This is a genomic window from Salegentibacter sp. T436 (genome assembly GCF_001932675.1).
GTDB classification, from domain to species: Bacteria; Bacteroidota; Bacteroidia; order Flavobacteriales; family Flavobacteriaceae; genus Salegentibacter; species Salegentibacter agarivorans.
The window spans coordinates 1,438,973-2,361,718 of the sequence record NZ_CP012872.1 but is presented as its reverse complement, the minus strand read 5'-3'; the positions used below and the strand labels follow the sequence as shown (position 1 = coordinate 2,361,718).

The 922,746-nt window shown below is 37.1% G+C and carries 768 protein-coding genes, 14 tRNA genes, 3 rRNA genes, 9 pseudogenes and 1 riboswitch (2 of these 795 only partly in view); of the genes and pseudogenes, 317 read left to right on the top strand and 477 right to left on the bottom strand.

From position 1 onward, the window contains the following. Nucleotides 1-371, top strand: the 3' portion of a protein-coding gene (gene leuD / locus AO058_RS10380; RefSeq protein WP_075326433.1) for a 3-isopropylmalate dehydratase small subunit. The gene continues 244 nt to the left of window position 1, outside the view; only the last 371 of its 615 coding nucleotides appear in the window; its start codon lies beyond the left edge, outside the window; the stop codon is at nt 369-371. A gap of 160 nt (nt 372-531) precedes the next feature. Next, the gene (gene leuB / locus AO058_RS10375) at nt 532-1,647 is read left to right on the top strand and encodes a 3-isopropylmalate dehydrogenase (RefSeq protein WP_075326432.1); all 1,116 of its coding nucleotides are present in this window, start codon (nt 532-534) and stop codon (nt 1,645-1,647) included. A 178-nt stretch (nt 1,648-1,825) separates the two neighbouring features. Here leuB and argH read toward each other — a convergent pair whose 3' ends face one another. The 34 genes and pseudogenes from argH to AO058_RS10205 all read right to left on the bottom strand — a co-directional run bounded on the left by argH (nt 1,826) and on the right by AO058_RS10205 (nt 42,747). Then, nucleotides 1,826-3,103: an argininosuccinate lyase gene (argH, locus tag AO058_RS10370; RefSeq protein ID WP_075326431.1), complete on the bottom strand. Its 1,278-nt coding sequence runs from the start codon at nt 3,101-3,103 to the stop codon at nt 1,826-1,828. A 158-nt stretch (nt 3,104-3,261) separates the two neighbouring features. Further along, complete coding sequence (locus tag AO058_RS10365) at nt 3,262-4,329, bottom strand: M20 family metallo-hydrolase (protein WP_075326430.1); 1,068 nt, start codon at nt 4,327-4,329, stop codon at nt 3,262-3,264. Beyond that, the gene (argB, locus tag AO058_RS10360) at nt 4,326-5,108 is read right to left on the bottom strand and encodes an acetylglutamate kinase (RefSeq protein ID WP_075326429.1); all 783 of its coding nucleotides are present in this window, start codon (nt 5,106-5,108) and stop codon (nt 4,326-4,328) included. The genes AO058_RS10365 and argB overlap by 4 nt, the downstream gene beginning before the upstream one ends. 46 nt (nt 5,109-5,154) lie before the next feature. Next, a complete protein-coding gene (locus AO058_RS10355; RefSeq protein ID WP_075326427.1) occupies nt 5,155-6,129 on the bottom strand; it encodes an N-acetylornithine carbamoyltransferase in 975 nt (324 codons plus the stop codon). A gap of 98 nt (nt 6,130-6,227) precedes the next feature. Next, entirely contained in the window at nt 6,228-7,355 is a 1,128-nt protein-coding gene (locus AO058_RS10350) for an aspartate aminotransferase family protein (RefSeq protein WP_075326425.1), read from the bottom strand. Between the two features lie 2 nt (nt 7,356-7,357). After that, entirely contained in the window at nt 7,358-8,152 is a 795-nt protein-coding gene (gene proC / locus AO058_RS10345) for a pyrroline-5-carboxylate reductase (RefSeq protein ID WP_075326423.1), read from the bottom strand. A gap of 130 nt (nt 8,153-8,282) precedes the next feature. After that, nucleotides 8,283-9,245, bottom strand: coding sequence for an N-acetyl-gamma-glutamyl-phosphate reductase (gene argC / locus AO058_RS10340; RefSeq protein WP_075326421.1), 963 nt, complete (start codon nt 9,243-9,245; stop codon nt 8,283-8,285). After that, nucleotides 9,242-10,429, bottom strand: coding sequence for an argininosuccinate synthase (locus tag AO058_RS10335; RefSeq protein ID WP_075326419.1), 1,188 nt, complete (start codon nt 10,427-10,429; stop codon nt 9,242-9,244). Before AO058_RS10335 ends, argC begins: the two co-directional genes overlap by 4 nt. Nucleotides 10,430-10,536: 107 nt before the next feature. Next, the gene (locus AO058_RS10330) at nt 10,537-11,172 is read right to left on the bottom strand and encodes a GNAT family N-acetyltransferase (RefSeq protein WP_075326417.1); all 636 of its coding nucleotides are present in this window, start codon (nt 11,170-11,172) and stop codon (nt 10,537-10,539) included. A 336-nt stretch (nt 11,173-11,508) separates the two neighbouring features. Further along, nucleotides 11,509-12,783: a threonine ammonia-lyase IlvA gene (gene ilvA / locus AO058_RS10325; RefSeq protein WP_075326415.1), complete on the bottom strand. Its 1,275-nt coding sequence runs from the start codon at nt 12,781-12,783 to the stop codon at nt 11,509-11,511. A gap of 1 nt (nt 12,784) precedes the next feature. Continuing rightward, nucleotides 12,785-14,260, bottom strand: a complete 1,476-nt coding sequence (gene ilvC / locus AO058_RS10320) for a ketol-acid reductoisomerase (RefSeq protein WP_075326413.1) — start codon at nt 14,258-14,260, stop codon at nt 12,785-12,787. A gap of 9 nt (nt 14,261-14,269) precedes the next feature. Then, the gene (gene ilvN / locus AO058_RS10315; RefSeq protein ID WP_075326411.1) at nt 14,270-14,800 is read right to left on the bottom strand and encodes an acetolactate synthase small subunit; all 531 of its coding nucleotides are present in this window, start codon (nt 14,798-14,800) and stop codon (nt 14,270-14,272) included. Then, a complete protein-coding gene (gene ilvB / locus AO058_RS10310) occupies nt 14,800-16,533 on the bottom strand; it encodes a biosynthetic-type acetolactate synthase large subunit (protein ID WP_075326409.1) in 1,734 nt (577 codons plus the stop codon). Before ilvB ends, ilvN begins: the two co-directional genes overlap by 1 nt. Before the next feature lie 11 nt (nt 16,534-16,544). Then, on the bottom strand, nt 16,545-18,218 hold the full coding sequence (gene ilvD / locus AO058_RS10305) for a dihydroxy-acid dehydratase (RefSeq protein WP_075326407.1): 1,674 nt from the start codon (nt 18,216-18,218) through the stop codon (nt 16,545-16,547). 443 nt (nt 18,219-18,661) lie between these two features. After that, the gene (locus AO058_RS10300; RefSeq protein WP_075326405.1) at nt 18,662-20,185 is read right to left on the bottom strand and encodes a bifunctional GNAT family N-acetyltransferase/carbon-nitrogen hydrolase family protein; all 1,524 of its coding nucleotides are present in this window, start codon (nt 20,183-20,185) and stop codon (nt 18,662-18,664) included. Nucleotides 20,186-20,409: 224 nt separating this feature from the next. Next, complete coding sequence (locus AO058_RS10295) at nt 20,410-21,042, bottom strand: response regulator transcription factor (RefSeq protein ID WP_075326403.1); 633 nt, start codon at nt 21,040-21,042, stop codon at nt 20,410-20,412. Continuing rightward, on the bottom strand, nt 21,035-21,823 hold the full coding sequence (locus AO058_RS10290; RefSeq protein ID WP_075326401.1) for a sensor histidine kinase: 789 nt from the start codon (nt 21,821-21,823) through the stop codon (nt 21,035-21,037). The genes AO058_RS10295 and AO058_RS10290 overlap by 8 nt, the downstream gene beginning before the upstream one ends. Before the next feature lie 705 nt (nt 21,824-22,528). After that, entirely contained in the window at nt 22,529-22,915 is a 387-nt protein-coding gene (locus AO058_RS10280) for a hypothetical protein (RefSeq protein ID WP_075326397.1), read from the bottom strand. 959 nt (nt 22,916-23,874) lie between these two features. Continuing rightward, nucleotides 23,875-24,732 carry a biotin-dependent carboxyltransferase family protein gene (locus AO058_RS10275; protein ID WP_075326395.1) on the bottom strand — a complete coding sequence of 286 codons (858 nt, stop codon included), beginning with the start codon at nt 24,730-24,732 and terminating at the stop codon, nt 23,875-23,877. After that, nucleotides 24,722-25,453, bottom strand: a complete 732-nt coding sequence (pxpB, locus tag AO058_RS10270; RefSeq protein WP_075326393.1) for a 5-oxoprolinase subunit PxpB — start codon at nt 25,451-25,453, stop codon at nt 24,722-24,724. The genes AO058_RS10275 and pxpB overlap by 11 nt, the downstream gene beginning before the upstream one ends. Continuing rightward, nucleotides 25,450-26,190 carry a 5-oxoprolinase subunit PxpA gene (pxpA, locus tag AO058_RS10265; protein WP_075326391.1) on the bottom strand — a complete coding sequence of 247 codons (741 nt, stop codon included), beginning with the start codon at nt 26,188-26,190 and terminating at the stop codon, nt 25,450-25,452. Before pxpA ends, pxpB begins: the two co-directional genes overlap by 4 nt. Nucleotides 26,191-26,299: 109 nt before the next feature. Beyond that, nucleotides 26,300-27,372: pseudogene (locus tag AO058_RS10260) on the bottom strand (Nramp family divalent metal transporter). After that, on the bottom strand, nt 27,372-28,523 hold the full coding sequence (locus AO058_RS10255; RefSeq protein WP_075326389.1) for a DUF2891 domain-containing protein: 1,152 nt from the start codon (nt 28,521-28,523) through the stop codon (nt 27,372-27,374). Before AO058_RS10255 ends, AO058_RS10260 begins: the two are co-directional and overlap by 1 nt. A 148-nt stretch (nt 28,524-28,671) precedes the next feature. Next, a pseudogene (locus tag AO058_RS18935) lies at nt 28,672-29,594 on the bottom strand (YifB family Mg chelatase-like AAA ATPase). After that, on the bottom strand, nt 29,486-30,208 hold the full coding sequence (locus tag AO058_RS18690) for a magnesium chelatase domain-containing protein (protein WP_232228826.1): 723 nt from the start codon (nt 30,206-30,208) through the stop codon (nt 29,486-29,488). Before AO058_RS18690 ends, AO058_RS18935 begins: the two are co-directional and overlap by 109 nt. Nucleotides 30,209-30,255: 47 nt before the next feature. After that, the gene (locus tag AO058_RS10245) at nt 30,256-31,116 is read right to left on the bottom strand and encodes an N-acetylglucosamine kinase (protein WP_075326388.1); all 861 of its coding nucleotides are present in this window, start codon (nt 31,114-31,116) and stop codon (nt 30,256-30,258) included. Between the two features lie 94 nt (nt 31,117-31,210). Beyond that, on the bottom strand, nt 31,211-32,209 hold the full coding sequence (gene gap, locus AO058_RS10240) for a type I glyceraldehyde-3-phosphate dehydrogenase (RefSeq protein WP_075326386.1): 999 nt from the start codon (nt 32,207-32,209) through the stop codon (nt 31,211-31,213). Between the two features lie 18 nt (nt 32,210-32,227). After that, the gene (gene pfkA / locus AO058_RS10235) at nt 32,228-33,214 is read right to left on the bottom strand and encodes a 6-phosphofructokinase (protein WP_075326385.1); all 987 of its coding nucleotides are present in this window, start codon (nt 33,212-33,214) and stop codon (nt 32,228-32,230) included. Nucleotides 33,215-33,338: 124 nt separating this feature from the next. Next, entirely contained in the window at nt 33,339-34,778 is a 1,440-nt protein-coding gene (locus tag AO058_RS10230; RefSeq protein WP_075326383.1) for an alpha-amylase family glycosyl hydrolase, read from the bottom strand. A 234-nt stretch (nt 34,779-35,012) separates the two neighbouring features. Next, complete coding sequence (locus tag AO058_RS10225) at nt 35,013-36,869, bottom strand: glycoside hydrolase family 13 protein (protein WP_075326382.1); 1,857 nt, start codon at nt 36,867-36,869, stop codon at nt 35,013-35,015. Nucleotides 36,870-37,004: 135 nt separating this feature from the next. Continuing rightward, nucleotides 37,005-39,311, bottom strand: a complete 2,307-nt coding sequence (locus AO058_RS10220; RefSeq protein WP_075326381.1) for a glycoside hydrolase family 65 protein — start codon at nt 39,309-39,311, stop codon at nt 37,005-37,007. Nucleotides 39,312-39,392: 81 nt separating this feature from the next. Next, entirely contained in the window at nt 39,393-40,052 is a 660-nt protein-coding gene (pgmB, locus tag AO058_RS10215) for a beta-phosphoglucomutase (RefSeq protein WP_075326379.1), read from the bottom strand. Nucleotides 40,053-40,161: 109 nt separating this feature from the next. After that, nucleotides 40,162-41,508 (bottom strand): MFS transporter, encoded by a 1,347-nt coding sequence (locus AO058_RS10210; RefSeq protein ID WP_075327946.1) that lies wholly within the window; start codon nt 41,506-41,508, stop codon nt 40,162-40,164. 216 nt (nt 41,509-41,724) lie between these two features. Further along, a complete protein-coding gene (locus AO058_RS10205) occupies nt 41,725-42,747 on the bottom strand; it encodes a LacI family DNA-binding transcriptional regulator (RefSeq protein WP_075326377.1) in 1,023 nt (340 codons plus the stop codon). 225 nt (nt 42,748-42,972) lie between these two features. Between AO058_RS10205 and AO058_RS10200 the strand changes: the two genes are divergently transcribed. The 7 genes from AO058_RS10200 (at nt 42,973) to tnpC (AO058_RS10170) (ending at nt 52,869) form a co-directional block, all read left to right on the top strand. Continuing rightward, nucleotides 42,973-45,891, top strand: a complete 2,919-nt coding sequence (locus AO058_RS10200; protein WP_075326376.1) for a SusC/RagA family TonB-linked outer membrane protein — start codon at nt 42,973-42,975, stop codon at nt 45,889-45,891. Between the two features lie 24 nt (nt 45,892-45,915). Continuing rightward, entirely contained in the window at nt 45,916-47,502 is a 1,587-nt protein-coding gene (locus tag AO058_RS10195; protein WP_075326374.1) for a RagB/SusD family nutrient uptake outer membrane protein, read from the top strand. Nucleotides 47,503-47,520: 18 nt separating this feature from the next. Next, nucleotides 47,521-48,660: a SusF/SusE family outer membrane protein gene (locus AO058_RS10190; protein WP_075326373.1), complete on the top strand. Its 1,140-nt coding sequence runs from the start codon at nt 47,521-47,523 to the stop codon at nt 48,658-48,660. 57 nt (nt 48,661-48,717) lie between these two features. After that, complete coding sequence (locus AO058_RS10185; protein WP_075326371.1) at nt 48,718-50,172, top strand: alpha-amylase; 1,455 nt, start codon at nt 48,718-48,720, stop codon at nt 50,170-50,172. 345 nt (nt 50,173-50,517) lie between these two features. After that, nucleotides 50,518-50,802, top strand: coding sequence for an IS66 family insertion sequence element accessory protein TnpA (tnpA, locus tag AO058_RS10180; protein WP_075326369.1), 285 nt, complete (start codon nt 50,518-50,520; stop codon nt 50,800-50,802). Nucleotides 50,803-50,860: 58 nt separating this feature from the next. Beyond that, entirely contained in the window at nt 50,861-51,181 is a 321-nt protein-coding gene (gene tnpB / locus AO058_RS10175) for an IS66 family insertion sequence element accessory protein TnpB (protein ID WP_232228825.1), read from the top strand. A 38-nt stretch (nt 51,182-51,219) separates the two neighbouring features. Continuing rightward, on the top strand, nt 51,220-52,869 hold the full coding sequence (gene tnpC / locus AO058_RS10170; RefSeq protein WP_075326366.1) for an IS66 family transposase: 1,650 nt from the start codon (nt 51,220-51,222) through the stop codon (nt 52,867-52,869). 120 nt (nt 52,870-52,989) lie between these two features. Here tnpC (AO058_RS10170) and AO058_RS10165 read toward each other — a convergent pair whose 3' ends face one another. The 19 genes from AO058_RS10165 to AO058_RS10080 form a co-directional block, all read right to left on the bottom strand. Further along, entirely contained in the window at nt 52,990-53,583 is a 594-nt protein-coding gene (locus AO058_RS10165) for a 3-keto-disaccharide hydrolase (RefSeq protein ID WP_075326364.1), read from the bottom strand. A gap of 53 nt (nt 53,584-53,636) precedes the next feature. Then, nucleotides 53,637-54,452, bottom strand: a complete 816-nt coding sequence (locus tag AO058_RS10160) for a 3-keto-disaccharide hydrolase (RefSeq protein WP_075326362.1) — start codon at nt 54,450-54,452, stop codon at nt 53,637-53,639. Between the two features lie 42 nt (nt 54,453-54,494). Further along, a complete protein-coding gene (locus AO058_RS10155; RefSeq protein ID WP_075326361.1) occupies nt 54,495-55,838 on the bottom strand; it encodes a Gfo/Idh/MocA family protein in 1,344 nt (447 codons plus the stop codon). 100 nt (nt 55,839-55,938) lie between these two features. Continuing rightward, nucleotides 55,939-58,182, bottom strand: a complete 2,244-nt coding sequence (locus AO058_RS10150) for a LamG domain-containing protein (RefSeq protein ID WP_083634165.1) — start codon at nt 58,180-58,182, stop codon at nt 55,939-55,941. Between the two features lie 451 nt (nt 58,183-58,633). Next, nucleotides 58,634-59,008 (bottom strand): discoidin domain-containing protein, encoded by a 375-nt coding sequence (locus AO058_RS10145; protein WP_075326358.1) that lies wholly within the window; start codon nt 59,006-59,008, stop codon nt 58,634-58,636. A 321-nt stretch (nt 59,009-59,329) separates the two neighbouring features. Continuing rightward, entirely contained in the window at nt 59,330-60,451 is a 1,122-nt protein-coding gene (locus tag AO058_RS10140; RefSeq protein WP_075326356.1) for an ROK family protein, read from the bottom strand. A 191-nt stretch (nt 60,452-60,642) separates the two neighbouring features. After that, the gene (locus AO058_RS10135) at nt 60,643-61,617 is read right to left on the bottom strand and encodes a N(4)-(beta-N-acetylglucosaminyl)-L-asparaginase (RefSeq protein WP_075326354.1); all 975 of its coding nucleotides are present in this window, start codon (nt 61,615-61,617) and stop codon (nt 60,643-60,645) included. A gap of 145 nt (nt 61,618-61,762) precedes the next feature. Further along, nucleotides 61,763-63,028, bottom strand: a complete 1,266-nt coding sequence (locus AO058_RS18685; protein WP_250637705.1) for a SusD/RagB family nutrient-binding outer membrane lipoprotein — start codon at nt 63,026-63,028, stop codon at nt 61,763-61,765. 28 nt (nt 63,029-63,056) lie between these two features. After that, complete coding sequence (locus AO058_RS18680; protein ID WP_250637710.1) at nt 63,057-63,659, bottom strand: SusD/RagB family nutrient-binding outer membrane lipoprotein; 603 nt, start codon at nt 63,657-63,659, stop codon at nt 63,057-63,059. Next, nucleotides 63,544-66,804, bottom strand: coding sequence for a SusC/RagA family TonB-linked outer membrane protein (locus AO058_RS10125; RefSeq protein WP_232228824.1), 3,261 nt, complete (start codon nt 66,802-66,804; stop codon nt 63,544-63,546). Before AO058_RS10125 ends, AO058_RS18680 begins: the two co-directional genes overlap by 116 nt. Nucleotides 66,805-67,009: 205 nt before the next feature. Then, nucleotides 67,010-69,250 carry a GH92 family glycosyl hydrolase gene (locus tag AO058_RS10120; protein WP_075326352.1) on the bottom strand — a complete coding sequence of 747 codons (2,241 nt, stop codon included), beginning with the start codon at nt 69,248-69,250 and terminating at the stop codon, nt 67,010-67,012. Nucleotides 69,251-69,252: 2 nt separating this feature from the next. Further along, entirely contained in the window at nt 69,253-70,440 is a 1,188-nt protein-coding gene (locus AO058_RS10115; protein WP_075326350.1) for a peptide-N-glycosidase F-related protein, read from the bottom strand. Between the two features lie 15 nt (nt 70,441-70,455). Next, nucleotides 70,456-72,774, bottom strand: a complete 2,319-nt coding sequence (locus AO058_RS10110) for a glycoside hydrolase family 20 protein (RefSeq protein WP_075326348.1) — start codon at nt 72,772-72,774, stop codon at nt 70,456-70,458. Between the two features lie 3 nt (nt 72,775-72,777). After that, nucleotides 72,778-75,939, bottom strand: a complete 3,162-nt coding sequence (locus tag AO058_RS10105; RefSeq protein WP_075326346.1) for a glycoside hydrolase family 2 TIM barrel-domain containing protein — start codon at nt 75,937-75,939, stop codon at nt 72,778-72,780. Then, nucleotides 75,939-77,066, bottom strand: a complete 1,128-nt coding sequence (locus tag AO058_RS10100) for a family 10 glycosylhydrolase (RefSeq protein ID WP_075326344.1) — start codon at nt 77,064-77,066, stop codon at nt 75,939-75,941. Before AO058_RS10100 ends, AO058_RS10105 begins: the two co-directional genes overlap by 1 nt. A 19-nt stretch (nt 77,067-77,085) precedes the next feature. Beyond that, a complete protein-coding gene (locus AO058_RS10095) occupies nt 77,086-78,159 on the bottom strand; it encodes a carbohydrate-binding family 9-like protein (protein ID WP_075326343.1) in 1,074 nt (357 codons plus the stop codon). Then, nucleotides 78,156-79,130: a glycoside hydrolase family 130 protein gene (locus AO058_RS10090; protein WP_075326341.1), complete on the bottom strand. Its 975-nt coding sequence runs from the start codon at nt 79,128-79,130 to the stop codon at nt 78,156-78,158. Before AO058_RS10090 ends, AO058_RS10095 begins: the two co-directional genes overlap by 4 nt. 1 nt (nt 79,131) lies before the next feature. Then, nucleotides 79,132-81,009: a sodium:solute symporter family protein gene (locus AO058_RS10085; protein WP_075326339.1), complete on the bottom strand. Its 1,878-nt coding sequence runs from the start codon at nt 81,007-81,009 to the stop codon at nt 79,132-79,134. After that, nucleotides 81,009-83,240 (bottom strand): GH92 family glycosyl hydrolase, encoded by a 2,232-nt coding sequence (locus AO058_RS10080; RefSeq protein ID WP_093302454.1) that lies wholly within the window; start codon nt 83,238-83,240, stop codon nt 81,009-81,011. The genes AO058_RS10085 and AO058_RS10080 overlap by 1 nt, the downstream gene beginning before the upstream one ends. 159 nt (nt 83,241-83,399) lie before the next feature. Between AO058_RS10080 and AO058_RS10075 the strand changes: the two genes are divergently transcribed. Together AO058_RS10075 and AO058_RS10070 are read left to right on the top strand one after the other, a co-directional pair. Next, nucleotides 83,400-84,488 carry a sensor histidine kinase gene (locus tag AO058_RS10075; RefSeq protein WP_075326335.1) on the top strand — a complete coding sequence of 363 codons (1,089 nt, stop codon included), beginning with the start codon at nt 83,400-83,402 and terminating at the stop codon, nt 84,486-84,488. Further along, nucleotides 84,485-85,174: a LytR/AlgR family response regulator transcription factor gene (locus AO058_RS10070; RefSeq protein ID WP_075326334.1), complete on the top strand. Its 690-nt coding sequence runs from the start codon at nt 84,485-84,487 to the stop codon at nt 85,172-85,174. The genes AO058_RS10075 and AO058_RS10070 overlap by 4 nt, the downstream gene beginning before the upstream one ends. A 42-nt stretch (nt 85,175-85,216) precedes the next feature. On the opposite strand, the gene AO058_RS10065 is transcribed toward AO058_RS10070, so the two are convergent. The 10 genes from AO058_RS10065 to AO058_RS10015 all read right to left on the bottom strand — a co-directional run bounded on the left by AO058_RS10065 (nt 85,217) and on the right by AO058_RS10015 (nt 99,685). Then, entirely contained in the window at nt 85,217-86,305 is a 1,089-nt protein-coding gene (locus AO058_RS10065) for an SGNH/GDSL hydrolase family protein (protein ID WP_075326333.1), read from the bottom strand. After that, entirely contained in the window at nt 86,302-88,989 is a 2,688-nt protein-coding gene (locus AO058_RS10060) for a sodium:solute symporter family transporter (RefSeq protein WP_075326331.1), read from the bottom strand. The genes AO058_RS10065 and AO058_RS10060 overlap by 4 nt, the downstream gene beginning before the upstream one ends. An 81-nt stretch (nt 88,990-89,070) precedes the next feature. Continuing rightward, nucleotides 89,071-89,379, bottom strand: a complete 309-nt coding sequence (locus AO058_RS10055) for a hypothetical protein (protein ID WP_075326330.1) — start codon at nt 89,377-89,379, stop codon at nt 89,071-89,073. Between the two features lie 355 nt (nt 89,380-89,734). Further along, nucleotides 89,735-91,240 carry a sialate O-acetylesterase gene (locus AO058_RS10045; protein WP_075326327.1) on the bottom strand — a complete coding sequence of 502 codons (1,506 nt, stop codon included), beginning with the start codon at nt 91,238-91,240 and terminating at the stop codon, nt 89,735-89,737. A 3-nt stretch (nt 91,241-91,243) separates the two neighbouring features. Further along, on the bottom strand, nt 91,244-93,274 hold the full coding sequence (locus AO058_RS10040) for a family 20 glycosylhydrolase (RefSeq protein ID WP_075326326.1): 2,031 nt from the start codon (nt 93,272-93,274) through the stop codon (nt 91,244-91,246). Between the two features lie 194 nt (nt 93,275-93,468). After that, nucleotides 93,469-94,812 (bottom strand): Gfo/Idh/MocA family protein, encoded by a 1,344-nt coding sequence (locus AO058_RS10035; protein ID WP_075327945.1) that lies wholly within the window; start codon nt 94,810-94,812, stop codon nt 93,469-93,471. A gap of 16 nt (nt 94,813-94,828) precedes the next feature. Beyond that, nucleotides 94,829-95,806 carry a formylglycine-generating enzyme family protein gene (locus AO058_RS10030; protein ID WP_075326324.1) on the bottom strand — a complete coding sequence of 326 codons (978 nt, stop codon included), beginning with the start codon at nt 95,804-95,806 and terminating at the stop codon, nt 94,829-94,831. 3 nt (nt 95,807-95,809) lie between these two features. Further along, nucleotides 95,810-96,736 carry a hydroxypyruvate isomerase family protein gene (locus AO058_RS10025; RefSeq protein ID WP_075326322.1) on the bottom strand — a complete coding sequence of 309 codons (927 nt, stop codon included), beginning with the start codon at nt 96,734-96,736 and terminating at the stop codon, nt 95,810-95,812. A 2-nt stretch (nt 96,737-96,738) separates the two neighbouring features. Then, nucleotides 96,739-98,415: a beta-N-acetylhexosaminidase gene (locus AO058_RS10020; RefSeq protein ID WP_075326321.1), complete on the bottom strand. Its 1,677-nt coding sequence runs from the start codon at nt 98,413-98,415 to the stop codon at nt 96,739-96,741. 115 nt (nt 98,416-98,530) lie between these two features. Further along, nucleotides 98,531-99,685 carry an AGE family epimerase/isomerase gene (locus tag AO058_RS10015; RefSeq protein WP_075326320.1) on the bottom strand — a complete coding sequence of 385 codons (1,155 nt, stop codon included), beginning with the start codon at nt 99,683-99,685 and terminating at the stop codon, nt 98,531-98,533. A gap of 114 nt (nt 99,686-99,799) precedes the next feature. Between AO058_RS10015 and AO058_RS10010 the strand changes: the two genes are divergently transcribed. Beyond that, nucleotides 99,800-100,507, top strand: coding sequence for a FadR/GntR family transcriptional regulator (locus AO058_RS10010; RefSeq protein ID WP_075326319.1), 708 nt, complete (start codon nt 99,800-99,802; stop codon nt 100,505-100,507). Between the two features lie 4 nt (nt 100,508-100,511). Here AO058_RS10010 and AO058_RS10005 read toward each other — a convergent pair whose 3' ends face one another. The 14 genes from AO058_RS10005 to AO058_RS09940 form a co-directional block, all read right to left on the bottom strand. Continuing rightward, the gene (locus tag AO058_RS10005) at nt 100,512-101,234 is read right to left on the bottom strand and encodes a 3-keto-disaccharide hydrolase (RefSeq protein WP_232228823.1); all 723 of its coding nucleotides are present in this window, start codon (nt 101,232-101,234) and stop codon (nt 100,512-100,514) included. A gap of 287 nt (nt 101,235-101,521) precedes the next feature. Beyond that, nucleotides 101,522-102,646, bottom strand: coding sequence for a sialidase family protein (locus tag AO058_RS10000; RefSeq protein WP_232228822.1), 1,125 nt, complete (start codon nt 102,644-102,646; stop codon nt 101,522-101,524). A 93-nt stretch (nt 102,647-102,739) separates the two neighbouring features. After that, complete coding sequence (locus tag AO058_RS09995; RefSeq protein WP_075326317.1) at nt 102,740-104,245, bottom strand: RagB/SusD family nutrient uptake outer membrane protein; 1,506 nt, start codon at nt 104,243-104,245, stop codon at nt 102,740-102,742. Nucleotides 104,246-104,260: 15 nt separating this feature from the next. Next, the gene (locus AO058_RS09990; protein ID WP_232228821.1) at nt 104,261-107,548 is read right to left on the bottom strand and encodes a SusC/RagA family TonB-linked outer membrane protein; all 3,288 of its coding nucleotides are present in this window, start codon (nt 107,546-107,548) and stop codon (nt 104,261-104,263) included. A gap of 90 nt (nt 107,549-107,638) precedes the next feature. Beyond that, nucleotides 107,639-108,535: a dihydrodipicolinate synthase family protein gene (locus AO058_RS09985; protein ID WP_075326316.1), complete on the bottom strand. Its 897-nt coding sequence runs from the start codon at nt 108,533-108,535 to the stop codon at nt 107,639-107,641. A gap of 47 nt (nt 108,536-108,582) precedes the next feature. Then, nucleotides 108,583-109,353 (bottom strand): transcriptional repressor AgaR, encoded by a 771-nt coding sequence (gene agaR, locus AO058_RS09980; RefSeq protein WP_075326315.1) that lies wholly within the window; start codon nt 109,351-109,353, stop codon nt 108,583-108,585. 204 nt (nt 109,354-109,557) lie between these two features. Next, nucleotides 109,558-110,967 carry a Gfo/Idh/MocA family protein gene (locus tag AO058_RS09975; RefSeq protein WP_075326314.1) on the bottom strand — a complete coding sequence of 470 codons (1,410 nt, stop codon included), beginning with the start codon at nt 110,965-110,967 and terminating at the stop codon, nt 109,558-109,560. Between the two features lie 119 nt (nt 110,968-111,086). Beyond that, a complete protein-coding gene (locus tag AO058_RS09970; protein WP_075327942.1) occupies nt 111,087-112,076 on the bottom strand; it encodes an amidohydrolase family protein in 990 nt (329 codons plus the stop codon). An 88-nt stretch (nt 112,077-112,164) separates the two neighbouring features. Next, entirely contained in the window at nt 112,165-112,989 is an 825-nt protein-coding gene (locus AO058_RS09965; RefSeq protein ID WP_075326313.1) for a class II fructose-bisphosphate aldolase, read from the bottom strand. Further along, nucleotides 112,989-113,933: a carbohydrate kinase family protein gene (locus tag AO058_RS09960; RefSeq protein ID WP_075326312.1), complete on the bottom strand. Its 945-nt coding sequence runs from the start codon at nt 113,931-113,933 to the stop codon at nt 112,989-112,991. The genes AO058_RS09965 and AO058_RS09960 overlap by 1 nt, the downstream gene beginning before the upstream one ends. Further along, nucleotides 113,926-114,849: a 1-phosphofructokinase family hexose kinase gene (locus AO058_RS09955; RefSeq protein ID WP_075326311.1), complete on the bottom strand. Its 924-nt coding sequence runs from the start codon at nt 114,847-114,849 to the stop codon at nt 113,926-113,928. Before AO058_RS09955 ends, AO058_RS09960 begins: the two co-directional genes overlap by 8 nt. Beyond that, nucleotides 114,839-116,002, bottom strand: coding sequence for an SIS domain-containing protein (locus AO058_RS09950; RefSeq protein WP_075326310.1), 1,164 nt, complete (start codon nt 116,000-116,002; stop codon nt 114,839-114,841). The genes AO058_RS09955 and AO058_RS09950 overlap by 11 nt, the downstream gene beginning before the upstream one ends. Before the next feature lie 145 nt (nt 116,003-116,147). Further along, nucleotides 116,148-117,560 (bottom strand): arylsulfatase, encoded by a 1,413-nt coding sequence (locus tag AO058_RS09945; RefSeq protein WP_075326309.1) that lies wholly within the window; start codon nt 117,558-117,560, stop codon nt 116,148-116,150. 31 nt (nt 117,561-117,591) lie between these two features. Next, nucleotides 117,592-120,711: a glycoside hydrolase family 2 TIM barrel-domain containing protein gene (locus AO058_RS09940; protein ID WP_075326308.1), complete on the bottom strand. Its 3,120-nt coding sequence runs from the start codon at nt 120,709-120,711 to the stop codon at nt 117,592-117,594. Nucleotides 120,712-120,979: 268 nt separating this feature from the next. Here AO058_RS09940 and AO058_RS09930 point away from each other — a divergent pair, with 268 nt between their 5' ends. The 9 genes from AO058_RS09930 to AO058_RS09890 all read left to right on the top strand — a co-directional run bounded on the left by AO058_RS09930 (nt 120,980) and on the right by AO058_RS09890 (nt 139,658). Beyond that, on the top strand, nt 120,980-123,988 hold the full coding sequence (locus AO058_RS09930; protein ID WP_083634163.1) for a SusC/RagA family TonB-linked outer membrane protein: 3,009 nt from the start codon (nt 120,980-120,982) through the stop codon (nt 123,986-123,988). Nucleotides 123,989-123,999: 11 nt separating this feature from the next. After that, nucleotides 124,000-125,694 (top strand): RagB/SusD family nutrient uptake outer membrane protein, encoded by a 1,695-nt coding sequence (locus tag AO058_RS09925; RefSeq protein ID WP_075326305.1) that lies wholly within the window; start codon nt 124,000-124,002, stop codon nt 125,692-125,694. A gap of 563 nt (nt 125,695-126,257) precedes the next feature. Continuing rightward, nucleotides 126,258-129,263 (top strand): SusC/RagA family TonB-linked outer membrane protein, encoded by a 3,006-nt coding sequence (locus AO058_RS09920; protein WP_083634162.1) that lies wholly within the window; start codon nt 126,258-126,260, stop codon nt 129,261-129,263. Between the two features lie 10 nt (nt 129,264-129,273). Beyond that, nucleotides 129,274-130,869: a RagB/SusD family nutrient uptake outer membrane protein gene (locus AO058_RS09915; protein ID WP_075326303.1), complete on the top strand. Its 1,596-nt coding sequence runs from the start codon at nt 129,274-129,276 to the stop codon at nt 130,867-130,869. A 115-nt stretch (nt 130,870-130,984) separates the two neighbouring features. Further along, nucleotides 130,985-132,283: a DUF3472 domain-containing protein gene (locus tag AO058_RS09910; protein ID WP_232228820.1), complete on the top strand. Its 1,299-nt coding sequence runs from the start codon at nt 130,985-130,987 to the stop codon at nt 132,281-132,283. Nucleotides 132,284-132,325: 42 nt separating this feature from the next. After that, complete coding sequence (locus tag AO058_RS09905) at nt 132,326-133,270, top strand: NAD-dependent epimerase/dehydratase family protein (protein WP_075326301.1); 945 nt, start codon at nt 132,326-132,328, stop codon at nt 133,268-133,270. A gap of 124 nt (nt 133,271-133,394) precedes the next feature. Next, on the top strand, nt 133,395-135,221 hold the full coding sequence (locus tag AO058_RS09900) for a DUF4091 domain-containing protein (protein WP_075326300.1): 1,827 nt from the start codon (nt 133,395-133,397) through the stop codon (nt 135,219-135,221). Between the two features lie 186 nt (nt 135,222-135,407). Beyond that, nucleotides 135,408-136,652, top strand: a complete 1,245-nt coding sequence (locus AO058_RS09895; protein ID WP_075326299.1) for a sugar MFS transporter — start codon at nt 135,408-135,410, stop codon at nt 136,650-136,652. Nucleotides 136,653-137,102: 450 nt separating this feature from the next. After that, nucleotides 137,103-139,658 (top strand): adenosylcobalamin-dependent ribonucleoside-diphosphate reductase, encoded by a 2,556-nt coding sequence (locus tag AO058_RS09890; protein WP_075327941.1) that lies wholly within the window; start codon nt 137,103-137,105, stop codon nt 139,656-139,658. Nucleotides 139,659-139,851: 193 nt separating this feature from the next. On the opposite strand, the gene AO058_RS09885 is transcribed toward AO058_RS09890, so the two are convergent. From AO058_RS09885 to pabB, 10 genes are all read right to left on the bottom strand, one after another. Further along, complete coding sequence (locus tag AO058_RS09885; RefSeq protein WP_075326298.1) at nt 139,852-142,422, bottom strand: hypothetical protein; 2,571 nt, start codon at nt 142,420-142,422, stop codon at nt 139,852-139,854. A gap of 9 nt (nt 142,423-142,431) precedes the next feature. Next, the gene (locus AO058_RS09880; RefSeq protein ID WP_075326297.1) at nt 142,432-143,328 is read right to left on the bottom strand and encodes a hydroxypyruvate isomerase family protein; all 897 of its coding nucleotides are present in this window, start codon (nt 143,326-143,328) and stop codon (nt 142,432-142,434) included. A gap of 250 nt (nt 143,329-143,578) precedes the next feature. Beyond that, complete coding sequence (locus tag AO058_RS09875) at nt 143,579-144,283, bottom strand: NUDIX hydrolase (RefSeq protein ID WP_075326296.1); 705 nt, start codon at nt 144,281-144,283, stop codon at nt 143,579-143,581. Nucleotides 144,284-144,342: 59 nt separating this feature from the next. Then, nucleotides 144,343-145,932 carry a solute:sodium symporter family transporter gene (locus tag AO058_RS09870; RefSeq protein ID WP_075326295.1) on the bottom strand — a complete coding sequence of 530 codons (1,590 nt, stop codon included), beginning with the start codon at nt 145,930-145,932 and terminating at the stop codon, nt 144,343-144,345. 70 nt (nt 145,933-146,002) lie between these two features. Next, the gene (locus AO058_RS09865) at nt 146,003-146,998 is read right to left on the bottom strand and encodes an aldose epimerase family protein (RefSeq protein ID WP_083634161.1); all 996 of its coding nucleotides are present in this window, start codon (nt 146,996-146,998) and stop codon (nt 146,003-146,005) included. A 10-nt stretch (nt 146,999-147,008) separates the two neighbouring features. After that, nucleotides 147,009-148,832, bottom strand: coding sequence for a DUF885 domain-containing protein (locus AO058_RS09860; protein ID WP_075326293.1), 1,824 nt, complete (start codon nt 148,830-148,832; stop codon nt 147,009-147,011). A gap of 3 nt (nt 148,833-148,835) precedes the next feature. Beyond that, nucleotides 148,836-150,683, bottom strand: coding sequence for a CocE/NonD family hydrolase (locus AO058_RS09855; protein WP_075326292.1), 1,848 nt, complete (start codon nt 150,681-150,683; stop codon nt 148,836-148,838). 152 nt (nt 150,684-150,835) lie between these two features. Continuing rightward, the gene (locus AO058_RS09850) at nt 150,836-152,854 is read right to left on the bottom strand and encodes a protein-disulfide reductase DsbD family protein (protein WP_075326291.1); all 2,019 of its coding nucleotides are present in this window, start codon (nt 152,852-152,854) and stop codon (nt 150,836-150,838) included. Next, nucleotides 152,851-154,161, bottom strand: a complete 1,311-nt coding sequence (tilS, locus tag AO058_RS09845; protein ID WP_075326290.1) for a tRNA lysidine(34) synthetase TilS — start codon at nt 154,159-154,161, stop codon at nt 152,851-152,853. The genes AO058_RS09850 and tilS overlap by 4 nt, the downstream gene beginning before the upstream one ends. A gap of 99 nt (nt 154,162-154,260) precedes the next feature. After that, entirely contained in the window at nt 154,261-155,565 is a 1,305-nt protein-coding gene (gene pabB, locus AO058_RS09840) for an aminodeoxychorismate synthase component I (RefSeq protein ID WP_075326289.1), read from the bottom strand. A gap of 213 nt (nt 155,566-155,778) precedes the next feature. On the opposite strand from pabB, the gene AO058_RS09835 reads away from it, so the two are divergent. Further along, on the top strand, nt 155,779-156,729 hold the full coding sequence (locus AO058_RS09835) for a sterol desaturase family protein (protein ID WP_075326288.1): 951 nt from the start codon (nt 155,779-155,781) through the stop codon (nt 156,727-156,729). 2 nt (nt 156,730-156,731) lie between these two features. Here the strand turns inward: AO058_RS09835 and AO058_RS09830 are convergent, their stop codons facing one another. Next, nucleotides 156,732-157,268 carry an NADPH-dependent FMN reductase gene (locus tag AO058_RS09830; RefSeq protein ID WP_075326287.1) on the bottom strand — a complete coding sequence of 179 codons (537 nt, stop codon included), beginning with the start codon at nt 157,266-157,268 and terminating at the stop codon, nt 156,732-156,734. 353 nt (nt 157,269-157,621) lie between these two features. On the opposite strand from AO058_RS09830, the gene AO058_RS09825 reads away from it, so the two are divergent. From AO058_RS09825 to AO058_RS09815, 4 genes are all read left to right on the top strand, one after another. Continuing rightward, entirely contained in the window at nt 157,622-158,971 is a 1,350-nt protein-coding gene (locus AO058_RS09825) for a DEAD/DEAH box helicase (RefSeq protein WP_075326286.1), read from the top strand. Nucleotides 158,972-158,979: 8 nt separating this feature from the next. After that, nucleotides 158,980-159,852 carry an aldose 1-epimerase family protein gene (locus AO058_RS09820; protein ID WP_075326285.1) on the top strand — a complete coding sequence of 291 codons (873 nt, stop codon included), beginning with the start codon at nt 158,980-158,982 and terminating at the stop codon, nt 159,850-159,852. Between the two features lie 82 nt (nt 159,853-159,934). Then, the gene (locus AO058_RS18675; protein WP_232228819.1) at nt 159,935-160,147 is read left to right on the top strand and encodes a hypothetical protein; all 213 of its coding nucleotides are present in this window, start codon (nt 159,935-159,937) and stop codon (nt 160,145-160,147) included. A gap of 5 nt (nt 160,148-160,152) precedes the next feature. Then, nucleotides 160,153-161,028 carry a DUF748 domain-containing protein gene (locus AO058_RS09815; protein ID WP_232228818.1) on the top strand — a complete coding sequence of 292 codons (876 nt, stop codon included), beginning with the start codon at nt 160,153-160,155 and terminating at the stop codon, nt 161,026-161,028. A 105-nt stretch (nt 161,029-161,133) separates the two neighbouring features. Here the strand turns inward: AO058_RS09815 and AO058_RS09810 are convergent, their stop codons facing one another. Together AO058_RS09810 and ytxJ are read right to left on the bottom strand one after the other, a co-directional pair. Further along, nucleotides 161,134-161,382, bottom strand: a complete 249-nt coding sequence (locus AO058_RS09810; protein ID WP_075326284.1) for a hypothetical protein — start codon at nt 161,380-161,382, stop codon at nt 161,134-161,136. Nucleotides 161,383-161,474: 92 nt separating this feature from the next. After that, on the bottom strand, nt 161,475-161,864 hold the full coding sequence (ytxJ, locus tag AO058_RS09805) for a bacillithiol system redox-active protein YtxJ (protein WP_075326283.1): 390 nt from the start codon (nt 161,862-161,864) through the stop codon (nt 161,475-161,477). Between the two features lie 181 nt (nt 161,865-162,045). Here ytxJ and clpB point away from each other — a divergent pair, with 181 nt between their 5' ends. Beyond that, complete coding sequence (clpB, locus tag AO058_RS09800) at nt 162,046-164,652, top strand: ATP-dependent chaperone ClpB (RefSeq protein ID WP_075326282.1); 2,607 nt, start codon at nt 162,046-162,048, stop codon at nt 164,650-164,652. Nucleotides 164,653-164,724: 72 nt separating this feature from the next. On the opposite strand, the gene AO058_RS09795 is transcribed toward clpB, so the two are convergent. After that, complete coding sequence (locus AO058_RS09795) at nt 164,725-164,910, bottom strand: CsbD family protein (protein ID WP_075326281.1); 186 nt, start codon at nt 164,908-164,910, stop codon at nt 164,725-164,727. 119 nt (nt 164,911-165,029) lie between these two features. Here AO058_RS09795 and AO058_RS09790 point away from each other — a divergent pair, with 119 nt between their 5' ends. Together AO058_RS09790 and AO058_RS09785 are read left to right on the top strand one after the other, a co-directional pair. Beyond that, nucleotides 165,030-166,124 carry an esterase-like activity of phytase family protein gene (locus tag AO058_RS09790; RefSeq protein ID WP_075326280.1) on the top strand — a complete coding sequence of 365 codons (1,095 nt, stop codon included), beginning with the start codon at nt 165,030-165,032 and terminating at the stop codon, nt 166,122-166,124. Nucleotides 166,125-166,126: 2 nt separating this feature from the next. Further along, nucleotides 166,127-166,669 carry a SixA phosphatase family protein gene (locus AO058_RS09785; protein WP_075326279.1) on the top strand — a complete coding sequence of 181 codons (543 nt, stop codon included), beginning with the start codon at nt 166,127-166,129 and terminating at the stop codon, nt 166,667-166,669. Nucleotides 166,670-166,730: 61 nt separating this feature from the next. On the opposite strand, the gene AO058_RS09780 is transcribed toward AO058_RS09785, so the two are convergent. Continuing rightward, nucleotides 166,731-168,116: an NAD-dependent succinate-semialdehyde dehydrogenase gene (locus AO058_RS09780; protein ID WP_075326278.1), complete on the bottom strand. Its 1,386-nt coding sequence runs from the start codon at nt 168,114-168,116 to the stop codon at nt 166,731-166,733. A 130-nt stretch (nt 168,117-168,246) separates the two neighbouring features. Next, nucleotides 168,247-168,990 (bottom strand): DUF6503 family protein, encoded by a 744-nt coding sequence (locus AO058_RS09775; protein WP_075326277.1) that lies wholly within the window; start codon nt 168,988-168,990, stop codon nt 168,247-168,249. 161 nt (nt 168,991-169,151) lie between these two features. On the opposite strand from AO058_RS09775, the gene AO058_RS09770 reads away from it, so the two are divergent. The 5 genes from AO058_RS09770 to AO058_RS09750 all read left to right on the top strand — a co-directional run bounded on the left by AO058_RS09770 (nt 169,152) and on the right by AO058_RS09750 (nt 175,217). Next, entirely contained in the window at nt 169,152-169,586 is a 435-nt protein-coding gene (locus tag AO058_RS09770) for a lipocalin family protein (RefSeq protein WP_075326276.1), read from the top strand. An 89-nt stretch (nt 169,587-169,675) separates the two neighbouring features. After that, on the top strand, nt 169,676-170,140 hold the full coding sequence (smpB, locus tag AO058_RS09765) for an SsrA-binding protein SmpB (protein WP_075326275.1): 465 nt from the start codon (nt 169,676-169,678) through the stop codon (nt 170,138-170,140). 7 nt (nt 170,141-170,147) lie between these two features. Next, on the top strand, nt 170,148-171,326 hold the full coding sequence (locus tag AO058_RS09760; protein ID WP_075326274.1) for an MFS transporter: 1,179 nt from the start codon (nt 170,148-170,150) through the stop codon (nt 171,324-171,326). Between the two features lie 65 nt (nt 171,327-171,391). Beyond that, entirely contained in the window at nt 171,392-173,881 is a 2,490-nt protein-coding gene (locus AO058_RS09755; protein ID WP_075326273.1) for a DUF5686 and carboxypeptidase regulatory-like domain-containing protein, read from the top strand. A gap of 82 nt (nt 173,882-173,963) precedes the next feature. Further along, on the top strand, nt 173,964-175,217 hold the full coding sequence (locus tag AO058_RS09750) for a hypothetical protein (RefSeq protein ID WP_075326272.1): 1,254 nt from the start codon (nt 173,964-173,966) through the stop codon (nt 175,215-175,217). 113 nt (nt 175,218-175,330) lie between these two features. Here AO058_RS09750 and AO058_RS09745 read toward each other — a convergent pair whose 3' ends face one another. From AO058_RS09745 to ruvX, 3 genes are all read right to left on the bottom strand, one after another. Beyond that, nucleotides 175,331-175,768, bottom strand: a complete 438-nt coding sequence (locus AO058_RS09745; protein ID WP_075326271.1) for a DUF5606 family protein — start codon at nt 175,766-175,768, stop codon at nt 175,331-175,333. 60 nt (nt 175,769-175,828) lie between these two features. Beyond that, nucleotides 175,829-176,419 (bottom strand): peptide deformylase, encoded by a 591-nt coding sequence (gene def / locus AO058_RS09740; RefSeq protein ID WP_075326270.1) that lies wholly within the window; start codon nt 176,417-176,419, stop codon nt 175,829-175,831. A gap of 113 nt (nt 176,420-176,532) precedes the next feature. Further along, nucleotides 176,533-176,940 (bottom strand): Holliday junction resolvase RuvX, encoded by a 408-nt coding sequence (gene ruvX, locus AO058_RS09735; protein ID WP_075326269.1) that lies wholly within the window; start codon nt 176,938-176,940, stop codon nt 176,533-176,535. Nucleotides 176,941-177,028: 88 nt separating this feature from the next. On the opposite strand from ruvX, the gene AO058_RS09730 reads away from it, so the two are divergent. From AO058_RS09730 to AO058_RS09720, 3 genes are read left to right on the top strand one after another with little or no spacing between them, the layout of a single operon-like run. Continuing rightward, nucleotides 177,029-177,844 (top strand): 2,3,4,5-tetrahydropyridine-2,6-dicarboxylate N-succinyltransferase, encoded by an 816-nt coding sequence (locus tag AO058_RS09730; RefSeq protein WP_075326268.1) that lies wholly within the window; start codon nt 177,029-177,031, stop codon nt 177,842-177,844. 35 nt (nt 177,845-177,879) lie between these two features. Continuing rightward, nucleotides 177,880-178,941 carry a glycosyltransferase family 9 protein gene (locus tag AO058_RS09725; RefSeq protein WP_075326267.1) on the top strand — a complete coding sequence of 354 codons (1,062 nt, stop codon included), beginning with the start codon at nt 177,880-177,882 and terminating at the stop codon, nt 178,939-178,941. After that, nucleotides 178,941-180,002: a CDP-glycerol glycerophosphotransferase family protein gene (locus AO058_RS09720; RefSeq protein WP_075326266.1), complete on the top strand. Its 1,062-nt coding sequence runs from the start codon at nt 178,941-178,943 to the stop codon at nt 180,000-180,002. Before AO058_RS09725 ends, AO058_RS09720 begins: the two co-directional genes overlap by 1 nt. A gap of 98 nt (nt 180,003-180,100) precedes the next feature. On the opposite strand, the gene AO058_RS09715 is transcribed toward AO058_RS09720, so the two are convergent. Together AO058_RS09715 and AO058_RS09710 are read right to left on the bottom strand one after the other, a co-directional pair. After that, on the bottom strand, nt 180,101-180,949 hold the full coding sequence (locus tag AO058_RS09715) for a glycosyltransferase (RefSeq protein ID WP_075326265.1): 849 nt from the start codon (nt 180,947-180,949) through the stop codon (nt 180,101-180,103). Between the two features lie 23 nt (nt 180,950-180,972). Beyond that, complete coding sequence (locus tag AO058_RS09710) at nt 180,973-181,716, bottom strand: lipopolysaccharide kinase InaA family protein (protein ID WP_075326264.1); 744 nt, start codon at nt 181,714-181,716, stop codon at nt 180,973-180,975. Nucleotides 181,717-181,922: 206 nt separating this feature from the next. Here AO058_RS09710 and AO058_RS09705 point away from each other — a divergent pair, with 206 nt between their 5' ends. The 7 genes from AO058_RS09705 to AO058_RS09675 all read left to right on the top strand — a co-directional run bounded on the left by AO058_RS09705 (nt 181,923) and on the right by AO058_RS09675 (nt 189,001). Beyond that, nucleotides 181,923-182,684 carry a DUF5672 family protein gene (locus tag AO058_RS09705; protein ID WP_075326263.1) on the top strand — a complete coding sequence of 254 codons (762 nt, stop codon included), beginning with the start codon at nt 181,923-181,925 and terminating at the stop codon, nt 182,682-182,684. Nucleotides 182,685-182,783: 99 nt separating this feature from the next. Then, on the top strand, nt 182,784-183,899 hold the full coding sequence (locus AO058_RS09700; protein WP_075326262.1) for a glycosyltransferase family 4 protein: 1,116 nt from the start codon (nt 182,784-182,786) through the stop codon (nt 183,897-183,899). Further along, nucleotides 183,886-184,455: an L-threonylcarbamoyladenylate synthase gene (locus AO058_RS09695; protein WP_075326261.1), complete on the top strand. Its 570-nt coding sequence runs from the start codon at nt 183,886-183,888 to the stop codon at nt 184,453-184,455. The genes AO058_RS09700 and AO058_RS09695 overlap by 14 nt, the downstream gene beginning before the upstream one ends. Before the next feature lie 178 nt (nt 184,456-184,633). Continuing rightward, nucleotides 184,634-186,067: a CCA tRNA nucleotidyltransferase gene (locus AO058_RS09690; protein WP_075326260.1), complete on the top strand. Its 1,434-nt coding sequence runs from the start codon at nt 184,634-184,636 to the stop codon at nt 186,065-186,067. Nucleotides 186,068-186,099: 32 nt separating this feature from the next. Continuing rightward, nucleotides 186,100-187,125 (top strand): COX15/CtaA family protein, encoded by a 1,026-nt coding sequence (locus AO058_RS09685; protein WP_075326259.1) that lies wholly within the window; start codon nt 186,100-186,102, stop codon nt 187,123-187,125. A gap of 24 nt (nt 187,126-187,149) precedes the next feature. Further along, nucleotides 187,150-187,659: an IS1096 element passenger TnpR family protein gene (locus AO058_RS09680; protein WP_075326258.1), complete on the top strand. Its 510-nt coding sequence runs from the start codon at nt 187,150-187,152 to the stop codon at nt 187,657-187,659. 283 nt (nt 187,660-187,942) lie between these two features. Continuing rightward, entirely contained in the window at nt 187,943-189,001 is a 1,059-nt protein-coding gene (locus tag AO058_RS09675) for a nucleoid-associated protein (RefSeq protein WP_075326257.1), read from the top strand. A gap of 106 nt (nt 189,002-189,107) precedes the next feature. Here AO058_RS09675 and AO058_RS09670 read toward each other — a convergent pair whose 3' ends face one another. After that, nucleotides 189,108-190,178 carry a hypothetical protein gene (locus AO058_RS09670; RefSeq protein ID WP_075326256.1) on the bottom strand — a complete coding sequence of 357 codons (1,071 nt, stop codon included), beginning with the start codon at nt 190,176-190,178 and terminating at the stop codon, nt 189,108-189,110. Between the two features lie 94 nt (nt 190,179-190,272). Between AO058_RS09670 and AO058_RS09665 the strand changes: the two genes are divergently transcribed. The 4 genes from AO058_RS09665 (at nt 190,273) to AO058_RS09650 (ending at nt 195,488) form a co-directional block, all read left to right on the top strand. Then, the gene (locus tag AO058_RS09665; protein ID WP_075326255.1) at nt 190,273-191,178 is read left to right on the top strand and encodes an ABC transporter ATP-binding protein; all 906 of its coding nucleotides are present in this window, start codon (nt 190,273-190,275) and stop codon (nt 191,176-191,178) included. Then, entirely contained in the window at nt 191,178-192,014 is an 837-nt protein-coding gene (locus tag AO058_RS09660) for an ABC transporter permease (RefSeq protein WP_075326254.1), read from the top strand. The genes AO058_RS09665 and AO058_RS09660 overlap by 1 nt, the downstream gene beginning before the upstream one ends. 135 nt (nt 192,015-192,149) lie before the next feature. Further along, a complete protein-coding gene (gene uvrB / locus AO058_RS09655; RefSeq protein ID WP_075326253.1) occupies nt 192,150-194,159 on the top strand; it encodes an excinuclease ABC subunit UvrB in 2,010 nt (669 codons plus the stop codon). A gap of 312 nt (nt 194,160-194,471) precedes the next feature. Beyond that, nucleotides 194,472-195,488, top strand: a complete 1,017-nt coding sequence (locus AO058_RS09650) for a hypothetical protein (protein WP_232228817.1) — start codon at nt 194,472-194,474, stop codon at nt 195,486-195,488. A 137-nt stretch (nt 195,489-195,625) separates the two neighbouring features. Here AO058_RS09650 and AO058_RS09645 read toward each other — a convergent pair whose 3' ends face one another. Continuing rightward, entirely contained in the window at nt 195,626-195,940 is a 315-nt protein-coding gene (locus AO058_RS09645; protein WP_075326251.1) for a rhodanese-like domain-containing protein, read from the bottom strand. A 197-nt stretch (nt 195,941-196,137) separates the two neighbouring features. Between AO058_RS09645 and AO058_RS09640 the strand changes: the two genes are divergently transcribed. The 13 genes from AO058_RS09640 to AO058_RS09585 all read left to right on the top strand — a co-directional run bounded on the left by AO058_RS09640 (nt 196,138) and on the right by AO058_RS09585 (nt 206,401). Beyond that, nucleotides 196,138-196,587 (top strand): MarR family winged helix-turn-helix transcriptional regulator, encoded by a 450-nt coding sequence (locus AO058_RS09640; protein ID WP_075326250.1) that lies wholly within the window; start codon nt 196,138-196,140, stop codon nt 196,585-196,587. Between the two features lie 2 nt (nt 196,588-196,589). Further along, nucleotides 196,590-197,222 carry an NAD(P)H-dependent oxidoreductase gene (locus AO058_RS09635; protein WP_075326249.1) on the top strand — a complete coding sequence of 211 codons (633 nt, stop codon included), beginning with the start codon at nt 196,590-196,592 and terminating at the stop codon, nt 197,220-197,222. Between the two features lie 34 nt (nt 197,223-197,256). Beyond that, nucleotides 197,257-197,835: a YceI family protein gene (locus AO058_RS09630; RefSeq protein WP_075326248.1), complete on the top strand. Its 579-nt coding sequence runs from the start codon at nt 197,257-197,259 to the stop codon at nt 197,833-197,835. Between the two features lie 64 nt (nt 197,836-197,899). Further along, entirely contained in the window at nt 197,900-198,400 is a 501-nt protein-coding gene (locus AO058_RS09625) for a YceI family protein (protein WP_075326247.1), read from the top strand. A gap of 315 nt (nt 198,401-198,715) precedes the next feature. Continuing rightward, a complete protein-coding gene (locus tag AO058_RS09620) occupies nt 198,716-200,110 on the top strand; it encodes an anthranilate synthase component I family protein (RefSeq protein WP_075326246.1) in 1,395 nt (464 codons plus the stop codon). Nucleotides 200,111-200,143: 33 nt separating this feature from the next. Continuing rightward, nucleotides 200,144-200,710 carry an anthranilate synthase component II gene (locus AO058_RS09615; RefSeq protein ID WP_075326245.1) on the top strand — a complete coding sequence of 189 codons (567 nt, stop codon included), beginning with the start codon at nt 200,144-200,146 and terminating at the stop codon, nt 200,708-200,710. A 125-nt stretch (nt 200,711-200,835) separates the two neighbouring features. Continuing rightward, nucleotides 200,836-201,828 carry an anthranilate phosphoribosyltransferase gene (gene trpD / locus AO058_RS09610; protein ID WP_075327940.1) on the top strand — a complete coding sequence of 331 codons (993 nt, stop codon included), beginning with the start codon at nt 200,836-200,838 and terminating at the stop codon, nt 201,826-201,828. Between the two features lie 247 nt (nt 201,829-202,075). Beyond that, nucleotides 202,076-202,861 carry an indole-3-glycerol phosphate synthase TrpC gene (gene trpC, locus AO058_RS09605; protein WP_075326244.1) on the top strand — a complete coding sequence of 262 codons (786 nt, stop codon included), beginning with the start codon at nt 202,076-202,078 and terminating at the stop codon, nt 202,859-202,861. A gap of 192 nt (nt 202,862-203,053) precedes the next feature. Further along, entirely contained in the window at nt 203,054-203,701 is a 648-nt protein-coding gene (locus tag AO058_RS09600) for a phosphoribosylanthranilate isomerase (protein WP_075327939.1), read from the top strand. A gap of 137 nt (nt 203,702-203,838) precedes the next feature. Next, a complete protein-coding gene (gene trpB, locus AO058_RS09595; protein ID WP_075326243.1) occupies nt 203,839-205,020 on the top strand; it encodes a tryptophan synthase subunit beta in 1,182 nt (393 codons plus the stop codon). A 253-nt stretch (nt 205,021-205,273) separates the two neighbouring features. Continuing rightward, nucleotides 205,274-206,041, top strand: a complete 768-nt coding sequence (trpA, locus tag AO058_RS09590; RefSeq protein ID WP_075326242.1) for a tryptophan synthase subunit alpha — start codon at nt 205,274-205,276, stop codon at nt 206,039-206,041. A gap of 78 nt (nt 206,042-206,119) precedes the next feature. After that, nucleotides 206,120-206,263 (top strand): hypothetical protein, encoded by a 144-nt coding sequence (locus tag AO058_RS18535; protein WP_177195633.1) that lies wholly within the window; start codon nt 206,120-206,122, stop codon nt 206,261-206,263. Between the two features lie 3 nt (nt 206,264-206,266). Beyond that, nucleotides 206,267-206,401 (top strand): 30S ribosomal protein THX, encoded by a 135-nt coding sequence (locus tag AO058_RS09585; RefSeq protein ID WP_070054019.1) that lies wholly within the window; start codon nt 206,267-206,269, stop codon nt 206,399-206,401. A 429-nt stretch (nt 206,402-206,830) separates the two neighbouring features. On the opposite strand, the gene AO058_RS09580 is transcribed toward AO058_RS09585, so the two are convergent. The 4 genes from AO058_RS09580 to AO058_RS09560 form a co-directional block, all read right to left on the bottom strand. After that, complete coding sequence (locus tag AO058_RS09580; RefSeq protein ID WP_075326241.1) at nt 206,831-207,490, bottom strand: uracil-DNA glycosylase family protein; 660 nt, start codon at nt 207,488-207,490, stop codon at nt 206,831-206,833. A gap of 270 nt (nt 207,491-207,760) precedes the next feature. Continuing rightward, nucleotides 207,761-211,213: a pyruvate carboxylase gene (locus tag AO058_RS09570; RefSeq protein ID WP_075326239.1), complete on the bottom strand. Its 3,453-nt coding sequence runs from the start codon at nt 211,211-211,213 to the stop codon at nt 207,761-207,763. Between the two features lie 520 nt (nt 211,214-211,733). Beyond that, nucleotides 211,734-214,019 carry a TonB-dependent receptor gene (locus AO058_RS09565; RefSeq protein WP_075326238.1) on the bottom strand — a complete coding sequence of 762 codons (2,286 nt, stop codon included), beginning with the start codon at nt 214,017-214,019 and terminating at the stop codon, nt 211,734-211,736. A gap of 11 nt (nt 214,020-214,030) precedes the next feature. After that, a complete protein-coding gene (locus tag AO058_RS09560) occupies nt 214,031-215,317 on the bottom strand; it encodes a PQQ-dependent sugar dehydrogenase (protein WP_075326237.1) in 1,287 nt (428 codons plus the stop codon). A 156-nt stretch (nt 215,318-215,473) separates the two neighbouring features. Here AO058_RS09560 and AO058_RS09555 point away from each other — a divergent pair, with 156 nt between their 5' ends. Then, nucleotides 215,474-217,225 carry a M14 family metallopeptidase gene (locus tag AO058_RS09555; protein ID WP_075326236.1) on the top strand — a complete coding sequence of 584 codons (1,752 nt, stop codon included), beginning with the start codon at nt 215,474-215,476 and terminating at the stop codon, nt 217,223-217,225. Here AO058_RS09555 and AO058_RS09550 read toward each other — a convergent pair. Continuing rightward, nucleotides 217,193-217,816: an NUDIX hydrolase gene (locus AO058_RS09550; protein WP_075326235.1), complete on the bottom strand. Its 624-nt coding sequence runs from the start codon at nt 217,814-217,816 to the stop codon at nt 217,193-217,195. The genes AO058_RS09555 and AO058_RS09550 overlap by 33 nt on opposite strands. A 7-nt stretch (nt 217,817-217,823) precedes the next feature. Between AO058_RS09550 and pyrE the strand changes: the two genes are divergently transcribed. Both pyrE and AO058_RS09540 read left to right on the top strand, forming a co-directional pair. Continuing rightward, the gene (gene pyrE, locus AO058_RS09545; protein WP_075326234.1) at nt 217,824-218,468 is read left to right on the top strand and encodes an orotate phosphoribosyltransferase; all 645 of its coding nucleotides are present in this window, start codon (nt 217,824-217,826) and stop codon (nt 218,466-218,468) included. After that, a complete protein-coding gene (locus AO058_RS09540) occupies nt 218,468-218,860 on the top strand; it encodes an SRPBCC family protein (protein WP_075326233.1) in 393 nt (130 codons plus the stop codon). Before pyrE ends, AO058_RS09540 begins: the two co-directional genes overlap by 1 nt. 90 nt (nt 218,861-218,950) lie before the next feature. Here AO058_RS09540 and AO058_RS09535 read toward each other — a convergent pair whose 3' ends face one another. Then, nucleotides 218,951-219,682, bottom strand: coding sequence for a biotin--[acetyl-CoA-carboxylase] ligase (locus AO058_RS09535; RefSeq protein ID WP_075326232.1), 732 nt, complete (start codon nt 219,680-219,682; stop codon nt 218,951-218,953). Nucleotides 219,683-219,777: 95 nt separating this feature from the next. Between AO058_RS09535 and rsfS the strand changes: the two genes are divergently transcribed. From rsfS to AO058_RS09505, 6 genes are all read left to right on the top strand, one after another. Further along, nucleotides 219,778-220,149 (top strand): ribosome silencing factor, encoded by a 372-nt coding sequence (gene rsfS, locus AO058_RS09530; RefSeq protein ID WP_075326231.1) that lies wholly within the window; start codon nt 219,778-219,780, stop codon nt 220,147-220,149. A gap of 24 nt (nt 220,150-220,173) precedes the next feature. Beyond that, nucleotides 220,174-222,243, top strand: coding sequence for an ATP-dependent zinc metalloprotease FtsH (gene ftsH / locus AO058_RS09525; protein ID WP_075326230.1), 2,070 nt, complete (start codon nt 220,174-220,176; stop codon nt 222,241-222,243). 99 nt (nt 222,244-222,342) lie between these two features. After that, nucleotides 222,343-222,954 carry an LUD domain-containing protein gene (locus AO058_RS09520; RefSeq protein ID WP_075326229.1) on the top strand — a complete coding sequence of 204 codons (612 nt, stop codon included), beginning with the start codon at nt 222,343-222,345 and terminating at the stop codon, nt 222,952-222,954. Nucleotides 222,955-222,957: 3 nt separating this feature from the next. Continuing rightward, entirely contained in the window at nt 222,958-223,761 is an 804-nt protein-coding gene (locus AO058_RS09515; RefSeq protein ID WP_075326228.1) for a phosphatidate cytidylyltransferase, read from the top strand. Next, a complete protein-coding gene (locus AO058_RS09510) occupies nt 223,751-224,407 on the top strand; it encodes a phosphatidylserine decarboxylase family protein (RefSeq protein ID WP_075326227.1) in 657 nt (218 codons plus the stop codon). The genes AO058_RS09515 and AO058_RS09510 overlap by 11 nt, the downstream gene beginning before the upstream one ends. After that, complete coding sequence (locus AO058_RS09505; protein WP_232228816.1) at nt 224,400-224,693, top strand: acyl-CoA-binding protein; 294 nt, start codon at nt 224,400-224,402, stop codon at nt 224,691-224,693. Before AO058_RS09510 ends, AO058_RS09505 begins: the two co-directional genes overlap by 8 nt. A gap of 26 nt (nt 224,694-224,719) precedes the next feature. Here the strand turns inward: AO058_RS09505 and AO058_RS09500 are convergent, their stop codons facing one another. After that, entirely contained in the window at nt 224,720-227,350 is a 2,631-nt protein-coding gene (locus tag AO058_RS09500; protein WP_075326225.1) for a valine--tRNA ligase, read from the bottom strand. 137 nt (nt 227,351-227,487) lie between these two features. On the opposite strand from AO058_RS09500, the gene AO058_RS09495 reads away from it, so the two are divergent. From AO058_RS09495 to murB, 3 genes are all read left to right on the top strand, one after another. Continuing rightward, a complete protein-coding gene (locus AO058_RS09495) occupies nt 227,488-227,877 on the top strand; it encodes a DUF1573 domain-containing protein (RefSeq protein ID WP_075326224.1) in 390 nt (129 codons plus the stop codon). 270 nt (nt 227,878-228,147) lie between these two features. Beyond that, on the top strand, nt 228,148-229,338 hold the full coding sequence (locus AO058_RS09490) for a pyridoxal phosphate-dependent aminotransferase (RefSeq protein ID WP_075326223.1): 1,191 nt from the start codon (nt 228,148-228,150) through the stop codon (nt 229,336-229,338). 3 nt (nt 229,339-229,341) lie between these two features. Beyond that, nucleotides 229,342-230,355 carry a UDP-N-acetylmuramate dehydrogenase gene (gene murB, locus AO058_RS09485; RefSeq protein ID WP_075326222.1) on the top strand — a complete coding sequence of 338 codons (1,014 nt, stop codon included), beginning with the start codon at nt 229,342-229,344 and terminating at the stop codon, nt 230,353-230,355. Nucleotides 230,356-230,453: 98 nt separating this feature from the next. Beyond that, nucleotides 230,454-230,540: riboswitch (TPP riboswitch) on the top strand. Between the two features lie 136 nt (nt 230,541-230,676). On the opposite strand, the gene AO058_RS09480 is transcribed toward murB, so the two are convergent. Next, nucleotides 230,677-231,297: a fasciclin domain-containing protein gene (locus AO058_RS09480; protein ID WP_075326221.1), complete on the bottom strand. Its 621-nt coding sequence runs from the start codon at nt 231,295-231,297 to the stop codon at nt 230,677-230,679. A 231-nt stretch (nt 231,298-231,528) separates the two neighbouring features. Here AO058_RS09480 and AO058_RS09475 point away from each other — a divergent pair, with 231 nt between their 5' ends. From AO058_RS09475 to AO058_RS09450, 6 genes are all read left to right on the top strand, one after another. Continuing rightward, entirely contained in the window at nt 231,529-231,738 is a 210-nt protein-coding gene (locus AO058_RS09475; protein ID WP_075326220.1) for a membrane or secreted protein, read from the top strand. Nucleotides 231,739-231,743: 5 nt separating this feature from the next. Beyond that, nucleotides 231,744-232,847, top strand: coding sequence for a glycosyltransferase (locus AO058_RS09470; protein ID WP_075326219.1), 1,104 nt, complete (start codon nt 231,744-231,746; stop codon nt 232,845-232,847). Beyond that, nucleotides 232,838-233,410, top strand: a complete 573-nt coding sequence (locus tag AO058_RS09465) for an RNA polymerase sigma factor (RefSeq protein ID WP_083634160.1) — start codon at nt 232,838-232,840, stop codon at nt 233,408-233,410. Before AO058_RS09470 ends, AO058_RS09465 begins: the two co-directional genes overlap by 10 nt. Nucleotides 233,411-233,483: 73 nt before the next feature. Next, entirely contained in the window at nt 233,484-234,362 is an 879-nt protein-coding gene (gene lipA, locus AO058_RS09460) for a lipoyl synthase (protein WP_075326218.1), read from the top strand. Between the two features lie 16 nt (nt 234,363-234,378). After that, entirely contained in the window at nt 234,379-235,386 is a 1,008-nt protein-coding gene (gene gap, locus AO058_RS09455) for a type I glyceraldehyde-3-phosphate dehydrogenase (protein WP_075326217.1), read from the top strand. Between the two features lie 40 nt (nt 235,387-235,426). Further along, nucleotides 235,427-237,652 (top strand): tetratricopeptide repeat-containing hybrid sensor histidine kinase/response regulator, encoded by a 2,226-nt coding sequence (locus AO058_RS09450; protein ID WP_075326216.1) that lies wholly within the window; start codon nt 235,427-235,429, stop codon nt 237,650-237,652. Nucleotides 237,653-237,758: 106 nt separating this feature from the next. Here the strand turns inward: AO058_RS09450 and lpxK are convergent, their stop codons facing one another. Continuing rightward, nucleotides 237,759-238,763: a tetraacyldisaccharide 4'-kinase gene (gene lpxK / locus AO058_RS09445; RefSeq protein ID WP_075326215.1), complete on the bottom strand. Its 1,005-nt coding sequence runs from the start codon at nt 238,761-238,763 to the stop codon at nt 237,759-237,761. Between the two features lie 103 nt (nt 238,764-238,866). Between lpxK and AO058_RS09440 the strand changes: the two genes are divergently transcribed. Together AO058_RS09440 and AO058_RS09435 are read left to right on the top strand one after the other, a co-directional pair. Continuing rightward, on the top strand, nt 238,867-239,961 hold the full coding sequence (locus AO058_RS09440) for a Nif3-like dinuclear metal center hexameric protein (protein WP_075326214.1): 1,095 nt from the start codon (nt 238,867-238,869) through the stop codon (nt 239,959-239,961). A 2-nt stretch (nt 239,962-239,963) separates the two neighbouring features. Then, nucleotides 239,964-240,743: a zinc ribbon domain-containing protein gene (locus AO058_RS09435; RefSeq protein WP_075326213.1), complete on the top strand. Its 780-nt coding sequence runs from the start codon at nt 239,964-239,966 to the stop codon at nt 240,741-240,743. Between the two features lie 82 nt (nt 240,744-240,825). Here AO058_RS09435 and AO058_RS09430 read toward each other — a convergent pair whose 3' ends face one another. Further along, nucleotides 240,826-241,464, bottom strand: a complete 639-nt coding sequence (locus tag AO058_RS09430; RefSeq protein ID WP_075326212.1) for a hypothetical protein — start codon at nt 241,462-241,464, stop codon at nt 240,826-240,828. A 359-nt stretch (nt 241,465-241,823) separates the two neighbouring features. Between AO058_RS09430 and AO058_RS09425 the strand changes: the two genes are divergently transcribed. The 3 genes from AO058_RS09425 (at nt 241,824) to AO058_RS09415 (ending at nt 244,770) form a co-directional block, all read left to right on the top strand. After that, a complete protein-coding gene (locus tag AO058_RS09425) occupies nt 241,824-242,432 on the top strand; it encodes a hypothetical protein (RefSeq protein WP_075326211.1) in 609 nt (202 codons plus the stop codon). Between the two features lie 3 nt (nt 242,433-242,435). Further along, complete coding sequence (gene msrA / locus AO058_RS09420) at nt 242,436-243,098, top strand: peptide-methionine (S)-S-oxide reductase MsrA (protein WP_075326210.1); 663 nt, start codon at nt 242,436-242,438, stop codon at nt 243,096-243,098. Nucleotides 243,099-243,282: 184 nt separating this feature from the next. After that, the gene (locus AO058_RS09415) at nt 243,283-244,770 is read left to right on the top strand and encodes a potassium/proton antiporter (protein WP_075326209.1); all 1,488 of its coding nucleotides are present in this window, start codon (nt 243,283-243,285) and stop codon (nt 244,768-244,770) included. On the opposite strand, the gene AO058_RS09410 is transcribed toward AO058_RS09415, so the two are convergent. After that, a complete protein-coding gene (locus AO058_RS09410) occupies nt 244,762-246,123 on the bottom strand; it encodes an FAD-dependent oxidoreductase (protein ID WP_075326208.1) in 1,362 nt (453 codons plus the stop codon). The two genes, AO058_RS09415 and AO058_RS09410, sit on opposite strands and share 9 nt — an antisense overlap. A gap of 180 nt (nt 246,124-246,303) precedes the next feature. Between AO058_RS09410 and AO058_RS09405 the strand changes: the two genes are divergently transcribed. From AO058_RS09405 to AO058_RS09385, 7 genes are all read left to right on the top strand, one after another. Continuing rightward, nucleotides 246,304-247,413, top strand: a complete 1,110-nt coding sequence (locus tag AO058_RS09405) for an alkene reductase (RefSeq protein ID WP_075326207.1) — start codon at nt 246,304-246,306, stop codon at nt 247,411-247,413. Nucleotides 247,414-247,518: 105 nt separating this feature from the next. Next, nucleotides 247,519-247,764 (top strand): hypothetical protein, encoded by a 246-nt coding sequence (locus tag AO058_RS09400; protein WP_075326206.1) that lies wholly within the window; start codon nt 247,519-247,521, stop codon nt 247,762-247,764. 110 nt (nt 247,765-247,874) lie between these two features. Then, nucleotides 247,875-248,525, top strand: a complete 651-nt coding sequence (locus AO058_RS09395) for a flavin reductase family protein (RefSeq protein ID WP_075326205.1) — start codon at nt 247,875-247,877, stop codon at nt 248,523-248,525. Nucleotides 248,526-248,673: 148 nt separating this feature from the next. Further along, on the top strand, nt 248,674-248,832 hold the full coding sequence (locus AO058_RS18370; protein WP_143083605.1) for a lmo0937 family membrane protein: 159 nt from the start codon (nt 248,674-248,676) through the stop codon (nt 248,830-248,832). Between the two features lie 101 nt (nt 248,833-248,933). Next, nucleotides 248,934-249,089, top strand: coding sequence for a lmo0937 family membrane protein (locus tag AO058_RS18365; RefSeq protein WP_106197114.1), 156 nt, complete (start codon nt 248,934-248,936; stop codon nt 249,087-249,089). A 132-nt stretch (nt 249,090-249,221) separates the two neighbouring features. Then, nucleotides 249,222-249,980 (top strand): SDR family oxidoreductase, encoded by a 759-nt coding sequence (locus AO058_RS09390; RefSeq protein ID WP_075326204.1) that lies wholly within the window; start codon nt 249,222-249,224, stop codon nt 249,978-249,980. Nucleotides 249,981-250,017: 37 nt separating this feature from the next. Further along, nucleotides 250,018-250,692: a hypothetical protein gene (locus AO058_RS09385; protein WP_075326203.1), complete on the top strand. Its 675-nt coding sequence runs from the start codon at nt 250,018-250,020 to the stop codon at nt 250,690-250,692. Between the two features lie 73 nt (nt 250,693-250,765). Here the strand turns inward: AO058_RS09385 and AO058_RS09380 are convergent, their stop codons facing one another. After that, on the bottom strand, nt 250,766-251,698 hold the full coding sequence (locus AO058_RS09380; RefSeq protein ID WP_075326202.1) for a serine hydrolase: 933 nt from the start codon (nt 251,696-251,698) through the stop codon (nt 250,766-250,768). Between the two features lie 53 nt (nt 251,699-251,751). Continuing rightward, nucleotides 251,752-253,059 carry a kynureninase gene (gene kynU, locus AO058_RS09375; RefSeq protein ID WP_075326201.1) on the bottom strand — a complete coding sequence of 436 codons (1,308 nt, stop codon included), beginning with the start codon at nt 253,057-253,059 and terminating at the stop codon, nt 251,752-251,754. Between the two features lie 134 nt (nt 253,060-253,193). Here kynU and AO058_RS09370 point away from each other — a divergent pair, with 134 nt between their 5' ends. Continuing rightward, nucleotides 253,194-253,835, top strand: coding sequence for an O-methyltransferase (locus AO058_RS09370; protein ID WP_075326200.1), 642 nt, complete (start codon nt 253,194-253,196; stop codon nt 253,833-253,835). Here AO058_RS09370 and AO058_RS09365 read toward each other — a convergent pair. The 8 genes from AO058_RS09365 to AO058_RS09330 form a co-directional block, all read right to left on the bottom strand. Next, the gene (locus AO058_RS09365) at nt 253,828-254,385 is read right to left on the bottom strand and encodes a phosphatase PAP2 family protein (RefSeq protein ID WP_075326199.1); all 558 of its coding nucleotides are present in this window, start codon (nt 254,383-254,385) and stop codon (nt 253,828-253,830) included. The two genes, AO058_RS09370 and AO058_RS09365, sit on opposite strands and share 8 nt — an antisense overlap. A 9-nt stretch (nt 254,386-254,394) precedes the next feature. Beyond that, a complete protein-coding gene (locus AO058_RS09360; RefSeq protein ID WP_075326198.1) occupies nt 254,395-254,676 on the bottom strand; it encodes a Sec-independent protein translocase subunit TatA/TatB in 282 nt (93 codons plus the stop codon). 76 nt (nt 254,677-254,752) lie between these two features. Then, the gene (locus tag AO058_RS09355; RefSeq protein ID WP_075326197.1) at nt 254,753-257,062 is read right to left on the bottom strand and encodes a M1 family metallopeptidase; all 2,310 of its coding nucleotides are present in this window, start codon (nt 257,060-257,062) and stop codon (nt 254,753-254,755) included. A 55-nt stretch (nt 257,063-257,117) separates the two neighbouring features. Further along, nucleotides 257,118-257,621 carry a DUF6702 family protein gene (locus AO058_RS09350; protein WP_075326196.1) on the bottom strand — a complete coding sequence of 168 codons (504 nt, stop codon included), beginning with the start codon at nt 257,619-257,621 and terminating at the stop codon, nt 257,118-257,120. Nucleotides 257,622-257,648: 27 nt separating this feature from the next. Further along, complete coding sequence (locus AO058_RS09345) at nt 257,649-258,449, bottom strand: carboxypeptidase-like regulatory domain-containing protein (protein WP_075326195.1); 801 nt, start codon at nt 258,447-258,449, stop codon at nt 257,649-257,651. Next, entirely contained in the window at nt 258,430-259,176 is a 747-nt protein-coding gene (locus AO058_RS09340) for a carboxypeptidase-like regulatory domain-containing protein (RefSeq protein WP_075326194.1), read from the bottom strand. The genes AO058_RS09345 and AO058_RS09340 overlap by 20 nt, the downstream gene beginning before the upstream one ends. After that, nucleotides 259,177-259,947: a carboxypeptidase-like regulatory domain-containing protein gene (locus AO058_RS09335; RefSeq protein ID WP_075326193.1), complete on the bottom strand. Its 771-nt coding sequence runs from the start codon at nt 259,945-259,947 to the stop codon at nt 259,177-259,179. Nucleotides 259,948-259,996: 49 nt separating this feature from the next. Further along, entirely contained in the window at nt 259,997-260,794 is a 798-nt protein-coding gene (locus AO058_RS09330) for a hypothetical protein (protein WP_075326192.1), read from the bottom strand. Between the two features lie 143 nt (nt 260,795-260,937). On the opposite strand from AO058_RS09330, the gene pepE reads away from it, so the two are divergent. Together pepE and AO058_RS09320 are read left to right on the top strand one after the other, a co-directional pair. Next, a complete protein-coding gene (pepE, locus tag AO058_RS09325; RefSeq protein WP_075326191.1) occupies nt 260,938-261,645 on the top strand; it encodes a dipeptidase PepE in 708 nt (235 codons plus the stop codon). A gap of 1 nt (nt 261,646) precedes the next feature. Beyond that, nucleotides 261,647-262,561: a glutaminase gene (locus AO058_RS09320; protein WP_075326190.1), complete on the top strand. Its 915-nt coding sequence runs from the start codon at nt 261,647-261,649 to the stop codon at nt 262,559-262,561. 80 nt (nt 262,562-262,641) lie between these two features. On the opposite strand, the gene rpsT is transcribed toward AO058_RS09320, so the two are convergent. The 4 genes from rpsT to proS all read right to left on the bottom strand — a co-directional run bounded on the left by rpsT (nt 262,642) and on the right by proS (nt 264,686). Then, nucleotides 262,642-262,890: a 30S ribosomal protein S20 gene (gene rpsT / locus AO058_RS09315; protein ID WP_075326189.1), complete on the bottom strand. Its 249-nt coding sequence runs from the start codon at nt 262,888-262,890 to the stop codon at nt 262,642-262,644. A 29-nt stretch (nt 262,891-262,919) separates the two neighbouring features. Further along, nucleotides 262,920-262,991: transfer RNA gene (locus AO058_RS09310), tRNA-Glu, on the bottom strand. 66 nt (nt 262,992-263,057) lie between these two features. Further along, nucleotides 263,058-263,129 (bottom strand) — tRNA-Glu (locus AO058_RS09305). A gap of 78 nt (nt 263,130-263,207) precedes the next feature. Beyond that, the gene (gene proS, locus AO058_RS09300) at nt 263,208-264,686 is read right to left on the bottom strand and encodes a proline--tRNA ligase (protein WP_075326188.1); all 1,479 of its coding nucleotides are present in this window, start codon (nt 264,684-264,686) and stop codon (nt 263,208-263,210) included. A 110-nt stretch (nt 264,687-264,796) separates the two neighbouring features. Between proS and AO058_RS09295 the strand changes: the two genes are divergently transcribed. Both AO058_RS09295 and AO058_RS09290 read left to right on the top strand, forming a co-directional pair. After that, on the top strand, nt 264,797-265,942 hold the full coding sequence (locus tag AO058_RS09295) for a hypothetical protein (RefSeq protein WP_232228815.1): 1,146 nt from the start codon (nt 264,797-264,799) through the stop codon (nt 265,940-265,942). 136 nt (nt 265,943-266,078) lie between these two features. Continuing rightward, nucleotides 266,079-267,581 (top strand): OmpP1/FadL family transporter, encoded by a 1,503-nt coding sequence (locus AO058_RS09290; protein WP_075326187.1) that lies wholly within the window; start codon nt 266,079-266,081, stop codon nt 267,579-267,581. Here AO058_RS09290 and AO058_RS18930 read toward each other — a convergent pair. Then, the gene (locus AO058_RS18930) at nt 267,565-267,714 is read right to left on the bottom strand and encodes an HK97 family phage prohead protease (protein WP_143083604.1); all 150 of its coding nucleotides are present in this window, start codon (nt 267,712-267,714) and stop codon (nt 267,565-267,567) included. The genes AO058_RS09290 and AO058_RS18930 overlap by 17 nt on opposite strands. Nucleotides 267,715-267,745: 31 nt before the next feature. Between AO058_RS18930 and AO058_RS09285 the strand changes: the two genes are divergently transcribed. The 6 genes from AO058_RS09285 (at nt 267,746) to AO058_RS09265 (ending at nt 274,044) form a co-directional block, all read left to right on the top strand. Beyond that, the gene (locus AO058_RS09285; protein ID WP_143083603.1) at nt 267,746-268,525 is read left to right on the top strand and encodes a hypothetical protein; all 780 of its coding nucleotides are present in this window, start codon (nt 267,746-267,748) and stop codon (nt 268,523-268,525) included. 161 nt (nt 268,526-268,686) lie between these two features. Continuing rightward, entirely contained in the window at nt 268,687-268,863 is a 177-nt protein-coding gene (locus AO058_RS18530) for a hypothetical protein (protein WP_177195632.1), read from the top strand. Nucleotides 268,864-269,061: 198 nt separating this feature from the next. Continuing rightward, nucleotides 269,062-269,634 carry a cob(I)yrinic acid a,c-diamide adenosyltransferase gene (locus AO058_RS09280; RefSeq protein WP_075326185.1) on the top strand — a complete coding sequence of 191 codons (573 nt, stop codon included), beginning with the start codon at nt 269,062-269,064 and terminating at the stop codon, nt 269,632-269,634. A gap of 149 nt (nt 269,635-269,783) precedes the next feature. Next, nucleotides 269,784-270,005 (top strand): DUF2795 domain-containing protein, encoded by a 222-nt coding sequence (locus tag AO058_RS09275; RefSeq protein WP_008272287.1) that lies wholly within the window; start codon nt 269,784-269,786, stop codon nt 270,003-270,005. Between the two features lie 88 nt (nt 270,006-270,093). Next, nucleotides 270,094-273,453: a preprotein translocase subunit SecA gene (gene secA / locus AO058_RS09270; protein ID WP_075326184.1), complete on the top strand. Its 3,360-nt coding sequence runs from the start codon at nt 270,094-270,096 to the stop codon at nt 273,451-273,453. A 114-nt stretch (nt 273,454-273,567) separates the two neighbouring features. Beyond that, nucleotides 273,568-274,044 carry a DUF4199 domain-containing protein gene (locus AO058_RS09265; protein ID WP_075326183.1) on the top strand — a complete coding sequence of 159 codons (477 nt, stop codon included), beginning with the start codon at nt 273,568-273,570 and terminating at the stop codon, nt 274,042-274,044. Here the strand turns inward: AO058_RS09265 and AO058_RS09260 are convergent, their stop codons facing one another. Genes AO058_RS09260 through AO058_RS09245 form a run of 4 tightly spaced genes read right to left on the bottom strand, consistent with a single transcriptional unit; the run spans nt 274,045 to nt 277,330 of the window. Continuing rightward, nucleotides 274,045-274,746: a peptidoglycan DD-metalloendopeptidase family protein gene (locus tag AO058_RS09260; protein WP_075326182.1), complete on the bottom strand. Its 702-nt coding sequence runs from the start codon at nt 274,744-274,746 to the stop codon at nt 274,045-274,047. 56 nt (nt 274,747-274,802) lie between these two features. Next, nucleotides 274,803-276,200: a hypothetical protein gene (locus tag AO058_RS09255; RefSeq protein ID WP_075326181.1), complete on the bottom strand. Its 1,398-nt coding sequence runs from the start codon at nt 276,198-276,200 to the stop codon at nt 274,803-274,805. Further along, a complete protein-coding gene (locus AO058_RS09250) occupies nt 276,181-276,801 on the bottom strand; it encodes a hypothetical protein (protein WP_075326180.1) in 621 nt (206 codons plus the stop codon). Before AO058_RS09250 ends, AO058_RS09255 begins: the two co-directional genes overlap by 20 nt. Beyond that, on the bottom strand, nt 276,785-277,330 hold the full coding sequence (locus AO058_RS09245) for an RNA polymerase sigma factor (RefSeq protein WP_075326179.1): 546 nt from the start codon (nt 277,328-277,330) through the stop codon (nt 276,785-276,787). Before AO058_RS09245 ends, AO058_RS09250 begins: the two co-directional genes overlap by 17 nt. 154 nt (nt 277,331-277,484) lie before the next feature. On the opposite strand from AO058_RS09245, the gene AO058_RS09240 reads away from it, so the two are divergent. Next, nucleotides 277,485-278,048: a DUF2911 domain-containing protein gene (locus tag AO058_RS09240; protein WP_075326178.1), complete on the top strand. Its 564-nt coding sequence runs from the start codon at nt 277,485-277,487 to the stop codon at nt 278,046-278,048. A 142-nt stretch (nt 278,049-278,190) separates the two neighbouring features. On the opposite strand, the gene AO058_RS09235 is transcribed toward AO058_RS09240, so the two are convergent. Beyond that, entirely contained in the window at nt 278,191-278,625 is a 435-nt protein-coding gene (locus AO058_RS09235; RefSeq protein WP_075326177.1) for an organic hydroperoxide resistance protein, read from the bottom strand. Between the two features lie 95 nt (nt 278,626-278,720). Between AO058_RS09235 and meaB the strand changes: the two genes are divergently transcribed. Then, complete coding sequence (meaB, locus tag AO058_RS09230; RefSeq protein ID WP_075326176.1) at nt 278,721-279,809, top strand: methylmalonyl Co-A mutase-associated GTPase MeaB; 1,089 nt, start codon at nt 278,721-278,723, stop codon at nt 279,807-279,809. On the opposite strand, the gene AO058_RS09225 is transcribed toward meaB, so the two are convergent. The 4 genes from AO058_RS09225 to AO058_RS09210 form a co-directional block, all read right to left on the bottom strand. Further along, complete coding sequence (locus AO058_RS09225; RefSeq protein ID WP_075326175.1) at nt 279,806-280,375, bottom strand: phosphatase PAP2 family protein; 570 nt, start codon at nt 280,373-280,375, stop codon at nt 279,806-279,808. The two genes, meaB and AO058_RS09225, sit on opposite strands and share 4 nt — an antisense overlap. Continuing rightward, nucleotides 280,375-280,605, bottom strand: a complete 231-nt coding sequence (locus tag AO058_RS09220) for a hypothetical protein (RefSeq protein ID WP_075326174.1) — start codon at nt 280,603-280,605, stop codon at nt 280,375-280,377. The genes AO058_RS09225 and AO058_RS09220 overlap by 1 nt, the downstream gene beginning before the upstream one ends. Nucleotides 280,606-280,607: 2 nt before the next feature. After that, nucleotides 280,608-281,978 (bottom strand): MATE family efflux transporter, encoded by a 1,371-nt coding sequence (locus AO058_RS09215; RefSeq protein ID WP_075326173.1) that lies wholly within the window; start codon nt 281,976-281,978, stop codon nt 280,608-280,610. A gap of 82 nt (nt 281,979-282,060) precedes the next feature. Further along, nucleotides 282,061-283,479 (bottom strand): M28 family peptidase, encoded by a 1,419-nt coding sequence (locus AO058_RS09210; protein ID WP_075326172.1) that lies wholly within the window; start codon nt 283,477-283,479, stop codon nt 282,061-282,063. A gap of 301 nt (nt 283,480-283,780) precedes the next feature. Here AO058_RS09210 and AO058_RS09205 point away from each other — a divergent pair, with 301 nt between their 5' ends. Beyond that, a complete protein-coding gene (locus tag AO058_RS09205) occupies nt 283,781-284,311 on the top strand; it encodes a hypothetical protein (RefSeq protein WP_394333630.1) in 531 nt (176 codons plus the stop codon). Between the two features lie 5 nt (nt 284,312-284,316). Here the strand turns inward: AO058_RS09205 and AO058_RS09200 are convergent, their stop codons facing one another. The 7 genes from AO058_RS09200 to AO058_RS09170 all read right to left on the bottom strand — a co-directional run bounded on the left by AO058_RS09200 (nt 284,317) and on the right by AO058_RS09170 (nt 291,595). Further along, the gene (locus AO058_RS09200) at nt 284,317-285,483 is read right to left on the bottom strand and encodes a sigma-54-dependent transcriptional regulator (protein WP_075326170.1); all 1,167 of its coding nucleotides are present in this window, start codon (nt 285,481-285,483) and stop codon (nt 284,317-284,319) included. 1 nt (nt 285,484) lies between these two features. After that, complete coding sequence (locus tag AO058_RS09195; RefSeq protein WP_075326169.1) at nt 285,485-286,393, bottom strand: DUF6268 family outer membrane beta-barrel protein; 909 nt, start codon at nt 286,391-286,393, stop codon at nt 285,485-285,487. Further along, entirely contained in the window at nt 286,377-287,318 is a 942-nt protein-coding gene (locus AO058_RS09190) for a mechanosensitive ion channel family protein (RefSeq protein ID WP_075326168.1), read from the bottom strand. The genes AO058_RS09195 and AO058_RS09190 overlap by 17 nt, the downstream gene beginning before the upstream one ends. 3 nt (nt 287,319-287,321) lie before the next feature. Then, a complete protein-coding gene (locus tag AO058_RS09185) occupies nt 287,322-288,614 on the bottom strand; it encodes an ABC transporter permease (protein ID WP_075326167.1) in 1,293 nt (430 codons plus the stop codon). After that, nucleotides 288,607-289,536 carry an ABC transporter ATP-binding protein gene (locus AO058_RS09180; protein ID WP_075327936.1) on the bottom strand — a complete coding sequence of 310 codons (930 nt, stop codon included), beginning with the start codon at nt 289,534-289,536 and terminating at the stop codon, nt 288,607-288,609. Before AO058_RS09180 ends, AO058_RS09185 begins: the two co-directional genes overlap by 8 nt. A gap of 307 nt (nt 289,537-289,843) precedes the next feature. Continuing rightward, nucleotides 289,844-290,971 carry a molecular chaperone DnaJ gene (gene dnaJ / locus AO058_RS09175; RefSeq protein WP_075326166.1) on the bottom strand — a complete coding sequence of 376 codons (1,128 nt, stop codon included), beginning with the start codon at nt 290,969-290,971 and terminating at the stop codon, nt 289,844-289,846. Nucleotides 290,972-291,001: 30 nt separating this feature from the next. Then, a complete protein-coding gene (locus AO058_RS09170; RefSeq protein ID WP_075326165.1) occupies nt 291,002-291,595 on the bottom strand; it encodes a nucleotide exchange factor GrpE in 594 nt (197 codons plus the stop codon). Between the two features lie 171 nt (nt 291,596-291,766). Here AO058_RS09170 and AO058_RS09165 point away from each other — a divergent pair, with 171 nt between their 5' ends. Beyond that, on the top strand, nt 291,767-292,435 hold the full coding sequence (locus AO058_RS09165) for a YceI family protein (RefSeq protein WP_075326164.1): 669 nt from the start codon (nt 291,767-291,769) through the stop codon (nt 292,433-292,435). A gap of 78 nt (nt 292,436-292,513) precedes the next feature. Here the strand turns inward: AO058_RS09165 and AO058_RS09160 are convergent, their stop codons facing one another. From AO058_RS09160 to AO058_RS09150, 3 genes are all read right to left on the bottom strand, one after another. Continuing rightward, nucleotides 292,514-293,416, bottom strand: a complete 903-nt coding sequence (locus AO058_RS09160) for a TIGR01777 family oxidoreductase (RefSeq protein WP_075326163.1) — start codon at nt 293,414-293,416, stop codon at nt 292,514-292,516. A 70-nt stretch (nt 293,417-293,486) separates the two neighbouring features. Then, nucleotides 293,487-294,161 (bottom strand): tRNA (5-methylaminomethyl-2-thiouridine)(34)-methyltransferase MnmD, encoded by a 675-nt coding sequence (gene mnmD / locus AO058_RS09155; RefSeq protein ID WP_075326162.1) that lies wholly within the window; start codon nt 294,159-294,161, stop codon nt 293,487-293,489. A 1-nt stretch (nt 294,162) separates the two neighbouring features. Continuing rightward, complete coding sequence (locus tag AO058_RS09150) at nt 294,163-294,669, bottom strand: DUF4920 domain-containing protein (RefSeq protein WP_075326161.1); 507 nt, start codon at nt 294,667-294,669, stop codon at nt 294,163-294,165. Nucleotides 294,670-294,772: 103 nt separating this feature from the next. Between AO058_RS09150 and AO058_RS09145 the strand changes: the two genes are divergently transcribed. Beyond that, the gene (locus tag AO058_RS09145) at nt 294,773-295,840 is read left to right on the top strand and encodes a branched-chain amino acid aminotransferase (RefSeq protein ID WP_075326160.1); all 1,068 of its coding nucleotides are present in this window, start codon (nt 294,773-294,775) and stop codon (nt 295,838-295,840) included. 110 nt (nt 295,841-295,950) lie between these two features. On the opposite strand, the gene AO058_RS09140 is transcribed toward AO058_RS09145, so the two are convergent. Together AO058_RS09140 and AO058_RS09135 are read right to left on the bottom strand one after the other, a co-directional pair. Continuing rightward, nucleotides 295,951-296,979 carry a Gmad2 immunoglobulin-like domain-containing protein gene (locus AO058_RS09140; RefSeq protein WP_083634159.1) on the bottom strand — a complete coding sequence of 343 codons (1,029 nt, stop codon included), beginning with the start codon at nt 296,977-296,979 and terminating at the stop codon, nt 295,951-295,953. A 43-nt stretch (nt 296,980-297,022) separates the two neighbouring features. Next, nucleotides 297,023-297,409: pseudogene (locus tag AO058_RS09135) on the bottom strand (hypothetical protein). A gap of 323 nt (nt 297,410-297,732) precedes the next feature. Between AO058_RS09135 and AO058_RS09125 the strand changes: the two are divergent. The 5 genes from AO058_RS09125 (at nt 297,733) to AO058_RS09105 (ending at nt 302,143) form a co-directional block, all read left to right on the top strand. Further along, entirely contained in the window at nt 297,733-298,764 is a 1,032-nt protein-coding gene (locus AO058_RS09125) for an SRPBCC family protein (RefSeq protein WP_075326157.1), read from the top strand. Between the two features lie 6 nt (nt 298,765-298,770). After that, the gene (crcB, locus tag AO058_RS09120) at nt 298,771-299,145 is read left to right on the top strand and encodes a fluoride efflux transporter CrcB (RefSeq protein ID WP_075326156.1); all 375 of its coding nucleotides are present in this window, start codon (nt 298,771-298,773) and stop codon (nt 299,143-299,145) included. 169 nt (nt 299,146-299,314) lie between these two features. Continuing rightward, nucleotides 299,315-299,653 (top strand): P-II family nitrogen regulator, encoded by a 339-nt coding sequence (locus tag AO058_RS09115; protein ID WP_075326155.1) that lies wholly within the window; start codon nt 299,315-299,317, stop codon nt 299,651-299,653. A 30-nt stretch (nt 299,654-299,683) separates the two neighbouring features. After that, nucleotides 299,684-300,925: an ammonium transporter gene (locus AO058_RS09110; RefSeq protein WP_075326154.1), complete on the top strand. Its 1,242-nt coding sequence runs from the start codon at nt 299,684-299,686 to the stop codon at nt 300,923-300,925. Between the two features lie 102 nt (nt 300,926-301,027). Then, nucleotides 301,028-302,143 (top strand): porin, encoded by a 1,116-nt coding sequence (locus tag AO058_RS09105; protein ID WP_075326153.1) that lies wholly within the window; start codon nt 301,028-301,030, stop codon nt 302,141-302,143. Between the two features lie 242 nt (nt 302,144-302,385). On the opposite strand, the gene AO058_RS09100 is transcribed toward AO058_RS09105, so the two are convergent. The 3 genes from AO058_RS09100 to AO058_RS09090 form a co-directional block, all read right to left on the bottom strand. Next, nucleotides 302,386-303,810, bottom strand: a complete 1,425-nt coding sequence (locus AO058_RS09100) for a hypothetical protein (protein ID WP_075326152.1) — start codon at nt 303,808-303,810, stop codon at nt 302,386-302,388. Nucleotides 303,811-303,915: 105 nt separating this feature from the next. Further along, nucleotides 303,916-304,110, bottom strand: a complete 195-nt coding sequence (locus AO058_RS09095; protein WP_075326151.1) for a DUF1328 domain-containing protein — start codon at nt 304,108-304,110, stop codon at nt 303,916-303,918. A 217-nt stretch (nt 304,111-304,327) separates the two neighbouring features. Continuing rightward, nucleotides 304,328-304,777: an Lrp/AsnC family transcriptional regulator gene (locus tag AO058_RS09090; protein WP_075327935.1), complete on the bottom strand. Its 450-nt coding sequence runs from the start codon at nt 304,775-304,777 to the stop codon at nt 304,328-304,330. A 116-nt stretch (nt 304,778-304,893) separates the two neighbouring features. Between AO058_RS09090 and AO058_RS09085 the strand changes: the two genes are divergently transcribed. Further along, complete coding sequence (locus tag AO058_RS09085; RefSeq protein ID WP_075326150.1) at nt 304,894-305,298, top strand: hypothetical protein; 405 nt, start codon at nt 304,894-304,896, stop codon at nt 305,296-305,298. A gap of 9 nt (nt 305,299-305,307) precedes the next feature. On the opposite strand, the gene AO058_RS09080 is transcribed toward AO058_RS09085, so the two are convergent. Then, entirely contained in the window at nt 305,308-305,919 is a 612-nt protein-coding gene (locus AO058_RS09080) for a MarC family protein (protein ID WP_075326149.1), read from the bottom strand. Between the two features lie 431 nt (nt 305,920-306,350). After that, nucleotides 306,351-309,806, bottom strand: coding sequence for a methylmalonyl-CoA mutase family protein (locus AO058_RS09075; protein ID WP_075326148.1), 3,456 nt, complete (start codon nt 309,804-309,806; stop codon nt 306,351-306,353). A gap of 140 nt (nt 309,807-309,946) precedes the next feature. Between AO058_RS09075 and purU the strand changes: the two genes are divergently transcribed. The 3 genes from purU to AO058_RS09060 all read left to right on the top strand — a co-directional run bounded on the left by purU (nt 309,947) and on the right by AO058_RS09060 (nt 311,877). Continuing rightward, nucleotides 309,947-310,798, top strand: coding sequence for a formyltetrahydrofolate deformylase (gene purU, locus AO058_RS09070; protein WP_075326147.1), 852 nt, complete (start codon nt 309,947-309,949; stop codon nt 310,796-310,798). Nucleotides 310,799-310,860: 62 nt separating this feature from the next. After that, nucleotides 310,861-311,568 carry a DUF4197 domain-containing protein gene (locus AO058_RS09065; protein ID WP_075326146.1) on the top strand — a complete coding sequence of 236 codons (708 nt, stop codon included), beginning with the start codon at nt 310,861-310,863 and terminating at the stop codon, nt 311,566-311,568. A gap of 126 nt (nt 311,569-311,694) precedes the next feature. Then, complete coding sequence (locus tag AO058_RS09060) at nt 311,695-311,877, top strand: Lacal_2735 family protein (RefSeq protein WP_075326145.1); 183 nt, start codon at nt 311,695-311,697, stop codon at nt 311,875-311,877. Here the strand turns inward: AO058_RS09060 and AO058_RS09055 are convergent. The 3 genes from AO058_RS09055 to prfA form a co-directional block, all read right to left on the bottom strand. Then, a complete protein-coding gene (locus AO058_RS09055) occupies nt 311,874-312,647 on the bottom strand; it encodes an ABC transporter substrate-binding protein (RefSeq protein ID WP_075326144.1) in 774 nt (257 codons plus the stop codon). The two genes, AO058_RS09060 and AO058_RS09055, sit on opposite strands and share 4 nt — an antisense overlap. Before the next feature lie 9 nt (nt 312,648-312,656). Then, the gene (gene pyrF, locus AO058_RS09050) at nt 312,657-313,475 is read right to left on the bottom strand and encodes an orotidine-5'-phosphate decarboxylase (protein WP_075326143.1); all 819 of its coding nucleotides are present in this window, start codon (nt 313,473-313,475) and stop codon (nt 312,657-312,659) included. 129 nt (nt 313,476-313,604) lie between these two features. After that, on the bottom strand, nt 313,605-314,681 hold the full coding sequence (gene prfA, locus AO058_RS09045) for a peptide chain release factor 1 (protein WP_075326142.1): 1,077 nt from the start codon (nt 314,679-314,681) through the stop codon (nt 313,605-313,607). Between the two features lie 381 nt (nt 314,682-315,062). Here prfA and AO058_RS09040 point away from each other — a divergent pair, with 381 nt between their 5' ends. Further along, nucleotides 315,063-315,722 (top strand): ATP-binding cassette domain-containing protein, encoded by a 660-nt coding sequence (locus AO058_RS09040; protein WP_075326141.1) that lies wholly within the window; start codon nt 315,063-315,065, stop codon nt 315,720-315,722. Between the two features lie 53 nt (nt 315,723-315,775). On the opposite strand, the gene AO058_RS18355 is transcribed toward AO058_RS09040, so the two are convergent. The 11 genes from AO058_RS18355 to AO058_RS08980 form a co-directional block, all read right to left on the bottom strand. Continuing rightward, nucleotides 315,776-316,108, bottom strand: coding sequence for a hypothetical protein (locus tag AO058_RS18355; protein ID WP_143083684.1), 333 nt, complete (start codon nt 316,106-316,108; stop codon nt 315,776-315,778). A 496-nt stretch (nt 316,109-316,604) separates the two neighbouring features. After that, the gene (locus tag AO058_RS09030) at nt 316,605-317,783 is read right to left on the bottom strand and encodes an AIR synthase related protein (RefSeq protein ID WP_075326139.1); all 1,179 of its coding nucleotides are present in this window, start codon (nt 317,781-317,783) and stop codon (nt 316,605-316,607) included. 116 nt (nt 317,784-317,899) lie between these two features. Beyond that, a complete protein-coding gene (locus AO058_RS09025; protein ID WP_075326138.1) occupies nt 317,900-319,390 on the bottom strand; it encodes a carboxypeptidase regulatory-like domain-containing protein in 1,491 nt (496 codons plus the stop codon). Continuing rightward, nucleotides 319,390-320,802: a CsgG/HfaB family protein gene (locus tag AO058_RS09020; protein ID WP_075326137.1), complete on the bottom strand. Its 1,413-nt coding sequence runs from the start codon at nt 320,800-320,802 to the stop codon at nt 319,390-319,392. The genes AO058_RS09025 and AO058_RS09020 overlap by 1 nt, the downstream gene beginning before the upstream one ends. 11 nt (nt 320,803-320,813) lie before the next feature. Beyond that, nucleotides 320,814-321,212: a curli production assembly/transport component CsgF gene (locus AO058_RS09015; RefSeq protein WP_075326136.1), complete on the bottom strand. Its 399-nt coding sequence runs from the start codon at nt 321,210-321,212 to the stop codon at nt 320,814-320,816. Nucleotides 321,213-321,231: 19 nt separating this feature from the next. Next, on the bottom strand, nt 321,232-321,984 hold the full coding sequence (gene csgH / locus AO058_RS09010; protein WP_177195729.1) for a curli-like amyloid fiber formation chaperone CsgH: 753 nt from the start codon (nt 321,982-321,984) through the stop codon (nt 321,232-321,234). Between the two features lie 5 nt (nt 321,985-321,989). Then, entirely contained in the window at nt 321,990-322,475 is a 486-nt protein-coding gene (locus AO058_RS09005) for a hypothetical protein (RefSeq protein WP_075326134.1), read from the bottom strand. A 68-nt stretch (nt 322,476-322,543) separates the two neighbouring features. Then, complete coding sequence (locus AO058_RS09000) at nt 322,544-323,296, bottom strand: hypothetical protein (RefSeq protein WP_177195730.1); 753 nt, start codon at nt 323,294-323,296, stop codon at nt 322,544-322,546. A 969-nt stretch (nt 323,297-324,265) separates the two neighbouring features. Continuing rightward, nucleotides 324,266-325,558 (bottom strand): group II intron reverse transcriptase/maturase, encoded by a 1,293-nt coding sequence (gene ltrA, locus AO058_RS08995; protein ID WP_075325137.1) that lies wholly within the window; start codon nt 325,556-325,558, stop codon nt 324,266-324,268. Nucleotides 325,559-326,359: 801 nt separating this feature from the next. Next, nucleotides 326,360-328,546, bottom strand: a complete 2,187-nt coding sequence (locus AO058_RS08985) for a glutamine synthetase III family protein (RefSeq protein ID WP_075326132.1) — start codon at nt 328,544-328,546, stop codon at nt 326,360-326,362. Nucleotides 328,547-328,668: 122 nt separating this feature from the next. Further along, a complete protein-coding gene (locus AO058_RS08980; protein WP_075326131.1) occupies nt 328,669-329,616 on the bottom strand; it encodes a calcium/sodium antiporter in 948 nt (315 codons plus the stop codon). Nucleotides 329,617-329,747: 131 nt separating this feature from the next. Between AO058_RS08980 and AO058_RS08975 the strand changes: the two genes are divergently transcribed. The 3 genes from AO058_RS08975 (at nt 329,748) to AO058_RS08965 (ending at nt 332,608) form a co-directional block, all read left to right on the top strand. Continuing rightward, nucleotides 329,748-330,113, top strand: a complete 366-nt coding sequence (locus AO058_RS08975; protein ID WP_075326130.1) for a BlaI/MecI/CopY family transcriptional regulator — start codon at nt 329,748-329,750, stop codon at nt 330,111-330,113. 3 nt (nt 330,114-330,116) lie between these two features. Then, nucleotides 330,117-332,270 (top strand): M56 family metallopeptidase, encoded by a 2,154-nt coding sequence (locus AO058_RS08970; protein WP_075326129.1) that lies wholly within the window; start codon nt 330,117-330,119, stop codon nt 332,268-332,270. Nucleotides 332,271-332,455: 185 nt separating this feature from the next. Further along, nucleotides 332,456-332,608 carry an SsrA-binding protein gene (locus AO058_RS08965; RefSeq protein WP_075326128.1) on the top strand — a complete coding sequence of 51 codons (153 nt, stop codon included), beginning with the start codon at nt 332,456-332,458 and terminating at the stop codon, nt 332,606-332,608. Between the two features lie 53 nt (nt 332,609-332,661). Here AO058_RS08965 and AO058_RS08960 read toward each other — a convergent pair whose 3' ends face one another. Continuing rightward, nucleotides 332,662-333,312: a flavodoxin family protein gene (locus AO058_RS08960; RefSeq protein ID WP_075326127.1), complete on the bottom strand. Its 651-nt coding sequence runs from the start codon at nt 333,310-333,312 to the stop codon at nt 332,662-332,664. A gap of 122 nt (nt 333,313-333,434) precedes the next feature. Here AO058_RS08960 and AO058_RS08955 point away from each other — a divergent pair, with 122 nt between their 5' ends. The 6 genes from AO058_RS08955 to AO058_RS08930 all read left to right on the top strand — a co-directional run bounded on the left by AO058_RS08955 (nt 333,435) and on the right by AO058_RS08930 (nt 340,233). Next, nucleotides 333,435-334,718 carry a Kelch repeat-containing protein gene (locus AO058_RS08955; RefSeq protein ID WP_075326126.1) on the top strand — a complete coding sequence of 428 codons (1,284 nt, stop codon included), beginning with the start codon at nt 333,435-333,437 and terminating at the stop codon, nt 334,716-334,718. Between the two features lie 183 nt (nt 334,719-334,901). Continuing rightward, the gene (locus AO058_RS08950) at nt 334,902-336,566 is read left to right on the top strand and encodes a peptidase domain-containing ABC transporter (protein WP_075326125.1); all 1,665 of its coding nucleotides are present in this window, start codon (nt 334,902-334,904) and stop codon (nt 336,564-336,566) included. 2 nt (nt 336,567-336,568) lie between these two features. Then, nucleotides 336,569-337,942, top strand: a complete 1,374-nt coding sequence (locus AO058_RS08945) for an HlyD family secretion protein (RefSeq protein WP_075326124.1) — start codon at nt 336,569-336,571, stop codon at nt 337,940-337,942. An 8-nt stretch (nt 337,943-337,950) separates the two neighbouring features. Then, nucleotides 337,951-339,327, top strand: a complete 1,377-nt coding sequence (locus AO058_RS08940; RefSeq protein ID WP_075326123.1) for a TolC family protein — start codon at nt 337,951-337,953, stop codon at nt 339,325-339,327. 92 nt (nt 339,328-339,419) lie between these two features. Further along, nucleotides 339,420-339,737, top strand: coding sequence for a hypothetical protein (locus AO058_RS08935; protein WP_075326122.1), 318 nt, complete (start codon nt 339,420-339,422; stop codon nt 339,735-339,737). A 1-nt stretch (nt 339,738) separates the two neighbouring features. Next, nucleotides 339,739-340,233 (top strand): DUF2231 domain-containing protein, encoded by a 495-nt coding sequence (locus AO058_RS08930; protein WP_075326121.1) that lies wholly within the window; start codon nt 339,739-339,741, stop codon nt 340,231-340,233. A gap of 223 nt (nt 340,234-340,456) precedes the next feature. Here the strand turns inward: AO058_RS08930 and AO058_RS08925 are convergent, their stop codons facing one another. Continuing rightward, the gene (locus AO058_RS08925; protein ID WP_075326120.1) at nt 340,457-341,707 is read right to left on the bottom strand and encodes a S8 family peptidase; all 1,251 of its coding nucleotides are present in this window, start codon (nt 341,705-341,707) and stop codon (nt 340,457-340,459) included. Between the two features lie 393 nt (nt 341,708-342,100). Between AO058_RS08925 and AO058_RS18350 the strand changes: the two genes are divergently transcribed. The 12 genes and pseudogenes from AO058_RS18350 to AO058_RS08870 all read left to right on the top strand — a co-directional run bounded on the left by AO058_RS18350 (nt 342,101) and on the right by AO058_RS08870 (nt 352,978). Next, nucleotides 342,101-342,241, top strand: coding sequence for a hypothetical protein (locus AO058_RS18350; RefSeq protein ID WP_156858136.1), 141 nt, complete (start codon nt 342,101-342,103; stop codon nt 342,239-342,241). Beyond that, the gene (locus tag AO058_RS08920) at nt 342,238-343,389 is read left to right on the top strand and encodes an NAD(P)/FAD-dependent oxidoreductase (RefSeq protein ID WP_075326119.1); all 1,152 of its coding nucleotides are present in this window, start codon (nt 342,238-342,240) and stop codon (nt 343,387-343,389) included. Before AO058_RS18350 ends, AO058_RS08920 begins: the two co-directional genes overlap by 4 nt. Nucleotides 343,390-343,409: 20 nt before the next feature. Next, a complete protein-coding gene (locus AO058_RS08915; protein ID WP_075326118.1) occupies nt 343,410-344,717 on the top strand; it encodes a TolC family protein in 1,308 nt (435 codons plus the stop codon). A gap of 10 nt (nt 344,718-344,727) precedes the next feature. Next, nucleotides 344,728-345,804, top strand: coding sequence for an efflux RND transporter periplasmic adaptor subunit (locus tag AO058_RS08910; protein WP_075326117.1), 1,077 nt, complete (start codon nt 344,728-344,730; stop codon nt 345,802-345,804). A gap of 26 nt (nt 345,805-345,830) precedes the next feature. Then, nucleotides 345,831-349,070, top strand: a complete 3,240-nt coding sequence (locus AO058_RS08905; RefSeq protein WP_075326116.1) for an efflux RND transporter permease subunit — start codon at nt 345,831-345,833, stop codon at nt 349,068-349,070. A gap of 131 nt (nt 349,071-349,201) precedes the next feature. Next, the gene (locus AO058_RS08900; RefSeq protein ID WP_075326115.1) at nt 349,202-349,507 is read left to right on the top strand and encodes a hypothetical protein; all 306 of its coding nucleotides are present in this window, start codon (nt 349,202-349,204) and stop codon (nt 349,505-349,507) included. Between the two features lie 17 nt (nt 349,508-349,524). Beyond that, nucleotides 349,525-349,734 carry a YgaP family membrane protein gene (locus AO058_RS08895; protein WP_075326114.1) on the top strand — a complete coding sequence of 70 codons (210 nt, stop codon included), beginning with the start codon at nt 349,525-349,527 and terminating at the stop codon, nt 349,732-349,734. A gap of 179 nt (nt 349,735-349,913) precedes the next feature. After that, complete coding sequence (locus AO058_RS08890; protein ID WP_075326113.1) at nt 349,914-350,303, top strand: DUF302 domain-containing protein; 390 nt, start codon at nt 349,914-349,916, stop codon at nt 350,301-350,303. A gap of 197 nt (nt 350,304-350,500) precedes the next feature. Beyond that, a complete protein-coding gene (locus tag AO058_RS08885; RefSeq protein ID WP_075326112.1) occupies nt 350,501-350,785 on the top strand; it encodes a rhodanese-like domain-containing protein in 285 nt (94 codons plus the stop codon). A 2-nt stretch (nt 350,786-350,787) separates the two neighbouring features. Then, nucleotides 350,788-351,108 carry a rhodanese-like domain-containing protein gene (locus AO058_RS08880; RefSeq protein WP_075326111.1) on the top strand — a complete coding sequence of 107 codons (321 nt, stop codon included), beginning with the start codon at nt 350,788-350,790 and terminating at the stop codon, nt 351,106-351,108. A gap of 1 nt (nt 351,109) precedes the next feature. Beyond that, a complete protein-coding gene (locus AO058_RS08875) occupies nt 351,110-351,325 on the top strand; it encodes a hypothetical protein (RefSeq protein WP_075326110.1) in 216 nt (71 codons plus the stop codon). 139 nt (nt 351,326-351,464) lie between these two features. Beyond that, a pseudogene (locus AO058_RS08870) lies at nt 351,465-352,978 on the top strand (IS1182 family transposase). Between the two features lie 209 nt (nt 352,979-353,187). Here AO058_RS08870 and AO058_RS08865 read toward each other — a convergent pair. Beyond that, complete coding sequence (locus AO058_RS08865) at nt 353,188-356,136, bottom strand: ligand-binding sensor domain-containing protein (protein WP_075326109.1); 2,949 nt, start codon at nt 356,134-356,136, stop codon at nt 353,188-353,190. Nucleotides 356,137-356,557: 421 nt separating this feature from the next. Here AO058_RS08865 and AO058_RS08860 point away from each other — a divergent pair, with 421 nt between their 5' ends. The 6 genes from AO058_RS08860 (at nt 356,558) to AO058_RS08835 (ending at nt 367,168) form a co-directional block, all read left to right on the top strand. Beyond that, a complete protein-coding gene (locus AO058_RS08860; protein ID WP_075326108.1) occupies nt 356,558-359,572 on the top strand; it encodes a SusC/RagA family TonB-linked outer membrane protein in 3,015 nt (1,004 codons plus the stop codon). A 17-nt stretch (nt 359,573-359,589) separates the two neighbouring features. Further along, nucleotides 359,590-361,047 carry a RagB/SusD family nutrient uptake outer membrane protein gene (locus tag AO058_RS08855; protein ID WP_075326107.1) on the top strand — a complete coding sequence of 486 codons (1,458 nt, stop codon included), beginning with the start codon at nt 359,590-359,592 and terminating at the stop codon, nt 361,045-361,047. A gap of 201 nt (nt 361,048-361,248) precedes the next feature. Next, nucleotides 361,249-362,805 (top strand): sulfatase family protein, encoded by a 1,557-nt coding sequence (locus tag AO058_RS08850; RefSeq protein WP_075326106.1) that lies wholly within the window; start codon nt 361,249-361,251, stop codon nt 362,803-362,805. A gap of 94 nt (nt 362,806-362,899) precedes the next feature. Further along, nucleotides 362,900-364,576: a sulfatase family protein gene (locus AO058_RS08845; RefSeq protein ID WP_075326105.1), complete on the top strand. Its 1,677-nt coding sequence runs from the start codon at nt 362,900-362,902 to the stop codon at nt 364,574-364,576. Between the two features lie 9 nt (nt 364,577-364,585). Next, nucleotides 364,586-366,346 carry a beta-N-acetylhexosaminidase gene (locus tag AO058_RS08840; RefSeq protein ID WP_198036143.1) on the top strand — a complete coding sequence of 587 codons (1,761 nt, stop codon included), beginning with the start codon at nt 364,586-364,588 and terminating at the stop codon, nt 366,344-366,346. 27 nt (nt 366,347-366,373) lie between these two features. Further along, nucleotides 366,374-367,168 (top strand): glycoside hydrolase family 16 protein, encoded by a 795-nt coding sequence (locus AO058_RS08835; RefSeq protein ID WP_075326104.1) that lies wholly within the window; start codon nt 366,374-366,376, stop codon nt 367,166-367,168. Nucleotides 367,169-367,620: 452 nt separating this feature from the next. Here the strand turns inward: AO058_RS08835 and AO058_RS08830 are convergent, their stop codons facing one another. The 14 genes from AO058_RS08830 to AO058_RS08765 are packed head-to-tail and all read right to left on the bottom strand — an operon-like array spanning nt 367,621 to nt 387,031. Continuing rightward, nucleotides 367,621-368,772, bottom strand: coding sequence for an alpha-hydroxy acid oxidase (locus tag AO058_RS08830; RefSeq protein WP_075326103.1), 1,152 nt, complete (start codon nt 368,770-368,772; stop codon nt 367,621-367,623). 5 nt (nt 368,773-368,777) lie between these two features. Beyond that, nucleotides 368,778-369,122, bottom strand: coding sequence for an L-rhamnose mutarotase (locus AO058_RS08825; protein WP_075327933.1), 345 nt, complete (start codon nt 369,120-369,122; stop codon nt 368,778-368,780). Continuing rightward, nucleotides 369,112-370,428, bottom strand: coding sequence for an L-fucose:H+ symporter permease (fucP, locus tag AO058_RS08820; RefSeq protein WP_075326102.1), 1,317 nt, complete (start codon nt 370,426-370,428; stop codon nt 369,112-369,114). Before fucP ends, AO058_RS08825 begins: the two co-directional genes overlap by 11 nt. Before the next feature lie 5 nt (nt 370,429-370,433). Further along, nucleotides 370,434-371,216, bottom strand: coding sequence for an SDR family oxidoreductase (locus AO058_RS08815; RefSeq protein ID WP_075326101.1), 783 nt, complete (start codon nt 371,214-371,216; stop codon nt 370,434-370,436). Between the two features lie 42 nt (nt 371,217-371,258). Further along, a complete protein-coding gene (locus AO058_RS08810; RefSeq protein ID WP_075326100.1) occupies nt 371,259-373,307 on the bottom strand; it encodes an alpha-L-fucosidase in 2,049 nt (682 codons plus the stop codon). Beyond that, nucleotides 373,307-374,827 (bottom strand): sulfatase, encoded by a 1,521-nt coding sequence (locus tag AO058_RS08805; RefSeq protein WP_075326099.1) that lies wholly within the window; start codon nt 374,825-374,827, stop codon nt 373,307-373,309. The genes AO058_RS08810 and AO058_RS08805 overlap by 1 nt, the downstream gene beginning before the upstream one ends. After that, the gene (locus AO058_RS08800) at nt 374,824-377,205 is read right to left on the bottom strand and encodes a glycosyl hydrolase family 95 catalytic domain-containing protein (RefSeq protein ID WP_075326098.1); all 2,382 of its coding nucleotides are present in this window, start codon (nt 377,203-377,205) and stop codon (nt 374,824-374,826) included. Before AO058_RS08800 ends, AO058_RS08805 begins: the two co-directional genes overlap by 4 nt. After that, nucleotides 377,202-378,026 carry an amidohydrolase family protein gene (locus AO058_RS08795; RefSeq protein ID WP_075326097.1) on the bottom strand — a complete coding sequence of 275 codons (825 nt, stop codon included), beginning with the start codon at nt 378,024-378,026 and terminating at the stop codon, nt 377,202-377,204. The genes AO058_RS08800 and AO058_RS08795 overlap by 4 nt, the downstream gene beginning before the upstream one ends. A gap of 3 nt (nt 378,027-378,029) precedes the next feature. Then, entirely contained in the window at nt 378,030-378,887 is an 858-nt protein-coding gene (locus AO058_RS08790; protein ID WP_075326096.1) for a fumarylacetoacetate hydrolase family protein, read from the bottom strand. A 10-nt stretch (nt 378,888-378,897) separates the two neighbouring features. Then, nucleotides 378,898-380,673 carry an alpha-L-fucosidase gene (locus AO058_RS08785; protein ID WP_075326095.1) on the bottom strand — a complete coding sequence of 592 codons (1,776 nt, stop codon included), beginning with the start codon at nt 380,671-380,673 and terminating at the stop codon, nt 378,898-378,900. Nucleotides 380,674-380,685: 12 nt separating this feature from the next. Further along, a complete protein-coding gene (locus tag AO058_RS08780; protein ID WP_075326094.1) occupies nt 380,686-381,462 on the bottom strand; it encodes an SDR family NAD(P)-dependent oxidoreductase in 777 nt (258 codons plus the stop codon). Between the two features lie 10 nt (nt 381,463-381,472). Beyond that, the gene (locus AO058_RS08775) at nt 381,473-382,783 is read right to left on the bottom strand and encodes an alpha-L-fucosidase (RefSeq protein WP_075327932.1); all 1,311 of its coding nucleotides are present in this window, start codon (nt 382,781-382,783) and stop codon (nt 381,473-381,475) included. 14 nt (nt 382,784-382,797) lie between these two features. After that, nucleotides 382,798-384,405 carry a UxaA family hydrolase gene (locus AO058_RS08770; RefSeq protein ID WP_335740078.1) on the bottom strand — a complete coding sequence of 536 codons (1,608 nt, stop codon included), beginning with the start codon at nt 384,403-384,405 and terminating at the stop codon, nt 382,798-382,800. A gap of 40 nt (nt 384,406-384,445) precedes the next feature. Continuing rightward, complete coding sequence (locus AO058_RS08765) at nt 384,446-387,031, bottom strand: alpha/beta hydrolase-fold protein (RefSeq protein ID WP_075326092.1); 2,586 nt, start codon at nt 387,029-387,031, stop codon at nt 384,446-384,448. A 340-nt stretch (nt 387,032-387,371) separates the two neighbouring features. Here AO058_RS08765 and AO058_RS08760 point away from each other — a divergent pair, with 340 nt between their 5' ends. The 3 genes and pseudogenes from AO058_RS08760 to AO058_RS08750 all read left to right on the top strand — a co-directional run bounded on the left by AO058_RS08760 (nt 387,372) and on the right by AO058_RS08750 (nt 389,741). Next, on the top strand, nt 387,372-388,211 hold the full coding sequence (locus tag AO058_RS08760; RefSeq protein ID WP_075326091.1) for an AraC family transcriptional regulator: 840 nt from the start codon (nt 387,372-387,374) through the stop codon (nt 388,209-388,211). Nucleotides 388,212-388,415: 204 nt separating this feature from the next. After that, on the top strand, nt 388,416-388,769 hold the full coding sequence (locus AO058_RS08755; RefSeq protein ID WP_075327931.1) for an ISAon1 family transposase N-terminal region protein: 354 nt from the start codon (nt 388,416-388,418) through the stop codon (nt 388,767-388,769). A gap of 340 nt (nt 388,770-389,109) precedes the next feature. Then, nucleotides 389,110-389,741: pseudogene (locus AO058_RS08750) on the top strand (ISAon1 family transposase). A 175-nt stretch (nt 389,742-389,916) separates the two neighbouring features. Here the strand turns inward: AO058_RS08750 and ltrA (AO058_RS08745) are convergent. Together ltrA (AO058_RS08745) and AO058_RS08735 are read right to left on the bottom strand one after the other, a co-directional pair. Beyond that, the gene (ltrA, locus tag AO058_RS08745) at nt 389,917-391,209 is read right to left on the bottom strand and encodes a group II intron reverse transcriptase/maturase (RefSeq protein ID WP_075325137.1); all 1,293 of its coding nucleotides are present in this window, start codon (nt 391,207-391,209) and stop codon (nt 389,917-389,919) included. Nucleotides 391,210-391,997: 788 nt separating this feature from the next. After that, nucleotides 391,998-392,079, bottom strand: a tRNA-Leu gene (locus tag AO058_RS08735). Between the two features lie 111 nt (nt 392,080-392,190). Here AO058_RS08735 and AO058_RS08730 point away from each other — a divergent pair. The 3 genes from AO058_RS08730 to AO058_RS08720 all read left to right on the top strand — a co-directional run bounded on the left by AO058_RS08730 (nt 392,191) and on the right by AO058_RS08720 (nt 395,800). After that, on the top strand, nt 392,191-393,582 hold the full coding sequence (locus AO058_RS08730) for a dipeptidase (RefSeq protein ID WP_075327930.1): 1,392 nt from the start codon (nt 392,191-392,193) through the stop codon (nt 393,580-393,582). Between the two features lie 252 nt (nt 393,583-393,834). Beyond that, nucleotides 393,835-394,680, top strand: coding sequence for a universal stress protein (locus AO058_RS08725; protein ID WP_075326090.1), 846 nt, complete (start codon nt 393,835-393,837; stop codon nt 394,678-394,680). A gap of 115 nt (nt 394,681-394,795) precedes the next feature. Beyond that, nucleotides 394,796-395,800, top strand: a complete 1,005-nt coding sequence (locus AO058_RS08720) for an ion channel (protein ID WP_075326089.1) — start codon at nt 394,796-394,798, stop codon at nt 395,798-395,800. A 149-nt stretch (nt 395,801-395,949) separates the two neighbouring features. Here the strand turns inward: AO058_RS08720 and AO058_RS08715 are convergent, their stop codons facing one another. The 5 genes from AO058_RS08715 to AO058_RS08695 form a co-directional block, all read right to left on the bottom strand. After that, on the bottom strand, nt 395,950-396,465 hold the full coding sequence (locus AO058_RS08715) for a hypothetical protein (RefSeq protein WP_075326088.1): 516 nt from the start codon (nt 396,463-396,465) through the stop codon (nt 395,950-395,952). 144 nt (nt 396,466-396,609) lie between these two features. Next, nucleotides 396,610-396,801 carry a hypothetical protein gene (locus AO058_RS08710; protein ID WP_075326087.1) on the bottom strand — a complete coding sequence of 64 codons (192 nt, stop codon included), beginning with the start codon at nt 396,799-396,801 and terminating at the stop codon, nt 396,610-396,612. Nucleotides 396,802-396,919: 118 nt separating this feature from the next. Beyond that, nucleotides 396,920-397,411 (bottom strand): DUF4468 domain-containing protein, encoded by a 492-nt coding sequence (locus AO058_RS08705; protein ID WP_075326086.1) that lies wholly within the window; start codon nt 397,409-397,411, stop codon nt 396,920-396,922. A 173-nt stretch (nt 397,412-397,584) separates the two neighbouring features. Then, nucleotides 397,585-398,715, bottom strand: coding sequence for a UvrD-helicase domain-containing protein (locus AO058_RS08700; protein ID WP_075326085.1), 1,131 nt, complete (start codon nt 398,713-398,715; stop codon nt 397,585-397,587). A gap of 2 nt (nt 398,716-398,717) precedes the next feature. Further along, the gene (locus AO058_RS08695; protein WP_075326084.1) at nt 398,718-400,352 is read right to left on the bottom strand and encodes an ATP-dependent nuclease; all 1,635 of its coding nucleotides are present in this window, start codon (nt 400,350-400,352) and stop codon (nt 398,718-398,720) included. A 360-nt stretch (nt 400,353-400,712) separates the two neighbouring features. Between AO058_RS08695 and AO058_RS08690 the strand changes: the two genes are divergently transcribed. The 7 genes from AO058_RS08690 (at nt 400,713) to AO058_RS08660 (ending at nt 406,812) form a co-directional block, all read left to right on the top strand. After that, a complete protein-coding gene (locus AO058_RS08690; protein ID WP_075326083.1) occupies nt 400,713-401,276 on the top strand; it encodes a DUF4256 domain-containing protein in 564 nt (187 codons plus the stop codon). Between the two features lie 185 nt (nt 401,277-401,461). Next, nucleotides 401,462-402,889 carry an exonuclease domain-containing protein gene (locus AO058_RS08685; RefSeq protein ID WP_075326082.1) on the top strand — a complete coding sequence of 476 codons (1,428 nt, stop codon included), beginning with the start codon at nt 401,462-401,464 and terminating at the stop codon, nt 402,887-402,889. 245 nt (nt 402,890-403,134) lie between these two features. Continuing rightward, entirely contained in the window at nt 403,135-403,857 is a 723-nt protein-coding gene (gene ric, locus AO058_RS08680; protein WP_075326081.1) for an iron-sulfur cluster repair di-iron protein, read from the top strand. Between the two features lie 284 nt (nt 403,858-404,141). Continuing rightward, complete coding sequence (locus AO058_RS08675; RefSeq protein ID WP_075326080.1) at nt 404,142-405,362, top strand: hypothetical protein; 1,221 nt, start codon at nt 404,142-404,144, stop codon at nt 405,360-405,362. A 93-nt stretch (nt 405,363-405,455) separates the two neighbouring features. Beyond that, on the top strand, nt 405,456-405,812 hold the full coding sequence (locus AO058_RS08670) for a type II toxin-antitoxin system RelE/ParE family toxin (protein WP_335740080.1): 357 nt from the start codon (nt 405,456-405,458) through the stop codon (nt 405,810-405,812). Then, nucleotides 405,812-406,102, top strand: coding sequence for a helix-turn-helix domain-containing protein (locus tag AO058_RS08665; protein ID WP_075326078.1), 291 nt, complete (start codon nt 405,812-405,814; stop codon nt 406,100-406,102). The genes AO058_RS08670 and AO058_RS08665 overlap by 1 nt, the downstream gene beginning before the upstream one ends. A gap of 113 nt (nt 406,103-406,215) precedes the next feature. Then, a complete protein-coding gene (locus AO058_RS08660; protein ID WP_075326077.1) occupies nt 406,216-406,812 on the top strand; it encodes a Crp/Fnr family transcriptional regulator in 597 nt (198 codons plus the stop codon). Between the two features lie 5 nt (nt 406,813-406,817). Here the strand turns inward: AO058_RS08660 and AO058_RS08655 are convergent, their stop codons facing one another. The 14 genes from AO058_RS08655 to AO058_RS08595 all read right to left on the bottom strand — a co-directional run bounded on the left by AO058_RS08655 (nt 406,818) and on the right by AO058_RS08595 (nt 419,136). Continuing rightward, the gene (locus AO058_RS08655; RefSeq protein WP_075326076.1) at nt 406,818-407,600 is read right to left on the bottom strand and encodes an ABC transporter permease; all 783 of its coding nucleotides are present in this window, start codon (nt 407,598-407,600) and stop codon (nt 406,818-406,820) included. Between the two features lie 5 nt (nt 407,601-407,605). Next, nucleotides 407,606-408,301 (bottom strand): ABC transporter ATP-binding protein, encoded by a 696-nt coding sequence (locus AO058_RS08650; protein ID WP_075326075.1) that lies wholly within the window; start codon nt 408,299-408,301, stop codon nt 407,606-407,608. Then, nucleotides 408,295-409,530 (bottom strand): nitrous oxide reductase family maturation protein NosD, encoded by a 1,236-nt coding sequence (locus AO058_RS08645; RefSeq protein WP_075326074.1) that lies wholly within the window; start codon nt 409,528-409,530, stop codon nt 408,295-408,297. Before AO058_RS08645 ends, AO058_RS08650 begins: the two co-directional genes overlap by 7 nt. A 6-nt stretch (nt 409,531-409,536) precedes the next feature. Further along, a complete protein-coding gene (locus tag AO058_RS08640) occupies nt 409,537-409,941 on the bottom strand; it encodes a nitrous oxide reductase accessory protein NosL (protein WP_075326073.1) in 405 nt (134 codons plus the stop codon). Then, nucleotides 409,941-410,555: a hypothetical protein gene (locus AO058_RS08635; protein WP_075326072.1), complete on the bottom strand. Its 615-nt coding sequence runs from the start codon at nt 410,553-410,555 to the stop codon at nt 409,941-409,943. Before AO058_RS08635 ends, AO058_RS08640 begins: the two co-directional genes overlap by 1 nt. 130 nt (nt 410,556-410,685) lie before the next feature. Then, nucleotides 410,686-412,653, bottom strand: a complete 1,968-nt coding sequence (nosZ, locus tag AO058_RS08630; protein WP_083634156.1) for a Sec-dependent nitrous-oxide reductase — start codon at nt 412,651-412,653, stop codon at nt 410,686-410,688. 68 nt (nt 412,654-412,721) lie between these two features. Further along, complete coding sequence (locus tag AO058_RS08625) at nt 412,722-413,237, bottom strand: c-type cytochrome (protein ID WP_075326071.1); 516 nt, start codon at nt 413,235-413,237, stop codon at nt 412,722-412,724. A 293-nt stretch (nt 413,238-413,530) separates the two neighbouring features. Beyond that, nucleotides 413,531-413,947, bottom strand: a complete 417-nt coding sequence (locus AO058_RS08620) for a hypothetical protein (protein ID WP_075326070.1) — start codon at nt 413,945-413,947, stop codon at nt 413,531-413,533. A 6-nt stretch (nt 413,948-413,953) separates the two neighbouring features. Beyond that, nucleotides 413,954-414,367: a GreA/GreB family elongation factor gene (locus tag AO058_RS08615; RefSeq protein ID WP_075326069.1), complete on the bottom strand. Its 414-nt coding sequence runs from the start codon at nt 414,365-414,367 to the stop codon at nt 413,954-413,956. Nucleotides 414,368-414,384: 17 nt separating this feature from the next. Next, nucleotides 414,385-415,665 (bottom strand): Glu/Leu/Phe/Val family dehydrogenase, encoded by a 1,281-nt coding sequence (locus AO058_RS08610; protein WP_075326068.1) that lies wholly within the window; start codon nt 415,663-415,665, stop codon nt 414,385-414,387. Nucleotides 415,666-415,677: 12 nt separating this feature from the next. Then, nucleotides 415,678-415,842: a hypothetical protein gene (locus AO058_RS18345; RefSeq protein ID WP_156858135.1), complete on the bottom strand. Its 165-nt coding sequence runs from the start codon at nt 415,840-415,842 to the stop codon at nt 415,678-415,680. A 170-nt stretch (nt 415,843-416,012) separates the two neighbouring features. Then, a complete protein-coding gene (locus AO058_RS08605) occupies nt 416,013-417,332 on the bottom strand; it encodes a sigma-54-dependent transcriptional regulator (protein WP_075326067.1) in 1,320 nt (439 codons plus the stop codon). A gap of 1 nt (nt 417,333) precedes the next feature. Then, a complete protein-coding gene (locus AO058_RS08600) occupies nt 417,334-418,434 on the bottom strand; it encodes a sensor histidine kinase (protein ID WP_075326066.1) in 1,101 nt (366 codons plus the stop codon). Between the two features lie 159 nt (nt 418,435-418,593). Continuing rightward, nucleotides 418,594-419,136 carry a lipid-binding SYLF domain-containing protein gene (locus AO058_RS08595; RefSeq protein WP_075327928.1) on the bottom strand — a complete coding sequence of 181 codons (543 nt, stop codon included), beginning with the start codon at nt 419,134-419,136 and terminating at the stop codon, nt 418,594-418,596. A gap of 318 nt (nt 419,137-419,454) precedes the next feature. Here AO058_RS08595 and katG point away from each other — a divergent pair, with 318 nt between their 5' ends. After that, a complete protein-coding gene (katG, locus tag AO058_RS08590) occupies nt 419,455-421,710 on the top strand; it encodes a catalase/peroxidase HPI (RefSeq protein WP_075326065.1) in 2,256 nt (751 codons plus the stop codon). Nucleotides 421,711-421,787: 77 nt separating this feature from the next. On the opposite strand, the gene AO058_RS08585 is transcribed toward katG, so the two are convergent. The 3 genes from AO058_RS08585 to AO058_RS08575 all read right to left on the bottom strand — a co-directional run bounded on the left by AO058_RS08585 (nt 421,788) and on the right by AO058_RS08575 (nt 423,966). Then, nucleotides 421,788-422,474, bottom strand: a complete 687-nt coding sequence (locus AO058_RS08585) for an MCP four helix bundle domain-containing protein (protein WP_075326064.1) — start codon at nt 422,472-422,474, stop codon at nt 421,788-421,790. A 136-nt stretch (nt 422,475-422,610) separates the two neighbouring features. Continuing rightward, nucleotides 422,611-423,297, bottom strand: a complete 687-nt coding sequence (locus AO058_RS08580; RefSeq protein WP_075326063.1) for an outer membrane beta-barrel protein — start codon at nt 423,295-423,297, stop codon at nt 422,611-422,613. 225 nt (nt 423,298-423,522) lie between these two features. Next, the gene (locus AO058_RS08575) at nt 423,523-423,966 is read right to left on the bottom strand and encodes an Hsp20/alpha crystallin family protein (RefSeq protein WP_075326062.1); all 444 of its coding nucleotides are present in this window, start codon (nt 423,964-423,966) and stop codon (nt 423,523-423,525) included. Nucleotides 423,967-424,148: 182 nt separating this feature from the next. On the opposite strand from AO058_RS08575, the gene AO058_RS08570 reads away from it, so the two are divergent. Together AO058_RS08570 and AO058_RS08565 are read left to right on the top strand one after the other, a co-directional pair. Continuing rightward, on the top strand, nt 424,149-425,438 hold the full coding sequence (locus AO058_RS08570; RefSeq protein WP_075326061.1) for a DUF2254 domain-containing protein: 1,290 nt from the start codon (nt 424,149-424,151) through the stop codon (nt 425,436-425,438). Nucleotides 425,439-425,471: 33 nt separating this feature from the next. Continuing rightward, nucleotides 425,472-425,729, top strand: a complete 258-nt coding sequence (locus tag AO058_RS08565; RefSeq protein ID WP_037319632.1) for a DUF1456 family protein — start codon at nt 425,472-425,474, stop codon at nt 425,727-425,729. 107 nt (nt 425,730-425,836) lie between these two features. Here AO058_RS08565 and ettA read toward each other — a convergent pair whose 3' ends face one another. The 3 genes from ettA to AO058_RS08550 all read right to left on the bottom strand — a co-directional run bounded on the left by ettA (nt 425,837) and on the right by AO058_RS08550 (nt 428,256). Further along, on the bottom strand, nt 425,837-427,528 hold the full coding sequence (ettA, locus tag AO058_RS08560) for an energy-dependent translational throttle protein EttA (RefSeq protein ID WP_075326060.1): 1,692 nt from the start codon (nt 427,526-427,528) through the stop codon (nt 425,837-425,839). A 65-nt stretch (nt 427,529-427,593) separates the two neighbouring features. Beyond that, nucleotides 427,594-428,067, bottom strand: coding sequence for a DinB family protein (locus AO058_RS08555; RefSeq protein ID WP_075326059.1), 474 nt, complete (start codon nt 428,065-428,067; stop codon nt 427,594-427,596). Nucleotides 428,068-428,076: 9 nt separating this feature from the next. Beyond that, a complete protein-coding gene (locus AO058_RS08550; RefSeq protein WP_075326058.1) occupies nt 428,077-428,256 on the bottom strand; it encodes a CAL67264 family membrane protein in 180 nt (59 codons plus the stop codon). 176 nt (nt 428,257-428,432) lie between these two features. On the opposite strand from AO058_RS08550, the gene AO058_RS08545 reads away from it, so the two are divergent. Both AO058_RS08545 and AO058_RS08540 read left to right on the top strand, forming a co-directional pair. Then, a complete protein-coding gene (locus AO058_RS08545) occupies nt 428,433-430,076 on the top strand; it encodes an acyl-CoA carboxylase subunit beta (RefSeq protein WP_075326057.1) in 1,644 nt (547 codons plus the stop codon). Between the two features lie 14 nt (nt 430,077-430,090). Beyond that, nucleotides 430,091-431,728: a M1 family metallopeptidase gene (locus AO058_RS08540; RefSeq protein WP_075326056.1), complete on the top strand. Its 1,638-nt coding sequence runs from the start codon at nt 430,091-430,093 to the stop codon at nt 431,726-431,728. A gap of 71 nt (nt 431,729-431,799) precedes the next feature. On the opposite strand, the gene AO058_RS08535 is transcribed toward AO058_RS08540, so the two are convergent. From AO058_RS08535 to holA, 6 genes are all read right to left on the bottom strand, one after another. Beyond that, on the bottom strand, nt 431,800-432,897 hold the full coding sequence (locus AO058_RS08535) for an AMP-binding protein (RefSeq protein ID WP_075326055.1): 1,098 nt from the start codon (nt 432,895-432,897) through the stop codon (nt 431,800-431,802). Nucleotides 432,898-432,958: 61 nt separating this feature from the next. Then, nucleotides 432,959-433,900, bottom strand: a complete 942-nt coding sequence (locus AO058_RS08530; protein ID WP_075326054.1) for a CPBP family intramembrane glutamic endopeptidase — start codon at nt 433,898-433,900, stop codon at nt 432,959-432,961. A 3-nt stretch (nt 433,901-433,903) separates the two neighbouring features. Next, nucleotides 433,904-434,938: an o-succinylbenzoate synthase gene (locus tag AO058_RS08525; protein ID WP_075326053.1), complete on the bottom strand. Its 1,035-nt coding sequence runs from the start codon at nt 434,936-434,938 to the stop codon at nt 433,904-433,906. A 27-nt stretch (nt 434,939-434,965) separates the two neighbouring features. Beyond that, entirely contained in the window at nt 434,966-435,646 is a 681-nt protein-coding gene (locus tag AO058_RS08520) for a metal-dependent hydrolase (RefSeq protein WP_075326052.1), read from the bottom strand. Nucleotides 435,647-435,729: 83 nt separating this feature from the next. Then, nucleotides 435,730-436,632 carry a 1,4-dihydroxy-2-naphthoate octaprenyltransferase gene (gene menA / locus AO058_RS08515; RefSeq protein WP_075326051.1) on the bottom strand — a complete coding sequence of 301 codons (903 nt, stop codon included), beginning with the start codon at nt 436,630-436,632 and terminating at the stop codon, nt 435,730-435,732. 1 nt (nt 436,633) lies between these two features. Next, nucleotides 436,634-437,638: a DNA polymerase III subunit delta gene (gene holA, locus AO058_RS08510; RefSeq protein WP_075326050.1), complete on the bottom strand. Its 1,005-nt coding sequence runs from the start codon at nt 437,636-437,638 to the stop codon at nt 436,634-436,636. 75 nt (nt 437,639-437,713) lie between these two features. Between holA and AO058_RS08505 the strand changes: the two genes are divergently transcribed. From AO058_RS08505 to AO058_RS08495, 3 genes are all read left to right on the top strand, one after another. Continuing rightward, nucleotides 437,714-438,181, top strand: a complete 468-nt coding sequence (locus AO058_RS08505) for a type I restriction enzyme HsdR N-terminal domain-containing protein (protein ID WP_075326049.1) — start codon at nt 437,714-437,716, stop codon at nt 438,179-438,181. Further along, nucleotides 438,178-439,173 carry a glycosyltransferase family 2 protein gene (locus AO058_RS08500; protein WP_075326048.1) on the top strand — a complete coding sequence of 332 codons (996 nt, stop codon included), beginning with the start codon at nt 438,178-438,180 and terminating at the stop codon, nt 439,171-439,173. Before AO058_RS08505 ends, AO058_RS08500 begins: the two co-directional genes overlap by 4 nt. Nucleotides 439,174-439,264: 91 nt before the next feature. Further along, complete coding sequence (locus AO058_RS08495; RefSeq protein WP_075326047.1) at nt 439,265-440,098, top strand: OmpA/MotB family protein; 834 nt, start codon at nt 439,265-439,267, stop codon at nt 440,096-440,098. Nucleotides 440,099-440,169: 71 nt separating this feature from the next. On the opposite strand, the gene AO058_RS08490 is transcribed toward AO058_RS08495, so the two are convergent. From AO058_RS08490 to AO058_RS08475, 4 genes are all read right to left on the bottom strand, one after another. After that, complete coding sequence (locus tag AO058_RS08490; RefSeq protein WP_075326046.1) at nt 440,170-441,006, bottom strand: alpha/beta fold hydrolase; 837 nt, start codon at nt 441,004-441,006, stop codon at nt 440,170-440,172. 193 nt (nt 441,007-441,199) lie between these two features. Further along, nucleotides 441,200-441,820 (bottom strand): L-threonylcarbamoyladenylate synthase, encoded by a 621-nt coding sequence (locus AO058_RS08485; protein ID WP_075326045.1) that lies wholly within the window; start codon nt 441,818-441,820, stop codon nt 441,200-441,202. 65 nt (nt 441,821-441,885) lie between these two features. Then, complete coding sequence (locus AO058_RS08480) at nt 441,886-442,098, bottom strand: DUF2945 domain-containing protein (RefSeq protein WP_075326044.1); 213 nt, start codon at nt 442,096-442,098, stop codon at nt 441,886-441,888. Nucleotides 442,099-442,164: 66 nt separating this feature from the next. After that, nucleotides 442,165-444,486: an ATP-dependent helicase gene (locus AO058_RS08475; RefSeq protein ID WP_075326043.1), complete on the bottom strand. Its 2,322-nt coding sequence runs from the start codon at nt 444,484-444,486 to the stop codon at nt 442,165-442,167. Nucleotides 444,487-444,650: 164 nt separating this feature from the next. On the opposite strand from AO058_RS08475, the gene AO058_RS08470 reads away from it, so the two are divergent. Genes AO058_RS08470 through AO058_RS08460 form a run of 3 tightly spaced genes read left to right on the top strand, consistent with a single transcriptional unit; the run spans nt 444,651 to nt 448,075 of the window. Continuing rightward, nucleotides 444,651-445,931 carry an amidohydrolase gene (locus AO058_RS08470; protein ID WP_075326042.1) on the top strand — a complete coding sequence of 427 codons (1,281 nt, stop codon included), beginning with the start codon at nt 444,651-444,653 and terminating at the stop codon, nt 445,929-445,931. Between the two features lie 3 nt (nt 445,932-445,934). Further along, complete coding sequence (locus tag AO058_RS08465) at nt 445,935-447,557, top strand: FMN-binding glutamate synthase family protein (protein WP_075326041.1); 1,623 nt, start codon at nt 445,935-445,937, stop codon at nt 447,555-447,557. Beyond that, nucleotides 447,554-448,075, top strand: coding sequence for a DUF7935 family protein (locus AO058_RS08460; protein ID WP_075326040.1), 522 nt, complete (start codon nt 447,554-447,556; stop codon nt 448,073-448,075). Before AO058_RS08465 ends, AO058_RS08460 begins: the two co-directional genes overlap by 4 nt. Here AO058_RS08460 and AO058_RS08455 read toward each other — a convergent pair. The 3 genes from AO058_RS08455 to AO058_RS08445 are packed head-to-tail and all read right to left on the bottom strand — an operon-like array spanning nt 448,072 to nt 452,014. Next, nucleotides 448,072-448,995, bottom strand: a complete 924-nt coding sequence (locus AO058_RS08455; protein WP_075326039.1) for a patatin-like phospholipase family protein — start codon at nt 448,993-448,995, stop codon at nt 448,072-448,074. The two genes, AO058_RS08460 and AO058_RS08455, sit on opposite strands and share 4 nt — an antisense overlap. Then, nucleotides 448,995-449,897 carry a patatin-like phospholipase family protein gene (locus AO058_RS08450; RefSeq protein WP_075326038.1) on the bottom strand — a complete coding sequence of 301 codons (903 nt, stop codon included), beginning with the start codon at nt 449,895-449,897 and terminating at the stop codon, nt 448,995-448,997. The genes AO058_RS08455 and AO058_RS08450 overlap by 1 nt, the downstream gene beginning before the upstream one ends. Beyond that, nucleotides 449,897-452,014 (bottom strand): M1 family metallopeptidase, encoded by a 2,118-nt coding sequence (locus AO058_RS08445; RefSeq protein ID WP_075326037.1) that lies wholly within the window; start codon nt 452,012-452,014, stop codon nt 449,897-449,899. Before AO058_RS08445 ends, AO058_RS08450 begins: the two co-directional genes overlap by 1 nt. 119 nt (nt 452,015-452,133) lie before the next feature. On the opposite strand from AO058_RS08445, the gene recG reads away from it, so the two are divergent. After that, complete coding sequence (gene recG, locus AO058_RS08440; protein ID WP_075326036.1) at nt 452,134-454,233, top strand: ATP-dependent DNA helicase RecG; 2,100 nt, start codon at nt 452,134-452,136, stop codon at nt 454,231-454,233. Between the two features lie 139 nt (nt 454,234-454,372). Then, a complete protein-coding gene (gene pheT, locus AO058_RS08435) occupies nt 454,373-456,799 on the top strand; it encodes a phenylalanine--tRNA ligase subunit beta (RefSeq protein WP_075326035.1) in 2,427 nt (808 codons plus the stop codon). Nucleotides 456,800-456,959: 160 nt separating this feature from the next. On the opposite strand, the gene AO058_RS08430 is transcribed toward pheT, so the two are convergent. Together AO058_RS08430 and AO058_RS08425 are read right to left on the bottom strand one after the other, a co-directional pair. After that, nucleotides 456,960-457,544 carry a DUF4136 domain-containing protein gene (locus AO058_RS08430; protein ID WP_075326034.1) on the bottom strand — a complete coding sequence of 195 codons (585 nt, stop codon included), beginning with the start codon at nt 457,542-457,544 and terminating at the stop codon, nt 456,960-456,962. 127 nt (nt 457,545-457,671) lie between these two features. Next, entirely contained in the window at nt 457,672-458,226 is a 555-nt protein-coding gene (locus AO058_RS08425; RefSeq protein WP_075326033.1) for a fasciclin domain-containing protein, read from the bottom strand. A 220-nt stretch (nt 458,227-458,446) separates the two neighbouring features. Here AO058_RS08425 and AO058_RS08420 point away from each other — a divergent pair, with 220 nt between their 5' ends. From AO058_RS08420 to AO058_RS08410, 3 genes are all read left to right on the top strand, one after another. Next, the gene (locus tag AO058_RS08420; protein WP_075326032.1) at nt 458,447-459,175 is read left to right on the top strand and encodes a hypothetical protein; all 729 of its coding nucleotides are present in this window, start codon (nt 458,447-458,449) and stop codon (nt 459,173-459,175) included. A 77-nt stretch (nt 459,176-459,252) separates the two neighbouring features. Next, nucleotides 459,253-459,498: a putative signal transducing protein gene (locus tag AO058_RS08415; RefSeq protein ID WP_075326031.1), complete on the top strand. Its 246-nt coding sequence runs from the start codon at nt 459,253-459,255 to the stop codon at nt 459,496-459,498. Then, on the top strand, nt 459,491-459,685 hold the full coding sequence (locus AO058_RS08410; protein ID WP_075326030.1) for a hypothetical protein: 195 nt from the start codon (nt 459,491-459,493) through the stop codon (nt 459,683-459,685). Before AO058_RS08415 ends, AO058_RS08410 begins: the two co-directional genes overlap by 8 nt. Before the next feature lie 98 nt (nt 459,686-459,783). Here the strand turns inward: AO058_RS08410 and AO058_RS08405 are convergent, their stop codons facing one another. Next, nucleotides 459,784-460,794, bottom strand: coding sequence for a 3-oxoacyl-ACP synthase III family protein (locus AO058_RS08405; RefSeq protein WP_075326029.1), 1,011 nt, complete (start codon nt 460,792-460,794; stop codon nt 459,784-459,786). 139 nt (nt 460,795-460,933) lie between these two features. On the opposite strand from AO058_RS08405, the gene AO058_RS08400 reads away from it, so the two are divergent. Beyond that, complete coding sequence (locus AO058_RS08400) at nt 460,934-463,393, top strand: S9 family peptidase (RefSeq protein WP_075326028.1); 2,460 nt, start codon at nt 460,934-460,936, stop codon at nt 463,391-463,393. Nucleotides 463,394-463,650: 257 nt separating this feature from the next. Here AO058_RS08400 and AO058_RS08395 read toward each other — a convergent pair whose 3' ends face one another. After that, the gene (locus AO058_RS08395) at nt 463,651-464,961 is read right to left on the bottom strand and encodes an ABC1 kinase family protein (protein ID WP_075326027.1); all 1,311 of its coding nucleotides are present in this window, start codon (nt 464,959-464,961) and stop codon (nt 463,651-463,653) included. Between the two features lie 22 nt (nt 464,962-464,983). Then, nucleotides 464,984-465,652: a TetR family transcriptional regulator C-terminal domain-containing protein gene (locus AO058_RS08390; RefSeq protein WP_075326026.1), complete on the bottom strand. Its 669-nt coding sequence runs from the start codon at nt 465,650-465,652 to the stop codon at nt 464,984-464,986. A gap of 226 nt (nt 465,653-465,878) precedes the next feature. On the opposite strand from AO058_RS08390, the gene htpG reads away from it, so the two are divergent. Next, the gene (gene htpG, locus AO058_RS08385; protein ID WP_075326025.1) at nt 465,879-467,765 is read left to right on the top strand and encodes a molecular chaperone HtpG; all 1,887 of its coding nucleotides are present in this window, start codon (nt 465,879-465,881) and stop codon (nt 467,763-467,765) included. Between the two features lie 183 nt (nt 467,766-467,948). Here the strand turns inward: htpG and AO058_RS08380 are convergent, their stop codons facing one another. Beyond that, the gene (locus AO058_RS08380; protein WP_075326024.1) at nt 467,949-470,162 is read right to left on the bottom strand and encodes a tetratricopeptide repeat-containing hybrid sensor histidine kinase/response regulator; all 2,214 of its coding nucleotides are present in this window, start codon (nt 470,160-470,162) and stop codon (nt 467,949-467,951) included. Nucleotides 470,163-470,740: 578 nt separating this feature from the next. Here AO058_RS08380 and AO058_RS08370 point away from each other — a divergent pair. Continuing rightward, the gene (locus AO058_RS08370; protein ID WP_075326022.1) at nt 470,741-471,100 is read left to right on the top strand and encodes a DoxX family protein; all 360 of its coding nucleotides are present in this window, start codon (nt 470,741-470,743) and stop codon (nt 471,098-471,100) included. A 2-nt stretch (nt 471,101-471,102) separates the two neighbouring features. Then, on the top strand, nt 471,103-471,687 hold the full coding sequence (locus AO058_RS08365) for an alpha-ketoglutarate-dependent dioxygenase AlkB family protein (RefSeq protein ID WP_083634154.1): 585 nt from the start codon (nt 471,103-471,105) through the stop codon (nt 471,685-471,687). A gap of 55 nt (nt 471,688-471,742) precedes the next feature. On the opposite strand, the gene AO058_RS08360 is transcribed toward AO058_RS08365, so the two are convergent. After that, entirely contained in the window at nt 471,743-472,525 is a 783-nt protein-coding gene (locus AO058_RS08360) for a S1/P1 nuclease (protein WP_075326020.1), read from the bottom strand. A 160-nt stretch (nt 472,526-472,685) separates the two neighbouring features. Here AO058_RS08360 and AO058_RS08355 point away from each other — a divergent pair, with 160 nt between their 5' ends. From AO058_RS08355 to mqo, 8 genes are all read left to right on the top strand, one after another. Then, nucleotides 472,686-473,546: an SPFH domain-containing protein gene (locus AO058_RS08355; RefSeq protein WP_075326019.1), complete on the top strand. Its 861-nt coding sequence runs from the start codon at nt 472,686-472,688 to the stop codon at nt 473,544-473,546. A 7-nt stretch (nt 473,547-473,553) separates the two neighbouring features. Next, nucleotides 473,554-474,504, top strand: coding sequence for an alpha/beta hydrolase family protein (locus tag AO058_RS08350; protein ID WP_075326018.1), 951 nt, complete (start codon nt 473,554-473,556; stop codon nt 474,502-474,504). Nucleotide 474,505: 1 nt separating this feature from the next. Beyond that, the gene (locus tag AO058_RS08345) at nt 474,506-474,676 is read left to right on the top strand and encodes an Arc family DNA binding domain-containing protein (protein ID WP_075326017.1); all 171 of its coding nucleotides are present in this window, start codon (nt 474,506-474,508) and stop codon (nt 474,674-474,676) included. Next, nucleotides 474,676-475,485 carry a Cof-type HAD-IIB family hydrolase gene (locus AO058_RS08340; protein WP_075326016.1) on the top strand — a complete coding sequence of 270 codons (810 nt, stop codon included), beginning with the start codon at nt 474,676-474,678 and terminating at the stop codon, nt 475,483-475,485. The genes AO058_RS08345 and AO058_RS08340 overlap by 1 nt, the downstream gene beginning before the upstream one ends. Nucleotides 475,486-475,559: 74 nt before the next feature. Next, nucleotides 475,560-476,825, top strand: coding sequence for a DUF819 family protein (locus AO058_RS08335; protein ID WP_075326015.1), 1,266 nt, complete (start codon nt 475,560-475,562; stop codon nt 476,823-476,825). A gap of 143 nt (nt 476,826-476,968) precedes the next feature. After that, the gene (locus AO058_RS08330) at nt 476,969-477,724 is read left to right on the top strand and encodes a DUF4369 domain-containing protein (protein ID WP_075327927.1); all 756 of its coding nucleotides are present in this window, start codon (nt 476,969-476,971) and stop codon (nt 477,722-477,724) included. 167 nt (nt 477,725-477,891) lie between these two features. Beyond that, nucleotides 477,892-479,166: an L-lactate MFS transporter gene (locus AO058_RS08325; RefSeq protein WP_075326014.1), complete on the top strand. Its 1,275-nt coding sequence runs from the start codon at nt 477,892-477,894 to the stop codon at nt 479,164-479,166. A gap of 94 nt (nt 479,167-479,260) precedes the next feature. After that, entirely contained in the window at nt 479,261-480,763 is a 1,503-nt protein-coding gene (gene mqo, locus AO058_RS08320) for a malate dehydrogenase (quinone) (protein WP_075326013.1), read from the top strand. A 293-nt stretch (nt 480,764-481,056) separates the two neighbouring features. Here mqo and AO058_RS08315 read toward each other — a convergent pair whose 3' ends face one another. From AO058_RS08315 to AO058_RS08285, 7 genes are all read right to left on the bottom strand, one after another. Beyond that, nucleotides 481,057-482,589, bottom strand: a complete 1,533-nt coding sequence (locus AO058_RS08315; protein ID WP_075324881.1) for an IS1182 family transposase — start codon at nt 482,587-482,589, stop codon at nt 481,057-481,059. Nucleotides 482,590-482,659: 70 nt separating this feature from the next. Next, nucleotides 482,660-482,733: transfer RNA gene (locus AO058_RS08310), tRNA-Thr, on the bottom strand. Nucleotides 482,734-482,744: 11 nt separating this feature from the next. Further along, entirely contained in the window at nt 482,745-483,008 is a 264-nt protein-coding gene (locus tag AO058_RS08305) for a hypothetical protein (protein WP_075326012.1), read from the bottom strand. A 63-nt stretch (nt 483,009-483,071) separates the two neighbouring features. After that, nucleotides 483,072-483,530, bottom strand: coding sequence for a peroxiredoxin (locus AO058_RS08300; protein WP_075326011.1), 459 nt, complete (start codon nt 483,528-483,530; stop codon nt 483,072-483,074). Further along, nucleotides 483,531-483,941 carry a 6-pyruvoyl trahydropterin synthase family protein gene (locus AO058_RS08295; protein WP_075326010.1) on the bottom strand — a complete coding sequence of 137 codons (411 nt, stop codon included), beginning with the start codon at nt 483,939-483,941 and terminating at the stop codon, nt 483,531-483,533. After that, the gene (idi, locus tag AO058_RS08290; protein ID WP_075326009.1) at nt 483,938-484,456 is read right to left on the bottom strand and encodes an isopentenyl-diphosphate Delta-isomerase; all 519 of its coding nucleotides are present in this window, start codon (nt 484,454-484,456) and stop codon (nt 483,938-483,940) included. Before idi ends, AO058_RS08295 begins: the two co-directional genes overlap by 4 nt. A 95-nt stretch (nt 484,457-484,551) precedes the next feature. Continuing rightward, a complete protein-coding gene (locus AO058_RS08285; protein WP_075326008.1) occupies nt 484,552-486,150 on the bottom strand; it encodes an OmpA family protein in 1,599 nt (532 codons plus the stop codon). A 147-nt stretch (nt 486,151-486,297) separates the two neighbouring features. On the opposite strand from AO058_RS08285, the gene AO058_RS08280 reads away from it, so the two are divergent. Both AO058_RS08280 and AO058_RS08275 read left to right on the top strand, forming a co-directional pair. Beyond that, nucleotides 486,298-487,887: a peptide chain release factor 3 gene (locus tag AO058_RS08280; protein ID WP_075326007.1), complete on the top strand. Its 1,590-nt coding sequence runs from the start codon at nt 486,298-486,300 to the stop codon at nt 487,885-487,887. A 103-nt stretch (nt 487,888-487,990) separates the two neighbouring features. Continuing rightward, nucleotides 487,991-489,361 (top strand): alanine/glycine:cation symporter family protein, encoded by a 1,371-nt coding sequence (locus AO058_RS08275; RefSeq protein WP_075326006.1) that lies wholly within the window; start codon nt 487,991-487,993, stop codon nt 489,359-489,361. Nucleotides 489,362-489,377: 16 nt separating this feature from the next. On the opposite strand, the gene AO058_RS08270 is transcribed toward AO058_RS08275, so the two are convergent. From AO058_RS08270 to AO058_RS08145, 26 genes are all read right to left on the bottom strand, one after another. Next, entirely contained in the window at nt 489,378-490,964 is a 1,587-nt protein-coding gene (locus tag AO058_RS08270) for a Ppx/GppA phosphatase family protein (protein ID WP_075326005.1), read from the bottom strand. Between the two features lie 151 nt (nt 490,965-491,115). Beyond that, complete coding sequence (locus AO058_RS08265) at nt 491,116-491,433, bottom strand: DUF3467 domain-containing protein (protein ID WP_075326004.1); 318 nt, start codon at nt 491,431-491,433, stop codon at nt 491,116-491,118. Between the two features lie 154 nt (nt 491,434-491,587). Continuing rightward, nucleotides 491,588-495,889, bottom strand: coding sequence for a DNA-directed RNA polymerase subunit beta' (rpoC, locus tag AO058_RS08260; RefSeq protein ID WP_075326003.1), 4,302 nt, complete (start codon nt 495,887-495,889; stop codon nt 491,588-491,590). A gap of 73 nt (nt 495,890-495,962) precedes the next feature. Continuing rightward, entirely contained in the window at nt 495,963-499,775 is a 3,813-nt protein-coding gene (gene rpoB, locus AO058_RS08255) for a DNA-directed RNA polymerase subunit beta (protein ID WP_075326002.1), read from the bottom strand. Between the two features lie 130 nt (nt 499,776-499,905). Further along, nucleotides 499,906-500,283, bottom strand: coding sequence for a 50S ribosomal protein L7/L12 (rplL, locus tag AO058_RS08250; RefSeq protein ID WP_075326001.1), 378 nt, complete (start codon nt 500,281-500,283; stop codon nt 499,906-499,908). Nucleotides 500,284-500,340: 57 nt separating this feature from the next. Beyond that, nucleotides 500,341-500,862, bottom strand: coding sequence for a 50S ribosomal protein L10 (rplJ, locus tag AO058_RS08245; RefSeq protein WP_075326000.1), 522 nt, complete (start codon nt 500,860-500,862; stop codon nt 500,341-500,343). A gap of 11 nt (nt 500,863-500,873) precedes the next feature. After that, complete coding sequence (gene rplA / locus AO058_RS08240; protein WP_075325999.1) at nt 500,874-501,572, bottom strand: 50S ribosomal protein L1; 699 nt, start codon at nt 501,570-501,572, stop codon at nt 500,874-500,876. An 18-nt stretch (nt 501,573-501,590) separates the two neighbouring features. Then, nucleotides 501,591-502,028, bottom strand: coding sequence for a 50S ribosomal protein L11 (gene rplK, locus AO058_RS08235; RefSeq protein WP_057482053.1), 438 nt, complete (start codon nt 502,026-502,028; stop codon nt 501,591-501,593). 76 nt (nt 502,029-502,104) lie between these two features. Beyond that, nucleotides 502,105-502,656 (bottom strand): transcription termination/antitermination protein NusG, encoded by a 552-nt coding sequence (gene nusG / locus AO058_RS08230; RefSeq protein ID WP_075325998.1) that lies wholly within the window; start codon nt 502,654-502,656, stop codon nt 502,105-502,107. A gap of 10 nt (nt 502,657-502,666) precedes the next feature. Continuing rightward, nucleotides 502,667-502,864 (bottom strand): preprotein translocase subunit SecE, encoded by a 198-nt coding sequence (gene secE / locus AO058_RS08225; RefSeq protein WP_075325997.1) that lies wholly within the window; start codon nt 502,862-502,864, stop codon nt 502,667-502,669. 19 nt (nt 502,865-502,883) lie between these two features. Further along, nucleotides 502,884-502,956 (bottom strand) — tRNA-Trp (locus AO058_RS08220). 62 nt (nt 502,957-503,018) lie between these two features. Next, nucleotides 503,019-504,206, bottom strand: a complete 1,188-nt coding sequence (gene tuf, locus AO058_RS08215) for an elongation factor Tu (protein ID WP_075325996.1) — start codon at nt 504,204-504,206, stop codon at nt 503,019-503,021. A gap of 56 nt (nt 504,207-504,262) precedes the next feature. Further along, a tRNA-Thr gene (locus AO058_RS08210) sits at nt 504,263-504,334 on the bottom strand. 144 nt (nt 504,335-504,478) lie between these two features. Beyond that, nucleotides 504,479-504,551: transfer RNA gene (locus AO058_RS08205), tRNA-Gly, on the bottom strand. Nucleotides 504,552-504,628: 77 nt separating this feature from the next. Next, a tRNA-Tyr gene (locus AO058_RS08200) sits at nt 504,629-504,711 on the bottom strand. Nucleotides 504,712-504,909: 198 nt separating this feature from the next. Next, a tRNA-Thr gene (locus tag AO058_RS08195) sits at nt 504,910-504,983 on the bottom strand. 101 nt (nt 504,984-505,084) lie between these two features. Continuing rightward, on the bottom strand, nt 505,085-505,387 hold the full coding sequence (gene hpf / locus AO058_RS08190) for a ribosome hibernation-promoting factor, HPF/YfiA family (protein WP_075325995.1): 303 nt from the start codon (nt 505,385-505,387) through the stop codon (nt 505,085-505,087). 28 nt (nt 505,388-505,415) lie between these two features. Further along, nucleotides 505,416-506,309: a tyrosine-type recombinase/integrase gene (locus AO058_RS08185; RefSeq protein ID WP_075325994.1), complete on the bottom strand. Its 894-nt coding sequence runs from the start codon at nt 506,307-506,309 to the stop codon at nt 505,416-505,418. Nucleotides 506,310-506,408: 99 nt separating this feature from the next. After that, complete coding sequence (gene rpsU, locus AO058_RS08180) at nt 506,409-506,603, bottom strand: 30S ribosomal protein S21 (protein ID WP_037316435.1); 195 nt, start codon at nt 506,601-506,603, stop codon at nt 506,409-506,411. A 176-nt stretch (nt 506,604-506,779) separates the two neighbouring features. Then, complete coding sequence (locus AO058_RS08175; protein WP_075325993.1) at nt 506,780-507,949, bottom strand: acyl-CoA dehydrogenase family protein; 1,170 nt, start codon at nt 507,947-507,949, stop codon at nt 506,780-506,782. A 60-nt stretch (nt 507,950-508,009) separates the two neighbouring features. Then, nucleotides 508,010-508,411, bottom strand: coding sequence for a helix-hairpin-helix domain-containing protein (locus AO058_RS18665; protein ID WP_075325992.1), 402 nt, complete (start codon nt 508,409-508,411; stop codon nt 508,010-508,012). Between the two features lie 33 nt (nt 508,412-508,444). Next, entirely contained in the window at nt 508,445-508,939 is a 495-nt protein-coding gene (locus tag AO058_RS18660) for a hypothetical protein (protein ID WP_075325991.1), read from the bottom strand. A 12-nt stretch (nt 508,940-508,951) separates the two neighbouring features. Beyond that, nucleotides 508,952-511,030: an amino acid carrier protein gene (locus AO058_RS08160; RefSeq protein ID WP_075325990.1), complete on the bottom strand. Its 2,079-nt coding sequence runs from the start codon at nt 511,028-511,030 to the stop codon at nt 508,952-508,954. Between the two features lie 170 nt (nt 511,031-511,200). After that, the gene (locus AO058_RS08155; protein WP_075325989.1) at nt 511,201-511,431 is read right to left on the bottom strand and encodes a PspC family transcriptional regulator; all 231 of its coding nucleotides are present in this window, start codon (nt 511,429-511,431) and stop codon (nt 511,201-511,203) included. Between the two features lie 18 nt (nt 511,432-511,449). Further along, nucleotides 511,450-512,730 (bottom strand): DUF2851 family protein, encoded by a 1,281-nt coding sequence (locus AO058_RS08150; RefSeq protein ID WP_075325988.1) that lies wholly within the window; start codon nt 512,728-512,730, stop codon nt 511,450-511,452. A 43-nt stretch (nt 512,731-512,773) separates the two neighbouring features. Further along, nucleotides 512,774-513,478: an SGNH/GDSL hydrolase family protein gene (locus tag AO058_RS08145; protein ID WP_075325987.1), complete on the bottom strand. Its 705-nt coding sequence runs from the start codon at nt 513,476-513,478 to the stop codon at nt 512,774-512,776. Nucleotides 513,479-513,546: 68 nt separating this feature from the next. Here AO058_RS08145 and AO058_RS08140 point away from each other — a divergent pair, with 68 nt between their 5' ends. From AO058_RS08140 to AO058_RS18340, 3 genes are all read left to right on the top strand, one after another. Further along, nucleotides 513,547-514,101, top strand: a complete 555-nt coding sequence (locus AO058_RS08140) for a hypothetical protein (protein ID WP_075325986.1) — start codon at nt 513,547-513,549, stop codon at nt 514,099-514,101. Between the two features lie 114 nt (nt 514,102-514,215). Next, nucleotides 514,216-514,398: a hypothetical protein gene (locus tag AO058_RS08135; RefSeq protein ID WP_075325985.1), complete on the top strand. Its 183-nt coding sequence runs from the start codon at nt 514,216-514,218 to the stop codon at nt 514,396-514,398. A 119-nt stretch (nt 514,399-514,517) separates the two neighbouring features. Beyond that, nucleotides 514,518-514,742, top strand: coding sequence for a hypothetical protein (locus tag AO058_RS18340; protein ID WP_143083627.1), 225 nt, complete (start codon nt 514,518-514,520; stop codon nt 514,740-514,742). A gap of 107 nt (nt 514,743-514,849) precedes the next feature. Here the strand turns inward: AO058_RS18340 and AO058_RS08125 are convergent, their stop codons facing one another. The 3 genes from AO058_RS08125 to AO058_RS08115 form a co-directional block, all read right to left on the bottom strand. Next, nucleotides 514,850-516,952 carry an alanine/glycine:cation symporter family protein gene (locus AO058_RS08125; protein ID WP_075325983.1) on the bottom strand — a complete coding sequence of 701 codons (2,103 nt, stop codon included), beginning with the start codon at nt 516,950-516,952 and terminating at the stop codon, nt 514,850-514,852. A gap of 143 nt (nt 516,953-517,095) precedes the next feature. Continuing rightward, nucleotides 517,096-518,076 (bottom strand): PLP-dependent cysteine synthase family protein, encoded by a 981-nt coding sequence (locus AO058_RS08120; protein ID WP_075325982.1) that lies wholly within the window; start codon nt 518,074-518,076, stop codon nt 517,096-517,098. Nucleotides 518,077-518,156: 80 nt separating this feature from the next. Beyond that, nucleotides 518,157-519,389, bottom strand: a complete 1,233-nt coding sequence (locus AO058_RS08115; RefSeq protein WP_075325981.1) for an ABC transporter permease — start codon at nt 519,387-519,389, stop codon at nt 518,157-518,159. 9 nt (nt 519,390-519,398) lie between these two features. Here AO058_RS08115 and AO058_RS08110 point away from each other — a divergent pair, with 9 nt between their 5' ends. After that, nucleotides 519,399-520,631 carry an exo-beta-N-acetylmuramidase NamZ family protein gene (locus tag AO058_RS08110; protein WP_075327926.1) on the top strand — a complete coding sequence of 411 codons (1,233 nt, stop codon included), beginning with the start codon at nt 519,399-519,401 and terminating at the stop codon, nt 520,629-520,631. 28 nt (nt 520,632-520,659) lie between these two features. Here the strand turns inward: AO058_RS08110 and AO058_RS08105 are convergent. Together AO058_RS08105 and AO058_RS08100 are read right to left on the bottom strand one after the other, a co-directional pair. Then, nucleotides 520,660-521,030: pseudogene (locus AO058_RS08105) on the bottom strand (four helix bundle protein). Between the two features lie 152 nt (nt 521,031-521,182). Then, the gene (locus AO058_RS08100) at nt 521,183-521,677 is read right to left on the bottom strand and encodes a YkgJ family cysteine cluster protein (protein ID WP_075325980.1); all 495 of its coding nucleotides are present in this window, start codon (nt 521,675-521,677) and stop codon (nt 521,183-521,185) included. Nucleotides 521,678-521,712: 35 nt separating this feature from the next. Here AO058_RS08100 and AO058_RS08095 point away from each other — a divergent pair, with 35 nt between their 5' ends. Together AO058_RS08095 and AO058_RS08090 are read left to right on the top strand one after the other, a co-directional pair. After that, nucleotides 521,713-522,447, top strand: a complete 735-nt coding sequence (locus tag AO058_RS08095) for a class I SAM-dependent methyltransferase (RefSeq protein ID WP_075325979.1) — start codon at nt 521,713-521,715, stop codon at nt 522,445-522,447. A 30-nt stretch (nt 522,448-522,477) separates the two neighbouring features. Next, nucleotides 522,478-523,260 carry a hypothetical protein gene (locus AO058_RS08090; protein WP_075325978.1) on the top strand — a complete coding sequence of 261 codons (783 nt, stop codon included), beginning with the start codon at nt 522,478-522,480 and terminating at the stop codon, nt 523,258-523,260. Nucleotides 523,261-523,401: 141 nt separating this feature from the next. Here AO058_RS08090 and recQ read toward each other — a convergent pair whose 3' ends face one another. Further along, nucleotides 523,402-525,600: a DNA helicase RecQ gene (recQ, locus tag AO058_RS08085; RefSeq protein ID WP_075325977.1), complete on the bottom strand. Its 2,199-nt coding sequence runs from the start codon at nt 525,598-525,600 to the stop codon at nt 523,402-523,404. A gap of 84 nt (nt 525,601-525,684) precedes the next feature. On the opposite strand from recQ, the gene AO058_RS08080 reads away from it, so the two are divergent. From AO058_RS08080 to lptB, 4 genes are read left to right on the top strand one after another with little or no spacing between them, the layout of a single operon-like run. Then, nucleotides 525,685-526,650: a KpsF/GutQ family sugar-phosphate isomerase gene (locus tag AO058_RS08080; protein WP_075325976.1), complete on the top strand. Its 966-nt coding sequence runs from the start codon at nt 525,685-525,687 to the stop codon at nt 526,648-526,650. After that, complete coding sequence (gene tatC / locus AO058_RS08075; RefSeq protein WP_075325975.1) at nt 526,650-527,477, top strand: twin-arginine translocase subunit TatC; 828 nt, start codon at nt 526,650-526,652, stop codon at nt 527,475-527,477. Before AO058_RS08080 ends, tatC begins: the two co-directional genes overlap by 1 nt. A gap of 2 nt (nt 527,478-527,479) precedes the next feature. After that, nucleotides 527,480-527,830 carry a carboxymuconolactone decarboxylase family protein gene (locus AO058_RS08070; RefSeq protein ID WP_075325974.1) on the top strand — a complete coding sequence of 117 codons (351 nt, stop codon included), beginning with the start codon at nt 527,480-527,482 and terminating at the stop codon, nt 527,828-527,830. Nucleotides 527,831-527,875: 45 nt separating this feature from the next. After that, nucleotides 527,876-528,616, top strand: coding sequence for an LPS export ABC transporter ATP-binding protein (gene lptB, locus AO058_RS08065; protein WP_075325973.1), 741 nt, complete (start codon nt 527,876-527,878; stop codon nt 528,614-528,616). A 139-nt stretch (nt 528,617-528,755) separates the two neighbouring features. On the opposite strand, the gene AO058_RS08060 is transcribed toward lptB, so the two are convergent. After that, nucleotides 528,756-529,514, bottom strand: a complete 759-nt coding sequence (locus AO058_RS08060) for a CDP-alcohol phosphatidyltransferase family protein (RefSeq protein ID WP_075327925.1) — start codon at nt 529,512-529,514, stop codon at nt 528,756-528,758. A gap of 382 nt (nt 529,515-529,896) precedes the next feature. Between AO058_RS08060 and lnt the strand changes: the two genes are divergently transcribed. Beyond that, nucleotides 529,897-531,489, top strand: coding sequence for an apolipoprotein N-acyltransferase (lnt, locus tag AO058_RS08055; protein ID WP_075325972.1), 1,593 nt, complete (start codon nt 529,897-529,899; stop codon nt 531,487-531,489). Nucleotides 531,490-531,536: 47 nt separating this feature from the next. On the opposite strand, the gene AO058_RS08050 is transcribed toward lnt, so the two are convergent. The 31 genes from AO058_RS08050 to AO058_RS07900 all read right to left on the bottom strand — a co-directional run bounded on the left by AO058_RS08050 (nt 531,537) and on the right by AO058_RS07900 (nt 566,532). Then, nucleotides 531,537-532,931: an exopolysaccharide biosynthesis polyprenyl glycosylphosphotransferase gene (locus AO058_RS08050; RefSeq protein WP_075325971.1), complete on the bottom strand. Its 1,395-nt coding sequence runs from the start codon at nt 532,929-532,931 to the stop codon at nt 531,537-531,539. Between the two features lie 342 nt (nt 532,932-533,273). Continuing rightward, on the bottom strand, nt 533,274-534,284 hold the full coding sequence (locus AO058_RS08045) for a glycosyltransferase family 4 protein (protein WP_075325970.1): 1,011 nt from the start codon (nt 534,282-534,284) through the stop codon (nt 533,274-533,276). 95 nt (nt 534,285-534,379) lie between these two features. Continuing rightward, a complete protein-coding gene (locus AO058_RS08040; protein WP_075325969.1) occupies nt 534,380-535,396 on the bottom strand; it encodes a glycosyltransferase family 4 protein in 1,017 nt (338 codons plus the stop codon). Next, nucleotides 535,353-536,672: an O-antigen ligase family protein gene (locus AO058_RS08035; RefSeq protein WP_232228909.1), complete on the bottom strand. Its 1,320-nt coding sequence runs from the start codon at nt 536,670-536,672 to the stop codon at nt 535,353-535,355. Before AO058_RS08035 ends, AO058_RS08040 begins: the two co-directional genes overlap by 44 nt. Before the next feature lie 148 nt (nt 536,673-536,820). Next, on the bottom strand, nt 536,821-539,187 hold the full coding sequence (locus tag AO058_RS08030) for a glycosyltransferase (RefSeq protein ID WP_232228908.1): 2,367 nt from the start codon (nt 539,185-539,187) through the stop codon (nt 536,821-536,823). 81 nt (nt 539,188-539,268) lie between these two features. Beyond that, nucleotides 539,269-540,141 (bottom strand): glucosamine inositolphosphorylceramide transferase family protein, encoded by an 873-nt coding sequence (locus AO058_RS08025; protein ID WP_156858134.1) that lies wholly within the window; start codon nt 540,139-540,141, stop codon nt 539,269-539,271. A 122-nt stretch (nt 540,142-540,263) separates the two neighbouring features. Next, nucleotides 540,264-541,031 carry an FkbM family methyltransferase gene (locus AO058_RS08020; protein ID WP_083634153.1) on the bottom strand — a complete coding sequence of 256 codons (768 nt, stop codon included), beginning with the start codon at nt 541,029-541,031 and terminating at the stop codon, nt 540,264-540,266. Beyond that, nucleotides 541,031-542,017 carry a glycosyltransferase family 2 protein gene (locus AO058_RS08015; RefSeq protein WP_075325965.1) on the bottom strand — a complete coding sequence of 329 codons (987 nt, stop codon included), beginning with the start codon at nt 542,015-542,017 and terminating at the stop codon, nt 541,031-541,033. Before AO058_RS08015 ends, AO058_RS08020 begins: the two co-directional genes overlap by 1 nt. Before the next feature lie 9 nt (nt 542,018-542,026). Further along, on the bottom strand, nt 542,027-543,571 hold the full coding sequence (locus AO058_RS08010; RefSeq protein ID WP_232228907.1) for a glycosyltransferase family 2 protein: 1,545 nt from the start codon (nt 543,569-543,571) through the stop codon (nt 542,027-542,029). Beyond that, on the bottom strand, nt 543,572-544,720 hold the full coding sequence (locus AO058_RS08005; protein WP_075325964.1) for a glycosyltransferase family 4 protein: 1,149 nt from the start codon (nt 544,718-544,720) through the stop codon (nt 543,572-543,574). After that, entirely contained in the window at nt 544,711-545,787 is a 1,077-nt protein-coding gene (locus AO058_RS08000; protein ID WP_232228906.1) for a glycosyltransferase family 4 protein, read from the bottom strand. The genes AO058_RS08005 and AO058_RS08000 overlap by 10 nt, the downstream gene beginning before the upstream one ends. Beyond that, nucleotides 545,784-547,196 (bottom strand): hypothetical protein, encoded by a 1,413-nt coding sequence (locus AO058_RS07995; protein WP_075327922.1) that lies wholly within the window; start codon nt 547,194-547,196, stop codon nt 545,784-545,786. The genes AO058_RS08000 and AO058_RS07995 overlap by 4 nt, the downstream gene beginning before the upstream one ends. Before the next feature lie 98 nt (nt 547,197-547,294). After that, complete coding sequence (asnB, locus tag AO058_RS07990; RefSeq protein ID WP_075325962.1) at nt 547,295-549,010, bottom strand: asparagine synthase (glutamine-hydrolyzing); 1,716 nt, start codon at nt 549,008-549,010, stop codon at nt 547,295-547,297. Beyond that, complete coding sequence (locus AO058_RS07985) at nt 549,010-549,702, bottom strand: acylneuraminate cytidylyltransferase family protein (RefSeq protein ID WP_075325961.1); 693 nt, start codon at nt 549,700-549,702, stop codon at nt 549,010-549,012. The genes asnB and AO058_RS07985 overlap by 1 nt, the downstream gene beginning before the upstream one ends. After that, nucleotides 549,702-550,859 (bottom strand): UDP-N-acetylglucosamine 2-epimerase, encoded by a 1,158-nt coding sequence (neuC, locus tag AO058_RS07980; RefSeq protein ID WP_075325960.1) that lies wholly within the window; start codon nt 550,857-550,859, stop codon nt 549,702-549,704. The genes AO058_RS07985 and neuC overlap by 1 nt, the downstream gene beginning before the upstream one ends. 216 nt (nt 550,860-551,075) lie before the next feature. Next, nucleotides 551,076-552,071, bottom strand: a complete 996-nt coding sequence (locus AO058_RS07975) for an N-acetylneuraminate synthase family protein (protein WP_075325959.1) — start codon at nt 552,069-552,071, stop codon at nt 551,076-551,078. A 9-nt stretch (nt 552,072-552,080) separates the two neighbouring features. After that, nucleotides 552,081-553,004, bottom strand: coding sequence for a glycosyltransferase family 2 protein (locus AO058_RS07970; RefSeq protein WP_075325958.1), 924 nt, complete (start codon nt 553,002-553,004; stop codon nt 552,081-552,083). Further along, on the bottom strand, nt 553,004-554,257 hold the full coding sequence (locus tag AO058_RS07965; protein ID WP_232228905.1) for a UDP-glycosyltransferase: 1,254 nt from the start codon (nt 554,255-554,257) through the stop codon (nt 553,004-553,006). Before AO058_RS07965 ends, AO058_RS07970 begins: the two co-directional genes overlap by 1 nt. Before the next feature lie 121 nt (nt 554,258-554,378). Then, a complete protein-coding gene (gene wecB / locus AO058_RS07960) occupies nt 554,379-555,482 on the bottom strand; it encodes a non-hydrolyzing UDP-N-acetylglucosamine 2-epimerase (protein WP_317040651.1) in 1,104 nt (367 codons plus the stop codon). Then, nucleotides 555,479-556,411 carry a glycosyltransferase family 2 protein gene (locus tag AO058_RS07955; protein ID WP_232228904.1) on the bottom strand — a complete coding sequence of 311 codons (933 nt, stop codon included), beginning with the start codon at nt 556,409-556,411 and terminating at the stop codon, nt 555,479-555,481. The genes wecB and AO058_RS07955 overlap by 4 nt, the downstream gene beginning before the upstream one ends. After that, the gene (locus AO058_RS07950) at nt 556,408-557,241 is read right to left on the bottom strand and encodes a glycosyltransferase (RefSeq protein WP_075325956.1); all 834 of its coding nucleotides are present in this window, start codon (nt 557,239-557,241) and stop codon (nt 556,408-556,410) included. The genes AO058_RS07955 and AO058_RS07950 overlap by 4 nt, the downstream gene beginning before the upstream one ends. Then, entirely contained in the window at nt 557,238-558,149 is a 912-nt protein-coding gene (locus AO058_RS07945) for a glycosyltransferase family 2 protein (protein WP_075325955.1), read from the bottom strand. Before AO058_RS07945 ends, AO058_RS07950 begins: the two co-directional genes overlap by 4 nt. Next, nucleotides 558,149-559,093 (bottom strand): glycosyltransferase family 2 protein, encoded by a 945-nt coding sequence (locus tag AO058_RS07940; protein WP_075325954.1) that lies wholly within the window; start codon nt 559,091-559,093, stop codon nt 558,149-558,151. Before AO058_RS07940 ends, AO058_RS07945 begins: the two co-directional genes overlap by 1 nt. Then, nucleotides 559,090-560,010, bottom strand: coding sequence for a glycosyltransferase family 2 protein (locus AO058_RS07935; protein ID WP_075327919.1), 921 nt, complete (start codon nt 560,008-560,010; stop codon nt 559,090-559,092). Before AO058_RS07935 ends, AO058_RS07940 begins: the two co-directional genes overlap by 4 nt. After that, nucleotides 560,003-560,839: a glycosyltransferase family 2 protein gene (locus AO058_RS07930; protein ID WP_083634151.1), complete on the bottom strand. Its 837-nt coding sequence runs from the start codon at nt 560,837-560,839 to the stop codon at nt 560,003-560,005. The genes AO058_RS07935 and AO058_RS07930 overlap by 8 nt, the downstream gene beginning before the upstream one ends. Before the next feature lie 10 nt (nt 560,840-560,849). Beyond that, a complete protein-coding gene (locus AO058_RS07925; RefSeq protein ID WP_075325953.1) occupies nt 560,850-561,818 on the bottom strand; it encodes a glycosyltransferase family 2 protein in 969 nt (322 codons plus the stop codon). 14 nt (nt 561,819-561,832) lie between these two features. After that, nucleotides 561,833-562,804 (bottom strand): glycosyltransferase family 2 protein, encoded by a 972-nt coding sequence (locus AO058_RS07920; protein ID WP_075325952.1) that lies wholly within the window; start codon nt 562,802-562,804, stop codon nt 561,833-561,835. A gap of 16 nt (nt 562,805-562,820) precedes the next feature. Then, nucleotides 562,821-563,570 (bottom strand): class I SAM-dependent methyltransferase, encoded by a 750-nt coding sequence (locus AO058_RS07915; RefSeq protein WP_075325951.1) that lies wholly within the window; start codon nt 563,568-563,570, stop codon nt 562,821-562,823. Then, nucleotides 563,570-564,397 (bottom strand): sulfotransferase, encoded by an 828-nt coding sequence (locus AO058_RS07910; protein WP_075325950.1) that lies wholly within the window; start codon nt 564,395-564,397, stop codon nt 563,570-563,572. Before AO058_RS07910 ends, AO058_RS07915 begins: the two co-directional genes overlap by 1 nt. Continuing rightward, entirely contained in the window at nt 564,388-565,632 is a 1,245-nt protein-coding gene (locus AO058_RS07905; RefSeq protein ID WP_075325949.1) for an ABC transporter ATP-binding protein, read from the bottom strand. Before AO058_RS07905 ends, AO058_RS07910 begins: the two co-directional genes overlap by 10 nt. Before the next feature lie 18 nt (nt 565,633-565,650). Beyond that, nucleotides 565,651-566,532, bottom strand: a complete 882-nt coding sequence (locus AO058_RS07900; RefSeq protein WP_075325948.1) for an FkbM family methyltransferase — start codon at nt 566,530-566,532, stop codon at nt 565,651-565,653. A 218-nt stretch (nt 566,533-566,750) separates the two neighbouring features. On the opposite strand from AO058_RS07900, the gene AO058_RS07895 reads away from it, so the two are divergent. Next, nucleotides 566,751-568,169, top strand: a complete 1,419-nt coding sequence (locus AO058_RS07895) for an MBOAT family O-acyltransferase (protein WP_075325947.1) — start codon at nt 566,751-566,753, stop codon at nt 568,167-568,169. A gap of 126 nt (nt 568,170-568,295) precedes the next feature. Further along, the gene (locus tag AO058_RS07890; RefSeq protein ID WP_143083628.1) at nt 568,296-569,069 is read left to right on the top strand and encodes a hypothetical protein; all 774 of its coding nucleotides are present in this window, start codon (nt 568,296-568,298) and stop codon (nt 569,067-569,069) included. Between the two features lie 67 nt (nt 569,070-569,136). Here AO058_RS07890 and AO058_RS07885 read toward each other — a convergent pair whose 3' ends face one another. From AO058_RS07885 to AO058_RS07870, 4 genes are all read right to left on the bottom strand, one after another. Further along, nucleotides 569,137-569,994 carry an ABC transporter permease gene (locus tag AO058_RS07885; RefSeq protein WP_075325945.1) on the bottom strand — a complete coding sequence of 286 codons (858 nt, stop codon included), beginning with the start codon at nt 569,992-569,994 and terminating at the stop codon, nt 569,137-569,139. Between the two features lie 727 nt (nt 569,995-570,721). Beyond that, nucleotides 570,722-571,069 carry a four helix bundle protein gene (locus AO058_RS07880; RefSeq protein WP_075325944.1) on the bottom strand — a complete coding sequence of 116 codons (348 nt, stop codon included), beginning with the start codon at nt 571,067-571,069 and terminating at the stop codon, nt 570,722-570,724. 46 nt (nt 571,070-571,115) lie between these two features. Next, nucleotides 571,116-573,587, bottom strand: coding sequence for a polysaccharide biosynthesis tyrosine autokinase (locus tag AO058_RS07875; RefSeq protein WP_075325943.1), 2,472 nt, complete (start codon nt 573,585-573,587; stop codon nt 571,116-571,118). Further along, complete coding sequence (locus AO058_RS07870) at nt 573,588-574,385, bottom strand: polysaccharide biosynthesis/export family protein (protein WP_232228903.1); 798 nt, start codon at nt 574,383-574,385, stop codon at nt 573,588-573,590. Between the two features lie 166 nt (nt 574,386-574,551). Between AO058_RS07870 and AO058_RS07865 the strand changes: the two genes are divergently transcribed. From AO058_RS07865 to AO058_RS07850, 4 genes are all read left to right on the top strand, one after another. Then, on the top strand, nt 574,552-576,417 hold the full coding sequence (locus AO058_RS07865) for an ABC-F family ATP-binding cassette domain-containing protein (RefSeq protein ID WP_075325941.1): 1,866 nt from the start codon (nt 574,552-574,554) through the stop codon (nt 576,415-576,417). A 395-nt stretch (nt 576,418-576,812) separates the two neighbouring features. Next, entirely contained in the window at nt 576,813-577,598 is a 786-nt protein-coding gene (locus AO058_RS07860) for an O-methyltransferase (protein ID WP_232228902.1), read from the top strand. Nucleotides 577,599-577,643: 45 nt separating this feature from the next. After that, complete coding sequence (locus AO058_RS07855; protein WP_075325939.1) at nt 577,644-578,342, top strand: ABC transporter ATP-binding protein; 699 nt, start codon at nt 577,644-577,646, stop codon at nt 578,340-578,342. Between the two features lie 206 nt (nt 578,343-578,548). Continuing rightward, nucleotides 578,549-580,597: a dipeptidyl-peptidase 3 family protein gene (locus tag AO058_RS07850; RefSeq protein WP_075325938.1), complete on the top strand. Its 2,049-nt coding sequence runs from the start codon at nt 578,549-578,551 to the stop codon at nt 580,595-580,597. A gap of 142 nt (nt 580,598-580,739) precedes the next feature. On the opposite strand, the gene AO058_RS07845 is transcribed toward AO058_RS07850, so the two are convergent. After that, nucleotides 580,740-581,321 (bottom strand): PhnA domain-containing protein, encoded by a 582-nt coding sequence (locus AO058_RS07845; protein ID WP_075325937.1) that lies wholly within the window; start codon nt 581,319-581,321, stop codon nt 580,740-580,742. A gap of 247 nt (nt 581,322-581,568) precedes the next feature. Here AO058_RS07845 and AO058_RS07840 point away from each other — a divergent pair, with 247 nt between their 5' ends. Both AO058_RS07840 and AO058_RS07835 read left to right on the top strand, forming a co-directional pair. Then, complete coding sequence (locus AO058_RS07840; RefSeq protein WP_075325936.1) at nt 581,569-581,934, top strand: BlaI/MecI/CopY family transcriptional regulator; 366 nt, start codon at nt 581,569-581,571, stop codon at nt 581,932-581,934. Between the two features lie 2 nt (nt 581,935-581,936). Continuing rightward, nucleotides 581,937-582,935 (top strand): M56 family metallopeptidase, encoded by a 999-nt coding sequence (locus AO058_RS07835; protein ID WP_075325935.1) that lies wholly within the window; start codon nt 581,937-581,939, stop codon nt 582,933-582,935. 207 nt (nt 582,936-583,142) lie between these two features. On the opposite strand, the gene AO058_RS07830 is transcribed toward AO058_RS07835, so the two are convergent. Further along, nucleotides 583,143-584,459, bottom strand: a complete 1,317-nt coding sequence (locus AO058_RS07830; RefSeq protein ID WP_075325430.1) for an IS1380 family transposase — start codon at nt 584,457-584,459, stop codon at nt 583,143-583,145. Between the two features lie 108 nt (nt 584,460-584,567). Between AO058_RS07830 and AO058_RS07825 the strand changes: the two genes are divergently transcribed. Both AO058_RS07825 and AO058_RS07820 read left to right on the top strand, forming a co-directional pair. Next, complete coding sequence (locus AO058_RS07825; RefSeq protein WP_075325934.1) at nt 584,568-584,747, top strand: hypothetical protein; 180 nt, start codon at nt 584,568-584,570, stop codon at nt 584,745-584,747. A gap of 25 nt (nt 584,748-584,772) precedes the next feature. Then, complete coding sequence (locus AO058_RS07820; RefSeq protein WP_075325933.1) at nt 584,773-585,015, top strand: hypothetical protein; 243 nt, start codon at nt 584,773-584,775, stop codon at nt 585,013-585,015. Nucleotides 585,016-585,089: 74 nt separating this feature from the next. Here the strand turns inward: AO058_RS07820 and AO058_RS07815 are convergent, their stop codons facing one another. From AO058_RS07815 to ruvC, 9 genes are all read right to left on the bottom strand, one after another. Further along, nucleotides 585,090-586,799, bottom strand: coding sequence for a DUF885 domain-containing protein (locus AO058_RS07815; RefSeq protein WP_075325932.1), 1,710 nt, complete (start codon nt 586,797-586,799; stop codon nt 585,090-585,092). Nucleotides 586,800-587,252: 453 nt separating this feature from the next. Then, nucleotides 587,253-588,260, bottom strand: a complete 1,008-nt coding sequence (locus tag AO058_RS07810; RefSeq protein ID WP_075325931.1) for a metal-dependent hydrolase — start codon at nt 588,258-588,260, stop codon at nt 587,253-587,255. Between the two features lie 220 nt (nt 588,261-588,480). Next, nucleotides 588,481-590,259 carry a MutS-related protein gene (locus tag AO058_RS07805; protein ID WP_075325930.1) on the bottom strand — a complete coding sequence of 593 codons (1,779 nt, stop codon included), beginning with the start codon at nt 590,257-590,259 and terminating at the stop codon, nt 588,481-588,483. Then, nucleotides 590,252-590,617 (bottom strand): MmcQ/YjbR family DNA-binding protein, encoded by a 366-nt coding sequence (locus AO058_RS07800; protein ID WP_075325929.1) that lies wholly within the window; start codon nt 590,615-590,617, stop codon nt 590,252-590,254. Before AO058_RS07800 ends, AO058_RS07805 begins: the two co-directional genes overlap by 8 nt. A gap of 112 nt (nt 590,618-590,729) precedes the next feature. Further along, entirely contained in the window at nt 590,730-591,344 is a 615-nt protein-coding gene (locus tag AO058_RS07795) for a DUF4230 domain-containing protein (RefSeq protein ID WP_075325928.1), read from the bottom strand. Between the two features lies 1 nt (nt 591,345). Further along, a complete protein-coding gene (locus tag AO058_RS07790; RefSeq protein WP_075325927.1) occupies nt 591,346-591,696 on the bottom strand; it encodes a DUF4260 domain-containing protein in 351 nt (116 codons plus the stop codon). Beyond that, nucleotides 591,693-592,439 (bottom strand): cyclase family protein, encoded by a 747-nt coding sequence (locus AO058_RS07785; RefSeq protein ID WP_075325926.1) that lies wholly within the window; start codon nt 592,437-592,439, stop codon nt 591,693-591,695. Before AO058_RS07785 ends, AO058_RS07790 begins: the two co-directional genes overlap by 4 nt. A gap of 233 nt (nt 592,440-592,672) precedes the next feature. After that, nucleotides 592,673-593,839, bottom strand: coding sequence for a radical SAM family heme chaperone HemW (hemW, locus tag AO058_RS07780; RefSeq protein WP_075327917.1), 1,167 nt, complete (start codon nt 593,837-593,839; stop codon nt 592,673-592,675). A gap of 77 nt (nt 593,840-593,916) precedes the next feature. Beyond that, entirely contained in the window at nt 593,917-594,516 is a 600-nt protein-coding gene (gene ruvC / locus AO058_RS07775) for a crossover junction endodeoxyribonuclease RuvC (RefSeq protein ID WP_075325925.1), read from the bottom strand. A 187-nt stretch (nt 594,517-594,703) separates the two neighbouring features. Between ruvC and AO058_RS07770 the strand changes: the two genes are divergently transcribed. Further along, nucleotides 594,704-595,852 (top strand): glycosyltransferase family 2 protein, encoded by a 1,149-nt coding sequence (locus tag AO058_RS07770; RefSeq protein ID WP_075325924.1) that lies wholly within the window; start codon nt 594,704-594,706, stop codon nt 595,850-595,852. 2 nt (nt 595,853-595,854) lie between these two features. Continuing rightward, nucleotides 595,855-596,130 carry a YciI-like protein gene (locus AO058_RS07765; protein WP_075325923.1) on the top strand — a complete coding sequence of 92 codons (276 nt, stop codon included), beginning with the start codon at nt 595,855-595,857 and terminating at the stop codon, nt 596,128-596,130. 1 nt (nt 596,131) lies between these two features. Here AO058_RS07765 and AO058_RS07760 read toward each other — a convergent pair whose 3' ends face one another. The 5 genes from AO058_RS07760 to AO058_RS07740 all read right to left on the bottom strand — a co-directional run bounded on the left by AO058_RS07760 (nt 596,132) and on the right by AO058_RS07740 (nt 600,168). Then, nucleotides 596,132-596,701 carry a hypothetical protein gene (locus AO058_RS07760; protein ID WP_232228901.1) on the bottom strand — a complete coding sequence of 190 codons (570 nt, stop codon included), beginning with the start codon at nt 596,699-596,701 and terminating at the stop codon, nt 596,132-596,134. 68 nt (nt 596,702-596,769) lie between these two features. Next, the gene (locus AO058_RS07755; protein ID WP_075325922.1) at nt 596,770-597,168 is read right to left on the bottom strand and encodes an ExbD/TolR family protein; all 399 of its coding nucleotides are present in this window, start codon (nt 597,166-597,168) and stop codon (nt 596,770-596,772) included. A 48-nt stretch (nt 597,169-597,216) separates the two neighbouring features. After that, nucleotides 597,217-598,335 (bottom strand): tetratricopeptide repeat protein, encoded by a 1,119-nt coding sequence (locus AO058_RS07750; RefSeq protein ID WP_075325921.1) that lies wholly within the window; start codon nt 598,333-598,335, stop codon nt 597,217-597,219. Nucleotides 598,336-598,357: 22 nt separating this feature from the next. After that, nucleotides 598,358-599,806, bottom strand: a complete 1,449-nt coding sequence (locus AO058_RS07745; protein WP_075325920.1) for a M56 family metallopeptidase — start codon at nt 599,804-599,806, stop codon at nt 598,358-598,360. Continuing rightward, nucleotides 599,806-600,168 (bottom strand): BlaI/MecI/CopY family transcriptional regulator, encoded by a 363-nt coding sequence (locus AO058_RS07740; RefSeq protein ID WP_057482135.1) that lies wholly within the window; start codon nt 600,166-600,168, stop codon nt 599,806-599,808. Before AO058_RS07740 ends, AO058_RS07745 begins: the two co-directional genes overlap by 1 nt. A gap of 335 nt (nt 600,169-600,503) precedes the next feature. On the opposite strand from AO058_RS07740, the gene AO058_RS07735 reads away from it, so the two are divergent. Beyond that, nucleotides 600,504-601,001, top strand: a complete 498-nt coding sequence (locus AO058_RS07735; RefSeq protein WP_075325919.1) for a DUF456 domain-containing protein — start codon at nt 600,504-600,506, stop codon at nt 600,999-601,001. A gap of 102 nt (nt 601,002-601,103) precedes the next feature. On the opposite strand, the gene AO058_RS07730 is transcribed toward AO058_RS07735, so the two are convergent. The 5 genes from AO058_RS07730 to AO058_RS07710 all read right to left on the bottom strand — a co-directional run bounded on the left by AO058_RS07730 (nt 601,104) and on the right by AO058_RS07710 (nt 607,524). Then, a complete protein-coding gene (locus AO058_RS07730; protein WP_075325918.1) occupies nt 601,104-601,403 on the bottom strand; it encodes an HPF/RaiA family ribosome-associated protein in 300 nt (99 codons plus the stop codon). Between the two features lie 103 nt (nt 601,404-601,506). Next, a complete protein-coding gene (locus tag AO058_RS07725; protein WP_075325917.1) occupies nt 601,507-601,947 on the bottom strand; it encodes a hypothetical protein in 441 nt (146 codons plus the stop codon). A 78-nt stretch (nt 601,948-602,025) separates the two neighbouring features. After that, on the bottom strand, nt 602,026-604,653 hold the full coding sequence (locus AO058_RS07720) for a cation-translocating P-type ATPase (RefSeq protein ID WP_075325916.1): 2,628 nt from the start codon (nt 604,651-604,653) through the stop codon (nt 602,026-602,028). Between the two features lie 106 nt (nt 604,654-604,759). Next, on the bottom strand, nt 604,760-607,126 hold the full coding sequence (ppsA, locus tag AO058_RS07715; RefSeq protein ID WP_075325915.1) for a phosphoenolpyruvate synthase: 2,367 nt from the start codon (nt 607,124-607,126) through the stop codon (nt 604,760-604,762). 11 nt (nt 607,127-607,137) lie between these two features. After that, nucleotides 607,138-607,524 carry a hypothetical protein gene (locus AO058_RS07710; protein WP_075325914.1) on the bottom strand — a complete coding sequence of 129 codons (387 nt, stop codon included), beginning with the start codon at nt 607,522-607,524 and terminating at the stop codon, nt 607,138-607,140. A 170-nt stretch (nt 607,525-607,694) separates the two neighbouring features. Between AO058_RS07710 and AO058_RS07705 the strand changes: the two genes are divergently transcribed. Beyond that, complete coding sequence (locus tag AO058_RS07705) at nt 607,695-608,966, top strand: cation:proton antiporter (protein ID WP_075325913.1); 1,272 nt, start codon at nt 607,695-607,697, stop codon at nt 608,964-608,966. Here the strand turns inward: AO058_RS07705 and AO058_RS07700 are convergent. Genes AO058_RS07700 through AO058_RS07690 form a run of 3 tightly spaced genes read right to left on the bottom strand, consistent with a single transcriptional unit; the run spans nt 608,943 to nt 610,760 of the window. Further along, complete coding sequence (locus AO058_RS07700) at nt 608,943-609,647, bottom strand: LrgB family protein (protein WP_075325912.1); 705 nt, start codon at nt 609,645-609,647, stop codon at nt 608,943-608,945. The two genes, AO058_RS07705 and AO058_RS07700, sit on opposite strands and share 24 nt — an antisense overlap. Continuing rightward, nucleotides 609,647-609,979 carry a CidA/LrgA family protein gene (locus AO058_RS07695; RefSeq protein ID WP_075325911.1) on the bottom strand — a complete coding sequence of 111 codons (333 nt, stop codon included), beginning with the start codon at nt 609,977-609,979 and terminating at the stop codon, nt 609,647-609,649. The genes AO058_RS07700 and AO058_RS07695 overlap by 1 nt, the downstream gene beginning before the upstream one ends. A gap of 7 nt (nt 609,980-609,986) precedes the next feature. Continuing rightward, nucleotides 609,987-610,760: a creatininase family protein gene (locus AO058_RS07690; RefSeq protein ID WP_075325910.1), complete on the bottom strand. Its 774-nt coding sequence runs from the start codon at nt 610,758-610,760 to the stop codon at nt 609,987-609,989. A 94-nt stretch (nt 610,761-610,854) separates the two neighbouring features. On the opposite strand from AO058_RS07690, the gene AO058_RS07685 reads away from it, so the two are divergent. Beyond that, nucleotides 610,855-611,907, top strand: coding sequence for a flavin-containing monooxygenase (locus AO058_RS07685; protein WP_075325909.1), 1,053 nt, complete (start codon nt 610,855-610,857; stop codon nt 611,905-611,907). A gap of 259 nt (nt 611,908-612,166) precedes the next feature. Here AO058_RS07685 and AO058_RS07680 read toward each other — a convergent pair. From AO058_RS07680 to AO058_RS07645, 8 genes are all read right to left on the bottom strand, one after another. Next, nucleotides 612,167-612,241 (bottom strand) — tRNA-Val (locus AO058_RS07680). Nucleotides 612,242-612,314: 73 nt separating this feature from the next. Then, nucleotides 612,315-612,389: transfer RNA gene (locus AO058_RS07675), tRNA-Val, on the bottom strand. A 66-nt stretch (nt 612,390-612,455) separates the two neighbouring features. Continuing rightward, entirely contained in the window at nt 612,456-613,676 is a 1,221-nt protein-coding gene (locus AO058_RS07670; protein WP_232228900.1) for a bifunctional folylpolyglutamate synthase/dihydrofolate synthase, read from the bottom strand. Beyond that, the gene (locus tag AO058_RS07665) at nt 613,677-614,495 is read right to left on the bottom strand and encodes an energy transducer TonB (protein WP_075325908.1); all 819 of its coding nucleotides are present in this window, start codon (nt 614,493-614,495) and stop codon (nt 613,677-613,679) included. It lies immediately after the preceding gene. A gap of 8 nt (nt 614,496-614,503) precedes the next feature. Further along, a complete protein-coding gene (locus tag AO058_RS07660) occupies nt 614,504-614,896 on the bottom strand; it encodes an ExbD/TolR family protein (RefSeq protein WP_075325907.1) in 393 nt (130 codons plus the stop codon). Nucleotide 614,897: 1 nt separating this feature from the next. Continuing rightward, on the bottom strand, nt 614,898-615,599 hold the full coding sequence (locus AO058_RS07655) for a MotA/TolQ/ExbB proton channel family protein (RefSeq protein ID WP_075325906.1): 702 nt from the start codon (nt 615,597-615,599) through the stop codon (nt 614,898-614,900). 220 nt (nt 615,600-615,819) lie between these two features. Next, nucleotides 615,820-617,046, bottom strand: coding sequence for a Glu/Leu/Phe/Val dehydrogenase dimerization domain-containing protein (locus AO058_RS07650; protein ID WP_075325905.1), 1,227 nt, complete (start codon nt 617,044-617,046; stop codon nt 615,820-615,822). A 65-nt stretch (nt 617,047-617,111) separates the two neighbouring features. After that, nucleotides 617,112-618,176 (bottom strand): anhydro-N-acetylmuramic acid kinase, encoded by a 1,065-nt coding sequence (locus tag AO058_RS07645; RefSeq protein ID WP_075327914.1) that lies wholly within the window; start codon nt 618,174-618,176, stop codon nt 617,112-617,114. A 93-nt stretch (nt 618,177-618,269) separates the two neighbouring features. Between AO058_RS07645 and AO058_RS07640 the strand changes: the two genes are divergently transcribed. From AO058_RS07640 to AO058_RS07630, 3 genes are all read left to right on the top strand, one after another. Then, the gene (locus AO058_RS07640) at nt 618,270-619,412 is read left to right on the top strand and encodes an acyl-CoA dehydrogenase (protein WP_075325904.1); all 1,143 of its coding nucleotides are present in this window, start codon (nt 618,270-618,272) and stop codon (nt 619,410-619,412) included. A 239-nt stretch (nt 619,413-619,651) separates the two neighbouring features. Further along, a complete protein-coding gene (gltB, locus tag AO058_RS07635) occupies nt 619,652-624,175 on the top strand; it encodes a glutamate synthase large subunit (protein WP_075325903.1) in 4,524 nt (1,507 codons plus the stop codon). Between the two features lie 2 nt (nt 624,176-624,177). Beyond that, on the top strand, nt 624,178-625,638 hold the full coding sequence (locus AO058_RS07630; protein WP_075325902.1) for a glutamate synthase subunit beta: 1,461 nt from the start codon (nt 624,178-624,180) through the stop codon (nt 625,636-625,638). A gap of 164 nt (nt 625,639-625,802) precedes the next feature. Here the strand turns inward: AO058_RS07630 and hemL are convergent, their stop codons facing one another. From hemL to AO058_RS07610, 4 genes are read right to left on the bottom strand one after another with little or no spacing between them, the layout of a single operon-like run. Continuing rightward, on the bottom strand, nt 625,803-627,092 hold the full coding sequence (gene hemL, locus AO058_RS07625) for a glutamate-1-semialdehyde 2,1-aminomutase (RefSeq protein ID WP_075325901.1): 1,290 nt from the start codon (nt 627,090-627,092) through the stop codon (nt 625,803-625,805). A 6-nt stretch (nt 627,093-627,098) separates the two neighbouring features. After that, nucleotides 627,099-627,929 carry a glucosaminidase domain-containing protein gene (locus tag AO058_RS07620; RefSeq protein WP_075325900.1) on the bottom strand — a complete coding sequence of 277 codons (831 nt, stop codon included), beginning with the start codon at nt 627,927-627,929 and terminating at the stop codon, nt 627,099-627,101. A 1-nt stretch (nt 627,930) separates the two neighbouring features. Then, nucleotides 627,931-628,869 carry a 1-aminocyclopropane-1-carboxylate deaminase/D-cysteine desulfhydrase gene (locus AO058_RS07615; RefSeq protein ID WP_075325899.1) on the bottom strand — a complete coding sequence of 313 codons (939 nt, stop codon included), beginning with the start codon at nt 628,867-628,869 and terminating at the stop codon, nt 627,931-627,933. Nucleotides 628,870-628,900: 31 nt separating this feature from the next. Continuing rightward, nucleotides 628,901-629,227 (bottom strand): hypothetical protein, encoded by a 327-nt coding sequence (locus tag AO058_RS07610; RefSeq protein WP_075325898.1) that lies wholly within the window; start codon nt 629,225-629,227, stop codon nt 628,901-628,903. Between the two features lie 32 nt (nt 629,228-629,259). Between AO058_RS07610 and AO058_RS18525 the strand changes: the two genes are divergently transcribed. Then, the gene (locus AO058_RS18525; RefSeq protein ID WP_177195671.1) at nt 629,260-629,430 is read left to right on the top strand and encodes a DUF5522 domain-containing protein; all 171 of its coding nucleotides are present in this window, start codon (nt 629,260-629,262) and stop codon (nt 629,428-629,430) included. On the opposite strand, the gene AO058_RS07605 is transcribed toward AO058_RS18525, so the two are convergent. Then, nucleotides 629,425-629,883 (bottom strand): copper resistance protein NlpE, encoded by a 459-nt coding sequence (locus AO058_RS07605; RefSeq protein ID WP_075325897.1) that lies wholly within the window; start codon nt 629,881-629,883, stop codon nt 629,425-629,427. The two genes, AO058_RS18525 and AO058_RS07605, sit on opposite strands and share 6 nt — an antisense overlap. A gap of 105 nt (nt 629,884-629,988) precedes the next feature. Here AO058_RS07605 and AO058_RS07600 point away from each other — a divergent pair, with 105 nt between their 5' ends. The 3 genes from AO058_RS07600 (at nt 629,989) to AO058_RS07590 (ending at nt 634,424) form a co-directional block, all read left to right on the top strand. Then, entirely contained in the window at nt 629,989-631,986 is a 1,998-nt protein-coding gene (locus tag AO058_RS07600; protein WP_075327913.1) for a urocanate hydratase, read from the top strand. An 11-nt stretch (nt 631,987-631,997) separates the two neighbouring features. After that, nucleotides 631,998-632,540: a DUF4136 domain-containing protein gene (locus tag AO058_RS07595; RefSeq protein ID WP_075325896.1), complete on the top strand. Its 543-nt coding sequence runs from the start codon at nt 631,998-632,000 to the stop codon at nt 632,538-632,540. 129 nt (nt 632,541-632,669) lie between these two features. After that, entirely contained in the window at nt 632,670-634,424 is a 1,755-nt protein-coding gene (locus AO058_RS07590; protein WP_075325895.1) for an aromatic amino acid hydroxylase, read from the top strand. 35 nt (nt 634,425-634,459) lie between these two features. Here the strand turns inward: AO058_RS07590 and AO058_RS07585 are convergent, their stop codons facing one another. The 3 genes from AO058_RS07585 to alaS form a co-directional block, all read right to left on the bottom strand. Continuing rightward, on the bottom strand, nt 634,460-635,074 hold the full coding sequence (locus AO058_RS07585; RefSeq protein WP_075325894.1) for a DUF4230 domain-containing protein: 615 nt from the start codon (nt 635,072-635,074) through the stop codon (nt 634,460-634,462). Between the two features lie 289 nt (nt 635,075-635,363). Beyond that, the gene (locus AO058_RS07580) at nt 635,364-636,311 is read right to left on the bottom strand and encodes a GSCFA domain-containing protein (RefSeq protein WP_075325893.1); all 948 of its coding nucleotides are present in this window, start codon (nt 636,309-636,311) and stop codon (nt 635,364-635,366) included. Between the two features lie 48 nt (nt 636,312-636,359). Next, the gene (alaS, locus tag AO058_RS07575; RefSeq protein ID WP_075325892.1) at nt 636,360-638,969 is read right to left on the bottom strand and encodes an alanine--tRNA ligase; all 2,610 of its coding nucleotides are present in this window, start codon (nt 638,967-638,969) and stop codon (nt 636,360-636,362) included. A gap of 132 nt (nt 638,970-639,101) precedes the next feature. On the opposite strand from alaS, the gene AO058_RS07570 reads away from it, so the two are divergent. From AO058_RS07570 to AO058_RS07550, 5 genes are read left to right on the top strand one after another with little or no spacing between them, the layout of a single operon-like run. After that, nucleotides 639,102-640,079 (top strand): M23 family metallopeptidase, encoded by a 978-nt coding sequence (locus AO058_RS07570; protein ID WP_075325891.1) that lies wholly within the window; start codon nt 639,102-639,104, stop codon nt 640,077-640,079. Continuing rightward, nucleotides 640,079-640,408, top strand: a complete 330-nt coding sequence (locus AO058_RS07565; RefSeq protein WP_057480627.1) for a MerR family transcriptional regulator — start codon at nt 640,079-640,081, stop codon at nt 640,406-640,408. Before AO058_RS07570 ends, AO058_RS07565 begins: the two co-directional genes overlap by 1 nt. A gap of 1 nt (nt 640,409) precedes the next feature. Further along, a complete protein-coding gene (locus tag AO058_RS07560) occupies nt 640,410-641,006 on the top strand; it encodes a LemA family protein (protein ID WP_075325890.1) in 597 nt (198 codons plus the stop codon). Between the two features lie 5 nt (nt 641,007-641,011). Then, nucleotides 641,012-641,452, top strand: a complete 441-nt coding sequence (locus AO058_RS07555; protein ID WP_075325889.1) for a TPM domain-containing protein — start codon at nt 641,012-641,014, stop codon at nt 641,450-641,452. Further along, complete coding sequence (locus tag AO058_RS07550; RefSeq protein WP_075325888.1) at nt 641,453-642,247, top strand: TPM domain-containing protein; 795 nt, start codon at nt 641,453-641,455, stop codon at nt 642,245-642,247. 217 nt (nt 642,248-642,464) lie between these two features. Here the strand turns inward: AO058_RS07550 and AO058_RS07545 are convergent, their stop codons facing one another. The 3 genes from AO058_RS07545 to era form a co-directional block, all read right to left on the bottom strand. Further along, nucleotides 642,465-645,227 (bottom strand): TonB-dependent receptor, encoded by a 2,763-nt coding sequence (locus tag AO058_RS07545; RefSeq protein WP_075325887.1) that lies wholly within the window; start codon nt 645,225-645,227, stop codon nt 642,465-642,467. A 106-nt stretch (nt 645,228-645,333) separates the two neighbouring features. Next, nucleotides 645,334-646,641 carry a ribosome biogenesis GTPase Der gene (der, locus tag AO058_RS07540; RefSeq protein ID WP_075325886.1) on the bottom strand — a complete coding sequence of 436 codons (1,308 nt, stop codon included), beginning with the start codon at nt 646,639-646,641 and terminating at the stop codon, nt 645,334-645,336. Nucleotides 646,642-646,830: 189 nt separating this feature from the next. Continuing rightward, entirely contained in the window at nt 646,831-647,712 is an 882-nt protein-coding gene (gene era, locus AO058_RS07535) for a GTPase Era (RefSeq protein ID WP_075325885.1), read from the bottom strand. Nucleotides 647,713-648,069: 357 nt separating this feature from the next. On the opposite strand from era, the gene AO058_RS07530 reads away from it, so the two are divergent. Further along, the gene (locus AO058_RS07530; RefSeq protein ID WP_075325884.1) at nt 648,070-649,614 is read left to right on the top strand and encodes a SulP family inorganic anion transporter; all 1,545 of its coding nucleotides are present in this window, start codon (nt 648,070-648,072) and stop codon (nt 649,612-649,614) included. A 36-nt stretch (nt 649,615-649,650) separates the two neighbouring features. After that, nucleotides 649,651-651,075 (top strand): nicotinate-nucleotide adenylyltransferase, encoded by a 1,425-nt coding sequence (locus AO058_RS07525; protein WP_075325883.1) that lies wholly within the window; start codon nt 649,651-649,653, stop codon nt 651,073-651,075. Nucleotides 651,076-651,180: 105 nt separating this feature from the next. Here AO058_RS07525 and AO058_RS07520 read toward each other — a convergent pair whose 3' ends face one another. Then, nucleotides 651,181-653,127 (bottom strand): M1 family metallopeptidase, encoded by a 1,947-nt coding sequence (locus AO058_RS07520; protein ID WP_075327912.1) that lies wholly within the window; start codon nt 653,125-653,127, stop codon nt 651,181-651,183. 179 nt (nt 653,128-653,306) lie between these two features. After that, nucleotides 653,307-653,762: an RNA methyltransferase gene (locus AO058_RS07515; protein WP_075325882.1), complete on the bottom strand. Its 456-nt coding sequence runs from the start codon at nt 653,760-653,762 to the stop codon at nt 653,307-653,309. A 118-nt stretch (nt 653,763-653,880) separates the two neighbouring features. On the opposite strand from AO058_RS07515, the gene AO058_RS07510 reads away from it, so the two are divergent. Further along, complete coding sequence (locus AO058_RS07510) at nt 653,881-654,711, top strand: universal stress protein (protein ID WP_075325881.1); 831 nt, start codon at nt 653,881-653,883, stop codon at nt 654,709-654,711. Between the two features lie 115 nt (nt 654,712-654,826). On the opposite strand, the gene rrf is transcribed toward AO058_RS07510, so the two are convergent. The 9 genes from rrf to AO058_RS07460 form a co-directional block, all read right to left on the bottom strand. After that, nucleotides 654,827-654,935: ribosomal RNA gene (rrf, locus tag AO058_RS07505) — 5S ribosomal RNA — on the bottom strand. 162 nt (nt 654,936-655,097) lie between these two features. Beyond that, a 23S ribosomal RNA gene (locus AO058_RS07500) occupies nt 655,098-657,929 on the bottom strand. A gap of 243 nt (nt 657,930-658,172) precedes the next feature. Continuing rightward, nucleotides 658,173-658,246, bottom strand: a tRNA-Ala gene (locus tag AO058_RS07495). 187 nt (nt 658,247-658,433) lie between these two features. Further along, a tRNA-Ile gene (locus AO058_RS07490) sits at nt 658,434-658,507 on the bottom strand. A gap of 111 nt (nt 658,508-658,618) precedes the next feature. Next, nucleotides 658,619-660,148: ribosomal RNA gene (locus AO058_RS07485) — 16S ribosomal RNA — on the bottom strand. Together the 16S, 23S and 5S rRNA genes with 2 tRNA genes alongside form the textbook arrangement of a ribosomal RNA operon. A gap of 729 nt (nt 660,149-660,877) precedes the next feature. Next, complete coding sequence (locus AO058_RS07475) at nt 660,878-662,779, bottom strand: putative porin (RefSeq protein WP_075327911.1); 1,902 nt, start codon at nt 662,777-662,779, stop codon at nt 660,878-660,880. Nucleotides 662,780-662,965: 186 nt separating this feature from the next. Further along, a complete protein-coding gene (locus tag AO058_RS07470; RefSeq protein ID WP_075325879.1) occupies nt 662,966-664,498 on the bottom strand; it encodes an IS1182 family transposase in 1,533 nt (510 codons plus the stop codon). Between the two features lie 87 nt (nt 664,499-664,585). Further along, on the bottom strand, nt 664,586-666,085 hold the full coding sequence (locus AO058_RS07465) for a RagB/SusD family nutrient uptake outer membrane protein (RefSeq protein WP_232228899.1): 1,500 nt from the start codon (nt 666,083-666,085) through the stop codon (nt 664,586-664,588). Nucleotides 666,086-666,099: 14 nt separating this feature from the next. Continuing rightward, entirely contained in the window at nt 666,100-669,312 is a 3,213-nt protein-coding gene (locus AO058_RS07460) for a SusC/RagA family TonB-linked outer membrane protein (RefSeq protein WP_156858133.1), read from the bottom strand. 343 nt (nt 669,313-669,655) lie between these two features. Between AO058_RS07460 and AO058_RS07455 the strand changes: the two genes are divergently transcribed. Both AO058_RS07455 and AO058_RS07450 read left to right on the top strand, forming a co-directional pair. Then, nucleotides 669,656-670,252, top strand: a complete 597-nt coding sequence (locus AO058_RS07455; protein ID WP_075325876.1) for a ribonuclease HII — start codon at nt 669,656-669,658, stop codon at nt 670,250-670,252. A 30-nt stretch (nt 670,253-670,282) separates the two neighbouring features. After that, nucleotides 670,283-672,736, top strand: coding sequence for a hypothetical protein (locus tag AO058_RS07450; RefSeq protein WP_075325875.1), 2,454 nt, complete (start codon nt 670,283-670,285; stop codon nt 672,734-672,736). On the opposite strand, the gene lipB is transcribed toward AO058_RS07450, so the two are convergent. Together lipB and AO058_RS07440 are read right to left on the bottom strand one after the other, a co-directional pair. Next, nucleotides 672,733-673,431, bottom strand: a complete 699-nt coding sequence (gene lipB / locus AO058_RS07445; protein WP_075325874.1) for a lipoyl(octanoyl) transferase LipB — start codon at nt 673,429-673,431, stop codon at nt 672,733-672,735. The genes AO058_RS07450 and lipB overlap by 4 nt on opposite strands. Continuing rightward, nucleotides 673,428-673,592: a YqaE/Pmp3 family membrane protein gene (locus AO058_RS07440; RefSeq protein WP_075327910.1), complete on the bottom strand. Its 165-nt coding sequence runs from the start codon at nt 673,590-673,592 to the stop codon at nt 673,428-673,430. The genes lipB and AO058_RS07440 overlap by 4 nt, the downstream gene beginning before the upstream one ends. 192 nt (nt 673,593-673,784) lie before the next feature. Here AO058_RS07440 and lysS point away from each other — a divergent pair, with 192 nt between their 5' ends. Together lysS and AO058_RS07430 are read left to right on the top strand one after the other, a co-directional pair. Continuing rightward, the gene (gene lysS / locus AO058_RS07435) at nt 673,785-675,476 is read left to right on the top strand and encodes a lysine--tRNA ligase (RefSeq protein ID WP_075325873.1); all 1,692 of its coding nucleotides are present in this window, start codon (nt 673,785-673,787) and stop codon (nt 675,474-675,476) included. Nucleotides 675,477-675,662: 186 nt separating this feature from the next. Further along, nucleotides 675,663-678,152 (top strand): zinc-dependent metalloprotease, encoded by a 2,490-nt coding sequence (locus AO058_RS07430; protein WP_075325872.1) that lies wholly within the window; start codon nt 675,663-675,665, stop codon nt 678,150-678,152. 284 nt (nt 678,153-678,436) lie between these two features. Here the strand turns inward: AO058_RS07430 and AO058_RS07425 are convergent, their stop codons facing one another. The 4 genes from AO058_RS07425 to AO058_RS07410 all read right to left on the bottom strand — a co-directional run bounded on the left by AO058_RS07425 (nt 678,437) and on the right by AO058_RS07410 (nt 683,598). After that, complete coding sequence (locus tag AO058_RS07425; protein ID WP_075325871.1) at nt 678,437-679,657, bottom strand: permease; 1,221 nt, start codon at nt 679,655-679,657, stop codon at nt 678,437-678,439. 26 nt (nt 679,658-679,683) lie between these two features. Beyond that, complete coding sequence (locus AO058_RS07420; RefSeq protein ID WP_075325870.1) at nt 679,684-682,386, bottom strand: heavy metal translocating P-type ATPase; 2,703 nt, start codon at nt 682,384-682,386, stop codon at nt 679,684-679,686. Between the two features lie 169 nt (nt 682,387-682,555). Beyond that, nucleotides 682,556-682,876: a four-helix bundle copper-binding protein gene (locus AO058_RS07415; RefSeq protein ID WP_075325869.1), complete on the bottom strand. Its 321-nt coding sequence runs from the start codon at nt 682,874-682,876 to the stop codon at nt 682,556-682,558. 158 nt (nt 682,877-683,034) lie between these two features. Next, the gene (locus AO058_RS07410; RefSeq protein ID WP_075325868.1) at nt 683,035-683,598 is read right to left on the bottom strand and encodes a helix-turn-helix transcriptional regulator; all 564 of its coding nucleotides are present in this window, start codon (nt 683,596-683,598) and stop codon (nt 683,035-683,037) included. 419 nt (nt 683,599-684,017) lie between these two features. Between AO058_RS07410 and AO058_RS07405 the strand changes: the two genes are divergently transcribed. From AO058_RS07405 to AO058_RS07390, 4 genes are all read left to right on the top strand, one after another. Beyond that, a complete protein-coding gene (locus AO058_RS07405) occupies nt 684,018-685,487 on the top strand; it encodes a vanadium-dependent haloperoxidase (RefSeq protein WP_075327909.1) in 1,470 nt (489 codons plus the stop codon). 71 nt (nt 685,488-685,558) lie between these two features. Continuing rightward, nucleotides 685,559-688,894, top strand: a complete 3,336-nt coding sequence (locus tag AO058_RS07400; RefSeq protein ID WP_083634147.1) for an FG-GAP-like repeat-containing protein — start codon at nt 685,559-685,561, stop codon at nt 688,892-688,894. A gap of 157 nt (nt 688,895-689,051) precedes the next feature. Further along, the gene (locus AO058_RS07395; protein WP_075325867.1) at nt 689,052-692,072 is read left to right on the top strand and encodes a SusC/RagA family TonB-linked outer membrane protein; all 3,021 of its coding nucleotides are present in this window, start codon (nt 689,052-689,054) and stop codon (nt 692,070-692,072) included. A gap of 12 nt (nt 692,073-692,084) precedes the next feature. Continuing rightward, the gene (locus AO058_RS07390; protein WP_075325866.1) at nt 692,085-693,551 is read left to right on the top strand and encodes a RagB/SusD family nutrient uptake outer membrane protein; all 1,467 of its coding nucleotides are present in this window, start codon (nt 692,085-692,087) and stop codon (nt 693,549-693,551) included. Nucleotides 693,552-694,114: 563 nt separating this feature from the next. On the opposite strand, the gene AO058_RS07385 is transcribed toward AO058_RS07390, so the two are convergent. The 9 genes from AO058_RS07385 to xrtF all read right to left on the bottom strand — a co-directional run bounded on the left by AO058_RS07385 (nt 694,115) and on the right by xrtF (nt 708,466). Beyond that, nucleotides 694,115-696,640 (bottom strand): glycoside hydrolase family 9 protein, encoded by a 2,526-nt coding sequence (locus tag AO058_RS07385; protein ID WP_083634146.1) that lies wholly within the window; start codon nt 696,638-696,640, stop codon nt 694,115-694,117. 357 nt (nt 696,641-696,997) lie between these two features. Beyond that, on the bottom strand, nt 696,998-699,145 hold the full coding sequence (locus AO058_RS07380) for a thioredoxin domain-containing protein (RefSeq protein WP_083634145.1): 2,148 nt from the start codon (nt 699,143-699,145) through the stop codon (nt 696,998-697,000). Nucleotides 699,146-699,281: 136 nt separating this feature from the next. Next, on the bottom strand, nt 699,282-699,851 hold the full coding sequence (locus AO058_RS07375) for a DUF3347 domain-containing protein (RefSeq protein ID WP_075325865.1): 570 nt from the start codon (nt 699,849-699,851) through the stop codon (nt 699,282-699,284). A 122-nt stretch (nt 699,852-699,973) separates the two neighbouring features. Further along, on the bottom strand, nt 699,974-701,695 hold the full coding sequence (locus AO058_RS07370) for an efflux RND transporter periplasmic adaptor subunit (RefSeq protein WP_075325864.1): 1,722 nt from the start codon (nt 701,693-701,695) through the stop codon (nt 699,974-699,976). Further along, a complete protein-coding gene (locus tag AO058_RS07365) occupies nt 701,682-702,944 on the bottom strand; it encodes a TolC family protein (RefSeq protein ID WP_075327905.1) in 1,263 nt (420 codons plus the stop codon). Before AO058_RS07365 ends, AO058_RS07370 begins: the two co-directional genes overlap by 14 nt. 34 nt (nt 702,945-702,978) lie before the next feature. After that, nucleotides 702,979-706,827, bottom strand: a complete 3,849-nt coding sequence (locus AO058_RS07360) for an efflux RND transporter permease subunit (protein ID WP_075325863.1) — start codon at nt 706,825-706,827, stop codon at nt 702,979-702,981. Between the two features lie 194 nt (nt 706,828-707,021). After that, nucleotides 707,022-707,414, bottom strand: coding sequence for an HYC_CC_PP family protein (locus AO058_RS07355; protein ID WP_075325862.1), 393 nt, complete (start codon nt 707,412-707,414; stop codon nt 707,022-707,024). Between the two features lie 66 nt (nt 707,415-707,480). After that, entirely contained in the window at nt 707,481-707,924 is a 444-nt protein-coding gene (locus AO058_RS07350) for an exosortase F system-associated membrane protein (protein ID WP_075325861.1), read from the bottom strand. After that, nucleotides 707,921-708,466: an exosortase family protein XrtF gene (gene xrtF / locus AO058_RS07345; protein ID WP_075325860.1), complete on the bottom strand. Its 546-nt coding sequence runs from the start codon at nt 708,464-708,466 to the stop codon at nt 707,921-707,923. Before xrtF ends, AO058_RS07350 begins: the two co-directional genes overlap by 4 nt. A gap of 87 nt (nt 708,467-708,553) precedes the next feature. Here xrtF and AO058_RS07340 point away from each other — a divergent pair, with 87 nt between their 5' ends. Then, entirely contained in the window at nt 708,554-709,012 is a 459-nt protein-coding gene (locus tag AO058_RS07340) for a GAF domain-containing protein (protein WP_075325859.1), read from the top strand. A 24-nt stretch (nt 709,013-709,036) separates the two neighbouring features. Here AO058_RS07340 and AO058_RS07335 read toward each other — a convergent pair whose 3' ends face one another. Next, nucleotides 709,037-709,549 carry a hypothetical protein gene (locus tag AO058_RS07335; protein ID WP_075325858.1) on the bottom strand — a complete coding sequence of 171 codons (513 nt, stop codon included), beginning with the start codon at nt 709,547-709,549 and terminating at the stop codon, nt 709,037-709,039. Nucleotides 709,550-709,559: 10 nt separating this feature from the next. Further along, entirely contained in the window at nt 709,560-710,813 is a 1,254-nt protein-coding gene (locus AO058_RS07330; RefSeq protein WP_075325857.1) for an ABC transporter permease, read from the bottom strand. A gap of 237 nt (nt 710,814-711,050) precedes the next feature. On the opposite strand from AO058_RS07330, the gene purH reads away from it, so the two are divergent. The 5 genes from purH (at nt 711,051) to rodA (ending at nt 718,100) form a co-directional block, all read left to right on the top strand. After that, the gene (gene purH / locus AO058_RS07325) at nt 711,051-712,583 is read left to right on the top strand and encodes a bifunctional phosphoribosylaminoimidazolecarboxamide formyltransferase/IMP cyclohydrolase (RefSeq protein WP_075325856.1); all 1,533 of its coding nucleotides are present in this window, start codon (nt 711,051-711,053) and stop codon (nt 712,581-712,583) included. 38 nt (nt 712,584-712,621) lie between these two features. Continuing rightward, a complete protein-coding gene (locus tag AO058_RS07320; RefSeq protein WP_057482684.1) occupies nt 712,622-713,650 on the top strand; it encodes a rod shape-determining protein in 1,029 nt (342 codons plus the stop codon). 13 nt (nt 713,651-713,663) lie between these two features. Beyond that, nucleotides 713,664-714,488, top strand: coding sequence for a rod shape-determining protein MreC (mreC, locus tag AO058_RS07315; RefSeq protein WP_075325855.1), 825 nt, complete (start codon nt 713,664-713,666; stop codon nt 714,486-714,488). Between the two features lie 492 nt (nt 714,489-714,980). Next, nucleotides 714,981-716,849: a penicillin-binding protein 2 gene (gene mrdA / locus AO058_RS07305; RefSeq protein ID WP_075325853.1), complete on the top strand. Its 1,869-nt coding sequence runs from the start codon at nt 714,981-714,983 to the stop codon at nt 716,847-716,849. After that, nucleotides 716,850-718,100, top strand: coding sequence for a rod shape-determining protein RodA (gene rodA, locus AO058_RS07300; protein WP_075325852.1), 1,251 nt, complete (start codon nt 716,850-716,852; stop codon nt 718,098-718,100). A gap of 191 nt (nt 718,101-718,291) precedes the next feature. Here the strand turns inward: rodA and AO058_RS07295 are convergent, their stop codons facing one another. Then, complete coding sequence (locus AO058_RS07295) at nt 718,292-720,427, bottom strand: carboxy terminal-processing peptidase (RefSeq protein WP_075327904.1); 2,136 nt, start codon at nt 720,425-720,427, stop codon at nt 718,292-718,294. Nucleotides 720,428-720,573: 146 nt separating this feature from the next. On the opposite strand from AO058_RS07295, the gene surE reads away from it, so the two are divergent. The 6 genes from surE (at nt 720,574) to AO058_RS18220 (ending at nt 725,469) form a co-directional block, all read left to right on the top strand. After that, nucleotides 720,574-721,356: a 5'/3'-nucleotidase SurE gene (gene surE, locus AO058_RS07290; protein ID WP_075325851.1), complete on the top strand. Its 783-nt coding sequence runs from the start codon at nt 720,574-720,576 to the stop codon at nt 721,354-721,356. Then, nucleotides 721,349-721,630, top strand: coding sequence for a hypothetical protein (locus AO058_RS07285; RefSeq protein WP_075325850.1), 282 nt, complete (start codon nt 721,349-721,351; stop codon nt 721,628-721,630). The genes surE and AO058_RS07285 overlap by 8 nt, the downstream gene beginning before the upstream one ends. An 85-nt stretch (nt 721,631-721,715) precedes the next feature. Next, complete coding sequence (gene lpxB / locus AO058_RS07280; protein WP_075325849.1) at nt 721,716-722,831, top strand: lipid-A-disaccharide synthase; 1,116 nt, start codon at nt 721,716-721,718, stop codon at nt 722,829-722,831. Nucleotides 722,832-722,834: 3 nt separating this feature from the next. Next, the gene (locus tag AO058_RS07275; protein WP_075325848.1) at nt 722,835-723,374 is read left to right on the top strand and encodes a C40 family peptidase; all 540 of its coding nucleotides are present in this window, start codon (nt 722,835-722,837) and stop codon (nt 723,372-723,374) included. 48 nt (nt 723,375-723,422) lie between these two features. Beyond that, nucleotides 723,423-725,150 (top strand): ComEC/Rec2 family competence protein, encoded by a 1,728-nt coding sequence (locus AO058_RS07270; RefSeq protein WP_083634143.1) that lies wholly within the window; start codon nt 723,423-723,425, stop codon nt 725,148-725,150. Further along, on the top strand, nt 725,113-725,469 hold the full coding sequence (locus AO058_RS18220) for a hypothetical protein (RefSeq protein WP_083634142.1): 357 nt from the start codon (nt 725,113-725,115) through the stop codon (nt 725,467-725,469). Before AO058_RS07270 ends, AO058_RS18220 begins: the two co-directional genes overlap by 38 nt. Nucleotides 725,470-725,549: 80 nt before the next feature. On the opposite strand, the gene AO058_RS07265 is transcribed toward AO058_RS18220, so the two are convergent. From AO058_RS07265 to AO058_RS07255, 3 genes are all read right to left on the bottom strand, one after another. Next, entirely contained in the window at nt 725,550-726,089 is a 540-nt protein-coding gene (locus AO058_RS07265; protein WP_075325847.1) for a thioredoxin family protein, read from the bottom strand. Nucleotides 726,090-726,164: 75 nt separating this feature from the next. Beyond that, a complete protein-coding gene (locus tag AO058_RS07260; protein WP_075325846.1) occupies nt 726,165-728,081 on the bottom strand; it encodes a peptide MFS transporter in 1,917 nt (638 codons plus the stop codon). A 5-nt stretch (nt 728,082-728,086) separates the two neighbouring features. After that, complete coding sequence (locus AO058_RS07255; RefSeq protein ID WP_075325845.1) at nt 728,087-730,258, bottom strand: S9 family peptidase; 2,172 nt, start codon at nt 730,256-730,258, stop codon at nt 728,087-728,089. Between the two features lie 180 nt (nt 730,259-730,438). On the opposite strand from AO058_RS07255, the gene AO058_RS07250 reads away from it, so the two are divergent. Both AO058_RS07250 and AO058_RS07245 read left to right on the top strand, forming a co-directional pair. Continuing rightward, nucleotides 730,439-731,758: a hydroxymethylglutaryl-CoA reductase, degradative gene (locus tag AO058_RS07250; RefSeq protein WP_075325844.1), complete on the top strand. Its 1,320-nt coding sequence runs from the start codon at nt 730,439-730,441 to the stop codon at nt 731,756-731,758. Beyond that, nucleotides 731,755-732,672 (top strand): GYDIA family GHMP kinase, encoded by a 918-nt coding sequence (locus AO058_RS07245; RefSeq protein WP_075325843.1) that lies wholly within the window; start codon nt 731,755-731,757, stop codon nt 732,670-732,672. Before AO058_RS07250 ends, AO058_RS07245 begins: the two co-directional genes overlap by 4 nt. A gap of 121 nt (nt 732,673-732,793) precedes the next feature. Here AO058_RS07245 and AO058_RS07240 read toward each other — a convergent pair whose 3' ends face one another. The 7 genes from AO058_RS07240 to AO058_RS07210 all read right to left on the bottom strand — a co-directional run bounded on the left by AO058_RS07240 (nt 732,794) and on the right by AO058_RS07210 (nt 740,440). Beyond that, the gene (locus AO058_RS07240) at nt 732,794-734,914 is read right to left on the bottom strand and encodes a peptidylprolyl isomerase (RefSeq protein ID WP_075325842.1); all 2,121 of its coding nucleotides are present in this window, start codon (nt 734,912-734,914) and stop codon (nt 732,794-732,796) included. 96 nt (nt 734,915-735,010) lie between these two features. Further along, nucleotides 735,011-736,300 (bottom strand): hemolysin family protein, encoded by a 1,290-nt coding sequence (locus tag AO058_RS07235; protein WP_075325841.1) that lies wholly within the window; start codon nt 736,298-736,300, stop codon nt 735,011-735,013. Continuing rightward, nucleotides 736,300-736,497, bottom strand: a complete 198-nt coding sequence (locus AO058_RS07230; RefSeq protein ID WP_075325840.1) for a hypothetical protein — start codon at nt 736,495-736,497, stop codon at nt 736,300-736,302. Before AO058_RS07230 ends, AO058_RS07235 begins: the two co-directional genes overlap by 1 nt. Continuing rightward, complete coding sequence (gene lptC, locus AO058_RS07225) at nt 736,490-737,062, bottom strand: LPS export ABC transporter periplasmic protein LptC (protein WP_075325839.1); 573 nt, start codon at nt 737,060-737,062, stop codon at nt 736,490-736,492. The genes AO058_RS07230 and lptC overlap by 8 nt, the downstream gene beginning before the upstream one ends. A 1-nt stretch (nt 737,063) precedes the next feature. Beyond that, entirely contained in the window at nt 737,064-738,437 is a 1,374-nt protein-coding gene (locus AO058_RS07220) for a tetratricopeptide repeat protein (protein WP_075325838.1), read from the bottom strand. A 21-nt stretch (nt 738,438-738,458) separates the two neighbouring features. Continuing rightward, entirely contained in the window at nt 738,459-739,712 is a 1,254-nt protein-coding gene (locus AO058_RS07215) for a hypothetical protein (RefSeq protein ID WP_075325837.1), read from the bottom strand. Then, nucleotides 739,709-740,440 carry a type III pantothenate kinase gene (locus AO058_RS07210; RefSeq protein ID WP_075325836.1) on the bottom strand — a complete coding sequence of 244 codons (732 nt, stop codon included), beginning with the start codon at nt 740,438-740,440 and terminating at the stop codon, nt 739,709-739,711. The genes AO058_RS07215 and AO058_RS07210 overlap by 4 nt, the downstream gene beginning before the upstream one ends. Nucleotides 740,441-740,547: 107 nt before the next feature. Here AO058_RS07210 and AO058_RS07205 point away from each other — a divergent pair. The 4 genes from AO058_RS07205 (at nt 740,548) to AO058_RS07190 (ending at nt 745,272) form a co-directional block, all read left to right on the top strand. After that, nucleotides 740,548-740,620: transfer RNA gene (locus tag AO058_RS07205), tRNA-Phe, on the top strand. Nucleotides 740,621-741,144: 524 nt separating this feature from the next. Next, nucleotides 741,145-743,067 carry a tetratricopeptide repeat-containing sensor histidine kinase gene (locus AO058_RS07200; RefSeq protein WP_075325835.1) on the top strand — a complete coding sequence of 641 codons (1,923 nt, stop codon included), beginning with the start codon at nt 741,145-741,147 and terminating at the stop codon, nt 743,065-743,067. Nucleotides 743,068-743,075: 8 nt separating this feature from the next. Beyond that, complete coding sequence (locus tag AO058_RS07195; RefSeq protein WP_075325834.1) at nt 743,076-743,741, top strand: response regulator; 666 nt, start codon at nt 743,076-743,078, stop codon at nt 743,739-743,741. Nucleotides 743,742-744,168: 427 nt separating this feature from the next. Continuing rightward, nucleotides 744,169-745,272, top strand: coding sequence for a glycoside hydrolase family 43 protein (locus AO058_RS07190; RefSeq protein WP_075325833.1), 1,104 nt, complete (start codon nt 744,169-744,171; stop codon nt 745,270-745,272). 157 nt (nt 745,273-745,429) lie between these two features. On the opposite strand, the gene AO058_RS07185 is transcribed toward AO058_RS07190, so the two are convergent. Then, nucleotides 745,430-747,088, bottom strand: a complete 1,659-nt coding sequence (locus AO058_RS07185; protein WP_075325832.1) for a glycoside hydrolase family 43 protein — start codon at nt 747,086-747,088, stop codon at nt 745,430-745,432. Between the two features lie 119 nt (nt 747,089-747,207). On the opposite strand from AO058_RS07185, the gene AO058_RS07180 reads away from it, so the two are divergent. After that, nucleotides 747,208-748,278, top strand: a complete 1,071-nt coding sequence (locus AO058_RS07180; RefSeq protein ID WP_093303386.1) for a LacI family DNA-binding transcriptional regulator — start codon at nt 747,208-747,210, stop codon at nt 748,276-748,278. 11 nt (nt 748,279-748,289) lie between these two features. On the opposite strand, the gene AO058_RS07175 is transcribed toward AO058_RS07180, so the two are convergent. The 7 genes from AO058_RS07175 to AO058_RS07145 all read right to left on the bottom strand — a co-directional run bounded on the left by AO058_RS07175 (nt 748,290) and on the right by AO058_RS07145 (nt 756,435). Further along, nucleotides 748,290-749,576 (bottom strand): TRAP transporter large permease, encoded by a 1,287-nt coding sequence (locus tag AO058_RS07175; RefSeq protein ID WP_075325830.1) that lies wholly within the window; start codon nt 749,574-749,576, stop codon nt 748,290-748,292. Then, nucleotides 749,577-750,053 (bottom strand): TRAP transporter small permease, encoded by a 477-nt coding sequence (locus AO058_RS07170; RefSeq protein WP_075325829.1) that lies wholly within the window; start codon nt 750,051-750,053, stop codon nt 749,577-749,579. Continuing rightward, a complete protein-coding gene (locus AO058_RS07165; protein ID WP_075325828.1) occupies nt 750,046-751,026 on the bottom strand; it encodes a TRAP transporter substrate-binding protein in 981 nt (326 codons plus the stop codon). The genes AO058_RS07170 and AO058_RS07165 overlap by 8 nt, the downstream gene beginning before the upstream one ends. Continuing rightward, the gene (locus tag AO058_RS07160; protein WP_075325827.1) at nt 751,023-751,694 is read right to left on the bottom strand and encodes a bifunctional 4-hydroxy-2-oxoglutarate aldolase/2-dehydro-3-deoxy-phosphogluconate aldolase; all 672 of its coding nucleotides are present in this window, start codon (nt 751,692-751,694) and stop codon (nt 751,023-751,025) included. The genes AO058_RS07165 and AO058_RS07160 overlap by 4 nt, the downstream gene beginning before the upstream one ends. Nucleotides 751,695-751,794: 100 nt before the next feature. Continuing rightward, nucleotides 751,795-752,793, bottom strand: coding sequence for a sugar kinase (locus AO058_RS07155; RefSeq protein ID WP_075325826.1), 999 nt, complete (start codon nt 752,791-752,793; stop codon nt 751,795-751,797). Between the two features lie 3 nt (nt 752,794-752,796). Further along, nucleotides 752,797-754,212: a glucuronate isomerase gene (gene uxaC, locus AO058_RS07150; RefSeq protein WP_075325825.1), complete on the bottom strand. Its 1,416-nt coding sequence runs from the start codon at nt 754,210-754,212 to the stop codon at nt 752,797-752,799. Nucleotides 754,213-754,233: 21 nt separating this feature from the next. Next, entirely contained in the window at nt 754,234-756,435 is a 2,202-nt protein-coding gene (locus AO058_RS07145) for a glycoside hydrolase family 3 C-terminal domain-containing protein (RefSeq protein ID WP_075325824.1), read from the bottom strand. Between the two features lie 169 nt (nt 756,436-756,604). Between AO058_RS07145 and AO058_RS07140 the strand changes: the two genes are divergently transcribed. The 6 genes from AO058_RS07140 (at nt 756,605) to AO058_RS07115 (ending at nt 766,127) form a co-directional block, all read left to right on the top strand. Further along, nucleotides 756,605-758,749, top strand: a complete 2,145-nt coding sequence (locus tag AO058_RS07140; protein WP_075325823.1) for an alpha-glucuronidase family glycosyl hydrolase — start codon at nt 756,605-756,607, stop codon at nt 758,747-758,749. A 17-nt stretch (nt 758,750-758,766) separates the two neighbouring features. Then, nucleotides 758,767-759,510, top strand: a complete 744-nt coding sequence (locus AO058_RS07135; protein ID WP_075325822.1) for an SDR family NAD(P)-dependent oxidoreductase — start codon at nt 758,767-758,769, stop codon at nt 759,508-759,510. 1 nt (nt 759,511) lies between these two features. Beyond that, nucleotides 759,512-760,681: a mannonate dehydratase gene (gene uxuA / locus AO058_RS07130; protein WP_075325821.1), complete on the top strand. Its 1,170-nt coding sequence runs from the start codon at nt 759,512-759,514 to the stop codon at nt 760,679-760,681. A 5-nt stretch (nt 760,682-760,686) separates the two neighbouring features. Continuing rightward, nucleotides 760,687-761,841 (top strand): endo-1,4-beta-xylanase, encoded by a 1,155-nt coding sequence (locus tag AO058_RS07125; RefSeq protein WP_083634141.1) that lies wholly within the window; start codon nt 760,687-760,689, stop codon nt 761,839-761,841. 2 nt (nt 761,842-761,843) lie between these two features. Further along, nucleotides 761,844-764,696 carry a glycosyl hydrolase 115 family protein gene (locus AO058_RS07120; protein ID WP_083634140.1) on the top strand — a complete coding sequence of 951 codons (2,853 nt, stop codon included), beginning with the start codon at nt 761,844-761,846 and terminating at the stop codon, nt 764,694-764,696. Nucleotides 764,697-764,792: 96 nt separating this feature from the next. Beyond that, entirely contained in the window at nt 764,793-766,127 is a 1,335-nt protein-coding gene (locus AO058_RS07115) for a Gfo/Idh/MocA family protein (protein ID WP_075325820.1), read from the top strand. 17 nt (nt 766,128-766,144) lie between these two features. On the opposite strand, the gene AO058_RS07110 is transcribed toward AO058_RS07115, so the two are convergent. From AO058_RS07110 to AO058_RS07060, 11 genes are all read right to left on the bottom strand, one after another. Then, on the bottom strand, nt 766,145-767,035 hold the full coding sequence (locus AO058_RS07110; RefSeq protein ID WP_232228898.1) for an SMP-30/gluconolactonase/LRE family protein: 891 nt from the start codon (nt 767,033-767,035) through the stop codon (nt 766,145-766,147). 262 nt (nt 767,036-767,297) lie between these two features. Beyond that, nucleotides 767,298-768,284 carry an aldo/keto reductase gene (locus tag AO058_RS07105; RefSeq protein ID WP_075327901.1) on the bottom strand — a complete coding sequence of 329 codons (987 nt, stop codon included), beginning with the start codon at nt 768,282-768,284 and terminating at the stop codon, nt 767,298-767,300. Nucleotides 768,285-768,320: 36 nt separating this feature from the next. Beyond that, nucleotides 768,321-769,898, bottom strand: coding sequence for an NADP-dependent glyceraldehyde-3-phosphate dehydrogenase (locus tag AO058_RS07100; RefSeq protein WP_075325818.1), 1,578 nt, complete (start codon nt 769,896-769,898; stop codon nt 768,321-768,323). 190 nt (nt 769,899-770,088) lie between these two features. Further along, complete coding sequence (locus tag AO058_RS07095) at nt 770,089-771,036, bottom strand: alpha/beta hydrolase (protein ID WP_075325817.1); 948 nt, start codon at nt 771,034-771,036, stop codon at nt 770,089-770,091. A 155-nt stretch (nt 771,037-771,191) separates the two neighbouring features. Further along, the gene (locus AO058_RS07090; RefSeq protein WP_075325816.1) at nt 771,192-772,811 is read right to left on the bottom strand and encodes a sodium:solute symporter; all 1,620 of its coding nucleotides are present in this window, start codon (nt 772,809-772,811) and stop codon (nt 771,192-771,194) included. Between the two features lie 3 nt (nt 772,812-772,814). Further along, on the bottom strand, nt 772,815-773,999 hold the full coding sequence (locus AO058_RS07085; protein ID WP_075325815.1) for an aldose epimerase family protein: 1,185 nt from the start codon (nt 773,997-773,999) through the stop codon (nt 772,815-772,817). A 23-nt stretch (nt 774,000-774,022) separates the two neighbouring features. Further along, nucleotides 774,023-775,531, bottom strand: a complete 1,509-nt coding sequence (araA, locus tag AO058_RS07080) for an L-arabinose isomerase (protein WP_075325814.1) — start codon at nt 775,529-775,531, stop codon at nt 774,023-774,025. Nucleotides 775,532-775,608: 77 nt separating this feature from the next. Beyond that, nucleotides 775,609-776,313, bottom strand: coding sequence for an L-ribulose-5-phosphate 4-epimerase (locus AO058_RS07075; RefSeq protein ID WP_075325813.1), 705 nt, complete (start codon nt 776,311-776,313; stop codon nt 775,609-775,611). Beyond that, nucleotides 776,303-777,994: a ribulokinase gene (locus AO058_RS07070; protein WP_075325812.1), complete on the bottom strand. Its 1,692-nt coding sequence runs from the start codon at nt 777,992-777,994 to the stop codon at nt 776,303-776,305. The genes AO058_RS07075 and AO058_RS07070 overlap by 11 nt, the downstream gene beginning before the upstream one ends. A gap of 31 nt (nt 777,995-778,025) precedes the next feature. Further along, nucleotides 778,026-780,413 (bottom strand): glycoside hydrolase family 127 protein, encoded by a 2,388-nt coding sequence (locus tag AO058_RS07065; RefSeq protein WP_075325811.1) that lies wholly within the window; start codon nt 780,411-780,413, stop codon nt 778,026-778,028. A gap of 6 nt (nt 780,414-780,419) precedes the next feature. Further along, the gene (locus AO058_RS07060) at nt 780,420-781,958 is read right to left on the bottom strand and encodes an alpha-N-arabinofuranosidase (RefSeq protein WP_075325810.1); all 1,539 of its coding nucleotides are present in this window, start codon (nt 781,956-781,958) and stop codon (nt 780,420-780,422) included. Nucleotides 781,959-782,144: 186 nt separating this feature from the next. Between AO058_RS07060 and AO058_RS07055 the strand changes: the two genes are divergently transcribed. Further along, entirely contained in the window at nt 782,145-782,834 is a 690-nt protein-coding gene (locus tag AO058_RS07055) for an NUDIX hydrolase (RefSeq protein ID WP_075325809.1), read from the top strand. A 314-nt stretch (nt 782,835-783,148) separates the two neighbouring features. Continuing rightward, a complete protein-coding gene (locus tag AO058_RS07050) occupies nt 783,149-787,210 on the top strand; it encodes a hybrid sensor histidine kinase/response regulator transcription factor (protein WP_075325808.1) in 4,062 nt (1,353 codons plus the stop codon). A 25-nt stretch (nt 787,211-787,235) separates the two neighbouring features. Here the strand turns inward: AO058_RS07050 and AO058_RS07045 are convergent, their stop codons facing one another. The 26 genes from AO058_RS07045 to AO058_RS06920 all read right to left on the bottom strand — a co-directional run bounded on the left by AO058_RS07045 (nt 787,236) and on the right by AO058_RS06920 (nt 829,919). Continuing rightward, nucleotides 787,236-788,351 carry an alpha/beta hydrolase-fold protein gene (locus AO058_RS07045; RefSeq protein WP_075325807.1) on the bottom strand — a complete coding sequence of 372 codons (1,116 nt, stop codon included), beginning with the start codon at nt 788,349-788,351 and terminating at the stop codon, nt 787,236-787,238. Between the two features lie 52 nt (nt 788,352-788,403). Further along, complete coding sequence (locus tag AO058_RS07040; protein WP_075325806.1) at nt 788,404-790,317, bottom strand: alpha/beta hydrolase-fold protein; 1,914 nt, start codon at nt 790,315-790,317, stop codon at nt 788,404-788,406. Between the two features lie 26 nt (nt 790,318-790,343). Next, nucleotides 790,344-791,165: a sialate O-acetylesterase gene (locus tag AO058_RS07035; RefSeq protein WP_075325805.1), complete on the bottom strand. Its 822-nt coding sequence runs from the start codon at nt 791,163-791,165 to the stop codon at nt 790,344-790,346. A 20-nt stretch (nt 791,166-791,185) separates the two neighbouring features. Continuing rightward, nucleotides 791,186-792,493 carry a glycosyl hydrolase family 8 gene (locus AO058_RS07030; RefSeq protein WP_083634139.1) on the bottom strand — a complete coding sequence of 436 codons (1,308 nt, stop codon included), beginning with the start codon at nt 792,491-792,493 and terminating at the stop codon, nt 791,186-791,188. 43 nt (nt 792,494-792,536) lie between these two features. Beyond that, the gene (locus tag AO058_RS07025; protein WP_075325804.1) at nt 792,537-794,243 is read right to left on the bottom strand and encodes a glycoside hydrolase family 43 protein; all 1,707 of its coding nucleotides are present in this window, start codon (nt 794,241-794,243) and stop codon (nt 792,537-792,539) included. 43 nt (nt 794,244-794,286) lie between these two features. Continuing rightward, nucleotides 794,287-795,390, bottom strand: a complete 1,104-nt coding sequence (locus AO058_RS07020; protein ID WP_075325803.1) for a glycoside hydrolase family 43 protein — start codon at nt 795,388-795,390, stop codon at nt 794,287-794,289. 26 nt (nt 795,391-795,416) lie between these two features. Further along, complete coding sequence (locus AO058_RS07015) at nt 795,417-797,975, bottom strand: glycosyl hydrolase 115 family protein (protein WP_075325802.1); 2,559 nt, start codon at nt 797,973-797,975, stop codon at nt 795,417-795,419. 50 nt (nt 797,976-798,025) lie between these two features. Further along, nucleotides 798,026-799,384: a glycoside hydrolase family 43 protein gene (locus AO058_RS07010; protein ID WP_075325801.1), complete on the bottom strand. Its 1,359-nt coding sequence runs from the start codon at nt 799,382-799,384 to the stop codon at nt 798,026-798,028. Nucleotides 799,385-799,419: 35 nt separating this feature from the next. Next, nucleotides 799,420-800,388, bottom strand: coding sequence for a glycoside hydrolase family 43 protein (locus AO058_RS07005; RefSeq protein ID WP_075325800.1), 969 nt, complete (start codon nt 800,386-800,388; stop codon nt 799,420-799,422). A gap of 24 nt (nt 800,389-800,412) precedes the next feature. Further along, entirely contained in the window at nt 800,413-802,911 is a 2,499-nt protein-coding gene (locus AO058_RS07000; protein WP_075325799.1) for a glycosyl hydrolase family 95 catalytic domain-containing protein, read from the bottom strand. A 5-nt stretch (nt 802,912-802,916) separates the two neighbouring features. Beyond that, complete coding sequence (locus AO058_RS06995) at nt 802,917-804,185, bottom strand: family 43 glycosylhydrolase (protein ID WP_232228897.1); 1,269 nt, start codon at nt 804,183-804,185, stop codon at nt 802,917-802,919. A 91-nt stretch (nt 804,186-804,276) separates the two neighbouring features. Further along, entirely contained in the window at nt 804,277-805,839 is a 1,563-nt protein-coding gene (locus AO058_RS06990; protein WP_075325798.1) for a glycoside hydrolase family 43 protein, read from the bottom strand. Nucleotides 805,840-805,844: 5 nt separating this feature from the next. Then, nucleotides 805,845-807,170, bottom strand: coding sequence for a glucuronyl esterase domain-containing protein (locus AO058_RS06985; protein WP_075325797.1), 1,326 nt, complete (start codon nt 807,168-807,170; stop codon nt 805,845-805,847). Between the two features lie 31 nt (nt 807,171-807,201). Beyond that, nucleotides 807,202-809,136: a glycoside hydrolase family 97 protein gene (locus AO058_RS06980; RefSeq protein ID WP_075325796.1), complete on the bottom strand. Its 1,935-nt coding sequence runs from the start codon at nt 809,134-809,136 to the stop codon at nt 807,202-807,204. A 23-nt stretch (nt 809,137-809,159) separates the two neighbouring features. Then, nucleotides 809,160-810,314, bottom strand: coding sequence for an endo-1,4-beta-xylanase (locus tag AO058_RS06975; RefSeq protein ID WP_075325795.1), 1,155 nt, complete (start codon nt 810,312-810,314; stop codon nt 809,160-809,162). Between the two features lie 235 nt (nt 810,315-810,549). Continuing rightward, nucleotides 810,550-812,682, bottom strand: coding sequence for an endo-1,4-beta-xylanase (locus AO058_RS06970; RefSeq protein WP_075325794.1), 2,133 nt, complete (start codon nt 812,680-812,682; stop codon nt 810,550-810,552). Between the two features lie 20 nt (nt 812,683-812,702). After that, nucleotides 812,703-813,734, bottom strand: a complete 1,032-nt coding sequence (locus AO058_RS06965; RefSeq protein WP_075325793.1) for a DUF5627 domain-containing protein — start codon at nt 813,732-813,734, stop codon at nt 812,703-812,705. A gap of 25 nt (nt 813,735-813,759) precedes the next feature. Then, nucleotides 813,760-815,493, bottom strand: a complete 1,734-nt coding sequence (locus tag AO058_RS06960) for a RagB/SusD family nutrient uptake outer membrane protein (protein WP_075325792.1) — start codon at nt 815,491-815,493, stop codon at nt 813,760-813,762. A 20-nt stretch (nt 815,494-815,513) separates the two neighbouring features. Next, nucleotides 815,514-818,531, bottom strand: coding sequence for a SusC/RagA family TonB-linked outer membrane protein (locus tag AO058_RS06955; RefSeq protein WP_075325791.1), 3,018 nt, complete (start codon nt 818,529-818,531; stop codon nt 815,514-815,516). A gap of 31 nt (nt 818,532-818,562) precedes the next feature. Next, nucleotides 818,563-820,452 carry a RagB/SusD family nutrient uptake outer membrane protein gene (locus AO058_RS06950; RefSeq protein WP_075325790.1) on the bottom strand — a complete coding sequence of 630 codons (1,890 nt, stop codon included), beginning with the start codon at nt 820,450-820,452 and terminating at the stop codon, nt 818,563-818,565. An 11-nt stretch (nt 820,453-820,463) separates the two neighbouring features. Continuing rightward, nucleotides 820,464-823,640 carry a SusC/RagA family TonB-linked outer membrane protein gene (locus AO058_RS06945; protein ID WP_075325789.1) on the bottom strand — a complete coding sequence of 1,059 codons (3,177 nt, stop codon included), beginning with the start codon at nt 823,638-823,640 and terminating at the stop codon, nt 820,464-820,466. 1,059 nt (nt 823,641-824,699) lie between these two features. Continuing rightward, nucleotides 824,700-825,653 (bottom strand): transketolase family protein, encoded by a 954-nt coding sequence (locus AO058_RS06940; protein ID WP_075325788.1) that lies wholly within the window; start codon nt 825,651-825,653, stop codon nt 824,700-824,702. Nucleotides 825,654-825,696: 43 nt separating this feature from the next. After that, on the bottom strand, nt 825,697-826,542 hold the full coding sequence (locus AO058_RS06935; RefSeq protein WP_075325787.1) for a transketolase: 846 nt from the start codon (nt 826,540-826,542) through the stop codon (nt 825,697-825,699). Between the two features lie 3 nt (nt 826,543-826,545). Continuing rightward, the gene (gene fsa / locus AO058_RS06930; protein ID WP_075325786.1) at nt 826,546-827,202 is read right to left on the bottom strand and encodes a fructose-6-phosphate aldolase; all 657 of its coding nucleotides are present in this window, start codon (nt 827,200-827,202) and stop codon (nt 826,546-826,548) included. 17 nt (nt 827,203-827,219) lie between these two features. Continuing rightward, on the bottom strand, nt 827,220-829,166 hold the full coding sequence (locus tag AO058_RS06925; RefSeq protein ID WP_083634138.1) for a sialate O-acetylesterase: 1,947 nt from the start codon (nt 829,164-829,166) through the stop codon (nt 827,220-827,222). A 33-nt stretch (nt 829,167-829,199) separates the two neighbouring features. After that, nucleotides 829,200-829,919, bottom strand: coding sequence for an NUDIX hydrolase (locus AO058_RS06920; RefSeq protein ID WP_075325785.1), 720 nt, complete (start codon nt 829,917-829,919; stop codon nt 829,200-829,202). Between the two features lie 146 nt (nt 829,920-830,065). On the opposite strand from AO058_RS06920, the gene AO058_RS06915 reads away from it, so the two are divergent. From AO058_RS06915 to xylA, 3 genes are read left to right on the top strand one after another with little or no spacing between them, the layout of a single operon-like run. Next, on the top strand, nt 830,066-831,664 hold the full coding sequence (locus AO058_RS06915; RefSeq protein ID WP_075325784.1) for a sugar porter family MFS transporter: 1,599 nt from the start codon (nt 830,066-830,068) through the stop codon (nt 831,662-831,664). A 20-nt stretch (nt 831,665-831,684) separates the two neighbouring features. Further along, the gene (locus AO058_RS06910) at nt 831,685-833,178 is read left to right on the top strand and encodes a xylulokinase (protein ID WP_075325783.1); all 1,494 of its coding nucleotides are present in this window, start codon (nt 831,685-831,687) and stop codon (nt 833,176-833,178) included. Between the two features lie 5 nt (nt 833,179-833,183). Next, nucleotides 833,184-834,500 carry a xylose isomerase gene (gene xylA / locus AO058_RS06905; protein ID WP_075325782.1) on the top strand — a complete coding sequence of 439 codons (1,317 nt, stop codon included), beginning with the start codon at nt 833,184-833,186 and terminating at the stop codon, nt 834,498-834,500. 141 nt (nt 834,501-834,641) lie between these two features. Here the strand turns inward: xylA and AO058_RS06900 are convergent, their stop codons facing one another. The 6 genes from AO058_RS06900 to AO058_RS06875 all read right to left on the bottom strand — a co-directional run bounded on the left by AO058_RS06900 (nt 834,642) and on the right by AO058_RS06875 (nt 838,512). Then, entirely contained in the window at nt 834,642-834,818 is a 177-nt protein-coding gene (locus tag AO058_RS06900; RefSeq protein ID WP_075325781.1) for a histone H1, read from the bottom strand. Between the two features lie 287 nt (nt 834,819-835,105). Beyond that, on the bottom strand, nt 835,106-835,783 hold the full coding sequence (locus tag AO058_RS06895) for a type 1 glutamine amidotransferase domain-containing protein (protein ID WP_075327897.1): 678 nt from the start codon (nt 835,781-835,783) through the stop codon (nt 835,106-835,108). Nucleotides 835,784-835,825: 42 nt separating this feature from the next. Further along, the gene (locus tag AO058_RS06890; protein ID WP_075325780.1) at nt 835,826-836,458 is read right to left on the bottom strand and encodes an SDR family oxidoreductase; all 633 of its coding nucleotides are present in this window, start codon (nt 836,456-836,458) and stop codon (nt 835,826-835,828) included. A gap of 45 nt (nt 836,459-836,503) precedes the next feature. After that, nucleotides 836,504-837,487 carry an NADP-dependent oxidoreductase gene (locus AO058_RS06885; protein ID WP_075325779.1) on the bottom strand — a complete coding sequence of 328 codons (984 nt, stop codon included), beginning with the start codon at nt 837,485-837,487 and terminating at the stop codon, nt 836,504-836,506. 139 nt (nt 837,488-837,626) lie between these two features. Next, nucleotides 837,627-838,082 carry a MarR family winged helix-turn-helix transcriptional regulator gene (locus tag AO058_RS06880; RefSeq protein ID WP_075325778.1) on the bottom strand — a complete coding sequence of 152 codons (456 nt, stop codon included), beginning with the start codon at nt 838,080-838,082 and terminating at the stop codon, nt 837,627-837,629. Nucleotide 838,083: 1 nt separating this feature from the next. After that, entirely contained in the window at nt 838,084-838,512 is a 429-nt protein-coding gene (locus AO058_RS06875; RefSeq protein WP_075325777.1) for a DoxX family protein, read from the bottom strand. Nucleotides 838,513-839,100: 588 nt separating this feature from the next. Here AO058_RS06875 and AO058_RS06870 point away from each other — a divergent pair. Next, the gene (locus tag AO058_RS06870; RefSeq protein WP_075327896.1) at nt 839,101-840,432 is read left to right on the top strand and encodes a tyrosine-type recombinase/integrase; all 1,332 of its coding nucleotides are present in this window, start codon (nt 839,101-839,103) and stop codon (nt 840,430-840,432) included. A gap of 125 nt (nt 840,433-840,557) precedes the next feature. Here AO058_RS06870 and AO058_RS06865 read toward each other — a convergent pair whose 3' ends face one another. The 4 genes from AO058_RS06865 to AO058_RS06850 all read right to left on the bottom strand — a co-directional run bounded on the left by AO058_RS06865 (nt 840,558) and on the right by AO058_RS06850 (nt 847,103). Further along, nucleotides 840,558-841,607, bottom strand: coding sequence for a ferredoxin--NADP reductase (locus tag AO058_RS06865; RefSeq protein WP_075325776.1), 1,050 nt, complete (start codon nt 841,605-841,607; stop codon nt 840,558-840,560). Nucleotides 841,608-841,756: 149 nt separating this feature from the next. Next, nucleotides 841,757-842,491 (bottom strand): PepSY domain-containing protein, encoded by a 735-nt coding sequence (locus AO058_RS06860; protein WP_075325775.1) that lies wholly within the window; start codon nt 842,489-842,491, stop codon nt 841,757-841,759. A gap of 63 nt (nt 842,492-842,554) precedes the next feature. Then, nucleotides 842,555-844,003: a RagB/SusD family nutrient uptake outer membrane protein gene (locus AO058_RS06855; RefSeq protein ID WP_075325774.1), complete on the bottom strand. Its 1,449-nt coding sequence runs from the start codon at nt 844,001-844,003 to the stop codon at nt 842,555-842,557. 19 nt (nt 844,004-844,022) lie between these two features. Next, nucleotides 844,023-847,103, bottom strand: coding sequence for a SusC/RagA family TonB-linked outer membrane protein (locus tag AO058_RS06850; protein WP_083634137.1), 3,081 nt, complete (start codon nt 847,101-847,103; stop codon nt 844,023-844,025). A 148-nt stretch (nt 847,104-847,251) separates the two neighbouring features. Between AO058_RS06850 and AO058_RS06845 the strand changes: the two genes are divergently transcribed. After that, nucleotides 847,252-848,415, top strand: a complete 1,164-nt coding sequence (locus tag AO058_RS06845; RefSeq protein WP_075325772.1) for an IS4 family transposase — start codon at nt 847,252-847,254, stop codon at nt 848,413-848,415. Nucleotides 848,416-848,573: 158 nt separating this feature from the next. After that, nucleotides 848,574-849,452, top strand: coding sequence for a LysR family transcriptional regulator (locus tag AO058_RS06840; RefSeq protein ID WP_075325771.1), 879 nt, complete (start codon nt 848,574-848,576; stop codon nt 849,450-849,452). Nucleotides 849,453-849,739: 287 nt separating this feature from the next. Here AO058_RS06840 and AO058_RS06835 read toward each other — a convergent pair whose 3' ends face one another. Together AO058_RS06835 and hutH are read right to left on the bottom strand one after the other, a co-directional pair. Beyond that, nucleotides 849,740-851,770 (bottom strand): urocanate hydratase, encoded by a 2,031-nt coding sequence (locus tag AO058_RS06835; protein WP_075325770.1) that lies wholly within the window; start codon nt 851,768-851,770, stop codon nt 849,740-849,742. A 12-nt stretch (nt 851,771-851,782) separates the two neighbouring features. Then, nucleotides 851,783-853,273 (bottom strand): histidine ammonia-lyase, encoded by a 1,491-nt coding sequence (gene hutH, locus AO058_RS06830; protein WP_075325769.1) that lies wholly within the window; start codon nt 853,271-853,273, stop codon nt 851,783-851,785. A gap of 629 nt (nt 853,274-853,902) precedes the next feature. Here hutH and AO058_RS06825 point away from each other — a divergent pair. The 11 genes and pseudogenes from AO058_RS06825 (at nt 853,903) to AO058_RS06770 (ending at nt 865,187) form a co-directional block, all read left to right on the top strand. Then, a complete protein-coding gene (locus AO058_RS06825) occupies nt 853,903-855,756 on the top strand; it encodes a KAP family P-loop NTPase fold protein (protein WP_075325768.1) in 1,854 nt (617 codons plus the stop codon). Continuing rightward, nucleotides 855,743-856,576 carry a Qat anti-phage system associated protein QatB gene (gene qatB, locus AO058_RS06820; RefSeq protein ID WP_075325767.1) on the top strand — a complete coding sequence of 278 codons (834 nt, stop codon included), beginning with the start codon at nt 855,743-855,745 and terminating at the stop codon, nt 856,574-856,576. Before AO058_RS06825 ends, qatB begins: the two co-directional genes overlap by 14 nt. After that, nucleotides 856,573-857,904, top strand: a complete 1,332-nt coding sequence (gene qatC, locus AO058_RS06815; RefSeq protein WP_075325766.1) for a Qat anti-phage system QueC-like protein QatC — start codon at nt 856,573-856,575, stop codon at nt 857,902-857,904. Before qatB ends, qatC begins: the two co-directional genes overlap by 4 nt. Nucleotides 857,905-857,942: 38 nt before the next feature. Further along, nucleotides 857,943-858,644 (top strand): Qat anti-phage system TatD family nuclease QatD, encoded by a 702-nt coding sequence (gene qatD / locus AO058_RS06810; protein ID WP_198036142.1) that lies wholly within the window; start codon nt 857,943-857,945, stop codon nt 858,642-858,644. A gap of 664 nt (nt 858,645-859,308) precedes the next feature. Further along, entirely contained in the window at nt 859,309-859,656 is a 348-nt protein-coding gene (locus AO058_RS06805) for a single-stranded DNA-binding protein (RefSeq protein ID WP_075325764.1), read from the top strand. A gap of 73 nt (nt 859,657-859,729) precedes the next feature. Continuing rightward, complete coding sequence (locus AO058_RS06800) at nt 859,730-860,179, top strand: JAB domain-containing protein (protein ID WP_075325763.1); 450 nt, start codon at nt 859,730-859,732, stop codon at nt 860,177-860,179. 415 nt (nt 860,180-860,594) lie between these two features. Continuing rightward, nucleotides 860,595-861,112, top strand: a pseudogene (locus AO058_RS18865) (BfmA/BtgA family mobilization protein). Nucleotides 861,113-861,214: 102 nt separating this feature from the next. Then, nucleotides 861,215-861,889 (top strand): hypothetical protein, encoded by a 675-nt coding sequence (locus AO058_RS06785; protein ID WP_075325760.1) that lies wholly within the window; start codon nt 861,215-861,217, stop codon nt 861,887-861,889. A 14-nt stretch (nt 861,890-861,903) separates the two neighbouring features. Beyond that, a complete protein-coding gene (locus AO058_RS06780; RefSeq protein WP_075325759.1) occupies nt 861,904-862,197 on the top strand; it encodes a hypothetical protein in 294 nt (97 codons plus the stop codon). Between the two features lie 330 nt (nt 862,198-862,527). Beyond that, a complete protein-coding gene (locus AO058_RS06775) occupies nt 862,528-863,574 on the top strand; it encodes a helix-turn-helix domain-containing protein (protein ID WP_075325758.1) in 1,047 nt (348 codons plus the stop codon). A 407-nt stretch (nt 863,575-863,981) separates the two neighbouring features. After that, nucleotides 863,982-865,187 (top strand): site-specific integrase, encoded by a 1,206-nt coding sequence (locus AO058_RS06770; protein ID WP_013073363.1) that lies wholly within the window; start codon nt 863,982-863,984, stop codon nt 865,185-865,187. A 158-nt stretch (nt 865,188-865,345) separates the two neighbouring features. On the opposite strand, the gene AO058_RS06765 is transcribed toward AO058_RS06770, so the two are convergent. From AO058_RS06765 to AO058_RS06680, 18 genes are all read right to left on the bottom strand, one after another. Further along, the gene (locus tag AO058_RS06765) at nt 865,346-865,780 is read right to left on the bottom strand and encodes a putative quinol monooxygenase (RefSeq protein ID WP_041580114.1); all 435 of its coding nucleotides are present in this window, start codon (nt 865,778-865,780) and stop codon (nt 865,346-865,348) included. A 543-nt stretch (nt 865,781-866,323) separates the two neighbouring features. Next, nucleotides 866,324-867,019 (bottom strand): hypothetical protein, encoded by a 696-nt coding sequence (locus AO058_RS06760; protein ID WP_013073366.1) that lies wholly within the window; start codon nt 867,017-867,019, stop codon nt 866,324-866,326. Between the two features lie 131 nt (nt 867,020-867,150). Continuing rightward, entirely contained in the window at nt 867,151-867,492 is a 342-nt protein-coding gene (locus tag AO058_RS06755) for a hypothetical protein (protein WP_103294480.1), read from the bottom strand. A 304-nt stretch (nt 867,493-867,796) separates the two neighbouring features. After that, the gene (locus tag AO058_RS06750; RefSeq protein WP_013073368.1) at nt 867,797-868,306 is read right to left on the bottom strand and encodes a hypothetical protein; all 510 of its coding nucleotides are present in this window, start codon (nt 868,304-868,306) and stop codon (nt 867,797-867,799) included. A 49-nt stretch (nt 868,307-868,355) separates the two neighbouring features. After that, nucleotides 868,356-869,117 carry an IS66 family transposase gene (gene tnpC, locus AO058_RS06745; RefSeq protein ID WP_013073369.1) on the bottom strand — a complete coding sequence of 254 codons (762 nt, stop codon included), beginning with the start codon at nt 869,115-869,117 and terminating at the stop codon, nt 868,356-868,358. A gap of 102 nt (nt 869,118-869,219) precedes the next feature. After that, nucleotides 869,220-870,458, bottom strand: a complete 1,239-nt coding sequence (gene ltrA, locus AO058_RS06740; RefSeq protein ID WP_013073370.1) for a group II intron reverse transcriptase/maturase — start codon at nt 870,456-870,458, stop codon at nt 869,220-869,222. Between the two features lie 511 nt (nt 870,459-870,969). Then, the gene (locus tag AO058_RS06735; RefSeq protein ID WP_232228896.1) at nt 870,970-871,689 is read right to left on the bottom strand and encodes an IS66 family transposase; all 720 of its coding nucleotides are present in this window, start codon (nt 871,687-871,689) and stop codon (nt 870,970-870,972) included. A gap of 42 nt (nt 871,690-871,731) precedes the next feature. After that, entirely contained in the window at nt 871,732-872,085 is a 354-nt protein-coding gene (gene tnpB / locus AO058_RS06730) for an IS66 family insertion sequence element accessory protein TnpB (RefSeq protein ID WP_013073372.1), read from the bottom strand. After that, the gene (tnpA, locus tag AO058_RS18925; RefSeq protein WP_442974487.1) at nt 872,085-872,327 is read right to left on the bottom strand and encodes an IS66 family insertion sequence element accessory protein TnpA; all 243 of its coding nucleotides are present in this window, start codon (nt 872,325-872,327) and stop codon (nt 872,085-872,087) included. Before tnpA (AO058_RS18925) ends, tnpB (AO058_RS06730) begins: the two co-directional genes overlap by 1 nt. 36 nt (nt 872,328-872,363) lie before the next feature. Beyond that, complete coding sequence (locus AO058_RS06720; protein ID WP_041579123.1) at nt 872,364-872,810, bottom strand: competence protein CoiA family protein; 447 nt, start codon at nt 872,808-872,810, stop codon at nt 872,364-872,366. Between the two features lie 22 nt (nt 872,811-872,832). After that, the gene (locus tag AO058_RS06715) at nt 872,833-873,165 is read right to left on the bottom strand and encodes a hypothetical protein (RefSeq protein WP_103294481.1); all 333 of its coding nucleotides are present in this window, start codon (nt 873,163-873,165) and stop codon (nt 872,833-872,835) included. A 67-nt stretch (nt 873,166-873,232) separates the two neighbouring features. Further along, nucleotides 873,233-873,961, bottom strand: coding sequence for a zeta toxin family protein (locus AO058_RS06710; protein WP_013073376.1), 729 nt, complete (start codon nt 873,959-873,961; stop codon nt 873,233-873,235). 6 nt (nt 873,962-873,967) lie between these two features. Continuing rightward, nucleotides 873,968-874,255 carry a hypothetical protein gene (locus AO058_RS06705; RefSeq protein ID WP_013073377.1) on the bottom strand — a complete coding sequence of 96 codons (288 nt, stop codon included), beginning with the start codon at nt 874,253-874,255 and terminating at the stop codon, nt 873,968-873,970. Between the two features lie 201 nt (nt 874,256-874,456). Then, the gene (locus AO058_RS06700; protein WP_013073378.1) at nt 874,457-874,675 is read right to left on the bottom strand and encodes a hypothetical protein; all 219 of its coding nucleotides are present in this window, start codon (nt 874,673-874,675) and stop codon (nt 874,457-874,459) included. Between the two features lie 92 nt (nt 874,676-874,767). Further along, nucleotides 874,768-874,998, bottom strand: a complete 231-nt coding sequence (locus tag AO058_RS06695) for a hypothetical protein (protein WP_057482307.1) — start codon at nt 874,996-874,998, stop codon at nt 874,768-874,770. A 10-nt stretch (nt 874,999-875,008) separates the two neighbouring features. After that, entirely contained in the window at nt 875,009-875,368 is a 360-nt protein-coding gene (locus tag AO058_RS06690) for a hypothetical protein (RefSeq protein WP_057482308.1), read from the bottom strand. Between the two features lie 188 nt (nt 875,369-875,556). Then, nucleotides 875,557-876,465 carry a leucine-rich repeat domain-containing protein gene (locus AO058_RS06685; protein WP_057482309.1) on the bottom strand — a complete coding sequence of 303 codons (909 nt, stop codon included), beginning with the start codon at nt 876,463-876,465 and terminating at the stop codon, nt 875,557-875,559. Nucleotides 876,466-876,585: 120 nt separating this feature from the next. Next, nucleotides 876,586-876,960, bottom strand: a complete 375-nt coding sequence (locus AO058_RS06680; protein ID WP_057482310.1) for a helix-turn-helix domain-containing protein — start codon at nt 876,958-876,960, stop codon at nt 876,586-876,588. A 1,095-nt stretch (nt 876,961-878,055) separates the two neighbouring features. Between AO058_RS06680 and AO058_RS06675 the strand changes: the two genes are divergently transcribed. Genes AO058_RS06675 through AO058_RS06665 form a run of 3 tightly spaced genes read left to right on the top strand, consistent with a single transcriptional unit; the run spans nt 878,056 to nt 885,328 of the window. Further along, nucleotides 878,056-881,040, top strand: a complete 2,985-nt coding sequence (locus AO058_RS06675) for a SusC/RagA family TonB-linked outer membrane protein (RefSeq protein WP_075325757.1) — start codon at nt 878,056-878,058, stop codon at nt 881,038-881,040. Nucleotides 881,041-881,052: 12 nt separating this feature from the next. After that, a complete protein-coding gene (locus tag AO058_RS06670) occupies nt 881,053-882,459 on the top strand; it encodes a RagB/SusD family nutrient uptake outer membrane protein (RefSeq protein ID WP_057482312.1) in 1,407 nt (468 codons plus the stop codon). After that, on the top strand, nt 882,446-885,328 hold the full coding sequence (locus AO058_RS06665) for a M16 family metallopeptidase (RefSeq protein ID WP_057482313.1): 2,883 nt from the start codon (nt 882,446-882,448) through the stop codon (nt 885,326-885,328). Before AO058_RS06670 ends, AO058_RS06665 begins: the two co-directional genes overlap by 14 nt. A gap of 50 nt (nt 885,329-885,378) precedes the next feature. Here AO058_RS06665 and AO058_RS06660 read toward each other — a convergent pair whose 3' ends face one another. The 3 genes from AO058_RS06660 to AO058_RS06650 all read right to left on the bottom strand — a co-directional run bounded on the left by AO058_RS06660 (nt 885,379) and on the right by AO058_RS06650 (nt 887,235). Further along, nucleotides 885,379-885,672 carry a DUF6520 family protein gene (locus AO058_RS06660; protein WP_057482314.1) on the bottom strand — a complete coding sequence of 98 codons (294 nt, stop codon included), beginning with the start codon at nt 885,670-885,672 and terminating at the stop codon, nt 885,379-885,381. Nucleotides 885,673-885,931: 259 nt separating this feature from the next. Further along, nucleotides 885,932-886,843 carry a helix-turn-helix domain-containing protein gene (locus AO058_RS06655; protein WP_075325756.1) on the bottom strand — a complete coding sequence of 304 codons (912 nt, stop codon included), beginning with the start codon at nt 886,841-886,843 and terminating at the stop codon, nt 885,932-885,934. Nucleotides 886,844-886,866: 23 nt separating this feature from the next. Next, nucleotides 886,867-887,235, bottom strand: coding sequence for a DUF7793 family protein (locus tag AO058_RS06650; RefSeq protein ID WP_057482316.1), 369 nt, complete (start codon nt 887,233-887,235; stop codon nt 886,867-886,869). Nucleotides 887,236-887,724: 489 nt separating this feature from the next. Between AO058_RS06650 and AO058_RS06645 the strand changes: the two genes are divergently transcribed. From AO058_RS06645 to AO058_RS06630, 4 genes are all read left to right on the top strand, one after another. Beyond that, nucleotides 887,725-888,354 carry an RteC domain-containing protein gene (locus AO058_RS06645; protein ID WP_232228895.1) on the top strand — a complete coding sequence of 210 codons (630 nt, stop codon included), beginning with the start codon at nt 887,725-887,727 and terminating at the stop codon, nt 888,352-888,354. Between the two features lie 396 nt (nt 888,355-888,750). After that, nucleotides 888,751-889,032, top strand: a complete 282-nt coding sequence (locus AO058_RS06640) for a helix-turn-helix domain-containing protein (RefSeq protein WP_037317115.1) — start codon at nt 888,751-888,753, stop codon at nt 889,030-889,032. A 3-nt stretch (nt 889,033-889,035) separates the two neighbouring features. Continuing rightward, the gene (locus AO058_RS06635) at nt 889,036-889,755 is read left to right on the top strand and encodes a hypothetical protein (protein ID WP_057482318.1); all 720 of its coding nucleotides are present in this window, start codon (nt 889,036-889,038) and stop codon (nt 889,753-889,755) included. Continuing rightward, nucleotides 889,739-890,401 carry a hypothetical protein gene (locus AO058_RS06630; RefSeq protein ID WP_057482319.1) on the top strand — a complete coding sequence of 221 codons (663 nt, stop codon included), beginning with the start codon at nt 889,739-889,741 and terminating at the stop codon, nt 890,399-890,401. Before AO058_RS06635 ends, AO058_RS06630 begins: the two co-directional genes overlap by 17 nt. Nucleotides 890,402-890,410: 9 nt before the next feature. Here the strand turns inward: AO058_RS06630 and AO058_RS06625 are convergent, their stop codons facing one another. The 3 genes from AO058_RS06625 to AO058_RS06615 are packed head-to-tail and all read right to left on the bottom strand — an operon-like array spanning nt 890,411 to nt 892,159. Continuing rightward, nucleotides 890,411-891,223 (bottom strand): ImmA/IrrE family metallo-endopeptidase, encoded by an 813-nt coding sequence (locus AO058_RS06625; protein WP_057482320.1) that lies wholly within the window; start codon nt 891,221-891,223, stop codon nt 890,411-890,413. Next, on the bottom strand, nt 891,207-891,512 hold the full coding sequence (locus AO058_RS06620; protein WP_013073379.1) for a hypothetical protein: 306 nt from the start codon (nt 891,510-891,512) through the stop codon (nt 891,207-891,209). The genes AO058_RS06625 and AO058_RS06620 overlap by 17 nt, the downstream gene beginning before the upstream one ends. An 11-nt stretch (nt 891,513-891,523) precedes the next feature. Further along, entirely contained in the window at nt 891,524-892,159 is a 636-nt protein-coding gene (locus AO058_RS06615; protein WP_013073380.1) for a sigma-70 family RNA polymerase sigma factor, read from the bottom strand. A 144-nt stretch (nt 892,160-892,303) separates the two neighbouring features. On the opposite strand from AO058_RS06615, the gene AO058_RS18510 reads away from it, so the two are divergent. From AO058_RS18510 to AO058_RS06600, 4 genes are all read left to right on the top strand, one after another. Continuing rightward, nucleotides 892,304-892,477 (top strand): hypothetical protein, encoded by a 174-nt coding sequence (locus AO058_RS18510; protein ID WP_013073381.1) that lies wholly within the window; start codon nt 892,304-892,306, stop codon nt 892,475-892,477. A gap of 323 nt (nt 892,478-892,800) precedes the next feature. Continuing rightward, nucleotides 892,801-894,039: a nucleotidyltransferase domain-containing protein gene (locus AO058_RS06610; RefSeq protein ID WP_013073382.1), complete on the top strand. Its 1,239-nt coding sequence runs from the start codon at nt 892,801-892,803 to the stop codon at nt 894,037-894,039. A 2-nt stretch (nt 894,040-894,041) separates the two neighbouring features. Then, entirely contained in the window at nt 894,042-894,524 is a 483-nt protein-coding gene (locus AO058_RS06605) for a hypothetical protein (protein ID WP_013073383.1), read from the top strand. Further along, a complete protein-coding gene (locus AO058_RS06600; protein WP_013073384.1) occupies nt 894,514-895,539 on the top strand; it encodes a CBASS cGAMP-activated phospholipase in 1,026 nt (341 codons plus the stop codon). The genes AO058_RS06605 and AO058_RS06600 overlap by 11 nt, the downstream gene beginning before the upstream one ends. Nucleotides 895,540-895,901: 362 nt before the next feature. On the opposite strand, the gene AO058_RS18645 is transcribed toward AO058_RS06600, so the two are convergent. Further along, nucleotides 895,902-896,042 (bottom strand): N-acetylmuramoyl-L-alanine amidase family protein, encoded by a 141-nt coding sequence (locus tag AO058_RS18645; protein ID WP_229792169.1) that lies wholly within the window; start codon nt 896,040-896,042, stop codon nt 895,902-895,904. Between the two features lie 406 nt (nt 896,043-896,448). Here AO058_RS18645 and AO058_RS06590 point away from each other — a divergent pair, with 406 nt between their 5' ends. Genes AO058_RS06590 through AO058_RS06555 form a run of 8 tightly spaced genes read left to right on the top strand, consistent with a single transcriptional unit; the run spans nt 896,449 to nt 903,393 of the window. After that, nucleotides 896,449-896,736: a hypothetical protein gene (locus AO058_RS06590; RefSeq protein ID WP_013073387.1), complete on the top strand. Its 288-nt coding sequence runs from the start codon at nt 896,449-896,451 to the stop codon at nt 896,734-896,736. An 18-nt stretch (nt 896,737-896,754) separates the two neighbouring features. Then, nucleotides 896,755-897,039: a hypothetical protein gene (locus AO058_RS06585; RefSeq protein WP_041579128.1), complete on the top strand. Its 285-nt coding sequence runs from the start codon at nt 896,755-896,757 to the stop codon at nt 897,037-897,039. Beyond that, entirely contained in the window at nt 897,026-899,428 is a 2,403-nt protein-coding gene (locus AO058_RS06580; protein WP_013073388.1) for a TraG family conjugative transposon ATPase, read from the top strand. Before AO058_RS06585 ends, AO058_RS06580 begins: the two co-directional genes overlap by 14 nt. Nucleotides 899,429-899,457: 29 nt before the next feature. Continuing rightward, nucleotides 899,458-900,039 carry a conjugal transfer protein gene (locus AO058_RS06575; RefSeq protein WP_041579130.1) on the top strand — a complete coding sequence of 194 codons (582 nt, stop codon included), beginning with the start codon at nt 899,458-899,460 and terminating at the stop codon, nt 900,037-900,039. 2 nt (nt 900,040-900,041) lie between these two features. Next, entirely contained in the window at nt 900,042-900,884 is an 843-nt protein-coding gene (locus tag AO058_RS06570; RefSeq protein ID WP_041579132.1) for a hypothetical protein, read from the top strand. Nucleotides 900,885-900,936: 52 nt separating this feature from the next. Beyond that, nucleotides 900,937-901,551, top strand: coding sequence for a conjugal transfer protein TraK (locus AO058_RS06565; protein ID WP_013073391.1), 615 nt, complete (start codon nt 900,937-900,939; stop codon nt 901,549-901,551). 11 nt (nt 901,552-901,562) lie between these two features. Beyond that, nucleotides 901,563-902,549, top strand: coding sequence for a conjugative transposon protein TraM (gene traM, locus AO058_RS06560; protein ID WP_013073392.1), 987 nt, complete (start codon nt 901,563-901,565; stop codon nt 902,547-902,549). 10 nt (nt 902,550-902,559) lie between these two features. After that, nucleotides 902,560-903,393, top strand: coding sequence for a DUF4138 domain-containing protein (locus AO058_RS06555; protein WP_013073393.1), 834 nt, complete (start codon nt 902,560-902,562; stop codon nt 903,391-903,393). Nucleotides 903,394-903,422: 29 nt separating this feature from the next. Here the strand turns inward: AO058_RS06555 and AO058_RS06550 are convergent, their stop codons facing one another. From AO058_RS06550 to AO058_RS18335, 7 genes and pseudogenes are all read right to left on the bottom strand, one after another. Next, complete coding sequence (locus AO058_RS06550; protein WP_013073394.1) at nt 903,423-904,778, bottom strand: Fic family protein; 1,356 nt, start codon at nt 904,776-904,778, stop codon at nt 903,423-903,425. Nucleotides 904,779-904,812: 34 nt separating this feature from the next. Continuing rightward, a pseudogene (locus tag AO058_RS06545) lies at nt 904,813-906,403 on the bottom strand (type IV secretory system conjugative DNA transfer family protein). An 11-nt stretch (nt 906,404-906,414) separates the two neighbouring features. Further along, on the bottom strand, nt 906,415-907,446 hold the full coding sequence (mobB, locus tag AO058_RS06540; protein ID WP_013073396.1) for a MobB family relaxase: 1,032 nt from the start codon (nt 907,444-907,446) through the stop codon (nt 906,415-906,417). Nucleotides 907,447-907,457: 11 nt separating this feature from the next. Beyond that, nucleotides 907,458-907,859, bottom strand: coding sequence for a BfmA/BtgA family mobilization protein (locus AO058_RS06535; protein WP_013073397.1), 402 nt, complete (start codon nt 907,857-907,859; stop codon nt 907,458-907,460). A gap of 812 nt (nt 907,860-908,671) precedes the next feature. Then, nucleotides 908,672-909,121, bottom strand: a complete 450-nt coding sequence (locus AO058_RS06525) for a JAB domain-containing protein (RefSeq protein ID WP_013073400.1) — start codon at nt 909,119-909,121, stop codon at nt 908,672-908,674. 75 nt (nt 909,122-909,196) lie between these two features. Continuing rightward, on the bottom strand, nt 909,197-909,547 hold the full coding sequence (locus tag AO058_RS06520) for a single-stranded DNA-binding protein (protein ID WP_013073401.1): 351 nt from the start codon (nt 909,545-909,547) through the stop codon (nt 909,197-909,199). A 37-nt stretch (nt 909,548-909,584) separates the two neighbouring features. Continuing rightward, the gene (locus tag AO058_RS18335) at nt 909,585-909,851 is read right to left on the bottom strand and encodes a hypothetical protein (protein ID WP_013073402.1); all 267 of its coding nucleotides are present in this window, start codon (nt 909,849-909,851) and stop codon (nt 909,585-909,587) included. A gap of 53 nt (nt 909,852-909,904) precedes the next feature. Here AO058_RS18335 and AO058_RS06515 point away from each other — a divergent pair, with 53 nt between their 5' ends. Beyond that, nucleotides 909,905-910,135, top strand: coding sequence for a hypothetical protein (locus AO058_RS06515; RefSeq protein ID WP_013073403.1), 231 nt, complete (start codon nt 909,905-909,907; stop codon nt 910,133-910,135). Nucleotides 910,136-910,202: 67 nt separating this feature from the next. Here AO058_RS06515 and AO058_RS18920 read toward each other — a convergent pair. After that, a pseudogene (locus AO058_RS18920) lies at nt 910,203-910,340 on the bottom strand (IS110 family transposase); the annotation flags it as partial. A 194-nt stretch (nt 910,341-910,534) separates the two neighbouring features. Between AO058_RS18920 and AO058_RS06505 the strand changes: the two are divergent. From AO058_RS06505 to AO058_RS06415, 17 genes are all read left to right on the top strand, one after another. Further along, nucleotides 910,535-911,050: a DUF1440 domain-containing protein gene (locus tag AO058_RS06505; protein ID WP_013073404.1), complete on the top strand. Its 516-nt coding sequence runs from the start codon at nt 910,535-910,537 to the stop codon at nt 911,048-911,050. A gap of 162 nt (nt 911,051-911,212) precedes the next feature. Further along, nucleotides 911,213-911,584, top strand: a complete 372-nt coding sequence (locus AO058_RS06500) for an ArsR/SmtB family transcription factor (RefSeq protein ID WP_037314308.1) — start codon at nt 911,213-911,215, stop codon at nt 911,582-911,584. A gap of 42 nt (nt 911,585-911,626) precedes the next feature. After that, complete coding sequence (gene merTP / locus AO058_RS06495; RefSeq protein WP_037314311.1) at nt 911,627-912,250, top strand: mercuric transport protein MerTP; 624 nt, start codon at nt 911,627-911,629, stop codon at nt 912,248-912,250. Between the two features lie 16 nt (nt 912,251-912,266). Continuing rightward, on the top strand, nt 912,267-912,629 hold the full coding sequence (locus AO058_RS06490) for a heavy-metal-associated domain-containing protein (protein WP_229792233.1): 363 nt from the start codon (nt 912,267-912,269) through the stop codon (nt 912,627-912,629). Nucleotides 912,630-912,850: 221 nt separating this feature from the next. Next, nucleotides 912,851-913,573, top strand: coding sequence for a hypothetical protein (locus AO058_RS06485; RefSeq protein ID WP_013073410.1), 723 nt, complete (start codon nt 912,851-912,853; stop codon nt 913,571-913,573). A 50-nt stretch (nt 913,574-913,623) separates the two neighbouring features. Further along, nucleotides 913,624-915,267, top strand: coding sequence for a mercury(II) reductase (gene merA / locus AO058_RS06480; RefSeq protein WP_013073411.1), 1,644 nt, complete (start codon nt 913,624-913,626; stop codon nt 915,265-915,267). Beyond that, nucleotides 915,257-915,874, top strand: coding sequence for a DUF2652 domain-containing protein (locus AO058_RS06475; protein WP_075325754.1), 618 nt, complete (start codon nt 915,257-915,259; stop codon nt 915,872-915,874). The genes merA and AO058_RS06475 overlap by 11 nt, the downstream gene beginning before the upstream one ends. A gap of 19 nt (nt 915,875-915,893) precedes the next feature. Next, nucleotides 915,894-916,505 (top strand): organomercurial lyase, encoded by a 612-nt coding sequence (merB, locus tag AO058_RS06470; RefSeq protein WP_013073413.1) that lies wholly within the window; start codon nt 915,894-915,896, stop codon nt 916,503-916,505. 106 nt (nt 916,506-916,611) lie between these two features. Further along, entirely contained in the window at nt 916,612-917,958 is a 1,347-nt protein-coding gene (locus AO058_RS06465) for a dihydrolipoyl dehydrogenase family protein (RefSeq protein WP_013073414.1), read from the top strand. 13 nt (nt 917,959-917,971) lie between these two features. Next, entirely contained in the window at nt 917,972-918,178 is a 207-nt protein-coding gene (locus AO058_RS18640; RefSeq protein ID WP_075325753.1) for a GDCCVxC domain-containing (seleno)protein, read from the top strand. Between the two features lie 62 nt (nt 918,179-918,240). Further along, nucleotides 918,241-918,615: a metal-sensitive transcriptional regulator gene (locus AO058_RS06455; protein ID WP_011709211.1), complete on the top strand. Its 375-nt coding sequence runs from the start codon at nt 918,241-918,243 to the stop codon at nt 918,613-918,615. A 158-nt stretch (nt 918,616-918,773) separates the two neighbouring features. Next, nucleotides 918,774-919,046 carry a thioredoxin family protein gene (locus AO058_RS06450; RefSeq protein ID WP_013073416.1) on the top strand — a complete coding sequence of 91 codons (273 nt, stop codon included), beginning with the start codon at nt 918,774-918,776 and terminating at the stop codon, nt 919,044-919,046. Nucleotides 919,047-919,393: 347 nt separating this feature from the next. Beyond that, nucleotides 919,394-919,606 carry a hypothetical protein gene (locus AO058_RS18330; RefSeq protein ID WP_156858131.1) on the top strand — a complete coding sequence of 71 codons (213 nt, stop codon included), beginning with the start codon at nt 919,394-919,396 and terminating at the stop codon, nt 919,604-919,606. Nucleotides 919,607-919,778: 172 nt separating this feature from the next. Next, the gene (locus tag AO058_RS06440; RefSeq protein ID WP_013073418.1) at nt 919,779-920,978 is read left to right on the top strand and encodes an MFS transporter; all 1,200 of its coding nucleotides are present in this window, start codon (nt 919,779-919,781) and stop codon (nt 920,976-920,978) included. Nucleotides 920,979-921,484: 506 nt separating this feature from the next. Then, a complete protein-coding gene (locus tag AO058_RS06425) occupies nt 921,485-921,832 on the top strand; it encodes a hypothetical protein (protein ID WP_013073421.1) in 348 nt (115 codons plus the stop codon). A 134-nt stretch (nt 921,833-921,966) separates the two neighbouring features. Then, a complete protein-coding gene (locus tag AO058_RS06420; protein ID WP_013073422.1) occupies nt 921,967-922,344 on the top strand; it encodes a heavy-metal-associated domain-containing protein in 378 nt (125 codons plus the stop codon). A gap of 25 nt (nt 922,345-922,369) precedes the next feature. Continuing rightward, a protein-coding gene (locus tag AO058_RS06415) for a hypothetical protein (protein WP_013073423.1) crosses the window boundary here: on the top strand, nt 922,370-922,746 show its 5' portion. It continues 22 nt past the right edge of the window; only the first 377 of its 399 coding nucleotides appear in the window; the start codon lies at nt 922,370-922,372; the stop codon falls past the right edge of the window.

Genomic DNA, 922,746 nt, shown 5'->3' with positions numbered 1-922,746 from the left:
GGGAACACGCCGCCTGGGCTCTTAAAGCTTACGGCTTCACCGTAGTAGTATCCAGCTATTTTGCCGATATTTTCAAAGGAAATGCACTCAATAACGGATTGCTTCCGGTTCAGGTAAGTCCGGTATTTTTGGACCAGCTTTTTGCTGAAATCACCAAAGATCCTTCCGTAGAAATTATGGTTGACCTGGAAGCCCAAAGGATTAGAATTCCGAAGAAAGATATTTCAGAAAATTTTGAAATAGATCCTTATAAAAAAACCTGTATGATCAATGGGTTTGACGATATAGATTTTCTGGTAAGTAAACTGGATGCAATAAAAGAATATGAACAAAAAAGAACACAAAAATTACAAGGGACCACAGCCTTGTAGATTTGAATATGAGTAGATATCTGGAATTAAGGTCATCCTGAACTTGTTTCAGGATCTAAATTGATTAAACATATTAGAAGCTGAAACAAGTTCAGCTTGACAAGAGTTATAATTCTTAGACGGTTTAGGATTAAAAATTAACCACACATAAAGAAGAAAAATGAAATTAAAAATAGCAGTCTTGCCCGGAGACGGGATAGGCCCCGAAATTACACAGCAATCAGTTAAAGTTTTAAAAGCTGTAGCAGATCGATTCGATCACCACTTTCAATTTGAAGACGCCTTGGTAGGTGCGGCAGCAATAGATTTGCTGGACAATCCGTTACCTGAAGCTACGCTGGAATTGTGCAAGAAATCTGATGCTGTGTTATTTGGGGCAATAGGACATCCAAAATACGACAATAATCCAGATGCAAAAGTTAGACCTGAGCAAGGACTCTTGCAACTAAGAAAAGGCCTGGGACTTTTTGCCAATATTAGACCGGTAAAAGCTTACGATAAACTTATAGAACAATCACCCTTAAAAGCTGACCGCATTGCAGGCGCCGATATGGTAATTTACCGAGAACTTACCGGCGGAATTTATTTTGGTGATAAATTTACAACAGAAGATGGCCAAAGCGCTACCGATGTTTGTACCTATTCGGTAGAAGAAATTTCCAGGATGGCTCACCTGGCTTTTAAAGCGGCTGAGAAACGTTCCAAAAAATTAACTCTGGTAGACAAAGCCAATGTATTGGAAACTTCAAGATTATGGCGAAAAACTGTAACTGCAATTGGTAAAGAATATCCTGAAGTAGAACTGGATTTTCTATTTGTAGACAATGCCGCAATGCAAATGATCCTGAACCCAACCCAGTTTGATGTTATCCTTACGGAAAATATGTTTGGTGATATCCTTTCAGATGAGGCCAGCGTAATTGGTGGTAGTATTGGGTTATTAGCATCAGCATCTGTAGGAAAAGAAAATGCGATGTTTGAACCTATTCATGGTTCCTATCCGCAGGCAACTGGAAAAGGTATTGCCAACCCGGTGGCTTCCATTTTATCGGCGGCGATGCTTTTAGAGCATTTCGGTTTGGTAGAAGAAGCTGAAGCAGTAAAAAAGGCTGTAGAACTTAGTATTAAACTAAATGTTTGCACCATAGACATTAACAAAGACAACCATTATACCACAGAAAAAGTGGGTGATTTCCTTGAGGGGCTTATTAGTGAAGTTGATAATATTAGTATCAACAACGAAAACCTGAACCTTGGGCAAATGACTATTATTTAAGATTATTTTTTCTTCATTTATGTTTTGAACCCTTCGCATTTCGTGTGGTTTTGCGGGGGGTTTTTTAGTGATACCCACTTTGCAGGAGTTTAATTAAGCTTCTGAAAAGTGCTGGTAGAACTATCCCGACTTCAGTCGGGATCTTATTAATCTATAATCACATAAAAATTCAAAACTCCTAAACCTCATCCTTTTTTCTCCTAATTTCGGCTAAAGCAAGATTATCCTTACTTCCTAAATGCGAATGCCTTTTACCTTCAGCAGCTTCATAAGTTCCTTCCTGAACCTGATCCCCAATTATTTGATAAGCCTCTCTAAATGATTTCCCCTGCATCACCAAATCGTTAATGCTATCTACTGTAAAGAGGTATTTATATTTTTCATCCTTAAAATTGATATCTTTCACCTTAATTAAAGCGATAGAGTGAATAAAAATATCAAGGATCTCTTTAATATTTTCAACTGCATAAATACTGTTTTCTTTAATTAATTGATAATCCCTGTGATAACCGCTCGGTAAATTATTGGTAATTAAAATCATCTCGTTGGCTATGCTCTGTAGTTTATTGCATTTACCCCTAATCAACTCGAAAACATCGGGATTCTTTTTATGAGGCATAATGCTGGAACCGGTGGTGAGTTCATCGGGGAAAGTGATAAAATCAAAATTCTGACTCATATACAAACAAATATCCATAGAAAAACGAGCCAACGTATTTGCTACAGACGAAATATTAGAAGTCACTGTTCGTTCGCATTTTCCTCGTCCCAATTGCGCTGCCACCACATTATATTTCAAGGTTGAAAAACCTAATTCTTTAGTGGTAAATTCACGGTCTATAGGAAAAGAAGATCCATAACCTGCAGCAGAACCTAACGGATTTTGATCTACAACTTTCAACCCAGCTTCCAGCAAATAAAGATCGTCGATAAGCAATTCGGCATAAGCCGAAAACCATAAACCAAAGCTTGATGGCATTGCTACCTGTAGATGAGTATATCCAGGGAGTAGTTTTTCCTGATGTTTCTCTGCAAGACCCAAAAGAACATCTATTAGTTGTTTGGTTTTACCTGAAATTTCCTTCAAATTTTCTTTAAAATACAATTGCATCGCCACCAAAATCTGGTCGTTTCTGGAGCGAGCGGTATGTATTTTTTTTCCGGTATCGCCTAAAGTTTGAGTAAGTTCAAATTCAATTTTAGAATGTACATCTTCAAAATCTTCTTCAATCTGAAAAGTTCCATTTTCAAGCTGCTGGTGAAGTTTTGCCAGTTCATCTTCAATATTTTTCACTTCTTCAGAAGTCAAAATATCCACTTTCCCAAGCATTCTAGCATGTGCTTTTGAAGCTTTTAAATCGTATTCAGCGATATGCATATCTAACTCCCGGTCGTTTCCAACCGTAAAGTTTTCAATCTTTTTATCTATAGCTAATCCTTTATCCCAGAGTTTCATAGTGTTTATTTTAAGCTGAAAATTAATTATAAACGTCATTCTGAATTTATTTCAGAATCTAAGTTGTTCTATACCCGCAACACATTAGAAGCTGAAACAATCCCGAAGCTTCGGGACAGCCTGACGCAAATATTTTCTATCAGTCTACTTATAGTTTTTTATATTTTTAAAGCTTTAGCAAGCAATTTTATATACTTTTCAATCCCTTCTTCAATTTCCTTTACATAAATAAATTCATCTGCCGAATGCGACCTGGTGGAATCTCCCGGACCTAATTTTAGGGAAGGACAATTTAGCATTGCCTGGTCGGAAAGTGTAGGTGAACCATAGGTTTCCATTCCCAAGGAAATTCCGGCTTTTATCAACTCGTGATCTGAAGGGATAGAAGAAGAATTCAATCGAAGCGAACGGGCTTTGATCTCATCTACCGGCGCATTTTCCTGCAAAATTTGCTCAATTTCAGTATTAGAATACGCATCATTCACCCGAACATCAATTACCATATCTACATGTCCTGGCACTACGTTATGCTGACTGCCGGCATTGATTTGTGTTACAGTAAGTTTTACTTTTCCCAATGCGTCCGAGTCCTTCGGAAAATCAAATTTCTCAAACCATTTTAAAACTTCTGCGGTTTTGTAGATCGCATTATTATCATTGGGATGTGCCGCGTGAGAAGGTGTTCCTTTTACCTTCGCATCAAAAACCACGAGGCCTTTTTCAGCAATTGCTAATTGCATTAAAGTAGGTTCTCCAACAATTGCCACATCAATTTTCGGCATTTTTGGTAGCATACAGGCAATCCCATTTTTCCCGTTTATTTCTTCTTCGGCAGTTCCCGCAAAAATCAGGTTATATTCCAGGTCTTTGAATTCATAAAACCAGGTAAAAGTTGCGAGTAAGGAAACCAGGCAACCTCCGGCATCATTACTACCCAATCCATATAATTTCCCGTCTTCAATTTCGGCTTTAAAAGGGTCCCGGGTATAAGCTGAATTTGGCTTTACGGTATCATGATGTGAATTTAGGAGCAAGCTAGGCTTGTCTGGATCAAAATATTTGTTGGTGGCCCAAACATTATTTAAATGCCGATAAAAGGTCATTTCTTTAGTTCGAAACCAGTCTTCCAACAAGTCGGCTGTTTTATTCTCTTCCTTTGAAAATGATTGTGTTTTAATAAGATTTTTTAGTAATTCTAAAGCATCCTTTTGTAATTCGAGCTTCATTGGTTACTGATTTTAGTATAAACAGATTCATTTTTTAATAGCCTGAAATCTCCCAGAAATATATTTTCTACACCACTTTCCAACGCCTGAAAACAATTATGTAGTTTTGGCAACATCCCGTCACTAATTACTTTTTCTTCCAGTAATTCCTGATATTTTTCCCTGTCGATTTTTTTAATTACCGAGTCATCATTTTCCGCATCGGCCAGGACGCCTTTCTTCTCAAAACAGAAATAAAGTTCTGTTATATAAATTGAACTCATCGCTTTGGCAATTTCTGCAGCAACAGAATCGCCATTAGTATTTAAAAGTAATCCTTCTGTGGTACAGGAAATTGCCGAAAAAACGGGGGTGATATTTTGTTCTAAAAGTGAAGTTATAAATTCTGAATTAACCTTCTCCACATCTCCTACAAAACCAAAATCGACTTCCTTCACCGGGCGTTTCTTGGAAACGATACTCATACCGTCTGCACCACTTAAACCTATGGCGTTGTTTTGAAGTGCCTGAAGTTTGGCCACAATATTTTTATTTATGAAACCTCCATAAACCATAGTGATCACCTTAATTGAATCGGCATCGGTGATTCTTCGTCCTTCGAACATTTGGGTTTTATAACCGAGCTTTCCTGCAATTTCGGTAGCGAGGTTTCCTCCACCGTGAACCAGGATTTTGGGATCATCTAAAGCAACAAAATCGTCCAAGAATGCTGAAAACTTAGTTTCATTTTCAATAAGCTTCCCTCCTATTTTTATAACTTTTAAAACTTCGTTTTTCATAATTCCTTAATTCCGTCAATTCAAGTTAGATCAAACTACGCAATGGTTAAGCATTTTTACCTAATTCGGTTTGCTTTACCTTCTCTTCTAAAATCCTTTTTAAAACAGCTTGTGCGGCAAAAGTTCTATTTCCCGCCTGTTGAATCACTACCGAGTTTTCTGAATCAAGAACCTCATCAGCAATCACCATATTTCTTCTTACCGGCAAACAATGCATCACTTTTGCATTATTGGTTTGCATTAATCTTTCCGCGGAAAAAGTCCAGGTTTTATCCTCGGTTAATTTTCTCCCATATGTTTCATAACTGCTCCAATTTTTCACATACACAAAATCGGCATCTTTTAAAGCTTCATCCTGGTTGTGAATTACAGGAGTATTTTTAGTAATTTCAGGATTCAAATCATAGCCTTCAGGATTCGTTATCACAAAATCAACATCCATTTTTTGCATAATTTCAGCAAAAGAATTGGGTACGCTTTGCGGTAAAGTTTTCGGATGCGGAGCCCAGCTAAGCACAACTTTAGGCCGATCTTTTTTATTTAATTCATATATGGTAATCGCATCTGTAAGTGCCTGTAATGGATGGCCCGTAGCACTTTCAAGATTCACCACGGGTACAGAAGCGTATTTTTTAAAACTATTTAAAACTGTTTCAGCTTCATCTTTTTCTTTGTTCTGTAAATCTGGAAACGCCCGTACCGCGATGATATCACAATACTGTGATAAAACCGCAGCCGCTTCTTTGATATGTTCAGCTTTATCTGAGTTCATAACCGCACCGTCTTCAAATTCCAGTTTCCAACTATCACTACCGGCATTCATTACCATCACTTCCATTCCCAATAATTTTGCCGCTTTTTCAGTACTTAAACGCGTACGTAAACTGGGATTAAAAAATAGCATTCCAAGGGTTTTTCCTTTCCCGATTTCCAAAGTAGGAGTGCCTCTCTTTAGTTCCAGCGCTTCAGTAATTAATTGCTGTAAATCTTCTATATCTGATAATTCTGTGTAATTCTTCATTTTATTTTCTTCTTTTAAAGCGATCTAAAAGTTTTCAATCTCGTCAAGCTGTCCCGGGCAGCTTGACGATTTTTTTAGAAAGCGCTTCTTGTGCTTTTTCAGTCTAAAACAATCTTCAAAGCTTTAAATAACTCATCAAAATGTTCTTTTTTAATATTTAAGGGTGGTAAGATCCGTAGTAGTTTTTTATTTGCAGAAGCACCGGTGAAAATTTGATGTTTAAACAAAAGCTCTTTTCTAATTTGTGCGATCTCAAAATCGAATTCCAGGCCAATCATTAACCCCCGGCCTTTGATTTTTTTAATCTGGGGAATTTCAGCCGCTTTTTCTTTTACATATTCAAATAATTCAGCCGCATTCTTCAATAAATTTTCTTTCTCAATAACTTCCAAAACCGATATTCCTGCGGCACAGGCTAGATGGTTTCCACCAAAAGTGGTTCCCAACATTCCCGATTTTGCTTCAATAGTATTATCTATCAAAACACCACCAATTGGGAAACCGTTCCCCATCCCTTTGGCAATAGAAATAATATCAGGACGAATATTATGTTTTTGAAAGGCGAAAAAATCCCCTGTTCTGCCGTAACCTGATTGTACCTCGTCTGCAATCAAAACTGAATTATATTCTTTACATAATTCAGCTGTTTTTTGATAAAATTCTGAAGAAGCCTCGTCCAGACCACCAACACCCTGGATCACTTCAAAAATAACCGCGGCAACATCGCCTTTTTTTAATTCAGCTTCTACAGCTTCAGAATCTTCAAAAGCTATTTTCGTAGCCTTATGATTTTGATTAAACGGAGCTTTAATATTTTCATTATCAGTAACTGCCACTACTCCGGAAGTTCTACCGTGAAAAGCATTTTCGAAATATATAATTCTGTCTTTTCCGGTGTGAAAAGAAGCAACTTTTAAAGCATTTTCATTTGCCTCAGCTCCCGAATTACACAAAAACAGGTTATAATCTTTTACGCCAGAAATTTTTTCCAGATTATCTGCAAGTTGCTCTTGTAATGGATTTTTAACCGAATTGGAATAAAAACCCAGTTTGCTTACTTGTTTGGAAATTGCATTTACATAAGCGGGGTGAGAATGGCCAATAGAAATTACTGCGTGACCACCATAAAGATCTAAATATTTATTTCCGTCTTTATCTAAAACATAGGTGCCCTCGCCTTTCACCGGCGTGATATCGTAAAGTGGATACACATCAAATAAGTCCATAGTTATTCGGTTGTAATTGTGTTTATTTTTTTAAATGAAGACTGGATTCCTTTTATTAAAGAAGAACTAAGGCCGTTATGCTCCATTTCGTTTAGTCCTTCAATGGTACAACCACGGGGTGTGGTCACCTTATCAATTTCTTCTTCGGGGTGTTTACCAGACTCTATAAGCAAGCTGGAAGCTCCCAAACAGGTTTGCATAGCCAGTTGCTGTGCATCCTTAGCATCAAAACCAAGTTGTACCGCTCCCTGGGTGGTAGCGCGTATAAGCCGCATCCAGAAAGCGATCCCGCTGGCACAAATTACCGTAGCGGCCTGCATTTTATTTTCGGCAATAATAATACTTGTTCCCAAACGATTAAAAATAGCCTCGGCAATAGCGATGCGTTTCTTCCCTTTTTCGTTACTGCAAAGACAGGTCATAGATTTCCCCACAGCAATAGCCGTGTTGGGCATTGAACGTACAACAAACTGTTCTTCCCCAACTATAGCTTCAATAGCCGCAATTTTAAATCCGGTAATCGTAGATATTAAGACGTGATTTTCATGCAGATCATCTTTAATTTCTTCCAGAATTCGCTGCATTTGCGTGGGTTGTACTGCAAAAATTAGGATATCGGAATTTTTAACTGCCTCACGATTATCACTGGTGACCTTAACTTTGGCATATTCCTCGTATTCCTGAATTTCTTCAGTTTTTCTTTTGGTAAGGTACAAGGTGGTAAACGCATTGTTTACAATAAGACCTTTCGCAATGGAAAGTCCCAGGTTTCCGGCTCCTATAATAGCTATTTTCATTTTTTTTGTTTTAGTAGGTTAGGCTTACCACGAATTCACTAAATATTTTTGTCAAACCTCACAGGTTTTAATTCCCGGTCCTAAGTGAATTAGATCCTGAAACAAGTTCAGGATGACGGCAATTTTATAATTAAAAATAACTCGCTTTTAATTTTAATCCTGAAGTCTCTTCAAAACCAAACATTAAGTTCATATTTTGAACTGCCTGCCCAGAAGCGCCTTTCAGTAAATTATCAATAATACTGGTAATCAAAATTTTATCGCCAAATTTCTGTATTTTCAGCAGACATTTATTAGTGTTTACCACTTGTTTTAAATGCAAATCTTCTTCAATAACAAACGTAAAAGCGGAATTCTTATAAGCTTCAGTATAGATTGCTTTCGCTTCCTCCAAACTGCCTTCAAATTTCGTGTAAGCCGTGGCGTGAATTCCTCTTGAAAAATTACCTCTATTCGGAATAAAATTAATTTCTGGGAGCTTATTATTCTGAAGTAGTTTTAGGCTCTGCCCTATTTCATTTAAATGCTGATGTTCAAAAGCTTTGTAACTGGAAAAATTATTGTCCCTCCAGGTAAAATGGGTAGTTGCAGAAAGTGAAGTTCCCGCTCCGGTTGCGCCGGTTACTGCATTTACATGCACTTCATCCTGCAACAATCCGGCTTTTGCAAGTGGCAAAATTGCTAAACTTATGGCCGTGGCAAAACAACCGGGATTAGCGATAAAACTTGCTTTTTTAATTTTTTCTTTATTGAATTCCGGCAGGCCGTAAATAAAAGAGTGTTCACCACTCATTCTATAATCGGTGCTTAAATCAACAATTCTAGTGTTTTCAGAAAACTGGTTTTCCGAAAGGAATTTCACCGAATTTCCGTGTCCAAGACATAGAAATACCACATCTACTTTTTTATTGATTTCTCCGCTGAACTGGAGATCGATTTCTCCCAGTAAATCCTGGTGTATTCCTGCTACAGGTTTCCCCGGTTGCGAGGTACTGTACACAAAATCCAGTTCAACTTCCGGGTGATTTATTAGTATTCTAATAAGTTCACCGGCCGTATACCCGGCACCACCAATTATTCCTGCTGTTATCATTTCTCTTCTTTTACGTGTTGGTATATCTTCCCAGCGTTTGATAGGATTTTTATAAATCCTTTGGCATCATTTGCTGTCCAGGCTTTATTTTCTTCACCATAATTTCCAAAACTGGAATTCATTAAATCGTTGTCAGATTTAATTCCGTCCAGTGTAAATCGGTATGGATGCAAGGTGACGAAAACTTCTCCGCTTACCTGCTGTTGTGAACTTTCTAAAAAAGCTTCCAAATCCCTCATTACGGGCTCCAAATACTGACCTTCGTGTAAATGTGTCCCGTACCAATTGGCCAAATAATCTTTATGCTGTAATTGCCATTTACTTAGCGTATGCTTTTCCAGTAAATGGTGAGCTTTAATAGTGATTAAGGCTGCGGAAGCTTCAAAACCAACCCTGCCTTTTATTCCTATAATCGTATCTCCAACATGAATATCTCTTCCAATCGCATATTTTGAGGCGATATCTTCCAGAATTTCGATATTCTTCTCAGGGGAATTTTCTTTTCCATTAACCGCGGAAAGTTCTCCTTTTTTAAAAGTTAAACTGATTTGTTTCGCTTCTTTTTCCTGAAGTTGGGAAGGATAAGCACTTTCAGGTAAAGGTTTTTCTGAAGTAAGCGTTTCTGCTCCACCAACACTCGTGCCCCAAAGACCTTTATTCACCGAATATTTTGACTTTTCCCAATTCATTTCCACGCCATTCTGTTTCAGGTATTCAATCTCTTCATGCCGGCTGAGTTGCTTATCTCTAATTGGGGTGATAATTTCAATTTCGGGAGCCATAATTTGAAAGATCATATCAAATCTTACCTGGTCGTTTCCTGCGCCCGTACTACCGTGCGCAATATATTTAGCATCAATACTTTTTGCGTAATTCACAATCTCTATGGCCTGTACAATTCGTTCTGCACTTACCGAAAGGGGATAGGTATTGTTCTTTAGCACATTTCCGAAAATTAAATATTTTACCACTTTTTGGTAAAATGAAGAAACTGCATCAATGTTTTTGTAGGTCTTAGCCCCAATTTTTTGTGCATTTTCTCCAATTTTCTTTACCTCTTCTTCTGAAAATCCGCCGGTATTTACACTCACGGCATGGACTTCAAAATTTTCTTCTTTAGATAAATATTTTGCGCAGTAAGAAGTGTCTAAACCTCCACTGTATGCTATTACTACTTTTTTCATTTGACTTATTTATTGTTACGTCATCCTGAACTTGTTTCAGGATCTAAGTAGTTTAGAAGCTGAAACAATCCCGAAGCTTCGGGACAGCTTGACGATAATTTTAATTTCTAATTTCCGTTTTTCTCTTTTTTATAAAACAAGGTCTGTTTTATATTTTTCAACCTTTTAAAAGCTTTATCATTCAAGCTTTCCTTTTTATCTCCTTTTTTTGCATCCTTCTTTCTTTCAGGATCATACATCATTCCTGTGCAAAGGCACATATTACGCTCGGTCCTGGTTAAGATATCGTAATTCTTACAGGTTTGACAGCCTTTCCAAAAGGCATCATCATCGGTAAGTTCAGAAAAGGTTACGGGTTGATATCCAAGCTCGTAATTTATTTTCATCACGGCCAAACCGGTAGTGATCCCGAAGATTTTAGCATTGGGATACATTTTCCTGGAATGGTTAAAAACCACTTCTTTAATATCTTTGGCCAATCCCTGGTTTCTGAAATCTGGGTGTACAATTAAGCCTGAGTTTGCCACATATCTTTCGTGGCTCCAGGTTTCGATATAGCAGAAACCGGCAAATTTTTCGCCGTCTAAGGCAATGACAGCATTACCCTTTTCCATTTTACCAATGATATATTCAGGGGTTCTGCGGGCAATACCCGTGCCTCTAACCTTCGCAGATTCTTCTATAGTTGTACAAATAATCTCAGCATATTGAGCGTGAGATTTATTAGCAATGACAATCTTCATTTGCTAAGAAATTAGTGAGAAAATAAATTTGATTTGTTCTTTTTGAAAGGGGAACCGGACTCACCTAAGTTCCATTAAATTATACACGCACCAAGGTGCGACGCGGGAAGCGGCGGCGTATAGGTGTAATCTCAGAAGTGATTCTGAAATTTAAATTGGACGGTATATTTTGTGGATCTTTCAAGTTATAATTAAAATCAAATAATATTAAAAAAAGAATAATGCGATTTACTTCTTACCTGCGGCGGCGCGGGAAGAAGCGAAAAACGGGAAATATTATTTGTCTCATTGAAAGCATAGTGTAAAAGTACATAATTATTTTAACCAACAAAATATTTATACCAAATATTGAAACAAATTAGGCTTATCGTTAAGATATTCCCCGTAAAAATTCTTCGCTTTCATCCTGGCTACCAGTGGCTCAAAATCGGCAGGATCGTTTAATTCTATCCCAACTACCGCCGGGGCATTTTCACGATGATGCTTTTTTGAATATTCAAAATGGGTGATATCGTCTTTAGGTCCTAAAACTTTTTCCAGAAAATCTTTTAAAGCTCCGGCTCGCTGCGGAAAACTAATCACAAAATAATGTTTAAGTCCCGCGTACAACAAAGCTCTTTCTTTGATCTCGGCAGTTCGGGTGATATCGTTATTGCTTCCGCTTACAATACACACCACGTTTTTTCCCTTTATTTCTTCAGCAAAAAAATCAAGGGCACTTATGGCCATCGCCCCGGCAGGTTCCACAACAATAGCATCCTGATTATAAAGATCCAGGATACTTTGGCAAATTTTCCCTTCAGGAACCGTGATCATTTTATCAAGATTTTGCTTACAAATTTCAAAATTTCGGCTCCCGACTTTCTGCACCGCGGCACCATCTACAAAACGCTCAATGGATTTTAATTCTACCAGTTTTCCTTCTTTTAAAGAGGAAGTCATAGAAGGTGCACCTTCCGGCTCTACCCCAATAATCTTAGTATTTGGCGAAAGTTCTTTGAACATTGATGACAATCCTGCTAAGAGTCCACCACCACCAAGGGGTGCAAAAACATAATCTATAGGTTCCTTAGCTTGCTCCAGGATTTCCAAACCAATAGTGGCCTGGCCTTCAATCACCTTTTCATCATCGAAAGGGTGAATAAAAACCAAACCAAATTTATCGGCATGTTTCATAGAACTTTTAAACGAATCGTCAAAAGTATCACCTTTTAAAACTACCTCAACCCACTCGCCACCAAACATTTTTGTCTGCTCTACTTTTTGTCTTGGGGTAGTAATTGGCATATAGATCACACCCTTAACCTGCAGTTTATTACAGGCAAAAGCTACACCCTGGGCGTGATTCCCTGCGCTGGCACAAATAACCCCTTTATCCAGTTGTTCTTGCGGCAGGCTCGAAATCTTATTATAAGCTCCCCGAATTTTATACGAACGTACCTGTTGCAAGTCTTCCCTTTTCAACATAACATTTGCTGAAAATTTCTTGCTATAGGTAAAAGATTGCATCAAAGGGGTTTTTACCACCACTTTAGAGATGCGCTCCGCCGCTTCTTTTACAGCTTCTAACTGAGGTTTATATATTTTTTTATCTGCCAGCAAAGTATCCATTTTATTCTTGTATTTTTTTCATTGCAGTCATCGCTTTTCTAAGCCTTCCACCTACTTTTTCAACCGGGTGTTGCCTAATTTCATCATTCACGGCTATTAACTGCTGATTATCTACTCCGGTATACTCAGTTCCAAAGGAATGACCAATAACCTCTTTTGGTAAGCCATTTACATAATCCTTAATAAGCGGTTTTGCTGAATGATCAAATAAATAACAACCGTATTCTGCCGTATCAGAAATAATCCTGTTCATCTCAAACAATTTCTTCCTGGCAATGGTATTCGCGATTAGCGGAGTTTCGTGTAAAGATTCATAATAAGCCGAATCTGCAACAATCCCGGCTTCTACCATAGTTTCAAAAGCCAGCTCTACACCAGATTTTACAAAGGCTACCAATAAAACACCTTTATCAAAATATTCCTGTTCTTTTATTTCTTCAGAAGTTGCTTCAGATTTTTCAAAAGCGGTTTCCCCGGTTGCTGCACGCCATTCTAATAATTCCTTATCATTATTTTCCCAGTCGAGCATCATTCGGCTACTAAATTCACCTGAAATAATATCGTCCATATGCTTTTGAAAAAGCGGACGCATTATTTGTTTTAATTCTTCGGAAATCTCATCGGCTTTGATCTTGGCAGGATTTGAAAGCCTGTCCATCATATTGGTAAGTCCACCATGCTTTAAAGCTTCAGTAATAGTTTCCCAACCATATTGAATTAGCTTTGAGGCGTAAGAAGGTTCTACGCCTTCAGCAACCATCTTATCAAAACTCAAAATAGAACCCGTTTGTAGCAATCCGCATAAAATGGTTTGTTCTCCCATTAAATCAGATTTTACTTCAGCCACAAAAGAAGACTCTAAAACCCCGGCTTTATCTCCACCGGTAGCAACGGCATAAGCTTTGGCGCATTCAAAACCAATTCCCTGAGGATCGTTCTCCGGATGTACCGCAATAAGTGTAGGCACTCCAAATCCTCTTTTGTATTCTTCTCTAACTTCACTTCCGGGGCATTTTGGCGCCACCATAATCACAGTAATATCTTCCCGAATCTTCATTCCTTCTTCTACGATATTAAAGCCGTGGGAATAAGAAAGCACCGCGTCTTTTTTAATATGCGGCTGAATGGCTTTTATAACCGAAGTATGTTGCTTATCTGGCGTTAGGTTAATTACCAGGTCGGCGGTAGGAATCAATTCTTCATAGGTTCCCACCTTAAAATTATTTTCTGAAGCATTTTTAAATGACTGTCGTTTTTCTTTAATAGCACCTTCACGAAGCGCATAAGAAATATCCAGGCCGCTGTCTCGCATATTCAAACCCTGGTTAAGGCCTTGAGCGCCGCAGCCCACAATCACTATCTTTTTTCCTTTTAAAGCAGCCACTCCGTCGCTGAATTCATCACTACCCATAAACCTACAGGTTCCTAATTGGGCTAATTGTTCACGTAAAGAAAGACTGTTAAAATAATTCGTCATCACTTTTATTTAATTGGTTGTATCAAATTGTTCTAAAATGTTCGAGATTGGCATTTCGTTCTTAGTTACGGCAATAGTGCCTGAACGTACAAACTGCATCAATCCATAAGGTTTTAATTTTTCGTAAAGGCTATCGGTTTCGTGGCGTTTTCCGGTTTTTTCAATTACAAAAAACTTTGGCGTAACCGTCACGATACGTGCATTAGATTCTTTTATAAAATCCTGGATATTAAGATCATCAACAAACTCGGCTGAATTTATTTTGTAAAGTGCAGTTTCCTGGTAGATCATTTCCTCATCGGTATGATAAAAAGCTTTAATTACTTCAATTTGCTTTTCTATTTGACCAACTATTTTCTTAACCTGATCTTCGGTAACCTGCACCACGATTATAAAGCGCATCACTCCGTTCACCTCACTTCTGGAGGCTGTAATACTCTCTATATTAATATGCCTTTTTTGAAAAATAGCAGCAATTCGGCTCAACAAACCTATGTTGTTTTCGGTATAAACCGAAACCGTAAAATTTTTCTTTTCCATTACTCTAATCTTATATCAGAAACTGAAGCCCCGGTAGGAACCATAGGGAAAACATTTTCTTCCTGTTCAACTTTTACCTCTAGGAAATAAGCCTCTTTAGATTGCATCATCTCCGTAACCGCTTCTTTTAAATTTTCTCTTTTACTAACCTGTTTGGCCTTAATATGATAACCTTTGGCAATTGTTATAAAATCGGGATTAATCATTTCGGTAGAAGCATATCGTTTCTCAAAAAACAATTGCTGCCACTGCCGCACCATTCCAAGAAAATCATTATTTAAAACCACAATTTTTACGGGAACTTTTGTCTGAAAAATAGTGCCTAATTCTTGGATAGTCATTTGATAACCACCATCTCCAATTACTGCAACCACATCGCGCTCTGGTGCGCCCATTTTTGCGCCAATTGCAGCCGGAAGCGCAAACCCCATTGTTCCAAGTCCACCGGAAGTTACATTGCTTCTGGTTTGGTTGAATTTTGAATAGCGACAGGCCACCATTTGATGCTGGCCAACATCTGAAACAATTACCGCGTTTCCTTGAGAGCATTTATTAATCTCATCAATAACCTCGGCCATTCCAATTTTTCCGCGTTCGGCATTTAGATCATTTTTAATAATTTTATCAAATTCAATTTTATAATGCTCCTTGAACTTTTGATGCCAGGCTTCGTGCTTATTTGGTTTTAAAAGTTCTAATAAAACTTTAAGCGTTTCGTTTACATTCCCTAAAACCGGAATATCAGCGTGTACGTTTTTGTTAATTTCAGCCGGATCTATTTCAAAATGGATCACTTTAGCTTGTTTGGCATATTTCTCCAAATTTCCGGTTACCCTGTCGTCAAAACGCATTCCTATAGCGATAAGCACATCACATTCATTTGTTAAAACATTAGGGCCGTAATTGCCATGCATTCCTACCATTCCCACATTAAGCGGATGATCGGTTGGCATAGCCGAAAGACCTAAAATAGTCCACGCCGCCGGAATACCCGACTTCTCTACTACTTTTTCGAATATTTCTTCAGCACCACCTAAGATCACACCCTGGCCAAAAACAATCATTGGTTTTTTAGCATTATTCATTGCTTCCGCGGCTCTTTCTACTTCCTTTAAATTAACTTCAGGCTTAGGTTTATAACTTCTAATGCCGGAACATTTTTTATACGAAAAATCAAGGGTAGCAAACTGCGCATCTTTGGTAATATCAATCAATACAGGCCCCGGTCTTCCAGAGCGGGCGATAAAAAATGCTTTTGCCAGAATTTCCGGAATTTCTTCTGCTTTTGTAATTTGATAATTCCACTTGGTAATAGGCGTAGAAATTCCAATAATATCGGTTTCCTGAAAAGCATCACTTCCCAGTAAATGCGAACCTACCTGCCCGGTGATACACACCATTGGCGTAGAATCTATTTGTGCATCGGCAATTCCTGTGACCAAATTCGTGGCTCCAGGACCAGACGTAGCCATCGCTACTCCTACTTTTCCACTTACTCTTGCATAACCCTGTGCCGCGTGTGTTGCGCCTTGTTCGTGGCGCGTGAGGACGTGGTGAATTTGGGTTTGGTATTTATACAATTCATCATAAACGGGCATAATTGCTCCGCCGGGATAGCCGTAAAGCGTATCCACCCCTTCCTCTAGCAAACATTTTATCACCGCCTCAGCTCCTGAAACCGTGGTTGCTTTTGGGGAAGCCGTTTTTTCGAAACTAGCTGTTTTAACTTCCATAATTCACCTTATTAAAATTCGTCGGTAACACAACCTTGTGAGGCCGAAGAAACCGTTCTTGCATATTTGTAAAGCACACCCTTATTAAATTTTAAAGCGGGTGCTTTCCAGTTTTCTTTTCTTTTCTCTATTTCTTCTGCTGAAAGCGCAACTTCAATTTTATTGGTTTCAGCGTTTATGGTAATTTGGTCTCCATCTTTCAAGAATGCCAGCAAACCACCTTCCTGGGCTTCCGGGGTAATGTGCCCGACGACAAAACCGTGGGTTCCCCCAGAAAATCTTCCGTCAGTAATTAAAGCCACATCTTTACCGAGTTTTGCACCCATTATTGCTGAAGTAGGTTTCAACATTTCCGGCATTCCAGGACCGCCTTTTGGCCCTTCATACCGAATGACGACGACATCCCCCTTTTTTACTTTTCCTTCTGAAATTCCATCGTTAGCATCATATTCACTATTAAAAACTTTAGCCGTTCCGGTAAATTGCAAACCTTCTTTTCCGGTAATTTTCGCTACCGATCCGCCTTCAGCTAGATTTCCGTAAAGAATTCTAATATGACCTGTTTTCTTGATCGGGTTATCTAAAGGTCTAAATACATCCTGACCTTCTTCCATATCTGGAACATCGGCAAGGTTTTCGGCAAGAGTTTTTCCAGTTACCGTCAAACAATCGCCGTGAAGCATATCGTTCTTCAACATATATTTTAGAACCGCTGGAATTCCGCCAATTCTATGCACATCTTCCATCGCATACTTTCCGCTTGGCTTTAGATCGGCTAAAAACGGAGTGCTATCACATATTTTTTCAAAATCTGTTAAACTAAAATCAACTTCGGCCGATTTCGCAATAGCCAAAAAGTGTAATACCGCATTGGTAGATCCACCTAGAACCGTAAGTAAACGAATCGCGTTTTCCAACGATTTACGATTCACAATATCACGAGGCTTAATATCTTTTTCAATTAGCAGGCGCACCGCTTTCCCGGCTTCCTCACTTTCAGTTTTCTTTTCTTCTCCTACCGCAGGGTTTGAGGAATTATAAGGCAGGGCCATTCCCAAAGCTTCAATTGCAGAAGCCATAGTGTTCGCGGTGTACATTCCGCCGCAGGCACCTGCACCAGGGCAGGCTTTCTCAATTATACTATCGTATTCCTCTTTGTCTATATCCCCGGCAGTTTTTGCTCCCCAGGCTTCAAAAGCAGAAACCACATCCAGTTTTTTACCATTATGACATCCTGAAGCAATTGTACCACCATACACTAAAATAGCAGGACGGTTAATTCGCAGCATTGCCATAAGCGCACCGGGCATATTTTTATCGCATCCTACCACGGTGATTAACGCATCATAAGACATCGCGTGGATTACCGTTTCCATAGAATCGGCAATAATATCACGGGATGGCAGCGAATAACGCATTCCCGGGGTTCCCATAGAAATCCCGTCGCTTACGCCAATAGTATTAAAAATTAAACCAACAAGTTCGTTTTCATTTGCACCTTTCTTAACCAATTTTGCCAAATCGTTAAGATGCATATTACACGGATTACCCTCGTAACCGGTACTGGCAATACCCACAAATGGTTTTTTAAAATCTTCTTTGGTTAGACCTATAGCGTGCAACATTGCCTGTGATGCCGGTTGCGAATCGCTTTGTGTTAAAACTTTACTGAATTTATTGTGCATTACTTATTCTTCTTCGTGTGATTTAAAGATTAAAAGTAAGCCGATAAGAATTCAACAGGTAATTTGCAGTATAGAAAGCACTACTTTCGGAATAAAAACAATTAACTTAAATAACTGTTTTACAGGGTTTTAATCGTGTTTTAATTACGATAGCTGAAAAGGTATTTTCAAGAAGAAAAATTACAGTAAGAAAAAGCCCGAAATTCGTTGGATTTCGGGCTTTTGAAAAATTCTTAATTTATTGAATTATTTTTTGTGTTTTAAATGTTTTAAGCTGAATTTCTAATAATTTGATAATTATACCAGATTCTGAAAATAATTTACATTTTTAGAAAAGATTGTCACGGCCGCTGGCCTCGCAATGACGGTTAATAAGTTAATTTAAATATCTAATACTTCCTACTGAAAACTGATAAGTCAGAACTGAGACTGCTTACTGAGAACTACTTTTTCTTCTTCAAAGAATATAAATCCTTCCTGCGGTCTTTCATATTTCTTACACTACCAAAGGCGTGAAGTTCTTTTAAGAGGTCTAAATCAACATCTACCAATAAGGTACTCTCGGTATTAGGAGTAGCTTCGGCTTTTATTCCGTTTACGGGAAATGCGAAATCTGATGGCGTTAATACCGCGCTTTGAGCATATTGAATATCCATATTATTTACTTTAGGTAAATTTCCTACAGATCCTGCAATAGCAACATAACATTCATTTTCTACCGCCCGGGCCTGTGCGCATATTTTTACACGAGAATATCCATTTTGGGTATCAGTCATAAACGGAACAAAAAGAATATTCATTCCTTCTTCGGCTAAAATTCGCCCGACTTCAGGGAACTCAATATCATAACAAATTAATACCCCAATTTTTCCACAGTCGGTATCAAAGGTTTGGAGTTTGCTACCGCCCTTCATTCCCCAGGCCGATTCTTCAGCCGGAGTGATATGTAATTTTTCATAACGCTCATAACTTCCGTCACGGCGGCATAAGAAACCAACATTATACATGTGTTCACCAATTACCATTGGCATACTTCCGGTAATGATATTTATATTGTAATTCACCGCAAATTCCTGGAAAGTTTCCAGCAAACGTTCGGTATAGGTAGAAAGTCCGCGGATGGCTTCAGGTTCCGTAAGCTCATTGAATTCGGCCATAAGTGGCGCATTGAACAATTCAGGAAAAAGGATAAAATCACTCTGGTAATCACTTACCGCATCCACAAAGAATTCAATTTGTGAAACCAGCGCATCATAATCCTTAAAAAGTCGCATTTGCCATTGTACCAAACCAAGACGAACCACGGTTTTAGGCGTATCTATCAATTTGGTGGTTTTGGTGTAGTAAATATTATTCCACTCCATCAAAACCGCGTATTCTTTACTTTCGGCGTCGCCCGGCAAATAACCTTTAATCACTTTCTTTACGTGAAAATCGTTGGAAAGCTGAAAAGATAAAACAGGATCATGAATTTCCTGCAGTTTTACTTTTTCAATATATTTTTTTGGGGTTAGTTCTTTAGAGTATGTCGCGTAATTAGGAATACGACCACCAAACACAATAGATTTGAGATTAAGCTGCTCGCAAACCTCTTTTCGGGCTTCGTATAAACGTCTTCCCAGGCGCATTCCGCGGTAATCTGGATGAATAAAAACATCTATTCCGTATAAAATATCACCGTTTTTAGTATGTGTAGAAAAATTTTCACCACCAATTATTTCATCGTAAGTATGATCTTCATCAAACTTTTTAGAATCTATAATGATAGAAAGTGCGCAACCAGCAATTTTATTTTCTATAATAATGCAAAACTGTCCTTCGGGAAACTTATTGACCAGATTCCTAATTTCATCTTTACTCCAGTATTCCTCTGGCATTTTCTGGTAGCTCTTTATCATAGAAACCTTGAGTTCCTGATAATCTTTAAGCTTTAAATTTCGAAGTTCAATTTTGGGAGTTTCGTTCACGACATTATTTTTTTGAGATTGCGAAGATACAGCAGAAAGTTATCTATTAAAAATGGGAAAGGGATTTGACTTGAATTCGCGAATAGTTATTTTGACCTATGACCTTTTAAAATCAGTTTGACGTCACCCTGAACTCGTTTCAGGGTCTAAGTAGAGCTTAACTACTTTTCAACCTAGATGCTGAAACAAGTTCAGCATGACGTTAAAATGGAGATAAAAAAAGCTTACAACAGCAAAATTCTATGCTTAATAGCATAAAGCACCAAACCGGTACGGCTTCTTACGTTTAGTTTCTGAAACAAACTTTCGCGATATCCGTCTATAGTCTTCGGACTAAGATTCATTTCGTTTGCCACTTCTTTATAGGTCATTTCAGAACAGGCCAGGCTAAGAAATTCCAGTTCGCGTTTGGTAAGGTTAACGAGTTTATTTTCTTTATCCTTATTTTTAATGGCTTCAGAAACCGCATCGCTATAGAAAAAGCCTTCTTTTATCACTTCATCCAGCGCAAATTTAAACTCATCTGGATCTATATCTTTTAGTAGATAACCGCGACAACCCAATTTCACCATAAAAGTTACGGTTTCCTCATCGTCTTCCATAGTAAGCGCCAAAACTTTTTGGTCGGGATAATTCTCTTTGAGCCAGGCCATCGTTTCAGGACCATCCATTATAGGCATTCTAATATCCAGCAATACCAAATCGGGTTTAGGCTGGTTGGCTTTAAATTGAGTCACCAGTTCCTGCCCGTTTTTATGCACGCCATTAACCTCGTAATTTTCAAAAGAATTCACCAGGTTTTTTAAAGATTGTGAAAATAAAGTGTGATCGTCTACAATTGCTACTGTATTATTCATCTTGTTGCCCCATTAAAGAATAACGTAAAGATAAGGAAGTTCCCGCGCCTATAGAAGTTTCCATCTCAAACTTTGCCTGTATCAGCGCTGCCCTGCTTTCCATGTTGAATAACCCTGAATTCTTCTTTACCCCTTCCATATCAAATCCCATCCCGTTATCTTTTGCAGTAATGATGATTTCTTCGGAAGTAAAATCAATATGAACATCTAATGCTGAAGCCTTTGCGTGTTTGATCACGTTAGAAAAGAATTCCTGAAGTATTCTGAATAAAATAATGCTGTGTTGCTGCGGAATTTCCTGTTTTTCTCCGGTTACTTTCAATTCCGTTTCAATAACGCCCATACGCTGAAACCTTTCCAGTTCATTTTCTACAGAAACCACCAAACCGGCATAACCAATCACCTGGTTGTTTAAGGATTTTGAGAGCGAACGCACTTCCTGAAGTGAATTCGCCACGGTTTCTTTAATTTCTAAAGCTGAGTTTTTTTCGGCTTCAGGTAGGCTTCTTGAAAAAATATTCAACTGCATATTAGCAACAGAAAGTAACTGACCAATATTATCGTGCAATTCCCAACCCACATTTTTTAAGGTTTGTTCCTGCATTTCCAAACGCGATTGGGAAATTTCCCGCTCAAAACGCTGTTTAGCCTCAAATTGCTCTAGCAGCATTTTATTTTTACGCCTTTGGTACACCACAAAAAAAACGATTACAAAAGCCGTTAACAGTAGGATAACTACCACAAAATAGATGATAAGTAAAATTTCTTCTTTAGAAAGCATTTGTTATATTCTTAGAAGTTGGTTTTCTCTTGTTGGCCAGAGATAAAAAGGCAATGCTATAGGAACTATACATGAAAATACTCAAACCAATTAAAACAGATCTACTTAGCTTAATAAATTCCGGACTCTGAGTAGTATAATATTTATAATAAATCAAAATAGGTGTAGTAGTTAAAAAAAACAGAAGTGCAGGAATGGAAATATAGAAACTGATCTCTCTTTTGATGTTTAGAATTTTAGAACTCAGTAAAATTTCAAAATAATAATAGAAAATCACTCCTAACAGCAAAAAATTTCCTAAAATGTAGGTCACTACAGAATGACTTTTAAAAAATACATCTGAAAAAATCAGATTGATAACACAGATAATAGTGTAGAAGATCAAGCTCGTATTAACAACATGTCTTATTTTTCTATTTGATATATTCCAGGTGAAATATAGAATATAAACTACGAAACTAATAATAAGGTAAGGATTATAAAGCCAGAAATTGCTATACAAAAAAGTATTTTTCAGAAAATGTAAAGATTCATTCCAATAAATTATTGCAGGTATTGTAGCTAGTACTTCTATAAAAAAAGTAAGCAATAAAAAATAAGAAAAAAAACCGACCGCTTTATCAGTCGGTTTTTTTTGATAGTAATATAATCCGGAAATAGCAGCAAAACCTTCAAGTAGAATTACTAGAAAACCAAGTTCTTCCATTAATAATTACGAGGCGGATGACCGCCTTGGATTATATTCATTGGCTCAATTTCATAATTATTAGGGTCAGAATCTTCCCCGGCAGTTGCTGCATCTCCCACAGCTTCTTTGGTAGGGGACAGGAACATGGTGGTATAGCTTTTTTTCTCCTTAGTTTTAGGATAAGCGCCTAAATAAAACCGAATCCCCGGTTTTTCTACACCCTGTTCTTTAGATTTCTCCTTTACGTAATCCAGGTATTCCTGTAGTTCGTCCACACTATACCAGAATTCGCGGGTATCTTCATAACCCTCGGCTTCCCTAATATCTTTCCCACGAGTCTTCACCCATTCGTCCTGTTCCCTGCGCGCTTCGTCAACGCTAATGCATTTTTTCGGTTTTTTCATTTTAAGTTGGTTGGTTAAAAACTTAATTTTTTGTTAAGGTAAATTTAGGAGAATTTTTCATTTTGGCAAATCTTTGATTTTCAATTATTGGTTGTTGGTTGTGGGTTGTGAGTTTTCGATTCTCGGTTCTCAGTTATGGGTTCTCAGTTTTTGGTCGAACTAGATTACAAGTTGCCACGAATACACGAATGTTTTTTTAAATCACTGTGCGTAGGAGCTCCATAGTCCATAGAGGGAGTTTTTATTTATCCCATTATCTTCTTCTTGAAAACAGTTCGTCACCCTGAACTTGTTTCAGAGCCTGCTTCGAATTTCATTCGGAGGTCTAATATGTTAGATGCTGAAATAAATTCAGCATAACGTTTAGAAGAAAGGGGATTTTTCCCCTTGTGACGAGCGTACTTATCTTCTACTTTTGACATAGTCATTTTAGTTAGCTAAAGTGTTTTGGGGCAAAAAAGTGTCGTCAACGGTGAGGAGTTTGATTGGTAGGGTAATCAAGCTTCTCGTAACCAGGGCGGCACTTTTTTATTTTAGTGAGCCTATGTTTTAAAAAGGCCTCTGGCCGCATTTAAAATATTAGAGCGAACTAATCCCGATTTCACATCGGGATCTTCTCAAACTTAATGTTGTTCCAACCGATACACTGAATTTATTTCAAGGTCTTGTTCTCAGGGAATTCAAAACCACTTAAAACCCAAAAGATAGTTCAGCTTGCCACGAATACACTAATATTTGTTATCAAATTCATTATCAGGACTGCGACAGCGGGATGTGGCAATCTCTTGTTGATTAGTTTTCGGTTTCAAACCAACTTAGATGCTGAAATAAATTCAGCATGATGTAAGTATAAAGAAAAATATAACCCTACTTTTTCAGGATAATGCTTCTCCCCCCTTTTGGGGTTGGGGCGTTTAACATATTAGATTCTGAAACAAGTTCAGAATGACGTAAAAAAATTAAGATTTAAACAAAAACCTAACCTTATCCCCTGCCTTTTTCTGCGCCATCATATTAATTCCTTTTTCACTTAGTTGCAAAACCCTAGGATAGCCACCCGTGGTTTGACAATCGCGCATAAGAACGATTAATTTTCCGCCGGGAGTGAGTTGAACGGTTCCGGGAAGTACGGGGCCGGTAATAATAGGCTGCAGTTCGTTCTCTAAGAGCTCACTTAGCTGAATAGCCATTCTATTATTATTTTTATCAATACTAAACTTACTCTGTCTTAAATGACTTTTTAAAGTTTCTGGCAGTTTTTCAAATTCAGGGCCGGGAAAAACTTCTATTACTTCAGAATTAAGATATTCATTATCAAACTTTATGGCAGCGTGAGTCTCATATTTTTCCTCCTCAGAAGCTTCGTATTGAAGCTTCATTCCTTTTTCGAACTTTTCGTGGCTGGTAATATCTTCGTACCAACTACGGCTTCCCAGGACTTTTTCGGTTTTAAATCCGTCAAGGATTGCTAAATAGGAACGCATTCCGTATTCCGGCCTTCCAAAAGATAAAATATCACCTTCGTGAATTTTCACCACTTCATTATTGTCAATTTCAGTATCATTTAGTTTTGGAGAAAGATGTGCTCCGCTAATGGCGATTTTTGTAGCTGCTGAAAATTTAAGTTTGGGACCCATTTGGGTAATTTCCATCACTGCTGCATCGGCCTGATTTTGCAAAATAAGGTTGACGGTTTTTAAAGCGATCCTATCCATCACTCCACTTAAAGGAACTCCATATTTTTGAAATCCGCGACGACCAAAATCCTGAATTGTTGAAAATAATCCCGGATGTAAAATTTCAACTTCAGCCTTCATAATTTTCTTTTTTTAGTTGAAAAGTTCCTTCGGAAATTTGCTCTGAAATTTCTTCAAATTCTTCTTTGGAAACCGAATAAAATTTCACTTTATCGCCAGCCAAAATTTCACAAGGCGGATCGTTATTTTTATCAAAAAATTGAACTGGACAATTGCCCAAAATTTGCCATCCGCCGGGACTGGATTTCGGGTAAATCCCGGTCTGGTTTTCTCCTATTCCAACAGCCCCTTTTTCGATCTTCATTCGGGGTTCATTTCTACGCGAAATTTGAAGCTTTTTATCAAGGCCTCCCAGATATAAAAATCCGGGTAAAAATCCTGTGAAAAACACCGTATAAAATGGTTTGGTATGCAGCTGGATAATTACTTCTTTTGAGAGTTTTTTTTCTTTGGAAATGTATTCCAGGTCCCAACCGAATTCCTCCTCATAGCAAACCGGTAAGTGGAAAATTTGCTGGTTATTTATTTTTCCTATCTTAGCCTCTCCAAACAGCTCTTTAATCGCTGAAACCTCATTATAGACGTTTTCTATACTGAACATATAACTAATTAACAACGAGTTATATGTATTGATTACCTCAACATTTACTTCATCATAAAACTCTTCCAGTTTATTTTTGTAAAAAAGAAGCTTTCTGAGAAGTCTTTCACTGATTTCAGGCTCAAATTCTATCAGAATTCCCCGCTCCCCCATCGGTGTTATTTTAGGAAAATCATTCATTTTGCATTCTTAATTTTAATATTGTGTTCAGCAAATTTCTGCTGTAAAAAGTTTATAATTTCAACTGAATTTGGCGTGTCACTATGCAGGCAAAAAGTAGTGGCGACGCAACTTATTTTAGCACCATTTTCACAGGTAATTTTTCCTTCAGAAAACATAGAAAAAAGATGTTCAAAAACGGCTTCTTTTTCGCTTATTAAAGCATTGGATTTTGAACGCGAAACCAAGCTGTAATCTGGGTTATAATTTCGGTCGGCAAAAGCTTCAAAAACGATTGGAATTTTCCCTTTCGCAAGTTTAGAAATCACAGAATTTACTGGACAAAAAAGCGCTAAATTTTGATCGAATTCCAGTAAAGAATCTATGATAATTTGAGCTGTTTTTTCGTCTTTTGCAGCTTCATTATAAAGTGCTCCATGAGGTTTTACATAGGTAAGTTTTACCCCTTCTGCTTCGGCCAATTGTTTTAAACTTAAAATTTGCGCAACAATAGAACGCTGCAATTCTTCCGCAGAAATCTTCATAGTTTTTCTTCCAAAATTCTCCTTGTCGGGATAAGAAGGGTGCGCCCCTATTTCTACTCCATGCTTCACGGCAAGTTTAATAGTTTGCTGCAAGGTTTCAAGAGTTCCTGCGTGACCACCGCAAGCAATATTGCAGGCAGAAATATGCGGCATTAGATCTGCATCAAAGTCGCCGCCTTCACCTAAATCGCAGTTTATATGGATTTTTTTCATCTTTTTATATTAAGTTATGCAACTTTCTACTAATTAAATTTCTATACAATATCAGGAACTTTATACCTACAAGGTTTTAGAAACCTTGCAGGAAAATAAAATAGATATATTAAAAACCTTGTAAAACGCTTAGAATCGCTTTAATTCCTAAAAATACAGAAAGCGCAATAACAAGTATTCCTAATACATTTTGAAGCTTAGAATTGCGGTGTTTACCCAAAACCGAGGCTTTATTGACTACCCAAAATAAGAAAATAGCAATTACCGGCAAGAGGATTCCGTTAGCGATTTGGGCGAAGCGTATAATCTCAATAGGATTAATTTGCAGGGAAGAGAAGAACACACCCAAAATAAGAACCAAGGCCCAGACTGATTTAAATTTCGCTGACTTCATCCCGCCTTTCCAACCAAAGCAGCCTTTTACTACATAAGCGGCGCTAATTAGAATTGCCATAGAAACCGTACCGCCAAGGATTATAGAAACTATGAGTTCTTTCCTTGCAGTTGGCAAATAAGAAGCTTCTTTCCACTTTTCACTAACGAGAGAAGCGTGTAGAAATAAGTTGTAAGGAACCACGGTAGTACCTAAATAGCCATCACCGTAAGCAATCCGGCAGCATTACTTGTAGGCATAAGTCCGCTTAAAATTTCTAAAATATCAGGTTTGGTAAGAATAGCAGTAAGCACAAAACTTATACTCATTAGTAAAACCAGGCCAATAAAGATCTTTTCGAGGGTTTTATAACTTCCGGTGAATAAAAGTATAAACGCGACTGCGCCAATAAAAATACTCCATAAGTTGAGCTTAAAATCGCCAATTTGCAGATTCTGAATTCCGAAGATAGCTTCAGCTCCAAGAACAGCGCCGGTAATATTACCTGCTTGGTAAGCAGCATTCCCGATAACTATGGCTGAAAAAATAAGGATAATTGCTAAAACTCTGAAGATCGGTTTTTTTATCTCCTCCCGAATAACATCACTTAAACCCTTTTGAGAAACCACGCCAAGCCTGGCTGCCATTTCCTGTAAAATTATACAGGAAAATATAGAAAGCACTAAAGCCCAAAGCAGGCTATAACCAAATTCAACCCCGGCGAGCGTACAAACTGTAACCGTTCCCGGCCCAATAAACGCAGCCGAAACAAGGATTCCCGGACCAAGGTTTTTCAAAAAATTTCGCACTACATACCTTTAGATTCCTGAAGGGCGTAAATAGCGAAAGATCCTAACCAATGACCGCCTTCATAAGAATCTCCTACCAGGTTAGGAAAAGAATAAGCCACGTGCCTATCAGCGATTTCCTGTAAATGCGAGAATTTATCGGGATATTGATTTATAAGTCCGTAGAAAACCCAGGCACGGCTAAAGTTCAGTCCGTCAAGATGCACCAGTTTTCCATCGGTTCTATCAGAAACTTCTCCAACTTCCATTTCAAAATCTTCAGATTTTAACTGCGGAAGAAAATCTTCCAACCACATTTCAAAGGCATTTTTTGGTAAAACACGGCGCATTATATTAACTTCTTCCAAACAAGGTGAAAGAAAGTCAAATCCGCCCGGTTCCCAGGTAATTGGGCAATTATCGTCCTTCAAATAAAAATCCCTGGCCCTATTTGAGATCAATTGCTTAAATTCGGTATTTTCGGTAGCTACGGCATAATCGTAAGCAAAACTAAGTCCGAAAGCTGTATTAGCGTGTTCCCCTACTCTAATTGGGTAATTTAATTTCGGAAGAAACTCTAAGTATTTATTCACAATAAGATTGGTAAGCGGATCTAAATTCTCTTTTAATTCTTTGGCCAGGGGATCGTTCCAGGTTTCAATTTCTTCGGCGAGCTTCAGTAGCCAGGCCCATCCATAGGTACGCTCAAAAGAATCGCTTTGTTCTCTGTTAAAATAAGCCACCTCGCCCTGAATATTTTCTTCAGAAAGAGATTCCTTTAATTTCTCTCTAATGGTTTCAGCTTTCTCCAAATCTGGAAATTGCTTAAGTAAACTAACCATAGACCAATGCGCATGCACCGATGAATGCCAATCAAAACAACCGTAAAATGCAGGGTGTAATTCAGAAGGTTCCCCTATAGCCTCTTTATTTTCCAGGGTTTGATTAAGTTTATTAGGATATTCGGTATTAATACAATTTAGCGGAAGTTCGGCTAATCTATTGGCTTCCTCCCTGGTAAATTCTACACGATTTTCACCTAATAGGTCGCTGGTTAAAGAATTTTCTTCTTTAATAGTATCTCGCTCCATTTCTGAAACTTCTTTAACTTCGGGTTCCCCTTTACACGCGAATATTAAAATGGCAATAAGCAACAATAAACTTTTTTTCATAGTATCGTGGTCTTAGCTAATAAATTACCCCTAAACCAATTTGTGGGACTTTAATCAATTTTTATAGCAAGTAAATATAAATTTAAAAGTTGACATATTTCATGGCTTCTTTTTTTCAAAAAAATCAAAATTAACTTAAAAGAAGATTTTAGCCAAGCCAGCCATCTCGATCCAGACTTCTATACTGAATAGCTTCGCTAATATGGTTCCCTTTAATATTTTCTGAATTTTCTAAATCAGCGATAGTTCTTGAAACTTTAAGAATACGATCGTAGGCGCGAGCAGAAAGATTTAAACGCTCCATTGCGGTTTTAAGCAAAGCTTTTGAAGCATCATCTAGAGCACAAAACTTTCGAATTTGGCGTACACTCATTTGCGCATTGTAATGCACTGAATCAGATTCTCTAAAACGTTCGGTTTGAAATTGGCGAGCCTGAGTTACTCTTTTCCTAATTTCAAAGCTGCTTTCCCCATGGCGTTCTTCACTTAATTTTTCAAATGGAACGGGAGTCACTTCAATATGAATATCTATTCTGTCTAATAAAGGGCCGCTAATCTTACTTAAATAGCGTTGCATTTCTGCCGGGGAAGAAGTTGCAGGCGCATCGGAATCGTTAAAATATCCGCTTGGACTGGGATTCATACTCGCCACCAGTATAAAGCTAGAAGGATAAGTTACCGTAAATTTAGCTCTGGAAATCGTTACTTTGCGATCTTCCAACGGTTGACGCATTACTTCTAAAACGCCGCGTTTAAATTCTGGTAATTCATCTAAAAATAAGACGCCATTATGTGATAAAGAAATTTCTCCTGGTTGCGGATACGCCCGACGCCGACTAAAGCGACGTCTGAAATTGTATGGTGTGGACTTCTAAATGGCCTTTGAGACATTAAACCCACGTGTTCTTTAACACGACCAACCACACTATGAATTTTAGTAGTTTCCAGGGCTTCGTGTAAAGTCATTGGTGGTAAAATACTGGGCAGGCGTTTTGCCAGCATCGTTTTCCGGATCCCGGCGGACCAATTAAAATAATATTGTGACCTCCCGCTGCGGCAATTTCCATACAACGTTTTATAGATTCCTGGCCTTTAACATCGGCAAAATCGTGTTCGGGATGATCCAGGTTTTTGTAGAATTCTTCGCGGGTATTAATTATGGTTCGCTCTAAAGCTTCATCTTTATCAAAAAAGTTAATTACTTCTGTGATATTTTCCACGCCATAAACTTCAAGCCCGCTAACAATGGCGGCTTCTTTGGCATTTTGATTCGGAAGGATAAATCCTTTAAAACCTTCTTCTTTGGTTTTAATAGCAATGGGCAAGGCGCCCTTTATGGGTTGCAAGCTTCCGTCTAGCGAAAGCTCACCCATAATTATATATTCTGAAATATTTTCTGCTTTAATTTGGCCCGAAGCGGCCAGAATTCCAAGGTTTAAACTAAGATCGTAAGCCGAACCTTCTTTTCTAAAGTCGGCTGGCGCCATATTGACGATGATCTTTTTACCCGGAAACTTATAGCCGTTATTTTGTAGCGCGGCTGCAATTCTAAAACTGCTTTCCCTAACGGCATTATCTGGAAGACCAACTAAATGATATCCAATACCGGTTGCTACGTTTACCTCTATAGTAATTGTAGTTGCCTCTACCCCAAAGACGGCACTTCCATAAACTTTTATAAGCATTTAAGTGTAAATTTCTTAAATGTAATAAAATTTATGAAAAACTGTAATTAATTAGGAGCAAGCACTTCTTTTCTATAGTATTCTATTAATGCATCAATAGGTCTACGTACAATATTCCCAATTTCTATTCCATAAGGTTGCGCTACTGCACGAATAATATCTTCACTAAAGTAAGCGATGGTACCAATAAAATGCACAGGCGTATTTTGGGCTTGTTTGTAGCACATTACACGGGAATGCATAAAATCTGTAATTCCTTCGTGTACTAATTTGTAGAAATAACCATTACGTTCGTTAGAAAAAATAAATTCAGCAAAAGAAGCGAGGTAAGTATTTGGATTCTCTCTGCGATAGAGGTTTTTCTTAATCTCATCTGACTCCATATTGTATAACTTACCAAATTCTTCAGCAAGTTCTGGAGGCATTCTTTTATAATAATAATCTCTAATTAGTCTTTTTCCGAAGTAATTTCCACTGGCTTCATCCATAAGAATATAACCAAGAGAGTGCACGGCCTGGTGAATATCCTTGCCGTCAAAGTAACAACTATTAGAACCTGTACCAAGTATACATACAATTCCTGGCTCTGTAGTGGCAGCGTAAACCGCAGCTACCATATCTTCCAGGATTATAACTTCTTCTACATTGGTAAAGAAATTGGTAAAAATTCCTTCCAATAATTTTTTAGGCGTTTCGGTACCACAACCGGCGCCATAAAAATGCACGCGTTCTACTTTATCTTTTACTTCTTTTAATTCGGCATTTTCTTCAATACGTTGTTCCAGTACTCCCTCGGGAAATACTGCCGGATTTAATCCTTTGGTGCGGGTTCTAAGTAATTCTTCTCCCGTTGCACTAAGTAAAATCCAATCACATTTTGTAGAGCCACCGTCCGCTATTAATATCATGTGTGTGAATATGGTTTAATTAAAAAGCCTGAGGAAAGGGCTAAAGATTAAAAATAACCTAAGCGTAGCTTTCTTCAGGCTCTAAAATAAAATATTAAATTGAATTAACGTGTGCCGCTAAATCCAAAAGTTTGGCAGAATAACCATATTCGTTATCATACCATGCGATTAATTTGAAAAAATTATCGTTAAGTGCGATTCCTGCATCGGCATCAAAGTTACAAGTATGTGCGTCTGATACGTAATCCTGAGAAACCACAGCATCGTCAGTATAAGAAATCACTCCTTTGTAAGCTCCTTCAGAAGCTTTTTTGAATGCAGCTTTTACATCTTCGTAGCTCACAGACTTGTCTGTCTTAACCGTAAGGTCTACTACAGAAACATCTGCGGTTGGTACTCTAAAAGCCATCCCTGTAAGTTTCCCATCTAGTTTAGGAATTACTTTCCCTACAGCAACTGCTGCACCTGTTGAAGATGGAATAATATTCATAAGAGCACTTCTACCACCTCTAAAATCTTTTGCTGATGGTCCATCTACAGTTAACTGTGTAGCTGTAGTTGCGTGAACTGTTGTCATTAAACCTTCTACAAGACCAAACTCATCGTCTATTACTTTTGCAAGTGGAGCAAGACAGTTTGTAGTACAGGAAGCGTTAGAAACAATTGTATCTTCTGGTTTAACATCTTTATGGTTAACACCCATTACAAACATAGGTGCGGTTTTAGATGGTGCAGAAATAACTACTTTCTTAGCACCGGCATCAATATGCGCCTGCGCAGAGTCTTTTTCTTTAAAGATACCTGTACAGTCAATCACAACATCTACCCCTACATCGTTCCATTTAAGGTCTGCCGGATTTTTTTCTGCTGTAATACGAATGGTATTTCCATTAACAACCAGATTTCCGTCTTTAACAGAAACATCTCCTTTAAATCTACCGTGAACAGAATCATATTTTAGCAAGTAAGCTAAATGATCTACATCAAGTAAATCGTTGATTGCAACAACTTCTACATTATCTTTTTCAGCCGCAATTCTAAACGCGATACGTCCTATTCGGCCAAAACCATTAATTCCAATTTTTGTACTCATAATTTAAATTTTAAAAATTTACACTGAAGTGATGTTTGCCACCCTTCTTAATTCCTGATCAAATTCCCTGTCTTCTTTTAAAGCAGTTTCCAAAGGCACGTGAACCACTTTTTGGTGATGCACGCCTAACATGATATTGGTTTTACCATCGGTTAATGCTTCAACCGCACCAACACCAAGCTTACTGGCCAGAACACGATCAAAACAACTTGGAGAACCTCCTCTTTGAATATGACCCAATACAGAGACTTTAATGTCATATTCTTCGTGGCTTTGCGAAATAAATTCAGCTAACTGAAAAATATTCTTTCCGCTCTTTTCACCTTCAGCCACCACGATAATGCTGGAAGTTTTTCCGGATTTTTTACTTTTTTCCAAAGAATCCATCATTCGTTGAATTCCCTGGTCTTCTTCCGGCAATAATATTTCTTCGGCTCCTGCACCAATACCACTATTTAAAGCAATATCACCTGCATCCCGACCCATAACTTCAATTAAGAATAATCGGTTATGAGAACTCGCGGTATCCCGAATTTTATCTATGGCTTCCACTACCGTATTTAAAGCGGTGTCGTAACCAAGTGTATAATCGGTACCGTTAATATCGTTATCTATAGTTGCGGGAATTCCCACAATTGGAAAATTAAACTCGTTGCTAAAATAAAGGCCTCCGGTAAAAGTTCCATCTCCACCAATCGCAACCAAAGCATCTATACCGGCATCGGTAAGATTTTTATGAGCTTTTGCCCTTCCTTCTTTAGTTTTAAATTCTTCAGATCGGGAAGATTTTAAAAATGTACCTCCTTTATTAATGATGTTTCTAACAGATCTTGCGTTAAGTGGTTCAAAATCTGCTTCTATAAGTCCCTGAAACCCGCGGTAAACACCCACACATTCCAGGTTATAGTATGAACAGGATCTAACAACCGCCCTTATAGCGGCGTTCATTCCGGGTGCATCACCCCCAGAAGTTAAGACTGCAATTTTATTAATTTTTTTCGCCATTAGGCCAAATCTATTTTAATTCTACAATATAACCTAATTTCCTAAAAAACTAAAACGTTTTCGGTTAATAACTAACAAAAACAGCCCTTTCGAGAGGGCTGTTTTTAGTTTTTTAGTAAATTTATTACTTATTTATTAAGATAAAGTACTGCCAGGGTTCCAAATCTATATTTTTATCTTCTGAAATCTCTAAGCTTTCTCCAGATAAATAATCTTCAAAACTTCCGTTTAACTGAATGCTGAAGCTAGTATTTTTATCGCTCATATTGGCAATATAAAATAACTTAGCTCCATCTTTTTCCCTTTTAAAAGCTAAAACTTTTTCTTCTTCTGAAGTTTCTATATTTTCATAAGAAGCAGCTTCCTTTGCACCGTGCAGGGCTTTGTTTTCGTTTTTCAATTTTCCAAGTTTTTCCAGTAAAGGCCAAACTTTTCCTTTTTCCTTCGAAATAGTATCTTTTTCAAAAAATAAAAGTCTTTTATCCATATCATATTCCTGCCCACTGTATATTAATGGCATTCCAGGTAAAGTATAAGTAAGTGCCATCATAGCTTCTGAAGCATCTCCCATTCTCTCTTTCACGGTTCCGTTCCAGGAATTCTCATCGTGGTTGGTAACAAAATTCATCAAATAATCATCTTCCTGGTAAGTGGAATCTATTTTCTGCATATAAGCATCCCAGTCTTTGGCAGTTTTCTTACCCTGTGCCATTTCATTCATAATATGGTGACCTTCCCAGTTGTAACCCATATCAAAAGCATTTTCAAAAAGATCCTTGTCCTCTGACTCTGCTAGCATGAAAATCGGCTTAATTTCCTCTAATTGCGGAACAATGCTTTCCCAGAATTCAGTTGGTACTTCCCCGGCTACATCGGCTCTAAAACCATCAATATTATATTCTTCTACCCAAAACCTCATTTCTTCCCCCATAGCTTTATGAAGCTCTTTGTTCTCAAAATTTAAATGAGCAACATCTGTCCAGCCCCAGGATTCCCCTGTTGCAGGATTTATAGGATCGGTAACTTCACCTTTATCATTTTTATGATAAAATTCAGGTTTTTCCTCTATCCATTTATGATCCCAACCGGTGTGGTTAGCCACCCAATCCAGAATTACATACATATCGTTTTCGTGAGCGGTTTCTACCAGTTTTTCAAAATCTTCAAAGCTCCCGAATTCAGGGTTTACATCGGTATAATCTGAAATCGCATAATAGCTTCCAAGATACTTCTCTCTTTCTTCCGGATCCTCAATATCTTCTACTGAAAGATCTCCGGTTGCCTTTCTATTTTTCATAGAAATAGGATAAACAGGCATTAACCAAATCACTTTCACACCCAGTTCCTTTAGCTGCGGAATATCTTCAGTAAAGGCATTAAAGGTTCCTTCCGGTGAATACTGGCGAATATTTGCCTCATAAATCACCGCAGATTCCATCGCCTCATTAGAAATGGGAGCTATCGCTTTTTGTTCTTCTTTTTGCTCTGGCTGCTCTTGTTTTTCATTTTCCTTACAGGAAAATAAGGCCGTAAAAGCCAGCAGCATTATTAATGTTTTTTTCATTATTCTTTATTTAGTTGATATTATATTTTTACTCTATTTTATTATTGACGTCATGCTGTCCCGAAACTTCGGGATGTTTCAACTTCTAATGTGATATTAAATTCAAACATGTTAGATCCTGAAACAAGTTCAGGAGGACGTGCCCTATACTTTTTCTCCTGCAAGGTTTCTAAAACCTTGTAGGTTTTCCTTTTTGTATACCTACGAGGTTTTAAAAACCTCGTAGGAAATTCACTACTCCATTTTCGTAGTAAAGAAATAAACTCCTTCTTCCGATAATTCCAATGAGTCTTCCCACTGAAATATTTCTTCGGAAATAATATTTTTAAAAGTTTTTCCTTCTAAATTTAATTCACTGAAACGTTCCAAGTCTAAAGTAATTGCTTCTTCATTTTTATTCAAAATTAGCACTAGAACCTCATCGCCCGCCTTTCTTGTAATTAGGTAAGTACCTTCTTCCGGAGCAAAATGTTTGGTTACTCCTGAATGAATTGCCTCGCTGTTTTTGCGGTAATTCATCACTTTTCTAACGAATTCCTGCATATCAGCCTTTTCTTCCGACAGTCCTTCACCAGTAAAAGCATTCACTTCGCTATCATCCCAACCACCGGGAAATTCGGTTCTAATTAAACCGTGATCGCCTGGATTTTCGGTATCATCCATTAGAATTTCGGTACCGTAGTACATTTGGAAAATTCTCGGCAAAACAGCCATATAAGCTACGGTCATTTTGGTTTTGGCTACATCTTCTCCAAGTTGGGTATAGATTCGACTTTTATCGTGATTATCGGGGAAAATCATAATATTTTCAGGATGGGCATACGCGAAATCGTTGGCTAAGCCCTCGTAAATTTCCACCAGGCCGGTGCCCCAGGTTTCTTCAGCTTTTAAGCCGGTTACAATTCTTTCTTGCATTGCGAAATCCATCGTAGATTTTAGGTTAGAATCATAACCATTATCCACACCATCCTGCCAGTAACGAATAAGCAACGGATTCAAGCTCCACTCTTCGCCTACAATATTAAAGTTTGGATATTCGGTCATAATTGCGCCAGCCCAATCACTCATAAATGCTTTATCGGGATAAGGATAAGTATCCTGGCGAATCCCACCTAAACCAAGAGTTTCAATCCACCAAATACTATTCTGAATAAGGTATTTGGCCATAAACGGATTTTCCTGATTTAGATCGGGCATGGTTTCTACAAACCAACCTTCAGTCATTCCTTTTTTATCGGTTTCTGAAGCATATAGATCCTGGTTGGTCGTTCTACGGTGATTGGAATAAACCAAATCTTCGCCATTTTCAAATTTCTCCTGGAAGTTGATCCAATTGTCAAATGGCAGATCATCCATCCACCAATGCTCAACGCCGGCGTGATTAGCTACCTGGTCCATAACCAGTTTTATTCCACGAACGGTAGCTTTATCTGCTAATTCTCTGTATTCTTCTAAAGTTCCAAACCGCGGATCTACCTTATAAAAATCAGTCATCGCATAACCGTGATAAGAACCCGATTTCATATCGTTAATCACCAAAGGCGAAGGCCAAATAGCGGTAAAACCCATTTCATCTATATAATCTAAATGATTGATGATTCCGCGGATATCTCCCCCGTGGCGACCATAATCATCTTCGCGGTTTTTCGTTTTTTCGTTTAGAAAATTAAAACTATCATTAGATGTATCTCCATTCGCAAATCGGTCTGGTGTGATTAGATAAATCGCATCGGTATTATCAAAACCTACATATTCTGATGCAGCTTTTTCCCGACTTTTCAATTCATATTCATATACTTTTTCTGAGCCGTCCTCAAGCTCAAAAGTGAGCTCAAAAGTTCCCGGTTTTGCTTCCCCGATTTCCAAATCGATAAACAGGTAATTAGGGCTATCGGCTTTTTCAACATTTTCAATGCTTACTCCGGGATAATCGATGTTGGGAGTGGCATTTCCAATATTTTCGCCGTAAACCATTAACTGGAGTTCGGTTTCTTCAAAACCCGTCCACCAGTTTGGCGGCTCTACACGCTCTATTTGCGCAAACCCGGTTAAACCGGTGAGGAGCATTAAAGTGATTAGTATTTTTTTCATGATTTTTTGTTTTAAGTAATTGTTCTGCTAATTATCGTCAACCTGAACTTATTTCAGTCTTTATCCCGAATTTGCATCGGGATTCTAACATCTTAGATCCTGAAATATCCCGAAGCTTCGGGACAGGATGACGTATTAAACCTCTAATTCCTGATTTGGCTGCAATTCAACAGCTTTTCCGTTTACATTAATTTCAATCGCGTTATCTCCTTCCAGGTAGAAAACCGTTTTATCTGCAGAGACTTTCACTTTTAATATTTGGTCTCTAAAATTCACTTTAAAAGAATAGGTTTTCCAGTCTTCAGGAATTGTGGGATTAAAAGAAAGTTGATCATCTTTAACCCGCATTCCGCCGAAACCTTCTACAATACTCATCCAGGTTCCGGCCATACTTGTAATATGACACCCCTGCTCTACTTCTTTATTATAATCATCTAAATCCAGCCTTGAAGTTCTTAAATAGAACTCGTAAGCCTGCTTTGTTCTTCCCAGAAGTGCAGCCTGAATGCTATGCACGCAAGGAGAAAGCGAGGATTCGTGAACGGTGATAGGTTCGTAATAGTCAAAATGTTTTTCAAGTTCTTTTTTGCTAAAATGATCTTCAAAAAAGTAGAAGCCTTGCAAAACATCAGCTTGTTTAATATAGCAGGAACGTAAAATCCTGTCCCAACTCCATTTTTGGTTAATAGGACGTTGAGATTTGTCCAAATCGGCTATTAGAACGATCTCTTTATCTAAAAATCCGTCCTGCTGAAGGAAAACCTCGTGCTTTTCAGAATATGGGAAATACATATTTTCAGCAACTTCTCTCCATTTCGCCATTTCGGCTTCATTGAGCCTGGTTTTACCCATTACACGCTTATAATCTTCGGCATAAGCCTCCTTCACCTTTTCAATGGTTTCCAGGCAATATTCAATACACCATTTCGCAAGATAATTGGTGTACCAGTTATTGTGAACATTATTTTCATATTCGTTTGGCCCGGTTACACCCAGCATTACATATTTATTTCTGTGTTCGCTGAAATTGACTCTTTGCTGCCAGAATCTTGCAATTGCGATCATTACTTCCAGGCCTTTTTCCGGAATATAATCGAAATCGCCCGTGTAGCGTACATAATTATAAATGGCATAAACCATTGCGCCATTTCTATGAATTTCCTCGAAAGTAATTTCCCATTCATTATGGCTTTCTTCGCCATTCATCGTAACCATTGGATAAAGCGCCGCGCCATTGGTAAAACCAAGTTTTTCGGCATTCTCTATGGCTTTGTCTAAATGATTATAACGATAGGTCAATAAATTCCTGGCTACCTGCTGATCTTTGGTTGCCATATAAAAAGGAATACAATAGGCTTCGGTATCCCAATAAGTACTTCCGCCGTATTTCTCGCCGGTAAAGCCTTTTGGACCAATATTTAGACGCTCGTCTTTTCCTAAATAAGTTTGATTGAGCTGAAAAATATTAAAGCGAATTCCCTGTTGGGCTTTTACATCACCTTCAATAGTGATATCTGCCATTTCCCAAATTTTCTCCCAGGCTTCTTTTTGATCCTGAAGCAATTTGGAAAATCCGGCTTTAGTGGCATAATCTAATACTTTACTAGCCGCTTCCACGAGATCTGAACGCTTATGGTTCATATCGGTTACGTAGCCGGCATATTTTCTAAGACTTACTTTTTGTCCTTTTTCAGCTTTAACTGAATAGGAAAAAGTGAGTGAATCTGCAGTTTTGGTTTCAGTAAAATCGACATCTTGTTTTTCAGCATTCAGCAAAACTTCAGATTGCATATAGGTGTTTACGTGGAACTCAGTTTTTAAAGTTTTAGAAAGCACAAAACCTTTGTTGCCTTCAGATTTCACTTCTAAAGTCTTCCAAAAACGTTCTTCCCAGTTGGCATCGGTATTCGTGATTCCGCCATCTAGATACGGCTCAAAACGAACCTCAGCATCGCTGTTCAAAACTTCAATTTCAAAATCTATCGCGCCAAGTTCATCTTCAACAATAGAAAGAAAACGGGTGGCTTTTACCGAAATTTCGATTTCGTTTGGAAGCGTAGCTATAAAACTGCGGCGGTGAAAACCTTCTTTCATATTAAGTTCACGCTTAAAATCTTCAACTTTTTTACAGGTAAAAAGGTCTAAGGCCTCATCGTTTATAAACACGTTTACCCCAATCCAGTTGGGTGCGTTAAGTACTTTTGCAAAATATTCTGGATAGCCGTTTTTCCACCAGCCAACTTTGGTTTTATCAGGATAGTAAACCCCACCAATGTAGCTTCCCTGGAAACTGGGCCCTGAATAGTTTTCTTCAAAATTGGCTCGCTGCCCCATAACGCCGTTACCTATACTAAAAAGGCTTTCAGACGATTTTACGCGTTCTACATCAAATCCTTCTTCCAGAATGGACCACTCGTTAGGTTGTATATAATCTTGGTTCATTGCTTTATTTCTGTCTAATTTCTAATTGATAAACCCGGGACAAACCCATAGGTTTAAGTTGTATTATTGAAAGAAATTATCTCAATTACTGAGTAATTTCTTTATAAAATCTATATCTATTTCGGTGAAATCGTTGAATACATAATCGGCTTCAACCAATATTTCTTTTTCGCCAATTCCAATGCTCATCATATTTGCATTATTTGCAGCCTGCACTCCGGCTACAGAATCTTCAAAAACGATACTGTTTTCTGGATTAATATTTATCTTTTCTGCAGCGATAAGAAATACCTCAGGATCGGGCTTTGCTTTGCTAACATCATTGCCATCAACAATGGCGTCAAATTTTTCCAGCAAATTGATCTTTTTTAAGATATTACGTGCGTTTTTACTTGCGGAACCCAAAGCGAAAGGAATATTATTTTCAATTAAATAATCTATCACCTTTTGAACTCCCGGAAGAATTTCGTCATCGTCCATTTTAGCAACATAAGAGAGATAATTTTCGTTTTTAAGCGCCATTTGGCGTTTAAATTCTGTTTTAGAAAGTTCCAATTCTCCCCATTCCAGTATTTTTTTAAGAGATTCTACCCTGCTAACACCTTTAAGTTGTTCGTTTTGGGCTTTGGTAAAATCGAAACCCAAATCGTTAGCCAGTTTTCTCCAGGCCAAAAAATGAAATTTTGCGGTATCTACAATTACGCCGTCTAAATCGAATATTACTCCTTTTGTTGTCTTCATTATCTTAAATTATCTCTTTTAATTATCATTTCAGCATTTCTTTATCGATGCAGTTCTCGAGACGTTTTGAGCCCACTAAGTTTCATCAAATCTACTCGAACTGATATTGTTATGCTTTAACGGGTTCGTCCACATCGTCTATTCTAAAAGTAAGTATAGCGGCGATTAGAAAAGCAATTCCGCTGGTAACTAAGGCGTAGATTGGGTTTCCGTCGTAAAGATATTTTACCATTAATCCTCCAATAAGTGCATTTACAATTTGTGGGATCACAATAAAAAAGTTGAAGATCCCCATATACACCCCCATTTTTTTCGGTGGAATTGATCCGGCAAGAATTGCATAAGGCATTGCCAAAATACTGGCCCAACCAATACCAATAGCGAACATAGAAAGCAATAGCCAATATTCATTCGGCATTATATAAATGGACAGCATTCCCAGGGCGCCAATAAATAGCGACATAATATGCGTGCTTTTTCTTCCAATTTTTAAGGCAATAGCCGGAAGAAAAAATGCAAAAACCGCTGAAACAGCATTGTAAACCCCGAAAAGCACACCAACCCAGTCGCCGGCATCCTGATAGGTTTCACTGCTACTGTCTGAAAGTGGTAAGCCATAAATATGATGGGCAATTGCGGGAGTTGAGAAAACCCACATTCCAAAAAGCCCAAACCATGAAAAGAACTGAACCCAGCTAAGCTGCCGCATAGTATGAGGCATTTTAGCAAAATCTGAAAAGATATCCAGCAAACTGGATTTTTCATTTTCATCGACCGGTTCTTCAACGTGGTCATCCATTTTTTCCAGTTCCTCGGGAGAATATTCTTTGGTAGTAATTACCGTTACCAGAATACTCCCGACTAAAATAGCCGCTCCAATTACAAATGAAAGCAGCAGGTTTAGCGGAACTTCTCCCACCACCGCTCTATTGCTAATATCAAACCAGTTGGTCAAAACATAAGGCAACCAGGAACCAATTACGGCCCCAATTCCTATTAAAACGGTTTGCACACTAAAGCCAAGGGTTCTTTGATCTGAAGGTAACTTATCGGCCACCAGGGCGCGAAAAGGTTCCATCGCTACATTAAAGGAAGCATCCATAATAAAGAGCATCCCGGCACCTACCCAAAGGGAAGGCAAAATAGCGATAAACCAATCGGCGTTAGGCATTAAAATAAGGCCTATTGCCGCTAAAATTGCTCCAGTTAGAAAGAATGGTCGCCTGCGACCAAGGCTGGTCCAGGTTCTATCGCTATAGTAGCCTATAATAGGCTGAACGATTAAACCGGTAACCGGCGCCACTAACCAAAACCACGAAAGCTCGTGAATATCGGCTCCAAAGATTTGTAAAATTCTACTTGCGTTGGCATTTTGGAGTGCAAACCCCATCTGGATTCCAAGAAAACCAAAACTCATGTTCCAGATCTCCCAGAAACTTAATCTACGTTTTTGCATATCGTACAATTAACGTTTACGATAAGCATAAGGCTTATCAAAACTTATTTTAGGTAGGAAGTAAAAATATAAGTTCTGATAAATTAACTAAGCTGGGGTAAATATATATAAAATTTTAAAGATGGTAATCGAAAATTACTCGAGAATCGAGAATTAAATACTCCAGACAGTATTTAAAATTCAAAAATAGCTCTCCACGGCTGGATTAAAAGTAGTTTACAATTTGGTAGAATTTCTTTCTATCAAATTAGTTTCTACAATTACTGTTCTATAAGATTCTTCTTCCTCTGGTTTTCTTTCCAGTTTATCTATTAAAAGCCTGGCAGCTTCAGCTCCCATACGTTCGCCGTGTTGACTTACAGTGGTAAGGCTGGGAATAAATCTTTTTGAAAGCTCCCCATCTGTAAAACCAATTACAGAGACATCTTCTGGAACTTTTAAACCTTTTTCCTGAATGGCTTTTATCGCGTAAATGGCAAAATGCTCGTTCACTGCGAAAACTGCATCGACTTCATTTTTATCAATAAAGTCTTTAATTTCAGTTTCACTATTATCCATATCCTCTATTTTAAGGATAAGCTTATCATCAATTTCTACATTATTTTCTCTTAAAACTTCAAGATAACCACGGGTTCTTAATTTCCCTACGCTCACATAATCTACCGTAGAAACCAGTCCGATTTTTTTCGATCCTTTATCAAGCAAATATTGAACAGCTTTTTTGGCACCAATAACATCATCAATAATCACTTTATCGCAATGTATTTCATCTACTACCCTATCAAATAAAACCACGGGCATTCCTTGGTTGGTAACTTCAGTAAGGTGATGGTAATCTTCCTTTTGCATGGTTTCTTTTGCCAAAGAAAGGATAAAACCATCGGTACTGCCATTTGCCAGCATTTCAAGGTTTAGTACTTCTTTATCAAAAGAATTGTTGGAAAGACATACAATTACGTTATACCCCATTTCGTTGGCAACCTGCTCTACCCCACTAATTACTGTAGTAAAGAAATAATGAACAATTTCAGGAATAATAATTCCTATAGTTTTTGTTTTTCGGTTTTTAAGACTGAGTGCGATATTATTAGGCCGGTAGTTATATAATTTTGCAAAAGCCTTGATTTTTTTACGGGTTTCTTCCCCAATTTCTGAACTGTCTCTTAGGGCTTTTGAAACAGTAGAAATTGACACGTCTAATTCTCTTGCAATTTGTTTTAGGGTCAATTTTGGCTTCATAAAAATCTATTATTTAAAAATAACTCAGGGATAATTTTTAAGATGTCGTAAAAATACCATAAAAATTACGCTATACCCGCAAAAATCAAAAGTTTTCAACACTCAAACGTTTGCGCAAAATACTGGTAAGGGAATGCCTATTTCTTTACATTCTGTTTACATACTTTTAACCTCAGGAAGTAAAAATATAAGCATAATTTTTAGTAAAAATCAATAAAATAATTTATGAAAACACTATTTAAAAGCACGTTGATGTTGCTCTTAATGCTACCAATGAGCTTTTTTGCGCAGGAGACTGTGAGTGGCGTTGTTAGCGAAAGCGCAACCGGCCTTCCAATTCCCGGCGCAAACGTTATTGTAAAAGGAACAACTAATGGTGCAGTCACAGATTTTGATGGTAATTATACCATTCAAAACGTAAGTGAAGACGATATTCTTGTCTTTTCTTTTCTTGGTTTTGCCAGTCAGGAAATTCCTTATGAAGGACAGGCAACTTTAGATGTTCAGTTAGACGAAGATCAGGCTACTTTAGAAGAGGTAGTTCTTATTGGATACGGTAGCACATCTGAACAGGATGCAACAGGATCTGTAGAAAAGATTTCTGCTGAAAGCTTTAACCAGGGAGCAGTAGTTTCACCAGAACAATTAATATCAGGTAAATCGGCCGGGGTTAGAATTACTCCCGGAAGCGGTGAACCAGGTGGTGGTTCTGAAATTAGAATTCGTGGTGGTTCTTCCTTATCGGGTAACAACTCCCCACTTATTGTAGTAGATGGTGTGCCATTAGACCAAAGAGGAGTTCAGGGTGTTAGAAACCAGTTAAACTCCATTAACCCAAATGAAATTGAAGATTTTGTAATTTTAAAAGATGCTGCTGCAACTTCTATTTATGGTTCCAGGGCTTCTAACGGGGTAATCTTAATCACCACCAAAACTGGTAAAAAAGAATCTCCGTTGGCTTTATCTTACGATCTTAAAGTATCTGCCGGAAGGATTATAGATAAGGTAGATGTATTGAATGCCGATCAATTTCGTACTTTAATAAACGAAACCCCGGGAACAGACCCTTCTTTATTGGGAGATGCTAATACCGATTGGCAGGATCAAATTTACCAAACCGCTGTAGGAGCTATTCACAACTTTACGGCAACACAGGGATTTGAAAATTTCACTTACCGTATAAATTACAACCACACTTCACAAACAGGAGTTTTAAAAACCGATGTTTATGAAAGAAACGCTCTTAATATTGCGCTTAACCAGGATTTATTTGATAATCACCTAAAATTATCCTTAACTTCTAAAGGAATTGTAGATGAAAACCGTTTTGCAGATCAGGGTGCTATTGGCTCAGCCGTAGGCTTTGACCCTACCCAACCGGTTTATAATGAGGGAAGTTACTTTGATGGATATTATGAGCACACACTTTCACCTCAACAACAACAAATCCAGGCTACACGTAACCCATTAGCACTTTTAGAGCAATTAGATGGCCGTGGAGTTACTAAAAGAAATATCACCAACCTGAATGCAGAATATAAATTCCATTTCCTTCCGGAATTGAAATTTAATGTAAATGCAGGTTTTGATTATTCAGAGAATGATGGTTATAATAGAAGACCATTAACTTCTGCTGCAAACAACCAGGATATTCCTTATTTTGAAGATTATGGTGGTTTCAACAGAAATACACTTCTGGATTTCTATTTCAATTATAAATATGATATAGATTTTCTGGATACTGAAATTGATTTAACTGCAGGACATTCTTACCAGGAATTCTTTATTACCAGCCAAACAACTGAAACAGTTTCTAACGATATTCAGGATTTCCCAAGAGATATAAATCGAAATGCATTGGAATCTTACTTTGGTCGTGCCAGTTTTGATATTGCCAATAAATATTTGGTTTCTGGTAGCGTGCGTAGAGATGGTTCTTCAAGATTTGGAGGAGACAATAAATGGAGTATTTTCCCTGCATTATCTGTAGGTTGGAAATTACATAACGAAAACTTCCTTGCAGATTCTAATGTATTGAACCAATTAAAACTTCGTGCAGGATACGGGGTAACCGGTAACCAGGAAATTGGACCTAATTATGGTTACTTCGGAACTTATAACCCAAGTGTAGGTGGAGCGCGATACCAGTTTGGCAATCAATTCTATAACACTTTACGTCCTGAAGCTTACGATTCTAACCTGAAATGGGAAGAATTACAAACCTATAATGTTGGTATAGATTACGGGTTCTTTAATAACAGGATCTCTGGTACCATAGAAGCTTATTACCGTGAAACTGAAGATCTTTTAGCCACAGTACCGGTACCGGCAGGTGCTAACCTTACCGACCTTTTAGTTACCAACGTAGGTAGCACGGTAAGTAAAGGACTTGAATTTGGAATTAATGGTGCAATTATTCAGCAAGAAGATTTCAACTGGGATTTAAATTACAATTTAACTTTCCAGGATTTAGAAATCACCAATTTAACCCTGGGTGACAACCCGAATTTCCAAATTCCACAAGGAGAAATTAGCGGTGGTGTTGGTAACAACATCCAGCTATGGAAAGAAGGCTTTGACCCTACTACCTTTAATGTTTTCCGCCAGGTTTATAATGAAAATGGGCAACCAATAGAAGGTGCTTATGTAGATGTGAACGGGGATAACGAAATTACAGAAGAAGACAGGGTTGCTTATAAAAAAGCCACACCAGATTACTTTATGGGATTAACAAATACTATGAGGTATAAAAACCTTGATTTCAGCTTTACCTTTAGAGGTAACTTCGGAAATTACATGTACAACAACACCCAGTCAAGTAACGGATTTGTAGGCGCAGGTACAGTTACCCCGCAGCCTTACTATTCAAACTTTAATAGCAATGTTTTAGAAAGCGACTTTAACAATAACCAGTTCTTTTCAGACTATTATATTCAAAAGGCTGATTTTGTGAAGCTAGACAACATTTCTGTAGGATATTTATTCCCGGGAGAAGACCTTGATATTAGAACTTCACTAACCGCAACCAATGTATGGACTATAACCGATTATGAAGGTTTAGATCCAGAAATTGCTAACGGTATAGACAACAATTTTTATCCAAGATCTACCACCATTGTACTTGGTTTAAATCTTTCATTTTAAGAAAAAATATATAATAAATTAGTTATGTTAAAAACACTAAAACCATTCTTAATCTTATTTATAAGTGCCGGTTTCCTCTGGTCTTGTGAAGACGATTTAGATTTGCAGCCTGAAGATAACAGGCTCACGGCCGAAACTACATTTGAAGATCCAGCATCTTACAAACAGTTTTTGGCTAAACTTTATGCCGGTCTTGCGGTTAGTGGCCAGGAAGGTCCAGCCGGAGATCCAGACCTTATTGGTCTTGACGAAGGTTTCTCTCAGTATCTTAGATTATACTGGTCTATGCAGGAACTTACTACAGATGAAGCTGTAATTGGCTGGAACGATGGTACAATCCAGGACTTGCACGCCCAAAACTGGACTGCAGGAAACGAGTTTATTAGAACTATGTACTCAAGGATTTTGTACCAGGTTTCTCTTACTAATGAATTTTTAAGACAAAGCACTCCAGAACTTTTAGAGTCTAGAGGCATTGCAGCTGAAGAAAGAGAAAATATAGCCATTTACCGTGCTGAAGCAAGGTTCCTAAGAGCACTTCATTATTATCACGCTTTAGATTTATTTGGTAATGTTCCTTTTGTGACCGAAGAAGACCCTGTAGGAGCTTTTCTTCCGCAGCAAATTCAAAGACCAGAATTATACGATTTTGTAGAAAGTGAACTTTTAGCCATAGAAAGCGAAATTGTAAGCGCTAATTCTAATGAATACGGGCGTGCCGATCAGGCTGCAGTTTGGATGCTGCTTTCTAAACTTTATCTAAATGCTGAAATTTATACCGGTGAGGCTCATTATACTGAAGCTTTAGATTATTCGGAAAGAGTAATTAACGCAAACTATAGTTTAGCAGATGATTACCAAAAATTATTCCTGGCAGATAATGATTCCAATGGAGCACAATCTGAAGTGATCTTCCCTATTACTTTTGATGGGCAGCAAACCAGGTCTTATGGCGGTATGGCATTTATTATTCACGCTGCTGTAGGTGGCGATATGGATCCTGCAGACTTTGGAGTAAGTAGTGGTTGGGCCGGTTTAAGAACCACCGCTGCCCTGGTAGATAAATTTCCAAATGGAGCAGATTCTGAAGATGAAAGAGCACTTTTCTTTACAGAAGGACAAACTAAAGAGATAGATGAAATTTCCAGCTTTAATGATGGCTTTGCCATTACCAAGTTCAAAAATGTTACCGTAGATGGCGAATGGGGATCTGATGATACCGGGGAATTCCCTGATACAGATTTCCCAATGTTTAGACTTGCAGATGCATATTTAATGTATGCTGAAGCCCACCTTAGAGGCGGTGGTGGTAGCCAGGCGGCTGCTTTAGATTATGTAAACGAATTGAGGGAACGAGTTGATGCAGACCAGGTTGGCGCATCAGATCTAAGCTTAAATTTTATATTAGATGAGCGCGCCCGTGAATTATACTGGGAAGCACACAGAAGAACAGATCTTATAAGGTTTAACCAATTTACTGAAAATGGAATTTGGCCATGGAAAGGAGATGTTCCACAGGGAGCAACTACACAAGGTTACAGAAACCTAATGCCTATACCAGCTTCAGACTTAGGAGTTAACACCAATTTAGAACAGAATCCAGGATATTAATTTTATAAAAGAATTAAAATGAAGAAATTTTCAATTTTATTTTTAGCATTTATCGCGCTACTAAGCTTTAGCGCGTGTACACAAGACGATGATATTGTATTCGTTGCGCAACCAGACCCGGAAGGAATTCAGTTTAGCAATTCATTTCAAAACACCTATGTGTTACCATCGGGAAATCCAGACAATCTTGCCGAAAGATTTGTTTGGAACGAAGTAGATTTTAATGCACCTACTACTATTACCTATGAGCTTCAGGGCTCTGCAGATGAAGCTTTTGGAGACTTTATGGTAATAGGAAGTACAGATAATAATAATCTTGGTGTAAGCATTGGCCAAATGAGAGATCTTGCTGAAGATGCAGGTCTTGATAACGATCCTGAAACCGAAGCGCCAAATACTGGCAGCGTTTACTTTAAAGTACGTGCATTTGCCGGTGACGGTGAAGGAAATGCTTTAGAAGAATTTTCTGAAACTATTGGCCTTAATGTAGAGCTACCAGAAGCCGAAGAAGAAGGTGAAGCACCTAAAATGGAACTTTATCTTGTAGGAGATGCCACCGCAGCCGGTTGGGATCCTGCAAACAACAACACTCCTTTGTTTAGAGATGGTGAAAATGAAAATATCTATTACTTTGAAGGAAGATTTGCCGGAGGAGGAGATATAGAAGGTTTCAAATTTTTACAAACTACAGCGTGGCAACCACAATGGGGACTTTCTAATGGTGAACTTACTAACAGTGATATCTTAGGTAATGATCCTAATGCATTCCCGGTAGAAGATGATGCCTATTATTCTCTAATGGTGAATGTTGATGAAATGACTTACACCTGGGAAGAAATAGATGAAAGTGCAGCCGAAGTTCAAACAAACATCGGGATAATTGGCGATGCCACTCCTGGTGCGTGGGATGATGATACTGATATGACTCAGTCTGAATTCAACCCTCATATCTGGTATATCGAAGGAATTGAATTAACTGATGGTGAAGCGAAGTTTAGAGCAGATGACGCATGGGATCTAGATTGGGGTGGAGCAACTCCAGTTAGCGGGGAAACTACAGTAGCTGGACCAAATATTCCAGTGATCGCAGGAACTTACGATGTGTGGTTTAACACACTGAATGGTCGATATATCTTTATCCCACAAGGGGAAGAGTAAAAGACTTAATTAACTAAAAGGGCTGCCGCGTGCAGCCCTTTTTAATTCTTATTAATTATGAAAAAAACTAAATTTTTATTCCCTTTTCTTTTCAGCTTGCTTTTAGTGGTATCTGGCTGTTCTAAAGATGACGATGAAGTTGTTGATGAAACAGATGATATTACCGGTGGCAAAGAACCGGAAGAAACCCCTAATGATCCTGAAGCCTTAGACCTTTCCCAATATTCCAGCGGGCAAAAAGTAATGATGCAAACTTTTTACTGGGATGTAGAACCACGCTTTGAATGGTGGAATAACCTTTCAGATAAAGTTGAAGGCTGGGCAGATACCGGGATAGATAGAATATGGCTTCCCGTAGCTACCAAAGGTCAGTCTGGCGGTTACTCTATGGGCTATGACCCTTCAGATTATTTCGATTTTGGAGAATACGATCAACACGGGACTGTTCCTACACGTTTTGGGACTCGCGAAGAGCTGGAAAATCTTATCTCTAAATCTCATGAGCTGGGCTTAGAGGTGATTGCAGATATCGTTTTAAACCATAATTCGGGCGGCGGCCTGGAATACAATCCATATCGCGAAAAGGATACCTATACCCTATTCAACGAAGAAAATGGAAACGCTTCAGGGATGTTCAATAGAAACTACGAACATTTTCATCCAAACGATGTAAGCCAAAGTGATGAGGGAGATCTTTTCTTTTCTGAACAGGATGTAGATCACGATGTTCCTTATGTACAGGACTGGTTTTGGAAGAATGAAAATTCTGTCGCAAAATATTACAAAAATGAAATGGGTTTTGACGGCTGGCGATTTGATTACGTAAAAGGTTTTGGAACCTGGGTGATTGAAGATTGGATGAACGAAGTTGGCGGATTTGCTGTTGGAGAGAATTTTGACGGAAATGCAGATGTTCTGGTAGACTGGGTTGACGCCACTGGAGTTTCAGCTTTCGATTTTGCTGCCTTCTATAAAATGGAAGAAGCTTTTGATCGTTTTGACGACCTAAATTATTTAGACGGAAATACACTTCGTAAGGTTAATCCTGACAAAGCTGTGACTTTTGTAGCGAATCATGACACCGAAAAAGACGAAAATGAAGACAATCGCATCGCTACAGAGAATAAAATGAAAGCTTATGCCTATATTTTAACACACGACGGATATCCTACAATTTTCTACTCAGATTACGAAAATGAAGCTTTCAACGAAGAAATTAAGCAGTTAATCGAGATTCATAATAGTCTGGCACTTGGTGATGTAGAAGTACTTCATGTAGATAATAACGAATATGTAATGAAAAGGGAAGGGAATGCTGAAAACCCCGGATTAATTCTATATATTAGCACCGGAAATTCTACAAAACGTAGAAACGTTCAAACTAATTGGAATAACGTTACCTTAATTGATTATAGTGGTAACACAACATACACCCCTACCTCCGATGAAAACGGAATGGCAATAATTGAAGCTCCGGCGAATGGATATTCAATATACTCCATCACGAAATAGGTTTTATTTTGAATTTTCATAGGTGTTAATTCAAAGACTGGCTGGTTGTTAATTCAACCAGCCTCTTTTTTTTTGGAGACATTCGGCTTTTATTTTCTTTTCACTATTCATTTAATCAATTTTTTCTTCCCGGTTTTCTCCTAAATTTATCTATTAACCAAATCAATTACCCTGTCCCAAAAATCAGTCTATTTATTAATTAAGATTATCGCATATTTAAAAAAAGCCGTCTTTCAAAAATTGAAGACGGCTTTCAAACTAAAACACATTATTGAAAAGTATCCAGTTGGCTAAGTACATCTTTTGTAAACTTAAGATAAATTCTAGCTTGCCCACAAAAAAGAAATGGATAAGCAAGCCTATATGTATGAGTTAATCGAGAAATGGGAAGTTAGCGGTCTAAGTAAAAAAGATTTTTGTCACCATCATGGGATAACTCGTAGTAATTTTTACTACTGGATTAAAAAATGGAAGAACAGGAAATCGGAAGCTCCAGATGGATTTGTGGATATCACTCCTGATAAAGCAGCTATTTTTCATTCGCAGTATCGCCTGCGATATCCCAATGGAGTACAGCTAGAAGTCAGTGGTATTGGTTTGAATCAACTAGCAGCCCTGGTAAACTTGTAGTCCCATGTTCAGTTTAAGTTCCTCCAACCGATATTACCTTTATAACCAGGCCTGCGATATGAGAAAGGGTTTCCATGGCCTATCGGGATTGGTTACCGCTCAGATGGGAAAGGATCCCATCAGTGGCGATGTTTTTATATTCATCAACCGCCGGGCTACTCATATCAAACTTCTGCACTGGGAGTCCGGGGGTTTTGTAATTTATTATAAACGTCTTGAGAAAGGAACATTCTCGCTTCCTAAAATGCTTAAGTCAGGTAGTGTTAGTTGGAGTCAGCTGGTGCTGATGATCGAGGGAATCAAGGCAGAAAAGCTGCGTCACCTTAGTCGGTATAATCCTCCCGAATCCCTTGATTTTACTGATAAAAACACAAAATAATTATTGTAAAAAAGCAGGGAAATCCGTACTTTTATACTATGGAAAAATCCCTGAAAACCCTTTCAAAACAACAGCTGTTGGCGCTTTTAGAAGAGCAATCAGCGCAGGCGACATTCCATAAAAAAGAGCTTCAAAAATCTCAGCAGGAATTAGAGCTTCAAAAAGAGAATTTAAAACAAAAAGATAAAGAATTAAAGCAAAAAGATAAGGAACTTGCCCGGGCTGATGAGCATCTTCGCAGCTATTTGAGTAAGTCCGGAGTTCTAGAGGAAAAAGTGGCCTACCTGGAGAGCCAGCTGGAGATGTTCCGAAGGATGCAGTTCGGTCAGAAACGCGAGCGTTTTGAAGATAAGGATCAGCTAGCTTTGCCTTTTGAGGTTACTGCCCAGGATCTTGAAAAACGAGAAGAAGCCTTTACAGAAAAGATTACCTACCAGCGTAAGAAAAAAAATGCCAATCATAAAGGGCGTCAGCCGCTTCCAGATCATCTTCCGGTAGAGGAAGTGAAGATCTATCCCGAGGGAGATATCTCCCAGATGAAATGTATCGGCCAGGAAGAGACCGATGAATTGGAATATGAGCCTGCACGTTTTTTTATTCGCAGATATATCCGGTATAAATACGCTCACAAATCCGGAGAAGGTGTGATCATAGGAGAACTTCCCGAGCGGGTGATCGATAAAGGTATTCCAGGGTCAGGACTGATAACTTCCATCATCGTTGATAAATTCTTCGATTATTTACCGCTTTACCGGCAGCTTGAACGCTTTAAAAGAGAAAAAGTCCCCATTGCTGCTTCTACTATGAATGGCTGGTGTGCCAGGGGGCTCGATCGCATTGTTCCGCTTTTTGAAGAACTCATAGCCGATGTAAAATCTCAAGGATACTTGCAGGTAGATGAAACAACAATAAAAGTGCTGGATGAGACAAAAAAAGGAAAAACTCATCTGGGATATTATTGGGTATATCACAGTCCCATCGATGGTAATGTAGTCTTTGACTATCAGCCTGGCCGTGGGCAAGAGGCACCTGAAGCTATGCTCGATAATTTTAAAGGCTATCTTCAGACAGATGGGTATGTGGTCTATGATCATTATGCCAAAAAAGAAGGGGTAACCCATTTGGGGTGCTGGGCACACGCCCGCCGTTATTATGAAAAATCGCTGGACAATGATCCCAAAAGGGCAACACACGCCTTAAAGGAGATCCAGAAATTATATGCTATTGAAAGAAAAATCAAAGAGGCAAATCTTAGTCCGGATCAAATTAAAGAGGTAAGGCTTAAGGAAGCGTTACCGGTAATTAATGAGTTTGGGAAATGGATGACCAAGCAGCTTGCTCGCACGCTGCCTAAAAGCCTGATAGGAAAAGCTCTTGCCTATAGCGTCTTCAGGTGGGATGCACTATGTGCTTATCTCTATGACGGGAATTTACTTATTGATAATAATCTCATAGAAAATAAAATTCGTCCAGTTGCCCTGGGAAGGAAAAATTACTTATTTGCCGGATCTCATAAGGCTGCTCAGAGAGCTGCAGCAATTTATTCCTTCTTTGCTATTTGTAAAAAACACGAGGTGAATCCCTATGAGTGGTTAAAATATACCTTAGAGAATATCATGACCATAAAGTACAAGGATATTAAGAACCTCTATCCACAAAATTATAAAAAATTACAGCTGAGTAAATAAACAAATACAGCTTAAAAGATTATTATAGAATTACAAGGGGCACTTAGCCGACTGGATACATTGAAAAAACTACTTAACTTTATATATTACTGTAATTGAAATCTTTAAATTACTTCTGAATTAAATTTGTTTAAGTTTAATATTTCTCCAGTACACTTTAATCCCTCCCCCATCGTGAATTTGCAAAGCGATTTTACCGGTAGCAGCTCCTATTTTTTCATCAGAAAAATCAACCATTTCCACGCCGTTTAACCAACTGGTTACCTGGTTGCCTTTTACTCTTATCTTTAATTTATTCCATTCTCCATACTTAAGTGCATCTTCTTTTTCTGGGGCTGGTTTAATCAACCAACCACGTCCATAAGATTCATAGATCCCACCTGTATGAAGATTTGGTGGTGCCACTTCTACCTGCCAACCAGCTATCTTGGTGCCTTCAATTTCAGACCTTATAAATACTCCACTATTCCCGTCCGCTTCTTGTTTAAATTCTAAATTCAATTCAAAATCTTTGTAATTTTCTTTAGAGGCAAGATATCCATATGCTTTATCGGGACCGCTTTCTGAGATCAACAATCCATCTTCTACATACCATTTCTCAGTACCATGTATTTTCCATCCTTCCAGATCTTTTCCGTTAAAAAGATCTTTTCCAGATTGACAACCCATAAATGCAATACTCAATAAGATCGCAACTAAACTATTTTTTTTCATTTTATATTTTTTAATATAATTATCCGTTTATCTAATTTTTAGGATAATTGAATTTATAATCTTTTAATTTTAATATTTCTAAACCAGATGGGGCTGGCGTGGTCCTGCAAACCGATATAACCAGACTTAAACTTTGCATAATCGGGACTGCCTTTCCATTTACCTGAATCTCTTTTCTCTTGCCAGTCTTCAGATTTAGGATTGAATGACACTACCATTTCCCCATTAAGCCAATGTTCAACCCTCTCTGGGGTATATACAATCTTACTGGTATTCCACTCTCCAACCGGATTCAATTTTTTCTTCTCAGAATAGGGTGCGTACATCGCATAATCGGCAGCTGTTTTGTTTAATGGCTTTAATTCTGAAAGGTTTTCAGTATGACCAAGACTCTTATTGTAACTAACAAGGTCATGAATATTCTCATAATTTTCATCATCTATAAGCTGATATTCAGGAGCTACTTTTGATGGGTTTTCATAGCCCTCTTTTACATGGTAGAAAATCCCGCTATTTCCCCCTTCCGGAAGTTTCCACTCCAGGGAAAGTTCAAAATTATCAAACTCTTCAGCACCATAGATAATGTCCCGGCCTCCGGTATAATCTTCTTCTTTCCCAAGATCGGTTTTATAGGTTAATATACTATCTTCTATGACCCAACCCGGTGGCATCTCTTCTTCGCCATACCCTCGCCAGCCCTCAAGGCTACTACCGTTAAATAAATATTGCCAGTCTCCCTCTTTTTGTTGAGTCTGGGCAGTATTTTCCTGATTTTGGTTATTGGTTTCAATTTCTTCCTGTTTTTTATCTGAATTTTTACACGCTATGGTCGAAGCTGCCAAAAGCACGTATACCATTATTTTTTTCATCTGAATTATTTTAGGTTGAAGTATTATTATGAACTTTTAGGATTAACCTAATTTCATTTTTTCAGGATCCCAATTTATAAATCCGTTCTTTTTATAACTTTCATTACAAAGTAAAGCCGGGGCAGCAGCGCGAAATCCGAAAACAGGGTCTTCAGCTACGGAACCATTCTCTCGAATTGCGGTAAAGAAATTAGCAAAATGGTCGTAATGCGCTCCTTTATAACCGTTTTGCGCTTTATAAATAGTTTCCAGTGGTGGAACCAATTTTTTGCGGTCTGGTCGTCCAGACTCTTCTTTTGCTTTTTCTGCCAAAAATGGATCATCACTTTCACCACCAGCATTGCGTTTTAAGGTTAGACTATCCCAGGCTATATCCATAGATCCTTTACTTCCTACCAGTTTTAAGAACGTACTACCACTGGTGCCGTCTACGAAATTACAACGCAGGGAAAGGTTAAAAGCCGGATGTTGTTTAGTATCGGGATAATCAAACATTCCTAAAAGTACATCCGGAACTTCCCGTCCATCATCCCAATGACGTAAACCTCCGGTGGCTGCAATTTTGTTAGGTCCATAAGAGTTCGTGATAAAATGCAGGCTGGAAAATAAATGCACAAACAAATCACCCGCCATTCCTGTTCCATAGTCTAAATAGTTACGCCATCTAAAAAAGCGTAAAGGGTCGAAAGGCCGATCTTCACTGATGGAGATATATTTCTCCCAATCTACGGTTTGAGTAGAAGCATCATCTGGAATAGGATATTGCCAGGCCCCAAATGCGGAATTACGAGCCCAGAAACCTTCGGCATAATTTAAAGTTCCTATTGCGCCTGCCGCCAATAATTCTTTAGCCTTTTCATTGCCTAGAGAAGACATCCCTTGGCTACCTACCATATAAATTTTACCGGATTTCTTCCAGGCTTTTATTATTTCGTTACCTTCCTCTACGCTGTGTACCATCGGTTTCTCACAATACACATGTTTACCTGCATTTAAGGCGTCAACACTCATTTTTTTATGCCAGAAATCTGGAGTTCCTATAATAACTGCGTCAATATCACTGCGTTTTAAAATTTCCTTATAATCTTTGGTAACAAACAAGCTGTTTCCCCAACGCTGTTTTGATTCTTCCAACCTGGCATCGTATAAATCACAAACGGCAAGTAAATTAATATTGTCATGGCTTAAAGCAGTAGTAGTATCTGCCACTCCCATTCCCCCGGCACCTATTAAGGCGATATTTAAGGTTTTGTTACCAGTAAATTTAGTTTGCCGGTTAAGTAAATTTACCGGTTTCGTTTCGGAAGCAAAGCTTGAAGGGATAATGGCAGCAGTGGCTCCTGCTACTCCCAATTTTTTAATAAAAGAACGTCTATTATTCTCCATAGTTATTAGATAGATTTATTTTTTTAACTGCGTAAATCTAACCGGGGAAGACGTAATATTAAGGGTAATAAAAGGGGTAATAAGCCCGAAAATTTCTGATTTATTTAACTAATTTCATAAATTCCGGGTCAATAGTCTCATTATAATAACTTTCGTAAAGTTTTTTATAGTTTTCAACGGTCTTCTTTGCGGAACCGTATTTTTCCTGTTGTAATAAACAGGAAACTTTTTTCCTAACTGCAGGTTCAAATAAAGGATCTACCACCAGAATAGCTTCAATAACTTCAATCTTTCTCGAATTATCTAAAACTTCGTTTTCCAGGAACGGAGTTAACAGGTCTAATACCCTGGAATTATATTCTGCTTTAATAGCATCCAGCCATTCTACCTCTACCTGGGGAAGTAAAGGTCCTTTAGAAACAATTCTGGCAAATTCAATAGCATGAATCTCAGAATGAATTTCCTTTTCTGATGACCAAAAATCAGGTAGTACATTATTTAAGATAAAAACGTCTACTTTACCTGTTTCTGAAAATTGAAATTTCCATTTTTTATCTTCAAATAAAATTTCAGCATCAAGCTGCTTTTCCAGGGTTTTTCTCAATTCTTTTATTTGAGTACTTCTATTATTTTTTTTGTTTTCAGATGGAAAACCCGGCCACAGGATATCGCTTAGCTTTTTTGAAGTGATCCCACCATCGCGTAGCGTAAATAGTAAAATCAAGATTAATAATTCTCTCCGTTTTGGAGGTAATTTTGATGTAATATCTTCTCCCTTTTTATTCCACACCTTAAACCCATTTAATAAGTTAATGCTGTTTAGTTTGATATTTTGCTGAACTGGAGCCAGGGGTTTTTCCTCCGGGATCTGGGTTTCTGGTTTTACTGTTGGCTTTCTTCGGAAAATAAAGAATGCGGGGATGATTAAAATCAAAAAAAGACCCGTTAAATACAACCAATTATTGGTAAAAAAAGAATGCTGATCGCTACCCGTTTTTTTCAAATAAACACTTTTGATTTCATCATCACTTAATGCTCTATCCCATATTTTTAAATCACTCATTAGCCCGGAATAGTATTGACCCCAGAGATTTGTTCCTATAAGTAAGGCATGATCGGTCTGCCGAATATCCGAGGCAGCAATTTCCTCTACCAAGCTCCCATTTACATATACATGGAGTTTTTGTGTGGGCACATATACGAAGGCCACATGGCTCCACTCTCCTTTTTTGATTACAGCTTTTGAGGTAGTATGATCTTTAATTCCAGTAGTAGTAAATTGTAACCTACCATCATAAATTTTTGCTGAGAAAGCTTCCCCCTTTCCAATTAAACTAAAACTTCCATCTACCTCATCTGGTTTTATCCAGGCGCTAATACTTATTTCTTCCAGCCTATCCTCCGGTCTACTCCTAATGTCTATATAACTCGAGGAACCGTTAAAAATACTGACGCGTTTATCTCTAAATGTATCTTTTTCAAACTCAACATCAGTAGCGGTGCTTTTATCATCCTTATTGGCTAAATTAGCCACTTGTCCATCCAGGGGCAGGGAATACCTTAACTTTTCCTCTATCTCATATTTTATGGCCCGAAATGTTTTTGGTCCTGAAATTCTTCTGTTTTCATCGGTAAAATTATAGATATCAGGAGAGAACATAAATCCCCTTTTTTGGGGTGATAAGGTAGAAGCACTGGTCCTAAAAACACCACAAGTTTCCAGATGGGGGAATTCTTTCCAACCAACTTTGTTTAATTCTTCATTATTATAAGTAATCCTAGCTTTATATATTGGCTTCTTATAAAATTCTTTTTTTAAATACTCAATATCTTTGATAAAAGGTGAAGAAATAATATCGGGAACCACTCCTTTGCTGAAAAGTAGTTCTTCAAGAAAAAAATCAATTTCTTTTTTACTTTTTAAACTATCAACGGAAATTAGATTAAATTCTTTGCAAACCTCAATCTCGGATAATGAATCGCTTACAAAAGGAATATAATTTAGTTGATTTGTTTCAATTCCAATAATTTCATTTTCTTTAGAAGAACCTGGCGGTTTTGTAAAAATTTTGAGAGAATCGTCTAAAAAATCCTGTAGTTTTTCTCTGTGGCGATTATACAGTAAAAGAACCTGGCGCTGTGTACTCAAAAGTTGATTAAAACCGTCTTCATTATTTTTTAATTCCGAGACAGCATCAAAGTAAAATGTATTATATCCTTTTTGTAAATCAGATAAAGGATTAGAACTACCAGTTTTTAAAAGCCACAAAGAATCAGGGTGTTTCTCCTGTCCAAAAGTGCAAACACTCCACACAATGAATACAAAAATGAAGAATCTCTTCATAATTTACTAATAGAAGGTTTTTCTGAGGGAGAAAGTTAGTGAAAAAAGCCAGAGTTTTAGAGTCTTTTCGCTGATCTATCTCTCAATTTCTTCCAATTATTTGGTACTTAAAAGTTAAGAGAAATGTAATCTTATAAATAACTGTTTAATACATAATCTATTGAAATATGAAATTTTCAACTCCAGATTTGGGTACCTTACGGAGAAGATATTCTCCAATTTTTTAGCTAAATTAAAGGATTTGAAGATTCTTCTAACACAGCTTATGCATTATTGAAATTGCATTGTACCCAATAGTTATAATTAACTTTGGAATCGCCTACTTCAGAAACATCAAGTGTAGATTATAGACCAGTATATCAATTAAAGAATAAAATAATTGAGCAGCCTCAGGTTGTAAACCTGCTAATTCCCATTTTTATTGTCCTAATACTTCTGCTTGACAATCTTATCATTCTGTAATTACTCCTATTTCAGCAATTCCAAAAACTTCCGTATCATCAGCACTTCGTTTCCCTACGAATTTAAAATATCGTGCCTTTGTCGTTTTAAATTCAATAAGCTGTTCTATAGGGTTATTTTTAATATTTGAAAATTCACCCTCACTAACCTTCTGCCATTGTTTTCCGTTTTCGCTAAGCATAAATTCATAATCTGCAATTACACCTTGTAGCCATCTACTTTGTTGGGGTAAATAAGTAAATCCTTTTAAATTATAGGTTTTACCGAGGTCTACTATTACCTCCTGCGGAAGTTTCCCTTGTTTTGTCCATACTGAATTTTCATCGGCATCAATAATTTTTTCTGCATCATCATTTTTATTCAATACTTTCCAATCCTTCTTGGGTATATCCAGACTAATGTTGGAAACTTCACTATATGAATTAGTTCCGGGGTTATATGCTACCGCTATTACACGGGTAGGATCCCGCAGTAAAAATTCTTCAGAATAAGGTATCCTTTATGGCTTTTTCTTCCGGAGATTGTGCAAATCCCTGAAAACCAATTAAAATACCGAGAAATATTATCGTTTTTTTCAATTTCATTATCCGTCTAAGTTTATAAATGCTTCCCCGTTAAAGATATTCAGGTAAAATCAAAGTTTAATTGATTGTTAATTACTATTTTTATTATATAATTTATCCCTCTACTTCTTTGTAGTTAGGGTAAAATTTTCAACTTGATTTAAAGCTATGGCGTAGGCGCCAAGCATAATTGCTTTACTTGTTCCCAAGCGGGAAATCCCTATTGGAATTCCTTTGTTCGCCATAAATTCTACTTCACGGGAAGAAAATGGAATCTTTACTTTTTTTGTTGCTCTGCGATAAAATTCGTTTTTGCTTTCCTTCTCTTCAAAAGAAAAAGCCCGGGATACTATTCGATTCAACTTTTCTCCTTTACGAGTTTTAATTTCGCCATTTAAATGTTTTAAGATTTGAGGAAGTAATAATTCAGAAGAACCAGACATCCCTCCGCCAATCACCACTGCACCGTCTATTAAGGTTATTATATTTGCTAATGCTTCAGCCGCCACCTGGGCCATATTATCATAAGCCGTTATTGCAGCTTTTTTATTTCCATTTTCATTTCCAATTGCTATTTCAAAGATCTCCTTCGGACTGCGTTCCTCGCTTTTGCCCGAGAGATTTTTATAATAAAGTTGAATTCCTCGTACACTAACACTTTCTTCTGCTATGATTTCGGGCTCTAATAAATTGCGCATTAACCAGACCTCCCCTCCAGCCGAGTTATCGCCTTCGCAAATTTGATTATTAATTACAATACCACCTCCAAAACCAGTGCCCAGGGTAATACCAATAAGGTTTTTAAACTTTTTATTGATTTCAAAATCTCTAAAACCCTTATTAACCTCTGTTAGAAAACCACCAATACTTTCTCCATAGGTAAATAAGTCTCCATCGTTATTAATAAAAGTAGGTAGATTAAAATAATCTTCTAAGAAAGGCCCTAACGCAACACTATTCTTAAAGCCTGGAAAATTTGGCGGATTTATAACAACTCCTTTTTTATAAGCAGCAGGACCGGGAAAAGCAAAACTTATGGCTACCGCTTTTTCAGGATATATGGCTCCATTAATTTTTTCGAATCCGGTGATGATTGTATTAAGACATCTTTTTAAATCGTTAGAATAAGAAGGTAAGGTTAATAAATCAGTTATAGGCTTACCACCTTGTAGGGCAGAGAAAACAAAATTTGTACCTCCAGCATCTAAGGTTAATACTATTCGCTGGTCATTGAATATTTTCATTTTACACGAGAAAATTTTTTAATTATTAAATATTGTATTTCCTAAAATACTGTTTGGCATTAATTCCATATAAAATGGATACCCATCATTGAAGGAAATGGCTAATGGTATTTCTTTTTCTTTTCTAACTCAGAAATAATCCTTAATATTTACTATAAACCAAGCACGTTTAAGGCTTAAGGATCGGCTTTTTATAGGTAAGATTCACTCTTAATATTTCTGTTTTCTCCAGCTCTATTTACTACATAAGTAAACCCTGGATGAATACAATAGGAACCTACTTCTCCCTTTTTATTTACAGCCAGCAGAGCCACCTGAAAATCTTTATATTTCGAATTATTTTTAATTATTCTTTTTATAGCAAGCTCACACGATTCCTGTGGTGATTTTCCCTGGCGCATTAATTCTACCACTAAAAAGCTGCTTACATTTTTTAAGATTTCTTCTCCCATACCAGTAGCTACCGCTCCCCCTACTTCATTATCTAAAAATAAGCCCGAGCCTATAATTGGAGAATCACCTACTCTTCCCTGCATTTTATACGCTAAGCCTGAAGTTGTACAGGCTCCAGCTATATCCCCGGTTTGATCTATTGCTAACATTCCAATAGTATCGTGATTTTCAATATTGATAATAGGTTTATAATCCTTCTCTTTCAACCATTTTCTCCATTCCTTTTCTGATTTTTCAGTCAGAAGATTTTTTGGTTTAAAGCCATTTTGAATAGCAAAGTTATAAGCACCTTCTCCAACCAGCATCACATGAGGAGTTTCTTCCATCACTTTTCTAGCAACAAGTACCGGATGCTCTATATTTTTAAGATAAGCAACACTGCCGCAATTACCATTGGGAGCCATAATGCAGGCGTCTAAGGTAACTTCGCCCTCCCTATCGGGGGCGCCGCCATTACCCACCGTAGTATTATCTAAGTTGGCTTCTTCTACCATTACTCCTCGTTGAACAGCGTCTAATGCCGTGCCCCCCTGGATCAATGTGGCCCCTGCTGTCTTTCCAGCTTCCTGAAAATTCCAGGTATTAATACTAACGGGACCAGTTTTAATAGAGAAATCTTCCTGTTGAAAAGCAGGTAAACTGGAACAGGAATTTAAAAAGGGGATACCCAGGCTTATAGTACCGGCAGACTTAATAAAACTACGCCTTTTCATATAATAATAGTTTAAGATTAAAAAATTCAAGGGCCATCGGAATTAATCGATGACCCTTATGAATGATATAGAAACAATTACTTCGTGTAATAATTTTTAGAATTCAGAATTTTAAAAAATACAACAATTCCTTAAAATTATCTATTTATTCAGGTTTTGCCCACCATAAAGGGGTGAGTACACTATCGTCTCCTCCTAAATGATTAATAGCCTGTTGATAACCTTCTGGAACATTATTTTGTAAGTTACCGGGATATCTTAAACGCTGTGGAAAAAACTCCTGTCTACTTTCATTATAATTATTTTGTCCCAGTGCAGGTAAATTTGGTAAGGAATTTTCTACTGCCGGATTTTCGAAAAATGGTAAACCTAAACGTCGATGGTCGTTCCATGTCTCAAGAGGTAGCCAGGGAACCTGAGCTATAAATTTTTGTGTTATAATTTTAGTTAAATGATCATTCTTCACATTTCCATTTTGATAAAGGTGGTTGTTTGGATAAGAGAATGTTGTTGTTTCTTCACTCCCGGTATACCCGTTAATATAAGTTACAGTTCTACTCATAGGTTCAGCCGTATGGCTCCAACTAACCGAAGTACCTGCGCGGTTATAATCTTCTGAAGCTACATATTCTTCAGTATAAGAGGAGATATTCCAATAATCAAAACTTTGCTTAATACCTTCTTCATATGCAATTTGGCCATCGTGTGGCACATTCCATCCTCTAACTGCCGCTTCGGCAATTAAGAAATAGCTTTCCCAGGATCCAAAGAATACTCGTTCAGAAGTACTATTTCTAAATTTATTGGCTAAACGAGGCAAAGTTCCTGGCCAGCTATAAACCTGGTTTCTAGAACCTTTTTCACCCCAATCTCCTATAGAAGGTGCATTCCAGGTAAAGGCTGCATCTATTTCTTCTACAACATTATCACCATCCAATAAATTTCTGGTCGTGGTTCCGGTTGCAGAAAGATCCCAGGATGGGTATCGGTTCATTTCAGGATTGTCAAACCAACCCGGAATTATATAAGCTTTATAAGCCCTGGGATCTATTTCGGGATGTAAACCATCAAACCAATATCCTGCAGAAGGATTATTAGTTAAAGTAGTAAAATGATTTTCATATTTGCGACCAAAATAACCTTCAGGTTTAATATATTGATGTAAATCTGAGGGTAATAATTCTTCAGAAGAAATTCCACCTAAACCAATCATTAAGTTGTTAAGTGTAGGAGAAAGGTACTGATGGTTCCATTCTCTTGTCATAACTCCTGTTAATGCATCCCAACCAGGTCTTTCAGCAACTTTAAAACTTTCATCCCAATTGGTTATAAACTCATCACTAGCCGCAAGTTCAAATTCAGCCTGGGCTTTAGCTTCATCTACCTGAGAAAGTCTCATTGCTAATCTCATTCTCATGGAATTGGCATATTTTTTCCAGTTATTGAAAATTATATCCATACGCGGGATCAAGATCCTGAACATTTGATGGAACAGTTACCTCTTCATCCATATCAGCAACGGCCTCTTTTAATTCAGTTAACATAAAATCGTAAACTTCCTCTACACTGTTAAAATCAGGATTTTCTCCCTGGAAACCGTTAATAGCAATAGGCCCAAAATTATCAGTCATTTCACTTAATAAGTAAACTCTCCAAATCCTGGCTACCTGTTTTAGGTTATTGGTATACTCATTTATATTTCCATTCTCAATTTTTTCATCAGCAATTTGAATTGCTGTATAAGCGTGATTTAACCACCCTGAAATAGAATTAAAATAATCATTACTCCAGCCATCATTATATGATCCTATAGGCAATGTATTAGTTCTATCTTGTCTTCCAGCGGCTTTCCAGTAAAGTACAAATGCTCTTTCTGACACGTGAGGATCCTGTTGAGCAGATACAATTGAATTATTTATAAAGTATTCAACCTGTACCTGATCTGCATTTGCGGCTACGGGATTTACATTGATTTCTTCGAAGTCTGAACAAGAACTTATCCCAACAAGTACTGTTGCTGCAACAGTCCATCTTTTTATTATATTCTTCATAATATTTCTCTTTAAAAATTAAAATTTTACCCCCAATATTTAAAAATACGGTTCGGATAGTTGGGGAAGCCAGGTTTTCAAATCCAACGGCATTGGTGGCAGTAGCAAAAACCGACTCTGGGTCTACCCCATTTAAGTTACTGTCTATCATCCAAACATTATTTGCAGAAATACCGGCATAAGCCTGGTTAAAGAAGGTATTCTCAATCCATCGGTTAGGCAAATCATATCTAAGGTTTACAGATCGCAACCTAACATTTGTAGCATCGTAAATGTTAGCTTCATTAATACCAAGGTTTCCTGATCTTTCGGTAAGGTTCATCCAGTAAAGTTGAGGAGATACACCTGTAGTATTTGGACTAAAGTTACCTGCACCATCAACTACTACACCATCAATAACCAAATCTTCACGATTTCCATTCACAACAGTTTGAGCTCCTGTTCCTGCATTTTGGATTGCTCGATTAGTTCCTGAAAAAATCTCTCCTCCAATTCGTGCATCTACCAGAAAACTTAAACTTAAATTTTTATATCTAAAAGAGTTTGAGAAACCTAAAAGAAAATCGGGTTGCTGATTCCCCAGACGCTCCCTATCGCTACTAGCAAGAGGTATACCTTCCTCATCTACTATAATTTGTCCAAAATACGGGCTAGATTCATCTTCAACACGCTGGTATTTTGTACCATAAATCTCTCCATAAGGCTCACCTTCCACGGCAAGAATGCTCACATTATCAAACCCTCCAAGAGTATATTGACTAACTCCATCTGCAAGTCTATTCACCGTATTCACATTTCTTGAAAAGTTTAGGTTCATGTCCCAATTAAAACCATTCGGGTTGTCTAAAATTCGTCCATTTAACATAAGCTCGAAACCTCTATTTTCGATATCTCCGGCATTAACTTTAACGCTGCCATAACCACTTAAAGGATTTAAAGGTAAATTGATTAACTGCCTTGTTGCATTAGTTTTATACCAGGAGAAATCAATACCGAATCGGTTATTAAAAAACCTAGCGTCAAATCCTATTTCGTTAGATCTAATTAATTCACTTTTTACATCTGGATTATAAAGCGTTCCATTTCTACCTGCCGTAGTATTTCCATTTGGATCTTTTCCTATATTATAAAAATTAAATAACTGATAGGCTGGCAAATCGTTACCCACTTCAGCATAAGATGCTCTTATTTTAGCAAAAGTTATCCAGTCTGGTAAAGTACCACCGGTATTTTTTATCATATCACTAATTACTAATGAAGTACTTACCGAAGGATAAAAGAATGAACGATTAGCCTTGCTTAAAGTAGAAGACCAGTCATTACGCCCGGTAACGTCCACAAAAAGAAAACCATCGTAATTAACCTGAAAAGTTCCGAATAGCGAATTAATTTTTTTGTTAGAATAGCCCTGAGAAACACCAGGATTTGCAATCCCATTGTTTAATGAAAATAAATTAGGCACTTCCAACTCTCCAGCATTGCTACTTATTAAACTGGATTCTTGCTCCATAAGGTTTCCTCCCAATGTTACTGCTGCACCCCATTTTCCTATAATATCATCTTTCGAACCACTTATCAATGCATTATAGTTGGTTTCTCTAAAGGTATTCTTACCTAAACTGTAACGACCAGTTGGTGATAAAGGACTACCGCTGTATAACTTAGATTCTGTATTAGTGGTATAAAGATCAGCACCAGCTTTTATTTCAGCATATAACCAATCATTAAAATCATGGCGAATAGAACCGTTTAGCATAAACCGGTCTCTAGTGTCCATGTTTAAATTGTTTCTATAAGCCCAATAAGGATTCATAGAGTTAGAAGGAACATACCATCTCATATTTCCAAATTCATCAGTATCACGCTCGTATTTCGTAACATCTAAAGACCGTGGTAATAAATACATTGTAGAAAATGCATTAGATACATTTACCCCATTTAACGGACGATTTTCAGCAGTAGATCTAATATACTGTACTTTTACATCACTCTTCCAATTATCCTTATCTCCAAAAACAGACACTCCACGTGTCATAAGATTTAAACGTTTTAATGTTGCTCCGGGTATAAGACTTTGATCGTCTAAATGGTTAACTGAAGAAAATAAAGAAGTCCCATCACTAACCTGTTGCTGAAAAGATAAACTATGGTTAACATTTAAGCCATTATCAAAATAATTGTCCAAATTATCATAAGCCTGAAGTTGTTCTTGCTCTCCTTCCGCATTTTCAACAGTTTGGCCCTCAATTTTTGGCCCCCAACTTAAACCAGACTGATTATCATATTGACCATTGGCACCCTGGCCAAATGAACTTTGTAAATCTGGTGAACTGAAAATTGATTGAAAACCTATATTGGTTGAATAACTTATTCCTAAACCTTCCTGAGTTTTTCCAGTTTTAGTAGTAATTAAAATAACTCCATTTCCTGCACGAGAGCCATACAGAGCTGCTGCTGAAGCTCCTTTTAAAACCGTCATACTTTCAATGTTTTCAGGATTTAAATCTCCTAGCCCATTCCCCATATCTGGTGAAGGGTTCCAGAAATCATTGTTAGCTGCACCGGTGAAATTATCCATTGGTACTCCATCAACCACAATTAAAGGCTGATTATCTCCTGTAAGGGAGTTATTACCTCTTAATACAATTTTAGAAGAACTGGCTGGCCCATTACTCCCTCGCACTACCTGCAAGCCGGCAACCTTACCAGTCATTGCGTTGGCAAGGTTATTTTCCCGGGCTTCTGTTAGGGATTCCCCTCCAATTTCCTGAAGCGCATAACCCAGAGATTTTTTTTCTCTTTTAATTCCAAGGGCGGTTACCACCACTTCATCGAGCGCTTCAGTATCGGGGGCTAATTCAATTTGAATTTCCGATCCTTCAGGCTCAATTTCCTGGGTTATATATCCTAACATAGAAAATTGGAGAATACTCCCTTCATCTATTTCAATTGTAAAATTTCCATCGAAATCAGAAGAGACCCCGTTACTGGTTCCTTTTTCCACGACATTTACTCCCGGAAGCGGCATGCCATTTTCGGCATCAACAATATTACCGCTCACGGATTGTGATTGTGCCAGCAAGACTTGAATGCTACACAATAATAAAGATGCAAACAAGAATAATTTTTTGTTCATTATTATTAGTTTTTGGTTAATTTCTCGAAACAGAAAAGTGCCTGTTTTCTTAAATTTTACCCAAATTTGTCATAATCTTTAAGATGAAAAATTAATTTCGACTAATAACATAGCTCAATAGCTAAATAACCTTAAACGAAAACGTTATCGATAAACTAAATGAATAGCGTTTAACATAAGGAGTTCGTAAAAACTTAAATTATTCTTATTCTGGTGTAAAAAATATTAACTCTTTAGAGTTCACTAAATCTTCGTGGCTAATGAAAAAATTAGGGAATACTTGATTATTTCGCATCAACGTGTAAACCTTCTTTTTCTGGTTTTTAATTTCCTTTTTGCGAATAATTAAACTGTCTTTTCCATAAAAATCAGGATTTAACTTGATTTTAATTTGTTCAAAAACAGGAGTTGTTATGGTGTAAACGGACTTAGCTGGTATAATTGGATAGAATCCCATCATGCTATAAACTGCCCAGGCACTCATTGTACCTGTATCATCATTACCAGGTAACCCATCAGGAGAGTTTTTATAATACTTGTTTAATAATTTATTTACTTGTTTTGAAGCTTTGTTTTCACTGCCTGGAATAAAATTATAAAGATAAGGATAAGCGAAATCTGGTTCATTGGCCATATCAAAGTGGCCTTTTTCAAAAACCGCATCCAGCTTTTCTTCATAGGCCTTCTCTCCACCCATTAATTTTATTAATCCTTCAGCATCATGAGAAAGCATAAAAAGGTATTGCCAGGCATTTCCCTCAATAAACCCTGGATTTTTGCTGAAATTAGCTCCGGCTAAAGGATCAAAACCTTCCATCCATCTACCATTTTCATGTTTAGGTTGAAGGAATTGAGACTCTGGGTTATATAATTCTCTATAACTAACCGAACGCTTTAAAAATTTTTGATAACCTTCTTCCTTACCTAATTCCTTTGCCAGTTGAGCAATTGCAAAATCTGCTATATTATATTCCTGAGTTACCGAAACCGGACCCGCCACACCAGAATCTACACTTACAAAGCCATTTTTAATATATTCATCAAGCCCCGGTCGTAATGGATTGTTTTCAGTTTTTGTAGCACTTTTAAGCATAGCTTCGTAAGCTTTTTCTACATTAAAATCTGTAAGTCCGCGTAAATAAGTGTCAGACAAAATAACTGCAGCAGGATCTCCCACCATTGTAAAAGTTTCTGTAGAATTTAATTCCCATTTAGGTAACCAACCATTTTCATCATAGATCTCTAACATAGAGTTTACCATCTCTAATTGTTCTTCAGGATAAAGAAGGCTGAGTAATTGATGATAATTCCTATAAGTATCCCATAAGGAAAAAGTAGTGTAGCGTGTTCCTTCTGTTTTACCAATTTTACCTGTTGAAATTTCTGGATATTCTCCATTTACATCATTAAAAATATTTGGATGAATTTGCATATGGTATAAAGAAGTGTAAAAAACATGCTTATCTTCTTCATTATTTCCTTTAACCTCAACAACCGAGAGCTTATCCTGCCAGGATTTTCTAGTTTCCGCATATACCGCATCAAAATCTTTTCCACCGGTTTCCTTTTTAAGATTTTCCCGGGCATTTTCTATACTAACATAGGAAACCCCAATTTTTAATTCAACCGAGGTAGGTTCTTTAAAATCATAAGTAAAATAGGCACCAATACTATCTCCTATTACTTCCCGGGTAAAACCTTTTTTAATGCGAGTTTCCCCGTTGTAAGTCATCCATTGGACCTCTTCACCTTCATATTTAGAAGGTGTTTTCCAGGCCCCAAATTCATTGGCAGGTACTGAAAATTCAGCAGCGAAATATACAGGATATGCAGCTTCGGGGCTATTATAACAAAACGAACCTACCGTACGTATTCCTTCAATCTCAGTAGGAGATACAATTTTAACCATAGCTCCCTGCTCGTTAGTAAGACCTAAACCTAAATTCAATAAAATGTTTGATTTCCCCTTCGGAAAAGAATAGCGACTTACCCCCGTTCTAGTTGAAGCCGTCATTTCAGCCTTAATATTATATTCATCTAATTCCGCCGAATAATAGCCTGCTTTAGCCTCCTCGTTTGAATAAGTTGTTCCATAATTGAGATGGTTAATTTTTAAACCTCCAGTAGTAGGCATACTAATAATAACCCCAAGTTCAGGGCATCCAACGCCACTCATATTAACATGACTAAACCCTGTTAAAAATTTATTTTCATAAACATACGGGTTAGACAACCACCTACTATCTTTTTCTAAAGAATTTAAATCTGTACGTCCTGCTACATTAAAAGGAGAAACACTTGCCATCCCTCTCGGGGCTATTGCCCCGGGATGTGTAGCTCCGAAATTAGAGGTACCTATAAATGGATTTACATAATCTACCGGTTCATTTTGAGCGGTTACCCATTGGAATAATAGTAAACCGTATACAACTAAAAACTTTTTCATGTTTATTCTTCATAAGTTAAATAAGCCGAAACCAGCCAGTGATTGAGTTTTTCGCCTTCTATAGGCGTCCCATCAATAGAAATCTTTAATGTATGGTTGCCTTTTTTCATATTACCCAAATTCACAACTTCAGGACTAACTTTTGAGCCGGGGCACCAATTAGAACGAGAAAGGTCTGAAGAAGCCAGGCGTTCTTCAATCTCTTTGTATTCTTTTTTACCCTTTTTGTTATAAGCATAGGCAGTATCCTGACGCGTCCACACTCCAGAAGATGGATTAAACCTTCTAAACGAAGCACAATCGTCACGCCATGGAATAAAATCAATCAATTTACGGCCATCAACGCTCACTTTATTGTTAATTTTTATAAACTCATCTCCACCACTATGCCCCCCGTGACCGGTAGTGATATAATGAAGTTTTACATTGGTTGCATCTTCGGGTAATTCAAATTTAGTTTCCAGGTCCTGATAAGCAAAAAGGTCTGGGTGCTTTTGCCCTGCATAATAAATGGTGTTTACTAAAGGAATCACTTTATTCGTGAGTAATGGTCTTCCAGAGTATTCAAAAGAAACATCTATGGTATAGCCTTCGGCCGTCCAGGTATCAATCCAAACACCTATTATAAACTCCCCGGTAAGTTCTGAAGCCAAATGACTTATATTTTCTTCCCAAATTACGTCTTGAGCCCAATTTGGAATCGAAACAGGGCGGTTATAGCGTATTCTTGGATGCGCTTCTTCATCACTGTAATAACCAACCCCAAAAGGAGTCATAAATCGTAAAATTTCAAGAGCAGGAATATAATCTTTAGTCATTTTTATTCCTGGATAATCTTTAACGCCTGCAGCTGCTGGAAAAGTTTTGGTCCCATTAGCAATATCTTCTATATCAATTTTATCAGGCTCAGTTACTACAAATAATGATCCCGATTTATCCCAGGCATCACCTGCTGATTTCAGGGTCATTTTCAGTTTTACATCTGTACCTTCAGGAAAAACGGGAGCTTTAACCTTTTTAAATAAAAGCCGTCCATCTTGTACCCTTTTAATACTCAAAGTATCACCTTTCTCTCCGTGAAAATTTACCGGTTGGTTTTTAAATACTTCTACAATTTCTGATTCTTGCGCTTTAAGGGCATTACTTAAAAAAGTCAAAACAGAAATTAATACTAATACATATTTATTCATTAAAACTCTTTTTAATTATTCAACAACTATTTCATCTAAAAACAGCCAGGAATCTCCTCCTCCTGGTGAATGACCCAGGTTATCTACTTCTACTTTAATAAACCTTCCTTCTACAGATTCCTCCAATTCTATACTGAAATCTTTTAATTCCGGATTTCCGTTTTCTTTAAATTCGCGCGAAATGCTACCTATAGAACGGTAGTTATTTCCATTCTCTGAGATGGATACAGAAACTTTCAATGGATAATAAATACCAGATCCCTGATTTTCCATCGCTCCCACACTTACTTTATTAATCTCTGTTAACTCATCCAGGTCTATATCAATTCTCACATCGTCTACTAACCATCCCTGCCACTGGCCATCATGGAAGTTTAAGCTTCCACGAAGTACATTTACCAAGCCCACATCTTCCGGTCCCTTGTAACTATCGTGATAGATGGGCTCATACCTTACTTTTTTTCCCACAGCTTTATGAAAACTAAAAGTTTTTTCCAAAACTGCACTGGGTTGTCTTCCATTTTCAAAAACAGCTGCTTTAAGTTTAGTGGTTTCAGAAATCTCCAGGGGCTGAGTATATTTTTTGGAAGATTCATTTAAGGTATTATCATTTAAAGTATATCTAATTTCGGTATTGGGAAATTCATTTTCCAGGCTTATTTTTAAACTTTCAGAATCTAAATCTACTTCGGTTTCTGCGGTAACGGCAAATGCACTTTTGGCGTAGTTAATATTCATTGCCTCTAAACGTGGGAGGATATTTTGTTTTAATTTTTCTGAAAATATCTTCCAATCTTTTTTTTCTTTTGGACTCCATACTACTTCAGAAAGCGCTACCAGTCGGGGAAATAACATATATTCAGAATGACCGGGGCTATCTATAAATTCACTCCATAAATTCGCCTGACCTCCAAGCACATGCTTCTTTTGCTCTATGGACATAGAATCTACTATGGGGTCAAATTCATAAACTTTGCTAAGCGTGGTATAACCTCCAAAGGCCATAGGCTCTGTATCGGGATCTCCCTGATAGTGGTCAAAATACATATGAGACCCAGGTGTCATTACAACATCATGCCCTTGTTTTGAAGCTTCCCATCCTCCCTGTACTCCTCGCCAGCTCATAACGGTTGCTCCTGGGGCCAATCCACCTTCTAAAATTTCATCCCAACCAATTAAAACTCGATCGTGAGAACTAATAAACTGTTCCATTCGTTGTATAAAGTAACTTTGAAGCTCTTCAACATTCGCCAGATCTTCTTCCTGCATTCTGCCCTGGCAATCGGGACATTTTTCCCAATTGGTTTTAGTTGCTTCGTCACCACCTACGTGAATATATTTAGAGGGAAATAATTCCATTACTTCCAGTAAAACGTCTTCTAAAAACTCAAAGGTATTTTCTTTTCCGGGGCAATATATGTCAGTAATTGGCCACACCCCTCCAGAGGGTACCATAATTTCATTTTCAAAACAGGATAGTTCGGGATAAGCTGCAATGGCACTCATCACATGGGCCGGCATTTCAATTTCTGGCACTACAGTAATACCAAGTTCTTCGGCATAGGCCACAATTTCTTTAATATCTGCCTGTGAATAAAACCCGCCTAATGTCGCTTTTTCTCCCGGTTGTGGTGTAGGCCTGGCATTCCAATGCTTATCTTCATGATCTACTCTAAATGCACCTACTTCGGTAAGTTTTGGATATTTCTTAATTTCAATTCGCCATCCCTGATCATCTACTAAGTGAAAGTGGAAAGTGTTTAACTTTAAAAAAGCCATTCGGTCTAAATGCTTTTTTATATATTCTTTTTCAAAAAAATGACGTGCCACATCTAAATGACTGCCCCGCCATTTATACCTTGGACCGTCCTTTATACTTACGAGCGGTATACTCCATTCGATTTCCCGCACAGAATTTTCTTCAATTTCGATAGGCAATAATTGTCTTAAACTTTGAATTCCATATACAAAGCCGGGTAAACCTGAAGCGGTAATTTCTACCTTTTCTTCATTACTTTCTAAAAGGTATGTTTCCTCTTCTAATTTATCATCAAGCTTAAAAATTAGATAATTTTTTTCAGGTTTATCATTAGTAATACCAAGTTTCCAACCGGCGGCACTACTAAATTTTTCGGTTAAAATTTCAGCAACAGGTTTTAGAGAATCGGGGGCTATAATTTTGGTGTTTTCGTTAAACGTAAATTCACCATCCCTTAGACTCATTTGTTCTGGTTCAGGAATTATTTGAATATTAATAGAACCAACTATATTCTCGCTACTTTCACACGAAATAATTAACAAGCAAAGTGCAATTAGTGTAACCTTTTTTATCATAGCTTACTTAGTTTCAGGAGTTATTTTAAAACGGTAGTGATATTTTTCATCTAAAAGCCTGTATTTTTCCAAAGGCAAATGTCCCCAGCTGGTAATGCTTCCCAGCCCCATCTGTGCCGTATCAATAAACAGACTGGTAAGTTCACGCGGTTCTACCTCGGCTGCGTGGCGCTGGTCTCTTTTTTCCCCATCATCCAAATCTTCTATTAAATAGTGTAGCGCAGTAATATTAAACGGTTGCTCACCCTCAACTTTTAAGTTGATGTTATTGCCCTCTAACATTAACCAACGGACGTCTGATTTATTTCCAGTTTCCTGTGGACGGATGTAAGGATAGTATTGCTCTGCGACGGTTTGATTGTACTTTTTTATTAACGCTGAATTTTTTCTATCCTTATAATTTTCGTGAGGTCCTCTACCATAATATTCCAAACGGTTGAATTGTGATGGTAGCTGCATTTCCATTCCAACTCTTAGTGGCATTTTTCTCTTCTCGCTTTGAGGGTCGGTATTTAATTGATAGTTAACTATTATCTCTCCCGATCCGCTTATGCTATATTCTATATACAGGCTGGAAGCGACCTCATCCAGGTCATATTTTGTTGAAATGATATAACTTCCATCTTTTTCTTTATAATTAAATGATTCTAATGGTGGTTGCTCGCTCATCTTTTTCCAGACTTCCAGCCTGGTAGTCAGTTGGGCCCCATAATCATTATCGGTAGGTGCACGCCAGAAATTAGGTTTAAAATCAAAACCTGTTTTCAGTACTTTATTCCCTTTAAAAATATAATCTGTTAGAAAGCCGGTTTCTTTGTTAAAACTAAAAGTAACCCGTTCACCTTTGAACATTACTCTCTTTTCTGAATCCTCAACCTTTATTGCTATTTTTTCTGAAAATTCAAGTGTTTGCTGCTCTCGCACTCTAATAGCTAACTGTTCACTAGAAAGAACATGATTTTCTTTTAAGAGTCCGTCCTCTGCTTTAAGAGTATATTCTAAATTGAGAAATATCTCATTATAATTTTCATTGGGAAGTGGGAAGCCCAAATCGATTTCTTTTAGTTCCCTGGGTGCAATTTCTAAAGATTTTAATTCGCCATTGTCTATAATTTCTCCATCAGCTTGCAAATACCAGTTTAATTTTACACCCGATAAGTCCTTAAAGAATTGTTCATTAAAAACTTTAATCTTAGTAGATTGTGCATCCACCAAACTTGTTCGCACCGGTTGGTAAATTTTCTTAACCTCAAAAGCATGTGGATTTGGATTTCTTTCAGGTGAAAACACGCCATTATTGAGAAAATTATTAGCACTGGGAACATCCTCTGGACCAAAATCTCCCCCATAGGCAAAAATTTTAGTACCATCTTCCAATATTTTATAAATGGACTGGTCTACCATATCCCAAATAAATCCGCCTTGAAAAGTATCGTAGTTCCGAATTATCTTCCAATAATCTTCAAAATTCCCAAGGCTGTTTCCCATAGCGTGAGCATATTCACAAAGAATATAAGGTCTATCGGGATCAGGATTTTTTTGTACATAAGCCAACATCTCCTCGGGAGAGGCATACATTGGTGCAATTATATCAGTATTCCATTCAACCTGCATATCTGCCTTACTTCGATAAGGTAAAATTGCACGTTCATGCATTATAGGCCGTGAAGGATCACGTTCTTTTATCCAGGTATAGCCCTCATACAAGTTATATCCATTCCCCGCTTCATTACCCATACTCCAAATCACAATTGAAGGGTGGTTTTTATCCCTTTCAACCATTCTTTCAAGACGTTCCAGGTGTGCCTTTTTCCAATTAGGATTATTAGCAAGTGTTCTGGTTAAATCATAACCCATCCCATGAGATTCAATATTAGCTTCATCAACCACATAGAGGCCGTACTTATCACAAAGTTCATAGAAATATGGATCATTGGGATAATGTGAAGTTCTAACCGCGTTAAAGTTGAATTCTTTAAGCCTCTTTACATCTTGCAACATTCTTTCGCGAGAAACAACCTGTCCAGTGGTAGGATCTGTATCGTGCCGGTTTACGCCTTTAAAAAGTACTGGCTTACCATTTACCAATAATTGACCATCTTTAATCTGAATTTCCCTGAAGCCTACATTTTGATGAATAATCTCCTGTACTTTTCCTTTTTTATCTTTTAGCGTAAATTTTAGTGTATATAGATTTGGTGTCTCGGCCGTCCATTTATCGGGATTTTCAACATCTATTTTAATTTCTGAAGATTCCTGCCATACGCTTACTCTCTTTTCAGCCCGGTATAACTTATCATCTTCCCTTTCAAGTATAATTTCCAGCCTATGTTTGTCACGTTTGGGGAGATCTGTAAACCCCGGTACGATAGTTAGAATGGCATCCTGGTAATGCTCATCCAATTCGGTTTTTACCTCAAAGTCCTGCAATCTCACTTTTTTTCTTGCAAAAAGATAAGTGTCACGCGTAATACCGCTCATTCGCCAATAATCCTGCCCTTCTAAATATGAGCCGTCACTCCAGCGCATAACTTTCATTGCAATTAAGTTCTTACCGGTTTTAATAAATGGCGTAATATTGAATTCCTGCGGTAATTTGGCATCTTCCCCATAACCAACATATTTTCTATTTACCCAAACTTTAAGGTTTGATTTTGCCGCTCCCACGTGTAAAAACACATCTTTCTGATCCCAATTTTCGTCTATTTCAATGGTACGGCGATACACCCCTGTTGGATTATAATCCACCGGTACTTTTGGAGGATTAATATCTATTAGATTTTCAAATTCATAGGTAGCATTTACATAAATAGGAATACCATAACCATTAACCTCCCAGTTTGACGGGATCTGAAAAGTATTCCAGGAAGAGTCATCAAAGTTGAGGGTATGGAAATTTTTTGGTAATTTACCCGGACTTTCATACCATTTAAAATCCCATTCTCCATTAAGATTTAAATAGTTTTTAGAATCTTTCCAGTTATTTGTTTCTGCCAATGATTTGTTCTCAAAAACAAAATAGGAAGCCCGCATAGGCTCCCTATTTTCTTGATTTATTTCAGGATCGAGATAATATTTGTTTTGAGAAAAAAGGTCCTGCCCTGTGAGTACTAGAGCTAAAAATCCGACCACGAATGAAATATAGTATTCTTTAAATTTATACATTATTCTTCTTTTAGAAGTTCTCTTGCTTTTTTAAGTGCTTCAAAATGTTCATCAGTAAAGGCTCCTCCATCAAAGAATGCTGCTCCTTTTGCTCCATTTTCATAAGCAAACTTTATAGCATTTACCAGTTCTTCCCCATTTAATTCTGGAAGGTAAATCCCGGTGTGCAATTCAGTATTAGTACCCTTTAAATCTTTAACACCCTGCCCTGTAGCAAAACCAATCCAGTCTATTTCTTCATTATAAAAATTTTGATAAATCATAGGTAAAACCATATCAACATTCCATTTATCCCAACGTTGACGTACCATATGATCTGCCATTTCAGGATAAGGAAATACAGCTGCTGTTAAATATTTATCGTTCTTGTGGGCTATTTTATAAGCTTCATCTACAATCGCTTTTACTTTATTCAAACGGAATTGCTTCCATTCCATATCAATAGCCGGATTATCAAAATCTTTCGGATTTTTATGATGCTCTTTTTCAAATTCAGCTACACAAACCTCACAATAGCAGAAATCAAATTCAGCAAGTTCTTCATTTTGCTCTAAATCATATTTTGGCAGCAACCCGATAGGAAGAAAGATATCAGAATACCTAATATAATCCAGGTGTACACTTTCAACACCTTCTACTTTGGCCAAACCTTCTACCAAACTTAAAATATGATTTTTAGATTCTTCCCGGGTTGGGCAAAGCCATTTATAGTAACCAACATAAGGTGGTTGGTCAAAAGTGGATTTACCATCCCTGCTCACTGCGTACCAATCAGGGTGTTTTTGAGCTTCTTCATCTCCCGGGCGGTTCACGGTAAACATCCAGGCATGAACTTCCAAACCTTGTTCTGTAGCCAGTGGAGCTAATTCTGAAAGCAATTGGGCATCAGCTTCTGTATTAATTAATACTGCATCTATTCCATTTTCTTTATATTTTCTGAATTCTTCTGAATACTCCTTATCTGATTTTTCGGGACTGGCTGTTATCCAGGTCCAATACTTAAAATCATTGTTTGAAGAATTGGTTTTTTCTTCAGATTTCTTTGTTGCAGCTGAATCATTTTTAGCAGAAGAATTTCCACAAGCTGTAACTGTAAAAGCCAATAATAAATAATAGATATATTTCATTTTTTAAATTTTATACCGGTTAGTTTTTTTGTTTTATAAAATCTCCATCTTCTTTAATAAGAAGTTTATCGCCTGTAAAGGGGCTTTCTACCCAAATATTCCAGCCTGTTTTGTGGACTTCTAATTTAGGCTGCAATTTTTCACCTTCAACCTGTACAAAATCCCCATTGATTTTTGAAAGAGTTCCTGCCCACTTTCCATTTTTATCTTTATAGGTTTTTTGAGCACGGTACATTCTATATAACTCCCATTTTATTTTCTCATCATTTGGAATACTGAATTCCTCTTTTTCGCCAGGAGCTTTGTTTGAAAAATAAACATATCCCCAATGTTCCGGTTCGTGCATATTAATAACTCCTTGCGGTGACCACACCCAATTATATTCGTGTTTAAAACCACCTTTCCCATCTTTGGCCCGGGAATAAGTACCATTTTCCAGATCAAATTCCCAGTTTACCCGAGAAAAATTAATACGCCAAAATTCATTCTCTGGGATTTCATTGTGGCTATTAGCTTCCTTTAGAACTTCCCATGGCATAGCAACTTCAACACTCCAAAATTCATCTTCATCAGAAGCATCATTTAAGGTTCCCTGTATATATACCTGAGATTTGAGGCCTTGAATATCCCAGCTGTCCACAATTGGCGCTGGTTCACGGTAAGGTTTTACAATAAATAAATCCCAAATGGTATTTAGAGCATTCATTTCAAACTCGTAATAATTATGGGTATCACCATCTGGGTCTATGAAGATTTCAAAATCATTATTATAGAATATAACCGTATCACGTTGTTTTAAAGTAGCCCAAATATGCGGCTCTTCCATTTTCGCATAAAAATACAGGTAATCTTCATCCCAAAGCATTTTCATATTGGTTTGATAGGTAGGGATTTTTTCACCTTCAATATCTATGAAATCCTGACTTTTAGGTGTAGTCTTCCAGGCGGTTTCTTCTGCCTTGCCATCAATAATTATCTTCTCTGAAGTTTTATGGGCAACGTAGGTACGAGGAACCTGTTTACTTTGAGCAAAATTTTGCTGTTGAAAAAGGAAACCAATTACCATTAAAACAAAAATATATTGTTTTATCATAAACTGTTATTTTTTACAAAATTTACAATCTCACGAAGCTTTCCAAAAGCTATTGCAGTTACCGTATCGGCCGCGCCGTAGTAAAGAGCTAATTTATCCTCTTTTTCCGAATGTATAGCGGCACAGGGGAAAATTACATTTGGTACATCTCCAGTAAGTTCATATAACTCAGCTGGAGCCATTAAATAAGGTTGAGAACGGTATTTAACTCTATCAGGTTCATTTTCATCTAAGAGTGCTGCCCCAATAGAATACCTAAAACCGTTACAGGTAGCAATTACTCCATGATAAAATACAAGCCAGCCATCATCTGTTAAAATTGGAATTGGGCCGGCGCCAATTTTGGTACATTGCCAGGCACTTTGCTCAAATGGAGCAACTTTCATCACACAGCGATGCTCACCCCAGTATTTCATATCAGGGCTGTAACTAATATAAATATCGCCAAACGGGGTGTGTCCATTATCACTAGGTCTACTTAGCATAGCATATTTACCGTTAATTTTCTTCGGAAATAACACCCCATTCCGATTAAAAGGTAAAAACGCATTTTCACACTGAAAGAATTCTTTAAAATCAAAAGTATATCCTATACCTATTGTTGGGCCGTGATAACCATTACACCAGGTAATCCAGTAGCGGTCTTCTATAAAAACCACCCGCGGATCGTACTTATAATCAGAGTCTATCATTTGCGTATTGCCCGCTTTAAAATCTATAGGCTCGTGATTTATTTCCCAATCAATCCCGTTTTTACTAAAACCGGCAAAAATATTCATTTGCACCGCTTTATTATCGCACCTAAATACTCCGGCATAACCATCTTTATAAGGCACCACTGCACTGTTAAAAATACTGTTGGAGGAAGGAATTGCATAACGGTCTATAATGGGGTTTTCTGAATAACGCCACATTACCGTATTACAATTTTCAGGTTTCTCCTGCCAGGGAATATTTTTTAATTTTTCCATATTATTCTTTATAATTTTTTACTTTATCCAACCATGTAAATTTTAAAATTACCGTAGTTATAATAAATACAGTTAACCAAACTAACACCTGATAAAAGTCGCGCACCACAAGGTAAATTGGCATCAATATCATACTGGATTGCCAAAGTATTCCTATCGCACAATTAAACATATCTATCCCGAAATCCTTATTCTTCTCTACCGGATGCCCATCCTGCTCCATCATTTTGCGTACCGGTTTCCATAATCCCCAGGGGCGTACATTTTCATAAAATGATTTTAAGGTTTGGTAATTAGTAGCTGGAGTTAGCCAGGTTCCCAAAATACAGCCTAATAAGGAAAACCCAAAAATGATAGGAAAGAGATAAATGGCCGGTGTACCCGCAATTTCAAACAACCAGCTACCTTCCATATAATGTTCCTTATTCTTATCTACAAAAAATTGTAGGGTAGCGATTATTAAGCCGGAGAGCATGCCCCAAAAATAACCCCAACCGTTAAAACGCCACCACACCCATTTTAAAAAATTTGCAGCAATATATCCGCCGTACAGCGCACTGGTTATCCATAATGTGATTGAATTTATTGAATCGGCAAAAAAGCCCATAATTACCCCAAGTGCTACCACCAAAAATGAAGAAATATGGCTCGCCCTTATATAATGTTTATCGGTAGCTTCAGGTTTAAAATATTTTTTGTAAATATCGTTTACTATATATGCAGGCCCGGAATTTACAAAAGCTGAAAAGGTTGACATAAAAGCAGCTAAAAGCCCAGCCAGCAACAAACCCTTAATTCCAACGGGCACTTCATAATTAATAACCTGAGGTAATACTAATTCCATATCACCTCCATTTAAATTTTCCAGCGCAGCAATTTCTGGTGCGAGAAATACAAGCCCCAAAACCACGATTCCACCAACCAGTAAATAACGCGGAATAAAAAGTACCAAATTTGTGAATCCGCTCATATAAGCAGCATCTCTCACAGTTCGGGTAGAGAGTATACGTTGCATATCATAACTGGGCGTTGGACCAGCGACACTTGCGAAAAAACCCTTAAACAGGGTCATCCCGATAAAAGCTCCAAACATTTTATATCCTTCGGTATCAATAAGTTCATTAAAAACATCCTTTTTACCGCTCCAAAAACCTTCCAGTTCATTTCCAAAGGCAACATTTTTCCATTCTTCGGGAATCGCTGCACTAATTTCCACATCGGTTATTACAAAAAAAGTATAGCCGGCAATCAGGATTCCTGCTAATACCATAATTAAATATTGTAAAACTTCTGTCGCTACTACCGAAAACATCCCCCCTTTAATGGTATAAATAGTAGTAAGAAAAATTATAATTAGTGCGTAAGCTTGTTCAGATGTTAGCAATAAAAAATCGCCAATAAATAAATCCAGACTCCAGGGTAATATTACAGTCATAAATTTACCTACACCTTCAAAAAAATAAGCTATAAAACCTATGGCCGCTACTACAGCAAAAATTGCCACAATTAGGTGAGAAGCCCTTCCTGCCCTGTCGTCACCAAAGCGGGTTAAGATCCATTCAGAACCTGTCATCACACCCGAACGACGAATCCAGACCGCCAGGAACATCATGACAAAAATCTGGTTCCAGATTGGCCACATCCACATAAACATAAAGCTTTTTACCCCGTATAGAAATAAAATTCCCACCATCCAGGCCGTTCCGGAAACATCAAACATTCCTGATCCATTACTTAGCCCTAAATAGTACCATTTTATGCTTTTTCCACCTAAGAAATAGGAGTCAAGACCTTTAGAAGCCTTACGGGAAACATAAATCCCCAGGCCAAGAGTAACGGCCACGTATACAATAATTATAAATACATCCCAAAATGCCATTAGTTCGAGCTGCTTTTCTTAGTACCCCATTCTTTATTAGGCTCAGCCCCCATTTTAAAAACGAGGTCTCCTCCTTCTAAAATCTTTTCATGGGAAATATTGGTTTGATTGAACTCTTCTCCATTTAGACTGGCCGATTGTATATAGATATTTCCATCGGAAACATTTTCAGCCTTTATGCGAAAAGTTTTTCCGCCTTTTAAACGGATTTCTGATTCTTCAAAGATTGGACTGCAAATTTCATAAGTTGCTGAAGCAGGATTAAAAGGATATAAGCCCATACTACTAAAAACATACCATGCCGACATTTGTCCTGCGTCTTCATTTCCACTTAGTCCATCTGGCCTGGTGCTATATTGGGTTTTTAAAATTTCTCGCACCCAATATTGTGTTCTCCAGGGTTGCCCTGCTTTATTAAACAAATAAGCAATATGATGGCTCGGTTCATTTCCGTGAGCATACTGGCCGATTAAACCGGTTATATCTGCCGAAATATGATCTCCGGTAATCTCAGAACTTTCTGTAAAAAGCTGTTCCAGTTTTTCGTTGAATGCAGTTTCCCCACCGTGTAATTCTATAAGATTTTCCGGCTCGTGAAGCACAAACCAGCTATGTTGCCAGGCATTACCTTCGGTATAGTCTGTATTTACACGGTGGTTAGAATGTTTTGGATCAAAAGGCTCATTCCACGAATTTTCTGCGCTTTTTCTTCCGCGCATAAAACCGGTTTCCTTATCAAAAACCTTTTCATAAGCTTTGGCCCGATTGGAGAAATATTCATAATCTTCTTCTTTCCCTAATGCTTTCGCCATTTGCGCTACGCACCAATCGTTATAGGCGTATTCTAAAGTCATAGTAACAGATTCATCACTCGCATCATATGGGATAAACCCATGCTCTTTATAAGCTTTTAGTCCTCGAGCATCTTGCATCATCGTAGTTTTCATAGCTTTAAAGGCTTTTTCAGGATCAAACCCCTCAATTCCTTTAAAGTAAGCCTCTGCAATTACCGGGATTGAATGATAGCCGGTCATGGTATTGGTTTCATTTCCATAAAGCGTCCATACCGGGAGCGATTTTTCAACCTTATAATATTCCAACATAGAATTAATAATATCGGTAACTTTATCTGGGTTGGTTATGGTAAGTAGGGGTTGCTGCGCCCTAAAAGTGTCCCAAAGAGAAAGCGTAGAGTATGCTGTGTAATTGGTCTTTACAATACTGTCATTTTCTTTTCTAAATTCTCCATTGCTATCGCTAAATACCACCGGGGAAAGCTTGGTGTGATAAAGTGCTGTATAAAAAATTGTTTTTAAGGAGTCCTGCGGAGTTTTTACTTTTATTCCAGAAAGTTCCTTTTCCCAATTTTGAATGGCTTCTTCTTTGATATTTTCAAAATCGAAATCTCCTTGGGCTAAATTTTGTTTGGCATTTTCAACACTTACCGAAGAAACAGCGATCTTCATTTCAATTTCCCGACCGGAATCTTTATCGAAATAGAATTGCACTGAAGTCTTCTCTCCCGAAACTTTATCTCCTTCCACTACTTGATAATCCTGAAAAAATCGGTGATCGGTTATTGGTTTTGAAAATTCTGCTACAAAAAATACTTTCTGGTTATTTGCCCAACCGGTACTGTGCCTATAACCGCTAATTGTGGTTTTATTTTCAATATTTATAGCGGTTTCTGTAGGTTTATCCCAGTTAATGGCAAAACCCAAATCCAGAATAAGGCTTTGTTCGCCGTTTTCCTCAAATTCATACTTATGATATGCAGTCCTGTCTAAAGTTGTGAGCTCAACTTTCACTTGAGGTTTATCGAGAAAAACACTATAGAAACCGGGAATGGCAATTTCAGAATCGTGTTGAAATTCTGAAGCATAAGGAATATCTTTCTGTGAAGTTACTTTCTGGCCAAGATCAATCTCCTGGGTAACCGGCATAAAAAGTAAATCGGCTAAATCACCAATTCCGGTACCGCTTAGGTGCAATTGACTAAACCCAGCAATGGTATCGCTTGATATATGATAACCGGAACACCAGTCCCAACCACTTCTTCCATTATCTGGGCTAGGTTGCAACATCCCAAAAGGTTGAGCCACTCCTGGAAAGGTATGTCCATGTCCTCCAGTTCCTATAAAAGGATCCACATGTGCGGTTAATTTTTCAGTTTTATCAGAGTTATTTTTTTCTTTTTCCCGTTGCTCACAGGAAGCAAAAATTAAAACCAAAAAACATACTAATAAATTTCCTGGGGCTTGAAATCGATTATTTAAGATCACGTAAACATTATTTTAACTTATATGCTAAATATTCATATATTCAGCGTCACAAAAAAGAAATTTAGACCAACAACCATTTACAAAAGCTGAATAGCGAAAAAAATCAAAATGCTTACCAGAAAACAATTCTTAAACGGTTTCTCCATTCAAAACCAGGGTGACTATAAAATTACTGCCTGGCATCATTTGGTTTTTTGGTTAATATATTTTCTTTTTAATACGCTGCGATGGGGTAGTTATTACGATGATTTTGCTTTATCACTTAAAGGTAATTTGATTGGCTTTCCTATTCATATGTTTTTATGCTATTTCACCATTTATTTTTTAATTCCAAGATTTATCTTTAAACGGCGATTTATAAGCTTTTCCACTATTTTATTAGCATCAATTTTTATTATGGTAGTGGCTAAGTTCTATCTTACGCTATTTCTTGTAAGTAATAATGTATGGCCTGAAGGTCCCGAAGCTACTTCTGAATTCACATTTAATTACGCCCTTACTATGATGCTGGGAGAGTTCTATGTGATTTCTTTTGTAACCGCAATAAAAATAACTTTAGATTGGCTTAGTGCAAGCAAACGGGCCGCAAGATTAGAAAAAGAGCAACTTCAAACCGAATTGCGTTTTTTACGGTCGCAAATTTCACCTCATTTTTTCTTCAATACCCTAAATAATATATACTCTCTAAGCCTTGAACAATCTAAAAAAGCTTCGGAAACTGTTTTAAAACTTTCTGAACTTATGCGCTATCTACTTTATGAAACTAAAGATAACAAACAACCACTTGATAAAGAAATACTTTGTATTCAGAATTACCTGGATTTGGAACGAATTAGATATGGGGAACAGGTAAAAATAAATATGGAAGTTACCGGGGATATTGAGGGTAAAAAAATTCCGCCTATGCTATTTATTCCATTTATTGAAAACGCTTTTAAGCATGGGGCCAGTAAGAACATTGGAGATGTATGTATTTCTATAAAATTACAGGTGAAACAGGAAGATATTTACTTTAAAGTAAGCAACACCTTACCAGACAAAAGAATAAATAATAAGCTGGAAAAGGAAAGCGGAGGCATAGGGATAAAAAATGTAAAAAAACGCTTGGCTTTAGGCTATGCCGAAAAAGATTATAATCTGGAAATATACTCCAAAGACGAGAACTTTATTGTCGCATTAAAATTAAAATCTAAATGAGTTTACGCTGTGTTATTATTGATGATGAGCCTCTGGCGGTAAGCGTTATAAAGAATCATCTTTCACAAGTTAAAGATATTAAGGTTGAAGCTAGTTTTAATAATGCTGTAGAAGCACTTGAATTTCTGAGAAAAAATCCTTCAGATGTTCTTTTCCTTGATATTAATATGCCGGTTTTAGATGGGTTTAGTTTTCTTAATACCCTGGAGAAAAAACCCATGGTTATAATAACTACTGCTCATCAGGAATATGCAGTAAAAAGTTTTGAACTTGATGTACTCGATTACCTGGTGAAGCCAATATCTTTTCCACGTTTTCTAAAGGCGATAGATAAAGTAAAACGCCAATCGCTTAATCAGCCTACCGAAACAGAACATCTTTTTGTAAAAGTAGACAAAAAGAAAATGAAGAAAATTTACCTTAATGATATTCTGGTAGTGGAAAGCTTAAAAGATTATATCAAAATTATAACACGTTCTGGTAAATATATAGTACACCAAACTTTAAGTAGTTTTACCGAAAGTTTACCTGAAAAAAAATTCTTAAGAATTCATAGGTCATATACCATATCAGTAGATAAAGTTGATGCTGTGGAAGGCAATAGTGTGGAAATAAATGGATCTCTATATGTTATTGGGCGTAGCTATCTCAATGAGGTAAAAGCTAAAATCCTTGATCTAGAATAACATTTTAAACCTTCAAAAATTTTATCTAAATCTTAGCGATTTTTAATTTATTACTTTACGTAATAAGTGAAGGTAAGCATTGGCATATTTTATCATTCCAGCATCATTTGGGTGCACCCCATCAATAAAATCTTCCTGGTCTAACCCCAACTCTTTAAATCCTAAAAGGTAAATATTATCAAATCCCTCTCTTTTTAATTTCTCAAAAGCTTCCCGATTAGATCGATTTAATTCGAGGTACTTTTCTTTTTCAGGATAATGGACTGCTCCATGTGGATATCCCGCATGATCAGTTAAAATTATTGGTGTTTCAGGATGTGATTTTCGAATGGTTTTAACCCCTTCTATCAAACGAATTTTAGCTTGTTGTGCGTTCAAACCCTGACCAGATGTGAAATTTGCAAGACAATCTAATATAAAAACTTCTGCATCTAATTGGGCTAAAAAATTAAGAACCTCTTCTTCTAAACGCCCATTTCCAGAAAAACCGTAATTAAATAAAGGAATTCCAATTTCCCTTGATAAAATTGAAGTCCAGGCTGTACCCGGTCTCCCTGCACAAGCACCCTGAGTTATGGAAGTACCATAAACTACAATTGGTTTTGTAAGGTCCCGTGGAGATTCTTTGTAATTAGAATTAGTTTTAATACCAATTTCCATATGAGATACGGTATTGTACAATGGGAGATATAATCTTAACTTATTTTGAGTCGAATCTATAGTATCTTTTAGCCGAAATTTATAGGAAATAGTATCTGCAAAATTATAATTGGCCTTTACCCAATCCCAATTCCCTTCATCACGTTTATAAAGATCTATTCCACTTACCCCCGTTGCAGGCATATGCGGAAATTCTACCGGTCCTTTTACCTCGTATTTCACAATAATCTCATCAGTATTAGTTTCAAAATTCATATAGACACCTGCAGGATTTTCAGATAGATCCCATACGCGTTTTCTCACAATGTTTTTCATAGAGTCGGGAAAACGTTGAAATGGATTTGAAGTCTCGGTATCAATTCTTCCCCCATGCTTCATTTTGTCCACTTTATACCAGGTAAATTCTGTAGCATTCTGTGCGGTTAGAACTCCAAAAATCAGCATTAAAAATAAGCTTAGAAATCCTTTCATTGTTCAAATTTATGATCTTTCAAACCTTTATGATAAACCAGGTTTTTAGAGTTATCATTTCTTTTAACCTTTATCATCAAACTTGCCAGATAACCTCCAATCACACAAACCGGAATTGCGATTAGGGGATAGATATAGAAATTTATAGGAGTTTGATATTTTAGAAAAACAACCACAATTACACTAAGTAAAGCCCCGATTAATGTACCAGCCCAATTAGCTCTTTTTAAGAAAATCCCGAGAATAAAAATACCTGTAAGGGCACTTCCAAATAAACCAACAACTTCCTGGAAGAAGAAAAAGAGGGAAGCAATGGGAAAAGCTGCCATTAAACAAGCAACTGCTGTACCAATTACCCCAACCGTTATTGTTACCCATTTTGCAACTTTCATAGCAGTAAGTTCGGAGTAATTTTTACTAAAGCGTTTATAGTAATCAACCGTAACCACCGTTGATACACTATGCATACTGCTATCTAAACTAGACATTGAAGCAGAGTAAATCCCCGCTATTACAAGACCGGCCACACCGGGAGGAAGGTGATTTGCAATAAACAATGGGAAAATACCATCATTTTGCATTCCCACAACTATAAAATCAGGATTGTCTTTAAAAAAGACATATAAAAAAGTCCCCATTAAAAAGATAAGCAATCCAGCAGGAATGGAAATTATTCCGTTAAGCCAGATACTTTTACGTGATTCCTTTTCATTGGCTGTGGTTAAATAACGTTGTACTACTGCCTGGTCTGTAGTGTACGGCGCAAAATTTAATGCAAAAGAACCTAAAAATAATGACCAGGTTACGACCTCAGTCCAGCTAAATCGGAAATCGAATAACTTCATTTTATTATCCGCATAAGCAGTTTCAAAAATATAACCTACATCCCCAATATCTATGGCTATATAGATAAGTCCAAGGATAAGACCCCCAATAAGTACAATTACCTGAATAACATCTGTCCAAATTACAGCTTCAATACCTCCCAATACCGTGTAAAGTATTGCAAGAACACCCATGATAATTATTGCCGTATAGATGTCCAAACCTACTACTGTAGACAGTGCAAGGGCTGGCAGATAAACAACAATCCCCATTCTCGCCACCTGAAACAATACGAAAGAAGCACTACCAAATATTCTCACCGCAATATTAAATCGCTTTTCAAGATATTCGTAAGCAGTAGTAATATTTAAATTTCTAAAGAATGGAAGATAAAAGGTAATGACGATAGGCACCGTAAGCAAAATAGTAAAGTAACCTAAATAGGCCTGCCAGTCATAAGAATAGGCCAAAGCCGGTTGTGAAAGATAGGTTATTGCACTAAGCATCGTTGCATAAATACTCAACCCAGCAGCCCACCAGGGTATACGCCCCCCAGCCAGAAAATAATCATCTGTACTATTGTTTCGTCTGGAAAAATACCAACCAAGCCCAACAATTAATGCTAAGTAAACAAATAAAGTAATGTAATTAATCAAGCCAAAATCTGCCCGGTGGGGCTCCACACTAATTTTGTGAACGGCCGGGGTACGTACACCAGGACTTATCTCTCCTCCAGCAATAAAAATCTCATCATTCCAAAATTCGGCATCGGTTACTACAGGAGATTTTCCGGGAATCTCCCCTCTTTGACTCCAGGTATCTGTAATGGCATGATATGCCCAAATGGTGGAAGAGAAAGATGTATTCTGAAAATTATTAGCTATTAATTTTTTAAGCGAATCAGATTTGTGACGAGCTTCTGCTTCCGAATAATTAGATTCACTTACAGATACCAACTCATTCTGAAGTTCTAAACGCTGATTCCAAAGTTGATTTTCTCCACCAGCTCCCCCAAAAATAATAATATGAGCATCCCCAAGTTTCACCGCAGGCGCAGCTCCAATATATCCTCCCGAAAGCCCGGGGGTAGTATTGGTAGGAATATCTGCTTTTTGTCTCCATTTCTTTTGAAGCGGATTATATTCATACACATCAGTCAAAAATTGATTCGGATCATTTGCATCGGGATTGAAATGAGTTCCACTAAAAACATAAACACAATTCGCCTTTCCGTTATTCTGGCTAACCACTACGGGTTGAATTCTACCTGGGCCTGGTAAATCTTCTAAACGTTGCCATTCATTATTTTTAAAAGAGAAAAAATTATTACTTGCTTTACTCCCATTTTCTTCCTGTCCTCCAACAACAAAAACCTCATCACCTATATTTGTAGCCTGCATATTAGCCAGAGGTACAGGTAGATCAGGCTGCTTTTCAATTTCGATTTTCTTCTCTCTCGGGTTCCATTTTAGCAGAAAAACTTCAGAAAATGTACCATCTGAATTATTTCCTCCAATGCATAACAAGCCATCGGGAGTAGAGACTGAAGCTCCATAAGCCAGTTTTCGGGGTAATTTTGCATCTACTGAAATCCAGTTATAGCTATCATTCGATTTTTGTAAAACTTCAATAGTATTATACCAAACTTTTTCTCCTCCTTCCCAAACTGGATCATTTGGAAAATTTGCTCCTCCAGCCACTATAAATGCATCATTATGAATACCAGAAAAGGCTCCATTTACGCCTAAATCATCATTAAGCGTGGCAATAGTATCCCATTTAAAGTCAAGTTTTTTCTCAGTTTGCGCAGTTAGTTGCCCACACAGGAAGAACAAAAGTAAAATCAACCGAATATTCATATGCTAAATTTTGGCTTAAAGATAACAATTTTGTATTATGTATAACATATATAAATATTATTTTATAACATACTTGTGAAATTATTGTTTTTCTAATGAAGTTATAGTTATTATTGGTGCAGTTATACATTCGTTAGTTAGAATGTCTGATTTGCTATGTTTTCTAAAAGCAACCTTGATTTCTACACCCATTGCGCGAAATTCTTCTTCTATTTCATGTTGAAAAACATATTTTTCATCAGAAAGTTTTAGATTAATATAGCCATTGATAGTTGCACAGTCTGGCTGGTAATATAAAATAGCCGCTGCATGTTCTAATTCATTATCATTTTGATCATCAACAGTACAACCCAGTAGTAATATTAAAAAGAAGAGGGATAAAAATTTCATACTATTAGTTAATTTTAGAAAGAGAATATTAAGTCCTTGATATCAAGAATGATCCAATTGTCCAAAAACTATTAAGAAATAAGATTAAAAAGGCCCAAAAGGAATATCTTTTTATTGAAAATTTCTCCCTTCTCCAATATTGAAAAGCAATAACAAGCAAAACCACCTGAGCAAGCCCTAATGGAATAGTTATCATTTCCATTATAAAACCAATTATTATATAATGAAGCTTAAATATGTGATAATTAAGATATAAAAAACCAAAATATCCAGCAATAAATATACTGAGATAAAATAAGCGTTTTGTAGATAAATTCTTCAACCCAGATTATTTGTTTGATTTGGATTAATCACTTTACATAACTTCCATCTTAAATGTCGAAGCCGGCAAATCTTCTGAATTAATCAAATTCCCGATCGCCCAGGGCTGCCAGTTGTAGTAGATAAATTTAGGTTTTTCTGAAGTTTTAATAAATACTTTATCTCCTTTTATTTTTGCCGGTGCTTGCGATTTTCCATCAATTGAAAATCCCCTCAAAGATTTGCCATTGGAAACGCTTAAGCCATTCCCAATGTATTTAAAATCCACAACTACACTACCATTTTTATAAATAGCATTTTTAGGCAAGGGACCAGAGACCAGAACATCTTGTCCATATTCTTTGTTTAAAGCCCATCGCGCAAGCCTATTGCCCACAGCTTTTTTATTTCGTGGATGCACATCGTGACGGGCACCAATATCACTACTCACGGCCATTCCCACATTCTTCATTTCCTCCAGTAATCTACGCTGCCCGTCCCTAAATTCAGGCCAAAAGTGAGAGTCATAATTTATGGTATCAATTGAAGACAACTGAACCCAGTAAAAAGGTAAATCAGGATTTCTCCATTTTTTGCGATAATCCTTTATCATTAGTTTTTGTAGTTCTGGGTATTCTTCCACCCGTGCCCGTTCCTGGGCGTTACTTTCGCCTTGATACCATAAAATTCCTTTAATTGGCATTTCTAAAATAGGCGCAATACCTGTGCTAAATGCGAATCCAGGTTTATAAGCATGATTTGGTCCATTGGAGTTATTTTCTACCTGATTTCCGTTGATATTCTCCCGACCTCTTTCCCTTATCCAATCAGGTAGATGTTCATTATAAAGCCAGTTTGATCCCGTTTTCTTAGAAAATTTTTTATTCTCTTTTAAAGTTTCTAATGCAATGAATGTTTCAAGGGGTGCACCGCCAATAGATAAATTGATAAGGCCTACCGGAATCCCTTTTTTATTTATAATTTGTTTCCCAAAATAGTATCCTATAGCACTCATCGTTTTAAAAGAAGAAGTATCGCTTTCCTCCCATTTTTTAACATAGAATAATTCTCCCCCAGCCAATTTTTTTCTTTGATCCTGATTATAGTCCTGTCCATAAATGTTCTTTCCTATATACTTAGGATTATAATACCTGAGTTGTTTGTTATCGGCATCTTTTAATTCCTCTTCAAAATGTATCTCCCCACTCATTGGCCATTCCATATTAGATTGACCGAGTAATAGCCAAACATCACCTATAAGTATATTTTTTAAGGCAACTGTTTGTTCGGGAGATTTCAAAATCAGTTTCTGAGGATTAGAGTTCGCAGGCTCCTCATCAAACACTACTTCCCATTTACCATTAACATCTGCGACCACAGATTGATCTTTATTCTGAAAATAAACTGAAATTTTAGATTGTGGAGGAGCAATTCCCCAAATTCTAATAGTTTGGTCCCGCTGGAGAACCATATTATCAGTAAATATATCAGCAAAATTTATTTGCGAATGCATAGGTCTAAGAGCAAGTAATAAAACAAAAGTTAATAATACGCATCTCATAATTTAATTTTTTGAAGTTGAAAACCTAATTCCTTCCTGCTCCAATGGTGCGAAAGTAAACATCCAGTTTTGATAATCGCTACTTCCTGGAACACGAATTAACACTTCATTCCAACCCTCTTTTAACGAAATTCTTGCTGGTTCACGTGTCCAATATAATTCTTCGTCTTTCCAGGCCACTTCCTGGTCACCTTTACTCCCCCAACCACTGGTTCTCTCAGGTTTCCATCCGGGATTCTCCCATTTGGGGGCAGGAATTTCACGGCCATTTACCCAAATTGTTCCTCCGCTTACATCCCATTCCCCTACTTCAGGAATTCCAGTATAAGCCCGATTACTACGAAAAGGGGTTTCAAAACCAATCCATACTGGTAAATTCTTAGCTTCGTCGGCATAAATATAGGTATGAGCGAAATAAGTTTCTCCTGGCTTCGCTTTGGGATAAAATCCACCCTGTTTAAACCGGTCACGGATATAAACTGTATTTCCTGTAGCATTTTTCCATTGAAGAATGCTATCATTAATCGCATATGAATCGTGTATTTCCTCCAGGGTTTCCTTGTTTTTAAAAGGACCTATAAGTTTCCATTCGGTATCGGCCTGCTTTACATATTGGAAAGGTTGACCTTTAAAATAGGTGTTTTTATGATACATTAGGAAATCTTCAAAAGCAGAAAAATAATCATGAGCTTTACTATTCTTTGGTGGTACTCTGGTTATAAATTTTGAGGAAGTTTCTGTAATATCGGCTGTCCAGGTTGTCCAGGCATAGGTTAATAGTGAAGGGTATAATGGATTATGTCTCACCGCATCAAAAGGTTCATCAAGGTTTACATCAGGCCAAAGCGCGATGATTCCACCTATTATCTTGTGATTGCTATCCTGTCCAATAGGTTTAAACAATAGTCTCGGAATTTGTAGCATTGGTTCGCTGTTATTGATATAGGAATTTTGAGAATCAATACCCCTTAAACCAGATTGGTCCATTTTTTCGATCTCATGTTCTGGTAGCCAGGTTTGGCGAATTACTCTATCGTTTGCCGGTAAACCTGGATCCCAAATTACGGCCGATCTATTATTTGATTCAATTATATGGAGCATTCGATTCATAAAACCTTCAGGATCGGGAACATCAACTTCATCAGAGCCCAGGTGTATTATAGGTGCCATTTCTTTCGGAATTTCCTCAAAAAACTCATATAAAACGTCTTCTAAAATCTTCATTCCTTCTTCCGATTCCATTCTATGGCCGGTAGCCGTTGTAAACGAATCGCTATGGCCAGGCATGTCTATTTCTGGAATAACCTGAATTTGCAATTCATTAGCATAGTTAATTACTTCACGAATTTCATTATAAGTATAGAATAGTCCAGGATCCCGTGTAGGCCTATGATTTTCAGCTGCATTAAGTTCTGGATATTTTTTACTTTCTATACGCCAGGCAGGATAATCTGTTAAATGCCAGTGGAAAGTATTCAATTTATAATTTGCCAGTATATCCAAATGATTCTTTAGAGTTTCAATAGGTTGAAAATTCCGGCCCGTATCAATCATATAACCCCGCAACTCAAACGCGGGTTCATCCCAGATTTTTACAGCATAAAAACCTTTCTTCCCATCAACAATCTGTTCTAATGTTTTTAACGCGTAAAAAAAACCAGCATCAGAGGAAGCTCCAATTTTAATTTCATCGGAAGTGATTTCAAGGGTATAGGCCTCCCGGGTTAAACTGTCAATTTTCTTAAATTTAATCTTATTCTTATTGTTCTTACTAGTTTTAACGCCGGCTTTAAACAGCAATTGTTCCAATTCACTTTTTACCGATGGATGTAAAAAGTTAAAGTTATTAATCTCAACTTGCTTAAAGTCTATTGGTTTCTCCCCCCATGAAACTTCCTTTGGGTAGGGCATTAGTTTTACGGGTGCTTCCTTAAGTTCTTCCACACTTAAATTACTTTTGAATTCTTCCTGAGCAGTTGTTGTAAAGCTTATAATATACAAAAGAAGGACTGCGAATATCTCTATTTTTCTCATTGCTATAGTAAATTGTATTATGTATGATATATAAAAATATAATAAGGGCTTTCAATTGAAGGAAAAAATTTTCAATCTTAGAAAGATCCAGTTTTAAAACTCATTTGAATTCTATAACTGGATTAATATATAATGATAGATTTTAAAGTTAATAGGAAAAAAATTGTAATCAACTTAAAGTGTGACCACAAAAATTACATAACTTTTGTTTTTCCTGGGGTAGGTATTGGGTAATGCCCATCAGAATTTGGCATTACAGGTGGTGTGGAATCCCAGCTTAGATTTTCAGGAACCAATTCCAGGTTAGATTGAAGTGCTTCATCCCAACTGATTACCTGCCCTGAATATGTAGCCATTCGGCCCATGATCGCAGTCATTGTACTTTTAGCTCCATTCTCAGCATCGCTTATAACCTCGCCGTTTCGAATGGATTTAAACAATTGGTTATGTTCTTCCTGATAAGGGTTGGGATCATTCCGACCTCGATATTTAAAAATATCGTGGCCTTCTAAATCTACTAATTTTGCAACACCTGCATCATTGGTTTCAACTATACCTTTGGTGGCCTGAAACCCCTCTCCTACTTTAGACATTGTACCGGGTTGGTGCCTGCACTGGCTAGAGATTACGGCCCCACCAGGATATTTAAATTCAACAAAATGATGATCGAAGATCTCTCCGTGCTCGGGTCCTGTACGCACTTGTCGACCGCCCATTCCCTGGGCCGAAACAGGATACTCACCTATAAACCAATTCGCAACATCAATATTATGAATGTGTTGTTCTAAAATATGATCACCACAAAGCCAATTAAAGTAATACCAGTTACGCATTTGGTATTCCATTTCGGTTTGGTTTGGCTGTCTGTGGTTTACCCACACCCCACTACTATTCCAATACACCTGCCCTGAAAGAATTTTTCCAACTTCTCCCTTTTGAATTTTTTCAGCAATATTTATATAATTATTCTGGTATCTTCTTTGTAAACCAACAACAACGTTCAACTTCTTTTCTTTAGCAATTTTTGCTGAATCCAAAACTTTTCTAATTCCTGGTACATCTGTAGCCACAGGTTTTTCCATAAATACATGTTTCCCCGCATTAATGGCATATTCAAAATGGTGGGGTCTAAAACCCGGTGGTGTCGTAAGTATTACTACATCTGCCAGATCAATAGCTTTTTTATAAGCATCAAAACCGGTGAACCGATTTTTTTCTTTAACCCTTACTTTATTAGACCCAGCAAACTCATTTTCCAACTGGTCCAAGCTACTAAGTAGTCTGTCTTCAAAAGCATCTGCCATAGCAACCAACTGTACATTTTCGTCGGCTTTTAGAGCTTGATTTACAGCACCTGTGCCGCGACCTCCGCATCCTACCACAGCCAGTTTCAGCTTTTTGTCGTTAAAAACATTGTACATAGCATTCATTTCCATAGCAGGTATCATCATTCCGGCGGTAAAAAGCGCTGTAGTTTTACAAAACGTTCTCCGTGAATTTTTTATAATTTCTGGCTTAATTGGTTCTGTTTTTTTCATTTTTAAAAGTTTTAAATCAAGGAGTAATTGGCCCCCAATATTTTTCATAATCTGATGCTGCTGGCGGATTGGGGTCTCTTACAATCCTAAATCCTACAAATTGAGCATCGGTATTCCACCATTTACTTTTCGGGAATTGAGGGTCGCGCATTTTCCAGTTCTCACTGGATCCGAAACGAGCAGCACTTCTTAAGTATTCAGCATCATCATAGTAAGAGCCTCCCCTCACACTATGAGGATATTCATTTTCTGGTACTGCAAAAGGATTAGGGGTCAGATCCTCCCTGTTCTTATAAGTATCAGCGCTATAAGCATCTAAAGTCCACTCCGCAACATTTCCGTGCATATCATAAAGTCCCCATTGGTTTGGTTTCTTTGAACCCACGGCATGATAATGACCGTCACTATTTTCATAAAACCAGGCATATTCATCTAAATCGTCAGGATTGTCGCCAAAATGGTAAGCAGATTGATTCCCAGCCCTGGCAGCATATTCCCATTCTGCCTCAGTGGGTAAGCGATAAAAATATCCTGTTTTTGCTGAAAGCCATTTACAGAATTTTTGCGCGGCCAGATATGTTATATTCACTACCGGCATACCATCGCCTGTTCCCATTCCCAAACTCATATCTACATAAGGCACAGTAGCACCTGAAATAGCATCAACTTTAATAGTTACATCCTTAGCCTTATTCTCTAATGGCAAATCATTTAACGGACGCTCCAGGTAGAGCTTAAAAAGCTTCCATGTAATTTCGTGAGATGCCATCCAAAAAGGATCAATCTGTACCTTATGTAACGGTGCTTCATCTTCATAATGACCAAATTCTTCTGGCGAACTACCCATTTGAAATTCCCCGCCAGGAATAGCAATCATTTTAATCTCTAGATCTGTACCTGAAAGTTCCTGAACATAATTTTCTAACTTGTCCTGGCCGTAAAATTCAACAGAAGCCAAAGTTAGACAGGTAACAAAAAATTTTATATATCTCATTTTTTAAAAATCGTCACTTTGTTTATATGCTTCTATTACGGCGATTTCGCCCTTTTTTCCCTGCAGGGAGTTCCCATGTTCCATACCTACTATCCCGTCGAAACCTTTTGAATGGATATATTTAAATACATTTTTATAATTGATCTCACCGGTAGTGGGTTCATTTCTTCCCGGGTTATCGCCTACCTGAAAGTATGTTATCTCATCCCAACTGGCCTCAATATTAGGAATTAGGTTCCCTTCTTGTATTTGCTGATGATAAATATCAAAAAGTATTTTGCAGGACGGACTATCTACCGCTTTACAAATTTGATAGGCCTGGGGGGATTCGCTCAAAAATAAACCAGGATGATCTCTAAAATTAAGAGGCTCCAAAACCATTGTAAGTCCGTGGGGTTCTAAAATATCGGCAGCGCGCCTTAGAGATTCAATTACATTTGCAGTTTGATATTGCATATTTAGACGTTGATCCACATAACCGGGCACCACTGTCATCCATTTAGCATTAACGCGTTTTGCAACCTCTACCGATTCCCTTATCTCTTTTAGAAATTCATTTTGCAAGTCTTTATTTCCACTAGCTAAGTTAGGCTCAGTCCAGTAAATAGTATGGGCTACAAAAACACCCATGCGTATATTTCTTTTGGTCATTGTCGCAGCCATTTCTTCCTGTAACGCTACGGCCCTACCTTTCATTCCATTATCCTCAAAAGCCTTAAAACCCTGATCAGCCATAAAATTAAGCTGATCTATGGGATCTTCTCCTGCGTGGCTACGAAACATTCCCAGGTGAGGGGCATAATCAAGATTAAAATTATCCTCATTTAAAAAAGTATTTTCATTGAAATTAGCGGCAAAAGCTCCTACCGGCGCCAAACCTGCCAAAGCAGATGCTGCTATATTTTGCTTAACAAAGGTTCTTCTATTCATTATTATTTAGCTGCTGTAGGTTCATTTTTAATTGATTGAGAATCTTCAAAAACATGTGTGGCATAATTTAAATCCATTTCGTCGTAGTGTTTTTTAAATTCGGTTAGCCTGCTTTTAAATTCTTCCCAATTACGTTCTTCAGGATAGGTCCAAACTACCTCAGATAAAGCAGTCATTCTCGGTAAAATCATATACTCTACGTAATCTGAATCTTTCATATATTCAGTCCAAACATTGGCTTGCGCTCCCATAATATACTTTGCTTCCTCAGTTGATAATTCTTCAGGAACGGGATCAAAAGAATATACATGTTCAACAGTAGAATTGCCGCCAATTGCCAGAGGTTCATTTTCAGGATTGGCTTGATAATGGTCAAAATACAAATGAGTATTTGGAGTCATCACTACATTATGCTTTTGTTTAGCAGCTTCAATCCCACCCTGGTTACCTCTCCAGGACATTACCGTGGCATTAGGAGCAAGGCCTCCCTCAAGAATCTCGTCCCAACCAATTATTTGACGGCCATTTCTATTTAGAAATTTCTCAATTCGCCTAATAAAATAGCTTTGCAATTCGTGTTCATCTTTTAGCCCCTCTCGTTTTATAACTTCCTGTGCCTGGGTACTTTTTTCCCATTCTGTTTTTGGTGCTTCATCTCCACCAATATGAATATATTCACTTGGGAATAATTCCATAACCTCGGTTAAAACATTTTCCAGGAATTCAAAAGTTTCTTCTTTTGGTGCCAATATTTCGTCAAACACCCCCCATTTTGTAGCCACTTCATAGGGGCCTGTATTATTACCTAATTCTGGATAGGCAGCTAAAACTGCGCGAGAGTGGCCCGGCAATTCTATTTCAGGTATAACAGTTACATGTCTTTTGGCAGCATACTCCACGATATCTTTTACTTCTTCTTGCGTGTAATATCCCCCATATTCTTTGCCATCACCTTTATATGGATCAAAATTCTTTTCTATCATCGTTTCTTTCCTAATAGAGCCAATCTCGGTAAGTTTAGGATATTGTTTAATTTCGATTCTCCACCCCTGATCTTCGGTTAAATGCCAGTGGAAAGTGTTCATTTTATGGATTGCTATTAGATCTATATATTTTTTAATGAACGCTACCGGAAATATATGTCGGGCCACATCTAAATGCATGCCACGATAATTAAATGCTGGTGCATCTGAAATAGCTACGGCAGGAATACTGATTGTTGCAGATTCATTTTGAAATTTAGATTTTAAAGGAAGAAGTTGTTTTAGCGTTTGGATCCCATAAAAAACACCTTTAGCTGAAGCTCCTTCAACTACAACCTTTTCGTGTGTGATCTTTAAATTATAGGCTTCATCCTGATCAAAATCAGTTGAAATTTTAAGACTAATGCTTCTTTCCACTTCATCTCTATCAGATTTAATTGCTGGGGTAAAACCGGCAATTTCCCCAATATAATCCGCAAGAAATTCAGCTTCCTGACTTAATTCTTCACTTGCCTGTATTTGAGTATTCTCGTCTATAACAAAAATCCCATTTGAAGTTTCCATTTTTTGTGGAAGCGGAATTATAGCATAATCTTGCTTTTTATTTTCAACTTGTGCAAATTCATCGTAAGATTTGGATTGATCACAGGAGATAAGAGTGGCAGCTAAAATTAAGAAGGCAGTAAATTTTTTCATAATTAACTTTCTATATATAAATTTTGCATAAATATAATTATCATATCGAAAATTAAAAATTTATACTTCATAATTTTTAACTTTCGATATCTTTAAAAATAAAAATCACCTTTAATTAATGAGAATTTTCAATATTTTCGAAAGCCTGCCAGCATTGATACATAGCACGAGGCACATGAAAACAACCTTTCCATTTCCCTCCTTTTAAACTAAGGTGTGGTTCACCCTGCCTATTTAAATAGCCAAACCACTCGCCATTCTTTTCGTCGGAAAATTTACTCCACGCATATTCATGGACTTTTTTATACCACTCCCATACTTCCTGGTTCTTGGTTAAACTATAGGCTTTTGAGAGCGCCACAAGGGCTTCCAGGTGTACCCACCAAAGTTTTTGATCCCATTCTAACTGCTGGGGTGGATAACCTTTAATATCAAGAAAGTAAAAAATTCCGCCGTATTGCTTATCCCAGCCAAATTCTAAGGTATTTAAAACAACCTGGACCGCTTCATCCAACAATTTTTTATCATTCTTTCTTTCTGCAATATCCATCATGAACCACATTGCTTCAATACCGTGGCCTGGGTTAATAAGACGACCTTCAAAACTATCTGAAAATGAACCGTCCGGATTTAAGTTTTCATAAATTAGTCCATCGTCCTGAAGAAACACCTCCATCACTTCCGTTATGCTGTGTTCCAGCCGCAGATCAACCTCTTCTTTTGGTAAGACCGATTCCAGTTCCAAAACAAGATTGGATAAAATCATTGGAAGGGAAAAATTTCTAAGGGGCCGGTTACCCGTAGTTTTATCGTATTTACCTTTTGGATTTTCCTTTCTATCTAGAATATTATAGTAGGTTTTACGAGCCAGTGCTTCAATCTCTTTATCTCCACTGGCTTTTGCATATTGCCCGAAAGCCATCGTTGCAAAACAATCGGAAAAAATATTATAGGGAGCAATAAGAGGTTTCCCTTCACGGGAAAGGGAAAAATAAAAGTTACCATTTTTATCCATGCCATGAATGCGCAAAAAGTCAATCCCGTTTTTAGCAATGTCAAGCCATTCCTTTTTTTGATCTACATTATTGAAAAGAAACGAATACATCCAGGCCTGCCTTCCCTGCAACCAGACAAATTTATCAGTATCATACACCTGGCCTTCCTGGGTTAAGCACGAAAAATAACCTCCATGTGTCTTATCGATTGAAAAGTTGCTCCAAAAAGGAATAACATCTTCTAAAAGTGCTTTTTTATATATAGTTGAATTCATATTATATGTATAACATAATACGAATATAAAAATTAGTTATATCTTTATCCTCTATTATCTGATATTTTATAAATTATTTTTATTTCTTAGCTTTTTTGGAATATTTGCATGACTATGAAGAACATAAAACCTATTGATACACTTTCTCTGGTTGATAAAGTTGAAATTCGACTCTTAGAATTTTTTAAAAATAACAATTTAAAACCCGGAGATCCAATTCCCAAAGAACTTGAGTTTTCTGAATCACTGGGAGTTAGTCGTACGGTTATAAGGGAGGCATTACTAAGGCTAAGAACCCTTGGATTGGTGGAGTCAAAAAAACATAGAGGCATGGTTCTTACTGAACCAGATATTATAAATAATTTTGCTCGTATTTTAGATCCCACGCTTTTGGGCACCGGTATATTAAAGAATCTTTTTGAACTGCGTTTAATCTTAGAAATGGGAATGGCAGATTTTCTTTTTGAAAGAAAAACCCAAAAAGATTTAGATGATCTGGAAGAGATTGTTGTAAAGGAAGAGGAACAGGAGTCAGATCAAAGCCATTTTAGCCTTGATAAAGAAATAGCTTTTCACGGGAAACTTTACCAAATTTCAAATAATAAAACCCTCCAAGGCTTTCAGCAATTGTTATTACCCGTTTTTGAATATGTTCATTTAAAAAATACTCCGCAAGATTTTAAACATCGATATTCTTCAGGACATTTTGTTACTCACCGAATGTTAATGGATAATATAAAAATTGGAACACCAGAAACATTTAGAAATGCAATGCGTCATCATTTAGAACCTCATTTTGATTCCATTTTTAAAGAAAAATAAACTTTTATTCCAGTTGCTTAATTTTAATATCCCGAAATTCAACTCCTTGCCCTTCGGCCTGGAGACCAATGTATCCCTGGGTTAAAAGTTTTCCATCTTGTTTTATTTCCGGATCATAACCTTCAGTGGTACCACCACCAATTTGAGGTTTTGTATATTTCAATACCGTTTTACCATTCACTTTGTGGATAACAAGACTATCCTGAACTATCAATTCAGCTTGCACCCATTCATTCCATAAATAAGTATCTGAAGAGGAACTAATACAATGCCGTGGATCCATTTCTCCCTCAAAAAAAACTTCAGTGCCCGGGGAACACATATTTCCCGTTGGGCGTGGATTGCCGTCACCGGCATCTGCCAGCATTTGATATTCAACTGAAATTGGCCAATCCTGATTTTTTAAAATTGTTTTAGGATCCTGAGAATGAAACATCACTCCGCTGTTTCGGTAAGTGTAGCCTGGCGCATCTTCCATCCATTCTTCAGTAAAACGATATTCAAATTTTAAGTGGTAATTTGAAAATGGTTTCTTATAAAAAAGATGACCGTATCTTTCGTTAAAACGTTCATATCCCTTATAATTTACCTGAATAACCCCATCTCTAACCTGAAAAGTGTTTTGATAATTATCACCCAATTCATGTTTGTGAATTTTTACTATCCAGTTATCCAGATTTTTTCCATTGAATAAATATTCCCAACCATCATCTTTTTCACTTTTCAAAGTATTTACTTTACAAGAAACCAAAATTAAAATGCTAGCGGAATAACAAAAGAATTTAATAATATTATATTTCATCTGAATATTAAAAAGGAAAATTAGGTGTTAAAATAGTTTAAAAACACCAAAATCAAAATTCCCGGGCGGAATTTTGATTTAGTATTGTAAAAAATCCAGATCTCGGTATTCACAACTGGCTAAATTAAATCAACTGTAATTAATCAAGGAAACCTGTGAAATTATTAAAGAATACCAAGTCTGGATAATTGAAAGTATTTTGGTTATTGTTTTTATTTATCAGTCAACCATTCTAAAGAAAAGCTTGTAAAAAGATTCCTGGAATAGCCATCGGCTTCAAAAAACACACCTATATCACCATTCTCTAAAACCGTAAGATCAGAATAGGCTGCAGATCCAGGATATATAGTTTTTCCTTCACTCCAGGTTTCTCCTTCGTCATAACTTATACGAACGCTTAGGTTTTTTCTTTTCTCGGCATCATTGGAATTTGAAAAAAGCAGTATATCTTTTTCGTTCTTATCTTCACGAGTATACCGAATAATACTTGCATTATTTCCTGGGTCGGTTAATTTAGTTTCGGGACGGGTTTCCCAACTTTCTCCCTTATCATCAGAAATATGTACATATCGATGTCCTTCACCTGTATTCACTCGAGCATTAATCATATATCTTCCATCGGCAAGCTCAATAACCTTAGATTCATCAGCAGGCTGAATTGGGGTGTCGATTAAAAACCAGCTTTCTCCGTGGTCATCACTACCAAATAAGTGTAGACCATTATCCAGGTTTACAAGGGTATGCAGTAACCTCCCGGAGCTTGTTTGTGTTCCACGTCCAGAAGTAATGAATTTAAAATCTTTATGCCATTCATCCTTAGCAATTTCTGCAGTAATATCGCGGGGTTCTGTCCAGGTTTTGCCGTTGTCTTTACTCGAAACTACATGTAGATAATAGATATTCGCTTCATTGTCAAGATCCATAAAGTTATAGAACATAAAAATTTCATCTGTCTCTTCATCAACAATCATAGAAGGGTCTGATGCAGATTCTCCCTCGGGAAAATCAACTACCGTTTCAATTTCGCTCCAGGTTTTACCATTATCGGTACTTCTACGCTGTACAATATTTATATCTTTGCTCCCTCTTAAATCAGCACAAGAAGGTACTCTCTCATCTATTGCAGCTATAAGATCTCCATTAGGAGCAGTTATCAAAGAAGGGATTCGATAACAGGCAATATTCTCTTTAGCTTCTGCACTAAAAAGATCTTCAAACACTAACTCCTGTGTTTTAGGCTCATTAATTTCTTCTATTTTGGCTTCTCTTTCTTTAGCGTTATCATTGCAACCTTGCAAAAAAGCACCGAGCATTATTAGTAATACAATTTTTTTCATAATTTTTAATTTAATTAAATTTTAAAAAAGGCCGCAAGTGCGGCCTTTTCAGCTAACTAACTAACTAATAAATAATAACCATGGGTATAATTATTATTCATAACCTTCTGTTTGTTCCAATAGCGGATTATTGGCTATCATTCCTGGAGAAATTGGTAGTTCCAATTTATAAGCTTCAGCTGCATCCAAACTTTCTATTTCATCAAATATAAATGTGCCTCCTGCACGTCTTAAATCCCACCAACGTTTTCCTTCCCCGATAAATTCTTTTAACCTTTCATCAAGAATTGCACGAGTATTCTCTACCTGAGAGCCACCTGTATAAGCATCTTCGGCTTCTGTATAATCCTCTCCATAAGCTCTCATTCGAATTTGATTGATTTCTTCTGACGGATCTTCCCCTAAATTATTTTTGACCTCAGCCAAAAGCAATATAACATCGGCATACCTAAACAATGGTACATCATTATTACTTAAACGGCTACCTGCTTCAACTACACCCAAAAACTTTTTCAGAATAGAGGCCTGATACCCTTCAGTATCAAATGGAATATGACCTTCATCATTACCATAAAGCCTAATAAAAGTCTCATCCCTACGAGCATCTTCAGTATTATCAATCATTTCCAGTATTTTAATACTTGGACCATAACGGTTACCTCCATTAGAAATAAAATCGGCCATAGAGTTACCATAGGAATCCCAGGTAGCATTTATCTCTGTAGACCGACCAGTAAATAATCCGCTATAAAAATTTCCAGCTTCATCTTGTGTATAATCAAATTTAAAAATGAACTCATTATTATTTTCATTTTCTTCACCCCACAGATCATTGTAATTTTCTACCAGGCTAAAGCCCATTCCTTGTACTTCTTCTAGAGCTAATTTTGCTTCATTATAATCTGTATCTCCCCCGCCAAGGAGTTTACCAGACCATAAATAAACTTTTCCTTTCAAGACCAAACTTGCAGCTTTAGACCAATAGGTTCGCTGCCCATTCCAAAAAGATTCATCATCTCCAAAAGCCTCTAAAGATCTGGCAATATCGCTTTTTACTAATGCCATTACCTCTTCTTTAGAAGAACGAGCTTTAGCTAATTCGCTCGGATTAACGTCTAACAAAGGTTCAGTTGAAATTGGTACTCCACCCCAGGTTTTTAACATTGTAAAATACATAAATGCCCTAATTCCATACACCTGTCCAATAAGGTGAGCTTTATCGGCTTCATTGTCAAATTCGATATTTTCAATATTTAAAAGAAAATCATTAATATGATGCATATAACCGTAAAAACCAGCCCAATTTCCAAATGGCACCTGAGTAGCACTAATATTTTGATTAATTAAATCAAGGTTAGCTGGAGATTCAAAGGTAGGGCCACCCCAAATATCTGACCGAACTTCACCCATAACCCAGAAAGTACTATTATAATTTCTAAAATTAGCATATAAACCAACCTGTGCGGCCCTTGCAGCCTCTTCACTCTCCCAAAACCCATTATAGGTTAGGGTGCTTTCTGGCTGTAGATCTAACTCGCTTTCGCAAGCTCCTAGTGCAAAAACTAAGAAAAGTGCACTAACTATTTTATAAATCCTCATAATAATTATTTTTTATTAAAAACTTAAATTAACCCCCAGAGTATAACTTACCGGTAAGGGGAAGCGACCGCTATCTATACCTCCATTTTCTGGAGAGTAACCGGTATAATCATTAAAGTATGCTAAATTACTTCCCGTTCCATATATTCTAAGGTTTTGGAATACATTACCTATAAGTTCTCCTGGAACATTGTAACTTAAGGTCACCTCCCTAAGAGCTAGGTAGTCCCCTTTTTCCCAATAACGAGAACTACTATTGTACTGTCCTCCATACGGAAAGGACAAGTGGTTACGTTGTGGATCAGTGAAATCGTATCTGGGAACGTTTGTATTTGGATTTTCTTCCGTCCAGGTATCTAACAATTCGTTAGTCCAGTTCATATTTCCTTGAACTTGCGCCATTCCCCGGGATCTTGCATTGTTTTGTATTAGATGGCCTAAAGCAAAGTCAGTCTTTATAAACAAGTTAAAGTTTTTATAGGTAAGATCTGAGGTGAATCCTCCAAAGAAATCTGGTGTAATTCTACCAATTTTCACCCTGTCGCGAAAATCTATAATATTATCACCATTCACATCCCTCCAACGAGAATCCCCTAACTGCTGAAATTCTGGGTTGGTTGCCATTTCTACTCTACGACCTTCGTGCTCTGCCAGATCTGCTTCAGTTTGATAAACTCCTTCTTGAATATAAGCCGTAACAATATCAGTTCCCACTCGTTGTCCTTCCTGTAAACCACCTATATATCGGGTACCATCGGTTTCAGGGTCATAAACCTCAATCCCTCCTTGACGGTTGTTTTCTACCCCGTTATCAGGTAAAGATTCCACATATCTTTTTTGTGTAAAATAAGTACCACCAATATTCCAGTTCCAATTGTCGTTATTGACAATTGTTGCATCCAATTCTAATTCAAAACCTTTATTTCTTAAGGTCCCGTTATTCACAAGGATAGAACTAAATCCAGTCCATTGAGGTAAAGTTAAACCTGCAAGTTTATCATCCACATCTCGAATAAAATAATCTACTAAAAGATTCACACGATTTTTAAACAGGCCTAAATCCAATCCAAAATTGAGTGTAGTGGCACGTTCCCATTTTAGACCAAGTGTTGGTAAATTGGTATTAGCGTAACCGGTTTGACCACCATACACAGCGGTTTCCGCATATAAACCATAAACACCATAATTACTCAATACATCTATATTCCCATTCACCCCATAACTTACACGTGGCTTAATACGCGATACTAAGCTTTCAACATTTGAACTTTCATAAAAGTTTTCATTATGAAGATTCCAACCAAATGATACCCCTGGGAAGAAATCATATTTTTCAGTCCCTAATCTCGAAGTTCCGTCTTGTCTAAAAGTAAGACCTAGTAAATATCTATTATCATAATCATAATTTACCTGCCCAAAAACTGAAGCAATAGCATAATTAGTTTTTGAGGAAGAAGGCACTCCATTAGCTTCTGCTCCCGCATTCAGAGTAGTAATTAAATCGGTAGGAGATAACCTTGTTGCTCCACTCAATACAAAATAGTCTTCTCGAAAAAATTCTCCACCCAACATTGCATTCACATTGTGTTTTTCATTAAAAACATTATCATAAGTAACCGTGGCCGTGGCCTGATTCCTCAATGTTTTTTGATGGCTGGCAGAAGCATTTCTAGTGGTTACTAATGATCCCGCATTTAAGTACGCTTTATTAAAACTCTCATTAGTGTTATTAATAGTAAAATGGGAACCCCTAAGCATTAAGTTGAAATTTTCTATAAACTGCCAGTCCAATTGTACTGATGCAGTAAGACGCTGCTCCAAATTCTCACTTAAAAATTTATCCTTATAGTATAATGGATTACCAAAACTAGTATTTGTACCAGGGTTTGGATCATCACTTAAACTCCCATCGGGATTATTATTATAAATCCTGGACGTAGGTGGTTGCCCCGCCGCACGTTCGAATATTTGATTATCATTACCCAAATAAGTACCATTAACTTCGGAATGCGCATAAAGTAAATTTGAAGAAACTTTAAAATTATCTTTTACGTTATAGGATCCGTTAAACGTTCCTGAAAACCGTTCAAAACCAGAACCAATAACAATACCTTGATCATCAAGATATCCCAAACCGGCATAATAAGTACCTTTCTCATTACCGCCATCAAAAGAAAGAGAATGATCTTTTGAATGACTATTTTGAAAAAACAACTCACTCATATCATTTTCTTGAAAAATTAACTGCTGCGACGGATTTATAGGATCTTGAATGGAACTCCAACCTGGCTGATCTAGCAAATATCTATTATCCTCTCCTAAAATCATTGTAGTAAAAGGAGAGGTTGTAGTGTTATTGCCAGTTCCCATCCCCTGGGGTCCTACTAGAAAATTATTAAATGCGCCTTCACCAAGTACTCTTTGTGTATTTCTAATGGCCCTACGATTATAAATAATAAAATCTTCGGCCCCAAGATATTCTGGGGTGTCCCGTCTTTCATTGATAGTATACCTATGCCTATAGGTAATGTTAGAACGTCCAGCTTTTCCTTTTTTGGTAGTTACCAGAATAACTCCGTTTGCAGCTCGCGCACCATATACGGCAGTAGAAGCAGCATCCTTTAAGACTTCCATAGATTCAATATCGTCGGAATTTAAAGCATAAAAGGATCCAGGAACTCCGTCAATTAAAATTAATGGACTACCGCCACCACCAAAATCACTCCCCCCACGTAGGGAGATACTTGGTGTAGCTCCGGGTTGTCCAGTGTTTTGAGTTACACGTAAACCTGCAATAGTACCCTGAAGCGCTGTAGCCGCATTAGATCTAGGCGCGCTTTCCAGTACCTTAGTATCTAATTTGGAAACTGCTGTAGCCATATTACTCCTCAACTGGGTGGAATACCCGGTAACAACCACTTCATCCAGGCTGGATAGATCTTCTTCAAGAATAACATTAATTTCAGAATCCCCGTCTTCTACAACGATTTCGGTAGTCTTGAAACCTATATAACTAAAGGATAAAGTTTCTCCCTGGGATACTTCTATATTATATGCTCCATCAAAATCGGTTTGAACACCACGATTAGTATTTTTCACTAATACATTAACTCCAGGTATAGGGATTCCTGCTTCATCTGAAACAACTCCTGAAACTTCGAAATCCTGAGATTGCATCGTAAAGCCAAAACACAAAAATACAAGCCCACCCAATAGTACTTTATTAGTGAAATCTGGTCGAGATAATTGTAATACCTTATTCAAAAGGTATCTCCAATCATCCATAATTAATCTTTTTTTCATAAAATTAGGATTTAATTTGTTTGTTTTTAACACTGCTAATATAAATAAAAGCATTATGTTATACATAATAATTTAATAAAAAAATTTTCGTTATGATGAAAAATATTCGGATAAGCCAATGTTTTCAAAAGTTTCGAAAGCATTTTTTATTTCAGAATCTTTTAAAGTAGGGTGCGGATAACGAGAGGGGCCACAATCTACGCCAAGCTTCTTCATAAAACTTTTCCCAGATCCATTAAAGCTTCCATAGCTACTTAATGTTTCTACAAATTTGACTACAAAACTCTGTAATTGTGCAGCTTTCTGAAGATTACCTTTATCAAATTCTTCCTTTATTTTATAAAAAAGTGGTGATAAATGATTGTAAGTACTTCCAACCCAACCACCAGCCAGTAAGCCTAGTGAAGAATAAAAAGCTTCATCTACTCCAAAGAAAATATCCAAATCAGGATGACCCAGACTCATTTTTTGAAATTCTACGAGATTATTCTCAGTAAATTTAATACCAGCAAAATTGGGAATTTGTTCCTTAGCTTTTTCAGCAAAAGTCAGCATTGGAAAATTTACACCGGTTAAAACAGGTAAGTGATAGTAGTAGAAAGGAAGGTCTTTTGCCTTTAATGCAATTGACTTACAATAGTCAATTAATTGCTGGATATTTGAAGGTTTAAAATAAAAAGGAGCTATTGCTGCCACTGCATCTGCCCTTCCCACTGAAGAAGCTGCAAGAATTTCTGCCTCTTTCAGGCTATTGCTTCCTACGTGATTTATTAAGTATAAGCCATTTGATTTATGATCTGCCCAGGCTTCCAGGAGCTCTGTACGCTCATTAGTGGTTAAGGAAACAAAATCACCAGTTGAACCATTAATAAAAACTCCAGATAGTTTATTCCTTTTTAGAAAATCGGCATACGGACCAACCATCCCAGGATTAATGCTCCAATCATCTTTCATAGGCGCATAAGTCGCCGCAAACAAGTTTTTCATTTGATATGTATTATGTATTACATATCAAATATATAAAATATTATCTTTTATTCACCTTTTCCTGCAATTAAAACTTCCACGTTATTCTTTTGTAACATCTTAAGGTCGTTCTCATCAATTCCATCGTCGGTAATAACCTTATCTATATGTTCAAAATTCTGAATAAAAGCCAGGCCGGTTTTTTTGAACTTAGTAGAATCTGCCACCACAATTACTTCTTCAGCAATCTCAATCATTATTTGATTTAGATATGCCTCTTCCATATGGTGGGTGAAAAAACCGACATTACTTCTAATACTATCTACTCCAAGAAACAATTTATTACAAAAAAGCTGTTTTAAATTGCGCTCCGCCATTGGCCCCACTAAGGACATGGAAAATTCCTTTAAATATCCGCCAGGCATATAAACTTTTAAATTATCAAACTGAGCTAGATTGTTAACAATGTCCAGTGCATTAGAAATAACCGTAATTTCCTTAAACTTCCCCAGATTACTCGCAATTTCAAAAGTAGTTGTTCCTGAGTCCAGAATAATAGAATCATTTTCCTGGATAAGACCAACAGCGGTCTTCCCAATTAGCCGTTTAAGATCGCGATTAATACTTTTCTTTTCTGATACCGCTAAGGCCAGGTTATTTGTCTTAAAAGCACCTCCATGAGCCCTAACAAGGAGTTTATTTTTTTCTAATTTATCTAAATCGTTACGAATAGTAACTTCACTCACACTAAAGTGCTCACTTAATTCGGTTACATTCACTTTATTTGTTTCATCTAAAATTTCCAAAATTTTAGATCGGCGTGCTGCGGCTTTTCTCATAGATTAGCTTTGATTTATTTAGTTAACTATTTTCCCTATTAGAGGTATAGTTACTTTTTTATTATTTATTCCAAAATTAGACAAAAAATAAAAAATTCCTGTTAGTTATAGACAACAAAACAGGAATTTAAAAAATATTATATTTCGTTTGAAAGTTTTATTCCAAAATATACAAGTTTTTTCGTAATAATGAATAAATAATTTCTAAGCTTTTAATATTACATTGGTTGTTCCACCTCCTTTTAAAGTTACATCTACAGGCTTATTATTCTTCCATGCTCCTCTTGTAAAATCAGGCACGTCCATAGACTGAGCTCTATTGGTAACAGAATCTACTGAAAGAGGGGTGATTGCGCTCCATAAAGCTGCATCGTATACATCCTGGTCTAAAGGAAGGCCATTTCTAAGACAATCAATCAATCTCCAGTCCATGATAAAATCCATTCCTCCATGGCCACCGACTTTCTTCGCCATATCACCTACTTTTTTCACTATTTCAGGAGTATATTTACTTTCAAGTTCAGACATTTCGTTCTCATTTAACCAACTATGTCCCTTAGCTACTCTCTCAGGGCTTGGCCATTTTCTCGCAAAAGCTTTAGTCCCGCTTACTAAGTGTATTCTAGAATAAGGGCGTGGAGAAGTAACATCATGCTGCACCATTATACTTTTTCCATTTTTGGTCTTAATCATGGTGGTATTCATATTTCCAGCATAATCTTTACCAACAAATTGGTCATAAAAAGAATCATCTTTAGCTAATTCTTTAGCTTTCCCAGCCATATGAAAATCATTACTGGATAGGGACGTTAAATAATCCATTTGGTCACCCCTGTTTACATTCATTATCTGGCAAATTGGGCCTAAACCATGAGTTGGATAAAGGTTTCCATCTCTTTCATAGTTCTCTCTTAGACGCCACATATCTTCATAAGCATTTTTCTGAAAATTTAGATCTAATAGATCATGGATATACGCTCCTTCTCCGTGAATAATTTCTCCAAAATAACCTTGGCGTGCCATATTCAAAGTTAAAAGTTCAAAGAAATCATAACAGCAATTTTCAAGCATCATACAATGCTTCTTAGTTCTTTCAGATGTTTCCACAAGCTCCCAACATTCATCTATAGTCTTTGCCGCTGGAACTTCTACTGCAGCATGTTTTCCGGCTTCCATAGCGTATACTGCCATTGGCGTATGCCAGTCCCACGGGGTTGCAATGTAAATTAAATCCAGGTCTTCCCTGTCTACCATTTCTTTCCAGGCATCATCACTCCCCGAATATAAATCGGGATTATGGGAAGTTCCCTTTAAAAGTTCTTTTGCTTTTTCAGCCTGTTTAGGTCTTAAATCACACAGTGCTTTAATCTCCACTCCTTCAATCTGACTCATACGGTTTACCGCACCCGGACCTCTCATTCCCAGACCAATAAAACCAATACGAACGGTATCTAATTTGGGAGCGGCATAACCGCTCATATTAAACTGTTGGGGACCGGTAGGAGCATTTGCTAAAAATGCTTCAGGCCCTTTGCAGTTTAAAAAGCTACTGCTTACCAGTCCAAGCCCGCCAAGACCGGTTATTCTTAAAAAATCTCTTCGGTTATTTTTCATAATAAAAGTTTTAATTCTAGAAAATCTGTATAGTTATTAAGTACTTAAGAAGTAGCAGATCATAAAAGATATGTTTTCATACTATTTAAAGCGAACCCGGAAAAACAAACATTAGCAATTTAAAAATCGGAAAAACCATAAGTTTCTTTCGCATTAGTATAGAATATCTTTTCCACAACATCGTTGGGGAGATCGAGACCTTTGAAATCTCCTTGAAATTCCGGAGCGCTCAATGTTTTTGCTGTGGCGAAAAAATCGTAATGAAATTGCCACAAATTTTCAAACCTTCCGGCGATTTCGTCTGCTGGCGTATTACCGTCGTCAATCACATCGGTGCCGTATATAATTCTATCCTGATATTTTATGCAGAAGTTGCGTACAGCTTCCCAATTATCTTTAGCCTGCAATTGTAAATGGCAAACACGCTCAGCTACATCGGTTAAAGTATTTGGATATGCCTCCAAACGAGCAGCAACTTCTTTGATGCTCCACTCCATGCTAAACAAATGAAGCCCCACATAGGTTATTTCGGGGAATTTTTCTAGCATATTATCCCTGGCCTGCATTTGATCTTCATAAGAGGGATATTGCATTTGAAGAAACATATGATATTCGGGATGGTCTTTAAAATAGTTTCTATCTGAATCTACGGTCATTTCATCCAGAGGTAACCAACAATTTCGAGGCTCTCCCTGATGACCTATAAGCATAATTTTATTCTTTTGAATAAAATCAAAAATTGGATCAAAGACAGGATCATCTATCATTACAAAACTGCCGTCTTCGTGATGATAATCAAAACCTACATCCTTCCATATCTTCACCCCTACTGCCCCATTATCTATCCCTCGCTTTATCTGATTGATAGCATCATCTACAAACTCTGAAGTTCCCCATTTTTTAAAATTGAACGTGGTAAAATATTTTATTCTTCCCGGATATTTTTTCTGAAGCTTAAGAATGATCTTTTCCTGTTCTTCAATTTCATCAAAAAATGGGATATTGGTGTTTATAGAAAGAAAACCCGAATTATATTCCATCATTTTCTCCATTTTTTCTGCAGAAAGCGTGTTTAAATGCACGTGCGCATCTATAAATTTTGATATCATATTGTTTTCTTTTTTTAATTCTATTTGCACTTAATTTTTTTCCTCTTCATAGGAAATAGATTTTGGCTGCACTTTATTCTAACAGCTTTTACCTATTATTCTTTACAATTTCTAATTTACCTTTAACCAGTTTTGTAATTTCTTCAGTTGCTACGGGAAATACCTTTCTTAAGTCTATCTCTTCATTATTACGCAATTCACTTTGCAAGGTTTTCATAAAGATATTCTTGATTTCTGTAGCAAGGTTTACTTTACAAATCCCTCTGGAAATGGCTGCCTGCATCTGGGAACCTGGCACTCCAGAACCACCGTGCAATACCAATCCTACAGGAGTAGCTTTTGCAATTTTCTCCAGTAAATCTAATTGTAGCTCAGGTTCTTTTTGGTAAAATCCATGTGCAGTACCAATAGCAACTGCCAGGGCATCAATTCCCGTTTCTTCTACAAATTGTTTGGCTTCTTCGGGTTGAGTAAAAACTTCTTCATCGTGAGATTGTCCTAACTTAGCAACGTACCCCAATTCAGCTTCTACATGTGCTCCATATTTTTTAGCCCGTTCTACAACTTCCCGGGTAATTTGAATATTCTCTTCAAAAGCTAATTCACTACCATCTATCATTACTGAATCAAAACCTGCATCCAGGCAACGCTGCGCTAAATCTACCGAACCACCGTGATCTAAATGAATCCAACCTTCTACTCCAAACTGTTTTAATCCAGTTCTTCCTAAATTTACCGCTGTTTCCAATCCCATATAATCTATAGAGCTCTGGGTAAGTTGTAAAATTAAAGGTTCATTCATTTCTGAAGCGGCACCTAATACCCCATGCAAGGTTTCTAGGTTATAAAAATTAGTAGCCAGAATTCCACGGCCTTCACTTCTCAACTGTTGTAATTTTTCTTTTAATTTCATTATAATTTCTTATTCACGATTTGTTGAATTTTGCTTTTAATTTCTTTCTCATTACTAAAAGCACCAGTACCTCCGGCCGCCGTTGTACTTACTGAGCCTGTGAGATTAGCATAATCAAGGCACTCCCGTAAAGATGCTCCGCTTAGGAATTTCTTTAAGAAACCTGCATTAAAGGAATCACCTGCACCAATGGCATCTTTATATGTGTTGTTTAAATAAGGTTTTATTGTAATATCTTCAGATCCGGATACCACCCTACCACCTTTATCTCCTAATTTTAAAGCCAGAATATTAGTATGGTTTTTTATCGCTTCAATAGCACCTTTTAGATTTTTCTTTCCCGTAAGTTTCAAAAGCTCATTCTCGTTAGGAAGAAAAACATCTACAAATGGTAAACAATTTTTATAATCAAAATCCCATTTATCCTGTGGGTCTACCTGTAAATCTAGAGAAGTACTAAGTCCAGCTTCCTTTGCTTTCTTAAATAGTTCAGTAATATAAGGCTGCATACCAGGCTGCAGAAAATAATTTGAAAAATGAAGATGTGAAAATGTTGAAATATTTTCCCAGGGTATATGTTCTATACTTAGCACACTCATTGCTCCGCAATAAGTTACATTGGCCCTATCCTGATCATAATTCATCACTACGGTAATACCGGTTTTGTGGTGTTCAGAACGACTAATAAACCGAGTATCCACATTTTTTCCTCGTAATTCTTTCAAAATAAAATCACCAAAATTATCCTCTCCAAGCAATCCACAAAAGGAAGTAGGAACACCCAGAGCAGCAATATTCGAAGCTAAAATTGCTGAAGAACTACCCAGGGTAAAATCCATGTTTTCAGCAATTTTTTCAGCACCTATTTCCGGAAAACCCTGAATTTGATTCAAAATAAGATCAATATTCAACTCTCCAACTACCAATAGTTTTTTATTACTCATATACTATCTCTTTTACTTCTACCTGAGGTAATAACCGGTTTACATCTTCTATATGTAACATTCCCAAATCTTCGTTTAAACAGTTTGCTGCCCCACAAGCCACTCCGTAGGCGGCAATTTTAGATGGTGAGAAGTTATTTGCCACCCCATAGGCAATACCTGCAGTAAGACAGTCACCACTCCCTACAGGGCTTATTACCTCATCTATTTTTACATTTGCCTTGATAAGTTTTCCCTTATAAAAAAGTTCCAATCCTTTACTACCACGGGTTAAAGCCACTAGCTCTACCCTGCCGTTCAATGTCTTCAGCAAATCCTCCATATTAGCACTACCACAAAGACTCCCGGCTTCGTGCTCATTAAGGTGCAAACCAAAAAAACCTAATTGAAGTGCATTGTGCAGCTGTTTACCGGTACAATCAAGTATGCTTCGTTTGCCAAAATTCTTTCCTATCTGGATTAATTCGGCATAAGTATCTGCAGAAATTCCCCTGGGCCAGGAACCAGCCATACAAATAATGCTGGTATGTTCAATTAAACGTACATATCCCTGTTTAAAATCTTCCCAGTTCATTTTAGTAAGGCTGGGTCCCGGTTCTAAAATCTCGGTATTATTAAATGCTTTATTTTCCGATAAAAATGTATAACACTTCCTATTATTGTCTTTTAAACTAACTCCATTTATATAAACACCCCTCTTTAAGCATTGCTTTTTTATCCATTCTCCAGAGGATCCACCCCAAAAGGCGTATAACATAGATTCTGTTCCTAGTTCTGCAAGGGCAAGGGCTATATGGGTGGCTTTACCACCTGGATATTCTTTTATATTTGATATTCTATTTGATTGGCCGGCAACAAGATTATTCATCCAGGCGTAACTATCTATAGAAGGATTAGGACAAAGATTAAGAATCATGCTCTATTTTTTCAGGATATTCATAAATTTTCACGCCTTGCACTACCCGGCTTATTGCTCCAGAAATCGAGGGGTTATCTGGATTTAGACCTAACTGTAAAGATTTATAATAACCCATAATCTGGCCCACCAGAGTCGCAGGTACAATATTTAACTGCTGATTTGAATTTAAATTTAAATCTATATTTAGACAGGAATGGAGGACTTTATCTTCTGAACGGCCAATACTTACACATTCTATCGTTCTGGGATCTTTTGCAATAGATTTTGCAAGATCTAATTCATATTTATAAACATGGTCACTAGGCGAGAAAAGATAAACCAATAAGGTTTGTTCATTAGTCACTGCACGCGGACCGTGTCTAAAACCTAAAAAGGAATCATGTTTACAAATAATCTGACCATCTGTTAATTCCTGAAGTTTTAAATGACATTCCCGGGCAATTGCTAGCATAGGTCCAGAACCCAAAAATACCACGCGTTCAAAATATTTCGCCGAAATTTCTTTAAAAGCCTTTGCACTATCCAGAAGAAGATTCCCCTGGTTCATTATTCGTTTCAATTCCAGTTTATGACTTTCCAAATTCTTTAGATCACTAACCAATAATATACTTAGTAACATTGAAGTAAAACTCCCAGTCATTGCAAGGCTTTTGTCATTCGCTTTTTCCGGGAGTAAAATGGCTAAAGCGGTTTTTGTATTAGCTCTGGTATATTTAAATAACTCCCCTTCTTTATTGCAGGTAATCACTAAATGAAAAATTTCAGAGCAAAAACTGTCGGCTAAATTTACAGTTTCAACACTTTCCGGACTGTTACCGGAACGAGCAAAAGATACTAAAAGCACTGGATGATCTTTAGGAAAAAAAAGCTCAGGATGGGTGACTAAATCGGTTGTAGCAATGGCACGTGTAGTACGTTTGCTGTTTTTTTGAACCAGCCCTTGAGCTGCTTCTCCTACGAAAGCTGAAGACCCAGCCCCGGTTAAAATTATTTCTAAACCATTCTTATTCAAGATTGGGTCTAAAAAAGCTTTGATTTCTTTTTGTTGTGCTTGAATTAGATCAAAAACCGATTGCCATAATTCTGGTTGACCTTCTATTTCTTGTTTGGTATGTGAGACACTTTGTTCTCCTGATTTATTCTCCTTCATATATATTATAAGTTACCTCCAACTTTCTTTTTTCAAATAAAACAAAAAAAATTGAAAACGAAAAATTTTTTTTCGTTTTACAGATTTTTTTAAACTTTTAATTAACGAAACGAAAGTTTTGATTTAGATATTAATGGTATTTTTTCTAAAAATTAAAGTTCTTGTTCGGTGTTCTTACAGAATTCATTAATTGCGATAGTTCAAGAGTTTTTTGAGGATATTCTTCTGCGAGATTCGTTTGTTCCCCTGGATCTGATTCAATATTAAATAGCGCTACCGGAGCATTTAGATTTTCATTTACATTAAGACGAATAACTTTCCATTCTTCTTGTAATAAAGCTTGTTTCCCACCAAACTCGTGAAACTCCCAGTATAAATATTCGTGTTGTTCTTGATTTCCTTTTCCCGTAAGTGTCGGTAAAAAAGAAAGGCCGTCAATTGAATTTCCTTTAATTTTGGCCTCAGTAATTTCTGCAAGAGTAGGATAAACATCCCAAAATGCTCCTTTAAAATCGCTGGTACTACCGGCTTCTACTACTCCCGGCCACTGAACAATAAATGGCTCCTTAATTCCTCCTTCATATAAATCTCTTTTCACTCCACGATAATCACCGCTACTTCTAAAAAAGTCAACATCTGCCTGGCGTCGTCCGCCTTCCAGGTGGGTACCGTTATCACTAGTGAAAATGACTATAGTGTTCTCTTCAAGCCCCTGTTTTTTTAGTTGGGTTATCACCTTCCCTACGTAAGCATCTATACTTTCCACCAACGCCGCATAGGCCGCTTTAGGATATTCTTGTGAACCGTAATGTCGTCCTTCAGGCCAGGCTTTCTCCGGCTCATATTTGCTTGAGCCATCTTTGTTTAAATGCGGCTCTATATATGTGTTAGGGACAACAAGTTCTGCGTGAGGAATGGTAAACGATAAATACAGAAAAAATGGAACATTTTTTTTCCGTTCTTCAATAAAGTTAACTGCAGCATCGGTAAACAGTTCATTGGCGTAACTATTAGGAAGGGTTTTCTCTTTAGTTAATAGTCCGTTTTCTATCACATCCAGGGAATCGGGTTGTTGATAATGGGCGTCTACGTGGTGCAAATGGCCAAGAAATTCATCCCAGTCCCTTTTTTCGGGTGAACCAGTGCTACCGGCAAGCCCTAGCCCCCACTTCCCATACATTGCAGTGGTATATCCCTGCTCCTTTAAAATTTCGGGGATAATTTTCTTGTCGGGATTTAGCGGAAATTCCCCATTCCCTCTTACTTCAGTATTTCCAGTATGTTGCCCTGTTAACAATGCCGCTCTAGACGGCGCACAAACGGTACTACCTGCGTAAAAGTTTTCAAATTTCATCCCATTTGTCGCCAGTTGGTCAATATTGGGAGTCTTAATAATATTCTGACCATAGACCCCGATATCTCCAATACCTAAATCATCAGCCATAATAAAAACTATATTTGGCATTGATTTTTGTGATTTCTCCTCTTGCTGTTTAGCGTTATCTCCACAAGCCAGAATAAGAAAACTTAACCCAAGTAGATGAATTATTTTTTTCATTTTAAATTTTTAAGCCTGTTAATAATCCTTGTTATTCCAGGGGAGAAATTATATAGCTATACTCATAATCCTGAAAAGGTATGCGGTACTTTTCTAAAGCAAGGCTACCCCAGCTATTAATGCCGGCCACACCCATTTGTTTGAGTTCTACATCGAGATGAATTACATCATCTTCTTCCAATAGTCGCGAATGCTCCTGGCTCTTTTTTGCCGATGGATAAAGTTGTTCTAATGAATAAGGCAATGCGGAAACATTTAATAGCTTATCAATATAATCTATTTTTATTCCTTTTTTCTTTCCTTGAGAAACTGTTGCCCAACGTACATCTGTTTTATTCCCCGATTCCTGCGGACGGATATATGGATGATATTGATCTTTTACCAGGCCTTTATAAATTCCTACCATAGCGCTAAACTTTCTATCGGCATAGCTTTCCCAGGGGCCACGTCCATACCAGCTGAAGTCTTCCAGGTCCTTAGGTAATTGCATAGAATTTCCTACCTTCAACAATAATTTATGGTCTCCCCCAAGGGCTTTAAAACTATTCGTTACTTTTATTTTTGCGTTATCATATAACTCGAAAGTTTGAATAAATTCAGCATCATCATTGAGTAAAGAATAGTGTACTTCTACTAGATACCCTCCACTTTTAAGGTTTTCATGTCTAAAATTCTTAATCTTTAAACCTGGGTTTTTTAGATAATCCAAACTTTTATTTAAGCCCGCACCAAAATCATTATCGACTAAGGGTCGAAAAAGAGAAAGTTTAGGTCCTTTTTCAATTAGGATATCTCTCTTATATTCATAATCAAAAAACCGACCTGTTTTTTTATCAAATTTCACAGAAAACCTTCTTTTTGAGATTTTCAAAATTTCTTCAGTTTCTTCTACATTAAAGGTCGTCGGGTTTAATTTAGGCGCGGTAGATACCGGTTTAGTAATAGCAAATTCATCTTCTGCTAAAAGCGTACCCGCCTCCATTAAATTTTCATCACTGGCAAGTTTAGCTTTAATATGTACTCTGAATTCGGCAGTAGTATCCGTTGGAATTTCAAAATCTAATGGAATTTCAGTTATATTTTGCGGAACAAGAGATATGGGCGCAACATTAGTTGAGTTTACTATTTCTCCATTTTTAAGCAAATCTATTTCATATTTAAAATTAGCTAGATCACGAAAAAAATACTTATTAGTAATTTCTATCCTTCGATTTGCATTATTAAATTCGAAGCCAATTTCCTGATGTACTTTTCTAACCTCATACGCATGAGGATTCCAGGTACGATCTGGCATAATCACTCCATTAACCAAAAAGTTATTATCGCTGGGGGTTTCTTCTGGACCCCAATCCCCGCCATAACTAAAAATTTTCTTTCCATCTACTTCCTTGTAAATCCCCTGGTCTACCCAATCCCAGATATAACCGCCCTGTAAGCCATCATATTCTTCGATAACCTCCCAGTATTCTTTAAAGTTACCCATACTATTGCCCATGGCATGTGCATACTCACTCATAATATACGGACGTTCCAAACCATTTTCAGCATAATATTTCATGGTATTGGGGTGAGGATATTGGGGTACAATTATATCTGTATTCCATTCGGTAGTGGAACGTTCGTATTGAACCGGCCGTGTAGGATCAAAAGCTTTAATCCAATTGTAAGCTTTATAAAAATTATAACCATTCCCGGCTTCGTTCCCCATACTCCAGGCCACAATAGAAGGAAAGTTTTTATCCCTCTCTACCATCCGTTTAATTCTAAGCATATGCGCGTGCTCCCATTCAGGATCATTTCCAAGGGTACGTTCAGGGTCATAATACATCCCGTGAGATTCTATATTTGCTTCATCAATGACGTAAAAACCGTATTGATCACATAACTCGTACCACCGAGGGTCATTGGGATAATGAGAAAGTCTAACCGCGTTCATATTAAGCTCTTTCATTATTCTTATATCTGTAAGCATTTGTTCCTCGGTAACCACATGGTGAGTTTCAGGATGAGATTCATGTCTATTTACTCCTTTAAACAAAACGGGTTTACCATTCACCAAAAATTGGTTGCCTTTCACTTCATAAGTTTTAAAACCGACTTTTTGTTTAATACTTTCTATAGTCTTTCCTTTTGGTGATTTTAAATTAATAATGAGATCGTATAAATAAGGCGTTTCAGCAGACCAGGCATTCACATTCTTTATTTTCTCTTCAAAACGCAGCAAGGTTTTTCCATTTTTACGCTTTAAGCCAATAGTGGGTTTTTCTTCTTTATAGAGAAGAACACCATTCTTATCCTTTAAAAGAACCTCAACAATATTCTCACCCTGATCGGTATTAGTTCGATTCCAGAGTTCAATATCAAAGCTTAATTCTCCATCTCGATAATTATTAATTAACCCACTTTTTACAAAAAGATCGTAAAAATGTACCTGGGGACGCGAATACAAATAAACATTCCTCTGAATTCCACTAATTCGCCAAAAATCCTGCGCTTCCAGATAACTACCATCACTCCAACGTCTTACTTCCAGCGTAATTAAATTTTCACCTGATTGAAGATAATTTGTCAATTCAAACTCTGACTCCAGCTTACTATCTTCCCCCATACCAACATACTCACCATTCACATACAGCTTAAACGCAGATTTTACTGCTCCTAGATGGAGAAAAACTTGTTGATCTTTCCAGGCTTCCGGCAGTGTAAAATTACGGCGGTAAATACCTGTTGGTTGTTTTTTGTTTTCTATAAATGGAGGATTTGGATTATCTACCGCAAACTCAAAAGGATGGTTCACATATATGGGAGTGCCATACCCATTAAACTCCCAATTAGCTGGAACTTTAAAATCATCCCAGTCTGAATCATCGAAACTTTCCCTTTGAAAGTTTTCAGGAAGATATTTATAATGTTCTTTCCAAAGAAACTTCCAGGTGCCGTTAAGATCTAGAAATCTATTTGATTTTGATTTATCTCTGAGATGGGCAAGTTCTTCATTTTCAAAAGGAAAATAGGAAGCCCGCATAGGTAAGCGGTTCTCTTCCTGATAATTTGGATTTTGGAAGACATCTACATCGTTTTGGTGTTGGGCAAATATCGAGGTGAAACAAAACAGGAAGAAAAAAGAAACAGAAAAAATTATCTTTATCATTACAAAATATTTTAAAAAACAATGTTACGAAATTTTTTATTTTTCATTATATCAATTTTTTAAATTTTATAAATACTTTTCTTATACATACTATTATTATTCTTCCGAAACTATGACTAACAGACCCCAACCATCTTTATTTTCTATTTTTTTTGTTAATTTTTTTGTTAATAAATTATTATCAATATATTAGCGAAAGTTTTCGAAGGTTTTTATTTGCTTTTATAGATAATTACCGCTAATTTACTAACAAAAACAAAATTATATCATGAAAAACTGCTATTCATTAATACTTTTTTTCTGCATAATGTTTTCTTCTTCGGCTTACAGTCAGGAGAAAATAGAGGTAGAAGGAACAGTTCTGGATGCTGAAACGGGTATTCCCGTACCTAGTGCCAATGTTATTGAAAAAGGTACAACAAACGGGGTTTTAACAGATTTTGACGGTAACTTTAAAATTGACCTTCCCAGAGATGCAACGCTGGAAATTTCTTTTTTAGGTTATGCTACGCAAGAGGTAAAAGTGAATAGCCAAACCGAAATCCAGGTTTCGTTAGAACAGGACGCCGCGGCACTGGATGAAGTTGTTGTAGTTGGATATGGCTCACAGAAAAGAGAAAGTTTAACAGGATCCCTACAAACCGTGGAAGGAGATGAACTTAGAGATATCACAACACCTTCGGTTGAAAATATGCTAAACGGAAAAGCGGCAGGAGTATACGTAGCGCCAGGATCTGGCCAACCTGGGTCCAGAGGAAGTGTGGTAATTCGGGGACAGGCAACCTTAAGCGGAACTACCAGCCCACTATGGGTTATTGATGGGGTTATAGTTGGATCTGGGCCTGGAGAATTAAATCCGGATGATATTGAAACTATGACCGTACTAAAAGATGCAGCCTCAACTGCTATTTACGGTTCTCAAGGTGCTAACGGAGTTGTTGTGGTAACCACGAAGAGGGCGAAACTAGGAAAAACAACAATAAGCGCCTCTTCTAATATAGGTTTTAATGAATTGAATAACGGGAATTTGGAAATGATGAATGGAGCGGAGTTATATGATTATTACGCTTCATTTGAAAACGCTGATCAGATTTCATTTCCCCGCTGGAACGAAGAATTACGCAACAGTAATTTCGATTGGTGGGATCTAGCCACTACTACCGGGTTTACACAAAATTACAATGTTTCTGTTCAGGGTGGTTCTGAAACACTTAGGTCTTATATGTCTGTAGGTTTGTATGATGAGCAGGGCGCTGTTAAGGGCTATGATTATACCCGCTACAATTTCAGATTCAGAACTGAATATAAACCTACTGATTGGTTGACTATAAAACCATCAATAAATGGTTCACTTCGAGATGTGGAAGATCGGCAGTATTCTACAACGGCTATGTATTCCAACTTTCCGTGGGACAGTCCTTATGATGAAGACGGGAATTTAGAACCTCATCGTTCTAGCAACTGGGTAAATAGTGCCAGCACGAATTACCTGTATGATCTTCAATGGAATCATTCCTCAAACAAAAACTATGAGTTTATGGGGAATATGGATTTTGATATTGAACTGACCGATTGGTTAACGTTTTCTTCTGTTAACAACTATCGCTACAACAGCTATAAATCTAAAGGCTATACCGACCCGCGTTCTAATGGAGGCCAGAGTGTTAATGGACGAATAACCGATTATCGATCGGAATCCACACGCAGATACACCAACCAAATTTTACGATTTGACCAAAGTTGGGGCAAGCATGAACTTAACGGAATTCTTGCTTATGAATTCAATGACTACCGCGGTGAAACCCTTGATGCTTATGGAACCGGATTTATACCTGGTTTTGAGGTATTAGATGTTGTATCTGTACCGGAACGAACCAGAGGAGGTATTAGTGAATGGGCTGTACAGTCTGGTCTTTTTAACGCAAATTATTCCTATGACACCAAATACCTTGCTCAGGTTTCTTTTCGTAGGGATGGTGCATCCAATTTTGGAGATAATGCTAAATATGGAAATTTCTACTCGATTAGTGGAGGATGGAATATTCACAAAGAAAATTGGTTTAATGCAGATTGGGTAGACGCACTAAAACTACGTCTTGCCTATGGTTCTGTAGGAAACCGTCCAGGTTCCCTTTACCCGCAATACGATCTATATTCAATCTCGACTAATGCAAGTTACAATGAAAACCCAGGAGCATTAATTAGTCAGATAGGAAACGATGACCTAACCTGGGAAAAAACGTTTACGAGCGGCGTAGGATTTGATGCAAGATTTCTTAATGACCGAGCAAGACTAACCTTTGATTATTATGAAAAGAATACTGAAAATATCCTGTATCGGGTTCCTATTACGGGATTAACAGGTGTGACCAGTATTTGGCAGAACATTGGGGAAATGGAAAATAAAGGAATTGAAATTGCCATTGGCGGTGATATAATCCGAAACGAAGATCTAACCTGGAGTGTAGACTTAAATTTAGGGCATAATGTAAATAAACTCACAAAACTCTACGAAACAAAAAATGCCAGCGGAAATTATACTGTAAGACCAATTATTATAAGTGATGGGTTGGGAATTGCCGGTTCTGCACAACGCATGTTAGAACCTGGAAGGCCTATAGACACCTATTACTTAAAAGAGTGGGCCGGGGTGGATCCTGAGAATGGAGCTCCACTGTGGTACAATGTGGAAAGGGATGATCAGGGAAATGAAATTTCAAGAACTACCACTTCCAACTACTCAGAAGCAACATTTGAAAAAACTGGAAGAGTATCTCCTGATGTTTTTGGTGGATTTTCTACTGGACTATCATACAAACAATTCGACCTTGATGCTATGTTCGGTTATGCTTTAGGTGGTAAAATATATAACTATTCTCGTCAGGAATATGATTCAGACGGAACATATACAGATCGTAACCAAATGAAACTTAGACCTGGATGGAGCCGATGGCAACAACCGGGGGATATAGCCACCCATCCAATCGCTAAGTATAATAATCCTGATCAAGGTAATGCTACTTCTACTCGCTATCTGGAAAACGGTGATTTCTTAAAACTACGCTCACTAAGCCTGGGTTATAATATTGACCTTAGCCAGTTTGCTATAAGTAATGCACGTATTTCCTTAACTGGTGAAAACCTGTTCGTTATAACAGATTATTCAGGAGTAGATCCTGAAATTCCCGCGAGTAATGGAGCAGTGATGGGCTCTACCGGACCTGGAGTTTACCCATCCACACGTAAATTTATGCTGGGACTTAACTTAACATTTTAATAAAAAATATCATGAAAAAAATACTTATAGCCTTTTTGGCCACGACAGTACTTTTAGCCTGCGATATTGACCGTCTACCTCAAGGAAGCCTGGATTCCGAGACCATAGTCAATGATCCCGATGCTTCTCTTGAATCCCTGCTGAATGGGATGTATGCCCAGTTAAAAAGCTGGTCAGATCCTATGCACCGTATGGGTGAATATGCAGGCGACAATATGATGATTCGCGGCTCATCTACTGATGCGTTTTATGAATTTATATCATATTCTCGCACGCCAAACAATTATCGCCTGACACAATTTTGGGACTCAGGCTATAAAGCCATCGCACAAGCTTCAAATATTATTGATATGATTGAAGAGGGACAAAGTGAAGAGATAGATAACAACCTTGGCGAAGCTTACTACGTTCGGGGAATGATGTACTTTTACTTAACCCGTGCTTTTGGCCGTCCTTACTATCAAAATCCTCAAACAAACCTTGGGGTTCCTATAGTTAATGGTACACCTGATGATGTAATAAATTTAGAGCTTGAAGATCGTGCTACAGTAGAGGAAAGTTACCAACAAGCTATTACTGATCTAAAAAGGGCTGAAGAATTACTTACAATAGAAAAAGAATCAATTTATGCCACAAAAGAAGCAGCACAAGCTATGTTATCCCGTGTTTATCTTTTTATGAGTGGCACTTATGAATCTCCTAATACTGAATATACTCAACTGGCTGTAGATTATGCAACCGAAGTGATCGGTTCCGGCAAGTATTCGTTATTGCCAAGAGAGGAATTTATGGAGTATAACACCTTTATTCCCGAAAATAATGCAGAAACCATATTCGCAATAAAAAGAGTTGCATCAGAATTTTCAGGTTACGATCACTATTATGGTGTTGGAGGCATGTACGCCAATATAGGCGGTATGGGCTGGGGAGAAATGTATGCCAGTGCAAAATATATTGATTTGTTAGACGAAACAGGTCGTAATGACTGGCGCCCGGAAAGCTACAGTTTAGTAGATGCTCGTGCAGCCTTTATCCAGCCAACCTATGATAATAGTGCTCCTGAAGTTTTCCGCTTTATCAAGGAAGATGGTGACGATTTAAATTATGTACAGGCAGAGATTACTCGTAGTGGGAACACGATAATTGCGGAGGACGACACAGATTCTTATACACTCACTCCTGTTGACGCTAATCAGGAGATTTATTCTATTCAATATAGAGATGGAAAGACTTATACAGGTGTGATAGACAACTATATTTCATTAAACCGGGTTTACCCACAATTTTACATTACTAAAGCTTCTCTAGAAGGAGAAGAATCTCACTTACACTCTCCAGTCATTAGTCGTTTAGGTGAAATTTACCTGAACCGTGCTGAGGCTTATGCAAAACTTGGTAATTACAGCGCAGCACTGGAAGATCTTAACACGATCAGGGAGCGTTCTATTGTAGACGGAGGTTACAGCTCGCTAGATGCTTCAAATGCCAGTGAAAGAATTGATAAAGAACGTCAGCTTGAATTAGCTTACCAGGCTGAACGAAGCTATGATGTTTTCCGAAATGGAAAGGCACTAACACGGGAATATCCAGGACCACACAACCAAAATGAGGTGATTCCCGCTACCGATTTCCGTGTGCTGTTTTATATTCCGCAGGATGCCATCAATTCATACCCGGGTACCCTTACGCAAAATCCAACCCAATAGTAAGCGTAAATATTTAATTGCAACCTGTTAAGACTTGTTGCTCTAAAAGAAGGTAACGTTTTACTTTCAAATATAGAATTAGCCAAATTCTATTCTTTTTAAAAAGCGTCTCGTTTAAAATTTTAACGAGACGCTTTTATTTAATACATATTTTATAATTATTCATATAAAACAATCAAAACCTTGTTTAGAGTTTCATTTAATTCTTCTCGCCAAAAGAATACTTCTGTCAACTTAAAATTGAACTTATAAAATTTAAACTTTCTCTTATCCAAATTTCCCCTTCTTCTCTTAACGAATATAATTTTAAAAACCTTTAATATATACACCTACTCTTAAGATAATTCCAACACCTTGTTTTTAAATAGTTTAAAAATTAATTAAACAAAAATCTTACATAAAATATTTCAATAAAAAAGAATTAAAAAAAATTAAACTTACAAAAAACAATTTTTTAATAATTTATTTTGGATAAGTAAAGAAAACGTTTGAAATTGCAAACTATACGAAAGTTAAAACTTTCATTTTATTAATTTACCTTTAAATAATAACTAATAAATTTTATGAAAAAATTACTACTAACCTTCATTGTCGTGTTTTTGCCTTACATAATGTTAGGGCAGGAAACCATTGAAATTACAGGGACTGTTACAGACAACAGTATGAGCCTTCCTGGTGTTAACATCGTAGAAAAAGGTACCAACAACGGCACAATGACAGATTTTGATGGAAACTACACTATTCAAACGCCCAGTAATGCAGTTTTAGTTATCAGCTATATGGGCTATGCTACAAAAGAAATAGAGGTTAATGGCAAAACTAATATCGACATTGTTCTGGAGCAAGATGCTGCAGCTTTAGACGAAGTGGTTGTGGTAGGATTTGGCACCCAAAAGAAAGTAAACTTAACAGGTTCCGTAGCATCTGTAGATGGGGATATGCTTGAGGATAGACCTATGACCAGTGTATCTGCCGGACTTTCTGGATTGTTGCCGGGTGTTTCGGTAAACCAATCATCAGGTATGCCGGGTAACGATGGTGGTACTATAAGAATTCGTGGTACTGGTACTTTAAACCAGGCGTCTCCTATGGTAGTAATAGATGGAGTTGAAGGTTCCTTGAATGATGTTCAGCCAAACGATATTGCAAATATTTCAGTACTAAAAGATGCTGCTTCAGCTGCTATTTATGGTTCAAAAGCTGCTAACGGTGTCATTTTAATTACAACTAAAACCGGAAAAACAGGAGAACCTTCAGTACGACTAACAAGTAATTTTGGATGGCAATCTGCTACTAGATTACCAGATTATCTGGGATCGTACGACTATGCTGTGCTTTATAATGAAGCCTTAACAAATAGTGGTAAAGCCCCAAAATTTGATGAAAATGACCTTGAACTTTTTCAAAATGGAAGTGCCCCTTACAGCCATCCAAATACAGATTGGCAGGATTTACTGTACCAGGGATCGGGATTTGTAACCACAAATAATTTAGGCATATCAGGTGGTACAGAATACACTAAATATCGAGCATCCCTAAATTATCAAAAACAGGATGGGATAATAAAGCACACAGGGAAAGATGAGTATAATGCTCGAGTAAATCTTACAATCACCCCTAAAAAATGGTTAACCACCAATTTAAACCTGTCCTACACACAAATGGATCGTGAACAGCCTAACAATACATATGTTGGCGGCGGTTTAGATCAAATTATTAGGCAAACAAACAGAATTGCACCCTGGATTCCTTATAAAAATGAAGATGGCAGTTATGGGACCATTTCAGACGGCAACCCTATTTCCTGGATAGATATGGGGCCTCAAATTAATTATAACCGGAAAACCTTTGTGGGAATTGGTTCTATACAAGCCGACCTTTTCGAAGGATTTAATGTTAAAGCCCTTATGTCCCATAGAAATGTAGAAGAGGATAATTCAGAAATGAATAAAGAAATCCAATATAACGAGAACAAATACCACGGTCCAACAAAACTCACCGAAGACCTTAGAACAACTACTCGAAATACGCTTGATTTAACGGCTAATTACAATAAAACTTTTGAAAATGTACATAATGTAGGTGCTTTGGTTGGATACCATGCTGAATCTTATAATTTTAAAAGAACAACAGCTTACCGTGAAAACTTTCCAAGTAATGAACTTCCTAATTTAGATGCCGGCTCCACAAACGGCATGAAAAATACAGGCTATACAAGAGAACTAAATATGACCTCCTGGTTTGGTAGATTAAATTACGATTACCAAGGCCGCTATTTATTTGAAGCAAACTTAAGAGCAGATGCATCATCTCGTTTTGCAGAAGATAATAGAGTTGGAGTCTTTCCTTCTTTCTCTGCAGGTTGGAGAATATCTGATGAAAATTTCTTTGAAGGAATAAAAAGTACTGTGAACAATTTAAAACTTAGAGGTTCCTGGGGTCAACTTGGTAACCAGGATGCCCTAAATGACTATTATCCTACTGTACCAACTTTAGGTCTTGGAATAGACTATCCGTTTAATAGTGAAATTAATTCTGGAGCAGCCATTGCGAATGCGAAAAATGCAGCATTAATTTGGGAAAAAACTACAAGCTATGGATTAGGTATAGATGCCAGGTTACTTTATAAATTAAATGTCACCATAGATATATATAAAAAACTTACCGAAGGTATTATTATGCAAGTGCCCGCTCCCAACGAATTTGCATTAAATAACTTTTATGATAACGTAGGTAAGTTAGATAATAGAGGAATTGAAGTTAGTCTTGACTATACAGAGACCTTTGGCGAAATAGATTTTGGTTTTGGCGGTAATGTAGCCTACAATAAAAATGAATTAGTAGAACTTGCAGGTACAAATGAAGTTATTAGTGGACGTCAAATCCGGAAGTTAGGTGAATCACTTGATTCCTGGTATGGCTATAAAACCGATGGTTTACATCAAAACCAGGAAGATATTGATGCATATCCTACCAATACCTTGTATCCAGGACAGATTCAACCAGGAGACTTACGTTATGTTGATATCACAAACGATGGCAAGGTAGATGCCAACGATCGTGTGTTACTAGGCAACTCTACTCCTACTCTAAATTTTGGAGCTAATTTAAGTTTAGCTTACAAAAATTTTGATTTACTGGCAATCTTTCAGGGAGCCACAGGTGGCTATGGCTATATGGATTTTGATGCTATTGGCGCCGTTAATGGAGACGGACAAAAACCATCTGCAATGTGGTTAAACCGATGGACTCCAGAAAACACAAACACTAACGTGCCAAGACTCATTGATGCAATTAATGGACCAAGCATGCCTCAAAATTCTACCACAAGCTATTGGTTAAGAAGTACAGATTATTTAAGAATGAAAAATCTTCAACTTGGATATAACATTCCAACCAACGTTTTAGACGGCTGGAATATTTCAAAACTAAGAGTTTATTATACTGCTCAGAATTTATTTACTATTACGAATTATCTCAAAGGATGGGACCCTGAAGCGCCTTCCGGGCGTGGTAGTGGATACCCGGTTGTAATGACCAATTCTATCGGTTTTAATCTAACTTTTTAATTATTACAAGATGAAAAAATTAATTTACTTTATAGGAATCGTTTTTATATTCACCTCTTGCGAAGATTCTTTTTTAGACACAGCACCTAATGATGCACTTTCCCCTTCCACTTTTTGGAAAAGCAAAAAAGATTTAGATCTGGCGCTAACAGGCTGTTATAACGGCTTTGAAAGTGGTAACTCAATATTATATCGCGATGCTGGTTCTGATAATGCTTTCAATAATTTCCCCTGGGAAGGATGGACGAATATTGGGAATGGAAAATTATCACCAGCAGATCCCGGAGCATCGTATTACAACTTTGCCACAATAAACCGATGTAATGAATTTCTGGAAAATGCAGATAATGCAGTTGAAGTTCCGGAAGAAGATAGAATAATTTATAAGGCTCAAGCCCGCTTTATTCGCGCATATGAATATTATGTGCTTACCACAAATTATGGTGATGTCCCTTTAATTACTGAAAATTTTGCTACACCCGAAGAAGCTAAAGTGCCACGAAATCCACAAGCAGAAATTCGCACATTTATTGAAAATGAATTAGCTGCAGTAATCGATATTCTACCCGAATCATATTCAGGTTCAGAATTTGGAAAAGCTACAAAAGGGGCCGCTCAAGCTCTCCTTATGCGCTACTATCTATATTTTAAAGATTATGAACAAGCCTTAACAACAGCAAAAAGCATCACTGGCTATTCATTACACCCAAGTTTTAAAGGCCTTTTTGATCCAGCTAATGAACAGAATAACGAAATCATTCTATCTGTACAGCATACGCCTGATATTTATGCAATGAGTTTTACTCCATTCTTACCCAATAGTATTGGTGGCTGGTCATCTGTAGTTCCTACTCAGTCTTTGGTTGATGCGTTTGAGATGGCAGACGGAAGAACTATTCAGGAAGCTCAAAGCCAGGGAGACTATGATCCTGAAAATCCATTTATAAATCGTGATCCCAGGTTAAGAGCCACAGTCGTTTATCCCGGGCAGGTATTTGCCGGCAGGGTTTACCGCTCAATTGAAGAAGATGACCCAGATTACTATAATACAGCTGATAACGCTTCAAAAACGGGATATAATTTTAAAAAATATACCACTTTTATAGATATAGATCCCAGTGCTCCTTTCTGGAATATGGGAAATGATATCTTTCTTTTTCGATATGCAGAAGTTCTCCTGACTATTGCAGAGGCAAAAGTAGAATTAGGGCAAATAGACAGTGAACTTTATGAAGCAATAGATGCGGTGAGATTAAGAGCAGGGATGCCTGCAGTGGATAAGCAAAAATATGCTGATCAGGAAAGCGTGAGAAAACTTATTAGAAATGAACGAAGAGTTGAGTTTGCAATGGAAGGACTTCGTAGAGATGATATTATACGCTGGGATATAGCGTCTATAGTTATGAATGGTGAATTATTGGGCGCAAAAAGAGGAAGGGTTCTTGAGACTACTCAACCAAATGGAGATCATCATGTTTCGATGACGTTACCACGAAATTTAATCGAGACCAGGGAATTTCAAGCTCCTAAAAATAATCTTTTGCCTATTCCACAAAGTGCGATCGATAAGAATCCCAAACTGACACCTAATAATACAGGATATTAATTTATTTGAGTATGAGAAAGGATAATTAGAATTAATCTCTAAACAAGCTGCTTTCCCCCCAAACTAATATGAAACCCCAATAATATTAATTGGGGTTTCCTTAAAATAAAAATTGATGAAATTTAACATATACAAAGTTGCTATATTAATAACCTATCTGGGTATATTTTTAACTTCTTGTACACAGGATAAAGAGGAACCAGAATATACCTATCAAATTCCTTTAGGTGAAAATTCGTGGATTTCCAACAATCAGGAAGAAGATAGAAAAATTATTAAAAAAGAAGGTGTACATAATTGGGATGGCAAAAAACCTATTCAAAGTTATTTTAGAACCAACAAATCAGGATTGGTAAAACTTGGACTTAACCTGAAATCAACTTCAGGAAATACCAAACTAAAAGTATCACTGGCTGGAGAAAGCCACGAAATTCAGGTTAAAAACAAAGACTTCCAGAAGGTTTATTTAGGTGAATTTGAACTTGAAGATTCAGGTTACCAGCAAGTATCTATTAAAGTTATAGAACCGGAATCAAATGAAAAAATAACAATCAAAGAACTCCTTTTGGCTGGATCGGTTACCGAGGGGGAAGTGAATTTCGTAGAAGACAATTTCCATTTTGGTCGTCGTGGCCCTTCAGTTCATTTGCGTTACCCCATCCCGGAAGAAAGTAAAAAACCCACTTATTTTTACAATGAAATAGTGGTACCACAGGGAGAAGATGTGATAGGTTCTTACTATATGGCAAATGGATTTTCTCACGGTTATTTTGGCATGCAGGTAAATTCAGAAAATGAACGTCGAATCCTATTTTCGGTTTGGAGTCCTTACGAGACGCAAAACCCTGATGAAATTCCGGAAGATCAAAAAATTATTATGCTTAAAAAAGGAGATGATGTCTATACCGGCGAGTTTGGCAATGAAGGCTCTGGAGGACAGAGTTTTAAAAAATTTATGTGGAAAACCAATACCACTTACAAATTCCTACTGAAAGGTGAGCCTGCAGGTCCAAATCATACAGATTATTCCGCATATTTCTATACGCCAGAAAATAACGAATGGGAACTTATTGCAAGCTTTAGAAGGCCAAAATCCAGTAATTATTTAGGCCGTTTATATTCTTTCCTGGAAAATTTTGTCCCTGCTACCGGAGATATTTCCCGTAAGGCTCACTATAAAAACCAATGGCTTTATGATGAGGAACAGGGCTGGATAGAATTCACTGAGACCATTTTCACAGCTGATGCCACCGCCAATCAAAAACATAGGCTTGATTATGCCGGAGGAGAGACCACAGGAGGATATTATTTGAAAAATTGTGGCTTTTTTAATGAAACAACCGAAGTCAATACTAATTTTGAAAGGGAAGCAACCGGGAATGCACCACAAATAAATTTTGAAAATTTACCTTAACAACTCTAAATCAATCTTAAAAATACTTTCACTACTTTTTTAATGGAAAAAATATTAATTACGGGCGCAGCGGGACAATTAGGAGTTGAACTCACCACTGCTTTAGCTTCAAAATATGGAGCCAGTAATATTCTGGCCAGTGATATTAACTCAGAATCAGCTAAAAAATTTAATTCAGTAAAATTTCTAACCTTAGATGCTACCGATTCTAAGCACATTGAAAATATTATTGTAACTGAAAATATTACCCAGATATATCATTTAGCTGCTATCCTTTCAGCCAAAGGGGAAGATAATCCTCTTTTTACCTGGGATTTAAATATGCGGAGTCTCTTAGGAATTTTAGAGGCTGCCAGAAAATACCAGCTTAAAATATTCTGGCCGTCATCTATTGCTGTTTTTGGAAATGACACTCCGCGTAAAAATACCCCCCAAAACCCTAGAATGATTCCAGGTACAGTATATGGAATCTCTAAGCAGGCCGGCGAGCAGTGGTGTAATTACTATGCTAAAAAATTTAAAGTTGATGTGAGAAGCCTGCGTTACCCTGGCTTAATATCTTATTCAGCCCAACCTGGTGGTGGTACTACCGATTATGCTGTAGATATATTTTATAAATCTAAAGAAGATAAAAAATACACCTGTTTTCTTAGTAAAGATACCCGTCTACCCATGATGTATATGCCCGATGCCATAAGAGCCACATTGGAATTGATGGAAGCACCTGCTTCAGAAATTAAAACACGTACATCCTATAACGTTTCCGGAGTAAGTTTTACACCGGCTGAACTTGCTGAAGAAATCAATAAACATATCGCAGATTTCAAAATTTTATATGAACCTGATTTTCGACAACATATTGCAGACAGCTGGCCACAGAGCATTAATGATGAGGTGGCCGAACAGGAATGGGGTTGGAAACCTAAATACGATCTTAAGAAAATAACTATAGATATGCTTAAAAATATAAAATGTGAAGCCTATTAACCTGGTGAATGGTGGTTCAATCAATACCAAATCGAGCGTCTAAATCAATATTGATTTTAATCCACTAAAAGCAGTATTTAGCGCTACAAGAAGCTAAATTGATTATAATATTCAATTTCATCATATGACTTTCAAAAAATTCAGAATAATAAAAACCTGGAGCGCTATTATTCTCCTGGGTTGGTTCAATTTTTCTCAGGCACAAAGTCCGGAAGGAGTCACTCACTCCGGGCAACACACAAACCAGATGCCTTTTCCAGTTGATTCGTATCACGAATTAGCAAACCCAACTCCCACTCCTGTTAAACTTTGGAATGATTCTCAAAGAACTATAGTGGGATGGGGTAAAACCAGTAAGAGGTACGAGAAAGAAAAACCGGTATCGAAAGATTCACTTTCAACTAATTTAAACCTGCAAGGCTGGAGGGGAGAAAAACTTTCTGCCCAATGGGTAGTTTCAGCAGGAAAAAAAGATTTAAGCCTAAGTGTAGAAATATCAGATTTAAAAAACAGAAATAATAACCAGGTTATTTCAAAGGAGCAAATAGAAAGTGCATTTGTTCGCTATGTATTAACCGATGAACTTAATAAAGATCAAAAAGGAGCCTGTGGCCATCGCGTCCCGGCAAACTTTGATTCAACTTTAGTGGCCGATGTTATAGATCATAAAATAAAAGATTTCAAGGTATTAAAACAAACTACAAGACCCGGCTGGTTATCCATTCAGGTTCCCCGGAATACCAAACCAGGGCTTTATTCGGGAACTTTAAAAATAAAGGATGGTAGTAAAATTTTAAAAAAGTTATTTATAACTATTACGGTAGAAGAACGCCGTTTGTCAGCTCCAAAAGAATGGAACTTCCATCTGGATCTATGGCAAAATCCATATGCTGCAGCCCGATATTTTAAAACCGATTTATGGAGTGATGAACACTTTAAAGCTATGGAAGAGGATATTCATCATTATGTAAATGCTGGAGGAAAATCTATTACAGCAAGTATTATTGACCGTCCCTGGGATGGCCAAACACAGGATGCTTTTCATTCTATGGTTCGGTGGACTAAGAAGCTTGATGGCAAATGGGATTTTAGTTTTGATGTTTTTGATAAGTGGGTAGAATTTATGATGGATTCAGGCGTGACCAAACAAATTAATGCCTACAGTATGATTCCCTGGAAACTAAGCTTTGCTTATTTTGATGAAGCTGCCAATACTACAAAACACCTTAAAACCAAACCCGGCGAGGAAGAATACAAAAATTCCTGGACAGCTATGCTTAAAGCCTTCGCTGCCCATTTAAAAGAAAAAGGATGGTTTGATAAAACTTATATCGCTATGGATGAACGCCCTATGGAATCTATGGAAGCGGCTATGAAAGTTATAAAAAATGCTGATAAGAATTTTAAAATATCTTTTGCAGGTAATAGTCATCCTGAATTGTTTGATGCTATAGATGATTATTCAATTACATTAAGTGAAAATTATCCCGATAAAATTATTGAATCCCGTAAAAAACAGGGGAAAACAAGTACTTTCTATACCAGTTGCTCCCATCCCTATCCCAATAGCTTCACTTTTAGTGAGCCTTCAGAAACCGAATGGTATGGCTGGTATGCCGCCAATAAAAAGTTAGATGGTTTTTTACGTTGGGCTTACAACAGTTGGGTTCTGGAGCCACTTTTAGACAGCAGGTTTACCACCTGGGCAGCTGGAGACACCTATTTTATTTATCCGGGCGGAAGAACATCTATACGCTTTGAAAAGCTATTAGCTGGAATACAAGCCTATGAAAAAATTCAAATCTTAAAGTCTGAATTTAAAAGGAATAATAATACTGAAGCGCTTTTACAAATTGATAAAATACTGTCCTCTTTCACAATAGATGAGCTTAACAATAAATCAGCTTCTGTAATGATAGATAAAGCTCAAAAGGCTTTACAGAACTTATAAAAATATTGCTAGGAAAATTTTAAGTGTATTCTTTATAAATCCAGTAACCGGGGTTACTGGTAAATTTTTCGCTTAAAATTCTAATATGTACCGATTATCATAAAATAACCCAAAGGCAAATTGAGCAATGAGCTAAGCCTTTATCACAATACTGTTTTAAGTAAATAGAATATTAAAAATAAATCCATGACTAAAGAAACAAACAAATCCATCATCATAATTGGAATATTATTTTTCATTTTCGGCTTCGTTACCTGGTTGAACTCTGTCTTAATTCCATATCTCAAAACAGCGAGTCAGCTCAATAATTTTGAATCCTACCTTGTAGCTTTCGCCTCATACATCTCCTATCTGGTTATGGCAATACCTTCGGCATGGGTTCTAAAAAAAATAGGATTTAAAAAGGGTATGTCTACGGGATTAGTTGTTATGGCTGTTGGTGCCCTAATTTTTATTCCAGCGGCTATATCAAGAACTTACGTTTTATTCTTATTCGGATTATTTGTTCAAGGCACTGGTTTAGCCCTGCTGCAATCTGCTGCTAACCCTTATATTACCATTTTAGGTCCTATTGAAAGTGCGGCAAAACGGATGAGTATAATGGGAATCTGTAACAAACTTGCAGGAGCACTGGCCCCAATCATCTTTGGTGCTATTTTGCTTAAAAATATGGACAAAGTGGAAGCGAGCCTTACTGGGATGAATGCGGTAGAAAAAGCCGCTGAACTGGATGCGCTTTCAGCACGGGTAATAACACCATATATTGTAATGGCAATAATCCTTATAGGCCTTTCTGTTTTAATTTACTATTCATCATTACCTGAAATTAAAACTGATGAAGAAGATGAAACTCTCGCAGCCGCCAATAAAAATAAAACCAATGTTTTACAATTCCCTAATTTATTATTGGGTACCCTTGCAATGTTTCTTTACGTTGGTGTGGAAGTAATTGCCGGGGATACAGTGATTAGCTATGCCCGAGATGCCCACGATATCCCTACCAATGTAGCTAAATTTTTCACCACTTATACATTAATTGCAATGATCGTTGGTTATCTAATTGGTACCGTAACGATTCCAAAATATATTAGTCAGCAGAATGCCTTACAGCTCTCTGGAATATTAGGAATAATATTGGGCCTGGTCGCCATTTTTACAAATGGATACATATCGGTCTTAAGTATTTCTTTGTTAGGTCTTGCTAATGCCCTGGTATTCCCGGCCATATGGCCACTTGCACTACACGGATTGGGTAGGTTTACTAAAATTGGATCTTCATTTTTAATTATGGCCCTGGCGGGAGGTGCAATCTTACCACTTATTTATGGCTATCTTGCTGATACCTTTGATCCGCAATCAGCTTACTGGATTGTTATCCCAAGTTATTTATATATATGGTTTTTTGCAGTTAAAGGACATAAAATTAAATAATAGCTTTCTATAAATCTTTGTGGTTATGTAATAGCATCTTTCTTTAAAGATGTTATTACATAGGTGACCGTTTTTGTTTAAATTCAACTAAAATATTCGTAGATTTTAAGCTATAATTCAGTAAAGAATTTTGGAGCAAATTCACGCATTATTATTGAAAAATTTAATTTGATTTCGAGGCAGTCCTCGGAGCATTTAGTACCGATTATCCAGTAAAAAATCACTTTCTCTACTTCAGCTTCAGCAATTTACTCCCGCACAAACTTTAATTCTATTTTTTTACAAATTTGTCAACTTTCAAATGTTGATAAATTCATATTTAACTGATAACAAGCTTATTAACAATTTTTGTTTGATAACTTTTTTAAACAAGATTTTATATTCTTGTACTTCTTTGTCTATATTTACATTCCGCTTGAAACTATTACTAATCCAAAATCTAAAATTAATATGGGTGTGAACACTACTACCGCCGCTCCTAAGACTTATAGCCAGGATGAGGCTTTTAAAGCTTCGTTAGACTATTTTAAAGGAGATGATTTAGCCGCACGGGTGTGGGTAAATAAGTATGCGCTTAAAGATTCCCAGGGGAATATTTATGAGCTTACGCCAAACGATATGCATCGTAGAATTGCAAAAGAAATTTCCCGTGTAGAGCAACGCTACCCAAACCCAATGAGTGAAGATGAGGTTTTTGACCTTATTAAAGACTTTAAATATATTGTCCCTCAAGGTAGCCCAATGGCCGGTATAGGTAACCCTTACCAAATTGCTTCCCTTTCTAACTGTTTCGTAATTGGTAACGATGGCGATTCAGATTCTTATGGAGGGATTATGAAAATAGACCAGGAACAGGTTCAGCTTATGAAACGCCGTGGTGGTGTTGGTCATGACCTTTCCCACATTCGCCCCAAAGGCTCGGCGGTAAAAAACTCTGCCCTTACTTCTACCGGTATCGTTCCTTTTATGGAACGATATTCTAACTCCACTCGTGAAGTTGCGCAGGATGGGCGTCGTGGAGCGCTTATGCTTTCTGTTTCTATTAATCACCCAGATTCTGAAGACTTTATAGATGCAAAAATGGAGCAGGGAAAAGTAACCGGCGCCAATGTATCGGTAAGAATTGATGACGAATTTATGCGCTCGGTTAAAGAAGATCGCAATTATGTTCAGAAATATCCAATTTTTAGCGAAAATCCGAAGAAATCTAAAGAGATCGAAGCTAATAAGCTTTGGAAAAAAATAGTACATAACGCCTGGAAATCGGCTGAGCCTGGAATTCTTTTCTGGGATACCGTAATTAACGAATCGGTCCCAGATTGTTATGCCGATCTTGGTTACAAAACGGTTTCTACCAACCCATGTGGGGAGATTCCGCTTTGTCCTTATGATTCATGTAGGCTGTTAGCTATAAACTTATTTTCTTATGTAGAAAATCCGTTTACTAAAGAGGCTTCTTTCAATTTTGAACTTTTCAAAAAACATATTGCCGCTGCACAGCGCATTATGGACGATATCATTGATCTTGAATTAGAAAAAATTGATGCAATTCTTGCTAAAATTGAAGCAGATCCTGAAGGTTCAGAAATTAAAGGTGTAGAATATAATCTTTGGAAAAACATTCAAACCAAAGCTAAAGAAGGTAGAAGAACCGGAATTGGCATCACTGCTGAAGGTGATATGCTTGCCGCTTTAGGTATTAAATACGGAAGTGATGAAGGTGTAGATTTTTCAGTAAAAATCCATAAGCACATCGCTATTGAAGCTTACAGAGCTTCAGTTTATGCAGCAAAAGAAAGAGGTGCTTTCGGAATTTTTGATTCAGAAAGAGAAAAAGAAAATCCTTTTATTCTTCGACTTAAAGAGGCAGATGAGAAATTGTATTATGATATGCTGGAATACGGCCGCCGTAATATTGCTTTACTTACTATTGCTCCTACAGGTACTACGAGTTTAATGACGCAAACCAGTTCTGGAATTGAGCCGGTATTTATGCCTGTTTACAAACGAAGAAGAAAAGTAAATCCTAACGATAAAGATTCCCGTGTAGATTTTGTAGATGAAGTTGGCGATTCCTGGGAAGAATACGTGGTTTTCCACCATCGATTTAAAGAATGGATGAAGGTTAATGGCCACGAAATAACCGATGATTATACACAAGCCGAGCTGGACAAACTTGTAAAAGCTTCTCCTTACTACAAAGCCACTTCTAACGATGTTGATTGGCTGAGTAAAGTAAGAATGCAGGGAGCTGTACAAAAATGGGTAGATCACTCTATTAGTGTGACCATTAATTTACCAAGCGATGCTACCGAAGAATTGGTGGGTCAACTATATTTAGAAGCCTGGCAAGCCGGTTGTAAAGGAGTTACCGTATATCGTGATGGTTCTCGCTCTGGAGTTCTTATTTCTAACGAGGAGAAAAAAGAGGAAGCTGAAGAAGAAAACAATACACCATTCCCAACTACTCGTCCGCAAAGCTTAACCGCAGATGTGGTTCGTTTCCAGAATAATAAGGACAAATGGATTGCATTTATTGGCCTAATAGACGATAGACCATACGAGATCTTTACCGGTTTTGCCGATGATGAAGAAGGAATTCTACTTCCGCGCTGGGTGACTGAAGGGACTATTATAAAAGCCAGAAATGAAGATGGAACTTCTCGTTACGATTTCCAATATGAAAACAAACGAGGTTACAAGACAACTATAGAAGGCTTATCGCATAAATTCAACCCGGAATACTGGAATTATGCTAAATTGATCTCTACCACGCTTAGACACGGGATGCCAATTGAAAAGGTTGTAGATTTAATAAGCAGCCTGCAGCTAGACAGTGAATCTATAAACACCTGGAAAAACGGAGTTGCCAGGGCGCTAAAACGCTTTATCGCCGATGGTACCGTTGCCAAGAAACAAAAATGTACCAATTGTAATTCATCTAATCTTATCTATCAGGAAGGCTGCCTTACCTGTCAGGATTGCGGCTCTTCCAAATGCGGATAGTCTCTTGTTTAGATTAGATAAAAAATGCCTTTTGAAAATTTTCAAAAGGCATTTTTGTTTGTAGGAAGGAAAATATTTTTAACTCGTCATTCTGAATTCATTTCAGAATCTAAGATGCTAGCAATTAGAACAAGAAGCTGAAACAAGTTCAGCTTGACGAATGAAGTTTATTCAAACCGCCTTTTTCATTTTATTATTCCAAACTCACCGAAATAATCCCAACTCCCTGCGGCTTTTCCAGCTTAATATCTTCAATTCCCGGGCCGATTGAAAATTGCAGCGCTTCTGTATTTTCTAATTCAAAATCGCCTTCATAAGAATGTTCGAAATAATACGGTAAAAATGAAGGATAAGGTCTTGGCAGACTCACTGTTTTAACCGGTTTTAAAGCGGAAAGATCAATTTTATAAGTTTTGGTCTCCTGGTCAAGATCTAATGTAGTTCCAAAAGCCGCTCCGTTTTTCATTACCAAGGCAATTTGAAGTTTATCTGTTCTTTCGGTTAATGCTCTGGCTTTGATCACAAGGCTATTTTTGGAATTTAACTCGCTTTTACGACCGGTAATTTTTCTATTGAAATTATATCGAAAAGAGTAATCGTAAACCGGTTCTGCCTCAGGGTTTTCAACATCTTTTTCAAAAAGTTTCTCCACTTTTACCTGATATTCTGCTTCGCCCGGAATATCAGTTGGCACGAGCTTATTTTCAGGGCTCCACTCGCCTACTACATAATCTTCGTCTTCTGAAGCATTAAAAATATAAAGCGGTTTAGTCTCTTTTACAATTTGTGTGGTATATACCTCTTCAAAATAAAAATCCCAATCTTCAGGACTTCCAGAAACTTCACCGGGGAAAGTTTCTTTTCCTTTATTAGTAGTAACGATAATTCGATACTCCAAAAAGCCATTTTTCAACACATTTTCCGGAATTTCCGCCGAATAATTATAAGCGTTATTATTTTTAAGCTCAATAGCTTCATAAGTATTCCCGTTTTGCAACCAGGCTTCTACTTTTTCTATTTCTTTGTCTGAAACGATCTCTGCAGTAATTTCAGATGAAGAATTTTCCCTAAGTTCTTTTATCGGCTCGTGCATAACATAAGTTTGCGCTACGGTACTTTCCGGAGCGGTAAACTCTTCCAGCTCGAACCTTAAATTTATATCTGAATTTTCATCAATTTCGGCTCCTTTATTTTTCAAAAGATAAGTTCCGGGACGAATTTTAAAAGTTTTCCCGTTAACTTCAGGTGTAAACTCATTGTCTTTGTTTAAAACTTTCAGGCTAAAGTCTTCATTTAAACCGGCAAGATCTAAAGTCATTTCCCATTTATTCCATTTGATCACCGCAACGGTTTTTTCAAGGCTGTTGCTTCCAAAAGGATTATCGACCAAAATAGCATCAGGCATTACTTCCAATCTCCAAACACCGTCGTCTAATTTATCGAGAAAATAGGCGCCTTTACCTTCATATTTAACCACTTCAGAATTACCAAAACCGGCAACTTGCTTGAGGTTTTTTAAGGATTTTGGCTGATTATCATTCGTATTGGTATAAATAAATTTTTCTTCAGAATTTAATACCGCGAGATCTTTTTCATAATCAATCGTAAAATCCTGAAATTCCAGGTTTTCTGGATAAATACCTAAATCACTATTTACAGGAACCTGATGAAAAATCTCTCCCACAATCATTAAGGAGAGGGCTTTTTGTGGCGTGTAGGCCAGGTTCATATAGTGCGTATTGTATTCGGTATTTCCAAACGCCAAATAAGTAGGATCGTAAGCGAAGTGAGTTCCTATCTGGATTCCGGCTTCCCGGAAACTCCTTGCCATTGCAGGATAGATATAAGATTTCATCACATCGGCGGCATCAAATTCGTACACGAGTTTCGCCGCGTTATTTTCTTCAATTACATCATTAAACGGAATATGATAATCGTTTACATTTGGTAACAAATTCCCTTCCAATTCCTTCTGAAACCCCAATCCTGTTGGGTACCATTGAAAAGTTCCGCCATTTATTCCAGCATCAAAATAAGATTCGGCGAGATGAATACTATGACTTACATTATAGAAAATTGGTTTCTTAGAGCCGGTGCTTTTCATTGATTTCACCATTTTCTCAATGAATTCCTGCACTTCTTCAGGCTCTCCTTTATGGTGCGGTTCGTTGCTAATTTCAAAAGCAATAAGGTTTGGCTCATTTTTATAAGCTACGCCCGTATGCGGATTCACGTGATTCAGGAATTGCTTCAAATAATTTTCCTGAGCTTTAATAGCACCGGGCTCAGTTAAGCTTCCGGCTTTTTCGTATTTGTTAGAAAATCCGGGAGTATCTTCATCGGGTTCCGGCCAGCCATTTCCCCAATAAGCAATGGGTGTAACCACGAAATTTATATCACGTTCCTTGAGCTTTTTCAATAAATAATCAAATAACTCGAGATGTTCGTTTAATATTAAATTGCCTTCTTCATCACTAATTTCAGTATCCCAAACGTGAATTCTATAAAGATCAAAACCGAGTCGGGAAAAATGATAAACATCCTTATCTATCGCTTTTTTTAGATCTACACCTAATTTCTCACCACTTCGATAGCCGTGCGCAAAAGGTACCGAATAATTGACTCCAAAACCTTTGACTTCTGCATCGTTATGCCCCCAACGCATCAGGCCTTCATTATCTACGTAAACATCTTCTTTTTCCTGGGCAAAACTTATAAAACTGATTACAAAAAATATAAAACTCAGCAAAAATCTCTTCTTCATATATAAATTTTAAACATCACAAATTTCAATAGCTTTCTTTAATGAAGAAATTTCATCGGAATTGGTAGGAATAAATTCCTGGGCAACAAAACCTTCAAAACCGGTTTCTACAATGGCTTTCATAATTGCAGGATAAAAAAGTTCCTGGGTATCACCAATTTCGTTACGACCGGGAACTCCGGCAGTGTGATAATGATTTATGTGTTTATGGTGCTTTTTAATTGTAGCAATAATATCTCCTTCCATTACCTGCATATGGTAAATGTCGTAGAGCAATTTAAAGTTATCTGCTCCCATTTCTTCAGCCAGGGCAACACCCCATTCGGTATGATCTGCCATATAATCTGGATGATTAACCTTACTGTTAAGCAACTCCATTACCAGGTTTACATTTTTCTTTTTAGCGTATTTAAGCAGCGGCTTTAAACCTTTTGAGCAATTTTTAATTCCGGTTTTCTCATCCATTCCGCGTCTATTTCCCGAGAAAACAATTACGTTTTTAATGTTATGTTTTGAAGCTTTATCAATTAAACCCTTATATTTTTCCTGAAGATCTTTATGGTTTTTTGGCTCATTAAATCCATTTTCAATACTGGCAAAATCGTCTGTTGCCATAGAACAAACCAGGCCATATTTTTCCACTGTATCCCATTCTGAAGGTTTTAAAAGATCTATTGCCTGAATTCCCATACTCGCACAGGTTTTTGCAAATTCATCTAAAGGAATATTCTGAAAACACCATCGGCAAACCGAATGCTTAACATTGTTCTTTTTTCTATTAGGTAAGCTGTTGTTATCTATATATTTCATAGCAGCAAAAGAAGATGCTACTCCACCCAGGCTCAAAATCCCTGAACCAATGGCTATACTTTTTAACGCATTACGTCTTGTGAATTTCTTGTCCATTATTTATATATTAAGTTGGTATAATAAAATAGAAAAGTCAAAATTCAGGTGAAACTCACCGGGAATAAGACTTTAATTATAAAAACAAGGCTGAAGGAAAAACGATTGACTCAAATATGTATTCCACAACTATCTTTTCTTAGCAAATTATTATAAACGTAAAAATTACAATTAATTTTCAGAAAACAAATTTTTCGGAAAAGATTTTTTTAAAATTTTCTTAACACATTTTTAGAAGAAAAAACTTCACTTACGCGATTTCAAAATTGAAGCCGGACTCTTGAAGTTTCAGGTATTTTTTGCGGTCAAATTTGTATAAAAATGCACCTCGCCGCGAAGTAGACATATCTTTTTCGTCTAATTTAACCAACACATTTAAGGAAAGTACTTTTTTTCTAAAGTTTCGGGAATCGATTTCTTTATGATAAACGGCCTCATAAAGCTTTTGTAATTGCGGAATGGTAAATTTCTCTGGAAGTAATTCGAATCCTATGGGTTTATACCTGGCTTTTCTGCGTATTCTAACCAGGGCATCTTTCACCATCTGGTTATGTTCCAGCACCAAATCTGGCACATCTTCTATATCATACCAATGCGCTCCATGTCTTTCTACCAATTCCTTATCATACTCGCCAATTCTTATTAAAGCATACTGGGCAATAGAAATAGTTCTATATCCAGGATCACGAAACGTGGTGCCATAGGTTTTTAGTTCTTCCATAAACACGTTTTCCAGGCCGGTTATTTCCTTTAAAACACGTTTTGCGGCTTCTTTCACATCTTCATCCAATTTCACAAAACTTCCTATAAGAGACCAGGTTCCCATAAGTGGTTTAACCCTTCTTTTAAAAATGAGAAGCTTCAGGTTTCCTTCATCAAATCCAAAAATTACGCAGTCTGTAGCTACGTACATTTTATCTTCCTGAATGTAGAAATCCTTTTGAAACGGTTTCATTAAAAATTGATGTTTAGACTAAGATATGAAAATTCCTAAAGCTCATATTTTCAGCATGGTTATTGGGCAAAATAAGCATAAATAAATACTACAAGAACCACAATTCCCAGCCCAACTGGTTTTACCAGTTTCCATGGCTGGATATCTACCTGCTTTGTATAATCTAAGATAAAAGGTTCAATTCTTGGTTTCCATTTCCCTATTATAAACATAATGAGCACGTTTAGAACAAATAATATCGCCATTACGTGAAGGTAATGCGGTAATGCATCTTCCCCAACAACAAAATATTTTAGTCCCAAATAGATTAAATAGAACCCAACCCCACTAAAAATAGCCACTTTAGCCGCAATCGCTGGAATTCGTTTAGTAAGATAACCTACAATAACAATAGTTAAAATTGGAATACTGTAACTTCCGTTTACTTCCTGCAAATACCCAAAAAGCCCCTGGGGCGCATTGGCTATAAAAGGCGCAATAAGCATAGCTCCAATGGCCAGGAATATTCCAAAGCGTTTTCCTTGTTTTACTACTTTGGCTTCACTGGCTTCCTGGTTAAAATATTGTTTGTAAATATCTATTCCAAAGAGGGTAACCGAACTGTTTAATGCTGAATTGAAAGAACTCAAAATTGCACCGAAAAGCACAGCCGCAAAAAATCCTGTAAGTACCGGTGGAAGTACCGCATTTACCAAAGCAGGATATGCCTGGTCGGCATTATCTAAATCGCCCTGAAACATATGCCAGGCAATAATACCCGGAAGAACTACGATAATTGGCCCGAGAATCTTTATAAAAGCAGCTAGCATTAGACCTTTTTGGCCTTCCCTAAGGTTTTTAGCCGCCAGAGCTCGCTGAATAATTGCCTGGTTGGTTCCCCAGTAAAATAATTGCACAAGCATCATTCCGGTAAATATTGTTGAAAAAGGAACCGAAGCTTCAGGCCCTCCAATAGAATTAAACTTCTCGGGATTAGAATCTACTAAAACTTCCAGCCCATTAATAATTCCGCCGTCTCCAATAGCCATAAGTCCAAAAATGGGAATTAACAAACCTCCTACGAGTAAACCTACAGCATTAATAGTATCTGAAACTGCTACAGCTTTTAACCCTCCAAAAATTGCGTAAATAGATCCTACGATCCCTATCCCCCATACCGTAAGCCATAAGGCGGTATTTGCACTAACTCCCAACATTTCAGGAATTCCGAACATCGTACTAATTGCTAATGCACCGGAATACAAAACAATAGGTAAGAAAATAATCATATACCCCGATAGGAATAGCGCCGAAACCAGGGTTTTGGTTCCTCTATCAAAACGTTTTTCTAAAAATTGTGGTACTGTGGTTAGCCCTCCTTTTAAATAACGTGGTAGTAAGAATAATGCGGTTATTACTATGGCTATGGCTGCAAGGGTTTCCCAGGCCATTACTAAAATTCCTTCACTAAAAGCCTGGCCATTTAAACCTACAATTTGTTCTGTAGATAAATTTGTGAGTAAAACCGAACCTGCAATAACTCCTGCAGTAAGGCTCCTTCCACCAAGAAAATATCCATCACTTGTACTTTCATCGGTTTTTCTGGTGGCTAAATAGGCAATTACAGCCACTAATAGGGTAAAACCAATGAATGATAAAATTCCAACCATAGCTTATTTAAAAATTTTGTTAAATATAAAATTATATATGAGTTTTGATCCTACTTAAGGCATAAACTTATTATTGACCGCTAACCGAGAAGTTATATGAGATCCAATTGTAGTACTGATCTCCCGGTTTTAAAACCGCTTCAGGAAAGTTTCTAAAATTAGGAGCATCAGGGAAATTTTGTGCCTCTAAACATAACGAAGGATATTCTTCAGCGATTTCGGTATGGTAATTCAAATCTTCCGGAAGGTTTTCTGGAGCATAAGCCACCAGTGCTTTTTGATTGGTTTTTACTTCCATCTTTATTCCGGTTAAAGGAGCAAAAAGCCTTGCCGCAACTTCATCTTTATCAGATTTTAAAACATAGGTATCATCCAGGCTCCTGTTTCCAATTAATTTACCTTCAATAAAGTTTTTAGGATGCTTTTTAAGTTTGGTTAAATTACCGGTAGGCAATAAGTTTTTATCTACTTCAAGGATTTTTTCAGCTTCAATCTTTAAAAAATGATCGCTTATACTGCCACCTCCATTAAGGTTAAAATAAGTATGATTGGTAAGATTAATCACAGTTTTTTTATCGGTTTTAGCCGAATATTCTATAAGCAATTCATCATTTTCAGTAAGCGTATATTTAACCTCAACCTGTAAATTCCCAGGATAATATTCTTCCCCGTCCTTGCTGAAATAAGTTAGTTTTACTGAAGGATTGGGCGCCACTTCCTCTTCTTCAATTTTCCATATTTTATACTGAAATCCATTCTCGCCGCCATGAAGATGAACATTATTGGTTTCATTTAATTTATAGGTAGTATTATCCAACTGAAACTCCCCATTGGAAATTCTACCGGCATAACGCCCCACCGAAGCACCAAAACATTTATTATGCTCTTTATAGGCCGAAGTTATAAATTCTTCTGCCCGCGGGCTAACCACCACATTCACTTTATTCCCGGCCTTATCTTTTATTTTAAGGCTTATAACAGCAGCACCATAGTTAAGAACCTGGAGTTCACTCCCGTTATTATTAACAATAGCTACCGTTTTTAAATCTTCTTTTTGAGTTTTCAAATTATTTTTTTTAGTTGGTTTTACCGGAAATCCAGTTATCTACTTTTTCTTCCAGAATATTCAAAGGTAAAGCTCCATCTAATAGAATTACATCATGGAATTCCCTAATATCAAAATCATCACCTAGTTTTTGTTCTGCTTCTTCCCTTAACTCCAGTATTTTATTCATTCCTATTTTATAGGCTGTAGCCTGCCCCGGCATAACAATGTGTCGTTCTACCATTTTCACGCAGTCACTTTCTGCATTGGGCGTATTCGCTTTATAATATTCTATTCCTTCCTGCCTGGTCCATTTTTTAGCGTGAATTCCCGTATCTACCACTAGCCTGCAAGAACGCCAGAGTTCCATTGCCAATCTACCAAAATTAGAATAAGGGTCTTTGTAAAACCCTATTTCCTTTGGTAATAATTCGCTGTAGAGGCCCCAACCTTCCACATAAGCGGTGTAAAAACTAAACTTTCTAAACTGCGGAATATCCTCCAACTCCTGGGCTATGGCAATTTGCATATGGTGGCCTGGGATACCTTCGTGGTATGCCAAAGCTTCCATTTGGTAAGTAGGCATAGCAGCCATATCGTATAAATTAGCATAATAAGTTCCCGGCCTTGAACCATCTTTTGCAGGTTGTTGGTAAAATGCTTTCCCGGCACTTTTTTCTCTAAAAGGTTCTACCGCTTTTACTACCAGTTCTGCTTCAGGTTCTGTGAGAAAAAGTTCTTCTAAATTCGCCTTCATTGTGTTTATAATTTCGGTAGCTTCAGCAATATATTTTTGTTTACCAAGAGAATCGTTGGCGTAATAAAATTGCTCATTAGTACGCATAAACTCAAAGAAGTCCTGTAGTGTGCCTTCAAAGCCTACCTCTTCTTTTATTTTTTCCATTTCGCCGTGAATACGTGCTACTTCATCCAACCCTATTTGATGAATTTCCTGGGCCGAAAGATTAGTAGTTGTAGTTCTTTTAAGAGCATTGGCATAAAACTCGTCTCCTTTTGGAAATTTCCACGCGCCAGCATCATTATTTGCACGTTTTTGTTGAGTTTCCAGAAAAGAAATTAAATTTTCGTAAGCGGGTTTTACTTCTTTAACCAGAGCATTTTCAGCTTTTGAAATGAGTTCTTTTTCCTGCGCTTTTGTAATTTCCAGCTTAGATAGCTTAGATTTAAAGTCGTTGAGTAAGGCACTGTTTTCTACAGATTTGCCGAAGGGTTTGCCTTTAATTACATTTCTACTGGATTCCAAAACCCTGTCAAAAACAAAAACCGGCGGAACAATCCCATTTTGTTCCCTAATTTTTAGATTTCCAATAACCTCTTCCATAACCTTGGGAATCCCCTTTAGCCTGGATATATAAGCTTCGGCATCGCTTATAGAATCTATACGGTGCATATTAATTAAAAAAGCTGGCAGCTCGGCATGGCGCCCAAACATCTGGTTTACCGGATAATTATAAAACCGAAAATCATAATCGGCGACTTCATTTTCTAATTTCTGAAGGTATAAATCGTAACTCAAACGCGTTTGCTCGTTTAGGGCTGAAGCATCTACTTTCTTTAAATATTCTAAACGCTTTTTAGCTTTTTTTCGATCTTCGGCATATTTAAGGTGTGAAAAATCGTCCCACTTCCCATAATTGGTTTTTTGTCCCAATTGGGTTTGCATCATAGGCGATTCTTCCACGTCTTTTTGAAATTCTTTTTCAAAATATTCATTTAATTCTGCCGAATGTTCTGCTATTTCTTCTTCGGAATAATTTCCTTCTTTTTGACTACATGAAATACCTAAAAACAGGAAACTGATTAGAAGGATTTTATGAATAAATCTAATACTCATAGGCTATTCTTTTAATATTGAAAATTCTATTGCAGAATCTCCATAAATGGTGTGGGTTTGTTTCTGAAAATCTTCTTCTTCGGCTTCAAAAATATTTGGCACAAAAGTTTGAGGATTTCTGTCTATAAGCGGAAACCAGGTACTTTGCACCTGAATTTGTAATTTATGTCCTTTTTTAAAGGTATGGTTAATATCCTGCAGCGTAATATTTACCGGGGTCTTCTTGTTAGGCTCAAATGGCTCGGGATTTTCAAAACTGTTTCTAAATCTGCCTCGCATCACTTCACTACGCACCATCATATGGTAGTTGTCCATATCAAGATGGTCCATGGTTTCTTCGTAATCTTCTGAGTCGGCCGGGTAAACATCTATTACTTTTACCACCCAATCTGCCGCAGTTCCTGTGGTTGCCACGTTTAAACGTGCCAAAATCTCACCGGTAAGTTTCATATCTTCTTCCAGTACTTCGGTTTCAAAAACCAAAACATCTGGTCTCCTGGCGGCAAAACGCTGGTCGCCTGTCATATATTCTCTTGGAGTGAACACCGCTTTAATTTCATTATTATATGATACAGGTTTTGCAGGGTCACTTACAAAGCTTTCTTCATTATTGGTAGCTTCGTTGGTTAATTCCTGGTTATCTCCCAGGTAAAAAACTTTAGATTCTGCTTCTTTTGGAGGCCAGGCTTCATAAGAATTCCATTTTCGGGCTCCGGTATCGTAAACATAAGCTTCAGCTAGATCTACATCACCATCGCCGTCTTCTTTTAAAAAGTGGTTAAAGAATTTTGTTTCAATATTTCTTTGATAATTTTCAGAAATATTATCGCCAAAATAAACATTTCCTACAGCCTGCCTTTCGGTTTGTCTCGCCCAATCGCCGTGGCTCCACGGGCCAAAAACCATGATATTATAATTATCACTGGTTTCTTCAATTTTCTTGTAAGTATTAAAAGGACCGTAAAGATCTTCAGCATCAAACAATCCGCCCACAACCATTACGGCGGGTTCAATATCTTCTAAATGCTGAATAATCCCGCGACTCTGCCAAAATTCATCATAATTTGGATGCTCTTTTAGTTGTTGCCAAAATATATTGTCTTCTCCATAATATTCGTCCAGATTACTAAGTGGTCCCACATCTAAAAAAAACTGGTACTGATCCTGGGTACCAAGACCCGGCAATTCGTACCAGGCTTCGGTAGTAGGGCTGGTTTTGTCATATCCAAAAAGTGCGGTTGCTCTCCAGTAACTCAATAAATAAGCCCCATTGTGATGAAAATCGTCAAAAAAGAAATCACCTATTCCGGCTTGTGGAGATGAGGCTTTTAGAGCTGGGTGAGCATCTACTAAAGAAGCAACAGCGTAGTGACCGGGATACGAAATTCCCCAGGTTCCTACCCTACCATTATTATTATCTACATTCTCAATAAGCCATTCAATAGTATCATAAGTATCGTTGGATTCGTCAAATTCATTTCCAGATTTTTTCGGAATAATTGCCCGCATATTATCATACCTCCCTTCACTCATCCAGCGGCCCCGTACATCCTGGTAAACCACTATATTCCCTTCTTTCATCAAATATTCATTCGGGCTAATAAGCGAACGAAATTGATCTTTTCCATAAGGCCGGGAGCTATATGGAGTTCGTTGCATTAAAATAGGATATTCTTTAGTAGTATCTTTTGGGGAATAGATGGTAGTGTGTAACAAAGTTCCGTCCCGCATTGGGATATCTACTTCTGTTTTGTTATAATGTTCTTTTACATCATATTCTTCTTGTGAAATAAGATGAACGGGTAAAAAACTCAAAAACAGAAGAATAAAACTTAAACGGAATAATTTCATAGTTAAGGGATATTTTAAGCCCCTAAGATAGAAATTACCCCGACAAACCTAAAGGAATTTTAGTCGATAATCGAGTTTTAAATGCGTCAAGGCCTGCTTCTAAATTAAAAACATTTTCCCTTTTATGCCTTCCTGGCTTAACCCGCTTTAGATTATTTTACCGCTGTCTCCTGGAATTTAGTAAGACCTTCTTGAAGCCAGGTAAGATATTCTGACTCGTTTGGCGTGTAACCAACAGGTTCGTTAAGAAGATTTACATCATTATCCAGCAACACATAAAATGGTTGGGAATTATTTTTAAAATTAAGGGTTTGAAAAGTTGCCCATTTATCACCAATAGTTTCAATAGGTTTTATTCCTCCTTTTGGTTTTAGATAATTAAACTGCGCTGCCTCGGGGAGTTCCTTTCTATCGTCTACATACAGGGAAATAAGAATATATTCTTCATTTAAAACGTCAAAAACTTCTGGATTACTCCAAACCTGCTCCTCCATTTTCCGGCAGTTTACACAGGCCCAACCGGTAAAATCCAGGATTATAGGTTTGTTTTGCTCCCGGGCGGCTTCAAGGCCTTTATCCCAGTCTTTGTATGCTTCCAGGCCTAAAGGTGCTTCGGTACCTTTGTCGTAAATGCTATAAAATAATGGTGGAGGAAAACCACTTAATAATTTAAGGTTGGCTGCAGAAGTATTGGTTAAACCGGGAATTAAATAAAGTACAAATAAGAAAGTAAGCACGCCCACACCAAATCTAACTTTACTGATTTTCTTTTTAGGCCCATCGTGAGGAAAACGAATAAATCCGAATAAATAAGCCATAAGTCCTAAACCTACAAGAATCCATATTCCAAGGAAAATTTCACGCTTTAGAAGTCCCCAATGTTCCACAAGATCGGCGTTAGAAAGGAATTTAAAGGCCAGTCCTAATTCTATAAAACCTAAGGTTACTTTTACCGTATTTAGCCAACCGCCACTTTTTGGCAAAGAATTAAGCCAGTTAGGAAATAGAGCGAAAAGTGCAAAAGGAAGCGCCAGCGCAAGACCAAAACCACCCATTCCCATAGAAAGCTGCATCGCACCACCATCACTGGTAAGCGATCCACCAAGGAGTGAACCTAAAATAGGGCCGGTACAGGAAAAAGAAACTAAAGCTAATGTAAGTGCCATAAAAAAGATGCCTACAAAACCTCCCACGCTAGAAGCTTTATCGTCCATCTTATTACTCCAGGAACTCGGTAAGGTGATCTCATAATAACCGAAAAAAGAGAACGCGAAAATGATGAAAATGATAAAGAAAATAATATTCAGCGTAACATTTGTGGAGATATTATTGAGAATTTCAGGATTTACACTGTCCAGTAAATGAAAAGGTAAGCTGAGCAAAACATAGATAATGAATATGAAAAAACCGTATAAAATCGCGTTAACCAATCCTTTTTGTCGGTTTTTAGCGCCCTTGGTAAAAAAAGAAACCGTAAGCGGAATCATAGGAAAAACACAAGGTGTAAGCAAAGCGATTAAACCACCAATAAAACCAAGCAGAAAAATATTTAGAAAATTATTGCCCTCTTCCTCTTCAGGGGCAAATTTTTCCATTCCTGAAACATTAATGTTTAATGCTTCGGTAAGTTCTTTGTCTTTTTCAGAAATTTCCAGGTCGGTAAAACCTGCGGTTATTTCATTGTCTTCAAGAGAAATATTGAAACGTTCGGTTTCCGGAGGCAAACATTTTTCATCATCACAAACAGAGAAATAAATTTCGGCAATAATTTCAGGATCACTTTCAGGCTGTACTTTTATTTGTTGCCTAAAAACCGCTTCATCTTCAAAATAGGTGATATCGGCTTCAAAAACCTTGTCGTAAATAGGTTCTATATCTGGCTCTGTAGTTTCACCAATAAGTTCAAAATTTTCTTCAGTATTATTATAAGAGAAAGTCGTGGCGATAGGCGCAATATCAATATCGGCTTCCTTTTGCGAATATAAATGCCAGCCATCTTCAAGATTTGCAGTAAAAATAAGCGTGAAGATACTATCGTTTTCCTTTTCTACGGAAGCTTCCCAGCTTATGGGATCTGCCATTTGGGAATCTCCGCTCCCGTCGTCAAAATATTGTGCCTGTAATTGGATAAATGGAATAAAAAATAAGAGCAGACTCGCCAGATATTTCATAAACTGAAAGTGATTTTTATAATTTTTTGATCGGGTGAAGTAATTGAAAAACGCCTGTCGGCACGCTGATTAATCACCCAAACAATTTTTTCGCCAGAGCACAGCAACCAGCTGTTTTCTTTCTCGGGCAAAGATAATTTTTTGTCTTTAAAGAAGTCGCTTAACTTCTTCTTTCCTTTCATCCCAAAAGGATAAAATATATCGCCCTCCTGCCATTTTCTTACCATGAGCGGATAATCCAATTTTTCAGGATCTACATAAATACAATTTGAAGTTTTTTCTGTTATTTCTTTAACTTCTGAAAATGAAAAAGTTCCCATTGGCAACATTGCAAAATCTTCATTTTTCGCAATTTTATAAGTTTTATTTTCCGTTTTATCAATTTCGGTAAGCAGCAAATAATCCCGATCTTTTATTAACCTGTGTGATGCTGAAAAAACCATTTTTCCCGGTTGTGCATCTAATAAATTGTAAACATCGTTCCATTCGGTAAAGCCGAAAGATTTAAGCAATTGGTATAAAATGGCTGAAGTATTCGGTACTTTTTTAAGATAATTTATATCCAGGCTGTAACCGTATTTTGTTTTACCTATAATTTTTGGGTAGAGCAAACTCATATAATCCTCTACCAATTCCTCATTTTCTTTTAAATGAGATTGAGTTATTAAAAAAGTTTCTAAAAACTGCGGATTTATTTCTTCTAAAACAGGTACAAGCTCGTGCCTAATTTTATTCCGAAGGTATTTTGTAGAAGCATTCGTGCTATCTTCTCGCCAGGCAATATTATTATCTCTCGCGTAAGCTTCTATTTCTTTTCGGGAGAAATTAAGCAAAGGTCTTATTATCTTATTACTGTCAGCATTTATACCGCTTAAACCTTCCAGACCGGCACCTCGTAATAAATTAATAAAAAAAGTTTCTAAACTATCGTTCGCGTGATGAGCCGTGAGGGTATAATCAAATTGATGTTTTATTCTTAATTCTTCAAACCATTCATACCTAAGATCTCGTGCCGCCATTTGAATGGATAGGCCATTATCTTTAGCGTATTGCTCGGTATCAAAATTCTCTACAAAAAGCTTCACTTTTAACCTTTTTGCAAGGTCGGTTACAAAATCTTCATCGGCATCACTTTCTTCATCTCTAAGGTTAAAATTGCAATGTGCTAAAGCAAAATCAAGTTTAGCCGAATTACATAAATGGACCAGTACCACGCTATCTACCCCGCCGCTTACTGCAAGCAAAAGCCTGGTGTTACACAAGTACGGGAATTGAGATTTGATCTCATTTTTGAAAGCTTTTTCCATAGAAAATCAAAGATACGAAAAGCCCCTCCTAAATCCTCCCCGAAAGGGAGGACTTTAAAATACCTTTTTGGCCAAGATTATTTGAAATTCTTGAAAAATTTATTCTAAAGCATGCCGCATTGCGGCTGCCTTTAACAGGCATTCCTCATACTCTTTCTCCGGTTTAGAACCGGCAGTAATTGCGCCTCCAACCGAAAAAGACACATATTTTTTCGCCGAGTTATATAAAATACTGCGTATAACCACGTTAAAATCGAAATCGCCGTTTGGAGTAAAATAACCCACGGCACCACTGTAGAGTCCGCGTTTTGTTTCTTCCAGCTCTTCAATAATTTTCATTGCTGAAATCTTTGGCGCCCCCGTCATACTTCCCATAGGAAATGTTGCTCGTAAAGCTTCTACCGGCGGAATGCCGTCATCAAGTTCCGCAGAAACTGTAGAAATCATTTGATGCACTTGTTTAAAGGAATAAACCTTGCAAAGTTCATCTACATTTACACTGGCTATTTTCGCAATTTTAGAGAGGTCATTTCGCACCAGGTCTACGATCATCACATTTTCAGATTGCTCCTTCGGGTCTTTGGAAAGCTCCTCGGCAATTTTGATATCTTCTTCTGAATTCTGCGAGCGCCTGGCTGTGCCCTTTATAGGTTGGGAAATTAATTTTGATCCTGATTTCTTTAAATAGCGCTCTGGCGAAGCCGAAAGCAAATAATGTTCTTCCAGTTTGAGAAAAGTCGCAAATGGCGGGCCCGAGAGATCATTAAGGTCCTGAAAAACTTTAAAAGGCTCAATCTCTCTATTTTCAGCAAAAAATTCCTGGCAAAAATTTGCTTCATAAATATCGCCGCGCTGGATATAAGCGAGCATTTTTTCGACTTTTTGAAGATATTCTTCTTTAGAGATTCTAGCCTGTATTTTTGATTCCGGGTTTTCGGTTTCCGGTTTTCCGGTTTCAATCTGGTTTATTGATAGATTTGAAATCTCGGTAAAATCTTCTTCAATTTCATCGTCCAGCATATTTAAATAATGCATTTCCAACTGGTCTCCTTTCAGCAAGAATAGTTTTTGAGGCTGAAAAAAATAGAGATCCGGGAAATCCAATCCGTCGTGGTTTTTAGAAGAAAGTCTTTCCACGTCATTTTTAAGATCGTAAGACAGGTAACCGAAAATCCAATCTTTAGTGGTTTGCTGGTATTCCTGAAGTGTGGCAAAAGCCTGGTGGTAATCGGTTTTTATTGCGGTAAATGCGCCCACAGCCAGCAAAGCATCAAATTCGCCATGCTCCTGATGGTAATTATTGCTGTCCAGCCAGGCAATTTCTTCAAACTGCTTACTCCATTGCAAGAGTTGCTGTTTGAATTTTAACGGCTTTTCTAAAGTATAAGTTAGTTTAGTACGCACCTGGCTTCAATTTTGGGCGCAAAGGTAAGAACAATTTAACGTAGCACATATTTAAAATCTTTTGTGATTTTGCCAAAAATTTAATTGAAAACAAAGCCTTATTAAAGCAGAAAAAAATTAACTAAAAATACTTTTGAAATCGCAGGAAAAAAGTTTAATATTAAGACAAGTCCTCCCAAGCGCAAAATTCAATATAAAGATCCAATATTTTCAATGTTTACAGATTCAGAAAAACTTACTTTAGCCGATATAGAAAACCTTGATTTCACTACTGTTATTTGGGTTGTGGCCCCACTTATGTTCTTTTTTGTTTTACTTGAATTCCTTATTGGTAGAAAAAAGTACAAAAATCTTTATTCGGGGAAAGATTTCCTGGCTTCTACAGCCATTGGGATTGGTAATTTAATCCTGAACGGGTTTATGAAAATAGGAGTCTTTATGGTGTTCCTTTTCTTTTTTAATCTGGCGCCGTTTAAAATTCCACATACCTGGTGGTCTTATGTATTATGTTTAATATTATTGGATTTTAGCAGGTATTGGGCACATAGATTTGCTCACGAACAACGTTTTTGGTGGTCTACACACGTGGTTCATCATTCTTCTGAACATTATAATTTATCAACTTCTTTTAGATTATCCTGGACGCAGAATTTAAAGATCATTTTCTTTTTACCGGTAGTATTGTTAGGCTTTCATCCCTTGGTGTTCTTTATTGTGCATCAACTGGAAGTACTTTATCAATTCTGGATTCATACCGAATTAATAAAAAAATTACCCCGGCCAATCGAGTATATCTTTACTACGCCCTCGCACCACCGGGTACACCATTCGGTAAATGAAAGATATCTGGATAAAAATTATGGTTCTACTTTTATATTCTGGGATCGTATTTTCGGAACTTTCCAGGAAGAAGATGAAAAACCCCGTTATGGTATTACCAAACCGGTAAACTCCTACAATCCTTTTTTCCTCGTTTTCCACGAATGGATTGAGGTTGGCAAGGATATCTGGAAGGCTAAATCACTAAAAGAAGCCTGGCTTATATTATTCGGAAGCCCGGTAGACAAACACAAGGAAGATATGGGACTTACAGGGAAATCTGAAACTGAATTGTCCAGTATTGGCAAGGCCAACGAAGAATTCAATATAAAAAAAGCGAGATAATTTTATTCTTCCAGTTGATGAGAAAAAGTGATTAACACATCTTCTATTCCCATATCCAGTACTTCATTTAGCACCTTCCCGTCTTTAAAATTATCATTAAAGGAAGGTAAACTGAAGCTTTCTATCACCTCGCCGCCAAATCTTGGTAAAATCCCCTTAGTATATTCTAAAGCTGATGCGGCTCCACGTTTGCCGGGAGAAGTACTGATCAATAAAATCTTTTTTCCCTCAAGGAAATTACGGTCTAATCGGGAAAGCCAATCGATTATATTTTTAAAGTAAGCTGAAACATTGCCATTATGCTCATTCACCGCAATTACCAATGCGTCGTGGTCCTTAATAATATTATTAATTATGGTGGCGCCTATAGGCATACCCTTCTCCATTTCCCTATCGACGCTATAAATTGGTAATTCATACTGGGTAAAATCCTGAACTTTCACCTCGTGCCCCTGTATGCGATTAGCTACATGTGTTAATAACTGAAAATTAATGGAAGTACTACTATTGGAACCGGTAAAGGCAAGAATCTTTTTCATCTAAATGATTTTTATCAAAAATACCGAAATAAATGAAATGATTCCTTATTGATAGAATTGAAAAACTTGTGAGCTTTCATTTTATTCTAAGTTTGTAATTCCTCGTCACTCTGAACTAGGTTCAGAGCCTGCTCCGATTTCTATCGGAGGTCTTAGTTGAGTTTTACATTTATTCATCTTAGATGCTGAAACAAGTTCAGCAAGACGGTTTTTGAAAATAAAATAATTCAGAACTTTTATAGATTATTTCCCGTCCTGCCACGGGATTAGTTCAACTAACTAATTTAAAATTGCCAGGAGCAATTTTAAATTAGAGTTTCACTAACTTTGCCGGTTCATAAAAACTTCATTTAGTGACTTTTCAGGATTTAAATATTACCACTCCCCTGCGCAATGCGCTGGAAGATATTGGCATTAACACGCCTACACCTATTCAAGAGGAATCTTTTTCTACAATTATGTCTGGGAAAGATATGGTGGGCATCGCGCAAACCGGTACCGGGAAAACCTTTGCCTATATGCTTCCAATATTACGAATGCTTAAATATTCGGAACAAAAAAATCCGCGGGTACTGGTTTTGGTGCCTACGCGCGAACTTGTGGTGCAGGTAGTTGAAGAAATTGAAAAACTAACCGCTTATATGAATGTTCGTATCACCGGTATTTATGGTGGTGTAAATATGAACACGCAGCATCAATCGCTTTTACAGGGCCAGGATATTGTGGTAGCCACACCGGGAAGATTGTACGATCTTGTACTTAGACGCGCGCTTCAGTTAAAATCTATTCAAAAATTAGTGATAGATGAAGTAGATGTGATGTTAGACCTGGGTTTTAAATTTCAGATCAATAATATCTTTGAATTGCTTCCGCAGAACCGACAAAACATTATGTTTTCAGCAACAATTACTGAAAATGTTGAAAATCTAATCGAGGCTAATTTTAAAAGTCCGCAAACTATTTCTGTCGCTGCCAGTGGAACGCCCCTTGATAATATTAAACAAACCGGTTATAAAATCCCGAACTTCTATACTAAAGTAAATTTACTAAAACATCTTTTAGCCGATAAAGAAACCTACTCCAAGGTCTTGATCTTTGTGGCTTATAAAAGAATGGCCGACCGACTTTACCCGGAATTAGAACAGTATTTCCATGATGAATGCACGGTTATTCATTCCAATAAAACCCAAAATTATCGTTTGCGTAGTATCAAACAATTTGGCAGCGGATTTTGCCGAATTTTAGTTGCAACCGATGTTATGGCTCGTGGACTTGATATTGAATCGGTAAGCCACGTGATCAATTTTGATACGCCAAAATATCCTGAAAATTATATGCACCGAATTGGCCGTACCGGAAGGGCCGAAAAGGAAGGGAATTCGATATTAATGACTACGGAAGCTGAATTGGAATCACTTGAAAAAATTGAAGCTCTGATGAAAATGGAAGTTCCGCAGGAAGAATTACCTGCGGAAATTGAAATTTCTTCAGAATTAATTCCGGAAGAGCAACCTAAGGTTTTTGAAATTAATAACCCGGGGAAAAATAAGGACGAAAACGCTCCCGGCCCTGCTTTTCACGAGAAGAAAGAAAAAAACAGGAAAGAGAATCTTGGCGGATCTTACCGAAGAGAAATTGCCAAAAAGTATAAAAAGCCAAAAACTCGCGGGGATAAAAATGCGAACAGGAGAAAGAAAAAATAATTGTTGAAATGCACGAGTTACAGAACGAGTTCTTAAGTATTAACGTAAATTCCATTGGCGCAGAAATATCCAGCCTTAAAAACCTGGAAACCGGAATAGAACATTTATGGCAGGGAAATCCTGAATTTTGGGCAAGCCAGGCGCCTAATTTGTTTCCAGTAATTGGTGTCTTAAAAAACGGGGAATATATTTTTGACGGAAAAACTTATAAAATGCCTAAACACGGGTTTATTAGGTATAATGAAGAAATTAAATTCAAGGAAAAAACTTCAAATTCTTTAGCATTTCAACTGGAATATTCAGAAAAAACTTTAGAAATTTATCCATTTAAATTTAGGTTTGAAATCTCATTTATTCTGGATGAAAAAAGCCTGAAAATTAAACATCAAGTTTTCAATTTAGACGAAAAACCCCTTTATTTTTCACTGGGCGGGCATCCTGCGTTTAATACTCCTATTAGTAAAAATGAAGTTTACGAAGATTATTACCTGGAATTTGATCAAAAAATGGACTTACGAACCCATGTTTTAAGCAAAAATGGACTGGTAAGTTATAACACCGAGGGAATATTAGACAACGAAGATAAAATTAGACTACATAAAGAGCTTTTTGCCAAAGACGCACTGATTTTCAAAAATATTAGGTCTAAAAAAGTTGCATTAAAAAGTAAAAATTCTGGTGCAATTTTATCAGTAGAATATTCAGATTTTAAAAACCTGGGAATTTGGGCTAAACCGGGCGCACCCTATGTTTGCATTGAACCCTGGCTAGGAATTGCCGATATTGAGGGCACCGATCAAAACCTAAAAACCAAAGAAGGGATTGAAATTCTAGAAGCCAATAAAACTTTTGAAGCGTCCTATACGGTTAATATTCCTTAGCTTTTTTTTGCTGATGCATTTTTAAAAATTTTTTAACTTAACATACTGATTTTTAATCTCATTTTAGCATAAACTTCTGGGCATGAGTAAAAATGAGAAAAGAAAAAAGTACACTAAAAAAAGGTATGTCTTACCAGTTCTTATCGTCGTGCTATTGATTATTGGTAGGATTGCACTTCCCTATATTTTAGAAAATTATGTTACTAAAACCCTCAATAATATTCCGGGCTATGAAGGTAGTGTTTCAGATGTTGATCTTTCTCTTTGGCGTGGCGCTTACCAAATTGAAGGTTAATCTTAATGGAAGAAAACTCCCAGGGAGAAAAACCGCTGTTAGACTTTCCTTATAGTGATATTTCAATAGATTGGCGCTCTTTGTTTAAAGGCAAAATTGTGAGTGAAATTGAGATGCAAGATCCTAATTTCAACTACATTTTTGAAAACCAGGAAAAGAAAGATGAAGCAGATGTTGAAGACTGGACTAAAGCTCTCACCAATTTAGTACCTATAGATATAAACCATTTTGTAGTACATAACGGAACTGCGAATTTTGTAGAAGTATCTACAGAGCCTCAAATTAGTTTGTTTTTAGAAAAAATTAGTTTAAAAGCACATAATCTTAGCAATGTTGTAGACAGGGAAAAAGAACTTCCTTCCCATTTATGGGCCAATGCTGTTTCTATGGGCGGTGGCGATGTAGGAATTCATGGAAATCTAAATTTACTAAAACAAATTCCCGATATGGATATGGAATTTAGTCTAAAAAAAGCTGAGGCTACATCGTTAAACGAAATTACCCGCCGCTACGCGGGAGTGGATTTTGAAAGTGGAACCTTTGAATTATACAGTGAACTTGCTATAGCCAATGGATTTCTGAAAGGTTATATAAAACCCATGTTGATTAACACTAAGCTTATTGAAAAAGATGATGATGGCGGAATTTTCAAGAAGTTATGGGAAGGTTTTGTCGGTTTTTTAAAGTTCGCTCTCAAAAACCAGGGCACTGATACTTTGGCCACCCGTGTTCCTTTAGAAGGAGACCTAAATAATGTTGAATCTGGCGTTTGGACAACAGTCTTAAATATCTTTAAGAATGCCTGGATTGAAGCTTTCAAAGGATCTATAGACGCCGATATTAAGTTTGAAGATGCAAAACAGGAAAGTGCAAAAGAATAACTCTTAATCGTTTTCCTGAAAAAATGAAATGCAAGACCTGCTCCATTGAATAATCTGGGCAGGTCTTATAAAATTTTGAACTAAATATAAAGTATTCTAAGGCCTCTACAATTTATCTTTATTTGCCGTTTTCTCTTTCTGGGTTTGATCCATAAACTCGCGCTCTTCACGGGCATTAGCTTTCCCAATTTTTGTAGAATCTTCTTTATTCGGTTGCTTCTTGGATTTGCTTTTATCCCTATCGCGTTCTTTTTGCTTAAGATCACGGAATTCTTCCTGCTCCCGGTTTTTATCCTCCTTTTTTAAAGACTCCCAGTTCTCCTCCATTTTTTTAATATCTTCCTTCTTAGCCATTACAGTTTAATTTATTGGTTTTTGTAGATAAAAGATACAAATGGAATTTCATCAAACTCAGCTTACTGGCAGTTTTAACAAGAATTTATTTTTTAGGATAAATCCTTCAATTTTGTGGCATCAATATCCTGGTGAGAAGCATGGTGCACTACTTCTTCATTTTGCAGAATAATTAACTGCGGACTTTCGTGTCTCACACTCAACTCATCGGCCACCGCGTTAGAAACGTCACGATGCTTTCTTAGATCCAGAAAATAAAGTTTCGTATTTTCATTTTCTTCATATTCCCTTTCAAAATTCCTCAACACCATTTTACTAATTCCACAACTGGTGGAATGCTTAAAAATTCCTATCGTTCTTTCTTTAGATTCTTCCTTCGCAATGGTAATTTGGTCTTTATCGGTTAAATCTGTCCAGGGAAATTCAGCTTTTTCTTTCGCTTCATCCCCATCACTTTTAAAAATTTTATCTAGTAATCCCATAGTTATTTCTTTCGTATAAAATTAATTCTTAATAAATTTAATCTCCTTCTCAAATCAAAATTATTTTCAAAACTTTAACCCAAGTGTCAATTTGGCGTTAATTTCTGAATAATAACAGCCATTTTGTCTTAATTTTTTAATGGTATATCAATTGCTCTATTCATTCAAAAAATAAACGACTATGAATTTTAATAATTTTACCATAAAATCCCAGGAGGCCATCCAGCAGGCACAACAACTTGCTCAGGAGTTAGGCCATCAGCAAATTGAAAATGAACACATTTTTAAAGCAATAAGTATTGTAGACGAAAATGTAGCGCCTTTTCTATTGAAAAAATTAAACATAAACGTCAACCTCTTCAACGAAATTTTAGATAAAACCTTACAGAGTTTTCCCAAAGTAAGCGGAGGCGATATTATTCTCTCACGCGAAGCAGGAAAAGCAGTTAACGAAGCTTCTACAATCGCTAAGAAGATGAATGACGAATATGTTTCTATTGAGCATCTTATTCTCGCAATTTTTAAATCTTCCAGTAAAGTAGCCCAGATCTTAAAAGACCAGGGCGCGACTGAGAAATCTTTAAAAGCAGCAATAGAAGAATTACGAAAAGGTGATCGTGTAACTTCACAAAGCGCAGAAGAAACCTATAATTCTTTAGATAAATACGCCAATAATTTAAACCGAATGGCCGAAGAAGGAAAACTGGATCCTGTAATTGGCCGTGACGAAGAAATTCGTAGAATTTTGCAAATCCTTTCCCGAAGAACTAAAAACAACCCAATGCTGGTTGGAGAGCCGGGAACCGGTAAAACGGCAATTGCCGAAGGTTTGGCACATAGAATTATTGCCGGCGATGTTCCAGATAACCTCAAAAATAAGGTGATTTATAACCTGGATATGGGAGCGCTTATAGCCGGGGCAAAATATAAAGGAGAGTTTGAAGAACGCCTTAAAGCAGTTATTAAAGAAGTAACTTCCAGTGATGGGAATATCGTGCTTTTTATAGATGAAATTCATACGCTTGTGGGTGCCGGTGGCGGCCAGGGCGCTATGGATGCCGCGAATATTTTAAAACCTGCTTTGGCTCGTGGAGAATTGCGTGCTATTGGTGCCACTACTTTAGATGAGTATCAAAAATATTTTGAAAAAGACAAAGCCCTGGAAAGAAGGTTTCAGAAAGTTATTGTAAATGAACCAGATACTGAAAGTGCAATTTCTATTTTACGCGGAATTAAAGAAAAATATGAAACTCACCACAAGGTTAGAATAAAAGACGAAGCAATTATTGCCGCGGTAGAATTATCTCAGCGTTATATTACCAACCGCTTCTTGCCCGATAAAGCCATTGATTTAATGGATGAAGCGGCATCAAAACTACGGATGGAGATTAATTCTAAACCCGAAGAACTCGATGTTCTGGATAGAAGAATTATGCAGCTGGAGATTGAAATTGAAGCAATAAAACGCGAAAAAGATGAAAATAAGCTAAAAATACTACGGGCTGAACTGGCAAACCTAAAAGAAGAGCGAAACGAGTTGCACGCGCGCTGGCAGAATGAAAAGGGCGTGGTAGATAATATTCAGAATTTAAAATCTGATATTGAAAACTTTAAAGTTGAAGCAGAACGTGCAGAGCGTGAAGGCGATTACGGGAAAGTAGCCGAAATTCGCTACGGAAAGATCAAAGAAGCCCAGGAGAAGCTGGAAGAATTGCAAAAAACCGTAACCGAGAATCAGAATGAAAAATCACTTATCCAGGAAGAAGTAACCAACGAAGATATTGCTGAAGTTGTGGCAAAATGGACCGGAATCCCGGTGACTAAAATGTTGCAAAGCGATCGTGAAAAGTTATTAAAACTTGAAGACGAATTACATAAACGTGTGGTTGGACAGGAAGAAGCCATAATTGCTGTAAGTGATGCGGTACGAAGAAGCCGGGCTGGTTTACAGGATCAAAAACGGCCAATTGGTTCTTTCTTGTTTCTTGGAACCACGGGAGTTGGAAAAACCGAGCTGGCTAAAGCGCTTGCAGAATACTTATTCGATGATGAATCTGCAATGACACGTATTGATATGAGTGAATACCAGGAAAGGCATTCTGTGAGTCGTTTGGTAGGAGCGCCTCCAGGGTATGTAGGTTATGACGAAGGTGGCCAGCTTACCGAGGCAGTGCGAAGAAAACCTTATTCCGTGGTGCTTTTAGATGAAATTGAAAAAGCCCACCCAGATACTTTCAATATCTTATTGCAAGTGCTGGATGAAGGAAGGCTAACCGATAATAAAGGACGCCTGGCCGATTTTAAAAACACCATTATTATTATGACTTCCAATATGGGAAGCCATATTATTCAGGATAAATATGAAAATATGAAAGACCTGGATACCGCAATGGAATCTGCAAAAACTGAAGTTCTGGCGTTATTGAAGCAAAACGTAAGACCAGAATTTATAAATAGGATAGACGATATTATAATGTTTAGTCCTTTAACGCAAAAAGATATCAGGAAAATTGTTTCACTTCAGCTTAAAGAGGTGAAGAAAATGCTTGAAAAACAGCACATTGTTCTTGATGCTACAGATGAAGCAATTAGTTTCCTTGCCAGTCGCGGTTTTGATCCACAGTTTGGCGCAAGGCCGGTAAAAAGAGTAGTTCAGCGGGAAGTTTTAAATAAGCTATCTAAAGAAATTCTCGCGGGAAATATTAAAACCGACAGTATTATTCTAATAGATGAGTTTAACGAGGAGTTGGTATTTAGAAATGAAACCAACCCGGTAGAAACCGAATAATTTTAGATGAAAATCAAAAAAAAAGGCTGGATAAAAATTTATCCAGCCTTTTCTCTTTTTCATAGTTGCAAATTACATACTATCAATTTCTCTTTTTAATTCTTCCTTAGTCTTACCAGTTTTTTCCTGTAAACGACCAAGCATTTCATCGAATTTTCCTTCAGAATAAGTGGTATCATCATCGGTCACATCACCATACTTTTGCTTAAACTGACCTCTAACTTGTTTCCACTTTCCTTCTAACTGATCATTATTCATAATATATGGTTTTAGGTGTTAATAATAATTTCAATTTACAATATGAAGCCAGCTTAAACTCTCAATAAACTCCCATATTTCTCTTAAGGATTTGTTATTTTTGAAGCTAAAATACCTTGATGAAAAGACTCCTTTTACTCCTGGTGGCTGTAAGCTTTTTTGGCTGCGCTACAACAAAAAATATTGACAATTCAAATATTAAATTGCGCTATTTAGACGATGTGGTACTCCCGCAAAATCTTGAAGTTGAAGGCACCATAGTGGGCGGACTTTCAGGTATAGATTTTCACAATGGCAGTTATTACCTTGTTTGCGACCAGGCTTCCAATCCGCGAGTTTATAAAGCTGAAATTCCCTTGTTGAACCGATCTATAGACACAGTTTTAATTACTGAAGTTATTAAATTGAATAGAAACCATGAGTTTTACAAACAACACACGCCCGATCTAGAAGGGTTTAGATTTGATGCTGAAAAAAATGAATTAGTATTATCAGCCGAAGGTTCTATTCAAAATGGGAAAGATCCCTCCGTTTTTCATATTTCTACCAAGGGAGAATTTTTATCAGCTTACGAAATTCCGGAATATTTTAAAGCTTCGGGAGAACAAAAACCCAGAAATAATGGAGTTTTTGAAGGTTTAGCCGAAAGTTTTGATAAAAAAGCTTATTGGGTAGCAATGGAACTTCCACTGGAAAAAGATGGTCCTAAACCTAAAATCTATGCTACAAACTCGCCGGTAAGAATTACCAAATACAATAAAAATACGCAAAAGCCAGAACGACAATTCGCATATAAATTAGACGGAATTTCAAAGTTTCCAATTAACTGGTTTGCTGTAAATGGGGTTACCGAAATTTTGGAATATGCTGAAGATAAATTTCTTGTTCTGGAACGCGCTTATTCTGCCGGGTATGGCTCTAACGGGAATACGGTCAAGATTTTTGATGTAGATGCTTCAGAAGCTACCAATACTTTAGCACTGGAAAATCTTCGTAAATCTAATTACCAGTATGCTGAAAAAAGACTGGTTTTCGATTTTAAATCGGTTAAAAATTTCCTCACCGAGGAAACTATAGATAATATTGAAGGAATGACCTTTGGCCCCGATTTACTAAACGGAAAAAAATCTTTGTTGCTGGTTTCAGACGATAATTTTAGTAGCTTTAGTGATCAAATTACGCAGTTTATTCTTTTAGAACTGGAAATAAAATAAATATGAAACCATATCTTTTAGTTTTGAGTCTTATTTTTTTAACCTCCTGCAATTTTGAAGATAAAGAACCAGAGGAAATTATGGAAGCTGCCAAAGATCCTTCAGAAGCAATTACCACCTATTATTTTATTCGGCATGCTGAAAAGGATACCACAGATGCTCAAAACGAAGACCCCGAATTAACCGAAACAGGTGAAAAAAGAACCCAGGATTGGGTAAAAACCTTTAAAGATATAGATTTTGATCTTATATATAGTTCAGAATACAAAAGAACCTTAAATACCGCCCGGCCTATAGCTGAAGCTAAAAACAAAGAGGTTAAGTTCTACAATACAGAAAAATTAAACGATAAAGATTTTCAGAAAAACACAAAAAATAAAACAGTTTTGGTAGTTGGGCATAGCAACCTAAACCCCGAATGGGTAAATTACATCTTAGGAAGAAAAAAATACCAGGATATTGATGAAAAAGTTTACGGTAGTTTATTTATAGTAACCGTACATCCAGACGATTCAAGAACTTCACAAGTTTTATATGTGAATTAAAAAATGTAGTTTAAAAACTAAAAGCTTTCAAACTACATTTTTATATAATTATTACGAAAAATTATCCGTTTAGAATATTAATCGCTTTGGCGTTTACAAATTCTTTAAGTCCGAAGCCACCGTGTTCACGGCCGTAACCTGAATTTTTCACTCCGCCAAAAGGCATATTTGGTTGTGCAAGCCCGAATGAATTAATAAATACCATCCCGGTATCAAAGTGCTTACTGGCCAATTCTACGGCCTTATCTACATCTTCAGAGAAAATTCCCCCTCCAAGTCCAAAACGGCTATCATTAGCAATTCGCATTGCATCTTCATCATCTTTAGCTTTTATCAACGAAGCCACGGGTCCAAAAAGTTCATCGTCGTAAGCAGGTTGGCCCGGCTTTACGTTTGCCAAAACGGTAGCAGGATAATAAAAGCCATCACCATCGGGAATTTTACCGCCGCACAGTACTGCCGCTCCTTTCTTCACACTGTCTTCAACCTGTTCGTGCAATTCTTCGCGAAGATCTTCTCGTGCCATTGGCCCAAGGTCGCTCTCATCACTGGTTGGATCTCCAGCTTTTAAATTCTTCATCTTTTCTACAAAAGCTTCTTTAAATTCATCGTAGACTTTCTCGGTAACCACAAATCTTTTGGCAGCCACACAGGTTTCGCCATTATTATAAACTCTACCTTTTACGCACCATTCCACAGCTTTCTTAATATCGGCATCTTCAAGTACTAAATAAGCATCATTAGAACCGAGTTCCAAAACAGTTTTCTTAAGGTTAGCGCCTGCTTTTTCACCAATTATTTTCCCGGCTCCCGGGCTTCCGGTTAAGGTTACACCCCTCACAAGATCGTGTTCAATTATAGAATCTGACTGGTCGTGGTCTATTAAAAGCACTTTAAAAAGGTCTTTGGGCAAACCGGCTTCTTTAAATATTTTTTCGAGAAGTAATCCTGAACCGGTCACACTTTCAGCGTGTTTCAGTAAAACTCCATTTCCAGCCATAAGGTTGGCAATTGTATATCTAATTACCTGGTAAGCGGGGAAATTCCAGGGTTGGATTCCGTAGATTACTCCAATAGGTGAGTAAGTGATTATTCCGCGACCGCCATCTGGCAACTCACGTTCTTCATCTTTTAAATTTTCGGGACCATTGGCTGCTGTCCATTCACAAATTCCTGCACAAAGATCAATTTCCTGTTCTCCTTGCTTGAGTAATTTACCCATTTCGGCAGTCATTAATTTTACCAATTCGGCTTTGTATTCGGTTAGCTTCTCCCCTATTGCTTTAATTACCTCAGCTCTTTGTTTTGGAGATTTTTCACGCCATTTTAAAAATGCCTGGTGACATTCTTCCACGGCATCTTTTGCTTCCTGGTCTGTAAAATATTCGTAAGTGTCTAATTCTTTACCCGTGGCCGGGTTAATGGTTTTCAATGTTTTCTCTTTCATAACTATTTTTTTGGAAATTTAAAGTTATGAACTGAGGCAAAGAATGTGAACTAAGGCGTTGTTAAAGCTTTTAAAACAACACGTTAATTAGGAAGAATTAACAGGTGTGCGTAAGAATATTCTTCAGAATTTAATTCAAAAGATTGACTTCTATATTTCTGTTTTCAATTTTGGAGAGTAATTCCAGTTGCCGGGCTTCGTAAAGATCATCTAGTTCATTTAGAGGAGTATCCAAATCATCGGTTTTGTAATTCTCATAATCTACAAACCGAATGCCCTCTATAGTTCTGGGGTTGTAAGCCTTTCTAAATCGCAACCCGCCCTCATTAACTTCAAAACTATATGCAAGATAATCTATGTGGTAATTTTGGGTATTAATCCAATACATATAAACATCTTCGTGATCTGTACCACCACCTTCTGCATTAAAAGTAACCTTTATTTCATAATATTCTTTATCGTTAATGGTGTCTTTTCCTATTAATTCTTTATTTACTGCGGCATCATTTAAACCAAAAGGCAGCTGCACAAAATAATGAACCGAATTCACTGAATTTGCATAAACGTTTTTCATAGAATCTGAAAGTTGTACTGCGGTATCTTTGTAATAACGGGTAAAACCTTCATTCTTTACTACGTCCCGGTATTGGGTGCCGGTAGAATCGGCCAGGATGCGCTCTAATTCAAATTTCCCACCTTTTCTACTACTGCTATAGGAACCTTTTCTAAAATCGAAACTTATTTCGGCCTTTTTATAATTTTCTCCGCCTGCATTTTCAATGGCTTTATCTATAATTTGCTGCGCAGTTTCTTCATTAGAATTACATGCAAAAGTGAGTGCTATAATAAGTGCTCCTAAAAAGTATTTTTTCATCTTAAAAATTATAAAGATTACAGGCTGTTGAGATAACAAAATGGTTTGCAAAGGTAAATAAAATGATGAATTGACGGGTAACATTAGTCACACATAGCAGTTGTGATTTTCCTTATTTCATTTTCATTTTACTATTTTGCGGCTTCAAACTAAATACACCTATGAAAAAACAAATTTTACTTTTAGCATTTTTAAGCTTTGGATTATTCACAGCCTGTGACACAGATGATGATTCACCAAATGAAACACCGCAAATTAATGAAGAATTACTGGGCATCTGGTATATAGACGCTCTAATTGTTGAAGGTGAAGAAACACCTTATAACGACCACGAAGATTGCGGTAAGGATTATGTTGAATTCAACGAAGACGGAACTTACAGACAGATTGATATATGGGGTTGTGAAGAAGACGTTGATGAGGAAGGAACATACACCGCGACTGGTAACACCATTAGTCTTACCGTTTCTGGAAATGATGTGGTTGTTATGGATATTGTTACCCTAAATTCTGAAACGCTCCTCGTAGAAGGAATGGATGATGTTGATGATGACGGGGAAGAAGAAGTGGTACAACAGAGGTTTACAAGGGAATAACGGCTAATCCAACGGAAATTCGATATAAAGTGTTACGAATTCTGTAAATACAGGTAATGTTTCTGTAAAGCTTCCTATTTTTGTTTCTTATGAAGAAGACCAGCAATACCATAAATATAAAAAATCGAAAGGCTCGGTTTGAATATGAAATCCTCGATAAATATGTGGCCGGGATAAAACTGGCCGGTACCGAGATAAAAGCCATTAGGCAGGGAAAAGCTTCTATAGCCGAAAGTTTTTGTGAATTTCAGAATCACGAATTATTCGTGATTAATATGCACGTTGAAGAATATTCTCACGCCACTCATTTTAACCATAATCCAAAAAGTGAGCGGAAACTCCTTTTGCAGCGCCGCGAATTACGAAAACTAGAAAAAGAAGTAAAGAATTCCGGACTTACCATTATTCCGCTGCGAGTTTTTATAAACGACCGCGGACTCGCGAAAATGCAAATAGCGCTTGCAAAAGGTAAAAAACTCTACGATAAAAGAGAGACTATTAAAGACCGCGAAAGCAAACGAAAATTAGACAGGATTAAGAAAGAATACAAATAAATCCTGGATGCAGCCGGCAAAACAGATTCTACCGCTAATCGTTTTTTCCCAGTTTTGCTGCACCTCGCTTTGGTTTGCCGGTAATGCGGTGATGCCTGAGCTTTACCTCAATTTTAATTTACAAGACGAAGCTTTAGGACATTTAACCTCTGCGGTACAATTCGGTTTTATTCTGGGCACGCTCTTCTTTGCTTTTCTTAGCCTTGCCGACCGGTTTCCACCTTCAAAACTCTTCTTTATCTCTGCGGTTTTTGGAGCAATTTTTAACCTAGGAATTGTTCTCGAAAACAACAATTTAAACTCCTTACTTCTACTGCGTTTTCTCACAGGATTTTCCCTGGCTGGAATTTATCCTGTAGGAATGAAGATCGCTGCAGATTATTATGACAAGGGCCTCGGGAAATCGCTCGGTTATTTGGTTGGAGCCCTGGTTTTAGGTACTGCTTTTCCGCATTTTTTAAAGACTTTCACCGGTACCGAAAACCTACCCTGGCGTTATGTTATTATTGCCACTTCCGGTTTCGCATTTCTGGGCGGATTTTTAATTTTTCTATTTGTTCCCAACGGTCCATTTAGAAAAGCAAAGGGCAAGTTTAAAGTTGATGCTGTTTTTAGCGTTTTTAAGAATAAAAATCTGCTTAGCGCTGCTTTTGGTTATTTCGGGCATATGTGGGAGCTCTATACTTTTTGGGCTTTTGTTCCAATTATTTTAGCGACTTATAAAATTTCGTTTCCCGAAAGTAATTTTGATATTCCGTTTTGGTCATTTATAATTATTGGAATTGGCGGACTTTCCTGTGTTTTGGGTGGTTATATTTCAGAAATTGCCGGGATAAAACGAACCGCTGCGACCGCTTTACTCCTATCGGGTTTATGTTGTATAATTTTTCCTTTCATTTTTCTACAGCCTTCAGCAACAATACTCATCTCATTTTTATGCTTTTGGGGAATTATGGTAGTCGCCGATTCACCTCTATTCTCAACATTGGTAGCTAGAAACGCCCCACCGGAAATTAAAGGCACAGCCCTTACCATTGTAAATTCCATAGGTTTTGCCATTACTATTGTGAGTATCCAGTTAATTACTTATTTGAATCAATTGGAACCGGTGTATAGTTTAAGTTTGCTTGCTATAGGACCTGCCCTGGGTTTGTGGGGATTATTTCAGAAAAAAGTACAGCTTTAGCAAACAGATAAATAGACTAAGCATAATTATTTTGCCTAATTTGGCCACTTCTTAAATTCATCATCATGCATCAAAAAATCATCATCATTTTTCTTATTCTTTCATCAATTAACTTAACTGCCCAAATTACCGGCAAGGTTACCGATACGGAAAACGAAACGCTCCCCTATGTCAATATTTATACTGAAGATGGGAGATTTGGAACTACGACTAATGAAAATGGCGTTTATGAACTAAAAATAAATAGGCCGGGAGATTACAATTTAGTCTTTCAGTTTTTGGGTTATCAAACTCAGAAAAAAACTATTTCAATTGAAGAATTTCCCCACGAATTAGATATAAGCTTAATACCCGAAACTACCAGTCTGGATGAAGTAAATATTTCTTCAGGTGAAAATCCCGCAAACGCGATAATCAGAAAAGCGATAGATTTCAGAAAACGAAACGCCGAAAAACTTGAAGCTTATACCGCCGATTATTATTCCCGCGGATTATGGCGAATTAAAAATGCCCCGGAAAAAATACTGGGACAGGAAGTTGGCGATCTTGGCGGCGGACTCGACTCTACCCGAAGCGGTATCGTTTATTTAAGTGAAACAATTTCTGAAATTTCATACAAACGTCCCGATGATTTTAAGGAAAAGATTATTGCTTCTAAAGTGAGTGGCGACGATAATGGTTTCAGTTTAAACTCGGCGCAGGAATCTTATTTTTCATTTTATGAAAATACCATTGAGATTAATAGTGAAATGGTTTCTCCAATCGCAGAATATGCTTTTAACTATTACGATTATAAGTTAGATGGAATTTTTTATGATGAAAATGGGAACCTCATCAACAAGATAAAAGTAAGTCCGAAGCGTGAAAAAGACCGTGTTTTTTCAGGCCATATTTATATTGTTGAAGAGCTTTGGCAAATTTTTGGTGTAGAATTGCAAACCACCGGTCAGGCCATACAGGTGCCTCCCATTGAGACTTTAGATTTTAAACAGAACTACCGCTTTTCTAAAGAAAATGGGTTTTATGTTCAAATTTCACAAACGGTAGATTTTGAATTTGCCATGTTTGGAATTTCAGGAGATGGAAGATTTACAGCGGTTTACAGCGATTATAATTTTGACCCAGAATTCAATAAAAAAGATTTTGGCAGAGAGATAATGTCTTTTGCCGAAGCTGCCAATAAAAAAGATTCGGCTTACTGGGAAAAATTGCGACCGGTGCCTTTAACAGATGAAGAAATTAACGATTATGTAAAGAAAGACAGCATTCAAACACTTAGAAATTCTATGCCCTATTTAGATTCTATAGATAACGTGCGAAATAAATTCAATTTAACCGATCCTGTTTTCGGTTATTCCTGGCAAAATTCCCACAAAGACAGGTATTTTAATATAAGTTCCCCGCTTATGGGTACACACTTTAATACCGTGCAGGGCTGGAATACTTCTACCACCATTTCTTACCGCCAAAATGATAATGAAAATGAGAATTCCGGGGAATTCTGGCGTTTGTACTCTACACTTAATTATGGATTCAGTGATGACCGCTTTAGGATAAAAGGTGGGTTTCAGAAACAATTTAATAATTCCAGCAGGCCAGTTTTAAGTATTTCCGGCGGAATTGAAACCGCACAAATTAATGACAGAACTCCAATTTCTGAACGATTAAACGATATTACCACTATCTTTTTTGAAAGAAATTACCTGAAGCTTTACGAACGTTCCTTTGCTGAAATTGCTTATCAGCAGGAAATAATGAACGGGCTCTATTTTTTTGGAGACTTTAGTTATGAAAGCAGGAACCCATTAATCAACACTACCGATCAGGTAATCATTGATAATGACGATGTGCAATACACTTCAAACAATCCTCTGCAACCCGATAATTTGGGTTCGGTGCCATTTAGAGAACACGATATTTTTAAACTAAACCTTAATACCCGAATTAGGTTTGGACAAAAATATATGAGTTATCCAAGTGGGAAATTTAATATTAACAACGAGAAATATCCTACACTGTATTTAGGCTATGAAAAAGGTTTTGGTGCAAGTATAGAAGAATATAATTTCGATCAATTTAAAGCTTCGGTTACACAAACATTTAAACTGGGCAATAAAGGTGAATTTGGTTATAACTTAAATGGGGGAACGTTTTTAAATGCTGAAGATATGGCGTTTGTAGATTACCGCCATTTTATTGGCAATCAAACGCGGGTAAACAATGGATTCATCAATTTATCAAGGTTTAATCTTTTACCCTATTATGCGATGAGTACTAATAATACCTATGCTGAAGCTCACGCCGAACACGATTTTAAAGGCTGGATTTTAGGGAAAATTCCCTTTTTAAATCAGTTGAATTATAATTTAGTTGTTGGGGCGCACGCACTTTATACAGAAGACCAAAAACCTTATTCTGAATATTCTGTAGGTATAGATAATCTCGGTTTTGGAAAATACAGACTGCTAAGATTAGATTACGTGATCTCCAATATGGATGGCCAACGGGAAGGCGCTTTTATTTTTGGACTGAAGTTTTTGGGGGTATTGGACTAATTTTCTTAAAATTAAAGCCTTAATTTTTTGTTAAAAAAAGATGTATAGATATCTTCGCTATCACTAATCATCTTCAAAAAAAATGAAAAAATTATTATTAAGCTTTACACTTTTATGCTTTAGCCTATCATCTTATTCACAAAATTTTCAACCGGGATATTTTATCGATAATGAGGGAGAAAAAATAGAATGTTTAATTGATAATCCTGAAGCAATAAAAAATCCAGAAGGTTTTCAATATAAATTATCCCAAAATGATGAAATTAAAGACAAATCAATTGAGGAAGTAAAAGTCTTTGAAATATTAAATACACCCTATAAATTTGAAAGAGCCATCGTAAATTTAGATCTTTCTAAAGATGACCATAAAAATTTGGATGATAAGAGAGATCCGAACTACACTCTGGATACACTATTCCTGCAGGTTGCTATAGAAGGTAAAGCAAGTTTATATTCTTACAAATCTAAAAATCTCCCTGCAAGATTTTTCTATAGTATGGATAAGGGAAAAATCGAACCGCTAATTTTTAAAAAGTATTTAGTTGATGATACAAAAATAAGAACCAACAATAGATACAAACAGCAGTTAATAAATAATCTGGAATGCCATTCTATAGATCCGGTACAATTCTCTAATTTAAAATATAAAGACAATTCATTAATTGAAATATTCACTAAATACAACAATTGTCAAGAAGAAAAATTCGTGAATTTTACCGATAAAAGAAGAAAAGGAGAATGGAACCTGGCCGTAAAAGCGGGAGTATATTATTCGGCTATAAAATTTGTACAAATGGGATCTTTTTCAAATGAACAAGATTCAGATTCATTCTTATCGCCACGATTAGGTGTAGAAATAGAATACATATTCCCCTTCCTTAATAATAAATTTTCTATTTTATCTTCTCCGTCTTTTCAATACAGCAAAACCTCAAATGAAACATTAATTTACAAAAAAGGATTTACACCCTCCAATCCAGACGCCTGGGCAGGAGAAAAGGAAGACTTATTTATAGATTATTCTCGTATAATAATTCCTTTGGGAATTAGGTATTATTATCATCTGGAAAAGGATATAAACCTATATCTTCAGGGTGCTGCTGTTGCCAATATCCTAACAGACCCTTCTGGAGCCTATAATTTGGAGAACTTTCAATCGAATTTTACATTTGAGAAAACTATTGCAGATCCTAATATAGATCTAGGGACTGGGATTAGGTACAAGAAAATGAGTTTAGAAATTATTTATTCAATAAATAATGTAATGAGAAATGAGGGCTTTAACGGTAAACTAAAAAATCCAATCACCTTAAATTTTGGTTATAATATTTTATAAAATAAAAACCTCACAGATTTTGAACCTCTGAGGTTTTTTTGAATGTCATAGAAATGAAAAATCTTTAAGAAGGTTGCTTCGTTCCTCGCAATGACGAGTGGAACATAGGTCGCCTATTCTTCTTCCCCGGAATTATCTTTATCGGCTGAATTTTCTTCTTCAGTGGTAGCAAAATCGGTAATGCCGTTTTTAATTAGAAGGTTATACCATTGAAAGATCTTTTTCATATCACTGGCATAAACCCGGTCTACATCATAATCCGGAAGAATTTCAGCGAAATAATTCTCCAATTCAGTTTTATTAGATTTATGGCTAATTGCTTCTCCTCCATCTTCCTTTTCTTTGATCTTTTCAAAGATTTCTGCAAGCGGAACTTCTTCCGTGTACGTATAAATAGCAATTTCGCTCAATAAACTTACGTTATGGCGAATGTTCACGGCCATTTTTTTTCCGTCAGGAATTGATTTTACAATAAATCCGCCACGACTTTGAGCGGTTAATTCATATAAACCGGGTTTTCCCGAAATCGCTAATATTTTATCTAATCCCATAAAGTGTGTGTTAAATTTTGGCTGGCAAATATCAGCTGCCAGAACTAATTATCAAAGTGATTACCGGCCTTTTTTCATTTCCGGAAAACGCATTTTATACTCTATTTTTATTTTCCCTTTTGAAATGCCGGCGAGTTTTCCTTTTAGCAAACGCTTTTTTAAGCTGGAAAGTTTATCGGTAAATAAAATTCCTTCAATATGGTCGTATTCGTGCTGAATTACCCGCGCTGCCAAACCGGTAAAAGTATCTCGATGTGAATTAAAATTCTCATCCTGGTACTCTATAGTAATCTTTGGCTTTCTAAATACGTCTTCTCTAATTTCAGGAATACTTAAACAACCTTCGTTAAAAGCCCATTCTTCCCCTTCTTCTTCCACGATCTTAGGATTAATAAAAACCTTTTTAAGTTTTTTGAGTTCTTCCCGTTCCTGCAGTTCCAGTTCTTCATCTTCTGCAAACGGACTTGAATCTACAAGGAATAACCGAATAGGGCGACCAATTTGTGGTGCTGCCAAACCTACTCCAAAAGCATTATACATGGTTTCCCACATATTATCTATTAACTCATCCAGTTTTGGATAATCTTCCGGAATTTCTTTACATTTTTTTCGTAAAACCGGATCTCCGTAAGCTACAATTGGTAAAATCATTTTTTTGATTTTATTTTTTTATAATAACCTTTTTAAAAAAGTCTTTTTAATGTTAAGCTGTCCCGAAACTTCAGGATGTTTCAGCTTCTAATTTATTATTTATCCTTATTTAATTATTCGTATAAATAAGTTTGCAGAATAATCGTCGCGCTTATTTCATCTATAAGTGCCTTATCTCTACGCTTTTTCTTTTTGAGTCCGCTGTCTATCATAGACTGAAATGCCATTTTTGAGGTGAACCGTTCATCTATTCTTTTTACCGGCATTTTCGGAAATTTTTTAGTAAAAACTTTTAAAAATTCCTGTATATACACCTCACTTTCAGAAGCTGAATCATCTTTTTGCTTGGGTTCTCCCACCAACACCAATTCAACATTTTCTGCAGTAAAATATTTCTCAAGAAATTCAAGCAATTCAGGAGTCTTTACTGTAGTAAGTCCCGAAGCAATCATTTTTAGTTCATCACTTACGGCAATACCGGTGCGTTTTGTCCCAAAATCAAGTGCCATAATTCGTGCCATCTGCAAAATTTGCGCAAAGGTAATGTTTATATTGCTTTACCACCAAAATTTAGCCTTAAGCTCTTATATTTGCTAAAAATCAAGAAAAATGGATCATTTAGAAGCTAAGATCAATGAAGCCTGGGAAAACCGGGATTTACTAAAAGAGACAGAAACCATAAAGGCCATTCGCGAAGTTGTATCTCTATTAGATGCAGGTAAATTAAGAACCGCCGAACCTACCAAAAACGGTTGGCAGGTAAACGAATGGGTGAAAAAGGGAGTGGTGCTTTATTTCCCTATCCAAAAAATGGAAACCTTAGAGGCCGGGATTTTTGAATACCATGATAAAATTCCATTAAAGAGAGGTTATAAAGAAAAGGGAATTCGAGTGGTTCCTAATGCTGTAGCACGACATGGAGCCTATATTTCCAGTGGAGTAATCATGATGCCGAGTTATGTAAATATTGGCGCTTATGTAGACGAAGGTACCATGGTAGATACCTGGGCTACCGTTGGTAGTTGCGCTCAAATTGGTAAAAACGTCCACCTTAGTGGTGGCGTTGGAATTGGTGGTGTTTTAGAGCCATTGCAAGCTGCACCGGTAATTATTGAAGATAATGCATTTTTAGGATCAAGAAGTATTGTGGTTGAAGGTGTTAAAGTTGAAAAAGAAGCCGTTTTAGGCGCGAATGTAGTGCTAACTGCTTCAACTAAAATTATTGATGTTACCGGCGATGAACCTAAAGAAATGAAAGGAATTGTACCGGCAAGATCGGTAGTTATTCCGGGTAGTTATACCAAGAAATTCCCTGCAGGAGAATATAATGTACCCTGCGCCCTTATTATTGGAAAACGAAAAGAGTCTACCAATAAAAAGACTTCGCTAAATGATGCTTTGCGCGAATATAATGTCGCGGTGTAATTTTAGTTATAGGAAAGCTACGAGTAGAATTGCCAATGAAAATACTTATAATTCAGCAAAAAATGATTGGGGATGTTCTTACATCCTCAATCTTATTTGAAGCCATTCGGAAGAAGTATCCGGAAGCTGAATTACATTATTTAATTTACCCGCATACTAAACCCGTAATAGAAAATAACCCTTTTATAGACAAGGTTATTTCGTTTCATCCACAGAAATACAAAAATCCATTTAATTTTCTCAAATTTCTTTTTAAGATTAGAAAAGAAAAGTACCAGGTGGTTATAGATGTTTACTCTAAAGCAAACTCAGCTATCATAACGGGTTTCACTAATGCTGAAATGAGGATTTCCTATAAAAAATGGTATACTTCATTTTTATATAACAGGGTATTTAATAGAAATATAAAGCCCGAAATAGAAGCTGGGGTGGCTATAGAAAAACGACTTCAGTTTTTAAAGCCTTTAAATTTAAGCCCAACTTTAGCTATAAAACCTAAAATATATTTAACTGAAGAAGAATCACTAAAGGCGAAAAGTATATTAGATGATAAAGGGCTTTTAGGTGAAACATCACTCTTTATGATTTCAGTACTGGGAAGTTCTTCAGAAAAGACCTATCCGGCTGAGTATTTGGCTGAATTATTAGATGTAATTGTACAGGAAACCTCTGGAAATCTTTTATTTAATTATATTCCTTCTCAAACAGAAAAAGCTTTAAAAGTTTATAATCATTGTTTGCCTGGAACGCAACAACATATTCATCTAAAGATTTTCGGAAAAAGTTTAAGGGAGTTTATGGCATTAACAAGCTATTGCGATGCAATGATAGGTAATGAAGGAGGTGCCATAAATATGGCAAAAGCAATTAATATTCCCACTTTCGCAATTTTTTCTCCTTCAATTAAAAGAATAAACTGGAATATTTATGAAGATGGACTAAAACAGGTGTCTACTCATCTTGAAGACTATTTTCCCGAAGAATTTAAAAACAAATCTAAACAACAGATACGCAAAAAAACTCCGGCACTTTACAAAAAATTTAAACCGCATTTTATTAAGCCTTATTTAATAAAATTTCTGGAAAGACTTAAATAATGAATTATAAATTCTTAATATATATAAGTTATAGCTATGCATTTCCCATTGGAGAGCCTTTAGAAAAGGAAATCCAAAAGCGGGGGTATGAGATAAAATGGTTTGCCGATGTAGAAGAAACCAAAGCAAAGTTTAGTAAAGACAAAGTGGTTTTACAAAATATCCAGTCGGTTATAGATTACCAACCGCATATTATTTTAAGTATTACCAATAATATTGCCGATTTTCTGCCGGGTTTAAAAGTGCAGGTTTTTCATGGTATAGCTCCGAGTAAACGAAATTTTACCAAAGGGCATTTTAGAATTCGTGGTTTTTTTGATCTTTATACCACGCAAGGACCATTTACTACTAAACCCTTTAAAGACCTACAAAAAAAACATCAGCATTTTGAAGTGGTGGAAACAGGTTGGCCAAAACTTGATCCTTTATTTCCGCTGGTAGAAGTGCCTCACGAGAAACCAACAATTTTAGTATCCTCCACTTTTAGCAAAAAGCTTAGCCTGGCTTATAACGACGAAGTGATTAAGGAAATAGAACGTATTTCTAAAAATGGAGAATGGCAATTTAAGGTTGTGCTTCATCCCAAATTACCACAGGAAAGGCTTGATAAATTTAGGGAAATTGAAAACGAAAACCTTAAGTATTATGACACCACAGATCTTATTCCGTTGTTCCAGGAAAGCGATGTGCTTTTAGCAGATTCAACCTCGGTGGTTACTGAATTTCTGCTTCAGGAAAAACCGGTAGTAACTTTTAGAAACAGCCAACCCGGACCCCATTTAATTAATATAACTGAAGTTAATAAAATTGAGAATGCCTTGCAAAATGCACTTGATCCTGATGTGAGTTTATTGGAAGAAATTCGAAAATTCAATGCAAACATGCATCCTTATAAGGATGGCAAATCCAGCGAACGACTTATTGAAGCTGCTATAGATTTCTTACACGCCGATAAAAGCTATTTAAAACCAAAACCATTAAATATTATTCGAAAACTAAAAGTGCGTAAAAACCTGGGCTTCTACCCCATAAAAACTTATCGCAAACCTCCTACCTATTAATTAAGGAGATATTTTTCAATGATTAAAATTCCGTAGATGAAATTTCGGTAGTAATTTAAACAGAAAATAACTTTATCCTGAAAATATTTAAATCCCAACTACTTATTTTTATAAACACCAATAAAGGCTTTAAAATCTTTGTAATATCTTTTACTTGTTAAGCTTAGCCTGTTTTTAAAGCTCAAAATTCTCCAGGAATTAAAGCTCACTAAATTCTCCATAATTTCTGCAGTTCGTTCTTTTGAAATATGGAATTCATAAAGTTTTTTAGGGTCTACATTTCCGTAGCCCGAAAATCTATTTACTTTATTTTTTGAGTGAATAATACTCAACCAGAGTCTTTGGTTTTTAATTCTGGTCATATTTTTTTCATATTTCCAGGAACCATGACGATTTCTAAACCAAACCGTTTTAAAATCTTCCTTTTTTTCTATGAGGCTAATAAAAGGGTTATTCAATTTTGTTAAAGCTCCTAAACGTGTGTTTTTTCCTGTTTCCAGGGTATAGCCCTCAATGATATCAAGCGCCTGGTGATCTTGTTTTTTAAAATAGCTTTGCACTACATTGGTATAATTCTCATGAATACAATCATCATTATCAAGCCGGGAGGTAATTATATATTCCTGGGAATCGAGCTTATTAATATTATTTACAATTTCCGGTAAAAAATTATTCATTCCATCAATAAAAAATGGAAGAAAATTATCGTAAGATTTTCTATAATTTTCTACTTTTTCTTTATAAACTTCAGGAGTATTAATATCAAAGAAAACTAACCATTTAAAGTTTTGATTAGTTTGATTTTTAACCGATGTAAAACAAAAATTTTTAAATAAATCAAAGCGCTCTTCTAACCATTCTTCGGTGAGTACTTTTTCATTATTTTTTGTGGTAGTCCAGTCTTCAGCTCTTAAATTAAAGCGTGTAAGAATATAGTGTTGAAACATAATTGTAAATTAAAATTGACTCTTTAAAGTTTGAATTTTTTCTTAAATGCTTTTTTGCGAACAAAACTTTCCTGGAATTTTCTAATATAAAACCACATAGCCTCAAAAACCTCTTCTTCATTTTTATCAATTTGCTTCGCATATTCGTTGGCCATAATTCTCACCACCTCCTTTTCTTGCGTTAGCCTCGAGAAATTTTTCATTCGTTCTGAAAAATTAAGAGCTTTAAAATTCATTCTATTTAAATCTACCAGGAAAAATTTAGGATTCCCCTCATTTAACCTGATCAATGTATTGCCGGGTGAATTATCCAGAAACTCAATTTCTTTCTCGTGAAGTTCAAAAATAAACCGTGTAAATGCTCTTAAAATGGCTTCGTGACCGGATTTATTTAAATCAATCTCTCTGTATGTCAAATCATAACTCAGCTGCTCACTTAAATAAAAACTTCGTAAAAAAGAAAAAGCAGTGGTCTCTTCTACATAAGCAATAGGCTGAGGAGTACCTACTTTCTTACTCAATAAATATTCAGCATATTTAAAAGAACGTTCGGCTTTAGATTTTCTAACAAAGCGATAAGCTATTTTATTTACGGCATTGGGAATTTTAAAAGATTTCACGTTTACCTTAATTCCTTTTAATTCAAATAATTTCAGTTTATTACGCTTCCCGTCTACCAGCATGTCACCGGTTTCATTAAAATTGTGAATTAAATTTTCAATTTCAGCCTGGAGATGCCGGTGATTTTCTGAAGTTATAATTTTCATAGAAACTAATTAAGCTAAAATCGCTATAGCGGCAAATTTAGGATATAATATATCCAAAAGTATAAATAGCGACCAAATATTATGAATACAGCCGCGTTTTTGTTGAATTTGAATTCAAATAATGAATTAGGTTAAGCGAGATATGGTTTAGAATAATTAAACTACAAATTTAATATTATATTCGTCCCTAAAGTTAATATGACGAAATGAGCGCCGCAGTTGTGATTCCTGTTTACAAGCAAGAAATGTCTAAAATGGAAGAAATTTCATTGATGCAATGCTTAAAAATTCTTGGCGATTTTCCAGTATTTATTATTTGCCCAAAAAATTTTAATAAACAATCTTACGAAAAATTTAATCTAACTTTTGAAGAATTTGAAACTCATTATTTTAAAGGTATTTCTGGTTATAATAGCTTAATGTTAGCCTCTCACTTTTACGAACGCTTTCTAAATTATGACTATATTTTAATTCATCAATTAGATGCTTTTATCTTTAAAAATGAATTAGAAAATTGGTGTAGTAAATCTTACGATTATATTGGAGCACCCTGGTTGGCTACCAATAACCTTACTTCCAAAATCTTAAAACCTTTTCAATCTAAAAAGAAGAAAAAAAGGGCTCCTATTTTTTATAAGGTAGGAAATGGAGGGCTTTCCCTGCGTAAAACACAGGTTTTTTATCAAATTTCCAACGAACTTGCCCCTCTAATTAAAGAACAGCTTGAGAAAAAAGATGAAATTTATGCTATTGAAGATGTATTTTGGTCTTTAAAAGTACCTGAATATTTCCCAAATTTCAACATTCCCGACTATAAAATTGCTGCTGCATTTGCGCTGGATAGAAAACCTAAAATTGGTTTAAAAATAAATGCAGGCCAATTACCATTGGGTTGCCATGGATTTAATAAACCAAAAGTTGTTGATTTCTGGATGCCAATAATTAAAGCGCAATTTCAAAAGAAATAAGCTATAACAATTACTCTAACCCGGCCTTTGGCATTAAAATATTTGTAATTTTACCGTAGTTTTGTCCTTAATTTCAGTCCAAATAATCAATTATAAAATATGAATATTCTCCATCTTTCGGCTGTTAGAAACTGGGGCGGTGGGGAAAAACATATTGAGAATTTATGTTTGGAACTGGCTGAATCAAACCCGGAAGTAAACAATTTTGTTCTATGCAAAAAAGGTGATCTATTTGAAAAAAGCCTTCAAAATAATAACCTGCCGTATGCCGCTGCGCCTATTATAACCAATTTTGATTTTCGATATATTATTAAATTAATTAGCCTGGTTAAAACAAAGCAAATTAACCTTATTCATATTCACGATCCTACAGCATTGGCTTTTGCTGTATTCGCAGATAAGTTTACATCACTACCACCTTTTATCTTCAGCAAAAAAACCTCTTTTCCTATTAGAGATAGAAAACGTACTCTTTATAAATACAATTATCCAAAAATTAAAAAGATACTTTGTGTTTCCGAAAAGAGTAAAAACATAATTGGAGAAAATATTAATGATTCTTCAAAACTTGTGAAAATCTATCACGGTTTTAGACTGGAAAGAGAGCAATTTAAGAGCAAGAGGGAAGACCTCTTAGCCGAATTGAATATTCCGAAAGAGAAAACCATTATAGGAAACATTGCTAACCATATTTGGCCAAAAGACCTGGAAACTTTTCTAAAAGTCGCGCACCATTTAATTTATACCGAAAACCGCACAGATCTTTACTTTGTACAAATTGGATTTTATTTTAGGGAAACCCCGCATTTGTTGAAACGACTGAAAGAACTAAGACTGGAAGACCACGTTAAATGCTACGGATTTAAAAATAATGCATCAAGATTCTTTAAAATTTTTGATTATTTCCTTTTAACCTCCCAGGTAGAAGGTCTCCCCAATGTAATCTACGAAGCTTTTTACCACAAAGTTCCTGTAATTGCTACAAATGTGGGTGGAATTCCCGAAATTGTGAGCCATTTAGAAAACGGATTTTTAGCCGATGCTTTGGATGCTGAAAAACTGGCTGAACATATCCTGTTTCTAGAAAAAAACCGGGAGTTAATTCCGCGTCTTACTGAAAATGCGCATAGAAAATTGGTAGAAAATTTTACTACTAAACAAATGGCAAAACAAACACTACAAGAATACAAAAACGTCCTTTATGGAAGATCTTAAAACCGAAATACAAAACGCCTTAGCCACTTTAAAGCGCGGCGGACTTATACTCTACCCTACCGATACGGTTTGGGGAATTGGTTGCGATGCCACCAATGCTGAAGCGGTAGAAAAAGTTTATAAACTTAAAAATCGACATGAAAGTCAGGCGCTTATTTGCCTGGTTTCAGATTATAAAATGCTCAATCAATTTGTAGAAGATGTGCCGGAAGTAGCTTACGATATCTTAAAATTTGCCAGAAAACCCACAACCATTATTTATGACGATCCAATTCGCGTAGCCGAAAATTTAATTGCCGATGATAATTCTTTGGCAATTAGGGTTTCAAAAGATAAATTCAGTAACGATTTGGCAAAAAGATTTAGAAAACCAATTGTTTCTACATCGGCCAACATAAGTGGTGAAAAAACACCCGGATCTTTCGCTGAAATAAGCCCCGAAATTTTAGAAGGTGTGGACTATATAGTAAATTTGCAGAAAAATAAAAAATCGGCTAAACCCTCGGCCATCATTAAATTAAGCAATGATGGGAAGGTAAAAGTGATTAGGAAATAAGTGCAATTAAATAACTTTTTTCCGTCAAGCTGAACTTGTTTCAGCTTCTAAGATCTTTTAACTATTAACAACTTAGATCCTGAAATAAATTCAGGATGACGTTTCCTAAGAATCCCCGCAAAAGAGTTCAAAATGAAAGGGCTTTAACGATTTAAAAGTTTACAAAGAAATTACAATAGTGAAGAATTATAAAGGAGCCTTAACCCACAATATTTTTAGAGTCATTACCCAGGCCTCAGAAGAACTCAATCTGGAAAGTTATGTTATAGGAGGCTTTGTTCGGGATCATATTTTGCAACGTGGTGAGCCTAAAGATATTGACATAGTTGCGGTGGGCAGTGGGATAGAATTAGCTAGAAAAGTAGCTAAACTCCTTCCGCATAAACCAAAAGTACAGGTTTTTAAAAATTACGGTACTGCGATGCTCCGCGCATATGATATGGAAATTGAATTTGTAGGCGCTCGCAAAGAAAGCTATCAAAAAGACAGTCGCAAACCCATCGTGGAAGACGGTACTTTAGAAGATGACCAAAATCGTAGAGATTTCACTATAAACGCTCTGGCGCTTGGTTTGAATGAAAATAACTTCGGAAATCTTTTAGATCCTTTTAATGGGTTTGAAGATTTGAAGTTTAAAATCATTAAAACTCCGTTAGATCCCGATATCACGTATTCTGATGATCCACTTCGAATGCTTCGTGCTATTCGTTTTGCCACGCAACTTAATTTTAAGATTGAAGAGGAATCTTTAGATGCGATTACCAGAAATAAGAAACGCATCAAGATTATTTCGAAAGAAAGAATTACCGAGGAGCTGCATAAAATAATGCTGGCCGAAAAACCTTCAAATGGTTTTTCGCTATTACATAAAACAGGATTACTTCATATTATAATGCCAGAATTAACCGCTTTGGAAGGCATAGACGAAATTGAAGGCCAAAAACACAAAGATAATTTCTGGCATACCCTGGAAGTAGTGGATAATATTTCAGAAAACACCGATGATCTTTGGCTTCGCTGGGCTGCTTTATTACACGATATTGGAAAAGCGCCGACTAAAAAATTCCATAAGAAAATCGGTTGGACCTTTCACGGGCACGAGTTTGTGGGCGCAAAAATGGTTTTCAAACTATTTAAACGACTTCGTCTTCCGCTTAACGATAAGATGAAATATGTTCAGAAATTGGTTTTAATGAGCTCCCGTCCTATTGCGATTGTGGATAACGACGTAACCGACTCTGCCGTTCGCCGACTTATTTTTGACGCAGGAGAAGATATTGAAGATTTAATGACACTTTGTGAGGCCGATATAACTACTAAGAATCCGAAGCGCTATAAACAGTACCACAATAATTTTAAGGTGGTTCGCACTAAGATGAAAGAGGTAGAAGAACGCGATCACGTTCGTCAATTTCAACCTCCGGTAAGTGGCGAAGAAATTATGAAAACTTTTAATATTAAACCTTCCCGGGAAATAGGTATAATAAAAGAAACCATTAAAGAAGCAATTCTGGAAGGAGAAATTCCCAACGAACACGAAGCGGCCAGGGAATTGATGCTAAAAAAGGGAAAAGAACTGGGCTTATCAGTAAACAGTGGGCAGTCTCAGTAGGCAGTTTGCACTAGAAATAAAGATTGAATAAAATGTATAGAAAATCGGTTAAAATTTCCCTTATCCTGGTTTACCTGGTAATTATTGCCGGTGCAGTGGTAAGAATGACAGGGTCAGGAATGGGTTGTCCAGACTGGCCAAAATGTTTCGGTTATTATATTCCACCTACAGAAGTTTCAGAATTGGAATTTCAGGCCAATCGAGAATATGAAAAAGGACAGGTGATAATTGTGGATGAGACTTTGAAAGTAGCCGCAACCGATTTTACTTCTGAAGAAAAATATTCCGAAGAAAACTGGGAAACTTACACCAAACACGATTACGCTATTTTTAATCCTGCGCATACCTGGGTGGAATATATAAATAGGCTCGCGGGTGCTTTAGCCGGTTTTGCCGTGCTAATTATGGCAGTACTTTCCTTCAAAAAATGGAAAAAAAGAAAACGAATCACTCTCCTCTCCTGGCTTAGCGTTTTTCTTATGGGATTCCAGGCGTGGCTGGGTGCCACCGTAGTGTATTCTGTTTTATCGCCGGTTAGAATCACCATTCATATGATTATGGCCCTGGTAATTGTGGCCCTTCTTCTCTATTTATTATTTATTGCCGAAGAAAAAGTAAAAAACAAAGTTCCGAATAGAACATTTAGAAATTTAATGATTCTCGCCGTGGGATTAACACTAATCCAGGTGGTTTTAGGAACCCAGGTAAGACAGCTGGTTGATGAACAGGTTAAAATACTTGGATACGATGCAAAAGAATTATGGTTAGCTAATCCCGACCTTAACTTCTATGTACACCGCAGTTTTTCAATTCTTGTTCTTTTTGTAAACCTTGTTCTATGGTGGAAAAACCGAAAACTTCAGCTTCAATTTGGAAAGATAAACTGGGTCTTAATACTACTATTATTAGAAATCGCTACCGGAATTGCGATGTATAATTTTGATTTTCCATTTCTTTCGCAACCGCTCCATTTAGTAATTGCCTCAATATTGTTCGGATTTCAGTTTTATTTATTATTGGAAAGCTTTGCGGCGGGCAGAAAGTTGAAAACTTTGTAACTTTGCCCCTTAAAATTTGATATTATGGTTTACCGATTTAGAGTAATTCTTGATGCTGAAGAAGATGTATTTAGGGATATAGAAATACTACAGGAAAGTAGCCTGGAAGACCTTCATAACACCATTTTACAGTCGTTTGGCTTTGATGGCACAGAAATGGCTTCCTTCTATTTAAGCGATGAAAAATGGGAACAGGGAGAAGAATTCTCTCAGTTTGATATGGGCGGTGAAGTACGATTAATGAACGAAACCAGCCTCGAGTCTATTTTAGATGAAGACAATAGAAATATAATCTATATTTACGATTTTCTAAAGATGTGGACTTTCTTAATTGAACTTGCCCAGATTGGTGAAATTGAAGCTGGTAGAGATTACCCAAACCTTATGTTTGTTCACGGCCAATTGCCTGATAGTGCACCGGATAAAGATTTTGTAGGCGAAGACGATGAAGACGCCGGTGGTGGAGATATGTTTGACCAGGGATTTAACACCAACGATTACGACGATCTTTCTTTTGATGAAAACTGGAATTAATTGCGAAGCAATTATACCGGACTTGTTTCGGGATCTTGGTTTACCATTATCCTGTCCCGAGGCGTCGGGATTATTTCAGGATCTAAGTCGTTCCTATTTCATTAAGAATCGTAATTAAGAATGGAGTGAAGTAATCCGCAATGATGAATTGATGTTAAATTTAATTCGTCATACCTTACTAATAAAATAAGATTTCCGCTGCAGTTTATCCCGATATTTATTGGGACGGAGATGATTAAAATAGATTTCCGACTTCTCGGAAATGACAAAAATTATATACTGAATGATCAACCTTTTTAATGCGCAAATTGAATCCCTTTCTATTCACAGGGTTGGGAACAAAAGCCGAAACGAGAATATTTTTCTCTCTGCGGCTCCTTATCAATTAAACGATGAAATAACTCCTTTGATAAAGGAATATTTTCTAAAACCTTTTAGAGAAAAAGAGGAAAATTATTTCAATTTTTCTCACGAAACCGATCTTGAATTCAACGAATTATATAACCTGGCGAATGCAGTTTTTGACGATCCGGGAAATATTCACGAAGCTTCAAAAAAGATCACTACTTTATTGTTTGAGCAATCTTCTCACCCGCACATAAAAAGCGGTGAAGTTTATGTGGTTTATTTTGAAAACCTTCAAATAGATAATGAAAAGGTTTCCGGAATCGGGATTTTTAAATCTGAATTAAAGCACGATTTTCTTCAGTTTGAAGAAAATGGCAGTATTTTGGAGATGATTGTTCAACAAGGAATAAATCTCAACAAACTCGATAAAGGCGCACTAATTTTCAATAAAAACCGTGAAGAAGGTTATAAAATCCTTTCAGTAGATTCTAATAAATACGATACCAAATACTGGCTGGAAAACTTTTTAGGGGTAGATGTAATGCGCGATGAGAATTACAATACCAAAAGTTATCTAAACTTCTGCAAGAACTTCGCTAAAGATGTAGTTTTACCTGCCGAAGATAAAAAAGAAGAGGTGATGTTTATGAACCGAAGTATGGATTACTTCGCGAAAAACGATGATTTTGAAGAAAGTAATTTCCTGAATTCGGTAATAGATAATCCCGAATTATTACCTGAATTTCAGCATTATAAAACCGAAAAAGCACCAAAATACAAAATTGAAGATCTTACCAATTTCCCTATCGCCAACAAAGCAGTAACCGATGCGAGAAAGAAAATTAAAAGCGTAATTAATCTTGATACGCATATTCAGATTAAAATGGACTTTGTAAACGCAGAGTCTGCCGATAAGTTTGTGGAAAAAGGCTGGGACGAAGAAAAGCAAATGTATTACTACCTTGTTTATTTTAATAAGGAAGAGAAAAGTTAAGAAAATTTTCTGAAAAAATAGCCACGAATCCACCAATAATTTTTGTGGATTTAGAGAGATAACCGGCCCTCACAGATTTTTGATACCTGTGAGGGCTTTTTTATTCCTACGAACTTTCCAGCAAACGTTTCATATTTACATCTTCATAATTGCGGCGTACAAAATCTAGCGCCGTTCTAAGAATCTGGCCCATAGTACTGGCACGCTTAAACTTAATATCCTTGGTATATTTATAGAGGTCGCTTCTTAAGGTTTTTACATTCGCCTGGGTAGAAACGTGATCGTTAATCATACAACGCAGCAATTCTTTGTATCGCGGGCGGGTATTAATAATCCTTTTTGCCAGCAGGGAACGCTCTTCTTTTCTATACTGTTCTATTGAAGATTCCTGGAGTTTGTCCTGCACCAACTCCACCATTTTTAAATTCTCTTTAAAAAACTGCGGACGATAAACTTTTAAATTCCCTTCAAAACATTGCTGGTCAAAATCTATTGCCCTAATTTGATATTCCACATGGTCAAAATCGTGCGTGGGAATCACCACGTAATTATAAGAACGCATATCGCCCAAAAGCCTTACGGTGCAACGTTCATTAAACTTTACAAATTGTTTTGCAATTTGCGTTTGTGCCCTATTATCACAACTCGGCAAATGATCTTCAATAAATACATCACCCGGAATTCCGGCAATATGTTCTTCAATTAAAGTGTCTTTATAAACCAGAAAATTTATTCGGTGTGGAGAAAGCAAATGTTCAAATTCGAGTCCATAGATCCTGGAAGCATCAGCTTTTTTTACATAAAAATAAGTAAAACTATCATTCAAAATATTTCGCACTTTTATACGAAAAGGTTTTGAATTTCCGAAGGTGCAATAATCTATAGCATCAACATTTAAGAATTCCAGCGAGTCGTCACTCCCATCTGAATGCATAATGGTGTACACCTGTTTCAGGCTGTTATCTATTTCTTCCCGTTCAAAATCTGGATAATAGCAGCGTACCCAAAATGTATCTTCTTCGTGCTGATCGTACACCACCACCGATCCGGAAAAGCGCAATAAATCATCATAGAAAACCGGAATTTTAGTGTTTCGGTTATGTTTGGCCAGATATCGGTTCAACCTTTCATTTACGGCAAATGAAGGTTTCTTTTTAGACATCAGCTTTTCTTCCATATTATGTATGCTTTTTCTCAAAAATAAGCTTTCTCAAGCGAAATCTGTAACAATTCCATAACTTTGTCGTCATACTTTAAACTTTTCTTCAATTTTGGAAACAATTCTAAGTCTCAAAGACCTTACTAAAAAATATGGCGCACTTACCGCGGTAGACAAACTGTCTTTTACCATAGAAAAAGGCAATGTTTACGGTATTTTAGGGCCTAACGGAAGTGGAAAATCTACTACGCTTGGGATGGTACTTAACGTAGTCAATAAAACTTCTGGCGAATTTGCCTGGTTTAACGGAAACACAGATACGCACGAAGCTTTAAAGAAAGTGGGCGCCATTATAGAACATCCCAATTTTTACCCTTATATGACAGCTGCGCAAAACCTGGCTTTGGTGTGTAAGATTAAAGATGTTCCAAAAGATAAAATTGACGAAAAACTGGAAATTGTTGGATTGCTGGATAGAAAAGACAGTAAATTTAGAACCTTTTCTTTGGGGATGAAGCAGCGCCTGGCCATTGCTTCTGCCCTGCTTAATGATCCGAAAATTCTAATTTTAGACGAACCTACAAATGGATTGGATCCACAGGGAATTCATCAAATTCGGGAGATTATCCGGAAAATTGCAGCTGGAGGAACTACCATTTTACTCGCTTCCCATTTACTTGACGAAGTTGAAAAAGTTTGCTCTCACGTAGTTATTATAAGAAATGGGAAGAAACTTTACAGCGGCCCTGTAGATGCTATAAATGCCAGCCACGGTTTCTTTGAACTGCAGGCAAAAAATATGAAACTTCTTCAGGAATTACTTATTGCGCATCCCGGAATAGAAAATGTTTCAGAAAAAGAAAATATTGTTACGGCTATTCTGAAGGAACCTATGGATGCTGAAACTATTAACGAATATTTGTTTGAAAAAGGACTTTCACTTTCTTACCTGGTAAAACGTAAAGAAAGCCTGGAAGAACAATTCCTTACATTAACCAATCAAACTCCATCTGCATAATGCTACGACTTTTAGAGATAGAATATCATAAATTACGCTATAGCCGCTCGGCAAAAATACTGGTTTTCACCTATTTTATTTTAATAACTTTTATCGCTTTAATTGCTTCTATTGAATTCAATCTAGGTGCAATAAACTTCCGCGTTGCCGATCAGGGGATTTTTAATTTCCCATATATCTGGCATTTTAATTCCTATATCGCGGCTTTGTTAAAACTATTCCTGGCCATCGTAATCGTCTCGATGATGTCTAATGAATACAGCAACCGGACTTTAAAACAAAACCTGATAGACGGCCTGAGCAAAAAGGAGTTCATCGCTTCAAAATTCTTAACTGTCACGGTGTTTTCTTTAATTTCGACCTTATTTCTATTCATCGTTTCGTTGATTTTAGGACTTTCATTCTCAGATTTTACAGAAGCTTCCATCATCTTTTCAGATATGGAATATATGATCGCCTATTTCGTGAAACTTACCGGCTTTTTTGCCTTTTGTATGTTTCTTGGAATTCTTATTAAACGTTCTGCTTTCGCACTTGGTTTTCTTTTTATCTGGTGGATTCTGGAAAGTATTGTCTATGGAGTTTTAAAATGGCAGATTTTTAGGGATTCCGAAATTGCCGATAATATCGCACGATTTTTTCCGCTGGAATCTATGAGTAATCTCATTAAAGAACCGTTCTCCAGGTTATCTGCGGTGCAAACCGCCGCCACCCAATTAGGATCTGAATTTGATAAAGATTATGGAATCCATTGGGATCAGCTATTAATTGTTATCTTCTGGACTACCATCTTTGTTTTTCTTTCATACCGTTTACTTAAAAAGCGCGATTTGTAGTTCAAAAAATATGACATTTTAGCAATATCAGTTTTGGTTTCTAAAGCTTTCGCAATAAAAACGTTAAGGAAAAGTTTATCAGTTTGAATAGGCAGGATTATTGATTAGCTTCGTGAGAATAAGCGAGGAACACGAATGAAGTTTAAGATAGAATCAGATTACAAACCCACCGGCGACCAGCCAAAAGCGATAGAACAACTGGTAACCGGAATAAATAATAATGACCAATACCAAACCCTGCTGGGAGTGACGGGTTCTGGTAAAACTTTCTCTGTAGCCAATGTTATTCAGGAAGTCCAAAAACCTACCCTGGTTTTGGCACATAACAAAACACTTGCTGCTCAGCTTTATTCAGAATTCAAACAATTCTTTCCGAATAATGCGGTGGAATATTTTGTAAGTTATTACGATTATTATCAGCCCGAAGCTTTTATTCCTACTTCGGGAACTTATATTGAAAAGGACCTTTCGATTAATGAAGAAATTGAAAAATTACGACTCAGTACTACTTCTTCGCTGTTAAGTGGAAGAAGGGATGTGATTGTCGTGGCTTCGGTTTCCTGCCTATATGGCATTGGTAACCCGGTTGAGTTTCGTAAAAATGTAGTTTCTATTGAAAGGGATATGCAAATTTCCCGCACCAAATTCTTACATCAACTGGTTCAAAGTTTGTATTCCCGTACCGAAGCTGAATTCTCCCACGGTAATTTCAGGATTAAAGGGGATACCGTAGATGTGTTCCCTAGTTATGCCGATAATGCTTTCCGCGTACATTTTTTTGGAGATGAAATTGAAGAAATTGAAGCTTTTGATCCCGGCACCAACGATATTATCGAGAAATACGAACGCCTGAATATCTATCCTGCCAATATGTTCGTGACATCGCCTGATGTGATGCAAAATGCGATTCACCACATTCAGGACGATCTTGTAAAACAAGTTGATTATTTCAGGGATATTGGTAAACACCTGGAGGCAAAACGCCTGGACGAAAGAACCAATTTTGACCTGGAAATGATTCGGGAACTGGGCTATTGCTCAGGTATTGAAAACTATTCTCGCTATCTTGACGGCAGGCAACCCGGTACACGACCCTTCTGTCTTTTAGATTATTTCCCAGATGATTTTTTAATGGTAGTTGACGAAAGTCACGTAACCATTCCGCAGGTACACGCTATGTATGGTGGCGATAGGTCCAGGAAAGAGACTTTAGTTGAATATGGATTTAGGCTGCCGGCCGCAATGGACAACCGACCCTTAAAATTTGAAGAATTTGAGGCGCTACAAAACCAGGTGATTTATGTGAGTGCAACCCCTGCCGATTACGAATTACAGAAATCTGAAGGTGTTTACGTAGAACAGGTAATTAGACCCACAGGACTTCTAGATCCTGTTATTGAAGTACGTCCCAGCTTAAATCAAATTGACGATCTCATTGAAGAAATTCACACCAGGAACGAGAAAGATCAAAGAACGCTAGTCACTACGCTTACTAAAAGAATGGCAGAGGAACTCACTAAATATCTTACCCGTATTAATATTAGGTGCCGTTACATTCATTCAGACGTTGATACTCTGGAACGAGTAGAAATTATGCAGGATTTACGCCGGGGATTGTTTGATGTTCTCATTGGAGTAAACCTGCTAAGAGAAGGTCTGGATCTTCCGGAAGTTTCTCTGGTAGCGGTTATTGATGCTGACAAGGAAGGATTTCTTAGAAGCAACCGGTCCCTTACCCAAACTATTGGTCGTGCCGCACGTCACGTAGAAGGAAAAGCGATTTTGTATGCCGACAAAATTACCGACAGTATGCAAAAAACCATAGATCAAACCGAATATCGAAGAAACAAGCAGATAAATTATAATAAAGAAAATAACATTCGTCCAACGGCATTGGTTAAACGATTAGAGAACAGTACACTAATTAAAGAAAAACTGGATGTTTATGACGCTGAAAAACCATTAACTACTAAAGCTGCCGAAGCCGAAGTAGCCTATATGACCAAACCAGATTTGGAAAAAAGAATTAGGGAAAAAAGAAAAGCAATGGAAAAAGCAGCAAAAGATCTGGACTTTATGGCGGCGGCAAAACATAGAGACGAAATAAAAATGCTTCAGAATAAAATTAAAGAAACACAGAGCTAGGGAAATCCCTTATTATTAGTTGAAGCCGTAAAAAATATTTTTCAGAAGTATATTTAAAAATCCAAAACACCCCTAACTAAAAAACACCTTAGTCTTAACCGGTATTTTTAGTAGGATGAAAAAATTATACTTTTCTATTTTTTAATTTTAGCCACCACAGCTTTCTCCCAGGTAGGAATTGGAACTACCGAACCGGGAGCTCAATTAGATATAGTTGCTTCAGATAAGGACAGCCCGTCCAGCATAGACGGAATATTAATTCCCCGTCTAAAAAAATTTCCCGCTCAAAATCCCGGAAGTGCACAACACGGAATGCTAATTTTTCTTAGTGAGAATTTTAATAATTCACCATCAGGATTTTACTACTGGCATCATCGGGAAAATATCTGGAAATCTATAGTTGATGATGCTAAAGCAGCAAATTTTTATAAACCTAATTCTACCGAAAGTCCGGGCAATATTGTAGATAATATCTTCAGGGAAGGAAATATTGGTATCGGGACTGAAGAGATTGAAAGCAAACTTCAAATTGCCATAAATCCAGATGATTCCCAGGATATTAAAAAAGGCCTTGAAATAGATAATAATAATTCTGCTGAAACCAGAAATACTTATGGAATTGAAATAAGGAATCGTAGTAAAACCAATGCTATAAAGTATGGCATAAAATTAAATATTTCCGGTGAGGGAGAGGGTGAGCGATATGGTCTTCATCTTAACACCAATAAAACAACCGGTAGCAGTGATATTTTTGGGATTTACAATAAAGTAGGACGAACAGAAGGTGCAAACAGCAATAATTACGGAATCTTAACTGAAATTGGAACTTCCACCGGAAGAGGAAATATCTACGGAATTTACGCTCGTGCCGAAGGCAATTCTAGCTCGAGGGTTTTTGCCGGATATTTCGCTGGCCGTATAGGAATAGGTCGAACTCAGGCTGAAGAATATATTTTTCCGGATTCCCGGGGAGCAGAAAATCAGATTTTAGTTTCAGATAATTCAGGTAATCTCAATTGGAAACACAACCACACCAGAAATTTTATAAGTACAGGAAGTCAAACTGGAACTTACACCATTGGGGAAGAAGTTTATTTCTTAAGGATTAACCCGAATATTTCATCAATTACATTTCCTGATGCCTCGTCCAATAAAGGTCGGGAACTGGTATTAATAGGTAAGGGAAGTAGTACCACGCCGCTTAATTTCGTAAATGGAGATAAACTGGACGATATGCAGGATAATAGTATAACCAGTAAATCAAATGGTAAAATCCTTACTATAATAAGTATAGGAACACGTTGGTTGTTAATTGATAGATCTAATTAAATAAAAAAGCAGTAAAACTACCTCGGAGCAAGCCCACGGGGCATTCAGTGAAAACTATTGTTTAAATTTCGCGGTATGCCTCGGAGCATTTAAATCTCGATTATCTAGTAAAATTGATTTTACTGCTTTTTAATAACTTAATCTCCAGCCTTATCTCCTTCCCATTCCATAAAGCCGCCTTCAAGATTGTAGGTATTAGCAAAACCCATCTGATCTAAAATTGTGCAAGCCTGTGCACTACGCTTTCCAGAACGGCAATAGATATAGTAATTCTTATCTTTATCAAGTTTTTCAACCTCATTTACAAATTCCTGGCCTTTATAGATATCGAGGTTTTTAGCTTTAGGGATATACCCATCCTCTACTTCTTCTTCGGTTCTTACATCTAAAATCACCGCGTTTTCATCTTTTTTCAGCTGTGACTGCCATTCATCCTGACTAAGTTCTTTCATAAATTTTATTTTTTATTAATCCCCTAAACAAAGGTGATCTGTGATTCCTAATATATTTTTCAGTGTAAAGATATTGAAAGTTTTAAAAAACAGCGCCTCCATTTGCCTTCGATTCCGGCCGAAAAAAATTAACATTTATTTTGGAATTAAATTACAAAACTAGCTTATATTTGTACATACAAATGTTGTTTAGACAAATGAAGATAGAAGATCAATTAAAAACGAACAATTTACCACCGGCCAGGAAGCTAAGTCTTAGCATTTTGGTTACTGCAAATCTTATAGACGAGCAAGTAGCTACTGCCCTTAAGCCTTTTGATATTTCTATACAGCAATTTAATGTGCTTCGAATATTGAGAGGGCAAAAAGGAAAACCGGCAAATCTTAGCACTATACAGGAAAGAATGGTGAGTAAGATGAGTAATACCACCAGGTTGGTAGACAAACTTATCACCAAAGGCCTTACTGAAAGGGTTATTTGCGAAGCTAACCGTAGAAAAGTGGAAATAAGTATTACTGAAAAAGGTTTAGAGCTTTTGAAAGAAATTGACCCAAAAGTTGATGCAGTAGAAAAAGAGCTAATTCAGGATATTAGCGAAGAAGAAATTGAAATTGTTACTGATTGTTTAAATAAAATAAGAAAATAACTATGGAAAATTATATAGAAAATTTAAACTGGCGTTATGCCACCAAGAAGTTTGATGCAGAAAAATCTTTAAATCAGGAAGACGTAGAGAAACTTCAAAAAAGCATTCAGCTTTCTGCTTCTTCATACGGACTTCAGCCTTACGAGGTATTTGTGATTTCCGACAGGGAAACCAAAGAGAAATTAAAAGCGGCTGCCTGGAACCAGTCTCAACTTACTGATGCTTCACACGTATTTGTCTTCGCAGGACTTAAGAAATTGAATGAGGCTTATATTGATGCTTATCTGGAGAATATTAGTAAAATTCGAGAAGTTCAGGTGCAGGATCTAAGCGGATTAAAAGATATGTTAACCTCTAATATTTTAGGTAAGACCGAAGAACAACAATCTGTTTGGGCGCAGAAACAAGCTTATATCGCGCTTGGAAATTTACTTTCTGCAGCAGCAAATTTAAAAATTGACACCTGCCCTATGGAAGGTTTTGACGCGCAAAAGTTCGATGAAATACTGGGAATTTCAGGAACAAATTTAACTACTGCAGTGATCGCTACAGCCGGGTACCGAAGTGAAGAAGACCAATTGCAACACGCAAAAAAAGTTAGAAAACAAGAAGAAGAATTATTCCATTTAATATAAACCAAAATCAAATTAATTTAAATTAAAAATTGCTATGAAAAAGAATCTTTTAAAAACTGTATTTGCATCTGCATTTCTTGTATCATTTTTATCGTTTACAACAGTGAATGCTCAGGATAAAAAAATTGATGTAAAAGAAAGCAACATTAACTGGGAAGGTGAAAAAGTAACCGGCTCTCACTACGGAACCATAGACCTTAAAAACGGACATTTTACTATGGAAAATGGTAAACTTACCGGAGGGGAATTCGTAATAGACATGAGCTCTATCACCGTTACCGATCTTACTGGTGAAGATAAAGGAAAATTAGAAGGTCACTTAAAATCTGATGACTTCTTTGGAGTAAAAAACCATCCAACTTCAAAACTGGTTATTACAAGCGTTGCTAAAAAGAGCAATGGAACTTACGGGGTGGTAGCCAATCTTACTATTAAAGATAAAACGAATCCCGTGACGTTCGATTTAGATTGGGAAGATAATTCAGCTTCTACAGAGCTAACTATAGACCGTTCTAAATACGATGTTCGTTATGGTTCAGGGAGTTTCTTTGATAACCTTGGTGACCAAACCATCTACGATAATTTTGAACTTGAGGTAGAATTAAAATTCTAATTCTAAAGGGAAATTAATTGCTATAAAGAAAATTGAAAAAGAAAAAGAAAAATTAATAATTATTATGGAAAAACAAATCAATACCCAGGCTAGTAATATCGCCTGGAAAGGAAAAAAAGTTTTAGGATCACACTCAGGAACTATAGATCTTAAAGAAGGTAAATTAACATTGGAAAATAACGAAATTACAGGAGGTGAATTTGTAATGGATATGACCACAATTACCGTAACCGATCTTAAAGGAGACGATAAAGCAGGTTTGGAAGGTCACTTAAATTCAGATGATTTCTTTGGAGTAGATAATCATCCAACATCAAAACTGGTAATTACCAGCGTAGCTAAAAAAGACGATGGCACATATGGTGTGGTTGGAGATCTTACTATTAAAGAAAACACCCATCCGGTAACTTTCGATTTGGATAAAAACGGAAATACTGCGACTACTAAATTGAGTATAGACCGTTCTAAATACAATGTGAAATACAATTCCGGTAGCTTTTTTAGCGGACTTGGAGATCAAACGATTTACGATAATTTCGATTTAAATATTGAGTTGAAATTCTAATAATTAGATTGCACAATTCCAGCCGGAAAAGTTAAATTTACTTTTCCGGCTTTTCTTTTTATAAAATCTCCTTGTTTATTTAAAAGAGCTTTCTATCTTTGAAGCAATGAAAGCCAATAATTGGCATTTATTATATTTTATGAAAACAATTACAACAAATACCTGGTGGTGGAAAAATTTACGTCAAACGTCGTGAAGTAACATCGCTATAGTATAATCTCATACAAAAGGCTTGTCTCACGACAAGCCTTTTTTTATATAAGAAATTTGAAAATTAACCTCCGCCTTAACGGGAGCGACAGAAATAAATAATTTATGTATCAACTAAAGACCACCTATAAAAAACTTCTTGCCGATACCATTACACCGGTAAGTGTTTATTTAAAAGTTCGGGACAAATATCCTAACAGTCTCCTACTGGAAAGTAGTGACTATCACGCCAACGATAATAGTTTCTCGTATATATGCTGCAATCCTATCGCTTCTATTAAGATTCAAAACGAAGTGATTACCGAAGTTTTTCCTGACGGAAGCAAAAAAGCAACAGAGATCACTCCTGGAGTTAACGTACCGCAACAAATCCAGGAATTTTCAAAGCAATTCGAAACTGAAGATTCTGATTTTAAATTTATCAACAACGGTCTTTTTGGCTATATCGCTTATGATGGAGTTCGGTATTTTGAAGATTTAGAGATTAAAAAGCGAAATGGTGATCTTAAACTTCCGGATATTTATTACGCAGTTTATCAAAATATTATCGCTATAAATCATTTTAATAATGAAGCTTATATTTTTGATCACAGTTACGATACCGATTCAAAGATCGCTGAAATCGAGCAACTGATAAAAGTCAAAAATTTCGCGACTTATAATTTTGAACGTCAGCAGGAACCAATTTCAAACCTTACAGACGAAGAATTCAGGGAAAATGTACGACTGGGAAAAAAGCACTGCTATCGTGGTGACGTTTTTCAAATTGTACTGTCGCGCAGGTTTTCTCAGAAGTTTAAGGGAGATGAATTTAATGTTTATCGGGCTTTACGTAGCGTAAACCCTTCACCCTACCTTTTCTATTTTGATTATGGAAACTTTAAAATCTTCGGAAGTTCCCCTGAAGCACAATTGGTTGTTCAGGATGGGCAGGCAGAAATCCATCCTATAGCCGGAACTTTTAAACGTACCGGAAACGATGAAGAAGACGCTGAACTAGCCAAAAAACTAGCCGCCGACGAAAAAGAAAATGCTGAACACGTGATGTTGGTTGATCTGGCTCGTAACGACTTAAGCCGACACGGAAGTAATGTGAAGGTTGAAAAATATAGAGAAATTCAGTTTTTCTCTCACGTCATACATTTGGTAAGCAAAGTAACCGGCACCAAAGACCCTAAAACGCCTACAATGCAGGTGGTAGCCGATACTTTCCCGGCGGGAACTTTAAGCGGTGCCCCAAAACATAGCGCGATGAAACTCATAGAGAAATACGAAAATGTAAATCGTGATGCCTATGGAGGTGCTATTGGCTTTATGGATTTCCACGGAAATTTTAACCACGCGATTATTATTAGATCTTTTGTAAGTAAAGATCACCAATTGCATTATCAAGCCGGCGCAGGCGTGGTTTCAGAGTCTGTAGAAGAAAACGAATTACAGGAGGTTTACAATAAACTAGGGGCATTAACCAAGGCATTGGATATCGCTGAAGATATATAAAGGAATTAAAAATAGAATTTTACACCAGGTAGAATGAAAAAAATATTAGTTATAGATAATTACGATTCTTTTGTGTACAACCTTGTACATTATTTAGAAGAATTAGATTGCGAGGTCACCGTAATAAGAAACGACCAGTTAGAGCTGGAAGACGTGGAGGAATATGATAAGATCCTGCTTTCTCCCGGCCCGGGAATTCCAAGTGAAGCCGGATTATTAAAACCAATTATAGAAAAATATGCTTCAACTAAAAGCATTTTAGGTGTGTGCCTCGGGCAACAAGCCATAGGCGAAGTTTTTGGCGGGACGTTGGGCAATCTGGAATCGGTTTATCACGGCATTGCTACCACGATGGATCTTTGTGTAGACGATGAACCACTTTTTAAAGATCTTCCAAAAAGAATGAACGTAGGCCGTTACCATTCCTGGGTAGTTTTAAAAGAGCTTCCCGATTCCCTGGAAGCAACTTCCTACGATGAAAAAGGACAAATCATGTCCCTTCGTCACCGTGAGTTTGATGTGCGTGGAGTGCAGTTTCACCCAGAATCGGTATTGACTCCAGATGGAAAAAAAATGATTCAGAATTGGGTAGAATCATAGGCATTTCCGAGCAGGCGGAAATCTCTAAGAAGTGATAGTAATGCTTAAGAAGACTCCCGCTTTCGCGGGAGTTACAAATTCCAATTAAACAGATTCCCGTCTTTACGGGAATGACAAAATTAGATATGAAAGAACTACTAAACAGGTTAATTAATCACGAAACCATCTCCAAAGATGAAGCGAAGCAGGCGCTTTTCAGTATTTCTAATGGAGAATATAACGAAAGTCAGATCGCTGCATTTCTCACGGTTTATATGATGCGAAGCATTACTATAGAAGAACTGGAGGGATTTCGGGATGCGCTTTTAGAACTTTGTGTAGCCATAGATTTAAGTGACTATAACCCGATAGATCTGTGCGGAACCGGTGGTGATGGGAAAAATACATTTAATATTTCTACCACTTCCTCTTTTGTAACGGCAGGAGCGGGAGTAAATGTGGCAAAACACGGAAACTACGGAGTTTCTTCGGTAAGTGGTAGTTCTAATGTTATGGAAAGCCTGGGAATTAAATTTAGTAATGATGCCGGATTTCTTGAAAAATGTATCGCCGAAGCCGGGATATGTGTGTTACACGCTCCCCTATTCCACCCAGCGATGAAAAACGTGGCGCCAATCAGGAAGTCGCTTGCGGTAAAGACTTTTTTCAATATGCTTGGGCCAATGGTAAATCCTGCTTTTCCGCAAAATCAGCTTGTAGGAGTTTTTAACCTGGAACTAGCCAGAATGTATGGTTACCTATATCAAAACACCGATAAGAATTTCACTATTTTGCATGCTTTAGATGGTTATGATGAAATTTCCCTTACCGGAAATACCAAAACAATTTCCAATAATTCTGAAGGAATGCTGAGTCCGGAAGATTTTGGGGTAGAAACCTTAAATCAGGAAGAAATTGCCGGTGGCGGTTCCATTGAAAGTTCTGCAGAAATTTTCGTGAATATATTAAAAGGAAAAGGTACCCAGGCCCAAAATAACGTGGTTTGCGCTAACGCCGGAATGGCAATCGCAACTGCTAAACAAATTAGTGTTAAAGAAGGTTTTGAAACCGCCCGGGAATCTATAAATTCAGGGAAAGCTTTAAAAGTATTGGAGAAGTTACAGGAATTGAGCAATTAAAATACTTCGGAGCAAGCTCACGAAGCATTATTATTGAAAAATATAATTTGATTTCGACGTAAGCCTTAGAGCATTCAATCTCGATTATCGAGTAAAGAAGTTAGCATTAAAAAGAGGTAGAAAGTCTTACGACCGTCAAGCTGAACTTGTTTCAGCTTCTAACATGTTTTGATTATTAATCAACTTAGATCCTGAAACGAGTTCAGGATGACGTATTAAAAAACTTTATAGAACAAAGATTATAAAAATGAACATTCTAGATAGAATAATTGCCGACAAACATAAAGAACTGGTCTTAAAAAAACTGGTAGTTCCCGTGTCACAATTGGAACAATCGGCGCTTTTTGAGCGCGAAACAATTTCTCTGGCAGAAAAATTAAGAACCAGTAAAACCGGGATTATTGCTGAACATAAAAGACGTTCCCCTTCAAAATCGGTAATTAATCAGGATCTGAATGTTGAAGATGTAGCTAAAGGCTATGAAGATGCAGGAATTTCCGGAATGTCTGTATTAACCGATGGCAAATATTTTGGCGGATCTCTAGACGATTTGCTTTATGCCCGTGCGGCGGTTAAAATGCCTTTATTGCGAAAGGAATTTATTATTGATGAATATCAACTTTTGGAAGCCAGAGCTCACGGTGCCGATGTGATTTTACTTATCGCTGCGGTGCTGGAACGGGAAGAAATTAAAAGACTTTCAGAATTTGCAAAAAGTATAGGTCTGGAAGTATTGCTGGAAGTGCATAACGAAGAAGAATTGCAAAAGTCTATTATGCCTAGTTTAGATATGTTGGGTGTAAATAATAGGAATTTAAAGACTTTTGAAGTATCTACCGATATTAGCAAAAAGCTTTCAGAAAAGATCCCCGATGATTTTGTAAAAGTTTCTGAAAGCGGAATTAGCTCAGTTGACGCAATCAAAGATTTGCAGCAATTTGCTTACAAAGGATTTTTGATCGGTGAGAATTTTATGAAAACTGATGATCCGGGAAAAGCTGCGGCTGAGTTTGTGAGAGAATTGAGCAAATAATAAAATAGTTGGGCTATCCTAAAGTCTGGTTTTCGTCAAGCTGAACTTGTTTCAGACTTTATCCCGAATTTACTTCGGGATTCAAACAAATTTGGATTATCAATAACTTAGATCCTGAAATAAATTCAGGATGACGTTTAATAGACTTTCAGTAATTCCGAAGCTAAGGTGGAGAATAAAAGAACGCTAAAAATGAAAAACATAAAACTCAAAATATGTGGGATGAAGCATCCCGAAAACATCAGCGAAGTTGCAAAACTTCAGCCTGATTATATGGGGTTTATTTTTTACGAAAAAACTCCCAGGTATTTCGAGGCTAAGATGCCTAAAATTCCTTCAGCAGTTAAAAAAACCGGCGTTTTTGTTGATGAAGAGATCAATATTATCCTTGAGAGAATTAAAGAGCATGAACTAAATGCTATTCAGTTACACGGTGAGGAAAGCGCTGCTTTTTGCGCTGAACTAAAAACGCTTTTGATCGAAACTGAAGTGGAATTTATAAAGGTGTTTTCTATTAAAGACGATTTCGATTTTGAGCGTTTAAAGGAATATGAAACTGTTGTAGATTATTTCCTTTTTGATACTAAAGGGAAAAATAAAGGCGGAAACGGAATTACTTTTAATTGGGAGGTTTTAAAAGATTATCCTTCAACAAAACCTTTTTTTTTAAGTGGAGGAATTGGACCGGAAGAAGTTGAAGCAATTCAAGAGCTTAAAGCCTATTTTGTAGAAAATGGTAAAGAAAATTTGCTTTACGCCATAGATGTAAATAGTAAATTTGAAGAGAAAGCTGGTTTTAAGAATGTTGAAAAATTAAAAGAATTTAAAAAGCGGTTTTAATAATAACTACGTCATTGCAATCCCGATGGGGAGAAGCAATCTATTGTTTAAAATTATAAAGATTGCCACGGGCGCTGCCCTCGCAATAACTAGAAAGAAATTAGTGCATTCGAAGCACTCAAATAAAAAAAATAAAAATGAGCTATCAGGCTAACGAAAAAGGATATTACGGCGATTTTGGCGGAGCTTTTATTCCCGAAATGCTCTATCCCAATGTAGAGGAGTTGCGTTCGCAATACCTGGATATTATGAAAGAGGAATCTTTTCAGAAAGAGTTTAAAGATTTGTTGCACGATTATGTAGGGCGCCCAACACCGCTTTATTATGCAGAGCGTTTCAGTAAGAAATACGGCACAAAAATTTATCTGAAACGGGAAGATCTATGCCATACCGGTGCGCATAAGGTCAATAACACCGTAGGACAAATTTTAATGGCAAAACGCCTTGGAAAAGACCGCATAATCGCTGAAACCGGTGCTGGCCAGCACGGTGTAGCTACGGCTACCGTTTGTGCGCTTATGGGCATTGAATGTATTGTCTATATGGGCGAAATTGATATTGAACGACAAGCGCCAAACGTGGCCAGAATGAAGATGCTTGGAGCCAAAGTAGTTCCGGCAAAATCGGGAAGTCGAACCTTAAAAGATGCCACGAACGAAGCGATTCGAGACTGGATCAACAACCCGCTGGATACTCATTACATCATTGGTTCCGTGGTTGGGCCTCATCCCTACCCCGATATGGTAGCGAGATTTCAGGCGGTGATTTCTGAGGAAATTAAAGTTCAGCTGAAAGAAAAAGAAAATCGGGAAAATCCTGATTATGTAGTGGCCTGTGTAGGTGGAGGAAGTAATGCAGCCGGAATTTACTATCATTATTTAGACAATCCGGAAGTTGGGATTATTGCGGTGGAAGCTGCCGGAAAAGGTATACAAAGCGGTGAAAGTGCTGCAACCTCAGCTTTAGGAAAAGAAGGTATTATTCACGGCAGTAAAACGCTGCTGATGCAAACCGATGACGGACAAATTACTGAGCCGTATTCTATTTCTGCCGGCCTCGATTATCCGGGTGTGGGACCAATGCACGCCAATTTGTTTAGAAGTGGCCGTGGAGAGTTTATTTCCATAACCGATAAAGCGGCTATGAATGCCGGCCAGGAACTGGCAAAACTGGAAGGGATTATTCCTGCTATTGAGACTTCTCACGCCCTGGCGATTTTTGAAAACCGAAAATTTAAAGAAGATGATGTAGTAGTAATCAATCTTTCGGGTCGTGGCGATAAAGATTTGAGTACCTATATTGATTATTTCGATTTGTAAAAAGATTGCCACGGGCGCTGCCCTCGCAATGACATAATAGGGATGAGTGTATTCGTGGCAAGAAAATAAGACAACAACTTAGATTCTGAAATGAATTCAGAATGACGTATACAGTAATATAGATTGCTACGAGTGCTAAAAATTTAGGAATAAAAAATATTAGTGTATTCGTGGCGAAAAAATTGAAAACAAATTAGATTCTGAAATATCCCGAAGTTTCGGGACAGAATGACGATTTATAAGAATATTGAAAATGAACAGAATAAATAAAAAACTTCAGGAAGAGCAAAAGATGCTTTCTATCTATTTTACCGCCGGTTATCCTGAACTCGAAGATACAGTTTCCATTATTCAGGATTTAGAAAAGAACGGGGTGGATTTTATTGAAATCGGTTTGCCTTTTAGCGATCCCCTGGCCGATGGCCCAACTATTCAGGAGAGTTCTACCAAGGCGCTGAAAAGCGGAATGACTACCAATAGACTCTTTGAACAGCTTAAAGGAATTAGGGACTCTGTTGAAATTCCACTGGTTATTATGGGATATTTTAATCCAATTCTTCAGTATGGTGTAGAGAAATTCTGCAAAAAATGCGCTGAAACCGGAATTGACGGACTTATAATTCCGGATCTACCCGTTGATGTGTATAATGAAGAATACAAGTCGATTTTTGAAGAAAACGGGCTTCAGAATATTTTCCTGATCACGCCGCAAACTTCTGAAGAGCGTATTCGGTTTATTGATTCTGTTTCTAACGGATTTATCTATATGGTAAGTACTGCGAGTGTTACGGGTTCTACTTCCGGATTTAGTGAGGAGACCAGAGATTATTTTAAAAGAATTTCAGCAATGAAACTTCAAAATCCGCAAATTGTAGGCTTTGGAATTAGCGACGAAGAGACCTTCAACCAAGCTACGGAATATGCAAAAGGCGCTATTATTGGTTCGGCATTTATCAAACATCTTAATGCTAATGGGAAAAATAATATAGGCGATTTTGTGAAAAACATCAGACCGGTTTAACCAAATTCTAACATGGTCTTGGCAGGTTTTAAGATTCTGAATTATTATCTTAGTAAGTGAATCAAAAAAACAACAATTATGGGCGGTCCAATTGAAGATAATAAAAGAAAAAGAGAGAAAGGTCAGGAAAATCCAACCAACCCAACGGGGAAAACTGATAAACAGACCAATAAGGTTGATATTGATGAAAAAACCATAAAAGACCAACAGAATAAAAAGTAATTTATGGGACGTGGAGACAAAAAAACGAAACGCGGAAAAATTGCGATCGGTACTCATGGAAAATTAAGACCTAAACGTAAAAAATTTAAGGTAAAACCAACCACCATGGCCGAACAGGAAAAGAAAGAATTACAGTAGTTGTAAGTTGACTACGTCTGAAAACCCTGAATTTGAAAGTTTATACTTTTAGATTCAGGGTTTTTGTTTTTACTAAGATTATTTTTTAAACGAAATTTATAAGTTCTTCTCTCTAAATCATTTCAAAGTCTCACTCAATCTTTCATTCAGGGTAAAAGTAGGTAGAATTTCAATTTAGATCCTGAAACGAGTTCAGGATGACGTATCATTCGTCACCCCGAATTTATTTTGGAGCTTGACGTGTGGCTCGCTCGCGATGATGGTAATGAAACTGCCCCACGAATTCCGAATATTTTGGATCGTCATTGCGATTGAGACGCAGGCGCCATGGCAATCTCTTCTTGATAAAATAGTTTTTTTGAATCCTCACTCAAAATAAAAGATCGCCGTGCTTCGTGCCTTCGCTCGCGATGACGAATATTAAATACTTTAAAACCACTCTCTGTACTGCATCACTCTAAAATCTATCGTATTAAAATCTTCATTCTTTTGTTTCAGTTGTTTATAAAGCTCCATACTACCAATAGCTCGATTGGCCGAACCCGATGGTGCCGTTAGAGAAACCGTTTTTATAAGTCGGCCCTTTAGCACAAACTGGTGAATCCTGGGCACCTCGTTAGAAATCACTTTTAACCTAATATCACTTTCAACTTCCTTTAGATGTCTTCTAAAAAAATACTCAGGACCATTTTTGGAATTTCCACCGGTAAAGAGCAGGGTTTCTATTTTTGGGTGTTTTTCTAAAATTCCCACCATATTTCTAAGTTCCACCTTTTGCATCCCGAGATCGGAAGCATCTACCTTTTCTCTCCTACTGCTTTCTACCATATCGCAGATACCAATTCCTCTTTTTTCAAGAAATTCTTTGCGTTGCTTTATAGCTGCCTTCGTAGTTTCAAATTTTAGATCGAGATCAAAAATATTATCCAAAACAATCCATAAAAGTCCGTCCCGACTGCCGTAACAGAAGTTCACGTCTCCTTCCTTAAATTCCCCTTTCGTAAATCTTGGGGGCGGTAATGTGCCTACAATTAGTTTTGTAGCGTTTTCCGGAATAAAAGGTTTATAAGGATGTGTGTGGTGAAACATTCTGCTTCGTTTTTTACGTTGGTTTCTTGTTATTTTTTAATCTTCCGTGACAAAAGCTGTGTTTGGTTGTATCTGCCCTTCATTTCTTTTGCTCGTCCAAAAGAAACGAAGCAAAGAAAAAGACGCCTTTTGCAAGGAATTTTTTGGCAAAAATGCCAAAAACCGTAGCCAAAACCTCGCGAAAATCCGATAAAAAATCGGACTTTCTGAATCTCGAGGTTTTGGCTACATATTCTGCGAAAAAGGATTTTAATTGAATATAAATTCAACCTATTCTTTCAGCTTAATAACCAAATCATCGGCAAAGACCATGGTACCTTCTTTGTGTATTATTTCGTCTATTTCGCCTTCTTTATTCGCCGTGATGGTGGTTTCCATTTTCATGGCTTCAATCACAAATAAAGGTTCGTTCTTTTTGACTTTCTGTCCTTTTTCGACTAAAATTGAGGAAATTGAACCCTGAATTGGAGCGCCTACTTCTTTATCATTAGACTTATCGATCTTTTGGTGAACCACTTTTTCAACCTTAACCGATTTATCCTGAATTTTCACCGTTCTGGTCTGGCCGTTTACCTTAAAAAACGCATCTACGAGTCCATCTTCATCTGCAGTTCCCACCGATAAGAATTCGATAAGCAAGGTTTTTCCTTTATCCATTTCTACGGTAATCTCTTCACCGGGTTGCATTCCGTAGAAAAAATTTGGCGTCGGAATATTCATTACTTCTCCAAATTTTCGGTAATGATTAAAATATTCGGTAAATACTTTTGGATATAATTTATACGAAAGGAAATCGGTCATTTCCAGTTTTCGACCCATTCCTTCCTTGAAAATATCGCAGAATTCCTTAAATTCTTTTTCAAAATCTATAGGTTCTAAATGTGCATTCGGTCTATCGGTATAAGGTTTTTGATCTTTTAGAATGATCTTTTGCACCTCAGCAGGAAAACCGCCGTGAGGTTGCCCTAAATCACCTTTAAAGAAATTTACCACCGACTGCGGGAAAGAAAGGTTTTCACCTTTCTCCATCACATCTTCTATACTCAAATTATTACTCACCAGGTACTGCGCCATATCGCCCACAACCTTACTACTTGGCGTAACTTTAATAATATCGCCAAAAAGCTTATTCACCTTAGAATACATCGCGGTGATTTCGTGAAACCTTGAAGCCAGGCCTAAAGATTCGGCTTGAGGTTTAAGATTAGAATATTGTCCGCCGGGAATTTCGTGTTTATAAACATCGGCAGTACCAGCTTTAAGTCCGCTTTCAAATGGGAAATAATACTTTCTTACCGCTTCCCAATAATGCGAATATTCATTGAGTTTTTCCATATTGAAATCAGCTTTACGCTCGCCAGATTTCGTCATTTCCACCAGGGAATTAAAATTAGGCTGCGAGGTAAGCCCCGAAAGTCCACCCAGCGCAACGTCTACCACATCTACCCCGGCCTCTATGGCCTTCAGATAAGTAGCCGCCTGTATAGACGAAGTATCGTGGGTATGCAAATGCACCGGAATATTGATCTCAGCTTTTAATGCGGAAACCAGTTCGCCGGCAGCGTAAGGTTTTAATAGTCCGGCCATATCTTTTATCGCTAAAATATGTGCCCCGGCATTTTCAATGTCTCTTGCCAGCTGAAGATAATACTCCAAATTATACTTACTGTTTTTGTTAAGTATATCGCCGGTATAACAGATTGAAGCTTCCGCAAGGCCTGAAGTGTTTTTGCGTACATATTCAATACAGGGCGCGATAGATTTCATCCAATTCAGGGAATCAAAAATCCTAAAAATATCTACCCCATTTTCCCAGGCTTCAGCTACAAATTTTTCGATTAAATTATCGGGATAAGCGGTATAGCCAACACCGTTTGAACCTCGCATTAGCATTTGCAGCAAGATATTCGGCATCGCCTTTCGCAGTAATTGCAAACGTTCCCACGGATTTTCTTTTAAAAATCTAAGACAAACATCAAAAGTAGCGCCTCCCCAAACTTCCATACTAAATGTTTCGGGATGATTTTTAGCAAAACCTTCAGCCACTTTTAGCATATCTGTACTTCGCATCCTGGTGGCCAGTAAGCTTTGATGGGCATCTCTAAAAGTTGTATCGGTAAAATGAATTTTCTTTTCATTCTTTAACCATTCGGCAAACTTATCGGGGCCTAACTCGGTAAGCAAATCTTTGGTTCCTTTTGGATACGCCACGTTGTGATCAAAAGCAGGAACATCGGCTTTTATTAGTTTTGGTGTTTCTATTATTTCCTTTACATCGGGATTTCCATTCACCACTACATCACCTAGAAATTCAACCATCCTGGTAGCGCGGTTTCGGGTTTCTTTCAGTTTAAATAGATCGGGGTTATTGGCGATAAAATTTACCGTTACGCTTCCCTCTCTAAATTTTTCATGCTGAAGAATATTATCTAAAAACGGAATATTGGTCTTTACGCCCCTAATTCTAAATTCAGCTAAAGCCCGACGCATTTTACGGCAGGCACCGTCTAAAGTTCTACCGCTGGCAGAAACTTTTACCAGCATAGAATCAAAAAAAGGCGAAATAGTCACGCCCTGATACAAACTCCCGGCATCCAGCCTAATTCCAAATCCAGAGGCACTTCTATAGGTGGTAATGGTACCATAATCGGGTTGAAAATCGTTGGCGGGATCTTCGGTAGTAATTCTGCATTGCAGGGCAAATCCGTTTGTGCTAAGCGATTCCTGATCTTTAATTTTTATCTGCTCGTCACTTAGTTTATATCCACCGGCAATAAACAACTGCGCTTTAACCAGGTCTATACCGGTAACGACTTCGGTAACGGTATGTTCTACCTGAATTCGTGGATTCACCTCGATAAAGTAAATACTGCCATCGTGATCGACCAGGAATTCTACTGTACCAATATTATTATAATTCACCGCTTTACAAATATTCACGGCATACTCATAAAGTTTCTCCTTGGTAGTTTGGTCAAGGTTATAGGAAGGTGCGAATTCAATCACCTTTTGGTAACGGCGTTGCACAGAGCAATCACGCTCAAAAAGGTGCACCATATTCCCGTGGTTGTCTCCCACGATCTGGATCTCAATATGCTTCGGATTTTCAATAAATTTTTCAATAAAAACAGTATCATCTCCAAAGGCATTCAGTGCCTCGCGTTTAGATTCTGAAAAAGCTCTTCTCAATTCAGCTTCTTCCCTAAGCACTCGCATTCCGCGGCCTCCACCACCGCTGGCGGCTTTCAGCATAATGGGATAGCCGATACGGTTGGCTTCTTCAATAGCAATATCCAGACTTTCCAGATCTTTTTCGTTGCTCTGAATCACCGGCACATTGTTTTTTACCGCTACTGTTTTGGCGGTGACTTTATCGCCCAGGCTTTTTAATACCGAAACCTCTGGCCCAATAAAAATAATATTGTTGTCTTTACAGGCTTGAGCAAAATCGGCGTTTTCTGAGAGAAATCCGTAACCGGGATGAATAGCATCAGCCCCCACCTCTTTGGCGGTATTGATTATCGCATCTATATCCAGGTAAGGTTTTAAGGGCTCTTTATCGGGGCCTATTTGGTAAGATTCATCGGCCTTATAGCGGTGCAGGGAGTAGCGATCTTCAAAGGTAAAGATACCTACCGTTCTTATTCCTATTTCAGTGCAGGCTCTAAAAATTCGAATCGCGATTTCCCCACGATTGGCTACTAATACTTTTTGAATCATCATGTTTTGGCTGAGTTAATTAGCAATAGTTAGTTATTGCCGTAAACTATTAAAACATTCAGAAGTATGGGATATTTTTATGCTAAATTTTATATAAAAGTTTTTTCGGTTTTCGGTTGTGGGTTCCCGGTTGGCAGTTGTGAGTTTTGAGTTTTCGGTTATCGGTTGTGAGTTCTTGGTTCTTGTATGTTTGTTGTTGAGGGTTTATTATTTTGGGTTGCGCATCATTGCGAGAATGCAGTAGCGGGAAGCGGCAATCTATTCTGTGTCTTGAATTAGTAGTTGGTAATGTTGATTTCAGAATTTAACCCCTACTCTCTTTTTTCTAGCTTTTTTCTCTTATCCTTTACTCTTAACTTTTCTCTCTTACCTTTTCACTTTTAACTATTCACTCTTCACTCTTAACTTTTAACTTTTAACTAAAAAAGATCGCCGCGCTCAATCTTCGCTTGCGATGACGTTTAATATTAAAATTTAGAAAAACCTCACCGGATTAGGAACCCTGTGAGGTTTTCCTGAGTTTTTAAAAAATATAATTCAGTTGAACACCTCCAAAATAGTTTCTGGGATTCCCGGGATAATAATAACGTGGAGCGGCACCCCCAAAGCCAACGGCATTGGTTAATACACTCGCGGCATAATGCTCATCCAGGGCGTTATTTACACCGCCGTATAAATTTAAATTTAGTTCCTGAAAAATATTGAAAGTATAACCAGCTTTTAAGTTTACTAAACTGTATTCATCTGTGTAACCTGAATTGGCATCATCCAGAGGAATTTCTCCTACGTTTCTAAAATTTCCAAAAAATTCAAAACCTGATTCGCTCTGAACATCGACTCCAAGGTTTATTGTATATTTTGGTACACCGGGCAGTTCATTTCCGGAGAAATCTTCATCATTATTTACAAATTCATCAAATTCGAAAAAGTTTATGGCTCCGTTTACATAAGGTTTAATTGAAATACCAGGACCAACTAAAAAACGGTAGTTAGTAAGAAACTCAATTCCGTTATGATTGGTTTTTCCTGCGTTTATACCCACATATTGATCTTCTGCCACGCGTTGCGCAACCAGCAAATTCTCTATCTGAATGGAGTACACAGAAATTTCTGTATATAATTTATTTTGAAGCCAATTTCCTTTAAATCCGGCTTCATAATTGATTCCGGTTTCGGGTTCCAGACTGGTGTTTATCTGCCCTTCAGGAGTTAAGGTTTCAGCAACGGTGGGTGTTGAGAATCCGTGGCTTATGGACGCGTAGATATTCTTTCCGGCGCCAACTTCATAACTTGTTCCAAGTCTTGGCGAAAAAACAGGATCAAAACCGTAATCCCCGGTTTGGTCTACTTCGTCTTGCGTATAAAGATCGGTTAAACTATAATTTGTGGTGTTTAAATTAAAACCTGCTTCTAGGTTCCATTTATCAGTAAATTCAAAATTAATTTGAGCGAAAAAGTTAGCATAATTTCTGTCCTGTTCATTGTTGCTTTCACGCTCACCTAAAACACTTCCTTCGCCGGGAAAATCTTCGTATAAATTAGCAAAAGTTCCGGTTTCATACCACTCATTATAATATTCGGCACCAAAACTAATTTCTGAAGGAAATTCAAAAACCTGGGTATTTAAATTGAACTTAGTTCGAACCCCCGCCGAAACACGCTCTTCCTTTAAAATGTCAAATGGTCGCGGCTCGTAGGCATTTCTAAAACTCAGAAATATACTTGTGGTATTCTTTAAATTATCAAAAAGTGAATGTGTATAAGAACCTCCCAGCATGCCACGATCGTAAGATTCATATCCCTGCGATTGGCCCCAGGTAAATGCCGCGGGTCCCGGATTGTTTAAAAAATCTTCTTCATTAATAGAACTCGGAATAAAAGCTTTTAAGCGGGTGAAATTTGCGAGATAAGATAAACTTCCATTTTCGTTGGTTTTAAGACTTCCGTTTACTAAAGCCGACTTCCGATCGTAATTTCCATTGTCGCGGTAGCCATCGCTGGTTAAATTACTAAAAGTTGCAAATAAACCAGAATTAGCGGTTGTATTTGAAGCCTGATAAACCTGTTTGCGGGTATTAAAACTTCCATACTGCGTTTTTAATCCTAAGCGGGCTTCTTCTTTTCCTAACTGTTTGGAGTATAGATTTATGGAACCGCCCAATCCAGCGCCGTAAATACTGGAAGTAGGACCTTTTATCACTTCTATTCGATCTAAACTTTCCTGGTCAAAATCGTCTAAGGTGAGCTCTCCTTCTGCAGTTGTTAACGGTATACCATCAAAATACGCCTGAATTCTATTGGTACTGTATTGCGAACGCGCACCAATACCACGAATATTGATCTTATTGGTATTTAAAGCTCCCTGATTTACAAACATTCCGGGGACATTATTAAAAGTTTCCAGAACGTTGGTAGCATCGGTTCTATTAAAATCTGTTTGTGTTACAAGATTCACCGAAGCCGGAACTTCTCTAAGTGATTTCGGAATTACGGTACTACGCACCACAACTTCTGAAAGCGTTTCGGAAGTCGGACTCAAATATATTTCCTGCGGAGTGCTTGAGGTAAGTTCAACTTCTAGGGTTTCAAAACCAAGGGCGGAAATCTGAAAATCCCCAGGTAATTCCCCTGAAGTAAAGCTGAAATTCCCATCTTCATCTGTAACAGCAACCAGCGATGAAGCCTTGTAAATTGAAACATCTTCTATAGGTTCGTTATTATTCGCATTCAGTATTTTAAATTGATTTTCCTGAGAAAACAGGTTTCCTATCCAAAGTAGGCACAAAAGTGCCAGTAATTTTTTTTCCAATATTTTATATTTTATTCAGCTGAAACTTTCCAGATTACATTTGCATCGTCATCATTTACCAAAAGAGCTCCGTCTGGAGTAACTGTAACTCCTACAGGTCTCCCGTGGACTTTACTTTCTGCTTCATCAGCTATAAATCCGGTAAGAAAATCTTCGGGCTGGCCTGGTTTTCCATTTTCATCAAAAGGCACAAAAATAATTTTGTAACCGGAGAAAACGGCCCGGTTCCAGGAACCATGCTGCCCTACAAAAGCACCGTTTTTATATTTTTCAGGGAATTTATCTTTGGTGTAAAATGCCAATCCTAAAGATGCGGTATGTGGTCCCACGGGTACATCTGGTACAATAGTTTTTTTCACCAACTCCATATGTGGATCATCGGCCCAGCGAGGATCCTGAATTTGCCCAAAATAAGAATAAGGCCAGCCATACCAGCCGCCTTCTTTTACGCTAGTAATATAATCTGGCACTAGATTATTTCCAATTTTGTCTCGTTCATTTACGGCAGCCCAAAGTTCCCCAGTTACCGGGTTCCAGTCCATTCCAACAGGATTTCTTAATCCTGAAGCATAAATTTTCTCCCCACTTCCGTCGGTATTAATTTCCAGAATTGCGGCACGTCTTTCTTCTTTATCCATTCCGTATTCACCCACGTTACTGGCAGAACCTACGGACACATAAATTTTACTTCCATCTTCATTAGCGAGTAAATTACGCGTCCAGTGATTATTATACCCACCTGCAGGAAGACTAAGAATTTTCTCTCCTTCAGCTTCAATTTTCATATCCCCTTCAGTATATGGATATCGGTAAAGTCCGTCGGTATTGGCAACGTAGAAATAATTATCTAAAACTAACATTCCGTAAGGTTGATTTAAGTCATCCAAAAATACATCCTGATAATCTGGATTACCATCACTATCTTTATCACGAATTAAGATAATCCTGTCGGCGCTGTTTTTTGTATTAGATTCAACAACAAAAATATCACCGTTAGGTGCGATATAAGTTCTACGCGGATGCTTTAAGTTTTCTGCAAACATCGTCACTTTAAATCCCGCGGGCGCCTGTGGTTTTTTATCTCCCCAGCCAATAACTTCACTCTCTTTAGTAACAGATTCTGAAGAAAAAGGTGGCACTAACCTAAGTTCGCCAATTGCAGTTTCTACTACGTCTGCAGGTTGTTGCGACAGTTCTTTTTTCTTCTCTTCACTAAGGTCTGTATTTACCTGAGCCTGGGCCGGAATGGCTAAGCAGCAGGAAAGAGAAAGGCCTATAATTGTAGTAAGCTTTTTCATAATTTCAGCATTTTAGTTTAAAATTAGCTTTTAATATTTCGGCTGAAAAGTTTTTAAAGCAGATTAGGTTTACTTTAACAAACGCCAATTAGTCCAAGTTTTTTGGTGGCTAGGCACGTTTTAGTTAAGTTTATACTTTCAATTGCAAAGGATACTATGAAAAAAATTCTCGTTTTGAGTGTGGGGCTACTTTCGCTGATTTCCTGCGATTTAGAAAAATATCAATTAGTTACCGATTATGATCTTGAAACCCGTTTTGAAAAAAGTGGTGGTAAAGAAACCGGTACGTATGACGAAATTATTGATTTTTACACCCAACTTGCTGAAAGCTCTGGCAAAATAAGCCTGGAAGAATTCGGAAAAACTGACAGTGGCGAACCGCTTCATCTTGCCATTTACAGCCCAAATGAAGATTTTGATTTTGAAGAATTAAGAGAAGAAAATAGTATAATTCTAATAAATAATGGAATTCACCCGGGGGAAAGTGATGGGATAGATGCAACGATGATGCTCTTTAGGGATCTGGCGGGAGATTCTATTAAAACTCCAACAAATACCGTTTTAGCAACAATTCCTGTTTATAATATAGGTGGCGCTTTAAACCGAAATTCTACCAGCCGAACCAATCAAAATGGTCCTGCTGAATACGGTTTTAGAGGAAATGCGAGAAACTACGACCTAAACCGGGATTTTATAAAAGCCGATACCCGAAACACCCGAAGCTTTTACGAGATTTTTCACCACGTAAAACCCGATATCTTTATTGACAATCATGTAAGTAATGGCGCCGATTATCAATACACCCTCACCCATCTTTTTACTCAACATAATAAACTTGGCGGCGAGCTTGGTGCTTATTTAGATGAACAAATTATGCCTGCGTTAGAGGATTCATTAGCTAAAAAAGACTGGGATATTACGCCTTATGTGAATGTTTTTAATGAAGTACCTGAAGAAGGATTCTCGCAGTTCAACGATCATGCTCGTTATTCTACAGGTTATACCACGCTTTGGAACACCATTGGAATGATGGTAGAAACACATATGCTAAAACCTTATCCAAAACGTGTAAGAGGAACATATGAGCTGATTCGCAGTATGATTGGCATTGCTGAAAATGACAGGGAACGCATGAAAGATATTCGCAACCGGGCCTCCAGGAAATATCTCACAGATCGCTGGTATCCTATAAATTTTAAACCTGATACGGAAAATCCCAGCCGGCGCAGTTTTAAAGGTTACGAAGGTGAAATGATTGCCAGTGAAGTTACCGGTGGCGAACGTTTAAAGTATGACAGCAAAAAACCTTTTACCAAAGAAATAGACTACTATAATAATTTTATTGCTGAAGACACTATTGAAATTCCCCGGGCTTATATTGTTCCGCAAGGATGGTGGCAACTCACCGATCTTTTAAAGCTGAACAAAATTAAACTGGAACCACTACAAAGCGATACCACTTTATATGTTGAAACTTATAAAATAGAAGATTTTAAAACCAGAGATCAGGCTTATGAAGGCCATTATATGCATAGTGAAACCAAAGTTTCTAAAAAGATGGATTCAGTAAGGTTTAGAAAAGGAGATTTTGTGGTTAAAACCTTTCAGGAAGGTGCGCGCTATTTAATTGAAACTTTAGAGCCAGAAGCGCCGGATTCTTTCTTTAACTGGAATTTCTTTGATACCGTTCTGCAGCAAAAAGAAGGGTTTTCACCTTATGTTTTTGAAGATGTCGCTAAAAAAATGCTTGATAAAAATCCCGACTTAAAAGAACGTTTTGAAGAAAAGAAACGTAATGACGCAGAATTTTCAAACAACTCTTACTACCAATTAGACTGGTTGCATAAACAATCTAAACATTATGAAACGGCGCATTTACGCTACCCTATCTTCAGAATGCCTCGTTAAATATTTTTCAGAAAAAAGAAGTTTAATATTTGCATAAGATTTTTGAAGGGCCTTTTGGCTTTTCTTCAAATCTTTCCATTTTGCTTTTTCAATTCCTTCTTTGGTTTCGGGCCTCAATTCTCCATCATAAGAAGTACGCATCTCGTACCAATGGGTAACTTTAAGCCTGTAACGTCCTTTTCGTTTAAATATATGGTAAGTTTTCTGTAGAAATTTAGTCACTTTTAAACCTTCAACCCCCGTTTCTTCTTCCACTTCTCTTATCGCAGAAGCTTCTATAGTTTCGTTTTTTTCAGTCTTACCTTTTGGAAGATCCCAACGTTTTTTTCGGTAGATAAAAAGAATTTCATCTTTATCGTTTAAAACCATTCCGCCGGCGGCGGTAACCACGCGTAACTTTTTAAACAAATGTTTTAATAGTTTTTCTTCTTTTTCGTGGTAAAGATTCACATAAAGCAGTTCACCTTTAGTAATCTTTTTAATTATCCGCTTAATTCTAACCTTCTTAATTGGCAGTGATACATAGTTTTCACCTAAATCTTTCTTTGTAGAGAGAATTAAGGGAATATCATTTACAAAAACTTTATACATTTGCAGTATGATTTTAAATAAAGAAACAGCCAGAACAACTGCTGAACTGTTATTGCAAATTAAAGCAATAAAATTAGATGCACAAGAACCATTTACATGGGCCAGCGGTTGGAAATCGCCAATATACTGCGATAACCGAATAGTTCTCTCCTATCCGCCAATTAGAAATCACATAAGGGAACAGTTTGCACGCCAAATTGAAGAGCTTTATGGAAAACCTGATGTTATTGCAGCGGTAGCAACAGGCGCCATTGGTATTGGGATGTTGGTAGCCGAGATTTTAAGTCTTCCGTTTATCTATGTTCGCCCAGAAGCTAAAAGCCACGGACGAAAAAACCAGATTGAAGGAAATCTCTCTGAGGGCCAAACCGTGGTGGTAATTGAAGACTTAATTAGTACCGGAAACAGTAGTTTAAACGCGGTAAAAGCTCTAAAAGAAGCCAAAGCTAATGTAAAAGGTATGCTTGCCATTTTTACTTACGGTTTTAAAACTGCCGATGAAAATTTTGAAAAAGAAGGAATAGAATTACATACGCTTAGCGATTATGATTTTTTATTGGAAACTGCACAACGCACCAATTATATTAATGCAACTGAAGCCGGTATTTTAAGAGAATGGCGTCAGGATCCCGCAAACTGGAAAAATAAATAATGGATATAGAAAGCCCAAAAGTTACTGCAGATAAAAGTCAGCAGGAAATGTTCAATTTTTTGACCAAGGTTGAGAATTATGAACAATTAATGCCTGAGAGCAAGGAAGTATTTGAAGTTAGAGATGAGAAAACTTTTGTTTTTGGCCTTAAAGGAATGCCCGTTATAAAATTAGAAATCCAGGAAACCATAGAGCCAGAATTGGTTGTATTAGGTTCTACATCAGATAAATTTGATTTTAAATTAAAAGCGCATATCGAAGCTTTAAACGAAAATCAAAGTGAAGTGAAGATGGAATTTAATGGTGAATTTAATGCGATGATGGCGATGATGGTGAAAAAACCATTAACCAAATTCATAAATACTTTAGCTGAAAATATTGGGAAGCTATAAATTTTAAAAGGCTGTTTGAATGTTTTTTTATTCGACTTAGAACCTGAAACAAGTTCAGGTTGACGGAAATAAAGCCTTCAAACAGTTTTTTTAATACATCAGTTTAATTTCTTTTAAATCAAAGGTTTTAAAAACCGAATCTTCTATTTCCAAATTCAACCTACCTGAAGTGGTGACACCGCGAATAATTCCCGTGAGATAAGTGTCATCTGGCAGTTGAAAGGTAGATACCAAATCCCGCCTAAACATATTCCTGGCATATTTTTCTAAAATTGAGGCTTCAGTATCAGCATTAATTTGAGTTAATTTATCTTCAAATTCATCGGTAATTCTTTTTAATAATTCATCCAGGTTAAAATTATTCCCAGTGACTAATTTTAAGGAAGAAGCCTGTGGAAGGCCGGGAAATTCAGTTTGATTCACATTTAATCCAACTCCAATTATAGAAGCTACTATTTCATTATTTTTCAGGATGTTTTCAATAAGAATTCCGCTAATTTTATAGCGTGCTGACATTATGTCGTTAGGCCATTTTACCTTTAAGGCAGGCACATTAAATTTGTTTAACACTTCAATAATTGCCAGTGAAACGGTGGCGCTCATTAAAAACTGATGGTTTACCCCAACTTTTATTTTTGGATATAAAACGCTAAAAGTAAGGTTTTCCCCTGCATTTGAAACCCAACCAGACCCGCGTTGGCCGCGGCCTTTGGTTTGCTCTTGGGCCACTACACATATAGACTCAAAAGAGGTATTGCCCCGGTAGAGCTCCCGGGCAAATTCGTTAGTAGAATTGGTGGCATTAACTTTGATTATACGCATAGTAATAGTAAGAAATGAAACGGGCGTTAAATGTTATGTAAACTAAGCCTATAAACAGCTAAAAAGTAATAACTTTGCGAAAATAATTAATTTTAATGGCAAAAAAAGAAGCGAACAACGATCAACTTATTGCGCATATAATTAAAGGAATTGAAGAAGTAAAAGGTAACGACATTGATATTCTTGACCTTAGGCAAATAGAAAATACCGTATGTGATTATTTTATAATTTGCAACGGGACTTCCAACACACAGGTAAACGCCATTGTGAATTCCATCCAAAAAACTGTAAGTAAGGCTCTTAAAGACAAACCCTGGCACGTAGAAGGCGGAGAAAATGCAGAGTGGGTACTTTTAGATTATGTAAACGTGGTTGTTCACGTTTTCCAGAAGCATATTAGAGAGTTTTACGATATTGAAAGTCTTTGGGGTGATGCTAAAATCACTTCCATAGAAACCAATTACTAATTATTTAATTTAGAATTACCAAGAATGGCGAAACAGCAACCCAAAAAAAATACAGATCCCAAGAAGCCTAAGTTTAATGCTTACTGGATCTATGCCGCTATAATTATTATATTTATAGGAATCAATTTCTTTAGTGGAGGCGGTTTTAGTGAACCAGCGCAAACCAACCCGGCTGAATTTCTATCTTACCTTAGAGACGGTGATGTAAAAAAGGTAGAGATTGTAAACCGAAAACAAGCTAAGGTTTATCTAACCGAAGAGGCAGCACAAAAAGATATACATAGGCAAGCTAACGATCCCGAACTTTTTAACACCGGTGGTGAAACTCCGGCTTATAGTTTTGAGTTTGGTGATTTGCAAAACCTTGAAGACGATATCAAGGAAATAAAAGCTGAAAATAATTTAGATACCACTGTTGTTTACGATACGCAAAGTAACGTAATGAGCGAGATTTTCTGGGCATTATTACCCTTTATCCTCATTATTGGTGTTTGGATTTTTATAATGAAAAAAATGAGCTCTGGTGCCGGTGGCGGTGCGGGAGGCCAGATTTTCAATATTGGTAAATCAAAAGCAAAATTATTTGACCAAAATACCGATGTAAAAACTTCTTTTAAAGATGTTGCCGGGTTGGAAGGCGCAAAAGAAGAAGTTCAGGAGATAGTAGATTTCCTTAAACATCCAGAGAAATATACTTCGCTAGGTGGTAAAATTCCTAAAGGAGCTCTACTTGTAGGACCTCCGGGAACCGGTAAAACCTTGTTGGCAAAAGCAGTTGCAGGAGAAGCTAAAGTGCCTTTTTTCTCACTTTCTGGATCAGATTTCGTAGAAATGTTTGTAGGAGTTGGTGCTTCAAGGGTTCGTGACTTATTTAAGCAAGCCAAGGAGAAATCACCTTCCATCATTTTTATTGATGAAATTGATGCTATTGGACGTGCCAGAGGAAAAAGTAATTTCTCGGGTTCTAACGATGAACGTGAAAATACCTTAAACCAGCTATTAACAGAAATGGATGGTTTTGGAACCAATACTAACGTTATTGTAGTTGCCGCAACCAACCGTGCCGATGTACTGGATAAAGCGCTAATGCGTGCTGGAAGATTTGACCGACAAATTTATGTTGATCTTCCAGATTTAAATGAAAGAAAAGAAATTTTTGAAGTTCACTTAAAGCCACTTAAAAAAGTAGCCGAAGAACTTGATACTGAATTTTTAGCAAAACAAACTCCGGGATTCTCTGGAGCTGATATTGCCAATGTTTGTAACGAAGCTGCACTTATCGCTGCACGTAAAGGCAATAAAGCGGTAGGAAAACAGGATTTTCTTGATGCGGTAGACCGTATAGTGGGAGGACTTGAGAAAAAGAATAAAATAATTACTCCAGACGAGAAGAAAGCAATTGCCTACCACGAAGCCGGTCACGCGACTGTAAGCTGGATGTTAGAGCATGCTGCGCCACTGGTAAAGGTAACTATTGTTCCGCGTGGACAATCACTTGGTGCCGCCTGGTATTTGCCTGAAGAACGTCTTATTGTAAGACCAGAGCAAATGCTGGATGAAATGTGTGCTGCCCTGGGTGGACGTGCCGCAGAGAAAGTGGTTTTTGATAAAATTTCAACCGGAGCTTTAAGTGATCTTGAAAAAGTAACTAAACAAGCTAAAGCAATGGTTACTATTTATGGGTTGAACGATAAAGTTGGAAACCTTACTTATTACGATTCTTCTGGCCAGAGTGAATATAATTTCACCAAGCCATATAGTGAAAGTACATCTGAGCTTATTGATAAAGAGATTTCAAATTTAATTGAAACCCAATATCAGCGAGCCATAGATCTACTTACCAAACATAAAGATAAACTGGGACAGTTAGCCGATATTCTTCTTGATAAAGAGGTAATCTTTAAAGATGATTTGGAAACTATCTTCGGAAAAAGACCTTATGATAAGGACAAGGAAAAAACTGAAGTTTTAGGAAAGAAAGAAGAAACTCCTAAAATCGAAGAAAAAGCCGCTGAAACCGAAGAACAAAATCCCACCCCCGGAAGTGATTCTGAAGAGAACACGATAACTGAAAATAATTCAGTTAATAAATAGTTCACAACCACGGTTTAAAAAATCTTAATTTATCTAAGTGTTAAATTAAGATTTTTTACCTTTGGTTAAAATGACGTTGAGAACCACACCCAAAACTCTATGAGTCTATTTAGAAGATTTCTTAACCCTAAATCTAAATCAGACAAAAAACAGGAATCTCCTGAAAAAGCTGAGCGGGGAAAATACATGCCAGAGGTAAAACTCCCTACTGATGAGCGCTTTATGCTCAATTTTAAAAATAATGGGGGTAAATTTCTCTATTGTGAAGACAATAAAGAGATGCAAGAAGCTTTTGATAATATTTTACTGGAAAACGATTGGTACGAAAAAGAATGTTTTTGTCTTGATCCCAATCTTCAGGATAAATTTAAAGGTTTCAACCTTAGTTTTACCAGGTCTGGTTCGGCTCCATTCTTTCTTTCTACCTGTGAGTACCTGGTAGCAAACGATGGTTCTATACTTATTTCTTCTAACCAGATTAAAGAATGCAAACTCAACGATTTACCCGATAATTTTGTTATTATTTCTTCTACAAGCCAGTTAATAGATACAATTGGCGAAGGCCTTCGCGGCATTAAATTTAGAAACAAACAGCGAATTCCTTCTAATATTACTACCATCAAAAATTTTGAAACGCAGAAAGAAGGTGATTTTATGAGCTATGGAAGTAGTACAAAAAACCTATATTTGCTCCTGCTGGAAGATTTATAACACATGAGGGAAGCTATTATTAGAACTATTTCAGGATTGTTGTACGTATCCATATTGGTGGCTTCTATACTTTCTTCAGAATTAATTTTTATCAGCTTATTTTATCTTTTAGGACTAGTTTGTCTTATAGAAATGCAAAAACTTCTGCATTTAAAAAGCTATGCACTTTATGGTGTACAAGCTTTACTTTTTTATCTTTTCAGCTATTTAAAATTTAATCAGGATGCTACAATCCTGTTGCTCTTTATTACCATATTCGTAAACTTATTTCTTGTAAAAGATTTACTGGTAGTAAGAAAAATACCTGTTTTTGAAAAGAAGAAGTATATCATTATTATTTTTTACCTAATTTCTTCGGTAATTTTTCTCACGCTAATTCCAACCATAGAAGGCGTTTTTATTCCAAAATTGGTAGTAGGTATTTTTATCCTGATTTGGACTAATGATACTTTTGCTTATATTGTTGGTAAGAATTTTGGAAGCAAAAAACTCTTTGAACGTATTTCTCCCAATAAAACTGTAGAAGGTTTTCTGGGCGGAGTTATTTTTAGTGGTGTAGCCAGTTTTTTTATATTTTATTACACCCAGTTCCTCACCTTCCCTATCTGGCTGGGAATGGCCATAATACTTAGTGTTTTTGGAACTCTTGGAGATCTTATTCAATCAAAATTTAAACGGCAGGCCGGTGTGAAAGATAGCGGCACCTTAATGCCAGGACACGGCGGCTTGTTTGACAGATTAGACAGTATTATTTTTTCGAGTCCATTTGTATATGCTTATCTATATATTCTAGATTATGTTTCATAAAGAAGGTTATAAAATAATGGCGTGGGCAGCTTTGCTGCTTATTGCAATAAACGTGGTATCTTATTCGTTAATAAATACATACTGGATAAAATTTGCTATCCTGGTAGCCACCATAATACTGTTTTTTCTAATTATTCAATTTTTTAGAAACCCAAAACGGAATACACTTTTAAACGATGCTCACGTCGTTGCTCCGGTAGACGGAAAAGTAGTGGCCATTGAAGAAGTAGAAGAGAAAGAATACTTTAAAGACAAACGTTTGCAGGTTTCTATTTTTATGTCACCAATAAATGTGCACGTAACCAGGCATCCAATTGGTGGAAAAGTAAAATACAGTAAATATCACCCCGGGAAATTTTTAGTGGCCTGGCATCCAAAATCCAGTGAAGAGAATGAGAGAACAACGGTAGTGGTTGAAAATGATATTGCCGGCGAAGTTTTATACCGGCAAATTGCCGGAGCAATGGCAAAAAGAATTGTAAACTATGCTGAAGTTGGAAATGAAGTAATCCAGGGCAGTGACAGCGGATTTATAAAATTCGGTTCTCGGGTAGATGTGTTTCTACCTTTAAACACACCAATTTCGGTGAAACTTAACCAGAAGGTAAAAGGTGGGCTAAGTGTAATAGCCAAAATTGATGAATAAGCAGTACGTTATGCCTGAAACAACAGATGAAAAATTTTTAAAAGCCTATGATATGGCCAGCAAAACCACGCAAAAATTTGCGCCAGATGTTATGCTTCATTTCTACGCCTATTACAAGAAAGCCACTCAGGTAAACGGATTTTACGTCCCGCCTACCAACGAAGGGGATCTTAGAAATGCTTTTAAAATAAACGCTTTATTACAGGTGAAAAATTTAAGCAAGCAGGAAGCTCGCGAAAAATATGTAGAACTTGTAGAAGAACATATTGGCGAAGTAACCCCATAGCTACCTCGCCAAAATCTCCCTTAATTTTATTTTAAACTTTTTAAGCTGGCTTTAATCGCTTCAATTTTAGCTTCAGCATCTGCCTTTTTCGCTTTTTCTATAGCAACCACTTTTTCCGGGGCGTTATTTACAAAACGCTCATTAGAAAGTTTCTTTTCCACGGAATTCAAAAAGCCTTGATTGTATTTTAATTCTTCTTCCAGTTTTTCAATTTCAGCTTCCACATCTATTGAACCGGCAATTGGAATAAAATATTCATTAGATTTTACACGGAATGAAAGTGCACCTTCAACCTGCTTATCTACATAGCTAAAAGCGTCTATATTTCCCATTTTCAAGATTACGGGATCAAATAATTCTGAAGCTTTTTCATTATTCATCACCATAAGATCTATGGTATTTTTGAATGAAATATTCTTCTCTTTCCTTATTTTTCTAATTCCCGCAATAACTTCTGAAGCCAAAGTAAACTCATTGATTATTTCTTCATTGAAATCTTTAAGCTCAGGCCATTTTGCGATAATTAAAGCTTCAGATGCTTTTCTTTCGGTAATTTCATGCCAAATCTCTTCGGTTACAAACGGCATAAAAGGATGAAGAATCTTTAAATTATCTTCTAAAATTTCTATTACCGCTTTATATGTTTTTACATCTATAGGCTGCCCGTAAGCGGGTTTTACCATTTCAAGAAACCAGGAACAGTAATCGTCCCAAATTAATTTGTAAGTGCTCATTAAAGCATCACTCATTCTGTATTTAGAGTAATGGTCTTCAATTTCTACAAGCGTTTTTCTAAACCTGGCTGTGTACCAGTCTATCGCGATTTTAGATGTTTCGTCCTGCTCTTTTTCTTCGGAAACTTCCCAGCCTTTTACCAGCCTGAAGGCATTCCATATCTTATTTGAAAAAGCACTTCCTTGCTTACATAGGTCTTCCTCGAACATTAAATCGTTCCCGGCAGGAGAACTCAATAGCATTCCTACCCTAACGCCATCGGCGCCATATTGTTCAATTAGTCCCAGCGGATCTGGTGAATTCCCCAGCGACTTAGACATTTTTCTACGTTGCTTGTCCCGTACAATTCCCGTGAGATAGACATTTTTAAAAGGACGCTCACCTCTATATTCATAGCCTGCCATAATCATACGTGCTACCCAGAAAAATAAAATTTCGGGGGCGGTAACAAGATCGTTGGTAGGGTAGTAATATTTAATTTCTTCATTTTCTGGCTCCAGAATACCGTTAAAAACGCTCATTGGCCATAACCAGGAAGAAAACCAGGTATCCAGTGCATCTTTATCCTGAATTAATTCTTCAGCCTTTAGATCAGCATTCTCTGACTTTTCTCTTGCTTTTTCCAGGGCTTCTTCAGCAGTTTCAGCAACTACAAAATCTTCTTTTCCACTTCCGTAGAAATAAGCGGGAATCTGTTGCCCCCACAAAAGCTGACGTGAGATATTCCAGTCCCGCACATTTTCCATCCAGTGCTTGTAGGTATTCAGAAATTTATCTGGCACCAGGTTAATTTCATCGCCAACCACGGCATCAATTGCCGGTTTAGCCAGCTCCTTCATTTTTAAAAACCATTGATCGCTAAGTTTTGGTTCTATTACCGCACCGGTACGCTCGCTGGTTCCTACTTTATTAATGTGCTCTTCAGTTTTGGTAAGCACACCCATTTCTTTTAATTCTTCTACAATTTCTTTTCTGGCCTGGAACCTGTCTTTGCCTTCATAATGCATTCCGTGGGCATTTAGGCTGGCATCATCATTAAGAATATCAATTACCTCCAGGTTATGCTTATCTCCAAGCATTTTATCGTTCTCATCGTGTGCCGGCGTTACTTTTAAACACCCGGTACCAAATTCCACATCTACATATTCATCTTCAATAATTGGAATTACACGGTTGCAAATTGGCACTATTGCTTTTTTCCCTTTTAAATGTGTAAAACGTTCATCGTTTGGATTGATACAAATCGCAGTATCACCAAGAATAGTTTCAGGACGTGTGGTAGCAATAGTTAAAACATCATCACTGCCTTCTACTTTATAATTTAAATAATGAAGATTTCCCTGCTTTTCAATATGAATCACTTCTTCGTCAGAAAGTGTGGTTTTCGCTACGGGATCCCAGTTTACCATTCGGTAACCGCGGTAGATAAGACCTTTTTCATATAGATCTACAAAAACCTTAATTACAGAGGCTGACATATTATCATCCATCGTAAACTTGGTTCGGTCCCAATCACAGGATGCGCCCAGCTTTTTTAATTGCTCTAGGATAATACCACCGTGCTTATGCGTCCAATCCCACGCGTGTTGTAGAAATTCCTCACGGCTAAGATCGTTTTTATCAATTCCTTCAGCCTTTAATTTTGCCACTACTTTAGCTTCAGTTGCAATAGAAGCGTGATCTGTTCCCGGCACCCAGCAAGCGTTGAAGCCCTTTAACCTGGCGCGTCTCACCAAAACATCCTGAATGGTATTATTCAGCATATGGCCCATGTGTAAAACCCCGGTCACGTTTGGCGGCGGTATTACAATGGTGTAAGGCTCACGCTCATCTACTTCAGAATGAAAATACTTGTTTTCCATCCAGTAGTTATACCATTTATCTTCTACTTTTTTTGAATCGTATTGGGAAGCAATCGCCATATTTGGTCTGGTTTTTGAAAAATAAAGGCAAAAGTAATTATAACTTAAGGATTATAAAAGAAGTTGATTTGAATATAATTTTGAGTGTACGTCATTTCAACTTATCTTTACCTTTCGTTTATTAAAAACCAGAAATTATGAAAAAGTTAATCGCAATTGCCATTTTTGTTGTTGCCGGGTTAGGCACAGCAATGGCGCAGGAAACAGCCAAAATAGAATTCAAGAGTGAAACTATTGATTATGGCGAAATAAAAAAAGGAAGTGACGGTGTTCGCGTTTTTGAATTCACCAATACGGGGAATGTTCCATTGGTTATTGCCAATGTAACTTCAAGTTGTGGGTGTACAATTCCAAAGAAACCAGAAGAACCAATTCAACCGGGAGAAACCGGCGAAATCCAGGTAAAATATAACACTCAACTTGTGGGCCCAATTAGAAAAACGGTTACCGTTTATTCTAATGCCGAAGAAGCCACAAAATCGCTTAAAATTAAAGGTAGAGTTATCGAGGACGATAGCAGCCGTTAATTTTAAGATGAAGAAATAAAAAGCCGTTTGAAATGTTTTTATAAAGTCATCCTGAGTTTATTTCAGGATCTAAAATCTTAGAAGCTGAAACCATCCTAAATCGATGGGAACAGCCTGACAGAAATAAGACTTTTCAAACGGCTTTTTTACGCTCATAATTGTACATTTCATCTTAAAAATTTACATATTTTTTTCAGGCCGATTATAACATAAATAGGCCTAAAATTTTAAAGGAATTTTGCATTTTTGCACAGTATTAAAAACAATCTCATGCCAAGTATTTCAAACAAAGGGCGCAATATGCCCGAATCTCCCATAAGAAAACTAGTTCCTTTTGCTGAAGCAGCAGTAAAAAAAGGAAAAAAAATCTACCAGTTAAATATTGGGCAACCAGATATTGAAACACCTAAAGCAGCATTAGACGCGGTTAAGAATAATGATATAGATGTTCTTTCTTATAGCCATTCTGCGGGTTTTGTATCTTATAGAACCAAATTAGCGAAATACTATCGTAAGAATGATATCCCGGTAGATGCTGAAGATATTATTATAACCACCGGAGGTTCAGAAGCTTTATTATTTGCTATGGGAAGCATTACCGATCCCGGCGATGAAGTTATAATTCCCGAGCCTTTTTATGCAAATTACAACGGATTTGCTACAGCTTCAGGAGTTGATATCGTGCCTATAAAAGGATCTATTGAAGATAATTTTTCGCTTCCTGCTATTTCAGAGTTTGAGAAATTAATTACCAATAAAACTAAAGCGATCTTGCTTTGTAACCCTGGAAACCCAACCGGGTATCTTTATACGCGTGATGAAATTCAGCAGTTGGCAGATTTAGCAATAAAACACGATTTGTTTATTGTTGCAGATGAAGTTTATCGTGAATTCGCTTACGATGGGGTTAAGCATCATTCAATTATGAGCATTCCCGGTCTTGATCAAAACGCTATTATGGTAGATTCTGTTTCTAAACGTTACAGCATGTGTGGTGCAAGAATTGGCTGCCTGGTTTCAAAAAATAAGGAAGTTATGATTGCCGCGATGAAATTTGCTCAGGCAAGATTAAGCCCGCCTACATTTGCTCAAATTGCCGCTGAAGCTGCATTAGATACTCCAGATGAATACTTTGAAGAAGTAAATAAGGAATATACCGAGCGAAGAAACCTTTTAATTGAAGGTTTAGAGCAAATTCCCGGGGTAAAAGTAGCAAAACCCAAAGGTGCATTTTACTGCATCGCAGAATTGCCCATTGAAAACGCCGATAAATTTGCTCAGTGGTTACTTGAAGATTTTCAGTATAACGGGGAAACAGTAATGGTAGCTCCTGCTAACGGCTTCTACTCTACTCCAAATACCGGTATGAACCAGGTGCGAATTGCCTATGTTTTGAAAAAAGAAAACCTGGAAAAAGCCATAGAAATTCTAAAAATAGCCCTGGAAGAATATAATAAATAGGCTATGCAGGTTGCTGAAAATTTTTCACTGAAAGAACACAATACTTTTGGAGTAGATGTAAATGCCCGGAAATTCGTCTCGGTGCATTCTACTGATGAATTGCGTGATGTTTTACAGCAAACCTATGCCTCAGAAATTTTTGTACTTGGCGGCGGCAGCAATATGTTGCTTACCCAGGATATAGATAAAACAGTGGTTCATATTGGCATTAAGGGAATAGAACTTATTTCTGAAAGTCGGGATGAAGTAGTTTTAAAAGTTGGTGCCGGTGAAAACTGGCATCAATTTGTGCTTTATTGTATAGAAAAGGCTTACGGCGGATTAGAAAACCTTTCCCTAATACCTGGAAATGTGGGCACAGCACCCGTTCAAAATATAGGAGCGTATGGCGTGGAACTCAAAGATACATTTGAATCTTGCGAGGCTATGCGAATACAAACCCTGGAAATTGAAACTTTTAACCTGCAACAATGTGAATTTGATTATCGTAATTCAGTATTTAAAAATAAGCTGAAGGGAGAATATATTATCACATCGGTTAATTTTAGATTAAGCAAAAAAGATCATCAATTAAGAACCGAATATGGTGCCATCCAGGCTGAATTAGATAAGAAGCAAATTAAAAAACCTAACATTAAAGATGTATCTGATGCTGTTATAAGCATTAGGCAGCAAAAATTACCCGATCCCAGGGAATTAGGAAACAGCGGTAGTTTTTTTAAAAATCCGGTGATAAAAGAGGCTGAATTTAAAAAACTTCAAAAAAAATTCCCAGAAATGCCTTTTTATGCCTTGCAGGCAAATAACATAAAAATTCCCGCAGGTTGGTTAATAGACCAGGCTGGCTTAAAGGGTTACAGACAGGGAGATGCAGGAGTTCATAAAAACCAGGCGTTGGTATTGGTTAATTATGGAAACGCTACCGGGGAAGAAATTTTAGCACTTTCCAGGGAAATTCAGGATAAAATTTATAAAAATTACAATGTCAAACTTGAACCTGAAGTTAATGTATTTTAAATATTTGTAGGAAAAAAATTAACGCTTCCCCTACAAAACCACTTCCTTAATTAACTTACAATTAGCAGTTTACATTCAAAAATAATCTTATATTTATAAAATCAATATCGGGGTGCTTAGGCTGAGATATACCCGTAAAACCTGATCTGGTTAATCCCAGCGTAGGAAATATTGAATCTGTAAAGACTTTATTGTCTTTTAAGAGAGAGCTTCATTTTCCGCAAAGAAAATGAAGCTTTTCTTTTTTAAAATAATTCCAAAAAAAATCCACCGGTAAAATATTACCAGTGGATTTTATTCAAAATCAATCTTTTTATCTAACTAAGATTCTTTTTTCTTCATTACCACCCCATCTATTAGGTGCACCATTCCGTTAGAGGCTTCAATATCTGTAGCAATAATAGTTGCTTTGTTTCCATTTTCATCTTGCAAAACAATATTGTCTCCTTCCCTCATTACCTTAAGTTCAGCACCATCCAAGGTAGAAATACTTGCTTCTCCTTCGCCATCTTCAATCATTTGGCTTAGATCTGAAGCTGTTATTTCATCATCTATCACATGGTATTTTAAGACAGTAGCTAATTGGTCTTGATTTTCACTCTTCATCAATTCATCCATTGTAGCCTCGTCAACTTTTTCAAAAGCGCTATTGGTGGGAGCAAAAACCGTATATGGGCCTTCATCTTCGGTAAAAGTATCAGCTAAATCAGCATTTTGTAATGCACTTACAAGAGTGCTTAAAGAATCGGTCTCCATTGCTTTTGCAGCAATACTGTTAGACTCCATTTCCATCCGTTCTTCTTCTGCAGCCATTTCAGCCTGGCGTTCGGCTTCCTGCTGCTCCATTTTAGCTTTTTCTTCTTCTTTCTTTTTGGTATCTTCACAAGAAGCAAAACTGAAAGCAAAAACTGCCAGAAGAATTATTAAAATTTTAGTTTTCATAAATTTAGTTTTTAGTAGTTTAATCGAACTAATTTATTCTCTAATCTCGACATTTTTAGGGTTTTACGATTAAATTTTAGTTAAAGTATGTAAAGCTTATACTAATATGCGCTCTAATTTTCCCAAACGTCATTTTATTGTTATTTTTGCATTAGTAATACGCCCGATAATTTTCGGGAATTATTAAAATAAAAATCTGCTCTAAAAAAGCGATTTTAGAAAAATATAGCTATGAAATTATTATTAATAACAATAGTACTTTTAGGACTGGCCTTTGCCGGAATTGCCATAAAAATATGGGGAAAGAAAGACGGTAAATTTGCAGGAACCTGCGCAAGCCAAAGTCCGTTTTTAAATAAAGAAGGTGAAGCCTGCAGTTTTTGCGGTAAATTACCCGATGAAATGTCTGATTGCTCTGGAGAAAAAAAAGCGGCTAATTAGATTAAATGGCAACACTTTTACTGGGATTCTTCTTATTATTTTCCTTAATTATCCTGGCCTATTACCTGGCCTTTTTCGCATTTGCCAATAGCACCCCCAAAAAGCCCGGGAAATTGAACCTGCCTGTTTCGGTAATAGTTTGTGCAAAAAACGAAGCAGAAAATCTTAGAAACTTCCTTCCTCCTATCCTGGATCAGGATTATCCCGATTTTGAAGTTATCGTGATTAATGATGCTTCCCACGATGAAACTTTAGAAGTTATTGAAAATTTCCAGGCCCTGGATGGCCGAGTGAAACTGGTAGATGTTCAGAATAACGAAGCTTTTTGGGCTAATAAAAAGTATGCACTGACGCTTGGAATTAAAAAAGCGAAAAATCCTTATTTAATATTTACCGATGCCGATTGCGCGCCACAAAGCCGAAACTGGATTACCCATATGGCTGCCGGATTTGTGGAAGAAAAAAGTATTGTTTTAGGTTACGGTGGTTATTTTAAAAACAGTAAATCTTTACTTAACAAGCTTATTCGGTTTGAAACTTTACTCACCGCTATTCAATATTTTTCTTATGCAAAATTAGGAAATCCGTATATGGGTGTAGGCAGAAATCTCGCTTATACCTCCAGACAGTTTTATGACCAAAAAGGCTTTGCTAATCATTTGCACTTACGTTCCGGGGACGATGATCTTTTTGTAAATGAAGGAGGCAACGAAGAGAATACTTTTATTTGTCATCATCCCGAAGCAAGCACACGAAGTGTCCCAAAAACCGATTTAAAATCCTGGTTTAAGCAAAAAAGAAGGCACGCCTCAGTAGCCGGTTTTTACAAAACAAAAGATAAAGTTTTACTGGGTTTATTTTACGCTTCCAGATTCTTTTTCTGGATCTTATTAGCTGCATTATTAATAATTCAATTTCATTGGCAACTTGTTTTAGGAGTTGCAGGATTTGTATTACTGGTACAGGCGGTGGTCTACGCTAAATCGGCAAAAAAACTTGAGGAGACAGATGTGGTTTGGTTATTTCCGTTTTTAGAAGTATTTTTAATATTTACCCAATTTGGCATATTTATAGCAAACAGCGTTTCAAAACCTACGCATTGGAAATAAATCACGAATTGCTACTTACCAAAATTAAGGCTGCCAAAAAAGGGAGTCAATCAGCGTTTAATTATTTGCTTGATACTTTTTGGGATAACGTGTACGGTTTTCAGTTAAAAAAAACCGGCAACGCCTACGAATCTGAAGATATTACCATTCAAACTTTTTCCAAGGCATTTAATAAAATTCACACCTTTGATGAAGATTATTCTTTTAGCACCTGGCTTATTGCCATTTCAAAGAATATTCATGTAGATATGCTTAGAAAGCAAAAGTCTTCTATAAGGTCTCAAACCACTTCAGATCAAAATGATAAGGTGTACCGTATTGCTGATGAAACACCCACTATTGAAGATAAATTAATTAGCGAGCAACATTTAGCGCAACTGCTTACCGATATTAAACAACTGAAGCCACATTACCAGGAAGTGATCAATCTTAGATATTTTCAGGAGAAATCTTATAAAGAAATAGCCCAGAGCCTTGACGAACCTATGAACAATGTGAAAATTAAACTCCTGAGAGCTAAAAAGTTACTTGCTGAAATTATTGAAGCCCGAAAATCGGTGTAAGTTATCACCGACTTAACGTTCTAATTTATGCAGTTCGGTAGATTATTGTATCTTTGAAACCTAGATTTTTGCTATGAGTACAGACACTATAAGCCCAGTAAAAGAAAAGCCGAAAGCCAAACCAAAATGGTTAAGGGTTAAACTTCCAACCGGAAAAAAATACACCGAACTTCGCAGCCTGGTAGACAAATATGATTTGCACACCATTTGTACTTCGGGTAGTTGCCCAAATATGGGTGAATGCTGGAGTGAAGGCACCGCTACTTTTATGATTTTGGGTAATGTTTGTACCCGTTCCTGCGGATTTTGTGGTGTAAAAACCGGCCGCCCTGAAACAGTAGATTGGGACGAACCAGAAAAAGTAGCCCGCTCTATTAAAATTATGGGTATTAAACACGCCGTGGTAACCAGTGTAGACCGCGACGATCTTAAAGATATGGGTTCTATTATTTGGGCAGAAACCGTAAAGGCTATTCGCCGAATGAATCCTGAAACCACACTTGAAACCCTTGTCCCAGATTTTCAGGGAAATGAGCGTAATTTAGACCGAATTGTAGAAGTAATGCCAGAAGTTGTTTCTCATAATATGGAAACCGTAAAAAGGTTAACCCGTGAAGTGAGGATCCAGGCAAAATACGATCGCAGTCTTGAAGTGCTTAGATATTTAAAGCAACAGGGAGTTAATAGAACTAAATCTGGAATTATGCTCGGTCTTGGTGAACAGGAAGATGAAGTTATTCAAACCCTGCACGATCTTAGAAGTGTAGATGTAGATGTGGTTACTATAGGCCAGTACCTGCAGCCCAGTAAAAAACATTTACCGGTAAAGCAATTTATTACACCAGACCAGTTTAAGAAATACGAAGCTATTGGTCTTGATCTGGGATTTCGGCATGTAGAAAGTAGCGCCTTGGTTCGCTCTTCTTACAAAGCACACAAACATATCGACTAAGTTTTTTCTGAAATAAATGAATAAAAGCATCAATATTGCCATAAACGGTTTTGGCCGTATTGGACGCAGCCTTTTTAGACTTTTAATCGAAAATAAAAGCATCAATGTGGTTGTAATAAACGACCTCGCCGATGCAAAAACCCTTGCTCATTTATTAAAATACGATAGTATTCACGGTGTTTCTCCTGCGGAAATTTCTTCAGAAGGAAACAATATAATTGTTAATGGGCAACCTATTCCACTTTTAAATTATGCTCATCCACAAGACATAGATTGGAGTGCATATAAGGTGGATACGGTGGTAGAATCTACAGGAAAGTTTAAAACCGCTAAAGATCTCCAGCATCATATTGAAAACGGAGGGAAAAAAGTGATTTTATCGGTTCCACCAGAAGACGAAGAAATTAAAATGGTGGTTTTAGGAGTAAATGAACATATCCTGGACGGCACTGAAAAAATAATATCTAATGCCAGCTGCACCACGAATAACGCAGCGCCAATGTTGAAGTTAATTCACGAAAATTTTAAAGTCCAACAGGCTTACATCACCACGATACATTCTTATACTTCAGACCAAAGTTTACACGATAAACCTCATCGCGACTTAAGAAGAAGCCGTGCCGCAGCACAATCTATAATCCCAACAACCACGGGAGCAGCAAAAGCCTTAACTGGCATTTTTCCTGATATTAGTGATGTTATTGGAGGTTGCGGCATTAGAGTTCCCGTACCTAATGGTTCTTTGACCGATATGACGATTAATGTAAGCAAAGAAACCAATATTGAAGAAATTAATAAAATCTTCAAAAAAGCGTCAGACAGTTCGTTAAAGGGAATTCTTAGTTATACCGAAGATCCAATAGTGTCTATTGATATTAATAATAATCCGCATTCCTGTATTTTTGATGCTCAAATGACGTCGGTAATTGATGGGAAATTAATTAAGATAATTGGTTGGTATGATAATGAAATCGGGTATTCCAGTCGTCTTATCGATTTAATTTCTATCGTTAATGATAAATAACTATATTTATCTCAATTAAGCTTTTAGCTGAATTTCCCGAATGAAGAACTTTACTCTTATACTACTTCTCGCATGTTGGTGCTCGTTCGCTTATGCAATTCAGCAAGATGAAACCGAAGATTCTCAAATAACTAACGAGAGAATTCAACAATTACTTAACGATGCCGAAGTTTCGGTAAATATGCTAGATTTTGATAATGCTATTGAGCAGTTAAATTCTTCCCTGGAACTTTCAAAATCTATTAACGATAAACGTGCTATTGCACTCTCCAGCAGTATTCTCGCCAAACTTTATTACTTAAGGCACGATTTTGATAAAGCCATTACCGAGCTGCAACGAGCAATTTCGATTCAAAGAGATATTGAAGACCAAAATGGTTTGGCATATAGTTATGTGAATTTTGCCAAGATTTTAATGGGGCAAAAAGATAAGGAAAGAGCTAATCGCTACCTGAATCTTGCTGAAGAAATATATCTAAAACTAGATAACGAAGTATACCTTGGTATTGTAAATTTAAACCGTGCCATCATAATCCTTAATACTGAAAATGAACCAGCAAAAGCATTAAATCTTCTTCTGCAGGCAAGGACCACCCTTTCAGAGACCGATAAGAAATATGAACTTTCTCGCCTCTATTATTATACTGCCCGGGCTCATTTAGAATTAAAAAATTATGCATTAGCCAAAGAAAATAATAAACGTGTTTTAGAGATTGCCTATGCTCAAAATTTTGGCGGGATGATTATGTCTGCCAATAAACTAATGAGTAAGCTATACGAAGAAACCGGAGACTTTGAATCTTCATTAGTTTTTTTACAAAAAAGTTTTGCCCGTAAGGACTCTATAATCGCTATGAATAATGCAGTACTGGCCGAACAGGTTAATGCCAGGTACGGTGTAGATGCGTTACAAAGTAGCCTAAATGAATTAAGTCTTCAAAACGCAGAACAGGAAAGAAATTTAAAAGTGAATAAGCTAACCACAATTTTAAGTGTGGCTCTTATCACTATTTTATCACTTTTAACTCTTTCCCTATATAAGAATAATAATTTAAGAGCCCGCGCTAATGAGTTGCTGCAAAAGAAAAATGCTGAACTTACAAAAGCCAAGGAAAATGCCGAAAAAGCTTCGCTGGCTAAGGCGCAATTTCTCTCTACAATTACCCACGAGTTAAGAACTCCTTTATATGCAGTAACGGGCCTCACCCATTTATTGTTAGAAGAAAGCCCTACCGAAAATCAAAAAGAACATCTTAATTCGCTAAAATTTTCTGGGGAATACCTGCTTTCACTTATCAATAATATATTAGACCTAAACAAATTAGAAGCGAACAAAGTGGAGATTATGGAAGCTTCTTTTGATCTTAAAAAACGAATTTCGGATGTTTTGGTAGCTCTAAAAAATTCGGCTGATGAAAAAAATACCAAAATCCATTTTAATTACGATGATTCTATTCCGCATGAATTAAAAGGCGATCCGCTAAAAATTTCCCAGATTCTTATAAATCTTATCGGGAACTCCATAAAATTTACTGAAGACGGTGATATTTGGATTAATGTTTCTAAAAACAGTCGGGAAGGGAACTTTGTGCTGCTGGATTTTGAAATAAAAGATAATGGGGAAGGCATAAGTAAGGAGAAACAGAAAGCTATTTTTGAAAATTTCACCCAGGGCTCTACTCAAATTAACCGCAAGTTTGGAGGAACAGGTTTAGGTCTTTCTATTGTGAAAAACTTACTAAGTTTACTGGGTAGTGAGATAGAATTAAAAAGCGATTTAGGCGAAGGATCTACTTTTGCTTTTCAGTTAAAATTTGAAGCAAAAGAGGTTGAAAATCAACTTAATAACAGCCCAAGAATTGAAGCCGAGCCCCTAGAAGATAAATTAGATGGAAAAAATATTCTTATTGTGGAAGACAATAAGATAAACCAAATGATTACCCGCAAGATTTTAGAAAAGCAAGGGGTAACTTGTGAGGTGGCAGATAATGGAACTATCGCGATAGAAAAAACAAAAGAAAAAGACTACGATCTTATTTTAATGGATATCCATATGCCGGGAATTAGTGGGATTGAAGCTACAAAAGAGATCAGGAAATTTAATTCTGAAATTCCTATCGTTGCGCTAACCGCAGTAACTTTAGATGAAAACCTTGATGAATTTTTCTTAAATGGCTTTAGTGATATTATCCCAAAACCCTATAAAACTGAAGAATTCTTCCTTAAAATTAACAGACAATTAGCAATTAGGGAAAGTGCTGTTTAATCCTTTGGTACGCGCTTTGTAAATTCAGGCTTAATTAAATTTTATATCAAAGAAAAACATATATAGTTTGAATTAGCCAAAATAAAAAATGAGGTGTGAACTCACCTCATTTTTTATGTGCAAAACTCAAAATTTCCTGTTTAAAAACTTCTTCTTTATTTAAAAATGAAGTTTTTACTGGTAAATAAAATAGCTGTCCATTTTCGAAATTCTCGCGTAGTCTAACATAATCTTTCTCGGTGGTTAAAAGCAGTGATTCCTTTTGTAAACGCACTATTTCGGTATTGGTGAAATTATGATGATCGTTAAAAGCGAGGTGTTTAAAATCAAGTTCTTGTGCTTCCAGGTAATCTGTGAGAGGTTTAGGGTTCGCTATTCCGGTAACGAGGGTGAAATTTTTATCCTTTAAACTGCTTAAGGGAGCTATTGTAGTTTCAGAAATAATTTCTTCCCCATAATCAATAAAACTGAAATAAAGCTGCTGATAATTCTGTAATTTAAGCCTAACTCTAATCGATTCCATTTCAGTCTTGGTGAGATTTGGAGGGCACTTGGTAACAACTACTATTTTTGCGCGTTCTGCACCTACTGTAGGTTCGCGTAAATATCCGGTGGGCAGCATAAAATCGTTTACATAGAGATCGCCGTAAGCGGTGAGTAAAATATTGAGTCCAGCCTGTACTTTTCTATGCTGAAAAGCATCGTCCAGTAGAACAATTTCAGCATTTTCTTGCTGAAGCTTTTCAATCCCATTCCGCCTGTCGGCATCTACCGCAATAAGTGCATTTTTAAACTTTCTTTTAAATTGTAAAGGCTCATCCCCTGCTTCTGTGGCAGTTTCCGTTCCGCTTAATAATCTATAACCTTTGCTGCTTCGTTTATATCCACGGCTTAACGTAGCCACTTTAAATTCAGGTAGTAAAAGCTTCAGCAAATATTCTATCATTGGAGATTTTCCGGTTCCTCCTGCATTAAGATTTCCCACACATATCACTGGAAATTTATAAGATTTAGATTTTAGAATTCCAGAGTTATAAAAGAAATTTCTGCTCCAGGTTACAAATCCGTACAACAAAGCAAAAGGAAGTAGCATTTTTCGTAAAATCTTCATACAGGGCAGGCTATAATAATTATATTTGAAGTTGGGCTGAAATTAACTACTACGAAATTAATAAAAAGCAACTCTGCTAAGTCTATAAAAACCAAAAAACAAGATGCTTGTAAAAGAAGTTATTGATATAATTGAAGATTTTGCGCCTACGACGTACGCCGAAGATTTTGATAATGTAGGTCTTTTGGTGGGCGATAAAAATGCTGATGTAACCGGCGCGCTTATCACTTTAGACACCTTGGAGACAGTGGTAGATGAAGCTATTGAAAAAAAATGCAACCTTATTATTAGCTTTCATCCTATTATTTTTTCGGGTTTAAAAAAGCTTACGGGGAAAGACTATGTAGAAAAAACAGTAATTAAGGCCATTAAAAACGATATTGCTATTTATGCCATTCACACCGCGCTGGACAACCAATACAAGGGTGTGAACGATATGATTTGCGAAAAAGTGGGCCTAAAAAACCGGAAAATTTTAATTCCGCGGAAAGACAGCATTAAAAAACTTACCACTTTTGTTCCCAATAAACAGGCTTCAGCAGTAAGAAAAGCGCTTTTTGAAGCTGGGGGAGGAAATATTGGAAATTATGATAATTGCAGCTTTAATTTAAAAGGAGAAGGCAGCTTTAAGCCTAATGAAGAAGCCAATCCGGTAATAGGAAAACGTGGGGAAGTTCATTTGGAAGAAGAAACACAAATTAGTCTTATTTATCCATCTATTATTGAGAAAAAGCTGCTTCAGGCACTTTTTAGCGCTCACCCATATGAAGAAGTAGCTTATGAAGTAAGTGCTTTAGATAACGAAAATCAGCATTTGGGAATGGGAATGTTTGGGGAATTAGCAAGCCCTGAAGATGAAAAAAGCTTTTTAGAACGCATAAAAAACGAATTTAATTGTGGCTGTATAAAGCATTCTCAATTACGCGGAAAACCAATTAAAAAAGTAGCAGTTTTGGGCGGTAGCGGAAGTTTTGCTATAAGTAAAGCAAAAGCTGCAGGAGCCGATATTTACCTTACTGCAGATTTAAAATATCACGACTTTTATAAAGGTGATAAGGACTTCATTTTAGCCGATATTGGACACTACGAAAGTGAGCAATACACAAAAGATTTATTACATTCTTATCTTACAAAAAAAATTAGTAATTTTGCACTTATTTTAGGAGAGACAAACACCAATCCAATCAAGTATATATAACTATGGCAAAAAAGAACGATGTTACTGTAGAAGACAAGTTAAGAGCGTTGTACGACCTTCAACTGGTTGATTCCAGAATTGACGAAATAAGAAACGTACGCGGTGAGCTTCCGCTGGAGGTTGAAGATTTGGAGGATGAAGTAGCCGGATTGAGCAAGCGTTTGGATAAAATGGATGCCGATATTGAGGTAATAGAGAACGATATAAAGAGCAAGAAGAATCTTATTGATGAGTCTAGAGTGACCATGAAGAAGTATGCTGAGCAGCAAAAAAACGTGCGTAACAACCGCGAATTTAATGCGCTTAGCAAAGAGGTCGAATTCCAGGAATTGGAAATAGAACTTGCCGAAAAACACATCAAAGAATACCGCGCTCAAATTGAGCAGAAAAAAGAGGTTATCGAGCAAACTAAGGAGCGCCTTGATGAAAGGAAAAAACACCTTGAGCACAAGAAAAGCGAACTTAACGAGATTCTTGCCGAAACTGAAAAAGAAGAGCAAGCACTAATCAAGAAATCTGCAGAATTCGAGAAGAATATTGAAGATCGTTTAGTAAATGCCTATAAAAGAATTAGAAGCAACGTTAAAAACGGACTTGCTATTGTGCCTGTAGAACGTGGTGCTTCTGGAGGTTCTTATTTTACCATTCCGCCACAGGTAATTATGGAAATTGCCGGTAGAAAGAAAATTATTACCGATGAACACAGCGGTAGAATCCTGGTAGACGAAGAACTTGCAAAAGAAGAGCAGGAAAAAATGCAAAATCTTTTCGCTAAAGTTTAATTAGCAGAAAAGAAATACAATAAAAAAAGCCTCCAATTTTGAGGCTTTTTTTATGGTTAATAATTGCTGAGCTGAATTTATTTTAATCGTGACAGTCTATCGCGCAAGATTCAATTGATGTAAACCAACCTTTACCGTTAGTTAAAGCAACTGTAGGAAAACCATTGGTATTAGCACAAACCTGTAAAGCAGCCCTACAATTTTTTAATTGTTCTTGCTGTGAGTATTCTATCATAGCGCCTATCACCGGAGGAGTAACACCTATAGCGGGTTCATCGTGCCATTTGTTTGGCGAGCCGTTAGCGTTACCCGGTTTATACATTAATGATCTAAGCACTTCCCCGGTACTTAATTCTGCATCAAATTTCACGAAACCGTTTTTTAATTCTTCAAAATGTAAAAAAATTAAATACTCATCGGTTTCAGGATTCGTTATTTTAAGTCCTTCTACAGCGTGTTTGTTTTGACTAGCTTCAAAAGATAACTCATTTACGAATTTGAAATTAAAATCCCTATCCTGGCTAATAAATTTAGCGGTTTCACCGGTGTTCTTAAAAATATAAGTAGCCGATTGGATCTTAAGAACGCCGTCATTTTCTAAAGCCAACTCCTTTTCCAATTCCTGATTGGCAGCCGGATTTTCTTCAGAATCTGTACTGCAGGAATGCAGGATAACGCTAAGTACTAAAATACTTAAAAGTGATTGTGTAATTTTTTTCATTTCGATTTTGGTGTTAATTAGTTATTCTATTTTAAATCAGTTAATTTTCGCTAGATCACTGCTTTTCTAACTTAAAAATTTTAGAAGTTACAGGCTGGGTAATGCTATACTTCTAATGTAATTCATTTTTAAACAGTCTCTATAAATTTCCAGCTATAAGCAATTGATTATTATGTAAATCTATTAAAATTTGTTAATTTATTTGAAATTCATTTAATAAATTATTCTAGTTAAATTTTATAATAAGCTGCACCTCTTAAATTACCCAAAATTCAAGGTTTTATATTGATTAACAAGCTTTTCACATTTTTAATCTATTTTAAAGCTACCTTTATTTCTACTAACTAAAACCCTTAATTATGAGATATTATGCAAGCCTACTTTGCCTAATTTTAGTGTTAGTATCCTGTAAAAACCAAGATAAAAACCCGGAAAGTGATCCTGATTTTAAAACGGAACAAACTGAAAATAAAACCACTACAGAGGTAAATACTGAAAATTCTACTTCAGCCAATTCAAATTATAATAAAAGTGAAAAGGAAACCTTAGAAGCGTCAGATACTAATAACAACGAAACCGAAGCATCTTCTTCTATATTAATTGATCCCGGCGCTACTTATATAAAAGTAGATGAAAGCGATGCAAATTGTAGCTGCTACTGTCTGGAATTAGATATGAATAATAATACAGAATTATGCCTGGCTGAAAATGAAATGTTTATCAATGCCAGGTATGCAAAAACAGGGAATTCAGTTAATATATTTTATGTGAGCCCGTCTAACAAAAACACTAATAAAGATCTACCCTGGGAAGATTTTGATACCAATACCCCTATTGCCGTTTTAAGTCCCGCTAAAAATGGTAATATAGAATTGGACTGGAAAGGTTTTTACATAGATGGTGAACTTGCGGTAGATTACGCCATTTATGGCAAAAAAACACTTGAAGGAACTTATAAAAAACAATAATTAATGAAACGATTTTTCTTACCTACATTTATATTCCTTTTGATTTCCTGCGGAAATAACGCCCAGCAAAAAACAGTTACCAAACCCGAAATTGCTAACGCCGATCCTGTGGAAGTACCGGCAGAAAATGGATATGAAAAAGCCTATTTTGCCAGCGGATGTTTTTGGTGTGTTGAGGCAGTTTACGAAAGTATTGAAGGCGTGAAGGAAGCTGTTTCCGGTTATGCCGGAGGGCATACAAAAAACCCAACTTACGAATCCAGCAATACCGGCAAAACCGGTCACGCTGAAGCTGTAGAAGTCATTTATAACCCAGAAGTAGTAAGTTTTGAAACTTTGGTAGAAGTTTATTTTGGTTCACAAGATCCCACGCAGGTAAACGGCCAGGGACCCGATATTGGTTCGCAGTACCGTTCTATTATTTTTTATCAAAATAAGGAGCAAAAAGATATTATAAACAAGGTGAAAACTGAAGTAGCAAAAGATTATGAGCAACCCATTGCTGCTGAAGTTTTACCGTTTCAAAAATTTTGGATAGCAGAAGATTATCATCAAAATTACGAAAAGAATAATCCTAACAATCCCTATATTCAAAAGGTTTCTATTCCAAGATTAAACCGCTTTAAAGAAAAGTTTCCCGAAATCCTGAAAGATAATTCGCATTAATTTTCGTTTTAAATTTTCTAAACGCTTTTTAATAATAAATATATTCGGCTTTATTTAATAGGGCCGAATATGTATTTTTACCACAGAAATCGTTTAGGAAAAAACAGGAAACCTTTCGGCTAAAAAACTTCGGTTCACTGATGTATTTTAAATACCACCAACTGATTAAAACAACAGATAAACAATGAGCATAACAATAGAAAACATTCTCTTAATAGGCTCTCTGTTGTTATTTATTAGTATCCTGGCCGGGAAAACATCTTATCGTTTTGGCGTACCTACCTTAGTACTTTTTCTTGCAGTTGGAATCCTCTCAGGATCAGAGGGAATTGGTGGAATTTATTTTAACGACCCACAACTCGCTCAATTTATAGGAATTGTTGCCCTTAATTTTATTTTATTTTCCGGGGGACTTGATACTAGCTGGAAAACTATAAAACCGGTAATGTGGCAGGGAATTTCTCTTTCCATTCTAGGAGTTTTATTTACAGCGGTAAGTGTTGGCGCCTTTGTTTGGTACATAACAGATTTTACTATTTACGAAGGTTTATTGCTTGGCGCCATTGTTTCTTCTACAGATGCCGCCGCGGTATTTTCCATTTTAAGGGCTAAAAACCTTGCCTTAAAATCTAATTTAAGACCAACCCTGGAGCTAGAAAGTGGTAGTAACGATCCTATGGCCTATTTTCTTACCATTGCCTTTTTAGGTTTGGTGGTGAACCAGGATCAAAGTATTTATAGTATTATTCCGCTTTTTCTTCAGCAAATTTTAATTGGTGCCGCTCTCGGATTTATCTTCGGAAAGTTGAGTAAATTGGTAATTAACCGTATAAAATTAGATTTTGAAGGTTTATATCCCGTTCTCGCTATCGCGCTAATGTTTATTGTATTTTCTGCTACTGATGCACTTGGTGGCAACGGATTTTTAGCGGTTTACTTAAGCGGAGTTTACCTTGGAAACCACAACATTATTCACAAAAAGACAATCATGCGGATGTTTGATGGGCTTGCGTGGTTAATGCAAATTGTACTATTCCTTACTTTAGGATTGCTGGTTTATCCATCGCACATTGTTCCGGTTATAGGCGTGGGTATTTTTATTTCTGTGTTTTTAATATTTATAGCCAGGCCTCTGGGCGTTTTTTTAAGTCTAATATTCTTTAAAATGAAAATGCGCCGCCGTTGGTATATTTCCTGGGTGGGGCTTAGAGGGGCTGTACCTATTGTATTTGCCACTTATCCGCTACTTGCGGGAATTGAAAAAGCCGATATGATCTTTAACATCGTATTTTTTGTATCGCTAACTTCGGTATTAATCCAGGGAACTACATTATCTGTGGTGGCACGTTGGTTGCACGTGGCTTTACCAATGAAGGCCAAACAAAAATCACCGGTAGATGCATTTATGGCCGATGGGGCTAAATCTTTTTTAAGAGAAATTAATATTCCCGAACAAAACCATTCGGTAGGCAAAAGGATTGTAGAATTACAATTTCCAAAGAAAGCAATAATCGCCATGATTTCAAGAGACGATCAATTTATTACTCCAAACGGAAATACGGTTATTGAAGCAGATGATATGCTGGTTGTTTTAACCGAAGATCACAGAACCATGGAAGGTGTTTATGAAAGCCTGAATATAGAACCAGATTTTGAAGAAAAATTAGAATGAAAAAGCCGGTTTGTTATCCAGTAGGTTAAGAATTTTATTTTCAACTTCAATAGAATCCCATTTATTTTCAATCCCTGAAAGCTCCATCACCTCATCCATAATTTTACGTTGATAATCCCCAATTGCCAGAGCTTCAGCATAAGGTTTATCAGAAAAAGTAACCCGGGAATATAACGGTACCCAGGTGTTGGGATGTTTGTTAGAAAACCAGTTTTCAATCTTCTTCCGCAGTAGAAAATCGGGATCTGCAGTTTTGCTGCTCATTTCAATAAAATTACGGTAGCTAAGTTCTGCAATGGCATCTGTATTGGGTTTTCGGGCTTTTTGGTATTCTTCAAAAATACTTTCCCAATCGTCCCCATATTTTTTCATTTTTTGGTTTAATACCAGAATATCTTCAAAACCCGCATTCATTCCCTGCCCATAAAATGGTACAATTGCGTGCGCTGAATCTCCAACCAAAGTCACTTTTTCCCAATAAGACCAGGGATAACATTTTATGGTAACCATACTGCTGGTAGGGTTTTTAAAGAAATCCTTTTTTAAATTTTCAATTTCCTGGTTAATATCTGGAAAATGCTTCTGAAAAAATAGCTCGGCATCGGTTTCGGTCTTGATGCTTTCAAAAGAATTTTCGCCCTCAAAAGGCATAAATAAAGTACAGGTAAAACTACCATCTAAATTAGGCATTGCAATAAGCATAAATTCCCCACGAGGCCAAATATGAAAAGAGGCATTATCCAGTTTATGGCTTCCATCTGGGTTGGGCGCAATGCTCAATTCTTTATAACCAACATTTATAAAATGTTGCGAATAATTAAACCTGCTTTGCCGTTGCATTTTATGTCTAACCCGGGAGAAAGCTCCATCGGCACCAAAAATAAGATCAAATTTATATTCTTTCCACTCCCCTTTTTCACTCTCACCGGTATACAATTTAGCTTCCGCCATATCTATATCCCAAACTTTTTCTTCAAACCTAAAAGTGGTCCCAGCATCTTCGGCCAGGGTGATCATTTTTCGATTTAAAACCCCACGGGAAATAGAATAAATAGCTTCTTCCTCTTTTCCGTATTTCTGAAAATAAAGCGGTTTATCGTTAACGTGCATCGCCCTTTTATCTAAAGGAAGCGCCAGTTTTTTAATTTCATCTTCTATGCCGGCAGCCCTTAAAGATTTCCAGCCGCGGTTAGACATGGCTAAATTTATAGACCTACCGGAAAATTCTACATTTCTAATATCCTTTCTGCGGTCAAATACCTCAACTTCATGGCCGGCTTTTCTAAGAAAAATAGCGAGTAAAGATCCAACCAGGCCTGAGCCAACAATGGCGATTTTTTTGGGTGTTTGCATAAATTCTTGCTGTACATTTTCCAGAAAACGGTTATTAGAAAATGCAATTTTAAGTTACGAATTTACTTATTTCTACTCAATTTAAGGCTCTCTCAGCTATTTAAGAAAAACCTATTTACCATTTAATTAACAGCACTTACTATATGCTTCCCTTAAATTTAATATTAAAATTTATTTAATATGCATAGTACTCAAGCCTTACTAAAATCGGTTACTATTGGAGACCTGGAATTAAAAAACCGGGTTATTATGGCTCCAATGACACGTAATCGCGCTGATAATAAAGATAATGCACCTACCCAGTTACACGCCGAATATTATGCGCAACGCGCCGGTGCCGGACTTATAATCTCTGAAGGTTCTCAAATTTCTGATGCCGCAGTGGGTTATATAAATACCCCGGGAATTTATACCGAAAACCAGGTAAAAGGCTGGGAAAAAGTAACTGAAGCTGTTCACAAAAATGAAGGAAAGATATTTTTACAATTATGGCATTGCGGCCGTATTTCTCACCCTAAATTTCACGATGGAGAAAAACCATTGGCGCCAAGCGCCGTGAATCCAAATACGCAAGCTTATACCCCAGATGGCTTTGAAGACACTGTAGAACCACAAGCGATGAGTGTAGCCGATATAAAACAAACCGTCCTGGATTTTAAACACGCCGCAGAAAATGCCAAACGTGCCGGTTTTGATGGGGTAGAGATTCACGGCTCTAATGGTTATTTAATTCATCAATTTCTCAATAAAAATGCAAATATTAGAACCGATGATTACGGTGGAAGTATCGAGAACCGGGCACGTTTCTTTTTTGAAATTCTTGAAGCGATAAGTGAAGTTTGGCCAGAAAATAGAATTGGAGTAAGGTTTAATCCTTCGCTAAACGACGCCTTTGGAATTACAGCTTCAGAAGAATCAATTGCAACCTTTGATCACCTAATTGAAAAATTAAATGCTTACGATTTAGCGTATTTACATCTCTCTGAACCTTTTACAGATGTTAGCCAGATAGATTACCTGGAAACAAACATTGCGAAACATTACCGCCCTATTTATAAAGGAAAATTAATGATTAACGCAGACTTTGATCAAGAATCAGGAAATAAAGTTATTGACGAAGGTAATGCTGATATGGTTTCATTCGCTAAACTTTTTATTTCTAATCCCGATTTACCAGAGCGCTTTTCTAAGAATGCACCTTTGGCCGAATGGGATGAAGATACTTTTTATACGCCAGGCCCAAAAGGTTACACAGATTATCCCGAATACGATTCTGAAAAACCTAAATAGGAAATTCTTAATTTTAGATTAAATGTCCTTAAAAGCAGGTTAATTGCAGGAAACGTCTAACCAGAAAAAAGTAAATTTAATATTCAACCCTATAAAACTTAAAATATGGATGAGTCGAAAATTGAACAAATGAGGTCCACTTTGAATAAGCTGGAAGACATTAAAAACAGCCAGGAAAGTATTATTGATAAGATAAATCACGTGATTACCGATTTGTTTCAACATCCCGATAAAGAATTGGAGAAAGCAATGAACAGTGCGCACCAAAAATCTTCAGATAACGTAGATGCGGTTCGTGAGGCTATGGAAGAATATGAAATGAGAATTAATAAACTGGAAAATCAAGGCTAATCAACTTTTAAAGAAAAGCTAATGATTCCAGTCTTAAGATGACTAAAGCATAAATTTGCCGATAACAGGTATTTTTATTTTTAGTCATCTTTTTTATTAAACAGATTCTTATGCAACATATTACTTCAGCAGAAATAGGGGAAATGGAAAAACTTTTCCGTCTCAATCTAATTAATAGTGTAACCGGTTATAAATCGGCTAATCTTATCGCTACAAAATCAGAGGAAAAAGGTGTAAATGTGGCGGTTTTTAGTTCGGTTACTCATTTGGGAAGCAACCCTGCATTACTTGGTTTTATTACCCGGCCAACTAAAGAGGTAGCCCGGAATACCTATAAAAATATTAAAGAGAATAAATATTTTACGGTAAATCATATTCAAAAGGATATGATAGAAAGCGCCCATCAAACCGCTGCTAAATATGATGAAGAAATTTCTGAATTCCAGCAAACCGGCCTGGAAGAAGAATATCTGGACAATTTTTTTGCACCCTATGTTAAGCAGTCTAATATAAAATTAGGATGCGAATACGTGAATGAATACTACATTAAAGAAAATGAAACGGTAATGCTTATTGGCGCTATTAAGCATATTTATTTTGATGAAAGTATACAGGCGCCAGATGGCTGGTTGAGGTTGGACGATGCAGAGACTGTGGCTATAAATGGTTTAGATGGTTATGCCCTTCCTAATCTTTTAGATCGCTTTCATTACGCCAGGCCGGGCCAGGAGATCAAGTCGTTTTTTAGGAAAGAAGACTAACCAATTCTAATTAAACTCACTGCACAGATTACCTATATATCTATATTATTCAAAAATTTTAACATTTGAGTTAAACACTAGTTAAAAGCTATTCTTTCAAGTAACATATTCTATAAATTCGTTCATAGCTAATTATTAAAACTATAATATGAGGGATTTAATTTGGCTTATTGTAGTTATCCTTATCATAGGATGGCTTATAGGATATTTTGGATTTGGGGAAGCCGTAGGAAACCTAATCCATATTTTATTAGTCCTGGCCATAATTGGTATTTTATATCGTTTGGCGACCGGTAGAAGACTGTAAACCAAAAATTTATATTTTTCAGTCTTTTTAAAACACGAATTTATTTATTAACTTGTATAAACAATTAACCAACGTAGCATAGCTACACAAAACCAACCAGTATGAGAGATTTAATATGGCTTATCGTAGTATTATTAGTAATAGGATGGCTTATTGGCTATTTTGCATTTCCAGATTTGGGAAGCATAATCCACATTCTAATTGTTATAGCCGTTATCCTAATTTTGTATAAATTATTAACCGGGCGCCGCCTGTAAGTAAGAATTTTTTCGAATCTTATAAACCCTTTGAGAACATCAAAGGGTTTTTTTTGTTTTATCATCTAATCCTAAAAGCTTTCCCATATCCTATTTACCAGCTAAACCTTATCTTCGAAATTAAAAACTAATATGTGGAACTTAAATAATAAATATGCCCTGATTACCGGTGGCACTAAAGGAATAGGTAAAGCTGCAGTTCTGGAATTCCTGGAATTGGGAGCAGAAGTACTCTTTACTTCCAGGACACAAAAGGATATTGACCTTGTTTTAGAGGAATTAAAAGAATACGATAAAAAAATCTACGGAATGGTAGCTGACGTTACCGTAGCAGAAGACCGGCAAAAAATGCACAATTTTATTGATAAAGTCTGGGGCAAATTGGATATTCTGGTAAATAATGCCGGGATAAATATCAGGAAAAAAGCAAATGATTATTCTGAAGAAGAGTTTAGAAAAGTAATGGAAATAAACCTTAACGCTCCTTTTCAACTAAGCCGAAAACTTCACTCCCTACTTCAAAAAAGTGGCAGTGCAAAGATTGTAAATGTCGCGTCTTCTGCAGCGCTGCAGGATGTTGGTACTGGTACGCCTTATGCAATGTCTAAAGCTGGATTATTACAGCAAACAAGAAGTCTTGCAGTAGAATGGGCCGCAGATGGAATTCGGGTAAACGCAGTATCACCCTGGTTTACGGTTACGCCACTCACCCAGGGACTTTTAAGCGAGAGCGATAGAATGGATCCTATTATTAGAAGAACTCCTTTAAAACGAGTTGCAGAAGCTGGCGAAATTGCTTCGATTATTGCTTTCCTGGCAACGGACAAATCGTCTTATATCACCGGGCAAAATATTATCGCAGATGGTGGAATGAGCATTAATGCAATATAAACCCAGTTTTTTGTATCTTTAATGGAAAACCAACACCATGAAAAAACTACTACTTGTTACTTTTCTATTTTCAGTATTTATAAGCTGTAAAAATAACGAAACCAAAATAGGACAGGAAGTTGATACTGAAGCCGAAAAAAGCATTGAGCAACAAATAGCCGAAGCACACGGATTAAATAATTTTGAAGAAGTTGAGGAAATTCAATTTACTTTTAATGTAAAGGTTGGGGATTCACTTAGAACCAGCCGGGAATGGACCTGGAAACCCAAAACCGACGAGATTAGACTTACCGAAGGTGATATTAGCCGCACTTACACCAAAACCGGCGATATTGCTGAAGAGGATAAAGATATAGACCAGAAGTTTATCAATGATTCTTACTGGTTTCTCTTTCCATTCCAAATGGTGTGGAGTGACGCTGAAATTTCTGAAGAAAAAACCGGCCTTGCACCAATTAGTAAAAAAGAGATGAAATATCTCGAGGTTTCTTATAAAGGTGAAGGCGGCTATACTCCTGGTGACACTTATGTAGTTTATTACGAAGACGATTATTTATTAGAGGAATGGATCTACAAATCTGCAGATGGGCAACGGGAAATGCCTACTACCTGGGAAGATTTTGAAGATTTTCAGGGCTTAAAAATTTCTAAATCCCATAAATCTCCCGATGGTAGCTTTGAATTGTTCTTTACCGATATTGTAGTAAAATAAAGATTGAAATAAAAAAGCCACGAACTCATTAATCGCTGAATTCGTGGCTTTTTATTTTTTCTAAAAAGAGGTTTTAATATTTTAAACCGCTCAAAATTTCTCCGGCTCCTTCTGCCGGTTTCCAGTTAGAATCGGGTTCAAAATAGTTCCATAATAAATTTGAAATCTCCCTTTGTAATTGCCAGGCTTCGTTATCCTCATCCCAGGATTCATCTTCATTATTCTTTGTGGCTATATAACACACATAATCTCCAGAAGGCCCATTAACCATAAAAAGTTCAGACCTGGATTTATTGACCATTCCTTGTTTTGCCGCCACCTGTATATAAGGCGGCACTTGTGATAAAGCATAATCCTGGTAAAAAGAATTACCGAGCAACCTATACATTTCGTCACTTGCTGCAGCACTTACCAATTCTCGTTTTCTAATTTGTTCTAGAATTGAAGCCATTTCTCGCGGAGTAGTTTGTCCCCAGCCATATTTTTCCCAGTCTTTATCACGACCTTCTGTTCTTGAGTTTACCCGGGTGTGCTCTAGGCCAAGTTCGGTCATTAATTTATTAATAGCTTCTCCACCACCGGCAAGTTCCTGGTTCCATAAAGAAGTTACATTATCACTGTAACTAATCATTAAGGCCACCAAAGTTCTAAGATCGGTTGTAGTGCTATCTTTATAGAACTGCATCAAACCCGAACCGCCATAAATTCTATCTTCTGAATAAACCAGTGAATCTCTATAGCTTAATTCTCCCTCCTCAATTTTATCAAAAATCTTTACCAGGATAGGCACTTTTACTATACTGGCGGTAGGGAAAATACTATCGGCGTTTATTGCAGCTTCTTTTCCCGTTTTTAAGTGTTTCACATAAACACCAACATCACCTTTAAATGATGCTGTTAATTCTTCTAATTTCTGCTCAAGAATTGAATCAACTTCAACCTGTTGAGCGATATTTTCAGCAATAAAAAAAATCGCTATAAGAGTAGTAAGTATTAGCTTTCTCATTTTGCAATGAATTATTTTAAATCCAGGTTAATTTATTTCAATTTAAAACATTTTTAATCTCTTTTCGAAACTCTATCTTCTTTGGTCTTTTTAAGAATTCCATTCTTCAAAATTTGCCCAAATTGGTACATATCTTCAAAAGAACAATAAAATGGTGCTGGAGCCAGCCTGATTACATTCGGTTCTCGCCAGTCAGTTATTACGCCGTTTTCCATTAAATAATTAAATAATTCCCTTCCTTCCCCGTGTAAAAATACCGAAAGCTGGGTACCGCGCTCTTCCTGATTCGAAGGAGTAATTATTTCAAAACTACTCTCCACTTCCTTGTCAATTTCGTGTAAAACAAATTCAAGGTACGCAACGATCTTATTTCGTTTTTCTATTAAAGCCGGCATTCCCACTTCATCAAACATTTCTAACGAAGCCAAATATGGTGCAAGTGCCAAAACCGGGGCATTAGAAATTTGCCAGGCATCGGCACCGTTTTCGGGTTGAAATTCTGGTTCCATTAAAAAGCGACGTTCTTTGTTATGTCCCCACCAGCCTTCAAAACGCGGAATGTCTTTTTGGTTGTGATATTTTTCATTTATAAAACATCCGGAAGCATTTCCCGGACCACTATTCATATATTTATAACTGCACCAGGCAGCAAAATCAACCTTCCACTCACTAAGTTTAAGCTCAATATTTCCGGCGGCGTGGGCAAGATCCCAACCTACAAAAGCGCCAACTTCGTGTCCCGCTTTTGTGATTTTTTCCATCTCTAAAACCTGTCCAGTATAGTAATTTACACCCCCAATTAAAACCAAAGCGCACTCCTCTCCTACTTCATTGATCTTTGCTATAATATCTTCAGTTCTAAAATTATTTTCACCATCGCGCCTTCTAATTTCAACAATAGCGTCTTTGGGATCATACTCGTGAAAACGCACCTGGCTCGAGATCATATACTGGTCACTGGGAAAAGCTTTTTCTTCACATATAATTTTATAGCGTTTTCCTTCAGGTCTATAAAAGGAAACCATTAGTAAATGCAGGTTTACCGTAAGGGTATTCATTACCGTAACCTCAGCTGGTTTAGCACCAACAACTTTAGCTAGTTTTTCTGAAAACCTTTCGTGATAGTCCCACCAGGGTTTTTCGGCATAGAAATGACCTTCTACGGCAAGATTTGCCCAATCGGTCATTATTTCGTCTACATATTTTTTTGCTGATTTTGGTTGAAGACCAAGTGAATTTCCGGTGAAATAAATCACATTTTTCCCTTCGTGCTGTGGGAAAATAAATTGGTCACGATATGATGCTATTTTATCCTGGGAATCCAGTTCCCGGGCATATTCAAGTGTATTTTGAAATTGCATGTGTGGTTTTAGTTTGAAGTAAAAATACAATTTATTGGCAGAAATCACCCGAAGTGAAAACCAATTGGTATTTGTGTAGAAAGCTATTATTTTAAAAACATTAAATTCTCTAAATTTGGTAAAAATTGAATCTTATGCATTTTCTTCCTGAAGCCATAGACCAGTATATTTTAGAACATTCGGCTAAAGAACCTGAGTTTTTGGCAAAGCTTAATCGCGAAACCAATCAAAAAGTTTTGCAACCACGAATGTTAAGCGGAAATTATCAGGGAAGAATTTTAAGCCTTATTTCAAAAATAATAGCTCCAAAAACTATCCTGGAAATTGGTACTTACACGGGTTATTCGGCTTTATGCCTGGCTGAAGGTTTACCCAAAGAGGGAATTTTGCATACCATAGATATCAATGAAGAATTATACGATTTTCAGCAGAAATATTTCCAGGCTTCAGAATACAAAAATCAGATTAAGCAATATATTGGAGATGCTCAGGAAATAATTCCGCAAATTGAGGAGAAATTTGATTTAGTTTTTATTGATGCCGATAAGCCTAACTATCCCGCATATTTCGATTTAATTATTGAGAAAATGAATCCCGGCGGAGTAATATTATCTGACAATGTTCTATGGAGCGGTAAAGTTGTAGAACCGGTTAAAGCTGAAGATGAATCTACACAAGCCCTTTTAAAATATAATAAAATGCTGGCGGAAGATGAACGCGTAGAAACGGTGATTTTGCCTATTCGCGACGGATTAACTTTAACGCGCGTTAAATAAAGCGTTTTCCTGAACGTTGGTAGAGCATAAAGAAAATAATTGCGAAAATAATTCCTACAGCCGCACCTACTAATACATCACCGGGATAGTGAACGCCTACATAAATTCGACTCAACATAAATAATAACGGCCAGATAAGTACTACCCAAATCCAGGGGTATTTATCTTTTAGTGAAAGGATGAAAAATAGGGCCGCAGCGGCAGAAACCGCAGAATGCCCGGAGAAAAAACTATAGTTATCTGGAGTTTGCAGGATTCTAATAACATCAGCAATTTCGGGTTGATTGTTAGGCCTAAGACGTAAAAAAAAGTTTTTAACAACGTTGGTAAAACCATAAGTTGAAAGCGCCGTTGCAAGAATAAAAAAAGTGGTAAAAAGTGCCTTTTTCCAGTGAAAAGCCACAAAATAAAGAATAAAAAAAGTGATATAAAGCGGGATCCAGTTTTGGATAGTAGTTACGGTGATCCAAAAATTATCGTAAGTTTCAATTCCCAGTCCGTTGAGATAAACAAACAGCTCACGGTCCCATTGTTTTAGCTGTTCTAACATAAATAGTAATTAAAATCTACGTTTTACTGAACCGGTAATCTCGTCAATATCTTCTTTCACTTTATCTATCTCTCCTCTCACATCTTTAGAAATATCGGTATCAATGCCTTGCTTTTCGGCACTTTTCTGAATTTCTGTTTTAATGTCGTTAGAGGCATTACGAAGCATTTTCATCCCTTTACCCATACCACGGGCAATGTCGGGAATCTTATCGGCACCAAAAACCATTACCAGAATAAACAGGATAAAGGCAATTTCGGCACCACTAATAAAAAGAGGTATGATGTTCATAGCAAAACAAATATAGCCACAAATTTAGGTATAAAAAAAGCCGACTCGTTAAAGTCGGCTAAATTTATTTTAGATTTTAGTTTCCAAGGCTCTCCTTGAATTCTTCAAATTTACTGGTAGTTTCTTCTTTAGGCCAGGTATTGTTGTTTACATCAACATCGGCGGTTTCTAAATTTGGATCTACCACCATTTTTACGATTTCCTTATTGGTAGCAATAACTTTTGTAGCTACCTCATCGTTCATTCTCCAAAGCTGTACGGGATATCTTTTCATTTCGGTAGAACCATCGGCGTAAGTGAATTCTACTATTAAAGGCATTGGGATTCCACCCGGTTTTTCAAAAATTACCTGGTAGAAATATTTAGGATCTTTTAATTTCCTTCGTTCTTCTTCAGAAAAATTATCCATCACATACTCTTTTAAAGTAGATGAATTCTCTAAAGCAGATTTTCCCTTTAAGTTTTCATCAAACTCTTCACTATCTTCTTCTACTACATAAATTGCATCAATTTCTTCAGGATCTGCGCCGTAACGTTCCAGGAATTCTTTTCCTTCTTTCGTAGCATTATCTGTAACATAAAGCTTCTTCACTTCTTTAATTCCCATATCTACATTATGGGTAGTATAAAACCATCCTCTCCAAAACCAGTCTAAATCTACGGCTGAAGCATCTTCCATTGTTCTAAAGAAATCTTCAGGGGTGGGGTGTTTAAACATCCAACGATGAGCAAATGTTTTGTAGGCGTGGTCAAAAAGCTCGTGTCCCATTACAGTTTCTCGCAAAATATTTAGCGCGGTTGCCGGCTTACCGTAAGCGTTATTTCCTAACTGGTAAACATTCTCTGGATTAGACATAATTGGTGCGATATACTTTTGATTCCCTTTCATATAAGGAACAATTTTCGCCGGAATTCCTCTTCGAGATGGATATTGCTCTAAAGGAGTAATAGCTTCGGGATATTTTTCTCCAAATTCCTGCTCGGCAAGATACTGGCTAAAGGTGTTTAAACCTTCGTCCATCCAACCCCACTGGCGTTCATCACTGTTTACAATCATTGGGAAGAAGTTATGTCCAATTTCGTGAATAATTACACTTATCATCCCAAATTTAACTCTATCGGAATACGTTCCATCCTCATCGGGACGACCATAATTCCAGCAAATCATTGGATATTCCATTCCCTGGTTTCTAGCGTGAACCGAAACCGCTTTATGATATGGATATTGAAAAGTTTGCTTAGAATAAGATTTTAAAGTGCTGGCTACTGCCTTTGTAGACCATTCTTCCCAAAGTGGATTTCCTTCTTTAGGATATAAAGAAACTGCCATTACATCTTTACCACCAACATCTGTAGCCATCATATCAAGAATAAATTTTCTTGAAGTAGAGAATCCAAAATCTCTAACCATTTCGGCCTTATATTTCCAGGTTTTGGTTTTATTAGAAAAAGACTTTTCGGCTTCTTCGGCTTCAGCTTGAGTTCTAACTATTACAGGCTTATCGTAAGATTTCTTTGCCTTTTCATAACGGCTCATCATTTCTTTGGTATAAACATCCTTGCGGTTTTGAAGTTCTCCTGTAGCCTCCATAATATGATCTGCAGGAACGGTAATATTCACTTCGTAATCACCAAAAGGAAGGGCAAACTCACCACTGCCCCAAAATTGCATATTCTGCCAGCCTTCAACATCGTTATAAACCGCCATTCTTGGGAAGAATTGTGCAATTACATAAGCATTGTTACCATCTTTAGGAAAATGCTCATAACCACTTCTAGCCCTATCGGTAATATGGTTATTGATGTTGTACCACCATTTCATTTCAAACTCAAAAGATTCACCGGGCTCTAAAGCCTCTTCCAAATCTATTCTTAACATCGTTTGATTTATGGTGTAATTTAATTTATCGCCATCGTGAGTTAAACCTACAATATTGAAACCGCCGTCAAACGACTCTTCCATATGCTGACTTACAAAACGTTGTGGAGTAGCCACGGGACTCATTCCACTAGGATTTCGCTCTAAAGCCGGTGCATCTTTCTTACGTACGTTTTGGTCTAATTGCACCCACAAATACTCTAGTTTATCGGGAGAATTATTATAATAAGTAACCTCGGCCTCACCATCTAAACGGGTATTTTTATCGTCCAAAACGATATCCATTTTATAGTCGGCCTGGTTTTGATAATAAGCTTCTCCGGGAGCTCCGGCACCGGTTCGGTATTGATTGGGAGTTGCGAAAGTCTCGTAAAGTTGTTTAAACTTATTGTTATTCTCGTGACCTTCCTGTTTTGGTTGCTGCTCTTCGGCTTCCGATTCCTGGGCCTGAAGACCGCTTACAAAAAGCATCACTAAAGCGAAACTTAAGAGTCTTAATTTGTTCATCAATTATGTTTTAATTTAAAGATTGCTAAAAATAAATATTTTAATCAGGTTTTCCTTAAGGAAATGTGAGTTTTTCTGTCTCTTGCTGCCGCATAAGTAATAAACTTTTGGTTTTGTTATTTACTTTTACGTGCACCACATTTTTCTGGTCATCAAACAAATCGGTTAAAATCTCGTTGGTGACTTCAATTTCATCAAAAGCAGCTACGTTTTCCACTTCAATATAAAGCACCAGTTGATCGGCATCGTATTCTTTTCCCAAATAATTAAGCTGAAGCTCTTCGCCATCTATTTTCAACCTTAATTTCTGATTAAGATATTTAGAAATATGTTCAGTTACGGCGCCTTCTTCTGCTTCTTGAGAAAGCTGAATATCGGCATCAAAACGTTCGTTTAAAACATTCTGAAAATCGTCTATAAAAACCCTGGTAATAATTTGTAAACTTTGCTCCTCGTTATTGTATTCAATCTCTGTAACACTTAGGTAAAACTCGTGAGCGCCAGATTTAAATGCTGAAAGCAAAAAAAAGCTGGCCAGGATTAGGCTTATTTTTCTCATTAATCTTTTTCTCTTCTATAACAAATATTAATCCAAAGCACCTAAAGCTTTAAATTCAACTGATTTGGATTGAAAAAATTCATATAATTCTAAAGGATTTCCAAGAAGAATTTCCAAATCATAATTTTCTGCACAATAATACACAAAATTCATCACCGCACTTTTCGCTATTCCGAAGTCTTCAATTAGCGTATTTTCAGGAATTAAATAAATGGCTTTTTCAATAGTAAATTTAAATTCGTCATTTGTTTTTCTCTTCTTTAACCACGCCGTTCTACCACTAATCCCGTTTATAACCGGGTCTAAAGGTATCGTTCCGGTTAATACCCCCAAAATACTAAGCCTGGTGCCACCGGGACCTGTTGTAGCGGTATATAATTGCCTTTCTACCTGAGATGGAGGCGGTTTTCTGCGCATTGGTGCATTTAAATCGAATTTATTAAAAGTTTCAATTTCTGAAATATCTTTTGCCAGACTTCCTGAGAGCTTATGAAGTTTTACTTCATCTAATTCAGTAAGATCTTCCTCCAGTTTAATTGTAAAATTGTTCTGCTGAAGTTTTTCACGATCTATTACAATCGTTTTCTTTTTGTATTGAACCGAAGAAAAAACTAAAGAATCACCTTTGTTTACCGCTACAGAAAAATGACCTGAAAGTTCACTAACTCCACCTTTTTGCCGGGTAATGTTAATTATGTGAACCGGAGATAAAAGTGGTTCTTCGGTAATTATTTGGCCTGAAAAAATAGTTTCTTGCTGGGAAAACCCAGCAAAAGGTAGCAACAGTATAAAGAAAAAATTAATGCTTTTAATCCTTGATAAACTCATTATATTCTGGAAGCTTTTCTTTAAGAAATTCCATTAGAACCAGGGGATCATTTTTTTTGACTAATTCTTCAAAATTTGGTTTTAAGCTACAATAGTAGAGAAAATCCATAATTTTATTCAAGGGTAAAAGCAAGGTTTCAGTAAAGTACTCATCAGGCACAAATTCCCTGGCCTTATAAACCAGTGCACTTACTCTGTTATTTTCTATAGCTTTTTTAAGTTTTTCCCTTTCTCCAGAAAGCGCTCCAAAAATGAGACCAACAGGATCCATAGGACTGCTCATTGCAACCAATTTGCGCTCTTCAATACTTAGTGGTTCTCTATCAGAAAGGGCAAAACCAATGATTCGTGGATCAAAGGTTTTAATTTCTTCAATATCACTTGCCAGGTTTCCGCTTAATTGGTGCAACCTAACTTCGTCTAATTCTGTAAGGTCTTTTTGCAATTCAACTTTTAAAACTTTGGAAGATAAAATTTCAGCAGTAATTAAAATTTCTTTTTTCTGAAATTGTACTGATGAAAATAATAGCAAATCATTTTCTCTTACTTCTATAGAAAATTCACCGTTTGCTTCGGTTACCGTGCCTTTTTCAGCAGTAATATTTATAATATGAATTGGTGCTTCAATAGAATCAGCAAGAATTTCCCCTTTTAGTAGTACACGATCCTGGGAAAATAAATGAGCTGAAAAAATAAGTAGAAATACAAGAAAGAAACTGCTTTTCATCTATTCAACTATAAGTTTGCGGTAAGATTCACTTTTATTTTCCAGAAACACCACAAGTTCTAAAGCGTGTTCTTTTTTTAAAAATTTTTCCTGAAAACCATTTTCAAAAATATAGGTTAGAAAGTTCATTATATGAGGGGTATCAATTTTTAAATGATTATTAAAGAAATAATCGTCAAACCTGTTACGCAGATTATTTACAATCTCTTTTTCCCTTTTAGCAGGAGATTTAGATTTGGCTCCTATTATGCCAAAATTTGGTTTTCCTATTATTAATCCCACCAACCCTAAAATATTCGCTCCCGCCGGTGCATGGGTTTGGCTGGCATTAAATGCTGCGTTAGGCGTACCTCGTGGAATCACGCTAGTAGGGGAAGGCGGCACATTAATAACCGGCATATTTATTACCTTAATATTGGCAATATCTTCTTCCAGGTTTCCACTAAGATTATGAACCCTTACCTGTTCGAGTTCGGTTAGGGCAGGAAGTAATTTTATATTTAGTGTTTCTTCATTAAGAATTTTAGAAGTAATCTTTATTTCTTTTCGCTGAAATTGCACCGAAGAAATTAACAGCAAATCGTTTTCTGAAACTTCTATCTTAAAATTTCCCGCTTTATCGCTTACACTGCCCTTTTCTTGTGTTATGTTAATGATGTGAATAGGAGCTTCAATACTATCGGCTTTAATTTTACCGGTGAGCTGTATTTTTTCCTGGGCACTTACTGCAAGTACAAAAAAACACGATAAAATAGATAAAAAATATTTCATTGATTGATGTTGATGATGAATAATGATGATTGATGAAGGTTTTTAAGTATTATTCCCGAGCGTGAAATGCTTTATATTCTTTACTTTTTTCTATTAGAAATTCAATTAGGTTTAATTCGTTTCCGTCTTCCAATAAGTCATTATCTAAACCGTGATCTGTAACGTAGTAAATAAAATCATTTATTTTATCTTTTTCAATATCCAGGTTGGTTCTAAAAAACTCATCGTCATAAAGATCCCGTAATTTTTCGTCGAGTTCCTGTTTCGTAAAAGGATTGTTTTCAACCTCAGCCCCTACAAGGAATTTAAAGATGTTCACAAAGTTGAGTCCGTTTACCAGCCTGGTATTTCCGGCAGCCAGAGCTGCATTTCTTCCGGGTCCCATTAAAGAATCGGGTTGTCTTCTAACATTCAAGGCTTCCAATTCGGCTGCAGAATACCGGGGAACATCTGGGTCACTAACAGCAATTCGACTAACATCTACCCTAATATCTCCAGAAAGTTTATTATCAGATAACAGCACCTCTGGCAGTTCGGTAACAGATTCTGTTAGAAAAACATTCATTTCACCAGAATTTATAACGCCTTCTTCTACAACTACTCTAAATTCTTCAAATTGAATGGAAGAAAATACTACCGTATCATTAAGCGCAACACTTAACTTAAATTCCCCGTCGGGATTAGATATGGTACCGCGTGCGGTGTTTCGGTTAAAAATGGTCATTCCCTCTGGAGTATCTTCTTCAGGAACAATAATTTTACCGTTTACCAGAGTGCGTTCCTTCTCCTGGGCAATTAAAATACTGCTGAATAAAATAAAAATAATAAAAAATGTATTCTTTAACATAGTTGTGGTTTTCCTATTAATAAAGTAACAATTCTTAGTCCTTATTTATAGTAAAGCAGCTTGTAAACTTTTGTTAAAACCCCTATTTAGACTAATTTTAAGTCAATATATATTATACTAGCATTAGAAAAATAAAAGCATTTATGAGCAAAGCATTATTGGCCAGCACCTCAACTTTACATGGGCAGGACTACCTGGAATATTTAATTCCGGAATTAAAGGTATTTTTTAAAAATATAGATGAAGTGATCTTTATTCCTTTTGCCCGCCCCGGCGGAATTTCGCACACTGAATACACTAAAAAAGCTTCCGAAGCTTTTAACGAAGCCGGAATTAACTTACGTGGAATTCACGAATTTGAAGATATGACTGAAGCTATAACTCAAGCTAAAGGAATTTTTACCGGTGGGGGTAATACTTTTTTACTGGTTTCTGAGCTCTACCGAAATAAATTAATGCAACCGCTTAAAGAAAGTATTCAAAATGGCGCAGCTTATATGGGCACCAGTGCAGGGACGAATATCGCGGGCTTAACAATGCAAACCACCAACGATATGCCCATAGTCTATCCGCCGAGTTTTAAAACTTTGGCAGTAGTTCCTTTTAATATTAATCCGCATTATTTAGATCCCGATTCAAATTCTACGCATAAAGGAGAAACCCGGGAGACACGAATAAAAGAATTCCACACTATAAATACGCAACCCGTAATTGGACTTAGGGAAGGTAGCTGGATATTGGTTTCAGATAATAAAATTGAGTTAAAAGGTAGCTTGAGCGCTCGCATTTTTAAATCAGAAAAATTACCTTTCGAGATAGAAACCAATTCAGACTTAAGCGAATTAAATTAATATGGACTACCAAAGTATACTAAATACTATAAATGACGAACTGAGTTACCGGGATGTAACCGGCAAAGTTGCCTCTTATATTCCTGAACTCGCCAAAGTAGATCCGCGTAAATTTGGTATGCACGTTTATTGTGGAGACCGGCAACATTTTAGTTTTGGAGATAGCGAAGAGCTTTTTTCTATTCAAAGTATCTCTAAAGTTTTTAGCCTTTCTATGGCTATGCGTATTATGGGTGAAGATCTTTGGGACCGGGTAGATGTAGAACCCTCGGGAGATCCATTTAATTCGTTAAGCCAGTTAGAATACGAAAGCGGTGTGCCCCGAAATCCTTTTATAAACGCCGGCGCTTTGGTAATTTCAGATATTTTAGTAGATCAATTAGAAGATCCAAAACAGGAATTATTAGATTTTGTAAGGAAAATTACCGAAGATAATAGCATTAATTTTGATCTCAAAATTGCAGCTTCAGAACGTTCTACAGGATATAGAAATGTAGCACTGGTAAATTATATGAAAGCATTGGGGAATATTAAATGTGAAGTTGAACCTATTGTAGATTTTTACTTTCACCTCTGTTCTCTGGCAATGTCCTGCAAACAATTAGCCCAGGCCTTTATGATTTTCGCTAATAAGGGTAAAATATTAAGTACAGATGAAGAAATTTTAACGCCTACCTCTGTAAAAAGGATAAATTCTTTAATGCAAACCTGTGGTTTCTATGATGAAGCCGGGGAATTTAGTTTTGAAGTAGGATTACCGGGGAAAAGTGGTGTTGGCGGAGGTATTGTAGCCATTCATCCAGACCAGTATTCAGTAGCGGTTTGGAGTCCTATTTTAAATGAAAAAGGAAATTCAGAATTAGGAATGAAGGCTTTAGAACGCCTTACTTCGCTAACCGGTCTTTCGGTTTTTTAAACCCAAAAATTATTAAAAATAAAAAAATGCTTTCCGCAAACGCAGAAAGCATTTTTTTATAATTGAACACTGTAATATTATTAAAGCGCAGCTACGTGCTTAGCAAGTTGCGATTTTAAGTTCGCAGCTTTATTATCATGTATAATATTTTTCTTTGCTAATTTATCTACCATAGAGATAACAGAAGGCAAAAGAGCTTCAGCTTCTTTCTTCTCAGACTCCTTCAACTTTTTAATTGCGTTTCTGGTAGTTTTATGCTGGTAGCGGTTTCTAAGACGTTTGGTCTCATTGCTACGAATCCTCTTCAATGCTGACTTGTGATTTGCCATTACAAAATTGCTTTAATTATTTTTTAAAGTAGTCCGTAGGGGAATCGAACCCCTGTTACCAGGATGAAAACCTGGCGTCCTAACCCCTAGACGAACGGACCATTAATTTATTTCAAATTGCCTTTTCAGGACTTTAAAAACACAAAACTAAAACTTGTGTTCTGTTGTAGTCCGTAGGGGAATCGAACCCCTGTTACCAGGATGAAAACCTGGCGTCCTAACCCCTAGACGAACGGACCATTTTTTTGTTTCAATGCGGATGCAAAAATACAACTATTTTTGAATGCCGCAAGAGTTCCACAAAAAAATTTTAAAAATTAATATGCCTTCGCAAAAAGCACTCTTTGCTCAGACGGTTTCCCTGTAAGCACACAGCTTCCCGACTCTTTTTCGGAATTAAATGGTATACAGCGAATTGTGGCTTTGGTAAGCCCTTTTATCTTGTTTTCTGTCTCTGCAGTTCCATCCCAATGGGCAGAAATAAATCCTCCTTTTTCTTTTAAAACTTTTTTAAATTCATCAAAAGAATCTACCTCGGTGATATGTTCGTTTCTAAAATTGAAAGCTTTATCAAATAAAGTATCCTGCATTTCAACCATAAGGTGCTTCACCTTCTCCACTACTTCTGTTTGGTTTACAAACTCTTTAGCGAGGGTATCTCTTCTTGCAAGTTCAACACTTCCTTTCTCAAGATCCTTTGGCCCAATAGCCAATCTTACCGGCACTCCTTGTAATTCGTATTGAGCAAACTTCCAACCTGGTTTTTGCGTATCTCTATCATCGTATTTCACCGAAATACCGGCTTCTTTAAGATCATCAGCCAGTTTGTTGGCTACCTTAGAAATTTCTTCTAATTGTCCTTCTCCTTTATATATAGGAACAATTACTACCTGAGTAGGCGCTAAATTTGGAGGAAGTACCAAACCGTTATCATCACTATGCGTCATAATAAGCGCTCCCATTAAACGTGTAGAAACACCCCAGGAGGTTGCCCAAACATTTTCTAATTTTCCTTCTTTAGAAGTGAATTTTACATCAAAAGCTTTTGCAAAGTTCTGACCTAAAAAGTGAGAGGTTCCTGCTTGCAGAGCTTTCCCGTCCTGCATCATTGCTTCAATGCAATAAGTTTCTACAGCACCGGCAAAGCGTTCACTTTCGGTTTTACTTCCTTTTATAACCGGCATTGCCATAAATTTCTCGGCAAATTCGGCATAAATATTATTCATTAATTCAGTTTCCTCCAGGGCTTCCTGTTTGGTGGCGTGGGCGGTATGCCCTTCCTGCCAGAGAAATTCTGAAGTTCTCAGGAATAATCGGGTTCGCATCTCCCAACGCACCACATTAGCCCATTGATTGATTTTAATAGGAAGATCTCTATAAGACTGAATCCAGTTTTTGTAAGTATTCCAGATAATAGCTTCAGAAGTTGGTCTAACTACAAGTTCCTCTTCCAGTTTAGCTTCAGGATCTACTATTAATTTAGATTTATCATTAGGATCTGTCTTAAGCCTGTAATGAGTAACCACGGCACATTCTTTCGCAAAACCTTCGGCATTTTTTTCTTCAGCTTCAAAGAGATGCTTGGGAACAAAAAGCGGAAAATAAGCATTTTGATGTCCGGTTTCCTTGAACATTTTATCAAGCTGGGCCTGCATTTTCTCCCAAATGGCAAATCCGTAGGGTTTAATTACCATACAACCTCGTACTGCGGAATTTTCAGCTAAATCAGCTTTTACTACCAATTCGTTGTACCATTTTGAATAATCTTCGCTTCTTTTGGTTAACTTTTTACTCATTCTCTGGATTTGGCATAAATCTTGTATTTTGTTAAACACAATCTAAATGCAGGTTTAGTTAGCGCAAAACTAACTATTTTTGTAATGTTCAACAATAAAATACTAAGCTAATGATACGCAATTACGACTTACACAAAAAAGCAATTCTATTTGTTGCTCCTATGTTCTTGCTATTGTTAGCATCTTGCGGTTCTTACCAGTATTCTGGTTATGAGGATGGGATCTATGGTGATTCTAACCAACAGCAATCAACTTCTGAAGAGCCATCCCAATATGCTAATAATAATAATAAACAGGATCAGGGAAATTCATACTATAAGAACCTTTTTTCAGAAAAATCAGAATTTTATGGCCAGATGGCCGATAACATAATCTTTACCGATGTAGAATCTTACTCCTCTGCAGAAGGCGGAGAGGATGAAGTTTATTATGAAGACCAACAAGCTTATGTTGGCGGAAGAGCTCCCTGGGGTGAAGATCCAGATCAATATACTATAAACATTTACAATACCGGTTTCCACGGTGGATTTTACAATCCATGGAGATGGAATCGTTTTGGATATGGTTACGGTTTTGGAGGTTACTGGAATGATCCGTTTTTCTGGGATCCATTTTATGGTCCAGGTTATTGGGGTGCCGGTTTTGGTCCCTGGGGCGGAGGATTTGGCCCATGGGGTGGCGGTTTTGCATACGGCTCACGATGGGGCTGGGGTAACCACTTTGGCTTCGGATTTGGATATGGAGGCTTTGGAGGCTTTTATAACCCATATATAGGAAGAGGATATTTAAACAACCCATATTATGGCTATCGTAACAATTACAGAGACGTAGCTTATAATAGCGGAAGAAGAGCCAGCTATTCAGATTATGGTACAAATTCAAGGGATAATGTTTCCCGTATTAGAACTAACGAATCTTCTTATTCCAGAAGCATTCGAAATATTAGAAGCAATGATAATGCTTCAAGAAGTAGAAGTTATACCAGAAGTAATTCAGATAATTCTAACGTTTATTCCCGATCTAGCAGAAGGAGCGAACCATCTAGAATCAACACTTCTTCTTCAAGAACAAATTCGGCTATAAACAGGTCTAATAGAAGTTCAAGATCTAACTCTACTTATAATAGATCTTCTAATAGTTCTTCAAGAAGTAGCGGTACTGTTCGCAGTAGCTCTAGTAGTTCCAGAAGTTCTGGTACAAGAAGTTCAGGCGGAAGTAGTCGTTCTTCTTCATCCAGAGGTGGCGGTAGAGGATAATCAACTTCTGGCGTGAAAGTATTTTAAAAAAAATTGAATCAACCTTACAGTTTCCCGCTGTAAGGTTTTTTCTGAAATCAATAAATATACTCCGGTCTAAAACCCGGTAAACCGTAAAAGGATTTAAAAATAGTTTATGAAAAAGATATTTATAATATTGAGCATTCTTTTAGCAGGAAGCGCCCAGGCTCAAAACATTACCGATGCTTATAGATACAGTTCTGAAGAACTGAACGGAACCGCCAGGTTCCAGGCACTTAGTGGTGCTTTTGGAGCACTTGGGGGAGACTTATCTGCCATTACAGTAAACCCGGCCAGTTCTGCCGTTTTCCTTAATTCTTTTGGAACTATGACTTTGTCTCACCGTTCTACCAATAAAAATGTAGATTATTTTGGAACCGGTACTACAAATGAAAATTCAGATTTTAACTTTAATCAGGCCGGTGGTGTACTTGTTTTTGATACAAGAAGTGATAGTCCCTGGAGAAAATTTAGTTTAGGTTTAAATTATAGTCAGACCAATAATTTTGACGATGCTTTTTTGGCTACTGGAACAAGCCAGACTTCTATAGACCAGTATTTTCTAAATTATGCTAACGGCATACCATTAGATTTACTCCAAACCCGTGAAGATGAAAGCATCTCTGATCTTTATTCTTATTTAGGAGAAAACGAAGGTTTTGGAGCGCAACAGGCATTTTTAGGATACCAGGGCTATGTTATAGATCAGGCAGAGGATTCACCAGATAACACCGAGTATAATTCCTTTATAAGCCCCGGGAATTTTAACCAGGAATATCGTTCTGTGGCTACCGGTTTAAACGGAAAATTTTCTTTTAATTTTGGGACACAGTTTAAAGATTTCTTATACCTGGGTGCTAACCTAAATACCCATTTTTTAAACTACGACCGTAGTACAAGGTTTAGAGAAAACAACAGTAATTCAGGTAGTGCTACCAATCAGGTAATTTTTAATAACAACTTAAGCACAACCGGAGACGGATTTTCTTTTCAGTTAGGTGCGATTGCCAAAGTAAGTGATAGATTTAGAGTTGGCGCATCATACCACTCTCCCACCTGGTTTAGTATCGTGGAAGAGGCTACCCAGTATCTCGAAACAAATAACGAAGCGAATGAGCGGGTGGTTGTAGACCCCAACGTTTTAAACCTCTACCCTGATTACAATCTTAAAACTCCCGGTAAAATTACCGGTAGCCTTGCTGTACTATTCGGTACCAAAGGATTAATTAGTTTTGATTATTCCTACAAAGATTATTCAGCAACTGAATTTAGACCTACAGATGATCCCGAATTCGATTTTCAAAATGGTCTTATTTCAGAAGAACTTCAGGCGGCTTCTATTTTTAGATTGGGTGGAGAATATAGAATCAATAACTGGAGCTTAAGAGGCGGTTATCGTTTTGAGCAAAGTCCCTACGCTAACGAATCTACTGTAGGCGATTTAACCGGCTATTCGGGTGGTATTGGCTACGATTTTGGAAGTATGAAATTAGACCTTGCCTACACCAACGCAAATTACGAGGAAAATGCAAGACTTTATGAAACTGGTTTAACCAATACGGCAAATATAGACAGAGACCTCTCCAAAGTGATTTTATCGCTTAGCTTCGGCTTGTAGGAAAACGATCTTTTGTTTTTAACTTAAAACGCCCTTTTTGGGCGTTTTTTAATTTAAACCCTATACTACATCCTCTTATATCACTATTTTTCAGTAACTTATACAACCTATTTATTGAAGCCTCATCTATCATAGCTGCATTACTAACATTTAAATACACAGTTATGAAGTCAATTTTTTACTGGATGATGCTAATTCCTTTTTTGGTATTTTCCCAAAATCAGTCAGATAACAATGAGGAATATCTCATTGTTGGATCCACTATTTTTTCAGCAAAAAGCGATAAAATAAAAGAGTTTTCTGAAGGTATGAAAAATCACAATGAGCAGTTTCATGCAGAAGGAGCTATGGGAGTACGAATTTTTACAATCATGAATGGCCAAAATGCGTATGATTATATGGCGGTAATTGGGCCAATGCCGTGGAGTGCTTTTGATGAAGCCAGCCCTACCCAGGAAGCACATGATGAAGACTGGACCAATAATGTGATCCCTTATTTAGAGAGCGAAGAGGAAGTGACTTTTTGGAGATTCCATAATAAATTATCTCATTTTCCTTCTAATTTTGAAATGAGCAAACTTAGAGTAAGCGTTTGGGACATAGCAAGAGGAAAATATGAAGATATGATTTCTAAGCTAGAAATGGTAACAGGAGTTTTAAAGGAAAAATCACCTGAAACGCCTTTCGCAATTTACACCAATGAATTTTCGTCTACCAACTCTGGCCAGGATCTTTCTGTAGTATATTTCTTCGATGATTTTGCCTGGCTGGGAAAAGATCAAAAGCTTAAAGAGAAGTTTGAGGAAGTTCACGGGGCTGGTTCTTTTAATTCTTTTACACAAGATTGGATGAATATTACCAATGGCGCTTCTCAGGAACTTTGGGTTTATAACCAAAACCTAAGTGGGATTGGCCCGCAGGTAACCACTTCTACCGAAGATTAAAATTTAAAAAATGAGTTATAAAAAAGTCAGCATAGAAAAATTTTCTATGCTGACTTTAATTTTTACATAAACTTCCTCTTCAGTATGCATCTATTGAAAAATTTAATTTAATTCCTTAAAAACTCAAAATTTCATATCTTGTAAAAAATTAACAGTTTATCATGTTTGAGTTTGACCAGGAAACCTGGATTTACTTCGCGCTTATTGCGGCTTTTCTCGTTTATTTTATTTGGAATTCCCGTAGAGCAAAAAAGAACCGTAAGGCTCGTAAGAACAGAAATTTTAGAAGGCGCTATATGGAACGCCGAAGAGAGGAAAAATCTGAAACTAATATTTAACTTCTTAGCCTCATTAATTGCCGCCTTAATTCTTCATTTTGTACTTTTGAAAAGTAAATTACTTTACCAGGGAAGGCAAAGTCTTAAGTAAAATAATTTAGGCCCGGGACTAAAAATTTAATTTGAAAAAGCCTGGAATTCAAGTAAGAATTTTGAGTATTTTAATTTCAATTATCCAGTAAGAAACAAAACATTTATATGAAGATATATACAAAAACCGGTGATAAAGGTACTACTGCCCTTTTTGGAGGCACCAGGGTTCCCAAACACCATATTCGCATAGAAAGTTACGGCACTGTAGACGAACTTAACTCTCATATTGGACTTGTTCGCGATCAGGATACCGGCGAACATACCAAACAGGTTTTAAGCAGAATTCAGGATAGGCTCTTTACTATCGGCTCTACCCTGGCGACAGATTCTGAAAAACAAAAATTAAAAAACGGAAAAGAGCGATTAAATATTCCTAAAATTTCGGCAGAAGATATAGAAATGCTGGAAAAAGAAATGGACAAAATGAATGAGGAACTTCCTCCTATGACTCATTTTGTGCTTCCGGGAGGCCACCAAAGCGTGTCATTCTGTCACATAGCGCGGTGTGTATGCCGGCGTGCAGAGCGACTTGCCACAGCTTTACACGAAATTGAAGCTTTTGACGATAAGGTTTTACAATATCTAAATAGACTATCTGACTATCTATTCGTACTGGCACGGATGTTGTCTAAAAAATTAGAGGCCGAAGAGGTAAAATGGATTCCCGAAAAATCTTAGTTCTTATTTTAAGGCTTCAGCAAGAATTATTCAGTAAAATCTATAATTTTAGCGTATGTTCTTAACAGTATTGATTAAATAATAGATTTTTTTCTTGGCTATTACCACAAAAAATTTATTTTTGCAAAAATAATAAACCTGAGCAACCCATGTATTGGACTTTAGAATTAGCATCTTATTTAAGTGATGCACCCTGGCCTGCAACTAAAGACGAATTAATTGATTACGCCATTAGAACAGGTGCTCCACTAGAAGTAGTAGAAAACCTACAGGCGATTGAAGATGAAGGAGATTCGTATGATTCTATTGAGGAAATTTGGCCCGATTATCCCACTGATGAAGATTATCTTTGGAATGAGGATGAATATTAAATAATAACACGCAAAAAATAGAAAAAAGTCTCCAAAGTGAGGCTTTTTTTTTGCGTACATTTGAACCCCGTATTAAACAAAAACTATTATGAGTTTTTTAAATTCTGTATTAAAAGTATTTGTTGGCGATAAATCTAAAAAAGACGTCAAAGAAATACAACCTATAGTCGATAAGATAAAGGCGCTGGAAGGTGAGTTTGAAGCCCTTTCTATAGACGAACTTAGGGCTAAAACAGCAAGCTTTAAGGCGAAGATCGCTGAAGCTCTAAAAGATATAAATAAACAAATTGAAGAGCTGGAAGCCGAGGCCGATGCCAGTGACGATATTACCCAAAAGGAAGATATTTATGCTGAAATTGATGCGCTGAAAGCTAAATCTTATGAGATCTCTGAAGGGGTTCTTAACGATATTCTACCCGAAGCCTTTGCAACGGTAAAAGAAACCGCAAAACGCTTTTTTCATAACGAACAACTTAAAGTTACCGCCTCAGAATTTGATCGCGAGATTTCTGCCGAAAAAGATTATGTAAATCTTGAAGGCGATCACGCAATCTGGAACAATTCCTGGGATGCTGCCGGAAAACCGGTAACCTGGGATATGATTCATTACGATGTACAGCTAATTGGTGGTGTGGCTATGCACCAGGGAAAAATTGCCGAGATGCAAACCGGTGAAGGTAAAACCCTTGTGGCAACCTTACCAATGTATCTTAACGCTCTTACCGGAAACGGAGTGCACCTTGTAACGGTAAACGACTACCTGGCAAAAAGGGATAGTACCTGGATGGCGCCACTTTTTGAATTTCACGGTTTAAGTGTAGATTGTATAGATTACCACAGGCCAAATTCAGCCTCCAGGAGAAAAGCCTATAATGCCGATATTACTTACGGAACCAACAATGAATTTGGTTTCGATTATTTGCGTGATAATATGTCTCACGCTCCAAACGATCTCGTACAACGCCCGCATAACTTTGCCATTGTAGATGAGGTAGATTCGGTTTTAATTGATGATGCGCGTACACCTTTAATTATTTCCGGGCCAATCCCAAAAGGTGATGTTCACGAATTTAACGAACTCAAACCTGCAATTTCTAATATTGTAGAACTTCAGCGTAAACACCTTACTAAGGTTCTTGCTGAAGCTAAAAAACTTATCAAAGAAGGAAACACCAAAGATGGTGCATTCTTGTTACTAAGAGTTTATAGAGGTCTACCAAAGAATAAAGCACTTATTAAATTTCTTAGTGAAGAAGGTATAAAACAGTTACTGCAGAAGACCGAAAATCATTACATGCAGGACAACAACCGTGAAATGCCAAAAGTAGATGCAGACCTTTATTTCACTATTGAAGAAAAAAGCAATCAGATAGACCTTACCGATAAAGGTATTGAGTTTCTTTCTGCCGATGGGGATTCCGATTTCTTTGTTATGCCAGAGATGGGAATGGAAATCGCCAAGATTGAAAAAGAAGGACTTTCTAAAGAAGAAGAAGCCGAGAAAAAAGAAGAACTTTTTAGAGATTACAGCGTAAAAAGTGAACGTATTCACACTTTGCGCCAGCTTCTAAAAGCCTATACTCTATTTGAGAAAGACGACGAATATGTGGTTATAGACAATAAAGTAAAAATTGTAGACGAGCAAACCGGCCGTATTATGGACGGGCGCCGTTATAGCGATGGCTTACACCAGGCAATTGAAGCTAAGGAAAACGTAAAAATTGAAGATGCTACCCAAACCTTTGCAACAGTAACGCTTCAGAATTACTTTAGAATGTACAGCAAGTTATCTGGTATGACCGGTACAGCTGTAACTGAAGCTGGAGAATTCTGGGAAATCTATAAATTAGATGTGGTAGAGATTCCTACCAACCGTCCTATTGCCAGAAAGGATAAGGACGATATGGTTTACAAAACCAAAAGAGAAAAATATAACGCGGTAATAGACGATGTTACCCAGCTTTCTAATGCAGGAAGACCCGTACTTATTGGTACAACTTCTGTAGAAATTTCAGAATTACTCTCAAGAATGCTGAAATTGAGAAATGTTCCGCACAACGTGCTTAACGCGAAACTACATAAACGAGAAGCCGATATTGTGGCCGAAGCAGGTAAATCTGGTATTGTAACTATCGCCACTAACATGGCAGGTCGTGGCACCGATATTAAACTTAGTAAAGAAGTTAAAGAAGCCGGTGGTTTAGCCATTGTAGGTACAGAGCGTCACGATTCACGGCGTGTAGACCGCCAGTTAAGAGGTCGTGCAGGCCGCCAGGGAGATCCGGGAAGTTCTCAGTTCTATGTTTCTCTGGAAGATAATCTAATGCGTCTATTCGGCTCTGAAAGGATCGCAAAATTAATGGATAAAATGGGTCTGGAAGAAGGTGAAGTAATTCAACATTCCATGATCTCAAAATCCATTGAGCGTGCCCAAAAGAAAGTAGAGGAAAATAACTTCGGAATTAGAAAGCGTTTGTTGGAATATGATGATGTGATGAACGCCCAAAGGGAAGTGATTTACAAACGTCGTTACCACGCATTATTTGGCGACAGGCTTAAGGTTGATATTGCGAATATGATCTTTGATACTTCTGAAGCGATTACCGAAAATAATAAAGTTGCCCAGGATTATAAGAATTTTGAATTTGAACTGATTAGGTATTTCTCTATGAGTGCCCCGGTTTCAGAAGAAGAATTCGAGAAAATGAGCGTACAAAAAATTGCCGGAATTGTCTATAAAGAAGCCTACCAGCATTACCAGGAAAAGATGAAGCACAGCGCTTCCAGGGCTTTCCCGGTAATTAAGCAGGTTTACGAAGACGAAAGCAACAATTTTGAAAGAATTTCTGTACCATTTTCAGACGGGCAAAAAACGCTTCAGGTAGTTACGAATCTTGAGAAAGCTTACGAAACCGAAGGTGTTCAGTTGGTTAAAGATTTTGAGAAAAATATAAGTCTTGCAATAATTGATGATGCCTGGAAAACCCACCTTCGCAAGATGGATGAGTTAAAACAGAGCGTTCAATTAGCGGTTCACGAGCAAAAAGATCCATTATTGATCTATAAATTTGAAGCTTTTGAATTGTTTAAATCTATGCTGGATCACGTAAATCGGGATGTAATTTCTTTCCTTTTCAAAGGTGAAATTCCAGAAGGAAATGTTTCAAATATCCAGGAAGCAAGACAACGCAAAAAAGAAAAAGTAGAAACTCAAAAAGATGAAATTCCTAATATAGACGAAAGAGCTGCTCAAAGTCGCGCTGCTGAGAACACCCAACAGCAACGCCGCCCACAGGTGACCGAAACCATTACCAGAGACCAACCAAAGATTGGCCGTAATGATAAAGTGACTATAAAAAATGTAATGAGTGGCGAGAATAAAACTCTTAAATACAAACAGGCTATTCCGCTTATTGAAAAAGGAGATTGGGTTGTTGTGAATCAGTAATTTAATTTTAAATTATACAAAAGGGCTGTTTAAACCTCCTAAATAGAGGAACTTTTAAACAGCCCTTTCTTTTTTTGAGTACATTAGCTTTTCATTCAACCAATCATCAAAAAAATGAAAAACTACCAAATAGAAATAAAGTGGGGCGTAATTTTCTTCGCTGCATCTTTACTTTGGATGTATTTTGAGAAACTCATGGGCTGGCACGATGTGCTCATTGCCAAACACGCTATTTACACCAACTTTTTCGGTTTAATTGCAATAGCAATTTACTTCTTTGCCATTCATGATAAAAGAAAGAATTTTTTCCGCGGAAAAATGAGCTGGAGACAGGGATTCGTTTCGGGAGTAATTTTAAGTATTGTTATTGCCTTACTCTCTCCTATTGGCCAACTAATTACACACTATCTTATTTCTCCCGAATATTTTGAAAACGCTATAGAAAGCAGCGTAGAAAGAAATGCTATGAAGCAGGAAGATGCTGAAGCTTATTTTAACTTAAGCTCATATATAGTACAATCTATAGCCGGTGCATTAATGATGGGTGTAGTAACCTCAGCTATTGTTGCATTGATTTTAAGAAAAAAATAATCAGGAGTTTTTCAATTTGAGCAAATAATTGGGATCTGGGCAGTTTTGTAGATAAAAGTCCAATTCCCGGCGGGAAGTAACCCCGGGAAAATCCCCTATTTTTTCAACTAAATCTTCAATTATCTGAAAATGTAAATGTGGTGCATAATCGCCATTTTCTTCAGGTGTTCCCAATTCAGCAATTTTTTCGCCTTTTTTCACAGAACTCCCCGGAAAAAGACCGTTTAATGAAGATTTACTTAAATGACCATAAAGGGAATAGAACTTCTTTTCTTCAAATTCGTGTTCCAAAATTATGGTTGGGCCGTAATCTCCGAAACTGGAATTATCATTAAAACTATGAATTCTTCCATCTAAAACCGCTAAAACATCGGTATGTGCATCAGCCCAAAAATCCAGGCCTAAGTGTATATTCCTGTTAGAATCTTCATCTTCAGAAGTTGTAAAAAGCTCACTTCTCTTATAAAGTTTTCGTACTTCAGAATAGCCTCCAAAAGCCACCTTTTTTTCGAAGGCATTTAAATATTCGGCTATATAATTAGAAAAAGCCCGGGAAGAAGAAATATCTACTTTCCCGAGCTCTACATTGTTTTCAGATAAATCTATAATTATATAATCTTCTTCTTTTAAATTCACATCCAGAACCTGGGTAAAACCCGGTGTTAACTGCGAAAGAAATTCAGAAAAATTTGTGGTTCCCATAAGCGATCTTTAAAACGATTTGCCGTTTAAGAATCGCTAAAATTACACCTTGAAATTTAATTTAACAAGACATCGCTAAAATTAGCTTTAATGCTAATATTCCCTCCCGAATCTTTAGTTTTATGAAATCCCGTAAGTTTTTTATTATCGTAAGATTCGTTACTTGTTACCTTTAAAGAACCAGGATGTTTAATATCGCTCTGGGTGCCACTATACATAAAATTAAAAGCTGATGAAGGCAAACCAAGTTCCAGATCGCTATTCTCTAAATTAATATCTAGATTTTTAAAATTAGCCCCTACTCTTGCAATATTCAACTCCCCAAAATTTCCCGATAAAATCCCGGTATCTTCAAGCTCCTCAATATTTACATTACTGGAATTGGAACTTAATTTGATGCTTTTAACCTTCTTAATTTTAAAGTTTTTTACATACCTGGCATCCATTATTCCATAAGTCCAATAGTTGATGTTCACCGGAGTGTAAGCTGCCTCTACATTAGTACTTTTACCGCTTATCCTATCGGCGGTTAGTTTACTGTGAGAAAGATCGGCGTGAAGATTATTCGTTGTACCCGAAAGGTTTACATCCCCGTGGCGTACATCAAGATTAAGCTTTGCGTTTTTAGGCATTTTTACTTTAATGGTCTTTTTGGCCTTAGAATTACTTAAACCTATCACTTTTGGTTTTCCATTTTCTGTATCACCAAAACGGGCTTCCATTTGCGCTCCAAAAGATTCGCCCCAGGCTTCCATATCTTTACCAAAACTTTCGGCCCATTTTTCCATAGACTTTTCAAGCTCTTCACTATTTATTCCCATCTTCATTTCAAAATTCTTCTCCCATTTCTCGGCATTTTTTTCAAACTGAGAAGCCCATTTTTCCATATCTTTTTCAAAATCTTCACCAAAATTCGCTTCCATTTGCTTTTCAAACTTCGCAATGTATTTGTCACCGTCTTTTTTATAAGCTTCATAGTCAAATTTGATATTGCCCATTTTTTCACTGAATTCTGGCGGAAGCGGCGCTCCCATACTTTCTCCCATACTTTGCATCAAAGGCGTCACCAAATTATTCATTAATGGCTCCAGCATCTGCGGAAGACTGGCCAGTGGTTTTTCCAATCCGCTTAGATCTATATCTCCGCTCCACTGCATTCCCCCGCCTGAAGAAATATTTACTTCTGAAGCATTTCCGGAAGTATTTAATTTCCAGGCCGCAAGAATATCTTTTCTTTCACTTTTTTCAATTTCACCAGTTTCCAGAGAGGCTTCAATTTGCACTTCATTTTTATCCCAGTATTCTACAATAATATTGGTGTGACTGGCATCAATTTTCACTTCTACATCGCCGGAGGTTTTATAAGTTTTATCCAGCTTTTTTGTTTGCGCGCTCAATGTTACCGGAAGGCAGAGCAGCAGCGCAACTATTAAATTATACCTCGTAGTTTTCATATTCGTTGTCTTTTGATTGTTTAATTTCCTTTAATTTGCTTTTTAGCTTATATAGCAAGTCTAATCTAAGCTGAAGATTCGCTATCATCGCTTCCAGGGTTTGCTCGTTTGGCCCCGCTTCTTTAATTTCTGTATTTAAGCGTTGGTATTCCTTATCCAGTTCAGCCATTTGGTTCATAAAAGAATCTATAAGGGCTTTATTTGCGGGTGTAATATTGATCTTGGAAAGTTCAATATTAAGACTGGCCATATAATAATCTTCAATCTTCTTGAATTCAGGTGAAACTTCACTTAGCTGAAAATTATTTTCAGTTGTTTCCGGCTTATTTTCTTTTTCTTCTGAATTTTCCTGATTTGGAGTGTCAGCTACCGATGGCTCATTCGTAAAATTATCTCCCCCTGAATTCAGAAAAAAGAATCCCACGCCCAGCGCAACAATTAAAACCGCTGCGATCTTTAGAAAAAAGAACGTATTATTCTTCTTTTCTACGGGAAATTCTTTCTCCAGGCGATCTTCAAATCGCTTTTGGTGCCCTTTTGGTAAAGTGTTGGGTTTAGGCTCCTTCTCGTTCCTGAACATTTCTCTAATATCCTGTGCCATTTTTTATAGTCTTTAATTCTTCCTGCAATTTTTTCTTACCTCTGTGCACTAAAGTCCGCGAGGCTACCGGACTAATATTTAAAATCTCTGATATTTCTTCGTGGTCATAGCCTTCCATTAAGAACAGCATCAGTGGGTATTTATATTTTTCGGGAAGTTTTTCCATACTTTGCTTTATTTCTTCCATTCCAATCCCATCGTCTACCTGCCAATTATCGTCTTCTTCGGCTGTGCTCAATACCTGTTCATTAATAGCAACTAATTCCAGCTTTTTCGCTTTTAATTTATCTATACACTTATTAATTACAATACGCTTAAGCCAGGCGCCAAAAGTAACTTCCCCCGTAAATTGTTGCAGTTTTGCAAAAGCTTTTATAAAAGCTTCCTGCATCGCGTCTTCTGCCTCATAAGGATCTTTCAAAAAACGCAAGGCCACATAATGCATTCCCTGGCAATACTGATTGTAGAGCTTCAGCTGGGCCCTGCGATCTTTGTTTTTACAGGCTTCTATTAATTGATGCTGTATCATTTTCTTTGATTGGTTGTACTTTAAAGACGAAACTATTTTTGCAATGTTGCAAGCTTCTGTTATTTTGTAGCTGAAAATACGTTTTTTCCTTTTTAAAGCCTGAAAAATTAGTTTGCACGCTTTTTGAACTGTAGTATTTCAAAATAAAATAATAATGAAAAAACCGGTAAAAACGTTTTTAAAGATTGGCGGAATTATTATTGTCTTAGCCGCTGTAGTGGTATTTATAATGCGCTACAGTACTAAAGCTCATAGTCCCGAAGCCACCGTAAATTATACACAGGGTGATTTGAAAATAGAAGTTTTTTATAACCGCCCTTATAAAAAAGAACGGGTGATTTTTGGTGAACTGGTACCTTATAATGAAGTATGGCGTACCGGTGCCAACGAAGCCACTACTTTTGAAACCAATAAAGATATAATGGTAGATGGCTCACTTTTAGAAGCCGGGAAATATACCTTATGGACTATCCCTATGGAAGATTCCTGGAAAGTGATTTTTAATAAAAATATGTACCCCTGGGGAATTGATATGGAGGAAAAAGCCTATCGTGATCCTGAGTTTGATGCGCTGGTACTGGAAGTTCCTACCAAAGATTTACAAAGAACTATTGAACAATTTACTATAGCTTTTAATGAAGAAAATGAATTTATAAATTTAAACCTGGCCTGGGCCGAAACCCTGGTTAGTGTTCCTATAAAACCTGAAAAAGCATAAAAAATTAACCTCACAGGGTCATAAAATCCTGTGAGGTTTATAATTTAAGTCACCCTGAACTTGTTTCAGGGTCTAATTTCCTAAAGTTTTAGATGCTGAAACAAGTTCAGCATGACGATAACGAAATTTTAAAAATTTCATCTTAATCTTCGTCTACTAAAAGATTAAGCGTCACATCTATATTGTCTCTTGTGGCTCGAGAATAAGGGCAAATCTCGTGAGCTTCATTTACAATTTTTTCACCGGTTTCAACATCTACACCTGGTAAATAGCAGTCTAATACTACAGATAGTTGTAAATTTTCTTCCTCATCAGTCAGGCCTAATTTTACTACTGCGCTCACACTAACATTTTCATCTATATCTATACCGTGATTCTTAGCAGCTAACTGCAATGCACCTCCAAAACAAGCAGAATACCCCGCTCCAAATAATTGCTCCGGATTGGTATAATTTCCGCCTTCACCGCCCATAGATTTTGGCATACTTAATTTTACGTCCAATATTCCATCATCACTTTTGGCGTGGCCTTTTCTTGCTCCTTTTGTAGTTACCGTTGTTTTATACAAATTTTTCATCGTTATTTAAGTTACATTAATTAGGCCTGAATATACCAAGCATAAACAAGGCTCCCAAAGATCGAATTCATAAATTTGTCATAAATAAGTATAGTTTGAGCGAGAAGAACCAAAAATCGGCATTAAGTGAATCTGGCAGTAAGCCGGTCTCGGCGAATGTGAATCCAAAATCAGCTCAAAAGATTAGAGCTTCCCGAAAAAATAAATTTGAGGAAGAAGATTTGCTTCAGCAACTTCTAAATGGAAATAAGACTGCATTAGGCCGTGCAATTACTTTGGTAGAAAGTAATCAATTTTCACATAGAAAAAAGGCGCAACAGTTATTGGAAGGTGCCTTGCCCTATTCTCAAAAATCTATTCGAATTGGAATTACAGGCGTGCCCGGCGTGGGCAAAAGTACTTTTATAGAAAGTTTTGGCTCATATTTAATCGAACAAGGAAAAAAAGTAGCGGTACTGGCGGTAGACCCCAGTAGTAGTGTTTCCCACGGAAGTATTTTAGGTGATAAAACCAGGATGGAAAACCTTGTAAAAGAAGAAAATGCTTTTATACGGCCATCGGCTTCGGGTTCTTCTCTTGGTGGGGTGGCCAAAAAAACCCGCGAAAGTATTATTCTATGTGAAGCTGCAGGCTTTGATGTTGTGCTTATTGAAACCGTTGGGGTTGGCCAAAGTGAAACCACGGTGCACAGTATGACCGATTTCTTTTTATTGCTGAAACTGGCCGGAGCCGGAGACGAACTACAAGGCATAAAACGAGGAATTATAGAGATGGCCGATGCAATTGTGATCAACAAAGCTGATGGAGACAATATAAAAGCTGCAAGGGAGGCAAAACTGGAGTTTAACCGTGCGCTGCAACTTTACCCAAGCAAAGAAAGCGGCTGGAAACCAAAAGTTGCTCTTAGCAGTGCTTTAAAGCAAACGGGAATTGATAGTGTTTGGGAACTGATTAAAGAATTTGAAAAGCTAGGAAAAGAAAATGGTTTTTTCCTGAAAAACAGAAAAGAGCAGAATAAATTCTGGCTTCTACAAACTATAAACGCACATCTAAAAAACCGCTTTTACCAAAATCCTGTGATGAAAAACGAACTTGAAATTCAATTAAAAGCTATAGAAAATAATAAGATAACCGCTTTCGCCGCAGCCGATTTATTAATTGAAAAGTTTGAAAATCTGGATTAATTCTTTTTGAAAATTTTCTGCTGTGCCCATTCGTGAAGTTTATAGAAAATAAAGCCTAAGAGCCCACCAATCAACATTCCTACAAGTATATCTCCCGGATAATGCACTCCTAGATAAACCCGACTATAAGCTACAAGTAAAGCCCAGGCAACTAACCAAAATATCATTTTAGGAAAGACTTTTCTAAATAATAATCCAAGAAAAATAGCAACGCCCATCGAGTTAGAAGCGTGTGCTGAAAAGAAACCATAAGAACCGCAACGAACCGCCACAAACCGGGTATATTCCATAATGCCTTCCTGCCGGCAGGGTCTTAAACGTTCAAAAGCATCTTTAAAAACATTTCCTAATTGATCTGTAGCGGTAATTAATAAGGTTATAAATACCACCGTGACCAGGCTTGATTTCCAACCGAATTTCCTGAAAATAAGGAATAAAAGTAAAGCGTATAGCGGGATTGCTGTCCATTTATCGGTAATGAGCAGCCAAAGCCAATCCCAGGTTTCATTACCGAGATTATTTAGCCAAAGAAATAATTTATGATCTAACTCTATTAATTTCTCCATTAATCGTCCTCGTATCTTGCAATTTCCCTATCGTAAAATTCTGAAGCTTCTTTAATAAGGTTTTCGGTTTCATTTTCTAGTTCTTCTTCATCGTGCTGATCAAATTCTTCCAGCCATTCTACTTCATCGTTCTCAAGATTAATGATAAATCGTGGGAATTCGGTATGTATTACGAAGATAGCAGTGGGATAGTCGGTATTATCACCGAGAAGAAATTTAGGGAAATCCATAATTATATTTTTGATTGAACAAGACTAGACTCTTGCAAAATAAGTTTTTTTGTTAAATAGTTAAATCGAATGTACAACATTAATGCCGAAACAGAGAGCCCGGCAAGGAGCCCAAGCCAGATTCCCATACTTCCAAGATTTTCGGCTTTGCCAAAATACCAGGAAACAGGAAAGCCAATAATCCAGTAAGAAATAAAACAAATTACCGTGGGAATTTTCACGTCCTGAAGACCTCTTAAAGCTCCCAGAATAACCACCTGCAAACCGTCACTAAGCTGAAATAACGCAGCTACAACTAATAATTGGGCAGCAAGTAAAATCACCTCGGCATTATCTATATAAAATGTAGGCAGCCAATCTTTAAGCAGAATAAAGCCTAAAGCAAATACTGCTTCAATTAAAAATACAAGCAGAAATGTTGAAAATGCAATTCTACGTAAATCTTTAAAATTAGCAAGACCTTTTTGATTTCCTACCCTAATAGTAGCTGTAACTCCAAGTCCAACAGCAATCATAAAAGTCATTGAAGCGAGATTCAAAGCAATTTGGTTTGCCGCTTGTGGATTAGTACCCAACAAACCGGCAAGGAATACGGTAGCGGTAAAAATCCCAACTTCAAAAAGCATTTGCAGCGCCGTTGGAAAACCGAGGTTTAATAATCTTTTAAATACATCAGAGTTTAGAGATTCCTTTTTTCCCCATTTGAAATATTCGGCAAATTTCTTTTTTCGTCTCAAAATTTCCCAAACAAACCATAACATAAAGAAACGGGAGATTAATGTACCTATTGCTGCACCTTCCAGCTCCAACCTTGGAAAAATCCAGATTCCGTAGATTAAGAGGTAATTAAAAATCACGTTTACCACGTTAGCGATTAAAGTGGCATACATGGCATATTTTGTTTGCGAGAGTCCGTCAGCAAATTGCTTAAATGCCTGGAAAATCATTAACGGAATCATTGAAAACGCCACGATATTAAGATATGGAATGGCAAGTTCTACCACCTCTGGCGGTTGGTCTAAATAATACAATACCGGTTTCGCTATGAGTAAAGTGAGAAAAAGAAGAATTCCATTAATAGTACATAAAATTACCCCGTGGTGAAAATAGCTTCTGCCCTTGTTTATATCCTGCGCTCCATCGGCTTCAGCAATTAAAGGTGTAATAGCAAAAGAAAAACCAATTCCTAAAGAGAGGGCTATAAAAACCAGCGAATTCCCCAGGGAAACCGCCGCTAGTGGTGCCGGCCCTAATTGGCCAATCATTAAATTATCTACCAGCCCAACTAATACATGGCCTAATTGCCCGAGCATTACGGGTAAGGCAATATTTAAATTTTTGCTGAATTCTTGTGTGTAGGCGCTTAGCTGCAAAACATAATTTTAGGCGGCAAAGATAGTAGGATTTTGCTGCTCTAAAATTTAAATTGCGATAAAGAATAATTAAATTTTAAATCTAAAGTTTCTGATCTTTTTCCAGATTAATTCGCTTTATTCCATACTTATCTACTAAATAGATCAATGAAGTCATTGTAGCAGCTCCAAGTTCCAGCTCACGTTTGTTTACGTGTTCAAAGGTATCAGTTGCCGCGTGATGATGGTCAAAATATCTTTGTGAATCTGGTCTTAATCCCGCAAGTACAATATCTCCCTTTTTCAACGGACCAATATCGGCTCCACTTCCACCTTTTTCAAAATAATGAATCAGGTAAGGTTCAAAAAGTGGTTTCCAACTTTCAATTTGCGCAAATTGAGCATCATCGGCTTCAAAAGAAAATCCGCGAGGAGTGAATCCTCCGGCATCACTTTCTAAAGCAAAAATGTGATTTTCGTTTTTACTATGTGCTACATCGGCATACTTATTCCCGCCGCGTAAACCGTTTTCTTCATTCATAAAAAGTACCACCCTAATGGTTCTTTTAGGTTTATAGACGGTTTCTTTAAATAAGCGCAAAACCTCCATAGATTGCACTACACCCGCACCATCATCGTGAGAACCATCTCCCAAATCCCAGGAATCCAGGTGGCCGCCAACTACCATAATTTCTTCCGGAAATTCGCTACCTGTTATTTCCCCAATTACATTGTAAGATTGTACTTCGCCGTGATTTTCTGAACTCAATTTAAAATAAAATTCAAGGTCTTTTTTCAGCTTCAAAATTCCGGAAAGATATTCGGCATCTTTAGTACTAATCGCCGCAGCTGGAATTCGTTTATTATTTGGTAAATCGCCATAGCTCATTGAACCCGTATGCGGATTTTCATCTATTTTATGACTTAAAGAACGTACAATTACGCCGGCAGCACCGTATTTAGCAGCGGCTTCAGCCCCCGAATAACGCTGATCTACACACCCGCCGTACGCCTCAAAAGTTTGAATAAGTTCAGGATTCATTGGGCGATTATAAAAAACAATTTTGCCCTTTATTTCATCTTTATAATTTTCTAAATCTTCAATTCCCTGCACTTCTATAACATTTGCTTTTAAACCGCCGGTAGCAGTGGCAACAGAGCCCCCAAGAGCTGTTATACTTACTTCTGTAGTCATTCCCGGGCCGGTTTGTATATAAGCGTGTTCACGAGCTCCACGCGTCCATTTTGGAACCATAACCGGTTGTAGCCAAACCTTATCAAGACCAAGTTCTTCTAACTGTGTTTTAGTATATTCTACCGCTTTTTGCGCATTTAACGAACCCGATAACCTACCTCCAATTTTGTTAGAAAGATGGTCCAGCCAATTGTAGGCTTTACCATTTACCAGCGCAGCAGAATATATCTCCCTAATTTTAAGAGAATCTTCTTTAGTTTCAGGAGCCTGTGCATTAAGATTTAGTGTAAGAAAAAGGCCAAAAAAGGCGAAAATGTATAATTTCATCGGGAAAATAGGATTTAAATTTTCATGTTTTGACTGCTAAAATAAATATTCCTTTGGAAGCTTCTGTTTTAATTCTTTATAGTTTCTATAAAATTTAGGAAACAATTTCTAGCTACCTGTGTGATAACAAAGAATATGCCTTAAAAGTATTTGAATTTGCAGAATTTTAATCGACTTACTTTAAACCTAAAAAAAGATAAATTTTATATCTTCGCCGCTAAATTATAGCAGTTTGAACAAAGCAGAAAAAGAAGAGATAATTACCAAAGTTACCAGCCTTTTAAAGGAAATCCCGTCCTCTATGGATATTGTAAAAAAGGGAGGTAACCGTCACAAACGTTTTGAATATCTCGCCACACATATGGTGGAGAAGGCGATTGAAAAAGACGCTCTTATTATTTCTGAAAACCGAATGGGAATTGCTATTTTATTTAAAACCAGCAAAAAAGACGATAACTTTCTGAAAGATATTTGGAGCCAAATTGGTTTGGTTTTAAATGTTACCGGAATAAAAAACGCTTATCGCATTGTAAAAAACCAGAATTATATTAAAAAACAACGCCCACAAACTGGGGAATATCTTTACTGCTGGTTCTGGGGTATTTTGGCTGAATCTCGCGGTGCAGATACCCAGGTTGGTAAAGAAATGAAAGACGAATTTTACCGCCAGGCAATAGAATATCAAATTCCACTATATGCCGAAACCAGAATGCGTAAAAACGCACTGGTATATCAGCGATTTGGATTTGAATTATTCCACGAATGGCAACACCCAAGCGGAGATACAATGTATTTTTTAAGATATAATCCGCCGCCGAAAAAAATCGATTAAATTCTCTAAAATTTGCTTCCGAAGAGTTTTACGTCTTCTTCAGTAATTTTATCGCCCCCTAAAATAATGAGCCGTTCTACAACATTACGAAGTTCACGTATGTTTCCGCGCCAGTCATATTCTTTAAGAGTTTTTAAGGCATCTTCGGTAAATTCTTTTTTACCCGAACCATGTTCCGCAGAAATCTTTTCGCTAAAATAATCTATAAGTAAAGGAATATCTTCCCGGCGTTCATTTAGCGAGGGTACTTCTATTAAAATTACCGCAAGCCTGTGATATAAATCTTCCCTAAACTTTTTGTCTTCTATTTCTTTTTTTAAGTCTTTATTGGTTGCTGCAACAACCCGAACATCTACTTTTATGTCTTTGCCGCTACCCACGCGGGAGATTTTATTTTCCTGAAGCGCTCTTAAAACTTTGGCTTGCGCCGAAAGACTCATATCACCAATTTCATCAAGAAAAATTGTACCTCCATTGGCAACTTCAAACTTACCGGCACGATCTTTATTTGCTGAAGTAAACGCCCCTTTAACGTGACCAAAAAGTTCACTTTCTATTAATTCTGAAGGGATTGCAGCACAATTTACCTCTACCATTGGCCCTTTCGAACGTTCACTTTTTTGATGTATCCAGTGAGCCACCAATTCTTTCCCTGTACCATTTTGCCCGGTAATTAGCACCCGGGCATCTGTAGGAGCTACTTTTTCAATAAGTTCTTTAATACGCTCAATCCCTTCTGATTGGCCTACCATTTCAAAATTCTTACTAACTTTTTTCTTAAGCCGTGTATTCTCTACAACAAGCTCTTTGCGGTCTAGGGCATTGCGAACGGTATTAAGCAGTCTATTAAGATCTGGTGGTTTTGCGATATAATCAAAAGCGCCTACTTTCATTGTATTCACGGCGGTATCCAAATCTCCGTGACCAGAAATCATTACCACGGGAATTTCAGGCTTTATTTTCATGATTGCCTCCAGGACTTCTACTCCATCCATTTTGGGCATTTTAATATCACAAAGTACAAGATCATAATCTTCGTCTTTTATCTTTTCAATTCCTTCCAGGCCATCTACTGCTTCTTCAACTTCATAACTATCATTTTCTTCGGTAAGGATTTTAACTAAAACCCTTCTAATTGCTGCTTCATCTTCTATTAATAAAATACGTGCCATATTATAAAATACTAAATTTTAAGCCGCCACGGGCGTAGAATGTATTGTTTTCGTCTATTGTATACAGGTCCTCCCTGTCTTTATCTCTTAATCTAATATCATTCATAACCGTATAACCGGCATAGGTATAAAATGCTATATTATCTGTGATATTATACTGGTATCCCAAACCGCTTAAAACTATGGTCATAGACATACTTTCTGCAAGCCGGTTTGCGCCAGGATTTGTTTGCGGATAAGGATTAAAGTTTTGCTGAATATTAGCAAAAAACCCATCTAATGTTACAAATCCCTGAACTTCATGTTTGTTGTTAAAATAATATTTCAGGTTGGTTTTAGGTATTCCAAGCCCATAAGACCAATTTTCATCAAAACGCTTATAATAATTTATTACAGGCAATGGAAACGGAAAACCGGTTGTGGTAGAATAACTAAGTCCCAAAATAAGCCGCCAGGGTTCTATGTAACGCTCATCTTCTTTAATTTTTATAAAATAAACCGACCCGGTGTAAATAAAATCATCTTTAACCAACTCACTGGTAGCGAAGTTAGAAGCAATTTTCACCCCGGTCTCAGCGCCAAAACGCCATAACTCGTTCATTTTAAATGTGTAGCCTATTTTACCTGTAAAAGATTGAAACCTATCCAGGTTATTGGTGGTAAAAGCTTCGCTATTTTTATATTTAAAATTTACGTTTCTATATTCTACTCCCGGAATTAAATAGGCTCCTTTTCCATTTAATTTAATGGGTAAATTAACAAAGGTTCTAAATCTACGAAATGAATTATCTGAATCTGACTGCGGAAAATAAGTATATTCTATTCGGGCTAAATCTGTAGTTTGGGACGTTGCCGGAAAAGTTACAGCTCCTAACATCAGGAAAGCTATAATTTTAAAGGTCTTCATCATTTTTTGATAAATTTTGGGTTAGGTTTTGGGTAGGATAAAAATGCACATCCCGCTGTGGAAACGGAATTGTGATGTTATTTTTCCTAAATTCTTCATCTATTTTAAATCTAAGCTCACTTTTAATTTTTGGATCTACAAAGCTATCGGTTACGTAAAAATGGAGTGAAAACACTAAAGAAGATGCTCCAAAATCGTCAAAGAGAACAAATGATTCAGGGCTTTTCACAATACTTTCGTTTTCACTGGCACATTTCAACAAAATATCTTTTACTTTTTGGGTGTCACTCCCGTAGGCCACACCAACCTGAACGCCTTCCCGCGTAGTTGCATGGTTTTGGGTATAATTATAAATTACATCGCTAATAAATTTATGATTGGGAATAATCATCACCTTATCATCTCTGGTAAGGGCACGGGTGGTTCTTAGTTTAATTTCAAAAACACGGCCTACCCTGCCTTCCATTTCAATAACATCTCCAACTAAGAGCGATTTATCTATAATTATAAAAACCCCTCCAATAATATCCTGAAAGAGCTCTTGTAAAGCTAAACCTATACCAACAAAAAGTGCAGCCGAAGCTGTTAAAAGTATGGTAATATTTATTCCGGCAGAGCTTAAGGTGATTAAGATTACCACTAAATAGACAAAATATTTTATAAACTTAAAAACGCTTATAAACTTCTGTTTGTCTCCCTTGGCCAGTTTACTTGTAATAAAAGATCTAATTAACCTAAGAACAACACTGGTCACAATAAATGCGATAACTACCAGTAAAATAAGCCCTACAGTTATTTCTATTGGCGTACCACTAACCTCATATTTGAAAAGGATAAGATTCCAAAAGTCCACCAGGCTACCCCAGATATCTTCTTCCACCACTTCTAAGATCGCCTCTGATGTTTCTGATTTTTGCTGTTCCTGCATTCTCTAATATTTGAGCCATTTGAATAGTTCTTTGTAACTGGCTTTTTTACCATACATAAGAATTCCTACTCTATAAATTTTAGCTGCTATCCAAATTACTATAAAATTGGTAATAATTAAAAGTGCTACAGAAATTGCGAGTTCCCACCACGGCACTCCAAAGGGTACACGCATTAACATAACTATTGGAGAAGTAAGAGGCACCATTGAAAAAATAGTAGAAACTGTACCATGCGGATTTTCTATTACCGAAAAGAAACCCACATAAATACCTAACATTAAAGGTAAAATTACCGGAAACATAAATTGTTGGGTATCGGTTTCACTATCTACCGCCGCACCAATTGCAGCGTAAATAGAACTGTAAAGGAAATAACCACCAATAAAATAAATAAGGAAAAATATAATTAATTTAAGAATTGGTAAATTAAGCACATCCATTACCAGCTGCGCTATTTCGGGTTGTGCAATTTGCTCAACCGTCTCTAATTGTGATTTCTGAACAGTAAAAATATCAATGCCTAACACGTAAAACGAAGTCATTGCTAAAACTCCAGCTAATAGTACCCAAATGGTGAATTGCGTGATTCCTGCTAAAGAGGTACCTAAAACCTTTCCCATCATAAGTTGAATGGGTTTTACTGAAGAAACAATAATTTCAATAATTCTATTTGTTTTTTCCTCAATAACACTGCGCATTACCATGTTACCATAAATGATAATAAACATCATTAATAAATAACCCGCAGCGCCACCAAAAAACATTTTTATATAATTAGACATTTTGGACGTACGCTCTCCAGAGAAATTCTGAATTTCAATTCTAACCTCGGTTTTAGCTTCGTTTAATTGGTTTACATCAATACCTCGCTCAATAAGTTCTTCACGTGTAAGCCTATCGGCAATGGTTTTTTCTATAGCCTGGATAGTTCCTAAACCGGGAGATTCTTTCCCAAAAAACTGAACGCCTTGAAGATCTCTATTAATATTTTTAGGAATATATATAAGCCCGTAATAATCCTGTTCATTAACCATTTGTTTTGCTTCTTTAAAGCTCTTTCCAGAAAGGTCTAAATATTGAACCTGTTCCTGATCTTTAAATTCTGAAGCAAACATTTCAGTCTCATCATACAAACCAATAATACGTTGTTCGCTGCTATTCAGCATACTTAAATAAGCGATAAGTGCGAACATCCCAACCAGAATTAGCGGACTTAAAAAAGTCATGATAATAAAGGTTTTATTCCTTACCCGCGCCAAATATTCCCGCTGAATTATAAGCTTTAAATTACGCATGTTGAGTTACGGTTTTTATAAAAATATCGTTTACTGATGGAATAACTTCTACAAAATGATTTATCTTGGCTTTAGCAAGAAGATAATTTAATAATTGGTTAGGAGTTTCACCTTCTTTAAGCTGAATGGTTAATTTAAGATCGTCGTTTATACTTTTAAAATTAGTATTACCAACCACGAATTTTTCTTTTAATTCTGCTAAAAGAGCGGTATCATTTTCTGTTTCCAAACCTACTTCATAGGTGTTAGATTTATATTCCCGTTTTATTTCTGAAACTTTTCCGTCTAATAATTTATTGGACAAATGAATTAAAGCCATATAATCACATAATTCTTCTACACTTTCCATTCGGTGGGTAGAAAAAAGTATAGTTGCTCCTTCTTCTTTAAGCTGAAGGATTTCGTTCTTAATTAAACCAGCATTTACAGGATCAAAACCACTAAATGGCTCATCAAAAATTAACAGCTTAGGCCTGTGTAAAACGGTGATAATAAACTGGATTTTTTGCGCCATCCCTTTAGAAAGTTCCTGGATCTTTTTATCCCACCATCCTTCAATTTGTAATTTCTTAAACCAGTATTCCAGGCGTTCTTTGGCTTCAGCTTTAGAAAGTCCTTTTAATCGAGCCAGGTAAAGTGCCTGCTCCCCAACTTTCATAGATTTATAAAGTCCGCGTTCTTCCGGCAGGTAACCAATATGCGCAATATCATTGGGCTGTAAAGGTTTGCCGTCTAGATAAACCTGGCCCTTATCTGGCATGGTAATTTGGTTAATTATACGTAGCAAAGTGGTTTTTCCTGCACCATTAGGGCCTAAAAGACCAAAAATACTACCACGCGGAATGGCTATTGAGACATTATTTAGTGCAGTAAAATTGCCAAATTGTTTGTAGATATTTTCTGCTACTAAAAGATTTTCCATATAAAAGTGTTGGTAAAAAAAATAAAATAGCTCGAGAGATAATTCACCGGGCATTCATAGCAAACAGCTGTTTAATTTTCCGGGCAATTATGGCTAATGTTAATCTTCATTATCGAGTAAATATATTGAAATCACCCGAGAGATGTTTTGGATTAAGAAGAAATTATAACTTTCCAGATTGCTCTAAAAAACAAAACCCACCCTTAATAAATTAAGGATGGGAAAAAAATTGCTATGAAAAAGAAAAATTATCACTAAAAGACTTAGTGATAATCAAATATATAAATTTTTTCTTAAAACCGGGGTTCTAAGAAAACATATCTTTAACTTTTTCAAAGAATGACTTATCACTTTTCTCCGGATTCGGCTGGAAGTTCTCGTCTTCAGCCATTTTCTCAAAGAAATCGCGTTGTTCTTTATTTAAATTTTTCGGGGTCCAAACATTTACATGGACCAATAAATCCCCTTTGCCGTAGCCGTTAAGATTTCCAATTCCTTTTCCTCTAAGTCTAAGAATTTTTCCAGATTGGACGCCTTCTTCAACCTTTATTCTCACTTTACCGGTTACAGTATCTATTTCTCTTGAAGAACCTAAAACAGCTTCAGACAAACTAATGTACAAATCGTAATGCAGGTTATCTCCTTCACGTTGCAGGCTATGGTGCTCTTTTTCTTCAATAGCTACCAATAAATCTCCTGGAACTCCATTACCCGGAGCATCGTTTCCTTTTCCGGCAACTTTTAACTGCATTCCATCTTCAACCCCAGATGGGATTTTAATAGAAACAGTTTCTTCTTTTTGTACCAATCCGTGCGCATCAGCCTCTGGCGGTCTATGGTCTATAATCTGTCCAGAACCGCTACAAGCTGTACAAGGCGATGCAGTTTGCATTCTTCCTAATATCGTATTGGTTACACGAGTTACCTGGCCTGTACCTTTACAGGTAGTACATGTTTTATAAGTTGTACCGGGAGCCTGGACTTTTCTTTTTACCTTAATCTTTTTCTCGGCACCATTAGCAATTTCTTCTAAAGTAAGACTCACCCTAATTCTAAGGTTGCTTCCTTTAGCACGTCTTTGGCCACCGCCAAAACCGCCACCAAAACCAGAGAAGCCTCCGCCACCACTGAAGCCACCTCCAAAGATGTCTCCAAACTGGCTGAATATATCGTCCATATCCATTCCGCCGAAGCCTCCGCCTCCGCCGCCACCTTCAAATGCCTGGTGGCCAAACCTGTCGTAACGGGCTCGTTTATCTTCGTTGCTAAGTACTTCGTAAGCTTCAGCCGATTTTTTAAACTTTTCTTCAGCCTCAGCATCTCCCGGATTCTTATCTGGGTGATACTTAATGGCCATTTTTCGGTATGCTTTCTTTATTTCGGCGGTTGAAGCATTCTTACTAATGCCTAATATGTCGTAATAATCTTCTTTCATGGTCTCGTTTTGCGAATTCTAAAAAAGCTTTTATTTGCCGGTTACAACCTTTGGATACCTAATAATACGATCTCCTAATTTGTAACCTCGCTCTACTACATCAACTATCTTGCCCTTAAGCTTATCTTTAGGTGCTGGTATTTGGGTAATAGCTTCGTGAATTTCGGAATCAAAGGCATCGCCTTCTTTCACATTCATTGCCTCAAGCCCTTTACTGTTAAGCGTTTCTTTAAATTTATTGTGAATAAGTTCTACGCCCTGTACTAAATTTTTATCACCAGATTTTCCAATTTCTTTTAAAGCTCTGTCAAAATCGTCTAAAACTGGCAACATGGCGGTCATTACTTCCTGGTTGGCAGTTTTAAAAAGCTCTAAACGCTCTTTAGAAGTTCTTCTTTTGTAATTTTCAAACTCTGCAAAAAGACGTAAAAATTTATCTTTTTCTTTTTGAAGATCTTCTTTTAGCTTTTCTTCCTCAGTAAATTCAGGCGAGTCGTCATTGTTATCCTCGTTTTCCTTTTCACCTTCTACCTCGTCTATAGCTTCATCTATAGCATCTTCAATTTGATCTTTAACAGGTTGGTCCTGTTGCTCTTCTCTTATATCTTCTTTCTTATTGCTCATTTTTATGCATTTTAATACAGCCTCAACGGGTCAAAATCATTGCCAATTATGATTCGGTGTCAAAATGTCACTACGCAATAATTCTTAAAATTATTTAGTAAATATTTAGCATTAGGGTGTATGAAGTTTATTTAATTTTGCAGACTAAAATAAAACTAAATTTTAACACAAATGAGAAAATCAATTTTAAGCACTTTTGTAATTGCAGCTTTTTTAACTGCGGTTGTAGGATGTAAAAACGATAAAAATAAAGCAGAAACTTCTGAAGCTAAAGATGCAGCTACTGCTCAAGCTGAAGCTATGGAGTTTTCAGTAGATACTTCGGCTTCTACTATTGAGTGGAAAGGTAGCAAACCTACAGGTGAGCATACTGGTACTATTAAACTTGCTGAAGGTACTTTTAGTGCTAATGACAGCATTATTGAAAGCGGAAATTTCGTGATTAATATGCAGTCTATTAATGTAACCGATCTTGAAGGAGACGATAAAAAAGATCTTGAAGCTCATTTAATGGGAACTGTAGAAGGTAAAGAAGGAGATTTCTTTAACGCTACAAAATATCCGGAAGCTACTTTTGAAGTAACTGAAATTACTGAAGAAAACGGCCAGAAAATGCTATCTGGTAACCTTACAATAAAAGAGGAAACTAAAAACGTTACTTTCCCGGTTAGCATTAACCAATCTGATGATAGTATTGAAATCACCAGCGAAGAATTCACTATAGATAGAACAAACTGGAATGTGAATTTTGGTTCTAAATCTGTTTTTGACGGACTTGGAGACAACTTTGTAAGTGACGATATTACTTTAAAAGTTAATCTTAAAGCTACTAAAGCTTAAGAAGATTCAAAATTTGAATACAAAAAAAAGGCTGCCAAATTTGGCAGCCTTTTTTAATGCTTAAAAACTTCAGTAACCCTAAATTAAATCTTCCAGGGCTTTAGAGAGGTTTACATATTTAAAATTATAACCTTCCTGTTCTATTTTATCACTACTCACCAATTGACTGGACAAAACCAGGCGGGACATTTCTCCCAGCACTAATTTAAGTGCTACTTTAGGAACATTAGGCAACCAAACTGGTTTCCCTATTTGAGAAGCCACTTCGTTAACCAGTTCTTTATTAGTAACAGGATTTGGTGCTACAGCATTATAAACGCCGGTAAGCTCTTTTTCTAAAGCGAACATAAATATCCCACTAATATCGTCTATATGAATCCAGGATTGCCACTGTTTCCCATTTCCCAAGGGAGAACCTACATTAAAGTTTACCGGTTCTTTTAATTTTTGGAGCATTCCGCCGTTTTTAGCAAGAACAAGTCCTATTCTAATTTTAGCTACTTCAATGCCCAGGTCTTTAAAATTATCTACAGCTTCTTCCCATTTTACCACCACTTCTCCTACAAAAGAATCATCTACCCCCTGGTCTTCTTCAGTATATAATTTCTCCAGGGAACTTGGGTAGATACCTATGGCACTGGCTGAAAGCAGGTTTTTTACCTCGTGCCCATTTTCCTGTAAACAAGTGTAAAGTAAATTTGCCGTTTCGGTACGGCTCTTTAAAATTTTCTTCTTTTGTTCTGGCGTCCATCGTTCTGCAATACTGGCACCAACAAGATTTATTATAGTATCTACGCCTTCTATGGCCTTACTGTCTATTTCATTCTCGTTAGGATTCCAATAAAAACCTTTATAGTCTGTTTTGTTTTCCAGCTTGTCTTTACTGGTAGAGAGGTAATGAACTTTTATTCCTTTTTCCTGACACAACCGACTAATTTTAGATCCAATTAAACCGGTAGCTCCTGTGATTAATACTCGCATTTTTCTTTACAAGATAGCAACAAGTATAAACCTCCACTAAAGTTTATCACCTATTTAACAACAAAATAGCCTACTTTTTTAATGCTCTTAACATTTCTCGTTTACCTGGAGGCCCGGGAAGCCTTTCAACTATAAAACCTGCAGTTTGCATAGCCCTTCTTACACTTCCTTTTGCCGAATAAGTAACTAAAACCGAGTTATTTTTCATCGCAGCGAACATTCTGGAAAAAATATCTTCAGTCCATAGTTCGGGTTGAACCCTGGCACCAAAGGCATCAAAAAACACTAAATTATATTGATTAATATCTTCAATTTCTTCAAAGCGCTGCTGTTGTTTTTCAAGCTGAAAATTTTCTGAAATATCTACTTTTTTATTCCACGGAATTTCGTGCATACTTCGAAAAGTTTCTATTTGATTTTCTGCGGAAAGCATTTCGGCATAATTCAGTGCTTTTATTTCAGAAGTTGAAACGGGATAAGCTTCTACCCCAGTATAATCTATCTTTAATTGAAGCTTTTGAGCTTCCAAAAAAGTAATAAACGCATTTAGGCCGGTACCAAAACCAATTTCCAAAATAGCGGGATTTTTTTTCTTATTTAGTTCAACCCAGTATTCCAGGCCCATTTTTATAAAAACGTGCCGGGCTTCCTGTATTGCACCGTGTTTAGAGTGGTATTGCTCATCCCATTCGCTTAAATGAATAGTAACCGAGCCATCGCCGGTCTTTATAATTTTTCTTTCCACATTATTCCTTTAAAAGTACGCCGTTCGCAATAAACGCCCTGGAAACCTCAGGGGAAGTAATTGCTGCTATTTCTGCTTCAGATTTCCCTTCATCTTCGGCATAATGTTTTTGATCTTCAATAGACATTTGGTTTATAAAAGCTTTTCCTTCTACAATCACATCGGTATTTTCGCTGTCTTTCGGTACAAAAAATCCATAATCTTTAAAAGTCACTCTTACATCTTCCCCTTCAGGAAGTTCTAAAATCATCCAGCAACCTTTCTTTTTACAAACATTATTGATTTTTGATTTAAATTTTAAATCTAAAGTATCACCGGGTTTCAGGGAATTGAATTTATTAAGAGCTTCGCTGGAAGAAATAGCACTTTTTGAACTTATTTCGGCTCCAAAAGAATTATAAGAAGTGGTATTGTTTTCAGCTACAATTTCTGTCTCTTTATTAGATTTTTCATTTTTACAACCTATAAATATTAAGGATAAAGCCAATATAGCAGCGAATTTTTTCATTTTCCTATTTTTAGTTAAAACCTTGCAAGTAAACAAATTTACCAAAACTTTAGATTTTGATTCTGTTTTAATTTAGGTAAATTTGTTAACTAAATTAATGATAATGAAATACGATACTAACCAGCTTGAAATTAATAAAGTCCAAAAATCTAAGATTGAAGAGGTAAATTTTGAAAACCTGGTTTTTGGCGAAATTTTCACCGATCATATGTTTGTATGTGATTATGAAAATGGCCAGTGGCAAACCCCTAAAATTACACCTTATGGGCCAATTCAACTAGATCCATCGGCTAAAGTATTTCATTATGGGCAAGCAGTTTTTGAAGGAATGAAAGCCTACAAAGATGATGAAGACCAAATTTGGCTTTTTAGACCTGAAGAAAATTATAAAAGAATAAATAAATCCAGCGCCAGATTGGCAATTCCTGAATTTCCAAAAGATTATTTCTTCCAAGGATTGGAAGAATTATTGAAATTGGATAAGGATTGGATAAAGAAAGGTTTTGGGAACTCGCTGTACATTCGTCCGTTTGTAATTGCTACCGAGGAATGCGTTTCTGCCAATCCTGCAACGAAATATAAATTTATGATTATTTGTTCTCCCGCCCAGGCTTATTATAGCGGCGAAGTAAGAGTTCAGTTTTCAGAAAAATACAGCCGTGCTGCCGATGGTGGTGTTGGAGCTGCCAAAGCTGCCGGGAATTATGCCGCGCAGTTTTACCCTACCAATCTTGCTAAAGAAGCCGGGTTTCAGCAAATAATTTGGACCGATGCTAATACGCATGATTACCTTGAGGAAGCTGGAACAATGAATATTTTCTTTAGAATTGGAGATAAACTTATTACTGCTCCTACCAGCGATAGAATTTTAGATGGAGTTACAAGAAAATGCGTGATAGATCTCGCAAAAGATATGAATATTGAGGTTGAAATTAGAAGAGTTCCAGTTTCAGAAATCGTTGAAGCCGCAAGGAAAGGTGAGCTAAAAGAGATCTTTGGTTCAGGGACCGCGACAGTTATTAACCCGATTGCCGGTTTTGGATATAAAGATGAAAAATTTGAACTACCAAAAATGGAAGATTCCTACGGAAAATCTTTTAAAGACCGCCTAATGAAAATTCAATACAACCAGGCTGAAGACAAGCACGGTTGGAGATACCAGGTGAAGTAATTTTTCCTGATTTATATAAATTAAACCTCACAGATTTAAAAACTGTGAGGTTTAATTTGCTTTAACCTGAAGTTGTTTCAGATTCTAATTTTGAACTATTCCTGATTAAATTATTCCGATGGGAAACGTACCGGCAGCGTAAATTTTCTATCTAATTCAGGTTTTCCTGAAGCATTTGATTTTTCAAAAATTAAATAGCCTTTTTTATCTTCAGGAAAATTGCCAAAAGACATTTCGGTAGAGAACGGCACAAAATCGTTGGTCATCCATTCACCTTTCGCTTTTATAGAAGTTTCTGCCAGGGTAATATAATTTTTATCAACTAATCTAACAGGCGCTTCGGCTTCAAAAAACCAGGTTCCGCGTGCTTCACCAGAAATTTGTATGGGAGAATTAATAAGCGTATTTACCGCAGGTTTTTCAACTTTTATAAGATCTGAAAGTTCTTTACGCTCTTCAGCATTCTTCCTGAAAAAATAAAGAGAGCTCATTATTTTATCCAGTTGCATCTTACTTTTTTCATTAATTTCTCCTGAAAACCTCACTTCATCTTCACCCATTGGATCGCATTCTTGCATAGGCTTTGATTCTCCCCCGGTTGAAATGCAGGTAGCATTAAAATTTTCAATTTGATAATGCACAAAAATACCTCCGTATTCATCCCACTTTTCCGGAGACTGGTAAAACTTTAAATAATAAGCCCAGGCCTCACCGTTTTCTAAAAGGTAAACCCGCGAATCGTTTTTATTAAAGTTAAAAGATAAATCCAGGACCGATTCCCAATTATTAAAAGATTTTTGTTTACCTGAAGGCCCATCTACGCCAAAACCTTTAGGTAATAATGCGATATACGCTATTTCGGGTTCTTCGTGAATAGCGAGCGGTTTACTAATATCAACTTTTTTTGAATAAACATTTACTACAGAGCTGTTTGCCGGTAATTCGTCTTCTAAAACTTCAAAATTTGAAGGATATTCCAGGGCAAAATTCCAGGTACTATCAACATATTTTTGAACTTCATTATTGATTTTTTTAGTATTCTGTTCTTCTTGGTCTTTAGAAGTTTCAGCACTCCCGGGATTATTTTTACAACCAAAAGCTGCAAGTACCAGCAACATAGAGAGTAACGAAATTTTCATACTATTTTATTTTTAAATTAGTCAACAGTTTTAATTTATAAATTCAACCTTTTAGCACTTTCACTATATTGGGTTTACAATAGTTAGAACCTTTAATAACTTTGCCTTTCTCATTATAAAGTGGGTTTCCATCTTCACCAAGTTTACTCATATTACTACGCTGAATTTCATTAAAAATGGCTTAAATTTTATGTTCCAGGCCGTGCTCAATAATGGTTCCGCATAAAACGTACAGCATATCGCCAAGAGCATCGGCAACTTCGGTTAAATCACCCTTACTTGCAGCTTCAAGATATTCTTCGTTCTCTTCCTTCATTAATTCATAGCGCAAACGATTCTTTGTGACTCCCAATGATGCCTGCGGATTTTCTGCAATTCCCAGCCTAAAAGTTTTATGAAATTCCTTTACCGCAGCAAGTGTCTTTTTCATCTGTTTATAATTTAAAATCGATTAGAGGTTAAGCCTAAAACCTTAACTTTGCATAAAATTAAATAAAATGTTTAGCACCGGCCAACTCATTTTCGCGGGTTTATTTGTGTTTGTTTTTATAATAATAATTGCATTTAGTTATAAAAAAGACACCGTATTACATAGAAAGCAGTATAAAGGAAGTTTATGGGTGCTTGTAGCATTTCTTGCTTTTATAGGACTTCTATTTATTTTAAAGGGCTTCTTAAATCCGTAGTTTACTTCATATAAAGTGAATTACTAATTATGTTAAATTAAGTATCTTCGCTTATAAACCCACCAATATGAAAATTTTAAAATATCTATTCTTCCTACTGCTTATTGTAATAATTGCAGGTTCTATTTATATCGCTACAAAAGATGGTGATTACCAGGTTGAAGAAACCAGGGTAATTACAGCACCGGTAGAAATGGTTTTCCAGGAAGTAAATGAATTTAAAAATTGGGAGAACTGGGAACCCTGGTCGGCTGAAGCAGATGATATGATTATTGAATACGGCGCAAAAACCAGCGGCGATAGCGCTTCTTATTCCTGGAAAAGTGAAAACGCGGGCGATGGGGAAATTAAGACTATTTCAGCAAAACCTTATTCAGAAATTGAGCAGGAAATAATTTTTAAAACTCCATTTGGCGAATCTATCAGTGATGTTTACTGGGAATTCAACGAGATAGAAAACGGCACTCAAGTTACCTGGGGAATGAAAGGCAAACAAAGTTTTATGGAGAAACTGGCCTTTACTTTCCAGGATAAATCTATTACTGAAATGATGCGGCCAAAATTCCAGACCGGGCTAAATAATATGGAAAGTGTAGTGCTAAATAAGATGGATAAATACACTATTAATGTAGACGGAGTTATTCAGCACGGGGGCGGTTACTATATGTACACCACCACTGCCAGCAAAATTAGCCAGGTAGATGAAAAAATGGCGTCTATGTTTTCTGAAGTTTCTACTTATATGGATGAAAACGGAATAGAAAAAAGCGGCAATCCGTTTGTTCTTTATAACGAATGGAATGAAAATTCTGGAAACGTAATTTTTTCCGCAGGAATTTTCACTCCCAGCGAAGTAATTACTCCGGCTGCAAGCGAAATTTTAACCGGATTTTTACCAAACCAGAAAGTTTTAAAAACTACCCTAAAAGGAGATTATAAGAATTTAAAGGAAGCCTGGGATAATGCATATAATTATATTGAAGCAAACGATCTTGAAATGGCAGAAGACACAAAGAATTTTGAAGTGCATTTAACATCGCCAGAGAACGTGGCAAATCCTGCTAAATGGATTACACACTTATATATTCCGGTTAAATAAACAGGTATGCTTAAACAACTATTACTGATTTTCTTAGGTGGCGGACTTGGCAGTGCGTTGCGCTACCTCATCAGTAAAAGTTTGAATTTTGAAACTGCATTTATTCCTTTTGGCACTTTTACGGTAAATATCCTGGGAAGTTTACTTTTGGGATTAATCCTGGGAATCGCTGCTAAATCTGATTTTTTCTCGTCTAATATTGTTTTATTTCTTGCCGTGGGTTTTTGTGGCGGCTTTACTACCTTTTCAAGTTTCGCTTTTGAAAATCAGGCACTTTTACGTTCCGGAGATTATCTAAATTTCTTCTTTTACACCTTCGGAAGCATAATTCTAGGAATTTTGGCTGTCTTTTTAGGTCTTTTCCTCTCAAGATTGACCTAGGCCCTGGTCAAAAAATTAGAAACAAATCAAAACACATATGTAATTTAAATTAACCCCTAATTTTTTAGGGGTTGTTTTTATTTATTTCACATTAATTTAGCATAGACCCCTATTTTTTAATAGGTGTTATGATATTTTTATACATTTACATCATCAAAATCAAGTTTTTATGAAAAAAATAGAAGCCATTATTAGAAAATCTACGTTTGATGAAGTTAAGAAAGCACTTCATGAAACCGAAGTCAATTTTTTTAGCTATTGGGATGTTACCGGGGTAGGTAATGAAAAACAAGGTCACGTTTATCGGGGAGTATCTTACAGCACTAGCGATATTCAGAGACGAAAAATTTCACTGGTAGTATCAGATGAAAATGTTCATAGTACTGTAGAAACAATTCTAAAAGCTGCGCATACAGGCTCTGTAGGAGATGGGAAAATATTTGTGTCTCCCGTAGAAGAAGCCTATCGCATAAGAACAAAAGAGAAAGGCACCGATTCCCTTTCTTAAACTAATCAACTCATTATAAAAATAACTTTTATGGAATTACTTACTACTAATAATGTTTGGATGATGGTGTGTACCGCGCTGGTATTTTTTATGCACCTGGGCTTTTCACTGCTTGAAGTTGGACTTACAAGGCAAAAAAATGCCATTAATATCCTTTTTAAAAACGTATTTATAATTTGTGCCGGGCTACTTACTTATGCCATTATCGGTTTTAATCTTATGTACCCAGGCTCTTTTATCGCCGGATTTATTCCAGATTATTTCTTCGACCTTTTTGGGTTAAGCGCGCCGGTGGCAGATGGTGCTTTAGACTTAGCCTATAACGAAGGTTACACTTACTGGACAGATTTTCTCTTCCAGGGAATGTTTGCTGCAACTGCGGCTACAATAGTTTCTGGTGCAGTTGCTGAACGAATTAAACTGGGAAGTTTTATGCTGTTTTCTGTGATCTATATTACCATTGTTTACCCTATTGTTGGTTCCTGGAAATGGGGCGGCGGTTTCTTAGACGGACTCGGTTTTTACGATTTTGCCGGTTCTACCCTGGTTCATTCTGTAGGAGGATGGGCAGCTTTAATAGCTATTTATTTACTGGGTGCGCGTTTAGGGAAATTTGGTAAAGATGGCCAATCTCACGCCATCCCTGGCCATAATATTCCTTTAGCTACTGCAGGAGTATTTATTCTTTGGTTAGGCTGGTTTGGTTTTAATGGTGGTTCAGTACTTTCAGCCGATCCTTCTTTAACTTCTATTACCCTTGTAACAACTTGTCTTGCTGCGGCAGCCGGTGGAATTTCTGCCTTCGTGGTTTCTACAATTGCTTATAAGAACTACGATCTTACCATGTTCCTAAATGGAATTTTAGGTGGGCTTGTTGGTATTACTGCAGGAGCAGACCTTATGTCACCATTAGACGCCGTACTTATTGGTCTTGTTGCCGGTGGAGTTATTGTCTTAGGTGTTGCACTGGTTGAAAAACTTAAATTAGATGATCCTGTTGGTGCTGTGGCTGTTCACCTGGCTTGTGGTATTTGGGGAACTCTGGCGGTAGGAATTTTTGGAAGTATGGCCGGTTTTAATCAACTACTTATACAACTGGCAGGCGTAGGAATAATTGGTGCTTTCTGCTGCATTACAGCTTTCGGGATTCTTTCAATTATTAAAGCCACAATGGGCTTAAGGATGGAAGAAAAAGAAGAAACTGAAGGCCTGGATGCTCACGAGCACGGGATGGATGCTTATGCCGAATTTGGAACAGTACAGGAAAGATAATTTTTCAAAAAAAAGGAGCGCTTGGCGGAGCGCTCCCTATAAAGTAAACCTCTCATAAAGCTTTGCTCAACACATTTCACTCATTAAACAAGACTATTAATTATGAAAAAATTTACTATTACAAATATCCAAAAAATATTCCTTTTAGGCGTATTCTTCGGACTAGGTTCTGGCCTTCAGGCTCAGGAAACTGAAACAACTGAGGTTGAAAGCTTTATGTCAAAATTTAGTATAAGCGGTTCTGTAGACAGCTATTTTAGAACCAATTTTAATGGATTAAATAAGTACGAATATAATGATGCGGGTGAACCAATTGCAGGTCCACAGGCACCCGCTTCTTCTTTTGCAAACGATCCCGGTTTTGCCATTGGGATGGCCAATGTAATTTTAGGATATGAAGGAGAGAAAGTAGGATTTGTAGCCGATTTGGTTTTTGGACCTCGTGGAGAAGATGCGGTGTTTGCTTCTGCTGCACCCAGTAATATCGTAAACCAATTATATGTTTACTGGAACGTTTCAGACGCAGTTACTTTAACTATGGGAAATTTCAATACATTTCTGGGTTATGAGGTAATCTCTCCGGCTGCCAACTTCAATTATTCTACTTCGTATATGTTTTCTTACGGACCATTTTCTCACACCGGAATAAGAGCTGATTTCACCATTGATGATAATTGGAGTGCAATGCTGGCTGTAATGAATCCAACTGATTGGACAGAATTTAATCCTTATGGAAAATATTCTTTTGGAGGTCAACTTGGCTATTCAACCGGGGAAGGCAGTGCTTTTTTGAACCTAATTTATGGGGAACAAATGCCCCTCTCAGATGAAGCTACTTTTCAAATAGATTTAACTACCGGATGGGATTTTAGCGATGCCTTTTATTTGGGATTAAACACCACTTATAATACTACTGATGGAGAAGGGTTTTATGGTGCAGCTGTTTATCCACAAATCCAGACTTCAGAGAATTTTGCTATTGGTTTAAGAGCAGAATATTTTAAAGAATTAGAAGACGGTGGGCCGGTTTATGGTGCAGATGCCGAAGCATTGGACTTCACCCTTACCGGAAGTTATACTCTTGGAAGCCTTACCCTTAAACCTGAATTACGTTTAGATAAAGTATCTAACACAACATCACCGGTGTTTTTAAATTCAGATTTAGAAGGAACCGATAATCTTTCATCTTTTGTGCTAGCTGCGATTTATGCTTTTTAAAACAAATATTTGATTTTTTGATACCTGTTGAAATAGTTGTTTCTGAATGATTATCAGGTGGGAAATTAACAACAAATAAATTACAATTATTAGCATAGAAAGGATTATGTAGTAAAAGATCAACAAATTGGAATCACCCTCCGGTATCCTTAAGTCTGAATACCGTCCGCCGGAGTTGGTGGTTTCGTAGTTATTAAATTATACGTTTCAACACTCGTGAGCATCAGCAGTTTTTTCCTGAATTAACCTTCAGCTTTATAATATTTTGCTTCCCCCAGGTATTCCCTGATTTTGTCGTTATAAGCTTCACTTAATTTAAGGTCTAAAATACCCTCAATCTCATATAAAGCTTCCATATCGTCAAATCCGGTTTTTAATAAATCTTCAAGATATAAAAGGGCGGTTTCGTGATCGCCATCGTGACCCGCAATTTTAATGATGTTTAAATAAGCCTCAGGATCTTCCTTATCAAATATAGTTCTAAGTACACTAACAAACACTTTAGAACGCGGTGTGGCCTGGGAATTCACATACCCATCGTAATAATTTTTGCTAAGATTATCTAGAAAACCTTGCAGCCTGCTAGCCATTTTTTGTTTAGGTCCGCTAAACTTTTCTTCGTTTTTCTTTAAATCTTCTACCTGGACAGCCCACCAGCCCACATTTTCGAAATTTGAAGTCACCACATCGGTTTCCATATAATAAATATATTCTTCCTGTTTAGCTTCTTCAGATGCTGCTACATTTCGGTAATCCCTTCTCTGCTCTTTAAAGGCTTTATTCCTTCTTATATTTCTTATTTGATCGCGCAAATCTACGTCTATATCAAAATCTTCATACTTATCTTCTATTTGCTTCAGTTTTTCGAAAGCCTGGTAATAATTTCTGGTACGCCTTAAAACTTCGGCATATTCTACTTCAGCATCAAAAAGTGATTTTACTAAATTTAAATCTTTAGTCCTTTTACCTTCTTTCATCGCATTCAGGGTAAAGCCGGCTACCGCATTCCTAATCACATCCACATCTGGCCACTCTACATCTTCTTCACAGGTATAATAATTTATTTCCGTTGGAAAGTTTTTACTGTCCAGGTAGTTTTCAATTTCCTCTAAAACGAACATAGAATTATTACTATCGCAAGCCAACGCACTAAACATAAATTTATTATTGATATTTAAATATTCGGTATTTATCCAGGCATTTTCTACCGCCAATACTCCTGAAACGTTATTGTAAAGAAAAGGCAGTGCCGTAGCCAGTTGGCCGCCGGCTGAAAGACCCGCCACGTAAACCTGTTTGCGATCTATAGACAGCATCCCGTCTACCTGGTTAATAAAGGGAGCTACTTTGTCCAGGTTATTTTTTAAAGAATCTTGTTTTAAATTTAAATTAGAAGAGGCAATTATATAAGACTGTTCTTCGGCTACTGTTCTAAAAAGCTGGGTGGTTGCTCTTCCCCGGCCTTCGTGATCAAAAACAAAGATTACCGGCCATTGTTCCTTTTGATTAAAATTTTGTGGCAGATAAATTGCAAAACTACTCGCCGTGGTATCGGCAGTTGGTATAGAATCTACAATTTTACCAAGAGGAAGTTCTATTTCTTGCGCATTGCCAAATTGAAAAATAAAAGTAAAAAGCAATATTAAAATTGGTATCCTTTTCATCATAATCTTAAATAATTAATATAAATATAAGCATAGATATCAAAGATCGTGCATAAAAAAGCCCTCATCATAGATGAAGGCTAAATAATTATATAGGTGAGATAGATTCTATTTTTTTATTCGTTGTAATCTCATTTGGTCTTTTCTAAAAAACAAACGCGCAACTAAAGAGACTACTAATAAGTCTGCAAAGATTAAAAACAACACCCTCACTACTTCAATACCGGCAAAATTTAATCCGGAAAATCCTATCGCACCGGTTAATGCCGCTACGATTAGATATAATGTACTATACTTTCTCATAATGTAATTTCTTTTTTGTAAAAATAGCTATAGTATAGTCGTCATGGTATTAACAAAATTACAATTTGCTATACTTTAACTAAAACAAAATTTGAATTAAGAATTTCGTTAAAAACAGGTGAAAAAGCAAAAGGATTTAACGAATTTCTGAATTTTAATTATTAAAAATAAGCGAGTTTAAAATGTAAAGAAAGGAAAGTATTAAAAAACATTAGAATCATTTTATTTTACTCTTATTTATAGCTGCAAAATCTACTACCTGGGAAAGTACAATATGGGTTTTGGTTTCTCCATAAGTAATAAGTTTATCAATAAATTCTTCCAAATGAACCTGATCCCGAAGAACAACTTCCATAATTATATTTTCATTACCGGTAATGCGATAACAATTATTAACTTCTTTAAATTCTTTTACTTTTTCTAAAAATGGTTTTAATCTTCCCATAAAAGCCCTAAGCGTAATAATTGCTTTTAACTGGTAACCTGTCCTATGATAGGAAATTTGGGTTTTATAGCCTTTTATAATCCCGGCATCTTCCATTTTTTTTACCCTTTCTGCCACGGCCGGGGAGCTTAAACCTACTTCCCTACCAATTTCGGCAAAAGAATATCTGGCATTTTCCTGCAATCGTGTTAAGATTGCCCAGTTAAGCTCATCTACTTGCATATTAAAGTTTTTAAATATAAATACCTTAAATTTAAAGGTAAAACATCTCATTGAAATTAAAACACAAAGATAGACTATTTAATTTCTCATTAATTTTATGCTGAAATTAAATAAAAATGGCTCAGGCTTTCCCTAATAATACATATCACATGCCGGTTTACCGGAAAGCGCTGGAAATCTTTAAACTTTCCAGGGCAATGGCGGTGCATTTTACCCAGGATAAGCACGTTGTGGAAATGGGATTTTCAGCCTGCCCTAAAGACCGATATGCAGGAGACCTTGTTTCTGAATCGCTTCAACTTGCTCCCGGTATAGCTTCAGTGGCTACAGCAAAAAGTTCTGGTTCCCGTTTAGAACGAATTAGAAATATTAGGAAAGCGAGTAAAAGTCTACAATTACTCTGTAAAAATCTAGAATTTTCAGGAGCTAAAGAACATGAATTTCTAAATTTACTTAAGAAAGAAATTCATATTTTCGATAAGATGATTGCAGACTGGATTCAACAAATTAGAAAGGTGTAAGCTTCAAATTTAGAAGAAAGCGATTTTAATCCCTTCAATAAGCATATTGGTTCCTATAATTGCTATTATTAGTCCCATTATTTTTTCAATCACAATAATCTTATTTTGTCCAATAAACCGCACCAGGTAATCACTGGAAATAAATGCCAGGTGGTTTAAAACCATAATTAATCCGAACATTGCTACAATAATCGCCATATCTACATAACTAGCGGTGGTAGTATAGTTCATGGCGGTTACAATAGTTCCCGGCCCGGCAAGAATTGGAATTGCCAGTGGAGAAATTGAGATTCCTTCGTTAAAATCAATTTCGGTTTGGTTATCAATACTAGATTGCTGCGCCCTAATCATTTCAAAACCTACAAAAAACACAAGGATTCCCCCGGTAATTTTAAAGGCAGGAATTGTGAGACCAAAAAGTTGAAAAATGTATTTTCCCAACAGAATAAATCCTGTAACAATTACGAATGCCGTGAAAGTCGCTTTTTTAGAAATAAAACGCTTTCTTTTTCCATCGGCCTGTTTGGTAAGGCTAAGAAATATAGGAATATTCCCCACGGGATTATTAATCGCGAAGAATGCGGTAAACGCACCTATGGCATATAACCAGATATTTTCCATAGATTTAAATTTTTGGCACTTACGAAGTTACAGGTTAAATTTTAGAAGCTGCAAAACTAATCTGAATTTTAGCGCTGCCCAATAAAAAAGATGAAAATTTTAAAGCACCTTCAAACCTTGCAATTAAAATATTCCGTTTTTAGAAAATTGAAGAAATAACCGGGGCGGTTCATGGAATGATATTACTGAAACCCTGAGATAAAATTATTCTTAAATTAAAAATCCCAATGAGGCTTTCGCCCATTGGGATGATTTATCAATAACTCTGTAATATTAAAGCCGTGATCGCCAGGCTCATCACTTCATTTTTTTTCTAATAAACTGCTTTAACAACATTCCGGTTTTAAAGATCCCGATATCGCTGCGCTTATCGGGATAAGCGATTCGCACGCATTCTCAAAGCTTTTCGCTTTGAGAATGCGGCTCTCTGCTTACATATTTCTTCTATATTGCCCGCCAACCTCAAACATCGCCTGGGTTATTTGGCCCAAAGAACAAACTTTGGTGGCTTCCATTAATTCTTTAAAAATATTCTCATTTTTAATAGAGGCCTCTTTAATTTTCTCTAAAGCTGCTTCAGCTGAATCTTCTTTGGCTTTGTGAAGCGTACGCAAAGTTTTAAGCTGATGCTGTTTTTCTTCTTCCGTAGCTCTAATTACTTCTCCCGGTGTTACCGTTGGTGAGCCGGTAGAACTTAAAAACGTATTTACACCAATAATTGGATAATCGCCATTATGCTTTAAAGTTTCATAATGCAAGCTCTCCTCCTGGATTTTCCCACGTTGGTACATAGTTTCCATCGCGCCAAGAACTCCGCCTCTTTCGGTTATTCTATCGAATTCGGTTAAAACGGCTTCTTCTACAAGATCGGTTAATTCTTCGATAATAAAAGAACCCTGAATTGGATTCTCGTTTTTCGCAAGTCCCAGCTCTTTATTGATAATTAACTGAATAGCCATTGCTCTTCTTACCGAAGCTTCGGTTGGCGTGGTGATCGCTTCATCATACGCGTTGGTATGCAATGAATTACAATTGTCATAAATCGCGTAAAGTGCCTGAAGCGTAGTTCTAATATCGTTAAAATCTATTTCCTGCGCGTGTAGTGATCTACCTGAGGTTTGAATATGGTATTTCAACATTTGCGCCCTTGGATTTGCACCGTACTTATGTTTCAGTGCTTTAGACCAAATTTTTCTGGCTACACGTCCTATTACTGCATATTCAGGATCTATTCCGTTAGAAAAGAAGAAAGAAAGGTTTGGACCAAATTTATTGATATCCATTCCCCTGCTTAAGTAATATTCCACGTAAGTGAAACCATTAGCCAGGGTAAATGCTAACTGTGTAATTGGATTTGCACCCGCTTCAGCAATATGATATCCGGAAATTGAAACCGAATAAAAATTCCTTACTTTTTCTTTAATAAAATGTTCCTGAACATCACCCATTAAACGTAAAGCGAATTCCGTAGAAAAGATACAGGTATTTTGTGCCTGGTCTTCTTTCAAAATATCAGCCTGAACAGTTCCACGAACCACGCTAATAGTTTTTTCTTTAATTTCTTCATAAACCTCTGCCGGTAGAACCTGGTCTCCGGTTAGTCCTAAAAGCATTAAACCAAGTCCGTTGTTTCCTTCGGGCAATTCTCCACGATAAACGGGACGGTCTAAATCACGATCATCATAGAGTTCTTTATATTTCGCCTCAACTTTATCCTCCAGCCCGTTTTCTTTAATGTATTTCTCACATTGCTGATCTATAGCCGCATTCATAAAAAAACCAAGCAACATTGGCGCCGGTCCATTTATAGTCATACTTACCGATGTCCTGGCATCTGCCAGATCAAAGCCTGAATAGAGTTTTTTAGCATCATCCAAACAGCAAATAGAAACCCCGGAATTTCCAATTTTTCCATAAATATCGGGACGTTCATCTGGATCGTTTCCGTAAAGCGTTACCGAATCAAAAGCGGTAGAAAGCCTTTTTGCGGGTAAGCCCATACTCACATAATGAAATCGGCGGTTGGTACGCTCTGGCCCACCTTCACCGGCAAACATTCTTGTAGGATCTTCGCCTTGTCTCTTAAACGGATAAAGACCTGCGGTATATGGAAATTCTCCCGGAACATTTTCCTGAAGGCACCATTTTAAAATATCGCCCCAGGCTTTATATTTCGGAAGTGAAACTTTTGGAATTTGTGTATGTGAAAGCGACTCGGTATGTGTATCTATTTTAATCTCTTTATCACGAACTTTAAAGGAATAAACAGGCTCTACATATTTATTTACCTTCTCCTGCCAGCTCTGGATCACTTCCCAGTTATAAGGATCGAGGTCCATTTTTACACGATCAAATTCAGCAAAAAGAAGCTTTAGAAAATCTTTTTGGGAATCTTCGGCAAACTCATTTATTTCTTCCTGGTTAATGCCGTGTTTTTCTAAATATTGAGATTGATTATTTGTCATTTCCAAACCAGAAACCGACTCGATAGTTTTGAAAACTCCATATAGTTTTTGAGCTACTTCAGCCTGGTTTGCAGCTTTCTCGTCGTAGCTTCTGTTATTTTCAGCAATTTCTGAAAGATAACGTGTTCGTTTCGGTGGAATTACGAAGATCTTTTCACTCATTTCTGCTGAAATCTCAAAAGTAGAATTCAGATCGGCTTTAGTTTTTTCAGCAATCTTATCCATAATTTGACGATATAGGGTGTTCATCCCCGGATCGTTAAACTGAGAGGCGATGGTTCCAAAAACCGGAAGTTTCTCAGCGTCTTCATGCCATAATTGGTGGTTTCGCTGATATTGCTTTTTCACATCACGCAAAGCATCCTGTGCACCACGTTTATCAAATTTATTGATCGCCACTAAATCGGCAAAATCAAGCATATCAATTTTCTCTAACTGCGTAGCTGCACCAAATTCCGGGGTCATCACGTATAGAGCAACGTCAGAATGATCCATAATTTCGGTATCACTCTGCCCAATTCCGGAAGTTTCGAGAATAATTAAGTCGAATTCAGCAGCTTTTAAAACTTCAACGGCTTCAGCCACGTGTTTAGAAAGTGCAAGGTTAGATTGGCGGGTAGCCAGCGAACGCATATAAACGTGCTTGTTGTTTATGGCATTCATCCTAATTCTATCTCCCAGCAAAGCGCCGCCGGTCTTCCTTTTAGAAGGATCTACAGAAATAATCCCGATATTTTTCTCAGGAAAATCACCTAAAAATCGGCGTACCAATTCGTCTACCAAACTGGATTTCCCTGAACCACCGGTTCCGGTAATTCCAAGAACTGGAATTTCGCTTTTATCTGTGTCTTCTCTTAAAGGTTCAAAATGCTTCAGAAAAGAATCGTGTTTATTTTCAGCCAGGGAAATTAGCCTTGAAATAGTATTTACATTCTTATTTTTTAGATCTTCAGCAACAGATTTCTCTTCAACCAAATCGCGAGTTTCAGTATCCACCCGCTTTACCATATCATTGATCATTCCCTGGAGTCCCATTTCACGGCCATCGTCTGGCGAGTAAATTCGGGTTATCCCGTAATCCATCAATTCCTTAATTTCTTCAGGAAGAATTACTCCGCCACCACCGCCAAAAATAGCGATATGACCGGCGTTCTTCTCCTCAAGCAAATCGTGCATATATTTAAAATATTCGGTGTGACCTCCCTGATAGGAAGTCATTGCGATAGCCTGCGCATCTTCCTGGATGGCGCAATTCACAACCTCGTCTACACTGCGGTCGTGACCAAGGTGAATTACCTCAACTCCCGTAGATTGGATGATTCGGCGCATTATATTTATTGCTGCATCATGTCCATCAAAAAGCGAAGCTGCGGTAACGATTCTTATTTTATTTTTAGGCGTATATGGTTTTTGTTGTTCCATTTGTAATGATATCGTGTTTTTGGTACTGCAATTTACGAAAATTGTAATTCTCAGGAGCCTTCCGTGATATTAATATAATTCTAAAATCAGGCCTAATGAAACAGCTCAAATTGTTTAATTTTATCTTTTAAAATCCTGCTATGTCAAAAATTACGCTTCTTATCCATTGCCCTGACACTTCAGGAATTATTGCTCACGTTACCTCCTTTTTTTATAAAAAGCAGGGCAATATTATTTATATAGATCAATATGTAGATGTAGAAAATACTGTTTTCTTTATGCGTCTGGAATGTGAGTTTAATGCGGAAACCAATATTAGCGCCACCAAAGAAGAATTTAAGGAAACTGTTGCTGAAAAATATAATATGTCCTGGGAAATGTATTCAGACAATACACTACCCAGAATGGCCGTTTTTGTTTCTAAATACGACCATTGCCTTTATGATATTTTAAGCAGGTATAAATCAAACGAACTAAAGGTATTTATACCATTAATTATTAGCAATCATAAAGACCTTGAGCTGGTAGCACAAAATTTTGGAATTCCGTTTCATCATATTCCCGTAACTGCCCAGACAAAAGAAAAAGCTGCTGAAATCCAGCTGGAATTGCTTCAAAAAGAAAAAGTAGATTTTATTGTCCTGGCCAGGTATATGCAGATAATACCAAAATCTTTAATAGCACGTTTTCCCAATCGAATCATTAATATTCACCACTCCTTCCTGCCTGCATTTGCCGGAGCTAAACCATATCACCTGGCTTACAAACGAGGTGTAAAAATAATTGGAGCTACCAGTCATTACGTAACTGAAGAGCTAGACGCTGGCCCTATAATTGAACAGGATATCACCCGCATTTCACATAGCCATTCAATTAAAGACCTTATTTTAAAAGGAAGAGACCTGGAAAAAATTGTTTTAGCCAAAGGAGTGAAATATCATATTGAAAGAAAAACCTTGGTTTTCAATAACAAAACTATAGTTTTTATTTAACAGCTGTTTTCCCGACCAATCGGTTTCTTTCCAAAAATGGTACATTTGCAAAAAAGCATTCTATGAAAAAGATTACTCTCATTTTAAGCATATTTATTTTCTCCTCCTGTGCTGAATTACAAACAATAGCCGAAAATTACCCGCAAGCAGGCGTTAGCAATACCGAAATAGCTTCAGGTTTGCGCCAGGCTTTAGATATGGGAATTGAAAAGCAAGTCACTAAACTTACCGAGGAAAACGGGTTTTACAACAATGATCTGGTAAGAATTACGTTGCCGGCAGAACTGCAAAAGGTAGACAAAACCCTCCGCGATATTGGGCTGGACGCTTTAGCAGATCAAGGCTTAAAAGTATTAAACAGGGCTGCTGAAGAAGCAGTTAAAGAAGCCACTCCAATTTTTGTAAATGCCGTAAAAGAGATCACGTTTAATGATGCGCGAAATATTCTATTAGGCCAGGATAATGCCGCCACAATGTATCTTACCGGCAAAACCGAAGAGCCTCTTTACAGCAAATTTAATCCTGTTGTAACCAATTCCCTGGAGAAAGTAGGTGCTACTGAAGTATGGACCAATATTATAAACCGATATAACAGTTTACCGCTAACCAGCAATGTGAATCCAGACCTGGCCGATTATGTAACCAATGAAGCTTTAAACGGTGTTTATACAATGATCGCGTTTGAAGAAAAAGAAATAAGAGAAAAGGTTTCTGCAAGGACTACAAATCTTTTACAACGAGTATTCGCATTACAAGACAACCAGTATTAAAAGGGCATCTCTAATATTTTAACATTTAAAGCCTTAAAGAAAGATTTTTTACATGAACATTAACGCCGACTTAGCAATCCTTTGCGGTGTTGGCTCCTATCTTTGCATCAAAGACGAAAACAAATTATGTTCAAAATCTTTGAAACAAAATCTACAGAAGAATGCCTCTGTGATAAGTATACTCACCTTATGCACAAAGCTTACAAGCTGGCACTTACCGATAAAGAGGAAAGTGACCGCTTAAACGCTCGTGCAAAATCCATTCTAAGGGAACTTCGAAGAATGAATTATGATAAAATAGATTATTAGCTTCTAAGCGTTTTAAAATAATCTATTGCTCCCACCAATCTTGATCCGTACCAGCTAAAATATTCCCCGTCTACCAGTTGAATTTCAATATTTAATGCTGAAAAATATTCTTTATGTTTCTCTTTAAACGGATAAGGCTCTGAAGAAAGTAAAATTACATCGGGATTTTTGGCTTTTATTTCTTCAAAAGAAGTTTCGGGATATCGAGACTCTTTAAATACATTTTCAAACTTATTAAGTTTTAAAAGCTCGTCTATAAAAGTTTCCTTACCGGCCACCATTAAAGGTTTTTTCCAGATAAAATAGGCTACTTTTTTTACCGGTTTATCCTGAAGTTTTTCCTGTAGAACCACAATTTTTTCCCTAACGGAATTTACCATTGTTCCCACTAAAGCTTCTTTCTGAAAGATCTCACCGTATTGATGCATCAATGTAAAAGCATCGTCAATTTTCACAATATCTGAAACATGTACGGGAGCAATTTCTTGTAGCTCTTCCACCATTTCTTTGGTATTCTCCTCTTTATTACAGAGAATAATATCTGGCTCTAAAGCTTTGATTTTTTCAATCTTAACCTGCTTGGTACCGCCTACTATGGTTTTGGTTTTCCGAAGATATTGGGGATGAACGCAGAATTTTGTGATGCCTACCAGGTTTTCCTCCAAACCTAAGTCTACCAGAAGTTCGGTTTGACTGGGAACTAATGAAATAATTCGTTTTGGAACGTTGGGAAGGGAAATCTTTCTTTGTAATTGATCTATCACTTCCATGTTAGAATTTTAAAGTTTACTCAACTCTTCTGCCATTTGCTGCTGAAGCACTTCAGCTTTGGCTCCAGCTATTTCAGCGAAATTTGAAGATTCTGAAGCATAAATAATCTTTCGGGAAGAATTTACTAAAAGACCAACGTTTTTAGTCATTCCGTATTTACAAACGTCTTCCAGTTTTCCGCCCTGGGCACCAACACCAGGTACTAACAAGAAATTTTCAGGAATAATCTCCCTTATTTCTTTCAGAAATTCAGCTTTAGTCGCTCCCACAACGTACATCAAGTTCTCAGAATTTTTCCAGGTTTTAGAGGTTTTAAGTACTTTTTTATAAAGTTCTTCGCCATCAATTTGCTGAGTTTGAAAATCGAAAGCACCTTCATTAGAAGTTAAAGCCAGTAAAATTGCCTGCCGATTGTCAAATTCCAAAAATGGCTCTACTGAATCTTTCCCCATATAGGGCGCCACCGTTACCGAATCAAAACCGAGATCCTGGAGAAAAGTTTTAGCATACATTCTGGAAGTATTACCAATATCGCCACGTTTGGCATCAGCAATGGTATATATTTCGGGATATTCGTGGTGAAGATAATTGATTGTTTTTTCTAAAGCCTGCCACCCTTCAACTCCATTAGCTTCATAAAAAGCGATATTAGGCTTATAAGCCACGCAAAATTTATGCGTAGCGTCTATTATAGCTCTATTGAATTCAAAAATAGGATCGTCTTCAGACAATAAATAGGTGGGAATCCTATCTATATCCACATCAAGTCCCACACATAAAAACGATTGCTTTTTAAAGATCTGTTCAGTTAATTCTTGTGGGGACATAGGTTATTTTTTTGTAATTAATATGATTCAAAATAAAAAGAAAATTCCGCTTTCGCGGAAAGTAATTCTTAAAATAAAATATTTGTAATCCTTAAAAAAAGAGACCTCCGCCTTCGCGTAGGTGACAGTTTAAAATATATCTGAATTTTCTTTAAGCTTCTCTGTATTTTCTACAAATCGCAATTCGTCCAGTATTTTTTGAATATCCCCATTTATGATGTTTGAAAGATCATAAAGCGTAAGATTTATACGATGATCTGTAACCCTTCCCTGGGAATAATTATAGGTTCTAATTTTTGCACTACGGTCACCACTGGAAACCATAGAATTTCTTTTAGCAGCATCCGCTTCCTGCTTTTTAGCAAGTTCCATTTCATATAAACGGGAACGTAATACTCTAAAGGCTTTCTCTTTGTTCTTATGCTGCGATTTTTGATCCTGGCACTGTGCCACCAATCCTGTAGGCTCGTGAGTCAATCGCACGGCAGAATAAGTAGTGTTCACCGATTGCCCACCGGGACCGGAAGAACAGAAATAATCTATTCTCACCTCTTTTGGATCTATTTCTACATCAAATTCTTCAGCTTCAGGAAGTACCATTACGGTAGCTGCAGAAGTATGCACACGACCCTGTGTTTCGGTTTGTGGCACACGTTGTACACGGTGTACACCGGCTTCAAACTTCATTGTACCATAAACATCTTCACCAGAAACTTCAAAAATCATCTCTTTAAATCCGCCACTGGTACCTTCGCTATAATCTACAATATTATGCTTCCAGCCTTTGCTTTCCACATATTTGGTATACATTCTATAAAGATCTCCGGCAAAAATACTAGCCTCATCACCACCGGTACCGGCCCTAATTTCTATTACCACGTTCTTGGCATCGTCTGGATCTTTTGGAACCAGCATCATCCTAATCTTTTCTTCCAGCTTTGGCACTTCCTTTTCGGCTTCTTCCAATTGCATTTTGGCCATTTCGGTCATTTCCGCATCGCTGCCATCGGCAATAATTTCTTTGGCTTCTTCAATATTATTGGTGAGTTCCAAATATCTTTCGCGCTCATCCATTAAAGCCCTAAGATCTTTATATTCTTTATTTAATTCTATGTATCGCTTTTGATCTGAAATCACATCGGGCTGAATAATAAGATCATTCACCTCATCAAAACGCTGCTTTACTACATTAAGCTTCTCAATCATATAATCACACTGATTTTAGGAAAACAAATTTACGATAAATTGGGCGAATTATAAGATTGAAAAAAGAATTGTAAATTGAAACGATCTTACGACTTTTATGATAAGCAAAACCAAGGCAATATTTTATTTTTACAAGCAATTTATTTTGATATCTATTTTGCTGAATTTTGTATTTCTATTTTATAGAAACCCGTTGATTTTGATAGTCATATTTAAGCTTGTGCTTAGTTTACTGGTATTTTACGTTTATAAAACCTCATATAAAAACCAGTTGTATCTTTACCAAAACCTTTCTTTAAGTAGTATTCAACTGTTCTTTTTTAGTTTTCTTATAGATTTTATTTTCATCATAGTTTCCGCCGGAATTTATTCTCTGATAATATGATCTTCGAAATTGATAATATTGAACTTTATTTTGCCGACAAGCAAATTCTTAACGGAGTTTACTTAAAGGCTGAAACAGGAAAAGTTACCGGAATACTCGGTCCTAATGGCTGCGGCAAAAGCAGTTTGCTCAATATTTTCTTCGGAAGGCTTCAGCCCAGGCACAAATTGATTAGAATTGACAAGAAACCTTACCTGAAACCACTTTTTAAATACGGAATGGTAAACTATTTACCGCAACAAAATTTTATTCCGCCCAAAATGAAACTTGAAACCTGCTTTCAACTTTTTAAGGTAGATCTAAGGGAATTTTTAAAGATTTTCCCTGAATTTAAGGCCGCAAAAAACAATAAAATGCGAGAGCTTTCAGGGGGACAACAACGTGTAGTGGAAATTTATATTTGCCTAAATAGCAGAGCTAAACTTATTCTTTTAGACGAACCATTTTCGCATCTTTCGCCATTGTATGTAGAGAAAATTAAACATTTACTTCAAAAATTAAAGAAAAAAAAAGCCATAATTATTACAGACCATATGTATCGGCATATTTTGGATTCCAGCGATGAGATTTATCTTCTAAAAAATGGAAGTACACAGCTTATTAAAGAGGAAAAAGCTTTGGAAGATTATCAGTATTTAAGAGTTGGTACGTTTTAGATTTATAGCCTAAAAACAGAAAATTTTAGTTTAGGCTTTCTTCAACTTAAAGATTAAATTTCAGTATCAATCCCCTCAATGTAATTAAATTCTAAAGGTTTCATCCAGAAAAGAATAATTAAACCAAGGCTAAAAATATGAAGAAATCTATCGGGGTAATAAAATACAGGCATATCTAAATAGAAGGCTATAAAGAAATTCACATCAGAGAGCGCCAGGAAAAGTGCAGCTAGCAAAAAATAAGAACTTTTTTTGTTGCTGTACCTATTATTATAAGTAATTGCTGTTCCAACCAACATCATCGTTAGAATGGTAAAGCCCAAATAGGCCGGATCAAAATAATCGTACAAATGAACTTCTGGGACCATATCTAAGAGTTCAAACAATAGATAAATATTAATACCTACCACGGCCAGACCCAGAAACAATTCAAAAAATCTAAATTTTATAGCCCGAATTTTAGGAAAAACAATTAAAATCAACGCAAAGAAAATCAAAGATCTGGAAATAAAAGTTATAAAATTAAAGATTTGATTTTCGTAAAAAAGAAGCGCAATATCGCAAATCCAAAAGGAAAATAAAACATAATGAATTTTAGATTTAAAAGCCTGGAAAGACAAACTCCATAAAATAAAATACGAAGATGTTGCGACCCTTACCCACCTGCTGGCTTCTTCAGTAAAAAAATAGAGACTAAGTAAATTGAGTATAACCCAAGCAACGGTTGAGGCAAAAACAAATTTGGAGTTATATATATTCAATTTATTCGCCAATAGGGTATATTTTTAAAGGTAAGTAAAGAAACCTTAAAAACTTAGCTTGAAATTGTATGCAATCTATACTTTTTAAAAATCACTACTATCAATAAACTATAAGAAGTTTTTAATACTCAAATTTCCCAAACTCACTGTTAATAGTAAGTTTCTTTTCATCTGCAGCTTCCACCCTACCAACAATTTGCGCATCTACATTAAAAGATTTAGAAATAGCGATAATCTCTTCGGCAATTTCAGGATTTACATAAAGCTCCATACGGTGACCCATATTAAAAACCTGGTACATTTCTTTCCAGTCGGTTTTGCTTTCTTGCTGAATGAGTTTGAAAAGTGGTGGCACCTCAAACATATTGTCTTTAATAATATGCAAATTATCTATAAAGTGAAGAATTTTGGTTTGGGCACCTCCGCTGCAGTGCACCATCCCATTAATTTCATTATTACTGAATTTTGAAAGTATCTTCTTAATAATTGGTGCGTAAGTTCGGGTGGGAGAAAGCACTAATTTCCCAGCGTCTAAAGGTGAATTTTCAACTTTATCAGTTAAAGATTTAGTTCCGGAATAGATCAAATCTTCAGGAATATCGTTATCAAAACTTTCAGGATATTTTTCGGCTAAAACCTTAGAAAAAACGTCGTGGCGTGCAGAAGTAAGTCCGTTACTACCCATTCCGCCGTTATACTCTTTTTCGTAAGAAGCCTGGCCGGAAGAAGATAAACCAACAATTACATTTCCGGGTTTAATATTGGCATTATCAATTACGTCAGATTTTTTCATCCTGGCGGTTACGGTAGAATCTACAATAATAGTTCTTACAAGATCGCCAACATCGGCAGTTTCGCCACCGGTAGAATGAATCTCAACGCCGAAGTCTTTTAACTCGGTAATCAATTCTTCGGTTCCATTAATTATTGCTGAAATTACCTCACCCGGAATTTTATTTTTATTTCGCCCAATTGTGGAAGACAACATAATATTATCTACAGCGCCCACACAAAGCAGATCGTCTATATTCATAATTAGTGCATCTTGCGCAATGCCCTTCCAAACCGAAAGATCTCCGGTTTCTTTCCAATACATATAGGCCAGGGAAGATTTTGTTCCTGCACCATCGGCGTGCATAATTAGGCAATGATCTGCATACCCGGTAAGATAATCGGGCACAATCTTGCAAAATGCTTTAGGAAATAATCCTTTATCTACATTTTTAATTGCATTGTGCACATCTTCTTTACCTGCTGAAACGCCGCGCTGAGCATATCTTTTACTAACTTCCTGACTCATAATTATATTGTTGAAGCCCCAAAGATAAACAGATTAGCTTAGTCGCTGAAAGATTATAAAATAAAAAAAGCGATAGCAAAAAATCCGCTACCGCTTTCCCCCGAAAAGAAAAATCTTTATTCCCAGTCAGGCATCTTTGCATTAGAATATAATTCCTGCCTACTGGATGCTCCCCCGTTTTCAATAAGGGTTTGTTCTATAAACATTTCTGAAATCCCATCGTTAGAAGTATTTACATAAGTAACTTCGGCTTCACTTGGGGAAAACCTTGGATCTAAATCGTTTGTTCCTTCAGGTTTATCATCACTAATATCTGTACTTTGGTTGGTGTTGAAATTATAAATAAACATTCTGGAATTAAGTTGACGATAGTCGGCACTCTCATAACCTGAAACATCCCGGGTATACAAGAGTCTTTGGTTATCTACCGATAAATTTAAACCACCCAGAGCACCATCGAGTCCAGATATTACAGATTTTATAAAATTACCAGACATATCTATAGTATAAATTTCAGCATTATAACCGGTGGCATTATTTACTAACAATGCAATTCGGGTATTGTCATTACTAACATCAACCTCTGTTATAAACTTGCCGTTAGGTTCTTCATAAATTAGGCTTGTTCCGCCGCCGGTTACATTTACCCTGTATAGTTTTTCGAAATTTGGATAAACCAAACTAGCGCCATCGTTAGCCCAGGAAAAGTCTACTTTCTCGAGGTTAAAGCCGTTTACAGGAATGTTGGAAGTGATTTGCGTTTGAGCCGATCCATCTAAATTCATAGTAAAAAGATGGGTTTGATTGCCTACCGTTCTAAGGAAAGCAATTTTATTGGTACGATGATTTTTACGTGGCCTGAAACTGTTTTGACTGGCAGAAGTTAGCTGATATTCATTTCCGTTTAAATCTCGAGCAAATATTACATTATTGTTATTCATCTCCCGCACATACATAAACCTTGTTTTAGGAAATTCTAACGTATTAAAAGAATATACTTCACTTAAAACGGGATCGTTAAGGCTATCTGAAACCTTTACCTGCCAAAAATATTTATATCCATAATTTAATCCCTCAACTGTTTGTACAGTATCACGAAGTTCTGTAAACCGCATTACTTCGTTATTACGATCGTTTCTTATTTCAAGTTCGTAAGTAAGGGTATCGTTATCTGCATCCTGGGATTCCCAGGTAAAATCTACGGTGGTAGGTATTCCTTCGGCATTGCCCTGAGGTGTCAACAAAGTTGGTGCGTCGGGTTTTCTATTATTAGCATTTGCAGGTTGCATTTCAAAAATAACATTTACTTCAGCATTTGCTAAAACTTCAGCGCCTTCAAATTGGGTTAACAATCCTTCTTTCCTGGCCTGCACAGAATATTCATCTACAGGAACGTTTTCAATTATAAATTCCCCGTTCTCATCGGTAAAAACAGTAGAAGTTGCCGGTGTGGTTGAAATGCGTACATTTTCTATTGGTTCAAAATCACCCTCGGTCACTACGGTTCCGGTTATGCTTCCACTTTGTAAAGCATCAATCGTGTCTTCACTACACCCCACTGAAATGAAAATAAATAACAGCGGAAAAATATATTTTAGATTTTTCATTATTGATTGTTTAAGTTGTTATTTCTTTCACGTTTAGTTTTACCAAGGTGAAAATTAAGACCAATGCTAAAGTTGAAATAATGGTCGTTTCGCTTACCGTGAACAAACCGGTCCAGTTCGTCGTTAAACATAAGGTTATGCTCTGCAAAACCTCTTATGCCCAACTTATCGGTAATCATATACTCGAGCCCAAGGCCGTATTGAAGTTTAAAATGCGTTGAAGACATTCCATCAGGCACCTCATCGCTATCCAAACCAAAAACAACGCCGCCTCCGGCAGATAAATAAGGCCCAAAGGTGTCGTTAGGCAAAACATTATATTGTCCATTCACATCAATGCCTACAAACTTTTCTGAAAATGCGCCCTGATTTTTAAGCTCAAAAGCATTGGCTGCCAGATTCACAGAAAGGGAAGGGAAAATATTATTGGTATAATCTACTCTTAACATTCCACCTGCTTCAGCGTTGGAGAAATCCCCGCTCATTAAAGAAGTCCCTACATTAACTCCAATAGAACTGCCGGTTTTATCTATAAACTTGCGGTCATATAAGCTTTCCATCCCAGCATCTTCTTTTTCGGTATTATAGAGAGCGATTAATTCGTTTGCTAAAGGTTGCTGATCTTCTCTGGGAGTCCATAAATTATCCTGAATTCCCTCCAAAACCAGGGCTTCTACCCCTTTTTCTATAGCTTCGGTAACCGCTAATTGTACAGGCTCGTTTCGGGTAAAGCCGGTTTCAGCTTCCATTAAACGCTGAAAACTCACATATTTAAATAAGCTGGCATCTAAAGCCTGGGAAAGTATAGTTTTAGAAATGTAAACATTCTTTAAAATTCTTCCACTGGAAGTAGAAACAGCTCTTAGATAAATAGTCACCCTGTCCTGTCTATACTGGGTAGAACCACCAACACCAAAATACCTGGCACCTAAACCACCAGTAATAATATTGGTATCGTAAGATACTATACCTCCTTCCAGAATAATTCCTGCGTAAAGCAAAGGTGGAAGTTGCGGTTCATTGGTATTAGAATTAGCCCTGTATTCCTGGCGGGTAGAACGAATTATATTTCTTTCGTTTAAAAGGTTTCCTACGTTTTCTCTTTCTATGGTAGTAAACCATTTAGAGTCTTCAAGAGCTTTAATAAGAATTGAAGTAGCTCCCTGGGTTACGGCTGTACTAAAGGTACTCCCCATTTCTGAGGGTTTATACTGGCCGGTTAAATCTCTAAAATTATAGACTCCTACTACCACCGGTTCTTCGGGTAGAGGGAGATTTTTAAGGGCGGTTGTAGCATTTGTACTCTCCCCTATTCTAGCATCCTGATAGTCTACAGGTTGGTTAAAATAAGATCCGCAAGAACAAAACAGCACCACTACCCCCACTAAAATGGAGTATTGCAAAAATTTCATAAATAGGAGGTTTATTGTGGAACTATTATTTGAGTTTGCTCGCCGGTATTGGTATCAAGAATATTGATTACCAAACCTTCGTTAGAGGGAAAAATATCTATTGCCAAACTGCCAAAAGTATATTTTCCTTCCTGTAAACCTGCTTCGCCAAATTCTTCAGTAAATAACTGCCGGCCTACCTGGCCCAGTAACTGTGAATTTAAACTTTGGGTAAATTGTTCCATTTCAGAAAGTTCCTTGCGTGCAGCATCAGGATCTTCAAAAGAATTTTGTGATTGCGCACTGCTTAAAAGCCACTGGTAGTTAAATGTATCACCACCAAATGCGGGATTTTTAGGTGTATAAACCAATTCTTGAGCAGATATTGGGAGACACCAAAAAAATAATAGAATTAAAACTAATCTTTTCATAATCGGGGGGATTAAAAAATTAATATTGTGAAATCTTTTCGCTTCGGTTTTTTAGGTATTCCATATACCTATTCACCTGTTGTAAGGCCGTAACAGCCTGTTCTTTTAAATAGTCTAATTTTGGTCTGGTAAAAAATTCATAAATCACCTTATCATCTACCTTTACCATTATTTTTGTTGTTCGGCCAAAACTTATCATTTCTTCTATTTCTATCATTTTATTACCTTCTACAGGATTTAAACTGTATTGCTGGTAAAAAAAGTCGTAGAAATCTTTTCCGGGTTTCGTTTTTGTTCTTTGAATAACCATACTGGTTAATTCAATTCCTTCGTTTCTTTTTTCATAAGAGAGTTGGTTTTCTTCTTTTTCCTCTGTTTTCTCTTCAAATACAATTCTACTGGTACCCATAACCTCATCATCTTCGTTATAAATTATTAAAAGAATAATGCTGCGTTGTTGTGGGTTAATTGAAACTGTAGTTGAAGAAAGTTCCCGGGTTTCAAAAGGCTCTAAAGTGAACCGGCCCGTTTGAGAATTTTTGGAAGAATTATTATCTCCAGATGAAGTAATTACCGATAACTCGTAGTGCAAACTATAAGTAGCCTCGGTTAAATTTTTAGAAATTCCCGTAATCTCCAGGAGATTATCCTTATTATCATTGGTTTTAATAGAAGCTTCTACTTCTGAATTAAAATTTTGAGCTTCAGCAGAAACTGAAATTAAAAAAATAAGAACCAGTAAATTCAATGGTCCCGATATTATTTTTCTCAATGAAATCATTTAAAATTTCTTACAATTAAAGAGCGTGAATCACCATTCATATGAAATTTCAGATTATTTCCAATAGAATTAGAACCAAATTGTTCAAAATGATGGTTTTTCCCTTGCTGATTAAGCTCTAAACTTATTTCTTCTCCAGGACTGTTCACAAAATTGAAAGCCTTATGCCTGTCTCCATTTTGTACAATTGAAGATGAAAAGGTTGTGGCAGTAACATTAGAATAAATATTATTAAAATTTCCATTTTGAATGTAAACAGATTTATTCTCCTGGGCTCTTACCGAAGTATATACCTGGTTTCTATCTCCAATTTGATTTATGAAGACTTCATTATTTACCTGTTTATTCTCCTTTTGCACACTTGCCAAAAGATTTACTACAACCTGATTTTGAATTCGATTATGAGTTAAATTATCCTGGGCAGTTAACTGGAAATTAAAACAAAGCAGTAATAAAAAAGTGCTAAAACCAATACTTCTCATAAGATGAATTTTTAAATAAAAATAACCCGGACGCCTAAAATACATCCGGGTTATTTTCTATTTATTAATTAGTTTGCTGATGGAACTAAGTTACCCTGGTTAACCATTGAAGTGTTATGGTTTCCACTCTGGTTCACTAAGCTCATATGCATGCTACCACCTTGAGTAACAGTGCTGGCATTATGATTTCCAGATTGCATAGACCAGGACATATGGCGATCTCCTTTTTGTTCTACATCACTAGTGTTGTGATCTCCAGTTTGGGTTACGTAAGAATTACTTCCCCATCCGTTTTGGTAAACATCACTCTCATTGTGGTTTCCAGATTGAAAGGTATAAGATTCATGACTTGCACCAGTTTGAAAATCGTCAGCAGAGTTATTATCCCCAGACTGCGTTTGAATAGAAACATGGTTGCTGTTTAATTGCTCGATACTAGCATCGTTGCCGTTTCCAGATTGTATTTGCATAGCCACACCATTTACAGTTCCGCTTCCTGCACCATTTGTATATGGAGAATCTTGAGAAATTACAGCTTCGTTGTGGTTACCACTTTGATATTGCATAGAGAAATTCGCCGCTGGTCCTTGTAGACCATCATCATTCTGACCTGAAATAGCAGAGTTATGACTTCCGGTTTGAATAACAAAAGCTTCATTATACTCAGCTTTTTGATCTACATCAGCAGAGTTATGATCTCCAGATTGAGAAACAAAAGACAGGTTAGATAATCCTTGTTGATCTACATCAGATTGGTTATGATTACCAGATTGACCAACAAGACTTGAATTACTTTGAGCAAATGCAACTGCCCCAAACATTAGCGCGCTAGCGCAAAAAATCACTTTTTTCATAATAAAAAATTAAGGTTAAAAAAATATTTAAATTAAAAACTTACAATTTCACTTTGGGGCAAAACGAGTCTTCTTCATAACTATAATAAAACTATACTATAGAAATAGAATTAATGTTGGGGGCATAATGTGTAGGGAGTTAGAATTTGACGCAACCTTGGGGGGAAGGTTTAGGGGGGTGTTAAATTCTGATGCTAATATAGGATGGATTTTAGGACGAAAATATACTTTTCGATGAAGAGCTACATTTTTTGACAAGATGTGAAATGAATCTTAAAGGAATAATTATACGGGAAAACCCGTATGCACTTATTTGAATTAGTAGGAATTTTCTTATCCTCTTTATATTTTATATAATTCATTGAAAAGCAGATTCTAAATCTTTAGTTTTCAGTAGATTTATAAAAATTACAGTTATAAAAATTTTAAAAATTTAATAGGAAGAAATAAAATTATAGCCGCGCTCTAAAATCTTTAAAAAAGTTGAATTAATCGATATGGTGTGAAATTTCCTATAAAATTTATCCAAATAATAAGCTCATTTCAAAAGAAGACTAAAACACACATAAAGCACTGATTTATAATAATTTATAATTATTTTACAAGTCCCCGATAAAAATTGAAGAAATTCTGCGCTAAAAAGCAGTTTAATACACGCTAAAATAAAAATTGTAGGAAATAACTTATAATTCTTAATAATAATAAAGGTAGTTTCCGGTACGGGAAAGCTCCAAAAATGCGGAAATCCTCTTAAAAACAGAAAAAGTCTTCTGTAATAGAATTAAAATAATGAAAATAGTACTCAAATTAGGTAATTAAAATTTTTAAAATTAGTTCTGAAACAATCAAGTAGGGTGAAGATAATAAATATTTGAGCATTTATTATCTTCATCCCTCTTCCAGAACCGTGCATACGGGTCTCGTACACGGCTCATGTTAAATCTTATTCAGTACTGTTTGATAGTACTGATGCAAAGTATTCCCTTCAACTGTGTCCATTGCGTACAACCCTAATTCTGAGAAGTACTTATTGGGCAGGGCATAGTGTATTAAATTGGTGGAGGAGTTTCTCCATCGGGTTACCGATATCTTAAGAAAATTCCCCTTATAGCCCATACGCCTTAGTTGTCGGTGAAGAGGTTTCCAGCTTTTCCAGCTTTTCATCACCATCATTCGTAACCTTCTCCTGATCCAGCTTAAAAGATCCTGGAACAGCTTTTTGGTCAAGCCTATTCGGAAGTAATTGGCAAAACCCCTTAATAGCGGGTTCAGTTCTTTAATATAGAAAGCTATACTTTGCCCTTTAGTTCGAGGGGTTAGTAATTTTACTTTCTTTTTGAACCTCTTGATGCTTTTGTGGGATACCACTACTCCATAGGGCTTTATCACCACACCTAAATAGTGGATGCCTTCTTCAAGGTTTGTCAGACTGCTCTTGTTTTTATTCACTTCTAACCGAAGCTCTTTTTCCAGATAACTCGTGGCTTTAGCCATGTATTTTCCAGCTTGAGCTTTGGTTGGTGCAAACAACAGCACGTCATCAGCAAACCTCACCATTCGTATGCCTGAATTTTTCATATGCTGGTCGAATGCGTCCAGATAGATATTCATCAGAAGCGGTGAGATAATTCCCCCTTGTGGGCTCCCCTTCTTTGTAGGTGTGAAGCGCGCTCCATCAAGTGCGCCGGATTCTAAAAAGCTCCCTATCAGTTTAAGTATCTTTCCATCGCTTACCCGTTTGCCCACGCTTTGCACTATCAGCCGATGGTCTAGAGTATCAAAACATTTGGATAAATCCATGTCTGCTACATGATCCAGACCATAGTACCGACTAAAGCGCTCTGCTTTGGCAATGGCATGATGAGCACTTCGTTTAGGACGATACCCATAACTGGAGGGATGGAATTCGGGATCGAAGATAGGTTGCAACACATTAAGCAGCGATTGTTGTACAATGCGGTCTTTGATGGTTGGGATACCCAATCCTCTCTTGCTCCCGTCTGGTTTATCGATATAGACCCGCCTTACCGGCTGTGGCCTATATCTCCCCTCTTTCAGTTCCCTGGAGAGTTGGCACAAATTCTCCTCTAAAGCTGAACTAAAATCAGCTATACTTTGGTTATCCACTCCCTTGGCTCTGGAACCTTTGTTTTTCCTTACCTCACGGTAGGCTTGTTCCAGCCTCGGTAATGCATATACCTTGTCTATAAGACTGTACCATTTTCGCATAATGAAACTTTCTCTTCTTTGCAGTACGGTTTATTTCTTTAGGCAGAATTAGACAGATTGTTTGTTCATAAGGTATACTGTTGTCTTTAGCACTGTGGCAATCTATAACAGTAAAAGAAAATCTTACTACTCAATACTCGCGCGGATTAACAGCCAGAGTTAGCTCGTCACTCCTCTTTGCTGCAATTCCTCAGAATGTTTCAATTCCGATTGTCTTCGCTTATGGCTAATTCCTTTAAAGAACTTCCTGTACTTAATTTAACTTCGTCCCTTCGCATCCGCCACAGTTAATCTGTGACAGTCATTGCAACCGATTATGCGATTCTTGTGCAATGTCATTTGGGTTTTCTCCTCCACACTGTCACCAGTGCTTCTCAGGCCTAAATTTTCTCACTACTACGGACTCATCTGCCACCTGATTTTCCATAACAAATCCTTGTCTCTCGACTTGTTTCTGCTTAGCCTGGAAAGGCGAATAATCAGGCTTCCCCCGTTAAGCAAACATTCCTGTTAGTGAAGCCATCCGTTTTAACATATATTGCTATTCGGATTTTGGGCATCGGCACTTTTTGCAACCTTACCCCCAATATATGCCAGAATCGGTTCGATTTCTCTATGTTCCACTAACTTGCTAGGTCTTCCTTCACACCCCACCGTTGCCAGTGACGCACTTGACTTTACATTGCTCTTCCCTCCGATCAGGTGAGCGGGCTTTCTTTCAAGTCCCGGAATTGTTTGCATGCAGGGCAAACAAAAAACCACGTGTTTGCACACGTGGTTTTTATAATTATATATTTAAAATTACCTGGTAAAAAGTAACTCTCTGTACTTAGTTAACGGCCATAGCTCATCATCTACCAGAAGTTCCAATTTATCACAGTGGTATCTTATTTCATCAAAATAAGGCTTTACATCATCACAATAAGCGAAGGCTCGTTTTTCAGAATCTTCTATCTTATTAGCTACTTTCCTGGCCTCTATCATAGCTTTAACTCCGCTATTGATCTTAGCAATATGTTCAGAGATCTCTTCAATGAGTTCCAGTTGCTCGTTAGAATGTTTCTTGAAGTCTTCGTTATAAATATGCTTCAGGCCTTCTACATTCTCTATAAGGATATTCTGGTAACGAACTGCAGTTGGGATAACATGATTTCTGGCAATATCTCCAAGGATTCTACCTTCAATCTGGATTCGCATCGCGTAATCTTCAAGTTCAATTTCGTGACGCGCTTCAAGTTCCACTTTGTTCATCACCTTCATTTCTTCATAAAGAGCGATTGTTTTCTCAGAAATTTGAGCTTTTAAGGCTTGTGGAGTCGTTCTATTATTACTTAAGCCACGTTTTTTAGCTTCCTTCTCCCAGGCTTCACCATAACCATCTCCTTCAAAACGAATGTTCTTAGATTGCTTGATGTATTCTCTAAGTACATTAAAGATAGCATCATCCTTCTTCATTTTCTTGCCTTTAATCAACTCATCAACTTCAGATTTAAAGTCATTTAGTTGTTTGGCCATAATGGTATTAATAACCGTCATTGGGTTAGCGCAATTTGCAGTAGAACCAACAGCTCTAAATTCAAATTTATTACCGGTAAAGGCAAAAGATGAAGTACGGTTACGATCGGTATTATCCAGTAAAATTTCCGGAATCTTACCTACTACATTAAGTTTTAGCTCGGTTTTTTCCTGCGGAGATAGTTTTCCGTCGGTTACCTTTTCTAATTCATCCAATACTTCGGTTAACTGAGATCCAATAAATGCTGAAATAATTGCGGGCGGTGCTTCGTTTGCTCCCAACCTATGATCGTTAGATGCACTTGCAATAGCTGCTCTTAACAATTCTTCGTTATCATGTACTGCTTTAATAATATTAATGAAGAAAGTTAAGAATTGAAGGTTCTTCATTGGTGTAGAACCCGGTGCTAATAAGTTTGTCCCGGTATCTGTGGCTAAAGACCAGTTGTTGTGTTTACCACTACCGTTAATACCTGCAAATGGCTTTTCGTGAAGAATTACCTTAAAGTGGTGTTTTTCGGCAATCTTGCTCATAATATCCATAATTAATGAATTATGGTCTACGGCAAGGTTACCTTCTTCAAAAATTGGTGCCAGCTCAAACTGGTTTGGTGCAACCTCGTTATGACGTGTTTTCACCGGAATACCAAGTTTCATACACTCAATTTCCAGGTCTCGCATATAGGCCAATACCCTTGAAGGAATTGAACCAAAATAGTGATCGTCTAATTGTTGTCCCTTTGCAGGAGAATGTCCCAACAAAGTACGCCCTGCCAAAGAAAGGTCTGGACGCGTAGCGGCCAAAGCAGAGTCAATAAGAAAGTATTCCTGCTCCCAGCCTAAAGTAGCGGTTACTTTTGTAACATTTTTATCAAAATATTTAGCTACGGATGTTGCTGCCTGGTCTACAGCTTGTAATGCTCTTAAAAGAGGTGTTTTATAATCTAAAGCTTCACCTGTATAAGAAACAAAGATCGTTGGTATACAAAGCGTTGTTCCCCAAAGAAAAGCTGGAGAAGTAGGATCCCATGCAGTATAACCACGGGCTTCAAAAGTATTTCTAATTCCTCCACTTGGGAAACTTGAGGCATCTGGCTCTTGTTGAACCAAAGCTCCGCCACCAAATTTTTCTATTGCAGAACCATCGGCCTGAGTTTCAAAAAAGGCATCGTGTTTTTCAGCCGTTGCGCCGGTTAATGGTTGAAACCAGTGTGTATAATGGGTAGCTCCTTTTGAAATGGCCCATTCTTTCATCCCAGTAGAAATGTGGTCTGACACTCTACGGTCAATTTTCTTACCGGTTTTTATAGCTTCCATCACATTTTCGTAAGCTTCCTTGGTAAGGTATTGCTTCATGGAGGCTTCGTTGAACACATTTGTTCCAAAAAGCTCAGACCTTCTGGCCGGCTCTTTAATCTTAACCGGCTTGCGGTTAAAGGTTTCTTTTAAAGCTTCAAATCGTAAAGTTGACATATTGGTGTGTTTGATAAATTTTAAATTTCAGCTACCAAATGTATGTATTTTTACAGACACCCCGTTAAAAATCAAGCCTCTGATTTAAATTTTTATGTATTTATTAATACACCCCCTTAAAATTAACCCAAAAATGCAAGACCCGTAAAAATTACATAGCTTACGAATAAAATCACACCTTTATACCTGTTGAAAAGAAAGCGTTTTGGTAAAAAAGCTAGCGGAGCAATGGCAAAAGCAATCCCAATCATCCAGAAAATGTCGTTGGTAAGTATTTGATCTGACTGAATATAAATAGGTTGAATCATTGCGGTGATTCCCAAAACCGAAGCAATATTAAAAATATTAGATCCTATAAGATTCCCCAGGGAAAGTGCTTTTTCCTTTTTTAAAGCTGCAATAACCGATGCTGCCAGTTCTGGTACACTTGTTCCAATTGCAATCATAGTCACAGAGATTACTCTTTCACTTACTCCCAACATTGTTGCCAGGTCTACAGCACCATCTACCAGTAATTCTGAACCTCCCCAAAGTGCCACGCCTCCTATTAGTAACCAGATAATCATTTTAAAATTTGAAGTCTCTTTAAGTGAGTCGTCTATTCCCTCAACTGCAATTTCAGTTTTTCTACGAGACCTTCTTATTAATAAAATTAGAAAAACGATAAGACCTATAAATAATAAGAGACCTTCCAATCGCGAAATATGTCCACCGGTATATAAAAAGTAATAAAGTACAATAGAGAAAAGCATCATTGCCGGCCAGTTAAACCGGTAAAACTCCCTGTCTACAGAAATTGAGGTAATTATGGCGGTAATACCCAGTACCAAACCTAAATTGGCAATGTTAGAACCTATCACATTTCCCAGGGAAATATCTGAAAAACCATTTAGTGCAGCCTGTAAACTTACCAGAAGCTCGGGAGCCGATGTAGCAAACGATACCACCGTTAAACCAATTACCATTTTGGAAATATTGAACTTAAAAGATAGCGCTACAGAAGCTCTAACCAAAAATTCTCCACCTACTACCAACAAAACAAGCCCAATAAGAATAAAAACAATACTCATCTAATTTTTTTTGCGAAGATAAAATAATCCTGTGAGCTAAACTTAAAAGCATCATAAATCAAAAAGAAACTACTTAATTAGTAATTAAACTATATTTTTCGTTATATTTGAAATAACCAAACAAAATCAAAATGAAAAGATTAACTAATAAAGAGGAAGAAGTGATGCGTATTCTCTGGCAATTGGAGAAAGCATTTGTTAAAGAAATTATTCCGCTCATACAGGATAAAAAATATCATTACAATACAGTCTCAACTATTGTAAGACATTTAGAAGACAAGGGCTTTGTTGGCCATACAGCTTATGGAAATACACATCAATACTATCCCATAATTTCTAAAGAAGAATACAGGAAACACATTATGAGTCTCACCTCAAAACGTTTTTTTGATAATTCTTATAAGAGCATGGTTTCCTTTTTTGCTAAAGAAGAAAAGATTAGCGCAAGGGAACTTCGCGAAATCCTGGAAATTATAGAAAAGGAGAATAAAGAATAACTTATGGAAGCATTCTTAACCTATCTTCTTAAAAGCGCCGGTTTGCTAAGTATTTTTTACCTGGCCTATATTATTTTACTAAGAAAGGAAACCAGTTTCCAGATAAATCGTAATTTTCTCATGGTTGGAATTTTAACTTCAGCAGTTCTACCGGCAATTTATTTTACCCGGAAAGTGATGGTAGAAGCTAATAACTTTCCCTTCCACGAGTTTCCTGCAAGCACAAATATTACTTCAGAAAATATAGCATCCAATTTTGGCGCCTGGGAAGTCCTGGGTCTTGCTTATTTAAGTGTTGCCCTGTCTTTCCTAACAAAAATTTTTGTGCAGCTTTTCAACATTTGGCAACTTATTAAAAAAAGCCAAATTCATAAAATAGATGGTTTTAATTTTCTTACAACCAATACTACGGTAAGTCCGTTTTCATTCTTTAAATTCATTGTTTATAATCCTGCGGCGCATTCAGAAAAAGATTTGCAAATGATTTTGCAACACGAAAAGATACACGCGGCGCAATGGCATTCTATAGATATACTAATAGCAAATCTTACTACCGCCCTACTTTGGTTTAACCCGTTAAGCTGGTTGTATAAAAAAAGCGTTGAACAAAATCTGGAATATATAGCCGACAGGGAGACGGTGGCTATTTCGGGGGCAAAAAAATCTTATCAGCAGGCTTTGGTAAAAGTTTCAATTTCAAATTTACAACCTGCACTTACCAATCATTTTTACCAGTCATTTATCAAAAAACGAATTCTTATGTTGAATAAAAAATCATCTCAAAATACCGAACTTTGGAAACTAAGCCTTGTTTTTCCATTTGTCCTGGCTTTTATGCTCGCTTTTAATGTAAAGACCAAGGCCCAAACAAAAAAATCTGAAAATCCTGTAGAAACTGTTCAAGTAAATAAATCAGTTTCAGCTACAATTACAAAATTTTCTAAAGAGGAAGGTCTGGAAAAAATTTCTGGAATTTTTCAGAAATTCAATGTTGAACTGGAGTTTTCAGAAATTAAATATTCCAACGAACTACTTACCGGTATAAAAGTTTCCTTCTTAAACAAAGAAACCAACGAAACCGGAACTTTCTCAACCAACGATACAGAAGGAATTGAATCTTTTGAAATCTTTACAGATAAAAAAGAAACTGGTTTTAGGAAAGCCAATACCCTTTTGGAAAAAGGCGCTATATCTTCTAACGGAAGTGCTTTAGGTAAACTAGGGAAACATCCCTTATATATTATAGACAGTAAGAAATATACTTCTAAAGAATTAGACGGGAAACACCTTGATATTTCTAAGCAAGGAATAAGTATTTCTTTAGCTGAGGAAGCAAAGGCAAAATATGGAAATGAAGCCGAAAACGGAGCAATTATTGCCAATAATGCAAGAATCATCGATAATTTACAGAATGAATTAAAGAGAATTGATAAAGAGGATTCTGAAACCAAACGCGAATTCTTACAAATAGAACACGGTAGATCACCGAGTTTAATTTCCCTCCAAACTAATTTTAAGGGGAAGAAAAAAAACAAAAATAAAAAGTTACGCGAAAACTCTAAAAATCCTCAAGAAATCCCCGGCGATCCCCTTTATATATTAAACGGTGAAAAAAGTAAGAAAGAAATTGTTGAGTTAATAGATAAAGATCTTATTAAAAGTGTAAATGTTCTTAAAGGCGAAAACGCAACTTCTCTTTATGGGAAAGACGCCAAAGATGGGGCGGTGATTATTACTACCGGGGTTTTGGATAAATCTAAAAAGAAAACTGAAAAAAAGGTGATAAAAACCCAAGCTCATTCAGTCGGATTTCAAACATTCAAAAAGAAAACAGATTACGAAATAATAACCGGCAAAAGTTTAAGTTTTTCTAATTCCAAAGATATAAACGCTTTTCATAAATATGAAGAAGATAAAAAATCAGATAACTCAACAGGCTATACTGTTAAGGCCAATATTTTCACGAATGGGCATAAGCAAGCTTCGCCTCTAGTTATAATTGATGGAAAAAAGGAAAGTGCAGAGTTTATGGAAGAAAAACTACAACCCGAAGATGTTGAAAAAATTAATGTTCTTAAAGGTACAGTTGCTTTAGAAAAATATGGAGAAGATGCCGAAGACGGGGTTATTGAAATTACTACTAAAAAAGATAAATAATAATTTTTCTTTTGATTTAAATTTGAATTTAAAGGCAGGTTAATTCCCTGCTTTTTTCTTTTACCTGATTTTCAATATCTTTGAAGTAAACCGCTTTGAGGCAAATTCAGGAAGAATTGAATATATGAATATTGAGGCAAACCTCAGCGCATTTAAATCTCGATTATCGAGTAAACCAACCAAAAATGAAAAAGAAATTTTTTAAAGCACTTTCTAAACTTAACAAGAAGGTTCTGCCCAGCTACACTAAAAAAGAACTGGATCTAAGAAAAGCCAGTAAAGTACAAATGGCAATTATTGGCTGGAAATCCTGGGTTACCAGGAATTCTTTAGACTAAAAAAAGCCCTTAAGACAATTCTTAAGAGCTTCCTGTATATATTCAAGTTTCCCCTACTTACTCATTTTTTTAGCTTTTTCTTCCAGTTTTTTCACATCAGTAGGATACGGATTTTCTTTTAAGGTTTTTGCTAAATGCACCAGGTTGTGAGCCATAAGTAACATCATATTATTGGTGAATTCGTGTTTATTCCCTTCGGCTTCAATATAACTTGGCCCGGGCCCGGCTTCACCCACATAATAGCAAAATCCGTTTACGGGAACAGTAAATCCGTGCTCAGAGAGGTCAAAAACCATACTGGAAATTGCTTTTTTAGCACCGTCTTCATTCCCATCTACCATAACTCCGGCTACCTTATTATAAGTTGGAAATTGCCCGTTTTCTTCGCTTCCCTCTTCCATTATTCCATCAAAACGTTCGGCAACCATTTTAGCCACGGCACCCCGATCTCCACGCCAAATTGGAGTAGCTAGAATTAAAATATCGGCAGCTTTTACCTTCTTTAAAATTTTAGGCCATTCATCTCCATTTTCTTCATCAGAGGTAACTCCAAATTTTACATCATGGTCTACTACGCGAACAATTTCGGTAGAAACATCAAGGCCTTTAAAAACCTTTTCAGCTTCTTCAATAAAGGCTTCGGTATTAGATGTTTTGGGAGATTTTTTAAGTGTACAATTCAAAAATAAAGCTTTCAGTTTCATAATTTAGATTTTATGGTTTACTATGCAACTTATTAAAAAGGGAGACTTAAAGCAGTTAAGGCTTGGTTAAACCTACCTTAGTGTTTTGTTAGAAGCCTTATATTTATGATAAAGTATTAATTATGATGAAAAAATACCTTTTACTTAGTATTCTTTGTTTTTCGGTAATTAGCCTTAATTCTCAATCCTGGAAAACTCTTCCTGCAAATGGAGAAGCACAGGAACGCCACGAGAATGCTTTTGTACAGGCAGGAAAGCGGTTTATTTTAATTGGAGGTCGCGGTAATAAACCAATTGATATCTACGAAACCGAAAACCAAAAATGGAAAAAAGGAGCACAACCTCCCCTGGAAATTCACCATACACAGGCCGTGAGCCTGGACGGACTTGTATATATATTAGGCGCATTTACCGGTGGCTGGCCAGATGAAGATCCTATTCCTAATATTTATATTTACGACCCCTTAGAAAATTTATGGGTAAAAGGACCCGAAATTCCTGAAGACCGTAGACGTGGTGCTGCCGGCGTTGCAATAAAAGATAAAAAAATATACCTAATAAACGGAATTACTAATGGGCATACTTCCGGTTGGGTAAATTGGTTTGATGAATATGATGTTTATAAAAATAAATGGAAAATACTTCCAAATTCGCCTAATGAACGGGATCACTTTCAAGCAGTAATAACTGGGGATATACTCTTTGTTGCCGGCGGAAGGAAATCTGGAAGTGTTGAAGGAAACGGATTTGCCGGTACAGTGAAAGCCACAGATATCTACGATTTTAATGCGGGAAAATGGAAAACCATTTCTGAAATTCCTACGCCAAGAGGCGGCACGGCAGTTGGACTTTTAGATAATAAGCCTGTAATTTTGGGAGGTGAAAGTGATGCCCAGGAAAAAGCGCACAATGAAGCTGAAATCTTTAATTTTGCTGATGGAAAATGGGATAGCCTGCCTCCATTAAAACAAGGCCGGCACGGCACCCAGGCAATTACCATTAATAAGCAAATTATTATTGGTGCCGGAAGCGGAAATCGAGGTGGTGGCCCAGAGTTAAATTCGTTTGAAGTTTTTGCCAAAGACAATTCCCTTAATTTTAGTACCGATGCTATTCTGGCAGGGGAATTAAAAGCATCACAAGACAATCTTGATTTTTCAAAACAAGAAATAAAAAGTCTTAGAATTTCTCATAAAGGAGGTAACCAGGCTATTATAATTACCGAAATAAATATTAGTGATAATTTTAGTATTGTTAATAACAAAAGTCTCCCATTCATTTTAGCCCCACGTTCAGAATTTGAATTAAAAATAAAAGGAAATCAAAATCCCGGAGAACTGTTTATTAAAAGAGCGGGTAAAAAAGAAGACCTTAAAGTAAGCTTGAATAAGAATAACGAGAAGTAACCCCTTAACCTCATTATAAAATGGAATAAATTTGCATCCCAAATAATATAATACCGGGAAACCTAATCAAAAATAAAGCAAGAACAAGCGTTAAAATTTGATTAAACCCTAATGAAAAATTCTTTTGAAAATTATTTTTGCATATTATGGAAAATCACTTTTTAAACTGCATAGTATTACTTAATGAGCAAAACTAAACCAGGTACTCCGGTAAAAAGACTTTGGAATTTACTAAAATTAGACAAGCGCGATGTAAGTCATATTTTATTTTATGCACTTTTCGCGGGTTTATTAAATTTGGCAGTTCCCCTGGGTATACAGGCTATTGTGAATTTAATTCAGGGAGGAAAAGTTAGTACCAGCTGGGTAATTTTAGTGATTTTAGTTACGCTCGCAGTAGGTTTGGTTGGAGTTTTTGAGTTGCTACAACTTAGACTGGCAGAAAATATTCAGCAAAAAATATTTACACGTTCCAGTTTTGAATTTTCCTACCGTTTTCCCAAAATTAAAAGTGAAGCTTTACAAAATATCTATCCGCCAGAACTGGCAAACCGTTTTTTTGATACCCTAAAAGTTCAAAAAGGAGTAAGCAAAATTTTATTAGATCTCCCGGCGGCCACAGTCCAGGTTGTTTTTGGAGTTATACTGCTCTCCCTTTATCACCCATTTTTTATTTTATATGGACTATTACTGGTATTATTAATTTATATCGTCTTTAAATTTACCGCTGCCAAAGGTTTAAAAACCAGCTTAGACGAATCTAAAAACAAATACCAGGTAGCTCACTGGATTCAGGAGGTTGCCCGAAACTTAAACAGTTTTAAAATTTCTGGCCGAAGCAAGCTGGCGCTGGATAAAAACGATAAACTTACCGAAAAATACCTGAGGGAACGGGAAGAGCATTTTGGCGTTCTTAAAATTCAGTACATTAAACTTATTATTTTTAAGGTTTTGGTAGCCGGTGGTCTCCTGGCTATTGGAGGAATGTTGGTTCTAAACCAACAAATGAATATTGGTCAATTTGTAGCCGCCGAGATCATTATTCTCTTAATTATTTCTTCCGTAGAGAAAATGATACGAGGCCTTGAGGATATTTATGACACCCTTACCTCGCTGGAGAAACTGGGACAGGTAGTAGATAAACCCTTAGAACCTTCAGAAAATCAAAATTCTGTAAACGCTTCTAATGGTATTAAACTGGAATTTAAAGATGTGGCATTTGAGCCGGAAGGTTATTCGGTTTTAAAGGGAATTAATTTTGTAGTGAACCCCGGAAAATCGCTTGTAATTACCGGGCCGGCAGGAAATGGAAGAACCAGTCTTTTAAAACTCATTTCAGGTATTTTTAGTCCTACAAAAGGTAAAATTTATGTAAACGATCTCGCCCGGCACACCCTTGTTTTAAATGAATATCGGCAATATCTAGGGACTTTATTACCCGATGAAATTCCGTTTGAAGGTAGTCTTTGGGAGAATATAACTTTTGGAGATGAATCTATTTCAGACCAGGATATAGATTGGGCTTTAGAACAGGCTGGCTTAAAAGATTTTGTAAAAGAGCAAAACAATGGTATTTATACTCAAATTCATCCTGAAGGTAGATATTTATCTTCCCTTATTTCACAAAGAATTATCCTGGCCAGGGCTATTGTAAATAAGCCTGCAATACTTATTTTAAAAGAACCTTTTACGAAATTTGAACCTCAGGAAAAGAAAAGGATATTAAAGTTTTTAACCGATCCGCAGCAAAAATGGAGCTTAATTGTAGCCAGTAATGATGATTTATGGAAAGAAATTTGTGATGAGCGCCTGGAATTAGAGGATGGTAAAATCGTTAAATCCCTGTAGATATGCTGAATATTTCTGAAGAAAAATTAAACGAGCGTATAGATATTTCTGACTCTAGATCGGGGAAATTCGTTTTTAATAGAAAACACTACACTATATTTAATAAGGTGCTAATTGGCCTTTTTTTATTATTTATAATTATTCTCTTTTTACCCTGGACACAAAATATAAGATCTAGTGGAAATGTTACCACGCTAAGCCCGGAACACCGCCCACAAACCATACAATCTCCCATCCCCGGGAAAATTGAGCAATGGTATATTAACGAAGGGGATTTTGTAAATAGAGGAGATACTATTTTAAGAATTTCAGAGGTGAGTAGTGATTATTTTGATCCTTTATTAATCAATAGAACTTCCAGCCAAATAGACGCCAAACGCCAATCGGCCGACTCCTATGACGAAAAGATAGAAGCACTTAGGCAACAATTAGAAGCGCAGCAGCAAGAACGGGAGTTAAAGCGAAGTATGGCCACTAATAAACTGGCGCAAGCCGGCTTAAAGGTTCGTAGCGACAGTATTAAACTGGAAGCAGCAAAAACCGAGGTAGAAATTGCCAAAACGCAATTTGAACGTATGCAAACCCTGCAAGAAGAAGGTTTAAAATCTTTAACCGATTTGGAAGCGAGGCGTTTAAGATTGCAGGAAGCCCAGGCCCAACTAATTGCGCAAGAAAATCAACTTTTAGCCAGCCGTAATGAAGTAATAAATGCTGAAATTGAAATAAACCGAATTTCTGCTGAATACGCTGATAAAATTTCTAAAACCAGGCAGGAAATTTTTACCACTCAAAGCAACCAATTTGGTACTCGCGCTGAAGTTGATAAACTTCAAATTCAGCTTTCAAATTACCAACAGCGTAGCAATTTATATTATATTCTTGCACCCCAGGATGGTTACGTAAATAAAGCTCTACGCGCAGGTTTAGGTGAAACTTTTTCACAAGGAGAGCAATTAGTAGGTATAATGCCTTCCAACTATCAAATGGCGGTAGAAACGTATGTTAGGCCATTAGATTTACCACTTATGCATGTGGGCGAAGAGGTTCGTATTCAGTTTGATGGTTGGCCCTCAATAATTTTTAGCGGCTGGCCCAATCTTTCTTATGGTACTTATGGTGCCGAAGTAGTTGCGGTAGAAAATTATATTTCAAAAAATGGTAAATACCGTGTTCTCCTCGCCCCTGATCCCGATGATAATCCCTGGCCGGAACAAATAGGAATTGGCAGTGGTGCGCAAACTATAGCCCTCTTAGAAAATGTTCCTATTTGGTATGAATTATGGCGAAACTTAAACGGTTTCCCCCCTAACTATTACGAACCGGGAACCGGTGACAATACTGAATCTCAAGCGGCAAAAAGTAATAATAAAAAGTAGCCAAATAAATGCGCTTTGTACACTATTTTACAATCCTATTCTTTATTTGTTCTTCGGCAGTTGCCCAAACAGACAGCCTGAGTTATACCGAATTTTTAGATATTGTAGTAAGTGAACATCCTGTAGTTAGCCAGGCAGGATTGGTAAGAAATATAGGTGATGCCGAAGTACAGGCAGCAAGAGGTGCATTTGACCCTCGCTTTGAGGTAGATTATAAAGAAAAAGAGTATAAAGGTACCGAATATTACGACCTTCTTGATGCCCAATTACAAGTACCTATGTGGTACGGATTAAAATTAAAAGGCGGATTTCAACAAAATCAGGGCGCCTATGTAAATCCGCAAAACAAAGTGCCAGAACCCGGTTTATTTCAGGCAGGCGTAGTTTTATCGGTGGGAGAAGGACTTTGGATTAATTCTAGAATGGCGGGTTTACGCAAAGCCCAGGCCTATCGGGACCAAAGCCGGGCCGAGCAGCAATTAATGATAAATGATATTCTTCTGGATGCTTCGTTTGTATATTTTGAATGGTTAAGAGCGCACCAGAAATTACAGATTTTTGAAGATTTTCTAGAGAATGCAAATGAACGCTATCGCGGAATTAGGCGCGGCGCTCAAATGGGCGAAGTTGCAGGGATAGACACCGTAGAAGCAAGCCTAAATATTCAAAAACGTAGACTCCAGGCTAACCAGGCCATTGTAGAACTCAGAAAAAAACGGCTGGAACTTTCTACCTATTTATGGAACCAGGATCAACCGCTTATTTTACAGGAACAGGTAAGACCCGTAACTACCGAAGAAGTTTTCCGTACTTTAATTTCTGAAATTCCTGAAGCAAATTTAGATACCCACCCGCAATTAGAATTTTACAGGAGAAAAATTGAAGCGCTCCAAATAGAAAAACGCTATCGCATTAATCAGTTATTACCCAAAATAGATTTGGAGTATAATTTCCTTTCAGAAGAACCCGAAAACTTTGAAACTTTTAATGCCAGTGCGTACAAAGCGGGTGTAAAATTTTCTATGCCATTATTTTTAAGAAGGGAACGTGGCGATCTTAAGATAGCCGAATTTGAGCTGCAGGATGCCAAATTAGAGCTAAACCTTAAAGACAACCAGTTACAAGCCAAAATTAATGCCCTGGAACAACAACTTCAGGCCTTTTTAGAGCAAATTGAAATGACAGAACAAATGGTGGTAGATTCTAATGCATTACTTCAGGCAGAAGTGCGTAAATTCAATTTTGGAGAAAGTTCAATCTTTTTAATAAATACCCGCGAAACCCGGTTTATAGAGGCCAGGCTGGAGCAATTAGATCTTCAGGTTAAATATTTAAAAACCCAGGCAGAGTACCTGCAGGCCCTGGGGAGAAATCCTGCGCAGTAAATTTCACTGCACACGTAATTACTCCTTTAGGTTTATTCTATCCAAACATATTATTTGTAACTTTAAAATTAGATAATCAAAAAATTAAAATTATGATCAGTAAAATTTTTAAATCCGTTGCTTTTTTAGGCATTTTTCTTTTTATGGTTTCTTGTGGAGAGAGTACTGATACCGTAGAATCTGGAACTTACCAAGGAACAATAGAAGAGGTTGAACCTTCTAAAGATGAGATTTACGTAAAAACAAACGATAACAAGACTTTAGAGTTGTATTTCAAGGAAACTACCGAGTTAACCCGAAATGGAAGCACTGTAGATTTTTCAGAATTGAAAGAAGGTCAAAAGGTTGAAGTAGAAGTAGAAAAAGTAGGAAAACGTTTAGATCCCATTTCTGTAAAAATTATGGAATAAAATGAATCAGTTACCTGATTTTTGGCGGACAGAGGTTTTTCATCCTCTGTCCGTTCATTTTCCTATCGCCATTTTATTAGTTGCTTTTTTGTTTAAGTTAATAGCACTGGGCTCGGCAAAAGAAGTCTGGAAACAAGGAGGAACTATACTACTTTTATTAGGTACAATAGGAGTTTGGATTGCAATTTATACCGGCAATCTAGCCGATGGTATTGTCTCACGAAAAATTTGTGATCCCACAGTTCTTAAACAACACCAAAACCTGGCGTATGTGACCGCCTGGCTTTTTACTGCTTCCCTCCTTCTTGATCTATTAAAATTTTCAAGAATTCGATTACTTACCCAAAAGAAGAATTTATTATCCATTCTTTGTATCGTTACATTATCAATAGGCTCCGGTTATCTTATTTATGTAGGGCATTTAGGCGCCACCTTAGTTTACCAACAGGGAGCAGGTGTTTATCAGCCATCAGGCGATTGTGCTGAATTTAATTAACAGACTTTATTTTAAAATAATTTCAGATTAATCAAAACTCCTTCAAAATTAAAAAAAGCTTAAGTGCGGCTGATAACAAGGAGAAGCTGAAAAAACAACAATCAATTTCCACATGTATTATTTCTGGATGTTCTAATTAATGAGCAACGAATCATAAAAGCATTAACTAAATAAAAAAGCACCGCCAGAGCGGTGCTTTTCAGTATAAAATTTAAGCTATTTTTTAGTGTACAATAATCGCATCTGCAGTTCCATCTGGATCTCCATTTACAGTTCCATCAGTAGAGGCACTTCCTAATAATAGAACTCCGGCTGCATGTGGTGAAGCCATAGAAGTACCGCTTATTGAATTGTAACCACCGTCTTTCCAGGTAGAATTAACCGCAACTCCTGGAGCAGCGTAATCTACCGGCGGATTTCCGTAGTTAGAGAAAGAAGCCCAGTTATCGTTAGAATCCATTGCAGAGATCGTTACGATATTTGCTCCGTTTACTCGCGCAGGAGAACTGGTATTCGCATCAGAACTTTCATTTCCGGCTGCAAGAGCGAAAATAATTCCGTTTTGTGAAGCTGAAAGTACTGCGCTATCTAAAGCATCTGAAGTTGGCCCGCCAAGACTCATATTGGCAACATCGCCAGCACTTCCGTAAGCAGCAACGTGATCTACACCGGCTATTACGCCAGAGTAAGAACCACTACCACGACTATCCAAAACTTTTACAGGAATAACTGAAGCTCCCGGTGCTACCCCAACAACTCCAAAATCATTATTTAAAGCAGCGATAGTTCCGGCAACGTGTGTTCCATGACCATTGCCATCATCGGTAGATTTTCCATCTCTTCCAGAGGTAAATGCATTAAATCCTCTTGAAGCATCCACATTAAGATCTGGATGATCTGTGTCTATTCCGCTATCAATTACCCACGCAACGTTAGAACCAGTGTAAGAAGCTACACCATTAACCCGGGTAATTCCGTAAGGTACATCCTGGGAAGAGTCTCCTCCCCCATCGTCTCCATCTCCCGGATCTTCATCACAGGGCCCGCCGTTTGGCGTTCCACAAGGAGGGGCAAATTGCACAATTCTATCTTCCTCGATGAAAGCAATTTCTTTTTTACCTCTTAAAGCTTCCACCTGCTGCAGGTTAAGTTTAAGGGCTGCACCATTAATTGTTTTACTATAAACAGCTAAAAGTTCAGTGTCAGGAATATTAGCTTCAGATAATACCCTTTTGGTAGTATTAGCCACTTCTTCCTGAGCTTTGGTATAACTTTCCGGATATTTTGAAGAAGCATTTCCGGTAATATCTTCATTAAAAACTACGATATACTGGCCTTCAATAATATCGGCTGAAGAAGGAGCTACCAATTCTTCATCCATAGGTTGTTCTCGTGCTTGGTCCTGAGAACATGAAACAAAAAAAGCGGCAGCTATTGCAGTTACCGCGAACGATTTAAAGTTTTTTAAATCCATAAAAATAAAATGTTTGATTAATAAAAGGTTAATAGATTCGTCTAATCTATCACTTTATCGACAATTTCCAAACTTTTATCTTAATAATTTGATAATATGATTATTTTAATTTTATAAAATTTTCAGTCTGGCCCTATTTATTTCCAGGGATTCTTAAGGATAAAATTATTTTTTAATGTAAGTATTTTCTTACTATGAATTAAAATTTCAACAGGTTTCCAAAAACCTGATTTTCCTCATAGGACCCTAAAAAATATTCCCGTATACCCACCTGACAACCAGACCTGTATGTAACAAAAGTTGCTTCCCACAGGTAATCCACCCACTAATTTTGTCATCTAATTAGAAATAAAATTGTTTGAGGATTGACCTCAACAACATAAAAATTGAATAATGAACAACCTACAAGACTACTTAAGAGAAATCCTGATAGAATTTCCAAAAATTTTGGCTTCTATGGTGCATCCCACAGCACCAGCTGAAGCTATTGCAATAAGCATTCACAGCATCAATTTTAAAAATAATCAATTATGAAAACCATCTTAGTATTAGGAGCCGGACAAGGCGGAATTGTCACTGCAAGAGAACTGAGCAGACACAGCGGGAATGAAGAAGATATCAATCTTGTAAAGATCCTGGTTTTCGAGAAAGAGGAAACCAACGTGTATTCGCCATCTCTCCCATGGATAATGGTTGGAAAAAGCAAACAGCAGGAGATCATAGAACGTACAGATAAACTGCAGGCTTCAGGCCTGGAAATTATTAGAGGGGAAATAGAAAACATAGATCCAGAAAATATTGCTGTAACCGTAAAAGGGAAGCAGTATAAAGGAGATCATATGGTAGTTTCCCTGGGCGTGGAGCAGGCAGATGTTTATAACCTTGAACAATTTGGCTTTAATTTCTTTACCCTAAAAGGAGCTCAGGATTTTTATGCTGAACTAAAAAAGTTTGACGGAGGTGAAGTTGCTATTTTAGTTTCTTCCCTTCCGTTTAAAAGCCCGGCAGCGCCTTATGAAGCTGCGATGCTTATAGAAGATTTCGTAAGAAAGAACAACCTTCCTAAATCCACTAATATTTCTCTGTATACGCCTGAAGCCGGCCCAATGGAATTCGCCGGTGCTGAAGCTTCGCGGGAACTAAAGGAACTGCTGGGAAAAAAAGGGATCAAATATTTCCCAAACCACGAACTGAAAGCTGTTTCAGGAAATGTACTGGAATTCAGCAATGGAGAAACCTATGCTTATGATCTCCTGGCCTATACTCCACTGCACCAGCTACCCGGGGTGATCAAAAAGAGCGATTTAGCAGGAAATTCCGGATGGGTAGATGTGGATAACAAGACCTTGGAAACCAAATATGAAAATGTTTATGCGATAGGAGATATCACCCACGTAAAAGCTGAAACCGGATCTGTGCTTCCAAAGATCGGGGTTTTTGCAAGACAACAGGCAGCGGTAGTAGCTCATAATATTGGCAGAATACTTTCAAATCAAAAACCAGATCAAACTTTCGTGCCCGAAGGAAAATACTTTATCGAAGCGGGCGAAGGTAAAGCCAGTGAGACCGGAGGAAGGTTTTCGGCTACCGGGAAGAATGAGGTAAAGATGAAAACCCCCGCCCAGTGGGGACATTTCTCCAAATGGTGGGATGAAAAATTCTGGTTCTTCAAAAACTTTTAATCAGAGATAATATACAAACGATGAACATCAAATATATATTTACAATGTTGGCTTTACTGCCGGGGCTATGGTTACAGGCGCAGGAAACGAAGCCCATATCCTTAAGTGAAGCCGTCCAGCTGGTAAAGGAAAACAACAGGGAGATCAAGATCTCACAGCAGGAGTTCCTCGAATCCAGGGGAGATTACCGGCAAACAAATTCAATCTTTTTACCAAACGTGGCAGTTTCCCATACCGGGATGACCACTACCAATCCTTTGATGGCTTTTGGGTCTAAACTGAACCAGGAAATTGTTACGCAGAGTGACTTCAATCCTGATTTTTTAAACAATCCTGAAAGGATCAACAATTTTGCCACAAAGATCGAAGTGGAGCAACCGCTTATCAATTTAGACGGGATCTACCAGCGAAAAGCGGCAAAAAAGAAAATGGACGCCACTGCTTTACAAACAGATCGAACCATAAACCATATGGTGCTGGAAGTGGAGAAAGCTTATATGCAACTGCAACTCGCACACCAGGCAGTAACAGTTTTAGAAAGCGCCCAAAAGGCAGCACTTGCCAATAAGAAACTCGCGGATGACATTTATAAACAGGGATATCTGCAAAGATCAGATGTACTTTCAGTAGAAATAAGGGTTTCTGAAGTCAATAATCAGCTTCAGTATGCAAAGAGCAATGTGATCAATGCATCAGATTATCTGGCATATCTTTTAAACGAACCAGTAAATATTATTTTCGAACCTACAGATCCTTTGGAAGTTTCAATTCCTGTTCAGGAAAATATTGAAACTGTTTCTAAAGACAGAGCAGATATTCGGGCAATGGAACTGGCGACTGAGGCTTACGGCGAAATGCTGCAGGCAGATAAAATGTTTTTTCTACCTCGTCTGAATGCCTTTGGAAGCTATGAACTTTATGATAATGAAATATTTTCTGGCGATGCCAGCGGATATCTCGCAGGCATTCAGTTGAAATGGGACTTGTTTGAAGGTTACAAGCGCTTCGGAAAACTTCAGAAAAGTAAGGCAACTTATGAAAAAGCCAGGCTGGAATATGATTCCTATGTTTCCAAAAGCGAAATGGAACGCAACAGGGCAAGCCGGGCAGTAAAGGATGCCGAAAATAAGCTGAACCTAACCCGACTTGCACTGGAACAAGCTGAAGAATCTTTGCGCATACGCTCCAACAGGTTTGAACAGGGGCTTGAAAAAACCAGCGACCTGCTTACGGCCGAAGCACAATATTCCCAAAAACAACTGGAATACGCACAAACAATCTTCGAATACAATTACGCACAGGCACAACTCGATTTTTTAATTAAATAACAGTCTTTTTATGAAAACCAAATTATATATCCTGAGTCTTTTGGGAGCAACGACCCTACTCTTTAGTTGCGGGGACTCTTCAGAAAAAAATATTACAGAAAATACTCCGGCAGTGGAAGTTACCGTAGAAACTCCTTCAGAATCTGATCAATCTTTCCTCACTTTTAGCGGAAAAATAGAAGCCGTTGAAAATGCCACTTTAAGCACCCGAAATATGGGCTATGTAACCCGCGTAAATGCAAAAGTAGGCGATAAGGTAAAAAAAGGTCAGCTGCTTATCGAGATCAATAATGCGGACCTGCAGGCAAAGCGGGCGCAGGTAAATGCAGGAATTACTGAAGCCACAGCGGCCTTTAGAAATGCAGAAAAAGATTATGAGCGATACAGTTCATTGTTTGCAGATAACAGCGCTTCCCAAAAGGAGATGGATGATATCACCGCCCGGTATGAAATGGCAAAGGCCAGGCTTGAAGGTGCCAGGCAGCAAAAAAACGAGATCAACGCGCAATTCGCTTATTCCAATATTGTCGCACCATTTAGTGGGATAGTTACTTCAAAAAATGTTGAGGTTGGGGATATGGCAAATCCCGGTATGCCGTTGCTAAACTTGGAAGTTCCGGGAAAATTTGAAGTAAGGGCAAGTGTTCCGGAATCTGAAATAGCTTCGGTTAAACAGAGAACACAAGTGGATGTACAGGTGAAATCTTCAGGAGAAACCTTAAAAGGAATAGTTTCAGAAATAAGCACTTCCGCAAAGAATTCAGGCGGGCAGTATGTGGTAAAAGTCGCATTAGACGAGACCGATGCTTCGATTTATTCGGGGATGTATGCCAGCGTTCAGTTTCCTACCACAGCTAGAGAACACCGGGACGTTGTTCTCATTCCGTCTTCAGCACTTGTGACACGTGGCGATCTCCAAGGAATTTATACTCCTAGCCAGCAAAATACAGCCATTCTAAGATGGGTGCGTCTGGGCAGAACGGTTGGGGATGAGGTGGAAGTTCTTTCAGGTCTTAATGCCGGGGAGTCTTATATCTCTTCAGCCGAAGGGAAATTATATAATGGGGCCAAACTCGAAATTCGATAAGCCTTCAGCAAAAAAACTACTAAGAAATGAAAGAAGGATTAGCAGGCAAAATTGCCAAAGGTTTTATGGATTCGAAGCTTACGGTGCTACTAATGATCGTGTTTATGGTCATTGGAGTGTACAGTTCGTTTTTGATCCCCAGGGAAGAAGAGCCCCAGATTGACGTGCCAATGGCCGATATCTTTGTTGGTTATCCAGGTGCAAGCTCCACAGAACTTGAGTCGCGGGTGATACAACCGCTGGAGAAAATGGTTTCCAATATTCCCGGGGTAGAATATATCTACTCCACTTCAATGAAGGAACAGGGAATGGTGACCGTGCAATTCCTGGTGGGCGAAGATATTGAACGCTCCTATGTAAAGCTTTATAATGAACTTATGAAGCATATGGACCAGATGCCGCTGGGCGCCACGATGCCGCTGGTAAAAACCCGCGCCATTGATGATGTACCCGTGCTGGGCCTTACTTTGTGGAGTGAAACTTATGATGATTACCAGCTTAGGCAAATTGCCAATGAGCTTACGCACGAAATAGAAAAAGTGCCCGATGTTTCCATTACTAACAAGATTGGTGGTCGTAGCAGACAAGTGCGCGTCGTGCTGGACAAAGATAAAATGGCATCCAGTGGAGTGGATTTTCTTGGGGTGGCTGAAATGATTCAGGCCAGCAACCAGCAGCTTTCCTCCGGCAGTTTCAATCAAAATGATACTGAATTTCTGGTGAACACCGGAAGTTTCCTCGAATCTGCTGAAGATGTGGAGAACCTGATCATTGGCACTCAACAGCAACAACCGGTCTATCTGTACCAGATTGCTGAAGTGATCGAAGGACCGGAATTACCCAAGGAATATGTTTCTTTTGGCTACGGAAAAGGCTCTGCAGCGGGAAGTAATTTTTCTTCGGAATATCCTGCAGTGACCATATCGGTGGCTAAGATCAAAGGGGCGGATGCTATGAAAATAGCCGATGTGATCATTGATAAGGTGGAACACCTGAAAACAAATCTTATACCTGATGATGTACACGTTGAAGTTACCCGAAACTATGGAGAAACAGCTTCTCATAAAGTGTCAGAATTACTGCTGCATTTGATCGGGGCCATTATCGCAGTTACCCTGGTGGTGATGCTGGCTATGGGCTGGCGCGGCGGACTAGTGGTTTTCCTTTCTGTCCCTGTGACTTTTGCACTTACGCTGCTTAGTTACTATTTGCTGGATTACACGCTTAATAGAATTACCCTTTTTGCTCTTGTATTTGTAACAGGAATCGTGGTAGATGATTCCATTATCATAGCCGAAAATATGCACCGGCATTTCAAGATGAAACGGCTGCCGTTCAAGCAGGCGGCGCTTTATGCCATTAACGAAGTGGGGAACCCGACTATCCTGGCCACTTTCACGGTGATTGCTTCGGTATTGCCAATGGCTTTTGTAAGTGGATTGATGGGACCTTATATGAGCCCGATGCCTATTGGAGCTTCCATTGCAATGATCCTGTCATTATTCGTAGCACTAACTATTACACCATACCTGGGGCTCATCTTTTTAAGAGAGAAAAGCAAAGGCAAAGACAGTGTTGAGGAAGAATCGGCAGAACAAATTGAGGACACTAGAATATATAAGATCTATAATAAACTGGAAAGGCCGCTTATTAACAACAAAAAGACCCGCTGGATCTTCCTGGGTACCACTATGCTGTTGTTGTTGGGCTCTGTTGCCTTGTTCTTTACCAAATCGGTCGCTGTGAAAATGCTTCCGTTTGACAACAAGAATGAATTCCAGGTGGTGATAGATATGCCCGAAGGCACAACTTTAGAGCGAACTGCGACTGTTTCCAGGGAAATTGGGCAGTACCTGTCCCAAAGACCGGAGGTGGTGAATTATCAGAGCTATGTGGGTACATCTGCACCCATAACCTTTAACGGACTAGTAAGACATTATGACCTGAGAGGTGCAAGTAATACGGCCGATATTCAGGTAAACCTGAAAGACAAGAGCGAAAGAAGTGAGCAAAGCCACGACATCGCGAAAATATTACGACCCGATATTCAGAAGATTGCGGCAAAATTTGATGCCAATGTGAAAATCGTGGAAGTACCACCGGGACCTCCTGTAATGTCAACAATTGTTGCTGAAGTCTACGGACCCGATTACGAGAAGCAAATGGAAATTGCTGATGAGATCCAGAACATATTAAAACAAACCCCAGATGTGATAGATGTGGATTGGATGGTAGAGGCAGACCAGACTGAATATCATTTTGAGATCGACAAAGAGAAAGCAATGCGCTATGGAATTGCTCCGCAGCAAATCGTTTATACAATGAATGCCGCTTTGGGGGAAAGAGCAATTGCACATTTATATGATGAAGATGCTACTCAAAGAGTGGGAATCCTTCTTGCTCTGGCAGAGCAGGAAAAATCCACTCCGGTAGATATTTCCCAGATCAAAATGGTATCACAAACCGGACAAATGGTGAGTGTGGCAGATCTTGTTCAAATCGAGGAAAAGGTGAGGGAGAAAAGCATTTTCAGAAAGAATCAAAAGCGAGTGGTGTATGTGCTGGCAGATATGGCCGGAGAGCTTGAAAGTCCTGTTTATGCCATCTTAGGAATGGAGGAGAAATTAAAAAAGATCGAACTTCCTCCCGGTTATGAGCTAGACGAGCTTTACATACAACAACCCGAAATGGAAGATGATTATACCGTAAAATGGGATGGAGAATGGCAAATTACCCTTGAGGTCTTTAGAGATCTTGGAATTGCCTTCCTGGGAGTGATCTTTATCATCTATATCCTAATTGTTGGTTGGTTCCAAAACTATCGTGCGCCAATCGTGATGATGGTGGCCATTCCGCTTTCCCTAATTGGGATCGTACTTGGGCACTGGATCATGGGAGCCTTCTTTACCGCTACCTCTTTTATAGGGATGATCGCCCTTGCAGGAATTATGGTTAGGAACTCGGTGCTGCTCATCGACTTTGTGAACCTACGCCTGGAAGACGGAATTCCGTTGAAACAAGCAGTGATAGAAGCCGGTGCTGTGCGAACTACTCCTATTCTTCTAACTGCAGGAACTGTTGTAATAGGTGCATTCGTGATACTATTTGACCCAATTTTCCAGGGGCTGGCAATCTCATTAATGGGAGGAACTATTGTCTCTACGATTCTTACGCTGCTGGTAGTGCCTTTAGTGTATTATATCATAGAGCGCAAGAAATATGAAACACGGGAGAAAAAAGAAATTGTTGTTGAAGAAAAAAACTGAGGAAGTGATGTAAGACAGTTTGGAGTTGTGGGTTGTCGGTGATGAGCGCTGGAAAAGCAATAACTGATAACTCACAACCTAAAACTGAGAACTGAATCACCATTAAACTTTGAACATTAGACCTTAAAAAAATGAAACTACTAATTGTAACAAGTGTTGCGGAATTTCAAAAAGAGATCCTCAGCATTTTTAAAAAGGCAAATATTGAAGCCTTCAGCCGTACTGAAATAGACGGTTATAAAAACACCAACTCGGTCATTGCTACCGTGAGCTGGTTTCCGGGAGAAAAAGGCGGGAACGAATCGCTTATGTTCTTCTCTTTTACCGAAAATGAAAAGATCGAACTGCTGTTTGATTTGGTTTCAGAATTTAATGAGAACCTGGAAACCAATAATCCCATCAGAGCTGCCGTGGTGAACATTGAAAATTATATCTAACCTAAAAACTTTTTAAAATGAAAAATCGAGTTGTACGTGGAATAGCAGGAACCTTTGTACTTGTTAGCCTTCTATTAGCCGTTTATGTAAATATTAACTGGTTGTGGTTTACCGCTTTTGTAGGGGCAAACCTGCTTCAATCTTCCCTTACCCACTGGTGTCTTATGGATAAAATCCTGGAAAGATTGGGAGTGACAGATGAAATGAAACCCGGCCAGAAGTGCTAAATAATCGAGCATATTCCTGGAATTCAGCTTAAAAATAGTTTTAAACTGGATCTAGATTATTTTCTAAAAATACGCTTGAGGAGAAAAAATTCTTAGGAAATTCACACAAGATTAATAATTCCTTTTTCTTCCCTCGCTAGAAAAAAATTAACTTTAAGGGTAACCAAAAAATTTATATTATGAGCTATTATTTTTCAAAAGTCCTCAACGATTCATTCGATGAGGCTATAGATAAAGTGACCAAAGAATTAAAAGAAGAAGGCTTTGGTATTCTTACTGAAATAGATGTAAAAGAAACTTTCAAAAAGAAACTCGATGTAGATTTTAGAAAGTACAGAATTCTTGGAGCCTGCAACCCGAAAATGGCCCACCAGGCAATTTCTGCTGAAAGCAAGATTGGCACCATGCTACCCTGTAACGTAATTGTACAGGAAACAGAAGATGGAAAAACTGAAGTTTCTGCAGTAGATCCTGTGGCTTCTATGAGTGCCGTAGAGAACCACAAACTTGGAGATATTGCACAAGACGTGCGCTCTAAACTAAAAACGGTGATTGAAAGACTTTCTTAGATTTTGAGCATCAAATTTTTTAAATCTTAATGTCAGGATGGTAATTATACCATCCTGATTTTTTTGCTTTCTCTTTGTTTTCTAATCGGTTATGTAACAAAAGTGACTGTAGTAAGAAGGCATTCGTAGTAATTTTGTCTTTCAATTCTGTATTCTTCAATACAGATTAAAATGATTTTCAAATAAAATATTTAAAGATGAAAACAGAAGATTTAATTAAAAATAATAAGGGAACAATAGTAGATGTAAGAACCGTTAACGAATTTATGGGAGGAAGTGTTTCTACAGCCGTAAATATCCCGTTAAATGAAATTCCACTAAGGCTTGATGAGTTAAAAGAATTGGAATCTCCTTTGATTCTATGTTGTGCCTCGGGAAATAGAAGCGGACAGGCTGCAAATTATCTAAGCAACAAGGGATTTGATTGTGTAAATGGCGGATCGTGGCTTGAAGTTAATTTTTTAACTTCAGAAACAGCCTAATTATGATTTCAAAACTTAAAGAGCTTTTAGGAATAAAACCTGCGCCTAATTATAAAGAACTCCTGCAGGAAGGCGGAATTATCGTAGATGTAAGAAGTAAAGCAGAATTCTCGGGCGGTCATATTAAAAGATCAAAAAATATTCCTTTACAAACACTATCTGCAAATCTTGAAAAATTAAAAGATAAAAATAAGCCAATAATTACCTGTTGCGCTTCGGGGATGAGAAGTGCTTCAGCTAAAAGTGTACTAAAATCTAACGGATTCTCAAATGTTCATAACGGTGGAAGTTGGGCCGCACTAAACGGTAAAATATCATCTTGATATGCTAAAAAGAATTGCTACCGGTTGGACCTGGATAAGAGCTGCCTATTTCTTAATAGGAACTTTTGTAATTGTGCAAAGCGCATTTGAAGGAGAATGGATTGGTATTCTTCTCGGCGCCTGGCCTGCTGCTATGGGGCTTTTTGGACTTGCCTGTGTGGGAGGAAATTGTTCTACCGGAACTTGCGAAGTAAGGTCAGAAGACTCTAATCGTTAGATAATATTGTTCTAAAAGCTATCTATAGTTAAGTCCTCTATTCTTTCAGCATTTTTCAATGCTTATAAATAAAAAGAGGCTGTCTGAAAAGGCAGCCTTTTTTGTTGTATTATTTTCTGGTTTTTAGTATTTTGATGTAATGAAAGCTAAAGTTGTATTTAAGACCTATGACCAGTCGCAGTTAAGTCTTTTGCCTCCCAGTTATGATGATCTGGTCCCTGCCCATCATCCCGTTAGGATCGTCAATACGATTATTGATCAAATCGACATCGCTGACCTGGAGCGAAGTTATAAAGGAGGAGGTACTTCCAGTTATCATCCCCGGATGTTGCTCAAGGTGACCATCTATGCCTACCTGCGCAATATGTATTCCTCTCGTAAAATTGAGCAGGCCCTTCAGGAGAACATTCATTTTATGTGGCTCAGCGGTCAAAGTAAACCCGATCATAATACCATCAATGATTTTAGGGGCAAACGCTTAAAAGGGAAGTTTAAAAATATCTTCAACCAGGTGGTTCTTTTATTGGCCGACCAGGGTGTACTGTCCTTAAAGGAACTCTTTGTGGATGGCACCAAGATAGAGGCCAATGCCAATCGCTTTACTTTTGTATGGGGCAAATCGATCAAGAACAGCAAGGCGCGTATCAAGAAACAGCTCCGGGAACTATGGTCTTATGTGGAACAGGTTTATGACCAGGAACAAATGCTTCCCAATGAACCTGATTTTGATGCTATCGATCCGGCTGAAGTAGCCAAAACCATTGATGCCATTAATGACGCATTAAAGGATAAGGAGATCGATAAAAAAGTAAAACAGAAGCTCAACTATGCCAGGAAGAACTGGCCAGGGAACCTGAAGAAATACCAGGAGCAGGAAGCCCTTCTGGGCAAGCGTAACAGCTATAGTAAGACAGATCCCGACGCTACTTTTATGCGGATGAAAGATGATTATATGCACAAAATGGGCAATTAAAACCCGGGTATAACCTTCAGGCCTCCACCAATAACCAGTTCATTACCAATTATACCTTAGCCCAAACCACCGCAGATACCACTACCTTAAAAAACCACCTGCAAGATCATATAGGCTCCTACGATCAAACACCTCAAAGCCTTACCGCAGATGCCGGCTATGGCAGTGAAGAGAATTATACCGATTTAGAGGAAAAGGAAATTACTGCTTATGTGAAATACAACTACTTCCATAAAGAACAACGCGATAAAAAGCATCGGGAAAACCCATTCCACCCGGACAACCTATTCTACAATAAAGAAACCGATACATATTACTGCCCTATGGGCCAGGCGATGAAGAAAGTAAAGCGTTATGAGAGTGAAACCACTACGGGTTTTAAGCAGCAGGTTCATCGCTACCAGGCTCAAAACTGCCAGGGGTGCCCGCTTCGCGGTGCTTGCCATAAAGCCAAAGGGAACAGGATTATCGAGCGCAATCATAACCTGATCCGTCTCAAGGAAAAAGCCAGGAACCTACTATTAAGTGAAGCGGGAATAGCACATCGTAAACGTCGGTGCTGGGATGTGGAAGCCGTCTTTGGGAATATCAAGCAAAATATGGGCTTCAAGCGATTTATGCTTCGGGGAATGGAGAAAGTAACTACTGAAATAGGGTTAATTGCTATGGCGGCAACTTAAGAAAATTCAGTATAGCATAGGAAGGGGGCTTCCTTGCCTTTTTTTATCATTAAGAATATCTACAAAAGAAGAAGCACTTCTTTCACAAAAACTTTTATCAATAAAAAAGGCCATCTAAATACTTTTTAGACAGCCTCTTTTTTTGGTGCGGACAAAGATCCTTCCCACCAAAAATAATTATCTTTATTAGGTAAATATCAGATTTTAAATTAAAGTCCCTTAAACTCAAAAAAATCTTCGAAAGACATACCTTCTTCTATCTCTAATTTTTTTCTTAATCTGTGCCGAGCCACTTTAATAGAGCTCAGGGAAATACCAAATAATGTAGCAATTTGTTGAGAAGGAAAATTTAATTTAATCAGTGCACATAGACGCAATTCCCTATCAGTAAGAGAAGGATTCTCCTTTTTTAAGCTGGGGATAAAACTGGGATGTACCTGTTTAAATATGGAGTAAAATTGTTTCCATTCGGTATCGATGGCCAAACTATCGTCTATTTTTCCTACGATTTGATCGAAAAATTTTTTAAGCTCAATATGCTTTTTTCCTTCCGCAATGAAATCTTCTTTTATTTCAACTAGTAAGTTATTTTTATGAACGGTTCTCAGGGTACTATTAGTAAGTTCTTCAGTTTTAAATTTCAATTCATCACTCAACCTTTTTTGCTTGAGTTGCTCATTTTGTCTTTCCGTTTCCAATAATTCCAATTCATTTTTATAGGCCTTATCCTTTTCTTTTTCTACTTCCCGGGTTCTAATAGCAACAATCTTTTTAAAATCATCACGCTGTTTTTTAATATTTCTATTACGCCAGTTGGTAAGAAAAAATATACTCAAGCCTAATAACAATATTGAGATTACTTGCACTTCCCGGCGTTGCCAAAAAGCAGGTAACACCAAAAACTCAATATTTGCTTTATGAATGGAGGGTTCTTCTGTACCCTTTTTAGTTGTCACATGTAAATTATATGCTCCGGGAGCAAGATTGGAAAAAGTTATGGAATTAAGTTTGTTTAATGCTTGCCACTCATTATTTAAGCCTTCTAACTTATAAAAATACTCTGTGTCTTCAAGATCGAAATAATTGGAACTCGAAAAATTAACGGTGAAAAGGCTAAAATCCGCCTGGAGTTTTAAAATATCCGATCCTTGCTTATCCAAAAAGCCGGAAGGTTCTATTTCTCTAGAACCTTCTTCTTCAACTATTTTAAAACCCGTAAAAAAAACACGTGGTTGAGATATTTCCTGATGTAAGCTTTCCGGTTCAAAGTATGATAAACCTTCATTTCCCGCGAAATAAACACGACCAGAATTACTTAAACTCGCCTCCCCTCCACGAAAAGGAGTAATCCCATCCTGTATTCCAAAATTACTAATCGTGTCATTATTAATTCGGCTTAACCCGAGGTTGGTACTAAGCCAAATATTTTTTTGATGGTCTATTAGAATGCCGCGGACTATTTTTCCGTATAAGCCTTTCTGCACCCCTATTCGTTCAAATTTTTTATCTCTTCGGGAATACCTATTTAATCCAAAACCATAGGTTCCTACATAAACCGATAAATCCGGGCCTTCCTGAATTGAGAGTATATGGTTTCCACTTAAGCTTGTATTGTCCTTATTAGAAGTATAAAAACTTTCTAACCACTTACCTTCTGCAGATAGAATATTTAGCCCATTTTCAGTACCTACCCAGATTTCCCCTTTTGCATCCTTATAAAGGCTAGTTATTCTATTATCACTTAAACCTTCGCAAGTATGGGTATTGAGTCGTTTTATAATGTTAAGCTGCTCATTATATATTACAATTCCATTTGAAGTTCCTACCCAAATATCTCCATCTGATCCTTTTTCAATAGCGTAAATACCACCTAAATTTTCTTTTCCTATGAAACTTATAAATTTATGTTTATTGGTGTCATAAATATTCAAACCCTTTCTTAATGAGCCTATCCAAATACGCTCTTTTTCATCCTCCAGCATGGAAAGAATAATATCGCCCGATAGATCCTTGGCATTATTTTTATCATCAATAAAAATATTAACCTCACCAGTTTGTGGATTATACTTCCGTAAGCCATTTCTCCCCGCTGTGATCCACAGATTAGCCTGAGAATCTTCAAGAATTCGGGAGCCTTGTTTATCGGTTTCAAAAGCTAATTTATGCGGAGAAACATTATATACACTCATACGATCCTTAAAGTAGCTAATGCCACCGTGAACGGTACCCGCAAATATTACGTTATGCATCCCCCTACCAAAACAAAAAATGGAATTATCCGATAATCCCCATTCACCATCTTCCTGTTTAAAATAGGTGAATTTGTCCTTTACCGGCTCATACAAATTAATCCCACCTCCATCAGTCCCTATAAAAAACCGCTCATTATTACCCTCATATAATCCCAGAACTACATTGTTATTAATACTTTCTCCTCTTTTAGCCTTAGCTGTATAGTGACTTAATTCTTTGGACTCCAAATTATATCTATAAAGGCCATTACCTAAGCTAGCTATCCATACTTGACTTTGACTATCAACCAAAATATCACTAATGGGATAATGATTTTCTATTTCTTGTAAAGGATGCAGTGCTTTTGATCGTGGATCAAAACTCCAGACTTCACCGTTACTGGTTCCCAGCCATATCTTTCCATACCTATCTTGTGAAAGGGAAATAATATCCGCATTGGGAAAGCTCGGGTTCAATCGGCAGGCATTAAAGCTATAATTCTTTTTACCTTCCTGAATAAAATAAAATTTTCCAGTGCTTCCCCCAATCCAGAAATCGTGAGAATTGGAAATGGAAATGCTAAAAATCTTCTGGTTAAAGATAGGATCAGTGGCTTTCTTATCCACGGAACGATAAAGCTCAAATCGGTCTTTTTCCTTATTATAGTTGTATAAACCTCTATCGGTTCCAACCAAGATATTATTTTCTCCTTTTACCTGTAACTTGTAAATAGTAATGCTCTTATCTAAAGGATACAATCTTACCTGATCTCCGTCGTAGCTATTGACACCAAATTTTGTAGCAGCCCAAATAATTCCATTTTGATCCTGCATCACCTGATTTATTCTATTATCAGAAAAACCATCACTCATATCTAAATGCTCAAACTGCAAAACAGGTTCTTGCGCATAAGTTACTATTGACACAAAAATAAATATGATTTTTAAAAAAATACTCTTAAAAAAGTGTGAAGTGAAACTATTAAATAACAAAATTTCTAGCCTTGTAAATGGATATAAAAACATATATCTATGATTATGAGTAATTTATAGGTATTTGCTAACTCAAAAGTAATGTTAATGTAACCCAAATGTATACCCGCAAAATACAAATTTATTTAACATATCTATAAATTCGTCTCCACAAAGAATTAACCCGAAAACGATATAGCCTACAGTTTCTTATAAAATCGAAACTTTTTGAGATGCAATTTTAACTAAACTTAAATTTTAATCCTTAAAAATTAACATAAACAATATGCATGAAAAAATACTTACTACTAATTAATTTTCAACAGGTTGAAAAACAGGAGATTTTACTAACTAAATACCAATAAATTTTTATAAGATGAAAAGATTTTTGACTTTTTGCACGATCTTATTATCGTGTCAATCAATTTTAATAGCACAGGAGTCTATTACCGTATCGGGAAAAGTAACCGAAGCTGAAACTGGAATGCCTATCCCCGCAGCCAATATTCTGGAGAAAGGTACTTCCAATGGGGTAATGAGTGATTTTGATGGTAATTTTTCAATTGACATTCCCGACGATGCTATTCTAGAAGTCAGCTATATAGGTTATGCCAGTAAAGAGATAAAAGTAAATGGCCGAAAAGAAATTGATATTATTCTAGAAACAGATGCCGCAGCTTTAGATGAAGTGGTTGTAGTTGGTTATGGTACAGTTAAAAAAAGTGATTTAACGAGTGCAGTTTCTTCAATAAAGCAGGAAAAAATAGAAAAATACGGCACTGGAAATGTAGGTGATGCTATCCAAGGCCAGATGGCAGGTGTACAAGTCACTTCAAATTCAGGCGGTCCTGGGGCAGGAGTAGATATTAAAATTAGGGGAACTTCTTCCCTAGGTAATAATAATCCTTTATATATTATTGATGGTATACCAAGTGATATAAATAGTATTTCTCCTAATGATATAGAATCTATAGAAGTTCTAAAAGATGGAGCTTCTGCGGCAATTTACGGTTCAAGAGCTGCCAATGGGGTTGTTCTTGTCACAACTAAACGAGCTCGGAGTGGGGAATTTAAATTAACAGTAAATGGATATTTTGGTTTCGATCACCTAGGCAAAAGCATACCGGTTATGAATGCCGAGCAACATGTGAGAACCATCAATCAGGCTTTTGTTAATGATGGATTAGAGCCATTCTATTCAGATTCTCCCGAGACCTATGGCGCTGGTACAGATTGGTCAAAAGAATTTTATGCTACAGCTCCAATTCAAAATTATAATTTGAATTTTTCCGGTGGTTCCGAAAAGGCGAAAGTAAATACTTCAATAGATTATTTTAATCAGGATGGTATAGCTCTAAACACCGGTTTTGAACGACTATCTGCTCGGATAAATTCGGAGTTTAAAAAGGGAAAATTTACCTTTTCTGAAAATCTTAATGCCTTTATTAGTAGGACAGATAATACAAACGCAAATGCTGTTTGGAGAGTTTTGGAAATGCCACCCACGGTTCCTGTGTACAATCCTGGCAATTTGGGAGGTTATGGAGGTACTTACGGCGCGATGTTCGATATTATAAGCCCTGTAGCTGCACAGAATATATATACTAATTATACAAATAACGATTTCATAAGAGGAAATTTCACAGTGAATTATGAGCCTATAAATAATTTAAATATAAAATTAAATACAGGTGGTACATTAAATAATGGTTACAACCTAACTCATGTAAAAAAATATAATCTTGGCACATTACAGAATCCACTCAATAATATGAGCGAGGATAGAAATCGTAATATCTCATGGATTGTTGAAGGGACTGCCGATTATGAATTGGAAATTAAAGAACACATCTTCAATTTTTTATTAGGAGTTTCTTCTCAAAAAGAATCATTCAGAAATACATATGGTTATGGTAATGGATTACCAGATAATATATTAGTTCTTGGAGCTAGCACACAAGATTTATCTGTTTCTGGATTGGAATGGAATCATACATTAGCATCTCAATTTGGACGTATTAATTATAATTTTGATGATCGATATTTGGCTTCAGCAACACTAAGAAGAGACGGGTCTTCGCGTTTTGCGGAGGAAAACAGGTGGGCCCTATTTCCATCAGCTTCGTTTGCCTGGCGGATATCAAATGAAGACTTTTTTCCTGAAGAAAATCTAATAAATGATCTTAAATTACGCGTTAGCTATGGAGAATTGGGAAATCAAGAAATTGGCAACTATGCATTCTCTGCACTAATAAATTCTACACAACACTATCCCTTTGGAGGGGATCAAAGTCTTGATTTTGGTGCTACTCAACTAAATTTAGCTTCTCCAAACATCAAGTGGGAAACCAATGTAAGTAAAAATATAGGCTTAGATCTAAGCATGTTCCAGAATAGTTTATCTATTACGGCAGATTATTATACTAATAATTCAAAAAACTTACTTTTAAGAGTACCAATTCCATTTTCCAATGGATCAAACTTATATCCTTATGAAAATATCGGAGAAATAAGAAATAGAGGATTGGAATTTGATGTTAACTGGAATAAAAATATTGGCGAAATGAACCTAAATCTGTCTGCTAATTTAAGTACTGTAGACAACAAAGTACTTAAGTTAGGTAGTGGAGAACAAACAATTTGGGCAGGGGCACCCTACCATTTAGCCGAAAATACCACCTTGACCAAAGAAGGTGGAAAGGTTGGAGCTTTCTACCTAATTGAAACTGACGGAGTCTTTCAAAATCAAGAGGAAATAAATAATTATACCTATACCGATGAATCCGGAAACACAAATCCCATACAACCCGATGCCTTACCAGGAGATATTCGGTTTAAAGATGCTAATAATGATGGAGTTATAACCTCAGAAGATAGAGTTTATTCTGGATCCTCAATGCCTAATTTTACGTATGGATTTAATGTCCAATTAAATTGGCGGAATTTTGATATAAATGCATTTCTCAACGGTTCTCATGGGAATAAAATATATAATGGAACGGCCTATTCTATCGAAGGAATGAGCAATTTCACAAACCTGGGCACTAAACTATTAGATGCCTGGAGCCAGGACAATCCCTCTAATATACCGAGGTTAACCAGATTAGATCCCAATCGAAATGGACGTAGCTCTAGTGATCGATTTTTAGAGGATGGCTCATATTTAAGATTAAGAAATTTACAACTAGGCTATACCTTACCTAAGGATTTAATTGAAGGTATTAGTAATTTCAGAATCTATATAGCAGCACAAAACCTTTTTACCCTTACAGGATATTCAGGCTATAACCCGGACATTTATTCAAGTTCTGGTTTGTTAGATCGTGGAGTTGATACAGGTATTTACCCATATTCGAAAACCTATAGGATAGGTTTACAAATCTCTTTATAAAAAAATAATATTAAGTTATGAAAGCACTCAAAATAATAAGCATATTTATAGTTCTTGTTGGATTTACCAGTTGTGAGGATTTCTTAGATGAACAAGACCCATCTCAAATCACCAATGCAACTTTCTGGAATACAGAAAATGAACTTGAGAAAGGTTTGACAGCAACATATAGTGCACTGAAACAAACTTACTTATGGAGTAGTCAAGGTTATAAAAATATGAATTCCAGAGGTGATGATATTGTAGCGCGACTTCAAAATCCACAGATTTACAGACCAGATTTATTCACAAATGATCCTTCCAATACTTTTGCGAGAGATATGTGGAAAGAGTCCTATATTTTAATTTACCGCGCAAATCAAGTTATTGATAACGCAGTTGGGATTCAAATGGATGAAACAAGAAAAAATGAGATCATTCTTGAAGCAAAATTTTTAAGAGGTTTAGCGTATTTTGTTCTAGCAACCAATTTTAAGCAAGTGCCTTTAATAGTATCCTCTGTACCAGAAACGAAATTTCCTGAAAAAGCTACCGAAGAAGAACTATGGCGCCAAATAGAAACTGATTTCCAGGACGCTACCCAATTACCCAATGATTATTCTTTAGATAAAACCGGCCACGCTACTTCTTGGGCGGCAAAGGCTTTTTTGGGAAAAGCATATTTATATAATGAAAAATGGCAACTTGCAGCGGATACTTTTAAGGACATTATAGATAGTGGGCAGTTCTCCCTGGTAGAAAATAGTTACTATAATTGGGATGAAAGCCATGAAAATAATAGTGAGTCTATTTTTGAAATTCAATATACATTTTCCTCCGTGAGTTCTCAACATAATCAAAGAGCGGTACATTTTGCTCCTGCTGGTGTTGGTGGATATTACGTATTAAGTCCCAGTAAGTGGATTTTTGAGGAGTTCCAGAAAGAAAAAACTGTTGATGGTGATATTGACCCTAGGATGTACGACACCTTTATCTGGAACTATCCTGAGGCTCAGATTTACCAGGTTCCATTTAAAGATTTCTTTGCAGAAGATTTAGATTACATCGCTTGGAAAAAATTTCAATTATGGGATAAACCGATTTCAGAAGCTTCTCTTTGGAGATCAGAAATAAATGAACGTATTATGCGATTGAGTCATGTATTACTAATGCACGCAGAATCTGAAGCTGAATTAGGCAACCTTCCATCGGCTATAAGTTCAACAAATAGTATACGCGAAAGAGCTAATTTATCCCCATTAAATGGAGACTTGTCCCAAGAGGAAATTTTAGCAGAAATTAGACATCAACGGGCACTTGAATTTCATTTTGAAGGAGAAAGATGGTATGATATTATTAGATGGGGAATAGGAGATGATGTCTTTCTTAACAATTTAGAAAGATCTGATTATACGCAGAAGTATGATTATTTCCCAATTCCACAAGAAGAAATAGATGCTAACCCAAATTTAGATCAGAACCCAGCTTGGGAATAAAAAACATCTATAAAAAATATTACGTTAATTTTCCCAGAATCTTAAAATAACCAATTAATTTGTAATTAGCCATAAAAGACAGGTTTGAAATAGTAACCTGTCTTTTTATTACCAGTATTTTATAAAAAATCTTAAACATATATAACTCAAAATTTATATAAATTGAATGATAGAACTGCAACGTATTTTTAAACTATATAGATGAAAATTTATCTAAAATCTTATATATATCTTTTAATATTTAATTCCCTGGGGCTTATTCCCTTACAAGTGAAAAGCCAAAATATCACCTCTCCCAATATCGTACTAATTTATGCGGATGATCTTGGATACGGAGATATTAGCAGTTATGGAGGAGATATTCCTACTCCGCATATAGACAACTTAGCTAAAAATGGTTTAAAATTCACCAACGCCTATGCAGCTGCAGCAACTTGCACGCCTTCCCGATATGCCATGCTTACCGGGGAATATGCCTGGAGAAAGCAGGGTACAGGAGTGGCGCCAGGTGATGCTACGAGTCTTATATTGCCCGGAAGCACTACTTTGCCGGGAGTTTTGCAAAAAGCTGGCTATAAAACTGCGGTAGTAGGAAAATGGCATCTTGGCTTGGGAAAAAAGGCGCCGGTTAATTGGAACAAAGATATTAAACCGGGCCCTTTGGAAATAGGGTTTGATTATGCATACCTCCTACCCGCTACAGGTGATAGGGTACCAACCGTTTTTGTAGAAAACCACCGTGTAGTAAACCTGGACCCTGAAGATCCAATAACTGTAAGCTATCGCAAAAACTTGGATGAGGGTCCTACCGGAAGTAAAAACCCAGAACAATTAAAAATGATGTATTCCCATGGACACAACCAAAGTATCACCAACGGGATAAGCCGAATTGGTTATATGAGCGGCGGGGAAAAAGCCTTATGGCAGGATGAAGATATCGCCGATGTTCTTATAAATAAATCGGTTGGGTTTATAGAAGAGAACAAAGACTCTCCATTTTTCCTCTATCTGGCCACCCATGATATTCATGTACCCCGTGTACCCCATAAGCGTTTTGCCGGCACTACCGGAAAAGGTGCGCGTGGTGATGTAATTGTGCAATTGGATTATACGGTAGGCACAGTTCAAAAAAAGCTCAAAGAATTAGGTTTAGAAGAAAACAGCCTCTTAATTTTCACCAGTGATAACGGTCCCGTCTTAGATGATGGTTATGTCGATGGCGCTGCAGAAAGATTAGCAGAACACGATCCCTTCGCAAACTTTCGTGGTGGAAAATACAGCACCTTCGAGGCCGGCACAAGAGTACCCTTTCTAGTGCAATGGAAAGGTAAAGTAAAATCCAATCAGGAATCTACTGCATTGATGAGCCAGGTAGATTTCTTAAGGTCCTTTGCCACTTTTACAGGACAAAATCTTCCTAAAGATATAGCTATAGACAGTCAAAACCACTGGAACACTCTAATTGGAGAACAAGCTAAAGGTAGAAAGTCCGTGGTTCAACAAGCGATTAGAAATGTCCTGTCTTATATTGAGGGGAATTATAAATATATAGAACCTCATTCTGGACCTTCAATGGTGCCCTGGGGTGTAGAAATAGAAACGGGTTTTAATCAAGAGCCACAGCTTTATAACCTTAAAAAAGACCCGGGTGAAACAGAAAACCTGGCTTCAAAAATGCCAGAAAAAACAAAAGAAATGGCAGCAGCCCTCAATAAAATTAGAGATTCTAAAGTATTAGGCACAAGCACAACTGACTGACAACCCGGAAATATAAATCTTACAAAATGCTGGTAACCCATTTCCGAACCTTTATTTCCTAGCATTAAATAAGCGAAAATCTAAATTAAGTTATATGTTAAATTACAAAACATTCCTTTGCTCGCTATGTATAGTAGCAGCTTTATTCTCCTGTAAAAATCAAGAGGAACAGAAAAAGACAGAAAACAAACGGCCAAATATTGTATTTATGATGTCTGACGACCATGCATACCAGGCAATAAGTGCGTATAATGATAAACTTATCAATACACCAAATATTGACAGGCTGGCCAGTGAAGGGGTTCTTTTCAACAATGCTTCTGTAACCAATTCTATTTGCGCCCCATCGCGAGCTGTTATATTAACTGGCAAGCACAGTCATTTAAATGGGAAAATTGACAACCTTAGTAAGTTTGATACTACTAATATAACTTTCCCACAAATCTTACAGGATGCCGGTTACCAAACAGCAATGTTTGGAAAATTACACTTTGGAAACAATCCAAAAGGTTTTGATGAATTTAAAATCCTACCCGGCCAGGGTAGTTATTATAACCCTCGCTTTATAACCAAAGACGGGGATACCGTCATAGATGGTTATGTTACCGATATAATTACAGATCTCACTATTAACTGGCTGGAGGAAAAACGCGATAAAGAAAAACCATTCCTATTAATGTATCTACACAAAGCGCCACACCGGGCCTGGTTACCGGCAGAAAGACATTATAAAGAATTTACTAAAAAAGAATTCCCATTACCCGAAACGCTTTTTGATGATTACACCCGTATCCATCCTGAAGACCTTGAAGCTAGTTCTCCCGATGCAGCATCTAAAAAATACAATTTAGCCCCTCCAAAAAGCCGTAAAAGTACAGCCGCAAAAACGGCTGAAATGAATATTCTTACCCACATGATCCTAACTAATGATAATAAATTGAAGGATACAACAATTCAAAAACTGGGAATAAAAGAGCGTTACCTGGGAGATCCTACCAATAGGATGAATAAAGAGCAAAAAGCTGCATGGGATAGGGTCTACGATCCTATAAATAAAGAGTTTGCTGAGAAATATCCAGAGATGGATGATGAAGATTTAATGAAATGGAAGTATCAACGTTATATGCAGGATTACCTGGGGACTATTGCCTCAGTAGATGAGAATGTAGGTCGGGTGTTGGATTATTTAGATGACAATAACCTATCTGATAACACCATAGTTGTTTATACTTCAGACCAGGGTTTCTATCTGGGAGAGCACGGTTGGTTCGATAAAAGATTTATGTATGAAGAATCTTTTAGAACTCCTTTACTTATAAAATGGCCAAATAAAATAAAAGCAGGTATCACCGAAGGGGAAATGGTGCAGAACCTGGATTTTGCACAAACCTTTTTAGATGCTGCAGGTGTTAATGCTCCAGATGAGATGCAGGGTAAGAGTTTATTACCATTACTAACAGGTGAAAAGCAGGCCTGGGATAGAGATGCTGTTTATTACCATTATTATGAATATCCTGGCGAGCATACTGTAAAAAGACATTATGGTATTGCTACTAAAGATTATAAGATTATCCACTTCTATTATGATGTAGATGAATGGGAGCTTTATGACCGAAAAAATGATCCGCAAGAATTGCACAATGTATTCTACGATCCAGATTATGCCGAAGTAAAAGAAATGATGATGAAAAAGTTAGAAGAAACTCGAAAAAAATATAAAGACTCTGAAGAGTTGGATAAGCAGTTTATTAAGGTCTACGAAGATAAATAAGTAGTAATTATGAAAATCAATTTTAATAACAACTCCCCAAATTTAGCTCCGGAGTTGCTCTCACTAAAAGTGCCGGAAACTACAGTAAAACTAATTCCGCCACCGCAAAGTTTGTGGCTAGAAAAAAGCTTTAGCACTCTAATTCTTTTTCTGTTTATTTTTGGAGTATCTAATTTAATGCAAGCTCAACTTATCCCTGCGCCTTCAAAAATGGAACTTGCAGCAGGGGCATTTGAAGTAGATAAAAATACTTCTCTTCAATTTTCCAAAAAACATGGTTTAGAAGAGATGACTACCTACTTCCAAAAACAGATAAAACGCTTAAGCGGAATTCAGCTCCCTATAAACCAAACTGCAGGCAAGACGATAAAACTGGAAATAGATAAAAATTTAGATCTAAAAAATGAAGGTTATAAATTACAAATATCCACCGACCGTATTGTTATTTCTGCACCTGCTGTGGCCGGTGTGTTTTATGGAGTGCAGAGCGTTCTGCAATATTTTCCAGGCATTCGTACCAACGAAAAAATTACGCTTCCGGCTATGGAAATTACCGATGAACCGGCATTTGCCTGGCGTGGTATGATGCTGGATGTAAGCAGGCATTTTTATTCCGTAGAAACTATTAAGGAGGTATTGGACTTAATGGCTTTTTATAAACTAAATACTTTTCATTGGCATCTAACCGATAATGAAGGCTGGCGATTGGAGATTAAAAAATATCCAAAATTAACCAGTATTGGTGCCTGGCGGGAAGAAATACCGGGTAGTGTTTTTTACAAAAAAGATTCTACTTATGCTGAACCATTAACCGGGAAGCCTTACCGTTATGGCGGGTTTTACACTCAGGAACAAGCCCGGGAAGTGGTTGCTTATGCAGCAAAAAGAAATATTAGGGTAATTCCCGAAATAGAAATGCCGGGACACTCTGCCGCAGCTCTTGCCGCTTATCCAGAATTCTCCTGCGCACAGCCAAAACAGGATCCTCCAGGATCAAACCTCTGGAACGATGTGATAGACACCGAAAATATGGCGTTTAATTATTGTGCCGGGAAAGAAGCTCCATTCCTGTTTTTACAAGATGTATTAGTAGAAGTTATGGATATTTTTCCGTCAGAATATATTCACATGGGAGGAGATGAAGTAGATAAATCTTATTGGAAAAAATGTGAAACCTGCCAGGCAAGAATTAAAGATGAAAACCTGAAAGATGAAAAAGAACTGCAAAGTTATTTTATAAAACGCATGGAGAAATTTCTACAGGCAAACAACCGTAAACTCCTGGGCTGGGATGAAATTCTGGAAGGTGGCCTGGCACCAAACGCGACCGTAATGAGTTGGCAGGGGGAAAAAGGTGGAATTGCTGCTGCAAAATCTGGTCACGATGTAGTTATGAGCCCTAGTGATCCTCTCTATTTTAACCGTTACCAAGCTGATCCCGAACTAGAGCCACAGGCAGCCCCCTACTCTATCAACACCCTAGAACGAGTTTATAATTACAAACCGGTACCAGAAGCTTTAAGTGCAAAAGAGGCTAAATACGTTTTAGGATCACAATTTGCAATTTGGACCGAGTTTATCTCATCGGTAGAACATTTAGAATACATGTTATTACCAAGAATGGCTGCCTTTAGCGAAGCGGTTTGGAGCAATAGGAAAGACAAAAATTTTACGGAATTTACCCGGCGTTTAAATATGGGGCACTACACCAGATGGAAGACTAATGGAGTTAGGTTCCACCCAGAATTTTTTGAACAATCGGAATATTAAAAATATCTTCAAAACCTTTTAAATCAGATGAAACAGATAGTAGTTATATTTTTTGCCTGTCTTTTAGCCGCATGTGGTACAGGAAATATCCAGGATAAACCCGATGGGAAATGGGAACTAATTTGGCAGGATGAGTTTGAAAATGAAGGTAAACCCGATACTGAGAAATGGTCTCACGCACCCAGAAATTCAGCAGATTGGGCACGCTTTTGTACAGACTCAGATGCTACACGATTCGTTAAAGATGGCAAATTACATTTGCGTGGCATTATAAATACCAATAAAAATGATACGGTAAAATACAATACCGGTTGTATTAGAACCACCGATAAATTTTCTTTTAAATACGGGAAAATTCAGGTGAAAGCTAAACTGGATAAAGGAAAAGGCTCCTGGCCTGCCATCTGGATGATGCCTCAAGATCCCAAATATGGTGGGTGGCCACATAGTGGGGAAATAGATATTATGGAACATCTAAACTATGATACCATCGTTTATCAAACTTTGCATACCAATTATATAGATATTCAGGAAAAAAAGGAGTATCCGTCATATTTCACCACGATTCCATTTAAGATAGATACCTATAATGTATATGGGGTGGAATGGTACCCTAATCGCTTAGATTTCTTTGTTAATGGAAAAAAGACATTTTCTTATCCAAAAATTGAACATGCCGATTCAAAGCAATGGCCTTTCAACCAGGAGTTCTTTATTATTCTGGATCAGGCCCTTGGGGGAAACTGGGTTGGCAGCATTAAAGATGAAGATTTGCCCATTGAAATGCTGGTAGATTGGGTGCGGGTTTATAAGGAAATATAATGTAAATGGTGCAGATTCAGAAATTTAAAAATATTTATTAAGGAGTGTGTCCCAAGAATAGTGTCTCAAAAAAACATACTTATAAATCAACCTCAAATATTATCAGTAATTAGCATTTTTGCGTTAAACTTTGTAATAAACAGGAAACTTTTCCCTAACTGCAGGCTCAAATAAAGTATCTACCACTAAAATAGCTTCAATAATTTCAATCTTTTTCGAATTATCTAAAATCTAGTTTTCCAGGAATGGAGTTAACAGGTCTAAAACACTGAAATCATATTCCGGTTTAATAGCATCCAGCCATTTTACCTCTACCTGAGTCAATAAAACCGTGAACCACTAATGAAAATTAGATTAATATGGTTGCACATTAAATGTCTAAAACATCAAAAAAACAGCCTAGGATAAATTACTACAACTCTAAGCGCTTTAATTTTTGTAATAATTCTTCGTTAGTTAAGTATGAAATGATTTGGCAGTTCCTCTACCTTCTCGCAACATAACTGATCCATTACTTGTTTAAATTGTGTTTTTAGCATAGTTATAGTGTGATCTCCTCCTTTATTCCCCAAAGCTGCGGCACCATACATAAAGGATCTTCCCATAAAGGTGAATTTTGCTCCAGCAGCCATAGTACGGGCAATATCTGGTCCAGACCTAAGACCACTATCCATCATTATTTCAATTTTATCACCATATCTATTAGCGATATTGGGTAAAGTTGAAATAGTTGATTGCGCTGCATCCAACTGCCTCCCGCCGTGATTAGATAAAATTACACCATCAAATCCCATTTTTATAGCATCTTCCACATCACGTGGTGCAGAAACTCCTTTAAGAACTAACTTGCCTTTCCACTTATCCCGTATAGGTTTAATTTTTTCAGCATTTAATTTTCCGGAGAAGGTTTTATCCATAAATTTCCCTAGCTGTTTAAGGTTTAAACCTTCGGGAGTATAGGGTTTTAAGGTTTCAAAAGTAGGCACTCCATGTTTTAAAGTATTTAATGTCCAACTTGGTTTTCCTAAAACTTGAAAGATATTTTTCGCCGACATTTTTGGTGGTAATGCCAGCCCGTTTCTAATATCCCTGGGTCTGTAACCAAAAGTAGGCACATCACATAAAAGTACTAAAACGGGACACTCTGCTACTTCCGCCCTTTTTAAGATATCATTTCTAACCTCATCTTCTACCGGATTATACAGCTGAAACCAGGCGTTACCCTGTGTAAGTTCACTGGCACGCTCAATACTCATAGTAGTAACCGTACTTAAAATAAAGGGAATATTATGTTCAAAAGCCGCTTTGGCGAGTATTTCAGGCGAATTAGGCCACATTAGTCCTTGTAAACCTACGGGTGAAATTCCAAAAGGTGCACTATACTCTTTTCCAAATAATTTTGTAGTCGTATCTGCTTCTTTATAATTTTGAAGATATCGCGGTTCTAACTGAATTTTACGAATATCAGATGTATTAATATTTAAATTTACATCTTCATTGCATCCACCATCCAGGTATTCAAATGCGAAATCGGGGATTCTTTTTTTAGCTTTTGCTCGAAGATCTTCTATAGAAGGATATTGAGAATTGAAATTATTAGCCATATTTTCTAGGTGTTTTTTAGATCAAATATTTTATCCATGGGTGTCCATTTCTCGCCATTTTTTGCCGATGGAATAGCCTGCTGATATTGCTGCATTAAACTTTCCCACTCCTGAACCTTAAGATTTTGTCTGTCCGCTTTAGTTTTCATCTCAAAAGAAAAATCATGTTGAGTTTCCATAAGCATGATCAAACGGTTACCTGTGCGGTAAATTTCCATATTTAAAACACCTACTTCATGTATACTTTTAATAATCTCTGGCCAGACTTCACGGTGATACTCTTCATACTTTTTAATTAGTTCAACCTCATCCTTTAAATCACAAGCCAATACATACTTCTTAGTTTTCATGCTTTGTTTTTTTAAAAATATAATAACCATAAATCCCAACAACTATAAAACATAAAACAGGTAAAAAGAACGAGAAATTTATTTCTGGTACACCTAATATTGTAGTATCTGTATAACCGGAACCTCCAATATCTAATACCATACCTTGTAAAGTTGGCATTAGTGCCCCGCCTACAATTGCCATTACTAAAAATGAAGACCCGAATTTCGCATCGTTACCCTGGCCTTCCAAGGCAATTCCATATATGGTTGGAAACATTATTGACATAAAAAAGGAAACACTTACCAAGGCGTATAAACCAATCAATCCCTGACTAAAAATACAAAGCAGACAGGTTAAAATCGCACCGAATGCAAATACCATCAACAATTTACCTGAGCCTATATAGCGGAGAAGGAATGTACCTAACCAACGTCCTATAAGAAATACCAACAAAGCGGCAATTCCATAATTTACCGCACTTTTATTATTAATACCAATAGATTCGGCATATTGATAAAGATAGGTCCAACACATAATCTGCGCCCCCACATAAAAAGCCTGGGTTATCACCCCACCCACAAATTTATTATTGCTAAAGAGTCTTTTTATAGCTGGTATTACGGCTACCCGGGCTTCTTTCTTTTTGTTTTCAGGCATTCTAACTAAAAGTATAACCAGGAAAAATATTATAACTACCAATCCCAATAACACATAAGGAGTACTTATAACTTCTAAATCAGAATTCCTTATGCTAGCCTTAGCATTTTTAGAAAGTGTACTATATATAGGATTTCCATCTGAGTCTAAATCATCCGATTCCAAAGCTCCCAGAATAAAATGTTGTGCTACAATTAAGCCGCCTAAAGCTCCCATGGGATTAAATGTCTGGGCTAGATTTAAACGCCTGGTAGCAGTTGCTTCGCTTCCCATAGCTAGGATATAGGGGTTGGCAGTGGTCTCTAAAAAAGCAAGTCCAAATGTTAGAATATATAGGGCAAACAAAAAGAAAATATATTCCTGGTAAATTGCAGCCGGATAAAACAGTAGGGCTCCCAAAGCATATAAAGCCAGCCCCATAAGCACTCCCCTTTTATAAGAAAATTTATTGACAAAGAGCGCAGCTGGTAAGGCCATCGTAAAATAGCCCCCATAAAATGCAAGTTGAACTAATGAGGCCTGAAAATTATTGAGTTCTAAAACTTTTTTGAAGGCCGAGACCATAGGGTTAGTGATGTCATTTGCAAATCCCCATAAAGCAAATAAAGCCGTTATTAAAATAAACGGTAAGAGAACTTTCCGTGAAACCAAAGAATCTTGCGACATAGGAATTAAGTTAAGGATCGGTCTAAGTGCACATAACCACCATCGGGAGAAAACCACTCTGCGGTAGTATGTCCAGATTTTTTAGATAGGATAAATGCTGCCAAATCGGCTATCTCAGTATCAAGAGTCATTCGATTTCCCATTGGAATATTACGGGTGATTTTATTTAATTTTTGTTCGGGCTTGTCAAAAGAATTCAACCAAGTTTTATATAGAGGCGTCATAACCTCCCCTGGTAAAATTGCGTTCACCCTGATATTATATGGCAGTAATTCTGCAGCCCATTCACGAGTTAGCGCTAACTGCGCACCTTTTGATGCTGCATAACCCGATGTACCTCCCTGACCTACCAGGGCTATCTTAGAGCTAATATTTAGAATATTCCCTTTTGATTTTTTAAGCGCTGGAAGGCAAAAATGCGCCATCTCATAATAATGATTCAAATTATTATAGACTGAATTTGCAAACTTCTTTGGGTTACCAGTTTCTAGACCAATAGTATCATTCACTCCAGCATTATTTACCAGTGCGTCAATTTTTCCGAAGATCTCTAAAACTTCATCAACAATTCTTTTGCATTGGCCTTCTTCATTTAAATTGGCTTGTATAAAATGAGCATTAACTCCACTGGTTTTAAAGGTTTCAAGCATTTCCTTACCGCTTGCTTCCCCACGGCCAACAAACACTGGAATTGCATTTTCCCCAGCAACCGCTTTACTAATAGCTCCGCCTATACCCTTAGTACCGCCAGTTATTAAAATCACTTTATCCTTTAATCCTAAATCCATATCAGAACTTTTTTTTTAAAAAATCTATTTCCTTAAATCTTATCATTCTGTAATTACTCCTATTTCAGCAATTCCCAAAACTTCCGTATCATCAGCACTTCGTTTTCCTAGGAATTTAAAATATCGTGCCTTTGTCGTTTTAAATTCAATAAGTTGTTCTATAGGGTTATTTTTAATATTTGAAAATTCACCTTCACTTACTTTCTTCCATTGTTTTCCATTTTCGCTAAGCATAAATTCATAATCTGCAATTACACCCTGAGGCCATCTACTTTGTTGGGGTAAATAAGTAAATCCTTTTAAATTATAGGTTTTACTGAGGTCTACTATTACCTCCTGCGGAAGTTTCCCTTGTTTTGTCCATACTGAATTTTCATCGGCATCAATAATTTTTCCTGCATCGTCATTTTCATTCAATACTTTCCAATCCTTCTTGGGTATATCCAGCCTAATGTTTGAAATTTCACTATAGGAATTAGTTCCGGGGTTATATGCTACCGCCATTACAAGGGTAGGAGTCTGCAATAAAAATTCTTCAGAATAAGGTTTAGAATCCTTGTTAGGCTCTTCTCCATTTAAGGTATAATAAAGCTCCAGGTTTTTATCATAGCTTTCAATACTAATTAAACCATCTTTATGCTGAACAATTTCCGGAGCTTCCATCACTAAAGGTGCCTTATAAACCTGAATATTTGAAATTAAAGGTCGTGCTTTAGCATCTGTAATATTCAAACGCAAGGCAGAAACTTCAACAGGATCAAACCTTAATATTCGCTTATAGCCTATGGTAGTCTCAGATGCTATTTCCTTCCATTCTCCATTAATCTTCCCTTCTAAAGTAAAAGACTTCACACGCTGTCCTAAAGCAATATATTCCTGAACTACAAACCGGTTAACTTCCTGCAGCTCGTCAAACTCAATCGTTATGTTAGACTTTATGGTTTCCTTTTGCGGCATCCAATAAGCCTTAGTATCCCCATTAATAGCATTTTGAGCACTATAATGAGAGCCTGCCTCTGAAGAAGCTGTAGCTATAGCATCTGTAGCCAAATTCTCAGCAAAATCTTTATCTAACTGCTTCCGCAACTTCATCAATTGTTCTACGTCCTTTTCGTGTACAAGTCCGCGAGTATCTACCGGCAAATTCAATAAAAGTGAGGCATTTCTACCAACCGATTTATAATAGATATCCAACAAATGTGGTAATGTTTTTACCTGGTGGTCCTCCCTGGCGTGATAATACCAACCCGGCCTAATGGAAACATCAGCTTCTGCGGGAATCCAATGTGTCCCGTCATCATCTCCATTTTGGAGATTTCCACTCCCTGGGGTAAATGGGCTCCAATTTGTTTCAGCTGCAAAGCCATGTTCGTTACCTACCCAACGCACATCTGGATTCCCGCCACTAAAAATTACTGCTTCAGGCTGAAGCTCCCTAACTATTTTGGTTACTTTATCCCACTCATAATAGGTTGCGTCATCAATTTTTCGGTTTTCATTAGCACCTCCATAATAACCGGTCCCGCCATTCGCTCCATCAAACCATACCTCGAATACAGGTCCATAGTTTGTTAAAAGCTCCTCCAATTGTTTATGAAAAACTTTCACATATTCTTCCCTGGCGTACTCAGGATGATTACGATCCCATGGTGATAAGTAAACGCCAAATTTTAGTCCGAATTCTTCACAGGCTTCTGCCAGTTCTTTCACTAAATCTCCTTCGCCATTTTTCCAGGGAGAATTTTTAACTGAATGCTCTGTGGTTTCTGTTGGCCAAAGACAAAATCCGTCGTGATGTTTTGCCGTTAAGATTATTCCTTTCATCCCGGCATCTTTAGCGGTTTTTGCCCATTGCCTTGTATCGAGATTTGTAGGATTAAAATTCTTTGGAGATTCGCCGCCTTCGCCCCACTCCATATCGGTAAACGTATTCATATTAAAATGAACAAAACCGTAGTATTCCAACTCCTGCCAGGCTAATTGCCTTTGTGATGGAACAGGTCCTACCGCTTCCGGTTCATTTACATTTTCTTTGCATGAAATCAAGCTGATTAATACTAATAACAGCAATAACAAATTTGGATTTTTCATTATTTAAATATTTTAATAGGTAGTTCTACTTTCTTATTGGTTCTTTTATCTAAAGGCATTTGCGCATCAACCGATTCTAGATATGAACTCAAAATTGTAGCTAATTCCTTTGTTTTTTTAGTATGAGTTTCTGATATATTGGTGGTTTCCCCAATGTTTTTTCTAATATTGAATAATTCAAAACGGCGATCTTTATGGTAATAAATAAGTTTATAATCTCCCTTTCTAATTGCGCTAAATGTGGCAATTCCAGGACCACTACCACCCCATTTATTAGGGAAATGCCAGAATAATGGACGTTGATTACGAGATTGATTATTTTCTTCAATTAATGACACAAAACTTTGGCCATCCACTTTTTGTTTTAAAGCAGGTATATGGCTTTTGGTCATTTCCAGGATACTGGAAAAAAAGTCTTCAATTATAACATAATCATCAATACTGGATGCAGGTTTGGTTTTTTCAGGCCAGTAGACCAACATAGGCACCCTAATTCCTCCTTCATAGGCAGAACCCTTACCACTGTTTAAAGGTGCATTATGCGTATGTGGTTCTCCTCCACGAGCGTGTGCGCTTAACCCGCCATTGTCTGACATAAAAAGAATGATCGTATTTTCTTCTAAATTATTTTCTTCCAGATAATCCATAATATCCCCCAAACTCTTATCCATTCCTTCAACCATAGAAGCGTATTTAGCTTCAGTCTTATCCAGACCTGTATCAAGATATTTATGATAAAAACGCTCATCAGCCATAATAGGCACGTGCACGGCATAATGTGACATATGTAAAAAGAAAGGCTTTTTACCAACCACCTCATCTAAACTTTGCAATGCTTCACGCGTAATAGCTTCGGTTAAAAAAATATCTTTACCGTGATACTTTTCCAAACCGGGTACGGCCCACTCTGACTTGCCGGCTTTTCCATTTCCAAAATTTTCCGTTCCTAAAAAACTCTCCGGTGCCCCGGCGGCGTGACCCGCAATATTTACGTCAAAACCTAAATTTAAAGGATTTTCACCCGGTGTATTTTTAGCTCCTAAATGCGCTTTCCCTGCGTGAATAGTATAGTAACCATTCATTTTTAAAAGCTCAGGTAAAGTATTTGCCACAAAAGAATTAGGAACATCTTCGTTCTTGGAAATTCCATTCATGTTCCATTGTGGAAACTCCAGGTGTTCATCAGCAGCATCTTTAGACTCGTTTTTATCTAACGTCCAATTTGTAACTCGATGCCGTGCTGCATTGGCTCCTGTTAAAATACTTACTCTTGAAGGAGAACAAATAGGAGTTGCATAGGCCTGGGTGAATTTAGTTCCCTTCTTTGCCAGACGCTCCATATTTGGAGTATGATAAAGTTTATTAAATGCTGTTTCTTCTGTCCAAAATGGAACCGAAGTATCTTGCCAGCCCATATCATCTACAAGAAACAAAACCACATTCGGTTTTTGTTCCTGAGCATTTAAAGTCGAAAAAATGATAAATAGAATGTAAAAAAATATAAAATAGAGGTTTTTCATAAATCACGGATTATTTTTAATTCTGAATTCAATATTACTTCTAGATTATTACCGGGAAGTTTAATTTTGATTTTTTCCTGGCCATATTTAATTTTAACCTGTTGTTTTTTGTTTGTTCTTAAAGTAAGTTGCTTTAATCTACCCAGTTCCCAAAGTATATCGACACCTATATCACCTCTTGCTTTTAATCCTTTAATATGTCCTTGCTCCCAGGCTTCAGGTAATGCCGGTAGTATCCGTAGAAAACCTTCATGAGATTGCAATAGCATCTCAGCAATACCAGCGGTATAGCCAAAATTTCCATCAATTTGAAAAGGAGGATGTAAATCGAATAAATTATCTGCCAGAGAAATTTCAAAAAACTTATGAATGTTTTCCCTTGCAGCTTCAGCATCAAATAATCGCGCATTAAAGTTTATCATCCACGCTCTACTCCAACCGGTTCCTGCACCCCCATGTTTTAATCTATAATCAATAGATTTTTGAGCACCTTCAAATAAATTGGAATCGGCTACCGTGATTCCGGAACCTGGATGAAGCGCGTATAAATGAGAAAGGTGTCTATGTCCCTTTTCAGGTTCCTCATAAGGCTTAGTCCATTCTAAAATCCTGCCGTCAGGTCCTAATTTTAACCCTGGGGTTAATTTGTTTCTTTTTTCTTCTATTTCTCCTAAAATAGCATCTTCTATATCTAGAATTTCTGCAGCTTTTAAGGTGTTATCAAATACTTCGGCGATTATTTGATGCCCCATAGCACTACCATAAGAAAGTGCCACTCTTTCTCCCTGCTCATTGATGTAAGAGTTTTCGGGAGAAGTTTCCGGGAAAGAAACAAAACTTCCAGTTTTTTCATCTTTCACCAACCAACCGGCATAAAATGTAGCAAACTCCTTTAAAACGGGATAAGCAGTAGTTTTAAGAAACTCTTTATCCTGAGTGAACAGGTAATGTTGCCAAAAGTGTTGTGCAAGCCATCCGCCGCCGTGAATCCAACTGCCCCAATAAGCCTCACGAGCCTGCATATAGGGCGCCCCCCATAGATCTGAAGCATTGTGAAGCACCGCTCCTTCTAAACCGTACTGTTCTCTAGCCGTGTTTTTTCCCCGCTCAACCAAACGTTTAGTATAATCAAATAACGGTTCGTGAAGTTCACTTAGGTTGGTGACTTCTGCCGGCCAGTAATTCATTTGTAAATTTACATTTAAGTGATAATCGGCATTCCAGGGTGCGGCAATATGTTGGTTCCATAACCCCTGTAAATTTGCAGGATTAGTACCCGGCCGGGAAGAGGAGATTAGCAAATACCTACCATATTGGAACAAGTCGGTAATTAGCGCCCGGTCTTCCTTTCCTTTCTTAAAAGCCTCCAGTCGTTTATCGGTTGGTATGCTGTCAATAACATTTTTGTTAAGGGAAAAGTCTACTCTTGTGAATAATTCCTGGTAATCTTTTTTGTGCGATTCTAATAATTCATCAACAGTTTTTATACTAAGCTTCTCTAATGTCAGCCTATTTTTCTGCTGAAAATCTTCAGTATAAAATGAAGTATTGCTCACCAGGTACAAGGTCACTTGTTTAGCACCTTCTATTTTTAAGCCGGAAGCATCTGAATAAACCTTTCCGGAATCTGTTTCAGCCTGGAGTAAAGTTTCAAATTTAACCCCATAATCCAAAGGTTTAGGTTTTGAATTTTTTATGGCACCCATCTGGGTAATTTCACCTAACATGGAAATTTGGTTCTCGGCAGGGCTACTTACTTCTACTGTTTTATAACCTTCATCTTTCGGGCGATCTAAGTTCACACTAAAATTTAATCCTGCTTTTGCCGTTGTACTTAATTGAACTATAATGGCATCATCTGCTGCGGTTGCAAAAATTTTACGATGATATTGCTCGCCGTCTATAGTATAGCTCACCTCTGCCAAAGCATCATTCAAGCTAAGGCTTCGCCTATAATTTTTAACTTTTCCGGAGTGTTCAAAATCCAAATAAAGATCTCCCATAGTTTGATGGGATTTCACAATATCTTTATTCGAAAACCTATCTATAATTTCTTTATCGGCCTTACTGGTCTTTCCATTTAAAATTAACTGCCTGATGTAATCCAAATCTTCCGGGCCTCCTTTTGAATCGCCCCAATCAGGGCCACCGGGCCAGAGCGAATCTTCATTTAATTGAATTCGCTCATTAATTGTGTCTCCAAAAATCATTGCCCCCAGTCTACCATTCCCTATGGGCAGTGCCTCCATCCAGTTTGATGCAGGCTGCGCATACCATAGCACATGTTCATTTAAGTCTTCTTTATCTTCTTTTTTCTCTTTAGGAGCCGAACATCCCAGCCCGAGTGCTAGAATTAAAAGCAATGATTTTTTGATCATAATTGGTAAAAATTAATTGCGTTAAGCCCCATTATTTTTTCTAAAACGATTTCGTTTCTAGTTTTAAAAAAATCCTCAGTAATATTAACAGTATCAGAATATTGTCCGGCTGCCAAAGAAACCGGCCAATCAGATCCAAACATTAATCTATCGGATCCAAAAACCTCCAAAGCAAATTCAAAAAAAGGATAAAAATCTTTGGGTTTCCAATTAAAATTCTCAGTTTCAGTTAATAGACCGGAAAGCTTACAAGACACATTCTTTTTATCTGCCAGTTTTGTTATTAATTCTTTCCATTTTTTAGAAATTCCCTTTGAAACATTAGGTTTAGCGAGGTGATTTAAAACAAACTTTTGGTTTGGAAAATTAGAAACCAATTCAATAGTATTGGCCAACTGATTTTCCAAAACCAAAAGATCGTAGGTTAGGTTGAAGTTTCCAAAAGCTTCCATTCCCTTCAAAAATTGGGGTTGAAGCATATAACCAGCCGGTTTAGCCTGTAATAAATGCCGAACTCCTTTAAATTTAGGGTCTTTTGAAAAATAAGCCAGGCGCTCCTCAAGATTATCGCCAGTAAAATCAACCCAACCTATAACTCCTTTTATAAACTCATATTCTTTAGCCAGATTCAGCAAAAATTTGGTCTCATTTTCAGTGGGAGCAGCTTGCACTGCAACACAACCATTTACCTTATTCCTTTCCAGAACAGGCTTCAGGTTTTCAGGAAAAAAATCTTTCCTAATTACCGACATCTCATCGGGAATCCAGGCATCTTTCTCTTTCTCAAACTTCCAAAAATGCTGATGGCTATCTATTCTCATTGCCTATTCTTTATAAGCTTTTGCCACTTGTTTAGAAGTCCCAAGGCCTTCTATACCCAATTCTACAACATCTCCGGGTTTTAGGTAGCGCTGCGGATTTAAGCCCATACCTACCCCAAATGGGGTTCCGGTAGAAATAATATCGCCGGGCAACAAACTCATAAACTGACTTACATAGCTAATTACCTGAGGTATGTTAAAAACAAAGTCTGAAGTGTTGCTTTGCTGCTTAATCTCACCATTCAGTTTTAGCCATAAATCAAGGTTATGCGGATTTGGAATTTCATCTTTAGTAGCTAAAAATGGTCCTAAGGGTGCAAACGTATCACAGCTTTTTCCTTTAACCCATTGCCCTAACCGCTCTAATTGAAATTCTCGCTCGCTATAATCATTATGCAACACATAGCCGGCTACATAATCTATGGCTTCCTCTTCAGAAACATAACTGGCCTTTTTACCAATTACTACTCCCAATTCTACTTCCCAGTCTGTCTTTTGGCTGCCTTTAGGAATAATTAAATCGTCGTTAGGTCCTACAATAGCACTACTTGCTTTAAAAAATATAACCGGTTCTGATGGTACCTCCATACCACTTTCTTCGGCGTGTTTCGCATAGTTTAGACCAATACAAACCAATTTAGAAGGACGTTTAACCGGTGCTCCCAAACGTTCTTGTAAATCTATTTCAGGGCAATTATCTTTATTTTCTGAAAGCCAGTTTTTAAGATCTTCCAGACCGTTTTCGGCAAAAAAATCTTCGGTATAATCTTTTCCAAATGCCGAAACATCTATTCTTTTTCCTGTTTCTAATTCAATTCCCGGTTTTTCCCGTCCGGGAGCTCCAAATCGTATTAATTTCATAATCTATTTTTTACTGAATTTTAAAAGTCCAGGCATCGTGACCGGGCAATTCCCCATATTTAATACCTGATGTATCTATAATTAATGTATTGTTGCTGTATGTCCAGGGTAATTCCCTATCTAAGCCCAACAAATGAACTTTTGTACCCTTAGCAGGTTTGTCTATTTCCAACGCCAACTCATCATCTGGCCATTCATAACTTATAGCATATAAAGCATCGTTATTCTTTGTATAACTTAAATAGGTTTTTAAAGAAGTGAATTGCACTTGTAAACCTTTCTCCTGCCCATTTTTATCAATAAAAAATGCCTTAGAAGGAACTAGCTCCTTTTCAGTGTTAGCCGTGCTCCAAAACAATTTAATCTTGGCGTTTTGCTTTTTCTCGCGGTAATTAATTTTAATTGGAGTGCGCTCGTTGGCCTTTAAACGAATTGTGCCTTTATCTGAAGTCCCGGTATTGGCTCCCATAACCTCAGCTTCATTATCGGGTGCTGTATAATTACTATTAATAATGGTTTTGCCATCAATTTGCACCATAGCCTCATCATCTACTTCAATTTCAAAAGTATATTTCCCTGTTTTTGGCGCTACAATAAAGCCTTCCCAGGTTGCCTGAAAATCGTCTTCGCGTATACCTTTTATAGGTGAATTTCTTACCCAGTTAAAGTTAATTACACTATCTACTCTTTGTAAACTAACTTCTTTTTCTTCCCCGGTTTTTGAATAGGCTTCAGCACCATAAATAGCTTCTCCATTAATATCCAACCAGGTTCCCAACTGTTTTAAACGTTCCTGTTGAATCATAGGAATTTGCCCATCGGCCCTTGGGCCAACATTCAAGATCATTCCACCACCATTGGCAACGGTTTGTACAAACCTTTCAATGAGTTCTTTTCCGGTTCCGTAGGCCTCTAAATTTTCATTTCGGTTTAAGCCAAAACTACGGCCAATTCCTCTTACCTCTGCCCAGGGTCTTTCGGTTTCTACAATTCCTGAACTATATTCCGGGGTTAAAAAACCAACATCAAGGCCATGGCCCCAACGATTATTCACTATGGCATCTTTTCCTACTGTTTCGTAATACCAATTTATTAGCTGTGGAGCTTGCCATTGTTCGGCTGTATTGTACCATTCGCCATCAGAAAAAATCAATGTAGGTTTATACTTCTTTACCAATTCTTTAAACTGCGGCACCATATATTCTTCAACATATCGTCCAATACTATCGTGCGGATCTGTATACCAGCGGTGTAAAGGATGGTTCCATTCGGCTAAAGAGTAATATAATCCCATTTTAAGATCCTCGTCCCTAACGGCTTCTGTTAATTCTCCTACAATATCACGTTTTGGGCCGGTATCGACACTGTTCCAGTTTCGGTTAAATTTACTTGGCCATAAGGTATAGCCATCGTGATGTTTAGAAACCAATACCACATATTTAGCACCGGCCTCTTTAAAAATTTCAGCCCATTCTTGGGGATCAAAGAGTTCTGCTTTAAACTCACCTGCAAAATCTTTATAAGTGAAGTTAGTTCCGTAATGCTCATCTACAAAAGCGTTACGTAAACTATCATTGGTTTGCATTCCTCTCAAGAACCATTCGGCATAAGACTCTTTACCCCCATAAGCCGGTACTGAATACAAGCCCCAATGAATAAAAATACCGAGTTTTGCTTCCTTAAACCATTCTGGATAGCCATGCTCATTTATAGCTTTTTCTTCGGGAGATTGTGTATATCCCTGCAAGCCGATTAAAATACTAAGAGCTATTAATACTTTTTTCATATCTACAATATATTATCCTTGTAATTTTATAAAACCTCCGTCTATTGGAAAGTTGGTTCCTGTTGTAAATGCTGCATCATCTGAAGCCAGGTAAAGGGCAAGATTTGCCACTTCTTTAGTACTTCCCATACGTCCTATAGGTTGAGTTCTGGAGAGTTTTTCAAACATCTCTTGTTCTTGCCCAGGGTAGTTTTTAGTAATAAAACCATCTACAAACGGGGTATGTACCCTGGCGGGCGCAATACTATTACAGCGTATACCATAATCTATATAATCTTTTGCTATAGAGTAAGTCATGGTAAGTACAGCACCTTTAGACATGGAATAGGCAAAACGATCCTGAATTCCAACTACAGAAGCGATACTCGCCATATTGATAATACAGCCTTTCCTGGCTGATTTCATATAGGGAATAACCGATTTTAAACAGTTAAAAACACCCTTGATATTAACCTCATAAATTCTATCTAAATCCTCTTCGTTAGTATTCTCTACATTACCTACGTGGGCAATACCTGCGTTATTTACCAGAATATCAATTGATGATTCAGCGGCAATCTCAACCATTATTTTATCAACTTGTTCTTTTTTGGTTACATCACAACCAAAAAATCTTGCCTTACCACCGGCCAAAGTAATTTCTTCTACCGTATTTTTTGCTGTCTCTTCATTATAATCCAAAATAAAAACATTGGCACCGGCACTCGCAAATTCCATTGAAATTGCTTTGCCTATACCGCTTCCTCCACCTGTAATTACGCTCGACTTTCCTTTTAACTTATGACCCATATTATTTTACTTAATCTTTTTCTATTTTATAACTCACCAATGTTGCTATGCCATTTTTCTTAGCCTCCGGGATTTCTATAAAAGTTCCGAATTTTGTCCTTTGAAAATTTATTGTGGATCCATCCTTCCAATGAACCATTGTTTTTGTTTTGGGAAAAAAGTCTTCAATAAAATACGTATCATTATCGCCCAAAAGCCATAAAAACACTTCATTATCTTTAAGGGTAGACACCATATTCTCCCTGGGTGCTAACGGCCCCTGCCTGGTTCCATAAATTGCCTCTCCATAGGTTTCCAGCCAATCTCCAATTTCCAGAAACGATTCCTGATGTTCTTTTTGAATTTCGCCATTGGGCATAGGCCCAACGTTAAGCAGCAAATTACTACCAAATCCTGCAGATTTAATTAAATAACGAACCAGTTCTTTTTGAGATTTATGTTTAGAATCCTGCAGATTAAACCCCCAGGAACCATTAATTGTTTCACAAATTTCCTTAGGTAGTTCTCCTATATTTTCTTTGGCTGTTCCAAAACCTGTGGTATTATAACCAGGCAAATCCCTTTCAAACATTTGGAAATCTTCTCCCATTATTGGTGCTATATGATGATTGTTTCCTATTAAAGCTTGTGGTTGAAGCTCATGGATCAATTCATAGATTTCATCATAATGCCAATTGGCATTTTTCTTATCCCAATGCCCATCAAACCAAATACCTCCAATTTCACCATAATTTGTAAGTAACTCGGTTAATTGCTGTTTCATAAATGCTATGTAATCTTTCCAGTTACCAGTGGTATTTTTATCCGCAATTCCATTGCCTGTTCTTCCCAGTGGGTAATAATCTTTATGGTGCCAGTCTAACAGGGAATAGTAGAAAAACAGTTTAATATCGTTTGCTCTACAGGCTTCAGCAAGCTCTTTTATCACATCCCGGCCAAATAGCGTAGCATCTACAATATTATAAGATGAAGCCTCGGTGTTAAACATAGAAAAGCCATCGTGATGACGTGTGGTCACTGTAATATATTTCACACCTGAATTCTTAGCCATCTTCACCCATTCTGCGGCCTCGAAATTTATAGGATTGAAAAAACCAGGCAATTTCTCATAATTTTCTTTAGAGATATTCTGGTTGTTCATCACCCATTCTCCATCTCCCAAAACACTATATACTCCCCAATGGATAAACATTCCAAATTTGGCATGCTGGAACCATTCTCGCGCTTCTAAATTTTCTTTTGCCGGAATATAATCCTCATCCCCCTGTGCAAAAACCACAAAATGAATCAGCATTAAAATAAATAAAATTGGCTTTTTCATAAGTTGATTAAATTTTATAGTGAAACCCCTCTTTTCCACGGAATAAAATCGTCCTGTCCCAATTTTTGCGCACAGGTTGCTGTTTTTCCACTTGCTATTTCAACAATTAGATTTAAGAGATCTTCTGATAAATTTTCTATATCTGCCTCTTCTGAAATTAACTTACCGGCATCAAAATCTATAATGTCCATCATCCTCTTTGGCAATTCAGAATTTGATGATATTTTAATGACCGGGCAAACCGGGTTCCCTGTTGGTGTTCCCAACCCCGTTGAAAATAGGATTAAGTTTGCTCCAGAACCGGCCAATCCGGTGGTAGATTCTACATCATTTCCGGGAGTACATAGCAAATGTAAGCCACTTTTTACGGGATATTCTGTATAATCAAGGATTCCGCTTATTGGTGCCCTACCCGCCTTGGTCGCTGCACCTGCCGATTTAATTGCATCGGTTATTAAGCCATCTTTTATATTGCCCGGGGAAGGGTTCATATCAAAGCCGGAACCTACTTTTTTTGCCTCGGCGTTATAAGTCTCCATTAATTTTATAAACTTATCTGCCATTTCTTCGGTTTCGCAACGATTTATTAAATCTTGCTCTACCCCGCATAGCTCCGGAAACTCAGAGAGCATTGCGCGGCCACCTACCGCAGTAATTTTATCGGCTATATAGCCAATTAATGGATTGGCGGTAATGCCCGAAAATCCATCAGATCCGCCACATTCTAAACCGATATTGAGTTTATCCAAACCTGCAGGTTTTCTTTCTATGCTGTTAGCTTTTTCCAACTCGGGATAGGTTTTGGAAACTATTTTCTGTAGCATATCTTTTTCCGAAGAAAACTGCTGCTGTTCAAAATAAAGAACCGGTTTCTGCGGATTCAATTTAGCCAGTGCTTCTTCCAGTAAACTCATTTGGGCGTGTTGGCAACCTAAGCTCAATACCGTTGTACCTGCTACATTGGGGTTTTTAATATATCCGGCAAGTAAATTCACCAATGCCTGAGCATCATCCCGTGTACCACCACAACCACCTTCATGAGCCAGGAATTTAATCCCGTCAATATTTTTAAAGACCTGTTCATTAATGACTTCAGAACTAGCTGCTGCATCAGAGTCTCCAGAGAGCATTTGCCTCAATTGTAATTTATATGGATTCTCCTGCTTATAACCCAACTCAGTTTCAAAGGCTTCTTTTAAAACTTTTAAATTCCTGTTTTGACAAAAAACCAGGGGCACAAATAGCCAGTAATTAGCAGTACCAACCTGGCCATCCTCTCTATGATACCCCATAAAAGTTTTGTTCTGAAGAGAGGTAATATCTGGCGAATTATAATTGTAAGTTCTGTCCTCATATTTATAATCGGCAGCACGATGTTTTATATTTTCAGTAGTCAAAGCATCCCCACAACCAATGGACAACACCACTTCCCCTACAGGGACGCCATACATTATAATAATATCACCGGGACTAAAATGCTGCAGGGCAATTTTATGTTTAATCGCTATATTTTGGGATACCTCTATTTGTGTTCCCGAAAGTTCTATAATTTCACCCGCCATTAAATTGCACAAGGCCACACCAACGTTATCCTGTTCGCTTATTTTTAAAATTTTATTCAAATTTTTAGCTTTTGTGTTGTTTATCTATCTTTCAGGTAGTTTACTCTTTCCATATCACATCGTATTCTTCAATATTCCAGGAATTATCAAAAAAGCCGGCAGCTTCTATTCCCTGAAGCCCTTCATGTATCATCGTGTCTTTAAAAATCATAAAGTCCGGATAAAACGTACCGTTTAACAAATAATCGTTACCCCAGGCAGCTTCCATTCCTTTTTCTCCGGTAGCGGTAATTACCCCAACACTTGCAAATTCACTATCTTTTCTAGGGTAAATAAAATACGCTCCTAGATTATTTCCTTTCAAAGTTTTCGTATCAACAGTCATTTTCCCTTTAGAAACCTTAATAGGGGAATCTTTGAGCAAAGTTTTCCAACTTGCATGATTATCGCTGTTTCCGTATAAGATTATATTTTGATCTGGGTAATTTTCCGGATTGAACTCTGCATCGGCTACCAGGGTTAGGTCTCCATTGGCACGGTAATAAAATTTCTCGGCATCAAATTTTGCACGATGATAATACCATTTGTTTTCCCTGTCACTTCCCTGGGTTGCATAAACCAAAACAGGTTTATTTTTAAAGGCATCTTTAAAGCCGCCATACCTATGCGGGCCTTTTTCCTGGTATCCAGGCTTTTTACTCACTTCCCAGTAAGATTTCATTTTTTTCATCACCAAAGACTCCAGCTCTTTATTTACGGCAATACGAACCTCATCTATAGCTATAGAATCTGGTTTTACAGAAAACTCTGAAAAGTCAACTTGAATAGTTTTTACGTTTTCCGTAGAAATCTGGAGTAAAATACTATCCTTTTCTACCGCTATATCACTAATTTCAAAAGGACGCTCTTGCTGAAGGATATTTATGTAATGTGCTTTTTCTGAAACCCCAGGGGAAGCCGTTTTAAATGAAAAATCATTTTGGTTCTCGTCGGTTTTTTTATCGTGCGCCTTAAAAAAGTCAAATATTAACGGCCAATCCATACTGTGATTACCATACCAATGAGTACCCTTGGGATATTCATAATAAACAAAATCGTTATGAAAAGTACCCAAACGCTCGCGCATATCTCTCGCTATAAATGTTGGAACAACTGAATCTACCTCGCCGTGCAGCACATAGATACCAAAGTTTAGATAATTCTCTATTAATTTTAAAGTACGGCTGGTGTTACCGGCCCTTTTAATTATTGCACTTAGGTCTTCCTCTTTTTTTGAATTTAATTGAACGGCAGTTCTTTTATTAAATTCCTCTACCCCCATTTTAAACCTTTCCTGAAGCAACTCAGGATTATCGGTAATTCGCCGTTTAAAGCTTTCACGATACAACAGTAAATCAGGATAGCCGGCTGCAGGCGCAATGGCCGCAAATTTATCGGGGTAAGTTGCGCCTAAATACCAGGTACCGTGACCTCCCATAGAGTGACCGGTCAAATAAGTGTGTGCAGCATCGGTTTTCCATTCATTTTCTGAATGAGCAAGAACTTCAAGAGCATCTAAACGTCCCCAATCTTCCCAGGCAAAACCAAACGGTCGTCTATTGGTAGGCGCAACAATATGCCCCCAATCTTTTTGCTGATAAGCATTAGCCTGATTAACAGCTTCTACCGAAGCTCCGTGCAAAGAAAAGAACATAGCCTGGTTTTCACTAACAGTATCTAAAGAAGGTGCCATACTATAATATTGTACACTACCATCAATGTCGCTCACAAAGGTTTTTTTATGGTGCTCGTACTTTGATTTTACCGGAAGCAATAAAATATCAGTATCTAACTTTTTACCATTAGAATCAAGCAGCTCCAGTACAACCTCTACCTCTTTTTTATCTTTATAATTTTCTGCAAAAGGAATTTCAAAAGGTACTTTTCTAACATATAAAGCTGGTATTTCTGTTATAGCCGTTTCAGCAACAGCATTGGCTACACGGGCTACTAATTTTATATTTTCTATATTTTGCTCGCTTGCATTTGCTATTCTAATTGCTGCAGGGAAATTTTCTTTTTGCTCTATTAAGATTTCGGGCAAAGTCATATCGCGCTGCGTAAATTGAAGCTCCTTTTCTGGCTTTATAAGCCTTGCACGCATTCGGGAAAAACGACCGGAAGAAAGAATAAACTCATTCTTTCCTTTCTTTAATTTAAGAGGAATTAGATTCCAACCAAAATCATAATAATCCCCTTCGTGAGGAAAACCATTAATCAACACACTGGTATGACCCGATGCGTCTAATAAGACTATTTCTTCTGCAGCAGCAGCATCGTACTCAAGATACAAATATCCATCTCTCAACCCGGGATCCTGAAATTCATTATTTTCATTTACTTCTATTTCTTCCCAGCTTATGGCTTGTCCGCGATAATTTTTACCGGCTGACTTTCCCTTTTTTATTCCGCTTTTAGCTTTACCTATAAATTTCGCGAAAAGAGGATCATATTCTACTGCCTCGGTGTCCTTTGGAAGTTGTTGTTTTTTATAAATAAGGGCTTCGGTAAAAACGTGCAGCACTTTTCCTTCGTGCACATCTTCCACCTTTTCTTTTCCAAAATACTCTACAATGTTCCCCTCCCTCTCCTGGGCAGTAAGGCCTACAGAGGTAAAAAACAAAAACAATGATAAAATTCTATTCATAATAAATTTTAAATAATAACACAGACACTCGTATTGCTCCAAATTTATAAGCTATAATTAATCAACATCACCTCACCACTAAAGACCTAAAGACCAGAATCTTGAAGAAATCTTCCTTTTAAAAAGAGTCCAGGGCTTGATAAGGGTTAATTCACTTCTATTGAAGCTACAAGCAGCTTTTCATTAAATTCAAAGAAATACCCTACCAAAATTATACTTCTTCCAGCTCATTTCTTTCACATTAATTTGCATTCTATTGTACAATATTTGCTCATTTGAAGCAGTTATTTAATAAATTTGAAAATTACCGTATAGCCTTGTCTTAAAATTTTAAAAAAAAATGAAACTTCATTTTCTTCATAAAAATTTAAAAAGCAACTTCGAATTTAGCCATCATAAAGAGAGGCAGTTTCTACGCTTATGGCATTATCATCCCGAAATTGAACTGGTATATATAAAACAGGGAAAAGGAACCCTTTTTGCAGGAGATTTTATTGGGACCTTTGAAGAAGGAAACCTATTTTTAATAGGAAAAAATATTCCACATATGTTCCAAAGCTCTTCTAAAAATTTTTCTGAAGCCTATGTCCTTCATTTAAATCAGTTATTTTTTGAGGCCATTGAAAGTAGCAAAGAGGAATTTCAATATATAAGACTTATTCATAACTTAAGCGAAAGAGGGGCCACTTTTCACAGTTTTAAAAAGAATAAAATTGAAAATCTACTTTTTCAATTGCGAGAGCTGCCGGTGCCATTACAAGCAATAAACATACTTCAGGTTTTTTATTCGCTTTCTGTTCATTCTAACAACACTTATTTAGGAAGTGTAAACTGGTTAAATCATCATCAGGTATCAGATCAACGTTTAAGCAAGGTCATGGAGTTTTTAATGTTGAATTTTAAAGAAGATATTAGTCTTGAAAAAATTGCAGGCATAGCCGGTATGAATAAAACAGCATTTTGCAGATTTTTTAAGCAACATACCGGAAAATCTTTTATCACCTATCTTAACGAGCTAAGAATAAATTATTCCTGTAAATTATTAAAAGAAGTACATAGCAACTATTCAATTTCCAAATCTTGTTTTGCATCTGGGTTTAACAGTTTATCTTATTATAATAGGATTTTTAAAAAAAGTACGGGTATAACCCCGTCTGAATACCTAAAAAATAATATTTAAGTTGCTGAATTTCATAAGAGACCCAATTTCTTAATAATCCTATCTAAATAAAATATCAGTTTTAAAAAATTAGGCTGATTCAAAAATTTAGATAAATAAGTCGGATATAATTTAAAATCAGAATTTATGTTAAAAAGGATCATTCTCAAAAGTTGTGTGTGAATTGAAATATTATTTTGATTTTTGTTTTCTAAACAGAAAGCATTGGATCCATATATAGACCTACTCAAGATATTATTACCAGAATTATTAATCACCCATTTTGATCTTACCGGACATCAAACAGAAGGAGATATACTACACCTGCATTTTGAAGAGAAGCCGGAAATTCCTAAAGAGTTTTCTTCCAACCTGGTCATAGCACACGGGTTCCATAAAGAAATAACAATTCAGGATTTTCCTGTGCGTGGTAAAAAGGTTTTCCTGCATATAAAACGCCGTCGCTGGCTCAATAAACAAAGCAAACAGGTTATTCAGCGTGACTGGAACTTAGTAGCACAGGGAACCCGTATGACCGTCGAGTTCGCTGCTTTTTTAAAAGTACTTAGTCAGTACTAAAGCCTACGACTGTCATACCATCGGTGGATTTTACGGGGTAAATGGAAAGAAGCTCCAGCGCCAGTACAAAGATTATTTAAGTGATTTTAAAGAGTGGGATCAAAAACCACATTCCAAAGAATGGCTCATCTTCCCCGAGAATATCAGCTCAAAGCTCTCTATAGATGAGACAGCACTCTCCAAAGGGGAGCTCTATACCATTATTACCAATAAAAAAGCTAAGGGTAAAAAGGGCAGTATCGTAGCAATTTTCTCAGGAACAAAGGTAGAACCCATTATAGAACAACTGCTTAAAATACCCGCTTCAAAATGAGCACGAGTCAAGGAAATCACCTTAGATATGGCCAATTCTATGAAAACCATTGCCAGGAAATGCTTCCCTAAGGCCGTACAGGTCACCGACCGCTTCCATGTGCAGAAACTCACCTTTGAAGCCCTGCAGGATATTAGGATCAAGCACCGATGGGAAGCTATAGATCTGGAGAACGAACAAATTAAACAAGCCAGGTTAAAACAGAAAAGTTTTAGTCCAGAAACCTTTGCTAATGGAGATACCAGAAAACAATTATTGGCCCGCAGCCGATACCTGCTCTATAAAGCACCTTCGAATTGGACAGAGAACCAGCACGAGCGCAGCAAAATACTCTTCGAGCAATACGCGGATATAAAGTTGGCCTTTAAGCTTACACAAAGGCTTAGAAATATATTTAACCATGCGAAATCAAAAGAAGGGGCTTATACAAAACTAGCTCACTGGTACAAGGATGTAGAGGATACGGGTTTAAGGCTTTTAATACCATAGCCAACACCATCACCCTTAATTACAGGTCTATTCTCAATTACTTTATCAATAGAAGTACGAATGCTTCAGCAGAATCCTTTAATGCAAAGATAAAAGCCTTTAGGGCTCAGTTTAGAGGAGTGAAAAATGTTGAATTCTTCTTATATAGATTAACCACAATTTTTGCTTAAACACACCAATTAGGCTTGATCCGTTAAAAATTAATATTTGGCTAAAATTTGCCTTTTTGTGTTACCTCTGTGTTACCCAAATAATCAAGTAGGGTGAAGATAATAAATATTTGAGCATTTATTATCTTCATCCCTCTTCCAGAACCGTGCATACGGGTCTCGTACACGGCTCATGTTAAATCTTATTCAGTACTGTTTGATAGTACTGATGCAAAGTATTCCCTTCAACTGTGTCCATTGCGTACAACCCTAATTCTGAGAAGTACTTATTGGGCAGGGCATAGTGTATTAAATTGGTGGAGGAGTTTCTCCATCGGGTTACCGATATCTTAAGAAAATTCCCCTTATAGCCCATACGCCTTAGTTGTCGGTGAAGAGGTTTCCAGCTTTTCCAGCTTTTCATCACCATCATTCGTAACCTTCTCCTGATCCAGCTTAAAAGATCCTGGAACAGCTTTTTGGTCAAGCCTATTCGGAAGTAATTGGCAAAACCCCTTAATAGCGGGTTCAGTTCTTTAATATAGAAAGCTATACTTTGCCCTTTAGTTCGAGGGGTTAGTAATTTTACTTTCTTTTTGAACCTCTTGATGCTTTTGTGGGATACCACTACTCCATAGGGCTTTATCACCACACCTAAATAGTGGATGCCTTCTTCAAGGTTTGTCAGACTGCTCTTGTTTTTATTCACTTCTAACCGAAGCTCTTTTTCCAGATAACTCGTGGCTTTAGCCATGTATTTTCCAGCTTGAGCTTTGGTTGGTGCAAACAACAGCACGTCATCAGCAAACCTCACCATTCGTATGCCTGAATTTTTCATATGCTGGTCGAATGCGTCCAGATAGATATTCATCAGAAGCGGTGAGATAATTCCCCCTTGTGGGCTCCCCTTCTTTGTAGGTGTGAAGCGCGCTCCATCAAGTGCGCCGGATTCTAAAAAGCTCCCTATCAGTTTAAGTATCTTTCCATCGCTTACCCGTTTGCCCACGCTTTGCACTATCAGCCGATGGTCTAGAGTATCAAAACATTTGGATAAATCCATGTCTGCTACATGATCCAGACCATAGTACCGACTAAAGCGCTCTGCTTTGGCAATGGCATGATGAGCACTTCGTTTAGGACGATACCCATAACTGGAGGGATGGAATTCGGGATCGAAGATAGGTTGCAACACATTAAGCAGCGATTGTTGTACAATGCGGTCTTTGATGGTTGGGATACCCAATCCTCTCTTGCTCCCGTCTGGTTTATCGATATAGACCCGCCTTACCGGCTGTGGCCTATATCTCCCCTCTTTCAGTTCCCTGGAGAGTTGGCACAAATTCTCCTCTAAAGCTGAACTAAAATCAGCTATACTTTGGTTATCCACTCCCTTGGCTCTGGAACCTTTGTTTTTCCTTACCTCACGGTAGGCTTGTTCCAGCCTCGGTAATGCATATACCTTGTCTATAAGACTGTACCATTTTCGCATAATGAAACTTTCTCTTCTTTGCAGTACGGTTTATTTCTTTAGGCAGAATTAGACAGATTGTTTGTTCATAAGGTATACTGTTGTCTTTAGCACTGTGGCAATCTATAACAGTAAAAGAAAATCTTACTACTCAATACTCGCGCGGATTAACAGCCAGAGTTAGCTCGTCACTCCTCTTTGCTGCAATTCCTCAGAATGTTTCAATTCCGATTGTCTTCGCTTATGGCTAATTCCTTTAAAGAACTTCCTGTACTTAATTTAACTTCGTCCCTTCGCATCCGCCACAGTTAATCTGTGACAGTCATTGCAACCGATTATGCGATTCTTGTGCAATGTCATTTGGGTTTTCTCCTCCACACTGTCACCAGTGCTTCTCAGGCCTAAATTTTCTCACTACTACGGACTCATCTGCCACCTGATTTTCCATAACAAATCCTTGTCTCTCGACTTGTTTCTGCTTAGCCTGGAAAGGCGAATAATCAGGCTTCCCCCGTTAAGCAAACATTCCTGTTAGTGAAGCCATCCGTTTTAACATATATTGCTATTCGGATTTTGGGCATCGGCACTTTTTGCAACCTTACCCCCAATATATGCCAGAATCGGTTCGATTTCTCTATGTTCCACTAACTTGCTAGGTCTTCCTTCACACCCCACCGTTGCCAGTGACGCACTTGACTTTACATTGCTCTTCCCTCCGATCAGGTGAGCGGGCTTTCTTTCAAGTCCCGGAATTGTTTGCATGCAGGGCAAACAAAAAGCCGACTCTTTCAAGTCGGCTTATCCCTTTGTGCGGGCGGAGAGACTCGAACTCTCACACCGTAAGGCACTAGATCCTAAGTCTAGCGTGTCTACCAATTCCACCACGCCCGCATTTCAATATGTTTGCTTGTTGTAAGCGGATGCAAATATACATAAATGTTTCAATTCACAAATAGTCTGGAAATATTTTTTTTACCTTTATCTCAATCAAAATTTCAAAAAATGAAAGACATCAAATCTTACGTTGAAGAAAATAAAGATCGTTTCTTAAACGAACTCATTGATTTACTGAAAATTACATCCATAAGCGCCGATTCTAATTACAAAGATTCTATGCTAAAAACCGCCGAAGCGGTGAAAGAAAATTTATTGCAGGCAGGCTGTGATGCTGCAGAAATTTGTGAAACTCCCGGCCATCCTGTAGTATATGCCGAAAAAATTATAGATAAAAATCTGCCCACAGTTTTGGTTTACGGGCATTACGATGTGCAACCGCCAGATCCTTTAGACCTGTGGAACTCCCCTCCTTTTGAACCCGTGATCAAGGAAACCGAAATTCATCCCGACGGAGCTATTTTTGCCCGTGGCGCTTGTGACGATAAAGGCCAGATGTTTATGCACGTAAAAGCGCTGGAATATATGACCAAAAATGATGAACTACCCTGCAACGTTAAATTTATGATTGAAGGGGAAGAAGAAGTGGGAAGTGAACATTTAGGCTGGTTTATAGAAAACAACAAAGAAAAACTGGCCAACGATGTAATCTTAATTTCAGATACCGGGATGATCGCAAAAGACACGCCTTCTATCACTACCGGACTTCGCGGCCTCTCGTATATTGAAGTGGAAGTTACCGGGCCAAACCGGGATTTACATTCAGGTTTGTATGGCGGTGCAGTAGCAAACCCTATCAATATTTTAAGTAAAATGATCGCTTCTTTAACCGATGAAAACAACCATATTACCATTCCCGGGTTCTACGACAAGGTTGAAGAGTTAAGCAGGGAAGAACGCGTTAAAATGGCTGAGGCTCCTTATAGCGAAGATGCTTATAAAAAGAAACTCGATATTAAGGATGTCCACGGGGAAGCAGGTTATTCTACATTAGAAAGAGCTTCCATTCGCCCAACTTTAGATGTAAACGGCATTTGGGGCGGCTATATTGGCGAAGGCGCTAAAACAGTGCTTCCGGGAAAAGCCTATGCAAAAATATCTATGCGCCTTGTCCCAAACCAAGATTGGAAAGAAATTACCCAACTCTTTAAAAAACATTTTGAAAGTATTGCTCCAGACGCGGTTAAGGTAGAAGTAAAACCTCATCACGGCGGCCAGGCTTATGTAACGCCAATAGATAATATTGGTTACCGGGCAGCCAGCAAGGCTTATGAGAAATCCTTCGGAAAAACACCTATTCCGCAGCGAAGTGGGGGAAGCATTCCTATTGTGACTTTGTTTGAAAAAGAATTAAAAAGTAAAATTATTTTAATGGGCTTTGGTTTTGATACCGATGCCATCCACTCCCCTAACGAGCATTTTGGGATTTGGAATTATTTAAAAGGAATAGAAACCATCCCCTGGTTTTATAAATATTTTACTGAAATGAAGCAAGAGTAGATTGATTGGAGGATTTACTTGTTAAGCGAGTAAGGATCTTAATAGCTACGTTGTCTAAAAAATCACGTCATTCTGAATTTATTTCAGAATCTAATATGTTTTAATTATCCACATGTTAGATCCTGAAACTAGTTCAGGATGCCGTCTCCTCAGAGAACTTCGTTTTTCTACCTTTTTCCGCATTAAAATAGAAATTTTGGGAAGTAAGTTTTAGTATATTTACAGGAATTGCTTATAAAATCAATTTTTTCAATGGAAAAGAAAATTCTTATTCCTACTAATTTTACAAAACACGCCTGGAATACCCTGGTGTATGCTTTGAACCTTTACAAAAACATTCCCTGTACTTTTTATATTCTTAATGCTTATGAAGTTCCTGTAAGAATTTCACTAAAACGGAATCATAACGCAGAACTGGAAGCTGCAAAGGCTGAATCGGAAAACGGCTTGCAGAAAACATTGCAGGGTTTAAACTTCAGGAAAGAAAATCCCAAACATAAGTTTGAAACAATTTCCAGGAATAAAGACCTGGCTGAAGCTATTCAGGAAACCATAGATGCACATAATATAGACTTGATTTTAATGGTTTCCCGGGGAGAAAATGTATCTATAAACGCAGCTTTTGAAAATGAAATTTCTGAAGTAACCGAAAAAGTAGAGCATTGTCCATTTTTAATTCTGCCCGAAAAAATGCAGGAATTGCCTACTTCTAAGCGTGAAATTGTTTTTCCTACCAATTATAAATTTCCGTTTAAAAATAAAGAAGTTGCGGCGCTTATAGATATGGCCGAAAATTTAAATGCCAGCATTAGGATCTTATATATTAATAGCGATGGCAGGCCGCTTACCAAAGAACAGGAACAAAACCAGGAAGCGCTAAAAACTTATTTTTCAGGTGTAGATTTTAGTTTTCATAAACTCACACAAACCACCGAAACTACTGGGATTCATCTTTTTACTGAAAGTCGGGATAGCAATTTCCTGGCGCTTTATAAACGCAAACAAGGGTTTTTTAGCAAATTATTCTCGCAGCGCTTTAAAGAAGAAATAGATTTTAATCCAAAGGTACCGGTATTAATTTTAAAGGAATTGGAGTAAAAAATCAGCAATAAATATATACCTCTTTGCATCATTTCACAAAGAATTAAGTTTCCTTAAACACTGGTTTTCAGCAACACTTATTAATTTGAAAGCTAAACCACAATCAATAGAAATGAGTTACCTACTAGTTCCGTTAGGGTTATTTATTCTTATAGTTGCTCTTGTAGATATTTTTAAAACTATTCTTTACATTAATGGTGGCGGAAGGTTGTCTTCTTTCACCGCAAGAAAAATATGGTGGGTATATTTTAAAATGGCCCGCGGTAAGGGAAAAGCTCCTATTTTAAATTTTGCCGGCGGTACCATTTTAATGGGCCTCGTGGCAATGTGGATCTTTCTAATTTGGGTAGGTTATAGCTTAATTTACCTTTCAGATCCCAATTCTGTTTTAGAAAGCAGCACCGGCGAAAATGCCGATATTATTGGGAATATTTATTACGTAGGCTATACGCTCACCTCTTTAGGAAACGGAGATCTAAGGGCCGGTAGCGCCTTTTGGCGTATTATTTCTAACATTATGGGCATGAATAGTATGATCTTTATAAGTTTGGGAATCTCCTATTTGCTGCCCGTACTCCAGGCGGTTATAGATAAAAGAACCCTTGCCGTTTATATTTATCAACTGGGAAATTCGCCAAAAGAAATTATTAATAAAGGTTTTAACGGCAAAGATTTTTCACCGCTATACAATCGCTTACAAAATCTGGAATCCCTGCTTTTAAAACACGGGGAGCATCACCTTGCCTACCCTATTCTTCACTATTTTCATACCAATAAAAGATCGCATAATATAAGATTGAATCTCGCTATTTTAGATGAAGCTTTAAATATACAGGAAGCTTATCATTTAGATAAATCGGCTAATGCATTTACCTGGCGCGTTATACGGGGAGCTATGGATAATCTTGCGGTTAGGCTTCATGAAAGTTATACCTCGCTGGCAGACGATCCGCCTGATTTTGATTATTTCAATGATTTACCCGATGAATTAAAGGCGAATTTTGAAGAAGATCCCGGAATTCCCAAAGATGAAGATTTCAATAAACGCCGGGGGAAATTGTTGGGGTATATCAAAAAAGATGGCTGGGATTGGGAAGATGTGTTGGATGATAAATAAATGGGGTTATTAAAAAATCGTATCGAGAACTTACTTTCCCCTGCTCATCATACTTTAGGTGAGTAGGGCAATCAGCACGGTAAAAGTATAAAGCTAAGAAATGCTAATTTTTAATGCTTAAGCTGGGAAAATACTGAAAGATTTTAAGCCTACTTTAAATCTTCCTGCTGTACTGCAACTTTTCCCTCTATTCTTCCTGTATTCACTCTTTTAAAAGAGCTCATAAGCAACCAGTAGAAGATTAAAGAGAAAATAATATCGAAGAAAAATTCCCCGGCATCTTCTCCTAAGAAATCATTGACACTATGCCAAAGATCTAGCGGAATTACAAACATAATTATTTTAAAAATCAGCCTCAAAACCAGGTAGAATATTACCAGTCGAAGTCCGTTTACAAAGGAGAGCGAAAAATAGCGTTTTAGGAAATCGCGATTCTCTCCGTCTGAATTTACCTTAAATACCAAATAGGTTCCTACAATGGTGATTAATAACTCCAGGATAATATAAGAGATCTCCCAGCCGTAATGTGAAAAATCAGTTTCGGGTGCATTTGTGGATAAGGTGATCAATACCAGGAAAACCAGTAAATACTGGTAAGAAATTGATTCGGTGATCTTATTTTGAATTAATAGTCGTTCCAGTTTCTTGAGGTTAAACCAAATCATAATTTTCTAGTTGATTTTTTGTTGTATGCAGTTTTTTAAATAGAAGTGCTGTTGAATTATCATATTACCACTTTCTTTCAGGATTTCTAAAATTACATTTTTCAATACCTGTAATTTCAGAAGAACCGAGATTAGTGTCAGTTTTTATTTATCAGCTGGTTTTTTGTAGTTCTTCACTATACCGTAAATTGAAAATATAAGAACAATAGCGTACAAAATTGCTAATGCCGGTTTTTCAAACTTCAGATTGCCAAAATCAAATTGTTTATACAAAGCTGCTCCAAGTATTATGGCTATTACTGTAAAAAAGAAATTAGGTAGTTTTATGTTTTTCATTTTATTAATTTATGCTAATAAGTCGATTAATACTCCAGGAAAAATTGCAAATGCTTCTAAAAATATTCTATTTCTTAGATACTCTTTATTTGCGGTGAATAGTTGTCATCTTTATTTATTACCATTCATTATCTTCTTTACTTTTCTGGATGTATGCGGTCAAATCCTTAATTGATGATTTTATATCTTCTTCTGTATTTTTTATCATTTTCTTTTTTGAAAACATCTTCCCCTCAAAAGCAATTTCTCCGCTTCCTGGACTATCATATGAAAAATCTGAATAAGTATTTCTAAACTTATCATCTTTAAATTCTAATTGTAAAGTATGATGAATCCAACCTTTTTTACCAAACATTGAACTTGAGAAATTTCCTTTTAGAATTATTTTACCTAAATCTTTATCTTTTAACTGTATAACATCGTTGGCACTATTATAATTTATTGTTATCCATTCTAAAGCATTATTATATATTTCTTCTGAGTTTAAATCATCAATTTCAATGACTCCCTGAGAAATATATTGTTCTGTCTCAGAATCTTGTTTTAATTCTTGTGCAAAAATTGAATTAGTTGATAATATCATGATGCCTATTAATAGAAATTTTTTCATATTTCTTCCTTGGTGGCTTTAATTGTTAATTAAACTAAAGGCCCGTTATAAGAATAGTAGCGGATTTTCACGCACTAACTGTTCGGTTAAACACAGACTTTTTTAATTTTTACTTATTTCGATTTAAGCGGTTAGACCGTTATTATTTTCATTTATTTATGAAATTTCGATATTTATTCATATTCATTTGCTCCGTTTTTTACAAATCCATCAGTTTTATCACAGACTATTCCAACACTATATTTCGCTCTTGTTATTCCTACATAAAATTTCGCTCGGGCTTCATTACTAAATTTACTGACTGAAATATCATTGTTCATTATCCATCCAAGCATTCCTTTAGTTGGATAAATTAAAACCCTTTTAAAAGTTAAACCTTTAGATTGTCCGAAATTAGTAACTGTAAATTCAGGATTTGTATTCTTTGTTAAAGAGTTCCACCGTAATTGAACAGGATTATATTTAGCTAAATATTCCTCAACTTTGTCTTTCTTAACTATATAAATACCATCATGTTCTGTTGTCTCATTTTGTTTTGAACCACATTGACTATGTTCAGGATAAAGTCTATTCGCAAAGTCACATATAGCCTGATTGCATCTGTAAGATTCAGAAAGTGATGTGTCATCAATTTGGAAACCTAATTTACTGCATTCTGTTAAAATGAATTCTTTTAATAATCCATTTCTGTATTTTTTATGTTTTGCAGAATTATGGGTTAAATAGGTAACTTGTCTTGGGTCACAAACTAATGATAGATTTGAACTACATTGTCCAAAAGTCTTTAGTAATTCCAAATCATATCCTGCCAAATCTTGGCATTCATCAATTAGTATGTAGTCATATATTTCTGTAAGGCGGTTTATTATTTTGCCTTTTGTTTCTTTGTTTACTCTAATAGCAAGTTTTGCAACCTTATCAGAATAAATCCTTTTGTTTTTTGAAAAGTAGAATTTATCAAAATTATCAGCTTCTGCATAAGGAATTTTTCTTCCAGTTCTTTTGTCTGTGTATCTAATTCCTGATTTCTCGTTTACAAGTAGAAGTCCCTTTATTTTGTAGTCAAATAGAGTTGTCTGATAGGGTTTTATACAATGCTTGATTAAAAATGAAAACCAAGTAGAAATATGAATATTTGAAGGAATACAGCCTATTAATTCAAAAAATTTATTTTTAATTTCTTGAGCGTTTGATTCCGTGTAAGTAGTTATTAAAATGGATTTTTCAGGATATAACAACGCTTTTTTGATCAAAGCTGTTGTTTTTCCAGAGCCTGCTGATGCTATGATTAATTCGTTAATCATTTTTAAATAACATCTGAAATAAAATTAGGGAATGAAATTTTTTCTTGTGAATCAAATAATTTTAAAGCGCATTCTGTTTTATTGAGCTTCATATATTTATGAAATTCGTCATCAGCCGTATAAGCTTTGTCGAAAATCAAATTGAATAACTCAATAGAATTTGATTTTAATAATTTTGGCTCTAGGGTGTTGTAATTAAATGGTTTACCATAAATTTCAAAATCACCTTCATCCATTTCGCTATCATAAGAAATTGTAATATTAGGTTTAGCGTTTATTCCTATATAATCTTCGTATTTTTTTTCAAGTTGTTCGAGACTCCAATCTGTATCCGTTATTACGATTACTGGCTTATTAATTTTTTCTGCTATTTGTAAAAACCTTAAAAAAGAAGTACCGACTGAAATTACATCTATTCCATCTTCTATTGGTAGTTTACCGTATTTTTGAGAATATGCTTTTTGAATGATTAGTTCGTCTGAATCGCCTTCAACAAGTATTGCCTTATTGCTCAGAATTAATCTAAGGGTATCGTAACCAGCTAGTCTTTTGAAGTAAGTAAAAGTGTCATCTTCTAAATCTTTAAAAGTTATCGTTTTCTGTTCGTTTAATAAGATTAAGCTATCTAAGCCTAGTTTATTTGCGATAAAACTACTATGAGTAGTTACAATAATTTGTTTGTTTTCTGCACCTTGTTTTAGGTCATGAATTAGTTCATTTAATTTTGTGTGAGATAAATGATTTTCTGGTTCTTCAATTAAAAGCACATTGGATTCTAATGTTTTTTTATGTGATAAAGCCAATTTGGTTTTTACTACACATTGTTCTCCTTTTCCGATATGATGAAATGGAATTTCATCTAAAAATGTAACCAAAGAGTTTTCCCAAGAATTTTTTGAAGAAAGTTCTACTGACAGTTCTACCCTCTTGTTGGAAATATTTGAATCAGTTTGAATTTTTTTATTGATGTTAATTATTGAATCCTCTTGCATGAAAACGTCTTTCATTTTTCTGTGCGCTTGAGATACATCTACAATTTCTTTCTGGTCTAAAAAGTCTTTTATTATTCTGCTTATATAGATATCAGAACCATTCTGCAATCTACCATTTGATGAGTCGATCAATGCAGGTTTAATTGGTATGAGCCTTGGTGTGACTCTTTCATCTCTTGCAAAGGATTCCCAATAAAAATTATAGTACTCTATGGGCAAACTTTTTATGCTTTCAGTTTGAATTAAAATCTGATATTCTGGGAAATATTTTTCATCAAATTCAATATTAAATGATAGTCCTATTGAATTGGATTTTTCAGAGTTTTTATCTCCTTTGAATATTGAAGGGGCATCAGGCGATAAAAAAACTTCAATTTTGATTGAAGGCGGTGCTAATGGTGTTTCAGTTTGAAGACTTTCAATATACTCTTTTACTATTACTTTGTTAAATATATATTCATTTAGTTCATTGTGAATATATCTACCCTTAAACCAACCAGAAAGTATAAGGTTTAAGGCTTCTATAATTGTTGATTTTCCTGCTTCATTTTCTCCAACAATGATATTAACATTTTTGTTTAATATCAACTCAAACTCGTTTCTGAAACATTTGAAGTTCTTTATTTTTATTTTCTCAATATGCATCTAGTTTGGTTTTTTGAATGAAGCACAACTCATTATAATTAATCCCCTATTTCTTTAACAGCAATTCTCCACGAATAGCAAGTATTAAGTCGCAAAAATTTGCATTTTAAAAACTTCCGGAATAAGCTTACTTATTCCAAAAAATTCAGAAATATGAGATTTTGATAAAACAAACAGCCTGTAGGGATGGCTGTTCTGATAGTTGCTGTTTTAAAAACAACTACCGCTGTTAAATTTTTAACAATATAAGAAGAAGATTAAATTTTTATAGAAAATCCTGAAGAAAATCTTTTAGCCATCAAAAGTCTATTCACCTAAAGCAAATAATTATTAAATTAATGCTGGAAAAAAATTTTGGAGATGAGTAAGAGAAAATCACTTTCTAAAGACGGGGAAGAAGAAATAATTCAAATGCTAAAAAGCCGTTTTGAGAAGCATAAAACCCGCTTTAAGCAATTAGAATGGCTTAAAATTGAGGAAAAACTAAAGGCAAATCCTGAGAAACTTTGGGTTTTAAGCGAGATGGAAGAAACCGGCGGGGAACCCAATTTACTTGGTTATGATGCTAAAACCAACGAGTTTACTTTTTGTGATTTCTCAAAAGAAAGTCCCACAGGCAGGAGAAGTTTATGCTACGATCGCGAAGCCCTGGAATCCAGGAAAAAATTTAAACCAAAAAACAACGCCCTGGACCTGACAGCCGAGATAGGTATTGAAATCTTAGATGAAGCGCAATACCGGGAATTACAGCAATTGGGAGAATTTGACACTAAAACTTCCAGTTGGCTCAAAACACCAAACGAAATAAGAGAACTTGGTGGAGCCATTTTTGGAGATTTTAGGTATGGAAAAGTCTTTATTTACCATAATGGCGCCGAATCTTATTACGCCGCCAGGGGTTTTCGCGGGTTTTTAAAGGTTTAGGTTTTTGAAAAATAGAGTTGACACCGTCACCCTGACGAACCAGGGAAAAATCAAACCTTGTCTGGTCGAGCACAGTCGAGATCTCTCTAGGCTTCAGTCTGACGAAACCCAACCAGATAAGGAATATTTCCATTATTTAGTATTTTTTCCTTTTAAACTTTCAGAAATAATCATAATTTGGCCGCATGAAAGATGTGAAATTTGCCATTACCGATATTGAAACCACCGGCGGCGGCATTAAAGGCAATAAGATCACCGAAATTTGCGTGCTGGTAGTGCAAAACGGAAAAGTTATAGACGAGTACAGCTCCCTGGTAAATCCCGGGACCGAGATTCCGCTATACATTGAAACGCTTACCAACATCAATGATAAAATGGTGGCCGATGCACCAAAATTCGCCGAAATAGCTTCTGAAATTGATAAAATCACCAAAGATTGTGTGTTTGTGGCCCACAATGTGAATTTTGATTATAATATTATTAAGGCAGAATTTAATAATCTGGAACTGCCATTTCAAAGAAAACGCCTGTGTACGGTACGGCTGGCCAAAAAACTAATTCCGGGGCTTTTTTCTTATAGCCTGGGAAATATTTGCACCTCTATAAATATTCCGCACGTAGATAGGCACAGGGCGCGCGGCGATTGTGAGGCTACAGTCACGCTTTTTCAGCGTTGCCTGGACCTGGATCCCGATTATGAGGTTTTTAAAGCATTTTTAAATCAAAGAACGGCGGCTTCTTATCTTCCGCCCAATTTTAAAAATTCAGATTTCGAAAAATTACCCGCTACAACCGGAGTCTATTTCTTTAAAGATAAAGATGGGATTCCACTTTATATAGGGAAAGCTAAAAATATTAAAAGCCGCATAAAATCTCATTTTCAGGAAAAATCTAACCGGAAATATAAGCTGATGCAGGCCACTTACAGCATAGACTACGAACTTACCGGCAGTGAATTGCTGGCACTTTTACGGGAATCTGCTTTAATTTTAAAATATTTCCCTGAATTCAATAAAGCCCAGAAAAAGGTGAGCAGGCCTTATACGCTTACCTCCTACCACAACCAAAAAGGGATTGAGCAATTTGTGATTCATAAAAACAAAGTCTCACCGGTAAGTTGGATGAAGTTCTATACTCGCGAAGAAGCTATAAAATTCCTGGAAAATATTTGCCAGGAATTTGATTTATGCCCGCGGTATTGCGGCTTGCAAACCGGTGTATCACATTGCAGCCATTACAAAATAACCAGTTGCAGCGGGATGTGTAAAGGTGAAATTGATAAAGAAGAATACAACCGGCGGGTTTCTAAGGCGGTAGAATATATTCAGCAATATGAAAATTCCTGTTTGCTGGTAGAAAAAGGAAGAACTAAAGCTGAAAAATCTTTTATCTATCTCAAGAAAGGTCGCTATGCCGGTTACGGATTTGTAGAAAATTCTGATGATTTTAATGGTCCTGAACAGTTTGAAGATTACCTGGTACCGCAAACAAATTCCAGTTATGCCGATAGGATTGTGAACCGGTATTTAAACACCAAAAAGAACATTACCCGTTTAGACCTGAATACCGGTGAAGAAGTGGAAGAACGCGAAGCCGAAGAATGGTTTGGGTAAATTAATTCATATTTTTTTAAGTTGAAATGCAATACGCATCTTCCGCACCAGGGTTAAGCGCACAAATTTTTAAGTTGAATTTTTAATCGGTTTTTTGGGGATTTTCAGCAACTCCTACCACGAATTCAGGAAGGTTTAAATTGCGTTTATCGGGCAATTTTTAGGCTTATGACCAGACTCATAAAATAGCAGGAAGTCAAGGCAGATATTTGTAGAGAAATATTGTTCAACTTAAAGTTATTATTATGAATACCGAAACTGTAAAAACCGTAGCCGATTATGTTACCGAAAATATTAAAAACGCGCACTTGTTTAAAAAACACGGGATCGATTTTTGTTGCGGTGGCGGAATTAGTTTAGCCCAGGCTGCGACAAAAGCTAATGTGAGCCTTGAGGTACTGAAGAAAGAATTAGAGGAAACAGCCACGGTTACCACTCCCGGTTACGATTACAAAAACTGGAAACTGGATTTCTTAACCGACCATATTATAAACGTACATCACCAGTATGTAGAAGAAAATATCCCATTACTTATTCAATATGCGGCGCGTGTTGCCAAAGTGCACGGCCACGAAAGACCAGAACTTATAAGAATTCAGCAATTATTTACCGAAGTTGCCCAGGAATTAAGCGCCCATTTAAAGAAAGAAGAACTTATTCTATTTCCATTTATCAAGAAACTGGTAAGAGCCGAGGAAGAAGGAACACCGGCACCAAAACCGCAATTTGGAAAAATTGATAATCCTATTAAAATGATGGAAACTGAGCACGATGATGCCGGTGCCATTTTTAAAGAAATTTCAGAATTAAGCGATAATTACAATTATCCTGAATGGGCTTGTAATACCTACAGGGCATTTTATGCAAAACTGGAAGAATTTGAAACCGACCTGCATCACCACGTGCATTTAGAAAACAATATACTTTTCCCTAAGGCCATTGAGCTTGAACGCAGTTTAAACAGTTAAAGGTTGTTATATCCTGGAATCCCCATGCCAGGGTAGATTTAGTTTTTTATTTTAGAATGTTTTAATTGTGTTGATGAAACCCCGTAGCAGCAATGTTACGGGGTTAATTTTTGCTAATAATTGCAACAATACAGCCATAACCCTCATTGTAATCCCGATTTTTACCGGGAGCAGCAATCTATAAATTTTACTCAAACCGGGAGTGATTGCTTAACCTTACTCGGTATGGTGTTCCTAGTTCAATTTTTAAGTTAACTTCTTTTCTTTTTAGTATCTTTCGGCCTATGTTGCGTTTGGATTTAAAAGCTCATCACAAAATAGCTATCGCCTATTTTTTCCTGGCCGCTTTGCTGGGAATTTTCCTGAGATTATTTTACGTAACCCCGGTTCCCGGGAATTATAAATACATTCTTCACACGCATTCCCATATTGCTTTATTGGGTTGGGTGTATCTCGCTTTAACCGGCATTATTTATAGATTGTTTTTTCATAAAACTGAACTTTCAAGAAAATACATCTATATTTTCCTGGCTACAAATATTAGTTTGTTAGGAATGTTGTTTAGTTTTCCCTTCCAGGGCTATGCGGTGATTTCCATAATTTTTTCAACACTTTTCCTAATCTGCTCCTATTTTTATGCAGGCTTTGTGCTCCGCAATATTCCAAAGAAGCATAGTACAACTAAAAGCTTTAAACTTATAAAAGCAGCCTTATGGTATATGGTAATTTCCAGCATAGGACCCTGGGCGCTTGGAGGGATTATGAGTACCCTGGGCAATACCTCAATTTGGTATAAACTCGCTGTATATTTCTATTTGCATTTTCAGTATAATGCCTGGTTTTTAGTGGCCTTACTGGGAATTTTATTTTATCTCTTTCAAAAATTAAATATAGATTTTGGCAGAAAGAAATTTAAACGGTTTTTCCTGTTGCTGAATTCCGGCGTTATTTTAAGCTTTTTTCTTTCCACTTACTGGACCAACCCACCGTTAATATTTTATCTAATGGGTGGGCTCGGAGTGATTTTACTCCTCATCGCTTTTTACCAGTTTTTCGCCTTTATACTGCGGAATAGAAATCTTCTAAAAACAGGATTAAGTTCATTTAGTTATCGACTTTTAATGATTTCAGGCATATTGTTAGTCGGTAAAATTTTAATGCAAAGCCTTAGCGCCATACCCTTCTTCGCCGATTTGGCTTTTAATAATCTTGACTTTGTAATTGGCTATTTGCACTGGGTTTTCCTGGGTTTTGTTTCCCTGGCTTTATTCGCTTTCCTAAACTGGTTCAAGCTAATTCGAATCCCGAAAAATGCTTTTTACCTTTACCTCAGCGGTTTTCTAATTTCAGAAGCACTAATTTTCTACAAGGGCCTGGTACTTTGGTTAGGACTGCCTTTTTTTGGTAATTACTTTTTTTTACTGGTTTTAGTAAGTGCCTTAATGCCTATTGCCGTGGGATGGATTTTAGGAGTGAATTTGTTGAAAAGGCCGCCTCAAGAATAATTAATTTTCTTTCCTCGATAATCGAGATTTAAATGCTCCGAGGTAGTTTACGATGATTTATATCTATTTTGAAAATAGTAACTTTTAAGTTACATTTGTATTGGTGGAAAAATTAGAAAAGTAATAGCATACAAGAATTATTTTCAAGATTTCCTGAGCAAACAACCTATAAAAGTTCAGGATAAAATCTATAAATTAATTGAAGCTATAGAAACATTTGACCGCATTCCATCACATTATTTAAAAGCTCTAAAAGAGACAAACGGGCTTTACGAAGCACGCATAAAATTAGGCTCTGATATTTGGCGGGTTTTCTGTTTTTTCGACAAAGGAAAATTAGTGATTTTACTAAATGGTTTCACTAAAAAAACACAGAAAACTCCGAAAAGAGAAATAGACAAAGCTTTAAAATTAATGAAATCGTATTACTTAGATAAAAAGAAAAAATGATGGATGCAAAAGACTGGAAAACAATAGAAAATGAAGTTTACGGAGAGAAAGGAACTCCAAGAAGAGATGAATTAGACAGGGATTTTGAATCTTTTAAAATAGGTCTTTTACTAAGAAAAGCGAGGGAAGAAAAAAACCTTACCCAAGACCAATTAGCAGAATTAATTGACAAGAAACGCACATATATTTCCCGGGTAGAAAACAACGGCAGTAATTTAACTTTAAAAACTCTCTACGATATCGTGGAAAAAGGGCTCGGAGGAAAAGTAAAGATTTCAATAGAAATGTAAGTGATCACACGTCTTAGGCTGTTACTACCTGTCACCAACTATCTCAAATTTTGACCACATTAACCTATGGTTTCCTTGTTTTTTATAAGTTTGCTTTGATTAAAATTTAAAATATGGTTGCGGAAAATATTTTACTGGAATTTGGAGCTTCAAGAGAAACTTACCATAAAGGTGACCAGCTTTTTAGGGAAGGAGAAATTGCACTTAATTTCTTTCAAATTATTTCCGGGGAGATCAAGATGAATAATTATAATGCCGACGGAAAGGAGTTTATACAGGGAATGTTTACTGACGGCCAAACTTTTGGCGAACCACCCTTGCTGGCCGATGTGAAATATCCCGCCAATGCTGAAGCTATAAAAACCTCTGAAGTTTTAAAACTCCCCAAACTAAATTTCCTGGAGCTACTTACAAAGCATCCCGAAACCCACCTAAAACTCACCCGCACCCTGGCTGAAAGGCTTTTTTACAAAGCGATTATGGTTTCAGAAATTTCAAGCCAGGATCCGGAGCATCGAATAATCAGGATCCTGGATTATCTAAAGCGTTACGTACATCAGATTGAAGGGCAGTTTAAATTTAAAGTAAACCTGACCCGCCAACAGATAGCAGATTTAACCGGACTTCGAGTAGAAACTGTAATTAGGGCTATGAAAGGGCTGGAAAAGAAAGGTGAACTAAAAATTAGAAGCGGAAAAGTTTATCGTTAATTCGGTTAAAAATCTTTTTTTGAAGCCAGGCGTAGCATTCCCCAAACCGGTAGAATTACCCAGGCCAGCAACACCCCAAAACTTATAATACTCCCTTTGGTTGTACCAAAAAATGATTTAAACACTGCACCGGTATATCCTAAAAGTGCTGAAATATCTAATTTTAGTAAAATTAAGGTTCTGCTTAAATCTATAGGATTTAGTACACTTGCAGCCAAGGCAAAATCTTCTAAAGGATATTCCTGGAAATACATTAAAAGTAAAAGGAAAATTCCGTCGTAAATAATTGCCAGGAAAAGCCACATTAAAATTGCCATCCCGAAACCTTTAATTTTATTCTCAAACCTGAGAGCAATTCCAAAGGAAAGTGCGGTAAAAATAAAAGTTAGAAAAGAACCCACTACCAATAAAGAAAGGAAATCCCAAATGGCTGAAGATTCCAATAAGCCATAAATTATAAAAGGAATTCCCAGCCCCAAAACCAGGCTAAGAGCCAACGATATTGCCACGCCTAAATATTGCCCTAAAAAAATATGTTTACGGGCTATGGGTTGCGCCAGGAGCAGCTCGGTAAATTCCCGGGAATTATAAAAATACATAATCCCAAAAATAGTCCCAATAAGCGGTACCAGAACAATAATAACATTCATTAAGGTAATGATCGCATTAGAAAGGTCGTTGTTTAAAAACAATAACACCAAACCTAATAACAGATAGAAGAAGAAATAAACAAAGCTCCACCGACTTCTAAAAAGATCAAAAAAACTGTATTTAAGAATTTTAAACATAAGGCTTAGGTTAATATTTGGGCAATAGCGTGTTCAAGATCATCCTGACCGGTTTGTGTTTTTAGCTCGGTAATACTACCGTTAAAATAAATTACGCCTTCTAACAAGAATAAGATTCTATCAGCTGTTTCTTCTACGAAATTCATAATGTGAGAAGTAATAATTATTGTTTTCCCGGCAGCTTTTTCCTTTTGCAATAACTCTCTTAGTTTTATTAAAGAAGCAGGATCCAGCCCCGAGGTAGGTTCATCTAAAATTATCAACGGACTGTCAAACATAAAACACAGTACGATATTCACTTTTTGGCGGGTACCACCAGAAAGTTTACTCAGTTTTTTATCCAGAAAATTTTCTATACCAAAAAAAGCAATTAGTTCTTTATCCCGGGCAGGTTTTCCCCTTAAATCCTTGATCATTCCAATCAATTCTTTTACGGTAAGGTTGCCGGGAAAATTGGCAATTTGCGGTAGATAATCAATCTCCTGCCGGTAGTCACTTTGCCGGCGAATTTTCTTACCATTTACAGCGATTTTTCCTTGTTGCGGAATTACCATACCCAGCAAGCTTTTAATAAGAGTGGTTTTTCCTGAACCATTGGGACCAAGCACCGCAATTATTCCCGCGACATTGGTCTCCAGGTTGAGGCCGTTTAAAACCTTTTGGGATCCAAAACGTTTATGAAGATTTGTTACCGTTACCATTGTATTTTTCTAATATAAGGTTGTTGGTCCAGCACATTGGCCGGTGTAAAAATGGGAGAAACTTTTTCTGAAAATTCAATTAGGTCTATAAACAGGCTTCTAAGCATTACAATACTTTCAGGCGTTTTATCTACTAAATAAGAAAATAAACTCACCGGCCTGTAAGGGATATCTCCAAAATTGTTTTTATCAAGATCGTAGCCGGAATAATTGCTCCAATAATTTCCGTTAAAAGTATTTCCGTTACTATGCCCAGTATAGGTAAGATCAAAAGAATTATATAAAAAATTATTTCGATTAAAAACGTTATTGTAGCAGCCACCTCTAATTTTCACAGCATAGCCGTTACTTTTAAAATTGTTTTCTATATAATTTATCCGGTTGGTATTATCGGCGCTAATGCCTACGGTGTTTTCTTCAAAAGTATTCTGTTTTAATTCAGAGTCTGTTATGTCTTTCAGCAACAAACCATAAGAAGCGCTTCCCCAGTTGTTTTTAAAGGTATTGCGGTACATTAAAATTTCTTTTGAATACATTACCGCTACTCCTGCTCCATTATTATCAAAAAGATTCCCGGAATAGGTATTACCATCAGAAAACATAAAATGCAGCCCGTATCTTAAATTATTCTTACATACATTATTTATAATTTCGGTATCGTCTGTAAATTCCAGGTAAATTCCGTCGCGAACGCCTTCCAGGTGATTATCTTCAATATGCATTTCTGAAGTTTTCCAAAGATGAATAGCATTGCCGGAATGAGCCTGGCTGGTTGCTTTACCGGTCACCTGGTTACCCACAATACGCCCGTTATTAGAACGTTCTATTAAAATTCCGAAGAAAATATTATCAAAACGGTTATTCTTAACTTCAAAATTAGTGGAATTACTGACTAAAATTGCGGAAAAATCGCTGGTATGACTTCTCCCTATATTGATGATTTTAAAGCCTTCAATTGTAAATGCATCAGCCCTAAAACTAATTGCCGTACCTTGCATTTCAGCATCAATAACCGGGAAATCTTCGCCAATTAGGGTTAAAGATTTATCACTTATAACAATATCATTTTCCTTGTAAACACCGGGTTTTACCCTAATGGTGTCCCCAGATTTCGCAACTTCAACCGCGTTTTTGATAGATTTGATTTCACAGGTTTCACAAACCGTAATTTCTGTAGCGTAAAAGCTGAAACTAATAAAAAAAAGGAAGATGAAGAGCACAGCTTTCATGGTAAATTACTTAAAATTATTTTTCAATTCTTCCCAGTCCTGAAGTTCTCCGTTATCACGGCTTTCTTTTTTCACAGCGGCAAGGTTAGCTCCCATTGGGCTTCGTAAACTATCGTTTTGCACAAAGCCGGCATCAGAAACCGGTAGCATGTTGCCGGGTTTATCGTAATTAGAAACTAAAAGAAAAGAAGTTTGGTATTCTCTCTGGTTCATATCATTCACCAGGCATTCTATAGCATCGTATTTATACTGTTTACCCTTATCGGTCACTAGCTGTGCCGAGTAAGCCTGCTCTACAATCGTCATTTGACAAAAGTGGCAATGGTCTTTACCATACTTAATTGGTTCTGGCTCAAAACTACAGGCCGAAAAAACAAAGACTATGGCTAATATGTAAAATGAAAATTTCATTATTTCAGGGTTTTTAAAGCTTTTTTACGAATCCACCAGGCTACCAAAGTTAAAGACATTCCAATAAACATTAGATAAGCACCGGTTCTGGGATACGAATGGGCGGTAAAGTTCAGAATTTTTTGCGTACCGAATAATGGTGGTTTATAGTTTATAGGGTTTCCCTCAGAATCGGTTAATTTTATAATTGCCTTAGGATCCAGATCCGTACCATAATCTAACAACCAGTTATTGAAATCGTACATTCCCAGCAAACCAAGAACAAGCATTAAGATAAACCAACCTAAAAACCAGGAAGCGGAGATTTTTTTAAAAAATCCTAAAGCACCTAAGAGAACTCCTAATATGGCCATACCCGCAATGACTATGGGAAAAACCTGGAACTCCCACATTTCAGCCGGCTTTGGAATTTTCTTCATTCCTATATAATGATTTACCCCGTCTATATTCTGAATATCAAATTCTTCTTCTCCTTCTATCCCGCTAATAAAAATATCCATTCCCATAGGATCGGGGTATTGGGGTGCGCCAAGTTGAATATTCCATAAAGGAAAATAAAACAGGCCTAACAGGAGAAGTGAGCCCAATATCATTAAAATTGCAGATGGTTTCATATGCTTATGTATTATTAAACAGATTTGGGAGGCTATAAAAAAGTATTGTCTTAGAAAGTCTTTAAAAAATAAAGGAGGGCGCAAACAACTGGCCGCCACCCTCCTTTTTCAATCTAAAAACAACCTTTAACTAGTTACTTGTATATTCGTCATCTAAGCCCCATTTCATCGGGGTATTAGCTCCTTCTGCAGAAACTCTTATGTAACCCTGCATTTCCTGGTGAAGTGCAGAACAGAAGTCGGTACAATAGAATGGCCATACACCGGGTTTCTTAGGTTCCCATGTAATGGTTTTTGTTTGTCCGGGCATTATTAAAAGCTCTGATGTATTAGCTCCAATTACTGCGAAACCGTGAGGTACATCAAAATCCTGCTCTAAGTTGGTTACGTGGAAATATACTTTATCTCCCACGTGAATACCTTCAAGGTTATCTGGAGCAAAGTGGCTTCTTACCGTGGTCATATACACGTGAACTTCATTGCCCTCACGAACCATTTTGGTTTCACTTTCATTAACAGCGGCATACTTGTGATTATTCTCATCTAAACGATAAATCTTTTTTGAATTTTCTTTGATTTTATCGGCTTTAATGGCAGCTGCGTAATGCGGCTCACCGTGTGTTGGAAAATCAAGTAACAACTCCATTTTATCACCTGAAATATCAAACAACTGCGCAGAGTGTTCTAGCTCGGGGCCGGTTGGTAAATACCTGTCTTTGGTAATTTTGTTTAAGGAAATCATATATTTTCCATCTGGTTTTCTTGAGTTTCCTCCAGAAATCATTAAGTGACCTACAGAGTAATAACTAGGCTGTCTATCTACAACTTCCCAGGTATCTAATTTCCATTTTACAACTTCAGAAGAGATAAAGAATGTAGTATAAGCATTTCCTTTATCATCAAATTCGGTGTGCAATGGGCCTAAACCTGCTTCCTTAACGGTTCCTGCTAAGGTAGACTCGAAATTAAGTACTGGAATTCCGTAAGCATCTCCATCAAATTCTTCATTTTCAATAGCATCAAGCATTTTACTGAATGAATGCACGGTAAGGTCACTGGAAAGTTTTCCGTTTCCAATAATATATTCTCCTGAAGGATCTACATCACAACCGTGAGGAGATTTGGGAGTTGGCATAAAATATACTGCACCGGGTATATCACGAGGATCTACTCTAAGCACTTCGTTTTTGGTGGTAGAAATAGTAGTTTGAGTATCGTGGTCAAACACATTATGAACATACTCAGCATCCATAGTTTCCCCGCCTCCATTTTCTACATATTCGCTTATTTTCTTCCAGTTAACTGCAGCAATAAAATCCTTATCGTTTTGCGAAGCATTTACTTCCTGCATAGTATGTGATTCTTCTGTATTATACGTAGTAAAGAAGAACCAACCGTGAGATTCCCCACGCCCTGGGTGAGAAAGATCATAGTTAAAGCCGGGCATATCTATTTGAAAGTCAATTTCCATATGGCCATCATCGCCTACTGCAATAAAAGTTAAGGGCCCTCTAAAATTTCCTTTCATTTCATCTATAGGCATGTCTTTTTGAGGATAAGGCACTGAAAATCGTGTACCGGCCACCACATATTCGGTGTTTTCGGTAACATAAGAAGAAGAGTGGTTACCCGCACTGTGTGGGATCTCAATAATCTCTTCGGTTTCAAAAGTTTCCAGGCTTATTCTGGCAATCCTGGGGGTGTTGTTCTCATTTATAAAAATCCACCTTCCATCTATTTCCCCGTTAGTTTGAGAAATATCGGGGTGGTGAGAATCTCCCCACGGCACCATACCAAACGAGGTTTTTAGCATATCTTTAGTTTCTTCGGAATAACCATACCCATTGGTAGGAAACTGAGAAAATACAGGAATTTCTTTTAGCATCCTTCCAGATGGAAGCCCGTAAACGGTTAGGTTCCCACTGTAACCTCCAGAAAGGAAAGCGTAGTATTCGTCGTGTTCTCCAGGGCTAACATAAACTTTTTCTGCAGCGCTGGAAGCCATAGCACCCGATTTCCCTCCTTCATCATTCTGGTTACAGGATGTAAAGATTGCGGCAAGTGCAAATACGGCGATAAAATTTGTGATTGTTTTCATATGATTAGGTATTATTTCAAATATGGTTCAAAACTAAAGTGTAGGTTTATAGGTTTTTATGAGTATCATCAGTTTTCGGCATCATACTGTCTAAAATATTCTACAATAGCCCTGGCCTGATCTTCTTCCAGTCCCTGATTGGCCATAATTGCCATATTAGACTCTACCATTAATCTTTTGGCGATAGGATCTTTTTTAATCATCTCTTCGGGATTAAGAATCATATTCATAATCCATTCTGGTGATCTTCTTTCGGTTACACCTTCTATAGCCGGACCAACAAATTTCTTATCCATTTTATGGCAGGCAGAACACATATTCTTAAAGATACTGGCTCCATTGGCTGCCATATCAGAATTAATGCTTTCTGGCAAATCCAAAGATTTTACCGGGCCAATTCCTTTATTAGATAAATCGTCTCCCGAATCTGCGGCAGCTTCTGTGGTTTCAGTTTCTTTTTCTTTTGGTTGTGAAGAGTAATCGTCCAGGCGTAGGCTTTCTTTTTCGTCTTTTTCAGAATTGCCACAAGCCACAAAAGAAAATACCAGCGCTACAGCCAATCCTATTTTTACAATTAATTTCATAGTTATAGATTTTGATTTCGGTGGTAAAATTACCCGAGAAGTCAATCTTATTTTATGACCCCAATCATAAGGAAGGGGATCAACTGAAACAGAACTGCTTAAGCCACTGTTAATAAGGTATTTAAATTAAATATATGGAGTGAAGTTTTACGGTAATTTTTAATAAAATATTTCTGTATTTTAAAATGAATCTAATTCTGAGTAGTAGAGGCTACTATTCATTTTTAAAAACAAAAAAGGGGCGATTAAAAATCGCCCCACATTAGTCAACCAAACACAGTCAAATTTAAAAACTAGTTGAAACTAACTTTTAAGAATTTAAATATCAAAACTTTAAGCTGTCGAAAATCTTTAAAATGTTTTCTAAGTGTAGTTTTAAAAACCAGGTGATCTTTTAAATAAAAGTTTTCACACTGCACATCGTCACATTCTTTTAATCCCTCCAATTTATTTTTATAATCAAAGAAGGTGGTTAAATGAAACTCATTGGCCTTATTTATTAACTCCAGTTGTTTCTTTAAGTAAGAAGCATCTTCCTGGTTTATTTCTACCTTAATAGTTTCTTTTAAACCTGATTTCAAAATATTGCTGAAGAAATTAATTTCCTCACTTATATAAATTAGGTGTTCTTCCCAGTCTTCTGATTCAGTTTGGATACTTAAAATTTGTATTTCCTCATCATTATGATGTTCCTGAAATTTTTCCCTCATCTTCCTTTATTTTTGCATTTTCATTTCCCTTACCATCTGTTCTACTTTTATAATATCAATAGCGTTCTTACCAGTTGGGAATTCCCATTCTACCTTATCTCCCTGGGCATAGCCAAATAAGGCCAGACCCATAGGAGCAAGAATAGAAATCTTATTTTCTTTAATATTGCTATGATCTGGAGTAACAATTTGGTATGTTCTATTAATACCAAAAGGAGTAGCTATTTCAACTTTAGAGTTGAATCTCACCACATCTTCGGGCATATTTTTTTCACTCACAATTTTAGCAAATTCAAGTTCGTTCTTTAGCTTTTCTATAGACGCACGGTAGGTACTATCTTTATAATATTGCGCCATGGAAACTATACGTTTTAAAAGCTCATATTCTACCTTTTCAATTATAATGACATCATATTTCATTTCTTCACAACAATTAATTAAGGAAAAATACCTCGCTGGTTATAGGCCGTCTCAATCCTGGAAATAGCCAGAATATAAGCAGCAGTTCGCCAGTCGGTTTTTCGTTCTTCAACTTCTTTTTCAACTTTCTTAAACACCTGAAGCAATTTTTTCTCTAATTTCTGCATTACTTCATCAAGCTCCCATAATTCACCATTACGGTTTTGCAGCCATTCAAAATAACTACCAATCACACCTCCAGAATTACATAAAATATCGGGTATAATGGTGATTCCTTTCTCCAAAAGAATCGCTTCACCTTCTTCGTTTGTAGGTCCATTAGCACCTTCAGCAACTATTGAAGCTTTTATTTTGAAAGCATTATCACCGGTAATCTGGTTACCCAGAGCAGCAGGAATTAGAATATCGCATTCCAGGCCAAAGAAATCTTCAGGATTCATTTCGTTTGCGTCAGTAAAGCCCTGGATAGATCCTTTTCTTGGACTTGAATGTTCAAATAATTTTTCTACTGAAATTCCTTCTTCATTATACAATGTGGCGTGGGCATCCTGTACAGCAATCATTTTAGCACCGTCTTCGATTAAGAATTTGGAAGCCCAATAGCCTACATTTCCAAATCCCTGCACAATAAAGGTTTTATCTTTTAGAGATTCTCCACGAGATTTCACAAGTTCTTTAGTGGTTAAATACACCCCAAAACCAGTAGCACGATCACGGCCTTCCAAACCGCCAGAGCCTACCGGCTTCCCGGTTACCACGTGCTGATTTTGCGAACGTTCTGAAGTAGAGATTGTAGACATATAAGTATCTGCAATCCAGGCCATAGTTTGCGCATTGGTATTTACATCTGGCGCAGGAATATCATGTTCCGGTCCTATATTTTCACCTAATGCATAGGTAAACCTACGGGTAATACGTTCCAGTTCTGCATCAGAATAATTACGGGGATCTATCTGGATTCCTCCTTTAGCACCTCCATAGGGTAAACCTGCCAACGAGGTTTTCCAGGTCATCCACATGGCCAGGGCTTTGGCTGCATCTACATCTACCGTTGGGTGGTATCGTAAGCCGCCTTTATATGGTCCCAGGGCATTATTATGCTGCACCCGGTAACCGGTAAAAATCTCTACTTTACCATTATCCATTTTCACGGGAAAATGTACCACGATCTCGTTATTGGTAATTTCAAGTATTTTCTTAATATTTGGATTTAGATCTATGATATCGGCTGTTTTATTAAACTGCTTAATAACCGTATCATACATACTTTGTTTGGGCATTGATTTTGTTGCTATCATTCTTTTATAATTTTATTGAAAATGTTCACAATACATTTTTCTGTTATCTTTCCAGCTGCAGTGGTGCCTTAAATCGCAATTAAAGCAAAGCGTTTTAAAGAGTTCGCTACCTGCATGCTCCAGTTCCTTTTCACTTTCTTCCAAAACTGCCGGTCTTTCCATTTCAACTATATTCATAGAATCTGTATTTTGGAATACACTAAAGCTAAAGCTGTGCCCAAAAAATTAAAAAATGAGAATATATATTTTAAAGTATTGATTATCAGAACTCAAAGAAGTAAAATTGAATTCCTATTATTTTCTGTATTGGAAAGAAATTACCCGGGTGGGAGATAATTACCCGCAGCTTATTTAATCTTTTCCCGTAAGGTTTTACGGTCTATTTGAAGGATTTCTGCTGCTTTAGATTTGTTTTGATCTACCGCTGCAAGAACTTTTAAAATATGCTTTTTTTCTACTTCTTTTAAGGCAACTAATTCTTCATCTACAGCCGGGACCTGGTATTTTACCGAAGCAGGTAGGTCTTGCGGAAGAATTTCATCTTCACTCATAATTATGGCTCGTTGAATCACGTTTTCTAATTCCCTAATATTCCCCGGCCAATTGTAACGCTTTAAAATTTCAACAGTTTTATCTGATAATTTTAAACCGGTTTTGCCATAATCCTGTTGGTATTTATCCAGAAAAGTTTTGGTAAGGGGAACAATATCTTCTTTTCTTTCCCGTAAAGGCGGGGTAAGAATATCTACCACATTTAAACGATAGTAAAGATCTTCCCTGAAAGTTCCTCTTTCTACCATTTCCCGTAAATCGCTGTTTGTTGCAGCAATTACCCGAACCTGGATTTTTTCTGAATTTCTACCGCCCAGTTTTCTTACTTCTTTTTCCTGAAGCACACGCAATAACCTAACCTGAACCGCCAGTGAGGCTGTACCAATTTCATCTAAAAAAATAGTACCGCCATTAGCAGCCTGGAAGTAACCTTCGCGGGTTTCTGAAGCACCTGTATAAGCTCCTTTAGTAGAACCAAATAATTCTGATTCCAGTAAATTCTCGGGAATAGCACCACAGTTAACTGCAATAAATGGATTTTGAGCAAAAGAACCTTTATAATGAATTGCCCGTGCCACCAGTTCTTTCCCGGTACCACTCTCTCCTCTTATTAAAATTGTAGCACGGTTATTTTTCACTCTTTCTATAATATCTACCAACTCTTCAAATTTTGCTGAAGAGCCAACCATTCCGCCATAATTATTTCTAATTTCGGGTGAAGAAGCGGTTTTTTTCGTTGATGTACGGTTGACTAAAGATTTTTTAACTGAAGTAAGTAACTCGTTTTTAGTAAATGGTTTAGGCAAATAATCTAAAGCACCAGATTTTATTGCGGTAAGTGCATTATCTATAGAAGGATAGCCGGTAATTACAAGTTTAGGAATTTCAGGATAATGATCGTCTACATATTTCACCAATTCCATTCCGTTCATTCCCGGCATTTGTAAATCGGTGATCAATAAATCTATACTGCTGTGCTTTAAAATATCTATAGCTTCCATCACCGAACCCGCCTTGTAAGTATGGTAATTCTCCTGTTTTAGGTGGCGGTCCAGTACTTCAAGCATATCATAATCGTCATCTACTATAAGTAAGTTTTCTTTGCGTATAGACATATTAGAAATTCAATGGTAATTTTATTTTAAAAATAGTTCCTTTTGGAATGTTATCGGCAATGCTAATTTCTCCTTTATGACTTTTTATTATCCCGTGAACCACACTTAATCCAAGACCGGAACCTTCTCCCAGTGGTTTTGTAGTATAAAAAGGTTCAAAAATTTTATCTTTCACTTCAGGAGCAATTCCTTTTCCTTCATCGGCAATTTCAATAGTATAATGTGTTTCGTTATTATTAATGGAAATAACAATTTTGGAATTTTCCGGAGAATAATAAATCGCATTAATCACTAAATTAAAAAATACCTGGGTTAATTGTATAGGGTCTACCTGTGCTTTTAAAGCAGGATCCTGAATATTAAATTTAAACCGAATATTAGCTTTTTTGAAATTAGGTTTTAAAAGCGAAAGTGCCTGGGTAATTATTGGCTTCACCTTAATCTTTTTAATATCTTGTGGCATATCACAGGAGAAAAACATAAGTTTTTTTACAACTTCCCTGGAATAAATTGCTGAATTAAGGATCTTTTGCGCATCTCGTTTTGTTTGCTTTTCAGCCGTTTTTTCTTCAATAAATTCAGCAAAACCTAAAATATTACCTAAGGGAGTATTAAGCTCGTGCGCTATTCCCGCGGTAATTTCTCCCAGAATAGCCAACCGGTCATTTCTCGCAGCGGTTTGTTTTAAATGTTCTTCCTGTATTTTAATATTTTGGCGTTCAAAAAACAGCGCAATTTCATCGGCTATTTTATCTAAAAGTCGCTGTTCTTCTACCAAAAAATGCGCTTTAGATAAGTCTGAGGCCGGGTAATGTACTTTTATGAAACCTATTTCATTCTCTGAAATTTTAATAATACTTTTTTGAGAATAACCTTCTTTTGGAATCGGGTTAGAACTTAAATGATACGATTCACATTGTATCTCTACAGTAGCCAATTCTGGAAAACGCCAGGCATTTTTAAGAATTTTTACAATAGATTCTAAAGTAGCTTCATAAGAACCCTCAAACTCCCTTATAGCCGATGAAACCTGATAAAGACAGGAGAGTTCTTTAATTCGCTCTTGCAATTTCTCTTCTACAGAAATACTTTCAGGTATCATCTTAAACAGGATTCTTTTAGCAAAGATAAGGGGATTTCTTAAGCTAAATTAATTTGGGTTAAGTTTGATGTAGCAAAGTAAAAATACCTTTTAAAAATTAGGGTATAATATAAAAAAGCGGCCTCTAAAGCCGCTTTCGTATTTACAAATAATTACTTTCTATCTAGGTTGAAAGGAAAAACGCTGCCCTCCTACAGAAACTCCTGCCATTGCACCACCTTTTGGAATGGTAACTACGGCAACTCCGTCTTGAAAATCAATACTTTGAGAAGCTCCTTTATCAAGTATTACCGCAGATGCATTTGCAGAAAGCTCATAATCTCCATCTTTAAATCTTTCCAGATCGGCATCGGTTTCAAAGAAAAGCACTTCAATAAAAGCCTTTCCTCCAGCCTGCAAGCCAATATCTACCTGTTTAAGGTCTGCATATCCTATAATAGTATTGTTTTTATAAACAACGCCATTACCGGAAGCTCCTCCAATTACATAAGCTCCCTTTCCCACGTTTGGAAAAATAGCGTAACCGGCAGAGCTATTTAGCAATTCAGAGGCGTTAGTGTGATTCTGCCTAATTTCATTTCTTGCATCACTGGCATCACTTCTAAGATCATCTTCAGTATTTTGCATACTTCCACAACTTGCAAAAAGTAAAAGTGCAAATACAAATACTGGTTTGTAAAAATTGTTGGTTAGTGTTTTCATTTCTTCATTAGTTTTTGGTTTCCTTTTGAAATTAGCCATATCCATAAACAAAAATTGTTAATCGATTGTTATTTTGCTTAACATTAGCTTTTTAGCACAAAGAGTTAAAGAAAATTAAAACCAAATTGTTTTTTAAATGGAATAAATTGAATAGAGGTGCTAAAAACAGAAATCTTTTAAGTAAAAAAAGGTTCGGCATTTTTCACTATATTATAGTTTTAACTATAACCACTATAGTTATTTAATATGAAGAGTAAATTTCCATAGGAAATAATTATAGTATTTTTATCCTATTAATCCTTTAAAACTCTCCAAATTATGGAAAAAAACGATCACAGAAACCATCCCGATAATCATAAGGTATGGGAAGTAAACGAATCCAGCCGTTGCCCGTTTATGGGTGGCGCACTTGATAAAACCGCAGGTAGCGGAACCTCTAATCGCGACTGGTGGCCCAACCAATTAAACCTGTCAATTTTAAGACAGCATTCCAATTTGTCCAATCCTATGGACGAAGATTTTAATTATGCAGAAGAATTTAAAAGTCTGGACCTAAAAGCTGTAAAGAAAGATATTTTTAAGTTAATGGAAGATTCCCAGGAATGGTGGCCGGCAGATTATGGTCATTATGGTCCTTTCTTTATACGTATGGCCTGGCATAGTGCCGGAACCTACCGTATAGGCGATGGTCGCGGCGGTGCCAGTTCTGGTTCACAGCGATTTGCCCCATTAAATAGCTGGCCAGATAATGCTAACCTGGATAAAGCCCGACTTTTACTATGGCCAATTAAAGAAAAATATGGAAGAAAAATTTCCTGGGCAGATCTTATGATTCTTACCGGAAACTGCGCCCTGGAATCTATGGGATTAGAAACCTTTGGATTTGGTGGTGGCCGGGAAGACATTTGGGAACCGGAAGAAGATATCTATTGGGGTTCTGAAGGTGAATGGCTGGGAAATAAAGAAAGATATTCTGAAAATAACGAATTGGAAAGTCCGTTAGGAGCTTCCCACATGGGGCTTATCTACGTAAACCCGGAAGGACCTAACGGAAATCCCGATCCGGTTGCAGCGGCTAAAGACATTCGCGAAACTTTTGGCCGAATGGCGATGAACGATTATGAAACGGTTGCACTTATAGCCGGAGGCCACACTTTTGGAAAAACCCACGGTGCCGGAGACGCCGAGCAATATGTTGGTGCAGAACCTGCAGGCAGCGCTATTGAAGAAATGGGATTAGGCTGGAAAAATAGTATGGGAAAAGGAAATGCTGAAGATACCATTACCAGTGGAATTGAAGGAGCCTGGACCAATACCCCTACCAAATGGAGCAACAGCTTCTTTGACAATTTATTTAAATATGACTGGGAATGCATTAAAGGACCAGGTGGAGCTTACCAATGGAAACCAAAAGATAATGCCGGTGCAGGTACAATTCCAGATGCACACGATCCTTCTAAAAGTCACGCTCCTTTTATGCTTACTACCGATTTATCTCTAAAGGAAGATGAGGCATACGAGAAGATTTCCAGAAATTTTTACGAGAATCCTGAAGAATTTGCAGAAGCATTTTCTAAAGCCTGGTATAAATTAACCCACCGTGATATGGGACCACTTTCGCGCTATTTGGGCCCTGAAGTTCCTTCAGAAGAGCTTATTTGGCAAGATCCTGTACCAAAAGTAGATCACGAATTGATTAATGATAAAGACGTAGCTGAACTTAAGAAAAAAATCCTTAATTCAGGTTTAACAGTATCGCAGTTGGTATCTACCGCCTGGGGATCGGCCTCTACTTTTAGAAATTCAGATAAACGAGGAGGAGCCAATGGTGCGCGTATAAGGCTTGAACCACAAAGACATTGGGAGGTTAACAATCCGCCACAATTGCAACAGGTAATCACAAAGCTTGAAAATATTCAAAAAGAATTTAATGATGCGCAAACCGGAAACAAAAAGGTTTCCCTTGCAGATCTTATTGTACTTGGAGGCTGCGTGGCTATTAAGAAAGCTGCAGCAGATGCCGGTTTTGATATTGGGGTCCCATTTACCCCGGGACGTACAGATGCTACGGCAGAGCAAACCGATGTGGAAGCTTTTGAACCCTTAGAACCTAATGCCGACGGTTTCCGAAATTATGCGAGAAACAGGGATAATATTTCAGCTTCGGCTGAAGAAATGCTTGTAGACAGAGCTCAGCTATTAAGCTTAACCCCACCAGAAATGATTGTTTTAGTTGGAGGTATGCGTGTTTTAAATACAAACTTTGACGGCTCTAAACATGGGGTTTTTACAGATCGTCCAGGGCAGCTAACCAACGATTTCTTTAAGAACATTCTGGATATGCGAACTACCTGGAAAGCAACATCAGATTCTCAAACCGAATTTGAAGGAAGCGACCGTACCAGTAAAAAAGTGAAGTGGACCGGCACAAGAGTAGATCTTATTTTTGGATCAAATTCTGAGCTTCGTGCTTTAGCAGAAGTATACGGGTGTGACGACTCACAGGAGAAGTTTGTAAAAGACTTTGTGAAAGTCTGGGATAAGGTTATGAACTTAGATCGTTTTGATATTTAATAACTAAAAATCAGGTAATAATTTAACCCCATAATTATCAAATTATGGGGTTTATTTTTTTTTGAATTTTTTCAATATTAATTCAGCTCAAATTGCTGTTTGGGTTGACGTAATAGCTTTTCTAAACCTAAAAGACGAAGTACAAAAACACCGATTAAAATGGTTAATGCTATTTTAAAATAGTAGAGTAATGAAGTGATTCCCGAACTGGATTTATAATGTGCCATTAATTGTTGTCCTACTTCCGGTTGAATGCTGGCAATATTATGCAAATCCAGGTTTAAAACTTTAAAATAATCGTTTGCATTTTTATTAATAAGATAACTGGCAGTAGTAAAATCTTCTTCCCTTAAATTTTCAAGAATGGTGTTTTCCAAAACCAGGTATTCTTTATAATGCTTCTGAAAATCTTCAAAGTAAACCTCTTCCCGCTCTACTAAATAGGTTTGACTATAATCTTGTAAAACCTGATCCATTTTAGAATTATACGTCGTAATTTCGTTTAAATTGAAAGCTGCATTATACTCCCCATTGTCCTTAATATCTTCAAAGAGCATTCTTTTTTCATGGAGAATTTCAGAAAGCTCATAAATTTGGGATGCAGGTAGAAGACGATCCTGATAAAGAGAAGAAAAATCCTGATCTATGCTTTTCAAACTCCTTTTCTCAATAAATTCGGTAATTAGCAAGAACGCAAAAAAAGCACTTAACAATAAAATAAGACGTTTGCGCTTTTTTGGCTTTATGGAATAGAGGTCTTTCATTTTAATAAATTTAGGCATGCAAATATACCTATCAATTTAATGATTTTAAGTCATTTATATTATGATTATCCTCATAAAAAAAGCCTTAATTGAAAAATTAACAATTAAGGCTTGATATTTACTTTTTACTTTTCGGTTAGAAATAACATCCTCTACCTCTTCTTCGCCCGGTATTAGATTCACTATCGCCAATTTTAAAGCTAAGGCTAAGCAGGAATTGATTTAACCTGGTGTCTGTAAATTCTGCCCGGTTTACACCGTAATCTCCATTATTAATATCTACATCTTGAATTTCTGCTGAAGCTAAACTTCTATCATAACGAAGATCAATTTCAAATCTTCCAAACCCCACCTTTATTCCAGCCTGAGCCGCGAGTGGAGTATTTTGTGCTACAATAGTTTGATTTAATGGCTCGGTACCCTCAAGAGTTGCATTCATTATATTCTGGTATGCAGGTCCGGCATAAACATCTACAGGGCCCCATATATTATAGCCAAATAATAATGGAATACTTAATTTTTCTACAGCATAGGTAGAATTCTGATTTGGAAAGGGAAATACAGTTTCCATAGAATTGTAAATTATTTCAGGACGAACGAAGAATTTATCGAAATTCAATTCAAAAAATATACCGGCGTGAAAACCAAACTGCGATTCAGCATTAAAGGTATCTGAGTTAAATCCTTCCCCAGAATCAAGTCCGGTTAATTCGCCTCCCATGACATAATTACCACCACCTTTTATCCCAAAACTATACTCCTGGGCCTGAGTAAAAGACACGCAAAAAATGCTAATAATAATCAGTAGAAAATATCTGTTCATAAAAATAGATTTATAGGTCTGTTCTTCGCGGGTAAATATATCAATTATCTAAAATAATAATAGAGTTCCCGGTTTCTTTTTAACGCATAAAAATTCAATTGCGTATATATCTTCCATATAAATATAATTAGACGATTTAAAGAAACTTTAAATACCTAAATAATCAGTATAAAAAAAACGTCCGGCTAGGGACGTTTTTTTAACTAATCAAACTAATTATCTAAATTACGCAATCTCAATCATTCGTTTAGCCTGTACTTTAGCTTCTTCCCGCTTTGGCAGTTCTATAATAAGAACCCCATCTTTATAAGAAGCAGAAATTTTCTCACTGTCTACTGAATCTGGTAAACTAAAAGCTCTTTTAAAGGTACTATAGCTAAATTCCTTCCTGGTGTACCTTCCATTTTTTTCTGAAGTTTCATTTTCTTTTTTCTCTTCAGAAGAAATGGTTAATACATCGTTGTCTAGCTCAATATTAAAATCTTCTTTAGTTTTACCCGGTGCAGCAACTTCAACGCTAAAGTTGTCTTCGGTTTCCTGAATGTTTACAGCAGGAATACTGGTTCCTATACTGTTAACATTTGTAGTTCCTCCTAACCAATCGGTTTTAAACATATCGTCAAAAACCGATGGCAGCCAATTGGCCTCATTTCTTTTAATTAAACTCATAGCTTTTATGTTTTTGTTAGACTTTATTTTTTATTATTTCTGATAAATTATTAGCAATTTAAATTCCAATCTTAATTTTATGCCTTTTTGGCATTTTTATTCATAATTAAACAGACAATTTGTCAATTGAATTAAAGAAGCTTATTTCTATTGACTTTTGAGTAACTTTCCAATAAAATTAAATGAAGTATTTTTTCAATCGCATTTATATTCTCCTTTCCAACCTGCAAAGTAAAATTGCTTTTTATCCCAGTGTTTTTGCAATTTTTGGTTTCCTAATAGCTTTCGCGCTTATTTATATAGAAAATCAGGGTGTATCCAGGTATCTTTTAGATCATATCCCAATGCTGGTGGTAGATAATGGCAACACCGCACTTAGCATATTAACCGCCTGCATTACCGGCCTTATTTCTATGATGGTTTTTAGCTTTTCTATGGTGATGGTACTATTAAATCAGGCGGCGAGTAATTATTCTCCCCGGTTGCTTCCCGGACTTATTTCTGATAAAAATCATCAGGTTATTTTAGGAATCTACCTGGCCACTATACTCTACTGTATTTTCGTGGCGGTTTCTATCCAGCCCGAAGGAGACTCTTATCAAACCCCAGGTTTTTCGGTATTAGTCGGAATTATTTTTACCGTGATTTGTATTGGTGCCTTTATTTATTTTATTCATAATATTTCGCAAAGCATACAGATTAACAATATCCTGGATCGCATTTTTAGACAGGCAAAAACACGTTTAAATTTTCTGCTAAAAACTGAAGAAAACGAAGATCAGGAATTCCCTGACACGAAAGAATGGTACGAGTACCATTCTGAAAAAAGTGGGTATTTTCAGAATTTATCTTCGGATAATTTATTAGATATCTGTAACGAAAAAGACACCCAGTTTGAAATTCTTCCTGTAAAAGGAATTTTTATTTTAAAGGGAATTCCGCTTTTAAAATCAAAAGAAAAATTAGACGACGAAACATTAAAAAAAGTACTTGCTAATTTTAACCTTGCCCGCGGGGAGTTAGTAAACACCAATTATGTACTCGCATTTAAACAAATTACCGAGGTTATTGTAAAAGCCATGTCTCCCGGAATTAACGATCCCGGAACCGCCCTTAACGCGCTGGATTATTTGGCCGAGCTTTTGGCTTTACGAATGCAAAAACAAAACAGACAATTTTTAAAAGCAGATAAAAAAGTTTTAATCAAGATGCGGAGTGTAGATTTTGAAGAACTTTTATATCAGGTTTTAGCGCCTATAAGAGCATATTGCAAACACGATATAATTATTATTCAAAAACTGGGAATGCTATTTTATTATCTGAAATCTCAAAAAGCAGTTAACGCAAAATATTATGAAGTATTAGATATTGAAGCTAAAAACCTGTTTGGCGATGCAAAGTCTGTAATTAAGAATGAGGCGGATCTCAAAAAAATAAACGCAATTGAAAAACAATTAAACCTGAAAAGTTAAAAGCAAAACTCAGGAAAAAGCTAAATTTGCGCTATGGGATTAACAAACAACGATATTTTTAAAAAATTAAGAGTCGCTCATAAATTACGAGACGACGATATTGTAAAAATTTGCGCTTTGGTAGATTTTAAAGTAACTAAAAGTGAATTAGGTGCAATATTTAGAGCCGAAGACCATCCAAAATACGTAGAGTGCGGCGATCAATTTCTTCGGAATTTCCTAAACGGACTCATAATCCACCTTCGCGGCCCTATGCCACCTAAGAAAGAAAAGAAACCAGAGAAAGAATAGCATAAAAAACCTCACAGGTTTTTAAATCTGTGAGGTTTTTTAGCTTACGTCAACCTGTCTCGAAGCTTCGGGACAGGTTGACGTTTTTTTCTGCGAGATTAAAAAAATTATCTCACCAACTTCTTATACTTAATACGTTTAGGCATAATATCTCCACCCAAACGTTTTTTCTTGTTCTCTTCGTAATCAGAGAAGCTTCCTTCAAAGAAATAGACTTGAGAATCTCCTTCAAAAGCCAGGATATGTGTACAAATTCTGTCCAGGAACCAACGGTCGTGGGAAATAACTACTGCGCAACCGGCAAAATTCTCTAAACCTTCTTCCAGCGCTCGCAGCGTATTTACATCTAAATCATTAGTAGGCTCATCGAGTAGTAGAACGTTTCCTTCCTCTTTTAACGTCATCGCCAAATGAAGTCGGTTTCTTTCTCCACCAGAAAGCATATTTACTTTCTTATTTTGTTCACTTCCGCTAAAGTTAAATCGGCTTAGATAAGCTCTTGAATTTACCTGGCGACCGCCCATCATAACCAACTCCTGCTCATCGCTAAAGTTCTGCCAAATAGTTTTTTCGGGATCAATATTAGAATGCGCCTGGTCTACATAAGCTATCTTTGCGGTTTCACCAACTTCAAAACTTCCTTTATCAGGCTCTTCTTCGCCCATAATCATTTTAAAAATCGTGGTTTTACCAGCACCGTTGGGTCCAATTACCCCAACAATTCCAGCCTGCGGAAGTTTAAAATTTAAATCTTCATAAAGCAATTTATCCCCAAAAGCTTTACTCACTCCATTGGCTTCAATCACATTGGTTCCCAACCTTGGACCGTTAGGAATATAAATTTCCAGCTGCTCATCCATTTGCTTTTGATCCTGGCTCAACAACTTATCATAATTATTTAAACGCGCTTTTTGCTTGGCCTGACGTCCTTTCGGATTCATTTTAGACCATTCCAATTCTCGTTCTAAGGTTTTTTGACGCTTACTGGCTTGTTTTTGTTCCTGCGCCATACGTTTAGACTTCTGGTCTAACCAGGAAGAATAATTTCCCTTCCATGGGATACCTTCGCCCCTGTCCAGTTCTAAAATCCAACCGGCTACGTTATCAAGGAAATAACGGTCGTGAGTTACAGCGATAACGGTCCCTTTATACTGGGCCAAATGATGCTCTAACCAATGTACAGATTCAGCATCTAAGTGGTTAGTTGGCTCATCCAGGAGTAAAATATCTGGCTCCTGAAGCAAGAGTCTACAAAGCGCCACACGCCTTCTTTCCCCTCCTGAAAGCACCGAAATCTTTTTATCGGCTTCAGGAGTTCTTAAAGCGTCCATTGCAATTTCCAGTTTTGTATCGAGTTCCCAGGCGTTAGAAGAATCAATTTTATCCTGAAGCGCAGCCTGCTTATCCATAAGCTTCTGCATCTTATCGGCATCTTCATAAACCTCGGGCAATCCAAACTGGTCGTTAATTTTATTGTACTCATCAAGAATGGCCACCGTTTCGGCGACTCCTTCTTTTACCACTTCCAGTACGGTTTTATCTTCATCTACCTTTGGTTCCTGCTCAAGGTAACCAACGGAATAGCCAGGAGAGAAAACCACATCGCCCTGGTAATTTTTATCTTCGCCGGCGATGATTCTAAGTAAAGTAGATTTACCCGAACCATTTAAACCAAGAATCCCAATTTTTGCACCGTAGAAAAAACTAAGGTATATATTTTTCAAAACCGGGGTATTCGCATTTTTATAAGTCTTGGTAACCCCAGACATTGAAAAGATCACTTTTTTATCGTCTGCCATAATGAATTTTTTAAGCTATTTTAAGATTTGCAAATATCTGAAATTAAAGTCAGAATTCGGTTTGATTATTTATAAAGGCCAAGTAAGCGCAAGATGATTAACATTTGCCCGGTGTGATAGGCCGTATGTTCTATAACCAGCATAACTTCCCGCAGTAAGCTATGATTGTCAGAGTTTTTAACCGGAAGATTTAAATCAATGTCAGCATCTAAAATAAAATTTTTAAAACGCTCCCTATCTTCAAAATAATCTTTCTTTAATTTTCCCCAGTCTTCTTTACTTTGGGGAGCCGATTCGTTCGGCCAATAGTCGTCGGGCCATTTTGAGGTTTTATAAGCTTCAGAAGTAGTATATTCCAAAATATCCTTTTGAGCATAAGAGATATGATAGAAAAGCTCGTAAAAGGAATAGGGTAAATTACAAGGCTTTTCTCCTAATTTTTCAAAAGGAATTTTATCGATAAAGTCTTCTAAAGCCATAAAAGCTTCACCTCCTTCTAAATGCTTAATTAATTGTTTTTTACTTGCGGAATCTGACATATAATTGACTTAAATTCTACCTTTTAATGCGTTAAACGCCCAGGAAATGGCAAAAAATCCAATTCCCGTGACCGAGAAACCAATGGCGTAATCTCGATATTTAAGCACACCCAATAAAATAATAGCGGCACCAATAATGAACAAAGCAAAAGATGCCCAGGCGAAAATGGTATTCTTATTCATTCCCATATTAAAGATTTTATACAAATATCGGCTATTTTACATTCCCAAACCACAACTAGAATTCACGCTATTTTGTATTTTAGCCAAAAGACGGCTGCAAATTTAAAATTTACTGAAATTTTGATAATATATCTACCTATTTAGAAGATATTTCTAATTTCAGGAATAAAAAATCATAATATATGAATATGAAATTCAATAAAAATGAAGACCATAACAAACTCCTGGTTTCTTCATTAAATCATAAACTTAAACGCGTAAAGCTCGGTGGTGGTGAAAAGCGCATTGAAAAACACCACGCCAAAGGAAAAATGACCGCCCGCGAACGTATTGATTTTCTATTAGACGATAAATCCAATGCTATTGAAATTGGGGCATTTGCTGGCGAAGGAATGTACGAAGAGCACGGGGGCTGCCCTTCGGGAGGTGTTGTTGTTAAGATAGGTTATGTTTCAGGGAAACAATGTATTGTTGTTGCCAATGATGCTACGGTAAAAGCAGGAGCATGGTTTCCTATAACCGGAAAGAAAAACTTAAGAGCGCAGGAAATAGCGATTGAAAACAGGTTGCCAATTATTTATCTTGTAGATAGCGCCGGAGTTTATTTACCAATGCAGGATGAAATTTTTCCGGACAAGGAACACTTCGGAAGAATCTTTAGGAATAATGCGGTAATGAGCAGTATGGGAATTACTCAAATTGCAGCGGTGATGGGAAGCTGTGTAGCCGGTGGCGCATATTTGCCTATTATGAGTGATGAAGCACTTATCGTCGAAAAAACCGGAAGTATTTTCCTCGCGGGAAGTTACCTGGTAAAAGCTGCAATTGGAGAATCTATAGATAATGAAACTCTTGGTGGTGCCACTACACATTCTGAAATTAGCGGGGTGACCGATTATAAAGCGAAAGATGATAAAGACGCGCTCACCCGCATTAAAAATATTATGGATAAAATGGGCGACTTCGATAAAGCCGGATTTAGCCATAAAAAACCCGTTAAACCAAAAGAAAAACAGGAAGATATTTACGGAATTCTACCTAAAAAACGAAGCGATCAATATGATGTTAGGGAAATAATTTCCCGTCTCGTAGATGGATCGGAATTTGAAGAATATAAAGAAGGTTACGGGCAAACCATTATTACCGGCTACGCCAGGATAGATGGCTGGGCCGTGGGTATTGTTGCTAATCAGCGTAAAATTGTAAAAACTACGGCATCAAAAACGAAACCTACAGAAATGCAATTTGGCGGTGTGATCTATTCAGATTCAGCCGATAAAGCAACTCGTTTTATTGCAAATTGCAACCAGAAAAAAATTCCGTTGGTTTTCCTTCAGGATGTTACCGGATTTATGGTAGGCAGCAAAAGTGAACACGGCGGCATTATTAAAGACGGCGCTAAAATGGTGAGCGCAGTTAGTAATTCTGTAGTGCCTAAATTCACCATTATCATGGGGAATTCTTATGGTGCAGGAAATTACGCCATGTGCGGAAAAGCTTACGACCCTAGACTTATCGCAGCCTGGCCTAGTGCCGAGCTTGCAGTAATGGGAGGAACACAAGCAGCAAAAGTTTTAGCGCAAATTGAAACGGCTGCAATGGAGAAAAAAGGCGAAAAGGTTGATGAAGAAAAAGAAAAAGAAGTTTTTGAGGCGATAAAATCACGTTATGATGAACAAACTTCGCCTTATTACGCTGCTGCACGTCTATGGACAGACGCCGTAATAGATCCTTTAGATACCAGGAAATGGATCTCTATGGGAATTGAAGCCGCCAACCACGCGCCTATTGAAAAAGACTTTAATTTAGGAGTAATTCAAACATAATTTCAGAAATAAAAATGAAAAATTTAGTTTTAATGCTGGCCGTTTTCATTGCCGCATCTAATACTTCCTGCGCCCAGGTTTTAAGCAACAAAGAAGGTAACTATACTGAAGCCGATTCACTTAGAGGATCGTTAAGACCTGAACGTGCTTTCGATGTTCAGAAGTATCATTTAAAGCTTAAAGTTGAACCCGAAAAGCAATTTATTTCAGGTTCAAATACTATTAGTTTTATTGCTGAAGATGATCTTTCAACCATTCAAATAGACCTTTTTGAAAACATGCAGGTGGATTCTATTCTTCAGAATGATGAAGTTTTAGCTTTTGAACGTAAACATAATGCGGTATTTATCGAGTTGGAAGAAACGGTAAAAGCCAATGAAAAAGGAGATATTCAATTTTATTATTCCGGAAAACCTATTGTAGCAAAAAATGCGCCCTGGGATGGCGGTTTTGTTTGGGATAAAGACGATAATGGAGATCCGTGGATTGGTGTTGCCGTACAGGGAACCGGTGCCAGTCTTTGGTATCCAAATAAAGACCATCAAAGTGACGAGCCGGAAGAAGTTCAGTTAGATATCGCAGTTCCAAACGGATTGATGAACGTTTCTAACGGGCAATTTTTAGGTGAAAAAGATTTAGGAAATGGTTTTACAGAATGGAGCTGGAAAACCGTTAATCCTATCAATAATTACAACGTAATGATCAATATTGCGAATTATGAGCATTTCTCTGATTCGTATGGTGATCTAGATCTCGATTATTATGTCTTGCCTTACAACCTGGAAAAAGCCAAAGAGCAATTCAAGGAAGTTAAACCAATGATGGATTGCTTTTATGAAAAATTCGGGGAATATCCTTTTGTGGAAGATGGATTTAAACTAATTGAAACTCCTTACCTGGGGATGGAACACCAAAGTGCAGTAGCCTACGGAAACGAATATAAAATGGGTTATTTAGGCAACGACCTCTCCGGGACCGGGATTGGTTTAAAATGGGATTACATCATTATCCACGAATCGGGTCACGAATGGTATGGCAACAGTATTACCGCAAAAGATATTGCCGATATGTGGATTCACGAAGGTTTTACTTCATATACCGAAGCTGTTTACGTAGAGTGCCGCTGGGGAAAAGAAGAAGCCCTCGAATATCTAAAAGGCACGCGCCGCGGACTCGGGAATAACGCAACAATTATTGGTGATTATGGTGTGAATAGTGAAGGTTCCGGTGATATGTATTTTAAAGGTGCCAATTTACTAAATACCATTCGCAGCATTTATGATAATGATGAATTATGGTGGAAAACACTAAAAGATTACACCGAAACCTACAAACATCAAATTATAGATACCGAAACTACAGAGAACTTCTTTAATAAGGCAACTGAAGTAGATTTACAACCTATTTTTGATCAATATTTACGGCATTCTGATTTGCCTAAACTTGAATTCAGAAAAAAAGAAGGTAAAACCCAGGCGAGATGGATAGCCGAGGTTGAAGATTTTAAAATGCCGGTAGATATTTTGGTTGATGGAATGGAAATTAGAATTTATCCTACAAACGAGTGGCAGAATTTAAAACAGAATATTGCGCTGGAAAAAATAAAAGTTAACGAACTGGAATTTTACATAACTTCTGCTTATATAAAATAAATAAGAAAACTAGTTTATTCAACAACCTGCAGATTATTTAATGCTGCAGGTTTTTTTTTATTCATATGGAATTAATTTACCTTGCTTTTAAAGGTATTTTCTCTATGAATTTTACCCGTATGCGTTTCTTCAAATTTTTCTATAAAATAGATTTTTTTAGGCCGCTCGTATTTCTCCAGACTTTTTAATTCATTAATCTCTCTTTCTAGTTTTTGCAGAAAATCTTCTGAAAATTCATTTTCAACAAAAAGCACCAGTTTTTCCCCTAAGGAATCATCTGGCATTGCCGTTACAAATAAGCGCTGATCTATAATTTTGGAAAGCTTCTTTTCAATTTGTTCTGGATGAAGTTTTATTCCGCCAGAATTGATCACGTTATCTATTCTCCCTTTCCAAATAAATTTCTTGTAGGTAAGAATCTCCACCACATCATTAGTGGTAATTATTTCATCTGAAAGTTTAGGAGCCTTAATCACTAAACAACCTCTATCATCTTGCGAAATATTAATATTCGGCAAAACTTTAAAAGGACGGGATTTTTTCCTGTTTTTTGATGGATTTAGCCTTTTTGCGGCAATATGGGTAACGGTTTCCGTCATTCCATAAGTTTCATAAACCTTGGTGCTAACTTCTTTTACCATTTTTTGAAGCCTGGGCGAAACCGCACCACCGCCAACAATAAGTTTCTTTATAAGATGCAGACGCCCAACCGAATTATCTAATTGAAACGGCGTCATTGCACAAAAATCATAACGTTTAAAAACCTGGTCTAAAGGATTTGAGGAAGGTGGCACCATATCTAATTGCCAGCCCAAAACCATTGCCCGAACCAGCATCATTTTCCCGGCAATATAGGTAGCGGGCAAACATAGTAAAGCAGTAGTTTTCTCAGGAAGATCAAAGAAACGGGAAGTTGCAATGGCAGAGTTGATCATCTGCTCTTTTTTGATCCTTATAATTTTTGGTTTCCCGGTAGAGCCAGAAGTTTTTACCTCAACATATTTTGAAGGCTTGATCCAGTCTAAAAGGAAACTTCCTATTTTCTCTTCAAATGCCTCTCCTTCTTTTATAAAGCTATAGGCCACTAAATGCAGTTCGGCATTGGAATAATGTCGTTTATTCAGCCTGAAATCGGGATGAGTTTCCGGTACTTTGTATTTATCTGCCATATTTAAAACCAAATATGTTACATTTCTACATATTGAAAGTTAGCAAATTGTAATGATAAATTTAACTTTCTTCTGAAAGTTTTAAGGTTTCTGGCTTTTCTACTTTTCCGAAAAGTTTATTTTTCCAATTATTCCAGCCATATTTTTTAGCCATTATGAAAAGAAAAAGGGGATAAATTATAAATACTGGAATAGCCACATCCCAGAAACCTGCTATGGGCGCAGAAACGTCTTTAAATATAGATTCAGTTTGGAAAGCAGTCCAGTCGGCAGTAACCAATAGCGCCGCAACCAAATTATTAGCGGCATGGAAGCCAAGCGCCAGTTCAAGACCTTCATCCATTAGCGTCATAATGCCAAGCATGAATCCCGTGCCAATGTAGTGTATCATAATTATATCTCCCAGCTGGCCTACCTCTGGATTAAAATAATGCAGCCCACCAAAAATGATAGAAGTTAGAAATAATGGAACCCAGCGATTTTTAGCAAACACACCCAATCCCTGCATTAAATATCCACGGAACATATATTCCTCAAAACTGGTTTGCAGTGGAATAAATATAACGGCAATTCCTACCAAAATAAGAAATGAGGTGGGTTCGAAATTTAACTGATAATCTTCAGGATAAAAGAAATAATATCCCAGGGTGGTTAAGATAGTAAAGATAGCTACCAGGGTAAAAGCAAAGAAAAACCGGCTCCAATCTAGCTTCTTTCGAGTAGTGGTTAAGGTTTTTAATGGCTGCGAATGCAGGTATTTTGCATTGAAAAAAACCGCCACCAGTCCGGCTGCAAAAGGTAATAATAAGAAAAACAACGTTAAATTAGAATCAAAGACTTTTAAAACTGCTGTTTCGTCCATAGCGGCATCAAAACCACCTTCCAAAAAAAGAGCTATCAGAAACGGGATTTGGGCCATAAAAACCGCAATCATAATTATAACTACCCCAATAATGTATCTCCATAATTCATGGTGACACCTAAACGCCTGCGCTATATACATTTACTAAAAATTAAATTCCCAGCTTTTAGCTGGATTATACTGAATATTTCCTTTTTCTACCTCTAACGGACTTTGAATATTATTGGTATACAAACTTCCGGTGCCAAGTCCCTGGGGCATTTTATTGTTTTTTGTATAAGTAAATTGGGAAATTGCATTTAGCCCTACATTACTTTCTAAAGCACTGGTGATCCACCAGCCAATATTGTTTTCTTCGGCTAAATCTATCCATTCTTGTGTGCCTTTAACACCACCGATTAAACTGGGTTTTAAAATTATATACTGTGGCTTTATTGTATGTAACAATTCTTTCTTCTTTGTTACATTAAAAACGCCAATCAATTCTTCGTCTAAAGCAATTGGCAGCGGAGTTTCCCGGCATAAATCTGCCATTTCCTTCAGCTGTCCCTGTTTTATAGGTTGCTCTATACTATGTAATTGAAATTCACTTAAACGCTTCAGTTTTTCCAGGGCTTCTTTAGGTTTAAAAGCTCCATTTGCATCTACGCGTAATTCTATTTCTTTGGAAGAAAATTCAGAGCGAATATATTTTAAAAGCTCCAGTTCGGTTTCAAAATCTATCGCACCAATTTTCATTTTAATACAATCAAATCCCGCTTCAATTTTCTCCTGAATCTGGGATTTCATAAATGATTTCTCCCCCATCCATATCAATCCGTTAATGGGAATTGAAGCTTTTCCTTTTGTAAATTCTGAAGGAAATATTTCAAAAGGATTTTTGGCATTTAAAGATCTAAAAGCCATTTCTACTCCTATTTGGATGCTGGGGAATTCTTTTAACTCTTCCCAAAGCATCGTTTCGCCCAAATTAATATTGTTACAAACCCATTGCAGTTTTTCTTCATAATCTGGCCTATCATCCACACTCAGACTTCTAAGAATACCGCATTCACCGTAACCAACTTTATCAGCATCGGTTATTTTTAAAAACCAGGTTTCTTTAGTAGTAAGAACGCCCCGCGAAGTTCCGCTGGGGCGCTTAAATTTTAAGATATACTTTTTATAATCTGCCTGCATATATTTTTATTGGGAAAAAAGTGGAAATTAAAGTTCCAGGCTCTCTCCTATTTCAAGAAGCATAAGGTCTTTACCCTCATCAAAGAATTTTCTTTTTGCTTCTTCGTGGTCTATTTCAATATAACCAAAAGTATCATAATGGCAACCCAAAACTTTGTCACATTCTACAAAATCACTGGCTACTATGGCATCTTCTACACCCATTGTAAAATTATCGCCAATAGGCAAAATTGCAAGATCTAAAGTAGTGCGCTGCGGAATCAATTTCATATCCATAGTAAGCGCAGTATCGCCGGCAATATAAATATTTTTGTGTTCTCCTTCAATTACGAATCCGCCGGGTTGGCCGCCGTATTTTCCATCGGGAAAAGAGCTGGTATGAATTGCATTTACGTATTTTACTTTTCCGAACTCAAAATCCCAGCTTCCGCCGTGATTCATTGGGTGAACCTCAATGCCTTTTTCTTCGTAATGATTTGCGATCTCAAAATTACTCACAATTACAGCGCCTGTGTTTTTGGCAATTTCTTCAGCATCTAAAGTATGATCCTGATGTGCGTGGGTGAGTAAAATATAATCAGCTTTAATGTCTTTGATATTGATTTTATCTTTGGCGAGTTCATTCCCGGTAATGAACGGATCTACCAAAACATTGATATCTGCTATTTTAATTCCGAAGCAACTTTGTCCGTAATACGTGATTTTCATAATATAATTTTTATGTTCGCCCTAATTTAAGGATTCGCTGAAAAAGGTTAGAAATGACCAAATATATAATTTTGTTAAACTTCTTACCATATCTGGCCTAAACCAAAAAGTATAGCGGTAGCAAAGGTAGAAAGGGCTAAAATTTTAAGTTCTGGATCAAGTAAAGTAGCATTTTCATTTTCTACCACTCTTTTAAGATGTAGTATTAAGGGAATAAAAGCCGGCAGATAAAGAAAATCGTTTACACTTTCTAGGGTAAGTACGGTGAATAAAACCAAACAAAGTATGGCTCCCAGAATAAGTGCATAATGATAGTTTTTGGCATTTTTAGCCCCGAGTTTCACTACAAGAGTATTCTTTCCCGCTTTTTCATCAGAAATTCTATCGCGCATATTATTGAGATTTAAAACCCCCATACTTAAAAAACCAATACTGAATGACGGAAGCAACACTAACCAGTTCCATTGATGCGCGTATAAAAAATAAGAACCGTAAACGGCAACCAGACCAAAGAAAATTAACACAAAAACATCTCCCAGCCCCCGATAACCGTAAGCCGATTTACCTACGGTATATTTAATGGCTGCAGCAATTGCCCCAACTCCCAGTAGGAAAAAAAATAAAGCATAACCTAAATTTTCTTTCCCGAAAGCAGCATAAATAAGTAAAACAGCAAATAATAAGGTAACAATTGCAGTGATTACAATTACCTGAAACATTTCCTTTTGAGAAATAAGTCCGCTTTGTATAGCACGTTGCGGGCCTACCCTATCTTCATTATCGGTTCCTTTTACACCATCGCCATAATCGTTGGCAAAATTTGAAAGCACCTGTAATCCTAAAGTGGTGGCTAGTGCAAGACTAAAAATAGTAATACTAAAAACACCTTCGCTAACCGCAATGGTGGTTCCAACAATAATTCCGGAAACCGATAATGGTAAAGTTCTTAACCGGGCAGCGCTAATCCATGAATTTATTTTACCCATTTTAATTTAAGATCTTAACCATTAATTCTTTAAGCAAATCGCCGTGAGAAATATTCACCGCGCCCACACCTTTTCCTTTTACGTCACTTTCGTGCAGCAAGCCAATTACCTGACTCACTTTTTTCATCGGATAATTTTTTGCTGCGGCTATATAATCCCCAACAAAATAAGGATGCACTTTTAGCTGTTTGGCTACGTTAGCCTTAGATTTATCGGGGAGGCCGTGATATTGCATAATTTGTGAGAAATAAGAAAATAAGAGCGAAATGGTCACCACCATTGGGTTGTCTTTCGGGTTTTGCGCGAAGTAATTTACAATGCGATGCGCCTTTAAAGAATCTCGCATTCCAATGGCTTTCCGCAGTTCAAAATTATTAAAGTCTTTACTTATTCCTATATTTTGCTCAATAAGCTCTGGGGTAATTTGAGTTCCTTCAGGCGTAATTAGTTGAAGTTTATTTAATTCGTTATCAATTTTCCCCAGATCAATTCCTAAAAATTCTACCAGCATTTGTGCTGCTTTTGGAGAAATGGTATAATTTCTTGCCTTCAGGGTTTTCATGATCCAGTCTGCCACCTGGTTTTCATAGAGGCGTTTACTTTCAAATAAAATCCCACTTTTCTTTAGAACTTTAGAAAGTTTCTTACGCTTATCCAGGCTTTTGTATTTATAACAAAAAACCAAAGTGGTGGTAGGCTGAGGATTTTCGGCATAATCTACCAGTTTCTCTATGCTCCTGGAAAGGTCCTGTGCTTCTTTAACGATAATCACCTGTCTTTCGGCCATCATTGGGTAGCGCTTGGCATTACTCACAATTTCATCTATATTGGTATCGCGGCCATACATAATGATTTGGTTAAAACCTTTTTCTTCTTCTGCCAGTAAATTTTGCGCTATAAAATCTGAGATCCTGTCTATATAATAAGGTTCTTCGCCCATTAAAAAGTAAAGCGGCGATACACTACCTTTTTGAATATTATTTACAATCTCTTTTGCTTCTTCCATTAAGGTGAAGGATTTTTGAATTTTAAATTAAACTGAAGCTTGCTGCGCTGTGGTTTTCTTTTTTACTTTTGGCCTATGTTAGCGCTTAATTTTCCAAAATATTCGTTCCGGTTCAAAAATAGTGAAAATAAAATAGCCGTTTTTGATGAACTCCGGAAAAAATTTGTGGTTTTAACTCCCGAAGAATGGGTGAGACAACACGTGGTTAAATTCCTTACTTTAGATAAGAATTATCCTAAAAACCATATTAATGTTGAAAAACAACTTAAGCTTGGAAAGCTTACTAAACGCTATGATGCGGTAGTTTTTTATCCTGACGGAAAAATAAAAGTGGTGATAGAATGTAAAGCCCCACATATTAAAATAACCCAGGAAGTTTTTGACCAGATCGCCAGGTATAATTTGAGTTTAAAAGCCGATTATTTAATGCTTACCAACGGATTGGAGCATTACTTCTGCAAACTTGATTACAAAGAAGAAAAATATCATTTTCTACCTGAAATTCCCGATTATATTTCTTCTAAAACTTCTGAAAAACAATGAGCACCGCAGTAGTAATCTTAAATTGGAATGGCCGCAGTTTACTGGAGCAGTTTTTGCCTTCGGTAATTCGTTTTTCTGAAGGTGCCAATATTTACGTAGCTGATAATGCTTCTACAGATGATTCGGTAGAATTTGTACAGGAAAATTTTCCGCAGGTCAAAATTATTCAGAATAAGGAAAACGGCGGATTCGCCAAAGGTTACAACGATGCGCTTTCCGGTTTATCCGAAGATATTTTTGTCTTGCTAAATAGTGACGTAGAAGTTACTAAAAACTGGCTAAACCCTATTCTTGAAATCTTTAAAAACGAACCTAAAACGGCTGCAGTCCAACCAAAAATACTTGATTTTAAAAGAAAAAACTACTTTGAATATGCAGGAGCAGCCGGCGGCTATATTGACAAATATGGCTATCCATTTTGCCGTGGGAGGATCTTTGATACTTTAGAAGAAGACCACGGGCAGTATAATGACGATACTCCTATTTTTTGGGCCAGCGGTGCTTGTTTTGCAATTAGAAATACAGTTTATTGGGAGGCCGGTGCGCTCGATGAAGATTTTTTTGCCCACCAGGAAGAAATAGATCTATGTTGGCGAATCCATAATTTAGGCTATCAAATAAAATTTTCTGGAATTTCCAACGTTTACCACGTGGGTGGTGCTACCCTGGATAGTATGAATCCCAGGAAGACGTTTTTCAATTTCAGAAACAGTTTATATATGCTTTTAAAGAATGTTCCCACACCTAATGTTTACGGCATTTTAATTATGAGAATGATCCTGGATGGGATTGCGGGAATCAAGTTTCTGATAAATGGGAAATTCTCACATTTATATGCTATCCTGCAGGCGCATACCGCTTTTTACCGTAATTTTCAAAAAATGCATAGAAAACGAAGAGGAATTACAAAAAACTCTGAATATTATCAGGTAAAATCTATTATTTGGTCTTATTTTTGTTTAGGCAAAAATGAATTTTCTAAATTAAAATAAAGGTATTCAAACTTATAGTAAAGCTTCTTTTTCCGCTTTACTTTTTTTTGATACTTTTGAATCATCTAACATTAATAACAATTACAAGATTATGAAACGAATTATGCTTTTATCGGCAACCGCCGTTCTTTTGTTTTCCTCTTGCGTATCTAATAAGAAATACGCTGAACTGGAAGAAAAACAAAAACAAACCCAGGATGAACTAAACACTGCAACCATTAAATTAAATGCGTGTTTAGAAGATAAACAAAACCTTAACCAGCAAATCACAAGACTTAACAATACCAACGCGGCATTGCTTAACAACGTAGGTGACCTTGCCACTCTTTCTAAGAAAGAAGCAGAAAACCTTGAGCGTTCTCTTGAAAGCATTAAAGAAAAAGACCTTGCTATCCAGAGTATGCGTGATGCTATTAGCAAAAAAGACTCTGTAACTTTAGCGCTTGTAACAAGCTTAAAAGGTGCTTTGGGTAATATGGCCGATGAAGACATTGAAATAAATGTTGAAAAAGGTGTAGTTTACGTTTCTATTTCTGACAAACTTTTATTTGACAGTGGAAGATACAATGTAACCGACCGTGCTAAAGAAGTACTTGGTAAAGTTGCTACTGTAGTTAAAAACAAGCCAGACATCGAGTTTATGGTAGAAGGACATACTGATGATAAAGCTATCAAAACTTCAATGTTTGAAGATAACTGGGATCTTAGTGTGAAAAGAGCTACTTCTGTAGTTAGAATTCTTCAGGATGAGTTTGGTGTAGAGCCAGCTAGAATGACTGCCGCTGGTAGAAGTTACTATGTACCTGTTGCAACCAACGAAACTGCTGAAGGTCGTGCTAAAAACAGAAGAACAAGAATTGTAGTTCTTCCTAAACTTGATCAATTCTACGGAATGATCGAAGAAGGAATGAAATCTGCTAAATAAGCTTTGATTCTTTTAAATATAGAAAAACCCCGCAATTGCGGGGTTTTTTATTTTCTAACAGGTTGATAATATTATTTCTTTAAAAAGCGCAATAAGATCTCATTAAACTCCTTTTTGTGCGTCATCACCAGGCCGTGTGGTGCGCCTTTAATTACTTCAAAAGTATTATCCTTAACCAGATCTTTACTTTTCTTACCGGCAATATCTATTGGCACAATTTCATCATCATCTCCATGGACTATTAGCGTTGGTACATCAAACTGTTTTAGATCTTCTCTAAAATCTGTCAATCCAAAAGAATCTACACAATCTAGTGTGGCTTTAGCTGAAGCTTTACAAGCAATACTCCAGTCATAATGTTTCTGGTCTTCACTAATACGATCTTTATTTTTGCTGAAGTTGTAAAACTTATCACCAAACCCCGCTAAGAAACCTGCGCGGTCTTTTCTAATCTCCTCTTTAAAACCTTCAAAAACTTCTTTCTCAAGCCCATCAGGATTATCGTCTGTTTTCAGCATAAAAGGCGGCACAGCAGAGATCAAGGCAGCTTTTTCAATATTTGCAGTTCCATATTTTCCAATAAAGCGGGCTACTTCTCCTCCACCCATAGAGAAACCTACGAGAATTGTTTTTGAAAGTCCTAATACAGTGATAACATCGTTTAAATCTGATGCCAAAGTATCGTAATCATAACCTTCCCAGGGTTTATCACTGTCGCCAAATCCTCGACGGTCATAGCTTATACATCTAAACCCCGCATCTACAATTTTCTCTATCTGGTATTCCCACATCCTATGACTTAAAGGCCAGCCGTGAATTAGAATCACCGGTTGCCCTTCGCCATAATCTTCATAGAAAAGTTTAATCTTATTTCCTTTCTCTTCGTTTTTAGTCTCTATATAATTCATTGCTTATTTTTTTATTAAGTTATGCACTAAAGCTTAGTCTAAAAAAATAAAGCCCGCATTTAGCAGGCTTTTAACGTGTTTTCAAAATTTTAACCAAGAACCCAGGGGAAACCTAGGAGGTATGAACTAGAAAACTATTTTATAATTTCGAGACCATTCTCGGGGAATTAAACCCTCAATGAGAGATTTAAAATTACATAATTTCAATACTTCCTTTTCCTTCCCTTATTACTTCAGGTTCAGAATTTGTAAGATCTATAACGGTAGAGGGAATATTGTCTCCATAACCACCATCAATTACCAAGTCTACGAGATGATCCCATTTTTCTTTAATTAATTCAGGATCTGTGGTATATTCTATTACTTCATCTTCATCGTAAATAGAGGTAGAAACAATCGGATTCCCCAAAGTGGCGACAATACTTTTACAAATCGCATTATCGGGCACCCTAATCCCTACTGTTTTTTTCTTTTTAAAGACATTTGGAAGGTTATTATTTCCGGGTAAAATAAACGTATAAGGGCCGGGAAGATTTCTTTTGAGCACTTTAAAAGTTGCAGAATCTATTTGTTTCACATAATCTGAAAGATTGCTTAAATCTTCACAAATAAAAGAGAAATTAGCCTTTTCAAGTTTTACGCCCTTGATCTGGGCGATTTTTTCTAATGCCGAGGTATTGGTTATATCGCACCCAAGACCATAAACAGTATCTGTTGGATAAATTATAAGCCCTCCTTTTCTTAGGACTTCTACTACTTTATTAATATGTTTCTGACTCGGATTTTCGTCATAAATTTTAAGTAATTCAGCCATAATTATAATTTTTTAGTAATTGAGAATTTACAAATTTTCGTGCAGATATTTTTGAAATAGACTAACTAATCTAATTTAGAAACTTCACTTTCCAGCTTCAGCACTTTACTTCCATCCTCCTGTTCTATAAAAAGTGCTTTATTGCCTTCTTCGCCTTTTCGGGTAATTTCACTTCCGGCTATTGTTTTGGTAATTTCTCTAGTGTAAGTTTCAGTTACTTTCCCTTTAGCCTTACCGTTTCCCCATTTCCAACTAACAGTGCTTCCTTCTTTAATCATTTTTTATTTTGAAGGTAAAAAGAAAGCCGCATGAAGCGGCTTTATATAACAGAAGTTTAACGAGTTCTAAGAGATCAATTTCAGCTTAGCAAATCTTAAAAGTAATTTTTTAATTCCTCCGTTTTCAAAATCAATTTCGGCTTTTTTATCCTGCCCTATCCCATCTATAGCAAGTACTTTTCCTTTTCCAAAACGCATATGCTCCACTACATTCCCAGCCTCGAGTTTTATAGCGTTTGTAGCTTTTTGAGGCTCGGGACTAGCGGGTTTTAATTTTCGAAGTTTTCTTAACTGAGATTCGCTTGGTTTATGCGCCGGAGGCGGAGTTCCCTTTTTAGGTTTACTCTGTCGAAGTTTGCTTTTATCAATATCATCCCCAAAAATATCAGTATCTATCAACGGTTTATATTTATAATCGTCCTGCGGAATCATATAATCCATATACTGCTCGTCTACTTCTTCAATAAACCTACTAGGTTCGGCATCTACAAGTTTCCCCCAGCGGTAACGTGACTGCGTATAGGTCAGGTAAGCCTGTTTTTCGGCCCGGGTAAGGGCTACATAAAACAAACGGCGCTCTTCTTCCAGTTCGCTTCGGGTATTCATACTCATTCCTGAAGGAAATAAATCTTCTTCTAAGCCAACAATATATACATAAGGAAACTCCAGTCCTTTTGCCAGGTGAATGGTCATTAACGCCACGCGATCGTCATCACCGGTATCTTTATCCATATCTGTAGCCAGGGCGACGTCTTCCAGAAATTCAGCTAAAGAACCATCAGCATCTGCCAGCTCTTTTTGGCCTTCTACAAAGTCTTTAATCCCGTTAAGTAACTCTTCAATATTTTCAATTCTAGCAATTCCTTCTGGAGTACCATCTTTCTTTAATTCCTGAACCAATCCTGTTTTTTTGGCTACAGTATCTGCAACAGTAAAGGCATCGGCATTTTCGGCTAAAATCGTGAAACTCTTAATCATATTCACGAAATTATTCAGCTTGGTCTGCGTACTTTTATTGATCTTTAGATCCAGATGATCTATATTCTCAATAATTTCAAAAATGGTTTTCCCATATTGATTTCCCGCAATGCTTAACCTATCCATCGTGGTTTGTCCAATTCCTCGAGCCGGATAATTAATTATCCGCTTTAAAGCTTCTTCATCTTTTGGGTTGATCAGCAATCTTAAATAAGACAGGACGTCTTTAATTTCTTTACGCTGGTAAAATGAAAGTCCACCATAAATTCTATACGGAATTTCCTTTTTTCTAAGCGCGTCTTCCATTGCCCTGCTTTGCGCGTTGGTTCTATAGAGAATGGCAAAATCGCCATTACTCATCTGATTTTGCATTCGGTTCTCAAAAATAGAACCGGCAACAAATCTTCCTTCTTCCCCATCAGTTAGCAGGCGATTCACCACAATTTTTGGCCCTTCATCATTTGCCGTCCAAACTATTTTTTCCAGTTTGGTTTTATTCTTTTCAATAATAGAGTTTGCCGCATTAACGATATTCTTGGTAGAACGGTAATTTTGCTCTAACCGGTACATTTGTACGTTATCATAATCCTTCTGGAAATTCAGGATATTATTAATATTTGCTCCGCGGAAAGCATAAATACTCTGCGCATCATCACCTACCACACATATATTCTGAAATTTATCTGAGAGTGCTTTTACAATTAAATACTGCGAATGATTGGTATCCTGGTACTCATCAACCAGAATATATCTAAAACGATTCTGGTATTTATGAAGCACTTCAGGAAAACGGTTTAACAGTTCATTGGTTTTGAGCAAAAGATCATCAAAATCCATCGCACCGGCTTTAAAGCAACGCTCCACATATTCCTGGTAAATTTCACCAAGACGCGGCTTTTTAGACATCGCATCGGCCTCTTTCAATTCCGGGTTTTGAAAATAAGCTTTTACGGTAATCAAACTATTTTTATAGGAAGAAATACGACTATAAACCTGCTTATATTTATAAACGTCTTTATCCAGGCGCATATCTTTAATAATCGCCCTGATCACGCTTTGAGAATCTTGAGTATCGTAAATGGTGAAGTTTGACGGATAACCCAATTTATCGGCTTCAAACCGTAAAATTTTTGCAAAAATTGAGTGAAAAGTTCCCATCCAAAGATTTTTCGCTTCACTGTTACCCACAATTTTAGCGATTCGGGTTTTCATCTCCCGGGCGGCCTTATTGGTAAAGGTTAGCGATAAAATATTAAAAGGATCTACGCCCTGGCTCATAAGGTAAGCAATACGGTAAGTAAGCACCCGCGTTTTTCCAGATCCTGCTCCTGCAATCACAATCATTGCGCCATCCTTTTGCAGTACAGGCGCACGTTGTGCATCATTTAATTCGGCTAAATAAGCTTCCAATCTCTTCAGTTTTTTAAATGCGTGAAATTAACCAAAATGATACAATTTATAAACCCGTAAACCTACTTTGTTTTAAACAAACTCAGATTAGCTTTGAGCAATTGCTTAAGTTTTTAATATCTTTAAAATTCTGCAAATCAAATTGAACGCTAAATAAATTTACTATGAAAAAAATTGTATGCAGCTTTCTTGGGCTTTTCAGCTTCACTTTAGCGGCGCAGGAGATTAATCCCGAAATTAATTCGGCTGCTGAAGAAATAGAAGAACAGGTGATTGAGTGGCGAAGGGATTTTCATCAGCACCCTGAACTTTCCAACCGGGAAACCGAAACCGCTAAAAAAATTGCAGCTCATTTACAAAGTTTGGGAATTGAAACTACTACCGGAATAGCAAAAACCGGCGTGGTAGGAATTCTAAAAGGCAATAATGAAGGCAAAACCGTGGCTTTAAGAGCAGATATTGATGCGCTCCCAGTAACCGAAAGAAATGATCTCCCGTTTAAATCTGAAGTAAGAACAGAATTTTTAGGTTCAGAAACCGGGGTGATGCACGCCTGTGGTCACGATACTCACATCGCAATTATGATGGGTGTTGCTGAAGTGCTTTCAAAGCATAAAGATAAAATAAATGGTACGGTAAAGTTTATCTTCCAACCTGCAGAAGAGGGCCCGCCACCGGGAGAAGAAGGTGGTGCTTCCCTTATGATTAAGGAGGGCGTTCTTAAAAATCCTGATGTAGATGCAATTTTCGGACTTCATATTAATTCGGAAACACCCGTGGGAACAATTCGTTATAAACCTGAAGGCACTATGGCTGCTGTAGAACGTTTTGTAATAAATGTAAAAGGAAAACAAACCCACGGATCTGCTCCCTGGAGCGGGACCGATCCTATTCTTATTTCAGCAAAAATTATAGATGGTTTGCAAACAATAATCAGCCGGGAATCTAAATTAGTAGATGCCGCTGCGGTAATTTCCGTAGGAAAAATTACCAGTGGCGTTCGCTTCAATATAATTCCTGAAACTGCCGAAATGATTGGGACGATAAGAACTTTGGATCCTGATATGAAAGCATTAATTCTGAAAAGAATGAACGAAATGGTTCCTGCAATTGCTGAAGCTTACGGTGGGGAAGCTACGGTTGAAATTCAAAATAATACTGCGATCACTTATAACGACCCCGAACTTACAAGCAAAATGCTACCGACATTACAAAAAGTAGCCGGAAAAGAAAATGTGGTTTTGGCCAAAGCAACAACCGGCGGGGAAGATTTCTCTTTCTTCCAGGAAGAAATTCCCGGGTTCTATTATTTCCTGGGTGGAAAACCTTTAGATTCCAATGAACCGGCACCCCACCACACTCCCGACTTTTTCATAGATGAAAGCGGAATGTTACTGGGTGTAAAAACAATGTCTCAACTGGCTATAGATTACCTAAACCAATAATTTATGGAAAGTATTTTAGATTTTTTTGGAAGTATTCCCTGGTGGGGATGGATTCTTATCGTTATTGTTTTAATTGCTATAAAAGATATCTTCTTTAGCCGTGCGCACACCATAAAACACAATTTTCCTGTGGTAGGGCATTTGCGGTATTTCTTGGAAGGAATTGGCCCGGAACTGCGGCAATATATCGTTGCCAGCAACCGGGAAGAATTACCGTTTAACCGGGTAGAACGAGGCTGGATTTATGCTTCAGCAAAAAATGAAAACAATTACGAAGGTTTTGGAACCGATCAGGATATTTTTTCAACGCATTATATTTTTATAAATAATGCGATGATTCCTTTTAAACTGGACGAAAAGCATCCCAACAGAATAGACCCTAATTTCATTGCCTGTGCAAAGGTGATGGGCGAATTTAACAAAAGAAAGCGTCCGTTTAGACCGGCCTCTATCATCAATGTTTCGGCAATGAGCTTTGGTTCACTTTCTGCCAGGGCAATAGAATCGCTAAACGCAGGTTGTAAAGAAGCCGGAGCCTACCACAATACCGGGGAAGGCGGACTTTCGCAATATCACAAAAAAGGAGCAGACGTGGTATTTCATTTTGGAACCGGATATTTTGGAGTTCGCGATGAAAAAGGAAACTTTTCTATGGATAGAATGGTGGCGCTTGTAAAAGAGAATCCTCAAATCCGCGCTATTGAAATTAAACTTTCGCAGGGTGCAAAACCTGGAAAAGGCGGCGTGCTGCCTGCTTCAAAAATTACTAAAGAGATTTCTGAAATTAGGCACGTTCCTATGGGGCAGGACATCCTGTCCCCTCCAAATCATTCTGCTTTCGACAATATTCCAGAATTGGTAGATTTTATTGAAGATATCGCTGAAGCAACCGGACTTCCGGTAGGGATTAAATCGGCCGTGGGAAGGTTAAATCAATGGGAAGAACTTGCCGCTCTTATGGCAAAAACCAAACGAGGACCCGATTTTATTACTATTGACGGTGGCGAAGGCGGAACCGGGGCCGCGCCTCCAAGTTTTGCCGATCACGTTTCACTACCCTGGATTTACGCATTTACCGATGTTTACCAAATATTCTTAAATGAAGGGATTACCGATAGAATTGTCTTTATTGGAAGTGGAAAACTCGGGTTCCCCGCAAAAGCCGCAATGGCCTTTGCCCTTGGCGCCGATTGCATAAACGTGGCCCGGGAAGCAATGATGAGCATTGGCTGTATACAGGCGCAGGCCTGCCACAATAACACCTGCCCTACCGGCGTTGCTACACAAAACAAATGGTTGCAGGCGGGAATTAATGTAAAAGACAAGGCACGACGGGTAAATTACTATTTTACCAAGTTTAGAAAAGAGCTTTTAGAGATTACACATGCCTGTGGTTACGAGCATCCGGCGCAGTTTACTATGGACGATGTGGAGATAAATTTAAGCGATAAGAACCTGGCAAAAACCCTGGCCATCACTTTTGCATATCACAAAGAAAAAGTACCTTTCGAGGGTATTCAAACGCATATGGATAGCCCACATCTGGGTGGAATTCATAAGCAAAAAGAAGTAACCACCAAAGAAGCCGAAACCGAAGAAACCGCACCCCATAATAAGAACGAATGAACCAGATAGAACTTTCCCAAATACTTTTAGCTATTTTACCGGCTTTAATTGTTGGTGTAGTAGCCTTTTATTTTTTTAGTTCCTATAACAAAAATGAAGAAAACAGAAGACGCTTTCTTTTACATAGAGAAAATCAGAAAACTTCGCTTCCTTTAAAGTTGCAGGCTTACGAAAGGATGACGTTATTTTTAGAAAGAATTTCACCCGGAAAAATTTTATTTAGGGTAAAACCCAATTCTAATGATAAAGAAGCCTATGAACGATCCTTAATTAATACAATTGAACAGGAATTTGAACATAACCTGGCGCAGCAAATTTATCTTTCGGTTGAATGTTGGGATTATATTAAAACGGCTAAAAATGCTACTATCGGAATTATTAGAAAAGCTAATCAACAGGAAAGTGTTACTGATGCCGATAAATTAAGAGAAATAATTTTGAAGAATCTAATGGAAAAACAATCTCCTACTGAAGCTGCGATCGCTTACTTAAAAAATGAAGTAAAACGCTTCATTTAAAACAATCCGAAGAAACTTTTACGTTTGGTTGCCAGAAATTGCAAATGCTTTTCCTTGGCGTGATCGTAACCTTGCTGCCACCATTCCCCCATTAATTTTTTATTAAAAACCAGTGAGTTTTCGGTCAATTTTGTTGGAGTGTAATAGGTATTCAGTTTTACTTTTTTATTTAAAGCCGCCAGTTTTCCTTCTACAATATCGTGGTATTCTACCTGATCCAGTAAAAACCCAAAAAGGTTGATCATTAACGAAAAAGGATTTTTCCCCAGAACCTTATTATACTCCATATTTTCGGCTTCAAGAATAATCGCATCAACTTCTGTTGCGCCGCGTTTTATGGCTTCCCGTATAGGTACCACGCAACCAAGTCCGCCATCGGCATATTCAAATCCGTCTTTATTAGCAAGGCTCATAAATGGAATATAATTACAACTTATCCAAATCCAGTCGCAAAAATCTTCGTAAGAAAAATCGTTAATCGACTTATATTCTACGCGGTTTTTAGATAAATTGGAAACTGTTACAATTACATCTTCAACCTGGTTTTTAAGCTTACTAAAATCTTCTTCAGAAAAATTTCTTTTTATATGTTTTCTAAGGTTTTGGCTTTCTCCAAAAGTTCTTTTCTTCCGCACAAACTGCCAGAACATATTAAAGTAATTGATGGTCACATACTCCCTTCCTTCTTTTCGTTTAACTACAAAAGGATTTATGCTAAAAATCTTACGCTGGTTTACATTGGTGTAGATCTCGTAAACCTTATCTATATTTCCCATCGCGAGATGCGGAATAAGCAAGCTCCCGGTTGAAGTACCAAGAAACAAATCGTATTTCTTGCCCTCTTCCTGAATTAAATATTGAGCAACGCCTCCTGCGAAGGCGCCTTTACTGCCCCCGCCAGATATTACCAGTGCACGCATTAAGGTTCAATTTGATTAATTTCCTCGCTTTTTTCTTCGGCAAACTTATAACCGCTTTTCCACCAGGATTTCATTTGCTTTTCATCAAAAATAAGGGAATTGGTAGTCAATACCGTAGGGGTGTAGTAAAAATTTATAGTTACATTTTTATTGGCTGCCGCAAATTTCCCTATTTTAATATTTTGAGATTCGATCCTGTCCAACATAAACCGAAACAAATTAGTAATGAGTCCAAAAACGTTTTTAGAAGGCATCCTATTATAAAAAGTAGCTTCAGTTTGTAAAATAATCGCATCAATATGGGTAGCGCCTCTTTTTATTGCTTCTTCAATTGGGACCATCGTTCCCAGCCCACCATCGGCATATTCGCAACCATTTTTTTGCACAAGACTCATAAAAGGCGTGTAATTACAGGAAATCCAGATCCATTCACAAAACTCCTCGTATTCAAAATCTTTAATCGATTTATATTCTACCGTATTTAAAGAAATATTAGAAACCGTTACCACAATATCCTTTTTCGCGGCTTGTAAACTTAAGAATTCTTCTTTGGTTAAAGTGGCTTCAATAAGTTTTTTAAGGTTTTTACTTTCACCAAAAGTCTTTTTTCCTTTTAGAAAATTTAGAAGTACGTTTAAGTGATTTATGCTAATTTGATCGTAGCCGTGACGTCTTTTTATAAGAAAAGGGCGATTACTAAAGATACTACTTTGATTTACCGTAGTATAAATGTTTTTTATTTTTTCACACTTATTTAAAGCAAGATGAGAAATAAGTAAACTCCCCGTAGAAGTTCCTAAATATAGTTCGTAATCGCGCTGTAATTCTTCAATTAAATACTGGGCTACCCCACCGGCAAAAGCGCCTTTACTGCCTCCTCCCGATATTACCAATGCCCTCATTAATTGAGTTTTGTTTGCAAATAATCCTGTTCTTTTTGAGAAAGACTATCCTTTAAAGCTAAGAATTTCTTACGATATTCTTCGTTTTTAAGCAGCTCATTTAATAACTGCCTGGAATAATTTCTAAACCTGTAAGTTGGGTGCTGGGTTCCCTGCATCAAGTCCAGCAGGTTTTGATTGGTAAAACTATTTATCTGGTATAAATAGCCAAAAGCATTCTCCCTTACTTCAATTGGAAAATGGGTAGCGGTATAACCCGAAAGCTCATTATATGTTTCCTGTTGTTTCTCAGGTTCGTAATTTGGTGTCACCAGGTTTAAGGTAAGCCAGAGCATTCGTACATTTTTATTGGTAAATCCTTCGATTCCCTTGGTCTGATCTAAATAGGTGGAAACTTCTTGGGGAAAATTCATCCATAATTTAAGCAGAGCGGCTTCTTTAGTAACATAGGATTCATCCTTGAGCAGAGATTCAAATTTTGATTTTAATTCCTGCGGAATTCTCTCCATACTGGTGGCAATAGCCTGGCGAACGTAAATATTGTTTGTTTCAAATGCTTTTTTGTAAAGATTTATAGCTCCGGCAGAAGTTTCACCTTCTAATTGATAAACCACTTCCTGGCCGGTATAATCGCTTACCGGGAAATCGAGTTCTGCACTTAAAAGTTCTTCCTTTTTTTCTATAGGTGTTTCTCGCAGTGCCAGAATATTTAAATGATTTTGAATGAATTCTGAATTCTTCAAAGAATTTAAAGCTGCAAAACCCTGAAAAGCGGTTTGGTTTAACCATTTTGCCATAAAATCGGATAGGCTAACATTTCCAGCGGCTTCAACCTCAGCAATAAAATTCTCTGTAGTAGCGGTTTGAAACTTGTAGCGTTCCAAATAATTTTTCACCGCTTTTTTAAACGCCCCATCTCCCACTCGCTCACGCAAAATATGCAAAACCCAGGCTCCTTTTTGATAATAGGTTAAGGATGTTGCCCTAGCTTTGGTAACCGGTTCACCTTTTCCGCTATCGCTTATTTCTTTCAGTTTTTCACCAGATTCATAAAGTTGCCAGTAATAGTAATCATCTCCAAAGATTTCACGTTCGGCCAGCAGCGCGTAATAAGTAGAAAATCCTTCGTGTAGCCAGTGATCGTTATTCGTTTCAGCGGTCACCAAATTTCCAAACCATTGGTGGGCCAGTTCGTGTGCATTGACGCTCACATAATTTCGGTCTGTAAAACCTATCGAATCGGTAATAAAAGCGTGGTCAAAAATAGTAGCCGTAGTATTTTCCATTCCAGAATATAGAAAATCGCGTACCGGTGCCTGCTTGTAATTTTGCCACGGATATGCTACCCCAATTTCAGTTTCGAGAAAGTCGAAAATCTCTTTACTGTGCCTATAAGTCGGTTCCATATTTTTCTTTTCTGAAATCGGCATATAAAACTGTAAAGAAACCCCTGAAGCAGATTTCTTTTCTTCCACAACATAATTTGCCGCTGCAAAAGCCAGTAAATAACTGCTCATAGGCTGTTGCATATCAAAATTCCAACTTTTTAAAGAATCACTAACCGATGTACCAGAAAGTTTTCCGTTGGCCATCACTTCTAAATCATTCGGAAAATGATACGTGATATCAAATTCTACTTTTTCCCGCTGATCGTCAAAAGAAGGCAACCAATTAGACGTGTATTTCCCCTGTCCCTGTGTCCATATTTGTTTGGGAGCCGTTATAGAATCGTCTATATCCCAATTTATAAAGTATACCGCTTCTTTTGGTTTAACAGAATATTTAAGTTGAAGAGAATTATTTTCTGATGGATTTATTTCATTTTTCATCCAAATACGTCCCCCGGAATTCCTGTAGTTCTTTTGTTCCCCGTTCAGCAAAACCTCATCAAAATTCATATTTCGCGCATCAACATAGAAGGAATCGATGCTTTTTATAATTTCGAACTCGTAATTAATCTCGCCCGAAACCTCTTTATTTACCGGATCTACAAAAATTTCTGCATCAGCGGTTATAAAATCTATATTTTCAACTTGGTTGAGTGAATCTGCAATGGGAGCCTGGCTATAAAAGTTCCAGCTACAGCAAAAAAGGAGGGCGATAAAAGAATATTTCATACTAAAAAACTACAGGGCACAAATTACAAAAACTGGATAAATTTAATCGCTGAAAATTTCAGGTTTAATTTTTAAGTGAAATTCAGCCTAAAAAACCTGATTTTAATATCTTCGTTTGCATGAACGCCAATATTTTGCAAACACCCATAGATTATCTAAAAGGGGTAGGCCCAAACCGCGCAGATTTACTGCGGAAAGAACTTGGCATTCATACCTACCAGGATCTATTAAATTTATTTCCAAACCGTTACCTGGACAAAACCCGTTTTTATAAAATAAACGAGTTGCAAAGAAACTCGGCTGAAGTGCAGGTGGTGGGCAAAATCACCCATATAAGAAGTGTAGAACAAAAACGCGGCAAGCGCCTGGTAGCCGATTTTATTGATGATACCGGAAAAATGGAACTGGTTTGGTTTCGTGGCCAAAAATGGATTCGGGAGAATTTAAAGATCAACACACCTTATGTTATTTTTGGAAAAACCAATTGGTTTAACGGTCTTTTTAGTATGCCGCATCCGGTAATGGAACCGGTAGAGGAATATAAAAAGCAACTGCGTACCGCGATGCAGCCAATTTATCCTTCTACAGAAAAATTAGCAAAATCAGGCATTACCAACCGGGTTATCAATAAACTGATGCAGCAACTTTTTATTGAAACCAAAGGGAAATTCTACGATACGCTTTCTGAAGAAATCACTTCAGAATTAAAACTTATTCCAAAAGCAGAAGCCGTATTTAATATTCATTTTCCGCAGAGCCAGGAACTGCTGGCTAAAGCACAATTCCGCTTAAAATTTGAAGAACTATTTTATATTCAGCTGCAATTGTTGATTAAAAATATGCTTCAGAAGCAAAAAATAAAAGGTTTTGTTTTTGAAGAAATTGGGCAGAATTTCAGTGAATTCTATAAAAACCATCTTCCTTTTGAACTTACGGGTGCTCAAAAACGAGTAATTAAAGAAATTAGAGCCGATCTTGGCAGCGGTGCGCAAATGAACCGTTTGCTGCAGGGCGATGTAGGCTCAGGAAAAACCATTGTGGCCTTAATGTCTATGTTTATTGCGCTAGATAATGGTTTCCAGGCCTGCCTAATGGCACCTACAGAAATTCTCGCCATTCAGCATTATAACGGTCTAGTAGAACTTTGCGAAAACCTGGACACCAGTATTTATTTACTTACCGGTTCTTCCAAAACTAAAGCCCGCCGCGAAATTCACGAAAAGCTTGAAAATGGGGAAATAGATATTCTAATTGGTACTCACGCTTTGCTGGAAGACAAAGTAAAATTTAAAAATTTAGGGCTGGCAGTTATAGATGAACAACATCGTTTTGGCGTGGCGCAACGGGCCAAATTATGGCGAAAAAACCAGGTGCCACCCCATATTTTAGTGATGACCGCTACTCCAATTCCAAGAACCTTAGCGATGAGTCTTTATGGCGATTTAGACATTTCGGTAATAGATGAATTACCACCCGGCAGAAAACCAATTAAAACCGTACATCGTTATGACAGCAACCGACTTAAAGTTTTCGCTTTTATAAAAGATGAAATAAAAAAAGGTCGGCAGGTATATATCGTTTATCCATTGATCCAGGAATCGGAAAAAATGGATTATAAAGATTTAATGGATGGTTATGAAAGTATTGCCCGGGAGTTTCCAGATAAGCAAATTTCTATAGTTCATGGCCAGATGAAATCGGACGCCAAAGATTATGAAATGGAGCGTTTTGTACGAGGCGAAACTCAAATTATGGTCGCCACCACTGTAATTGAAGTTGGAGTAAATGTCCCAAATGCCAGTGTCATGATTATTGAAAGTGCCGAACGATTTGGGCTTTCACAGCTTCACCAGCTGAGAGGACGTGTAGGCCGTGGTGCCGAACAGAGTTTCTGTATTTTAATGACGGGTCACAAATTATCTAACGACAGTAAAACCAGGTTGGAAACCATGACCGCAACCAACGACGGATTTGAGATTGCCGAGGTTGATTTAAAATTACGAGGCCCCGGCGATATTATGGGCACCCAGCAAAGCGGTGTTTTAAATTTAAAGATCGCCGATATTGTTAAGGATAATGACATCCTAAAATTGGCGCGACATCACGCTATGAAGATTTTAAAAGAGGATTCTAACCTCTCTATGGAAAAGAATAAAGTGCTTCGTTTTACTTACGCGCAGGTGGCAAAACATAAAAATATCTGGAATTATATTAGCTAGACTTAAGGTTTAAAAAAATGATGAATCTTCTTCCTCATTCTTAATTCTCACATTTCTTAAAATAAGGCATAAAATTAAAATTTGAAATTATGCCAAAACTATTCGTAATACTATCTTTGCGAACTGAAAATATTGAGACATGAAAATTTCATATAACTGGCTTAAACAATTTATTAAACTTCCCGAAGATTCGGAGAAAACGGGAGAATTACTCACCGATCTTGGCCTTGAAGTAGAAGGACTACAGCCTTTTCAAAGCATTAAAGGTGGTCTTGAAGGTATTGTTGTGGGCCACGTGCTGGAATGTAAAAGTCATCCAAATGCTGATAAGCTACAACTTACTAACGTAGATCTAGGAAATGGCGAGCACGTACAAATTGTTTGCGGTGCACCCAATATTGGTGCTGGGCAAAAAGTTCCTGTAGCGACTATTGGTACAACTCTCTATGATGAAAAAGGTGAAGCCTGGCCAATTAAGAAAGGTAAAATTAGAGGTGAAGCCAGTTACGGGATGATTTGCTCTGAAAAAGAACTTGGCCTGGGACAAAGCCATGAAGGAATTATGGTGATGCAAGACGACCTAATTCCCGGAACTCCTGTTGCCGAAATTTTTGATGTTGAAAACGACCAGGTTTTTGAAATTGGTCTTACTCCAAACCGTGCCGATGCAATGAGCCACTGGGGCGTTGCCAGAGATCTAAAAGCCGGTTACACCCAACAAGGAAGGAATTTAGAACTAATCACCCCTTCAGTTAGTAGTTTTCATGTAGACAACAGAAGTTTAAAAGTACAGATACAGGTAGAAGATTCGGCGCTGGCACCGAGATATTGCGGCGTTACTATATCCGGGCTTAAAGTAGAAGAATCACCAAAATGGCTTCAGAATAGATTAAAAGCGATAGGTCTTGGCCCAAAAAACAACGTGGTAGATGCTACCAATTACGTGATGCACGAGCTTGGGCAACCGCTACACGCATTTGATGCTGCAAAAATTGCCGGTAATGAAATCAATGTAAAAACCCTGGAAAAAGGAACGAAATTTACCACTTTGGATGAAGTAGAGAGAGAGCTTCACGAAGAAGATTTAATGATTTGTGATGCCGAAAAACCGCTTTGTATTGCAGGAGTTTTTGGCGGTGCTACCAGCGGGGTAACCCAGGCTACCACCCAAATCTTTTTAGAAAGCGCTTATTTTAACCCGGTGAGCGTTAGAAAAACGGCAAAAAGACACGGTTTAAATACCGATGCTTCTTTTAGATTTGAACGAGGAATTGACCCCAACATTACTGAATATGCTTTAAAACGCGCTGCACTTTTAATTACAGAAATTGCCGGCGGCGAAGTAACCAGTGATATTGATGATCTTTATCCTAAGAAAATTGAAGATTTCCAGGTTTTCCTAACCTTTGATAAAGTGAATAAACTAATTGGGGAAAATCTTGAAGAAGAAACTATAAAATCTATCCTTGCGTCGCTTGAAATTAGGGTAAACAATGTTACCGAAACCGGGATGGGACTTACCATTCCTTCTTATCGCGTAGACGTGCAGCGGGAAGCCGATGTAATAGAGGAGATTTTAAGAGTTTATGGCTATAACAATATTAAATTTGGCGAAAAACTAAATGCTTCAGTTGCTAATTCTTCAAAGTATGAAGATTATAAACTTCAAAATATAATTGCCAACCAGTTGGTGGGTCAGGGTTTTTATGAAACCATGGCCAATTCTTTAACTACACCGGCTTATTCTGGATTGAGTGAGCAAATTAAAGAATCTCAGAATGTTCAAATGCTAAATCCGTTAAGTCAGGATTTATCTGTTTTGAGACAATCTATGTTATATTCGGGACTGGAGTCTGTGAGTTATAACATTAACAGGAAACGCAGTGATCTTAAATTATTTGAATTCGGGAAAACGTATCACGATTTTAATGGAAGCCGTGTAGAAAACAAACACCTCTCCATTTTTATTAGTGGAAACCGAAATGCCGAACGTTGGAATTCAGTTTCTGTCAGAACAGATTTCTTTTTATTGAAAGGAGTAATTCAGTCAATTTTTCAAAGATTTGGAATTGAAAATTTAAAGCCTTCCGCAGTAAAATCTGATGTATTTTCTGAAGGACTTATATTTTCTTCAGCAAAAAACAATCTGGTTTCTTTTGGAGTGATTCGCAAAAAGGTTTTAAAGCATTTTGATATTGAGCAGGAAGTACTTTATGCCGATATTAACTGGGATGCTTTACTGGACGTTGTAAAATCCAGGAAAATTAATTTTAGCGCAATTCCTAAATATCCGGCCGTAAGACGTGATTTTGCCTTATTACTGAATAATAATATTTCTTACGATCAAATTGAAGAAATAGCCTTAAAAACAGAGAAAAAACTCTTAAAAGAAGTTGATCTTTTTGATGTTTACCAGGGAAAAAATCTTCCCGAAGGCAAGAAAAGTTACGCTGTGAGTTTTAAATTTCAGGATGAACACAAAACCCTTACCGATAAGCAGGTAGATAAAATGATGAAAAAGCTTCAGCAAAGATTTGAAGAAGAACTTCAGGCTGAGTTGAGGTAATTATATAAAATTGGCTGTTTAAATTTCCATCTTACGTCAACCTGAATTTATTTCAGGTTCTAACTTGAATTAAGTTTCAATTTAGCTTAGACTCTGAAACAAGTTCAGAGTGACATTAGGAGCATTTAAACAGCCAATTTCTATTTTTAGCTAAGATAAACTATGGAAATTTTTTAAAGATTTCATCTACATAATTTCTTAGATCTCTTTCTAATCTTCTTGACCCAATTTCCTCATCGGCGGTTCCACGCCATAAGATTTGATTGGTTCTGCGGTCTATAAAATCTATAACAATAGATTTTTCTTTATAAGGTATTTGTCTAATGGCACCATCGGCTCCAATACGCTGAATCGTAAAATAATTCTCGTAGGTATAATCTTCATAATATGGCCCTATATAAAGTCCCGGACGATAATATGAGAAATTTGTATACACAGGATTCGCATTTACATCTACCTTTTCATCAAACATAGTGTGCACATAGACTAACACATCGGGTTGACGATTATCTATTGCAAAATCTTCGCTAGCCATATTATTGTTTATGGTAGAGATAATCACCTCGTGTACACGGTCATTATTATAATCCCGATTCAAAATAGTGTCCTGATTTGGCAAATAAGAATAGGTATCGTAATTTTTTAATTTTTTGGAAGAATCTTTAGAAATATTGCTTCCAGAGCCGCAAGACATCAAAAAAGCAGCCACCATAATTGTGGTAATTAAAAGTTTCAATTTCTTCATAGGTTTCAATTTTAAATGAAAATAAGTTTTACTTTATAATTAAAAAAAGGATCTTTCCTAATTGATATTTAATTAACAAACAAAAGCGGCCATTTAGGCCGCTCTTAAGTTTTCTTTCAATAGCAATTTATTTCCCCGGTAATACTACAGTATCAATTACGTGAATAACCCCGTTTGACTGGTTCACATTTGCAATAGTTACAGTTGCAACATTCCCTGAAGCGTCTTTAAGCTTTACTTTACCATCTTCCATCATAGCATAAAGTTTTGCACCGCTTACCGTTTCAAAAGTGGCTTTACCATCAGCCTCTTTAATTGCCGCTACCACATCGTTAGCACTAAAATTCCCAGCTATTACGTGGTATGTAAGTACTGCTTGTAGTTTAGCTTTATTCTCTGGCTTTAGTAAAGTTTCCACGGTTCCAGAAGGTAGTTTTTCAAATGCCGCATTTGTGGGAGCAAATACGGTAAAAGGACCATCGCCCTGTAAAGTCTCTACCAAACCGGCAGCTTTTACTGCTGCAACGAGGGTGGTATGATCTTTAGATTGTGAAGCATTTTCCACAATATTCTTGCTGGGGTACATTTCTGCACCACCAACCATTGTAGATCCGTTTTGGGCCATTAAAGTCCCTCCAATAAATAGGAAACAAAGAATTCCTAAGTGTTTTAATTTTCTCATAACAATTATTTTTAAGTGATTTATTAGATAAAATCTGTTCTGCGAATATTTATTCAGAAAACCTAATTATCTAATTTTTGTCTAATTTAATTCTATTTTAGTTAAACAGTTTTTAAATTTAACCAATTATGAAAGGTTTAACATGCATTCGGTTAAAAAAATGGATTGCATGAATCATCTTAATTACTTAATTTAGTGAAAGATGCTAAAGAAAAAGAAAATGAAGTTGAAGTTAGGCTTGCGCCGCACTAATCTGGAAGAGCAATTATATAAATCCCGAAAACAAAGAGTTTCTTCTGAAAATATTCTGCAACAGGTTCAGGAAATCTTTGAACAGGAAACCACTAAGGACGATAATATTCTAAAAGAGATTCAAGGTGGAAATTCTGGAAACAACCATTTTAATCTTGATTTATTAGAAAGCTCTAGAATTTTTCATCTCTCAGATATTGAAAAACTATGTATTGATTATCGCCTACGCTTCTTAGACAGCAGTTATTTTAAAGGTAAAATTCCTTATGAAGCCGTGAGCAGGATTAAGGCTATAGAAAAGGAACAACAAATTACCCTGAAAGGTTTTAAAATAGTTGCGCCATCTAAACTTTTTAAACTGGAAAATGCCGACGATCCCTTACTTTTCGCTCCCATGGGGAACGATTATTTTTACCTAATACATAAATGGGGCAACGACCTACATCCATTGAGAAAATTATTAATGTGGCCGTTTAGACATCTTGAGAATTTTGTTGGCTTCTTGCTTGTGCTTAGCTTTGTAATTGCACTTTTAATTCCCGACGGACTTTTCTCACCACAGCAAACCACTACCCAGTTTTTTTTGATCTTTTTCTTTGTTTTTAAATGGGTGGCAGGACTTTCAATTTTCTATGGCTTCAAAAAAGGAAAGAATTTTAGTTCGGCTATTTGGCGAAGTAAATATTATAACGCATAGAACGTTAAACTCAGTATAAAATACACATTAAGCTATATTGTTATTTGTATTTTAGATAGGACTAAAAACTATTAATTATGAGTTTAGACGAATCTTACGAAAGAGTATATACGGGTTCGGAGCCCAATGTGCAATATTTGCAGGAATTATTTGATAAAGCCAATATTTCTTCCCGGGTTAGAAACGATTTTGATTCAGGATTACGAGCCGGATTTGGCGGAGGCCTACGAGGACAGGTGCAACTTTTTGTAGTTAAAAATCATTACGACGAAGCCTTGAAAATAGCTAAAACCACCTTCCCAAAAGATTATACAGATGAGTAACCTCAACGAAGGAGGAAGACGTAATAAATGGTATTTAATACTGGGAATTCTATTTCTGGTTTATGGAGTTTATAGACTCTATTCACACCTATCTGCAGAAGAAACCGATAATTTTGGCTCGGTACTCGCGGTTGGTTTTATAGTTTTTGGACTTTACGACCTGTTCCGATATTTCAGGAAAGTTTGAATCAATCTTTCAGAAGAAATTTCTATAAGAATTTAGAAAATAAAAAAGGTTATTTCGCGCAACGAAATAACCTTTTTTAATCTTAGTAATTAATATTCTTACCAGCTAATTACAGCACTTGCCCAGGTAAATCCGCTCCCAAAAGCTGCAAGAACCACTATATCTTCATTTTTAATTTTGCCCTGTTCCCAGGCTTCGCATAAAGCAATAGGAATAGAAGCTGCAGTAGTGTTCCCGTATTTCTGAATATTATTATGCACCTGCTCGTCACTCAATTTAAATTTTTGCTGAACATATTGTGATATACGCAAATTTGCCTGGTGCGGAATTAACATATCAATATCTTTCACTTCAAGTCCGTTCGCTTTTAGACCTTCCATAATAACTTCAGAAAAACGCTGAATGGCATTTTTAAATACAAATTGCCCATTCATATATGGATAATAAGGAATATCGTCTCCCTGTGGGTTTTCAGCAATAATTTCAGGAACCCAGTGCTCTGTACTTGGGCCTTTTAAAGAAAGTTCTAAAGCGTGTTTTCCTTCAGAATGTAAGTGTGTAGAAAGTATTCCCTCTCCATTATGGTCGCTTCGGGTTAAAACCACTGCTCCTGCTCCATCTCCAAAAATCACTGAAACAGACCGGCCACGTGTGGTAAAATCGAGTCCACCGCTATGGTTTTCACTTCCAATAACCAAAACGTTTTTATACATTCCGGTTTTAATAAATTGATCGGCAGTAGAAAGTGCATAGATGAAACCGCTGCATTGGTTTCTCACATCTAATGCCGGGCAGGTTTTTATATCTAACATTTCCTGAACCTGAACCCCACAACCAGGAAAATAATAATCTGGACTTAGGGTTGCAAAAACTATTAGGTCTATATCGTCTTTATCTATTTTAGCACGTTCAATAGCAATTTTAGCGGCTTTTACGCCCATTTTAGCGGTAGAATTACCGTCGCCTTTTTTTATATGTCGGCGTTCTTTGATACCTGTTCTTTCCTGGATCCATTCATCGTTGGTATCCATTCTTTTAGCCAAATCATCATTAGTAACAACATTTTCTGGCACGTAACTCCCAACTCCGGCTATTTTAGATTGATACATATTCTATTGTTTAGTATATTTAGACCTTATTGAATTTAAATTTAAGCATTTAATAAAAAATGGGTCCGCAATATACTAAAGATTAGCATGACTGCGATTATGACGCATTTTTATTTTCATTTCCTAAAACCACAAATTTATGAGAAAAATTATTTTAAGCATTTTTAGCCTATTGCTAAGTTTGCCCACGCTTTTTGCCCAGGAAAATTTAACTTACCAGAAACCGCCACAGGAGATCCTGAATTTGGTAGATGTACCCCTGGCGCCTTCTACAATTTTAGATAGTGATGGGGAAATGATGATCTTTTTATATCGCGACCAATATAAATCTATTGCTGAATTAAGCGAAGAAGAATTGAGACTGGGCGGATTAAGAATTAACCCTGTAACTAATATTAGCAGCCGTGCAACTTATTATAACAATCTTGAATTAAAAGAAATTGAAGCCGAAACACCAACCCAGGTAAAGGGCCTGCCTGAAAATCCTAGGTTATCAAATTTCAGCTGGTCTCCAGACGAATCCAGGATCGCTTTTACCCATACTACAAATACCGGCGTAGAACTTTGGGTATTAGATATTGAAAATGCACAAGCGAGAAAATTAACCGATGCAAACCTAAACGCAAATATGCGTGATGTTATTAACTGGTTTAAAGACAACTCGTCCGTTTTAGTAAAAATGCTTCCAGAGGATCGTAAAGATTTAATTGATCCCGAGACCGCAGTTCCAACCGGACCAACAATTTCTGTGAGTGATGGGAAAGAAGCTCAGAACCGTACTTACCAGGATTTACTTAAAAATCCTAATGATGAATATAATTTTGAACAATTAGCGCGTTCAGAATTGGTGAAAATTAATTTAGACGGTACTTCCGAAAAATGGATGGATGCCAAAATGTATAGCAGCGTTTCCTTCTCTCCCAATGGAGAATATGTGATGGTTAATCATATCAAAAAACCTTTTTCCTACCTGGTACCTTATTATAGATTCCCTTCAGAAACTAATATTTATAAAGTTTCAGGAGAATTGGTAAACCAGGTAAACGACGAACCGCTATTAGAAGATCTTCCGCAAGGTTTTATGTCTACTCAAACCGGGAGAAGAAGCGTGCAATGGAGAAACGACAAACCGGCAAGCCTGGTTTATGTAAAAGCTTTGGATGAAGGTGATCCGGAGGTAGAAGTAGATTATAGAGATGAGGTTTTTGTTTTGGAAGCTCCGTTTAAGGGTGAAGGAAAATCTATTTTAAAAACAAAAGATCGTTTTTCTGGAATTACGTGGGGAAATGATGAAATTGCTCTTGCTGATGATTACTGGTGGAATACAAGAAATACCAGAACTTATGTATTTAATCCATCTGATGCATCAGAAGAACCTGAAGTTATTTTTGACAGAAATTACCAGGATAGATATAGCGATCCCGGGCGATTTGTAACCACTAAAAATGAATTTGGGCAAAATGTATTAAAATTAGACGGAGAAGATGCTTTTTTACTTGGCGCAGGTTATAGTGAAGAAGGTCAGTTTCCATTTGCCGATAAAATAGATCTGGAAAATGGTGAAACTGAACGTTTATACCAATCTGAATACAACGATAAAAAAGAAACTCTTGTAGAAGCATTAGATATTGAAGATGGGGAAATCCTGGTAAGAATAGAATCGGCTACCAAATATCCTAATTATTACATTAGGGATATAGACGATAAAGAAGACTTAACACAAATCACTTCTTTTGAAAATCCTTTTAAAAGTCTTAAAAATGTAAGTAAAGAGGTGATTACGTACGAGCGCGAAGATGGCCTGGAATTAAACGGAACGCTTTATCTTCCGGCAGGTTTTGATAAAGAAAACCCCGAAGAACATCCTATGATTGTTTGGGCTTACCCAAGAGAATACAAGGATAAAAATTCAGCTTCGCAAAATACTTCCAACGCCAACGATTTCACTTATCCTTATTATGGATCGCCAATCTACTGGGTAAATCGAGGTTATGTGGTATTAGATGATGCGTCTTTTCCAATTATAGGGGAAGGTAATGAACAACCAAACGATAGTTTTAGAGAACAATTAGTGGCAAATGGAAAGGCTGCAATAGATGCCGTAGCTGAAAAAGGTTATGTAGATCGTGATCGTGTGGCCGTGGGTGGCCACAGTTATGGTGCATTTATGACGGCAAACCTTTTATCACATTCCAATCTTTTTGCAGCGGGAATTGCCAGAAGTGGTGCTTATAACAGAACGCTAACTCCATTTGGTTTCCAAAGTGAAGAAAGAAACTACTGGGAAGCACCAGAAGTATATTATAATATGTCTCCTTTTATGCACGCCGATAAAATGAAGACTCCACTATTATTAATTCACGGGGAAGCCGATAATAATTCAGGGACTTACCCAATGCAGAGTGAACGTTATTTTAATGCGCTAAAAGGGCTGGGAGCAACAGCTCGCCTGGTGATGCTACCAAAAGAAAGCCACGGCTATAGCGCAAAAGAATCTGTTTTGCACGTGCTTTGGGAACAAGACCAATGGTTAGAGAAATATGTAAAAAACAGAGAAGAATCTGGAAACATTGAAACTTCAGCAGAATTAAAAGACTAAAATTCTAAATTATAGCCAACTTTTTAGGCTGTTTGAGAGATGTTTTTTTCCGTCAGGCTGAACTGGTTCAGCTTCTAACATGAGTACAGTAATCAACTTGTTAGATCCTGAAATAAATTCAGGATGACGTTTTTAAAACCTTCTCAAACAGCTTTTTTATTTCACAAAGTCAATTAGGTTTAAAAATAGGAAAAGCGCCATTACCAGAGATGGTAATAACGCTTTTCCACAACCTAACCAATAAATAAAACCAACAATTATGACATGTAATCGCGGAACTTGTTAACCTCGATCTTCGCTTCCAGATCGTGCAATAAATTATATAAACCGAAAAATGTTCTATTAATATAAAGGAAATGCTTACTGCCTCTATTCCCATTCATTTTTCGTAATTCTGTGTCTTTACTATACTTTTCACTCAATGCTGTAATTGAATTCCAAAAGGTTTCATCGGCAAAATCAAAAGTTTCTTCGTGAAACGGGCTTGTAAATAAATTCAGCATTTGGTAAAATAATTCTGAAAAATATTTGATTTCCCGTTCAGAATCATCCTCCCTTAATATTTCCAGTTCAAATAATTTCTCGTTGAAAAATTCAGGATTATTAATATTTTCCTTTTTTGCCAATTCAAAATATGGCACATAAAAATCTTCAGGAACCTGCTTTATGCAACCAAAATCTATAGCAATAAGGTTTGCATCTTTATCAATTAGAAAATTCCCTGGGTGAGGATCGGCGTGTACTTCCTTCAATCTATGCATTTGGTACATATAAAAGTCCCAAAGCGCCTGCCCTACCTTATTAGCTTTCTCCTGATCTTTATTTTCTTTCGCAAATTCACTTAGATGCTTTCCATCCATCCAATCCATCGTGATAATTCGCTCACTGGATAAATCTTCGTAATATTTTGGAAATTTTAAGTTTGGAATATGCGCACAGGCTTCAGAAATTTCTTTACTCTGTTTTACTTCCAAAATATAATCGGTTTCCTCAAGTAATTTTCCTTCTACTTCCTTAAAATATTTAGCGGAATCCTTACCCTGAAGATTAAACATTCTGGTAGCAATAGGTTTAACCATCGCCAAATCTGAACTTATACTATCTGCCACGCCGGGATATTGAATTTTCACAGCAAGTTTTTTCCCATCTTTTTCGGCTCTATGAACCTGGCCAATACTGGCCGCATTCACAGAATCTGAAGCAAATCTATCGTACAACTCTTCAGGGTAAGCTCCGTTATATTTTTTAAAAGTTTTTCTCACCAAAGGCGCTGAGAGTGGCGGCACACTAAATTGTGCCAGGCTAAATTTCTCAACATAAGCGTTTGGTAAAAGGCTTTTTTCCATAGAAAGCATTTGGGCTACTTTTAGCGCGCTTCCTTTTAAACTTTTTAGGCTGTCGTAAATATCATCGGCATTGCTTTGGTCTAATTCATCGCGGGTAAGCTCAGAATCAAAAGCTCTTTTACTGTAATATTTAAGGTAATTGCCTCCCAACTTTACTCCGGTTTGCACCAGTTTTGAAGTTCGGCCAATTTTGCCTGTGGGTATTTTATCTATAGTTTTCATGATAATTTGGGGTAGACTTTAATTAAGCCATTTTTTCTTTCCAGAGGAATTTTCCTAAATCTATAACCCGTTCCAGCGGGGTATTATCGAAAACATCAAAAACAGTGTTTACAGATTTCTCTATTGCAACATCGGTGCTTTCGAATTGAGGAGAATTATCGTCCATCCAAAATTTCATTAAAAACATCAATTGTACCCAGGTTGCTTCAGAAAATATTCTCTCTGATTGTTGTAAAGCTGATATTGCTTTTTCTGAATTTTCATCCTGAATAAGTTCCGTTGCAAAAGATTTCACGTTCTTTCTTAATCCTTTTAACTGCTGTAGGTTTTTTAACTGACTTTCATGTTCTTTTAATGAGAACAAAACGTAACTCCTATTTGCAGTAAGTATTTCGAAAAAGGTGTAATAGAAAGTGAGCATTTTTTCCCTGTTGGAAAAACTGTCAAATTCAGGACTTTTATTAATCACATTCATAGTATGCTCATAAAACCGCTCCCAAATTCCTTTCTGTAAACCTTCAAAACTTCCGTAGAAATTATAAAATTCCTCTTCTTTGATCTTATTCTCCTTACAAAATTTATAAACCGTTTTAGGACGCTTCTCTTCTTCCAATACATAGTCCATATACATCGCAATAAGCTTGTCTTTATCTAAAACTTTCCTGGTTGTATTTTTTTTAGCTGTAACCATAATTTTTATTTCTTTTTCAAAGATACACTTTTATTTAAGTTTTAATTCATAATATTAAACAAAATGTTTGTTAAAAATATCTCTGCCTATTAAAATTGAATTTCAGCAGTTTAGACGAAATGATATTTTATTAATTACAGGTTATGTCAGTTTGTCAGCGGAGTTTTAATGGTATTTTTTTTGACTATAGGTAAGCAACAATAAATAGTATTAAAAACGAAAATATATGGCAACCGGAAAAATTAATGTTTCTGTAGAAAACATTTTCCCACTGATAAAGAAATTTCTTTACAGTGATCACGAAATCTTTCTAAGAGAATTGATTTCTAACGCAACAGATGCAACTCTAAAGCTAAAACACCTTACCGATATTGGGGAAACCGATGTAAAGTACGGTAACCCGGTAATTGAGGTTAAAGTAGACAAGGAAGGAAAGAAACTTCACGTTATAGACCAGGGTGTTGGAATGACGAAAGAAGAAGTTGAAAAATACATTAACGAAGTAGCTTTCTCTGGCGCTGAGGAATTCCTTGAAAAATATAAAGATTCGGCTAAAGACAGCGGAATTATTGGCCATTTTGGACTTGGCTTCTATTCTGCCTTTATGGTGGCGAATAAAGTAGAAATCATTACCAAATCTTACAAAGATGAACCTGCAGCGCATTGGGTTTGTGAGGGAACAACCGAGTTCACACTTGGCGATGCCGATAAAAAAGAGCGAGGAACCGAAATCATTCTTCATATAAATGAAGAAGATGAAGAATTTTTGGAAGAAAACAGGATCCAGGAATTATTGGTGAAGTATAACAAGTTTATGCCTATCCCAATTAAATTTGGAACAAAAGAAGAAACTTTGCCACTTCCGGAAGATGCTCCTGAAGACGCCGAAGCAGAAACCAAAACGGTAGATAATATTATCAATAACCCTGAACCGGCGTGGACTAAGCAACCAAACGATTTAGAAGATAAAGATTACAAAAGTTTTTACCGTGAATTGTATCCAATGCAGTTCGAGGAACCTTTATTTCACATTCACCTTAATGTAGATTATCCGTTTAATCTTACCGGGATTCTTTATTTCCCTAAGATGACGCAGGATATGAATATTCAAAAGGATAAAATTCAGCTTTACCAAAACCAGGTTTATGTAACCGATAATGTTGAAGGAATTGTTCCTGAATTCTTAACGATGCTTCGCGGGGTTATAGATTCTCCAGATATTCCGTTAAACGTTTCCCGTTCTTACCTACAGGCAGATGGTGCTGTGAAAAAGATTTCCAGCTACATTACCCGTAAGGTAGCCGATAAATTGAAATCTCTTTTCAATAATAATCGTGAGGATTTTGAGCAAAAATGGAACGATATTAAGATCGTTATTGAATACGGAATGCTTTCTGAAGACAAGTTCTACGAAAAAGCACAGAAGTTTGCACTTTACCCAACGGTAGAGAATGAATACTTCACTTTTGAAGAACTTCAGGAGAAAATAAAAGTCAACCAAACCGATAAAGATGGAAACCTGGTTGTGCTTTATGCTTCTAATCAAGACGAGCAACACAGTTATATTGAGGCAGCTAAAGCCAAAGGTTACAAAGTGTTGTTATTAGATTCTCCAATTATTTCTCACCTGCTTCAAAAAATGGAAGGTGAAAAAGAGAAAATCACTTTTGTTCGTGTAGATTCAGATCAGGTAGATAACCTTATCAAAAAAGACGAAGAGAAGATTTCAAAACTTTCTGAAGAAGAAAAAGAGAAATTAAAAGGAGACTTTGAAAAAGTAATTCCGAAGGAAAAATATACCGTACAACTGGAAGCTATGGATAGTGATGCTGCTCCTTTGTTAATCACACAACCGGAGTTTATGCGCCGAATGAAGGAAATGCAGCAAACCGGTGGCGGTGGTATGTTTGGAATGGGGAATATGCCAGAAATGTATAACCTTGTGGTAAATACCAATCACCCGTTAATTTGTGATATTCTAAATACCAAAACCGAAAAGAAACAGGAACGCTTAATCAAGCATTCTCTGGATCTTGCGAGATTATCTCAAAACCTGCTTAAAGGGGAAGAGTTAACCAATTTCGTAAAACGTAGTTTTGATATGGTAAAATAATTTCCTTGAAAAGGAAAATTTAGAAAGGTCTGGAAAGTTGATTTAATCGTCATCCTGAACTTGTTTCAGTATCTAAGATGTTAGAAGCTGAAACAAGTTCAGCTATACGGTAACAAGACTTTCCAGGCTTTTTTATTTTATATGATTAAGCTTTAATACAAAGGGAAAGTTTGCCAATAGACTTTAATTCCTTGAGCTTGTCTCTAAATTTGCGTTTAGGTTACGCTTTATGGTTTGGTAGAATCGTTCTATATCATAAGGTTTTACGATAATATCATTCATTCCGGCTGCGAAGATTTCATTTCTTACTTCTTCAATTTCTACTGCAGTAAGCGCAACAATGGGTATGTCTTTACTCAGGTTTCTAATGCGCTGGGTAGTTTCCATACCATTAATTCCCGGCATATTTAGATCCATTAAAATAAGGTCAAAATCCATGGCAGCAACTCTTTCAATAGCTTCTACCCCATTGCCAACAACCACGCATTCAAAATTCTGTTTCTCTAATATTCGTCGCGTTACTACCTGGTTTATTCGATTGTCATCTACAATAAGTATTTTTTGTTTTTCTTTTAGATTATCCAAATATACTTCGTGCGCAAATCCAGCTTTTTTTGTTGAAGATTTATCTTCTTTAAGGCTTAAACTAAAACAAAAAACAGAACCTTCTCCTTCTTTACTTTTTAAATGAATTTGAGATTCAAATAACTGTAATAGGCGTTTTACTATAGGCAAACCTAAGCCGGTTCCCTGGTAATTATAATTTGAAGGTTTAAGCTGAGAAAATTCTTCAAAAATTAATTTTTGTTTGCTTTTTGGAATACCAATTCCGTCATCTTTTACTTCAAAATAAATTATCGCTCTATCTTCTACCTTAGCCTGTAACTCTACATTTATATAAATGTTACCATTTTCGGTAAACTTCACCGCATTTCCCACCAGGTTCATTAAAATTTGAGAAAGCCTTACGGGGTCTCCAATAAGATTTTGGGGTACGTTTTCATCTATATTATAATGTACCTTATTCTTGTTCTGGAGTCGCGTAAATTCAAAAGTATTTACAATACTTAATATTAATTCATGAAGATTAAATGAAACATTTTCCAGTTTTACCTGTTTAGATTCCATTTTATTCATTTGCAGCACGTCGTTAATTAGCGCCAAAAGATAATCGGCTGAGAATTTTAAGGATTTTAAATCGCTTTCGTGTTTTTTCAGGCTTTTATCATCCAGCAATAACGAGGTAAGTCCTACTACCCCATAGAGAGGGGTTCTCAACTCGTGACTTACCGTAGAGAAAAACTGGCTTTTTAGCATAGATAAACGCTCTGCTTCTTCTTTGGCCGAAAATAATTCGCTGTTTTTATTTTTTAGTTGGGAAATTAGCTTTTTCCTTGAGTTGTTATTTCTAACAAGCAGGATTATAAAAAATAACATCACGATTAAAGAAATAATCATGATGATGGAATTTTGCTGAGATTTGGCAATTACCTCATCTTTATACTTTTGCTCCCTTTTGGCTATTTCAAGATTTTCGCGATAGCGCTTGGTTTCAAACCGCGCCTGCGCAGATTCCATTTGTTCCAGCTTTTCCTTTTCATAAAGTTCAGCATCGTATTCTATATATTTATCTAACGCGTTATAAGCTTCTTTAAATTCGTTATTTTTAAACAAAGCTTCAGCATAACCATCATAAGCCGTTACCGCCTCATAATACAGGGAATCTCTTTCAGCTATTTTAATAGCTTTGTCATAATATTTCTTAGATTCTTCTAAATTCTCTTTTCCCAAATAGTAGGTTCCAAAAAGGGACGCAACCTGGCTTAGCATATAAGGATCTTCGATATCTTCTACCAGTTTCTCGACTTGTACTAGATAGGGAAAAGCTTCGTCATACTCTTCTAAATATAGATGCGTCCAGCCTTTATTCATAAGCGGTGTGGCTCTACTATCTGCATCTTCAAGGTTAGACGCAGCTTTTATCGCTTTATCGTAATATGCAAAACCCTGGTCTATAGTTTGCTTATTGGAAGTAAACATATTACCAAGATTGTTGTATGCCCACCAAAGTAAAGTATCGTTCTCTACAATTTTAGCATACTTAAGCGCGCTCTCATAACTTTCTTTAGCCCTAATAGTATCATACAATTCATCGTATGTAATTCCCAGGTTATTATAGCCGTGGTAAAGGTGGTAGTAATCTTTTTCTTCCTCGGCAAGCTCAATTAAGTTCAGGGAATAATCAATGGCCTTGTTATATTCATAGGAATACATGGCATCTGTAGATAAGTCTAGTAGTTCCTTAATACTATCACAGCTTTCACTTTCTTTAGACTGTGAGAAAGCAATGCCGGATACCAGGGAAATTAGTAAAACAGAAATGTATTTTATACTCAATTATTTTCCTTGTTAAGTTCTTACCCAGGGGCTATAGACTATGTTAAATTAACTTTTTTTTAATATTTGACCAACCAATAGTTCCCTTAATTTTAGGATTCATCTTAAAACGGTAAAAGTTTTGTAAAAAAAGATATTTTCTGAAAACTCTATTTTCTTTTAAAAAGACCAATAATATTAAGTACCCATCTTTTTTAAGACAGATTAATTTAGTGCTGAAAATTCCCAATTTATTAGCCTTACTTTCTAAGACTGAACTGTGTAGAGATTAGAGAAAGTTCCCTTTTTATTGAGGAAACAATCTTGAGCTATATAACCTATTCCAACACGCGGCTTCGATTTAACGAGCCGTTGTAGCGAACAAATTATTTAATGTATGAGACAAACCTCAGGGCATATTAATCTCAATTATCTAATAAAAATAGCAGGTAATTATGTTTCAATATAGATTAAGTTAGGTTGTAAATTGGGAGCCGAAAATTACTCTATTTTAGCGAATTACACAAAATTTTTAATACCTAGCGGTATTATTATTATAATTACACGCTCTCATAAAAATATATTTTTATCTTTAAATTATGCAATATCCCTGGCACCTTTACCTAATGGGCGCGATGTACATCGTAGCCGGTATTATTCACTTTATAAAACCTCAAATGTATATGCGAATTATGCCGCGATATTTACCGGCGCATAAACCACTGGTTTTTTTAAGCGGATTGGCAGAAATTTTTCTGGGTTTTCTACTCTTTTTTTCTGAAACCAAAGACCTGGCCATCTACGGGATTATTTTAATGCTCCTAGTTTTTCTACTTGTACATTTTTATATGCTTTCTTCCAAAAAAGCCGGCGCGGACATCCCAAAATGGGCTTTAATTTTAAGAATACCGTTACAGTTTTTTCTAATGTACTGGGCCTGGTTTTATTTACAATTTTAAAGATGAAGTCTAAAATTTTTAGCTTGCCACAAGCAGAATTAGAATATTTCCCCCATTTTCTTAATACTGAAAAGGCCAATTTTTTATTCGAAAAATTGCTGAAGGAAGTTTCCTGGCAACAGCAAAATATTAAACTCTTCGGCAAAGAAATTCCGCAGCCACGTTTAACCGCTTTTTTTGCTGAAAAAGGAATTTCTTATACCTATTCGGGCTTACAGTTAAAACCCGAAACTTTTTCTTCAGAAATTTTAGATCTAAAACAACAAACCGAAGAAGTTTCCGGCTTTGAATTCAATACCTGCTTGGCAAACCTTTATCGTGATGGAAACGACAGTATGGGCTGGCACGCCGATGATGAACAAGTTTTAGGCAAAAACCCCGTAATTGCTTCAATAAGTTTGGGCGGCGTTCGTAGCTTTCAGTTTAAACATAAAACCAACAAAAACCTGAAAGAAAAAATTGAACTTCAGCACGGCAGCCTCTTAATTATGAAAGGCAGTATGCAACATTATTGGAAACACCAGCTGCCAAAAACCAAAAAAGAAGTTTCACCCAGAATTAATCTAACTTTTAGACAAATTCAATAAAAAAAGCCATTGTAGAAGTTTCCACTATGGCTTTTTTGAATGTTTTGGAATCAAATTATCCGTAAATCTCGTTTAATATTTTTGCCAAACGAATTCCGCCTTTTTGCAATTGCTGCAAAACAGTAGGCAGGTGATGATACATATATTCATAACCTAATTTCTCCCCCATTTCAACTGAATTATAAAGCTCGCTTGCCATTTCACCAGACTCATACACCCAATCTATAACTTCTCCTTCTTCAATAGCTTTAATTTGAGCTCTGCTTAATTGTTTGGTATTTGCTGCAAGCTCTGTATAGCTCATTTGGTAAGAATCTATCATCTGGCTATCCCAAACCCGGTGAATGTTAGATCCCTCGTTATACCAACGAACCTGCACATCATTACCGCCTTTATCGGCAGCTCTTCCCACGTGAAAAGGTTGGTGAAGGTCCCCTACAAAATGAACCAGCATTTTCAGATAAAACTGCCTGTCTTCTTTTGAAGCATTTTCATCTTTTAATACCTCTTTACATTTTAAAATAGCCTGGTAAAGATCTCCTTTTGGGTTGGCGGTTTCCTCATCATATTGAGTTTGTCCTTCGGCTAAATTCACATAATGCCAGGGGCCATATTGCCTAAAATCTGGATCACTTTTAATATCATCGGCATAATTCGCCACAAAGGCCAAACTTTGGCCGTTTAAAATTTTATCTATTGCTTTTTTAGCTTTCTTATTTAAATAATTTTCGGCGATTTCTCCGGTAGCCCTGTGCCCGGTTTTCCCCCATTCATTATCATTAGAGAAACCGGTGTTTCCAATTATAACCAACAAAGCAAATAGCAGTAATTTTTTCATTTATTGAATTTTTAAAGATTAAGAAGATATAGGTGAATCTCCTTTAGATTTTCGGCAAATATAGCGAAGCCCAAATTTTTAATATGTTAAATTTTCCTGAGTTAAGAATTAATGCAATATATTTATGATATCATTTTAATATCAACCAATTTTAAATATTATGACTCAGGAAAAAGATCTCCATGCTTCAAACGGCTATATTATGTTGTTTGTTTTTCTATTATTATTCTTCGGAAGCATTATCGGATTTATTATTTTAAATAATGCGTGGTTTATTTTGGGAATCATTATCTCGCTTTTTATCCTACCCGGGCTAATCCTGGTAAATCCAAATGGCTCCAGAGTGCTTTTACTCTTTGGTGATTACAAGGGAACGGTTAAAAAGAACGGACTCTTTTGGGTGAACCCATTTTACACCAAAAAGAAAATTTCTTTAAGGGCCCGAAACTTTGATAGCGAGCGCCTAAAAGTGAACGACAAATTAGGCAACCCGGTAATGATAAGCACCATCCTGGTTTGGCGCGTTCGTGATACCTACAAAGCTTCTTTTGATGTAGATAATTATGAAAATTTTGTGGTGGTACAAACCGATGCTGCAGTTAGAAAACTTGCCAGTCTCTATCCTTATGATAATTTTGCAGATGAAGGCTTAGACGAGGATATCACCCTGCGTTCCAGCGTAAACGAAGTAAGTGACGCCCTGGAAAAGGAGCTCGAAGAACGTTTAAATATTGCCGGAATTGAAGTTTTGGAAGCCAGAATTGGTTACCTGGCGTATGCTAATGAGATCGCCAGTGCAATGCTTAAACGCCAGCAAGCAACCGCAATAGTTGCCGCCCGTCATAAAATTGTACAGGGTGCAGTGGGAATGGTAGAGATGGCGTTACACCAGTTAAGCGAAAAGAATCTTGTAGATCTTGATGCCGAAAGACGTGCCGCTATGGTAAGCAATTTAATGGTGGTACTTTGTAGCGATAAAGATGCAACGCCGGTGGTAAACGCGGGCACTTTAAATCATTAGAAATTGTATGAGAAATTCAATCCTCAGCTTATTCCTAATTTTCTTCGGAAATTTTATTGTCTCCGCACAAGAAAAGACATTTACCGAAGAAGAAATTACGGTAGATAAATTTACCGATGGAACCCTTACATCTCCTTCGGAATTTGAAAATCCATCACTGGTAATTTTCATTCAGGGTTCGGGGCCTACAAATCGTGATGGGAATTCTCCCGAAGGGATGAATAATAAAAGTGATTTTGCTAAAAAAATAGCACACGAATTAGCAGCTGAAGGAATTGCAAGTTTTAGATTTGATAAACGTATTATGAAAGCGAAGGAGTTAAATTTAGATTCACTTTCGTTTGAAGATCTTATACTGGATGTTGAAAATATTTTAATTCATTTTAAAAAAGACAGAAATTTCAGCAATATAATTATTGCCGGGCATAGCCAGGGCTCTTTAATAGGCATTTTGGCTTCAAAAAATAATGCCGATGCCCTTATTTCTATTGCCGGTGCGGGAGAAAGTATAGACAATATTCTGGCTGCACAACTTTCGGCTCAATTACCTCAGCTTAAAGATGATATTGAGCAAGCCCTCAAGGAGATAAAAGAAAATGGAAGTAGTTCAAATTACCCATCAATATTAGGTTCATTATTTAGTCCTCAAAACCAGGCTTTTTTAGCCTCCTGGATAAAATATGATCCTGCTGAAGAAATTGCAAAACTGCAAATTCCGGTTTTGATTATAAACGGAACAAATGACGCCCAGGTAAAGGAAGGACAGGCTGAATTACTGCATACAGCAGCCGAAAATTCAGAATTAGTTCTATTGGAAAATATGAACCACGTTTTTAGAAAAGTGAATTCTAAAGATTTGACTAAAAACTATCAAACTTACAATAATCCTGAATTACCATTGCATCCCGAAATAATTCCGGTTTTAACCGATTTTATTAAGAATCTGGAAAATAAATAAAATGAGTAATAAAAAAGCATTCGCCCTACGAGTTGATGAGAAGATGCTGAAAGCCATTGAAAAATGGGCTGCTGATGAATTCAGGAGTACCAATGGGCAGATTGAGTGGATGCTAAATAAAGCCCTAAAAGAAGCAAAACGTCACCCAAAAAATAAAAAAGAAGAAGAATAATGCAATATAAGATCGTTTTTTCAGACATAGATGGAACTCTACTAAACCACGACCGGGAATTATCTCCCAACACAATTTCAACAATAAAAAATTTAAAAGACAGTTTACCATTCGTACTTATTTCAGCCCGAATGCCAGCAGCAATGAGACATTTGCAAGCCGATCTTGAAATAAAAGAACAACCTATTATTTGTTATAACGGCGGATTAATACTGGTAGATGGGAAAGCTATAAGTTCTACTGAAATTTCTTTAAATACGCTGGAAAATCTTTCTGATTTCAATAAAAGTATGAACTGCCATTTAAGTTTATATAATAGTGACGAATGGTACGTTCCGCAATACGACCAGTGGGCTGCTAGGGAAGAAAATAACACCAAAGTAAAACCCGAACTTAGATCTAATCGCGAAGTAATTTCAGAATGGAAAAAAGATAACAAAGGAGCTCATAAAATTATGGCAATGGGAGACGAAGCCCATATTGATAAAATTAAAGATTATTTATCAGAGAATTTTCCTGGAGAACTTCATTTATACCGTTCTAAACCCACATACCTTGAAATTGCCAATAAAAAGATTTCAAAACTTACGGCTATTAAATTTTTATTGAAAAATCATTTCAATCTAACGCCAGAGCAAAGTATTGCTTTTGGAGATAATTATAATGATGTAGAAATGATTAAAGGCGTAGGAATGGGCGTTGCCGTGGGTAATGCTAGAAAAGAAGTTTTGGAAGTTGCTAATATTGTTACCCAAAGCGGAAAGGAAGATGGCGTAGCCAATAGCCTAAAAGAGTTGTTTCAAATCTAACAGAAGGATTCCCGTAATTCTTTAAGAAGAGTTTAAGAAAAATTGTATTTTGGCGCCGCTTATAAAAATTTCCTATGGAAGATACTCCCGTTTTTACCAATGATGCTATAGTCTTTGGACTTTTAATGCTCGCTTTGGGTTTTGTGTTTTATACCTCTTCGAAAGAAGCTGGTTTCTGGAAAAAATTCTATGGCATTGTACCGGCTCTTTTAATGTGCTATTTAATTCCCGCAATCTTTAATTCCCTGGGACTTATAGACGATGGTACTTCTCAACTTTACTATGTAGCCAGTAGATTTCTATTACCGGCTGCCCTTGTTTTAATGACTTTAAGCATAGACCTGAAAGCAATTTTTAACCTGGGTCCAAAAGCCTTAATTATGTTTTTTGCGGGTACGGTAGGAATTATTGTAGGTGGGCCGCTAGCTATTCTAATTGTTTCCGCTATTTCTCCAGAAACCGTGGGTGGTGTTGGTCCCGATGCTATTTGGCGAGGTCTCTCTACCATTGCCGGTAGTTGGATTGGTGGTGGCGCAAACCAGGCTGCTATGCTGGAAATTTACGAATACAACCCCGATCTTTACGGCGGAATGGTCTTAGTAGATATTGTAGTAGCCAACCTTCTTATGGCAGGACTGTTAATGGGAATTGGTAAAACCGAAAAAATTGATAAATGGCTAAAAGCCGATAATTCAGCAATTACAGAACTTAAAAACAAAGTTTCTAATTATGCTGAAAGTGTAACCAGAAATCCCAACCTACCCGATTATATGATTATGCTTGCCCTGGCCTTTGTAACGGTGGGAATTGCACATTGGGGAGCCGATGAAATTTCGGTATATCTATCTTCAAATTTTGAAATTTTTAATGATAGTAAAAGTGCGCTTTCATCCTTTTCCTCTTCCTTCTTTTGGATGATCACCATCGCTACCGCAATTGGAATAGGGCTTTCGTTTACACGATTCAAAACCTACGAAGGTGCGGGAGCAAGTAAGTTAGGCAGTATTTTTATTTATATTTTGGTAGCTACCATAGGTATGAAAATGGACCTTGGGATGGTATTCGATAATCCAGGACTAATTGGTATTGGACTTATTTGGATGTCTATTCACGTTATTTTTCTCTTTGGTACCGCAAAACTCATTAAAGCACCTTACTTTTTCCTCGCTGTAGGAAGTCAGGCTAACGTTGGTGGTGCAGCCTCGGCCCCTGTTGTAGCTGCGGCATTTCACCCTTCCCTGGCAACCGTTGGAGTTTTATTAGCCGTATTTGGATACGTAGTTGGAACCTATGGAGCAATTCTTACTACTATTTTAATGCAAATCGCCGCCGGGAGTTAGTTTAAAATAGAAAATTATAAGATATTTGCCGCCTAAATCAGAAACCTGAAACCAGCAAGTTGCCGGAGAGTAAATATGGGAGTTCACAGTATGAATTATTAGCTTGTGATAAATTCCCAATACCAGAGAAAATTATAAAACACATGAAAAAATTAAGCATTCTTTTATTGGCTATTATCGCCCTTACTTCCTGTAATAATAAAGAAAGCAACTTAATAGTAAATGCCAATATTGACGGCCTAAAAAAAGGAACCGTTTATCTTCAAAAGATAGAGGATACTCTTATGATTGATGTAGACTCAGTAGCAATTGACGGCAATGCTAATATAACCCTGGAAACCTATATAGGGAGCCCTCAAATGATGTATCTCTATCTTAAAAAAGTAAGCAACTCTCAATATGACGACCGTATAGATTTTTTTGCTGAAGAAGGTGAAGTAACCATCAACACTACTTTAGAGAATTTTGTGACCGATGCTGAAATTATCGGCGCTAAAAATCAGGAAAAATTAGAAGAATATCGCACAATGATGCAACGCTTCAACGATAAAAACCTGGAACTTATTCAGCAAAACTTTGAAGCCCAACGCGATGAAAACGAAGAACAGCTGATTGACGTGAATAAACAGTATGAAAGTTTACTTAAACGTAAATATCTTTACACCGTTAATTTTGCGATTAACAATAAAGACCTGGAAATAGCTCCTTATCTCGCTCTTTCTGAAGTTTTTGATGCTAACATTAAGTATTTAGATACCATCTATAAATCTTTAGAGCCAAAGGTGAAAAAATCTATGTACGGGAAAGAATTGAAAGATTTCCTTGAAGAAAGACGGGAGGAAGAAGAAGCAAGCGAAAGCGTTGAACCCGTAGAAACTGAAGAAAACGATATTAGTTAATTCAGCGTCTTAACTTAATAATCTTAAAGCCCGAAATATTAATTTCGGGCTTTTTTATTACCTCATTAATAATACTGCAGCCAATTCATTTATATTTCCGCAATAAAAACTTATACTTGTTGTCCTATTCAATTTAATAACAATATAACCTTGCAAAATTCTTTAAAATGAGTGCTCCAAACAAAAACCGATGGCTTATTGCCGCTTCGGCAGTTTTTATTCATATTTCAATAGGTGCTGCTTACGCCTACAGTGTTTATACCCAACCCCTTGTAGAAACCAAGGGCTGGTCTATGGCATCGGTTACCACCGCCTTTACCATAATGATGGTTCTTGGTGGAGGATCTGCTGCATTATTCGGAAAATTTGTAGAGCGAAGCGGCCCAAAGAAATCGGCTATGCTGGCCGCAGTTTTATTTGGTTTAGGCCAGGCGGGATCGGGATTCGCAATTTCAATGGATTCATTAACAGGATTCCTGCTTTCCTATGGTTTATTAAGCGGGCTGGGCCTTGGAATTGGTTATATAGCGCCCGTTTCAACCTTAGTAAAATGGTTTCCAGACAAAAGAGGTTTAGCCACAGGAATGGCTGTTCTGGGATTTGGTACCGGAGCTCTGGTTACTGCTCCTGTTGCAGCGAGTTTAATAGAATCTATAGGAATTAGTACTACTTTTTACATTTTAGGAGCCTCTTATTTCATTTTAATGATGCTTGGCGCTTCTTATATCGCACCACCGCCCAAAAACTGGATGCCTACGGGAATGGAAGCAGCGGTAAAAGCCGGGACCAAAAAAATAAAAAGAGATCTGTCGCAAGCTACATCTGGTGATGCCGTTAGAACCAAGCATTTCTGGATGCTTTGGACGATGATGCTTATAAACACCAGCGCAGGAATTATGATGATTTCTGTAGCTTCGCCAATGGCTCAAAATATCGTTGGCCTCTCAGCCGGTGCAGCAGCTACTATGGTAGGAATTATGGGGATTTTTAATGGCGGAGGAAGATTAGGTTGGGCTGCCGCTTCAGATTATATTTCGCGCCCTAAAGTGTTTATTATTTTCTTTATAATTCAGCTCGTGGCTTTTATCACCCTGCCAATTATTACAAGTGCTCTTATTTTTCAAATATTTATTTTTCTTGTAGTAAGTTGTTATGGTGGCGGATTTTCTAATCTCCCGGCCTTTATTGGCGATCTTTTTGGCACGAAAGAACTTGGAGCAATTCACGGTTATTTATTAACTACCTGGTCTTTGGGCGGACTTATTGGTCCAACCCTGGTCTCACAAATCTATACCCGTACAGGAAGTTACATTCCCGTTTTCTATGTTTTTACTGCTTTAATCATCGTGGCATTAATTATTAGTTTAGTGCTAGACAGAAGTGTAAAAAAAGTTAGAACCGAGCATCAAGAACTCGAGTATAAAACCTCAACATCTGAGTGAAATATTACCATAGACTAATTAAATCTCACGAGCTTTAATATTTTATTGGGTAAGATTGGTTTGGTATTTTTCTAAGTTTGAGAAAAACTGGGCTATGAATCAAAAAGTACTAAAAGAGAATAACTACGATCTTATTTGTGTAGGTGGCGGTATTATGAGCGCTACACTCGCTTTAATGTTGAAGTTAATAGATCCTAAAATCAAAATAATTATTTTTGAAAAGCTGGGCGAAGTATCTAAAGAAAGTTCTGGCGCGTGGAATAATGCCGGCACCGGGCATTCGGCACTTTGTGAACTTAATTATACCCCAGAAAATGCTGATGGTAGCATAGATATTAGTAAAGCAATCGAAATTTTTAGTCAGTTTGAAACCAGCAAACAATTTTGGGCTTACCTGGTAGACCAAAAGCTTATAAAAGATCCTGAAAACTTTATTCATTCAGTTCCACATCATAGCTGGGTGCAGGGAGATGATAATATCAATTTTCTTAAAAAACGATTTGAAATTCTTTCCCAAACACCCATGTTTGAGAAAATGAAATTTTCTGAAGATTCAGAGAAATTAAAAGAATGGATTCCCTTAATTACGAAAGGCCGTGAGAATGAGAAAATGGCTGCAACGCGAATGGAAATTGGCACTGAAGTTAATTTTGAAACACTCTCACAACAATATTTTAAAGTTCTGGAAGAACAATTTGATGTACCGGTTTTAAGAAATACCGATGTTTTAGATGTAGATCCCGATGAAACCCTGGAATGGACGGTAGAAGCTCAAAATCTAGATTCAGGTAAAGTTACATATTATGATGCCGAACATGTTTTTATAGGGGCCGGCGGCGGCGCATTGCCACTACTACAAAAAGTAGAAATAGAGGAAAAAGACGGGTATGGTGGATTCCCTGTAGATGGCCAGTGGCTGGTTTGCAAAAACCGGGAAGTTATAGACCAACATTGGGCTAAGGTTTACAGTAAAGCAGGACCAGATGCTCCCCCAATGTCTACTCCTCACCTTGATACGAGATATATTAATGGAAAGAAGGAATTACTTTTTGGGCCCTTTGCCGGTTTCACAACTAAATTCTTAAAAGAAGGTTCTAAATTAGATCTTCCAAAAAGTATAAATAAAGAAAATATTCCTTCTATGTGGGGAGTTTTTTGGCATAATTTACCGCTTACAAAATACCTGATGAAACAAGTCACTATGGATCATTCAGACCGAATGGAAGATCTTAGGGTTTTTATAAAAGACGCCAGGCCGGAAGACTGGGAATTAAAAGTAGCAGGAAAACGGGTTCAAATTATTAAAAAAGATGAAGAACAGGGTGGAATTCTGGAATTTGGAACCGATGTAGTTCACAGCAAAGATGGTTCTATTACCGCTTTACTGGGCGCCTCGCCGGGAGCTTCAGTAGCGGTTTCTATAATGCTGAATGTAATTAATATTGCTTTTCCTGAGAAAATAAAATCTGAAAAATGGCAGGAAAAACTTTCAAAAATGATTCCTTTCTGGAATAAAGAAATTGAAGAAAATATAACTGAATTTAAAAAAGTACAGGCAAATTCTTCTAAAAAACTGGAGTTGGAGGTTTTACATTAATAGACAGAAATCCACTTTCACTATAAAAGAGGTTTTAAAAACCTGGTTGCGTCAAGCTGAACTTGTTTCAGCTTCTAACATGTTTTAATTAGTTACAACCTAGATCCCCGATATAAAATCGGAGCAGGCTCTGAAATAAATTCAGGATGACGTTTAAAGGATTCCATAAAAAAGAGGCCGTCTAAAAAGTATTTAGATGGCCCTTTTTCTTTATAAATGTTTTGTAAGAGGAAGCGATTCTTCTTTTTGTAAATCTTCTTTCTGATAAAAAAAGGCAAAGCAGCGCCCCCTTGCTATGCGATACTGAATTTTCTTAAGTTGTGCGCCATAGCTATTAATCCTATCTCAGTAGTTACTTTATCCATTCCCCGCAACATAAACCGCTTAAAGCCCATATTTTGCTTGATATTTCCAAAGACGGCTTCAACATCCCAGCATCTTCTTTTGCGATGTGCTATTCCCTCTTCACTTAGCAGTAGGTTCCTGGCCTTTTCCTTGAGGCGAATCAGGTTGTGATTACGTTCGAGAGTCCTGTTCCCTTTGGCTTTATGACAGCTGCCTCGCAAAGGGCATCCCTTGCAGTTGGCGGCCTGATACCGATGGATTTGCTGCTTAAAACCGGTAGTGGTTTCACTCTCATAACTTCTTACCTTCTTCATCGCCTGGCCCATCGGACAATAATACGTATCGGTTTCTTTATTATAAAACAGATTGTCCGGATGAAATGGGTTTTCTCTGTGCTTTTTATCGCGTTGCTCTTTATGGAAGTAATTGTATTTCACATAGGCAGTAATTTCTTTTTCTTCTAAATCGGTATAATTCTCTTCACTGCCATAGCCGGCATCTGCGGTAAGGCTCTCAGGTGTTTGATCGTAGGAATCTATATGATCTTGCAGGTGGTCTTTTAAGGTAGTGGTATCGGCGGTGGTTTGAGCTAAAGTATAATTGGTAATGAATTGGTTGTTGGTGGAAGCCTGAAGGTTATACCCAGGTTTTAACTGCCCGTTCTGCATATAATCATCTTTCATCCGCATAAAAGTGGCATCGGGGTCGGTCTTGCTATAGCTGTTGCGTTTTCCCAGGATAGCTTCCTGCTCCTGGTATTTCTTCAGGTTCCCAGGCCAGTTCTTCCTGGCATAGTTGAGCTTTTGTTTTACTTTTTTATCGACCTCCTTATCTTTTAATGCGTCATTAATGGCATCAATGGTTTTGGCTACTTCATCCGGATCGATAGCCTCAAAATCAGGCTCATTAGGAAGCAATTGTTCCTGGTCATAAACCTTTTCCACATAAGACCATAGTTCCCGAAGCTGTTTCTTAATACGCTCTTTACTGTTCTTGATAGATTTACCCCATACAAAAGTAAAGCGATTGGCATTGGCCTCTATCTTAGTGCCATCCACAAAGAGTTCCTTTAAAGATAATACACCCTGGTCAGCCAGTAAAAGAACCACCTGGTTGAAAATATTTTTAAACTTCCCTTTTAAGCGTTTTCCTCTAAAATCATTGATGGTATTATGATCAGGTTTACTTTGACCACTGAGCCACATAAAATGAATGTTCTCCAGAAGAGCCTGTTCTATCTTACGAGAGGAATACATATTGCGCAGGTACGCATAGATGATCACCTTAAGAAGCATCCGAGGATGGTAACTGGAAGTACCACCTCCTTTGTAACTTCGCTCCAGGTCAGCGATGTCGATTTGATCAATAATCGTATTGACGATTCTAACGGGATGATTTACAGGAACCAAATCATCATAACTGGGAGGTAAAAGACTTAACTGCGACTGGTTATAGGTCTTAAATACAACTTTGGCTTTCATTACATGAAAATAATAAAAACCTCAAAATAATCCAACAAGAAAGGCTGCCTTTTCAGACAGCCTCTTTTAGAGCCGATGGAGGGACTCGAACCCACGACCTGCTGATTACAAATCAGCTGCTCTAGCCAGCTGAGCTACATCGGCAACTTAAATTTCTATAAAGCGTTTATTTTCGCGATTAAAGCTTCAGCTTTTGCTTCCAGCTCTTTTGATATCGCTTTAAAATGTTGCTTTTTATTCTCTACATCTTTTTGGTTGATTTTAGTGATCAACTCATCAAAATCTGCAATGGCTTCGTCTACAATCGCTTCAGTTTTAGATGCGTCATCAGGGTTAGCCATTTGATGTATGTATGCTGCATCAATAATGTCTCCCATTACGTAATTCACATCTCTTTTTAATAATCTCTTACTTGCCATATCACTTAAATTTCGGCTGCGAATTTAGGCTATTTTTCAATACAAATTACAGCAAGACTAAAATTATTTTTCCTGAATTTTCTTTAATGAATTAAGTGCCTCGGGAATATGCTGTGAAGCTCCCATACTATTAAATCTATGGATCAATCTTTTATTCTTATCAAAAACAAAAGTTTCCCTACCCGGAAGCAAGCCCAATAAACCTGCTTTTACCCCAAACGCCTGTCTCGCACGCTTTTCTTTATCGGAAAGTAACACAAACGGAAGTTGATGTTTTGTCGCAAATTTTTTATGAGAGTTTTCATTATCTGTACTTATCCCAATTACTTCTGCTCCCAAATCCTGAAATTCTTCATAATGATCTCTAAAACTACAGGCTTCTTTGGTACAACCGGGAGTAAAATCTTTTGGATAGAAAAAGATTACCAAAGCTTTATCTTCTACCCTGGAAAAATGGTAGTTTTCCCCGTCCTGATCTTTTAAAGTTAACCTAGGTAATTTATCTCCAATTTTAAGTGCCATCTATTCTCCTTTATAGGTTACGTAATTTCTTGGAGTTTCGTATAAAGTGATCTCCAAATCGAGCTCAGATTTTAATTTCTCCCTTATTTTATTCCAAATTACTACCGCAATATTTTCAGCCGTAGGATTTAGATCGTTAAAAGGTGGCACCTCTTCGTTTAAGTTCTTATGGTCAAAAGGTACTTCAACTTCTTCATAAATAAGATCTTTAAGCCGTTTTAGATCCATTACAAAACCGGTTTCCGGGTCTATTTCACCGGTCACCTTTACAATTAGATCATAATTGTGCCCGTGATAATGCGGGTTACTGCATTTCCCAAAAACCTGAAAGTTCTTTTCATCACTCCAATCTTTGCGATATAACCTATGCGCCGCATTAAAATGAGCTTTTCTATGTACGCTTAATCTCATTTTTGAATACTTGAATAATATTTGTCAAAAATAATCTTGAACCATTCGGTATAAACACCTGGATTTACTTCCATATCAGATTTTATAGCATCCAGGCTCATCCATTTCCAACTGGCCACTTCATCGGGGTTAGGGTTGGGATCATCTTCATAATTCCCAATTAAAATATAATCGAATTCGTGCTCTGTAAGTCCGTTATCAAAAGGCGCTTTATAGATAAAAGACATAATTTCCTTTAAATCTGTGCTAAAGCCCATTTCTTCCTGAAGCCTTCTTTTTCCCGCAGCAACATTGCTCTCCCCTTCCCTCTGGTGGCTACAACAAGTGTTAGTCCATAATCCTGGAGAATGATATTTAGCATGTGCGCGCTGTTGGATCATTAACTCGCCCTTTTCATTAAAAACAAAGACTGAAAATGCCCGATGAAGTAAAGCTTTTTCGTGAGCTTCTATCTTCTCCATCACACCAATTTGCTCGTCGTTTTCGTTTACTAATATTACTTTATCTGTTCCCATTTTTTTCTTTGAGTGCCAAATGTACGAAATGAAGCGGGGGTTTTACAAGTCTACATTTCCTAAAATTATGTTGATTTATTTACAAGTAAAATCCTTTAAAATTCATTTTTTGCGTAAATATCACAATCTATAGCCAGAATAAATTCTGATCTCCTGTTTTCTTCGTGCCCGGTTTCAGGACAATTACTGTTATTTCCACAATTATTTAAAAGCTCTGTTTCGCCATATCCTCTCCCCGTAATTCGGTCTTTAGAAATTCCTTTTTCTGTTAAATACTTAAATGTTGCTTCAACCCTTCTTTCAGAAAGTTGCATATTATAGCTATCATTTGCCCGGCTATCTGTATGCGACCTAATATCAAGCAATAATTCTGGGTGCGTTTTCATAAATGTTGCAATACTATCCAGGGCCTGGGTATCACTTTTCCTAATTTCGGCTTTATCTAAATCAAAATGAATAGGTTTTAGGCGCAATATTCCCGCAAGATCATCGCCTACCTTAGCATCCAGCACCGGCCTACCTTCCAAATTACCAAATTCCAGCACATTCTTTCTTCGTTTAATGTCTGTAGCATAAAAACTCCAGTTAAAAAAAGCTCGTAATGCTGCTATATTTGAAGGTTCTTTGTCGTAAATACTATGCCCTGCCTGGTACATCACCAATCCATTTTCAGGGTTTCCAAAAGCAGGACCATAAGCTGCAACTACCGCGGTATCTTCAGCGATCTCAGGAATATCTGGCGCATCTTCATCTATTACAATTTTCTTTGTTTCTTTTCGCCATCTGTTAATTTTCTTCGGAAGAAAAATTCTTTCAGAACCATTAAGATGTGCAGCATCTGGGCTGCCAATGTATTGCGCAACAGGATCGGCCGGCAATAAATTTTGATAAGGTGGCGTACCGTGTCTATGTTTTTTATAGGGAATTAAACCTGCACTTTGAGCTCCCGGAAACCCAGAACTCAAAAAATTTAACTGAACAAATTCTGTGCTATCACTCTCTTTCAGCTTAATATTTCCGGTAAGATTTTCTAATATACTTACCGCGTGACAACCGGCCCAAATTGCACCTTTATATTTACTATTCCAATTATAAAGATTTTTATGTGTTGAAAAAGCAGGATCGGCATGGGGCATTACAAAAATATCGTCGCAAACTCCAAGATCTTCCGGAGACTTCCAGTTTTTACTGCTATTCCCACCATAAGCTTCTTCAGGAATTGCCGCCGCTTTAAAAAACGGCACAGCTATATAACCATTTTCTCTATCCAGGGTCCACCTTGGAGCAACCGATAGGCTGGTGAAAACTGGCACGCGAATAGCTTCTTCTAAATAAATTCCCACAATTCCTTTCTCTTCCCAGGCTGCAATTAAGTTTTTAATATCTTCTGTGATATAAGAAACCGGAATAATAAAAACACTCCCCTTAAAATCAGTATCCTTATAAGTAAAATCTACCCCGTCTTTTTCTTTCTGGGGGTTAATGATCCATTTTACTTCAATTTTTTTATTTTTAAGTAAATTATAGAGCAATCCATAAGCCTGCAAAGAATTCTCTGCGGTTTGGGGTTTTGAGCCCATATTTATCACATAGGCACCGGGAGCTATTACCTGTTCAGTTCCCTGCCCAAAGCAATGGTAGCCCGAAAATAGCAAACTCAAAAAAACTATTGATCTTATAAAATACTGCCCCATAATTGTAAAATTACTGAATGTTTTTAAAGCCGTAAGTTTTTAATAGATTTTTACTGAAATGCTGAAGGCTCTTCCCCCAAAGGAGTAGATAATTTATCCTTAAATTTCTTCAAAATAATAGTACTTTTGCTGCTCTAAATTTTATAGATGAAAAGTTTTCAAAAAGAACTAAAACGAAGAAGAACTTTTGGGATTATTTCTCACCCCGATGCCGGTAAAACCACGCTTACTGAGAAATTACTGCTTTTTGGTGGTGCTATCCAGGAAGCCGGGGCGGTAAAATCTAACAAGATCAAAAAAGGCGCTACAAGTGACTTTATGGAGATTGAACGCCAAAGGGGAATTTCGGTAGCGACTTCGGTTTTAGCTTTTGAATATAAAGATATTAAAATCAATATCCTGGATACTCCGGGCCACAAGGATTTTGCTGAAGATACTTTTAGAACCTTAACGGCTGTAGATAGCGTTATTGTGGTAATAGATGTTGCAAAAGGTGTAGAGGAACAAACTGAAAAACTGGTAGAGGTTTGTAGGATGCGAAACATCCCGATGATTGTTTTTATCAATAAAATGGACCGGGAAGGGAAAGATGCCTTTGAATTATTGGATGAGATTGAACAAAAATTAAATCTTACTGTAACTCCTTTAAGCTACCCAATTGGAATGGGTTACGACTTTAAAGGAATCTATAATATTTGGGAGAAAAATGTAAACTTGTTTACCGGTGATCCTAAAAAAGATATTGAAGATACTATTGAAATCTCTGATTTATCATCTAAAGAATTAGACGAACTTATAGGAAACAAAGCAGCCGATAATTTAAGAGAAGAACTGGAACTTGCCCAGGGCGTTTACCCTGAATTCGATAAAGAAGCTTACCTGGAAGGCCGATTACAGCCCGTGTTTTTTGGTTCCGCTTTAAATAATTTTGGAGTTCGTGAATTGTTAGATTGCTTTATCAACATTGCTCCAACTCCAAGACCAAAAGAAAGTGAAGAACGCTTAGTAAAACCAGACGAAGATAAATTTACCGGTTTTGTGTTTAAGATTCACGCCAATATGGATCCTAAACACCGCGACAGGCTGGCTTTTGTAAAGATCGTTTCTGGAAAGTTTGAGCGAAATAAAGCTTATTTGCACGTGAGACACAATAAAAATCTTAAGTTTTCCAGCCCAAACGCCTTTTTTGCTGAAAAGAAAGAAATTGTAGATGTTTCTTATCCCGGTGATATTGTAGGCTTACACGATACCGGAAATTTCAAAATTGGTGATACACTTACCGAAGGTGAAAATTTAAATTACCGCGGAATTCCAAGTTTTTCTCCAGAACATTTTAGATATATCAACAACGCCGACCCAATGAAATCCAAACAGCTCGCTAAAGGAGTTGACCAGTTGATGGATGAAGGTGTAGCGCAGCTTTTTACTTTAGAACTCAACGGAAGAAAGATTATTGGAACAGTGGGAGCGCTTCAGTTTGAGGTTATTCAATACAGATTGGAACACGAGTATGGCGCCAAATGTACCTACGAAAATTTAAACGTTTACAAAGCAACCTGGGTTGAAGCCGAAGATGAAAAAAGCGAAGAATTTAAAGATTTTAAGCGTTTAAAAGCTAAATTTCTTGCGAAGGATAAAAAGGGACAATTGGTATTCTTAGCAGATTCCCAATTTTCATTACAAATGACGCAGGACAAGTATCGTTCAATTAAATTCCATTTTACTTCAGAATTTTAAGTTTCTGATTCTAAACCAGTAATGCTTAGATTGAAAGAAACCTATTAGTACGCTGTGTTTAATAGGACTTAATTTCATATATTTTCAGCATAATTAAGGTTTTATGAATCAATTAGATGAATTTGTCTCCCAATTTGCTTCGGCGGTTTGGGGACTTCCTTTGGTAATTTTATTAATTGGCGGCGGACTTTATCTGCTTATTTTATCTAATTTTCTTCCCTTTCGATATTTAGGACATTCCTTAGATCTTTTACGAGGGAAATATAATAACCCTAACGATCCCGGGGAAATCAATCATTTCCAATCACTTTCTACTGCCCTCTCCTCTACCGTAGGAATGGGAAATATTGCTGGCGTAGCCGTGGCTATCGCTTTAGGTGGCCCAGGAGCTATTTTTTGGCTTTGGGTTAGTGCAGTGGTGGGTATGGCCACAAAATTTTTTACCAACACCCTGGCGGTAATGTACAGAGGAAAAGATACCCAGGGAAATATTCAGGGTGGGGTGATGTATTTTATTGAAGAAGGTCTTGGAAAGAAATGGAAGTTTATGGCCATCTTTTTTAGTGTTGCTGGCCTTATTGGAGCATTACCGGTTTTTAATGTAAATCAGCTTACGCAGGCTATTAATTTTATTCTTTTAGAACCTAATAATATTCCCACCGGTTTTGGCACAAACCTTATTATCGGGATTATTTTGGTTATTTTAACTTCTGTAGTAATTCTTGGTGGATTACAGCGAATAAGCAAAACTGTTTCAAGATTGGTACCTGCAATGGTAGCCCTCTATTTTGTTTCGGTAATTATTATCTTGATCGTTAATTACGATGTTGTTCCTTATTACTTTTCAACGATTTTTACCGATGCTTTTGCTGCCGAAAATTATAAAGGCGAACCTATGCTTGGCGGCGTTCTTGGCGGCTTAATAATCCTGGGGGTAAGAAGAGGTGCTTTTTCTAATGAAGCAGGGATAGGAACCGCCACAATGGCTCACGGAGCGAGTAAAACCTCTGAACCTGTGCGAGAAGGATTGGTAGCAATGCTGGGGCCGGCAATTGATACGCTGGTGGTTTGTACACTTACTGCCCTATGTATCCTGGTAACGGGAATTTGGCAGACTACAGATGTAAATGGTGTAAGCCTTACCGCAGCCGCTTTTGAAGATTCTATTCCTTATGTGGGAGATTACCTGCTATTACTTTGTATAGCCGCTTTTAGTATTTCTTCTTTGTTCTCCTTCTCTTACTACGGAACAAAATGTCTTTCTTACCTGGCAGGGGCTGAAAACAAACATTATTATAACTATTTTTATATTATTAGTATCCTCTTAGGTGCAACTACTTCTTTAAGTATGATGATTAATTTAATTGATGGTTTTTTCGCTTTAATGGCAATACCAACGATGATCTCTACTTTAATCCTTGCGCCCCGAGTGATGAAAGCTGCGCGAATTTATTTTAAGAAATATAAAGATTAGGGTATACTCCGCTGAATTATTTTTTTTCATTTTCAACAACATGAAAAACTTCAAGTTTCTTATCAGTTAGTTTTTCTAGTAAGTCGCCTTTTCTTAAAGTTCCCCATATTTCTAGTTCGGGATCACTATGTGTGGTGATAATTAATTGAATTTTGTTCTTCTTATTATTGATTTCCAATTTTTCTACATTTTGATAATGGCTTCTATCCAAACCATCAGCAACTCTAAGTATTGCTGAAAGTTTCTTTACCCGCTTTCGAGTTTTTTTATTTAATTGTTTATAATGTTCGTGGCGCTTAGCTGGTGTTGATTTTCTATGATACCTGGCAACATTTGCCATAATATTTACTTCATCTTCTTTAAAACCCAGTAAATCTGAATACCGAATAAGATACAAAGCGTGTTTATGATGTTTTCTATAAGAAATATAATACCCTATATCGTGCATTAAACTGGCATACTCCAGCAATTCCCTGTCTGATTCTTTTAATTTTAATTCTTCTTTAAATTCATCAAAAAGCTGCAATGCAAAATTTGAAACGTGCCGGGAATGTTTTTCAGGCCAGTTACATTTTCTTAATAGTTCGTAAATACTTCTGCGTCTGGGATCTTTAAAACTGGCTACAAGATCAAGGTTGAGTTGCTCTTTTTGATTGTTGATGAAGTTTAAGATCATACCTTCCCGAAGTGCACCTTCAGAAATTTTAATATTTTCAATCTTAAATTTATCTATCAGAAAATTCAGCAAAACCATTCCGGGGTTTATAATATCCACCCTTTTTTCTTCCAGGCCTTTTTCTTTAAGACGATCTTTTTTATTCAGTTTAATAAAATCCTTATATAAATCTTTAAAGTCGGCTGCGCTAAATTCCAGTTCGTTAAGACTCCTTTTAGCAGTTATAGAATTTCTATTTGCTACCATTTCGCCAATATTCTCCATAGTTCCCGAAGATCCAATAATGGTCTTTACTTTATGTTTTTTGGCCAATTTCAACACTTCAGCAAGTTCTTTGGCAAAATGCTTTTGAAGCTTTTTAACGTCTTTTTCTTCTATAGGATCTGAATCTACAAACGCAGCGGCCATTCTTGCCACACCCAGTTTTAAACTATTATAATAGATAAATTCTTTTTGGTTACCAATAATAAATTCAACGCTACCACCGCCAATATCGGCCATAAGCACCATTTCATCTCCTAAAACAATGCTATGTCTAATGGCCAGCCCAATCATTTCGGCTTCCATTTTTCCGGAAATTGCTCTCACTCTTATCCCTACATTTTCTCCCACTTCTTTAATAAAATCACCTCCATTCTTTGCCTCCCGAATAGCACTGGTGGCAAAAGCGAGAATATTTTCAACATTATGGCTATCGCATAAAAATTTTATTCGTTTAAGCGCATCAAGACCGCGGTCCATAGCCTCCCGGCTTAATTTATCTTCCAGGCCTTTTTCTGCAAGAATAACCATCTCCTTTAGTTTATTTACCGTACGAAAACTACCATCGGGATAAATATCTACCAATACGGCGTGGAATGAATTGGTACCAAGATCTATTGCCGCTATGCGTTTTTTGGGTTTGGAACTGGAAGCTTTTTTGGCCATTTTACGATATTTTAAACTGAAGAATTATTCTAAGTTGTTATACTTCTAAATTAGGCAATATTTATTAAAATTATTTTCTCTGGTTTGGTGCAATAGAAAACCCACAGAATTTATAACTCTGTGGGTTCAAAAAAATATATTTTAGGCTGAATTAGGCCTGGCCGGTTGGACCAAAGTTTAATGGCATTGGTGCTTTTTCGTAATCCCTAATTTCGCCGTGCACTTTTTCAAAACGCTGAATATTATCGTTTAAAGCTTTTAATAATCGTTTTGCGTGCTGTGGCGTTAAAATAATTCTTGATTTTACTTTACTTTTAGGCCTACCAGGCATAATATTCACAAAATCCACCACAAATTCTGAAACCGAATGATTAATAATAGCCAGGTTGGAATACGTTCCTTCAGCTACAGCTTCATCAAGTTCTATGTTTATTTGACCTTTTTTAGGTTTCTTTTTTTCTTCACTCATAATATAATTGAATTTTATTTAAAAGATTCCGAAGCAATCTTCGGAACGCTCTATTTATCGCGTAATATAAAAGTACAAAAAATCCCGACTATAGGTCGGGATTCCTTATTTTATAAAAAGAAAAGAGCCGCGTTTGCGGCTCTTTTTATAGGCATTAGTTATAATTAACTTCTTGCTTGTGTTCCATCATTTCGTCAAATTCTTCTTTAGAACCAACGATAATGCTATCGTACTTTCGCATACCTGTACCTGCAGGAATTCTATGTCCTACAATTACATTTTCTTTCAATCCTTCAAGCTTATCGATTTTACCGCTTACGGCAGCTTCGTTCAATACTTTGGTAGTTTCCTGGAAGGAAGCCGCAGAGATAAACGATTTTGTTTGTAGCGATGCACGAGTAATACCCTGAAGAACCGGTGTAGCGGTTGCCGCAGTTACGTCTCTTGCAGTTGCAAGGTTTTTATCTTCACGTCTTAACACTGAGTTCTCATCTCTAAGTTCTCTTGGTGAAACGATTTGTCCTGGTCTTAAATTCTCTGAATCTCCAGCATCTTCAACCACTTTCATTCCGAAGACTTTATCGTTCTCCTCAATGAAATCTGATTTATGAACAAGTTGGTTTTCTAAGAAAATAGTATCTCCCGGATCCTGAATTCTAACCTTACGCATCATTTGTCTTACAACAACCTCAAAGTGCTTATCATTAATTTTCACACCCTGTAGTCGGTAAACTTCCTGAACTTCGTTAACAAGATATTGTTGTACAGCGTTTGGTCCTTTGATATTAAGAATATCTTCTGGAGTAACAGAACCATCAGAAAGTGGCATACCTGCACGAACATAATCGTTTTCCTGAACAAGAATCTGGTTAGATAACTTCACTAAGTATTTCTTAACCTCTCCTAATTTAGACTCTACGATAATCTCGCGGTTACCTCTTTTGATTTTTCCGAAGGAAACAACACCATCAATTTCACTAACAACTGCTGGGTTAGATGGGTTACGAGCCTCAAACAACTCGGTTACCCTTGGAAGACCACCGGTAATATCCCCTGCTTTAGAAGATTTACGCGGAATCTTAACCAAAATCTTACCAACACTTATCTTTTCTTCATTGTCTACCATAAGGTGGGCACCAACCGGAAGGTTATAAGAACGAATTACTTCATCCTTTTTACCTAAAATATGTAAAGTTGGAATAAGCTTTTTGTTACGAGATTCAGAAATTACTTTTTCCTGGAATCCTGTTTGCTCATCTATCTCTACCTGGTAAGTTACACCCTGCTCAACGTTTTCATATTTAATTTTACCGGCAAATTCTGAAATAATAACCCCGTTATAAGGATCCCACTGGCAAACTACATCACCCTTAGAAACTTCAGCACCGTTATCTATAAAGATTTGAGAACCATAAGGAATGTTATTATTACTCAATACCACCCCGGTTTTCTTATCTTTTACTTTAAGCTCGGCAGTTCTTGAAATCACAATTTCAGACTGGCTACCATCTGGAGCTTCTCCTTTTACAACTTTAAGGTCTTCAATTTCGGCAATACCGTCAAATTTAACCTCTAGTTTATTATCTTCTGAAATGTTACCTGCAATACCTCCCACGTGGAATGTACGCAGTGTTAACTGTGTACCTGGCTCTCCAATAGATTGAGCAGCAACAACACCTACAGCTTCACCTCTTTGTACCAGTTTATTGGTAGAAAGGTTTCTTCCGTAACATTTTACACAAATTCCTTTTTTAGCTTCACAGGTTAATGGAGATCTTACTTCTACGCTTTCTATTGGAGCGTTTTCAATTTTTGTAACAATTTCTGAAGTAATTTCTTCGCCTGAAGCTACTAAAAGTTCATTATTAGAAGGATTAAGAACATCGTGAAGAGAAATACGTCCTAAAATACGTTCTCCAAGAGATTCTACAATTTCTTCATTCTTTTTAAGTGGTCTAACTTCTACTCCTCTTAAAGTTCCGCAGTCTTCTTCATTTACAATAACATCTTGCGAAACATCTACCAATCTACGGGTTAAGTAACCAGCATCGGCAGTTTTAAGTGCGGTATCGGCAAGTCCTTTACGTGCACCGTGAGTAGAGATAAAGTATTCAAGAATTGAAAGTCCTTCTTTAAAGTTAGAAAGAATTGGGTTTTCAATAATTTCACCTCCACCAGAGTTAGATTTCTTAGGCTTGGCCATAAGACCACGCATACCGGTTAACTGACGAATCTGTTCTTTAGATCCACGAGCACCAGAATCAAGCATCATAAACACAGAGTTGAAACCTTGCTTATCTTCACGAATACGTTTCATAGCCAATTCGGTTAGACCGGCATTGGTAGAAGTCCAGATATCAATTACCTGGTTGTAACGTTCGTTATTAGTAATAAGACCCATATTATAGTTTCCTACAATACCTTCAACCTGCTCGTTAGCTTCATCAATCATAGTTTGCTTCTCTTCAGGGATAATAATATCACCTAAACTGAAGGAAAGTCCACCACGGAAAGCGTATCCATAACCCATTTCCTTAATAGCATCAAGGAATTCACCTGTAGCAGGAACACTGGTTTTTGCCAATACATCACCAATAATATCCCTAAGGTTTTTCTTGGTTAATACTGTATTCACATATCCAACTTCTTCTGGTACAGCCTGGTTAAACAATACCCTACCAACTGTAGTTTCTATAATTTGGTAAGTTAACTCACCTACTTCATTAAAATCTTTAGCACGAATCTTGATTTCGGCATTAAGATCTACTCTCTTCTGGTTATAAGCGATTACCACTTCTTCATCAGAATAGAAGGTAAGTCCTTCTCCCTTAACCTTAACCTCGTCTGTAGATTTTCTAGACTTGGTCATATAATAAAGACCAAGAATCATATCCTGAGATGGTACTGTAATAGGTGAACCGTTTGCAGGGTTAAGGATATTATGAGAAGCAAGCATTAATAACTGAGCTTCTAAAATAGCCTCTGGCCCAAGCGGTAAGTGAACCGCCATCTGGTCACCATCAAAATCGGCGTTAAATGCCGTACAGGCTAATGGGTGTAATTGTATCGCTTTCCCTTCAATAAGTTTTGGCTGGAATGCCTGTATACCTAAACGGTGAAGCGTAGGAGCACGGTTAAGCAATACAGGGTGTCCTTTAAGAACATTCTCCAGGATATCCCATACTACCGGCTCTTTCTTATCTATTATTTTCTTGGCAGATTTTACTGTTTTTACAATTCCTCTTTCAATTAGTTTTCTAATTACAAAAGGTTTGTAAAGTTCAGCTGCCATGTTCTTTGGAAGACCACATTCGTGCATCTTCAACTCAGGTCCTACAACAATTACCGAACGTGCTGAATAATCTACACGTTTACCAAGTAAGTTTTGACGGAAACGTCCCTGCTTACCTTTAAGAGAATCTGAAAGCGATTTTAACGGACGGTTAGAGTCTGTTTTTACCGCTGAAGATTTTCTTGTGTTATCAAACAATGAATCTACAGATTCCTGAAGCATACGTTTTTCGTTACGTAAAATCACTTCAGGAGCTTTGATCTCCATTAATCTTTTTAGACGGTTGTTACGAATAATAACTCTTCTATAAAGATCATTTAAATCTGAAGTCGCGAAACGCCCACCATCAAGAGGTACAAGAGGTCGTAATTCTGGTGGAATTACAGGAACCACTTTCATAATCATCCATTCTGGAAGATTCTCGCGATTATTATTGGCATCACGGAAAGCTTCTACAACCTGAAGACGTTTAAGCGCTTCGGTTTTACGTTGTTTTGAAGTTTCGTTATTTGCCTTGTGTCTTAACTCGTAAGAAAGTTCGTTAAGATCTATTCTTCTTAGTATTTCAATAAGACATTCGGCTCCCATTTTAGCGATAAACTTATTTGGGTCGCTGTCTTCTAAATACATATTTTCTTGCGGAAGGCTATCTAAAACGTTTAGATATTCTTCTTCAGTAAGGAAATCCATTTTCTTTAATGGTTCACCTTCTTCGTTTTTAGCAATACCGGCTTGAATTACTACGTAACGCTCGTAGTAAATGATCATATCTAATTTCTTAGATGGAAGACCAAGCAAGTATCCAATTTTATTAGGTAAAGAACGGAAATACCAGATATGTGCTACAGGAACTACCAAATTAATGTGCCCAACACGGTCTCTACGTACTTGTTTTTCGGTTACTTCTACCCCACAACGGTCACAAACAATTCCTTTGTAACGTATTCTTTTATATTTACCGCAGGCACATTCGTAATCCTTTACAGGACCAAAAATACGCTCACAAAACAAACCGTCACGTTCGGGTTTGTGCGTACGATAATTGATAGTTTCCGGTTTTAGAACTTCACCACGAGATTCTGCGAGGATAGATTCCGGGGAAGCCAAACCGATAGAGATTTTATCAAATCTCTTTACTGTATTCTTATCATTATTTCTAGCCATAATAACTCTGCTGCTATAATTATTGTGAAAAATCTGTTTTTGGGGCGCCGTAACGCCCCTTTAAAACAGTATTTTATTCTTCTAATTTAATATCCAAACCAAGACCTTTCAATTCGTGCATAAGTACGTTGAAAGATTCCGGCAGGCCGGGTTCTGGCATAGGCTCTCCTTTTACGATAGACTCGTAAGTTTTAGCCCTTCCTATCACATCATCTGACTTCACTGTTAAGATTTCACGCAGGGTGCTTGATGCTCCATAAGCCTCAAGTGCCCAAACCTCCATCTCACCAAAACGCTGACCACCAAATTGTGCTTTACCACCAAGTGGTTGCTGAGTAATAAGCGAGTATGGTCCAATAGATCTGGCGTGCATCTTATCTTCAATCATATGTCCTAATTTCAACATATAGATTACCCCTACTGTTGCAGGTTGGTCAAAACGATCTCCTGTTCCACCGTCATAAAGATAGGTATGCCCGTATCTTGGAATTCCAGCTTCATCAGTAAGCTCATTAATCTGGTCTATGGTAGCTCCATCAAAAATTGGAGTTGCATATTTATTACCAAGCTTTTGTCCTGCCCATCCAAGTACAGTTTCGTAGATCTGACCAATGTTCATACGTGAAGGTACCCCAAGTGGGTTCAACACAATATCAACCGGTGTACCATCATCAAGGAATGGCATATCTTCCTGGCGAACTATTCTTGCAACAATACCTTTGTTACCGTGACGTCCCGCCATTTTATCACCTACTTTTAGTTTACGCTTTTTAGCGATGTAAACCTTAGCAAGTTTAAGGATACCAGAAGGAAGTTCATCTCCAACAGAGATGGTAAACTTCTCTCTTCTCAAGTTACCCTGAAGATCGTTTTCCTTAATCTTATAGTTATGAATAAGATCTGCTACCAAAGTGTTTAAGTGATCATCTGTAGTCCAGGTACCGTGAGTTAAGTGAGTATAATCGTCTACTGCATTAAGCATTTTCAACGTATACTTCTTACCTTTTGGCATTACCTCTTCTCCAAGATCATTTTGAACTCCCTGAGCAGTTTTTCCGCCTATAATAGCGAATAACTTATCTACAAGTTCAGCTTTTAAATTGGCGAATTTAGCGTCGTACTTTTTCTCAAGCGCGGCAACATCTTCTTTATCCTGAGCTCTTTTACGTTTATCTTTAATAGCACGGGCAAAGAGTTTCTTCTCTATTACCACACCATTTAAAGAAGGAGAAGCTTTAAGCGATGCATCTTTTACATCACCGGCCTTGTCTCCAAAGATAGCACGAAGTAATTTTTCTTCTGGTGTTGGATCGCTTTCTCCTTTTGGAGTAATCTTACCAATAAGAATATCGCCAGGTTTAACCTCTGCACCAATTCTAATCATTCCGTGTTCATCAAGGTCTTTAGTAGCCTCTTCTGAAACGTTAGGAATATCGTTGGTTAATTCTTCGTTACCTAATTTTGTATCACGAACTTCGAGTGAGTATTCATCAATATGGATAGAAGTAAAGATATCTTCTCTAACCACTTTTTCTGAAATTACAATCGCATCCTCAAAGTTGTAACCTTTCCAGGGCATAAAGGCAACCTTCATATTTCTACCTAAAGCAAGTTCCCCGGCTTCTGTAGCGTAACCCTGACATAAAACCTGACCTTTAGTTACTCTATCTCCTACCCTAACGATTGGCTTGAGGTTAATAGAAGAACCCTGGTTGGTTTTACGGAACTTAATAAGATCATAAGACTTTGAATCGCTATCAAAGCTTACCATACGTTCTTCTTCAGTTCTATCGTACTTTATAATAATTTTCTTAGCGTCTACATATTCTACTTCACCTTCTCCTTCAGCATTAATCAATACACGAGAATCTGTAGCTACCTGGCGTTCCAATCCGGTTCCAACAATTGGAGAATCGGCTTGCAATAATGGTAATGCCTGGCGCATCATATTAGATCCCATCAACGCACGGTTCGCATCATCATGTTCCAGGAACGGAATTAACGAAGCCGAAATAGATGAAATCTGGTTTGGTGCAACATCGGTATAATGAACCTCTTTTGGGTCTACTACCGGGAAGTCACCTTCCATACGAGCAATTACTCTTTCAGAATCTATAGTTCCATCTTCTTTAAGTGGAATGTTAGCCTGGGCAATTTTCTTGTCCTCTTCCTCTTCTGCACTTAAATAAATAGGTTCTTCTGAAAAATCTAATTTTCCATTTTCAACTTTACGGTATGGCGTTTCAATGAAGCCCATTCCGTTCACTTTAGCATAAACTGAAAGTGAAGAAATAAGTCCAATGTTTGGACCTTCAGGAGTTTCAATTGGGCAAAGTCTTCCGTAGTGAGTATAGTGAACATCACGTACCTCAAACCCTGCTCTTTCTCTAGATAAACCACCTGGCCCTAATGCTGAAAGTCTACGCTTGTGCGTAATTTCGGCAAGCGGGTTGGTTTGATCCATAAACTGAGACAACTGGTTGGTACCAAAGAAAGAGTTAATCACAGAAGATAATGTCTTCGCATTAATCAAATCTATTGGGGTAAACACCTCGTTGTCACGAACGTTCATTCTTTCACGAATGGTACGTGCCATACGAGCAAGACCAACTCCAAACTGTTGAGATAATTGCTCACCTACAGTTCTAACACGACGGTTAGATAAGTGGTCAATATCATCAATCTCAGCTTTAGAATTAATAAGCTCGATTAAGTATTTAATTATGGTAATAATGTCTTCTTTGGTAAGCACTTGCTTATCCATAGCAACATCAAGACCTAATTTTTTGTTCATTCTATATCGACCAACTTCTCCAAGGCTGTAACGCTGATCTGAGAAGAATAATTTATCGATAATACCACGAGCAGTTTCCTCATCTGGCGGTTCTGCATTACGTAATTGACGATAAATATGTTCTACCGCTTCTTTTTCAGAGTTGGTAGGGTCTTTTTGTAATGTATTATGAATAATAGCATAATCTCCGGTAGAATTATCTTCTTTATGAAGAAGAATAGTTTTACTTCCGGTTTCAAGAATTTCTTCTATATGCTCTTTTTCAAGTTCTGTATCACGATCTAAAACGATCTCATTACGTTCTATTGAAACTACCTCTCCTGTATCTTCATCTACAAAATCTTCATACCAGGTATTCAATACACGGGCCGCAAGTTTACGACCTAATACTTTTTTAAGTCCTGTTTTTGAAACTTTCACCTCTTCTGCAAGGTCAAAGATTTCTAAAATATCTTTATCGCGCTCAAAACCTATGGCACGGAAAAGTGTGGTAACAGGTAATTTTTTCTTTCTATCGATATATGCGTACATAACGCTGTTAATATCGGTAGCAAATTCTATCCATGAACCTTTAAAAGGAATTACACGGGCAGAATAAAGTTTTGTTCCATTTGCGTGGAACGATTGTCCAAAGAAAACTCCTGGTGAACGGTGAAGCTGAGAAACTACCACACGTTCTGCCCCGTTGATACAAAAAGTACCACTTGGAGTCATATAAGGTATAGTTCCTAAGTAAACGTCCTGTACGATGGTTTCAAAATCTTCGTGTTCAGGGTCGGTACAATATAGTTTTAATCTTGCTTTAAGAGGCACACTATATGTTAAACCACGCTCTATACACTCCTGAATGGAATATCTTGGCGGGTCCACAAAATAATCTAAAAATTCTAGTACAAATTGGTTACGGGTGTCCGTAATTGGGAAGTTTTCCAGGAAGGTATTATAGAGACCTTCATTTCCCCGCTCTTCTGATTTGGTTTCTAGTTGAAAGAAATCCTGAAAAGACTTGATCTGGATATCCAGGAAGTCCGGGTAATCAGGTCTGTTCTTTACAGAAGAGAAACTCACTCTTTCAGTTTGCTTTGCTAACATCAATGGACGGATTATAATTTATAAAAAAACGGGCGCGCAAGGAGTTAATCCCCTATATACGCAAAAGGGTTTAGACCTTCAGGAACGAATTCCTGAGGTCTAAACCTAAATAATATTGCTGCTGGCAAGCTTATTTAAGCTCAACCTCAGCTCCTGCTTCTTCTAGCTGTGCTTTAAGTGCTTCTGCTTCGTCTTTAGCTACTCCTTCTTTAACTGGAGCTGGTGCGCCATCTACTAATGCTTTAGCATCTTTAAGACCAAGACCTGTAAGTTCTTTTACAAGTTTTACAACTGCTAGTTTAGACCCACCTGGAGCCTTAAGAATTACATCAAATTCAGATTGCTCTTCAGCTTCTTCACCACCACCAGCAGCACCGCCACCAGCAACAGCTACTGCAGCAGCTGCAGGCTCTATACCATATTCTTCTTTTAAAATATCAGCTAACTCGTTTACTTCTTTTACGGTTAAGTTAACCAATTGTTCTGCGAATTCTTTTAAATCTGCCATTTTCTATCGTTTTTAAAAAGTTCTTTAATTTATATTTGTTAAAAAGTGCGTACTAATTTATCCTTCCTTTTCTGAAAGTGTCTTAAGGATTCCAGAGATTTTACCGCCACCAGACTTAAGTGCTGAAATAACATTCTTAGCAGGTGATTGTAATAGTCCAACGATATCTCCAATAACCTCTTCTTTAGACTTGATATTTACAAGTGCGTCAAGGTATTCGTCTCCTACATAAACAGCTTCTTCAACAAAAGCTCCTTTAAGAAGTGGTTTTTCGTTTTTCTTTCTGAATTCTTTAATTACTTTGGCCGGCGCATTACCGGTTTCAGAAAACATTATGGAAGTGTTGCCTTTTAATACTGAAGGAAGGTCTCCAAATTCTTTATCTGAAGCTTCCATCGCTTTAGCAAGCAACGTATTTTTAACTACAGCCAGCTTTACGTTAGCTTTAAAACAAGCTCTACGCAAGTTTGAAGTTGTTCCGGCATCAAGGCCAGATATATCTGCTAAATAAACCACAGAATTATCTGTTAACTGGGCAGTTAAATCTTCAATTACTATTGATTTTTCTTCTCTTGTCATAATCTATACTATTATTGCTCAGTGAACCTTTTAGTATCAACTTGAACGCTCGGGCTCATTGTAGAAGACATGTGTATACTCTTAATATACACACCCTTAGATGCCTGAGGTTTCAACTTCACTAAAGTAGTTAATAATTCTCTCGCGTTTCCAGCAATTTTTTCAGCTTCAAAAGATGCTTTTCCAATTCCAGCGTGAACAATACCGGTTTTATCAACTTTAAAGTCAATTTTACCCGCTTTAACATCAGATACTGCTTTTGCAACATCCATAGTTACTGTTCCTGTTTTTGGGTTTGGCATTAATCCTCTTGGTCCAAGTACTCGTCCCAAAGGTCCTAATTTACCCATTACGCTAGGCATAGTGATAATTACATCAACATCTGTCCATCCACCTTTTATTTTGTCAAGATATTCATCAAGACCAACATAATCGGCTCCGGCTTCTTTAGCCTCTTCTTCCTTATCTGGAGTAACTAACGCAAGTACTTTTACATCTTTACCTGTACCGTGTGGAAGGGTTACAACACCTCTTACCATTTGGTTGGCCTTTCTTGGATCTACATTCAAACGAACCGCTAAATCCACAGATGCATCGAAGTTTTCGTTAGCAACTTCTTTAATTAAAGCTGAAGCTTCTGCCACCGAGTAAGCTTTATTGCTCTCGATCTTAGATTGGGCTTCCTTTTGCTTTTTAGTTAATTTTGCCATTTTTAATTTCTTTTTGGATTAAAACGGTGCATCACCTTTTACAGTTATTCCCATTGAACGAGCTGTTCCAGCAACCATTTTCATTGCAGATTCTACGGTGAAGGCATTTAAATCCTGCATCTTATCTTCTGCAATAGTTCTAACCTGATCCCAAGAAACACTTGCTATTTTCTTTCTGTTTGGTTCTCCTGAACCTTTTTTGTTCTTAGATGCTTCCAACAATTGTACTGCAGCTGGAGGAGTTTTAATCACAAAGTCAAAAGACTTATCTGAATAAACCGTAATCGCAACCGGCAATACTTTACCTTGTTTATCCTGGGTTCTACCATTGAATTGCTTACAGAATTCCATGATATTTACCCCGGCAGCACCCAAAGCAGGTCCAACTGGTGGTGATGGGTTAGCAGCACCTCCGCGAACTTGTAGTTTTACAACTTTACTTACTTCTTTTGCCATTTTCTTAATTTTTAAGGTGATAGTTTGTTAGAGTGGAAGCTTTAAAAAACCATCAAAAAATATGTAACTAAAATCTTTATACTTTTTCTACTTGCATATAGCTTAATTCCAATGGTGTTTTTCTTCCGAAAATCTTAACCATTACCTCAAGCTTACGCTTTTCTTCATTTATCTTTTCTACTGTACCATTAAAGCCATTAAACGGTCCGTCTATAACTTTTATGGTTTCTCCAATAGTAAAAGGTATTGCTACGTTATCAGTTTTTACTGAAAGTTCATCTACTTTACCAAGCATTCTATTAACTTCAGATTTTCTAAGCGGCACAGGATCTCCTCCTTTTGTTTCGCCTAAAAATCCAATAACGCCATTAATATTTTTAATCACGTGAGGCATTTCACCTTCAAGACTAGCCTGAATCATTACATACCCAGGAAAATAAACACGTTCTTTGTTTACTTTCTTACCATTTCTAATTTGGATAACTTTTTCGGTAGGAACTAAAACCTGATCCAGATAATCTTCCATCCCAAGATGGTTAACCTCTTTCTCAATATAGTCTTTAACCTTGTTTTCCTGACCGCTAACGGCACGAACCACATACCACTTTTTTTCCTTTCCTTCTGCCATCCTACTATCTTTAAGATTTAATCCATTTGAAATATTCTTCGATAGCCGAACTAAATACGGTATCTACACCCCAAATAGCCAGTGAAAAAATAATAGAAAAAACGGCTACAAGGATGGTTAGCCTCTGTGCTTCGGGCCAGCTTGTCCAGGTAACGTGGTTTTTTAATTCGTTATAAGATTCTGATATATAATTGCCAATTCCTGCCATGTGATTCTTAAGGTATTTGCACGGGTTGAGAGGCTCGAACTCCCGACACCTGGTTTTGGAGACCAGTGCTCTACCAACTGAGCTAAACCCGTAAATATAATATAAATGAAGGTTTCCCGCCCGAGCGGGAAACCTTTTTATATTTAAACTGTAATTAGTCTAAAATTTCAGTAACCTGTCCAGCACCTACAGTTCTACCACCTTCACGGATAGCGAAACGTAGACCAACATTCATTGCAATAGTCTGGATAAGCTCTACAGTAATCGTAAGGTTATCACCAGGCATTACCATTTCAACTCCATCAGGAAGGTTAATTGTTCCTGTTACATCAGTTGTACGTACGTAGAACTGAGGACGGTAGTTGTTGTGGAATGGAGTGTGACGTCCACCTTCTTCTTTTTTAAGGATATAAACCTCTGCTTTAAACTTAGCGTGAGGAGTTACAGATCCAGGCTTGGTAATTACCATACCTCTTGAGATCTGAGACTTTTCAATACCTCTTAATAAGATACCAACGTTATCTCCAGCTTCACCTCTATCAAGGATCTTACGGAACATCTCAACACCAGTAATAGTAGAAGTAAGTTTTTCAGCTCCCATACCAATAATCTCTACAGGATCTCCAGTGTTTGCAACACCAGTCTCAATACGACCAGTTGCAACAGTACCACGACCTGTAATAGAGAATACATCTTCAATAGGCATCAAGAAAGGCTTATCTACATCACGCTCTGGTAATTCAATCCAGCTATCTACAGCTTCCATTAAATCAAGAACGGTTTTAGACCACTTCTCATCACCTTCAAGAGCTCCAAGTGCAGAACCTGAAATTACAGGACCGTTATCACCATCATACTCATAGAAAGAAAGAAGATCTCTAACTTCCATTTCTACTAATTCTAAAAGCTCCTCATCATCAACAAGGTCAACTTTATTTAAGAATACAACAATTCTTGGAATACCCACCTGGCGTCCAAGAAGGATGTGCTCACGAGTTTGTGGCATAGGCCCATCAGTTGCAGCAACTACAAGAATTGCACCGTCCATTTGAGCAGCACCAGTAACCATGTTCTTTACATAATCGGCGTGACCAGGACAGTCAACGTGTGCGTAGTGACGGTTAGCAGTTTGATACTCTACGTGAGAAGAGTTAATTGTAATACCTCTTTCTTTTTCTTCAGGAGCATTATCAATTTGATCAAAAGCACTAGCTTCTGAATATCCAGCATCAGCCATTACTTTAGTAATCGCTGCTGTTAAAGTCGTTTTTCCGTGATCTACGTGTCCAATTGTACCTATGTTAAGGTGCGGTTTGGAACGATCATAAGTTTCCTTTGCCATAATTAATACTTATTTAATCTTAGTTATATATTAGTGTTCAATTTAATACAATCTAGAGCCAACGACGAGAATTGAACTCGTGACCTCTTCCTTACCAAGGAAACGCTCTACCCCTGAGCTACGTCGGCAAGCCGAAAGTCTCCACTTTCAAGGTTCACCGGTTCAAACAAGAATAACCATAAACCAATACTGGTTTACGGATGTTTAACTTTACTTAAACCGGAAAAATAAATTTAGAAAACAAGAATATACTTTCCTGTTTTCTAATTAAGAGCGGGAGACCGGGTTCGAACCGGCGACATTCAGCTTGGAAGGCTGACGCTCTACCAACTGAGCTACTCCCGCATTATCGATTCAGGGCTTATAAATTTAAAGTTCCCGGATTTTCACATCCCTGAATCTGGAACTTTAAACAATTCTTGTGGGGAGAGCAGGATTCGAACCTGCGAAGTCGAAAGACAGCAGATTTACAGTCTGCCCTCGTTGGCCGCTTGAGTATCTCCCCAAATTTATTTTTCCACTATTTCATAGAACCGTAGCCGGCTTGCCAGCTAAGCTTTATGACGGTTTGTTTTTTAACGGCTGCAAATAAACATAATTTTACAGCACCGTCCAAAGCATTTTTTAAAATTTTTCGATATTTTTCTTACTCATTTAATCTCCAGGAGATTAAACTAAAAATACTTTATTTCAAAATTTCAAGAGCCGATGGAGGGACTCGAACCCACGACCTGCTGATTACAAATCAGCTGCTCTAGCCAGCTGAGCTACATCGGCCTTTACGCTACTTTTTCAGCATAAAAAAGTCCGCTATTTCTAACGGACTGCAAATGTATACAAATTATTCCTTTCACAAAACAATTCTGCAAAAAAAATATTTAAACGTGAGCACTTAATTTTTCCTTGCGTTTAATTAACTGCCTTTGTAGTGATGAAGCACATTCATCTACGCATTCTTCAAATTTCTTACAGGTTTTTTTTACCATAATATCTCCGCCGGGGATACTTAATAAAACCTCGGTAATCTTATTATCCTTTCCACTTGTATTCTGAACTTTTAAAAAGACATCAGCATAGATAATTTTATCGTAATAATTTTCAAGCCTATCCAATTTGCGTTGGATGAAATCAATTAATTTTTGATCGGCGTTGAAGTTAACAGACTGCACATTTACTTTCATCTTCGGTAGAATTTAATTAAACATTATTTTAATTGGTCTTTTTGTTCCTGGGATGCGCCATTTGATGAACTTTACTAAGTTCTGAAATACTATTATGGGTATATACCTGCGTAGCAGCAAGACTGGAATGCCCAAGTAATTCTTTAACCGCGTTTAGGTTGGCGCCCTGGTTCAATAAATGTGTAGCAAATGAGTGCCGCAGAATATGCGGACTCCTTTTTATTTTGCCAGACACCTTACTAAAATAATTATTAATAATTCTATACACAAGGCTTTCGTATAATTTTATACCTTTTTGAGTTACAAATAAATAGGATGGCTCCTGCCCTTTCACCAAATCTGATCGTTTACTTATATAATTTTCTAAATTAGAAATCACGCCAGGCAATAATGGTATAATTCTTTCCTTCTGTCTTTTACCAAGCACTTTAACGTACTTTCCACTCAAATCTACATCCTGAAGTTTAATTTCAATTAGCTCAATACGCCTCATTCCCGTAGTATAAAAAAGCTCTACAATTAACCGGTCCCGCAAACCTTCAAAATCTGAAATATCAATTTGTTCCAAAACCTGGCTTATTTCAGCTTCAGAAAATGGAACCTGAATTTTAGAAGCAGTTTTTAAAGCTTTATGTTTTGCGAGGGGAGAAAATTCTATATCGCCGGTTTTTTGAAGAAAGCGGTAGTAAGCTTTTAAAGAAGAAATCTTTCGGTTAATACTTCTATTAGATACACCCTGATCTACCAATGAAACAATCCAGTTTCTAATTTGGGAATAATGAACATTTCTAAGATCTTTTTCTTCAAACTCAAATAAAATAAATTCTGAAAAAGATTCTAAATCGGTTTTATAGGCGGTTAGTGTATTGGGAGAGTATTTTTTCTCCAACTGCAGGTAATCTAAAAACTGGGAAAAGGGCATAAAAAAACTGTTGATAGACAAAGTTAGCAAACTTTAATCTATCAACAGTTATATTTGTTTTTCCGAATAGCTTCGGAAAAATTCGATTATATCTTTTTACTAGATATCTTCCTGATCTCTCAAATGCTGAATGTACTCGGCTTTTTGAACCTGAGCTCTCTTCGCAACAGAAGGTTTCGTGAAATGCTGGCGGCTTCTCAGCTGGCGCATTGTTCCGGTTTTATCGAATTTTCTCTTAAAACGCTTCAGCGCTCTATCAATATTTTCTCCGTCTTTTACTGGTATTATTAACATAGTGTCATCACCCCCTTTCTTTAGAAATAGGCTGCAAAGATAATTTAAATCTAAGAACCCACAACCAATATTTTAATTATTTTCAATGCTATTTCGCAGCTGGTTTGTATTCTTTTTTATCGATCACCATTTTAGCGATAAAAGTAGAATTTTCGCAAAAATGTTAATCTAAAAGATTACTTCGCCGCTGGCTTGTATTCTTTTTTATCGATCACCATTTTAGCGATAATCTCTCTAAGAATTTCTGAAGTTCCACCACCAATTGGGCCTAGACGGCTATCTCTAAACATTCTTGCCAATGGATAATCTTCCATATACCCATAACCTCCCAACATCTGCAAACAATCGTAAATAACCTTATCGGCCATTTTTGTTGAAAGTAATTTAGACATACTGGCCTCTTTCACCACATATTGCCCGTCATTAAGGCGTTTCGCAATAGAATAATTGAATTCCTTATTCATTTCTACTTCGCTGGCCATATCGGCTACCGAATGTCTCAAAGCCTGGAATTTATCTATGGTTCTGCCAAATGCTTCTCTTTCGGCCATGTAGCCTAATGTATAATCCAGGGCATATTCAGCACGAGCGTGGGCGTTAATTCCCATAATTAAACGCTCTAAAGCAAAATGCTGCATAATATAAGAGAAACCTTTTCCTTCTTCACCCATTAGATTTTCAGCAGGAATCTCAACATCGTCAAAAGCAATTTCTGCAGTATCTGAAGCTCTCCAACCCAGTTTATCTAATTTTGAAGCAGAAATTCCGGGAGTTTCCCTATCTACAATAAAAATACTCATCCCTTTATTTCCCTTATCCGGATCGGTCTTGGCGGCAACTACTAAATAATCTGAATAAACTCCGTTGGTAATAAAGGTTTTGGAACCGTTTAAAATATATTTATCGCCTTTTTTAATTGCGGTACTTCGCATTCCGGCAACATCAGAGCCACCAAAAGGCTCGGTAATACATAGACAACCTATTTTATCTCCTTCAATACTTGGGGTAAGATATTTTTTCTTAATTGCATCGTCACCTTCTTTATTTACGTGCGTCATTGCCAAATAAGCGTGGGCCCACATAGCAGCAGCAAAGCCACCGCTATTAATCTTTTGAAGTTCTTCCAGGAAGATCACGGTATAGAAAATATCAAGATTCATCCCGCCATATTCCTCGGGCTGGTTAAGGCCAAAGTAGCCCATTTCACCAAACTTCTTCCAGATAAAGCTTTCTATTGTTCCTGTCTTCTCCCATTTATCAATATGAGGCACCACTTCTTTCTGTAAAAAGTCCTGAAAACTTTTTCTAAAAAGTTCGTGTTCCTCTGTAAAATACAATGTATTCATGCTATTTTCTTTTTTCTTTTATTTAGAAAGGAAGCAAACTTCCGGGCCACTAAAATAAAATCAATTTTTATTATAGTAATTAATCCACGGATAAATATTTAAGAATGCTAAAATTCCGAATATCCAATTTAAGCTCAAATATAATTGAATTCTATCGATTTTATCTGAAGGAAAACTTTCTATTTTTGATAATTCTTCAAAAGAACTAATTTCTTCGTGTAGTTGGCGGTAATCTATAATCTCCCTCGCAAGCTCATATTTAATATACGGAACATCTACCAGGTCTAGAACTTTCGCTTTATTAATATTTATTAAGCTGAAATCTTCATCTTTAAAAACCTTAAATTGCTGCTGCAACTTTTCCCGCGTTTCATAATTTAAACCATAAATATCATTTAACTGAATCTCGCTCCTAAAACCACCAATTTTATTTCTATAATTTATAATCCTATTGGCCAGCACCTCCCCTATTCCATTTATCTTTTGTAAATCTTCTTATTTTGCTGTATTTAAATCTGAAACTTTTACAGAAGGGATATTTCTATTGTTCTCTTTTTTCTTTTCGGCTTCAGTAACCCAATTTGGGAATTTAAAATACGGAGAAATTGTAGCAAGTAAAGAATCTGAAACACCCGTAACTTTTTGAAAATCTTTTGCAGAATTAATCCATTTATTTTCTTCTCTAAATTGATGAAGTTTATTAATTTCTTCAACACTCATTCCTAAAGTGTAGCCTTTAAAATCTGTAATGTAATTAGGGTTAAAAGGAAATATCTTAATTGTATCTGCCTCTGCCCTGGCTAATTTTATAGAATCTATTTGAGCCTGGAAAGCTTCAATTTCTTCCCGGGATAAAGCTTCTGAATCACTTTCCGAAGAAAAATCAGCAAAAAAATAAATCGCCTGAAAAAGAATTATAATTATTACCAAAAGAAAAATCCCATTTTGTTGGCTCCTGTTGAACACAAAATGGGATTTTATCAATTTCATAATTTTACAAGGTTAGCTGGCTTTTGCCTCTCGTTGTTTCTTGAATAATTCTCCTGCTTTTAGCTTTCGGGAATACTCATTAAGATCTTTTCTTACTTCACTAGACATAATATAAAGTCCTATAATATTCGGGAAGGACATCGCAAGGATCATCATATCAGAGAAATCTAATACGGCTCCTAAACTAATGGAAGCTCCTACCACAACAAATACAAGGAATAGTATTTTATATGCCAATTCTGTTTTTTTGCTTTTTCCGAATAGATAAGTCCAGGAACGCATCCCGTAATAAGACCAGGAAATCATTGTTGAAAATGCAAATAAGAAAACTGCCATTGCCAACACATAAGGGAACCAGGAAACTACACTTGCAAAAGCATCTGAGGTTAATTGAACCCCACCTACTCCTTCTACTTCGTGCATTCCGGTAAAGATTAATACTAAAGCAGTTAAAGTACAAACCACTACAGTATCAATAAAAGGCTCTAATAAAGCGACAAAACCTTCAGATGGCGGGTGATTTGTTTTTGCTGCCGAGTGAGCAATCGCTGCCGACCCAACACCAGCTTCGTTAGAGAATGCTGCACGTTGAAAACCAACAATTAGCACCCCTATAATTCCACCTTTCATCGCTGTAGCGTTAAAAGCTCCATCGTAAATAGCTCCAAATGCCGGAACAATATTTTCTATATTTATAAATATTACAGTTAAAGCACCAAGAACGTAAACTGCAGCCATAAATGGCACCACCTTACCGGTTACTTTAGCAATACTTTGAATACCTCCAATAATAACAATACCTACAAGAACTGCTACTCCAATTCCAAACCAAAATCCATTACCAATTAAGAATGTAAACTGGCCAGAAAGGATTTCAAAAGATTGATTGGCCTGGAACATATTTCCACCACCAAATGAAGCACCAATACCTAAAATAGCGAAAAACGCAGCAAGGAATTTACCTAAACCACGCATATTTCTTTTTTCAAGTCCGTAGCGCAAATAGTTCATTGGTCCTCCAAAGATTCTCCCTTCAGAGTTTATAAAACGATATTTTACACCAAGCGTACATTCTACGAATTTTGATGCCATACCCAGTAAACCTGCAATAATCATCCAGAAAGTTGCTCCTGCACCACCAAGGGAAATTGCAACGGCAACACCGGCAATATTACCCAAACCTACTGTAGCGGAAACTGCGGTTGCCAGCGCCTGAAAGTGAGTAATACTACCCGGCGCGTTAGGCTCGTCATATTTCCCTCTGGCAAGGTCTATAGAGTGTTTAAATCCTTTAAAGTTGATGAAGCCCATCTTTACAGTAAAGAATGCTGCACCAAAGATTAACCAAACAACAATAAAAGGAATATTATGCTTTTGTGGAGTTCCGTTAGGATTGGTTAGAATTTGCGGTTCATCATATTGAATTTGGGCCAACATATGGGCGTTTGTTTCAATAAGATCTGAACTATTTTGATAATCCCATATTGTTTCGCCTTCTCCTACCAGATATTCTACTGTTCCGGTAGCATTGGCCATAACCTCTAGATCACCACTATTTTGAGATCCTACAATGGCAATAAGATCACCTTCATCTACGTGAGCTCCTTCTTCTACCTGCCATTCTTTTAAGATGAATTTATCTTCTGTATCAGCGCTCCAATCTGGAGTAGGAACAAAACTTCTTTCTGCATATACCTTTGGATCGTAGATTCCTACAGCGGTAAATGGATCCCAGAAAAGAATAGCCGTCATTCCTTCAACAATGGGAACAAAAGTACCGTTAAAATGTTCGGTAATAGCATCAGCCTTTATTTCAAAACTTTTTGTTACAGAATTACCTTCACTGTCGGTAACTGTTACTTCATAAGGTACTCCTTCGGTAAGACCTTCTGCTCTGGATGATTCTAAAGAAGTTTCGGGATCAGACCATTGGTATTTATAAGGAGGTACTCCTCCTTCAACCTCAAGATCAATAAACCCGTTATTAATAATATTGGAAGGATTGCCAACTTTGGCCTGGACATCCAGTTCTTGTGCATTAATCGCTAAAATTGAAAACAAAAAGAACATTGAAAGCAGATACTTTCTCATATAGTATAAAGGTTGTTTAATTTAGATTGATAATTTCCGCGAAGCAAGATGCTAAAAAAATGGGCCTTTTCAAATTTTTGGGAGTTAAAATGTAAAGGTATTGTTAAATTTAGTTTGATTAAATCCTGAAGAAACTTAAAATTATTGATAAAAATGCAGTTAAATCCCGGTTATAGATCAAAAACTGAAGTTCTTTTAGTGTACACCAAATCTTTAAGCTTTAACCAAAATGCTAGGACCAAATACACCACAAACCAGGATCCCAGTGTTACAAACGAGGCATAAATAAAAAACAAGCGTACACTTTTGGCGCGCATTCCCATTTTATCGGCCACTCGGGAAGACACATAAAAACCATGTCTTTCAAAAAAATAACGAATATTGTGCACCATTTTTGTCATCGTTACAAATATAAGATTTTAAGTCTTTCGTTGCAGTAATTTTACACTAATAGCACAATCAAGACATTTATTGGCTTCACAATAATTCTTTTTTAAGTTTATCATAGCCTGGGAATGTAAAGCGTTTTGCGTACTGCCATTTTTAATTTTATTAAAATTCTGAACAATCTTATTATTCTCGGCAGGTATTTTTTCTATTAGCTCTAGTAAAATTTCAATTTCATCATTACCGCGCGATTGGGAATAACAAAAACGAAGCGGAATAATAGTATTTATAAGTACCAGATCTTTAAAAGACGGACTTAGCCTTTTTTCCCTTTCCCTATGTTTCTTCGGAAATGAATAATGCTGTCGCCAAAATTCAGAAGTTTCTACATCTAAAATTTTATAAATAGGCTCTAAAGATTTTGAAGCAATTAATTCTGAAAACAAATTCTTCTGCTTAAAATAAAGCGAAGCTAACTGAGACAGCCTAATATTCGGAAAATTATCTGGCCGTAACCTGAAATATTTTGGAGGAATCACGCCAGAATTTGAGAGTTTGTATTTATGTTTTAGATAAGCATACTCCTGCTGCAGTTTTTTATAATAAGGGATATTTAATTGCTTACTAAGCAAGCCGGCCTGGCCAATAAACAAAGCTTCAAGTTGTAAATTATTTTGAGAGGATTTCTGCACCACAGAAAAATCCAGACTTTGCGCCATACTTAGAAACGCATCTCCATTAAGATTAAGCCCAAAGTTTTTAGCTAACATCTGAAATAAAACTGCTTCCCAGTTATTCCCAGATTTCCCTAATAAATCTAAAATAAGTATAGATTTTTCTTCTAAACGCTTTAAATAAAGACGCTCCTGCCAATGGCGCAGCGTGAAATCATCTACTTCTTTAAAATTTTTCTCGCAATTAATCCAGTTTTCAGGAGAAGCAAAAAGTTGGCGATAACCCATAAGTAAATCCTGATCTACAAGACTTTTTAAGCTTAAAGCGGGTATAGAAGTTTTATTATGCCTTTGTACGTCAACATCGTCTTCCCAAACTACGTGTAAAATAACATTATCGTAATTTGTGTCTTTTTCGTGTTGGTGAAAATACCAATCTGATGCTTTGATATGCAACTCTACATTTCCGGCCCATAGCTGGTCTCCAATTTTTAAGCGCGCATTGAAGAAATCGGGGCCCGAATTAAAATTATGAGTTCCACTATCTATTAGAAGTATTTTTTCTCCCTGCGTGGTTTTTGCATTGGTGAAATCGAATTTCTTGTATTTCCATAGATAATGTAAAAAATCTTCGCGCATCTTCTAAAATTAGAAAAATGCGCTTTAAGACCAGTCTTTTAAGCTACTGGGGGAACATTTGGGGGATTTCATCTATAATTTCTTCCACCCAAAAGCGATACATCAATCCGCTGGGGTGTAAATTATCTTCGGCAATAAGGGCGGCATCTCTTTCAGCTTCACGGGAAATTGGCGTAATGTTATAAAAATCAACCTCAAATTCTGCCGCAATTCTTCTAAAAACCGCATTAAACTCATCTATTTCCTCGCCAATAGTTTCTGCATTTTCTGCTCCAAAAGGCGTCACTCCATAATCTGGAATACTCAAAGCAAAAACGCCTTTTTCCCTACGTTTAGAATGATTAAGCGCCAACTTAAAAATCTCGCGCAATTCTTCTTCATAATCTTCAATACCTTGTCCCTGGTACTGATTATTAACTCCAATTAAAATAGAAACTAAATCAAATTCTCGGGTATAATTCAATTCAGATCGCATTGCGGCTAATAAATTTCCAGAGGTCCAACCGGTTTTGGCAATAATTTTCGGCGGTGCTACTTTATAACCTCTTTCGTTAAGTTGAGCCACCAACTGTACCGGCCAGCGCTCTTTTTCGGGTACACTTTCACCAATGGTATAAGAATCACCCAGGGCAAGGTAACTATAATCCATACCTGAAGAATTATCGGTTTCTGTATTCTGGGTGACAGAATTAGAGGTGTTGCAACCAATTACTAAAAATGCTAAAATTATAAAGTAGAAATTTTTCATTCAGAATCTTTTTAGGGCTTTAAATAGTGTATTTTGCAGCAATTTAAAACATTTAGCCCATTTGTAATATGAAATTATACTTCATTTTATTCTTTTTAAGCAGCGCAGTCTTTGCCCAGGAAACACCGGCAAAAAGCTTTTGGAACCAACTTCAGCAACACTGCGGTAAATCTTATGAAGGCACTATAACCCAGGGAATAGGCAACGCTGATTTTGATGGCAAGAAATTAATTATGCACGTGAGGTCTTGCGAGGAAAATGAAATTAAAATCCCATTTTTTGTAGGAGAAAATAAATCCCGGACCTGGATTTTACGATTAAAAGATAATAAAATTGAGCTGAAACATGATCACCGCAAACCCGATGGCAGCGAAGATAAAATAACGCAGTACGGCGGCACGGCTTCTAACAACGGTTTAGCCAACATCCAGGTATTTCCTGCTGATGACGAAACGGCCGAATTACTTCCCGCTGCGGCAACCAATGTTTGGTGGATAAGCTTAGATGATGAAATTTTTAGTTACAATCTTAAAAGAATTGGTGCTAAAACTAATTTTAGTGTAGAATTTGATCTTTCCAATCCAATAAAAACACCTGATGCTCCCTGGGGATGGGAAGAATAATATTTAAGATTATTTTGTAAGCAATACCTAAATTGCGGTTAAACCCTGCGGAAATAATTCCTTTTTTGGAATTTTTGTTTATCTTTTTTAGCAAAGTGAACCAGCAACTCAATTATGGAACCCAACCAAGAAAATAAAACAACCACTTCCAATATTACTTCAGAACCAACCCAGGAAAAAGAAGAACCTAAAACCGGATTCGGACGTTTCTTTTCTAAAGTGGGGTATTCAATTTGGATAGCGGTAATGATAGTTGGTGGTATAATTGCTTTCCTGGTTTCCCTCCTGGTATTATGAAAAGTCTAAGAACATTCTTTTTTATATGCTGCTTTCTTTTTGCTCTTCTCCAAACTTTTTATTTTTTTGAGATCCCGCTCCCCGATTTCATCAATTTCTACCTGGCAAATTTTCTTTGTATGCCTATTGTATTAAGCATTTGTCTCTATACGGTACAGCTTCTTAAAAAGGATAAAACTTTACGTTTAAATCTTATAACTGTACTTTCAGTATTCGTGATGTATGCTATTTATTTTGAAGTTATTCTACCACCACTACACTGGAGATACACGGCCGATATAATTGACGTGCTTCTATATTTAATTGGAAGTTTTCTCTTTTATTTTCTTCAGAAATTAACTTAACCAAACAACCTCGAAGCCAGCTCACGAAGCTATTAAAAAGAATAATATTCTATTCCGAGCAAAGCATCATAGCAATTGAATCTCGATTATAGAGTCAATTTACCTCCTTAAGCTGCTTTCCTGAATTTTTCACTGATGTAAATTTCTCCCGCTTTAAGTCGTTTCAGGTAAATTTTCATATCCTCCCGTACTTCAGAAGACATTATATATAAACCTATGATATTAGGAAAAGACATGGCTAAAATCATCATATCAGAGAAACTAAGTACGGCCCCCAGACTTGTAGAAGCGCCAAGAACCACAAATAGAAGGAACATAATTTTATAAACGGTTTCAGATTTCACACTTTTCCCAAAAAGATAAGTCCAGGATCTCATTCCGTAATAAGACCAGGAGACCATAGTTGAAAATGCAAATAAGAAAACGGCAAAAGCCAGAACTGCGGGAAACCACGAGATCACACTACCAAATGCATCTGAGGTTAACTCGACTCCTCCAAGCCCATTCACTTCGTGCATACCGGTGAAAATAAGGACAAGAGCCGTCATAGTACAAACCACCATAGTATCTATAAATGGTTCTACCAAAGAAGTAAAACCATCGGCTATAGGATTATTGGTTTTTGAAGCACTATGCGCAATTGCAGCCGAACCAACCCCGGCTTCACTGGAAAACGCTGCCCGTTGTAAACCAATAATTAACACTCCAATAAATCCACCTTTAAGTGCATCTGCAGAGAGTGCTCCATTAAAGATTGCAGAGAAAGCACCACCTATATTTTCTATATGGGTGCCAATTACAATAGCACATCCAAGAATATATACCATGGCCATAAAAGGAACCACTTTTCCGGTAACTTTAGCAATACTATTAATACCGCCAATTATTACCACCCCAACTAATATAGCGAAGCCTACACCAAACCAAAAACCGTGACCCTGTAGAAATGGTAATTGCTCAGAAACAATTTTAAATGCCTGGTTAGATTGTAGCATATTGCCCCCGCCAAATGAAGCCCCAACGCCAAGAACGGCAAAAAGGCCGGCAAGAAATTTACCAAGACCTCTCATATTTCTTTTTTCAAGGCCATATCTCAAATAATTCATTGGTCCGCCAAAAATTCGGCCTTCACTATTTATAAATCGGTATTTTACCCCTAAAGTACACTCTACAAATTTTAAAGACATAGCAAAAAATCCTGCTAAAAACATCCAAAAGGTAGCACCGGCACCACCAAGGGAAATAGCTACTGCCACGCCCGCGATATTTCCTAGACCAACTGTTGCAGAAACAGCAGTTGCCATAGCCTGGAAGTGAGTAATAGTACCCGGTGCATTTGGGTCGTCATACTTCCCCCTGGCCAGGTCTATGGAATGCCTGAACCCACGGATATTTATAAACCCAAGTCTAATCGTAAAAAAGATACTTCCTATAATTAACCACATTACAATAAAGGGAATCGCATTCATCTTCACATCTCCATTAGGATGTAACAAGGGTTGCGGCTCAGCGTAAACTACTTCTGCAAAAACGTGTGCATCCTGTTCTACAACATCACTGGTACTATTTGGATCAAAAATTACGTGGCCTTCTTTAACCAGGTAATTGAGTCTTCCTTTTACCGGCGAAAAAACTTCAATTTCTTCCCCTGTATTAGTTTGGATTATGGCAATTTTATCGCCTTCATTAACCTCGGCATTTTTTGTGATTAACCATTCTTTTAAAGTATAGGAATTATTGCTTAAAGCATCCCATTCGGGAATAGGAATTTGTTTAGTGGGAGTATACACCACGGGATCAAAAATACCCAAAGAAGCAAATGGATCCCAAAATAAAATCCCGCCAAGAAAATCTACGGCGGGCTGTACATTACTATTAAAAATTTCGGTAATAGATTCGGCAGGAATTGTAAAGGATTTAGAAACAGATTTATTATTCGCATCTGTCACTTTAATGGTATGTTCCATTCCCTCAATTAAACCAGTAGATTTCCTGGCATCTAAGGCAGTAGATTGATTGGTCCATTTATACTGGTATGGCTTTTCTCCCCCGGTTACAATAACTTCGGCTATCCCGTCGTTAATTTCCCGTGAAGGGTTTGAAAGAGTTACTTCTACCTGTAAATCAGAATTATTTTGTGTGTTTTCCTGTGCCCCGGTAATGGCTGTTAACATTAAAAATATACTGGTAAAAAGCCATAAATTCCTCATAAACTAAATTTCTTTACTATTTATCTGATATAATATTATTTGCATAAAAAAATGAAAGTATTAAAAATTTATAATAATATATATTTTTAATACTCTCAGCTAAATATAATTTCTGAACATTTAATTCAGAATTCATATAAAAATTAATCGATGAATCCTTGTTTTTTCATCCACTCATCGTTAAATATCTTTCCTACATAACGGCTGCCATGGTCGTGAAATAAAACAACCACCACATCATCTTTGGTAAAATGTTCTTTAAGTTGAAGCAATCCTTTTGCTGCAGCGCCGGCTGAATTTCCTAAAAAGAAACCTTCTTCTTCGGCCAATTTACGAGTATAAACAGCGGCATCTTTATCAGTTACCTTGGTAAATCCATCAATCACACTAAAATCTACATTTTTTGGTAAAATGTCTTCTCCAATCCCTTCGGTGATATATGGGTAAATCTCTTTTTCGTCAAATTCCCCGGTTTCATGGTATTTTTTAAAAATAGAACCATAGGTATCAATTCCCCAAACTTTAATATTCGGATTTTTCTCCTTCAAATATTTTCCCACTCCAGAAATAGTTCCGCCGGTACCTACGCCTACTACAAAATGAGTCACTTTCCCATCGGTTTGTTCCCAAATTTCAGGACCGGTACTTTCGTAATGTGCTTTGGTATTTGCCAAGTTATCATATTGATTCACATACCAGGAATTTGGAGTTTCCTCAGCCATTCTTTTAGAGGTTGAATAATAAGATTGTGGATCTTCTGGGGCAACATCAGTGGGACAAACTACCACTTCGCAACCTACGGCTTTTAAAATATCTATTTTTTCCTTGCTTTGTTTATCAGAAAGTACACAAACCATTTTATAACCTTTCACAATGGCTGCGAGGGCAAGGCCCATTCCCGTATTTCCAGATGTTCCTTCAATAATAGTTCCGCCCGGTTTTAAAAGTCCGTTGGCTTCAGCTTCTTCTACCATTTTCACCGCCATACGATCTTTAACCGAATTTCCCGGGTTAAAAGTTTCATATTTTGCTAAAACCAAAGCGTCTATATCTTTAGTGATCTTATTCATTTTCACCATTGGCGTATTCCCAATAGTCCCCAATATATTTTCTACGTAATCCATTTCTTTATTTTTGAAGTTGCAAAGGTAAAAAATTGAATTTACTTCAATAGAATCACCAAAAGCACTCGATTTGTTATAATTTATTCAAATTTAATTGCTCTGGAAGGAGAAATCTTTGAAATTATTACTGATGGAATTATCAACATCAGCATACATAAAATTAAGGTTCCCAGGTTTACCGCTAAAATATAGTCCCAACTTAGATAAACGGGAACTTCAGTCACATAATAGGTTTCAGGATTTAATGGTACCAGTTTAAAATATTTCTGCAGCAATAATATTCCGATTCCGATTAAATTTCCCCAGAAAAGTCCTTTAATAATAAGGTAACCTGCATTGTAAAGAAAAATCTTTCTAATACTCCAGTCGTTACCGCCCAGGGCTTTTAAAATCCCTATCATTTGGGTGCGCTCAAGAATTAAAACCAGCAAAGCAGTAATCATATTAATGCCAGCCACCAAAATCATAATTCCAATAATAAGGGCGATATTAAAATCGAAAAGCGCCAGCCATTCAAATATCGAATAATACTTCTGGTTTATGGTTTGCGTATCTAAAAACGACCCCGTGTTCTCATAAACTTCCTGGCCTTTTTCATCAATTTCGTCAAAATCGTTTAGAAAAACTTCAAAATTGCCAACCTCATTTTCTCCCCAGCGATTAAGACGTTGAATATGTCGAATATCGGCCAGCACATAGAGTTTATCAAAGTCCATAAACCCAGAATCATAAATACCGGTAACCACAAAACCACGGGTTAGCGGCCTATCGCTGCCATCGCGTAGAAAATAAGTTGGAATTTTATCTCCTACATTTAATTGAAGCCTGTTCGCTAAATATGCTGAAACTAAAACCTCATCATTCAGTTTATTATCAACCTCTGGCAGTTTACCTTTAACCAGGAAATCTTCAAAATAACTCCAGTTATAATCGGTGCCCACACCTTTTACCACAACTCCTTCAAAGTCTGTTTCAGTACGAATTATACCGAATTTTGTTGCCACCGCCTGTACGTAGGCAATACCATCAACAGTATTAAATTCAGGGTAAAAATCCTGGTTTTTATCAACTGGGGTAAGCGTAACCTGCGAGCTGTTATTATCGTAATTAGAAATATTAATATGCCCGTTAAAAGCCGCAATCTTATCCCTTATTTTTTCCTGCAAACCAAGCCCGGTAGCAAAAGAAACCAACATCATCACCACACCAATAGCAATTGCCGCAATCGCTATTTTTATAATAGGCGCAGAAATACTACTTTTATGGCTTTTACCGCCGATAAGGCGTTTAACAACAAAAAATTCGAAATTCAAATTATCACGATGCTTAAAAGGTTATTCAAAAGTACATTTTTATTCGCTTTTATAGGTATTCTTTCCTGCGGAAACCAAAATAAGAAAGAGCAATCTTCAGAAGAAATTGCAATAAATAATCAAGATGAAACGGCTGTTAAAGACATTATTCTCGCAGCCAATCGTACCGAAGCTTACCTTCCTTTACTGGATGGAAAAAGAGTGGGGATTGTAGGAAACCAGACTTCAATTATGAAAAATGAAGCGGGAGAATTTACCCACGTAGTAGATTCCTTGCTGGCCTTAGAAGTGAATCTGGTAAAAGGTTTTGCCCCAGAACACGGTTTTCGTGGCACTGCTGATGCCGGCGAAGCAGTAGAAGATGGTAAAGATGCTCAAACCGGCTTACCGGTAATTTCGCTTTATGGCGATAACAAAAAGCCGAAAGCAGCACAGCTGAAAGATCTTGATGTTTTAATTTTTGACCTACAGGATGTAGGAACCCGTTTTTACACCTATATTTCTTCCTTACATTATGTGATGGAAGCCTGCGCCGAAAATGACGTACAACTTATCGTTTTTGACCGCCCAAACCCAAACGGACACTATATAGACGGCCCAATTTTAGAAACTGAATTTAAAAGTTTTGTTGGGATGCACCCAATTCCTACAGTACACGGATTAACGATGGGGGAATACGCTAAAATGATTAATGGTGAAAAATGGTTAAAAGACGGCATTCAATGCGAATTGGAAGTAATTGAAATGGAAAATTACGACCACTCTAAAGCTTACGATCTTCCGGTGAAACCTTCACCCAATTTACCTAATGCACAGGCTATAAATTTATACCCAAGTCTATGTTTCTTTGAAGGAACTAACGTAAATGCCGGTCGTGGTACCGATAAACAATTCCAGGTATTCGGCTCGCCGTTTTTAGATGAAAATTATTTTGATTTTGCTTACACTCCAGAATCTAAGCCTGGCGCAAAAAGCCCAAAACATCTCGGGAAAGAATGCTATGGTCGGGATCTTAGTGAAATAGCGCGGGTAGATCAAATAAATTTAGAATGGCTAATTGAAGCCTATCAAAACACCGCGAATAAAGATGAATTCTTCAATGCTTTTTTTACCAAACTGGCGGGAACCAAAGAATTACAAACTCAAATTGAAGCCGGTTTATCTGCTGAAGAAATAAGGGATAGTTGGCAGCAAGGTTTGGAAAATTTTGAAGTTAAAAGAAAGCAATACTTAATTTACTAAGGGGATACGAGTTGCGGGTTGCGGGTTATTAACTTTTCCAGTTCAATTCTACATATTGGATGAATTTATTAATTTTTGCTCCCAGAATTTCGTAGTCCTTAACTAGGTCTTGATGAGGTCCCATAATAGCAGGATAAAGGTGTAATAACTTATTAAAATGTAAAATGGTTTCATCGTTACTGGCGTGGGAATAAGTTAAGAACTTAATGAAGTCAGCTTTGTACCGTTTTCTTCCATAACCTTCACAATATTTGTAACTACAGAATCTGAAGATCTTCTTATTTGACTCCCCAATTCGTACAATTCATATGTGGGAAGCTTTAAACTTAGAGAATGAATTTTAAAGAATAAATTCAGGGAAGCATTATAAATATCAAGATCACGGTAACTCGAGCTCATACTTTTGCAATTTATAGTAATTCTCCAATTTAGAAATTTTATTATTATTTAATAAAACCGTGAAACACGCAACCCGTACTGCGCAACAGTAAAGGCAAAATCAAGAAAAACCCTACAATCTAATCATAACCAAACCCTAAAAAATAATCCTTCTACCCCTTAATCCTCTTCTTCATCTCCTCCACAATATTGTATGCCGCCGGGCAAATAGCGGTATTTTTAATGGTAAGATTAGAAATTTTATGAAAATCTTTCCGGTCGGTATGTGGGAATTCCCGGCAGGCTTTTGGTCGCACATCATAAATTAGGCAGTAATTATCTGCAGCCAAAAAAGTACAGGGTACTTGTTGCAACACATAATCATTATCTTCATCTATTCGCAAATACCGCTCAATAAACTGTTGCGGCTTTAATTTTAAATGCTTGCTAATGCGCTCTATATCTTTATTGGTAAATAAAGGGCCGGTAGTTTTACAGCAATTTGCACAGTCCAGGCAATTGGTGCGTGAAAATTCTTCCTCGTGCATTTCCTGCATCTGCCTATCCAAATCTTTTGGTGGCTTTTTTCTAAGCTTTGCAAAAAACTTTTTATTTTCCTTATGCTTATCTTTGGCCTTTTCAGGGAGATTTTTTAGAATTTCTTCCATTAGGCAAAGATATAAAACCAAGCTACACCTCATCAATGAATCAGCAAACTTCAGTAAAAGACATTTTTGGAAAAGCTATTTCAGCTTACTATCACGAAAAGGATACTACCGATATCCAGGTACATTCCCCCGACTTTGATGATGATGTAATTCCTGTTCCTTATTTGTTCCGAAATTATGCTGAAATGCCGCCCTTAGAGCAAAAAGCGCTGCAACTTGCAAAGGGAAAAGTTTTAGATGTAGGCAGCGGTGCAGGAAGCCATTCGCTTTATCTTCAGCAGGAGAAAAAATTACATGTGACTTCCATTGACACTTCTCAAGGCGCTATAGAAATTTCGCGTCTTCGCGGAATTAAAGATGCTCGAAACATTGGTTTTTTCGATTTAAAAAATGAAAAATTTAATACTATTTTGATGTTAATGAATGGCAGCGGAATAATTGGCAAGCTCAACCAGCTTGATAAATTCTTTAAAAAAACCAGGGAATTGCTAAATCCCAATGGTAAAGTCCTTTTAGATTCTTCAGATTTAAGTTATTTATTTGACCGGGATGAAGATGGCGGAATTTGGGTAGACTCTGAAGCTGCATATTACGGTGAACTGGAATTTAAAGTGAGTTATAAAGGAGAAAATTCTGCTTATTTCAATTGGCTCTATATAGATTTTCAAACTTTAAAATTTGCCGCTGAAACCAATAACTTTAGTTGTAAACGAATAAAAGAGGGAAAACACTACGATTATTTAGCTGAATTACAAGCTTTAAAACAATAAATTTATATTTTTACCAAAATTGCTTTTTCAATGTCTAAATACAAATACAGCCTTCTTCTTTTAATTATATTGTTTAGCTTTTCCTGTACTTCAGATTCAGGTGAAAATGATGATGATGGAGTGGTTGGAATAGATAAAACAGCCAATTTGCAAGGTTTGGGAGATTCAGCTTCCCACCTTTTAAGCGATGCTGAATTCACTTCAATGAATATAGAAATTGTTTATGTTAACGGGTATGCTCCTAACCAGGCAGCTCTATCAAATTTTAAAAGTTTTCTTGAAGAACGAACTTTTAAACCCGATGGTATAAATATTAGTTTAAGAGCAGTTTCTTCATCTGGCAAAGCTCCTTTTTCTATAGAGGAAATTGTAGAAATAGAAAAAGAAACCCGTACTGTGTACAATGCGGGAGATGAAATTGCGGTGTATATTTATTTTGCTGACGGAAAAAGTGAAAAAGACGAAGAAAATAAATTCACCCTGGGTTCAGCTTTTAGAAATACATCTATGGTGATTTTCGGAAGAACTATTGAAGATTTTGCGGCAAGGCCTAACGCTCCGATTGAAAGTGATATAGAAGCAGCAGTTTTAAACCACGAATTTGGGCATTTATTTGGCCTGGTAGATATTGGTACCGAACCGCAATCTGACCATAAAGATGATGATAACGAAGGCCATTGCAATGTTCCCGACTGCCTGATGCGCGCTTCTATAGAATTTGGAAGCGGAATTATTGATGAAATTGAAGGAGGGCGTATCCCACAATTAGGAATGCACTGTATTAGAGATCTGCAAGCTGCCGGGGGACGATAGTTTTGAATCTTTGTCAAGTTTAACTCCTTGTCAAGCTGAACTTTTTTCAGCTCCTAACCTGTTTAGAACTACAAACAACAAACATCTTAGGTCCTGAACCAAGTTCAGGATGACGATTAAATACTCCTATACCCTTACAATCTAATTCGCTACTTCACTTATAAATTTAATGCGGTATAACCTAAGTTCTTCATCGTCATAATCGCCATCAAATTCCTGGATGGCTTCATCTATTTTATCGGTTTCAGCTTCCAGAAAATATTCATGAATTTCTTCCTGCTGATCTTCATCTAAAATATCGTCTATCCAGTAATTTATATTCAACTTGGTTCCGCTGTAAACAATTGCTTCCATTTCTTTGATGAATTCCTTCATCTCCATTCCTTTGGCAGAAGCAATATCATCTAAAGGTAATTTGCGGTCTACGTTCTGAATTATATATAATTTTAAAGCTGAATTTGCTCCGGTAGATTTCACCACCAAATCGTCTGGACGAACAATCTCATTTTCATCTACATAACGCTGAATAAGTTCTACAAACTCTTTCCCAAACTTTTTGGCCTTGTTTTCGCCTACTCCAAAAATATTGGTAAGCTCTTCAATATTTACCGGATATTTTATAGCCATATCTTCCAGCGAAGGATCCTGGAAAACTACAAAAGGAGGCACCTCGTTTTTTACTGCTACTTTTTTCCGAAGATCTTTCAGCATTTTCACCAGGGTTTTATCGACCCCAGAACCTCCCGACTGACTTGCAGTAGGAACAGCTTCAGTAGTACTATCAAAAATATGATCATCTGTCATCATAAAAGAAGTTGGATTCTCTAAGAATTCTTCTCCTTTAGAAGTAAGTTTTATTACGCCATAGGTTTCTATATCTTTCTTTAATAAACCGGCTACCAAAGCCTGCCTAATTAAAGCCATCCAGTATTTCCCATCCCGGTCTTTTCCCTTTCCAAACAGTGGGTGAGCATCGGTTTTATGTGATAAAATAACCGCATTAGATTTTCCTATAAGTGTTTTTACAACTTCTTTAGATTTGTATAATTGCTTTGTTTCTTTTATTGTTTTTAAAAGTAATTCTACCTCTTTGCCAGCCTCATGTTGCTTTTTAGGATACCTAACGTTATCGTCCATAGTGGCGCCTTCGCCGGTTTCGCTGTCAAACTCTTCCCCAAAATAATGCAAAATGAACTTTCGGCGGGAAATGGAAGTTTCTGCATAGGCAACTACCTCCTGAAGTAAAGCGTGACCAATTTCCTGTTCGGCTACTGGTTTTCCGCTCATAAATTTTTCGAGCTTTTCAATATCTTTATAAGAATAGAAAGCCAAACAATGGCCTTCGCCACCATCTCTTCCTGCCCGACCGGTTTCCTGGTAATAACTTTCTATACTTTTTGGAATATCATGGTGAATCACAAACCGAACATCTGGTTTATCTATTCCCATCCCAAAGGCAATAGTAGCCACCACAACATCAATTTCTTCCATAAGAAACTGGTCCTGGTGTCTGCTTCGGGTTTTGGCATCCAGCCCCGCGTGGTAGGGTACGGCATTAATCCCGTTAACCTGCAGTGTTTGTGCGAGCTCTTCAACCTTTTTCCTGCTTAAACAATAGATAATCCCAGATTTACCGCGGTGCTGTTTGATAAAACGGATAATATCCGCATTAACATTTTTGGTTTTTGGCCGTACCTCGTAATATAAATTCGGTCGGTTAAAACTCGCTTTAAAGGTATTTGCATCTGGAATACCAAGATTCTTCAAAATATCTTCCTGTACTTTTGGAGTCGCTGTAGCCGTAAGGGCAATAATTGGAATATTATCGCCTATACGTTTTATGATACTTCGTAAATTTCGATATTCTGGTCTAAAATCGTGACCCCATTCACTTATACAATGCGCCTCATCTATAGCCAAAAAAGAAATCTTTTGCTGTTTTAAAAACTCAACATGATCTTCTTTGGTAAGTGATTCAGGTGCTACATAAAGCAGCTTGGTAACACCGTTAGCGATGTCTTCCTTAACCTGTTTTACTTCGGTTTTATTCAAAGAGGAATTTAGCACATGCGCAACGCCGTGCTCTGCAGAAATACTACGTATAGCATCTACCTGGTTCTTCATTAAAGCGATAAGGGGCGAAACCACAATTGCCGTTCCTTCTTCAATCAACGCAGGGAGTTGGTAACATAGGGATTTCCCTCCTCCGGTCGGCATTACCACAAACGAATTATTTTTATTCACTATACTGGTAATCACCTCTTCCTGAAGGCCTTTGAATTGACTAAACCCAAAGTACTTCTTTAGCTGTTGGTGTAAATCAATTTCCGTCAAACTCATTCAATTGTGTTACAATTTTACATACATTTGCATAACTAAAGATACATATTTCTTTAAACTCACAATCCTTAATTTTATCTAAATTTGAAACTGAAGGAAAAAATCCTTATTGCTGCAAAAGAAACCATTTCCATTGAGGCCAAAGCAATTGCAAACCTGGAAAATTTTATTGATAGTGAGTTTGCCGAAGCCGTAGAAAAAATATATAAAGCTAAAGGAAGGGTAATTGTAACCGGCATAGGAAAAAGTGCCGTAATTGCCACAAAAATAGTAGCTACACTTAATTCTACCGGCACACCTGCAATTTTTATGCACGCTGCAGACGCTATTCACGGAGACCTGGGAACCATACAAAAAGACGATGTCGTAATTTGTATTTCTAAAAGCGGAAATAGCCCTGAAATAAAAGTACTGGTACCTTATATTAAGGATTTCAATAATCTACTTATAGGAATTACGGCCGATAAAGAATCTTTTCTTGGAAGGGAATCTGACTATGTATTGAATTCTTATGTAGAAAAAGAAGCCTGCCCAAATAACCTGGCACCTACAACAAGTACAACGGCACAAATGGTTATAGGAGATGCTTTGGCAATTTGTCTTTTAAAATTGAAAGGATTTTCAAGAAAGGATTTTGCAAAATACCATCCCGGTGGTTCGCTTGGTAAAAAACTTTACCTGAGGGTAAGCGATATTACCGCACAAAATATGAAACCCCGGGTTTCACCAGAAACTTCAGTTACCGATGCAATAATAGAAATTTCAGAAAAAATGCTTGGAGTTACCGCAGTAATTGAAAACAATAAAATTATTGGTATAATCACAGATGGAGATATTAGGCGAATGCTTAAAAACAATACCGAATTCAAAAATCTTACAGCAAGAGATATTATGAGTCCCGCGCCAAAAACCATAGACCACGATTCCCTGGCGGTAGACGCTTTAGAAATGCTGGAAGAAAATAAAATATCCCAGTTACTTGCCCTGGATAACCAAACCTACGCGGGTGTAGTACATATACATAACCTAATTCGAGAAGGAATTTTATAATGAAGCAAATTGGCACCCCTGAACCAGAGATGTCCTTTTTGGACCATTTAGAAGATTTAAGATGGCATCTAATAAGATCTGTTGTAGCAATTGTTGTGGCAGGCTCTATAGCTTTTCTTTTAAAGGGATTTATCTTTGACGTATTACTTTTTGGCCCCAGTAGAGGCGATTTTTTCTCTTATGATATTCTTTGCCGAATTTCTACTTCGCTTGGCTTAGATGCCGGTTTCTGTTTTGACGAGATGCCGTTTAGAATTCAAAGTAGAACCATGGGCGGGCAATTTTCAGCCCACGTCTGGACCTCTATAACGGCAGGGTTTATTATTGCTTTTCCCTATGTAATATACCAGTTTTGGTTATTTGTGGCCCCGGCAATGCACGATAATGAACGCAAACATGCCAAAGGATTTATATTTATTACTTCCCTGTTATTTTTTATAGGAGTAATTTTTGGTTACTATGTGGTTACGCCATTATCTATAAATTTCCTCGGAAAATATCAGGTCAGTGAAACGGTTTTCAACGATTTTGATTTGGGTAGTTATATAGGTTTGGTTAGAGCTTCAGTACTAGCCAGCGGACTTATTTTTGAACTCCCTATTGTGATTTATTTCCTTACCCGGGTTGGAGTGGTAACGCCACAATTCCTAAAAAAATACCGAAAATATGCTTTGGTAATTGTGCTAATTCTTTCAGCAATAATCACCCCTCCAGATATTGTTAGCCAGATAATTGTGGCAATTCCGGTATTGATACTTTATGAAGTAAGTATTATTATTTCAAAAGTAATCTACAAACAAGAACAAAGAAAATTTAATAAAAAATAGCTATGATTAATAAAGTTGACGAATTCAATGCTTACCGTCAGCAGATGAATGATAAAATTCTTGGTGAGAACAATAAAGTACTCAAAAGGATTTTTAATTTAGATACCAACGCTTTTACAGAAGGCGCGGTAGATAAAAAAACAAAAGAATTATTAGGCCTTGTTGCCTCATTAGTTTTACGTTGCGACGATTGTGTAAAATACCACTTAGAATCCAGTTACAAAGAAGGTTTATCCCGAGAGCAGGTTATGGAAACCCTGAGTATTGGAACTTTAATTGGAGGTACAATTGTAATCCCTCATCTGCGTCGTGCCCACGAATACTGGGAAGCCTTAGAGGAATCTAAAGAATAACAGGCTGGCATAAAAAATGTAACTTAGCTCTAAAATGCTATTTGAATGAAATTACGCGCCGAGAATTTAGTTAAAGCCTATAAAGGAAAAGAAGTTGTAAAAGGAATCTCGCTGGAAGTAAACCAGGGAGAAATTGTTGGATTACTGGGACCAAACGGTGCCGGTAAAACCACTTCTTTTTATATGATTGTGGGTCTAATAAAGCCAAATTCCGGAAAAATTGTTTTAGACCAGGTTAATATCACTAAATATCCAATGTACAAAAGAGCACAGCACGGGATTGGATATTTAGCCCAGGAAGCTTCGGTTTTCAGAAAACTTAGTATTGAAGACAATATTATGAGTGTACTGGAACTCACAGATCTTTCTAAAGAAGAGCGTCACCATAAAATGGAAACCCTAATTGAAGAATTCGGTTTAGGCCATATTCGAAAAAACCGTGGTGACCTTTTAAGTGGTGGAGAGCGCCGCCGTACCGAAATTGCCCGTGCCCTCGCAACCGATCCTAACTTTATTCTTCTCGACGAACCTTTTGCCGGCGTAGATCCCGTTGCTGTAGAAGATATTCAAAGAATTGTAGCACAGTTAAAGGATAAAAATATCGGGATTCTTATTACCGATCACAACGTGCAGGAAACCCTGGCGATTACCGACAGAACTTACCTGATGTTTGAAGGAAGCATCCTAAAGCACGGCCAACCCGAAGAACTCGCCGAAGACGAAATGGTGAGAAAAGTTTACCTGGGACAAAACTTTGAGTTAAGAAAAAAGAAGTTATTTAAGTAAAAACTACAAAAGAACGTCATGCTGAACTTGTTTCAGCATCTATTACGAAACAACCTATACCCTGAAACCAGTTCAGGGTGACGATACGATCTGCGTTAAAAATAAAATATAAAAAGTATACCTACATTAAAAACCTTTATCATACCTCCTCATTCTTCGGAAAAACCACCGATAAAATCACATAACTAAAAATAATTAAGGTTACGGCTACAAACTGAAATACCAGGGTTAACACCAAACATAATAAAAGAAAGAAGTATCGTACTTTATTATCGGCAAATCCCCAGTTTTTAAATTTAAGGGCAAAAAGTTTTATTTCGGCATTTAAGAGATAACAACTAAGAAGCGTAATAGCAATTAAAAACCATTCATTTAAAATTAAACCGGTTAAAAAACTATCGGGTTGATAAGTTAAAATAAGTGGAAAACTTAAAACCAGTAGTGCATTTGCCGGAGTGGGAACGCCAATAAATGAATCGGTTTGACGATCATCTACATTGAATTTCGCCAGTCTGTAAGCCGAGGCTAAAGAAATGAGCAAACCAATTAAAGCAAGCGTATTAAAATTCCAATCCCACCAACCGGTATTCACTTCCCAACCCGTGTTTTCTACCCCCGAATTTCCCGGCAAGGCGTTATCTAGCAATTGATACATTACAATTCCCGGCACTACTCCACTGGTAACAACATCGGCTAAAGAATCAAGTTGCAACCCAATATCACTGGAAACTTTTAAGCTTCTGGCTGCAAGCCCATCAAAAAAATCGAAGAAAATTCCTCCGGCTACAAAAATAGCGGCCATAATGAGACTCCCCTGTACAGCGAAAATAACCGCGATGGTTCCGCAGAGAAGATTTAAAAGCGTAATTAAATTCGGAATATGTCTTTTTATGCTCATAGATTGCTCATAGATTGATTTCTGAAACACTAAACTAATCAATTGCCACCTGTTTCTACAAGTTTTTTTAATTTCAGAAAGAACAATTACAAAAGCTTTAACTTCAAAGAAATTATTAAAATCCAAATAAAGATGACTGATTTTTTTTGCAAATCGTCATTCTGAATTTATTTCAGAATCTAAGATGTTGATAATCAAACCATGTTAGAAGCTGAAACAAGTTCAGCTTGACGAAATCTGGCGTTTCACACAACCTCGGGAATCGGAAAAAAATCTTGACCTTCGGTACAAGCCCGCCATTCCGGGCAGGTGTCGGGAATTAATCCCTCAATGAAGGATTAAAATATAATAGTTTGCTATTTTTGAACAGAATTCCCTAAGTATGAAAAACCTTCTTTATGCAATTTCAAGCGGACTTTTATTAGCATTTGCCTGGCCAACTTATGGCTTTCCTTTGCTTTTATTTTTTGCCTTTGTCCCAATGCTCTATGCAGAATTTAAAGTTAGAAATTCAAAAAAGAAATATATTAAATGGAGGGTGCTTGGCTTGGCTTATCTAAGCTTTTTCCTCTGGAATCTCATTACAACATACTGGCTCTATTTTTCTACCGCATTTGGCGGTGCTTTTGCCGTCCTGGTAAATTCCCTCCTAATGGCACTGGTATTTTTGCTCTATCATATAGTAGCAAAACGTACCGGATTTAGCGCTGCATCAGCCTTTTTGGTTAGTATTTGGATAGTTTTCGAAAAACTGCATCTCGCCTGGGAATTTTCCTGGCCCTGGTTAAACCTGGGAAATGCTTTTTCTGAATTCCAAAACTGGGTGCAGTGGTATGAATATACAGGAACCTTTGGCGGCACACTTTGGGTTTGGCTCGCCAATATCGCTTGCTTTAAAGCGGTATTACTCTACAAAGAATTCAAGTATAAAGATTTTATTTACCGTGGAATCTTCAAAATTGTATTACTGATTTTAATCCCTATTGGTGTTTCCTATTTATTATTAAGCCAGGTTGAAGAAAAAGGAGAAACGATGGAAGTGGTTATCCTGCAGCCAAATATTAATCCGTATACCGAAAAATACAATACCACCGATACACGGATTGGCGAGTTACTACTGAAGCTCAGTGAAGAAAAAGTGAGTGAGAAAACTAAACTTATTTTAGCTCCAGAAACCGTTTTTGCCGATGGAACCGTGCTGCCAAATTTTGAACAATCTGAAGCAGCTTTTTTCTCCAGACAACTTATAAATAAATATCCTCAAACTAATTTTCTTAGTGGGATTTCTTTTTATGAAAGGTTCAGTGATCCGGCAAAAGTTAGGGAACAAAGCAATCAATTAGGGCCAAACGTCTGGTATGATGATTATAATTCGGCTTTTTTAATGAATACGGAAGATATTCCGCAGCTTTATCATAAATCTAAACTCGTAGTTGGCGTAGAGAACTTTCCTTATCAGGAAATCCTGAAACCTATTTTAGGTGATGTTATGATAGATCTCGGTGGCACCGTAGCGATGAAGACCACACAGGAAGACCGGGAAGTTTTCGCTTTGGATAATAATTCGGCTACGGGCCCCATTATTTGCTACGAATCCGTTTATGGAGAATATGTAACAGGATATGTAGAAAATGGCGCAGATTTTCTTAGCATTATTACGAACGATGCCTGGTGGGGAAACTCACAAGGCCACAAACAGCATCTTAGTTATGCTAAATTACGTGCCATAGAAACCCGTCGCGATGTAGTGCGAAGTGCAAATACTGGGATTTCAGCATTTATCAATCAAAAAGGAGAAATCACAAAAAGTCTGGGTTATGAGGAACAAGGCAGCATCAAGGCTGATATTCATCTTAATTCAGAAAAAACTTTTTACGTAGAATATGGAGATTATTTAGCGAGAGTAGCGCAATTCCTGGCTTTGTTTATTTTTCTCTTTGCGATAGTAAAGTATAAACGAAACAGGCCTTCATAAAGCTTTTCATGCTTACTGCTATTGCGCACTGCCAACTGAGAACTGAACTATTGTCCCCGGAAAAAAATTACCGTGCTTAAGGTTTTCAGGATAATATTCAGGTCAAGAAAAATTCCGCGATGTTTTATGTAATAGAGATCATACTGAAGCTTTACCAGGCTATCGGTATGGCAATTCCCATAATCTGCTTTTACCTGCGCCCAACCGGTTAAACCCGGTTTTACCACGTGTCGCGTTTCGTAAAAAGGGATTACTTTAGATAATTCATTCACAAAAACCGGCCTTTCCGGTCTAGGCCCAATCAGGCTCATTTCACCTTTTAATACATTATAAAACTGCGGGATTTCATCTAGACGAGACCTTCTTAAAAACTTTCCAAAGCGAGTAGTGCGTAAATCGTTCTTTTGGGCGTATTGAGGTCCGTTAGGTTCGGCATCCTTTACCATAGTTCTTAACTTCAAAATCCTGAAAACTTCTCCATATTTACCAATCCTTTCCTGCCTATAAAAAAGGGATCCACGGTTTCCCAGAAAGTTAGCTATTAAAATAATTGGCAGCATTAGTATCAAAAAAGTTAGCCCTATTATCGCGATAATAATATCGAATATTCTAAAGAAAAATTGATAAAATTTATTCTGATTACTTCGGCTAAAAGGAAAATATCGGTAAAAATCTTTATCTACGTGCTGCACGGGAATGCGCTGGGTAATTTCTTCGTAAACCTGTGTATAATCTTTAATAGGAAAACCCGCCTTCAGCAAAACACTTAACTGGTTATACAATGGCAGCATCAAACCTTCTTTGTAGCCACTGGCCACCACAATTTCGTTTATATGATGCTCTTTAATAGCTTCTGTAAGGTCTTCCACCTCAAACCTAATCAGCTTATCTTCATCTATTTCTGAAGAAATCCGGTCTTCGGTTTTAATATAACCCACCACCACGTAATTCGGATCAGATTTTTGAAGATCGGAGCTAATAAGGTTTATATCAAAAGAATTGCCTACCACCAGTACCCGCTTATAAAACCTTGGAGAAGAAATTAAAGTAATATAAACCAGTCGCCATAGTAACAGCGGAATCAAAATTGCGAGAAAGAAAAAGAGAATTTGCAAGCGATTTTCAGGCAAACTTGGCGTTAAAAAAGGCGTAAGGATATAGAACAAAACCGTTGCTCCAGAGCTTAACAATGAGTTCTGCAATACGCTATCAAAATTTGACGCTTTTTGAAGATCGTAGAGTTCAAAAATGCTGGCAAAAAGATTAAAATAAAGGAGTAAAACGAGGGTCCAATACCAGTTTTGTGAATCTATTCTAAAATAATCGAATTCAAAGATAATTCCTATCAGGCTGAGACAGGTTAAAATACAAAGCGAGTCTAACAAACGTAGTAATACCTTACGCTCAGAGATTTCAAAATGTACAAGTGGCCGTTGGGACATAGCTTACCTACTTACGGGCTAAAGATAGAATTTTTTTGATTTCTACCATTCTTATTACAGGAAAATGAAACAGGAGTATTTTGGCCACAAAGGCACGAATATCTTTTTGCTTAAAATGAAGAAACCCACCAACTTTTACGCTGTGCGGAAAAAATCAGATACTTTCCGGAAAGACCTGGTTTCGTCAAGCTGAACTTGTTTCAGCTTCTAACATGTTATTACTTAAAACAGCTTAGATCTCCGAAAAAATTTCGGAGCAGGCTCTGAAAAAGTTCAGGATGACGTCTATTATTTACTTTTTAGGCAGCTTTTTTTATATAATACAGCCAGAGAAGCGAATATTTATACTAAAACTTCTTTCCAATCCTTTTTCACAATTTCCCAATCAAATTTTTCTGCCTGCTGTCGGGCATTTCTGCTAATTTTTTCGGCTAAATCCTGGTTTATAAGTAATTCTTTAATGGCACTTAGCATTGATTCCTTATCATCTGGCGGCACCAGCAAACCTGTTTTTTTATCCTGAAGTAAGTAAGGAATCCCACCTACATTTGTAGAAATGATTGGGAAACCTAAAGCCATTGCTTCAATTAGACTTACAGGGGTGTTATCTACATTAGTTGTATTTAGAAAAATATCATATCCTTCTGAAAGTGCGATCCATTCAGACTTGCTTAATTTTCCAGTGAATTTTACCGGTAACTTATTTTTTTTAGCATAATTCACGCATTCCTTATAAGAATCGTCTTTTTCAGGACCCACCATACAAAGTTCGGCTTCAGGGAATTCTTTTAAAAGTTTTTCCAAAACCTGGAGTGCAAGTATCGGATTATAGATCTCAGCAAAAGCACGAACCCAAAGGAGTTTTGGTTTTAAGACTTTCCTCGGCTTAAACGGATAATCTTTTAAAAAAATAGAATTCGGAATATATTTCAGATTTGTAAATCCTGCTTTGTGAAATATGTCAAAAAGATAGCGTGAAGGCGCAATATTTTGTTTAGCATTCTTAAATAAGGAGGTAGATAGTTGAGGATTTTTTTTTAATCTCATCGGAAGTTCACCACCGTGGAGTAAAAGAATATAATCGAGCTGTAAATTTCTACAAAGTTGGGCCGCCAGCACTGCATACCAGAAATTTCGCGTACTGTAGGTATCAATTAGCACATAATCTACCCAGGTTTTATTTTTAATAATAGAAGTTAACATTTCAGATAACCTCAGCACCTGATTTTTATGGGAAGATGAAGTTTTTACTTCAAAACCTTCATTTTTTAATAATGGAGATAATTTATCTATAAAAGTTGGCGCCCCGCCCCGGTCTTCCAGTTCATTGCCTATATAAAGCAGTTTTTTCATCTGTTTATATTTTTAACCCAAGGTTGGAATTAGGAACAAATTTATAATTATACTTCGGCTTGTGGCCAATCTTTGGGTCCAGCATTGTGGTGGTTTCATGAATTGAGCACTCTATTCCAATCGGTTTTTACTTTTTCCCAGGCAAAATTTTCAACTTTTTTTCGGGCATTTTCGGTAAGAGATTGTGCTTTTTCCGGGTTTTTTATAAGCCTATCAATTCCGGCAGCCATATCCTGGGCATTATTCACCGGTACCAGTAAGCCATCATCATTATTTTTAATAAGAACAGGCATTCCTCCAACATTTGTGGAAACCACTGCCAGCCCGAGGCTCATTGCTTCTATAACACTAATGGGAGTATTATCTATATTTGTGGTGTTGATAAAGAAATCGTAGTTTTTTGAAAGTTTTGCCCAGGCTTTTTTCTTCAATTTCCCTTTAAACTCAATGTCAAGTTGATTTTTGGCGGCAAACTTCTTACAGGTTTTCATCGTTCCGTCCTTATCGGGTCCCACCATACAAAGTTTGGCGTTTGGATAATCTTTTTTCAACAATAAAAGCACTTCTAAAGCCATTACCGGATTATAGCGTTTCTGAAAACGTCTAACCCACAATAATTTAGGCTGAAAATCTTCCCGTTTTTTAAAGGGATAATTTTCCATCTGAATCGCATTCGGAATAATTTTGGTATTATTAAAACCTTCAGCCTTAAAAATATCGTACAAAAATTTAGAAGGCGCTATATTGATTTTCGCCTTTCCAAAGAGACTCTTACTATATTTTTTGGAAGCGTGTAAGCGTTCCGGAAGGTTACCACCGTGTAAAATGGGTATATATTCTAAATTGTATGCCTGGCAGGTTTTAGCCACCAGATAGGCATAGTAAAAGTTCATCGCCCCATAAGTATCAATAAGCACCACATCGGTAGTTTTATGAAAGCGAACAATAAGTCCGAGCATTTCGATTAAACGCAGACCTTTGTTGCTTCGGGTAGAAGCTGTTTTAACCTTATAACCTTCCTTACGCAGCATTTTACTAAAGAAAGAAATATAGGTAGCCGTAAAGCTATTAATCTGTAAGTCGTTTCCTATGTACAGGATGCTTTTTGTCATCTACTATATATAATAAAGCCAGTCCATAAACGAAGCCCGGTAGGGCAATTCGCATAGCCGAATGATTAATGGTTAAGAACCAAAATGCTAAGAACGCCAAAAAATAATAATTGTTCTTAAACTTTGTCCAGAAAATTATAGGAACTAAGATAAGAATTAGAATCGCAACCAATCCTAGAAGTCCATGTTCTGAGAGCAATCTACTAATTTCATTGTGTGAAGCCGTGGCAGTTCCGGTCATTTCACTTCGCATTCCTTTTCCCTTTCCAACGCCGATCCCAATTACGGGATTATAATAAAATCCCTGGAGCTCGGTAATAATAAGCTCCGTTCTACCTGTAGTTATATCATCTTCCAGTCTTCCGGCTGCATCCCTGTTGGTATATCTATTTACAATAAGGCCTTCGGTTTTAACAGCAGTAAACAACCATATAATAACACCAACTACCGCAAAGAGCCCCATTTTAAATACGATCTTGTTTTGTTCTTTGCTATCCTGTTTATAAAAATATACCACTACAAAAGCCATGATACAAATTACCGCAGTTAAAACTCCTCCCCGGGAGAAAGTTATGATAGCGCGATAACTCATTAGTGCAAGCAAACCCAGATCTATAAAATTTATTGTTTTATTCTTAATGAGAAAAAAACGCGTAAATAGAATTATTGCCCCCATTCCCATGACCGTAGAAATCTGATTAGGCCCATAACCACCCGAAGTTGCGTAATTAGAGTTTGTGCCACTCATTAAAGCTTCTCCAATACTTGGTGTATATAAGAACAAATAGATCATATTTGCTATTAGCGGAAGTAAAAGCATTAACAAAACATAATTAAACTGCGTTTTAGTTATCTTCTTATAATAGCAGTATAATGCTGACACTCCTAAAGTCACCGGACCGCTAAGATTAAAAGCTACAGCTTTTCTAAAAACCACATCATACTCTAATGTAAACGAAGCGACGACCACACCAGGGAAAAGAATAAGGAGATAAAACCAATACGAGACAGTTTTTACCGAAGTTCCTTTGTAAAACATTCCAATGAGAAGAAACAAAATGACGGAATATTTACCGGTTTCATAAAAAACCATAGAACCGGTCATACGATAAAAAACCTCAGCCCCGGAAATATAGGCCGCTGCCATTAGGGCTTCATTATTTTTATTTTCTTTTAGAATGACATAAAATATCCAAAAGCCTAACGTACCGAATAACAAAAACTGGCCCGCCGGTCTATACATATATACCACCACTGCTATCAAAAGATGAAGCAATAGTAATTTTAGATAGTTTATGTATTCTAGTTTTTTAATAGGGTTTCCTTTTATATATAATCTCAGGATGAAATCATCGAATAAATTTTAATATTCTAGAACCTGTTTATTTACTCACTTGTTTCAATAAGATTTCGCTTGAATAAACTTAAATTCTTTTGTAGAAATTAAGTAAATCTAATCTATAGGAATTTTCTCCAAATCGAGAACTTATTCTACTTTTTAGTTCTGCTCCTTTAAGTAAACAAAGTTCCTTATTTTCAGCAAAACTTAAAATTGCCTGAGCAAGTTCTTCGGAGTTTTTCCGATCCACCAAAATTCCGGCGTTTCCAACTACTTCTGGAATCTGCCCCACATTTGTGCATACAACCGGCAGATCGGCCATTCCATATTCCATTAATGCCAAAGGCATACCTTCCGAACGAGAGGATAAAATTCCCAGGTCCGCCTGCTTTAATATTTTAGAGATATTCTTTTGGGTTCCGTAGAAAAAGATTCTATCAGCGGCTGCAGATGAAGAAATTTCTTCCAGCACAGCTTTAGAGTAGACAGTGTCAGGATCTTCCCCTATTAAATGTAAACTAATCATCCGGTTAGATACCGCCGCTATATCGAAAGCCCTCAAGAGATTAAGATGATCTTTTTGCGGTCTTATATTTCCAACACAAATAATCTTAAACCTGTCAATTTCTCCTTTTAATTTAGGAAATGGACTTTTTATTCCATTTTCAACAATAAAGTTATTTAAATGAATTACCCGTTCAGCCTTCAGTGTTTTTTCGGCCCATTTTTTTAAAACTTTATTTACAGATATAATTCCGTCAAAATATCCTGAAAGTGGCTTAAGCACTTTTATGTTTCTTGCTTCCAAATTTTCACTTTCCCCATAATGATCATGCCATACGAGTTTTACTTCATTCGATAACTTCATCAACACTCCCAAAAACCAGGAGGTTCCATGAGCATGAATAATATCAATTTTATTCTTACGAATATATTTTGTGAATTTTAGAATCGCTTTTGGATCGAGACTGGATTTTTTATCCAAAAACAGGTATCCCACCTCAGGTTTTAATTCTTCTTTTAGTAAACCTTCCTGCCGTGTACAGCAAATGAAAGATCCATTCACGAATGGCTCTAACGAATTAGCGGTATTAACCGCCATTCGCTCTGCACCACCGGGGCGTAAACTATCAATTAATTGCAGTACTCTTAATGGTTCCCGGTTTGGGGTTTCTCGATGAATGTTATCCGTTGTGGGTTGTGGGTTTTCGTTTCTCCGTTTGGTGTTTGGCGCTTGTTGTTTGGAGTTATCGTTTGTGAGTTCTCGGTTGTAGGTTATGGGTTGTTGGTTGTGCTTTCCTAAAACTTTCTGGATTGCCTTTTCAAATTTTTCTAAAGTATATTGCTGACTCCATTCCTGGGCGGCAATAGACATTTGCTTCAGTTTTTCTGGATTCTCTATTAGGCTGATTATTTTTGACAAGTCTTTTTCAGAAAAACCTATTCTCGATACATCCCGACTCACGTCGGAACACTCGAACTGACGGCCTTTCTGAGATTTATCTGAATGTATATTATTTAGTAAAATCCCTCTCTTCTCTCTACTCTTTATTCTCTGATCTATACCCGGAATTATTATACCCCGCTCCCCGTAATTTAGCATCCAGGGCACACAAGAAACAGGCATAGCGAGGGGAATACAGCCATACCACATCCCTTCCGCCAGGGCTTTAGGCCAGCCCTCGCTATCTGAGAGTAAAACAACAAAATGTGCTTTTTTATAAGCCTGCTTTAATTCTTCCAGACTTTTACGACCTTTTAGTTTTACGAGATATTGGAGTTCTTTCTTTTGAATATACGATCTTAAAGAATCTTCCAGTACTCCGTCACCATAAATATCAAGTTCTGAAACCACTCCCTTATTTTTAAGACTATCAATAAGTTCAATAGCTTCAGAAATTCCTTTGCCATCCACCAGATTCCCTGTAAAAATAAATTTATAAGGTTGTTTAAAATCTTTTACTATCGATTCTCTGGCTTTTTCTGAAAAACTCGCAGTAAAAAAAGGTATTATATTATCTGATTGATTCGGCCATTCCCCGTAGACCAGTACCTTGATGTTCCTACTCAAAAACCTATTACCTAAAATCCATTTCTGAAACCTATATGTCCAGGGTTGTTTAGCCTCTGGATCCCAGTTTCCTGCATATTTAACCGACTTAGGTTTCTTCGGAAAAAAGACCTGAAGAAGACATCCTATTAAACTAATATTGCCTGGACAGCGCAAATGGATATGATCTGCTTTCTGCATTACTTTAAATACAGAAAAAAAAATATAAGGTAACTTTATTAATGAAGTAAGAACCTTTCCTATTCCTGTAAAACTTATAGCTGGAACCTTGAAAAAATTAAGACTATTAGTTCTATAGGCTTCTTCATTATTTATTGGTTTTAAACTATTTTCAGGTGCAAGTATCAAGACCTCATCTACCTGCTGAAACCATATATTCATCTCTCTAATATATGGTGAATAGCTGTAGTATTTATTATTTTGTATTGAATGGGGAATATATGTAATTACAGCGAAACGCATTTATTGAAAAAGATTATAAAGATCTACAAAATTAAATTTTAAAGTTCTTTTATATTGAAAAGCCTTTTCTCCACTTGTATTTCTATCCCCGTCGTATACCATATAATATCCTTTTTCGTTTGACTGCACATCCAGGTGATGCATCCCCCGATTAAACCAGGGAATTTCTGGTTGAGGACCTAGATACATTTTGTGGGCTAAAGTTAACTCTAATTGCCCGGAATTGTTCTTCAGTTTATGTATTGAAATACCGGTTCCATATCCCAGTGTCCTGTTTTGAACAGGCAAATACCATTCTTCATCTAATTTAAAAAATCGACCTCCGGGTCTACTCTCATTCCCCCATTTCGATTTATAATTTGGATGTTCTTTCCATTTTCCATCTAAAGAATCTGCCGTGAAAAAAAGTTGTTCAAGATTATCATTTACCCCTACTATAAGGTTCAGTTCTTCACTTAATAAAATAGAAGGGTCTTTAATTCCAGTATTATGTAGTAAAGTATCTTCTACCTCCCATTCCAATGGAAATTTTCTTGCTTTATATAATAAAACATTTCCGCTTCCCTTAGTTTCCGGGAGCATATAATATTCATGCTTATATTTAAAGACTTGCGGATAAGAAAGATGAAAATCTTCATCCAGAACGATTCCCTGGTATTGATATTTATTTCCATCCTCTGATGAGAACAAAACAATATTGGCATTGCCTCTTCCCTTTAACTCTGTAAACAAATAAAATTTTGAACTATCCTGAATAAAAAAGGGATCAGCTATATAATTAATATCTTCAGGAATTAAAGCATCGATTTCTTTGTAACTAAAAATGTTGTTTTTGTCCAATTTTGGTGCAGAAAAGAACTTTTGGGTTTGCATATAACCAACTGACCAATTTCCTACGGCCGGAGTTATAAAAGGATATCTATAATTAAAGATTAAAAGGATTATCAGAATGAATAAAAAAAAACTAATAAACCATATTAAAATTTTTCTCATTTTCAATTTTCTATTTGAGGACCTGCATATGTTATAATTTCACCATCATTGAAGAATACAGTTTCACAAGGATAATTCATCTCCTTAAAAAACTCTTCAACTGATTTATAAGTTAATTCCCCCTCAACTAGATGATAGGTTGCAATACTTAAATTGGGTTTGAAATTCGAAAGCATTTTTCTTGCTCCCTTTAGGATATTTAGCTCTGCGCCTTCAACATCCATTTTAATAAAATCTATTTTTTTAATATTATTTTCCTCAACAAAATTATCAAGACTTGTAACTGAAATTATATTTTCCTGAGAATCTTCAGCTTTATAAAATGATGAAGAGGCGACACTGCCCGCTTCATAAAATTTAATTTCTCCCCTATAAGACCAAAGCCCTTCTTTAATAAGCTGAATATTTTTTGGGTTTCCATTTAAATTTAAGTTTTCGTCCAATCCTTGTAAATTCTTTCTATCGGGCTCAAATGAAAATACTTTACCAGATTTCGCTTTTTCAGCATATACCAAACTGAGGATTCCATTAAAAGCGCCAGCATCAATTACAGTATCATCTCTACCAATCTTATAATATTGTTCATAACGCTCAATTTCCTTTGTAATAAAATATAAGGGAGTGGAAGAAAAAATAGACCAAGAAGCTGTTTCTGTCTTGTAAGAATTGTTTTTAAGGCTAAACTTATATCCGGGTTGTTTTGAATTATAGTAAAAAACTTTAATTCGTTCCGTCATAAATTTGGGTAAAAATTTTATAACTCCTCTCATTAAACTGGTTTATTTATTAGCAAACTCCACCATCCTATAACTCGTCCCAGACTCTCGGTAAAAGCCTTTTTTCTTTGTGAAGTGTTAAGGACATTACTGAATCGAACTAAAGTTAATAAAAAAGCTGTAGCGTGCCATTTTATCTTCGACTTTAAACCCGGTGAAGGATATTTTACCCGCCATACATACCAACCATTCCTTATTACCATTTTGCCGTATTTAAACTGATTGGGACGACCAGATTCATTGTGATAATGATAAAGTTGTGCTGCAGTATTAACGTATAGCTGACCTAATTTTGAAGCTCTCAGGCAAAAATCCATATCTTCATAAAGGCCATAGCCTTCAAAGTAAGATGAAAATTTAATTTTATTAAAAAGATCTTTTCGGTAGGACGCCACACCCCCCATAAAACTTTCTACTTTATAGTTTTTTCCGGTAGGCGGTAGAAATCCAATGGCATAGCCATTAGAAAATTTGGGCATATATCCCGGTGGAACATCTGGCTGTAAGCCTAGCTTCTTTCTAAGCAGGTGCCTACTTCCCAATTTTCTTGTAAATCCGTCATATTCAAAATCATCAAATTTTATAACCTCCTTATCTTTTCTCCATTCTACTTCATTTTTAATATATCCCCCAACTGCCAGGGCATCAGGAAATTTTTGGTAAGTATCTAAAAGATTTTGGAAATATGTTGGAGTAATCACAATATCATCATCCAGAAAACAAACAATTTCCGAAGAAGTGACTACTCTTTCTATACCGAAATTTCGCTGCTTTGTGAGTCCCCGATTATCTTCTTCCACCTTGAAGTATTCCAGGTTTTTAATAGAATACCCTTCAAGTTCCTTTCGGGTCTCATCATTCTTAGAACCATCTATAATTAGAATTTGATTCGGAAAAAGTGTTTGTTTGGATACTGATTTAAGTAATGTTAACAAAGGTCCCGGCCTCTGGTAGGTGCAAACGATTAAGGTGAATTTCATTAAATGCTATTAAAAGCGCTCCCCTCTTTTCAGAAGGTTTTGAGCATAAAACATGGCTTTATTAAATTGCAGGATTTTAAAGGGTAGATTAAGAAAACGTAAAGGTGTTTTTTTAAAATCCTTCAAAAGGTACAAAAAGAGATAACGTTTTTTATATTCCTTCACTTGTTCAGGCTTAAAATGCTTTAAAATCCCATAAAGAATGGTAGGGCTTGGTACCGGTCTAATTTTACCTACTGGCTTATCTAACTCCCATGGCTGTCTTTTTCGTTTTTTCCCTAAAACTGAAGATTGCATTCCCCAAAATCTATATCCTCCTGAAGGTGGTTTAAGATGTAAGTTAACCGAATAAGGATTAAACATTAATAGCATACCATTTTTTATAAGCCGGAAACCAAAGTCAGCATCTTCTCCGTAACCGCCATCAAAATTAATATCATTTCCTTTAATTTCTTCTACCCATTCCCTCTTCACGCAAGAATTCGCATTATTAAAGGTTTGAGCAGCCCCTGCCTTATAGCGTTCTCTCCCCTTTCCTTTTAAAATTCTACGCAAATCATCTAAATCCTGACGATAATCTGAGGCTTGAATATCCAATCCAGTACAACCCTCAACCTTATAAGTTTGGAGAAACCTAAGATGATTCTCAACAAAATCCGAGAGGACTCGTGTATCATCATCTGCAAAAATTATATAATCTGATCTACACAGTTCAATCGCCTCATTCCTGGCTTTACAACTTCCTTTAGATTTTTGCCATTTGATTATCAATTCAAAAGGATAATCAGATTTTTTATACAAACTTATGTCCCTCTCTTCTTTTGGTGTAGCATCAACAACAATAACTCGTTTGGGTAAATAAGTTTGATGTTTATAATCTTCCAGCAATTGCAACGTATAATCCTGGCGAAACATTGTAGGAATAATTACATCTACAGTTGGCTTACCAATTAAGTTAGTAAGCGGTCTTGAATGAAAACTGACAGAATTATGCTTTTTGAATTCTTTCCCTCTTGATTTATTATAGGACCTAAATTCTCTTATTGGAGCAGTTACAGATTCTCTCAGATACATATACCAACTATGTCGTTTTTTAAAATTTTTTAGAAAAAATAAATAACGATCTTCTGCAGAAATAATCGGGTCATTATTTTCGCTTGAAAAAAGTCCATCAACAAAGAGCGGAACGGCACCGCCAAACCTTAACATCCTATAACCAAGGTCTAGGGCAGCGGTAGATACTGAAAAATATTCTTCACTAAATCCATTAAAAAATTCCCAACTTTTTTTTCTAACCACAAAACTATGTGGGTTAATCCTCCAGTTCACAGAATAATTCAGGTTAGGCAAATCGTTTAAATAAAACCAAAACACAGCTGTTTGATAAACCAGTTCAGGAAAAATATCTTGATAACCTTGTGTCAGCGAACTGTGCCATAGATCACCAGGCCCGGAAACCAGATCTTCCAGAAGATTAAAATCAGGTTCTCCTGTATAGAGTAAATACTCTCCATCTTTCGTTTGATATTGCTTTAGTTCCATTTTATCAAACATTTATATTTTTCCATTTTCAACGATCTTCTTATAAAAGGCTAAATTTCTTTTAACCACTACCTCAGTTGAAAATTTCTTTTTCACTCTATCTCTAGCTGCCTTACCCATTTCAGCCGCCTCACAAGGATTATCTAACAAGTAAAGGATTTTTTCTGCATAAGCTTTATGATCTTTAGGATTTTCAGTAAATCCAGTTACCCCGTTAAGCATTACTTCTTTTGCCCAACCAATGTTTGAGGTAACCAGTGGCTTTTCCATTGCCATGGCTTCCAGCCAGGTCATGGGTAAAGCCTCTGCAAAACTGGGCAGAGCGATTACAGCTGCCCTGGAGATATGTTCTTTTATCTCTGAATAACTTACTTCGGGAAAATATTTAACCTGGTTTGCAGCTTCAACACTTAATCTTTCTTGAAACAATTCCAGGGTAGATTTGTCTTCAAAAATATCTACCACATCTTTACCGATAAGAAATAATTCTGCTTCCGAATTTCCATAAATTACTTCATTAAAAATTTCGGCAAGTTCCAGCACCCCCTTTTTCCTTATAAGGGTCCCAAAATACAAAACCCTATTTTTAATCTCTACTTGTTCAGCTCCTGAGAACTTATTTACCTCAATACTATTTGGAATAACTTCTATATCCTCTTTTAACTTAAATATTTCCCTGCTTTTCTCTGCAGTAAAACGACTTACCGAAACAAGAGCATTTGCCGATTTTAATGCTGAATTTTCAAAAAAGCGATTTTTAAATTTCTGTTTCCTACTTTCCAGGGCACAGAAATAAGCATCAGATCCATTCATTCGAATAATCAACGAACATGGAAATTTCATAAAGGCAGTGATCCCTGTCCAGTCTGGCGCTTCTATAAGATCAATTTTATTTTTAATTATCGCAGTATTAAGATAGGCTTGCAAATATTTTCTATAAAGGTACCATCCAAAAAACTTATATTTTCGCTGTTCTATAAAATGAAATTCAATATCGTTCTCTTTAAACCTGCGTGGTGTTTTTTGCCCATAGACAAATACACTTACTCGTATATTTTCGGCTACAAGAGAAGATGCAAGATTTTTAATACTTGTTCCGAGTCCGCCCGATGATGTAGATTTAGGGTGTGGGTATTCAGGGGTAAGAAATCCTATGTGCATGGCAACAATTTTATATGTTCTTCTACCATTCTTTCCAGAGAAAATTGCTCTTTAACCAACAAGTTTACTTTCTTATCAATTCTATATTGCTTTTGCAAAACCTTGTCTATAATAGAAGATAAGGTTTGTATATGGCCAGCTTTAAAAATAAATCCGTTTTTTCCTTCTTTGATTACCTCAGGATTCCCCCCTACTGGAGTGGTAATTACCGGTACATTTGCCGCGAGAGCTTCCAATATTGATAGGCTAAAACATTCCATATAGGTAGGCTGCAATAAAAAAGAATATTCTTGCAACAGATTAGGCAATTCAGAAGAACTTCCTTTAAAAGTGATTTTATTTTCCAGATGATATAACTTCACTTTACGTTCTAACTCCATTTGCATTGGGCCTTCCCCGTATATATCAATATGGAGTAAGACTTTATTCTCTTCAGCCAGCAAATTCACAGCCTCAATGAGATCCTGAATCCCTTTTGATTCTCTCAAATGAGAAGCCACGACCATCTTCCCAAAATTTTCGTTCGCTTTTTCTTCATATAAAGAAGCTTTTATTCCGTTATAAACGAGTGCCGTCTTCCTTTTTATATGACTGCCATAATCTTCTAGAATGCAATTAATGGTATATTTTGATACTCCCACAAAACAATCAATATACTTAGCGTATAAAAGCCCCTTTAGCCTATTTCTCAGCTTCTTTTTAATAGGAAAACCATTAATGGGTCTTGGATTATGATCTACGGCGATTATATAAGCTTCCTGTTTATTTTTGAGCTTCTGAAAAAATGGTGTGCATAAGGCGACGAAATGAGTAACTACAATATCATATCGCTTTGAATTCTTTGAATGTTCAAGAAACTGATTTTCTGCAGAAATTCCTTCAGAAGCAAAAACCTTTAATTTTTTATAAAAAGAATGAACCTGGCTGTTACTAAAAAACCAATCTACTTCATAACCTTTTTCTTTACAAGCCTGGTTGTAGGCCATAAAGAAGCGATCCATTCCACCTATCCTTTCCGACTTTAGTTCGTAGTTACAAATTACTGCTATATGTTTTGAAATTTTCAAGCTGTGGAAAGTTGTTTTAGTGAAGCGGCAATCCCTGCACTAGTTCCCTTAAGAGGTTTACCAATTTGCAATCGCAACAAAGATTTACGTTCCGGGGAATGCAAGCCTGGTTTTTCTAAATATGTATTTATCCCTGCTATTAATTCCTTTTTATTTTCAGCTATTATAACCGCACCGCTTTCAACCACTTTTTTATAGTGGGCATATTTTAAAAAGCGCTGATCGTTATAAAGTCCGTTATTTTCACTACCAAAAACGGGATTTATCACCGGTTTATCAAAAACCATAAAATCTAGGCTCATCGTAGAACACATATTAATACCGAGATCTGAAAATTCTAAAATCATCCTAAGGTCTTTAAGATCTTTGGTTGAGGGAATTCGTTGCGACCAGGTTTCAGAATGATTACTTCTGCTTTGGGTCCAGGCGGGATAATTCCACTTTATAAAAGGATATTTTTCTCTTAAATAAGTAAATCTTTCAGGTTCCTCTGCCGGGGAGGTTCTTACAAGAAAATTAAGATTTTCCTCAATTTCATTTTTTATTAAAGCCTCGGCTATGGTTTCAATATATAACGGATCGTTTGCACTGGTAGAGACATCTCCACAACTAAAGCAAATAGTCTTCAATTCAGAATCCAGGTCAAACCGATTATGGAATTCATTTTTAGTACTACTGTACTCTGGCATCACATAAGGTTCAAACTGTGGAGTTCCCACAACTTGAACCTGTTTATCTGAAATTCTACCGTAAAACTGAAGTAGTTCATCTTTCATCAACCCACTCCATACCAAATAATGATTAAAATTTCCCGCCATTCTTCCTTTAGAAGCAAGATTGTCCCAACTGAAAATAAAGCTGCAGGTTTTTATTTCTTCTTTTTCCGCCGCGTATAAAAGTGGAGCGATATAAGGAGGTCTTTGATGAGTAAAAAAAAGAAGACCAGGTTTATACTTACTTAGAAGTTTTCTATAATTTTTAGTTGAAGGATGATTTGCAAAACTTTTTTGTTGAAGCCTGTAGAACCTCTCTATTGATTCTTCAGAATTAAAACGCTCGCTAAGCTTATAGGCGAATCTAACAAGTTTACCCCTTCTTGAATTTGATTCAGTATAATTTGCCCTTAGATTATCCTGAAACCCAAAATTATTCCCAGCATTTTTCTTAAGATGCGCTAGCTCCTTGGTTTTTCTAAAAAACCAGTTAAAACCTGATTCACGATAATCTTCCAGATGCACCAACACACAACCGGAAAGATCAAATTCGTTGAAAACTGAGCTGGGAAGCGCAGAAAAAATAATTATTTGCTGAAAATTCGACTTTATTTCTTCTAAAAAACCGCTTAAAAAAAAGTTCCGAAAACCAACCCCGTCAGTAATCACCAAGCCTAAAGTGTTATCGGAATCCATTTTTTTAGTCATTTTCTTGAATAAGCATTTACACTAATATTAGGCTAAATTCGTGTTCAAATATAATTAGAAATTAACTACAAGCCTAAGCGATTAGTTTATTGATGAAGCAAAAAACTTGCATTCACCCATTGCCAGATGTGAAAACTACTATGCCGCTCTCCTTCTTTATATTTTAGCCATTCCTTCTGCAATTCATCAAGATCAAACCAATCAGCATATTGGCTTTCCGCTATTCTGTTTAGTTGTGCTTCTACCCAAACACTTAATTCGTCACCAAGCCATTCTCGTTGAGGTGTTTGCAAGGGACGTTTTGGTGCATAAGAAATCCCTAAAGGTACCAGTTCTTTTACGAGTTCACGTAACAGGTATTTATTTATACCCCCTTTAATCTTAAAATTTTCAGATTGAGCAAAGGCAAATTCTACTAATCGGTAATCAAGAAATGGCTCCCTGAGTTCGGTACTGGCAGCCATAGATATTCTATCATTGAATCTTAGGGCTCTTGGAATTTTTGTATAGAAGATGTCTCTATATTGTAGGTTTTGGAGTTGATTATCAAAAGGCTTAGGATAATTTGGTTTTTCGGCAAATTTCAATAATTCTTTACTAAAACAATTTATTTTAAAAGGAGAGAAATTCTTTTTTTGCCCCTGAATAGTATCAGAAGGACCTCCACCACGGTAATAATCGTATCCAGCCCATTGCTCATCCATCCCCTGACCATCCAGAAGTACCAACACATTATCCTGTCTTGACTGCCGGAATATTTTTGAATAAGCAATCGTAGGAAATCCCCCAAATGGTTCATCCTGTATAGTGCTTATGGTTCTCGATAATTCTTTAACTTCATTAACATCAAGTCGAATTTTTGATAAAGGATTTCCTGTTTGCGATATCATTTTTTTTACCCAGGGTAACTCATCATATCGTTCATCATCTGAATAGAATGTATACGCACTAATCTTTTCTTTCTCCTGATATTGATTCACAAGAGCTAGTAAAAGGGAACTATCTAATCCTCCACTTATATTAAAACCAACTTCTACATCGGCTCTAAACCTTAACGAAATGCTGTCCTTTAAGAGGCTAAGATATTTCGCTTTGGCTTCTTCAATATTATTATAAACTTTAACTTTCTGAACATTCTCAACGAAGTCATACCATTGTTGAATTTTCAGCTCACCATTCTTAAAGCTTAGAAAATGCCCCGCCGGTAATTGGAAAATATGCTGATAAAAAGTTTCACTGGGAAGACCATATGATCCATACGCGAAGTAATTTGCCCATACTTTTAAGGATGGTTCATTGTTTCTGAGGATTCCGTTTATACTCTTGATCTCACTAGCGTAGAAAAATTCTTCCGCATTTTTGGAATAATAAAATGGCTTAACTCCAAACCTGTCACGGGCAGCAAATAAAGATTTTTCTTTTGTATCCCATATCGCAAAAGAAAACATCCCATTCAGTTTATTCAGAAAATCTTGCCCAAATTTAATATAGGCAGCCATTAGAACTTCCGTATCAGACTCAGTTTTAAATTCGTAGAATGGTTTTAATTCTTCACGCAGTTCAAGGTAATTATAAATTTCACCATTAAAACTTAATTGGTATCTACCTGAATTATCAGAAAATGGCTGATTTGAAGCATCGTTTAAGTCTATAATTGAAAGCCTGTTATGTCCAAGATAAGCAAAGCCAATATCATGAACTTTCCCCGTGTTATCCGGTCCACGATGCTTTTGTAATTCAAGCATTTGCTCCAGATCCCGTTGACGATCAAATGGAGATATAATTCCAGCTATGCCGCACATTAAGACCTGCTTTTTAGTATACTTTCCGCTTTCATCCAGTCGGCTTCGGTATCAAGATTCACATAATCAGTATCTGAATTTTCAATAAATCCAATATTCTCTCCGTAAAGCGAATTTTCTTTGAGTATAATATCTGTTTTGACTAAATATATAGCCCCATCTCTATGAAATGCCTTCGGCAATTCCTGCCGGCGTGAAATAATATTCTCCTCCCCCGTAGCGATTTGCAGTGCTCCATTCTGCTCTTCAAACACCCAATGCGGATTGAATTCGTGAGGAACCTCCCGAACGCTTATAAGAGAATCATGATTTCCTGACTCAAATTCTTTGATAGCTTCATCTATTAAGCCTTTTTTTCTAAAAGGAGTTGTTGGCTGAAGGAGGCAAACAGCATCATAATCCTCATTGGCATTTTCAAAATATGACAAAGCGTGCTTTACAACATCAAGAGAGGGAGTATTATCTTCGGCAAGTTGAGAAGGCCTGGTAAAAGGCACCTCTATCCCATGCTGTTTTCCAGTATTTATAATCTTTTGAGAATCCGAACTTAAGATGCATCGAGTAAGCAGTTTTGAATCTAAAGCTGCCTCGATAGTATATCCTAAAAGTGGTTTTCCTGCCAGAACCTTTATATTCTTACCAGGAATTCCCTTGCTTCCGCCCCTGGCAGGTATAATTCCAAGAATCTTCATTAGTAATTTATTGTTTTACTAAAGCTGAGTTCTGAGCTTGCCAAAATCTCTGCTATTTTCTTTCCGGCTTCTCCGTTGCCATAAATCTGAGAGCCAGGGAATTTATTATAGTTAATAATCTCTTTCAGCGCATCATAAATTTCATCCCTTTGAGGCGAAACATCTCTTACGTTCTTCCCTCGTAACCTTCGGTTTTGTCTATTTCCAATATTTACTACCGGTAATCCCAGGTAGGAACATTCTCTTATCCCTGCACTTGAATTTCCAATTAAGGCACTTGAATGCTTTAGGAGTCTCAGAAAATCCAATGGTTCCATATTTTTAAAAAAATGAATGCTTTTTGGCTTAACCATTTCCCTGAAAGTTCTAATTCCATTAGAGGTGCCATCGGAACCGGCATCAACATTTGGCCAAAACCAAAAAACAGGATAGTTTAATTTATTAATAGCTTCAAGGGTCTCAGTAATATGCTCTCGGGATTTTTGATACTCGGTAGTTACCGGATGCTGCATTACCACGGCGTAGCCATCTTTCCAATTGAGTTCTTCTCCTACACCGCCGTATTTTTCAATTGGATCAAAATTCAGTGTCTGTTCAGCACAAATCTCTTTCACTAAATCTATGGAAGGACAACCAGTATTAATAACTTTTTCCGGGTTCTCACCCAATTTGATTACCCTGGCCCTGGCATCATCACTTGAAACTAAATGCAGATCAGCTAGTTTGGTATTAGCATGTCTTACTTTCTCGTCTATACTGCCGGTAACTTCGCCGCCCTGGATATGAACCAGGGGAATATTCTGATAAGCGGCAGCAATGGAAGTAGCAATGGTCTCAAACCTATCGGCTATAGTCACCACCGCATCAGGCTGAAGATTATAGAATACATTTGTTAGCTCCATCACACCTATCCCGGTAGTTTTCGCCATTGTTGTAGGATTTTCCCCCTCAAGGACCATAAAGACTTTGGCACTTGCTTTAAAACCGTCTTTTTCAATAAAATCTGCAGCATTCCCATATCTATCTAATAATGCAGAACCTGCTAAAACAAGCTGAAGTTCCAAAGATGGATGTGCGTTAATTGCAGTAAGTGCAGACTTTATTCGACTATAAGATGGACGGGCGGTAACTACTACACAAATTTTTCGTTTTGGCATTTTAGTTCTCAGTTAGTTTTGCTAAAGTAGGAAATTTGTTTATGAACGTCATTGGAAGTGATGTATCTCAGAAACCCTCCATGCGAAGACGTCATTGCGAGCGAAGCGAAGCAATCCGTTGCAGTTTAGTCACGATCGTGTTAGGAGACAACTTACAGCAGATTGCCACGTCCACCAGCGGTGGACTCGCAATGACGGTTCGCATAATAAAATATTTTATTTCAAATCCTCCTCTTGTAAAAAATCCCACTGCTTTAAGTCCTGTTTAATCTTCTTACCAATCACCTTCTCAAATTCGGAAGCAGGAATTCCAAAACCTTTAGGTTTTTTTGCTTCCAGATTATCAAATTGGATAACCTGGCCATCTTTTATATCTTTATTTACCGCCAAAGACTTTTCAAAAATATTTTTTAAAGCAGTGAATTTTGAATTATCAGTTTTATCCACAGGATTATTTCTTGCCTTTTCAATATTTCTTACAGCATTTACTAAAGTAGTGATTTCCTCTATTTCCAGAGAAGAAGTCGCATCGGGACCAAAACTCTTTCTGGAGAAAACAGCATGAAATTCTAAAATCTCTGCACCCAAAGCAGCAGCTGCAATACAGGTTTCTACTTTCGCAGAATGATCTGAATAGCCTATAGATACATTATACCTTTCCTTCAATTCCGCTATAACATTCAACCCGTATTCCTCAGGTTTTGTTGGATATGCAGTGGTGCATTGTAAAATAGAATAAGCGACTTTTTTTTCTTTTAAGAACTTTACAGTATCATCCAGCTCATTAAAGGAGCTCATTCCAGAAGATAGAATTACTGGTTTTCCCGTATCGGCAATTTTTTGAAGCAATAAAAAATTATTTACTTCCCCAGAACCTATTTTATATTGGTTTACACCTAATCTCTCTAAAAGATCCACCGCCTCATTACTGAAAGGTGATGCTAGAAATTCCACCTTATTTTTATCACATTCATTTTTTAAAAGTCTCCAGTCTTCTTCTGTGAAACTCATCCGCTTCCAGTAATCGAACCTTGTTTTATCCTGCTGAGAAAACTTAACCCGAAACGGTTCAAATTCACTACTTTCTGCTTCTGCTATATGAACCTGAAATTTAACGGCATCTACCCCCGTTTCAGCGAGTGCTCTGATATAACTTAATGCTATACCCAGACTGCCTTCATGCGCCTGACCAATTTCTGCAATAATTTTCATAATTAAAATTTAATTTTTTCCATTTCCAATATAATTTCCTATTGGCTTCCAATAAATTTTAGCAGGTGGTAAATCTATCCATTTTTTTAACTGATTTTTTGAAAGGGAGTTTCTTGAGAACTTTATAAGTTTATAATTTTCAAATATAGACCATAAGGCCCTTAATGTTAAGTTGAAAATTTTCCACGATTTATATTGTACAGCTTTTTTTAGCTGCATTATAAGTGAATAAAATATTTTTTTAACCATAAATAATTTTGGAAAGAAAATTAAATAATTAAACCAATCTGCTCTCAGAGCCAACATTTGCCTAACGTAATAATCTTTATTATTTACTCGAGCTTTATTATCAACTCGATGATGTACTAAAACTGATGGTAAATAATGTACTTCCCAATCTTTTTGGACTAACTGAAATGATGCAAATGCCTCCTCACCATAAAATTTATACCAACTGGGATAGTTGGGAATATCATTCCACGCTTTCATATTCCAAACATGGCCACATCCGACGAAACTTTTAACAATGGATGAATTTTCATTTGATTGAATCGATGTAGGTACGGTCAAACCCCAAAAAATTCTAAAACTGATTACTGCACAACGATTGTTATATTGAAAATGCTCCTTAATTTTACCTAAAGGATCAATACTTAAGAAATTCGAATCATCATCAAGTGAAATGGCAAAAGTTGAATTTACTTTGCTCAATAAAAAGTTTCGAGAATAAATTAATCCCCTGTTATTGTCATTTCTATATACCTCAATATTTTGATAATTAATTTTTAACCAGTCATAGGTCCCATCGGTGGAAGCATCATCACAAATCAAAATATTAGTTTCACTTAAAATAATATCGGATAGTGAACTCAGAGTAATTTTTAATTCTTGCAATCTATTATAAGTAGTAATTAAAATACTAAAATCTTTCATTATAGTATTATTTTATTCAGCTTATCCCTTAAATAAGCTGAAGACATATAATAAGATAAGTGTTCATATTCTTTATTTTGTACACTATAATTTTTCCAAATTGAGTAAAGGCTACTTATTAAACTCTCTATTTGTTGAACATCATCTATTTCTGCCCACCATTTATAATCTTGACCTAACAATCTTCTTACTTCACTTTTTGCGGGACCTAATATCATTATAGGATTTCCTGATTTTATGCAATGAGGAAATTTTCCGGGCAAGAATGGGCTAAGTTTCGCTTTAGATTCTAAAATTATATTTACGCTAGCAGATTTCTGCATGGTAAGTACGGTTGAGTAGTTTACAACTCCATTACTAATGTATAATTCTAATATATTAGATGTTAATATATCTAATTCTTTTTTATGATAAGAAGAACTCCCAATCAACAACAAACGAGCATCTTTTTCAGCTTCAGGATTTTTTTTAAGAAATTTTAAAAATCCATTGATCAAAGCAAAAGGTGGTCTTTGCTTCATCAAATTACCGGCATGCAATAAATTGAATTTTGAAGGATCGAAATAATCTGGTAACATTGATAATTCATAAGTTTTCTTTAATTGATGTGGAATAATTACACCTTTATTTTTGAACATGCTATAATAACTTTCCATCCATTGTTGCAAATACAAACTTGGATATGCAGCCCATCTACACTTTGCAGCTAAGTCTTTAAAAAAATCTATTTTTTTAAGATATCCAGGCTCATCCCAATTATAGGGTTCTGGATATAAATGAAACGGATAAGGATCGTGAATATAAGCCATCCATTTGGAATGGAATTTTGGCAATTTTAAGATGGCATAATGAGGTCTAAAACTAGCTCCTTTACTTAAAGTTAGAATCAGATTATAGTCCTGAACATTCTCCATTTTCAAAGCTTTACCAATACTTCTAGTATCGTTAAAGAAGGTAAAAGAAAACCCAAAAATAGGCTCCAAACGCTTGGCTAAATTAAGATTTGAGTTATGTTGGATCTTCCTTTGTAACCTACTCAAAAAATAATTAGATCCATATTTAATCTCTTTTATGTTTATACATTCTATAGCATTAAGTTGAATTTCTTTTCTACTGTAATGATATACTTTTAGTTCATACCCGGCTTCCTTTAAATTCTCAATAAGAGCTACATTAGCTTTAGATCCACTGCTATCTTCTACATTAATAGATTCTGCAATAATTAATATTTTCTTATTGGTTTGAGGGATCAAGGATTCTACTTTTGGTTAAAGATAGGTATTTGGATATATTTTTATTTGAGAATATAATAACTATCCCTTTTTAAATATTCAGTATAATAGGAGACTCAACTTGTCACAATCTAATGTATGATTATTCTAAATTTATTAAAAATTCTACAATGCGTGTTGCTGCTTTTCCATCACCATAAGGATTAGGAATTGATGATAACACTACAGGATCGTCTAAAATACTCATTACTTTATCTATAATTTTATTCTTATTTGTTCCTGTTAAATAGCAAAACCCCGCCTCTACAGCTTCTATACGCTCTGTATACTCTCGGGTTACCACAACCTTTTTTTTAAAACTCGGAGCTTCTTCTTGAATACCTCCAGAATCTGAGATTATCATATAACACTGTTCCATCAACCAAATCATAGCAGGATAAGAAACCGGAGGAACCAAATGAATGTTGGAACTACCACCAAGCAAGTTCATTACCGGTTCTTTAATTTGAGGGTTTAGATGCAGAGGATAGATTATTTCCACATCTTCTCTTTTAGATATCTCTAAAAGCGCTTTACATATGTTCAATATCCCATCTCCAAAACTTTCTCTTCTATGTCCGGTTATTAAAATAAGCTTCTTGGTTTGATCTAAATGAGATCTAAGTTCTTTAATTTCATTAAAATTTAAATCCCTTCCAAGTAGTTCTTGCGTCCAAAAAAGTGCATCTACTACGGTATTACCCGTGCAGATAATAGATTTATCATTGACTCCTTCCTGTTTTAAATTTTCAGTAGCATTTTGGGTTGGAGTAAAATGATAATCGGCAATCTTACTTATAATTTGTCGATTACCTTCTTCAGGAAATGGCGATCTCTTATTATAAGTTCTTAATCCCGCCTCTACATGTGCAACCGAGATCGATCTATGGAAAGCTGCAAGCGCAATTATAGAAGCACTGGTAGTGTCTCCTTGTACAAGTACAACATCTGGTAAATAATTATCGAATATTGGATCTATTGCATTTAAAACAGCAGCACTAAGGGTATTCAAACTTTGTTTTGGTGTCATTAGATCCAGATCAAAATCGGGAACAATTTGAAAGAAATCTAAAACCTGATCCAGCATTTCCCTATGTTGAGCGGTAACACATACCTTATAATCTAATCCTCGAAATTGGAGTTCCTTAATAATTGGAACCATTTTTATAGCTTCTGGACGAGTACCGAAACAAAGAAGTATTTTCAAAATTTAAGTATTTTCCCCTTCATATAAAAAATTGGTCTTAGAATGGGATACATTTTAAAACCAAAAATATATTTTATTTTTTCCAATTCTCCAGTGTTGGTTGCATTTAATATATTTTTGATGATAATAATAGAATTTAATCGAAAACCTAGCCTAATAAAGAAATGTTTCAAAGTATGATTTAAAAGGTTTTTGCTTTTCAAATTAGTTATGGTTAGTAAAATTGCTTTTATATAGGAATCAATCCTAATTTTCTTCTTATTCCCAAATTCTCCTGTATTAGAGTGTAGATGCTTTCTTCCAAAAAACAATATTTTTTCAATATTAACCCCTATTTTACCTTCAGAAAGAATACGAGCGTAAAGTTCCCACTCTTCAGCATACATTAAATCTTCATTGAAACGATGTGTTTGAAAACAGTCTTTTCTCCATAAAACTTGACACGAATTAAGAGGAACAGCACCTGTAACAATTTGATCAAGGTTTTTAATAGTCAAAATACTTAGTAAATAATCAATAGAGTAATTAAAATCATAAATAAATTCACCTTTAAAAACAGTTCGGAGATATCTGCAGTAATCCACAGAATTTTTCTCTAATTCATGAACGCTTAATTCTAATAGTAATGGATGGGTAATGTCATCGTCATCAAAAAAAATCACATAATCTCCTTTAGCAATTTCTAATCCCTGATTACGACAGCCAGGCAACCCCTTCTTATGAGAAGTAGATCTTTTGTAATATTTTATTCGAGCATCCTTTCTAATGAAATCTTGAATTAGTTCAAAGGTGCCATCAGCACTTCCATCATCAATTATCAAAAGTTCCCAATTGGAAAATGACTGTTGTTGGATACTTTTTAAAGTCTCTTCTAAGAAATGCGCTCTATTATAAGTAGCCATAATTATGGATACTAAAGAATTTTTCAATATCTGCCCAATTTATGTTTAAAATATCGTAAAGGTTTTAAAATTGCCATACCAATTTTGAATTCCAGCCTATTAATATTTTTTATTTTTCCCTTTTCTTCTGCTTTAATTTTATTTAATAAGAATTTAGCGAAAATTTCAAAATTCTCTATATACAAGGCAGAATGTTTTATATAAACATACTCCATCAATGAGTATTTATTTTTGTTAGCATAAGTAGTTCTTGATACATTTTTTTTTCTATAATGAAATAAAACTTCCGGAATTACATACGCAATTCCACCATTCTTTAGAATTCGTATATAAAACTCCCAATCTTCGAAACCATTACGCATGTTTTCATCGTAACCTAGCACTTCTTTCCAATCTTGTTTCCTGAAAATTGTTCCTAAGGATGAATTTTTAAACAAAAAATTCTGTATTGTCCCCCCTTCAGGTTTAAATAATTGAAAATTATTATCATCCCAAAACCACCTTGCATAGCAGGTAATCATCTTAATATTTAAATTTTTTTCAAAACTTTTTATTGCTAATTCACAAAATTTTGAATCGAAATAGTCATCACTATCCAATACCAAAATAAATTTTCCTGAAGAATTTTGAATACCAATGTTTCTTGCAGAACTAGGACCTTTGTTTTCCTGAGTAATTAGAAGATCAATCTTATGTTCGAGATTCTTTAAAACTCTTTTAGTTTCTAAATTTGAGCCATCATCTACAATAATTATTTCCTTATATGGATAATTTTGACCTATCGCCGAATTTACTGCTTGTTCAATAAACTCTGCATCATCGTAACAGGGAATTATTATTGATATTACAGCATTCATCGTTTGTACATTTCAAGTTTATTTATAATCCTAAATATTAATAGATTATTATCCTTTTTAATTGATTTTATGAAAAAGAAATAATGCTTTTTCAATAATTCTGGATATGAAGATTTTACGTTTTTATACAACTGTTCCTTGTTCCAATCAATAAACTCATCTACTCTTTCCTCGAATTTAATTTTTAACTGGGCCTCTATTAATTGCCAGCTTAAAATGGCTTTTTCTACATTATTCTTTGAACAAAAAGAACTTAAATTATTATCTGTAGCCCATCTATACCAAGCAATTCCCTTTACACTAAATTTTATATTATAAGAATTGGCTATTACCCTTAAAATAAATTCTCCATCATCATTCAACTTTAAACACTCATTCCAATGTCCAGTCAGTTCAATTATTTCTCTATGTATTAAATATGAATGAATTGGAAAATAACCTTTAGAGCTTATCAGTGAAATTAGAAAATCTTCAGGTAATTTAAAATCTGAATATGAAGATAAGTTATCATAAAATTTTTTCTCATTTCCAAACCTTCCCCAACTGCATATAGCTATACTAAATGTGTTTTCATTTTGGAGTAATTTTATTTGGTCCTCAATTTTTTCTTCTGATATAATGTCATCTGCATCTAAAAATTGAATATAAGTAGATTTGGCAAGTTGGATACCTATATTTCTACAAGAACTAGCTCCTTTTACTTTATGATCTGGTCGCCTTATTAAGATAAAGCGTGAATCATTTTTAATAAAATTATTGGCTTTTTGAAATGAATCATCCGTAGATCCATCATCAATAATAATACACAACCAATTTTTAAATGTTTGATTGGAAACCGACTGAAGAGTTTCTAAGATATAATTTTCTTTATTATAAAGTGGAATAATGATGGTTACTTCAGGTGTCATTAGTTTCTCGCAAATTTTATGAAACTATATCCTTTTCCTACAATATAAGCCAACGATATTCCCAAAACAAAAGAAAGCATTTTTGTAACAGATTTCATTCTGGTAAAATAAACTATACTTTTTAAAAAATATGGAATGTTCTCTTTTTCCAAAGCTAATTTGAAAGCATACTGCGCATAACCCGATAAATACCATTCCTTTAATAAAAAAGGAGAAGTTTTATTAATATCATCAAGGGTTAAAATTTTCACTGACGCGGTTGATTTTACTCTTAGTAAAGGAGTGATAGAACTGATTGTACTTAAACTTACATCATGAATTCTTGCATATGTTAAGATTTCATTCACAAATATCCCATTCTTATTTAAGAGCAAAAATCGAGTGAAAAAATTATATTCATCCCCATCTGTTATAATTGCTTCATTAAATTTCAGAAAACATAACACCTCTCTTTTGCCTAAAAAATCATCAGTTATCCATCCTATTACCTGTCTTCCAAAATTATTAGCATTAATCTTATCACTTTTTCTATCAAAATTATATGGCTTGCCTAATTTTCCTTTTTCAGTTTGGAAATTTTGACTATCCCCCACAGCAAAGTCAACATTATTAATCTCTATAGCAGATACTAATTTTTCTATATGATCAATTGTCATTATATCATCGCTATCAAACCATTGAACATAATAACCATCACTTTTTTCAAACCCATAATTTCGACAGGCATTTGCTCCTTTCCTTCTACTTAGAGGTCGTTTTAATAGCGTGAATCGATCATCATTGTAAATAAAATCTTGAATCACTTGCAAGGAATTATCTGTAGACCCATCATCCACGATTACACATTCCCAATTAGTATAGTTTTGATTAACAACACTTTGCAACGTTTCTAATATGAGATGCGCCCTATTAAAATTTGGTATAATGATAGAAACTTTTCTCATTTAAGTTCTTTTCTATTTATACAAATACGACGGATAAATTTAAGGGCTTCATAAATTCCTTCATGCTTAAGTTTTAGGCGAAAAAATTGAAATACAAAATTGAAATTAACCTTTTTAAACGAAAATGTTAACAATTCATATCTTTTCAATATTGCTGTAATCTGATATTGATTGAAATTTTCTAAATACTCATAAATTACGTTATTAAAAAACAAGTAGGTAGTATCTCTCTTCTCCTCTAATAAAAAATCTGATCGGGAAAGATGTATTGCAGATGAACGAAAATAAACACAAGCCTCGTTAATCGAATAAATTTTTCCAAATTCTGAAAATTCCAGCCAAGCCATATCATCTGCATGCCAAGCTAATGGGTAATCATGAAATCCATATTTCTGAAATGAAGTCCGTCTAAATATATGTTCGGAAAGCGAGCTTCTGTTTGCATTAAAAAAACGATCATAAAAAACATCCCGATAATCTTGTAATTTAGGATGACAATACTTTTCTGTCACTGGTTTGCCGTATTCATCAACTACCTGTGATGCAAATTTAACAACCTTAGATTTGGCATCCTCTATTTCATCTAGATTTTTATAAAATGAATTAACGACATTTTCAGATAGTACATCATCATCACAAAGCAACATAATCCACTCTTCACCATTTATCATTCCCAAGCAACGCTCCCATTGCTGTGTAAGAGAAATTGAACCTAAATTTTTATCAAACCTCTTATAAGTAATGTTTAGTTTCTTTTGTGATGAGTTAATTAAAATCCAAGGATCTTGTGGTGATGAATCATCACCTATATAAACATTAAATCTATTGTCGTTTTGTTTTTCCAAAGACTCTAAGCATTCTCTGAAATATTCGTTTTTAAAATAAGGAATGACTATGGCTAATTTTCGATTAATCATATTTTCCAAATAAACTTTTATTAAAAACCTTTTTACAAAAAACGTCAATTATAAATTTTTCACTCTTTAATTTTTCCTCAAAATTTTTATTTTGCTTAAGAAGTAGATCGTTAAGGTGATGGAAGGAACCAAAATTCTTAACATAAAAATCAGCATGCTTCACACTTAAGTATTCATAAATTGACACAAAATCTTTACTGCTAACTCCTGTAGTTCTTGATTTTTTTTTAACCCTATAATAAAAACCATCGAACCCCAAACGTTTAACACCTCCACCCTCCTTCAAAATAGCAATCCAGATTTCCCAATCTTCTAAACCCGAATGCATATTCTCATCGTATCCGCCAACACGCAACCAATCACATTTTTTAAAAATTGCAGAACTATATATCATATTTGATTTAGCAAGCTCAATTAATGAAAAATCATTTAAATCCCATCTTCCTTCTACTTCTCCAAATTTAACCGCTTCCGAATAGACAACTTTTAAATTAGAATCTCTTAGAAAAGCTCGAATAATTAATGAAATATAGTTGTTAGATATCTTATCGTCAGCATCCAATGGTAAAATAAATTCACCTCTAGATTTTAGAATTCCATTATTCCTGCAATTACTAACTCCATTATTTTCTTGTTGCAAATATTTAAATCTTTCATCCTTTTTTAACCAAACAGATGCCACCTCCAAAGTATTATCTGAGCTACCGTCATTTACTATAATACACTCCCAGTTTTTATATTCCTGACACAAGACAGAATTTAATGCATCAGATAGAAATTCGGCTTGATTATAACATGGCACAATAATAGAAATGAGTGGTTCCATCATAATTATATTCTTAAATAATTCTGTTGTTCCATTTTTTTTCGATTTTATAGCTACTTCTTTTACAATGTATTAGAAGATTACCTAAAACAAAGTGTTCTATAGCTAGAAAGAATTTCTTTCCAAGAAAAATTCTTGACATATTATTAATTACATATTTAGAATTTGCATAATGAGAATTATGTATCCCTAAGAAAAATAGTTCAATCAATCTTTTATAAAGGTTATTTAGAAGGTCTAAATCATTAAGGCACATAGCCCTGTTTAAATTCTCTATCAAAAATATCGCTTCAGATTCTTTATTTAATTTATTATAATTTAAATTCTCTGAAGTTTTTGTGCCATTATGTTGTCTATACAAGAATAACTTCCTCGAAGATATAAAATACTGCTCTTTAGAAATAGAAAAGAATATTCTTGAAAATAATTCAGCTTCTTGGCCTCGTGTAAGCCTTGTATCAAAAAGCTTTTTATCTTTTAAAAAAGAGTTTTTAAAAATAACTGAATTTGTAATAATTTGTTGGTTCCAAATAACATAATCCTTGAATAGCTCAATATTAAGATCTAAACTCATTGGAGTTCTATTATCTAATTGGGAATCTGTAAAATATCCAGAACAAATAAATAAATGTATGTCAGAGTTTGATAATGCAATCCTACCTTCTTCTAGATACCCCGGCAACATAACGTCGTCACTATCAAACCATAAGACAAAACTTCCCCTACATAAATCGTAGCCATAATTCCTACAAGAATTTGCTCCTTTAATTAAATTTTCTGGTCTTTCAATGCACCGAATCCTCTCATCTTTTTCTACATAGAATGTCATTAACTCCTTAGTAAAATCTGACGAACCATCATCTATGACCAAGCACTCCCAATACTTATATTCCTGATTAATTATAGATTCAAGAGTAGCGCCTAATAGATCTGCTCTATTATAAGTAGGTATTATTACTGAAAATAAGGGTGATTCTTCCAAAATATTAAATGTAATTAGGTAATTCTGAAAAATCGCAGGCCCTTACGAGTTATAATTGTAATAATAATTCCTGCATAAAACTTAAGCTTTTGTGCAGCTGGAATATTGGCATTCTTCAAAGTACACATCAAATCTCTCCAATATATATATGTTGTTTTTAGTCTATTTAAAATTGAGTCTTGATTTAGTAAAATTCGATGAAAAACCAGGGAGATGTTGTTAGCAACAAATCTTTCCATTCTTTTTTGATTAGTGGTGTTTTGACATTTAGCGGTATTTAATACATAGAGCCAATACTTAAAGATAGATCCCAAATTTCTATCAGAAGAATCTAAGGTAATTGCATCTGGAGTATTGAATCTATAGTTCACAACAGCTCTATCTAAAAATTCAAAATTTAATCCTTTTAAAATAATTCTGTAATGAAATTCTGTGTCTTGAAGTCTATAGAATTTTTCATTAAAAAAAAAATGATGCTCCTTCAAAAAGGAGCTTCTCCAGAGTGGTCCTGCAGTACTTAAAAAAAAATCCCCCATCACATAATCAAAAACTAAATCGTCTGAAAATAACTTTTTAGGCTTAGATTTCCAATTAGAATCTAAACTACCATTAAAATAATTTACATAAGCTATAGAAACATCAAGGTGAGGATTATTTTGTAGATGAGCCGCTTGAATAAGCAATGAATCTGTAATTAAAAGATCATCACTATCTAAAAATTTGATATAATCACCCTTACAATTTCTTAGAGCATAATTTCTACAAGCATTTGCCCCTTTCTTGTAATTATCTGGGTGATGACAATATTTAATCCTCTTATCCTTAGAATAGAACTCCATTAGTTCTTTTGTATAATCATTAGAACCATCATCTATTACCAAACATTCCCAATTAGGATAATTTTGGTTTATAATAGAGTCTAGGGTTTCTCCAATTAAATGAGCCCGGTTATAAGTGGGAATAATTATGGAAACTAGTGACTTCAAAAAAGTTATTTAAAAATTATAAAGCAGGTTTCGATAATTGAAAAGGCTTAACATCAAAGGATGTGTGATTTTTGAAAAAACCATATCTCTCTTGAATGTTAGCTTCTCTACCTAATAATTGCTCCCATTCCTTTAAAATAAATGCCTCATCGGTCCTTTGGACGTCATCCAGGAAAATACTGGCTTGGTCTAAAGTTAGTTTTCTTAGAAAAGGAATTGCTGAATACCTAGCATAAGGAGTACTTCCACCAAATGGGCCATCTACTAAAATAAGATCAAATTTTTCCTCCCCAGTAAAAGTTTTTTCTAAAATTTGAATATCGTACCAGGTTTCCTGTTCTTCTAAGGAATAATTATCCGGAACTTTGGCTAGTGGAGCATATATTACCTTTACATAATCAGAAACACTATGTATTTGTAGCTGTCTTTTCAATTCATTTGCCCATTTTTCATCTGATTCCACGCTGTAAAAAACAGCATCTGATTTTAAAACTTTTAATAATTTTGCAATATAAAACGTTGAAGCTCCTGAACCGAATTCAATAATGCATTTTCGCTTATTAATACTAATATCATTTAGAACGTGAAGAATAGTACTTGGAGAAATTGCCCATCCCGAAAACGGTATAAAACAATCCTCGCTATATAGTTGCTTAAGCTGGCTATCATTAAATAAAACCTGCTGATTTTGATGTTGTTGGTCCCTAAGAAGTCTAACTCTAACATCAATAAATCTTTTTATTTTATTTTTTATATTGTTGATCATTATTTATAATATCTTAAATAAAATCCAGTTCCTACTTTTTGGAGTGCATTTTTCACTTGTTCATCTTCTACTGAGTTTTTAATATCATATTTACCTCTATTAGTAACAATATTGGAAAATTTAAAGTCTGGCGAAATGCCGAATTTATTTTTTATTATTTCATTCATATCTTCTTGAATGTTTTCTAACTTTATCACCTCAACACGCTCCTTTTTTAAATCTTTGAGTTGATTTTCTATACGTGTATTTACGTAATCCCAATACCATGTACACTTTTCTAGACGTGAATAATTTTTCCATTCCGCAGAAGACATTGCACCAATTTTATCTCCTTTCAACCTAAATTGACCAAAATTATTTTCAATCCTATTATCTTTTTCTGTATACCAACCTCTTGGCAAAAAGGATTGAACAGAATCATAAGGGTTACGCATTAAATGTATAAATAAAGAGTTTGGAAAATAGTCTGATAAAAATTCAACCAAATTCCACATTCTGTGGTCTGAATGTATTAGTACCTGTTTTTTTTTCCCTTCCCACTTTCTTTTTCTAAATATCGATTTAAGTTCATTATAAACTTCGATTTTAGTATTAGGATTTTCTGCTAACTTTGTACTTAATTTAATTAGCTCTGGTATAACTTCATGAAAAGCCGTAAACTTTTGATGCTGATTGAACATTCTTGTAATGCTGGTAGAACCACATCTACCTGTACTTAATACAAAAACAATTTTTTCTCTTCTTTTTTTTCGATAAGAAGATTTAAAAAAAATAATGATTTTTTTCTTCAACCTAAATAGAAAAGATTTGATTCTTTTTATTGCCATCTAAAATCTATATAAAATCCTCTTTTGTTAGGAGCAGGTAATTTGCCTGAACCATAAAAATCCCCATTTTCTACAGTAAGCTTTCCTAGCTCCTTTAAATTTTCAATCATTATGTTAGCTTCTAACATACCTGTATTATATGTATACACACCTGTGCTTAAAGGCCATTTATTAATTATCAACACTCCTTCCCCAGTTTCATTAGAATATTTTTTATTTACAACGTCGCTTCTACAAGCGAATAGAAACTTTTCATAAACATCATAAAATGCTATCGAAAGAGATGTTTTATTTCCTGTAGGATTTTTATATTTTATTCTTATTCTTACTTCCTGTCCTATTTGGACAGTATTAATTAGTTTATTTTCCTTGTCCAAAAATTCTACTTTATAAATACCTTTTTGCTTATCTAGATCATAAAAATTCAGATCTTTTTTGTGTTGGTTTTTATTATTAAGATAAAAATCAATAGAGTCTCTAGTGCGACCTTTAAAAACAGATTTCCCATCCTCCAACACGATACCTCTTGTACACAAACTATTAACACTCGCCATATTATGACTTACAAAAAGCACTGTTCTCCCCTCACCAGTAGAAAGGTCCTGCATCTTGCCTATGGCCTTTTTTTGGAATTCAGCGTCACCCACCGCTAACACCTCATCTACCACTAAGATTTCCGGTTCAAGATGTGCGGCAACTGCAAAACCTAAACGTACCGTCATACCACTACTATACCTTTTTACCGGGGTATCTATATATTTTTCGCAACCGGAAAAAGCGATGATCTCATCTAATTTAGTTTTAATTTCTGCTTTAGACATTCCTAATACAGCTCCATTCATAAAGATATTTTCCCGGCCGGTCAGCTCACCATGAAATCCAGTCCCCACTTCCAGTAAAGAAGCTATTCTACCTTTGGTTTTAATTGAGCCTGTAGTTGGAGCAGTAACCCTGGAAAGGAGTTTTAGCAAGGTAGACTTCCCAGCTCCGTTTTTACCAATGATCCCGAGTACCTCTCCTTGTTTAACTTCAAAATTTATATCGCGCAAAGCCCATACATAATCTTCAGTAGCTTTAGCACTCCTATCGTTTACACCACCAACTTTTAAGTATGGATCTTCTTTGCCTCGAATCTGGTGCCACCACCGGTTTACATCGTGCTGTAAACTGCCGGTACCAACAGTACCTAGACGGTATTGTTTAGAAATATTTTCAGCTTTTAAAATAATATTCATCAAATTCCTACAAAATGGTTAATTCTTTACAGCAGATATTATTCCGGAAATGGAATCAAGATTTCTTGAAAAAACAGTAAAGTTATTTTCTCTTAAGACATCCTCTAATGGTTCAGCTTTGAAATCGTGCCATTCTAAAATAATAATATCTATATGATTTAATAGACTATTAGAACTTAATCTATTCATTATTTCATATTCTGCACCCTCACAATCCATCTTAATTACTATTTTGTAATCTCTATTGTCTTTTATAATGGGATTCAAAACTTTATCAACATCCTTTATTTGTACTTTTCTAATTTCAGGACTTTCACGATTAGTGTGGCTGGGACTTAATTTTCCTCTTATCCCACTATTCCCTTTGACGGATTTGTTGTACAAAAAATTTTCTTCCCTATCTTCTGCACCTAATCCATAATTATTAAATTCCGCTATTTTAGTTATATTATTTTCTTTAAAATTCTTCCTCGCTAGGTCGTAGGTATCTCTTACGGGTTCAAAAGCATAAATTCTTTGGATATAATCAAACTGCGAAAAATACATTGAAGCTATTCCTATATTAGCACCTATATCAATTAAAACACACTTTTCTTTTATTATAAACTTATACTCTTCATCGATAAAAATTTCCTTTAAAATCAAAAATTCCTCCTGACTCTCAATATAAAAGGTAAGATCTTCAAAACAGACTTTAAGACTATTTTCGGCATCAGTTATACTTAAATCTGGAAATTTATTAGCTAAAAGATTTATATACTTATAGGAATAGAGCAGTAAATTTTTATGGATTTCAACCTCAAATTTTTCTAACTTTCCTCTAATTTCTTGCTCCCTATTTTTCTTGTTATAAAAAGTATAACCTAATCTATTTATTGCTTTATAAATAAGCTTTTTCATGGGAGACTTTGTTAGGTTGAGAATATAATTTCAACTGTATCTATATTTTTTTCTCGGTGCGGTTAATCCTAGTAGTAAAAGTATAACCAAAACCGTTTAAGTTATTATAAGCATAGGTATCAAGACAAAAATATTTGATTATTTTTAATCCTGGTAATTTTCAGTAATAATTATAGATCCTATATCAATAAAACTTTCCTCAAGCTTCAAATGTAAGAATGTTATTTAACTCTATCTCCTATCTTCTATTTTCACCTCTGGTCTTTACCATCTATTGGCTTTTAAAGAAAAAACTTAATATTCAAAACCTATTTATTCTTATTGCCAGTTATTTCTTTTATGCCTGCTGGGATTATCGCTTTCTTGTACTAATTATATTTAGTACCCTGGTAGACTTTTTTGTAGGAATTCAACTAAACAAACAGAAAACCCCTGGCAAGCGGCGCTACTTATTGGCAATAAGCATATTTACAAATCTCTCTCTTTTAGGCTTCTTTAAATATTATAATTTTTTTATAGATAGCTGGGTTGAATTCACATCTATCATAGGCTTGAACATTAATTTTAATACGCTTAATATAATATTGCCGGTAGGTATCTCCTTCTATACTTTCCAGACACTAAGCTATACTATAGACATATATAAACAGCGCATTAAACCTACCAAAGACCTGATCGCCTTTAGTGCATTCGTCTCTTTTTTTCCACAATTAGTAGCAGGCCCCATAGAGCGTGCGTCCAGCTTGCTTCCCCAGTTTAAAAAAATGAGAAATTTCAATTTTATTCAGGCAAGAAGCGGGATAGAACTTATAATTTGGGGACTTTTCCAAAAAATAGTGATCGCAGATAATTGTGCCACATATGTAAATACAATTTTTACAAATTATGAAAATTTGAATTCTTTAAGTCTTATTCTGGGAGCTGTATATTTCGCTTTCCAGATCTATGGAGATTTTGCAGGCTACTCCAATATTGCTATTGGTAGTGCCAGGTTACTGGGGTTCGACCTTATGCAAAACTTTAATTATCCCTATTTTTCTAAAAACCTGGGAGAATTCTGGCGAAGATGGCATATCTCGCTTTCTACCTGGTTTCGCGATTATGTTTTTATTCCTCTAGGGGGTTCCAGACTCAGTCGTAATAAAACAATTCGTAATATTAGTATCGTTTTCCTGATTAGCGGTTTATGGCATGGAGCTAACTGGACTTTTATCTTTTGGGGTGCTATACACGCGCTTTTTTATATACCGCTCCTTTTTGTGAAGAAAAACACTCATCACTCAAGGTCTTCTATTTCAGCTCATTTTAAAGACTTTTTGAAAATTTCAGGCACATTTATAACAATATGTTTAGCCTGGATATTTTTCCGTTCTCCCACAATAAATACTAGCTTTGACTATCTAAAGCGTATGTTCACCAATATGAATTTCCAGTTGCAATACCTCACTATAGAGCGCTATAATATAGAAATGATGATTCTTATAATTCTTTTTGTAGGTATAGAATGGTTTTCTCAACAAAAAGAACAGCCTATCTATGGCAAGTACAGGTTGCTGAAAACAACCTCAATTCTATTTTTCATTCTTGTCTTTGGGGTTTATTCTGAACATTCCGATTTTATTTATTTCCAATTCTAAATGAAAAGATTTATTGCCTACATACTCTCGATTTTAATTGCTTTAATGTTCTTACTTTTCACATTAGATCAGCTATATAGTTATGTCTATAAGAATGGGTTACCCAGGAATAAAATATCATATCTAATGTCTTTAGAAGGGAAAGAGATTGATTATATTTTCCTCGGATCTTCCAGAGTAGACAATACAATTGATGCGGAAATAATTGAAGATATTACTGGAAAAAAGGCTTTAAATCTTGGGATTCAAGCGACTGAACCGAATGATTTTTATTTACTATTAAAATTAATTGATGAACTAAATATTAAAACGGAAAAGATATTTATTCAGATAGACTATAGTTTTGATTTGGGCGGGAAATCTAAGATTCTCAACAGTTATCTAATGCCTTATACCCAAAATGCTCATATAAGTAATCATCTGGAAGAAACCACTGACGACTATTGGTGGGTTATAAACTTTCCATTTTATAAATATCTTAAATATGACTATAAGATTGGTTTTAGAGAAGTTTTTAGTTCAGGCATTCAGAAACCTTCAAAAACAGACTTTGCAAATGGTTATTTTCCAAAGTATGGCTATAGTGGAGTTCCTCTAAAGGGGAAACTTTCAAAATCTATTGGAAATTTAAATACCTATGTAAATGCTATAAATAATTTTTCCAATAAGAAAAATATAAATGTAATTTACTTTACAGCGCCTTTTTGTCCTAAAACTAAAAATCTTGATTATATATCTAAACTTAAAAGAAAGCTACCTACACTTTGGAATTTTTCCAGACTATTTAGTACCGAAGATTACTTTTATGATTGTAACCACCTAAACAACAAAGGAGCTCAACTCTTTTCTGCAAAAGTTGGCGCAAAAATAAAATCTATAGAATCAGCCAAAGTGGACTAAAGTTTGAATTGACTAAAAAAATTCAACCCTTCACTCTTCACGTAGAACACTTCACTCCTCATCACTTTTAAACAGTATCAATAAAATTCTTTTCCGTTCGGTTAAAAATTATTAACCCCAGCAGAAAAAGTACAATTGAAACCACTAAAGTATATAAAAAGCCAGGCCAGGTAAATGTGCCCGTATCCAATACCATATACCTAAAGCCTTCAATAATTTGCGTTAAGGGGTTGTATTTTACTAACCAGGCCCAGTCGGGCATTTTTTCGGAAACTTCACTTAAAGGATAAGGCACGGCAGAGATATACATTAATAAAGTAGTGGCAAAACCTACCAACACCGTCAAATCCCGGTATTTTGTGGTTAATGCAGAAATCGTCATTCCCGCCCCAAGTCCCAGTAAAGCCATCATTAACACATAAACCGGAAACAAGAGTAGATTAGAATTAGGACTTAACTCAACTCCATTAAATAGAAAATAGAAATAGAAAATAATTAAAATCAGTAACTGGATTCCGAATTTAAACAAATTGGAAATTACCGTTTTTAAAGGCATAATTACTCGTGGAAAATAGACCTTTCCAAAAATACCTGCATTGGCTGTAAAGGTATTAGAGGTTCCGCTAAGACACTGATTAAAATAATTCCAGGCGGTTATTCCTGTAAGGTTAAAAAGAAAGGAAGGCACATTTCCTGTAGGAATACTTGCAATATTATTAAAAACAAGAGTGAAGATTATCGAGGTAAATAGCGGCTGGATAAAATACCAAAGCGGCCCTAAAATGGTTTGCTTATAAACCGTGACTATATCCCTTTTCACAAAAAGAATCAACAGGTCACGATACCGCCAGATCTCCTTAAAATTAAGATCGATCAGCTTTCGCTTTGGGGTGATTTCGTATAGCCAGTCGTTGTTTTCTGTCAAGGTGTTTTGGGAAAATTTTTCAGCAACGAAATTAAGGATTTTTAATTAGTTATTAGTCGGTAGGTTTTTTCTAACATCTAATATATAATATAGTGTGAGATTCTGATTAGCTTTAGCGGAACAAGAAGCATTCTAACTACGCAAAAACCCTTCCGTCACATCGAAGATGTGCCACCTTCCCTTGAAAAAGGGAAGGAGCTTTTATTCCTGATCTCGAAATAAGCAACAAAATATTAAAAAATCCATGGATTCGTGGCAAAACATCAGCAAACTACTTCGGAGCAAGCTCACGAAGCACTATTATTGAAAATATAATTTGATTTCGAGGCAAGCCTCGGAGTTTTCAATCTAGATTATCAAGTAAAAGCATCATTGCGATGGAGGGACGACTGAAGCAATCTCTTTATTCGAAAACTTTCAATCATAAGATTACCACGCTCCTGCGTCGCTCGTAATGACGAGAAACAAGAACCAGGAATAAAGAACAAAGACTAAATATTCGTGGATTCGTGGCGTAAAAAAAGTCGCTAGACTTTAGTCTTTAGACGGTAGTTCTTATGGTTCTAACGACTAATCATTACAGACTAAAAACTCTTATTTCTTCAAATATTGCTTCAAACTACTAATCATTTTGGAAAGTTCGGCTAGTTTTATTCGCTTCGCTCATTATTGTATTATTAGTAAAGAGTGAGGAGTGAAGAGATGAAAATATAAAATAATATATTCATTACTTTTTGTTTAAATAATTTCTGAAACCCAGCAATAACTTACGAACTTCTGTAGCTGACTCAAAGATGATATCTTCTTCATTTATATATTCTAACCTCACCGCAATAAGTAATTGAGTTTCTATTTCGGCAATTGAACCAATTGCAACATTGATAAAATAAAGTAGTTCTTTATTACCCTTTCTGGCTGCTCCTTCAGCAATATTCGAAGGAATTGAAACTGAAGCTCGTCTAAGCTGATTTGTCAAGCCATAAATTTCTGAAGAAGGAAAATTAGAAGTCACCTTATAAATCTCTTCCACCAAATCCATACTCCTTTTCCAAACATCCAGATCTTTATGATTCATCTTGTTATTTATTTCTCTTCACACTTCACCATTCACGCTTAACCAACTATTCGAAATTTCGCATCGCTTTCTTCCACCAGCGTTTGAATTTCCGGGTGGGATCAGATTTTTCTACGTAGCCTTTAGAATACCGGTTATATCCGTAGCCGTAACCATAGCCGTAGCCGTAACCATAGCCGTAGCCATAACCATATTTAGCACGGTGAACAAAGTGGTTTAATACAAAACTGATGTTCTTAATTTCCCCTTTACCGTATTTCTCGTTTATAGACTCCAGCATGCCACGCTTGGTGTAATCCTGGCGCACCAGATAAATTGTAGCATCGGCATGTTTCACCAGATTTAAAGCATCGGCAACCATCCCAATAGGTGGCGTATCCAGGATAATATAGTCGTATTTCTGCTTTAATTCTTCCATCAGCTTATCCATTTGCTCGTTGATAAGCAACTCTGATGGATTTGGCGGTACCGGCCCGGCGGTAATTACATCTAGATATGGAATCTTACTTTGCTGAATAATCTCATCACTACTCGCCTGGTCTATCAAATAATTCACAACTCCTAAATCGTTATTCAATTGGAAATCATCGAAGATCTTCGGCTTTCTTAAATCGACCCCAACCAGCACCGTTTTTCGTTCACTAAGAGCAAAAACCGTTGCGAGGTTCATTGCGCAAAAAGTCTTTCCCTCTCCCGAAACTGAAGAAGTAATCAGCAAAGTTTTGGAACCTGTAACACCCTGTTTTTTATACATAAACTGAAGACTGGAACGCAAACCTCTGAAACCTTCCGAAATAGATGATTTTGGATTATTAAAAACGACCAGATTAGAATCGGTTTTACTTTTTCCTATCATACCAAGAATAGGAATTGGAGATAAACGCGTTACTTCCTGTGCATTATGAATATTGGTATTCATAAAAACTAGCAGGAATACAAAAGTTAAGGGAATTACGCCCCCAACCAGCACAGCCATAACATAATTTAGCTGGGTATTCGGGCCAATTTGCCCACCACCGGTATCTTTAGCCGAATCGATCACCATCACATCACTTACATTCGCAGCTTTTATTAGTCCGGCTTCGCTCCTCTTCTCAAGAAACATATTATAAGATTTCTCGTTAAGGCTGTAACGGCGCTGAATTTTAAGTAGATCCTGTTCTTCCTGCGGAAGTTTACTTATCTCAGATTCCAGTTGGGCGATTTGTCGGTTAATATCCTGCTGCTCCTCCCTCAACAAACCTCTTGAAGAACTGATATTCTCCAGCAAAATTGATTTAACCGAATTGATTTGCCGATCTATATCGTCAAAAACCGGGGAATTCTCTTTAAGTGAATACTGATAATTACTTCTTTCTTCTGCCAGGCCAATAATTCTGGATACACCACTGGCAATACTTCCTTCTGAGATCCCCGCTACAGAAGGCGCTGGCACATTGGAGTAATCATTTCGGGTTTCCAGGTAATTTCTTAAGGTTTCGTAATAAGAAAGTTGCCGCCTGATGTCTTCTTTTCTAAGGTCTAAAGCTGAGAGCCTGTCGGAAAGCTGGGAACTTTCCGCAGAAATATCCATTATTGCATTTTCATTCCTGAATTGATTCAGCTCTGCTTCAACTAATTTTAATGCTTCAGATTGTACTGCTAAACTGGAATCTATAAATCGAATGGTTTTGGTTGCAAAAAGGTTTTTCCGCGCCAGCATATTTTCACTAAGTACACGAACGGTTCCATTGAGATAATCTACAATCCGGTCTTTATTTCCACCGGTTTGATTCATTCTTAAAACCGAAGAACCCTGGGATTCGGGGCTAACATTTACATTTCGGTACCTGCCAACAGCAGAATCAAAATTCATAAAACTCACGTAGAAAGGAGTTCCTGCCTGTAAAGGTTGGTCTACCCTAATAATGGATCCACTAAAAAATGGAAGCCGAACCAGCTCCCCAGATTTATAATTTTTACTGAATTCTTTAGGTTCTACCTCCCTATAAGTTTTCTCTTTGGTTTTATAATTCTGAAGGCTCAAACTCGAAGGCACATTCGCTTTTAAATTATAGGTTACCGAATCTATAAAGGTAATTGTCATCGTCACATTTGTAGCCTGGGCCTTTGCCGTATCTGCCACCACTGTGAATGGGGTGCTGCCATAAGCATCTATACGTTGATATTCGCCTTCTTTTAAATATTGAGTATAAAACTGAAGTTCCTCTACCACCTCTTCGTTATGCGACCGCGATCGCAAGATGGTCATTGCGGTATTCACCTTATCTGAAGTTCCTCCCCAGTTAAAAGTCAAACTGGTATTACTGGTAAAAAAAGGATTCTGATCGTCTTTTATAGAAATGGAATTACCCAGGTTATAAACCGGTAATTTCCTAACGTTATTATAGTAGGCAACCGCCAAACTAATCCCCACTGAAAGTAAAATAAGCTTCCAGTAACTTATAACTTTTAGTACAAAACCTTTAAAATCGAAGGTTGAGCCAACATCTGATATGTGATCGTCTTCGTGCGCCATTTAAATCCTGCTAAATAATAAGATGGTTGTGGTTACAAAAGATAATATGGTAACTCCTGTTCTAAATATTTCCAATCCGGTGGTGCCCAATCCCAGCGCCTTTTGTGGCAAAGCATTTACCAAAATAAGATCGTTGGGTTGTATATAATAATATTCACTTTGGGTCGCATCAATATCGGTTAGATCTATTTTATGAACTTCTTCCCCATATGGATATTGCCTTATAATCTTTACATTTTCCATATCGCCATATTCAGAAATTCCCCCCGCATTAGCCACGGCCTCCATGATGGTCACTTTTTCTTTATAAATTACCTGGCTGCCGGTTCCTATTTCGCCCAGAGTGGTATATCTTATCCCCGCCAGTTTTACTGTAACAAAAAGATTGGCTTCCTCTCTAAAGTAATTTTCCAGTAATAAATTTTCTATTTTCTCTCTTATCTCTCTTTCGGTATAACCTAAAACATTTACTTCGCCTAAAGTGGGAACACGAATATTGCCGTGATCGTCTACCGTGAAACCATCAAAATAAACAGCTTCTTCAGTTGTTGCATTCGGATTTGCTTCTCCAACGGGATTAAACATCCCCACCAGTTCCTGGTCTAGCGCTTTCACCCGAATACTTAAAAGGTCGCCAGTTTGGATGCGATATGGCTTTTTTAACTGCTGAATCTGGATAATACTATCCATTTCCCGGTCCTTACCCTGCAGGTAAGTTGTTTTTTTAGTAGAAATACAAGACGAGAAACTTAAAACTCCCGCCATTAAGATTAAAATGAGATAGTATCTTTTCAGCATATTTTGCTATTGATTCGGGATATCAAGATGATTTAAATCGACCAACGCCTATTTTCACAGCGAGCCAAGCATCTTAATTTAGATAGTTTTAACAAATATAGTTTTTGTAGGCTAATAATAAAATTAAGTCGCAATTTTCCTTTTATTTTGCACAAAACTCAAGTCTGTGAATTATTTAAGTGTAGAGAATATTGCTAAAGCCTACGGGGAACGCGTTTTATTTGAAGATATTTCCTTCGGAATCAATGAAGGACAAAAAGTAGGATTTATAGCTAAAAACGGAACCGGAAAAACTTCGCTTCTGGACATCCTGGCAGGTTTCGATGCGCCAGATGCGGGTAAAGTGGTGTATAGGAAGGATATCACTACTGCATTTCTTCCGCAGGAACCCAATTTAGATCCGAATTTGACGGTGGAAGAAACTATATTTTCTTCAGATAATGAAATTCTGAACATTATAAACCGCTACGAAAAAGCGCTTAAAAATCCTGATGATGCTGAAGCTTATCAAAAGGCTTTTGAAGAAATGGACGCTGCTCAAGCCTGGGATTTTGAAACCCAGTACAAACAAATTTTGTTTAAACTAAAACTGGACGATCTTTCTAAAGAAGTGAAACATCTATCGGGCGGTCAAAAAAAGCGACTTGCGCTTACCGTGATGTTACTGCAAAAACCAAACTTTATCATAATGGATGAGCCTACCAACCACCTAGATCTGGATATGATCGAGTGGCTGGAAGAATATTTTAAGAAAGAGAACTTTACCATTTTTATGGTTACTCACGACAGGTATTTCCTGGAACGAGTTTGTAACGAGATCGTTGAGCTTGATCACGGCAACCTTTACACCTATAAAGGGAACTACGGCTATTACCTTGATAAGAAAGATGCAAGGATGGCTCAGGAGGCCACTAATACTGAAAAAGCTAAACAGCTTTACAAAAAAGAACTGGAATGGATGCGTCGCCAACCTAAAGCGCGTACCACAAAATCTAAATCGAGGATAGACGATTTCCAGGATATTAAAGATCGGGCTCATAAACGCCGCCAGGATCACGAAGTGCAGCTGGAGTTAAATATGGAACGCCTGGGAAGCAAAATTGTGGAACTTCATAATATTGGTAAATCTTTCCAGGATAAACAACTGCTGGAAAATTTCAGTTATAACTTTAAGCGTGGGGAACGCATTGGTATTATTGGAAAAAACGGTACCGGAAAATCAACTTTCCTAAATATCCTAACCGGAGGAATTAAACCCGATACCGGCAAAGTAGTTATTGGGGAAACCATAAAATTCGGTTATTACACTCAATCTGGAATTAATATTAAGCCCGGTCAAAAAGTTATTGAAGTGATTCGGGAGTTTGGTGATTATATTCCTTTGAAAAAGGGTCGGCAAATTTCGGCTCAACAACTTTTAGAGCGCTTTTTATTTGACCGGAAAAAACAATACGATTTTGTTGAAAAATTAAGTGGAGGTGAACGAAAACGACTTTACCTCTGTACAGTGCTTATTCAAAACCCCAACTTCCTAATTCTCGATGAACCTACAAACGATCTTGATATTGTTACGCTGAATGTACTGGAAAGCTTTCTACTCGATTTTCCGGGTTGTTTATTAGTGGTTTCACACGACAGGTATTTTATGGATAAGATCGTTGATCACCTTTTCGTGTTTCAGGGAAATGCAGAAGTTCAGGATTTTCCAGGAAACTATACCGATTATCGCGCTTATGAAGATAGTGCTACTATAGAAGCCAGGGAAGAAACTTCAGAAAGCGATAATAATAAGAAAGACTGGAAAAAGACCAGTTCCGGTACTAAACTAAGTTATAACGAACAAAAAGAGTTTGGAAAACTGGAAAAAGAAATCGCAAAACTAGAGCAGAAAAAAGAGAAACTTCAGCAAAAATTCTTAGAAGATCTTGATCCCGATGAAATTAAAGAAAACTCAATAAAACTGCAGGAAATAGATGACGCCATAGAAACCAAAACCGAACGCTGGTTTGAGCTTGGAGCGAAGGCGGAGTAGTTCAGTTGGCGGTTTTTAGTGGACAGTAAGCAGTATTACACTAAAAAATTTGGACAGTCTGAAATGAAATTTTGTTTGTATAAATTATCTAATAGTTTAAAAATCGTCAAGCTGAATTTATTTCAGCTTCTAACTTGATAGAATTATCCTCATCTTAGATCCTGAAATAAATTCAGGATGACGGAAATGTCGCTTTTCGAACTGTTCAAAATAAAATATAGTAACTTAAGCAAACTACCTCTAGTGAGGTCCAGGAGATAGTTTTGAAAAATAAATCGATTTCGGAATAAGCATTTAAGTACTTAAATCTCAATTAATAAAAAAATAATTTACCAGAAACTCTGCAATTAAAATCCTACATAAAATTCCTTCTAAAATCCCAAAATCAGCATGGGTTGCATTCGCCGTTTGTGTATGATTTGGTAACAAATTGCTTTTATGATAAAAGGAAATACAAAGAATATAAGCTGTTAAAGCAATACCGAAAAGATCTTCTAAAAAATAATACCACCATTCAGGTGACCGATTTTGGTGCCGGGAGTCGAGTGTTTACCTCTAATAAACGTACAATTTCAGCGATTGCTAAAAACGTAGGAATTCCGAAGAAAAGAGCCAGGTTTTTATTTCGTTTGATTACTTACTTAGATTGTAAAAATAATCTTGAATTAGGTACTTCCCTGGGAATAGGTGCCGCTGCTCTGGCTGCAGATAAAAAAAGTAACTTAGTAAGTATTGAAGGTTGCCCCCAAACCGCTGAAGTAGCACGGAAACAACTGAAAAAATTCAACATTAAAAATGCAAACCTAATTGTTGGGGAGTTTGAAGAAATTCTTTCTAAAATTGTGACCCAACCTGAGGAAAAAAGTAAGACTTCCAAAGATTCACAAGGACATCAACAACAAACAAAAAACAATAAACACCAAACAACCTTCGATCTTATTTATTTCGATGGCCATCACACCAAAGAAGCTACATTAAAATATTTTCAACAATTATTACCTACCGCTCATAATAATTCGGTTTTTGTGCTAGATGATATTCACTGGTCTGCAGAGATGGAAGAAGCCTGGGAAGAAATTAAAGCGCATCCAGAAGTAAGAGTAACTATTGACACATTTTTCCTCGGACTTGTATTTTTTAGAAAAGAGCAGGTAAAACAGCATTTTACAATAAGGTTGTAACAAAAATGGCAAACCAGCGTCCTATATACACAAAATTATTTTGGCATGAGTAAAGTCATTGAGATTAGGCAAATTACCAGGGATTTTCCACTCGGAAATGAAGTGGTTAAAGTTTTAAAAGGGATAGACCTGGATATTGATAGAGGTGAATATGTAGCCATTATGGGCCCCTCAGGGTCGGGAAAATCTACCTTAATGAACTTATTGGGTTGCCTGGATACGCCAACTTCCGGAACCTATATCCTTAATGGAAAAGATGCGAGCCAAATGGGTGACGATGAACTTGCCGAAATTAGAAACAAAGAGATCGGTTTTGTTTTTCAAACCTTCAACCTGCTTCCCAGGACTACCGCTCTAGAGAATGTTGCTTTACCAATGATCTATGCCGGTTACAGCAAAACCGACCGAAAAAAACGTGCTGAGGAAGTGCTTACTAATGTTGGCTTAGGAGACCGAATGGACCATAAACCAAATCAACTTTCAGGAGGGCAGCGCCAAAGAGTTGCTGTTGGTAGAGCCCTGGTTAACAAACCTTCCATAATTCTCGCCGATGAACCTACCGGAAACCTGGATTCAAAAACTTCATTAGAAATCATGAATCTTTTTGATGAAATTCACGCCGCGGGAAATACAGTAATTTTAGTTACTCACGAAGAAGAAGTTGCTGAACATGCCCACCGGGTAATTCGTCTTCGAGATGGAATGGTAGAAAGTGATGATCGAAAAGAGGTTATTAGCCAATAAGCGGTTATCCGGATAAATTTCTTTCCAAAATTCCTTAAATCAGATTTTTTCATCTGACTCAAAAAAGGTTTCATAAAAGCCAGACTTCTGCATTTTTCAGAAATTACCAAGATGTTTTCTGGAATTACAATGGGGCTGATTTCCACATCCGGAAGCTTCACATAAAGAGGATTATTCTTAACTTTGAAGTCTAAATATTCACCACAATGAAGCATAAATTTTCAATTTTTCTGCTTGCACTTGCAAGCATTTTTATTTCCTGTAATGACCGGGAAAAAGAAACGAATACTAACCAGGAACAAACCGAAACTAAAGAGAATAGTTCTGTTAAAGTAGATGAATTCGCAGATATTAAGATTCTTAGGTACGAAATACCGGGATGGGGAAATCTAGATCTCAAAGAGCAAAAATTAGTTTATTATCTTACCCAGGCAGGCCTTGCGGGACGAGATATTATTTGGGCTCAAAACTACAAACACAATCTAAAGATTAGAAAAGCTTTAGAGAATGTGTATGCCAATTACGAAGGCGACAAAAATTCTGAAGATTGGAAAGCTTTTAAAACCTACCTAAAACGAATTTGGTTTTCAAACGGCATTCATCATCATTATTCTAATAATAAGATCAAGCCTGATTTTGATAAAGAATACCTTGAAACATTATTATCAGAAACCAATACTGAACTTAGTGGAGAGCCTTTAGAAGTTATTTTTAACGATAAGGACGCTAAAAAAGTAAACTTAGATGAAGCCGAAGGTTTACTTTCGGGATCTGCCACCAATTTTTACGGAGCGGATGTTACCGCTGCTGAAGTTGAAGAATTCTATGCAAATAAAAAATCCCCTAATCCCGAGAAACCGCTTTCTTTCGGTCTCAATTCTAAACTTGTCAAAGAAAACGGGCAATTAAAGGAACAGGTTTACAAAGTTGATGGTCTATATGGCGATGCAATTTCTGAAATTATCAAATGGTTAGAAAAAGCTGAAGCGGTTGCCGAAAACGAAAAACAAGCTAATGCTTTAGGACTTCTTATAGAATATTATAAAACCGGAGATCTTGAAGTTTGGGACGATTATAATGTTGCCTGGGTTGAAGCCACAGAGGGAAATATCGATTATATCAACGGATTTATCGAAGTCTATAATGATCCGTTAGGCTACCGCGGTTCTTATGAGAATATTGTACAGATAAAAGATTTCGATATGTCTCAAAAAATGAAAGTTTTGGAAGATAACGTGCAATGGTTCGAAGACAACGCGCCTATCATGGATGAGCACAAAAAAGAAGAAGTAGTTGGCGTAACCTACAAAACCGTTATTGTTGCCGGGGAAGCCGGAGATGCTTCACCGAGCACGCCCATTGGTGTAAATCTTCCTAATGCAAACTGGATAAGACAGGAACACGGAAGCAAATCTGTTTCTTTAGGTAATATTATTAACGCCTATAGCAAAGCTGGCGGAAGCGAAAAACTTAAAGAGTTTTCTCACGATGAGGAAGAGATTGAGTTAAGTGAGCAGTACGGCGAACAGGCCGATAAATTGCATACTGCACTTCACGAAGTAGTGGGCCACGCATCGGGTAAAATCAATCAGGGAGTTGGTCAGACCAAAGAAACTTTAAAAAGTTATGCCTCTACTATGGAAGAAGGTCGTGCTGATTTAGTGGGACTTTATTACCTGATGGATCCAAAATTAGAAGAATTAGGATTAACTGATGATCATACGAAGCTGGGGAAAGCGGCTTACAACGATTATATCAGGAATGGAATGCTGGGCCAATTAACCAGGATAGAGATGGGCGAAGACATTGAGGAAGCTCACATGAGAAACAGGATGTGGGTAAGTTCCTGGGTTATTGAAAAAGGGAAAGAAGATGGAGTGATCGAAAAAGTTAAAAAAGACGGAAAAACTTATTACGACATTAAAGATTACGAGAAGCTTCGAGAACTTTTTGGAGAGTTATTACGTGAAACCCAAAGAATTAAATCTGAAGGTGATTACGAAGCTGCCAAAAACCTGGTAGAAAATTATGGTGTAAAAGTAGATCAGGAAATTCACAAAGAAGTTTTAGAACGAAATGCAGTCTTTAAGTCAGCGCCTTACAGCGGTTTTGTAAATCCTGAGCTTGTAACCGAAACGGACGAAAGTGGTGAAATTACGACTATTAAGGTAACTCAGCCTGAAAGCTTTGAAGGGCAAATGCTGGAGTATTCTAAGAAATACAACTTTTTGAAAGAAGACGCCGGAGCGGAGTAAAAATTAAGAAGCGAAAATTATTAAATTCCCTTCTTTAATTTTTCTTTAAAATTTAAAGCCACGAATATAAATTGTGTTCGTGGCTTTTTATATGAAAAATATTGAAGACGCTTATTTGAAGTAGCTGTTCAAAAGATTCAACTTATACTTTCTTAACGAATTTAGTTAAGATTACGATCTGCTGTCCTTCTACCTTTCCCTCAATTTGTTCTGCATTATCGTGTACTAAAGAAACCCGGCGCACAGCAGTTCCACGTTTAGCGGTTAAACTACTGCCTTTCACATTTAAATCTTTAGTAAGCACCACGGTGTCACCGGCTTCGATTACTGCTCCATTACTGTCTTTATGAATAACTTCCGGTGTAGTACTTTCTTTGGAGACCAACTGGGATTTAGCAAAAGCTTTCAGCTCGTCTTCCATATACATCATATCCAGTAAATCCTGGGGCCAGCCTTCAGATTTAAGTCTGGTTAGCATTTGAAAAGCAGTTACCTGAACAGCAGGAACCGTACTCCACATAGAATCGTTTAAACAACGCCAGTGATTTACCTCAACTTTATCAAAATCTTCCAGCTGATCGGTGCAAACGTGGCACGCCATAAAACTTCCATCGGTAGCTTCTCCCGGGAAATTCTCAAGGCTATAAACCTGTAAATTATCTGTAGCGCTACAAAGTTCGCAGGTACTATCGCTGCGTTCTCTTAATTCTTTTTCTAAATTCATACTTGATTTTTGAAGTCGCGAAGATAGGTATTAAAGAAGAAATTACTTCTTCAGCCATTTCGCAATTTCATAAGTAGCCTATTCATTAGTTAAATAATCTTCATCATTATCCAATTCATCTTACTTTGAAAAAAACATTTCAATGTAACTCAGCTGATTAAAGGAGATTTTAAAATTATTTAATTCTATGTTTGTAGAATTAAATAATTATTCTACATTTGTAGAGAACGATCTAAACTTGTAGAAAATGAGTCTTTCAAAATCTGAAGAACAATTAATGCAAATCCTCTGGAAACAGGAAAAGGCTTTTATGAAAGACCTTATAGAAGCATACCCAGAACCTAAACCCGCACCTACAACTATTGCCACACTTTTAAAAAGGATGCAGGACAAAAGTTTCGTGGACTACAAACAATATGGCCGTTCCCGAGAATATTTTCCCCTGGTAAAAAAGAAAGATTACTTCTCTAAACAGTTTAATGGAATTATTAAGAATTTTTTCAATGATTCTGCTTCCCAGTTTGCTTCATTTTTCACCAGGGAGACCAATTTAACTAAAGAAGAATTGGAGGATTTAAAGAAGTTAATAGATAACGAAATAAAAAATAAGTAGTTATGGAATGGTATATTTTAAAATCTGTAACGATCCTGACTACTTTACTTCTTTTTTACAAGTTGCTTCTTGAGAAAGAGGATATGCATACGTTCAAGCGTTTTTATTTACTCTTTGCGGTAATAGCATCTATTGGAATTCCCCTTATTACCATTACTACCTATATTGAACCTACTTCTCAAAATTTTGACCCTGCCTTACTTCAATCTTCCGAGGAAATCTCAATAGCAGAAGATCTATCTTTTATGGATTACCTGCCGTTCATTCTTTGGACCATCTATGCATTGGGAGTGACTTTCTTCAGTATAAAATTTATAAGAAATCTAAAAGAATTATTATTGAAGGTTAGGAGGAATCCCAAAGTAAAGAAAGAAGGTTCAACGAGAATACTAGTACGGGAAGAGATTGATCCACATACTTTTTTGAATTATATCTTTCTAAACAAAAAGAAGTATGATCAAAAACAAATTCCAAAGGAAGTAATTATTCACGAAGAAGCACACGCTAATCAAAGACACAGTTTGGATATTCTTTTCGTGGAATTTCTGCAGATTATTTTCTGGATAAATCCGCTAATATTTTTCTTAATAGATTTCATCAAACTCAATCACGAGTTCCTGGCCGACCGCGAGGTACTTAAAAAAGGAATTCAAAAAGCCGAATATCAAACCACATTATTATCATTTTCATCAGGACATTTACATAGTGACTTTGTAAATCCCATTAATTATTCATCAATCAAAAAACGTTTTATAGTTATGAAAACACAAACATCTAAAAAAACAATTTGGACAAAAGGTTTACTTCTTTTGCCTTTAATCGGATTATTAATTTACAGTTGTAGCACGAGGGAGGAAGAGGAAAAAACAAATCGTGAACCTGTTGTCAATAGTCAATCTGCAGAAAAAGCTACCCCAGAAATGGTAAGTGAGTACAACGAGATCGCTAAGTCGTATAATTCGCAGGATGCTAAGCCTGTCGAAGTTACTGATTATACCTAAAAATGTAAAACGAACTTTTTAGGCTAAAGTCATTTCTTCGAATTGGTTGGTAATGATGTTTTTTATGATTTTGGTCTGAATATTCTGGAGACATAATTATTTTAGGGGTAATTTTTATTGTGTCTTTGGGATTTTTTTGTTTTTACGTATTTTTTGGACATACCTATCCCTGTGCATATGTATGATGATATTGATTTTTTGTTTTGGTTATGCGGCTTCGAGTAAACTCGTCATTTCCTCCCAGTCCTCTCTAAAGAAATGATTTTCGTACATCTTAAGCTCTATACTGCGGCCACTTGAAGTTACCTTTGCCGGAACCTCGACAAACCATTCCATAAAGGTACGGTGTTCCTGTTTTTTGAACCTGTCTTTCTTCTGGCGCATCATTAAAGAAATATTATAAGCTAAGACTCCTAATTGCCAGAGGATATCATTTGCCCAGAAGTTATTAGTTAATGTACCTCCGGCCATGGTATGACTTTTCACTTGTTCAATCCAGGTTTCGCTGATCGAACGCAGCTTATATATCTCGTGCAGTTGTGTGGCATCTTTGTCATAGCTACTGATATAACAGGCATATTGGTACAACGGAACAACATCCCGTCCTCCAAGAAACTCCACCTCTATATACTCTTTGACCGTACGTACGGCCTTGAGCTTCCTGGTCTTTTTCCAGCCTTTCGCTTTATAGGAGAACTCACAGATGGCAATATCCTTTTCCATATCTATCATTGTCCATTCTTGCCTTTCCAGCAGTTTTTTGAGATTTTTCAGCTTTACCTTTACCAAATAGTCCCAGTTGTAATCCTCCAACAAGTCAAAGAGATCTCCAGAGAAAAAGCCACTGTCGGCACGGAAGAATACCTTATCGACAGTATTGGGCAGACTGGCTTTGACTTCCTGTAAAAAATCCGTGATACCGTTGGAAGTAAAGGCTGAACCGGTCCTGAACCAACTGTGGTAGAGCATTTTTAATTCGCTTACAAAAATCAAGAGTGGATGATAGCTCCTGGAACCTTTCTTTATAGGATTATATCCTTTGGCGGCCCCTGTCTGATTGCCGCAAACTGTTTTGACGGTCGAATCGGCATCCAAAGTTATGCTGGCCAATTTGCTCTTTTTCAACCAAGCTGCATTTTTGCCAAGTAACAGCTCCTGTAACTTGCGTGCACCACCTTGTCCCATTTTTTTTAAGGTGGCCGATATTGCATTCTGGTTTATACCTTTGTCAAGTTTCAATAAGGTCTTAATCAGTCCATCATTACTGAAGTTGGAGATTTTTTTGATCCGACTGACTCCGCTTATGGAGGCCATTACAATAACTAATAAAATCTGATCTTTACCGAATTTTGTGGCGTTTTGCCAGTGGGTGGGGAAGGAACTACTGAACATTTGCACCAAGCCCTGTTTGTTCATAAATCGGAGGATAGGGTTGAGACCTGCGTATTTAGTAAGACGATTCCCTGAGAATGAATGCTTTACAACTTTCGCTTTTCCGTTTAGTTTATTCTTTGTACTTTTCACCTTCAAAGTGATGTTTGTTTTATTTTATATTTTGTGTTAACAACTTAAATATAAGTAAAATACATCACTTTTTTTTATTTCCATTTTACGATTCTAGGTTATAATAAAATGCGCGAAATTTATAATCTTATGTCTCCAGAGCAGAAAAAAAATGCGGAAATTTTTCCTGAAGTAGAAATTATAGAAGTGGTTGAAAATAAAAAAGCCACACCTGAGATGATTGCAGAGTATAATAAAATCATCAGGAATTTAAATGAGACGGGAATGATTAAACAAAAAAAATCATAACCGGATTATAGAAATCTTAAGTCTAATGACCCTCGAACAAAAGGAAAATGCCGTGCAATCCAAATTTGAAATTCTTCCTCCACCACCGCCGGCTCCACCAAGCTTTGAAAAATTACTGGCAGATGGTGCGACTTTTTATTACCAGGGGAATATTATTGAACCGCAAAAAGCACGAGAATTGGTGGAAGATCAAAAAAAGGTGAATGTGGAAATTACTTATAACAGTAAGGAAAGACCAGTAGTAAGTTTAACCGATAAAGAGAATTAGAAAAACTGATTAAAAAATAAAGAACCTCTTCGATCTAATATCGAAGAGGTTCTTTATTTAATTTTTGGTACCTATCAATCGTTATTACTTTCAATAAACGCATTCACCCGTTCTTCCAAAATTGGCAGCGTAACCACACCCTGCTCTAAAATCACTTCGTGGAAATCGCGAATATCAAAATCACTCCCAAGGGCTTCTTCTGCTTTTTTACGCAATTCCCTGATTTTAATTTCTCCTATTTTATAGGAAACAGCCTGGCCAGGCCAGGAAATATAGCGATCTACCTCTGTATTGATATTATGCATAGAAAGCGCCGTATTTTTCTCGAAATATTCTACCGCTTCATCCCTACTCCAACCCATTGCGTGAATTCCTGTATCGATAACTAATCGGCAAGCACGCCATTGTTCGTAAGTAAGCTTACCAAACATCTCGTATGGCGTAGTGTAAATCCCCATATCTTCAGCTAAGAACTCAGAATACAAGCCCCAACCTTCTCCATAAGCCGATAAATACATATTTCTTCGGAATTTTGGAATACTGTCGCCTAATTCGGCATTTAACGCGTTCTGTAAATGATGTCCCGGCACGGCTTCGTGGGCGGTTAAAGAAGGTAAAACATATAACGGACGATTAGATAAATTATAGGTATTCACCCAGTAATAGCCCGGCTGTGTTTCGTTTGAAGCACCAATATAACGCCCCGTGGTATACTTTGGCGCTATAGCATCAGGTACTTTTGTCACTCCGTAAGGTTTTCTTGGTAAGGTTTTAAAATAAGCTGGAAGTTTCTCGTCAATACGCTTAGCAATATCACGTGCTTCCATTAATAATTCGTCCCCGGTTTTAGCGTAAAATTGTACGTCGGTTCTTAAAAAATGAATGAATTCTTCGAAACTACCCTCAAACTCAACTTCAGCTATTATTTTTTTCATTTCTGAATTAATTCGCGCTACTTCCTCTAAACCAATTTGATGAATTTCTTCTGCCGATAAATCTAAAGTGGTATAATAATCCAGCCTGTTTTGGTAATATTCCCTTCCATTTGGAATTTCAGAAACGCCTAAACTTTTTCGCGTATTTGGTAGATATTCAGTTTCAAAAAATGTTTTAATTCTTTTAAACTGGGGAATCACATTCTTACCAATTGCCTCTTCTGCGGCTTTTAAAACAGAATCTTTTTGCACTTCAGAAAGCGTTTTCGGAAGATTTTCAAAAGGTTCATAGAAGTAGCTTTCTTTTGGATCTTCCACGATTTGGTCGTTATAAGTAGATTCGTATCCTTCAAAAATTATTCTGGGCTGAGTATTTCCTTTTTGTAATCCTTCACGCAATAAGACGAAATGCTGATCTACATAAGTGGGAATCGCATTTAATTTATTCAAATATGCTTTTACCTGATTATAATTATTTAAATCTCTAACCTGGTAAGCAAGGCTTAAATGAAATCCCGAATCTGAAAGCAACGGATTTAAATAAGCTTCGTATTTATAGCGATCTACGGTTTCCTGAAGCTTGAATTTTAGCATTTCCAGAGAAATCTTTTCGGTTTCACTTAAAGAATCGGCCTTTATTTCCTGGAGTTGCTCCAACTGCTTCTCAGCAAATTCCGATTCTTCTTTGTAATATTTCTCGGTAAATAATCCCAAAGGAAATTCTTCACGATCGTAAGCTTTATGATCTTCTATTTCACTAAGGATGGAATCCAATTTTTCTGAAGCTTCCTGTGCAGATAGAAAGGAAATACATACGAAAGCGAGGGCAATGCTGAAAAGTTTTTTCATAAAAAAGTAGAATTTTCAATAAAGATAAGGTTTCTAAGGAAATTGGTAAGGGAGTTGTATTGCCATGAATACACGAATATTTTAGTCAATAGTCTGTAGTTGTTAGGCGTTTGATATAATGAAACTAGCGTCTAAATACTAAAGTCTACCGATTAAATCGATAGAGGTTGCTTCAGTCATTTTTCCTTCGCAATGACACCAATTTTGATAGAATAGGTATTTTCTTCCAGGCATTATGAATCTCCTATATTATCTTATAATATTCGATCATCGTTTCTAGTAGTCATTACAAGCGACGAAGGAGCGTGGTAATCTTTTATTTAGAAGTTTTTCCCACGATCTGAAAAGATAGCTTCAGTCATTCTTTCTTCGCAATGACGCGCGGCTGGATGATTTCTTTAAAATATATCGATATTTTATTGAAACAATTGTGAAATCATGATCTTGAATAATTTAATTTCCCAACATCCTATTCCCCAGCTGCGATAATAATTCCTTTGCATCTCCCCTGGTCTTTTCAGTTTCTATGGCTTTAATTTCGCCATTTTCTTTAATCAGTTTATAGCTAAAAGCAAAGTCGGCATCTGCCCTGGCTATCGGGCTTAAAGTCCCAAAACGAAGATCGTTAAAATAGATTTCTCCTTCTCTTTCTGAAATGGTATACCAACCTTCCGAAATATCAATAAGCCGTTTTACATTTCGCTTTTCAATCCAGTCTCCAAGCAAACGATGGTTTTTAGGATGTGCTACGAACTCTATTGGTTGCGTATCAAAAATTGAATAGTTCCCAATTAAATATGCATCCTCAACTTCCACGTTAGCCGACCATAAAACAGCATTTAGCGGGGCCGGCTTCGTTTCAATTTTATAATAGGCAATATCCTGGTTTTCCAAAGCTTCAGTAAACTTATCAAACGTATAAAGTTTTAAGGCCGGGGTAATAACTAACAAATAAATACTACTTATTAAGAGGCCAAGATTATTTAGTTTTCTTCTTTTTTCAGTTCCTTTTGCTTGTCGCATCGCCAGGATTAAGAACACTAAAAATGGCAAAGTGTATAAAGGGTCTATTACAAAAATGTTCTTATAGGCCAAACGGACTTCTAAAGGCCAAAATAACTGTGTTCCCCAGGTTGTATGAGAATCTAGAAGCGGATGCGTAAAAAAGCCCCAAAACATCAACCAGGACCAGTTTTGCCAGGTTGCAATAGATTTCTTTTCAATCTTTGAAATTAGCCAACCAAAAATGGGTGCAAAAAGTATAGAAAATACGATGGAATGTGTAAAGCCGCGGTGAATTTCAATAGCGGTAATAGTATCGGTAAAAGCGCTGGCAAAAGTATCCAGATCGGGAATTGTGCCCGCAATGGCTCCATAAAGCATCGCTTTGTTTCCAACTTTTTTCCCCAGAACCGCTTCGCCAACCGCAGCGCCTAAGACTATTTGTGTTAGTGAATCCATTTATGACTTTTTTCTTCTCTGATTTGTAACTTCTACTTTTCCAAAAGAAAACTAGATAGTAATAAAGTTTTAATCACGTCATCCTGAACTTGTTTCAGGATCTAATACGTTGATAAGATCATGTTAGAAGCTGAAACAAGTTCAGCTTGACGAAAATAAGACATTCCATATAATCTCAACTAAAGCTTAGAAAAGGTTCCAAAATCCTTAATTCTAGCATTTAATCATCAACAATCTCCATTTTCCTTAGAAGGAATGAGGCATTCATATTCTGGCAAATTCCATCTTTAAATTTATAGTCAAAATGTAACTCATCATTGATAATTTCAGCATCAAAATAGTGGTTTTTCACCTGACTTAATTCCGAAGTAATTTCGCACAAACTCAAATCATGGGTAGCAATGATTCCGGTTGAATTAGAGTTCACCAGTTTCCTGATAAACTTTTTAGAGCCTATAGCTTTATCGCTACTATTGGTTCCTTTTAAAATTTCATCAAGAATAATAAAATACCGATCGGTTTTAATCTCGTCTACTATAAATTTTAAGCGTTTTAATTCTGAAAAGAAATAAGATTCGTCGTCATTTAACGAATCACTGGTGCGCATACTGGTAATGAGTTTAATCGGCGAATACTTACAAGCTTCAGCACAAACCGGAAGCCCAATATTGCTCATTAAAATTTGAAGGGAAACCGTTCTTAAAAATGTACTCTTCCCGGCCATATTCGCGCCTGTAACAATAAAGAATTCTTCGTCTCCAATCGCAAAATCATTGGCAACCCTCTTTTTAGGATCTAAAAGCGGATGTGCCATTTTGCTAGCTGAAATTCCCTTTTTTTCGTTGATGATTTCAGGAAAAACATAGTCTGGATGATTAAACACGAAATTCCCCAGGGAATTATAAGCATCGGTAAATTCAATTACCTCAAACCATTTTTCAACGTTTTGGCGGTATGCTGAAATCCATTTTTCTAGTTTATAACTCTGGCGAAGATCCCAGAGTAAAAAACCGTTACCAAAAATGCCAAAAATCATATTGTTTCGCTGGTCTAATGCATCGATCGCTTTGGAAAATTCTTTGAAAATTGCGGATGCCTTTTTCTTTTCTGAATGAATAAGCGACTGGTTTTTCTTTAAAATTTCTGAAGAAAAATCTTCTTTTTCAAGAAGTTCCAGCAACAAATGATATTGATGAAAAGTATCCTGAACTTTACTTACGCTCCCCGAAAGTAAATTGATTTTCTTCAGGTAAATTCCTGTAAAAAGTAAGCCGGCTAAGAACCACAGAAAAAGATGAATTCCCTTTAAATAATCAAAAGAATAACCCGCGATCACTAGAATGGAAATCACCGAAAAGACAGTGGGCAACCATTTCATATAATTCGGAACAAAATTTTTATAATTTTTAAACCATTTAATGACGGTTTTTGATGGGGTCTCAGTTTTTACCAATCTGGCTAAGGCCGTAAATTCCTGCCTCCATTCAGCTTTAGTTGCAAGTTCTTTAACGGCTTCCTGTTTCTGAGAAATATCTTCTATGCTATTTTCAGTAAAAATACCAGCAAGCTTTTTAGTACCTTCATAAAGTGCGGTTCGGTTGGAATACTGGAAAAAGGAACCCCTTCCAAATAAGTCGATATCCTGGCTGTAAGGATGAACGGGATTTTCAAATTCACTGCCTTCGGGTAAATCCTGAAAATTCCGGGTTTTTAAAATATCAATTTCCAGTTCGTTTAGCTTGATGATTTCCTTTTGCTTATCACTCTTATCTTTAAGATTGCTGTGCCTGGAAACCAGGAATAAAAAAAGTGCAATCCCACCAATAACTACAGGAACGATCACATTCATATTTCCGAAAAAATAATAGATCGTAAAACATATTGCTAGAAAAATAAAAAGCCTGATTAAACTGGAGATCAGCAATTTTTTGGAGATCTTGCTTAATTCCTGCTGGTGTATTTCTTTTTGCTTTGAATAAAATTCTAATGGGTTATTCATCTAAATCTTTAAGTTCTTGTTGTTGCTTTTTGGTTAATCCCGCTTCTACCAAATTGTAAGAATCGTCTACTAATTGAAAAATAAAATCGGGCTTTAAGTGACCATCCAGGATCACTGTGTTCCAATGCTGTTTGTTCATATGGTAACCGGGTAAAATATTATTCTCGTATTCTTCCCGCAATCTTATCGCTGTTTCAGGATCACATTTTAAATTTACACTTAGTGGAATCGCATCAAGACCAGTCAGTGCAAACATCTTGCCCATAACTTTAAAAACCAGCGTATCTGGACCAAAAGGTAAGCCTTCTGTCACGCCTTTTTTACTGATGCAGTAGTTTCTAAGGGTTTCGATGTCCATATATTTAAGAATTGTCATTTCCGTGAAGACGGAAATCTATCTAATAATCAATATGCTAGATCCTGACTTCTCGACTAAGCTCGAAGTGACGAGTTCAGGATGACGTCACCGTCTAATTTTCAATCTTCGCTTGATTTCTATCTTCTAAAGTCAGCGCGGTATAATCTAGCTTCCAACCTATGGTTTCCACTATTTTTTCCATCAATAAAATAGTATCCAGCGCCTCTTTTCTCGCCTGGTCTAAAAGTCCGCTTTGGGGAATTTTATCAACTATATAGTTTTTGGCGTCGCGGTTAATATCAGTAAGATCTGAAGTAGTGAACGGATTTGCCCATCCCTCGCGCTTATCATAATATTTAAAATCTGTTTCTACAGTAAGTAATTCGGGCTGCGGAAAATTGGTGAGCACAATGGTTTTCTTTTCATTCTCGCTATTCATTCGCACTTTACTAAGGTCAAAACCTACGTGTGCTTTGGCATTAACCAACACTATGGCCTTTTTCTTTCCTAAGAGCAAACTCAGGTATTTTTCCTTTAAATTCTCGTAATGATAGACTTCAGAAAAATCGCCTTCAACGGTTATAAATTTGCAAACACTCCTTATTTTATCCATAATCACCAACGACTGCTCATTGGTTTTAAGCTTTGATTTCTCCTTATTAAACCTGGCAAAAATAAAATAAGCCACGACCGCTCCCACGGCCAATCCGATAAATAAAAATTCCATATTAATTTCCTATTTCTCCCAAATGAGTGAACTTGAAGCCTTTTTCATACTTGAGCCCGTAGCCTAAAATACGATCAAAAGCCGCGTGTGAAAACAAAATTACACCTATTAATTGAAATACTTCATTTTGCAGGTAAAATCCCAGGAACCAGATTGAAATCGCAAATCCTTTATGATGAAAAAGGTTATAAATTAAAGCACCAATTTTATTATTGAAGAGATATCCAAGCATTCCAAAATCTGGTGTAAAAAATAAAACTAAAAACCACCACCAGGCAAAGTCTAATCGGCTAAAAGCGAAGATTCCCAATATTAACATTCCGAGTTCTTCAAGTGCGAGTGTTATTTTCATAAGAATTTATATAAAACAGGTTTTGAGGGGCTGGCATCGTTTTCAAAAGAAGCTATTTGCAGGTTTAGCAAATAATCCCCATCCTCAATAGAATTAGGAACATACACAAGTTCGGTAATAGTAGCATCAAACCGAGTGTTTTTCGGATAATTCCAAAAAGCTTTATGCGCCAATAATTTCCCGCCATCCTTTTCCTTATCTACCGAAGGTAAATCTATAAGCAAATGTTTTACACCGGAATTTCTAAGATAAACCGCGGCCTCTTCACTAAGATAAGGCCAATTGGTATGTGAATATTTTTTAGTCTGCTTTTCCCTGAAATTGGGCAGCGTGCGTATAATTAAAGCTTCCGTTTCATTAGGCTGAATTTTCTCCCTCAAAATTGCCTCGGAAATCACCTTATCTTCTCCTCTTGTTTCAGGCTCTACTGAAATCAGTTTAGAAAGAAAGAAGAAAGTTTTTAAGGTTTGATTGACGCTGTAAAATTCCCTGGAAATATGACCTACACATTCGGTATGCGTACCGTGAGCGTGCGGATTAAACTGAATATTATTAAAATTAACCGAGGCTCCTTCTGAAACTTTCCCAATAAAATCACCGTCTTTAACCGGATTTATTTTAGGAGCATCTAAATACCAGGCCACCGGGTTTTTAGCATCGCCCCGCAAACCAATGGAAATATCAATTGGTTTGGAAAGATCGGTTTCGTAAGTTTTCCTGTTGAGTTCTATACTTGCTTTCACAAGATAAATGTATTAAAAAGTTTCTGCTATTAAATATGAAAATGGAATAATAAGAATCTTTGGCAAATGTCATCTGATTGTCATCCAGAACTTGTTTCAGAGCCTGCCCCGATTTTGTTCGGGGATCTAAGTTTTTAGTAACTAGAACATGTTAGAAGCTGAAATAAATTCAGCTTGACGAGGTTTGAGTTTGTTGTATAGTTTTTAAATTGAAAGTCAAAAACAAGCATTTCTTAATCCAGGAAAAACAAATCTGCAGCAATCCCGTCGCTTAAAAATTTCCCTTTGGAAGTAATATGATAGATCCCATTTTGTTCCCGAAGTAGATCTTCCTTTTGTAACGGTTTAGCAAGTTCCAAAAAATGGGCTTTATATTTTTCTCCAAACTTCCCGGAAACCTCAGCAAGCTCTACTCCAAATTTTGTGCGAAGCCGCGTCATTACATATTCGTTGTATTTATCTGAAAGCGATAAGGTCTCAGTTTCTTGGGGAATTTTATCATTTTCCAGGGCTTTTATATATAAAGGATTATTGGAGATGTTCCATTTCCTGGAATCCCCATCATAAGAATGCGCGGCAGGACCAATACCTAAATAAGGTTTCCCCAGCCAATATGCAGTGTTGTTTTCTGAAAAATAATCAGGCTTGCCGAAATTAGAAAACTCGTAATGTTCAAAACCATTTTTTGTAAGGGTTTCCACCAGGATTTCGAAATGAAGTTTAGCGGCTTCATCATCTACCGGTTTTATTTTTCCTCTTTCAATAAATTTTTGAAGCGCGGTATTCGGTTCTACGGTAAGTGCATAACTGGAAATATGCGGTACACCAAGTTCTAACGAAATTTCTATATTTCGCTGCCATTGTTGTACACTCATTCCCGGGATTCCGTAGATAAGATCTATAGAAATATTATCGAAATATGATTTTGCGAGTTTTATACTTTTTAAAGCTTCCTCGGAGTTATGCGCGCGGTTCATCAGCTTTAAATCTTCTTCAAAAAAAGATTGAACTCCAATACTCAACCGGTTTATTTTAGAAGCCTTAAGCATTTTCAACTTTTCTTCGGTTAAGTCATCGGGATTTGCTTCCAGGGTTATTTCAGGATTTTCAGCAATCTTATAATTCGAGTAAATAGTCTCAAAAATTTGTTGAAGTTCCTCCGCTTCTAACAAACTGGGAGTTCCGCCACCAAAATAGATCGTCTGGATTTCAGGAGAGTTAAGCTCATTTTTCCGCAGCACTAATTCCCTACATAACATTTCCACAAGCTTTCCCTTCTTTTTTAAAGAGGTAGAGAAATGAAAATCACAATAGTGACAAGCCTGCTTACAGAAAGGAATGTGAATGTACAAGCCCGCAGCCCCTCCCGGCCTCCCCGAAGGGGAGGAGTTATCAGCAATTCCATATAATAACTTTTCTCTCAAAATTTTAACCTCTTTCATTAATTCATAAACACCCTACTTCTGGTCTGGGAATTTCATTTTTTCTTTGGGGGGCCAGAGGTTTTCCCCCTTTGGGGGTTAGGGGTCTGAACTCGTGGCTCATTTTGCCTTACGAAGGCAGCCCAACCGGAATAGCTTTTCCCCACTTCGGTTATACCTGAATTGTAAAAATGACAAACCGCAGCTGCAAGTCCGTCGGTTGAGTCGAGATTCTTTGGTAATGATTTCAAACCTAATAAACTTTGCAGCATTTTTGCCACCTGCTCTTTACTGGCATTCCCATTCCCGGTAATTGCCATTTTAATTTTCTTGGGTAAATATTCAGTAATTGGTATTTCTCTTGAAAGTCCGGCGGCCATAGCCACGCCCTGTGCCCTTCCCAGCTTAAGCATAGATTGTACATTTTTACCAAAAAACGGGGCTTCAATTGCAATTTCATCTGGATGATAAGTATCTATCAACTCTATGGTACGTTCAAAAATCAATTTTAGTTTAACGTAATGATCGCTGTATTTACTTAGCTGCAACTCGTTTAGCTGCATAAATTTCATCTGCTTGTTTTCCACTTTTATGAGTCCGAAGCCCATAATGGTGGTACCGGGATCAATTCCTAAAATGATTCTTTCGCTTTTCAAAATACTTTTTTCAATTTAAAATTCACCAAATTATAGGTAGCTTAGCAAAGCTAAGCAATTTCATTTCCTTACTCGCTAAGCGAGATTTCAAATACGCCATAGTTAAGATATTTTCTCTTTCTACTGCTCTTCAATTTGCAGTGATTTGATTTACTTTACAGGGAAATTAAGACTTTAAAAACCGAGTATGTTCATCTTTATCATAATCTGTATTTGTTATTCGGTTTTAATGCTAATGCTGCTTTACGGCTGGAAAAAAATTCCTGAATTCTCTTCGGAAAGTTCCCCTGCGGAAATTCGGTTTTCGATCATTGTTCCTTTTAGAAATGAAACTGAAAATTTACCGAATTTATTGAATTCCTTATCCCGGATAAATTATCCTGAATCTAAGTTTGAAATACTCCTGGTGAACGATGAATCTGAAGATAATTCGGTGGAAATCATCGAGGAATTTCAGGAGAATCATTCAGAATTCGGTGTAAAACTTTTAGAAAACAAACGGGTTTCCAATTCTCCAAAAAAAAACGCCATTAACACTGCGATTAATTCTGCTAATTTTGAATATATAATTACCACAGATGCCGACTGTAAGATTCCTAAAAACTGGTTAAAAAGCTACAATGATTTTATCCTTAAAACCGGAAATAAACTCATTGCCGGGCCGGTGGCTTTAAGTTCTCTTCCAACAGCAAACACAAATATAAAACGTAAAAATATCTTAAGGAACTTTGAAGAGTTAGATGTTTTAAGTCTGCAGGCATCTACTGCCGGAGCCTTCGGTATCGGGAAAGCATTTATGTGCAATGGCGCAAATTTATGTTATGAGAAAGATGCCTTTTTAGAAGTTTCAGGGTTTACCGGAAATGATAACATTGCAAGCGGTGATGATGTTTTTTTGCTTCAAAAATTTCAACAGGAGAATTATAAAATCGGGTTTTTAAAAAGTAAAGAAGTACTCGTTTATACCAAACCTCAACAAAGTTTTGGTAATTTGGTGTCACAGCGAATTCGTTGGGCTTCTAAAGCGCCGGCTTATAAAGGTTTATTTGCAAAATTCACCGGAGTAAGCGTACTTTTGATGAACCTAAGTCTTGTGATCGCTCTTTTTTTAGTCTTCTTTCAAATCCTGCCCTACCAGCCTATTTTGATTATTTTTCTAATAAAATTTAATCTTGATTTTATACTGATCTACAGTTCAGCTAAATTTTTTCAGCGAGAAACAGTATTGCGAAGTTATTTTTGGAGCAGCATCTTTTATCCTTTTTTTAGCACTTACGTCGGGGTTAAATCCCTATTTTCGGACTTTTCCTGGAAGGGAAGACAATTTAAAAACTAAAGATGAATTATTATATTTTAGATTATATCACCTCTGATAATTACCTGGAGGAAAGGGTGAAATACCGAAAAGAACACTTAAATCACGCCACCGAATATTTTAATGAAGGCTATTTAATACTTGGAGGAGCCATCGACTCGGCAAACGAAGCGGTATTAGTTTTTAAAGCTGACTCTGATAAAATTGTCAAAGCTTTCGCAGAAAACGATCCCTATGTAAAAAACGGCCTTATTAAAAGCTGGTTGGTAAAAAAATGGAATGTGGTGATTGGGGATTAATCTATTCCGCCTTAATAACAATTGGCATTTTAAAAACGGTAGAAACCGGTACACCGCGCTTACTGGCGGGATAAATTTTTGGTAGAGAATCTATGCTCTGGTCTAACCACATTCGCAATTCTGGAAGTTGATTATTCAAGGTAGAATCTATTTTAACCGAATCGATCTCGGGACGGCCAGCACTATTTATTTCCAGGTAAAGATAAAGCGTATCGTCTATAGATTCTGTAACTACCGGTTGTTGTTTAGAAAGATAAGCATAAATATTTTCGGCTACTTCCCGCTCAAAACATTCCCGGGCCGCAAGTAGTTCGGTTTCGTCCTGGCAGTCTTCAAAAGTAGGGTATTCGTCTACTTCTTTCCAATTAAGTGTTCGGGATTCCAGTTCCAGCACCTCTTCAGAAGAAATTTTCTTGGTCTCAAAATTACAGGAGGAAATTAGGAAAAGTGCAATTACAAATAATCCACGTCGAAACAAAATCAAAAGGGAATGGCAGAAGAAATAAGACTTAAATCTTGAGATAGGTTTCAGAGCATTTAAATCTCGATTATCGAGTAAAGCTTTTTTCATTGGCAAACGCACTTGGACTTTAAGCAAAAGTAAGGAAAATTAGGAGAAAGGCTGGGGAAAATAAAAAGCTAATCTTCTATTGCATCCAGTTTTAAAGACTTTATTTCTAACTGCCATGCAGCCTCATCAAGATCCAGGTTTTTATACTCCAAAAGATATTTATTCGTTTTTGATTTCAAACCTTCCACGGCCCGTAAAAGTTGATGATTTATATCCATAATAAAACCGTGTTTCAGGTTCTTGTCTGCATAAATATTATAAACAAGTCGGTTATATTTCACCGCTGGCTGCTTATAAACCAAAGTTTTTGTTTCTTCTAAAAGTTCGTTCATGCTCAGTTTTTGCTCTTCCAAATAGATATTTTTATCGGCGTCTACAAAAACATTGATTTCAAAAGCTTCCTGGGAAAGCCCTGTATTAGCAATGAGAAAAAGACTGAAAAAAAGTAAAGTAATTTTAAATTTCATAGGTGTTGATTCAAAGTTATTTTCAAATGCTCGATGGGGAAAATTAAATTAATTCTCAGCTAAATGCATCTTTTTCTTTAGGTCGCTTGCCCGGGTTTTTGCCCTGTATAACATTCCATCGTTACCAATGGTTTCATATTTATTAAAATAAGCTATGTAATAATTTATAACGGTTGAATCGTCTGCCATATAATTATCGGCAGCTACGGCACGTTCGTATAAAGCTCTCTCATTATCTGGGTTTTCTTCCAGGGCTTTATTAAAATAATCTAACGCGTCTTTATATTTTTCCTGCATCTTATAGGTTAGTCCCAAACTCAAATATTCGGCATCTACCGGTTGCTTCTTTATAAGAATAGACATTAATAAATGGGTTTCAGATTTATCTAAATCCCCGGTTAGGGCATATAATTTCCCGAGGGTATAATGTGTGTCTGAATTTCGGTCTTCCATCTCCAAAGCTTTATTATAGTTTTTAATTGCTTTTTCATACTCATTAAGTCGATAATACGCAAACCCAAGTTTACTATAGATAAATTCTGAATCCTGCCCAATTTCTATCAGCTTTTCATAAGGCTGGAGCGCTTCTTTGTAAAGTTTCAAAGAAGAATAAGTTTGTGCCAGAATAGAAAGTAAAGAAGGATTATTGGGATTTGCCCGAAGTCCGCGTTTACTATAATGCTCTGCCATAGTGTACTGCCGGTTCCTTAATTTATCTTTAGCTACTTTATAAAGCGCTGCCTGGTGCGTGGTGTCCAGCATTATAGTGTACGTAAAAAAATGAATCGCAGTACTATCCTTTAGTTTTTCCCTGATTAATCCTTGCTGATATTTAAAACTGGCATTTTTTGGATATTTTTCGTTCAAAACCTTAAAAAGGCTGTCGGCAGCTTCCAGTTTCCCGGTTTTGACCAGTAATTCTCCATAGTCTATGGTGGTTAGAATGCGATCTGGATTTTGGTCTAAAACCTTTTTGTAGTTCTCAAGTGCAATCTCCGGCTGCCGGTTGGCAGCATAATTTTTAGCCAGTTTTAAGTAGGTTTTCTCTGTTTGAGGAGCTATTTCCTGAAGTTTTTTTATGGCCTCAGCATATTCTCCCACGGCATACAAACTGTCTGAAACAGCCAAAGCCGAAGTTTGAGCTTCGGCTTTAAAGGCTACTAACATTAAAATAATTATTAGACTAACTCTATTCACTGCTACCTACTTGAAAAACTATAGGAAGAGAATACATCACACTTATGTCTTTACCATCTTGTTTCCCCGGCTGCATCTGTGGAAGTTCAGAAATAACTCTTATGGCTTCTTCCTGTAAAGCTGGATGTGAAGCTCGTGCTTTTACATCTACTACTTCTCCGGTTCTATCTATCCTAAATTGAGCAATTACGCGATTAACACCTTTTAAGTTTAATTGTTTTCCTAAACCGGTATTAAAATTTTTATTTACAAATTGGGAAATCTGGCGACTCATACATTCTTTTCTCTCCTCATTAGTACTTAGGTTTTCACAACCAACAAATACCGGCACATCTTCTACTACTGCAAATGGCACCCCAACTTCTTTTTCTGTAACGATAGGCGGCAATGGCGGTGGTGGTGGCGTTGATCCCTTTTCATTTTGACTCATCGCATCTAGAATTTCAAATAATTGCTGCTTTTCGGTGTCTGATAATTTCTTACCATCATCAATGGCCATTTTAATTTCTGCTAATTGTTCTGAAATGGACTGATTCTCTTCCAGACCTTCTCTATTTTCTGAACAGGAAACATAAGTCAGCATCATAAAGAGTAAAGGCAGCACAAATAAATACTTGAATTTCGCAATTGTTTTTGATCTTGATTTTTGTAACATAATAATTCGTTTTTTGATTAATGAATGATTAAAAAATTGATTGATGAATGAAATATTCTGCGTGTTAAACGCGGTGTTAAGCAACTGTTCATAATAGCTGCGTTTGGTTGTGGTTTTCACCACGTTTGCATCGGCGATGAACTCGTGCAAAGTGGCAATCCTGCTTTGGTAGATATAAACCAGCGGATTAAACCAAAATATAATCTTTAAAGCTTCAAAAAATACCAGGTCCAGGCTATGCCTTTGTTTTACGTGAACTAGCTCGTGAGACAAAATTTGCTGCTTTTCTGCTTCAGATAATTTATCACCTAAAAAGATGGTTTTGAAAAAAGTACAGGCAATGTTTGAGTTTGGAACTTCAATAATTCGTAGCTCTTTATCTTCTGAAATTCTTCTAAAACGGAATAGATGATTTAAGTTTTGATATTTTTTCAGCAATAAAATTAAGCTAAGTACCACTCCTGAAACATAGGTTACCAGCCACCAGTTTATTTGTAAACCCTGCTCCTGCACTAAGTTTACAGTAGGCAATTGCTGAATATTCTCTGGTTGTCCACCAATATAAACTTCGGGAAGCAAAACCTGTGAAAGTGCAGAAATAGAGTCTGCCGGAACAAGCGCCGATAAACTTTCAAATTTCAATAATGGCAGTAAAAGTGAAACAAGCGGTGTTACTAATAAATACAGCCTGTTTATCGTAAAAAATGTCTCTTTTTTTAGCAGCAGTTCATACATCAGCAAAAAACCGAGTTGAAACATAACTACCTGAAGTATATAATCTAACATTACTTTTCTTTTTTATTGATTTCTTTTAAAATGGCTTCCAGGTCTTTAGTGTCCATATCGTTTTTCTTCATAAAAAAAGAAACCATACTTTTAAAGGAGCCGTTAAAATAATTGTTCATCAATTTATTGATGCTTTGATTGCTATAAGTTTCACGAGCCAAAAGCGGAAAATACAAATAGCCCTTCCCTTTCTTTTCGTGATCTACAAAACCTTTGTCTTCCAGGATTCTCACAATGGTAGAAACCGTATTATAAGCCGGTTTAGGCTCTGGCATTTCTTCTATTATTGAAGCGACATTGGCTTTCTCCAGTTTCCAGAGAATTTGCATAATCTCTTCTTCGGCTTTGGTTAGTTGTTTCATAATTAATGTTTGTCATTTCCGCGCAGGCGGAAATCTCTTATTATATTCATTTGTCATTCCCACGCAGGTCGAATCTATATCCAAACCTTTAATTCTTATTCCACGTCAAGCTGAATTTATTTCAGACTTTATCCCGAATTAACTCGGGATTCCAGGATTAATTGAAACTAGATCTCCGAATCTATTCGGAGCAGGCTCTGAAACAAGTTCAGGATGTCGTAAAATTCAAGTTCAACACTGCTAATATAAACTAACATTTTAGTTTAACCTAATAATTTAGTTAAAAACTTCTTCGGAATTAAATTATATTTGATAATCAAAACATTTAAAAGACTATGGATCTAATATTATTTGGAGTTGGAGCGGTTTTAATGATCCTTGGAATTCTGGGAAGTTTTTTACCGGTTTTGCCCGGTGTACCGCTTAGTTGGGTGGGATTATTGCTTCTTTATTTAGCACCGTCTGTCCCTATAAATTATTGGGTTTTAGGCATCGCTTTTGTACTCGCTGCCATAATTTATGCCCTTCAACTTATTATTCCGGCAATGGGAACAAAAAAATACGGCGGAAGTAAAGCCGGAATGTGGGGCGCTACTATTGGATTGGTAATCGGGATTTTTGTTCCAATCCCGCTGGGAGTAATAATAGGAGCTTTTGCAGGAGCCTTTATTGGGGAAATTATTAATAAATCTGATTCTAAATCGGCTTTACGGGCAGCCTACGGATCTTTTATTGGTCTTCTTGCTTCTACATTTATGGAGTTGGTAGTAGCGGTAGGGTTTTTAATTTTCTTCAGCTATAAAGCCTGGGAATTTAGGGAATTGATATTTTAAAAAAGAGGCTGTTTAAAAATGGTTTAACTAAAGTCTGGTAAATTTGGGCTAAACAAAATGAGATGTAAAACCTGTTATTTTTAAACAGCCTCTGCAAGCATCTTAATGTGCTACAAAAACAGCCTTTCTTTTCTTGAGCTGCTGGTCAAGTTCGAAGATGGTTTTTTTGATGGCTAATTCAAAACTTTCTTCTGTTGAGGAAGCAAAAATCCTGGGGCCGGGAGCACTAAGCTCGATCTCACAAATTTTTGATCTTCCCGTTGGGTCATTTTCTTCTTTAAAATAAACTTCGGCTCTAATAAGCCATTCATATTTTTCTGATAATTTATCTAAGTGTTCTGATACAAATTGAGTTAAATTCTGACTTCCTTTTGTTTTTATAAATTGAATATTGATGAACATAGTAGTAGGTTTTAATTGTTAGTTCAAAATTAGGTTTAAGGTTTCTTATTAAATATGATAAAGGTCACTTTGGATTCAATTAGACCAAATCATAACGATCAATTTATGAGTATTCAGGTCGCTTGTCGGTATCTTTTATATACTCTGTAATTTTAAAAAGTTCTAACCTGTTTAACCTGAAGGCTTTTACAAAACTTGCGATTTCATCTTCCAAATGTTCGTGTTCCATTCTAAAAACCCTGGAATCTTCCATTTTTTCAAGAATCATTTTCCCTATTTGCTGCCTATGCTTATCGGTTTTCTCCAATAGATCCTGGCAACGTTCTTTTAATTTTAGAAGTTCATTCTTCATTTTTGAGGCCACCTTATAATTTTCATCTTTATCTATCCATATAAAATAGCTATCTAAAAGTTTATGTAGAAAAGTGAGATCGTCCCTGAAAAAATGTAAATCTGAATTCCAGTGTTTAGTGAGCGTATAGAGCTGCTCCATATTGGCTTCGGCAATAAAATCGCCCTTTGGCCTTTTCCTTATACTTTCCATAATTAATAGTTTTATAATACATTGAAATTAATATAATACGATCTAAAAAAGTATGATTTTCGTCAGTCGCAAGTAAGTTTAATTCGCCAATTTCAGGAACTTTAAAATTTGGGATAACACTAATGAAGCAAACCCAAAAACCACGATAATTATAAAGTGATTCGCTGAAAGTGGTACCAGTGATAGAGCTTCTGACATTAAAGGAATATGATAAACCAGCACCATAGTTAAAACCGAAAAAACCAATGCTCCCCAAACCCACGGGTTGGTGGTAACTTCATTTTTTAGGAAAGATATTTTTCGTCCGGGTAGATTAAAGACATTCAGTAACTGACCTAAAATAAGGGTATAAAAAGCAATATTATTTACCATAATAGCACTTAGACCCATTTTAAAATGTGTGTAGGCCACAACGCCAATTACCGCCGCTGTAATACTTAAACCATATAAAACTGTAGCGGTCCAGAGTTTTTTAGTAAGTATTGGCTCCTGCGGATCCCTGGGAGGATCTTTCATAATGTTTGGATCTCCTTTACCCACACCCAGCGCTAATGCCGGGAAAACATCGGTTACCAGGTTTAGAAAAAGTATTTGGAGCGGAAGTAAGGGCATGGGCAAGTTACTAAAGGATGCCAGGGCTACCGAGATTATTTCTGCCAGGTTACACGAAAGTAAAAAAATCACAAATTGCCTGATATTTTCAAAAATGGTACGTCCCTGTCTTATGGCAAGCTCGGTAGAGGTGAATTTATCGTCCATCAGGATCACATCGGCAACTTCCTTGGCAGCCTCGGTTCCTCTAATTCCCATGGCAATGCCGATATCTGCTTTTTTAAGGGCCGGGGCATCGTTTACTCCATCTCCCAGCATTCCCACAATGGCTTTATTTTTTTGATAAAATTCTACTAAATCTAATTTTTGGCCGGGAACCATTCTTGCAAAAATTCCCGCCTGCATCAAGGTCTTTTGCTTATCTTCAGGTAAACTGCCTATTTCTTCGAGATCGGCACCATGTACAACCATTTCTTCAGGGGCATCTTCAGCTATTAATCCAATTTCCTCACCTATTTTTCTAGCAGTATCAGGATGGTCTCCGGTTACCATTACCACCCGTATTCCCGCGTTTTTATAAGTTTCAATTGCTTGTTTTATATCCTTTCGCGGCGGATCTAAAAATCCTAAAATTCCCACGAAGGTGAGATTATTCATTAAATCTTCATAATCTGGCTTTGCAACAGTTTGTTTAAAAGCAAAAGCCAGGACACGCATACCTTCGGCTGCAATTAATTTTGACTGTTTTTGCCATTCCTCTTTATCCAGAAATTTCTTTGCCCCATCTTTGGTTAAAATGAAATCACAGGAATCAAGCAAAGCCTCCAAAGCTCCTTTCACACAAATTAAATATTTGCTTTCAAAATTATGTAAAGTGGCCATTTTTTTGATTTCAGCATCAAAAGGAACCTCCTGTATTTTCGGATATTTTTGCTGAAGTTTTTTATAATCAAATCCCATCTCGGCAACAAATTCAACTAACGCGATCTCCACGGCATCTCCAGTGAATTTATTATCTTTTAATTTTGAATTATTACAGAGGCTACCAATTTGTATCAGTTTTTCAAAAGCAGGATCTGTTTTGAAATTTGCTGCTTCGGTTGCCGGAAAATCTAAAGTACCCAACATTAAATGGTGAACGCTCATTTTATTTTCGGTAAGTGTGCCAGTTTTATCGGTGCAAATTATCCCTGTTTCGCCTAAAGTTTGAACCGCCTCCAATTTTTTAATCACTACATTCTTTTTAGAAAGTCGAAGCATCCCCCTTGCAAGAGCTATGGTCGCTACAATGGGCAAACCTTCAGGAATTGCTGCTACCGCTAAGGCAATTCCGGTTTTTATCATCAGCATTAAATCTTTGCCCTGAAAGTAGCCGGTTAATACAATTAGCATAGCAAGAATTAAAGTGAGCCATATAAGCCATCTGCTTAGTTTTTTCAACTTTTTTTCTAAAGGCGTACTTTGCTTTTTAGCACTACTGGTGAGTTCGCTAATACGGCCAATTTCGGTATTAATTCCTGTTGCTATTACAATGGCCTTTGCTTTTCCCCTAACCGCAATCGTACCTTTATATAACATATTTTTACGATTGGCCAGAGGAACTTTTTCGGGAAGTGATTCAATATTTTTTTCTATCTGATTACTTTCCCCGGTGAGAATAGCTTCTTTTACCGCAAAACTTTCGGTTTTCAGCATTCGGCAATCGGCAGGAATAACATCGCCGCTCTCCAGAATTACAATATCGCCGGGAACCAATCCTGCCGCCTTAATTTGCTCTTCCTTACCACTACGCAGAACATTGGCCTGTGTTTCTACCATTTTCTGCAGAGCCTCTACCGAACGAAGCGCCTGCCATTCCATAAAAAATCCAATAAGCGCAGTAATAAGGATCACTATTAATACCGCCGTGCCTTCCAGCCATTCGCCAAAGAAATAAGCCAATGCCATCGCGGCAGCCAGAATATAAATTATAGGATCAAGAAATTGCTCTAAAAATATGAGTCCGATATTTTTAGATTTCGATTCTTTTAATCGATTAGCTCCGTGTTTTTCTAATCTTGATTTAACTTCAGAACTATCTAATCCATTATTGGGATCTACATTAAATTCCGACAGGATTTTTTCAACAGCGAGCGTGTGCAGATCTTTAGACATTTCTTAGTATTTTACTCGATAATCGAGATTAAATGTTCCGGGGCTTGCCTCGAAATTAGATTATATTTTCCAATATCAATTCTTCGTTAACTTTCTCTGAAGTTGTTTACTGCCCGGCCTCGGCCTTATTAATATTTTCAATACCTTTTAAAAGTGCATCAGGATTAAACGAAATACTATCTATTTGTTCTTTTACCAGAAATGAAGCGAATTCGGGGAAATCACTTGGCGCCTGGCCGCAAAGTCCTATTTTCTTCCCAACTTTCCTGGCTTTTTGTATCGCTGTGGCAACCATTTCTTTAGCAGCAGCATTATTTTCATCAAAAACACTTACCATTAATTCTGAATCGCGATCAACACCCAGCGTGAGTTGTGTGAGATCGTTAGATCCTATGGAAAATCCGTCAAAATGTTCTACAAATTCTTCAAGGAGAATTACGTTAGAGGGAATTTCCACCATCATATAGATTTCAAGGGAATTCTTTCCGCGCTCCAAACCGAATTTTTTCATAAGCTCGATTACGGATTTTGCTTCTTCAATCGTTCTGCAAAAAGGAATCATCACTTTTAAATTATCAAGACCCATTTCTTCCCTAACTCTTTTAATAGCTTTACATTCAAGCTCAAAAGCTTCTTTATAGTTAGGATGAGGATAACGCGCAGCGCCTCTAAAACCAAGCATAGGATTTTCTTCTAAAGGTTCAAATTGACGGCCTCCAATTAGGTTTGCGTATTCGTTACTTTTAAAATCGCTAAGCCTAACAATTACTTCTTTTGGGTGAAATGCGGCCGCCATTACGGCTATTCCGCGGGATAATTCTTCAACAAAAAAATCACGTTTATCTTTATATTGCCAGGTTAGTTCGTCTATGGCCTTTTTTGCAGCTTTTTCTTTAACCTCATCATATTTCACCAAAGCCATTGGGTGAATTTTTATTTTATGGGTAATTATAAATTCCATTCGTAATAATCCAATTCCTGTATTTGGATAAAAAGAAAGTTGAAAGGCCCGGTCTGGATCTGATAGAATGAATTTAGCTTCGGTTTTTGGAAGGGAAATTTTTCCAAAATCAATTTCCCTGGTATCAAACTCCAAGGCCCCTTTATAAATAAAACCGGTTTTGCCTTCACAGGAAACGGTAATCATTTCCCCGTCTTTAATTTTTGTAGTAGCATCGTTTGTACCCACTATGGCCGGCACACCAAGTTCGCGGGCTACAATTGCCGCATGACTGGTTCTTCCGCCTCTATCGGTTACAACTGCAGCTGCCAATTTTAATAGCGGATCCCAGTCTGGGCTGGTGTTATTGGTAATAAGAATCTCCCCGGGATTTAACTTATGTCCTTCTTCAGGTGACTTCAAAAATCGCGCTTTACCGGTGGCGATGCTGGAACCAATAGCGCTTCCGCTAGTTAAAATTTCTCCTTTTTGCTTTAGGTGATATTCAATATAAAAGCGTTTATCTTCATCCTTATGTACCGTTTCGGGGCGGGCCTGGGTAATAAAAAGTTCGTTGGTTAAACCGTCTTTTGCCCACTCCACATCCATTGGGCGGTTATAATGCTTTTCGATAAGTAAAATCCATCGGGAAAGTTTAATTACCTCATCATCATTTAAAACAAAACTATCCTGTTTTTCGAGCGGAGTTTCAATGTTCACTGTTGAAGAATGGCCGCTGGATTCGGCATAAACCATAGAAAGTTCTTTGTGCCCCAGTTTTTTCTGAATAATCGGATTTTCAGCTTTATCAATAGTTGGTTTAAAAACATCAAATTCGTCTGGATTCACCAATCCCTGCACAATATTTTCACCTAATCCCCAAACACCGGATAAATGAATAATATTTCTGAAACCAGATTCGGGTTCGAGGCTAAAGCCAATCCCCGAGCAACTAATATCAGATCTAACCATCTTTTGTACACCTACCGAAAGTGCTATTTCGTGATGCAAAAAGCCCTGGTCTTCCCGGTATTTAATGGCCCTATTGGTATAAAGGGAAGCAAAACATTTCTTAACCGCCTCAAGCAATGCTTCGTTTCCTTTAATATTTAAAAAGGTGTCATGCTGGCCGGCAAAACTCGCACCCGGTAAATCTTCGGCCGTGGCACTACTTCTCACGGCAACCTGGATGTTTTCTCCTTTTCCCAAATCGTTATATGCCGCAATAATTTCTTCGGAAAATTCTTTAGAAAATTCTCCCCGTAAAATCAGCTCCCTGGCTTCAGAGCCAATACTGCTAAGGTTCTCATAATTCTTCCTATCAAGTTTTTTCAATAAAATTTTTATTTCTTCTTCAATATTATTCGACTTTAAAAAGGTCCAAAAACCTTCTGAAGTGGTAGCGAAACCATCTGGCACCAGAACACCTTCAGAAGATAATTCGTTATACATTTCGCCCAGAGAAGCATTTTTCCCGCCAACCTTTGTGACATCTTTTATAGATATCTCTCTAAATTTTTTAATGAATTTCATAAGCTTAATTTTTATTGTAACACGAGTTCATAACCCATATTGAGTAGGAAAATTCCCAATAGGAAAAGCAGTACATAAATTGTCTGTACAAATTTGAAATTTAATACAGCAAGTTTGCGCGTAGTAGATTCAGGAAAAACAAAGAGGCCAAGACCTATAAAAAGTGAGGTCCAACCCAGGGCGGTTATTATAAACTTCCAACTTAGTTCCCAGATATTATGAAATAATATGTTGAGTAAACCTATAATTATAGCAGCAAAGGCAGCCAATATCACAAATTTTTGATCTTTTAAATCTTCAAAAATTTGTTTTATTCTTTTAGGGTTGAAGCTTAGTACAAAGAAGAAAATTAAAAGGTACCAACCCCAAAATTTAGCGAGAAATAAGGAAGTATCCATCTTTTACAGGCCTTGGTTATTCTCTCAAAGTTAACCTGTATAAAAAGATTTTAATATGATAAATATCAGCTGAATAACTAATAATTCATCTTATTTCAACTGTTAGACTTTTGTAAAAATTTAATAGGCTTTAAACAAGATCAATTAAATTCAGCTATTTTTATAATTATATGAAAGAACATTACTGGATCTTAGCGGGAATTGGTTTCACCACCCTTATCATGGCCTGGCTGCCTTCAATTTCAAAAAAAATAAAGGTTAGCGGTCCTATAATTTTACTACTCATTGGCTTTCTTTTAGTGGGGATAGGATTACCTATTGGATGGCCAGATCCCTTATGGGCAGATGAGGGACTCATGTATTTCTCTGAAATGATAGTGATTATTTCCCTAATGGGCGCTGGTTTAAAAATTGGAAATAATTATAGTTTTAAAGCCTGGAAAAGACCTTTGTTACTCGTGTTTCTAACTATGCCCCTTTGTATGATTTCGGCATATTTCCTGGGACAAAATTTCCTATTTCTTAGTGTTCCTTCCTCTTTATTACTTGCGGCAGTACTTGCTCCTACCGATCCTGTTTTAGCCGCTGAAACTCAACTTGATGATCCCGAAAGAGAAAAAGAATATAAAGGCAAAATTAGATTTGCACTTACTGCAGAAGCCGGTTTAAACGACGGTCTCGCTTTTCCTTTCACTTATATGGCTGTATTGGTTGCACAAGCCGGAGGTTGGGCGGCTTTTGATTTTACCGATTGGATACTAGATAAGTTCTTTCTAAAAATAATTATTGGCACTTTAATAGGTTTTGCAATAGGACAGGCTATTGGGTTTATACTGGACAGGGTACATAAATACACGGGTATAAAAACATTTGACGGTTTTCTTGCACTCTCTCTTACCCTTTTTAGTTATGGCGCAGCAGAGCTCCTGCATGGGTATGGTTTTCTTGCTGTTTTCTTTACCGGTTTAAGCCTAAGACATTTTGAAAAAGTTAGCGGAGATTACAAGACAAAAATGCACGATTTTGTTCACGAAATAGAACGCATTTTACTCGTGGTTTGGATTATTCTTTTTGGTGGCTCCATTATGAATGGAATGTTAAGCCTTACCGATTGGCGTGGAATTGTATTCGCTTTTGCTTTTGTTTTAATTATTAGGCCCCTGGCAGGAATTATAAGTATGACGGGGATTAGAGACAGTTTTAAGAATAAACTTGCCATTAGTTTCCTGGGAATTAAGGGAATTGGCTCCGTATTTTATCTCGCCTGGGCTTTCGTTGAATTTGAAGGTTTTGAACATAAAAATGAACTCTATTCTATTACCGCATATATTATTCTAATTTCTATAGTGGTTCACGGTTTTACTGCTCCTTCAATTATTGAATATTTTAAACGAAAAACAGAACAAAACAAAAACGAATCAGGTGAAACTCCCAAGGAATAACTGAAGTAAATACGGAGTAATAAGCGCGGTGATAATCCCATTTACACACATAGCCAACCCACTGTAAACCCCGGCGAGTTTGCTCTCTTCAAAGGCCCGGGCGGTGCCAATTCCGTGGGCAGCTGTACCTAAAGCAGTACCAATAGCAATTTTGCTTTTTATTCCTAATTTCTTCAGAATAAATGGTCCAAAAGCGTTTCCAAAAATTCCCACGGCAATTACAAGTCCGGCGGTAATCTCTGGAATTCCATTGGTAAGTTTGGTGATCTCAATAGCAATTGGCGTAGTAACCGATTTTGCCGCCAACGATTCAATTATAAAATCAGGGACTTTTAAAAGTAGAAGAAAAATGATTACAGTTAAAACTCCGCTTATTCCACCAACGGCTACCGAAAGCAAGAACACTTTTAAATTCTGTTTTACTTCTTCATATTTTTCATAAAAAAACACACCAAGCGCCACTACCGATGGTCCCAGGAAGAAACTAATAAATTTTCCGCCGCGATTATAATCTTCAAAATCAATATTGAAAATCAACAGAAAACAAATAATAAAAACAATGGCTACCAAAACTGGAGTCAGTAGCGCGTAATTAAATTTTTTCTGAAGTTTACGTGCACCCGCAAAAGCGATTAGACTTATAAAAACACCAAATATTGGTAATTGAAAAAATTCTTGCATTATTTCCCGAATTTTTCAATAATTATTGCTGAAATATAAAGAGTGATTACGGTGCTGGCAATTACAGCTACTGAAATGGGTAACCAGTAATCGGCGATAATCTCAAAATACACCATTAAGCCAACCCCATAAGGAATAAAGAATAACACCAGGTATTTTATAAGCTTATCTGAGGCCGGTTTCACATTCTGAAGCTTTATGATTTTTAACCGTAAAGCCAGGAAAATAAGAAACATTCCCAGGATATTGCCGGCGATTGGGATTTCAAAAAAATAGGTGATTAACTCACCTAAAAGTAAAAATCCAAAAATATAAGCTAAAGCTTTGAGCATCTCTGGTTTATTGATACATATCTTTCAGGTCGACTTCGTGTAAGTCTACGAAGAATTCGCCAATCATATCGGTTGCTTTTTCAAAGAAAATCTTTCCTTTTTCAGCAGTTGCAGCTTTAGGATTTCCTACCCCTGTATCTTCGGTAACTTGAGTCCATTCCCGTTGTGCACTCGCCCAACCTTCTTTTAAAGCTTTAATCTTAAAAGTTTTGGCGCTGCCGTCTCCCGCTTCTTCTAAAGGTAAGACTAGCTCAGGCCGCAAATGCATAACAGCCGCGGTTTCCAATTCTCCGGCGTGATCACCAGGCTCTTCAAAATAAGGTTTTGCATCTGTAACCTGCCACCAGTTTACCGCACAGGCAAAGATATCTGGAAATTCAAGACTTAATTCCCTGATTAGTTGTTTAAAATTATTACCGCCGTGGGCGTTTAAAATCACCAGTTTATTGATATTATGTTTTTCTAAAACCTGCGCTAAATCTTTTAAAATAGCGTATTGGGTACTGGGATTAAGATTCATACATAATTTCACATCCATTTGGCCGGTATTAACTCCAAACGGAATGGTAGGTAGAACTACGGCTTTTGCATTTTTTTCCCAGGCTTTGTGGGCTGAGTTTATTGCAGCTTCTTCGGCAAGAATATTATCGGTAGCATACGGCAGATGATAATTATGTGCTTCGGTAGCTCCCCAGGGCAAAACAGCTATGCTAAAATCTTCGTTTTTAATATGTTTCCAATTGGTTTCGGCCAAAACGTAAGGCCTTATCTTTCTTTCCATAAACTTAATTTCATTTAAAATTAATAATTCTAAGCGATTCTGTAAGATTTAAAGGGCAGAAATTAAAACCTATCTTTGATTAAAATTAAAATCGATGCTGGATTTTGTAATTGTTGGCGGTGCACAGGCCGGACTTTCAATGGCTTATTACCTTAATAAAATGGGTAAGGATTATGTTGTGGTAGATAAGGAAAAGGAAGTTGGTGCTTCCTGGTTAAACCGTTGGGATTCCCTTAAACTTTTTACACCTTCAGAATTTAACAAGCTTCCGGGAATGGAGTTCCCTGCCGAAAAAGGTTATTACCCAACAAAAAAAGATGTTGCTGAATATTTTAAAAATTATGTAGCCGAATTTGATATTAAAATTAGGTTAAATACATTAATAGAGCATATTTCGCAAAGAGAAGATTATTTTATTCTGAAGCATCAAAACGGCGAGATACATTGTAAAAATGTAGTGATTGCTACAGGGCCGTTTCATATTCCATACACGCCATCTTTTTCTAAGAAAATATCAACAGCTATTTTCCAGATTCATAGTAATTATTATAAAAATCCCGGTCAATTACAAGAAGGTCCAGCAATGGTTGTAGGGGCAGGAGATTCGGGATTTCAAATCTTAGATGAAATCTCTCAAACTAACAGAACCACTTATTTTTCTGGCGCCACCAACGTTCGAGTACTTCCACAAGAAATTTTAGGAAAAACATTATGGTGGTGGTTCACAAAAATTGGTTTTCTAAGTTTTAGCCGAAATACCTGGCTAGGGAAAAAGTTGAGTGAGTCTAAGCAACCTATTATTGGGACCGATGTAAAAGGTATTCTAAAACGAGAGAACGTTATTCCTGTTGGAAAAACAAAAGATGCAAAAGGCGAAATTATAATTACTAAAAATCGAAGAATCGCAGGGCTAAAAAATATCGTCTGGGCCACCGGTTACCGACCAAATTTCAGTTGGATAGAAGGCCTGGAACTCTCTAAAGACGGCTACCCAAAACATAATCGCGGTATTAGTAATATTAAAGGACTATACTTTATAGGTCTTCCCTGGCTGCATACACGAGGCTCGGCAACTTTAGGCGGAATTAAAAAAGACGCGCAATATCTTGCTAATTATATTGAAGCTGAAGAAAAAACGCAAGCCTAAGAAAACCTCGTGAGGTTTCTTCTTAAATATTTTAACTACAATTTTTGCCTAAACACAACAATTAAGCTTGATCCCATAAAATTTCGGCATAAAAAAATCCCTAAAAAAGATAAACTTTGGGTTTTGGGAATAAAAGTGGGCGCGAAGGGATTTGGATTCCTGACCCTCCCGATGTAAAATCGGGATGCTCTGAACTAACTGAGCTAACTTTCTGTAAAAATAAAAAAGATTTCCAAATTTTGGAAATCTTAAATTATTGTGGGCGCGAAGGGATTCGAACCCCTGACCCCTTGGGTGTAAACCAAGTGCTCTGAACCAACTGAGCTACGCGCCCTAAATATCAATAAAACTAAAGCTTTCAATAAGCTAAAAAAAGGCTTCCTTTTATAGAAGCCTTTTTAATTCTGTGGGCGCGAAGGGATTCGAACCCCTGACCCCTTGGGTGTAAACCAAGTGCTCTGAACCAACTGAGCTACGCGCCCTATTCCTGAATGCGGATGCAAATATAGATTAGTTTTTAATCTACACCAAGAAAAATTTCAAAAAAATTAAATTATTTCTGCAACGGTAAAAGTGCTTCCTCCAACAAACACCAGATCTTCATCTAAGGCCGTTCCCAGCGCAGCTTCGTAGGCTTCTGAAACCGAATCAAATAAGCTTCCTTCCAGCCCAAATTTAGCAGCTTTTTGTTGCAATATTTCAGTTTCCAATCCTCGAGGAACATCAGGTTTTGAAAAATAATAAATCGCCGATGTAGGAAATAATGGAAGAATTTTATCTAAATCTTTATCGTTTACCACACCCAATACAATATGTAAGTGTTGAAACTTTTCTTTTTTAAGCTGTTTAAAAACCAGGCTTAAACCTTCGGTATTATGTGCAGTATCACAAATCACTTTTGGTTTTTCCTTTAATATATCCCAACGCCCCTGCAAGGAAGTATGCAATTTCACACTATTAAGTCCGTTTCTTAGACCATCTTCGGGAATTTCCCAGCCTTTTTTACGTAATACTTTTACCGCTCCCAGTACACTTTTTATATTCTTGTTTTGATAATCGCCCTTAAGATCAGTATGATATTTATCGAATTTTAAATCTTCAGCAAAATAAATTTCTGAGTGATGTTGCTTAGCCTTTTCAGTAAAAATATCTGTAGTTTCTTTTTGTTTTTCACCAATAACTACAGGAATATTATCTTTTATAATTCCGGCTTTTTCTGAAGCAATTTTGGCTAAGGTGTCTCCCAGGAACGCAGTATGATCTAAGCCTATATTAGTGATTACCGAGACTTCAGGAGTAATTATATTAGTAGAATCTAAACGACCACCCAGGCCTACTTCAATTACAGCAATATCTACCTTTTCCCTTGCAAAATGATCAAATGCCATCCCTACGGTCATTTCAAAAAAGGAAAGTTCATTTTCAGTTAAAAAATCTCTGTTCTCATTGATGAATCCAACAACATTTTTCTTCGGAATAAATTTTCCGTTTACCTTAATGCGCTCTCTAAAATCTTTTAAATGCGGAGATGTGTATAAACCCACTTTATAGCCAGATTCCTGTAAAACCGAAGCTAACATATGGCTTGTAGAACCTTTCCCGTTAGTTCCTGCAATATGAACCGATTGAAATTTTTGATGAGGATTGCCTAAATGTTTGGCAAGTTTAATGGTGCGGGAAAGATCTTTCTTAAATGCCTGTGCTCCTACTCTTTGATACATAGGCAACTGCTGAAACATCCATTCAACAGTTTTGGTATATGCTTCCACTTATTCAGAAAGTTTGAAGTTATAAATAATTGTGCCCACCTGGCGCGAAGGTGCGTTGTTATCGCTATTAAAGCGAGTAGCCATTGCAGCTCTTCTTGCAGGATCTGTAAGACAGGACGCACTGTTAGTTGTCCCTTTTACACCCGGCGTGGCATTAATAACCTGCCCGTTTTGGTTAACTTCTATACGCACTACCACTATCCCGGATTCATTACAATCCTGTACAAATTTTTCTTTATTTATTGCCCGTCTTCCACCTAAGCGATAATTACCATCACCATCCAGGCCAGAGCCACTACCATAATAGGAACTCGCGTTAGGATCACCATCTGGATCGCCTTTATCGCCGGCCTGATTATCGTTACCTTCTCCACCACTTTCGGTTCCCGATCTTTCGGGACCGTTTAAAATACTACTCATAGCATCGGTAGTAGATTGGTCTGGTTTGGGTTCTGGCTTTTTAGCCGGTGGTTGTTCTACAGGCTTTTCCGGTTTCTTCTCAACTACTGGCTTTGGCTTTTGTTTTTCCTGAATTACCGGAGCTTCTTCAATTTGCTGTGTCACCACTTCTTCTTCCACAACCGGTTCTGGCTGCGTTTGAGTTTCAGGAACGGTAGTTTGCTGAGGAGCAGATTGTACCGGCTCGGTAGGTTGCTCTTCTCCTGAACCAACTTCAGAAGTTCCAAAATTTATAGCAATACCACTCTCTGGTGGGGGATCTAAATATTTAAAGCCTAACAGAAATAGCAATGCAATTAACAGCACGTGTAAGATAACCGTGATGGTAAAAGATTTTTTTTCGTGTTTGGTTTCTAACATGATTAGATTTATTCGGGTTTAACCGCCAGAACGATTTTATAACTATTTCGGTTTGCGATATCCATAACATTTACTGCCTTTTCTATTGGCACACCTTCTTCTGCTCTTAAAATAATGGTTGGCTTTTCTTCGCCTGCCAGTTTGGTTTTTAAAGTACTTTCTAATGCCGACTGTGAAATACGTTCATCGTCTACATAGAACTGAAGGTCTTTAGTGATGCTTACCGCTACATTTTGAACACTGGTTGTTTTTCCTTTAGCCTTTGGAAGTATTAGGTCTAAGGCTTCTGGAGTAATTACCGGCGAGGTGAGCATAAAAAAGATCAACAACAGGAATACAATATCTGTCATTGAGCTCATACTGAACTCGGGGCTTACTTTATTTCTTCCTCTTAAATTCATATTAAGCGGGCTCGTTTAACAGGTCAAGGAAATCTACTGCGGTAGCTTCCATTTGGTGTACAACTTTATCGGTTTTCACCACTAAGTGGTTATAACCTATATAAGCGATAATACCCACAATAAGTCCGGCAACGGTTGTGGTCATCGCGGTATAAATACCCTCAGCGAGTGCTCCCATTTGTGCCTGTCCACTACTTGTTGCCAATTCATGAAATGCAATTACCATACCTATAACTGTTCCAAGGAAACCAATCATTGGAGCTGCACCTGCAATAGTAGCCAAAATACTTACATTCTTCTCCAGTTTGTAAACTTCTAAGCGACCTGCATTTTCTATGGCGGTATTAATATCTTCTAACGGACTTCCAATTCGGGAAATTCCTTTTTCGGTTAACCTGGCCACTGGAGAATCACTTTGTGCACAGCGCATTTTAGCCGATTCTATATTTCCGTTTAAAACGTTATCCTTTATTTGAAGCATAAAATTTTTATCTACCTGGCTGGCCGACTTTATCGCAAACAGCCTCTCGAAGTAAATATAAACTGCCGCAAACAACAGGATAAAAAGAATAAGGATGATGATTTGGCCTCCAAGGCCTCCACTAAGCATTAAATCGAATAAAGACAGGGTTTTTTCTTCCACTACCGGTTCTGCCTCCTGGGCGGCTTCGGCAACGCCGTTCTGCTGAAAAAAGTATAGCATAGGTTTCTATTAGGGTTTTTAATGTAACGTGATAAACCAGATTTAATTGTAATCCAAATTTAGTAAAATAATCAGCAGTGCAAACCGCTTTGTCTCAAATGGCAGTTTTTTATTTTTTAAAGCGCATTTTAAATGATTTTATTCATAAAAAAATCCCGCTCAAAAGCGGGATCTTCAGAAATAATCTCAATCAACTAAAATTACAAGATTAATCAAAAACTTATACCAATTGCTTCAGCGCTACTTCAAAAGCTGTTTTGCTGATATTGGTTTTACTACTATTGTTATCGTAAGTATTCTGTATGGCATTTTTAATGGTCATAGAAGTATCATTAAAAATAGACTCATCTGTCATTTGTACTCTTCTTTCCATAAAATAAGCGAAAACTCTCGCCATTCCACAGTTTGCAATAAAATCAGGGATTAAGCTGACTTTCTCGTCGGTAGATTCCATAATCGAACCGAAGAAAATTTCTTTATCAGCAAAAGGAACGTTGGCTCCACTTGTAATTACCTCTAACTTTCTTTCTATCAAATTATTAATTTGATCCTGGGTAATTAATCGGGAAGCGGCACAAGGTGCAAAGATCTCCGCATCAAGCTCCCAAATCTTTTCATTAATTTCTTCAAAAGGAATTAAATTATCGTGTTTAATTGTATTCCCTTCCTTGTTAAGAAAAAGCTCTTTAATTTCTTCAAAAGTAAATCCGTCTTCGTTAATTAAACCGCCAACGCGATCTATTATTCCAACAATCTTAACACCCATTTGCGAAAGGTAATAAGCTGCGGCAGAACCAACATTTCCAAAGCCCTGAACAATTGCCTTTTTCTCGGTTACATCGCCACCATAAATATCGTAATAATGTTTAACCGATTCGGCTACGCCGTAACCGGTAATCATATCGGCAACCGTATATTTACGGGTAACATCTGGTGAAAATCGAGTGTTTTCTAAAACTTTAATAACTCCCTGGCGTAACTGGCCAATTCTATTAATTTTATCGGCTTCACTGGGTTTAAAGTGCCCGTTGAAAACACCTTCCTGCGGATGCCATACACCACAATCTTCAGTAATTGGAATTACTTCATTTATTTCATCTACATTTAGATCGCCACCGGTACCATAGTAACTCTTCAACAATGGAGAAACCGCTTTATACCAACGCTCTAAAACGCCTTTTTTTCGAGGATCATTAGGATCGAAATTTATACCCGATTTAGCGCCACCAATTGGAGGTCCGGAAACGGTGAATTTCACTTCCATAGTTTTGGCTAGTGAAAGCACTTCATTTTGATCTAATCCTACACGCATTCTTGTACCTCCACCGGCAGCACCACCGCGTAGAGAATTTATTACCGCCCAACCTTCGGCTTCGGTTTCAGAATCTTTCCAGTTGAAAACGATTTCGGGTTCTTTATTTTCGTATAATTTTAATAATTCCTTCATTTATACTCTAATTTTTCGCAAATATATAAACTAAGTAGTATATTTTTAATTTTTCAGCAAAAAGTTTAGATCTCATAAATTACTCCGGAAGAATGGTCTTTTTTAGCCCCGGTGACCGATTTTAATACATTTACCTCATCCCGAAGCTTTAAAACGCCAAGCAGTCCAAAAATTAAAGCTTCTTTATAATTAATAATTTCATCTGAAGGAATCGTGAAATGACATTTAGACTCATTTTTTAAAAGCCTGATTAAAAAATTATTAAAAGTCCCACCGCCGGTCATAAAAACTTTTGAATTGGGATCGTTATCCAGGGTTTTTGCAATTTGCTTAGCCACGTGAACAGTATAAGTATGAAGAATATCCTGGAGGTTTTCTTCGTGTTTTTCCAAAACAGGGAAAACTTCAGACTTCACCCATTCTATTCCTAAGGATTTTGGTGGTTTTTGCGCATAAAATGCAAGCTTATTAAGCTTCTTAAGCAAGTCCTCATTCAAATTGCCAGCCGCCGCCAGTTTTCCACCTTCGTCAAATTCTTTTCCTAATTTTTGAGCGTAATAATTCAAAACGGTATTTACGGCACAAATATCATAAGCCAAACGTTCCCCACTTTTGTCGGTAGAAATATTTGCGAATCCGCCTAAATTCAAACAATATTTATAATCTGAAAAAAGCAATTGATCGCCAATTGGCACTAACGGAGCACCCTGCCCGCCAAACTCTACATCCTGAACTCTAAAATCGCAAATTACGGTTTGTCCAGATAGGTAAGCGATTTCTGGTAAATTCCCAATTTGCAAGGTGTAATTATTTTCAGGCTCATGTTTAATGGTATGCCCGTGGCTACAAACCGCATCAATATCTTTAATGTGATGATTTTCAATAAACCGGGAAATAATTCCGGCGAGAAAATTCGTGTATTTTTTGTTAAGCTCTTCTAAGCGTTCTTCAGAATAATTAATAGCGGCCGCTAAAGTTTCCTGCCAATTTAACGGGTAAGGAATGGTTTCAGCCTTCAAAATCTTATAACTCCAGGAGTTTTTAAAATCGAAATTCACATAGACCAAATCGATGCCATCTAAGGATGTCCCCGACATTACACCAATAACTTTATAATTTGCTTTTTTCATATTCGTAAAATTAATTAAACTAAATTGAAAATTACATACCAAAACTTTATCTTTGGCTACCAAAATTAGATTTTCCTAAATTAAAATAATAATATGGATTTCAAACTTACAGAAGAACATATAATGATTCGCGATGCCGCGCGTGATTTTGCCAAAAACGAATTATTGCCCGGTGTGATAGAGAGAGACGAGAAACAGGAGTTTCCCGCAGAGCAGGTGAAAAAGATGGGAGAGCTTGGTTTTCTTGGCATGATGGCTTCTCCAGAATTTGGCGGCGGCGGTATGGATACCATTTCATACATTCTTGCCATGGAAGAAATTTCGAAAATAGATGCTTCTGCTTCTGTAGTGATGTCGGTTAATAATTCTTTGGTTTGCTGGGGCCTTGATACCTACGGAAACCAGGAGCAAAAAGAAAAATATCTTTCTAAATTAACCACCGGCGAAAAACTTGGAGCCTTTTGTTTATCTGAACCCGAAGCCGGAAGTGACGCAACTTCACAACGAACTACAGCAATAGATAAAGGAGACCATTATTTATTGAACGGAACAAAAAACTGGATCACCAATGGAAATTCAGCCGACTATTATATTGTAATTGCACAAACCGATCGTGAGAAAAAACATAAAGGGATTAATGCTTTTATAGTAGAAAAAGGAGTTGAAGGTTTTGAAATTGGACCCAAAGAACAAAAAATGGGAATTCGCGGAAGCGATACGCATTCATTAAATTTTAATGATGTAAAAGTTCCAAAAGAGAATAGAATTGGCGAAGATGGATTCGGATTTAAATTCGCTATGAAAACACTTTCTGGTGGTAGAATTGGGATTGCAGCCCAGGCTTTAGGTATTGCTTCAGGCGCCTACGAGTTGGCTTTAGATTATTCTAAACAACGAAAAGCATTTGGTACCGAAATTTGTAATCACCAGGCAATTGCTTTTAAACTAGCCGATATGTATACTTCAATTGAAGCATCAAGACACCTTGTAATGAAGGCTGCCTGGGATAAAGACCAGGGCAATAATTACGACCTTACCGGTGCTATGGCTAAAGTTTATGCTTCAAAAACCGCAATGGATGTTTCTACTGAAGCTGTACAGGTACACGGCGGTAACGGCTATGTAAAAGAATACCACGTAGAGCGCTTAATGCGCGATGCAAAAATTACCCAGATATACGAAGGAACTTCAGAAATTCAAAAAATTGTAATTTCAAGGGCTATCCTTAAAGATTAATTTTCTTGTTAATTATTGAATTTAAGTCCGGTTTTTCTAAAATCGGACTTTTTTTATGGACTAAGACTACCTGCTATGTTTATAGAATCAATAATAGAAAAGGGGTCAAATTACATAATTATCATTTATAACAATTTTAATTGTTTTTACTGAATTTCTTCTTACTTTAAGTTAGAAACGCTTCATAATATTTATCTAATTAGGTAATTTTGAGACGATAACTTAAGGACGAAAAGGACATGAAATTAAAAAAACAGGGGCTCTATTCACCCGAATTTGAGCACGATAATTGTGGCGCAGGCTTTATATGTAATCTAAAAGGCAAACGAACTAATGATATAATTCATAAAGCCCTGGATATTCTTATTCGCCTGGAACACAGAGGTGCGGTAAGTGCCGATGGTAAAACAGGTGATGGCGCCGGTATTTTAATAGAAATTCCTCACGATTTTTTCAAAAAAACATGTGAATTCAAACTTCCTGATTTTAAAGAATATGCGGTAGGAATGGTTTTTCTTCCGCAATCTGGGAATCAACGAAAAATTTGCAGAGAGATTTTTGAAGAAGAGATTATTGGCCAGGGGCTTAATCTTATAGGCTGGCGGGAAGTACCCGTAAACAGAGCCTGCCTGGGAAGCATTGCTTCACTTTCTGAACCAAGTGTACAACAGGTTTTTATAGGAAAAGGAGACGATGTTTCAGAAGAAAGTTTTAATGCAAAACTTTTTGCTGCGAGAAAAATCGCTGAACATCGTATTGAAAAATCAGAACTTTCTGAATCAGAATATTTTTACCTGGCAAGTTTATCAACCAATACCATTATCTACAAAGGTTTGTTGATGCCACAGGATATTAACGTTTACTATCGCGATCTAAACGAACCAGATGTAGTTACCAAACTTGCTTTGGTTCATCAACGATTCTCTACAAACACCTTCCCAACCTGGGATTTGGCACAACCTTTCCGATATATGTGTCATAATGGAGAAATAAATACGCTACGCGGAAATTTAAGCCGAATGAAAGCCAGGGAAGAGCTTTTTGAAAGCGAAAAATTTGGCGAAGATCTAAAAGAAGTTATTCCTATTGTTCCTGAAGGTAAATCAGATTCAGCTTCTATGGATATGGTGCTGGAATTATTATTACAAACAGGAAGATCTCTTCCAGAAGCAATAATGATGATGGTCCCTGAAGCCTGGGAGAAAAATCCGTCTATGCTTGATGAGAAAAAAGCATTTTACGAATACAACGCTTGTATTATGGAACCCTGGGATGGCCCGGCTTCCATTCCGTTTACCGATGGAAAATATATAGGAGCGTTATTAGACAGAAACGGATTACGCCCTTCAAGGTACACGCTTACTAAAGATGGTTACGTAATCATGTCTTCAGAAACCGGTGTTTTAGAGGTTAAACCCGAAAATGTTGAACTACACGGTAGGCTTGAACCCGGAAGAATGTTCCTTGTAGATATGCAGGAAGGCCGAATTATAGGCGATGAAGAAGTAAAACAAAAAATTATTTCTGAAAGACCTTATAGAAAATGGTTAGACGAAAATTTACTTAATCTTTCTGAAGTTCCTTATACCGGTAACAAAACCCCGGTAGAGAAAATAGATATTAACACCCGGCAAAAATTATTTGGTTATACCCAGGAAGACATCAAAACCATAATTAGCCCAATGGCGCTCCAGGGAAAAGAAGCTATTGGCTCTATGGGAGCCGATATTCCATTGGCGGTTCTTTCAGATAAATCACAGCTTTTATTTAATTATTTTAAGCAATTATTCGCCCAGGTAACCAACCCTCCTTTAGATGGAATAAGGGAAGAAATTGTCACCGATATTAGTTTAGCTATTGGGGAAGACCGAAATTTATTTGATATCATTCCTGAACAATCCAAGAAACTTAGGATCCAAAATCCTGTTATTTCCAACGAGGATTTAGATAAAATAAAATACATAGAACATCCAGATTTTAAAACCGCTTCAATTTCTATTTTATATGAGGCCAATAAAGGTCTTAACGGACTGGAAACACGACTGGATGAAATTATTTACGAAATAAACGATGCCGTAGATAAAGGTTGTAATGTAATTATACTTACTGATAGGAATGCCGATCCAAAACTGGCTCCTATTCCGTCACTTTTGGCTTGTTCTTTTGTGCATCACGGCGTGAAAAAACATAACCGAAGATCTTCCTTCGGAATTGTAATAGAATCGGCTGAGCCACGGGAACCGCATCATTTCGCGTTGTTATTTGGTTATGGTGCCAGCGCCATTAATCCGTATATGGTGAATGAAATTATTTACAGCCTGGTTGAAGAAAAAGAAATTGAAGTTGATGATCCTGAAGTTGCTGTAGAGAATTTTAATGTAGCCATTGGAAAAGGAATTGTGAAGATTATGAATAAGATTGGTATTTCTACCCTTCACTCCTACCGCGGCGCACAAATTTTCGAGATTCTTGGCTTAAACCAAAAATTTGTAGATAAGTATTTCACTAATACACCAACTCGAATCGAAGGAATTGGATTGTATGAAGTAGAAAAAGAAATTCAAAAACGTTTCGAAAACGCATTTGCTCCCAAGAAAACAGATACCGATCTGGATCTGGAAATTGGTGGTGATTATCGCTGGAGAAGAACCGGTGAGAGACATATGTTTAATCCGGCAAGTGTAGCTAAACTACAACAAGCGGTAAAACAAAACAGCACTAAAGCTTACGAAGAATATTCAAAATTAATAAACGACCAAAGCGAACGTTTAATGACGCTTCGCGGAATGTTTAAATTCCGTGACCTTAATCCTGTTCCTATTGAGGAAGTGGAACCCTGGACAGAGATCGTAAAACGATTTAAAACCGGGGCCATGTCTTTTGGCTCTATTAGTAAAGAAGCGCACGAGAACCTTGCGGTTGCGATGAATCGTATGCAGGGAAAAAGCAACTCGGGTGAAGGTGGTGAAGATCCGCAGCGTTTTCATAAAGATCTTGATGGAAACTGGAGAAATTCAGCTATAAAACAGGTTGCTTCAGGAAGATTTGGAGTTTCTATTAATTATTTGAGTAACGCTAAAGAAATTCAAATTAAGATGGCCCAGGGTGCAAAACCCGGGGAAGGCGGGCAATTACCGGGTCCAAAAGTAAACCCCGATATTGCAAAAACAAGAAATTCCACTCCTTATGTAGGATTAATTTCACCGCCGCCACACCACGATATTTATTCTATAGAGGATTTGGCGCAATTAATTTTTGACCTTAAAAATGCGAACCGCGAAGCCAGGATTAATGTAAAGCTGGTTTCTAAAGTTGGCGTGGGAACAATTGCCGCCGGTGTAGCAAAAGCAAAGGCAGATGTTGTTTTAATTTCAGGATTTGATGGTGGTACGGGAGCTTCTCCCCTCACCTCACTAAGACACGCAGGTTTACCCTGGGAACTTGGAATTGCCGAAGCTCAACAAACCCTGCTTATCAACAATCTTAGAAACAGGATTGTTGTAGAGTGTGATGGCCAGTTAAAAACCGGTCGTGATGTAGCGATTGCCGCATTGCTTGGTGCCGAGGAATTTGGTTTTTCTACCGCTCCCCTGGTAGCATCAGGTTGTATTATGATGCGTGCGTGCCATTTAAACACCTGCCCGGTGGGAATCGCAACGCAAGATCCTGAACTTAGAAAGAAATTTAAAGGTACCCCTGAAGATGTGATCAACTTTATGTATTTCATCGCTCAGGAATTAAGACAAATTATGGCCGATCTTGGTTTTAGAACTATAAATGAAATGGTAGGTCAAAGCCAAAAACTGGATATGAACCGTGCAATAGAACATTATAAAGCACAGGGATTAGATCTTTCTAATATTCTGTATAAGCCGAAAATAGATGAAGATATGCCGCTTTATAATACAGAAACCCAGGATCACAACCTGGAAAATGTATTGGATTTTGAAATATTAAATCAGGCGCATCCGGCTATTTACAGAAAGGAAAAAATGAGTCTTGATTTCCCAATTAGCAATATAAACCGAACCACTGGAGCTATTATAAGTAATGAAATTTCCAAAATTCACGGTGCAAAAGGATTACCCGATGGTACGCTTACATTGAATTTTACCGGTTCGGGAGGGCAAAGTTTTGGTGCTTTTGCTACCAAAGGTTTAACGATGAATATCAATGGAAATTCTAACGATTATTTAGGTAAAGGTCTTTCGGGAGCAACTTTAAGTGTAAGAAAACCTAAAGAAGCATCTTTTAAATCTAATGAAAACGTAATTATTGGGAATGTTGCCCTTTACGGCGCTACAGATGGCGAAGCCTATATCAATGGAATGGGTGGAGAACGTTTCTGCGTAAGAAACTCAGGTGCCAAAGCGGTGATAGAAGGAATTGGAGATCACGGTTGTGAATATATGACCGGAGGTATAGCCGTTATTTTAGGAAAAATAGGAAGAAATTTCGCTGCTGGAATGAGCGGGGGAATCGCTTATATCTATAATGCCGATAATACTTTAGACAATCATAATTTCAATATGGAAATGATTGGATTAGAAGATCCTTCAGAAGAAAATAAAAAAGAATTAAAAGAACTTATTGAAAATCACTACCGCTACACCGAGAGCGATGTAGCAAAAGAAATCCTGGAAAACTGGGAAGAAAATGCCGGTAAGTTTATAAAAGTAATGCCTGCAGAATATAAAAAGGCTTTACAAAAAATGGAAGAAGAGAAAATGTTAAAAGAACAAGTAGAACTCAAAACAGCATAATTATGGGTAAGATAAGAGGTTTTATGGAATACGACCGCAAGGTGGAAGAGACAGAAGCTGTTGAAAATCGAGTTAAAGATTATAAAGAATTTACAAAAGAAATGTCTCCCGAAGAATTGGGAGACCAGGGAGCAAGGTGTATGGATTGCGGAATTCCGTTTTGCCATAGCGGTTGCCCGCTTGGAAACTTAATTCCAGATTTTAACCATGCAGTTTATAAAAACGACTGGAAAAAAGCACTTAGTATTTTACACGGCACCAATAATTTCCCTGAATTTACCGGGAGATTATGCCCAGCCCCTTGCGAATCGGCTTGCGTTTTGGGAATCACAGATCCGCCGGTGGCGATTGAACTTATTGAGAAATATATTGTTGAGCGAGGATTTAAAGAAGGCTGGGTAACACCACAACCTCCAAAATCCAGAACAGGAAAAACAGCTGCAGTTGTTGGCTCGGGTCCTGCAGGTCTTGCAGCAGCACAACAACTTAACAGGGCCGGTCACGAGGTTACTGTTTTTGAAAGGGACAAGAAAATCGGCGGACTTTTACGTTATGGAATTCCTGATTTTAAAATGGAAAAACACGTGATAGATCGCCGGGTAAATATTATGAAAGAAGAAGGAATCAAATTTGAAACCGGAGTTCATGTAGGTGAAAATTATGAAGCCGAAAAACTTAAAGAATTTGATGCCGTAGTACTATGTGGGGGCGCCACTAAACGCCGAAATCTTCCTATTGATGGAGCCGAAGGTGATGGTGTGATGCAGGCAATGGATTTCCTAAAAAATAACAACGAAGTTGTAGACGGTTTAAAAGAACAAACCGAAAAATTCTCTGCCGAAGGTAAAAATGTGATTGTTATTGGAGGTGGTGACACGGGTTCAGATTGTGTGGGAACATCTAACCGTCACGGCGCAAAATCGGTAATTAATTTTGAAATTATGCCGATGCCGGCAGAACATAGAGACAGGGAAAATCCCTGGCCTTACTGGCCGTTTACACTAAAAACTACTTCTTCTCACGAAGAAGGTGTTGAGCGAAATTGGAGCATTAATACCAAAGAATTTATTCGTGATAAAGAAGGAAATTTAAAAGCTTTAAAAACGGTAAATATAGAATGGGTAAAAGGGGAAAACGGAAGACCTCAACTAAAAGAAGTAGAAGGATCTGAAAAAGAATGGCCTTGTGAACTGGTGCTTTTAGCCTTAGGATTTACAGGTCCGGAAAAAACTTTAAGCGAACAATTAGGATTGGAACTTGATAGCAGAACAAATATTAAGGGAGACGAAGCTTATCAAACCAACATTCCTAATATTTTTACCGCCGGTGATATGCGACGCGGCCAATCTCTAATTGTATGGGCAATTTCTGAAGGTAGGGAAGCTGCTTACCACGTAGATAAATATTTAATGGGAAAATCTCTGTTACCAAGAAAAGGAGAAGGTGATCTTCCCGCTGCTTAATTTGAATTTTGAATAAATTGTAGGTTAAAAGCGTCCGGGTTTCGGGCGCTTTTATTTTTTTTAAACGAGGCAAACGAAATTAAGAAATCCTGTTCCTGAAATAAATTCAGGATGAATTAAATAAATGCAACCTCACAGGTTTAAAAATCTGTGAGGTTTTTTAATTAAAGTGTTTTTGCAACTTTATTCACCGCTTCAATTGTAGTGTCTAAATCTTCATAAGAAAGAGCATCACTTATAAACCAGGTTTCAAAAGCACTTGGCGCAATGTAAATTCCGTTTTCTAACATTCCGTGGAAAAATTTGTTGAAAATTCCATTTCCAGCAGATTTAGCGGCAGATTCAAAATCTACTACCGGTTCTTCCCCAAAATGAATAGAAATCATAGAACCTACACGGTTTATGGTATGTGCAACATTATTTTCTGAAAGTACTTTTTCTACTCCTTTGTGAAGATATTCGGTTTTCTTGTCTATATTTTCAAAAATACTTCGGTTATTATCCAGTTCGGTTAGCATCGCAAGTCCCGCAGCCATGGCCAAAGGATTTCCGCTTAAAGTTCCCGCCTGGTAAACCGGCCCAACGGGAGCCAGATAATCCATAATTTCATTTCGCGCAGCAAAAGCACCAACCGGCAAACCTCCACCAATAACTTTTCCAAAACAGGCAATATCAGCATTTACTCCCATTCGTTCCTGAACGCCGCCGGGAGCAAGTCTAAAACCGCTCATCACCTCATCAAAAACCAATAAAATACCGTGATCATCGCAAAGTTCACGTAAACCTTCCAGAAAACCTTCGTTTGGAGGAATACACCCCATATTTCCGGGAACGGGCTCAATAATTATGCAGGCAATTTCATCTTTATTGGCTTCAATTAAAGATTTTACATTTTCGAGGTCATTATATCTTGCAAGCAGGGTGTCTTTTGCTGTTCCCTGAGTAACTCCCGGACTGTTTGGCGTACCGAAAGTGATCGCACCACTACCGGCCTGGATTAGGAAAGAATCGCTATGCCCATGATAACAACCGGCAAATTTAATGATCTTTTCTTTTCCGGTATAGCCACGTGCAAGTCTAACGGCACTCATTGTGGCCTCAGTACCCGAATTTACCATTCTAATTTTATCGATATTGGGAACCAGTTTTACCGCCAGTTCTGCGATTTTAGTTTCAATTTCAGTAGGTGTTCCAAAAGAAGTTCCTTTTTTGGCAATATCAATTACCGCATCTATTACCGGTTTGTGAGCGTGACCTAAAATCAGTGGCCCCCACGAATTTATATAGTCTATTAATTTATTTCCGTCTTCATCATATAAATAAGCTCCTTCGGCTCTTTTAATAAAAATGGGATCTCCACCCACTGCTTTAAATGCTCTTACCGGTGAGTTCACTCCGCCGGGAATTACTTTTTGTGCCGAAGCGAACAATTCGCTACTTCTTTTATAGATCATAAATTTTTATTCTACAGAGATAATCACCAACATTTGCCCTACGGAAATATTAGTGTCTCTTAAATTATTAAATCGCTGTAATTCTTCTACTGTGGTATTATGTTGCTTTGCAATTCTGTATAAAGTATCGCCCTTTTTAACCTTGTAAGTAACCGACTCTGGAGATTCGGGCGTATAGGTATAACTTGGAGATGGCCTTTTAAGTACATCTGCGTCAAATTGATAAAGCCTGTAACGTTCAATTAGACTAATTAATTTATCTGGGTAACGTCTATCGGTAGCATAACCTGCCTTTCTCAAACCTCTAGCCCAACCTTTATAATCGTCTTCATCTAATTCAAAAAGTTCTGCATAACGTTTTCTTTCTGTGAGAAAAAGTGAATGATCCCTGTAAGAATAACGAGCATCTTTATATTTTCTAAAACACTCACCGCGGGCATCATCGTCGTGATAAGCTCTAGCGCCTTTCCAGTCGTGACATTTAATTCCAAAATGATTATTTGCGCGCATAGTGAGATCTCCTTTACCACCACCAGATTCTAAAATTCCCTGGGCCAGAGTAATACTCGCAGGAATGTTGTAAAGCCGCATCTCTTCCATCGCTACCGCAGCAAAATCCCGAATATAATCCTCTACCGTATAAAGACGTGGATTTACCGGGGGCAACATAGGCTCTCCATCTAAAGGTTTTACCCGTTCTATTGCGGTATTTGAAGATTCAGTGAAAGTATTTTCCCTGTTAGAATCTTTCTTAGTGGTGACTACTTTTTTCTTGCTTCCGCAGGAAACCGCAAATGCGGCGAGAAAAATTAAAACAAAAAACCGGTTAATTCTCATATTAAAAAGTGATTAGAGGCAATTTTTTCTTTTTTAAAATCATATTCATTCCCTGGATTCCCTGTAAACCGCCGGTGTGAATGGCCATAATCTTACTTCCAGAAGGGAAATACCCGCCTTTTATAAGGTCAAAAATACCAAAAACTAGCTTTCCCGTATATACCGGATCTAATTGAATTTTGTATTTTTTTTTGAAATTATTAATAAAATTTATCAATTCCGAATCTACCTTAGCGTACCCCCCAAAATGATAGTCGGTTTTTAATTCCCAATTATTTTTAATACTGTATTTTTCAATTTCTTCGGAAAGAAAATCACCTTTCAAAGCCGGGAAACCTAAAACTTTCTGGTTTATATCTGAAGCGTTTATCAAGCCTGCAAGAGTCCCACCGGTACCTACTGAAGCTGCTATAAAATGAAATTTCTCGTCTTTCTCGTTTAAAATTTCCTGGCAACCTTTTACGGCCAAATCATTTGTTCCCCCTTCAGGCACAAGATAAAATTCACCAAATTCATTTTTTAACTTCTCCTGAAATTCCCTGGTGTCTTTTGCTCTATAATCACCCCTGGAAACAAATTTAAATTGCATTCCGCAAGATTTAGCAAACTTAAGTGTGGGATTTTGTGCTAAAGTATTTTCCAAATCTTTGCCTAATTCTTCTCCCCTAATAATTCCTATTGTTTTTAGATGGAAAAGTTGCCCGGCGGCGGCCGTTGCTGAGATATGGTTTGAAAAAGCTCCGCCAAAAGTGAGCAGTGTTTTTTGCTTTTGTTCAAGCGCTCTGGCAATATTATATTTTAATTTCCTAAATTTATTTCCTGAAACCTCAGGATGTAATAAATCTTCACGTTTTAAATAGAGCGAAATTTCATTAGGAAACTCAGCAACAAACTGATTTTCAGAAGATATTCCAGTAAAAATGTTTGAAGATTTCGGCATAAGCAAATATCCGAATTCTAAGACGAGCTACCTAAACAAACTTTAAAAATGCCCAGAATTTACGCTCCTCCAAATAATTCTCTTTCATTTCCTGGCTGTAAGCTTCGCGCTCAAAACTTATATTTTTATATGCCAGAAAGCGGTCTTTATAATAAAATAAACGCAGTAAATATTCGATTAAATACCAGATATAAAAAGGCAAAATAAGTAATTCTAACTGCTGTCTTAAATGAATTTTTTCGTGGTTAATAAAATTAAAATCATCTTTTAGCTCACTATTTTTAAGAATCACAAAAGGCCATAAACTCACGCCCTTAAATGATTTTCCCAGGAGATATTTGTTAACGATTAGAATCACGTGTGGAAGTTAAGAAATTGTATTTTTGCGATATGAGTTTTTTCAAAAAAAGAATTCCGTTAGAAGAAGGAGATTACTACACCACTCCTGAAGGTTATCGTTGTTTTACCGAGCAATATCACTTAAAGCGTGGCTATTGCTGCGAAAGTGGTTGCCGGCATTGCCCCTACGGATTTAATAAAAAAACCGGCAAGCAATCATAGTTCATTAATTTTTGTTAAACGGTATTTGATTGCAGAATCTCCCATTACTTTAGATTCATACTTAAAAACCTGTAAAAGGTAATTTTGGCTTACTTTAAAATAGAGTTTTTGGCGTTCTCCTAAACTAATGGTATTCCCTTGCTTATCCCATTCAAATTTTCCGGTTTCCTGTAGGCTGTTATCACCTGCTCTGCCTTTAAATTCCTGAGAAAGTGTATAATCACGATTTTTCTCTATCTCAATAGATGTTTCAATTCCCTCGCAATCCTCACAAGGCAAAAACCCTTCATAAATACCGGCCCAATCCAGTGAATCCCGGGCACTAAAAACATCATTTGAAGGTGTTACTTCGCTTTTCTTTGAAATTTCAGTAGTTTCTAATTCCAATTCTTTGTTTTCATCTTTACAGGAAACAAGACAAACAAGAGCAAGAAGAATTATAATAGATTTCATAATTTATTTCTTTAAAAGAGCGCTAAATTTATAGAAAATGAAATTTAAAACTCTTTAATTTAACATTTCTTCCTATTATTGAAACCTATTGCAAACAGAAAATCAATGGACTTTAAAGCGAAAATACTACAGGGAATTCCCAGTGAACTTCCACCTAAAAAAGAATACGATACTTCGGTAAATCACGCTCCTAAACGAAAGGCTATTCTAAACGCCGAAGAAAAACAATTAGCACTTCAAAATGCCCTTCGTTATTTTGAAGAAAAACATCACCAGGAATTGCTACCTGAATTTAAGGACGAACTGGAAAAATACGGGAGAATTTATATGTATCGCCTGAAGCCGGACTATGATATGTATGCCCGAAATATTGAAGAATATCCCGGAAATAGCACACAGGCAAAAGGAATCATGCTCATGATTCAAAACAACCTGGATCCTAAAGTAGCGCAACATCCCGATGAATTGATTACTTACGGGGGCAACGGGGCGGTTTTTCAAAACTGGGCGCAATACCTGCTCACTATGCAATATTTAGCCGAAATGGAAAACGATCAGACTTTGGTGATGTATTCCGGACATCCTATGGGCTTATTCCCTTCTCATGAAAATGCCCCAAGAGTAGTAGTTACTAATGGAATGATGATCCCAAATTATTCGAAACCTGATGATTGGGAAAAATTTAATGCGCTGGGTGTAACGCAATACGGGCAAATGACGGCTGGAAGTTATATGTACATTGGCCCACAGGGAATTGTGCACGGTACCACGATCACAGTTTTAAATGCCGGCAGAAAAATATCAAGATCTGGAGAAGGTCTGGAAGGTAAATTATTTGTGACTTCCGGTCTTGGCGGGATGAGCGGCGCGCAACCAAAAGCCGGAAATATTGCAGGTTGTATTACCGTGTGTGCCGAGGTGAATCCAAAAGCTACAAAAACCCGCCATAGCCAGGGCTGGGTAGACGAAGTAATTTCTGATCTAGAAAAACTTGCTAAAAGAGTGCAGGAAGCCAAAGCTAATAAGGAAGTAGTTTCTATCGCTTTCCAGGGAAATATCGTAGATGTTTGGGAATATTTCGAGCAAGAAAATATTTATATCGATTTGGGAAGTGACCAGACTTCATTGCACAATCCCTGGGCCGGCGGTTATTACCCGGTAGGTTTAAGTTTAAAAGAAGCCAATACCATGATGGCCGAAGAACCTGAAAAATTTAAAGAAAAAGTACAGGAAAGTTTAAAAAGACAAACCGCGGCGATTAATAAACATACCGCTAGGGGCACCTATTTCTTTGATTACGGAAATGCTTTCTTATTAGAAGCTTCCCGGGCCGGAGCCGATATTTTAGCTGAAAACGGCAAAGATTTTAAATATCCGAGCTACGTGCAGGATATTATGGGGCCTATGTGTTTTGATTACGGTTTTGGGCCTTTCAGATGGGTTTGTGCTTCCGGAAAAGAAGAAGATTTGGATAAAACCGATAAGATCGCGACTCAGGTTTTAGAAGAACTCAAAAAGAATTCACCAGAGGAAATTCAGCAGCAAATGGCTGATAATATTCAGTGGATAAAGGGCGCAAGAGAAAACAAACTGGTAGTAGGATCTAAAGCCAGGATTCTCTATGCCGATGCCGAAGGACGAATGAAGATTGCCAAAGCTTTCAATGATGCTATTGGAAATGGAGAAATAGGAACGGTTATTTTAGGACGTGATCATCACGACGTTTCCGGAACAGATTCTCCATACCGGGAAACTTCAAATATTTACGATGGATCCCAGTTCACAGCCGATATGGCGATACAAAATGTAATTGGAGATAGCTTTAGAGGCGCCACCTGGGTAAGCATTCATAACGGCGGCGGAGTTGGCTGGGGCGAGGTGATTAATGGTGGATTTGGTATGATTCTTGAAGGAAATAAAGCATCGGAGGAGCGACTAAAGTCTATGCTTTTCTGGGATGTTAATAATGGAATTGCCCGCCGAAGCTGGGCCCGAAACAAAGAAGCGCTCTTCGCTGCAAAAAGGGCTATGCAAATGGAACCAAAACTAAAGGTAACTATCCCAAACCTGGTAGATCCGGCTCTTTTTGACACTAACACCTAAAATAATATTTTATGAAAGTCTTAAAAATTACACCGGTTCTTTTACTGCTAACTATCCTGGTAACTTCCTGTAGTAGCGTAAGAGTTGCTTCAGATTATGACAGGGAAGTAAACTTTAACCAATATGAAAGTTACGCTTTTTTTAAACCTGGAATAGATAAAGCTGAAATATCAGATCTAGATAAAAAACGAATCCTTAGAGCCATAGAAGCTGAAATGCAACGTAAAGGTTTTACAAAATCTGAGGATCCAGATCTTTTAGTAAGCATTTTTACGAAAACCAATGAAAATATTAATATCTACCAGAACAATATGATGGGCTGGGGATATGGCTGGGGATGGCATCCCTGGTATTGGGGCTCAGGTTTTAATACCGTAAACCGCACTAGCGAAGGCACTCTTTATATAGATCTAATTGATGCTGAAGGAAAAGAACTGGTTTGGCAGGGAATGGGAACTGCCGCTTTAGCCAGTGATGTGAATAAAAAACAAAAAAGGATAAACGAAATTGTTTCTGAAATACTTGAAAAGTATCCTCCAGAAATAAAGAATTAACCCCACAAATTTTTCAACAAAAATGCTCCTCTTGTAGGAGCATTTTTATTTTTACACGGCTTTAGTTATCATTTTATGAATTTCAGGTTAATTTCTTATCTTTATATTGAATTTTAGTTAATCACCCTTATGCTCGATAAAGTTGAATCTAATGCGATTTTAGACCGCTTGCCGGCCCATCTTCAGCAATATATAAAACCACAGAATTACGATGATTACACCCCGGTAAACCACGCGGTTTGGCGTTATGTAATGCGTAAAAATGTAGATTACTTAAGCAAAGTTGCGCACGAATCTTATCTTGATGGTTTAAAGCAAACCGGCATTTCTATAGATCATATTCCCAATATGTATGGTATGAACCGAATTTTAAAAGAAATTGGCTGGGCTGCTGTAGCGGTAGACGGCTTTATTCCGCCGGCTGCTTTTATGGAATTCCAGGCTTTTAACGTTTTGGTAATTGCGAGCGATATTCGTCAGCTCGAGCATATAGAATATACTCCTGCTCCAGATATTATTCACGAAGGTGCCGGCCACGCCCCTATTATCGCTAACCCAGAATACGCAGAATATCTTAGACGCTTTGGCGAAATTGGCTGTAAAGCGATTTCCAGCGCTAAAGATTATGAAATGTATGAAGCCATAAGGCATCTTTCTATTATTAAGGAAGCTGAAGATACACCTAAACAAGAAATTGAAGAAGCTGAAAAGAAAGTAGATTACCTGCAAAATAATATGGGGAAACCCAGCGAGATGGCGCAGATAAGAAACCTGCACTGGTGGACCGTTGAATACGGGTTGATTGGAACGCTTGAAGATCCTAAAATTTATGGCGCCGGTTTACTCTCTTCTATTGGAGAAAGCGCCTGGTGTATGACAGATAAAGTGAAGAAGATTCCATATTCTATTGAAGCTTGCAAACAGGAATTTGATATTACCAAACCTCAGCCTCAGCTTTATGTAACGCCTGATTTTGCTCATTTAAGCTCAGTTTTAGAGGAATTTGCTAATAAAATGGCTTTAAGAAAAGGCGGTCTTGAAGGAATTCAAAAATTGATAGATTCTAAAAATCTTGGAACTATAGAATTAAGTACCGGTTTACAGATCTCAGGAGATTTTTCAAAAGTTATTGAACACGATGGCAAACCAATTTATATTCAAACTTCAGGGAAAACTGCCCTTTCCCATCGGGAAAAGGAACTGGTAGGTCACGGTGTAAAAAATCACCCTGACGGATTTGGTTCGCCAATTGGCTCTTTAAAAGGAATCAATTTAGCGATTGAAGATATGAGCCCGCGTGATCTTAGGGCTTATGATATTTATGAAGGTGAAAAGATTGAATTTGAATTTGAAGGTGGGATAAAAGTAAAAGGTGAGATCATTACCGGCACCAGGAATCTCCAGGGGAAAATAATCATTATTAGCCTAAAAGATTGCACTGTGACTTATGGCGAAGAAATTTTATTTAAACCGGAATGGGGCAAATATGATATGGCGATTGGGAAAGAAGTTATTTCAGCCTTTGCCGGCCCCGCCGATAATCTTTCTTTTGATCTAATTACCCACAAAACCTCAACTACTACAATAAAAAGCAAAAGTACACCAGAACGCGAAGAACTTAATTCACTTTATGCTTCCGTTAGAAATATAAGAGAAGGAAAAGATGCGAAATTTTCATTAGACGCTGCTTTAGAACTTGTAAAAAAACATCACCCAAAAGACTGGTTGCTTTCCGTAGAAATATATGAGCTAGCAGTAGGGAAAGATGAAAAACTCGCTAAAGAAGCTCTAAATAATTTAGAGGATGTAAAATCTCGAAGACCGGATATTTCACATTTAATTGATGGCGGAATAAGCCTTATAAACAGCCAATTGGTAAGTTAATATAACATTCAAGTTTTAAATTCCGAAAAAGCAGACTAGAGTTTTATTTTTTCGAATTCTTCGGAATCATTGAAATTCTGGTCGTTGTATTGCAGCGTCCAACCCATAGAGTTGGTTAAAATATAGATCTTTTGCAATTCGCTAATTAGCCTGTTTTCAGCATTAGATTTAAGCGAAGAAGCTTCTACCTTTTCTCTAATAGATTTTTCAATTCGGCCCTTAATTTTATTGTGATCTTCCGCATCAAACTGGTTTAAATAATCCTGGGTAACATCGTAATATTTTATCTCAGGATTTATTGTAATTTCTTCTTTAGGAATAGAAGTGATGCGTACAATTTTATTTTCTTCATCAATTTCGGTTTCTAATTTACTTAGATCGTAAGCCACCGTTGCCGTAGCATTTACAATAATAAGCGCTTTCTTCCTTGCCGAAAAAATATCGAGATAAAACTTCTTTGAATTTTTATAAGAATAAACCTGGGAAAAAGTGCCTTCGGTCACTACCAATTTTCCCACATTTTTAATTTGCTGCTGAAGCAAGGCTGTACTTTCTTCTAATTGATCTTTTTCATTATTTCTGTTTTCACAATAGCGAATACCAAAAACCACAAGCAAGACCAAAATGGCACCTATAAGGAAATTTCTCATTTATCAATTTTTTCTAAAGGTACAAAGAATGTGAATTTTGGAGTTTTTGAAGAAAACATTACTTTTTTAAAACACTTATGGACGGCCCCACCCGTCCATAAGTTTTTAACTTTCTAAAATCTACCCCAACAAATTTTAGAAAACGAATTAAGATACAGTCATAAAAAACGACTTCTCAGCCATTCGTTATCAATAACTTATATCTAAAATTCTAAGATAAAAATACAAAAAAATTTAATATATAAACAATTCCGAAATTAATTTAATGTTTTTTTGACGATAACTTAATTTAGAACTGAAGATGCGGATAACGCTTTTGGAGTGTTGAAACTTTAGAATTCAAATTTTTTAGAAATTTACGATGCGCTTCAGAATTAAGATTAAATGGACGGTGTGCTAATCCTTTTTGAATATTTTCCACCTCATTTAAAATCGAAAGAGAGTCTTCTGAAAACCAGGTTTCCGTAAGTCTTTTCCAAATATAGTATATGGCTGTTTGAGAAGGGTGTAACATATCTTCAGTATAAAACCGATAGTCCCGAAGTTCATCCATCATCAATTCATAAGATGGAAAATAATGGGTTTTCTTGCTTTCTTCGCAAACCTTATGAACAGCGGTAATTAAATGCGCTTTGCTACGCTGATTTTCAACAAATCCGTCCTTAATATGCCGAACTGGAGAAACGGTGAAAATCACTTCAGCATCAGGGTTTATTTGGTGTGCGTCTTCCAGAATCTCATTTAAAGCTCGCTCAATTTCTTCTATAGATTGTATTTCTTTCCTAAAAGATTTCTGCGGAACTTTATGACAGTTGGCAACGCTCTGTTCACTTTCTAAATGAAAATAGCTCCAGCTAGTACCCAAAGTGATTACCAAATGTGAGCTTTGCTGAAGAAACTCACGAGCGTTTTTTAATGCGGAATTCAGGTTATTTAGTAAAACCTCAGGATCAGGATTACTTAAAGAAGAATGCGCATCAAAACAATGCCAGCGCTCCTGGTGCTGAAAAATATCCTTCTCAGTATAAAACGCGGCTTCGTTAAGTTTTCGAAAAAACTTTGCAATAGCCAAAGGATGAAAAAGAATTCCGAAGGGATTCTGTAAATTTTGCAGCTTATAGAAATCCAGTTTTTTACTGATATTCTCTACAAAACAGGAACCGATAAGAAACAGCTTAGATTCGTAATCTATCTTAGGCTCAGCCTGTTGTATAGGTATTTTGGTCCTGAATTCCATAAATCATCTCAATTCAACCGGTTCCAGAAACAAACCGGTGCGTCTTTTCTATTTCAAATAAGACTTGGCTTCCTGTAAAGCTTCCTCAATTCCTTCAGGTTTTTTACCGCCGGCAGTTGCGAAAAACGGCTGGCCACCGCCACCGCCCTGTATATATTTACCAAGTTCTTTTACAATATTCCCCGCGTGTAGATCTTTTTCCTGAACGATATCTTTAGAAATATAGCAACTTAAAAGTGCTTTTCCGTTTTGTTCGGTTCCAAACAATAAAAACAAATTCTCAAATTCATCACCCAACTGAAAGGCCAAATCTTTTATTCCGCCGGCATCAAGGTCTACTTTTTTAGCAAGGAAATTCACCCCGTTTATTTCTGAAATTTCTAATTTTAATGCGGTCTTTAGATTTTTAGCCTTATCTCTTAATAAAGCTTCAACCTTCTTCTTCAAACTTGCATTTTCTTCCTGTAGAGTATTCACCGCTTTTACAGGATCTTTTGCATTCTTCAGTTCTACCTTAATTTGCTGTAAAACCTCATCCTGATTGGCAAAATATTCTTTAACCGCTTCTCCCGTAATAGCTTCAATTCTTCTAATTCCTGAAGCAACCGCCGCTTCCGCAATAATTTTAAAATGCCATATTTCTGAAGTATTTTGTACGTGGATTCCGCCGCAAAGCTCCATAGATTCCCCAAAGCGAATGGCACGAACCGAATCTCCGTATTTTTCACCAAACAGCGCCAAAGCGCCCTGGTTAACGGCCTCCTTAAACGAAATACTTCGCTGCTCTTCTAAAGGTAATTGCTCGTTGATTCGCTGATTTACCAGTTTTTCAACCTGCTCTAATTCCTCTTTATTTACTTTGCTGAAGTGAGAAAAATCGAAGCGCAGATAATCTCCTTTAACCAGAGAACCTTTTTGTTCTACGTGAGTTCCCAAAACTTCCCGAAGCGCCTGGTGCAATAAGTGCGTGGCCGTATGATTAGCCGCGGTAGCCGCACGGTTTTTTGAATTTACAACCGCCCTAAATTTATCTTTTGGATTCTTAGGAAGCGATTTAGCAAAATGAACAATTAAGTTGTTTTCTTTTTTAGTATCGGTAATCTCTATTTTGTTGTTTTCGCTATCAATGAGAAAACCTTTATCTCCAACCTGTCCGCCACCTTCAGGGTAAAACGGAGTTTGCGAAAGCACAATTTGATAAAAAGCACCTTTTTTGCTTTCCACTTTTCTGTATCGTGCAATTTGGGTCTCAGTTTCTAAATAATCATATCCCACAAAGGCTTCAGCATTTACAGGGTTTATTTCTTCCCAGTCGCCGGCAGTAACCTGGGTTGCTGCACGAGACCTGTCTTTTTGCTCCTTAAGCTGAACTTCAAATTCCTTTTGATCAAGATCGAATCCGCGTTCACGTAAAATTAGTGCTGTTAAATCTATAGGGAAACCAAAAGTATCGTAAAGCTCAAATGCTTTCTTCCCCGAAACCGTTTTTCCTTTGGTTTCTGAAATTATATTTTCCAGCAAAATCAAGCCCTGGTCCAATGTTTTTAAAAAAGATTGTTCTTCTTCCTTAATCACATTTTCGCATAAAGTTTTTTGAGATTTAAGCTCAGGAAATGCTTCGCCCATTTGCTTACTTAACACCTCAACAAGCTTATAAATAAAAGGTTCTTTGGTATCTAAAAATGTAAATCCATAACGAATGGCACGTCTTAAAATTCTTCTAATCACATAACCGGCACCGGTGTTTGATGGCAATTGCCCATCGGCTATAGAAAAAGTTACCGCTCTCACGTGATCTGCAATTACCCGAATCGCGATATCGGTTTTTTTAGATTTTCCGTACTGAAAATTCGTGATTTTTTCCAGTTCAGCAATTAGCGGCGTAAAAACATCGGTATCGTAATTAGATTGTGTTCCCTGTAAAACCATACAAAGACGTTCAAAACCCATCCCGGTGTCTATATGTTTTGCCGGTAATTCTACTAAAGAACCATCAGCTTTACGGTTATATTGCATAAAAACCAGGTTCCAGATCTCTACCACTTGTGGGTGATCTGCATTTACCAGTTCTTTTCCGGGTTTCTTAGCTTTTTCAGCTTCAGATCGAATATCAATATGAATTTCAGAACAAGGTCCGCAAGGTCCCTGGTCTCCCATTTCCCAGAAATTGTCTTTTTTATCGCCGTAAACAATGCGATCTTCAGGAACAATCTTTTTCCAAAGTTCCAGGGCTTCGGTATCCAATCCTAATTTATCTTCTTCGCTTCCTTCAAAAACAGAAACATAAAGATTTTCAGGAGCAATTTTAAAAACTTCGGTAAGCAATTCCCAGGCCCAGTTTATGGCTTCCTCTTTAAAATAATCACCAAAACTCCAGTTCCCTAACATCTCGAACATCGTGTGATGGTAAGTATCCATTCCCACTTCTTCCAAATCGTTATGTTTTCCGCTTACGCGAAGGCATTTTTGGCTATCGGTAATTCGGGAACTGAAAGGCTCGCTATTTCCTAAAAAATACTCCTTAAACTGAACCATCCCGGCGTTGGTAAACATTAAAGTGGGATCGTCTTTTAGCACCATAGGCGCTGAGGGAACGATTTTATGAGATTTGGATTTAAAAAATTCTAAAAACTGGCTTCTTATTTCCTGAGATTTCATCTAGCTGCTCTAATCTAAAATTATTAATTTGTGTTGGTGCTGAAACAATTTCCTATATTTGTTCGTTTACCAGACTAAACTTAGCACGGTAATTGCTAATTATTGTTGGCAAAAATAGCATAAATTTGACTCATGTCGAAGGTTAAATATTATTACGATAGCGACACGCAATCCTATAGAAAAATAGAGCGCCGAAAGGGCCGCCGCATAGGGATTGTGCTGCTTAGTATCCTGGGATCTTTCCTCTCTGGTTTTTTATTACTGGTCATTTATTTAAATATTCCTCAGATTGTAACTCCAAAAGAAAAGGCCTTAAAACGCGAACTTCAAAACATGGAATTACAATATGGATTACTGAATAAAAAAATGAACCAGGTCCAGAATGTTCTGGCAAATATTGAAGATCGGGACAATAATATTTACCGGGTTTATTTTGAAGCAAACCCAATTCCTGAAGAGCAAAGAAGAGCAGGTTTTGGCGGAATTAACCGCTACAAAGACCTTGAAGGTTTTGATAATTCTAAATTGATTATTGAAACCAGCAAGCGAATGGATATTCTCACCAAACAGTTGGTGGTACAATCTAAATCCTTAGATGAAATTGCAGAATTGGCAAAGGAAAAAGAGAGTCTTTTAGCTTCGGTTCCTGCTATACAACCGGTAAAAAATGAAGATTTAAGCAGAATTGCTTCTGGTTACGGATGGAGAACCGACCCATTTACCAAAGTGAGAAAATTTCACCACGGGATGGATTTTAGCGCGCCTCGAGGAACGCCGGTTTACGCCACAGGAGATGGCAGGGTGGAAAGAGCAGATAACCGCGCTACCGGTTATGGAAATCATATAAGAGTAGATCACGGCTATGGCTACACCAGCCTTTACGCCCACTTATATAAATATAATGTACGGGTTGGCCAGCGGGTTCAACGTGGGGATATCATTGGTTACGTGGGCAGCACGGGCAGATCCCAGGGACCTCATTTACATTATGAGATATTTAAAGATGATAACCGAATTAACCCGATTAATTTTTACTATGGAAACCTTTCGCCAGAAGAATTTGATAAGGTTCTGGAAAAAGCACAACAAGAAAACCAATCCCTGGATTAATGCATCTTAATTTACCCGATAAAAGATATTACGGCATTGGCGAAGTTGCAGAAGCCTTTAAGGTAAACACTTCCCTAATTAGGTTTTGGGAGAAAGAATTTGATGTAATTCAGCCTAAAAAAAATGCCAAGGGAAATCGCAAATTCACACCCGAGGATATTAAGAATTTAGAGCTTATTTATCACCTGGTAAAAGAACGCGGATTCACCCTGGAAGGTGCCAAAACACATTTAAAAGAAGAAAAACACAAAACCCTTAGCAACTTCGAAATTATTCGTAAGTTGGAAGGAGTAAAAGCAAAACTAATCAATCTTAAAAATCAGTTGTAGAATGAAAAAATGGTTAATCCCTGTAATAGTAATCGTAGTTCTTGGTATTATCGTTTACAGCCTCACCGCAGGAGTAAATAACACCGCAGTAGAATATGAAGAAAATGTATCTAAGAATTGGGCCGATGTTGAAAATGCCTATCAGCGAAGAAGTGATCTTATCCCGAATTTAGTTAGCACAGTAGAAGGTTCAGCCGATTTTGAACGAGGAACTTTAACCGATGTTATTGAGGCGCGAGCAAAAGCTACTTCGGTAAATGTTGATGCGGGAAATTTAGATCCGCAGCAAATTCAGCAATTCCAGCAAGCTCAGGGCGGATTATCTAATGCCTTATCCAGGCTTTTGGTCTCGGTTGAAAGATACCCCGATATAAAATCGAATCAGAATTTTCTTCAATTACAGTCGCAATTAGAAGGAACTGAGAACCGAATTAGCGTTGCGAGAAATCGCTACAATGAAGCGGTAAGACAATACAACACTTATATTAGAAAATTCCCGAATAATATTTTTGCCGGAATGTTCGGTTTTGAAAGAAAACCAGCTTTTGAAGCAGAAGAAGGTGCAGAAAATGCTCCAGATGTTGAATTTGATTTTTAAGCGAAATGAGTAAAGTAGAGGATTTTTTAAGTAAAAAAGACGAAGAGGAAATCATTGAAGCCATTAGAACGGCAGAGAGCCACACCTCTGGTGAAGTAAGGGTTCACCTGGAAAAAACTACCGGCGAGATGGATATTTTTGATCGCGCTATGGAGGTTTTTCATATGCTGAAAATGGATAATACCAAACACGATAATGGCGTGCTGATATATGTTGCCGTAGAAGATCATAACTTTGTGATCTACGGCGATAAAGGAATTAACGATGTTGTTCCAGACGATTTTTGGGAAAGCACCAAAGATGCCATTGTAGAAAAATTTAAAAAAGGAGAATTTAAGCAAGGCCTGGTAGACGGAATTTTAACCGCAGGCCAGCAGCTTAAAAAACATTTCCCGTATAGCGATGAGACCCGGGACGAACTCTCCAATGAAATTTCAAAAGGATAAATGCCACAATTCACTAAAAGATTCCAACTAATATTTTTGTTTTTCCTGGTTTTCTCGGGGTTTATATATGCGCAGCGCGATGTCCCTCCTAAACCAGCTGAAGAAACGAGCGTATATGACGAGGCTGATATTTTATCTTCTTCGGAAGAAAGCCAGTTAAAACAGAAATTGGTTAATTATGCAGATACTACTTCAACCCAAATTGTAATCGCAACTATTAATTCCTTTCAGGGAGAAAATCAAAGTGATTATGCTACTAAATGGGCCCAGGAATGGGGAATTGGCCAAAGTGCAGAAGATAATGGCTTGCTAGTTATTGTCGCTGAAGAAGATAAAAAGATATGGATTACTACAGGTTATGGACTCGAAGAATACTTGACCGATGCCAAAACCTGGCAAATAATTCAGCAGGTAATTCTTCCTGAATTTAGAAGCGGCAGTTATTACAACGGCCTTGATGCGGGAACTACTGCTATTTTCCAGGTCCTGGCCGGTACTTTTGAAGGCACACCACAAAGACGTAGCCAATCTAATGGAATACCCGTACAGCTTCTTGTTATGGGAATTATTTTGCTAGTAATTATTGTTTCCCTTGCCAATAAAAATAAAGGCGGAAGAAACGGTGGTAGAAGAAGTGCCGGCAGCACTTTTTTAGATGCTATTATTTTAAGTTCTCTGGGACGCGGTACTTTTGGCGGTGGTAGCTCTGGCGGAGGTTTTGGCGGCGGAGGCGGCTTTGGTGGCGGTTTCGGCGGTGGAGGCTTTGGCGGCGGCGGTGCCGGTGGAAGCTGGTAATTTCAGTTGGCAGTAATTTAGTAGACAGTTAACAGTTTGCTACGTTTTTAGCCGAAAAACCTATAAAAATAAAGACTGTTTGAAAGGTTTTAGTTCCGTCAAACTGAACTTGTTTCAGCTTCTAACTTGATTTTCATCTTAGATCCTGAAACAAGTTCAGGATGACGATTCAAACTAACATCTCAAACAGTCTTTTTCACTTTTAGATAAAATTCAATTACCTTCCTCTTCTATTATTATTCGGGTCTTTTCCTCCAAACTTGCTTATTTTATACGTAAAACTTAGCATAAAATATTGTTCTAAAACAAGCTCTTGCGTATCCTGAATAAAATCGTCTCCGGTAAACCTTCGGGTGGCAATGTTTTGATCCAGCAAGTCGAATACTTTTATTTTTAGCGTGCCATTATCTCCAAAAACTTCGTATCCTAAGCTTGCATTCCATAGGTAGAACGAATTTTGAAACCCGGGAGAAGCGTTCCCGATAGATTGATACGCAATATCACTTCCTATCACAAATTTCTCTGGCCAAAAAGAAGTTAGCGCCAATGAAATATTCTGATTTTTATAATTTTCTTCCCTGTTGTTAAAACTGTATTCAGCATCTACAAATTCAACGCTATAAAAGGGTTCTATAGTTACCAAATCCCTAAAATTATATTCCAGCCCTAAATTAGGAGTAAGATTTAAAGTTTTAGAGGTAAAACGCTGCTCGTTGGTAAAGCCAACATTTTTATTATAATTACCATAGAGTCCTCCTCGAACTTTAATAGAGCTTTCGTTTTCCAACTCAAAGGTTTTGTCAATATTTCCTCCCCCAAAATAGCTGTAAACACCATCTACGTTGGTATATGTGGTGGTTCGTACTAAATCTTCGTCAACCGTACTTCTGGTTACCACCTGGTCATTAGTAAAATTCCCACCTAAATAAGCGTAAAAACCAGAACGGGTTTTAAAATCGAAATTATTGAAGTTAAGGTAAAACCTATGTCTTAAAGTTGGTCTAAGATCTGGGTTACCCGTAACGATATTCAACGGATTTATAGTATTTGTAACCGGCTGCAATTGGTTTAAAGACGGGGCATCCCAGGAATTATTGTAATTAAAATAAATAGCTTTCCCCTGCGCCAGGTTATACCTAAAATAAGCGTTTGCAAATAAATTTTCGTAGGTATTATCTATAGAAGTTTCAGTAAAAAGATCTTCATTCTTTAGCCTGATACTCTGGAAACCTCCAGAAACACTTGTTCTTAATTTCTCTCCGTTATACGCAAGACCTAAGCTCGGACGATGCGTAAAAGATTCAGATTTAAAATCGTTGCTCAGTTCATCATCAAGTAAAGTATAATCGCCCGTATCATTAGCATCGTAAACCAGACGTTCATTTCGGCCGTCGGCTTTATCAAAATTATAACTTACATCCAGCATTAATTTTTCGGTAATAGGGAAACGACTACTTACATCAACCCCATAATTATTATCCTTGTTTTCTTCGGAAATTAATTGATCCTGAATATCTGTATTTACCAATTCACCTTCCTGATTATAAATTTCTCTTTCAGAAAAGAAATTGTTATCCTGTGAACGTGTATTATTCTGATTATTAAATCCTAAACTATAATAACCTCCGTTTTTACCAAATTTTCTTGTAAAATTCAATCGGTTCGAGAAATTCACACTGTGAACTTCAGAATAATTATCGGTTAAAGCAGTATTTATTGGGGTACCATCTTCTGCAACAGATTCTGTGAAAGATTGGTTAGAAGAGCGACCGTTATTGGTGTTTATATTTGGTCTCACTGAAATCCTTGTTAAAGTATCTGGCTGAATCTCGAATCCTAAATTAAATCGGTGATTATTATTCACCCTGTTTCCGCTAGATTCAGAATTATTAAAGAATCTTCTATCTGGCAAAATATTTTCTCTTTGAGTTCGGCTTTCGGTTCTATTATCAGCACGACTATAGAAATAATTAGAAGAAAGTTCGGTTTCCTGTGGCCATTCGTTTACAAAACTAAATCCGGCGTTATCAGATTTTGTAATCCCGTTTGCTGATCCAAAATTACTTCCGTTAATGCTGAAATTTCCACCTCTGCTCCTACTGATGGAATAAGCATTACGGCCCATCGCATCATAAATTTCATCGAATGAGAACCCGGAAGAATTAATGTTGTTGGAACTCGCCAAAAGGCTCACGCGCATATCATTTTTAAAATAATTTCCAATTCCGCTTAATTCATAACGCTCATCGGTTCCGCCGCCTGCAGTAAGCCTGGAGAAAAATCCGCGGTTTTTATCTTCGTCTATGGTAATATTAATGGTTTTGTTTTCGGCATCTCCTTCTTTTCCGGTAAATTCTTCAGATTTAGTTTTGCTATCTACCACCTGAAGTTTATTTATCAATTCCTTAGGCAGGTTTTTGGTAGCGATCTTTGGGTCGTCTCCAAAAAATTCTTTTCCGTTCACTTTAATTTGCGAAACCGGGGTTCCGTTTACGGTAATACTACCATCTGTAGCCACTTCTACCCCGGGAAGTTCTTTAAGTAATTCTTCCAGGTTTGCATCTTTACGCGTTTTAAAAGAAGCTGCATTAAATTCCAGGGTATCTTTCTTTATCGTTACCGGCGCGCGAGAAGAAGTAATTGTTATTTCATCTAAAGCATTATCGGCTACCTGCATTTTTATAACATCAAGATTTACCTCGCTATTAATTTGCACCTGCTGAGCATAAGTCTTAAAGCCGGCATAGGAAATAAGTAAATTTAATTCCTTACTTTCTGAACTTCCAGAAAGTTGAAATTCTCCTGTATTGTCTGAAATTGTATAGGTAACCAAACTACTATCTGCCGGTTTCTCCAGGTAAACCGTTGCCGATTCCAGGGGTGCTCCCTGCGGATCGGTTATTTTACCATTTATTTCAAAATTTTGGGCTGTTAGATTTCCTGCCAAAAACAGAAAGGCAAGGGAAAGAAGAATTCTCATGGAGGGTTTAGGTGTTAAAATTTGAAAAAAATCAAGACAAAGTTATGCCTCACTAACTATATTGGTAGTTAGACTCTCAATTTGTTACAAAGTTTAACAGCTAATTTTATTTTTTTCTGAAATACACTGAAATAGGTACTCCCGTAAGATCAAATTCCTTTCTTAACTTGTTCTCTATAAAACGTTTATAAGGATCTCTAACATACTGCGGAAGATTACAAAAAAAAGCAAACTGCGGCTGTGGGGTAGGCAATTGGGTACAGAATTTTATCTTTACATACTTCCCTTTATAAGCCGGCGGAGGATTTTGCTCAATTATAGGAAGCATTATATCGTTAAGCTCGCGGGTTTTAATTTTCTTACTACGATTCTCAAAAACCTTTACCGCCGTTTCTATAGCTTTAAAGATTCTTTGTTTGGTAAGCACCGACATAAAGACGATAGGCACATCGGTAAAAGGTTCTATTTCACGCCTAATCATGGCCTCAAACTCTTTCATGGTATTGGTTTCCTTATCTTCAACCAAATCCCATTTATTTACAAGAATTACAATTCCTTTTCGGTTTCTTTGTGCCAGCCAAAATATATTTTGAACCTGCCCGTCAAATCCGCGGGTAGCATCTAAGATTACCAAACATACATCGCAATTTTCTATAGCTCGAACCGAACGCATTACCGAGTAAAATTCAAGGTCTTCTTTAACCTTAGACTTTCTTCTAATCCCGGCAGTGTCTACAAGGTTAAATTCAAACCCGAACCTATTATACTTAGTATCCATAGCATCGCGGGTTGTCCCTGCAATATCGGTAACTATATAACGTTCTTCGCCAATAAGTGCATTGATAAAAGAAGATTTCCCGGCATTGGGACGTCCCACTACAGCAAATCTTGGTAATTCGGTTTCTTCTTCGGCTTCGGTTTCAGGGAGCGCTTCTACTAAAGCATCAAGTAAATCTCCGGTACCACTGCCGTTTGTACTGGCAATAGGAAAATATTCGCCAAGACCTAAAGAATAAAATTCGACAGCATTCTCCAGCCTTTTATTATTATCTACTTTATTAACAGCAAGAAGAACAGGTTTATCTACTTTTCTAAGCAATTGCGCAACATCCTCGTCCATAGGGGTTACGCCACTTTCAACATCTACCATAAAAATTATGGCATCGGCTTCATCTATAGCAAGTTCTACCTGCTTGTCTATTTCGGCTTCAAAAATATCGTCGCTTCCCACAACATATCCACCGGTATCTATAAGGGAAAAATTACGACCATTCCAATCAGATTTTCCATAATGACGATCGCGGGTTACCCCACTAACCGAATCTACAATCGCCTCACGACGTTGAATTAATCGGTTGAAAAAAGTAGATTTTCCAACATTTGGTCTTCCTACAATGGCTACAATATTGCCCATAATATTTATTCTTTATTGCCTCAAAGAGGTTTGTTTTCTGAATTTATTCAGAAAATGCAATTGTTTGCAAAATTAGTGTAAAAATTCGGGTTTACCCGAAACTTAGAAAACGGAAGTTTTCTGTAAAAAATTGAAGTATTTAAATTGAAAATTTTAGATAAAAACTTTTAGAAAATTAATTCAGAAAAATTATTCATTATACCCAAAACGCTTTAACTGGCGTTGATCGCTTCTCCAGTTTTTGTTCACTTTTACGTAAAGTTCAAGATGAACCTGTTTCCCAAAGAATTTCTCAAGATCTTTTCGGGCTTCTACCCCAACCCTTTTTAAAGCGGCACCTTTATGACCTATAATAATTCCTTTTTGGGTTTCGCGCTCTACCATAATCACGCTACGCATTCTAATGATTTTCTCTTCTTCAAAAAATTCCTGCGTATCAATTTCTACCGCGTAAGGAATTTCCTTTTTGTAATGCATTAAAATCTTTTCGCGAATAATTTCATTTACAAAGAAACGTTCAGGCTTATCGGTAAGCGTGTCTTTTGGATAAAACGCCGGAGATTCTGGTAATAACTCAATAATTCGGTTAAATACTTCAGCAACATTAAAACCTTCTAAAGCCGAAACCGGGAAAATTTCCGCATTGGGCACTTTCTCTGTCCACATTTGTACCTGACTTTCCAATTCTTCCTGGTTAGATTTATCAATTTTATTCAGCAATAAAATAACAGGAATATCGGTTCCTATAATTTTATTAAAAAAGGCTTCATCTTTAAGTTCCTTTTCCCCAATTTCTACCATATATATCAAAACATCGGCATCTTCAAAAGCAGATTTTACGAAACCCATCATAGATTCCTGCAACTCATAAGCCGGTTTAATAATTCCGGGGGTATCGCTTAACAACACCTGGAAGTCTTCACCATTTACAATTCCCAGAATACGGTGGCGGGTGGTTTGCGCTTTAGAAGTGATAATAGACAATTTTTCGCCTACAAAAGCATTCATTAAAGTAGATTTCCCCACATTAGGGTTCCCAATAATATTTACAAATCCTGCCTTATGTGCCATTTTGATAATTTTTATGCTGCAAAGGTAAGACGATTCACTTACAGTTATCTGCTTTTGATTTAAATTTATTTCATAAATAGGTTTTGCATTAATTTTCTACCTAAATTTATTAGTAATTTGATAATCAGATAGCTTCATATTATTAATACATTAAAAATTCTTACTAAAGTGGCTACAAACTTGGCTAACAAAAATAATTGGCTAATTTAGCCGGCTCTTATGAAGCAAAGAAGAAATATACAATCGTCTCCACTTACGCCGCCCTAGGCAGTTAAGTCTTCATTTCTATTAGATTCCGAAAATTTATTTTCTGCGGAAGAGAATCCGCTTTCCATTATTTATTAAAATTATATTCTGATGCAAAAAATCTTCAACCTGTTTGATTTTTCACAAAAAGTAGATTACAAAAACGAAATTTTAGCAGGGCTTACCGTTGCGCTGGCATTAATACCAGAAGCGGTTGCCTTTGCATTAATCGCCGGGCTTTCGCCATTAACCGGTTTATACGCCGCATTTGTTATGGGATTAGTAACAGCTATTTTAGGTGGTCGTCCAGGGATGATCTCTGGCGCTACAGGAGCGGTTGCTGTGGTTATAGTGGGTCTCTCAATTTCTCATGGACCAGAATATATATTTGCTACAGTAGTTTTAGCCGGATTAATACAGGTTTTAGCCGGAGTTCTAAAACTTGGGAAATTAATTAGGCTTGTACCCCACTCTGTGATATTTGGCTTCGTAAACGGTTTGGCGATTATTATTTTTATGTCCCAATTAGACCAATTTAAAGTTTTAAACCCTGTTACCGGCGAGTTAGAATGGATGACGGGTCCCCCAATGTATACATTTCTTGCGCTTGTAAGTGTTGCCATTTTAATTATCTGGCTTTTACCAAAACTTACAAAAGTAGTCCCGGCCACTCTAGTTGCAATTTTAGTAGTTTTTGGGATTGTAGCTGCCCTGGGAATAGATACTAAAACTGTGGGTGATATTGCTTCTATTAAAGGTAGTTTTCCTCCTTTCCATATTCCTATGGTACCTTTTAACCTGGATACTTTAATGCTTATTTTTCCATATGCCGCAATTATGGCCGGAGTTGGTTTAATTGAAAGTTTATTAACTCTAAATATTGTAGACGAAATTACGGAAACCCGGGGAAGCGGAAATAAAGAATGTGTGGCCCAGGGAACGGCCAACGTACTTTCAGGTTTTTTCTCTGGGATGGGTGGTTGCGCAATGCTTGGTCAAAGTTTAATTAACGTTTCTTCTGGAGCACGTGCCCGATTATCGGGTATTGTTGCTGCTGTTTTTTTATTGATCTTTATTATGTTCGGCTCTTCGGTTATTGAATTACTTCCAATGGCCGCCTTAACCGGGGTTATGATTATGGTTGCAGTTGGAACTTTTGAGTGGGCCAGTTTAAGAACTTTTAGAAGAATGCCTAAATCTGATATTTTGGTAATGGTATTGGTTACGGTAGTAACTGTAATTCTTCACAACCTTGCTTTAGCCGTATTGATAGGAGTTATTATTTCAGCACTTGTCTTTGCCTGGGACAATGCAAAACGTATTAGAGCCAGAAAGCGTATTGATGAAGATGGTATAAAACATTACGAGATTTACGGCCCGCTTTTCTTCGGATCTGTGCAAGCTTTTAATGATAAATTTGATGTTTTAAACGATCCTGAAGAAGTAATTATAGATTTTTCTGAAAGTCGTGTAGTAGATATGTCGGGGATTGAAGCCTTAAACAAGCTTACCGAGAGATACCATAAACAAGACAAAAAACTTCATTTAAGACATTTAAGTCAGGATTGTCGAAGACTGCTTAGTAATGCCGATGCCATTATAGATGTAAACATTTTAGAAGATCCAACCTATAAAGTTGCGGTAGATAAGGCTTAAGTTCCTTAACTTTATACTTCAACTAAAATACACACGATGTCTATAATTGCTGAAGGAGAAAAGAAGTTCGAAGAAATAACTTCTGTGCAGAACAAGGCAATGCGCCTTAATCTAAATGAAAATATCTACGGAACTTTTGCTGAAATTGGTGCCGGGCAGGAAACCGTGCGGCATTTCTTTCGGGCAGGGAATGCTTCCGGAACTGTTGCAAAAACCCTAAGTGCCTACGATAAAGATTTTAGCGATGCTATTTACGGGATTGAAGATGACGGCCGCTATGTGACAGAGGATAGGTTAACGAGTATGATGCGCTACGAAACGGGACTTATTGAAGAGCGTATATCCCGTCTAAAACATCCTAATAAATTATTTTTTAGCTATGCCAATACCGTAGCAACCATAGACTGGGCAAAGAAATATAAAGGCCACGGTTGGCTTGGAGTAAGATTTCAAACAAAACCGGGAGAAGATTATAGCGAAATTGTTCTGCATGTGCAGTTTCACGAAAACAATGCTTCGCACCAGCAAATTAGCCTGGGGATAATGGGCGTGAATCTTATTCACGGCGCTTTTTATCACTACGATAATCCTAAAAAACTACTCAATCATTTATTTGATCATCTAACCACCGACAAGATTGAAATTGATGCTATTAATTTCACTGGCCCTGTTTTTAAAGACGTAGATAATAGATTAATGAGCCTGGAATTGGTTAAAAAAGGCATTACAGAAGCCATTATGTTCGCTCCCGATGGCAACAATATTTTACCGGCCAGTTTACTTTATAAAAAGAATATTTTAACGCTACGCGGAAGTTTTAGACCGGTTACTAAAGTAAATATGGCGATGTATGAAAAATCGCTAGAACTTTTCCTGAATGAAAGAAAAGTTGATAAGGATAAAACGGTAGTTATTTTTGAAATTACACTTTCTAATTTAAAAGGTGAAGGAGAAATAGACGAGCAGGATTTCCTGGATCGTGCCGATTTACTGGGTTCTTTAGGCCAAACGGTAATGATTTCTAATTTCCAGGAATATTACAAGGTGGTAGAGTATTTTGGCCAACATACAAAAGAAAGAATGGGCCTTACCATGGGTGTAAGTACACTTCAGGACATTTTTGACGAAAGATATTACCGCCATTTAAGCGGCGGAATTCTTGAAGCCTTTGGGAAATTATTCTTTAAAAGTTTAAAAATATATCTATATCCGCTTAAAGACCAGGAAACCGGAGAGATTATTACCAGTGAAAACCTAAAGGTCCATCCAAGGATGCAGGAGCTTTATCAATACTTTAAAGATAATGGCCGCGTTGTAGACATTAAAGATTACGATCCTAAAACCCTGGATATTCACTCCAGGAAAGTACATCAAATGATTAGAGAAGGGAAAACCGAATGGGAAGATATGCTGCCGGAAAGCACTACAAAAATGATTAAAGAAAAAGAACTTTTTAGATGAAAGTAGAGAAAAAACCACCTTTACCTTTTTCAGAAGTATTTCTAAAGAATAAAAAAGCCATTTAAATAAAATTTAAACGGCTTTTCATTTTAAGATTTTTAGCTTTTAATCCTGGTAAAAAGAATTTGGCCAGGCATCGTTGCCAGAGTTTACATCTGGTAAAATTTTATTAGGATCTAACTCTACATTTTCAATAGATTTATCGGTGCGGTGTAGATAATTCCATGAATCCCCACGCTGCCAAATCTCTACCGGAAGAGTTACATTTTCTGAAGAACCATCTTCGTAAGTAATTTCCATTTTAACCGGCATTGGGATTTCACCCTTATTAGTTAAAGAAATAACGTAATTACCTTCATATTGTCTCACTCCATCTAAACCTAAATCTATATTACCTGTACCGTAAAACCATTTTTGAAAGAACCAGGAAAGGTTTTCTCCTGAAACATTCTCCATATGATTAAAGAAATCGGCTGGCTGAGGGTGTTTGTATGCCCAGGTTTCAATGTAAGATTTAAAAGCATTATCAAAACGCTCTTCTCCTAAGATATACTCTCTAAGTAATAATAAGCCAATTGCGGGCTTGTAGTAAGCGATCATTCCCAGGTTTCTTAAGTTAGAAACATCTGGATAAGTATCGATTCCTTCTCTTTGTTCACTGGTAAACCAGCCTGTCATATTCCTGGTTTTATTTAATCTCGCAGGATATTCGCCATTGTTAAAATCTAAGGTACTGTAATAATTAATAAAAGTATTAAACCCTTCGTCCATCCAGGCGTATCTTCTTTCGTTAGAACCAACGATCATCGGGAACCAGTTATGACCAAATTCGTGGTCTGTAACGCCCCAAAGCGAAGCACCTTCACTCTTCCAACCGCAAAAGTTAAGTCCGGGATATTCCATTCCGCCTATATCAGCAGCAACATTCACAGCCACCGGATAAGGATATTCAAACCATTTTTCAGAATAATGTTCAACCGAAGCTTTAGAATATTCAGTAGAACGGCTCCAGGCATGCTGCCCATCACTCTCTTTTGGGTAAGCCGATTGCGCCATTGCTTTTTTCCCGCTAGGCAAATCTATTTTAGCCGCATCCCAGATAAATGCTTTTGAAGAACCAAAAGCTACATCACGGGTGTTTTCCATTTTAAAATGCCAGGTTAGCGTACCTTCCTGTTTAGCGCGTAACGACATATCATTTACTTCTTCAGGTTTAATTAAATAAACCGTAGAATCACTTTCTTTAGCCCTTTCCATTCTATCTCTTACGGTAGAAGACAATACCTGCCTGGGGTTCTGTAATTCACCCGAAGCTACCACAATATGGCTGGCCGGGGCAGTAATTTTATAATCGTAATCGCCATAATCTAAGTAAAACTCACCTGCACCAAGATAGGGTTCTATATTCCATCCTTCCACATCATCATAAACCGCCGCTTTAGGAAACCATTGTGCGAGAGCGTAAATAGTCCCGTCTTCCACATCCAGTCTTCCCATACGGTCCATTCCTTCTACTGGTATTTTATACTCAAAATTCATAGAGACGGTGGCTTTTCCACCATTTGCAGGAATAGGATCTTCAAAAAATACCTGCATTCTGGTATCGTTTATTAAGTAATTTGAAGATGAACTTCTTTTTACTTTGGCTTCTAAATTTGAGATAGTATAGCCCCCGTCAATATCTCCGTTATAACGATTGCCCTGAATTGGGGTAGTTAGTGTACCACGAGAATCTTCGGTAAAGCGGTTTTGCTCTAAATGCATCCAGATGAAGTCTAATTCATGCGGACTGTTATTGGTATAGGTTAATGTGATTTTCCCTTTAATGGTATGTTCTTCGTCATTTAGAGTGACATCTATATCATAATCGGTTTCATTCTGCCAGTATTCGGGGCCCGGTCTTCCTGAAGCAGCGCGGTACATATTACCACTACGGTCCATAAATTCATTAAAATCTCCCTGGTTGTTTCCTACAACCTCCTGGGCTTTAGCGCCGGTACTAAACATTCCTGCTACGGCAAGGCCAAGCAAAGCTCTGGATAAATATCTCATTCTTTTAAGTTTTATTGTAATTGCCGCTAATTTAACCAAACTGTTTAAAAAATCCTCAAAATTCGGTTATATAAGACTCAAACAAAAAATAAAAATAAAGGAATATTAAATCTGAAAAATCAAATGTCTTAAACCGAAGAAATAATCTCAATACCAGGTTTTTTTTTGTAGACACAGGTTTAAAAAAGTTTACTATTACGATCGTACATGATAATGCTTCCTGCTACCGAAACATTTAAACTTAAGCTAGACTTAAACTTCACTAAAAAATGGGATTTTTCTATAGCCTGGTTAGAAAGACCATGATCTTCGGCTCCCAGTAAATAAACACAACGCCTGGGATGGTTAAAAGTTTCAAGAGGCTCTGCATCTTTTGTAAGTTCAACACCTACCAACATAGCACCTTTAGGTAAATTTGAATAAAAATCTTCAAAAGTTTTATAATGGAAATATGGCATTGCACCCACTGCTTTATGAGTATCACAAGCCTGTTTCGCATAACGATTCCCAATAGTAAAAATATAACTGGCTCCCATATTTTGGGCCGAGCGCCATAGAACGCCCAGGTTTTCGGGAGTTTTACCATTTTGAATTCCTATGCCGAAAAATCCCTGTTCTAAATTGTCTACTTTCATAAGAATTCAAAAATAACAGAATAATTTTTTCTACAGAATTTCCTATGGAATAAACCTGATCTTTATCATTTTATATAGCCATAAAGCTTTATAACTTTATAGGTAAATATTTAGCGTCATGAAATACATACTCATACCCACAGACTTCTCTGAATCTTCAAGAAATGCATCAGAATTTGGAATTGAATTGGCTAAGTTGCTAGACCTTCCAATAAAATTTCTTCATAATATTCAAACGCCGGTAGATTGGTCTAAATTAAACAAGCAGGACGAAGATAAATATCCAGAATCCAAGGCGAAAATTAATAACGCAAAGGAACAATTAAAAAGTTTAGAGAAAAAAGCAGAGGATAAACACGTAGAAGCAGAGCATACTCTAATCTTCAATACCGGTATGGAAGAACTGAATAATTACGTTAATCCTGCAAACTATGAATTAGTAATTATGGGTACGCACGGTACTAAAGGTTTTGAAAAAATATTAGGTTCAAATACTCAAAAACTTATTCGCCAATCTAAAGTTCCCGTATTGGCGATTAAGTACAAGTTTAATATTTCAAAACTGAAGAAAATACTAATCGCTACCGATTTAAAAGAAGAGTCACAATCTGCCTTTCAGCATATTTTCAAAATCCTTGGGAATTTAAATACAGAGAAAAATCTGATTTATATAAATACACCTTATAATTTCAAAGAATATGAAGAGATAGAGAATTTAATGAGCAACTTTTTAAAGAATTGTGGCGTTAAAAATATAAAGACACAATCTCTAAGTGCTAATAATGAAGCCCGCGGAATAGGAATGGCTATAAACAAGATAAAACCAGATCTTTTTACAAGCATAACCCATCAACGTTCTGGCCTGGACACTATTTTTAGCCCGAGTATTACTGAAGAGATAATTAATAATTACGATATTCCGGTATTGAGTATTAATAGAGAAATTTAAATAAGGTAGTAAATTCTTATAAAGCAAAGGTTTCTTTAGAGCCTAAAGATATTACCGGACCAAACTTATTAAAACAAAAAAAGACCCTTACAACTTAATGTAAGGGTCTTCTAAAAAAAGGCGGTGACATACTCTCCCACAAATAGCAGTACCATCTGCGCTAACGGGCTTAACTTCTCTGTTCGGAATGGGAAGAGGTGAGCCCCGTTGCCATAACCACCTTAAGTCTTTAGTATGCAGTGTTCAGTAACCAGTGGGCAGTTGCCCTCTGATCCCTACTAGATGTCATACCTAATAAGTTGACATATATAAGAAACAAAGAATAAAGAAAGTACTGCGGTAAAAGCATTCAAGTGCTTCCCATCCCTTGCAGGATAGGAAGCGTCGCATCAAGCTTTACGGATTATTAGTACCACTCGGCTATGACATTGCTGCCTTTACACCTATGGCCTATCAACGTGGTCGTCTCCCACGGTCCTTTAAAGAAATCTCATCTTGTGGTGGGTTTCGCGCTTATATGCTTTCAGCGCTTATCCCTTCCCAACGTAGCTACCCAGCAATGCTCCTGGCGGAACAACTGGTGCACCAGAGGTTGGTCCAATCCGGTCCTCTCGTACTAGGATCAGGTCCACTCAAATTTCTAACGCCCACTACAGATAGAGACCGAACTGTCTCACGACGTTCTGAACCCAGCTCGCGTGCCACTTTAATGGGCGAACAGCCCAACCCTTGGGACCTTCTCCAGCCCCAGGATGTGACGAGCCGACATCGAGGTGCCAAACCCCCCCGTCGATGTGAGCTCTTGGGGGAGATCAGCCTGTTATCCCCGGCGTACCTTTTATCCTTTGAGCGATGACCCTTCCATGCGGTGTCACCGGATCACTATGCTCTACTTTCGTACCTGATCGACCTGTATGTCTCTCAGTCAAGCTCCCTTTTGCCATTGCACTCTACGCACGGTTACCAAGCGTGCTGAGGGAACCTTTAGAAGCCTCCGTTACTCTTTTGGAGGCGACCACCCCAGTCAAACTACCCACCAAGCACTGTCCCTCATCTAATGAGGTTAGGCTCCGAACAAGTAAAGGGTGGTATTTCAACAATGACTCCACACCGCCTGGCGACGGCGCTTCAAAGTCTCCCACCTATCCTACACATCACTTGTCCAAAGTCAATACTAAGCTATAGTAAAGGTGCACGGGGTCTTTTCGTCCCGTAGCGGGTAATCGGCATCTTCACCGATACTACAATTTCACCGAGCTCATGGCTGAGACAGTGTCCAGATCGTTGCACCATTCGTGCAGGTCGGAACTTACCCGACAAGGAATTTCGCTACCTTAGGACCGTTATAGTTACGGCCGCCGTTTACTGGGGCTTCAATTCAATGCTTCGCCGAAGCTAACATCTCCTCTTAACCTTCCAGCACCGGGCAGGTGTCAGGCCCTATACATCATCTTTCGATTTAGCAGAGCCCTGTGTTTTTGATAAACAGTCGCCTGGACCTCTTCACTGCGGCCCCGCCGAAGCGGGGCGACCCTTCTCCCGAAGTTACGGGCCCATTTTGCCTAGTTCCTTAGCCATGAATCTCTCGAGCACCTTAGAATTCTCATCCCAACTACCTGTGTCGGTTTACGGTACGGGTTGCCACCACTCGCTTTTCTTGGAAGTCGATTCGCTGGATTATCACGCCGGCCGAAGCTTTTGTGTACTATCGGGGTGTTACCACTCCCTTCAACGTGCTATTCCGTCAGCACGCACCAACTGTTCGCCTCCGTCCGCTTTAACGTGGGGCAAGTACAGAAATATTAATCTGTTGTCCATCGACTACCCCTTTCGGGTTCGCCTTAGGTCCCGACTAACCCCCAGCTGATTAGCATAGCTGGGGAAACCTTAGTCTTTCGGTGTGCAGGTTTCTCGCCTGCATTATCGTTACTTATGCCTACATTTTCTTTTGTAACCAATCCAGCATACCTCGCAGTACACCTTCATCTCTGTTACAATGCTCCCCTACCACTCCATATCTAAATATGAAATCCATAGCTTCGGTAATATGTTTATGCCCGATTATTATCCATGCCGGACCGCTCGACTAGTGAGCTGTTACGCACTCTTTAAATGAATGGCTGCTTCCAAGCCAACATCCTAGCTGTCTGGGCAGTCCAACCGCGTTTCTTCAACTTAACATATATTTGGGGACCTTAGCTGATGGTCTGGGTTCTTTCCCTCTCGGACACGGACCTTAGCACCCATGCCCTCACTGATATAAAACATTTTATAGCATTCGGAGTTTGTCAGGAATTGGTAGGCGGTGAAGCCCCCGCATCCAATCAGTAGCTCTACCTCTATAAAACTATTATACCGCTGCACCTAAATGCATTTCGGGGAGTACGAGCTATTTCCGAGTTTGATTGGCCTTTCACCCCTACCCTCAGGTCATCCCAAGACTTTTCAACGTCAACGGGTTCGGTCCTCCACTATGTGTTACCACAGCTTCAACCTGCCCAAGGGTAGATCACACGGTTTCGCGTCTACCATTACCAACTTAAAGCGCCCTATTAAGACTCGCTTTCGCTACGGCTCCACAGCTGAACTGCTTAACCTTGCTGGAAACGGTAACTCGTAGGCTCATTATGCAAAAGGCACGCCGTCACCCCGAAGGGCTCCGACCGCTTGTAAGCGTATGGTTTCAGGATCTATTTCACTCCCTTGTTCAGGGTTCTTTTCACCTTTCCCTCACGGTACTGGTTCACTATCGGTCTCTCAGGAGTATTTAGCCTTGGCGGATGGTCCCGCCGGATTCATACAGGGTTTCTCGTGCCCCGCACTACTCAGGATACCACTATCATTACATTCTTTACCTATACCGGGCTGTCACCGTCTATGGCCAGGCTTTCCAACCTGTTCTAATTCTGTTTGCAACAAATGTTGTGGTCCTACAACCCCATAAGGTCCGTAAACCTTATGGTTTGGGCTAATGCGCGTTCGCTCGCCGCTACTAGCGCAATCACTATTGTTTTCTCTTCCTCCGGGTACTTAGATGTTTCAGTTCTCCGGGTTTGCCTCCTTGCGGATGATATACCTTCAGTATACCGGGTTGCCCCATTCGGATATCTGCGGATCAACTTGTATGTGCCAATCCCCGCAGCTTTTCGCAGCTTATCACGTCCTTCTTCGCCTCTGAGAGCCTAGGCATTCCCCATACGCCCTTATCTAGCTTGTATGCTTCTTGCTTATGCTCGAATTTCTCGTGACCTTAAATCACAATATATTCTATTAATTTAATTAATTTACCTCGTTATAAAAGTAAACTTCTATAACTGTAGTTTTCTCGTATTCTTTGTTTCTCAATATGTCAATGAACTTTTTCCCTCTTAAGCAACCTAAAATCAATGGCAAACAAACGAATATGCTTACGCGTTTCCTGATGTTTGTATTACCTATCTCCCCTAGATCTTAAGGAATCGTGGAGAATATCGGAGTCGAACCGATGACCTCCTGCGTGCAAGGCAGGCGCTCTAGCCAGCTGAGCTAATCCCCCATTTGTTAGTCGGCAGTCTCAGTATTCAGTATGGCAGTCTTTATTACTGCTAACTGCTCCTGCTTACTGCAAACTGGGTTACCCAACTTCTAAAATTTCCTTTCAATTTGTAATGAACGTTGTTGTCTCAAATTCAAATTACTTTGAACTATGAACCTTTAACTTTGAACTGCGCTTTAGCGCGTCGTAGTCTCAGGCAGACTCGAACTGCCGACCTCTACATTATCAGTGTAGCGCTCTAACCAGCTGAGCTATGAGACTGTCCTTTATTCTTTAAATATTAAATCGACAGCTTAGAATCAAGACCAAAAAAGGTCTTTAAGAACTTCCCTTTTGATTATTGCGCGTTGCACTTAAAGTGCATTGCTCTAGAAAGGAGGTGTTCCAGCCGCACCTTCCGGTACGGCTACCTTGTTACGACTTAGCCCCAGTTACCAGTTTTACCCTAGGCGGCTCCTTGCGGTGACCGACTTCAGGTACCCCCGGCTTCCATGGCTTGACGGGCGGTGTGTACAAGGCCCGGGAACGTATTCACCGCATCATGGCTGATATGCGATTACTAGCGATTCCAGCTTCACGCAGTCGAGTTGCAGACTGCGATCCGAACTGTGATAGGGTTTGTAGATTCGCTCCTTCTCGCGAAGTGGCTGCTCTCTGTCCCTACCATTGTAGCACGTGTGTGGCCCAGGACGTAAGGGCCGTGATGATTTGACGTCATCCCCACCTTCCTCACGGTTTGCACCGGCAGTCTGGCTAGAGTTCCCGACATTACTCGCTGGCAACTAACCACAGGGGTTGCGCTCGTTATAGGACTTAACCTGACACCTCACGGCACGAGCTGACGACAACCATGCAGCACCTTGTAATCTGTCCGAAGAAAAAGCTGTTTCCAGCCCTGTCAGACTACATTTAAGCCCTGGTAAGGTTCCTCGCGTATCATCGAATTAAACCACATGCTCCACCGCTTGTGCGGGCCCCCGTCAATTCCTTTGAGTTTCATTCTTGCGAACGTACTCCCCAGGTGGGTTACTTATCACTTTCGCTTAACCACTCAGCCCTTAATCGGGCCGAACAGCTAGTAACCATCGTTTACGGCGTAGACTACCAGGGTATCTAATCCTGTTCGCTACCTACGCTTTCGTCCATCAGCGTCAGTATATTATTAGTGATCTGCCTTCGCAATCGGTATTCTGAGTAATATCTATGCATTTCACCGCTACACTACTCATTCTAACCACTTCATAATAACTCAAGACAATCAGTATCAATGGCAGTTCTCCCGTTGAGCGGAAGACTTTCACCACTGACTTAACTGCCCGCCTACGGACCCTTTAAACCCAATGATTCCGGATAACGCTTGGATCCTCCGTATTACCGCGGCTGCTGGCACGGAGTTAGCCGATCCTTATTCGCAGAGTACCGTCAAACTCCCACACGTGGGAGTGGTTCTTCCTCTGTAAAAGCAGTTTACAACCCATAGGGCAGTCTTCCTGCACGCGGCATGGCTGGATCAGGCTCTCGCCCATTGTCCAATATTCCTCACTGCTGCCTCCCGTAGGAGTCTGGTCCGTGTCTCAGTACCAGTGTGGGGGATCTCCCTCTCAGGACCCCTACCTATCGCTGCCTTGGTAAGCCGTTACCTTACCAACTAACTAATAGGACGCATACCCATCTAATGGCCATAAATGTTTAATGAAAATATCAGGAGATATTCCCATACTATGGGGCATTAATCCAAGTTTCCCTGGGCTATTCCCCTCCAAAAGGTAGGTTGTATACGCGTTACGCACCCGTGCGCCGGTCGTCAGCGAAAGAGCAAGCTCTTCCCTGTTACCCCTCGACTTGCATGTGTTAGGCCTGCCGCTAGCGTTCATCCTGAGCCAGGATCAAACTCTTCATCGTTGTTTCTTAAATATAATTACAACAATCAAATCGTCTGTACTCAAAGATGACTTCTCTAGTCTTAATTCTAAATTATTTGTATCATTTCTCTCTCGAAAAATGTACGCGCTGTCAATTCAATAAATCAATGAACTTCCCCAATTTTACTCGGGATATTCTTGTCGAAATTAAAGGACTCGAACCTCTCTCTATCTCACCCACCCGGGATTTCTTTTCAGTATTTTTGGGAACTTGTTTCCGCTGTAAGCGGCTGCAAATATACAATGCTTTTTCTTTACCCGCCAAATCTTTTTTAGAAAAATTTTTGACTTTTTTTTAAAGCTTTCCATTCTCAAAAGAACTTTAAAAACAACTCCCGTTTTCTTTAAAAACCTTCGCTGTTTTTGCGGCTGCAAATATACACCCTCTTTTGATTCTGGCAAGTAAAAAAATAAGTTTTTTTACTTTTATTTTTTTAAGCTTTTATTTCCTTAAAAAATCACCGTATCCCAATATGTAATGAACTTCCCACTTTACTTCCCAACCCTCGTTGTGTCCCAAAGCGGGTGCAAATATACTGCTGTTTTTTAAATGCACAAGACTTTATTCAGTTTTAGATATTTTTAAGGAAATTTCAGTTGAAGTTAGTTTATTCTCATAAATGTCATGCTTCACACGCACCATCCCTTCTAATTAAGCAAACAATTGGTTAAAAAACATTCAAATGAGAATTGCCTCCGAAGAAAAAAATTAAAGAAAAAAGTTCCAAACAACACCAAATCGAAGTAAAAAGTCCCTATAGGGATAGCGCGGCGCTACAAAGTTGTTATTGGTATCTAATAAAGAATTAATATTTTCCAGCTTAAAAAATATTCGAGTCTGATCAACTTTTCCATTAAAAAAGAAATCTACCACGGGATAATTTCCAAATTCGGCTGAATTCTGCACATAGAATTCGGCTAGAACAGGATCGTAGGCATTCATATTATAATTAGTAAAGTATTTAAAAATAAATCCTGTTTGGAGATAGAGGGCTTTGTCAAACCATTCATCTTTGTAATAAATAGAATTTCGGGTAACGAATTCAGGAAGATTTAGCACCGACTTGCCATCTAGAACATTTTGATACATTAAAGTATTATCTATGGCAAAAAGGCCAAAATCAAAATCTTTACTTGCTTTTAGCTTTAAATAACGCACCTGGTCTCCTGCCTGGAATGGCTTTACTAAGGAATCTTCTCCTTCAGTAAAATAGGTATAGTTTTGAATTTGCGTTAATCTACCTTCAATATTCAACAACTTTTCAGAACGTAATTTTCCATAAATACTTTGCGTATTTACATTATCAAATTCATTCTGCCAATTGTAATTAATATAGTTACTCTGATACAATAGGAAATTATAATTGGGCATATGGCTATTTTGATTAACCCCAAACTCTAACCTATTTTCTTCATCTAAACTATAACCAGCGTGTGCCGACAAATAGCTCCCCGTAAAATCACCGGCAAGGTTAAGCATGGCATCTGCCTTTATATCAAAACCACCTATTTTCTTTCTATATTCTCCCCCTATTGCATAATTTGATCCCGTAAGTTTATTATTAATTGTATCGCTTTCCCTTATATAGAATGTTTTATAACCGTATTCAAAATTCTTAACGGCGGCTTTAGCTTTTACTTCTCCCAAGGTTTTATTGGACCATTGTACATAAGCTTCATTATAAAATTCGGTTAAACGCACCCGGTCCCTTAAATTACTTCGTTGAAAAGAAGGACCAAAAATATCGTTTACTGCATTGTCTTGAAGAAAATCGAATTTCTTATAATCATGATTAAAAATATGACCAACCTTTAATGCATTAGACGAAAGTGTATCTGGCCTGGTAAGGTGATAAAAATGATCCAGGTAAAAACGTTTTCCGTATAAAGTACTTTCAGCATTTTCGAAATTCATTGCCAGTAAGGAACGATCTTCGAACTCCTCTTCTTTATCAATATATTGCTGAACCGCTAAATCTGAAAGTCCGCCGTTTTCCTGATTCATTAAATCGTGAGAAACAAAGTGCGTTCTTAACTGATATTTCCTATCCAGGGTTTTATAAGTTAAGCCAAACCGAAATATCCCTGTACTTGTAAGTGCATTTTGATACCTACCTAATGCGCGCACACCTTTATAGGCTACAGAAAAATTTAATCTCTCTGAAGTATTAATAGTAAACAAAACGTCTAATTGCTGGCCCTGTTCTGGGACAGTTTTAAAATAGGCCTCTGTTACCGGAGTAGGCACGTGATAGTAATAAACATCTTCTATTTCTAAAAAATTATAATGCCTGGCCTGAGCCCCGAATTCAGGATATAATTTTTTTGCATCAAATTCAGCTCCCAACCGGTTATAAGTTTGACCGGTATTAGAAAAAGGCAACAATTCAAAATTATCTTTTCGACGGTAATTGAATTTATAATCTTTTTCTATAGTAAGTGTAGTATCCACGAAGGTAGTATCGTTAGCTACCGAAATAATTTTATATGCAGAAATTGGGGGTTTAATAGTGTCTTTATCAGTTTCCGAATCGGGAGATCCTCCTAAAGTGGTCTGCGCCAAAATTAAACCCGGATTCATCAGGATTAGAAAAAGAATAATTTTTTTCATTAAAACTGCTTTCCGCAAATTTAGTTTTTTTGATTTAATGAACTTAAGAAAAGGGGTAATAAAAAAGAGGCCGTCTAAAAAGTATTTAGATGGCCCTTTTTCTTTATAAATGTTTTGTAAGAGGAAGCGATTCTTCTTTTTGTAAATCTTCTTTCTGATAAAAAAAGGCAAAGCAGCGCCCCCTTGCTATGCGATACTGAATTTTCTTAAGTTGTGCGCCATAGCTATTAATCCTATCTCAGTAGTTACTTTATCCATTCCCCGCAACATAAACCGCTTAAAGCCCATATTTTGCTTGATATTTCCAAAGACGGCTTCAACATCCCAGCATCTTCTTTTGCGATGTGCTATTCCCTCTTCACTTAGCAGTAGGTTCCTGGCCTTTTCCTTGAGGCGAATCAGGTTGTGATTACGTTCGAGAGTCCTGTTCCCTTTGGCTTTATGACAGCTGCCTCGCAAAGGGCATCCCTTGCAGTTGGCGGCCTGATACCGATGGATTTGCTGCTTAAAACCGGTAGTGGTTTCACTCTCATACCTTCTTACCTTCTTCATCGCCTGGCCCATCGGACAATAATACGTATCGGTTTCTTTATTATAAAACAGATTGTCCGGATGAAATGGGTTTTCTCTGTGCTTTTTATCGCGTTGCTCTTTATGGAAGTAATTGTATTTCACATAGGCAGTAATTTCTTTTTCTTCTAAATCGGTATAATTCTCTTCACTGCCATAGCTGGCATCTGCGGTAAGGCTCTCAGGTGTTTGATCGTAGGAATCTATATGATCTTGCAGGTGGTCTTTTAAGGTAGTGGTATCGGCGGTGGTTTGGGCTAAAGTATAATTGGTAATGAATTGGTTGTTGGTGGAAGCCTGAAGGTTATACCCAGGTTTTAACTGCCCGTTCTGCATATAATCATCTTTCATCCGCATAAAAGTGGCATCGGGGTCGGTCTTGCTATAGCTGTTGCGTTTTCCCAGGATAGCTTCCTGCTCCTGGTATTTCTTCAGGTTCCCAGGCCACTTCTTCTTGGCATAGTTGAGCTTTTGTTTTACTTTTTTATCGACCTCCTTATCTTTTAATGCGTCATTAATGGCATCAATGGTTTTGGCTACTTCATCCGGATCGATAGCCTCAAAATCAGGCTCATTAGGAAGCAATTGTTCCTGGTCATAAACCTTTTCCACATAAGACCATAGTTCCCGAAGCTGTTTCTTAATACGCTCTTTACTGTTCTTGATAGATTTACCCCATACAAAAGTAAAGCGATTGGCATTGGCCTCTATCTTAGTGCCATCCACAAAGAGTTCCTTTAAAGATAATACACCCTGGTCAGCCAGTAAAAGAACCACCTGGTTGAAAATATTTTTAAACTTCCCTTTTAAGCGTTTTCCTCTAAAATCATTGATGGTATTATGATCAGGTTTACTTTGACCACTGAGCCACATAAAATGAATGTTCTCCAGAAGAGCCTGTTCTATCTTACGAGAGGAATACATATTGCGCAGGTACGCATAGATGATCACCTTAAGAAGCATCCGAGGATGGTAACTGGAAGTACCACCTCCTTTGTAACTTCGCTCCAGGTCAGCGATGTCGATTTGATCAATAATCGTATTGACGATTCTAACGGGATGATTTACAGGAACCAAATCATCATAACTGGGAGGTAAAAGACTTAACTGCGACTGGTTATAGGTCTTAAATACAACTTTAGCTTTCATTACATGAAAATAATAAAAACCTCAAAATAATCCAACAAGAAAGGCTGCCTTTTCAGACAGCCTCTTTTTATAAGAACAAAAGAATTACTATTGTTCATTAATATTTGGGTTATTTTGAATTTCACTTAAAGGAATTTCAAAAGTTAACCTATCATCGTTATAAGGAATTTCTGCACCAGCATCTGTTAGATGGTTAGAAGCTCTGGTTATAGTTGCTTTATTACGTTTCATAGCTAAGTAAGATTTTCCTTCTCCCCAAAGCTCGATACGGGTTTGAAGATAAACTTCATCTTCTAAAGCTTGACCAGAAAGACCATCTAAATAAGAAACATCATCCATTCTTTCAGAAAGCAATGTAGTAAGTGCATCTTTAGCACTTTCTTCATCACCATTCTTTGCAGCCGCTTCAGCGTGAAGTAGGTACATTTCTTCTATTCTCATATAAACATAATCGGTATCAATATAACGTTGACCTCCTAATGTTCTTCCTGTAGCATAGAATTTATTAATTGGCAATGGGTGATTTTCACCAAAACCGTCTACAACCTGAAATTGATTCTTACGAACGTCATTATCAGGGATAGCATTGTAAAGACCCAAATCTATAGATTTAGGATCACCAACATATGCATAGCTATAGGTGAAAATATCAAATTGACCCCACCAGGAAATTAAGTTTAGACCCTGGTCACTTGTAAGGTCTACACCCCACATCCAGCTATTGTTATTTACCGTATTCAAACCACCTCCACCGGTTCCGGTTTCCATATCATAAACAACTTCTTCAGCAGAAAGTATAGAATGACCACTGGTGTTAATTACATCTTCAGTAATAGTTTGAACTTCTTCATACTCACCCATAGCTCCATATACATAGGCTAATAATCCCTGAGCAACTGCTTTATCAACTTCCTGTAGTGCTGCAACAGAAGATCCATCAAGCAATTCAATAGCCTGATTTAAATCTGAAATCATTAAATCAAAAACTTCTGAAGTTGTACTTAAACCTTTAGCTTCTGTTACAGGCTCGGTATAAATTGGCAAAATAGGTTGAGCCGGATCATATTCTTCCGCAAAGAATTGAGACAAATAGAAATATGCATAAGCTCTCATCGCTTTTGCCTGGCCAAGGTATAATTTACCAGCTTCAGATTCTGGCATAGCATCATTACCACCTAAACCATCAATTACGTTATTTGCGGCAAATACAATTCTATAGTAATATCTCCAAACCTGGTAATTATCCTGGATAGTATAATCCTGAGTTACCTGCATACGCGAAATATCAGAATACCAACCGTAAGTTAAACCGGCTAATACTACATCTGAAGAAAGCATATCTGAATACAAATCGTAACCTTTCTGACCATAATCGTCATGACCGGTTGTTCCACCTGTACCTGTTTCATACATTGTTGCATAGATACCAGAGACGTTCGCAGCCTGAAGGCCGGGATTAGCTTCTGAATATTCAGCAATTTGAGAGCTGGAAACGAACTCTGTTGGTTCGGTATCCAAAAATTCCTCGCTACAACCAACCATTGTTAGTGCGGCCGCTGCAAGTCCTAAATAATATTTAAATTTCATTTTCATAATATTTTTTAAAAGTTAATTCTAACTCCTCCGGTAACGGTAGATAACGGAGAATATCTATACATACTAGAAGATCCAGCAATGTTAGTAGATGGGTTAAATCCATCACGTTCTGACATTAAGAATAAGTTGTCTCCTGATACAAAAATCGATAAAGAGTTAACACCAATACTTTCTGTGAAAGTTTGTGGGATAGAATAACCTACTCTCACGTTATTTAAAGCAAGAAAATCTGCTTTAGTGATAAATCTAGTTGATTGTGCATTCGTATTTGGATCATAATCGTTAGATAAACGAGGAACGTTTGTTACATCTCCTGGTTGTTGCCATCTATTAAGAATGTCTGTATGCCAGTTGTTTCCACCAACTACGTCATTATTCATTAAAGTAGCATAAGCACCATCATAAGCGTGACCTCCAATTTGATACAGGAACTGTGCACTCACAGTAAATCCTTTATATCCAGCCGCGAGGTTAAAAGCACCACGAACATCTGGAATAGCAGATTCACCGGTGAAGTATTGAGTTGCCTGAGAATAGGTTTTAGTAGTACCTTCAGAAAGGTCCGCTCTACTTACTTCAGGATTATCTGCTAAATAGTTAGTAAGGTTAGTTACTTGTTCCCCAGCCTGGAATGCGCCATCTCCGTTATTATCGGTATAAAACACTCTCCATTGAGATTGCCCGTCTTGAGGATCTACCCCTACAAAATCTCTTGTATAAAAGTCATAAATAGACTTTCCTTCAGCTCTACCATAGATACCTGCCTGATCTAATACTTTTGGCTCACCTGTTTCAGGAGCTATAGGCATAGTTAATAATTCGTTGTTCTCAAATGCTCCATTCAGAGTCACATCAAAGAAAGCGTCCTGAGTACTAATTACGTGTGCAGTAATATCAAATTCAAAACCTGAGTTAAGCAATTCTCCATCATTTACATCAATAATAGCAACACCTGTTGATGGTGCAACTCTTCTTTCAAACAATAAGTTTTCAGTATTCTTTCTATAATAATCAAAAGTCGCATCTAACCAGGTTCCTAATCTAAACTCTACCCCGGCCTGGAACATTGTTGAGGATTCCCATGTTAAATTTGGATTACCTAAAGTATTAAAAGAAAAAGAAGGCATACCATTCAAAGAACCAATATCAAAACGGTTAAATCCAGGATAGAAACCTACACCTGCCTGTTCACCTTGAGTACCGTAACTAGCTTTTAATTTAAGGAAGTCAAAAACATTTTGATCTTGTAGAAAGCTCTCATTTGAAAGTACCCAGGCACCACTTACAGAACCAAAAGTATCCCATTTCTCCTGAACAAATCTTGAAGATCCATCTCTACGAACACTTCCGGAAAGGAAATAAGTATCATCGAAGTTATATTGAAGCTGGCCAAAATAACTCTCTAAGGTATAATCTTCAGTATAAGATCCTGGAGGCGAGCTCACCACAACTGCGTTGTTCCACTCAGTTCCATTAGGATTAATTAACTGGTTCTTATTACCAAATAAAAACTGACGTTCCCACGAATTACTCTCGTGAGCTGCTAGTGCTTCAAAACTATGAGCACCAAAATCTTTCTTAAACCTTAATAACTGTAAGAAGTTATAAGTAAATAATTCGGTTTTAGTTTTATAAATAGAACCACCCTGGCTGGCACTTGGCCCATAGAAAGGGTTTTGTAAGCTATTATAGCTACTATTATAATACTGGGCACCAAAAGTGGTTTCAAAACTTAACCAATCTGTAATATCGGCTGTAAGATTTGCACTTGAGTTAAGCTCATGTCTCATTGTATTACTTCCACTATATCTAGCATCTGCAATAGAGTTGGTTAACCCACCAAAGCCACGTCCTTCTCCGTAATCATATTGATTACCACCATAAATAGGTTCTGGAATACGATTGCCATCAGCATCTCTTGTAAATAAAGGATAAATTGGAGGAATATTATCTACAAACCAAAAGATACTCCCTGAATCTTCAGATTGACCATTATTGTTGGTTTCTGAAAGCGTGTAACCCATATTCATAGATCCTGACAACCAATCTTTCACCTGGTGCGTTACATTTAAACGTCCGGTATATCTTTCAAAATCTGAATCAATGATATAACCTATATCATTCAAATACCCGAAAGATGTAGAGTAGGCTGTAGTTTCATCTCCACCACTTATTCTAAGGTTTGCTTCAGTTCTTTGTGAAGACTGAAAACCATAATCTTCCCAATCCTCAGGATTATATCTTCTGGTAACACCGTCACGAACCATGCGCGTGTCTGGGTTGATCAATTCTCCACCATCGGCTACATTCCACATATTATAACGAGGATCTAAACCACTATCTCCAAAAAGATTTTGGTTTGCATAAGCAATAGGATCTTCAGCACCACTTGCAACTCCTTCGTTATAAATACCTTCCCAACCTAAAGCGATATACTGCTCTGGAGAGTTAAGAGTGTTGTATCTAGGTAACAAAGCAAAATTCACACCAGTTTTAGTAGAAACTTCAATCCTAGATTGTCCTGCTCTACCTGTTTTAGTATTAATAAGGATAACCCCGTTGGCCCCACGAGATCCATAAATTGCAGTGGCAGCCGCATCTTTAAGAATAGTAGTAGAGGCAATATCCTCTGGGTTAATAGCATTCACATTTCCTGTAAATGGAACTCCATCCAGTACGTATAAAGGAGCTGTATTACCATTAACAGAACCAATACCTCTAATACGCACCTGAGCTTCAGCACCTGGCTGCCCAGAAGTATTAATTACTCGAACCCCGGCAGATTCTCCGGCTAAAGCCTGAGAAACGTTAGAAACGTTTTTTCTGTTTAATAAATCTCCATCAACAACTTTAGCAGTTCCTGTAAAAGATTCTCTTGTAGATGTACCGTATCCTACTACCACCACTTCATCAAGGGAGCCTGCATCTACTCTTAAAACAACATCTATTACTTCTGCGGTTTCTACGAGCAATTCTTCGGTTCCAAAACCAACATAACTAAATACTAAAGTTTCACCTCTTGAGGTAGAAACTGAGTATTGACCGTCAAAATCGGTTTGGTCTCCTGTATTGGTCCCTTTAACAATTACGTTCACCCCGGGGAGAGGCAAACCATCTTCATCGACAACCGTCCCGGTCACCGTCATTTCCTGTGCAAATGTTAATTGCACTACGAACGCTAACAATAGCGTAAGAATTCCATGTAATTTGTTTTTCATTATTATTTAAATTTGAATTAGCCTACGCCAAAAATCATAATAAATTCTTAATAAACCAAATGATTTTTTAATTGAATTATCATTCCGATTATCAGAACATCCTTAAAAGATATAAAATATAGCCGGTTTTGAAGGTTATTTTTTTACGAATACTGCAAAATCTCATTAATATAGTGGTTTTTAACAAAGTGAAACTTTATGAGGATTTTAATACAAAAAAGACAATAACATAGTTTTTTATACGTTTGCGCGACCTATTTTATTCTCTACCCTATATTATATACGAACAAAAAGAAGTAATAGTTTTGTTTATACCCGAAAATCTTACAATTTTTGCACTACCATGTTAAAGATGTTCAATCTCCCCTGTCAAATAGCCGGCACCGATGAAGCCGGGCGCGGTTGCCTTGCGGGGCCGGTAACTGCTGCAGCTGTTATTTTACCCAAAAAATTTAAAAATAAGTTACTAAACGACTCTAAACAAACTAAGTTAGACGATCGTAATAAACTAAAAGAAATTATTATGAGTGAGGCTATTACTTATGGGGTAGCCCACGTATATATGGAAGAAATTGATGAAATCAATATTTTAAATGCTTCCATTCTGGCTATGCATAGAGCCATAGATCAACTAAGCTGCGAACCTGAGCATATTATAGTAGACGGGAATAAGTTTAAACCTTATCGCAATATTGCCTATGATTGTATTATAAAGGGAGATGGGAAATTCTTGAGCATTGCTGCAGCTTCTATTTTAGCAAAAACTGCCCGGGACGAATTTATGCAAAAGGTACATCATGAATTCCCAATGTATAACTGGCAACAAAATAAAGGTTACCCTACAAAAGAACATCGCCAGGCAATAAGGAAGTTTGGCAGTACGCCATATCACAGGAAAAGCTTCAAACTTTTACCCGAACAATTAAAACTTACCCTATAACTTCTATATTTGTTGAAATTCTTAGTTTTTATGAAGAAAATTCTCTTCAAATTTTTATTGGTTTTCTTTCTTATTTCCTGTCAAAACCAGGAAAAAAATATTGCTGTTTATAAGTTTATTCCAAAGGATGCTGCTGTAATTATCCAAACTCCTAACCTTAAAAATCTTCAGCAGGATTTAGAAAATTTTAGCTTTTTTAATGGAAATAAATTGACTGCTAAGAATTATCTGAAAAAGGAATTAGGATATTTGAAACACGCCGATACGCTTACCTCGGCCATAATCGCGTTTTCAATCTCTGAAAACGAGAAATTGACCTATTCTTTAATATTTAAAGACAAACCAAAATTTCAATTAGATTCTATCAAAAATAAATCGTTAGAAAGTATTAAAACAGAAGGCATTGACTATCAAAAAATGGTTTTGGAAGATAATACCTTTTTTATTTCAACAGGTAATGCTCCTTTTATAGCTTCAAATTCTGAAGAAAATCTGATACAAATTCTGGGTAAAGAAAAATTGTTGAATACCGAAGAATTCCAAAGGGTATATTCGGCTATAGACCTTAACAAGACTTCTATAATCTTTAATCATCAACATTTTAAGGCTTTTCAGCAAAATTTATTTCCAAATTTAGCGCTGCAAAATGTAGAAAATTACGCGCCGTGGAGTGCAATAGATCTTGATATAGAAAATGAAGGCATTTCTTTTAACGGACTTAGCATTGCGGCAAACTCATCTAATCTGCATAAGATTTTTCAAAATTCAGGAACAGTTTCTCAAGAATTTGCTTCCATAATTCCTGAAAATGCGCTTGGTTTTACTGCCCTGGCTTATAAAAATCCTAAAATATTTCTTCAGAATTTAAAAACCTTTAGAGGCGATTCAGTTTCCAATCCTATTGATGAAATTATTCTAAAAAGCCAGGAAGCAGGAATTATTTACACTGAAGAAAACACCCTTTTTGGGATAAAAACCCTGGTAGATATTGAAGCCACCGACTTAATATCAGGTTATGCCGAGTTGGAAGAAAATTATCGTGATTTTCCCATATATAAAGTTTCTCAGCCCGAAATTTTTGAGACAATTTTTAGCCCGATTTTTATTTCTAAAAAGAACAATTTTGCCCTTGCAGTTGATGAATATCTAATCTTCGCAAATTCAATACCTCAACTGCGTGAATTAATTGCCAATTATGTAAACGAGAATACACTGGCGCATCAATCTTATTATAAAAACAGTCAGCAAAAACTTGCTATGGAATCTTCTATTCTCATAGTTGGAAAAACCGAGAAATTAAAAACCAAACTGGCCGAGGTGGTAGCCAACGAATTAAGTGAAGAAATGACCAATTTGGATTTTGGTGAACATAAACTGGCGATTTTACAATTGGTGGAAGAAGGAGATTTTGCCCATATACACGGAACTTTCGAGGCGCAAAACAACGAAAGTAATTCAAACACCAAAACAGAAGAAATCCTTTCGGTAAGCCTGGATGCTGAATTACTAAACCAACCGGTTTTGGTAAAAAATCATTTAAATAATCAAATGGATATCGCGGTTCAGGATATAAATAACACGCTCTATCTAATTTCTAATAAAGGCACGATTTTCTGGAAGAAAAAATTAAGCGGGCCTATCCTAGGTGAAATTAAACAGGTAGATCTTTTTAAAAATGGAAGATTTCAGCTCGCTTTTGCAACTCCCTATTCTATTGAAGTTTTAGACCGAAACGGAAATACCGTAAAACCTTTTCCATTAGAATTTAAAGATGAAATTACACAACCTTTGTCTCTATTTGATTATGATAATAACCGAAAATATCGCTTTTTGATTACTCAAAATGATGAAGTGTTTATGTATGATAAAAACGGAAAAAGTGTAAAAGGATTTGATTTTAGAAGAACCAATTCTGAAATTTTAAAAGCACCAAAACATTTGAGAATTCAGAATAAAGATTATATCGTTTTTCCTGAAAAATCTGGCAAACTAAATATTTTGAGTCGGCAGGGAGAACATCGGGTAAACGTAAAAGAAAGTATAGATTTTTCAGATAACCACTGGTACGAATTTGAAAACGATTTTGTTTCAACTAATGCTGAAGGAAATTTGGTAAAAGTTACGCAAACCGGGCAGGTTACTACTTTAAACACCAATTTCAGCGAAAACCATAAGATTTCTGCAAGACCAAATTTATTGGTTAGCCTTTCAGAAAATATTTTGAAAATCAGGGAGAAAGAATTAAACCTTGATTACGGACTTTACACTGAACCGGAAATCCATTACGTAAACGACAAGTATTACATCAGCTTAACCGATTTACAAACCCAAAAAGTTTACATCTTTGATAGCAACGCAGAATTGCTTGCAGGCCTTCCGGTTTATGGAACTTCAAAAATCAACTTAAACAATGCCGATATCGATAACCGCCCGGAATTTGTAGTAAATGGTGGTGAAAAAGAAGTTTTATTGTATAAATTCTAACTCAATTCTGCCTCAAACAATTCTTCAAAATGCTTCAAAACCTTTTCCTGAACTTCAGCAAGAGAAACTTCCCTCTTCCCGATTTCCACATTTAAAGAAGTGACTGCTTTCCCTTCAATTCCGCAAGGAATAATATGGTCGAAATATCCTAAATCAGCATTTACATTTAACGCAAATCCGTGCATAGTGACCCAGCGACTGGCACGAACGCCCATTGCGCAAATCTTCCTGGCAAATGGTGTTCCCACATCCAGCCAAACCCCGGTTTCACCCGGACTCCGTTCGGCCTTTAAGCCATAATCCTTTAAAGTGAGAATAATACATTCTTCCAGGAAACGCAGGTATTTATGTATATCGGTAAAGAAATTATCAAGGTCTAGAATGGGATAACCAACCAATTGCCCCGGCCCGTGGTAAGTGATATCACCACCACGGTTAATTTTATAATATTTAGCTTGCCTTTTTTCAAGTTCGGTTTCAGAAATAAGCAGATTTTTAATATCACCACTTTTACCCAAAGTATAAACGTGCGGATGCTCTACCATTAAAAGGTAATTAGGCGTAATTTCGTTTAAATTTTGTCTTCGGTTTTTAATTTTAAGATCAAGAATTTCCTTAAAAAGACTTTCCTGGTAATCCCAGGTTTCTTTATAATCCTTATATCCTAATTTCTGTAAATTTATCTGCTTGTTCATACGCCTTTTCTCGGATTATTCAGAATAATAAGTGCCGCGATCACTCCCGGAATCCAACCTAAAATAGTAAGGATTAGTACAATTAAAATAGATCCACAACCCCTATCGTAAACCGCAAGGGGTGGGAATAGAACCGAAAGAATTACCCGCCAAACACTCATATTATCTAAAACTTTTATCAAGTATGTTGCAAAGATAAGATTATAAATACAGAAACTTATTTGATAAAGAACTGCATTTTTATCTTCCAAATATTATCAAAAATTCAGGATTATATCGCATTGGTTGGTAGCCACATAGTCACTATATTTGCACTCGTTTTGCCAAAGCAAGCAATTAATTTAAATACGAGTATGCAATTATCTGAACAGGAAATAGTAAGAAGAGAAAAGCTTTCTGCACTGAGAAAAGCTGGTATTAACCCCTATCCGGCAGATTTATTCCCGGTAAAGGACACCAGCAAGGGAATAAAGGAGAATTTTGAAGATGGAAAAAAAGTGGTTTTGGCCGGCAGGTTAATGTCCCGCCGTATCCAGGGAAAAGCTTCTTTTGCCGAAATACAGGATTCTAAAGGTAAAATCCAGGTTTATTTTAACCGCGACGAGATTTGTCTCGGGGAAGATAAAAGCAAGTATAACGATGTATATAAAAAATTGCTGGATATAGGCGATTTTATAGGAATTGAAGGCGAACTTTTTAAAACCCAGGTTGGGGAAATGACTGTGATGGTTAAAGATTTCATTTTGCTAAGCAAATCTATTCGCCCCTTACCACTTCCAAAAACAGATAAAGACGGAAACACTTACGACGGATTTACCGATCCCGAGCACCGTTACCGCCAGCGTTATGCCGATTTGGCCGTGAATCCAAAGGTTAAGGAAATCTTTGTAAAGCGTACCAAGTTGTTCAACGCTATGCGAAATTTCTTTAATGAAAGAGAATATTTTGAGGTAGAAACGCCAATTTTACAATCTATTCCCGGTGGTGCTGCTGCACGACCATTTGTTACCCATCACAATGCGTTAGATATTCCGCTTTATTTAAGAATTGCCAATGAATTATATCTTAAAAGGTTAATTGTAGGTGGATTTGATGGCGTTTACGAATTCTCAAAAAACTTCAGAAATGAAGGAATGGATAGAACGCATAATCCAGAATTTACGGCGATGGAAATCTATGTAGCCTACAAAGACTACAACTGGATGATGGAATTTACAGAAACTTTGCTGGAGCATTGTGCAATTGCAGTAAATAATACTACGGAAGCAGTTTTTGGCCAGCATAAAATAGATTTTAAAGCGCCTTACAAACGTGTTACCATGACCGATTCCATTAAAGAATTCACCGGATTCGATATTACCGGAAAATCTGAAGCTGAAATTAGAAAAGCAGCTGAAGATATGGGAATTGAAGTTGATGAGACGATGGGGAAAGGAAAACTCATAGACGAGATTTTTGGTGAAAAATGTGAAGGAAATTATATTCAACCAACCTTTATTACCGATTATCCGAAGGAAATGAGTCCGCTTTGTAAAGAGCACCGCGAAAACCCTGAATTAACTGAACGTTTTGAACTAATGGTTTGTGGAAAAGAAATCGCAAATGCATATTCTGAATTAAATGATCCTATAGACCAACGTGAGCGTTTTGAAGAGCAGCTAAAACTGGCCAAAAAAGGAGACGATGAGGCTACAGAATTTATAGACCAGGATTTCTTAAGAGCTTTAGAATACGGAATGCCTCCAACATCGGGATTAGGAATTGGGATGGATCGTTTAATTATGTTCTTAACCAATAATCAATCAATCCAGGAAGTATTATTCTTCCCACAAATGAAACCTGAACGAAAAGCTGTTGAACTTAGCGAAGACGAAAAAGCGGTATTTCAGCTATTAAAAAGTGATGAAATTCAGGAGTTGGAAACTATAAAAACAAAATCTGGTTTAAGTAATAAAAAATGGGACAAAACCCTTAAATCACTTAGAAAACATAAGATGATAGATGTTTTTAAAGATGATGAAATCATGAAGATAAAAGCAGTTTAAAATTCAGAAACCTTTTCCAGTTTAGATAAACAACAGTTAAAATAAGACTTTTTAACTTCACTTTTTAAACCTTTTTAAGATAAATTAGTCAAAAGATCACCAAATGGTGGTCTTTTTTCGTTTTTTAGCCTTCGCTAAAGAAAATTTATCACTTCCATTTAATCACACAAACCAAAATTAAACTTTATGACCAAACGATTTACGCATAAGCTCTTTTTAGTAGCCTTATCGGTATCGGTTTCCAGTTGCGCGGTATTTCAGCCCAATAAATCTTCGGCTGATGCCTCCAAAGAAGAAGCCTCAAAAAAGAAGGGAGACTTAGAACCTTACACCAAGGTAATTACTAAAGACGCTAAAAGCGACGAAGGCTTATTTACTGTACACCGGGTAGACGATAAATATTTCTACGAAATTCCAGATAGTCTTTTTAACCGGGAAATGCTTACGGTAACAAGAATTGCAAAGACAGCTACCGGAATTGGTTTTGGGGGCGGAAAGCAAAATACCCAGGTTCACCGCTGGCAGAAAAAAGACGGCCACGTTCTTTTAAGAGTTGTTTCTCACGAAATCTACGCAGCAGATTCACTTCCGGTTCATGAGGCGGTGGTAAACTCTAATTTTGAGCCTGTTTTACAACGTTTTCCTATAAAAACTGTAGGGAAAGATTCCGTAAATAAAACAACCGTAATTGAGGTAACCGATCTTTATACCAAAGATGTTCAGGCGCTGGGTTTAAGAGACGGCACAAGAAAACAATATAAAGTTTCGCGATTAGATGATAGCCGTTCTTATATAGATACTATTCGTAGCTATCCTGAAAATATTGAGGTTAGACACGTAAAAACCTATAATGCAGGCGAACCGCCTTCAAATGCAAGTACTGGTTCTATCTCTTTAGAGTTTAGTAATTCTATGATTTTGCTTCCAAAAGAACCAATGAAACGTCGTTATTTCGATCAGCGTGTTGGTTGGTTTGCCCGCGGACAAACAGATTATGGGCTTGATGCTCAAAAAAGTAAAGAAGTAAAATATCTTGACCGCTGGAGACTTGAAGTTAAAGAAGAAGACAAAGAAAAGTTTGAAAACGGCGAATTGGTAGAACCAAAAGAGCCAATAGTATATTATGTAGATCGCGCCACTCCAAAGCAGTGGATTCCCTATATAAAGCAAGGTATTGAAGACTGGCAGGTAGCTTTTGAAGCTGCAGGATTTAAAAATGCAATTATTGCTAAAGACCCTCCAACTAAAGAAGAAGACCCGGATTGGAGCCCGGAAGATGTACGCTATTCTGTAGTTCGTTACCTGGCTTCTCCAATTCCAAACGCGAACGGGCCTCACGTTAGTGACCCACGTTCTGGAGAGATCCTGGAATCAGATATCAACTGGTATCACAACGTAATGACCCTGCTTAGAAACTGGTTCTTTGTACAAACTGCGGCAATTAACGAAGACGCTCGTAGTGTAGAATTTGAAGACGAAGTAATGGGTCGTTTAATTCGGTTTGTTTCTTCTCACGAGGTTGGGCACACTTTAGGTCTTCCGCATAATATGGGAAGTAGTGTTGCTTACGCCGTAGAAGATCTTCGTGATCCAGAATTTACTGCTGAATATGGAACTGCACCTTCCATAATGGATTATGCACGTTTCAATTATATCGCCCAGCCAGAAGATGGAGATGTGGCTTTAATGCCAGATATTGGACCATATGATAAATATGCTATAGAATGGGGATACCGACCAATTTTAGATAAATCTGCAGAAGAAGAAAAGGAAATTCTTGATGAATGGATTCTTGAAAAAGCAGGTGATCCTTTATATCGCTTCGGAAGTCAGCAAAGTGGTGGAGTTATAGACCCGAGTTCTCAAACTGAAGATCTTGGTGACGATGCAGTTTTGGCCAGTGAATACGGAATTAAAAACCTAAAGCGCATAATGCCAAAATTGATCGAGTGGACTGCCGAAGACGGTAAAAACTACGATGATCTTGACGATATGTACGGCCAGATATTAAGTCAGTTTAACCGTTATATGGGGCACGTTACGGCTAATATTGGTGGAGTTTATGAATATTATAAAACTTACGACCAGGAAGGTGCCGTTTACTCTCATGTAGATGCAGCTCATCAAAAGAAGGCGATGAATTTCTTGCACAAACAACTTTTTGAAACTCCAGAATGGTTAATAGACCAGGAAATTTTTAATAAGATTGAATTTGACGGACAGGTTGAACGCATTAGAAATATGCAGGAACGTAGCCTTAATAATCTACTGGACTTCGGAAGAATGGCGCGTTTAATGGAAAATGAAGAAATAAACGGCAACGAAGCTTACGGTCTTATAGATATGATGACTGATGTAAGAACCGGAATTTGGAGCGAACTTTCTTCGGGACAAAAGATAGACCGGTACCGCAGAAATCTTCAGCGTGCTTATATTGAGCGTATGGAGCATTTAATGACTGAAGAGCAGAGCGAAATTCCTTCAAGATACAGAAGCTGGATTAGCCGAAGCAATATAGATGTTGCTCAAAGCGATATTCGTCCTGTAGTAAGAGGAGAGCTTAAAACGCTTCAAAGTCAAATTAGAAGAGCAGCTAACCGTGGAGACCGTTTAACAAGGTACCACCTTCAGGATGCTTTAGAAAGAATAGATTTAATTCTAAACCCAATAAAATAACCTCAACATTTTTTTGGATTAATTAGTTTGGAAGCCACCGTCCCTACACGGTGGTTTTTTTTATAAATAAATTAAACCTTTTTTAAATTCTATAGTCTTACTATTAAAGCCACTTAAATTGCTATGAAAAAGAATTTTTTGATTTAATTATCAAAAAGTGAAAAGTGAGTTTTTAGATTAGTTAGTTTAGTTTGTTTGAATTGAGAGCAGTATCGGGAAAAATCGAAAATCTAAATTTTATGATACCCATGTAAAATTTACCTCCTTTCTGCTCTCTTTTTTATTTAAAGTAAAAACTTAGCAATAAGTCCACCCGCAAGCCATAGGTAGCATACAAAAGCAATATATTTTAAGCTCGTTTCCAATAACTGACTTTTAGGTGCCATTTCCTTCATATGCATCACATCTTTTCGCTTAAAAAATCCTAGATAAATTAGCACCCCAGAAATTGCTAAAAAGAGCATATTCAGCCAAAAAGTATAATCTATTTTAAAATGTTCGGCATCGGTAATTTTTACTGAAGAAGGATCTGGTAATAAATTAAATAGATTAAACCCGTAATGCAATAATAGAGAAGTACCAATTAGTGCGGTAAAAAGAAGGAAAAGTATAAAGAAAGACATTTTCCAGCCATAATATTTGGCATTAATTCTCAAGACCGGGAAGACTACCAAATCGCTAAAAATAAAAGCCATTACCCCGGCAAAACTTACTCCTTTTCCAAAGAGCAAAGCTGCCAAAGGAATATTCCCCATAGAACCTATAAAGGTTAAAAATGCGGCAATTGGGCCAACAATTATATGCTCAAGAATAGTGAAAAAGCCGAAATCTGTGTTTCCATTTCCGGTATTTATAAATAAAGTTTGAAAAAAGGAATCGGGAACAAAAGCTGCGACAACCCCGGCAATAGTAAAACCTAAAGTCACATCTTTCCAAACCATTTTCCACTCCATAGCATACTGTCTGGACACTTTAGCCCAACCGGTTTCTGACTTTATCTTTTTCTTCCAGGATTTTTCGGAATCTTCATCATCTTCATCTTTTTCGTCCAGGCGTTCGCGTGCCTTTTGTATTAATTTCTTCGGATTAATTAGCCTAATGAGTATCCAGCTGATAAGGATTAGCAATATTCCACCAACATATTCACCTACCACAAATTGCCAACCCAAAAAGATAGCAATTAAGATTCCTAACTCAATAACAAGGTTAGTAGAAGCCAGTAAGAAAGCAATTGAAGAAGAAAAACTGGCTCCTTTTTTAAACAAGCTTTTAGTTGAAGCTAAAGCAGAAAAACTACACGAACTACTAATAAAACCAAAGAAAGTACCGAGTAACATACTTTTAGATTCGTCTTTACCCATAGTCTTTTCCATACGCTTTTCGGTTACAAAAATTTGGATACAACTACTTATTACATAACCCAAAATAAAGGCCCATAAAGCCATCCAGAAAAAACCGGCGCTGGTATAGGCCGCTTCTCCCCACTTACTCAAAAAATCCTGCATTTCTATTAGTTTTGGTGGTTAGTATTCTAGTCTAATTTCGCGCTTTTTAATCTTAAAGCATTTGCAATTACTGAAACCGAACTAAAACTCATCGCCAAAGCTGCAATCATTGGTGAAAGTAGAAGTCCGAAGACCGGGTATAAAACCCCGGCAGCAATTGGTACTCCAAGTGTGTTATAGATTAAAGCAAAAAACAGGTTTTGCTTAATATTTTTCATCACTTTTTTACTTAGCATTTTGGCCTTTTTAACTGCTTTAAGGTCACCTTTTACCAGGGTGATTTCTGCGCTTTCTATCGCCACATCTGTTCCCGTTCCCATGGCAATACCAATATCGGCCTGGGCCAAGGCGGGTGCATCGTTTATTCCATCACCGGCCATTGCTACTTTTTTACCTTTTTCCTGAAGTCTTTTTACTTCATTTTGCTTATCCTCCGGCAGCATTCCAGCTTTAAAACCGGTTAAACCGAGTTCTTCAGCAACAGATCTTGCAGTTTTCTCATTATCGCCGGTAAACATATAAACCTCAACCCCATCATCCATTAAAGATTTTAGAGCTTCTCTACTCGTTTTTTTAATAGGATCGGTAATTGTAAAGTATCCCGTTACTTTCCCATCTACCGCTACAAAAGAAACGGTTTTACCTTTCTCCTGTTCAGCCGTTACTTTTTTATTTATTTCTGAAGGAATTTCAACATTTTCAGCCTTCATGAGTTTATCATTCCCAATGGCAATCCTTTTGTTATTTACCATGCCTGTAACCCCTTTTCCGGTAACGGAATCGAAATCTGAAGCTTCTGTATATTTCAGCTGATTTTCTTTTGCAAAATCTACAGTTGCTTTAGCGAGCGGATGTTCACTTTGAGAATTTACCGAAGCGATAAGTTTTATAATTTCATCTTTATTTTCTTCAGAAATCACTTCAACTTTTTCCACTTTGGGTTTACCTTCAGTAATGGTTCCGGTTTTATCGATAATCAAAGTATCAATATCATCCATTTGCTCTAAAGCACGGGCGTTTTTAATAAGCACCCCATTTTGTGCACCTTTTCCAACTCCTACCATAACCGACATTGGTGTGGCCAGGCCAAGCGCACAGGGGCAGGCAATTATTAATACTGCGATGGCATTCACTAAAGCGTAAACATATTGCGGCTCTGGCCCATAAATGGCCCAAACTATATAGGTAATTATCGCAATAATTACTACCACCGGCACAAAATAAGCTGAAATTCTATCGGCTAATTTCTGAATGGGTGCCTGGGACCGGCTGGCATCATTTACCATCTTTATAATTTGAGAAAGCAAGGTTTCATCTCCCACTTTTTCAGCTTTCATTGTAAAACTTCTGTTTCCATTAATGGTCCCTGAACTTACTTTATCACCTTCAGCCTTATCCACCGGAATTGGTTCTCCGGTAATCATTGATTCATCAATACTGGAATTCCCGTTTTCGATAGTTCCGTCTACCGGAATTTTATCTCCCGGTTTTACTCTTAGAATATCTCCTTTTTCAATTTCGTCTATAGCAACTTCCTTTTCTTCGCCATTCACTACTTTTATCGCTTTGTTTGGAGCAAGTTTCAGCAGTTCTTTTATCGCAGAATTTGTCTTACTATGAGCCCGGGCTTCTAAAACCTGGCCAAGTAAAACAAGTGTGAGAATAACCGTTGCCGCTTCAAAATAAACGTGCACAGTGCCCGTTTCAGTCTTAAATTGCGGTGGAAAAAAATCAGGAAATAATAAGCCGAAAACACTAAAAACCCAGGCTACCCCGGCGCCAATGCCAATTAGCGTAAACATATTGAGGTTCCAGGTTTTTATAGATTTCCACGCACGTTCAAAAAACATCCAGGTAGCATAAAAGACCACAGGAATTGATAAACCAAACTGAATCCAATTCCAATATTGTTGGTCTAAAATTTCATAAAGCGGATTGCCTGAAATCATCTCAGACATCGCGATAATAAAAATGGGAAGGGTAAATGCTACGGCTATTTTAAACTTTTTGAGTAACTTTTTATAAGATTTACTTTCTGAAGATTCTTCCGGTTCTTTGGGCACCAGGTCCATTCCACATTTGGGACAGGAACCGGGACCATCCTGCTCCACTTCAGGATGCATGGGGCAGGTATACGTAGTAGCTTGTGGTTTTAGGCTGGCTTCTTCTACCAGGTCCATTCCGCACACCGGGCAATCACCGGGCTCAGTATAAGTTTTATCGCCTTCACAATGCATAGGGCAATAATAAACACCTGTTCCCTGCTCTGATTGAGAAGTTTTTTTCTTTTTCGATTTTACTTTTTTACCGGGTTCGTGAATTTCATAATGTCCCCCATCTTCCTTTAAGGCTTGCTGCAATTTTTCTAAAGAAACATCCTGTCTAGCAACAATTTTTGCTTCCTCTTTTTCGAGATTTACTTCAGCACTTTTTACCCCTTCAACTTTACTTAGCGTTTTTTCTACGTGAGATCTACAACCCATACAGGTCATTCCACTCACCGGATATGTTTTAAGGCTTTCGTTTTTTGGATGAATTTGATAGTTGCTGTCTTCCAGTGCTTTTTGAAATTTTTCAATTTCAATATGTTTTTGCATTTCAATTTCCGCAGCAGCTTTTTCAAGATCTACCCGGGCATCAATAACCCCTTCAACATTTTTTAAAGTATTTTCAACGTGGGCCCTGCAACCCATACAGGTCATCCCGGAAATTTGATAAGTATGTTTCATAGATTTTATTGGAGAAAAAAAGGCTGTTTGAACCTCTATTGTTACTTACGTCATGCTGTCCCGAAGCTTCGGGATTATTTTAGCATCTAAATTGAAAGAAATTAGACCCTGGAACAAGTTCAGGGTAACGTCTACTAGTAAAAAATCAAACAGCCTTTAAAATTAAATTTTATGCTAAGTAAGCTTCACAAGCTTTTGCACATTCACGGCAGGCTTTAGCGCAATCCTGACAGTGTTGATGTTCGTGTTTACCGCATTCATCGGCACACGCATTACAAATTTCAATGCAATATTTTACAAGTCCGTCTACATTTTTATAGCCGGTGACCAACACCTGGTTAAGGGTGCTACAAACCTCTGCACAAACACGATCGGTTCTAATGCAGTCTTTCATCATTTTCACATTGTCTTCATCAAGACAGGCATCAGCACAATAGTTACAATGATTAATGCAATTCCCTAAGGTGCTTAACAATTTCTCATTTCTCATAATATTGGTTTTTAATGGTTTAAATCAAAGTTAAGCACTATTAACCGCAATGAGTTTTAAAATTATGGTAAGAAGTTATAAGAAAATTGAAAAGATTAAAACGGATTTTACTCCCAATTAACTAATAAAACAATATTACTATGGTCTAAATTTGTTTGCTACAATTTATCCAGAGATTTTCGCTCCTGGTGGTGAAGTTTGTATTGGGATGGGTTTAAGCCGGTTTCTTTTTTGAAAAAAGTTGAAAGATACGCTGCACTACCAAATTGCAATTTATCGGCAATTTCTGAAATATTTAATTCATCATATTCCAGTAATTCTTTAATGCGTTCAGCTTTAATTTTATTTTGAAAACTTTGAATGCTTTGTCCTTCGGCTTTACTAAAAATACTGGTAAGATGACTATAATCGTAATGTAGTTCTTCACTTAAAACTTCAGAAAGCTTTTTGTTTTTAAAATCTTTGCGTTCGTAAACCCATTCAATAATTATAGATTTAATATCGGTAACAATTTTATCATGGCGTTCAGCTACAATTTCAAATCCGTTTGCTTTAAGCGCTTCTTCAAAAAGCTTAAATTGCTCTAAAGAGAGCTCTTTCTCAAACTCTATCCTGCCTAAACTAATATCTACATATTTAAGTTTTTGTTGCTCCAAAGTGTTTTCTACACTCATAAGGCAACGGTCACAAACCATGTTTTTTATATGTAAGATACTATTCATTTATAATTTAGTTTTTAGAATTTCTTTAAGCTGGTATGCTTTGCTGAAATAAAAAATAGTGAGTGCAAATTTACGAAGAATTAATCTTTCCTCTGTAATCTTAAAGAGTACCGAAAAATTACAAATTAAACTTGAAGAGGGTTTTTATTTAATAAACTTCAGGAAAAGGGAATAAAAGTGATTTTTAAAAAAATTATTTAAAAAAATTTTAAAACCTACATTTTTAGGCAATCCATTGCGTAGACTGGGCTACGAGGCACTACCACCCTAATTTAAAAGTGTTTAGGGCAATCTGCTCCCGAAAAAAGCCGGAAATAATTTAGTAGGTATAAAAAAAATTCACTTATTTTATATGTTAATAAAAACAAAAAATTATGTGGGGATTTATTACATTACTTTTTTTAAATTTTCAAGGTGGAATGGAAGTTACTACAACCTCTCCTCCAACTACAGACAATAAAATTGAAGTAATTACTCCTAACGAAAAACTGGGAGAAAATAATCTTGCTTACAAATGGGGAAAATTAGCTTTAGAAGCTACAGCAAAAGATACCGACAGATTTAATCCAAGACCCACGATAAGTTCTCGTTTCCTCGGGCTTATTTTCACCGCAGTTTTTGATGCCTGGTCCCGGTATGATGATAAAGCAATTCCAGTTTATATGCAGGGCGTTGAACGACGCCCACTTCAAGAACAGAATTTAAAAAATAAGGAAATTGCCATAAGTTATGCGGCTTTTAGGACTATGAACGAATATTACTTTACCGATGAGTCTATGTTTCGGGAATTTATGGTAGAACTGGGATTAGACCCAGATGACACCTCTTTAGATCCTAATACCGCTGTTGGAATAGGTAACCTGGCAGCAAAAGCCGTAATAGAAGCCAGGCATAATGATGGCGCAAATCAATATGGAGAAGAAGAAGGCTCTAATGGTAAGGCTTATTTTGATTATATGGGTTACAAACCCGTTAATTCTGCCGATGAGAATATAGACCTTAACAGGTGGCAATCTAAATATTTCTCTGATGGAAAAGGAGGCCAATTCGTTCCAAAATGTTTAACGCCCTACTGGCACAAGGTGGAGCCAGTTGGATTACAATCGGCAGACCAGTTCAGGCCGGGACCACCACCAATGGTAGGTTCAAAACAATTAGAGGAAGAAGTAAAAGAAGTAGTAGAATTACAGGCAAATCTAACCGATGAGCAAAGAGCCCTGGTAGAATTTATGCGAGATGGCCCGCAATCGGTACAACAGGCCGGCCATTGGCTAAAGTTTGCCCAGGAAGTTTCAGTTCGGGATCAACATAACCTGGATAAAGATGTAAAAATGTATTTCTACAACCAGATCACTGCAATGGATGCATTTATTGCCTGCTGGGATAGTAAAATGTATTACGATTACGCCCGGCCTTATGCTTTAGTTCATGAATTTTTCAAAGACGAAGATATTTACGGTTGGGGAGGCCCAGAAAAAGGAATGGTAGAAATGAAAGGACAGGACTGGAGACCATATTCTCCTTCCACTTTCTTATGCCCTCCTTTTCCCGGTTATGTATCGGGCCACAGTGCCATTAGTGGTGCCTGTGGTGAAGCTTTAAAACTTTTTACCGGAAGTGACGAATTTGGGTCTGAAGTTACATTAACTCCCGGCATCCTAACAGAGCCAAACCGACTTGGTAAGGAAGTCACTTTAGAATTCCCTACTTTCTCGGAAGCTGCAGAAATGGCCGGTTTATCCCGGGTTCTTGGCGGTTACCATATCCAGGCAGATAATATTGAAGGGCTAAAGTTAGGAAGAAAGGTAGCCCGGGAAAACTGGATCTTCTTTAAAAAACACATAGGAGAACCTGTAATAAGCAAGCACACCAGTCTTTCAAATAATTAATCCCTGGAATTTCAATAAATAGCCATACCAGGTTAAATTCAAACAATACCCTCCAAAATAATCATCCCAAAATGAAAATACTTTATAAGTCATTTTTCCTGATTTTTTTCTTTTTAATTATTTCGTGTAAGGATTCTGCCCCAGAGGAAAAGGAATTAGCGAAAAAAGAATCGACTGAAAATACTAAAATCTTCAGCAATGTTTCTGCCGCAAAATCTGGTATCAATTTTAGTAACAACCTTACCGAAAACGATTCCTTAAATTACTTTACCTACTCTTATATTTATATGGGTGGAGGGGTATCTACCGGAGACATTAATAACGATGGCCTTCCAGATCTTTATTTTACAGGAAACCAGGTTCCCAATAAACTTTATTTGAATAAAGGAAATATGGAATTTGAAGATATTACAGAATCTGCCGGGGTTGCGGGAGATGAGAGATGGTACACAGGAGTCACCATGGCCGATGTTAATGCAGATGGTTTTCTGGATATTTATCTTTCTGTAGGAGGAAAATTTCAACCTAAAAACAACCAGCTCTTTATAAATAATGGAGATGGAACTTTTAGTGAAAAAGCTAAAGAATATGGTTTAGACGATCCCGGTAATAGTGTACAGGCCACCTTTTTTGATTACGACAAAGATGGTGACCTTGATGTTTACATAGCCAATTACCCTCCAACCCGTTTTGACGCTCCAAATTTTGTATATGAATACCAAATGAATAGTGTAACCGATCTGCAAACCGATCATTTAATGCGTAACGACGGTGGGAAATTTACCGATGTTACTAACGAAGCAGGGGTTAGAAGTTTCGGGTTAACGCTCTCTGCAACAGTTGGAGATTTAAATAACGATGGTTGGCCAGACCTCTATATTTCTAACGATTTTAGTTCCCCAGATTTTATGTATATAAACAATGGTGAAGGCAGTTTTAGAGAAGTGGTAAAAGATGCTACCTCTCACACTTCATTTTACGGAATGGGTGTAGATATAGCAGATTATAATAACGATGGGCTTTTAGATATTTATCAGGTAGATATGTCTGCCAAAGATAATAGGAGAAAAAAAGCCAATATGGCCAGTATGAACCCCGATTTGTTCTGGGGTACTGTAGAAGCTGGTTTTCACTATCAATACATGCAGAACGTGCTGCAAACCAATACGGGAGTTTTTAACAATAACACACCGTTTTTTGCAGATCAATCCCGTATTGCCGGTGCCGCTTCTACAGATTGGAGCTGGGGCCCGCTTTTTGCCGATTTTGATAATGACGGCCATAAAGATCTTTTTGTAACCAACGGCACACGAAGAGAAATAAACAACAACGATTATTTTAACGAGCTTAAAAACAAGTCGCTTACTAAAGAAGACCGTCTTGAAAAAAGTTTAAATATTCCTTCAGAAAAAATAGACAATTTTATTTTTGAAAATAACGGTGATCTTACCTTTAATATAGCTAATGAAAAATGGGGAATTGTATATGAAGGATTTTCTAACGGAGTAGTTTATGTAGATCTTGACAATGATGGTGATTTGGAAATTATCACCAACAATATAGACGACACAGCTTCGGTTTTTGAAAACCAGAGTTCCACAAAAAATAATTATGTGCAAATTAAACTGCAAGGACCCGAGAAAAATAAATTCGGTATAGGCAGCAGGGCGTATGTTACCGCAAACGATACTGAACAGATGCAGGAATTAACTTTGTCCCGTGGCTTTCAGTCTTCTGTGGCGCCTCAACTTCATTTTGGACTTGCGCAGGCAGATCTTATTGACGAAATTAGAATTGAATGGCCAGATGGGAAAGTTGAAATAAGGGAGGATGTAGAAGCAAATCAGTTTCTAAGTTTTAATTACGAAGATGCTTCAGCAATAGAAACTTCTAATGAACTAAAGCCTGAAACCTTATTTTCAACAATAACAGATTCAACTTCATTTCCTAATCATAAGCATATTGAAAATGAGTACGACGATTTTAAAGACGAAGTACTTCTTCCCCACCGCACCTCTACCTTTGGTCCCAGTATCGCGGTTGGAGATTTAAACGGCGATGGTAAAGAAGATTTTATTGTAGGAGGTGCAGCCACTTATGAAGCAGGATTATATTTTTGGACTGATAACGGCTTTAAAAAGCAAACCAGTGCTGCTTTTGGAAAGGATAAAGCTTACGAAGACCTTGACGCGTTAATTTTTGATGCTAACGGAAATGGCCATAACGATATCTATGTAGTTAGTGGAGGCAATGAGTTTGATCCAGATTCTGAAATGCTTCAGGACAGGTTATATATCAATGATGGAAAAGGGAATTTTACAAGAGACTTAAATGCTCTCCCAAAAATGTACGACAGTGGTTCTAAAGTATACAAAGCCGATTTTGATAAAGATGGAAAGGAAGAATTATTGGTTTTGGGAAGATTAGTTCCCGGTAATTATCCAAAACCCGCTAACAGTTATATTTTAAAAAATAACAGCAAAAATGGAAAAGTATCGTTTAAAGATGTAACTCAATCGGTTGCTCCATTTCTTCAATTTTTAGGGATGGCAACCAGTGCAGAAATTGTTGATTTTGATAATGACGGCTGGCAGGATATTATTATAGTAGGTGAATGGATGCCAATAAAAATTTTCAGGAATAATAAAACAGCATTTACGGATGTTTCTGAAGATATGGGAATTACCGATGATACTGCCGGCTGGTGGTGGAGTATTAAAAAAGGTGATTTTGATAATGACGGGGACCAGGATTTTATAGTAGGAAATCTAGGTGAAAATTATAAATATACAGCCAGCGAAGACGAAACCTTTGACATCTATTTTAAAGATTTTGATGGAAATAATAACAGTGATATTGTTTTAAGCTATTATAACAAAGGAGAAAAGTTTCCATTGAGAGGAAGAGAATGCTCCTCCCAACAAATTCCCGGTATAAAGGAGAAGTTTCCAGATTACGAATCTTTTTCAACAGCTACCCTGGAGGACGTTTATTCGGAAAAAGAACTGGAGAATTCTCTCCATTACCAGGTAAAATCTTTTTCCAGCATCTATTTAGAAAATGCTGAAGGGAAATTTAAAATTCACAAACTACCAAACGTGGCCCAAATATCTTCAATTAATCAAATTCTTGTAAAAGATTATGATAAGGACGGCCATCTTGACGCTTTAATTGCCGGGAACCTTTTCTGGTCTGAAGTAGAAACCACAAGAAACGATGCCGGGTATGGAATGCTCCTTAAAGGAGATGGAACCGGTAATTTTAACCCAATTGTACCTTCTAAAAGTGGTTTCTTCGTACCAGGAGATGTGAAAGATATGGCCACCATTGAGGTTGAAAACCAGGAAGTTATTATTGCAGTAAAAAACAACAGTCCTATTCAATATATTGAGATGAAAGACCAATAACGTTAATGATGTGATAATAACACTTATAATTATTACATAATCAATGATATAATGAAAAAAAATTACGAAAATTAGAGATTTTTTTTAGAAAACCGATTGCGTAAAATTATTTTTTATTACATTTAAACCGAATTAATAAACTAACTAACAAATAATTATGAAAAACAATTACTTGAAAAGGGGGCTTTTCATTGTAACATTCTTTTGTTTTGGCTTTATTACAGCCCAGCAAACCGTTACGGGAACAGTAAGTGACGAATCCGGTCCTATACCAGGAGTGAACGTCATAGAGCGAGGAACCTCCAACGGTACAACTACAGACTTTGATGGAAATTATAGTATAGAGGTAAGCGAAGGCGCAGTTCTCGTTTTCAGCTATATAAGTTATCAAACCCAGGAAATTGCCGTTAACGATCAAAGCGTTATTGATGTAAACTTAGTCGCCGGGTCAGAATCCCTGGACGATGTTATTGTGGTAGGATATGGTACTCAAAGTAGAGCAGAAGTTACAGGGGCTATTTCATCTATTGATACAGAAGAGATTAATAGTCTTCCCGTATCTACCGCAGAGCAGGCCTTACAAGGTAGAGCTTCTGGTGTTACCGTAATTAACTCAGGTTCTCCCGGTAACTCACCTGCTGTTAGAATTAGAGGTTTGGCCTCACCTAACAATAACGACCCATTATATGTTATAGACGGTGTTATCGCCGGTGGTTTGGGTAGTTTAAACCCTAATGATATTGAGAACATACAGGTTCTTAAAGATGCGTCTACTACTGCTGTTTACGGTTCTAGAGGTGCAAATGGGGTTGTACTTGTTACTACCAAATCTGGAACGGCTTCACAAAAAGCTCAACTAAGTCTTGATACTTATACGGGAGTTCAATTTAATAGTAATCGTTACGATTTATTAAATAGAGAGCAATACATACAATACGCAAGAGAAGTAACAGATACTGATCCAGAGCGCCTTACCAATCCTGAGTATGCAGACTTTATTGACAATAATACAGACTGGCAGGATGAAATTTTTAGAACCGGGGTGATGAAAAGTATCAACCTTGGACTTTCAGGTGGTAATGAAAACAGTAATTACAGGTTTTCTGGAGGATACCTAAACCAGGAAGGTGCGGTTATAGAAACAGAATTTGAACGTTTTAACTTTAGATCTAATAGTAACTTTAATTTTGGTAAACTTAGTTTTGGTCAAACATTAAACGTAGCTTTCACTTTACAGAATCCTGAAAGAGAAGACGGAGGTAGATCAATAATAGAACACGCAATAAAATCAGCGCCATATTTAAGCGTTTATAACCCAGACAATAGAGGTGGTTTCCAGGGACCAAACTCTGCACTAGATGGCCAGGATGCGGCCAACCCGGTTAGAGTTCAAACCTTAGGAAGCGCCGAGAATAAAGGACTTACTATTTTAGGTAGCCTTTTTGCTGAATACGAAATAATTGATGGCCTTACTTTTAAGAGCCAGGCAGGTATAGATTATTATAAGTATAATAACAATAATTTTATTCCTTCTTATAACGATGATAGTAATGGTGGAACCCATCAATTTGGTTTTGCTCAAATCACAAAAAACAGTGGTACCAATCAATCGCTTACACTTACCAATAGCTTAAACTATAAATTTGAGGTAGCAGATTTTCACAACTTCGAAGTTTTAGTTTTAGCAGAAGATCAAACTATTGATAGTGAAAGCCTGAATGCAAGTAGCCAGAATCCAATTACAGATGATGTAGAAGAACTATCTCTTAATCAAGCAGGCCTGTCTTCAGCTTCTTCAGAATATAGAAGAGTTGGTTATTTAGGACGATTAAATTATAATTTTGATCAAAAATATCTTTTGTCTGGATCTTATCGTCAAGATGCTTCCAGCCGTTTTGGAGCAAATAACCGTTGGGGTACTTTCTGGTCTGTTTCTGCAGGTTGGAACGTAGCTAAAGAAAGCTTTATGCAAGATACAGACTTTAATAACTTCAAAATTAGAGGTAGTTGGGGTACAACCGGTAACGACCAGATTGGTAACTATCGTTATGCTTCTACACTTGTTACAAGCTTTATTTACCCAATTGGAGGTGCAGCTGTACAGGGTACTACTGCTGAAGGACTTCCCAATCAAAACCTTAAATGGGAGGAAGTTACTATGAAGAACATTGGTTTAGATTTGGGTATGTTTAATAATGCCTTAACTCTATCCATGGAATATTATAGTAACCAAAGTGATGATCTTCTTTACGAATTACCACTTCCGCTTAGTTTAGGTTACAATGTACCAACTATAGCTTCTAACGTTGGGTCCGTAAAAACAACAGGTTTTGAAGCTGATCTTGGATATAACGATTACGAAGGTGAATTTACCTGGTCTGCCAATTTAAACCTGGGAACCAGTAAAAACGAAGTTCTTTCTATAGGTAGCCTGGATCAGGTTCAGGGAGGATTTTTTGAGAATGAATATCTTACAAGAATTGCTCCGGGAGAACCATTATTCCATTTCTATGGCTTAAAAACCGATGGTATCTACCAAAATCAGGCAGAAGTAGATGAGGTATTCACTGCAAATCCAGATCAAACAGCTGTGCAACCTGGAGATATTCGCTTTTTAGATCTTAACGGAGACGGGGATATTACTGCTGCAGATAAAACTGTAATAGGAAATCCATATCCAACACTTACATTGGGACTTAATTTAAGTGCCCAGTATAAGAACTTTGATGTTTCAATGTTTATTCAGGGTGCGTATGGTCACGAAATTTATAATACTAACTTATATGACCTTGAAGGAATGCCAAGACTATTTAATAGCGGTGTAGCTGTTTTAAATAGATGGACAGGAGAAGGAACTTCAAATACGATACCACGTGCTTTAGGAGCTCCACAAAACCTTAATGCTTCAGATCGTTTTATAGAAGATGGATCTTATACCAGGCTTAAGAATTTAAATATTGGATATACTTTTGATGAAGATATATTTGGTGAATCTCTTGCCAATTTAAGAATATACATAAGTGGACAAAACCTGATTACCCTAACCGATTATTCCGGACTTGATCCTGAAATTGGTGTTGACAACGTATTGCAACAGGGTACGGGAGCTATAGGTATTGATAGAGGTTTATATCCTCAGCCTACTTCATTAACATTTGGTCTACAATTAGGATTTTAAAAAAATACAATTATGAAAAAAATAAGAATAATATTAATGGTCTTTGCCACATTGTTCGTAGTTAACGGATGTGAGGAAGAAGATTTTGAACTAACAAACCCTAGTGGTCTTTCTCCTGAAACCTATTTTAGGACAGAAGCCCAGGTGCAATCGGCAGTGAATGCTGTATATGCCAATACGCAAACTATTGGATTATACACCAGAACTTTGTTCTTTGCAATGGACATTATGTCTCGTGAAGCCCTTGGGAATCCGCAATTAGAAGCAGATAAAAGAGTTTACCAGGAATGGTCTTTTGATGCCAGCCACCCACCAATCGCGTGGTACTGGGATGCCTGTTTTAGAGGAATAAACAAAGCAAATTTTGTAATTGATAATGCCGATAGAATTAATGAAATTCCATCTTCATTATTGAGTGATGAGAAAAAAGCAAGATTTATTGGTGAAGCGAAGTATATGAGAGCTTTTTACTATTTCTTATTGGTAACCCGTTTTGGCGATGTTCCTTTAATTACAACCGTGCCTGAAGATGGTTCTGGTTTTCCACGTACCCCTGCAGATCAGGTTTACGACCAGATAATAGCAGACTTAAATGATGCCAGCCAGTCTTTATGGGATAAAGGACGTACTGAAAATGGTAGAGCTACTCAAGGTGCTGCTTTTGCCCTTTTAGGAAAAACACACCTTTATCTTGAAGAATACGATGAGGCTTTAGCTGCTTTCGAAAATATTTACGGGCAATATTCTTTAGAAGACGATTATTTTGCAAACTTTAGAGAAGAAGAAGAATTTGGTCCTGAATCAATTTTCGAAATTCAGTATGATGATGATATGGGGAACTCTGCCGTATGGAACTCTAATGCAGCCGGTGAAGATGCTAATGAAGTAACCTTCCGTGGCCAGGAGTATGGCTTTAACGACTGGTTTAACGTATATCCTAATCCCGCTCTTATAGCTGAATACGAAGAAGGTGATATTAGACTTGATGAATCTTTCTATTTCAACGGTGATACTTTTGCTGGTGGTTTAATTGAAGAATTACCTCTGGAAAGAGATGCAGCCTGGAGAAAGTACCAGAATTACTACAAAGATGTAAATGAAGATCAGGCTTCAGGAATAAACATGAAAGTTATTCGATATGCTGATGTTCTTTTAATGATGGCCGAAGCTGAAAATGCTTTAGGCAACCAGGCTGATGCTATAGATTATATTAACGAAGTAAGAGAGAGAGCAGAATTAGCCCCTCTTTCTGACGGTCTTTCTCAAGATGAAGTTTTTGATGCCATAGTACACGAAAGAATGGTAGAATTAGCCGGCGAACAAGTACGTTTCCCAGATCTTGTAAGATGGGGACTTGCTGCCGATTATCTTTCTGAATTTGGTTTCCAGGCAGGAAAACACGAAATCTGGCCTATTCCTAATGATGAAATATCAGCAAATGAGGGTATAAGTCAGGAAGATCAGAATCCAGGATACTAATAAGTATTCAACCCTTAAACTTAAAGCCCTTTCAAATAAATGAAAGGGCTTTTTTATGTGAAATTTCTTCAGAAAATAAAAAAGTAAACTAACTCTGCGTATCCTGATGAGCCTCATTAATTTAATTCCCTCAACAAGAATGCAACATTGAAATCTCAATTATCAAGTAAATTAATTAGTTGAGAAAGAATTATCAGGTCTAGTTTTTCGGTAATAAGGAAAGGAATCTCCATCGTTATAAATAGACTAATTATAAGCAGTTAATAGATTAATCCACACATCAAATTAACCTATTTTCCTTAGCCTAAATTATTAAACAGGGAATTGCAGGAGCATTTACAGAAAGAAAATGTAATAGTAAACACTTCCATTGGAAATACTTATTTGAGCTTATAAAATAATCTGGCCATAAGACCAGATTATTTTATTTCAGTAGTGGTTTTATCTAAAACTATTTATTAACGTATAAACTATTATTTTTTGGCTCTCAGAAAAATCATCAGCTTTGGGAAAGATCTCAACTTAAATTATATGAGAAGATAAACCCGAGGAGTAGCATTTCACTATTGGTTATTGAGTAGATCACGAACGGCATTCACGAGATAAATATAAGATGCACCAACATTCACCACGTACTCATTTTCTCCCCATAAAAACGGCCAATCTTCCTTATTTTCAGGAAAATCTGGTTTTAAGATTAAAACTCCTGGTACTACCCCACCGGCGATAAATGAAAAATCTGCACGGTTCATTCCATAAGCTACTTTCTTAGATTTTGTCCCCACTCCAGAAACAAAGGATATATCAGAATCAGGATGCGTTCCGTAAAGATAATTAAGACCTTTAAGAACTTCTTCCTTATCAATAAGATCGGGAAACGCCTTATGTAAATGGTAATTATTAATTGCATAGGATACAATTTGACTATTGCCAGCCCAACCCCTTCTACCAATAGGAACACCATACGGATTTTCTTTCCTATGCTCAGCAATTTCATTCTTATAGTCTTTTACCCTATTTTTTAACTTCTGCTTAAAATCTTCATCCATATAGGTTAAGATCTTCATAACCCGACCTGCATGAAGGTTAAAGTTTTTATCTATAGTAGGCCACATCTCCTTTATGCGAGTGGCGTACATTTCATCTTTTGTAGAAAGTAATAATTCTACGGCGGCTTTTAATTCTTCATCTTCTAAAGTGCCTCCGGTAGTATTTCCGTGATGAAAAAGATCTGGCTCTTTTGAGTGTTCTTCTTTCCATACATTTATAGCGGTGTTTATACACTCTTCAGCTAATTCATCATTATATCCTTTAAGAACACGACTGGCAGCCGCTAATGCAGCAATAGAACCATAATTTAAAGGTGTGCTTTTACTTGTAAAGGCCCATCTGTCATCAAATTTTCCACTTTTGTATCCATCAGTTTCCAGAGGATCCATTTCTTTATCATAAATCAGGTTATCTGTCATAGTTAGACCATCTCCTAAATGGGTATACTGAGAAATATCGGGCACGATAATCCCAGGAATCGCCCTTCCCAAAGTTCGGTGCTGGGCAATTAACCCCAGGGTACCGTGTTCTATTTGCTGAAGAATATCTGGTTTTCCATCTGGGTTATGTAAATCTACATATTTAGCATCGTAATCTACAAGGGTCTGGTCTCGTTGTAAATTAAAATCTTCGTATGCATGAGCAAGATGAGAAACTACATAATATTGGGTTTGAGTTCTAATATCATAATCTCCGGCATCATACCAACCACCAATATTAAGTCCCGGTATGTGTTCTCCCGGTTCATATTCGGTATCTGTTGTGGGACCCTGGGCATAAAGATCAAAATGCTCATGATTAACAGGTGCCTGCAGCGCATCATCCAGGTGGGAAGCGCCATGCCAAACCCTATAAGCTTCGTTTACCAACATATGATCCATCTGCACCGGGAAAAAAACATCATTCGTGGGGTGCCAGGCTTTTTCATACACATCTTCATTAATTTTAAAAGGTGCCGTAGTTTCGTCTTTATAAGAGATAACATATAAGCCTTCTTCTTTTACTTCAGAAAAATCGAAATATAAATACTTATACCTGGTATATTGCCCCCAATTAGATAAGGCAGCTGTATGTTTTTCCACCTTTTCTCCCATTTCATTTAACTTATAAAGCGTGGCCCGGGAAGCAGGAGAATCATTTTTATCTAACTCAATAACCGCAACTTTTTCCTGATTAGGGTGATAGCCAACCTGTGAATGACCAATAACCGGCTTACGCGACCAGCCTGGGGTAGAATTTACATTTAAACGCCATTGTAGAACCTTACCGGTTTTATTTTCAGGAAGTAAACTTCTAACTACAAACCAACCATTCTGGGCTTTATCTCTCCCATCGTGCAACATTAATTTTGCTTCATCTGAAATAATTGTAATTTTTCGTTTAGGATCTCCGGGCGCAACTACCAGGGTCTTTCCTTCAGCAAAAGGTTTCGGTGCCGTATATCCTGAAGTATCTTTATCCATGCTACTGTGCGGGTATAGGGGGAAATTACCTCCTTCACCGTCCATATAATAAGTTTTCTCAGCATAGGCCGAGGGTATAAATTCCAGATTAAACCCGGCCTTTCCCTTTAATTCTTCGGGAATTGGCTCATCTAAGTGTACACTTAAAATCACTTCATCTTCATCTCGTTCTGCCCGTATCATATATTCAAAATCGTAATCGGGATATTTTTCATATGTATCAATACGATTATTTTCCCTGTCCACTTCTCTTCTAACAAAGGTGGGAATCGCATCCCATTGTTCTGGGGTGGCGTTTAACCTCACATCACCATTAGTCACTGTTCTCACTCCATGATGAATTACTTCTATTCCACTTATTTTTGAATCACTAAATAACCCATCATACCAATTACTAAATGCCAAAATGTTTACTCCGGTTTTTTCAAAATACTCTTCTTTATTAAGCGTTAACGGCGAAGTTTGGGCAAAGACACTACCCATCATTAAAAAAAGGCCAAGACAAGCGGACTTTACCCCGTACTTTTGAAAGATATAAGTATATTTTAAATAATGTTTTTGTGTAATATTTTTCATAATTCTTATTGATTTTAAAAGCTTTAATAGGTTATTATTTTAAAAAAGGGAACCTCTATAAACTGCTTATACCACTTAAATCAATCGGTTGCGTAATGCAGTTAAAAAAATCCCCGGAAAAGCATTTTAAGGGGAAATTTCCTGTTTTATATAATATAGAATACTGAAAAGCAGTATTATTTCTTAAAAATATACCTTTCTATTCAGCAAAGCAAGAAATCCTAAAACTGAATCTAAATATTTTGGGGTTTTAGATGAAGAAATAAGCTAAAAAAGACGATGTATGCTGAAAAATCGTTTCCGCAGGGAATTCGATTGCAAAAATACAATTAAACAAAAATTCAGGTGGTGCTAATCTTACCAAAAACCTCCAGATTCATTGATTTGCTCCAAAGCTTCTCTGGCTGTGGTTACAGGAAACTTGCATACGTGATCTTTACATACATAAATGGTGGTTTGCCCTTCAATAAATTTACCTTTCAATAACTCTAAATTTCCTTCTTTTTCCCCGCCCATTAATAGGACATTCGGGAGATAAATATGATTGATTTCTTTTTTCACCCTGTGGTGCTCTTTTCCTACTATGGCTACCTCAAATGGAGGTTTTACCAGGAGTGCTTCAACTATAGCCCAATTTGCATAGAAATCTGGATATTCCTTTAAATCCTTTTGTACGTTTAATAACATTTGTTCTGCCAGAGCTTTCTTTTCGCTATCGTAAAAATAATGCCCCAGGATTAAGAGGTTTTTCGCCATTTCTGAATTAGAAGAAGGAATAACATTATCCAGAATTTCCTTTTGCCGTGAAATTAGACCAGAATGATCATCATGGGTGTAGAAGAACATCCCGGAAGTAGAATCGAAGAAATGTTCTTTCGTATAATTTGCAAGATCTTGCGCTTTAAACAACCATTTTTCATCAAATGTAGCCTGGTAAAGATCGATAAATGCAGAAATTACAAAGGCATAATCATCTAAAAAGCCAGGAATGCTGGTTTTTCCGTCTTTATAATTTCTGGTTAAAGCACCATTTTCAGCAATAACATTTTCATTAAGGAAACGGGCATTTTTTAGTGCGGCCTCTAAAAATCGTTTTTCATCAAAAGTCTTATAGGCATTCAGGTAAGCCTTTATCATTAATGCATTCCAGGAAGTAAGTACTTTATCATCAAGAGCAGGTAAGGTTCTCTTTTGCCTTTCATTCAACAATTTTTGTTTCCCTTCAGAAAGTATTTCTTTTAATTCTTTAACAGAAAGCGACTTTTCTTTAGCAAAAGCTTTATCAGATTTTTCCCTGTGTAAGATATTTTTTTCATCTTCCCAATTACCGTTTTCTTCTACATTGTAATAGGCTTTAAAAATGGAAGAATCTCCACCTAAATGTTCATCAATTTCATCGGCGGTCCAAACGTAAAATTTCCCTTCTTCCCCATCGGTATCGGCATCTAGGGAGGAATAGAACGCCCCATTTTTAGCGGTAAGTTCGCGTTCAACAAATTCAAGACTTTCGTAAACTACATCTTTATACAGCGGATTCCTGGTTTTTTGCCAGGCCTGGGAATAAAGCCCAATAAGTTGGGCATTATCGTAAAGCATTTTTTCAAAGTGAGGTGCAAACCAATCTTCATCTGTAGAATACCTGGCAAAACCACCACCAAGCTGATCATAAATACCTCCAAAAGCCATATTTTCAAGCGTAACATCTACGGCCTCCAAAGCACTGGGGTCGTCGGTTAAATAATTATAGTGAAGAAGAAATTTCCATAAAACCGGCACCGGAAACTTTTGAGTTTCTACTTTCCCCCCTTTTTCAAAATCTATTTTAGATTTTAATTGAGTGTACACCGTTTCAAGTTCATCTAAAGAAAAAGCTTTCTCCTTATCAACAATTGGCATTTGCTCTAAAGATTGAATACCATCGGTTATTTTCTCGGCTTGTTCAAGTATAGCTTCAGGATCTTCTTTATTGAGTTTTACAAAATGCTTAAGAATTTTTAACCAGTCTTCCTTAGGATAATATGTACCGGCATAAAATGGCTTCCCGTCTGGCAGTGCTAAAACATTTAACGGCCAACCTCCGCTACCCGTCATGAGCTGTGCAGCATTCATATATAAATTGTCTACATCTGGCCGCTCTTCCCTGTCTACTTTTACCGAAATAAAATTCTCGTTCATAAGTTCGGCCACCTCGGGGTCTTCAAAACTTTCCTCTTCCATTACGTGGCACCAATGGCAGGCAGCATAACCAATGCTAATTACCAGTAATTTATTTTCTTTCTTAGCTTTATTTATAGTTTCCTCGCTCCAGGGATGCCAGTTAACAGGATTATGGGCGTGCTGTAATAAATACGGACTGCTCTCATTCACAAGCATATTGGTAAACTCGTGCTCTTCAGGCTCTTTATCTAATTGATTTTCACTCGAGGAATTATTTTTAGCTTCATCTACACAAGATATGGAAAGAAAAATAGCCAGTAATATACTGGCAAGGGAAGACAATTTCATGTTCTTATTATTAAATCTTTGTAAGATAACTTCCTAATCGAACTTTTCAAATAAAACCTTCAATTTTTCGAAAAACTACGTATAAAAAAGCCCACCAACGCTTAGTAGGCAGGCTCTATTTGTTATTTAGTATATCTTAATTTAGAGTAGCTTCTACCCTACCGCATTTCAGCATCTTATCGCCATAATAAGGATTAAAAATATCTTTTGAATTAGAATACCAATAATCACCTTTTCCTTCAAAAGCCATGGGACAGTACTGCTTATAAATCTCACCCGATTCTAAAGCATCCTGCAACACAGGCTCCATAGCTGCAGTAAGTTTAGAAAAATCTTCCCGTTGTCTATTTACATCCTCACTTTCAGCTATTTGCGTTGCCGCAGAAGCTATTTCTTGGTTTTCACCAGCTTTTTCAGCAAGTTTTGCAGCTTTATCACTGGCAGTTTCAGCATCTGTATTTACAAAAGCATCCTTAATTTCTACATATAAATTATAGATTTCGGCAGTATTTTCATTCTTAAATTCAGCATTTAAGGCTTCTCCTTCATAAGTGTCCATGCTGGCCTGCTCGTCACCCTGGTGCATTTCATTTTGCATAGGCTCTGCCGCTTCATTCTTCTTTTCTTCGGCATCGCGGCAGGAGGTTAGTGATATGGCTCCTGCTACCAGGCTAAGCATCATTAAGTTTCTTAGATTTTTTTTCATAGTTTCTGTTTTTAATTTAATTTGTATTTATTCTTGTTTAACCACTTTAAGGCTTTTGATTCAGCAAACTTATATAAATTTATTTTTCGATTCCTCCTTAATTCTTTTCACTTACTCTTTTCTTATTGCTCAATAACACCCGTTACTTCCCCACAATTCAGCATAGCACTACCGTAATATGGATTCCTTATTTCTTCTGAAAGGCTTAACCAATCGGCGCCTTCATCGTTATTCGCCATAGGACAATGCTGTATGTAAATCTGCTCATTAAATGGTTTTAAACTTTTTGCCATCCTGATCATTTCTGCGGAAAAATCAATAAAACCGGTTCTTAATGCTGAAATATCTTCAGAAGCTTTCATGATAGATAGTTTAGCCTGAAGCTGGGTTTTATAATTTTCAACAGCACCTGCCGCTGAAGTCGGAATAGCCGAAACATCCACAGCCTCAATTTTACTTTCTACTGTCTTCAAGTGTTTTTTTGCAGCTTCAAAATCATCTTCTACCAGGGCATTTTTTAATGCCAAATAAGAATTAAATACCTCCTGAATTTCGTTTTTCCCGGCTGCAGATAATTCTATCTCTTCAATATGGCCTGTACCATTTTCCTGCGGATTCATCATACTGGATTTTCCGGCTAATTGCACTGCCGCATCTACGGTAAAAGTACCATTTACCACAATTTCCTCGCCTTCATTTAAACCTTTTTCCACAACATAAGAATCCCCTAAAGAAGAACCTAAAACCACTTCCCGATGTTTAAATCCGGCGCCATTTTCTACATTTTCCTTCACATATACCACAGAACGTTTCCCCGTCCACAAAACTGCAGATTTTGGAATTACAATTTCTTCGTTTTCGGCACTAAGGTTATTTTCTATAATTCCTGTTGCAAACATTCCTGGTTTAATTCGTCTATTCTCATTATTAATTTCTACCCGGGCAGTAGCCACCCGGGTATTATTATTTAGCAACGGATCTACAAACTTTACCTCACCCTCAAAGGTTTCCCCGGGAATTGATTGTATAGTATATTTTATGGTGCTGCCTTCTTTAATCCAGGACATATTGCTCTCGTAAACATCAAAAAGCACCCAAAGTTTATCAAGATTAGCAATTTTATAAATAGGCATTCCCCGCTCCAGGTAATCACCCTGTTCAGCCATAAGTTCGGTCACTACGCCACCAACATCGGCAATAATTGAAAACCTCTCCATAGCCTCACCTCTACTCAACATTTTATTAATTTGCGCCTCACTAATTTTCCAGTTTCTAAGCTTTTGTTTTGCGGCTTCAAAAAGTTCTGGCTGACTTTCCTTTATCTCGGCTGCCTGTAATAATTCTTCCTGGGCAGTTACTAAATCTGGCGAATAAACGCTGGCCAGAACCTGTCCACGATTCACTTTTTCACCCGTAAAATTCACTTGCAATTGCTCAATTCTCCCAGGAATATGGGTAGATTGCGTGTAAGTGTTACGCTCGTCTACCTCAACTTTTCCATTAAGTCTAATTTCTTTTGAAGTTTCACCTGCTCCAACCAGCATGGTTTCAACATTTGCAAGTTTCAGTGCATTTTCACTCATCACAAACATGTCTGAATCCAGTTCGTTTTCATCTTCTGAAACCGGAATTAGATCCATTCCACAAATTGGGCAATCTCCCGGTTCGTTTTGCCTTATCGAAGGGTGCATAGAACAGGTCCAGGTTTGATCTTCGCTCCTTTCAGAGTGATCGTGCTCTTCAACTTGTTCAGCATCATTCCCTCCACCAAAAAGCAGGTATCCGAGTAAAAGTCCAAGGATAAGAATCCCCGCAGCTTTCCATATATTATTAATTCTTTTCATCGTAATTTTCAGTTTTAGCTGATAAATAATCCATTTTTGCCTGAGCCGTAAATCCGGTTTTCAAGGCTTCTATTTGCTGAGTTTTCAGCATTAAAATATCCTGATTCATTTGAAGCACTTCCTCAAAATCGCCATCGTTATTACTAAAAGCCGAAACCAAAAGCCTATTTGCCTGGTTAGAACTTTCAATTTGCCGTTCATAAAGCTTTAGTAATTTATCGGCTTTATTTAAATCGTAGACCGTTTGCTCAAATTCACTTAGTAACTGGTTCTCTCTCGCTTCTTTATTTTGAATGGCAGCCTCCTGCATTAGTTCGGCTTCTTTTTCTGCGGCTTTATATTTTTTTCTAAAAATTGGTAAACTCACCGAAAACATAGGCATTATTGCGTCCTGCCCGTTCATTGGCGGATTTGCATCTCTTCGTTTTGAAATAATCGAATAATCCACGCCAATCCCGAAATTAGGTAAGCCCGATTTTTGCGCTGTTTCTGCACGACTTTCATATGCCTCCCGCTCCCTATCGAATTTGGCAAGTTCTGGATGCATTTTAAAAGCTTCTTCAGGATTAATTATTTCGTTCTGTATTTCAGGATTAAAAATCAGGGTATCCTGAATTGCAACATCAGCTTGCCTATCTCTATTCAGTAAAAGATTAAACTGCTTTTTTAAACTTTCCAGTTGTTCTTTTTCAAGCTCAATTTCTGTTAAGGCTTCGTCCCGTTTAATATCTACCCGAACCACATTTACCATTTTTGAACTTCCGCTTCTAAACTTACTAAGGGAAAGCTCACGATAGGAATCCAGAATGTCCAGGTTTTCCTCCTTTAGAGCAATAGTTTTCTCAATAGCAAAAAGTTGGGCATATGCTTTTTTTATTTCGAAAAATAAGTCGGCTCGCATTGCCAAATACTCCTGAAATCTTGCTTCTGCCAGTAAATCTGCTGCTTCTTTTTTTGTTTTTAAAGTTCCAAACCAGGGAAACATCTGCATAAGGCTAAACCGGGCTTCCTGGGCGCCCAAACGTGTTTCAACCATTCTGCCAAATGCGCTAACCGTTAGCGTGGGATCTGGCAGGGAAGAAACCTGTGGTGATTGCTGCAATGCAGCTTCAAATTGGGTATAAGCAGATTGTAGCTTTGGGTTGTTCTCTGCTGCGATTTTGAGATAATCTTCCAACTCCTGCGCAATTCCAACTCCTCCCCAAAGAGAGATAAGAAGCAAGCTTATAATTATTTTTTTTGTGTTCATTTTCATTATCTGATTCTTATTTCATTCAGAAATTCTATGCCTTAATTGTTGTTGGTTCTTCTCCACTTTCTTCTGTGGAATTAGAAGAAGCATTTTCCCTCCAAATGGCCTGTAAAACGGGCACCACAAAAATCGTCATAATCTGGATTACCATTCCACCTACAATTGGGATGGCCATGGGCACCATAATATCAGAACCTTTTCCAGTTGAAGTAAGTACCGGAAAAAGCGCAATTATAGTAACGGCCGTGGTCATCATTGCGGGGCGCACCCGTTTTAAACCGGCCTCCATCACCGCTTCACGAACTTCTGAAACTGTTTGAGGATTTTTACGTTCAAAAATCTGGTGAATATAAGTTCCCATCAATACGCCATCATCGGTTGCAATACCAAACAAAGCGATGAATCCAACCCATACTGCTACGCTTAAATTGACCTCCTGCATTTGAAAAAGGCTACGCATATTGGTGCCGAACATATCAAAGTCCATAAACCAGCCCTGCCCGTAAAGCCAGATCATAATAAAGCCGCCGGCAAAGGCCACAAATACTCCTGAAAAATGGATTGTTGAAGCAATAATGCTTTTAAACTGAAAATAGAGCAACAGGAAAATGATAAGCAAACAAATAGGAATTAAGATTGCCAAACGTTTTACAGCCCGTACCTGGTTTTCATAATTTCCGGAGAATTTATAACTAATCCCTTGCGGCACTTGCAGTTCGCCAGCATCAATTTTATCCTGAATATGCTGCTGGGCATCATTCACCACGTTTACTTCGGCAAAACCGTCGCGTTTATCAAAAAGGACATAGCCGGTTAAAAAAGTTTCTTCACTTTTTATCATTTGCGGCCCGCGCTCATACTTAAGTTCAGCAAGCTCTCCTAACGGGATTTGAGCCCCATCCGAAGTCGGTATCAGAATGTTTTTAATACTTTCAGGATCATTCCTTAATTCGCGGGGATATCGCACCCTAACCGGAAAGCGTTCCCTGCCTTCTACCGTAGAAGTGATTTCCATCCCCCCAATCGCAGTTTCAATGGTTTGCTGAACGTCTTCAATACTAAGTCCGTAACGGGCAATCGCATTTCGATCTATATCTATTTCCAGATAAGGTTTTCCAACTACACGATCGGCAAAAACAGCTTCAGATTTTACTGAAGGTACTTCCTTTAGCAATTCCTCCAGTTCCATTCCAAAATCTTGAATAGTCCTCAAATCTGGTCCATAAACTTTAATTCCCATCGGTGCCCGCATCCCGGTTTGCAACATTACCAGACGGGTTTCTATGGGTTGTAATTTTGGCGCCGAAGTAACCCCGGGAAGTTTGGTGCGTTTTGTAATTTCATTCCAAATGTCGTCGGGACTATTAATATGTTCACGCCAGTTTCGGTAGAACCTTCCATCTTCATCTTCAATTAAATTTGAAGCGATTACATCTCGCTGGATAGCTTCAGCATTAGTTAAAGTGTCCCCTGATTTGAGAATAAAACGGTTTTCATCATCAACTTTAAAACGCTGCATCGAGCCGTCTTCAGCATGAATATATTCCGGTTTATAATTAATGATATTTTCAAACATAGAAATTGGCGCGGGATCCAGAGCGGTTTCTGCCCGACCTAATTTACCAACCGCAACCTCAACTTCAGGAATACTGGTTACCGCCATATCCAACTGTTTCAAGGTTTTGGTGGTTTCTTCCATCCCGGCGTGCGGCATGGTAGTTGGCATCAGTAAAAAGCTGCCTTCACTTAACGATGGCATAAATTCCTTGCCCACCCCGGGGAAAATGTGAGCCATTCCACTCCAAACCTGGGTTGTTCTCACATTCCAACCTACTTTATCAAATCCGCCTGCTACAAATCCAAATAATTTTGGAAAACCAAACCAGATCATCGTCCCAAAAAAGATGGTAATAATAGGGAGCGTTAAAAACTTCCCTTTATTGGTTAAACACCAGTTTAAGATCGGTTCGTAAAACTTCACCACCATCATTAATACCACCAAGGTGATACTTAGTAAAAGAATTACAAAGATATAATTGGCAAAAGCCGATTTCTGAAAGCCAAGCGGCATCCACTCTTCAGCCAGAAAGAATACGGTAACCGCCAGGATTAAACCGGGAATAACCAAATTTGTATATTTTCCAAAAAACTGTGGATTCCTTTCTTCAAGAATTTTTACGATTCCAATTAACGTTAGAGCTAAAGGCAACCAGAAACTAAAAATAATAGCCAGAGCGATTCCTGAAACGATTAAAACGATATTCCAAATTTGCTGGGTCTTCTTTTTATTGATTTTAATGTTGAAAAAGAAATACGAAAGCATTGGCAACACAAAAACCCCGATAAGGAAAGCCGCAACCAAGGCAAAGGTTTTGGTAAAAGCCAGGGGACGGAATAATTTTCCTTCAGCATTTTCCATAAAGAACACCGGGATAAAACTCACAATTGTGGTGGCCAGTGCTGTTGTTACCGCTGGAGCTACTTCAGCGGTAGCTTTGTAGATTACTCCGGCGAGTTTATTTCCGCGGAGATCTTTATTTTCGGGCATTTCCAGCCAGCGAATGGTATTTTCAACAAAAACAATCCCAACATCTACCATCACTCCAATGGCTATGGCAATCCCGGAAAGGGCTACCACATTGGCATCTACCCCTAAATAGCGCATCGCGATAAAAGTCATAAGCACCGCAACCGGCAATAAACTGGAAATTAAAATGGAAGCCCGTAGGTTTAAAACGAGTACAATAATTACGATAATGCTAATTAGTACCTCGTGGGAAAGTGCTCGCTCCAGGGTGTTTATAGTTTCATTAATAAGTTGTGTTCTATCGTAAAAAGGGACGATAGTTAACTGACTTTCGGTACCATCAGAAAGCGTTTTAGATGGTAATCCGGTAGATATTTCCTGGATTTTATCTTTCGTGTTTTGAATTACCGCCAGCGGATTTGAGCCATAGCGCGCTACAACCACACCGCCAACAACTTCAGCTCCTCCCATATCTAAAACTCCGCGGCGTTCGGCAGGTCCCAAACTTACCCGGCCAAGGTCTTTAATAAGTACCGGGGTGTTATCATTTTCGGCAACCACGGTATTTTCAATATCTTCAATAGATTCAATATAACCGAGACCACGAACCAGGTATTCCACCTTGTTTACCTCTAAAGTTTTCGCCCCGGCATCGCGGTTAGAATTCTTTACCGCCATCATTACCTGGTTGATGCCAATACCGTAGGCTTTAAGCGCATCGGGGTTTACATCAATTTGATATTCCTGTACAAAACCACCAATAGAAGCTACTTCTGAAACTCCTTTTGCGCCGCTTAGTCCAAGTTTCACATAATAATCCTGAACTTTACGCAATTCGTGAAGGTCCCAGCCACCGGTTACATTTCCGTCTTTATCCCGACCTTCTAAAGTGTACCAAAAAACCTGGCCTAAACCTGTAGCATCAGGACCCAATGTTGGTTGAACATCATCGGGTAATAAACCTGCAGGAAGAGAATTCAACTTTTCTAACACCCGGCTTCTTGACCAGTAAAACTCTACATCTTCTTCAAAAATGATATAAATACTGGAAAAACCAAACATGGAAGAACTACGAATAGATTTCACTCCCGGAATTCCCAAAAGTGAACTGGTAAGCGGATAAGTAATTTGATCTTCTATATCCTGGGGAGAACGCCCGGGCCAATCGGTAAAAACAATTTGCTGATTTTCTCCAATATCTGGAATGGCATCTACAGGAACTGGATCACTTGGCAAGAACCCGGTGTCCCAATTAAAAGGCGCAGTTACCAATCCCCAGCCGATTAGAAATACTAACAGCAGGACAGAAACCAGTCGGTTATAAAGAAAATATTTTATAATCTTATTAAACATGAATGTTGATATACATTAATAAAACAACTAAGCGCTATAAACAAATGAGAAATAGCTCAAAATGAAACTGTAAAAGTCATTATGATACCGATGTTTATCGGGAGAAGTAATCTGCTGATATTAACAGATCGCGTCGTGCTTCGCAATGACGATTTTATCATTTTGAAACAGGATGACATTTACAAAAATGTATATCAAATAAGGAAAACCTGGTCTTCGAGATGTATGTCTTTGACCAGAAGTGGTGGAGAATAATCTTTAAAAGGAATATTTTCTTTTGAAAAATCTTCAAAAATAAAAATGTAGGAATAAGCAAAGCCTGTGAGGAAAAGCTGTTGATTTAGATCTAGCGAATCAAACTGGTGTTTTAACTCGTCCTGGCCTTCTACCGCAACTTTTTCATTGGTACAGCAGGAATCTTCAGTTGAAGTTTCCATTTCCATCCCGCAGGTTTTGGCTTCAGAAAAAATTGCTTTATCTACTAAAAAGCTTCCGCAGAAATGTTTATCAACCGTAAAAGAAAAGGTTGAAAACAGCACTAAAAATGCCATTGCTATAGAAATGCTATGTTGAAAAGCTTTTTTCATCAGCTACAAAAATAGGTAAAATTTTGGAATAAAGTCTTTCCAGATTTTTGGGAATAACTTTCAATATTATAGGTTTTCCCGTTTTTTTAATCTGTAATAATAAAAAGCAGGCAATAAAATAAGGATAAATACTGGGTGAATTAAAAATCGGCGTACATAAAATAAACCCATTACATTTTCTAAATTCAAATTAAAATAAAGTACACTGAATGTTGCCAGACCAATTCCAAAAAGTAAGGTAAAAAGCAAGGCGGCAAATTTCACAATATTTTTATCGCGAAAACTAACAAAAAGGATTACCAGGGAAATAGCAGTATTTAGCCAGTAGCGTAAACTAAGGTTAAGCAATAATTTAGGGAAATTAATTTCGGGTACTTCCATTGCTAAATAACCGCCATAACGGTAAAAATCTATTAGCGGATCGTAAAATAACTGATGCTCAAAAAACCTCACCAAAATCAGCAAAATAACTAAAACCCCAATGCCTGATAGCCTTAAAAATTGTTTCATAATTTCTGTTTTTGGCTATAAATACGCACCCAGATAACCCACAGTAAAAATACGGTGCCGTAGATAATTAATGGGAATATAATGCTGTGTAGAAATTCGGTATGTTGCGGATACTCGTAAATTCCCACAGCGAGAATACCAATTCTAATAATATTCATTGTATAAATTATTACACTACCCGCTAAAAGATAAAGTAGTGTGAGTTTCAATCGGCCAAAAAAGGAAAGTACAAAAGCGATAAATAAAATAATGATACTAACTGCATTGCAGCCTTCCACGATTCTGGCCAAATAGACCTCATTAACAATAAGCTTCATTGAAAGTTCTGACTGGTGCGGTAAAATTTGCGCGTTATAACCAAAACTACTAATTAAGATTTCACTTTGTTTTGCCACAAGATGAGTAATGTAATCTGGAAAATAAATAGGCGACCTAAAGAATTCTAAATAAAGATTATAAATAAGGGTGAGCACCAGGTAACTTCCCAAAAACATAAAAATGAAACGAAGAACCGATTTATATTTAATAAATAACCTGATCAATTTTAGAGAGTGTTTTTAACAAATTTATATAAATAAGAGCCTGTGCTTGCTATAATTTTTGAATACTTTTGCACCAAAATATCAACTATGCCATTTCAGAAATTAAAACCAGAAATTAAAACTATTCTTGAAAACGATAATCTATCGGTAGACCACCGATTATCGCAGGTTTGTGAGGTTTTAAAAGAAAATATCCCATATTATGATTGGGTAGGTTTTTATTTTAAAAATGGCGATAAAGACGAATTGAAATTGCGTTCTTTCGCAGGCGAACCTACAGACCATACTATTATTCCTTTTGGAAAAGGGATTTGCGGGCAGGTAGCGGTTTCTAATGAAAACTTTGTAGTGCCTGATGTAAAAGCACAAACTAATTATATAGCCTGTAGCATTAACGTGAAAGCTGAAATTGTTGTCCCGCTTTTCTTAAACGGCGAGAACATTGGCCAGATTGATATAGATTCTCACACTCCAGATCCATTTTCTAAGGAAGATGAAGAATTTTTGGAATGGGTTAATGAGAAAGTGGCTGAAGTTTTAAGTTAAAACTTAAAGCAGTAATTGTTGTAATCAATCAAAAGTTTTTTGCTCTTTTATTTTAATTAAAATCGCCCCACTTTCACCGCGCACGCCATATAGAACGTTCTCGGGCTGATCATAATATATTTCCAAAGCAGAAACCTTTTTGGTTGTAAGAAATTCTTGCAGATTTTCTGCTGTTTTTCCTTTTATGGAGCTAAGATAAATTACTTCTTCGTTATTGACGAATTGATATATAGGCCGGTGACGAGAATGTAAGTCTTTACCTGGTTTTTCAGCTTTTGTTTTAGCTTCTATTTCTTTTCGCCTTTCGGAAGAAAGGCCTGTGAAGCATATAAAATGCGAGGATGAGTTTACGGCTGTATCTGCCATTATTCGCTTTTGCAAGGAATTTAATTGTTGTTTGAGTTTTTCTTCAGCTTTAAGACTTTCTATCCATTCCTTATTTTCTTCAGCAGTAAGAATCAAACCGTCTTGGGCAACGGCAACTGATGCGGTAAAAAGACAGATTAAAACATAGAATACTTTAAATTTTAATTTCATTTCTTGAATTTTACATTCCTGTTCTAATAGCTTCTACCGGATCTAATTTTGAAGCCGAAATTGCCGGAATTATTCCCGAAATTAACCCGATTACTGCTGAGACTGCAAAGCCAACAAACATATTCCAGGAAGAAAGCTCAAACTCAAAGTCGCCGGTAAATTGCGAAGCCGCGATAGAAACCAACCAAACCAATCCCAATCCTACCAGACCGCCAATAACAGCCAGGATTACCGCTTCAAATAAAAATTGAAAGAGAATAAATTTATTTTTGGCTCCCAAAGATTTCTGAATTCCAATTAAATTGGTTCGCTCTTTTACGCTTACAAACATAATATTGGCTATTCCAAAACCGCCCACGAGTAATGAAAATCCGCTAATTATTAATCCTATAAAATTCAGCTGACCGGTAATATTATCTATTAAATCGGCAAAACCCTGAAGTTGATTTACAAAAAAGTTATTGATATCGCCAGGTTTTATTCCGCGGTAATTTCTAAGCTGTTGTTCTAAGACTGCCATATATTCGGCATTATCAACATCATCTTCTGGCTTTAAAATTAATTGCGGGAAAACACCCTTATTATTATCTCCATAAACTCTTCTCACAATATTTGCAGGAACGAACACCTGGCCATCCCTGGAGCCACCAAATAAGCTAGCTCCTTGCTTTTTAAGCACACCAATAACGGTAAGCTTTCTGCCATATAAACGCACTTCCTTACCAAGAGGATTAAGTCCACCAAAAAGATTATTTGCTATTTCGTGCCCTAACACAATTACCGGAGAACCACTTACTGACTCAGATTCGTTAAAAAACCTACCTTCTTCCAGTTCCAGGGCTTCAATATCGTAATATTCGTGGGTAATAGCGCCAACTCCAACACCGGTACTGGTAACATCCTGATATTTTATAGATTCATCGGGAACGCCAATTGTAAAACTTATAGATTCGGTATTGGGAAGATTTCGTTTCAGGTATTGATATTCATCGTAAGAAACATCTGGAAACTGCTGGCGTTTCCATTGCGGCACATCGGTGGGGCCAAAAGAAAAACGCATTACCACAATGGTGCTGTTATCTAAAGCGCTTAAACTTCCTTTAATTTCACGTTCTAAAGAATCTACTGCAGCAAGAACGCCTATAATGGAAAAAATTCCAATAGTAACCCCCAGCAAAGAAAGAAATGTTCTTAGCTTATTATTTTTTAGCGCGTTTATCGCAAAATTAAAACTTTCCCTAAGTACGCGTAGATATATCAGCATAATAAATAAAGCTCGGGGACAGAACCACGGAGCATTAAATTGTAAATTAAAACATTCTGCCAGCCGGGCACATGTAAATACCAGGATATCGAGTAAATAAAGCCCGGATTTTTATGTGCTTAGTGGTATGACGCCCGGGTTTAAATTTCGTTACAAAATTTCTGGATAAATAAAGTAAATGCCTTTTATGTTTTTGGGTTAAATACTTACTTTTGCCACTTTAACAAACACAACACAATGAGCGACTTAAAAAAAGCAAAATCTGCTTTAATATCTGTATTCAGCAAAGAAGGCCTGGAACCTATTGTAAAAAAACTTAACAACCTGGGAATCACCATTTACTCTACTGGTGGCACCGAAAAATTTATAAAAGATCTTGGAATTGAAGTTGTACCTGTCGAAGATGTAACTTCTTATCCTTCAATTTTAGGTGGAAGGGTAAAAACGCTCCACCCAAAAGTTTTTGGAGGAATTTTGAACAGGCAGGATAATGAAGGTGACGTAAAAGAACTTGCAGAATACGAAATTCCGCAGATAGACATTGTGATTGTAGACCTTTATCCATTTGAAAAAACCGTTGCTTCGGGAGCTTCAGAACAGGATATTATTGAAAAAATAGATATTGGCGGCATTTCGCTTATTCGCGCCGCTGCAAAGAACTTTAAAGATGTGCTTTGTGTTTCTTCGGTAGAAGATTATAAGGATTTTGAAAATTTACTGGACGAAAAAAATGGAGATACCAGCCTTGCAGATCGTAAACTTTTTGCCGGAAAAGCTTTTAATATTTCCTCACACTATGATACGGCAATCTTCAACTATTTTAATGCTGAAGGCGAAGTAAAAGCTTATAAAACAAGTATCCAAACCGGAAAAGAATTACGCTATGGTGAAAACCCACATCAGCAGGGAACTTTTTACGGAGATTTTGATGCGATGTTTGAAAAACTGCACGGAAAAGAACTCTCTTACAACAACTTATTAGATGTTGATGCTGCGGTAAACCTCATCAACGAATTTAAAGGCGAAGCACCAACTTTTGCGATTTTAAAGCACAATAATGCTTGTGGTCTAGCTCAACGCGACACGGTTCACCAGGCTTATGTAGATGCGTTGGCGGGTGATCCTGTTTCTGCTTTTGGAGGAGTTTTAATTAGCAATGTTGAAATTGATAAAACTACAGCTGAAGAAATTCATAAATTATTCTGTGAAGTGGTTATCGCCCCTTCTTTCTCTAAGGAGGCCGAAGAAATTCTGAAAGGAAAAAAGAACAGGATTTTATTGACTCAGAAAGAAACTGAACTTCCGCAGAAACAGGTTAGAACTTGTTTGAACGGTGTTTTGGTACAGGATAAAGACAACAAAACTGATGCGCTTGAAGATTTAAAAGAGGCTACAAACAATAAACCAACAGATGCCGAGTTATCTGACTTGTTGTTTGCTTCAAAAATTTGCAAGCATACAAAATCGAATACCATCGTTTTAGCAAAAAACAAACAATTATGCGCCAGCGGCACCGGGCAAACTTCTCGTGTGGATGCTTTAACACACAGCATAGAGAAAGCGAGATCTTTTAAATTCGATTTAAAGGGAGCGGTTATGGCTAGCGACGCGTTTTTCCCGTTTCCAGATTGTGTAGAGATTGCAGGTAACGCAGGAATTTCAGCAGTAATCCAGCCCGGGGGATCTATAAAAGATCAGTTAAGTATAGATTATTGCAACGAAAATAATATAGCTATGGTGATGACGGGAACACGCCATTTTAAACATTAATTTTATTACATTTACCAAACCTCAATACCAAACAAAGCATGGGATTTTTTGACTTTCTCATTGAAGAAATAGCGATAGATTTAGGAACTGCCAACACCCTTATTATTCATAATGATAAAGTGGTGGTAGACAGCCCCTCTATTGTTGCACGAGACCGTACTACGGGAAAAATAACCGCAGTAGGGAAAGAAGCTGCAATGATGCAGGGAAAAACCCATGAAAACATAAAAACCATTCGCCCATTAAAAGATGGGGTAATTGCAGATTTTGATGCCAGTGAGAAAATGCTCACTATGTTCATTAAAGAAATTCCGGCGCTTAAAAAGAAAATGTTCACACCGGCCCTTAGAATGGTGATTTGTATTCCATCTGGAATTACAGAAGTTGAAATGCGTGCGGTAAAAGAAAGTGCAGAGCGTGTGAATGGGAAAGAGGTTTACCTTATTCACGAGCCTATGGCTGCTGCCATTGGTATTGGCGTAGATATTATGCAGCCTAAAGGAAATATGATCGTAGATATAGGTGGTGGTACTACTGAAATCGCGGTAATTGCCCTTGGTGGAATTGTTTGTGATAAATCGGTTAAAATTGCCGGTGATGTATTTACTAATGATATTGTTTATTATATGCGTACGCAGCACAACTTATATGTTGGAGAGCGTACTGCTGAAAAAATAAAAATACAGATTGGTGCAGCGACTGAAGATTTAGAAGTTCCGCCAGAAGAAATGAGCGTGCAGGGACGTGACCTTTTAACAGGAAAACCCAAGCAGGTAAATATTTCTTATCGTGAAATTGCCAAAGCCTTAGATAAGTCTATTTTAAGGATTGAAGACGCGGTAATGGAAACCTTATCTCAAACCCCTCCAGAGCTTGCAGCCGATATTTACAATACCGGTATTTATCTTGCCGGTGGTGGATCTATGCTTAGAGGATTGGATAAAAGGCTATCTCAAAAAACCGATCTTCCGGTTTATATCGCCGAAGATCCATTAAGAGCCGTAGTAAGAGGAACCGGAATATGCTTAAAGACCCTTAATCGTTATAAGGGAATTTTGATAAAGTAGGAGAAGTAGTTTTATGCAGCAAATTTTTAATTTTCTTATTCGGAATAAGAATAATATCCTATTCCTGTTTCTGCTTGCATTAGCTGTATTCTTTACCATTCAAACCCATTCTTTTCATAAAAGTAGTTTTATAAGCTCGGCAAACGTACTTACCGGCGGCATCTATTCCTGGGCCAACGATTTTGACAAGTACATGCATTTAGACGAGTACAACGAGCGCTTAATGGAAGAAAATAAGCAGCTGCGTAACGTATTGACCAATTTAAACGATACCATTTCGGTAGAAAATTATACCGATACCACCAGTTTTGATGGCACGTACTATTTTAGAACCGCGAGGGTTATTAATAACAACTACGCCAAACCCAACAATTTTCTAACCTTAAACCAGGGAAAAGAAGCCGGTATAAAATCTGAGTTCGGGGTTATAACAAGTAAGGGAGTAATTGGAATCGTAGACCGTGTGAACAGCAGATTCTCGCGAGTAATTTCCATATTAAATTCAGATTCTCAAATTAACGCACAGTTAAATAAAACCAATCATTTTGGGAGTTTAATCTGGGATGGTAAAAATCCTAATATCGTTCAGCTGGTAGATGTGCCACGACAGGCACCCGTAAAAGAAGGAGATACCATAGTCACTGGGGGAAAATCTTTAATTTTTCCTGAAGGGATTCCTATTGGTAGTGTAGAAAATTTTAAACTGGACCAAAGCCAGAGTTATTACAATATTAATGTTAGGCTTTTTAATGATATGACCAACATTGGTTATGTATATGTAATTGAAAACCTGGACCGGGAAGAAATACTGGAATTAGAGAAGGAAGATGAACAATAGTATTTTAAAAAATATAATCAGGTTTGTAGGATTAGTATTTATACAGGTACTAATACTTAACAATATTAATTTCCTGGGCTATATAAATCCTTACCTTTATGTATTATTTATTTTACTTTATCCATTTAATGCAAATCAGAGTTTATTTTTAATACTGTCTTTTTTATTAGGCTTTAGTATAGATCTTTTTGAAGACAGCGGCGGCGTTCATGCGGCAGCTTGTGTGGTTATTGCTTTTATTAGGCCAAATTTGCTTCGATTTTCTTTTGGAATAAGCTATGATCATCAAAATTTAAGGCTTTCCACAACACCTTTTGGAGCCAGATTAAGCTATATTTTTATCAGTATTATAATTCATCATTTTATCTTGTTTTTCTTGGAAATGTTCAGCTTTAGTCATATAATAATAGTCCTCAAAAAAACGTTATTTTCAGGGATCTTCAGTGTTATTACTATTATGCTAAGCCTTATTGTTTTCAGTAAAAAATATAGATGAGAAAATTACTTCTTTACATTATTATTCTTACCACCGGCATTATTTTTCTTGCCCGGTTGTTCTATTTGCAAATAATGGACGATTCTTTTGCGGTAAGATCTCAGGATAATGCTATTGAAGTGGTGTACGATTATCCGCAGCGAGGTTATATTTCAGACCGAAATGGGAAGTTGATGGTTTCTAACCAACCATCTTACGATGTGATGGCCATTCCACGCAATCTTAAACCTTTTGATACTACTGAATTCTGCGAAATTCTAAGTATAGATCCAAAGGAATTAGGGCGCCGTTTAGATAAGGCCAAAATCTACTCTCCTATTCTTCCGTCAGTAATTATTCCGCAATTAACAAAATCGGAATACGCTTATTTACAGGAAAAAATGCGAAAATATGAAGGTTTTTATATTCAAAAACGTTCGTTAAGAGATTACCAGGTAGATCATAGTGCCAATGTTTTAGGCTATATCGCGCAGGTGAATCAGAAAAAAGTTAATGAAGATCCGTATTATATTTCTGGTGACCTTATTGGAAGAAGCGGCGTAGAAAAAGTTTACGAAGAATTACTGCGTGGGGAAAAGGGTGTAAAATACATTCAAAAAGATAGGTTTAACAGGGACATTGGCCCTTATAAAGACGGTATTTACGATACGCTTCCCACTAAAGGAAAAGATATACATATCACTTTAGATGCCGAATTACAGGCGTATGGCGAAAAACTAATGGAAAACAAACGAGGTGGAATTGTAGCTATAGAGCCGGCAAGTGGCGAAATTCTTTCCCTGGTAACTGCGCCTAATTACGACCCTGCTTTATTAGTTGGCCGAAAAAGATCTCCAAATTACACCAGGCTATATTATGATTCTATTGCACAACCACTTTATGATCGCGGACTTTTGGCAGAATACCCTCCCGGATCTCCTTTTAAAGCTTTAACCGGTTTAATTGGGCTGCAGGAAGGGGTAATAGATACCGAAGACAGGTTTTCATGCAACAACGGTTATAATTACGGAGCCAGGCGTCCTTTGGGTTGCCATGCTCATCCCAGCCCCCTGGATCTAGTGCCGGGTATCGCAAACTCCTGTAATTCTTATTTCGCACAGGTTTATAGAAAAACAATAGAAAAATTTCCCACCCCACAAGAAGGGATTGATACCTGGAATGCACATTTAAAAAGTTTTGGCCTTGGTCAGTTTATGGGAAATGATCTTAGTACAGGGAGACCGGGTAAAATTCCTGATGCCGATTATTATAACCGAATTTATAATTACCCAACATACAAATGGTATTCTACGGCAACAATATCTAATGCCATTGGCCAGGGAGAAGTTTTAATGACGCCCATTCAACTCGCAAATATGACGGCTACTATTGCAAACCGTGGATGGTACTACACTCCCCATATTTTAAAAGCTGTAGAAGGTGATCCTATAAAAGAAGAGAAATTTACAGTAAAAAACATCACAACGGTAGACTCCAAACATTTCGACCCTGTAGTTGAAGGTATGCACCAGGTTTACAAAAATGGTACTGCTAGAAGTCTGCAAATCCCCGGAATTGAAATCGCTGGTAAAACAGGTACCGCAGAAAACTTTACAAAAATTGATGGGAAACGCACCCAACTTACAGACCACTCTATTTTTGTAGCTTTTGCACCGGTAGACAATCCAAAGATAGCTATTGCAGTATTTGTGGAAAACGGATATTGGGGAAGCCGTTATGCCGGAAGAATTGCTAGCTTAATGGTTGAAAAATATATTAAAAAAGAAATTACCAGAACAGATATGGAAGACTGGATTTTAAGCCACAGTCTTGAAGAAGAGTACGCAAAACCATTAAGTGGAGAACCTTTTATAATAAATAGGTAAATGAGTAAAAGCGTAGCAGGATTTGATTGGATTACTATATTAATTTACCTTTTATTAGTAGGCTTTGGATGGGCCAATATTTACTCGGCGTCTCTGGGCTCCGGCAGCCCTATTGATTTTTTTAATATGGACGCTCCTTATAGCAGGCAGGCCCTGTTTATAGCATTAAGCATCTTCCTTATTATTCTAATCCTTTCAATTGAAGCAAAATTTTACCAGCGGTTTTCTAGTGTAATTTATGCCACAAGCCTTTTAAGCTTAGCAGGATTATTTGTTTTTGGAAGCACCATTGCCGGGCAGACTGCATGGTACCAAATTGGCTCAGTTAGTATTCAACCTGCAGAATTTGCAAAAGCAGCCACCGCTTTGGCCGTAGCAAAATATCTAAGTGGTATACAAACAAATATTAAAGATTTTAAGCATCAATTACGAGTATTTTTAATTATTGCCCTGCCAATGATCTTAGTGCTCTTACAGCCCGATGCAGGTAGTGCAATGGTCTATTTTTCATTTGCATTTGCACTGTACAGGGAGGGACTGCATTTTGCTTATTTGTTACTCGGGTTTTTCGCTGCTATTCTTTTTGTAGCCACACTGGCATTCGGCCCCTTGTGGGTAATTGGCGGAATATTACTAATTGCAATACTGGTTTATCTTAAAAACCGAAAAAGAAGACCTAACATTTTAAAATATTTATTTTTTGCAGCGGTTGCAGTTGGATTTTCGCTTTCAGTAAATTATGTATTTGAGAATGTTTTTAAACAGCATCACCGGGATAGATTTAATATTGTATTAGGCAAAGAAGTAGATTCTCGTGGTATTGGTTATAATACTAACCAAAGTGAAATTGCAATAGGCAGCGGCGGATTATTCGGAAAAGGCTGGACAGAAGGAACTCAAACCAAAGGTCATTTTGTGCCTGAACAACATACCGATTATATTTTTAGCACGGTAGGTGAAGAATGGGGCTTTTTAGGAAGCACGTTTATTCTTGCCCTGTTTATACTGCTTATGTTGCGTCTACTTTATATGGCAGAGCGGCAGCGTTCAACTTTTAACCGGGTTTACGGTTATGGGGTAATAGGAATAATCTTTATGCACTTCCTTGTAAATATTGGCATGGTTATAGGCATTTTTCCTACAGTTGGAATTCCCTTACCATTTTTAAGTTATGGAGGTTCAGGACTTTGGGCATTTACAATTCTCCTATTTATTTTTGTCAAACTGGATTCAGACAGGATGTCTTTCTAATTACATCGCTCTGCTAACAATAAAGCAGCGGCAACCGCCAGAATGATTAGCGGATAAATATATTTTCTTTTCAGCATACAGCAAATTTAAACTTTTTGGTAATAAAGCTTACTCAGATTTCTTCAGTCAATTAATTATCGCATAAAAAAAGCGCCTCATTGCTGAAGCGCTTTTACCTTTTTAGAAGAAAACTAGTCTCTTACTTTCGCTAATTTATCTTCTCTAATATTATTTTTTCGCATATCAGATAGTACGTGAATTGCTTCTTCAACGTAAACATCCCTACTTAAATTCTTATGCCAACGATCTCTCTTTTCTTTTAGAATAGTATCGTTTTCAAACATCTTTTCTTCATAGGGTAAAGAAGTAAATGTCAGATTGGTTTTATAATCATTTATAGAATCAAAGCTTTTTGCCATTTCCTGATTTCTTTCAGCGGTTGCAGCGTATTCTTCAAAATTAAGGGAATGTGCACTATTTTCACTTTGGTCTTTAATCCATTTAGCATGTTGTTCAATACGCTTTAACTGCTCATTAGCGTTCATTCGGTCTTTACTGTTTGCAATAGTTTTTTCAAAATCTACATAACCATCCCAAACTTCATATTTAGCAGGATCTATTTTATCCCACGGTAATGGATTATCCTGGTCTTTCTCGCCAATATCTACAAAACTATAACGATCTGGCACCACCACATCACTTTTCACCCCTTCTAACTGGGTAGAACCACCATTAACTCTATAAAACTTTTGAGTAGTAAGTTTAAGTGCACCAACATCTCCAAATTCATTACTTCTTAACCAACGGTTAAGATCTATCACATTTTGTACGGTTCCCTTACCATAGGTTTGTTTACTTCCTATAATAATTGCACGCTTATAGTCTTGCATTGCAGCCGCCAGAATTTCTGAAGCCGAAGCTGAAAGTTCGTTTACAAGAATAACTAAAGGACCATCCCACAGTACAGACGGATCTTCATCTGAAAGTACATCTTTTCTCTGTCCGTTAGATTTAACCTGAACAATTGGCCCTTCTTCAATAAAAAGTCCGGCAATATCTACTACTGTTTTTAAAGAGCCTCCACCGTTATTTCTAAGGTCCAGCACAAGGCCGTCCATATTTTTTTCTTTTAAACGAATGATATCCTTTTTGATATCTGAAGCAGCATTTCGCTCTTCATAATCTTCCATATTAAAGTAGAATTTCGGCAAATTTATTATCCCAAAATTCTTCCCTTCCTGCTCAACCATAGCAGTTTTAGCATAGGTTTCTTCAATTTCAACAATGTCACGCGTTAAAGTGATTTCTTCAATATTACCCATTAACTTTTTACGAACTGTTAGGGTAACTTTAGAATCTTTTGGGCCTTTAATCAGATCCACCGCATCTTCCAGGCGCATTCCTACAATACTCACAGGGTCTTCTTCATCTTCCTGCTGTACTTTTAATATCTCATCTCCTTCAGAAAGTTCTTCACTTCTCCAGGCAGGACCACCAGATATAACTTCGGTTACGGTAATATTGTCGCTTTTCTTTTGAAGACGGGCGCCAATTCCTTCCAGTTTTCCAGACATTGCAATATCAAACCTGTCCTTATCCTGTGGTGCGAAATATAGTGTATGAGGATCAAAAGATTCTACAATAGCATTTAAATAAACTGAAAAGTAATCTTTACGCTCCAAATCATCTGTGAAATCGTAATATTCGTCTAAAGAACTTAAAGTCACCTCCCTGGCTTCTTTTTCAAGTTCTTCTTTAGATTTCATTTCATATTCAGAGTCTTCTTCTTTTTTCATTTCATCTTCCTCAACTTTATCGTGATAAGTGATAAGAGTAGAAAATTTAAGTTGTTTTCTCCAACGCTCCTTTAGTTCTTTTTTTGAAGATACATACTCAGCTTCAGAAAAGTCTGTATTTATATCTTCAGCTTCAGAAAAATCGAAAGGTTTTTCAAGGATTTCTTTGTAGATTTTTCGTGCCTCTTCAGACCGTTTTTGAAGTCTATTATAAGTAAGATCAAAAAAGCCAATTTCCTTTTTCTTAATCTGGTCGTCTATTTTATCCCTGTATTCATTAAACTCTTCAACATCACTGGCATAGAAGAAGCGCTTAGAACCATCCAGGCCACCAAGGTACTTATCGTAAACCCCTTCAGAAAATTCATCATTAATCTCTCTTGCATCATAGTGCCCTTCATTAAGCACATAGGTAATAAGATCTATAAGAAGTTTGTCTTTATTAGGATCGTCGAATTTTTTAGTAGTAAAACTACAGGAAGTAGCAGCCATTAAAAGCACTACCACCAGGATTTTAAAATTCTTTTTCATAAATAACATAAATTTCATCATTAACAGCTCCCCAAAATACATTAAAAATTGTGCCAATAAAGCTAACAGGTAATAATAATTTGTTAAACTACTAAGATAAGGTTTCTTCTTGAAATTACTATTTTAGCTCCTATAAAAAATAGGCTATGACAAAGAAAAAACCATTAATACTGGTTACTAATGACGATGGTATTACCGCTCCCGGAATAAGGACTTTAATTGAGGTAATGAAAGAACTGGGTGATGTAGTAGTAGTGGCACCAGATAGCCCACAAAGCGGAATGGGACACGCTATAACCATTAGCGATACTTTATTTTGCGAACAGGTTACTATTAAGGAAAATTATAAGCATAAAGAATACAGCTGCTCGGGCACTCCCGCAGACTGTGTGAAAATTGCTACCCAGGAAATCTTGCACAGGAAACCAGATCTTTGTGTAAGCGGAATTAACCATGGTTCAAATTCTTCTATAAACGTAATTTATTCGGGGACTATGAGTGCTGCTGTAGAAGCTGGTGTAGAAGGAATTCCCGCTATTGGATTTTCATTATTAGATTACTCGTTAAATGCCGATTTTGAACCTGCCAGGAAATATGTAAAAGCCATTACCAGAAATGTTATTAAAAACGGACTTCCAAAAGGGGTAGTTTTAAATGTAAATATTCCAAAACTTCCCGCTTCAGAAATTAAAGGAATGAAAGTTTGCCGGCAGGCCAACGCACAATGGGAAGAAGAATTTGATAAAAGAACCAATCCGCAGGGACGTGAATATTACTGGCTTACGGGGAAATTTGTGAATAAAGATAAAGGCGAAGACACCGATGAATGGGCGCTTGAAAAAGGGTATGTATCGGTAGTTCCCGTACAATTTGATCTCACGGCCCATCACTTTTTAGACGATTTAAATAATTGGGAACTTAATGATTAAGCAAAATATTTTTATAGGATTCTTAACCGGAATTTCTGCCAATATTGGTGGCATTTTTCTTTATATCCTACTTTTTTCAGAAATGGGAATAGACGAAACGCTAGACGATGCAATTGCTGAAGGTTATATTGGCAAGCTCATTGCTCTGGGAGCTATTTTAAATTTTCTACCCTTTTTCGTCTTCCTTAGAAAAAAACAAATTTATCACGCAAGAGGTGTACTTTTGGCTAGTATTATTGCAGCAATTACTATTTTCATTTCAAAAATAGTTTAAATGAAATCAGCTGCTACTGAACCCGAAAATTGGTAATAATTATAAGTTTGTGTTCAATGCCAAAACTGGGATAAATTTTATAAATATGAAATATTACATAATAGCAGGAGAAGCTTCTGGAGATCTTCACGCTTCTAATCTAATGCGCGCGTTAAAACAAACCGATCCCGAAGCTGAATTTAGGTTTTGGGGTGGTGATCTTATGCAGGCGCAGGGAGGTGAACTGGTAAAACATTATCGGGAACTTGCTTTTATGGGTTTTGCCGAAGTACTTTTTAACTTAAAAACCATTTTAAGTAATATTTCGTTTTGCAAAAAAGATATTAGCGCTTTTAATCCAGACGCCATTATTTTTATAGATTATCCCGGCTTCAATTTAAGAATTGCTAAATGGGCAAAAAAGGAGGGTTACCAGACACATTTCTACATTTCTCCGCAAATTTGGGCCTGGAAAGAAAACCGAATTCAGGCAATAAAGCGCGATATAGATTATATGTACGTAATCCTGCCTTTTGAAAAAGAATTTTATGAAGAAAAACATAATTTCCCCGTTCATTTTGTAGGCCACCCGCTTATTGATGCCATTGGCCAAAAAGATCTTCCCGATGTAAAGGCAGTAAAAGAAGAATATCAATTAGACGATAGGCCAATAATTGCAGTATTACCCGGAAGCCGAAAACAGGAAATTTCAAAAATGCTGGAGGTTATGTTAAGTATTACCCCAAATTTCCCTGAATATCAATTTGTAATTGCCGGTGCTCCCAGCCAGGATGCAGAGTTCTACGCTCCCTTTATTAAGCAAAAAAATATAAAATTAATAATGAACAGAACTTACGATATACTTAGCCTCTCGCACGCTGCTATGGTAACCTCGGGCACGGCAACCTTAGAAACCGCATTATTTAAAATTCCTGAAGTGGTTTGCTATAAAGGCAACTATATTTCTTACCAAATTGCTCGCCGAATAGTAAACCTTGATTATATTTCTTTGGTAAATCTTATTATGAAACGGGAGGTTGTAAAAGAATTAATTCAGGACGATTTTAATACGAAAACGCTAAAAAAAGAGTTTAAGAAAATACTGGACGAAGAAAATCGTAAGAGAATCTTTAAAGATTATTTTGAACTGGAGAGAAAACTGGGCGGAAAAGGCGCCAGCGAGAAAACAGCTCAACTTATTGTAGAAGCGATTAAAAATTGAACTATGCAGAAAGTTTTTAAGTCACTTTTTTTAGGCTTTTTTATCCTAAGCCTTATTTCCTGCGGAAGCTCACGCTCCAAGATTATTACCACTAAAAGTGATGATAATCGTTCTGAAAGAGTTTCTGATTCAAGAAATACTGAAATTGAACCTGCAAACAAAAAAGTTTATAACATCATATCTAAAGCCAAAAGTTTTGAAGGCACGCGCTATAAGTATGGCGGCACTACCAAACGAGGAATGGATTGCTCCGGACTCATATTTACAGCGTTTTTAGAAGAAGATATCGCTGTTCCCAGAACTTCCCGCGCCATGTCTTTAGAAGGCGAACGGCTTTATATAAAAGAGGTAACCCCCGGCGATTTATTGTTTTTTGAAACCAACAAAAACAGAAAAGTAATTAACCACGTTGGTTTAGTAGTAGAAAAGGAACGGGACAATATTTATTTTATCCACTCCTCCACCTCTCGCGGAGTTATTATTTCTTCACTTTCAGAACCTTATTGGAATGATACTTTTGTAATGGCTCGCCGAATTTTATAATTTTTAGTATCTTCAAAAGTAACTGCCGCCCTACAAAAAACAATAGGGATGCAATTTTTGAATTTCACCATAATTAAACTTTCTCTATTCCTATTCCTGGGAATAATCACCGGATTTTCATTTAAAATTCCCGGCACTGCTTTTTTTACATTTTTTGGTTGTTTATTTCTTCTTTTCATTGCAGGTTTTGTAAGGGCACGTAAACAAATATTTGATGATGTTTTCTTCGGAATAATTACCTGGAGTTTAATTTTCACCCTGGGAGTTGCAACAGCTTTTCTTCACCAGCCCAATAACCAGGCAAATCATTATATACATCTTGAAGATTCTGAAGCTGGAATAATGCAAATTCGCATTACCGAAAGTCTTAAACCAAACCTTTACAACGAACCCTATCTCGCTGAAGTTGAAAAGATTTTTTCTACAGAAAATTCAAGGGCAGTAAAAGGAAAGATTCTATTGAGTATTTCAAAAGATTCAATAAATAAAGAATTGGTCCCGGGAATGATACTACTTGTTCCTTATAAACTAAAAAATATTGCCGAACCGCTAAATCCATATCGCTTCAATTACCGAAACTATATGCAGAAACAACGGGTAGAAAAGCAGTTACAAGTTGGCGATTCTGAAATAAAGATTATAAACGAAAAGGAAGAATCTGCGGTTAGTTATGCCTCGAAATTGAGAGAAAAAATTATTAAAAAACTCCCTGAAACCAAAATAGAAAAAAATGAGCTTGCAATAATACAGGCTTTATTGCTGGGGCAAAGACAGGATATTTCAAAGGAAATCTACGAAGAATATGCCGCCGCGGGTGCCATTCACAATCTAGCGGTTTCGGGACTTCACGTGGGGATTATTTTACTCATTTTAAACTGGCTTTTTAAACCCTTCAATTACTTCAAAAACGGATTAATATTCAAAACCATTCTTTTAATAATATTGATGTGGGGCTTTGCAATTTTGGCCGGGCTTTCGCCATCAGTGGTTCGAGCCGTAACGATGTTTTCTTTTATCGCTATCGGGATGCAAATGCGGCGAAAAACCAGTGTTTTAAACAGTTTATTTATTTCGCTGTTTATTTTACTGCTTGTAAATCCCTATTTCATATTTCAGGTGGGTTTTCAACTGAGTTATCTTGCGGTTTTTGCAATTGTTACCATTCAGCCTAAATTATTTAAGCTCTGGCAACCAAAATTTAAAATCACAAAGTACTTCTGGGGATTATTAAGCGTGAGTATAGCAGCGCAAATTGGAGTTTTACCTTTAAGTTTATTTTATTTTCATCAGTTTCCGGGCTTATTTTTCCTTTCCAATTTGGTTGTGCTACCGGTACTGGGAATTATTTTAGGACTGAGCATTTTGGTAATTCTACTTTCTTTACTGAATTTACTGCCAAATTTTATCGCTGAAACTTATGGAAAACTCATCAGTTTAATGAATCAATTTATATCCTGGGTGGCGGGAAAAGAAGAGTTTGTGTTTACCGATATTCACTTTAATATTTGGCAAAACCTCAGTGCCTATTTATTGATTATCTCTTTTATTCTTTTACTCTATCAAAAAAGCTTCAGAAATCTTGTTTTCTTTCTCTGCGGAATTCTAATATTTCAAAACAGCATGCTCTATAGCAAAATGCAGAATTCAACTTCAGAAAGTATAGTATTTCATAAGCCGAGAAAAACTATGATAGGTATTCAAAAAGATAAAAAGCTAATTTTATATCATAATTTAGCTAATGAAATTCAAGAGGAAAATCCGTTTAAAAGATTATAAAACCGGACGGAATATCAATCAAATTGAAGAAAAGCAAATCCAGAATATTTTAGCATTTTCTGAAACTATGGTTTTAATTGTCGATAGCACTAGAGTTTACAAGTTAAACAATTTTAAGCCTGACCTGGTGTTACTTCGGAATTCTCCTAAAATCAATTTAGAACGGCTAATTGGATGTTTAAATCCAAAAATAATTGTTGCCGACGGAAGCAACTACCATAGTTATGTATCCCGTTGGGTAGAAACCGCCAAAAAACAAAAAACCCGTTTTCACCATACAGGTAAAAACGGGGCTTTTCGCATCTCTACTGAACCATAAGGCCCACTATCAACTAACACTTAAATTTTACTCGGTAATCGAGACTTAAAACGATGTGAAAGTCTCGGAAGCGAAATATTTTACTCAAAAGAACCTTCAAAATTCTCCTGGTAATCTGCAAAAGCTTCTTTTGAAGTCATTTTTTTATATTCATCTTCCGCAAAGAGTTTTAAATAAAGCTCCAACTGTTGTGGAGTTCTATACCCTGGAATAGGAGCAATTAAATTGGCTTCTTCATCAAAGAAAACAAGGCTTGGATAGCCGGTAATCTTTAAAGCCCTTGCCAATTGATGAGGAGAATTTCTTCTTGTCTTCTTTTCAGGATCGTATTGCGGATTTTTAAATAGCTGACCTTTAAAATCAATTTCCTCAGGCCCTTCAGCATTAAACTTTACCGGGTAATAATTTTCATTTACAAACTCGATTACATCGTAATTGGTAAATGTATTTTTATCTAACATTTTACAGGGGCCGCACCATACGGTATAGGCATCCATAAATATCTTTTTTGGTTCTTTTTCCTGTGCTGCCAGTGCCTCGTTCATACTCATCCAGTTAATCTCCTGAGCTTGACTATTAATTCCTATAAACAGAAAAAATATGGTAATTATTCTAATCATGTATCGCTTTTAGATTGTTTGTAAAACAAAAAACGTTCCTAAAATTAAAGAACGTTTTTTGTTTCAAATACTGTTTTAAGAATTTTTCTTATCCCTTTCTGTGTCTGCAATTTCATATTGCTCCTGCTCCAGCATTTCCCGCTCGTTGTCTTCAGCACCGTGCGTTAATCGCTTTAAAGGTTTCAACATAAAAATCACAATTAGTCCAAATACGGTTGTGAATATAGTAATTCCAATAAAAGTTCTGAATTCCAACTGGGTTTGAACTTCTTCGATCACAAAATCTCCGTAATATCCAACTTTATCTTCCTCCTGCCTAAAATTAAGCATTACATGATAGGGATCCTGGGCGGTTACACCCTCTTCTTTGAGGTTTGCTATGATCTCAGACTTTTGATCTTTATTCTCAAAATTCATAAGCCCCAATACCGGTGCCTTAGTTTCCATATTAGTTACCGCAAGCTCATTATTGTCCAGGTAAACAAAACCATTAAACGTAAAGTCGTTTTTATTTTGAAGTATGGTATCGTTTAATTGTAATCTATTAGCTACATCACTGCCTTCTGTGCTCAATTGAACGGTAGCGGGTTCTCCCTGGGAGAATTCACCAATAAGTCCCGCCATTTTATTTCCAAGTCCTGTAGCAGCAAAATAAACCCCCATCATAAGAGAGGCATATTTTACCGGTGCCAGCTTAGTAATAAAAGAAAGCGCTACCGGAGAAGAACATAATTCTCCAATGGTATGCAGCAAGTAAGCAAGCACTAACCAATACATAGCCGATTTACTTTCAAAAGCGGTATATTCTTTTGCAGCTATGGCCATAAATAGAAAGCCAAGCCCCATAATAATCACCCCTGTAGCCATTTTAAAGATTGAAGAAGCTTCTTTGTTCTTCAATTTTCTTTTAGCCCAGAAATTTGCAACTATTACTCCAAAAATAATGATAAACATGGCATTTAAGGACTGAAACCAGGTGGCTGGCACTTCATTTCCAATTAGTGGTAAGCTAAACGAAAGTGTTCTATCAGTTTTATCGGCCGCGTAAATATTCATTAATCCTCCAGCTTGCTCAAAAGCTCCCCAGAAAACAACTACAAGTAAAAATGATAAGATCATTACTACATACCTGTCTTTCATAACTTGCGTAGTAAGATCTTTGTACACCATAAGCATCAAAGCGATTACAAGTGTTAAGAATATATACAGCAGTCCAAACGGAACGGACATCATAATAAGAACATATATGGAACCTATCATTAAAATTGAAGTAATAGCAAGTTGTAGTGGAGACTTTAATAGTTCACTAAACATATTGCTAAGAGAGGCTCCTTCACTACGTTCAACCTTAGATAATAGGTTTCCAACATTCAGCAAATATTTTTGTCCCCATAAGTAAACTATGAGTCCAAATGCCATAGCAATACCGGCAAGACCAAAACCATAGTGCCAGCCAATATTTTCACCAACATAACCAACAATTAAACTGGAAAGAAAAGCACCAAGGTTAATCCCAATATAAAAGATGGTAAAACCTTTATCTCTTCTTATATCGCCGGGTTTATATAAACCTCCAACCATTGTTGAGATATTTGGTTTCAGCATTCCAACTCCAATAATAATTAAAGCTAGTCCGCTATAAAATGCCCACATTTCTTCTACAGCCAAAATACCGTGACCAGCTACCAGGATTATTCCTCCCCAGAGAACTGTTTTCTTTTGGCCCAGAAGTTTATCTGCTATAATTCCCCCGGGAATGGAGGCTACATAAACAAGCATAGTATACCAACCATAAAGGGCAATAGCTTCTCCACCTGTCCATCCAAGACCTGCGTTTCCACCGGTTGTGGCACTTACTAGATATAAAACCAGAATAGCACGCATTCCATAATAGGAAAAGCGTTCCCACATTTCGGTGAAAAATAAAATATAAAGTCCTACCGGATGCCCAAAAAGTTCTTTTTGAGGCGCTCTGTTTGTTACTGTTGCCATTTAGATTATAGTTTTTCTTTTATAAAATCGGTCATCATTGTGTATAGATGTAACCTTGTATTTCCGCCGTAAATTCCGTGGTTTCTATCTGGATAAATAGCCCAGTCAAATTGCTTATTAGCCTGTACTAGAGCTTCCACCATTCTCATGGTATTTTGAAGGTGTACATTATCGTCTCCCCCACCGTGAATTAAAAGATAATCTCCTTTTAATTTTTCTGCGTGGTTTATAGGTGAATTCTCATCATACCCTGAAGGGTTTTCCTGAGGCGTAGTCATATATCTTTCTGTATAGATGGTATCGTAAAATCTCCAGCTAATTACCGGTGCTACAGCTATTGCCATAGAGAAAGTATCGTTTCCTTTTAAAATGGCGTTAGAAGACATAAAACCTCCATAACTCCAGCCCCAAATTCCAATTCGGTTTTCATCTATATAATCTCTTGCGCCAAGTTTTTGGGCAGCGGCAATTTGATCTTCAACTTCATATTTACCCAATTCATTTTGAGTAACCTTTTTAAAGTCTGCACCTTTAAATCCTGTACCACGCCCATCTACGGTTGCTATAATATATCCCTCGTTAGCGAGTAGCTGATACCAGTAATCGTTTGTGCCGAAGTAAGAATTTGAAACCGACTGTGAACCTGGCCCTGAATATTGAAACATTAATAATGGATATTCTTTATTCTCGTCAAAATCGTTTGGCTTAATCATCCACATATTAAGCTCATTACCATTCACCTCAATAGTGCTTAGTTCTTTTGGAGCGAAATTATAAGCGGCTTCTTTTTCCAGTAAAGCCGAATTATCTTTAATCTTTCTTACCAGTTTACCGTTTTTCGCATTATGTAAGGTGAACTCATAAGGAGTTTCGGTGCTTGTGTAAGAATTGATGAAATAGGTATAGTCTGCGCTAAAATCTCCGCTATTCATTCCTTCTTTTTCAGTTAAACGGGTTTTGTTTTTACCGTTAATCTTTATAGAATATACATCGCGATTAACGCTTCCGTTTTCTGTACTTTGATAAAAGATCTTCTTAGAATCTTTATCGTAACCATAATAGTCAGTTACTTCCCAGTTTCCTTCGGTAACCTGTTTTTCTAGCTCACCATCTTCATCATACAGATAAATATGGTTCCAACCGTCCTTTTCGCTAGTCCAAATAAAACTGTTGTCTTCAAGAAAAGTAAGGTTGTTAGTGATATCTATATAAGCTTCATCAGTCTCATTCATCACCACTTCAGCTTCATTATCTTCAGCATCTACGAAAATAAGATCCAGATTATTTTGGTGCCTGTTTAAAACCTGTACGCTTAAAATATCAGGATCCTGCGTCCATTTAATTCTTGGAATATAAAAATCTTCATAATCTCCAAGTTCAACTTTTTCACTTTCTTTAGCAGCTAATTCATAAGTATAAAGGGATACTTCAGAATTTGTTTCTCCGGCTTTAGGATATTTAAAAACCTGCTGACTTGGGTAAAGATCCTGCCCAAAAATATCCATTGAAAATTCAGGAACTTCGGTTTCATCAAACTTAAGGTAAGCTAAATGAGTTCCGGTTTTATTCCAATCGAAAGCTCTTACAAAAGCAAATTCTTCTTCATACACCCAATCGGTAACTCCATTTATCAGCTTGTTTTTCTCACCATCTGTAGTCACCTGGGTTTCTTCGCCAGTAGCGATATCGTAAGTGTAAATATTATTTTCAAAAACGTAAGCTACTTTAGAAGCATCTGGAGAAAAAGTTGGCTCCTGAACTTTATTATCGCTTAATTTGGTAAGCGTTTTATCTTCTACATCATAGATATAATAAATTCCGCGAGAAGAACGGCGGTAAATTTGCTCCATATTGGTAGAAAGCAAAATCTTATCTTCCTTTTCACTAAGCTCAAATCCCTGGAAACCTGAAATTTCACTAAGATCTTTACTATTTAAGAGGCTTCTAACTTTCTCGCCACTTTTATAAGAATACACATCTATGCTCGTGGTATTTGCCTCGCGATCGCGATTTAAAACCAGGTATTCTTTACCATTATCTAAAGATTGTAGGGATTGTAAACGTTCCTGTCTAAAGGTGCCGTCGTAGATTTCTTCGAGGCTAATTTCCTTATCCTGCGCGTAAATTGTTGAGGTTGCCGCTATTAACAACCCAACCAGTATTTTGGAGAACTTCATAAAATTTATAGAATGAATTTTGATTGCCAAGTTTACTAAATTTTCAGCAAAAAAAGTAGGATTTGAGTGTTAAATACTAAGGATTTGTTAAAGAAATATTCCCCCGTATTTTCTAAAAACCTAAAACCTGCTTCCCTTAAATAACAATTGTATCTTTGCGATCTATAAATTAGCTTGAAAATGATAAAACCTATCAGCGGATTTTCCAAACTTACAAAGAAGGAAAAAATAGACTGGTTGGCTGAAACCTACCTGAAAGACCGCCCCGAAGATGTTGCTATTCTTAGACAATACTGGAACGAAGATTCCAGGTTACAACAACTTCACGACGAATTTACCGAAAATACCCTTTCAAATTTCTACCTGCCTTTTGGCCTGGCGCCTAATTTCCTGATTAACGGAGATTTGCTCGCAATTCCTATGGCTATTGAAGAAAGCTCGGTAATCGCAGCGGCGAGTAAAGCCGCTAAATTCTGGAGAACCCGAGGCGGATTTAAAGCTGAAGTAATTGATACCAAAAAAATAGGCCAGGTTCATTTTAATTTCTTTGGAAATAAGGAAAAACTAAAACAGTTCTTTCAAGCCACCAAACCTAAACTTTTGGAAGCGGTAAAACCTATTACCCGTAATATGGAAAAACGCGGCGGTGGAGTTTTAGATATAAAATTGAGAGATAAAACTGCTGAAATCACTAATTATCATCAGCTGCATTGCGAGTTTGAAACTAAAGATTCCATGGGAGCGAATTTTATAAATTCCTGCCTGGAAAAATTCGCAGAAGTTTTTGAAAATGAAGCTCAGCAATATGAAGATTTTTCTTTGGAAGAAAGGAATATTGAAATTATAATGAGCATTCTTTCTAACTATGTGCCGGAATGTTTAGTGAGAGCTGAAGTTTCCTGCCCGGTAGAAGAGCTCAATGAAAACAAAGATTTAAACGCCGAAGATTTCGCAAAGAAATTTATACAGGCCGTGAATATTGCCGAAGTAGAACCTTATCGTGCGGTGACCCATAATAAAGGAATTATGAATGGGATTGATGCTGTAGTTTTGGCTACCGGAAACGATTTTAGAGCTGTAGAAGCCGGTATTCACGCTTATGCCTCACGTAAAGGAAAATACTCAAGTTTAACTCACGCCAGTATTGAAAATGGTATTTTTAAATTCTGGATTGAAATTCCTTTAGCACTTGGAACTGTTGGCGGATTAACAAGTTTACATCCCTTAGTAAAACTTGCTTTAGATATTTTACAGCAGCCTACCGCCAGGGAATTGATGAAAGTTGTAGCCGTTGCCGGCCTGGCACAAAACTTTGCGGCAATTAATTCTCTTACTACTACCGGAATTCAGCAAGGCCATATGAAAATGCATTTAATGAATATTTTAAATCAACATAAAGCTACTGAAGCCGAGAAGAAAATCCTTATTCAATACTTCACTAACAATACGGTGACCCATAGCAGCGTGGTAGAAGAATTAAAAAAATTACGAAATTCATGAAAGAGTTTTACAGTAACGGAAAACTTTTAATCACAGGAGAATATGCTGTTTTGGACGGTGCAAAAGCACTGGCCATACCCACAAAATTTGGTCAGTCGCTGGAAGTAAAAACTTCTGAAGGCAAGAATATTGAATGGAATAGTTTTGATGAAAACGAAAAACTCTGGTTTCAGGGCGAGTTTGGTTTTAAAAATGGAGAAATTGAACTAATTCAGGGCGAAGAAAATATCGGAAAGAAACTTGTACAAATACTGAATGTTGCACACCAATTAAACCCTAAAATATTTTCAGAAGAAAAAATAGGGATTGAGATTACCACCCGATTGAATTTTAATAGAAACTGGGGTTTAGGGACGTCTTCAACTTTAATTAACAACATTGCTTCCTGGTTTGAAATCGATGCCTACAAGCTGCTTAAAAACACTTTTGGAGGCAGTGGGTATGATATCGCTGCGGCGCAAAACAATCAACCGGTAACTTATCAAATTACTGAAAATGGCCCTTCGGTTTTAAAGGCTAATTTTTATCCTGAATTTGCAGAAAATATTTTTTTTGTTTACTTAAATGAGAAAAAAAATAGCCGCGAGGCTATCGCACATTATAAAGCGCTACCCGAAGCAAATAAAACCGGACTTACAGAAAAAATTTCCTCGCTTACCGAGCAATTTATAAACTGCAGCAGTCTTACCGAATTTGATCTTTTAATTAATATTCACGAGACATTACTTTCAAAAGCTTTGCAAACTCCAAAAGTAAAACAGGAGCGCTTTCCAGATTTCCTGGGAGTTGTTAAAAGCCTTGGTGGATGGGGCGGGGACTTTGTAATGGTTACCGGTAAAAGAGAAGAAGTTTTTAAATATTTCAACCATAAAGGTTTCTCTACTATTTTCGCTTTTGAAGATATTGTTCTGTAAAAACCGACTTTAAAAGACCTTAAACTCTCGAATTTTCTTCGGGAAATTTGTTCAAAAACAATTATACATAAAAAAGCCCCGGTAAAATTTACCAGGGCTTTATATTTAATGGCTTATTCTACTAATAGAATCTAGCTCTATTATCTTCAATATCTGCTTTTTTACGCAAGGCCTCAAAAAGTCTTTGGGACGCGTTTTGTCTTCTGCTGGTAGTTTCCTGTTCGGCAATTCCGCGGTAAGAATTCATAGCAGGAGCTTCATTTTTACTTTCAAGCTCTACTACATAAACTCCTTTTTCTCCGGCAATTGGATTACTTACAGATCCGGGCTCTAAAGCGAAAACCGAACCTACAACTTCAGGCTCTCTTCCTGCTCCCGGTAAAGTTGGGCTTGAAAGGTTTACAGCATTGGCCGTTTGTACCATAGTATTGTTGGTAGAAGCAATTTCCTGAAGATCCTTGCTATTAATTTTCTCTTTAAGGATTTCAGCTTTCTTTTGCTTAGTAAGAATAGGAATTACTTTAGACGAAGCGTTTTCAGCCGTCATCAATCCTTCTTTATTCTTAGCAGTAAGTTGCGCCACAACATATCCTGAAGGAATATCAAAACGTCTTATGTCTCCAACGCTTGCATCATCTTCAAAAGCCCATTGCACAATTCTTCTTTGGTTTCCTACACCAGGAATGTTTTCATCCAGGGCTTTCACATTATTAACGGTTCTCACGTTATAATTGCCCTCTTTAGCAACTTCTGTGAAATCTCCTTCACCTGCCGCGATTTCAAACTTAGTAGTTTCGTTGAACAGGTTGTTTCTGGAACGTTCTGAAGCCTCTAACTCTCTCGCGATAGTCGCAATTTTTACTGCTTTTTCTCTTTCGGTTTGCTCTTCAATATGAATAACGTGGTAACCAAAATCGGTTTCTACAACACCAACATCTCCAGCATTATTTTCAAATACATAGCTGTCAAATTCTGGCACCATAGTTCCAGGACCAAAATATCCAAGATCTCCTCCGTCTTCGCTATTCGAACGGTCTGAAGAGAATTCAGCAGCCAGCTCAGCAAACTTTTCTTTGTTTCCTCTTATCACATTTACAAGACTATCGGCTAAAGCTTCAGCTTCTTCTTTACTCCTGGTAACATCTGGAGCAAACTGTTGCCCCTGGTAAGCTACAAGAATATGACTTGCTTTTGTTGAATCTGGAATTTGCTTTGTTTCAACTAATTTTGAAATTTTGAAATATCCATTATGCTGATATGGTCCAAAAGTTTCTCCTTCTTCTAAATTAAAAAGCTCATCGGCAAATTCTGAAGGTAATTCGTTTTTAAACATAAACCTGTCCTGGTAAGGAAGGTCTGAATTTGATTCTACGAAATCTTCGTAATCCTGAGTATTATTGAAACCTGGAAGTGTATCGTTACTGCTGGTTACCGCATTATATTCTACACGGCTGTCCAGTAAAGAAGTTAAAGCATCTTCAGCTTCCTGCACATCTTCATTTGAAGCTTTTTCTTCAAAATAAACATATCTAATATTTCTTGAAGCTTCGGTTTCAAATTGTGACGGATTTTCTTTTATATAATTTCTAATTTCATCTTTATTTACCTCAACTTCCTCATCTGGAATAGAAGAATAAGGCAATTGTACAAAGCGAAGGTCTACGCTGTTATTCTCAAATCGATAAGCTTGCTCGGCCTCGGTAAGTGTTGCACCAATTCCTGCAGTTACCATAGAGAAATACATATTCTGGCGGGCCATATCGCCCATATTGCTCTCCATTTGCAACCACTGCTCGTAAGCTTGAGGCTGAGTAGATCTAATGCTGGCAATATATTCACGTACACGGTTCTCATCAAACATCCCGGCTTCGTTTCTAAAAGCAGGATTATTCCCCATTTGCATACGCATTACTTCTCTAATTTGAGCTTTACCGGCTCTTATACCAAGCTTTTCCATTTCTTCTTTAAGAATGGTTTCACGAAGGGTTTGTTCCCAAACCTGGTTTACTGCCTGGGCAGTGCTAGCATTGGAGCCCATGTTACGCTGGTAAGCTTCTACCTGCCGGGCAAAATCTTCCCTACTCACCTCTTCATCATTAATAGTTGCGATGGTATTCTGGTCTTTTTGCGAAGAAAAACCGCCGTTACGAATCACATCTGCAAGCACAAAAGAAAAAAGTGCCAATGCAATGATGATGATTAAGAAAACAGAACGTTGTCTGATTTTATTTAATACTGCCATTTGTAGTTGTTATTTTATCGAAATATAGTGGGCGAAAATAATGTTTTTAACCTAATTATAAAACTTATAATTAGCAAAATATTAACTAATCGCTAATTAATCTGCGGGTTTTATTTTTAACTCTACCAATTCTATTTTGGTATTGGAAACTTCCAGGATTTTAAATGAAAAATTATCCACCTCTAATTCTTCGTTTTGCTGCGGAATTTCTTCGGTGTGATTCACAATATAACCTCCAAGGGTTTCATAATTTTCTCCTTCAGGAATACTGAATTTATAGTTTTCATTTAGATAATCTACTTCTAAACGGGCTGAAAATTTATAATGATTTTCTCCTAAATCTTCTTCGGTAAGTACAACGGGATCATGCTCGTCTTCAATTTCACCAAAAAGTTCTTCTACTATATCTTCTACAGTAATCATCCCGCTTGTACCACCGTACTCATCTATAACCACGGCTATACTTTTTCGTTTTTTAGTAAGATTATTTAATACATCTTTTACCCACATGGTTTCGGGAACAAAAACCACCGGTAACAATATAGATTTTATAGATTCGGGCTTTTTAAAAAGTTCGAAGGAGTGAACATAACCAATTACATCGTCTATGGTTTCGTTATAAATTAGGAGTTTGGAAAGCCCGGTTTCGGTAAAAGTATTTACAAGATCTTTTGGCGCCTGGTGTTGGTCTACCGCAATGATTTCGGTTCTTGGCACCATCACCTCCCGCGCTCTAATATCTGAAAACTGAAGTGCATTTTGAAAGATCTGGATTTCAGAATCTACTTCATCATCATCTTCTACGGTTTCCATCTGCTCGTTTATAAAATTTCCCAGCTCAACTTTGCTAAAAGCGAGTTGTACCTCGTCTCCTTCGGTTTTAAAAAATCTTTTTAGAATAACATCAGAAATCCATATTACGAAAGAGGAAATAAAGCTAAAAACCAGGTAAAAAATATAAGCCGGCACTGCGAAAAACTTCAACATGGTATTTGCGTAGATTTGAAAAAACACCTTTGGAAGAAACTCGGCAGTAAGCAAAATTACGAGTGTAGAAATTACGGTTTGGGTAAATAAGTTTAGATCTACGATAAGATATTCTAGAAAAGCGTTATTTACAGGTTGGAGCCCTTCAAGCCAAATCATAAGTAAATCTCCCATAAAAAAACCGTACACCACCAGGGCAATATTATTCCCTACCAGCATGGTAGCGATAAATTTTGAAGGTTTTTTGGTCAATCTTTTTAGAATGGTCGCCAGAAAATCGTTTTGGCGCTTTTCTATTTCTATATAGATTTTATTTGAAGAAATATAAGCGATTTCCATCCCGGAAAAGAAAGCAGATAAAATTAAGGAAAGGACAATGATAAGAATTTCAACTTCCATTATTCCTGCTTGTTACGCTCTTCTATTTTTCGTCTAAATCTTCTTTTAAAGAAGAACATAAAGATAGATATTACCACGAAAAAGATGAATAAATATGCCCTACTACGCTCGGTATTCCAAATGCGAATACTCTCGTACAGAAAGAAAACCGCTATAAACAAATAAGCGTATTCAAAGTATTTAAAATATTTACTCATCTGATTTATTGTCTTTTATAATTTGCACTCCCACATTAGTTCTGGAGCGAAAATTACCGAAATTTTGATTAGCATCAAAACCCTCCCCTTCGTTAAGCGCTCCATTTGGAAATTTAATGGTATTAGGTTTATCGGTAAAAATCCAGTTAATATTTTGATCCCAGAACAACTGTGAAGCTTCCAGCCGCATACTATCGGCTGTAAAGATCACCACATTTCCCTGTAAATCTATAAGGTTGGTACCATCGTAAATAATTCCGTAGTCTGAAGTAACCGTACTTTTCTCGTTATTTTCGTCAAAAATCTCCAGTTCCAAACCTTCGGGAAATTCGCGGTAAGGAAATTCTTTGTTTGTAAAATCCATCATCCTAGGGCTTTTTAAATTAGCCACCATCCTACCAGAATCGGTATACTTTAGATTAATACCTTCGGCAATAGCTTGCGGTGCATCACCCTCAATTTCCAGAGCCCTAATCTCATTAAGATTACCCTGGCATGAAAAAAGCATTGTCACGCCGGTTAGCGTGACAATGCCTGTTATTATTTCCTTATATGTTAATCTCATATTACATTTGTGGGATACGCACGGTCTCCCCAATCCAACATCCTATTTGTATTGCTTCACCCGCACTTCTTCCGCCTTGAAATACATCAGATTTTTGAGGTGCTCTACCTCTGTAAGCAGTAGCAGTTTGATTTGCATTAGATGCAATAGAAGGGTCTACCCTTGCAGCTCTGGCAGCATAATCTGCAGCCAACCAGTAAACAGCTCTTTTATCAAAAGTAGTTTCACCACAATTGTTAGCACTTTGAGCAATCATATTCGAAATTTGTAAATATGCATTCCCTAAAGATGGCTTAGCTTCCAGTGCTTTTCTATAGTAATTTCTAGCTTGAGAAAAGCTACCTCTTTCTTTATAGTTAGTAGCAATTCTATAGTAAATTCTAGCCTGGTCGTTAGGATCTTCTTCTAACTCTGCAGCTTCGTTATAGTACTCTAAAGCTTTAGCCCTATCGCCATCGGCTTCAGCTAACTGACCTAGAGAGTAAGCAGAGTTTGCAGAAGGCTCTAACTGGTGTAATGCTTCAGAAACCTGGAAGAATAATGGATCTTCAGTACAATCTTTAGCAGATAATCTCGCGTTAGCATTCTGCAACCATGAAACATCAGATTTCTTAGCTTCAAAATCTTTTTTGTAAAGAGGAATTAAATTATCACAATCTGCTCTAGCACCTAATTTAGCATTAATACTTCCTTTTACAAGGTTGTAGTTTTTCAGGTTAATCTCAGCATATTCAATTTGCTTCTTCTCTTTTGAAGTAAGTTCTTCACCTTCCTCCTGCTTTTTTAATAAAGGAGCCAATCTTTCTGCAGCATCATTTTCTTCTTCTTCAATCTTCTCCATTACTTTATCGTAATTATCAAAAACATCCTGAAGTTCTCTATCTCCTGCATCTTGCATTTCTACCATTAGATCAAAATAAGCATACAAACCTTTTGGGCTGGTAAAGTTCTCTCGATCTTCGGTATACACTTTATCAAAAGCGTTATATAATTCTTCTTTAGTACCTATTTTATTGTCATATCTTAACTGAGCGATATCAGAATAGATTTTTCCTTTAGAAGTTTTATTTGGAAACAATTCCAAACGTTCTTCCCAAAGGCTAATAAGCTCTTCTATATATTGTTCTTTTTCGGCACCTTCAGCGTTCTCAATTTTATAGTTAAGAGCACGTTCACCATATTGAAAAGTAGCCAAACTATATTTTGGACACTCTTCTCTTACTTTCATTAAAGGTTCGTAAGCGGCCTCATAATTCTTGGCTTTGGCATCGTCATAAGCCAGGGCAGCCATTGTTGCACAATCATTAGACTGTGCGCTTAGAACACTTGAACCTAAAACGGCTCCCGTAATTAATGCTATAAATCTCGCTTTCATTTTCTTGTTTTATTATTGTGGTTAATTAAATTTTCTTCTTTCAAACCATCTCCTGGCTTCGGTAAGGGAAAGCCCTACTGAAAGCCTGAAGAAATCTTCCTGAATTAAACCTGAATCTGTGGTACCGCGCTGTCCATACTCAAATCCAAGGTTTATATTAGAAAATCCTGGTCCTACAGGTAGTCCAACTCCAAAAGTGATGCCAAACTCATTAATGTCCTGGTTATTGATATTTAAACCTGTTTCTTCAAACCTGAATCCTGCACGGTATACAATACGATTAAAATAGTTGGTGATTGAATTATATTGTGGAATAAAATACCCACCAAACTTATACTGGGCCGCATTTGCAAAATTTGCATTTGCACCGCCAGCACCATTTACACTTAAAAATGAATTATCATCTGTACTTACATATTCCCCACCAAAGAACCATTTATTGGGCCTTCCCAATCCTAAACCAATTGTGTATTTAGCGGGCAGGGTTAACTCTGAGTCTGCTACATTTAGATCGCGTTCCTCTACTACAGACTCTCCCCCGTTTGGCGAAAAAGCAATAGTGGCTAATTGTCTGGAATTTTCAGCATCTATAGTTGTAGTTGGTGAATACGTTGCCGCTGCGTGTAGTTTAAGTCCGTTTTTTAATCGCTGTTGAAAATCGGCACCAAAATTATAGCTAAAACCCAGTAAATCTGACCTGCTTACATCACGAGAACCTAATTGAACCTCATCTCTAATAAGCGTTCTACGATTTTGAAGGTTTCCGAAGTTATAATTAACATCTAGCCCAAAGCTTAAAGAAGGAATTACCTGATATCCTGCCGAAAGAAAAACTTTATTCATCCCGCCACGACCTTCCAGCCTGCTAGCCACATCTTCCCGAATATCCAGAATTTGATATCCTACCGAGGTATAAGGTAAAACGCCAAAAGCAAAACCTAAATTTCCTCCTACCGGTATACCAATTGCTAAATAATCTAAAGAAGAAACTTTTGCTTTATCTTCTGCAGCATCTGAGTTTAAGGTTAATTGCTCGTGGGAACCTCCCAGGGCGTAAGTTGTTCTTCTTAATCTACCATAGCCTGCAGGGTTTCTAAGGTTAAGGTGAATACTATCTGAAAACATACTTAAGCCACCCATAGATCTGTTTTCTACAGTTCCTTTAAAAGTGTTAAGGCCAATTCCGTAGTAAGAATAGGGTGAAGATACATTCTCCTGAGCTGTAGCAACAACTGTAAAAAAAACAGCTACGATTACTATAAATCGTTTAATCATTGAGTCTTGTTAAATTCTAAAATGTAGTTTAATCCCTCTAAAAGAAAATTCGGGTTGGCAAATATGCCATTTTTTACCCGCTTTGACAAAATTTGACTATCCCCTCCTGTTAAAATAATTGTTAAATATTTATAATCAGCCTTGTACCGATCAATTATTCCATCAAGCTCGGCTGCTACACCGTTTAATACTCCAGATAGAATACTATTTTTAGTAGAATCACCAATTAATGTAATATTTTCTTCCAATTTAACTAACGGAAGTTTGGCGGTAAAATTATGAAGGGCTTTTAGTCGCATTTGTAAACCCGGCGAAATAGCGCCACCTAAATATTCATTTTTATCGTTTTTAAAATCAAAAGTAATACAGGTACCTGCATCTATAATTAGAAGGTTTTTGTTTTGATATTTTAAAGAACCGGCTGCCACAAGTGCTAAACGGTCTTTCCCTAAAGTTTGAGGAGAGGCATAATTATTTTTAAACGGAAGCCTGGTATTTTCTCCCAGAACAAAAAGTTTAGTCTCTCTTTTCAGTATTTTTTCGATCTCAAAAGTATCTTTTATCACTGAAGAAAGCATTGAAAAAGCTATTTGCGGGTAGTCTTTTTTTATTTTCTGAAAATTCTCTGAAAAATTTTCAAATGGAAACACATAAGACCTCAAAAATTTAGCATCCTGAAATACAGCACTTTTTACGGCAGAATTACCAATATCAATAATTAAATTCATAATAATTAGTTGTGCCAGCTAAATTACAAAAGCATTTTTTTAAATTTTCCTTTGCGAGATTATAAAAATGAATATATATTTGCACCCGCTTACAACAATAAGCAACTGGTGCCTTAGCTCAGTTGGTAGAGCAAAGGACTGAAAATCCTTGTGTCCCTGGTTCGATTCCTGGAGGCACCACCTTAAAAGCCCGATACACATAGTGTTTTCGGGCTTTTTTAATTTTAGTCTCGGTTGTTTCCTAAAATTCTAAAATTCCCTAAAAATAAAAAAGCCTCTTTCCGAATACACGGAAAAAAGCTTCTCATTGGTTAGCCAAATCCACACAACATAGGATATTACTAGCTAACTACACGCCCTGAATTAACAAGGCAAACAACACAACTTAATTTTAATACTAAAGTTCAATTATCCTCTTTAGTACTGGGTTTTAAAACCCAAATTTATTTTTATAAGTAAACACTTAATTCATTTACTAATGTTTATCTCTTTTAAAAATAGCCGGAGGGTTTAAAAGAGGGCTGGCAAATATACAATTTCTTCTTTCTATTAAACAAATAAAAAAATTCTCTGTTTATTTTTGTGAAAATTCCAATTTTTCTATCTGTTCAAATTCGGAATTTCCGGATTACTTATTTTATATTTTTAAAAATTAAATATTTGATTTCAGCCCTGGGCCGTAAGCTTTTCATAATTTTGAGCATATGAAGCACTATTACTGCTTATTTTTAAGTCTGGCCATTTTACTCTTAGGCTGCCAAAATAAAGAGGTGGATACCCAGGAGAATAAACATCCGGCAGATTCAGTTTCTTATTTCCTTGAAAAAGCCCAAGCCACCGATTCTATTCCGCGGAAAATATTTCTTTTGAATGAAGGGCTCCAAAAAGTTCAACAAAAATCTGATACTTTATTGCCTTTATTGCTAGACTATAAAATTTATTATCACAACCGATTAAAAGAATATGACAGCGCCCTCTTTTTTGCCGATAGCCTTGAGCGTGTTGCAAATTTTCAAAAAGACACAAACTGGATTGCCCTGTCTTTCTACCGAAAAGCGGTTGTTAATCGGTATTTGGAAAATCAGGAAGGAGTTTTTAAAAACGCGTTCGAATCCCGAAAAAGATATTTTCAAATAGGAGATAGTATTAAAGCTGCACGCAGAACTCTCGAAATAGCCGTTGCTCAAGGTCGAATGCAAGATTATACCGGCAGCCAGGAATCGGCTACAGAAGCTTTACGCTATCTTAACAAAGAAAAAGATGCCCAATATCTCAGTAGTGCTTATAATATAATTGCTATTGCGTATCGCAACCAGGGTTTTTATAAAGATGCTTTAAAAGAATATCAAAATGCACTTCACTATGCCACAAACCTGGAAGATAGTCTCACATACCAAAATAATATTGCATTGGTTTATGAGGATCAGGAAGATTATGAAAAAGCAGAGTTTATTTTTGAAAAGATTCTTTCCAAAGTTTCAGAACAGGACTATAAATCTAGAGCGCGCTACCTTGATAACTTCGCTTTTAATAAATGGTTACAGGATTCAGAAAAGGATATTTCATCAGAATTATTACTGGCGCTACGGTGGCGTAAAGAACAAAATGATAATACAGGCATCACAGCAAGCTATGAGAATTTAGCGCAGTTTTATGAGAATCGAGATAAAATAAAAGCTATAGATTATGCTAAAAAATGGTTAGAAACCGGTAAGAAAAACAATAAGCTTCAAGCACAAATAGATGCACTAAAAAGGCTTATTAACTTAAATTCCGATAAAGGTGATGAAACAAATTACGTTTCGGAATATATTCGGTTAAACGATAGTTTGAACAAATTAAATTTACAGGCAAAAAATATTTTTGCCAAAATTAAGTTCGACGAAGAAAGGAAACAGCAGCAAATATCAGGTTTAGAAGCTTCTGCAGCAGTACAAGCAGTGGAAAACCAGGAAATAAAACTAAGAAATTACATGCTGCTCTTTTTTGCCATTTTAGTAATTGGGATAGCTATTTTTATCATTTATTATAATAGGCAAAAGCACAAAAAAGAAAAAATAAGAGAAATTTATAATACTGAAACCCGAATTTCAAAGGTAATTCACGACGAACTAGCGAACGATGTTTATAATGTAATGAGCAGCATGGAGACTATAGCTCCAAATGAAACGATGGATAAACTGGAGCAAATCTACAACCGCACAAGAAATATCTCCAGGGAGAATAGCAATATCACCACCGGTGCCGGATATCTAAACCATCTAATTGCATCGCTCTCCAGCATTTGTCCTGAAAATACACGGCTAATTATAAGCGGAGAAAAGAATATTATCTGGAGTAAGATTAAAGCCGAAAAAAAACTTATAATCTACAGGGTATTACAGGAAATAATGGTGAATATGAAGAAACACAGCAACGCCAGTCTTGTTGCTTTGATTTTTAATGAAGAAGAAAAAAAGCTTAAAATAGATTATTCAGATAATGGGAAAGGGAGTTCTATGCAAGCTATCAAAACCGGAAATGGTTTGCAAAATGTGGAAAACCGTATTTTTTCCATAAATGGAAAACTTACTTTTGAAACTGAAAAAGGAAAAGGATTAAAAATTATAATCTGTATTCCGCTATAGATTTTCTTATGTTTAAAAAGATCCTTGTTGCAGAAGATATGGATAGTATTAACCAGGCTGTTTCCCTTGTTTTAAAAGATCTGGGAATTACAGAAGTTGTTCATGTTCAATATTGTGACCAGGCGTGGTTAAAGGCAAAAAGAGCTATCCAGGACAACAATCACTTTGATTTACTTATTTGCGACCTCTCTTTTAAACAGGATTATAGAGATGAAAAAATAACTTCGGGCCAGGAGCTTATTTCAATCTTAAAAAACGAAGACCCCAACCTAAAGGTTATTGTAAACTCTATTGAAGATCATCCTCAAACCGTTCGTGATTTATGGAATTCCGGTAATATTGATGCTTATGTTTGTAAAGACCGTAACGGACTTAAAGATCTGAAGGAAGCGATTAAAGCTGTAAGTAAAAACAAAAAATACAATTCTCCTTCTATTGAAAAAGCCCTAAAACAGAAAAACCTGCTTAGCCTTAACGAATTTGAGATAAGTATTGTAAAGTATCTTTCCAACGGTTACACTCAGGATGAAATTGAAAGAGAGTTGAAGAAAAAAAATATTAAACCCAGCAGTAGAAGCGCTATAGAAAAGCGTTTAAAAGAGCTACGCGAAGAATTTAAAGCAAACACCAATCCTCATCTCATTGGGATAATGAAAGACCTTAAATTGATTTAAAAGAATCTCTCTTTATAAAAAAGCATAGGATAATTTAAAATACTCCCTACTTTCCAAAAGATTCCCCCACTCCACAAGCTTATTTCAAATAAAAAACCATCCGGTGCACGTTGCTACCAGATGGCTCAAACATACACTTACTAAACTACTGGCTAATGGGTTTATTAGTAAACTTGTAGCAGTTTAAATATACATTATTATCCCAAATTTTGATAAGCAACTTTAGCAGCAATGAGGAAAAAATAAGTCTACATTAAGAATTCAGGGTACTTTAAATTAATTACGCAACCGTTTGTGTTAAAAAACCTATTCTGAAAGCTCATATTTTGCTTAAAAAACTATTTTACAGGGGATATTATCTAATTTAACTTACGAATACGATTGATTTTTTTATATTTTTACCCGAAACATTAAAACCAATTTTAAAATGAAATTAAAACAAAGCCTTCCAATTTTATTACCGGCGCTTATCGCCTTTGGTTGTAAGGATAACAACAAACAGGAGGAGAAAGATGAGACATCTGAAGATTCTATAGCACAACAAGATACTATTAAATATCACTCAGAGCCTTTAATTACCGATCATTTTACTGCAGACCCTTCCGCTCACGTATTTGAAGATAAAATATTTATTTACCCTTCACATGATTGGGATTCCGGAGAACCTGAAATGGACGACGGAAACCATTTTAACATGAAAGATTATCACGTGTATTCTATGGAAGACCCTGATGGCGAAGTAACCGATCATGGTGAAGTTCTTCACGTAGAAGACGTAGCCTGGGCAAAACGTCAAATGTGGGCACCTGATGCGGCCGAAAAAGATGGTAAATACTACCTTTTCTTCCCTGCAAAAGATAAAGACGATATTTTTAGAATTGGAGTAGCCACATCTGATAAGCCAGAGGGTCCTTTTACCCCGGAAGAAAAACCAATTGAAGGCAGCTATAGTATAGATCCCGCGGTTTACAAAGATACCGATGGTGAATATTATATGTATTTTGGGGGAATTTGGGGTGGCCAGTTACAACGTTGGCAAACGGGAGAATTTGTTGAAGAAGACGAATATCCTGCTGATGATGAACCAGCACTTAGCCCTAAAATCGCAAAAATGAGCGATGATCTATTGAGTTTTGCTGAAGAACCAAAAGATGTTGAAATATTAGATGAAAACGGAGAGCCTATTACCACAGGTGACAACGACCGTAGATTCTTTGAAGCAGCCTGGGTTCACCAATATAATGGTAAATATTATTTCTCTTACTCTACCGGAGACACCCACAATATTGCGTACGCCATTGGCGATAGCCCTTATGGCCCTTTCACTTATCAGGGAGTAATTTTAGAACCAGTTGTAGGTTGGACAAATCACCATTCTATAGTTGAATACGAAGGAAAATGGTATTTATTCTACCACGATAGTTCACTTTCAGACGGGAAAACCTACTTAAGAAGTATGAAAATGATGGAAATTGAACACGATGAAAATGGTAAAATAAAAACAATGCAGTCTTATACTGAATTAGACTAAAGAAAGCTGTTATTATTGAAAAGCTGCTGATATTCAAACTATCAGCAGCTTTTTTTTTATTCCATATTTTAACGAAGAATATCTTTCTGAAATAATCTAAACTAAAAAACCGATGCCTGGATGCACCGGTTTTAATATATCCTTAAAACTATAACTATTAGTCCCTATACACTTCATCATTTCCAGAATAATGAAACCAATTAAATAAGGCTTCATTATCACCTGGTTTTCCATTAGAAGTGGTGTACAGCCCTAAGTTAACACCTACAAATCCGCCGGCTACCTGGGTACTAAGAAATTTCCCATCCTGTGTTTCTCCCAATTGCTGCCATTCACCTTCGGTTTTGTAGTAGAAAGTATATTCATCTTCTTCAAACTTCAGTTTAAATTCAACTTCAGATATTGTATTGTCTAAAGAAATGCTTTCTATTAATTCATTCGACTTATATAATTGCACAACAGGTTGTTCATTCTTTTTAGAAAGCGCTGCGTAATAATAATGGGTTTCCTTTTGAAAAGCGAGCAAACCGGCTTTCTCATTTTCAGCCTTTGCGTCAAATTCAACTGAAATAGAAACTTCACCAATTATATGTTGCTGCCTATGACCAAGGAAACTAGGATTAGCCTCGCCTTCTACAGTTTCAGGACGGGTTTTAAGGATAATTCCTTCCGCTCCATTTTTTAGATCATACCAGTTAGTTTTTGGGTTTCTAAGCATCATCCAGTTTAGCGGCAACTCCTTTTTATCAAATGTTTCTTTAAAAGAAAAGTTACCGTTTAACGGAATTAAATTCTTTTTAAGTTCAACTCCCTCTGGCAGTGGATAAGAATATTTAATCTCTTCGCCCCCTAAATCGAAAATAGGCCAGTCGTTTTCCCATTTTACCGGAGTTAAGAAAGTTTCCCTTCCCGTATTATATAAATCGCCTTCATATGGTCTCACAGCAAGGAAAACTCCGTACCAATCACCATTTGGATGTTGTACAATATCGGCATGGCCCGCAGAAGTAATAGGATTTTCTCTATTTGGATCAAGATGACGCTGGGTTAGAATCGGATTTTCTTCAAAAGGAATAAACTCATCATCAATATTGGTGTTTCGGTAAATCATTTCAGAATGGTTCACCGCGGTTCCACCTTCAGCTGTCATTAAATAATAATAGCCGTTTAGTTTATAAATCCTGGGACCTTCAGCCCAAACGGGTTCAGTAGAAATATCTACCCCGCCATCTACCAAAATTCGGTTCTCACCAATAGTTTTTAGATTTTCTTTATCAAACTCAATCGTTCTAATGGTTCGGTGTCCTTCGTATTTAGCCTGGTTATTTGGCGGTTCGCTGTTATAAACCAGGTAAGATTTACCGTTATCGTCAAAGAATAATCCGGGATCTATTCCACTAACTTCCGGAAGCCAAACCGGATCGGACCACGGGCCAGCAGGATCTTCTGCAGTCATTACAAAATTACCTTTCCCATCAACAATGGTACAGGTTAAATAGTAAGTACCCTTATCGTAACTAATATCGGGTGCAAAAACTGCCCGGGAAGTACCAAAACCATGCAGATCTACCTGCTCTGGCCTGTGTATCACATTTCCCACTTGTTTCCAATTAACTAAATCTGTACTATGAAAAACAGGAATGCCGGGGTAAAAGGCAAAGGTAGAATGTACCATATAAAAGTTTCCCTCTCCATCATCGGTTATGGCGGGGTCAGGATACCACCCGGCCAGGATAGGGTTTAAAAAATTTTCCTGTGCAGCCCCCCTGCCCAATACGATGAATAATAACAATAAACTAAATAATAATTTCCTCATAATAAATGCAATCGATTGTTAGCTCAAATATATGTTTATTTTCATATTAAAAGAATTAAGTATGATTAAAAAATAGGAATTCAACCGGAAATCTATAATTTTTATGCAACCATAAAAAAATGTTTCGTAATATTGTTGCACAACCTAATTTTAGTGTCTATTTGATGAAAAAGAAAGAAGTTACAATTTATGATTTAGCAAAAGAGCTAAACTATTCTCCTTCCACTATTTCAAGAGCTTTAAACAACCATAAAAGTATTGGAAAGAAAACCATAAAAAAGATTCAAAAAACTGCAGAAGAATTTAATTACCGCCCTAATGCCTTAGCTGCCAGTTTAAGAAATAACACTTCCAGAACCATCGGGATAACAATTCCTAAGATAAATCATCCATTTCAGGCTTCTTTGATTACAGGAATTGAAAAAACCGCCAGAAAAGCAGGCTATAATGTAATTATCACACAATCTGATGATAAATACAAAAATGAAGTTGATAATGTAAAAGCTTTATACGACGCTAGAGTTGGAGGCTTAATTGTTTCTTTAGGAATGGAAACTAGAGACACCAGCCATTTTGACCAATATGTGAAACAAAATATACCTATAGTATTTGTAGACCGGGTACCTGAAAATTTCAATTCTTACCGTGTTATTATTGATAATCACGCTGCTGGATACAGGGCTACAAAACACTTAATAGAACAGGGATGTAAAAGAATTGCACATTTCGCTGGAGCTCAACACGTTAATGTTTATAATTTAAGAAAGAAAGGATACGTGGATGCTCTTATAGACTCTGGACTTCAGGTTGACGAAGAACTCATAATGGATATGAAAACCCTTAGTTTTGAAGAAGGAAAGAAGGCAACCGAAAAGTTATTAAAACTTGATAATCCTCCAGATGGTATTTTTTCTGCTATCGATACTGCTGCAGTAAGTGCAATTTTATATGCTAAAGAAAAAGGAGTTAAAATTCCTGAGGAACTCGCTATAATTGGCTTTAACGATGATCCTATTTCCAGAATCGTAGAACCTACGCTATCTACCGTTTCGCATCCCGCCCAAAAAATGGGAGAAATATCAACAAAAAGAATTTTAGAACACTCCACGCGCAAACTTGACGCTGCTGTTTCAGAAATTACAATGTTAGATACCGAAATTATTATAAGAAATTCCAGTAAAAGAAAGTAAAAAGATTTTAATTAGAATCCGAATAATTCAGGAAGCCAAAGGCTCAAAAACGGGAAAATTATCACCAATATTAAGGAAATCAACATTCCCACAAAAAGTGGTAGCAAAGGTTTTACCACTTTTTGAATAGTAGTATTTGCAACTCCTACCCCTATAAATAAAACGGAACCTACTGGCGGCGTACAAAGGCCTATACATAAATTTAGGATCATTATTACTCCAAAATGTACCGGATCTATTCCCATAGCTACTGCAACCGGAAGAAATATTGGGGTGAAAATTAATACCGCCGGAGTCATATCCATAAAAATTCCCACAAATAATAATATCAGGTTTATTAAAATAATCACTACAAAAGGATTATCACTAAAACCTAATAAAGCTGAAGTTACTTCCTGCGGAATGTTTTCGTAAGACATTACCCAGGACATTGCAATAGACATCGCAATAAGCAGCATTACCAAAGAAATGGTCCCTACTGATTCTACCAGTACGGTTTTAAGTTTAGAGAAATTCAATTCTTTGTATAGAAAAGCCAGAATGAGGCAATAGACAACAGCTACAGAGGAAGCTTCAGTAGCAGTAAAAATTCCGCCAACAATTCCTCCAATAATAATTATTAATAAAAGCAGACTTGGAAGGGCATCAAAAAAAGACCGCAGAATATGTTTAAACGAACTTCTTTTTCCTGTAGGGAAACCTTTCTTTTTTGCCCAAACTAAAGCAATGGCCATTAAAATTAAACCAGTAAGAATTCCGGGAAGATAACCGGCTAAAAATAATGCCCCTATACTCACCCCACCACTGGCAAGAGAATAAATTATAAAAATATTACTCGGTGGAATTAAAAGTCCCGTGGTGGCCGAAGTTACATTTACAGCAACACCATATTCTTTGGTATAACCTTCTTTTTCCATCCTTTCAGACATAAAACTACCTATAGCGGCAGCGGCAGCACCGGCAGAACCTGCAATTGCACCAAACATCATTGCAGCTACAATGTTTACGTGCGCCAAACCACCGGGTAAAGCTCCCACCAGGGATTTTGCAAATTCAATTAATCTTTTGGCTATTCCACCACTATTCATAATGTGGCCGGCAAGTATAAAAAAAGGAATAGCAAGTAAGGAAAAACTATCTAAACCAGTAGCCACTCTTTGAGAAATAGTAGTAAAAGCAGGAATAGTATCTACACTAAATAACAATGTTAGTACCGAAGCTATCCCAATGCTCCAGGCAATGGGAACGCGAATTCCCACCAAAACTATAAAGCTAAATATTAAAACAAATATTTCCATTTACCGATTTGCTTTTAATTCCTGCAAGGTTTGCCGCATTTGCATCCATTTAAAATAAATTATCATCAGGCCTGAAATAGGTAAAACCAGGTATACAAATCCCATAGGTAAACCTAAAGCTGCAGAAGTTTGTTCGAGCTTAAAGGAAACATACACATACCTACCACCGCCAATTATAAAAACTGCAGCGGTAAAAAGCATAATTATTAATTGCACCAGGAGATCGAGTTTTAATTTTGTCCTGATACTAAACGATTTTGGAAGTAAATCTATAGTGATATGCGTATTTCTACCCGAAATATAAACAGCCCCAAAAAGGCTAACCCAAATTAGCATAAAACGCGCCAGCTCATCTGTCCACGAGCTTTGATCTGCCAGGAGGTAACGACTACAAACACCCCATAACACGCTAAACAACATTACCGTTACCAGGCAAACAACCAACCATTCTAAAAACCAATTAAGCTTTCTACTCATTTCCTAAGTTTTTAATTTCTTGAATGGTTTTATATAATTCAGGTTCTGTTTTCTCTAAATCTTTAATTATATGGCTACTTTTTTCTTTGAATAATTCTTTATCAGGGTAAGTGACTTTCACCCCTTCTTTCTTAATTGCCGTCAATGCCTCTATTTCGGCAATCTCCCATAATTCCCTTTGCTTTACTGAAGCTTCCTGAGCAGCTTCCTGGATCCATCTCTTTTCTTCGGAAGAAAGCTTGTTATAAATCTGCGTACTTATCACCAAAATATCGGGTACAGCCGAATGCTCATCTAATGAAAAATTTTTACAAATTTCGTAATGTCTTGACGTGTAAAAGCTGGGCAAATTATTTTCTGCTCCTTCTACTACTCCTTGCTGTAGTGAAGTATAAAGTTCTCCCCAGGAAACCGGTGTTGGGGAACCTCCAAGGGTTTTCACAAGATTAATTGCCGTAGGACTTTGCATTACCCTAATTTTCAAACCTTTTAAATCTTCCGGAGTTTCAATAGGAGTGTCTTTTGTATAAAATGAACGGCTGCCCGCATCAAAATAGGTTAAGCCCCTTAACCAATATTTCTCGCCGTCTAAAAGAAGTTCATTTCCAAGCTCGCTATCATAAAGCTTATAACGATGCTCGCGGTCTTTAAAAATATAAGGATAACCAAAAACGCGAAGTTTAGGGGAAAAATTTTCCATCACGGCAGATGACACTTTGGTCATAGCCAAACCGCCCAGTTGCAAAAGTTCCAAACTCTGCCTTTCTGAACCTAACTGCCCGCCGGGGTAAACCTCTATTATTAATTCTCCATTAGATTTTTCTTTAACACGCTGAGCAAAAAATGCTAAAGCCTGGTGAACAGGATGATCAAGACTCAACCCGTGGGAAAGTTTTAAAGATTTTACTTCATCTTTCTGGCTACAGGAAGCAAAAAGAATTAAGACAATAAAAAGTTTGAAAACTGATCTCATTTAGATCTTATTTCAGTAATTATTTTTAGCACTTTGGCCACATTGTTTTTTATAGATTCAAAATCAGAATTTTCAACCATATTCTTTGGAATAAGTGCTGACCCCATTCCAACGCAAGTAACTCCAGCGTTAAACCATGCTGTTATATTTTCTTCTTCAAGATTAACTCCGCCACTTGGCATAATTGAAGTCCAGGGTTGCGGGCCTTTTATAGCCTTTACAAAACCGGGTCCTAAAACAGCCGCCGGAAACAATTTTACTACTTCGCAGCCTAATTCTTCAGCCTGGCTTATTTCGGTTAGACTACCGCAACCGGGTAGGTATAACACTTTTCTACGGTTACAAACTTTAGCAACATCTTCTCTAATTACCGGGCTCACTACGAATTCTGCACCTAAATTCATATAAAGACTGGCTGTACTGGCGTCTACTACAGAACCTACGCCAAGAATCATTTCGGGACATTCTTTTCTTGAAAATTTCACGAGATTTGCAAAGACTTCGTGAGCAAATTCTCCCCTGTGTGTAAATTCAAAAAAACGTGCTCCTCCTTGATATACTGCTTTAAGCACTTGCTTAACTAATTCCTGGTCCTGGTGATAGAATAAAGGTACTAGCCCCAATTCTTTCATTTTTATCGCAATTTCTGGTCTGGATATTTTTTTCATATTTTTAAAATTTATGCCCAAAGGGTAAAATTGTCACTTGTTTATAAGAATTCAATATGTGCTACATTATTACCTCCAGCATCATGCCGGTTTCATAATTTCATCTTATAATTCGTCCTGAACCATCACCCTCAATTAATTCTAATACTTCTTCTTTACTTACCCTATTAAAATCTCCCACTATAGAATGTTTTAAACAGGAAGCCGCCGTGGCAAAATCAAGTGTTTTTTGATCTTCAAAATGCTGAAGCCCATAAATAAGTGCTCCCATAAAACTATCTCCTGCCCCCACACGATCTACTATTGGATAAATATCATATTCTGTAGATGATAATAGTTCTGCTCCTGTAAACATATCTGCCGACCATTTGTGATGAGAGGCGTTTAATTCTTTACGATTTGTAATGGCGATTCTTTGTAAGGAAGGAAATTTTTGTTGTAAGGCTTTAGAAAGTTCGTGATTATTCTGAAAATCTTTTATATTGAAAAACTGACTACAGGCATAAGCTCCCGCAAGCAAAACATCGCTTTGTTCCACTAGTTTGGTCATGGTTCCTTCAGAATTTGCACCTTCGTATTGCCAAAGATTTCCGCGGAAATTAAGATCTCCGGAAATTTTAATCCCCTTACTTTTGGCCACCTCAACTGCATGCAAACAAACTTTTGCAGCTTTTGCCGAAATTGCCGGAGTAATGCCTGACCAGTGAAACCAGTTACAATCTTCAAAAATCTCATCCCAATCAAACCATTCGGGTTCTATTTGTGAAAAAGCTGAATTTTCCCGGTCATAAATTATTTTCCCAGGACGATTGATAGCCCCGGTTTCCAAAAAATATAATCCTAATCGCTTTCCGTCAAATTTTATGTGATTTAAACCCACATTATTATTTCGTAAATCATTTATGGCTGATTTCCCTAAATCGTTTTCGGGTAAGACACTTAAAAATTCGGTTTTTAAACCAAAGTTTGCTGCAGTTATAAGCACATTTGCCTCACTCCCGCCGTAAACAACTTTAAAATTATTTACCTGCGAAAACCTTAGCGCATCTTCGCAAGACAGGCGCATCAATAATTCCCCTAGGCTCACCAGCTTTTTCATAAATTACTTTTTGTTCATTTCAGGAAATTCAAAATACGATTCTGCATTGTAATAACATATATCCTGAATTATTTTACCTATCCATTCTATATCTTCAGGAAGTTCTTTGTTTTCAATATCCTTTCCGAATAAATTACATAAAACGCGTCTAAAATATTCGTGCCTTGGTACAGATAAGAAACTTCTACTATCAGTTAACATTCCGACAAAACAGCTAATTAAACCCATATTTGATAATGAATTCAACTGTTTTTCCATTCCATCTTTTTGATCTAAAAACCACCAGGCAGAGCCATGCTGAATTTTTCCCTTCCGGGAATCACTCATAAAATTCCCGGCCATCGTAGCCATCACTTCATTATCTGAAGGATTCACGTTATAAAGAATGGTTTTAGGCAAATCTTCATTTCTATTTAGTGTATCTAAAAATTTTGCCAGCGGCTTAGCCTGGTTTAAATCTCCAATACTATCTACTCCTGCATCTTTACCAATCTGGTTGAGTAATTTGGAATTGGTATCTCGCACCGGGCCCAGGTGTAATTGCATGGTCCAGTTCTTTGCAGCATACAAACTACCTAATTTTAATAATAAAGCGGATTGATATTTATCAGACTCTTTCACAGTAAGGTTTTCTCCTGCTAATTTTTTCTTGAGTAAATTATCTATTTCATCCTTAGAAAAATCTTCAGCCAGCATTCTTTCCAAGCCGTGGTCTGAAAGCCTGCACCCGTGTTGATGAAAATATTCTATTCTACTTGCTACTGCTTTAATAAGGGAATCAAAATCTTTAATATCTATTTTAGTTTGATTTCCTATTCTTTTTAAATACGCTGCAAAATCATCATTTTCAATATTCAATAAACCATCTGGCCTAAAAGTGGGAAGCACTTTTACTTCAAAACCATCTTCCGCGATCTTTTTATGATGCTTTAAATCATCAGCAGGATCATCTGTGGTGCAAACCACTTTTACATTCATTTTCTTTAGCAAATTCCTGGTAGAATAAGCCTGGGTAGCAAGCAAAGAATTACATTGATTGTAGATCTTTTTGGCATTTTTCTCAGTCAATAAATCGGTAATACCAAAATAGCGTTGCAATTCTAAATGCGTCCAATGATAAAGCGGATTTCGCATGGTATAAGGAATGGTTTCTGCCCATTTCTGAAATTTCTCCTCATCGCTGCTATTTCCCGTAATATATTTTTCTTCAATACCAAGCGCCCGCATAGCACGCCATTTATAATGATCTCCGGCAATCCAGATTTCAGTAAGGTTTTTAAATTGCCTGTCTTCAGCTATGTCTTCAACTGGCAAATGGCAGTGATAATCTATAATAGGCATATCTTTAGCATAGCGCTCGTAAAGCTCTTTAGCAAAGCTATTTTCCAGAAGAAAATCTTCCTCAATAAAATTCGTCATTTAATTCACTCTTTTCGGTTGTTATCTTAGGGTAAAAACGGCTTCTTTAAACTGGGCTGCACCTAATTCCAGGCTCCTGGCAGAAGGGCTGGAACTTCCTATATAAATTTTAAATTCTCCTTTTTCGATTACACTTTCCCCATCATGGTTTACAAGTTCCATCATCTCTGGGGTAATTTCAAATTTTATTTCTTTGGAACTTCCTGCTTTTAAATTTACTCTTTTAATTCCGTAAAGTTGATATTTAGGCGCATCTACAGAAGTTTCTAAATCTGAAACATACAGTTGTACCACTTCTTCAGCTTCACGATCTCCCACATTAGATACTTCTAAACTAGCTTCCAGGTTTTGCCCTTTTCGAATTTTTTCTTTAGATAATTTTATATCAGAAAATTCAAAATCTGAATAGCTCAACCCATAACCAAAAGGATACATTGGTTCTGCATCCATATATTTATAGGTTCTTCCTTTCATCGTGTAATCTTCGTAAGGAGGCAAATCGTCCAGGGATTTTGGAAAAGTAATTGGCAATCTGCCTGATGGAGAAACCTCTCCAAAAATAATATCTGCAACCGCATTACCACCTTCCTGGCCGGGATACCAAACCATTAATACCGCGTCTGCTAGTTCGTGTACTTCTTCCAGGTTCATTGGGCTTCCCCCCGTAATTACAGCAATTACCGGGTTATCGCCGGCAGCTTCATTCAATTTTCGTAAATAATCCAGCTGATTTTCAGGAAGATTATAATCCAACCTATCTCCAAAAGTTTCTGAAGCTATAGACTCCCCTTCTTCACCTTCTAATACGCCGGAAATCCCTAACACGGCAATAGTAGCATCGCTATTTCCAGCATTCGGCGAAGCCCAATCCTGCGGGTTAGCATTTGGACGATCTAACAAAGTCCCCTGCCGGTATTGCAACTGACTTTGAGGTTCTATAGCCCCGGCAATTCCTTCAATAATAGTTACTAAATTAGGATTAACACCATGATAATTACCTAATAAAATCTCAATACTTGTAGCATTTGGCCCGGTAATAAAGTATTTCGCCAGGTCATTTTTCAAAGGAAGTACATCATCATTTTTAAGCATCACGATAGACTTTTGGGCAGTCTCCCTGGCCAATGCCCTGTGCTCCCTTGTATTAATATCTTTTGCAGAAAGTTTAGAATAAGGATTATTTGTAGGGGAATCAAAAAGACCAAGTTTAAACTTGGTTTTCATCAAAATGGCAAGTTGCTTGTCTATTTCTTTTTCGGTCACCAAGCCTTGATTTACCGCTTCTACCAAAGAAGGATAAACGCTACCACAGTTAAGGTTAACGCCGCTTTTTATGCCGAGAGCCGCAGCTTCTTCAGGAGTTCCCACAACATTGTGACCTCCATAAAAATCTTCCAATGCCCAGCAATCGCTTACCACATGGCCTTTAAAACCCCACTTATCCCGTAGCACATCGGTAAGTAAATATTCATTTGCACAACAAGGTTCCCCGTTAGTAGCATTATAAGCGCACATAATAGTCTCTACCTCAGCATTTACAAGAGCTTCAAAAGCTGGCAGGTAAGTTTCCCATAAATCTTTTTGTGAGGCTATTGCATTAAATTCGTGCCTTAATTTCTCTGGACCGCTATGCACCGCATAATGTTTTGCTGCAGCTGCCGTCTTAAGGTATTTATCATCATCTCCCTGCAGGCCTTTTACGAATGCCACCCCCAATTTTGCAGTAAGAAAAGGATCTTCCCCGTAAGTTTCCTGTCCTCTTCCCCACCGCGGATCACGAAAAATATTAATATTCGGAGTCCAAAATGTTAGTCCGCTGTATTGTCTTCTATATCCATTTTCAACGGCGGTATTATGATTTCCCCGGGCCTCATCTGAAATTGCCGAAGAAACTTTAAAAATTAAATCTTCATCAAAAGTAGCACCCATCCCAATAGCCTGAGGAAAAACCGTGGCGACACCAGAACGACCAATTCCGTGCAATGCTTCATTCCACCAATTATATTTAGAGATACTTAATCTCTCTATTGCCGGGCTATCGTGCATCATTTGCATCGCCTTTTCTTCTAAAGTCAATCGATTGATTAAATCAGCAACTCTTTCATCTACACTTAATGACTCGTTCCTAAAACCATAATCCATGCCTTTCTCCTGGGCATTAATTGACCCCAGATTTCCGAAAACAAAAACCAACAGAAAGGCTCCCAATACTTTATAATTCATAATTTTATGAGTTTAAAGTTTATAAATCATTAAATAAACGATTTTTTCTTAAAAATGTCTTAACAAATTAAACATAAATTTATCATAAACACAACCGATTGCATACAAAATTTTGTCGGCAAGCTTTTTTTGTCTAATTTTCAGCTCACAATCGTTTGATAATATTATAATGAATTTAAAGAAATTTATTTCCCTGGCCTTTTTATGCCTTTTCGCAGTCAATATTCAAGCCCAGAAAGGTTATGAACTCTGGTTAGATTATACAGAAATACAGGATCCTGGTGTTGAAAAAAAATATGCACCTTTTCTAAATAATGTGGAATTAATTGGTAATTCTTCTACAATTCAGGCTATAAAGGAAGAGTTACAACTAGCTCGAGAAGGTTTTGCTTTTGAAAATTCAAAACTCAGTAATGATTCAAAATTAATTATTGGAATACAAAGTAAACTGCCAACGGCAATAAGAAACATTGTCAATACTGAAAACCTGGGAGAAGAAGGTTATAAAATCACTTCTCTTAATAATGGAAAGACTATTGTAGTAAGTGGAAATTCTGAGATAGCGCTTCTTTATGGAACTTACGGCTTGCTTCGCGAAATGCAGCAAAAAAATGATATTTCAGATTTAAAAATTGAAGAAAAACCGGAAATCCAGAAGCGTGTTTTAAATCACTGGGATAATTTAGACCGCACGGTAGAACGTGGGTACGCCGGTTTTTCAATTTGGGATTGGTATCTTTTACCCGAACTTATAAAACCCGAATATAAAGATTACGCCCGAGCTAATGCTGCAATAGGAATTAACGGTACGGTCTTGACCAATGTAAATTCTAACGCGCTAATTCTAACCCCTCATTATATTGAAAAAGTAAAAGCCCTGGCCAAAGTTTTTCGACCTTACGGAATCCAGGTTTACCTAACGGCAAGATTTTCTGCCCCAATTGAATTAGGCGATCTTGATACTGCCGATCCTTTAAATGAAGATGTGAAGCAGTGGTGGAAAAACATTGCTGATGAAATATATGCTGAAATCCCCGATTTTGGAGGTTTTCTAGTTAAAGCTGATTCGGAAGGCCAACCAGGACCTTTTCAGTATAATAGAACCCACGTAGACGGCGCCAATATGTTGGCCGAAGCGGTTGCTCCCCATAACGGAATCATAATGTGGCGAGCCTTTGTTTATTCTGAAGAAGATCCTGACGATCGCGCAAAACAAGCTTACGACCAGTTTATTCCTTATGATGGAAAATTTGCAGATAATGTTTTGGTACAGGTTAAAAATGGTGCTATAGATTTTCAACCTAGAGAACCATTCCACCCAATGTTTGGGGCAATGCCAGATACTCCTTTAATGATGGAATTTCAAATAACTCAGGAATATTTAGGCTTCAGCTCTCACCTGGTTTTTCTTCCAAAACTGTTTGAGGAAGTTTTAGACGAAGACACTTATGCCGATGGTGAAAACTCTACGGTAGCCAAAGTAATTGACGGCACAAATTCAAATAAAAAATTAACCGGAATAGCTGGGGTTGCCAATATTGGTACTGAAAAGAACTGGACAGGACACCCCTTTGGGCAGGCAAACTGGTATGGCTTTGGGAGATTGGCCTGGGATCCTTATATGGATTCTAAAGATATCGCAGAAGAATGGTTAAAAATAAATTTTTCTAATGAAGAAGACTTTATAAAACCTATGACCGATCTCTTAATAGAATCTCGCGAAGCGGTAGTAAATTACATGACACCTTTGGGACTACACCATATTATGGCCACCAGTCACCATTACGGTCCGGGGCCATGGGTAGACGATCTTGGCCGGCCAGAATGGAACCCCGTATATTATCATAAAGCTGATAAAAATGGGATAGGGTTTGATAGAACCAGTTTTGGCAGTAATGCACTTGCCCAATACGCTAAACCTATTGAAGAAAAATATAGCAATCCTGAAACCACGCCTGAAAAATACTTACTGTGGTTTCATCATCTTCCCTGGGACTACAAAATGGATAATGGTAAAACGCTTTGGGATAATATGGCTCTACATTATCAAAAAGGTGTAGAACAGGTTGAAGAAATGCAGGCTACCTGGAAAAAAATGGAACAATATGTAAATGAAACAGAATTTAAAAAAACCTCCATGTTACTGGAAATTCAGTTAAAAGAAGCAAAATGGTGGCAAGATGCATGCCTGAGCTATTTTCAGAAATTCTCTGAAATGGAGTTACCTGCCGGAGTACCTGAACCAGAACATAACTTAGAATATTATAAATCAATAGAACGTCCATATGCACCAGGTATAAATCCTTCCTGGTAACACAAAAATTTATAAAAATGACCAAACAATTAACAGCAATCGTAACGGGAGCAAACGCTGGACTAGGTTTTGCAACAGCCAAAAAATTCTGTGAAAAAGGAATTAAAACTTACGTAAACGGAAGAAATAAAGAAAAGACCGAAGAGGCCTGTAAAGAATTAGGCGAAAACGCCATACCCTTTATTCTGGATCTTAATAATTTAGATCAAATTCCCGCAGCGATAGAAAAGATTGGGCAGGAAGCCGAAAGTATTGATATTCTGGTTAATAATGCCGGGATTAATATGAAAAAAGAATTCCTGGAAGTAACCAATGAAGAATTTCAGAATATTTTACACACTAATGTTTTGGGACTTTTCGCAATTAGTCGGGAAGTGGTAAAAATAATGAAGAAGCAAAACTCGGGTAGTATCATCAATATTAGCTCGATGGCTGCCCAATATGGTATTCCTAAAGTTATTGCTTATTCTGCCAGTAAAACTGCAGTTGATGGGATGACGCGTGCTATGGCTGTAGATTTAGCGCAATTTGGAATTCGTGTAAACGCGGTGGCGCCCGGTTTTATTGAGACTAATATGTCTCGAAAAGCTTTAAACAACGATCCTGAAAGAAAAAATAAGGTTTTATCCAGAACGCCAATGGGTAAATTAGGGCAACCTTCAGATATTGCTGATGCAGTTTACTATTTTGCTACTAATGAATCATCATTTGTTACAGGAACAATTCTACCGGTAGACGGTGGAAATTCAATAGGATTTTAGGATGATTGCAATGCAACAAACCATGCGATGGTACGGCCCTAACGATGTACTATCGCTAAAAGATTTAAAACAGGCCGGTATAACTGGAATAGTTACCGCTTTACACGAAATTCCCGTAGGTGAGATTTGGACCAAAGAAGCTATTCTGGAAAGAAAAAATCTCATAGAAAGCCACGGCCTGGAATGGAGCGCGATAGAAAGCCTGCCGGTGCATGAAGACATAAAAAAAGAATCGGGAAACTATAAAGAATACATAGAAAATTATAAAGTAAGCCTTCAAAATATTGGCAAATGCGGTATTCGCGTTGTCGCTTATAATTTTATGCCAATTCTGGATTGGGTTCGCACAGATCATTTTCATGAAAATGAAGAAGGTGCTGCAGTTTTAAAATTCGATCCTTTAAAATTTGCCTATTTCGACTTATTTCTACTGAAAAGAAAAAATGCAGAAAAAGATTATACCGAAGAGCAAATTACTGCAGCCAAAAAAGTAGGTGACAATCTTTCTTCTGAAGAAAAAGATGAACTTTTTAAAAGTATTCTTTTAGGATTACCGGGAAGTACCGAAAATTTTACAGCCGAAATTATTAAAGATCTCCTGGAATCATATTCACATATTAACGATGAAAAATTACGCAAAAACCTCGTTAAATTTTTATCTAAAGTTACCCCAACAGCTGAAGAAAGCAATGTAAACCTCGCTATTCATCCAGACGATCCGCCGTTTTCGGTATTAGGCTTGCCACGTGTAGTGAGCAACCACGAAGACCTGAAATTTATCTTTGAAAACGTAAAAAGTAAATCCAACGGACTCTGTTATTGCACCGGGTCTTTAGGTGCAAATCCTGCTCACGATCTTCTTGAGATTTACGATGAATTTGAAGAAAGAATTCATTTTTTACACCTCAGAAATGTAAAAAAGAAAGTAACCGGAGTATTTATGGAATCTAACCATCTGGATGGTGATGTTCCAATGTTAGAAGTGGTGAAACGCATTATAAAAACAATGCAAAAAAGGAATCAAAGTATCCCAATGCGCCCGGATCACGGCTACCTGCATACTTTAGAAGCTAATAAAAATTATTATGCGGGTTATTCTTTTATAGGCAGATTAAAAGGTCTTGCTGAACTGCGCGGACTCGAATTAGGATTACAGGAATCATTTAAATAATTACTATGAATTCACTAAAAATATTTCAAAAATCGTTTTTTATTCTTGCGTTTGCTGCAGCATGTACCGCCTGCAAGTCCAATACCGATTCTGAAGAAAAAGAAGTTAAGGCTCAAACAGAAGATTCTTCAGAAATGGGACTAAAAGATTATTATGAAGATTATTTCCCAATGGGAGTGGCGGTTGCCCCAAATTCTGTCAAAGGAAAATCGGCTGAATTGATCAAAAAGGAATACAACAGTATCACGCCAGAAAATGTGATGAAAATGGGACCTATTCATCCCGAAAAAGATAAATTCTATTGGGAAGACGCCGATCTACTCGCCGAATTTGCAAAAGAAAACAATTTAAAAATGAGAGGGCACGCTCTGGTTTGGCATCAACAAACGGGCGGTTGGATCTTTGAAAATGAAAATGGTGGCAAAGTAAGCAAGGAGGAATTGCTTAAGCGAATGAAAAATCATATAGATTCTGTTGTTCCACGTTATTCTGATATTATTTATGCCTGGGATGTTGTAAACGAAGCCGTGGCAGATGATTCTACGAAAGTATATCGAGAATCAGAATGGCTTAAAATTGCCGGAAAAGATTTCCTGGTAAAAGCCTTTGAATATGCAGGAGAAGCTGATTCTGATGTAAAATTATTTTACAACGATTATAACGCCATTATTCCTGAAAAACGAGACCGCATTATTGAATTATTAAAATATCTTCAGGAGAATGATGCCCCAATTGATGGTGTGGGAATCCAGGCGCACTGGTCAATTCACGGCCCTTCAGAAGAAGAATTAAGAGAAGCCCTGGATTTGTATTCAGCATTGGGCCTGGAAATTCAAATTACCGAACTTGATGTTTCACTTTATCCCTGGGAAAAGGAACGCCGCGAACTTAAAGAAGGTGAATCAGATGAATTTACTCCAGAACTGGAACAAAAACAAATTGAAGTTTACGATATGTTTTTTAGGGTTTTTAGAGATTACAAAGACGTAATTACCGGGGTGACTTTCTGGAATATTTCAGACAGATATTCGTGGCTAGACACCTACCCTGTTGCGGGACGAAAGAATTATCCGCTTTTATTCGATGAAAATTTTGAACGTAAAAAAGCATACGAAAAAGTGGTTGAATTTGAAACCCAACCCGAAACCAAAACTCCTTAAAAATGCCAAAACCATCAATTATCAATTTGCAAAAAGTTTGCTCTCTTTTTCTTTGTTTCGGCTTTCTCCAAATTGCTTTTGCGCAAAAGGATTATGTAAGTTTTGAGAAGGTTGAAAAGGCTTTTCCATTAAATTCTGTAAGGCTATTTTTAGACTCAGAAGATCACGAGGGAGTTCATTTAGTTGCTGAAGATCTACAAACAGATTTCAAAATAGTAACCGGCAATGAGCCTGAAATTTATTCAGAAGAAATCAATGGAAAGTACCCGGTAATTATTGGAACTATTGGAAAAAGTAAATTGATTGATGAGTTAATTACCAGCGCTAAGTTGGACGTTTCTGAAATAGAAGGAAAATGGGAAAACTTCTTAATTGAAGTGGTTGAAAATCCATCGCCGGGAGTAGAAAAAGCTTTGGTAATTGCTGGCAGCGATAAACGAGGAACTATTTTTGGAATGTTTGATCTTTCAGAAAAAATGGGAGTTTCTCCGTGGCACTGGTGGGCAGATGTTCCGGTTAAAAAAGTAGAGCAATTATATGTAAAACCAGGAAGCTATACATCGGGAACCCCAAAAGTTAAATACCGCGGAATTTTTATAAATGATGAAGAACCTGGACTTGGAAATTGGGCCCGGGAAAAATTTGGTGGCATAAATAGCAAAATGTATGAACAGGTTTTTAAACTTATTCTGCGTTTAAAAGGAAATTATTTATGGCCTGCCATGTGGGGAAAAGCTTTTAATGAAGACGATCCTAAAAATCCGGTCTTAGCCGATAAATATGGGATTGTAATGGGAACATCTCATCACGAGCCTATGGTTAGGGCGCAAAAAGAATGGGGCACGCATCGGGAAAATTACGGGAACGGTGAATGGGATTACCAAACTAATGCTGAAGGTTTACGCGACTTTTGGAGAGACGGTTTTGAAAGAAACCAGAATTACGAAAATCTCGTAACCATAGGAATGCGTGGTGACGGGGACGAACCAATGACCGAGGGCACCGCTATAGAATTACTGGAAACTATTGTCGCAGATCAGCGCCAAATTATTGAAGAAGTTACCGGGAAACCGGCAAGTGAAACCCCGCAGGTTTGGGCTTTGTATAAAGAAGTCCAGGATTATTACGACCAGGGAATGCGCGTTCCCGATGATGTTACTTTACTCCTTGCTGATGATAATTGGGGAAACATACGAAAATTACCAGACCCGGAAGATGAACCCCGGGAAGGCGGCTACGGAATTTACTATCATTTTGATTATGTAGGTGGGCCGCGGAATTATAAATGGCTAAATACCACGCAAATTGAGCGGGTTTGGGAACAAATGAATCTTGCGTATCAATACGACGCTACCGAATTATGGGTGGTAAACGTAGGCGATTTAAAACCAATGGAATTTCCAATTAGTTTCTTTTTAGATTTTGCCTGGGATCCGGAAGCTATAGATGCTAATGATCTTAAAGATTATTCGAAAGATTGGGCCAAAAAGCAATTCGGCGAGGAATATGCTTCGGAAATTGGTGAAATCTTAGATACATACACTAAGTATAATAGTCGCAGAAAACCTGAAATGCTGAGTCCGGAGACTTATAGTTTAATCCATTATAATGAAGCGGAAAACGTAGTAAAAGATTATAATAAATTAGTTAAAAAAGCAGAAGAAATATACAAGAGACTTCCTGCCGAATATAAAGACGCCTATTTTCAATTGGTTTTGTTTCCGGTAAAAGCATCGGCCAATTTAAATGAATTGTATGTGGACACCGCCAAAAACCAATTGTATGCAGAACAAGGTCGTGCTATAGCAAATTCTTATGCTGAAAAAGTAAAAGAATTATATAACATAGATTCAGCATTAACTGAAGAATATCACAATATCGCCGATGGCAAATGGAACCATATGATGTCGCAAAATCATATTGGCTATACTTACTGGCAACAACCCGAAGAACAGGTTATGCCAGAGGTTAAAACCATTGAAGTTGCTAAAAAACCTGAAATGGGTGTTGCAATTGAAGGTTCTAAAGAATCCTGGCCCGCTTCAAATGAAACGGCAAGACTGCCAGAATTTACTTTTGTAGCAGATCAAAAATATTATGTTGAAATCTTTAATAAAGGAAAAGGAACTTTCGATTTTAAAGTAAAGAAAAACGATAAATGGATTCAGGTTTCAGAAGAATCTGGTTCAGTTTCAGATCAAAAGAGAATTTCAGTTAGTATTGATTGGAACAAAGTTCCAAAGGGAAAATCTACAGGAAATTTTAGTATTCAGCAGGGCAGAAAATCAGTTAAAATTGAAGTTCCAATCCATAACATCAGTCCTGGAAACATAAAAGGTTTTGTAGAAAGCAACAATTATATTGCTATAGAAGCTGCCAACTATAGCGAAAAAGGCAATATCGAAAAAGGATGGACTTTAGTGCCGAATTTAGGAAAAACACGCTCAACAATGACTGCTTTTGCTAAAACCCCAACCCACGGAGAATGGTCAGAAAATAATCCATACCTGGCATATGATTTTCATAATTTAAGCACAGGAAATATGAAAATAGAATTCCTGCTTTCTCCTACACTCGATTTTCATAATAAGGGAGGGTTAAGATTTGCGTATTCTATTGACGATAAAGAACCGCAGATTATTAATTTGCATCAGGATACTAAAGATGATTGGGGTACTTCGGTAGGGAATAATATTACCAGGGTAACTTCAGAATTAAATCTAGAAGAAAAAGGAAATCATACGTTGAAAATTTGGGCTATAGATTCTGGAATTGCGCTTCAGAAAATAATTATTAGAAAAGGAGAAATAGGAGAATCTTATTTAGGCCCACCAGAGAGCAAAACTGCTAAATAAACAAAATTGAAGAAGATTTTCAGCTTTAAAAACCTGATTCCAGCCAATTAAAAAATAGTATATTCATCAGTGTAAAACCATTTAACTAAAAACAAGATGAGCAACCTCCCAAGACGAAAATTTTTGCAACAAACGGCATTGGCCACAGCCGGTTTAAGTTTATCTGGATCACTTTTAGCAAATCCTATTTCTATTTTTTCAGCAAATGATACGGTTAATTTTGGGGTAATTGGTTGCAAAGGTATGGGCTGGGCCAATATACAGGCACATTTAAAATTACCTAATATAAATTGTATAGCCCTGGCAGATATAGACCAGCGTGTTTTAGATGAAAGATCTGCCCAGATAAAAGAAATAAGCGGCAAGGCACCAACACAGTATAAAGATTATCGTAAAATGTTAGAAAACAAAGATATTGATGCGGTAATTATAGGCACGCCAGACCATTGGCATTGTTTAAATATGGTAGATGCCCTGCAGGCTGATAAACACGTATATGTAGAAAAACCTCTGGCTAACAGTATTGAAGAATGTAACGTAATGCTTGATGCAGGCAGGAAGTATAATAAAATGGTTCAGGTTGGCCAATGGCAACGAAGCGGAAAACATTATGACGATGCCATAAAATATGTGCAATCGGGTGAACTTGGGCAAATTCGATTAGTTAAATGCTGGGCTTACCAGGGTTGGATGAATCCGGTTCCGGTTAAACCCAATTCTACTCCACCGGATGGTGTAGATTACCAGATGTGGTTAGGCCCCGCGCCAGATAGGCCGTTTAACGAAAATAGATTTCATTTTAATTTTAGATGGTTTTGGGATTACGCCGGTGGCTTAATGACCGATTGGGGCGTCCACGAGATAGACATCGCACTTTATGCTATGGGAGCAAAAGCACCAAAATCAATTTTAGCTTCAGGCGGAAAATTTGCTTATCCTAATGATGCTTCTGAAACCCCGGACACTCTCCAAACCGTCTATGAATTTGAAGATTTTAACCTCTTATGGGAGCACGCCACGGGTATAGATGGCGGAAACTACGGAAGAACCGAGGGTATAGCTTTTATTGGAAATAACGGCACCTTAGTAGTAAACCGTGATGGTTGGGAAGTTATTCCTGAAGGAGAAAATAAAAATGATGAATGGGTGACCAAAACTAAAAGAATAGATCTAATTACTCCACAAGGAAATGCGTTAGAAAATCACGCCGAAAATTTTGTATCAGCTATTCGAGTAAACGATAGTTCAAAACTCACCTGCGGCGTAGAAACCGGAAGTATTGCCGCAATAACCGCTCATATGGGGAATATCGCCTATAAAACCGGAAAAAAACTGTACTGGAATGCTGAATCTGGATCATTCGAAGATGCTGAGGCAGATGCGTTGGTAAGAGCTAATTATCATAACGGCTGGAAACTCCCAAAAGTTTAAAAATCCACGTCTCAAAATTACCAGCGAACCCCTTTTACATTCATCTCCAGGCTGTAAAGAGCCTGTTGAGCAGTGATAAAAAGGGTTTGTTGGTCTTTACCACCAAAAGTCACATTGGCTGTCCAATCTTTATCTATTGGAATATGCTGAATTTTATTTCCAGATTTATCGAAAACTGTCACGCCCTTACCGGTAAGATAAATATTACCCTTATTATCTATCGTCATTCCATCTGAACCTAATTCAGTGAAAAGTTTTTTATCTGAAAGGCTTCCATCAGGATTAATTTTATAAGAATAGGTTTTATTAGCACCTATATCGGCGATGTACAAGGTTTTCCCATCAGGAGTTCCAATAATTCCGTTAGGTTGTACCAGATCATCCACTACAATATTTATTTCGCCCTGCGGATTCACATAATAAACGCGCTCCTCTTCAATTTCCTTTTCGGTACGTTCCCAGTAATCCCTCTGATAATAAGGATCTGTAAAGTAAAGTCCGCCATCCGGACCAATCCATAAATCATTGGGACCGTTTAACCAATTTCCCTGGTAAGAATCAACTAAAACTTCAACCTCTTGTTCAGGATTAATTTTCCATATTTCAGAATTTTTATCAGCAGCGGCTAGAAGATTTCCCGCATCATCAAAATAAAGTCCGTTTGCCCGGCCCGAATTTTCCATAAAAACCGAAACAGCACCATCTTCTACAGACCATTTATGGATTCTGTTGTTCGGCTGATCGGTAAAATATACATTCCCCTCAGCATCTGAAGCTGGCCCCTCAGTAAACTCAAACTCGTTTGAAATAAGCTGGGGTTTTTGCCCATCTTTAATCAAATTCTTTTGTGAGCTACAGGAAATAAATCCTAATCCGAGGATTACAAACGATAACAAATTTAATTTCATAGTTTCCATAAAAAAGCCTTTCTCTAAAGATAAAGAAAGGCTTTTAAAAGCAATTTAATCTGCTATATTTTAAGGCAAAATTTATGTAGAAATCTTTTCTCCAAGGTTATTTATCGTCATTCTGAATTTATTTCAGAATCTAAGCTTCATAGAATTATTTCAAGTTAGAAGCTGAAACAAGTTCAGCTTGACGAACCCTCAGCCCTGGCCTTCCAAATTCTAAATAAATCTATAAAGTTTTAGAAACTTTGCAGGAATAAAATTACCACCTGTGATGTACTTCCTGTTTTAGATATTCATCATAAATTTTATTCATTTCTTTAATTTTGTCGTTGCTAAGTTCAGGTCTATCATATATTGATAAATTTGAAAGCAATTGTTCTTCTTTGGAAGCCCCGGGAATGGTACAACTAACTTCCGGGAATTTTAAAATCCACTGTAAAGCTATTGGAGCTAAATTTTGAACTTCCGGGAACAACTTTTTAAGCTCTTCGACGGCTTTTAGACCGCGATCGAAGTCTATTCCTGAAAAGGTTTCTCCTTTATCGAAAGCTTCTCCATTTCGATTAAAATTCCGGTGATCTTCTTTATCAAAACTGGCATCTTTATCAAACTTTCCGGTTAACAATCCGCTGGCAAGGGGCACACGGGCTATAATCCCGATATCCTTCTTTTTAGCTCGTTCAAAGAAAAGCTCTGAAGGTCGCTGCCTGAATAAATTAAATATAATTTGAACGGTTTCTACATTATCATATTCAATCGCTTTTAAAGCTTCTTCAACTTTTTCAACACTAACACCAAAATGCAATATTTTACCCTGATCTTTTAATTTTTGAAAGGTTTCAAAGATCTCGGGGCGATAATATACATCGGTGGGTGGACAGTGCAACTGGATTAGATCTAGCGCTTCAAAACCGGTTCTTTTAAGACTTTCTTCTACATAAGCGGTCAGTGCTTCAGGCGTATAATTCTGTGCCGTATGCGGGTTGATTTGTCTTCCACATTTGGTAGCCACAAAAACACGCTCAGACCTGGATCTAACCACGCGGCCTACAGCTTTTTCGCTTAAACCGGCTTCGTAAACATCGGCCGTATCAATAAAATTAATTCCTTTATCTATGGCGGTATTAATGGTTTTCTCAGCAGTTTTATCACTAAAACCGGATCCCCACTTTCCACCTATTTGCCAGGTTCCGAGGGAAATCTCTGAAATTTCAAAACCTGTTTTTCCTAATTTTCTATAATTCATATAATTTTTTTCTTCTTTCAATTTACAAAAACCTCACTACAAGATATAATCTGTACTTACAAAATTGGAAGTTTTTGAGTTTAATAATTCCTGTAAGATCTCATTATTGTAATCATTATCTTTTGAAGCTACAAAAGTCCTAATTGAGAAAGATCTTAAGGCATCGTGAACACTTAGCGTACTTACCGCGGAATCTTTTCTTCCAGTAAAAGGAAAAACATCTGGCCCACGCTGGCAGGAACTATTAAGATTTACCCGGCACACTAAATTTACCAGTGTATCTATAAGCGGAGCGATTTCCTGAATATCCTTACCAAATAAACTAACTTGCTGGCCATAGCTGGAATCAGCCATTTCATCTAAAATCTCCTGAATATCTGTAAAAGGTTTAATTGGTACCACGGGACCAAATTGTTCTTCCTGGTAAACCCGCATTTTTTTGCTTACCGGGAAAAGAACTGCCGGATAGATATAATTTTCTGAAATTTCACCGCCCTTTTCATTTAAGATTTCAGCACCTTTTTCCCTGGCATCATCAATTAATTCTTTAATATAATCGGGTTTATCGGCTTCAGGCAAAGGAGTAAGTTTTACGCCATCTTCCCAGGGATTTCCGAATTTTAATGCATCTACTTTTTTAGCAAAACGCTTATTAAATTCCTCCCTGATATCTTCGTGAACATAAATAATTTTAAGCGCGGTACATCGTTGCCCGTTAAAGGATAAAGACCCCGAAATACATTCTTCTATAGCCAGATCTAAGTCGGCATCTGGTAAAATAATGGCCGGATTTTTCGCTTCCAAACCTAAAACCAGTCGTAATCGGTTTTTATATGGGTGCTGATCCTGCAATGCGATAGCCGATTTACTATTTCCAATAAGCGCTAACACATCAATTTTTCCTGCCGCCATTATAGGTGCTGCTACTTCCCTGCCACGACCATAAATTACATTTACCACACCAGGTGGAAAACTGTTTTTGAATGCTTCAAGAAGTGGAGAAATAAGTAGAACTCCATTTTTTGCCGGTTTAAAAATTACGGTATTTCCCATAATAAGGGCGGGAATTAACAAGGCAAAAGTTTCATTTAAAGGATAGTTATACGGTCCTAAACATAAAACCACGCCAAGTGGACCACGGCGAATATGCGCGTGAATACCATCGCGTTTAAAGAATTTCGCACTATCACGATCTAATTGTTTATAATCTTCAATAGTATCATTAATATATTCAACTGTGCGGTCAAATTCTTTGCGAGAATCGGGGAGCGATTTACCAATTTCCCACATTAAATATTTTACAACTTCTTCCCGGTTAGTTTGCATTTCGGCCACAAAATTCTGCATACAGGAAATTCGCTCTGAAACCTTCATAGTAGGCCAATCGCCCTGCCCTTTTGCATAAGCTTTACAAGCTGAATCTAAAACTTCTAGCGCAGAATCTTTATCCATATGCGGAATAGTACCCAGTAAAGTTGGTTTGTAATTCTCTATGGAAGAAATAGTGGAATAAACCTCATCTGTCTGGCCATTCCATTTAATCAACTCCCCATTACTAAGGTAGTGTTGTTGATGAAGCAAGTTTGTGATCTGAAATTCCTGTGGTATTTTCATAATTTAAGTTTAAAAAGCTGGTTTAATAAGAGTTAGTTTTAAAATATTTTCTGATTTTTAGAAAAACAATTACCGGGACAAAAGCTACAGTTTCATCCCGGTTATAGTTGTTTTATAACTTTTTTTCTTCTCCAGAATTGGTTAAGAAAAGGTCTTCAAGCATTTAAAATTACACAAAAAAAACCTCACATTATTCTTCAGTATTGGATACAAGAAATTTATTAACCTTCAACCAGTGAATAAAAGCATCAAACCAGCGGTTACTGGTACGGTCTGGATTTCCAAGTCCGAAGCCATGGCCTCCATTTTGATAAAGATGAAACTCCACCGGTTTTCCGGCCTTATGCCAGGACTCGATTAAACCAAATTCTCCGTAGAAGAGAAAATCATCGGCAGCAATAACGTTGAACATAGGAGGAGCATCTTCTGGAACTTCTACTTCATTTAAACCTCCATAAATTGGAGCGATAAATGCCAGATCCATGGTTTTGGAATTAAGTGTTGAATGCATGGTAAGACCGGCACCGGCCGAAAATCCCATCATACCTATATTGTTTGTATCAACTCCCCATTCTTCAGCCCGCTCAACGATCATAGCATAAGCAGCCTCGGCATCTTCGAGTTGGTTAGAAAGGTTAGAACGCGGTCTTTCCAGGCGCGTTTCCGGCGTGTCATCTGAAGATTCAGCTGGAGGAGTGGCTGGTCTTTCCATGGACGCCCTAAAATCATCCAGAGATTTAGGAGTTGGGTGTAAGCGATATTTTAGTACAAAAGCGGTGATTCCCTGTTCTGCAAGCGCTTCGGCAACTTCCCAACCTTCATTACCTAAAGAAAGCCACCTAAAGCCCCCACCGGGAGCTACAATTACAGTTGTTCCGTTGGCTTTTTCAGGATCGGGCAGAAATGGGGTAAGAGTCGCTTTGGTTATATTTCTCGCCATGGGATCTCCCCACTGGCGAAACCAGGTTTCTGAAGCGGGTTGATCTTCAACCCCACCTGTTTCTAACGGAATAGCATTAGGTTCTTGAGGAGTTTCAAGAGGGTAGATTGTTCCGTCTTGCGCCATTCCCGATGCAGCAACGAGGAATAAAATCGACCAAATGGCAGACTTTGCTAAGTTAATTGGTGTGTTAGACATAATAAATTAGTTTTAAAGTTAGTTATTCAAAAAAATATAATTCACATTTTAAGGTTCACTTATTATTAATCGCATCTCCAATACTTCCTGCTCAACCTGGTCGATTTTAATATATCTATATAAGTTCCATTTTAGGCCTACTATTTACTCAGCAGTTATCTTCCGTTAAAGAAAATCATCACTCCAATAACCAATAATACTACAAGAATAGAAACTACAATATCAACCCAGTTATAGCTGTTTTTGTTGTTTTTCTTTTCTTCTTCAGAAATTGTCTGGAACGTAAGATTATCGGTTTTAATTTTTGAAGGAATACTGGTTAAGAAACTTACCACGGTAATTAGCACTACACAGAAAAGGAAGAACCAGGCCGCGAAAGTTAAAAAGTTAATATCTCCTACCAGGAATAAGAACCCGTCTGGATCTAATGAATCTTTAAATAATTCCAGGATAATCCTGAGAGCTCCTACAATAAATCCAACTACTAAAGTCACAAAAGCACCCTGTGCGTTTATACGCTTATAGAAAATACCCAGTAAGAATACAGCGGTAATTGGAGGTGCGATATATGATTGTACTTTCTGTAAATATTCATATAAAACTCCGGAAATATTCGCCATAATCGGGATCCAAATAATTCCGATGATCACGATAATCACAGTTGCGATTTGCCCGGTTCTCACCAGTTTTTTCTCCGGGGTATTTGGTCTCAATTTTTTATAAATATCTACCGTAAATAATGTAGAACAAGAATTAAAAACTGAAGCTAAAGAACTCATTAATGCAGCAAGTAATCCGGCAGCTACAAGTCCGCGTAATCCTGAAGGTAATAAGTTACTCATCAAAACAGGAAAAGCTTCATCTGGGCTATCCCAATGTAATTCTCCACGCATCTTAAGCGTAAGGGCGATAATACCAGGAATTAAGAATAAGAATACCGGAAGTAATTTTAGTAAAGCGCCAAAAATAGTTCCTCGTCTTCCTTCTTTAATATTTTTTGCAGTAAGTGCACGTTGTACAATATACTGGTCTGTACACCAATACCAAATACCAACAATTGTACTGGTAATTAAAAGTGATGGCCAGGGAAAATCGGGATCTGAAGCAGAGCGCCACATATTAAGATATTCGGGCGTTACGGTTTCTTTCATACTTGCCCAACCTCCTACTTCATCTAAGCCGATAAACGTAAGGGCGGCAGCACCAAGCACAAGAATAATAGCTTGCAGGGTTTCCGTATAAACAACTGCCCGCATTCCGCCTAAAACGGTATAAATACCGGTTAAGATTACCGTAGAAAGTGCTCCGGTCCAGAAATTGATTCCGAGTAAAGCAGAAACCACAATACCTCCCGCATAAATAGTTACCGAAATTTTTGTAAGTACATAGGCGATTATAGAAAATACAGATAACACCCATCTTGACCTGGCATCAAATCGTTTTTCGAGAAATTCGGGCATTGTAAAAACACCACTCCTGGCGTAAAATGGTAAAAATACCCAGCCAAGAATAAGCACTACCCAGGCCTGTATTTCATAAATAAGCATTGGCAGCTTATTCCCCGCACCGGCACCGGCAAGGCCAACAACGTGTTCTGACCCAATATTGGATGCAAAAATAGAAGCTCCAACAACAAACCAACCCACATTTCTCCCAGCAAGAAAATAATCTTCGGTATTAGACTGTTTTTTTCTTATTACCCAAAAGGCAATTCCTGCTAACACCAAAAAGTACAGGCTAATCGCAATCCAGTCATAAATATCTAATGCTTTCATAACTTATTTTACTGAAAATTTAAAACTGGTTTTTGAAGAATAAGTCTCTCCCGGCTCCAATACTACAGAAGGAAAACCTTCCTGATTTGGAGAATCTGGGTAATGTTGCGTTTCAAGACAAAAGCCACTTCTATGACCGTAGTTTCCCTCGCCATCTGCCTGGGGAAGTGTCCCGTCTAGAAAATTCCCAGAATAAAACTGAATTCCCGGCTCATTGGTGTGAACCTCCAGCATTCTACCACTTTCCTCGTGATAAGCGGAAGCTGCAAAGCGCATTCCACTATCCTGCTCATTTAACACCCAGCAATGATCGTAACCCTGGCCACGTTCCAGTTGTTCATTTTTTCCTTCAATATGCTGTTCCACGGTTTTCGCTTCGCGAAAATCAAAAGGAGTTCCTGCCACATCCTTTAATTCTCCTGTTGGGATCAAAGTTTCGTTTACCGGTAAAAATTCATCAGCATTTATTTCAATTTTATGATCTAAAATAGTTTCAGAAAAATCTCCTGAAAGGTTAAAATAAGCGTGCTGGGTTAAATTCAATACTGTTTTCTTATCGGTTGTAGCATTATAATCTACTTCCAGGGCGTTATCCTCAGTTAAAGTGTAAACCACCGTAGTTTTCAGGGTTCCAGGATAACCTTCTTCCATATCTTCACTTATATAAGAAAGGCTAAGAGAATTTGCACTGGCATCATCAACAGTCCAAACCACTTTATCAAAACCTTTTTCACCACCATGCAGATGATTTTGCCCGTCATTTTGAGCCAGGGTATACTCTTCTCCGTCTAAGGTGAATTTTCCATTTGCAATGCGATTTCCAAAACGGCCAATTAAAGCTCCAAAAAACGGATTGTCCTTGGTGTATTGCTCTAAAGAATCAAATCCTAAAACCACATTCTCAAATTCGTCGTTCTTATTGGGAGCTTTTAAAGAAGTAATTCTACCACCATAAGTGATGATTTTTACTTCCATTCCATTTTCATTGGTGAGCGTATATTGCGCTACTTTTTCACCATCAGATGTGGTACCGTAGTCTTCTTTTTGCATTTCCGTTTTTTGGCTTTTTTCGGTATTCATTTCATTTTCTTTAGTTTCAGCTTCCTTGTCGCTATTTTTACACTGAATAAAAAACAAGGACAGAAAAACTATCCCGAAGCCGAAAAGATTATTTTTTGAAATTTTCATAATTAGATGCGTTAGGTTAGAAATTACATTCCGTGTTGAAACATATGGTAATACGCCTCATTAGCGTTTATTTTATCTTTAAATTCCCTAATACTGGTTTTGTCATCAATAACCAGTAATTCAATCCCGGCTATATCGCCAAAATCTTCCAAAAACTCAGTGGTTAATGCCTGTGTATACACCGTGTGATGTGCTCCCCCGGCTAAAATCCAGGAAGTAGCGGCAACTTCAAGATTGGGTTTTGCATCCCAAAGCACACGCGCTACCGGTAAATTTGGTAAATCGGCTTCCGGCGCTACCGCTTCCACTTCGTTTACAATTAACCTAAACCTATTGCCCATATCTATTAACGATGCATTTAAAGCATCGCCCTTTGGAGCGTTGAAAACCAATCTAACGGGGTCTTCTTTTCCACCAATTCCAAGCGGATGAACTTCACAGGTTGGCTTAGCATCAGCAATTGAAGGACAAATTTCCAACATATGCGAGCCTAAAACATAAGATTTTTGTGGGGTGAAATGATAGGTATAATCTTCCATAAAAGAAGTCCCTTCTTCTAATCCAACAGCCATAACTTTCATAGCACGTAAAAGCGCTGCGGTTTTCCAATCGCCTTCTGCGCCAAAACCGTAACCATCTGCCATTAGCCGTTGTACGGCAATACCCGGAAGTTGTTTCAGCTTTCCAAGGTTTTCAAAAGTATCGGTAAAAGCTTTGAAACCACCTTCGTCTAAAAATGATCTTAATCCTAATTCAATTTTAGCGGCGTCCACCAAAGAATCTCTTTGTGAACCACCCTCTTTCAGGTCCTGGCTTAAGTTATAATCAGCTTCATATTTCTTCAGTAATTCATTTATTTTTTCTTCTGAAATTTTATCGATATGCGCTACAACTTCTGAAGAATCATAACCGTTTACGGCCATTCCAAATTTCATTTCCGCAGCAACTTTATCACCTTCGGTAACGGCTACATTGCGCATATTATCTCCAATACGCGCTACTTTTAGATGCTGCAGTTCGTCCCAACCTAAAACCACTCGAGACCAAATCCCAAGTTTTTGCTGAACGCGATCTGTTTTCCAGTGACCAACAATTACTTTACGCTTTTTACGCATTCTGCTCATCATAAAACCAAATTCCCTGTCTCCGTGCGCTGACTGATGAAGATTCATATAATCCATATCAATTTTACCCCACGGAATTTCAGCATTAAATTGCGTATGTAAATGGCAAAGAGGCTTTTTAAGTAAGCTTAGCCCCTTAATCCACATTTTGGCAGGCGAAAAAGTATGCATCCAGGCTACGATTCCAATACAATTTTTATTGGCATTGGCGTCCTGACAAATATCAGTGATCTCATCTGCGGTCTTTACCGTGTCTTTCCATACTATTTTCAGCGGAAGATGTTTCGACTCGTTAAGTCCGTTTACAATTGCCTTTGAATCGGCGGCAACCTGGTTTAAGGTTTCATCGCCGTATAAATGCTGGCTCCCGGTGACGAACCATATTTCTTTTGCTTCTATATTTATCATTTGAATTCAGAATTATTTAGTTTTTTAAAAAACCCCACAGGTTTTTAAAGCCTGTGAGGTGATTATTAGGGTAGATATTAATTTTGGCCGTAATAGGCATTTTTGCCGTGTTTACGTTCGTAATGTTTTTTGATTAAGGAATCCTTCATTCTTGGTGCTTCCGGATTAATTTGTTTGGTAAGCAATGCCATTTTTGCCACCTCTTCCAACACCTTACTATTGTACACAGCTTTGGCGGCGTCTTTTCCCCAGGTAAAGGGACCGTGATTACCAATTAACACCATAGGTACTTCTTCATAAGAAAGGTTTTTATCTTTAAAACAATCTAAAATCTGGATCCCGGTATTATGTTCGTAATTCCCTTCTATTAGTTCATCACGCATTGGCGGTGCGCAGGGAATATCGGCGGTAAGATGATCGGCGTGTGTAGTTCCAAAAATAGGAATATCTAATTGCGCCTGTGCCCATGCTACAGAATATGTAGCGTGAGTATGGGCTATCCCACCAATGTTTTCCCAGTTTTTATAAAGAAAAGCGTGGGTTTTGGTATCAGAAGAAGGCCGCATTTCACCTTCAATCACAGTATTATCAAAATCCAGGATTACAATGTCTTCCGGTTTTAATTCTTCATAGGGAACGCCACTTGGCTTAATTGCAAAAACCTTTTTTTCACGATCTACGGCACTTACATTTCCGAAAGTATAGATCACCAGGTTTAAGGCATCAAGTTCCATATTGGCCTCGTAACATTCCTGTTTTAGTGCTTTATATTTAGAGCTCATTCACGGTAGATTTTCGGTTAATATTATTTTCAACAAAAGCGCCCAATTCTTTATATTCTTCCATTAAACCGGCGTAAGTTTCCAAAGCTTCCGGTTCAGGATGATATTCGGCTTCAAAATCACTGCCCAGTTTTTTACTGGCCTCGATTACATTTGGATAAAGCCCCGCAGCAACGGCTGCATAAACTGCAGCACCAAGAGCAGGAGCTTCATCTGAAGAAGCAACTTTTATGGGCATATTTAAAACGTTGGCTAGGGTTTGCATAATAAAGGGCGATTTTCTTGCTACTCCCCCAATACCAATTACGCTATTTATTTTTACTCCTTCTTCTTCAAAACGATCTACAATTTGTTTGGAACCAAAGCAAATGGCATTGATAAGCGCTTTAAAAATATGAGGTGCTTTTGAACCCAGTGAAAGTTTGGTAATCGCACTTTTTAACTCTTGGTTAGCATCTGGAGTTCTTCTCCCGTTTATCCAGTCTAAAGCAATAGGAATACTTTCTGAAAGCGGAATTTCTTCGGCTGCTTCAGAAAGTTTTTTAATGAAATCTTTATCAATTTCATCTCTAAGTTTTACTTTTTGTTCTTCGGAAATAATAGCTGAATTGAAAACCAAATTCTCCAAAGGCCAGTTTAGCACATCTTTAAACCAGGCGAGAGCATCGCCAAAAGCTGATTGTCCGGCTTCCAGGCCGATCATTTTAGGAATTACCGATCCATCTACCTGTCCGCAGATTCCGCGAACGGTTTTATCTCCAACATTTTCCTGTTCTGAAACGATAATATCACAGGTAGAAGTTCCCATAACGCGAACTAAGGTATGCTTATCTATTTTTGCACCAACCGCCCCGGAATGGGCATCGAAGGTTCCAACCGCGACTACACAATCGGTAGAAAGTCCAAGCTTTTCGGCCCAGACTGCACTTAAATTTCCGGCAACTTCATCTGAAGTATAGGTCTCGGTGTATAGCCTTTCCCGTAATTCACCTAAATAAGGATCCAGTTTATTTAGAAAATCTTTAGGAGGAAGCCCGCCCCAGCTTTCATGCCACATCGCTTTGTGACCTGCAGCGCAACGGCTTCGTTTAAAAGAAGCTAAATCCTGATTTGCAATAAGCATAAACGTCAATAGATCGCAATGCTCCATCCAGGAATAGGCGGCGTTTTTCACGGCTTCATCTTCACGAATAACATGCGCAATTTTTGCCCAAAACCATTCAGAAGAATAAATTCCACCTTCGTATTTGGTAAAATCTTCCCCGCCCCAGGTCCTGGCCAATTCGTTTATTTCATTGGCCTCGTTAATGGCGGTGTGGTCTTTCCAAAGTACCATCATTGCGTTTGGGTTCTCCTTCAAACCTTCTTCAAAAGCCAGCGGAGTACCTTCCTTTGTAACAGCAATTGGTGAAGAACCGGTAGTATCAATACAAATTCCTTTTACTGCAGAACCATCAACACTGGTTTTTGCTAAAACACCTTTTATTGTTTTTTCTAAGCCTTCAATATGATCTGCCGGATGTTGCCGAAATTGGTTGATTGCCGCATTACAATATTTCTTATCACGCCACTGCGGATAATAAAATGTATCAGTGGCCAGTTCTTCTCCACTCCCTGTATCTACAAGTACTGCTCTTACTGAGTCAGTTCCATAATCCAGGCCTATAACGTAATTCTTCATTCTTGGTATGCTATTTAAATCTTTTTTATTGCTATTCTTTTAATAATCTTATATTATAAATACCTGCTGTTCTGGATCCCGATTTGGCTTCAAAACGTATGGTGATTTTTTCCTCTTCATTATATTCTAAATTGTTTGGCAGTTTATATTCTTTAGAAAAAAATTGGTCGCCTTTTTCACCATTAAAATTTTCTTCAACCAGAACTTTATCATTTATATAAATACTGAATTCCCTATTTGCATCTTTTCCGTAGTAAGTAATTTGAAGTTTTTTGGCATTATTCTCCGTATCTTTTAAATCGTAGCTAAACCATCCCGTAGCATCACGCCAATGCCGATCTTGATGAACGCCGGTATTAGAATCTTTACTTTGAATAAAATGATCTGACTCCGGTTGCTGTTCACCGGGAACTACTCGGTCTATGGTATTTGCTTCCAGTTCCCGCTCAACGATTTCCTTTTCCTTTAAATCTTTTTGTTTTTTATGATAACTTTCTTTCGTTCCCAGTGGAAGATAAATGGCATATCTGGACTCGTGGATATTATAAAAAGGAATAAATTCCTGTTCCTTAAACTTTTCAGGATAAATACCATCGGCTACTGAAAAAATTAGATTTTCACCCGGATTCTTTTTGACTTTTTTCACCAGATCTTCTAGATTTTCAGATAAAAATACAGGCATTTGAGAGATTGGAATTTGAGTACCATCTGCAATATGACCACCCCGACTGTCATCGGCAAAAACTCCTTTTTGATCTTCCTTCCCGGTTTTTGTTCCCAAAACAATTGGTCCATACTTTAACGCAGCATAGTCTGAACCATCGGGAAGTTTTTCAGCTGTAATGTGCATAGGTAATTCAACTCTTATTTTATCCCCGTTTTCCCAGGTTCGGTTAATGCTTACATAAGAACCCGGATCCTGATTTACTGCAAAAGATTCTTCATTTATAAATATTTTAAACTGACCTTTTTTTACCCAGGAAGGATACCTCAGATGAAGAATAAAATTTTTCGGCTCCTTAGTCTTAATACTAAGATTCGTGGTTTCTTCTTTTGGGAAATCAGTTTGCTGGAGTATTTCTACATTTTGTTTTTCCCATTTTAAGGTAGAAGGAATAAAAAGATTTACATACAACTCGTTTTCAGAATGGGTATAAATAAACTGGTTATACTTTCCGTGATTTTCAATTCCGGAGCCTACACAGCACCAAAAACTCGTTTCCGGCTGGGAGTAAACCCGGTAATGGCCGGGACGCATTGGAGTAAAATATACAAAACCTCCTTTTTCTGGATGCTGGGAAGAAAGAATATGATTGTATAATGCTTCCTCATAATAATCTATATATTTTTCATCTGGATTAGTAAGAAATAATTTCTCACTTAACCTTAACATATTATAGGTGTTACAGGTTTCTGGCCCCTGCTCGCTGGAAATCATTTCAGAAAAATCTGTAGTAGGATGAAAATGCTCCCTAACACTATTTCCTCCAATGGCTACCGAGCGTTTATTGACCACGTTATCCCAGAAATAAGTCGCAGCAGTATGATAATCTTCGTTGTCATCTAAACCAGCAATTGTCTCAAAACCAATTACTTTAGAAATCTGCGTGTTGGCATGCATTCCATTTAGAATATCATTATTCGAGGCTAATGGTTTAAGCAGTTTTTGATGTGAAAATTTATAGGCCAATTCCAGGTATTTTTCTTCACCGGTGATTTTGGCCACATTTGCAAAAACTTCATTTAAACCACCGTGTTCGGAAACTAATAACTCCTGAATTTGTTCTTCTGAAAGCCCGCTGGTGACCTGCAGCATCCAGTCAGAAAAACTGATCAACATATCTTTGGCCTTAGATTTTCCGGCAATTTGATAAGCATCCCGAAGCCCTGCGTAGGTTTTATGAATGTTATATAGAGGCACCCATTTTCCATTTAAGCTAAAACTTGCAGCATCAATTTTGCCTTTAGAAATTTGACTCCATAATTCTTTACTTCCGGGAACGCCACCTATGTATCCGTTAGCATTAGCTTGCTGCGCTCTTTCTAATTCATTTAAACTATAGGTAAGCAACGAATCGGCTTTTTCACTTCCCGCTGAAGCCTGCATCTGGGCCAGGGCAGTAAGATAATGCCCCCCAATATGACCATCTAAGCCTGAATTTTCCCAATTGGTATAACTTTCTGCCTTTGGCTGCAACCCGGCTTCACGTAAAAAAGGTGCTAAAAGTTTATCGGGATTTAATTCTAAGATATAATCTAAATCAACCAGCATCGCATTGCGAAAAGGACCTTCTTCTAGGCTGACATCCTGAAGCTTAAAAGTTTCTAATTTGGTTTGCTGGCCAAACATAAATGTTGAGGCCAGGCAAACTAATAAGCTAAAAAGATTTATTTTAAGATCAGCAAAGGAAAATTTCATTTTAAATTATTTAGACGATAATACTACTACAGAAAAAGGTGGGAGGCTAACTTCCAACTTGCCTTTTCTCAATTTAAAATCTTTAAATTCAGCAATATTTATTTTATTAGGATTATCAAAAGTATTGTGATCCTGGATTTTCCCTGATTTCAGGATTTCAGCTTCAATATTATTAACATCTAAACCTTCCAAATCTATTTCTACTTTATGCTCTGCACTGGCATCAATATTTACCAATGAAATATTGGTATTTCCGGTTTCATTTTTAGAAGCTGAAACAGAAATTGCAGGCAACGATTCTCCATTGTAGGTATATTCAGGAGAATCAAACTCAACGGGTAATAACTGCGCATCGTGGTGTACGGTGTACATTTTAAATACGTGGTAAGTTGGCGTAAGAATCATTTTTTCACCTTCGGTTAGCGCCACTGCCTGTAAAACATTTACAGTTTGCGCCAAATTGGCCATTTTAACCCTCCCACTATGATTATTAAAAATGTTTAAGGTTGTACCGGCAATCATAGCGTCTCTCATAGTATTTTGCTGATATAAAAATCCGGGATTAGTACCTTCTTCAACGTCGTACCAGCCGCCCCATTCATCTACTACAAGATCTATTTCATTTTTAGGGTCATGCTTCTCCATGACTTCTATATGCCCTTTAACAAACTCATCCATTTTAAGCGCTTCTTCCATACTTTTAAAATAGATCTCCTCGTCATAGCCTGTAGCTGGACCTTTATTTTCCCAATCTATTACTGCATAATGGTGAAGACCAACGGCTTCAATTAAAGATTTTGGAACTTCTTTCATTAAAACTTCTGTCCAGTGATAATCGTCTCCGGAAGCTCCGGCGGCAATTCTGTAAAGATTGTCTTTATTTTCTCCGGCGGTCATAAAGGTTGAATACTGCTTATATATATTCGCGTAATATTCAACGGTCATATTACCACCGCAACCCCACATTTCATTTCCAATACCCCAATATTTTACTTTCCAGGGTTCATCTCTTCCATTTTCTTTCCTCAGCTTAGCCATAGGACTTCCTTCTGGATGGTTTGTATACTGTACCCAGTCCATAAAATCCTGAACTGTTCCGCTTCCTACATTTGCCGAAATAAAAGGCTCTGCACCCAGTTCTTCACAAAGGTTTAAAAAATTATGAGTACCAAAGCTGTTATCTTCGGTTACGCCACCCCACCAGGAGTTTACCATAGTAGGTCTGTCTTCCTGGGGGCCAATACCATCTTTCCATTGGTAAGTATCAGCAAAACAACCTCCGGGCCATCTTAGGTTTGGTATTTGTATTTCCTTTAAAGCTTCAATTATATCTATTCTCACCCCATCTTTATTTGGGATAGCACTGGTATCTCCTACGTAAAATCCATCATAAATAGATCTGCCCAGATGTTCAGCAAAATGCCCATAAATATGCTTACTAATTTTAGGCGCATCTTCTGCCGTTTTGAATGAAATTTTTGTCTCCTGCCCCTGTACATTAAAAACGAAGCCGAGCATAAGAGCAAATAAAATTTTAACTTTCATATTATTATTGATTTACAGTGAATTAAATATCTTTAAACTCCTTAAGTGTTAATTATACATTTCCAAATATAAATAAAAGTAAATCTCAAAAACAATTTTTCTTTAACAAATTTTTAATTTTGTAAGTTCAGAAATTAAATTCAATATTAGCATGGCCGCGTTTCGGTTTTAAATTTCAGGAAAAAAATGGTTCAGAAATACCAATTAGAAGACAAAGTTCTTCTGGCAGTAGATTGTATAATATTTGGTTTTGATGAGGAAGATTTAAAAATTCTTCTTATTAAAAGAAATTTTGAACCCGAAAAAGGAAAATGGTCTTTGATGGGAGGTTTTCTTAAAAGACACGAAAACCTTAATATCGCTGCTAACCGTATCCTTTATCAACTAACCGGAATTGAACAAATTTACATGGAGCAGTTGTACGCTTTTAGTGAAGTAGACCGGGATCCTGCAGAAAGAACCATATCGGTAGCCTATTTTGCCCTTATTAATATTAAAGAGCATGACAAGGCTCTAATTGATAAATATTCGGCCAAATGGTTTAGCGTCACAGAACTTCCCGAGCTTATTTTTGACCATTCTGAAATGATTACCAAAGCTATAAAAAGGTTACGCTACAAAACTTCTAAAAAGCCAATTGGTTTTGAACTTCTACCCGAAAAATTTACGATGCGCCAGCTTCAAAAACTTTATGAATCTATACTTGGAGAAAAGCTGGATAAACGCAATTTTATCAATAAAATCAATGCTTTGGATATTTTAATTAAACTGGAAGAAAAAGATATGAATTCTTCCCGGAAGGGTTCTTTTTTATACCAGTTTGATGCCGAAAAATATCAGCAGAAAGTGGAAGAAGGTTTTTCTTTTAAACTATGATTTAGCAAATACTACCCAATATTTTTTTCTAAATATTTTCAATAAAAAATCCTTTTGAGAGTAGTTTTATCGAACTTAATGAATAATCAACCGTAAAATTGAAATTAAAACTTTTCTCCCAAAAGGATGAAAATAAGTATTTATTGGGGCGTAATTTTTATAAATCTCTAATAGATTGCTAATTTAAGAAAAAAATTATAACTTGTGGTCATACAAACCATAAGTTTTTTATGCTGCGCCAGTTTTAATGAAAAATTTCAATAATTAATTATTCTAAAAAAGTTCTACACCCTAAAAATTACGATGAGGTCTATATGAAAGCACCCAATTTTAAAGTAGCCTGTTTAAATAGATGCTATTTATTATTAACCATCCTTCTATTATCTCCACTCTTCAATTATGGGCAGGTAGGAAATCTATTTTCTACAGATGCAGAACTTTCCAGTAGTTTAATTAATCAAATCTTTCAGGATAGCAAAGGCTATATTTGGATTGCCACCGAAGATGGTTTAGACAGGTACGATGGGGCCAAATTTTCAATTTATAAACAAGAACGGGAAGATTCTACTTCAATCTTAAACAATTATGTAAAGTCCATATTTCAGGATAGTGAGGGTGTTTTATATTTCGGTTTTTTTAATGGTTTACAATATTTTGACAACGCTACTGAAGAATTCCATGAAATTCCTCTCTTAACGGAAGATAGTTCTGCCTATCCCGCGCACGTTACCACTATGCTTGAAAGAGAAAATGGAGAAATTTTAATAGGAACTTCTGGGCAGGGCATTTTAAAATTAAGCCAGGAGAATGGTAAACCTGTTGCTAGGAAGTTTCCCGAGATGGTTCCCACTTCGTTTCTTGAAAAAATTTTTGAAGATAGAAATGAAAATCTATGGGCCATAAGCCAGGATAAAGGGCTATTTAAAATAACGCGCGAAGGTAAAATCACCGAGTATTTTAATGAAAATGATTATGAAACTCAAATTTCCAGTATTACTCAAGATCAAAATGGGAATTTGTACGTGGGGAGTTTGAGTGCGGGTCTGTTTAAATATAACCGTGAAAAAGATAATTTTAAATTTATAGAAGACTCTAAAAATCTACCGGTAAAAACACTTTTTGTAAATAAAGAGAATGAAATTTTTGTGGGTACAGATGGGATGGGTTTAAAGATCTATGATCCTGTAAGAGAAAAAATGAGTGTGAACGATTTTAGCATTGCTAATTTCGATTTTAAGAAAACTAAAATTCACTCTATAATGCAGGATAAAGCCGATAATCTTTGGCTCGGTATTTATCAAAAAGGAGTTTTACTAATTCCAGATAAGGCCAATAATTTTAATTATATAGGCTATCAATCGGTAAAAAACAACATTATAGGTTCCAACAGCGTGGTATCTATATTTAAGGACAGGCAAAAGATTTTGTGGGTAGGTACCGATGGGGACGGATTATATGGTGTAACCGAAGATAAAAAACAGCGTTTTCATTTAGGTCAAAATGGGATACAGGGATCGGCGAGTATTATGAGCATTTTCCAGGATTCCGAAAATGAATTATGGATTGGCACGTACCTTAACGGTCTCGCAAAAGTAAATAGGGAAACGCAGGATTTAAAATATATTGAGCCTTTTAAAGACGACAAAAATAATACCGTAGAACGCGTCTATAATATTACTGAAGATAGCAAGAAAAATCTTTGGATTGGTACCCTGGGATACGGACTTTATTCTTATAATCTTGAAACCAAAGAAAGCACAAACCGTAATGTTATTGAAAATGGAGCCCCTTTTGACCAGTTATATAATAAATGGATTAACTGCTTACTCCTATCTAATACCAATAAGCTTTATATAGGTACTTATGATGGGCTTGCCACCCTGGATTTAGAGAAAAATAGCTACCTGAACCAAAAAGGTGAAAACCATATCTTAACCAATAAAATTGTTTACAGCCTATATGAAGATGAAGAAAATAATTTATGGATTGGAACTTCTGAAGGTTTATTTTACAAACCACATAACGATACTATTACCCAAAACTACACTATGGAGCAAGGCCTTCCCAGTGATGTAATAAGCGCGATAGAGGAAGACAGCAATAATAATTTGTGGATAAGTACCAATAATGGTATTTCAAAATTCGAACTTCAAACCAAAGAGTTTAAAAATTACTATTTCCGGGATGGGCTTCAGGGAAATGAATTCAATAAAAACGCGTCTTATGCTGAAGCTAATGGTCGCCTATATTTTGGAAGCACCAACGGTATCACTTTTTTTGATCCTTCAGAAATAACTTCAAAAGGAAGTGATGTAGATTTAAGAATTACAGGATTTTATCTTCAAGACGAACCGGTAAAAAAAGGAATGAAATCTGGTTCTTATTCCATAATAGAAAAAGCAATTACTGATGCTGATACTATTGAACTGGCTCATAACGATAACGATTTTAGTATTGAATTTTCTTCGTTTGCATTCAAAAACCAGCAGTGGATTACGTATTCTTATTCCCTTAATTCAGAAAACTGGATAAAATTAAGACCTGGGATGAATACCGTAACCTTTAATAACCTTGAACCTGGGACCTATAATTTTAAAGTAAGAGCTAAAGATTATGGAGAATACTCCAACGAGCAGGAACTTAGCATAATTATTCACCCGCCCTGGTATTTTTCAAGCTGGGCCAAATTAGGCTATTTATTACTGCTTATTGTTATTTCTTATGTTATAGTGCAGGAAATATTACAGCGACGTAAAACAAAGAATGAGTTACAGGAACATTTACGCGCAGAACAGATTAATGAAGCTAAGCTGCAATTTTTAACTAATATTTCTCACGATATAAAAACCCCAATTTCCTTAATTATAAATCCGTTAAAAAAACTTATAAAATCCGATACCGAAGAAGATCGCCAAAAGCTCTATAAAATTATGGAGCGAAATTCTGAGCGGATTTTGCATCTTTTAAACCAATTAATTAATGCCCGAAAATTTGACCAGGGAAAAATTGAATTGAAATTTCAAAAAACTGAAATAATAGGTTTTGTAAAATCTATAACTTCACTTTTTGACGACCAGATTGAAAGTCACGGAGTCAAATTCGAGATTAATCATCCAGATTCAGAAATAACAGCTTATATAGATCCAAATCATTTTGATAAGATAATTCAGAATTTAATTTCCAATGCTATAAAATTCACTCCCCAAAATGGAACTATTGAAGTGAATATAGGCACTCATGAAAAAAAGAACCAATTTTACATTAGCGTAAAAGATAACGGCGTTGGCATCAAGGAAAGTGAACTAAATAACGTCTTTAACCGTTTCTACCAGGTCTCTAATAATGAAAGCAGACAGTTTGAAGGTACAGGAATAGGCCTGCATTTAACCAAATCTATAGCCGAACTTCACCACGGCACCGTTAAAGTTGAAAATAATAAGAACCAGGAAGGTTGTAAGTTTATAATTAGCGCACCCTTGGGAAAAAGCCATTTAAAAAAAAGTATGATTGCTGAAGAAACTTCTGCCACTTCATATCCTAACAAAGAAACTCATGCCATACATATTATTCCTAATAGAGAGGAAGTAAAAAGTCCTTCAGAAAAGAATAAACCTACCGTTTTAATAGTTGATGATGATGATGAAATAAGAAATTATATCGCTATAGAATTACAAAACCATTACAACATTATAAAAAAAGAAAACGGAAAATTAGCTCTTCCCGAGGTGATTAAAAACGCTCCCGATTTAATAATTAGTGATGTAGTAATGCCCGAAATGGACGGTATAACGCTTACGAGAAAAATCAAAAAGAATATTCATACCAATCATATCCCTGTAATTCTTTTAACGGGTAAAACCGATAAGGAAACCAACCTGGAAGGGCTGGAAATAGGTGCAGATGCTTATATCAACAAACCCTTTAATATAGATATCTTAAAAAAGACGGTAAAAAATCTCATTAAAAACAGGAATGTTTTAAAGAACACTTATTCCGGAAACCAATTACACGAAGAGAAAATTAAGCATATAGATCTAAAATCTGGTGATGAAACCCTGGTTGAAAAATTTATGGAAGTTGTAAATAATAATATAAGCAATCCAAATTTAAATGTAGAAATGGTTGCTTCAGAATTAGGTATAAGTCGGGTTCATCTTTATCGTAAATTAAAACAGCTCACCAACCAATCAGCTGGAGAATTAATCACGAATATCAGGCTGAAAGAAGCTGCCAATTTACTGATTTCCAAAAATATTAATATAGCTGAAGTAGCCTACGCGGTTGGTTTTTCCAGCACGTCAAAATTTTCAACCAGGTTTAAAGATTTGTATGGAATGCCTCCAACAAATTACCGGCAAAAGCAAAAACACGCTTAATTAACTTTAAAAAAGAGTCAATAATTTAATCCTCAGCTTGAAATAACAACGGAGCGAGCTGGTGTAAGCTACGACGCCAGGTATGGAATTCGTGCGCTGTTCCATCAGAAATGTATGAAACCGCATTAAAACCTTCCTTTTGCAATTCAGAAACTGCACTTTTTACGGCATCAGGTCTTTCCTTACTGCCGGTACTAATAAAAATTAATTCAGGCTTGGTTCTATCCTCGAGTTCCTTCGGTTCATAAATACCTCCACTAAACAGAGCGTAGTGAGAAAACACATCAGGCTTGTTTAGGGTTATAAGTTTTGTTTCAAAAGCTCCCATAGAAAGGCCAGCCATTGCACGGTTTTCCTTATTGGCTTTTGTTCTGTAATGAGTATCTATATAAGGAATTAATTCGTTTACCAACACCGTTTGAAAAGGCTTGATATCGAAGTCTTCTAAACCTCCAAATTCTATTTCGTTGGTCATGCCATAGGTCATCACTATGATAAAAGGTTTTGTTTTTCCTTCCGCCAGCAGGTTATCTATAATAAGGTTGGCACGCCCCTGATTGGGCCAGGAAGTCTCATTTTCGCCATACCCGTGTTGTAAATATAAAACCGGATAGTCTTTCTGTGGTTCCAAATCATACTCGGGTGGTGTATAAACAAAAGCTCGCCGCGAAGTATCGGTACTTTTTGACGGAAAAAGGATTTGTTCAACCTTACCGTGCGGAACATTTTTTAAAGCAAAGAATTCCTGATCTTGAGCCGGCACTTCAATACCGCTTCCCCAGCGATTTGCTCCATAAAAATATAGACTCCCGGGATCGGACACAGAAGCTCCATCTATGTTTAACTGATAATAGTGAAAACCTACATCCTGCGGTGCCGATTCACCTGTCCACACTCCTTCTTCATCTTTTTCCATATCGTATTTCACCCCGCCAATATCCAATTGAACCTTTTGGGCTTCAGGAGCAGATATTTGTGTGCGAACCTGTCCTTTCTCGTTAACCATAGGATATTCACTACCCGGCTGATTTACCGGGGAGGGTTTAAACTCTTCCTCATTGTTCCTCCCTTGACTCTGTGCAATTCCAGGGTGAAACAAATAGGCTAAGCTTAGAACGAGTATTAATTTATAGTGTTTCATAATAAGTATTTTAAATGTTAATAATTAGATTAGCCTATCCAGAAAAATCTTCTTATTTGAACAACAGCGGTGCAAAAGAATATAGGTTGTGGCGCCACACAGGCCAGGTATGCCCGCCGGGATATTCACTATAATCATACTTTATTCCAATCTCGTCAAATTTGGCCATCATCACTTTATTATTGTTGTATGCTATGTCTTCCTCGCCGCCCATAGAGATCCAGAAAGACTCCAGGTTACTATTAATGGTAGCTGCATTTTCTTTCATAAAAGCATATTCAGGCCTGGTAAGCTCAGGATTATTTGTAAACCAGCCGGAGCTAAAAACTCCTAAATGAGAAAACATATCTGTATTTCGAATACCTGCGTATAAAGTTTGAAGCCCACCCATAGAAAGTCCGGCCAGGGCTCTGTCTTCTGCACCCGCTGCCACACGATAATTATTTTCTACAAATGGAATTACTGCCTTCTTCAGTTCCTTCTCAAAAGTTTGAAGAGATTGCTGAAAGGAATTACGGGAGCCTAAATTTCCGTCCATCATTACCACCAGCATAGGTTCAGCTTTGTTTTCAGCAATAAGGTTATCCAGAATCAAATCTGCACGTCCCTGGGTAGACCAGCCGCGTTCATCCTCACCTCCACCGTGCAACAAATATAACACCGGGTAATCTTCATTTGAAGCGTCGTACCCTGGAGGAGCATAAACATACATTCTGCGCCAGCTATTAGTTACTTCTGAAAAATAGCGTTTAATCCGTACATCCCCGTGCGGTACATCCCTTAAGGCATAAAATTCTCCCTCCCGGGATGGAATTTCAATCCCGCTTGCCATTCTACCCATTCCATAAAAGGTTTCGCTGGCAGGATCGGCTACGGCTACATCATCTATAACCAAAGAATAATAATGAAATCCCTGGCCTATAGAATCTGTAGTAACCGTCCAGGTTCCGCTGGAATTTTTTTTCATATCATATTTACGCCCAAGATCTATCTGCATCTTTTGTGCTTCCGGTGCATCTATACGGAATCTTACACGATTGTCCGGTAAGATTTGAGGATACTCTGCAGAACGAATATTTGTTGAAGACGGAGTTCCTAAAACCGTGTATTTTGAAAAAGATGACTCATCTAACGGTTTAAATAAAAACTGGCTAAACACATAGAGTCCGTTCTTCCAGACTTTAAAATCGTGTCCGCCGCGCTCCAGATAGTAAATGTGCGGCACTTCTTCCTGGAAGAGATAATTATGAGTACGCCGGCTTATATTGATGAGATCATCTTTATCGCCACAGGAAATAAAAAGCAATTCCAGTTTTTCTTTTGCTTCCTGTGGATTAGGTAACAGTACTTCAGGTTCTTTGGTGTTGGGTGCAGCCGAAAAAGCGCCTACCCAGGCAAATTTATCAAGATTCCCCAGGCCAAAATTCAGGGATTGACCACCACCCATGGAAAGCCCCGCAATAGCTCGATTTTCACGATCCTGCAAAACCGGGTAGTTCTTTTCAATAAAAGGAATTAGATCATTTAATAAATCTTGTTCAAAACGACTAAAAGCTTCAATCTTATCGGGTGCAAATATATTTCCTTCGGCGCGGTCGTTTTTCATTGCCCTTCCGTTAGGCATTACCACCAGCATGGGTTCAAGCCTATTTTCATCATAAAGATTATCAAGAATTATCTGTGGGTTAGCTCCCTTTAACCATTCTTTTTCATCTCCGCCAATACCGTGAAGCAGGTATAACACAGGATATTCTTTCTCCTCTGAAAAACCCGGTGGCGTATAAATTAATGCTTTTCGGGTATTACCTACCGTTTTAGACGAATAACTAAAAGTGTCTATTTTTCCTTTTGGAATATCTAATCGTTCTTCATCAAAACCCTGAAGCATTTCTTTAGAAATCTCCTGCGCCGATGAGGAAAGTCCTAACATCAGGAGAAAAATTAATAGCGTACTGAATTTTTTCATAGTCCAAATAGTTTAAATGTTATCAATTACTTCAAGAGCGGAAGCATTTTTTCGGCATAACGTTCCCCTAATTCCCTATATCCTGCTGCTGAAAAATGTAAACCATCATCCACGGCTTCACAATCTTCAGAAGAGACTATGTGCGCGTTTGAAATTTTCTTTGGAAGCTTTGCAAGTATCTTATTCATACTGGCACATTTGCCTCCTTGTTCTTTTGAAACCATTTCTCCCGCGATAAGCGGAACTTCTTCAGCATTTAAATTCAGATCCTTTAGTAAGTTTTCATAAACGGCCTTCACTTTTTCGGGCCACTGTTCATCCCCGGTATTAGATTCTCCCTGGTGTAAAAGTATTCCTTTAATCACCCCCTTTTGCTGGGCTTTTCTCGCCAGATCTACTAAATGACCATAAGGATTCCCCTTATATTTTTTAATAGCCGGTAGCATCCAATCGGGAGCGTTGGCAACATATTCTTTATGATTCTCTTTATCGAATAATTCAATTTTACATCCTCCAACGGCAACATTAATCACTCCCACTTTTACATTTTCAGGTAGATTTTGAATCATAGTTCTTCCAAAATAATCGGTTGGACTTAACCCGGTATCGCACCTTGACAAAGGCGGAACCGCGGTATACCATTTTCCTGCTTCACGCCCCAATTCCGGGCAATCTACACTTTGCAGCACCTGGAATCTTTCGTTCCCAACAGTGTCCCGGGCTTCAAATTTGGCGTGCCCTTCCATATTAGACTGACCAAAACTTAAATACACGTGAAAATTGGAATCCTGTGCAAACCCAATCGATCCGGTTAGTAAAAGTGCTATTAGAAAATATATTGCTTTCATATTAGTTTATCAATCAGATTTTAGTTTGCTTGTGGAGTTATGATCTGGTAATTGCCACTTAATTGCATTAGGCTAAACAGGTAAAGAAGTCCGTCAAAATAAGGATCAAAATAGCCATCGTCATAAGGTTCTAATTTTGCGTCCCAAATTTCATCTACAAACTTCCAGCCTTTGGGATGGGTAGTCATTAGAGAGGCCGTAGCAGCAGTAGAAACAAGGCCAAGCGAATGCCTTAACTTCTGAAAGCCTCCCGCAGGAAGTATCCAATCTGGAGTTGAGCCATCTATATTATATTGATCTGCATAAGTTTCCAGCCCCTCACAGTACAGAAAGTTTTGGAAACGGTGTGCATATTGTTGTTGCCATTCCCTGTCTTTAGCAAACCAGCTATAATCCATGGCAATATTAAAAGGCACACGCCAGGAATCATATCTAAATGCATCCCCCATTTTTCCTCGGCTGTGAGGTTCTCCGCTAAATTCAGCATAATCTGGAGTTAAACCGGTTTCAGGATGGGTTGCGCGATGAAGAAAAGCCCTTGCTGTATCGGCAGTTGCCCTGTAAAATTCCTCACGACCATCATTGGCATATTCTGCCCAAATTTCAAAGAATGCCGGAACGTGATAAGAAGGGTCTGTCCAGTTATACCCGCCATCGTGGGGTACAAAAGTTATTTGTTTATGCTCCTCATTGAGTACATTCCTAACGCCATCAGTACCTTCTTTACTCCACATAGCATCCAGAATTCTCCTGGCTTCGGCGTAATAATCTATTCCGGTTTCATTCCCCCAAAGATTAGAAGCGAAAAGCAGTGCAGTTACAAAGAATAATTCCCCATCTGAAGCTGATCCTTCGGCATTCTTTTTTCCCGTTTTTGGATCAACACTCCAGGCAAAATAAGCTTCGCTGGGTCCTTCCTGGTGCTGCATATATTTCACAGTCCATCGCCACAGTTTATCAAACATTTCCTTTTTATCAAACTGAACAGCTACCATTAATCCGTAAGAAAGACCTTCGGTACGGGCATCTTTATTTTTAAGATCAGATACATATGCTAAAGAATCCTCTACTTCAAAATATACCCTATTTGGGCCTTCAAAGACATCGTAATAAGCCTTTTTCAGTTTTGCATCAGTCGCGGCTTGAGAATAACCGGCTTCTAAAAATAGGTTCCTATATTCCCCGGTTTCCCAGGCACCTTTCTCCCAGGGCTTCATTTTACCCCGGGGATCTTCAACTTTTTCCTCACAATCTTGCGCGACGATATTTCCTGATAATAACATCAAGCCGACGAAAAATAGCATTGATAAATAAACTCCCTTCTTCATATTCCCATTGTTGTTAATTCATATTAGAACTTTTTACTGCATCTTATTCTGGCACTGCATCGTTTGCCGATGTTGCGTACAACCCAATCATATTCCCGGTAAAGCCTCCCGCTACATTAGTCGAAAGAATATCTCCTGACACGATACCTCCCAAGTTCTCGAAATTTTCGCTATCTAAAGCATAGCTGAATTGATAATCGTCCTCCTCTGCTTCTACTCTAAGTTTCAGTTCGTCTTTTAATTCTATTTCTTTACTGGCTAAGATTTCAGAAGACCCATCTTCTGTTCTTTCCAATACCAAATAATATTTCTTATTTTTTCTGGTAATCCCAAAAACATAATTGAAGGTTTCGCTTTGCACTGCTGTTAATCCGGCTAAATCATTTTCAGATTTAGGCTTGTAACTCATAGTGGTTGTAAACATAAAATCTTTATGCTGCTGGCGGTGAAATAATGTGGAAGTAGGTTTAACCTCCTTAATATTCACATCAAATGGATTAATTTTAAGTCCTTTATTAGTGATTTCGATGAAATCTTCACGAGGTCCTCTCAAACCAATCCACCGATAATCCAGGTGTTCAGAAGAAAAATCTTCGGTATAAGTAAAATTACCATTTGGAAAATAATCGTCTTTGCCGGTCTTATTTTCAACACCTTCGGGCATTTTGAGTTTGGGTTCCATAGGAATTAATCCATTCTCAAAAACGGGAAATTTCCCAGACCAATCTACGGGCAAAATAAAGGTTTCCCTACCCGTATTTACCTGATTTTTTTCATTAGGACGAATTCCTAAAAACACCCCGTAGTATTTATCATCGGGTCCAACCACCAAATCTGCGTGACCTGCCCAATCTACCATGTTCTCTCTGTTTTTATCTAAATATCTTTGCGATAAAATAGGGTTAGATGGTGCCGGCTCGTAAGGTCCCATTGGATCTTCACTTACAAAAATAACTTCACTATGCCAACCACCGGTACCACCTTCGGCACACATTAAATAATAAAGACCATCCTTTTTATAAATATGGGGTGCTTCAATCCAAATTGGTTTATCTGCCAGGTCTACTCCGCCATTTACAATAATCTTATCGGTTCCTTCTATTACCTGATCGTTTTCCACATCATATTCCCATATTTTAATTACACGATGGCCCGGATATAATTCTTCGCCTTCATCTGGTGCATCATTATGTGTTACATAAGCTTTCCCGTCGTCATCAAAAAAGATTGCAGGATCTATTCCACCAAAATCAAGTTTAATAGGGTCGCTCCACCCCTTTTTAGGATCCTGGGTTTTAACGACTATATTACCAAAACCGCCCGCGAATTGGGTAGTGATCATATAAAAAGTGTCGTTATGAGGATTATAGCGAATATCTGGAGCGTAAATTCCCGCGCTTATCCCGGTATCGTGTACTTTTAGCTGGGATTTTCGATCCAGTACGTGACCAATTTGAGTCCAGTTTACTAAATCATTGGAATGAAAAATTGGCACTCCCGGAAACAAAGCAAATGAAGAGGAGACCAGGTAGTAATCATTCCCTTTTCGGGCTATAGCGGGATCGGGATACATTCCCTGTAAAATTGGATTGTAAAATTCATCTTCTTCCAACGGGTTGTCCTTATAAACATCGTCATCACCTTCGTAAACTGCGCTTGAAAATACCGGCACATTTTTCTGGGCACTACAACCTGTAAAGACAAATAAGGCTAATAGTAGCTTGATTAGATTTAGTTGATTTTTTTTCATTTCTTAATTTTATTTTTTTGATATTAATTTAAGGTTAAGAAGGTTAATATTTTACTTTTTGCTTTGTCCAGGTAGGTCCGTATATATGGAAAATTCCATCTTCGAAGTAAATAGGTTCAATCCCCATTTGAGGATTTTTTTCCCATTCCTTAAGTTCCTGGCTATAAGGATAAGGCCTATTTTCATACATTAAGTAATGACAAGAAGTCCATAAATTGCCATCGGGGCCTTCAAACAAAGCGTTATGGCCGGTTTCTGCATAGGGATCTTCACTATCCTGAAATTCTAAATCGTCGTAACCTCCACCAATGGCCAATTCTTGCCTATATCCCTTTTTGCGCGTACCAAAGATTGGTTCTCTTGAAGCAAATTCCCAGGGACCTAAAGGGGAATTCGATTTTAATAATCCGACTTCATACCCCCGGGTCCAGGATGAAAAAAACATGAAATAAGTACCATCCCTTTTTATTACAAAAGGACCTTCAATTCCTCCAATTAACCAATCGGGATTTCCTTCACTATCCTTAGCCAAAAATTTCTCTATTTCTCCTCTTTCCAGTTCTCCGCTTTGCAGGTCTATTTTAGCTTGAAAAAGTCCATTTCCACTACAATACAGATAGGTTTCCCCGTCTTCGTCTTCAAACAGCGTAGCATCGTTGTTGTATTGATCGGTTAAAGGTCCATTCACAAGTTCATATGGTCCCGTAACCTCATCGGCAGAAAACAACCAAATGCTGTGTGTATTCATACCTTTTGGATCGTCTTTGGTGACTTTTCCACTATTAACGGTTAACCAGTATTTCCCCTGAATGTAATGAATCTCCGGAGCCCAAAAACGACCGTTGTAAGGTGAGTCCTCGGGAAGTTTTTCTGCATCGATTAACCAGGAATGATGTTCCCAATTAACAAGATCATCTGAAACTAACAGCCTAACCCCGGGATTAGGGCCCGTCCAAATAGGTTGGGAGGTGCCGGTGCTATACCATTTATCACCTACCTTAATGATAAAATGGTCTCTCATTGAAATTTCGGCGTCTCTAGTTATAGGATTCGTATATTCAAATACAGACTCCAGGGAATCAGTTTGCGTTTGGGAAAAGCCATTTTGCAAAATAAAGAGCAGTAAAATAAAAAGTTTATAGTTCATAACAAGTAATTTTAATTAAAGTAGCTTTATTCCTTATTATATGGAGTCTCTTCCATATTTAAAAAGGTTTCTTCATAACCTCCCAGATCAATAATAATCTTACGAAGAACAACACCGGGGTCTAAAGGTTTAAACTTTAAAGTATGTACATCCTGCTGTTTGTCTATTGTTAATTCAACCTCTTTTTCAATTATCCTTGCAGCCGCTGCAGGGTACATTTTAGAATAATTATTTTCCCAGGTAAGATCTTCGTTTATATTTATAACTTTTTCGGCCTCATTATCAATAGCAATACTTACGCTATGACCATTATCCTTAAACGGTAGTGTACTATCAAAAATCAATTTAACCTTTACCTTATCATCTTTTGAATCAAATTTTAATTTGTACTCTAAGTAGGTATCATTGGTAGATTCAGTGTAAGGCATAAGCGCTATACCTGAACGTGTTCTCCCCAAGTTGGGAATAATAGTCCAATTCGTATTTTTTGAAGACTTCTTACTATAAAAATGTTCTGCTTCGATTACGATTACATCATTCTTTTCTTCAAACACAAATCCTTCGGTTTTACTCATAGTGGAATCAACTCTTTTTACTTCTGGCATTATGTTTCCTTCTTCCGGTTCATCCCAGGTGGTATAGCCTATATGAGTTTGATCCATCATATGATTCCATTTTCCATTAGACATTTTTAAATTATAATCGGCGGAAAGCAGAGAGTCTCTCTTAAAAGTCTGTTCTACTCTGTTTGCCCAATAGTTTGCTTCCAAATCCTCTTCGGCAGCAAATTTCTTATTCATCGCTACAGAATAATACATATCATACAGATTCGCCATAGCTCTCACCGGATGTAAAATCAATTGCTTGTAAGCTGGTTTTTGCGCTTCCGAAATATCTTCGTGATATTGTCTCAAAGCTCTTGTCTCAAGAGCCATATATTCATCCCTAACTTTTTTGAACTCTCCGCTTTCAAGGTTATAGGTATCCTCATCAAGCATTTCAGCAGTAATGCGACTGTTGTACTTTGTATAGGTATCGAGTATTTCAGCTGCTTCCTTAGCAACCTCATCTCCAAATTTTTCGGCGCAAAATTTCTCTATGTAATTGAAAAGATTATTAGCAGAAAAACTTTTCGGCGACCAGGCCATATTCAGGAAGAAATCCATAGGAAATTCATTGGGTTTAAGATCTCCTACATTAAGAATCCAAATTTCATCAACCCCATAATCGTAGGTAAGCTGTAATTGCTCCCACATATGCTGAATTTGGGTCATATTAAGCCACTGATAGGCTCTGGGAGCACCGTGTAAATCTACGTGATAATACATCCCATAACCTCCCGGGTGAGGTTCTTCATTCAAATTAGGTAGGCGTCTAACATTTCCCCAATTATCATCTACTAAAAGTATTGTCATATCTTCCGGAACATCCATCCCCTGATCATAAAATTCTAAAACTTCGCTGTAAAGTGCCCATAGCTGTGGAGTCTCTTCTGCTGGCTTCCCGGTAACCTCACTAATGATCTCCCGTTGATCTGCCATAATTTTCCTCAACATCTTAAAATTTTCCTCGGCGCTTCCGGCATCTTCCATGGGTATATCACCATCTCCGCGCATAGACATGGTCACTATATTCTCGTAATCCTTGTTACGCTCCATCCCATCTCTCCAAAAATCTTTTAAACCTTCTTCATTGGTTTGATAGTTCCATTCACCATTTCCATATTCCTTCCTATGGTTACCCCATTCTTTTTGCGCGCGCATCATTGGCTCGTGGTGTGAAGTCCCCATCACAATACCGTATTCATCGGCAACTTTAGGGTTTAGTGGGTCATCTTCATTAAAGGCTTTCCCCCACATTGCAGGCCATAAATAATTGGCTCTTAAACGAAGAAGTAATTCAAACATATGCGCATACATCTCACTATTTATACCCCCGAATTTCTCCCTTGCCCAGGTACCAAATGCAGGTTCTTCATCGTTAATAAAAATTCCTCTGTATTTTACTTTTGGTTCTTCTGAAGTGTATTTACCAGCTTTAACATAGGCTGAAGCTCTTTGTTTTACAGGCACATCGGCCCACCAGTACCAGGGTGAAACTCCAAGCTGACGGGAAAGCTCATATATTCCATAGATAGTTCCGCGCATATCACTACCCGCTATAATTAAACTATCTTCGGTAGCCCTGATAGTAAAACGTTCCCAACTATTTTGTATCTCCTCCATATCTAATTCGCCCGAAGAAACCAAATTGTCTATAAGGCTACTTCTGCCAATTGTTCCAATAATGACTTTTTTATCAGCTGTATTAGAAGAAGTGGAAAAAGCAGGTTTTATGCCAGTTACTTTATCTATGTCGCTTTGAAGGTCTCCAATGGCCCGAACCACCCCTGCGTGATCACTTTCATCAAATTGAATTGTAGCGACTTCCCTGGAAGGTGAAACGATAGAAAAGTCATCATCTTTTTCAGGTTCCTCTATAATTATTTCTTCCGGTAACGCACCTATTTGCTGTGCCTTTGCCGCAAAACTCACCAACAGCAAAATTAGTAATAGACTGCATTTACACTTAATCACTCTCATCATTTATTACTTTCTATAATTGTTATTTTTAATTTTCTAATTTTCACCTTCTTCTATTCTGAAAACATCCAATAATCGAAATAGAGAATCTCAGCAGCGGCTTTTCCTTTAAACACAAAGTACACATCGTGAACCCCGGATATTTCTTCAGTAATATCAGAAGAAACCAACGCCCAACGATCATCACCTCCGGTTAGGGGAACTTCTATTTCTGCTATTTTCTTTCCACTTTCTCTACCTAACCGAACTTCTAAACTGACATTGCCATTATGGGTGGTTCCCACTCTGGCTGTAAATTTTGAAGCACCATCTTTTCTGAAATCTACTTCCCGAACCATTGAAAAAGAATTATTGCGCGTGGCTACAATGAAATTTCCAACCACATCGTTTTCTCTTGATTTTAGACCTTGAGACCAGGCAATTGTTTCAGCTTCGTTTTTAACGTATGGGTTTAAATTTTGTAATGCTTCATTAATTCCATCGGTCATTTTCATTTGTTTTACTGAACCATTTTCATTAAAATTCATTTCTTCTACGGCTACAGATCTTGTAAATCCGCTTCCACCCGGAAGCGCGGCATTGTGATAAAAGAAGTAAGTATTTCCTTTAAAATCCACAATTCCGGGATGGTTGGTAAAAGCACCACCTTCCTGCGGCATTATTACACCCTGGTATTTATAAGGTCCGGTTATATTTTTACTTGTGGAATATCCAATATGTTCCGGTATTGGCCCGGCAGCGAAAAATATATAATAAGTGGCATCTCTTTTATAAAGCCAGGGACCTTCTTCATAGGTTGTTGGCCTCCTGGTATTTTCTTCGCCTTCTCGCTTACCAAAGCCATCAGTAGTATTGGGAATTTGGGTTATTTCGCCTTCATAACTAATCATATCCTCATTTAGCTTGACATAATAGGGTACCGGATTTCCCCAGAATAAATATGCCTGCCCATCGTCATCAATAAAAACTGATGGATCTATATCATCCTGACTTTTGCTTATTAGGGGTTTTCCAAGAGGATCAATAAAAGGACCGTAAGGGCTATCGGCCACGGCAACGCCAATACCATTTTTCCCTTCCCTGCTTGTTATAGGTACGTACATATAAAATTTATCGTCCCTTTCTATGGCCTGCGGCGCCCAGGCGTTTCTTCCCGCCCATTCAAAATCGTCATATGCGAGTACTGCACCATGGTCTGTCCAATTTACCATATCTTCGGTGGTATATAAACGCCAGTCGTTCATCGTAAACCAGGTAGATTCATCTTCGTCGTGAGAAGTATATAAATACAGTTTATCATTATAAACCATCGGAGCAGGATCTGCCGTAAAGTTGGTTTGAACAATTGGGTTTTGTGAGATACCGGCCTTAAAAACTAGCATAAGAATAAGGCATAGTAAAGTTTTTTTCATTGTAGTGTTGTTTTTCCTTTAGCAATTAAGAATGATTATTCTACGGCTTCTACTCCTTCTTTTGTTTGTTCCACCTTCTGAATAGTACCATCTTCATTGTAATACATATAATCTAAGGTTATTGAACGTCGATAACTTCCTCCAGTTGGTAAAACCCCATTATGGTAAAAGAAATAATCTTTTCCTTTATACTCGATAATACCGGGATGAATAGTAAAACTATTGGGTGCGCTGTCTGCTAATATTCCACGATATTCCCACGGGCCTTCCGGACTATCTGAGGAAGCGTATTCAACTCTTTCGCGCTCTTCTCCCTGACTGGCATATACTAAATAATACAGACCTTTTCTTTTGTAAACCCAGGGACCTTCTATAAAATTTTTTGGATTATAATATTGGATCTCCCCATCTAATTCAATCATATTATCTTTTAATTTCACCATTTTGAGGCTACCATTACCCCAGTACATATATGCCTGGCCGTCATCATCTACAAAAACCGAAGGATCTATATCATCCCACCCATGGGGATTATCGGTGGTCATTTCGTTGTAGATCAAGGCTTCTCCTTTGGCATCCTTAAATGGACCTAATGGGGAATCGGCAACCGCTACTCCTATGGCTGCACCCCCATCGCTTCTATCATCATCCTTATGAAATGTAGATACATAGAAATAAAATTTACCGTCTCTTTCTGCCACCTCAGCCGCATAAGCATCTCCGGTTGCCCAGGAGAAATCTTTTGGCGAAAGCTTAGGACCATGATTGGTCCAATTCTTCATATCGGTAGAAGAAAAAACAAGCCAATCCTTCATTTCATAGTTGGTGGAAGATACCGAGGCCGTATCGTGGCTGGTATATAAATAAACCGTATCGTCATAAACCAGCGGTGCGGGATCTGCAGTAAAAACATCTGTTATAATGGGGTTTTGGGCGTTTAGAAGCTGAGGTGCATTTATCACAAACATTCCCAATAATGCGAGCATTTTAAACTTTTGTTTCATAATTTTATATTTATTCGGTTATGGTCATTTTTTAATCTCTATTGTGTATTGTTCTCCTTTAGTAGTTTCTAGATCGTATTCATAAATCTTCTGAATTTCAACGGGTGGTAAATCAGCTTCTTCTGAAATAAGCGTTTGCTTAATTTCCGGGAGAGTATAGAATTTATTCGGATTATCACCTTTGGCTTTTTCCAATCCTTCGCCTTTCAATGGAGCATATGATCGAATTCTAACAACACCACCTAATTCAGATTTAATAATAACATTGTCCGGCTTATTATTCTCCCACTCAAGAGCTACTTCAAAACCTCCACGAGCTCTTAAACCGGAAATTTTTCCTTTGCTCCAGTCTGCAGGTAATGCAGGCAGAATATGAATGGCGCCATCGTGACTTTGTAAAAGCATCTCAGCAATCCCGGCTGTGCAACCAAAATTTCCGTCAATTTGAAAAGGAGGATGGGCATCAAAAAGGTTGGGATAAGTACCTCCTTTTTCGCTGTGGCCTTCCTGCATCGAAGGGGTCAACTGATCTTTTATTAATTTGAGCGCGTGATCCCCGTCAAGTAATCTCGCCCAAAGATTCACCTTCCAGCCCATAGACCAACCGGTAGACTCATCTCCCCGAGCCAACAAAGATGTTTTTGCAGCCTCAAATAATTGCGGGTTTCGGTACGGGGAAATCTGGTTTGAGGGATAAAGTCCGTATAAATGAGAAACGTGCCTGTGATCGCTGTTAGGATCATCCCAATCTTTCATCCATTCCTGTAATTGTCCCCAACTTCCAATTTGCATTGGAGGTAATTGCTGAAGTTTTTCATTTAATTCGGCTATAAAATCTTTATCATCTCCCAGGATTTCAGCGGCTTTTGCTGTTCTTGAAAAAAGGTCGAAGATCAGCTGATTATCCATTGTGGCTCCATAAGTCAATGAAGATTCGGGATGTGCGGTTGGTGCGTGTTCCGGGGAAATGGAAGGAGAGACCACCAGCCAGTTGTTATCCGGCTCCCTGATCATAAAATCGAGGTAAAATTTAGAAGCCTCTTTTACTATAGGGTACACAGATCTCAGGAATTCTTTATCTCCTGAAAAATCATATTTGTCAAACAAATGCTGGGAAAGCCAAACCCCTCCCATTGGCCACATTCCCCAGTAGGAACCGTCTATCGCACCCGTCATTCTCCAAATGTCTGTATTGTGGTGCATCACCCAGCCTTCTGCACCGTACATATCTTTGGCGGTTTTTCTTCCGACTTCTGAAAGCTCTTTCACCATTTGGATCAATGGCGCGTGAAATTCCGGAAGATTTGTGATTTCCGCCGGCCAGTAATTCATTTCCGTATTAATATTTACGGTGTACTTGCTATCCCAGGCAGGAGTTAACTGATCATTCCAGATTCCCTGCAAATTGGCGGGTTGAGTTCCAGGTCTGGAAGAGGTAATTAAAAGATAGCGTCCAAACTGAAAATATAGGGAAACAAGGGCTGGATCATTTCCAGTTTTGAAATTTATGATCCTTTCATTGGTGGGTAGCTTCGCAGCTTCAGTTTCACCTAAATCAAGGGACACCCGATTGAAATAGGTTTGATAATCTTCCAGGTGCGTTTTGTAGATCTCTGCTGATTCCTTTTTTTCTATTGCTGAAAGATATTCTTCTGCTTTTGCTTCCTCATCAATTCTGAGATCTTTATAGTTTTTAAAATTAGAAGCGATGGAAATATATAGCGTAGCACTATTGGCATTCTGAATTTTAAGAGCTTCATTTTCTGAAGTAATTTTTCCGCCTTCAGTCTGAATTTTAGTGATCGCCAGGAATTCAACTTTGCCTTCTATTCCCTCGAAATCGCTGGTCTTACCCCGTAGTTTTAATTTCCCATTTTCAGCTGAAATTTCGGCACCTCCGGGACGATCCATCGTAGCTGAAAAATTTAAGGTTCCGGGTTTATCTGCCGTAATTTGTACCACGATCACCTGATCGGGATGGGAAGCGAAAACTTTGGTTTCATAACCAACACCTTCAACTGTATAGCGAGTTGTGGTAACCGCAGTCTCCAAATCCAATTCCCGGTAATATTTAGTGTAATTTTGGTGATTCAGAAAAGATAATTTCAGGTTCCCTGCGGTTTGGTAAGGCATTCCGTGGGAAGTTTTGCTTATGAAATGCTGATTAACGAGCTCCTGGGCTTCTGCGCTTTTTCCTTCAAACAGAAGTTTCTGAACTTCGGGTAAATAGGTTTTGGCTTCAGGATTATCATTCCGGTTAGGTTGTCCTGCCCAGATCATATTTTCATTTAACTGAATAACCTCTTCCTGTGGATCTCCATAAACCATTGCGCCCAATCGCCCGTTTCCTACGGGAAGTGCCTCTACCCATTTTTCAGCAGGTTTATTATACCAGAGTTTCAATTGGGAATCTTCCTGACTCCAGGATTGAAAAGGTGAAATCAAAAACAGTATTCCCAGCAATACGGAAAATCCAATACTGGAATAACTATTTGTTGAAATTTTGATCTTACCAATTCCCATATCTTCTATTTTTCAAATTGAACCCAGTCAACCTCAACTCCGTCACCATTTTTAAGTTGCACGAGCAGATCCTGCACAGCTGTTGCTTCAGATCTTACAGGAGTCGAAAAAACCTCCCAATTTCCACCTTTTTGGATGGTAACTTCAGCAATCTCCTTATCGTTCTCACCTGCAAGTTTCAGCGCTACAGTACCACCAGTTAAAGATCTTGCCCTGATTTTGACATTTTTGGGACCCTCAGCACCAAAATCAATCCGGTTATATTTCACCCAGGCATCAGGTTTATTTAATACCACTTTCCAACCCTGAAAAGGATCAAGCCGGTCTAAAAATACCGAAGCAGCTCCATAGTTGCTTTTCGCACTATAGCGGTCTATCTGAATTTTAGAAGTACTGGAGGTAATTCCCACTCCGCGTTTGGTTGGAATCACTTTTTTGATATTTCCATTCTCTTCAAAGAACAAACTATCGGCACGAATAGAGCGGTTTTTATCAAAATCGGGGGAAAGATCATTATCGTGATAGAATAAGTACCACTGATCTTTATAATTCACGATGGAATGATGATTGGTCCAGGTACCCGAAGCGGATTCATCCATAATAACCCCCTGGTGGGTAAAAGGTCCCATCGGATTATCGGAAGTGCCATATTCAAGCCTTTCAGTATTGTTGGCAACGTGCGGATAAGTCATATAATAAGTGCCATTTCTTTCAAAAACAAAAGGTCCTTCAATATGCCCTTTTTGAGGGATCTCCTCGAAGGTCTTTATTTCTGAATCCAGCTCCAGCATATTATCCTTCAGTTTCGCACCATAAATTTTTCCACGGGACCAATACAGATAAGCCTGCCCGTCTTTATCAATAAAAACATTGGGATCTATGCCTTCTACGCCCTGAATGTGGTTTGGCTGTGGCTTATAAGGTCCTTCAGGCTTGTCGGCGACTGCCACACCGATTGAAAAACCTTTTTCCCCGTCTCCGGCATCTTTGAGTCTGGTAGGAAAATAGAAGTAAAATTTGCCATTTTTGGATACCGCATCAGGCGCCCACATACTGTAAGCCTTAGGATCGGCCCAGGGAACATCTTTTTGATCCAGAATTTTTCCGTGATCTGTCCAGTTGGTAAGATCTTCCGAAGAAAACACGTGGTAATCAGCCATATTGAACCATTCGGCACGGCCTTCGCCTTCCGGCGGCACAATATCGTGGGAAGGAAATACATATAGCTTTCCATTAAATACCCTTGCCGTAGGATCTGCTGTAAACTGATCCATAATCAGCGGATTTTGTGCAAAAGCATTTACTGACAGGAAAAATACTATCAGGCTCAGTGATATCGTTTTCGGGATATTCAAATTTTTCATTTTAATTATTTTTTTCAGCTTCAATTTTAAAGTAATCGAAATCTACGTGCCCACCTACTTCTTTTGTAGCGTAATTGAACAGCGCAAACCTGTACCCCATAAAGTGCGGAAGCGTGTAAGACATTTTAAGCTCGTTGCCAATAGTTTTCCAGTTTTCACCATCAAGGCTATAATAAAATTCTGCTGTATCTTTCCTGTCTTGAAAATCCCCAACGGCCTTAAGGTAAAGCTCCTCCTGATCTAACGGAATGCTTTCAACCTCTACAGGCTCTTCGGAAGCTCCATTGACCATAATAATGTGCTTCTTGTTATTCTTCATTTTGGCCCCTACAAATCCAAAATTCTTCTGAAGTACACCAAGCCCTGCATAATCTCCCTCCTTCATTCCGGAAAGATCCACTTTAGTTATGCCCGTACTCTCTGGACCAATGGTTCTTTGGGTTAGGGTGTTTCGGGTATTTAAAAATGAAGTATCTACCCTGTCTGTAGTTAATCTTAAATAACCTCCACGGTTTTTTACAGACCAGTAATCATTTTGAGGATTGTGATTCCATTGCCAAACCAGAGGCAAATCTCTGTCTCCAGGTTTTCTGTCAAAATCATCTGAAGCCACAATTCCCGGGATCCATCCTTCATTTGCGGGTAGGTCCAGGGTTTCAGGCACTTTGCCATCTTCACCCAAAATTGGCCAGCCATTTTCCCATTTTACAGGAACCAGGTAAGGAATACGCCCTACTGCTCCATAATCCCGAAATAAATATGCAAACCAATCCCCTTCCGGCGTATCAATTAAACCACCCTGTGCGACGCCTTTATCCTGAAAAGCAAGTTTTCCTTCGTAAGGTCCGGTAATTTTATCGGCTCGATGAATAATCACCGTTCTCATCCCGTCCCTTGGCCAGGCGATGTTGAACAAGTAATACTTTCCGTTAGCCTTAAATATTTGAGATCCTTCCGCAGGAAGAATATAATTAGAACCTATAGGTTCAGTAGCATTTTCAATTAGAACCCGCTCTGTACCTTCCTTAACTCCTGAAAGATCATCTTTAAGCTCTACTATATTCAGTTTTCCTCCACCCCAAATGAGGTAAGTCTTTCCGGTGTCATCAAAAAATAAGGTGTTATCGTGAAGAGACGGGCTAAAAGAAATCTCTTCAAAAGTGCCATTTTCAATATCTTTTGTTTTGAAAATATAAGTTTTCCCTGTGGTGCTCGAAAAAGTAGAAACGTAAAAAGTATCATTATGGTAACGAAGGCTGCTTGCCCAGGAACCTCTTCCGTAGGCGTTTTCACCATTTTCAAGATTCAGGGCATCTGTATCTCCCAAAGTATTGTAAGCGTAATTTACTATTTCCCAGTTTACCAAATCGGTGGATTGCATAATCGGCACCCCGGGATTCATATGCATCGTAGTGCTGCTCATATAAAAGGTATCACCAACCCTGATTATAGAAGCATCCGGTACATCGGCGTGGATGATAGGATTTTGAGCCTGCTGTTGTGCAACGACTGAATTTCCTATAAACAGGCTTAAAATTATAATGAGTAGATTTCTCTTTTTCATATTCTTTATTTGAAATAGGGTTTGGCAAATTCTATAAAATATGGCCAGTTAGGCACTACGGTATGACCGCCCTCGTGTATTCTAAAAACGAGTTTACCTTCAGATAAAAACTCCCCAACTTGAGGAAATTCAGTTTTTGATAGTCCTTTTTCATCATAGATTTCATAAGCAGGACTCGCGTGGACTCCGGCTAAAAACATCCCTTTGGCGTCTATCCAGTTTCCTTCAACTTTAGGATCTCCACTACTGATAAAAACAGGTCGTGGCGCTGCAAGCGCAATCAAATGATGGGCATCTACCGGAAGGTCTTTTGTTTCTAAAGGACTTCCGTATTTTATAAAATTGGGAGCAAACCAGTGGTATTGTGAAGTGGAGACCAAATTCTCTACCTGTTCCCCAAAATTGCGCCGCAGAATCTTTGTACCACCTGCTCCGGCAGAGCCTATAAATCCCACAGCAAATCTATCATCGTAGGTCATAGTGACCATTGCAGCTTTCCCGTAGCGGGAAAGTCCTTCTATAGCCACTTTTTTTGAATCAACTTTTGAATAATTTTCAAAATAATCAAGCGCACGGCCGGCACCCCAGGCCCAGGCTTTCAAAGCACCCCAATCATCTAATTTTCGAGGTTTGCCTTTATTCACTAATCCGATGATTCCCTGTCTAAGTCCGGCGCCATTATCGGCTTGATAACTTGTTGGGATCAGACTGGCATAGCCCCAGTTTTGAGCCAGTAATTGTTCCTGCCAGGGTTTTTCCTGCTCGGGCTCTGGAAAAAACCCCGCTGGAAAATTCCAGTCGAATTTCAAGATTACCGGCACTTTTTTATCTGTATTTTTTGGAAGGGTCAGGGTCATCTCGATTTCAACGTCAATTTTGGGATAGGCAGAGTTATCTACCACTCCCAAAAGTTCCTCAACCTGCACTGGGTATTCACCAATAATTGAATCTTTTCTGGAAACAACTTTCCAGTTTACAGCAGGGATATTTTTGGGGAATCTTCCATAAACTTCGGCATTAAAATCTTCTTTGATCTCCTGCCTGCGCTTTTCCCATTCAGAAACTGAAGTGACTTTTGATCCATCTTTAAAAACCAAAAGCTCTGGCAAGTTATAATCTACAACTTTAGATTCATCGGAATTTGCGGCATTAGGATCGTTGGGATTTCCGGAAGGTCCGTGCCGCAAGGATTCTATTCCTAATTCCTTCAGCATTAATTGATGATCCTGCGTACTTAAACGATAAATACTGTCCCGCTCCTCCTGAGAAAACTGCGCTATCGATTGAGTGACGCAGCTAAAAAAAACGATAATGACAAATAATTGTTTCATTTTTAATGTTTTACAGGAGGAGGAACCTGGGCTAATTTGTAATCACAAATCCGCCCTGAGGTTGAATGGTCACTTCAAATTTTCCTCTATTTTGTTTTATCTCTTTCTTTTCAGTTTTCCCTTTTTTAGAGTCATTAATAATACTGAATGTATTTCCTTTCAGTTCCGGAAGGGAAAAGCTCACCTTTTTTGCTTCTTTTGAAGCATTGATCCCGGCGATATACCATTGATCCTTGTGCCTTCTTGCTATTACGCTGTACTCTCCAGGATATCCTTCAATGAAAATCGTCTCATCCCAGGTTGTGGGAACGTTTTTCATAAAGTCCACTGCGAATTCCGGAGCGTCTTCGAGGTTATTCGGCGTCAATGCGAAGAATTGAACCGGCGTTTGGAATAGAACTGCGGTTGCCAGTTGAAAGGCATCAGAGGTTCTTCTAAAGTTTCCGCCGTCATTGGTTCGGTTGTAACGTTCGTTTAGAACAGTACCTCCAAAATCCATACTTCCCACCGTGTTCCGTATGAAAGGATGAATGGCAGCGCTTCGGGCTTCCTGGTCGTTTGCATACTGACTAAACATTAGATTTTCCGAAGCGAGAACAGCTTCAGTACTTATAAAATTAGGATACATTACTTCCCAACCTCTTGGAATTGTGGCTCCGTGAAAGATCATCATTAATCCGTGATCATTGGCATCAGACATTATATCTTCATAAAGCTGAATGGTCTCTTGTTTATCACCACCCATAAAGTCAACTTTCAGGCCTTTTACCCCATTCTCCTGTAACCACTGCATTTCCTGTTTGCGGGTAATAGCCCGGTGCATTTTATTACGCGGAGTCATAGGCGCGTCATTGGCAACACCATTGGAGTTATACCACAAAAAAACATCAACGTTCTTGCTGTTGGCATATTTGATCAACTCTTCCATCCTGTCGTACCCGATATTCTGGTCCCAGAGCGCATCTATGAGGATGTATTCATAACCCATTTCAGCAGCAAAATCAATATAAGTTACCTGGTCGTCATAATTCATACTTGCATCCTGCCACATAATCCAGCTCCATACACCGCGCCCAAATTTATAATCCTGAGAAGCCTCGTAAAGCGGCTCCACCACATCAAAAGGAATAGTAGTTTCTACATTGGGCTTTAGACTTTCTCCCACGGTAATTGTTCTCCAGGGAGTACTATACGGAAGGGAAATTGCGGCCCCAGTTGATCCAAAATCATTATTTTCAGTACTGTCTGGAAAAGCGATCGTATATTCCCCTTCGGCATTTGGATCGCTGAGATGAGCGCCCACGTAAGTGCCGTCAACCCCGGTTTCAGAAAGTAAAACCCAGTGATCTTCGGTTTTAAATAATCCCGGAAAAGTATACCCCAGATTATTGGCGGAAGCTTTAGTAATCTCCTGATCTAGATAATAGCCCTCTTCGTAACTAGGCTTGGTGCGCTGAAAACCTACCATAGATTTGGACTGAGGTGTAAGGAAACTTTTTGCTGTATTTGGGAAATTAAATCCTGTAAATTCTTTAGTGACCACGTGGGCTATGGTGTCGCTGTATTTTTGAAGATGGTATCTAAACGCAATGTCATTATTACTCACCCGGAAAATTACATCCATTTTTTGCCCTTTTTGAGTGGTAAAAGTGGCGGTTAGTTCCTGTGCGTTATAATTGATTTCTGAATCTTTAAGTTTTTTAGATTCATAACTCTTTTCTACGGTAGTGGTTTTACTCCCTTCAAAACTTAAACCTTCAGAATAATCTGCAATATTTGTTTTTAGTCCCAGTCGGGATTTTTCCAGCACCACTTCATTATTATAAAAAACAGAATAGGTTGGTATTCCTGCTTCCAGATTAACTTCTAATCTTACAGCATCATCGGGACTCTGGATGGTTGCTTCCTGCGCAACAACAAAGGGAAAAATTCCTAACAGGCAGATAAATAAAAAGACTTTTTTCATTTCTAATTTTAAATTTTGTAGGGTTATTTTGCTGCAGCCAGTTCTATAAGTTCCTTCACAACAGGTTTTGGATTATTTTCACGATCAAATAGCAACGGATAATCGGTTCTTCCCCTCACCGGCCAGTTATTCTTCCAGGAATTTCCATCGTTCACTCCCCAAAGGGCAACCCTTTCAATTTTATCCTGATGTTTTAAGAACAGTGCAAAAAATTCTACATATCTCTTTGTGAATTGTTGCTCCACATCGACTGGCAGACCCTTAGGAAATGGATTCATTTTATCTTCATACTCATAATTATCTGAGATTTCAGCCCCGGCATCGCCCCAAGGGGAAGGTAAAACACTAAGATCTAATTCAGTGATCATCACTTTCCCAAGGCTTCCATATGCTTCCAGGCTTTCTTCAAATTCACGAATATCGGGATGGTTTAATCCAATATGTCCCTGCATTCCTATCCCGTGTACGGTAATTCCTTCCTTTTGAAGCTTTTCTACCATTCTCACTACCCCAGCACGCTTTCCTGGTACTGCCATAGAATAATCATTGTAATAAAGCTGGGCTTCGGGATCGGCTTCGTGTGCAAATTCAAAGGCCAGTTTTATAAAATCTTCACCTAAAATTTGATAGAACTTGCTATTTCTATAATTCCCGTCGTCTTCTATCGCCTCATTAACCACATCCCAGGAGTGAATTCTACCTTTATACCTGCCCACAACTGTATGAATATGATCTTTCATTCTTTGGGTAAGCACCTCTTTAGACACCGTATTTCCATCTTTATCTACAAAAAACCAGTCAGGAGCCTGGGAATGCCATATCAAGGTGTGCCCGTGGATATGCATATTATTTTCTTCGCCTATTTTCACAAATTCATCGGCAAGTTCAAAATTGAATTCCCCTTCTTTCGGTTGAATTCGTGCACTTTTCATAATGTTTTCGGCAACAATAGAATTGAAATTCTCTGTGGCAACCTTAAGTTCTTCAGGCTGCCTTCCCATAATTTGCCAGGCATTGAGAGTGGTCCCAATATGAAAATTATTCGCGAAAGCATTTTTTAAACTCACTTTAGATACCTCGCTATTATCAACTGATTTTTTATTAGAATTACAACTGTAAAATGTGAAAAACACACTTAACAATAATATAAAAATAGACAAATTTTTTCTTTTGTACATAGCAGTTGATTTTAAAATTCCAGGAAGAAAGTTTATAATAATTTACAATTTCTTTATAAAAAAGTTCCCCTAACTTCTAAAAAAGGCTAATTCATACCGGATAAGCGTTGCTAATCCAACCGGTATCCAGACTTTTTTGAGTTAGGAGAACTATTCAGTAAAAATCACACATGATTAAATTTAAACGGATAGCAACGCAATCATTCCTTAGATATATTTGTTTTGTTATTACAGTTTATAACTCTTCCAAAGCTTCGGCAAAGCTCTTATAAGCAGGCTTCCTGTTTAAGTTAACATCCCACAAACCCTGGAATTCACCGGGCAACCAGTTTGCATCTTCAGGACTATCGGTAACACCCCAAACGGTAATGCCATATCTTTGCGCCTGAGGCACATGTTCTTTATAAGCTTCAACTACATAACTATACATTTCGGCTTGCTGTTGTAAAACTTCATCTGTAGGTTCAGAGACATTTGTTCTTACATCCAGTTCTGAAACTTTAATAAGTTTACCAGTTTCAGCAAGAAGTTGAAACATTTGAGCAATATTATTTTTATCGGAATTTATACTAATGTGCATTTGAGTCCCAATACCATCTACAGTAGCACCCTGGCTTTCTATGTATTCTACATATTCAATGAGTCCCCTGGTCTTGTCTAAATTATATTCAAGGTTATAGTCGTTTATAAAAAGGAGATCTTCGGGGCTACCATACTCCCTGGCCAGTTTAAAGGCTTTAACCGCATAATCTTTACCCAGGTAATCCTGCCAGTAAAATTCGTCACTGGTGATATCAGAATCGGTCGCTCCACTTTTTAATTCGTATGGATTTCCATCATCCATAGGTTCGTTAACTACATCCCAGGCATCTACATAGTCTTTGGAAACTTCCATCATGCCCGTAATCCATCTTTCCATTTCGCCACCAATGATCTCCTCCTTTTCTTCTGGTGTTTTCTCAATAACACCACCGGCATTGGGGTTTACACGCGAAAGCGTTACGTCATCAATATATACCGTCCCTGCAAAGTCACCATAGCTAATAACTAATCGCTCACGATCTTCTTTGGTAATCGTCGTCTCCAAAGTATATTCCTCCCAGTCTTCCGATACGTTAAATGAGCCTAGCCCATCACTTGAATAATCAGATGGCGATTGTAGCTCGGCACGAAGAGTACCGGCAGTATTTGCCTTTACTTTAAAATTCAAGACATAAGTTTCCTCCATTTCTAATGTAGGTAAATCATAGGCAATCTGTGCTTCCCAAAAATTCGTAGCTGAAGGATTCGTAAAGGTAAAAGCATAACCTGTATCACCATAGCCCTCACCTTCTGCGGAGCGCTCCATGGTAGAACCATTTCCCCAGCCAGCCCAGCCATCGGTGCCAGTTTCAAAATCAGAATTGGTAATTACACTTGGATCCAGTGCGGGACCGCCACCACTGCCTTCCTCGTTATATTTTTTCAGGCTTATGTTATCAAAATAATAAGTAGTGGCCACATTGCCGAGATTAAAAGCAATAGTACTTGAGCCTGCCATTTCTTCAGAAACAATAATTCTTTTGGTAAAAGTAGTCCATTCAGCAGAGGCGGGAATAGCACCAAAAAAATCCCAATGTTTATACTCTCCAGGTTGAATATGAGCCTGGGTAGCAAAAGAGGCATCAGCATCTGAGCGAACATCCATAGTAAGTTCGTATTCTTCCCCTACTTCCATAGGCGGAGAAAACTTAAAAAAGAACTGGCTTTCCCAATCGTTTTCCCGAACTTCTCCATTGGTCACCGCCAACGCCCTGCCCTCACCGTCTGCACCTTCTCCGGCAGCCGTAAAAGACATACTATCATTTTCGTTAGCCTCATAGTTTGCTGCTTCATCCGTTTCAAAGTCAGCACCAGCAATCTCATCCCAGCTTGGTCCGCCACCTATTACCGTTGGCGCAATTGTGCTATTCAGATATTCGGCATTTTGATTAGCATGCCAGGTAAGCGTATGCCCGTATATAGAAGTTCCTGCTTGTTGTGCCGCATCTATAAGTTCATTTACCTGGGCAAAATTCATAGAACCATCATTTTGCACGATGGCACCATGTTTCATTCCATAACCTACGGTAAGCTCATCAAAATTTTTATTAATAAGCCTGTACATTACTCCCTTATTAATATAATCTGAAATAGAAACAGCCCCACCTAAGGTGAAATTTGAGGTACTATCCTTATAGCTCTTAAGAGGTGCATAAGAATTAATATCTTCCTGTGCCTCGAGGCCTTCAGGTTTTTCTACTTCAAATGCTAATGGATCTGGATCGGCACAGGAAAATAATGAAGCCAATAAGCCACTACAAACAAGAAAACGATTTAAATATTTCATAATCGATTTATTTTTTAATTTTATTCTAATATGGGAGAAAATGTTTCCATACGTACCCCACGATCTCTAAGTACAAGCGTATCTGTTGTACTCACATTAATTTCTTCAAGGTTAACCTCGTAATCCAGGTAAAGAGCATCACGATCTTTTCCGCCCCAACTGTTTTGTTCCCCATCTTTTACAAATTGGCCGCTACCACTTGCCGTATACTCATCTGATGCAGCGCTTACTGTACAGTTACCAGAATCGTCAAAGCTTAAAATTAAGGTGCAGTTTACAGCATAACCTTCGCTGTTTTGAAAAACCAAATCTAACTCTACCTCATTTAAAGAGCGGGTTGTGAGGGCTACTACCTGATCGTCTACTACATACTCTTCTTCTCTTATTACAGTATCGTCAAGATTCTCGTTACCGGTAGTTCCTTCAATTTCATCTACCCCACGACGTAAATAATTCCCGTGCCACGGATTCACATATTTTACGGCATAAAGAATGAAATCTTTAGGCAAAACATCCCAATCTTCTGCAACGGGTTTACGTGGATTTGTAACCCGTGGTATTCCCCTAAGAATGGAATCTGCGCTTACAACGTTGGTCATTTGAAGTGGAATTACATAATTTCTTCCAATAGCAAGACTATCGGCAAAAAATGCATCGCTTAGCTGAAGCTCAACTCCACCGGTTAATTCACCTTGCGGAATCCTGATTTCATTAGATTCCAGTGTATAATAATTTTCAGGCATTGCCTGAACAGGTTGGCCGCTATCATCAAATACAAGACCTTCCGTCAAAGAATTATCTACTTCAAAATCTATAAAAACATCCTGATCATTATCGTAAGTTCCCCCGGTAGTAGCCATTATTCTCGCTTTACCTTCATTATCCAGAGAAGTATCAAAAATATCTTCTCCCAGTGTAATTGTCCTTACCGGGTATTGGTAAGCAAAATAAACAGTTTGGTATTCATAGTCGTCAAATTCCCATTTATCATTCTCACAAGAAGTAAAGCCTGAAAGAATAATTAAAGCGATTAAATATATTTTATTTTTCATTTTCTGTTCTTTATAATTAAACTAACTACCAGCCCTGGTTTTGGATAATTGCATCGTATTTTAATACTTCGCTAAAAGGGATTGGACCATATCGCATATATTCTTCATAAATCCTGTCTTCAACAGTTATTGTTTGATGATTCCCATCAAGAATACTTACTCCTCTGGCCGGAACATTTAAATCGTCGCCCCAACGGCGGATATCCCAAAACCGGAAACCTTCAAAACTTAGTTCTAATCTGCGTTCATTTCTTATTAATTCTCGCATTGCATTTTGATCTGAGCTAATTGATTCTAAATATGCATCGGGCTGCGTTATACCAGCGCGCTCCCTTAAGCCAGCAATAATATCATAGGCCGAAAATCCAAAAGTTCCTGTTCCTTGTGGCCCCCAGGCTTCGTTAGCCGCTTCTGCGTAAATAAGGTATAATTCGGTATACCTCATTCTGGCGGTATAATGCTGTTGAGTATTGTTGGTTACAGGATCTAAATTCACATCCTGCCTTAGCAATTTCTTTAAATAATAACCTGTTCTGGTAGAAGTTTCTACGGCATTTAAGGCATCATTGGTATTTCCGTCAGCAGCGGTTACAATGGTTGAATTACCGGGTCCTGCGGTACTTTGATTTACCACAATGTAATGATCTAACCTTGGATCCCTGTTTTCGTAAGGATTAGCGGGATCATACCCACTAGCCGGATCTGTAATAGGGTAACCATTGGCCATAGGAAATGAATTCACCAGGTTTTGGGTTGGATTTAGTTGTCCGTCCCCAAATAAAGTTGGTGGAAAATGTTGCTGTTCTAAATCACTGGTTTCTACCACATCGGTTCTCCAAATAATTTCGGGCGGGTTATTACCCCCTCCAATTCCACTTATTTGCGAAGCATTTTTGTACCAGGTATGACCATTTGCTGCAATACCACTTTCTCCTCCATTTTCTGCCAATACCTCTCCGGCATAATTGGCTACATCGGTCCAGGTAGTAGTATTTCCATCGGCATAAGCAGGGCTTGCAGCAAGTAAAGCCGCCTGTGCCCTTACGGTTTTGGCAATTCTACCGGTCATTCTTTGTTTGGCATATTCACCAAAAACCCTGTTATAATCTCCTAAATCTGAATATCCCTCCGGTAAACTTGAAAGTGTTTCATAATCTAAAGGAAGTAAAGCTTCAGCCTGTTCTACATCTGCATATAACTGTTGCATGCACTCTTCAAAAGTTGCCCTTGGCTGATTAAAATCTGAGCCGGTTTCTTCAGGTTCTAATAAGATTGGAACCCCTAATAGCTCTCCATTAGCCCAACCCGCATGTTGACGTAAGAGATAATACATATATAACGCCCTAAGACCATAGGCTTCACCTTTAAGCCTGTCGTTAAAAAGGGAGCTTATTTCTTCATCTTCAGACCAGGTTACTTTATCAGTCTCGGCAAGAAAGATATTGATATACTGGATAGCTGCCCTTGCATTTTGCCACTGGTCAAAAGGATTATTTTGAGCTGTCCATTGCCCGGTAGCAATTTCACGGTAAGGATTATTGTTTACGTTACTAACGGCATCAGCTGTTGCTACCTCACTAAAAGAATAACCATTATTTGGTAGCCTGGTATAAGCGTTAAGCAGAATACCCTGAGCATATTCGGCCTCAGCATACATATCTTCCAGGCCTCTATTATTCTCTATGGCAGGTTCTATAAGATCGTCACAACTTGTAATTGTAAAGACCATTAATAAAAGAAGTAGTAATTTACTTTTCATTTCCTTTTATATTTAAATTTTTAAAATATTGCTTTTACGCCCAGGTTATAAAATCTGTTCTGGGGTGCACTTCCTACATTTAACTCTAAAATCTCACGTTCAGGGGATACCGTTAGTAAATTAGCCCCATTTACATATACCCCTAATTCCTGCACAAACGATTGGGCAAATAATTCTTTTGGTAGATTATAGGAGATTTGAACTTTTGCCAGGTCAAAACGATCTGTACTATAAAGCCAGAAATCTGAATTTCTAAAGTTATTATTACTATTAGTGGTAGTTAATCTTGGGTAGGTTGCAATTTCACTTGTCTCCGGCGTCCAACGATCTCGAGCTACAATTGAATATTTATCTTCACCATCCATCCAGAAATAAGAACTATTTTTCATACCGTGAGCTCCAAATCTTCCAATTCCAAGAGCGAAAAAGGTGAAATCTTTCCATTCAGCTGTGAAATTCACACCTAAAGTTAGCGGCGAGCCAAACCAGCCAGCTTTGCCTAGATAAACTTCATCCTGGTTGTCTATTACCCCGTCACCATTCTGGTCTATATATTTAATATCTCCCGGGGCAACCTGTCCATAACTTTGCGAAGGTGAATTCGCAATTTCTTCAGCACTTGCAAACAGTCCGTCGCTTTCCAGCCCCCAAATACCATCTAAAGGATTACCTTCCCTGGATTGGTATTCATCTTCATACATTTCAGCTCGTTTGGTGGCCTTGGTGTCATAATAAGTACCAACAACTCCAAGCGTAGTTTTCAATTCTCCAAATTGCTGATTCCAATCGGCTCTAAAATCAAACCCTACACGTTCATCATCGTTATAATTCACATAAGGGATAAATGAAGAGTTTGGCCATCCGGTTTCAAAATAATTAGGATATAATACAGATGCCTGTACTATACCACCCGTCATTCTATTGGCAAAAACAGAACCCTGTATCTGGAAAAGATTATCAAATAACGAAGCTTCAACCCCTAAATTTATTTCTTCTCTTTTAGAAAAAGTTAGGTCATCGTTCTGGCCTCTTCTGGAATCTGTGGAACGGCTTAGAGCACCATCTCTCCAGTTAAACCAGGCACCATCGGTTTGGGTATAAATACTTTCATATAAATAGTAATCCTGTATATCAATATCGGTATGTAAAATACCTGCGGAAGCGGTAAGTTTTAACTCATCAAATACCGTTGAATTTTGAAGAAAATTCTCTTCGCTTAAACGCCATCCTAAAGTAAAGGTTGGTGAAAAAGCCTGACGGTTTCCTTCAGGTAATTTTGCTGAATGTACCAGCGCTCCACTGAAATTCACAAAATATTTATCTAAATAATCGTAACCCACATACAGGCCTAAATTGGCATTACTGGTTCGGTGATATTCTTCTGAAATAGATTGCTGAAATCCATTGGCAATAAGCATTGCTGAAACGTTATGATCTTCTTCTATTTTAGTCTCATAATTAAATTGCCCTGAAAAAGAAATTGTTTGTCTATACCAGCTATCGCTTATATTTTGTACACCAGACCTGGCATCCTGCCCATACTGGGTTAAACTTGCAATTAAATCATCCCCATCATAATTAGTCCAGCTAGGCTCGTAAACTGCGTACTCATTGTTATATGATTGGTTGTAAGAAGTAGAATAATCTACTCCAAAGTTTGAATGAAAACTTAAGCCTTCCAGGAGATTTCCTAAATCTGCTCCAATACCTGTATTAAACTGAAATTGTCTACTGGTATAATTATTACTTCCACCCGCATAAATTGCAGCAAAAGGATTGGTTTGGTCAAGCTGCGTACCCCCTAAAAGATATTGTCCATCTATAAGGTTACTACTATTGTTAACATACTGCAGAGAATTCTCATCGCTTTCCTCAATCATACTTGTTGGAATTAACGGCGAAAATCGGTTTGGCCTTAAATTGGCAGCACCTGACCAATAATCTGTATTCACACCCCAACCGTTATAATAAACAGCTGATGCATTTACCGTAGCATATAAAGTTTCAGTTATATCAATATCTACATTCCCACGAATATTAAACCGCTGGGTTCTGTTATTTTCAGCTTCACCAAAATTTAGTAGCGAACCTGCTGAATAAAAACCAAGATTTGTATAATATTGAGCGGTTTCATTTCCGCCGGAAATCTGGGCGGTAGCATCATACCTGTTATAGGTTTCCTGTAAATAATCTGAAGAATAATAGTTTACATCGGGATACCTGTATGGGTTGTCCCCGGCTGCATGTTGGTAGATAGTTTCATCATCAAACCGCTGACTTAACCCATCATTTGCCCTTGCTTCATTATAAAGGGTCATATATTCAGCAGAACCAAGATATTTTGGATAACTTTTTGGAACAAACATTCCTGCCTTTATCCTAACATCAATTTCCTGCTTCTGAATTTTTCCTCTTTTTGTAGTAATTTGAACAACACCTTTAGCAGCACGACTTCCATAGAGCGCCACTGCTGAAACTCCTTTTAAGAAACTAATTTGATCTATTTCTGTAGGCATTATACTTCCGGCATCTCTTGGCACTCCATCTATAAGCACTAAATACTCGTCCATACCCCAAATATTTCCGTGAAAACCATTGGCAAATCCTTCCATATTTTCCAGGGTACTCGTATTATAATTCTTCTCCATTAATTCATCCAGATCTACAAAAGAAACTCCACTTATTAGATTTCTCTTCTCAACTTTACGAAATGCAACATTTACATCTTCATAACCTTCTGCAGGCTCAAGACTTATATTATCCACAAATGGAGTTACAATTACTGTTGTAGGTTTGTACTCCGGAGCTGCTACGGCCAAAGTGGAATACAGGCCTGTTGAAAGTGAGAAACTCCCAATAGAATCTGTAACCACGGTGTTGCCAGCCTCTGTCGTTACGGTAGCACCCACTAACGGCTTTCCTTCTTTACCTCTAACGATGGCTTCAACATCAATATCTTCAGATGTTTGTGCGACCCCTATAAAAGGCATCAAGGCAAATAGTGCACAAAAAACTACTTTAAATTTTATAATATTCATTCTCTCTATGTTTAAATTGAACACAATGCGGTTACCAGCCAGGATTCTGACTAAATTCTAAATACATATTTACATCCACATTTTTTAAAGGCAGCCAGTAATGTTTGCTACTAAAGTTTCTTTCCAGAATAACTTCTTCCCTTAAGTTTAGAACCCTGTTTTGTGAAGGATCATCGGTATTAAGTTCTCCGGCCCTGTCAAATTCTACAGATTTCTTTAAAGTATATGGACTTTCGGTTAACAACAACCAACGTCTTAGATCATTAAACCTGTGTCTTTCAAAAGCTAACTCTACTGCACGCTCCCGGCGCACTTCACTCATAAAAGCATCCAGAGATCCTAAAAATTCATCTGCCACGTGACCGACACCGGCTCTATCTCTTACAAAATTAATAGCGTCTACCGCTGTTTTACTATAGCCCGAAACCTGTCCTGCAGGTGAGCCATAAGCCTGGGCAGCTGCTTCAGCATACATTAGGTATACATCTGAGAGTCGCATCCATGGTAAATGAATATTTAAGCTGTTCCCATACCCATAACCTTCATCATATTTATTTGCTGTTATTGGGATAAACTTGTAAAGCATATACCCGGTTCTACTACCCGTTCTTATATTTCTATAACTTCCGCCGGTAAATAGATTGGCATAACGGTTATATTCCTCATCTGCTGGCATAGAACCCTGAACGGTACGAACGCCATCATAAACAATATCATTATAAAATCTTGGATCACGATCTTTCCACGGATATTCGGGATCATAACCAGATTCTGGATCGGGTTGCGTAATATCTTCAATTGGCATCCCATTGGCCATTCCATAAAAATCTACATAGTTTGCAGTAGGCAGAAATTTCACATCCCCATCGGTTAAAATGGGAGAAGGCTGATATTGTTTTGCTGTACCATAAGTAGATCCATGCGCACCAAAATAAGGTCCTCTAAAAATAGCCTCGGTACTACCTGGTATTTGCCAGTTTTGCCCGGTTGTATAAAAGTTTAAATGATAATCTGAAAATGGTACTAAAGAATAATCTGCTTCTCCAGATTCTGTTAGAGTAAGTAATTCTGCGAAAGCTTCAGCAGCTTTTTGAGCATAAGAAGTATTGTAAACAGCGTTCCCTGTAGACTCCTGATTCATTAGGGGACTTGCCGCCCATAAATAATTCTTCCCTAAATAACCAAGCGCCATTATTTTATTAATACGCAATTGGTTTTTCCCTAATGTTGCGCTTCCAGCATCTGTTTCGTCCCAATCTGTAGGTAATAAATCGGCAGCAGCACGAAAATCCTGTGCGGCAAGATCTGCAGCTTCGTGATAACTTAAACGTGGTAATTGAAGTTGTTCATCACTTGGTAAAACTTCATTTATATATGGTAATCCTCCAAAATATTGGATGAATTGGAAATGAAACCATCCTCTAAAGAACAATAACTGCCCTCTTATTAAATCTTTTTCTTCCTGAGTGGCATCTGTAAGACGGTCCATATTAGCAAGACCTAAATTGGCTTTTCTAATTCCATACCATCCTAATTGCCATAGGGATTTTGAAAATCGGTCATCATCTGTACTAGTATTGTTTCTATCCATCCAGCCGGCTTGCCATCCATCAAATTCTGACTGCCAGCCCCAAAAGTTTCCATTTTCAATTTTATTGATAAAATGGAAATCCCTGGCTGTAGATTCAATTTCGTCATCTCCCCAATTCCAGGAATTGGTCCAGTAGGCATTGGTGAAATCTGGGATACAGTGATATAATTCTTCAGTAAACCCCTGAAAATTGGTGAAATTTTTAAAGGCTTCCTCTTCAGAAACTATAGATTCATCTTCCCTGTCTAAGTAATCTTCACAAGATGATATGAAAACTAAAGCAAATATTGCCAGACTAAATTTTATAATGTTTTTTATATAATTTTTCATAACAAGCTATTTTAAAAAGTAATATTTACCCCTAAGTTGTATCTGCTTACGGTTGGGTAAGCTCCCTGAGATGCCCATCCTGTTCCGGCAAAATTCGATTCCCTGTCATCTGGCATATCAGACCATAGGAAGAGGTTGTTTCCATTTAAGAAAACCCTTAGGTTTTTAACTCCCAGCCTATCTACTAAACTAGAGCCGGCATCGAAAGTATAGGCTATTTCGGCATTTTTAAGTCTTAGGTAAGAACCATCAAACATATACCTGTTTGCAGCGTTATATTCACTTGGCGTGGTAAGCCATCTTGGCACCGGTGAATCTGCATTAAAGTTATCTTTAGACCAATAACTTCCTTCTTCATAAACCACGTGATTTTGGCTACTTAAACTTCCTAAAACTACCTGGCGGGTTACATTGTTTACTCCATAAAACTGTACATAACTACTAAAGCCTTTCCAGTCAAATCCAATAGTAGCGTTATAAGTGTTTTGAGGATTCCCGGTAAAACCAAATGGAATATTATCGTAAGCATCTATTACTCCATCTCCATTAAAATCTATAATATGATAGTTTCCGGGTAATTTCTGGTTATCGTTTGCATTATGAATGGTACTTGCATAAAGATCGTCCCATGTATTGTAATAACCAGGGGTAACGTGAGAATATGCCTGCCCAATTTGTAAACCTGCATTTTGTTGATAAGCGGGTAATAATGATGGATCATCGGCATCTATTACTTCATTTTGAGAATGCGTCATATTAATATTTGACCATAATCTCAATCCATTTTCAAACCTGTAGCTTAAATCAAGATCAAATTCATAACCTTCATTTTTTACGTGTCCAAGGTTTGCAACCGGTGCTTCGGTACCAAAATAAGAAGGTATCGCTCTATCGCCTCCATTAATTAAAATATCGGTTCTTTCATCTATAAAATAATCGAAGCTACCTTGAATAAATCCATCAAAGAAACCAAAATCGACTCCTATATTCGTTTTCTTTACCTTCTCCCAGGAAACATCTGGATTCCCTACAGATTCTTCTAAATACCAGGTGTACGGACTTTGCTCTGCGGCTTCCCCGGTTACACCCATTCTTGCCTGGCCATTGTAGCCCCACTGCGTCATGTACAGAAATCTTCCCGCTACATTATCGTCTCCAATTTCACCGTAATTAGCTCTTAACTTAAGCATATCCAAGAATGAAGCAGAATCAAGGAAATTTTCCCGTGACAAAATCCATCCCACACCTCCTGAAGAAAAGAAAGCAAATCGGTTTTCAGGACTAAATTTCTCAGAACCGTTATAAGCACCATTATATTCAAAAGTGTATTTATTGTCTAAGGTATAAGTAGTTCTAAAAACCCAATCTTCTCTATAACGAGGTATTTGGCTTCCGGTAGCATTTTCATTTCTATTCATAAGTCCCATTACAGAAACATCGTGACGCCCGTCAAAATTCCTGGCATATCTAAGTTGTAACTGGTAGAAAAGTTTTCTATGCGACGACCAATCCTGAACAGCCCCTGGGCTGGTAGACCATTTTACACCTTCCTGAAAATCAAAACGGCTATTAGGATCGTAGGCCTGCTGGTATAGCTCAGTGCCGGTTTCAGGATCTATCCATTTTTCCTGCGCATCATTGTATAAATCATTAATTCCACGGTCAGCTTCCACAAAAGTGTTATCCAATGCGATGGTACCGTTAAAATTTAGTCCCTCTAAAATCATATCAAGATCCTGATCCAGAGTGAAATTCGTAGTTAAGCGAGTGGTAGTCATATACTGAATTCCGCTTATTCCCAGAACTCTCACTGAATTGGTAGCCGCACCTTCATTGGGCGCATAGTATCCCCAGGCTCCATCTGAATATCTTGGAAGAAAAACATCTGGCGCAGTACTATAAGCTGCTACCCACATGCTATATTCATCTCCGGTAGCTCCCCACGGGCTTTTCTTTACACCGTGTGAGCCGGCCAGGTTTACCTGGAACAAAGTGGTAGGGGTAATCTGAAAATCAAGATTACCTCTTACGTTTAATCTATTAAATCCATATCCAGGTTCATAGCCCCTGTTATTATCATATTGCTTCATTAAATCTCCTTCTCTAAGGAAATCGGCAGTAGTGAAGTACTTTACAAAATCGGTTCCTCCACTTACATTTACGTTTGCGTTATAAGACATCGTATAATCACGGAAAAGGGTATTTGCCCAATCAACATTTGGATATCGTTCTCTTTCTGCCTGGTCTGCCGGATTTCTATATTTGTCAATAATATCTAATGGCATATAATCGTTCCAGGCGCTTGGGTTTAAACCAAGTTCATTCTCAATGGCTTCATTACGAACCCTTAAAGCATCATAAGCGTCGTATTTACCGGGCAGCTTAGAAGGCCTTTTCATTGTAGTGTTTACTCTTGCCCTTATTATAGCTTTTCCTTTTTCACCTCTTTTGGTAGTTACAAGAATCACCCCGTTTGCACCCCTAACTCCATACACAGCGGTAGCAGAAGCATCTTTTAAAACTGAAATTGATTCTACCGAGCTTATTGCTACACTAGACATTGGCCGTTCCACTCCGTCTACCAAAATAAGCGGGGAAGAGTCGTTCCAGGTACTTTGCCCCCGAATTAAAATTCTGGGATCTTCTTCTCCAGGCATACCCGTACTGGCACTGGTAATAACGCCGGGTACATTCCCGGTTAAAGCTGCACCAATGTTCGTCACACCACCTGCTCTTTCCAGAACATCACCGCTAACTTCTGCTATAGATGCTACAACGGTCTCTCTTTTTTGTTCTCCATAACCAACAATTACCACTTCTTCTAGCGCATCCTGGTCTGGATCCATAATCACGTTAATTTCCGATTGGTCATTAACTTTTCTCTCTATGGTTTTATAGCCTATAAAGCTAAAAACCAGGGTAGCATCGGCAGGAGCATCTATGGTATAATTCCCTTCCATATCGGTTACAGCACCGAGATTTGGAACTTCCTTTACAAGAATATTCACCCCTGGTATTCCAAGATTATCTTCAGATGAAGTAACCGTTCCCCTAATTGTTTGTTGTTCACTTCCACTTTTTGGCTTATTATCATTAGCATAAACCGAAGGAAAAAACAGAAGTTGAAGCAATAGTCCAAAAACCATTGTTCTAGTTAGGTAAGGAAGATTTATTAAATTTATTTTCATATTAAAAATGTTTTAAACTCTATTAAAATGGCTCAAAGGCATTTTAATTGGCTTGCTATTCATATTCGATAACGTTTTAGTTTTTAGGAATAAAAAAAGTGACATTCCCGGGATCATTTCTGAAGAATAAAACCTCATTCCGAAAATGATTTCTGTGAAGCTTCGTTTCCGTTAGATAATAATTTGTCATTCTCTTATTATTATTTCGTTTAAGGGTTATTAAATAGTTTAAAAATGAATAAATACTCCTTTTTGATATTTAAGATAGTTTTAAGAAGTATTGTTTCGTTTTGTTAACCTGGAATTAAAATTCAGCTTATTTTAAGGTTTTGATCATTTCAAAAAAGCTTAATTGTGAATTATTCCTTAAAAAATCTTAACCAAATATATCCGTTAATTCAGCTTATCAAGAATTGTGGTGTTACAAATACTTTACGGTATGTTACATGCGAGAAAAAAAATGGTAAAATCAATGTAAATTGGGTTAAAATAGGACATATTTTAAGATAACGTAATGGCCTGAAACCCTATAAAACCTATACCTCTCAAGGCATTGTGATTTTGGAAAGGATTATAGTATATAAAAATGTTAATTTTACACTTAAACGTCGCCTTAAAACAAAAATAAATGCTTAGCTGGCAAAAATTGGTTTAAAATTCCTCGATTTTCAAATGATTTTGAAGCAAAAAAACGCTAATTCTCAACTCAATTTTCAAGAATTTGTGTTTCTATAAAATTGGTTTCGATTTTTCAAATTTGGTTAAGGAGAAATGAAGATTATTTGGGATGATTTAAAAAAAATAATACCCGGATTTTTATCTTAAGAATAACGAAAAAAGATGATTTGGTAATAATAGCGGTAGAAGACAACTTGAAGTATTTTTTACGGGTGAAATGTACTTTGAAGGTAATTAATAAGGCAAGCATTTAGGTGATCAAAAATGATTGAAGAAATAAAAGAACCAGGCCTGCTCCTACTTTTCGCTTTAGAATTTGGACATAAAAAAAGCCAATGAAAATTTAATTCATTGGCTTTTTTAAGATAAAGATGGAAGAAACTACTTCCTCTTAATTACTTTTTCAGCTGCTTTTAAAATAGCCTCTGAATTTAAACCGTATTTTTCAAAGAGTTGTTCCGGGGTGCCGCTTTCTCCAAAAGTATCCTGGGTGGCCACAAATTCTTGTGGTGCCGGATTATTTTCGGCTAAAGTGCGGGCAACGCTTTCTCCTAGTCCGCCAAGGAAGTTATGTTCTTCGGCAGTTACCACACATCCGGTTTTCTTAACCGACTTGATTATGGCTTCTGCATCTAAAGGTTTGATCGTATGAATATTAATCACATCAGCACTAATTCCTTTTTCTGAAAGTTTTTGTGCTGCCTGTATCGCTTCCCAAACCAAATGGCCGGTAGCAATTATAGTTACATCATCCCCTTCATAAAGTTGAACGGCTTTCCCAATTTCAAACTTTTGATCTTCTGGGGTGAAATTAGCTACTTTTGGTCTTCCAAATCGTAGGTAAACCGGGCCATCGTGCTCAGCAATAGCCAAAGTTGCGGCTTTGGTCTGATTAAAATCGCAGGTGTTAATCACCGTCATTCCCGGTAGCATTTTCATAAGGCCAATATCTTCCAGGATCTGGTGGGTTGCACCGTCTTCTCCCAAAGTTACTCCCGAGTGAGAAGCACAAATCTTTACATTCTTCCCTGAATATGCGATAGATTGACGAATTTGATCGTAAACTCTTCCTGTTGCGAAATTGGCGAAGGTTCCTGCAAATGGAATCTTCCCACCTATGGTAAGACCGGCAGCCATTCCCATCATATTGGCTTCGGCAATTCCTACCTGGAAGAAACGCTCTGGATTTTCATCTATAAAATCCTGCATTTTAAGTGAGCCAACCAGGTCGGCACAAAGTGCTACCACGTTAGGATTGGTTCTGCCAAGCTCGGTAAGTCCCGCACCAAAACCGGAACGGGTATCTTTTTTTCCTGTATCTGTATATGTCTTCATTCTTATAATTCTTTGTCATTTCCGCGAAGGCGGAAATCTATTTTTAATAATCTCCTAAAGTTTCAGGATTTTGAGAAAGCGCTTTCTCCAGTTGCTCATCGTCAGGAGCTTTTCCGTGCCAGGCGTGAGTATGCATCATAAAATCTACACCGTTCCCCATCATGGTAGTCATTAGCACGCAAACCGGTTTTCCTTTTCCGGTACGGGATTTGGCTTCGTTTAGACCATCAATTACCTGTTGCATATCGTTACCATCTTCAATCTCCATAACATCCCAGCCAAAAGCTTCAAATTTAGCTTTTAGGTTACCCATTGGTAAAACGGTTTCTGTGCTTCCGTCTATCTGCTGGCCGTTAAGGTCTACCGTGGCAATAATATTATCAACTTTATTTCCGGCAGCATACATAATGGCTTCCCAGTTTTGACCTTCCTGTAATTCACCATCTCCGTGAAGGGAAAATACTAAATGGCTATCCTTATTCAGTTTTTTAGCTTGCGCAGCTCCAAGAGCAACCGACATTCCCTGGCCAAGTGAACCTGAAGCAACACGAATACCGGGTAGGCCTTCGTGCGTTGTTGGGTGGCCCTGTAACCTGGAATCTATAAGTCGGAACGTATTTAATTCATCTACAGGAAAATAACCGCTACGAGCTAAAACGCTATAGAAAACCGGTGAAATATGACCGTTGGAGAGGAAGAAAAGGTCTTCGTCTTTCCCGTCCATATTAAACTCGGGTTTGTGTTCCATAATTCCGCCCTGGTACAAAGCGGTGAAAAATTCTGTGCAACCAAGCGAACCTCCCGGGTGTCCCGAATTCACTTTGTGAACCTGCCTTAAAATATCCCGGCGTACCTGGGTGGCAAAATCTTCTAATTCTTTAATTTCCATAATTTATACATTAAATGATTTAGCGTCTTCTAAAAATTTCGCAAGTCCGCTATCGGTAAGTGGGTGTTTCAATAAACCATCTATAGAAGATAGTGGTCCTGTCATAACATCGGCACCAAGTTTAGCACAGTTAATTACGTGCATAGTGTGGCGAATTGAAGCTGCAAGAATTTCAGTTTCAAATCCGTAATTATCATAGATAAGTCGGATATCTGCTATCAGGTCTAACCCATCGGTAGAAATATCATCAAGCCTTCCCAGGAAAGGTGAAACATAAGTTGCTCCAGCTTTTGCTGCAAGCAAAGCCTGCCCGGCTGAAAATACTAACGTACAATTGGTTTTTATTCCTTTATCTGAAAAGTATTTTATGGCTTTTACACCTTCCTTAATCATAGGAACTTTTACAATAATCTGTTTGTGCAATTTCGCCAGTTCTTCCCCTTCACGCACAATTCCATCAAAATCTGTTGCTACCACTTCGGCAGAAACATCTCCATCTACAATTTCGCAAATATCCAGGTAATGCTGAAGAATATTATCTTTACCGGTAATACCTTCTTTTGCCATTAAAGACGGATTAGTTGTTACTCCATCTAAAACGCCCAGATCCTGCGCTTCTTTAATCTGATCTAGATTTGCTGTATCAATAAAAAATTTCATCTCAAGTTTAGTTTTAATTATTTTTCTTTAGTTAATTCTATTTCAAATGGGACAGCCGGTAAATCTTCCTGGTTATAAAGATTGGCGTTCCCGGGATTATTAGCCCAGGCATATCTTATCACACCCGGATTTTTAATTTTAGTATTATAAATTTTCAAAGTATTATCACCTATTACCTCAGCTTTGGCTTTATAAAAAGTCTTTCCATCTTCTGAAATTGTAAACCCGGTAGGTTGATCTCCGTTTTTAATCTTCCAGCCTGATTTTAAATTCTCAAAATTGACTAAAACAGCTCCATTTTTAATTTCCCAGGCTGAAGGTGCGGGACCGGAACTAATAATATCTTCATTATATATTAGTTTTCTAGCTTCCAGTGCTAATCTCTTCCCTACGTCCTTTTTATTTAACGGGTGAATATCGTTCCATTCCCCAAGGTCTATAGTTACGGCCATCCCGGTATGAGGAACATTAAGGTTTGTATTTCGTTGAACTTCTCTCATTTCAGCCCAGCTACTTTCTTGTGGCTCTGTGGATTCTTCCATAAAATTTGGCAGTTGCACCAAAAGAAATGGCAATTCGGGATCCTCAAAATTTTCACGCCAGCTTTTTATCATCTTAGGAAATGTTTCTGAATAAAGATCTGGATCATCGGTATCAGATTCTCCCTGGTACCATAGAACCCCTTTCAATTCAAAATTTGTTAAAGGAGCTATCATTGCATTAAAAAGTCCGCCAGATTTCCACCTAATAAAAGTTTGTCCCGGGGTATTTGGCATTGTAACTGCCTGTTTAAACTTCCAGGTTCCATCAATATCCAGTGTATCTTTATCTAATATTAAATGATAAGGTTTATCTTTTATAAAACCTGTAGGGCCGCCATTATTTACCAAACGAACTACAATTTCATTCTCTCCTTCTTTTAATAATTTTGCATCAAACTTATATTTTCTGGGCGGATATTGATAACCGGTATGCCCAACCTGCTTTCCGTTTACATAGGCATAATCCATATCTACCAGTCTTCCCAAATGCAACTTCACGGTATCAGAGACAGGTAATTGAGAAATATTTACAGTTTTTGAAAACCAGGCCACTCCAGCGCTATTATTTCTATTTTCTGCTGAAACAAAACCCGGAATTTCAATCTCCTTCCAGGATGTTTTATCAACATCAGTCTTAAACCATTTTTCTTGTAAACCGGTATCTTTTTTATTTAAATCGCTATACCAGTTATTAATTGCTTTTTGTTCAGCATTCACTACCGAATCTAAAAAAGCCTGATTCCCCCATTTTAAATGTTCTTCGTAAAACTGCGGAAACTCTTTTAAAGCTTCTTTATCCATCCAGGCTGAAACCGGGGAACCTCCCAGCGCTGAATTGATAAGCCCAATGGGCACTTCTTCTTTTTTATAGATCGCTTTTGCAAAGAAATAAGCCACTCCAGAAAATTCAAGTATGTTTTCTTTATTTACCTCTTTCCAGGATCCTGAGGATAAATCCTCATTTTTCTTAGAAAACTCATACTCATCGGGCACTTCAAATTGCCTGATTTTAGAATTATAGGCATTTTCTATTTCAGATGCATAGGTATCTGCCAACCTTCCCATTGGTAATTCCATATTAGATTGCCCGGAACATAAATACACATCTCCAAACAAAATATTTTTCACCTCAACCTTATTCGAGGCATTAAATGCCATAGTATAAGGACCTCCGGCTTTTTGAGCGGGAAGTTTAATTTCCCATTCACCACTTTCATTGGTCTTTGTCGTAAAATTTTTACCCTGAAATTGCAGCGTTACTACTTCTCCATTAGCGGCCCAACCCCAAATTTTAAGCTCTGTATCTCTTTGAAGCACAACATTATCGCTTATTAATTTAGGCAATTTAATTTGTGCAAATGTAAATCCTACACTTACAAAAAATAAAACTACAAATAATTTCTTTTTTAGATCCAGCCTCATAAAAATTTTTAAGTTTTAGCGATAATAAATAAGTTAGAATTCAAAATTAAATCCTTTGCGGGTAAGGTTTTGGTAAATTTCTTCATCAAACCTATACAGTTTGGCCGCCCTATGTGAGACCCCGGTTTGTTTACCTCCCGCCTCCTGTAAAAGTTTCATTTTTAAAAATTTTCTTCTAAAATTACTTTTATCCATTTCAACATCTAATATTTCAGTATAAAGTTGCATCAGCTGGAGCAAAGTGAATTTTTCCGGAAGTAAATTAAAACCAATAGGGGCGCGTTTAACTTTTCCGCGTAGACGGTTTAAACTGGACTGCAAAATTTCATTATGATCATAAATAAGATCGGGAATATCTTTTATTCTGTACCATTTTGCTTCTGAAGCGGTAAAACCGGCCTTAACCTTAAAATCTTCTCTGTTTATTAAAGCGTAATAGCCTACGGTTATAACCCGTCCCAGCGGAAATCGGTCTGGCTTGCCGAAGGTTTTAACCTGTTCCAGGTAAATATCTTTTACCCCGGTTAATTCCGAAAGTAACCTATCGGCAGCCACATCTATATCTTCTTCCTTTTTAATCCAACCACCGGGAAGACCCCATTTTCCTTTACTAATACCTTCGCCGTGTTGTACCAGTAAAACTTCCAGGTAGCTTTTTTCAAAACTAAACACACAACAGTCAATCGTTATGGAACTCATAACTTCTGCTGCAGAAAGATCATTTGTAGGTAAAAATGGCAAAGGGTTTTTCATAAGTGTATACAATAGGTATCTTTATAAAGATATAGACAATTTTTAGGCTTTATTTTTACTATCCTACTTTAATTAAGCCTTGTAAATTGCTAATATAAAAAAAAATAACTATACTTGTAGTCAAATAAACCATAAGATATCTGTAAATGGCAAAATTAAATAAGAGTGGTATTGTTTTAATCACCATAGTAGCAAGTCTTGGAGGCTTATTATTTGGGTATGATACGGCAGTAATTTCTGGAGCCGTTGGTGCTCTTGAAAATTATTTTATTGGAGCATTAGAAACTGATAAAGACCTTGCAATAGCTGCTATCTTTCAGTTTAAAGTAATTATTAGTATTTGTGTGCTGGCGCTTGTAATTTTATTCAGCTCATTTCTACTCAAATTTTTCAGTAAATCAAAAGCCTATCTTATTATTGGGCTTTTTGTGCTTATAGGAGGAGCAATTTACTACTTTCAATTTTTAACGCTGCCAGGGGTTTTAACCGAAAACTTAAAGAATTCCATCCTCGGGTTTATGGTAAGTAGTGCGCTTGTGGGATGTATTATTGGAGCCTCACTTGGAGATAATGTTGCTAATTCTATAGGAAGGCGAAACGGACTCCTTATAGCGGCTATGCTGTTTGTACTTTCTGCAATAGGCTCAGCCTACCCCGATACTATGAATATCTTCTTTGGAGATTCACTTTCAGCTTTTATTGTTTATAGAATTATAGGAGGAATGGGAGTTGGTTTGGCAAGTATGCTGGCACCGCTTTACATTGCTGAAATGGCACCGCCTAAAATACGTGGAAAACTGGTTAGTTTTTACCAGTTAGCTATTGTGAGCGGGATGATGGTGGTTTATTTTGTAAACTATTTTATTGTCCAGGGGCAAACCGAAAGCTGGATAAACACTTCTGGCTGGAGATATATGTTCCTTTCTGAAGGAATTCCCGCTACTATTTTCTTCCTGGCCTTACTTTTAGTGCCTAAAACCCCCAGATTCCAGGTAATGAAAGGCAATGAAAAGGATGCCCTTAAAGTTCTCTCTAATTTAAATGGCCCCGAAAAAGCACCGGGTGTGTTAGAAGAAATTAAAAAATCTTTTGGCAAGAAAAAGGCCCACTGGCTTTATTTTGGCGGAACCGTGGTTGTAATTGGTTTACTCTTATCTATTTTTCAACAATTTGTAGGTATAAACGTGGTACTGTACTACGCGCCCGAAATTTTTAGAGGAATGGGTATGGAAACCGATGCTTCTATGCTGCAAACCATTATTGTAGGTGCCATTAATATGATCTTCACGGTAGTGGCAATTTCTACCGTAGACAAGTTTGGCCGTAAAAAATTAATGATGATTGGTAGTGCTGTTATGGCGCTGAGTATGATTGGCCTTGGATTCGCACTTTACCTGGAAACAACAGGAATTACGGCGCTAATGTTTATGCTTTTCTATATCGCAGCCTTTGCTATGTCGTGGGGTCCTGTAGTGTGGGTATTATTATCTGAAATTTTCCCCAATTCAATAAAAGGAGTTATGGCAGTAGCTGTCGCCGTACAATGGCTTGCTAACCTGGTAGTATCATGGACATTCCCAATGATGAATAATAATTCAGATTTGGTGGCCATGTTCAACAATGGTTTCCCATACTGGATTTACGGAATAATGGCGATCCTTTCCGGCTTGTTTATATGGAAATTCGTACCGGAAACCAAGGAAAAAACACTTGAGGAAATGGAAAACATTTGGATCTCAAAATAAGATAAACCAAGAATTAACGTATGTATTTTTTAGGAATAGATTTAGGAAGTTCTTCAATCAAATTATCGGTACTCGATGCTGAAAAAGGAACAACTATAGCCTCGGCTAAAGTTCCCGAATTTGAAATGGAGATCGCCGCCCCACAATTTGGCTGGGCCGAACAAAATCCAGAAGATTGGTGGGAAAATGTAAAGAAAGGATTTAGCATTCTTAGAGATAAAAAAGGCGTAGACCTTAAAAAAATTAAAGGAATTGGTATCGCCTACCAAATGCATGGGCTCGTTTTAACCGATGATAAACTTAACCCGGTAAGACCTTCAATTATTTGGTGCGACAGTCGCGCCGTAGAAATAGGAGATGAAGCCTATAAAGCCATTGGTGAAGAAATTAGTAAAAACCAGATCCTGGGAAGCCCGGGGAACTTTACTGCATCTAAACTGAAGTGGGTAAAAGAAAATGAACCCGAAAACTTCAAAAAAGCTTCTATTATGATGTTGCCGGGAGATTATATCGCGGCAAAACTTTCTGAAACTCCTCAAATAAGTACTTCAGGTTTATCTGAAGCCGCTTTATGGGATTTCTCTAAAGGAAAATTAGCCACTGAAGTTTTGGATAAAATGGGACTTTCAGAAGATTTTATCCCTGAAATTGTTCCGAGTTTTGGAGATCAGGCCACGGTAAGTTCAGCTATTGCAAATGAACTTGGACTTGATCCCGACACAAAAATCAATTACAGGGCCGGTGATCAACCCAACAATGCATTTTCGCTTAACGCTTTAAAGCCGGGAGACATTGCTACAACCGCAGGAACTTCGGCAGTAATGTACGCCGTGAGTGCCGAAAACACGTTTGATCCAGAAAGCCGGGTGAATACATTTTTACACGTAAATAATACCGAAAAGGCTAAACACAACGGAGTTCTTTTATGCATCAACGGTTCAGGAATTCTTTACCAATGGTTGCGTAAAATAATTTCAGTGGGCAGGGAAGAACTTATTCCCTATGAAAAATTAAACGAAGAAGCTGCCAAAGTAGAACCAGGAAGTAAAGGTCTTCGCTTCTACCCTTTTGGAAATGGCGTAGAACGAATTTTTAGCAATAAAGAAGTAAATTCTGGCATAGAGAATCTTAATTATAACATCCACCAACCGGCTCATCTTATAAGATCTGCTTGTGAAGGAATTGTTTTTGCTATGAACTACGGTTTTGAGGTAATGCAATCTATAGGTGTGGAAGGAAAAGTGGTAAGAGCCGGGAAAGACAATCTTTTTTTAAGTCCGGTTTTTAGAGAAATTTTTGTCAATACCACCCAAACTACTTTAGAACTTTATAATACATCTGGTGCAGAAGGTGCTGCCCGTGGTGCCGCGGTAGGTTATGGTTTTTACAAAGAGTTTGACGATGCATTTACAAGTTTAAAATGCCTGGAAAGAATGGAGCCTGATCCTAAATTAAGTAAGCAGTACCAAAAGATTTACCAGGAATGGAAACAGAATATTAAAATTAAAGAATAATAATTATGAGTAACAACAAATTTTTTAAAGGAATAGATAAAATTCAATTTGAAGGCAGGGATAGTAAAAACCCTTTAGCCTATAAATGGTATGACGAAAATAAAACAGTAGCCGGAAAAACGCTAAAAGAGCATTTAAGGTTTGCGGTGGCTTACTGGCATACCTTCAACAATAAAGGTGGAGATCCTTTTGGAGCTGAAACTGAAACTTTTGAATGGGACAAAAAGGAAAATGTAATAGATCGTGCCAAAGATAAAATGGATGCGGCTTTTGAATTCATTGAAAAACTTGGAATTCCTTATTACTGTTTTCACGATATAGATGTAGTAGACGATTGTTCTTCGCTTTCTGAATTTGAAAAGCGTATGGAAACTATGGTAGACTATGCTAAACAAAAGCAACAGGAAACCGGGATTAAACTACTTTGGGGAACTTCCAACCTGTTTAGCGATCCTCGCTATATGAATGGAGCTTCTACTAACCCAGATTTTAATGTAGTTGCTCGTGCAAGCGCTCAGGCAAAAATAGCAATAGATGCTACCATTGCCTTAAATGGTGAGAATTATGTATTCTGGGGAGGCCGTGAAGGTTATATGAGCCTCTTAAATACCGATATGAAGCGTGAGCAGGATCACTTAGCACAATTTCTTACTACCTGTCGTGATTATGCCCGCAAACAAGGTTTTAAAGGAAATTTCCTTATAGAACCAAAACCAATGGAGCCTACAAAACACCAGTACGATTATGATACCGCTACTTCTATAGGGTTTTTGAAGAATTACGGACTGGAAAAAGATTTCAAAATAAACATTGAAGTAAACCACGCTACCCTTGCAGGCCACACTTTTCAGCACGAATTACAAACCGCAGTAGACGCCGGGATGTTAGGAAGTATTGATGCCAACCGTGGAGATTACCAAAATGGATGGGATACCGATCAATTTCCAATTGATGTATATGAAATTACCGAAGCTATGTTAGTAATCCTTGAAGGAGGAGGAATTCAGGGTGGAGGAATCAATTTTGATGCGAAAGTAAGAAGAAATTCTACCGATCTTGAAGATAAATTTATAGCGCATATTGCCGGTATGGATGCTTTTGCACGCGGACTTATCGCTGCAGATAACGTATTACGAAACACCGATTATAAAAAGCTTAGAAAAGAGCGTTATGCATCTTTTGATAGCGGTAACGGAAGCAAATTTGAAAATGGAGATCTTTCTCTTGAAGAAATTAGCAAAATAGCTAAAGAGCTTGGCGAACCAAAACAAATAAGCGGCAAGCAAGAATTATACGAGCAAATTATTGCCAATTCTTATTAGGAATTCGGCTTAATTAACTTTATAATAAATCCTCTGAAACTTGTTTTCAGGGGATTTTTTTTGATTAAGGAGTTTATGGAATCACTCGTTTAAAGAATCTTTTTAAATCAAAAAAACCTCCTTTTCAGGAGGTTTTTTGTTTTACTTTTTTGATTCTGCAACGGAAACTTTTCGGAATTCTTTTAAAAGTTTTTCCAGTTCTAGAGAAGATTTTCTCGCTCTGGTACCGGCGCTTTTATTGCCAGACTCCAACTGCGCATTAGCTTCTGTTTGGAAATTTTCAAATGTAGATTGAATGTTTTCAACAAGTTCTTTCATGATAGTAGTTTTAAAATTTAAAACGCTAAAATAGCAGAATATTCCCCGGAGACCTCAATTTTAGGATATTTTTGCTGAAAATTTTTAAAGAAAATCACCTATAATCTTAAAGCAGGTCCCCTCACCAATATTTAATCTTCTATAACCCATTTTTTATCAAATAATTAGCCTACGAAAAGAATGTTTTAAAATATTGGGATAGATTTAGAAGGTTATATCAAATTAAAAGTTTCAAAAAAAAACCTGCAATTTTTAAGATTGCAGGTTTCAAAGTAAGGGCGCTTAATTTACTGAAGCATCTCATACAACTTTTCAGCTGCTTTACTGGAAGATGCAGGATTTTGCCCGGTAATTAAATTCCCGTCCTTGAGGACATGAACTTCCCAGTCTCCAGACTTCGAATAAATTCCCCCATTTTCTTTCAGCATATCTTCTACTAGAAATGGAACTACCTCGGTTAACTGCACCGCTTCTTCTTCAGTATTTGTGAAACCGGTTACTTTTTTCCCTTTCACTAAAGGTTCCCCGTTTTCATTTTTTACGTTTTTAAGAGCTGCAGGTGCATGACATACTAAACCTATTGGTTTTTTCTGCTTATTAAAGGCTTCTATTAAAGCAATAGAAGTTTTATCTTCTGCAAGATCCCATAACGGGCCGTGACCCCCAGGATAGAATACCGCGTCAAATTCTTCCGCTTTAATTGTATCTAATTTTTTAGTATTCTCAATCACTTTTTGAGTTTCAGCATCTTTATAAAACCGCTTTGTATCTTCGGTTTGAGCATCTTCACTTTCACTGTTGGGATCTATTGGCGCTTTCCCTCCTTTTGGTGTAGCTACCGTAACATCCACTCCTTTATCTATTAAGTTGTAATAAGGTGCTGCGAATTCTTCAATCCAAAATCCTGTTTTTTGTCCTGTGTCTCCCAATCTGTCGTGAGAGGTTAATACAAATAGTACTTTCATATCTTTTATTTTTTCTTTATTCATTTAAATATTTGAAACTTCTTAACTACGCACTGCTTTCTCAATTGGAGTTCTTCCATCCAGAATTTCAAAAACCTGGTTATGCTTAACGTCGCTGTCCAGAACTTCAACAAGAGTGCGAGCAACGTTAGCCCGGGAAATACTCTCCTGTTCTTCTAATTTTTCTTTTAATTGAATTTTTCCTGAACCTTCTTCGTTAGTGAGAGCACCCGGTCTTACAATGGTATAATCCAAACCACTTTTACGCAAGTACTCGTCAGCATTTCCTTTTGCTTTTAGGTAGTCTTCCAAATCTTCACTAATACTGGGATTGTCTGCTCCCATAGAGCTAAGCATTACAAATTTTTCAACTCCTGCACGCTTAGCCGCATCTGTAAATTTTTTTGCTCCTTCCTGATCAACTCCTTCTACATTTTTTCCTTTAGAGCCGGCTGCAAAAATTGCTTTATCCACATTTTTAAAAGCATTGCTCAAATCTCCTTCTAAATCGGCCAGCACAGCAGCTACATTTTCTTTTTCAAAATGCTCTTTTTGCTCCTGCTTTCTCACCATCGCAATAGGTTGGTATTCACCTGATTTCTTTAATAAATCGATAATGATTCTTCCCGTGCTGCCGTTTGCACCGGCAACTAATACATTTTTCTTTTTACTCATAATCTTTTTCTTTTTTATTTATAATCTTAATTAATTTTAAGCAGCTTAGGATAAGCTAATAATTACTTTTCCTTCTGCTCTTCCCGTCGCCAGGTATTCATAGGCATCAATTCCATCCTCGAATTCATAAATAAGGTCTACTGTTGGCTTGATATTTCCCTCTTCTACCATTGTTTTGATTTCCTTCAACTGGGCAGCATTAGGCTGCATCCAGGTATGCTTATAGGCTATCGATTTTTCCTCAATAAGATTGGATAATTGTTCCGGTAATTTATAATCTGGTATCCCCATAATTTTGGCCGATTCTTCGTCTGGTGGACCTACGATTGAAGTTACAACTCCGCCTTTTTTAATTATTTTGAAGGCATCAAACGTATAATCATCTCCCAAAGTGTCAAAAACTATATCCAGGTTATTCGCAACTTCTTTGTAATCTTCTTCTTTATAATCTATCACCCGGTCGGCTCCAAGGGCTTTCACCCAATCTACATTTTTGCTACTGGTGGTGGTATAAACAATAGCTCCCTTTGCTTTGGCGTACTGAATGGCAAAACTCCCCACCCCACCGGAGCCGGCGTGAATAAGAATCCTGTCGTCTTCTTTTAGCCCTGCTTTTTCTAAAGCCTGGATTGCGGTGAGCCCTGTTAACGGTAATCCAGAAGCTTCTTCAAAAGATATATTTTCTGGCTTTTTAGCAACTTTATCAGCATTAATTGTAACAAATTCTGCTATGGTACCCATTTGTTCTTGTGGCACCCTGGCGTAAATTTCATCTCCGACCTCAAAACCAGTAACATCATTGCCTTTTTCCACAACCACGCCGCTAACATCAAAGCCAATGGTTACCGGTAGATTCAAATCAAGCAGTTCTTTTAAATGACCTTGTGCCATTTTATAATCAATAGGATTTAATGAAGCAGCTTTGACTTCAACTAAAATATCATTTGATTGTATCGTTGGTTTTTCGATCTCATTAATCGATAAACTTTCTTTAATTTCTCCGTATTTTACTATCTGTAGTGCTTTCATATCTATTGTTTTTTATTCGATAATCGAGAGTTAGGTGTTTCAATATTTGCTTCGATTGAAAAAATAGATTTTCGAAACAAAATTCGAATACTCTCGTTATTCTCGATGTTAAAAATTTATTTATCAGTAAGTTACTATATTATTTATCATTTTGCCTGTCTAAAAGAATATCAGACCATTTATTCAGGGTATCCTTTAGAAGCATTATTTCTGTTAGGGTTACATCTTCCGTCAGTAAAGTATTTAGAAGTTTCTCTGGAATTGGAATCGCAGTATTTTTTAGCTTTTTTCCTTTTTCCGTAAGCTGAATAAATACACTTCTTTCATCTTTATTAGAGCGTTTGCGCTGCAGCAAATCCATTTTCTCCATCCGTTTAATAAGCGGGGAAAGGGTATTGGTGTTTAGCAATAATTTTTCTCCAATTTTATTCATCGCTATATTATCGTTTTCCCACAATACCAATAAAACCAAATACTGAGGATAAGTTAAACCCATTTCTTCCAGGAAGGGCTTATAAGCTTTCGTTATTAGTCTGGAAACCGAATAAATAGGAAAACAGATCTGGTTGTTCAATTTAAGTTGCTGATTGTCCATACTATTTATTTTTTGAGTTTCTCCAGGCTCTCCACGCGCCAGATGACCAGAGTGCCCAGGCTATGAGCACCGGTTGAAAGAAAAGCCGTATTAATCTTGCCCTATCTGAATCTAAAGCGCCAAAAGCATCTTTTCCGTCTAAATACTGCGCAACGTTACCCGGAAAAACAAGAACAAAGAAAATCGCTAATGCCCAACCAATGGTAGCACGTTGCTTTTTCCAAAATAATAGAGCGAGGCCTAATGCCATCTCAACTAATCCAGATAAAATAACTACTAAATCTTTGCTTAACGGAAGCCAATCTGGCACCTGAACCTGGAATTCTATTCTATTAAAGGTTAAGTGGCTAAAGCCTGCATACGTCATAAACAAGGCTAGTAAGATTCTAAAAATGTTTTGCGTTAGTGTTGTTTCAACGTTTCCTTTCATTCCTTATATTTTAATCGCACAAAATTAAATCGCGCACGATGCAAATGTAAAGAATTAGGTAAAAATAGAGGCCATGATTAGCATAGTATTAACTTCTTGCCATTAGAGTTAGCTAAACCCTAAGATAAATTCACAATAATACAGGAAGGAAATTTGAAAGGTTTTAAGCCTTAAAACCTAATAGGGTTTATTTCGAATTAAGAGAGAGCAGAATCTTAGTAATTTTAAAATCAAAGAATCTACAGAAACTGCATATCGCTTTAAATCATTTGATTTGAAGGATGGTAGAGCAAATTTGAAGGAAAAAATCACTCTGCGTTAGGTGTAAAAAGAAAGGCTTCACATTTCTGTGAAGCCTTGTCTTTGCTTAGTAGCGGGAACTGGACTCGAACCAGTGACCTTCGGGTTATGAGCTTGAATTAGAAGAACAGTAAAATCCACCAAACACGCACAAACACTATGTTTTACAGACACTTACATTTTTACTAATATCAAAAAATAGCGGGTAAAATGGAATTATTCTGTACCTATTCTGTACCCTTTTTTGAAAAATAACCTTATATTTAAAGAATTAAAAATAAGATGGTTATGGCAAATATTCAGGTAGTCTTACGCCCCAACAAAATGAAGAAAAATGGCACCATTCCTCTAGCCTTAAGAATAAGTGAAAATTACAAGACCAATTATCATTTTTTGGGCCTTTCAATTTTAGAGAAAGATTGGGATGAAACTTCGAAAAAAGTAAAAAAGACTCATCCAAACCACAAAAAGCTAAACTATTTTCTCAACAAGAAGATTACCGAAGCACAAGATTTATATTTTCATTCAGAAGATGATTTAACACCCCGCCAGATTAAAAACAAACTCAAAGGGCCGGGAGGTTCTCAATCTTTCTTTGCAGTAGCGGCTGAACGTGTAAAGCAAAAATATGATAAAGGAACTTTTTCTGTTGCGAAATCTGAGCTGTCTATTCTCTATAACCTGGAAGAGTTTCTGAACCTCAAAACCAATCAAAAGAAAGAGGTGGTTATAAAATCAATAAAAGAGCGAAGACGAATTCGAGTGAGTAAGACCAGAAAAGGTGAATATTCTTTTGAAGATGCCATTACCTATTTTAAGAGAAATACCCGACTGGAGTTTCGGGAAATGAATGAATCATTTCTAAATAAGTACAAAGCCTTCTGCTCCACTTACCTGGGTCAAAAGACCCGTACCGTCACAAACCAACTAATTTTTATTAGAACCCTCTTTAATGTTGCTATAAAGGACGGGATTGTTTCTCAAAAGTATTATCCTTTCGGGGGTGAAAAAGAAAAAATCAGAATTGGCTCAGGAAATAAAATTGGACTGACTGCTGAGGAAGTTACCAAAATAGAAAATCTTGCAGTGGAAAGTCATTCTTCGATATGGCACACCAGGAATGTCTGGCTTGTTTCCTTCTACTTTGCAGGTATAAGAATTTCAGATGTTGTAGCCTTGAAGTGGACAGATATTAAAGATGGCCGCCTGTACTATGTAATGAATAAAAATGAAAAACCATTGAGCTTTAAAGTCCCGGACAAGGCCAATTCCATCTTTAACCTCTACCTGATGGATAAGAAAGAAAACAATGGCTATATTTTTCCATTTTTAAAAGATGCTGATCAACAGGATCCAAAAAGCGTATTTCTTAAAATGAGGAACGCTACCAAGGTTTTAAATAAATTCCTGAAACGAATAGCTGACGAGTGTGAAATAGACAAAAACCTCTCGAACCACATAGCCCGTCATACTTTTGGAAATATTGCCGGAGATAAAATACATCCGTTAATGTTACAAAAGCTTTACCGGCATAGTGATTTAAAAACCACACTAAATTACCAGGCCAACTTTATTCATAGAGATGCAGATGATGCACTGGATAATGTAATAAATTTTTAATCCAAGAGTACCTTTGTTTTTAACCAATTCAAAAAATCCAAAAAAATCATCTTCGGTTAAGTAAGAATTCAAAGGAGAGTTTAACTGTTATATAAACCTTTTCCTTTAACGCAGGATAAAATAATTTAAAGATCATCAAAATCTAACTTAAGAATAGGAGTAATGGGATGAGCCTGGCAGGTTAAAACAAAACCTTCTTCAATTTCTTCATCAGTGAGAATTTGATTTTTGCTCATTTCGGCTTTCCCCTCGGTTATTCTGGCCATACAACTGCTACAGTTTCCATTCTGGCAAGAATAAGGCACGTCTATGTCATCTTCTAAAGCTTCATCCAAAACTACTTCTTTTTTGTCCATGCTAAATTCAAAATCTTCCTGATTTATACGGATGCTGACCTGTGTTTTACCGTTTAAATCAGATTTTATTTCTTTTTTTCCAGCGGTAGTTACAAAAAGTTCAAAATGAATTTGTTCTTCTGGCACATCATTATCCTTAAGGACACTGGTAACAAGATTAATCATGGGTTCGGGGCCGCACAGATAAAAGGCATCGAAAAGATGATCTTTAAATTTATGTCTAATTACATAGTTTACTATTTCCTCTCCAATACGTCCATAATGAGCATTTTCCTCGCGTTTTCTACTATAAACGAATTCAATGAATAATCGATCGGGGTGCTTGGTTTCGAGTTCAAGCAATTCTTTAAAGAAGATAGTATCTTCTGGTGACTTATTTCCGTAAATAAGAATAAACTTGCTTTGGGGTTCGTTCTTTAACACGGTTTTTATAATTGATATAACAGGAGTAATCCCACTTCCTGCAACGAATGCTGCATAATTTTTGATTTGTTCTTCTGGTTTTAGAACAAATTTACCTTCTGGTGGATATACTTCAAGTATATCTCCAGAAACCAATTTATTATTCGCAATCTTCGAGAAACTTCCTCCTTCAACCTCTTTTACGGTTACCTTAAATTCATCAGAATCTGGAGCGGAGCACAAAGAATATGCTCTGCGTATTTCTATATTGTCAATTATAGTTTTTATAGTAATATATTGACCCGCATAAAATTGAAATTCATTTTGTAGGTTTTCTGGAATTTCAAAAGACAAACTTACTGCCTGTGGAGTCTCACGAATAATCTCTTTTATTTTAAACGATTGAAACTTGTTCATTTTCTAATTTTTACTTTAATACCTAAAAATCTTCTCAAAAGTTAAAAAAAGGCTGCCACAATTCTGGCAACCTTTTCGGGCCAATTCTTCTGAGTTAAAATAATCTTCCTACACTATTTTCTAAAAGGTTCAAATAAAGATTATTATCCTTAAATAGCATTAGATTTTTTCTTCTTCTTTTTCTTCTTTTTTGTTAATTTTCTAACCGTAGGAGAAGAAGTGTACCATAACAAGAAGCCACTAAATACAGTAATTAATCCAAGAAGAGAAAAGACTCTTAATATTGTGTTATTGAAATCATCCCTACCTTCGTAATCCATTGTATGGGTCATCCAAAGGAAATCAAACCAACGCCAATCCCGATGTCTTAACGTTCTAAATGTACCATCGGCCACTGAAACGTATGCTCTTATATTTTCAGGGGTTTTATAGGATATCACGTAGGCTGGCAAGGGTCCACTCCTGTATTCATGGTGATTGCCTGTTGAAGTTATTCTTTCTATTTCTGTGACCTCCAACCCATCTATCATATTCTGATTGGCGATGGATAGTGCTTCAGCTTCAGAAAGGGTTTTTTTGATTTCTCCTGTTTTTGCATTTCGTAATATGTTTTCGTTAATCCAATAATAAGGCTCCCCGGCAATATTTTTAAGTTCCATAGAATGGATTTCATTACTAGAATCAAATTCCGAAGGGCTTTTTAGATTAGAAAAATCAGTTTGAACCATTTCAGTTTTACGGAATTGATCGCCGTGTATCTCATCTATATCTGTCCAACTAAAGTACAAACCACTTACCGTCCACATAATAAACTGTATACCTATGAATAGACCAAGGTATCTATGTGCCTGCCTTATTTTTAAGGCTGTTTTTCTTTTTACCATATTTATTTAATAAAGAGGTGATTAATTACTGAGTTTGGTATTAAATTCCTTTTTTTTAAGTTTTTAGTAGCCTTCAGTTTGTTCCATTCCCGAGGCTTCAATTTCACTGGCAGGTATCGGGCAAATAGTTCGGTTATCAGTTGCCTGAATATCTAAATTAGATACATCTACCCCAGTATTTACGTGTTCATTGATAGATCGATTAATATCTTTACCTCTACGAATATAATCGTAAACACCATGCCCTTCTAAAGCAAGTTCCCTTCTTCTTTCTTCCGCAATCCTTTCTTTTAAAACCTCACCGGTTTCTTCAGCCCGATTAGCAGAGAAATTTGTAGTTCTTTTTTGAATAAGGGTATTTAGATAATTTAATGCCTCAGAATCACCTCCGCCAGCGCCATTGGCAGCAGCTTCTGCGGCAATTAAGTAAATTTCGGAAAGTCTTATAACTGGAATATTATGAGCACTTAGTCCTCCACCTTCACTACGGTTTACGTATTTAACGAATGCATTCTTACTACCTTCTTTATCTTCCTCAAGCAATGCGGCTCTTGGATCTCCTTCGTAAGCACTTAATAAGTTCACAAAAGTTTGGGTGGCTATAATATCTCCTTGTCCGCCGTCTTTTAGGTCAAATTGAGCACCTAATCCATTGCTACCAAGTGAATTCTGACTTGTTATACTTAATTCGAAGAGAGATTCTGAATTATAATCTTCAAAAGCATAACTATTCACGCTCATTAAACTACCTTCACCTCTCGTAGTAATTACTTCTTCAGCATATTTAAGGGCATTTTCCCAATCTTCTTTATATAGATATACTCGGGCTAATAGAGCTTTAACTCCCGTTTTAGTCAAATACTTAGTGCTTCCTTGCTCCCAGGTATTTTCTTCTAACAAATCTAATGCACTCTGCATATCCAGAATAATTTGATTATAAGTTTCCCCGAGTCTACTTCTCTCGGTAATAATTTCTTCCGAAGAAAGCTTTAAGGGCAGACCCTGTGAAGCCGCTCCTGCTTTTATCCAGGGATAAGCGAAAGATCTAGCCAGATCAAAATAAACCATTCCTCTTAGACCTAAAGCTTCACCCAAAATCTCCTGTTTTTCCGCATCATTACCTTCAGCAGTTTCTATATTATTAATGACCAGGTTTAGGTTATTTATAACCTTAAAAGACTGAATCCATAAATCTTCGCAGGTACCACTATTGTTACTGCTTTCTTCGTACTTATAAGCTATCAACTCGTAGTCTCTTGGATTATAGGTGGTTTCTACAAATCTAAAATCCGTACCTTTTACCGCTGCTCTTTTATACAAAACCCTTCCTAAATAAGTATTGCGGGATATTTCATTGTAAGTTCCGGTCAATAATTTATCAAGTTTTTTTACAGAATTAAGTACAAGGTTCTCCGAGATAACATGGTCTGGTCTTTGTTCGAGAACATCTTCGCTGCACCCTTGAAGAACAATTAATCCTACAATTAGAATGCTATTTATTATTTTTTTCATTTTAATGCTTTTTTAAGTTCTAAAATTGTAATTGAAGTCCTACCAATAAGGTTCTGGCTGTTGGCACCTGAAAGAAATTTACTCCATCAACCACAGCTTCGGGATCATACCCATCAAGTTCTGTTAGTAGGAATAAGTTATCCCCCTGTAAGTAAACAGAGCCTCCATCTATAGTGTTCCATAAGGATGGTAAATTATAAGTCAATTTGACATTCCTTAGTTTGAGGTAATCTGAATCATATAAATGTCTTGTAGAAACATCATTTGAAAATGTTGGGTTACCATTAATTCTAATCGGTACAGTAGCATCTGTGTTATTCGGGTTCCATGGGTTCAATTGCGCTACTGTATTGGTATATTGAGGGGCAAATCCGTCGTCATCACGTTTGAAAGCTGTACGATCATATACCTTACCTCCCAGACCGAAAGTGAATTGAAAATCGAATGTGAAGTTTTTATAATTTAACTGATTAAACAAACCTCCTTGAAAATCCTGTAAAGCATCTCCAAAAATTCCGTATCCGGCCTCTTGAGCATCTGTTGTTAACTCACCAGTCCGTCTTCCATCATCCAAAACATAATATTGTGCGTAACCAGTTGATGAATCTACCCCGGCATAATCTCTTAAGTAAAACGAATAGATGCTTTCATCTTCCTTAATTATTAATGGATCCTGGCCATATCTTGAACTATAGGTAGGAACTATATCGTTTTTTAGCTTAGTAATCTTATTATCAAGGATAGTTAAGTTAGCACTGCTGCTCCAGGAAAAATCTTCGTTCGAAATAAAATTATATCCAACTTCAAACTCCCATCCTTTATTGATCATCGATCCATAATTTTGCAATTGAGTCATAAAACCGGTGGTTAAGGAAACGGGAACATTCAGCAATAAATCTTCGGTTTTTTTATTGAAATAATTAACCGTTAGGTCCAAATTGCTAAATAGGTTAATATCTACACCAACATTAAAGTTTTTACTTAATTCCCAAGAAAGATCAGGGTTTTGAAGTTGCCCATAAGATAAACCAGATTCTCCCCCATATCCCTTACCATCTGTTGCGAAAAATGCTAGCGCGGCATAATACTGAGGGGGCAAGTTTCCATTAGTTCCATAACTTCCCCGAAACTTTAAATATTCCAAACCATCTATTTCTAGAAAATCTTCCTCGGTGGCTACCCAACCTCCAGAAACGGACCAGAATGTTCCCCAACGGGAATCTTTTCCAAACCTTGAAGACCCGTCCCGCCTAAAGCTTGATGCTAAATAATATTTTTGATCAAAATCGTATGAGATCTGCGAGAAATAAGACAGGAGGGAATAATTCTCTGCATATCCTGTATGGCTCCAAAGTGTACCAATACTGCTGGCTGATAATAATTCACTGTCTAAAACATCATAACCATAAACATTTATTGAACTCATATTGGAAACTTGTGATTCCTGTCCCAACAAAATATTAATGCCATGATCCCTAAAATTCTTATTGTAGTTTAATGTGTTTGTAGTAGTATACTGAAATACCTCACTCTTTACACGGTTAAGAACTCCATTCCAAATACCACCCCCAGCACCAAATTCTTTATTGTCATATAGAGTTTCATCAATTGCTTGTTGGTCTATACCAAAAGTGGTCTTAAAACTAAGAGCGTTTAAAATTTGAAATTCGGCAAAGGCGTCACCTCTCACCCTAAATTCTGTATTTTCATAATCCCCCACTTTCAAAACTCCTATTGGATTGGCGTTTTTTTCAATATCATTGGGAAGGTTTGCAAAACCTCCATAGCCTTCCGAATCATATATTGGTGCCGCCGGTGGAAGTACCCTGGCCATATATAAAGGATTCAAACCTCCTGCATATGAACCGTCAAAGTTTGCGGCGTCTCTTTCAGACTTTGCTACCGATAAATTGACTCCAAGTGTTAGCCAGTCTTTCGCTTGATTTTCAATATTTAACCTGCCAGAGTAGCGTTTTAAACCTGTTTCTATAATTGTACCTGTTTGCTCCAGGTAATTCCCCGAAATGTAAAAAGAAGTTTTTTCATTTCCTCCCCTAGCTGATAGATTGTATTTCTGAATAAAACCATTCTGATAAATAGCGTCAAGCCAATCAGAATTAGCATTATTTGTACCGTATATATCTGTATAATCGCTTATAGCTTGATTTTCATAAGAACTATATAGAGCATCATTGCCATATACTCTCATAAATTCGGCATTTTCACTATTTTGAATATATTGATTTACTTGACCTTCAATCCAAAGATCTTTAAATTGCTCGTTATTTATAAGATTCTCTTCTGTAAGGTTCTGACTATATCCAGTTTCGACGCCCAGCGTAATTTCTGTTTCTCCATTCTTACCCTTTTTTGTGGTAATAATAATAACACCGTTGGCAGCCCTAGAGCCGTAAAGCGAAGAGGCTGCGGCATCTTTTAACACAGTAATACTTTTAATATCTTCAGAGTTGATAGTGGACAATGGATTGTAACCAGTACTTCCCACCATATCGTCGCCGGCCCTTAAGTTGGAATTAGTATTAATTACTACTCCATCAAGCACATATAGGGGCTGAGTGTTACCGCTTATAGAACCAATACCCCGAATTTGAACGTTAGATTTCCCTCCCGGTTGTCCCGAGCTAGAAATATTAATACCGGAAACTTTTCCCTGAAGGGCAGTTTCAAAACTAGCAGTAGAAGTACGTGTAAGTGCTTCGGAATTCACGGTTTCCGCTGCCCCGGTAAAACTCCGCTTATCAGAAGATCCATAGGCAACCACCATTACTTCATCTAGAGCCTCCGAGCTCTTCTGCATTTTAACATCAATAACATCTTCAATACCAACTACTCGATTTACTACTTTCTTACCCATAAAACTAAAATTAAGTACATCACCTATATTAGCTTTGATGGAATATTGTCCATCAAAATCGGTTTGGGTTCCAGTACTCGTATTTTTTACAATCACGTTAACACCTGGCATGGGTATACCGTTTTCGTCCGTAACAATACCAGAAACTGATTTTTCTTGTGCCATGCTAGATTGCAAAATCAATACTAAGAATAGCTTCAAAATTAATTGTAATTTATTTTTCATGAATTCTCAATTTTAAATAATAATATCATTAGTGTCCATTAAAAATTTTTAAATGTTCTTTGAAATTACTGATAATCTATACTTTACAAGTCTAATTGGCGCGTGACGATTTGAATTGATTAGGTTTAGCCTCTAAAATTTGGCGGCCATGAATCAAGGAAAATACGTTTTCTCCCAATTGACGGGATATTTACCCCAACGGGTTTTTGATGGGTTTGTCAAAAAGCATGATGGCAACAGGTATGTGAAACATTTTACTTGCTGGAACCAACTACTTTGTATGCTATTCGGTCAGCTGACTAATCGAGAAAGCCTCCGAGACCTGATCGTTGCGCTTGATGCACATAGTGGAAAATCATATTATCTTGGATTGGGCAAAAGTGTAACCAGAAGTAACTTTGCAAAAGCCAACGAAGTTCGGAACTCAAAAATCTTTGAAGATTTTGCCTATCATCTGATCGCTATAGCCCGAGAATTGCATTCTAGTGATGATTTTAAAATCAAAGGAAACATTTATGCCTTTGATTCCTCCACCATAGATCTTTGTCTAAATGTATTTTGGTGGGCGAAATTTCGCAAGGCAAAAGGAGGAATTAAACTTCACACCTTATATGATGTAAACACCCAGATACCAGCCTTTCTGCATATTACCCCTGCTAATGTTCATGACGTGAAGGCAATGGATGAGCTGGTTTATGAAGCGGGTGCCCACTATATATTTGATCGTGCATATCTTGATTACACTAGGTTGTACAAAATAGAACGTTGCTCAGCCTACTTTGTGGTTCGGGCAAAATCGAATACCAAATTCAGGCGGATGTACTCCAATAAAGTCGATAAGCTAACTGGGATCCGATGTGACCAAATTGGAAAATTAAGTGGTTTTTATACTTCCCAAGAGTACCCGGAAAAACTTCGCAGAGTGAAATATTATGATAAAGAGTCGAACCGAACCTTTGTCTTTTTGACAAACAACATGAAAGTTACTGCCGAGGAGGTTGCCTTACTGTACAAAAAAAGATGGCAGGTGGAACTTTTCTTTAAATGGGTCAAACAACACTTGAAGATAAAATCCTTCTGGGGAACATCTGAAAATGCCGTAAAAATCCAGATCTATTGTGCGATAAGTGCTTACTGCCTGGTCTCTATCGTGGCAGATAAACTGAAATTGAAGCGTTCAACCTACGAAATATTACAGGTTTTAGGCATCTCATTATTAGATAAAGCCCCTATAAATGAGCTTTTTATGAATATAAATTATAGTAATGTCAAAGAACTTGATTATAACCAACTGTCACTCAGTCTGTTTTAACTGGACAGTAATGTAATAATATTTTGAAGGAATAAGATTTAAAGTTTTGTAATATCTTGAACACAAGATTCATAAAATCATTCTTCAAACTTGTATAAATCAAACTTAGTATTATTTTTGATAACAAATAAGACTAACTTAGTCAATTATTGATACTTATGATTAATCAAATAGAGTTTAGACACCTTAGATATTTTTTAGCAGTAGCTGAAGATTTGCATTTTAGAAAAGCTGCAGAAAGATTGTACATTTCACAACCCGGATTAAGTAGACAAATTAAACAAATGGAAGATAATTTGGGAATTCAATTATTTGAGCGACATAATAGGAAAGTAAAACTGACACACGTAGGAGAATATTTTAAACAGGAAATAACAAGGAATTTAAAAAACTTGGATATAATAATTAATCATGCTAAACTGCTTCAAGCTGGTAAGGATGGTAGTTTAACTATAGGCTATGTAGGTTCTGCAATCCAAAAAATAATTCCGGAATTATTGATAAATTTTAAAGGAAGATTTCCAAATATTAATTTCGTTCTGAAAGAAATAGATAACCAGAAACAAGTAGAAAATTTACTTTTACAAAATATTGATATAGGCTTTATTAGATTAGAGAGAGTACCGACTGGTTTGAGTATCCGTCCTGTTTTATTAGAAACCTTCTGCCTGGTTTTACCTAAAGATCATCCAATAGATAGCGCTAACTATAAAAACTTATCTCAGTTTAAAGATGATTACTTTATACTCTTTGATCCCAAATTTAGTCCATCATACTTTGAAAAAATAATGCAAATTTTTGATGATAGTGGTTTTACTCCAAAAGTTTCTCACAGTAGTATTCACGCAAATTCTATTTTTAAACTAATTGAGAGTAATTTTGGCATTTCTATTATTCCTAGATCTCTACAAATGCCACATTATGAAAATGTTAAATTTATTGAGTTAGTTGACATTCCACAACGAACTACTTTATCGGTAGCTTGGGATCGAAAAAATACTAATCCTATCTTAAATGATTTTTTAGAATTACTTTAGAAGAAAAACTACAAATGGAAAGTTGCAGTTTTGTTACTGAGCATCCCACTAAATTCCAATCTTAATGATGGTTTTGAGCATCAACTTTACTCAATAATATGTTTTTATTCCTATTTAATATGCTTACCAAAACTTGTTTTCAATTTAGTGCTCCGGAATGGAAACTGCAATATTCATAATCATAGAAAGAAAAGGATTGGAGTAATAATCTGTGATCGGAGCTATTAAAAAGCTTGATTCAATCGATTTTTTACGTACTCTTCTCTTTTCAGAAGCCCGAAATTAAGTTAATGATCTACGGTTTTTGAATAAGGTAATGCTAAAGATAAATTATCCAGAACGGTGTCTTCAACTAAATTTGGAAGTGTAACTTTTAAATTTGGAGTTCTTTTCATTTCCTTTTTAATAGCAAAAGTAGCTCCCTTATTCCGGCCCCAACTTCTCCGTGCAATTCCATTATTGACATCATAGAATAACATATTCCTTAAATTGGCTTCAGCCTCGGGCGTACCATCCAAAACCATTCCGAATCCCCCATTTATTACTTCTCCCCAACCTACTCCTCCTCCATTGTGAATAGACACCCAGGTAGCACCTCTAAAACTATCACCAATCACATTATGAATGGCCATATCCGCAGTAAATTTACTCCCATCATATATATTAGAGGTTTCCCGGTAGGGTGAATCCGTACCACTTACATCATGATGATCTCTTCCTAAAACTATAGGCCCTATTTTTCCAGCCGCTATGGCGTCGTTAAATGCTTTTGCAATTCTTAATCGACCTTCAGCGTCAGCATATAATATACGCGCTTGTGAACCAACGACCATTTTATTTTTTTTAGCATTTTTGATCCATTTAATATTGTCTTTCATCTGTGACTGAATCTCTTTTGGAGAATTTTCCATGATGTTTTTCAATACTAATGCAGCTATTTTATCTGTAGTGTCTAAATCTTTCGGTTTACCTGAAGTGCAGACCCAACGGAATGGTCCAAAACCATAGTCAAAAAACATTGGCCCCAATATGTCTTGTACATATGATGGATATTTAAAATCAATATTGTTCTTTGCCATTACATCTGCCTCTGCTCTGGAAGATTCTAATAGAAAAGCATTTCCGTAATCAAAAAAATAGGTACCTCTTTCAGTATGTTTATTTATGGCGGCTGCATGTCTTCTTAGAGATTTCTGCACTTTGTCCTTAAATAAAACTGGTTCTTCACGAATCAATCGATTAGATTCTTCATAAGAAATACCCACAGGATAATATCCTCCTGTCCATGGAATATGCAATGAAGTTTGATCTGAACCAATATGAATATAAATATTTTCTTCATAAAAACGTTCCCAAACATCAACCACATTACCTATATAAGCAACGGAAACAACTTGGTTATTCTTTTGAGCTTGTTTTGCTTTATCAACTAGTTCGTCCATATCATCAATTAAGACATCTACCCAGCCTTGTTCAAATCTTTTGATTGCTGCTTTAGGATTAACTTCTGCACAAATAGTAATACAATTGGCAATATTTCCTGCTTTTGGTTGTGCACCGCTCATTCCACCTAATCCGGAGGTTAAGAAGATTTTTCCATTTGTGCTTTCTCCTTTCGGCAAGATTTGTCGAAATGCGTTCATTACAGTAATCGTGGTTCCATGAACAATTCCTTGTGGACCAATATACATAAATGAGCCCGCAGTCATTTGTCCATATTGTGTAACGCCCAGTGCATTGAACTTTTCCCAGTCATCTGGTTGAGAATGATTAGGCACCATCATTCCATTAGTAACAATAACTCTTGGAGCACTTTTCGAGGAGGGGAATAATCCCATTGGATGTCCAGAATATAAATGCAAGGTCTGTTCGTCGGTCATTGTAGCTAAATACTGAACTGTTAAAAGGTATTGTGCCCAATTTTGAAACACCGATCCATTACCTCCATACGTAATCAATTCTTCAGGATGTTGTGCCACTTCTGGATCAAGATTGTTCTGGATCATTAATATAATAGCTCTAGCTTGCAAAGATTTCCCAGGATATTCAGAAATATTTCTTGCATAAATTGGATAATCCGGTTTAAATCGATACATATAAATACGACCGAAATTGAGCAATTCTTGGGCAAATTCAACCGCTAATTCTTGATGCCAATCTTTAGGAAAGTACCTCAATGCATTTCTAATTGCCAATTGTTTTTCATTAGTTGATAAAATATCTTTTCGTCTGGGTGCTCTATTTATATTCTTAGAGTATGCCTTTTTTGCAGGCAAACTAGTGGGAATACCTTGTAGAATTTTTTCTTGAAATGTCATATTTAATTAATTTCACTTTACAATAAAAGATCGATCTCTAACCAAATCAATCATGGTATTGATGTCATTTTTTAATATTCTATCATCCTCTAACTTACTTACTCTGCTCCGTACAAGTGCAAAATTTTCCTCGATAACTTTTGAAAATGAATTGGGTCTTCTAAATTCCATAGCTTGTGTAGCAAACATCAATTCTATTGCTAGTATTTTTTCTATGTTTTCTAAAATTTGATTTAGTTTTCGACCAGAAATACTTCCCATAGATACGAGGTCTTCTTGCCCCAAAGATGTTGGGATACTATCAGCAGAAGGTGGGAAACACAATGATTTGTTTTCTGATGCCAAGGCAGCTGTAGTATACTGCGGAATCATGTAACCCGAATTTAAGCCTTCATTTTCAGTAAGCAATCTTGGCAAACCATACTTGCCTTCTAATAACAAATAGCATCGCCTATCAGAAATATTTCCTAATTCCGAAGCTGCCAAAGAGGCATAATCAATAGCCATTCCTAATGGTTGTCCATGGAAATTACCACCAGATATAGCTTGGGTTTCACTTAACACAATCGGGTTATCCGTAACAGAATTCATTTCTATTTCTGTCAGTTCTTTTAAATGATAATAGGCATTTCTAGAGGCCCCATGCACTTGGGGAATACAACGAATTGAATAGGGGTCTTGTACACGGTTGCACTCCAAATGGCTTTCTATATTCTGAGAATCTTTAAGCAATTTCCGAATTCTCTTGGCTACTTTTAAATTCCCTGGAAAAGGACGAATTTCATGCAAAGCTTTTTTAAACGGAGCAGCACTGCCCTGAAACCCCTCTAAACTCATAGCCCCGGCTACATCTGCTAAATCCAGTAGGTATTTCATTTTATCGAGGCCTTTAATAGAATGAGCCAAAATAAATTGTGTTCCGTTTATTAGTCCTAAACCTTCTTTAGCTTCTAATTGTAATGGTTTCAAACCGTGAGAGAATAAGACTTTTTTCGCTGAACGAATATCATCTTTAATCCAAAAATCACCTTCTCCTATTAAAGGCAAAAACAAGTGAGATAGAGGTGCTAAATCTCCTGAAGCACCTACAGAGCCCTGTTCTGGCACTACTGGAAGTAAGTTATTTTCTATAAAATATATAATTCGCTCAATTACGCAAAGCCTTACCCCAGAGAACCCCTGACATAGGGCATGTACTTTACAGATCATCATGATCTTTGATAATTCTTTGTCGATTGGCTTGCCTACCCCAACGGCATGACTAATCAATAAATTTTCTTGTAACTTTTTAGTTTCGTCTGGGGCTATTTGTTTATCACACAACGGACCAAATCCAGTATTAATACCATATACTGCTTTATTGGCCTTGGCTATCACTTCTACTTTTTTTCTACTTGATTTTACCCTTTCTTTTACTGTACTTGTTAAATTACCTTTCAAATTGCCATTGGTTATGTCTTTTACTTTTTTTAGTGATAACCGATCAATTCCATATTTAAACATATTATATTAAAATTATTTTAAGGCAAAGTAACTCTATTTTTCTATAGCTTATGGGACTAATTTTATCAATAATCGATAATCATAGGTTATTAATCGGAAAATGAATTTTCTTATATTTCTCTATTTTTAAAAAATTTTACTGAATATGCGATGAGTTTAATTGGTTTAGCTTAAATTTCGATAAAGGAGTATAATCCTTTATTATAATTTGATAACTAAAATTAAATACAAGGCTCACAAAGCCGGTATTGAACTTATCATAGGTTAAATCTAATAACGAGGGTGCTTGTACACCCGTAAGGTGGGGAGCATTTCAATCACTAAATGCGCTTAGCATATACAATGGTGTGGGCATTGCTTTTTTTTTCATCCTTTCAAGCAAATAAAGCATCATACAAATATACTTATAGCCAGTTGGGTTAATTTATAAACTTTACAAATATTTTTAAGAACATCAGTAATACACGAAAGGATTCGTTGGTATAGCTATATTTTTTGAATATACCAAACTAAGGGGAAAAATCCCCTTTTTCAAAGAAAGAGGTACGTTTTTATATGTATCAGTCATTCAAACATTTTAAATTATATACATTTAAAACGTTATAAACTCATAAAATGACTATATATATATGTGGAGTGATAATGAAACTCATTCAGACTTTATAGATTTTAAGCATCTCATTGATGCTTCTAAAACCATTCTTGATAACGACCAACTATTACCTTGCAGTATTGGAATATATGGAGATTGGGGTGGAGGAAAATCTAGTTTAATGAACATGATCGAGACGACCTATGAAAATGAAAAGGATATACTAGTAATAAAATTTAATGGATGGCTCTTTGAAGGGTATGAGGATACGAAAACAGTATTATTAGGGAGGATACTGGATGAGGTAATTAAAGGGAGAAAGCTTAGTGAAAAAGCTAAAAAATTAGCGGCTGGTTTACTAAGAAAAGTGGATCTTCTTAAACTAACTGGTTCCGTAATTAAATATGGTGCCGGTTTGGCTTCAGGCCCAGCCGGAATTGCTGGAATTACCCTTTCAAATATGATGAATGAAGGAAAAGATTTTGATTATGAAAATTATCTGAAGGAAGACAACGAGAATCCGGATGAACTTATGAGAAACAATATTCAGAATTTTCATCAGAATTTTGAAGATCTTGTGGCTGAGACTAAAATAAAGAAGATAATCGTATTTATCGACGACCTGGATCGTTGTACCCACGAAACCATAATTGGGACTTTAGAGGCTATTAAGCTATTTTTATTCACCAAAAAAACCGCTTTTGTAATCGGTGCAGATGAGCGTCTTATTAAATATGCGGTCCGCAGAAGATTCCCTGAAATCCCTGGAGATAATAGTGAAGTGGGTCGCGATTATCTGGAGAAAATGATCCAATATCCCATCCGTATTCCACCTTTAAGTGAATTGGAATTGAGTATCTATGTAAACCTGTTGTTTTGCCAGTTATATCTGGAAAAAAAAGAGTTTGAATCTGTAAGGGAAACTATTTTACGAAAGAAAAATGAAGATCAGTTAGGCTTTTCTTTTAACTTTAATAATGTAAATGATTTTATAACAGAAGTCCCCGACTCTCTGAAAGAAGCGCTACTACTTTCGGAACAACTTAATCCAGTACTTGCAACGGGGCTCAATGGGAATCCCAGACAAGCAAAACGTTTTTTAAACACCCTGTTATTACGATCTAAAATGATCGCAAATACTCGGGAAAAGTTCGAGAAACGCATTCTTGCAAAATTGATGTTGTTAGAATATTTTAAAGGAGAGACCTTTAAGGATTTTTATGAAGAACAGGCACAAAATAAAGGGGCTATAACTGAAATGAAGGAGCTGGAAGAATTGGCTCAAAATGTAGCAAAGGATTCAGAGCAAAAAGAGAAAATTTCACCTAAGCATTTAGATTTACTAGAAGATCCATGGATTAAAAATTGGCTGGCCTCAGAACCCTCTCTAGCTGGCGTTGATTTTCAGCCATATTTTTATGTTTCTAGAGACAAATTATCAATCATGGGTACTAATATACGACGCATGAGTTCGGAAGCCCAGGAAATCTTTCGAAAATTGATGCAAGGATCGCAAACCATACGTAACAATGCTCTTCAATCTTCTAAAACTTTAAGTCAAGGAGATGCGGCGACGGTATTTGAATCTCTAAAGGAAAAGCTTCTTCAAACCGAACAGATAAGTGGAGAGGATTCTCCCCTTGGAATCCTTTTTGAGTTCTGTAAGATACGTACAGAATTGAATTCTCAATTATTATCTATGTTGCAAGATCAGCCAGATTCCCGCATTCCATTAGCAGCCGTACCTCAGGTAATTGAAATCAGTAAAACCGGTAGCCATCAAGGCCAAGTAAAAGAACTTATTACTGGTTGGAGTAAGTCAAGTACAAATAAATCACTTGCGAAAATTGCTAAGAAAAAATTGACAAAACCTAATTATGGGAACATCTAAATCAGGCTCTGGAGTGCCAGGATCTTCACCGCTTTTACCTGATTGGGCCCCACCGGCCTCTCCTCCTCCGCCAGAAGAGGAACAACAGGACACTCCGGATGATACAAACGAAGAAGAAGCTCAAGATCGACCTACTTATGAATCCACAGCCGACTTTCAGTCCGTAAAATCAAACTTTACAAAATATGTAAATAAGCCATCTAGAAGCACTTTCAAAACTGCAATACGCAGTTATATAGGTAAAACAGGAGGTGTGAAAAAGTCTACCATTTCTGCAGCAGCAGGGATAAGAACCGGAAGAGGATATATTAGCTTTCTAAATAATCTAGGATCACAGGGATTATCAGAAACACTTTCTCAACTAGGATTGACAAGTCACATTGGCAAGTCTAGTGAAGAAGTACTGGCTATTATTGCAGATAAAATTGCACCAGTAGGTTCTACAAATGATGAAGCGATTGCTCGGGCGGCGGTATTAATAGCCACGGAAAAACTCTATGGGCGCCTGGAAGAAGATGGCCAGGATCTAGCTACTTTAGACACCCTGAATGAAGCTCATATTAAAGAGGTTGTGATAGAATATGTTAGTGCCTATATATTCAAAAAGTGGGTATATGAAGCTGGTATGGCCCTTGAAAAAAATAAGCTTTCAGAAAATAAAGCTATTGAGTTAGAACATCAAATGAAAGATCTAATAAAACAGGAGGTAAAAGGGGGAATAGAGAAGGCTAATCTCAAAAATTTTAATCTAGCACAGGAATCCGGTCGAGATCTGGTATTAGAAATTTTTGAACTGGCTTACACAACTTTAGAAGAATGAAAAGAATAAAAGTAATTTTTAAGCAACACAGACAGGATAATTTCACTTTGAATGAAGGTAAGGATGTTTTAATTATCTGTACTAGTGATCAGGGATTATCAGATACCTTGATGACAACCAATGTATTTAATATCTTAAAAAAGCGCGCTATCACTCCGCCAGAAGAAACATTTGATCTCCTTCACTTTGCTATCGGTCTCTATGTTATAGATCAGGTGTATTCCAGAAAGGCTTTTGGTTTCCAAGGATGGAGTCGTTATTTTGAAATCTATGTACCAGTTACAAAACCTGGACTTTGGCAGGAAATTAAGGAAGAACTTGAAAATACCTTATCTTTTCTTAGTGGAGATAGGTGGATATTGCATTTTAGAGAATTAATAAAAGAAGAAAAGCAATTAAAAATTCCAGAAGAAAAACAGGCCTCAAAAATCGATAAAGTAGCACTTTTTTCAGGAGGAATGGATTCTTTTATAGGGGCTATCGATTATCTTGAGCAGGGAAATCGTATGGCTTTTGTAAGTCATTATAAACGAGGTTCTGAGGGAGCAGCCCAGCAAACATTGTTTAGAGCTTTAAGAAAAAAATATGGGAATGAAGCGTTTGAGACATTTCGATTCTGGGTTCAACCGGTTAAGAAAAATGCGCCTTCTGCAGATATTAGCAGTAGAATACGCTCATTTCTTTTCGTTGCCCTAGGTCTAACCATTGCCAACAGTCTGGACGAAAAAATAGATTTTATTATTCCAGAAAACGGACTGATATCATTAAATGTCCCTTTAACAGGTACACGGCTAAGTAGTCATAGCACCCGCACTACTCATCCATACTATATCTATAAACTTCAAAGTATCTTTGGTCACCTGGGAATTAAGAATAACTTTTACAATCCCTATCAAATTGCTACTAAAGGGGAAATGGCTCTAAACTGTAAAAACCTGAAACTATTGCGAGAATTAAACAAGGATACGCTTTCATGTTCCCATCCAGATCAAAACAGATGGAAAAAGGGAGGGAAATCAGGGGTTCACTGTGGATATTGTGTGCCTTGTATCATAAGACAGGCTGCTGAAAAAAAAGCAAGCTTAGAGGGTACTGTTTATGTTCATAATATTATTAATAATCCCACCTCTCTAAAATTCCTGTCCGGTGCAGACCTACGGGCTTTTCAACTAGCGTTGGAACGAATAAAAAGTGTCTCTGAGAAATCTCTTACCTTTGAAATTATGAACTCCGGCCCTCTTTCTTTTCCAGGAAAGTATGGATTATCAGATTATGTCGGTATATATAAAAGAGGTATGGAAGAGGTAGCAGATTTTTTATATCCATAATTATGTATTTCCACGATACGCATTTTCACCTGGATCTTATGAAAGATCCTGAAGCTGTAGTTCAGCAAATCGAGAGAAATAAATGCTACACCATTGCAGTGACCAACAGCCCGAGTGTATTTTTCTATTCCAAACGTCTCAGTCTTGGCACTAAATATACCAGAGCTGCTTTGGGATTCCATCCTGAACTGGTTGCGGAACGATACCAGGAATTACCGAAATACCTTGACCTCCTTAGTCAAACACGATATATTGGTGAGATTGGTTTGGATAATCATCAAAAATCCGCAGCCGATTTTCATAAGCAACTGTTTGTTTTTAAGAAGATAATTGCAGCTTGTAGAGCTTCCGGGGATAAAATTATCACGATTCACAGCCGCAAGGCTGAAAAAGATGTTCTTCAAATCATAGGGGCTAATTTTCCAGGAAAGATAATTTTACATTGGTATTCCGGTCCCTCAAACCTAATAGACAATGCCCTTAGCAATGGCTATTACTTTTCTGTCAATATGCGAATGCTAAACTCAAAAAATGGAAGAAATATCATTCAAAAGCTACCTTTGGATCGTATATTACTAGAATCTGATGCCCCCTTTACACTCTCTCGAAACCAAAGATATCATTCCATTTTATTTCAAGAAATGGTAGCCGAACTTGCTACTTTAAAAGATTTTGCGAAGGATGAAATGTTCTACTATCTAAATAAAAATTTTAAGAAACTTATAGAGGCTCCAAAATAATCCATCTTCCGAAAACTTACTTGTTGTTCATCGATATATTTTGAAATTAAAAAACCAATAGCCATACTATAATGTTGATTTTTATAAGTTATATTTTTTTAATACCCGTTCAGCCCATTCCAACTACATTTCGCAAAAGCTCCATTCCGGGAAAAGCGCTTCTTTACAAAGGTCTTGGACATCCTTTTCATTTGCCCCGAAATTCCTGCTAAAATAGTAGGGACCACTTAGCATTTAAATTTTGGCTGAAATTGAAACAATAAGGAAGCCCGCCTAATCGGATTACATTCTTGCATTTACTTGGCTTCCGGTTGTTTTTCAATTTCAGTATTTCCATTTCCTTCCCGGCCGTAGCTGTCTCTACCTTTTTTGTAATGCAAAATACCAATATTTAGAAGTTAGTACGGACTGCATAAGCCAGTCGTCCCTCCTTTTTATAAGTCCTCCCTAATTCTAAATATTAGCAACTGTATCAGCATCAAAAAAGGTAACAGCAAACGGCTCTGTAAGAAGTAAATCAACAAATAAAAATTATGAAATCATTTCAAAACAACATACCCGGAAGCGAAGTAAAAAAATCAAAAAAAGAAAACGCTCCGGATATAAAAAGTAAATCAATGTTTAATCAACCTGCAAAAAAAGCAGGTATCTAAATCTTTTAATTATGAGTAATCTAAGAAACCAAGTACAGTTAATCGGCAATGTGGGGAATGCCCCTGAAACCAAAAACTTTGAAAGTGGTAAAAAAGTATGCAGTTTTTCACTGGCTACCAATGAATACTACCACAAAGAGGGTGAGAAAATCCAACAAACCGACTGGCACAATGTAGTGGCCTGGGGAAAACAGGCCGAGCTAATCGAAAAGTATGTTGACAAAGGAAAAGAAGTTGCCATCCGCGGAAAACTGACTTCCCGATCCTACGAAACCCAAAACGGAGAAAAACGATTTGTTACAGAAATTTTGGTAAATGAAATTCTATTCCTTGGAAATAAGGAAGCTAGTGAAAAGTAATCAAAAAGCAAAGAGGGCGTCATCATCGAAAATCGCGCCCTCTTTTAATTATTAATCTATTAAATCAATAATTATGAAAACCAAAGTTAGTGAAATAAAAATATCCTATCGCAGCAAAGTAAAACTTAGTGAGACCCCAAAAATAAACTCTTCCGCTACCGCTGCAGAAGTATTGTTTTCCAACTGGGATAAAGATGAAATAGAAGTCAGCGAGAGTTTTAAACTCCTATTGCTCAACAATAATAATCGCGTAAAAGGGATCTTTGAAGTATCCAAAGGAGGGATCACCTACACCCTGGTAGATTTACGCATTATTTTTGGGGTTATCCTAAAGAGCCTTAGTACTGCAGTTATCCTTACTCATAACCATCCCTCGGGTACCCTATTACCCAGTAACCCCGATAAGGATTTGACCCATAAAATTAAAAGGGCCGCAGAATTATTTGATATAAAAGTTTTAGACCATTTAATACTTACCCCCGGTGGCGATTATTATAGTTTTGCAGATAATGGAATTCTTTAAACCTAAAGGCCTTTGATTTTTTCAAAGGCTTTTTTAGCTCTTAAATTCATCTAAATAAAAATTACTATATTTATTTCGCTGATCTTCAGCATTCAAAATTTACGCAGGAATATCCCTTTTTTGACTTTCGCCGATAGACCTGCACATCAAAAAAATTATAACCCGGAAATTTTTTCCAGGAAAGAGGCAACTGGCTTTCAAGGCAGATTGTACGGAATTTTTGTCCCGCTCTGCGGGACGAAAAGGAGTAGCAAGAGGATAACACGCTACGCGATGTTAAGCACTCCTTTTTGTTTTTAAATAACTGATTATCAGATATTTAAAATTTATACAGGTTCCTAATACTTTGCAATTTGCGACAAATGCCCCGCCAGAGCCCATTTTTAGGGAAGATTTTGCGACAAATCGGCGAATTATGGACTCATTTATCGGCATCAGGTTCAAAAAGGAAACTGCCAGACGTTTCCAGGAATTTTCAAAAAAACACTTTAAATCGCATACCAATACAATGACTGCTATGCTGGATTTTTTTCAACAAAATAAGCTTTCCCAAAAGAAAACCTCGGGCCCAATATGAACTCCCTGGAGTACAGTCTCAAAAAACGTATCGATGGCTTTATTGCCATCCTTCGTGATATCGAAAAAAACCAGACCAAACCTACACAGGCAATGTTGGCCGCTCTCTTTGAAGAACTCCCCCAGCACGGTAAAAAATCCAAGCGCATTCCTGATATGGAGGACTTAATATTCACCCCCACAGTTCAAAAAGAAGAAGCCGAACCTGCCACCCCGAAATTTAATAGTGACCTGCTCCTACTACTGGAAAACCTAGAGTATCACCAGCCTTCATTTTCTAAAGACTATTACCGGCTAAACCTGGATAGAAATAGCGTAGTACAACTAAAACAAAAATATCAAGTACATAAATCTTAGTCCACAAAAACCTGGCGGAAGCTACAGAGAAAGAGTCGAATTGAAGTATGTGAAAATATACAGGGAAGCCAAAGCGATTTACAAATCTGAAAACTACAAAAAATGAGCGACGTTAATTACATTAGCCAGCTGAACGGAGTATTACGAAAATTCGCTGATGACGAAAATATCTCGTCCTCTCACCGCAGCCTGTATCTGGCTTTTTTTGAAATATGGAATCAGAAACGTTTTCCGAAAACCATAAGGATTAACAGTAAACAAGTAATGGCACTCGCCAAAATACGTTCCAGGACGACCTATCACAAACTACTACGGGATCTAAACAATTGGGGGTATCTCCAGTACCGTCCCACCACTAGTCCCCATATGGGATCCCTCATCGAGCTGTTCAGATTTGATACACCTTCTGACCAAAAAATGGACAACACCTATCCAGTTTCTGAACAGGTACCTGTCCAAAAATTGGTACCTTTTAATAAACATGATAAACATAATATAAACCTTCTTCAAACCTTTTGTCCAAAAAATGAACAAGTAGTTATTGCCTATTTTAAAAAAGAAAGAAGAAGTAGTAAGGAGGCTAAAAAATTTTATAATTTTTACGAATCTATAGGTTGGAAATTAAATGGGCATCCAATTACAAACTGGCAAGCCTGTGCCCGAAATTGGATGCTGAAAGCTGATGAAATAAAAAAAGATCAAAATTTTAAACCTGTGTCCGCTAATAAGGACTACTTACATACTACCAAGGATAAAGATTATGGGCAGCCTTTGTAAAATAGAAGAGCAGAATGATTTTATGTATATCGAAATCGTTCACAAAAAAGAAACTCCAGTCAATCAACCGAACGCAAAACAATCAATTACGATCGATTACGACCGATTACGACCGATTATCAGAAGAAGAAAAGCAATTACTACTATATCTAATGGACCACCACCAAATAGTTAGAAAAAAAGCTGTTCAACTATTGAAAATAGGAGAAACAAAAACAAAAGAAGTGTTTAATGAATTGCTGGACAAGGAACTTATTAAACGTAAAGGCAAGGGAAGAGCTACTTTTTATACGCTAACCAACAACTAAGGAAATTCAAAAATTTGGATACTAAAAGCTGACGAAATAAAAAAAGATCAAAATTTTAAACCTGCGTATCATAATAAAGACTACTTGCATACTAGTACGAATAAAAACTATGGGGAGCCGTTATAGATTAGATGATCAAATTCAAAATTTCATTTAATTTGAATGCTGTATGACGTAATGTTTACGTTCTTTTTTATTTTTCACTAAACGGAAATCTATTGGAGTACACAGAATCGAATAATAAAAAGAAACAAATAAATTTTAAGATTTCCTATACACGCTCTTAGTTGACAAATAGATATATTTGCAAATATTTGTAAACCTAACCTTATGCAAGCTATTTTTTCTAAACGTCTTAAAAGTGCCAGAATTCTTGCCGGAATGTCTCAAGACGATCTCGTGAAAAAAATAGATAAACTGGTTTCTAAAAATGCTATTTCCAAATATGAAAAAGGGCAAATGCTACCAGATTCCAATGTGTTGATCCAGCTGGCAAAAGCCCTCAATGTAAAGCCCGATTATTTTTTTAGAAGTTACAATGTAGAAATCGAAAAAGTTGAATTTCGGAAAAAGAAAAAATTGGGGACTAAAAAACTAAATGCAATCCAGGAACAGGTAAAGGATATGGTTGAGCGATACCTGGAACTCGAGCAGTTTCTGGAAATTAAATCTGAATTTAAAAATCCTATCCGCGATAAAATTATCAATGATGGCGATGATGTCGAAAATGCGGTAAATACTTTGCTAACTGAATGGAAACTGGGCTTTAATGCCTTGCCAAACGTGGTGGAATTTTTAGAAGAAAAAGAAATAAAAGTAGTAGAGATAGACGCGCCCCCAGCATTTGACGGTTTTTCCGGCTGGGCCGATAAAGTTTACCCAGTGGTGGTCCTGAATAAAAACTATGCTATAGAACGTAAACGCCTTACTGCTTTGCACGAATTAGGGCACCTGCTTTTAAATTTTAATAAAAATTTAGAGCATAAGGATATTGAAAAACTCTGTTTTAGGTTTGCCGGAGCGATGTTAATTCCTAAAGAAACCTTTTTTAAAGAATTGGGTGAAAAACGTACCTCCATTAGTCTTAATGAGCTAATAAATAGCAAACAAGAATACGGTATATCTGTACAGGCAATTATGCGAAGGGCTAAAGATTTAGGGGTTATTACCGATTATTATTATCGAGGCTTTTGTATAAAAATGGCTAAGAATAAGGAAGAGCGAGATTTAGGTAATTATATTGGAATAGAAAAGTCAAATCGGTTTAACCAACTTTTATTTCGGGCAGCTTCAGAGGATATTATTTCCTTAAGTAAAGCTGCGAATTTGGCTAATTTAAAATTGGCAGCATTTAGAAAAGAGTTTATCGCTTTATGAGAATTATTGTTAATGATGCAAATATTCTCATAGACCTGGTAGAACTTGACCTCCTAAGACTAAATTCATAAAATTCACGGGTAAATGAAAGCAATTAATATCAATTAAAATTTACTTTTGAAAAATGAGATATTCTGTACCTATTCTGTACCCAGTAAAAAAAAGAAAGGCTCCACATTTCTGTGAAGCCTTGTCTTTGCTAGTAGCGGGAACTGGACTCGAACCAGTGACCTTCGGGTTATGAGTTTTCAACCCTCACCCTTCAAAAGCGCCTAAAACACCTGTTTTTCAATGATTTATGATTGGTGTAATTTTTTTTAATATTAAAAAATAAGGCTTGAAACTAATAAATGTTGTACCTATGTTGTACCCATAATTTACTATATTTATAATTCAATGTATTTATTATGGCAACCATTAGAGCAGTTTTACGTAAAAAAAAGAACTCAGAAAATAAATTTCCGATAGCAATTAGGATCACAAAAGACAGAAAAAGTACGTTTCTGGGTACCGGTCAATATATTGAAGAAAAATACTGGGATAAAACAAATAGGTGTGTGAGGAAAAAACATCCTAATGCCAATTACATCAACAATTTTATTATATCGAAAATTGCCGAAGCAAATAAGAAAGTTCTCGAAGCTGAAAGCAGTGAAGAATACCAAAACGTTAGATCCATAAAAAGGAAAATCACACAGAATAAAAAAGTCGATTTTTTTGAAATTGCAGATAAGCATCTGGAAAATTTAAAAAACAGGAATCGACATCATCAATATGATACTGAGGTAGGTCGCTTAAAAAAGCTAAAAAAATTTATAGAGAAAAACGAATTAGGTTTTAATGAGATAACTGTTTCACTTCTTAAAAAATTTGAAGCCTATTTACTTCATAATAAAAAGCGTTCACCGCGTACGGTAGTGAACTATCTGATTTTAATACGAACTATTTACAATCTTGCCATATCTGAATCTTTAGTTGACAGAGGTATGTATCCCTTCGGAAAAGGAAAAATTCAGATCAAAATTCCAGAAACCCAGAAAATTGGTTTAAACCTTAAAGAGATACAACGCCTGGAAAATGCCGCCGATCTGACAGAACCTCAGCAAAAAGCCGTGCATGTATGGCTTATCAGTTTTTATTTTGCCGGGATCAGGGTAGGTGATGTATTAAAATTAAAATGGTCAGATTTTAATGATGGAAGGTTAATGTACCGAATGAACAAAAACAGTAAATTGGTAACCCTTAAAACACCAGAAAAGGCTGAGGCTATATTCAAACAGTATCGAAAGAAAGATTCCCTACAGGATTTAATTTTTGATTATCTCAAAGACACAGACCTATCAGATACCCATAGAGTTTCTATTAGAACCCAAAGTGTAAACAGAAACCTAAACCGGCTCCTAAAAAGGGTGGCATCAAAACTAAAGATCAAGAAAAAAATGAGCATGCACATTGCGCGGCACAGCTTTGGGAATATTTCTGGGGATAAAATCCCAATTCAAATGCTGCAAAAGCTTTACCGTCATTCATCGGTGACTACCACCATAAATTATCAAGCGAATTTTATTCATAAGGAAGCTGATGATGCATTGGATAGTGTAATCAATTTTTAAATTTAGGTGATGGCAATTACCTAAATTTTTTGAAAGGTGCCGGTGACCTCAGTAGTATCTTTCCATTTCCAAGAATATCTTCTGCAAATACAGATGCGGGAGAGATTAATTTCAGGGTTATTAAAGATATATTCAGTAATGGATTAACAGAAAATCTGCTAATTATGTCCGTCAATTTTTTTAAATATTTCTGGCATTGACTCTTCATCAATTGCTTTCATATCTATTAATTTCAGAGATTTTACCATTCTCTGGGTATTGGTTTTATAATATTGAAAATGCGGTGCTTCCAAATGAGACTCGTATGCTTTTTTATCAGCATAAATTTCTAAAATCCTTATTTGGTTAGGGTTTTCCGTTTGATACATGGGGAAAATTGAAACGACCCCGGGCTCCACCCTAACAGAGGCCTCAGCTTCTTCTTTCAAAATTTCCTTATATTCCTCTATGTACTCAGGATAAATTTCTAATTCTGCTATTCTGATGAGCATTTCCTTAGAGCTGAAGGCATCTTTACTTACATTATTTTCTTTGCAAGATGAAAAACATAGTATGATTGTTAAGAAAGCAAGCTGGATTTTTAATGACTTCATAACTCCCATTTTTATTTATTATATCTCCCTTAGATTTCTATATTCTCACTGGTTAAAAACCAATTTAGAAAAAATTAAGTTTCCCAGCTTGTAATATACAGTTATTTAAAAGTCCTTTATATTTGAATTCAAGTTGAAGATAGCGGTTAAGGAGTGGCCAACACCTTGCAGATGATGGGGGCGACTTGCGGCTGATAAAGACGGCGTTATCTAATATTAATCTGCAAATAAGTCCCGTATGAGGCGGGGCTTATTTTATCCAGCGCTGAGGCGAGAGTTTCTAGCATATTATATATCTTACCAAGGTACATAAGTGAACCACCCGGAAAAGGAAATTCAGTAATTAAAACTTTACACGATTCTTTATGGTTTTTCAAGTGTTAGGCAAGATTTTATTGCTCTGGTTCTCTCGGCCTTTTTAGTGAAGACTATAATGTATATCTCCCTTCATAATTTTTGGTATGTTTGTGACCTCTGAGCTGCTATAAATAATTGATACTAAAAATTTGCATATACATTCGTCCGTACCACCAACAGGAAGGCTTACTTCCTAGTATCATTCTTTTTCATTCGCAAGTCAGTTATTTTCCACAATTGATAGTCCATTTTATACATAGATTTAAATGCTAAACATATTTCCGAAATCATTTTACTGAAATCCTCGTCAGGCTTCCATTTAACTTTGAAGTTTCCAATATCTATGTCATTATGTTTTTCTGTATGCGATAAAAAGAATTTTCTAAACATTAAGAACAATGTATCTTTGTAAGTATGAAATAATTCAGGATATTTTCTTTGCACATCGATTGAGAAAAATGAATTTTCCTCATACTCAAATCCACTGAATTTTTTTAGCTTAAAAAGTTCTAGCCAAAAAGAATCGCTCATATTTTTCAGGTTATCAGCATGAAGAAATGATGTTGTTAAGTAAATCCCTTCTAAATCAGTTGCTAAATAATAAGTGCCGCCAGTCTTTTTTGATTCAATTATTAATGATGGTCCATATAAATTCACGTACATTTTACTTGTATCAAAGTCATCTTTAAAATTTCCATATTCTATAGCCAAATCAGCAATTTCCCCAAGTATGCCAGAAGTTTCGTAAGTCAAATTTGTTAACTCTTCCTCACTTTGGTTCTCCATATCAAATAAAGAGTTCCTTTGCCGGTTCAAAACTTCAATCCAGCGGTCGAAATTCTTAAAATCACCTTTAATTATATTATTTAATCGATTATTCATTGAATATTAAATTGGTTAGGAGTAATTAATATTAGTGCGTTAATAAACTTAACATCCTGTCATTTACTGACTCAAGTTGGTTGGATTGAATGCGAATACCAAATATGCTCCGTTTACCGTTATTATAATTCCTAATAATATGGGACATTAAGTTCATCTTTTAGAGAAAGAATTTCATCTTCTATTTCTCGAATTTCTTTTCTAAGAATATTGATATTTTCCTTACGTTTATCGCATTCTTCTTCTAAGGTTGCAATTTTTTCAAGTTTAGAATTGTGATTATCAATTAAAAATTTATTCCTCTCAATTTCCTCAAATAAATATTGCTGATAACCCTCTACATAGCTACCATATTCATCCTCGGACAAATATTCCCACTTTTTACTTTTTTTTGAAATAAGATATTTCTTCAATGTCTCAAATGAAAAATTGAAATAAAAATTATCAAGGAAATCTACGAGGTCTATAGACAAAGTAGGCTTTTTGATTCGTGATAATTTTTTCTTCTTATCATCATCTATAGAGTTCGAAAAGAATGGTTCAATAAAATACTCTTTATCACCAACGGTCGCTACAATGTCAATTCTAACCTTCCCCAGCTCGGTATTATACTCCTTTTCGGTTTCTATTCCTTCTATTGCTAAATTTTTACTATCAGTTAGATTTGCTGTATCCGTCCGAGCCAGTGTTTTTAGAAGTTATGGATTCTGGTCATTTCTAGTAGAGATATATTCCCCATCATTCCCTTCCTTATCTATCCCTGCCATCTATAAAACTCTACTGGGTTTCAAAGCTCTGAATAAAGCTAAGAATACCTAAAAGGATTATTCCTTTGTTCTCCCGATCCATATTGATTAGTACTGGTCTGTTATTATATCTGAAGAGCACAGCTGTCCACAAGGATTTAGATTGGAGATTCTGCAATGTATCTGTATAAATCTTTTCTCTGGATTCTTCGGGTTCTCCTTCACTATAATCAAGCATATGCTTATTACCCCTTTGAAGCTTTTCGAACTGGGCCTGGGTCACTTTCCTTTTGGGAAGATTTTCGTTTGATCCAAAATACTCCCATATTAAAAAATAAATTTTCATTATTTCTTCCAACTCCTGCGGGGAAACATCTGCTCTGTAACCTAGAAGAACGGTTAGGAAGAAAGGTTGATGTTTAAATATTTCCTCACAAATCCTATTTACATACTGCGCATCTAAAGTGTCTATTTTTCTGATCAGACCGGCTAATTCAGAAGTTTCACTATTGTCCTTTTCATTATAAGTCACTTTCTTCATAATTATATTTTAGTATAGGATTCTTGTGGTATCTCTCAAGGGAAGCTTGCTAAGCTTTTTGATAGCCGGGCAATAACTCCTCCAGTTTTTGGATGCTATGATTAGGTATTCTTTGCAGAGTATCCTCTAACCACTGTTGGGGATTCACACCCTGCATTTTACAACTCCCAAAGAAGGAATATAACATAGCCGCATTTTGCGCAGCCTTGTGAGAGCCTGCAAACAAGAAATTTTTTCGGCCGAGAGCCAATGGACGAATAGCATTCTCAATAAGGTTGTTATCCAATTCGATCCTGCCATCTTCAAAGATCACCTCGAACTTAGGATATTGATTTATAAAATACGTCATGGCTTTCCCCATCGCACTTTTAGGTAACACCTTAAACTGTTCTTCCTGGATCCAGGTTTTGATCTGTTGCAGTAGCGGCAGCACCTTTTGTAATCTTAGTTCCTTTCGCATCTCTGCATCCCCGGCTGCTGCTTCTTTGATCGCTCGTTCCTCCCTATAAATTTCACTAAATATCGCTAGTGCTTTTTCTGCCCTTGCTTGATCCTGGTCCCGGGCATCCACAAATTTTCGCCTGGCATGCACCAGGCAACCGGCCATAGTAATATCCGGATCTAACCCGATTTTATCATATACCGTGTAACCATCGCATTGAACGTACCCTTTATACCCATCAAGGAGTTCCTTGGGACCATGTTGCCCGCGTCCTTTGCGGTAATTAAAGAGCACCAGTTTTTGCAAGGGGTCGTGATAGACCCATTGATAGCCTTGATGTGTGCTGCCTTTTTTATCACTATCCAGCACCTTTATCGGGTCGAGTAGACAAGGGGAATTTCACCCCAAGTCTCTCACAGCACCGTACGTGATAGTCTCCCATCATACGGCGCTTCCAGATTAACGGTACAATTAGTAAGGTTTTATATCTAAGACAGGTTTCCAATGCTCAAACAATTGTGGGTTAGTCTTGTACACATTTTTTAGCCATTTTCGAGCTTGCACTCTACTGCGCTTTCTGTACCTCCTAATCCATCTAACTATTTTCCTGTTTAACCAATACCATAGTCCACGGGTTGTCCATTTCGAATACTTGCAAAAATATTGATACCAGCCCCTTATCATAGGGTTGATTATCTGTGCCAGTTCTTGGATGGATCCCCGAAACTTTCTATTGACAACCTTCTTAAGTCTTCGCCTTGCTTCTTTCTTTGAGGCGTGGCTCATTACTGGAAAGTAAGTCAGTTTCCAACCATTTTTGGTTGGTCGTCTGAGGGGGCGGAACGTGTAACCGAGAAAATCAAAACTTGTATTCTTGTGACTTTCGCTGTGCACGTGATTCTTGCAATACACAATGTGAGTTTTCTCACTATTGAGTTCCAACTTACAAGCTTTCATCCGTTTAGAAACAGCCTCTCTAATGAAATATGCTTGTTTCTCTGATGTGCAATGTATGATGGCATCGTCGCAATATCGTTCGAAAGGCATATTGGAGTGATGGATTTGCATCCATTTATCGAATGCAAAGTGAAGAAATATATTGGCAAGTAGCGGACTAATGACGCCGCCTTGAGGAGTACCTTTTATTCTATCGGTGATTTCACCTTCTCTGGATACTCCTGTTTTCAACCACCTTCCAATATACATCAACACCCATTTCTCTTTTGTATACCTTTCTACTGCCTTCATCAGTAGGGTATGGTCAATGTTATCAAAGAATCCACGAATATCAAGGTCTACCACCCAACTGTAATAACCACATCTGGACACTGTTTTCTCCAGTGCCTGATGCGCACTTTTCCTGGGTCTGTATCCATAACTATTCTGATGAAAACTGCTTTCCACCTTGGGTTCTAAGTAACTTTTAATCACCTGTTGCGCAATGCGATCCGATACCGTAGGAATTCCGAGACTGCGAAAGCCTCCTGTTTTCTTGGTTATACGAACTTCCTTTACAACAGGCGGAAAATAACTGCCTGAGGTCATACGGTTCCAGATTTTATACAAATTTCCAGAGAGGTTCTCCCTAAAATTCTGTAAACTCTGTCCATCGACTCCGGCACTGCCCTTTTTGGACTTTACTTTCTTGTACGCATCCAATACCATTTTCTTGGTTATTGGATGTTGTTTTGTTTCATAATAATCAATCATCCTTCTTTCAAAGTTGTGTCTTACATAAAACTAATCTGGCTAAGCCCTTCCCTCCATCTCCATTACAGAGACTTCTGCAGTACTACGGCTTAGTCCGCCTCTGTACAGTTCATTGGTTTTCTGCCTCACGGGGTTTCCGCTTGTGCATTTCCCTTACCATCCCTGTACAAATTCCCTTGTTCCGTTAGATCGCCTATTTCAGTGTCCTGCCACCTCTGTACCGCCTGTCACTTAGTCAACTTCAGGTTACTGCCACTAAGTTTTATTCTCGGAGAAGAAACACAATTCTCCGATTTCGACAGAATCTGGCGATATCGGTACTTTAACTTAACCAGTGATTCACTTTCGTTCAGCTCACTGAAATTCACCTGACGAGTATTCTCTCGCCTTTTCCTTGTCGCTCAGCACCTCATTCTTTCGAAATAAAGCACCACAAGGTGGTTTGTAGGGTCTGTCTGTCAACCCCTACGGTGGGTCTACCACCATCAATCTAACAGCCTGCGGCATTACTTTAGGCCGCTTCAAGGCACACACTTTCATCCGCCTGGATGTACCCGTCTTCAAGGATTTTTTGCTTCAAGGTATTATAAAGAGGTTCCAACAGCTGGCAACAACTCGCCATCCAGTCACTTAAAGTACTGGAGGCCGGTTCCCACCCAAACTCTCGTTTAAAGCGCTGGATCTGACGATAGAATGGCAGGTGATCAATATATTTACTCACCAGGATATAGGCCAGTAAACAGGCCTCGGCAATAGATTTTTCGATAGGACGCGGTGGTATTGGCGCGATTACCACCCCTTGCTGGTCTTTCCTGGCATATTTAGGACGAATGGTACGTCTTTTAACCAGGCTGGCCGGGGTATATTCCAGGGTTTCACTAACTTCCTCGCCAATTTTTTTCAGCGTGCTTACATCTTCTTCTGGTTCAAGAATGACTTCCCGCACCGGAAGGTGTTCCGGCAAACTACCACGTCCCGGGTGTTTTTGTTTTTCCCGGGTATAGGTGATCGTTTCTTTAGGTGCAGCTATTTGCCCCGGTTCATCTTGTTTTTCAGAAAAAAGCGATAGTTGCTGTTCCAGGATTTCTGGGATAAAACGTTCCGATTTAAAACCCTGGATCAGTTTATAGAGCTGCCCGAGTTGCACTTCCAAAGCGGAAATTTTCTCCTTAAAGAATTCATTGGACTCTCGAAGTTGCTCGTTTTCTTTTTGTAGCTCCTGGTAGGTCATCGGGTAGCTAAAATACAACCCTTGTTAAAAATATACCAGCATTTATTGGGCTTTTTTATAGCGTTTTCTCCGGGTAATATTAGTGATGGCTACCCCGTCTATGAGCATTACCAGTTGGGTGTAATCCAGCTGGAGTCCTCCCACGGATGCATCGTAATCGGGCAACTCAAAAGTACCACGCTCCAGGCGTTTATAATATAACACAAAGCCCCCGGACTGCCAGTGCAGCAACTTGACTTTATTGCGCGCTTTATTGATAAAGATATAGACCGAACCATCCTGGGGACTATGACCTAATTCTCCAAGCACCAAACCACATAGCCCGTCAAAACTCTTACGCATATCGGTACCAGGAAGATATAACTGGTAATTCAGGGAACTGCTTAAGGCAAACATTACAGGGGAATTTCAATTTCTACGCCATTACCTAAACGGATGTGCATACTCCTGGAGGATGTCGGTGTGGTAGAAGGGTCGGCCGATAAGGAAACAAAATTGCTTTTAGCGGGTTTTGTAACTTGCTCCCTGGGAAATTTCTGGATCCAATAGGATAGCTTGCCTTTGCTGATTCCATGGGCACGGGCAAAAGCGGATTGATTTTGATCTGATTCATAAAAGCTGGTGACCAGCTTACGCATTTCTGAGGTAGAAGATCGAGTCATTTTTAAGTATATTTAGACTGCTAAATTATAACCTACACGGTTCTCAGAAAAGATGCACTTAGACGGACGCATACGATTTGCTTTTAATCCTTTTTTAAATTCTCCCTGAAATGAGTAAGGTATATTTGTATCTAGTATCGCATTAAAATCGAGTTGAAATTTTTGCCTATGTTTTTCGGGAAGGTCATCAATTAAGAGTTCAGGTATATCCAATTCTCCAATTTGTTTAAAAACCTCTTTTGTTAACCAGTGTATATAAGACTCTAAATTGCCGGAGCACTCAGTATTGGGTTTATGTCTGAAATGTGGATTTCGGTGATTAATAATAGCTATAAAATTATCCTTACACACAGGACAAATTAATTTCAACCTATTATCCTTCGTAACCTTCTCTATTGGAACATTTTTTTTGTTGGCTTGGTTAAATGCAACGGGATATTTTATGCTGTATTTATACAAGTAGTACTTTTATTCTTAGAACTTATTTATTTTTCTTATAAACGGCAAGGACTACTTTTCCTAAAGGGGTGGTATAATATTTTTGTAGCTTGCTTGTTGGCTTGTCCTTAATTGTTCTTCCTAGAAGTTTATTTTCAAACAATGATTCAATATGGGTTTTAAAATTTTTTGTTTGGTTTGAAATATTCAAATTATCCTCCAAAATTTCTTCAGTTGGGTTTACATTTTCCGGAAAAAAGCCCTCCAAATTATGTTTGTTAATTAATTCCACCAATTTATTATAATCTACATCTTGGTTACCATCATAGTTACTGTCTTGGTTACCTGCAAAAACATTAAAACACGGCAAATTCAAACTTAACTAACTATTAAATATTCGAGGGGTATACATACTCCTGAATAAATTTTTTAGCAACCTATATTTATAAATTCAAAAAATACTTATCTACCCAAAGCGGCACTTCTTCAGTTTGAAAAGTAACTTTCTTGCCCTGATAAACATCGAGTATTAATTTCGAGGTATTTTCACTATTATCAAAAATAAATGACCGGTAAGAATTTTCTATTGCTTCCGGCAGTAGCTCAAGACTTCTGTAATATCGTTGTTCTGTTTTCTCGGGAGGCACATTATGACCACCGCTCTTCACACGCTCTTCAACCCTCGCTTTATTAATTTCTACATTCTCTGTACATATAAAATATAAGTAGTTCTTATAACCTAATTCCTTGGCTTTCTTAAGTGTTTCTATTTTAGAAGGATGTGACATTACCGTTTCAAATGTAATTTTTTGACCAGCCTGAATTAATTCGGTTCTTAAAAAATCCGTAAGAATTGAAGCCTCATAAGAATGTGTGGCATTATTAGGGTTAGATATTATACCATTTTGGCAATTAAGGTCTATGTTATAACCCTGGGAAGAAGCTTTCTGGAAAAGAGAATGATTTTGAAGAAATTTATTAAATTTTAGTCCGTGGGATTCACTAAGATTAAATGCCTTTAAGGACAACTGGTTCCGGTTGCGCAAGAGATACTCAATCTCATCGGCATTAAGATAAATACCCAGACTAAATTGCGAACGTATTTTATTAAAAATGGTACTTTTTCCGGAGCCATTAGGGCCTGCAAACATTCGCAATCTTTTGCTGGCCATAATAAATTAAGGTATGGTAATTGTCTTTCCTTTTTGTACTGACTTTCGAGGTGCTAAGGTTTGAATAACTTCAAAACTTCCATCCTTTTGTTTGCGAATCACTTTACCATCTTCTACTTCGATAATACTCTCTGAAATCGCTACAGCCTTATGATAAGCCTCATTTGTAGCACTAGCAGCAATCGCTCCTATAAAGGAAAGATCTCTATCATCTTCCAACACTTTAAATCTCCTATTTTTTACGCCAGGTTTTAAAGCTGCCTTTCTTAATTTGTATTTTCTATTATTTTCCATTTGCACTAAGAAACTAAGTTATAAACTTACTATTTTTCGGGGATTTATGCAAACAAACTACTTTTGTAAGCTAAAAATTCTAGTGATTTAGATTAGAAGGGATTTACTAGCTTAAGCACTTTTTCTCTGGTTTCTAAAAATTACACTTTTTACACAATACCCGTTTTTTCCGATGAACCGACTTAAGTTGGCAGTAGTTTTTTATCTCATAATTGATGGTGTGTAATCAACCTTTTCAAGGTCAAATTCCCAGTATTTTCCAAAATTTTCTTTTTTTTCGGTCAAATTTCTTAGTAAATCTCTAAATAACTTTTTTTCTTCTTTATTTCTTTCTAATTCACTTGGTAAATCCGTCATTACGAATTGTTGATATCCCTTTTTAGTGATTTTTATTTCATCTAAATGAAATGTATTTAGCATAGCTTATAAGAATCTATATCTTCCATTTCGAGTATCATAGTCATCTGAACTTACTATTACTTGTCCATTCTGTTTTCGAAAAAAGTTAAGTTTCATCGGTTTCCCATATGATAATCTAGAATTCCAAATGTTGAAGGTTTTTCTGAAGAATGATTAAATTCGCTTAATAAATAATCACATTCTTGATCCGATATTCCATCAACGATTTCTCGATGAGATTTTCGAGTATTATATTCTGCCTTCCCCAATCCAATTGGTTCAGAGTGTGCTAATAATGTCCTTATAAGTAGTTTTTTATCAATATCTGTTATGTCAAATTCCATATATTTTTTGCTATTTATTTTCTTGTGAAAAATATAATCCAGATTCTACAATTTTATTAATATCTGATGATGAATTAGCATTATTTACTTCTATGGATAAATCACTTAACGCTTTCTCGTTAATCTTATCCAAATGATTATTTTTTATAATTAATTCAATAGCTTTTATTAATCTACCTTTTATCTCAGATAATTGTTTCTCTCTATTTGGTAGGAATGTATGTTTGATTCCATTTTCACAATTTATCAAATTAATCAATTCACTCTTACTTGCTCTACTTACTCTTCTATTGAATCGAAAACCTCTCTTGAGAAAATTTTCGTATTTCATAGCATTAACTTCATTCTGAGGTCTGCCAATTTTTCCCATTAATTATTTGATTTTAAAATTCAACTATTTAATAATAAAGAATGACAAAAATTACCGCCAATGGTCTCGGTTATCGCATGTTGGCGGAGTAACTGATTTGTCGGCTTAGTATAGGTTTGTTTGTCAAGTTAATTATTTTCTTTCTAACGGTACCGGATATTTGCGATGAACCGCTCTGTTGTAAGTATTTATTGTAGTAAAATAATTGTTCCGGGCATCAAAGCATTTAATTTTTCTGCATTTTCTAGAGTTACATTTGTTCCCTTAGCAGCAACCTCTTGTAAATTATGGTTTTCTTTTAATGGTAATAGATCGTTAATCGAAGTATTATTAATATTAATTTTTACAAGGCTCTTTAATTCGGCTAACTTATTTAAATCCCTAATATTAGTTGAATACGCGTAAATAGTACGAAGATTTTCAAGTTTTCTTATTGCATCTAAATTTTTAATTTCAGTCCGAAATATTGATAGATATTTTAGATTTTTAAGATTTTCTAATCCATTTAGTGAATCAATATCAGTATTACTTGCATTTAAAAAATTCAATTTTTTAAGTTCTTCAATTCCGTTTAAATTAGATATATGTGTATTATGAATATCCAGATGTTCCAAATTTTTGAATTTTGAAATATTTAAAAGAGAATTTAACGCTGAGTTTTTAGCATCTAAAAACTTTACACTTTCTAAAGTTGGCATAGTTTCTAAATTACAGCACCTCATACCATTTAAAAATAACCTTTCAATTCTCAAAAAGTTTTCCAATGGTTTAAAATCAGTTATCAAAAGGCTCGTATCAAAATTAAAAAAACAATCTTTGATTTCTTTTAGTTCATCAATGAACTTTTTTAGTTCAAATTTGTTGTATTGTTTAATTTCATCTAGTACTGAATTGAAGTCTTTTATTCTCCCACTGGTAAAAAACCTATATTCATAATTGTGATTATAAAGCATAATAATTTTCCAATCGTAGCTTAGTTTTTTCCACCATATTATGTCTGAATCTAGATTCAATAATTCTTCGAAATTAAAATCAAGTCCATTTTGGCTAAATATCTCATTTATTTCCTTCCGGGAATAAGATTTTTCTTCTTTCATCTAAAATGAATTCTTTATGGAAATTTAAATATAAAATTTTTTATTGAAGGATAATCTGCTCGTTTTTAATACTCGCACGGTTGTGAGAGTTAAGACAAAAATACAAAATCTCGCACATCACTATTCAATCGGCTCCACCTTCACAACCTCTACCGACTTATTCCTAACCTTTCCGCTATCTTGAATAACGCGGGTAACTTTTAATGTCAATTTTATCATATCATAATCTGGAGCTGGAAAGTCAAATAGATTTGCTACCGATTTATAGCGAAATGCTTTTGCTAAAAGACCTAGATGTCTAATACTATATTTATGGCGTTGGATAAATGATTCAACATTACCTACAAAACTTTTTGAGACTCCCATCTTTTTGCTTAAGTCTTGTTGAGTCCAATTATTCCTTTCTCGAAGTTGTTTTATGTATAGGATAAAAAGATAATCTAAGTGAGATATTTCACTGTAGACAGTTGTAATTAAAACCTTTTTATTAGACATAAATCATAAGTTTTTTAAACCAACATATTGGTTTATTAAAAAATGTTTCTTATATTTGTTTCGATAACAATTCAAATCATTATTAATGAGACTTGTACGGATTTAATTAATCCATAAAATACTGTCACTCCCATATTGGGAGAGAACTAACGATGTTGCTCGTTCGAAAAAAAGACCAAGCATTTCCATACGAGTTGACCGTGAGTTCGTCCAAAATTGCCAGAAATAGGTATCTTTACAGAGCCTTTCTGGCGGACGCCTCTCGCGTTAAACTTCTGTATGGACGTCAAAGCTTTTCGAAGCTAAGGCGGGGTTAAAGCTTGGTCGTTTTACCCTTTCGGACAGAAGTGTGAGGGGCGTTTTTTTGTATCTCATCTATCAGCAAATCGTTTACATAATTTTGAAAACTATGAAAACGAGAAGAACAGACCCATTAAAGCACTTCTACGGTAGTAAACCGGCAAAAGGTTTTGTCTCGTACCATAGCCTTAAGGTACAACCCCGATCGTTACAACCTATATCAAAAAACATCAAATGCGCCCCAGAATAATGAGGGCGTAACCGGTCCGCTACCTGTGCAAAATAAACAGGCATTGCCAGAAGGGTTAAGACACTACATTATATGGTTATTCGCAATGCTATAAATGTAATAGGTTTTCCTTATTCGTGCAAATCCAAAATTTGCGTTCTTAGGTGAGCAGGGCCGGTTTTGGTATTTAATAAATTAACCTACACTATAATTTATTTCAGGCCAAAGCGGTCACCGGTTGCAAAATCGCAGCTGTATTCACTAATTCCTAGCTTGCGGGAGCAGGAAAAATCACTTAAACAATCCCGTGGGTCGCCGTTGTGAGCCCTATAATTTTCAGCGGCTTTTGGGTGGGGCTCCGCTGGAGCCTTGGGTAAAATTATTGGTGAATAGGTTTAAGTGAAACCGGTATTTGGGCACCGGTTTAGAAAAAAAAGAAATTGCTATTGAAGAAAAGTTTGAATTAGCCTATAAGCAAAAAGACCTTCCTCCTAAAGATTGGCGTCTGTGTGGGGAAGGCCTAAGCTTAAATAAAACAATGTTTCATTCAAAACACACGTAAAATTATGAAAAATAATTACTCGCGCCTTAAATGGGTGGCGCTAATTATTATAGGCGGGGTACTCTTCTTCCTGTCCAAGGCTGCTAATGCAGCAACCACTACTCCCCTGCCCTTGCAGCAGCAAGAAGTTTCAGGTGTAGTAGAAGATCAAAACGGCCTTCCTATTCCAGGTGTTACCGTTACAGTAAAAAATACCAATAGAGGAACAGTAACTAATTTGGATGGAGCATATAACATCATTGCTCCTGCCAATGGGACTTTGGTTTTTTCCTATATAGGTTTTAAAACAGTAGAAATCCCGGTAGATAACAACGAAGAAATTAGCATTCAATTAGAGGAAGATGTTTCTGCCCTTGGCGAAGTAAAAATTAATGCTGGCTATTACAATACTACTGAACGAGAACGAACTGGGAATATTTCAAGAGTTACCGCAGAGGAAATAGAACTACAACCGGTGGTAAGTCCTATACAGGCCCTGGCCGGTAGAATGGCGGGGGTAGAAGTTACTTCCGGTGGCAGCCATCCTGGAATGGCTCCTACTATAAAAATTAGGGGAACCAATAGTTTACGGGAAGAAGGAAACTATCCTTTATATATTATAGATGGTGTTCCTATCAATTCAACCCCGGTAGAAAGTAATTCCCTTATGTCAAGTGCGGGGATAGATCCGTTAAATAACCTGGATGTCTCTAATATTGAAAGTATAGAAGTTTTAAAAGATGCCGATGCTACCGCTATTTATGGCTCCAGGGGAGCCAACGGAGTTATTCTAATTACCACAAAAAAAGGACGTGAGATTGGGACCAGCGTGAAAGCAAGATTTTATACTGGCATGGCAACAGTTCCTAATCGATGGGATTTATTAAATACCGAAGAATACCTTGAGATTCGAAGAGCAGCTTTTGAAAACGACGGAGTTGAGCCCACAGAAAGAAATGCTTATGATCTTTTATTGTGGGATCAGGATCGTTATACCGACTGGCAGGAATTTCTTTATGGAGGGACTTCTGAAACAACTAATGCAAATATTACTTTTTCAGGTGGAAATGAAACTACTTCATTTAGATTTGGTAGCTCCTATTATACCCAGGGCACAGTTTATCCCGGGGATTATGATTACCGAAAAGTAACCGGGAATCTAAATCTTAATCATCGCTCTGGAGACAATAAATTCAACCTAAGTCTTTCCCTAAATTACGGAGTTGACACCAACAATTTAGTGGGAAATGTAGGATTCAATGCCACCACAGCATTTTTGCCACCCAATGCACCTGAAATTTTCAACAATGATGGATCCCTGGCCTGGGAAGAATGGGGGGTGGCCGGACTTGATAATCCGCTGGAGGGCTATTTTAATACCAGCAATACGCAAACCAACAATTTCATTTCAAACCTTACTTTATCCTACGAAATCTTTCCTGCATTAAGGTTTAAAACCAGTATGGGATATTCCTATTATGATTCAAAGGAAATGAGAAAACAACCTTCCCAATCGTATAACCCTGCTGATGAAACACCGAATAACTCTTCACACTTAAGCGCTGGCCGAAAATCCTGGATTTTGGAACCACAAATTTTATTTGAAAAGTCTTTCAATAATTTAAAAATTGATGCAATAGTAGGAGCTACTTTTCAAGAAAACATCCAAAACCAGGAAGGTTTCCGGGCAACCGGATATGCTTCGGAAGCATTAATCGGCAATATCGCCGCAGCTGAATCAATTATAAATGCCAGAAGAGAAAGTGCAGAATATAAATATGCAGCCCTATTTTCAAGAATTGGCATTAACTGGGATAGAAAATATTATATTAATCTTACCGGAAGACGGGATGGCTCGTCTCGGTTTGGCCCTAATAATAGGTTTGCCAATTTTGGTGCTGTAGGAACTGCCTGGATTTTTACCGAAGAAAATTTCATTAAAGAAAAACTCCCATTTTTAAGCTTCGGGAAGTTAAGAGGAAGTTACGGTACCACAGGCAATGATCAAATAGGAGATTATGGTTATTTAAATGCCTATGAAGCAACCGATGGCCCCGGGGGATTATACCCCACTGGCCTGGCCAACCCTAATTATTCCTGGGAAGTTAATAAAAAACTTGAAGTAGGTCTTGAAATAGGTCTTTTTGAAGAACGTATTCGTGCAGGATTTAGTCGTTACCGAAACCGTTCTTCCAATCAATTGGTAGGTTATCCACTTCCAGAGATTACCGGTTTCACCTCAGTACAAGCCAATTTACCTGCAACAGTTGAAAACTCCGGTTGGGAATTTGAATTTTCAAGCCTCAATATAGACAGCAAAGAATTTAGATGGCAAACTTCTTTAAATGTTAGTCTCCCAAAGAATGAATTGGTTAACTATCCCGATATTGACCAGTCTTCATATGCCAATACCTATCGGGTAGGTTACCCGTTAAATATTTCCCTTTTGTTTGATTATACCGGCTTAGATCCTGAAACGGGTTTTTATACGGTAAGAGATGTAAATGAAGATGGAAGCTTTGATTACCAAGACCGTATAATTATCCAGGATTTAAACCGTGAACTGTTTGGTGGCATAAACAACAGCTTTTCATTTAAAAATTTTAACCTACAATTTTTATGGGAGTTTGTAATGCAAGAAGGTTTACAAACTAGCTTTGATGGTGGGACAGTAGGTAATTCAAGATCGGTTGCACTGGCTACACTTGCAGGAGAATCCGTTTATCAAAAAATTTCACAATCTGCACAGGCAAGAACTGCTTATGGCTATGCTATCAATACTTCAATTCCTGTTGAAGATGCATCTTTTGTACGCCTGAAAACTATAACACTTAACTATAACCTGCCAAAAGCATTCACGCGGAAATTTGGAATGGAAAATTGGAGACTTTTTCTTCATGGCCAGAATCTATTGACCTTCTCGGAATATTCCGGAATGGATCCCGAACGCACTTCTTCAGGGATTGGAAATCTGAGAACGATAACTGCGGGTCTTGAAATAAACTTTTAAAACTTTTTAATTATGAAATCACGACTTTCTATAAATAACACATTTGTAATTGCTATAGCGCTTCTATTCCTCTCGTGCGAAGATTTCGTGGAAGTAAGCTCTCCAAATAATAAGCTAATACAACAGGATGTTTTCAGCACTGATGCAACAGCGAGAAGTGCAATGAATGGAATTTACAATCAATTATTCAAGGCAGCATTTTCAAATGGCTCCAGAAGCAGTGTAACTGTCCTGTCCGGATTATCAGCCGATAATATTCGGAATATTAATCCGAGTAATTATACCCGGATGGAATTTGAGGAAAATGAATTGATCCCCGATAACCCAAATAACCTTTATTTGTGGTCCAGTGCCTATAATATTATTTATATGGCCAATTCCTTATTGGAGGGAGTATACAACTCCGAAAATTTAAGCGAAGGTGTCAAATTACAATTAGAAGGTGAAGCCAGATTTATTAGAGCCTTTAGCTATTTTTATCTTGTAAATCTCTATGGTGAAATACCCCTTTTAACAACCACTGAATATAACAATAATCAATTAGCTTCGAGATCTCTTATTGAGGAGGTATATGATCAAATAATAAATGATCTGGAAATTGCTGCTGATGTATTAGGTACGGATTATTTAAATGGAGAACGTACCAATGTTAACAAATATGCAGCTACAGCATTGTTAAGTCGCGTAAACTTACACCTGCAGAATTGGGAAGATGCTGAGAGTCTAAGTAGCCAGGTTATAGCGGAAACTGGCACCTATCAACTTTTGGATAATCTCAACGATGTGTTTTTGGTTAATAGCAAAGAAGCTATTTGGCAAATTTCCCCAATAGGAGATGGAGGCTTTATTAGTAATACCAACGAAGCAAGTATGTTTCTTATCCATCCTGTGTTTTCATTTGTGGCCAGTATACAACTTCGAGAAACTTTTGTGGAGATTTTTGAAGAAGATGATTTAAGATTTAATAATTGGATAAGCTATCACAATGAGGAAGAGGCCTTTTTCGCCTATAAATACAAAGTTTGGAATACGAGTGAATTCCCTATTGAGGAATATTCTATGGTATTACGCCTAGCAGAACAATATTTAATTCGGGCTGAAGCGCGGGCAAGACAGGGAAACATTTCAGGTGCTGTTGAGGATCTAGATATTATAAGAAGTAGGGCCGGACTGTCCTTAATAGCGGATACCAGACCTGATATCTCTCAGGAAGAGTTACTTGATGTAATCATAGAAGAGCGAAGAAAAGAATTATTTGCTGAATGGGGTCATAGGTGGTTGGACTTAAAACGTATAAATAAAGCAGGAGAAGTCTTAGGACAATCTAAACCAATGTGGGAAGAAACGGATGTTTATTATCCTATTCCTGCAGAAGAGCGAAGAAAAAACCCAAACCTAGATCAAAATGACGGCTATTAATTTCCGAACTATAAATAAAACTTACAAATCATACTTTTTCTTAGCAGCATTTCTATTCCTGTGCATTGGAAGTGGCCGAACGCAGGAAAATAGGAAGGGACTCAAAGAAGAAAGTTTACAATTGGATAGTTTGGTAAGGTATGGGAGCCTTGACAATGGTTTCACCTATTATCTTCGAAAGAATGATGTTCCATCCAATCGTATCGAGCTAAATATGGTTGTAAAAGCAGGAATGTATCATGAGGATAAAGATCAATTGGGATATGCCCACCTTTTAGAGCACGTTTTAGCAAAAGGGACAAAGAATTTTCCAAGCCTGGATGCCAAATTTAGTGGACCCGCACAAAATAAAAGTGCCAAAACGGGATATACATTTACCTGGTACTATGCTACTATTCCATCTCAAAATAAGCCATTATATCAAGATGGGCTACAAGTGCTTAGGGATTGGGCACGTGGCATACGTATAAACCAAAAGTCTATAGCTGTTGAACAGGCTGCGGTATTAGGTGAGATGAGAACGATTAATCCTTATAGGGACTGGAAAAGCAGGGTCATTCATAAAAAAATTTTAGAACCTACTGATTTTAAAACTTTCAATTTCAAAAAGGAAAAAACAAGTATCCAAAATTTTAACCCGGATTCTTTTCTTCGGTTTTACCAAGACTGGTATCGACCGGATTTACAAGCTGCAATCATCGTTGGAGATATTAATCTGGATAATACGGAATTAGAAATAAAGCGCTTATTTTCGGATTTGAAAGTACCAGAAAACCCAAAAAATGCTGAAGCCTATGTAAATGCTCAGAAGTTTGAATTGGATGGGGAAATTTGGTTTACAAGTGTGCTTGATAGTGTACGTTCCAATCTTCGATCAACAATATTGCGAAAGCAACCTAATTATTCTTACAATCCAAGTTCTAAATCTGATTATAGGTCTTTCTTAATTCAGGAACTTTATTGGCTATTAATTGAAGAAAAACAAAACCAATTTGAACAGCAACGTCACCCCCCATATTCCAATTTGAATCTTAATTATAGGCGAAATCTGTTAGGAGGAGGACAAATTTTGGCTTCAAAAATGGAAATTGATTTTGAAACAAATGATACCACACATATGAAAAAGCGTCTGGAAAAAACAATGCTAGCCTGGAGACAAATGCATTTGGGAATAACTAGTTCTGATTTAGAAAAAGGCAAGAAATCGCTAATGCAAAAATATACAGAAAGAAACTCTTATCCTTCCTCGGAGTGGATTAGTAGGTTAAAAGATCATTTTGTAAAAGGTAGCGCAGCCCCTCATCCAAGCGTAGAATCAAAATTGGTTTCTGAAATTCTTGAACAGATTAGCCTTAGGGAAATGACAGCTTTTATAGGTGAACAAGCAGCACTGAATAAAAATACAGATTTTATATTTTTTAGCGAAAAGATTGAAAGCATACCCTCAGATGAAAAATTAAGGAAATGGATCAGGGAAATTAGTGCCAAAGAAGTAACTCCTTTAAAGCCACTACCTCCTCCCATACATTCTTTAGCAAAAGCAGCCAATATCCCGAATAAAGTAAACAAGAATGATTTTGGACAAAAAGAAAATATTATTGGTGTAACTACAATAAAGCTTAAAAACGGAATTAAATTAGTCCTAAAACCAACCAAGCCACGTTCTGATAATTTCAAAAATAAAATTTCATTTCAAGCTTTTCGATCAAATCGAAACCCCTTAAAAAATCGCAAAAAATATCTGGCGACAAAGGTTTATCCTGAGGTAATAAGATATACCGGTGCCGGACCCTATAACAAATTTGAATTGGAGCGCTTTAAAAATGAAAAGCACTTAAATATTAATTTTAGGCAAACTAAGGATTTTCAATTGATAACTGGGAGTAGTACTCAAGAGTCCTGGAATGAACTATTTAACCTCTTGTATTTATATATGAACAATCCAAGGAAAGATTCGGTTGGCTTTGCTGGATGGAAGGCTCAAAAGAAAGAACAATTGAGCGGGTTTGGACTGAGGGGTTCAACCAGTTTTATAAAAAATGAAATTCTAACTAAATGGTATCCACAGCTTCCAAAAATGAGAATGAAGGACCTAGAAAACTTAACAGAGGAAGAAGTAATAAATGCCTCCAAAAAATGGTTTAATAATTTCCAAGACTATACATTTATAATTACTGGGGGTTTTAATAAAAGTCGTTTAATACCTCAAATAGTTCAAAAACTTTCAAATTTTCCGGCACGTAGGGAAGTGTTTTCAGGAAAAACGACCGGTTTTGATTTTCCTTTGAAAAAAATAGATGACACCCTTTATTTTAAAAATATAAACCAAGCTTTTGTTAATCTTTATTACCCGGTTAAGGTAACAAGAGATTTAAAAACTCAAGCTATATTAAGGCTGTTGTCTAGAGCATTGGGAGATCGCATCAGAAAAAGATTACGTGATGGTTGCTATGCACCTATTGGAAATGGAGAATGGCTTGATACTAAAAATGGAATTTTTACATTTTTCATCCAATTTAACAGTGAACTTGGTAATGAAGAGAAAATGATTCGATATGCCAGGGAAGAATTTTTGGCATTAAAAGAAAAAGGTGTAGAAAGGGAATGGCTGGAAAAAAACATTGCTAAGGAAGTAAAGGGGTTTGAAGGACGTTTTAATAATTTTGGTTATGGAAATTTCTGGCCTGAATACCTTCAGTCTAAATTGGTGGTTGGAGAAAATTATGTTCAGGATATTTTACAGTATGGCACTTTATTGGAATATTTTATATCCTTAGAAGAAATCAATAGGGCAGCCAAACGATATCTAACCGAAGAAAACATGCAAAAATTTCTTTCTCTTCCTGAAAGTAGGAAGCAGGTAAACTAAGTTAAAAGGCACATCACTTTACGCGATGTGCCTAACATTCAATTGAGCAATTAAAGTTCAATAACCATTGGATCCTCAGAAGAGCTTCCTTTTGGCTCTTCATCGTTCCTTTCATCGTAGACTTCATATATTGGTCCGTTTTCCCCGTCTTGTACGCGGCAGGTAAATTCCCCGGTTTCACATGGTTGCTCATCAATACTCACCCAAGTAGTTCCATTGAGTAAAATATAGTCCTGTGCTTGCTCCACTGGTTCCGGCTTCGGCTCCGGATCTACCGTAGCAAAGGTCAATCCTATGGCAAATATCATTGCCAACATCGGTAATAAAAATTTTAAATTTTTCATCGTATTAAATTTATAGATTAATAAATAATGCCGTTGTAAAACAGGTAATCGGCTTCCACCTGCATCATCGCGCAATAAAATCTTTAGGAGTGTTACTGAAAACGAAGTAGGGCTTATAGTTTTTGCTTCTTAACTTCATTCTTCAAAAACTCCATTTAAAAGCTTTTAATTCATTGATCATCAACAGTGTAAATATCAGTAAAAATACTTAGTCAAAGTGGAGGTAAACTTGTCAGATCAGTATAAATTCATCCAAATTTTATGAATTTCGGGTGATTTTTTTGTAAAATCTAGGAGTTACATGAGTTTCCTTTTTAAAACTCTTCGAAAAATGGGGGTAAGAACTAAAGCCCATCTTAATTGAAATTTCCGTTAGGGAGAGACTCGTATTTTCAATGAGTATTTTACATTCCCGAATGCGCTGCTTATTATAATATTGGTTTGGGGTACAACCAAAAATCTCTTTGAACCCAGTCTTTATTTTATATTCATTGGTATTGAAGAGCATAGCTAATTGATCTAAAGTTTTAGGAGGTTCATCCAAATGGTGAATAATATAGATATGGATTTCGTGAAATAATTTTTGGTCCCATTTTGAAAACGTTTTGATTTCAGAATTTTCTGGTAATTCTGAGAAAAAATCTTTAGAGCCATCCATAAGATAAGAAGTCACTATATATTTTTCCTCTACTACACCTGTTAACCTAGAGACAACAGTATGCAAATTTATTTTTAGCAGTTCATCAAAATGATATTCCAAACGGATATCAAAAGATTGTTCTTTGCCTGCTATGAACTTCAGGATTTTTTTCTCCCAAGTTTCCTGAAATTTTCTAACAAGTAGTTCAGAAAATGCTTTGCCTAAAATATTATTTTGGGCAACTTCAATATTATCAGGATGCTTATAGCTATAATCCATCACCCTTAAATTTTTGTCCAACAGAAAGTTCGCTGTTCGGATCACCATAGCTTCGGTATTTCTATTAAGCCATAAAAATTGATGCCGCTTTCTATAAAGTTCTTCTGAAGTTTGATTTGCATAAGCATTGAGCCCTTCGAGCTCATCCCTGTGGTGGGTGCGTTTGATTTGAAAGGCAAAATTGCCTTTAGCTATTTCGGTAAGCATGCGGTATATACCACGTAAATTTGCCCTATTAAATTCACGTTCCATAATTGTAGGTTTAGATTAATATTTCATTGGGTGTAGGGTTTTAAATAATGCATAGCCTGGTTTTTATGTTTAAAAATCTGAGTCGGTATTTTATGATTGTGAATTTTGAGATAGAATTCGGTAAGCCGAATAGCAACCGGAGATGTGGAATGAAGTGCCAGGGCATTTATTAGCAATGTCCCTTCTTGAACAAGGTAGTGCCGGGCATCTGAATGTGCTCCAACAATACCGTCAAGATTACAAAAAACCGGATATTCCTTGTTCTGCTGAAATTCCATCCGGTCTCGAGCAATTCTTTTGGCAACTTTTAGAGAGACTACAAGATCTGGCTTATAATCTACGAATAGAATACCATCTTCAATCCAATATGTACCATACTTACCTTTAAACATAAGGGGCTGTTTATTTTTGTTAAGTAGGGTTTTTTAAGGGAGTATCTGGAAGAACCAGTTTTACATATCTCAAATATAAAAGATAAAATTCAATTAATACTTATACAATCTGGAAGTAAACTTGTGAATTTAATTAATATTTAGCAGTTTTTCTGCTTTTAACATCTCGAATCATATAATTTGAGCTAATTTATTGCCAATTAGGGTCCCCTGGTATAATATATCTAAACAAAACCAAACTTGAAAAGAGCCCAACAACGATTTTATATATTTTCATTTACTACCAGCATGTTCGAAAAGACTATGTCGACATTTAGCGAAAAGGTTGAAGGCATTATCAAGTCGGAGGATTCCGATTTGAAAAAGGCTGAATGCGGTATAAATCTTTGTATCAAAACCTTATCCCGATTGCAAAAGCTGGTGGACCGGGAAGATTTTGAGGATAGCCAATCGGAAATTGATTTTTTCAAAAACATCAAACCCTACCCGATGAGCTACCTTATCTATTTCACTGAGGTACGTTCTTGCGAGCTCTTATTGCCCAAAGCAGGGAACTCTCATAAAGTGCGATTTCTGAAAAAAGAAATCAAGAAAATCAATAAGTTCTTTTCAACGAATAACGGATTTGTTCATTATATGGAACAAAACCATAGTTATCTGGATCACCAGTTCTTTAGCCGTCAGAGTCAGGTGGACTTTTCCCTTACCCCTTCCATTAATTATTACGAAAATCCTGAGTTTTCTACCAGTCATGATATGCTTTGGGCCAAAGTACAGGCACTGTATCGTTACATCCATTATATCCGTGAACAATTAGAGCGGTTAGAGCCCGGCAGTAGTTCTGAATTTAGAGAACGACAACCCAGTCTTTTAGTCTGGTCAGGCGGAAAAACTGATTTAATTGAGCTTATATATGCCTTGTTTGCCAGCGGATATTTAAACCACGGAACATCAGACATTATTACCATTTGCAAGGCTTTTGAGGATATTTTTAATATCAAGCTGGCTAATCCCTATAAAACCTACTCCAATATTAAAGCTCGAAAAGGCGACCGCACTAAATTCTTAAACCTGTTAATAATGTTGCTTGAGACCAAAATGAATAAGGATGATGATTAATAGTACCAATTAACCATGTACCCCTGCCCCTGCTAGTAAATTATCTTTCTCCATCTCATTATCCAATACTTTTCAATTCTTGCAAAGGAGTGCAACCACTTTCAATTTTCTTTTATTTTTTATTCTAAAAACACGTAAGTAACCACGTAGTTACGTGTTTTCGGTTTTGTCTATTATTTCCAGCACAAAATTCATTTTTCAAGGCACTGAATTTACCAAATTATCTCAAATCGTATCAAAAACTATGAAACGTTAAAGTTTTACGTAGTTACCACATCCCTATATAAAAACTCTCAAAGGTTAATTACAATTTTGACAGGAGACTTTTTTAATAACCTGAAGGGGGCTATTTAAATTATTATAACCTATAGTCCCCTTTTTAAAATCCATTGTATTATGCCTACATCAATTATTACCACCGACGATTTAAGAGAATTTAAAATGGAACTGCTGGATGACATTAAAAAACTGCTTGCCCAGCAAAAGTCAGGAAGGATTAAAAAGTACCTGAAATCTGCTGAAGTTATGGATCTTCTCAAGGTAAGTCCTGGAACGCTTCAAAACTTAAGAATAAACGGTACGTTGCCTTATACCAAAATAGGTGGGCTCATTTATTACGAGATGGATGAAATCCAAAAAGTAATGGAAGAGAATCGTGTGCATCATTTAGAATACTAAGCGATGAATTATATAAAGCTTTTAAACGCCGCTTTTGAAAAATTTTATTTTGATGAGCGTCTAAATCCAACGCATATCAGCTTGTATATGGCTTTATTCCAGGAATGGAATAGTAGCAGATTCGCGCCGGATTTTTTCGTGAACCGAAGGGATTTGATGAATGCTGCAAAGATAGGATCTAAATCTACCTATCACAGATGTATAACCAATCTTGATACCTGGAGTTACCTGGAATACTTTCCTTCCAATAACCCTTATAAAGGCAGTAAAATCAAGATGTCTATTATAGGGACAAGTGATGAACCTGAGGAAGACCATTACGATCCCAAATTAGAACAACTTGCGGAACGCTACCATCCCATAAGGGAACAAGTAATAGACCAACACTGTCCCACCAGTGGACAAGCTTTGGTATCTACTATAAACAATACTAAACCAATAAAACATAATAAACATCCAAACAGTTTGAAGGTGGTACTGGATTTTTTTAGTAATAAAAATTTTAATCTTAATTATGGAAAAGAGTTCTACGAGTACTATGAAGACCGGCAGTGGCAGACAAGTGATGGTTCTGATGTGAGAGATTGGCGCGCTCTGGCTAAATATTGGGTCGAACAAAAATCGCTTATGAAAGAAAAAAATAAGTTAAATAAAAAGCAAGCATCCCATTTCAGGGACAACCTGCGAACCACAAAAAATAAAGATTATGGACAACCCCTCTAAAATAATTGAAGGTGGCATTGAATATTCCTTAGGCAGGTTTGACGGAAAATGTGTGCACTATGACTTTGAAAAAATTCTGGTCTACCTTGATGCCAAAGGAAAATTGCTCTTCGGGAAAAATTTCAAAATTTATAAGAAAGACAAAAAAATCCTATTAAAGTTATGTTCTTATTTCATCAGGGACAAGGCTACCTGCGATAAATATGAAATTGATATCGAAAAAGGGATACTACTTTCAGGTCCAGTAGGCTGCGGTAAAACTTCTTTGATGAAATTATTAAGGCACCTGGTGCCCGCACAACGCACTTACGAAATGATCCCTTGCCGAAATGTAACCTTTAGTTTTAATCATTTGGGATATAAAACTATAGAAGAATATGGAAGTTCCAGGTTTTTCTGTTTTGATGATATGGGCGTTGAACCGCCCGGTAGATTTTACGGTAAAGACCTGAATGTTATGGGAGAAGTACTACTCTCCCGATATGACCTTTTCCTGGAAACCAATAGAAAAGTAAAAACACATGCTACCACTAATTTAAATGCTGAAGAATTGGAAGAACGTTACGGTAACCGTGTTCGCAGCCGGATGCGGGAATTGTTTAATTTAGTAGCTTTTGATCAAAATGCTAGGGATAAGAGGAAATAATAAGCTAAGCTAATCCTCCCAGATTATGCTGAGCGTATGCGCCCCTTTCATTAGGCAATGTTCTTTAAAAGGAAGTTCTGCTTGACCGGAAAATTTTATATCAAACCAGTCCATAGCAAATACTGGTTCAGTGCGTGAGGATACCCTACCCATCGAAAAATATTCTCCCGCGACCGTATCTTCAGGAAGTCTATCCTTACCATATTTTAACCATCTAAATTTAAAATCAAATGATGACCAGAACCACTTAATTTTGCCTTTATAAGCATAAACAACCATTATAGGCTGATTGCCAATAGCGCAAAACCTAAGTGCAGTTGCTGTTTTACTGGTTCCATATTTTTTTGACAGCTCTTCTATTATTCTAAATTCAAATTTTTTCCGATAACAATATTTTCTAAATCCAACTTCAGGCATCAATAAACAAGAAGAAAAATAATCTGCTTGTCTTTCCGCCCTATTTCTACTTTGAAATCCAGTAATTGAACAATGACTAGGTGAAAGTCCTTTGAGTAGTGAATTTCTATGATCGTCTATAAAATAGTGACCTAGTTCGTGTCCAAAAGTAAACCGGGCTCTTTCCGAGTAGGCTTGAGATAACCTGTCTAAGTTTATGAAAATATGGAAATTATTATGCTCACATTCAAGAAGACCATCAAATGAGTCTGAGTAATTGCCAAAACTGTAAGATATATTATTCTTTTCAGCGATTAATATGGGATCGACTTGCCCATTTGGAAAGTAGTAATCAGCAATACCACTAGCCAATTCATTAAGTTCTTCAACATCGCTACGTGAAAGGAATTCATTTTTTCTTGGCATTTCTCTTGTCCTTATTCATTTGCTGTCTATCTTTCTCAGATATTTTTTTACCATCTCTTGCCGCCATAGCTAAGTTTTTTGAAGCCTTGTTTTCAGATTTCTCAATGGATATAACCTTAGCAGAAGATTTATTTCCAGAAATAATATCTGCTATGTCAGGCCACCTTTTTGGAGTTACATACCCATCACTAAATTTTTTTTCAAATGCCTTAATTTCATCTGAATTTTTAGGTGTAGAATATCCGTGCTTTCTCAAGAGCTTTCCAATGTCTTTTTTATTAGATGTCATTTTCTATAAGTTTAGAGTTTATCCTTCAACATACTCTCGATTTTCTTTTTTGACCTTGATATGATTTGTCTGATGTTTTGCCAAGTAGTTTCAAAAGTCTTTTCCATTAGGATTATTTTTTCCTTTGTCATTCTTTTTTCATCATCATAAAGCAAAAAGTACATACGTACAATATCTGCTTTTTTACCAGAAAATTCGGCTAAACAATCATCTATCAAGTTACGTTTTTCTTCCAGCTCTTTATCCAACTGATTGAATTCCTCTTCACTTACAAACCATTTCCACTCACTGTCTTCATCATCAATAATTGTTGATTCAGTCTCTCGAACAGATTTAATTTTCTTTAATTCCTCCATCAACTTATAATGAGCAATAGTGGCTAAATACGCTTTAAAACCATCTTCTTGGGTGGAGTGTTTCTTTTTGTCATACTCCCAATCTAAAGGAGAATCCCATATCTTAATAAATACTTCTGAGGTTACTGTTAATGCAAGTTCTTCTCTTTGCAGTGTGAATCCAATATGCTGGTACGTTACATTGTAAACAAATTTTCTGAAATGCTCATATAATATTGATATTGATTTTTTGGCTTCAGAAGGAGAGTCTTCCTTCACAGCAATTTCTAATAATTGGGTTTCTATGTCCATAAACACCTTCAATATTATATGATAAGAGTGTGACAAAATTTTACGTGTCACACATTGTTCATATAACTATATAAATCAAATTATTAATACGTTCATTAGGAGATCAAATATATAGAAAACTCCAAAGGACATAAAATTAAAATTATGGCAACTAATCCACCAAAAGACAATTCCAGAAAAGGTGCTGTGAGAGACCGTTCACAGACCTACAACCCAAAAACTGATTCTTGGGTAAAACGTGATTCAAACACGGGTAGGTTTATGGATGGAAAAACCTCAAGCAACAAACCTTTTAAAGGAGTAAGAAAAGAAAAGTAAGCTTATTCCCCAGAGCTTGATGTTGGGGTAGTGTTCAATTAAACAATTCTTTTATGAATTCTATAAATTTTGCAGAAGGTAGGCTAAGTGTTTGCCATAAGAACAATTGTGTTAATGTTCGAGGCGATGTAGCTAAAGCTATAACCTTTGGACTTGCTACATTAATTGTCATTGGTAGTATAGCTAAAGTTCTTGAACAGCCCAACTAAGTAATTATGGTGGCTCTCATTAAAGTCAGCCACCATAATTATAGCATCGCCATAGTCCACAAAGCAAATTGTCGTTGACAACATCCCAAAGAAGACCATTTAAAATATAAAAACATGACTGAATCCTACAAAAAAGAAATTAATGAAATACTCGAAATTCTGGGTGAGAACTTGGATATTACAGAGAATCAATACAATGCAGCAGTAGAAAGCTACGAAGCGGTTGGTGATTGGCTATCTAAGGAAGGTTCCTTCCTTTTTCCTTACTCGCCAAGAATAATCCCTCAAGGATCTTTTATGCTCGGAACTATTATTAAGCCAATATGTGAAGATGACGACATTGATATCGACCTTGTGTGTAAACTAAACGGAAAGCCTGCCCATTGGACCCAAAAGCATTTAAAAGAAGCTGTTGGTGATAGGCTTAAAGAGCATTCTGTGTATAAAAATATGCTGGAAAGTCAAGATGGTGGCCAAAGGTGCTGGACACTTGAATATTCAGACCAAGCAAATTATCATATGGATATTCTTCCATCCATTGCCGATAAGAATTTTACAGTCTTACTTAACGAAGCTTTCAATAATCATCAACAATTGGATACAAACAAATTGGCCATCCGAATAACAGATAAAGAGAACATTTTCTACTCAATAATGACCGAGACTGAATGGTGGCTAAAAAGCAATCCTTTTGGGTATGCAAAATGGTTTTTTCAAAGAGCAATATACAGTTCAAAACGAATGTTTGCCCTGAGCGAATCCGTCGACCCAGTTCGTCCGTTTCAAAAGGAAAAAATGCCGTTACAGCGTGTAGTTCAACTTTTAAAAAGACACAGAGATATAATGTTTTCCTCAGATGAGTATGACAGTGAAAACAAACCTATTTCTATTATCATAACTACTCTTGCGAGTAGAGCTTATGATAAAGGTGAAAATATTGCCGATGCTTACATAAACATTGTTAGTAGATTGCGGAGTTATATTGAAACAAAACTAAATCCTAAAACAGGTCAACAAGAAAGATGGGTAAGCAACCCAGTTAATGAAGCAGAAAATTTTGCTGATAAATGGGCATTAGTTGCTCAAAAAGAAGAATACTTTTATGCCTGGCTTGATAAATTGGAAGAGGATTTATCTGCGATTAAGTATGGTGAAAATAAGGGACTACATATTTTAAATGAATCATTTTCGGCGCAGTACGGAAATCAGGTAGTAAAGAGAACTTTTGCTGAGTATGGCGAAAAAAATAGGATTCTACGTGAGAAAGGAAATAGAAAAATGGCAATAGGTACTGGTCTTTTAGGCAGTGTTGGTAAGCCAATTCCTAATCATAATTTTGAAGGGAATATTTAAAGATGAGAAGTCAATATTTTAAAACCAATAGCAAGAGAAAGCTTAAAGGGATACTTTCTTCAGAACAGCTAAAAAAGATTAAAATAGATTTCCCAGATTCACAATTGGTCAAAAATTCTTGGGACAGCTTTCAAATCATAATAGAGATTCAACCTACGGCTATTAGCGAAAAGTACCAAATTCTCGTTAACTACGAAAAGAATAGGTCTATTAGAGTGTTTGTGATTGAGAAGGATTTAAAAATTGCTTCAAACAGAACCAAGCTACCTCACGTCTATAATAGTAAACAACAACAGTTGTGTTTGTTTTCCCCCAGTAAAAAAGAGTGGAATGGATTTACTTATATTGTGGATACGGTAATTCCTTGGGCAAGTGAATGGCTTTATTATTACGAATTATGGCTACCAGAAGGGCAATGGTATGGTGGTGGTCATAATGAATACCCTAATGAAGATTATACAAACATTATAAGAGATGAAAAATAAAAAGTTTAAAATACTTTCCATAGATGGTGGTGGAGTAAAGGGTGTATTTCCAGCAATGTTCTTAATGCTACTTGAGGATGAACTAAAAAATCGCTCGGATGGTAAATTCCAGATTTATCAGCATTTTGATTTGATTACAGGGACTTCGACTGGTGGAATTATAGCAATTGCGTTAGCACTTGGCATTCCCGCTAAGGAAATTTATAATCTTTATTTAGATAATGCCAAAGGGATATTTGGCAAAAAGAAGTCTTTCTGGTTTGGACAAATTCGTAATTCTGCACACGAAAGAGAATTTTTAGAAAAGTTGGTGCGCAATAAATTTAAGGAAATAAATGATGGCGTAGAACCAAGGCTTGATGATTGTAAAACAGATGTTTGCATCCCCATATACGATTTGATCCAGGGCAATCCAAGTGTTCTCAAAACAAAATACCATCCCGCATTTGAGCGAGACTACCATATTCCTGCATACCAGGCTGCAATGGCAACATCTGCCGCACCCACCTATTTTAATCCTTACACATCCGAATATGTAGATTTGAAAGGGACAAAGAGAATTTTCTCAAACAAAGTAGATGGCGGTGTGATGGCAAATAATCCAACTTTGGTAGCTTTCTTAGAAGCAATTAAAGCTTTTAAAGTTGAAATGTCTCAATTGGAAATACTGTCGTTAGGTACTGGTCATAAAAAATTTACTGATGGTAATTCTCGGAAAAGATGGGGGCTTTACTACTGGATGAGAAAAGACAAACGTCAACGGCTAATAGATTTATTTATGCAAAGTCAATCACAACTCGTTGCAAATTATATCAGTCTTTTATATCAAGGAATCGATAAGTCGGAAAAGGATAATCCTAATTTTATTTACGATCGAATAGATGTTTTGCTCAACGAAGATAATTTTATTGATATGGATGAGAGTGACCCAACAAAAATTAAAAATTTTGCCGAATTAGCTTCAATTGCATTTCAGCATAATAGAAGTTCAATCTTGCAAAAACATTTTTACTAATAATAAACCTCACAACTAATCACTTTTTGCGGTAAATCAAGAATTCTGCAATAAGCTGTTTAAATATCTTTTTAGTTGTTTTAAAAACTTCTTTAAATAATTTCTTCATTGTACATTTTTTAGAGTAGTTAATAAGATTAGACTAATATGCTTCGGATGTGCTTGGATAAAAGAATTTTCATCCCGATTGCTCATAAGGCCCAATTCCAAGGAGCACCAACTGTTTCCTGAAACACTTGAAAATTAAAAAACTTCACACCCCTACTTTCAAAGCCTAAATGCTTTCTAATTTGGTTTTGTAATTGATAGACAAACCAAGTAGACTCATTTGAATTTCTAGATTCGTATTTTTCAACATACACCTAAATCCCTCTTGCAGTGGGATTATGAGAATGATTGCAGTGCAAAGAAATAAACAAATCAGCATTCAGTGCCTTTGCCAGTTTAGTACAATCGGATAAGGAAATAAGCGTATCGCTATACCGGATCAAATAAATATCCACTGGTTTTTATGACTTTTCGTTGAGCCTTAAAGCTCCAAGGTTATATCCAGTACCACATCTGTTTATTTAATGCGATTTATTCCGATGGCACCAGATTCTTTTCCCCTGTGTCCAACATCAATAACAATTCGTTTTCTGGTTGCCGGTTCTTGTCAAAATTGATGCACATATTCAGGAACAAAATCACAAAATTGATGTTTTTGTCCCCTCCTCCCCTTTCCACATTTCAAGTTATCAACACCCCATTTTCAAAATTTCATAGCATTTAGTGCTAAATGAAACCATTGAAAATCAACTAACTACAAATAATATTTTATCCACAATTTATTGATTTTCAATAATTTAAGTCATTAAATTTCTAATTTTCTCATAACGAAATCGAATCAAAAATTTAAAATTTTCCGTTATGAAAAAATCAATCTTCCTGGCAACTTTTTTATCGTTGCTTTCCACTTCACTTTTTGCGCAAATCGGCGGGATCGAAGATTCTGTGGCTGATATTTCCGATACTATAAGGAATATATTTCCAATTATACTTGGAATCATCTTTTTGGTCGGCTTTCTTTTTAATGCCGGCCACTTCTTTGGGGAAAACTCCGATCTCAAAAAGGGAATTACCCGCGTCCTGGTCTTTGTACTTATAGCAGGAGCCGTGGTAGGCATCTTCACTTATTTGATCAGCATTGTAGTTTAATTCTTAAAAGGTAAAATCATGAAGAAGTATGAACCTTATAGGAACATTCGGAAGGGTGCCGTCATCTTTGGGCTTTCCCTTCCCCTATTTGCACTAATGATGCTTTCAATTATCGCTTCCCTGTTGGTCATCATTTTTTCCTTCAGCCTGGGTATGATTATCAGCGCTATGCTCTTTAATGCATTCTTGTATATCGGGTTAAACCGTACCAGCAGGCTCCTAGAATTTATGCAGATGACAGGGGCATTTCCGAAAATGATTAGTAACAAAAAAGATTCTGGTATCGATTATGAAAAAAATTAAGCTTTCCTCCCACTGGCCAATTGCCGATATCCGAGACAATATCGTTTTTTCCGGTAATGGTAACGTTGTGATATGTTATCAGCTGGACCTCCCTGAAATCTATTCCCTCTCAGAGAAAGATTTTGAAGACCTGCACGCCACCTGGTTCCAGGCGCTTAAATCCCTACCGGTGGGTACAGTAGTGCACAAGCAGGATATTTATGAGAAAAAAGCATTCACTGCAACTGCACTTCCAAACAAAACCTTTTTGGAAAAGGCCACCCGGGATCATTTTAAAGATAGAGAGTTTATGGAACACCGCTCCTTATTATTCTTCACCCTGACCAGGAACAAAGCGTTAAACAACTCCAAATACGTAAACCCTTTTCGAAAAGTCTCCAGAGGCATCATCAGGGAACTTGATGCGAACCTGCAAAGTTTTATCAGCTCGGTAAGTGATTGTGTTTCCTTTATAGCAAACAGCCGAAAGATTTACATACAAGCATTAAAACCAGAAGAAATCACCAATCTCACTACCGAATATTTTAATGGTTTCAATGAGGGTTTCGATACCGATATCCTACTCGAAAAACAACATATTCAAACTGGGGATAATTATTTTGATGCCTTAGCTATCAATAGCGAGCTGTGCTTTGGCGAAAGGGTACAGTCGAGCAAGACCAATGAGAAATTCACATCCGATGATTTTGTATTTCACCAGGGGTTTATTGATGGGCTGGGGCTTCATTTAAAGGAAAACCATATAGTCAACCAGATCCTCTACCTAGATGATAAACACAAGTGGCGCAAGCTACTGGATAAAAAAGTAGAAGAACTTAGCAAAAGTTCCAACTTTGGATCACAAAACAAAGTCGTTCTAGGAAAGATTCAGGAAATCCTGGAAAAAATTAATAGCGATGATAACGCACGGATTATCCGGGGCCATCTTAATGTCATCTTTTGGGATCGGAATCCTCGTAATTTGGAAGGCATTGCCTCTAAAATTAAGGCGGAGTTTAAGGAACTGGATATTACCCCTTACGCTCCGCGGGGCGAAGAACGAAAGAATTACCTGCTGAACAGCTACTGCTGCTTCTCTTCCAATTTTTCCGATGAAGATCTTTATGTGACCGATTTAAAACATGCCTTGTGCCTATTTATCAATAACACCAATTACAAATCGGACCCTACCGGTATCATTTTTAATGACCGCGAGCATAACATTCCTGTGCTAAAAGATGTTTGGGATGAGGGAAAGAAACGCATTAAGGCGCGGAACTTTGCCATCTTCGCCCCTACCGGGGAAGGGAAATCCTTTTTGGCCAATAACATCCTGCGCCAGTATTTTGAAAACGGAGTACGGCTGGTGATTATCGATCTTGGAGGTTCTTATACCAAGTTCGCTAAACTCTATCCTGATAAGTACACTGTATTGCGCTACGAGAGCGGAAAGAGTTTAGGGATCAATCCTTTCTACATATCCAATCCCAATGATGTAAACCCGGAGCGGTTGGAGGATCTTTTAGTGTTCCTATTAGAACTCATTGCTGCAGATGATAAAGTTACCAAAGCACAATCCGTAGCCATTAAAAAGATCCTCCGTTACTATTACAAAAACACCACGGAAAACCATTCCCTAGATAGTTTTTACCGTTTTATCGAGCAGCGAAAAGATGAGCTGCTGGAATCCCTTAAAATCCATCCCGACTACTTCAATGTTATTAACTTTTTGCATGTGCTCTCGGAGTATGTCGGCGATGGTCTATACAGCTTCTTATTTGAAGTTAGCGAAGATCAAACTTACAAGATCGAAGATAAGCGGCTGATTGTTTTTGAACTCGATGAAGTTAAGGACAATAAAGAGATCCTCTCGGTGATGCTCAAACTAATCAAGTCGGCGATCCAGCGTACGATCTGGAAAAACAGGGCAGAAAAGGGAATCATCCTTTTTGATGAATTCGCCAAGCAACTCAAGTTTGACAATGTCCTTGAAAGCGTTGAATTCTACTACCAGGCCATCCGTAAACAGAACGGTGCCATTGGAATTATTTTACAATCCATAAATCAGCTTCCTAATAATGCGACTTCCTCAAGCATCCTGGAAAACACCCAGGTGATCTACAGCCTGAATAATGAAAAAGGTTATGAAGAACTGGCCAGGCGCTTGAGCCTGTCCAGCCACGATCTCAACCAGTTGAAATCGATCAGGAATAATTTGACCGGCAAGTGCAAGTACACCGAGATCTTCATTAAGATAGGCAAGGAAAGCAACATTTTCCGCCTGGAAGTACCACCCGAAGTCTATGCCGCCTATCTCACCGACGGCACCGAAAACGAGGTCATAATGGCCATTTATAATGAGACCAAAAATATGGAAAAGGCTATAGAGGAATTCATCAGGAAGGCCTAAATGCTCATTAACAATTAAAACAATTCGATATGAAAAATAAACACAAAACCTGGATACTCACACTTGCCCTAGCTTTATTTTCATCTGGCCACATTGTGGCCCAGGGGATGCCGGTGTATGATAACACGAACTTTGTCAGCCTGGTTAAATCTCTTGTGGAATCAGCCAAGCAAACCGCTAATCTTGTCAAGACCGTCAACTTTTTAAAGGCACAGAAAGAGAATATAGAGAAGGTCAATAGCGTGGTACAGGATTTAAAAGCCGTTCGTGAGATCGGTCGTAACAATCAGCGGCTTATTGCGGTGATGCAGGATGATCTTCGGGATATTTTGAATTCCCCTTATATCAAACCCGACGAAATAAGCAGGGTGACCGAATCCTTCAGTGCCGTGGTAGATAACTCCCTGGAGACCGCAAGCTTTATCGATGAGATTTTATCAAGTGATCATTTAAAAATGAGTGATGCCGAGCGGGCGGATGTTCTAAAGCGAAAAGAACTCGAGTCTAAAGAAATGGTGACCGATGTGCGGCTAAAAACCAAGCGTTACCGCGAGATCATTTCTTTTCGGGAAATGCAGGACAGGATCAATAATCGGGAAACAGGCTTTTGATGATGGAAGGGGTAATCATATTGGCTGTAGGTGTCGAATATATCGATGGTGTTTTCCAAACCATCCAGGAGAGCGAGTTTTCCCGCTATACTATTGTTAGCATGAAAACTTTGGCTGTACTTTTCTTTTTGGTAAACATCCTTAAAAAGTATAATGAAGGGATAGCCGATAGGCAGGGCTATACCTGGGGGCTTTCCCCCGGTGATTTGGCAAAAAACTTTGCGGTGGTTTTACTAGTTATTTTTTCAACGCAAATCCTGGGTTTTTTTGACAATATTCTTGTAGCTATTGAAAATCAATACCGCGATACAGCTCCTGCCCTATTGCCACTTCAGATGCAGGAGATCCCCATCGAAGAAGATGTCTCCCCTATGGGGGCGATGCGTAAAGCTATGGCTTTACTTTATGAGGCTCTAGTTACGCCGCTATATGGGTTTAAAACCTTTGCTTTTCTTATCAGCCTGTTTTTATGGATTTTGGATTTATTCATTTATCCCTTATTCCTTGCGGAGCGCTACTTCCTGCTTGGGATTATGCAGGCCTTTTTTCCGCTGGTACTTAGCCTGGCGGTATTTGAAAAGTTTCGCTCGATGGCCTATGGTTTTTTCCGGTTGTATGCAGCGGTATATATGCTGGTGCCTGCATTCTTCCTGGTTAATGTATTTATCAATGCTCTTTATACGGAAATCAACACCAATTTTTGGGAAAACCTATTCGGTACGGATTACGGGAGCGGTTTTTTTGCCCCTGTGGTAGAACTGGGTTCGATAGTATTTATCGTTTTTTTAAAATTCAAGCTCTACCGGCGTGCCATTTCATTTACCCTGAGACTGTTCACCACTTAATCAATAGCAACCGATATAACCACTTTAAATCATTGAAAAAAATATTCTAAAAATGAAAACACCTTATAAAAATATCTATTCGGTATTAAAGGTAAACCGCTTTATCGTGCTGGCCGTAGTGCTTTGCTCGATGTTTTGCAGTGTGTTTGCAATTTGGATGGCCATCTCCACCAGGAATAAGGCCTTGAACAGTGCCTTCGCCATCAATACCGACGGCAGTATTATTCCTTTAAAACTGGTTACCCAAAAAGAAAACTTCCGGGTAGAGGCCCTGGCCCATTTGGAGCTGTTTCACACCTACTTCTATAATATTGATGCCAGCAGCTATGAGAAAAACCTGGAAAAAGCATTATGGCTTGGCAATAGTTCGGTAGATAACCTATACAGGCAGAAAAAGGCCGAAGGGGTTTACAACCGCTTATTGCAGTACTCACTGGTTCAAAAGGTATTAACGATCGATTCGCAGCTCGAAGAAAAGGAGGAATCGTTTCATTTTAAAACCACTGTTATTTTTGAAATCAACCGCGGCAATATAGTAGACACCTATGAATTAGTAAGCTCAGGAAAACTGCTCATCGTAGATCGACACTTTCCCCATAACCCTCACGGACTTCTCATAACGGATTATTTCGAAAACAGTTTAAGAAAAGTACCCTCACAAAATTAAAATTAGAACGGATGAAAATTGAAAAGAACAAAATTGTATTCATTAGCGTCCTGGTGGTCATTGTGATTTTTCTTGTCACCTATACCTTAATGATCACTGGGGAGGAGGAAGAGCAACAGGAAAACCTCAGGCAAACGGAAATCCCAGCCCTTGAAGAAGAAAGCCAGCAAACCTATGATTCCAAACTGGAGGCTATTGATAACCTCAAAGAAGTTCGGGATAGGAATGCGCCAAGTATTTATGATGAAACGTTTTTGGATTCTTTAGGTTATTACGACACCGAGCTTTTGGAAAAAGAAAAAGAGCGCAAGATCGATAGTATTTATGAGCTGGGAAAAGCCCGGCAGGCGCAAATTGTAAACCTTACACAAACTCGGCCAACCAGACCACCGGAGAATAACGGCTCATACTCAATTAAAACAATAGCGAAGGCTGATACTGCAGAGATTCAGGAAGCGCAAAAAATAGCGGCCAAAGAAATGGAATTGGAACATCAATTATTCTTTGCTTCTGCATCTATGAAACCCGAGGTTTCTTCCAAAGAAGCTACCGATAAGGAAATTAAGGTGGTCGTCGATGGCACCCAGGTAGTCAAAGCCAACTCCAGGCTTCGGATGCGACTTTCGCAGCCTGCCAGGATTGGTGATAAACTTATTCCCAAAAGCACCCCGGTTTTTGGTTTTGTTAGTTTTCAGCCTAATCGTGTCCTGATTGAGATTGAAAATATCAATAAGCATCAAACTAGCCTAAAAGCTTTTGACCTTGAAGATGGTAGCGAAGGTATCTACATCGAGAATAATTTCCGGGCGGAAGTAACCACGGAAGTCTTGGATGATGTAATCGGTGATATTAATATCCCAAGTGTACCCCAGGTCACTGGAATAAGCAAAGTATTTCGCCGAAATAACCGCAATGTAAAAGTGACCATTCTAAATAATTACAGATTAATTCTCAAAGCCAGCAGACCTGAATCAAATTGGGGATTGGCTAACCAATAAAACAATCATTATGAAAAAGTATATTTTAACCAAGGCCGCTCTACTTGTTTTTATTATGACCAGTGCACAAACCCAGGAAAAACTGGACACTATTTACGCTAATGAGTACAAGAATGTTGCGCTATTTTTTCCAGAGGAAATTAGCCAGGGTATTACCGGTGCTGAGCATTTTGTCTTTACCTACAACCGGGAAAAGCAGCAACACTTCGGACTGCTGCAGGCCAAGCCCGGCAGAGAAAGTAATTTACTTGTTATCGGAACAAATGGTTCGGTATTCTCCTATATCCTGAAGTATAAGAAACAGCTTTCCCGGCTGAACTATTTTATCCCTGAAGCGGAAAGGATTGGAAAAGAAAAGCCAGTTGTCAAGGATTCAGTTAAGGACAAAAAACCGCAAAAGAACTTAAACAAGAAGGAAGATCATTACCGCAGATTCTGCAGCTACCTGCTGAGTAAAAAGCAACACATAGGCCGCATAAAAAAACGCAAGAACGGTATTATTTTAAGTGTTGAGAATATCGTTTATAATAAGGAGCAGCTCTATTTTGTGATCGAAATTGAGAATAGATCCAGCCTGGATTATGATCTTAATTTCTTAAACCTGGCGATTGAAACCCGCAAAAAGGGAAAGAAGAAATCCTTACAACGCTTATACCAGGATCCGGTTTTCAAGTACAACTTGCCGGCTAAGATTGGAAAAAAACAAACGGTAAGATTGGTTTATGTGATGCCAAAATTTTCCTTGTCTAAAGAAAGGAGGGCGATATTGGAACTTAATGAAAAGGATGGGGAACGTAATTTAAAACTAAAGATCTCCCATCGGTTTATTAATAATCCTAATTGATAATTTTGAAAAATTCCGACTTTAAAAGTTTAAATTTTTCTGGCTTTTGCACCCCTGCCAGTCAGTCTATAACGCTGTTTACTACTTTGTGGTTTCTCGGGAATGGTCATTTCAATCAAGCCTTCGGCAAGTGCAGGTTGCAAATAATTTTTTCTAAAATTTTCTCTATCGGAAAGTCCTAAATGATATTGCAACTCACTTCTGCTATCTTCACCATTAATCACATTTAAGAGATCCTGAACTTGCGGGGTTACTTGCGGGGTCTCTTGCAGGGTTACTTGCGGGGTTTCATTAGTAGTTTTATCAAAAACTTCTTCTGAAGCTGGAAAAACCATTCGTAAAAAGTTCTCGGAGAAACGGAAGGAATCTTTACTATAGGATTCTAATATTCTGGGGATCCCCGATCCAAGTTGTTCTACCAAATCTAGGTCTTTATAAATGCGCATTAATTCTTTGTTGCGGGGAATCGAAAAACCTTCAAAAAATTCATTTTTACTTAAGCCATCCGGTAAAGAACCTGCAGAAGTGATTTCTATCCGATCACTAAAAATTTCAAACTTTGGAGCTATTTCACGAGTGTAATCATTATGGACAAAGGCATTTATAATGGCTTCCCGCAGTGCAATGGCATTCCAAAGACGATGTTCTTTTCGTTCACTGTGGGTGATTTTGGTAATCGTTCGATTTTCCAAGTTCATTTTATCCAATACGCTCTTAGTGGCTTTTATTAAAGAGCAGTAACCATATTCATTACTTTCAACTAAATCGACCCGTGTATTCCCTTTATACTTAGCTAATTTAACAGAAACATTATTTTCATCTGCTAATAAATATGCTGCATAATTCAAGTCTCCTCCTGTCGTAGTTAGCTCTAAATTTTTTCTGAATTGTTTGTTGAGGGGCTTTTGTTTTTCCTGGTAATATATATGAAGTTGCTCAAACCTTAAATCCTGTCGGTGTGCTTTTATTTTTCCGATAGAATTTCGGGTACGTGTGGCAAAAAGTTCTTCAATGAGTTTTTGTGACATAGGCTCTGCCGCAGAACCAAGCCGTATAAAACAACCTTTTTCACTCATTCCAAATTTTTTGAGATGGTAAGGTTTTTCTGAACCGCTTGCTACGATGATTTTCAGAATATCATTCCCATCCCGTTCCTCAGTTACAATATCAAATAACCCAAGTGCAGAAGGCCGTATATTGTTCCTTACCCTATCCTTAATTTTCAATTGCACACTATCAGGATCTTTCACCCCAAAAGTTCTTCCTTCCTTATCAATCCCTATATAGATAATACCGCCTTCACGATAATTTAAAAAAGCAACAACTTCTTTCTCCAAACCATCGGAAAGCTCCCTTTTATATTCTATACGGTTGGTCTCACTCATAAAAAAGATTTTAACGCCACAAATATACTTATAATTACTGGTCAAATATAGACTTGGCCTCCTTATACACCCGCTCAAAATTAGATTCCAAATCAGCTTTGGAATAAGGTTTTTGATCTTTAGCCGAAGGCAGATCGCGCCTAATATTCTGCAATCTAAACTGTACCTTTTTATCCTTTCCATCTGCATAGGTTATAAATTCTCCCTGGTTCAGGCGAAAGAAAACATCGGCACGGATTTTTGGGATTTCCTTCTCCCCGGTTGTTACTCGGGTATCAAAATCAAGGCTATACCCGCGGTTGACACTGGTGGTAGGTTTCTTTACAATTTCAAAAAAGCGCTCGTAGTATTTGGCGGTGTCGGGGTCATTTACCTTTCCAAAGAACTGGTAGGACAGGTTGCTTAAAATAGCCTTACTAGCTTTATCCCCATACATCATCATTTTGGATCTTATCCTGCATTACATAAATAGTAGCGATATCATAACTCCTCAGGGTTGCCGGGATCCGGTGCATATTCAACAAACGAAGGGTGGGGGCTTCTTCCATCAGTAGGAAGGAAGCTTTGGAGTTTCGCACACTCATTTGTTTAGTTATGGTATGGATAATAGTGGCTATTACCGGAGAGTAGGAAGCTTCGTATTTTGGATTGTTCACTACGGAAATAACTGCAGGGTTTTCTTCACTATTAATATTAAGCGGAACCTCATCTTTAGAAAGCACCATAAAAATCTGCTGGGTACTGATCCTTTTAAGCGCATTGGCCAGGGTACTTTTTACACCGGCCGTTTGCCGCTCAGAATCTTTCCCACTGATAAAGGCATCGGCCATTGCTCGGGAGGTGGTATTGGTTTCCAAAAACTGGATCAGGCTATCGGTATCCAGGTACTGGTAGGTAGCGATAAGGTGCGGGAGCGTACAAAACTTCGGGTAATCCGTTTTTAATTTCCAGATCAGTCCCCCGATTAGCCCTTCTGCGGCATCATTAAAAAATTTTGTAGTCCCCGAGGTACCTGACTCTCGTTGTTCAAGTAGGTTTTCCACTAGGACCCGGGAGACTTCATTGACGCTTTCCTCATTTTCCAGGTATCGTGGAGCTATGGGATTCACCCGATGGATGATTTTATCAAAGGAAATAATCTTAAAGGGAATTTCCCGGTCCTTAAAAAGGGGATAGGCCATTTCGGTAAGCTCAAAGTCCTTATAGTCGTGAATCACCCCACAAAAATTTTCCTTTTGAAAATGCTTTAAAAAGCCATACACCACGCTTTCGGTCTTCCCGCTTCCGGCAGAGCCAATAACGGAAACACCGCGTTTAATATTCTCCAGTTTAAATTTTCCGTTGGTGGTCGTAAAACCGACTTGGTATTTTCTATCGATCTTTTTATTATTCTCACCCTTATGTAAAAATACATACATCAGGGTATTGATTAGGAGCAACGGACACCCCAGGAATAATAAAGCCGGAATCCACTGGTTATCCTGGACCCCATAAATGCCAAGGGTCACTATCAGCAATAAATTCAAAATAAAAGCAAAGCGGTTGATCAGCCTAAAACATATATAGAACAATATGCTTACCAGCCCGATGATCAGAAGCAGTCTAACAAGATTTTCTATGTCCATAATAATTAAAATTAAATACCGATTGAACTTGATTTAACGGCTAGCTCCACCCCTTTCTTAAGCCTGTTAAAAATTTTGAGGGCAACTTGTGCCTGGGAAGTTGGAATGCTGGGCATCATCGGGATCCCTGATTCCCGGATAAGTTTAAAAGCAAGTGCTTTTTCGTTAGCCGGTAATCCCATTAGCGCGGTAAAATAGTGGTTCGGGTTTTTAATAAATTCCTTTCGAGCCGTATAGGTTTCCACAAAATTGCGCTGATAGCCGAAGGTTTTATCAAAGGTCTTTTCTGCTTTTTCAAAAAAGCGGTCCCGGTCAAATCCGCGTTTAACGGTCTTACCATTAAAATTAACTTCCGAAGCTTTGTATTTACTTCCCGGGGATAAGCTAACCGAATTGGAAGCATCTTTTCTACTTACGATAATATGAATATGGCTTTGGTTTCCTGCTTTGGGCATCCCCTGTACAATTCGCTTACCATCTTGCCGGTGTGGTGCCCTGGTTTCCAGTTTCTCAATTTCCTTTTCCCGTTTTTGAATACTTCCCTGCATCAGCTCGGTTTCTATTTTTCGGATTTCACTTTTGAGTTGAAGGATTTTAGTGGCATAAGGTTGGTTTTCGCGAACCTGGCGATCTGTACCTTTAAAACTCCGGCTATGTTCAATTTTAGCGTAATATTTAATATCATTGACATTAATTGGCCTTCCGTCTATTTCACGGTTAAAGCAGGCCACATAATCCTTCATCAATTCCCGGGTGTACTTTTTTAGATCCTTACTACTGCTTTGTAGGCGTTTTAATTCATATTTGGAAGGGCTAACGGTAATGGAATAGAACTTGGGTTCTTTCTTTTTGAGCTTGGAGGTATTATTATCAATTTCTTTGACGACTTTCTCAGGGGTAATGGCATCCTCATATTGATTAAAGAAATGTTCCTTTACCCCTTCTTCTATCCCTTCATTTTCTTTTTCCAGGTAGCTAACAAAACCGGCCGAACTTTGGGAGTAATTCCCACCTAATTTTTGGGGAGTGATCGTGATATACATAGCAGGAAATTTTAAAGGTTATTATCAGAAAAATTCTTTTCACCCCTACCATCTTGTTCCTGTTTGGGAATACCATCTTTTTTCTCCCGGAGGATTTTCTTTTCCAGGATGAGGGGTTTCTTTGGAGGTGCTTCGGTTTGGAAAAGTGAGGCGATCATCGCCGCGGTAGGTTTGGTTTGGGTTTTTTCCATATCACGCATAATGGCAATAACCGCATTGATACGTTTCTTAAAAGAAGCTTCGATAGTCCTGCCGGTTGGCCCTAATTTTTCGTGGGGGGAAATTTCATTATAGAAAAAAAACTCCAGCATTGTTTCCAGGGCTTCGGTGTGTGATTTGAAGTGTGTTCTTGAAAATTCCTGGAAACGTTTTGCTGTTTCTTTTTTAAACCTGATGCCAATAAATGAGTCCATAATTCGCCGATTTGTCGCAAATTCTTCCCTAGAAATGGGCGTTGGCAGGCCATTTGTCGCAAATTGCTTAAACACAGGAATTCAAACAAACATTAAATAACTGATTTACAGTTATTTAAAAACGAAAAGGAGTACTTAACATCGCGTAGCGTGTTACCCTCTTGCTACTCCTTTTCGTCCCGCAGCGCGGGACAAAAATTCCGTACAATTTGGCCTATTGCCTGTCTTGATAGACAGTCAAAAGCCCCTTGCCATTTTTCAGGAAAAAATTTCCGTTGTTAATTATTTGATTGCAGGTTTATCGGCGAAAGTCAAAAATGGATACGCCTGCGTAAATTTGAATGCTGAAAGTCAGCGAAATAAATATAAGGATTTTTTTAGTACCAGGTTGTAATAAACAAATATTTCCTATTCAACAGGGTGAGCAAATTCAGGAATTTTTTTATCTTTATTGAATAGGTTTCAATGACCTAAAAAGAAAGGGGAAATTCAGGTAACAGCGAATTTTCCCTTTTTGTTTTCAAGGAATTGGTTTATATAAAAAACTGCCGAATACATTTTAGAATAAAATACTTGGGAGCTTCTTGAATGATTAACCTATTCAGATATTAAAAATATAGGTATAGGAATATAAGTTTTTTAAGCCTTCCTCCTCGATTATTTTCTTAAAATCGGATTGGTGTTCCCTTGCATACCTTTGGATCGATTTCCCGTATTTTTGGGGTTACTTCTTCCCGGGAAATTTTGATTAGCCGTTTTTGGGGTTTTTTGTTCAAATCGTTAAAATTCAGATAAACCATGACTTTCGGGTTTTAAAGCATGCCATTATCGGCAAAACTATAGTAATCTCCACCGGGCGTTAAAATCAAATGATCCAACACTTTGATATCAAATAACCCAGCGGCATTTTTAATTTTACGGGTAAGGTCTTTGTCGGGGTTACTTGGTAGTAGCGTTCCCGAGGGGTGATTATGGCAAAGGATAACCGCTGTACTAAGGCTCTTTAGGATAACTCCGAAAATAAGGCGCAGATCCACAAGGGTATAGGTAATCCCGCCTCTGGACACTTCAAAAATCCCTTTTACACGGTTATTGTTGTTGAGCAGAAGGAGTTTAAAACTCTCGCTCACTTCTATTTCATCTTTATCCCAATTGGAATAAAGGACATCGGCAGCGGTAGCGGAAGATTTTATTTTTGGTGCTTCACTAAGTTTTACCCTGCTGCGATAGGCTATTTTTATTTCACTAACTTTGGTTTTCATAATTATTGATTTTCTTAGATTAATAATTAAAAGAGGGCGCAACTTTGGAGATAGGCGCCCTCTTAGTTTTAAAAATTACTGGTCTGCGTTTTCCTTGTTTCCAAGGAATAGGATTTCATTCACCAAAATTTCGGTAACATATCGTTTCTCCCCGCTTTGGGTTTCATAGGACCTGGAAGTTAGTTTGCCACGGATGGCCACTTCTTTACCTTTATCAACATATTTCTCGATAAGCTCCGCCTGTTTTCCCCATGTCACAACATTGTGCCATTGCGTATCCTGTACTTTTTCTCCTTTTGAATTTTTATAGAATTCATTGGTTGCAATTGAAAAGCTGGCTACTTTTTTACCACTTTCAAGATTTCTGATTTCCGGGGTTTGTCCCACATTTCCGATTAACTGAACTTTGTTTCTAAGCGTACTCATAATTAAAAGATTTAAAAATTAATAATTGATTTACTTATTATATCCGGGGCGTTTTCCTGTTTTTGATTTTTTTTACTTCGCTTCCGGGTATGTTGTTTTGAAATGATTTCATGAGATTTTTATTTGATTTACTTCCTATAGAGTATCCTATGATAAATCCAAATTTCCTTTCATAATTTTCTTCTATAGTTCTGCTTTTTATCCACAAAGCCTTTTTGATCGACATACTTTTTATATCCAGAGCATTTTCCTTTTTTTGATTCTTTTGTGCCGTTGCGATATTTTGTGGTGGATTTGATTTCATCTTTTTTTGTTTTCGACTTACTTCCCATAGAGCCTTTACATTACCTTTTTTTGATGCAAATAATTTTACAATATCCAGACCTGCATAGGGCGTATAAAAAGCGAAGCGGCTTTATGCCGCCCGCAGGAATGGATGTTGTTATTTCGCCACCAAAAAAAGTTAATGTGCTATGTGGACGGCCAGGAAGTCGAAGGCCTGAAGATGAAGAGAAGCTACCTTCAACGCTAAGGCATAAAATGAGGTATGAAGGAATTCTATGCAGAATTTGGAAAATAAGTTTCTAACCGCTAAAAATGTTCACTTGGATTGAACCTTCTTGCAGTACATATGAAGAATAACTGGAGCGGTGAATTAGGAAAAGTAGCCCATTGTATTCACATAAGGTGTCCCTCGCGCAATCACCGCAAATGCCCGGGCCACCAACTTATTTCTTATTATATTGATTGTACTCATTTTGCTCTTACCCATTTCAAGCCTCCTCTCATTGTATATATTATGACAATATCCCGTTGTCCCTACAGTAAAACCTAAAAACTTAATCATGAAATAAGTAGGGAAATCTTCAGAATATCCATGAGAACTAATTGAAATTTAAACTTTCTTACCAATACTTTAAAACCTATTTAACTAATTGCGTAAATAATTATATATAATTTGAAGTTCTAATAATAAAAATTAGAGCTATGAAAATATCTAATATTTTATTTGCATTCGCAGGCAGTATGGGAAGTGGGTATTTAGCCACTAAAGTGATGGAGAAAGTGTCCATGAAGCTGTTTGAGTTAGGACCTCAAAAAGATCAAGAGAAAGAAGAAGAGGTAAGGCCAGGTCCTCCCTTTAAAATCGCGGCAAAAAAAACTCTTAAAAATTTGGGATTTGAATTAAATGAGGATCAGGAAAAAATGATGGGACAGGTTTTCCATTTTGGTCTGGGTATGGGATGGGCAGGTCTATATCCTATTTTAAAATACACCAATTCCTTCTCGACTACTTCTAATGGCTTGATTACGGGTGCTTCCCTTTCTCTAATTGTAGATGAAGGGATTACCCCTGCACTAGGTTTTAGTGCTCCAAACAAAAAATATCCTACATCTACCCATATACGCGGTTTTCTTGCACATTTGGTTTATGGTGTGGCAGTGGCGGTGATTTATGAGGGGATTTCCGGTATAGTGAGTAAAATTGATGAAAGGAGATAATTCAGCAGTATAGGACCTTTTCGGTTGGAAAATTAAGCAGTCTCATCTAACATTCAAATTAAACCAAAAGGGAGGCTAGAGAATTTGCTAATTTTTATATTTAAGTTTTTGCTTAAATAATATATTAATGATACATTTGTTTCGTAATTAAAAATACTATTTATGAGTTTAGAAATAACCTGTACCAGAAATGAAGCTGATCATAAGCAAATATTACGCTGTAAGAACACTATTGACAAATCTTCTTCCAGCTTTCAAACAATGAGTAAAATTTTAACGCTTGCGGGAAATGAGGTACGTTTAAAAATCCTTTTCCTGTTAGATATGGAAAATGAACTTTGTCCTTGTGATATCGCTGATATTTTGGAAATGAGCGTGCCGGCAGTTTCCCAGCATATCCGGAAAATCAAAGATGCCGGTATCATTTCGTCACGACGGGAAGGTCAAACCCTATTTTATTCTTTAAACGATGGAGGGGAAAAAATCCTTTCTTATATATTTCAAGGAATAAAACAATCTAAAATAGCCGTTTAAATAGTTTAATAAATAAATCACAAAAATAAAATAGCTTAAATAATGAAAACGAATTCTAAATCACCTAAAAAAAATGAATCCAGCGGACTTTTAGGAGCTGGATTGCTTACAGCGGCGGCGGCCTCACTTTGCTGTATCACACCGATATTGGCCTTGATTTCAGGCAGCGCCGGCATCGCCTCCTCTTTTTCCTGGATGGAACCCTTCAGACCATATCTTATTGGTATTACCATCTTAGTACTGGCTTTTGCCTGGTATCAAAAATTAAAACCAAAAACCCAGGAGGAGATAGACTGTGCCTGTGATGAAGACGAAAAGCCTTCTTTCTTTAAATCCAAAGCTTTTCTGGGTATAGTTACTATTTTCTCCGTGTTAATGTTGGCTTTTCCTTACTATTCTGAAATCTTTTATCCTGATAATAAAAAAGATATTGTAGTGGTGAGCCAGTCAGATATTCAAACTATAAAGTTTGATGTTGAGGGAATGACTTGTGCTGGTTGTGAAGAAAGCGTAAAACACGCAGTAAATCAATTGGATGGGATTTTAGATGTAATCCCTTCTTATGAAAATAAAAACACCGAGGTTAAATTTGATAATACAAAAACTTCTAAAGAAGATATTGAAAAAGCGATTAATTCTACCGGATATAAAGTGGTACATAAGTAAATTCAAACAAAATATTATGAAAAATCTATTAGTAATAACAGTTCTAGTTTTATCATTAACCTCATTCCAGGTTAAAGCGCAACAATGTTGCCCTACATCAAAAAGCCAAACAATAATGGAAGCAAGTATCAACCAGCAAACAACAAACACAGTTAAGTTTAAAATTGACGGAATTACCTGCGCGGGTTGTTCTAATGCTATTTACAATGCGCTTAAAGAAGTAGAAGGTGTTGTGGAACATTCGGTTGAATATCCCGGGGATATTGCCATTATTAAATTCGAAAACTCTAAAACAAATATCGAGACCTTAAAAAAGATTATAGAAAAGAAAGGCTATAAAGTTGAAAAGGTAATAGAGACTACCCAAAACGAGTCATAATTTTTTATTTACTCATATACTTAAGAAGTTACTTATATAATTAAGGAACAATTTACCTTTTTACATATTCAAAAAAAACAAAATTAAAATGGAGTGGTGAATCGTTATTTTATGCCTTCTACAATTTTAAAACAATATAAAGGAACTGAAGCTGTTGCAGGTGAACTTGATGGGTTAGTTAGTAATATTATTGCAGAAGTAACAAAATAAATCTATAAGCTATGTTGAATAAAAAATCTTTTTTATCCTTATTAGCCTTGTTTACAGGAGGATTTGTGCCTATAAACTTAATTGTGCTTTCTTTTGGCTATGCCCAATATTTCAAGGGAATCACAATGGGACCGAAAGTCATTAAAACAGCCCATGAATTTGGTGAGCCATATATGCTATTTGTATATATCCCTTCTATGCTCATCTTAACATGGATTATTTTTTACAGCAAGAAAAATTTCCCTGATCTATATAAACGAATTGTCGTGGGCCTCTTAGCAGGGGCAATAGCTACTATAGGTCTGGACTGGCTTCGTCAGATGGGGGTGATAGCCAGCTGGTTACCGGGAGATACTCCGGAAATGTTCGGGAAGATGGTAACGGGTAGTTCCGACTTTAATTCGTATTACTGGATAGGTCAATTGATCCATTTTATGAACGGTGCAAGTTTTGGATTGATATTTACCCTGGTATTTGGAAACTTTATCTCATATAATAAAACGGTTTTATGGGCAATAGGCTGGATGCTGATTATGGAGTTAGGCATGATGACCGGCCCTCCTATGGGACCGATGGTTGGGCTTTTTGGCATCAAATATATGTGGCCTCAATTATTTTTGATCACCCTTGCGGCCCATATTGTCCACGGTACCATTTTAGGATTGTTGGTACACCACTGGCTGGGGATTAACCATACCAAATGGCTAATTCCATTTTTAAAAGATAAATCATAATCAAAAATAAATTGGGTAGTAATTACCCTCAATATAAAAATAAAATAAATATGCAGAAAGAGATCACTTTGCCCATTCAGGGTATGACCTGTACCGGTTGTGCTACAGGCATCGAAAAAAAAGTAAAGCAATTAGAAGGAGTTATAGCATTAGATGTATCTTATCCTAAAGGCGAAGGAAAATTCATCTTTGATTCCAGCACCACATCTCAGCAAGATATTATTGATAACATAGAAATGTCTGGCCAATATAAAGCTAGTAACGGCCAACAGGTTTCAGATAAAAATAATTTTGACCTTATCATTGTTGGTGGAGGGTCAGCCGCATTTTCAGCAGCCATAAAAGCTGAAAGTTTAGGTCTTAAAACCCTTATGGTAAACGCGGGCTTGAATTTTGGCGGCACTTGTGTTAATGTAGGCTGTGTTCCTTCAAAAAACTTAATAAGAGCTGCCGAAACGGCATATCACGCAACCCATTCTAATTTTCAAGGGATCAGGCCTAAAGGTGTAGATATAGATTTTAGCCAGGTTATTAAAGATAAAAAAGACCTGGTAGCGGCCCTGCAGCAACAGAAATATATGGATGTGGTAAAAGATTTTAAGAACCTGGCCATGTTAACAGGATGGGCTGAGTTTGTGGATAAAGGTACCATTATTGTTGATGGGAAAGATACTTACACAGCCACAAACATTCTTATTGCGACCGGAGCTACCACCTACATCCCTAATATTGAAGGATTAAATGAGGTTGGCTATCTAACCAATGTATCCTTATTCGATTTAGAAGAAAAACCGCAAAGCCTGACCATTATGGGTGCGGGCTATATCGGGTTAGAAATTGCCATGGCATACAATAGATTGGGCGTAAAAGTGCGTATCATAGAATTCACCGACAGGCCTTTAAGAAGCCAGACCAAGGACATAACAGATGTGCTCGAAGCACAAATGAAGAAGGAAGGAATAGAAATCCTGCCTAATTTTCGAGCCTTTAAATTTGAAAAACAGGGAGCGGATACTATTATTCATTGTAACTGTCCCGACGGTACTACCACACAAATTATTGAAAAAGGCAAAATAGTGGTTGCCACAGGAACAAAACCTAATACTTCTAAACTAGGACTGGATAAGATCAAAATGAACCTTTCAGCGGTGGGACATGTTTTGGTGAACGAAAAGATGGAAACCAATATATCCAATATTTTTGCTGCCGGGGATGTTACCCAGACCCCTCCTTTTGTTTATACTGCAGCCACTGAAGGAAGTACTGCTGTAAGCAATGCGTTCTCACTTTCAAAAACCGGTATCGATTATTCTTCATTGCCTTGGGTAGTATTTACGGACCCTCAAGTTGCTGGGGCAGGTATGGACGAAATAGTAGCCGAAGAAGCCGGCCTTCCCTTCGAAGTGTCTAAATTAGACCTTAGCCATGTTCCCAGGGCTTTGGCCGCACAGGATACCAGAGGGTTTATTAAACTCATACGTAATACTGAAACCGATAAATTAATTGGCGCCAGAGTAATCGCACCCGAAGGAGGTGAATTGATACAACAATTAAGTATGGCCATAAAGTTTGGTATAACCGTAAAAGATTTGGCAGAAAGCTTTTATCCTTATTTAACCTTAGGAGAAGGGATAAAACTGGCAGCTATTACTTTTGGAAAGGATGTTTCTAAATTAAGCTGTTGTGCCAGCTAATAGTATGGGAGTTTCACGATGTATTCAATTGAAGAAAGGGATCATGCCGGGATTATTGCTAATCCCGGATATTACTGGCTTTACTAAATATATTAACGAGGCAGATCTACAATACAGTCAGATTACTATCGCACTCTTGCTGGAGGCAATACTTAAAAACAACAAATTAGGGCTTCAGGTTTCAGAAATAGAAGGTGATGCCATACTGTTTTATAGTTTCAAAAAAGATTATACTGTAGATGAAATTATAGAACAATGTTTTTTAATGCATCGAGCGTTTCACCATCAATTAAAGCAAATAATTGAAACAGATTGTTCGTGTGGGGCATGTACGCTTTTAGGAGAGCTTAGTTTAAAGTTCATTCTCCATTATGGAGAATTGGGATCTGTTATGATCAATGATTTTTGCAAACTCTATGGTAAGGAAGTAATTATAGCCCATAGATTATTGAAAAATGATTTGGCACTCAAAGAGTATATCCTTGCTACGGAAGATTTCTTTACCCAGTACGGAACTAATTATATAAGAAATTTACAATTTGAAAAAACATCTCAGGTTATTGATGAAGTCGGGATTATAAATTATCGATTTCTAAAATTTTATTAATTGTAATTATTAAAAGCATATGAAGAAACAGGAAATAATATTTGACGGTCATCAATTTGTGAATGGTTTTGAAAAGATGCTCAAGGAAATGAACCTTCCCAATAGTGATAAAGTGTATTGGGAATTACTTAAGGGAAGACCCCTGCCTCGAGGTCGCTTTTCTGAAGTGATGGATGTCCCTATAGATAAAGCACATCAAATAATACAGCAATACGGAGAGGTCAATAAAGAAGGTGAAATTGTGGGTTATTTAGGACTTTCTTTAAATAAAACTGTACATCAACTAAACTTTGACAATAAAACTTTGTATGCCTGGTGTGCAATGGATAGTATTTTATTACCCCGGTATCTAATGCATAGATGGGAAATAATATCAATAGATCCTATAACCGACATTCCTGTAAAATTGTCTATTTCAGATAATCTTCTAGAATGGACCAGGCCTGTTCCCCTCTTTATTTCATGGGTCGAAAAGGCCGATAGTTGTGATATCAAATCAAGTTTCTGCCGGCACTCCTTCTTTTTTGGTTCAGAGGATGCCGCAAACAAATGGTTAGAAAAAAATCCATTAGGAAAAATTTCAAAAGTAGAAGATTTTTTTTCCAATTCTAGCGGGTTTAAATGTTGTTAATTCTATTTGTATGTATATCATAAAGTTATTCTAAACCTTCTTTGGTTTTTAGGAAAGAAAACGAGATTTATATAAATTAAAAACTAACCAATCTAAAATTTAAATTATGAAAAAGTACGATGTATTTGTAATAGGTTCTGGTATGTCAGGTATGACCGCTGCCAATAAATGTGCCTCCAAAGGCCTTAAGGTAGGCATTACCGATGAACTTCCCTATGGTGGAACCTGTGCCCTAAGAGGCTGTGATCCCAAAAAGGTGATTATAGGCGCAACGGAAGTACGTGATTTTGCAGAAAGGCTTAAAGGAAATGGAATAGATACAGTGCCTAAAGTCAATTGGGAAGATATTATGGCATTTAAACAATCTTTTGTGGATGCCATGCCTCCTAAAATTGAAAAAGGATATAAGAATAAAGACATAGACACCTATCATACTTCAGCTAAATTTTTATCTGATAACACCTTAGAGTTAGGTGATGAAGTTATTGAAGCCGATAAATTTGTGATCGCAACCGGAGCAAAACCCCGGGTACTGGATTTTGAGGGTGGAAATTTGGCTCTTTCAAGTACAGATTTCCTTAACCTGAAAAAACTACCTGAATCGCTTTTATTTATTGGAGGTGGCTACATTGCCTTTGAATTTGCTCATATCGCTGCACGGGCTGGTGCCGATGTTACCATATTGCATCGTGGTGATCACCCATTAGAAAACTTTGATCATGACATTGTACAACATCTTGTGAATGCAACCCGAAACCTGGGAATTAAACTTGTTTTGGAAACTGAAGTCTCTAAAATTGAAAAGAAAGAAGATCATTATGTAGTTACAGGAAAATCAAATGGAAAAGAGGCCACTTATAAGACTGACTCTGTCTTTAACTCGGCCGGTCGTCCTCCCGCCATATTTGATTTAGATTTGGAAAAAGCAGGGATATCTTTTTCAAAAAAAGGAATTGCGGTAAATGAATACCTTCAAAGTACCTCTAACGCCAATATTTATGCAGCGGGAGATTCGGCAGATTCAAGAGGATTACCCCTTACCCCTGTTGCAGTAATGGAAGGGCATGTTGTGGCATCAAATATCATCAAAGGGAACAAGAAAAAAGTTAATTATCCACCAATGCCTTCCGTAGTTTTTACTTTGCCTACCCTGGCATCAGTAGGATTAACCGAAGCAGAAGCCAAATCAAAACAGATAGAATATCAGGTCAATTATAACCATGCGGAAAGCTGGTTCAATGCAAAAAGACTGAATGTTAAGGAATATGCCTACAAAACTATCATTGATAAAGAGAATCAGACTATTCTTGGCGCACATTTAATAGGACCTAACACGGAGGAAACCATCAATTTATTTGCCATGGCGATAAAGACCAAAATGAAAATCAATGAGTTAAGGACGATGATCTTTACGTATCCAACTTTGTCATCAGATATCCCTCATATGCTTTAAAAATAAATAGATTATGGAAATAGAACTAGTTTCTACCATTACATGTCCTGGTTGCGGACACACAAAAGAAGAGGAAATGCCCACAACAGCCTGTCAGTTTTTTTACCAATGTGATAATTGCAAGCATTTATTAAAACCAAAAGAAGGTGATTGCTGTGTTTATTGTTCTTATGGTAATGTTGCCTGTCCACCCATTCAGGAAGGAACAAATTGCTGCTAAAAATTTAAAATACTTTTGGTGACCTCCCCCACTCCAGATGTATCTTGCTGAAAATTAAAAGTATGATTCCTAGAGATCTAAGTAAAGATATAAAAACTCGCTTGCAGAGCATCAGCGGCCAGCTTAACGGACTTATAAAAATGCTGGATGAAAATAAAGATCCAGAAAAGATTCTGATCCAGTTCAAAGCGGCGCAAAAAGGACTTGATAAGGCGCATTTTCTTCTTTTAGATGAAGTGTACCGCAAAGCGCTGGCGATCACAATTTCAGAAACTGTGGAAGCCTGTCCCGGTAATTGCGGTAATGAAGAGCGAATTGAATTTATTCGCAAACAATTTCCCGACCTTGAGCTTAACAGCCTTACCGATAAAATGAAGGAGATTGATGAACTTAAACGAAGGCTGGAATCTTACATTTCCGAAAATAGATCAGAGTAAAACATTCAAAAATTTTCCATTTAATTTTAATACTAATAAAAATCTGTCGTAAAAAAGCAGGTTTTTTTATTTGGAGACCACCCCGGTTCCGCTCTTATCTTTGGATTGTTCTTTAATAAGAAGGATAAAACTGATTGTTAATTTAAATTCAAAAAAAAATGAAAAGACAAATAGAAATATTTACGGCAAATTGTCCGGTTTGTGATCCGGTTGTAAAAATGGTGAAAGAGTTGTCCTGCGATAGTTGCGAGATTACCACCTATAACCTGGTGGAACAATGTGAGGATAAGACCTGTATAGACAAAGTGCAGGAGTACGGTGTAAAGAGAATTCCCGCGGTGGCGGTTGATGGAAAATTGCTTGAGTGCTGTACAAACAATGGTATAAGCAAAGAAAAACTTATCGAAGCAGGAATAGGAAAAGCCAGTTAGCAAAACCATCGTACTGAAATTAAAATCTGAAACTTTTTATGGCAGCCATTTTTGGCTGCCTTTTTTTTTAATCAAATTAAAATGTTAAATCTTTATTAATCGGCTTGCCTACCCCCCGGGCTATGAGTCGATATTTGAAAAGAGGTTCGGCTCTTAATCTTTTATTTCTGATTTCCGAGCAAATCAGGAAGTAACTAAAACCATTTAAATTATGAAACCATTAAGTTCAGAAATGCAAAAATGTATCGATGATTGCAACGCCTGCATTACTGCGGCGAGAATTTGCCTTGACCAACATTTGGGGGAACCAGACATGAAAGAATGCCACAAATTTTGTCTGGATTGTATTGCTTTATGCACAGCCTGTGTTCAACTACTTGCAAGCCAGTCTGATTATTCAAAACGCCTATGTGCCATTTGTGCCGACTTATGTAAAGCCTGTGCTGATGAATGTGCAAAGTTTGACAGTGAAGTTTGCCAGCAATGCGCAGAAAAATGTCGAACCTGTGCCGAAAGCTGTAAAGAAATGGCAGCTTAAAAAAAATGTAAAAAAATTTTAAAAGGAGCGGCTAAAAAGTTGCTCCTTTTTTTTAATAAAGAAAGCTAACATTAGGATACCACCCCAGGTTAGATTTTATGTTTGACATCTTTATAACTGTGAGATGGCAGTTTATTCAAGAAGCCAAATAAATATAACAGCTTTAAAATTCCCAGTAAAAATAATACAGAGTAATGGAAAATCCCAATTCAAATAAACCCTTAAAAACCATTTTTGCTCCCCTGGCCATGGCAGCGGGCTTAATATTTTTTCAGGCGTATATGATAGCGCCACTTATTCCTAAACTGGCAACTATTTTTAATGTATCAGAACAGCGGATTGGTCTTATAGTACCAGCTTATATGCTGGCTTACGGAGTTTCAGTCCTGTTTTATGGTTTCATATCCGATAAATTTGGAAGAAAACGCATACTTCAAATATCCCTACTGGCTTTTATTGTATTAACAGCGATAACCGCCCTGGTGCAATCTGCTTCACAACTCATCCTGTTACGATTGCTAACGGGTTTAGGGGCAAGCGGTGTGGTGCCAATGTCCCTGGCCCTTGTAGGAGATATGTTCAAACCTTCAGAGAGAGGGAGACCCCTGGGACTTTTATTTGCCGCTATGGAAGGGGGAATGGCTTTAGGTTCTACCGCCGGGGTAATGTTGGAACCTTATACAGGCTGGCGTATGTTATTTTTGGCAACTGCCCTCTTGGCCGCTTTGGCTTTGTGGATACAAGTAGCCCGAATGGGCTGGAAACAGGAACCTCATAAATCCAATCGTACTTCATTCAAAAAAATGGTAGGTGGGTTTTACAGGCTACTTGCTTTCCCACGCGGGTTAAGGACCTATTTATTTGTATTCTGGAATGGGATCTTCCATTCAGGTATTTATACCTGGTTAGGGGTCTATTTTGTACAAAAGTATGATCTGGGGCCAATAGAAATTGGTTTGGCCATTCTGGGTTATGGCCTGCCAGGATTTTTCTTTGGTTCCCTTATAGGGCGCGCAGCCGATCGCAGGGGGCGATATCCTATTATTTTAACAGGCTTGGCAACAGCGGCCATAGCAACAGCCAGTCTCGCCCTGGAAATACCCGTTCTTGTCGCGGCCCTTGCAGTCACCTTGATCTCTTTGGGATACGACCTCACTCAACCTCTATTTGCAGGTATAGTAACCGAATTGGGTGGTAAAACAAAGGGAGGCCAGGCCATGGGACTGAATGTTTTTGCATTGTTTACCGGCTTTGGCCTTGGGAGCTTATTGTTTGGGGAATTATTGAAATTAGGATTAGATCAGGCGTTAATTATTTTTGCGGTTGTACAGGCAGTATTTACGATTGTAGCCGCAAAACTTTTGCAGACAGAAATGAAATTATCAATAAAATGATAAGCTATAACATCCATTTAGATTCTGGTAAGGCCATAACTTTTTTAAGGTGGAGCATTGGCATAATTTTCATCTGGTTTGGGATGGTTAAATTTTTTATTGGTCTGAGCCCGGCAGAAGATTTGGCTTCCTCAACCATTTGTACCCTGAGCGGCCATTTCCTTCCACAAGGAAGTTGTATGCCTATATTGGCTATTTTTCAAAGCCTTATTGGCATATCCTTGTAATTGGGGAAGTTTTTGAAATGGGCTTTAGGCTTATTTTTCCTGCATATGTTAGGAACTTTTTCAACCTTCTTCATTTTTCCCGAACAAATGTTCTCCCATTTCCCATTTGTATTAACTATGAAAGGTCAATATGTAATGAAAAATATAATCATACTGGCAGCAGTGACCAGTATTTGGGCCTCAACAAGAAAAATGGTGTCAATAAGGGATGATCCCAAAAAATAGAATGTGCTGCAAACAATTTTTTAAAGCCTATTTTAAATATAAAATTTTTAGCCTATGAGAACTACAGAAGAAGTATTAAAAGATCATCTGGAACTTTCTAAAAAGGGATCTATAGAAGAGGACCTGCATAGAAACTTTTCCAAAAATTTGATCCTTCTTACTACGCATGGTATTGATAAAGGACATGAAGGACTAAGGGAATTAAATAAAATGCTGATAAAGGATTTCCCCGAAGCGGAGTTTAACTATATCAATTTTCTTTTTGAAGATGAAATAGCTTTTCTGGAATGGACTGCATATTCAGACAGTTCACAAATAGATGACGGAGCAGATTCCTACATAGTGCGCGAGGGGCTGATAATTGCCCAGACCATTCATTATACTATCCGAAAGAAAAAATGAAAAAAGAATATTTCAGATTTTTAGAAGATTAAGCAGTAGGATTTTTTTAAAGAAAAAAATAAAATCTAATTTGGTTACCACCCCCCTGCTGCCCCTAATTTTGACATAGTTAATTTTTAAAAATCAATTATAAGATGATAGGTTTACATAAAGAATTATTCGCGGTATTGTTAACCGGAACGACCCTTGCGTTTTCTGGAAATACCGCTAGCGCTATGGATCAGAAAAATGAAAATCAAATTGAATTTAAAATCCAAAAGGAGATGACGGAAAAAATCTTACACTTAAAAATTAAAGGCATGCATTGCCAGTCCGGTTGTGCTAATGGTATCGATACGATGCTGAAGGAACAAAAAGGCATTATAAAAAGTGAGACAAGCTTTGATAAAAGCTCCTCGATAATTGAATATGATCCAAAGCAGATTTCAGAAGAAAAGATACTCTCCCTTATCAAAGACCGTGGGTTTGAAGTGGAAGTTGTAACCGAAAAGGGGGCTTCTGTAAACGGATAGAGATACCTGTATAAAAACAATAAAGATGTTTGCTAAAATAAAAGAAGACTTCGTAAGTATAGGATCCCTTTTTACCTCGGTTTCCACCTTACTGTGTTGCGCCCTGCCTTCGCTACTGGTTGCCCTGGGAATGGGAGCTGTGGTTGCGGGATTGGCTTCTGACCTGCCCTGGCTCATTACCATGAGCAAATATAAAGACTGGACCTTCCTGATTGCCGGGATTATGATAGGCTTTAATTTCTGGTTGTTCTACGGAAGAAAAAGAAACCAAACCTGCGAGATCGATGAAAACGGAAATGAGACCGCATGTGATACAGCAACAAGATGGAGCAAAGCCATTCTTTGGTTTTCCTTTGGCCTTTATGTCCTTGGATTGTTTGCTGCTTATTTACTATTGCCCAT

Coding starts and splice junctions, on each gene's coding strand:
- leuB (WP_075326432.1), top strand. CDS start 532: ATGAAATTAAAAATAGCAGTCTTGCCCGGAGACGGGATAGGCCCCGAA.
- argH (WP_075326431.1), bottom strand. CDS start 3,103: ATGAAACTCTGGGATAAAGGATTAGCTATAGATAAAAAGATTGAAAAC.
- AO058_RS10365 (WP_075326430.1), bottom strand. CDS start 4,329: ATGAAGCTCGAATTACAAAAGGATGCTTTAGAATTACTAAAAAATCTT.
- argB (WP_075326429.1), bottom strand. CDS start 5,108: ATGAAAAACGAAGTTTTAAAAGTTATAAAAATAGGAGGGAAGCTTATT.
- AO058_RS10355 (WP_075326427.1), bottom strand. CDS start 6,129: ATGAAGAATTACACAGAATTATCAGATATAGAAGATTTACAGCAATTA.
- AO058_RS10350 (WP_075326425.1), bottom strand. CDS start 7,355: ATGGACTTATTTGATGTGTATCCACTTTACGATATCACGCCGGTGAAA.
- proC (WP_075326423.1), bottom strand. CDS start 8,152: ATGAAAATAGCTATTATAGGAGCCGGAAACCTGGGACTTTCCATTGCG.
- argC (WP_075326421.1), bottom strand. CDS start 9,245: ATGATAACAGCAGGAATAATTGGTGGTGCCGGGTATACGGCCGGTGAA.
- AO058_RS10335 (WP_075326419.1), bottom strand. CDS start 10,429: ATGAAAAAAGTAGTAATAGCATACAGTGGAGGTTTAGACACTTCTTAC.
- AO058_RS10330 (WP_075326417.1), bottom strand. CDS start 11,172: ATGAAGATTGTCATTGCTAATAAATCTCACGCTCAATATGCTGAGATT.
- ilvA (WP_075326415.1), bottom strand. CDS start 12,783: ATGGATACTTTGCTGGCAGATAAAAAAATATATAAACCTCAGTTAGAA.
- ilvC (WP_075326413.1), bottom strand. CDS start 14,260: ATGACGAATTATTTTAACAGTCTTTCTTTACGTGAACAATTAGCCCAA.
- ilvN (WP_075326411.1), bottom strand. CDS start 14,800: ATGGAAAAGAAAAATTTTACGGTTTCGGTTTATACCGAAAACAACATA.
- ilvB (WP_075326409.1), bottom strand. CDS start 16,533: ATGGAAGTTAAAACAGCTAGTTTCGAAAAAACGGCTTCCCCAAAAGCA.
- ilvD (WP_075326407.1), bottom strand. CDS start 18,218: ATGCACAATAAATTCAGTAAAGTTTTAACACAAAGCGATTCGCAACCG.
- AO058_RS10295 (WP_075326403.1), bottom strand. CDS start 21,042: ATGAATAATACAGTAGCAATTGTAGACGATCACACTTTATTTTCACAA.
- AO058_RS10290 (WP_075326401.1), bottom strand. CDS start 21,823: ATGCTTTCTAAAGAAGAAATTTTACTTATCATCTATTTTGTGGTAGTT.
- AO058_RS10280 (WP_075326397.1), bottom strand. CDS start 22,915: ATGAAAAAACCGAAAAAATGCATTAGCGTTGACGAAGCGCGCAGGGAA.
- AO058_RS10275 (WP_075326395.1), bottom strand. CDS start 24,732: ATGAAGGCTGAAGTTGAAATTTTACATCCGGGATTATTTTCAACAATT.
- pxpB (WP_075326393.1), bottom strand. CDS start 25,453: ATGAATGATTTTCCTAAAATAACACCGATGGGGGAGCGGGGAATTCTG.
- pxpA (WP_075326391.1), bottom strand. CDS start 26,190: ATGAAAAAAATCCATATAAACTGCGATTTAGGTGAAGGCGGCGACTTT.
- AO058_RS10255 (WP_075326389.1), bottom strand. CDS start 28,523: ATGAAAAAAAGTTTATTGTTGCTTATTGCCATTTTAATATTCGCGTGT.
- AO058_RS18690 (WP_232228826.1), bottom strand. CDS start 30,208: ATGCTTATAAAAGTTTATGGAAGTGCCGTCTTTGGGGTAGAGGCAACT.
- AO058_RS10245 (WP_075326388.1), bottom strand. CDS start 31,116: ATGATATTAATAGCGGACGGTGGCTCTACAAAATGTGATTGGATTTTA.
- gap (WP_075326386.1), bottom strand. CDS start 32,209: ATGAGTACAAAAATTGGAATTAATGGTTTTGGCCGAATAGGACGTATC.
- pfkA (WP_075326385.1), bottom strand. CDS start 33,214: ATGGCGAAAAAAATTAATAAAATTGCAGTCTTAACTTCTGGGGGTGAT.
- AO058_RS10230 (WP_075326383.1), bottom strand. CDS start 34,778: ATGAAAAAAACATTAATAATGCTGCTGGCTTTTACGGCCTTATTTTCC.
- AO058_RS10225 (WP_075326382.1), bottom strand. CDS start 36,869: ATGAAAAAAATACTAATCACTTTAATGCTCCTCACCGGTTTAACCGGG.
- AO058_RS10220 (WP_075326381.1), bottom strand. CDS start 39,311: ATGAACCAAGATTATATACAACCTAACGAGTGGTCCATTCTGGAAGAA.
- pgmB (WP_075326379.1), bottom strand. CDS start 40,052: ATGAAGACAACAAAAGGAGTAATATTCGATTTAGACGGCGTAATTGTA.
- AO058_RS10210 (WP_075327946.1), bottom strand. CDS start 41,508: ATGCAAAAACGTAGATTAAGTTTCTGGGAGATCTGGAACATGAGTTTT.
- AO058_RS10205 (WP_075326377.1), bottom strand. CDS start 42,747: ATGAAGCCAAAATTGACCCTAAAACAAATTGCAAGAGAATTAGACGTG.
- AO058_RS10200 (WP_075326376.1), top strand. CDS start 42,973: ATGAAAACACTATTTAAAAGCACGTTGATGTTGCTCTTAATGCTACCA.
- AO058_RS10195 (WP_075326374.1), top strand. CDS start 45,916: ATGTTAAAAACACTAAAACCATTCTTAATCTTATTTATAAGTGCCGGT.
- AO058_RS10190 (WP_075326373.1), top strand. CDS start 47,521: ATGAAGAAATTTTCAATTTTATTTTTAGCATTTATCGCGCTACTAAGC.
- AO058_RS10185 (WP_075326371.1), top strand. CDS start 48,718: ATGAAAAAAACTAAATTTTTATTCCCTTTTCTTTTCAGCTTGCTTTTA.
- tnpA (WP_075326369.1), top strand. CDS start 50,518: ATGGATAAGCAAGCCTATATGTATGAGTTAATCGAGAAATGGGAAGTT.
- tnpB (WP_232228825.1), top strand. CDS start 50,861: ATGAGAAAGGGTTTCCATGGCCTATCGGGATTGGTTACCGCTCAGATG.
- tnpC (WP_075326366.1), top strand. CDS start 51,220: ATGGAAAAATCCCTGAAAACCCTTTCAAAACAACAGCTGTTGGCGCTT.
- AO058_RS10165 (WP_075326364.1), bottom strand. CDS start 53,583: ATGAAAAAAAATAGTTTAGTTGCGATCTTATTGAGTATTGCATTTATG.
- AO058_RS10160 (WP_075326362.1), bottom strand. CDS start 54,452: ATGAAAAAAATAATGGTATACGTGCTTTTGGCAGCTTCGACCATAGCG.
- AO058_RS10155 (WP_075326361.1), bottom strand. CDS start 55,838: ATGGAGAATAATAGACGTTCTTTTATTAAAAAATTGGGAGTAGCAGGA.
- AO058_RS10150 (WP_083634165.1), bottom strand. CDS start 58,182: ATGAAGAGATTCTTCATTTTTGTATTCATTGTGTGGAGTGTTTGCACT.
- AO058_RS10140 (WP_075326356.1), bottom strand. CDS start 60,451: ATGAAAATATTCAATGACCAGCGAATAGTATTAACCTTAGATGCTGGA.
- AO058_RS10135 (WP_075326354.1), bottom strand. CDS start 61,617: ATGAAAAGGCGTAGTTTTATTAAGTCTGCCGGTACTATAAGCCTGGGT.
- AO058_RS18685 (WP_250637705.1), bottom strand. CDS start 63,028: ATGAGATTAGCAATGAGACTTTCTCAGGTAGATGAAGCTAAAGCCCAG.
- AO058_RS10125 (WP_232228824.1), bottom strand. CDS start 66,804: ATGAACAAAAAATTATTCTTGTTTGCATCTTTATTATTGTGTAGCATT.
- AO058_RS10120 (WP_075326352.1), bottom strand. CDS start 69,250: ATGAAAAAGTTTTTAGTTGTATACGGTTTACTATTATTCCAATGGGTA.
- AO058_RS10115 (WP_075326350.1), bottom strand. CDS start 70,440: ATGAATAAATATGTATTAGTATTAATTTCTGTTTTGACTTTTTTAAGT.
- AO058_RS10110 (WP_075326348.1), bottom strand. CDS start 72,774: ATGATAAAAAAGGTTACACTAATTGCACTTTGCTTGTTAATTATTTCG.
- AO058_RS10105 (WP_075326346.1), bottom strand. CDS start 75,939: ATGTATAAATTTAAAGAATACTATATTTCATTCGTGGTCGGATTTTTA.
- AO058_RS10100 (WP_075326344.1), bottom strand. CDS start 77,066: ATGAAATATATCTATTATTTATTATTGGCTTTTACAGTTACAGCTTGT.
- AO058_RS10095 (WP_075326343.1), bottom strand. CDS start 78,159: ATGATAAAACAATATATTTTTGTTTTAATGGTAATTGGTTTCCTTTTT.
- AO058_RS10090 (WP_075326341.1), bottom strand. CDS start 79,130: ATGGAAAAATTAAAAAATATTCCCTGGCAGGAGAAACCTGAAAATTGT.
- AO058_RS10085 (WP_075326339.1), bottom strand. CDS start 81,009: ATGGCATTTTGGGATGTATTTATAATTATTGTATACGTGGCCGTTACT.
- AO058_RS10075 (WP_075326335.1), top strand. CDS start 83,400: ATGCTTACCAGAAAACAATTCTTAAACGGTTTCTCCATTCAAAACCAG.
- AO058_RS10070 (WP_075326334.1), top strand. CDS start 84,485: ATGAGTTTACGCTGTGTTATTATTGATGATGAGCCTCTGGCGGTAAGC.
- AO058_RS10065 (WP_075326333.1), bottom strand. CDS start 86,305: ATGAAAGGATTTCTAAGCTTATTTTTAATGCTGATTTTTGGAGTTCTA.
- AO058_RS10060 (WP_075326331.1), bottom strand. CDS start 88,989: ATGAATATTCGGTTGATTTTACTTTTGTTCTTCCTGTGTGGGCAACTA.
- AO058_RS10055 (WP_075326330.1), bottom strand. CDS start 89,379: ATGAAATTTTTATCCCTCTTCTTTTTAATATTACTACTGGGTTGTACT.
- AO058_RS10045 (WP_075326327.1), bottom strand. CDS start 91,240: ATGAGATGCGTATTATTAACTTTTGTTTTATTACTTGCTCTTAGACCT.
- AO058_RS10040 (WP_075326326.1), bottom strand. CDS start 93,274: ATGAGAAAAATAGAGATATTCGCAGTCCTTCTTTTGTATATTATAAGC.
- AO058_RS10035 (WP_075327945.1), bottom strand. CDS start 94,812: ATGAAAAAAACAGAACCAATTAAGCCAGAAATTATAAAAAATTCACGG.
- AO058_RS10030 (WP_075326324.1), bottom strand. CDS start 95,806: ATGAGATATATAAAATTTTTTGTTACCTGTCTAACTTTGGCTTCTGTT.
- AO058_RS10025 (WP_075326322.1), bottom strand. CDS start 96,736: ATGAATAGAAGAACCTTTGTTAAGCAAAATATAGCAGCATCTGCTTTG.
- AO058_RS10020 (WP_075326321.1), bottom strand. CDS start 98,415: ATGAAAAAATTTACTGCCTTCTTAATTTTAGCTGCCACTCTTATCTCC.
- AO058_RS10015 (WP_075326320.1), bottom strand. CDS start 99,685: ATGAATTCAACTATATATAAAAAAGCACTTTTAGAAGATGTTATTCCT.
- AO058_RS10010 (WP_075326319.1), top strand. CDS start 99,800: ATGAAGAACATAAAACCTATTGATACACTTTCTCTGGTTGATAAAGTT.
- AO058_RS10000 (WP_232228822.1), bottom strand. CDS start 102,646: ATGAAAAAAATTGTATTACTAATAATGCTCGGTGCTTTTTTGCAAGGT.
- AO058_RS09995 (WP_075326317.1), bottom strand. CDS start 104,245: ATGAGGATTTATAAAATAGTTAGTGCACTTTTCTTAGTTTTTGCACTA.
- AO058_RS09990 (WP_232228821.1), bottom strand. CDS start 107,548: ATGAAAAAAAGATTAATTATGGATGATTGGAGATACCTTTTGAATAAG.
- AO058_RS09985 (WP_075326316.1), bottom strand. CDS start 108,535: ATGAAAAACTTGTTTGCGGCGACTTATGCGCCTATGAAAGATGATTGG.
- agaR (WP_075326315.1), bottom strand. CDS start 109,353: ATGAGAAAAGCCGCAGCACGCCGATCTAAAATTTTGGAAATTTTAGAT.
- AO058_RS09975 (WP_075326314.1), bottom strand. CDS start 110,967: ATGAAAAATAACCGAAGAGATTTTTTAAGAATAACCGGTCTTGGCGGG.
- AO058_RS09970 (WP_075327942.1), bottom strand. CDS start 112,076: ATGATATCAAAATTTATAGATGCGCACGTGCATTTAAACACGCTTTCT.
- AO058_RS09965 (WP_075326313.1), bottom strand. CDS start 112,989: ATGAAATTAAAAGAAAAATTACAACAGTTGAGAAGTGAAGGCCGTGGA.
- AO058_RS09960 (WP_075326312.1), bottom strand. CDS start 113,933: ATGAGTAATAAAAAACTATTGGTAGTTGGAGAGTTGAATATTGATCTT.
- AO058_RS09955 (WP_075326311.1), bottom strand. CDS start 114,849: ATGATTCTTAATCTTTGTCCTAATCCTTCTATAGATAGTTACGCCTGG.
- AO058_RS09950 (WP_075326310.1), bottom strand. CDS start 116,002: ATGAAGGAGAATAAATCAGGAGAACAAAGTGTCTCACATACCAAACAA.
- AO058_RS09945 (WP_075326309.1), bottom strand. CDS start 117,560: ATGAAAAAAATAATTCATCTACTTGGGTTAAGTTTTCTTATTCTGGCT.
- AO058_RS09940 (WP_075326308.1), bottom strand. CDS start 120,711: ATGATAAAGATAATTTTTTCTGTTTCTTTTTTCTTCCTGTTTTGTTTC.
- AO058_RS09930 (WP_083634163.1), top strand. CDS start 120,980: ATGAAAAACTGCTATTCATTAATACTTTTTTTCTGCATAATGTTTTCT.
- AO058_RS09925 (WP_075326305.1), top strand. CDS start 124,000: ATGAAAAAAATACTTATAGCCTTTTTGGCCACGACAGTACTTTTAGCC.
- AO058_RS09920 (WP_083634162.1), top strand. CDS start 126,258: ATGAAAAAATTACTACTAACCTTCATTGTCGTGTTTTTGCCTTACATA.
- AO058_RS09915 (WP_075326303.1), top strand. CDS start 129,274: ATGAAAAAATTAATTTACTTTATAGGAATCGTTTTTATATTCACCTCT.
- AO058_RS09910 (WP_232228820.1), top strand. CDS start 130,985: ATGAAATTTAACATATACAAAGTTGCTATATTAATAACCTATCTGGGT.
- AO058_RS09905 (WP_075326301.1), top strand. CDS start 132,326: ATGGAAAAAATATTAATTACGGGCGCAGCGGGACAATTAGGAGTTGAA.
- AO058_RS09900 (WP_075326300.1), top strand. CDS start 133,395: ATGACTTTCAAAAAATTCAGAATAATAAAAACCTGGAGCGCTATTATT.
- AO058_RS09895 (WP_075326299.1), top strand. CDS start 135,408: ATGACTAAAGAAACAAACAAATCCATCATCATAATTGGAATATTATTT.
- AO058_RS09890 (WP_075327941.1), top strand. CDS start 137,103: ATGGGTGTGAACACTACTACCGCCGCTCCTAAGACTTATAGCCAGGAT.
- AO058_RS09885 (WP_075326298.1), bottom strand. CDS start 142,422: ATGAAGAAGAGATTTTTGCTGAGTTTTATATTTTTTGTAATCAGTTTT.
- AO058_RS09880 (WP_075326297.1), bottom strand. CDS start 143,328: ATGGACAAGAAATTCACAAGACGTAATGCGTTAAAAAGTATAGCCATT.
- AO058_RS09875 (WP_075326296.1), bottom strand. CDS start 144,283: ATGAAACCGTTTCAAAAGGATTTCTACATTCAGGAAGATAAAATGTAC.
- AO058_RS09870 (WP_075326295.1), bottom strand. CDS start 145,932: ATGGTTGGAATTTTATCATTCATTGGTTTTACCCTATTAGTGGCTGTA.
- AO058_RS09860 (WP_075326293.1), bottom strand. CDS start 148,832: ATGAGTATTAGATTTATTCATAAAATCCTTCTAATCAGTTTCCTGTTT.
- AO058_RS09855 (WP_075326292.1), bottom strand. CDS start 150,683: ATGAAATTATTCCGTTTAAGTTTTATTCTTCTGTTTTTGAGTTTTTTA.
- AO058_RS09850 (WP_075326291.1), bottom strand. CDS start 152,854: ATGAAATATCTGGCGAGTCTGCTCTTATTTTTTATTCCATTTATCCAA.
- tilS (WP_075326290.1), bottom strand. CDS start 154,161: ATGGAAAAAGCTTTCAAAAATGAGATCAAATCTCAATTCCCGTACTTG.
- AO058_RS09835 (WP_075326288.1), top strand. CDS start 155,779: ATGTTTACAGATTCAGAAAAACTTACTTTAGCCGATATAGAAAACCTT.
- AO058_RS09830 (WP_075326287.1), bottom strand. CDS start 157,268: ATGAAAAAGATTCTTGCCTTTACCGGTTCCAATAGTAGTACTTCCATT.
- AO058_RS09820 (WP_075326285.1), top strand. CDS start 158,980: ATGCACGAGTTACAGAACGAGTTCTTAAGTATTAACGTAAATTCCATT.
- AO058_RS18675 (WP_232228819.1), top strand. CDS start 159,935: ATGAGTAAAAATGAGAAAAGAAAAAAGTACACTAAAAAAAGGTATGTC.
- AO058_RS09815 (WP_232228818.1), top strand. CDS start 160,153: ATGGAAGAAAACTCCCAGGGAGAAAAACCGCTGTTAGACTTTCCTTAT.
- AO058_RS09810 (WP_075326284.1), bottom strand. CDS start 161,382: ATGGCTAAGAAGGAAGATATTAAAAAAATGGAGGAGAACTGGGAGTCT.
- ytxJ (WP_075326283.1), bottom strand. CDS start 161,864: ATGGGATTACTAGATAAAATTTTTAAAAGTGATGGGGATGAAGCGAAA.
- clpB (WP_075326282.1), top strand. CDS start 162,046: ATGAATTTTAATAATTTTACCATAAAATCCCAGGAGGCCATCCAGCAG.
- AO058_RS09795 (WP_075326281.1), bottom strand. CDS start 164,910: ATGAATAATGATCAGTTAGAAGGAAAGTGGAAACAAGTTAGAGGTCAG.
- AO058_RS09790 (WP_075326280.1), top strand. CDS start 165,030: ATGAAAAGACTCCTTTTACTCCTGGTGGCTGTAAGCTTTTTTGGCTGC.
- AO058_RS09785 (WP_075326279.1), top strand. CDS start 166,127: ATGAAACCATATCTTTTAGTTTTGAGTCTTATTTTTTTAACCTCCTGC.
- AO058_RS09780 (WP_075326278.1), bottom strand. CDS start 168,116: ATGAAAGAGAAAACATTGAAAACCATTAACCCGGCCACGGGTAAAGAA.
- AO058_RS09775 (WP_075326277.1), bottom strand. CDS start 168,990: ATGAAAAAATACTTTTTAGGAGCACTTATTATAGCACTCACTTTTGCA.
- AO058_RS09770 (WP_075326276.1), top strand. CDS start 169,152: ATGAAAAAACAAATTTTACTTTTAGCATTTTTAAGCTTTGGATTATTC.
- smpB (WP_075326275.1), top strand. CDS start 169,676: ATGAAGAAGACCAGCAATACCATAAATATAAAAAATCGAAAGGCTCGG.
- AO058_RS09760 (WP_075326274.1), top strand. CDS start 170,148: ATGCAGCCGGCAAAACAGATTCTACCGCTAATCGTTTTTTCCCAGTTT.
- AO058_RS09755 (WP_075326273.1), top strand. CDS start 171,392: ATGCATCAAAAAATCATCATCATTTTTCTTATTCTTTCATCAATTAAC.
- AO058_RS09750 (WP_075326272.1), top strand. CDS start 173,964: ATGAAAAAATTATTATTAAGCTTTACACTTTTATGCTTTAGCCTATCA.
- AO058_RS09745 (WP_075326271.1), bottom strand. CDS start 175,768: ATGGGATTAGATAAAATATTAGCGATTTCGGGAAAACCCGGTTTATAT.
- def (WP_075326270.1), bottom strand. CDS start 176,419: ATGATTTTACCAATTGTAGCTTACGGAGATCCGGTTTTACGAAAAAAA.
- ruvX (WP_075326269.1), bottom strand. CDS start 176,940: ATGGCACGAATTATGGCACTTGATTTTGGGACAAAACGCACCGGTATT.
- AO058_RS09730 (WP_075326268.1), top strand. CDS start 177,029: ATGGATCATTTAGAAGCTAAGATCAATGAAGCCTGGGAAAACCGGGAT.
- AO058_RS09725 (WP_075326267.1), top strand. CDS start 177,880: ATGAAAATACTTATAATTCAGCAAAAAATGATTGGGGATGTTCTTACA.
- AO058_RS09720 (WP_075326266.1), top strand. CDS start 178,941: ATGAATTATAAATTCTTAATATATATAAGTTATAGCTATGCATTTCCC.
- AO058_RS09715 (WP_075326265.1), bottom strand. CDS start 180,949: ATGTTTCAACACTATATTCTTACACGCTTTAATTTAAGAGCTGAAGAC.
- AO058_RS09710 (WP_075326264.1), bottom strand. CDS start 181,716: ATGAAAATTATAACTTCAGAAAATCACCGGCATCTCCAGGCTGAAATT.
- AO058_RS09705 (WP_075326263.1), top strand. CDS start 181,923: ATGAGCGCCGCAGTTGTGATTCCTGTTTACAAGCAAGAAATGTCTAAA.
- AO058_RS09700 (WP_075326262.1), top strand. CDS start 182,784: ATGAATATTCTCCATCTTTCGGCTGTTAGAAACTGGGGCGGTGGGGAA.
- AO058_RS09695 (WP_075326261.1), top strand. CDS start 183,886: ATGGAAGATCTTAAAACCGAAATACAAAACGCCTTAGCCACTTTAAAG.
- AO058_RS09685 (WP_075326259.1), top strand. CDS start 186,100: ATGTATAGAAAATCGGTTAAAATTTCCCTTATCCTGGTTTACCTGGTA.
- AO058_RS09680 (WP_075326258.1), top strand. CDS start 187,150: ATGGTTTACCGATTTAGAGTAATTCTTGATGCTGAAGAAGATGTATTT.
- AO058_RS09675 (WP_075326257.1), top strand. CDS start 187,943: ATGATCAACCTTTTTAATGCGCAAATTGAATCCCTTTCTATTCACAGG.
- AO058_RS09670 (WP_075326256.1), bottom strand. CDS start 190,178: ATGGAAGAAAAGCTGATGTCTAAAAAGAAACCTTCATTTGCCGTAAAT.
- AO058_RS09660 (WP_075326254.1), top strand. CDS start 191,178: ATGCTACGACTTTTAGAGATAGAATATCATAAATTACGCTATAGCCGC.
- uvrB (WP_075326253.1), top strand. CDS start 192,150: ATGAAGTTTAAGATAGAATCAGATTACAAACCCACCGGCGACCAGCCA.
- AO058_RS09650 (WP_232228817.1), top strand. CDS start 194,472: ATGCTAATTTTTCTTAGTGAGAATTTTAATAATTCACCATCAGGATTT.
- AO058_RS09645 (WP_075326251.1), bottom strand. CDS start 195,940: ATGAAAGAACTTAGTCAGGATGAATGGCAGTCACAGCTGAAAAAAGAT.
- AO058_RS09640 (WP_075326250.1), top strand. CDS start 196,138: ATGAAGATAGAAGATCAATTAAAAACGAACAATTTACCACCGGCCAGG.
- AO058_RS09635 (WP_075326249.1), top strand. CDS start 196,590: ATGGAAAATTATATAGAAAATTTAAACTGGCGTTATGCCACCAAGAAG.
- AO058_RS09630 (WP_075326248.1), top strand. CDS start 197,257: ATGAAAAAGAATCTTTTAAAAACTGTATTTGCATCTGCATTTCTTGTA.
- AO058_RS09625 (WP_075326247.1), top strand. CDS start 197,900: ATGGAAAAACAAATCAATACCCAGGCTAGTAATATCGCCTGGAAAGGA.
- AO058_RS09620 (WP_075326246.1), top strand. CDS start 198,716: ATGTATCAACTAAAGACCACCTATAAAAAACTTCTTGCCGATACCATT.
- AO058_RS09615 (WP_075326245.1), top strand. CDS start 200,144: ATGAAAAAAATATTAGTTATAGATAATTACGATTCTTTTGTGTACAAC.
- trpD (WP_075327940.1), top strand. CDS start 200,836: ATGAAAGAACTACTAAACAGGTTAATTAATCACGAAACCATCTCCAAA.
- trpC (WP_075326244.1), top strand. CDS start 202,076: ATGAACATTCTAGATAGAATAATTGCCGACAAACATAAAGAACTGGTC.
- AO058_RS09600 (WP_075327939.1), top strand. CDS start 203,054: ATGAAAAACATAAAACTCAAAATATGTGGGATGAAGCATCCCGAAAAC.
- trpB (WP_075326243.1), top strand. CDS start 203,839: ATGAGCTATCAGGCTAACGAAAAAGGATATTACGGCGATTTTGGCGGA.
- trpA (WP_075326242.1), top strand. CDS start 205,274: ATGAACAGAATAAATAAAAAACTTCAGGAAGAGCAAAAGATGCTTTCT.
- AO058_RS18535 (WP_177195633.1), top strand. CDS start 206,120: ATGGGCGGTCCAATTGAAGATAATAAAAGAAAAAGAGAGAAAGGTCAG.
- AO058_RS09585 (WP_070054019.1), top strand. CDS start 206,267: ATGGGACGTGGAGACAAAAAAACGAAACGCGGAAAAATTGCGATCGGT.
- AO058_RS09580 (WP_075326241.1), bottom strand. CDS start 207,490: ATGTTTCACCACACACATCCTTATAAACCTTTTATTCCGGAAAACGCT.
- AO058_RS09570 (WP_075326239.1), bottom strand. CDS start 211,213: ATGATGATTCAAAAAGTATTAGTAGCCAATCGTGGGGAAATCGCGATT.
- AO058_RS09560 (WP_075326237.1), bottom strand. CDS start 215,317: ATGAAAAAGCTTACTACAATTATAGGCCTTTCTCTTTCCTGCTGCTTA.
- AO058_RS09555 (WP_075326236.1), top strand. CDS start 215,474: ATGAAAAAAATTCTCGTTTTGAGTGTGGGGCTACTTTCGCTGATTTCC.
- AO058_RS09550 (WP_075326235.1), bottom strand. CDS start 217,816: ATGTATAAAGTTTTTGTAAATGATATTCCCTTAATTCTCTCTACAAAG.
- pyrE (WP_075326234.1), top strand. CDS start 217,824: ATGATTTTAAATAAAGAAACAGCCAGAACAACTGCTGAACTGTTATTG.
- AO058_RS09540 (WP_075326233.1), top strand. CDS start 218,468: ATGGATATAGAAAGCCCAAAAGTTACTGCAGATAAAAGTCAGCAGGAA.
- AO058_RS09535 (WP_075326232.1), bottom strand. CDS start 219,682: ATGCGTATAATCAAAGTTAATGCCACCAATTCTACTAACGAATTTGCC.
- rsfS (WP_075326231.1), top strand. CDS start 219,778: ATGGCAAAAAAAGAAGCGAACAACGATCAACTTATTGCGCATATAATT.
- ftsH (WP_075326230.1), top strand. CDS start 220,174: ATGGCGAAACAGCAACCCAAAAAAAATACAGATCCCAAGAAGCCTAAG.
- AO058_RS09520 (WP_075326229.1), top strand. CDS start 222,343: ATGAGTCTATTTAGAAGATTTCTTAACCCTAAATCTAAATCAGACAAA.
- AO058_RS09515 (WP_075326228.1), top strand. CDS start 222,958: ATGAGGGAAGCTATTATTAGAACTATTTCAGGATTGTTGTACGTATCC.
- AO058_RS09510 (WP_075326227.1), top strand. CDS start 223,751: ATGTTTCATAAAGAAGGTTATAAAATAATGGCGTGGGCAGCTTTGCTG.
- AO058_RS09505 (WP_232228816.1), top strand. CDS start 224,400: ATGAATAAGCAGTACGTTATGCCTGAAACAACAGATGAAAAATTTTTA.
- AO058_RS09500 (WP_075326225.1), bottom strand. CDS start 227,350: ATGGCGATTGCTTCCCAATACGATTCAAAAAAAGTAGAAGATAAATGG.
- AO058_RS09495 (WP_075326224.1), top strand. CDS start 227,488: ATGAAAAAGTTAATCGCAATTGCCATTTTTGTTGTTGCCGGGTTAGGC.
- AO058_RS09490 (WP_075326223.1), top strand. CDS start 228,148: ATGCCAAGTATTTCAAACAAAGGGCGCAATATGCCCGAATCTCCCATA.
- murB (WP_075326222.1), top strand. CDS start 229,342: ATGCAGGTTGCTGAAAATTTTTCACTGAAAGAACACAATACTTTTGGA.
- AO058_RS09480 (WP_075326221.1), bottom strand. CDS start 231,297: ATGAAAACTAAAATTTTAATAATTCTTCTGGCAGTTTTTGCTTTCAGT.
- AO058_RS09475 (WP_075326220.1), top strand. CDS start 231,529: ATGAAATTATTATTAATAACAATAGTACTTTTAGGACTGGCCTTTGCC.
- AO058_RS09470 (WP_075326219.1), top strand. CDS start 231,744: ATGGCAACACTTTTACTGGGATTCTTCTTATTATTTTCCTTAATTATC.
- lipA (WP_075326218.1), top strand. CDS start 233,484: ATGAGTACAGACACTATAAGCCCAGTAAAAGAAAAGCCGAAAGCCAAA.
- gap (WP_075326217.1), top strand. CDS start 234,379: ATGAATAAAAGCATCAATATTGCCATAAACGGTTTTGGCCGTATTGGA.
- AO058_RS09450 (WP_075326216.1), top strand. CDS start 235,427: ATGAAGAACTTTACTCTTATACTACTTCTCGCATGTTGGTGCTCGTTC.
- lpxK (WP_075326215.1), bottom strand. CDS start 238,763: ATGAAGATTTTACGAAAAATGCTACTTCCTTTTGCTTTGTTGTACGGA.
- AO058_RS09440 (WP_075326214.1), top strand. CDS start 238,867: ATGCTTGTAAAAGAAGTTATTGATATAATTGAAGATTTTGCGCCTACG.
- AO058_RS09435 (WP_075326213.1), top strand. CDS start 239,964: ATGGCAAAAAAGAACGATGTTACTGTAGAAGACAAGTTAAGAGCGTTG.
- AO058_RS09430 (WP_075326212.1), bottom strand. CDS start 241,464: ATGAAAAAAATTACACAATCACTTTTAAGTATTTTAGTACTTAGCGTT.
- AO058_RS09425 (WP_075326211.1), top strand. CDS start 241,824: ATGAGATATTATGCAAGCCTACTTTGCCTAATTTTAGTGTTAGTATCC.
- msrA (WP_075326210.1), top strand. CDS start 242,436: ATGAAACGATTTTTCTTACCTACATTTATATTCCTTTTGATTTCCTGC.
- AO058_RS09415 (WP_075326209.1), top strand. CDS start 243,283: ATGAGCATAACAATAGAAAACATTCTCTTAATAGGCTCTCTGTTGTTA.
- AO058_RS09410 (WP_075326208.1), bottom strand. CDS start 246,123: ATGCAAACACCCAAAAAAATCGCCATTGTTGGCTCAGGCCTGGTTGGA.
- AO058_RS09405 (WP_075326207.1), top strand. CDS start 246,304: ATGCATAGTACTCAAGCCTTACTAAAATCGGTTACTATTGGAGACCTG.
- AO058_RS09400 (WP_075326206.1), top strand. CDS start 247,519: ATGGATGAGTCGAAAATTGAACAAATGAGGTCCACTTTGAATAAGCTG.
- AO058_RS09395 (WP_075326205.1), top strand. CDS start 247,875: ATGCAACATATTACTTCAGCAGAAATAGGGGAAATGGAAAAACTTTTC.
- AO058_RS18370 (WP_143083605.1), top strand. CDS start 248,674: ATGAGGGATTTAATTTGGCTTATTGTAGTTATCCTTATCATAGGATGG.
- AO058_RS18365 (WP_106197114.1), top strand. CDS start 248,934: ATGAGAGATTTAATATGGCTTATCGTAGTATTATTAGTAATAGGATGG.
- AO058_RS09390 (WP_075326204.1), top strand. CDS start 249,222: ATGTGGAACTTAAATAATAAATATGCCCTGATTACCGGTGGCACTAAA.
- AO058_RS09385 (WP_075326203.1), top strand. CDS start 250,018: ATGAAAAAACTACTACTTGTTACTTTTCTATTTTCAGTATTTATAAGC.
- AO058_RS09380 (WP_075326202.1), bottom strand. CDS start 251,698: ATGAGAAAGCTAATACTTACTACTCTTATAGCGATTTTTTTTATTGCT.
- kynU (WP_075326201.1), bottom strand. CDS start 253,059: ATGCAATTTCAAAATACACTTGAATATGCCCGGGAACTGGATTCCCAG.
- AO058_RS09370 (WP_075326200.1), top strand. CDS start 253,194: ATGCATTTTCTTCCTGAAGCCATAGACCAGTATATTTTAGAACATTCG.
- AO058_RS09365 (WP_075326199.1), bottom strand. CDS start 254,385: ATGTTAGAACAGCTAAAACAATGGGACCGTGAGCTGTTTGTTTATCTC.
- AO058_RS09360 (WP_075326198.1), bottom strand. CDS start 254,676: ATGAACATCATACCTCTTTTTATTAGTGGTGCCGAAATTGCCTTTATC.
- AO058_RS09355 (WP_075326197.1), bottom strand. CDS start 257,062: ATGAACAAATTAAGACTCTTAAGTTTCGCTTTAGTGATGCTTTTTGTA.
- AO058_RS09350 (WP_075326196.1), bottom strand. CDS start 257,621: ATGAGAAAAATAAGCCTAATCCTGGCCAGCTTTTTTTTGCTTTCAGCA.
- AO058_RS09345 (WP_075326195.1), bottom strand. CDS start 258,449: ATGAGTTTATCAAGGATTAAAAGCATTAATTTTTTCTTTATACTGTTG.
- AO058_RS09340 (WP_075326194.1), bottom strand. CDS start 259,176: ATGAAAAGCAGTTTCTTTCTTGTATTTCTACTTATTTTTTCAGCTCAT.
- AO058_RS09335 (WP_075326193.1), bottom strand. CDS start 259,947: ATGAAATATTTTTTATCTATTTTATCGTGTTTTTTTGTACTTGCAGTA.
- AO058_RS09330 (WP_075326192.1), bottom strand. CDS start 260,794: ATGTTAAAGAATACATTTTTTATTATTTTTATTTTATTCAGCAGTATT.
- pepE (WP_075326191.1), top strand. CDS start 260,938: ATGAGCAAAGCATTATTGGCCAGCACCTCAACTTTACATGGGCAGGAC.
- AO058_RS09320 (WP_075326190.1), top strand. CDS start 261,647: ATGGACTACCAAAGTATACTAAATACTATAAATGACGAACTGAGTTAC.
- rpsT (WP_075326189.1), bottom strand. CDS start 262,890: ATGGCAAATCACAAGTCAGCATTGAAGAGGATTCGTAGCAATGAGACC.
- proS (WP_075326188.1), bottom strand. CDS start 264,686: ATGAGTAAAAAGTTAACCAAAAGAAGCGAAGATTATTCAAAATGGTAC.
- AO058_RS09295 (WP_232228815.1), top strand. CDS start 264,797: ATGATACGCAATTACGACTTACACAAAAAAGCAATTCTATTTGTTGCT.
- AO058_RS09290 (WP_075326187.1), top strand. CDS start 266,079: ATGAAAAAGATATTTATAATATTGAGCATTCTTTTAGCAGGAAGCGCC.
- AO058_RS18930 (WP_143083604.1), bottom strand. CDS start 267,714: ATGATAGATGAGGCTTCAATAAATAGGTTGTATAAGTTACTGAAAAAT.
- AO058_RS09285 (WP_143083603.1), top strand. CDS start 267,746: ATGAAGTCAATTTTTTACTGGATGATGCTAATTCCTTTTTTGGTATTT.
- AO058_RS18530 (WP_177195632.1), top strand. CDS start 268,687: ATGTTTGAGTTTGACCAGGAAACCTGGATTTACTTCGCGCTTATTGCG.
- AO058_RS09280 (WP_075326185.1), top strand. CDS start 269,062: ATGAAGATATATACAAAAACCGGTGATAAAGGTACTACTGCCCTTTTT.
- AO058_RS09275 (WP_008272287.1), top strand. CDS start 269,784: ATGTATTGGACTTTAGAATTAGCATCTTATTTAAGTGATGCACCCTGG.
- secA (WP_075326184.1), top strand. CDS start 270,094: ATGAGTTTTTTAAATTCTGTATTAAAAGTATTTGTTGGCGATAAATCT.
- AO058_RS09265 (WP_075326183.1), top strand. CDS start 273,568: ATGAAAAACTACCAAATAGAAATAAAGTGGGGCGTAATTTTCTTCGCT.
- AO058_RS09260 (WP_075326182.1), bottom strand. CDS start 274,746: ATGGGAACCACAAATTTTTCTGAATTTCTTTCGCAGTTAACACCGGGT.
- AO058_RS09255 (WP_075326181.1), bottom strand. CDS start 276,200: ATGAAAACTACGAGGTATAATTTAATAGTTGCGCTGCTGCTCTGCCTT.
- AO058_RS09250 (WP_075326180.1), bottom strand. CDS start 276,801: ATGGCACAGGATATTAGAGAAATGTTCAGGAACGAGAAGGAGCCTAAA.
- AO058_RS09245 (WP_075326179.1), bottom strand. CDS start 277,330: ATGATACAGCATCAATTAATAGAAGCCTGTAAAAACAAAGATCGCAGG.
- AO058_RS09240 (WP_075326178.1), top strand. CDS start 277,485: ATGAAAAAACCGGTAAAAACGTTTTTAAAGATTGGCGGAATTATTATT.
- AO058_RS09235 (WP_075326177.1), bottom strand. CDS start 278,625: ATGAAAAATTTGTATAAAACAACGGTAACTACAAAAGGAGCAAGAAAA.
- AO058_RS09225 (WP_075326175.1), bottom strand. CDS start 280,375: ATGGAGAAATTAATAGAGTTAGATCATAAATTATTTCTTTGGCTAAAT.
- AO058_RS09220 (WP_075326174.1), bottom strand. CDS start 280,605: ATGGATTTCCCTAAATTTCTTCTCGGTGATAATACCGACTATCCCACT.
- AO058_RS09210 (WP_075326172.1), bottom strand. CDS start 283,479: ATGAAATTATACATTTTCGCCTTTTTTGGCCTTTTTCTTACACTAAAT.
- AO058_RS09205 (WP_394333630.1), top strand. CDS start 283,781: ATGGATATTGTAAAAAAGGGAGGTAACCGTCACAAACGTTTTGAATAT.
- AO058_RS09200 (WP_075326170.1), bottom strand. CDS start 285,483: ATGGCACGTATTTTATTAATAGAAGATGAAGCAGCAATTAGAAGGGTT.
- AO058_RS09195 (WP_075326169.1), bottom strand. CDS start 286,393: ATGATGAAGACCTTTAAAATTATAGCTTTCCTGATGTTAGGAGCTGTA.
- AO058_RS09190 (WP_075326168.1), bottom strand. CDS start 287,318: ATGCAGGAACAGCAAAAATCAGAAACATCAGAGGCGATCTTAGAAGTG.
- AO058_RS09185 (WP_075326167.1), bottom strand. CDS start 288,614: ATGCGTAATTTAAAGCTTATAATTCAGCGGGAATATTTGGCGCGGGTA.
- AO058_RS09180 (WP_075327936.1), bottom strand. CDS start 289,536: ATGGAAAATCTTTTAGTAGCAGAAAATATCTACAAACAATTTGGCAAT.
- dnaJ (WP_075326166.1), bottom strand. CDS start 290,971: ATGAAAGAAGATTATTACGACATATTAGGCATTAGTAAGAATGCTTCA.
- AO058_RS09170 (WP_075326165.1), bottom strand. CDS start 291,595: ATGAGCAATAAGAAAGAAGATATAAGAGAAGAGCAACAGGACCAACCT.
- AO058_RS09165 (WP_075326164.1), top strand. CDS start 291,767: ATGAGAAAATCAATTTTAAGCACTTTTGTAATTGCAGCTTTTTTAACT.
- AO058_RS09160 (WP_075326163.1), bottom strand. CDS start 293,416: ATGCGAGTATTAATCACAGGAGCTACCGGTTTAATTGGATCTAAAATT.
- AO058_RS09150 (WP_075326161.1), bottom strand. CDS start 294,669: ATGAAAAAATTCGCTGCTATATTGGCTTTATCCTTAATATTTATAGGT.
- AO058_RS09145 (WP_075326160.1), top strand. CDS start 294,773: ATGAAATACGATACTAACCAGCTTGAAATTAATAAAGTCCAAAAATCT.
- AO058_RS09140 (WP_083634159.1), bottom strand. CDS start 296,979: ATGAAAATTTCGTTACTCTCTATGTTGCTGGTACTTGCAGCTTTTGGT.
- AO058_RS09125 (WP_075326157.1), top strand. CDS start 297,733: ATGAAAATTTTAAAATATCTATTCTTCCTACTGCTTATTGTAATAATT.
- crcB (WP_075326156.1), top strand. CDS start 298,771: ATGCTTAAACAACTATTACTGATTTTCTTAGGTGGCGGACTTGGCAGT.
- AO058_RS09115 (WP_075326155.1), top strand. CDS start 299,315: ATGAAAAAAATAGAAGCCATTATTAGAAAATCTACGTTTGATGAAGTT.
- AO058_RS09110 (WP_075326154.1), top strand. CDS start 299,684: ATGGAATTACTTACTACTAATAATGTTTGGATGATGGTGTGTACCGCG.
- AO058_RS09105 (WP_075326153.1), top strand. CDS start 301,028: ATGAAAAAATTTACTATTACAAATATCCAAAAAATATTCCTTTTAGGC.
- AO058_RS09100 (WP_075326152.1), bottom strand. CDS start 303,810: ATGATGAAAAGGATACCAATTTTAATATTGCTTTTTACTTTTATTTTT.
- AO058_RS09095 (WP_075326151.1), bottom strand. CDS start 304,110: ATGAGAAAGTATAGTACATTATATCTAATCGTAGCGGCATTAACCGGT.
- AO058_RS09090 (WP_075327935.1), bottom strand. CDS start 304,777: ATGCAAGTAGATGAGCTTAACTGGGCAATCTTAACACGATTGCAGGAA.
- AO058_RS09085 (WP_075326150.1), top strand. CDS start 304,894: ATGGCTCAGGCTTTCCCTAATAATACATATCACATGCCGGTTTACCGG.
- AO058_RS09080 (WP_075326149.1), bottom strand. CDS start 305,919: ATGGAAAATATCTGGTTATATGCCATAGGTGCGTTTACCGCATTCTTC.
- AO058_RS09075 (WP_075326148.1), bottom strand. CDS start 309,806: ATGGAACAACAAAAACCATATACGCCTAAAAATAAAATAAGAATCGTT.
- purU (WP_075326147.1), top strand. CDS start 309,947: ATGTCAAAAATTACGCTTCTTATCCATTGCCCTGACACTTCAGGAATT.
- AO058_RS09065 (WP_075326146.1), top strand. CDS start 310,861: ATGAAAAAGATTACTCTCATTTTAAGCATATTTATTTTCTCCTCCTGT.
- AO058_RS09060 (WP_075326145.1), top strand. CDS start 311,695: ATGTTCAAAATCTTTGAAACAAAATCTACAGAAGAATGCCTCTGTGAT.
- AO058_RS09055 (WP_075326144.1), bottom strand. CDS start 312,647: ATGGAAGTGATAGATCAATTACAAAGAAAGATTTCCCTTCCCAACGTT.
- pyrF (WP_075326143.1), bottom strand. CDS start 313,475: ATGTCCCCACAAGAATTAACTGAACAGATCTTTAAAAAGCAATCGTTT.
- prfA (WP_075326142.1), bottom strand. CDS start 314,681: ATGATTGAGAAGCTTAATGTAGTAAAGCAGCGTTTTGATGAGGTGAAT.
- AO058_RS09040 (WP_075326141.1), top strand. CDS start 315,063: ATGATCTTCGAAATTGATAATATTGAACTTTATTTTGCCGACAAGCAA.
- AO058_RS09030 (WP_075326139.1), bottom strand. CDS start 317,783: ATGAGTCAGGAAGTTAGTAAAAGATATGCTCAGCGCGGCGTTTCAGCA.
- AO058_RS09025 (WP_075326138.1), bottom strand. CDS start 319,390: ATGAAAAATCTAAAATATATTTTTCCGCTGTTATTTATTTTCATTTCA.
- AO058_RS09020 (WP_075326137.1), bottom strand. CDS start 320,802: ATGAAATTTTTGCAATACTCCATTTTAGTGGGGGTAGTGGTGCTGTTT.
- AO058_RS09015 (WP_075326136.1), bottom strand. CDS start 321,212: ATGAAAAGATTAGTTTTAATTCTATTATTTTTTTGGTGTCTCCCAATA.
- AO058_RS09005 (WP_075326134.1), bottom strand. CDS start 322,475: ATGAGAAGTATTGGTTTTAGCACTTTTTTATTACTGCTTTGTTTTAAT.
- AO058_RS09000 (WP_177195730.1), bottom strand. CDS start 323,296: ATGTTTGGGGCAGTTGCATTTGCTCAAAGTAATTCAAGTCTTGTTGGT.
- ltrA (WP_075325137.1), bottom strand. CDS start 325,558: ATGCGAAAATGGTACAGTCTTATAGACAAGGTATATGCATTACCGAGG.
- AO058_RS08985 (WP_075326132.1), bottom strand. CDS start 328,546: ATGTCAACTTTACGATTTGAAGCTTTAAAAGAAACCTTTAACCGCAAG.
- AO058_RS08980 (WP_075326131.1), bottom strand. CDS start 329,616: ATGAGTATTGTTTTTATTCTTATTGGGCTTGTTTTGTTGGTAGTAGGT.
- AO058_RS08975 (WP_075326130.1), top strand. CDS start 329,748: ATGAAAAGATTAACTAATAAAGAGGAAGAAGTGATGCGTATTCTCTGG.
- AO058_RS08970 (WP_075326129.1), top strand. CDS start 330,117: ATGGAAGCATTCTTAACCTATCTTCTTAAAAGCGCCGGTTTGCTAAGT.
- AO058_RS08965 (WP_075326128.1), top strand. CDS start 332,456: ATGAAAAAGAAATTTTTTAAAGCACTTTCTAAACTTAACAAGAAGGTT.
- AO058_RS08960 (WP_075326127.1), bottom strand. CDS start 333,312: ATGAAACTGAAAGCTTTATTTTTGAATTGTACACTTAAAAAATCTCCC.
- AO058_RS08955 (WP_075326126.1), top strand. CDS start 333,435: ATGATGAAAAAATACCTTTTACTTAGTATTCTTTGTTTTTCGGTAATT.
- AO058_RS08950 (WP_075326125.1), top strand. CDS start 334,902: ATGAGCAAAACTAAACCAGGTACTCCGGTAAAAAGACTTTGGAATTTA.
- AO058_RS08945 (WP_075326124.1), top strand. CDS start 336,569: ATGCTGAATATTTCTGAAGAAAAATTAAACGAGCGTATAGATATTTCT.
- AO058_RS08940 (WP_075326123.1), top strand. CDS start 337,951: ATGCGCTTTGTACACTATTTTACAATCCTATTCTTTATTTGTTCTTCG.
- AO058_RS08935 (WP_075326122.1), top strand. CDS start 339,420: ATGATCAGTAAAATTTTTAAATCCGTTGCTTTTTTAGGCATTTTTCTT.
- AO058_RS08930 (WP_075326121.1), top strand. CDS start 339,739: ATGAATCAGTTACCTGATTTTTGGCGGACAGAGGTTTTTCATCCTCTG.
- AO058_RS08925 (WP_075326120.1), bottom strand. CDS start 341,707: ATGGATTTAAAAAACTTTAAATCGTTCGCGGTAACTGCAATAGCTGCC.
- AO058_RS18350 (WP_156858136.1), top strand. CDS start 342,101: ATGAACAACCTACAAGACTACTTAAGAGAAATCCTGATAGAATTTCCA.
- AO058_RS08920 (WP_075326119.1), top strand. CDS start 342,238: ATGAAAACCATCTTAGTATTAGGAGCCGGACAAGGCGGAATTGTCACT.
- AO058_RS08915 (WP_075326118.1), top strand. CDS start 343,410: ATGAACATCAAATATATATTTACAATGTTGGCTTTACTGCCGGGGCTA.
- AO058_RS08910 (WP_075326117.1), top strand. CDS start 344,728: ATGAAAACCAAATTATATATCCTGAGTCTTTTGGGAGCAACGACCCTA.
- AO058_RS08905 (WP_075326116.1), top strand. CDS start 345,831: ATGAAAGAAGGATTAGCAGGCAAAATTGCCAAAGGTTTTATGGATTCG.
- AO058_RS08900 (WP_075326115.1), top strand. CDS start 349,202: ATGAAACTACTAATTGTAACAAGTGTTGCGGAATTTCAAAAAGAGATC.
- AO058_RS08895 (WP_075326114.1), top strand. CDS start 349,525: ATGAAAAATCGAGTTGTACGTGGAATAGCAGGAACCTTTGTACTTGTT.
- AO058_RS08890 (WP_075326113.1), top strand. CDS start 349,914: ATGAGCTATTATTTTTCAAAAGTCCTCAACGATTCATTCGATGAGGCT.
- AO058_RS08885 (WP_075326112.1), top strand. CDS start 350,501: ATGAAAACAGAAGATTTAATTAAAAATAATAAGGGAACAATAGTAGAT.
- AO058_RS08880 (WP_075326111.1), top strand. CDS start 350,788: ATGATTTCAAAACTTAAAGAGCTTTTAGGAATAAAACCTGCGCCTAAT.
- AO058_RS08875 (WP_075326110.1), top strand. CDS start 351,110: ATGCTAAAAAGAATTGCTACCGGTTGGACCTGGATAAGAGCTGCCTAT.
- AO058_RS08860 (WP_075326108.1), top strand. CDS start 356,558: ATGAAAAGATTTTTGACTTTTTGCACGATCTTATTATCGTGTCAATCA.
- AO058_RS08855 (WP_075326107.1), top strand. CDS start 359,590: ATGAAAGCACTCAAAATAATAAGCATATTTATAGTTCTTGTTGGATTT.
- AO058_RS08850 (WP_075326106.1), top strand. CDS start 361,249: ATGAAAATTTATCTAAAATCTTATATATATCTTTTAATATTTAATTCC.
- AO058_RS08845 (WP_075326105.1), top strand. CDS start 362,900: ATGTTAAATTACAAAACATTCCTTTGCTCGCTATGTATAGTAGCAGCT.
- AO058_RS08840 (WP_198036143.1), top strand. CDS start 364,586: ATGAAAATCAATTTTAATAACAACTCCCCAAATTTAGCTCCGGAGTTG.
- AO058_RS08835 (WP_075326104.1), top strand. CDS start 366,374: ATGAAACAGATAGTAGTTATATTTTTTGCCTGTCTTTTAGCCGCATGT.
- AO058_RS08830 (WP_075326103.1), bottom strand. CDS start 368,772: ATGGCTAATAATTTCAATTCTCAATATCCTTCTATAGAAGATCTTCGA.
- AO058_RS08825 (WP_075327933.1), bottom strand. CDS start 369,122: ATGAAAACTAAGAAGTATGTATTGGCTTGTGATTTAAAGGATGAGGTT.
- fucP (WP_075326102.1), bottom strand. CDS start 370,428: ATGTCGCAAGATTCTTTGGTTTCACGGAAAGTTCTCTTACCGTTTATT.
- AO058_RS08815 (WP_075326101.1), bottom strand. CDS start 371,216: ATGGATTTAGGATTAAAGGATAAAGTGATTTTAATAACTGGCGGTACT.
- AO058_RS08810 (WP_075326100.1), bottom strand. CDS start 373,307: ATGAAAAATCCAAATTTGTTATTGCTGTTATTAGTATTAATCAGCTTG.
- AO058_RS08805 (WP_075326099.1), bottom strand. CDS start 374,827: ATGAAAAACCTCTATTTTATATTTTTTTACATTCTATTTATCATTTTT.
- AO058_RS08800 (WP_075326098.1), bottom strand. CDS start 377,205: ATGATCAAAAAATCATTGCTTTTAATTCTAGCACTCGGGCTGGGATGT.
- AO058_RS08795 (WP_075326097.1), bottom strand. CDS start 378,026: ATGAGAATAGATAGCCATCAGCATTTTTGGAAGTTTGAGAAAGAGAAA.
- AO058_RS08790 (WP_075326096.1), bottom strand. CDS start 378,887: ATGAAATTAATACGATTTGGAGCTCCCGGACGGGAAAAACCGGGAATT.
- AO058_RS08785 (WP_075326095.1), bottom strand. CDS start 380,673: ATGAAAAAAGTATTAATAGCTCTTAGTATTTTAATCGGCTTGCAGGGA.
- AO058_RS08780 (WP_075326094.1), bottom strand. CDS start 381,462: ATGGGTCATAAGTTAAAAGGAAAGTCGAGCGTAATTACAGGTGGAGGA.
- AO058_RS08775 (WP_075327932.1), bottom strand. CDS start 382,783: ATGAAAAAGCCAATTTTATTTATTTTAATGCTGATTCATTTTGTGGTT.
- AO058_RS08765 (WP_075326092.1), bottom strand. CDS start 387,031: ATGAATAGAATTTTATCATTGTTTTTGTTTTTTACCTCTGTAGGCCTT.
- AO058_RS08760 (WP_075326091.1), top strand. CDS start 387,372: ATGAAACTTCATTTTCTTCATAAAAATTTAAAAAGCAACTTCGAATTT.
- ltrA (WP_075325137.1), bottom strand. CDS start 391,209: ATGCGAAAATGGTACAGTCTTATAGACAAGGTATATGCATTACCGAGG.
- AO058_RS08730 (WP_075327930.1), top strand. CDS start 392,191: ATGAAAGACATCAAATCTTACGTTGAAGAAAATAAAGATCGTTTCTTA.
- AO058_RS08725 (WP_075326090.1), top strand. CDS start 393,835: ATGGAAAAGAAAATTCTTATTCCTACTAATTTTACAAAACACGCCTGG.
- AO058_RS08720 (WP_075326089.1), top strand. CDS start 394,796: ATGAGTTACCTACTAGTTCCGTTAGGGTTATTTATTCTTATAGTTGCT.
- AO058_RS08715 (WP_075326088.1), bottom strand. CDS start 396,465: ATGATTTGGTTTAACCTCAAGAAACTGGAACGACTATTAATTCAAAAT.
- AO058_RS08710 (WP_075326087.1), bottom strand. CDS start 396,801: ATGAAAAACATAAAACTACCTAATTTCTTTTTTACAGTAATAGCCATA.
- AO058_RS08705 (WP_075326086.1), bottom strand. CDS start 397,411: ATGAAAAAATTTCTATTAATAGGCATCATGATATTATCAACTAATTCA.
- AO058_RS08700 (WP_075326085.1), bottom strand. CDS start 398,715: ATGATTAACGAATTAATCATAGCATCAGCAGGCTCTGGAAAAACAACA.
- AO058_RS08695 (WP_075326084.1), bottom strand. CDS start 400,352: ATGCATATTGAGAAAATAAAAATAAAGAACTTCAAATGTTTCAGAAAC.
- AO058_RS08690 (WP_075326083.1), top strand. CDS start 400,713: ATGAGTAAGAGAAAATCACTTTCTAAAGACGGGGAAGAAGAAATAATT.
- AO058_RS08685 (WP_075326082.1), top strand. CDS start 401,462: ATGAAAGATGTGAAATTTGCCATTACCGATATTGAAACCACCGGCGGC.
- ric (WP_075326081.1), top strand. CDS start 403,135: ATGAATACCGAAACTGTAAAAACCGTAGCCGATTATGTTACCGAAAAT.
- AO058_RS08675 (WP_075326080.1), top strand. CDS start 404,142: ATGTTGCGTTTGGATTTAAAAGCTCATCACAAAATAGCTATCGCCTAT.
- AO058_RS08665 (WP_075326078.1), top strand. CDS start 405,812: ATGGATGCAAAAGACTGGAAAACAATAGAAAATGAAGTTTACGGAGAG.
- AO058_RS08660 (WP_075326077.1), top strand. CDS start 406,216: ATGGTTGCGGAAAATATTTTACTGGAATTTGGAGCTTCAAGAGAAACT.
- AO058_RS08655 (WP_075326076.1), bottom strand. CDS start 407,600: ATGTTTAAAATTCTTAAATACAGTTTTTTTGATCTTTTTAGAAGTCGG.
- AO058_RS08650 (WP_075326075.1), bottom strand. CDS start 408,301: ATGGTAACGGTAACAAATCTTCATAAACGTTTTGGATCCCAAAAGGTT.
- AO058_RS08645 (WP_075326074.1), bottom strand. CDS start 409,530: ATGAAAGCTGTGCTCTTCATCTTCCTTTTTTTTATTAGTTTCAGCTTT.
- AO058_RS08640 (WP_075326073.1), bottom strand. CDS start 409,941: ATGAAATTTTCATTTTACATATTAGCCATAGTCTTTGTTTTTTCGGCC.
- AO058_RS08635 (WP_075326072.1), bottom strand. CDS start 410,555: ATGAAACCATCTGCAATTTTAATGATATTGGGCTCACTTCTCCTGTTA.
- nosZ (WP_083634156.1), bottom strand. CDS start 412,653: ATGAAAACAATCACAAATTTTATCGCCGTATTTGCACTTGCCGCAATC.
- AO058_RS08625 (WP_075326071.1), bottom strand. CDS start 413,237: ATGAAATTAATTGTAAAAATAGGATTGGCTGTAGCGCTGGTATTTTCT.
- AO058_RS08620 (WP_075326070.1), bottom strand. CDS start 413,947: ATGAGGGAAAAATTTCAGGAACATCATAATGATGAGGAAATACAAATT.
- AO058_RS08615 (WP_075326069.1), bottom strand. CDS start 414,367: ATGAAATATGATGTCATTATAATTGAAAAGGTAGAATATGAGCTTTTA.
- AO058_RS08610 (WP_075326068.1), bottom strand. CDS start 415,665: ATGATAGCAACAAAATCAATGCCCAAACAAAGTATGTATGATACGGTT.
- AO058_RS18345 (WP_156858135.1), bottom strand. CDS start 415,842: ATGAATATAGTTGAAATGGAAAGACCGGCAGTTTTGGAAGAAAGTGAA.
- AO058_RS08605 (WP_075326067.1), bottom strand. CDS start 417,332: ATGTCTATACGCAAAGAAAACTTACTTATAGTAGATGACGATTATGAT.
- AO058_RS08600 (WP_075326066.1), bottom strand. CDS start 418,434: ATGATACCTGAAAGTATTTCTGTAGAAGAGAAATTGCAAGAGCGAATT.
- AO058_RS08595 (WP_075327928.1), bottom strand. CDS start 419,136: ATGAAAACACTAACCAACAATTTTTACAAACCAGTATTTGTATTTGCA.
- katG (WP_075326065.1), top strand. CDS start 419,455: ATGGAAAAAAACGATCACAGAAACCATCCCGATAATCATAAGGTATGG.
- AO058_RS08585 (WP_075326064.1), bottom strand. CDS start 422,474: ATGAAAGACCTCTATTCCATAAAGCCAAAAAAGCGCAAACGTCTTATT.
- AO058_RS08580 (WP_075326063.1), bottom strand. CDS start 423,297: ATGAACAGATATTTTCTACTGATTATTATTAGCATTTTTTGCGTGTCT.
- AO058_RS08575 (WP_075326062.1), bottom strand. CDS start 423,966: ATGAGTTTAATTAAAAGAAATGAGGCCAATTGGCTGCCATCGGTTTTT.
- AO058_RS08570 (WP_075326061.1), top strand. CDS start 424,149: ATGAAGTATTTTTTCAATCGCATTTATATTCTCCTTTCCAACCTGCAA.
- AO058_RS08565 (WP_037319632.1), top strand. CDS start 425,472: ATGGGATTAACAAACAACGATATTTTTAAAAAATTAAGAGTCGCTCAT.
- ettA (WP_075326060.1), bottom strand. CDS start 427,528: ATGGCAGACGATAAAAAAGTGATCTTTTCAATGTCTGGGGTTACCAAG.
- AO058_RS08555 (WP_075326059.1), bottom strand. CDS start 428,067: ATGTCAGATTCCGCAAGTAAAAAACAATTAATTAAGCATTTAGAAGGA.
- AO058_RS08550 (WP_075326058.1), bottom strand. CDS start 428,256: ATGGGAATGAATAAGAATACCATTTTCGCCTGGGCATCTTTTGCTTTG.
- AO058_RS08545 (WP_075326057.1), top strand. CDS start 428,433: ATGAATATGAAATTCAATAAAAATGAAGACCATAACAAACTCCTGGTT.
- AO058_RS08540 (WP_075326056.1), top strand. CDS start 430,091: ATGAAAAATTTAGTTTTAATGCTGGCCGTTTTCATTGCCGCATCTAAT.
- AO058_RS08535 (WP_075326055.1), bottom strand. CDS start 432,897: ATGGCAGATAAATACAAAGTACCGGAAACTCATCCCGATTTCAGGCTG.
- AO058_RS08530 (WP_075326054.1), bottom strand. CDS start 433,900: ATGTATATAGCGCAGGCGTTTAGGTGTCACCATGAATTATGGAGATAC.
- AO058_RS08525 (WP_075326053.1), bottom strand. CDS start 434,938: ATGCAGGCAGATTATAAAAAGTATATCTTAAAATTTAAGCGCCCCAGC.
- AO058_RS08520 (WP_075326052.1), bottom strand. CDS start 435,646: ATGAAAATCACGTATTACGGACAAAGTTGCTTCGGAATTAAAATAGCA.
- menA (WP_075326051.1), bottom strand. CDS start 436,632: ATGGGTAAAATAAATTCATGGATTAGCGCTGCCCGGTTAAGAACTTTA.
- holA (WP_075326050.1), bottom strand. CDS start 437,638: ATGGAAGAAGCAAAAGAGATTGTAAATAATATTCAAAAAGGTAGTGTA.
- AO058_RS08505 (WP_075326049.1), top strand. CDS start 437,714: ATGTTAGCGCTTAATTTTCCAAAATATTCGTTCCGGTTCAAAAATAGT.
- AO058_RS08500 (WP_075326048.1), top strand. CDS start 438,178: ATGAGCACCGCAGTAGTAATCTTAAATTGGAATGGCCGCAGTTTACTG.
- AO058_RS08495 (WP_075326047.1), top strand. CDS start 439,265: ATGAAACGAATTATGCTTTTATCGGCAACCGCCGTTCTTTTGTTTTCC.
- AO058_RS08490 (WP_075326046.1), bottom strand. CDS start 441,006: ATGAATTATATAGAGACTAAAAACGAAGAGAAAGGAAATAAGATTAAA.
- AO058_RS08485 (WP_075326045.1), bottom strand. CDS start 441,820: ATGGCTGAATTACTTAAAATTTATGACGAAAATCCGAGTCAGAAACAT.
- AO058_RS08480 (WP_075326044.1), bottom strand. CDS start 442,098: ATGATTAAAGAAGGAAGCACTGTTAGTTGGAAATGGGGAAACGGTAAG.
- AO058_RS08470 (WP_075326042.1), top strand. CDS start 444,651: ATGAAAAAAATTGTATGCAGCTTTCTTGGGCTTTTCAGCTTCACTTTA.
- AO058_RS08465 (WP_075326041.1), top strand. CDS start 445,935: ATGGAAAGTATTTTAGATTTTTTTGGAAGTATTCCCTGGTGGGGATGG.
- AO058_RS08460 (WP_075326040.1), top strand. CDS start 447,554: ATGAACCAGATAGAACTTTCCCAAATACTTTTAGCTATTTTACCGGCT.
- AO058_RS08455 (WP_075326039.1), bottom strand. CDS start 448,995: ATGCGTGCACTGGTAATATCTGGCGGGGGCAGTAAAGGCGCCTTCGCA.
- AO058_RS08450 (WP_075326038.1), bottom strand. CDS start 449,897: ATGAGGGCATTGGTAATATCGGGAGGAGGCAGTAAAGGCGCTTTTGCC.
- AO058_RS08445 (WP_075326037.1), bottom strand. CDS start 452,014: ATGAAATATTCTTTTATCGCCCTCCTTTTTTGCTGTAGCTGGAACTTT.
- recG (WP_075326036.1), top strand. CDS start 452,134: ATGAACGCCAATATTTTGCAAACACCCATAGATTATCTAAAAGGGGTA.
- pheT (WP_075326035.1), top strand. CDS start 454,373: ATGAAAATTTCATATAACTGGCTTAAACAATTTATTAAACTTCCCGAA.
- AO058_RS08430 (WP_075326034.1), bottom strand. CDS start 457,544: ATGAAGAAATTGAAACTTTTAATTACCACAATTATGGTGGCTGCTTTT.
- AO058_RS08425 (WP_075326033.1), bottom strand. CDS start 458,226: ATGAGAAAATTAAAACACTTAGGAATTCTTTGTTTCCTATTTATTGGA.
- AO058_RS08420 (WP_075326032.1), top strand. CDS start 458,447: ATGAAGTTGAAGTTAGGCTTGCGCCGCACTAATCTGGAAGAGCAATTA.
- AO058_RS08415 (WP_075326031.1), top strand. CDS start 459,253: ATGAGTTTAGACGAATCTTACGAAAGAGTATATACGGGTTCGGAGCCC.
- AO058_RS08410 (WP_075326030.1), top strand. CDS start 459,491: ATGAGTAACCTCAACGAAGGAGGAAGACGTAATAAATGGTATTTAATA.
- AO058_RS08405 (WP_075326029.1), bottom strand. CDS start 460,794: ATGTATCAATCTAAAATAGCCGGAGTTGGGAGTTACGTGCCAGAAAAT.
- AO058_RS08400 (WP_075326028.1), top strand. CDS start 460,934: ATGAGAAAAATTATTTTAAGCATTTTTAGCCTATTGCTAAGTTTGCCC.
- AO058_RS08395 (WP_075326027.1), bottom strand. CDS start 464,961: ATGAAAACTATAGATAAAATACCCACAGGCAAAATTGGCCGAACTTCA.
- AO058_RS08390 (WP_075326026.1), bottom strand. CDS start 465,652: ATGGTTACAGCTAAAAAAAATACAACCAGGAAAGTTTTAGATAAAGAC.
- htpG (WP_075326025.1), top strand. CDS start 465,879: ATGGCAACCGGAAAAATTAATGTTTCTGTAGAAAACATTTTCCCACTG.
- AO058_RS08370 (WP_075326022.1), top strand. CDS start 470,741: ATGCAATATCCCTGGCACCTTTACCTAATGGGCGCGATGTACATCGTA.
- AO058_RS08365 (WP_083634154.1), top strand. CDS start 471,103: ATGAAGTCTAAAATTTTTAGCTTGCCACAAGCAGAATTAGAATATTTC.
- AO058_RS08360 (WP_075326020.1), bottom strand. CDS start 472,525: ATGAAAAAATTACTGCTATTTGCTTTGTTGGTTATAATTGGAAACACC.
- AO058_RS08355 (WP_075326019.1), top strand. CDS start 472,686: ATGACTCAGGAAAAAGATCTCCATGCTTCAAACGGCTATATTATGTTG.
- AO058_RS08350 (WP_075326018.1), top strand. CDS start 473,554: ATGAGAAATTCAATCCTCAGCTTATTCCTAATTTTCTTCGGAAATTTT.
- AO058_RS08345 (WP_075326017.1), top strand. CDS start 474,506: ATGAGTAATAAAAAAGCATTCGCCCTACGAGTTGATGAGAAGATGCTG.
- AO058_RS08340 (WP_075326016.1), top strand. CDS start 474,676: ATGCAATATAAGATCGTTTTTTCAGACATAGATGGAACTCTACTAAAC.
- AO058_RS08335 (WP_075326015.1), top strand. CDS start 475,560: ATGGAAGATACTCCCGTTTTTACCAATGATGCTATAGTCTTTGGACTT.
- AO058_RS08330 (WP_075327927.1), top strand. CDS start 476,969: ATGAAAAAATTAAGCATTCTTTTATTGGCTATTATCGCCCTTACTTCC.
- AO058_RS08325 (WP_075326014.1), top strand. CDS start 477,892: ATGAGTGCTCCAAACAAAAACCGATGGCTTATTGCCGCTTCGGCAGTT.
- mqo (WP_075326013.1), top strand. CDS start 479,261: ATGAATCAAAAAGTACTAAAAGAGAATAACTACGATCTTATTTGTGTA.
- AO058_RS08315 (WP_075324881.1), bottom strand. CDS start 482,589: ATGAAAGCCAAAGTTGTATTTAAGACCTATAACCAGTCGCAGTTAAGT.
- AO058_RS08305 (WP_075326012.1), bottom strand. CDS start 483,008: ATGGCAAGTAAGAGATTATTAAAAAGAGATGTGAATTACGTAATGGGA.
- AO058_RS08300 (WP_075326011.1), bottom strand. CDS start 483,530: ATGGCACTTAAAATTGGAGATAAATTACCTAGGTTAACTTTAAAAGAT.
- AO058_RS08295 (WP_075326010.1), bottom strand. CDS start 483,941: ATGAGATTAAGCGTACATAGAAAAGCTCATTTTAATGCGGCGCATAGG.
- idi (WP_075326009.1), bottom strand. CDS start 484,456: ATGGGAACAGATAAAGTAATATTAGTAAACGAAAACGACGAGCAAATT.
- AO058_RS08285 (WP_075326008.1), bottom strand. CDS start 486,150: ATGGGGCAGTATTTTATAAGATCAATAGTTTTTTTGAGTTTGCTATTT.
- AO058_RS08280 (WP_075326007.1), top strand. CDS start 486,298: ATGAAAAGTTTTCAAAAAGAACTAAAACGAAGAAGAACTTTTGGGATT.
- AO058_RS08275 (WP_075326006.1), top strand. CDS start 487,991: ATGAATCAATTAGATGAATTTGTCTCCCAATTTGCTTCGGCGGTTTGG.
- AO058_RS08270 (WP_075326005.1), bottom strand. CDS start 490,964: ATGGCCAAAAAAGCTTCCAGTTCCAAACCCAAAAAACGCATAGCGGCA.
- AO058_RS08265 (WP_075326004.1), bottom strand. CDS start 491,433: ATGAGTGAAGAAAAAAAGAAACCTAAAAAAGGTCAAATAAACATAGAA.
- rpoC (WP_075326003.1), bottom strand. CDS start 495,889: ATGGCTAGAAATAATGATAAGAATACAGTAAAGAGATTTGATAAAATC.
- rpoB (WP_075326002.1), bottom strand. CDS start 499,775: ATGTTAGCAAAGCAAACTGAAAGAGTGAGTTTCTCTTCTGTAAAGAAC.
- rplL (WP_075326001.1), bottom strand. CDS start 500,283: ATGGCAGATTTAAAAGAATTCGCAGAACAATTGGTTAACTTAACCGTA.
- rplJ (WP_075326000.1), bottom strand. CDS start 500,862: ATGACAAGAGAAGAAAAATCAATAGTAATTGAAGATTTAACTGCCCAG.
- rplA (WP_075325999.1), bottom strand. CDS start 501,572: ATGGCAAAATTAACTAAAAAGCAAAAGGAAGCCCAATCTAAGATCGAG.
- rplK (WP_057482053.1), bottom strand. CDS start 502,028: ATGGCAAAAGAAGTAAGTAAAGTTGTAAAACTACAAGTTCGCGGAGGT.
- nusG (WP_075325998.1), bottom strand. CDS start 502,656: ATGGCAGAAGGAAAGGAAAAAAAGTGGTATGTGGTTCGTGCCGTTAGC.
- secE (WP_075325997.1), bottom strand. CDS start 502,864: ATGGCAGGAATTGGCAATTATATATCAGAATCTTATAACGAATTAAAA.
- tuf (WP_075325996.1), bottom strand. CDS start 504,206: ATGGCAAAGGAAACTTATGATCGTTCCAAACCGCACCTTAACATAGGT.
- hpf (WP_075325995.1), bottom strand. CDS start 505,387: ATGAAAGTAAATGTGCAGTCTGTTAACTTCAACGCCGATCAAAAATTA.
- AO058_RS08185 (WP_075325994.1), bottom strand. CDS start 506,309: ATGCCCTTTTCCCAGTTTTTAGATTACCTGCAGTTGGAGAAAAAATAC.
- rpsU (WP_037316435.1), bottom strand. CDS start 506,603: ATGTTAATAATACCAGTAAAAGACGGAGAAAATATTGATAGAGCGCTG.
- AO058_RS08175 (WP_075325993.1), bottom strand. CDS start 507,949: ATGAATACATTGTATTTTACAGAGGAACACGAACTTTTTAGAAAAAGT.
- AO058_RS18660 (WP_075325991.1), bottom strand. CDS start 508,939: ATGAAATTGATAAAATCCCATTTTGTGTTCAACAGGAGCCAACAAAAT.
- AO058_RS08160 (WP_075325990.1), bottom strand. CDS start 511,030: ATGAGAAAGTATCTGCTTTCAATGTTCTTTTTGTTTTCAATTTTAGCG.
- AO058_RS08155 (WP_075325989.1), bottom strand. CDS start 511,431: ATGACAAAAATGGTGCACAATATTCGTTATTTTTTTGAAAGACATGGT.
- AO058_RS08150 (WP_075325988.1), bottom strand. CDS start 512,730: ATGCGCGAAGATTTTTTACATTATCTATGGAAATACAAGAAATTCGAT.
- AO058_RS08145 (WP_075325987.1), bottom strand. CDS start 513,478: ATGAAAAATTTCTACTTTATAATTTTAGCATTTTTAGTAATTGGTTGC.
- AO058_RS08140 (WP_075325986.1), top strand. CDS start 513,547: ATGAAATTATACTTCATTTTATTCTTTTTAAGCAGCGCAGTCTTTGCC.
- AO058_RS08135 (WP_075325985.1), top strand. CDS start 514,216: ATGGAACCCAACCAAGAAAATAAAACAACCACTTCCAATATTACTTCA.
- AO058_RS18340 (WP_143083627.1), top strand. CDS start 514,518: ATGCCTATTGTATTAAGCATTTGTCTCTATACGGTACAGCTTCTTAAA.
- AO058_RS08125 (WP_075325983.1), bottom strand. CDS start 516,952: ATGAGGAATTTATGGCTTTTTACCAGTATATTTTTAATGTTAACAGCC.
- AO058_RS08120 (WP_075325982.1), bottom strand. CDS start 518,076: ATGGATTACGTAGAAAATATATTGGGGACTATTGGGAATACGCCAATG.
- AO058_RS08110 (WP_075327926.1), top strand. CDS start 519,399: ATGCTTAAAAGGTTATTCAAAAGTACATTTTTATTCGCTTTTATAGGT.
- AO058_RS08100 (WP_075325980.1), bottom strand. CDS start 521,677: ATGGAAGAAATTCTAAAAAATCTCCCTGAAAAGGCCAAAGATAAGCAT.
- AO058_RS08095 (WP_075325979.1), top strand. CDS start 521,713: ATGAATCAGCAAACTTCAGTAAAAGACATTTTTGGAAAAGCTATTTCA.
- AO058_RS08090 (WP_075325978.1), top strand. CDS start 522,478: ATGTCTAAATACAAATACAGCCTTCTTCTTTTAATTATATTGTTTAGC.
- recQ (WP_075325977.1), bottom strand. CDS start 525,600: ATGAGTTTGACGGAAATTGATTTACACCAACAGCTAAAGAAGTACTTT.
- tatC (WP_075325975.1), top strand. CDS start 526,650: ATGAAGCAAATTGGCACCCCTGAACCAGAGATGTCCTTTTTGGACCAT.
- AO058_RS08070 (WP_075325974.1), top strand. CDS start 527,480: ATGATTAATAAAGTTGACGAATTCAATGCTTACCGTCAGCAGATGAAT.
- lptB (WP_075325973.1), top strand. CDS start 527,876: ATGAAATTACGCGCCGAGAATTTAGTTAAAGCCTATAAAGGAAAAGAA.
- AO058_RS08060 (WP_075327925.1), bottom strand. CDS start 529,514: ATGAGCATAAAAAGACATATTCCGAATTTAATTACGCTTTTAAATCTT.
- lnt (WP_075325972.1), top strand. CDS start 529,897: ATGAAAAACCTTCTTTATGCAATTTCAAGCGGACTTTTATTAGCATTT.
- AO058_RS08050 (WP_075325971.1), bottom strand. CDS start 532,931: ATGTCCCAACGGCCACTTGTACATTTTGAAATCTCTGAGCGTAAGGTA.
- AO058_RS08045 (WP_075325970.1), bottom strand. CDS start 534,284: ATGAAAAAACTGCTTTATATAGGCAATGAACTGGAAGACCGGGGCGGG.
- AO058_RS08040 (WP_075325969.1), bottom strand. CDS start 535,396: ATGACAAAAAGCATCCTGTACATAGGAAACGACTTACAGATTAATAGC.
- AO058_RS08030 (WP_232228908.1), bottom strand. CDS start 539,187: ATGAATATATGGTTTCAGCAGGTAGATGAGGTCTTGATACTTGCACCT.
- AO058_RS08025 (WP_156858134.1), bottom strand. CDS start 540,141: ATGCAAACCCAAAAGTTCTTTTCTGCACCAAAATTGGACAAAAACAAC.
- AO058_RS08020 (WP_083634153.1), bottom strand. CDS start 541,031: ATGAGAGGAGTTATAAAATTTTTACCCAAATTTATGACGGAACGAATT.
- AO058_RS08015 (WP_075325965.1), bottom strand. CDS start 542,017: ATGAAATTCACCTTAATCGTTTGCACCTACCAGAGGCCGGGACCTTTG.
- AO058_RS08010 (WP_232228907.1), bottom strand. CDS start 543,571: ATGTTTGATAAAATGGAACTAAAGCAATATCAAACGAAAGATGGAGAG.
- AO058_RS08005 (WP_075325964.1), bottom strand. CDS start 544,720: ATGCACATAGGATTTCTTACCCCTGAATACCCACACCCTAAATCTACA.
- AO058_RS07995 (WP_075327922.1), bottom strand. CDS start 547,196: ATGGATTCCGATAACACTTTAGGCTTGGTGATTACTGACGGGGTTGGT.
- asnB (WP_075325962.1), bottom strand. CDS start 549,010: ATGTGCGGCATAGCTGGAATTATATCTCCATTTGATCGTCAACGGGAT.
- AO058_RS07985 (WP_075325961.1), bottom strand. CDS start 549,702: ATGAAGATTCTTGGAATTATACCTGCCAGGGGCGGAAGCAAGGGAATT.
- neuC (WP_075325960.1), bottom strand. CDS start 550,859: ATGCCAAAACGAAAAATTTGTGTAGTAGTTACCGCCCGTCCATCTTAT.
- AO058_RS07975 (WP_075325959.1), bottom strand. CDS start 552,071: ATGAAAATTATTGCAGAAATTGGTCAGGCGCATGAAGGCAGTCTGGGT.
- AO058_RS07970 (WP_075325958.1), bottom strand. CDS start 553,004: ATGAAAGATTTTAGTATTTTAATTACTACTTATAATAGATTGCAAGAA.
- AO058_RS07950 (WP_075325956.1), bottom strand. CDS start 557,241: ATGAATGCTGTAATATCAATAATAATTCCCTGTTACGATGATGCAGAG.
- AO058_RS07945 (WP_075325955.1), bottom strand. CDS start 558,149: ATGACACCTGAAGTAACCATCATTATTCCACTTTATAATAAAGAAAAT.
- AO058_RS07940 (WP_075325954.1), bottom strand. CDS start 559,093: ATGAGAAAAGTTTCTATCATTATACCAAATTTTAATAGGGCGCATCTC.
- AO058_RS07935 (WP_075327919.1), bottom strand. CDS start 560,010: ATGATTAATCGAAAATTAGCCATAGTCATTCCTTATTTTAAAAACGAA.
- AO058_RS07930 (WP_083634151.1), bottom strand. CDS start 560,839: ATGATGGAACCACTCATTTCTATTATTGTGCCATGTTATAATCAAGCC.
- AO058_RS07915 (WP_075325951.1), bottom strand. CDS start 563,570: ATGATCAACAATATAAAAAATAAAATAAAAAGATTTATTGATGTTAGA.
- AO058_RS07910 (WP_075325950.1), bottom strand. CDS start 564,397: ATGGCAATAAAAAGAATCAAATCTTTTCTATTTAGGTTGAAGAAAAAA.
- AO058_RS07905 (WP_075325949.1), bottom strand. CDS start 565,632: ATGAATATTATTTTAAAAGCTGAAAATATTTCTAAACAATACCGTCTA.
- AO058_RS07900 (WP_075325948.1), bottom strand. CDS start 566,532: ATGAAAAAGCTTATTTATAAAGCAATAAATAGATTAGGTTATACTTTT.
- AO058_RS07895 (WP_075325947.1), top strand. CDS start 566,751: ATGTTATTTAACTCTATCTCCTATCTTCTATTTTCACCTCTGGTCTTT.
- AO058_RS07890 (WP_143083628.1), top strand. CDS start 568,296: ATGTCTTTAGAAGGGAAAGAGATTGATTATATTTTCCTCGGATCTTCC.
- AO058_RS07880 (WP_075325944.1), bottom strand. CDS start 571,069: ATGAATCATAAAGATCTGGATGTTTGGAAAAGGAGTATGGATTTGGTG.
- AO058_RS07875 (WP_075325943.1), bottom strand. CDS start 573,587: ATGGCGCACGAAGACGATCACATATCAGATGTTGGCTCAACCTTCGAT.
- AO058_RS07870 (WP_232228903.1), bottom strand. CDS start 574,385: ATGCTGAAAAGATACTATCTCATTTTAATCTTAATGGCGGGAGTTTTA.
- AO058_RS07855 (WP_075325939.1), top strand. CDS start 577,644: ATGAGTAAAGTCATTGAGATTAGGCAAATTACCAGGGATTTTCCACTC.
- AO058_RS07850 (WP_075325938.1), top strand. CDS start 578,549: ATGAAGCATAAATTTTCAATTTTTCTGCTTGCACTTGCAAGCATTTTT.
- AO058_RS07845 (WP_075325937.1), bottom strand. CDS start 581,321: ATGAATTTAGAAAAAGAATTAAGAGAACGCAGCGATAGTACCTGCGAA.
- AO058_RS07840 (WP_075325936.1), top strand. CDS start 581,569: ATGAGTCTTTCAAAATCTGAAGAACAATTAATGCAAATCCTCTGGAAA.
- AO058_RS07835 (WP_075325935.1), top strand. CDS start 581,937: ATGGAATGGTATATTTTAAAATCTGTAACGATCCTGACTACTTTACTT.
- AO058_RS07825 (WP_075325934.1), top strand. CDS start 584,568: ATGCGCGAAATTTATAATCTTATGTCTCCAGAGCAGAAAAAAAATGCG.
- AO058_RS07820 (WP_075325933.1), top strand. CDS start 584,773: ATGACCCTCGAACAAAAGGAAAATGCCGTGCAATCCAAATTTGAAATT.
- AO058_RS07815 (WP_075325932.1), bottom strand. CDS start 586,799: ATGAAAAAACTTTTCAGCATTGCCCTCGCTTTCGTATGTATTTCCTTT.
- AO058_RS07810 (WP_075325931.1), bottom strand. CDS start 588,260: ATGGATTCACTAACACAAATAGTCTTAGGCGCTGCGGTTGGCGAAGCG.
- AO058_RS07805 (WP_075325930.1), bottom strand. CDS start 590,259: ATGAATAACCCATTAGAATTTTATTCAAAGCAAAAAGAAATACACCAG.
- AO058_RS07800 (WP_075325929.1), bottom strand. CDS start 590,617: ATGGACATCGAAACCCTTAGAAACTACTGCATCAGTAAAAAAGGCGTG.
- AO058_RS07795 (WP_075325928.1), bottom strand. CDS start 591,344: ATGGAATTTTTATTTATCGGATTGGCCGTGGGAGCGGTCGTGGCTTAT.
- AO058_RS07790 (WP_075325927.1), bottom strand. CDS start 591,696: ATGAAAATAACACTCGCACTTGAAGAACTCGGAATGTTAATATTGGGA.
- AO058_RS07770 (WP_075325924.1), top strand. CDS start 594,704: ATGTTCATCTTTATCATAATCTGTATTTGTTATTCGGTTTTAATGCTA.
- AO058_RS07765 (WP_075325923.1), top strand. CDS start 595,855: ATGAATTATTATATTTTAGATTATATCACCTCTGATAATTACCTGGAG.
- AO058_RS07760 (WP_232228901.1), bottom strand. CDS start 596,701: ATGAAAAAAGCTTTACTCGATAATCGAGATTTAAATGCTCTGAAACCT.
- AO058_RS07755 (WP_075325922.1), bottom strand. CDS start 597,168: ATGAAATTTAAAATTACTTTACTTTTTTTCAGTCTTTTTCTCATTGCT.
- AO058_RS07750 (WP_075325921.1), bottom strand. CDS start 598,335: ATGTTAGTAGCCTTTAAAGCCGAAGCTCAAACTTCGGCTTTGGCTGTT.
- AO058_RS07745 (WP_075325920.1), bottom strand. CDS start 599,806: ATGTTAGATTATATACTTCAGGTAGTTATGTTTCAACTCGGTTTTTTG.
- AO058_RS07740 (WP_057482135.1), bottom strand. CDS start 600,168: ATGAAACAACTAACCAAAGCCGAAGAAGAGATTATGCAAATTCTCTGG.
- AO058_RS07735 (WP_075325919.1), top strand. CDS start 600,504: ATGGATCTAATATTATTTGGAGTTGGAGCGGTTTTAATGATCCTTGGA.
- AO058_RS07730 (WP_075325918.1), bottom strand. CDS start 601,403: ATGTTCATCAATATTCAATTTATAAAAACAAAAGGAAGTCAGAATTTA.
- AO058_RS07725 (WP_075325917.1), bottom strand. CDS start 601,947: ATGGAAAGTATAAGGAAAAGGCCAAAGGGCGATTTTATTGCCGAAGCC.
- AO058_RS07720 (WP_075325916.1), bottom strand. CDS start 604,653: ATGTCTAAAGATCTGCACACGCTCGCTGTTGAAAAAATCCTGTCGGAA.
- ppsA (WP_075325915.1), bottom strand. CDS start 607,126: ATGAAATTCATTAAAAAATTTAGAGAGATATCTATAAAAGATGTCACA.
- AO058_RS07710 (WP_075325914.1), bottom strand. CDS start 607,524: ATGGATACTTCCTTATTTCTCGCTAAATTTTGGGGTTGGTACCTTTTA.
- AO058_RS07705 (WP_075325913.1), top strand. CDS start 607,695: ATGAAAGAACATTACTGGATCTTAGCGGGAATTGGTTTCACCACCCTT.
- AO058_RS07700 (WP_075325912.1), bottom strand. CDS start 609,647: ATGCAAGAATTTTTTCAATTACCAATATTTGGTGTTTTTATAAGTCTA.
- AO058_RS07695 (WP_075325911.1), bottom strand. CDS start 609,979: ATGCTCAAAGCTTTAGCTTATATTTTTGGATTTTTACTTTTAGGTGAG.
- AO058_RS07690 (WP_075325910.1), bottom strand. CDS start 610,760: ATGGAAAGAAAGATAAGGCCTTACGTTTTGGCCGAAACCAATTGGAAA.
- AO058_RS07685 (WP_075325909.1), top strand. CDS start 610,855: ATGCTGGATTTTGTAATTGTTGGCGGTGCACAGGCCGGACTTTCAATG.
- AO058_RS07665 (WP_075325908.1), bottom strand. CDS start 614,495: ATGTTAGAAACCAAACACGAAAAAAAATCTTTTACCATCACGGTTATC.
- AO058_RS07660 (WP_075325907.1), bottom strand. CDS start 614,896: ATGAATTTAAGAGGAAGAAATAAAGTAAGCCCCGAGTTCAGTATGAGC.
- AO058_RS07655 (WP_075325906.1), bottom strand. CDS start 615,599: ATGCTATACTTTTTTCAGCAGAACGGCGTTGCCGAAGCCGCCCAGGAG.
- AO058_RS07650 (WP_075325905.1), bottom strand. CDS start 617,046: ATGAAGGAATTATTAAAATTATACGAAAATAAAGAACCCGAAATCGTT.
- AO058_RS07645 (WP_075327914.1), bottom strand. CDS start 618,176: ATGAAAAAAGCAAATTATAAAGTTATTGGTGTAATGTCGGGGACATCC.
- AO058_RS07640 (WP_075325904.1), top strand. CDS start 618,270: ATGGATTTCAAACTTACAGAAGAACATATAATGATTCGCGATGCCGCG.
- gltB (WP_075325903.1), top strand. CDS start 619,652: ATGAAATTAAAAAAACAGGGGCTCTATTCACCCGAATTTGAGCACGAT.
- AO058_RS07630 (WP_075325902.1), top strand. CDS start 624,178: ATGGGTAAGATAAGAGGTTTTATGGAATACGACCGCAAGGTGGAAGAG.
- hemL (WP_075325901.1), bottom strand. CDS start 627,092: ATGATCTATAAAAGAAGTAGCGAATTGTTCGCTTCGGCACAAAAAGTA.
- AO058_RS07620 (WP_075325900.1), bottom strand. CDS start 627,929: ATGAGAATTAACCGGTTTTTTGTTTTAATTTTTCTCGCCGCATTTGCG.
- AO058_RS07615 (WP_075325899.1), bottom strand. CDS start 628,869: ATGCCGAAATCTTCAAACATTTTTACTGGAATATCTTCTGAAAATCAG.
- AO058_RS18525 (WP_177195671.1), top strand. CDS start 629,260: ATGAGTTTTTTCAAAAAAAGAATTCCGTTAGAAGAAGGAGATTACTAC.
- AO058_RS07605 (WP_075325897.1), bottom strand. CDS start 629,883: ATGAAATCTATTATAATTCTTCTTGCTCTTGTTTGTCTTGTTTCCTGT.
- AO058_RS07600 (WP_075327913.1), top strand. CDS start 629,989: ATGGACTTTAAAGCGAAAATACTACAGGGAATTCCCAGTGAACTTCCA.
- AO058_RS07595 (WP_075325896.1), top strand. CDS start 631,998: ATGAAAGTCTTAAAAATTACACCGGTTCTTTTACTGCTAACTATCCTG.
- AO058_RS07590 (WP_075325895.1), top strand. CDS start 632,670: ATGCTCGATAAAGTTGAATCTAATGCGATTTTAGACCGCTTGCCGGCC.
- AO058_RS07585 (WP_075325894.1), bottom strand. CDS start 635,074: ATGAGAAATTTCCTTATAGGTGCCATTTTGGTCTTGCTTGTGGTTTTT.
- AO058_RS07580 (WP_075325893.1), bottom strand. CDS start 636,311: ATGGAATTCAGGACCAAAATACCTATACAACAGGCTGAGCCTAAGATA.
- alaS (WP_075325892.1), bottom strand. CDS start 638,969: ATGAAATCTCAGGAAATAAGAAGCCAGTTTTTAGAATTTTTTAAATCC.
- AO058_RS07570 (WP_075325891.1), top strand. CDS start 639,102: ATGTCGAAGGTTAAATATTATTACGATAGCGACACGCAATCCTATAGA.
- AO058_RS07565 (WP_057480627.1), top strand. CDS start 640,079: ATGCATCTTAATTTACCCGATAAAAGATATTACGGCATTGGCGAAGTT.
- AO058_RS07560 (WP_075325890.1), top strand. CDS start 640,410: ATGAAAAAATGGTTAATCCCTGTAATAGTAATCGTAGTTCTTGGTATT.
- AO058_RS07555 (WP_075325889.1), top strand. CDS start 641,012: ATGAGTAAAGTAGAGGATTTTTTAAGTAAAAAAGACGAAGAGGAAATC.
- AO058_RS07550 (WP_075325888.1), top strand. CDS start 641,453: ATGCCACAATTCACTAAAAGATTCCAACTAATATTTTTGTTTTTCCTG.
- AO058_RS07545 (WP_075325887.1), bottom strand. CDS start 645,227: ATGAGAATTCTTCTTTCCCTTGCCTTTCTGTTTTTGGCAGGAAATCTA.
- der (WP_075325886.1), bottom strand. CDS start 646,641: ATGGGCAATATTGTAGCCATTGTAGGAAGACCAAATGTTGGAAAATCT.
- era (WP_075325885.1), bottom strand. CDS start 647,712: ATGGCACATAAGGCAGGATTTGTAAATATTATTGGGAACCCTAATGTG.
- AO058_RS07530 (WP_075325884.1), top strand. CDS start 648,070: ATGCAAAAAATCTTCAACCTGTTTGATTTTTCACAAAAAGTAGATTAC.
- AO058_RS07525 (WP_075325883.1), top strand. CDS start 649,651: ATGTCTATAATTGCTGAAGGAGAAAAGAAGTTCGAAGAAATAACTTCT.
- AO058_RS07520 (WP_075327912.1), bottom strand. CDS start 653,127: ATGAGATATTTATCCAGAGCTTTGCTTGGCCTTGCCGTAGCAGGAATG.
- AO058_RS07515 (WP_075325882.1), bottom strand. CDS start 653,762: ATGAAAGTAGACAATTTAGAACAGGGATTTTTCGGCATAGGAATTCAA.
- AO058_RS07510 (WP_075325881.1), top strand. CDS start 653,881: ATGAAATACATACTCATACCCACAGACTTCTCTGAATCTTCAAGAAAT.
- AO058_RS07475 (WP_075327911.1), bottom strand. CDS start 662,779: ATGAAAAAAATTATTCTTTTTCTAATCCTGATGAATCCGGGTTTAATT.
- AO058_RS07470 (WP_075325879.1), bottom strand. CDS start 664,498: ATGAAAGCTAAAGTTGTATTTAAGACCTATAACCAGTCGCAGTTAAGT.
- AO058_RS07465 (WP_232228899.1), bottom strand. CDS start 666,085: ATGAAATTTAAATATTATTTAGGACTTGCAGCGGCCGCACTAACAATG.
- AO058_RS07460 (WP_156858133.1), bottom strand. CDS start 669,312: ATGAAAAACAAATTACATGGAATTCTTACGCTATTGTTAGCGTTCGTA.
- AO058_RS07455 (WP_075325876.1), top strand. CDS start 669,656: ATGTTAAAGATGTTCAATCTCCCCTGTCAAATAGCCGGCACCGATGAA.
- AO058_RS07450 (WP_075325875.1), top strand. CDS start 670,283: ATGAAGAAAATTCTCTTCAAATTTTTATTGGTTTTCTTTCTTATTTCC.
- lipB (WP_075325874.1), bottom strand. CDS start 673,431: ATGAACAAGCAGATAAATTTACAGAAATTAGGATATAAGGATTATAAA.
- AO058_RS07440 (WP_075327910.1), bottom strand. CDS start 673,592: ATGAGTGTTTGGCGGGTAATTCTTTCGGTTCTATTCCCACCCCTTGCG.
- lysS (WP_075325873.1), top strand. CDS start 673,785: ATGCAATTATCTGAACAGGAAATAGTAAGAAGAGAAAAGCTTTCTGCA.
- AO058_RS07430 (WP_075325872.1), top strand. CDS start 675,663: ATGACCAAACGATTTACGCATAAGCTCTTTTTAGTAGCCTTATCGGTA.
- AO058_RS07425 (WP_075325871.1), bottom strand. CDS start 679,657: ATGCAGGATTTTTTGAGTAAGTGGGGAGAAGCGGCCTATACCAGCGCC.
- AO058_RS07420 (WP_075325870.1), bottom strand. CDS start 682,386: ATGAAACATACTTATCAAATTTCCGGGATGACCTGTATGGGTTGCAGG.
- AO058_RS07415 (WP_075325869.1), bottom strand. CDS start 682,876: ATGAGAAATGAGAAATTGTTAAGCACCTTAGGGAATTGCATTAATCAT.
- AO058_RS07410 (WP_075325868.1), bottom strand. CDS start 683,598: ATGAATAGTATCTTACATATAAAAAACATGGTTTGTGACCGTTGCCTT.
- AO058_RS07405 (WP_075327909.1), top strand. CDS start 684,018: ATGGAAGTTACTACAACCTCTCCTCCAACTACAGACAATAAAATTGAA.
- AO058_RS07400 (WP_083634147.1), top strand. CDS start 685,559: ATGAAAATACTTTATAAGTCATTTTTCCTGATTTTTTTCTTTTTAATT.
- AO058_RS07395 (WP_075325867.1), top strand. CDS start 689,052: ATGAAAAACAATTACTTGAAAAGGGGGCTTTTCATTGTAACATTCTTT.
- AO058_RS07390 (WP_075325866.1), top strand. CDS start 692,085: ATGAAAAAAATAAGAATAATATTAATGGTCTTTGCCACATTGTTCGTA.
- AO058_RS07385 (WP_083634146.1), bottom strand. CDS start 696,640: ATGAAAAATATTACACAAAAACATTATTTAAAATATACTTATATCTTT.
- AO058_RS07380 (WP_083634145.1), bottom strand. CDS start 699,145: ATGAAATTGTCTTCCCTTGCCAGTATATTACTGGCTATTTTTCTTTCC.
- AO058_RS07375 (WP_075325865.1), bottom strand. CDS start 699,851: ATGAAAAAAAATCTAAGAAACTTAATGATGCTTAGCCTGGTAGCAGGA.
- AO058_RS07370 (WP_075325864.1), bottom strand. CDS start 701,695: ATGAAAAGAATTAATAATATATGGAAAGCTGCGGGGATTCTTATCCTT.
- AO058_RS07365 (WP_075327905.1), bottom strand. CDS start 702,944: ATGAACACAAAAAAAATAATTATAAGCTTGCTTCTTATCTCTCTTTGG.
- AO058_RS07360 (WP_075325863.1), bottom strand. CDS start 706,827: ATGTTTAATAAGATTATAAAATATTTTCTTTATAACCGACTGGTTTCT.
- AO058_RS07355 (WP_075325862.1), bottom strand. CDS start 707,414: ATGAAAAAAGCTTTTCAACATAGCATTTCTATAGCAATGGCATTTTTA.
- AO058_RS07350 (WP_075325861.1), bottom strand. CDS start 707,924: ATGAAACAATTTTTAAGGCTATCAGGCATTGGGGTTTTAGTTATTTTG.
- AO058_RS07340 (WP_075325859.1), top strand. CDS start 708,554: ATGCCATTTCAGAAATTAAAACCAGAAATTAAAACTATTCTTGAAAAC.
- AO058_RS07335 (WP_075325858.1), bottom strand. CDS start 709,549: ATGAAATTAAAATTTAAAGTATTCTATGTTTTAATCTGTCTTTTTACC.
- AO058_RS07330 (WP_075325857.1), bottom strand. CDS start 710,813: ATGCTGATATATCTACGCGTACTTAGGGAAAGTTTTAATTTTGCGATA.
- purH (WP_075325856.1), top strand. CDS start 711,051: ATGAGCGACTTAAAAAAAGCAAAATCTGCTTTAATATCTGTATTCAGC.
- AO058_RS07320 (WP_057482684.1), top strand. CDS start 712,622: ATGGGATTTTTTGACTTTCTCATTGAAGAAATAGCGATAGATTTAGGA.
- mreC (WP_075325855.1), top strand. CDS start 713,664: ATGCAGCAAATTTTTAATTTTCTTATTCGGAATAAGAATAATATCCTA.
- mrdA (WP_075325853.1), top strand. CDS start 714,981: ATGAGAAAATTACTTCTTTACATTATTATTCTTACCACCGGCATTATT.
- rodA (WP_075325852.1), top strand. CDS start 716,850: ATGAGTAAAAGCGTAGCAGGATTTGATTGGATTACTATATTAATTTAC.
- AO058_RS07295 (WP_075327904.1), bottom strand. CDS start 720,427: ATGAAAAAGAATTTTAAAATCCTGGTGGTAGTGCTTTTAATGGCTGCT.
- surE (WP_075325851.1), top strand. CDS start 720,574: ATGACAAAGAAAAAACCATTAATACTGGTTACTAATGACGATGGTATT.
- AO058_RS07285 (WP_075325850.1), top strand. CDS start 721,349: ATGATTAAGCAAAATATTTTTATAGGATTCTTAACCGGAATTTCTGCC.
- lpxB (WP_075325849.1), top strand. CDS start 721,716: ATGAAATATTACATAATAGCAGGAGAAGCTTCTGGAGATCTTCACGCT.
- AO058_RS07275 (WP_075325848.1), top strand. CDS start 722,835: ATGCAGAAAGTTTTTAAGTCACTTTTTTTAGGCTTTTTTATCCTAAGC.
- AO058_RS07270 (WP_083634143.1), top strand. CDS start 723,423: ATGCAATTTTTGAATTTCACCATAATTAAACTTTCTCTATTCCTATTC.
- AO058_RS18220 (WP_083634142.1), top strand. CDS start 725,113: ATGAAATTCAAGAGGAAAATCCGTTTAAAAGATTATAAAACCGGACGG.
- AO058_RS07265 (WP_075325847.1), bottom strand. CDS start 726,089: ATGATTAGAATAATTACCATATTTTTTCTGTTTATAGGAATTAATAGT.
- AO058_RS07260 (WP_075325846.1), bottom strand. CDS start 728,081: ATGGCAACAGTAACAAACAGAGCGCCTCAAAAAGAACTTTTTGGGCAT.
- AO058_RS07255 (WP_075325845.1), bottom strand. CDS start 730,258: ATGAAGTTCTCCAAAATACTGGTTGGGTTGTTAATAGCGGCAACCTCA.
- AO058_RS07250 (WP_075325844.1), top strand. CDS start 730,439: ATGATAAAACCTATCAGCGGATTTTCCAAACTTACAAAGAAGGAAAAA.
- AO058_RS07245 (WP_075325843.1), top strand. CDS start 731,755: ATGAAAGAGTTTTACAGTAACGGAAAACTTTTAATCACAGGAGAATAT.
- AO058_RS07240 (WP_075325842.1), bottom strand. CDS start 734,914: ATGGCAGTATTAAATAAAATCAGACAACGTTCTGTTTTCTTAATCATC.
- AO058_RS07235 (WP_075325841.1), bottom strand. CDS start 736,300: ATGGAAGTTGAAATTCTTATCATTGTCCTTTCCTTAATTTTATCTGCT.
- AO058_RS07230 (WP_075325840.1), bottom strand. CDS start 736,497: ATGAGTAAATATTTTAAATACTTTGAATACGCTTATTTGTTTATAGCG.
- lptC (WP_075325839.1), bottom strand. CDS start 737,062: ATGAGATTAACATATAAGGAAATAATAACAGGCATTGTCACGCTAACC.
- AO058_RS07220 (WP_075325838.1), bottom strand. CDS start 738,437: ATGAAAGCGAGATTTATAGCATTAATTACGGGAGCCGTTTTAGGTTCA.
- AO058_RS07215 (WP_075325837.1), bottom strand. CDS start 739,712: ATGATTAAACGATTTATAGTAATCGTAGCTGTTTTTTTTACAGTTGTT.
- AO058_RS07210 (WP_075325836.1), bottom strand. CDS start 740,440: ATGAATTTAATTATTGATATTGGTAATTCTGCCGTAAAAAGTGCTGTA.
- AO058_RS07200 (WP_075325835.1), top strand. CDS start 741,145: ATGAAGCACTATTACTGCTTATTTTTAAGTCTGGCCATTTTACTCTTA.
- AO058_RS07195 (WP_075325834.1), top strand. CDS start 743,076: ATGTTTAAAAAGATCCTTGTTGCAGAAGATATGGATAGTATTAACCAG.
- AO058_RS07190 (WP_075325833.1), top strand. CDS start 744,169: ATGAAATTAAAACAAAGCCTTCCAATTTTATTACCGGCGCTTATCGCC.
- AO058_RS07185 (WP_075325832.1), bottom strand. CDS start 747,088: ATGAGGAAATTATTATTTAGTTTATTGTTATTATTCATCGTATTGGGC.
- AO058_RS07180 (WP_093303386.1), top strand. CDS start 747,208: ATGTTTCGTAATATTGTTGCACAACCTAATTTTAGTGTCTATTTGATG.
- AO058_RS07175 (WP_075325830.1), bottom strand. CDS start 749,576: ATGGAAATATTTGTTTTAATATTTAGCTTTATAGTTTTGGTGGGAATT.
- AO058_RS07170 (WP_075325829.1), bottom strand. CDS start 750,053: ATGAGTAGAAAGCTTAATTGGTTTTTAGAATGGTTGGTTGTTTGCCTG.
- AO058_RS07165 (WP_075325828.1), bottom strand. CDS start 751,026: ATGAGATCAGTTTTCAAACTTTTTATTGTCTTAATTCTTTTTGCTTCC.
- AO058_RS07160 (WP_075325827.1), bottom strand. CDS start 751,694: ATGAAAAAAATATCCAGACCAGAAATTGCGATAAAAATGAAAGAATTG.
- AO058_RS07155 (WP_075325826.1), bottom strand. CDS start 752,793: ATGAAAAAGCTGGTGAGCCTAGGGGAATTATTGATGCGCCTGTCTTGC.
- uxaC (WP_075325825.1), bottom strand. CDS start 754,212: ATGACGAATTTTATTGAGGAAGATTTTCTTCTGGAAAATAGCTTTGCT.
- AO058_RS07145 (WP_075325824.1), bottom strand. CDS start 756,435: ATGAATTATAAAGTATTGGGAGCCTTTCTGTTGGTTTTTGTTTTCGGA.
- AO058_RS07140 (WP_075325823.1), top strand. CDS start 756,605: ATGAATTTAAAGAAATTTATTTCCCTGGCCTTTTTATGCCTTTTCGCA.
- AO058_RS07135 (WP_075325822.1), top strand. CDS start 758,767: ATGACCAAACAATTAACAGCAATCGTAACGGGAGCAAACGCTGGACTA.
- uxuA (WP_075325821.1), top strand. CDS start 759,512: ATGATTGCAATGCAACAAACCATGCGATGGTACGGCCCTAACGATGTA.
- AO058_RS07125 (WP_083634141.1), top strand. CDS start 760,687: ATGAATTCACTAAAAATATTTCAAAAATCGTTTTTTATTCTTGCGTTT.
- AO058_RS07120 (WP_083634140.1), top strand. CDS start 761,844: ATGCCAAAACCATCAATTATCAATTTGCAAAAAGTTTGCTCTCTTTTT.
- AO058_RS07115 (WP_075325820.1), top strand. CDS start 764,793: ATGAGCAACCTCCCAAGACGAAAATTTTTGCAACAAACGGCATTGGCC.
- AO058_RS07110 (WP_232228898.1), bottom strand. CDS start 767,035: ATGAAATTAAATTTGTTATCGTTTGTAATCCTCGGATTAGGATTTATT.
- AO058_RS07105 (WP_075327901.1), bottom strand. CDS start 768,284: ATGAATTATAGAAAATTAGGAAAAACAGGTTTTGAAATTTCAGAGATT.
- AO058_RS07100 (WP_075325818.1), bottom strand. CDS start 769,898: ATGAAAATACCACAGGAATTTCAGATCACAAACTTGCTTCATCAACAA.
- AO058_RS07095 (WP_075325817.1), bottom strand. CDS start 771,036: ATGTCTAACACACCAATTAACTTAGCAAAGTCTGCCATTTGGTCGATT.
- AO058_RS07090 (WP_075325816.1), bottom strand. CDS start 772,811: ATGAAAGCATTAGATATTTATGACTGGATTGCGATTAGCCTGTACTTT.
- AO058_RS07085 (WP_075325815.1), bottom strand. CDS start 773,999: ATGAAAATTTCAAAAAATAATCTTTTCGGCTTCGGGATAGTTTTTCTG.
- araA (WP_075325814.1), bottom strand. CDS start 775,531: ATGATAAATATAGAAGCAAAAGAAATATGGTTCGTCACCGGGAGCCAG.
- AO058_RS07075 (WP_075325813.1), bottom strand. CDS start 776,313: ATGAGCTCTAAATATAAAGCACTAAAACAGGAATGTTACGAGGCCAAT.
- AO058_RS07070 (WP_075325812.1), bottom strand. CDS start 777,994: ATGAAGAATTACGTTATAGGCCTGGATTATGGAACTGACTCAGTAAGA.
- AO058_RS07065 (WP_075325811.1), bottom strand. CDS start 780,413: ATGAAATTTTCCTTTGCTGATCTTAAAATAAATCTTTTTAGCTTATTA.
- AO058_RS07060 (WP_075325810.1), bottom strand. CDS start 781,958: ATGAAAGTTAAAATTTTATTTGCTCTTATGCTCGGCTTCGTTTTTAAT.
- AO058_RS07055 (WP_075325809.1), top strand. CDS start 782,145: ATGGTTCAGAAATACCAATTAGAAGACAAAGTTCTTCTGGCAGTAGAT.
- AO058_RS07050 (WP_075325808.1), top strand. CDS start 783,149: ATGAAAGCACCCAATTTTAAAGTAGCCTGTTTAAATAGATGCTATTTA.
- AO058_RS07045 (WP_075325807.1), bottom strand. CDS start 788,351: ATGAAACACTATAAATTAATACTCGTTCTAAGCTTAGCCTATTTGTTT.
- AO058_RS07040 (WP_075325806.1), bottom strand. CDS start 790,317: ATGAAAAAATTCAGTACGCTATTAATTTTTCTCCTGATGTTAGGACTT.
- AO058_RS07035 (WP_075325805.1), bottom strand. CDS start 791,165: ATGAAAGCAATATATTTTCTAATAGCACTTTTACTAACCGGATCGATT.
- AO058_RS07030 (WP_083634139.1), bottom strand. CDS start 792,493: ATGAAGAAGGGAGTTTATTTATCAATGCTATTTTTCGTCGGCTTGATG.
- AO058_RS07025 (WP_075325804.1), bottom strand. CDS start 794,243: ATGAAAAAAAATCAACTAAATCTAATCAAGCTACTATTAGCCTTATTT.
- AO058_RS07020 (WP_075325803.1), bottom strand. CDS start 795,390: ATGAACTATAAACTTTTTATTTTACTGCTCTTTATTTTGCAAAATGGC.
- AO058_RS07015 (WP_075325802.1), bottom strand. CDS start 797,975: ATGATGAGAGTGATTAAGTGTAAATGCAGTCTATTACTAATTTTGCTG.
- AO058_RS07010 (WP_075325801.1), bottom strand. CDS start 799,384: ATGAAAAAAACTTTACTATGCCTTATTCTTATGCTAGTTTTTAAGGCC.
- AO058_RS07005 (WP_075325800.1), bottom strand. CDS start 800,388: ATGAAACAAAAGTTTAAAATGCTCGCATTATTGGGAATGTTTGTGATA.
- AO058_RS07000 (WP_075325799.1), bottom strand. CDS start 802,911: ATGGGAATTGGTAAGATCAAAATTTCAACAAATAGTTATTCCAGTATT.
- AO058_RS06995 (WP_232228897.1), bottom strand. CDS start 804,185: ATGGATCAGTTTACAGCAGATCCTACGGCAAGGGTATTTAATGGAAAG.
- AO058_RS06990 (WP_075325798.1), bottom strand. CDS start 805,839: ATGAAAAAGAGAAATCTACTCATTATAATTTTAAGCCTGTTTATAGGA.
- AO058_RS06985 (WP_075325797.1), bottom strand. CDS start 807,170: ATGAAACAATTATTTGTCATTATCGTTTTTTTTAGCTGCGTCACTCAA.
- AO058_RS06980 (WP_075325796.1), bottom strand. CDS start 809,136: ATGAAAAAAGTCTTTTTATTTATCTGCCTGTTAGGAATTTTTCCCTTT.
- AO058_RS06975 (WP_075325795.1), bottom strand. CDS start 810,314: ATGTACAAAAGAAAAAATTTGTCTATTTTTATATTATTGTTAAGTGTG.
- AO058_RS06970 (WP_075325794.1), bottom strand. CDS start 812,682: ATGAAATATTTAAATCGTTTTCTTGTTTGTAGTGGCTTATTGGCTTCA.
- AO058_RS06965 (WP_075325793.1), bottom strand. CDS start 813,734: ATGAAAAATAAAATATATTTAATCGCTTTAATTATTCTTTCAGGCTTT.
- AO058_RS06960 (WP_075325792.1), bottom strand. CDS start 815,493: ATGAAAAGTAAATTACTACTTCTTTTATTAATGGTCTTTACAATTACA.
- AO058_RS06955 (WP_075325791.1), bottom strand. CDS start 818,531: ATGAATATTATAAAATTTAAAGTAGTTTTTTGTGCACTATTTGCCTTG.
- AO058_RS06950 (WP_075325790.1), bottom strand. CDS start 820,452: ATGAAAAATTATATAAAAAACATTATAAAATTTAGTCTGGCAATATTT.
- AO058_RS06945 (WP_075325789.1), bottom strand. CDS start 823,640: ATGAAAATAAATTTAATAAATCTTCCTTACCTAACTAGAACAATGGTT.
- AO058_RS06940 (WP_075325788.1), bottom strand. CDS start 825,653: ATGAAGACATATACAGATACAGGAAAAAAAGATACCCGTTCCGGTTTT.
- AO058_RS06935 (WP_075325787.1), bottom strand. CDS start 826,542: ATGGAAATTAAAGAATTAGAAGATTTTGCCACCCAGGTACGCCGGGAT.
- fsa (WP_075325786.1), bottom strand. CDS start 827,202: ATGAAATTTTTTATTGATACAGCAAATCTAGATCAGATTAAAGAAGCG.
- AO058_RS06925 (WP_083634138.1), bottom strand. CDS start 829,166: ATGAGGCTGGATCTAAAAAAGAAATTATTTGTAGTTTTATTTTTTGTA.
- AO058_RS06920 (WP_075325785.1), bottom strand. CDS start 829,919: ATGAAAAACCCTTTGCCATTTTTACCTACAAATGATCTTTCTGCAGCA.
- AO058_RS06915 (WP_075325784.1), top strand. CDS start 830,066: ATGGCAAAATTAAATAAGAGTGGTATTGTTTTAATCACCATAGTAGCA.
- AO058_RS06910 (WP_075325783.1), top strand. CDS start 831,685: ATGTATTTTTTAGGAATAGATTTAGGAAGTTCTTCAATCAAATTATCG.
- xylA (WP_075325782.1), top strand. CDS start 833,184: ATGAGTAACAACAAATTTTTTAAAGGAATAGATAAAATTCAATTTGAA.
- AO058_RS06900 (WP_075325781.1), bottom strand. CDS start 834,818: ATGAAAGAACTTGTTGAAAACATTCAATCTACATTTGAAAATTTCCAA.
- AO058_RS06895 (WP_075327897.1), bottom strand. CDS start 835,783: ATGAAAGTACTATTTGTATTAACCTCTCACGACAGATTGGGAGACACA.
- AO058_RS06890 (WP_075325780.1), bottom strand. CDS start 836,458: ATGAGTAAAAAGAAAAATGTATTAGTTGCCGGTGCAAACGGCAGCACG.
- AO058_RS06885 (WP_075325779.1), bottom strand. CDS start 837,487: ATGAAAGCACTACAGATAGTAAAATACGGAGAAATTAAAGAAAGTTTA.
- AO058_RS06880 (WP_075325778.1), bottom strand. CDS start 838,082: ATGGACAATCAGCAACTTAAATTGAACAACCAGATCTGTTTTCCTATT.
- AO058_RS06875 (WP_075325777.1), bottom strand. CDS start 838,512: ATGAAAGGAAACGTTGAAACAACACTAACGCAAAACATTTTTAGAATC.
- AO058_RS06870 (WP_075327896.1), top strand. CDS start 839,101: ATGGCAAATATTCAGGTAGTCTTACGCCCCAACAAAATGAAGAAAAAT.
- AO058_RS06865 (WP_075325776.1), bottom strand. CDS start 841,607: ATGAACAAGTTTCAATCGTTTAAAATAAAAGAGATTATTCGTGAGACT.
- AO058_RS06860 (WP_075325775.1), bottom strand. CDS start 842,491: ATGGTAAAAAGAAAAACAGCCTTAAAAATAAGGCAGGCACATAGATAC.
- AO058_RS06855 (WP_075325774.1), bottom strand. CDS start 844,003: ATGAAAAAAATAATAAATAGCATTCTAATTGTAGGATTAATTGTTCTT.
- AO058_RS06850 (WP_083634137.1), bottom strand. CDS start 847,103: ATGAAAAATAAATTACAATTAATTTTGAAGCTATTCTTAGTATTGATT.
- AO058_RS06845 (WP_075325772.1), top strand. CDS start 847,252: ATGAATCAAGGAAAATACGTTTTCTCCCAATTGACGGGATATTTACCC.
- AO058_RS06840 (WP_075325771.1), top strand. CDS start 848,574: ATGATTAATCAAATAGAGTTTAGACACCTTAGATATTTTTTAGCAGTA.
- AO058_RS06835 (WP_075325770.1), bottom strand. CDS start 851,770: ATGACATTTCAAGAAAAAATTCTACAAGGTATTCCCACTAGTTTGCCT.
- hutH (WP_075325769.1), bottom strand. CDS start 853,273: ATGTTTAAATATGGAATTGATCGGTTATCACTAAAAAAAGTAAAAGAC.
- AO058_RS06825 (WP_075325768.1), top strand. CDS start 853,903: ATGTGGAGTGATAATGAAACTCATTCAGACTTTATAGATTTTAAGCAT.
- qatB (WP_075325767.1), top strand. CDS start 855,743: ATGGGAACATCTAAATCAGGCTCTGGAGTGCCAGGATCTTCACCGCTT.
- qatC (WP_075325766.1), top strand. CDS start 856,573: ATGAAAAGAATAAAAGTAATTTTTAAGCAACACAGACAGGATAATTTC.
- qatD (WP_198036142.1), top strand. CDS start 857,943: ATGAAAGATCCTGAAGCTGTAGTTCAGCAAATCGAGAGAAATAAATGC.
- AO058_RS06805 (WP_075325764.1), top strand. CDS start 859,309: ATGAGTAATCTAAGAAACCAAGTACAGTTAATCGGCAATGTGGGGAAT.
- AO058_RS06800 (WP_075325763.1), top strand. CDS start 859,730: ATGAAAACCAAAGTTAGTGAAATAAAAATATCCTATCGCAGCAAAGTA.
- AO058_RS06785 (WP_075325760.1), top strand. CDS start 861,215: ATGAGCGACGTTAATTACATTAGCCAGCTGAACGGAGTATTACGAAAA.
- AO058_RS06780 (WP_075325759.1), top strand. CDS start 861,904: ATGATTTTATGTATATCGAAATCGTTCACAAAAAAGAAACTCCAGTCA.
- AO058_RS06775 (WP_075325758.1), top strand. CDS start 862,528: ATGCAAGCTATTTTTTCTAAACGTCTTAAAAGTGCCAGAATTCTTGCC.
- AO058_RS06770 (WP_013073363.1), top strand. CDS start 863,982: ATGGCAACCATTAGAGCAGTTTTACGTAAAAAAAAGAACTCAGAAAAT.
- AO058_RS06765 (WP_041580114.1), bottom strand. CDS start 865,780: ATGAAGTCATTAAAAATCCAGCTTGCTTTCTTAACAATCATACTATGT.
- AO058_RS06760 (WP_013073366.1), bottom strand. CDS start 867,019: ATGAATAATCGATTAAATAATATAATTAAAGGTGATTTTAAGAATTTC.
- AO058_RS06750 (WP_013073368.1), bottom strand. CDS start 868,306: ATGAAGAAAGTGACTTATAATGAAAAGGACAATAGTGAAACTTCTGAA.
- ltrA (WP_013073370.1), bottom strand. CDS start 870,458: ATGATTGATTATTATGAAACAAAACAACATCCAATAACCAAGAAAATG.
- AO058_RS06735 (WP_232228896.1), bottom strand. CDS start 871,689: ATGACCTACCAGGAGCTACAAAAAGAAAACGAGCAACTTCGAGAGTCC.
- tnpB (WP_013073372.1), bottom strand. CDS start 872,085: ATGTTTGCCTTAAGCAGTTCCCTGAATTACCAGTTATATCTTCCTGGT.
- tnpA (WP_442974487.1), bottom strand. CDS start 872,327: ATGCGTAAGCTGGTCACCAGCTTTTATGAATCAGATCAAAATCAATCC.
- AO058_RS06710 (WP_013073376.1), bottom strand. CDS start 873,961: ATGGCCAGCAAAAGATTGCGAATGTTTGCAGGCCCTAATGGCTCCGGA.
- AO058_RS06705 (WP_013073377.1), bottom strand. CDS start 874,255: ATGGAAAATAATAGAAAATACAAATTAAGAAAGGCAGCTTTAAAACCT.
- AO058_RS06700 (WP_013073378.1), bottom strand. CDS start 874,675: ATGCTAAATACATTTCATTTAGATGAAATAAAAATCACTAAAAAGGGA.
- AO058_RS06695 (WP_057482307.1), bottom strand. CDS start 874,998: ATGGAATTTGACATAACAGATATTGATAAAAAACTACTTATAAGGACA.
- AO058_RS06690 (WP_057482308.1), bottom strand. CDS start 875,368: ATGGGAAAAATTGGCAGACCTCAGAATGAAGTTAATGCTATGAAATAC.
- AO058_RS06685 (WP_057482309.1), bottom strand. CDS start 876,465: ATGAAAGAAGAAAAATCTTATTCCCGGAAGGAAATAAATGAGATATTT.
- AO058_RS06680 (WP_057482310.1), bottom strand. CDS start 876,960: ATGTCTAATAAAAAGGTTTTAATTACAACTGTCTACAGTGAAATATCT.
- AO058_RS06675 (WP_075325757.1), top strand. CDS start 878,056: ATGAAAAATAATTACTCGCGCCTTAAATGGGTGGCGCTAATTATTATA.
- AO058_RS06670 (WP_057482312.1), top strand. CDS start 881,053: ATGAAATCACGACTTTCTATAAATAACACATTTGTAATTGCTATAGCG.
- AO058_RS06665 (WP_057482313.1), top strand. CDS start 882,446: ATGACGGCTATTAATTTCCGAACTATAAATAAAACTTACAAATCATAC.
- AO058_RS06660 (WP_057482314.1), bottom strand. CDS start 885,672: ATGAAAAATTTAAAATTTTTATTACCGATGTTGGCAATGATATTTGCC.
- AO058_RS06655 (WP_075325756.1), bottom strand. CDS start 886,843: ATGGAACGTGAATTTAATAGGGCAAATTTACGTGGTATATACCGCATG.
- AO058_RS06650 (WP_057482316.1), bottom strand. CDS start 887,235: ATGTTTAAAGGTAAGTATGGTACATATTGGATTGAAGATGGTATTCTA.
- AO058_RS06645 (WP_232228895.1), top strand. CDS start 887,725: ATGAGCTACCTTATCTATTTCACTGAGGTACGTTCTTGCGAGCTCTTA.
- AO058_RS06640 (WP_037317115.1), top strand. CDS start 888,751: ATGCCTACATCAATTATTACCACCGACGATTTAAGAGAATTTAAAATG.
- AO058_RS06635 (WP_057482318.1), top strand. CDS start 889,036: ATGAATTATATAAAGCTTTTAAACGCCGCTTTTGAAAAATTTTATTTT.
- AO058_RS06630 (WP_057482319.1), top strand. CDS start 889,739: ATGGACAACCCCTCTAAAATAATTGAAGGTGGCATTGAATATTCCTTA.
- AO058_RS06625 (WP_057482320.1), bottom strand. CDS start 891,223: ATGCCAAGAAAAAATGAATTCCTTTCACGTAGCGATGTTGAAGAACTT.
- AO058_RS06620 (WP_013073379.1), bottom strand. CDS start 891,512: ATGACATCTAATAAAAAAGACATTGGAAAGCTCTTGAGAAAGCACGGA.
- AO058_RS06615 (WP_013073380.1), bottom strand. CDS start 892,159: ATGGACATAGAAACCCAATTATTAGAAATTGCTGTGAAGGAAGACTCT.
- AO058_RS18510 (WP_013073381.1), top strand. CDS start 892,304: ATGGCAACTAATCCACCAAAAGACAATTCCAGAAAAGGTGCTGTGAGA.
- AO058_RS06610 (WP_013073382.1), top strand. CDS start 892,801: ATGACTGAATCCTACAAAAAAGAAATTAATGAAATACTCGAAATTCTG.
- AO058_RS06605 (WP_013073383.1), top strand. CDS start 894,042: ATGAGAAGTCAATATTTTAAAACCAATAGCAAGAGAAAGCTTAAAGGG.
- AO058_RS06600 (WP_013073384.1), top strand. CDS start 894,514: ATGAAAAATAAAAAGTTTAAAATACTTTCCATAGATGGTGGTGGAGTA.
- AO058_RS06590 (WP_013073387.1), top strand. CDS start 896,449: ATGAAAAAATCAATCTTCCTGGCAACTTTTTTATCGTTGCTTTCCACT.
- AO058_RS06585 (WP_041579128.1), top strand. CDS start 896,755: ATGAAGAAGTATGAACCTTATAGGAACATTCGGAAGGGTGCCGTCATC.
- AO058_RS06580 (WP_013073388.1), top strand. CDS start 897,026: ATGAAAAAAATTAAGCTTTCCTCCCACTGGCCAATTGCCGATATCCGA.
- AO058_RS06575 (WP_041579130.1), top strand. CDS start 899,458: ATGAAAAATAAACACAAAACCTGGATACTCACACTTGCCCTAGCTTTA.
- AO058_RS06570 (WP_041579132.1), top strand. CDS start 900,042: ATGGAAGGGGTAATCATATTGGCTGTAGGTGTCGAATATATCGATGGT.
- AO058_RS06565 (WP_013073391.1), top strand. CDS start 900,937: ATGAAAACACCTTATAAAAATATCTATTCGGTATTAAAGGTAAACCGC.
- traM (WP_013073392.1), top strand. CDS start 901,563: ATGAAAATTGAAAAGAACAAAATTGTATTCATTAGCGTCCTGGTGGTC.
- AO058_RS06555 (WP_013073393.1), top strand. CDS start 902,560: ATGAAAAAGTATATTTTAACCAAGGCCGCTCTACTTGTTTTTATTATG.
- AO058_RS06550 (WP_013073394.1), bottom strand. CDS start 904,778: ATGAGTGAGACCAACCGTATAGAATATAAAAGGGAGCTTTCCGATGGT.
- mobB (WP_013073396.1), bottom strand. CDS start 907,446: ATGTATATCACGATCACTCCCCAAAAATTAGGTGGGAATTACTCCCAA.
- AO058_RS06535 (WP_013073397.1), bottom strand. CDS start 907,859: ATGGACTCATTTATTGGCATCAGGTTTAAAAAAGAAACAGCAAAACGT.
- AO058_RS06525 (WP_013073400.1), bottom strand. CDS start 909,121: ATGAAAACCAAAGTTAGTGAAATAAAAATAGCCTATCGCAGCAGGGTA.
- AO058_RS06520 (WP_013073401.1), bottom strand. CDS start 909,547: ATGAGTACGCTTAGAAACAAAGTTCAGTTAATCGGAAATGTGGGACAA.
- AO058_RS18335 (WP_013073402.1), bottom strand. CDS start 909,851: ATGAAATCAAATCCACCACAAAATATCGCAACGGCACAAAAGAATCAA.
- AO058_RS06515 (WP_013073403.1), top strand. CDS start 909,905: ATGCAAATAATTTTACAATATCCAGACCTGCATAGGGCGTATAAAAAG.
- AO058_RS06505 (WP_013073404.1), top strand. CDS start 910,535: ATGAAAATATCTAATATTTTATTTGCATTCGCAGGCAGTATGGGAAGT.
- AO058_RS06500 (WP_037314308.1), top strand. CDS start 911,213: ATGAGTTTAGAAATAACCTGTACCAGAAATGAAGCTGATCATAAGCAA.
- merTP (WP_037314311.1), top strand. CDS start 911,627: ATGAAAACGAATTCTAAATCACCTAAAAAAAATGAATCCAGCGGACTT.
- AO058_RS06490 (WP_229792233.1), top strand. CDS start 912,267: ATGAAAAATCTATTAGTAATAACAGTTCTAGTTTTATCATTAACCTCA.
- AO058_RS06485 (WP_013073410.1), top strand. CDS start 912,851: ATGTTGAATAAAAAATCTTTTTTATCCTTATTAGCCTTGTTTACAGGA.
- merA (WP_013073411.1), top strand. CDS start 913,624: ATGCAGAAAGAGATCACTTTGCCCATTCAGGGTATGACCTGTACCGGT.
- merB (WP_013073413.1), top strand. CDS start 915,894: ATGAAGAAACAGGAAATAATATTTGACGGTCATCAATTTGTGAATGGT.
- AO058_RS06465 (WP_013073414.1), top strand. CDS start 916,612: ATGAAAAAGTACGATGTATTTGTAATAGGTTCTGGTATGTCAGGTATG.
- AO058_RS18640 (WP_075325753.1), top strand. CDS start 917,972: ATGGAAATAGAACTAGTTTCTACCATTACATGTCCTGGTTGCGGACAC.
- AO058_RS06455 (WP_011709211.1), top strand. CDS start 918,241: ATGATTCCTAGAGATCTAAGTAAAGATATAAAAACTCGCTTGCAGAGC.
- AO058_RS06450 (WP_013073416.1), top strand. CDS start 918,774: ATGAAAAGACAAATAGAAATATTTACGGCAAATTGTCCGGTTTGTGAT.
- AO058_RS06440 (WP_013073418.1), top strand. CDS start 919,779: ATGGAAAATCCCAATTCAAATAAACCCTTAAAAACCATTTTTGCTCCC.
- AO058_RS06425 (WP_013073421.1), top strand. CDS start 921,485: ATGAGAACTACAGAAGAAGTATTAAAAGATCATCTGGAACTTTCTAAA.
- AO058_RS06420 (WP_013073422.1), top strand. CDS start 921,967: ATGATAGGTTTACATAAAGAATTATTCGCGGTATTGTTAACCGGAACG.